A 751,900-nucleotide genomic window follows, 5' to 3' on the forward strand; every position below is an offset into this window, starting at 1 on the left:
CTTTTACTCCGCCGCTTCCGCCTTGCGGATCGGCCGCCTCTCCAGAAGCTCCTTCAGGAAGGCGCCGGTATGTGAGCGCTTTTCCTTGACGATATCCTCTGGCGTTCCCGCCGCAATGACCTCGCCGCCGCCGTCGCCACCTTCGGGGCCGAAATCGATCACCCAGTCGGCGGTCTTGATGACTTCCAGATTGTGCTCGATGACCACGACCGAATTGCCCTGGTTGACGAGTTCATGCAGAACTTCAAGAAGCTTGGCTACGTCATGGAAATGCAATCCAGTTGTTGGTTCATCAAGGATATAGAGCGTGCGCCCGGTCGAACGCTTCGACAACTCCTTGGCAAGCTTGACGCGCTGCGCCTCGCCGCCCGAGAGCGTGTTGGCCTGCTGACCGACCTTGATGTAGCCGAGGCCGACCTGGTTGAGCGTGATCAGCTTGTCGCGCACGGCCGGGACGGCGGCGAAGAACTCGACGCCCTCCTCGACCGTCATGTCGAGCACGTCGGCAATCGACTTGCCCTTGAAATGCACATCGAGCGTCTCACGGTTGTAGCGTTTGCCGTGGCAGACGTCGCAGGTGACATAGACATCCGGCAGGAAGTGCATCTCGATCTTGATGACGCCGTCGCCCTGGCAGGCCTCGCAGCGGCCGCCCTTGACGTTAAAGGAGAAACGGCCGGGCTGGTAGCCGCGCGCCTTTGCCTCCGGCAGGCCGGCAAACCAGTCGCGGATCGGGGTGAAGGCGCCGGTGTAGGTCGCCGGATTGGAGCGCGGCGTGCGGCCGATCGGCGATTGATCGATGTCGATCACTTTGTCGATGTGCTCGAAACCGTCGATCCGGTCGTGTTCGGCCGGATTTTCGCGCGCGCCCATGATGCGGCGCGCGGCCGCCTTGTAGAGCGTCTCGATCAGGAAAGTCGACTTGCCGCCGCCGGAAACGCCGGAGACAGCCGTGAAGATGCCGAGCGGGATCGAGGCGGTGATATTCTTCAGATTGTTGGCGCGGGCGCCGACAACGGTGATTTCCTTTTTCTTCTTCGGCTTGCGCCGTTCGGCGGGCACGGCAACCGAAAGCTCGCCGGAAAGATATTTTCCAGTCAGCGAGTTCGGATTGGCGATGACGTCGGACGGCGCGCCTTGCGCGACCACCTCGCCGCCGTGGATACCGGCGGCGGGTCCGATATCGACGACATAGTCCGAGGTCAGGATCGCATCCTCGTCGTGCTCGACGACGATCACCGTATTGCCGATGTCGCGCAGATGCCGAAGCGTATCGAGCAGCCGGGCATTGTCGCGCTGATGCAGGCCGATCGACGGCTCGTCAAGCACGTAGAGCACGCCGGTCAGGCCAGAGCCGATCTGCGACGCCAGCCGGATGCGCTGGCTTTCGCCGCCCGACAGCGTGCCGGAATTGCGCGAGAGGCTGAGATATTCCAGGCCGACATCGTTGAGGAAGCGCAGCCGCTCGCGGATTTCTTTCAGGATGCGAACGGCGATCTCGTTCTGCTTGGCATTCATATGGCTCGGCAGCGTCTCGAACCAGTCGCGCGCAACGCGGATCGACATATCGGTCACCTCACCGATGTGCAGTTTGTCGATCTTGACCGCCAGCGCTTCCGGTTTCAGGCGGAAACCGTCGCAGGCCGGGCAGGGGGCGGCCGACATGTAGCGCTCGATCTCCTCGCGTGCCCAGGCACTGTCGGTCTCCTTCCAGCGCCGCTCCAGATTGGGCACGATACCTTCGAAGGTCTTGGAGGTGTTGTAGGACCGCGCACCGTCCTCGTAATGAAAACTGATCTTCTCCTCGGTGCCCTGCAGGATCGCATGCCTGGCTTCGTCGGACAGATCGCTCCATTTGTTAGACAGCTTGAAGCCAAACGCCTTGCCGAGGGCCTCGAGTGTCTGATTGTAGTAGGGCGATGAGGACTTGGCCCAGGGCGCGATGGCGCCGTTCTTCAGTGTCCGGTCGGGTTCCGGGACGATCAGCGCCTCGTCGATCTTTTGCTGGCTGCCGAGTCCATCGCAGGTCGGACAGGCGCCGAACGGATTGTTGAACGAGAACAGCCGCGGCTCGATCTCCGAAATGGTGAAACCGGACACAGGGCAGGCAAATTTTTCGGAAAAGAGAACGCGCTCGTGCGTCTCGTTCAGCGACTTGTTGGCAGAGCCGCCCGCGGCCGTCTCTTCCGGCGGCAGCGGCTTGTCGGCGAATTCGGCGATGGCCAGGCCGTCGGCGAGCGTCAGGCAGGTTTCGAGACTGTCTGCCAGCCGCGCCGTCAGGTCGGGGCGCACGACGACGCGGTCGACGACGACGTCGATGTCGTGCTTGTATTTCTTGTCGAGCGTCGGGGCCTCGGCGATCTCGTAGAACTGCCCGTCGATCTTGACGCGCTGAAAGCCCTTCTTCATCAGCTCGGCAAGCTCTTTTTTATACTCGCCCTTGCGGCCGCGGACGATCGGCGCCAGGATATAGAGCCGTGTTCCCTCGCCGAAGTCGATGACACGATCGACCATCTGGCTGACCGTCTGGCTCTCGATCGGCAAGCCCGTGGCGGGGGAATAAGGCACGCCGACGCGGGCAAACAGCAGGCGCATATAGTCATAGATTTCGGTGACCGTTCCGACCGTCGAGCGCGGATTGCGCGAGGTCGTCTTCTGCTCGATCGAGATCGCCGGTGACAGCCCGTCGATCTGGTCGACATCCGGCTTCTGCATCATCTCGAGGAACTGCCGGGCATAGGCCGAGAGACTCTCGACATAGCGGCGCTGGCCTTCCGCATAGATCGTGTCGAAAGCGAGGGACGATTTTCCGGAGCCGGACAGGCCGGTCATGACGATCAGCTTGTTGCGCGGCAGGTCAAGGTCAATGCCCTTCAGATTGTGCTCGCGCGCGCCGCGGATGGAAATGGTCTTGAGTTCGCTCATCGTGTCCAGCTTTGTAAGTCCATTGAAAGCTCCTATTTAAGTACGGCACAGCGCATGTCGAGGCGCAATACGAAAAACAGGCCGGCTTTCCCGAGTCGGTTGACAGAATATTACGAATTTATTAGAACAAATAAAGAACAAAATTTGAAATCTGTTGTGGATGACGGGATGCAAAGGGGCGTATGGTGGGCTATCAGCCGCTAAAGTGTGCGCTTAGAATTTTGGTGGCCGGGCTGCAATGCCGGGCGGGATAACAGGAAAAGCAAGATGGCGGGTAGTGTCAACAAGGTGATTTTGATCGGGAACCTCGGGGCCGACCCGGAAATCCGGCGCACGCAGGACGGCCGGCCGATCGCCAACCTGAACATCGCGACGTCGGAAACCTGGCGCGACCGCAATTCCGGCGAGCGCAAGGAAAAGACCGAATGGCACCGCGTGGTGATCTTCAACGAGGGCCTCTGTAAGGTTGCCGAGCAATATCTGAAGAAGGGTGCCAAGGTTTATATCGAAGGCGCGCTGCAGACCCGCAAATGGCAGGACAAGGACGGCCAGGACCGCTATTCGACCGAAGTGGTGCTGCAGGGCTTCAACTCGACGCTGACGATGCTCGACGGCCGCGATGGCGGTGGCTCCGGCGCCGGTCGTGGCGGCGCGGACTATAGTGGCGGCAATGTCGGCGGTGGAAGTTCCAGCAATTACGGCGGCGACTACGATCGTCCATCGTCGGCACCGGCTGGCCGCTCGAGCGGTGGCGGCGGAAACTTTTCGCGCGACATGGACGACGACATTCCGTTCTGATTCTGGCCATTGTGGGACAATAAAAGAAGGCTCGGGAAACCGGGCCTTCTTGCGTCAGCGGTGATTGGCGGCGGCCATCACGCGAAAGCCGACTTCACGCCATCAACGACGAACTGGACCGCCAGAGCCGCAAGGATGACGCCGAGCAACCGGGTCAGGATGGCGCGGCCGGTGACGCCAAGAAACCGGTCGATGCGTTCGGCAATGACGAGGGCGGCAAAGAGAAGGGCCAGGCAGAAGGCGATCACCAGGATAAGCTGTGCCCGGTCGATGGTGGCGGAAAACGATCCGGACAAGAGGATCGTCGCCGAGATCGCGCCGGGACCGGCAATCAGCGGCAGTGCCAGCGGAAACACTGCGATATTGTGAATGTGGTCGCGGGTGATCGCCGCTTCGCCGGTCTTTTCCTTCCGCTCATTTCTCTTCTCGAAGATCATCTCGAAGGCGATCCAGAAGAGCAAAAGGCCGCCGGCGATCCGGAACGCGCCGATTGAAATGCCGAGCAGCGCAAGGATGCCGTTGCCGAACAGGGCGAAGGCCGAGAGAATGAAGAAGGCGATCAGCGTGCCGCGGCGCGCCACGAGGAACCGTTCGTGGCGGCTCATGCCCGTGGTCACGCTGAGGAAGATCGGCGCAAGGCCCGGTGGATCGATGGTGACCAGAATGGTGGTCAGCGCATTGATCAGAAGGTCGATATGTGACATCCGATTTCCCCGTCGCGGCTTGTTTATGATGGCCGTCTCATGGATTGTTAGGCGACCGGGTCGGCGAAGGAAAGAGCCGTTTCGGGCCGTTCCTTCGCTTTTGCCTTGCAAATGCCATCCATAGCGCCGAAGAGCCTAAAAGGCTGTTCAAAACCCGGCCCCGAAATTGGCGCTCGCCAATGCATTCGGCTATAAAAATCTGTCTGATTCTGAACAAAGATCGTGATCGAAATTGACTGAACAAACCACACCCGGCGGCGGCAAGAATCCACCAGGCATCGAGCCTATTTCCATTATGGAGGAAATGCAGCGGTCGTATCTCGATTACGCCATGAGCGTCATCGTTAGCCGTGCTCTTCCCGATGTCCGCGATGGTCTGAAGCCGGTTCACCGCCGCATCCTCTGGGGGATGAGCGAACTCGGCATCGACTGGAACAAGAAATACGTCAAGTGCGCCCGCGTCACCGGTGACGTAATGGGTAAATACCATCCGCACGGCAACATGGCGATTTACGACGCCTTGGCGCGCATGGCGCAGCCCTGGTCGTTGCGCCTGCCGCTGATCGACGGACAGGGCAATTTCGGCTCCATCGACGGCGATCCGCCGGCGGCCGAACGCTACACCGAATGCCGGCTGCAGAAGGCAGCGCATGCGCTGCTTGACGACCTCGACAAGGAAACCGTCGATTTCCGCGACAACTATGACGGTACGCTGAACGAACCCTCGGTCGTTCCGGCCAAGTTCCCGAACCTTCTGGTCAATGGAGCAGGCGGCATCGCCGTCGGCATGGCGACGAACATCCCGCCGCACAATCTGGTCGAGGTCATCAACGGCTGCATCGCGCTGATCGACGATCCGGCGCTCGAACTGCCGCAACTGATGGAGATCATTCCCGGACCGGACTTCCCGACCGGCGCCTTCATCCTCGGCCGCTCCGGCATCCGCTCGGCCTATGAGACGGGCCGCGGCTCGGTCATCATGCGCGGCCGCGCCACCATCGAGCCGATGCGCGGCGACCGTGAGCAGATCATCATCACCGAAGTTCCCTACCAGGTGAACAAGGCGACGATGATCGAGAAGATGGCCGAACTGGTCAAGGACAAGCGCATCGAGGGCATTTCCGACCTGCGCGACGAGTCCGACCGCCAAGGCTACCGCGTCGTCGTCGAACTGAAACGCGACGCCAATGCCGAGGTCATCCTCAACCAGCTTTATCGCTATACGCCGCTGCAGACCTCATTCGGCTGCAACATGGTGGCGCTGAACGGCGGCAAGCCCGAGCAGATGGCGCTGCTCGACATGCTGCGCGCCTTCGTCGCCTTCCGCGAGGAAGTCATCAGCCGGCGCACGAAGTATCTTCTGCGCAAGGCGCGTGACCGCGCGCACGTCCTGGTCGGCCTCGCCATCGCCGTCGCCAATATCGATGAGATCATCAAGCTGATCCGCGAAGCGCCGGATCCGCAGACGGCGCGCGAGCAATTGATGACGCGCCGCTGGCCTGCCTCCGATGTCGAGAGCCTGATCCGGCTGATCGACGATCCGCGTCACCGCATCAACGAGGACCTCACCTACAACCTGTCGGAAGAGCAGGCGAGGGCGATCCTCGAACTCCGTCTCGCCCGCCTGACGGCGCTTGGACGTGACGAAATCGGCGACGAACTCAACAAGATCGGCACCGAGATCAGCGATTATCTGGACATCCTCTCCTCGCGCGTCCGCATCATGACGATCGTTAAGGACGAGCTTGTCGCGGTTCGCGACGAATTCGGCACGCCGCGCCGCACCGAGATCGTCGAAGGCGGTCCGGATATGGACGACGAGGACCTGATCGCCCAGGAAGATATGGTCATCACCGTGTCCCACCTCGGCTATATCAAGCGGGTGCCGCTGACGACCTACCGGGCGCAGCGCCGTGGCGGCAAGGGCCGCTCCGGCATGGCGACGCGCGACGAGGATTTCGTTACCCGGCTTTTCGTCGCCAACACGCACACGCCGATCCTGTTCTTCTCCTCGCGCGGCATCGTCTACAAGGAGAAGGTCTGGCGTCTGCCGATCGGCACGCCGCAATCGCGCGGCAAGGCGCTGATCAACATGCTGCCGCTCGAGGCCGGCGAGCGAATCACCACGATCATGCCGCTGCCCGAGGACGAGAGCACCTGGGAAAACCTCGACGTGATGTTCTCGACCACCCGCGGCACGGTCCGCCGCAACAAGCTGTCGGATTTCGTCCAGGTCAACCGCAACGGCAAGATCGCCATGAAGCTCGAGGAGGAGGGCGATGAAATCCTCTCCGTCGAGACCTGTACCGATCAGGACGACGTCCTTCTAACGACGGCTCTCGGCCAGTGCATCCGCTTCCCGGTCGATGATGTGCGTGTCTTCGCGGGCCGCAACTCGATCGGCGTCCGTGGCATCTCGCTCGGTGAAAACGACAGGATCATCTCGATGACCATCGTCGCCCATGTCGATGCCGAACCTTGGGAACGCGCGGCCTACCTCAAGCGTGCCGCCGCAGAACGGCGCGCGGCAACCGGCGAAGACGAGGAAATCGCTCTGGTCGGCGAAGATGTGACCGAGGAAGGTCAACTTGACGAGGCCCGTTACGAGGAACTGAAGGCGCGCGAACAGTTCGTCCTGACGGTTTCGGTCAAGGGCTTCGGTAAGCGCTCGTCCACCTACGACTTCCGCACCTCCGGCCGCGGTGGCAAAGGCATCCGCGCCACGGACACCTCGAAGACGGGCGAAATCGGCGAACTCGTCGCAGCCTTCCCGGTCGAAGATAACGACCAGATCATGCTGGTGTCGGATGGCGGCCAGCTGATCCGCGTGCCGGTGGGCGGCATCCGCCTTGCCAGCCGTGCGACCAAGGGTGTAACGATCTTCTCGACGGCCAAGGACGAGAAGGTCGTCTCGGTCGAGCGGATCAGCGAGCCGGAATCCGATGAGGAAGACGAGATTGTGGCCGGGGCGGACGTGCCGGAAGGCGAGCCGCCGGTCGCAACGGAAGAATAACGGTTCCTCCATACTGCTAAGATGAAAACCGGGCGATCCTGTCGCCCGGTTTTTCTTTGCCATTGAATTTGTTCGCCCGCGAATTAATCCTGTCGCTGCACCGTTACAGACGTGATTCCCAGATGGGCAATCGGTGCAAGGGGCGGGGAGTTCATGGGGCATTTGACACGGCGCGCGCTGTTGGCAGGGGTATCCGCGGGTGTCGGGCTTTATGCCGGCCGCACCCTTCTTGCGCCGACAAGCGCCACAGGTCCGGTTTTTCCGGCGGAAGCGCAGGCGGACAACGGCGGCATTCTCCTCAATGACGCCAGTGAGTTGTCGCCGACCGCTGTTGCAAAACACGTGGTTGTCACTGCCGACCCCAGGGGTGAGGCCGTCGAAAACATCCGGGCGCTGATGGCCGAGGCGCAAGGTGCCGGTCGGCCGTTCATTGCCAGCGCCGCCCGCCATTCCATGGGTGGCCAGAGCCTGGCGCCGGGCGGCTCGGTGCTGACCCTGGATCAGCAATGGCTGGAAGCCGACCCGGCATCAAGGACCTACCGGGTTGCCGCCGGCGCGCGCTGGTCAACCGTCATCGCCAGGCTCGACGCGATCGGCTTTTCGCCGGCCGTGATGCAGTCGAACAATGATTTCGGTGTTGCCAGCACCTATTGCGTCAATGCGCATGGCTGGCCCGTGCGCTTCAGCGGCTGCGGCAGTACCGTGAGGTCGCTGAAGATGCTGCTCGCGGACGGAACGCATGTGACATGCTCGCGAAACGAGAACGTCGAACTCTTCCGGCATGCCATGGGCGGCTACGGCCTTTTCGGCGTGATCACCGAACTCGAACTCGACATGGTGCCGAACAGCCGTCTCGAGCCTGGTTTCGAGCGCGTTTCCGGCCCCGATCTCGGCAAGCGGTTCGCCGAGATTCTGGACGCCGATGCATCAATCCAGATGGCCTACGGCCGGCTCGATGTCTCGCTCGACCGGTTCTTCGAGGACGGTCTGCTGATTTCTTATCGGCCGGCTGCCGACCAGTCCGACCTTCCCGCTGCAACCGGTTCAGGCTTCGTCAGCCGTGTCTCCCGCGAAATCTTCCGCCGGCAGGTCGGTTCGGACGGAGTGAAACATATGCGCTGGTGGACCGAGACCTCGCTTGGTCCCTCCATCGCCGGGGCGTCGACGCGCAACAGCCTGATGAACGAGCCCGTCGTCACCCTTGACGATCTCGATCCGTTGCGCACCGATATCCTCCACGAATATTTCGTGGCGCCGTCACGATTTGCCGAATTTGTTGCGCTGTGCCGCGACGTGATCCCAGCGTCCTTCCAGCAATTGCTCAATGTCACCCTACGCTACGTCGATACCGACCGCGACAGCGTGCTCGCCTATGCGACCGAACCGCGAATCGCGGCCGTCATGCTGTTCTCACAGGAGAAGACCGTGCGCGGCGAGGCCGATATGGCACGCATGACGCGGGAACTGATCGAGCGGGTGCTGGCCATCGGCGGCACCTATTACCTGCCTTACCGTCCACATGCGTCGATCGATCAGCTGGTTCGCGGCTATCCGCGCGCCGCTTCCTTCGCCGCCAGCAAGCGCGCGTTCGACAAGGGCCTTCTTTTCCGCAATCATTTGTGGGACGCCTATCTCGCCGGACTATGAAAGGATCCTTCGTGGGGAATCTGCGCATCATCGCCACCGTCTATGCCATCGTGCTTCTGGCTGCGGCGTCACTGAATTACATCCCCGGATTGACCGACGATCAGGGCAGGGCCTTCGGCATCTTCGCTCTCGATATCTATGATGATAGCCTGCATGTCGCATCCGCCGCCTGGGCTGCAATAGCAGCTTGGCTTTCAAGCCGGGCGGCGCGCAGCTTTCTTCTCTATTTCGGCATTCTCTACTTTGGTGATGGCTTGCTCGGCCTGATCACCGGCTCCGGTTATCTCGATCTCGGCATCATCAATTACGGCATTCAGGATCTGCCGCTCGGCTTCAAGATTCTCGCCAACCTGCCGCATCTGGCTCTGGGCGGGTTCGCGGTGTTCTCCGCCCTTGTCTTCGGCAAAGAGGCGACGGCCTGATGCGCGTGGTTTGGAAGCTCCTCAAATGGAGCCTCGCGGCGATCCTGCTGTTGATCCTGCTGCTTCTGAGCCCTGTCGCCTATATCGAGGCTTTCTGTCATGGCGAAAGGACAGAAGAACGCTACACACCCTTGATCAAGGATGCGGCCTTCCACCGGGACGAAGCCAACACCTTCCTGACCTATCCGGAATGGCACATCGTCTATGCCTATGACGGGTTGGCGCAAACGCTGAAGACCGGCGATGAATATGCATTCGACTATTTCTCAAGCGTCAAGGGCTTCTGGACATCGGCCTGTGCTCTGACGAAGATTGCCGATGCGCATGGCGGCGCCGATTCCGCAACACGCATGACGATCCATACGATCGGCGTCAGTTTCACGCTCGAAATGCTGCTCAAGGCAGCTTACGAGGAAACGATCGGCCGCCTGACGGCGACGCTGCGCGGTGAGAAGAAAACACCTCAGGATCAGGTCGCCGCCGGAATGGCGGTCGATTATGCCGCCTTCCTCCGTCAGACCCCCTGGTACAAATATCCGTTTGCCAGTCAGATAAGGAAACTCGACGAGGCGCCCGAGACCGATCCGGTGCGCGGCCGGGAGCGTCGGTTTGCACTCGGGACCGAGTGGTGGGCAAAGACGCTCTACGCCGGACTGATTGCCAATGCCGTCGCCGGAACCACTGGCCCAGCGCAGCTTGAAATCCGCAGCGTCGTCAGTGGTTTGGGCCCAAGCGAGCTGGCGGGCATCCCAGGCGTGAAAGTGATCGGTGAAAACGGCGGCGATGTCGAAATAGAAACGCCGCGCTACGACCTGTTCACCAAGATCCTGGTCGAGATCGCGCAGAAAGGTGGTACGATCCGCGAGATCGCCGGTAACGATGACATCATGGTTTCCGTCACCGAAAAACCTGACCTGGCGATACCCGGCCTGCCGGGTACCGTCATTGCCCGCGTCCATCGGGAGGGTTTTGACGGAAACCGGCTGCTGGTTGCCCTCAAGGTAAATGAACTGGCGAGCTTGCTGCGGATCATCCCCTTGGCCGATCCGGGCGTGGAGCACGTCTTTGATTATTAGGGCTGCCAGGCTCGTCGCGACAGCGATTGCCATCGTCCTTCTCTGGTATGTTGCGATGGCGGCAGTGTTTCGTGTGACTGAACAGGCGTCCGCCGCGCTGGTGCTGCTGCCGGATCGGTATCTTGCGGCCGGGCAACTGCCGGAAGGGATCTCCATCCTCAAATGGAACAGCTATTTCGCCGTCCTTGCCAGCGACCGCGCGGGGTACGTCGGCAGGCTCTATGCGGCAGGTTTTCCTTTGGTTTTTCCAGCGAGAAGCGGCGGTTGCCTCAGCTATCGCGGTTCAGCGTAACCCTGCTGTCGTCAGCGCAAAGAAAAACCGGACTGGCAGGGGAACCGTCCGGTTTTCAATTCAGCGGCACTGGAGGAGGCTGCTGTCGTTGCGGAACTTTCAACTACCGGCTCGTCAAACGCTGAATCCGCCGGCGTGCTGGCTGCTGTCCTTCATAGCAACCCGGTCGCGATGAAGGTCGAGAATGGTTCGTGCGAAATCGACCAGGAACACAATACTAATGATTGCCGATATGAGCATCATTGTGGTTGCCATGGCGAAACTTCCTTACTTCACCAGACGATCGCGCAAGAAATCTGCGCGGTCGATGCGCGCTTCGTTTCTGATTGCGCTTGCCGTTGCAAAAAGCATGGTGAAAAACATAATCATCGAAAAAAGTAGAATAAGTGCCATAGCCGTGATCCTTTCAGCTGAGTAACGGCCGCATCTCCAAAAAGTTCCGTTCGTGTTTTCTTCAAATACTCAATTCTCTTTGAAGCGGCCTTGAACGTTACATTCATCTAGCGTTCATGCGGCCGGGCCGCTGTTTCCGGGGGAACACGCAACCGTGCCGAAGGGGCTCCCTTGCGATTGCCCGCGGTCCGTGACAAAAGGCTTCGAAACGGAAACAGGCGCGATGACTACTGCTTTTTATCCCGGCTCCTTCGATCCCATGACCAACGGACATCTCGACGTGCTGGTCCAGTCGCTGAACGTGGCGCCGAAGGTGATTGTCGCCATCGGTATCCATCCCGGCAAGGCGCCGCTGTTTTCTTTCGAGGAACGGGCGGAACTCATCCGTCAGTCGCTGAGCGAGTTTCTTCCCGAGAGAGCCGGCGATATCTCGATCGTCTCTTTTGACAATCTGGTGGTCGATGCCGCGCGACAGCACGGCGCCTCGCTTCTGGTCCGCGGCCTGCGCGACGGCACCGACCTCGACTATGAAATGCAGATGGCGGGCATGAACCGGCAGATGGCGCCCGACATCCAGACCCTGTTTCTACCGGCCGGAACTGCATCGCGGCCCATTACCGCCACATTGGTCCGCCAGATCGCGGCGATGGGCGGCGACGTCAGCGCCTTCGTGCCCAAGGCCGTTCACCAGGCGCTCAGCGCCAAGCGCAAGTCCTGACGCGTTTCATTCATTTTCACGGGAGCTATCATGAAAATCCTCCACCTCGCTTTCGCAGGCGCAGTTGCTCTTGCTTCCCTGACCGGCAATGCCTTTGCCCAGGCCAAGGAATACATCACCATCCAGCTCAAGGACGGCCCGGTCGTGATCGAGCTACTTCCTGATGTCGCGCCGAAGCACGTTGCCCGCATCAAGGAACTGACCGAGGCCGGCGAATACAACAATGTCGCCTTCCACCGCGTGATCCCGGGCTTCATGGCCCAAACCGGCGACGTCCAGTACGGCAATATGGAAAAGGACTTCAAGGCGGATATGGCCGGCATGGGCGGCTCCTCCAAGCCGGATGTCGAAGCCGAGTTCTCAAAGGTTCCCTTTGAACGCGGCACGGTCGGCATGGCTCGCAGCCAGGATCCGAACTCCGCCAACTCGCAGTTCTTCATTATGTTCGCACCCGGCTCCTTCCTGAACGGCCAGTACACAGTGGTCGGCCAGGTCGTCGAGGGCATGGAGAATGTCGACAAGATCAAGATGGGCGACGAGGCCAACAACGGTTCCGTCACCGATCCCGACCGCATGATCAGCGTCAAGGTCGGCAAGTAAACTGAGTTCCAACAAGGAGAAATGCCATGACCGAGATCAAGGATCCGGAAAACACCATCATCATGGAAACCACCAAGGGGCAGGTCGTCATCCAGCTTCTGCCGGACCTGGCGCCGGGCCACGTTGCCCGCATCAAGGAACTGTGCGCCGAAGGCGCCTATGATGGCGTCGTGTTCCACCGCGTCATCGACGACTTCATGGCGCAGACCGGCGACGTGCAGTTCGGCAAGCAGGGCGGCGAGCAGTTCAACCCGGCCCGCGCCGGCATGGGCGGCTCTTCCAAGCCCGATCTGAAGGCTGAGTTTTCCAACATGAGCCACGTGCGTGGCACATGCTCCATGGCTCGCAGCCAGATGCCGAACTCGGCCAACTCGCAGTTCTTCATCTGCTTCGCCGACAGCCCCTGGCTCAACAAGCAGTATTCCGTCTGGGGCCAGGTGATCTCCGGCATGGAAAATGTCGACAAGATCAAGCGCGGCGAGCCGGTCAAGGATCCCGACAGCATTGTTTCGATGAAACTTGCCGCCAACGCCTGATCTAGGCTAATGCAACAACCCGTCCCGGATCGCCCGAACAGGGCGCCGGGGCGGGTTTGCCGTTTAAAGAAGACTGTTGATGCGCGTCGACCTGTTCGATTTCGATCTCCCCGAGGAAAATATCGCGCTGAGGCCTGCGAGCCCGCGCGACAGTGCGCGTATGCTCGTCGTCCGGCCGCAACAGGAAGAGCCGCTTTCAGACCACGGTGTTTTGGACCTGCCGTCCTTCCTGCGCCCCGGCGACGCGCTGGTTTTCAATGATACGAAGGTTATCCCGGCGCAACTCGAAGGCCGGCGGCGGCGCGGCGAGGATGTGGTGACCGAAGTCTCCCTGACCCTGCACATGCGCGCAGGACCTGGTCGCTGGAAAGCCTTTGCCCGGCCAGCCAAGCGCTTGAAGCCTGGCGACCGCATCGAATTCGGCCACGGCTCCAACACCTGCCTGATGGGTTCGCTGGAGGCGACCGTCGAGGCGAAAGGCGAGGCGGGCGAGGTGACCCTGCGCTTCGACCTCTCCGGCCCCGCGCTCGATGAAGCGATCCTTGCTGTCGGCCATATCCCGCTGCCGCCCTATATCGCCTCCAAACGGCCCGAGGACGAGAAGGACCGCACCGACTACCAGACGGTCTATGCGCGCGAGCAGGGCGCTGTCGCTGCGCCAACCGCAGGTCTGCATTTCACCGACCGGCTTTTCGCGGCATTGGACACGATGGGTATCGAGCGCTACTTCGTCACGCTCCATGTCGGCGCTGGTACGTTTTTACCGATGAAGGTCGATGACACCGAAGACCATGTCATGCACGAAGAGATCGGCCATGTGGGCGCAGATGTGGCGGAGCGGCTCAATGCGGTCAAGGCGAGGGGCGGGCGCATCGTCTGCGTCGGAACGACCTCTCTCCGGTTGATCGAAAGCGCTGCCGAGGAGAACGGCGAGATCAGGTCGTGGTCAGGCCCGACAGGCATCTTCATCACGCCCGGCTACCGGTTCCGTGCCGTCGATATGCTGATGACCAATTTTCACTTGCCGAAGTCGACATTGTTCATGCTCGTCTCGGCCTTCAGCGGTCTTGAGACGATGCGGCGCGCCTATGCCCACGCAATCGACCACGGCTACCGCTTCTATTCCTACGGCGATTCCAGCCTGCTTTTCCGGGATGATTCATGACCGAGACATTTCAGTTCAGTCTTCTCGCCACCGATGGCAAGGCTCGCCGCGGCACAGTATCGATGCCGCGTGGCGATATCCGCACGCCGGCCTTCATGCCGGTTGGCACGGTCGGCACGGTCAAGGCGATGTATCTCGACCAGGTGCGCGATCTCGGCGCCGACATCATCCTCGGCAACACCTATCACCTGATGCTGCGGCCAGGGGCGGAGCGCGTCGCCAAGCTCGGTGGCCTGCATCAACTGATCCGCTGGCCTTACCCGATCCTCACCGATTCGGGCGGCTTCCAGGTCATGTCGCTCGCCGGCCTGCGCAAGCTCGACGAAAAGGGGGTGACCTTCAAGAGCCATGTCGACGGCTCGCTGCACCATATGTCGCCGGAGCGCTCGATCGAGATCCAGGGACTGCTCGGCAGCGACATCCAGATGCAACTCGATGAATGCGTTCGTCTGCCGGCGGAGCCGAAGGAGATCGAACGGGCGATGGAGATGTCGTTCCGCTGGGCAGAGCGCTGCAAGGTCGCCTTTGGCGATCAGCCTGGCAAGGCGATGTTCGGTATTGTCCAGGGTGGTGACATTCCAACACTGCGCGAGCGTTCGGCGGAGGCGCTGTCGGGGCTTGGTCTCAAGGGCTATGCCATTGGCGGTCTTGCCGTCGGTGAGCCGCAGGCTGTGATGCTCGATATGATAGACACGACCTGCCCATATCTGCCGGCCGAGAAGCCGCGTTATTTGATGGGCGTCGGCACGCCGGACGACATTCTGAAATCGGTTGCGCGGGGCATCGACATGTTCGACTGCGTGATGCCGACCCGTTCCGGCCGTCACGGCCTGGCCTTCACCCGGCACGGCCGCATCAACATGCGCAACGCCCGCCATGCCGAAGATATGCGGCCGCTGGATGACCAGTCTTCCTGCCCGGCGTCGCGTGACTATTCGCGGGCCTATCTGCACCATCTGGTGCGCTCGAACGAGTCGCTCGGCGGCATGCTTTTGACCTGGAACAACCTAGCCTATTACCAGGACCTGATGACCGGAATCCGCAAGGCGATCGAGGAGGCGCGCTATGCCGACTTCATGGCGGAGACGAAGGAAGCGTGGGCTCGCGGCGAGGCGGAAGCCAAGCAGGCCGCCTGAGCCAGGTCTGGTCAAATCTCGGGGCCGGGCGCCTGTTGCAGCATCTGCACGCCGTTGATCTTGTAGGTGCCATCCGGCTGCTTGACGAGGAAATACAGCGCCGTCCAGTCCTTGCCGTCCGGTCCTGAGATCGGCACTTCCTGCACCACCATATCGCCTTCGACCTTGCTGCGTCCGAAAGCGAAATTGCCCGGCCGGTACACGGGGGCATAACCGCGCTTGACCATATCGAAGAAGATGTTCTTGTTGGGAAACTTCCCCTTGATCTGCGGCGAAGCGAAGGAATAGGCCGTCTCTGCGTCGTCGTTGAGGAAAGCCTCGATCTGGCTCTGGATGATCGACTGGGCCGTATCGACCGGTTCGGCCGCGCATGCCAGGGGCACCGAGATCATCAACATTGCAATACATGCGCAAGCTCTGAACGTCCGGATCATTGCCCCATCTCCTTGCTGAGCATGGTTTATTCTACGCCAGACAAGCCGCTATGGTTTCAGCCCCACTGAACTATCCGAAAAAAAATCTATGTAAAATACTGCATATTCAATGTTATATAAGATCTATATGAATTAATACATTAAACGATAAACTGTTCGTGACATGGCGGGATCAAGGTTGCCGTCATGAACATCATGCGCCCAAAATGGCCGGAGCACGATTGAAACGTCATTTTTCGAGGCACGGTTGATGTAACGCAAAGCGGCCAGTTCGTTTCAGGGATATTTGAAATACTATTCGCGTGCGGCGAAAATCGAAAGCGCCGAAGACAATACCTACGGTTATCGAACATTTGCTACATCCAAGAAGGAGAACGCACATGACGTCGAGAAAATTGGCATGCATGGCGATTGTCGCCACGCTTATTTCAGCCAGCACAACGACCACGACCTTCGGGCAGACGGCCCCAGCCGAGGGCCAAGATGCACAGTCTGAGTCCTCAGAGACGATGCCGGGTACGATGATGGGGAGGCACGGTATGATGGGCGGAATGCGTGGGGGCGCGATGCGAGGTCACATGATGAAAATCATGTTCGCCGTCGCGGATGTCGATGGAGACGGAGCGCTCTCCTTCGAGGAAGTAACGACGATCCACAAACGGATCTTCGACAAAGTCGACGCAAACAAGGACGGCAAGGTGACAACCGAGGAGATGCAGGCCTTTATGCGGGATCAATGAGCGGCAGTCTGACGGATAAGGTGCGGGGTCCCGCGAGGAAATGGCGTTGGCCACGTTCCGCTGGAGTCTGTCAGGACGAGAAGCCAGAAGTTGCCGGGCTCGCCGTGCCGGATATGCCAGCCGGGTCGTTGGGCACGGGAGACGAGCTACGCGCTTCGTATGACGTCCTTGTGCTGTCGGGAAAGACGGCACGAGCAAGCACTATCACGCTGTCAGGCCGAAAGCCCAGCTCGACTTCGCCCGGCACATGGGTCCGAAATGCGACACCTAACGTCAAGCGTTGCTTGGCGTGAGGCATGGCGACGACATAAAGAGATCCAGTCTTCGAAGCCTCATAATTCAAAGACTCGTCTGCTTCGCGGCGTTCATCATATCGTCGGTCATCGGTGGCCTTTCCATCAGGTTGGTCTTCGACAACCCGACCCTACCGGAAAACAACTGGTGACCACCGCTACCCTGCTACACCACTCCCTGGGACATCATCCTCCCTATTGGTGGAGCCCGGCATACCATCGACGCGGCACGAGGCAAGTGCCTCGATCAGACCCGCCGTCTCTCCGCCATCAGAAACACCGCCAGTACACAGCACAGCAGGCCGAGGGACGATGGCAGCCCCTGATGTCCGATCAGTTGCATCGCCAGTCCTGTCGCGGGCGAGCCGACGATGCCGCCGATGCCCCATACGAACGCGAAGGCCGCGTTACCGGCGATCAAGGCTTGACCGGTGAAACGCTCGCCGAGTTGGATCAGCGACATGGTGTAGATCCCGAACGAGACCCCGCCCCAGACGAAAACGAGCGGCCAGATGAGCCACGAGTTGAAGATCGACGGTAGCAGCAGGCAGCCGGCCAGCGAAGCCAGGGCACAGAATAACATGGTCCGCGTCGAGCCAAACTGTTCGGCCACGCGCCCGAGCAAAATCTGCAGCACGGCATTGCCTGCGATGAAACAGGTGATGAGCGAAGCGATGCGCTCCTCGGCGCTGCCGAGCGCGGCACCATAGACCGAGAACAAGGAAAGCAGGATCTGCTCGAAGGCGGCAGCAGTGAAAACCGCGAACAATAGGAGCGGCGCCAGTGCGAAGAAGCCGCCGACCGATGTTGCCTCGCCTTCATGCGGCATGTCAGGCAGGCGCGGCACGACCGCAAGCACGATCAGGCCGCAGAGAAGGAAGGCCACGATGCCGATCATGAAGGGCGGCCAACCCTGCGTGCCGACCAGGCCGAGCGACAGCGGGCCGATGGCGAAGCCACCCGAAACGATCGATGAATAGAGGCCCATGATGCGGCCCCGGCGTGGCGCGGGCGTGATCGAGATCAGCCAGGTTTCGCTGATCACGTAAAGCGGATTGGCGAAGAAGCCGAGCAGGAAGCGCAGCGGCATCCAGGCCCAGACTTCCGGCGTCCAGGCAATCGCGATCAGGGTGAGCGCGGCCAGGATCGAACACAGGATCGCAAGCCGCGCCCCGCCCACGTGCCGCGTCAGCGCCGGAATGAAGGGCGCGGATACAATGAAACCCAGCGGCGTCATCGCCGCCGACAAGCCGATCAGGCCGGGCGTCGTCCCCTGCCGCTCCAGGATGAAGCTGAGCAGCGGATAGGTCAGCCCCTGTGCCACGGCGAACACCGTGACGGTCGCGATGATGCCCGCCATCGCGGCCCATGGGATCCGATCCTCTCGCGGTGATGTCGTGCTGTGCAAGTGCCGGCGAACCACTGCGGCACGCGGAAACTGGCGATCCGGTGTCATTGCAGCATTCGCCTTATACTTGCCAGAAGGGCTTGGCGATCTCTGCCTCGACCTGCCGTCTTGTCAGACCGATATCGTCGATCAAATGGGGATTGGCCTTCGACTTTTGCTCAAGTTCCCAGCGAAAATGTATCCGCCAGCGCCAGGTCGCGATAATGCTTCGCAGGGGCCCCTGGCTATAGTGCCGAAGCGACACTTCCGCCGGCCCCACGGGGGGAGTATGGTTCATGGCAACCTCCATAGGGTTTGAGGGTCCGGGGGCCCTCGACCTGAAAGAGGGTGAACTCTGCTGGATACGAACAGCGTCGTACTTAAGCTCTCCCAAAAAGTTCTCAAAAACTTCCAAACGGGCTATAGATGCGCCGTATGCAGGGATCGCGCTTTGCCTTTGGTCCGTTCGTGCTTGATCCGGGTGCGGGAACGCTCCTTCGGAACGGTGATTCCGTTGCCGTTGGCTACCGCGGGGTAAAGCTGCTTGCGGCGCTCGTCGGACGGCCCGGCGAAATTCTGGGCAAGGCCGAGTTGATGGACGCGGCGTGGCCGGGCACGGCCGTCGAGGAAGGCAACCTCACCGTCCAGATCGCGCAGCTGCGCAAGCTGCTTGGTCCGGCCGCCGGCGGCGGTGAATGGATCACCACGGTTCCGCGTGTCGGCTACCGCTTCACGGGGGGGCCTATCGAACAGCTCGGCGGCGCGAAGCGAAAACCTTTGCCGCTGCCCAGCAAACCATCGATAGCCGTGCTGCCCTTCGTGAATATCAGCAACGATCCCGAGCAGGAGTCCTTCGCGGATGGGCTGACCGAAGACCTCATCACCGACCTGTCCAGGATCTCCGGCCTGTTCGTCATCGCACGCAACTCGGCCTTTGCCTACAAGGGGAAGGCGATGGACGCGCGCGGGATCGCTGAGGACCTTGGCGTGCGCTACCTGCTGGAGGGCAGCGCAAGGCGCGCCGCGGGGCGCGTGCGCATCAACGCCCAGCTGGTCGATGCGGTGAGTGGCGATCATCTATGGGCAGAACGCTTCGATCGCAGCCTGCAAGATATCTTTGCCGTTCAGGATGAGGTCACCGGCAAGATCGTGGAGGCGCTGCTCGGCCGGTTGCGCGCACCGCCGCCGCGCAATCGGCCCAAAAATCTCGAGGCTTACGATCTCTGCGTGCGGGCGCGCAAGCTGATGGATGATTCGCCGCAGACGGCGCGGGAAGCGCATCTGATGCTCACGCGCGCGGTTTCGCTCGATCCGGAATACGCCGAGGCCTATCGCTGGCTGGCCATGAACCACTGGATGGGATGGGTGCATTCCGGCGGCCCAACGGAACCTACCCGTGGCGTTGCTTTGGAACTGGCGCGAAAAGCTGTCGCGATCGATCCCAACGATGCCGGCTGTCGCTGGATCCTGGCTTACCTGCTTGCCTATGAGCGCAGCTTCGCCGAGGCAGATGCGGAGTTTGCCAAGGCGATCGAGCTCGACCCGAACGAGGCCGACACCTGGGCGGCATTATCCGACATCGCGGTCCTGGCCGGGCGGGTCGAGGAGGGCCTTGAGCACATTCGCAAGGCGTTCCGGCTGAACCCGTTTCCGGCAAGTTGGTACTATCTGACGCTCGGCCAGGCGCAATATGCGGCCGGCGAATACGAAGCCGCTGTCGAGACACTGCGCAGGGACGAGACTTATCGTACAAGCTCACGCCGTTTCCTGGCGGCAAGCCTTGCCCAACTGGGCCGGCTCGACGAGGCGCGCGCAGAGGTCGAACTGTTCCTCGTCGGCAACCCGCATTTCACAACCCGCCACTGGGCCACGACGGAGCCATTCCGCGACGCTGCGACGCTTGAGCATTTCGTTGATGGCTACCGCAAGGCCGGTCTCCCGGAGTGACCTCCCAAACGGCCATTCACCCTGCGCGTGACAAAAAGCCCCGGCGAGAACCTCGCCGGGGCTTTTGCACATGAGCTTGCTTGTGACCGTCAGGCAGCCTTCTCGGCCTCCGCGGCCACCGTCGGCCGCGGGCGAAAGTTGAGCCGGTCGGAGCCGGAGGTGACTACCACCGTTGAGCCGTCCAGAAAGTCGCCGAGCAGGATGCGCTCGGCGAGCGGGTCCTGCAGCTCCTTCTGGATCACGCGCTTCAGCGGCCGCGCGCCGTAGGCCGGATCGACGCCGCACCGCCAGCGCTGATCCGATCCAGCAGCCGACGCACCCCTGTCGGGTACTCAGATCAAGCACATGTGCCGCCGATACCAGCGTCATGCGCCCGGCGATCACCTTCGACAAAACCTCGATCCGCTGCAGATCACGCTCGCTCATCGCAATCAATCCCATCCGCAATCTCCCAGGTCATCAAAACCCGGGGAGAGTGACATTCTTACTTTGCAGAAACAGGACACTTTAACTTTGCGGCTACACATGAACCATCACATAAGATAGATTATGGAACTTAATTGCCATTTCGGCAGTGTTGCGGTTTTTTTGACAAACGGCAGTCGTGGTTCGCCGTTTGTCTTCTATGGTGTGCCATTCTTCTCTTTTGTTGTATGTTGTTGAATGTCTTGCGGTGCCAGTGTGACAACACGCTGCTGCCAATGGCCGTGAGCGCCCATCGTCTAGCGGTTAGGACGCCGCCCTCTCACGGCGGCAACACGGGTTCGAGTCCCGTTGGGCGTACCAAAGGCAATGATTGTTTCAAAGCGAACGATCACTTCGCAACTACGGCTGCCAATGGCATTATTTGCGACGTACCACATGCGATTTGGTGCCGAATACCGAATTGCGCCGGCCTTCCGCTTGACCTTTGACATGCCCCGGGCTTAAGCGATGCCATTACCAACCGTCAGCGAAAGACCGTACCCGATGAGCGATTTGCGCATTCTTTCAGACGCTTTCATTCCCGAACTGCCGGGACGCTACAAGGGCAAGGTTCGTGAGAACTACGATCTGCCGGATGGCCGGCGGATCATCATTGCGACGGATCGGCTGAGCGCTTTCGACGTGATCCTGACCTCGATCCCGTTCAAGGGCCAAGTGCTGACGCAGACTGCCCGCTACTGGTTCGAGGAAACGGCCGACATCTGCCCGAACCATGTCATCGACTATCCCGATCCCAACGTCGTCGTCGGCACGCGGCTCAATATTCTGCCGGTCGAGATTGTCGTGCGCGGCTATCTTGCCGGCACGACCAGCACGTCGATCCTGACCAAATACCGCAACGGCGAACGCGAAATGTACGGCATCCGGCTGCCGGACGGCCTGAAGGACAACGAAAAACTGCCGCAAGCGATCATCACGCCGACCAGCAAGGCGTTCGACGGCGGCCATGACGAGCCGCTTTCCGCCGCTGAAATCCTGTCGCAGAAACTGCTGACATCAGAACAATGGGAAACCGTGTCCCGGTACGCTCTGGCGCTGTTCCAGCGCGGCCAGGAGCGCGCCGCCGAACGTGGCCTCATTCTCGTCGATACCAAATACGAATTCGGCACGGACAAGGACGGTCGCATCGTTCTCGCCGACGAGATCCATACGCCCGACAGCAGCCGCTACTGGATTGCCGAGAGCTACGAGCAGAGCTTTGCCTCTGGCGAGCGGCCGAGGAGCTTCGACAAGGATTTCGTCCGCGCCTGGGTGATGGAGCGCTGCGATCCCTATAAGGACCCGATCCCAGAAATTCCGGCCGATCTCGTCGAACAAACGTCGAAAGTCTATATCGAGGCCTACGAGACGATTACCGGCCAGCGTTTCGTCGCCGATCTTTCCGGCACCACCGTTCTCGATCGCATCCGGAGCAACCTGGAGCCCTATTTCAGCTGATCCGACTACAGCGCTGCGCGTCAAATATGACGCGCAAAGGACGCTGTAGCACGTTGAACCTGCTGCATAATTTTATCCTTAAATCGATTCCGATTTAAGGAATTATGCAGTAACCACGTCGGTCACGTCGAATTCCAGCCGCATCCCGTCATAGGCCGGCTCCACATGATCCGGCGTCTCGCGCATCACCGTCTCGTAGTCGAGCGGCGTATGCATGTGGGTCAGCACGGCGTGTTTCGGGGCGAAGCGTTCGATCCAGCCGAGCGACTGTTCGACTGACAGATGGCTTGGGTGGAACTTGTATTGCAGCGTATCGATCACCAGCATATCGAGCCCGGAAAGCTTGCCAATCGTTTCCTGAGGGAAATCGCTGACATCGCTGCAATAGGCAAAATCGCCGATGCGAAAACCGAGGGACACGATGCTGCCGTGGTGCTGCAGCAGAGGCTGAAAGACAATCGCGCCGCCGGCGCCGGTGATCGTAATCGGCGGCAGCGACGGATCGATGATCTTCGCCTCTACGATCGGCGGATAGCTGCTGTCTGGCGGCGTTTCCAGGCAGTAGCGAAAGGCCTCGCGAATGCGCCCCATGGTCGCGGCATCGGCCCAGATCGGCATGCGTTCACGGGTGTGTTGCACGTATCCGCGCAAATCATCGATACCGTGAATATGATCGGCATGCGCATGGCTGTAGAACACGGCATCCAGATTGTGGACCTTCGCCGCGATCATATGCGCGCGAAAATCCGGTCCTGTATCGATGACGACGGTTGTCGTTCCGCCATCCGGACCTGTCTGTTCAACAAGCAGGGACGCGCGGGTGCGGCGGTTTTTGGGATTGGCCGGGTCGCAGGCACCCCAGTCGCCATTGATGCGCGGCACGCCAGGAGACGAGCCGCAGCCGAGAATGGTGAAGACCCGCCTCACCGCCACCTCAGAGCCTCGGCATCTTCGAGAAAACGCGGAAGGCGTTATCCGTCGTGATCGTCGCGATCTCGTCCACCGAAACGCCGATCGTCTCGGCCAGAACCTGCGCCGTGTGGGCTACATAGGCCGGCTCGTTGCGCTTGCCGCGGAATGGTTTCGGCGCCAGATACGGAGCGTCCGTCTCGACGATCATCCGGTCGTGCGGAACCGTCTTGGCGATCTCGCGCAGTTCCTCCGACTTCGGAAAGGTCAGGATGCCGGAGAAGGAAACGTAGCCGCCGAGCTCGACGCCGACGCGCGCCAGGTCCGGCCCGGAAGAAAAGCAATGGAGCAGGAAAGGGAAGGCCCCCTTCCCTGTTTCCTCGGTCAGGATCGCGGCCATGTCCTCGTCGGCAGAGCGGCTGTGGATGACCAGCGGCAGGCCGGTTTCCCGCGCCGCAGCGATATGGCGGCGAAGGCCGATCGCCTGCGCGTCGCGCGGAGCGTTGTCGTAGAAATAATCGAGCCCGGCCTCGCCGATCGCCACGACCTTCGGATGCGCCGAAAGACGCACCAGATCGGCCGTCTCGATATCCAGCTCCTCGTCGGCATTGTGCGGATGCGTGCCGACCGAGCAGAAGACGTTGGCATAGGATTCGGCGATGCCAAGGATCGTCTCGAACTTCTTCACGCGCGTCGAAATGGTGATCATCTGACCGACACCGGCCGCGCGTGCGCGCTCGATGATCGCGTCGCGCTCGGCCTCGAAATCCGGAAAATCCAGATGGCAATGGGTGTCGATCAGCATTTGGTCGTCCTTATGCTTCCGGCGCGACATAGCGCGGGAAAACCGGTTTCGGCGCCTCGAGAGCCGTTCCAGCAACCAGCCTTCCGGCCTCGCCGAGGGACGCAAAATCGCGGCTGTCGGCCGGAACGGCGACGAGATCGAGCAGCTTTCCGGCCGATTCCGGCATGAAAGGCTGCAAGAGTATGGCGATCTGGCGCACGACATCGGCCGTCACGTAAAGCACGGTCGCCATGCGGGCCGGATCCGTCTTTTTCAGCGCCCATGGCTCCTGGCTTGCAAAATAGCGGTCGGCCTCGGACACCACGGCGATGATCGAGGTCAGCGCCCGATGGATCATCAGCGCGTTCATGTCGTCGCGTGTCGAGGCGTGCAGCGCGTCCGCCGAAGCCAGCATCGCCTTGTCCTCATCGGTCAGATCACCGCATTCCGGGACCTGCCCATCGCAGTTCTTGACGATCATCGATAGCGAGCGGCTGGCGAGATTGCCGATGCCGTTGGCGAGGTCGGAATTGATGCGGGTCGCAATCCCTTCCTCACTGTAACTGCCGTCCTGGCCGAATGAAACTTCACGCAGGAAGAAATAGCGGATCTGGTCGAGGCCGAAATGCTCGACGAGGTTGAAGGGATCGACGACGTTGCCGAGCGACTTCGACATCTTCTCGCCCTTGTTGAGCAGGAAGCCATGCGCAAAGACCTTCTTCGGCAAAGGCAGGCCCGCCGACATCAGGAAGGCTGGCCAGTAGACCGCATGGAAGCGGATGATGTCCTTGCCGATCATGTGGATGTCCGCCGGCCAGTATTTCGCCCGCGGGCCGTCCGGATCGGTCAGATAGCCGGTAGCGGTGATGTAGTTGGTCAGCGCATCGACCCAGACATACATGACATGGCCTGGATCGTTCGGAACCGGAATACCCCAGTCGAAGGTCGTGCGCGACATGGAGAGGTCCTTGAGGCCCGATTTCACGAAAGAAATCACCTCGTTGCGACGCTCGGCCGGACCGATGAAATCCGGGTTTTCCTCGTAGTGCTTGAGCAGCCTGTCCTGATAGGCGGAAAGCTTGAAGAAGTAGCTCGCTTCTTCCACCCACTCGACCGGCGACCCTTGAGGCCCGTAGCGTACACCATCAGCGCGCAGTTCTGTTTCGCCTTCCTGGTAGTAGGCTTCGTCGCGCACGGAATACCAGCCGGAGTAGCTGTCCTTGTAGAGGTCGCCCGCCTCGCCCATGCGGATCCAGATATTCTTTACCGCCTCGTGGTGACGCTTCTCTGTCGTGCGGATGAAGTCGTCATTCGAGGCGTTCAGCAAAACCGCCATCTTCTGGAATTCGGCCGAGTTCCTGTCTGCCAGTTCCTGCGCTGAAATGCCTTCCTTGCGGGCCGTTTGCTGCATCTTCTGGCCGTGTTCGTCGGTCCCCGTCAGGAAAAACACGTCGCGTCCGTCCAGCCGCTGGTAGCGGGCCATCGCATCCGTCGCAATCAACTCGTAGGCGTGGCCGATATGCGGCTTGCCGTTCGGGTAGGAGATCGCGGTGGTGATGTAAAACGGGGACTTGTCGGTCATGATCGGGTTTCGGCCTGTGTCTGATCTTTTTGGTGTCTGGCTATTAGCGCATCCCATGGCCGGATGAAACAGTGCGCTCCCAGAAAAGCTGCCTGCGGCTGTCGCACAGCCAATTGTCCAGCCACAAACTCCCCATCCACCGCACGCCTTGACAATTTCCGTTGGAACCTGGAACATTAAGTGAACAAAGTGGAGACTCCCCCTTTCATGCTGAAACATCTTAGCGAGACATTCTCTCTCGCATCGGCGGCCTATGCAGACATGCACCAGATCGAGCGTGACCGGGATTGGTTCATCCTCAAGATGCACGAGGAACTCGGTGAACTCACCCAGATCTGGAACAGGCTGACGGGCCGCGGCCGTCTGAAGGGGCAATCGGAACAGGACCTGCAACGTGCGCTTTCCGACGAAACGGCCGATCTTCTCGGCCATGTACTGCTCTTTGCCGAACAGAACCATATCGATCTTGCAGCTGCGATCGAACGCAAGTGGAAATTCAGGCCGCCGGAAGGGACTGTGTCTTGATGTCGTCGAGGATCGAAAGAACGGTCTGCTTGCGATCGAGATTATAGGCTTGCGCCAGAGAAAGCCGCTCGCCGATGGCCGATGACAGCCGCGCAAAGCGTTCGGCCCCGGCGATGTCGCCAGCGGCTGCCGCCTGCCGTGCTACCCGCATGATATGCCCGCTCACCAGCGCCGAAAAGAAATCGAAAATGGTCTCGCTATCCTTGGCGGAAAGAACATCTGCGAGCTTGTGCATATCCTTGCGGATCGCCGGCCCCTGCCCGGCAAGGATCGCTTCGAAGGCGGTCATGATGTCGAGCCCACCATAATTGATCAGCTTCAACGCTTCCGACACGCTGCCATCCGCGGCCGCAAGCACCTTTTGCGCATCCGGACCGGAAAGGTCAAAACCGAGATTGGTCATCGCGTCGCGCAACGCGTCGGGCGCCAGCGGCTTCAACTGCAGCGGCAGGCAGCGCGAACGGATCGTCGGCAGCAGCTTACCCGGCGCATGGGTCAGTACCAGGAACAGCGACCGTTTCGGCGGCTCCTCGAGAATTTTCAAGATTGCGTTGGCGGCATTGCGGTTGAGGTCGTCGGCGGGATCGACGATGACGATGCGCCAATTGCCGGTCCCGGACGTCTGCGAAAAGAATTTGCCCGCCCGCCGCACCTCGTCGACAGTGATGGCGCTCTTGACCTTGCCGGTCTTGTCGTCGACCGGCCGCGTTAGATGCAGCAAGTTGTGCGAGGCGCCGGAGGCGATCTGCCGGCTGACGATCGAACGGGGGTCGGGATCGGCCAGTTCCGCCGGCGCCAGTGACGGCTCCGGATGCGTCAAAACATGGTTGGCGAAGCGGAAGGCAAGCGTCGCCTTGCCGACACCCGCCGGCCCCTCGATCAGAATCGCGTGGTGGCCTTTCCCCGACCGGTAGCTTTGCGCCAGAAAATGCTCGGCGTCCGCATGACCGAAGAGCTTCGTATTCTCGGCGGGCGGAACTGCGCCGTCCAGAACGTCAAATCGATCGGTGCTCATTGCGCCGCTTCCGTTTCTGGTCCATCGCCCCCGGTGGACAGCAACGGCTCGACAATCGCAAGCACGGCGGCGGCAATGTCGCTGGCGCTCGCTGCCGCGTCGACCACATGACAGCGCCTCGGATCGGCTCTGGCGATATCAAGGAACGCCTCGCGGCGCTTTTCATGCGTTTCGAGTTCCTCTTTCTCGAAGCGGTCGAGTTCGACCTCCTCGCCGGCCGGCGCCTCCGCCACAGCCGCGCGGCGCCGCACACGGTCAAGACCGACGGATGCGGGCAGATCGAAGATGATGGTGCAATTCGGGGTTACGCCGTTGACCGCCACCCGCTCGAGAGCTTCGATGAAGGACGGCTCCAGATTGCCGGTCACCCCCTGATAGACGCGCGAAGAGTCCATGAACCGGTCGCACAGGACGACGGTGCCGTTCAGGAGCGCCGGGCGGATGACTTGCTCGACATGATCGCTGCGCGCCGCGGCAAAAAGAATCGCTTCCATGCGCACACCAAACTCCTGCGCCGCGCCGGACAGAAGTACATGCCGCACGGCCTCCGCCCCCGGCGAGCCGCCGGGCTCGCGCGTGGTCAGAACCGTGCAACCGCGCTCACGCAGGGAATCGGCAAGCAGACGAATCTGGGTGGATTTTCCAGCCCCCTCGCCGCCCTCGAATGTAACGAACAGGCCTTTTCCGATTGACACTCTCGATTCCCGTATGACCGCCATCGCCCGGCGATACGACGGGCGCGTTTGTATTCTGGCTGCGACGCACTACCATGTATCCCATCGGTGGGTGCAGCGCTTGCAACTCGAGTTCTGTTTAGCGGATTGTCCCTGACGGCGAAACCTTCGATGCTGTCATTTCCTCATAACCAGAAAAACAGCAATTCCTGCAACGCGTCGGCCGCCCGGCTGGTCAGCGAGCCCTCCCCCACGGCCGCCGCAGTTTCGACCGGAACCTCGCGCAGCAGCCGCGTGCCATTCCAGATCTTCAGGGTGCCTGCGTGGCGTCCCGCTTCCAGTGGAACAGTCAGGGGCCAGCGATAGATCACCCTGGCCGACAGACGCTCGGGATTGTTAACAGGGATCAGCACATCGACGGCATCGCGCGTGACCAAAGTCACGTGCGATTGCGCTCCGCCGTAGACAGCAGCTTCGCCGACGGCCTCGCCGGCCTCGAACAACCTCTTCTTTTCGAAGGCGGTCATCGACCAGTCGAGCACCCGGCGCGTCTCCTCGATCCGCTCCTTTTCGCTTGCCAGCCCGCCAATGGCGAGAAAGACACGCCGCCCCTCTCTCTGCATCGTCGCGACCATCGAATAACCGAACCCCTCGGCAAATCCGGTCACGAAACCGTCGATGCCGATATTGGCCGCGATGAGAGGATTGCGGTTCCGCTGGAGGATTTTATTCCACTCGAATTCGGCCTGGGAATAATAGCGGCGGAATTCCGGGTAACTGGCGTGGATATGCCGGGCCAGCAGCGCCATGTCGCGCATCGTCACCGTATTCCGCGGATCAGGAAGTCCAGTTGCATTGTAGAAAACCGAGGAGGTCATTCCGAGTTCGCGGGCGCGCTCCGTCATGCGCCTGGCGAAGGCGTCTTCGCTACCCGTCATGCCCTCCGCCAGAATGATGCAGGCGTCATTGGCGAACTGGACGGTCACGCCCTGAAGGAGATCGGCAACACGGATGCGCGACTTCAGAGCGGCGAACATCGTCGACGTGCCGGATGGCGCGCCACCTGTCCGCCAGGCGTGTTCCGAGACCGGAAATTCAGTATCGAGCGTCAACTCGTTCTTGCCGATTGCTTCGAAGACAACTTCGGCGGTCATCAACTTGGCAAGCGATGCCGGCGGCACAGGGACATTTTCATCCTTGGCAAACAGGACCGTGCCGGTTTCGGCATCGATCAGATAGGCCTGCTTCGCTTTGGTTTCAAAGGTCTGGGCCTGCGCGGCTGAGGGTGCGCAGATGAGTAACGCAACGAAAATGAAGACCGAGAACAGCCGTGCGCGCATTCCAAACTCCGGTTCCTCTCCGGCCATAGCAGCCGGCCCACCGGGGATCAATCGCCGCGCCTCGGATTAGCGCAGGACGCTCTGGCGTTTTGCATATTCAACAATGGAATTTGGCGTCAGCGGGTTCCTGTCGACCAGGATGGCATCAAACGCCGTTTCGGACGTGCTGACTCGCGCTTCGACGTAAGCCGCCGCATAGGCCATGTTGCCGTCGGGCAGCGGAATGAACTCCGGACGTTCGGTCGGGATCGGCCCGATTTCCGGCAGCATGGCAAAGGCGTCGAGCGCCGGCGACGAGGACAACGGCGTCTCGGTCTCGGCAAGCGCCGTCACCGGCACGCCCATTTCCATGTTCGATTTCGAAGGCATGGTCAGCGTCCCGAGGCTTCCGGCCTGCTTGCGCAAGGGCTCGTTCGAGGCGACCATCACGCCGGTCGCGATCTGTCCTTCGGGGAACGCGCTCGGCGTGCGGTCGCCCTTCTTGACGTAGGAGGCCATCAGATAGGGCATGTCGTTGCCCTCGAGCGGCGCCTTGCCGATATACTGGACGCGCACCTTGGCGCTGCCCTTGCGCTTCATGTCGAGGAAATCGGCAGTCTTGGACGAGACGTCGATGATACGGCCAAGTTCATAGGGGCCGCGATCGTTGACGCGCACCACCACCGAAGAACCGTTCTCGAGATTGGTGACGCGGGCATAGCTCGGCAGCGGGAACGTCGGGTGGGCGGCCGACAGGTGATATTTATCGTAGACTTCGCCATTCGCCGTCAGGCGGCCGTGAAACGCCGAGCCGTACCAGGAGGACATGCCGGTCTTGTTGTAGCCGAACTCCTCTTTCGGCTGATACCACTTGCCTTTGACCTGGTATGCCTTGCCGACCTGGTAGCGGCCACCACCCTTCGGGATGTTCTTGCCATCGGCAACGCGCGGGCTGGCCTTCACGCCATAGATCGACTCGGCAAAATACTCCTTGCTGCGCGTCTTGTTTTTCTTGACGCTGCCCGTCGATCCGCACGCCGTCAGCGCGACGCAAAGCATCGGGATGGCGGCAACACGCAATCCCTGGAAGAGAAGAGCCGCAGTCTGATTGGATGTCATGTGTCCCACAATCGCAATTCGTAAAAGCCGTACTCGGTACCCTCTCGCGCATGCCCCCACGCGAAAGAACCGGCGTCACGAAACGTAACAGTCGATTAATCATGACAACAACGTGGCGAAATTGCGAATGGTTAACCGTGCCAGTATGGAACAATTGATATTATGGTTTATGAAAGGTTAATATTTCCCTGTCGGGCCACGCAACAAAAGCGATCTATACGATGCCGTTCGAGGTCGGAAAACAACCGCCTGATGCAAAGAGCAGTTTTCAACACACATATTCGATGATGGTGTACTTGATGCCGGTGATCGTTCCATTGGCATCGCGCATAAAGGCGGGAATATATTGCGGATCGGGCGGGACGCAGACCTCTCGTTCAGTGTCTTCGGCGCCGGTCAGGCCCATGTCGACGACCTCCGCCGCATAGACATCCGGCGTCTCCAGCGCCGCGCCAGCCGGCGAAACGGCCGTCAGCCCGAACAGGCAAAACATCGGAAGGCCCCTGGGTGCCATCGCGGTCGCAACGCCTCCATTCGGCCAGAAAAACGGGAAAATTGCCGGTTTTGTTCGGACGCGTGTCAGGTCTGGCTTTGTCGCTCGTGAAAGCCCGCCGTTTCTTCGATTGCGATGCATGCGCTGACGGTCTGCCGAAGCGGTTGACGTTCGCCATCCGCAGGCTATAAAGCGAGCCACGACGAGGTTGTTGCTCACGCGCGCGCAGGTCAAAACCACCACCCTGCCGCGGTCGCGACGCTTCTAGGACCCCGTCGCAAGGAAGAGTGTCCGAGTGGTTTAAGGAACCGGTCTTGAAAACCGGCGTGCGGGAAACCGTACCGTGGGTTCGAATCCCACCTCTTCCGCCAATTTCTTTTGTAAGTGCCTGTTTTTACTGCTTTTTATGAAATGCATGCTTTCAGACCCACTTTGCGCCCCACTATTGGCCGCCTGTTCTAGGTTAAAGGCAATGGCTCGAAGTATCCACGATCTCCCCGATCACGTAACCGCTGACGACATTCGAGCTCACCTCGTCCGCGTCTCGCAATCGATCATGGTGAGCGAGTACGGTGAGTCCTATCTCGAGGAACAGCTGGAGCGCGCGCTCAAACACGAGGCGACCATCAGAAACGGAAGACACAAAATGCCGCCGGAAGAGCGGCGCCAAAAGGAACAAAGCCCGTCCACCGTCGGTGAATACATCCTCGACCTGAGGATGGATCGTACGGTGGTGCGCCAATCGACGCCGATCGACTGAAAACTCTTATTTGCCGGGATTGGCGGATGCTTGACTTCCGCGTGTATCCTGTCACGTTACGCCTTTAGGGCGTGGGGACGCCCGCTAAGAGTTTTAGGGGATATAATGAAATTTCGTATTGTTGTGCTGGCCATTGCGCTGGCTGCTTCCGGGTGTGCAAAGCGTCCCGATGCGATCGTTCCCGTCGATATTCCGATGGCTGCTTACACAAATCTTGGTTGCCCAGCCCTGGTGCAGGAATTGCTGAGAGAGCAGAACAATCTTGCCGCCCTCTCCAAGCAACAAAACCAGGCTGCTACGGGAGATGCGATTGGCGTTTTCCTTGTCGGTGTACCGGCTTCGAGCACCTTCGGCGGGGACAAGGAGGGCCAGGTCGCCGTGTCGAAGGGCAAGGTCAATGCGATCAACTCGGCGATCATGAGCAAGAGCTGCAAATAGGCGGGAGAAAATTATGGTTTCAATTAAGTTTGGCGCCGACATTGCAATCGACATGCGTGCCTACGACTACGATATCGGCAGCTTGCCCTATGTCGAATCTGTTTCCTACAGCTCAACCTATCTTCGCGGCTGGTTCAGTGACGGTACCTACGTCTCGATCGAAGGCAGTGGGTTCAGCTACAATCAATCCACCGGCATCCCGAACGGCGGCGAAATCCGCAGCATTTACGAGTCCAATGGCGGGGAAGTGCTTGTATCCGTAACCGGCCTGCGCCTCGCGGTAACCAGCCTTGTAAAAGTAGCCCAGACATATACCGTCTCGGACGATATCGCTCTCGTGAAATCCGCCCTGGGCGGCAATGACAGCATCACCGGGGGAATTACGCCGATGTTATTCTCGGCTATGGCGGAAGTGACATTCTCCGCGGCTGGGCTGGCGATGACGAGCTGTACGGCGGCGACGGCAACGACATGCTTTACGCCGGGAAAGGCCACGATTTTCTGAAAGGTGGCGCCGACAATGACACGTTCACATTTAAAAGCGTTTCGGATTCCACCCATCTTGCTTCAGGCAGAGACACGATCTCAGACTTCAGCACAAACGACAGGATTGATCTTTCAGGAATTGACGCCAGTACCACGTCCTCAGGGAACCAGACCTTCAACTTCATAGGGACGAAAGCGTTCACCGGAAAGGCTGGAGATTTGCGTTACGAGAAGAAGGCCTCGGACACTTATATCTATGCCGATGTGAACGGCGATAAGACAGCGGACTTTGCCATCCATCTCGATGATGCCGTTACCCTGCAAAAGGGCTACTTCACATTGTAGGTTATCAACAGACAGCCCACATATACCTCCTACCTGTCGCTGAAGGAGAAAATGAACATGATCGATGTTGCATCCCCCAAGCGTCCGATCGGTCATCCCGAGAGAGCCCTCGATTGCGAGGTCGCCCTTTCACCAGCTATTGATCAGTTGTCGGACGACGACACACTCAGCGAGGAAGAAATTGAAGCCAGGCTCATGGAGGCCGGTCTAGCAGCAGGTTGGGAAGAGCACGAGCTCCGCACGGCCATCGCTGACCTGCGCCGGAATGCGGCGCTCGGGTTGCAGGGCCTATCGGAATAGGACTTCTGATCGCCACCTGTTGTGCACTTAATGTGAGCAGAGGAATCGTCCTCACGGAGCCCCTCACCCTTGCTGTTGAAGCCACTCCCGGCCTGCGGAAGCCTCAGCGATCGAGATCAATCACGAAGATATTCCATGACTATGCCACGGTCCATACTCACGGCGAATTCTGGTTTCGGAGTAATATTTCTGCCCAGGCACATGATAGATGCGTTGTATCCGAAACCTTGAATTAGTAAAAGCTGTATTATTGCTGCCGAGCATCGGCGTGCGGCGCTGCTTGACTCTCACGTGCATCCTGTCACGTTGCGCGGATAGGACGAGGAGATGATCAATGGTCACAAAGCAAAGAAAAGTCACTGGTGTTCGTCAAGACAAGGATGGTGATATCACACACGTACTGCTCGATGGGAACATTCGTGTGACGCCGTTAAAGAACGCCGTCGAGATGGCTGAACGAGGGGAACTCAAGGACGTTCACGCCGTGGCTGGTGAAAAGAAAAAATATCTGCGCAGCGACCCCAATGGCAGTGCGGGCGACAATCTCGATAACCTTCGTAAAGTTTAAGCGATCCGTCCAGTTTTGGACGCATCTAAAGTCGATCCCGATACTTGCACGATTTCACATAGCGAGTGACACGCGCGGCCGCAAATTGTCTCCAGCATTTGACCACGGATGTACTGGCACTTGCTGTCAAGACGAGTTGGAGAGGTCGGGCAATCAGATCCGCGGACGGTGGAAACCCATGTGCGGCGGGCTGATCGTGTCAAGGATCACGCCGGAGATGGGTTTTTCTGACCAGCAGTTAGCATCCGAAATAGCGCTTCAGTTTCCGAGCTGTTTGGGGACTTGCACAAATCCCCTCTAGTATGCGGCCGAATATATCCGGCGCCATGTCAGCCTTCGGGATGAAAACCTGCATATCCAAGCCATTGTCAAGCGTGGTCGCGCTTTCAATCCGCGCCTTCCGGTAGAACGCGTACGAACGCTTGGTAACGAACTCATGATCTCCTGGCTCCAGGATACAAGTCCCATCACAAAGATGATTGGCGTAACCGCTTATCGGCACAATGAGATGATTTCCGGCATCGCACGCGTCAGTACAAACGACATAAAGATGCTTCCGATCAGGGTCGTGGCTCGGACCAGAGGGGATCAATAAGGTGCCGGATTTTATGATCAATTCAATGGGTCCGAACCGCCGCGAACACGCGGTCAATTCCGCGCTGATCATATACGGCCTCGGCCATTTCCTTCGCGTTTTCCACTCCCAATGCCGTCATGATGCGGATCATTGGAATAGGATTCGAGCCGCCATTGGGATCTTCCCACTCTGGCACATTCTTAGGATCATGTGTCCAGTCGCGAAGATCCCACTGGTTCATGCCACCAAACCGCGCCCATACAGCGTCGACGCATTCCAGATCTGCATCGCTAAGCTCATCCAGATCCTCGTCAGTCATAGCCGGGTCAGCAAGAGCGATCTGATGATGTTCCTTGTCCTCAAGGTAATCCGACCAACCACATGCCGCTAGATCGTACTCACCATTGATATGGCTGTATGTCGTAGAATTCACCGGTCCATGAGGCATGGACACCCGAGTTTCATCTAGGATCGGGAACCCAAAACGACCAATACTCTCGCGGTCCGCGAGGTAAACCAACTTCACTGCTTTGAGAACATTCAGCTGGCTAGCGCCAGACTTTTGAATAAAGCGCGCAATCAACTGCGCAGCTTTCTTTGGATCATATGCCATTTTTGCCTCCGGCTGTTTGTCGGACACACGGTGTCCAACGGCCTCACGGCTAGTTATTTGTTGTGCTTTATATAGCTCAGATTCGTTAAAGAGCAATATATGGCGATTTGGCGCCATCCGGCAGCGATAATCACTCTTATCGCTACCAACGCCAGCGTAACGCCAAGAAGCGGCAGCAGGCGGCATAATTCGGGCCATGGCCTGACGTCACCGGCGGGTAGAAATGATTTTCTCAATCCTTCTCGAAAGCGGCGATGTAATACGGGTTTTCACCAAAATGTATTGGGCGGCGAGTGCCGATGCGGTCTAGGTGAGTTGCTCGTCTGGTGTCGTTGCGCCGCAGAGAAGCGTTGATAATCTCAATCTCAGTCAGGTCTCGACTTACCAAGCGACGGAGCACTTCTTCGATCTCGGTGTCGTCCATGCCTCCTGGCAGCTCCCACTTTGCCGCTTCGTCGTTGCTCTTGAACTTCGTGATTACCCACTTCGCCACATCGTCCTCCAAGGGGCCAAATGCCAGTCCGGAAAACAGCCGGCGCGAGAAGTTCGCCCAGGCGCTCGCTAAAGGCAAGACGCTTGGAAACATTCGGATCGCCGCTCGCCGACAAACCCGTCTTCTTGACTTCGATCGCCCCTCGGCAAATCATCCGCGGATGACCGCTACAACCGACTTCATCGCAGAACTGTTCCGAGCGGCGAATGAAGTCGGCAAGTTGACTGTGGACGAAAAGCGTCGGCTGATGAAACGCGGCATGCGGACAATCCGAGAACTGCGCCTTGAGACAGGCATCCGGCCCAGCCGTACCGGCAGGGATGCGCTCCTGGCCATCCAAATTGACGCTCTGCAAACCGAGGCCCGCAGTGACGACGAGATCAGAGCGGTACTGCTCGACCTAGCCGACATGATCCGGACGCTCAAGATCGTGCTGGATGTGAAGGCGTGAGGATCAGACCGGCTGACCGGTTCGGATGGAAGCCGAAGCAAGGCGCACAGGAACGGATGGATGAGCGAAGGGGCGTCGAGATGAGTGGAATTATCCTACGCGGAGCTGTTGCACTTGTGTTTCTAATCGTGGCCTTCGTTTTGTTCGGCCAATCGGCTTTTGGCTATCTGAAAACGGGAGAGTGGCACTCGGATTCAGTATTGGATGCCATCACTTATTTCTTCGAACGACCTGACGGTCGAGTGTCGTCTTTCTTTTCCGACTGGGTGGGGTTGGCAGAAATCTTAGGGTCTTTCCCCGCATATCTCGCCTCTTTCGTTCTTTCCATGATCGTTTTGGCGGCTGATCTCGATTGACCCAATGCGTGTGTCGAACGGTGCTATAAAGCCGTCATGGAATTGAACCGCGCCAAGTCGGCATACGTGGGGAGAAAGCCATGTGCGGACGGGTCTATATCAAAACCACGCTCGAAAACATGATGCGGGCCTTCTCCTTTGCTCGCAGCGAAGGTGTCGAAGGACTCGCCAACCAATTCCCGCGCTATAACGGCGCCCCAACGCAGACCTACCCCGTTATCATCCGCGACGTGATCCGTGATCCCGACCTGTTCGGGCCGGTGTTTGTCTCGGCACGCTGGGGTCTGATCCCGCGGTGGGCGAAAGATGCCAAGGGCGGTGGACGGCCGCCGCCGATCAATGTTCGATGCAAAACCATCTCGACCAACGGCCTGTTCAAGGCCGCCTATCGCTCACGACGCTGCCTGGTGCCAATCGATGGTTTCTTCGAATGGAAGGACATCTATGGGACCGGCAAGAACAAGCAGCCCTATGCCATCGCCCTGAAGTCGGGTGCTCCCTTTGCGCTGGCCGGCATCTGGGAATATTGGCGCGACCCTCAGACGGGGGAAGACATTCGATCGTTTGCCATCATCACCTGCGAGCCCAACGAGATGATGGCGGCCATCCATGATCGCATGCCGGTGCTGCTTCATCCGGAGGACTATGAGCGCTGGATTTCGAGTGCTGAGGATCCGCGCGACCTGATGAAGCCCTTCCCTGCCGACCTGATGACCATGTGGAAGATCGGCAGAAACGTGGGATCGCCCAAAAACGACAGTCCAGACATCATTGAAGAGATTGATCCGAAAGAGCCCGAGCTGCTTTAGGAATTGGGAAATGAGCGACGACAGAACCGCTACCATGCCAGCCGCACCCGTCCATTTCGAGCACTGGTGCGACTATCCAGGCTGCATCAAGTGGGGATCGTTCGGGAAGGAGCGCAGCCGGGGGATCACCGAGTGGCGCTGCGGCGAGCACTTGGCCGATGACTATTGGGACGGAAGGTCGACCCCGCGGAATTGACGGCGACAGCCGGCGCGACGATGATCAGAGGTATAGGGGAATTCACGCTGATGAACTGGAGGAAACCAATGTCAGGCGGCTTCACAGACAAAGAAATTGCTGACGAGTTGAACCGACGCCGGAGGGCGCAGGAGCAAATCGAAGGAGATCGCCGTGAAGAGCAACGGCGTCAGATCGAGGAACGTGCAGATGCGAATTGCGTCCACTGCGGCCAACCGTTTCAAACCTCGATGGCCAATGGAGGGGAGTTCGGTTTTTGCGATGAATGCGCGCCGGACGATTAGATGTGGGGTGATTGGGTCAACGACGCTTCCCTTTTCATCGACCTGGTGCTCGCGGCTGACTGAGCTTGGGCCAGGGGCCGGGGTGGAAACGCATCGCAAACTGATGCATAAAACCGAAATGCTTGAAACTCTCAAAGACGAACGCGCTGAAGCAGAACACCATCTTGCCGAAGCCATGCTCATGACGAACGAAGCTATTCGGCGCGTCCATAAACTCGGCCTCACCGTGGAGGCCCAGATCATCACGGCGTACACAGGCGAGGGCCCGATGCCTCGACTTAACTTCGGCACCGTCGATCGACAGCGTGGCGCAATCTGAGCGACACTCGGCTTGACCGCCGCAATTTTGTGTTGTTTATTCCGCGTCACCCTGATCTCTCACTGCCTGCCGGCGAGTGAACTCCTCATTGAGGCGCGACGATGACTTATGACTGGGATGGGAAGCGTACGAGGCGCATGAACATCATGCAGAGCATCGCCATTGGCGCAGTGATCTTGCTCGGATCCACGTTTTTCGCCGCTGCCACAGCACTCGTGATGGAGTAGCGACCGCGCCCCGGAGGCATATCTGAATTTCTACTCCGGGCTGGCCTCAGATACGCGAAAACCCTAAAAAACAGCGATAATCAAGACTGCCTAAACGTGACAAACTCCCTCGACAATTATCGGGGGAGACAATGGACGACCTGTACAAACTTCGCGGGATACTTGCGGAACTGAGCCACGCCGTGCCGCCTGGCGACCGGTACGAAATGCTGCGATATCTTATCGGAATGGCCGAGCTGGAGGTATCCGATCTGGTTGCCCCGTTGCGGCCGGATCGTCGGAAACGTCTGAATCCCGAACATCGGCGAGATGCTGAGCTTTGACCATCGCGCGGAGCATCGTGAGCGTTTCGCGCATGGGCGTTCCGCGGCGCGCCTCCGTTCTTGCTCGGGCCAACATGATGCGTGTGGTCATTAGGTAATCCTTGCCGCCGACTTCGAAATAGCGGGGCGGATTATGCCGTCAACAGGGCGTTATTGCACCCCACAAAACTAGTGACCTGTTGAGCTGTAGCCGCCGCAATCGTGGCCCAGTGCCCAAAGCAGTCTACTGCAGCTTACCTGGTTCTGGCGGTCCCGGAGGGCCTATCAAAAGTCAACAGTTTCAATGGGCTAACGAGCAGGTTAGCCAATGTAGTTTTCCATCTGTTCCCAAATGCTGGCTAACCAGCAATTTCAAAACGCGAACTCAATCCATTCGATCTCGCGCGCGATGATGGACGGCGTCATCACTTCAGTTTACCCGAAGCCGCTCAAATCAAAGGCATGCGGATTCACTGCGTCTTACTTTCGCATTGTCCCACTTGCCAGCATTTCCTCGATACCGCCAGCTTGGGAAGCTAGGAGTTATCGGGTGAAGTCAAATGCTAGAGTGTAAAACATGCGGCATCCGGCTCTATAAGTTTCAAACACTTAAATGCTCATTGCAAAACAACGAACCCTGATATTTACACAACATAAAGTTTAATTATAGATGCTTCCCGCAAGCGGAGGCAAAGCATGGCTATCGGGATCACGAACATAACGCTCGACGTACAGAATTTCAGGCACGCGAAAGTAGCCACAGAGCGTGAGGCCATTCAGATCCTGTTGTCAGACGAACGAACTCACAGGATTGCAGAGCTTGCAACAGACATCGTCGAAATGGGTGGCTTGGACCCTTCTTCGCTTTTGATTGTCATGCAGGATGACGCCAATGTCGGGCATTATATAGCCCTTGAAGGGAATAGGCGTGTCACTGCCTTGAAGACTTTGATTTACCCAGATCTCGCGATCAACCTACCGACCCATGGACAGTTTAAGAAGTTGAGCGCCCCTTTCATGGCACTTGGCATTAAAGACGTTGAATGCACAGTACTCGACCGAGAAACTGCTTTCGACTGGATAAAGCGTAAACACTACAACGCCATGGGCGGCAAGGGCGTCATGCCATGGAATGCGATAGCCACCGCCCGAAGCGATGCATCGGAAGGTCGTCCGCCGCGTTGGATGATCGCGCTTGATTTTCTTACAAAGCAGGGTGAGCAGACCGATGCGTTGCTCGACGGCATCTCCAGTAAAACTACGACTGTGGAGCGCGTCTTTTCATCCACTTACATGGCTTCAATTCTGGGGCTGACGTTCGACAGCAGAGCCGCAACAGTAACCCCGGAAAACGGTGACGTTAAAGCAGCTACACTTTTGCTCAAGACAATATTCACCGACATGGCTCGTAAAAGTTTCACGGAGCCGACCGTAACGACTTCTGACCTGCAGCAAATATATATCGAAAACTTTGAGCAACTCAGCGTTCTCAAGAAGGCCAAACCCGGATCATCTTCCGGGCAAGGTGGGGCTCAAACAGGAGGGGGAGCAACGAGCGGCGCTCCGGGGTCTAGCCCATCTGGTGGGGGTAGTGCTCAGGGTAACGGTAACTCGGGGTCCGGGTCTGCCGCGCAATCGGCAAGCTCCGGAAGCGGCACTACCGCAAAATCCAAACCAATTCGCCAAAGGAGCAAGTTAGCTGACAAAGGGCTGAGAATAGGCAACAAGGCGTTGAATCGCCTGTACGGCGAGCTTCGGAAGCTCAACGTCGAGATTTATCCCCACGTCGGCGCCGCGATGATCCGCATTTTCCTAGAAAAGACATCACTCGTGTTCGTTGAAGATATGGGGGTCGTTTGCAAAAATCCTGCCGGCTGGAATGACTTCAACGTGCGCCTAAAAGACAAAGTCGCGGGCGTTCTGCACACCATCGATCCCAAGAAAAAGAATGCTAAGCTCAGCTACGCGTGGGACGTGGCAAACGGAGTTCAAGGAAAGATCCACACGCTGGACTATCTCAACAAAGCCATCCACGATCCCACATCCCTACCGTCGACGACAGAGATCATCGGCATATGGGACCGCTTCCACCCTTATTTCGAAGAGCTTTTCAAAACGCTTGAAAAAGCTGGGAAATAAGTCTGGCCGAGTGAACTGCAAAATGCTATCTCACGGGCAAAGAAGGCGGCTCCGATGACCAATCACTCCCCCCTGAGATATCCTGGAGGCAAAGGAAAGCTTGCCCCGTACATTACCGAATTGCTTCAATCAAATGGCCTAGAAGGCGCACACTATGCAGAGCCTTTCGCTGGCGGCGCGGCAGTTGCGCTCGATCTGCTTTTCTCAGAGCGGGTGAAGCACATTCATATCAACGATCTCGACTGGTCAGTATTTGCCTTCTGGAAAGCCGTCATCGATCACACGGACGAGTTTATCGACAAGGTATTGAGTACGCCGGTTTCCGTCGAAGCATGGCTTGCAGCCCGAGAGATTAAGAGGCTTGGCCACGGCGACAATATCGTAGAGGCCGGATTCTCCACTTTTTTCCTAAATAGGACAAACCGATCAGGGATTCTCAATGGGGGCATGATCGGCGGGTTAGCCCAGGAAGGCAATTGGAAGATTGATTGCAGATTCAATAAAGACGATCTACTACAGCGTATACGAAGAATCGCAATGTTCCGGTCAAGGATCACCATTACTAATTTAGATGCGTCCGATTTTTTAACAAATCATATCCCGAAGATAGCTCCGCGCAGCCTCATTTACATCGACCCACCGTACTACGTAAAAGGCGCTTATCTCTATCAAAACCATTTCGAACACGAAGATCACGTCCGGCTGGCGCAGGTCGTAAAAAGTATTGAACGACATGCATGGTTTGTGTCCTATGACAACGTGGAGCAAATCAAACGAATATATAGCGATTGCGAGCAGCAACAGTTCAGCATTGGCTATAGCGCTAGAAACCACGGCAAGGGGTCTGAAGTCATGGTATTCGCCCATGATCTAAAACGGCCACCAAACATCTTCGCGAATAAAAATGAACAACGGGCGATATTAAAGGCCTCGGGAGCGCGCTGAGTCTCGCTTCTGCAAGTCGTGATGCGCAGCATTCTTCGATCTCCTCTATCTCGACGGCCGCGATTTGCGCCGGCGGCGGCTGGAGCCAATCCTCGGTCGGCGCACTGTCAGCGAAACAGGCTATTGCTAGGACGGCGCAGCTATTGCCTTTCATCGCCTTTGGGTTGTGGTCGTTTGCAGATTATACGTGATCAAATGTAGAACCTGACACCGGACATTTAAGCGTTATCAAAGAGTTAATTTCTTGTCAACACTTCTGTTGACTTCCACAGATGTGTTGAATACGTTATATCTATGAACGCAAGCGAATTTAGGCGTTGGCTCGCCAAGCAAGGATGTACCTTTGAAAACCATCGCGGTGGGAGTGGCCATGTTACTATTTATCGCGACGGAAAAAAATCCCAACTTCCCACTCACGGCGGGAACAAAGAGTTGGGTCCAGGCTTGATCTTTCAGATCAAAAAGCAGCTTGGCTTAAAATAAGAGAGGACGATAGATGGCGTGGTATAAACTGGCAATCCAGCCGGATGACGGCGTTTGGCTGGTAACTTCACCCGACTTTGAAGAGGTTGTATCATACGGGCAAACGCAGGAGGAGGCTTGCCGTAACGGTCGTAACGCAATTGAAGAGGCCATCGCAGGCAGAATCGCAGATGGGGAATCGATCCCGCTCCCACTTAGCGAAAACGAATGCAACGGAGGTCGGTATGTTGAGGTGCCCATGATGGTGCATCTCAAGTCCGCGATCTATATGATCATGCGCGAAAAAGGATGGACGCGCGCAGATCTCCAAAGAGCGCTCGGCTGGCCGCATCGGGAGCAGATCGACCGTCTCTTCAGGCTCGATCACCAAACAAAACTCGATGCGATCGAGGATGCCTTTAAGGCGCTTGGCGTGCCGTTAAGTGTAAATATTCCCTTTCACAAAGCCGCATAAATAAAGCCCGCCTTGGCGGGCTTTATTCTTTTGGTCGACGAGGGGCTCGCCTTCCCCACCAAGCCGGTCAGCAAAACAAGCAACGCAGTCGATCACGCAGCGATTGAAGTGGTGCCAGCTTGAATGCTACCAGAAATCCGATGCACTCTCGTCGCCACCTTTGATTTGCTACCCGAGTGCCATCACGCGGCGCCCATTGACCAGAGTATTTCTCATTCAGATTGGCCAAAAAGTCCTGGGCAATCTCAGGCGACACGAGCCTTTCCACCAGAGACGCCGAAAGCTTCCGGCCATTTGGACTTGTCACAGGCGCCTGCCGCATAAATGGCAGCACATCAGGGTTAAGTCTCCCTGGCGGAAAGTCTCGTTCAACCAGGCCGATTGCGGCTCGCACGAGAGACTGTTGCCGCAGGATCATCGACTCGGACGGTCGCGGCGTCATCATCTCCAACTGGCGTGTGACAGCGCCATATGCCTTTTCGTAGACTTCCGCGCGTATTTCTCGTGTAGGGCTTTCGAGGCCATTCACGGTTCTTCGGATAACGTTCTCGAAATTCGCCATCAATTTCCTCGTCGTTACCAGATGATCTTGCGCAGGCTTTCCGCTGCCGACACTAGCGTATCGAACCAATAGCGAACGACCATGCCCATGCATTGGCGCCGCCACATCCATTTCGCGCGCCTGGCACCAAACGCCGGTAGCCACTTCTCCTGATATTTGATTTCCATGTTGGCCAAGAAGTCGTCGCCGACGTCGGACGGCAGCATCATGCCAAACCAGAAAGATGAGGGCGGTTCTGCATCAACACTGTGCGCAGCGCGCTCCCAAAAGTCCGTCCGCGCGCTCGATGATTTCTCTATCGTCTCGGAAAGTTCCTTCATCAGAGATTCGAGGATCATGCTCGGGTGCCTCTGCGTATCGAGCTTGGTCTTTTCGACGTATATACGCACGTTTTGCTGCAGCGAATGGAAGTAAAGATTCCGCAAGACCAGCTCATTTTCGAGCTTCAACGTTTTCGGAAGCACATGGGCTAGATAGGCGAACGAGTTCGGCGGTTTCTTTTCATCCATGGCGGGCGACCCCCAATGCAGGTTTGCCACCGTAGGAATTGACAGCACGCGTGGCGTTCACAGCCTCGTCGAGTGCCCGGCGACCTTCGCCCGTGATCGTGAAGAGGCGTTTCCCGCGGCTGTCATTTTCGTCCTTGGTTTCCGAGATCATCCCCTTTTTCGTCATACGATCGAGTGCCGTATAAAGCGCGGCGAAAGGTGGTGATTTCTCCATCGACGCTTCAAGAACGTCGTGCACTCGGGCGGCATGTACACGAGGCCCGGCCTTGATCAATGCGATGAGTGTAAGCTCCTCGAATTTTCCTATCACACGACGATCCTCTGCTTTTCATCTGCAGCGCATACATATGCGCCGCATACTAATATCGTGGTTTGCAGCGCATACGTCAAGTGGGGTCGATTGGGATGAAAGCGACGGAGGGTCCGCAGATTTTCGGACACTGAACCGCAGACCCATCAGCCTCGCGGTGATCATGAGCAAGGCTGCAAGTAGCCCGAAAATGGAAGGCGGTGAGCTTCGCCGCCTTCCTACTTCACTTTGATCAGCTGTCCTTTTCGAACTTGGCGCCAAACCAGCGCAGGAACAGAACTTCGGATCCGCGCGGCCCGAGATAGGCGAGGCTACCGACGATGGTCGGCCGAAGAAGCGGTCCGGCGTCGACCCAGATAGCCACCCCCTCCCCGATGATTGCCATGCCAGCCGCCAGCGGGAATTCCCAAGCGAGTTCCTTGCCGAAAAACTTCTTCCGGTGGGACCGGCGGACTTCGGTGGTGTGCCACATCAACCTCCCCATCACGGCGGCTACGATCGTCGTCAGGCCGCCGCCGATCCACGCGTTGAGCATCTCGGCGAGCGATTGATACTTTTCAGGCATGTGCCGCTTCTCCCTCATAATCTGTTCAGCGAATCGGTGGCTGAGGCTTGATCAGGCCCATCAATCCGTCGCGCAAGATATTGATCACGGTCTTCAGCGTACCGAGCACCGCGATCGCGATCGTCGTATAGGTCGGGTCGACGACGGACTTCGAGCATTCGATTTCGCCGCCGGATAGCGTCGTGCAGCCGGTGGCAAGCAGGATCGCCGTCACAAAGCCCAGGAGGGCGATGATGACGTTGAGGATGTTGTGGAAGAGATTGCTGTTCATGGTCGTTCCTTTCAGGCTTCGTTGGTGGAGAGTTTTCCGTCGCTCTCGACGGTTGGGATTGCACCTTCTGGCAGCGGCTCGCCTTTCGGCCACCAGTAGCCGGTGACACGCGAGACGGCGAAGGGCTTGATGTTGACGGCGTCCGCCTGGTTGCCTCCCAGCACCATCAGGTTGCCCTGGGCATCCCGGCCGGTAACGAAGCCGACATGGCCGCCGCCATTGCGCTTGAAGGTGACGATGCAACCAACCGCGGGCTTGGCGAGCTTGACGCCCCATTTCTCATAGGACCGGGCCATGCCGGACCGCGTCGAAGCGATGCCGACCGATTCCAGCACGAAGCCGACCATGCTGGCGCACCAGGGGGTTTCGTCGTCTGTGAACGGCAGCCCGGTTGCCTTCCACATCGCGAGGATCTCCGGCGCATGGTTCTTGCCCTTGATCTCGTGAAGGCCGGAATAGCGGCGGGCGAAGGTCAGCCAGCGCGGCTCCCCGGTGCCAAGCGCCCGCTGACCGGCAACGGCAAAGCCGAACAGCTTTTCCAGCGTGATCGGCCCGATATAGGGCCGCGCTTGCAGCCCGTTGGCGACCTTGAAGGCAATGATCGCCTTTTCGGTATCGGCCCCCATGACGCCGTCAGCCCCCGCTGGCCCGACCGAATAGCCAAGCGCAAGCAACCGCCTCTGGATATCCAGAATCGTTTTCATGTTGATGTCCTTTGAGGTTATGGCCGCAGATCCGCCGATCGTCACAGCACGGTTCTGACGCCGGCAGCGATCTTGGAAACGATGCGGTCGCGGCCGGCCGGAACGGTCGGATGCAAGCCATCGGCATAATAGGTCGTGTAGTTGTACTGGTTGACGCCGGTCTTGCGCAGAAGGTCGATCACCGGCAGATGGTGATAGGCAGACCGATCGGCGATCGCGTCGGCATACGCGCTGAGGAACACGCCGTCGCCATTGGCATTCAAGTTGCTGTCGCCCAGCGTCGCCGGACTTGCCCGCCACTGCGGTGTCAAAAAGACGATCTGCATGTTCGGACAAGCCGCCTGCAGCGCTGCAATCGACAGGTTCAAGGCCCCATAGAATTGTGTGTTCGTCGTGCTTGTCGCGGCGCCAAGATCGACGCCGGCCGACCAGTCGTTGGTGCCGTGAGCGATCAGGGCGATATTCACCGCTGCCCAGGAGGTCGAAGCCATGAGTGCAGCCTGCACGCGGTTATCATCGGCATAGCCGCTATACAGACTGTCTGCGGCGCTGGTAAGCGCGGCAAAGTCGTTGGCCTGGATCGCTTCCGCCAGCGACACCATCGACATCTCGTTGCGATAGACCTCTGCCCCGGACGGGCTGCCGAGGCGCGCCATGCGGCAACCGCCCATCCCGAAATTCAGCACAGTCGCTCCGAGCGCCGTCGCCAGTGCTTCCGGAACGCCATAGCTCTCGATGACGCTGTCTCCGAAAAATGCGATGGTTGAGCCGGCCACCCCGCCCGAGAGCGCGGCAACCTGCTTGCTCATCGTGTGGATGGCTTCCGGTGAAGTCTCGGCTGGGTACCAATCATCGCGCGCCACTGTGTCGATAGTCAGTGGCGATGTATGGCTGATGAAGCTGTAGCCGCCGACCTGCACCACGACCGACGAGGAAGCCGAGTTCGGCCCCATGCGGATTTCCGTCATGTCCGTGCGGTTGGGGAGTTGCCCCGTCACGAAATACAGCCGCACCGTCGAGGTGATTTCGATGTAGTCGACCAGGCTTAACCCGGCAATGAACGTGCCGCCGGCATACCAGTAGACCGCGATATCCGGCCACGCCGCGCCGTCAGCCGCATAGACATAGGCCGATGCGAGAAAGTATCGCTGCGACGATGCCGCCGACAGGATGGCGTCGCGCTTGTAGCGCAGCGCTCCGCCCGAGCCAATCTGCAGGGCGCGCTTGATACCGCGCTCGCTCATCTCGGTCGCGGCTGGTGTCACCAGCGTTGCAGTGCCCGTCCAGACCGGCGGCGTGCCGGCCACGTCGAGAACCGGATTGACGATGCCGTTGTTCCACGGATAGCTGCGGCCTTGTGCGTTCTGCAGGGCGGTGACCCTCGCCGCGCTGTTGGCCTGCGCGGCGTCCGTGCTTCGGAAACCGTTCCAGTCGTCGAGCTGGACGCGATCAATGCCGATCGAGACATCGTTGCTTGCGAGTGTCCAACCGCCGATCTCTGCCACGGCGCCACTGACAAGGCTGGCAAAACCATAGGCAATCGCGCCGATCGTGCCGCTGGCGGGCAATCGCGTCTGTGCCCAGTATCGCCGCAGCTCCGACGTGACCTCAACATAGCCCGCCGTGTAGCCGGTTGCGCCGGATACGACCGATCCGCCCGTCAAGGCGCTGTAGAGGACAGTCTGCAGACTGCCGCTCGGCCAATTGGTGCCGCCGGCCGAATAAATGTAGACCGACGCGACGATGTACTTTCCGTTCGGCGAAGCCGGGGCCGCGTCACGCTTATAGAATGCCGTCGCGGTCGTGCCCGTACCGATGGCGTGAGACTTGACCACGCCGTGCGCCGTCAGGGCGGCGTTCGCCGCTGCCGCTTTGGGCAGGGTGACGGAGCCCTGGAAGACGCCAAGAGCGCGGGCCTCGGCCCCGGCTGGATCGAAGGCTGCATTGCGCAGGCGAAAACCGACCCGCGCGACGCGGTCCGCCTCGATCGGAGACTGCTCGCGGCCGATGATCAGCGGCGTGCGAGTGGCGAGGTTGACGAGGATGCCCGTTGAGGAAATGTCGCGGTAGTCGATCAGCAGCCGAAAAACGATGTTCGTGCCATAGATCAACACCTCGGTCGGCCCGGTTGTCGATTTGGTCAGCGGCGTCGTTCCAAGCGAGGCAACCTGCGAATTGTCCGAAACCTTGCGGATGATGATCTGGTCTTCATAGGTCGGATCGTCGTTGCAGAACGTGCCGATGTAGTAGTCGTCGGTTGCCGAAACCGCCGATCCTTCGACCGTCAACGACTTGATGGCTTTGGCCACCATGACGCTCGCCGTGTCCCATGCGAGAGCGGAGGCCAGCCCAATCAGGCCGATCGCATCCTTATGCAGCCACGGCGCTTGCGACAGAGGCACCCTTGCGCCGAGTTCGCTGGTGAGCGCGGTCTTGTCAACTTTGCTCGTCAGACCCGTCGCGCCGATCCGCTTCCATCCGGCCGGGCTGGTCGACCAGGAGAAGCGGCCGGCATTCGGAACCGTGCCACCGACGACGGGATCGGTATGGGTGCCGGTGTCGGTATCGAGCACCTCGGCACCTTGGCCGGCAAGAGTGCCGGCCTGCGCCGCAAGCGCCGCCCAGGTGTCCTTCGAGATCGAGTTGCTGGTGATCTGGTCGCGCACGACGGCGATCGCAGCCGCCTGCGCCGTCGAGACCGGCTTGTTGGCATCGGAGGTGTTGTTGACATTGCCGAGGCCGAGAACAGTCCGCGCTGCGGCATCGCTCGCAGCGGCAACCAGGCCGCGGGCATAGGCCGGGAAATCGGCCAGCGCACCGATGCCGGAGAACGGGAAATAAGCGAGCTTGTCGGCCGAGCTGCCAAGTGTCGCCAACGCTGCGAGCGCGCCGCTGGTCAGGCTTTCGAGCAGTGCCCGCACGCGGTCCTGCATGCGGGTCACGTCTCCCTTCGGCTGGATCGCATAGGCAATGGCCGTCTGTGTCGCACCGGGCCACGGATAGGCCAGTGTGATCGTGCTGCCGGCGATGGCCGCGATCGGCACGGCGAGGCCGACATGCGCACCAAAGAAATCGCCTTCCAGAACGTTCGTCCAGGCGACAGTCTGCCCGGTTACAGTGAGCGAACCATTGGCGACGGATGCTGTCCCGCTGCGGATCAGATCATCATTCGCCATCGGGCACCTCCGCAGGCGAAAGCGCGTCGATTTGCGCCTGCAGCTGCACGATCAGCATTTCGCTATCGTAGAGCGATTGCGCCAGGGACAGATTGCGGTTGCGGTAATGTTCGATAAGGGCGGCACTTTCGCCAAGCGCCACCTGCGGCAGGATACTGATTTTCTTGCGTGGCTCAGTCATGGGTTCCCCTTCAGGAGACGGTGGCTTTTTTGAACAGCATGGGCGTGATGGTGCGGCGGCCGATCAGCACGTCGCCGCTGTGGTCTTTGGAAACCTTCATGGTGATGACCTGGTCGCCGATCCCGCTGATGACGGTGCCCTGCATGCTCATGGTTTCGCTTTCCCCGTCCGCGAGGAAAACCTTGACCGCCTCGCCGATCAGTAGCTCGTTCGCGTAAAGCTCAACCGTGACCATCTGCGCCCCGCCGGCCGTCGAAAGCGTCCGCAAACGCACATCCGCCAGCACCACGATGAGATCGTTGGCACCCTTTGAAAGCGTGATTGTGCCGATTGTCGTAACGCCGGAAGAGTGCGTAACACTGTCAGATGCACCGAAGTAAGGGACAGCAACGACGGCATTCTGCGCGAGCGCGCTGGTCAGGACAGATCCGTCGAGAAAGGTGATTTTGTCCGTCGTGATGGTCCGTAGATAGGCGGAATCCATATAGACCCCGGTCCCGTCCACGGCAAAGATTTGGTACTTGTCGGAACCGGCAACAACGGCGAAGCGACCTGCCTCGACGACGAATTGCGACGGCAGGCTGTCATCATACGGCACGTCGAGATAAAACGACGCCGCCCGGTAGCCTTCTCCCGTTGTCACCCGCGCCTGGGCGCCGATGCGCGCATAGCCGGAAGGACCGGCGATCACCTCCATACGAAACTTGGTGTCGGCCGTGACTTCACCAACGGCGGCGGTCAGGCTCGTTATCGCCGTGGCGCTGGCCGTGATCTGGTTACCTTGCGCCACGATCGTCTCCTCCAGCGAGTTGAGTGCTGTGACCGACGCCTTGCCGGTCAGTTCGAGGTCGATTTCGGTGATCGCGAGACCGTGCGCCTCGATGATGCCGTCGTGGGCGTTGACTTCGAGGAGAAGTGCCTCGAACGCAGCGTTATGGACGACATCCAGCAGTTCCGCTTCAAAGGTCTCCAGCCGGCCGACGATCGCCGAAGTCGGACCGGTCGCGGCGACGACGACTTCGGTATATTCGGCCGTTGTTCTGTCATAGGTCGATTTCAGTTCGACCCGAAGTTCCTGCTTGTCCTTGTAGTTCGCGAAGTCCTGCTGAATCAGCGAGAAGGCGCTCGCCTTCTGCTTTTCGATCACGTCGCGCGTGTTCTCGTAAAGCCAGGCGTTGAAGACAACGAGGTCTTCCGTCACCTCTTTGATCAGCTCAAGGTAATGCAGATCGGCGATGCTGAAACGGACATCGGGCGTCGTCACCGACAACCAGGCCGACAATGCGGTTTCGCGCCGGCTGAACGGGGCAAGCTTGCCCTGTACCTCGTATTCTGTCGCGGGCAGACACCAATTGCCGGATAACGTCCAGGCATAGGGTGCATCGTATGGCGTCGCCTCGGAACTGAAGACGATATCCCCCGTCGCCTTGTTGCGAACGATGACGAGAACATTCTTCACGTCGTCAAGGTTGGCCGCGCAGCTCACACGGATGGCAGGGCGCCGCGCCAGCCCGGAGCTGTCGTTGACGGTCGTCGCGGAAACTGTCCATCCTTCCATCGGCTGAACGGGCGCGTAGATCCGCCCGATCCAGCCTTCGGAGGTGGGAAGCTCGAAATCGGCCGACCAGTCATAGTCGGACGGATCAATCTCCTTGATCGTGATGAGCTGGTTCATCGTCATCTCGCCTTCGATGGCAAGGACGAGGAATTTCTTGTTGGTGTAGCCGTTCCGCGTCGACGACCAGGCAATCACATCGTTCGGCTCAAGTACCCACGCGTCCGGCGGCAGGAAGAACTGATGCGTGCGAAAGCGGCGCTCTTCCTTGATCATCGCCCGCATGAGGCGCTGCACCTGGCGCTTATAGGGAACCGCAGCAAACTGCAGGCCGCTGACCGGCAGCTCCCTGTTGCCGTCTATTTCGAACAGCGTCTTGCCGGTGGTCGGATCAAGCAGCGTCTTTGCCCCCAGCCGTGGGGCATCCTTGCTGGCCCACTTTTCCGCCGGATCTGGATACGTCGCCTCGATCGCATTGAACGTTTCGTCCAGACCGGGGAATGGCTGGAAACTCTGCCCTTTGGTGACGATGATATCGTCATCGGTAAAAAAGAAGGTCGCGGCGCCGAACGCGCCGAGTTGCAGTTTGAAGGAGCCACCCACCTCCGCCAGTCGACCATTGCAGCCGGCTCGGAAGTCGTCGATGACATCGAGCGGTTCCATGTCGCCGGTGATCTCATAGCCGCCGCGAAACTGCGGCTCGGAAGGCTGGTCGGTGACATCGATCAGGCGGCCGGCTTCCTGCGCCGCCGCGATCCATGAGGACGCCGGCAGACGCGATGCATGCAGATCCTGCCCCCCGAAGAACCATTCGTCGCCGTAGTACATCCCGCGGATGACGTTATAAATCATCACGGCAAGATTGTAGGATGGCTCCCATGTCGACGGGTCGGTCCAACGGTGCGAACCGGAGCCGCCATTCGTCGAGTCCTTGCGGATATCATAGAGCTTCGGCGGTCCGGGCTCGAACACGCAGGAAGGCACGCCGCTGCCGAAATACTTTTGATTGAACCTATACGTCATGATGGCGTAGGGGCAGCCCCGGCCAATCATGTCTTCTGTCCACGGCCGATCCTCATCGTCGCCGAACATCGCGACGAGATAGGGATCAGCAAAATTCTGCGTGCCGTCCTTGAACTTGATCCACGCGAAGGGATCTGAGTCCTCGTCGTCGGGGTCCTTCAGGAATTCCTTGATCGGATAGCCGCGAACCGCATTGACCTTGTCAAAGAGGATCGTGCACTTTTGGTCACCAATCCAGAGACCAAGGGTCGTGATGTCACCGCACGGAATATTGCCGAGCTCGATGACATCGGCCAGGAAAGCGTTCGGCGTGTTTTCCAGTTCACCAAACGAGCCGATGTACTTTCGCTTGCCGGCGGTCGCGTAACGCCCGATGACGGTCGACACCGGCAGATCGTCGCCAAGCTCGACATCCAGCCGTACCCCTTGCGGCGCCTGCTTCTGCTTTTTCTGCAGTGCCTTCTGAAGCAGTGACCCGCCGATTGACAGCGCCACACTCAGAAGCGTCTGAAAAAGAATGGCGCCCAGGCTTGCGCCCTTGATAATCCCACCAATGATGCCGATCACCGCCGAAATGGGATCGGCAAGCGCAGCCTCCGGCGTCGCCAGCAAGAACCATGCGGCGGAAATAATGATGGTGATGAAGGTCATTTGTTATCCGACCCTGAAGGCCCTATCGGCGATGCGTCGATCGACGCTGCCTATTCCATTTTCCGAAACGGCAAAGACCCGTTCGCCGTTCAGCACGCCGAGCGCATGGCGGAAGGGTGTATCGACGGGCAAAGTGACGACATCGCCGATATGGGCCTCCGAGGGGTGCGCATATTCGGACAGCTTCGACGCAACCAGGTCCGCCAGATCGTCGAATCCCTCATCACGCATCAACCGATAGGCAGACGCCGCATCGTGATATCTGCCTTTGTAGGCCGCGCCGAGATCGACGCCGGTCAGAACATGGACGATCCGACCTGCAAAGGCCGGGCCGCAATCATTGTCACCCCAGGCAAACGGCCTCAGACGCATGTCGTCGAGGGCATCGTTGAAGGGTCCGACCCAGAGGGGAATTCGCTTCAGCTCGATCAATCCTTCACTCCCCACGGGATGCTCCACGATCGTATGGACGCCGCATATTTGCCGAACTGATCCGGACTTGCCGGGTTCGGGCTCCTCAGCTTCTGTGCCTCAAATGACGACTTCTGCGGGTTCTTCCGGGTCAGCATGGATATCGCGTCGGACACCACGCTGATTTCAACGCTGCCCTCCCCGCCAACTTCCGGCGTCGTGATCGGCGATCCATCCACCTCGCCGAGGAACACAAGCGGCGGGGTCGAAACCAGCAGGCGCGAGGTGGGATCAAGCAATGCCTCCCAGATCTCGACCTTCGCCAGGCGAACATCCAGTCCGCGCACGAGCGCCTGTATCGGTTCGGCGATCTGACTGGCGGCAACCGTCACGGTCTGGATGGTCAGATCGGCAACGCGCGGGATCGACGACACCGTCAGATTGACATTGCCGTAAAACAACCGGCTTGAAGTTGCCCCGGTGATGCCTGATACGACAGTCATGGTCACATCTTCATCGCCGCTCCAGAAGCTCATCAGCGCCGGATCGCCTGTCTCGAAATCCCGGCCGGTCATACTGATCAGCTTGCGCGGCACAATCCCGCGCTCGCGGGCGTTCTGCAGCGCGGCAAGGAAGGAAGAATCGACATCCCTCATTTCTTCTGGATCGCCTTGAAGCCGGCGCCTTCGGTGAACATGCCGTTCCCGGTCCCCGGATTGTGCGATCCGGGGACAATGACGCAACGACATGCGGGCTTTGCCAGCGTCACGATGTCATTAATGCCGATCCCGACAGGGACATGCGGAAACACCCCGATATAACCGGTGCTTCCATCGCCAGACGCGGTCGCGCTTTCAGAAATCTCGAGGAACGCATATCGAGTCGGGTCGACGCCGTATGCGATCTGCATTTTGTCGCCCGGCAAAAGGTTATAGCCGGGCGGAAGACCTTTAAGGGCGATCGATGCGCGATGCGACGGAATTGCATCGACCTGCACAACAGAGCTGCCGAGAAGAACACCATCCGGATCACTCTGCGGATACTTCGACAACGGATCGCACAAGAAGAACGCTTCCTGCGCTCCATGCAGCTTGCGGATGATGGCGGCAATCTGCTTCGCCCCATCATGATAATCCATGTCGAGCACGACTTCGCCGGTCCAGAGCGGCGGGGCCAACTCCGCCTGGATGATCTGACCGCTCCCCAGGCCGGAAAGCTCGTCATTGCGCTGAATGCTCCACACGATCGTTTGCACGTTGAGCCGATCAGACAGCGCCGAGAGTGGATAGGGATAAGAGACTGTCATGCGCGCTTCCTTGGGTTTTTCTCAATTCGCCGCACGCTCACCGGCAGCACTTGCCTGTCGTATTGGTCAATGGCCCGACTAACGCCGCGATCAACCATGTCTTCGATCTCGGCATTGCCACGCGCGCCGTGGACGTGAATATCCATCCGGACGGCCTTGTCGCCGCCATCGCCGCTGCCCGATCGAGCGGAACCACCGTCATTCGCGGCAACCCTTGCCGGCGGAATACTCGGCGATCTCCGACCAACGATCCCGCCATCCGCATATCCCGGATAACCAAGCCGTTTCGCCTCGACGACAGCGACGCCGCCATGGCGCCGGATATCGTCCTGGCTCCAGACGATTTCGTCCGCGTGCACAATGCCGGCAGGTTTGTTGCGCGCACCGGGTCCGGTCCAGCCGCCACCATCGAAACCGTTCGTGAGGAAGCCGAGAAGCGTGGTGTTGGGCGTGAATGACGAACTGAACAGCGAACTCCAATTGAAACCGCCGACCAGGCTGCTCGCGCCACCGCCCTGCAAGCCGGACAACTGCTGACCGAAATTGCCAAATCCCTTTCCGAGCGCGCCGAGCCCGCTTGACGCCTCACCGGTCGCACTGACCATGCCATTCATGCTTCCGGCAGCCGACGACGATGCGCCCGAAAACTTCGTCAATGATGCTTCTGCGGCCTCCAACCGGCCGGAGAAATTATCGGCGCCTTCCGGGTTATTCCAGGAGAAGCCACGTGGGCGCTCGAAGCCAGCAAACGCAGCCGTGGCGCCGCGAACATCCTTCGCGCCCGTCAAGGCGCTCCACGCGCGGCTTTCCGGCCCCATCAGCTCACGATAGGCGAACTCATGCTGCGCGAGCGGATTGCTCTTCCAATTGGCACCAACCGCGGCCAGCATTTGCGGGCTGCGATCGTTCCACTGGAACAGGCCGCGCGCCTTGCCGCCATCGCCGATCGCGGCCGGATTGAAGGCACTCTCGGCGCTGATGTTGCCAAGCACGCCGGCGACCTGATGATCGGCAAGCCCCTTTGACTTCCAAAAGTTCCAAGCGAGCTGATCCCCCGTGCCCGCAACCGCAGGAAGCGCCGAACGCGTAACGCCGATGACCGGAGCCGCTCCCACAGCTGAAGCCGCCGTGGCCGCAACGTTATTGTCGTTCGCCGCACCTCCGGTCAGGGTCGAGAGCAACCCGCCGCCAGAACTTTTGCCCGTGATGGCATTCACCAGGTCATTGATCAGCGAATCCGTCAGGCGGGTCGTGACCTTGTTGAGCACATTCAGGAGGGCATTGCCGAATGCCTGCCCGAAGCTGTCGCCCTGAAGGAGACCGTCGCGGAAATCGGAGAAGAAGCCGCCGACATCCTTGCGAAGTTCCCTGACGCGATCAAGCTCGCGGACCGCATCCGCGTAGCCGCTCTTGAGGTCAACCTCCAGGCCTGCGCTGCGTTGCGACTGCGCGATCTGCTGATCGACCGTCGACCGATACATCTGGTCACGCTCGAACTGCAGTTCGCTGGCAAGCTTCAGTTTGGCGGCTTCCTGCGCGGCATTCCGGTAGGCATCGGCAAGCGCCTTGATTTCCGCGCGCTGCTCCGGCGTCGCGATGCGGCCCTTCTCCTGCGCCTTTTGCAGGAGGTCGAGTTCAAGGCGAAGCGTCTGCGCGGCAATCCCGGTCAAACCGGAAACCTGCCCCTCAAGCTTCATCTGCTCGATGCGATCGTTCGCCGACTTCACCAGGTCGCGGTAGGCATTCGCCGTCTGCGTTGCCGCCTTGCTCGGCTCGTCGCCAAGCTGGATCGGCTTTTCGCCGGGCGTCGGCACCACGGTCAGGTGACCATCGGAATTGAGAATGGTCGTCGGACCCGGATCGCCACCCAGCTCTTGCGTCGGCCGGCGCACCGGCGTCGGCGCATTGATCGGCCGGAAGGCGTCCGGCTGATAGGTCTTTCCGCCTTCCGTAAACGTCGCGCCGGAAACGATGGTCTGAACGTCCACGCCGCCAGCAATGGCCGCGATCCATTCTTCCCGGACCTTTCGAGCCGCCTCGATGCCGCGATAGATCGATTCCGTGACCACGTCGAACGCATCACGGAATTTCAGAACTTGAGGCGTGCCATACTGCGCGACACCAATAGCCAGCTGTTGCTGCGCCGCATTTACGTCGGCAAGCGTAGCCGTGCCATCAGCAAGCTTTTGCCGCAGATCGCCGAACGCGCTGGAAAAATCGCGAATGAAGGCGGGATCTGCACCGAGCTGCTGCAGATTGCGGCGGGCATCGATGAATTGGCGGTTGATGACTTCGATCTTTTCAGACAGACCGTCAAACTGGCGACTGGCCAGCACGTCGACAGCAGCCGAACCATCCTGCAGGTTCTTTGCGCGGTCCAGCTCGTCGACATAGGTTTTCAGCGACGGCGTCGCGTCGCCCCACAGCTTCGCCGCCTGCCGGATCAGGTTATTCTGCTCCTCAAACAGCTTGCTGGTCTTCTCGCCACCGCTGTCTGCCGTGGCAAAATACTGAATAAGAGCCGCCGTTCCGGCAACGAGACCGATCGTCACCAGTGACACCGGGCTGATAACGGACAAGAAGGCGGCACCAAGTCCTTTCACGGCGCCTGCGGCACCCATGGGGCCAAGCACCGCCGAAAGCTGCGTTCCCTGCTGCAGCGCGATCTGTAGCGGCGACATGCCCATGGCGGCCGTGACAGCGACGTCCTGAAACTGCGCAGCAACGTTGGCGGTCTGGAAGCCGTTGTCTCGCCGCACATTCTGGTTGGCCGCCACCATCCCCTGCTTATGGGATTGGTTCAGCCGCTCCTGCGCCTCGCGCACCTCGTCGATCTGCACGACCTGCTGAGCGCGAAGGCGGGCGATATCCGCATTTGCCTGCTCCTGTGTCGTAACACCGAGTAGCACCGCACGGTTGACCGTCTGCAGCGACTGCGTCATCTGACGTTCCGCTTTGATCTGCACGGCGATCACGGGATCGACACTGGCGCGGACCCGGTCGTAAGCGGAAGCTACGGCATCGATCGACTGCGGAACCTTGCGCTCAAAGATCTGGACCTGACGATCAAACGCCGCCTGCGCCTTGGCCGTGGCAGCGGCAGCCCGATCGCCGAGATGCTCGTAGGCAAGCTCTGCACGACGCGCGCCGGCCTCGACGCCAGAGGCATCAATGACCAGCTCGACAACTCTCTGTTCATTCGCCACGAGGGTTACCTGCGCTTATGGGATGGAGGATAAAGTGGGAGGCAGGACGCCGCTAGGCTTCGGAGCCTTGGGCATCCGCCTGGTCAGTCGCCTTGAGATAGAGATCATCAAGCTGTTCGATGATCGCGATCTCCCAGGGATGAAGGGATAGGCGGCTATGACGGCAGAATGCATCGATATCGGGCCAACTGATCGGCGCTGGACCGGCAAAGTCGCTGCCCTTGCGGCGGCGTATCCTGTTGAACGCATCCCAAAGATACTGCAGCGCGTAAGGGAAAGGTGGCAGGGCCAGTTCCGCCTCATAACGCGCGATCTTTTCCGGCTTCCGCGCCCGCTTCAGCAGGCCTTCGATACGCTCCCGGTGGGTGGACCCGTCTTCGCCCACGACCGAGAGCGCGAACGAGCGCTCCGCAAACGAGACTATTTCGTCGCGGAGCGCGGCGTAAAACGCTTCTCGTCACCGAAGGCTTCGGCGATCTGCACATAGGCCCAGCCCATTTCCGGCTTGATCAGCAGATCTTCGGCCGCCTTTTCGGAAAATTCGATAGGCCCGGTACCGATATTGATCGGGTTCCAGCCGAGGATGCGGCCAACGATGCTCTGCACGGTTTCGCGACGGGCTTCATCCGGGGTTTTCTCCTCGGACTTGTATTTCTTGCCGTTGACCTGCGCCTGCTCGATCTGCTTCTGCCGGAACAATTCCTTCCGGGCGGCAGCGTCATTGAGCGCGATGGTCTTGGGATGAGACGGGCCAGCAAGCCGGATAGTCCAGCCGGTCTTGCGGCCATCGGCCGTCAAAATTTCCAGCGTGGTTTCGTCCACCGGCAGGAAGCCGCTAAGATCGACAGCGCCGGTCTCGGTTTTGAGGGTTTCGGTAGTCATCGTTTTATCCTTTGTCGGAAGGGAAAGCGGCGGGTCCGACAACCCGCCGCCCATTGCGCGCAACGCTGGTCAGCCTGTCGGGGCTGATTGGGTTATTTCTTCGGGCGCCGACCATCCGTCGCGCTGTCGACGGCCACCTCTCGCATGACGCCGTCAGCAGGAACGGTCACGCCAGTCAGAGGGATGCCGGTCGCCTCTCCGATCTGCGCTTCGCTGACGACAGATGAGCCAGAGAACTTGCCGGTCTCACTGATCGAGATCGCCAGAAGGTCGCCGGGGCGATGCGGCCAGACGACCGACAGGCCGGAGGCTCTTGCGTCGAGGATGGCGTCATGAAGACGTTCCGCTGCGTCACGCACCGCCTGTTCAGGATTGCCCATGTCAGTTCCTTTCGAAGGTATCAGGCAGCGTTGCTGACCTGTATTTTGACGGTGGTCGGATCGAAAGCTCCGCCGCGCGTATCCTTGCCGACCAGATCGGCCGGGATGCTGAGCGTCACGGTGCGCGCGCCGCCCGTCTGCGTCAGCGCGGATTTGGCAACGCCGCCAAGCGTGAAGTTCGGCACGAACAGGGAGAAGAAATCCGTTGGCAACGCTTCGTTTTCCTGCCCGAGCAGATGCACGGACAGCTGCGTCTCGGCATTGAAGTCGGCCAGCGCCTGCAGATCCTTGCGCAGGACCGTCATATTCATCGAGACCTGCATCGTGCCGAGGAACACGTCAGGCGCGATGCCGGTTTTGTTGACGACCGAGGGAGCCGCCGGCTGCAGATCAAGTGTAAAATCGAACGACGTCAGGTCCGCCACATCGCTCGATCCGAAACGGATCACCGATTCACTTGCCGCAAGCGACAGGGAAACGGGTTCGGTCGGCGAGGTCAGCAGCGGCGCCTGCGCACCCGTCAGCGCCTCCACAAGACCGGTTCCCGTCCAGCCGAATTCCGTGTCGAGCTGCCCATCGGCATTCATGCGGATCATGCCGCGCGACCAGCGGCAATCCGTAAACGCTTCCGAGGAATCGAGATCGAATTCATATTCCTCGATCGTGAAGTATGTTCTTGGCAAAGCACCGGCCGCGCCGTTGATCAGGACACGGCCAACCCGAACGATGCTGAAACCGGTATCGGCCGCAGCGTTGGCAACGAGTGTTTCGGCCACCGTGATCACCGTGGCCGTCAACCCGACGATATGCAGGTTGATGCTATTGTTTGCCGCATCCGGTAGACCCGTCGCGCGGATGACATCGCCGACGCGAAGGCCAGCCGCGATCCAGCTTCCGGCCGCAGCAACGATGGTGCTGACCGTCGTGGTGACGCTCGTCATTTCCGTCTGAGTGATGGCAAGATTCGCAGCAGACCAGGCGCCGCGCATCAGCGCCTCCCAAACGGGATCGGCGCGACCGATGCCAAGCTCGCTGGTATAGGTACCGGCCGTGCGACGGCTGCCATGACGGCCGCGCAATTGCTGCCCATCGGCGCGGACGATGTTCGATTTGACCGCCTGCTTCGTCAGCAAACCGCCGGCGCCGCCCGAGGTCGGCAACAGCAAACCGCCGGCGCCGGACGCCTGCACACCTTTTCCCGATTGCGCCTTGAGGGCGACATAGCCATTCCAATTCTCTGAATACGGCATTGCCGTGCTCCTTAGCTTGTCCGCATCGAGGCGGGTTGATGAAGGTGTTTGTCGCGATCAGCCGCGATGCCAGTAGACGAAAGCACAGGTCATGGTCGTGCCAAACCACACGCCGTCATCGGACGCGCTGTTCCCAAGAGCCGGAAACGGATCTTCCGTGCGCACACAGATCCCCGGCTCCAGATTGTAAAACTCTTTCCGCCGGAAGATCTCGCCAGCAGCGACCGAAAGCTGCTTGCCGGTTTCCGTGCCGGAGTTCATCGGCGTGAAAACGTGAACCGAGATCATCCCGTCGTATCGGTAGACATGGTTCCCAGGGCGCCCCTGCCCGACGATGCGGCTGCCGAAGCACTCGATTTCCAGATTGATCCACGGAAGCAGAACATTGGCAGCATCGACCGGCGGCCATGGTTCAGCAGGCGTTTCATTCTGGTAGGTAATCCGCGTTTCGGTCCACGCGGCAACCAAACGCGCTTTGATGGCGGCTTCTGCGCCGGCATAGTCAGCCATCTCAGCGCTCCCGGATCACGAGGCACGGAAAACGCACATCGGATTTGTTATGGGCAGTCTTGCCGTGCTTCTTGGCGACTGCGCTTTCAAGGACGCCGGAGGCGGCTCGCGCCTCGCCGTCATGTCCAAGCCACCACGATTTTCCCGTCGACGGTGCCTTGGTCTGATCCACTGCATGCCCGCCGATGACGGCGCGATAGGTGAACTCGACCGAAACGGAGTTGCCAAATCGGGCCATCACAAGGCGCCGCGCCTGCTGGTAAACCTTCGAAGATCCGGCGACCCGCATTTGCATTTTCCCGACCTCGATCTTTCGAGCATACGGCAGGTAATTGGTGATCATCAGATCGTCGCCGTCTCGGAAGGTGGAAAGATCCGCCGCCGGAAGCCCATTGAGAAACATCACATGGCCCTTGCGATAGTCACCGCTCAAGACCGGCGATAAATCGCGCAACGTCTTCAAAGCGAACTCGACCACCTCATCCATGCGGCGATACTGATAGACAATCCGCCCGTCAGCCTTGGCTGTTTCTTCGGTCGCGCCGACACGGCCATCGACGATGCGGACGAAGGAAGACGGCGCCGGCGCTGCCGCCATGACCTTGGCGTGTTCGGCTTTCGCGGTCTTGACCAAAAGAGCTTTCGTCGCCGCAATGGTCTCCTGTTTGATGATACGGAACGTCTCCGCAATCCCATCCTGTCGCGCCATCAGCCCTTCACCATCATATTGAAGCGAACGATGGTATCGTTGAGCTTGATGATTTCGGGCCTGCCGATCAGGTTGCGAGGCGATCCATCAATGACGACCATGCAGCCCTCGGATGGCTGACCGAACACATCGAGACCGGTCGGCGATACCGTCACAGCCTTGTCAGACTGTGTGATGGTACCCGTGATTTCTTCGGCCTTTATCCCCCGCACGAAACCCTTGACCGCCACCTCACCAGCCGCGGTGTTTCCTCTGCGGAGGATGACGGTCTGACCGTGTTTCGCGAGCTGGCGATCGAGCGCCGAGATCGATTGTTCGGGCGTCATGCGAGCGGCCAGGTTCTATAATTTTCAAGCAAGACACGCGTGGTCGTGTCGATCGCTTCGGAAACTTCAATGGCGCCGGCCCATTGGACTGTTCCGACCCCCTCAACCTCTTCGCTGCGCTTGAACACGTCGTCACGCGAGAACGCCATTTTGTTTCCGATGCGCATCAAAATGGCCGCGACGACATCCGGCGGCACGTCTCCAAAGCCGACCGTTGCAGTGACCGTGATACGCGTGCCAGCCAGGATGGAAGGCCAGACCTGCGCATGAGCAAGAACGATTGCCGGGGAAAGGTTGTCGCCCTCGCCCCGGAACTCATAGACCGAAGAGGAAAGAGTTTGAGCCGCTCCGGTAACATCGACATAGGCGATTGCACCGACCGACTGAACGGGCGCCACATGCAAGCGATCGAAATCCGCGAAGCAATCACACTTCATCTCGACAGTCTGTTCCACCAACCGAATGTTGCAGTAGGTCTCGACAAAGGCGCGCTCGGCCTTGATCAGCATGTCGATCTGGTCGTTCCGGCTATTGTCGGCAGAGGAGATTTGGCACTGCTGCTTGACCTGAGTGAGTGTCACGGGCTCAGTTGCCGGCGCCGCAGTTACTTTCGCTGGATACCACATGGTCAGCGCTGTTCCGGAGCCGATGACGTCTCGGCGGTTTCCTTCGCCACAGGACCGACGCCAAGAGCAGCAACAACTGAGGTCTTGAACGCGGTCAGGGCCTCGATCTGCTGCAGGAGATCAGCCTCGCGTGCCTTGGCGGCCGCGTTTTCGGCGAGCAGGGCAGCGTTTTCGTCAAGGATTTTCGCCCGTTCATCATCCCATTCCGCCTTGGTGGCGGGCTTTTTGACCGGTTCGACCGGCGCCTTCTCGGCGATGCCAGCCTTGATGAAACGGCCGGCTTCCTTGTCGGAAAACCGGTCGGTGACATCCCCAGGAGACAGGGAAAAATCCTGACCGGCCAGGCTCTCAAGCATTTTGATTTTCATGACGGTCTCCATTGGTTTGAGAAGCAGGCGGCGAAAACGCCGCCCACCGGTTCAAGCCAATGCTTTAAGCAGCGGCGGTGATGAGGTGCTTGACTGCCGCCGTGTCACCCAGCTCGCCGTCGAAGCGGATGAGGCCGGCAATGCCGAGATCGGGCCAGAAGCGTTCGCGCAGCACGCCGATAACCGGCGAACCGACCTTGCGGACGAAATATTTCGACATGTCGCCGAAGATGATGACCTTCTTGGCGGCAGCGAGCGAGTCCATGTCGTCGTTGACGCTGTAGGGATAGCCCAGCAGGCTGCCCGGCTGGTTGGTCTTGATGTCACCCATCTGCCAGAGATAGTTGCCCTGACCATCCTTCAGCTTGCGGATCGCCGCCAACGTCGTGTCGGCAAACTGGAAGCGCGCCTTCGGCGAACGACGGTAGGCCTGGTTTACCGAGTGCACCAGGTCGATGATCTCGTCGCCGGTAATGGCCGCCGTTGCCGCCGCCGTCTTGCCGAGGCTCGACGCCGTCACGATGCCGTTCGGATCGCCGGCACCATCGCCGATGGTCAGTTCCTTGCTGGCGATGCGCGCGAGACGTTCACCAAGCAATGCACCGAGCAAGGCTTCCATGTTGAATATGGAATCCTGCGCCAACTCCATCGAGAAGCGCACGAACTCGGTGTCAAAGACGTAGGCGTCAAGACCCTTCTGGCCGAAGGTGACATCCTTGCCGCCATCATCCGTCAGCGCCGCGCCTTCCGTGTGCTTCTCAGCCGTCACGGTCGTATCGTCGACAGTCGGCAGCTTGATCGGATTGCCGCTCGACGTATTGAGCACGGTGCAGATGTCCTCGTCGTACATCGGCCCCCACACCTTCATCGTCTTGATGATCTCGTTGGCAAGCTCGGTCGGCACGGTAAAGCCGCCCGCCGTGGTCGTGCCAACGGACTGTGCACGGAATTCAGCCTTGGGAGCCGTGCCAGCGCGGAGGATGGCCCGCTCTTCCGGCTCCAGTTCGGATGGATCGGCGCCGTGAGCGAGGAACTTGTGGAAGACTTCGCGATAGCTCAGTTTGCCATCGCCATCGTCCTCGCCGCGCGCTTCGGTATCGCGACCGAGGGGACGTTGGCGGGCGCGCTGTTCTTCCTGACGCTTCTCCAGGCCAGCAAGTTTTTCTTCCCGCTCGATCAGTTTTTCGAGGCTGTCATGTTCAGCCATCGCCGTGTCGTGTTGAGTTTCCAGTTCCTTGGCTCGGGTTTCATCCGTTGCCGCGTTGATCTGGTCGAGCCGTTCGCGAGCTTCGGTGACGAGAGTCGCCTGCTTCTCGCGCAGTTCCTTGATCCGATTATCCATCGGTCATTCCTTTCCATGGTTGAAGGGAATTGGGCTTAGGCGCGAGGCCTACGCTTTACTCCGGACGCGAATGTCCAGGTTGGCTTTCATGCGCAGCCGTGTCGCTGCGGCGTTGAAATTCTGTCGGCGCTTCTCCGCGCGCACCGCATCAAGCGAGCGCAGCGCTATGCTGGTCCCGTCATAGGCGGGCTCAGACACGATCGACACTTCCCGCAGCTCGACTTCGAGGATGGTGCGCTTGGGCGGATCGATCGTTTCATCCCATTCCTGTCGCAACACGAGAAAGCCGAACGACATGCCGGTAATATCGCCTCGGTCGATCAGGGTGAGCACGTCACGGCCGTCCGATGTGTCCGGAAGATCGATCTCGACCGCGAGACCCTTGTCATCTTCCTTGAGGCGAAGTGTACCAGCTGATATCCGGCCAAGCACCCGGCCGGTATCATGCGCAAAATAGGCGCGCGCATCAGCCGTCAGCAGCGTCTTGGTGAAGGCGCCCCTGGCAATGACTTCCGTGAACCATCCGCCGATATCGGCCTCCTCGCCGAAAATCGCCGCATAGCCGATGACGGTGGTCTTGCCGCCATCGGCCCGCGTTTCGACAGGCTTGACCAGGGACCGCTTTTCAGCCTCAGGCTTCAGTGTCATTGCCGTCTCCGTTTCCCTTGTCTTCGTCGTTTTCCTGCTCGGCGGGCGGTTGCTGCAGAACCGGCTGTGACCCGAGCGGAACCGTAGCGCCCTGGATATACAGCTCGTCGCCCTTGTCCTTCGGCGGACGGTTTTCCAGTTTCCGAGCTTCATTTGGGGTCATTTGCGCGGTCTGCACCCCCCGGGCCAGCGCCTCAATCCGGCTCTTGAAGTCACCGCGCATCAGGGCGTCGAGATTGTGCTCCGCATAACGGCCATTGCTGCGCGGCCCGAAAATTTTCAGGTTCAATTCCTCCTCAAGCGCCTTCGCCAGTTGCGAAATCACATGCTTGACGAGATGCAAGTCCTGCTGTTCGACATTGGCTTTGACGCCATGGGTCAGGTCCTGCAGAAAGACCGGAGGAAGGTTGTAGACCCGGGCGATTTCTTCGATCTGGAAGCGACGGGCTTCCGTCATCTGTCCCTTTTGAGGATCAAATCCCACCGGAACCAATTCATACCCGGCGGGAATGGGAAAGATGGACTCGCTCTTGCCCTTGGCCGCGTCGATGGCTCGCTTGATATCTTCCTTGGCCCGCTTGATCCCATCGGCGCCCGTGGGAAGCGGGCCTTTCAGGGCGAGCGGTGGCACACCTCCGCCGGCAAAAAATCCGCCGGCGTAGTCGCCCATGGCAAGTGCGAGTTGGATCGCCTTTTCGCCCAGGACGATCGGGCTGTAGACGGAAATCTGATCCTTCTTCAGCATGAACGGAACATCGATCACATCCGATGCCGGATACTCCACCTTTCCATCGAAGACATAGACCTTGCGGCCGTTCACCCGTTTGACAACGGTGGCTGACGGGTCCATCGGCCAGATGGCGACGACGCTCGAACCGTTCCGCTCGATCCACGACACGCCGCGCCCACCGGTAAAGACCTGCTGCCAGAAGTATTTCCGCCAGCCGAAACTTGTCCATTCCGGATTAGGGGCCTCGTTCAACAGCTTTTGAATGCCGCCCTTGATGCGCTCCGAACCCTCGCCCTTCGGCTTGAAGGCATGAAGCGGCAAATTTGCGAGGCTGCCCGATAGAAACGACACGGCAGCCGCAACCGCGGGCACGCGTAGCGCACTATCGATCGTTACCGAAGGCAGATTCCCCGATTGAATGCCAAAGAACTCCAGAAAGTTCTTTGCACTAACGGGAATCGTCGGATTTTCGATAGTCGCCGATCGCCGTTCGCGGCGTAGCTCATAGCCGAGAATTTTCATGAAGCCACCAGACTGAAATTGGGATCATCCCAGGGCGAAATGGCCGGGATTTCGGCTTGAAACTCGTTTGTTGCGGCGCCAACGCCCATCGCGATGGTCACCATCCCGTCGATCCTGCCACGCGACCGCTTTTTGTCGAAGGCACGGTTCTTCTGGCCATCGCTGTCGAGATGCGCATTGGCCGCACAGGAATAGGTCACAGGCGACGCGTCGATCGTGATCGTTTTCGCAAGAATGCGGTCCTCGAGCCTTTCGATGGACCGCGGCATCGTCAGTTGTTTGTCCTCGAACACCACCCGCGTCCCCTGGGCGTGGCTGACAAGCTTCAAACCAATGCCTTCCGGCTTGTCCGGACCGAGATATTTCCAAACCGGAAAGCCGATCTGCTCACATGCGGCGATAAAATCGGCCATCCCGGCGACATCGAATGCCATGAACTCAACATCGTGTTCGGCGCAGATTTTCGCGACCTGGGCAGCGACAAAGGTCTTGTCGATGACGGCGCCCGGCACCGCCGTGATGTGCTCCTGCGCCACCCACTGCTCGTAAGGGGCGTTGTCTGCAAGACCTCGTTCTTTCAAGCGCTCTTGCGTTGTCCAGTACCAGGTCTTGGCATAGAGGTGCCCGTCATCGTCGAGCCACACCACCGTCAGGGCCGTCAGGTCGTTCTTCTGCGAGAGGTCGAGGGCGAGCCAGCATTTGCAGCCTCGCATTTTCGTCTCGTCGATGGCTCCCTGGACGTCCGCCCATGCCTCTTCAGCAATCCAGAACTCCGTCGAACCGGTCGGAATGCCCATATAAAGACGCTTCACCGAGAAGGACGTCGAAAGGAGCACCTTGGCAGTCGCCACCTCGCCGCGAATGTTCTCAACCGGGAAGGTGACACCCAGCGCCGGCATAGCCTTTGGCCAGCAGTTTTCGTTGTCAAAGATGTTCGCTCGGTCGGCCTTGTCCACGCGGGCGATGAATGCAAAAGCCTCGTCGTCGATGATCTCGCCCTTAGCGACCTTCTGATAAAACTCCGAATAGTCGGTGCCGACGATCTGTGACGATGCCGGCGTGTTCGTGCCGAGCAGCATCAGAGCATCCCCCGGCATCTTGGCAAGCGCCCGCTTCCATGTCTCGATCGACGTGTTCGTCTTGAACTCGTGGATCTCGTCGGCCGCCACCATGATCGGGCGCGGACCGTTGATTGCCTCGCCGTTAGCCAGCGCCTGGAACTTGCTGCCCGTTTCCGCAAACTCGATTTTCCACGCGTTGTCGCCGGTGCCACGGATGATCACCTCGCCTCGCGATTCCAGGGTGTCGGTTTCAAACTCCTCCGCGCCGGGAATGTTCGCCTGGCACATGGCGACCGCATCGCGAAACAGCACGTTCGCCGTGTTCTTGTCCTGTCCGATCGAATAGACCTCGGCACGCTTCACGCCATAGAAGCCACCCATGTAGAGGCCGATCGCCGCCATCCATGGGCTTTTCGCCTGTCCCTTTCCGGTCTCGACCCAGCCGGATCGGAACCGCATCCGACCACTGTCCTTGCGCCAACCGAACAGATTGCCGGTGCAGAACATGTGCCAAGGCAGCAGATTGAAAGGCCTGCCCTCATGTGAGCCCGCCGTGATCGAGAGCACGGCGGGCGGAAAGCCGATCGCACGGGCAGCCATCTCAGGGCGCCAATGCAGACCGCGCTTTGGTCCGTCCTTCAGGTCTTTTAGGTGCCTCTCAGCCGCAGCAATGTGGTGTTCGCCTGCAACGATCTTCCCGGCAAGCACATCAGCCGCATATTGACTGGTGGGGTCATCCGGAAACTGGTTTGAGATAGCTGTCCGCTGCGCGGGAGGCCTTTTTGCCACGCTGCACCCTCGTTACCTTGCCACGTCGCGCCGGCGCTATTCCAAGCTCTGCTTCTATGACGCGGATCGCCTCGTCGGCCTGCCGCATGACAGACCAGTGCGGGTTCCACTGCCCCACCTTGGCGCGCTTGCCCTTAAGCACCGGGCCGTGTTCGGCGACATGTTTCGATGACCGTTCGTATTGCACCCGGAACTCGACCAGCCGCTTGATGGCATGACCGTTGGAAACAGCCAGCGTGCCGGCGTCCCGCAACTCGTTCAGGACGATCGTCCACTGCTCGTGTGCTTCAACAATGTCGAACTCGTCAGCGTAGAGAGACGACCAATCCGGCTCGGGTGGAATACCGTCGCCACCCGGAATTTCACCAAATGCCATCATCATCCCCTACGGGGATGGGCGACATCCCCCCTCCCCAAATTTGCTTCCAGTGCGAACGCTTGCCCCAGCCGGTCCGCCCCCCTGTGGGCCCTGAACTTTCGACCCTCCCCCTCCCAGGTCATGCCTTGCGCGCATTCCACGGGTGCGACGGATCAAGCGGCCGTCCGGTGACGTCGGTGCCTGTCCTCAACGTGCCGTGCTCTTCCTGCTGCTTTACGATGTCATGGTGATCAGGGCAGAGAGGCTGCCAATTGGTAGGGTCCCAAAACAATCGTTGGTCACCTTTGTGCTGGATGACGTGGTCGACAACCAGATGCATGCGCTTCGGGTTCGTCTGCGGCGATCCGTCAATGCGGAGGTAGCCGGTGTTCAATAGGCCACGCTCCTTACACCGGACGCAGAACTGGTTCTCGGGTCTGGCGAGGAATGATGCTCTCGCCCTCTCCCATCGGGAATCGTAGCCGCGTTGACGAGCTGATGCTCTGTGATTCATCGGTAATCCGCCGCCATGGTTCGATTGCGCGTCGCCTATCGTATTCCCGGCGCTTCTGCTGCCAGTCGCCTCTGCCAGAGGGGCGAAGTGATGGAGACCTGCTTGGCAATGGATATTGCCCGCCTCCTGACTTTGCACCGCAAATAGCCCGTTGCGCCACGGAACCGGCTTGCCCGGTAGTGTCTCGCGCCTATTTGCTGGGCTCGACTCTCAGTTGCATATGTGCATGATTATTTCCCGCAACCTATGGAGGGGGAAATGGGACTTTTCGCGATCGCGTATGACTTGAAGAAACAGGGGCAAAACTACACCTGCATCACCGATAAACTCAAAGCGCTTAAAGCGTTTCACTCCCAGGGGTCAGTTTGGATTCTGAAAAGTACCAGTAAACCCTCAGCATTGAGAGATCATCTGAAAGGGTGCCTTGATGAAAACGATGAGCTACTCGTTGCAGAGGTTTCTGACTGGGCAACCTGGAATATGCAGCATGACGCCACATACATGAATGGCTAGGGCGTAACATGCTCGACCAGCGACACCGACGGGAAGTCAGTGAAACCGCGTAAGACCGCGCGGCCGTCCTAAGCTCGACCGCCAGAACCATGGCTGGCAATCTCGAATAAACGATGATTTGCGAAAGGCGGCCGGTTTATGAGCAGTGATGTGCTGAAGATGTCATAAAGTTGCACGGACCGCCGCGCAGTGGTCGCGTTCAGCAGACGGTATTGACATTCTTCTGTCGAATCGGTTGCTGCAGGAAGCGTCAGCGTTAACAATAATTTGCGTCATCGAGGACCAAGCTCAGCAGTCATTCATGGAGTTTTCCATGAACATTTGCAGTCAAGAGATTTTTTATTTTTTTTGATTTTCGGCAGCTAACTTCGCGGCCAAAAATCAAAGCTATTGATCCAAAAGCGATTCTCTTCGAGAGAACGTAGTTCCACGCAGGACACGCAAGAAGAATCAACAGCTTCGAGCCGTCGAACCGTAAAATTCACGATTGATCTTGCTTCATCCTGCTGCGCACTATTGACGAAGGCCGAGGCGACGACGGTGTCTCACAAACACTTAGACGTCGCGCCCCGGCCTTGGTACGACAGTCGTTTGACTGCAACCGCGCGCGGGGATGAATTGGCTGGAACCCGGTTCATCCCCAAGCGGAGGTATCTTGCTACATCTTGCACTTCAGCGCAAACCCTCACATTTGGCCAGTATTCGCCGCGCCGAGATTTCCTGGTGAGCGAGTACCCGATGCACGTCTGGCTAGCCTACGCCAATCGGTCTCAGGCCGATACCCCGATCCTCTATCGATCGACCGAAGCAATGGACCCGCGTCATGGCGACCGGGTTGAACTCCGATCCCATCGCCCTTGTGGCGGCGCGTATTCGATTGTCTCGGGATTGATTCGGTCCGCTTCGGAACCATCAGATTCGGCTATAATTTGAGTCTAAAAATTCCAGACCGTCAACAACTGGTGTGAATTTAATTTTTCTTAAATATATACTGTATCAATCGATATTCTCGATGGGTGTTGAACTTTCGCCATGTGTCACCGCCTCGGATTTAATTTATATTAACCCGCTGATTTTCACTCATTCGAGCCATTTTCTCTGCACGCTTTGACGGTTGTTTTCAGCAGATCGAGGGCGATAAACCCCCATCGCCGAAATTTCTGTAGCTCTGTAGCTTGGTGCCGGCCGATATGAAAAAGCGCGCCGGCACGTTGCTGCCCAAGGTCGCTATGCGTCATCGTCCTTATTGGTAGGCGATGTCGAAAGCTTACTTTTCTCAGCCATGTATTCCGCAGGATCGATCCGTCTTACCGGCGAAGCGGCACCGAATGTGCCGAGTTTCTTGTTCCGGTAAGCTCTGTCCGCAGTCGGATCAAACTTGCTTGCAGCGACTGTGCGTACCCAGTTGGGTGCTTTCGCTGCGGCCTTCCGTTGCTTGCGTGTTAGTTTTGGCATCCGTTCTCCAATCTTGGTACAAACCTCAGGGGCCGCTCCCGGAGATTCCGGGAACGGCGATGTCGAAGATCGGTCTCCAGGAGTGCCCCCATTGGCTAAGGTGAATTGAAGGTGCGAAGCGGTTGGCGTGTTATCGAAAGCCATCCGGGTCAATGCGTGCGGCACGCGATCAGTCCGATGCGATAAGCCGCTTTATTCGCTCAACTTGGCTCGTCCGACGCTTCGCTTTGATGTATTCGCTCTCGAGTTTTTCAAGAAGGGGGTGGGCGGTTACTCCCCGACGGTCTACCATCTCCGCACAGACGAGAAGCATTTCCTCGAGCAGTTGGATCGGTACGTCTTCCCACCGTTGGATCGATCTGAGTTTCGTCGGGCTAGCTGCTGTCTGCTGCAATAAGCTACGAGGCATAAAAACTCTTTCCATTCAAAAAAAAACGAAGTCCACGGCTCTTGCCGCGATGGTCATGGAGCATGGTGAGCCCAAAGGGCGAACGGCCGAAGGCGGCGCGGAGCGCCTCATGCCTCATCCGGACGTCTCAACCCGCGGTCATATTCGCGATACGTGATCTGGACTTTGATCTGGCGTAACAGGTCGTCGGCGATCCTCTCGGCCCGCTCCTTGCCAAACAGTGGCTCGTACCGTTTCCGCGTTTGCGCCCGGATGGAGTTGAGCCTTCCAGTGCGCGCTGGTTTCTCCAGGTCGATGATTGCCTTCGCGGTTCCCGCGGTCGCACCATGGCTTCTATTCAGCGGGAACGGCAGAATCTCTGCCGGCGGCCTCCAGTCGAATAGGTCAAGTTGGGTTTCAGACATCGCGGCGGTCTCCCATATCAGGTTCGCCAACGTATGGTGGATACGTTGGCGAGATATCCTTCGGTTCAGGACGGGGGATACGTTGGCGAGGCTTCTCCGTGAGCGGATGGGATATCTTGAGCATGCGGACACGTCGCTGTTTCTGATCACCGCCGACATAGTCGATCAACAGCCAACCCAACTTATGTAGGCGGTCTATGTCTCGCTGCGTCGATCGAGTCGAGCGGCCTGACCTGTTCGAAAGCTGCATATCCGTCAGCCGGCATATCCCGTCCCGGCGCGAGAAGTGGGACGCGATACAGTCGAGCGTGTCACGTGCCAGTCTGAGATCCGCCAGGTCGGCCGCAGCTTTCTTCTGCCAGTCCTTTATATATTCGTTGGCGAGCGTCGATTTTGTGGGCCATCGATATGGAGTTGCGGCAACAGCCTCTATCTTCCGCGGTTTACCGGAGAAGACGAATTCCTCTTCCCACACGGACGGGAAGAGGAGGTGACGTGGATCTGTCATTCGGCGGCTACGGCCTCACAATGAGTAAGTTTACGGTGTTTCCTGATAGCTGCCGCCAGGCGCCGTTGCGCGTTGCGAGCGTCACGCTTCGCCGTCTCCAATGTTTCGTACTGGGGACTCGTCGCCTGCATCATCGTGGCCCATTCAGGGCTATCTCTTTCGATTCTCTCGATTCCGCGCTTCTCCTTGAACTCCTCGTATGCCTCCCGAAGTGCCATTTTCGAAAGCTTCTGCGCGGTCATGAAGGTGTCCGCTTCCATCGCTCGGGTGGCAACGGCGATGATGCCTTCAATGCGCGGATTGCCGATAATCTTCTGGCTTAGATGCTCCACCATCCCCTCTGTATGGCCGATACGGTTGAGTATTCCATCAAGCTGATGTTCCAGTTCTGATTCCATGTCCAGCAGCGACAGTTTCGCCCTGCGGGACATTTCAACGGCGCCGGTCAAGATCGTTGTCGCCAATCCCGCTGACTTGTCATCAGCAGGATCAGACCCAGCGTCAACCAGGAGGGACTGCGCAATCTCAATGAGCTTCGTAAGGCTCTCGAATTCCGCGGCAAACTTGTTCTGGAAAAGGCGATCGGTCGAAGGCTTCGGTTTCGTCGTGGAGCTCATGCGCGCACCTCGCTCCGCTCGATGAGCACCGATCCGCTGCATGTGATCGATATTTGCGGTGCGGTCGCTCTGCGGAGCCATCCGCATAGTTTTTCCAGGTGTATGAGAAGATTGACTTCGAGCCCGCCGGTTCGAATGATGTACCCCAGCAGAGCGACAGCATCTTCCTCGGTGACGACGCTGTAAGCCTTGATCTTACGATCGAACCGCTCGAGTTCCGCATCCAAGCTGTCGTCGTCATCCGTACGCAGGTTCACTGCGTCCTCAAGCTTACTGACTTTCGCAAGAAGGGCAGTCATTGTTTTCGGCATGGCTTCGCCGTTCATGGGGTTGCCCATGTTTGAACTCCTTCGATTTCGATGATGGAATACGCGGTACCGCCGCGCCGGTTATTTCAATATCGGCTTGAAAACTGGAACATCCTTGAAGTCGCCGCGGATGTGAGCGCCGAAATTCTCAAGCTGGCCATCAAATGACCCTCGTTTGACTGATCATCCTATCGCTTGTTCTGCATTGCGGCGAACGCCGCATCGACGATCGACTTCTTCCAGCGCTTTCCGCGTAGACCAGCAGGTTCCCCCTCGGGAATGAGGTCAGCCCTACGATAACGGTAGAATGAGTTCGCAGAAATTTGCCGCTCTTCGCAGATTTGGCGAACTGTCATGTATGGATCTCGGGGATACACGTAACCTCCTTGTGTATTGCATCTATTTGAATGGTGCTATAACTAATCGTTAATCGCTGGCATGTCAAGATGTGACATCCAAATCGTTAGAGGTATAGCTATCCATGTTGACTGCAGAGCAAATACGCGCGGCTAGAGCGTTGATCCGTATGGAGCAAACAGAATTGGCTGCGAAGTCCGGTGTTTCACTTGGCACAATAAGGCGCTTGGAAGGCCTCAACGGTTCCCTCAATGCGCAGGAGGGAACTCTACAAAACATCCGAGTTGCCCTAGAGCAGGCGGGGGTCGAGTTCATTGAAGAGGACGAGGCTGCACCGATGGGTGGAGCAGGCGTGAGGCTCGTGCGAAATCAAGCCTCTGTTGAATGGAATAGGCAAGTCGAAGAGGTCTTTATCCAAGCGAAGAAGCGCCTATCATATTGGCATCTGGACGAGGTTGTGGACGACTTTATCAAGCCGATCACAGGCGTCAAAGCCATTGCATTCGATGATTTTGAAGCAGCACTAGCTATGATTTTTGACCATGCGAAAGACGACCTCACCAAGGATATCGCCGACGTAAACGCTGATGATCTTTTCAGTTGGCCGAAGCCACCGGAAAACCAATGACGTTTTCTCCCATCAGACCGGTCAGAAAATCAGCCCATGCCTTCATGATTTTGCGCCGCTTCTCCAAAGCATGCCCACGACGATAGGCCGCTTCCGTCTTATCGCTGATAGCATGAGCGAGGCACAGTTCGATGTCGTCACGCTTAAACGTTGTTGCATCGCCGGCCCAATCTCTGAAGCTGCTCCGGAAGCCATGGGCGGTGAACTCCCCTGCCCCATGCCTGCGCATCGCCATAGTGAGAGCCATAACCGACAACGGCCCCCGCTTTCCCGGAAAGATGTGTTCGTTGTCGGGTCGACGTAGCGCGATCATAGTTTCCACTATCGTCACGGCTCCGTCGGAGAGTGGAACAACATGCTCACGCCCTCCCTTCATTCTTTCGGCGGGAACGCGCCATACGCGCGATTCCAAGTCGATCTCAGCCCATACCGCGCCCATGGCCTCCCCGCTGCGCGCGGCCGTGAGGATCGCGAAAGCGAGCGCTAGGTTGCTGACGGTCGGCACCTTTAAAATCGCTTGTGTGAATGCCGGCACGTCAGCGAACGGCATCGCACTATGGTGTCCACGCGACAGCTTCTGCTTCTTCGGCAGGATATTCGAAAGGTGGCCCCTCCAGGCTGCGGGGTTTTCACCCGTTCGAAGCTTCATGACTTTGGCGGCGTTCAAAACCGATTCAATCCGCCCACGTAATCGACTGGCGGTTTCAGGCTTGGATTGCCAGATCGGTTTCAGGACACTCACGACATGTTCTGTACAGATCGAGTCGACGGGAAGGTCACGGATCTTGACGCAGTACCCTTCCTTCTTGAACTTCCCCTGCTCGTCCTTACGCAGCGAGAGGGTGAAATACCATTGATCCCGGTGCTTGCTGTTCCTCCAACTTCCCTCCTGGGTTTCGATGAACTCAAGCGCCACTTCCCCGAATGTCGAGAGCTTCTTCTTTTCCTCAGCTCTCTCGATTCTGGGATCTTCGTTTTTGGAGACCATTGTGCGGTATCGTTGGGCGACGTCCCTGGCAGACTTGAGGGGCATATCCGCAGCACGACCAAGTCCAAGCTCAACGCGCTTGCCTAGCCACGTGTACATGAAGACCCAGCGCTTCCCATCAGGCGCCACCTTCAGGTAGAGGCCGCCGCCGTCAGAATGCTTCCCGATTTCTTTGATGGTCTCAACTGTTCTCGCAGTAAGTTTGCTCGTCGATCTCGCCACGTCCCATTTCCGTCCCACTTTGCGTCCCACTTTGAGCATCGCATCGGGCGTTATTTCAGACAATATCATAGGATGTCAGGTCAATCACATAAGCGGTTATCTATATGAAAAATATGCAAGAAATATTATGTTCTGACATCGCATGAGGGTAGCAGTATCGATGACACCTCTTCCGCCATTTTCACGCATAACTAATTGTTTTATTAGCATATATTTTGCATCTGTGACGCTGCGAACGATTCTACGTACAAATGCAGCAGGCAGGTTACAGACCCTGACCACCAAGATCAGACCAGGGCAATCGCATTCGGCCACGTCCTCTTTAAGTTCGTTGCCGTCATGGGGCTCGTCGGTGATTTCTGCCTCTAAATCGTTAAGGCATCGCGGGTCGAAATCCGCGAGGTAGGGCTCAAGGTTCTCGTCACCATCCATGCGGTCGAGCAGATCGATCAACTTCTCGATGCAGGTTTCCAGAATGGCACGGCGAACCTGTACGATCGAAGGCGAGATAGTCATCAGACGGTCCCTTCTCGTGTTTTAAACGCCGGCCTTGAATGCACGATAGCTTACGCGCGTGGCCACCAGAGAGAGCGATTGCTCTGGCTCAATCTTGCCGTGGGTATCGACCATGACGACCACGCCAAGTTCTCGGTTGTTTCTTACGTCCCACGCAGTGCAGGTTAACGCTTGAAGGACGGCGCCAAGCTCGGCAACGAGAAGGTCTCTGCGCTCTTCGAGGGTCGGCTCGGGTAGTTCATCAGTTTTCGCGGCATACGGCATTGAAGCGGCCGCGACGGCTGCCGGTGTAACCAAGGCTACCATACCTCCAAGGATGGAGCGGCGACTGATTTTCGGCATGGATTCGCCAGCAGCCGGAACGATGGTGTTCGGCATTGAGTTGTTCTCCCGATTGGAATTCTTCAGCTCACCAAGTGAACTGATAATTTGTTATCACTAGACAGGCGCTGATAGCAAGTGCATCAGTGATAAAAAGTTCTCAGAGAGCGGACAATGAAGATATTGATCAAGGCAGGCCGGGATTTGCTGGGAATGACACAAGCTGAGTTATGCGAAAAGGCTGGAGTGCCGCTCATCACTCTCAGGCGGATAGAGGGGAAGCCTGACCATACGGGCCTTGTATCGCGGGATACCGTTGAGAAGGTGAAAGCCGCTCTGGAGGCAGAGGGCGTGCAGTTCCTCGAAGATGGACAGGTGGCGGCAGGGCCAGGCGTGGCAATTCGACATATTGGGTCAATTTGCTAAACCTTGACACTCGCGTGCATCCTGTCACGTTTCCCTCAAAGGGAGTGACTGTTGATGTTTCGAGTAATTTTATCTGTTTTTTCCGCTGCGTTTTTTATCTCCGAAGCTTCAGCTCAATCTTTCTCGTGTCCGATCGGGAAGCAGCCGAGCCGCCTCGACTATAGTGACAATGTTTGCGATGGGCTTTTTGCTAAATGCGTCTGTAAGTGATGCCGGATTTATCTTCCACCCATATCCGGAAATGCCCGTGCGGAAGCTCCTGCTTGACCTGCAGTAGCTTCCTGCCAAGGTCCGCCATCTGAGGCCTCAGGAAGCCTCTGCCAGGGCCGTGGAAGTCTTTGACGCGGCTCCCCTTCCATCTGATCAGACGGCACGATTGCTGACGGCGCTGTGAGGCGTAGATGGGCATCCCCGCCTCCCGCTGCTTCTCGATCGGCAGTGTCTTGAACTGCCGGATGGTCATCCCCAGGCCGAAAGCGAACGGCGCCAGATGCTTGTTTGGGCCTGGCGCCATCTTCTTGATCCGGTGCATGGCCACATGTTCGGCAGCCGGTATGTGCCAATGTCTTCGATCTCGATTTCCGTGATCATGACCCGCCCTATCGTAGGAGGTTGTCCTGGCGAAATTCCCTTTGGCGCTTCCTGGTGGTTCGCCTCAGATAGCCGGGATCTCGGAGAGGATGTCCAACGCATCCGGATTGATGATCTCATTATATCCGATGTCAGACCAGCCGTTCGCCTTATGGATGGCCCGGATACCGGCGGCGCCTTTTGTCCCATCCGGGAGGCGTAGGAGTCACCTGCACGACGTCAAGCGTCGTTCGCTCGCGAACCGTCATGATGGATGATAGCTCTTGATATTGCCGATATATTCCAGATTGCTAAAATTCTAGCCGCCGATCCGAGACGCAACCTCCTTCGATCGGCTGGAGGTTTTGTCGTTCCCCGTGACCAAGCCTCTACAAGTCGCCGCCATCATTAGTGGAAAAAGGCGACAAGGGGCCCGGGCTGTCACCGCAGCGCGGGCCTCGCCCTTGGAGCACCGGCGGGATCGTCAGTAAAAGCTGAAAGGCGCACGCAGCATCACAGACGCGCGTCACGTGCTGGCTGGCACTGGCCACTGGCGTCTCAGTATACACTGGATGGATGCAGATGCCGCCGCCTGTCATTGACGCCCTTTGCCCCGGCGCAGTTTCAGCGGGCTTTCGCCGTACTGATGCTTGAAGGCGCGGGAGAAGGACGACAGGCTGTCGAAGCCGCAGCGAAGTGCAATGTCGCGGACACTCAATTCCGTATCGCTGACCAGCCGATGGGCCGCCTGCAGGCGAAGCCGCAGATAATAGGTGCCGGGGCTTACTCCGAGCGCCTTGGCAAAGCGCATTTCGAGCTTGCGACGCGATTGACCGGCCCGCAGGGCGAGCGCTGCGATCGACAGCGGCCGGTCAAGCGTGCGCTCCATCAGCCGGATGGCGCGGGCCAGTTCCGGATCGAGCGCTTCCATGCGGCCAAGCGAGACCAGCGGCTGCGCATCCGATGCCGCATGCGTTTCGTCATAGACGAAGATGCTCGCCACATCGAGCGCAACGGCCGAGCCGAATCGTTGCCTGATCATGTGCAGCATCATGTCGAACGTTGGCGACGCCCCACCCGAGGTCCAGAATTTGCCGTCCGTGACGAAACGGTCGGCCTTGACCGACACGTTGGGAAAAGCCAGTGCGAAATCCTCCAGTTCCTCCCAATGCGCCGTTGCCGAGCGTCCATTGACGAGGCCGGAGCGCGCCAGCAGCCAGCATCCTGATTCGATACCGGCGACGACGGGAAAATGCCGTGCGCAGGTCTGCAGGCCGGCGATGAACGCCTTGCCCGCATGGCGCTCCAGATTAAAACCGCCAATCACCAGCAGAAAATCGCCCACCGCGCGCGCCGAAAACACACCGTCGACGGCGATCGACACACCACAGGTCAGAAGAACCGGCTCACCATCGGGCGAGAGAATTTTCCAGCGGAAGAGCGCTTTGCCGGCGACGCGGTTGGCGGCGCGCATCGGATCCAGCACCGAGGCGAGCGACATGATCGACGATTCCGGCAGGATGACAATAACGACGGCGACGCCGTCTTCGGAAAGCTCTTTTTGCGGCATGGCAAAAATGTCAAATCTTCTGCGCTTTATGTCAAATGGAAATATCGGCGTTCGGGCATGATGAGGCGGTAAGAGACCTCCCATTCGCAGCGCTGCTCGCCTGCGGATGTCTGGAAATTCCCCTATCCGACCTTTACCGGACGGGCCGAACGGCAGACATGCCTTCGGTCCGTTTTTTTATCAGGACTTGGGCTGCCGGTTCTTGTCTTTGCCGTGCGCCATCAGTTCAGTAGGCGACGCCGGTTTCGATTTACAGGTATTTTCAAGCTTTCCAACTGCGAGCGCAAAAGCCGCGATCAGCCAGTGCCCGAATCCGAGCGCAAGGCCGATCGCCCCTGCCAGCCACATGCGGGCACCGGTCGTCAGTCCCCGCACTTCTCCTTGGGACAGAATGATCGTTCCGGCCGCGAGGAAAGCGACCCCGGCCGTCACGCCTCAACAACCCGCAACGGATCGATACGCACCTGCGCGTCGGAAAGCCCGGGCATGCTTTCGATCGAGATGATGACCAAGAGGACGAAGGCAAAGCTGATGAGGATGTGGGTCCGCAGAAGCGGGCGATGATGACCGGACAGGGTATTTGCGCCGTGGCAAAGATGTCGGCGAAAACCTAGCCCATGCCACCTGAACGCGCGGGCAAAAACTCGGTTCTACAACAGCATTGCCGACGATCAGACGGCCTGTTTGGCTCTTGCCAATCCGTGCTCGATCAGCCGGTCGACGAGTTCGGGGTAAGACGTTCCGCTCGCGGCCATCGCTTTCGGATACATGCTGATATCGGTGAAGCCTGGCATCGTGTTGACCTCATTGATCACCGTGCTCATATCCGGCCGCACGAAAAAATCGACGCGGGCAAGCGCCTCGCAGCCCAGCGCGATGAACGCTTGCCTGGCCATGTCCTGCAGATGTTGCGCCGTCTGTTCAGGGAGCACCGCCGGGATGTTGATGGTGGCTCCCTTTTCGTCCAGATACTTTGCTTCATAGGTGTAGAAGCCGTGCCCCTCGCCCGTCACGATCTCGCCGGGGACGGAGACCGCGATTGCTCCCTCGGGCTTCTCAAGAACCGCACATTCAATCTCGCGGGCCTGAACGAACTCCTCCACGAGAACCTTCGTGTCGAACTTGAATGCCTCGGCGAGCGCGACGTGAAATTCGCCGGCAGTTCGCGCTTTGCTGACACCAACCGACGAGCCTTGTCGCGCGGGCTTGACGAAAATCGGCGAGCCCAGAATGTTAGTGACGTCTTCGAAAATCGGGCTTTCGCCGGATCTGACCGTGATGGAGCGGGCGACCGGCAAACCCGCCTCCCGCAACAGACGTTTTGCCACGTCCTTGTCGATGGCGATGGCCGATCCGAGGATGCCGCAGCCGACCAGGGGAACACCCGCAATCTGGGCAAGCCCCTGGACGGACCCATCCTCGCCATGCATCCCGTGCAAAACGGGAAACAGGATATCGATCGCCGGCAATTCGCTGGAACCGGCGGGTGCGCCGAAAGCGAGAAGACGACCGCGGCCACCGGGCAGCAAGCAGACCGTTGTCCCGGCATAGGCTAAGAGGTCCGGCAAGGCGCCATCAACCAGTTCGATCAGCAGCCATTGCCCGGCTCGATCAATAAGGATCGGTATGATCTCATATTTGGCGACGTCGATTGCCTTGATGACATTGCGAGCCGAAAGGATGGAAACATCATGCTCGGCGGATTGCCCGCCAAAGAGAACAGCAACGCGCAATTTAGAGGTCATGACGTTTCCTTCCGAAAGATTGGTCTCATGAGGCGGATGCCAAGCTGTAACCGACCAATTGCAACCAAATTGAGATGTCTTTTGCAGTTTGTGTCAGCCGGTGGCTTATCTCGTCACAGTGCAACTCGGCGCAGAGACCGTGGTCTGTTTCGCATTTCCTCAGGTTTTCTACGGTCGAGGCGAAATTTGAGCGCAGGACGGATTGTCGAACGAGGGTCGCATTCGACCCTGCTGCAACTAGGCGGCGTGTATGCGATGATGTGGCAGCCGTCGAGCGGGTGCGACTGCATCCAAGCCGTGATGGCGAGCTTCAGGCGCATGATTGTCAATGAGAAGGAGGGCCGCCAATGAACCTAACGCTCGTTTCACCACTCACTGACGCAGCCTGGAAGGCTTACCATGACGTCCGGCGTAGCGTGCTTTTCGAGGCGCGACATGACGGGGGATCGTACGATGAGGACCACCCGGATGAACGTGCCGAGAACAACTATCCGAAGCTCCTGATTCACCCTGAACTGGGCGCAGTCGGCGTAGTACGGATAGACATCCGTAACCGAGTGGCATTCATCAGGCGGGCCGCGGTCGCCCAGGCTCAGCAACGAAGTGGCTATGGTCTCCAGATGATGAAATTGGCTGAAGATTTTTGCCGACATAGAAGCGTCGCCACGTTGTCCGCGGCAGTAGCGCCAGATGCCGTCGAATTCTACCGCAGGTGCGGCTTCAAAGTCGCCCGCGAACAGACGTCAGCCAAGAGCATAAGAATGGCGAAGGATATCTAACCGTGTGTATTGACGCTCAAGTGACCAGTGACTTCCAAAGGCAAAGCGTCGCGCAAGTCCGAACATATATGGTAACGAGTCCGGAAATTCGGGAGATAGTCCGACGTATGTGGCACTGTATAAGTTTTGGCGACCCCTGCAGGGCTCGAACCTGCGACAACCTGCTTAGAAGGCAGGTGCTCTATCCAGCTGAGCTAAGGGGCCGCTTGAAGGAGGCCATGACCTCCGGAAACTGGCAGCCTGGTGTCAGTGAGTCCAGGGCTGGGTGCGGCTGAAACGGAAATTGTCGCTGTAGGAGACGCTCTTGCGGGTGGCTTCCTTCGGCGCGATGACGCGGTACTCGATGCCGTTGCGTTCTGCATAGGCAATCGCCTGCTCGGCGGTCTCGAAGGTCAGCTTCACCTGCTGGCGGGTATCGGCCGAACTCGTATAGCCCATGATCGGATCGATCGTGCGCGGCTTTTCCTGATCGAACTCAAGAACCCACAAATGCGTCTTGGCCTTGCCCGACTGCATGGCGGTTTTTGCGGGTCGATAGATTTTCGCGGACATGTCTCGAGCGGTCTCCACCTTGGTTCCGTCACGCCGGCTCACGGCTGCGTGACGCTGCGCATTGCCATAGCGCAGAATGGATTAAAACGGAATGACTTTCCGGCGATATCCTTGCGATTTTACCGGTTTGCAGGGTTCGCCGAAACGCTGTTCAAATTCGTCAGACGATATCACCAAACGCGTTTGCGCGGCGAAACAGAAGTTTCAACGAATGCCAACACTAAAGGAGGGAGAATTCGATGGTCGGAGTGGAGAGATTCGAACTCCCGACCCTCTGGTCCCAAACCAGATGCGCTACCAGGCTGCGCTACACTCCGTGACCCATCGATGGCGCGGAGATACACGCTTACCCCTGCCCCTGCAATAGCTAAATTGCGCAATCCAACGCATGCGCGAATGCTGATTTAAGGCTTTGCGCCGGATATGCGCTGGCTGTCGACGACGTCCCCGGGGGCAAGACCGAGACGGCTGACAGTGCCAGCATTCAATTCGAGGACGAAGGCGACCGGGACACGGGAATCGATGATGGCTTCGGACAACGGCACTGCGTTTTCACGCACCGCCTCGACCTTGCCGTCCCGGGCGATGAACAACATGTCGAGTGGCAGATAGGTGTTCTTCATCCACATCATCACCCGGCGCGTCTCACCGAAATCGAACAGCATGCCCCGATCCCGCGGCATGTGACGGCGGTTCATCAGACCCTGTGCGCGCTGATCGCTATCAACTGCCAGTTCGACTGTAAACCTGTGAACCTTGCCGCCGGCGGTGATGATCTGCAGGGGTGCGGTGTCGAAAGTAACCTCTGCTGCAGGGGCACAAAACGGAACAAGCCATAAAAAAAGCGCCACGAGGGCGCTTCCGGCAAGGCGCGGGAAACGCGCCCGCATCAGTGCGCCCGACCGGTCGGCGCCGGGACGTCTGGATGGATTTCGGCGGCCATCAGACCCTTGTCGCCATCGCCGAAGCGCACCAGAACGGTCTGGCCGGGACGCAGTTCGGTAAGCCCGAACCGACGGAGCGTTTCCATATGGATGAAAATGTCCTCGGTGCCGTCACCGCGCGTCAGGAAGCCGAAACCTTTGGTGCGGTTGAACCACTTGACGAGCACCCGCTCCAGCCCGCTGGTCGGCGTCACCTGAACATGCGTCTTGACCGGCGGCAGTTGCGACGGATGGACCGCCGTCGACTGATCCATCGACAGGATGCGGAAAGCCTGGTAGCCGCGGTCGCGCTTCTGAATCAAGGCAACGACACGGGCGCCTTCAAGAACGGTCTGGTAGCCGTCGCGGCGCAGGCAGGTGACATGAACAAGCACGTCCTGCATGCCGTTGTCGGGCACGATGAAGCCGAACCCCTTGGCAACGTCGAACCATTTGATCACGCCGGTGATTTCGATCAGATCAAGCGCGTCATTGCCAAAGTCGTCATCCGGCACGACGCCCTTCGGTGAAATCCTGTCCGCCATTGCCCGCCAGCCCCTCGTTTACGCGTCACATTCATTACGGTTAACTGATTCTTGACGGTCAGAATAACATCGTCCCGCCGCGATTGCGCAAGCCCTCGGATGAAATTTGCCGTCGATCAAAGCTACCTCTCGAGCCTTGCCTCTGGCTGGCTTGCGGCTAAATATACCTCATCCTCAGCAAAACAGGGACATTACAATGCGTTATCTGCACACGATGGTTCGCGTCAAAGATTTGGACGCGGCACTTCACTTTTATGGCACGCTTTTCGGCCTTGTGGAAATCCGCCGCTACGAGAACGAGAAGGGCCGTTTCACCCTGGTTTTCCTCGCAGCGGCCGGCGATCTCAACCACGCCAGGGCAGAATTGTCGCCCTGTCTGGAACTCACCTATAACTGGGATACCGAGGATTACACCGGCGGCCGCAACTTCGGTCACCTGGCCTATGAGGTCGACGATATCTACGCGATTTGCCAGCGCCTGATGGACAACGGTATCACCATCAACCGCCCGCCGCGCGATGGGCACATGGCCTTCGTTCGTTCGCCGGACGGCATTTCGATCGAAATCCTGCAGAAGGGCGAAAACTTGCCGCCGCAGGAGCCATGGTTGTCGATGGGCAATACCGGCGCCTGGTAAGCCCCGCGCAATGAGGCCAGACGATAATCAGACCGAAATATGAAAATCGCCTGGTTCATTCCGGGACAGTTTAACCACCGGCTTGGTGGAAGCTTCCTTATAGAACCGCGCGACAACCACCGCCTGCGTCAGCGCAGGTTTACAAACAACGGCGCGTTCACTACTGTGGCGCGAAACGTTAAGGGGATCAGGATGTGATTCGCCTCTTAAGGTCGATGCCCATTCTGCTTCCGGTTGAACCGGTCAAACCGCAAGAACGGCGCGAACACCCCAACAGGGATCGTGCCGACACTATGCTGTTGCGACTTCGAAATGATCGGCCATGACGGCAGCGATATGTCGCCCGGCCCGCATTGAGTGGGGGATCCAACGTTGCGTCATGTTCTGCAAAAGACGGCGACGATTCGCGGTTTCGGCTGTGCTCTCGCCCTGGCCGTTTCGGCAATGGTCCTGTCCGGTTGTGTATCGGCCGCGAAGGAAACCGCGTCAGCGGTGGAGCAGACAGTTCCCGAAATCGCAGCCGCCGACGCGGAACAGACGGCGCCAGACACCTATCAAGACCAACAGGTGGCTACCGTTGGCGCCAACACACAGCGACAGGCCGCAGCCCCGGTCGGGGCCAACGCGATGGTTCCGGCCATCCCTGACGGTCAGCCGGCGTCGCTGACGATGCAAAGCACAGGCGTCAAGGCAACCTCCAGCAGCATCTTTGCGGTCAAGACGCCGAATGCGGTCCCGGCACAGGACGCCGACGCGGGATCCGGCAATGCACCGCTGCCGGTGGGGCAACAAACCGGCGTCAACCCGACCACAAACAGCCTTTTCAACAATGGCCAGCCTGCAGCCAATCCGGCTGCCCTGCCGCTTGAAGGTGCGAGCAATACCGAGGGGCCGGTTCCGGCAACACAGCAAGTGGCAAGCGCCGAACTTGGCGCGGACGGCACCGCCCTTCCCGTAGCCGTACCGATTCCCTCGAGGGGCAACACCATGCGTGACGAAGGCAGTACGCCTCAGCCAGCGGCGACACAATCCGCGTCTGCGGATCCGACGGCGCTTGCCGTCGCCGCTGTTCCCGAGTCTGGCAACCCGGGAGACGACGGCGACGAGCAGGACGCAACACAGAAACCGCTGACGTTCGCGGCACTGTTCGCTGCCAAGCGCAAGAACCGGAATCAGTTCAACGGCGATCGTTTCGCCAAGGCGCCGGCTAAAAAGACGCTTGTCGCCGCCAATATGCCGCAGCAGCAGATCGCGGCACTCGGGTTCACCGACTTGCCTAGCGTCCAGACCACTTCGATGTTTGCGACAGTGGACGATGCCCAGCCCGGCCATGACGACGACAGCGCCGCGGTCGAAGTGGCCGCCCTGTCCGGCTTGGCACGGCTTGCGCCGAACGGCCTCTGGCTGCAGACGGAGAAAGTGGAGACCGGCTGTTTCCGGCCGGAACTGCTGCAGGTTCTGAAGGTGGTCGAGACGCATTACGGCCGCAAGATCATGGTGACGTCGGGCCTGCGGGATGTGAAACACAACATACGGGCCGGTGGCCGGCGGTACTCCCTTCACACGACCTGCCAAGCGGCCGACATCCAGGTGCCCGGCGTCAGCAAATGGGATCTTGCCGACTATCTGCGCACTATTCCCGGTCGCGGCGGCGTCGGAACCTATTGTCACACGGAATCGGTCCATATCGATACCGGTGAGGCCCGCGACTGGAACTGGCGCTGCCGCCGCCGCAAGACCTGATATCAAGAGACTGTTTTAATTGCGTATTTTCTCTTTTCCCCAGGGATGCCGCTTTAACAGGACTTTTTTGCAGGAAAATGAAGATTGCCGCTTGCGGTATTCAGAACCCCTGACTATAAGACGCCCACACAACGGCTGCGCCCTTCGTCTATCGGTTAGGACACCAGATTTTCATTCTGGGAAGAGGGGTTCGACTCCCCTAGGGCGTACCATTGTGAACCTCCCCTCGATGTAGAAATATACGCGCTTCTGGCGAGAATCCGTTGCCGGTGACCGCTTCCTCATGATGTAAACGCTCTCTCCTTTACCGCTGTTTTTGCTGCGAAAAATCCTCAAAAAATGCGATTTAGCACTTGCAGCATCGAAAGCGTCTGACTATAAGACGCCCACACCACTGATGCGCCCTTCGTCTATCGGTTAGGACACCAGATTTTCATTCTGGGAAGAGGGGTTCGACTCCCCTAGGGCGTACCATGGTTCTCTGCTCCCCCCGGAATTGATGCACATTTTCCGCCCCGCGAGGCTCTCGGCTCAAAGCGCCTTTGCGGCGTCGATTACCCGCAACTGCACACGCCGGGTTCCCTGCCATAGATCGGCCGATATCGAGCCGGCAACGTGGATCGAAGTCCCGCGCCCCGAAAGCAGGAGATCGCCAAGCGGTGTTTCAAGTGCGCGGAACGCGATTCCCTCAACGCGCGAACCGTCCTGCCCCTCCAGTGTGATCTTCACATGGTTGGCGCCGACCTGCCGCGAATCGCGCAGACGGTGAGCCGGTAGGGCGAAGACCGGTTGCGGATGGCCGGCCCCATACGGGCCGGCCTGCTCGAGCTGGTCGATCAGGGCCAGATTGGCGCCGGCCGCCCCCAATGCGCCATCGATCTTCAGCGTTTCGGCCGAGACGAGGTCCTTGATGGCGGTCTCAGCTTTTTCCTCGAAGAAATGCCGCAGCCTGCCGAGATTTGCGCGCTCGATGGTGAGGCCGGCCGCCATGGCATGGCCGCCGCCTTTGGCCAGAAGACCGGCATCGACGGCGGCCCGGACGATTCGTCCGATGTCGAAGCCGCTGATCGACCGGCCCGATCCCGTTCCCTTGCCATTGGGATCGAAGGCAATGGCAAAAGCCGGACGACGGAATTTTTCCTTCAGCCGGGCCGCTAGCAAGCCCACAATGCCGGGATGCCAGTTTTCACGTGCGGTGACGATGATGGAGGCGGATTCGCCGTTACCATATTCCGCCAGCGCCTCAGCCTCCGCCTCCACCAGCATGGCAATCTCCATTGCCTGTCGCTCACGGTTCAATTCGTCGAGCCTTGCAGCGATCTGCTCGGCCATGTTTTCCTCGTCTAGGGTAAGCAGACGGCTACCAAGCGCCGCGTCGCCAATGCGCCCGCCGGCATTGATTCGAGGGCCGATCAAGAACCCGAAATGATAAGGTGTTACGGGTCCGCCAAGTCCTGCCTTGCGAAAGAGCGCCGACAGACCGGGATTCTGCATATGGCGGGCGGCAACAAGCCCTTTCACGACATAGGCTCTGTTCAACCCCTTGAGAGGCACGACGTCGCAGACGGTCGCCAAGGCGACGAGATCGAGCAGGGCAAGAAGATCGAAGGCGGCAACCCGGCGGTCTCCACTTTCACGCAACTGGCGCATGGCGTTGACGAGAACAAGAAACACCACGCCGGCAGCGCAGAGATGCCCCTGCCCTGAAAGATCGTCTTCCCGATTCGGATTGACCAGCGCCACACACGGCGGCAACTGCGCGCCGACTTGGTGATGATCGATCACGACGACATCGATTCCGCGCGTTTCCGCTGCGGCAAGTGATTCGTGACTGGTCGAACCGCAGTCCACCGTGACGATCAGTTGGGCGCCGTTGTCGACCAGTTGATTGATCGCAGCCGGATTGGGGCCGTAGCCCTCGAAAATACGGTCTGGAATGTAGATTTCTGCTTCGATGCCGAAATGACGCAGGAAACGGAACATCAGGGCCGATGATGCAGCCCCATCGACGTCGTAATCGCCGAAGATGGCGACCTTTTCGCGATTCTTGACCGCAGCAACGATGCGGGCGGCCGCCTTGCTGCAATCCGTCAGAGTGTCGGGATCAGGCATCAGCGAGCGGATCGTCGGTTCGAGGAAGGCAACCGCATCGTCCATCGTCACGCCGCGACCGGCCAGCACGCGGGCGATGAGATCGGAAAAGCCATGAACCTGGCTGATGGCCAGCGCGCGGTTTTGTCCGGCCTGGTCGAGCCGCGACACCCAGCGTTGGCCGCTCACCGAACGCTCGACGCCGAGAAAAGCCCGCGGGATCGGATCTACCAATTCGCTCATCGTTCGTCCTTGATTTCTTGATCGTTCGTACCTGTGTTTTCCGGCATCCGCAAACCGGAAACGACAGCGGCCCCATCCGGGTCGATATCCGGATGGGGCCGCAAAAGTCCGTAAACAAGCGTATCAGGCCGCCTTCGGACGCTCGATACGGATCACCTGGGGATCGCCGACGAGATAGCCTTCGCTCTTGATCGTGGCGACAGCCTTGCGCACCGATTGCTCGGTCGTCGCATGGGTGACGAGGATAATCGTCTGTGGTTCGCCGGTCTCGACCGGATGTTTCGAATGCTGGACGATCGATTCGAGCGAGATGTGATTTTCCGCCATATGCGTCGCGATTTTTGCGAAAACGCCGGTTCTGTCGACGACCTTCAACCGGATGAAATAGCCGCCCTCATGGCTCTGGATCTGCGCGCGCTTGTAAGTGAGGAGCGCGGTAACCGGACGTCCGAAGGCCGGCACATGCTGGGCGCCCGGGCGGCTCTTGGCGATGTCGGCGATATCGCCAAGCACGGCAGACGCCGTCGCATTGCCACCGGCGCCTGGGCCGACCATCAGGAGTTCGCCGAGAATGTCAGACTCGATCGCCACCGCGTTGGTGACGCCGTCGACCTGCGCGATCACCGAATCGAGCGGCACCATGGTCGGGTGGACGCGCTGCTCGATGCCGCTTTCGGTGCGCTGCGCAACGCCGAGCAGCTTGATGCGATAACCGAGATCGGCTGCCGCATGGATGTCGTCGATCGAGATATTGGTGATGCCTTCGAGGTAGATGTCATCGGCGGCAATCGCCGTCCCGTAGGCAAGGCTGGTGAGGATAGCAAGCTTGTGCGCAGTGTCGTTGCCGTCGATATCGAAGGCTGGATCGGCTTCCGCGTAGCCGAGGCGCTGTGCTTCCTTGAGGCAGTCCTCGAAGGAAAGCCCCTCCTTCTCCATCTTGGTGAGGATGTAGTTGCAGGTGCCGTTCATGATGCCGTAGACGCGGGAAATCGTGTTGCCGGTCAACGATTCCCGGAGCGCCTTGATGACCGGAATGCCGCCAGCGACGGCGGCTTCGTAGTTCAGAAGCGCGCCATGCTCTTCGGCGAGACCGGCAAGCTCGATGCCGTGCTCTGCGAGCAACGCCTTGTTGGCGGTGACGACGTGAAGTCCACGGGAAAGCGCGGCCTTGACGGCGGAATAGGCCGGCTCGCCAGCACCGCCCATCAGTTCAACGAAGACGTCAATATCGGCTGTCTCAGCCAGCGACAACGCATCGTCATGCCAGTGCATGGCGGAAAGATCGACGCCGCGATCACGGTTCCTGTCACGTGCCGTTACAGCAGTGATCTCGATAGCCCGGCCGCATGTCGTCGCCAACTGCTCATGGCGTTCCTGAAGAATACGCACGAGCGAGGCACCAACGGTTCCCAGGCCCGCAATGCCGATTTTAAGGGCATCTGACATTCACGATTTCCTAACATGTCGAGAGCGCTCCGCCTCAAAGCGGCGGAGCGGATTTTTGAGGGGTGCGGGAAAAACCCAGCGCCTCAGCGATGAGCATTCAGCGAGATGACATTGTGCAAGGTGTCGTCTGCCGTCGAAAGAAATTTCTTCAGGCTGCGAGCCGCCTGGCGAATCCGGTGTTCGTTCTCGACCAGCGCGATGCGGATATAGTCATCCCCCTGCTCGCCGAAACCGATGCCCGGGGCCACCGCGATGTCGGCCTTTTCCACCAGCAGCTTGGAAAACTCCAACGAACCGAGATGACGGAATTTTTCCGGAATCTTTGCCCAGGCGAACATAGTGGCCGCCGGCGGCGGCACGTCCCATCCAGCCTTGCCGAAGCTTTCGACCAGAACGTCGCGGCGGCGCTTGTAGATATTGCGCACTTCGACGATGTCCGAACCATCGCCGTTCAGCGCATGGGTCGCGGCCACCTGGATCGGCGTGAACGCGCCGTAATCGAGATACGATTTGACCCGTGTCAGCGCGGCGATCAGCCGCTCGTTGCCGACGGCAAAGCCCATGCGCCAGCCGGGCATGGAAAATGTCTTCGACATCGAGGTGAATTCGACGGTGATGTCCATGGCGCCCGGCACTTCAAGGACGGACGGTGGCGGCATGTCGTCGAAATAGATTTCCGAATAGGCGAGATCCGACAGGATGACGATGTCGTGCTTCTTCGCAAAGGCAACGACCTCCCTGTAGAAATCGAGCGTCGCCACATGCGCCGTCGGGTTCGACGGATAGTTGATGACCAGCGCGATCGGTTTCGGGATCGAATGACGGATCGCCCGCTCGAGCGGCGGGAAGAACGTATCGTCAGGCTCCACCGAGATCGAGCGGATCACGCCGCCGGTCATCAGGAAGCCGAAGGCATGGATCGGATAGGTCGGATTGGGGCAAAGCACGACGTCGCCTGGCGCGGTGATCGCCTGCGCCATGTTGGCGAAGCCTTCCTTGGAACCGAGCGTCGCGACGACCTGCGTATCCGGGTTCAACTTGACGCCAAAGCGGCGCGCGTAATAGGCGGCCTGTGCCCGGCGCAGACCGGGGATGCCCTTGGACGAGGAATAGCGGTGCGTGCGCGGGTCCTGGACCACTTCGCACAACTTGTCGACCACGGATTTCGGCGTCGGCAGATCAGGATTGCCCATGCCAAGGTCGATGATGTCGGCTCCACCCGCTCGCGCGCTGGCTTTCAAACGGTTGACCTGTTCGAAAACGTAAGGCGGCAGACGCCGGACTTTGTGAAACTCTTCCATCTCTAACCTCGTCTTGCGCGGTCTCCGTTGCTGGGAACATGCGTGCAAGGAGAAACGCGCGGTGCAATCGGCCCACGCGGCCACGAAACGCTTTGCGTCCAAATCAGCGGAAACGCAAGCGCTAATTCTGTATCTGCTTCAGCGTGTCGGTGCCGTGATTGGCGGCAAGCAGTTGCAGCTCCTTGAGGCGGCGCTGATATTCCGCCTCGGAGATTTTGCCGGACGTACGGGCCGAACTCAATGCCGTCAGCCTTGCTTCCTGGGCGGCGGCTTCCTCATTGCTCATTTGTGCGCTCGCCGCGGGGCGCTTGCCCTCGATCATTGGATAGACGTCCGCCGGAATGGGCTTGGCCATGGTCGCGGAATAGATGGACGGCTGCTCGTCAACCGTCGCGGCGCTGCAGCCGGCAAGAACAAGCGCAAAACCAACTGCTCCGCAGGCCGTTACCATCCGCATCATCGCTGCTTTTCCCGACTTCTTCATCACGCCCCTGCCCGGTCTGTGCCGCTCGATCTTCGCCCGAAGTTGGCTGACAGCCAAGAGGCTTGTCCAACACGCGCTGGCACTTGTAATCATTTTAAGGCAGAATGTAAAAAGACAAAACAAACAAACATCTGTGGAGGAAGCCGGGTGGCAGAAGACAGGAAGACCGAGAACCCTTCCGGCCCCGGCACGGATGGTTTCAGCGGTTTCGACCCGAAGTCCGTCGATCCCTATATCGTCAAGGACCCTGAAGCCTTGGCGATGAACATCGCGCGCACCGTGGAGCAACTCGGCAAGGCGGCATCCGCTTGGCTTGCACCGCGAGAAAGCGGTCTGAAGACCGATATGATCGCCGATCCGGTCGTCGACATGGTCAAGACGCTGTCGAAAGTCTCCGAATATTGGCTGTCTGATCCGAGGCGCACTCTGGAGGCCCAAACCTCCCTGATGGGAAGTTTCTTCTCGATGTGGACACGCACGCTGCAAAAAATGAGCGGCGAGGCCGTGAGCGACCCGGACGACGTGCCGCGCGACGACAAGCGCTTCACGGACGCCGACTGGGTCGCCAATCCCTTCTTCGATTTTCTGCGGCAAAGCTATTTCATCACGTCCCACTGGGCGGACCGGATGGTGCGCGATGCCGACGGGCTCGATGAACACACCAGGCACAAAGCCGCCTTTTACGTGCGGCAGCTTTCAAGCGCCCTCTCGCCGGCCAATTTCGTGACGACGAACCCGCAACTCTATCGCGAAACGGTGGCGTCGAGCGGCGCCAACCTCGTCAAGGGCATGCAGATGCTCGCCGAGGACATCGTTGCCGGCAAAGGCGATCTCAAACTGCGCCAGACGGATACGAGCAAGTTCGCCGTCGGCGAGAACATCGCCATTACACCGGGCAAGGTCATTGCCCAGAGCGATGTCTGCCAGGTCCTGCAGTATGATGCCTCCACCGAAACGGTGCTGAAGCGCCCATTGCTGATCTGCCCGCCCTGGATCAACAAATTCTATGTTCTCGACCTCAATCCGCAAAAGTCCTTCATCAAGTGGGCCGTGGATCAGGGGCATACCGTCTTTGTGATCTCCTGGGTCAATCCGGACGAGCGCCATGCCAACAAGGATTGGGAGTCCTATGCCCGCGAGGGCATCGGTTTTGCGCTCGACACGATTCGTCAAGCAACCGGCGAAGAGGATGTCAACGCGATCGGCTATTGCGTCGGCGGCACCCTGCTTGCTGCAACGCTTGCTTTACACGCGAAGGAAGGCGATACGCGCATCAAGTCGGCCACACTGTTCACGACGCAGGTCGATTTTACCCATGCAGGCGATCTCAAGGTTTTTGCCGATGAGGAGCAGATCACGCAGATCGAGCAGCGGATGAAAGAAAACGGCTATCTCGACGGGTCGAAGATGGCCATGGCCTTCAACATGCTGCGTGCGTCGGACCTCATCTGGCCCTATTTCGTCAACAACTACCTGAAAGGCCAGGAACCGTCAGCCTTCGACCTGCTCTACTGGAACTCCGATTCGACGCGCATGCCGGCGGCGAACCACTCATTCTACCTGCGCAACTGCTATCTCGAAAACAACCTGACCAAGGGCAAGATGGTTCTGGCGGGGAAAAACATCTCGCTCAGTGACGTGAAAATCCCGGTCTACAATCTCGCCACCAAGGAAGATCACATCGCGCCGGCAAAATCGGTATTCGTCGGCAGCCAGTTCTTCGGCGGTGACGTGACCTATGTCATGTCGGGATCAGGGCACATCGCCGGTGTCGTCAATCCGCCGGACAAGGGCAAGTACCAGTTCTGGACGGGTGGTCCCGCCAAGGGCGACTTCGACGATTGGGTAGCGACGGCCCACGAGACGCCCGGCTCCTGGTGGCCGCATTGGCAGGCCTGGACCGAAACGCTCGACAGCGAGCGGGTTGCCGCCCGCAAGACCGGGGGAACGCTGAACTCGCTGGAAGAGGCACCCGGCTCCTACGTCCGCGCCCGCGCTTGACCCAGAACGGACATCCGGCTCCATGATTTTCGACCGGCCGCTGGTGCCTGCCGTCCTTGTCCAACGCTACAAGCGCTTCCTCTTCGACGCGGTTCTGGAGGACGGTCGCGCGATCACCGGCTCCTGCCCCAATACCGGCTCGATGCGTGGCCTGACCGCGCCCGGATCGCGCATCTGGCTATCGGAACACGACAGCCCGACGCGAAAATATCACCATATGCTGGAGATGGTGGAAGTGGGCGGCACCGTTGTCGGCATCAATACCGGCCTGCCGAACCGGCTGGCGGAGGAAGCGATCCGTGCAGGCCAGATCGGCGATCTGCACCTCTATTCGACCCTGCAGCGCGAGCAGAAATACGGTCGGAACTCCCGCATCGACATGCTTTTGACCGATCCCGAACGCGGCCGCGCCTATGTCGAGGTCAAGAACGTGCATTTCAGCCGCACGTCCGGCCTTGCCGAGTTTCCGGATAGCCCGACGGCACGCGGCGCGAAACACCTCGAGGAACTCGGCGACATGGTCGAGGCGGGTCATCGCGGCATCATGATCTACCTCATCCAGCGGGATGACTGCGCGACCTTCAGGGTCTGCAATGACCTTGACCCGCTCTATGCCCAAGCCTTCCTGCGGGCAGAACAGCGCGGCGTCGAGGCCTTCGCCGTCAAATGCCGGGTTTCACAGCAGCAAATTGCGCCGGACGGGCTGATCATGATGGACGAACCCGCCTTTGCTGATCTATGACAACAGGAAGACAACTGAAAGTATCGTAATGGTCACCTATATCGAGGCAGCGTCTGCGCCCTACAAGAATACCGGCGTCATCCGCCTCTACACGCCCGAGGATTTCGCCGCCATCAAGCGCGCCTGCCAGGTAACCGCCCGCTGCCTTGATGAACTGGCGAGCCGCGTCAAACCGGGCGTGACGACCGACGAGATCGACCGCTTCGTGTTCGAATTCGGCATGGATCACAACGCGCTGCCCGCCACGCTCAATTATCGCGGCTACACAAAATCCTCCTGCACCTCGATCAACCATGTCGTCTGTCACGGCATTCCCAATGAAAAGCCGCTGCGCGAAGGCGATATCGTCAATATCGACGTCACCTACATCGTCGATGGCTGGCATGGCGATTCCAGCCGTATGTATCCGGTCGGCGAGATCAAGCGCGCGGCCGAGCGTTTGCTCGAGGTCACCCATGAATGCTTGATGCGCGGCATTGCTGCGGTGAAGCCCGGCGCGCGCACGGGTGCCATTGGCGAGGCCATCCAGACTTTCGCCGAGGCCGAGCGCTGCTCGGTGGTGCGCGACTTCTGCGGCCACGGTGTCGGCCGGCTGTTTCATGACGCCCCGAACATCCTGCACTACGGCCGGGCGAATGAAGGCCCGGAAATGCGCGAAGGCATGATTTTCACCATCGAGCCGATGATCAATCTCGGCCGCCCGCATGTGAAGGTTCTGGCCGACGGCTGGACCGCCGTCACCCGCGACCGGTCTCTCTCCGCCCAATATGAGCATGCGGTCGGTGTCACGGCCGACGGCTGCGAGATTTTCACCCTGTCGCCGGCCGGCCTCGACCGTCCGGGCCTGCCAGCATAGGGTTCGCGATGACAAAGCCCCCTTCCTCTCCCGACCGCGACAGTTCGCAACCGGCTGACGAAAGGGGCTTTTTCGCGGAACAGCCGCCCAAACGCTCGGGCCTCGGAATGACGCCCGCCCAGCACGAAGACGCGCACTATCATGGCCATCGCGACCGCCTGAGAACACGCTACAGGGACCATGGCGACACCGCGCTTGCAGACTACGAAATTCTGGAGCTGCTGCTTTTCCGGCTGATCCCGCGCCGTGACACAAAGCCGATTGCCAAGGCCTTGCTCGATCGCTTCGGGACACTGGCCGGCGTCTTTGGCGCCTCTCCCGCTTTGCTGCAGGAGGTGAAGGGAATCGGCGAGGCCGTGGCTTTCGATCTGAAGCTCATTTCAACAGTCGCTCACCGGACGCTAAAAAGCGACCTCAAGGGCAAGCAGGTTCTCGCCTCCTGGTCATCGGTGATCGAATACTGCCACGCTGCCATGGCGCACGAAACCCGTGAGCAGTTCCGCATTCTCTTCCTCGACAAGCGCAATTCATTGATCGCCGACGAAGTGCAGCAGACGGGTACGGTCGATCACACGCCGGTCTATCCGCGCGAAGTGGTGAAGCGTGCGCTGGAACTCTCGGCCACGGCGCTGATCCTCGTCCACAATCATCCTTCAGGCGACCCCACGCCTTCACGGGCTGACATCGACATGACCAAAATGATCATCGAAACGGCAAAGCCGCTCGGCATCACCGTTCATGATCACATCATCATCGGCAAGGACGGCCATGCCAGCCTCAAGGGGATGAAACTGATCTAGACGTTTAATGCTTCATCATCATCGGAAGCGTGGAATGCGACAACAGATACCGCGTAACGCGGCCGAGAAGCAATTCCAGGAAATACCCGTGCTTGAAGGCGCCAATCAGCAGACAGGTTGCATTGGCAGACTTCGCGAAATCAAGAATCGTTTCCCCGACTGATCGACTTCCCGAACTGATTGCGACGACGTCGCCGTCAAGACCGAGCTCAGTGAGCAGCTCCCTCGCCTTGGACTGATAACTTCCGTCGGCCTTGTCGTTGACGCACAGCATGGTGATGCGATCGGCGGCCACCAACCAGCGCCTTGCGGCAATGACGGCGCGCTGCGCGTGTTCGTGCGGTTTCCAGCCGATCACAACATGGCCCAGCAGATTGCCATCGTACGTGCCGCGAGGAGGCACGAGCACCAGCTTGTGTTCGTTGAAAAGAACGTCGTGAAACGCGTCGCGGGCATCCATGTTGCCATGGCACGGGGCGACGACAAGTGCCGTTTCGCGGCAAACAGCCGTCACGCAACGATCGAGATCACCATGGCAATCGTCAAGAAGGAGACCTTTTCGAGCAGGATTGGCCTGTATCCACTCCTGGAAGACGCGCATGATCCGCTCGGACCGTTGCAGCGGCGAGCCTTCCTCCAGGTCTCTCAACATCTGCAGGTCGATTTCCTCGGCCGCGGCAATCATGCCCTCGGGATCCGCACCGACATGAGCGGCGGCCATGGTGCCATAAACGGCCCTTGCCGAATCTTCGGCGATATCAAGGCAATACCGGGCAGAGGCGGGATCGGGCAGCAAGGCAAGAACATCGGCATGCACGGTCCGCTTCCGGGCATGGCCGGCGAACATGACACTGCCCTCGCCCAATGGTGGTCTCGTTTCGCTGCCACGCGCGGGTGAATTGTTCATCTCGGACCTCCTTCAGCGAGCCTCCCGCACTGCGTGATGCGCAGTGCCACGCACTCCAAGTTAGTCAATCTCACATATCTCAGAGCCACTTGGCTCGACGGAACATGCGGTAGAGCAGGCTGCAGGTGACGATGATTATCCCCAGGATCAGAAAATAGCCGTAGCGAAATTTAAGTTCGGGCATCTCGTCGAAGTTCATACCATAGATGCCGGCGATCGCGGTCGGTACCGCCAGAATGGCCGCCCAGGACGCCAGCTTGCGCGAAATCTCCGTCTGCTCGGACTGGCCAATCATCAGGCTGGCCTCGAAGGTGAAGGCAAGCACTTCGCGCAGGGTGTCGATATCTTCCTGAACGCGGCGCACATGGTCGGTGACGTCGCGAAATAGCGCGTGCAGCGTCACGTCCATGCCGGGCAGTTCGAGATTCTCGTGACGCCGGCAGACATCGACCAGCGGCACGACCGCGTTGCGCAGCCGAAGAAGGCTGCGACGCAGAAAATAGAGCCGCTCGATATCCTTCTTGTCCAGCCGGTCGCGCAGCACCCGCTCCTCGAGTTCCTCGACCTCCGCATGAATACCTTCGACGACCGGCATGTAATTGTCGACGATGAAATCGAGGATGGAATAGAGGATGTAGTTCTCGCCATGCGCCAGCGCCGCTGGCGAAGCCTCGCACCGCTGCCTTACCTGATTGTAGGAGGTCGATGGCCCGTGACGCACGGACACGACATAGCCGCGGCCGACAAAGAGATGGGTCTCACCGAAGACAATTTCGTCTCCGCCCATATGGGCAGTCCGCGCGACAACGAAAATCGCGTCGCCGTAGATCTCCAGTTTGGGGCGCTGGTGGGCATGGCCCGCATCTTCGATAGCAAGCTCATGGAGACCGAATTCGGCCTGCACCTCCCGTAGCAGCGCTTCGTCCGGCTCGTGCAGGCCTATCCAGACGACAGCGTTTTCGTGGCCCTTCCAATGGTGGGCTTCCTGGATTTCGATATCACGGATGCGCTGGCCATGTTCGTAGACTGCCGCAGCAACCACGCCGGGTCGGCTGCGAGACTTCGCTGACGCAAGCGTTTCAGGGTCGAGATCATGAACGCGCGCATCGTCGGTCTCTTGCAAAGCCATGCCACCATCTCCCAAACCGGGCACTCCCGGTCGAATTCGCTCGGAATCGGCTATCTGCAGCGAGCGCATTTTCGCGGCTCCCCTCCCTGCCGGATACCGACCATCACGCGGCAATATAAGCGCTTTTCGTAAAATAAGCATCCACGAGCCCGAGGGTAGTTCATAAGGCTTTATTAAACTGTGAGATTGACGTTATATCCGCTTGCGAGTGAAATTTGCCGCAACGCACAATGATTCTCACTTCATCATCGGAAACGCGTCATGAACCAGTACGATCTCGTGGTTGTCGGCAGCGGGCCTGCAGGACGCAGGGCCGCCATTCAGGCAGCCAAACTGGGCAAGAAGGTTCTTGTCGTCGAACAGGGAAAGCGGGTCGGCGGCGTCTCCGTGCATACCGGCACCATTCCCTCCAAGACCCTTCGCGAAACAGCGCTCAACCTGACCGGCTGGCGCGAACGCGGCTTTTACGGGCGCGCCTATCGCGTCAAGCAGGAAATCAGCGCTGACGACCTGCGCCGCCGCCTGTTGATCACGCTTGATCACGAGGTCGAGGTGCTCGAGCACCAGTTTGCCCGTAACCGCGTCCAGCATATTCGCGGCAAGGCGAGCTTCATCGACCCGCAGACGCTGCAGATCGTCAAGGACGACGGAGAAATCATTCGGGTCTCCGGGACGAGCATTCTTCTCGCCGTCGGCACAAAACCGTTCCGCCCGGACTACATTCCATTCGACGGAAAGACGGTGCTCGACAGCGACGAATTGCTGGAAATCGAAGATCTGCCGCGTTCCCTGGCCGTGATCGGCGCCGGGGTCATCGGCATCGAATATGCGACGATTTTCAGCGCGCTGGACACGCATGTCACCGTAATCGATCCGAAAACGACCATGCTCGACTTTATCGACAAGGAAATCGTCGAGGATTTCACCTATCAGCTGCGCGACCGCAACATGAAGCTGCATCTGGGCCAGAAGGCGGAAAAGGTGGAGCGGACGCCGGACGGCAAATGTTCGATCACGCTCGACAGCGGTCGTGTGATCGTCTGCGAGATGGTGCTGTTTGCCGCCGGTCGCATGGGCGCGACCGACACGCTGAACTTGACCGCAGCCGGGCTCGAATCTGATAGCCGCGGCCGGCTGAGCGTCAATCCCGAAACGTTCCAGACATCGGTTCCGAATATCTATGCGGCGGGCGACGTCGTCGGCTTCCCGAGCCTTGCATCGACCTCCATGGAACAGGGGCGCATCGCTGCACGCGTCGCCGTCGGCGCGATCGCCAAGGAACCGCCGAAGTTTTTCCCCTACGGCATCTACGCCGTGCCGGAAATTTCCACTTGCGGCCTGACGGAGGAAGAGGTCAAGGAACGCGGCATCCCCTACGAATGCGGCATCGCCCGTTTCCGGGAGACGTCTCGCGGCCACATCATGGGGCTTGATTCCGGCCTGCTGAAGCTGATCTTCTCGCTGAAGACCCGCCGCCTGCTCGGTGTTCATATCGTCGGCGAAGGTGCGACGGAACTCGTCCATATCGGCCAGGCCGTGCTCAACCTGAAGGGCACCGTCGAGTATTTCGTCGAAAACACCTTCAACTATCCGACATTGGCCGAAGCCTACAAGATCGCCGGCCTCGACGCGGGCAATCGGATGGGCGAACTCATCGCGAAGGGATAAGCGACGCCTCCGGTCGCATCATCTACGGGCGCCCGCACACAGTTTGCCAGCCTCAACGCGGGGTCTGGTGCTGACGAAGCTGGACGGCCTGATCGCTGGAATTTGCCGAACACGAGCGAGCCGCCCGAAATACGCCGCGACCGCTCTATGGCATCTCATGTGTTGCCCTGGGCTTCGCACAACGACACTTCCCCATACGTCCCCACACCATAGCAAAGAGGCCGCCCCTCACGGGACGGCCTCTTCAAATTTCTGAAAGAAGCGCTGACCTTATTCGGCGCTGTCGTCAGCGGCCTTCTTCTTGGCCGGGGCCTTCTTCTTCGGAGCAGCGGCTTCTTCGCCTTCGGCAGCTTCAGCCTTGGCAGCGGCTTTCTTCTTCGGAGCGGCCTTCTTCGTTTCCGAATCGCCTTCTTCGTCGTCGGCCATCAGCTCTTCCTTGCTGACGGTCTTGTCGGTGACCTTCACTTCGGAGAGCAGGTGATCGACAACCTTTTCTTCGAAGATCGGCGCGCGCAGCGAAGCGGCGGCACCCGGGGTCTTCTGGAAATAGTCGATGATCTGCTTTTCCTGGCCCGGGAACTGGCGCAGCTGTTCGAACAGCGAGCGCTGCATTTCCTCGTCGGTTACCTGAACGCCGGCCTTTTCGCCGATTTCGGAGAGAACGAGGCCGAGGCGCACGCGGCGTTCAGCCAGCTTGCGGTATTCGCCACGGGCTTCTTCTTCCGTCGTGTCTTCGTCGGCGAAGGTCTTGCCGGCCTGGCTCAGGTCGGTGTTGATCTGGCGCCAGATGTTGTCGAATTCGGCGTCGACGAGGCGCTGCGGTGTGTCGAACTGGTAGAGTTCGTCCAGCTGGTCGAGGATCTGACGCTTGACCTTCTGGCGGGTCATCGAGCCGTACTGGCTTTCGATCTGGCCGCGGACGACTTCCTTCAGCTTGTCGGCCGACTCGAGGCCGAGCTTGGTGGCGAGGTCGTCGTTGATTTCGACTTCGGCAGCGGCGGCAACATCCTTGACGGTGATGTCGAAGGTGGCTTCCTTGCCTGCAAGGTTCGCAGCCGGATATTCAGCCGGGAAGGTTACGGTGATGACCTTTTCGTCGCCAGCCTTGAGGCCGCCGAGCTGCTCTTCGAAGCCCGGGATGAAACGGTTGGAACCGAGAACCAGCTCCGCGTCTTCGTCCTTGCCACCGTCGAAGGCAACGCCATCAACCTTGCCGAGGTAGTCGATCGTGACGCGGTCGCCGTTTGCGGCCTTGCCCTTCTTGGTCTCGTAGGTACGGGCGTTTTCAGCGATCTTGAGGATCTGTTCGGTGACTTCGGCTTCGTCGATATCGACGACTTCGCGCGTCACTTTGATGCCGCTCACATCCTTCAGCTCGATCGCCGGAATGACTTCGTAGGCGAGCGTGAACTCGAAGTCGGCCTCTGCGTTGAGGATCTTGTCGGCTTCCGCCTCGTTCTCGGTCATCGCGATTTCCGGCTGGGTCGCCGACTTTTCGCCGCGCTCCGACAGGATCTCGGTCGGCTTTTCGCGAACGAGCTCGTTGACCAGTTCGGCCATGATCGACTTGCCGTACATCTTCTTCAGATGCGCGAACGGCACCTTGCCCGGACGGAAACCGTTGATACGGACCTTGCCCTTGGCGTCTTCGAGGCGCTCGTTCATCCGAGCTTCCATGTCCTTGGCCGGGATGACGACCTTGAGTTCGCGCTTCAGCCCTTCAGCGAGCGTTTCGATAACCTGCATGTTCAAACCTTCATTTCACGTTGACAGGGCTCTGTCGGTGTTCTTCTACACGAGCACTTGAGCCGATCCATTTGCCGGGAGTGGCTTTACGCAAATCAGTCACCGTTTTGCAAGCAAAATGGCGCCGTCTTCTCGATCGACGCCAAGGACCAGCCTTGGACGTCCTTCATTCTGGTGCGGGTAGAGAGACTTGAACTCCCACGCCTTGCGGCACCAGAACCTAAATCTGGCGTGTCTACCAATTTCACCATACCCGCGTTCAGAAAACCGCAGCGCCTGCTCGCATCGGCACAGAAAAAATCACGGAAAGTGAGCCGCAACACATTCTGCGCCGGGTTCAGGGCGTTCCCGAGCGCGGCGTCTCTATATCACCCGTTTGCAACGGATCAAAGGAAAAATGCGGCCATTGTCGTGTTCTTGTCACTTGCCGGACAAGCACGCTGTTTGATGTCAGTAAAGCGGTTCTTCATAGAGCGATTTTCCATCGATCGAGATCGAGCGGATCTGCATGCGGCCATCGCCGGAGACGCTCGCGGTCACGGCAAGGGAGCGGGCGTTGCGCGCCTCCTCCAGCACCCTGCCCTCGCCTTCAGGCACATAATATCGTTCGATGCCGTATTCGACATTCAACGAGGACGGCGGACTGTCGGTCATCGGATAGAAATAGAACGGGGCGCTGCGGGCGATCACATTTCCATTCCTGGGTTCGAGCGGACCGAAGGAGGCCTCCGACACACCCCAGAAGCCATCCGGCTGTTTCTCCAGACGCACCGAGATCTGCGCGTCAGTCGCTTCCGTCGGGAAGCCACCGGCGATCTTGTCGGCTGGAATGGTCGAGACGTCGTAGGCCAAGATGACATAGTCACCGCGCAGCAGATCGCGTGGATCGACCGGCACGGTCTTCAGCACGACATCGACGCCGTTGCGCAGGATCGAGGCGCGGCTTTCGATCATATAGCCGAGGAACGCCGTCTGCAGCAGTGCCACGACGATGGCCGCGACCAGAGGACGACGATTGTTGCCCATACTACGCTCCTTCCACTGTTGTTTCCGCCGCGAGGCGCTTTTCCAGGCGGATCACCAGCCAGGCGATCAGACCGACAACGACACCGGAAATCAGGAAGAAACCGGATGTGCCGAGGATACTGCCCAGCGTTTCGAAGGCCAGATAGAGCGTTTCGGCGGCAAAGACCGCGTAGCCGAGGAAACGGACAGCGCCGTTCAGCCGGCCGGCAATAGTAATGCCGCCCAAAGCGACGCCGAGCGTCGTCGCGCCGATCGCAACCTCCTGACCAAGCCCGTCTATCTCCGTATGCAAGGCCGCGAGCCCCAGGATTGCGAGCGCAAAGCTATAAAAAGCGGGCGCGGCGCCAGCATCCTGGGCAAAGCGATAGAGCGGAGACATCGGCAGGCTGACGATCAGGAATGCCAGCAGACCAAGACCGAAAAGAGCGGCGGCAAGCCAGACTTCCGGCAGTTCGAGATAGAGCCAGCCGAGCCAAGCCAAGGCGAGCAAATAGGCGAGATGCCGGGCCGCACCGGCATTGGTATAGCGGACCAGTGCGATCACGACCACGATCAGCCCCGGAATGAAATAGATATAGCCATTGCCCTCGAAGCTGGCATCATTGTCCACCAGCAACTGGCCGAACACGACCCAGGCCAGAAAGCCGCAGATCACCGAGAGAGCCGCCGAACGGAAGGCAAGCGCCGCAACACAGGCGGCTGCGAACCAGACCAGCAGCGCGTCGGCTGCATCGCCTGACAGATGATACATCTGCCCGACCAGCGCGATCGCGCCGCCGAACGTCATGGTCCCCAAAACAAGAAGGGCGACACCCATGGCGCGCCAATCGCGCCCCAGGCACAGGGCAGCCGACAGATAGAAGGCCCAGATGAGGGCGACGATACCGCCGACGCGGACAAGGCGGGGAATCGCCTCCCAATTGGCCGCGACCAGAAGAAGGATGGCAGCCGACAGTAGGACCGCCGCCAGGACTAAGAGAACCCGGCCCGCACTGAAAACCGTCTCGCGTGAATCATATTCGGCAAGCATTGCCTTTGCCGTATCGGCGCTGAGCATCCCCTTCGAGACCCAGATGTTGAAGTCCTTCTCGATCCGCCCCCGGTACATGGCCCGCCCTCCTTGCATGCGCCTCGCCCGCAACACATATCATAGGCACCGGCAAATCATAGTTGAGCAGTCTGGCGAACTACGCGGGGCCTCGGGGCAGCCAGAAACGGATGATCATCGTTAACGCGATGTGAAGATTTTCGTGCCAATCTCCGATCCTCGGACAGGCATGGGGCGATCGAACGGGCCTTGCATAATCCGCATATCATCCATGATGATATTGCACTGCACAAATCGCCCTTGTCGACCTATATTGAACACAAGAAGACGGAACGAGATCAGCGGAAGCGATCGGGGCTGTCAGCGGCGAGACCAGCCGCTTCCGCTTAAGAAGTGGAAAAGGTCAGCGGGCCGAAAAGGCTCGCATCACAGAATTCGGAGTGGCGCACTCCTCCTCCCAGCGCCGCTCCGATCCGATGGGCAACACTCCTCCTCCCAAGTTGCCCGTCACCGTAAATGACGCCCGCTGGACCTCCTCCCCCAGCGGGCGTTATTCGTTTCGGAAACCAGAAACATCATTAGATTCCGGTGATTTGCAGAATATGGAAATTGCAGATGCCGAAATATTCGGCATGGGCATGCCGCAAGAACGAGCCAGGCATGCGCGCCCGGCATAGGTGCTATTCGCCATTGGCCCTACCCATTTCCGACAGTCCGACTTATCTTAAGGACAACTTCGGGGCAGCGCACTCCTCCTCCCAGCGCACCTCGATGGGATCGGCAACACTCCTCCTCCCAGTTGCCGATCAGAACAAGCAACGCCCGCCGGACCTCCTCCCCCGGCGGGCGTTGTTTTTTTGCTAGCCTCCTCCCAAGCATCAGCACATCCTCTTTTAGCGCTCACGCGCTCGCACAGAATTTGGTCAAATCGTGACCAAACCAGCCAAGAGGATTGCAAGAAGCGCATGGGTGCGATGCAGCATTGTCTCTGTAATTTCAGGGGTCGGCGGCGTATATTCCAACCATCAGATGAAGGCCAGCAGATGGTGCTGGCAGGAACCTTGGAAAGGACCAGCATCATGAACATTGCTCGCTCGTTCAACAATTGGCGCAAGTACCGTCAGACCTGCAACGAACTCGGCCGCATGAGCGACCGCGAACTGAACGACCTCGGCATCGGCCGCGGCGACATCCAGTACGTTGCCCGCCAGGCAGTCAAGTAATTCTCCGCAGCCGGCCGGCTTTTCCGGCCTGATGCGCAGCTGCCAAACGCCCTCCGGTTCAGTCCGGCGGGCGTTTTTTTGTCTGAATTTCGCCAGCCCCATCCACGGGCCCGAACGGGCATCCGCAGACGCTCTGCACGCGGCCGATCACCGCGCGCTGCGGCAGCGCAGCATTTTGTTGCATGTCCAATTTCCGGGCATAGATGCAGCAGATCGCGACGCAGCGAGACACCCCGGCATTTTCATTTCGCAAAACATTAAAAAAACAAATAGTTAAAACAACGACCATAGCGATTCCGGGCGCCATTAACCTATGGCTTCTTTTTCAGCACAGGCCAAAAATGCTTAGTGAAGCAGCAATGCAGTGCACAAATGCATAGCAGATGCATTTTCTTTGCACTCCATCTTTTCCCGCGAAAGGCGTACATAGATCCCAACGAAGCAGGCAAATCACTGCACTGCTCATTTGTTTCTGAGGAAAAGATCATGAACCCGATTCGTATCGCAAAAAGCTGGATCAACTACCGCCGCACCGTTGCCGAACTCGGCAATCTGTCCAACCACGCCCTGTCGGACATCGGTATCACCCGCTTCGACATTCACAACATCGCTTCGCGTTCCTTCCGTTAATCGGACCCGGAATGTCGAGGGACTAAAAACGGCACCACGGGGTGCCGTTTTTGATTCCGGGATCTTGCTGACGCCTCGTGTGCAGAACAGGTTCCCTTCGAGCCCGCCTTGCTCTAAATAACGGCGCATGACAAACACATCTTCCTACTCTCCCATTCATATCATCGGCGGCGGTCTTGCCGGTTCGGAGGCCGCCTGGCAAATTGCCGAGGCTGGCATCCCGGTTGTTCTGCACGAAATGCGCGGCGTGCGCGGTACGGACGCTCACAAGACCGATAGCCTGGCCGAACTGGTTTGCTCCAACTCCTTCCGTTCGGACGATGCCACCAGCAATGCCGTCGGCGTGCTGCACGCTGAAATGCGCCTTGCCGGATCGCTGATCATGTCGGCTGCCGACAAAAACCAGGTTCCGGCCGGCGGCGCTCTCGCCGTTGACCGCGACGGCTTCTCGGATGCCGTAACGCAAGCGATCGAAAGCCATCCGCTGATCACCGTCGTGCGCGAGGAAGTGTCCGGCCTGCCGCCTAAGGAATGGGATCTCGCGATCATCGCCACCGGCCCGCTGACGGCGCCGTCACTCGCCAGTGCCATCCAGGCGGAAACCGGCGCCGATGCGCTTGCCTTCTTCGATGCCATCGCCCCGATCATCCATACCGACAGCATCAACATGGATGTCTGCTGGTTCCAGTCGCGCTACGACAAGGTCGGGCCGGGCGGAACAGGCAAGGACTACATCAACTGCCCGATGAACGAGGAGCAGTACAACGCCTTCGTCGAGGCACTGATCGCCGGCGACAAGACCGGTTTCAAGGAATGGGAAGGTACGCCCTATTTCGACGGCTGCCTGCCGATCGAGGTCATGGCTGAGCGCGGCCGCGAAACGCTCCGGCATGGCCCGATGAAGCCGATGGGCCTCACCAACGCCCACAATCCGACCGTGAAGCCCTATGCGGTCGTGCAACTGCGCCAGGACAATGCGCTCGGCACGCTCTACAACATGGTCGGCTTCCAGACGAAGCTGAAATACGGCGCGCAGGCCGAAGTCATCCGGATGATTCCGGGCCTCGAGGACGCAGAATTCGCCCGTCTCGGCGGTCTGCACCGCAACACCTACATCAATTCGCCCGTGCTGCTCGATCCATCGCTGACGTTGAAGTCGCGGCCCGGACTGCGGTTTGCGGGCCAGATCACCGGCTGTGAAGGTTATGTCGAAAGCGCCAGCATTGGTCTGCTTGCCGGGCGGTTCGCAGCGGCCGAACGCAAGGGTGAGCCGCTGCCCTTGCCGCCGGTAACGACGGCCTTCGGCTCGCTGCTCAACCACATCACCGGCGGTCATATCGTTTCCGACGACGAGCCGGGAAAACGCTCGTTCCAGCCGATGAACATCAATTTCGGTCTTTTCCCGCTGCTCGAGCCGGGCGCGATCACCAAACCCGAAGGCGTCAAGCGCTTCCGCGGCAAGGACAAGACGGTGATGAAGAAACAACTCGTCGCAGCCCGCGCGCTTGACGACTGCGCGGCCTGGCTTGGGGGGCGCGGTTAATTGGCCTGAACGGCTCTAAAGTCCGAGTGCGGATTGAAGCTACCAAGCAACCAGAGCGAAACCTCGGCTGCCACCGCCGGGCTGACGAACTCGTAGACACCGTCGAGATAGGCAAAGTCGGCGAAATGCACGATCAGGCCACGGCCGCTTGGCGCGTTGCTGACATTGACCTTGCCCGCCTCGATCAGGTGGCAGACGAAATGGGTGCCGTGCGCGGCCATGAAACCCGCCTTGCCATCGTGAAGGCGGACGAAATAGGCCTTTTCATCCGCTGTCGCGTGAATGGCCCGGATGGCCTCGTCGGGAAAGGCCCGACCGAAATCGAGGATGGCCGACCCCGCATCCGGCTCCTGCCTGTCCCTGTCGGCGCGCTCCTTCATCCGCATGTAGAAGATACCCGCGAGCAGAATGCAGAGGATGACGATCGGCCAGATCATTGTGCCGACTCCTTTTCGTGCCGGTTGCGACAGCCACGACCCTAGAAGACGAAGCTTGCGCCAATGTGCCGCCGGCTTCACAAAACAGCATTTACGAATATAAAAAACGCCGCTGGCTTACCACCTGCCGCTGCGAGCTGCTTTCCACATCCACCACTGCCGGCGCCATTGAGACGGCACGATCGACTGTTCAAAGAGTTTCGAACCGGCCCGCTCTGCGCGGTCGAAAACCGGTTCGGCCAGCGCCAGCGTGATAAAGGCAAACCGGTTTGCCGGGGAAATCTCTTTCGCGTCAGTCCGCGCCTTGGCGAGGTGATCACGGCCAAGACCGGAAAATGCCCGAATTGCCCGCGTGACCGCGTCCTCATCCGTGCCAGCCAGGAAAGCATCGCGATCCAACCCCGTGGCAGCCAGCAGTTCCTCGGGGAAATAGACCTGGCCGCGGCGCCGGTGCAGCGGCAAAAGCAGCAGCACTCCCGCAATCGTCTGCGCTACACCCGCATGGCCTGCCGCAGATGCCGATTGCTGGGCGTGGGCTGGATCGAGAATCAGGCTCGCAAGCTGAATCAGCGCCGAGGCAGTCTCTCCCGCATACCCCTCAAGCGAAGAACGACTTTCCATCGGATCGTCATAGAGATCGAAAATACGGGCATCGATCATGTCCTGCAGCACGGAAACCGGTAGCTTGTAGGCCCGGATGCAGGCAAGCAGTGCCTCGGCCAACGGGTTCCCCTCGCCGCTCGTGCCGGTCGGATCGCTGAGCACGTCGCGCCACCACTGCAGGCGGATTTCCCCCGGCAACGGCTCACGCGCGACATCCCGGACGCGGGCAATCTCAGCATGGAAGGCATAGAGGGCCGAAAGCGGGCCGCGCTTGTTCTGCGGCGACAGCAGGCAGGCAAGGTAGCGATCGCGGTCACTGTCGCGCAGTGCCGTCAGACTGAAATCGTAGACAGCCGTGGAAGCCGGAATTGAATTTTCGGAAGATGTCATTGGTCAGACGGCAATGAAGGCGGCAGCGACGGAGCGCGATTCGGCAAGCATGATATTGTAGGTGCGAACGGCAGCACCCGTGCTCATCGGGTCGGACGAGATCCCATGTTCCTTGAACTGCGCCTTCAGCGCCGCCGGTAATGGCCTGATATCCTTGCCGGTTCCGACGAGCAGCACCTCGATATCGGCGGCTTCGTCGAAAACCCGCTGGAAATTTTCTACCGTCAGCGGATCGCCTTCCACCATGCCCCAGCCATAGATGCCCGAGGGCAGCATCAGCAGCGAGCCGCGATGGGACATGTCGGCGAAGCGAAAGCCGCCATTGCCATAGCTCTCTATCGGTGCCCGTCCGGGAAAATGTGCCCTGCGGATTTCTATAGGTCTGCGCATGACTACTGCGCTCCTTTGGCCGGATGCACGCCCGCGCCGCCGGTCTTTTCGGAATCGCTGCCCGGTGCGCCGTGTCTCAGCCTGAAGAGAATGAGGACAGGGCCTGCAACATAGATCGAGGAGAACGTGCCGATCGCAACACCGAAGAGCATGACGAAGGCGAAGGGCTGGATCGCCTCGCCGCCGAAAATCGAGAGCGCGGCCAACGCCAGCATGGTGGTCGCACCCGTCAGAACTGTTCGCGACAGGGTCTGGTTGATCGACGTATCGATCAGGATCGGCAACGGCATGCGCGGATAGCGCTTCAGGTTCTCGCGAACCCGGTCGTAGACGACCACGGTATCGTTCAGCGAATAGCCGACAATGGTGAGGAGCGCCGCAATGCTCGTCAGGTTGAATTCCATGCCCGTCACGACGAAGAGGCCGATGGTCAAAAGCACGTCGTGCAGCGTGGCGACGATCGCGCCAGCGGCAAACTGCCATTCGAACCGGACCCAGATATAGAGAAGAATAGCCAGAAGCGAGGCGAGGACGCCGATCGTCGCTGCCGTGGTCAGATCACCGGAGACGGAGGGGCCGACGACTTCGACACGGCGGAATTCATAGGCGTCTTCAAGTTCGCCCCGGACGAGGATCACCGATGTCTGCTCGGCATTCTCGCCGCCCTCGCGGGAGTGGACGCGGACGACCACATCCTGCGGCGAGCCGAACAGCTTGACCGTGATCTCGCCGAGATTGAGTTCATTCAGCCGCGCGCGAATATCCTCGATGTCGGCATTGCCCTCGCGCGCCTTCAATTCGATCACCGAACCGCCGGCGAAGTCGATGCCGAGATTGATGCCCATCGCGCCAAACAGCAGCATGCTGATGACAGACAGCAATGCCGTCAGCGAAAAGACAAAATTCCGGACTGCCATGAAGCGGTACGCAACGCCATCGAACATCCCGGTGCGTATTCCCTCCGGCAAAGCCGTCGGGCGGCGCCGATCGACCCACAGCTCCAGCATCACACGGGTGAGCGTGAAGGCCGTAAACAGTGTCGTCACAATACCCACCGCAAGCGTGACCGCAAAACCGCGAACCGATCCGGTTCCAAGGAAAAGCAGGATGATGGCGGCAATCAACATCGTGATATTGGCATCGACGATGGCGGCGAACGCACGCGAGAAGCCAGACTGAATGGCGTCGCGCAGGGATTTGCCGTGACGCACCTCTTCCCGGATGCGTTCATAAATCAGGACATTGGAATCGACCGCCATGCCGATCGTCAGCACGATCCCGGCAATACCGGGCAAGGTCAGCGCCAGCCCGGTCGCCGACAGCACGGCGATGATCATGACGACGTTGAAAGCCACGGCCAGGCTCGCGACCGCGCCGAAGAAGCCATAGAATCCCAGCATGAAGAGGATGACGAGGACGGCGCCGATCGCGCCGGCGACCAGAATGGAATGGATCGAATCCGCGCCGCGCCCTGCCCCGATCGAGCGCTCCTCAACCACGGTCAGCGGGCTCGGCAATTCCCCGGCGCGCAGAAGCAGCGCCAGATCGTCGGCGCCTTCCGGACTCATTTCGGCCGACAGTTGCACGGTGCCATCGGTAATCGCCTTGCGCACCAGCGGGGTGGCGATCACCGCTCCATCAAGAACCACCGCAATCGTCGTACCAGCCGTATCCGCCGTCGCCTTGGCAAACCTGGCCGCGCCATCGGGCCCAAGACGCAGGTTGACGACGGGATTGCCGGACTGCGCGTTGATCGCCGATTTGGCCTCGACGATGTCCTGATTTGAAATGATCGGCTGCTTGCGGACGAGATAGCCGATCGGCGGGTCGTCCGCGGAGTAGAGAATTTCCGAATTGAACGGCGGCTGGCCGTTGACTGCGTCCTGAACGGCCATCGACATGTCGATGCTTCGGAACGAGAGCGCCCCCGCCTGACTGAGGATATATTTGACCTGTTCCGGATCGTAGCGGCCGGGAATCTGGACAATGATGCGATCGGCACCTTGCCTGCGGATTTTCGGCTGCTGGGCGCCAAGATCGGCCAATCTGCGATGCAGCACGGCGATAGCCGCATCGGCTGTGGCAGAGATTCGGTCGGCAATGCCTTCGTCGGAAATGGTGGCACTCAGGGAACCGTCCGGCGAGCCGCCTATCGTAACTTCGCTGACCGCATCCTTCGTAACGCCGCCGATCTTTATCGGATCCGTCAGCGACTTCAGGGCCGCTCGCGCGGCTTCAAGCTGAGCCGGGTTGCGAAGGCGTAGCTGAATATCCTGGCCCGTGCCGGAAAGGCCGGAATAGGCGATACCCGCTGACCGAAGCCGCGCGCCGATCGCCGCGATGACCGCCTCGAGGCGCGTCTTCACCACATCTTCCCGCTCGACCTTCAGGGTGATCTGGGAGCCGCCCTGGAGATCGAGACCGAGCATCAGCTGCTTTTTCGGAACCCACCCTGGCAACCCATCCAGCGCCGCGTCCGGGACCGCGTTCGGCAAGGCCACCACGATGCTGAGCAGCACGACGAGCCAGACGATGATGGTTTTCCAGCGGGAAAAATACGGCATGAAGCTCTCGAAGATGTGTCGTTACAAGGTGACCGGTCTGATCCGGCCTCCCTGCGAGCTTACTCCTTGACGGGTTCGCCCTTCACACGGACTTCGGATACACCACTGCGTACCACACGAGTCTTCACGCCGTCAGCAATTTCAACTTCGAGTTCGTTGTCGTCTATGACCTTCGTCACCTTGCCGACAATGCCGCCGCCGGTGACGATCTGGTCGCCGCGGCGAATATTCTTCAGGAGTTCCTCGCGGCGCTTCATGTTTGCGCGTTGCGGGCGGATGATCAGGAAATACATTACGACGAAGATCAGCAGAAACGGCAGGATCGACATCAGGATATCAGCGCCGCCTGAGCCTGCGCCGGGTGCCGTCTGGGCGAATGCCTCGGTAATGAACATCAATCACTCCTTGAATGCGGTTTTGCGGGCGGATCGCCCATGTTTCGGATCGCCGGAATATAGGGATCGCCGGTGTCAATGCAACAACGGACCACAACCGGCCTTCATCCTCAGCCTCTTACAGGAAATCAGCCGGAGGAGAAGCTCTTTCTAGAGGATTTCACGCCTTTTACCGTTAGGGAAGCCATGCTACCGGACAGTTGGTCCAACGACACACCTGAGTGTCACTTTACAGGGGGCTCTTTGATGCAGGATACGAAAATCGACCTTCTGATCACCGAAATGCAAAAGTTGTCGGCAGCCATCGAGCGGATTGCGGGTCCCGCACCTGCCGTCAACGACTGGGACGCGGCGGCATGTTTCGTCTGGGGGCCCCAGCGCCTGCATCTCCAGCCCGTCAGCAAACCGAATCGGGTCGATCTCACACTGATCCGCAGCGTCGATCATGTCCGCGATATCCTGTTCGACAATACGCTGAGATTCGCGGAAGGTTTCCCGGCGAACAATGTCCTGCTCTGGGGCGCACGCGGCATGGGCAAGTCTTCGCTTGTCAAGGCAGTTCATGCGAGCGTGGCGCGGGATAGCGGCATTTGCCTGAAACTGGTCGAGGTGCATCGCGAAGACATCTCGACGCTGCCGGTCCTGATGGAAATTCTGAAGACCGCGCCGGTGCCGGTCATTGTTTTCTGCGATGACCTTTCCTTCGATCATGACGACACGTCCTACAAGTCGCTGAAGGCTGTACTCGATGGCGGCATCGAAGGCAGGCCGGCCAATGTGCTGCTCTATGCAACGTCCAACCGCCGGCATCTTCTGCCGCGCGATATGATGGAAAACGAGCAGTCGACCGCGATCAACCCGTCGGAAGCCGTCGAGGAAAAAGTCTCGCTCTCCGATCGCTTCGGTCTTTGGCTCGGTTTCTACAAATGCAGCCAGGAAGACTATCTGGCCATGATCGACAGCTATGCCGCCTATTTTGGGCTGGAAACCGACCCCGGCGAGTTGCATGCCGAGGCGCTGGAATGGAGCACCACGCGCGGCGCGCGTTCAGGTCGCGTTGCCTGGCAGTACATTCAGGATCTGGCCGGCCGCTTGAAGAAAAAGATCGATCTCGTTTGAACGCAAAAGAAAAGCCCCGATGCAGGGCTTTTCTTTTGCTGATTTGGCTGGCGGCGAGGCGACTATTCGAGGAATGTGGCCGGGTTGACGGCGCTGGCGTTCTTGCGCACCTCGAAGTGCACCTGCGGCTGGGTTGCCGTACCGCTCATGCCCGACGCTGCCAACGTCTGTCCGCGCTGGATCTTCTGGCCGCGCTGCACCTTCAGTTCCGACGCATTGCCGTAAACGGTAACCGTACCGTCGTCGTGGCGAACCAGGACGGCGTTGCCCAGTTCCTTGAGGCTGCTACCGGAGTAGATGACCACACCGTTTTCGGCGGCCTTGATCGGGGTGCCTTCCGGTACCGAGATATTGATGCCGTCGTTGCGGTTGCCTTCGACATTGGCGCCATATCCGGCGATGACCTGACCGCGAACCGGCCAGCGATATTTGCTGATGCCCGTTGCCTTCGGCGAGGATTCGGAGCCGTCATCCTTGGATGCCACTTCCGTGGCCGATTCCCTGGCGATCGGCGGCGTATACTCTGCAGGCTTTGCTTCTTCGGTTTTGGCCAGCTTCGTTTCCGGCTTGGCATCAACCTTCTTGCCGGGGACCGACGCGGTAACCACCTGGTCCGGAGTCGATGTGTTGGCACCCGGAACCCTCAGGGTCTGGCCGATGCGGATCGCAGCGGTCGTCGAGCCATTGGCTTTGCGCAATTCCTCGACCGAGACGCCGTTGGCCTTGGCGATCCGGTTCAGGGAATCACCCGACTTGACCGTGTAGGTTCCGCCCTTGCCGCCTTCGCCGGCAACCGGCTGCTTGCCCGCAGCCATGTCGGTGCGGTTCGTGCCTTTTTCGCGTGACTGAGACTGCCCCGGCAGGATCGCAACGTCGCGATTGTCCGGCTGCAGCGGGATATTCTTCTGCTTGTCCACATCGAGGCTTGCCGCGGCATCCGAAGCCGCCGCCTTCGCCGCACTTCCGGCAACGCCGAAGGTCGGGATAAGGATGCGCTGACCGGGCTCTGCGTCGGCGCCAGACTTCAGGCCGTTTGCTTTGAGGATTTCCTTCTCGGGAACACCAAAGCGCTTGGACAATGTCGCGACAGTATCGCCTTGACGCAGAAGCACCGCAGGCGCATTCGCCGTCGACCAACCGCCCTTCGCCGTGCTGGTGGTGATCGTATCGGCCTTGATCTTCTGCTCGGTCTTCGCAGTTTCGCGGACAGCCGGGAAAGGCTGGGCCAGCGAAGTATCGCGCGCCTTGGCAGCAGGATCGGCGAGTGCGACACGCTGGACGTTGATCGGCGTCGACGCTTCTCGAGCGCGGGAAACCGGTGTCGTTGCGGTATTGACCGGATCCGGGAACGGCTGGTTCATCGCCTGATCACGATTGTCACCTGCGACCGCCGGCGCAACCGCCATGCCGCCTTGGACATCACTGCGGGGGATCGGAACATTGCTGCTGGCGATCGAGTTCGTCGTGAAATTATCTGACTTGGAGAAGAGCCCTCCAAAGCGGGTTGCATCCGAGCTGCAACCCGTTGCGGCGCTTGCCAGCAACACCGCCGCAACAAGGCGAACGACGGACTTTCCTGCACTCGACGAAACTCTAATACGCATGACGCTTACCCACTTGGAACACAACTCAGTGTAGGATGATTAAAGCGCATTAGAGTTACCGCGCGGTTAAAACCGGCGGCCTTGACGATGGTTTTTGATGAATTGATAACCATGATTGGCGGCAGGCACCGAGAATATCGGGTGTCGCGCCTATCAAACCGGTGGATCGCGAAAATCAACTGCGGCGCGACCGTCCATCCCGGCACATTTCCCGTCTTGAGACAGGATTACGCATTTTTCACGACCATCGACCTGAGATGCTTGTGTCTGCAGGCTCAGAAGTTTTCCTGGTAGAACTTCTCGATCTCGGAAAGTGCGCCGCGTGTCTGCGAGACGTCCTCGTAGCTGATCGTGCCGGTATCCCAGCCGAACATGTCTCCAGTGGTCATGCCGCCTGCGTCCTGGGATACTGCGAACTCGGATTGGGGCTTGTCTGTATCGAGCAGCACGCTGACGAGCGTTTGAAAGGTTGCGCCGCTTTCGTCGCCGCTTTGGTCGCTATATTCAACCGACCGCGCTCCGGCGATCGCCGCATCGCGCGTTCCGAAATAACGAAGGCTGTTTTGGTCCTCGGGACGGAGGTTATCATAATACTCGATGAACGCGCGGTAGTAGGCCTTGTAGTCGCCGGTTTCGCTATATTTCCCGAAGGCCTGATATTCGCGGGCGGCGAGCTGCGGTGAAAGCTTGTTGCTCCACTCGTCTTTCGTCAGGGCCGGGTATTTTTCCTGGACGCGCTTCGTGCGGCCGAGAAACAGCAGCGCCTCCGCGGACAGGGAAACACGCGAAGATGGATCATAGCCGCCGGTCAGCGACACAGTCGCGCTGCCCTCTTCGCGGTTAACCGAAGCTCCCTGCGTCGCGGCGCGGCCGGCAAGGTTGCTTAGGCCATCACCGGTGCCCGCCGAGGTCAATCTGTCCGCGATCTGCATCTGCCGTCTCCTGCGTTGTGACGCCTGAAATGGAACTGACAAACACGCATCAAGTCCGGGGTCAGCTCAAAGGTATGACTTTTTGTGCGCAGATTTCGGTTAGGCTCCGAAACTTGCGCGAGACTGACTATTGTTAACAGAAAATTAACGAGCTGATTTTGCAGCAATAATTGGTGTGGGGCCGGAGAGTGCGCTTTTACGCATGCTGCGGCGCAACAAAAAAATGATGGAATCAGCGCGCGATAGCGATGATTTCGCGGCTTTCCGCGCTGAACGGCTGGCCGTCCCATCCGCCGAGCCACGATATATCCGGTCCGTGTAGATCGCGTCCGGCATTTGGCTTAGAGAAAAGAGGCGAGTTGCGGAACGATCGGAAGGTAAGGCGCTTCAAACAGATCCTCTCGGTCGAATCGACTGCCGGTGCGGGTCAGCCGGACGATCCGGCATTCGGTCTCGCTCATCATGATCGGCACGATGAGAACACCACCGGAAACGAGGTGATCGGAAAAGACGCGCGGCAGGCTGGAGAACGCGGCGGTGACCAGAATGCGATCGAAAGTGCCCTCACCCGTCGGGCCAATGCCGCCATCCGCCTGGCGAACAACGACATTGCGGATGCCGGCCTTTTCCAGGTTCCTCTGGGCGCTGTTCACCAGCGTCTTGTAACGGTCGATGGTCAACACCCGTTCGGCGATCCGGCCCATAACACCGGCCGTAAAGCCGCTGCCGGTGCCGACCTCCAAAATACGCTGCCCGGGTTTGACATTCAGGTGATGCAGCAGCCGCACAGCAAAATCGAAGCCTTCCATGAAGGCACCGCAATCGAGCGGCACGAGCCTCGAAGAATAGGCATTGTCCTGAAATTGCGGCGGCATAAACAGCGTGCGCGGCGTCTGCTCAACGGCGTTGAGCAATTCCTTGTTGGAAATGCCCTCCGCACGCAGGCGCAGCACTAGGGCGGCAAAGCCTTCCTGCTCGATCACCCGCGGGCTCAATCGGCGTCTCCGTCAAGCAGGGCGCGCGCGACGCGGTCCTGCACCGTATAATCCGTCAGGTCGAGCTTCAGCGGCGTCACCGAAATCTTGTGCTCGCGAATGGCGTGAATGTCCGTGCCCGCCCGGAAGTCGCCGAAGCGCTCGCCGAACCGAAGCCAGAAATAGGGGTGGCCGCGGCCGTCGGAGCGCTCGTCGATCGTCAGGCCGAAATCGAGCTTGCCCTGCGAGGTGACCTCGGTGCCGGCAACGGCGCTTGCCGCGCAGTTCGGGAAATTGAGATTGAGGAATGTCCCGTCCGGCAGGTCGAGCCGCATCAGCTTGCGCAAAAGATCAGGCGCATGCGTCTCGACCACATCCCAGGGAACGAGCCCGCCGTCTGCATGACGATAGGCCTGGCTCAGGGCAAAAGAACGAATGCCTTGCAGCGTGCCTTCGATGGCGCCGGCAATCGTACCGGAATAGGTGACGTCATCCGCCATATTGGCACCGACGTTGACGCCCGAGAGGACGAGGTCCGGCTTGAAGTCCAGCACCTTGCGCACCGCCATGATGACGCAATCGGTCGGCGTGCCGCGCAGGGCAAAGTGCTTTTCGGAGACCTGCCGCAGACGCAGGGGCTCCGACAGCGTCAGCGAATGGGCAAGTCCGCTCTGATCGGTTTCCGGCGCAACGATCCAGACATCGTCCGAAATCGTCCGGGCAATCCGTTCGAGAACCGCGAGGCCCTCGGCGTGAATGCCATCGTCGTTTGTCAGCAGAATTCGCATCTCTACCCCTGCCGCAGGACGCGGCTCAACCGGCCTTTTCGATCTTCGTGAGGCCGCCCATATAGGGCAACAATACGGTCGGGATGGTTACCGATCCGTCTTCATTCAGATAGTTTTCGATGACGGCGATGAGTGCGCGGCCGACGGCCGTGCCCGAGCCGTTCAGCGTGTGAACGAATTTCAGGGTCTTGTCGTCCTTCGTCCGGTAGCGCGCATTCATGCGCCGGCCCTGGAAATCGCCACAGACCGAGCACGACGAGATTTCGCGATAGGTATCCTGCCCCGGCAGCCAGACTTCAAGGTCGTAGGTCTTGCGTGCGCCAAAGCCCATGTCGCCGGTGCAGAGCGTCATGACACGGTAATGCAGCCCCAGACGCTTCAGCACCTCTTCCGCACAGGCGGTCATACGCTCGTGTTCATCGATCGAGCTATCCGCGTCGGTGATCGACACGAGTTCCACCTTGTTGAACTGGTGCTGGCGCAGCATGCCGCGCGTGTCGCGCCCCGCCGAACCGGCTTCCGAGCGGAAGCAGGGCGTCAGCGCCGTGAAGCGCAACGGCAGCGTGTCAGCTTCGAGGATCTGCTCGCGCACCATATTGGTGAGCGGCACCTCGGCAGTCGGAATCAGCCAGCGGCCGTCGGTGGTCTTGAAAAGGTCCTCAGCGAATTTCGGAAGCTGCCCGGTGCCGTACATGGCATCGTCGCGCACCATAAGCGGCGGTTGCACTTCCAGATAACCATGTTCGCCGGTGTGCAGGTCAAGCATGAACTGCCCAAGCGCCCGCTCGAGCCGCGCCAATTGGCCCTTGACGATAGTGAAGCGTGAACCGGCGATCTTGGCCGCACCTTCAAAATCGAGCCAGCCGAGCGCCTCGCCGATTTCGAAATGCTCCTTCGGCTTGTGGTTCCAGCCGGGCTTCTGGCCATGGCTGTGCTTGACGACGTTACCCCTCTCGTCACTGCCGACCGGGACATCGTCCAGCGGAATATTGGGAATGCGCGACAGGGCATCGGCAAGCTCGGCATCCGTCTGACGGCTTTCTTCTTCGAGCGCCGGCATGGTGGTCTTGAGCTCGGCCACTTCCGCCTTCAGCGTTTCGGCGAGTTCGCTGTTCTTCTGGGCCATCGCCGCGCCGATTTCCTTGGAGGCGGCGTTGCGGCGCGACTGCATGTCTTGCAGCGACTGAACGAGGGAGCGGCGCTTTTCATCGAGTGAGATCAGTGCGGCCGACAGGGGCTCGGCACCGCGCTTTTCAAGCGCTGCGTCCAGGGCTTCGGCATTGTCCCTAATCCATTTGATATCAAGCATGTTCGTTCGGGTCCTGATCGGTCGTGTCGAAAGTGGAACCCGAACACCGTGCGCTGACACGAAGCCCGTGTCAGCCGGCGTTTTCCTTCGCCTCGGCATCCTCGCGCGCTTGCGCGTCGCGTGTCCGTTGCCGCTCGACGAGTCGGGCCGTATAGATCGAAATCTCGTAGAGAAGGATGGCCGGGAGAGCAAGGCCGATCTGGGAAACCGGGTCCGGCGGGGTCAGAATTGCGGCCGCAATGAAGGCGATGACGATCGCGTATTTGCGCTTTTCCCTCAGGCCCTGCGAGGTAACGAAACCGACGCGCGCCAAAAGCGTGGTGATCACCGGCAGCTGGAACACCAGACCGAAGGCGAAGATCAACGACATGATCAGGCTCAGATATTCCGAAACCTTGGGCAGCAGCTGGATCGATACCTGCCCCTCGCCGCCGGGCTGTTCCATCGCCAGGAAGAACCACATCACCATCGGGGTAAAGAAGAAATAGACGAGCGCCCCGCCCAGCAGGAAAAGGAGCGGCGACGCAATCAGGAACGGCAGAAACGCTGCGCGCTCGTTCTTGTAGAGTCCCGGCGCGACGAACTTATAGACCTGCGAGGCGATGACCGGGAAAGCGATCACAAGCGCGCTGAACATTGCGACCTTGATCTGTGTGAAGAAGAATTCCTGCGGCGCCGTGTAGATCAATTCGACGGCGCGATGATCGAGCCCAGCCCATTGAACCGCCCATTTGAACGGCAGGACAAGCAGGTCGAACAACACCTTGGCGAAATAGAAGCAGACGAGGAAAGCCGCAAAAAAAGCGCCGACTGCCCAGATCAGCCGCGAGCGCAGCTCGATCAGATGCTCCATCAGCGGCTGGGGCCTGTCTTCGATATCGCCGCTCATGCGTCACCTTTTTTCTTGGCCTTCTTCGGCGCAGCCTTGGCAGATTCCGGCTTCACGACTGTCGCAACTTCGGCCTTAACCTTCTTCGCAGTCGTCTTCGCGGGAGCCGCGACGGCGGCTCCGACTGCCGCCGCCTTCGGCTTGGAAACACGCTTCGCCTTCGGTTCTTCAACGGGAGCAACGATGGCGGCGGCGCGATCCATCTGCGTCGCGGTCGAGGCGACTGCGGCGGCGGCAACAGGGTCGGCTTTCGGCTGTTCCTGCGGAACCACGATTTCGGCGGACGCAGGCGCTGCCGATTCCACCGGCTTCGTCTCGACGGTCGTCGCCTTCTGAAGGTCGGCCTTGATTTCGTTGCCCATCTGGCGAAGCGGGTTCATCGCCTCGCGCAGGCTATGCGCCGGATTGAGCTTCTGTGCGTCGCTCAGCGTCCTGCGAACCTCGTCGAGGTCGGCCTCCTTCAGCGCTTCATCGAACTGCTGGCGGAAATCATTCGCCATGCCGCGCATCTTCGTCATCATCTTGCCGAACGTGCGCAGCATCGGCGGCAGGTCCTTCGGGCCTACCACGATGATCAGAACGATGGCGATAACGACGAGCTCGGTCCAGCCGACATCAAGCATTCTTAAGGACTCCACAACACCGAAAGGCGTAGGGCCTGCCCCTCACGGTCAGGCCCCGAACCGAATGCATGATCAGCGGACTTCGTCGGACTTGTGTTCGACCGTCTTGGCATCGACGCCCTTGTCGTCCGCCTTCGTGTCGTCTTCGGTCATGCCCTTTTTGAAGCTCTTGATGCCCTTGGCAACGTCGCCCATCAGTTCCGGGATCTTGCCGCGGCCGAACAGCAGCAGAATAACGACCAGAACGATCAGCCAATGCCAGATACTAAAGGAACCCATATCCTTACTCCCTTGAAACCTGTAACCCCGATTTAAGATGTGCGACCATCTTTTTCAAACTGCAATGTATCTCGCTCGTTAACGGAAAGCGGCACGCCACGCAATGCTTACGCCAAGAGTTCGGCGGAGATACGCCCGTCTGTCAGATTATCTGATCAATTGTGTGCAGCCGCCGGTGGAAGCAAGAACCTAGCGCGACCTGTGCGCACAAGGTGAACACGGTTTCAAGACGCTGGCCTTTATTCCCCGTCCCCGCCGCTCGGCGCTAAAAGGCCAAGCTCTTCAAGATCAAGCTGCGTGATTGGATCCTCGTCCTCGCCGATTCCATCATCGCCAAGCGGAACCGGAATCTGGAAGCTGGAGGGGATGCGGCCGGCGAGGAGGCCCGCTCCCTTCAATTCTTCGAGACCGGGCAGGTCGCGCAGTTCCTCGAGGCCGAAATGGTCGAGAAAATCCCGCGTCGTGCCGAAGGTCACCGGCCGGCCGGGAGTGCGGCGGCGGCCGCGGAACCGGATCCAGCCCGCTTCCATCAGCACGTCCAGCGTCCCCTTCGACGTCTGCACACCGCGGATATCCTCGATCTCTGCCCGGGTCACCGGTTGGTGATAGGCGATGATCGACAACACTTCGAGCGCCGCCCGCGACAGTTTTCGCACCTCGTTTTCATCTGTCTGGACGACGAAAGAAAGGTCTGCCGCAGTGCGGAACGCCCAGTGATCGGCCACCTGCACGAGGTTGACGCCGCGCTCGGCATAGATGGACTTCAACCGCATCATGATACGCGGAACATTTGCGCCCCGCGGCAGCCGCGACGCGATGTAGCCCTCCGACACCGGCTGGGCGGACGCAAAGACAAGCGCTTCGGCGATGCGTTCCGCTTCCAGTTCGATGCGCGGATCAAGCAGGATTTCCGTGCTGGTCGTTTCTTCCTGCTCTTCGATCACGCCCGGTAGCTGCCTTTGCGGTTCAATCACGCCCCGCCTCCATGTCGGCCAGCGCCTCGGCCGTCAGCTTGTTCGGCCCCTGGCGCAGGTAGATCGGCGAGAACGCGCCATCCTGACGAATTTCAAGCCGGCCTTCCCGCACCATTTCGAGCGATGCGGCAAAGGAACTGGCAATGGCGGTTGCCCTCTCCTTCGGGCTCGTCATGTAACGCAGCAAAAAGTGGTCGAGTGCCGTCCAGTCGACCATATCGCCGATCAGCCGCGCGAGGACCAGGCGAGCATCGGCGAGCGACCAGACCTGCCGCTTCTCGATCGTTACCTGCATCACCGCTTCACGCTGGCGCAGCGACGCGTAGGCACTCAGCAGATCGTAGAGCGACGCCTCGAAGGCGGATTTCTTTTCGACGGGAATATGCTCCGGCGCACCGCGTGCGAACACGTCGCGCCCAAGCCGGTTGCGGTTGATCAGGCGAGTCGCCGCCTCGCGCATCGCTTCCAGGCGCTTGAGGCGGAAAGCCAGAGCCGTGGCCATCTCCTCGCCCGATGGCCCCTCGTCCTTCGTCTGCTGCGGGATGAGCAGGCGCGACTTGAGGAAGGCAAGCCAGGCCGCCATGACGAGATAGTCGGCGGCGAGCTCAAGCCGGATGCTGCGGGCGCCCTCGATGAAAGCGATATATTGCTCGGCAAGCGCCAGCACCGAAATTCGGGATAGATCGACACGCTGGTTGCGCGCCAGATGCAGCAGAAGATCGAGGGGGCCTTCGAAGCCGGCGATATCGACGACGAGCTCTTCCTCGTGCAGGCCACGATCCGATGCATCGTCCTGCCACAGCGGGTCCATGGGGGCCTTGGCCGCCGGTTTCCTCTGCATGTCGCCGGCGTTGCTCACGATTGTCCTGCCTCTTGTTGCCGTTGTTTCCCTTACGCGATGGCCAGCATGCCGTTGAACTCGTCCCGCAATGCGGTTTCATCCGATGCATCCGGCTTTGCGAACCCGGCTTCCACCGCCTTCGCGCGCCTGAGCGTCTCACCGGATATCACCGGCACGACACGCGCCACCTGAAGCATTTCATCCATAATGCCGTGGCAATGCAACACCAGATCGAGCCCGGCAGCCACAATGCCACGCGCCCGCGCCTCGATATCGCCTGCGAGCGCATTCATCGAAACGTCGTCCGACATCAGCAGTCCATCGAAACCGATATGGCCGCGGATGACATCACGCACCACTTTCTCGGAGGTCGTCGCCGGATTTTCCGGATCGATCGCCGTGAAAACGATATGCGCCGACATCGCCATCAGCTCGTTCTTCATGGTGGTGAAGGGCAGGAAATCGCTTTTGGCCAGTTCGTCGAAGCCCACATCAACGACCGGCAGCTTGTGGTGGGAATCGACGAAAGCCCGGCCATGGCCCGGCATATGCTTCATCACCGGCAGCATGCCGCCTGCCTTGAGGCCCGCCGCCGCAGCCGCGCCGATTTCGGCCACGGCCTGCGGGTCATAGCTATAGGCGCGGTTGCCGATCACGTCACTGCTGCCTTCGATCGGCACGTCCAGCACCGGCAGGCAATCGACCGTGATGCCGAAGCGCATCAGGTCGAAGGCATGCAGGCGCGACATCAGCCACGCGGCGCGAAGGCCCTTCTCGCGGTCGCGGCGATAGATTTCGCCGATCGCGGCACCATTCGGATATTGCGGAACGATCGGCGGACGGATGCGCTGGACGCGGCCCCCCTCTTGGTCGATCAGTACCGGTGCGTCGGGATTGCCGATGCTGTCGCGCAACGACGCGGTGAGATCACAAATCTGCTCGGGCTCGCCGATATTGCGTCCGAAAAGGATGAAGCCCCACGGGCGCTCGCCTGCAAAGAAGGCTTTTTCCTCGGGCGTGATCGTCAGGCCCTTGCAGCCTGAAATGAATGCTTTTGATTCGGTCATGGGGCGATGATAGTGACTGCTGCAGGCAAAGGCGAATGTCGATTTTTCCTTTAAATCCCGTCATTCACAGCAAACAAATCCGCTTGAACACGAAAAAGGCGCGGTCGTTTCGGCCGCGCCTTTTTCGTGTTCTCACTGTCTGGCCGGGTTATTTCGTCACAAGGCAACTGCCGCCAGCGCTCTTGTAGCGTGCGCACAGGGCATTCGCCTCTTGCTTGGTACCGGCGGGAATGCGCACCCGGAAATAGGTGCCCTTGCCGGCGATCTCCGCCTTCTTGATATCGACGCCCTTGCCGCCGATGACGCTGCCGAACTTGCTGGAAAGCGTCTTGTAGGACTTCTGCGCTTCGGCTTCCGACGGCAGCGACGCGATCTGGATCACATAGGTGCCGGGCGCGACGGAGGCCGTTTCAACCGGCTTGGCTTCGGTTGCCGGCTGAGTCTGCTGGGCCGGCTCGGTCTTGAAGGTGTCAACGACCTTCGCCTGCTCTTCGACAGGACGCGTCTGCGGAACCGGATTGGTGTCAGCAACCGCCGTCGTCTTGACGGAGCGAACCGGCGCCGTTTCCTCAACGGTCGCGTCAGCGGCTTCAGCAAGAGCACTCTTCTGCTCCGGTGCGGCAGCTTGATCGGCAGCTGGCAGGGACTTCGGCGTAGAACCCGTCTCCACCTGCGGGGTCACTGCGGTCGTCTTGACCACCTTGATCTGCGGGTCGCCCTGGCTTTCGGGGGTTTCGTTCGCAGCAACCTTCGTTTCAGGCTGGGCAACCGGCTCCTCGCGGGCGACCAGCGTGCCATCCGGCTTGACGATCATCGTGCGAACCTTGCGCGGCGATACGGCAGGCGAGCTGTCCTCTTCGGCAGCGTTATTCTCGGCCGTCTGGCCATCTGGCAGCAAACGTTCGCTGCCGTCCTCATCTACCGGCGCTACGCCCGGGAGCTCGTCACCGGCACCTTCGAGGGGCAGGTTCTCCGGCGTCAGCGTCCGCTGAACCACATCGACGGGCTCTTCGGTCGAGGAAACCAGCGTGCCCTGCTCCGGCGTACTATCCTGCGCACCGGCAACACGGTCATAAACGGCCTTGTCCTGGTTGGGAACGGTCTTGCCGCCCTTTTCGACCGGCACGATCTTCACCGGCGACTTGTCCGCCAGGATGATTTTCGGCTCTCCGCCGGACAGCACGGAACCGTTGCCGCCAATGAACGCGTAGACGCCGACGCCACCGAAGATCGCCAGACCGGTAACGGCCGCGGCAAGCAGGATCAACCGACGCTTGCCGGAACCGCTGCCCTCTTCGTCAAAGTCGCTATTGGCCGCGTAGCCGGAGCCGACAGCCAGGCGATCCGAGGATGGATCGGCTTCCTGCCGCTGGCTCAGCGACAGCCGGAAATCCTCTTCCATGGCTTTTTCGAACTCGTCGAAATCATCCTCGGCGCCGGCGCCGGCGGACTGTGTCTGCGGGATCGAATGCGGCACCGAACCGAAACCGAGTTCGTCGTCGGCGCCTCTATTCGCGCCAGCTCCGCCCCGGCTCGGCGTTCCGAACAGCTGGGCCATTTCAGCGTCGATATCGAGGTCGTAGTCCGGCTGATGCACCACCGGACGCTCCTGCTCGACTACCGGCAATTGTGGCACGTTCAGATCGGCGATCGCCGTCAGGTTTTCTTCCGTCTCGGCAATCATCGAGGGATCGAAGGGAAGAATGCTTTCGGGCTCTTCGCGCGCAGGCTCGTCGTCTTGTGGGGCTTCGTCGACGGGTGCCGCCGAGGTTGCCGCAATGCTGACGGGCTCCTCTGCAATCGCAGCAGCCGGAGCGAAAGTGGTCTCCCGAGCCGCAGTCTCGAATTCCGAGGGGTCGATATCGAGATCGATACCGGAAAGATCGAGTTCGAACGAGTCGAGATCGAAATCCGGTTCCTGATCGACAGGCGCCTTCAGAGCCGGTGCTGTTTCGGTCACCACCGGCTCGGCGGGCGTTTCGGCTGGCTGATACGCGGTTTCGGTGACAGCTGCCGCCACCGGCACAGCCGCCGCCGGAAGCGGCGTCGCAAAGGCCTTTTGCGACAGGACTCCGCCGTTCGAGGCGACCGGAGTAGCCCGGCTGAATGTCGGCGTGAAGGGATAATTGATTTTTCGCGCGGCATCCGCCGAGGTCGCGAGCTTTACCGCGGCCTTGGCGGGAACAGGAAACCGTTCGATATCTGTGAGCAAGGCGTCAATGCCATGCGCATCTGCCGCGGAAATCACGATGTCACCCGACTTCGATAGCGATGCCGGCTCTGGCTGCCATTCAGGCAGATCGTCCTGCTTCTCGCTCGTCGGCTCCGCCGCTACCATGGTTTGATCGACGCCAGCGTGGATGTCCTCGACGGGATCAAGAGCGACGGGCTCTTCAACCGCAGGCAAAGGCGCGACCTCCTCGGCAGGCTCCTCCGCCTTGGCGTCAACAAGAGCCTCCAACTCAGGCTCGAAACGCTGCGTCTGCGCCGAAGCCGTTTCAATCGCAGGCGCTTCGGCGGCATACTCGTCGTAGCCGATGGACAGTTCGAGTTCGCGCTCAAGATCTGCGCCGTCGAATGCCGGGTCGCTGTAAGATTCAACGGACCAAACGTTTTCGACTTCCGGCGAAGCCGGCTCAGGCTGGGGTGACCAGAAATCGACAACTGGTTCCTCGTCTACGCTGACGACCTCAGCCGCGGGTTCTGCAAGAATGGGATCTTCTGCAGCGGGCGGCGCGATTTCCACTGCAAGCGCAGTAACGTCAGCCGAAACCTCCGGAAGAATCTCTTCCGCCTCGTAAGCGACGGACTCTGGCTCCACGGCAGCGACTGAAGCGAAATCGCTCTCTTCGGGAAGCGGCACAAAGGCAACATGATCCTCGGCACTGACCGGCTCCGGCGCATCCATCGATGACCCACCTTGCGGCGCATCGTAGACGTCGAACTCGCGTAGCAGCTCATCCTCCAGATCGAGTACAGGCTCAAGTCGGGCCGCTTCGCGATGTCTTTCGAGCTCCTGCAGCTGCTGAACTGCGGGCCGATTGTCATAGCCGACAATGCGGGCCAGCTCTGCCAAAGGATCGTCATCCGACAAAGCGTCGAATTCCGCAGTCCCGCTTCGTGCCAATTGTTTGTCTGCCATGCGCTCCACTCACAACTTACTAGCCAGTTCTTGCCAGTGCTTTGTGGGGAAATGGTGACGTGACTATCGCATCTCGTCCGGGGCAGCGGTACCTGTAATGGACAGGCCCGACTTCAAAACGGAGGCAACGGCACGCACCAGCCCTAGTCTGGCAATGGTCAATTCTCTGTTCTTATCGTTAACAAAACGTAATTCAGGAGAATCTTTACCTTTATTCCAGTGTCCGTGGAAGGCGCTGGCAAGATCGTAGAGGTAAAACGCGATCCTGTGAGGCTCCTGAGACAGTGCCGCTGCCTCGACGACACGCGGATATTCTGCGAGCTTGGCAACGAGCTGGAGCTCATTCGAATCAGTGATATTGCCTGCGACAGCTCCCGCCAGGTCGAGGGTTTCGAAATCAGTACCCGGAAAGGCTTCGGCCGCCTGCCGGAAGACCGACATGCAGCGCGCATGCGCGTACTGCACGTAAAAGACCGGATTATCCTTCGACTGTTCTGTCACCTTGGCAAAGTCGAAGTCGAGTGGTTCGGAGCTCTTGCGGTAGATCATCATGAACCGCACGGAATCCCGACCTACCTCTTCCACGACATCCCGAAGCGTGACGAAATCGCCCGAACGCTTGGACATCTTGACCGGCTCGCCGTCGCGATAAAGCTTGACGAGCTGGCAGAGAAGCACCGTCAGCTTCGACGTGCCGCCCGAGACCGCGCGCGCCAGCGCCTCGAGCCGCTTGACGTATCCGCCGTGATCGGCGCCGAGCACATAGATCATCTCGTTGAAGCCGCGATCGAACTTGTCCTTGAAATAGGCAACGTCGGCGGCGAAGTAAGTATAGGAGCCGTCCGACTTGATCAGCGGCCGGTCGATGTCGTCACCGACCTCGGTCGAGCGGAACAAGGTCTGCTCGCGATCTTCCCAGTCTTCCGGCACTTGCCCCTTCGGCGGCGGCAGCGCACCCTTGTAGACATGGCCCTTGAAGGTCAGGTCGTTGATGGCGTTGCGGATCGGACCGGCGCCGTTGGCATGCAGCGTCCGCTCGGAGAAGAAGACATCGTGATGAACGTTGAGGGCGGCAAGATCCTCGCGGATCATCACCATCATCGCATCGATCGTCCGGTCCTTGACGAGCGGCATCCACTTGTCTTCCGGCATGATCCGGAGACTGGAGCCGAATTCATCCGCCAGCGCCTGGCCGACCGGAACGAGATAATCGCCCGGATAGAGACCCGCCGGGATATCACCGATCTTTTCGCCCAGCGCCTCGCGGTAACGCAGGAAGGCGGACCGGGCGAGCGTGTCGATCTGGGAGCCGGCATCGTTGATGTAATATTCCTTGGTCACCTCGTAACCGGAGAACTCCAAGAGGTTTGCGAGCGTGTCGCCGACGACGGCGCCGCGGCAGTGACCGACATGCATCGGGCCGGTCGGGTTGGCCGAGACATATTCGACATTGACCTTACGCCCGGCGCCGACGGCGCTCTTACCGAAACCGGTACCATCGGCGATCACGATCGCCAGAAGTTTCTGCCAATAGGCGACCGAGAGTTTGACGTTGATGAAGCCCGGTCCCGCCACCGAGACCTCGGCAACCTCCGGATCCTCTTTCAGTTTCGCGACGATCTGATCGGCGAGAGCGCGCGGATTGGTGCCCAGCGGCTTGGCCAGTACCATGGCGGCGTTGGTTGCGACATCGCCGTGACTGGCGTCACGCGGCGATTCCACGCTGACACGTCCGAAATCGAGCTCAGATCTCTTTTCACGCACGATATCAATCGTTTCCAGAACGTTTTTAATTCTTGATTCGAAGTCTGTGAAAAGGTTCATGTCATCCATCCGCTCTGCTCGCCTTTGAGTGCGAGACCGCGTTGTTATCGTTCAAGTAGCATTGCGGCGGCACAATCGCCGCCATCAACCGGCGCGGTGACTACCGCAATTCAGGGGTATGGTCAAACAAGCGCTTGTGTACGGCAATCGCATAGGTGTCGGTCATGCCGGCGATATAGTCGCCGACGTGCCGGGCCTTGGCCGGCTCGGCCATGCCGGCGATCTGGTCGATCCAGTAATGCTTCTGCATCTCTCGCGGATCTGCCATGAAGGCATGGTAGAGATCGACGACAATCGCAGCCGCATTGGCGCGCACGCGCATGACTTCGGGATGACGATATATCCTCGTCATCAGCATCTTCTTGATCTGCTGGTCGGTCTCGAACATTGCTTCAGAAAAGGTGGCGATCACCCTGCCAGCATTGCGGATATCCGCAGCGCTTTGCGGGCACACTTCCTTGAGACCTTGCTGCGCAACGGTGATCACGTCCTCTACCATGGCGGTGATCTGCCGGCGCATGATCTCGTGGGTGAAGCGGCTCGCCTCCAACCCAGGATACCGACCGCCGACCTCGTGCATCAGGCCAGCAAGGAAAGGAATTTCCTCCAGCATCTCGAAGGTCAGATAGCCGGATCGCAAACCGTCGTCGATGTCGTGGGTGTTGTAGGCGATATCGTCGGCGATCGCCGCTACCTGGGCCTCAAGGCTGGCATAGCTCGACAGTTCCAGATCGTGCAGGGCGCAATAGTCGACGATCGGCTGGGGGACCGCGCCATGGGTGCCCTCGCCGTCCTTTCCGATCAGCGGCCCGTTGTGCTTGACCAGCCCCTCCAGGCTCTCCCACGTCAGGTTGAGGCCGTCGAACTCGGCGTAGCGACGCTCCAGCTTGGTGACAATGCGCAACGACTGCGCATTGTGATCGAAGCCGCCATAGGGCTTCAACATTTCGTGCAGCGCGTCCTCGCCGGTATGGCCGAAGGGCGTGTGGCCGAAATCGTGGACCAGTGCGACACCTTCCGCTAGGTCTTCGTCCAGTTTCAGCGCACGCGCCAGGGCACGGGCGATCTGCGCCACCTCGATCGTATGGGTGAGCCGCGTGCGATAATGGTCACCGTCGGCGGCGATGAAGACCTGGGTCTTGTGCTTCAGCCGGCGAAACGCCGTCGTGTGGACGATACGGTCACGGTCACGCTGAAAATCGGAGCGCGTCGGACTGCCGGTCTCGGGGTACAGCCGCCCCCTGCTCGCCCACGGATCGGAGGCGAAAATCGCGCGTTCACCGGAACCGAAACCAAGCGCATGTCTGTCCAATGTCATTTCCCACTCTGCATCCCATTGACGCGGTACTAAAGCCTTCATACCTATAGTGCACGTTGCAGGAAAGCGTCGAGTGTCAGTCGCTCTTGAGCTTGAACGAAAACAAGGCTTTGCTGCGCATATGGACCACCCTGCCGCTCGACTATACAATGCCGCGAACGGCGCAAACAGCGAATCTCTCCGGTTCTTGACCCCGGCAGGAGGTAGATATGACTGCAGAAACTGTGACTCTTTCGGACTCGGCGGCAAAGCGCATCGGCGTGATCCTCAAATCCGATACGGAGAAGAAAGCCATGCGCGTGTCCGTCGAAGGCGGCGGCTGCTCCGGCTTTTCCTATAAGTTCGACCTTGTTGCGGATGCCGACGCTGACGATCTCGTGCTCGAAAAGGGCGACGCGAAAGTGCTGATCGACAGCCTGTCGCTCGTCTACATGAGCGGCTCCGAAATCGACTTCGTCGACAACCTGCTCGGCCAATCCTTTCAGATCAAGAATCCGAACGCAGTCGCAAGCTGCGGATGTGGCACCAGTTTCTCGGTCTGAGCCCCGGCGGTATCTCAATTCACAGATAAGGTGAGCCGAGCCAGAAGATCTTGTTGATCAGTCGGGTCAAGAACGGCTTTGCGCTCAGGTCAGCCAGTGTAACCGGGTGAGCCTGCCTTAAAGCCGCCTGTATCCGCTGCCCGACCGCGCCGGCGAAACCAGCGTCGAGCACCTCCAAGTCGATCTCGAAATTCAGCCGCAGCGAACGCGGATCGAGATTAGACGAGCCGACATAAGCCCAACGGTCGTCGACGGTCATCAGCTTCGAATGGTTGAATACGCCGGTGGACCGCCAGATGCGGCAGCCGCCTTTCAGTGCCTGGTCGAACTGCGCTGTCATCGCCCGGTCGACCAGCACCAGATTGTTGACCGCCGGAACGATGATATCCACCTCGACGCCGCGCATCGCCGCCGTGACAAGGGCGCTGATCAATTCCCTGTCCGGCAGGAAATAGGGCGACATGATGCGGATATTGCGCCTGGCAACGGAAAATGCCCCCATCATCATCTTGTGGTTGGATTCATTGGCCCTGTCCGGCCCGGACGGCACGGCGCGCATGAGCATGCCGGGCTTCTGCGGTTGCTGCGATGAGATTTGCCACGCCTCGCCCTCAAGGGATTCCCTGCTCGAAAACTGCCAATCCTCGGCGGCTACCTGAAAGAGATCGGCAACGACTGGCCCTTCAAGACGGAAGTGCGTGTCGCGAGCCTGCGCGTCGCCGGCAAATTCCGACGTGAACCCGGCCCTGATATTCATGCCTCCGGTAAAGGCAACTGCGCCGTCCACGATCAGGATTTTCCGGTGGGTGCGCAGATTGGCGTAAGGCAGCCGCAATCCCATGATGATGTTGCCATTGAAGACCCTGACCGTCACGCCGCCGTCCTGAAGACGCCCGACAATGCTCGGTACCGAGTACCGCGCGCCGACAGCGTCGATGAGCACCCTCACCTCGACGCCGCGCCTGGCAGCGGCGATCAGGGCATCGGCGAAACGCAAACCGATGTCGTCGCGATCGAAAATATAGGTCTCGAGCAGAATGGCCCGGCGGGCATTTTCGATCTCAAGCAGCATCGCGGCATAGGCTGCGTCCCCTCCCTCAAGGATTGCGATGCGATTTCCGCTGCAGAGGCGATGGCGGCTGACGCGGTCCCCCAGCATCTTCATCGCGGCGAATCGCTGGCCGAACCGGTCGGAGACCGCCTCACCCGAAACATCGAACTCGCCCAAGGCATCCGGCCCGCGCTCGCGGAACTGCGACCTCTGTTGTTCGATCGACGAGCGGCGAATCCGGTTGATACCGGCGATCGCATAGACCAGCGCGCCGAGTATAGGAGACAAGAGGATGATGCCGACCCAGCCAAGCGCGGAGCGCACCTCCTCCTTGGTCATCGTCGCATGGATGGCCGCCGGCACGCCAAGGACGACGGATAGCACCGCCAGAACATGCGGCCAATAGGTGGTGAGTAGATCGATCATCCGCCGGACTATAGCGGGCAAGGGTCAGGAAGCAATTCGCGTTGGACACCGGATTTGTCAAAAAAATCCAGCGGCGCTAGAAGGATGGCGGGCCGTACGCATTCAACAAAAAGGACGCCAACCATATGAAAATCGTCACCTGGAACATCAACGGCGTCAGGGCCCGCATCGACGTTCTGACGGCCTGGCTGAAAGAATCGCAGCCCGATATCGTCTGCCTTCAGGAAATCAAAACGGTGGATGAAGGTTTCCCGCGCCTGGAGATCGAGGCGCTTGGCTATCATGTCGAGACGCACGGTCAGAAGGGCTTCAACGGCGTCGCCATCCTGTCGAAAATACGGCCTGATGAAGTCAACCGCGGGCTGCCCGGCGGCGATTTAGACGAACAGTCACGCTTCATCGAGGCGGTGTTTTCCGTGAACGGCGGCGCCATCCGTGTCTGCTCGATCTATCTGCCGAACGGCAATCCGGTCGGAACCGAAAAATTTCCCTATAAACTGTCCTGGATGGATCGCCTCAGCGCCTTTGCGGAAAGTCGTCTGGCACTGGAGGAGCCGCTCATTCTCGCAGGCGACTACAATGTCATCGCCGAGCCGCATGACTGCTGGGACGTCAAAGTCTGGCAGAACGACGCACTGTTTCAGCCGCAGACGCGCCAGGCCTTCCGCCGCCTCGAAAATCTCGGCTTTACCGATGCAGTGCGGGCGACGACGGACGCGGCCCCGCTCTATACTTTCTGGGATTATCAGGCGGGCTGCTGGCAAAAGAATTTCGGCATTCGCATCGACCACCTGATGCTATCGCCGGAAGCGACAGACAGGCTGGTTTCGACGGGCATCGAAAAGCACGTGCGTGCCTGGGAAAAACCGTCCGATCATGTGCCGGTCGCGGCGGAATTTAACGTCGAGGCCTAACGCTTAGTTGCCGGCGTCGCTCAGTCGCTGTCGAGATGAATGCTGCTTGCCATGGCGACCGCCGTCCGGCGGTCGTCTTCAGTGGCGAGCGAGAAGGCCTGCTCCTGAAGGGATTGCAGCCAGGGCCGGTCTTTCGGCGAACACTGGTCGAGCGCGGCGGTCATATACGCCAGCCCACGCGCCGCCTGGCCTTCCTGGAAAATCACATTGCCGAAAACGCCCATGGCGCCGGCATGGCCGTTCTTGCGGGCACGGTTGAGCCATTTCTTGGCCTGCTGGACATTGACGCTGCCGCCATCGCCGGCAAGAAGCATCTTTGCCAGCTGGAACTGCGCCTCGGCGACACCGAAGGTCGAGGCAGCCTGGAAATAGAGCTGGCGGGCCTGACTGAGGTCGCTTTTGATCGGGCTGTCCGGAATGCCACGCCGATAGTAACCGGCAAGCGAAATCAGGGCGTTGACGAAATAGCCGGTGTCCTCTGACCCCGGTTCGACACCCTTTTCGGCAATTTCGCTGTAAATCTTGAAGGCTTCGAGGTCGTTTTCCGCCACACCGTCGCCATAGGCATACATGTTGGCCAGGGCCCAGCGGGAGCCGGTATGGCCTTTTTCGGCGGCATAACGGTAGGCTTCGACCGCCTCATCCTTGCGGCCGTTCTTGTAAGCGGAGAAACCGAATTTGAAGAGCGCAAAGGGACCAGATTCCTTGGTGACACCGGCATTCGGATCAAAGGCGTACGCAGCGCGCCCCTGTGCGGTCAGCGCGAGCGCAACACTCAAAACAAGAAACGTCAACGACCGGTAACCGCGTATCAGCATGATAGTCTATATCTTCCGTTCAATCCCAAGAGCCGGTCAAAGCCAGTCCGAACGAGATCCCTGTCGTCAACGCTGCGACAGACGGCGGTAAAGGCATCTCGCCCATTGCCAATCTGTCCATTCATCCCGGCAATTTCCCAACTGTAATCAGCGTTTTCGGCAAGAGTACGGCTTGCCCTCGCAGCTTCGATGAACTCGCACCACCACGACCCGTCGAACAGCCTTGAAAGGCTGTTTCGAAGCCACGTAACGTCACGGGAAGCCTGGAATTTTTCGAAAACGCGATGACTCATCTTACCTCAAACGCCGCATGCTCAAAACTTCTGTGCAGGTTTGTCGAGTTCATCGGTGCTCCCAGTTTGTGGCGGGAAATAGACACAATCGCCCCTCTCCCGGCCGCCGCAGACTATAGAAAGAATGTGTTGCTGAATCGTCACATTTCGGGGCGAGGGAAATGGAAAAAACCTTGATCGGGTCACTGAATTCCTTGGACCCGCATCTCCACAAATAGAGAAATTATCGGCGGTTCGTAACGCGACAATGCCACGAGTAAAAGGAAAGGCCGGCTACCGTTAGCGGTAGCCGAAAACAAAACGGCCCGATGCGAACACGGGCCGTGTCTGTCTTGACCTGTCTGCTTGTTGATCAGAATTTGATCTTGAGCGACGTGGATACGGCACTGACGATATCGGTCCCGAAATCATAGGTGACGTCGTCGCCGACAACTTCGCCCTGGTATGTTTGCGGGCCGGAGCTGCCGCTCGTCAGGATGCCGATGGCACCGGCCAGCCGAAGCTCGACATTTTCGGTCGGCATGTAGGAAACGCCCGTGCCGACCGTCCAGGTATCCGTCTGGGTTCCGTAGCCGTGGCTGGTGCCGCGGTCCCACGTCAGGCTGACAGCCCCGCTCCACTGATCGTTGAACTTGTGGCCGACGCCTCCGGAGATCGTCCAGCCGTCGCGATAAAGAAGGTCGAGGCTGGTCGGAAGATTACGCGGATCCGACGTATCGTTCGCAGTAACCTGAATGACCTGCAGCTGGCTCCAGTCAGTCCACTTGACCGAGCCGAAAGCGAGCCAACCGGGCGCGATGCCAGTCTGAAGCTTGAGTTCCAGCGAATCGGGCATGGAGGCGAAGCTGGACACGTCATACTTCGTTCCCGGAACGAACCCGCCTGGAGTAGGAAGTAGGGTATTGGTCAGATCGATCGTTCCACCAAGATTGTCGAGATCGACCGCACTGTTGTAAACAAGGCTTGCGCGAAGGGCGTATTCCGGAATCTCGTATGCAACACCGGTGCGCCAACCCCAGCCGCTGCCCTCCAGATCAAGACGACCGACGCCGCTCAACGGGGATCCGAAAGGCGAAAGGTCCGTGACTAGACGTTCCTTGAAACCCCCAACCTCCTGGTAGAAAGCACCGCCGATAACCCGAAACTGTCCTTGCCCCACATCCCATTTGTAGGAGCAAGTTGCAGCGTAATTGTCGCTTTCGATCTTTGTCTCAATGTTGTCATTGGCACCTGCCCAGTTCGAGCCCGGATTGGTGTGCGCGCCCCAAGGCTGCGAATAATCGGCCATGCAGTCAACGCTATCGCCAATACCGGCCTTTACCCCGATGCGGGGAACCCAATAGCCTTCGGTATCTCCAATGCCGTCGTTCGGACGCCCGTTCAGATCTCCACTAGTGGGGGCGGTGTGGATGTCGACGACATTGTCCAACTCGCGTTGCGGATTGACGTAGGTCGCCGCGGCCTCGGCGGCATAGGTCGACGGATCGAACAGCAGGTCGATATTGTAGCCGCCCCGTTCGAGACCACCTGCGTAGGCCGCCGTTGTGCTAAGCAAGACGACAACCGCCGCCGACATCGCCGCCTTGATTTTGTTGTGAGCCATCCGTTCCTCCCCTGAATACAAATCAGTGGTCGGCGCGCACGCCAACCGCTCGAAGAGAAGGTATCGGCTGCAAACGGTTAATGGCAAATGCCCGGATTTCGCGAGCAGCGGCACAAGATCACGAAAAATTTACGTAAGAAAACCTGCAACGGCGGAAAATGCGCCAAAATCAGGATAAAATTTCTCTACATTTCCAACCAGAGCTTTTTTTTGGAATAATTTTTCATAAATGTAACCGAGTGTCACCTCGACACAACAATGCCGCTTTTTGACGTCTTGGCGTCTTGATAACGAAATATGTGACATGAAACGCCGCGCTTCCAAGGGCACCGGGCGCTTACTTCGTACGAAGAGAATCAGGCGGATCTGGAAAAGGCGGCCAAAAGCCGCCTTTTCCAGATCCTAGCAGGCCGGAACTCGCCCGGCCTGCATGACTTCGATCGTCAGCCGGCGTCAGACACCCGTGCCAGCGCCACGCCAAGCGACGTCTTCTGACCATCAAGTTCGGCCAAACGCTCCCGCTCGGCGTCGACTACATCAGGCCTAGCATTGGCGACGAACTTCTCATTCGACAGCTTGCCGAGGATGCGTTCTCGCTCCTGGTCGACCTTACCGATCGCCTTTTCAAGCCGGGACTTCTCCGCGGCAAGATCGATCAGGCTGCCGAGCGGCAGGCAGACGGTCGCCTCGCCGATCACAATCTGGGCGCTGCCCTTCGGCGCTGCCGCGGCAAGATCGATTGCATCGACGCGCGCGAGCCGGCGGATAGCAGCAGCGTGGCTCTGCAGGCGTTCCTTGGTCAGGGTGCTCGCTTCAACGACGACGAGGGGCGCGATCGCAGCCGGCGGGACGTTCATTTCCGAGCGCACCGAGCGGATGCCGGAGACCAGGTCGATCAGCCAGTTGATCTCGCCAGCTGCGGCATCATCCCCGTACGGGGCCGCGGGCCATTCGGCGTGGCAAAGTAGCCCGTCACGCGCCTTGCCCTCGCCCGCGGTCTGCGCCCAGAGTTCTTCCGTCATGAACGGCATGAAGGGATGCAGCAGCTTGTAGGTCTCGTCGAGCACATAGGCGACGCAGGCCTGCGATTCCGCCTTTGCAGCCTCATCCTCGCCGCCGAAGACCGGCTTCAGCAGTTCCAGATACCAGTCGCAGAACTGATTCCAGACGAAGCGGTACAGGCTGCCTGCCGCCTCGTTGAAGCGGTAGCTTTCGATTGCTTCGGTGACATCGCGGATGGTGCGCGACAGTTCCGTCAGGATCCAGCGGTTGATCGTCAGAGAGCAGGTTTCCGGCACGAACTTCGGATCATTGGCGACGCCGTTCATGCCGGCAAAGCGAGTCGCGTTCCAGAGCTTGGTGCCGAAATTGCGGTAACCGGCGATGCGGGCCGGATCGAGCTTCACGTCGCGCCCCTGAGCCGCCATGATCGCCAGCGTGAAGCGCAGCGAGTCCGCACCGTATTCGTCGATGAGTTCCAACGGGTCGATGACGTTGCCCTTGGACTTCGACATCTTCTGGCCGTTCTTGTCGCGGACCAACGCATGCATATAGACCGTGTGGAACGGCTCGACGGGCGTGCCGTCCGCGTCCTTCATAAAATGCAGACCCATCATCATCATCCGGGCGACCCAGAAGAAGATGAGGTCGAAACCGGTCACAAGAACGTCCGTCTGATAATACCTGTCGAGTTCCGGCGTCTTGTCCGGCCAGCCGAGCGTCGAGAAAGGCCAGAGCGCCGAGGAGAACCAGGTGTCGAGCACGTCCTCGTCCCGGGTGAGAATTTCGCCCGGACGGAAGTTCTCGAGCAGATCCTCGACATAGGCCTTCATCGGTCCTTCATGGGCGATATAGTGCTGGATGGCGGCGTGCAGCGCCTCTTCCTCGGTCTTTTCGACGAAGACCTGACCGTCCGGGCCGTACCAGGCCGGAATCTGGTGGCCCCACCAGAGCTGTCGGGAAACGCACCAGGGCTGGATATTTTCCATCCATTCGAAATAGGTCTTTTCCCAATTCTTGGGCACGAAGTTCGTGCGGCCTTCGCGCACCGCAGCGATCGCCGGCTTGGCAAGCGTCTTGGCATCGACATACCATTGCTCGGTCAGCCGCGGTTCGATCGGAACGCCGCCGCGATCGCCATGCGGCACCGTATGCTTGTGCGGTTCGATCGTGTCGAGCAGGCCCTTTTCCTCGAACATCGAAACGATCGCCTTGCGGGCGGCAAAACGCTCTACGCCCTCGAGCTTGGAAATCAGAGCTTCCAGATCGTGACCCGCCGGCAATTCGTGCAGGAAATCCTCATTGCCGGCGAGCGTCAGATGACCGTCGACCGTCAGAATGTTCACCTGACGCAGATGGCGGCGCTTTCCGACCTCAAAGTCGTTGAAATCGTGGGCCGGCGTCATTTTGACCGCACCGGTGCCCGCCGTCGGGTCCGGATATTCATCGGCAACGATCGGAATCCGCCGTCCGATGAGCGGCAGCACGACATGCTTGCCGACGATCGACTTGTAGCGCTCGTCGCTCGGGTGGACCGCAACGCCGGTATCGCCAAGCATGGTTTCCGGCCGTGTCGTCGCAACGACCAGATAGTCGCGCGCTTCCCATTCGGTCGGTTTGCCGTCCTCGTCAAAGGCGACGGGATGCTGGTAGGTGAGACCCTCTTCCAGCGGATAACGCAAATACCAGAGGCTGCCGGTGACTTCCACCTGTTCGACCTCGATATCGGAGATCGCCGTCAGCAGTTTCGGGTCCCAGTTGACCAGCCGCTTGTCCTTATAGATCAGGCCGTCCTTGTAGAGGGAAACGAAGACTTCGAGAACAGCCTTAGACAGGCCCTCATCCATTGTGAAGCGTTCACGAGACCAGTCGCAGGAGGCGCCGAGCCGCTTCAGCTGATTGAAGATCAGACCGCCGGATTCAGCCTTCCATTCCCACACCTTGTCGATGAACGCGTCACGGCCCATCTCGCGGCGGCGCAGTTGCCGTTCCATCAACTGCCGCTCGACGACCATCTGGGTGGCGATGCCGGCATGATCCATGCCCGGCTGCCAGAGCACGTCCTTGCCACGCATGCGCTCGAAGCGGATCATGATGTCCTGCAGCGTGTTGTTCAGCGCATGGCCCATGTGCAGCGAGCCGGTAACGTTCGGCGGCGGAATAACGATGCAGAAAGTCTCGGCGCCCGGTTTTGCACCCGCGCCGGCGCGGAAGGCGTCCTCGTCATCCCATAGCTGGGCGATGCGGGGTTCGACAGCGGCGGAATCATAGGTTTTTTCAAGCATTCTGAAGCCAAACTTGCTGATTGATATGGATGGTTTGTAAATCGGAACGAGGCATTGGTGTCAACAATAACAGCAAAAAAGCCGCCAGTGCGATTGCTGGCGGCTTTGCCTAGGGGATTTTCGGCGTTTACCGTCGCGGACCGCGGGCGACGCGCTCGATTTCCTCTCGCACAAGGCGCTCGACGAGCGTCGGCAGATTGTCGTCCAGCCATTCCTGCAGCATCGGCCGCAGCATATCCTCGGCGATTTCGTCGAAGGAACGGCGTGCACTGCTATCGATGGCAAGGGCCAAATCCCCGAAGGACCGGGCGACCTGTTCACCAACGGCCGGCGAAACAATCGCCGCAATCTCCTTTTCAGCGATAACGGCGACCGGCTGACTTTGCACCACCGGCTCGGAAACGGCCGGCGACGGCGCCTTGGCCTCCTGCACCTCGCGCTTTTCATCGCTGACAGCCGCAGGCTGCGGGGATAGCAAAGCGGACACAGGTATCACGGAGGGGACAGCCTCGGCGCGGCGGGCGGCATCTGCCGGTTGGGACGCAACGGCCGGCGCCATGCGCGACGTGACGAGCGGGCTATCCGACTTTGCCGCTGCATTGCCGGCGGTTTCCGGCTCCCGAAGCGGCGCCGAATGTCGCTCGGAGGCTGCGCGTACACGCGCTGCGACATCGGCAAGAGATTGCGGCGGTGTCGCGACAGAAATGGCGGGCTTTGCAGTGTCCTGCTGCGGCTCCCGCGACTGGGACTCCACGGGTGCGACAGGCTGCTGCTGTACTTCCGCCTCGAATTCCGCCACCAGCACCTCGTCGTCGATCGTCAGGTGAATGTCTTCGGCGCTGTCGTCGTCATAAGTGTGGTCACCACGATAGCCGTCGTCAGGCGCGGGGCCGAGGTCATTGGCGGGGAAACCGGGTATGCCCGGTTCATTGCTTTCGATGATCTTTCGAATGGAGGCGAGAATCTCATCCATCGAAGGTTCACGCGCTACATTGGGCTGTGCCATAATTATCCCCGTTTTCTGCGGTCGCGTTTGATCGAAACATTGCCGCGCAGTCGTTGACGCGAACTGTATGCGAGTTCGGCGCCGAACAAAACGACGCGAATCGTCAAGTTGGATTCTTGCACAGATTTGTTGACAGCGGCACCCGCTGCCATTGAACAGCAAAGCCGCGCGTCCATTTGGCGCGCGGCTTTCGAAAAATTACGGCAGGAGATTCAGGCGTGCGGATCAGCGGCCATCAACGGTTCGCAATCCGAACCACTTGTCCTTGACGGCCTCGTAGTGTTCTTCGGCGCGATATTCGGCAACCTGCAGGCCCTGGCTCTTGATCGTCAGCCGCCCCATGGACGCCAGAAGGGAATAGCTGGCGACAACGGCATTGCGCTGCGACGCTACCAGGCTTTCTTCTGCGACAAGCACGCTCTGCTGGGCATCGAGCACGTCAAGCGTCGTGCGTTGGCCCACCTTGCGCTCTTCGATGACCCCGGCCAGAGCCATGTTTGCGGCACTCACCTGAGACTTGTTGGCGGTAATGTTTGCCAGTGCCGCCTCAAGCTGCGCATGCGCGGTGACGATCGTCTGCTGAACTTCCGCACGGGCGGAATCAACGAGGATACGTTGTTGACCGAGACGCTCCTTGGCCTGGCGGATCTGGCCATATTCCGCGCCACCCTGGTAGAGCGGGATTTCGAGCCGGGCGGTGATTGAAGCCGTATTGCCGTCCAGACCGCCGGTGCTGGGTGAATTACCGGTGTTGCGTGTCAGTGCCCCCTGCACGACGACACCCGGAAGCATGGTTCCCTCGGCAGATTTCACCCCGTATCCCGCCGCATCGACATTGTACTGCGCGGCGGCGATCGTCGGATGCTCGCGCAGACCCGTGGCAACCGCCTGATCCAGGCTTTTCGGCAGGGCTTTCGACGCGGGCGACGGCTGCTTGATCCCCTTCGGTACATAGCCGACGATCTGCACGTAAACCGCTTCGCTCTGCTTCAACTGAGCCACCGCGTTGACGAGGAGCGCCTGCGCGCTGGCCAGTTCGGCTTCCGCCTGGCTGACGTCCGTTCGCGTGCCCTCGCCCACATCCAGCCGCGCCTTCGCAGCATTCAGCTGTTCCTTGAGGAAGGCCAGGTTCTGTTTGCGGATGGAGACGATCCGCTGGTCGCGCGCAATATTTGCATAGGATTGCGCGGCGGCCAGCAGGATGGAGATCTCGTTGGCCTTGAGCGTTTCTCGGCTTGAGAAGACATTCGCTTCGGCAGCCCTGACATTGTTCAAGGTCTGAAAGCCATCGAAAATCTGCTGCGTGATCGTTATACCGGCAGACCCCGTATGGAAATCCTCGGTCGCGGTGCCGCCACCGGCCAGGGGTCCCTGTTCGCTCTCCAGTCTTGTTAACGTGCCTGTAGCCGTCGCCGATATCCGTGGCCGGTAGCCGGACTTGGCGATCGGCACGCCCTCATCGGTTGCGCGAAGCCCGGCACGAACGGCATTGAGGTCCGGATTGTTCTGATAGGCCTTCTCCATCGCGCCATAGATGGTTTCGGCGGAAACGGCATACGGCAGGAGCGACAAGACGGTGGAAAGGGCTGCTGCCACAGCTGTTTTACGGAAAATCGACACGATCTCTACTCCGGTACGGAAGCTGGGGTACCAGACCTTCCGAGTTTGGCGAAACGGCGGCGTCCCAGCCTGCCCGGAAAGCCTTACGTCCTGCTGCATTCGACCGGCGGAGGCTTCACAAAGCGACCGACCGGTCCCGCTCTTATCATCTGCGAGAAACTCTTAGAAACCCCTAATTTGACACATCGACAACTGCGTCGGCCCTTTCCAATGACGCAATTGAAGAGAAACGGGGATCACGTTGCCAAATCGCAACATTGCAATTTGCGTACTGACAATCAGATGTTGAGCACCCTCAGTAAGAGCATCAAAACACGAATTCGCGGGCAAGCCGGAAGCCCGGCAGCGGTTTTACCGCCGTATTGAAGGCCAGCCGCTCCGAGGTGACACCATTCTCGTGGAGGATGAGCTTGGCCCGAGATGCATTACCGGAACCGACCACTGCGACCAGGCGGCCGCCGTCACTCAACTGCGCAAGCAGGGAATCAGGGACGGTCTCGACGGCGCCGTCGACGAAGATCACATCGTAAGGCGCGGCTGCCGGATGCCCCTTTTCAAGATCGCCTGTGATGACCGAGACATTCGAGCAACCGAGACGGGCCAGCGTTTCGGAGGCCTCGGCGGCAAGCGTGGCATCACTTTCGAGCGCCACGACCGAACCGGCAAGCGCCGAGAGAATTGCCGACGCGTAACCCGTGCAGCAGCCGATTTCGAGCACCTTGTCGCTCTTGGAAATGGTTGCCAGCTGCAAGAGTTTTGCCAGCGGCGATGGCTCCATCAGGTAGCGCCGTCCGGATGCGCCGCTTGCCGGCAGCTCAATATCGGTGTCGATATAGGCGAGAGGCTTCATCGCGGCAGGTACGAACTCTTCTCGCGGAACCGATAGAAATGCCGAGAGAACGGAATGCGACGTCACATCCGTGGTGCGGATCTGGTTGTCGACCATCTTGATGCGTGCTGCTTCGAAATTCATCCTGCCTGCCCTCGTGATCCGGATCGTCTTCCGGCGTTTGCGCGCTCTTCGCCTGCGCAGATAAAACAACCGGTAGAGCTCAGCCGACCGGCAATGGTCACGCTCATAAATCCGCGCATCCGCCGTTTCAAGCTATGGAAAGCAGTTCTTGCAAAAAAGCAAGCTTCGCAAAAGCGTGCCGCCATAATCTGACTTCCCTGCAGTAGAAAAATTGAGCAAATTTTCTCTGCGTCCTCTACGATTCGCCGGGAGCGGAGGTTTAGAAAAGTGCAAACGCAGATCTTGGCCACCGCGGACCACTCGTCGCATGCCGATCTCTGCGACGGACCGAACGATGGCCTCAGCCATGCGGGCCTTGCTATCGGTTACAAATTCTAGGGTCGCTATTCAGCCGGCAGGCGCAGCCTCCAGCCCGACCAGTCCGATCTTCGTGTAGCCCGCCCTCTGGATGAGGTTCATGACTGCCATCAGTTCGCCGTAGTCGACAGCCTTGTCGGCACGCAGCAGGATACGCGTCTGTGTATTGCCCTCGGTAATGCGGTTAAGTTCCCCGACAAAATTGTCACGTCCCGTTTCCTCATTGCCGAGCGCCAGGGAAAGATCCGCCTTCAGGGTCACGAAAACGGGCTTGTCGTCGCGCTTGGCCGGCTGTGCTGCCGATTGCGGCAGGTCGACCTTCATATCGACAGTGGCGAGCGGCGCCGCCACCATGAAAATGATCAGCAGCACGAGCATCACGTCGATGAAGGGCGTGACGTTGATCTCGCTGTTTTCCTCGAGATCGCCGCCACCTTCGCTGATTTTGCTCGCCATGGCGTTATCCGATCCGCGCGATGCCGGCGTCCGAATGCACATGGCTTTCGGCCTTGCGCGGCGTGAGGCGGCGTGCCTGGCGGAAGTCGAGATCTCGGCTGACGAGCCGCTCGACCGCTGCCGACGCATCGGCAAGGATCAGGCGATAGCCGCTGATCGAGCGGGCGAAATAGTTGTAGATGACCACTGCCGGGATGGCGGCGACAAGGCCGATGGCTGTCGCCAGCAGCGCTTCGGCAATACCCGGCGCGACGATCGCCAGATTGGTCGTCTGCGCCTGACTGATGCCGATGAACGAATTCATGATGCCCCAGACGGTGCCGAAGAGCCCGACGAACGGCGAGATCGAGCCGATCGTCGCGAGAATGCCGGTTCCGCCGGCGACGCGTTTTCCGGCGCCAGCCTCGATGCGGGACAATTGTGACGCCACGCGTTCCTTGACACCCTGCGCCGACACCAGGTCGAGAACCGCTTCCGATTTCGACAGTTCGTCATTTGCCGCAGCGACCATACGGCCTGCCGGGCCGGACCTGCCGGACAGGCTTTCGCCCACGTCGCGCAGAACGACCGCATCCGTCAGGAGACGAACCGCCCGCTTGCCGCTTCGCTTGGCGCCGGCCAGTTCGAACATCTTGACGAGCAGGATCGCCCATGTGGCGACCGATGCAAGGGCCAGCGCGCTCATCACACCTTTGACGACGACGTCTGCGGCAAGGAACATACCGAGCGGAGAAAGATCGTGCGGCAGCACCGGGTTGGCTACTGTCGCCACGGTCTCTTCGCTCTGTCGAACGGCCTGCGCCGGGGTTGCCTGATCTACCGGTGCGCCCTGCGTGGCTTCGCCTGCAGGTGCCTTTTCGGCAGGTTGCTGCATTTCGGTAGCAACCGGAATAGGGTCTTCCTGCGCGTGGAGCGCTCCGGCATTCGAGAACGCCAGCAATACCGCCGCCAGCATCATCCATTTCAGCATTACCCGGTTCGGCATAACCTATCCTTACCTTTTCAATCGCCCCGCCATCCCCCAGGGAAAGAGGTGGACGGAACGCGATCCTTCAAACGAAAGCTGACGGAGACGGGGCGCCTCGTCGATTGCGGTTTCATACGACACACTATGGTGGAAACGCAAGTATTTGTGGAGTTTTTTAATCAAGAATAAACAACCGCTCGCCTGTCGAGCGGTCTTTGATTGCACCGGGCGCCTTCGAGACGGCGCAATTTACGGTATTCAAGGGTCGTCGAACTGTCCCGTTCGCCAATCAAAGGTCCTGTGGCGAACCCAGGGGCGCTGCAGCTGATCCAGGGCAGTCACAACACGCATCCCCGACTTCTGCCCGGCAGAGTGGTCCGCAGGCACAGCAAAAATCTCGACGGCGCCTGTGCGTCTCAGGCTTTGGCCACTGAGCAACATCGCGCCGGACCGGCAGCTACGAAACCGCAGCATGATCGGCGTGACGACGACGTCGGCCTCTTCGCAGGCGATGCCGATAAAACGCGCGTCTTCCACCGTGACGATCCGCCATCCCGGCCGCGCCGTCGCAGCACACCACTGCTTCGGCACGCAGGCAAAACGTCCAGGTGCGGTCTCCGCCAGCAGTCTTCGGATAGCTGATCTTGCCGCATCCTTGTCGATCGGCGGCCTGTTTTTTCGTCCATCGCCGGTCTCCCCCTTTTCAGACAGCGGCGTGTCAACATCCTTAAGGGTAAGATCGGCCCGCTGCTGCGGCTTTTGATGGCCATCCAGGCGCAAGGCCCGCTGCCATTGCGAAAAGACGAAATCAGGCGGTTTGGTGCGGTTGCTCGCCGCCTCGCCTTGTTCGATCACGGCGACCAGACGCCCGTCCTCGGCGATCACAAGGTCCGGCCTGGCGGCGGTGCTGGCCCACCCGGTCAGTAGCCCGGCAGCGATCACCACTATTCCCGACAAGGCGAGCCACGTCCGCAACAGGCAAGCGAGAATCCCCCCGGCCGCGATCAGCATGAAGGCACTGTCCGGCACCCGGCCGGTCGTCACCTCACCACCCCAGGACGACACCATGTTGGCGATGGAAATCATCCAGTCCAACCCCTGCCCCATGACGAGCAGCGGATAGCGATCCAGGCCGAAAGGCATCAGCAGCATGGCAAGCAGCGCGAACGGCATGACCAGGATGCTGATGACGGGCATGGCGAGGATGTTGCCGACCAGCCCATAGGCCGCGAGGCGATGGAAGTGCCCCGCGGAGTAGATCATTGTCGACAGGCCACCGATGAAGGAACTGAGCAGCAACCCCGCGAAAAATCCGCCGGCAGCTTTGAGGGGTCCGGCCGTGTGGCTGCCGGACACCATTTCGCGGCCCGGCCGCTCGCGCCAATGGCCATAGCCTGCCACGAGGGCCAACGTTGCGGCAAAGGACATCTGGAATCCTGGTCCGGTCACCGCCGACGGCGTGATCATCAGAATGATCAGCGCCGACAGCGCCACGTTACGCAGGCTGATCGACGGTCGGTCGAAGAAGACAGCGACCAGCATGATCGAAATCATGATCCACGACCGCACCGCCGAAACCGCGCCGCCAGAGATGAGGATATAGAGAAACACCATGATCAGGGCGCCAGCAGCCGCCAGCTTCTTGATCGGAAACCGATGTGCAAGCCCCGGGATGAGGCTCAGAAGCGTTCGCGCGCCGATCAGAAATGTGCCGGCGGCCAGCACCATGTTCAACCCGGAAATGGCGAGCACATGCGCCAGCCCCGCCTCCCGCAACGCCTCGATCGTCGGACGGCTGATCGCACGCTCCTCGGCCGTGACGAGGGCCGCGGCGATCGCCCCTGCATCGCCTCCGATCGTGCTCCGGATGCGCACGCCGACCGTTTCACGCATACGCGCGATCGTCTCCTGCACGCGAACACCCGAGGTAATGGTCCGGCCCCGGGTGATTTCCGGCGCAGTCGCGACCGCTGCCGGTTTGCCGTAGAAATATCCAACGGCGCCAATACCCTTGAAATAGCTGTCGAAGGCGAAATCGTTGAGACCTGGAAGAGCCGGACCGGATGGTGGAGAAAGCCGCGCCTTGCCCTCGATCCCGCCGCCGATTTCGACCGGTATTGCGCGGCTGCGGGACAGAAGCGTGACCGTGGCAGGCGCCCGCTTCAACGCGGGATTCGAGGTTTGGGCGACATTGACGGTATAGCGCCAGTATCCCCGGTCGGTGGTCTCTCGGGCGATGACCGTGCCGCGAACGACAGTCGTCACTGGCGTGTCCAGCAACACCGTATCCTTCCGTGCCGTCTCGCCTGCCGCCAGCACCACCATGCCTGCAAGAAACAGGGTGGCAAGAAGGGCAACGATGCGCCAGACAGTGGCAGAATGCCGGAGCATGAACGCTGCCATGCCAAAAATGCACATCAGCAGTGCAGTTTTGAGAAAACCGGGCGTTTGAGCAAGGGAAAACCACGCAAGCGCGCCCAGGCCGAGAAACACGGGCGCAAACAGGAAGGCATGACCAAAAGCCTGCTCTTCCTCCACCGCCCGCCGAAATGCGACAAGCCATTTCGCTCGCTGATACCTGCCGCGTACAGCGTGAGGAAAAGCGATATAGACCTCTTGAACCCGGACTTTCCATGATTCGTCAATTTTTTCAGTAACTTGGTACTCGCGTGGGGGTGTGTCGACCCGTGCGCCGCGAAAACGCGTGCGCCATGCCACCATCGACCCCTGTCCCTCACCCATGGATGCAATTCCATCCGCGCCAGCCCAATCTCATTCTGCAACCGCAATGGGTGAAATGCAACCTGTGAGATTTATGCCTAAATAATCAGCATTTCTTTGTACGGTCGAGCGGGCGGTTATTTTTCCGTCCACAATCTCATTGGACATAGTGGCGGAACATGCAATTATTGCGTCGCCATATGCCTATTTTTGCGTCGCACAATTTGCCTTTCGTTCAACTTGGCAGCCGTGTGTAAATCGGGTAGCACATGGTCAGCGTTAATATCTGCGGCATAATTGTGTGCCAATTTGCTGCAAACGGAGGATCCCCATGACAGGAAAAAGCGCAGTCGTAACAGTCGACAACAACACGGTGGAGTTACCGGTGCGATCGGGGTCGATAGGTCCGGATGTGGTCGACATCGGCACGCTCTACAAGCAGACCGGTCTGTTCACCTACGATCCCGGCTTCACCTCGACGGCTTCGTGTGAATCCAAGATCACCTATATCGACGGGGATCAGGGCGTCCTCCTGCATCGCGGCTATCCGATCGAGCAACTCGCCGAACACGGCGACTTCCTCGAAGTCTGCTACCTTCTGCTCTACGGCGAGTTGCCGACGGCCGCTCAGAAGAAGGACTTCGATTATCGCGTCACGCACCACACCATGGTGCACGAGCAGATGTCGCGCTTCTTCACCGGCTTCCGTCGCGACGCCCATCCGATGGCCGTCATGTGCGGTTGTGTCGGCGCTCTCTCGGCGTTCTATCACGACTCGACCGACATCACCGATCCGCACCAGCGCATGGTCGCCAGCCTGCGCATGATCGCCAAGATGCCGACGCTCGCGGCGATGGCTTATAAATACCATATCGGCCAGCCCTTCGTTTATCCGAAGAACGACCTCGATTATGCATCGAACTTCCTGCGCATGTGTTTTGCCGTGCCGTGCGAAGACTATGTCGTCAATCCGGTGCTTTCACGCGCCATGGACCGCATCTTCATCCTGCATGCCGACCACGAGCAGAACGCCTCGACCTCGACGGTTCGCCTCGCCGGTTCGTCGGGCGCCAATCCGTTCGCCTGCATTGCGGCCGGCATTGCCTGCCTCTGGGGTCCGGCCCACGGCGGCGCCAACGAAGCAGCGCTCAACATGCTGTCGGAAATCGGCTCGGTCGACCGCATTCCGGAATATGTCGCGCGCGCCAAGGACAAGAACGATCCGTTCCGCCTGATGGGCTTCGGCCACCGCGTCTACAAGAACTACGACCCGCGCGCCAAGATCATGCAGAAGACGACGCATGAAGTCCTGGCCGAGCTTGGCCACAAGGATGATCCGCTGCTCGAAGTGGCAATGGAACTGGAGCGTATCGCTCTGACGGACAGCTACTTCATCGAGAAGAAGCTTTATCCGAACATCGACTTCTACTCCGGCATCACGCTGAAGGCGCTCGGCTTCCCCACGACCATGTTCACCGTGCTGTTCGCGCTTGCCCGCACAGTTGGCTGGATCGCCCAGTGGAACGAGATGATCGAGGACCCGGAACAGCGCATCGGCCGTCCGCGCCAGCTTTACATCGGCGAGCCGGAACGCGACTACGTCCCGGTTTCCAAGCGCTAAGCACCGGAATAACAAAACGGAAAAGCCCGGTCAGAGATGGCCGGGCTTTTTTTCGTTGAGTATGTCAAGAACGATACGGGCGGAAGACTTGCCAGGAGGCTTTTCTGTCGCCATACGCTGCCAGACCGTGCGGAAGCCGGACAGCATGGCCTCGCGCTCCGGCGTAGCGGTGGTCAGGCGCTCCATCCAGCGCGCCAACGCGCCAGGCCGGATGGCTTCGTTCAGATATTCCGGGACGACCGGGTAGTCCGCCACGAGATTGGGAATGGCGGCCGTCCATATCTTGATACGCTTGTGCATCAGGCGAATGATCCAGTCAGCCTTGTAGGCTGAAATCACCGGTATGCCGGCCAGCGCCAGTTCGAGAATGACGGTGCCGGAGGCGGCGATTGCAGCGTCGGCCTCAGCGAAAGCCTGCCACTTCGCAGCGGGTCCGACGGTGATTTCCGGCTTGATGGCCCACGTCGCCGTGACCTGCCGCACCAGGCGTTCCTGTCTCGGAACGGTCGGCAGCAGGAACCGCATGTGCGGATGACGGCTGCGAAGCTCTTTTGCCGTCTCGCCGAAATCGGGCAGCAGACGGGTGATTTCGCTGGCGCGTGATCCCGGCAGCAAGAGGCAGGTGGCTCGAGTAGTATCTGTCCCTGCGCTGCGTTTTTCTGCCTGTCGCTCCCGGACGGCGAGCACATTCGCATCGCTTGCTAGTCTGTGCCCGACATAGGTCGTCGGCGGTCCCCCAAGACGCTGCATGACCTCCGGCTCGAAAGGCAGCACAGCAAGCACATGATCGACATAGGGGCGCATTTTGACGGCTCGCTCCGGCTTCCACGCCCAGACGCTCGGGCAGACGTAATTCACAATCGGCAGGTCCGGCAAAGACTTGCGGACAATTTTTGCGACGCGGTGGGTGAAATCCGGGCTGTCGACAATCACGAGGATATCGGGCTTGGCGGCAATGATCGCCTGTGCCGTCTGGCGGATGCGCAGGATGAGCTTCGGCAGCCTCGCCAGCACTTGCGAAATGCCCATGATGGAAAGTTCGGAATAGTCGAACAGCGATTTGAGGCCTTCCGCTTCCAGCGCCTCACCGCCGACGCCGATGACGGACAGGTCGCCGCCGACAAGCGGGCGCAGCGCCTTGACGAGATCGGCCCCAAGCAGGTCACCGGAGACTTCGCCGGCAATGACAGCAAGCTTGAGACCGCCTGAGCTCATCGCAAGCCCCGCAGGAAAGCGCGATCGATTCCGGTGACGAAGATGCCGGCGTCATTCGCCTGCGCGATCATCTCCGACCGCTCAAGGACCAGCGCGCGCCCCGCCTCGACGGCAATACCGGCAAGTCCAGCGGCTCGGGCACCCTCGATCGTCGATGCGCCGATCGACGGAAGATCGGCGCGCAGGTCCTGCTGCGGCTTGCACAGCTTGACCAGTACGCCGCGGCGGCGGGTTGAAATCCGTCCCTCGGTCCTGAGTGCCGCGACACGGGCGAGCATGGCATCCGTTCCCTCCGGCCCCTCCAGCGCAACCACACGCCCGCCAACAGCGACCGCGCCCTGCCCGACATCAAGCTTGCCGAGGGCAACCGCGGCGGCGGCGGCAATTTCGATATCCTTCCAGTCGTCCCGATCCGGTTCGATTGCGCCGAGAGGCCCGGTTTCCGCCAGTAGCTCGGGAATGATGTCCTGCACGCCGATGACACGCGCGCCGCTTGCCTCGATCAATTCGATGGCCATTTTCAAGACCGCGTCGTCGCCGCCGGACAGCAACGTTTTCAGCACGCCCGGCACCTTGGTGAGCGTCTTCAATGTCGGCTTGATGTCACGCCATTCCGGGCGGCGGCGAACGGCGCCGGACAGCACGACGCGATCGATCCTCTCGGCGCGGAAGACCGAGCTGATCGCCTTGAAATTGCCGATGCCCAGCGACTGATGGTCGAAATCCGACCAATCCAGCCCGGTTTCGTTGCTGAGCGCGATGATATAGGGATTTTCGCCTCGCGCCCGCGCCGCTTCAGCCACGTGATGGGGCAGCATGCCGCCGCCGGCGATGATAGCCAGCCTTCCACGCGCTTCCGGCCGGCTGTCGATGGACATCACGCTCAGCCTTTTTTACCCCGGCTTGGCGAAGACAAAGCGCGATCGCTCTCGGCGGCGATGAAATCCAAGATCTCCATGGCCGGCGCACAATCGGCGTAGTCCGTACGAATGGCGGCAGCATTGGCGCGAATGGACTCGGGTCCTTCGAAAATCTGCTTATAGGCGCGGCGAACCTCGTGGATCTTCGCCTTTTCGATGCCGGCCCGCGCCATGCCGACGACATTGAGGCCGCTCAGGATACCCGGGTTCCCGTTCAGCATGCCGTAGGGGATGACATCGTAGCTGACAGCCGAGAGACCGCCGATAAAGGCTTGCCGGCCGATGCGGGTGAACTGGTGGACCGCCGAACCGCCGCCGAGAATAGCGCGGTCTTCGACCGTCACATGTCCCGCCAACATGACGTTGTTGGACAGGATGATGTTGTTGCCCAGGCGGCAGTCATGCGCGACATGCGCATAGGCAAGGAAGAGGTTGTCGTTGCCGACGATCGTTGCACCGCCATGCTCGACGGTGCCGGTATTCATCGTCACGCCTTCACGGATCGTGCAGTTTTCACCGATCGTCAGCGTCGTATCGACGGCGCTGTGATGCACGCTCTGCGAATCGCCGCCGATCACAGCGGACGGAAAAATCTTCGATCCCTTGCCGACCGTCGTGCGCCCAAGCACGACCACGTGGCTGATCAGTTCGACGTTGTCTGCGAGTACGACTTTTGGGCCGACATGGCAGAAAGGTCCGACAACGACGTTGTCGCCGATCACCGCTCCGTCTTCGACAACCGAGAGCGGGTGGATCTTCGCAGTGGCTGCAATCATGTTCAGGCGTCTTCCTTGCTGATAATCATCGCGCCGATATCAGCTTCCGCGACAAGTTGCCCGTCAACTTTTGCATCACAATGAAATTTCCAGATATTACCGCGCTGCTTCTGCTTGACGACATGGAACTCGACGCGATCGCCCGGCACGACCGGCTTGCGGAAGCGGGCATTGTCGATGGTCATGAAGTAAACCAGATTGCTGCCGTCGCCGGTCTTGCGGGCACAAATCGCGCCGGCCGTCTGGGCCATGCCTTCGATGAGCAGAACGCCCGGCATGATCGGCTGTTCGGGGAAATGGCCGGTGAAGTGCGGCTCATTGGCCGTCACGTTCTTGATGCCGATCGCCGAATTGTCGCCGTCGATCTCGATGATCCGATCAACCAGAAGGAACGGATAGCGATGGGGAAGCAGCTTCAAGATTTCCCGGATGTCGGCCGTACCGAGAACGGTGGTTCCTGCTTCACTCATCGTTGCCTCCCGATTTCTTTTGTCTGCTGTGTGCCCGTGCCGCGATTTCGGCGATGTCGCGAAGGAAGTCGCGCATCGGGCGAGCCGGTATCCCACCGTAGCGCTCATTGGGCGGAACATCCGAAGCGACGCCGCTCATCGCGGCAATCTGCGCCCGGTCACCTATCTTGATATGACCATTCACCGCTGCCGCGCCGCCGATCATCACACCGTCGCCAACGACGGTGCTGCCGGCGATGCCAACCTGGCTGACAATGCCGCAGTGCCGGCCGATGCGGACATTGTGCCCGATCTGAACCTGATTATCGATCTTTGTGCCTTCGCCGATGACGGTGTCGTCCATCGTGCCGCGATCGATCGTCGTGTTGGCGCCGATCTCGACATTGTCCTGGATAATGACGCGGCCGATCTGAACGATCTTGATCATTCCGCCCTTCGGGCCCGGCGCATAACCAAAACCATCCTGGCCGATGCGCGCGCCGGGATGGATGATGACGTTGTTTCCGATGAGCGAGCACAGGATGCTCGCGCCGGCTGAAATGGTACAGTCCCGGCCAATGCGAACACCGGGTCCGATCACCGCGCCTGCGCCGATCCGTGTGCCCTCGCCGATTTCGGCGCCTGCGCCGATCACGGCCATGGGCTCGATTTCAACATTGGCCTCAAGCCGTGCTTGCGGATCGACAATCGCCGCGGAGGAAATTCCGGCCTGCGAAAGGTTGCGCGACGGACGCATTGCGATTTCGTGCAAATAGGTCCCCGCCAAGGCGAAAGCCGTGTGCGGATACGCGGTCAGGAGAACAGGTATATGCGAAGGAACGAGCGACGCGATGCTCTTGTCGCAAACAATGGCGGTCGCCTGACAGGTTTCCAGCTCATCGCGGCTCTTGCGGGACAACATATAGCATATGTCGCCCTCTTTTGCGCGGTAGACCGGCGCCACCGACCGGACGAGCCGGTCGGCTGAACTCTTATCTTCAAGCGTCGCGCCGATCTGGTCCGCCAGATCGGTCAGACGAACCCCCTCATGCGGCGGGAAGAACCAATTGTATTCCATGGCCAACACTCCAGAACAGTTTTGGCAGGCAGTTCTGGACTGCAAGGATCAGAAGGAGGACGAGATACCGAACTTGAGGTTCTGAACCCTGTCGAAATCTTCCTTGGCGATCGGGAACGCATAGTCGACGCGCAGCGGTCCAAAGGGCGATGCCCAGAGCAGACCGAGACCAACAGACGCCCGAAGCGAGCTACCCGTTCCAACGATGTCATCGTCCGCCGTCACAGATACGTCATTCCCGTAAAGCGTGCCCGCATCGGCGAAGACCGCGCCGCGGAACCCGGCGTCGCGCGAAACGAACGGCAGCGGGAATGTCGCCTCGGCAGAAGCCGTGAAATAGGTCGTGCCGCCGATAGCGTCGCCATATTTGTCGCTGCGCGGGCCGATACCATTGCGCTCGAAGCCGCGGATATCGTTGCTGCCCAACTGGAACTGGTCGAACACTTCCATCTTGCCGCCGGTATTGAACACATGGCCGGCACTGCCAGCCAGCGATGCGACAATATCCGCATCGTCATTCACCGTGTAGTACCACTTGAACTTACCGGTCAGCTTGTAGAAGTCAGACGTTCCGCCGAGGCCGGCATATTCCTGCGTCGCCGAAGCCAGAATGCCTTCATGTGCTTGCTGCGCGTCGTCGAGCGAGTTGTAGGTCAGCGTCTGCGAGATCGAAGAGCGATCCCACGGCGAGCCATTGACGGCACGATCGTATGGGCTCGAAAGATCATCCGTATCGCCGTGATAATCCATCTGCGTATAGTTGTAGCGAAGCGTCGTCGACAGCCTTTCAGTAATCGGCGCCGTTACGCGCAGACTGAAGCCGCTGTCCTCATAGCTGTAGTTGTCGTCGTCATAGTCGTTTTCGTTCTTGAAGATATCGAAGCCGGCGGCCAGACGATAGCCGAGGAAATAAGGCTCGGTAAACGAAACATTGTAGGTCCGGCTGTCTTGGCCACGGCCAGCGGCCAAGCGGATATACTGGCCACGGCCGAGGAAGTTCTTCTCCTCGATCGACGCTTCCACAAGGAAGCCGCCGCCGCTGCCGGCCGAATAGCCCGCGCCGATACCGAATGAGCCCGTCGACTGGTCCTGCACATCAACGATAATCACGACGCGGTCGCCCGCGCTACCCGGCTGCGTACTGATGTTGACGGTGGAGAAATAACCGAGAGCCTCAAGGCGGCGCTTGGCCGTCGCAATCATCTCCTGATTGAACGCATCGCCCTCGCTCATGTCGAATTCGCGACGGATGACGTAGTCGCGCGTGCGGGTGTTGCCGCGGATTTCAATGCGCTCGACATAGGCGCGCTCGCCCTGATCGACGAGATAATCGACAGCGATCGTCCGGTTGCCGAAATCACGGTTGCCGCGCGGGGTTACGCGAGCGAAGGGATAACCCTGGGCCGCAACACGCTTGGAGATCGCGGAAATGCTTTCCTGAACGTCCTTGGCCTTATAGACCGAGCCTTCGGAGGTCTGCACGAGACCCTTCAATTCTTCGGCATCCACGCCTTCGACGGTCGATTCAACATTGACCGGTCCAAAATCGTAGCGCTCACCCTCTTCGACGGTGATCGTCACGGTGTATTCGTTGCTGGTTTCATCCAGGACCGCATCCGAGGAAATGATCCGGAAATCTGCATAGCCGCGGTTGTAGTAGAACTGGCGCAGCAGTTCTTCGTCCGCGCGCAACTTGTCGGCGTTGTAGACATCCTTGCGGTTCAGGAAGGAAAAGATACCCGATTCCTTAGTGGCAATCACCGCCTGAAGACGGCCGTCGCTGTAGGCATTGTTGCCGACGAAATTGATCTGCGTGATCTTCGTGCGATCGCCTTCATTGATGACGAAAGCGAGATTGACGCGGCCTTCCGCGATCGGAACGACCTGCGTCGTCACCGTGACGTCGTTACGGCCGATGGCCGCATAGGCATCCTTGATGGCCTGAATATCGGATTCCGCCGTCGCCTCGCTGTAGGGGCCGAGCGAACGCGTGCGAACGACCGCCTGCAATTTGTCGTCCTTGATCTTGCGGTTGCCGTTGAAAACGACCTGATTGACGAGCTGATTTTCGCTGACGGTTACGACAAGCGTGCCGCCGGATACATTGATGCTGACGTCGGAGAAATAGCCGGTCGAATAGAGGCGCTTCACGGAAGAATCGATATCAGCGTTGCTGAAGCTCTTGCCGGGGACGATAGTGATGTTGGCGCGGACGGTTTCCGGGCTTACACGGGTGGCGCCACGGACTTCCACGCGGCTGATCGTTGCGGCTTCTGCTACAGATGCACTTGCAAGCGTTACAATGCCAGTCCCCGATGCGACAATCCCAGTAGACAGCGCAACCGCCGACACCGCGTTCAAAAATCTTGAACCAGCTTTCATAAATCTTACCTTCTTCCCAATGCCCCGCAGCGAACTCGTACCGACTCCGGTCACGGTTGCCGTTTTAACCGCTTTTCTCATACAAGCAAGGGAGCTCGTTAATTTCTGTTTACTTCAATTGAAACCGTGTCCTAACGGCCACTACGAAGTTGCTTTATCGTAAACAATTCCTTTCGATCAACCCTCTGAATTCACAATAAGGTCAACCGCCTATCGCTCAGCCCGCACCGCGGTGCAAGCTCAAAATCCCTAGCCCAGAAGCGAGCTTATGTCGTTCCACGTGGCGAAGACCATCAGCATCAAAACCATGGCAAAACCGATGCGGAACGCAATGTCCTGCGTCCCCGGTCCCACGGGTTTTCCGCGCACGGCTTCCACCGCATAAAACATCAGATGGCCGCCATCAAGTACGGGAACGGGCATAAGATTGAGAAGTCCAATGGAAACTGAAAGCACCGCAGCCAACTGCAGGACGGCAGCAACGCCGATGGTCGCCATCTGGCCAGAGGCCTGGGCAACCCGGATCGGCCCACCGAGTTGGTCCGCCTTCATCCGGCCGGTAACAAGATTGGCCAGATAATTGAATGTGCCGGTGACGATGTGCCAACTTTCAATCACGCCCTGCCCGACGGCCTCCATTGGGCCAAAGGTCTGCAGGCGAAAATTGCCGGTTTCCTGGTTCGTCAGGATACCGATGAGGCCCAGTTCCATCTTGTTGCCGAACTGATCGGTGATCTCGGTGCGCTGTGGCACCATCGGCAGGTCTAGCAATTCGCCCTTGCGCTTGATCTGGATGGTGATCGGCGTTTCGGGGCGAACACTGACATAGCGGCGCACGTCGTCGAAGGTCGTCACGGGCGTGCCGTCGATGGAAACGAGCAGGTCGCCCGGCAGCACGCCAGCCTGGGCAGCTGCGCTGTTTTCCTTGACTTCGGCGACGACCGGATCCGCCACGGGCTTGCCGTAGATGGAAAAAAGCACCGCGAAGATCGCGATGGCCAGGATGAAGTTGGCGATCGGACCGGCGGCGACGGTGACCGCGCGTTTCCACAGCTTTGCGCCAAGGAAAGTGCGACCACGGTCGTCGACGGAATATTGCTCGAGGCGGCCGTAGTCCGGAACACTCGCGGCATCCTCGTCGCCGAAGAACTTGACGTAGCCGCCGAGCGGAATGGCACAAACCTTCCAGCGTGTCCCATGTTTGTCGGTATAGCCGAGCAATTCCGGGCCGAAACCGACGGAGAAGGCGAGAATACGGATACCGGACCAGCGGCCGGCCAAGTAGTGGCCCATCTCGTGCACGAAGACGATCAGCGTCAGAACCAGCAAAAACGGCACGATATAGCCGAGAATAAAGTGAAGCATATCGGCCAGGTAAGCCATGTCATCCCTCGATCAGGTAGGCGGCGCCATTCACGGCCCCAGCAAGATTGCCCCCATGGGCGCGTTCTGTCCACCGGCGGCCATGACTTGCACCAAGACAAATAGAAGCGCGGCAAAACAGGCAAAAACAAGTCCGTCGACACGATCCATGACGCCACCATGACCGGGAATGAGTCTGCTCGAATCCTTCACACCGAACCGGCGTTTTATATAGGATTCAAAGAGATCGCCGATCTGGCTGGCGACGGACAGTGCGAGCGCCAGCAAAGGAATGCGCAGGTCGTCCAGCGAAAAATGGCTCAGGAACACTGCGACGCCCGCCATCACGCCGCAAACCGCGCCCCCGATCGCACCCGACCAGGTCTTTCCGGGCGAAATGCGCGGCGCCAGTTTCGGACCGCCGATTGCCCGGCCGGTGAAATAGGCGAGAATATCCGTCGCCCAGACGACGGCGAAAATGAAGATCATCGCGATCAGGCCGATATCGCTGTCGCCCCGGATCGCCGAGAGCGAGATGCCAGTAAGCCCGGAATAGACGATGCCGCCGGGCAGCCACCAGCTGCCGCGGCGCAGATAGACCCAAATGGCGGCCGCAGCGGCAAATCCTGCCAAAGCCAGCAAAGTCAGTTGAGCGTTATCAAACAGAATGAGAGCGGCGATAACCGCCTGCGAAAGCCAGCCGAAAGCATTACCCTGAAAGTCGCGCTCGGCAAGACGAGTGATCGTCGACCATTCATAGTAGACGAGGAGCGCGATGGCGACAGAGAGCAATTGGAAGACGGCTCCACCGGCCCAGGTGGCGCCAAGGGCGACGGCAGCCAGAGCAATGCCGGAAACGATGCGCAGTTGCAGCTCTCTCTGCATCAGGAGCCAACTGCCAGCGTCGGCTGCGACAGTCCGCCAAAGCGGCGTTCCCGTCCGGCATAGGCCTTCAGCGCGTCCAGGAAAACCTCGCGGTTGAAATCTGGCCAGAGTTCAGGAATGAACAGAAGTTCGGAATAGGCCGCCTGCCAGAGCAGGAAATTCGACAGCCGCTCTTCGCCGCTGGTGCGCAGGATAAGGTCCGGATCCGGGATGCCGGCCGTGTCGAGTTTGCTCGCAATACGTTCCGGCGTGATCTGGTCGGCCGTCAGCCGCCCTTGCGCGACATCCATCGCCAGCGCCTGCATGGCGCGGGTCATTTCATCGCGTGAACCGTAATTGAACGCGATGACGAGCGTGATGCCGGTATTGCTACGCGTCGTATCCTCGGCCTCGATCAGCAAGGGAAGAATATCGCCGCGAAGGTTGGTCTTGTCGCCGATCACCCTGATGCGGACATTCTGCCGGTGCAAATCCGCCAGGTCGCGCCGGATGAAGGCCTTCAGCAATCCCATCAGGTCGGAGACCTCCGCCTCGGGCCGACTCCAGTTTTCGGACGAGAACGCAAACAACGTCAGATAGCGGATGCCCACCTCGCCGGCGGTCCGGACCGCCTCGCGGACGGCTTCGACGCCCTTGCGATGTCCCATCGTGCGCGGAAGTCCACGCGAATTGGCCCAACGCCCATTGCCATCCATGATGATGGCAACGTGCGTGGGAACATTTCTAATCAATGGGTTTGACATCAGCGGCCCGAAAAACAGAGACTCGGAAAAAGGGCAGTCTAGACCTGCATGATTTCCTTTTCCTTGTCGGCGAGCAAGCGGTCGATGTCGGAAATCATCTCGTCGGTCATTTTCTGGACCCTTTCCGACTGGCTGCGGCTCACATCCTGGCCGATGTCCCCATCCTTTTCGGCTTTTTTCAGGCTGTCCATGCCATCACGACGAACGTTACGCACCGCGATCTTCGCCTTCTCGCTGTAGTCATGCGCAACTTTCACCAGAGACTTGCGGCGCTCTTCGTTCAGCTCCGGCAACGGAATACGCAAATTCTGCCCGTCGACGATCGGATTGAGGCCGAGATTCGATTCTCGGATCGCACGATCAACAGCCCCGACCATCGACTTGTCCCAGATCGAAACGCCGAGCATACGCGCTTCCGGAACGGTGATGTTAGCGACCTGGTTCAGCGGAACGCGCGAACCATAGGCTTCAACCATGACCGGATCGAGCACATTGGCAGATGCACGGCCGGTGCGCAGCGACGCGATATCGTGCTTGAAAGCGGCAATCGCACCTTCCATGCGACGCTTCAGATCACCCAGATCAATACCTTCACTCATGGATCAAACTCCCGTTTTATCGCGGCAGCATTGCCGCCGCCCTGTCCTGCTCAATTGTCTGTTACGATGGTGGCGCGACCGCCGCCGGTCAAGATCTCTGCGAAACCGCCCTTTTCGTGGATCGAGAACACGATGATCGGAATGCTGTTTTCGCGCGCCAGCGCCACGGCTGCAACATCCATGACGGCCAAGCCTCTTTCCAGAACTTCGCTGTGCGTCAAGCGGTCGAAGCGCGTCGCGGTCAGATCCTTCTTCGGGTCGGCGGTATAGATGCCGTCAACCTGCGTTCCCTTGAAGATCGCTTCCGCACCCATCTCCGCGGCACGCAGAGCAGCCGCAGAATCGGTGGTGAAGAATGGATTGCCGGTGCCGCCGGCAAAGATCACCACGCGGCCGAGCGAAAGATGATAGAGCGTCGCGCGCTGCGAGAAGCTTTCGCAGATTTCCGGCATGGCGATTGCCGAGAGCACGACGGTATCTATGTCGAGCTTGCGCAAGGACGTCGCCAGGGCCAGCGCGTTGATCACCGTCGCCAGCATGCCCATATGGTCGCCGGTTACCCTATCGCCGCCCTTGGACGCCACAGCGACCCCGCGAAAAATGTTGCCGCCGCCGACGACGACGCCGACTTCCACTCCCATGGCGCGCGCTTCGGCAATATCCGAGGCGATCCGATCGGCAACTGCGACATCAATGCCGAAGCCCTGGTTCCCCATGAGCGCTTCGCCCGAAGCCTTCAGCAGCACGCGTTTGAAGAGAGGTTTGGCCGACATCGTCACTCCTGTCCAAGAAGGCACACATGCGAGATGGTGCGTGAAACTGATTTCATCCCCGCGCGGCCGATATCACCCCGGATGATGATCTCCGAAGGAGCCTGCGCCAATGTGATGATGATGCCGGATACACGAAGGGCACCGCGTTGTCACGCGATGCCCTCCGGTTTTCCCAATCAGGATGAAGAAATCACCCCTTGGCGACGGCTGCCACTTCAGCGGCAAAGTCGGTTTCTTCCTTCTCGACGCCCTCGCCGAGGAGGAGGCGGGCCATGCCGGTGACTTCGATCGGCGCGCCAACGGTCTTCTCAGCTTCCTTGACGGCAGCTTCGACGGTGAGGTCGGGGTTCATCACGAAAGCCTGCGACAGCAGCGCGACTTCTTCGAAGAACTTGCGCATGCGGCCTTCCACCATCTTTTCGATGATGTTGTCCGGCTTGCCCGATGCGCGCGACTGCTCGATGAAGATCGAACGCTCGCGCTCGGCAACGGCCGGGTCGACTTCCGTCGAACGGATGGCCAGCGGGTTGGTCGCGGCGATGTGCATGGCAACCTGGCGGCCGATGGCGTTCAGGGCATCCTTGTCGCCGGTCGACTTCAGCGCAACGAGAACGCCGAGCTTGCCGAGGCCGTCTGCAACGGAGTTATGGACATAGGTGGCGACAACGCCATCTTCGACCGAAAGCAGGGCAGAACGGCGCAGCGCCATGTTTTCGCCGATCGTGGCGATTGCATCGGTGATGCTTTCGGCAACGGACTTGCCGGTCGCCGGGTAGTTGGCAGCAGAAATCGCCTCAACCGAGCCATCAGTGCCGACGGCAACGCCGGCAATACCGCGTACGAGGTCCTGGAAGGCATCGTTGCGGGCAACGAAGTCGGTTTCCGAGTTGAGTTCGATGACGACGGCCTTGGTGCCGTTGCTGGCAATGCCGATCAAGCCTTCCGCGGCTGCACGGCCGGACTTCTTGTCGGCCTTGGCAATGCCCTTGGCGCGCAGCCAGTCGATCGCTGCTTCCATGTCGCCATTGGTTTCGCCGAGTGCCTTCTTGCAATCCATCATGCCTGCGCCGGTCTTTTCGCGCAGTTCCTTCACCATTGCTGCAGTAATGCTCATCTTTTTTGCCTCTTCGTTTGTTCGGCTGGTCCGCAAGCCAGAAAGCCGGCGCGATACCAGGAGGATGTGGCAGGGCATGACCCCTGAATGTGACATCGTGATGAAAGGCTTCACCCCGACGATACGCATCGTAAAAACCAGTGTCCGCGGGGATTGGTCCGATGCAAAAGAACAAGGCCGTTCACTTCTTCAGTCGTAAACGGCCTTGTCCTGATTTTATCTAGAGGAGCGGCGGGGAAACCCCGCCGTCCAGCCCGATCAGGCTTCGGCGGCTTCTTCGAGAGCCGGTTCGATCGGCAGTTCGGCAGAGGCGCCGAGGTCGCGACCGGACGAACTCTGCTGACGGGCGATGCCGTCAAGAGCCGCGCGGGAGATCAGATCGCAATAGAGCGAGATCGCGCGCGAAGCGTCGTCGTTGCCGGGGATCGGGAAGTCGATCTGGTCCGGATCGCAGTTCGAATCGATGATCGCAACGACCGGGATGCCAAGGCGCTTGGCTTCGTCGATGGCAATCGATTCCTTGTTGGTGTCGATGATGAACATCAGGTCCGGTACACCGCCCATGTCGCGGATACCGCCGAGAGCGCGGTTCAGCTTTTCGCGTTCGCGCTCGAGGTTCAGACGCTCCTTCTTGGTGAAGCCGGAAGCTTCCGAGCTAAGGATTTCGTCGAGCTTGCGCAGGCGCTGGATCGAGTTCGAAATCGTCTTCCAGTTGGTCATCATGCCGCCGAGCCAGCGGGCGTTGACGTAGTACTGGGCCGAGCGCTTGGCAGCGTCAGCGATGATCTCGGACGCCTGGCGCTTGGTGCCGACGAACAGAACGCGGCCGCCCTTGGCAACCGTGTCGCTGACGACCTGCAGGGCGCGCGACAGCATCGGCACGGTCTGTGCGAGGTCGATGATGTGAACGTTCGAGCGATCGCCGAAGATGTACGGCTTCATTTTCGGGTTCCAGCGATGAGTCTGGTGACCGAAGTGAACACCAGCTTCCAGAAGCTGGCGCATGCTGAAATCAGGCAATGCCATGCCTTTTTCTCCTTTTCCGGTTGAACCTCCGCAAGGCAAACAGCACCTTCTTCGAAGGCGCCACCGGGTGGAACTGCCCGGATTTCTCCCGGACGGTCCCAAACCTTACGTGTGGAATGCGGTGCCCTTACCCCCTGTTGCCCGATAAATCAAGGGCGAAGGCATAAAATATCGGAGGGCGGCGTGTCAGGCCCCTACTTGCAGTCGCCCTGTTTGAAGACTTCCAAGTCGGCAAGCTTGCCGGTCAGCACGAAGTCGCCATAGTCCATCGTCAGATCGCGGGTGATGCCGTTTTCATAGAGCTTGAACTCCATGCGGTAGATCGGCAGCGCGTCACCGGCCATGTCGTCGTTGAAATAGGAGATGGTTACCGGCCAATAGGGCTTGGAAGCCATAGCGCCGGCTTTTCCAGCGTCGCTGTCATCGGCGACCGGGTTCCGCTGCTTGCCGACCATCGTCGTGGTGATCAGCGTCTTGTCGCCCGAATCGGAGCCATCGAAGATGCGGGATTCGAACAACGCCTCCCCCTTCTGCGCGCGATCGATGACCTCCAGCATGTGTTCGGTCGGAAACAGGCTCTGGGCCAGATCGACCTGGCGCTTGTCCGGCGAGGTCAGATCCACCTTCACGCCTTGCTCGGCCCCATGGGCCGAACCGCGCACTTCCTTGTCCAGCTTCTCGTCGGTGAAGGAACGCGTCAGGAAGCGGAAATTGCCGTTCTTCAGGTCCTCGTAGGTCGTCGTCTGTTGGTCCGTCAGCCTGACCTCGTCGCCGGTATCGACCTTGGTGACGAAGCGGAAACTGACGGTATATCCCTCGCAGGCGGAGCCGTTGAATTCATAGACCATGCGGCCATACATTCCGGAAATGCCGGAGCGCTCGGATGCGTCTTTCAGTTCCAGATCATACACGGCACGGTGAGGCACCAGGATATTGGCGGAAGCTGCAGAAGCGCCGCCGACCGTCACGCCTGAGAAACACGCCCATGCCAGAATGACAGAGGCAAAGCCTGAACGAAACATCCGTTTCCTCCTGTTGGACTCGCGGCCGATGCTATAAGAACACATCCGGCGAAAGCGAGGCATAGATGATCGCGAAGCGGTATTTTATCACTTCATGAATCACGCTTTGCATGCAGCATTTGGTGACAAAACACAACAATGACCGGAGCTATCCATGTCCGCAGAAATCGAAGCACGCATCAAGGAACTGGGAATCACCCTGCCGCAGGCCGCAGCGCCTGCCGCCAACTATGTTCCCTTCGTCATCAGCGGGTCGCATCTTTATATCTCCGGCCAGTTGCCGATGGAAAACGGCAAGATCGCCATCACCGGGCATCTTGGTGACGGTGTCGATGTTGCGACAGGCCAGCGCGCAGCCGAACTCTGCGCCATCAACATTCTCGCCCAGGCCAAGGCAGCGCTCGGCGGCGATCTCTCGCGCATCCGCCGCATCGTCAAGCTCAACGGCTTTGTCGCATCCAAGCCGACCTTTATCGAACAGCATCTGGTCATCAATGGGGCATCCAACCTGATCGCCAAGGTTCTCGGCGACGCGGGTATCCATGCCCGCGCCGCGGTCGGCATGGCCGCCCTGCCCTTCAATGCCGCTGTCGAGATCGACGCCGTCATCGAAATTGCATAACGGAACCGCATCCCATGAAAGAGCTTTCCTGGCTGACGGCGCAACCGGTCGCGCATCGCGGCTATCACGACATGAACCATGCCATCTGGGAAAATACGCTGTCGGCCTTTTCCCGGGCGGTGGACCACGGCTTCGCCATCGAATGCGACCTGCAATATACCGCAGACAGCGTGCCCGTTATTTTCCATGATGACGACATGCAGCGTCTGTGCGGCATCAAGGGCGATATCCGCGAAAAGACCGCCGGCGAACTTGGACTGGTCGCCATCGGCGGCACCGCCGACAAAGTGCCGACGCTCGGCCAACTTCTGAGGCTGGTAAAGGGACGTGTACCGCTGATCCTTGAACTCAAGGGCCGCAAGGGCGACGACGAGGGCTTTGCCGACGCGGTGCTGGAAACGCTGGAAGGCTACGAAGGCCATGTTGCCCTGATGAGCTTCGACCACTGGCTGCTGAAGGACCTCAAGGCCCTCGACCCACCCTACCCACTGGGCCTGACGGCGGGTGGCAACCAACCGGAGTCCTTCTTCATTCACGAAGAAGCGATGCAGCTTGGTCTTGATTTTATTTCCTATTTCTATGGAGATTTGCCAAATTCGTTCATCACCAAGGAACGCTCTCTTGGCCGACCGATTCTGACCTGGACTGTCAGGGATCAGGCTGGCGCCGATCACACGTTCAACCATGCGGATCAAATGACGTTCGAGGGCTTTGATCCGAACGAGAGGTTTACCGCTTAGAGAATGACAGGCGAAGTCAAAATCCGCATCGAAACGTCCTTTCAGGATATTTCGAAGGAGAGCTGGGACGGATTGGCAGGGGCCGCCAAGGGACAGCCTGGCGGCCTCTACAATCCATTCATTTCCCACGCCTATCTCTCTTCGCTGGAGGAATCCGGCTCAGCCACCGCGGATACCGGATGGCTTGGCCAGCATCTGTTGATGGAGGGCAGCGACGGCAGTCTGGCAGGCGGCCTCATCTGCTATCTGAAAAACCACAGCCAGGGCGAATATGTCTTCGATCATGGCTGGGCCGATGCGCTTGAGCGGGCCGGCGGACGCTATTATCCAAAATTGCAATGCTCGGTACCCTTCACGCCGGCGACCGGTCCGCGGCTCTTGAGTGCGACGGATTCCGATACGGGCGCCGTTCGCGAGTCACTCGCCGCCGGACTGCAGGAACTCGCGCGCCGTCACAAGGTGTCGTCTGCGCATGTCACCTTCGTGCCCGAACAGGAAATACCGACATTCGAGCGCGCCGGCTTCCTGCACCGGACCGACCAGCAGTTTCATTTCATCAACGACGGCTACGCGTCCCACAACGATTTCCTTGAAACGCTCGCTTCCCGGAAACGCAAGGCGCTGAAGAAGGAGCGCCGGACGGCGCTTGAACACGGCATCAGCATCGATTGGCTGACCGGCAAGGATCTGACAGAAAGCGTCTGGGACCAGTTCTTCGCCTTCTACATGGATACCGGCAGCCGCAAATGGGGCCGGCCCTATCTCACCCGCAGATTCTATTCGCTGATCGGCCAGCGTATGGCAGACGACATCCTGCTGGTCATGGCCAAGCGCAACGGCCGCTATATAGCCGGCGCGATCAATTTCATCGGCAGCGACGCGCTTTACGGCCGCCACTGGGGCGCCATCGAAGACCATCCCTTTCTGCATTTCGAAGTCTGCTACCATCAGGCGATTGATTTTGCGCTTTCCAAGGGGCTGAAGCGCGTAGAGGCGGGCGCCCAAGGCGAACACAAGCTGGCACGCGGCTACCTGCCGGTGACGACCCATTCGGTGCATTTCATTGCACATCCGGGATTGAAACGGGCCGTGGCCGACTATCTCGAACGCGAGCGGCGGGAAGTCGAGCAGATCGGCGACATGCTTGCCGATCACAGCCCGTTCCGCAAAGGTGCGCGGCGAGAGATCGACGACTGAACCAGACAAGCATTTGAAAAGACAGGCCATTCAGGAGGAAAACTTAAAATGAGCAGCGGCGCCTATGACAGCAACAATATCTTCGGCAAGATCCTGCGCGGCGAAATTCCCGCGCAGAAGGTCTATGAAGACGACAACACCCTCGTCGTCATGGATGTCATGCCGCAGGCGGAAGGCCACGTGCTGGTCATGCCGAAGGCGGCATCGCGCAATATTCTCGACGCCGATCCCGCAACGCTTGGCCCCTTGATTGCAATCGTCCAGAAAGTCGCGATCGCGGTGCAGGAGGCCTTCGATGCCGACGGCGTGACGATCCTACAGTTCAATGAAGCGCCTGCAGGCCAATCGGTGTTCCACCTGCATTTCCACGTCATTCCTCGTCGCGCGGGCGTGCCGTTGCGGCCGCATTCCGGCAAGATGGAAGATGGTGCGGTTCTTGCGGCAAATGCGGCGAAAATCAAGGAAGCCCTCGCAGGCTGAGATTCTCAGAATCCAAGCGCGTACAATCCCACGGCCAGGACGGCGATGGCCGTGGCGATACCGACTGCCGGTCTCTGGCGCGCGACAAAAAAGGCGGTCGCGCCGGCGACAACGGATCCGAAACGAAGCCAGAGCGGCGACTGTTCGAGGACTCCGGTCGGGTAGAGAACGAGCTTCGCGATGACTGCCGCCACCAGCGCCGTCGCAACCGCCCTCACCCAGTTCAAAGCTTCGGAATCCTCCCGCAGCCGGTTACCCGCCAGCACACCCAGCCAGCGCCAGATATCCGTCGCAAGCCAGCCCGCGATCGCGATGAAGACGTACGCCCACCAGCCTTCAAGCGCGCTCATGCCTGCGCCTCCTTGCGTTGACGCCAGCTGCGCTCAGCGAGCCAGGCGGCCGTCCCGCCGCCGACGCCTGCCAGCAGGATGTCGAATTCCGGTGCGAGCCAGTAAAACACCGGGCCGGCGATGAGGCCGACGATCAGGGCGACATAGATCACTGGATGGCGCGCAGAACTCCAGATCGAAGCGAGAAAATAGACGGGCGTCAGGAAGAACAGGCAGCCGGCGACAAGCGGCGGAAACTCCGCCACGAACCGGTAGACGACGGCCACCAGCACCATATTGGCAAACACGAGCGTGATGCCGAAACCTGAAAAAAAGGCGATCCGCCGCTCGCGCGGCACCGATTGCACCCGCTCCATCGCGAAAACCCAGGCGGTGATCGCGACAAAATGGGAGAGGAACAGCAAAAGCCAGATCGGAGTCTTGTCCGTGCGGATTTCCGGCACGAGAGCTGCCACCATCGGCATCAGCCGGATGGAGGACAGTGTTACCGCTATAAACGCTGTCAGGACGTTGGCACCGCCGAGGATCGACGTGACGAGGATGACCTTGGCGGGCAGCGCCCAAACGGCGCCGGTCATAAACACCACCTGCTCGACCGGAATGCCGGCCTGCGCGGTAAAGGCGCAGAAGCCGACAAAGGACAGCATCAGGATGATCGCCGGCAGGCTGAAAATGCCCATCATGCCGGTCAGGAACCAATGCCGCGCAGAGCCGGCCATCTCACCACGATCCATTAAAACATCCGCTGGTTCATGCCACAAAAAAACAGTGCCGGACCATTCCGCCCGGCACTGTGTCTCTATGTTGGAGCCGCTTACTTCTTGCGCGGCACCTTCGGCACCGTACGCCCCTTGCGGGGCGCTTCAGAGGCGATGGTGCTCGCCTGTTCCTCGGTCTTGACGGCTGCTTTCGCAGCTTTCTTCGGCTTTGCGCCGTCTTCCGGTTCCGCTCCAACGGTTTCCATTTCCTTCGGCTTTACCGCCTTGGAAGACTTCCGTACCGGTGCGATGACCTCGGCCTTCGGCTTGATCCGCGCTGTTTCCGGCACGGAATCGAGGATCAGACCCTTGGTGCCATCGGCCTTGATACCGACAGTCACCTTGACGACACCGCCCTTCTTCAGCTTGCCGAAGAGGATTTCGTCGGCCAGCGGCTTCTTGACGCTTTCCTGAATGACACGCGCCAGCGGCCGCGCACCCATTTTTTCATCATAGCCCTTGTCGGCGAGCCAGGCGATCGCATCCTGGTGCAGGTCGAAGGTAACGTTGCGTTCGGCAAGCTGCGTTTCGAGTTGCATGACGAACTTCTGCACCACCTGGTGGATGACCGGCGTCGGCAGCGAGCCGAACGGGATCACCGCATCGAGACGATTGCGGAATTCGGGCGTGAACAGCCGGTTCAGCGCCTCGATGTCCTCGCCTTCGCGCTTCGAGGAACCGAAGCCGATCGCGGCCTTTGCCATGTCGGACGCGCCGGCATTCGTCGTCATGATCAGGATGACGTTACGGAAGTCGATCTTCTTGCCGTTGTGATCCGTCAGCGAGCCATGATCCATGACCTGCAGCAGGATATTGAACAGATCCGGATGGGCTTTCTCGATTTCGTCGAGCAGCAACACCGAATGCGGGTGCTGGTCGATGCTATCGGTCAAAAGACCACCCTGGTCGAAGCCAACATAGCCGGGAGGCGCTCCGAGCAGCCGCGAGACCGTATGGCGCTCCATATATTCCGACATGTCGAAGCGGATCAGTTCAACGCCGAGCGAGACTGCGAGTTGCTTGGCGACTTCGGTCTTGCCGACGCCGGTCGGACCGGAGAAGACATAGGAGCCGATCGGCTTGTTCGGTTCGCGAAGGCCGGCGCGCGCCAGTTTGATCGCCGAAGCCAAGGCTTCGATCGCCAGGTCCTGACCGTAAACGACCGAGCGCAGTTCCTTTTCCAGATTGGCGAGCACGGTCTCGTCATCCTTGGAAACTGTCTTCGGCGGAATACGGGCCATCGTCGCGATCGTCGCTTCGATCTCCTTCTCGGTGATCAGCTTGCGCCGCTTGTTCTGCGGCAGCAACATCTGGGCGGCACCAGTCTCGTCGATCACGTCGATCGCCTTGTCCGGCAGCTTGCGATCGTTGATGTAGCGGGCCGAAAGCTCGACGGCGGACTTAATCGCCTCGTTCGAGTATTTCAGCTTGTGGTAATCCTCGAAATAGGGCTTCAGGCCCTTCATGATTTCGATGGTATCGTTGATCGTCGGTTCGTTGACGTCGATCTTCTGGAAGCGGCGGACGAGTGCCCGGTCCTTCTCGAAGAACTGGCGATATTCCTTGTAGGTGGTCGAACCGATGCAGCGGATCGCCCCGGAGGACAAAGCCGGCTTCAACAGGTTGGACGCATCCATGGCGCCGCCCGAGGTCGCCCCGGCACCGATCACTGTGTGAATCTCGTCGATGAACAGGACAGCGCCCGGATAGTCTTCCAGTTCCTTGACGACCTGCTTCAGGCGCTCTTCGAAATCGCCGCGATAGCGCGTACCAGCCAAAAGCGTGCCCATGTCGAGCGAGAAGATCGTCGCGTCCTGCAACGCTTCCGGCACCTTCTTCTCGACGATGCGCTTGGCGAGCCCTTCGGCGATCGCGGTCTTGCCGACGCCGGGGTCACCGACGTAGAGCGGGTTGTTCTTCGAACGGCGGCACAAGATCTGGATCGTGCGATTGACCTCCGAGTGGCGGCCGATCAGCGGATCGATCTTGCCGCCCTTGGCTTTCTCATTGAGGTTAATACAATAGGCGGTCAGCGCATCCTGCTGCTTCTTCGGTCCACCTTCGTCCTGCTCACGCGAGGGCTTCTGTTCGGATTCCGGCTCGTCGGCACCACGCGGGGTGCGCGCTTCGGATGAACCAGGCCGCTTGCCGATACCATGCGAGATGAAATTGACCGCGTCGTAGCGGGTCATCTCCTGCTCCTGCAGGAAATAGGCGGCATGGCTCTCGCGCTCGGCGAAGATGGCGACGAGCACGTTGGCCCCTGTCACTTCCTCGCGACCCGACGATTGAACGTGAATGACCGCCCGCTGGATAACGCGCTGAAAACCCGCCGTCGGTTTGGAGTCCTCGTCGTAACCCGTGACCAGGTTGCCGAGTTCATTGTCGACATAGTCAGATACCGTCTTGCGAAGGCTGTCGAGATTGACGTTGCACGCGCCCATGACCGCCGACGCATCGGCATCGTCGATCAGTGCCAGCAGCAGGTGCTCCAGCGTGGCATATTCGTGATGGCGCTCATTGGCCAGCGTCAGAGCCTGGTGCAGCGCCTTTTCAAGGCTGGTTGAAAATGTTGGCACGTCAGTTCCTCATTTCTTTTCCATGACGCATTGCAGCGGGTGCTGATGCTGGCGGGCGAAATCCATCACTTGCGTCACTTTGGTTTCGGCAACTTCGTATGTGAAGACACCGCATTCACCCACGCCGTGATTGTGAACGTGCAACATGATCAAGGTCGCTGCCTCGCGGTCCTTCTGGAAAAACCGCTCCAGGATGTGGATCACGAATTCCATCGGCGTGTAGTCGTCGTTCAAAAGCAGTACGCGGTATAGGCTCGGCTTCTTGGTCTTCGGCTTTGTCCGAGTGATGACAGACGTGCCGCGGTTGGCATTACCCCCATCCCCGTCGCTGTCTTTTTGCATCCGGACCGGCATGGCGATCATTCTACTTCATTCCCTTGTCCAGCCGCAAATGCTTGGGAGGTATTCACGGCCTGTTCGTGACACATAATCTAGTGGTTCTTTTCCGGATTTTAAGGCTGTTCTCCTGCACTGCAATCATATTTGCGTCATGGAGCACAAGATTGACCAACTTTCTTGGGCTGCCAATTGTTGAGATCCGATGCAGACAACAAAAAACCGGCCGCGGGTGCGCGCGGCCGGTTTTTCAGAATTTGATTTGTGACCCGGAAGCCTTACGCTGCGGCAGCGGTCGTGGACTTGACGGCTGCCGTCGTCTTGGTGACCGGTGCTTCATACGGCTTGTAGGCATCCTTGGCGAGATCGGCGTACATTTCGCCGATTTTCGTGGCCTCGGCGATATAGCCTTCATAAGCAGACTTCACATAATTGGTCTGCAGCTCGAAAGCAGCTTCGACGCTCTTGACGGTGCTGATCTTTTCGATGTGAGCAACGCTGTCTTCAAACGCCTTCTTCGAATAGTCTGCGGCTTCGGTGGCGATGGCCTGAAAAGCCTTGGTCAACGCTGCATAGCTCTTCAACATCGTATCCATCGTTTCTTTGCTCTTCTTGTTTGCATCTTCGAAATTGAACATCAGGCTGCTCCTCTTTTTGACGCCTCACGACGACTGCCAATCTATGTGCACTGCACAATAAAGTCAATGTATACGTGCAACGCAATAAAACACTGTCATTGCAACAGCTTGATGAAAAACAGTGGAGCTGGAACGCTTTCTGAAAAAAAATAAATAAAAGAATAAATAAAAGTATGACTTTACAAAAAAACCCGGCCTGAACATTAGGGCCGGGTCAAAAAGGATAAACTCAACTGCAACGAGCGATCAGAGGTCGATGTCGAGAATAGCCATCGAAAAATTGTAGGACAGTTCGCCGTCTTCCTCATCGCGGAAGACAACGCCCAGAAACTCATCACCGAGGTAGACTTCGGCGGACTCGTCCTTCTTCGGACGCGCCTTGATGACCATCGACTGGTTGAAAGTGCGCTTGAAATAGGCTTCGAGCTTTCTGATTTCTTCGGGCTTCAAGTCTTTTCTCCATGGCGGGTTTGATTTGCGCCGCTTCTTGCACGTGGCCTCAAGCGGTGTAAACCCCTTGCTTCCACCGCCAGCCGACAAATCGCTGCAAATCAGATCTCGAAGGAAACGAGCAGTTGGTCCATGGAGCGCGACGGCTCGGAGCAGCCCGCCTCACCCACGACCCGCGCCGGAACGCCGGCCACCGTGGTTTTCGGCGGAACTTCCTTGAGCACGACGGAGCCTGCTGCAACACGCGAGCAATTGCCGATGTGAATATTGCCGAGGATTTTCGCGCCGGCACCGATCAGCACGCCATTGCCGATCTTCGGATGTCGATCGCTTCCCTCTTTGCCAGTGCCGCCAAGCGTCACGCCGTGAAGGATGGAGACATTGTCACCAATCACCGCCGTCTCGCCGACGACAAGCCCCGTTGCGTGATCAAGGAAGATGCCCTTGCCGATGCGCGCCGCCGGATTGATGTCCGTCTGGAAGACCGAGGACGACCGGCTTTGCAGGTAGAGGGCGAAATCGCGACGGCCACGGTTCAGCAGCCAATGCGCCAGCCGGTGGGTCTGGATCGCGTGGAAGCCCTTGAAATAGAGGATCGCCTCCAGGAACCGCGTGCAGGCCGGGTCACGGTCGTAGACTGCCTGGATATCGACGCGCAGGATGGCGCCCCATTCCGGCCAGTCTTCCAGCATTTCCGCGAAGGTCTGGCGCAGAAGGTTGGCTTGCAGGTCGGGGTGATCGAGGCGCTCGCAGATGCGATAGATGACGCTGTCTTCCAGCGAATGCTGGTTGATGATGGTCGAATAGAGAAACGCCGCAAGCAACGGATCCTGCTGGGCGGCGACGCGCGCCTCCTCCTGCAGGCTGTCCCAGATCGGGTCCATGATCTTCACGGTCTCGGTCGGGCGTATATCAGTTCTGGCGACCATCGCCGCTCTCCTTCGTAGTCCTTCGCTCGATCAGATATAGGCCAAATCGAACCGGATATAAATGGCTGGTGCGAAAATGAGCGTCAAAACACTCCGGATGCTTCACGCCTGCCCGACCCTCGCTAAAAACTCCAGCGCGGCCTTCTTGAAGACCCGGTCGCCGACGGCAAGCATATGATCACGGCCGGGAATATCCAGAGCCAGCGCGTGCGGTATGAGCGTGGCAAGTTCCTGCGGCGAGCCGGCGATATCGTCCTTCGTCCCCACGGCAACGAGCACCGGTACGTCGATCCGCCCCACCTCCTCGACGGAAAGAAGGTCGCGCGAGGTCGAGATGCAGGCCGCGAGCGCCTTACGGTCGCTTTTTGTCTGGTCGGCAAAGGCGCGGAACGTCCGGCCGCGAGCATGGGTCACCACATCGAGAGACGGCGCGGTGAGCGCCTCGGCGATCGGATCCCATTCGCCGACCCCGGTCACCATGCCGATGCCGAGCCCACCGAGAATGAGGGAGCGGACGCGATGAGGATTGGCGAGCGTCAGGAAGGCGGAGATGCGGGCCCCCATGGAATAGCCCATCACATGTGCCTCGGCGATGCCGAGATGATCGAGAAGCGCGATCGCATCGCCGGCCATTGCCGGTGGATGGTAAACGGTCGGATCGTGGGGCTTGTCGCTGGCGCCATGGCCGCGATTGTCGAGTGCGATCACCCGATATCCGGCATCGCCGAGCGTCTTCAGCCAACCCGGAAAGACCCAGTTCACATTGGCGCTAGAGGCAAATCCGTGAATGAGAAGTATCGGATCGCCCGACGGGTCTCCCTCATCGAAATAGGCAATCTTCAGCCCATCATGGGAAAATGTCGAAAAAGGCGGCGGATTCAAATCCATGGGAACGTCCTGTTTTTCGCCGAACCTATGATACCGGCTCGATGGGGAAAACCCCCGGCACGGCAAAAAACGCGCGGCCGCGGCATCTTTGCCGCTACCCTTTTTGCGCAAAGCTTTCTATGGTGCCGCCGAATTCGACTATTCTTCCAGACGACGCAAGTGGAGCACGACATGGCCGGGCACGGTATCCCTCACTTTCAGAACGACGGCGGCCACGCTGTGATCGAGATCGGCGTGAAGGAATTCATGTGCACAGGCGCCTCCGTGCCCTTTGACCATCCTCACATCTATATTGACATGGGCGATGACAACGAGAAGGTCTGCTCCTACTGCTCGACGCTCTATCGCTACAATTCCAGGCTTCATGCGGACCAGACGGTGCCGGACGGCTGCACCTTCAATGCGAAAGCTGCCTGAGCCCACCCGGCGAAAGTTTCTTCCATGACACAGCGCGGGCCTGTCGCGATCGTGGGAGCCGGCATCGCAGGTCTGACGGCAGCCCTGTGTTTTGCGCGCAAGGGCATTGCTAGCGATATCCTCGAGCAGACTTCGGTCCTGAGCGAGACGGGCGCTGGATTGCAGCTCTCCCCCAACGCCACCCGTATTCTGGCGAAACTCGGTCTTGCCCGGCAACTGGAACAAGTCTGGAGCGAACCAGCGGCAATCTGCCTTGTCAGCGGGACCTCGCTTCGAACGATCGCTTCTGTCCCGTCAGGACCCTTCGCGCGGGACCGCTGGAAATCGCCCTACGGTGTCCTGCATAGGGCCGACCTTCAGAAGGTTCTGCTTGCAGCTGTCGAAGCCGAGCCATCGTGCCGCCTGCATCTCGGCGTGCGGATCAATGATGCATCATGCGATTCTCTGGCAAGAGTCACGGGCAAAGAACCGGGTCTCGTTATCGGCGCCGACGGCGTATGGTCCAAGATCAGAAATCATATCCAAGGTTCTGGAAAAGCCCAGTTTTCCGGAAATGTCGCGTGGCGGCTGACGCTCGATGAGGCAAAGGCCCCAGCCATTTTCGATGCAAGGAAAGTATCAGCGTTTCTCGGCGGAGGTTCGCACCTCGTCGTCTACCCGCTGCCGCGAATACGCAGCTTCAATGTGGTCGCGATCGTCGGCGGACGCGATCCGAACGAACCGCCGGATCGCGCCCTGCCCCATGGCGAGTCGCGAAAACAGTTGCTCGCCGCTTTTTCGGGCTGGCATCCCGAGATTGTCGATATGCTGCGGAATGCGGCGGAGCCAACGATCTGGCCGCTTTACGACGTCAGCGAGGGCGCCTGGCATCAAGGCGAGGAAACCGTTCTGATCGGTGACGCTGCCCATGCGATGATGCCGTTTGCCGCCCAAGGCGCCGCGATGGCCATTGAAGACGCCTTCGAACTTGCAACCTTTGCCACCGGGGGACAGCCGCTTGCCGCTTTCGCCGATCACAGGAAACGCCGAATCGCCCGGGTGCGTTCGCGTGGAGCGTTCAATCGCTTCGTCTATCACGCCCGCGGTCCGGTCAAGCTCGGGCGTGACCTGGTTCTGTCCATCCGGCGGCCGGAAAGCCTGGCCGCCGATTTCGACTGGCTCTACGGATACGAGCCGCGCGACTGAAGATCAGACGGCTTTTGCCGCTGCGAGACCAGCCTCGATATCCTTGCGTATATCCGCAACGTCCTCCAGCCCGATCTGCAGGCGAAGAACCGGGCCTTCGGTCGGCGCCGTGCAGATCTTGCGGTCGGAAAGTCCGACATGGAGAGCAAGGCTTTCGTAGCCGCCCCAGGAATAACCAAGTCCGAACAGTGACAGGGCGTCGAGGAAGGCATGCGCCTTGAGCTTGAACCGATCCTGGCTCTCGGCCTTCAGGACGAAGGAGAAGATGCCACTGGCGCCCGTAAAATCCCTCTTCCAGAGCTCATGGCCGGGAAAACGCGGCAGCGCCGGATGCAGGACACGCGCAACGTCCTCGCGCTCTTCCAGCCAGCGGGCGATGTTCAGCGCGCTTTCCTGATGCCTGTCGAGACGAACGCCCATGGTGCGCAGGCCGCGCAGGATCTGGTAGCTGTCATCCGGAGAGACGCAGATGCCGAGTGTGATATTGGCTTCCTTGAGCTGCTCCCAATGGGCGGCATTGGCCGATACGGTGCCAAGCAGGATATCGGAATGACCGGAGGGATATTTGGTCGACGCATGGATCGAGATATCGACGCCGTGGTCGAGCGGCTTGAAATAAAGCGGTGTCGCCCAGGTATTGTCCATGGTCACGACGCAGCCGTGACGATGGGCGACGGCCGAAATCGCGCGGATATCCTGCATTTCGAATGTGTTCGAGCCCGGCGCTTCCGTGTGCACGAGCTTGGTGTTCGGCTTGATCAGGCTTTCGATCCCGGCGCCGATCATCGGATCGTAGTAGTCAACGCTCACCCCAAGCCTTTTCAGCATCGTGTCGCAGAAATGCCGGGTCGGCAGATAGACCGAATCAACGATGAGCGCATGATCGCCGGCCGACAGGAAGGCCAGGAACGGAACCGTAACGGCGGCAAGACCCGAAGGAACGAGGATAGTGCCGGCCGAGCCTTCCAATGCGTCGATCGCCTCACACAGCGCATCGGTGGTCGGTGTCCCGCGCGTGCCATAGGTATATTTCTGCGCACGGCTTTCCATGGTCTTTGCATTGGGAAACAGCACAGTTGAGGCGTGCACCACGGGCGGATTTACAAAGCCATGGTAGTCCATTGGATCGTTGCCGATGTGGGCCAGCAGGGTGTTTGGCCCTGCGCTGGCGAGAAAACTCTTCTTGTCATTCATGGGAGAATCCGTCTGAGGTCTATCGTGTTGCCGCACTTGTCGGCCCGCTCTCCGGATGGGTCAAGAGACTCCAACGCCAACGGGCTATCCAATTGACGAAAAATTCGATTCTGGCGGTTTTTTATACAAAAAACTGCTTTCAACAGCTAAAAATTGCCCAAACATGCGGCTTCATCAACGATTCTACGTGTGTGGCCCAGAAAAACGGCAACGTGTCTTGACCCTGCGATGTTTTGGGAATGAGATAGACAACACTCGCGCCAGGAGGGTGGCGGGGGCCGCGCCTTGCGCTCGACCGCGAGCAGCGGGTGTCGGACAAGAACAAAGACAACAGAAAAAGGTTCTAAAAATGGCAAAAAGAATTTTGACAGCGCTTATCGGCGCTGCCGTCATGGGGATTGGCGCCCAGGCCGCGTCTGCAACGACGCTTGGCGACGTCAAGGCAAAGGGCTTCCTGCAGTGCGGCGTCAACACCGGCCTGACCGGCTTTGCCTCCCCTGACGCATCCGGCAACTGGAGCGGTTTCGACGTAGACTACTGCAAGGCCATTGCCGCCGCCATTTTCGGCGACGCAACCAAGGTGAAATACACCCCGACCTCCGCCAAGGACCGTTTCCCTGCGCTTCAGTCGGGCGAAGTGGACGTGCTTGCACGTAACACCACCTGGACCATCAACCGCGACACCGCGCTCGGCTTCAACTTCCGTGCCGTCAACTATTATGACGGCCAGGGCTTCATGGTCCGCAAGTCGCTGAACGTGAAGTCGGCGCTCGAACTCTCGGGCGCTGCCGTCTGCGTCCAGACCGGCACCACCACCGAGCTGAACCTTGCCGACTACTTCAAGGCCAACAACCTTCAGTACAACCCGGTCGTCTTTGAAAAGCTCGAAGAAGTGAACGCCGCCTATGACGCCGGCCGTTGCGACGTCTACACGACCGACCAGTCGGGCCTCTACTCGCTGCGTCTGACACTGGCTGCCCCGGACGATCACGTGATCCTGCCGGAAATCATTTCCAAGGAGCCGCTCGGCCCGGCCGTTCGCCAGGGCGACGACCAGTGGTTCGACATCGTTAGCTGGGTGCACTACGTCCTGATCAATGCCGAAGATTTCGGCATCACCCAGGCCAATGTCGAGGAGATGAAGAAGTCTCCGAACCCGGATGTGCAGCGCTTCCTCGGCGTTGAAGCCGACACCAAGATCGGCACCGATCTCGGCCTCGACAACGATTGGGCAGTGAAAGTCATCACCGCTGTGGGCAACTACGGCGAAATCTTCGACCGCAACATCGGCACCAGCAGCCCGCTGAAGATCGAGCGCGGCTTGAACGCCCTGTGGAGCAAGGGCGGCATCCAGTACGCACCGCCGGTCCGCTAAGACCATTGACGACTTGGGAAAGCGGCTCCGGCCGCTTTCTCTTCCCAAAGAATAAGAATCGCTCGAAACAGGGCGAATAGGGGATAAAGAGGCTCTGAATGACAATTGACGCCACGATTCCGCCCGGCAAGCACAGGCCAACCGGCTCGGTACTGAACGATCCAAAAGTCCGCGGTTATATCTTCCAGGGCATCACGCTGCTTTTGCTCGTCGTTTTCGTCTACTGGGTGACCGAGAATACGATCGAGAATCTCAAGCGCGCCAACATCGCTTCCGGTTACGGCTTCCTGAACGGCCGCGCGGGCTTCGATGTCGGCCAGTCGCTGATCGCGTTTACGAGTGATTCGACCTATGGCCGCGCGCTTGTCGTCGGCTTCTTCAACACGATACTTGTCGCGGTCACCGGTATCGTCACGGCAACGATCATCGGTTTTCTGGTCGGCATCGGCCGGTTGTCGAAGAACTGGCTGATCGCGAAGCTGTCGATGGTCTATGTCGAGATTTTCCGCAACATTCCGCCTCTGCTTGTCATCTTCTTCTGGTATTCGGGCGTTCTCGCCGTCTTGCCGCAACCGCGCGAATCACTGGCGCTGCCGCTCAACATGTTCGTCAATAATCGCGGCCTTGCCTTCCCCCGGCCCGTGTTCGACAGCGGTGCGCAGTTTACCTTCTACGCCTTGGTCATCGCGGTGATCGCCAGCATTGTCTTTGCGCGATATGCAAACAAAAAACAGATGGAGACAGGCAAGCGCCTGCCGGTCCTTTGGGTTGTGCTCGGCATGTTGATCGGCCTGCCGCTTCTGACCTTCTTCGCCACCGGCATGCCTATCTCGTTCGACATCCCTGTCGCCGGAAAGTTCAACCTGATGGGCGGATCGGTCGTCGGTCCTGAATTCCTGTCGCTGTATCTGGCTCTGTCGTTCTATACGGCGGCCTTCATCGCGGAAATCGTTCGCGCCGGCATTCGCGGCGTCAGCCACGGCCAGACGGAGGCGGCGCATGCGCTCGGCGTTCGGCCGGGCCTGACCACCCGCCTGGTCGTCGTGCCGCAGGCGATGCGCATCATTATTCCACCGCTGACCAGCCAATATCTCAACCTGACGAAAAACTCGTCGCTGGCCATTGCGATCGGTTACGCCGATCTCGTCGCCGTCGGCGGCACGATCCTCAACCAGACCGGTCAGGCCGTTGAAGTCGTCAGCATCTGGATCGTCGTCTATCTCACGCTCAGCCTATCGACATCGCTGTTCATGAACTGGTTCAACGCCAAGATGGCACTGGTGGAGAGATAAGCCGATGAGCGCACAAGAAGCCAACTTCGTCCGGAGCGAGATGATCGCGCCCACGACTCCGCCGTTGCTTGAAAAAGGCTGGGTCGCCTGGTTCCGCAAAAACCTGTTCGCTACGCCGAAGGACACGGTGCTGACGATCATTGCCATCCTGCTCCTTGTTTGGTTCCTGCCGCCGATGATCAAATGGCTGTTCATCGACGCCGCCTGGACCGGCGGCGGTCGTGGGGTTTGTGCGACCGTCGCACAGGGCGGCTCGCAGCCGGAGGGATGGACCGGCGCCTGCTGGGCCTTCGTCGGCGCCAAGTTCGACCAGTTCCTCTTCGGCCGATATCCGATCGAAGAACGCTGGCGCCCGGCGCTGGTGGGCATCCTGTTCATTGCCCTCCTCGTGCCGATGCTGATACCGAAGATCCCCTACAAGGGATGGAATGCCATCCTGCTGTTCGCGGCGCTTCCGATCCTGGCCTTCGTCCTTCTGCTCGGCGGCGTCTTCGGGCTCGAATATGTGGAAACCCCGCTCTGGGGCGGCCTGATGGTCACCCTCATCCTGTCCTTCGTTGGGATCGCCGTTTCGTTGCCTTTCGGCATCATTCTGGCGCTCGGTCGGCGATCAAAAATGCCGGTCATTCGGATGATCTGCACGATCTTCATCGAAATCGTCCGCGGCATCCCGCTGATCACAGTTCTGTTCATGGCAAGCGTCATGCTGCCACTGTTCCTGCCTCAGGGCATGACAGTCGACAAATTCCTGCGGGCACTGATCGGCGTATCGTTCTTCGCATCCGCCTACATGGCGGAAGTGGTGCGCGGCGGTCTTCAGGCCATTCCCAAGGGACAGTCCGAAGGCGCCGATTCACTAGGACTCGGCTACTGGCAGAAGATGCGGCTGATCATTCTGCCGCAGGCGCTCAAACTGGTGATCCCGGGAATCGTCAATACCTTTATCGGCCTGTTCAAGGATACGTCGCTGGTCTCGATCATCGGCATGTTCGACCTGCTTGGCATCGTTCGCCAGAACTTCTCGGACGCCAACTGGGCATCGCCCGTCACGCCACTGTCCGGCCTGATCTTTGCCGGCTTCACGTTCTGGCTTTTCTGCTTCGGCATGTCGCGCTATTCAGGCTTCATGGAACGCCTGCTCGACAAGGGCCACAAACGATAACAATTAAGGGGAAAACGTCATGGCAAATGAAGCTCTGGCATCGAAACTGACAGTCTCGTCCACGGACGTCGCCATCGAAATCATCGGCATGAACAAGTGGTACGGCGACTTCCACGTTCTGCGCGACATCAATCTGAAGGTCATGCGCGGCGAGCGCATCGTCATTGCCGGCCCCTCCGGCTCCGGCAAGTCGACGATGATCCGCTGCATCAACCGGCTGGAAGAGCACCAGAAGGGCAAGATCGTCGTCGATGGAATCGAGCTCACCAACGACCTGAAGAAGATCGACGAAGTGCGCCGCGAAGTCGGCATGGTGTTCCAGCACTTCAACCTCTTCCCGCACCTGACCATCCTTGAGAACTGCACGCTGGCGCCGATCTGGGTGCGCAAGATGCCGAAGAAGCAGGCGGAAGAAGTCGCGATGCACTTCCTGAAGCGCGTCAAGATTCCGGAACAGGCCAACAAATATCCGGGCCAGCTTTCCGGCGGTCAGCAGCAGCGTGTGGCGATTGCCCGCTCGCTCTGCATGAACCCGCGCGTCATGCTGTTCGATGAGCCGACATCGGCGCTCGACCCGGAAATGATCAAGGAAGTGCTCGACACCATGGTCGGTCTCGCCGAGGAAGGTATGACGATGTTGTGCGTCACCCACGAAATGGGCTTCGCCCGCCAGGTCGCCAACCGCGTCATCTTCATGGACCAGGGCCAGATCGTCGAGCAGAACTCGCCGGCCGAATTCTTCGACAATCCGCAGCACGAGCGCACCAAGCTGTTCCTGAGCCAGATCCTGCACTAAGTCTGCGGGGCTATCCAACAGGGCCCAAAGCAGAAAGCCCGCGGCGACCGTCGCGGGCTTTCTGGCTTCTGAAGGCGTTCAGCCCTATTCTATCGTGTATTTCAGCGTTCCCAGCGACCATCGCAAACCGCGATTTTCGGCGTCGCCCGTCCATGTCTGCTGGAGCTTGGCGACGATCTCGCTCAGGCTTTTTCGCGCATCGAGTTCGGTATTCAGTCCCTGCGCCGCTGGCGCGACATCCCTCAAATCGAGATCGTCGCTGACGACGATGGCCACCAGCATGTTCTCGCCGCTGCCATCGGCTTCGAAATCGAAGCCGTAATAGTCATCCGGAATCGTCAGCGTCGAGCCCGCTGAAAGCGGCGTTATTTTCTGCGCCATCTCGTTCGGGAAAATCTGCGTCCCGACCCCCTCGCCGTTCACGTCTAGCAGCACCAGATGGCCGTTATACTTGCTGGTGATGGAAATCTTGAAGGGCTGGCCTTTTTTCAGCGCGGGACCGGTATCAAGCGAAACAGTCACATCGCCCGTATCCGCCTTGCCGACGATATCGCCTATGGCTGCCACCGGGTTTACATCGACGTAAGCCGTCGCGGCTCCAGCATCGACCTTCGCCTCCTGGTACTCCGGCTCTGGTTTGCCTTGCTGCTGGTTCGTCGCCGTTGCAGTCTGTTCCGTTTTGTACGGTTCCGGCTTGGCAACACTCGCACCGAGCGCATCGGGCTCGCTCTCCAACTGTGGATCGAGGTTATCGCAGTTTTCCTGGGTCGAACAATAGTCCTTGGACTTTGTCGTCACATACTGGAAAAGCTCGGCATTGCTGACCAGGCCGTTGGAGTTTCCATCCGATTCCGAAGGTTTGTAGCCGGCTACGTAAGCCGAGGTAAAAACGCCGTGACGGTCTTCGATCGGCAACCGCACATCGTCCCAGGCGACCTGATAGGGAGCGGCCGCACTCCAGGCGGTAACGCCACCGGCCGTTAGTTCCGCCGGCTTGTCGACGACACCCAGATCGATCCGCAGGCCTCGTGTTACCGTGTTCTTCAATGTGTTAGCGAATGGGCGCGGCAGGTAGCGCGCGCCGCTCAGGCCCGAAAGCTGCTCGGCCGAGAGCGAGCGGGAGATCGTGCCGGAATGGCAGGCATCGATCACCAGCGTCACGGCCCTGCCCTTCATCTTCTCCAAGAGCGCTTCGAGATCGTCGTCGAGGATGACGTTCGTCCAGTCCGTCTCGCCGGTCTTGATGTCATAGGTGGACAGTGCCTCGTCCATCCCGTCCTCTTCATCCTTGCTGACATCCTTCACCTGCAGGCCATGTCCGGAAAAGTAGAAATAGATCCGGTCGCCCGGTGCGGTTCCGGCGATCAGCCAGTCGTTCACGGCCGACAGGATCGCCTCCCGGCTTGCCTTTTCGTCGGTTAGTATTCTGATTGCTTCAGGCTTGAAGGATAGCGTGCCGGTCAACAGCGCCTCGATCGCCTTCACGTCGTTCTTCGGCCCATACAGAAACATGTCCTCCGGCAGATTTTCATAGGTGCCGATACCAATCAGCAGCGCCCGATCCTGCGCTCTTGCCGCCAGCGATTGCGCCAACAACAACGCCAGCGCACCGAACAGTAATCTAGATACAGTTCGCAGCAGGGCCATCAGAGCTTTCCCCGAGTATAGAGCGGCTGGATCGCCACGCTCGTGTCGGTGCCGTCAATGCGCGTCATCAGCAGTTGCTGCACGGTCGAGGCATCGACATTTTTGCTCGCCAGCGCAGCGCCGATGGCGTCTATCGGCTCATTGGTCGAAAGGGCGATGAGGTGATCGGCGCCGAAAGGTTCGACCACCTGCAAGTCGGTCAGCTTGAACTCATGGCTTTCCGTACCTTCCGCCTGCACGTCCAGCAATTGCACTTCGCCGGTATTGGCGAGATTGAAGACGATCATGTTCTTGTAGGCTGATGCCGGAGCATCAAAGGCAATCCGGTCACCGGCGGCATAGATATCCTTCTGCGGTGTCAGCGACACGGCACCGGGATTCTGGCTGGCCATCGCCTTCAGAAAATCGAGCAAAACGAATTTGTTGACGACCGCCTGGATATTGCTTCCCGTTATATTTTCACCGGCAACATCGCCGTTCGGCGTATAGAAGACACCGCTCGCTGCATCCCAGCGATACGGCACGCCGTTGCCGCCGGTATTTTCCGGAACCATTTGCGAGCCGCTGATGGTCAGCGCCAGCTTACCGTCCCAGCCCGTTTCTCTCACAGGCTTGTGCGTCTTCTGAACGCTTGGATCGGCCGCTGTTGCGACGCTACGGGTAAGCGGGATTACTACCTCGTCCTCGGAGCGCGGCACTTGCGGCGTGAAATTCGGGATCTGCAGAGCCTCGGACTGGTGCTTCACATTGGCAAAGACATAATCCTCCAGTTCAACCCGGGAGATGCGGCCATCCTGGTTCCGATCCGCCGATCCCTCGACCGCGCGGGCAAAACTCCAGCTCAGGGCTCCGCGCGCTTCGCCGCCGATGATCACTTCGGGCGAAGGCTGGCTTTCCAAGGAGGCGGCAAGCACCGTCACCTGGCGGAATTGCGCCTCCTTGACCTGAGCTCCCGAAACCGCCTCCTCAGAGGGCGGCGGCAGTTTGACGGTGACCGCATGGGCAAGGCGTGTCTTGCCGGAAAAGGCACGGCTCATGCCCCCGGAATGGCAGCTGTCAGAAACAAACAGCACATGCACGCCCTTGGCTTCGGCTTCGGAAAACCAGGCATTCAGCTCGTTATCGACAATGATCTCGTGATCTGTCTCCTCGGCCCGGCTGCGGTCAAAGCCGGGTAATTGCAGAAATTCGTCGAGGCCATCCGCCTCATCACCGGCGACAAGCTCGGGCATCTGCGCCCCGTGGCCGGCATAGGTGAAGATGACCGTATCGCCCTCACCAGCTGCATCAACAAAGCCCGTCCATGCAGATCGGATATCGTCCTTGCGCGCGGCCGCATCGAAGAAGGCCGCCATCTGGTCAACGCCAGCGCGCCGCAGGGCGCCTTCGACGTCCCTCGCATCCTTCACCGCGCCATCAAGGCTCACCTCATAGGGATAAGCATCGACGCCAACCACAAGGGCATAGGTCTTCGCCGAAGCGGCACTGAGCGGCGCTGTGGAGATCAGGAGGGCAAGAAGCAAACCGCGCGGCATCACTCAGTTCTCCACATCGACTTCGACGCGCCGGTGCATCTGGTTCAGCGTGTCCTCGTCATAGGCATTGGCATCGTCCGCCTTGAAGGGCTCATCCTCGCCCTTGCCGAGGATTTTCCACTCCCCACCGTAACCTTCGGCGACAAGATATTGCGCCAGCGCCTCGGCACGCTCCAGGGACAGTAAGCGGTTGTCCTCGGCACCACCGATCGGGTCCGTATGACCGATCAGCGTAATCGCCCTTGGCTTCACCGACTTGAGGCATTCCGACAGGTCTTTCGCCGACTCCAGCCCCTCCGGCGTGAATTCGGCGGTACCGAAGACGTACCGCACCGGCGTCGATTTCTTCTTCAACGAAACACCGCGATAGCTGATCTTGCAGGCGCCGCGCATGGCAAGTTTCACGGGCCTCGGCGCCGCCAGCCGCATCTCGGTCGCCATATGATCGAGCCGGACGATGTATTTCTTGTCCGGTGCCATCCAGCCCGGCGTCAATACCTCGTTTGAAGCGTCCTCCAGCGCCAGCTGGTAGTAACGCGCTGCGGCCTCATAGTTCCGGCGATCGCGGTTGATATCGCCGAGCGCGTCGAAAACCTGCCACGGTGCGGCATTGCTGGTCCTGATCGTCTCGAGTTCCGCCTCGAAATCCGCCAGGTTGGCGCCCTGCCCGACGGCGCCGACAATCCGGTTGAACGATGCAAGCGCCGCCACCCGGCTGATCATCGCCTTGTCATCCGCCGTGCATCCAGGCGCCTGGCCACCGGCGATCTGCTTGGCCCGGGCCTCGTCTCCTGCATTGGTCGCATCGGCGACCTGCGCCAATGCATCGCATGCCGCCGAAGCCGGGCCGGCGGAAAACAAGGCCAGCAGAGATGTGACAATCAGCATCCTCATCGTGTTCTCCATGCCATTCCATGCTGCTGTGGACCCCCGACCGGCCGCCGATGGCGGCCGGTTGATTCGTCATTGCTTGATTTCGAACGTCACGACCTGCAGGCCGCTTGCGCCCTTGTCATCCTCGGCCTTCTTCGCCAGGTTGATGGCGAGCCCGCGCGTCGGCGGCAGATGCGAATCTGCCACCAGCTGGCGTGCCCGCTCCACCGTCAACTTCTGGTCGCCAAGACCACCCTGGCGGCAAAAGGCGATCATCGTCTCGGCGGGTGCCGGTGTGTCGAAGGTGAGGTTGCCTGTGCCCGGCTGCGGGATCAGGCGCTTCTCGCCGGCCTGCAATGTCGTATTGCCGATCATCGCATCCGGTATGACCTCGACATTACCCGTCTCCTCGACATAGAGCACCTGCAGTTCGCAGGCCTTGTTGGAACTCAGCTCGAAAGACAGCTGATCGCCAACTTTCGCCGTGGTCGACCCGACCTGGAGCGCGAGTTCCAGCTTGCCTTCGGCCGGTTTTTCCTGGCGATAGGCCGGTGTTGCCTGCGCAATCGTCTCGGCTTTGACGGGGGTCTGCTGCGCCGTCTGGCCAGCCACCTCCTGGGTTTGGGCCGTCGCTGCAACCTTGACGGTCGTCGTATCGAGCGCCTTCAGCTGCATCAGCGGCGACAGAAGCAGCGGGAACTGCTGCTCCACCTCGGCGCGCGGGATGGTGCCGCCCGCTTCCAGCGTCGTCACCCAATCGAGCCCCAGCCGCAGGACATCGACATCCTCGACCCGCTTGATCGTCGCGGAAAAATCGTCCGGCTTCATGTCGAATTCCGCCGCCAGAGCTTCGAAGTCGAGTTCGTCCTCATATTTGTCACCGAAATAGGTGACGAGTTCCGCGTTCCCCGGCGCCAGCATGCTTTGTGCGCTGCCATCCGGCGTCGGCTCGGTCACGCCAAGCTTCACGAGAGCGTCCACGAAGCGCTGGCGATCCTTGTTATAGGCGGCGTCGAGATCCTCCTGCTGCACGTACATGTCGAACAAGATCGCCTGCTGATCCTTGCTGAACAGCGTCGAGGTTTCGATGTGCTCGCGCAGTTGGTCGCGTTTCGACAGGATGCCGTTGGCATGGCAATCGAAGCAGGAGCGGGCGTTGGTGATCTCGACTCCCTTGCCGATCGGCCGCTCGCGGAACGAGACGATGCTGGTCGGGCCGACATCGAGCTGCTTTCCTTCCGCGTTCGACAGGTAGTACCCCTGCAACCCGTTGGGCAGCGAGAAGATCATTTCTCCGCCGTCATGCTGGAAGGCGGTCAGGCCGGCGTCGAGCGGTTCGATCTCCTTCGGGCCGTGCGGGAAGCGCTTCAACACCTGCTTGCCGACATCGCCGCCGAAATCATAGGATTTCCAGTAGTAGCCGCCGAACGGCATGTCATGGCGTTCGAGCATGCGGTTATGATCCGACACCCCGGACGAACCATCGGCAAAGGCGGCTCTAAGCACCTGACGGCGGCGGATGTTCTCGTCCACGTTGATCTGGAAACGCTTCTCGAGGTCGCGGATTTGGGTCGGCAGTTTCATCAGTTGATTGTAGATCTTTGGCTTGGCTGCGTTGGCCATGAACCAGTCGATGCGCATGATCGGCAGAACGGTATCCGTCTCCTTGGTCAAGGCCAGCAGCGAGGCGTCGCTCGCCGGATCGACCCCATAGAAATATTGCGAGATCAGGAAGTTATAGTCCTCGGCCGACCATTGCAGATCGCGAAGGTCGACCCGCACCATCAGGCCGTTGGTTCCCTCGACCTCCTGCGGCAGCACCAGATTCGGTCCATAGGACAGCGAGTTCAAGAGCTTCTTGAAGCCGCCGGCCAGCACATCGATGCGCTTCATGAAGGTCTTGTCCGCCTCGCAGCCCATCATGCCATTGTACTGGTTGCGATAGGAGAAATAACGCATGAATTGCCGGTCGAGCTCACCGACCTTGGAAATGTCCTTCAGCCCGGCCTCGATGAAGTCGCGATAGGAAAGCATCGGCCGGGTGCGGTCCGGCTTCGTTGCCGCCGTCTGCGGCAGGTTCGACTGATTGAGCGAATTGATCCAGTCCTCGAGGCTCTTGACCTCCTCGGCGGTCGGGCGCTTGCCGAGCGGCATACGGCCGCTCGTCACGGACGTGAACAGCCGGGATTTCGAAGCGTCTCCGGGAACGACGAAGGCGGCGTCGGCAGCGATCGATTTCAGGTCGCCGGCCGAATAGCTGCCCTGCGAGCTTTCGCCCGGTCCGTGGCAATTGCGGCAATATTTTCCGATGAAGGCATCAGCCTGCACTGCCAGCGCTGCATTGTCTCCTGACAGCGCGGTTTCCGGCGTGCTTTCCTTGCAGACGGCGGTCGCCGATTGTGCCACCGGTTCCGGCGGCTTGACCTCGCGGTCCGACAGGAAGGCATAGATCGCCGTCCTGTCCTTCTCCGTCAGCTTCGAAAGCCCGCGGGCGATCTCGCGCATCACCGGATCAGTCAGCGGCGCGCCGGACAGCTTCTTGCCTTCGTCGATCAACCCGACGGTGAAGACGTCGGGAGAGGCCAGCCCAGCCATTCGCGCCTTGGTGATATCGGGCGCAACCGCGCCGGTCAGGCCCTTTTCGCCGGCATATGCGTTTTCGGTATCGAGGCCGTAGGTGGTGGTGCGGGGCGTGTGGCAATCGCCACAGCCGCCGACGTTTTCGACGAGATAGCGGCCGCGCTCCATCTGCGTCTCTTCGCGCGACTGATACACCGGAACGTTGAAATGACTGCGCTTCCACAGCGTAATCGTCGTCTGGCGGCTATAGGGGAAGGCAATCTCGTGTTCCTGCGACACGGCGTCGGATTGCACCAGCGTGTCGATATAGGACTTGATGTCGAGAACGTCCTCCGGCTTCATGCCGCCATAGGACGTATAGGGCATGACTGGATAAAGATGATTGCCATCACGGTCGATCCCCTGCATCACCGCGTTGAGAAACTGCGCATTGGTCCAGCCGCCGATGCCATTTGTATGGGGCGAAATATTCGGCGCATAGAACTTGCCGATGGCCGTATCCATCTCCATGCCGCCGGAAAGCAGTTCCGTATTGCTGCCGGACCCGTGGCAGGCGCCGCAGCCCGCGGCGCTGAACAGATATTTGCCATTATCCACATTTGCCTTGTAGGTCGCATAGGCATCGTCGGCAAAAGCATCGCGCGCGGAGGCTGTCCCCGGACAGTGGGCAATCGAAAGGACGGCCGCCGCCATCGCAAGCACATGTCGTGGCAGGCTGCGGATCATTTTCCCAGGCAGTTGATCGAACATGCGCATGGCTTGTTCCCCTTACTTTCTCAAACGACAAAATATGGCGATGCGGTACTATCGGAACTCGAACCGCTCGAACTCGACCCGTCTGGGCTTTTTCCCGAGTTCTTTCAGTCCTTTTTCAATGGCTTTTCGTAGAGGCGGCGGTCCGCAGAACCAGAGGTCTGCCCCCGCCGGATCGACTGCGCTCGCTGCCGCGAGTTTCGCCGCATCAAGACGTCCTTCGGTTTTTGAATCATGCAAAGTAAAACTGAAATTCGGAAGTTTTTCTGCCTGCATCTCGAATGTCTCGAGACCGATCGCCTCGGCACGGTCGCGTACACAATATACCATATGAATGTCCTGGCCTTCATCACCCTTGAGGCACCCGGCCATTGCGAGGAAAGGCGTCACACCGATGCCGCCCGCGAGCCAGATCTGCTTCTTGCCACCGCGGCGATGATTGAACCGGCCGTAGCCCCCTTCGAGCTTCAATCCATCGCCGACCGCGATGTTTTCACGCAGCGCCGTGGTGTAATCCCCCAACGGCTTGATCGCGAAACGGACGATACCGCCCTCCTCCATGCCGGCGATCGTGAAGGGATGTGGCTCGCGCAGACCCGGCTTGTTGACCCGGAAAAAGCCGAACTGCCCTGGTTTTGCCTTGAGTGGGCGCCCGGTCGGACGCGCCGAAATGATCGTTGCACCGTCATGGCGCTTCACGTCGAAGACCTCGTAGGTCCGAGTGCGCAACCACGGAAAGAGCTGCGTGTAGATGTAGCTCGCGGTGCCGATCAGCGCGAAGATGTTGAGATAGGTCGCCAGCATCGCGGTACCGTCGTAGGGCCGCTTGATGAAGGTCTGGTGGAAGGCCACCATGATGAACAGAAGCCCGATGAAGCGATGTGTCAGCCGCCAGTAGTGATAGGGGATCTCGATTTTCGTCTTCGGGATGATCTTGAAGATGCTCAAGAGCAGCAACACGACCAGACCGTAGAACGCATACTCCCCCATCGATGCCGCCAGCTTGTTCAATCCGCTCGTCAGCGACAGGCCCTTGAAATCCGGCGTGATGAAGTAATGCACGAGAATGAGAATCAATACCGTGATGCCGACCCGGCGATGGGTTCGGTAGATTCGGTCGAGGCCGCCGAAAAGGCGCTCCACCAGCGGTGGGCGCGTCGCCATGAATTGCGCGATCCCCATGCCGGTGAAAGCCATGGACGAGGCCATCAGCGAAAAGGTCGTGCCTGCATTGGTGTGACTGACCGCGGGAACGGCCAGAAGTCCCGCAAGACCCATCAACGACCAGACAAGAACACTACCCGCGCTCACAGAATATCCCTCACAATTCCCGCAGTTGCCGGAATCCCCGAGGCAAGACTGGCAAGCCCCTCAAGCTTCGTCAACAGCTATTGTAGACCATACGATTTTAGGTCGGGCTTTATTCGGCGTGCTCAAGTTTTTGTGTTTGCGGGCAAATTCCGCTCTGAGCAAATGCGGCAAGACGAGACATCCGCAGGTTACTTCAGGCCGCCCTTTGCCAGCGCTTCGCGCGCCTTTTCGGCGAGCGGATGATCCGGATGACGGCGAATGAAACGCTCATAGGCCTCGCGCGTGCCCTTCTTGACCACACCGTTATATTCGGACTGGACGGCGGCTTCTATGTCCGGCGGGGGGAGCATGTCCTGTCCTTGTGTCTGCGCGTGGGTATGAGGGCGGGGCCCCGCTGCCAGGATCGCGACGGCAATGGCTGCGGACGTGAAAAGAAATTGTTTCAGAGATGTCCTGAATTTTACCATGGGTCGCTTCGTCTTTTAACAATACGCTTACAATTTTTGATATTCATTGCCCTTAGATTCGCCTCGGATGTTTGGCATAACGCGAAACGGCATACTACACGCAAGAGGCAAAAGGCGTTAGCAGGAGATACGCTTGACTGGTACGAGCAAGACGACAAAGACCATTTCCGCTACCGGCAATGCGCTCATCGACGGCGTTCTGACCGAAACGGCCTGGGGCGATTCCACCATAACCTATGCCTTTCCAACCAGCGCCGGCAGCTATAGCTATGGCCCGGAAAAAAATAATGGATTCGCTGCCATCTCGAATGCGCAGATAAACGCCGCACGTTTCACTCTGGAGCAATCCTACGGCTCCGCCGCCAATGACGGCTTTTCCGTCGAGGGTTTCACCAATGTGAACTTTGCAAGCGGCAGCGATAGCAGCGCCACCATCCGCATCGCCCAATCCGACGATGCCGACATCGGCACTGCCTATGCCAATATGCCATGGGAAGAATATGCACCGGCCGGCGATGTCTGGTTCGGCACCGAATATCTCGGCACCGATCATGATTACAGGAAACCCGTCGCCGGCAACTACGCCTGGCACACGATGATCCACGAACTCGGACATGCATTGGGGCTGAAACACGGTAACGAAACCGACGTTTACGGCGCTTTGCCAACGGCCTATGATTCGCTCGAATATTCGGTGATGACCTATAGGGGCTATGTCGGCGATACCGGCGAGGGTTACACCTACGAAGAATATGGTGCACCTCAAACCTTCATGATTGCCGATATCGCGGCCCTTCAGGAAATGTATGGCGCCGACTATTCCACCAACAGCGGCAATACGGTCTACAAATGGACGCCGACCAGCGGCCAGACGATCGTCGACGGCGAGGTGGCGATCTCGCCGGGTGCCAATCGCATCTTCGCCACCCTCTGGGATGGCGATGGCAACGACACGTTCGACCTGACCGCCTATAGCGACAACCTCAAGATCGATCTTCGTCCCGGCAAGGCGTCGCTCTTCAGCGAGGACCAGCTGGCCTATCTGGGCGGTGGTCCCAATGATGGTTATGCCAGAGGCAATATCTTCAATGCGCTGCTCCACGATGGCGACATCCGGTCGCTGATCGAAAACGCCAAGGGCGGATCGGGCAGCGACCAGATCACCGGCAACCAGGTCGCGAATTCCCTGCAGGGCTATGGCGGCAACGATACGCTGAACGGAGAAGGCGGAAACGACGTCCTTATCGGCGCATCCGGTGCCGACAAGCTCTACGGCGGGGCTGGCGCCGACAGGCTCTACGGCGGTGCAGGCGCCGACGATTTTATCGGCGGCGCCGATGCCGACATTTTCCTGTTCAAGGTGCGCACGGAATCGACGGTCGCTACGTCCGGGCGCGACACCGTATTCGATTTTTCCGCTTCACAGGGCGACAAGATCGATCTCTCCGGCATCGACGCCAATACTGGCACCTCCGGTAACCAGGCGTTCAGTTTCCGTGGTACGGCTGCCTTCACCGGCGCGGCTGGTGAACTCAGATACGTCAAAGGGTCGTCGGACACCTACGTCTACGGTGACGTGAACGGCGACAAGGCTGCCGATTTTGCCATCCACCTCGACGACGCCATCTCGCTGCAGAAGGGCTATTTCGTGCTCTAGGAAGCGCCCGCCATTCGATAAAAAGGGGCCGGATCATCGCGATCCGGCCCCTTTTTTGTTTCGTCCGACCTGAAAGCCTCAGAGCGTAGGCAGTTCCGGGCGTACGGCAAGCGCCTGTTCGATGATCGCCGTCACGCGCTGGCGCTCGGTACCGGACAGCGGCAGGCGTGGCGCGCGGACCCGATCGTTGCTGTCGATCGCCAAGACTTCCGCAAGCTTGATATTCTGGACGAGGTTGGTCGAGACGTCGAGATCGAGCAGCGGGCGGAACCAGCGGTAGATGGCGCGGGCTTCTTCCAAACGGCCGGCCTGGACCAGCTTCCAGATCGCCACGGTCTCCTTCGGGAAGGCGACGACAAGGCCGGCGACCCAACCATCCGCGCCCATCAACAGGCTTTCCAGCGCCAGATTATCGACGCCGGTAAAGCAATCGAAGCGCTTGCCGAAGCGCGTCACCACGTCGGTGACGCGGCGGATGTCGTCGGTCGATTCCTTCATGGCAACGACGAGGTCGTTCTTCGCCAGTTCGTCGAACATCGACAGCGTCACGTCGACGCCATAGGCGACGGGATTGTTATAGACCATGATCGGCAGGCCGCCGGCAGCCGCAATCGCCGTGATATGACCGAGCGTTTCGGCCGGTGCGGACTTGTAGGGAACGCCCGGCAGGACCATGAAACCATCGGCGCCTGCTTTTGCGGCCGCTTTTGCAGCGGCCTCGCCGCGGCGTGTGGAACTTTCACAAACCGTCATCAGCACCGGTTTGTTGCCGGCTACCGATTTTGCGATTTTCAGGATTTCCAGCTTCTCTTCCGGATCAAGCGTCATCGCCTCGCCAAGCGAGCCGCAGACGATCATGCCGTCGACGCCGGCTTCGAACTGAAGCGCAAAGCAACGCTCCATCTCAGCCTTGTCGAGATCGCCTTCAACCGTAAATTTCGTTGTTACTGCCGGGAATACGCCGCGCCACATAGGAACCTCCGTTGCTGTGATATATCAGCATATTTGCCATCTATTTTCATGTGTGTCAATGTCTGATATATCAGAGCATAAGGAAAAACATGTCGGGATCATCATCGCAGGCGCATCTTGCCTATCTGGCGCTGGAAAGCCTCATCGTCACCCTGAAACTGAAGCCCGGCTCGCTGGTGACGGAAAAGCAGCTGATCGACCTGGCCGGCCATGGCCGCACGCCGGTGCGGGAAGCAATCCAGAAACTGTCGTGGCAGGGACTGATCGAGGTTCGTGCCCGCGTCGGGCTGCAGATCACCATGATCAAACCCGACGACCACCGGCATGTCATGCAGGTGCGACGCACGCTGGAGCCCCTCGCCGCGGCCCTCGTCGCCGAACATGCAAGTGCGGAAGCGCGCGCGGCAATGATCGAATGTGCTCAGACGATGACCGCCTGCTCGATCAATGCCGACATGGAGGGCTTTCTGGCGGCCGACAAGGCTTTCGACGAGATCATGGAAGCCACCTGCCCCAACACCTTTCTGACCTCGGCCCTGGCGCCCTTGCAGACACACGCCCGAAGGCTGTGGTTCAGCGCCGCCTCGACGCAGCGCATGGACCGGTCCGTCGATCTGCACGTCAAGGTCATTCGCGCCATCAACCAGGCCGATCCCCCCGCCGCGGCAAGCGCCATGGAAAACCTGATGGACTATCTCGGCGAGAGGTAAGCCCTGCAGGCCTACATTGCAAAAACAATGAGGGCGGCCCGCAAGCCGCCCTCTCGATATCCGGACCCAGTGGAAGCGTCAGCCGACGAACGCGCGTTCGATGACGAATTCACCCGGCTTGTTGTTGGCGCCTTCGGTCAGGCCGGCCGCTTCGAGAATTTCCTTGGTTTCTTTCAGCATCTCGGTCGAGCCGCAGATCATGCCGCGATCGACGGCCGGGTCGAAGGCCGGAAGGTTCAAATCGGAGAACATCTTGCCGTCGCGCATCAGGTTGGTAATGCGACCCTTGAACGGGTAGTCTTCGCGGGTGACCGTCGCGTAGTGGCGCAGCTTGTCGCCGACCAGTTCAGCCAGGAATTCGTGGTTGCGGATTTCCTCGATCAGGTCGAAGCCGTATTGCAACTCGGCAACGTCGCGGGTCGTGTGGGTGAGGATGACTTCCTCGAATTTTTCGAAGGTATCCGGCTCGCGGATAAGGCTGGCAAACGGCGCGATACCCGTGCCGGTCGAGAACATGTAAAGGCGCTTGCCGGGTGTGAGTGCATCGAGCACCAGCGTGCCGGTCGGCTTCTTGCGCATCAGAACCTGATCTCCGGGCTTGATGCCCTGCAGATGTGAGGTGAGCGGACCATCCTGAACCTTGATCGAGAAGAATTCGAGCTCATCGTCCCAGGCCGGGCTTGCTATCGAATAGGCGCGATAAATCGGCTTACCGTCGACCATCAGGCCGATCATGGCGAATTCGCCCGAACGGAAACGGAACTCCGCCGGACGCGTCATCCGGAAGCTGAACAGCCGGTCCGTATAGTGCTTGACGGCGGTCACCGTTTCGGCAAACACGCCGGCGGGCACAGCAGTTGCGGCAAATTCTTCGATCTTGGCAGGAGCATTCATCTCGGCGTCAGGTCCTGTAATGATGACTGTTTATTTCAGGTATCAGCGGATACTCCAAACGGCACGGCTTTGGAAGCAAATCCGTTCCAATTATAGCGCTTTTTGCGGATTGATGCGCGCTTTAGACTGTCGCAGCTCTCAGGAGACCCGGCGCCAGCTGTAGGACTTCGCATCCGCCGACGGGCGGGCCGTCGGCTGGTAGTGATTGTCGATGCCCGGCAGCCGTCCTTCTGAGAGGCGCTTGAGAGCCGTTTCGTTGGTGACGGCGAAGCTGTCGATACCACAGCGCAGCATCAGCGGCACCTGATCGATCAGCACGTCACCGACCGCGCGGATTTCCTTGCCGTAACCCAGGCGAGCCCTGAGCAGCGAGGCATGACTGAAGGCCCGGCCGTCGTTGAAGGCCGGAAACGCCACGGCGATCAACGAGACCTGCTCGAGAAACGGCTGCAGCCGCGTCACATCGTCGGCAGGGTTGATCAGCACGCCAAGACCGCTGTCACCGGACAATGCCTTCTCGATGAAGGCATCGAGGCCAAGGATGGCCTTTTCGTTCGAGCCGGCCTTGATTTCCTCGGTCTCGACGACCCAAGGGTCGTCTGTCACGAAGCCGGTTTCTTTCCAGATTTTCGTCATGTCTCTGTCCTTGCGCCCCATTTCCCCGGACATTAGGCGGCTTCCTGGGCGCTGCCGCCGTACAACGCATCCTTGAAGGGCTGCGGCCCGACACGGCGATAGGCTTCGAGGAAGGTTTCCGAAGCGTCCTTGCGCAAGCCCAGATAGGTGTCGACGATCGTCTCGACCGCGTCCGTCACCTTCTCAGGCTCAAAGCCACGGCCGATGATTTCACCGATCGAGGTGTTCTCGTCGCCGGAGCCGCCAAGCGTGATCTGGTAGAGCTCGGCGCCCTTCTTCTCGACGCCCAGCAACCCGATATGGCCGACATGGTGATGGCCGCAGGCATTGATGCAACCGGAGATCTTGATCTTCAGCTCGCCGATCTCCGCCTGCCGGTCCGGATTGCCAAAGCGGGTGGAGATTTCCTGCGCCAGCGGGATCGAACGCGCGTTCGCCAGTGCACAGTAGTCCAAGCCGGGACAGGCAATGATGTCCGTGATCAGTCCGGCATTGGCGGTCGCAAGTCCGATCGAAACGAGTCCGCGGTAGATAGCCTCCAGGTCGGCCAGCGCCACATGCGGGAAGATGATGTTCTGCTCATGGCTGATGCGAATTTCGTCGAAGGCGTATTCCTCAGCCAGATCGGCGATCGCATCCATCTGGCTGTCGCTGGCGTCGCCCGGAATGCCACCGATCGGCTTCAACGAGATCGTCACCATGCCGTAGTCGGGATGCTTGTGCGGCTGGACGTTCTGCTGCACCCAGCGGGCGAAATCCGGATCGGCCTTCTTCCAGCCGGCCAGATTGGCCCAGCCTTCCGGCCGCTCTGTGAGCGGCGGCAGGGCGAAATAGGTCGTGATCGCCTGGATATCGGCTTCCGGCAGCTTCAGCTCGGTGTTCTTCAGCTGCAGGAATTCCTGCTCGACCTGGCCCGCGAGTTGCTCGGCGCCGGTTTCGTGCACGAGGATCTTGATGCGCGCCTTGTACTTATTGTCGCGGCGGCCATGGAGATTGTACACGCGCATGATCGCTGTCGTGTAGGAAAGCAGGTCCTCTTCCGGCAGGAAGTCGCGAATCTTCTTGGCGATCATCGGGGTACGCCCCTGCCCGCCGCCGACATAGACGGCAAAGCCGATCTCGCCCGCCTCGTTCTTCTTCAGATGCAGGCCGATATCGTGCACCTGGATGGCCGCGCGATCACGCTCGGCGCCGGTGACGGCGATCTTGAACTTGCGCGGCAGGAACGAGAATTCCGGATGAACCGACGACCACTGCCGCAGGATTTCGGCATAAGGACGCGGATCGGCGACTTCATCGGCGGCGGCACCGGCGAAATGGTCGGCCGTGACATTGCGGATGCAGTTGCCCGACGTCTGGATCGCGTGCATCTCGACCGAAGCGAGATCCGCCAGGATATCCGGCGTGTCCGAAAGCTTCGGCCAGTTGTACTGGATGTTCTGGCGGGTGGTGAAGTGCCCGTAGCCGCGATCGTACTTGCGAGCGATATGAGCGAGCATCCGCATCTGCCGGCTGTTCAGCGTGCCATAGGGAATGGCGACACGCAGCATATAGGCGTGAAGCTGCAGGTAGACGCCGTTCATCAGGCGCAGCGGCTTGAACGCATCTTCGGCAAGTTCGCCTGAAAGACGGCGCGTCACCTGATCGCGGAACTGCTCAACGCGGCCGGAGACAAAGGCATGGTCGAATTCGTCGTAACGGTACATCGGTCTTCTTTTCCTCAAGCCGCCTGCACGGGGCCGGTCAGGCCCTTGTATCCCGGCGCATAATCGATCGTCGGCCCTTCGGCGCGAACACGCTCGCGCAGACGCAGCGGCCGCAGAACGCCCGCTACTTCTTCAATGTCAATGACATTGACGTCAACCACCTTGTTGTCGGCAAAGGCCGCTTTTCCGGTCGCCTCAAGGGCAGACACGGCTTCGGCATGCCGGGCGACGAAGGCGTCCTGCAGCGATTCCACCCAATTGCCGGAGGCATCGAGCCAGACGGAAATTCCGTCCGACAGGCGGTTTGCGGTCAGCACTTTGTCGGCCATGTCAGTTCCTCACTTCGTCTTTATGTTTGCGCGACAGGTCCGCGCGACGCACAGGAGCGGTCTCGCCACTGGCTTTCGCCCTGACAAGCGGCTCCGAGCGCTCGAAATTCGCCCCGGCGACGGCATCGCCGATGATCACCATCACCGGTCCGTCCAGTTCATCGCGATATTGCAGGTCCGGAAGGTCCTTCAGCGTGCCGTGGAGCAGCTTGCGCTCCGCGCGGCTGGCGTTTTCGACGACGGCCACCGTGGTTTCGGCGGGAAGTCCCGCCTGCATCAGCCGGGCAGCGACCGATGCCGCGACCGTGCGGCCCATATAGACGGCAATCGTCGCGCCGGAAATGGCAAGGCGCGCCCAATCGGGCAGAACATCGCCGGTCAAATCATGACCCGTCGTGAAGATCAGCGACGAAGCAACGCCGCGCAGTGTCAGCGGCAGCTCGAAATCGGCTGCGGCTGCGAAGGCTGATGTGATTCCCGGCACGATCTCATAGGTGACCCCGGCATCCCGCAAGGCAGCCATCTCTTCGCCGGCCCGGCCGTAGACCAGCGGATCGCCCGATTTCAGGCGCACGACGCGCTTGCCCTCTTGGCCAAGCCGCACCAGCAGCTGGTTGATTTCTTCCTGGGACTTCGAATGGCAGCCTTTGCGCTTGCCGACCGACAGACGCTCGGCATCACGGCGGCCCATATCGACGATCGCCTGCGGCACCAGAGCATCATAAACAATGACGTCGGCTTCCATCATCACCCGCTGCGCACGCAAGGTCAGAAGGTCCTCGGCGCCCGGACCGGCACCGACCAGCCAGACGTGTCCAGGAACGCGATCCACGGACTGCAGCAGCCGGGATGCCTCGCGGCGGGCTTCCGCGACATTGCCGAGCGCGACCTGATCTGCAACGGCACCGGAGAAAAATCGGCGCCAGAAGACGCGCCGCGACACACCGCGCGGCAAGATGCGGTCGGCTGCATCGCGGTAGGCTTGCGCCAGCGATGCAAGGGCGCCGAGCGAGGGCGACAGGAGTTGATCGATCTGGGCTCGGATCATCTGCGCCAGCACCGGGCCTGCCCCTTCGGTTCCGATCGCAACCGCGACTGGCGCGCGGTTGACCAGCGCCGGCGTCAGGAAATCGCAATATTCCGGCTGATCCACCGCGTTGGCCGGAATTTTCCTTTCACGCGCCGCGGCGACGATAACGCGGTCCTGGGCAGCATCGCCGGTCGCGGCGAAAACCAACGTGGCGCCTTCGATTTGGCCAGCACGAAACGGCTCACGCACCGTTGCAATGGCGTTCGCAGCCAGAAAGGCCGCGAAATCCGCGTCCGGTTCATCGGCATAAGCGACGATCCGGGCCTGCGTGTTCGTCAGCAGCCGTACCTTGGCAAAAGCCTCGTCGCCATTGCCGAACACCGCCACGCTTTTTTGCGCAACGCGAAAGAAGGCCGGAAATACGGTCAGCTGCTCGGTCATGAGGCTAGGAATGATCCTGTTACAGGTTCTGGGGAATATCCCTTTTATAGAAGGAAAATTGAAGAAACAGAAATTCACAGGCCTTTGAAGCAGCGTATTCTTTTGCTCGACTTCAGCATAAATTGAGCAAATATCTCCCGTCATGGCACGGCTGCAACAGCGGCTTGACGCGCATGCTCCGCATTGCGTATTGCCATCCATAGCTTTTCAAATGCCGCCATGCCTCTTTCCGGAGTCACAATACGATGACGAATTCCGATCTCGCCGAACGCCTTCTGACCGTCATCGAGGCTGACATTCTTCCGCTGACGGAAAAGGGCGTTAGCGTCGGCAACAAGATCTTCGGCGCCGCCATCCTGCGCAAATCGGACCTGTCTCTGGTGATCGCCGAGACGAACAACGAAACCGAAAATCCGCTGTGGCACGGCGAAGTCCATACGCTGAAACGTTTTTACGAACGAGTAGAGAAGCCGGACACCAAGGACCTGATTTTCCTGTCCACCCACGAGCCCTGTTCGATGTGCCTGTCCGCCATTACCTGGGCCGGCTTCGACAATTTCTACTATTTCTTCAGCCACGAAGATTCCCGCGACAGCTTTTCCATCCCACACGACCTGAAAATCCTGAAGGAGGTTTTTCGGCTGGATCCGGGCGGCTACGCGAAGAACAACGCCTTCTGGCGGTCCGCGTCGGTGGCCGATCTGGTCGCGACATCCGACGAGACCGCAAAATTGGCGCTGCGAGCCCAGGACAAGCGTATCCGCGAAAAATATCAAACGCTCTCCGATGCCTACCAGTCCGGCAAGGACGACAACGCGATCCCGCTGAATTGAGACCCATGCAGCCCTCCAAGGACATTTCGCGCCTCCTCGACATCATGGCAGCCCTGCGCCAGCCGGAGACCGGCTGCCCCTGGGACGTCGTCCAGACCTTCGAGACGATCAAGCCTTATACGCTTGAGGAAGCCTATGAAGTCGCCGACGCTATCGAGCGCGGCGACATGCATGATCTTTGCGACGAACTCGGGGACCTTCTGCTGCAGGTGGTCTTTCACGCCCGCATGGCCGAGGAAGCCGGAGACTTCGCCTTCGGCGACGTGGTCGAAGCAATCACGCGAAAGATGATCCGCCGTCATCCGCACGTCTTTGCCCGCTCGGATGCCGACACGCCGGAGGCGGTCAAGCGGCAATGGAGCGAGATCAAGCAGGCTGAAAAGGACGAACGCCGAGAGCGGCGCGCCCGGCACGGTTTGCCCGAAGATGGAAACAAGGGTCATCTCGGCTCGGTCCAGCGCAGTTTTCCAGCCCTCGTCGAGGCCTTGAAGCTGCAGGAACGTGCCGCCAAGGTCGGCTTCGACTGGTCCTCGCCGGAACCGATCCTCGACAAGATCGAGGAAGAGATCGCCGAACTGCGCGAGGCGCTTGCCGCCAACGACAAGGCGAAGGTGGCGGACGAACTCGGCGACCTGATCTTTGCCGTGGTCAATATCGGCCGGCATGTCGGCGCCGATCCGGAAATGGCTTTGCGCGGAACGAACACCAAGTTTCGGCGCCGCTTCAGCCACATCGAGACCGAGCTGGTGTCGGCTGGAGAAACGCTTGAAGATGCGACGCTGGAACGGATGGAAGAACTCTGGCAGGCAGCAAAGGCGATCGAGAGGCAACTAACGTAACGGCATTCCGTAACGTCAGCCGCTCTGAAACCTACCAGTCCTGGGCCGCCGATTTCGGACCATAGCCCAGCCGGCGCTCGAGTTCTTCCGCTTCGGCAGCCGTCAGGCGTAGATCGAGACTGACCGAACCGTCTTCCCTATCTTCGCGGCCGTCCACGATCGCATGCCCGTAAACCCACGGCAGCAATTGCAGCTTCTCGACAGGCAGGACGACCGTGCATTCCGTCATGACCCCGGAAAGCCGGCTGCCGACTTCCTTAAGCAGATGATCGATGCCCTCGCCGGTGATCGCCGAAACAGCCGTTGTATTGTCCGTGTTTTCAGCCTTCTGCACGAGGCCGGCCCGGGTTTCGGGGTCGAGCAGGTCGATCTTATTCCAGACCTCGATGATGCGCTCTGCCCTTGCCTTCTCGTCGATGCCGAGATCGGTCAGGATGCGCAGCACGTCCTGCACCTGCACCTGATTGTCGGGGTCGGCGAGATCACGGACGTGCAGGATCAAGTCGGCTTCCAGAACCTCTTCCAGCGTTGCCCGGAAGGCGGCGACCAGATGCGTCGGCAGGTCGGAGATGAACCCGACGGTGTCGGACAGGATCACCATGCGCCCATGCGGCAGCTTCATGCGGCGCAGCGTCGGATCAAGCGTGGCAAACAGCATGTCTTCGGCAAGAACGCCGGCGCCGGTAATGCGATTGAACAGGGTCGATTTGCCGGCGTTGGTGTAGCCGACAAGGGCGACGATCGGATGCGGCACTTTCTTGCGCTTGGCACGGTGAAGCTGGCGGGTGCGGCGGACCTGCTCCAGCTCCTTCTCCAGCTTGACGATCTTTTCCTGCAGCAGCCGGCGGTCGGCTTCGATCTGCGTTTCACCGGGACCACCCATGAAACCGGCACCGCCGCGCTGGCGCTCAAGGTGGGTCCAGCTGCGAACCAGCCGGCCCTTCTGGTAGTTCAGATGCGCAAGATCGACCTGCAGCGTGCCTTCCCGGGTGGAGGCGCGGCGACCGAAGATTTCGAGGATGAGACCGGTCCGGTCGATGACCTTGCAGTTCCATTCCTTTTCGAGGTTTCGCTGCTGAACAGGCGTTAGCGGATGATCGACGATCACCAGGCCGGCGTTGTTCTCGATGAGCAGATGACCGATTTCCTCGATCTTGCCGCTTCCAAGCAGCGTTCCGGGTTTCGGTTGGGCAATGGGCACGATCGTGCCGTGCACGACTTCCAGGTCGATCGCAAGTGCCAGCCCGATGGTTTCCTCGAGCCGGCTTTCGTCGCTGCGCGTCGAGGTCGCGACAATCACGTCCGCGCTCTGCCTGCCGGTCTTTTTCAGGACCGGGACAATGACCACGGCGCGCATGTCATCGCGCAGCTTTTCCAGCTCCGGGATGATCGACGCCGATTTTGTATCACGTTTGGTAATGTGCCTTGCTTTCCGTCAGGATGCGGATTCTTCGCTCTCGAACATCTGCATCGGCTGGCCCGGCATGATCGTCGAGATGGCGTGCTTGTATACGAGCTGGGAATGCCCGTCACGCCGCAAGAGGACACAAAAGTTGTCGAAAGACGTGACGACACCCGTCAGTTTCACACCATTGATAAGAAATATCGTCAGAGATATCTTCTGCTTGCGAACGGTGTTGAGAAAAAGATCCTGCAAGTTCTGAGAACGTTCCGCCATAGCGCCGCTTCTTTCTTATTTGCCGGTTCAACTTAACCGGTTGATTATTCGATCTGTTTATCCCGAACGCCGTCAGAAGTCCTTTTCAGGGCGTCCCCCAGGATTTTGGTATCAAATCGCAGTCTTTTCCGCAATGTCGAAAAAGGCTTCACGAATTTTCTGTGACACGCTGCCGGGATGGCCGTTGGCGATGGTTTTACCGTTAACCGCCACCACCGGAAAGCAGATGCTTGTTGCAGCCGTGATGAAAACTTCGCGCGCGCTGAGCATTTCTTCGACCGAAAAGGCTCGCTCCTCAATGTCGAATCCGGCTGCGGCAGCCACGTCCATCAAAGTCGTGCGGGTAATGCCGCGAAGAATGCCATGATCGGCGTGGCGCGTCCGCAGCGTTCCATCCTTGTCGACGATCCAGACGTTGGTCGCCGCCCCTTCCTTCACGGTGCCGTCCGGCTCGATGAAGATCGCTTCCTGGGCGCCCCCCTCTTTCGCCGCCTGCCGGGCGAGAACGTTTGGCAGCAGCCCGACGGTCTTGACGTCGACACGATCCCAACGGTTTTCCGGCACGGTGATCGCTCGGATTCCAACTGCGTTCTTCCTTGCGATGAGCGAAGCGTCGGTTCTCTTCGCCGTGACGACGATCGTCGATGGCGTGCCCTCTGCCGGAAAGACATGATCTCGCCGGGCGGCGCCGCGCGTCACCTGCAGATAAAAAAGACCGTTTCGTATTCGGTTGCGCCGCAGGACTTCGCGAATGACGACAACGAGCGCCGCCCGCGTCATCGGCCAGGCGATACGGATTTCCGCGAGAGATCGGTCGAGGCGGTCGAGATGCCGCGCCAGGTCGACGATGAAGCCATGACGAACCTCGCAGACTTCATAGACGCCATCGGCGAATTGAAACCCCCGGTCCTCGATGTGGACGGCGGCATCGGTGTGGCGCTGGTAGGCGCCGTTGACATAGGCAATTCTCGACATGGATGACTTATTTCAAGAGATAGGAACCCGCGGTTTCAGACGCCGAGCGATTTCAGTTTCCGGTGCAGGGCCGAGCGCTCCATGCCGACGAACTCGGCCGTCCGCGAAATATTGCCGCCGAAGCGATTGATCTGGGCGATCAGATAGTCCCGCTCGAACATTTCGCGCGCCTCGCGCAACGGCAGCGTCATGATGTGTTGATCGCCCTGCGCCGAAATCTTCGGCAGACCGTCGCCCACCTCCGTCGGCAGCATGTCGGCCGAGATCGCCGTGTCCGGGCCGTCGCTGCGGGCGAGGATCATCAGCCGCTCGATATTGTTGCGCAGCTGGCGGATATTGCCTGGCCAGTCGTGCGCCTGCAGAACGGCCAGCGCATCGTCGCCGATCTTGCGAGCGCGGATGCCCGCCTGTTCGCTGATCTGGCGCATGAACATGTCGACCAGGAAAGGAATATCCTCGCGACGCTCGGCAAGCGCCGGCACCCGTACGGGAATGACCGCCAGGCGATGGTAGAGGTCCTCGCGGAACGCACCCTCGGCGATCTGGCTTTCGAGGTTGTAGGCGGTCGAGGAGATGATGCGGACATCGACCCTGACGCGCTTGGAGCCCCCGACGCGCTCGAACTGCTGATCGACCAGCACGCGCAGGATCTTGTTCTGCGTTTCGCGCGGCATTTCGCCGACTTCATCGAGATAAAGTATCCCGCCATGCGCCTCTTCCAGCGCACCGGTCTTGCGCGGCTGGCCTGGCGTTCCCTCGGTGCCGAAGAGCGCAATTTCCATGCGGTCCGGCGTGATCGCCGCCGCGTTCAGCGCCACGAAGGGGCCGGCCATTCGTGAAGACTTGCGGTGGATCATCCGCGCCACGAGCTCCTTGCCCGAACCGGAAGGGCCGTGGATCATGATGCGGCTATTTGTCGGCGCGACCTTCTCGATCATCTGGCGAAGCTGCGAGACGGCAACGGAGGTGCCGATCAGTTCAACCGGATCGCCGGAGCGTTTCTTCAGCTCGGAGACTTCCCGCTTCAGCTTGGAATTCTCCAGCGCGCGCTCGGCGATCAGAATCAGCCGATCGGCCTTGAAGGGCTTTTCAATGAAATCATAGGCACCACGGCGGATCGCCGACACGGCGGTTTCGATATTGCCGTGCCCGGAAATCATCACCACCGGCAGGTCCGGATAACGGCCCTTGATCTCGTCGAGAAGCGCCAGGCCGTCAAGACGGCTGCCCTGCATCCAGATATCGAGAAAGACGAGCCGCGGCACCCGGTCGCTGATCGCCTGCAACGCGCTGTCGCTGTCGAACGCAGTCCGGGTTTCGTGACCCTCGTCGGACAGAATGCCGGAGACAATCTCGCGAATGTCCTCCTCATCGTCCACAACCAGAATGTCAGCCGCCATGGGAAGTATCCTTGTTCTGTCTGTCTTCAGTGCCGCCGCCCTGTCCGGCCGGCGGCAAAATAATGCGAATCATGGCGCCCTGTCCGTGATCGAAATCAGCGGGCGCGTCATGCAGTTCCAATTGTCCGCCATGGTCCTCGATGATCTTCTTGACGATCGCAAGGCCAAGGCCGGTGCCCTTCTCCCGCATCGTCATGTAGGGCTCGAGAATGCGGTGGCGGTTTTCGGTTGGCAGCCCCTTGCCGTTGTCGATGATATCGACAACGAACTGGCCACTCGTTTCATTCCGTCGCGAACGGACCATCACGCGACGGTCGCCGCGAACGGCATCGGCCGGCAAGGCTTCAATCGCCTCGACCGCGTTCTTGATGATGTTGCCGAAAGCCTGGCCGAGCATACGGCCGTCGAAGGTACCATCGAGCGGTTCGTCGCCGAGATCGCGGATGAAGGTCACATGGGTGTTTCCCATCTCGCGCAGGAAGATGGCATCCTTGAGGATGTTGCGCAGGTCCGCCTGCTCCTTTGTCGGCTTCGGCATCCGTGCAAAACCGGAGAATTCATCGACCATGCGGCCGATATCCTCGACCTGGCGAACGATCGTGTCGGTACATTGATCAAAGACCGCCCGGTCGTCCTGATTGATCTGCTTGCCATAGCGGCGCTTCAGGCGCTCGGCCGAAAGCTGGATCGGCGTCAGCGGGTTCTTGATCTCGTGGGCGATGCGGCGGGCAACGTCGGCCCAGGCGGTCGAGCGCTGGGCGATGACCAGATCGGTGATGTCATCGACGGTGATAACGTAGGATTCCTTGGCGTCGTGCGATTCCTCGCGCGTCACCTGAACATTCAGCGTGCGCTCCGTTCCGCCGCGCATGATGTTGATCTGCTTGCGGTAGTCGTTGCGATGGCGGCTCGCGGCCTCGTTCAGCACCTGTTCGATTTCAGGCGCCACGTCGGCAAGTCTTTCGCCGACAAGCTCCAGGATCGGGCGAGAGAGGAAATGTTCGGACGACGGATTGGCAATTGTAATACGCCGGTCATCCTCGACACCGATCACCGCGGCAGTGACCCCGGAAAGCACGGCCTCGATAAACCGCCGCCGGTCGTCCATCTCGTCCTTGGCTTCGAGGATCTGATCCCGCTGTGTACGGATTTCGGCGATCATCTTGTTGAAGGTGCGCGACAGGCTGCCGACATCGCCGTCGACAGCATGGACGGGCACCACCACATTCAGGTTTCCGCCCGCCACGCTGTCGGCGGCCCCGATCAAAAGCCGGATCGGCCGCACGATCCGGTCGGCGACCGCAATCGCGGTCCAGATGGCAGCGAGAAGGACAATCAGCGCAAAACCGAGATAGAGCACGCCGAAAGCCACCTGTAGTGATGTGCGTCCGGCCTCGAGGTTCTTGTATTCGGCAGTGTTCTCTTCCATCAGCCGCATCGAGCGCATGACCTTGGGGTCAACGCTGCGGACGGTGTAGAGATAGGCACCGTTGATATTGTCGATCGGGATGACTGCACCAACGAGATTGGTCACGCCGGGTGGGATGAGGGTCGGTTGCCCGGACGCGGTGCTAAGCAGCGCATCCCTCGGAATGGCCGGCAATGGCCGCTCGGTGGGGATATTCGCCTGCAGGATGGGCGAGCCGTCCGCGCGCACCAGGAAAGCGCCCAACATGCCGCGCCCGCGGGCCTGCCGCGTCATCAGGTCGATAAAACCGGTCCGGTCGAGGCTGTAGAGCTGGCGGTTGCGCTCCAGGTCATTGGCCATGGAGACCGTCTGGCCCTGGAGGTAGCTGGCATTTTCCAGGACATAGGCCTGGGCGACGTCGAGCGACGAATTGACGATCGACTGCGTGCGCAGCGAAAACCAGCGGTCGAGACCGACATCAAGCGTGATGCTGGCAAAGATCGCAACCAGGATAGCCGGAGTGATCGCTACGATCGAAAACAGCGCAACGATGCGTACATGCAGTCGTGCCGCTGCCCGGCCGCGGTTGCGGGCTTTCAGAAGGCGCAGAATTTCACGGCCAATCAGGAACATCAGGCCGATAACGAACAGCGCATTGATCGCAGCCGAGCCAATGATGATGTTGGTTTCCGGCCGGATCGGCGTCAGGCCGAGAAGAACGAGCAGCGATGCGATCGCGCAGGCAAGCGCGCCAGTCGCCAGAACAAGACCGGGAAACGCGAAGGACGCGCGCCGGTCATGGCCGATCATCGAAGCCTCATCTTTCGTCACTGGCAAAACAAGCCCTTCGGCCATCAAACATGCATCCCCGACCCGGCGTCGTTCCCGATGAACGACGGCAGGCACCACGCTTTTCGGTCAAGAAAAAGGACTTACCGGCTCCGTTTTCCCGCCTGCTTTTCATCCGCCGTAACGGATTCGGCGGATGACGCAACTTAGGAATCACCCCACCCGTGTGCTTTCTAAGCAACATATTGTGGCGAAAATGCAACGGTTCCCGGTGCGAAGTCAAGCACTGCGTGAGCTGCGGTAAACCGAAACGCCGAGCTCACGAATTTTCTTGCGCAACGTGTTCCGGTTCAGGCCAAGCAGGTCGGCCGCCTTGATCTGATTGCCGCGTGTTGCCGTCAAGGCGGCGAGAATCAAGGGATATTCCATCTCGGCCAGCACCCGGTCATACAGTCCGGCGGGCGGGAGGCCGTCGCCGAAGCCGGCAAAATATTGCCGCATATTCTCTTCCACCGCCTGTGAAATCGACATAGATCCGGGGCGGCTCGACGCCTTTTCGATCGGACTGTCGGGAATGTCGGAGCGCAATTCGCTTTCGATGATCTCCCTGGTGATCACGTCCTGCGGATAAAGCGCCGTCAGCCGGCGGACGACGTTTTCGAGCTCGCGGACGTTGCCGGGCCACGGATGTGCTTTCATCAGTTCAAGCGCTTCCTGGTCGAAACGCTTGACGTCGAGGCCCTCCTTCTCCGCCTGCTGGACGAAATGGCGAACGAGGTCGGGAATATCCTCGGCGCGATCACGCAGCGGCGGCAGGCGCAGCGGCACGACGTTCAGACGATAATAGAGGTCCTCGCGGAAAAGGCCCTGATTGATCGACTGTTTCAGGTCCTTGTTGGTCGCAGCCACGATGCGAACATCGGAACGGATCGGCGTGCGGCCGCCGACAGTGGTATATTCGCCCTGCTGCAGCACGCGCAGCAGCCGTGTCTGCGCGTCCATCGGCATATCACCGATTTCATCGAGGAACAGCGTGCCGCCTTCGGCCTGCTCGAACCGGCCGGTCGAGCGGTTTTGCGCACCGGTGAAAGCGCCTTTCTCGTGACCGAACAGCTCTGATTCGATCAGATCGCGCGGGATGGCCGCCATATTGATCGCGACGAAGGGGCCATTGCGGCGCTTGCCATAGTCGTGCAGCGCACGTGCCACCAGTTCCTTGCCGGTGCCGGATTCGCCGGTGATCATCAGCGTCAGATCGGTCTGCATCAGGCGCGCCAGAACGCGGTAGATTTCCTGCATCGCGGCGGAGCGACCGACCAGCGGCATGCCGTCCTGCGTGTCGTCATCCATCTTCGCCGGCTTGCGCTTCGGCTCGGCGAGCGCCCGGCCAATGATCGCGATCAGTTCCGTCAGGTCGAAGGGCTTGGGCAGGTAGTCATAGGCACCCTTCTCGGATGCCTTGATTGCCGTCATGAAGGTGTTCTGGGCGCTCATCACCAGCACAGGCAGATCCGGCCGTGCCTTCTTGATGCGCGGCAGGAGATCGAAGGCGTTTTCGTCCGGCATGACCACGTCGGTGACGACAAGGTCGCCGTCACCGGCCGAGATCCAGCGCCAGAGCGTCGCGGCATTCGAGGTGATGCGTACATCGTAGCCGGCGCGGCTGAGCGCCTGGTTGAGCACGGTGCGGATGGCAGCGTCGTCGTCAGCGACGAGAATCGTGGCGCCTGTCATCAGGATTGTCCTTTTACTGTCAGTGGTTCGCTGTCTTCTGCCGTTGGTCCTTTCGACGCGGGCATCAGAACGCGAAATGTCGTGCGGCTCGACTGGCTGTCGCATTCGACGATGCCGCCATGGCCGCCAATGATCTTGGCAACCAGCGCCAGGCCGAGGCCGGAGCCATTGGTTTTCGTGGTGATGAATGGGTCGAACAGATGTGGCACCAGATCGGATGGAACGCCCGGCCCATTGTCGTGTACGCAGAATTCGAGCGGCAGCGAAATCTTCTCGCGCGTTCCGGCGACGGAGAGGCGGATGCCTGGCCGATAGGCCGTCGTCAGCATGATCTCGCCGTCCGGCTTGTCGGCGACCGCCTCGGCGGCGTTCTTGATCAGATTGAGAAAGACTTGAATCAGCTGGTCGCGATTGGCGTAGACCGGCGGCAGCGACGGGTCGTAATTCTCGGTGATGCGAATCTTGCGGGCGAAACCGGCCTTGGCGACGGCCTTCACGTGATCCAATACCGAATGGATGTTGACGGGATGGCGGTCGACGGGCCGCTCGTCGGAGAAGACCTCCATCCGGTCGACCAGCGAGACGATACGGTCGGTCTCGTCGCAGATCAGCCGCGTCAGCGCCCGGTCCTCGTCATTGACCGAGGTCTCCAGAAGCTGGGCTGCCCCCCGGATGCCCGACAGCGGGTTCTTGATTTCGTGGGCCAGCATCGAGGCAAGCCCCGTGACCGAGCGGGCGGCGGCGCGATGGGTGAGCTGCCGATCGATCTTATCGGCCATCGAGCGCTCTTGAAACACGATGACGACGGAGCCCGGTTCGGACAGCACAGGTGCCACATAGAGATCGACGAGCTTGTCGGCGCCGAGCCGCGGCGAGCTCAGATCGACGCGGTATTCGTTGACGGCGGCGCGGCGCTCGCGCACCTGCTCGATCAGCGTCAGCAGCGGGCTGCCGAAGGGAATGAAGGCGCTGATGTCGTGGCGGGCGAGATAGTTGGCGCTGGCACCGAAAAAGGCCTCCGCCTCCCAGTTCGCAAAGGCCACAAGACCATTTTCATCGACAAGGATGACCGGGTTCTGGATGGCGTTCAGCACCGCCATGGGCAGGGAATCGGCGATCTTCTGCTCCTCGTCGCGCAATTTCTCGGTCATGCCGCGTCCCTTTCTTCTTCGCACCCCGATCCGGCGGCGATCGCTGCGACGGTGCGGGAGAGGACGGCTTTCGGGTCGGTAGAGGTCATGATCGCCGCCTTTTCCTGCGAAGCCAGATGCGGCGCGAAGCGGTCGAGATACCAGCTGACATGTTTGCGGGCGTGCCTCAGACCGATATCGGTGCCGTAAAATTCGAGCATCATGCCGTAATGCTCGGCGACGATCTCCTGGACCTGCGCTGTTTCCGGATGCTCGACTGCGCCCGCAAGCACGCCGGCATGCCAGGGCCGCCCTTGGCCTGAGCGGCCGATCATCACTGCGTCGGCGCCGGAGCGCCTCAGAATTTCCTTGGCATCGGCCGTGGTCGCGACATCGCCGTTGGCAACGAGCGGAACCGAAATCACGTCGCGAACGGCGCGGATCGCATCCCAATCGGCGCTGCCATTATAGAACTGCATGCGCGTCCGGCCGTGGATGGTGATCATCTTCACACCGGCCGCTTCCGCTCGCTTGGCGATCTCAGGCGCATTGATGGAGTTCTCGTCCCATCCAAGGCGCATCTTCAGCGTCACGGGAACATCGACGGCGTTTACGGTCGCCTCGATCAGCGACAGCGCGTGGTCGGGGTCGCGCATCAAAGCAGAACCGGAGTAGCCGCCGGTCACTTTCTTGGCCGGGCAGCCCATATTGATGTCGATGACATCGGCGCCGTTATCCGCGGCGATCTTTGCCGCCTCCGCCATCCAATGGGCTTCGCGTCCGGCGAGCTGGACAATATGCGGCTTGATGCCAGAGTTTTTGAGGCGCACCCAGCTTTCCGACGCGTTGCCGACGAGTTCGCGGCTTGCTACCATCTCGGTGACGACGAGGCCGGCGCCGAAACGCCAGGCCAGCTGCCGGAAGGGCAAGTCCGTGACACCCGACATCGGCGCGAGCACGACGCGGTTTCGAAAGGAGAGCCGCCCAACCCGGAACGGGGATGACAAATCCGGTATCTGCAAATGATTATCTTTCGGGCACATCTTTATTCTGCACTATTTTTAGACATACTTGTCAGGATTGCCAAGCGATTTCAGAGCCACGCGACAAAATTCCCGGGACAACTGGTAAAGGCCCGACCTTCGCGGTAAATCACCACGGCGTTTGAAGTGACGCGCGCCGAAACGGCCCTGATGCGGGGGTTTGACGGGTGTGACCGGCACATTGAAGCCGCTCCAAGGAGCGGCATTGGGCCCAGACGGTGAAGCATTCGCGGGAAGCCATATAGAAAATGCACGCAAAAGAACAGCTTTCCTGTGGTATCGTCATCGTCGCTGCGGGGCGCGGCGAACGCGCCGGTTCGCAACAGGACGGCCCCAAGCAATATCGCCCCATCGGCGGACGGCCGGTTATCTCCCATACCCTTGATGTTTTTGCGACATGGCCGCGGGAAAAAACGATCGTCGTTGTCATTCACCCCGATGACGAAGCCCTGTTCGGGCAAGCGCTTGGCCACATGGCAGGCAACAAGGCGCCCATCATCGTCGTCCACGGCGGACCGACGCGCCAACTGTCGGTGCTCGCCGGGCTGAAAGCCCTGGAACAATCCGGCATTACACATGTCATGATCCAGGATGCGGTGCGTCCGTTCATCGATCATGCCCTGCTGGATCGGTGCTTTGGGGCACTCGCCGGCGGCGCGGATGCCGTGCTTCCCGCCGTTGCCGTTTCCGACACGCTGAAGCGAGGCTCAGCTGACGGTAAGGTCATGGAAACCGTGCCGAGAGCCGGCCTGTTTTCGGCCCAGACGCCTCAGTGTTTCCGCTTCGGGCCGATCCTTTCAGCGCATACTCAAGCTGCGGCTTCCGGCCGCTCCGATTTCACCGACGATGCTTCGATCGCTGAATGGGCCGGCATGCCCGTGACGTTGGTTGAGGGGTCCGTCGACAATGTCAAACTGACGCTCAAACGGGATATCGCCATGGCTGACGAAAAGCTGAACCGGAACAGGCTTCCGGATGTACGCACCGGCAACGGCTATGATGTCCACCAGCTCGTCGCGGGTGACGGCGTCACGCTCTGCGGCGTTTTCATCCCGCATGACCAGAAATTGCTCGGCCACTCCGATGCCGACGTGGCGCTGCACGCGCTGACCGATGCGCTCTTGGCGACCTGCGGCGCTGGCGATATCGGCGATCATTTTCCACCCTCCGACCCGCAGTGGAAGGGTGCTGCCTCGCGGATCTTTCTCGAGCACGCGGCGAAGATCGTTCGCGACAACGGCGGCACGATCATGAACGCCGATGTTTCGCTGATCGCCGAAGCGCCGAAGGTCGGGCCGCATCGTCTGGCGATGCGCGAAAATCTCGCATCCATGCTCGGCATTTCCCTCGACCGGTGCTCGGTGAAGGCGACGACCAACGAAAAGATCGGCTTCGTCGGCAGGCGCGAGGGCATTGCGGCCATTGCGACGGCAACGGTGGTTTATGCGGGAGACGGAAAATGAGCGGCTGGCCCGAGGATATCGAACATAAGGCGCGCGCATTGATCGCTGCGTTTTCCGAGCGCCGCCTGATGGTCGCGACGGCGGAATCCTGCACCGGCGGACTGATCGTCGGCGCGCTGACCGAAGTCTCGGGCTCCTCCTCGGTGGTCGATCGCGGTTTCGTCACCTATTCCAACGATGCCAAGATACAGATGCTGGGCGTCGATCCGGCAACGCTTGCCGCGCACGGGGCGGTGTCACGCCAGACCGCGGTAGAGATGGCACGCGGCGCTCTTTCCCATTCGCAGGCCGATATCGCCGTCGCCGTTACCGGCATTGCAGGCCCCAGCGGAGGGACCGACGAAAAAGCCGTCGGGCTCGTGCATCTGGCAGCCGCAAGCCGCGGCGGCAGCGTCCTTCATCGCGAAATGCGCTATGGCGACATCGGCCGCGATGCCGTCCGGCTAGCGACGGTGCGCACGGCGCTCGACATGCTGGAGGATGCGGCGGAAGGCCGAACCGCCATCAGCGGGATACCGTGAAGAAAGAGGCGGCAACGCTCTTTACACGGTGGCGTAAATCGCGTCGGCGCGCTCCTCGAAGGCCTCGGAAAACATCCGGAAGGCCCGGTCGAACATCGACCCCATCAGGGCGCCGAGAATGCGGCTCTTGAATTCGTAGTCGATGAAGAAATTGACCGAACAGCCGCCCATGCCCGTGTCTTCGAAACGCCAGCGATTATCGAGATATTTGAACGGACCATCGATATATTTGACGTCGATGATGCGCTCTGCCTTGTTCAGGAGCACCTGTGTCGTAAAGGTCTCACGGATCGCCTTGTAGCCGACCGTCATATCGGCCAGCAGCAGTTCCTTACCGTCACGCTCTTTGCGCGAACGGACCGCCAGGGCCTCGCAGAGCGGCAGGAACTCGGGATATTTTTCAACATCGGCGATCAGATCGAACATCTGGTCTGGTGAGTGTCTGACTGGCCGGCGGGTCTCGAACTGTGGCATGGCTCTCAGATATTCAATGATTTCCGGAAAAACAAGGTGGCAGGCTGACGCGCCCTCAAACGCAGAGAAATCGCGTGGGCGAGGATTCGGTCGGCCGCTCGGAGGGTTATGACTGCCTACTCCAAACTCAAAACATCATCTGACATTGACGGCCCCTGGAGACGCGCGACGAGAGCGCCCATGTCGCGGTGGCTCCCCAGTTGCAGGACCGGCATGTCCGGCGAATACCGGTCTAACCTGTCCACGATGACAGGAGAGACGCGCCGCTCGAAATTCCAGATGTAGGACAGGAAGTCGCGATCCGGCAATTGTTCCGGACACCCCGGCGCCATGTCGGGGCGAACACGGCCGAAACTCGACGCCACCCGGCAGGTCAGCCCCCAAAGACACACCGGGCGCGGAACGCGGACCCAGACGACGAGATCGGTTCGCGGCAGGCGCAGGTCGAAGCTCGACGCGCCGGTCCCGTCCATGATCCATCGATCCTCCGCGACCTTGGTGGCGATCAGCGCACGCTCGTCGGCTCTCGGCCGTTTCGTCCAGCCGGGCAGCCAGTAGAAGTCCCGGTCCATCGAGACGTAAGGCAGATCGAGTCTGCTCGAGAGCCCTCTCGACAGCGTGCTCTTGCCGCCGCCCGAGCAGCCGATCACGAGGATACGGTTGGCGCGGCGAAGGATCGGGAGGGCATCTTCAATTGCGGATATATAGCACGGCATGACAGGCTCCAGACCTTGGAGCCGCGCACCATACAACTCGAATCCGGATTTGCAACCGCTGGAAGGTAACTCTGCCGCAATCAGCAGCTTCTTTTCCGCGCCGGCCTAGGCCGTGGTGACGATTTAACTATTTGAGCCAGATTGCGATGGCGGCGAGTTTGACGAAGCCCATGAAGTTTGCCAGCAATTTGTCGTATCGGGTTGCCACTCGTCGGAACTGTTTGAGTTTGCTGAAGAAGCGTTCGATACGGTTGCGTTCCTTGTAGAGGTCGGCGTTATAGGGATGCTGGATTTTGCGGTTTTGCTTTGGCGGGATGACGACTTCAGCACCCGCTTCGGCGATCTTGTCGCGTAAATGGTCTGCGTCATAGCCTTTGTCGGCGATTGCCGCATCCGTCTCGAAACCCTCGACCAACTGATGTGCAAGGGTGATGTCGTTGCGCTGTCCGGGACTGCCGATCAGGCGCACCGGAAGCCCCAGAGCCTCCGTCGCGGCATGGATCTTGGTGCTCAATCCGCCGCGAGACCGACCCAGGCCCTGGGCATCCGCCCCCCTTTTTCCTTGCGCGCTCCGGCGGCATGCTGGTGGGCTCGCACAATGGTGCTATCGATCATCAGCCATTCCAGGTCGGCTTCGCGGGCAAGGACGGCAAGCATGTCGTCGAGCACACCCATCTCGATCCAGCGATAATAGCGTCGCTTGACCGAGCGGTAATCGCCCAGCCGCTCAGGCAGGTCACGCCAGCGGCCACCAGAACGAGCCATCCATAGCAACGCATCCAGAAAAAGCCGGTTGTTGGTTCGCGGACCGCGTTTGCCCTTGGTCCCGCCGGGCACAATCGCCTTGATACGCTCCCACTGATCATCCCGAAGAGCATCGCAATCCATCACTGACCTCCAAAAGTCAGTGTTGAATCTGATTTGAAACCCTTTGGGAACCTTAAAACCTTAAATCGTCACCACGGCCTAGGGGCGATCGACAAGCGTCTCGCGGGCGGAGACCTCACCGACAGGCCGCCAGATCACCCGCTGGAAGCCGAGTCGCGCCAGCCAGTCCTCGAAATACCAGCTGATGACCTCCTTGCGGCCACTGACAAAGGGCAGCCAGGCGCTGTCGAGATTGATGAAGGGCAGGAACGGGTTCGGCCGCTGCGATGCATAGAGTTCGACGCGTACCGACTTGCGTACAGAAAGGCCCCGCGCGTGGAAGCCGAATGTGTCTCCAACGACCAGCGTATTGGCCGGGACCGAGAATTTCGTCGGTTCGGCAAGGTGAAGCCGCTTCAGCGAGGTTGCCGGAATGCGGAAAGCCCCGCCGCCCTGCCGCTGCGATGCCACAACGCTCATGCGCTTCTGCCAAGCGAGCCGGCGCTTCGTCAGCTTATGCGAACCGGCGACATAGGTGAACGGCCCCTCGTCTTCCGGTACGTCATAAAGGAAGAACCAGGCCTTGGCCGTCGAGTGGAACGTATCCATGTGCAGATCGGTCTGCGGATCCTTCTCGCCGGGCTTGGCCGTCGGCTCGCCGAAGATCGTCTGGATGCTTAGCACAGGCTCGACGTTGAAGCCGCCCGCATAGCGGATCGGCCCGGTCCATTTCTCGCTCTTGAGAAACGAGCGCAGCATCGGGGAATGGGCCAGCACGTCCGGGGTCAGCGGAATACGGCGCGTCACCGCGCGGCCCTCCCGCATCTCGCGCGCCGGCGCCTTTAACGCCTCCACCTCGGCTACCAGCGCCCTGAAATCCGCCTCCGGCAGAAGATCACGGCGCTCCATATAGCCGTTTTCTGCAAAGAAGGCCCGCTCGGCGTCAGAGACCAGGTGCTTTAGCTTTCGGCGGCGCCATTCGGTGATGCGGGCAGTCGTCTTCACGCGCCACACATGCAGGCCCCTACGGTTAAGCCACTCACTGCCGAGTACCGGACCGCGGAAATCCTTTCTGCCGGTCACCACTTGAAAAAGACGATACGGCAATAGAACCGCCGCCTTCGCCCAGCCTATCACACCGTCTGCCATGGCAACTTACCTATATCCAAACCCCTAGCCGGGGACGCCGCAAAGCTTCAATTCAGGCATCAAAACAGTCGACGTCGCCATGTCGCTCGCGCCATCAAGCGGCTGCCTCTCACAATGCCTCCGCAAGGACCTTGCGCTCCCGCGCCGCGCGCAGCCGGGCGAAGTCGTCGCCGGCGTGATGCGACGAGCGCGTCAGCGGGCTGGAGGCGACCATCAGGAAGCCCTTGGTATAGGCGACGGTCTCGTAGGACTTGAACTCCTCCGGGGTCACGAAGCTCATCACCTGATGATGCTTGCGGGTCGGCTGCAGATACTGGCCGATGGTCAGAAAGTCGACGTCGGCGGTGCGCAGATCGTCCATCAGTTGCAGCACTTCGTTGCGCTCTTCGCCGAGGCCAACCATGATGCCGGACTTGGTGAACATCGTCGGGTCGAGTTCCTTCACCCGCTGCAGAAGCCGGATCGAGTGGAAATAACGTGCACCGGGACGCACCGTCAGATAGTTGCCCGGCACAGTTTCCATGTTGTGGTTGAAGACGTCGGGCTTGGCAGCAACGACGCGCTCCAGTGCACCGGGCTTCTTCAGGAAGTCGGGCGTCAGGATTTCGATGGTCGTTGCCGGCGAAGCGGCGCGGATAGCCCAGATCACCTTTTCGAAATGCTCAGCGCCGCCGTCGGCCAGATCATCGCGGTCGACCGAGGTGATGACGACATGGGACAGGCCCATCTGCTTGACGGCCTTAGCGACGTTTTCCGGCTCGGCCATGTCGAGCGCATTCGGCTTGCCGGTCGAGACGTTGCAGAAGGCGCAGGCGCGGGTACAGATCTCGCCCATGATCATGAAGGTGGCGTGCTTCTTGTCCCAGCACTCGCCGATGTTCGGGCAGCCGGCCTCCTCGCAGACGGTGACAAGCTTGTGCTCCTTCACGATCGAGCGGGTTTCCTGATAGCCCTTCGACACCGGCGCCTTGACGCGGATCCATTCCGGCTTGCGCAGCATCTCGGTATCGGGCTTGTGGGCCTTTTCCGGATGACGGATACGCTTGACGTCGATCTCGATATTGGTGCGGTCGAGAATGGTGACCATCTTGGCTTTCACTTCCTTCGAGCAGTACGGGTCTTCAGGCCGGAAATGCGGCCCGCCTTTGTGAGATGGAGGCGAGCCCTAACACAATCAAGCGTTCAGTGCACGCCCATAGGCGTCGAGCACGCTTTCCTTCAGCGTTTCCGAGATCGTCGGATGCGGGAAGATGGTGTGCATCAGTTCTTCCTCGGTCGTTTCGAGGTTCATCGCAACGACGAAACCCTGGATCAGTTCGGTAACCTCCGCCCCGACCAGATGCGCACCGATCAGTTCGCCGGTCTTCTTGTCGAAGATGGTTTTCACCATGCCCTGGTCTTCGCCGAGCGCGATCGCCTTGCCGTTGGCGACGAAGGGGAAGCGGCCGACGCGGATATCGCGGCCGTCTGCCTTGGCCTTGGCTTCCGTCACACCAACCGAGGCGACCTGCGGGTTGCAATAGGTGCAGCCGGGGATCTTCAGCGTGTCCATCGGATGCACATGCGGCAGGCCGGCAATCTTCTCGACGCAGATGACCGCTTCGTGCTCGGCCTTATGGGCAAGCATCGGCGGGCCTGCAACGTCGCCGATCGCATAGACGCCCGGAACATTGGTCTTGCCGTAACCGTCGATGACGATGCAGCCGCGATCGGTCTTCACGCCGAGCGTTTCCAGGCCGAGATTCTCGATATTGCCCTGAACGCCGACGGCCGAGATCAGCCGGTCGGCGGTGATCTTCTCGACCGAGCCGTCCTTCTTCTCGACATGCGCCGTCACCGAGTTGGCTGCCTTCTCGACCTTCGTCACCTTGGCGTCGAGAATGATCTTCATGCCCTGTTTCTCGAACTGCTTCTTGGCGAAGGCAGAGATTTCCGCGTCCTCGATCGGCATGACCTGCGGCAGCAGTTCGACGACAGTCACGTCGACGCCCAGCGTGCGGTAGAACGACGCAAACTCGATGCCGATGGCGCCCGAACCCATGACCAGCAGTGACTTCGGCATCGCGTCCGGGTTCATCGCCTCGAAATAGGTCCAGATCAGCTTGCCATCCGGCTCGATGCCGGGCAGTGCGCGCGGGCGGGCGCCGGTGGCGATGATGATGTGCTTGGCGGTATAGGTGCCCTCGCCCAGCGTATTCTTCGGCAGCGGCGCCTGCGGCTGGACGATGGCCTTGGTGGTCTTCGCAACGACGATCTCGTTCGGCTTGGTCAGTTTGGCCTCGCCCCAGATGACATCGACCTTGTTCTTCTTCATCAGGAATCCGACGCCGCCGTTCATGCGTTCGGCAATGCCGCGCGAGCGGGCGACGATGGCCTTCAGATCCGGCGTCACCTTGCCTTCGAGCGTCAGGCCGTAATTCTTGGCGTGTTCGGCGAGATGCAGCACTTCGGCGGACCGCAACAGTGCCTTTGTCGGGATGCAGCCCCAGTTGGAGCAGATGCCGGCCAGGTGCTCACGCTCGACCACGGCGGTCTTCAGGCCCAGTTGCGCGGCGCGGATCGCAGCTATGTAGCCGCCGGGGCCGGAGCCGATAACGATGACGTCGTAGGAATTTGCCATTCTTGTTTCCTGCCTCTTCCTTAGGTCATGTTCCGGGTCAGCAAGACCCAGTCATGCCTTTTGCTGTCCTCAAAGAGCGGCACGGCCGGAAGCCTCGCCTTCTCCGCAAAACCGCTGGCCGCGTAGAGCGCCAGCGCCGTTTCATTGTGGCTTTCGGTGATCAGGCTGACCTGCCTGCCCCGGGCCTTCTCGATTTCATTGGCGAGCAGCGCCCGCCCGATACCCTTGCCGCGATGGTGCCGGTAGACACCGAGACTGTCGATGAACCGGCTGCCGATCACAGTCACCTGCAGATCCAGCAGCGGCGTGATCACCGGATGCGGCGCGACCATATCGCGGACCCTCTCATCCAGATCGTAACCGATGGAAACGCCGGCAATTTCACCGTCCCATTCGGCACAAGTCGCGTCTTTCCAGGCGCCGGGCTCATGGTCCTCGCGCATTCTCGACCGCCCCTGCTCCATGGCGGTATCCTTGTTCCCCCGCATCACCGCTCCGTACCAGAGCCAGGTCGCAAAACCGTGCGAGGCGATATCGACCAGCACAGCCAGTTCCGCCGCATCCCGCCGCTCCGCCGCCCGCAGAACAAGAGCCGCCGTCATTCAGAGACCGAGCATCATCCGGACCATCGGCTCAAGGCCGCGTCCGATGGCGCGCGTATTTTCGACATCGAGATGAATGCCGTCGAGTGGCGTGGTAGAGGCCACCGAACCGGCATCGAAGAAGCCACATCCCTTTTCGTCGGCGAGATCGGCATAGAGCGAGGCCAGCATCGCCGACTGCTCGATGCTGGTGGCAAACATGGCCGCGAAGGCAGCGTTCGCCGTCTCGCGGATAGCCGGCGGCGCCACGATCAGGATTTCTGGCTGATCATCGTTGTCGAACGACCATATGTGATGCCGCACCAGGTCGATCAGTCGTTCCATACCCTGTGTTGCGCCCGACGCCGTGCCGCAAATCACCGGCTTCATGTCGTTGGTGCCGAGCAGGATGATGACGAGATCGATCGGATCGTGGCTGTGCAGGATCGTCGGCAGGATACGGGCGCCGTTCCTGTCGCAATCTGCAAGATGATCGTCAAAAGCGGTCGTGCGGCCGTTCAGCCCCTCGGCAATCACGTGAACGCCGTCGCCGAGCGCCTTTTGCAGGACGCTTGGCCAGCGATCCTCAAGCGCATGACGGTCGCGCCCCTCGGCATCATAGCCCCAGGTCAGACTGTCGCCGTAGCAAAGGACTGTTTTCATCGTCACGTCACGCCTTCAAGCTGGATGCGCCGCAAATATCCGGAAGGCCGGTGGCCTCCCGGATCAACAGGAATGCTCAGACCAGCATGCCCATCGGATTTTCGATGTAGCGCTTGAAGGCTCCGAGCAGTTCGGCACCGAGCGCGCCGTCGACAGCGCGGTGGTCGGTCGAGAGCGTCACGGTCATGACGTTGGCAACGACCATCTGGCCCTTCTTGACGACGACGCGTTCCTCGCCTGCGCCGACCGCCAGGATCGTCGCGTGCGGCGGATTGACGACGGCTGAGAAGTTCTTCACGCCCATCATGCCCATGTTGGACACCGCGGTCGTGCCGCCCTGGTACTCTTCCGGCTTCAGCTTCCGGCTCTTGGCGCGGGCGCCGAGATCCTTCATCTCGTTGGAGATGGCCGACAGGCTCTTGGTCTCGGCGCTGCGGATGATCGGCGTGATCAGGCCGCCCGGGATCGACACGGCAACGCCGACATCGGCGTGCTTGTGCTTGACCATGTTGGCTTCGGTCCAGGAGACGTTGGCTTCCGGCACATCGCGCAGGGCAAGCGCCATGGCCTTGATGACCATGTCGTTGACCGAGAGCTTGTAGACGGGCTTGCCGTCCTTTTCGGGCGCAGACGCGTTGATCTGGGCGCGCAGCGCCAGCAGCCCATCGAGCTCGCAATCGACCGAAACGTAGAAATGCGGGATCGTCTGCTTGGATTCCTGCAGGCGCTTGGCGATCGTCTTGCGCATGCCGTCATGCGGCACGAGTTCGTAGGAGCCCTCGGCGAAGTTCTTGAGAACGGCTTCGTCCGACGGGCCCTTGGCGAGCGGCGCTGCAGCCGGCGCCGGCGCAGCGGCGGACGGAGCAGCCGCAGCGGCCGGCTTCAGACCACCGCCGGCGACAGCCGTTTCCACGTCCTTCTTGACGACGCGGCCGTACGGGCCGGTGCCAGAGATGGCGGAGACATCAACGCCGGCTTCCTTGGCCAGCCGCCGTGCGAGCGGCGACGCAAAGGTGCGGGTATCGGATGAAGCGCGGGCAGACGCCGGCACAGCGGCTGGTGCCGGAGCAGCCGCGGGCGCGGCGTCGGTCTTCGCAGCCGGGGCAGCTTCAGCCTTCGCAGTTTCCGCCTTTGCGGCAGGTGCAGCGCCATTGCCCGAAGCAGCGACTGAAACATCCTCGCCTTCGGCGGCAAGGACGGCGATCACGGCATTGACCTTGACGCCTTCGGTGCCGGCAGGAACGACGAGCTTGGCAACCGTGCCCTCATCGACCGCTTCGACTTCCATCGTCGCCTTGTCGGTTTCGATCTCGGCGATCACGTCGCCGGAAGAAACCTTGTCGCCTTCCTTGACCAGCCACTTGGCGAGATTGCCCTCTTCCATGGTCGGCGAAAGGGCTGGCATGGTGATGTTGATAGGCATCTTTTCACCCTCCCTTACTTGTAGCAGACGGTCTTCACCGCCTCGACGACTTCGCCGACATTCGGCAGGGCCAGCTTTTCAAGGTTGGCGGCGTAAGGCATCGGCACGTCCTTGCCGGCGATCGTCAGGATCGGCGCATCGAGATAATCGAAGGCCTGCTGCATGACGCGGGTGGCGATTTCGGTGCCGACGGAAGACTGCGGGAAGCCTTCCTCGACGGTCACCAGACGGCCAGTCTTCTTCACCGATTCGATCACGGTCGGCATGTCCATCGGACGGATGGTTCTGAGGTCGATGATTTCGACGTCGATGCCTTCCTTTTCCAGTTCGGCCGCCGCCTTGATCGCATAGGTCATGCCGATACCGAAGGAGACGATGGTCGCGTCCTTGCCGACCTTGTGGATCCGCGCCTTGCCGATCGGCAGCACGAAATCGTCCATCTTCGGCACGTCGAAGGAGTGGCCGTAAAGGATTTCGTTCTCGAGGAAGATCACCGGGTTCGGATCGCGGATAGCGGCCTTCAAGAGCCCCTTCGCGTCGGCTGCCGTATACGGCATGATGACCTTGAGGCCTGGAATGTGGCTGTACCAGGCGGCGTAGCACTGGGAATGCTGGGCGCCGACACGGGCGGCAGCGCCGCTCGGGCCGCGGAACACCATCGGCGCACCCATCTGGCCGCCGGACATATAGAGCGTCTTGGCGGCCGAGTTGATGATGTGGTCGATCGCCTGCATGGCGAAGTTGAAAGTCATGAATTCGACGATCGGCTTGAGGCCGGTCATCGCCGCACCAACGCCGACGCCGGCAAAGCCATGTTCGGTGATCGGGGTATCGACGACACGGCGGGGACCGAATTCCTGCAGCAGGCCCTGGGTGATCTTGTAGGCGCCCTGATATTCGGCGACTTCCTCGCCCATGACGAAGACGTCGTCGCTGCGGCGCATTTCTTCCGCCATCGCATCACGAAGGGCTTCGCGAACCGTGGTCGAGACCATTTCGGTGCCGGCCGGAATGTCCGGATCGGAAGCGACTTCGACCTTCGGCTGGGCGGCAACGGGTGCGGCAGCCGGAGCAGGCGCTTCAGCCTTCGCAGGCTCGGCGGCCGGTGCGGCAGCCTTGGGTGCGGCAACGTCACCGACGCTTTCGCCGTCTTGCAGCAGGACAGCGATCGCCGTGTTGACCTTGACGCCTTCGGTGCCGGCGGCGATCAGGATCTTGCCGATGGTGCCTTCATCGACGGCTTCCACTTCCATGGTCGCCTTGTCGGTTTCGATCTCGGCGATCACGTCGCCCGAAGTGACCTTGTCACCCTCGTTTTTCAGCCATTTGCTGAGCGTGCCCTCTTCCATCGTCGGCGACAGAGCGGGCATCAGAATTTCAATAGGCATGATGTTTTCCTCGTCCCGGTCTTAAAGCAGAATGTCGGTGTAGAGCTCGGATACATCCGGCTCCGGATCGGCCTGGGCGAAATCGGCACTGTCGGCGACAATATCGCGGACATCCTTGTCGATCGCCTTCAGTTCGTCCTCGCTCGCCCACCCCTTTTCAAGGATGCGCGCCTTCACCTGTTCGATCGGGTCGTGCTCGGACCGCATCTTCTGCACTTCGTCCTTCGAGCGATATTTCGCCGGGTCGGACATGGAGTGGCCGCGATAGCGGTAGGTCTGCATTTCAAGGATGATCGGCCCCTTGCCGGCGCGGCAATGCTCGACAGCCTCGTCGCCGGCCGCCTTGACCGCGCGAACATCCATACCGTCGACTTGGAGGCCGGGAATACCAAGCGCAACACCGCGCTGGGAGAAATCATGGCCAGCCGAAGCGCGCGATACCGAGGTACCCATGGCGTAGCGATTGTTCTCGACGATGTAGATCACCGGCAGCTTCCACAGAGCAGCCATATTGAAGCTCTCGTAGACCTGGCCCTGGTTGGCAGCGCCGTCGCCGAAATAGGCGAGCGAGACGTTGTCATTGCCGCGATAGCGGTTGGCGAAGGCGAGGCCCGTGCCGAGCGATACCTGCGCGCCGACGATGCCGTGGCCGCCGTAGAAATTCTTTTCCTTGGAGAACATGTGCATCGAGCCGCCCTTGCCGCGGGAAAGTCCGCTGCGACGACCGGTGAGCTCCGCCATGACACCGCGCGCGCTCATGCCGCAGGCCAGCATATGGCCGTGGTCACGATAGGCGGTGATAACCTGATCGCCTTCCTTCAGCGCCATCTGCATGCCGACGACGACAGCTTCCTGGCCGATGTAGAGGTGACAGAAACCACCGATGAAGCCCATGCCATAGAGCTGGCCGGCTTTTTCCTCGAAACGCCGGATGAGAAGCATTTCGCGGTAGGCCTTCATATCGGCATCGCGATCGAACTCGGCAACAGTACCGTTGACGAAGTCCTTCTTGGCGGGTTTGGCGGCTGTTTTGCGGCTGGAAACGGACGCGGTTTTTCGCGGGGCCATTCATTCCTCCCTGATGGTTGCCTTTTGCCGGTACCATAGGGAAAGAATGCCGCCACAGCAATGCCATATTTGCATGGCTTATATTCTTTATAAATATATGATTTTATTATACAATTTATGATTAACCAGATTTCGGTTAATTCGTGAACTCAGTGAAATATCACGATTTCATCGGCGCGCGACATGTTCAGCCCGAAGCGAGCCTTTTCGTCCAGCATGTCTCGTTCGAGCGAACCATCGCTCAACAACGCCACTTCTTTTTCCAGCGTCTTGCGCTGCTCGGTCAGCTCGTCCAGACGCGTCTGGCGCTCGACGCGCTGGCGGTCGAACTTTTCCGTCGCCTTCAAGCCGAACTCGCCATGAATGGAATGGTAGCCGAAATAGGAGAGAAAAGCGACGGCGATCAGCGGCATGACAAACCGCCCGAGCTTCCGTTTCTTATGGTGTTTGGTCCACATCGATCATGCCCTGATACGCAATACACAGGCATCCTACCGGTCATTGATTAACCGACCGTTGACCATAACAGGCGGCAACAAAAAACCCGCGTCCGTTTCCAGACGCGGGTTTCATCATTTCAGCGCGTGACCGAATCAGCCGCGCAGGATCGAGCGGCCGGCATATTTCGCCTGAGGCCCCAGCTGTTCCTCGATACGGATCAGCTGGTTGTACTTGGCAAGCCGATCGGAGCGCGACAGCGAGCCGGTCTTGATCTGCCCGCAATTGGTGGCAACTGCGAGGTCGGCGATCGTCGAATCCTCGGTTTCGCCGGAACGGTGCGACATGACGGCGGTGTATCCGGCCTTGTGGGCGGTCTCGACAGCGTCGAGCGTTTCGGACAGCGAACCGATCTGGTTGACCTTGACGAGGATCGAGTTGGCGACGCCCATCTTGATACCGTCGCGCAACCGCGCGGAGTTGGTGACGAACAGGTCGTCGCCGACCAACTGCACTTTCTTGCCTGCGAGATCGGTCAGCATCTTCCAGCCGTCCCAGTCATCTTCGGCCATGCCGTCCTCGATCGAGGCGATCGGGTACTTTGCAGCAAGCTCCGCCAGGTACTCGGCCATCGCGCCAGGCTCCAGCGTGCGCCCCTCGCCTTCCATGACGTACTTGCCGTCCTTGAAGAATTCGGTGGAGGCGCAATCGAGGCCGAGGAACATGTCCTCGCCCGGCGTGTAGCCGGCCTTCTCAATCGACTTCATGATGAAATCGAGGGCTTCCGACGCGCTCGACAGGCCCGGCGCAAAGCCGCCTTCGTCGCCGACATTGGTGTTGTGGCCCTTGGCTGACAGTTCCTTCTTGAGAACGTGGAAAACTTCCGCGCCCATGCGAACGGCGTCGCGCAGCGTATCAGCGCCGACCGGAAGGATCATGAATTCCTGGAAGTCGATCGGATTGTCGGCATGGGCGCCGCCGTTGATGATGTTCATCATCGGCACCGGCAGCAGGCGGGCGTTCGGGCCGCCGACATAGCGGAAGAGCGGCAGGTTGGAGGCTTCCGAAGCGGCCTTGGCAACGGCGAGCGACACACCCAGGATGGCGTTGGCGCCGAGACGCGACTTGTTGGCCGTGCCGTCCAGTTCGATCATCGTCGCATCGATATGGAGCTGGTCTTCTGCGTCCATGCCGCCGATGGCTTCGAAGATCTCGCCGTTGACGGCTTCGACAGCCTTCTCGACACCCTTGCCGAGATAACGCGTGCCACCATCGCGCAGTTCGACGGCTTCATGCGCGCCGGTCGAAGCGCCCGAGGGAACGGCGGCGCGGCCAAAGCTGCCGTCTTCGAGATGGACGTCGACTTCGACGGTCGGGTTACCCCGGCTGTCGAGAATTTCGCGGCCGATGATGTCGATGATTGCAGTCATGATCTCTTCCCTGCTTCAAACATGGTGGTGGACGGATGGTCCTGTCATAATTCATGGACCGGAAATTACAATGGCGGGCGCGGCAATTGCTCCCCCGCGCCCTGGCCTTCAAGAAAATTTCACAAAGGCCGCATTCAGCGCTTGGCGATCGCGTCAAAGGCAAGCAGCGTCTCGAGAAGCCGCGGCATGTCCTTGAGGTGCACCATGTTCGGTCCGTCGGACGGTGCGTTGTCCGGATCCTCGTGCGTCTCGATGAAGACGCCGGCGACACCGACGGCAACGGCCGCACGAGCCAGCGTCTCGACGAATTCGCGCTGGCCACCCGAGGACGAGCCCTGCCCGCCCGGTTGCTGCACGGAGTGGGTTGCATCGAATACGACCGGCGCACCGAGGCCAGCCATGATCGGCAGCGAGCGCATGTCGGAGACGAGCGTGTTGTAGCCGAAGGAGGCGCCGCGCTCGCAGAGCAGCACATTCGGATTGCCGCTTTCGGTGAACTTGGCAAGCACGTTCCTCATGTCCCAAGGCGCGAGGAACTGGCCCTTCTTGACGTTGATGACGCGGCCTGTCTTGGCAGCGGCGACCAGAAGGTCCGTCTGGCGGCAGAGGAAGGCCGGAATCTGCAGGATGTCGACCGTCGGGGCGACAAGTGCACACTGCTCCTCGGTATGAATGTCGGTCAGGACGGGAAAGCCGTATTCCCCCTTCAGGTCAGCGAAGATTTCCATCGCCTTTTCAAGCCCGATGCCGCGCTTGCCGGCGATCGACGTGCGGTTGGCCTTGTCGAAGGAGGATTTGTAGACGAGGCCGATACCGAGCGACTTGCAGAGTTCAACCATCGTGCCGGCGATCATGAAGGCATGATCGCGGCTTTCCATCTGGCAGGGACCGGCAATCAGCGACAGTTTCTGGGCGTTGGAAAACACGACCTGGCCCGCGCCGCTGCCGGCGACTACATTTGCATTTGCCTGCATGATTATTCTCCGAATACGAAAATGACACCCTGCCCCGGCGCTTCCGGAACGATCAGGCGATTGTCTTTTCTGGTGAAGGACACCGCGTTGGCAGTGAGAAGATGCTCGGTCGCTGACACGTCGGCGACCTTGAAGACGACGGCGCGGCCGCGCAGACCGCGGGAATGACCCGGCGTTTTGCGATCGAAGAAGCCGGACATGCCGGCCTGATTGAGGACGGAAATCTTGACGCCGTTGCGCGTTTCGATGTCCATGCCGAAGGAATGCGCGGAAACCGCGCGCTCATCGACCGCTTCCTGCAGGATGTACTGGAAATCGGTGGGGTTCGGCTCCGACAGAACGACCTCACTGAGGCCGATGACGCCGTTGGCGTGAGTTTCGAGCGCCGACCTGTCGGACGGAAGCGGCATCACGCGCTGACAGGTAAAAAAGAAGAAATCCGGCGAACGCAGATCGGCGGCGAAGGCAAGGCGGAAACTGCCGGTTGCCTGCGAGCCATCCGGCAGCGTCATCGGGCGGGAAAATTCCAGCATCTCGCCGGCCGAAATACCGGCTTTGCGGAAGCGAGCATGATCGGCCGCCGCATCATCGGTGCTGAGCACTATTGCCGAGAACCCATCTTGACCCCGGCGAAATCGATGGGCCTGATCGCGGGCGACGAAGACGTTGCCGGCGAGCGCTGCTAATTCGCATTCCTCGCGCTTGGCGATCCCCAGCGGCTCAAGATAGGTCTTGTCGGCAAAGAAGACGCAGGCGTTTTCTGTCCCGAAGGGGTGAAGCGCATCGGCGGCGACCGTGAAGCCGAGCATTTCCAGACGCTGCCTCGCCGCCGAGAGGTCTCCAACCGGCAATACCAGATGGTCGAGCAGGCGGGTTGTGCGAGTGGCTGCGGTCATGACATTTCCTGAGACTGGCCTTCGGCAGGTGCTTTGCCCGTTTTGACCGTCGATTTCAAGGAAATGTTCAATCGAGTTTGTCGCGGGCGACGGGCTAAACGTGAAAGACCCGGCGTTCGGCGCGCCGAGCCTTTGTGATTGTATCGACGAAATCGCCGATCAGGTACGGGTGATCGAGGCGCCGCCATCGACGAGCGAGGCGGTGCCGGTCACGAAGGCGGAATCGTCGGAGGCGAGGAACAGAACCGAGCGGGCGAGCTCTTCCGGGGCTGCGACGCGCTTCAGGGCATGCAGGTTGGTGATGAAGGACTGCGATTCCGGCGTGTTGTTCATCTCGCGGTACATCGCGGTATCGACGGCACCGGGCAGGATGGCGTTGATGCGCACGCCCTGCGGGCCGAATTCGGCCGCAAGAGCCTGCGTCAGGCCGATCAGGCCGGACTTGGAGGCGGCATAGGCGGCGACACCTGGGAAAGCAAAGCTGTAACCGACGAAGGTCGAGGTGAAGATCACCGAGCCGCCGCCATGCTTGACCATTTCGGCAATCTGGTGCTTGGCCCCGAGGAAGGAGCCGGTCAGATTGATAGCGATGGCATCGCTCCAGCCCTGCTCGGAGACACCGGTTGAAGGACCGGCTTCGCCGAGCGTTCCGGCATTGTTGAAGGCGATATCCAGGCGGCCATAGGTCTTGACGGCCAGTTCCACCAGAGCCTTGGCATAGTCTTCCGAACGGACGTCACCGGCAAGGGCGACGGCGTCTCCGCCTTCGGCCTTGATTTCTGCGACGAGTTCATCGAGCTCGTTCTGACGACGGGCGCCGACGACAAGCTTGGCACCTTCGGCTGCGAAGAGCTTGGCGGTGGCGCGACCAATGCCGGCGCTGGCGCCAGTGACGATTGCAACTTTCTGAGACAGGCGTTCCATGATCTTCATCCTCTTTTGCTTTGGGCCGAGGCGCCGTCTGGCCGTCTCTTTCAAACCCTTTGCTTGAGGCGAATATGGCCTTCTTTCTTCGTTCGGATTAGTCTGCAAATCATGGAACTCGTATCCGGAAAAACCGAACGATGATGAAGCTCGACGGCATTGCAAGTTTTGTCGCAGTCGCGGAAAGCGGTTCGATCAGCGAGGCGGCGCGGCGTCTCAGGCTATCGAAGTCGGTGGTCAGCGAACGGCTGGCCGAGTTGGAGCGCGGCCTTGGCGCAAGGCTGCTGCATCGCACGACGCGTAAGCTGACGCTCACAGAAGATGGCAACGCCTTCCTCGATCGTGCCAACCGCATCGTGCAGGAGATTGAGGAGGCAACGGCCGACATGGCCGAACGGCGTGGGACGATTTCGGGGCCCTTGCGGATCTCGGCGCCGGTGACCTTCGGGCGCATGCATCTCGGGCCGGCACTCTACCCGTTCCTGACGGCACATCCAAAGCTGCATCTGACGCTTGACCTCGATGACCGGCGGGTTGATGCGGCCGCTGACGGCTACGACGCCGTGGTCCGCAACGGACCGATCGCCGATTCGCGGCTGATGGCCTGGCGGCTGGCGCCGAGCCGCCGGGTGCTCGTCGCCTCCCCGGCTTATATCAGGGAAAATGGAAAGCCGGGCTCGATCGAGGAACTCGAACGGCACCGCGGCATCTTCTACACCAATCGGGGCGTCGCCGACTGGCGCTTCCCTACTCCCGCCGGGACAGTCCTCGTGCGCGGGCAGATGGGGTTTGGTGTCAACAATGGCGACATGATAAGGGACGCGGCCGTCGCCGGGCTGGGGATTGCGCTCGTGCCGATGTTCGCGGTCGGGGAAGCGGTGGAAGCGGGCAAACTTGAGACCATCGACATCGGCGTCCAGCCGGAGCTCGAATATATCCACATCGCGCACCCGGAAGGCAGGCGCCCCTCTGTCAAACTGCGGGCGCTCGCCGATCATCTGCGTGCCGCGTTCGGCACTCCGCCCTATTGGGATCCTGCGCTTTCAAAGTGAGGCATCTGGGTCAGTCGCACGAGCGCAGCTGCTTGGCATAAGTGCCGGCAATGTTTGCCGAGCGTTGCGCCGCGCGCTGCAGTTGCGCATTGCCGCGCCAGGCGCCCTTCGCATAACCGCCATCTCCCAGGTAATAGGCGAGATAGAGGCTGTAGGCGTCGTTGCGGGCGATGCCGTTCTTCTTGCTGCTCTGGTTGTGGTACCAGGCAACGAAATGGACGGCGTCGGAGAATTTCGTCCGGCGTGCCATCCAGTGGCCGGTCTCTCGCTTGTACTGCGACCACGTACCGTTCAGCGCCTGCGAGAAGCCGTAGGCGCTCGACTGGCGCTTCCAGGGAATGAAGCCGAGAAGCTTCGTGCGCGGCGGCCGGGCATTCGGGCGGAAACCGGATTCGGTATAAATCGTCGCCATCAGGATCGGCACGGGAACACCATATTGCCGCTCCGCATGCTCGGCAGCCCGCCGCCAGTTGTTGAACCAGCCATCGCGCTGCTCGAAGATGGCGCAGGCGTTTCTTGTTTCTCTCGGGGCGGTCGCACACCCCGCCAGAAGCAGAAGGGCGACGATAAACGCAATACGCATCGCTCAGGTCTCTCACACTTGGAGAGATTACTAACCGGTAAACGTTAAAGAGACGTTTTTAGATAAATTTGATGCGGTGTTTCGGCGTGCCGTCAGCCTGCACGGTTCAGTTTCAATGCATGGATGCGGGCCGATCGGATGGCGCCGACGCCCGAGGCGATACGGACGGACCGGACCGGCTCGAAGCCTTCGATCCGTTTCGTTCCGGCCCAGCGGCCGCCATCGGCGAAGACTTCGATCGAACCGACATCGAGGAAAATGCGCAGGCTCTGCGGCCTCGCACCGGTCGCAATGTAACTCGGCCCCGTTTCCTGCTCCGGTGCAGCATAGTTGATGGACAGCCCCTGCCCGCTGACACTGACGCCAAGCGTCACCAAGCGATGATCAAATACCAGTTCGAAGGCGGCGCCCGGCTCGGTCAGGTCGATAACAATCTCGACGGCGCCATTGTCAAACGCCACCACGTCTCCGGCCATCAGCCGGCTTTCATCGACCAGCCGCGCCCGCAAAGTCTCAACCGCCGAAACAGGCGGCGTCAAAATTTCATCGTCCCGAAGCAGCAGGTTGCGCGGCAGGGTCATGGCCGTCGGAAAATCGATCGTGTGGGAAACGTCGGCCCAGTTCGCCAGCCAACCGATGCCGACCGCCGTGCCCTGATCGACAAAAGCCTGGAAGGCATAATTGTCAGTACCGAAATCGAGTTCCTGTTCGAACTCCGCCAAGAATCGGACGCCATCGAACCGGCCCACGGCAATAAGGGTCAAATTCTTGCGTCCCGTCTTCTTTTCAAAGCTGTTCATCAGGCCGTAGATCAGTCCCCAACGGGTCTCGGGGCCATCCGCCGGTCCGTCCAGCGGGATCAAACAGGGACATTCGATGACGGCCGTCCCGAACCGTTCCTCCAGCAGAAGCGTGCCGGCGAAACGCCAGCCATCTGCCGCCGTCGGATCGTCCGTCTCATAGAGAAGAATGACGCCGCCCTGATGGCTGAGGCTGCCGAGGACCATTTTCCACAGACCGTCGGGCCCCTTGACCACATAGGGATCGCGGAAATCGAGCGTCAGTCCCAAGCCGGACGGCCTGTTCGCCAGGATCACTTCGGCCTGGCTGGCGGTAATGATGTTGTGCGAGGTCGCCGTCAACTGGATCTGCGTTTCCGGAATGCGTTCGCTCACCTGCTCGGTGAAGAAGACGCGGATACCTGCGTCGGTTTCCAACGGAATGGCAGAGCCGGAAAACGCTCCGCCCCGCCGATCCGGCCGCGCGGTCAGATCTTCGGACGGGAACAGGAAGATCGGCATGTGATGCCAATGAATATAGTCGGTGGAGATCGCATGCCCCCAATGCATCGTGTTCCACCGAAGCCCGTGCGAATAGTGCTGGTAGAACAGATGCGGACGCCCGCCAAAGCGGCCAAAACCGTTCGGGTCGTTCATCCAGCCGAAGGGCGGGCGGAAATGATAACCGTGCGGCACCGGCGCCGGGGCGTTGGCGACACTGGTGTGCATGACCGTAATGCCCTTGTCGACGACCTCCGCCGCATTGAAAAAATAGGCGACGGAGACAGCCGTCGTCGCGGTGTCGTAGACGCAGGCGAGATCACCGCCGCTCACCGCGACAAAAGTGCGGAAGACGTATTCCTCGGAATTGCTGACCGACACATCACCGATCTTCTCACTATTGAGGACGAAGGCCATGGTGCCCGGCGCGTCCGCGCCTGTCGCCTTCAACCACACATGCAGCGTCGCGCTGACCGGCACCTCGGCCCGCAGCGTGCGCAGCGTCTCGACCGTTGTCGCCTGCGCTGTATCGCCCGTCATGTCCGCTCCACTCCTTCATCCAATCCGATCCTCTGCAACAGCGACCTAGCGCCGAAGATCGGGATGTAAAGAAGGCAATCCCCAATCGGCTGGCAGCCCGAAACGTCCCCGCGCGCCGAACGCCGTGGTTTTCGAAAATGCATTCATCCGGACGGGGCACTGGAAACCGTCTCTAACGAATAAACATATGTGACGCCTTCCAGCGCCCCGTTTGGCGTTCTCGGGAGCTTTCCTCCCTACAGACCCCGACTTCGGACCCTCTGCCTCGGGACGACTTCGTGGCGCAGGTCTCCGGTTCCGGCATTAAGCATCACGGTTCCGGTACGTCACGCGTCCTGTCCCGACATGTGCACCCACAGATGCGCCCGCCCCAGAAGGACGGAGGGGATCCATTTTCCGGGGGCTCTCCTTCCGGTCCGCCTGACGTTCGCAGCCTCCTGATCGAAGGCCACGAGGCTTCCCGTGGAGCGCCAGCCCTGCCTCGCCGCAAACGTCTTGCGGTGTATCCGTGACAGGACGCCATGATCATGACACAGGTTTTCCGGGCGGGGATTTGCGGGGATGATTTTTTCGGAGAATGCTGTTGTCGCAAAAATCCGATTTTGCGACAAGAGGGCATCGCGTTGGTTTCTCGCTAAACAATGCCAAGAGAGATCCAATCGAGAACATAGGTCGGGCCGACAGACCCTACCTTGAATGTCTTTTGGGCAATGAGGGGCAACACAAGCCCTCGTCGATAAGCGAAAAAAACCTACACCGGTCCCCGCAAATGCCTCGCCTTCCGCAATTGCGGAAACCAACACCACCACAGAGCCGATACCCCGATCGTCGCCGCGCCGCCGATAATCACCGCCGGCACGGCACCGAAGGCCCAGGCTGAGATGCCAGCGCGGAATTCGCCAAGCTCGTTTGAGGCGCCTAGGAACATCATGTTCACCGCGTTGACACGTCCGCGCACGGCGTCGGGCGTCCAGAGCTGGATCAGCGTCTCGCGAACATAGACGCTCACCATGTCAAAGCCGCCCAGCAGGCCGAGCGCCAGCACCGACAGCCAGACTTCCGTCGAGGCGCCAAACACGGCGATGAAGAAACCGACAAGGGCGACGCAGACGAACATGATTAAGCCGGCATGGTCTTTCACGGGATGGCGCAACAGGAAGGCCGCCACAAGGATCGAGCCGATGCCAGGCGCTGCGCGCAGAAGGCCGAGCCCCCACGGGCCGACGGTGAGAATGTCGCGCGCATAGACGGGCAGCAGCGCTGAGGCTCCACCGAGCAGCATGGCGAAAAGATCGAAGGAGATGGCGCCGAGCACGATCTTCTCCTTCCAGATGTAACGGAAGCCGGCCACCAGGGTTTCGAAGCTCGGCTTCTCCTTCTCACAGGCGCCCTTGGCGCTCGCCAAAACGCGGACGCCTGCCGCGAGGACCGTCGCGACGGCAAGCAACACGAAGGAGGTGATGTATGCAACTTCGGGCGAGATACCGTAGAGCAGGCCGCCGGCGACCGGCCCGAACACGGTAGCAATCTGCCAGGAGGACGTGCCCCAGGCGATGGCGCTCGCGAGATCTTCCGCCGGTACGAGGTTGGGCATCAACGATTGCTGTGCCGGCCCGAAGAAGGCGCGCAGCGTGCCGAGCACGACGAGCGTACAGAAGATCGGCGCCACCCCGTGCTCCCCCATCATGGTGAACATGAGCAAGGCCAGCGCGCACAACCCCTCGCCTATGATGCAGCCCGTCATGATCAGCACGCGGTTGAAGCGGTCGGCGACAGCGCCGGTCACCAGCACGAGCAGGAAGGCGGGTAGGAACAGCGTGAGGCCCACGATGCCGAGATCGAAGGGGTCGCGCGTGAGGTCATAGACCTGCCAGCCCACCGACACACCCATGATCTGGGCGGAGAAGCTGCCGAGGAAACGGGCAATCCAATAATGACGAAAGCCGGCATAGCGAAAAGCGCCTGCGCGCGGCGAAATAAGTCCAGACATGATGGGGAACCGCTAAAAATCGATTTGCTTTGCTCTAACAAGCACTGGCGCCGTCCATTACGGCAGATGGAAGCCATACCTTGATCTGTTGATCCGTGAGGTTAGCACCACACAACATAGTCGCTACACGGCAGCCTTTCAGGGCAGATGCCTGCGCAAGAACAGCTGCGAGCCCCGCCGCCCCGGCTGGTTCGACGAGACGCTTCCATGTTTCATGAGCAAATCGCATCGCATCCAGAAGCTGATCGTCATCCACGAGAACGACGTCATCGATCGTGTCTTTAAGCCAGCCGATGGCCGACGGGACGGGAATCCGGACGGCAATTCCATCGGCAATCGTGCGTGCCTCCGGTGTCGAGATCACGTCACCCGATTTGTAGGAAAGAGCCATGCAAGGCGCGCCCTTTGCGGCAACGGCCACGACCCTTGTTCGCGGTGATCGTGATTTGAACCAGCATCCTATTCCGGCCGCCAGAGCACCGTTGCCAAGCGGAATGAAAGCGGCGTCAATATCTTCGACCTCTTCAGTCAACTCAGCCGCAATCGTTCCTGCCCCTTCAGCGATGGCTGCGCTCGCTCCGTCCTCGACGAACTGCAGGTTCCGTTCGACGGCGTAACTTTTGGCGGCCTCCTTTGCAGCGTCAAAATCTTCTCCGGTGAGCAAGACCTCCGCCCCAAACCTGCGCATGGCTTCGATTTTCAACGGATTGGCGTTCATACTGGCGAACACGATCAGAGATCGCCCATGCCGCGCGGCATTATAAGCAAGTCCCTGACCGAAGTTCCCGGCTGATGCCGTGACCAAAGGAGTTCTGTCGCCAGCGAGGTCGGCGAGAAAATACCCCGTACCGCGCCCCTTGAAGCTGCGGATCGGATTTTCCGTTTCGTCTTTGGCGACAAGCGACAGCGCGAGCCTATCGGAGCGCAACACATTGGTATTCAGGAAAATCGGATCGATTTTCTTGCGGGCATCGTCAATTTTGACGGCTGAAAGAGGTGCTTGTTTTGTCATGGAGAGATGGTATGAATTTTCAGCGCGGAAAAACCGCGCTCATGACAAATTTATAGCGGAATTTCTGCATATAGGCTTGGTTATACGCTGTGGACGATATTGATCGAACTATTCTTTCGATGCTGCAGGAGAATGCCGACATTCCCGGCAAGGCCATTGCTGACGCGGTCAATCTTTCCACCTCGGCCATCGAACGCCGAATCAGCAAACTGAAGCAAGATGGCATCATCCAGAAGATCGTGGCGGTGGTCAGTCCAAAAGCCGTTGATCGCACCTTGTCCATTCTGGTTGAGCTTGAAATCCAAAACGAACATCGACACACGCTGGAGCAATTCCAGCGATGGCTGGACCGTGCGCCTGAAGTTCAGTCATGCTGGTATGTCACCGGCGACATGGACTATGTTTTGCTTGTGGCCGTCCGCAACCTTGAGGAATACAATGCCTTCATTGAGCGACTTATGGGTGAGCAACAGGCGCTCGTGCGAAAATACAAGAGCCTGATCGCACTCAAAACGGTCAAGCACGGCTTGGGACTTTCCGTCCTTGAATAAAAATGCTTTTTACTGGCGTGGCCTACGCAGCGTAGCCTGTCAAAATTGATCCTGCGGTTCAAGTCAAGATCGATGCGACCATAAGGGGTCACGTGGCTGTCAATAAACAGCGTGAGGCCACGATAATCATCCGGCGTCATCTGCCCTGCCCACTTCGGCTCGACCAGTACGGTCTGAAGCATTCGCACCGAAGCCTTCAACGAATATCGGCTTATCGCGCAACTCCCTAAATTTCGCGACAAGCTCCACCTATTGGAAACTCTGGACGTTTCCGTCGCAAAAAATCGTCCGCAAAAGTCTGACTTTTGCGGGCGATTTTTGCGACTAAAAATGTTCGACATTCAAGGCGGAGGCCGGATGCAAACCGGCGCTGTATTCCTCAAACCAGCCGGCTCTGCTCGACGGCCGCCTCGATGAAGCTTGCAAACAGTGGGTGCGGGTCGAGCGGGCGGCTTTTCAGTTCTGGATGGTACTGAACACCGATGAACCACGGGTGATCCCGGTATTCGACGGTTTCCGGCAGAACGCCATCCGGCGACATGCCGGAGAAATCGAGGCCGCAGGCTTCCAGACGGTCCTTGTAGTCGACATTCACTTCGTAGCGGTGGCGATGACGCTCTGAAATCTCGGTCGAACCGTAGATTTCGGCGATCTTGGTGCCCTTCTTGAGGCTCGCCTTGTAGGCGCCGAGACGCATCGTGCCGCCGAGGTCGCCGGAGGCGGCGCGCTTCTCCAGCGCGTTGCCCTTCACCCACTCCGTCATCAGGCCGACGACCGGCTCACCGGTCGGGCCGAATTCCGTCGAGGACGCCTTTTCGATGCCGGCGAGATTGCGGGCGGCTTCGACGACCGCCATCTGCATGCCGAAGCAGATGCCGAAATAGGGCACCTTGCGCTCGCGGGCGAAGCGGGCAGCCAAAATCTTGCCCTCAGAGCCGCGTTCGCCAAAGCCGCCGGGCACGAGAATGCCGTGGACCTTCTCGAGATACGGCGCCGGGTCTTCCTGTTCGAAGACTTCCGATTCGATCCACTCGAGCTTGACCTTGATGCGGTTGGCAATGCCACCGTGATAAAGCGCCTCGATCAGCGACTTGTAGGCATCCTTGAGGCCGGTGTACTTGCCGACGATGGCAATGGTCACCTCGCCTTCCGGCGTGCGGATGCGGTTTGCGACGTCCATCCAGTTTTCGATACGCGGGGCCGGCGCCGGCTCGATGCCGAAGGCGGCCAGGACCTCATTGTCGAGGCCTTCCTTGTGATAGGCGATCGGCACGTCGTAAATGCTCGCCACATCGAGCGCCTGGATGACGGCGGATGGGCGGACGTTGCAGAACAGCGAGAGCTTGCGGCGTTCGGCTTCCGGGATTTCGCGATCGGCGCGCACCAAGAGGACATCGGGATGAATGCCGAGCGCCTGCAGTTCCTTGACCGAATGCTGGGTGGGCTTGGTCTTCAGTTCGCCGGCCGCCGAGATATAAGGCATCAGGGTCAGGTGAACGTAAATTGCGGTGCCACGCGGCAGATCGTTCTTGAGCTGGCGGATCGCCTCCATGAACGGCATCGCCTCGATATCGCCGACCGTGCCGCCGATTTCGCAGATGACGAAGTCGTAGTCGTCATTGCCTTCGGTGACGAAATTCTTGATCTCGTTGGTGACGTGCGGAATGACCTGGACGGTCGCGCCGAGGTAATCGCCGCGCCGTTCCTTGTCGATGATGTTCTTGTAGATGCGGCCGGTGGTGATGTTGTCGGTCTTGGTCGCCGAGCGGCCGGTAAAGCGCTCGTAGTGACCGAGATCGAGATCCGTCTCCGCGCCGTCGTCGGTCACGAACACTTCGCCGTGCTGCGTCGGGCTCATGGTGCCGGGATCGACGTTGAGATAGGGGTCGAGCTTGCGAAGCCGCACCCGGTAGCCCCGGGCCTGCAGCAACGCTCCGAGAGCGGCTGCGGCAATCCCTTTTCCAAGGGAAGAAACCACGCCGCCAGTGATGAATACATATCGCGCCATGGGCTTCACCGGATACCGTTTCAAAAATGATTCCGCCACCGAAAAATTCATCTTCCAGAATTTTTCCGTTCAAAAGGCTTAGGCGGCGGAATTCAAACAAAAGAAAACCGGCGGAAGACTGGCTTCCGCCGGCGGTTCAATCTTGCATTGGCCTTACTGGCCGGTCGGAACATCCGAGCTGGACGTTGCCGGCTTGGTCTCGGTCGTTGCCGGGGTCTGCGTCGCAGGGGTCTCGGTTGCCGGGTTCTGGGTATTGGCGCCGGACTGCGCGGGGGTCCCACCTGCCGGCGGGGTCGTGCCGCCGCCGAGCGAATCGAGAACACCATTGCCGTTGTTGGTCGTGCCGGGGATCCGGTCTAGAACGTCGGTCGCATCGGGCTGGTAACGGGCGAGAATGCCCATGCTAAGCGCCAGGACGAAGAACAGAGCGGCAAGGATCGCCGTGGTGCGGGTCAGTGCATTGGCCGTGCCGCGGGCGGACATGAAGCCGGAACCGCCGCCAATGCCGAGGCCGCCGCCTTCGGAACGCTGAATGAGCACGACGCCGATCAGCGCCAGCACAACCATGAGATAGATGACAAGCAATACGGTCTGCATTTTGTCCAGTCCTGCCTTAGATCATGCCTCGTCCGGCTTTGGGAAGCCCAGAACCGGAAGCGCAATCGAATGATGCCAGCATGGGGGACGCACGGAAACTGCCAAGGCGAGTTTCGGCATCCGCTCCACGCGGGAAAGATTAGTGTTGGCGGCTGCATATACCAAGCCACCGCGCATTAAAAGCCCCTGCCCCTCGATCAGCAGGCTCAGTCCATCAATTCTTCATACGCCCGGTAGATGGCGAGGAAGTCTTCGGCTTTCAAGCTGGCACCGCCGATCAGCGCGCCGTCGACATTGGCAACGCCCATCAGTTCCCTGGCGTTGCCCGGCTTGACCGATCCACCGTAGAGAATGCGCATCTTCGCTCCGGCAGCGCCGAACCGCGCAACAAGTTCCGAACGTTGAAAGGCGTGCGCTTCCTCGACATCCTTGGCCGTCGGCGTCAGGCCGGTGCCGATCGCCCAGACCGGCTCATAGGCAATGACGGTGTTTTCGGCGGTGGCGCTGTCGGGTACGGAACCGGCGAGCTGGCGTTTCAGGACGTCCAGGGTCTGGCCTGCCTTGCGCTCGTCACCGGTTTCGCCGACGCAGACGATAGCGACCAGGTCGGCCGCGAACGCTGCTTCGGCTTTTGCGCGCACCAGCGCGTCGCTCTCGGCGTGGTCGGTGCGGCGCTCGGAATGGCCGACAATCACGTGGGTGCCGAAGCAATCAGCGATCATCTCGGCCGAGATATCGCCGGTATGGGCGCCGGAGGCCTTTTCGTGGCAATCCTGCGCTCCGATCAAAAGCGGGCTGTCATCGCAAAGAGCGGTTGCCACATAGAGCAGCGTCGCCGGCGGGCAGATCAGTGCCTCAACCTTTTCGGACCACGCTCCCTTGACGCCTTCCGCCATCGCCTTGATCTGGTCGAGCGACGCCCGCAGACCGTTCATTTTCCAGTTTCCGGCCACAAGCGGACGTATTTCGGGCGTCATGCGATCTCCTCACGGCAATAGTCGTTTCCCGGCAACGGCCTAGCAAATATGCCGGGCAAAGGAAAGCTGTCGCTGAGCGAGAGCGATTCATAACGCTCCGATATCGAAACTGTGATGACGCTGTCGCTTGCCCGGAGGTCATCAAAGAACGATGGTTGGCTTTTGCTATTGCATAACCGGAGATCGACGATGCTACGCAACCGGCAGGATACTTTCGGATGGGGCACGATCGTTCTCCACTGGATGATCGCCCTGCTCATCATCGGCCTGATCGTCCTGGGCTACGTCATGACCAGGCCGGATATCGATCCGGGGCTGCAGTTCTCGCTTTATCAATGGCACAAGTCCTTCGGCATGACGGCGCTGGCGCTGGCCTTCTTCCGGCTCGTCTGGTGGCTGGGCAATATCCATCCTGACCCCGTTGCCAGCCTTTCTGCCCTCGAACGGCGCGGCTCCTCGGTGACCCACGCGCTTCTCCTGGTATTGACCATCGCCGTCCCGATGGCCGGCTGGGCGATCGCCTCGACCTCGACGCTCAATATTCCAACCCTGTTTTTCAACCGGGTGCTGATTCCGCATCTGCCGATGGAAAAGTCGGAGGCTGCCGAAACATTCTGGAGCGACGCGCATGCCTGGCTCGCCTACGGCTTGGCCGGTCTCGTGATCCTGCACGCGGCCGCCGGTCTGCTGCATCACTTCTGGCATCGGGACGATGTTTTGCGGCGGATGCTTGGAATATTCCGGCGGGGTGCGGCGTCCAACGCCCATCAACAGCCGGAAGGAACCGATCGATGAGACAATTTTACGGGCCATGCCTCGCCGCCTGCGCGCTGGTCCTCGTGACGACGAGCGCACAGGCGCGTGCGCCCTCTCTCGACGACGCGGCCGGGCGGTACGATATCGATGGATCGTCGCAGATCAACTTCTCGGTCGCGCAAGTTGGCGGCGGCGGCATCTCGGGGAAATTCGGCAAGTTTTCCGGCACATTCCGGCTGGATGGCAAGGACATCCGCAAATCGGTCGTTGAATTCTCGCTCTTCCCCGAAACCGTGCAGACCGGTGAGCCACGCATCGAGAAGTTCCTGCGCTCAACAGCGATTTTCGACACCGCCAATTATCCAAAAATCGTGTTCCGCTCGACCAAGATCACGCAGACGGGCGAAGACACTGCCGAGATCGAGGGTAAGCTCACGGCAAAGGGCACGACCAAAACCGAGCGTTTCAGCGCGAAATTGACGAAATGGAACCGCCGCGTCATCAGCTTTCATATCGAAGGAGGCATCTATCGCGACCGCTATAGCATGTCTGCCGGTTTGCCGATCTATTCCAACATTGTGGAGTTCGACATGACGGTGAACGGTCAAAAGCATTAGGACCAGCTGCTCGCCGGCAGCATGTCGTTTCAGCATCCGCTGCCTTGTTACCACGGTAACAAGGCAGCGGACATCTCAAACCGCATAATGCGCCGAAACTCCAGCATCCCGCTTGGGAATTGACGGTGTATAGATGGGCTCTTATCCTTCGAAAAACATTATTGATTTACTGCATGGCCCGGCAAACACGGGGCGGATCGATGCATTGTAAACTCTTCACATCGTTGATGTTGACTTTCAGCATTCTTCCGGGGACGGCAAGCGCTCAGGACGTTCTGACAACGGCAACGCCGGACCTTCTTGTCCGCTCGCTCGACCCCGTCTTGGTGCAGAAGGAGAAGACACGCGGTTTGAAGATCGCCGGTGCCAAAGAACTGGAGACGATCAACAGCTACGGCGACAAGCTTGCGGCAACGGTCAACCTCGCCGTCAACTTTCACCTCGGTTCCGCCGCGTTGACGCCGCAAGCGCAACGGCTTCTCGACAATGTCGGAAAGGCGCTGCAATCGAGCGAGCTGGCCGCCTACCGGTTCGTGATCGGCGGCCACACTGATGCGACCGGCACGGACGGCGACAATCTCCAGCTCAGCCGGGCACGGGCGGCCTCGGCGACGCAGTATCTGGTCTCGCACTACAAAATCGCCCCGCAACGGCTGGTCGTGCGCGCCTTCGGCGAAACCGCCCTGCTCTTTCCGGACAGCCCCGAAGACGGCCGCAACCGCCGGGTCGAGATTTCGACGCTGAAATAGGAAGAAGCCCGGCGTCGCGAACGCCGGGCTTCTTTTGGGGATGCGATGGAACTCAGTTGAACTGGCTGCCGATGAAATCCTTGACGATGCGGACAATGCCGCGGCCAAGCAGATCATCGAGCGCATCGACGAACCGGTCGACATGCTGACGTTCGCAGATCAGCGGCGGCTCGAGCCGGATGACGTTGCGATTGTACTCCGTGAAGGCGACGAGCGTGTCGTAGTCCTTCAAGAGCAGGGCGCCGATGAAGCCCGAGAGCGAGCCCTTCAGCTTGTCATCAAGCACGCCGACGACCGGGCGCAGGACCATCGGCAGGGTCTGGCTGAAATCCTGGAACTCCAGCCCGACCATCAGGCCCTGGCCGCGGACATCCTTGATGATCTTCGGATATTTCGCCTTCAGTGCATTCAGCCGCTCGAGCAAATAGTCGCCCTGAACCGCAGCATTCTCGATCAGGTCCTCGTCATACATGATGTTGAGGCCTTCGATCGCCGTGATGCAGGCCTCGCCGATGCCGCCGAAAGTGGCCTGGGCGTGGATCATCGCGGTGTTCTTCGTGCCATAGGCCTTCATGTAGACGTCGCGCTTGGCGATCATCGCGGCCATGGCCGACTTGCCGCCGCCCAGCGACTTGGCAAGCGCCGTCACGTCCGGAACGACGCCGGCATGTTCGAAGGCGAAGAAGCGACCCGAGCGGCCCATACCGCATTGGACTTCATCGGCGACCCAGATCACGCCGTGCTTGTCGCAGAGCGCACGGACCTCGCGCCAGAATTCCGGCGGAGCCGAAATGATGCCGCCGCCGCCCTGAACGGTTTCGAGCACCAGAACGCCGATCGTCGGATCGCGTTCGAAGGCGTTGCGGATCGCATCGATATCGCCGAACGGTACCTTGACATTGTTGTCGAGCAGCTTGAACTCGCCGCGATAAAGCGGGCCGTCGGTGATCGACAGCACACCCTTGGTCTTCCCATGGAATGAGTTCTCGGCATAGACGATGCGCGGCCGCTTCGGGCCGGCGGCACGTTCGGCCACCTTCAGCGCCGCTTCCATCGCTTCCGAACCGGAGGAGCCGAGGAAGACCATGTCGAGGTCGCCTGGCGCGATTGCCGCAAGGTTCTTGGCGAGCGCCGACGCATATTGCGACATGAAGGCAATCGCGATCTCGTGGCGGTTTTCGTCCTGGAATTTCTTGCGGGCCGAGATGATGCGCGGATGGTTATGGCCGAAGGCGAGCGAACCGAAGCCGCCAAAGAAATCGAGGATCTTCCGGCCGTTCTGGTCGGTGTAGTACATGCCCTCGGCGCTCTCGACCTTCACCTTGTTGAAGCCGAGCAACTTCATGAAATGAAGCTGACCCGGGTTCAGGTGATCCTTGAAGAGCGTCGTCATGTCGGCAAGGCTCATGGTCTTTGCCTGTTCGACGGTGATGAGGTCAGGCTTCTTGATGCCGCCGCCAAGAACAGGGGCATCAAGGGCGGGCGCGTCGACCGTGACGCGGGCTGGCTTATCGAGCATTGTGGTGATCCCCTCGTTCATTCCGCCGGCACAGTCGATGTGTGGGCGTAAACTTTTCCCGCCTTCTTGGCGCGATATTCGTCATAAGCCGCGATCAGCATGGCGCCATCATTGTACTCAGCCTTCCAACCGAGCTCGCGCTTCAGCTTGCCGGTTTCGCGAATGCACATTTCATCGGCGATCAGGTACTGTTCCGGATCCATGATCGGCATGTTGATGAAATCGAACGCCGCGAGCGTCGCCTTGACCGCGAAAGCCGGTGTCGGCAGCAGGAACGACTTCGAGCCGGCGTGAACGATCAGATCGCCCAGCAGTTTGCGCACGGACGGCGGGCTGTCGGAGCCGAGATTATAGGCCTCGTTCGGCACGCCACCCTTCCATGCAAGCCGGGCCGCCTCGGCGCAGTCGAACACCGAGATGAACTGATACGGGTTCTTGCCCGAGCCGATCATCGGCACCGGCAGGTTGGCGTCGATCAGCTTGAACAGCTTTTCGAGAATGCCGAGACGGCCGGGGCCGATGATCAGGCGCGGGCGGAAAATCGAGATGTTCATGCCCTGCTTGCGCCATTCGGCCGCCAGCTGTTCGGTCGCCCATTTCGACTTGCCGTATTCACCGAGCGGCGTGGCCGGATGGTCTTCCGTCTGCGGCGATTGCACCGTGTGGCCGTAGATCATGTCGGTGGTGAACTGCACCAGCCGGTTGGCGCCGGATTTGGCCGTCGCCTTCATGATGTTTTCGGCGCCGTAGTAATTCACCGGCCAGAAGAATTCCCAGCGCTTGGAACGCACCTGCAGCGGCGACAGCATCTTGGCCGCCATGTTGTAGACCATGTCGTCCGGGCCGATCTCGACCTTCATCACATCGTCCGGATTGGTGACGTCGCAGCGGACGAACCGGGCGCGGGCATAGTGCGGCAGATCGGACTTGACGATATCGGCGACGAGAACGTCCTCGCCATCCTGTACGAGGCGTTCAGCCAGATGACGGCCGACAAAGCCGTCACCGCCGAAAATGATATGCTTCATGATGCGCTCCCGATTTTTGCTGTTTTTGCGCCCGCGGCTTCAAGCGACGACTGGCTGTCGTGGGAAGAAATGCCAGCCTCAGACATGCCAGATTGGGCAATAAGGATTGTTCCGACGCAGATGAACGCTATGCCGGCGATGCGCCAGGCGTTCAGGTCCTCGCGGAAGACGAAATAGGCAAAGACGGCCACTGCCACATAGGCAAGGCTGAGGAATGGATAGGCGAAGGAAAGTTCCACCTTCGACAGGACGTAGAGATGCGACGCCATCGAAATGACGAAGGTCGCAAGTCCGGCGAAGACCCAGGGGTTGAAGACCACCTGGAAGATGCGGGCAATGAAAGTATCAGCCGTGAAGCTCAAAGGTCCAAGCGACAGCATGCCCTGTTTCAGCATGAGCTGGGCTGCCGCGTTGGTGAGCACGGTGAAGAGAATGAATACGATATACTTCATGTCGATGTTCCCTGTTCCCATCCCCACACCTACATGCAAGAGCCGTATATTCCGTGAAATTCCCGTATTTATTTAATTCAAATTGTAGCTATTCTCATTTCGGCAAAGCCAAAGCGGTTCTCTTCCAGAAATTCGAGACCATCGCCGGATCGCGCATTTTTTCCAGCTCACGCCACTGCGGGAACGAGGAATCAAAGGTTTGCGGGCTCATCCGGGCATCCTTGTAGGGATTGATGGCACCGCCGGCCTCGATGACGATGGCATCGAGCCTGTCGAGAAGCTTAAGGGTCTGTTCACCCTGATTGGCGAAATCCAGCGTCAGCGTAAAACCGGGCCGCGGAAAGGAAAAAAGCCCCGGCGATCGTTGCTCGCCGAACTTCTTCAGAACGGTGAGGAATGAGGCATGGCCAGCCTGGCGCGCCGTTTCCATGAGCCGGGCGGTGATCTCCACCGCATTGTCCGCCGGATAGACGCTCTGGTGCTGGTAGAGGCCTTTCGGCCCATAGAGCAGGTTCCATTGGCCGATGGCGTCCAGCGGATGGAAATAGCCGGGCCATTTTACGGTCGTAACCGTTTCGACGCGTTTTTCCTTGCGGAAGTAGAATTCGTTGAAGGCCTTCAGCGTCACGCGGTTCAACAGATTGAACGGCGGCGAAAACGGCACCGAGAGTTTCGCGGAGCGCGGCATGTCGGGAAATTCGCAGGATGCATCCGCGTGGTCGCCGGCCAGCAGCACGCCCCTGCCCGCGCGTTTGCCCGTTGCCAGCTGGTCGATCCAGGCCACCGAATATTCATGCTCGCCATCCACCTGCTCGACCATGCCGAAATAGTCCCCGAGGCGGTCGAAGCGGATCGTGTGCTGCTGGATATGGGGCGACGGCACTTTCATCAATTGCAGATCGACCGACAGGATCAGCCCGGTCAGGCCCATGCCGCCGATGGTGGCACGAAACAGCTCGGGATTTTCCGTTGCCGAGCAGGTCAGCAGTTCTCCGGTCGAACGCAGCAGCGTCAAGCGCAGGACATGCCTGCCGAACGTGCCGCGCGCGTGGTGATTCTTGCCGTGAACGTCGTTGGCAACCGCGCCGGCCACCGTCACAGCGGCGGTTCCAGGCGTCACCGGCAGGAAGAAGCGGTGCGGGATCGCCTGTTCAAGGATGGCGTGCAGCGTGACGCCCGCGTCGCACGAGACAATTCCCGTCCCCTGATCGAAGCCGAGGATGCGGCTGCGCATGCGGCTGTCGATCAGGGCGCCCTGGTCATTGTGGCAACTGTCACCGTAGGACCGGCCATTGCCGAAAGGCAGGAAGGCGCCGGGCGGCGCCTCGTATCGCAGGTTCTCGTAGACATCCGGCGATACGCTTTGACGCGGACGGCAGTCGATCCGCCCCCAGCTGTCGAATGCACCGTCGGTCATTGCGGGCCCAGCGTGCCTGCGAGAATGAGCATGGCGCCCATCGCCATCGTCACAAGGCTGCGCCAGTCGCGCATGATGAACACGACCGGATCCTCGTGCAGCATGCGGCGGCGGGCGAGCATCCAGATCCTCAAGAGCATGTAGAGCACCAGCGGGCAGAGCGGCCACAGCGCCCAGGGCAGCGTGTACATGTCCTGCATCTCCTTGCTGTGAATGTAAAGCGCAAGCACCAGAGCAGAGGTAAAGGCGGATGCGACCCCTGCCTGCCCGACCATCTCGAAATCGACGGCCACATAGCCGCGTCCGGGAACCTGGTTGCCGTCGCGTCCATCATATTCGTCGAGTTCGACATAGCGCTTCACCAGCGCCAGGCTGAGGAAGAAGAAGACCGAGAAGGACAGGAGCCAGAAGGATAGCACCGTGCCGGTGGCCGCGGAACCGGCGACGATGCGCACCGTATAGAGACCGGCCAGGGTAAAGACGTCTACCAGCAGCTTGCGCTTCAGCACGAATGTGTAGGCGGTCGTCGCGATTGCGTAGAAACCGAGGACGAGCGCGAAATCGTCGGGTAGCACAGCAGTCAGCGATAGAGACGCGACGAGAAGGCAGAGCGTGATCGTCAACCCCATCGGCACGGACATCTGGCCGCTCGCCAGCGGCCTGTTGCGCTTCGTTGGGTGGCGCCGGTCGTTTGTAAGGTCGGAGAGATCGTTGATCACATAGACGGCGGAGGCGAGAAAACTGAAGGCGAAGAAGGCGAGGATCACGTTGATCACCGCATCGAGGTGCAGAATGTCGTGATTGAGCACCATCGGCACTCCGATCAGGACGTTTTTCGCCCATTGATGCATACGGATCGATTTCAGCGCCGCGACACGGCTGGTCTTGCCGATATCGAGGCGCTCGGCATCATGCGCACGGCGCCATTTTTCAGCCGCTGCATCCGGTGCCACGATGATCGCCTTGCGGGCTGCGTCGAACACCGGAACGTCGTCGCGGCTGTTGCCCATATAGTCGAAGCCGCCCTCGCCGAACTGTTCGATCAGCTTTTCGCGTTTGCGGCGACTGGTGAGGTTGATTTCCGGGGAACTGTGGAGAACGGACGAAAAGACGCCCGCATGGGCTGCGACCCCGAGTGCGACGCTTTCCGCCGCACCGGTGACGAGGACGACCTGCCGGCCGGTTTCGCGCTCGCGCTCCAGGCGCTTGAGAACCGCCTGGCGATAGGGCCAGTCCGCTGCCTGGCGTCCGGAGCGGGCTGCGACTTCATGTTTCAGCCGCGCCTTACCCTTGGACATCCAGTACAGAACAGCAAACAGCATCAGCGGATTGCGCAAAAGAACGATCGCCACGCCCTCCCAGAGCGTGTCGGCGGCAAGCAACGTGCCGTCCAGATCGACGCACAGCGGAATGTGTCGTGTTTCAGTGCGAGCATCCATAAGATCAAACCCCGAGAATACGTGCCGGGGACAGTCCCATGATCAGCTTTAAGAAAAGCAAACAGTGCACGCTTCCCGAGTATCAAACTCCTGTGGTGGTTAACGATTCCCCGATATAAATAAGAGAATTCAATCAAGTCCGATCCAGTTCAGCGCATCGCGCCAGTCGGTCATGCGAACCGGCGTTCCATGCGATCCGGTCTGGAACAGGACGAAGCGGCTCGGATAGTTCGCCGCTTTCAGCGACCGGTAGAGCGCGACCTGATCGGCTGCGGCGTAGACGCTGTCGGCGCTGCCATGGCTGAAGAACATCGGGAGTTTCTTTTTGTAGGCGGCACTCTTCATGAACGTCTGGTCGGTGGGACCGCCCATGATCATCATGCCGTCAAGAGCCGCTACCGCCTGCGGATTGCGCGAGATGCCCCAGCAGATGAAGCTGCCCATCGAGGCGCAGGCGAGGACCACCGGCCCCCCTGGAGATTGCTGCTGCGCATAGGCGATCAGTCCGGCAATATCGGCTACGCCGTTGTCGTCGAAAGAGCGGACACTCGGCGCATAGTAGACACCGCCGTTTTCGACGGCGAGGTTCTTCAGCCGGTTGAAATTGCCACCGAAGGACCAGTCGTTGGCCCCCAGGCGCCGGTCGCCTCCCCGGCCATGAATGAAGATCACGGAGAACGCCGCGCCGCGCTCCCGCCCAACACGGGTAACATCGAGAGGCCGCCCTGCCGTGTCGATCGTCTCGTTTGCCTGTTCGCTCTTCACGCCCAGCGAAACATAAGCGCGCTTTGCCCGGCGCTCCGGAACCTGGTCGCGGCCGTTGATGTCGCGCATCTCCTGATAGTCGACGACACGATAATCGCCGCCATCTGCTGTTTCGAGGACCGTGCCATAGGAAAACAGCTCGTCCTTGAACGGCTTCAGCTGTCCGGCCGCAGCTGGAAAAGACAATGCCGCCATCGCGGCGCAGGCGAGAAGGCCGCGAAAAATCAAATGAGCTGTGGACAGGTGCATTCGGGATGTTCCTCTTTTGGTCCAAGCCTTGCCATCGGGCCTTCCGCAACGCAACAGTTGACGCTATTGAAGGCGCGATCGGTGTATTTGCGGGCATCCGGCCGAACGATATGGCGAGGTCAGTCGCTCTGACGCCAAGAGTCTGGCAGAATTCCGGCGATTCGCGCAGACATTCACGGCGGTTTCATCCGCAACCTTGATCGTGCGAAAAGTCGCCACCACGGAAAGACCTCTGAACAGATTATGACCGACAGCAACGATCTCTTTTCAGCATTCCCCGAGGTGCCCAAGCGTGCAACGGAGCCCGTCGTGCCGAAGCCGGTTACGCCTGTTGTCGTCCAGCCGGCTGCAGAACAGCGCACCAATGCAACGCCTGCCCTCAAGGCCGACAATGGTGACTATAACGCTTCAGCCATCGAAGTGCTCGAAGGTCTGGAGCCGGTGCGCCGCCGTCCCGGCATGTTTATCGGCGGCACGGACGAAAAGGCGCTGCATCATCTGTTCGCCGAAGTCATCGACAACTCGATGGACGAAGCGGTGGCGGGACACGCGAATTTCATCGACGTCTATCTCGATGCGGAGGGCTGCCTCTCGGTCACCGACAACGGCCGCGGCATTCCGGTCGAGAACCACCCGAAATTTCCCGGCAAGTCGACACTCGAAGTGATCATGACGGTGCTGCACGCGGGCGGCAAGTTCGACAGCAAGGTCTATGAGACCTCCGGCGGTCTTCACGGCGTCGGCGTCTCCGTCGTCAACGCGCTGTCGGACATTCTCGAAGTCGAGGTCGCCCGCAACCGCAAACTCTACCGCCAGCGCTTTTCCCGCGGCATTCCGCAGGGCGGGCTGGAGGAGCTCGGCGATATCCAGAACCGGCGCGGCACCAAGGTACGCTTCCATCCGGACCCGGAGATCTTTGGCGCCCATGCCAAGTTCGACCCGGCGCGGCTGTTTCGCATGGCCCGCTCCAAGGCCTATCTGTTCGGCGGCGTCGAAATTCGCTGGTCCTGCGATCCCTCGCTGATCGAAGGCACGGAGACGCCGGAAAAGGCGGTCTTCCACTTCCCCGGCGGTCTGAAGGATTATCTTCAGGCGACGATGGGCAAGGAATTCACCGTCACCCGGGAAATCTTTGCGGGCAAGACCGAGAAGAACGGCGGCCACGGGGCGCTGGAATGGGCCGTCACCTGGTACGGCGGCGACAGCGTCGTGCATTCCTATTGCAACACGATCCCGACGCCGGAAGGCGGCACGCATGAAGCCGGTTTCCGCATCGCGCTGACCAAAGGGCTCAAGGCCTATGCCGAGCTGACGCAGAACAAGCGGGCAGCAATCATCACGACGGAAGACGTCATGATTTCGGCGGCGGGCATGCTGTCAGTCTTCATCCGCGAGCCGGAATTCGTCGGCCAGACCAAGGACAAGCTGGCGACTGGCGAAGCGCAGCGCATCGTCGAGAACGCGCTCCGCGACCCGTTCGATCATTTCCTCGCCGACAACCCGCAGGAAGCAGCCAAGCTGCTCGAATGGGTGATCGAGCGCGCCGACGAGCGGCTGCGCCGCCGCAAGGAAAAGGAGGTCAGCCGCAAGACCGCCGTGCGCAAGCTTCGCCTGCCCGGCAAGCTTGCCGATTGCTCGCAGAATTCGGCCGATGGTGCCGAACTCTTCATCGTCGAAGGGGATTCGGCCGGCGGCTCGGCCAAGCAGGCGCGCAACCGCGCCAACCAGGCGATCCTGCCCCTGCGCGGCAAGATCCTCAACGTTGCCAGCGCCGGCCGCGAAAAACTCGGTGCCAACCAGCAGATCGGCGATCTCGTGCAGGCGCTCGGTTGCGGCACGCGCGGCAAATACCGCGAAGAAGACCTGCGCTACGAGCGCGTCATCGTCATGACCGACGCGGATGTCGACGGCGCTCACATCGCATCGCTGCTGATCACCTTCTTCTATCAGGAAATGCCGGAACTGATCCGTGGCGGGCACCTGTATCTCGCCGTACCGCCGCTCTACCGGATCACGCAAGGCGCAAAGACGCTCTATGCCCGTGATGACGCCCATCGGGTGGAGCTGATGGAAACGGAGTTCAATGGCCGCGGCAAGGTCGAGATCGGCCGCTTCAAGGGTCTCGGCGAGATGATGCCGGCGCAGCTCAAGGAAACCACCATGGACCCGGCCAAGCGCACGCTGCTGAAGGTTGCCATCGACGAGATCGATTTCGAAGGCACCCGCGAAGCCGTCGACAATCTGATGGGCACCAAGGCGGACGCCCGCTTCCGCTTCATCCAGGAACGCGCGGTCTTTGCGGAAAACCTGGACATCTAGTGGTCAAAGCCTGACGCTTGGTACCCCGCGATGACCGGCAAGATCCGACCCAATGCCGTCCTTAGCGAGGCCAAGTTCAAGGACAGTTTCGTGCTGATTACCGTCATTCAGATTTGCTCGCGTTCCATGCAAGCTCTCCCGGCACGTTACCCCTCTCGTTCTTCCGGCCAAATCTTCATGGCCATGTCAGCAACATCGATCAACTCCTGCCGCGACGCACCGCTCTTGGCCTGCACGGCCATGCCAGTCGCGACAGTGATCACGTGGCCCGCCAACGCTTTCGCGTTCCAGCCCGATGGCAACTGACCAGCCTCCTGGAATTGCTTGAACCGCGCGGCGACATCGGCTTCCGCCTGCCGCCTAAGTTTCGCCATTGCTTGCTGGACTGCCTCTGATTCCGGACTGGTTGCGAGCGCCCCCTGAACCATCAGACAGCCCTCCGGCGTGCCCTCGCCTGAGACGAGATCGACCTCGCCCATCAGAATGCCCCGCGCCACCTCGCGGGCGGATGTCTTGGCGAAAGCCTCTTTATAGAGGCTTTCGCTGTAGCGGTCGTAATGCTCGACGGCCTTCATGAACAAGCTCTCCTTGTTGCCGAAGGCGTTGTAGACGCTGGCCACCGTCAGCCCCATCGCCTGCGCCAGTGTGGAAATCGGCGTCCCTTCATATCCGTGGCGCCAGAACAGGCGCAGCGCCGTATCCAGCGCCGTGCTCTCGTCGAACTGTCTCGGCCGTCCCCTGGGAATTTTTAGAACCATCGCTATAAAATCCTTGACACGTCTGTTGTGCTTAATATTATAGGGATCGTTCTAATAATCAAGCCACTCCCGCGCAGCGCGGGTCCCGACGTTGAGAGGAGAGCGGAAAATGCAACCGACAACTCACCCTCCGGCCGGCCGCAGAGAATGGCTCGGCTTCGCCGTTCTGGCGCTTCCCACTCTGCTTGTGTCGATGGACATGACGATTCTCTATCTGGCGACGCCGTCGCTGAGTGCCGCGCTCCAACCGAGCGGCGCGGAACTCCTGTGGATTTCCGACGTCTATGGCTTTCTGATTGCTGGCGCACTCATTCCCATGGGCGCCATAGGCGACCGCATCGGCCGTCGCCGCCTGCTTCTGATCGGCTCGGTCTTCTTCGGCCTTGCCTCGATCCTGGCAGCCTTTTCGACCAGTGCCACCATGCTGATTGCCGCCCGCGCGATCCTGGGCATTGCCGGTGCGACCCTGCTGCCCTCGACCCTGGCAATGATCCGCAACCTGTTCCACTCGCCCAAGGAGCGCAGCATCGCCATTGGTATCTGGACGACCTGCTTTACGCTCGGCGGCGTGCTCGGCCCGCTTGTCGGCGGTCTGCTGCTTCAGCATTTCTGGTGGGGCTCCGTCTTTCTCTTGGGCGTTCCCGTGATGGCCGCGCTGGTCGTACTCGGCCCGATCTTCCTGCCCGAGGTCCGTGAAGATGACGGGCATGCCGTTGATATCCTGAGCGTCGCCATGTCGGTGACCGCGTTGCTGGCGATCGCCTACGGCGTGAAGCATCTCGCCGAGACCGGCGTCACGATCACTGCGGCTGCCGCATTCGTGCTCGGTGGGGTCGTGGGCTGGGCTTTCATCCGCCGTCAGGGCCGTCTGACCGCTCCGCTGGTCGATCTCGGCCTGTTCAGGAACGGCGCGTTTACCGCCGCGCTTGGTGCGAATATGATGGCTCTGTTTGCCTGGGTCGGCGCATCCCTTCTGATCGCGCAGTATCTCCAGCTCGTCATCGGTATGTCACCCATGACGGCGGGGCTGTGGACCATTCCGCCGGCAATTGCGTGCGTCGTCGGGTGCTTGGGCGCGCCTGTGCTGGTACAGCGGATTGCGCCAGCGACAGTCGTCACGCTCGCTCTTCTTCTGGTCGCCACCGGATTCGCGATCATGGCTGCATTCACCTCCAGCTTCGGACTGGTAGCCATCATTTCAGGCATGATCATTCTGGGGCTTGGCGTCGCGACCATCGTGACGCTGGGTACCGATCTGATCCTCTCGGCGGCACCGCCGGAGAAGGCCGGCGCGGCATCAGCCATCTCCGAGACCGGCGCTGATCTCGGCGGTTCGTTCGGCGTTGCGGTGCTCGGCAGCGTGGGCGTAGCCGTCTACCGGACTGCGGTCGCCATACCCGACGGCTTGAGCCAGGACAGTGCCGCGGCCGTGCGCGACACGCTCGGCGCGGCCGTCGACGTCGCCAACGCTCTGCCGAGCCCTTCCGGTTCGGTCCTGCTTGCGTCGGCGCAGCAATCTTTCGAGCAGGGCTTGGTGTTCGCCTCGGCCGCAGGATTCTGCGTCCTGCTGTCCACCGCGATCTTTTTTGCCCGGACCAACCTACGCCGCGGTGCCCTGTGCCCGGCAATTCAAAACCAAGGAGAAGTCTGATGACCAATGAGCGCAATGAACTGGCAATTCGTGCCCTGATCGACGACTGGACCGACGCCATCTGCAAGGGCGACATCGGCCGCGTTCTGGCTAAGGACGCTCCGAACAATAACTGAATCGTCATTTGTCGAGGGTGCGTCTGATTGACTCATGTGCGGGGGATTCCCGGCCGGATCAGATAGACGTATGTCGATGGCATGATCGACGAGGATGGCATCAGATACCGCTGGGAGACAGTGGGGCGCAAGCTCGATGAACGCGGGCGTCGGATGTTCGCGGCGGCCGAGGCGAGCACGGCGGGATGGGGCGGGCTTGCGGCAGTCTCGCGGATCACCGGGTTGGCGCGGTCGACGATCAATCGCGGACAGGACGACCTGGATGCCATGCCTCTGGGGCTGGGTCAGGTTCGGCGTGCTGGCGGCGGGCGCAAGGCGGTGAGCGCGCTTGATCCTGGGCTTGTTGCGCAGTTGAAGCGACTGGTGGAGCCGGCCACGCTGGGCGATCCCGAGCGGCCCTTGCTCTGGGTGTCGAAGAGTATGGATAAACTCGCCGACACGCTGACGGCGATGGGCCACCCGATCAGCGCCGACACGGTGGCCAAGGAGTTGGTGAAGCTGGGCTTTTCGCGTCAGCGCAACCGCAAGGCGGACGAAGGCTCGCACCATCCCGATCGCAACGCCCAGTTCGAGCACATCAACACGAAGGTGATTGCGGCCCAAGCCAAGGGCCAACCGGTCATCTCGGTCGATACCAAGAAAAAGGAACTGGTGGGCAACTACAAGAATGTCGGCAGCGACTATCGCCCGAAAGGCACGCCGATCCGCGTCAAGGTGCATGACTTCGAGGACAAGGAACTGGGCAAGGTGGTGCCTTACGGCATCTACGACGTGACGGCGAACGCGGGCTTCGTCAGCTTGGGCATTACCGCCGATACGGCCGAGTTCGCCGTCCAGTCGATCCGGTGCTGGCTCGATCGCATGGGACGAGAGCGCTATCCCAAGGCAAGTGAACTGACCGTCACGGCCGACTGCGGCGGCTCAAACGGCGCGCGCGTCAGGCTATGGAAGTTGGAATTGCAGAAACTGGCCGACGAGACCGACTTGGTCCTTCACGTCCACCATTATCCGCCCGGCACCTCCAAGTGGAACAAGATCGAACACCGCCTGTTCTGCCACATTACCCAGAACTGGCGCGGCCGCCCGCTCGAAAGCCGCCTGGCCGTGGTCGAACTGATCGGTGCCACCACGACAAAGACCGGCCTCAAGGTCGAATGCGCCCTCGACACCCGCACCTACCACAAAGGCGTCAAGGTCTCCGATGCCCAGATGGCAGGCCTCCATGTCAAAGGCGACGCCTTCCATCCAGAGTGGAACTACACCATCACCCCAAGAAACACGTAGCGGTTATTCCGCGAACTGTCCTAACCGAACAGACGATATCGTCATGTACGACGTGCCTGAGCCGATCCAGGTAACAGGGATCGAGGCCTATAAGGAGACATGGAAGCTTTTCTTCGATCACAACGCGGCGGGGTCTGACCGCTTCAGGCTCAGTGACGTTCAGATTGTTGCCAGTGACGATGTCGCCTACGCCCATGGGCTACTCACGATCGGCGGTGGCGACGCCCATTGCCGCCTCACGCTCGGCCTGCGGCGTACCGACGGCGAATGGAAAGTGACGCACGAGCATCATTCGATTCCCATCAAGCTCGACTAGTGCCGGAAAAACCATACAGGCGACGGCGACCGCATCAGGTTGCCTCCGCCTTTTGCCTCAAAGAAGATGCTGCTACCGCTCGTATAGGCGGGAACGGACATTATCGACGAACGCTGTCGAGGTCGTCACTTTGTTTATCGACAACCACACTGAGGCGCTCAGGCAGTCGGCGGCTTCACTCTGCGATGCAGACGCTCACGGATTTCCCGTTGGACTCCCGCTCTCCACCCTGAGCTGCCCTAGGCGTCGGGTACCAAGCGTCAGGCTTTCACCACTAGGCTCGCTTGACAGCTTGATTCAACAGGCTGTCGAATTGATTCAGCTTCCCGCTTCAACTTACGGAGCGGAAACCATTTTTTGATGTTCGACTGACTCTGCGTCAGCCAATCGTCTTTTCCATGAACAGGCTGAGCGGATCCGGTTGATAGGCACCGAACGGACCGATATCAACATAGCCGGCGGTCCTGTAGAGGCTGATGGCTTCGGGCTGATAGATACCTGTTTCGAGCCGGATGGCCGACAGACCCGCCCCTCGGCCATGGCTCTCGATCGTCTCCAAGAGCTTGCGGCCGATCTTCAGGCCGCGCGCTTTCGGATCGACGAACATGCGCTTGATCTCGGCGCTGCCGTCGCCCCGCATCCACCAGCGCGCAGCAGCCGACGATCTCGCCCTCATGCCGCGCCACGAAGAAAGCCACTGACGGTTTTTCCAGTGCCGATACGTCGACCAGATGATTGCTTTCCGCCGGATAAAGCGATTGCGCATAGGCGTCGGATTGTTCAAGCAGACTTACCACACCCGGCTGGCGGGGCGGTTCTTTTGCAGTGACGACGGTCACTTGGCGGTATTCCTTCACAGATCGATTCACTCAGCGGCGTCGATACTATGAGCAGTTTGCACCACGGAACAGACGGCAATTTTCGAATAGCGGCAACCGCCGCTCACCCGTCGAAACGAACAGAAACAATTTGTTTCGAAGATTTTTGCGGCCTGCCTTACTTCCGGGGCAAACGGACCGCTACGTCAGCGAAACACGAATCGAGCCCCTGACGGCTGATGCCGAAATCGAACTGGAGACATATTCGCGATGGTTCCTGCCCTGATCGTCATGACAATCCTCGGCTGCGATGACAGCGTCAGCCAATGCCACTACGTATCGACGGTGAACGGCACCTGGGAGACGGTTGCGATATGCGACGCCGAATCGCAGAAGCAACTGCCGAAATTTTCCAACAGCAACTACCCGGTGATCGTCGCCGTCTGCGAGACATCGGACAAACAGATGGCGAAGGTGCAGGATCCCGCCCCTTTGCCCGCAGTTCAGACAGAGCTTGATCAGACACATCCCGTGACGCCGGACCCAGTCCCAACGCCGCCCGTTGCTGAACAGCAGCAGCCGAGCCTGCCGCGTCGCACGCTGGCGCTGGTCACGGGTGCCCTTCCCGATACGTCCAAGCTGCGCGACGCCGTGACCAAACCGGTCCACTATGTCGAAGACGGCTATTCCTGGGTGGCGCGAAAGTTCACGAAATAGCGATTACACAAGTCCGGCGGCAATCAGGCTTTCGGCGCTGGCACGAATGGCGTCCTCTTCCGGTCGCGGTTTCCAGCCGAGAACCCGCCTGGCCTTTTCGTTGGAGACGCGCGCATCGCGGCCCAGCTCGCGGATGATCATCTTGAGACCCGGATCGAAGCGCGCGGCAAGGCCGGCCAGCCAATTGGGCAATACGAATTTCGGCAGTTTGCGCGCATAGGCGGGGAAGTCGCGTTTCAGCACGCCGGCAATATCCTTCACCGACAAGGCCTCGCCCCCGGCGATGAAGCGTTCGCCCGCCGCCTCCGGCACGGTCAACGCAAGGACATGCGCCTCGGCAACATCGCGCACGTCGACCACCGACATGCTGAAATCGGGCACGGCCGGATAGCGACCTTTCAACAGGTTTTTCACGACGCCAACCGAAGTCGCCGAATCCTTTCCGAGAATGGGTCCGAGAATCATGCCTGGATTGATCACCACGAGTTCAAGATCATTTTTACCGGCAAAATCCCATGCGGCACGCTCCGCGAGGGTCTTGGACTTGTAATAAGGCGTGGCCAGCGAGCCATCGACATCGGTCCAGTCGGATTCGGTAAATGGAGCCCTCCCCGAACCATAGTTGATCGCCGCGATTGACGACGTCAGGACAACGCGGCGGATGCCCGCTTTCTTCACGTTCCGCAATACACGCAGCGTTCCCTCACGGGCGGGCCGAATGAGCTCGTTTTCGTCCCTGGGCACGATCGAGGGGAATGGTGACGCCGTGTGGATCACGCCGATCGCCCCGGAAAACGCCGTTTCCCAACCATTGTCGGACAGCAAATCGGCCTCGACGAAGGACAGCTCGCCGGCAGTGGCGCCATCTGCAGAGCGGATCGCCGTCTCGATTGAATTTGCTCGTTTCAGCGAGCGCAACGTGCCGCGAACATCGTAGCCGGCGCGCAGCAATCGCACCGCGACGTGCGTTCCGAGGAAACCGCCAATGCCGGTAACGACGACCAGCCCGTTTTCTGTGTGCATTGCCTGATCTCCTGTTGGAACTGTCATTGTGACATTTCTTGTCTATTTTGTCATATTGACATTTTTAGTCCAAAGTGTCAACTCAGCAGGATGGATGATAGGAAGCAACACATAGTCATGGCCGCGGCGGATGTCTTTACCCGCTATGGCTTCAAGAAGGCATCGATGCAGGATATTGCCGATGCCGCGATGATGTCGCGCGCCGCGCTCTACCTGCACTTCCGAAATAAAGACGATCTGTTCCGGTCGCTGATGCAATGGCATCACGGAGAGGCATTGAAGGCGGCGGAGGCTGCCTTCGCCTCGGACAACCCCTTCCTTGCCCGGCTGGAGGCGGCTCTGATGGATTTCACGATGGTCCTGTTCGGTCCGGTGAGGGCCAGCACGCACGGGCAGGAACTGTTCGAGGCCAATATGGCGCTGGCGGGCGATACGACGGCGGCGACGTCCGCCCGTCTGCGTTCGCTGATGGAAAACGCCGTGACGGAAGCGGTTTCCGGCGGTGAAATCTCGCTGTCGGCCACCGGGCTTTCCGCGGCAACTCTGACCGATCTTCTCTACGTCTGCCTGGACGGCATCAAGAAGGCGCCGAATGGCTTGGACAGGCTCGATGAGCGCCTCTCCGCGCTGATGCGACTGCTCGGCGCCGCAACCCACGTCTGACGTCAGGCAGCGTCCCTGGCGGCAAGAAGGGCGTAGTCGCGTGCCGTTTGCCGCTGCTCGGCGATCGTCAATTTCTCGATGATATCGGCAAGGCCGCCGGATGCTTCCGAAGCATGCCTTTTGCCCCGCAACTTCGACAGCAGGACAGAGGAAATGGTCGTGGTCGTGCCCGGGGAACCGGACCGGTTTTCCTTGCGCCAGATCATCATCGCCTCGGTAAAGAGTGCGCTCACATCGCGGCCAAGGCCGGCGCTTTCGAACAGTGCGCGAATGGCGTGGACCCGCCCATCGGAGAGGATCGAACGCGCCCGCCTGTCGGTTACGCCCGACAGGTTGACGATCGCCGCTGCGAAGAAATCGATCTTGCCCGAACAGAGCGTATGCAGCAGGAAGGCCGGGGTCAGGCGCCCGGTCGCGCGCAGATGTTCGACCAAGGGCGGAATCTGATCGGCTTGTACGGCACCCGCCATGTCGACGGCGGCCCTGTCGCAGGCTTCACGGGTAATGCGCTCGACACGGCGCCCGCCGATCGCTGCCTGCACCAGGCCGAAGCTGGACAGGGCGGCGCCGACTTTCTCGACCAGCGCGTGGCGGGCGTCCGCCGGCAGGTCCTCGCGCTCGAGCAGACGGTTTCGGATCGACCAGAGATGACCGAGCCGGTCACTCAACCGCTTCAATGTCCGGCAGGAAAATCTGGCCTGCTCGTTTTCAAGCAGGATCAGCACTTCTTCCTCGCCACCGATTTCGGCGATTGCGGCGGCAACCGGCCGGGACATGGCCTGGCGCGCGGCTATGACGGCGCGTGTCTCCGCCGTTCCCTTGGCGGCGAGATCGACGAGATCCATATCGTTCAGCACCGGCGAGCGGGAAATCACGGCGTAGGCGGTTTCTGGTTGATCTTCGGCCAGCGACAGGATGATCGCGCGGGGGATTCGGCTGCAATCGGCCACGGCCTGCGCAAGCGCGAGGCGCACTTTCGGAGAGGGGTCATCAAGCAGGAACGTCATCGCCATCTCGGCGGCATGATGGTCGAGCGTGTTCATCTCCGCCGTCACATAGGCCCGGCCCAAAGCCGCCGCTGCCCGAACCCGATCCCCTGTTTTCGCGGTTTCGACCCAACGAAGAAATGCTTGAATGATCACCGACGCCTCACTACACACCAACCACCACATCTCGGTGTCGATGTATGTTAGCGATTAAAGGTTTAAGATTGGTTCACCATGTCCGTTAACCGCTTCGAAATCATGCCCTTACTGCTCTGCGCGCCGGCGGAGGCGTTGGTGTCGGCCGACCTCCCGGCTGGTCGTCCCATGACCCTGATCATTGACATCTGCAAAGACTGGACGACAGCAAACAGCAAGGTGCAACCGATCCTCGATAGCCGTGCGTCGGACAGCGCCAAGGGGCCGACGCTGTTGCGTATCGGCATGCCGGACGATGACAATGGTCAGGATGCGCTTTCATCGCTCGTGACCTTGCGGCCGGACGGCCTCGTGCTGTCGGGCTGTGGCGGGGTGGCCGATATCCAGAAACTCGACGTCATGCTGCGGGTTGCCGAAGCGGAAAGCGGGCTGGAGGCCGGATCGGTCGCCGTTCTTGCCGAGGCCGGAGAGGTGCCGGAGTTCTTTCTGTCGTCTCATTCCCTTCGCGGCATATCGGCACGGCTGAAGGGCCTGATCTTCGACAGCGCTGCGTTGGCACGGGCGACAGCAAGCCAGACGAACACGGCGGCGGGAAGGCTCGCTGCACCGGCCTTGTTTGCCCGTGCAGCGACGGTCCTGAAGGCGAGGCAAGCCGATCTTCCGTGTTATGAATTGCTTACCCAGGAACCGCTGTCCCTCGAGGAATTGCGGGCGAAGCAAGACATCAGCCTTGCCGACGGTTTTTCCGGCGTGATTGCGCGCAGCGCCACCCAGTCGGCAATGCTCGCAGCGGGCTAATATAACCCGACTGCCCTACCGCTTTGGCCTGAACATCTCGAAGACGTCGCCGGCATCGCAATAGTCCATATAGCCCATACGCCCGATCGGCCTGACCTTGGCCATATCGAAGCGCCCGTCTCTAATCGCTTCCTCGCGGATATGGATGCCGACAACCTGGCCGATGACGACATGACTTTCGGAGGTCGAACCATCAAGCGCCTTGGGCCGAAACGTCTCCGTCACCTTGCATTCGAGTACCGCATAGGCCTCGGCGACAAACGGCGCCCGGACCAGCCTGCCTTCCACCGGCGTCAATCCGGCAAGGGCGAATTCGCTCTCTCCATGGGGCACCGGAGCCGATGTCATGTTCATCGCATCCTTGAGGTCGTGACTGACGAAATTGGCGGTGAATTCGCCCGTTTCCTCGATGTTGCGGACCGAACCCTTGCGGCCGGATGACGAGAACATTACCAGCTTTGGCGTGTCGCTGATCGCGTTGAAGAAGGAATAGGGCGCAAGATTGAGGCTGCCGTCCGCTGCCCGTGAACCGATCCAACCGATCGGTCGCGGCGAGACGATCGCCTTGAAAGGGTCATGGGCAAGTCCGTGAGCGTTTTGTGCGGTCTCATAAAACATCAGGCGTCCTCGCCGACCCAGGTGACGATGTCGGCCAGTTCAGGTCGCGGGCGTTCCGTCGGCGGCACTTGCGGGGTGCCTATATGGATGAAGCCAGCAATCTTTTCACCCGGCTGCACGCCGAGCAGCGAATAGGCCTTTTCATCGAAGGCATACCATTCCGTCAGCCAGTTGGAAGCATAGCCGTGCGCATTGGCAGCCATCAGAAGGTTGAGGCAGACGGCACCGGCGGACATGACCTGCTCCCATTCGGGAACCTTGAAATGCGGCGCCGCCGTGCTGACGACGGCAACGACAACGGGCGCGCGGGTCAGGCGGGTATTCTCCACCTTGATCATCTCTTCCGAAAGGTCGGGTTTGGCGGCAAGCGCCATCTTCGCAAGCTCGGCGCTGATTCGCACTCGCTCTTCGCCGCGAAAGACGATGAAGCGCCAGGGTGCAAGCTTGCCGTGATCTGGAACGCGGGATGCGAGCTTCAACATCTCCTCGATTTCGGCCGTTCCGGGGCCTGGACCGCCCATCTGAAAGGCTGGAATGGAGCGGCGGGTCGCCAGATATTCGCGCAGACTGATTTCAGTTTTCATCGCCGTCCGTTTCCACTAGTTTGCCAGCGCACGTCGCCATCGCACTTCACCATCAAAGGTGCAGCCACGAAATTGCCATACCGGCGTTTCAAGTGGAGCCACACACTCAGGATGTCAACCACCCCATGCGCATCACGGCCGGTCAGTTTCTTCGAGTTTTCACAGCACTTATTTTTGTTGCATGTGGCTCCGGATCCCGCGCGCAGGATCTGGCGGATCCCTTCAAAAGCTTCCCGGCGATATCGTCCCCGCAGAAGATGCCGAAGCTGAACAGCTTCAATCCCGTGGCCTCAGAGGCCGAGGGCGTCAAGGCCAAGGACATCCAGCTTGAAGCACTGCTGACGGAGAAAGGCAAACCCGTCGAGCAGGGCCTGACCTGGCGCGTCTTCAACCCGATCCCCGGATCGGACGGCAAGCTGCCGCTTTTGGCGACATCGGAAGGCGGATCGGCGGCATTCCAGCTCATTCCCGGCGAATATTTCGTCAATGTCGCCTTCGGACGCGCCGGCGCAACCCGCAAGATCAGGGTTGCCGAAGCCGGACCGGTTGAAAAGCAGGTTCTCGTTCTCGATGCCGGCGGCGTCATGCTGAACGCAATCTCCGGCAGCGACGTGCGCATTCCGCCGGGCGAACTGAGCTTCTCCATTTTCTCCGCTGACGAGAAGGAAGATGGCGAGCGAGCGCTCGTCGTCGCCGACGTGAAGCCCGACACTGTCGTTCGGTTGAACACCGGCACCTATCACGTGGTCTCCAATTACGGTTCGGTGAATGCGGTGATTCGCGCCGATATCCAGGTCGAGGCAGGAAAGCTGACGGAGGCGACGATCCAGCACCGGGCCGCGAAGCTGACCCTGAAGCTGGTATCGGAACCGGGCGGCGAAGCGATCGCCGATACGGCCTGGTCGATCCTTACGTCGTCCGGCGACGTTGTCAGCGAAAGCGTCGGCGCTTTCCCGACGCTGGTTCTCGCCGAGGGCGGCTATACCGCGATCGCCCGCAACAAAGAGAAGATTTTCCAGCGAGACTTCACCGTGAAGGCGGGCGTCAACACCGACGTCGAGGTCTTGCTGAATGACAAGGGATCACAGGCGGCGGCGAACGGAGCGGCCGACGCGCAGGATTGAGCGAGACGCTCAGGAGACCGCTTTGCCGAAGAACCGGCGGCGCGGCGGCGCCATGGAAAAGACGGCGTCGTAAATCCGGGTCAGGATATCCTTGCGATCCGCAATGGCGCCGAACTCTTCCCAGGCAATCAGCTTGCCGATGCGCGATGAAATCGTGGTACCCGAAAGACGGCGAAACTCGCGGATGAGCAGCGAAATGCGCAGCGTCATCGATACCTTGCTGGCAAGATGAAACAGCGGGCCGTTCTGGCCTTCGAAATAGATCGGAATGACGCTCGCCTTGGCGGCCTGGATGAGTTTTGCCGGAAACATCTTCCATGGAAGGTCTTCCGCGCGTCCAAAGCCCTTCCTGGCAGTCGCAACGCCGCCGGCCGGGAAAACGACCAGCGTTACGCCTTCTTTCAGGAGACGAACGGCCTCGTGGCGTGTCTGCATGTTGAGCGCCAGCGCTTCCCTGGTTTCCTCGAACGAGATCGGCAGCGAATAAGGCGCCATCTCCGGAACCTTCATCAACTCATTGTTGATCAGCACCCGGAACGGACGGCCGAGCCGTTCGGCGAGTGACAGGGCAGCGATGCCGTCACCGATGCCGAAGGGATGGTTGGCGACGATTACCACTGGCGTATCCGGCAGATGACGCGGCGGCCATTCGCCGTCAATGCGCAGGCGCACATTGATCAGTTCCAGCATCTCGCCGAAAATGCGGTCGCTCTTGCCGACGATGTCATGGCGCCACTGATTATAGAGCTTGGCGTAACGGTTGCGCCCGGCAAGGCCTTCCATCGAGCGGATGAACCAACGCTTCAGCCGTCGATCATTCTCGTTGGCGTAAGACAGCTCTTTGAACTGCACCTTGTTCCTCGTTCCATCAACGGCGCGTCCAGAGGGCGCAGCACAGAGGCGTAAATCTTTCCGGTTCATTCCGGCGGCGGGTGTTCCGTTCCCGCTGCCCGGACCTTAATCGGATAGTGCGCGAATGTTACAGTTTGCTGACACAAGACCGAGAGCTGTGCACCACAGCATAGCTCTCTCGCTTTGTCACTTCACGCCCTGGCAGCAGATCAGGCAGCAGCCTTGTTTCGCCGCTCCGCTTTCCGCTTCAGATCCGGCGGCGTTGCCTCCGATACGAGCGAGGCGATCGCCTCGTCGAGCGTCATCGGCGTCTGCGCCTGCGAACCCAGCCTGCGGATGTTGACGGTGCGCTCTTCCGCTTCCCGCATGCCGCAGACGATGATCACCGGCACTTTGGTCACCGAATGCTCACGAACCTTGTAGTTGATCTTCTCGTTGCGGAAGTCGGTCTCGACGTTCAGCCCCGCATCACGCAGCAGTTCGGCAACTTCGCGGCCGTAGTCGTCGGCCTCGGAAGTGATGGTCGCGACCACGACCTGCATCGGTGAAATCCACAGCGGCATGTGACCGGCGAAATTCTCGATGAGGATGCCGAGGAAGCGCTCCATCGATCCGCAGATGGCGCGGTGGATCATCACCGGCTGCTGCTTGTCCGAATTCTGGTTGATGTAGAAGGCACCGAAACGCTCCGGCAGGTTGAAGTCCACCTGCGTCGTGCCGCACTGCCATTCGCGGCCGATGGCGTCCTTCAGCGTATATTCGAACTTCGGCCCGTAGAAAGCGCCCTCGCCCGGCAGGATGCCGGTCTTGATGCGGCCTTCCGACTGTGCCTCGATGGTCTTCAGCACCTCCATCATCACGCTTTCGGCGCGATCCCACAAAGCGTCGTCGCCGACGCGCTTATCCGGACGGGTCGAGAGCTTGACCACGATTTCCTTGAAACCAAAGTCCTCATAGACCGAGAGGATGAGGTCGTTGATGCGCAGGCACTCGGCTGCCATCTGCTCGTCGGTGCAGAAGACGTGCGCATCGTCCTGCGTGAAGCCACGCACGCGCATCAGGCCATGCAGCGCGCCCGAAGGCTCGTAGCGATGCACATTGCCGAACTCGGCAAGCCTGATCGGCAGTTCGCGGTAGGACTTCAGGCCGTGCTTGAAAATCTGGATGTGGCCGGGGCAGTTCATCGGCTTCAGGGCGAAGACGCGATCATCGTCGGTGTCGTCGCCGGCAACCGTCACCTTGAACATGTTGTCGCGATACCAGCCCCAGTGGCCGGAGGTTTCCCACAGCGACTTGTCGAGCACCTGCGGCGCGTTGACTTCCTGATACGTGCCGGCCAGGCGGCGGCGCATATAGGCGACCAGCGTCTGGAAGATACGCCAGCCCTTGCCGTGCCAGAAGACGACGCCCGGGCCTTCTTCCTGGAAATGGAACAGGTCCATCTCCCGGCCGAGACGGCGGTGATCGCGCTTCTCGGCTTCGGCGAGGATGTGCAGGTATTGGTCGAGCTCCTCCTGTGTGCGCCAGGCCGTGCCGTAGATGCGCGTCAGCATCGGATTGTTACTGTCGCCGCGCCAATAGGCGCCGGCCACCCGCATCAGCTTGAAGGCGTTGCCGATCTGGCCGGTGGACGCCATATGCGGCCCGCGGCAGAGATCGAACCAGTCGCCCTGGTAATAGATCTTCAGGTCCTGGTTCTCGGGAATGGCGTCGACCAGCTCGACCTTATATTTCTCGCCCTTGTCGGCAAAAACCTGACGGGCCTTGTCGCGCGACCAGACTTCCTTGGTGAAGGGCTTGTTGCGCTGGATGATTTCTTTCATCCGCTTTTCGATCTTTGGCAGATCGTCGGGCGTAAACGGCTCGTCCTTGGCGAAATCGTAGTAGAAGCCGTTCTCGATCACCGGACCGATGGTTACCTGGGTTCCCGGCCACAATTCCTGCACGGCTTCGGCCATCACATGGGCCGTGTCGTGGCGGATCAGTTCCAGCGCGCGGGCATCTTCGCGTGTGACGATCTCGAGCTTGCCGGTGACGACCGGGTCGGACAGGTCGCGCAGCTCGCCATCCAGCGCGATCGCGATGGCTTTCTTTGCAAGCGACTTGGAGATCGATTCGGCGACGTCACGGCCCGTCGTACCAGCGGCGTAACCGCGGATGGAACCATCGGGAAATGTAAGGGAAACAGCGTCAGACATGATTTCTTCCTTGTCCAGTCCCGCCAACGAATGCGGGTGGTGAAGAGCATGATGCCGAAAAGTGTAGGCGGTTTTCGGACGACATCATGCTCTACTTCTTTGTTTCTAGAGCGCCGGAAGCCCGGCAAATTGACGCGCGGGTGATAAAGCGTTTTTGCAACGGAGTAAAGAACGGGCTGCTCAGGCGCCGATCATATCCCGCAGGCCGCGCACGGTGTTCCAGTTGCGCAGCGTGCCGACGCCGAGGCGTTTCGTGGTCAGCGCCGAAAGCAGCTTTGAAGTGCTCGGCTTGCCGGGGAAATGAACCCAGAGGTCACCATTGACGACGCGGATTTTCTCGCCATCGCCGCAGTGCCGTTGCAACCCCGGCAGAACATCCTTGCTCAACGGCGTCCGCATCACGCGCACGACAATGTTTGGTGCGTCCGACGCGCTGGCATCCGAAAACGGATTGCCTGCGGCCAGCGCAATCCAGTCGTCGGCAACGCGAGCGATGATATCGACATGCTTGCCGAAATCGCGGGCGAAGGCGGATTCGAGCCGCCTTTCAATCTCCGCTACATCGTGGCCATCTGCTTCGAACACAAGATTGCCGGAGGAGACCAGCGTACGCGGATTGCGGTAGCCGACCGATGAAGCCACGTCGCGCAGGTCGGACATGACGATACGACGATCGGGTGTAAGTACGATGCTGTGGAGGAGCGCAAGATAGGTGCTCGAATTTGAAAAAGGCGTCAACTCGTGGCCTCGAAAATCCTATCTATTGAAAAGTTTGCTTTCATGAAAGCACGCAACTCCGCTTCCAAATTCGACATGACCTCTATGGCCTCGCGAGAGCCTGATAGAGCCTGAGAGAGGTCCACGCCATTTATCTCGACTTCGACAAAATTAAAGGGGTTCAAAAGAAAATCGCGAAATACCGCCGATTTTGCCTCAAGATCTTCGTTGCTTGCTATTGACGCATCAATCCGATCGACGCGTTCAAATGACGGCAATGAGGTCGGATATACCAACGTGAAGGTCTTTCTTCCATCGACTTCCTTCATTACCGGAACGACGTACTCCGTTACATCTATAAGTTTCCAAAAGAAGGCCATTTTTATGTGGCGGGCACGCGAAATAAATCCACCAATATCCAAAGAATATATCTCGAGAAATTTCGACAAATCACGGGAAACCTCTTGAAATTCCTTAAATGCCCCAAGCAATTCTTTCAGCTGCTTGGCGGAGACTATTTTTGTAGGAGTTTCAAGCTTCGCATCGTAACCCGAAAACTCCTGCATGACAGCCTCTGAGACTATTCGCAGATTTTGCGTTTTGTTATAGAGAACAAGCAATTTCGCCAGAAGGTCGCGCCGTCTCTCCAGTTTGTTTTTACCACTATCTAACGCCTTCTCAATTATATACTTTACGACAATCCCAGTATATTCCGCCAAAACAGAGATCATAATCTTACCCTTCGAATATCGAAAGCTGCATATACGCGATGAAGCTGATGGGGCCGCCTTGACGCGGCAATAACCAACGTTGCTAAAAGCAAACGCACCATCCAGCGTTCAGTCTGTATGCCGCCAATAGCGCCATGGCGTATACCAGTGCTTCGATGGCGGCAGTTTCTCCGGCACCGGATCGAAACCGCTCGTTCCGCCTGGTCCGCACCGCATGAAACGAAACAAAACCATCCAGCCGCCGGGCCAGAAGCCGTGGCGCGCGATCGCCTCGTAGCCATATTCGGAGCAGGTGGGGATATGCCGGCAGGAATTGCCGATGAAGCCGGAGAGCGTCAGTTGATAGAGCCGGATGAAGGCCATGCCGAAGAGCCGCCCGGGCGTCTTGCGAAACGGCCCCGCATAGTTCCGGCCCGAATAAGGCCGATGGGCCGCCTGAACATCATGGCCCGGGCATCCCGGCTCGCTGCACATCTCAGACAGCCGCCCTGACGAGACGGGCAGCTTCGATCTGGCCGATCGCATCGACCACGGCATCGAAAGTCAGCATTGTCGAGGCGTGGCGGGCCTTGTAGTCCTTCACGGGCTTCAGGAACCGCATGTCCTCGAAGCGGCCGGATGGCCCCTCGCCGTCTGCCTTGAGCATGGCCAGCATGTCCTCCCGCGCCTTACGGATTTCCACGGCCGTAGCACCAACAACGTGACGTGCCATGATCGATGAAGAAGCCTGTCCGAGAGCGCAGGCTTTCACCTCCTGGGCGAAGTCGGTGACCATATCACCCTCCATTTTCAAGCCGATCCGGACCCTCGAGCCGCAGAGCTTGGAATGCGCGCTCGCCTCGGCGTCGGCGTTCTCGAGCCTGCCGCTTCTCGGGATATTCCCGGCGAACTCGAGAATCCTGCTATTATAGATTTCATCCATCATTCGACGCGATCCGGTTGTTTTTGCGCGTTTTCAGGCAATCCGCGCATGATTTTCTATCGTATCCGGGAAAAAAACACAGTGTCTTCGCCTGCGCCCCTTTCACATGTATCCCAGCATATTATATGGTATGTCGTGTGGGGGCGACAGGTTCGCAAGAGCGAACAGTCGCCTGTTGTTTGGGAAACCGTGCCGGATGATCCAGAGCCCTTAACCTCTGCAAATCTGAAAGCCCCGGAGCCCGCCGACGGAAACCAGGCCTGAGAGCGTCAGGTAAATGGCCAGTGGCGAGTTGTCCGAAAAGATAAAACGTCAAGTAACCCGTGTTACATCAAGGGGCCATTATGGACGCCATAGTCAAGAATTTTCCTGCCCTGCCTGCCACCGATGGCAGACCGAGCCAGAAGGAGGCTGAGGACGCCATTCGCGTTCTCTTGCGCTGGGCCGGTGACGATCCGCAACGCGAAGGGCTTGTCGATACGCCCGCGCGCGTTGCCAAGGCCTACAAGGAACTGTTCTCGGGCTACGATCTCGCCGCCGAGGACGTCCTTGGCCGCACCTTCGAGGAAGTTGGCGGCTATGACGACATCGTGCTCGTCAAGGACATTCCGTTCTTCTCGCACTGCGAACACCATATGGTGCCGATCATCGGCAAGGCGCATATCGCCTATCTGCCTGATGGAAAGGTGCTCGGCCTGTCGAAGATCGCCCGCGTCGTCGACATCTACGGCCGACGCCTGCAGACTCAGGAAACCATGACGGCCCAGGTCGCCAAGGCGATCGACGATACGCTCCAGCCGCGCGGCGTTGCCGTGATGATCGAGGCCGAACATCTGTGCATGGCGATGCGCGGCGTTCAAAAGCAGGGCTCGACAACGCTGACCACCACCTTTACCGGTGTCTTCAAGACCGAGCCCGCCGAACAGGCCCGCTTCATGACCTTGCTCAGGGGCTTCAAGTAAGCTCCATCAAACGGAGCTTTTCCCATGACCATTGAATTTGCCCCGCCGCCCGCCGACAAGGCGGCACTGGAATCCGGTTCTGCCTTCACGCCCCGTTTCGACAGCAACGGACTGATCACCGCCGTCGTTACCGACGCGAAGGACGGCGTCCTGCTGATGGTTGCGCATATGAACGCCGAGGCGCTTGCGCTCACCATCGAGACCGGCATTGCGCACTACTACAGCCGTTCGCGCAAAAGCCTCTGGAAGAAGGGCGAAACCTCCGGTAACCTGCAGAATGTAGTGGAACTGCGTACCGATTGCGACCAGGATGCATTGTGGCTGAAGGTTCGTGTTGCCGGTCATGATGCGACCTGCCACACCGGCCGCCGCTCCTGCTTCTATCGTGTCGTGAATGCCAAGGATGGCGTCACGACTCTTAACACTGTTGATACCGAAATTCATTTCCATCCAGACGACGTCTACGGCAAAAATTAAGCATCTGACGCTTTTTGGATCAGTTTCTTGGGGGATTCACGATTTGGCAACCAGACTGGGAGCGTAATCTCAACATTCGGACGCGTTCCGCCGGAAACAACGGCACGGAATAGTCTGATGTAGATTGTGTCTTACCGGATGCGCTTGCAACGCAGCAATGCGAGACGTGACGGCCTGTAACAGTGCGTTCTGCGGCATGGAGGTGCCGGATGTTGAACTGGACATTTAATCGCAGCGGGATCACAGCAGACGCGTCGGCGCCCGGCGGTCCCTCCCACTCGCTAACCTCACCTCCTCCCGAACAAATGAAGCCGCCTAAGTCCAAGATCGCCCTCGCCCTTGGTGGTGGTGCCGCGCGCGGTTGGGCCCATATCGGCGTCCTCAAGGCGCTGGATGAGGAAGGCATCGAAGTCGGCATGATCGCCGGTACGTCGATCGGCGCGCTGGTCGGCGGCTGCTATCTTGCCGGAAAACTCGATGAACTCGAAACTTTCGCGCGTTCACTGACCATGCGGCGCATTGCCGGCCTGCTCGATTTCGCCATTGGCGGCGGCGGCCTGTTCGGGGGCTTGCGCCTGACGAAGCGCATGCAGGAACATCTGCAGGACATGTCCATCGAAAACCTGGACCGGCCATTTGTTGCGGTCGCGACCGAGCTCAACTCCGGCCACGAGGTCTGGATCGGCGAAGGTTCGCTGATCATGGCTATTCGCGCCTCCTACGCCCTGCCCGGCATCTTCGAGCCGATCAAATGCAACAACCGCATGCTGGTCGACGGCGCGCTCGTCAATCCGGTCCCGGTATCGGTCTGCCGCGCCTATGAGCAGCAACTCGTCGTTGCCGTGAACCTTAATTACGATCTCTATGGCCGCTCCGCGGTGATCAAGCATCGCGCCGAGGCGATTGACAATCAGCCTCAGCCGGCGCCCCACGCGACGACGCGTCTTGGCATGACCGGTGTCATGGTTCAGGCCTTCAACATCATTCAGGACCGCATCTCACGCGCCCGCCTTGCCGGGGACCCGCCGGATCTGGCGCTGCACCCCAAGCTGAACGACATCGGATTGTCGGAATTCCACCGCGCCGGCGAAGCGATCGATCGCGGCTATCACGAAACCAAGTCCAGGCTCAGTGAACTCAAGCGGCTGCAGGACGTGATGGTGCGCTGGTAACTGCGGCCGCACGCTGCGGGCGAAGCCTGACACCTCGCCGCGCCGTTCGCGGAAGTCGCCGCCTTACAGGTGAACGGTCTTCGCGTCCTGCCCCGCAATATAGGCCTTGATGTGCTCGGCCTCGCTTTCGATCGCGCGGATGTGATGCCTAACGGCGTCGCCGATGGAGACGATACCGACGAGGCGCCCCTTCCTTTCGACCGGAAGATGGCGCGCGCGCATGTTGTTCATGATTTCCATGATGTCGTGGATGCTCATTTCTTCCGTGCAACTATGGACCTTGGACCACATCACGGCGGAAACCGGCTTGTCCAGGCATGCCGCGCCGTACTTGTCCATGGCGGCGACCACGTCGCGCTCCGTCAAAATGCCTGCAATCCGGTCACCAGGTTTGACGACAACGATGGCACCGATACGGTTTTCATGGAGCAACCGGACTGCTGCGCGCACCAGCGAGTGCGGATCGACCGTGAATACCTGACGGCCTTTTTCATTGAGAATTGCAGTGACTGACATTCACGACCTCCCGTTTCAGCGACTCGTCTGACCGGGATATTGGCGAACCGCAAACGCGCATTTCGCGCCTTTCCGATTGGGGACCAATCCGCAAGACAGATGTCATTCCTGTCGCGTTTTTTGTCCATCCGGCAGCCCATCGATCTCCTCTTGATCGGCTGCCTTCGGACAGGAATGGTGCGCTACCGCTTTGGGAAAATCAAGCGCTCTCGGCGAGATCGCAAACCTTTCCAAGGTCAATTCCGGGGATCGAAAAGGCCAAACAGAAGGAATCCGAACAGGAAACCGCCAATATGTGCCTCCCAGGCAATGCTTGCTGCTCCGCCAAAGGCAAAGACGCCGAGGCCGATCAGGAAATTCGTCAGGAACCATATGCCGGCGAAGAACACGACGGAACGGTTCGACAGCGCCTCGCCGACCGTCAGGCGGCGGTTCAGATGGGCAAACTGCCGGCTGATGCGGCCGCTGGGAGAAAAGACGAAGCGGGCAGCAGCCCCCATCAGGCCGGCAACGACCCCCGAGGCGCCGACGACAACGGTCATGTCGCCCCAGTGGAATGCGATATGCAACCCGACCGCGGCCACGGACGACAGGCACCAGAAGACTGCGAGGCGCGCCATGCCGATCCGGCGAATGACGGGCGCACCAAAGGCCACCATCCAGAAGCCGTTGAAAACCAGATGTTCCCAAGAGCCGTGCAGGAAGGAATAGGTGACCGGGCTCCAGAGCCAGGCGAGGCTCTGCTCAGCCAGCGGATGGTCGTAGCGCGCAGGCAGAAAGGCGAAATTGAAGATCAGTTCTTCATCGATGGAGTACGGCAGCAGATAGGTGCGGACGGCGTGAATGGCCACCAGGACCGCCAGGATACCCACCAGGCCTGCAGGCAGATTGAATGCCGGTTCGCGCACACGCACCGGCTTTTCGGTTTCGGCGTCCTGCGGCGGCGTCACGCCGTCCGGTTGGTCTATCATGCTGCTCACAATTCCTTCTGCGGTTCCATCCGCTGCCGCATCTTCGATCTACTCGCTCTATACGATTCACACGCGTGCCAAAAGAGGGCGAAAGCGCGGCATCTTTTCGCGCAGATTTCTGACGAGGTTCATGCCCCTGCTTTTCTAGAAAGCATCCGACGTTGTCGACGAAAAAAAGCCGTCCAGTCAAAAACTGAACGGCCGGCGAGCCCCCAAAAAACCCCGAGCCCTAAGTTTGTGTGCCGAAGGCAACCCTTCGTGAAGTGATGTCCTTGAATGCCACCGATACCGTCTGCTTTCAATCTAAACCAAACATTAACCTTAATATCCGTCTGGCACGGAAATCGCTTCGTAGTACCTGCGGGGCCAGTTTTCCGCCGCCAGATGTGCCAAAGCGGCACAGGGTGTTTCGAACGGAATAAGAGAATGCGCAGCAAAACGACAATCGAGATCTACGCCTACTGGGACGAGTTGCGAGGACATCGCGACGTGCCGGCGCGCGGCCAGATCGAACCTGCCGATATCCGGCATATTCTGCCGGATCTCTTCATCCTGGAAAAAACGCCACGGGGCGAAATCCGCTTCCGGCTGGCCGGCACGCGCATCTGTGCATTGTTTGCCCGCGAGCTGCGGGGCTCGAGGTTCGACGCGCTATGGCTTGGCGAACAGACGGCCCGGCTTGAGCGGATCGCCGGCGATGTCATGGCACAAAAGGCTCCCGTCGTCCTTACGGCAGCGGCCACTGCCGGCACGGCCGATCGCCTGCCAACTGAACTTGTCCTGCTGCCGCTGAAGTCACCCGACGGCAGCGTCGATCGCATCATCGGTGCGCTCGTCCCCCTGTCGCGGCCACATTGGCTTGGGGCCACCCCCGTCAACTTCCTCGATCTTGGCGGAATTCGCGTACTCGATATCGAAAAGACCAGCCCATTTTTACAGAACCGTCCCGAAATCTCCCTGCCCGCAAATCCGCGCCCTGTTGCGGACATCGGTATCGCCGGCGCCATCCGCCGCGTTCTTCACCTGCGCGTCTTCGAAGGCGGCCGGCGCGACTAGCGTATCGAACCGCCAGGCAACCGGAAGCACGAAAAAAACCTTCTGTTAACCGGAAGAGGGTAAAGCTGTGACTTGGATGGATATCGTATAAGTGTGGTCATGTATTCGTTTCAGCAAACGCAGACTGCCGGCCCCAAGCAGCACAACGAAGGCGCATTTCAACGCGTCTCGGTGAACCTGACCGGCCGGCTCATGCTTGCGAACCATGACGAATTCGAATGCACCGCGATCGACATGTCGCCGGGCGACGTTCTTTTCACCTGCGATGCGCGGCCGCGCGCCGGCGAACGCATCATCGCCTATGTCGACCATGTCGGCCGCCTGGAAGGCATCGTTTCGCGCCTTGCCGACAACGCCTTCGTCATCCAGATCAACGCGACCGACCGCAAGCGCGAAAAGCTCGCCGCACAACTGACCTGGATTGCCAACAAGCACGAGCTCGGCTTGCCGGAAGACCGGCGGCATGATCGTCTTGCGCCACGCAAGACCCGCACCGAAATCACGCTCGACGACGGCAGCAAATATGTCTGCCGCATCATCGACCTGTCGCTGTCGGGCGCCGCCGTGGACATCGAAACCCGCCTGCCACTCGGCGCAGCCGTCCTGCTCGGCAGCATGAAGGGCCGCGTCGTCCGCCATTTCCAGGAAGGCATGGCGATCGAATTCCTCGGGATCCAATCGCGTGAAGCTCTCAGAGAGTTTCTCTAGACGCGTCGATAACGCACCCGGTCTCGCCTCAGCGGCTTCTTCAGCTACCAACGAAACCACGCGCAACACGGCCAGGCGGATCGGCGCGGGAACGGTCTTTTTTTGGCCGTAGCGCCTCCAATCCCACCTCCACGAGGTCAGGCATCAAATCACCTGCGGCCTCCACCGGCGCCGAAGACATGCCGGAAACGCCCCAATCTGGCACATATACCGGCTTGCAAAACGTCCTGTTTTTTTGAATTTCATGATTCGGCCGCAAATTTTCGTGCCGGAACAAAAAATAATTTCGCCTGTTTTACCGTGATTTCCGGTCGAAAGCAGCAAACATCCTGGTAAACAAAGTCTATCCGGGACACGCCCCCTTCGCCCTGAGCCGCGCCGGCCATTCGAGTTCGCGTTGCCGCGCTCCCCTTCGCCGCACGTGCTGCTTCTCGAAAACATCGATTTTTCCGTGAGGTAGATAGTTTCCCATCGCTTAAACGCACATACGTACCGCGGAAAATGGATCAAAATTTACACACAATTGAATCAAATGAGCCGCAACATTTAAGCAAATTAAATTCGACTTTTATACTTATTTCAATCTGTTTTGTACTTTATTTTACTTCGAGTTTTCGCGAGCGATAAAAATCTCGGTGTCATTGTCTAGCCACAACGGGGAGACAAGCATGACAACGAAAACGTTCCTGAAGGCAGGCCTCATCGGCGCACTCTTCTCTGCAGTCGCAGCGCATTCGGCGCTCGCGTTTCCGGCCAACATGACCACCGATGGCGCGACCAATCCGCCGGTCGGGCACTACGAATTCTGCCGCAACCTGCCGCAGGAGTGCCGGTCCAATCCGGGCAGTTCGGCACCGGCTGTCCTGACCCGCGAAGGCTGGAAGAAGATCCTTGAGGTCAACTACGACGTCAACCAGGCGGTGACGCCGATGACGGACAAGGAAATCTACGGCGTCGAAGAGCATTGGGCCTATCCCGACAAGGTCGGCGACTGCGAAGACTACGTGCTTTTGAAGCGCAAGCGGTTGATTCAGGAAGGTTTTTCGCCATCCGACCTTCTAATCACCGTTGTGTTGCAACCCAGTGGCGACGGCCATGCGGTTCTCACCGTGCGGACCGATCGCGGCGACTTCGTTCTCGACAACATGCGCAACAAGGTACTTTTGTGGTCGGAGACCGAATACACCTATCTGAAGCGGCAATCGGAACAGAATTCCGGCCGGTGGGTAAAGCTTGAGGATGGCCGCACGGTCGCCGTCGGCAGCGTGACCCAGTAGTCCTCACGGATATCAGACATTCGCGGATCGGCTCAGGATGCCCGGCCCGCGTCTGAAAGGGCTTCGGTCAGTCCCCAATCCCCGTCCCAGACCAAGCCCTGTCGGCCGGTTCCGCTGTCCTCGGAACCGGCCTTTTCTTTGCGCCGCGTGGCCAATTGCAGCAAAATTCAGGGTGCCGGCAGACCGGAGAGACGGACGCATTGTACAATCAATAGCCCGTAGCAGCAGGCCCATCCGCAGGCGATCGCGACGCCAAGGATACCGTCGCCGATCCGCGCACCGCCGGACAAGAGCATCCGCCACAGCGCCTGCACGAACAGGGCCGGGCCGGCAAACAGTGCCAGGAATATGGCGAACGGCCGGAAATTGTCACTCGCCACATCATGCGATGATGGCCAGTGGCGGCGGCCCGCGACACGGCTGACGTCGAGAACAATGAAAGAGACACCAAATCCGGCAGCCAGCAGAACGAAGATCGTCGCAAAATTCATTGAAAATTAACCATGTTGCAGCAGCGTTGAGGTCACCCTGCCAATCTGCAAGTTCCGTGCCGCCCAGGCTGCTTCATTTCGGGACGCATCCGGCTGGAATTTATACCACCTGTTAACGAGAGCAAGGTTGCGACGCGCCGATGACAGCCAATCCTGCAACCACCGCTGAGGATCACGGGCCGCTGATCTCCCCGCGTTTTGTCTATGGCCTGACGGCCGTGGTCGCCAGCCTCGCCCTATTGACCGCGGGCATCAGCGTTGCAGGGCGCTGGTATGGCGAAAACCTGGCGCTGGCGGGACATACGACAAGTGCCGAAAACAACGATATCTTCATCGGACAGGATCACCTTCGGCTGCCGTCCAACGTGATCCGCTTTGACGAGCAACGCATGACCGGCGTCGCCGAGCGGGCCGACCTCTACCTCACATGGCCCGGCATGCAGGGCTATACCGACAAGACCCGCACGCTCTTCAACGACGTCAATCGTCCGGAATCGCTGGTCTTTCTCGAAATTTCCCAGAGCACGATGTCGCGTGACATGTCGGGGCGGCTGGAGCCGATCTACCGGCATCTTTTCGAAGGCGCCGCCCGGCCCGGCCCGGCCGGTCTGCAACGTCACGCGATGAAGGAGAATTCCGGCTACGGCCAGGAGGTCTTCTTCACGGCGGACCGCGACGGAGATACCCCGTATACCGTGCGCTGCATCCTGCCTGCAACGCCCGCGACGTCCACCAGCGCCGATTGCCAACGCGATATTCATGCCGGTCGCGATCTTGTTGTGCTTTACCGCTTTTCGAGCCAATTGCTGCCACAATGGCAAGCCATCGACACGGCCGTCCTCAACTATGTGAACAGCAAGCTCGCCCCATGACATTCCCCATCTTCCGGCGGCTTCGCCCCCGTCATCTTCCATCACCGAGCATGCGGCTGACTTCGTATCAAAATGCAATTCAATCGACGGATTATAGAAACCAATCATTCATCATAAACCGATTGGTAACGCTATCCCGATAGAGTTTTGAGAACGGTCGTTTCTGGAGGCCACGCCCGGACGACATTTATGAAAAAGAATGAAGAGTAGTGTAGTGTCCAAATCCACATTCAACGGTTCCGTTCAACGCACCATTGTCCCATTCTTGCAGAAAGCCTGCCGGGTGCTGCTGGTCTCGCTGGCCGCTTCGCTGACGACCGTCTCCGCCGCCTCCGCAGCGCAATATGCCGGCATCGTCGTCGACGCCAAGACCGGCAAGGTCCTCTACAGCGAGGATGCCGATAGCCTTCGCTACCCGGCCTCGCTTACCAAGATGATGACGCTTTACCTGACCTTTGAAGCGCTTGAAGCCGGCAAGATCAGCACGAGCACACCAGTTCCCTTCTCCAAGCATGCATCAGCCGAGCCGCCGTCGAAGCTTGGCGTGCGCGCCGGCAATTCGATCACCGTGGAACAGGCGATCCTTGCCCTGGTGACCCGCTCGGCAAATGATGCGGCAACCGCGCTCGGCGAACTGCTCGGCGGTTCGGAAGAGCGCTTCGGCCGGATCATGACCAACAAGGCCCGCGCGCTCGGCATGACCCGCACCACCTATCGCAACGCCAACGGCCTGCCGAACACCGTGCAGATGACGACGGCGCGCGATCAGGCGCGCCTCGGCATAGCGCTTCGCCAGCACTTCCCGCAGTATTATTCCTACTTCTCGACACGCAGCTTCCGCTTCGGCAAGCAGACGATCGGCAACCACAACCGCCTGCTCGGCAATGTTCGCGGCGTCGACGGCATCAAGACCGGCTACACCCGCGCCGCTGGCTTCAACCTTGTGACATCGGCCCAGGCCGATGGCCGCAGCATCGTCGGCGTTGTGCTCGGCGGCAAATCCGGCGGCGCCCGCGACGCGCAGATGCGCGCCCTCGTCGCCAAATACCTACCGGCGGCCTCGCGCCGCGGTGGCGGTGACCTGATTGCGCAAACGGCTGATGCGCCGACCATGCAGGCGCAAGCCGTCGAGCAGCCGGCCGAAGCCTCGGTCGCTGCGACCGGTGGCAGCTTCAACCTGCCGAATGACGGCCCCGTCCCAGATTTCCGCTACAGCGGCGAAACCACCGAGAGTATCGAAGTCGCCTACGCCGAGCCGGCAAAGGTCAGCGCCAATCCGCTGGTGAACGAAAACATCATGCCGAATACGCTGGAAGCCCAGAGCCGCAAGATTGCCAAGGCTGCACCGGTCCCGGCTGCCGCGGTCGACAACCAGATCACCAACTCCGTTGCCAAGGCTGCAGCCGAAACGCCCGCCACCGAATCGACGCCTGACGGCTGGGTCATCCAGATCGGCGCGACGCCGGACAAGGACCAGGCCATGACGATGCTCGAAAACGCCAAGGACAAGGGCGGCAAGGCTCTGCGCGGCGCAACGCCCTTTACCGTGGCTTTTGCCAGCGGCGACGGTCATCTCTATCGGGCGCGCTTCGGTGGATTCGCCAACCAGGACAAGGCCGTGAACGCCTGTAAAACGCTGAAGCGCAAGGGTTTCGCGTGCTGGGCCAGCCTGCAATAGCATGTATTGAAGTTTCGATCACCGGCGAGCGTTTGCCGGCGGTCCTCCTCGGATTTGGTTTTGCGTAACGAGGTCAGTTATGGGAATGAACGAGAATGGGCCGGGCATGACGCCCGCTCCGGACAAGAAACGGAAGGCGCCGCGCTACGGCCTGCATCCCTTGCACGAAGCGGCCATGCGCATCGCCGAACTCGGCAGTCGCCCCAAGTCGAAAACGAAGGATCTGGTGACGCTGCTTCTGACACATGGCGCGCGGGCCTGGCGCTCGACCCAGCCCACTGCGCAAATCCATGTGCATGTCACCTCGCCCTCGGGGCGCTATCCGATCCGGATCAAGATTCGGTAGGAATGCTCATCAGCCCAACGACAAAAGCCCGGCATTGCCGGGCTTTTGTCGTTCTGGCCCGGTATCGTCGGGCTTTTGCCGTTCTGGCCGTGACTTTCAGAGGAGGCCGAGTTCAGCGAGTTCGCGGCGCAGCTCAAGTGGCATTTCCGTCGTGCCGCCGCCCAAGGCCATCAGATCGCGCGACGCATCCTTGTCCTCCAGATAGCGCCAGCCCTGGAAGGCGCGGCGCGGCTGGTAGGCCGTTTCGATCACTTCGGGACCGAGAATGAGGTTACAGCGGCCGATGCCGTCGGCGTCCGTAAACGTCTCGATGCCGGTCAGCCGCTGGCGTGCCTGCACTTGCCCCTTGATCACCCAATAGAGCGATCCGCCGTCCAACAATTCCTCGACGCGTTTCGGGACCATGCGGGTCGTGTGGGAGGAGTGCGGCTCGAGGCCCGCGGCAATCGCCGTCAGCGCCCGCCGCGAAACCCATTCGCGAAGGTCTTCGATCGATTCCGCGCCGACGCAGAGCTTGATGAGATGCAAGGCCATGGCCGGAGTTGAACACCCAGTCACCCATCGCGGTCAAGCTTGTTCTTGACCGCTCCACAAAACGAGACTGCGTCAGCACTCTACGACGTTGACGGCGAGACCGCCCGTCGACGTTTCCTTGTATTTGTCGTGCATATCGACCCCGGTCTGGCGCATCGTCTCGATGCAGGCATCCAGCGGCACGAAATGCTGGCCGTCGCCCTTGATCGCAAGCGATGCGGCAGTGACGGCCTTGACCGCGCCGAGCGCATTGCGCTCAATGCAGGGCACCTGCACGAGGCCGGCGATCGGATCGCAGGTCATGCCGAGATGATGTTCGAGCGCGATTTCCGCGGCGTTCTCGATCTGCTCCGGAGTGCCGCCCATCACGGCAGCAAGACCGGCGGCCGCCATCGCTGAGGCCGAGCCGACCTCGCCCTGACAGCCGACCTCGGCGCCGGAGATCGAGGCGTTGAACTTGATGATGCCGCCGATCGCGGCCGCGGTCAGAAGATAGTCGCGAATACCGTGATGGTCCGCATCGTCGTGGAAATGCAGGTAGTAGCGGATCGTGGCGGGAACCACGCCCGCCGCACCGTTGGTCGGCGACGTCACCACCCGACCGCCTGCGGCGTTCTCCTCGTTGACCGCCATCGCATAGACGCTCAGCCAGTCGTTGGCGAGCAGCGGATTGACCTTGTTGGAGCGCCATTCGTCCTGCAGCTTGTCATGGATCATGGCGGCGCGGCGGCGCACCTTCAGCCCGCCGGGCAGGATACCGCCACCGGTCAGCCCGCGGTCGATGCAGCTCTTCATCGCCGCCCAGATACGGTCGAGGCCCTCGTCGAGTTCCTCCCGCGACATCGAACATTCCTCGTTCGCCCGCTTCATCTGGGCGATCGACAGGCCGGAGCGCGCCGCCATCTCAAGCATCTGCTTGGCGGTCGCGAAGGGATAGGGAACCTTGACGCCGCCCGGCTTGGTCTTGCTCGCCTTCATCGCCTCCAGTTCGGTATCGGTGACGACGAAGCCGCCGCCGATGGAATAATAGACACGCTTCAGCAACAGCCGCCCGTCCTTGTCGAAGGCGGAGAAGGACATACCGTTGGCATGGCCCGGCAAGGGCACCTTCTTGTCGAAGACAAGATCGGTCTTCGGCTGGAAATCATAGGCCGGATGTCCGGGCGGCGTGATGCGGCCGGTGCGCTCGACCGTTTCGATGATCTCATCCATGCGATCGGGATCGATCTGATCCGGGCGCTCGCCCATCAGGCCGAGGATCACCGCCCTGCCCGTGCCATGGCCGATCCCGGTAAAGGCGAGCGAACCATGAAGGCTCGACTTGATGGAGGCGACGGCAGCGTTGGCCGGCCGCGGCCAATCGCTCGACAGGATCAGGTCGAGAAAGCGGTTCGCCGCCGACATCGGGCCCATGGTGTGCGAGCTTGAAGGACCGATACCGATCTTGAAGACATCAAAAACCGAAAGAAACATTCGAACTCCGCCTTGGGCACTGGTTGGCCGGAAACACCGCCGGACCACAATCATATCTACGAAACTAGGCTATCCTGCGCCTGCCATCAGGCGATCGACCGACATCCGCTCCTGCGCGTGCGACACGCTTTGCCGCTCCCTTGCCGACGCGGCGATTCCTCACTCATAAGTCGCCATGCGCGGCACCGGTTTTCAAGGGGCACGGCAAACTTTCGTGATGCCTTGCAATTTCGGCAAACCATGCCAAAAACGCAGGCATGACACTTACGGATTATATCGCATTGGCGGTGTTTGCGCTGCTGTGGATCGGGTACAACTGGGCCACGGACGGCAAGGTGCAACTCAAGCGCGTCAGCCTGACGCGACTGATGATGGAAAACCGCCGCCGGTGGATCCTCAATTCGCTCACTCGCGACCTGAAGATGATCGACACCCAGATCGTCGCCGGACTGCAGGCGGGCACGGCATTCTTTGCATCCACTACGATCTTCGCGCTCGGCGGCTGTTTTGCCCTGCTCGGAGCGACCGACCAGGTCCAGACGATCATGAACGACCTGCCTTACGTCTTCCATGGCGGTCGCAGCGCATTCGAACTGAAGGTTGGCGGCCTTGCCTGCCTGTTCGCCTATGCCTTCTTCAAGTTCGCTTGGTCCTACCGCCTGTTCAACTACTGCTCCATCCTGATCGGCGGTATCCCGATGATGTCCGACATGCTGCAGGACCGCGCCGGGGCTGAACGGGCGGCTGGTCGGGCGGTCAAGATGAACATCCTCGCCGCCAAGCACTTCAATGCCGGCCTGCGCAGCATCTTCCTGTCGATCGGCTATCTCGGCTGGTTCGTCAGCCCTTATGTCTTCATCGCCCTGACCGCCTTCGTCATCTTCGTCCTCACGCGGCGGCAATTCTATTCGGAAGCGCGTGAAGCCCTTCTTGACGACACAAACCCCTGAGATTCTTGAGGCAGCACGGTGAACCGTTGCGCCTGGCGCAAGCTCGCCGCCGTATGTTCTCATGATCGGAAAAGTAGAGCCATGTCGATTACCAACGCAGTTACCGCAAGCGACAACGGAGAAGCGCCGCCGGCAACCGCCGAAAAACGGGGCCGGATCTGGGCGATCGATGCCTTGCGCGGTGTGGCCCTGATCGCCATGGCGACCTATCATTTCTCCTGGGACCTAGAATTCTTCGGATACATCGAACCGGGCACCGTCGGCACCGGCGCATTCAAGATGTATGCCCGGCTGATCGCCGGCAGTTTCCTGTTTCTGGCCGGTGTCAGCCTCGTGCTCGGGCACTACCCCGCCATTCGCGCCCGCGCCTTCGCCATCCGCTTTGCGAAAATAGCGGCGGCGGCCCTCGCCATCACCGGCGTCACCTGGTTCGTCTTCCCCGACAGCTTCATCTTCTTCGGCATCCTGCATTCGATCGCCACGGCCAGCCTGATCGGCCTGATTTTCCTAAAACTGCCCGCCCTCCTGACACTGGCGGCGGCGGCGGCGGCCTTCGCGGCGCCGCTCACCCTCCGATCACCGGTCTTCGACACGCCGGCGCTCTTATGGGTTGGCCTCTCGGAAACGTTGCCCCGCTCGAATGACTATGTGCCGCTGCTTCCCTGGCTAGGCCCGTTCCTTGCGGGCATTGCGGTGGCGCGCATCGCGTCGGGCTTCGGATGGTTCGACAAATTGCGCACCAACGGCAGCGCGCGGTGGAAAACTGTGCTGACCACGGCCGGCCGTCACAGTCTCATCATCTACCTTCTGCATCAGCCGCTGCTGTTCGCACTCGTCTATCTCTTCTCTCTCGGTTTTCCCGCAGCCAAGCCGGATCCGGTCGAAGCCTTCCGCGCAAATTGCGAGGTGACCTGCAGCAAACAGGAAACCGCGGCCATCTGCGCGAGATTCTGTGGCTGCACGTTAGACAAGCTGATGGAAGAAAATCTTTTCGAGCCGCTGAACGCCGGCAAAATCGACATCACCACCGACGAGCGCATTGCACGCATCGCCAGTCAATGCACCGTGGATGCACAAGCGAAGGAATAGACATGAACGCCTATCGCGCCAAGCCGCTGAGATACCCCTGGCCACCCGTTCTTTATGCGGTTGCCATGCTGGCGGCGGCGGCCTTGGGGCGTTTGGTGCCGATTTCCGTCGCTCACAGCCACGGCTGGCTATCCTGGCTTGCCGGCGCGGCCCTCATCCTCGTCGCAGTCTCGCTGGACATATGGGCAATGAAGACACTGATCGAGAGGCACACCGCCATTCTGCCACACCGGCGTTCGTCGCATCTCGTCACCTGCGGACCGTTCCGCCTCACCCGCAATCCGATCTATCTCGGCTACACGATCATGATGGTCGGCTTAGGCCTGATCACGCTCAATCCATGGTTCTTCATTCTGGCCAGTTTGGCTGTAGCACTGACGACCGCTTTCGCGATCCGCAAGGAAGAACTGCATCTTTTGTCGCGCTTCGGCTTCGAGTTCGAGCGCTATTGCCGCGCCACGAGCCGGTGGATTTGACACGAACTGTGGCGCAAGGCCATGCGGTTCAGGTACCAACGCCGATTTCGGCAAGCCGGGTCAGACAGGCTTCCTCGACATTGCTCAGTTCTTCCAGGGTCTCTTCGATGTCCTTGCGCTTCTGGATCAGTTCTTCGCGCTTTTCCTCGACGCGCTTCATCAACAAGCGCAACTGGCCGGCCTCGCCGGGTGGATCCTTGTAGACCTGGATGATTTCGCGGATCTCGGCGATGGTGAAGCCGATACGGCGGCCGCGCAGGATTTCCATGATCAGCCGGCGATCGGCCGAGCGGAACAGCCGGGTGCGGCCGCGACGTTCGGGATGGATGAGCCCCTCATCCTCGTAGAAACGCAGCGTGCGGGTCGAAATCCCGAATTCCCGTGTCAGTTCCGTAATGGTATAGTATTTGTTCACGCCTGCCTCGCTCGGAACCGCAGCTTGAAAGCGGGGCACCAGAGGCCCGTATTCGCAGATGCGGTTTAAGTGTCGCGCCGGTTGGCCCGCTCGAAACGAGGCCGTCGCATATTACGGCCCAATCTGATTGACTTTGACGTAAAAGTCAAATTTTTCGCGTAACCGTCAGCTGACGTTGAACCACCAGGTGGCCAGCCCGAGGAAAGAGAAGAAGCCGGTCACATCCGTCACCGCGGTGACGAAAACCGCGGAAGAAACGGCGGGATCGGCACCTGAACGATCAAGCAGCAGCGGGATCATGATTCCGGCAAGAGCGGCGGCGATCATATTGATCAGCATCGCGGTCGCAATGATGCCGCCGATATTGTGGTCCTGGAACCAGGCGCCGGCGACGATGCCGATCAACACGCCGAACAGCAACCCGTTCAAAAGGCCGACACCGGCCTCGCGGCGCACGATGCGCCAGGCATTGTGAATATCGAGATCGCGGGTCGCGAGCGCGCGCACCGTCACCGTCATCGTCTGCGAGCCGGCATTGCCGCCCATGCCCGCAACGATCGGCATCAGCACGGCAAGTGCTACGATCTGCTGGATTGTCGCTTCGAAAAGTCCGATGACCGATGCAGCCAGAAACGCCGTCAGCAGGTTGACCATGAGCCACGGCACGCGCGAGCGCGACGTGCTGCCAATCGAATCGGACAGTTCTTCATCGCCGACGCCGCCAAGGCGCATCAGGTCTTCTTCGGCTTCCTCCTGGATGACGTCGACGACGTCATCGATGGTCAGAACGCCGACCAGCCTGTTGTTTTCATCGACCACGGCAGCGGATAGAAGGTCATACTGCTCGAAGACCTGCGCTGCCTCTTCCTGGTCCATTTCGGCCGGGATGGGATGATTGGTTTCGCGCATGATCGTCTCGATCTTGACCGAGCGTTTGGTGCGCAGGATGCGGTCGAGATCGAGCGCGCCGACCAGCTTGAAGGTCGGATCGATCACGAAAATCTGCGTAAAGCTCTCCGGCAGATCGTCGTCTTCGCGCATGTAGTCGATGGTCTGGCCGACCGTCCAGAACGGCGGCACCGCGACGAACTCCGTCTGCATGCGGCGGCCGGCCGTGCTTTCGGGATAGTCGAGCGAACGCCGCAACCGCACCCGTTCGGTGAACGGCAGTTTCGACAGGATCTCTTCCTGGTCTTCCTGGTCGAGGTCTTCCAGAATGTAGACGGCGTCGTCCGAATCCATCTCGCCGATCGCCGCGGCGATCTGCTCGTTCGGAAGGTGTTCGACGATATCGAGGCGGATCGCCTCGTCCACCTCGGTCAGTGCCGACAGGTCGAAATCCTCGCCGAGCAAGGAAACGAGCGCCCGGCGCTGGTCCGGCTGGATCGACTCCAGCACGTCGCCCATTTCAGACGCGTGCAGACGGGCGACATGCTGACGAAGGTAAAGCAGATCGCGATCGGCGATGGCTGCGCCGACATGCATCAGGTAGTCGGAGCGCACCGAACCGTCTTCTGCATAGATATCGGAGCCGTCATAGGCGTCTTCGCCCACCGCTTTGCGCTCATTTTCCTGATCGCCGGTGCTGCTCATGTGCCCGCCCTCGAAAGAATTGCAGCCATCCAAAACGCCGGCGCAAAAGCCGGCGGGAACAGGAAGGCTATATCATATGCCGGTGGTCGCGGAGACCCCGCGAGGGGAACCGCTCTTCCCTGCTAACCCAACACACCGGCAAGGTCCACCATCCGATTCGTCCTCAGGCCGTTCATGCCATCACTTTTGCCCAAGCTGTTGCAAAATCACAGGAATTGTTTAGCTCTGACACAGCCTGAAAAAGCGGAGCCTGACCTTGCCGATACGATCGATCCTGCGATTTCCCGATGCGCGGCTGAGCATGGCGGCAGCGCCCGTGGAACGGTTCGATGCGGACCTCGCCGCGCTGGCCAATGATCTCCTGGAAACGATGCGCGCAGCGCCGGGCATCGGCATCACGGCACCGCATATCGGCATCCTGCAACGCCTCACGGTCATCGAGCTTGATCCCGCATCAGGACCGAAAATCTACGTCAATCCGGAAATTATCTGGTCGTCCGATGAGACGGTCTCGCACGCCGAAGGCAGCGTCTCCATGCCCGGGATTACCGAAGACGTTATTCGGCCCCGCCTGATCCGCGTCCGCTACCAGACGCCTTCCGGCGATGTGGTGGAAATGGAAGCGGACGGCCTGCTGTCCATCTGCCTGCAGCATGAGATCGACCAACTCGACGGAATCTTCTGGCTGCAGCGGCTGTCGCGGCTGAAGCGCGAGCGCGCAGTAAAGCGTTTCGCAAAGCTGGCGAGGAGTGGCTAAGCCCTTTTAAAGACATAAAAAAACCCGCTGAAAAAGCGGGCTCTTTGTTTGGCTTGAAAGCCAATGGTGCGGTCGAGAAGACTCGAACTTCCACGGGTTGCCCCACAGCGACCTCAACGCTGCGCGTCTACCAATTCCGCCACGACCGCATCGTGGTAGGTGCCTGATTGCTCCGGCGGGGGTGCATGTAGCAAAAGCATTTGGGGTGCACAAGGGCAGGATGACAGAAAGTTGACGGTGACAGCAACTATTTCAACAGGCCCAGACCGCACCCGTTGAGAATGCTGGACTCTTGGCCTCTCGCATACCATTTAGAAAACACTTGCAAACAGGATTGCCCGCGCCATGCAACGCGAAAGCCTTGAAAAGACATTCTTCTCTGCCGATGGCTCGCCGCCTGTGCGCTGGAGAATCGCTCCTTCCCTCGTCGATTATGCCGAGGCTGTGGAAACGATGGAACGCGAAGCGGCCGCAATCTCAGCCGGCGATGCGGACGAACTTGTCTGGCTGGTCGAGCATCCGCCGCTCTATACCGCCGGCACCAGCGCCGATGCATCAGACCTTGTGATGCCCGACCGATTCCCGGTGTTCCAGACCGGCCGTGGCGGCGAATACACCTATCACGGGCCGGGACAGCGCGTCGTCTATGTCATGCTTGATCTGAAGCGGCGCAAGCAGGACGTTCGCGCCTTTGTCGCCGCACTCGAAAGCCTGGTCATCGAAACGCTCGCCAGCATGAACGTCAAAGGCGAACGACGCGAGGACCGCGTCGGCGTCTGGGTACGCCGGCCGGAGCGCCACCCCCTTCCCGATGGTTCGGTGGCGGAGGACAAGATCGCCGCCATCGGCATCCGCCTGCGCAAATGGGTGAGCTTTCACGGGCTGTCGCTGAACGTCGATCCGGATCTCGATCATTTCGGCGGGATCGTCCCCTGCGGCATTCGCGGCTATGGCGTCACCAGCCTCGTCGATCTCGGCCTTCTGGTGATGATGGCCGATGTCGATATAAAGCTGCGCCAGGCCTTCGAGGCTATTTTCGGCCCGACAGTCAACGACGGCGCTCAGGAAAACAGCCGGTCCGTCGCATAGATGATGGCATAGCCATGCAGGGCGACGGCTGAATAGAGGCCGAGGGCACTGACGATGCGTTGACCGCCGGTCATCTCGTCCAGGCGATGTCGCGGCTTGACGCCACCCTGCCCCATCAGGCTCAGCAAAGCGAAGACGGCAAGCCCCGCCAACAGCGCCTGCGACGACAGACCGATGCGCCAGCCTACCGCGAGAATGACCAATGTCAGAAGAAAACTTCCGGCCGTCAGGCTTGTCCGTGAGCGGAATACCTGGCGCAGCACCTGCCCGCCATCGAAGCGGTTCATCGGCAGGAGATTGAGCAGGTTGAAGGCGCCGAGAATCAGCAGAAAGACCAGAACCGACTGCCGTGGCACGAAGGCGAGCACACCCTCGCCGCCCGCTTCGTGCAGCGCGATCCCGACTGGAATGACGAAAGCCGACATACCGGCTCCCATCAGGGCGCAGGTGGCGACTTCGAACAGGGAATTATACGGCCTGCCGCCGATGGCGATGCCGCCCAACAGCGGCACGAAGATCATCCGCACCGTCTTGTGGCCGAAGGCACGGTAGGCGGCCATGTGACCCAGCTCGTGCAGCACGATGACGAGCGTCAGCAGTGCCGACAGCATCAGGCCATCGCTGGTCAGGCCGAAAAACGGCCAGAGAAGCAATGTCGAGAGCAGCGCCAGAGCGCATTGCACGAGCGGATGCTCGAAGCCGGCGCGCACGGGTTTGCTCGTCCCAGTCTCCAGCCACTGATGCAGCGCCTTCACCTCCCGCCGCAAGGCGACGAAGCGGAAAATCAGGAAGGCGATGCCACGATAGCGGTCGGTCTGCTCGATCGTCAGATGAACCACATCGCTGTCTTCCTCGATGCGGCGGCGCTCGCGAAAATCCTTCCAGAACGATGCGTCAACGGCAGTGTCGTCGACGACGCGGGCCTCGTAGGCGTGAGCGGTTTTTTCGGTGATCTCGAAGGTCCGAACGATCGGCTGGCCATGCCGGTCGAGATGGGTGTAGGTCTGCTGCACGCGGTTTTCGGCACCGGGCAACACGCGGCTGGTCAGTACGGAGTGGTGCCAATCGGCCGATGCGCCGTGCGGCGAGACGGCGCCCCAGACCCTCTCCGCTTCGGCCCGGAATGTCACACGTAGCCGCACAGTGCGCCGCCCCAGCGGCGTTGCCATCAGAAGCCAGACAAGGCCGATATTGATGATCAGAAGCACGATTACCGAAATATGCGCCGCCATACGCGTCCTCCGCCTTGTCTCAGCCGAACGCTAGCTGCAGAGCATGAACAAATCGTGCGGAGAGCCGGGATCGACCGGCTGTCCTGGTTCCCACGGCTACGCCGCCGCCGCTTGATCGCCCGGCAGGCCTGACAGAACACCGATCTGGTCGAGCATGCCGCGCTCGCGCGCTGTCAGTCGACTGCCGCGCGAGCGCGCGATCGCACTCATCACGCGGGCGATCAGCGTGACATCCGATTTCTGCAGACCATGCTGCCTGCTGCCGCGCATTCCAGCCCAGGCGCCAATCTCGCCGGTGATTGCAAGGCGAACCTGTTCAAGCGCGAAGATCGAAAGGCTGTCGGGAATACGAGACGAGATATCGATGACATGAAACAGCAGATCGAGTTCGATGGGCGAATTGATCACGCCTCGCGTCGAGATCATCGCGATCAGCCAATCGGCCTTCCATTCGTCCATGGCGCCCTGCGGATCGCTGCAGTGGACGATGAAATTCGTCATGGTTTCGATGAAATAGTGATGCCATTCGGGACATTTTTCGCTGCACGAACTGTTGATCGCCAGAAGGACCATCGCATCCTGCGACGAGGTCAGCCCTCCCACGAAAACATGCTCGCGCAGAATGCCTATATCTTCGGCCGTCAAGCGCGTCTTCCCGGCGATCACACATGCCGGATAAGAAAGACGAAGTTCACTCATCTTTTCTCTCCCGTTTCATCATGAAACTGGAAGTAGCGTAGGCGGAACCCGTTTCCATTCAGAAAAGAATGGGCGTTAACAAAGGCTTGCACGATTCATTCAAATTTTACCATTACTGCGCCGCGCGTCTTTCAAGACGCGCTAAGGACGCACTAACACGTTGAACTGCTGCATAATTTTGTCCTTAAATCGATTCCCGATTTAAGGAATTATGCAGTTGCCCAGCCCGCCGCTCCCGCCAGATCATGAAAAGACCGGAACCGACGATGATCGCGATGCCAAGCCATTTCGACGCTGTCGGAAATTCGCCGAAGATCAGGAAGCCCAGGGCGGTCCCCGTGATGATCTCGAAATAGTGGAATGGTGCGAGAAGCGATACGGGGGCTGCCTGAAACGCCTTGACGACGAGAAGATGGCCGTATCCGGAAATCGTGCCGAGAACGATGACCAGGACCCAGCCCAGTGGGGAATGCGGCAACGACGGCACGAAATCCACCGCTCCGGCGCTATGGCCGACAGCGATCGCCACGATCATGAACAGAGACCCGCCGACGCCGGCGATCGTCTGCATCGCCAACGGCGTATCCGCACTGCCGACAATCCGGTTCAAGAGGAGATAACAGGCGAACAGGAACGCGCAGAGGACCGGCAACAATGACTTTGCCCCGAAGAGTTCGAAACTCGGCTGGATGACGATCATCGCGCCACCGAAACCGACGATGATGGCAAGCCAGCGCCGCCACCCGACCTTTTCGCGAAGAACCAGTGCCGAAAGGCAGGTAAGGATGAACGGTTCGACGAAATAGATGGCGAAGACGTCGGCGAGCGGCATGTATTTGACTGCGACGAAGAACAACAATGCCGCTCCGGCAAGCAGGACGCCGCGCAGCAGATTGAACCAGAGCCGCCTGGGTTTCAGCGCACGGAGACCGCCGGTCGTCAGCAGCAGCGGCAGCACCGAAACGAGCTGGAAGAAAAACCGATAGAACGTTACCTGCCCCGGCGACATGCCCTGATAGACCGCCATATATTTGGCGATCGCGTCCATACACGGCAGGATGATCATCGCGAACAGCATGATCGCGAGCCCCTGCATGACGGTCGTGGCGGGGGCGCCGGTTGTGCGGGATGATGTGCTCAAACTGAAGTTCCCATTTCTTCGTTGGTCGGACACGGAAGCGAAGGCGTTTTTGGCGGCATTTTTGGCGTGCTGGAGTGTCCGGTCGCGTGCAGGGCCATATAGACTGGCTGAATGAACTACCCGACCGCAACAGCGCGGCCGCCCCGGAACTCGACCATCCAAGCCAACAAGGCAAAAGGAGAGACCGATGCGCTTATCAACCGATACCTTTCTAGCCATGATTCGCCGGCCAAGCGACAATGATACGCTCGGAGGAAGAATCTGGCGCGCGCGCGACGCGCTGAACCTCTCGGCACAGGAACTGGCGGACCGGCTGGGCGTCCGCACCGACACGATTTCCGCCTGGGAGCGCGACCGGTCGGAGCCACGCACCAACCGGCTGTTCACGCTGGCGGGCGTTCTGGGCGTAAGTCCGGCCTGGCTGATTGCCGGTATCGGCGAAGCGCCGAAGGACGACATTTCCAACACCATTTCCGGACAGCTGCGCGACCAGCTGGCGCAGGTGAAGAAACTGCACGAACAGACAGGAAAAGCGATCTCTGCCCTTGAGATGGAGATCAACCGCGTCCTACAGGACATGCAATAAATCACGACTCAAATAGCCGATACAGGCTTGAGCGCCGCACGCCACTCTGCGATTGTGGCGCCAATTCATTCAGGGAGAAGAACCATGGACGTACGCGCCGCTGTTGCCGTTCAGGCCGGCAAGCCATTGGAAATCATGACGGTTCAGCTGGAAGGTCCGCGGGCCGGCGAAGTGCTGGTCGAGGTCAAGGCGACCGGCATCTGCCATACCGACGAGTTCACCCTGTCCGGCGCCGATCCGGAAGGCATTTTCCCAGCCATCCTCGGCCACGAGGGTGCCGGCATCGTCGTCGATGTCGGCCCGGGCGTCACCTCGCTGAAGAAGGGCGACCACGTTATTCCGCTCTATACGCCGGAATGCCGCACCTGCCCCTCCTGCCTGTCGCGCAAGACCAATCTGTGCACCGCCATCCGCGCAACGCAGGGCCAGGGCCTGATGCCGGACGGCACCTCGCGGTTCTCGATCGGCAAGGACAAGATCTTCCACTACATGGGCTGCTCGACCTTCGCCAACTTCACCGTGCTGCCCGAGATCGCACTCGCCAAGGTCAATCCTGACGCGCCCTTCGACAAGATCTGCTATATCGGCTGCGGCGTCACCACCGGCATCGGCGCCGTCATCAACACCGCCAAGGTCGAGATCGGCGCGACCGCCATCGTCTTCGGTCTCGGCGGCATCGGTTTGAACGTCATCCAGGGCCTCAAGCTCGCCGGTGCCGACATGATCATCGGCGTCGACTTGAACAACGACAAGAAGGTCTGGGGAGAGCGTTTCGGCATGACGCATTTTGTCAACCCGAAGGAAGTCGGCGACGACATCGTGCCTTATCTCGTCAACATGACGAAGCGCGGCGCCGACCAGATCGGCGGGGCGGACTATACCTTCGACTGCACCGGCAACACGAAAGTGATGCGCCAGGCATTGGAAAGCTCGCATCGCGGCTGGGGCAAGTCGGTGATCATCGGCGTCGCGGGCGCTGGCCAGGAGATCTCGACCCGGCCGTTCCAGCTGGTCACCGGCCGTACCTGGATGGGCACCGCCTTCGGCGGCGCGCGCGGCCGCACCGATGTGCCGAAGATCGTCGACTGGTACATGGAGGGCAAGATCCAGATCGACCCGATGATCACCCACACCATGCCGCTCGAAGACATCAACAAGGGTTTTGACCTCATGCATGCGGGTGAGAGCATCCGCAGTGTCGTGATCTACTAGGATCGCCTCAAAATTTGGCCGCGCCCCACGGAGGGGCGCGGAAGCCACTCACACCGGCGGAATTCGATGCTGACGCGTTTTTTGATCGCCGCAAGCGATGAAACCAATGGGAAATTCGGTCGCGCGGCCATGACAGCGATGATCGGGGTATAGTGCATGTCAGAAGAAGGGCCGCAGACCAGCACCATCTACGTCGATGCCGACGCCTGCCCGGTCAAGCCGGAAATCCTGAAGGTTGCCGAGCGCCATGGCCTGCCCGTTGTCCTCGTCGCCAATTCGGGCCTGCGGCCGTCCCGCGACCCGATGGTGCGCAATGTCATCGTCTCGGCCGGTTTCGACGCAGCCGACGACTGGATCGCGGAACGGGCCGGCGAAGGCGACATCGTCGTCACGGCCGACGTTCCGCTTGCCGGGCGCTGTGTCGCTGCCGGCGCGCAGGTGACGGGGCCGACCGGCCGGATCTTCGACAAGGCCAATATCGGCATTGCGACAGCGATGCGCGACCTCGGTGCGCATCTGCGCGAGACCGGTGAAAGCAAGGGCTATAACGCCGCCTTCTCGCCCCGCGATCGTTCTGCTTTTCTCGAAACGCTGGACCGGCTTTGCCGCCGCGTCAAACAGCGCTAGTGGTGTAAAAAAGCGCCCCGGGAGCGTTCATGAGCAAGACAGACAGGAAGATCGCCCATCGCCGCCATGTGCCCTTCTACGCGGGCGGCATTTTCGCCGTCACCACGGCTGTTCTTTGCCTGTTTGTTGCACCGAGATTCGCGGTGGGTCTCTCGGCGGTCGTGTTCTTTTCGATCTACATGGGTCTCATCGCCCGTCGTCTACCGAAATTGACGGGAGCCTATCTGAAACGCAACGCTGCGGGGACCGACGAGCCCGCGATCGTCATCTTTGCTGTCACGCTCATCGCCGTCGGCGTTTCCACCGTTTCACTGTTCCAGGCGCTCAATGCCGGCGGCACGGAGACAGTTATCGAACTCATACTGGCTTTTGCATCCGTTGCGCTTGGCTGGCTGACCATCCATACGATGGCGGCGATGCATTACGCGCATCGCTATTGGAGTCCGGAAATGGGGGACAACGAGGGCGACGGCCGCAGTCTCGATTTCCCGGGCACGACAGAGCCGGGCGGCTACGACTTCCTCTACTTCGCTTTCGTCATCGGCATGACGGCACAGACCTCGGATATTGTCATCACCTCGACCGCAATGCGAAAGATCAATCTCCTGCACGCGGTCGTATCCTTTTTCTTCAACACGGTGCTGGTGGCCGCTGCGGTCAACGCGGTAGTCTCGCTGGCATAGCGGCACATTCATATCCACAGGAGCACAGCTTGAAAGTCCTTTCCCAGAACACCGCCTTCGGCGGCATGCAGGGCGTCTTTTCGCACGACTCGCAGGCCTGCAAGACCGAAATGACCTTCGCGGTCTATGTTCCGCCGCAGGCGATCTCAGCACCCTGCCCGGTTCTCTGGTATCTCTCCGGTCTCACCTGTACGCATGCGAATGTGATGGAAAAGGGCGAGTATCGCCGCATGGCAGCCGAACTCGGCCTGATCATCGTCTGCCCGGATACGAGCCCGCGCGGCAACGATGTACCGGACGAACTGACCAACTGGCAGATGGGCAAGGGCGCCGGCTTTTATTTGGATGCGACAGAGACGCCCTGGGCCGAGAACTACCAGATGTACACCTACATCACGCAGGAGCTGCCCGCATTCGTCAGCCAGCATTTCCGCGTCGACATGGACCGCCAGGGCATTTTCGGGCATTCGATGGGCGGTCATGGCGCCATGACGATCGCGCTGAAGAACCCTGCGCGATTCAAGAGCTGCTCGGCCTTCGCGCCGATCGTCGAGCCCTCGACGGCTGACTGGTCCATCGGCGCCTTTGAAAAATACCTCGGCGAGGACAGGGCCACCTGGCGGCAATATGACGCCTGCGCACTGGTAAAGGACGGCGCCCGTTTTCCGGAATTCCTCATCGATCAGGGCAAGGCCGACAATTTCCTGGAAAACGGCCTGCGTCCCTGGCTGTTCGAGGACGCTATCAAGGGCACCGGCGTCGGCCTGACGCTTCGGATGCACGAGCGCTACGACCATTCCTACTATTTCATTTCGTCCTTCATGGACGATCATCTGAAATGGCACGCCAAGCGGCTGGCCTGAGCTTTAGCCAGCGATACTGATAGCCGCGCCGCGCCACACGGCGCGGCTATCGCAATTCTTCAGGATGCCGATTGGAAACGGGGCGGAGCCGCGGTCTCGATGATCCGGATGCTCGAATCGCTCTGACCATGATGGCCTTCCATGTCGACAACGACGTGCCAGTGGCCGGATTGCGGGATGGTCAGCCGGATGGGCGACTTGCGTGCCACGCCGCCGACGAACTGGTGCTTCATCGCCTGCTTGTAGAGGGCGAAATTGTTTTCCGTCATCAGCCGGACATTGGCCACGGCACTGAGCGTGATCTCGATGGTGACGCCGCCGCGCTGCTGCTTGAGATCATAGTGGGTGAAGCTGAATTTCAGTTTCGTCATTCCAGTCTCTTCGGATTCCTTGCCCCGGGAACCAGTATATTAGGCGTTGCGCGTTAAAGAATGGTTTTGTCCGGTCGTCTCAAAGCGGTACCGTTTGTTCCCAAAATCGGCGTTAGCTCCTGCAAATCAAGGCATCCCGGCGGCGTGGCCGCCTTCCCTGTCCGGCTGGTTTCGGCTATGGCCTTTTCCATGACAAATATCCTCCTCGTTGCCGCCGGTGGCGCCTTCGGTTCCGTGCTCCGCTACCTTGTCGGGCTCTGGACGTTGCGCGGTTTCGGACCGTCCTTCCCCTGGGGAACGCTCACCGTCAACGTTACGGGATCCTTCCTGATCGGTGTCCTGGCGGAAGCGACTGCACGCAGGTTCGGCGCGTCAGCCGAGATGCGGATTTTCCTGATCACCGGCATTCTCGGCGGCTATACGACCTTCTCCGCCTTCTCGCTCGATGCGATCACGCTCCTCGAACGCGGCCAACCAGTCACAGCGGCCATTTATGTGGGTTCCAGCGTGCTTCTTTCGGCAATCGCCGTGTTTGCCGGGCTGGCCCTTGTGCGCGCAATGGTCTAAAGCGTCCGTTTCAGAGCGCCGCGCGTCCATGCGGGACCGGCCGGCTCTGTCATATCAGTTTGCGCACGGATTTCCGGTCGGCACCCTTGTCGAGGCGCGATCGCAATTGGATGCAGGTAAGAACACATCATGGCGGGCATTGAACACAAGCAGGTGGAATCCGACGAGGCCGGCATGCGGCTCGATCGCTGGTTCAAGGTTCATTATCCCGGCCTTGGCTTCGGTCCCCTGCAGAAGCTTCTGCGCTCCGGCCAGGTCCGTGTCGATGGCGGCCGCGTCAAATCGGATACGCGCGTCCAGCCGGGCCAGGTTGTCCGCATACCGCCGATGGATGTCGACGCCAAGGCGAAGACCGGCCCGATCGCCGGCCGCGACCTGCGCCATGCCTCCGATCACGACCTCCTGTCGCGCATGCTGCTGCATGAAGACGCCAAGGTGATCGTTCTCAACAAGCCGCCGGGCATCGCTGTTCAGGGAGGCTCCGGCGTCAATCGTCATATCGACGAGATGCTCGAAGCCTGGACCAGCCCCAAGGGCGAGAAACCGCGCCTCGTGCACCGGCTCGACCGCGATACCTCCGGCGTGCTGGTCATCGCCCGCACTCGCGGCGCAGCACAGAAGCTGACCGCGGCTTTTCGCGAACGCGACACCAAGAAGACCTATTGGGCTCTGGTCAAGGGCGTGCCGCGCAAGCGCGAGGACAAGATCTCCACCTGGCTCGTCAAGGAACAGACGCCGGACGGCGACCGGATGCGTATCGCCAAGCACGGCGAGGACGGCGCCGACCACGCCATTTCCTACTATCGCATCATCGAGCAGGCCGGCCAGAATTTTGCCTGGCTGGAGATGGAGCCCTATACCGGCCGCACGCACCAGCTGCGCGTCCACGCCGCCCATATCGGCCATCCCATCATCGGCGACCCCAAGTATTTCGAGGCAGAACCGAGTTGGTCATTCCCCGGTGGTGTCCAGAACCGCCTGCATCTGCATGCGCGCCACATCGATATCCCGCACCCGGACGGCGGACGGCTGAGGATCAGCGCGCCCATGCCGCAACACATGGTCCAGAGCTGGAACCTGATCGGCTTCGACATGGCCAGCGCCGAGGAAGACGAAGACTGATGAAGCTGGTTTTATTCGATTGCGACGGCACGCTAGTCGATAGCGCCGGCCTGATCCACGAGGTCATGGCGCGCACCTTCGAGGACTTCGGCCTTGCTCGCGTCTCGCTCGACGCGACGAAGGGTATCATCGGGCTGACGCTCGATATCGCCATTGCGCGGCTGATGAACCAGCCGCATGTGGATGACCGCGCGCTTGCGATGACCGCGCACTACAAGAAGATCTATGGCGGCGTCCGGACCGAAATGGATTTCCGCGAGCCGCTTTTCCCCGGCATCGCAGCACTCATCGCCACGCTTACGGCGCGAGACGCGCTTATCCTGGGTGCCGTAACGGGAAAGTCGCGGCGCGGACTTGATCAGATCTGTGCAAGTCATGGTTATGAAAAGACATTCTTCGTTTCTCGAACGGCCGACGACTGCCCGTCGAAGCCGCACCCGGCGATGGTGACGGAGTGCTGCTCGCAGGCCGGTATCGACCTGAAGGACACGATCGTCATCGGCGACGCGATCTACGATATGCAGATGGCGAAGAGCGCAGGTGCTGCAGCGATCGGCGTTGCCTGGGGCTACGCCCCGGTGTCCGAGCTTATCGAAGCCGGCGCTGATCATATCGCCCGCGCTCCGAACGATATTCTGGACTGGATGGAGACATATCATGCCTGATATTCGCGACGATCTGACGGGTGCGCTCAGTGACCCGGATCCCGTGCGCCGCGCTCAGATACAGATGCTGAAGCCGCTGCCCAAGCGATTCTACACGACCGTCCGCATCGGTGCTGCCGACGACGGCGGCCATGCCGTATTGCTTGATGGCCGGACCGTCCGCACCCCTGCGAAGCAACCGTTGGCCGTGCCGACGGTCCGCGTCGCCGAATTGTTGGCCGCCGAATGGGATGCTCAGAAGGACGTGATCGACCCGGCGACAATGCCCGTCACCCGGCTGGCCAATACCGCAATCGACGGCGTCGCGAAGGATATTCGAGGTGTTTTCGACGACATCCTGAATTTCGCCGGGACCGATCTTCTGTGCTACCGCGCCAGCGAGCCGGAAGGTCTGGTGGCCCGACAGACCGAACGATGGGATCCAGTGATTTCCTGGGCCGCTGAAAAACTCGGCGCGCGCTTCATCCTCGCCGAAGGCGTGGTGCATCAGGTCCAGCCGCGCGCTGCGATCAACGGCGTCGCTGAAGCATTGCGTGCCTATGCGACACCGCTCGGCCTTGCCTGCCTGCATACGATCACCACCCTGACGGGGTCCGCCCTGCTCGCTTTGGCTTTCGCCGAAAAGCGGCTTTCCGCCGAAGAGGCATGGGCGCTCGCGCATCTCGATGAAGACTGGCAGATCGAGCATTGGGGTACCGATGAGGAAGCCTTTCAGCGCCGCGAGAATCGCTGGCAGGACATGCAGGCGGCCACCGCGACGCTCGACGCGCTGCGCTGACGAACCCGGCGGCACGCCCAACGCGATCCCGCCGCACCACTCCTGCCACGGTGGGATCGCAATTTCATCGGCATCAAAAGAATCAGGCCGTCAGCTTCAGCCCGGCGATACCGGCAACGATCAGCGAGATGCAGCCGAGGCGGATAGCGGTCGCCGGTTCGGCGAAAAGCAGGATGCCGAGAATGACCGTTCCGACCGTACCGACGCCGGTCCACACGGCATAGGCCGTGCCGAGCGGCAAGGTTCTGACCGCGATACCGAGCAGAACGACGCTTGCCATCATAGAGGTCGCGGTCAAAATCGTCGGCATCAACCTGGTAAAGCCGTCGGTGTATTTGAGGCCAATCGCCCAGCTGATTTCCAGAAGTCCTGCGAGGAAAAGAATGATCCAGGCCACGGCTTAACTCCGTCTAATGGAGCGAGGCCGTCCTCGCGGATGTTCGGTTATCAAACAATGGCTTGATCCCGTGCAGCCGTCTGCATGGGTGCTCTATGCCATCCCGGTTTGACGCTTGCAAGAGCCCGGCATGCATGGCTGACCTGCCCTACTGGCCACGCTCTTTCCTGAGCTTTGCCCACCACTCGAGACGTTTGCGGATATCGCGCTCGAAGCCACGCTCGGGAGGATCGTAGAAAATCTTGCGGCCCATCTTCTCCGGGAAATAGTCCTGGCCCGAAAATGCATCCGGCTCGTCGTGGTCGTAGCGATAGCCTTCGCCGTAGCCCTCACCCTTCATCAGTTTCGTGGGTGCATTGAGAATGTGCTTCGGCGGCAGTAGCGAGCCGTTCTCCTTGGCGGCGCGCATGGCGGACTTGTAGGCGGTATAGACGGCGTTTGATTTCGGCGCGGTGGCGAGATAGACGCACGCCTGCGCCAGCGCCAGTTCGCCCTCCGGCGAACCGAGATAATCATAGGCATCCTTGGCCGCGTTGCAGATCACCAGCGCCTGCGGATCGGCAAGGCCAATATCCTCCACCGCCATGCGCACCAGCCGCCGTCCGAGATAGAGCGGGTCCTCGCCGGCATCGAACATGCGGCAGAGATAGTAGAGTGCTGCGTCAGGGTCCGAGCCGCGCACCGATTTATGCAAGGCGGAGATCAGATTGTAGTGACCGTCCTGCCCCTTGTCATAGACCGGCGCGCGCCGCTGGACGATCTCCTGCACGGCGTTGACATTGAACACTTCGCCGTTGCGCGCGGCGCGCCAAACCTCTTCGGCAAGCGTCAGCACCGCTCGGCCATCGCCGTCGGCCATGCGCACCAGGCTGGCGCGAGCGTCGGCGTCGAGCGGCAGCGGCTTCCCCTCGACCTGTTCGGCACGCGCCAGCAATTCGGCAAGGCTCGCCTCGTCATGCGGCTTGAACGTCAGGACACGGGCGCGCGACAGAAGAGCGGCGTTGAGCTCGAAGGACGGGTTTTCCGTCGTGGCGCCAACCAGAATGACCGTGCCATCTTCCATGACCGGCAGGAAGCTGTCCTGCTGGGCGCGGTTGAAGCGATGGATCTCATCGACAAACAACAGGGTCTGCCGCCCGGACATGCGGCGCGCACGGGCCGATTCGAACACACGCTTTAAATCCGCAACGCCGGAGAAAATCGCCGAAATCTGCTCAAAGGCAAGCCCTGCTTCGCCCGACAGCAGCCGGGCAACCGTCGTCTTACCCGTTCCCGGCGGCCCCCAGAAAATCATCGAGCCCAGCGACCCGGAAGCGATCATACGAGCGAGAACACCGTCCTCGCCGGTTAGGTGCGCCTGGCCGGTGACCTCCGCCAAAGTCTGTGGCCGCAGCCGATCGGCCAGCGGTCGTTTTTCGCTCATGCCTGCGGGTTCGGTTGGGGAAAACAGGTCGCTCATCGGAAGAACTGGCGGATACGCTGGCCATCCCGCTCGATCTCGACGCGCCACAGAGACGGATCGTCCTGGGTGATGGCTTCAAGCGTGGCCGACTTGTCGATCGGCGTGCCATTGACGGCGATGACGATATCCTTCGGCTGGAAGCCGACACGGGCAGCCGGCGATCCGCGGTTGATCTGCGTGATCACCACGCCCTGCGACGAGGTCGGCATATGCAGTTCGTCAGCCAGGCGCGGCGAGAGATTGCCGACCACGGCGCCGGCGAAAGGATTGCGCCCCTCGATCAGCCGCTCGTCGCGCGGCGACGTTTCCGGGGCTCCGGACAGCGTCAACGACAGGTCGCGGGTCTTGCCACCCTCGCTCACCGTAACCTTGGCCTCATGACCAATGCCGACTGTCGTCAGGCGGTAACCGAGCGCGTCCGGATGTTCCACCGGGATGCCGTTGACAGCGACGATCACCTGGCCTGGCTTCATGCCTGCCTTTTCAGCCGGTCCGCCCTCGATCACCGAACTTACCAACGCCCCCCTTGCCCGGTCGAGCCCGAGCGCCTCGGCGACTTCCGACGTCACCGGCTCGAAGCTCGCGCCAATGAACGGCCGTGTGAAGCTGCCGTTGCCGCCCTCGGCCGATGCCAGGAAGACTTTCACAAGATTGGCGGGGATGGCAAAGCCCACACCGTTGGAGCCGCCACCGCGCGAAAAGATCGCCGTGTTGATACCGATCAGCTGGCCGTTCATGTCGATCAGGCCGCCGCCCGAATTGCCGGGATTGATCGCTGCGTCGGTCTGGATGAAGAAGCCGAAATCACCCGAGACGACCTGGTTGCGGGCGAGCGCCGAAACGATACCACTGGTTACCGTCTGACCAACGCCGAAGGGATTGCCGATCGCCAGCACGAGATCACCGACTTCGACCGCATCGGAATCGCCAAGCGGGATGGTTTCGAAGGGACCGTCCGATTTTATCTTCAGGACGGCGAGATCCAGCCGATCGTCCTTGAGCACGATCGTGCTCGCGAACTCCCGGCCGTCGGCAAGCGCCACCTTGATGTCGTCAGCGTCCGCGATCACGTGGTTGTTGGTCACCACGATACCGTTCTTGCCGACGATGACACCGGAGCCGAGCGACGACTGTTTCTCCGAGCGGTTCGGCATCTGTTGGCCGAAAAACTGCTCGAAGAACGGATCGTCGGCGAAGGGCGAGCGGCGCTCGACCGTCTTTTCGGCGTAGACGTTGACCACCGCGTTTGCCGTCTGCTTGACCAGCGGCGCGAAGGACAGTTGCATTTCCGTGCGGCTTTGCGGCAGCGCCTTTTGCGTGTCCGCCTGCGCGACGACAGCACCGGTCGTCATGTTCTCCACGCCGTCGGAGGCGTCCGCCCCCGGGAAACCGAAATGCACGACACTGGCAAAGAGAGCCAGCCCGGCCATGGTGGACAGGACAAGAGTGCGAGGGGAACGGGGCATGCGGGGCATCCTGCCGAAATCGATTGTTGGAAAAGACAGATAGGACGTCAGGGACAAAAAGCAAAGACGACCGGCGACAGAAAAACCGCGTCCCTTCGTCCCCGCTCCCTTACCCGCGACTATCATGGCGAGGAGGCAGACGAGAAGCGAGACCATGGACGACACGCAGACAAGACAAATTTTCAAACTGGCGCAACTGCGGCTGATGATTACCGCCGCGACCCTCCAAACGTTGTTGCGCAAGGCGAACTTCAACCCTGACCAGCCGCGCATTCCTGCAGGTGAACCCGGTGGCGGGCGATGAACGGATGGTGGGGCCGGCTCAGGAGACGCGGCAAGAGCTTACCGGATCAATGATGAATTCGGCCAGCATTACGTCGACCTACAGGCGATAGAAGGCTACCGCGGCGCTCACACGATAACCAGCCATGTGTTTCGATCCAAAGCAGAGTTGCTTGTGGCAATGGGCCCCGAGGCCTCGCGTTGGCTTCCATTTACCGGCGCAGTCAGACGTGAAGGCAAATTCGGAAGCTATCCCGAAGCGCTTCGCTACGTGAACGAGACGATACAGGCAAATATCGCGACCGTTGAGGCCGTGAAAGCTGGACTACTGGGGGGCGACGAAGGTGAGTTAATCACCAAATATTACGGACGCCCAACCGGGGCGGAATGGTACAGAGATGCGCCTTACTCGAAGCCGCGATGGCGAACAACCTATAGCGTTGGAGTCATCCTTCGATACGATCCAAGATTGCCACAAGGCTTTCTCGTTGTTACTGCTTATCCCAGAAATGAGGACTGGGAGGAGAAATTTGTGAGAGAACACGTTGCCAAATCCCCCGGCTTCCGGGCGTTTACCAGAGCAATGATTCACGATCCCCTAATCTTTAGTTCGCAAGACGAACTCATCGACTTCGGAATTGCCCACGTGTTGCACCAGCACCCTGAAGCGGCCGATGATCTCGACCGCTTTCTCGATCACTGGCTAAATGCGAATGCGACGGATCAGCAACTGGAAGACCTTTGGACCGCCTCGAACGCGGACTTTTTCCTGATCGGTGTTGCTGTCCGCCCGTTTCTTACGCGTGTCCTGCAAATGCTGCGAGATCAGCGCGGCACGCATTCGGTAAGCTGATATAGTGCTGGACAGCAAAGGCCGGACGATGGCTCACCCGGCCTTTCATAATCTCGATCCGACAATCCGAGTTGCGCGGCGTCGGCATGCATGATCCTTCCCGCGAAAGCGGCTTCAGGGTCAATACCGCCTACCCACTTAACGAGGATCTCATGACGAGGAAGAGCATCATTCTGCCGAAGGTATACTTGGACTTCTCCCGAGGGCTGCTTTCTGACATGGACCTGTTCGAAAACGACGAAGCCCGTATTCGCCTCGGCCTCAACTGCTTGGCCGCCGATAACCCTGGCCGGGAAAACCTCCAGGCATTTGTCGATTTCATCGAGGGATTAGACACGCGATCCGTCGGCGACACAGCCCTGCAAGAGATGTGGGCGCGCTCGCACGCCGGCTTTTATATTGTTGGTCCCGGTCAAGTTATGAAATTTCTGCGCCTAGCTGCGGAAATGGCGCGACAGAGAATGGAGCGTACCTAAAACCAGCTTTCTCGATCACTGGCTGAACGAGGATACGAACACGAACCATCGGACCCGAAGGGTTTTGTCGGCATATCAGCTTACCCGAGAAACGAGGAGCCCATGACCCTCAAATCCGCCAAGCCGCCGCAGGCCTTCGTCGACTTCGCCCAACGGATGTTTCAGGACGCGGAATTTTTCGAAACCTTGGAGGATTTGCTCCGGTTCGGACTGCAAGGCATCCCACGGGACAGGCTCGGCGATTTCACCGCCTTCGTGAAACGCATCGAGAACCACGAAATCGGCGACCGCGATCTCGAACGCCTGTGGCACGTTTCGGGCGCCGATGTCGGCTATCCGGCTCCGGGATTGTGCGGATTCCGACGTGAAGCCGGCCGGCAATCCGATCAAAGACCGGCCACCATTCCGATTTGAAGCCGGCCACCGTTCCAATCAAAGACCGGCCAGTTTTCGGCACTGAAGATTACCTCCTGGGTCAGCAACTTTTGGCATCGATACCTCGTGATGAACGAGGACATTTTGATGCCGGCAAAGAGAAGGCTGACCATGAGACAGTTACGACAAATGCTGCGACTTGCCGGAAGCGGGACCAGCTCCCGCGAGATTGCAGTCGTATTGGGAATAGCGCGCAGTACGGTGCAGGATAATCTGCAGCGCGCAGCAGCAATTGGATTGAGCTGGCCCTTGCCGGGCGAACTCACTGACGATGCGCTCGAGAACAAGCTCTTCGCTCGCAACGGCATCAAACAGGGCACGAGACGACGCGTCGAACCCAACTGGGCCGATCTTGCCGTCGAGCTCAAGAAGCCCGGCGTGACGCTGCTCATCCTGTGGGAGGAGTATCGTGGGTCGCATCCCGAGGGTTACGGCTATTCCCGCTTTTGTGAGCTCTTTAGAGGCTTCGCGCAGCGACTTTCGCCGACGATGCGCCAGGAGCATGCAGCCGGCGACAAGGTCTTCGTCGACTATTCCGGCAAGAAGATCCCGATCGTTGATCGCAAGACCGGTGAGATCCGCGAGGCAGAGATCTTCGTAGCGGTGCTTGGCGCATCCAGCTTCACCTATGCGGAGGCGACCTGGACGCAAACGCTCCCCGACTGGATCGGCTCGCATGTCCGGATGTTTCGTTTCTTCGACGGCGTTCCGCGACTGATCGTCCCCGACAATCTGAAGTCGGGCGTCAACCATGCCAGCTTCTACGATCCCGAGATCAACCGCAGTTACGGCATGATGGCCTCCCACTATGGCGTCGGTGTTCTTCCGGCACGGCCAAAAAAGCCGCGGGATAAATCGAAAGTTGAGAACGGAGTCCGTTTTGCCCAATCCTGCATTTTGGGGCGACTGCGCAAGCAGACGTTCTTCTCGCTTGCCGAGGCCAATGCCGCCATCGGCCAGGCACTCGATCGCATCAATGATCACCTCATGCGTCGATTGGGTGTTACCCGGCGGCAACTGTTTGAGAGTGTCGAACGTGCCGCGCTCGCCAGCCTTCCGGGTGAAGATTACGAATTCGCCGAATGGCGTTTGGCCCGCGTCTCGACGGATTACCACGTTGAGTTCAAGACCTTCTTCTATTCCGTGCCGCATGCCCTCATTCGCCAGCAGGTCGATCTGAGGGCAACGGCACGCACCATCGAGATCTTCCACCGCGGCAAGCGTGTCGCCGTCCATCAGCGCCGGTATGGCGGTCCGCGTCATGGAACCGACCCAGATCATATGCCCAGTTCCCACCGGCGATATGCAGAGTGGACACCGGATCGTTTCCGTCGCTGGGCTGCATCCATCGGGCCACAGACAGAAGGTCTGGTGATCGCAATCCTTGCCAGTCGCCCACATCCCGAACAGGGCTTTCGAACATGCCTGGGTGTGCTTCGCCTGTTTCGCGATATCGATCGCAATCGTGCCGAGGCCGTATCTGCCCGCGCTGTCGAGATCGGTGGGCTGAACTGCAAGAGCATTGCCTCGCTGCTGGCCAACCACAAGGCTGCGCGCCATTCCACCGAACCGACCGCCATCGTCGATCACGCCAATCTGCGTGGTCCTGATTACTTTCATTGAGGAGACAAACCAATGCTGATCAATCCCACCATCGACATGCTGCGCGACCTCGGTCTTTACGGCATGGCCACAGCCTTCCAGGAGCTCGACGCACAATCCGAAGCGCGCGGTCTCGAGCATGGAGAATGGCTTGCCATACTGCTCGAACGAGAGGCCACCATGCGCCGCCAGAAGCGTTTCGAAGCCCGAGCCAGGGCTGCGAAGCTTCGCCATGATGCGCAGATCGAGAATGCCGACTTTCGTGCGGCCCGCGGCCTCGATCGCAATCTGTTCATGGCGCTTGCTGGCTGCGACTGGATCCGCAAGCATCATAGTCTCCTCGTCACCGGGCCAGCCGGTGTCGGCAAAAGTTGGCTTGCCTGCGCACTCGGCCACAAAGCCTGCCGCGAGGATTTCTCTGTCGCATACCACCGGGTTCCCCGGCTGTTCGCCACGCTCGCGCTTGCAAGGGGTGACGGGCGATACGGCAGGATCCTCAAATCGCTGGCCAAGACTGATCTGCTTATCCTCGACGACTGGGGACCGGAAAAACTCAACGATGATCAGCGCCGCGATCTCCTCGAGATCATCGAAGACCGCTACGAGCGTCGCTCGACGATCGTCACCAGTCAGGTGCCCCTGGATCGCTGGTGGGAAATTATCGCAAACCCAACGCTCGCCGATGCCATACTGGATCGCCTCGTTCACAGTGCCTATCGCATCGATCTCACCGGTGAAAGCATGCGAAAACAGCGCTCGCCGATAGCGCCTGAAATACCGCACGCTTGACCTGAAACAAAACCCGATCCAAAAATCAACCAGACCCAGGATCAGTCCGAGAAATGGCCGCCTTCAAATCGGAATGGTGGCCGGAATGAAATCGGAATGACTGGCCGGCTTCAAATCGGAATCGGTGGCCGGCTTCATCGGAATACGCAGGGATTGCGCATCTTCCTGCATCGGGCGCGCGAACTTGCCGAACGGGAAGGTCCGGACGGATCACTCTACAAGAAGAGACCGAAATGGTCCTCGACGCCGACATCGAAGGACCTGCTGTAGCAATCGCATGGGGAATGCGGTTGCTATTGCAACCAAAACGCGATCAAAAATTGCCGTCGCGCTTTTGGTCGTTACTGCCTATCCAAGAAATGAGGACTGGGAGGAGAAATTTGTGAGAGAACACGTTGCCAAATCCCCCGGCTTCCGGGCGTTTACCAGAGCAATGATTCACGATCCCCTAATCTTTAGTTCGCAAGACGAACTCATCGACTTCGGAATTGCCCACGTGTTGCACCAGCACCCTGAAGCGGCCGATGATCTCGACCGCTTTCTCGATCACTGGCTAAATGCGAATGCAACGGATCAGCAACTGGAAGACCTTTGGACCGCCTCGAACGCGGACTTTTTCCTGATCGGTGTTGCTGTCCGCCCGTTTCTTACCCGTGTCCTGCAAATGCTGCGAGATCAGCGCGGCGCGCATTCGGTAAGCTGATATAGTGCTGGACAGCAAGGTCGAACGATCGCCCTTTGCCCCGGGAATTTCCTATCGGCTGTAATTGACGAAAAGAAACAAATAGAAAAAGCCGGGCGATCTCTCGCCCGGCCCTTCAAAGTCTCAATCCGCGGATTGAATTATGCGGCGTCCGCAGCTTCTGCTTCGGCGGCAACGCGAGCGATATCCTTGGCACCCTTGGCCGAGGTATCCCGATCGACGAATTCAATGACGGCCAGAGCCGCGTTGTCGCCGTGGCGGAAGCCGGCCTTCATGATGCGCAGGTAACCGCCGTTGCGGGTTGCGTAGCGCGATGCGATGGCATCGAACAGCTTTGCAACGACAGCAACGTCACGAATCTGCGAGATGGCCTGACGACGCGCATGAAGGTCACCCTTCTTGCCGAGCGTGACGAGCTTCTCGACGATCGGACGGATTTCCTTTGCCTTCGGCAAGGTCGTAACGATCTGCTCATGTTCGATGAGCGAAGCGGCCATATTGGCAAACATTGCCTTGCGATGGCTTGCAGTTCTATTCAGCTTGCGGCCGGCTACACCATGGCGCATTGCTATTCTCCTTTAAATGCAGGTTCCCTCTTTGTATGGGCCTGCCGTTTCCTGGCACATGCAGACGTTAAGCCTGCTGTTTGACGGGGAAAGGCAGTCGAAACCTGCCTTTTTTATTGTTAATACTGGTCTTCGTAACGCTTGGCGAGATCTTCGATGTTCTCGGGCGGCCATGCCGGCACTTCCATGCCGAGGTGCAGGCCCATGGAAGCGAGAACTTCCTTGATTTCGTTCAGCGACTTGCGACCAAAGTTCGGAGTGCGAAGCATTTCGGCCTCGGTCTTCTGAATGAGATCGCCGATGTAAACGATGTTGTCGTTCTTCAGGCAGTTGGCCGAACGGACGGAGAGTTCCAGTTCGTCGACCTTCTTCAGGAGTGCCGGGTTGAACGCCAGTTCGGTAACGGCTTCTTCTTCGGCTTCCTTCTGCGGCTCGTCGAAATTGACGAAGACGCCGAGCTGGTCCTGAAGGATGCGGGCCGCAAATGCGACTGCATCCTCACCGGTGACCGAACCATCGGTTTCGATCTGCATGGACAGCTTGTCGTAGTCGAGAACCTGGCCTTCGCGGGTGTTTTCCACCTTGTAGGACACTTTCTTGACCGGCGAATACAGGCTGTCGACCGGGATGAGGCCGATCGGAGCATCTTCCGAACGGTTGCGGTCAGCCGGCACATAGCCCTTGCCGTTGTTGACGGTGAATTCCATGCGGATCTCGGCGCCCTCGTCGAGGGTGCAGATCACATGGTTCGGGTTGAGGATTTCGATATCGCCAACCGTCTGAATGTCACCGGCGGTTACAACGCCCGGACCCTGCTTGCGCACGACCATGCGCTTTGAGTCGTCGCCATCCATCTTGATGGCGATTTCCTTGATGTTGAGCACGATGTCCGTCACGTCTTCCCGGACGCCCGGGATCGAGGAGAACTCGTGCAGAACGCCGTCGATCTGCACTGCGGTGACCGCAGCGCCGCGAAGCGACGACAGAAGAACGCGGCGAAGCGCGTTGCCGAGGGTGAGGCCGAAGCCACGCTCCAGCGGTTCGGCAACAAGGCTAACCTTGGTGCGGCCAGAGGAGGAGAACTCGACCTTGTTCGGCTTGATCAGTTCCTGCCAGTTTTTCTGAATCATATGTCTTGCCTTCCGTTCGTTGCCACCATCCAATCGTGGCAACCGAGCCTTGAAGCGCCGGAGGAAGCATCGCCTCCACCGGCTTGATGAATGTGACTGATCAGACGCGGCGCTTCTTGCGCGGGCGGCAACCGTTGTGCGGGATCGGGGTCACGTCGCGGATCGAGGTGATCATGAAGCCGGCAGCCTGCAGGGCGCGCAGAGCCGATTCACGGCCGGAACCCGGACCGCAAACTTCGACTTCCAGCGTCTTCATGCCGTGTTCCTGGGCCTTCTTGGCCGCATCTTCAGCAGCCATCTGAGCTGCGAACGGGGTCGACTTGCGCGAGCCCTTGAAGCCCTTCGAACCAGCCGACGACCAGGCAATCGCATTGCCCTGTGCGTCGGTGATGGTGATCATCGTGTTGTTGAACGACGAGTTGACGTGAGCGACGCCCGTGGAAATGTTCTTGCGCTCGCGACGGCGAACGCGTGTGGCTTCCTTGGCCATGGTATACCTTTCGTTGATCTCTGCACCGCCGTAACACCAGCGGCTCCACCGGGAAGAGGAAACCCCCTGCCCTGAATTTTCATTATGCGCGAGCGGATGGCCCGATCAGCGCGGCGATATCGTCACTGCCGTAGTTCCAGCAGCTCCACCGGAGGCCGCATTTGAGCGCCCTTCCGAAACCACAAAAGAGGCCGGCGCCGAGCGCCAGCCTCTGCACTTCCCCATTCAGGGAAATTACTTCTTCTTACCAGCGATCGCCTTTGCCGGGCCCTTGCGGGTGCGGGCATTGGTGTGCGTGCGCTGGCCGCGAACCGGCAGCGAGCGGCGATGACGCAGGCCACGGTAGCAGCCGAGGTCCATCAGACGCTTGATGTTCATCGAGGTCTCGCGACGCAGGTCACCTTCGACCTGGTAATCGCGGTCGATGGTTTCGCGGATCTGAAGAACTTCAGCATCCGTCAGCTGATGCACACGACGTTCAGCCGGGATACCGACCTTCTCGACGATTTCCTGTGCGAATTTCGGACCGATCCCATGAATGTAACGGAGCGCGATTACTACGCGCTTTGCCGTCGGGATGTTGACGCCAGCGATACGAGCCACGCCTGTTCTCCTTGCTTCCAGTTGCCGTCCGGCAATAGGTGCTTCGTTATGCAGCCTTAAAAAGGCCAACCGTTAAAGTGGTGTTCGGAACACGTCAAAAGAATCGCGCCCGGACTTCGTTATTTTGAAATCCGCGCCGATCCCTTGCATGTAGCGAGTTAGCGCGGTCTTTGAAGGAATCGACCGCAAAAGTCAACTCCCCGGCCATCCTTTTTCAAGAACTGGCCTTTTTAGGCGTCGGCCGAAGCCGATGCCAGTATCTTGTTGATTTCCGACGTCACCGTTTCAACCGATGCCATCCCGTCAACCGTCTTGAGTTCGCCCATCGCCGCATAGTGCTCAGACAGCGGCGCCGTCTTTTCGCGATATTCGACGAGGCGCTTCTTGAACGCTTCCGGATTGTCGTCGGAGCGAACCTTGCCGCCAGCGGCGATGGTCTCTGCTACGCGATTCTCCATCCGCCGCACAAGCGCGCCTTCATCGACTTTCAGCTCGATAACCGCATCGAGCCGGAGCCCCTTGCCTTCGAGCATCTTGCCGAGCGCAACCGCCTGCGGAACGGTGCGCGGATAGCCGTCGAGGATGAAACCCTTGGAGCAATCGGCCGAATCGATGCGGTTCGAAACGATCTCGTTGACGATTTCGTCCGAAACGAGCTGGCCGGCGTCCATAATGGCCTTGGCACGCTTGCCGACATCGCTCTGCTCGGCAACAGCCGCACGCAGCATGTCACCGGTGGAAAGCTGCGGAATGGCGTACTTTTCCGTCAAAAGCTTGGCCTGTGTTCCCTTGCCTGCTCCCGGCGGTCCCAAAAATATAAGTCTCATCGACCCCTCTTGCCTCCACGCAGCTTTGATTTCTTGATCAGCCCCTCATACTGCTGAGCGATCAGGTGACCCTGCACCTGTGCTACAGTATCAAGGGTCACGCTGACAACAATCAAAAGCGACGTACCACCAAGGTAGAACGGCACGCCGGTCTGCGCGATCAGGACTTCGGGCAGAATGCAGACGAACATCAGGTAGAGCGCGCCAAGCACAGTAACGCGCGTCAGCACGTAGTCGATGTATTCAGCGGTGCGGTCGCCCGGGCGGATACCGAGGATAAAGCCGCCATGTTTCTTCAGATTGTCGGCCGTATCCTTCGGATTGAAGACGATGGCCGTGTAGAAAAAGGCAAAGAACGCAATCATGCCGCCATAGAGCACCATGTAGAGCGGCCGGCCGTGACCGAGCGCTGCAACGATCGTCGTCGCCCAGCCCGGAAGCGTCGACGTATTCGCGAAGCCCGCCAGCGTTGCTGGCAGAAGCAACAGCGAGGACGCGAAGATCGCCGGGATAACGCCGGAGGTGTTGAGCTTCAGCGGCAGGTGTGACGTATCGCCCTGGAACATCCTATTGCCGACCTGGCGCTTCGGATACTGGATCAGAAGCCGGCGTTGCGCGCGCTCGACGAAGACGATCAGCGCGATCACGCCAACCACCATGACGATGATGGCGAGAATCAGAGGTGTCGACAGGGCGCCGGTGCGGCCGAGTTCGAGCGTTCCGGCTAGAGCCGTCGGCAGCGCCGCAACGATACCGGCGAAGATGATCAGCGAAATGCCGTTGCCGATGCCGCGCGAGGTGATCTGCTCACCGAGCCACATCAGAAACATCGTGCCGCCGAGCAGCGAGATGACGGTCGAGATGCGGAAGAACCAGCCCGGATCCACGACAAGCCCGTTGCCGCTCTCGAGGCCGACTGCGATGCCATAGGCCTGCAGCGTGCCGAGCAGCACCGTGCCGTAGCGGGTGTACTGGTTGATGACCTTGCGGCCCTGCTCGCCTTCCTTCTTCAACTGCTCAAGCGACGGAACCACGGAGGTCATCAGCTGAACGATGATGGAGGCGGAAATATAGGGCATGATGCCGAGGGCGAAGATCGCCATACGCCCGACGGCGCCGCCCGAAAACATGTTGAAGAGGCCGAGGATGCCGCCGCTCTGGCCCTGGAAGGCCTGGGCAAAGGCTTCCGGGTTGAGACCGGGAAGCGGAATGTAGGTGCCAAGACGATAAACCAGAAGGGCGCCGAGGGTGAACCAGAGGCGTTTTTTCAGATCTTCCGCCTTCGCGAAAGTCGAAAAATTCAGGTTGGAGGCGAGCTGTTCCGCTGCAGAAGCCATGCAATTCTCCGCGTAGCCAGTTCGGAACCCGCGGGAGAAACCCGGTCAGCTCCGGAAAAAGCTATCTTCTTTTTGTGAAAACCGGCTCGGGAACGATCGCATTCGCAATCATGCGCCTCACCGTGGTTCCCCGTTAAATGCCTTGCGACGGATCAATCCGGCCGCGAATCCGTGAGGCTCTCATATGGGAGCAAAACCGCCCGGTGTGAAGCACCCCGGGCGGTTCATCAGCAACAATTTATTCAGCAGCGCCCGAAAGCAGCTTGATCGAGCCGCCGGCTTTTTCGATCTTTTCGATCGCAGGCTTGGAAGCGCCGGCAACTTCGAGCGAAAGCTTCGCCTTCAGTTCGCCGTCGGCCAGAACGCGGATGCCGTCCTTGGCGCGGCGGATGACGCCGGCAGCCTGGAGGGCAGCAGCATCGACGGTCTTCGAAGCGTCGAGCTTCTTGGCGTCGATGGCGGTCTGGATACGGCCGAGCGAGACAACAACAAAGTCCGAACGGAAGATGTTGTTGAAGCCACGCTTCGGCAGACGGCGGTAGATTGGCATCTGGCCGCCTTCGAAGCCGTTGATGGCAACGCCCGAACGAGCCTTCTGACCCTTGACACCGCGGCCGGCAGTCTTGCCAGAGCCGGAGCCGATGCCGCGGCCGAGACGCTTGCGGTTCTTGGTCGAACCTTCGTTGTCCTTGATTTCATTCAGTTTCATGATGGTATCCCCCTCACTTCTCGTCGACGACGCGAACGAGGTGCTGGACGGCCCGGATCATGCCACGAACGGAAGGCGTATCTTCCAGCGTGCTGACCCGGTGCATCTTGTTGAGACCGAGACCGATCAGCGTCGCGCGCTGTACGGCAGGCCGGCGAATGGGGCTACCGGTCTGCTCGACCGTAACCGTCTTCTTTGCAACTTCTTTCTTGGCCATTGTTCAGACTCCCTTATTCTTCGGAAGCGACGCCGGCGGACGCACGACGGGCCTGGAGCGTGGCGTATTTCAGGCCGCGCTGTGCCGCGACGTCCTTCGGATGCGCCTGGTTCTTCAGGGCATCGAACGTAGCGCGAATCATGTTGTACGGGTTCGACGAACCGGTCGACTTCGCAACGACGTCGTGCATGCCGAGCGTTTCGAAGACTGCGCGCATCGGACCACCGGCAATGATACCGGTCCCGGGCTTAGCCGAACGCAAGAGAACCTTGCCGGCGCCGTGACGGCCATGGACGTCATGATGAAGCGTGCGGCCCGAGCGCAGCGGAACGAAGATCAGTTCGCGCTTGGCAGCTTCGGTTGCCTTGCGGATGGCTTCCGGCACTTCGCGTGCCTTGCCATGACCGAAGCCAACGCGGCCCTTCTGGTCGCCGACGACGACGAGAGCAGCAAAGCCGAAACGACGGCCGCCCTTTACCACCTTGGCGACGCGGTTGATCGCTACGAGCTTGTCGACGAATTCGCTGTCGCGCTCCTCGCGGTTCTGGCGATCTTCGCGAGAACCTCTTCTTTCTTGTGCCATTGTCCTTTTCCTTTTTCTTTTCCGGGTGCAATCGGCAGATTGACAAAAGTCGCTTCGGTTTCATTGAACCGAAGCGACCGGGTATTATCCGTGCAACTTACTTTAGTCCAGGCGTTAACGCCTGGAAAATTGCATCAGAAGTTCAGGCCACCCTCGCGGGCTGCCTCGGCGAGCGCCTTGACGCGGCCGTGATAGATGAAGGCGCCACGGTCAAAGACGACGTCCTTGACACCAGCCTTCGAGGCGCGCTCCGCCAGGAGCTTGCCGACGGCAGCTGCTGCTGCCGTGTCAGCGCCCGTCTTCAAAGACGAACGCAGATCGGTGTCGAGCGTGGAGGCAGACGCAACGGTCTTGCCTGCAACGTCATCGATAACCTGTGCGTAGATGTTCTTCGACGAGCGATGAACCGACAGGCGCAGGCGGCCATTGGCGACTGCCTTGATTTGACGGCGCACGCGGCTGGCGCGGCGCACAAGTGTATCTTTCCTTGTAGCCATTTCGCGTGATCCTTACTTCTTCTTGCCTTCTTTGCGGACAATCCGCTCGCCGGCATACTTGACGCCCTTGCCCTTGTAGGGCTCGGGGCCGCGGTATTCGCGGATTTCCGCGGCAACCTGGCCGACCTGCTGCTTGTTGATGCCGGTGACGACGATTTCCGTCGGCTTCGGCACAGCAATCGAAATGCCTTCCGGGGTCTGGTAGACCACGTCATGGCTGAAGCCGAGCGCCAGCTGCAGGTTCTTGCCCTGCATGGACGCACGATAGCCGACGCCGTTGATTTCGAGCTTGCGCTCGTAACCGTCCTTGACGCCCTTGAAGATGTTTTCGATCATCGTGCGGGACATGCCCCACTTCGAGCGAGCATCCTTGGACTGGTCAACCGGGGTCACCGAGACCGCGTTGTTGTCTTCCAGCTTTACGACGACTTCGTCGTTAGCAATGAAGAAGAGTTCGCCTTTCGGGCCCTTTGCAGTCACCGTCTGGCCACTAACCGTGGCCGTGACACCTGCAGGAACCGGAACGGGCTTTTTACCGATACGAGACATATTTCAAACCTGTCTGTCCGTTATGGAGATCACTGCTGCCGTATTAGAATACGGAGCAGAGAACCTCGCCACCAACGTTCTGTTCGCGTGCCTGATGATCGGCCATCACACCCTTCGGGGTCGAAAGGATGGTGATGCCGAGACCGTTCGCGACCTGCGGAATGGACTTGACCGAGACATAAACCCGGCGGCCCGGCTTCGATACGCGGCCGATCTCACGGATCACCGACGCACCTTCGTAGTATTTCAGTTCGATGTTGATCTCGGACTTGCCGTTACCAAATTCGACTTCTGAGTATCCGCGGATGTAACCTTCAGCCTGAAGGACATCCAGAACGCGTGCGCGCAGCTTGGAAGCCGGAGTGGAAACACTCGACTTGCGGCGTGCAGCACCGTTACGGATACGGGTGAGCATATCGCCCAGCGGATCTGTCATTGCCATGTGCCCGTCTCCTTACCAGCTCGACTTGACAATGCCCGGCACCTTGCCGAAATTGCCCAGTTCACGAAGCGCAATACGCGACATCTTGAGTTTGCGATAATATGCGCGCGGACGACCGGTGACTTCGCAACGGTTGCGAACGCGGGTCTTGGATCCGTCACGCGGGAGGCTCGCCAACTTCAAGGTCGCCTTGAAGCGATCTTCGATCGGAAGAGACTGGTTCATGATGATTGCCTTCAGGGCTGCCCGCTTGGAGGCATCCTGGGCAACCGACTTACGGCGGCGATTGTTCTTTTCAATTGCGCTCGTCTTCGCCATTCAACTTAATCCTTCTGCTTGTCGTTACGGCTTACTGGCGGAACGGGAAGTTGAACTCTGTGAGCAGAGCGCGTGCTTCGTCGTCGTTCGTTGCCGTCGTGCAAACGATGATGTCCATGCCCCACATCTGATCAACCTTGTCGTAGTTGATCTCAGGGAACACAATGTGTTCCTTGACACCCATGGCGAAGTTGCCACGGCCATCGAAGGACTTCGGATTCAGGCCGCGGAAGTCGCGAACACGCGGAAGAGCGATGTTCACCAGGCGGTCCAGGAATTCGTACATGCGAGCGCCGCGAAGGGTAACCTTGGCGCCGATCGGCATGCCTTCGCGCAGCTTGAAGCCGGCGATGGAGTTGCGGGCCTTTGTGATGACCGGCTTCTGGCCGGCGATCGCTGCGAGGTCGGCAGCAGCAACGGTCGGCTTCTTGGAGTCGCCCGTCGATTCACCAACACCCATGTTGATGACGATCTTGTCGAGGCGCGGGATCTGCATGACGTTCGCGTAGGAGAACTTCTCCTGCATCGCCTTGCTGATGCGCTCGTTATATTCCGTCTTCAGACGGGGCTCGTACTTCTTGGTGTCAGCCATCGATCACTTCTCCCGAACGCTTGGCCACACGGACCTTCTTGCCTTCGACAACCTTGAAGCCGACGCGGGTCGGCTTGCCATCCTTGTCGGCAACAGCAATGTTGGACAGGTGGATCGAAGCTTCCTTGTTGATGATGCCGGCTTCCTGGCTCTGGGTCTGGCGCTGGTGACGCTTCACCATGTTGACGCCACGCACAACAGCCCGGTCTTCCTTCGGCAGCACCTGGAGAACTTCTCCGGAGCGGCCCTTGTCCTTGCCGGCCAATACGACGACCTTGTCGCCCTTGCGAATCTTTTGCATCTCAATCGCTCCTTACAGCACTTCTGGAGCCAGCGAGATGATCTTCATGTGGTTCTTGGCGCGAAGTTCGCGCGGAACCGGTCCGAAGATACGGGTGCCGATCGGCTCTTTCTTGTTGTCGATAAGAACAGCTGCGTTGTTATCGAACCGGATGACGCTGCCGTCCGGACGACGGATGTCCTTGGCGGTGCGAACGACAACCGCCTTCATCACATCACCCTTCTTGACGCGGCCGCGCGGGATCGCTTCCTTGATCGAAACGACGATAATGTCGCCGACCGAAGCGTACTTGCGCTTGGAGCCGCCCAGCACCTTGATGCACATGACACGACGTGCGCCGGAATTATCCGCCACGTCGAGGTTTGTTTGCATCTGAATCATGTCAGGTCGCCTTCTTGTTGTTACCGGACCGGTTGGGCTCTCGCCCCCTTTTCCGGCTTATGAAAACTTTGTTCCACAGCGCCGCGCGCCTTACGGACGCGCAGTGACGCTACAGCACTTTGAATAGCTGCACGTTTCGTCTTCAAATCGATTCCGAACGGGAATCGTGCAGTCGCGCGGGATAGGTCGTTGCCAGGGTGGTTTCCCAAGCGGGACCTTCCGTGCGCTCAAAGCAAAAGAACGCTCGACACCGGAGCGTTCTGACGCTGCTTCATACAGATTTTTGCGCCTGGCGCAAGGGCCAAGCGCAAATCAATCGCTATTAGGCCTGAACGGAAACGACCGTCCAGGTCTTGTCCTTGGAGATCGGCGCACATTCCTCGATGGAAACGACGTCGCCGACCTTATACTGGTTGTTCTCGTCGTGCGCCTTGTACTTCTTCGACCGGCGAACGGTCTTCTGGAAGATCGGGTGCGCAAAGCGGCGCTCGACACGGACCACTACGGTCTTGTCGTTCTTGTCGCTGACGACGGTGCCCTGCAGAATGCGTTTTGGCATATTCTTCGGTCCTTAAGCCTTGGCTTCTGCCGCCTTCTGGCGGGCAATGGTTTTGACGCGCGCAATGTCCTTGCGGACTTCATTGATGCGCGACGACTTTTCGAGCTGGCCTGTCGCCTTCTGGAAGCGCAGGTTGAACTGCTCTTTCTTCAGCTTGGCAAGCTCTTCGTTGAGCTGATCTGCGCTCAGGGCGCGAACGGTCTCGGCTTTCATGGGCTTTACTCCTTACTCTGCAATGCGCTGAACGAAGCGCGTCTTGACAGAGAGTTTCGCAGCACCAAGGCGAAGCGCCTCACGGGCGAGTTCTTCGCTGACGCCGTCGATTTCGAACATCATTCGGCCGGGCTTGACCTTGCAAGCCCAGTATTCAACCGAACCCTTACCTTTACCCATACGGACTTCGGTCGGCTTGGCCGTGACGGGAACGTCTGGGAATACGCGGATCCACACACGGCCGGCACGCTTCATGTGACGGGTGATCGCGCGGCGGGCCGCTTCGATTTCGCGTGCGTTGACGCGGTTCGGTTCCTGAGACTTCAGGCCGAATTCACCGAAAGCAAGGTCGGAACCGCCCTTGGCAACGCCCTTGATGCGTCCCTTGAACTGCTTGCGGTACTTAGTACGCTTTGGCTGCAACATTTTTTTACTTCTCCGATATTAGCTGCCAGGAACGACTGTTACGCGTTTTCGCGACGACGGCTGCTGCTGCTCGGGCCCTGGGCATCACTCTCGGACGCGCGGCGCTCGGAAGCCATCGGATCGTGCTCAAGGATTTCGCCCTTGAAGATCCAGACCTTGATGCCGCAGATACCGAAAGCGGTTTTGGCCTCAGCCACACCGTAGTCGATGTCGGCGCGAAGCGTGTGCAACGGCACGCGGCCTTCGCGATACCATTCGGTACGAGCGATTTCAGCACCACCGAGGCGGCCACCGCAGGTGATCTTGATGCCTTCGGCGCCAAGACGCATGGCCGACTGAACAGCGCGCTTCATCGCACGGCGGAAAGCCACGCGGCGTTCCAGCTGCTGGGCGATCGACTGGGCAACGAGGGTCGAGTCAACTTCCGGCTTGCGCACTTCAACGATGTTGAGATGCGTTTCCGACTTCGTCATCTCGGCAATCTTCTTGCGGAGCTTTTCGATGTCCGCACCCTTCTTGCCGATGATCAGGCCCGGGCGAGCCGAGTGGATCGTAACGCGGCACTTCTTGTGCGGACGCTCGATGACCACCTTGGCGATGCCGGCCTGCTTCAGTTCTTCCATGATATACGCACGGATCTTCAGGTCTTCGTGAAGAAGCTGACCGTATTCGGCGTTGTCTGCGAACCAGCGGCTATCCCAGGTACGGTTAATGCCGAGGCGGAAGCCGACTGGATTGATCTTCTGACCCATTATGCGGCCTCCCCTTTGGCTTCGACTTCGCGAACAACGATCGTCAGATGCGCGAAAGGCTTTTCGATACGCGATGCGCGGCCACGGCCACGAGCGTGGAAACGCTTCATGACGATGGACTTGCCAACGTAAGCTTCGGCGACGATCAAACTATCGACGTCGAGATCATGGTTGTTCTCTGCGTTTGCAATTGCGGACTCAAGGGTCTTCTTGACCGTGTCCGAGATGCGCTTGCGTGAGAATTCCAGTTCGGCCAGAGCCCGGTCGACCTTCTTGCCGCGAATCATCGCGGCAACCAGGTTGAGCTTCTGGGGGCTGACACGGATCGTGCGCGCAATTGCCTGCGCCTCATTATCCTTCAGCCGGCGTTCGGCTTTTGCCTTGCCCATAATTACTTCCTCTTTGCCTTCTTGTCCGCACCGTGACCGTAATAGGTCCGGGTCGGAGAGAATTCACCGAACTTGTGACCGACCATGTCTTCCGACACGGAAACCGGCACATGCTTGCTGCCATTGTAGACGCCGAAGGTCAGACCGACGAATTGCGGCAGGATGGTGGAGCGACGGCTCCACATCTTGATCACTTCGTTACGACCGCCTTCACGAACCTTCTCAGCCTTCTTGAGAAGATAGCCGTCAACAAACGGACCTTTCCATACTGAACGAGCCATTGGAGACTTCCTCTCTTACTTCTTACGCTGATGACGCGAGCGCATGATGAACTTGTCGGTGGACTTGTTCGAACGCGTGCGCTTGCCCTTGGTGGGCTTGCCCCACGGGGAGACCGGATGACGGCCACCCGACGTGCGGCCTTCACCACCGCCGTGCGGATGGTCAACAGGGTTCATGACGACGCCGCGAACATGCGGACGCTTGCCGCGCCACACCGAACGGCCGGCCTTGCCGTCGTTGATGTTGCCGTGATCGGGGTTGGATACAGCACCAACCGTTGCAAGGCAGGAACCGTGCACCAGGCGCTGTTCGCCGGAGTTGAGGCGAAGGATCGCCATACCCTGGTCGCGACCGACGAGCTGGACATAGGCGCCAGCCGAACGGGCGATCTGACCGCCCTTGCCCGGCTTCATCTCGACGTTGTGAACGATCGAACCAACCGGCATGTACTGAAGCGGCATGGTGTTGCCCGGCTTCACGTCAACCTGCTTTTCCGACGCGATCACCTTGTCGCCGGCAGCAAGACGCTGCGGAGCAAGGATGTAGGCCTGCTCGCCATCGGCGTAGTTGACCAGCGCGATGAACGCGGTGCGGTTCGGGTCGTATTCGATACGCTCGACCGTACCTTCGACGTCGAACTTGCGACGCTTGAAGTCGATCAGACGGTAGGTCCGCTTGTGACCGCCGCCCTGGTAGCGCACCGTGATGCGACCGGTGTTGTTGCGACCGCCCTTGGAGGACAGGCCTTCGGTCAGCGCCTTGACGGGCTTGCCCTTCCAGAGGCCGGACCGGTCGACGATGACCAGCTGACGCTGGCTCGGGGTCGTCGGATTGAAACTTTTCAATGCCATTGTTCTATTCCTCAGAGTCCGGTGGAGACGTCGATGGTCTGACCGTCAGCAAGTGTGACGATCGCCTTCTTGACATCCTTCTGCCGGCCAGCGAAGCCGCGGAAGCGCTTCAGCTTGCCCTTGCGGACCAGCGTGTTCACAGCCGTAACCTTGACGCCGAACAGTGCTTCGATCGCAGCCTTGATTTCCGGCTTCGAGGCACCCTTGGCGACGTTGAAGATGATCTGGTTCTGTTCAGAAACCAGCGTCGACTTTTCGGTGATCGAAGGAGAAACGATCACATCATAGTGGCGAAGGTCAGTCATTTGAACCGCTCCTCAAGAGCTTCAACTGCAGCCTTGGACAGGACGAGCTTGCCGCGGCGCAGAATATCGTAAACATTGATGCCCTGGACCGGCAGAACGTCCACGTTCGGGATGTTCTGGGCTGCGAGCTTGAAGTTGCTGTCGAGTTCGACGCCACCGATGAACAGTGCATTGGTCAGGCCGAGCGTTGCGAAAGCGCCGGTCAGCGTCTTCGTCTTGGCCTCAGTGGCAACCAGGTTGTCGACGATGATCAGCTCTTCAGCGCGAAGCTTGGCCGACAGCGCATGGCGCAGGCCGAGAGCGCGAACCTTCTTCGGCAGGTCATGGGCGTGGCTGCGAACAACCGGGCCATGAGCCTTACCACCGCCGCGGAACTGCGGAGCGCGAGCCGAATGGTGACGAGCGCGGCCCGTACCCTTCTGCTTGAACATCTTGGCGCCGGTACGCGAAACTTCTGCGCGACCCTTGGCCTTGTGCGTGCCCTGCTGCTTCTTGGCGAGCTGCCAGCGAACGACGCGGGCAATGATATCTTCGCGAGGCTCGAGACCGAAAATCGCGTCGGACAGGGAAACCTGGCCCGCTTCTTTTCCCTCGAGTGTGGTGACTTTGAGATCCATGATCTGGCCCCCTTACTTGGCTGCGCGCACGGCGGCGGGACGCGGAGCGTCAGCCGGGGTGCCGGACTTGATGGCGTCGCGAACGACGATCCATGCGCCCTTGGAGCCGGGTACGGCGCCCTTGACGAGGATCAGACCGCGGTCTTCATCGGTGGAGACCACTTCCAGGTTCTGGGTGGTGATGCGCGTCTGGCCCATGTGACCAGCCATACGCTTGCCCTTCCAGACGCGGCCCGGATCCTGGTTGGAACCCGTCGAACCATGCGAGCGGTGTGATACGGACACGCCGTGCGTTGCACGCAGACCGCCGAAGTTGTGGCGCTTCATCGCACCGGCAAAACCCTTACCGGCAGACGTACCGGTGACATCGACGAGTTGGCCCGCGACGAAGTGGTTTGCGGTCAGCTCGGCGCCGACGTCGATCAGATTGTCGGACGTGACGCGAAATTCGACGAGCTTAGCCTTCGGCTCAACGCTTGCGGCAGCAAACTGGCCGCGCAACGGCTTGTTCGTGTTCTTGACCTTGGACTGGCCGGCACCCAGCTGAACTGCGGTGTAGCCATTCTTGTCTTCTGTGCGATGGGCAACTACCTGGCAGTTTTCCATCCGCAATACTGTTACCGGGATATGCTCCCCGGCGTCGTTATAGACGCGGGTCATTCCCACTTTCTGTGCAATCACACCTGAACGCATTGGTTCATTCCTCTTGAGAGTTAGTGATGGAGAAAACTCCCTCACATCTCTGGTTTAAGGTCTCCCTTGAGATCATCCGATCTTAGGGTCGCCCGTTTTTGGAAGCCGTTGGATCGAAATCCACGTACCTTCCTTGTTATTAAAGCTTAATTTCCACGTCCACGCCGGCAGCCAGATCGAGCTTCATCAGCGCGTCAACGGTCTGCGGAGTGGGATCGACGATGTCGAGAAGGCGCTTGTGGGTGCGCATCTCGAACTGTTCACGGCTCTTCTTGTCGACGTGGGGCGACCGGTTGACCGTGAATTTTTCAATCCGGGTCGGAAGCGGTACCGGGCCGCGTACGCTTGCACCGGTACGCTTGGCCGTCGACACGATTTCGCGCGTGGAGGCATCGAGGATCCGGTGATCAAACGCCTTCAGGCGGATGCGGATATTCTGGCCATTCATTCGACTTGTCCTTGTTCGTGATTCTGTGCCCGCCAATACGGCAAAACACAAAGAACTTCAATTATTCAGCAGACCGTTTTGTCAAAAATCGCAGGGACATGGAAAACCATGTCCCTGCCACCAACGGCCTATTGGCCGTCTTAATTACTCGACGATGGAGGCGACGATGCCGGCGCCGACGGTGCGACCGCCTTCACGAATTGCGAAGCGCAGCTTTTCTTCCATCGCGATCGGCACGATCAGCTCGACGGCAACGGTGACGTTGTCGCCCGGCATGACCATTTCCGTGCCTTCCGGCAGCGACACGATGCCGGTCACGTCGGTCGTGCGGAAGTAGAACTGCGGACGGTAGTTGGTGAAGAACGGCGTATGACGGCCGCCTTCTTCCTTCGTCAGGATGTAGGCTTCAGCCATGAACTTCTTGTGCGGCTTGACCGAACCCGGCTTGCACAGGATCTGGCCACGCTCGACGCCGTCACGGGTGACGCCACGGATCAGCGCACCGATGTTGTCGCCGGCCTGGCCCTGGTCGAGCAGCTTGCGGAACATTTCAACACCGGTCACCGTCGTCTTGGTGGTCGGACGGATGCCGACGATCTCGACTTCTTCACCAACCTTGACGATGCCGCGCTCGACGCGGCCGGTGACGACCGTACCACGGCCCGAGATCGAGAACACGTCTTCGATCGGCAGCAGGAACGGCAGGTTGATCGGACGCTCCGGCGTCGGGATGTAGGCGTCAACGGCGGCCATCAGTTCGCGGATCGAATCTTCGCCGATCTTCTTGTCGGAATCTTCAAGAGCGGCCAATGCCGAACCCTTGATGATCGGGATGTCGTCGCCCGGGAAGTCGTAGGACGACAGCAGTTCGCGCACTTCCAGTTCGACGAGCTCGAGCAGTTCGGCGTCGTCGACCTGGTCGACCTTGTTCAAAAACACGACGATCGCCGGAACGCCGACCTGACGGGCAAGCAGGATGTGCTCGCGGGTCTGCGGCATCGGGCCGTCGGCAGCCGAGCAAACCAGGATCGCGCCGTCCATCTGGGCAGCACCGGTGATCATGTTCTTGACGTAGTCGGCGTGGCCGGGGCAGTCGACGTGGGCATAGTGACGGGCAGCCGTCTCATATTCGACGTGCGCCGTCGAAATGGTGATGCCGCGCGCCTTTTCTTCCGGGGCGGCGTCGATCTGGTCATACGCCTTGTACTCGCCGAAATACTTCGTGATCGCTGCCGTCAGCGACGTCTTGCCATGGTCAACGTGGCCGATCGTGCCAATGTTAACGTGCGGCTTGTTGCGCTCAAATTTGCTCTTTGCCATTTCCGGCTCTCCGTTTTCTGACCCCAATCAGGGGGTAATTCTCTTGTTTCTGTCAGATGGCGCCCGGTCACTTCTGACCGGAGTATTTCGCCTGGATTTCCTGCGCCACATTCGACGGAACCGGCGAATAGTGATCGAACGTCATCGTGTACTGTGCACGGCCCTGCGACATCGAGCGCAGGTTGTCCACGTATTTGAACATGTTGGCCAGCGGCACGTTTGCGTTGATGACAACGGCGATACCACGAGATTCCTGACCCTGGATCTGACCACGACGCGAGTTCAGATCGCCGATCACGTCACCGACGTAATCTTCCGGCGTCACAACTTCCACCCGCATCATCGGCTCGAGAAGCTGGGCACCAGCCTTCTTTGCCGCTTCACGGAAGCAGGCGCGGGAAGCGATTTCGAAGGCGAGAACCGAGGAGTCGACATCGTGGAACGCACCGTCGATGAGCGTCGCCTTGACGCCCAGCATCGGGAAGCCGGCGAGCGGCCCCGAAGACAGAACGCTCTCGATGCCCTTCTGCACGCCCGGGATGTATTCCTTCGGGATCGAGCCGCCGACGATCTTCGATTCGAACTTGAAATCGTCGCCTTCCGGGTTCGGTTCGAAGATGATCTTGACGCGCGCGAACTGACCGGTACCACCCGACTGCTTCTTATGCGTGTAGTCTTCTTCGTGCTTGCGCGTGATGCTTTCACGGTAGGCAACCTGCGGCGCACCGACGGTTGCTTCGACCTTGAACTCGCGGCGCATGCGATCGACAAGGATGTCGAGGTGAAGCTCACCCATGCCGGCGATAATCGTCTGTCCGGATTCTTCATCCGTCTTGACGCGGAACGAAGGGTCTTCAGCAGCCAGGCGGTTGAGCGCGAGGCCCATCTTTTCCTGGTCGCCCTTGGTCTTCGGCTCGATCGCGATCTGGATGACCGGCTCGGGGAATTCCATGCGCTCGAGGATAACCTGCTTCAGCGGATCGCAGAGCGTGTCGCCGGTTGTGGTTTCCTTGAGGCCTGCGAGAGCAACGATGTCGCCTGCGAAGGCTTCTTCGATGTCTTCACGCGAGTTGGAATGCATCTGCAGCATACGGCCAACGCGCTCGCGCTTTTCCTTGACCGTGTTCATGACCGACGTGCCCTTTTCGAGCTTGCCGGAGTAGATGCGGGCGAAGGTGAGCGAACCGACGAAGGGGTCGTTCATGATCTTGAAGGCGAGCATCGAAAGCGGCTCTTCATCCGACGGATGACGCTCGATTTCGGCTTCGGTCTTCACGTCGATACCCTTGATCGACGGAATGTCGAGCGGCGACGGCAGGTATTCGACGACGGCATCGAGAAGCGGCTGTACGCCCTTGTTCTTGAAAGCGGTACCGCAGAACATCGGGTGGAACTTCACGTCGATGGTGCCGCGACGAACGAGTGCACGGATCTGCTCATTGTCGGGCATAACGCCTTCCAGATAAGCTTCCATGGCGGCTTCGTCGATGTCGACAACGGTTTCGATGAGGAGTTCGCGATACTGCGCGGCCTTTTCCTTCATGTCGTCCGGGATCTCAACAACGTCCCATTGAGCGCCGAGCGACTCGTCGCGCCAGATGAGGGCGTTCATCTCGATCAGATCGATCACGCCCTTGAATTCGGTTTCAGCGCCGATCGGCAGCTGCATGACGACCGGGATCGCACCGAGACGGGACTTGATCATGTCGACCGAGCGATAGAAATCAGCGCCGGTCTTGTCCATCTTGTTGCAGAAGATCATCCGCGGGACGTTGTACTTCTCAGCCTGACGCCAGACGGTTTCCGTCTGCGGCTCAACACCGGCGTTGGCGTCGAGCAGAGCGATGGCACCGTCGAGAACGCGCAGCGAACGCTCGACTTCGATGGTGAAGTCGACGTGGCCGGGGGTGTCGATGATGTTGAAGCGGCGCATCTTGCCGTCACGGCCCTTCCAGAAGGTCGTGGTGGCAGCGGACGTGATGGTGATGCCGCGCTCCTGCTCCTGCTCCATCCAGTCCATGGTGGCAGCGCCGTCATGCACTTCGCCGATCTTGTGCGACTTGCCCGTGTAGTACAGGATGCGCTCGGTCGTCGTGGTCTTGCCGGCGTCGATGTGCGCCATGATACCGAAGTTGCGGTAGTCTTCGATTTTGTATTCGCGAGCCATACTGACTGCCTTTCGAAATTGTTCGTCGATTACCAGCGATAATGCGAGAATGCGCGGTTGGCGTCAGCCATCTTGTGGGTGTCTTCGCGCTTCTTGACCGCGCTGCCGCGGTTGTTCGCAGCATCCATGAGTTCGCCGCAGAGGCGATCGACCATGGTGGTTTCGTTGCGCTTGCGGGCAGCAGCGATCAGCCAGCGAATGGCAAGAGCCTGACGGCGCTCGGGACGAACATCGACCGGAACCTGGTAGGTTGCACCACCGACGCGACGCGAACGAACTTCGACGTGCGGCGCGATGTTGTCGAGGGCCGAATGGAACACGGTGACCGGCTCCTGCTTCAGCTTGCCCTGCACCAGATCGAAAGCACCGTAAACGATGTTTTCAGCAACCGACTTCTTACCATGAAGCATGATGGCGTTCATGAACTTGGTGACGACCAGATCGCCGAACTTCGGGTCCGGATTGATCTCGCGCTTTTCTGCACTATGACGACGGGACATACGTTTGTCTCTCTACTGTTAACGGGCGCCTTAACACGCGGAGAACCTCGCGCAGCGCCGAATATTTGAAACCCGAATTACTTCGGACGCTTCGCACCATACTTGGAGCGGCGCTGCTTGCGGTTCTTGACACCCTGGGTATCGAGAACACCGCGGATGATGTGGTAGCGAACGCCCGGCAAGTCCTTGACGCGGCCGCCGCGGATCATGACCACGGAGTGTTCCTGAAGGTTGTGACCTTCACCCGGAATGTAGCCGATGACTTCGAAGCCGTTGGTCAGGCGAATCTTGGCGACCTTACGCAGAGCCGAGTTCGGCTTCTTCGGGGTCGTCGTGTAGACGCGGGTGCAAACGCCGCGCTTCTGCGGGTTTTCCTGCAGAGCAGGAACCTTGTTGCGCTTTACCTGTGCCTGACGCGGCTTGCGGATCAGCTGGTTTACGGTAGGCATATAACCATCCCTTACAAAATCTGTCTCATTACCCTTGCGGGCGGATCGATGCCGTCGCCGGCGGTTTCGAACGCTTGATAAATGCGCAAAACGAGGACCGATCCGCCTTTCGGCAGATGGCCCGCAAAAAAGCAGAGGACGCCGTATTTTCGCGTCTTGCATGCAGCATTTTGGTCTTCAGCGTGCGTTTCGAACCTTGTTTGAGGCGAACTCCAGAACGAGACGTTCCGAACCAGCCAGCCTCACATGGGCTCCGATGGGGCGGGGTGTACTGATTTCGGGGTGTCCCGTCAAGGGGAATTAACAAATATTCTTCCCCGCGCGCAGCTGACATGCCTGTAAAACAAGGCTTTTGCGACCGAACCTGCCCTGGCCAAACATCCGGCAGGGCTGAAGCGCCAATTCACTGTGCTCAACTTAAAGAATCATAAAGCAGTTTCACAATCCAGCCGTCAGGACAGAATCGGCCGTCTTGCCCGCGCCGATTCGTCTTCGAGGATTGCTTTTTAGTGCGCACCGCGCGGCAATACGCTGTAAGGTCGGTACGCACATCTTTCGAACAAGGACATCGCCATGACTGCCATCCCTGACAACGACAACAACCTCGATGGCCCGATGATCTTCATCATCATCGGCAAGGCCTATGAGCGGGATGGCGACGACGAGGGCATCGATATCCACGTCATGCTGCGCGCGCCGGATGACGATACCGCAGTGCGCGAAGCGCTAAACGCGCTTGCTGAAGAAGGTTTTCTCGAGGCCGACCTCGACCAGATCGGCACCCTCAGCGACATTCCCGAGGATGAACCGCACGCCTCTGCCTATCAGGGGGCGCTCACCGGCGAAGTGGCGATCATCAAGTTCGGCTGATCCGCGACGCCTACCTACAGAATCTGATAATCTGAAACGAAAAAGCCGCCCGGATCGCTCCGGGCGGCTTTTTGATTTGGGTCGGAAAGGGCGGCAGAACCGCCCTCGCCTTCAGCCTTATTCGGCCGCGGCGTCTTCCTTGGCAGCCATGTCGGCGAGCATCGGCGTTGCGGCCTCTGCTCCCGTTCCCTTGCGGCGCTCTTCGAGGATCATCTCGTCGCGAGCCGTCGCAATACGGCGGATCTGGGTCATGGTGCCACCGGTACCAGCCGGGATCAGACGACCGACGATGACGTTTTCCTTCAGACCCTGCAGTCCGTCGGTCTTGCCGGCAATCGCGGCTTCCGTCAGCACCTTCGTCGTTTCCTGGAAGGAAGCGGCCGAGATGAAGGACGGCGTCTGCAGCGATGCCTTGGTGATGCCGAGCAGGACCGGATCGCCGTAGGCCGGCTTCTTGCCCTGTTCGATCAGCTGATCGTTGACATCTTCCAGCTCGATGCGGTCGACGCTGTCGCCAACGATATAGGTCGAGTCACCGGCGTCGGTGACTTCCACCTTCTGCAGCATCTGGCGAACGATCACCTCGATGTGCTTGTCGTTGATCACAACGCCCTGCAGACGGTAGACTTCCTGGATTTCGTTGACCAGGTAGGAAGCGAGTGCTTCCACGCCCTTGATCGCCAGGATGTCGTGCGGTGCCGGGTTACCGTCGAGGATGTAGTCACCCTTTTCGATATAGTCGCCATCCTGAAGATGGAAGGGCTTGCCCTTCGGGATCAGGTATTCGACCGGCTCCACACCGTCTTCCGCAGGCTCGATCAGCACGCGCCGCTTGTTCTTGTAGTCGCGGCCGAAGCGGATCGTGCCATCGATTTCGGCGATGATCGCGTGATCCTTCGGACGGCGCGCTTCGAAGAGTTCGGCAACGCGCGGCAGACCGCCGGTGATGTCCTTCGTCTTGGCGCTTTCCAGCGGCGAACGTGCGAGCACGTCACCCTGGCTGACCTTCGTGCCCGGCTCGACCGACAGGATGGCGTCGACCGAGAGCATGAAGCGGGCTTCGCCGCCGCGGGCAAGCTTGGCAACAGCGCCATTCTTGTCCTTGATGACGATCGCCGGCTTCAGGTCGATACCGCGCGGCGTCGAACGCCAGTCGATAACCTGGCGCTTGGTGATGCCGGTCGCTTCGTCGGTTGCTTCCAGAACGGAGATACCGTCGACGATATCTTCGAAATGAACCGTACCTTCGACTTCCGTCATCATCGGACGCGTGTAAGGGTCCCACTCTGCGAGACGCTGGCCGCGCTTCACCTTGTCGGCATCATCGACATAGATCTTCGAACCGTAGGCAACGCGCTGCGAGGAGCGTTCGACACCGCGTTCGTCAAGGATCTGGATCGCCATGTTGCGGCCCATCGCGACCAGAACGTTTTCCGAGTTGCGCAGCATGTTGCGGTTCTTGATCTGAACCGTGCCCTCATACGACGCTTCGAGGAACGACTGGTCGACCACGGTCGCCGTACCACCAAGGTGGAACGTGCGCATGGTCAGCTGGGTGCCCGGCTCGCCGATCGACTGCGCGGCGATGACGCCGACAGCTTCACCCATGTTGACAGGCGTACCACGCGCCAGATCGCGGCCGTAGCAGACGCCGCAGACGCCGGTCTGGATTTCGCAGGTCAGCGCCGAGCGGATGCGGATCGACTGGATGCCGGCCTTCTCGATTTCGACGACATCGGCTTCGAGGATCATCTTGCCGGCATCGACGATACGCTCACCGGTGACCGGATGATCGATGTTGTCGAGGGCGGTACGACCGAGAACGCGGGCGCCGAGCGAAGCCACGACCTGACCGGCGTCAACGATGGCGGTCATGGTGAGGCCGGATTCGGTACCGCAATCCACCGAGTTGACGATGCAATCCTGCGCGACGTCGACGAGACGGCGGGTCAGGTAACCGGAGTTCGCGGTCTTCAAGGCGGTGTCTGCAAGACCCTTACGGGCGCCGTGGGTCGAGTTGAAGTACTCGTTAACGGTGAGGCCTTCCTTGAAGTTCGAGATGATCGGCGTCTCGATGATTTCGCCCGAAGGCTTGGCCATCAGGCCGCGCATGCCGCCCAGCTGACGCATCTGGTTCGGAGAACCGCGGGCGCCGGAGTGGGACATCATGTAGATCGAGTTCATCGGCTTCTGGCGGCCGTTGTCGTCGAATTCCACCGCCTTGATGCGTGCCATCATCTCGTCGGCGACCTTTTCGGTCGCCTTGCCCCAGGCGTCGACAACCTTGTTGTACTTTTCGCCCTGGGTGATCAGACCGTCATTGTACTGCTGCTCGTATTCCTTCACCAGGCTTTCGGTGTCGCCGACGATCTTGGCCTTGGTATCCGGAATGACCATGTCGTCCTTGCCGAACGAAATGCCGGCGCGGCAGGCATGGGCGAAGCCGAGCTGCATGATGCGATCGCAGAAGATGACCGTGTCCTTCTGGCCGCAGTGACGGTAGACCGTGTCGATCATCTTGGAGATGTTCTTCTTGGTCAGTTCCTGGTTGCAGACGTCGAACGGCACGTTGACGTTCTTCGGCAGAAGTTCGCCGATAAGCATACGGCCCGGCGTCGTTTCGAAAATCTTCGAAACAGGCTTGCCTTCAGCATCCACGGTCTTAAAGCGGCCGCGGATCTTGGAGTGCAGCGTCACGGCCTTCGTCTCGAGAGCATGATGCAGTTCGCCGAGATCGGAGAAGGCCATGCCTTCGCCCGGCTCGTTCTGGTTCATGATCGACAGATAGTAGAGACCGAGAACCATGTCCTGCGACGGAACGATAATCGGTGCGCCGTTTGCCGGATGCAGGATGTTGTTGGTCGACATCATCAACACGCGGGCTTCAAGCTGGGCTTCAAGCGACAGCGGCACGTGAACGGCCATCTGGTCGCCGTCGAAGTCGGCGTTGAAGGCCGTGCAGACGAGCGGGTGCAGCTGGATCGCCTTGCCTTCGACCAGGATCGGTTCGAAGGCCTGGATGCCCAGGCGGTGCAGCGTCGGTGCGCGGTTCAGGAGAACCGGATGCTCGCGGATGACCTCGTCGAGGATATCCCAGACTTCCGGCTTTTCCTTTTCAACGAGCTTCTTCGCCTGCTTGACGGTCGAGGAGTAACCCTTGGCGTCGAGGCGGGCGTAGATGAACGGCTTGAACAGTTCGAGCGCCATCTTCTTCGGCAGGCCGCACTGGTGCAGCTTCAGTTCCGGGCCGGTCACGATAACCGAGCGGCCGGAATAGTCGACGCGCTTGCCGAGCAGGTTCTGGCGGAAGCGGCCCTGCTTGCCCTTGAGCATATCGGACAGCGACTTCAGCGGGCGCTTGTTGGCGCCGGTGATGACGCGGCCGCGGCGGCCGTTGTCGAACAGCGCATCGACGGATTCCTGCAGCATGCGCTTTTCGTTGCGGATGATGATGCCCGGCGCACGAAGCTCGATCAGCCGCTTCAGACGGTTGTTACGGTTGATGACGCGGCGATAGAGATCGTTGAGGTCGGACGTCGCGAAACGGCCGCCATCGAGCGGTACGAGCGGACGCAGGTCCGGCGGGATGACCGGAACGACCTTCATGATCATCCATTCCGGACGGTTGCCGGATTCCATGAAGTTCTCGACGATCTTCAGGCGCTTCATCAGCTTCTTCTGCTTCAGCTCGGACGTGGTTTCAGCCATCTCCGCACGCAGGTCGCCGGCGATCTTCTCGAGATTCATCGAAGCGAGCATCTCGTAGATGGCTTCAGCACCGATCATCGCCGTGAACTGATCTTCGCCGAACTCGTCGACGGCGATCATATATTCTTCTTCCGAGAGGAGCTGATTTTCCTTCAGCGAAGTCAGGCCCGGCTCGGTGACGATGTAGTTTTCGAAATAGAGGACGCGCTCGATATCCTTCAGCGTCATGTCGAGCAGCGTAGCGATACGGCTCGGCAGCGACTTCAGGAACCAGATGTGGGCAACGGGAGCTGCGAGCTCGATATGGCCCATGCGCTCACGGCGAACGCGCGACAGCGTGACTTCGACGCCGCACTTTTCGCAGATGATGCCCTTGTACTTCATGCGCTTGTACTTGCCGCACAGGCACTCATAGTCCTTGATCGGTCCAAAGATGCGCGCGCAGAACAGACCGTCGCGTTCCGGTTTGAACGTGCGGTAGTTGATCGTCTCCGGCTTCTTGATCTCACCGTAAGACCAGGAGAGAATCTTCTCCGGCGAGGCAATCGAGATCCGGATGGAATCGAAAGTCTGTGCAGGCACCTGCGGATTGAAAAGATTCATGACCTCTTGGTTCATGCCTATCTCCTTCGTGGGCGTATCGCCCTCTTCTTGGCTGGACGGTTCCGGCAAATCCCGGGCGCCGGACCGCAGCCTGAAAATGGATAAAACCGCATTTCATGCGGCCGCATTTCCTGCCCTGTCCGCTTGAACACGGGACCGGGCGGAAACGGTGTGTGCCGCTTAAGCGGCACGCACCTTGATGATGTCTTACTCGGCTGCGTCCGGCAGCTGCGTCGGCTGCAGCTCCTCAAGCTTCGAGTTTTCCAGCTCGACCGAAAGACCCAGCGACCGCATTTCCTTGACGAGAACGTTGAAGCTCTCCGGAATACCGGCTTCGAACGTATCGTCGCCACGGACGATCGCTTCGTAGACCTTGGTACGGCCGGCCACGTCGTCCGACTTCACCGTCAGCATTTCCTGCAGGGTGTAGGCGGCGCCGTAGGCTTCCAGAGCCCAGACTTCCATTTCCCCGAAGCGCTGACCGCCGAACTGCGCCTTGCCGCCCAGCGGCTGCTGGGTCACGAGCGAGTAAGGACCGATCGAACGGGCGTGGATCTTGTCGTCGACAAGGTGGTTCAGCTTCAGCATGTAGATGTAGCCGACAGTCACCTGGCGGTCGAACTGATCGCCGGTACGGCCGTCATACAGCGTCGACTGACCGGTGACCTTCAGGCCTGCCTGCTCCAGCATCTCGTTGACGTCGGCTTCCACCGCGCCGTCGAAAACCGGCGTTGCGATCGACACGCCGCGGCGGGTCTGCTCGGCCAGGCGGACGATCGATTCATCGTCGTACTGCTTGATCGGCTCGCCCTTCGGACCGGACCCGATGACGCTGTCGATGGTATCGCGCAGCGGCTGAATGTCAGAGCCCGCCTTGTAGGCATCGAGCATCGCACCGATCTTCTTGCCCATGCCGGCGCAAGCCCAGCCCAGGTGGGTTTCGAGGATCTGGCCGACGTTCATGCGCGAAGGCACGCCGAGCGGGTTCAGAACGACGTCGACATGCGTACCGTCTTCGAGGAACGGCATGTCTTCGATCGGCACGATGCGCGACACGACACCCTTGTTGCCGTGACGGCCGGCCATCTTGTCGCCCGGCTGGATCTTGCGCTTCACAGCGACGAAGACCTTGACCATCTTCATGACGCCCGGAGGCATTTCATCGCCGCGCTGGACCTTTTCGACCTTGTCCATGAAGCGGTGCTCGAGAAGCGACTTGGATTCGTCGTACTGGCCGCGCAGGGCCTCGACTTCGCCCTGAGCCTTTTCGTCCTCAACAGCGAACATCCACCACTGCGAGCGGGGATATTCGGAGATGACGGCGTTCGAAAGCTCGGTGCCCTTCTTGAAGCCCTTCGGACCGGCAACCGCGACGTGGCCGCGCAGCATGTCGAGAAGACGCGAGTAGACGTTGCGATCGAGGATCGCCTGCTCGTCGTCGCGGTCCTTCGCCAGCCGCTCGATTTCTTCGCGCTCGATCGCCATCGCACGTTCGTCCTTCTCCACGCCATGGCGGTTGAAGACGCGGACTTCGACGATGGTGCCGAAGGTGCCCGGAGGCATGCGCATGGAGGTGTCGCGAACGTCGGACGCCTTTTCACCGAAGATGGCGCGCAGAAGCTTTTCTTCCGGCGTCATCGGGCTTTCGCCCTTCGGCGTGATCTTGCCTACGAGGATGTCGCCCGGCTGAACTTCCGCACCGATGTAGACGATACCAGCTTCATCGAGGTTCTTCAGCGCTTCTTCCGAAACGTTCGGAATGTCGCGGGTGATTTCTTCCGGACCGAGCTTGGTGTCGCGCGCCATCACTTCGAATTCTTCGATGTGGATGGAGGTGAACACGTCATCGCGAACGATACGCTCGGAAAGCAGGATCGAGTCTTCGTAGTTGTAGCCGTTCCAGGGCATGAACGCGACGAGCGCGTTGCGGCCGAGCGCCAGATCGCCGAGATCGGTCGACGGACCGTCAGCGATGATGTCGCCCTTGTTCAGAACGTCGCCGACGGTGACCAGCGGACGCTGGTTGACGCAGGTGTTCTGGTTCGAACGCTGGAACTTCTGCAGGCGGTAGATATCGACACCGGACTTGCCGGCCTCGAGGTCTTCGGTCGCACGGATAACGATACGGGTCGCGTCAACCTGGTCGACCACGCCGCCGCGGCGAGCAGCGATGGCAGCACCGGAGTCACGCGCAACGACCGGTTCCATGCCGGTACCGACGAACGGCGCTTCGGCACGCAGCAGAGGCACGGCCTGACGCTGCATGTTCGAACCCATGAGAGCACGGTTGGCGTCGTCGTTTTCCAGGAACGGGATGAGCGCTGCCGCAACAGACACGAGCTGTTTCGGCGAAACGTCCATCAGGTTGATCTGGTCGCGCGGTGCCAGCATAACGTCGCCGGCGTGACGGCAGACGACGAATTCTTCCACGAACGAACCGTCCGTGTTGAGCTCGGAATTTGCCTGCGCGACGTGATACTTCGCTTCTTCCATCGCCGACAGATAGACGACCTCACGCGTCACCTTGCCATCGACGATCTTGCGGTACGGGCTTTCGATAAAGCCGTACTTGTTGACGCGAGCGAAGGTTGCGAGCGAGTTGATCAGACCGATGTTCGGGCCTTCCGGCGTTTCGATCGGGCAGATACGGCCATAATGGGTCGGATGAACGTCGCGGACTTCGAAGCCTGCACGTTCGCGCGTCAGACCGCCCGGGCCAAGAGCCGAAAGACGGCGCTTGTGGGTGATTTCCGACAGCGGGTTGACCTGGTCCATGAACTGCGAGAGCTGCGAGGAACCGAAGAACTCGCGGACTGCAGCAGCAGCCGGCTTCGCGTTGATCAGGTCCTGCGGCATGACGGTGTCGATTTCGATCGACGACATGCGTTCCTTGATCGCACGCTCCATGCGAAGCAGGCCGAGACGATACTGATTTTCCATCAGTTCGCCGACCGAACGCACACGGCGGTTGCCGAGGTTGTCGATATCGTCGATCTCGCCCTTGCCGTCGCGCAGGTCTACCAGCATCCGGACAACAGCCAGGATGTCTTCCTTGCGCAGGATGCGGACGGTGTCGGCCGCATCGAGGTCAAGGCGCATGTTCATCTTGACGCGGCCAACGGCGGAGAGGTCGTAACGCTCCGCATCGAAGAACAGCGTGTTGAACATTGCTTCAGCCGAATCCATGGTCGGCGGTTCGCCCGGACGCATGACGCGGTAGATATCGAACAGAGCGTCCTGACGGTTCTCGTTCTTGTCGACCGAAAGCGTGTTGCGAATGTACGCACCGACATTGATGTGGTCGATGTCGAGGATCGGGATTTCATCGAAGCCAGCCGTCAGGATGATACCCAGCGTCTTTTCGTCGATTTCATCGCCGGCTTCGAGGAAGATTTCCCCGGTCGATGGGTTGACCAGATCTTCGGCAAGGAAGTTGCCGTAGAGATCGTCGTCGGCAGCCTTGATCGCCTTCAGGCCCTTTTCCGTCAACGTCTTCAGCAGGCGCGGCGTCAGCTTCTTGCCGGATTCGACCACGACTTCGCCGGTATCGGCATCGATCAGGTCGGACAGAGCCTTCTGGCCCTTGAGCGTATCCGGCTGGAACGGAATCCGCCAGCCCTTGCCGTCGCGCTGGTACAGCGACTTGGTATAGAAGGTGTCGAGGATTTCCTCGCCGTCCATGCCGAGCGCCATCAGGAGCGACGTGACAGGGATCTTGCGGCGGCGGTCGATACGCGCGTGGACAACGTCCTTGGCGTCGAATTCGATGTCGAGCCAGGAGCCGCGATAGGGGATGACGCGGGCAGCAAACAACAGCTTGCCCGACGAGTGGCTCTTGCCCTTGTCGTGGTCGAAGAACACGCCCGGCGAACGGTGCATCTGCGAAACGATGACGCGCTCGGTGCCGTTGACGATGAACGTACCGTTGTTGGTCATGAGCGGCATGTCGCCCATGTAGACGTTCTGTTCCTTGATGTCCTTGATGGACTTGGCGCCCGTATCCTCGTCAATATCGAACACGATAAGGCGCAGCGTCACCTTGAGGGGTGCAGCGTAGGTTAGATCGCGCTGACGGCATTCCTCGACGTCGAACTTCGGCTGTTCGAATTCGTAAGATACGAATTCCAGCATCGATGCGCCGGAGAAATCCGTGATCGGGAAAACGGACTTGAAAACGGACTGAAGCCCCTCGTCCGGACGGCCGCCCTGCGGCTCGTCGACCATGAGGAACTGGTCGTAGGATGCCTTCTGAACCTCGATGAGGTTCGGCATTTCTGCGACTTCGGGAATTTTACCAAAAAACTTGCGTACGCGCCTACGACCATTGAATGAAAGGGTCTGAGCCATCGTCGCTCCTTCAAATTTTGCATCCGGGCCTGCAACGGACGGGAACCGATGGCCAGTCGATCCCGTCAATCAATGGGTTGTCCAATCTCGTCCAACCTCCAAAAACGCTCAGCGCGGATTGCTGTGCTATCCTTGGATCGAGACCATCCTTTTGAAGAACCCATTACCCAAAAGCCGTTTTCAATTGGCTTTTGGGTAATATGTTCAGAAAGCGGTCAAAGAGAGGCGGTCCTTTCGGACCACCTCCCCTTAGAAATAGGCACGATTACTTGACGTCGACCTTGGCGCCAGCGTCTTCGAGCTTCTTCTTGAGATCAGCGGCTTCAGCCTTGGAAACGGCTTCCTTGACAGCCTTCGGAGCGGCTTCAACGAGGTCCTTGGCTTCCTTCAGGCCGAGACCCGTGATAGCGCGAACTTCCTTGATGACGTTGATCTTGTTTGCGCCGGCCTCAGCGAGGATGACGTCGAATTCAGTCTTTTCTTCTTCAACGACGGCAGCAGCGCCGGCGCCGCCGGCAGCAGCAACGGCCACCGGAGCAGCAGCGGAAACGCCCCACTTTTCTTCAAGAAGCTTCGACAGTTCTGCAGCTTCCAGAACGGTCAGCGAGGACAGGTCGTCTACGATCTTAGAGAGATCAGCCATTTTTTAGTTCCTTTTGTTCGGTTCGAACTTGGTTAGATATAAACAACGAAAAACCGCCTTATGCGGCTTCTTCATCCTTCTTGGCGTAGGCCGCGAACACGCGGGCAAGCTGGCTTGCCGGTGCTGCAACAACGCCTGCGATGCGGGTAGCCGGTGTCTGGATCATGCCCAGCAGCTTTGCACGCAGTTCGTCCAGCGAAGGCAGGGTCGCAAGCGACTTGACTGCATCCGCATTGAGCGACGTTGCTCCCATGGAGCCGCCCAAAACAACGATCTTGTCGTTGGTCTTGGCGAAATCCATGACGACCTTTGGAGCCGTGATCGGGTCGGCGCTGAATGCAACCAGCGTCTGTCCCTTGAAGAGATTGGACATCCCTTCGGCTTCCGTACCCTGAAGGGCGATCTTGGCCAGGCGGTTCTTCGCGACTTTGACGGTGCCGCCAGCAGCGCGCATCTTCGAACGGAAGTCGTTCATCTGTGCGACTGTGACACCAGCATAGTGGGCCACGACAACCGAACCGGCGCCCTTGAAGGACTCGTTCAGCTCCGTGACGAATTCGCGTTTTTCCGCTCTTTCCACTGCCTATCTCCAGTTGACGGGACTACGAAATGCAGCCCCATCGGGTTTGCCTTTGCCACATGGGATCAGAATTGATCCCAAGCGACGCTCGAGGATCCTGTCCCCTGCGCGTTCCCGTTTTAAGCGGGTCCGGCACAAGGCAAGCCGAGGTTCGAACCGAATTCCCACGCTTAAAGCGCGTCAAATGAAATTCGGGACTCACCCGTCTCATGCAGGCTGAAGTGATTAAGGGATAACCACCTGCAATCTCGGACAGGAGTTCCGGGTTTGATCCCGGAATTCCCGGCCCCGAAGGGCCGGAAATCTTGGACCGGACCGAAGTCCGGATAAATTATTAAGCGGCTGTGACCGACGAAGGATCAACCTTGACGCCCGGGCCCATGGTCGAGGAAATCGCCACGCGCTTGACGTAGTTGCCCTTAGCGCCCGCCGGCTTTGCCTTGATGACCGCATCCGCAAACGCGCGGATGTTTTCTTCAATGGCGGAAGCGGTGAAGGAAGCCTTGCCGATACCGGCATGAACGATACCGGCCTTTTCGACGCGGAACTCGACGGCGCCGCCCTTCGATGCCTTGACAGCACCGGCGACGTCCATCGTAACCGTTCCGACCTTCGGGTTCGGCATCATGCCGCGGGGGCCGAGAACCTTACCGAGACGGCCGACGAGCGGCATCATGTCCGGGGTGGCGATGCAGCGATCGAAGTCGATCTTGCCGCCCTGAACGATTTCGACCAGGTCTTCGGCGCCAACGATGTCGGCGCCAGCAGCCTTGGCTTCGTCAGCCTTGACACCACGGGCGAAAACGGCGACGCGAACGTCACGACCGGTGCCGTTCGGCAGGTTGACGACGCCACGGACCATCTGGTCGGCATGACGCGGATCAACACCGAGGTTCATCGCAACTTCGATGGTTTCGTCGAACTTGGCGATGGCACGGGCCTTCACCAGGGAAATTGCTTCCGGCAGGGCCACGAGCTTTGTCGGGTCGATGCCTTCGCGGATCTTCTGTACGCGCTTTGCAAGCTTTGCCATGATCTTAGCCCACCACTTCCAGACCCATGGCGCGGGCGGAGCCCTCGATCATGGTCATTGCGCCTTCGATATCGGCTGCGTTCAGGTCCTTCATCTTGGCTTTGGCGATCGTCTCGATCTGAGCCTTGGTGAGCTTGCCTGCGGTCGCACCCTTGCCCGGCGTCTTCGAGCCGGACTGGATCTTTGCTTCCTTCTTCAGGAAGTAGCTGACCGGCGGCTGCTTCATGATGAAGGTGAAGGACTTGTCCTGGTAGTAGGTAATGACGACCGGGATCGGCATGCCCTTTTCCATTTCCTGCGTGGCGGCATTGAACGCCTTGCAGAATTCCATGATGTTTACGCCACGCTGACCAAGCGCCGGGCCGATTGGCGGGGACGGGTTAGCCGATCCTGCCTTGACCTGAAGCTTGAGCTGGCCTGCAACTTTCTTAGCCATTTCTCTCTGCCTTTTGGTTTTCCCTGCCTCACCGCCCGTCAGATGACGGGCTGGAGCAGAAAACGTTCCGGCCGGTTTCCCGGCCCTTCATGCCATCCCTCGTCAAAGGGAGTGGCGGCTGCGGTTGCGTGGTGCGGAGCGCCGGTCCGGCTAAGACCGGTTTCCTTCCACGCGCATTGCGGGTCACCCCGCTTTTGCCGGATACGAATACCCGGAAAACAAAAGAATGCCGCGCAGCCGGATACCCCAGCGCTGCGGCAATCAGAAATCAGACTTTCTCGACCTGAGCGTATTCAAGGTCTACCGGCGTCGCGCGGCCAAAGATCGAGACTTCGACCTTAAGGCGCGAACGCTCTTCGTCCACGTCCTGTACGATGCCGTTGAACGAGGCAAACGGACCGTCGGAGACGCGAACCTGCTCACCGATCTCGAACGAGATCGAAGGCTTCGGACGATCGACACCGTCCTGAACCTGACCGAGAATGCGCTCGGCCTCGAAATCCGGAATCGGAACCGGCTTGTTGTCGGATCCGAGGAAGCCGGTCACCTTCGGCGTATTCTTGATAAGGTGATAAGCCTCATCCGTCAGATTGGCACGCACGAGCACGTAGCCAGGAAAGAACTTGCGCTCGGCATCGACCTTGCGGCCACGACGAACTTCAACGACCTTTTCGGTCGGGACGAGAATCTTTTCAAACAGATGGCTGAGACCCTTCTGCTTGGCCTTCTCCTCAATGGATTCAGCAACCTTCTTCTCGAAATTCGAGTAGGCGTGAACGATGTACCAACGCGCTGCCATATTCATCCCCACCCGTTCAGATACCAGCATTCAGGACGAGGCCGATCAGCCAGCCCATCAGTTGGTCCGCAGCAAAAAAGAAGAGTGCCGCAAAGAGGACCATGACGAACACCATCAGCGTCGAGATCGTCGTCTCGCGCCGAGAAGGCCATGTCACTTTCGACGTCTCGGAGCGCACCTGCTGCAGAAACGTAAATGGATTTGTTTTGGATGCCATTGAATGCTCACGCCTTAACGGCCCGTAAAGCTGACGATCAGCCCCACGCGCCGCGTGTCTGTTTGAACCCTACATAAAGACCGATTCTATAAATCACAAGAGGTCAACGGTCTTTTTGCGAAATTAGCCGGAAAAAGGCAAGCCCTCTTCCTGTATGTGCTGCCATGCCGCCGCTGCATATGTTGCGCTGGTCCGAATGGCAGGGGCAGCAGGGCTCGAACCTGCGACCTGCGGTTTTGGAGACCGCCGCTCTACCAACTGAGCTATACCCCTAGACCGCAGCGCTGATGCCAGAAGGCTGTGCGCCGCGGTAAGTCTGCGGCTTATTATTCAGTTTGCCCGGCGATGACAAGCGTCTTTACGGGAAAAAGAGAAAGAATCCGGCGATATCCGGCTTTCTTTTTTACCTTGCAAATGAGCTTCGCTCACTTGCCGACATATTTGCGCCAGTCATGCTCTTCCTTGAACCCGAGCACCTCGCGAATCTTCCGATTCGACAGCAGCCCCTCGAATTCGCCGATCTCCCGCGTGAACGGTACGTTGGGGAAATAGCGGGCCGCCAGCTCGCGCGACGGAGTATCGGCCGAGACCGTGTCGTTCACCGCGTTGAAGACCTGGAAGCCCATACCGTCCTTCTCGATGCAGAGCTTGACGATCTGGCCGAGGTCACGCGCGTCGATATAGCTCCAGGCGATGCGCTTGCGGATTTCCGGATTGGCGAAATAGGCCGGGAACCGCTCGTATTCATGCGGCTCGATCACATTGCCGATGCGCAACGCATAGATGTCGAAGCCGGAGCGCTCGGCAAAGGCGCGCGCCGTCTTCTCGTTGATCACCTTCGACAGGCCGTAGCTGTCCATCGGATTGACGTCGTAGTCCTCCTCCAGCGGAAACTGATGGAAGTCGCGGTGGCCTTCGGCAAAGCAGACGCCGTAGGTGGTTTCACTGGACGCAACGATGATCTTGCGGATGCCGAGCTTTACCGCCGCCTCGATGACATTGTAGGTGCCCATCGTGTTGATGCGGAAGGTCTCGTTGTCCGGCTTGATCAGGATGCGCGGCACGGCTGCGAAATGAACAACGGCATCGAACGGCTGCGGCCCCTGCCCGTGCTCCAGATCCGGAAAGTCCCGGTGCATCGACATGGCGTTGAACATCTGGCCGCTATCGGTGATATCGGCGATGAGGTTGGTGACGCCGGGGCTATCGAGCGGCACAAGATCGACATTGTGAACCTGATAGCCGGCCTCGACCAGATATGGCACGGCATGCCGCCCCGCCTTGCCCGCACCACCGGTGAACAGAATCCGCTTGCTCATGGGAATCCTCCGCTTGCTGGCCACCGAAACGGGCGGCTTTCCTCGCCAAAACCGATATGCCCTGTCCGTTCCGGAGCCGCAATGGTATTTCTGCGCGGCAAGGGATGACGGAAGGCCCGGGGTCATCTATGTCGTAATGCACAAGGTATAACAGTCCGGACGGCCACAAGAACATGTCGATGCAAGCCGAAGATTTCGAAGCGCTTCTCTCAGGCTATGAAATGGTGGCGTTGGTCGCCAACAGCGAAAGCGTCGATATCGACGCAATCACGAGCACTTTGCCGGAGAAAACACTCTACGTCTTCTTCACGGGGTGCGCCAAAGTCCTCTCCCGCCCTTTCGACAAGGACGCCGTACTCTGTCATCGCCTCGTCGCCGGCGGCACGCGCTTCCTGAAGTCGCAGAAGCATTTCGACAAGGCCTACAGTCTTTTTACGCGTAGCCTGAGGGCTGAAATTGGCGTGATCGCCGATCGCGGGGTTGCAGATGGGGGGGCGGGAGTGACGTCGCCGCGCAAAAGCGATCTGGTGCCGCATACGCTCGATTTCGACCACACGTTCGGCCCACTCTACCCGGTGGAACGGATGCCGACCACGGGTTTTGCCATTGCCGTCTGGCTTGCCGAGAAGGTGCCGCATGCCAATGTCTGCCTTTGTGGCTTTACGGGCGTGGCAGGCCTGCAGTTCAGCATGTACACGGAACATGACTGGACGTTTGAGCAGATCATGCTGCAGCTCTTCGTCAAGAAGGGTCGCATCCGGCGTTTCGAGGAAAAACTTAGCGAACCGGCCGGTTCCTTCGCCCGCATCCACAGCCGGTTTCCCGAATTCAGCGAAGCGACGATCGCGCTCGTCGCCAACAATGTGCTTGCCAACCGCTTCACCGGCATGGAACGGCAGGTCGCCAAGCTCTGGTCGAAGACGAAGCTCGAGCGCCGCATCCGCGGCTTCTTCAAGCGCTTCAAGAGGTTTGGGCATTGAAACCCGCAATGCAGGTGCCCCAAACGTCGGCAAGACGATAACGCAAAAAGGCCCCACTGTTTCCAGCGAGGCCCTTCCAGAATTCCGGTAATCTAAAGCGATTACTCGACGATGCTTGCGACGATGCCGGCGCCGACGGTGCGACCGCCTTCACGAATTGCGAAGCGCAGCTTTTCTTCCATCGCGATCGGCACGATCAGCTCGACGGCAACGGTGACGTTGTCGCCCGGCATGACCATTTCCGTGCCTTCCGGCAGCGACACGATGCCGGTCACGTCGGTCGTGCGGAAGTAGAACTGCGGACGGTAGTTGGTGAAGAACGGCGTATGACGGCCGCCTTCTTCCTTCGTCAGGATGTAGGCTTCAGCCATGAACTTCTTGTGCGGCTTGACCGAACCCGGCTTGCACAGGATCTGGCCACGCTCGACGCCGTCACGGGTGACGCCGCGGATCAGCGCGCCGATGTTGTCGCCGGCCTGGCCCTGGTCGAGCAGCTTGCGGAACATTTCAACGCCGGTCACCGTCGTCTTGGTGGTCGGACGGATGCCGACGATCTCGACTTCTTCACCAACCTTGACGATGCCGCGCTCGACGCGGCCGGTGACGACCGTACCACGGCCCGAGATCGAGAACACGTCTTCGATCGGCAGCAGGAACGGCAGGTTGATCGGACGCTCCGGCGTCGGGATGTAGGCGTCAACGGCGGCCATCAGTTCGCGGATCGAATCTTCGCCGATCTTCTTGTCGGAATCTTCAAGAGCGGCCAATGCCGAACCCTTGATGATCGGGATGTCGTCGCCCGGGAAGTCGTAGGACGACAGCAGTTCGCGCACTTCCAGCTCGACGAGCTCGAGCAGTTCGGCGTCGTCGACCTGGTCGACCTTGTTCAAAAACACGACGATCGCCGGAACGCCGACCTGACGGGCAAGCAGGATATGCTCGCGGGTCTGCGGCATCGGGCCGTCGGCAGCCGAGCAAACCAGGATCGCGCCGTCCATCTGGGCAGCACCGGTGATCATGTTCTTGACGTAGTCGGCGTGGCCGGGGCAGTCGACGTGGGCATAGTGACGGGCAGCCGTCTCATATTCGACGTGCGCCGTCGAAATGGTGATGCCGCGCGCCTTTTCTTCCGGGGCGGCGTCGATCTGGTCATACGCCTTGTACTCGCCGAAATACTTCGTGATCGCTGCCGTCAGCGACGTCTTGCCATGGTCAACGTGGCCGATCGTGCCAATGTTAACGTGCGGCTTGTTGCGCTCAAATTTGCTCTTTGCCATGGGTACGTTTCCTGTGATCAATGAGAATGGATCGTCCGGCGGCGCCGGTTTGGGGAGGCGTTTAAGGGTTTCGGAAGAATTGCGCAAGACTTAATTATTTTGCGCCCTTCCAAGACCTTGGCCTTTTGATGATGCCTATATGGGGATTGCTGAACGCGTTTCCAACGCCATCGGCGCCAGGGGCGGAAGTTACCGTAAATCAACGACTTGTGCGCGATTGCTAAAGAAAAACTTCAGACGGCGGGATTGTTTGGCTGTTTGCTGGAGCGGGTAGCGGGAATCGAACCCGCGTATTCAGCTTGGAAGGCTGCTGCTCTACCATTGAGCTATACCCGCGGGTCATGATCCGTCTGACAGAATGGTGGAGGGAGTTGGATTTGAACCAACGTAGGCTGAGCCAACGGATTTACAGTCCGTCCCCTTTAACCACTCGGGCATCCCTCCATTATTCTGTCGGGATCAAGCGACCAGGCATTTCAGATCGAAGCACTCTGCCGGAGCAAGGCGCCCCTTCGATCTGCGCCGGGTATATGACCGTCCCGTTTCATCCTGTCAACACGATCGGTCAGAAAAAGTTGCGAAATTCGCCATAAAGATTGCGGGCCATCGATTTCGCGAAAAACGGTTCCCCGTGCCCCCTATCACCAGTATAAGGCAGGCATGAGCAAAGATATTCCGGGCGACAAGAGCGCCAAAGACACCCATTACGCCACTCTCCGCCGCGCCCATCGCGACGCCCGCCGCGAGCGGGGCGAGATTCCGACGCCCGTCCAGGATCGCCGCAAGAAAACATCAAATGCCGACTGGAAGGCACCGCAGCTGGCACCCGACCAGGTCCTGCTCTATGGCATCCACACCGTGCGCGCCGCGCTCGACAATCCTGAACGCAAGATCACCAAGCTGTCGGTGACGCAGAACGCGCTTGTCCGGCTCGAAACCGGTCCGGTCGAATCGCTCGGCTTTCCGGTGGAGATCGTCACGCCGCAGGATCTCGACAAGTTACTCGGGCCCGACGCCATCCATCAGGGCGCGATGCTGGAAACCGCGCCCCTGCCCGTCCGCCGTCTTTCGGCGCTGAAGGACAGCCCGCTGATCCTCGTCCTCGACCAGGTCACCGACCCGCACAATGTCGGCGCCATCATGCGCTCCGCCGTCGCCTTCAATGCCGGCGCGCTGATCACCACCATGCGGCACAGCCCGACGGAATCGGGCGTCATGGCCAAGTCGGCTTCCGGCGCGCTGGAAATGATCCCCTATATCCAGATCGCCAATCTGGCCGATGCGCTGGAAGAACTGCACAAGCTCGGCTTCGTTTCGGTCGGTCTCGATTCGGAAGGCCCCGCCCCACTCGAACAGACGCTATCCGGTGAGAAAATTGCGCTTGTTCTCGGCGCCGAAGGCAAGGGATTGCGTCAGAAGACCCGCCAGACCGTCAACGCGCTCGCGCGGCTCGATATGCCCGGTGCCATCAAGTCGCTCAATGTCTCGAACGCAGCGGCAATCGCCATGTATGCTGCGCGCAGTTACCTGACCAAGGCCTGACCAGCACGATTGGGTGAGGTTGTGCCGATCGACAATCGGGCTTCGGGACAGCCATCCCGAAGCTTGCGCCATGTGGTCACGTTGAGTTCCATTTCGCAACGCGCCAGATAGGCCACGTCGCCGACCCGGATGCAGACGGTCTGGCCGAGTTCGAGTTTCGAGCCGTCGGTATTTCTGCATGTGCATGACGCAAGGGACACGCCGGGAAGCGTTCCGGCAAACGCCGAAACAAGCGCAATTACCAGAAGGCTCGGTACGCTTTTCATAGGCGAAGCTTACTACAAGATCGGCCGCCCTCCAAGGGCGCGCTATGCCGTTGAAAGCCATTCGGCTCTGTCGGTCAGGCCTTCTTCAGAAACTCGGTGCGCAGCACCAGACCCTTGATCTTGGCGTGGCGGCACTCGACCTCGTCCGGATCGTCGGTCAAGTGGATGCCCTTGATCATCGTGCCGCGCTTCAGGGTGTCGGATGTGCCCTTGACCTTCAGATCCTTGATGAGTGTCACGTTGTCGCCCTCGACGAGGATCGTACCGTTGCTGTCCCTGACGTCCATTTTTCGATTCCAATTCATGATGCTGTTGGCGGAAACCTGTAACGGGGCTCTATCGCCTTGGACGGTGCCTGTCCAGTCAGCCTCAAAAAGGGCAGCAGGTAATTGTGCATCCGTCCGCGAGCCATGAAGGGAAAAACCGTTTGTTGGGGCTACCGCCAGATATAAAAGCCGGACACGCGTCGTGCCCGGCTTTCAAAGTCGTACGATCCCGCAGGTGATCAGGCGGCGATATCGAAATGACCGCGGTCGGCGATCGCCTTTTCAGCCTCAGTGATCGCTGCTTCCTTCGAATCCGGGCTGATGGCGAGGCCCTCGGCGCGGACGAACTCGACATCGGTGATGCCGATGAAGCCAAACACCGTGCTCAGGTAGGTCTCCTGATGGTCCATTGCGCTGATCGGAGAAGCGCCCGAATAGTGGCCGCCCCGCGTCGAGGCGACGATCACCTTCTTGCCCTTTGCCAGGCCTTCGACACCGGCTTCGGTGTAGCGGAAGGTGGTTCCGGCAACGAGGATGCGGTCGATCCAGGTCTTCAGCTGGCTCGGAATGGCGAAATTGTACATCGGTGCGCCGATGACGACGACGTCGGCAGCGAGGAATTCGTTGAGCGAGGCGCGGCCGGCGTCAAGTTCGGAAACGAGCGTGGCATCGAGCCCTTCCGGATTGGCCGAGGCGGCCATCAGGTGCGAACCGTTCAGATGCGCCAGTGGATCAGCCGCGAGATCGCGGTAGGTGACGCTGTCGCCCGGACGCTCGGCCTTGATGCGGGCGACGATCGACGCGGTCAGGCGACGGGATACGGAATGATCTCCGAGGATACCGGAGTCGATATGGAGAATGTTCATGTTGGCACCTTCGTGTCTTGGGTGGCGTTTGGGTGCATCACATATGAATTTAAAACAATGAGCCGAGAAGTCCGCCCTTTTTTGACAGACTGTTTCCTGATAGAGACAATCTTGTCTACATTGGGCGAAACGGAAGGTGTGAAATGCAAGACCTGAACGACCTCGCGCTGTTTGCCGCCGTGGTGAAGCACAAGGGGTTTTCCGCCGCCGCGCGGGTGCTCAACATCCCGAAATCCAAGCTGAGCAAGCATGTGGCGCGGCTGGAGCAGCAGCTCGACGTTCGCCTTCTCGAACGCTCGACGCGCAAGCTGCGGGTGACCGAGATCGGTCAGTCCTTCTATGAACGCTGCGAGACGATCCTCTCCGGCGTCGAAGCGGCGGAAGCGGTGGTCGCGGCGGCCAAGAGCGAGCCGACCGGCATCGTCCGCCTCGCCTGCCCGATCGGCTTCACGCCGATGGTCGGCCATATCCTGCCCGCATTCCATCGGCTTTACCCCGGTGTGCGGTTGCTGGTCACCACGACCAACCGGCGGATCGACCTGGTCGAGGAGCGCATCGACATCGCGCTTCGGGCCCGCGATCAGCTCGATACCGACAATCACCTGATCGTGCGCAAGTTCGGGCAGGCGCGTCAGTTCCTAACGGCGAGCCCGGCACTGATGGCTCGGATCGGCAATGTGACGATCGACACGCTCGGCAAGATGCCGACGCTTTCGATGAACGAACAGCACAGCTCCGACACCTGGCAGCTCAACCACACGGACGGCACGAAGCGCGATATCGCGCACCAGCCCATCATTGGCTGCAGCGATTTCGGCATTCTCGAACGGGCAGCGATCGAGGGCGTCGGCATTGCGCTTCTGCCGGATCATCTTTGCGCGCGCGCCTTCCGCACCGGCGTGCTCTTGCCCGTGCTGCCGGAATGGTCTTCCAACGACGCCATCGTGCATCTGGTCTTCACCTCGCGCCACGGCATACTACCCGGCGTCCGCGCGCTCATCGATTTCCTTGTCGAAAATCTGCCCGGCGCCATGTCTCGTTGCAAGGAGATCGATCCGGCCCCGGCGATGCTCGACGCTGCCGAATAATATGGGCGCACCGGAAACACGAGGATATTGTGGTTGCAACGGTGCATAGCAGAGCTGGAAAAGCGAGCTGCCAAGTGCATTTTCCCTTTACACACGACCAGAATATGCTAACTCCCTGCCGCACATGCTGCCCTTATAGCTCAGTTGGTAGAGCACCTGATTTGTAATCAGGGGGTCCCGGGTTCGAGTCCTGGTGGGGGCACCATTCTTTTCCTTTCACACGTTGATCTTTTATGCATGATACCGATGGTATCGGCAGCGGGGATACCTGCCGGCAGTTGAAGAACGAACGCTCGGGACTTCTTCGGGCTCTCCGTCCGCCGGCACCCATTTCATAAGACCCACAGGCATTTCATGGCTCGCACGTTCAAAACCATCGCTTTCGCCGCCTCCGCCACCATCGAAGCGCAGAGGGCTGCAGAGGAATTGATCGCTCTTTACGGCCAGCATGATCCGAACGAAGCGGATGTGATCGTCGCGCTCGGCGGCGATGGTTTCATGCTGCACACGCTGCACGGGACGATGAATTCCGGCAAGCTGGTCTACGGCATGAATCGCGGCTCGATCGGCTTTCTGATGAACCGTTACAGCACTGAAAATCTGCACGAGCGCCTCGCCGAGGCCGTCGAGAACACGTTCCGGCCGCTGGAAATGCAGACCGTCGACACCGATGGCAAGCGCTTCCGGGCGCTTGCCATCAACGAGGTCTATCTCTTTCGCCAGTCCTACCAGGCCGCCAAACTGCGCGTCGTCGTCGATGGCCGTGTCAGGCTCGAGGAGTTGATCTGCGATGGCGTGCTTTTGTCCACACCGGCAGGGTCCACCGCCTACAACCTCTCCGCCCATGGCCCCATCCTGCCGCTCGAAGCGCCGCTGCTGGCGCTCACCCCCGTCAGCCCCTTCCGGCCTCGCCGCTGGCGCGGCGCGCTTTTGCCCAACAAGGTCACGGTCGATATCGCCATTCTCGAGCCGGATAAACGCCCGGTCAACGCGGTGGCTGATCATGTCGAGGTCAAATCGGTCGTCAAGGTCCGCATCGCCGAATCGGAGAACATCACGGCGCACATTCTATCGGATCCGGATTACTCCTGGTCGGACCGCATCCTCGCCGAGCAATTCTCGAATTAGCACGAACGTCGCCGTCGCACCTCCGGCAATCTCTTGTATTGGAATCGATTCCGGCCGAAGGTTGTGCAACAATTCAGTGTGCCTCCGGGCCCGCAAGGGATGCTGGCACCCGAGCCTCCTGCTGTCACGCGCATGCTCCAAAGGCGAAGACGATGCTCCAGCTTCGAAATTTCAGCGCAGCCACGCGTTCCGCCTGTTGTCTGGCCTTGCTCCTCGCCGCCGGGTCTTCCGTCCAAGCCGACGACACCGTTCTCATGCCCGACAATATCATTTTCGTGACGAGCACCGGATATTGGGAAGAGAGCGGTGATCCGCTGAGCGTGCTTGATCCGAACGCCGCCAAGACGGAAAACGCGCCGGCAGCGAGTTCGTCGCCCGCGGCGGCGCAGCGCGGATATTACAAGCTTGTCGCCGTCCGCCAGCCCGAAGGAAACACCCACGTCTTCCTGCAGCAGATCGCACTTGGCGCCGCGGGGCCGAAGGTCGTTTCCTCTGCGGAACTGGAAGAGTTTTCCACGATGAAAGTCTATGTGACCGACATCCGGCCGGAAACATCGGATGGCGTTGCCCGGCAGCCGGGACTGTTTGCCACTGTCTATCTGAAAACCGATCCTGCCGCGACGGAACCGGAAACCTGGACCGTGCTGATCGACGACATCGGTGACATCAAGGTCGAGCGCGAAACCAACTGATCGGCATTCACCATCAGAAGCAAAAAGCCGGACGATCAAGGCGCCCGGCTTTTTTGTTTGTCACCACGTTTTCGCCTCAGGCGAGATCGTCGACCACGGCATCGGCGCCGCCATTGACCCTGTGGGCCAGGGCCGCTTCCATGAACTCGTTGAGATCACCGTCGAGCACGTCGTCTGGCGCGGTGCTCGCTACTCCCGTGCGCAGGTCCTTGACCAGTTGGTAGGGCTGCAGCACGTAGGAGCGGATCTGATGCCCCCAGCCGATGTCGCTCTTCGATGCTGCTTCGGCGTTGGCCGCCTCTTCGCGCTTCTTCAGTTCCGATTCGTAGAGACGGGCGCGCAGCATGTCCCAGGCCTTGGCCTTGTTCTTGTGCTGCGAGCGCTCCTGCTGGCACTGCACGACGATGCCGGACGGCATGTGCGTGATACGCACGGCCGAATCGGTGGTGTTGACGTGCTGCCCCCCGGCGCCGGACGAACGGTAGGTGTCGATGCGGCAATCGCTCTCGTTGATGTCGATCTGGATGGAATCGTCGATCACCGGATAGACCCAGATAGACGAGAACGAGGTATGGCGGCGGGCATTGCTGTCGAAAGGCGAAATCCGCACCAGACGATGGACACCCGATTCCGTCTTCAGCCAGCCATAGGCGTTGTGCCCCTTGACGAGAAGCGTCGCCGACTTGATGCCTGCTTCTTCGCCGTCATGGACTTCCATGAGTTCGACCTTGTAGCCTTGGCGTTCGGCCCAACGCGTGTACATGCGCAGAAGGATATTCGCCCAGTCCTGGCTCTCGGTGCCGCCGGCGCCGGAATGCACTTCAAGATAGGTGTCGTTGCTGTCCGCCTCGCCCGAGAGCATGGCTTCCACCTGGCGCCGGGCCGCTTCGGCCCGAAGTGCCTTCAGCGCCTCTTCCGCATCCTTGACGATATCGGCATCGCCCTCTTCCTCGCCGAGTTCGATGAGGTCGATGGCGTCCTGCATCTGCTGTTCGAAAGTGCGAACGCTGTTGATGCCGTCATCGAGTTGCTGGCGTTCGCGCATCAGCTTCTGCGCTTCGGACGCATCGTTCCACAGGTTCGGATCCTCGGCCTTGTTGTTCAACCAGTCGAGCCGTCTTACCGCCTGGTCCCAGTCAAAGATGCCTCCTCAGCAGGCTTATGGCCTGCTTGATTTCGTCGACGATATTCTCGATTTCGGTCCGCATTGTCCTGCTTCTTGTACTCGAATGAAAGGTGCGCCGTGAATAACGGCGCCCGCCGCTCATGTAAAGATGGCGGGCGCCGGTAATGGAGGATTAGGGCAGGCTGCGTCAAAACAGTCCGTTTGAGCCGCGGTTGATGGCGTCATTTGCCTGCGGCGATGCCTTCAGGATTTCTTCCGGCGGGATGTACTGATCGGCGCCACCGATGACCGAGAAGGTCTCGGCCGGACCAGTACCGGGCTTGAAGGCTTCGATGATGGTGTCCGGGTCGCCCTCGGCCGCCGCCATGCCGGTCTTGCGGTTGACGGGGATCAGGCTCATTCCCTCGGGCGGCACGAACTTGACCGGGCGCGTGCCCTGCATCGCCGCCTGCATGAAATCGTTGAATACGGGGGCTGCAAGACCGCCGCCCGTCGCACCGCGTCCGAGCGGTGCCGGATTGTCGAAACCGAGATAGAGGCCGGCGACCATGTCCGGCGTGTAACCGACGAACCAGGCATCCTTCTCGTCATTGGTCGTGCCGGTCTTGCCGGCCACCGGGCGATCGAGCTTGATCTTGCCAGCCGCAGTGCCGCGCGCGATCACGCCTTCCATCATCGATGTGATCTGGTAGGCGGTCATCGGATCAAGGACCTGCTCGCGATTGTCGGTGAGAACCGGTTCTTCCTGGTTCTCCCAGTCGGCAGCATTGCAATTGTCGCAGGTGCGCTCCTCGTGGCGGAAGATCGTCTTGCCGTAGCGGTCCTGAATGCGGTCGATCATCGACGGCTTGATCTGCTTGCCGCCATTGGCGAGCACGGCATAGGCCGAAACCATCCGGAGCACCGTCGTCTCGCCCGAACCGAGCGACATGGCCAGTACCGGCATCATCTTGTCGTAGATGCCGAAGCGCTCGGCATATTCGGCAACCACATTCATGCCCATGTCGTTTGCAAGGCGAACGGTCATCAGGTTGCGCGATTTCTCGATGCCGAGGCGCAACGTCGATGGGCCGGCCGAACCGCCGCCGTAATTTTCGGGCCGCCAGACCTGGCCGCCGGTGACGAGTTCAAACGGCGCATCGAGAATGACGGATGCCGGCGTATAACCCTGGTCGAGCGCAGCCGCGTAGACGAAGGGCTTGAAGGACGATCCGGGCTGGCGCATCGCCTGCGTCGCGCGGTTGAACTCCGACTGCCCGTAGGAGAAGCCACCGGCCATGGCCAGAACGCGGCCGGTCTGCGGGTCCATTGCGACCAGGCCGCCCTGCACTTTCGGGGGCTGGCGCAGGCGATACTCGCCGTCCACGTCCGTCGCCTCGACGTAGACGACATCGCCCGGACCGACGACGCCTTCCGGCGATTTGGCCGAGTTGCGATCCCCGGTCGACGAGCGATAGGCCCACTGCATGTTCTTCGCGGTAATGTGCCCAGTCAGGCGGTCGGCGCCAACCTTGCCCGCGCCGTCCTTGTCCGGCTGGATGCCGATTTCCGCACCCTCTTCGTCAACGGAAAGCACGACGGCAAGCTTCCACTCCGGCACGTCGGAAAGCGCTTCCAGTTTGCCGAGCGGTTCGCCCCAGTCACCGCCGATCTCGATCGTCTTCAGCGCGCCATGGAAACCGCGCCGCTCGTCATAGGAGACCAGCGCGTTCTGCAGCGCCTTGCGCGCTTCAACCTGCAACCGGGGATCAAGCGATGTGCGAACGGACAGGCCGCCTTCGTAAAGCGCATTGTCGCCGTAGCGCTGGATGATCTGGCGGCGGACTTCCTCGGCAAAATACTCGGAGGCGAACAGGTGCGATCCGCCGCGCCGAACGCTGACGCCGAGCGGCTGTTTCTTGGCTTCCTCGCCGTCGGCCTTGGTGACGTAGCCGTTCTCGACCATGCGGTCGATGACCCAGTCGCGGCGCTCGAGCGCTGCCTTTTCGCGCCGGAACGGGTGATAGTTGGAAGGGCCCTTCGGCAGCGCAGCCAGATAGGCCGTCTCGGCAATGGTCAGTTCCGTCACCGACTTGTCGAAATAGGTGAGTGCTGCGCCGGCGATGCCGTAGGAATTCAGGCCGAAGAAAATCTCGTTGAGGTAGAGTTCGAGAATGCGGTCCTTGCTGTAGGCCTGCTCGATGCGGAAGGACAGGATCGCTTCCTTGACCTTACGGTCGATCGTCTGGTCGGCCGAAAGCAGGAAGTTCTTGGCGACCTGCTGGGTGATCGTCGAGGCGCCGACCGGGCGACGGCCGGAGCCGAAATTCTGCAGGTTGACGGTGATTGCGCGTGCGAGACCGGTGATGTCAACGCCCGGATGCTGATAGAAATTCTTGTCTTCGGCTGAGATGAAGGCAGCCTTGACGCGGTCTGGGATGGCCTGGATCGGCAAATAAAGGCGTCGCTCGCGGGCATATTCGGCCATCAAGGCGCCATTGCCGGCGTGAACGCGCGTCGTCACCGCGGGCGCATAGCTGTTGAGAACCTCATAGTCCGGAAGGTCCTTGGTGATGTGGCCAAGATAGATGGCGGCAGCTGCGGCCACGCCGAGCACCAGAAATGCGCCAATGCCGAAGAAATATCCAATCAGTCTGATCATCAGCCAGATACCGGTACCCTGTTGTCGTTTCACTGTGCGGAGCACGCGAGCATGGTGGGCCTACCCCGCACCTTGTCCGAATGCAATCACGCCGAACGAATTAAACCGCAAAGAACGCCGATGCCGGGTGTCCCGCGGCCCCCGCCCTTCACGTCTACGATCGGCCACCTCTTCCAGACTACCAATCGCAAAATTCCGGTTTCCGGATAGCGACCGGATTGTGAGCAAAATAGGGCTTTCGGCGTATTAAACACGCGCATCCCCTTGAAAACGATATCGCTGTTACTTCAGCGACACAAATCACATCAAACGTTATGGCTTTGGAAAACAGGGAAACAGATCAAGGCGCATGCTCCACGACCATGCCTTAACCGCCATTTGCCACCGACCCGCCCCGATAGTTGCGCACCGCACCGGCCAAAAGGCCCGCGACTTTCTTGCGCCAGACCGGATCGACCAGCAGTTTCTCGTCCTGCTTGTTGGACAAAAAACCGAGCTCAAGCAGGATCGACGGAACGTCGGGCGCTTGCAAGACCCGGAAGCCGGCATGACGGTGGGGATTGTTGATGAGGTTGATCTGCCCCTCGAACGACGAGACCACGGAGCGCGCCAGATTGACCGAGAACGCCTGCGTCTCGCGGCGCGTCAGATCGATAAGGATGTCGGCAACCTCGGCGGGTTCGCTCTTCAACGTAATTCCGGCAATCTCGTCGGACAGGTTTTCGCGCTCGGCGAGGTTGGCCGCCAGATGGTCGGACGCCTTGTCGGAGATAGTATAAATGGTCGCGCCGCGGATATCGCGCTGCCTGAGCGTATCGGCATGCACGGAAATGAACAGGTTAGCGCCGTGCTGGCGGGCAATCTGCACCCGCTCCGGCAAGGACAGGAACTCGTCCTTTTCCCGCGTCAGGAACGCCTTGACACCCGTTTCCTTGTTGAGCGTCTCCACCAGTTCGCCGGCGAAGGCGAGCGTCACGCTCTTTTCCTCCATCTTGGTTTCCGAGCCGATCGCGCCGGTATCGATGCCGCCATGCCCGGCATCGACGGCGATCACAAATTCTCCTGCAGCCGGCGGTTCGACGACTCGGCCCGTTTTGGTGGCCGTGACGGCACCCGTCCATTTCTGCTCCTCAAGGAGCCCCGAAAAGCGCTCGTCGGTCACACGCTCCGCATCGAGTACCAGCCGGAAGCCCCTGCCCTCCTCGTCGGCCTTCACATCCGCGACGGTGATCTCCACTGGCTTCTTTGCCGTCAGCACGACACGCGCGCTGCCGGCGCCCATGGCGCCATAGCGGATTTCCGTAAACAGGCCGCGTGCCGCAAGGTCCTCCGGCTTCAATCCGAAGGACGTTTCGGGCAAATCGACGATGACGCGCGTCGGGTTGGCGACGTAGTGAACGAAGAAGACCGGCTTCTTGTCGAAATCGATCACGACCCGGGTACGGGCGTCATCACCCGCGATCCGTGCGCCATAAGCGAGCAACGGCGCTTCGGCGGCTTGCGCGCCCAGCGCCGAGCACAGGACGAAAAGCCCCAGCAGCCATTGCCGCATCATCGCAGATAGGATCAAACCCGCTTTTCCTTGTCGCCAACGCTTCGCCGGATGCGCGATCGGCGCATCACGGACAACTCTGACACGGCCTCCTGATCCAGGAGCTGGCCATGCACACCACCGGTTGCCATTCCGATCATCCATGACCCCATATGGTTAACCGAACCTTGCCAAACGCGGCAAACACCTCCGGCCACCGGTCGCCGCACCGAAAACCATGCCCCGAAGCTGCCAAAACCCGCATCCTGGCGGTGCATACCCCGACAAGCGAATCAATCAATATTATGGCCGTTCCGGCTTTTCCCTTGCCATTGTGACATAGAAAACATAAAAGCTTCACAGGTAGAAAGTGTTGACGGGATAGAATCGACGACCGGCAGCCAACGGGTTTTTGAAGCCCTGGCGCCAGAGTGTGATCGGAACCGGGTAAGACCGGTTCAACGTGGGTCATGTCTCGGACAAGCAGTCGCGCTTCATCCGCCGTCGCTCCACCTTCTCCTGGCATACTGAATCGTGAAATTCCGGCGGTGGCCGGTGCGTTTATGGTGACGATCACCGAAAGCCCGTGACCGGGCACATTCATCGGGCCTTTAAGGGCCTAGTACATTGGCATTCTTGTTTGGTCATTGACGTTGTCTCAGCAGTATCGGTCAGAAGTAAACAGGCCCCGGAACGAAACCGTTCCGGCTGCCGTCTGGCTGTTGGACCATCTCCCCGACCATGCAGGAATATTCACATCCGGCGAAAAACCTGAGCTGTATGGAACGTGTCCTCCGGGGCGCGATTTTCCTGCCGTTTCTCGGTTGCGCCGAGGAGCACCACTTACATGGCAGAGAAAATGCTTATCGATGCGTCTCACGCTGAAGAGACGCGCGTCGTTGTCGTACGCGGAAACCGCATAGAAGAATTCGACTTCGAATCCGAACACAAGAAACAGATCCGCGGCAACATCTACCTCGCGAAAGTCACGCGCGTAGAGCCGTCGCTGCAGGCGGCTTTCGTCGACTACGGCGGCAATCGCCACGGCTTTCTGGCCTTCGCCGAAATCCACCCCGACTACTACCAGATCCCGCTCGCCGACCGGCAGGCACTGCTAAAGGCCGAAGCCGAGGAAGCGCGCCGCGATGACGATATCGAACACGTCGAGACGGGCACGGATCTCGGCCCCGATTCCGATGAGGAAACAGTAGCTGCAACGGAAGTAACCGTTGTCGAGGCCGCCGAGCCGGTTGAAGCCGCAAACGAGGAAAAGCCGAAGGCAAAGGCGAAGCGCCCGCGCCGGACCAAGAAGGCGGCAGCCGAGACGGCAGAAGCCGCCGCGGAAGTCTCCGACGCCGAGGACGATGAAGGTTCGCGCGGCGAGATGGCCGCCATGGTCGATGCCGACAGCATCTCGGAAGAGACGCGCGGCCGCCGCCGCAACTCCGATGATGATGACGACGACGATGGTCATCCAGAAGAGAAGGAAGTCATCGAATCCGTCGGCGCAGAAGACGCGATGGAAGAAGTGCCGGACCGTCAGGTTCGCAAGCCGCGCAAGCAGTACCGCATCCAGGAAGTCATCAAGCGCCGGCAGATCCTGCTCGTGCAGGTGGCAAAGGAAGAACGTGGCAACAAGGGTGCGGCACTCACCACCTACCTTTCGCTCGCCGGCCGCTACTCGGTACTGATGCCGAACACGGCGCGTGGCGGCGGCATTTCCCGCAAGATCACCAACCTGCCGGACCGCAAGCGCCTGAAGGAAATCGCCCGCGCGCTCGACGTGCCGCAGGGCATGGGCGTCATCCTGCGCACCGCCGGTGCCAACCGCACCAAGGTCGAGGTCAAGCGCGACTTCGAATATCTGATGCGCCTGTGGGAAAACGTCCGCACGCTGACGCTGTCCTCGACCGCTCCCTGCCTCGTCTATGAAGAAGGCAGCCTGATCAAGCGCTCGATCCGCGACCTTTACAACAAGGATATCAGCGAGATCATCGTTGCCGGCGAGGAAGGCTACAAGGAAGCCAAGGGCTTCATGAAGATGCTGATGCCGAGCCACGCCAAGGTGGTTCAGCCGTATCGCGATGTTCACCCGATCTTCTCGCGGTCGGGCATCGAAGCCCAACTCGACCGCATGCTGGTGCCGCAGGTGACGCTGAAGTCCGGCGGCTACATCATCATCAACCAGACCGAAGCGCTGGTGGCGATCGACGTCAACTCCGGCCGCTCGACCCGCGAGCACTCGATCGAGGACACCGCGCTCCAGACCAACCTCGAAGCCGCCGAGGAAGTCGCGCGCCAGCTGCGCCTGCGCGACCTTGCCGGTCTCGTGGTCGTCGATTTCATCGACATGGAAGAAAAGCGCAACAACCGCGCTGTCGAGAAGCGTCTGAAGGATCATCTGAAGAACGACCGGGCTCGCATCCAGGTTGGCCGCATCTCGCATTTCGGCCTGCTCGAAATGTCGCGCCAGCGCATCCGCGCGTCCGTTCTCGAATCGACGATGCAGACCTGCCCGCATTGCAATGGCACAGGCCATGTGCGTTCGCAGTCTTCCGTCGCCCTGCATGTCCTGCGCGGCGTCGAAGAATATTTGCTGAAGAACACCACGCACAACATCACCGTGCGCACGACGCCGGATATCGCGCTCTACCTGCTCAATCACAAGCGCGGCACGATCGTTGATTATGAAGAGCGTTTCGGCGTTCAGATCATCATCGAGGCGGACGCCCATGTCGGCGCGCAGCATTTCGCCATCGATCGCGGCGAAGCCGTCGAAAATCCGGTCAAGATCGAGCAGATCATCCACTTCGAACCCGAGCCCGACGAAGACGATGACATCATCATCGAAGAGGATATCGAGGACGAAGAAGAAGTCGTGGTTGAGGCCAAGGCTGAGCGCGCCGAGCGCGAGCCGGCCGCACAGGGCGACGACCAGGGCAACCGCAAGCGCAAGCGCCGCCGCCGGCGTCGTGGTGGTCGGGGCACTGGCCCGAACGGTGAACAAACGTCCACGGAAGCCGGCGCCACCTCCGACGACATGTCGGATGAGGACGGCGACGAGGACGACGGCGACGACGATGCCGCACAGGCCGCTGCCGATGATGCTCAGAATGCCGGGTTGAGCGAGGAAGAACGCCAGAAGCGCAAGCGCCGCCGCCGCGGCAAGCGTGGCGGCCGACGCAACCGGCCGGACGAGGCTGAAGGCGAAAACCTCGCTGCTGGCGCCGACATGGAGGGTGATGAAGGGGCGGAGATTGAACCCGAAGTATCGGCTGCCCTCGATACCGAGGCTGCTGTACCGGCTGCGGCAATCGAAGAGGTGTCCGAGACGCCTGTCGTCGCCGTAGAAGAGGCAAAACCCGCCAAGCCGAAGCGCGGCCGCAGCAAGAAAGCCGTAGCCGCCGCTCTTGAGGAAGCCCCCGTTGAGGAAGCTCCTGTCGCGACCGCCGATGCAGAGGCCCAGGCAGCTATCGAAGCACAGCCGCAGGACGTCGCTGTCGCTGAGGAACCCGTAGTCGAAAAGGCAGCAGCTTCCCTTGAGGAGACCAAGCCGGTTCGTGCCAACCGCGACATCGATTCGATCGCCAGCGAACCCGTGGTAAAATCATCCACCGCCAATCAAGACGGCGACGAACCGCCGAAGCCCAAGAAGGGCGGCTGGTGGCAGAAGCGCGGCTTCTTTTGAGCGACATCTGAAAAACCGAAACTGAAAAAACCGGCCAGGCGACTGGCCGGTTTTTTTGTGCCCGTTCCTGTTTCATAAGGAACAGCGAAAATACCGCTCTGATGGGATTGTACCGCCGTCGACGAGATGGGCTCGTCCGACGTCAACCGGAGGAGACAATCATGCGTCGCTTCGTTATCGCCGCGGCCCTTGCCGCCGTCCCGGCGGTTTCCTTGGCAGCATCATTCCACGCCGACAGCTACAGCCGCCAACGCTTCAATGACTATTATTACAAGAGCTATGACACCGCCTTTGAGCCAATCTGCGTGGTTCGGAAAATCCGTTCGGTTGACGACCGGGGCAAGCCGGTAGTCCGGAAAGTCCGCATTTGCCGCTGAGGCCTACTGTCTTCATAGAGGATATCAAACCATTGCGCGTCCGTTGGGCGCGCATCGCAGGCCTCAGGCGCCGGCGCACGCGAAGCGGCTCCGCGCTTCACAGTTTGATTCAGCATCATCACTATCTGAATCCGAAAAATCCAGCAATCATCTGATATCGTTCGATAATTACGCCAGCCAGCGGGCGATGCGATCCATCGCCTCGGCCATGTCGGCCTCGGCGCCCGCATAGGAAAACCGCATCGCGCGGTGCCCTTCGAGCGGGTCGAAATCCAGCCCTGGCGTTGCCGCGACGTTGATTTCCGCCAGCATCCTCCTGGCAAACGCCATGCTGTCATTGGTGAACCGGCTGACATCGGCATAGGCGTAGAAGGCGCCGTCCATCGGCGAGGCAATGGAAAAGCCGATCTCGGGCAGGCGTTTCAACAGGAGGTCGCGGTTGGCCGCATAGGATGCCTTGTAGACGTCGAGCTCGGCCTCGGCGCCAAGGGCAGCCTCGGCGGCGATCTGCGACAGTTCCGGCGGCGAGATATAGAGGCTCTGGGCGATGCGCTCGAAGGCGCGCACCTGCGTTTGCGGCAGTACCATCCAGCCGATCCGCCAGCCGGTCATGCAATAGTATTTCGAGAAGGAATTGATGATCACTGCCTCATCGGTGACGCTGAGCGCGGTCGTCTCCTCGCCGGCGAAGGTCAGGCCGTGGTAGATCTCGTCGGAGATGAAGGCGATGCCACGGTCGTGGCAGTAATCGGCCAGTGCCTTCAGGCCCGCCCTGCCCGTGACAGTGCCGGTCGGATTGGCAGGACTTGCCAAGAGAACGCCGTTCAGCGGTTTTCCGGCTTTTGCCGCGGCAGCCTCGAGACTTTGCGGCGTCAGCGTGAACCCGCTTTCGGCATCCGCCTCGACTTCAACAACCGTCAGGCCGAGCGCTGCCAGGATGTTGCGGTAGGCCGGATAGCCCGGCCGGGCGATTGCAACGCAGTCGCCGGGATCGAACAGGGCCAGAAACGCCAGATTGAAGCCCGCCGACGATCCCGTCGTCACCGCGACCCGCTGCGGATCGACCTCCACGCCGTAGCGCGTGCGATAGTGCTTGGCGATCGCGATCCGGAGCGACGAAGTTCCAAGCGCATCCGTATAGCCCAACCGCCCGTGCACGAGTGCCGCGCGCGCAGCTTCCAATGCGGCCTTCGGCGCCGGATGGCTCGGTTGCCCGACAGCCATGGAGATAACCGGATATCCGGCCTCACGGCGTTTCGTTGCCTCGGCTAGGACGTCCATGGCGTGGAAGGGTTCGACGGAGCTGCGGGTGGAAAGCGGCTTCAACAGCACATCCTCGACGTTTTTGATCTCTGCAAGCCATGTGCCTGATCGCAATGGGCTTCACAAGTGCGCGAGCGCCGCATTTCCGCCGATTTTGCAGTTTCGTTTGGCACCGCGCGCCCCTATGCTGGCTGCAGAAATTCTGTTGTCTTTCAAACAAGCCTGTTGACCCCGCCTCGGCAATTGAACGACAGACCGAACACAGAAAAAAGGCTACGAGGAAGACATGGTATTCAACGCTCGAAAGATCATCGCCGCAACGCTCATCCTGCTTTCGGCGACGGCTGCGCTGCCTCAAGGAGCGCACGCGCTGGATGACAAGCAGAAGCAGGAGATCGGCGCGTTCATCAAGGAATACCTCGTCGCAAATCCGGAAATCCTTTTGGAAGCGCAGCAGGCGCTGAAGAAGAAGCAGGCCGACGAGCAACTGCAGCAGGCGGAAGCTGCCATCAGCGACAATGAAAAGGCGATTTTCCAGTCGAAATATGACGTCACGCTCGGCAATCCAAACGGCGACGTGACCATCGTCGAGTTCTACGACTACAATTGCGGTTATTGCAAACGCGCCCTGTCCGACATGGAAACCATTCTCGAAAAAGACAAGAATGTCCGTTTCGTGCTGAAGGAACTACCGATCCTCGGACCGGATTCGATCGCCGCGCACAAGGTGAGCGCCGCCTTCCGCGACATTGCACCGGAGAAATACGGCGATTTCCACCGCGCGTTGCTCGGCGGCGAGGAGCGCGCGACCGAGGAAACGGCGATCGCCGTTGCCGGCAAGCTCGGCGTGGCGGAAGCCGACCTTCGCAAGAGGATGGACGAGACCTCAAATGACGACGCGGTCAAGGAAGCCTATACGCTTGCCAATAGTCTCGGCATCACCGGCACGCCCTCCTATGTCGTCGGCCGGGAGGCCGTTTTCGGTGCCGTCGGCGCAGAGGAACTGGAAACGAAGGTCGCGAATGTCCGCGCTTGTGGAAAGACCGTCTGCTGAACGCTGATTTTGCCGGCAGGGCCGGGCGTTATCGCTTGTGGACAAAAGCCGCGAGGGGCCGTAGGGCTTTTCCTCACGGAGCCATCCGTCTATAGGTAACGCTCGATTATCGGACCCGATCCCCTATGCCATCGACAATTTTCGTGCTGAACGGCCCCAACCTCAACGCGCTCGGTAAACGTGAGCCTGGCATCTATGGGGGGCAGACGCTGGCCGATATCGAGGCGATGTGCGTGGAACATGGCAAGACGCTCGGTCTCGACGTCATCTGCCACCAGAGCAACCATGAGGGCGACCTCGTCGACTGGTTTCACGAGGCGGGAGGCGTGGCGCAGGGCATTGTCGTCAACGCCGGCGCCTATACCCACACGTCGATCGCGTTGCACGATGCCGCAAAGGCGATCGGCATCCCGGTCATCGAAGTGCACCTTTCCAATGTCCACGCCCGCGAAGAATTCCGGCACAAGTCGATGCTTGCTCCGGCGGCAAAGGGCGTGATTTGCGGCTTTGGCGCCGACAGTTACATTCTCGCGCTCAATGCGCTAAAGACACTCACGCAACAGACGAAATAAAAAGAACACGAGGCTCTCATCCATGGCTGACAAGAAACCCGGCATCGACCAGACGCTGATCCGCGATCTCGCCAACATCCTGAACGAAACCGATCTCACCGAAATCGAAGTGGAACAGGAAGACCTGCGTATCCGCGTATCGCGCGCCGGGACACCGCAATACGTCTCCGCTCCGGTTCCGGCCATGGCAGCACCGGTTCAGGCTGCTTCAGCCGCTATGGCCCAGGCCACCGCTGCGGAAAGCGCAAGGGCATCGAAGAACGCCGTCACCGCGCCGATGGTTGGCACCGTCTACCTGTCGCCGGCTCCGGGTTCGCGCCCCTTCGTTGAAGCCGGCGCCGCGGTCAAGGAAGGCCAGACCATCCTGATCATCGAAGCCATGAAGACGATGAACCAGATTCCGGCGCCGCGCTCCGGCCGGGTGGTCGAAATCCTAGTTGAAGACGGTGCGCCGGTTGAATACGGCGAAGCGCTGATCATCATCGAATAGGCCATCACAGATGATTTCCAAGATCCTCATCGCCAATCGCGGCGAAATCGCCCTCCGGGTCCTGCGCGCGTGCAAGGAACTCGGAATTGCGACAGTCGCCGTTCATTCCACGGCCGACGCCGATGCCATGCATGTCCGCCTTGCCGACGAGAGCGTCTGCATCGGCCCGCCGCCTTCGCGCGACAGCTATCTGAACATCCATCAGATCGTCGCGGCCTGCGAGATCACCGGCGCCGATGCCGTGCATCCGGGCTATGGCTTCCTGTCCGAGAATGCCAAGTTCGCCGATATCCTCGACGCGCATGGCATCACCTTCATCGGTCCGACCGCCGATCACATCCGCATCATGGGCGACAAGATCACGGCGAAGGAGACCGCCAAGTCGCTTGGCATTCCCGTCGTTCCCGGCTCCGCCGGCGAGGTGAAGCCCGAGAACGCGCTGGCGATCGCCCGCGAAATCGGCTTCCCCGTGCTGATCAAGGCGACGGCCGGCGGCGGCGGACGCGGCATGAAGGTGGCCCGCAACGAGGACGATCTGTCCGAAGCGGTTTCCACGGCGCGCTCCGAAGCCCTGGCTGCGTTCGGCAACGACGCCGTCTATATGGAAAAATACCTCGGCAAGCCGCGCCATATCGAAATCCAGGTCATCGGCGACGGTGAAGGCAATGCCATCCATCTCGGCGAGCGCGACTGCTCGCTGCAGCGCCGCCACCAGAAGGTCTGGGAAGAAGCCAATTCCCCGGCGCTCAACGTCGAGCAGCGGATGAAGATCGGCGAAGTCTGCGCCGCGGCCATGCGCAAGCTGAAATATCGCGGCGCCGGCACCATCGAGTTCCTCTACGAGAACGGCGAGTTCTACTTCATCGAAATGAACACCCGCCTGCAGGTGGAACATCCGATAACCGAGGCCATCACCGGCATCGACCTTGTGCACGAGCAGATCCGCGTCGCTTCCGGCGCCGGCCTGTCTATAACGCAGGACGAAGTGGTCTTCTCCGGTCATGCCATCGAATGCCGCATCAATGCCGAGGATCCGCGCACCTTCGTGCCCTCGCCCGGCACGATCACGCATTTCCATGCGCCCGGTGGTCTTGGCGTGCGCGTCGATTCCGGCGCCTATCAGGGCTACCGGATCCCGCCCTATTACGATAGCCTGATCGGCAAGCTGATCGTGCATGGGCGTACCCGCGTCGAATGCATGATGCGCCTGCGCCGCGTGCTGGACGAATTCGTCATCGACGGCATCAAGACGACGCTGCCGCTGTTCCAGGACCTGATCAACAATCAGGACATCGCCAACGGCGATTACGACATCCACTGGCTGGAGCACTATCTGGCCCAGCCGTCCGAATGAGGTTTTGAATGAAAGGGACCCGCAGCAGGCAACCGGACATCACCCCGGATTTGCTGTTGCGGGCCTATTCCATCGGCCTTTTCCCTATGGCCGATTCGGCCGACGATCCGGAGCTTTTCTGGGTGGAGCCGGAATTGCGCGGCGTCATCCCGCTCGATAACTTCCACGTTTCGAAAAGGCTGGCGAAAACGGTAAGGCGGGCGCCCTTCGATATCCGCTACGACACGGCCTTCGAAGAGGTCATGGAAGGCTGCGCTGCCCCTGCCCCCGACCGGCCGACCACTTGGATCAACGCCAAAATCCGCTCGCTCTATGCCACGCTGCACGGCATGGGACACGCTCACTCCGTTGAGGCGTGGGAAAACGAGGAACTGGTCGGGGGGCTCTATGGGGTTTCGCTCGGTTCGGCCTTCTTCGGCGAAAGCATGTTCTCGCGCCGCACGGACGCCTCGAAGATCTGCCTCGTCCATCTGGTCGAGCGCCTGCGCGAGCGCGGCTTCACGCTGCTCGACACGCAATTCACCACCGAACACCTGAAAAGCTTCGGCGCCATCGACGTGCCCAAAGCGCGCTACGAAAAGATGCTGGCGCGCGCCATCGCCTCGCCGCACATCAAATTCTGAAAATCGGGGCGTTGTCTACTGGCTGGCCGCAGCGTCCGGCGGCGGCAGGTCGGACTTTGCCTTGCAGCTGTTCAGCCAGACGTCATAGACCGGGTGCTCGACCGCATTCAGGCCGGGGCTGTCGGCAAACATCCAGCCGGTGAAGATGCGGCGGATCTTGCGGTCGAGGGTGATCTCGTCCACCTCTACGAAAGTGTCGGTCTTCGGCGCCTCGGTATCGTCACGGCTGTAGCAGACGCGTGGCGTTACCTGCAGCGCGCCGAACTGGACGGTCTCGCCGATATAGACGTCAAAGGTGGTGATGCGGCCGGTGATCTTGTCGATGCCGGAAAAGACTGCGACCGGATTGGTGATCCGCGCGGCCTCAGCAGCCGCGGTCATGGACAGAAGCGAGGCACCGGCAATCGCGAACAGGGCAGCCGCCGCAAAGGCCCGGCGCATCTCAATTCGCTGATTTGAAACTACCATTTACGCCCGTCTCCCGCGCGATCCCGATCAAAGTACCGGGTATCAGGCGCTAAACATGAAATGTGGCCGAGGCATGGTGCCCCGGGTGCAATCGAAAGTCAGGAAAGGCCCCGCCTTAAAATTCGGCTCAGGAACGTGGCGTCCAGGCATCATAATCGCCGGTCACGCGCGGACGCTCGCCGTTCTTGCTGATCGAGCCCTGGGGACGATAGGCATCGGCCGTGCCGGTGGCGTTCACACGATGCGGCTTCTGCCATTCGCGCGGCTGATAGTTTTCGTCGGCGGGCGAAACGTCGGTGCGGTGATGCATCCAGCCATGCCAGCCCGGCGGAATGGCGGACGCATCGGCATAACCGTTGTAGATCACCCAGCGGCGGGTACGGCCTTCGGAATCCTTGCCGCCCTCATAATAGACGTTACCGGCGGCATCTTCGCCGACCCGCTTGCCGAAGCGCCAGGTATGAAAGCGCGTGCCGATCGTCTGTCCATTCCACCAGGTAAAAATCTGCAGCAGAGACTTCATGATGTCCGTCCTTGACCGCGCCAAAACAACCGCGCGGGATATCCTAGAGTGCTGTTCCGCTTATGCCGCGCAGCCTGCCCGATGTCCAGTGATTCCGTTGCCGCAGCGTCATTTCAAGCGGATCTTGAAGCCGAGATGAGAGGGGGAGAAGCCAGCCCCGCTGTAGACGAACGAACCGTGACATCAACACGGAACAACGTCTGCAGACTGCTCAGCCGAGCGGCTTTTCCATGATGATCGCCGGGATGCAGGACTGGCCATCGCCACAATTTGCCGTCTCGCCGATTTTCACGAAACCATGTGCCTCATAGAAAGCGACGGCCGCATGGTTTTCCGGCTCGACCTCGAGCTGCATGAATTCGGCATCGGGAAAGCAGGTTTCGAGCTCGGCGAACATGTCGCGGCCGATGCCCTGACGCTGAAATTTTGGCAGGACGTAGAGCTGATGCAGGATCGCGCCCTTCTTGAGGGTCTCGGACATGGCGGCATACGCCATGCCGCCGATGTCCTTGCCGTTGTCCGCCACGACGAATTCCGCATTCTTGCGCGCGAGCCGGGCCTTCAGCGCCAGCACCGAATGCCATTTCGCCGTTAGCTCTCCGACCTTGTCGGCGCCATAAAGCGCATCATAGGTGGCGTGCCATGTTTCGCCAAGAAGCGCACTCACCTTGGCAAGATCGCGCTCCGAAGCTGTGCGAACGAAGAACACAGGCTACTCCTCGAGCCCGAGCTTTGCCTTGACCAAAGCCTGCACGGCCTGCGGGTTGGCCTTGCCGCCGGTCGCCTTCATGACCTGGCCGACGAACCAGCCGGCAAGCGACGGCTTGGCCTGAACCTTGGCGACCTGGTCCGGGTTTGCGGCGATGATCTCGTCCACCGCCTTTTCGATGGCGCCGGTGTCGGTCACCTGCTTCATGCCGCGCGATTCGACCAGTTCTGCCGGATCGCCGCCCTCGTTCCAGACGATTTCGAACAGGTCCTTGGCGATCTTGCCGGAGATGACTTCCGATTTGATCAGGTCGAGAATACCGCCAAGCTGGGCGGGGGAAACCGGAGTTTCTTCAATGCCTTTGCCGGCTTTGTTCAAGGCGCCCAGCAGGTCGTTGATCACCCAGTTGGCGGCGATCTTGCCGTCACGGCCGGCAGCAACGGCCTCGAAATAGTCGGCGATCGCCTTTTCCGAGACGAGTACGGAGGCATCATAGACCGACAGGCCGAGTTCGCGCACGAAACGCTCTTTCTTGTCATCCGGCAATTCCGGCAGATGCGCCTTCAGATCCTCGATGAAGGCGTCATCGAATTCGAGCGGCAGAAGGTCCGGATCGGGGAAATAGCGGTAGTCATGCGCGTCTTCCTTGGAGCGCATCGACCGCGTCTCGCCCTTGTTCGGATCGAACAGGCGGGTTTCCTGATCGATCGTGCCACCGTCCTCGAGAATGCCGATCTGGCGGCGGGCTTCGTATTCGATGGCCTGGCCGATGAACCGGATCGAGTTGACGTTCTTGATCTCGCAGCGCGTGCCGAACCCCTCGCCCGGACGGCGCACCGAGACGTTGACGTCGGCGCGCATCGAGCCCTCGTCCATGTTGCCGTCGCAGGTGCCGAGATAGCGCACGATCGAGCGCAGCTTGGTCATGTAGGCCTTGGCTTCGTCCGAGGAGCGCATGTCGGGCTTGGAAACGATTTCCATCAGCGCCACGCCCGAGCGGTTGAGGTCGACATAGGACATGGTCGGGTTCTGGTCGTGCATCGACTTGCCGGCATCCTGCTCCAGATGCAGCCGCTCGATGCCGACCTCGACATCCTCGAACTGGCCCTGCCGATCGGGGCCGACCGAAATGATGATCTTGCCCTCACCGACGATCGGGTCCTTGAACTGAGAAATCTGGTATCCCTGCGGCAGGTCCGGATAGAAATAGTTCTTGCGGTCGAAGATCGAGCGCTTGTTGATCTGCGCCTTCAGGCCAAGCCCGGTGCGCACCGCCTGCTTGACGCATTCCTCGTTGATGACCGGCAGCATGCCGGGCATGGCGGCATCAACCAGCGAGACGTTGGAGTTCGGCGCATTGCCGAAGGTCGTGGACGCACCCGAGAACAGCTTCGAATTGCTGGTCACCTGGGCATGAACTTCCATGCCGACGATGATTTCCCAGTCGCCGGTGGCGCCTGGAATATAGCGTTTCGGATCGGAAATGCGGACATCGACAATGGTCATGGAATGCTCTTCTGTAAGCTCGAAATCGTGATCTTCTCGGTAGAACAATTGGCTGGGGGGTGCAAGGCTTGTCGCGTCCCACGTAACGTATTGCAGTCCGCGGAGGCGTTTGCGGTCCGTTCAGATATGTTTGCCAAGATGGGCCATGACACAAAGCCTGACCGTCGCCCTCATCGTCCTTTTGATCAATCTCATCATCTTTTGCGTCTTCTGGTGGGACAAGGACGCCGCCCGCAAAGGGCAATGGCGCGTGCCGGAAAGCCGGCTGCTCTGCCTCGCGCTGATCGGCGGCAGCCCGGGCGCCGTCGCGGCGCAGCGGCTCTTGCGTCACAAGACGCGCAAGGAACCGTTTCGGACGCAGCTGATGCTCATCTGCGCGATGCACGTCGTTGGCCTCGTCGCGTGGCTTTCCGCGCCGCTTTGGGCTCCCATGGCACTTGCTGCAGCGACCGCTCTCGCGCGCTAACCACCGGCCGCCACTGGTATTCTTGACGATTTCGACGTCCTTGCGCTAAAAGCGGCCGTCCTTATGGAGTTTTGATGTTCTCCTCGTCTGAGATTGCCTGAGGGCCCTGCCCGCAAAATTGCTTTGCGCGCAAGGGCCGGAAAACGAAGCCCTGACGTTCGATCGAACGCCAGACCCGTTTTCATGCGTTCAGCCGAACGCCTTTCGGAACTCACCATCAATGGACATTTCACGCGACGAACAGCGTATTCTGCATCTCATGGCCCAGGGCGGCCGCATCGAAATCATCCGCTCGGATGGCAAATCGATCGACGGTGCCCGATGCTTCACCCGCGACGGCTGGCTTTACCCGGGCTTCGGTCTGGAGATGTTTCGCAAGCTGAAGCGAAAGAAGGCAATCTCATCATCCGGCGGCAAGCCCTACCGGATCACTCAACGCGGTCTCGTTCTCGTGCGCTCGCAGTTGAACAACCGCTGACAGGAAAATACCGGCGAGTGCGAATTCCGCTCTCGCCGGATTTCAAAACAAGGTGATGCGCTGCCGTTCAGCTCAAAACCACTGCTGGCCCGATTGAGCGGCAGGCTCTTCCAGCGACTTGCTCATCCCGACCGACTCGACGTCCCTGTCGAGTTTTGGCGCATAGGTGGTCGAAAGCCAGCTGATCGAATATCCGTGCTTGCGGAAGAAGCCGATTGCCGGGACATTTTGCGCATGGGTCTTGATGACGGCCGCTTCGAACCCTTCGGCGAGAATACGGCGCTCCAGTTCGGCAAGCAGGACGGAGCCAAGGCCGTTCCGTTGCGCCGCGGGCCTTATCCAGAGATCGGAGATATGGCCGTCATTGTCTTCACGCGCGGCCCAGCCGGCAGCTTGGCCGTCGAGCTCGATGACACTGACCGAAAACCACTTCGACCGCAGAAAGGAAAGAAACGCCAGTTCCGCCACGCGGCGCATCGCTGGCGCATCGGCGACACCCGAAACGGCCTTCTCCCAGGATTCGAGCCCGATCGCCGTCAAGACAAGGACTTCTTCTTCGCGCGCTGGACGGATTTCGGCCATTGAGTGGCTCCCTTCCACTCCAATAGAACGTTCGAAGCGAGACTTGGCCAGACCGGTGCCGATCAAAGGAATTTGCGCAGCCCCACCTTTTCCACAACGGCACCGACCACATCCCATTCGACCGGCGCCTGCCAGCAGATATCGAATCCCGTTCGACGATAAAAAGCCAAAGCTGCCGAATTGTCCCGATGGGTTTCGAGCACCGCGACCGAGCCGCCTTTGGTTCGGATAAGGTGGCACGCTTCTGCCACCAATGCTGTGGCTATCCCTCGACGCTGAAACCGCGGTGACACCCAAAGATCGGCGATTTCACCATGCGCGGCGATGACGCCGCACCAGCCCGCGATATCGCCGTCAATCTCCGCGATTATCGCGTGCGGGGTGCATTTGGCGGACATTTCTGCAAAAACACGGCGAGCACCGTTCAGGACTTCCACAGAACTCCAGTTCGGCTCAACCGGATTGGCGGCAAAGGCCTCCAGGCTGATTCGCGCGATCACCGCCGCATCGGCTGCGACGGCGGATCGGATGGTTACCACCACTTCTGCGGCGAGAATTTTCCGGCCGCCTGCTCGATGACATGCGCGGTCTTGAACAGGGTTTCCTCCTCGAACGGCTTGCCGATCAGTTGCAGGCCGAGCGGCAGGCCCTTGTGGTCGAGGCCGGCGGGGACGGCGATACCCGGAAGTCCCGCCATGTTCACCGTCACCGTGAAGATGTCGTTCAAGTACATCTTGACCGGATCGGACGCCAGGTCCTCGTCGGCGATGCCGAAGGCGGAGGATGGGGTGGCAGGCGTCAGGATCGCATCGACACCTGCGTGGAAAGCCAGTTCGAAGTCGCGCTTGATCAGCGTGCGGACCTTCTGGGCGCGCAGGTAGTAGGCGTCGTAGTAGCCGGCCGACAGCACGTAGGTGCCGATCATGATGCGGCGCTTGACCTCCTGGCCGAAACCGGCGGCACGGGTCTTCTCGTACATGTCGGCGATATCCTTGCCGTCGACGCGCAGGCCGTAGCGAACACCGTCATAACGGGCAAGGTTGGAGGAGGCTTCGGCCGGAGCGACGATGTAATAGGCCGGCAGCGCGTATTTCGTATGCGGCAGGCTGATATCGACGATCTCGGCACCGGCGTCCTTCAGCCAGGCGATGCCCTGTTGCCAGAGCGTTTCAATCTCCTCCGGCATGCCGTCGACGCGGTATTCCTTCGGGATGCCGATCTTCATGCCCTTCAGCGATTGGCCGAGCGAGGCTTCGTAATCCGGCACCGGCAGATCGACGGACGTGGTGTCCTTCGGATCGACGCTCGCCATGGACTTCAGCAGGATCGCAGCATCGCGCACGTCACGGGCGATCGGGCCTGCCTGGTCGAGGGAAGAGGCGAAGGCGACGATGCCCCAGCGCGAGCAGCGGCCATAGGTCGGCTTGATGCCGACGGTGCCGGTAAACGCGGCCGGCTGGCGGATCGAGCCGCCCGTATCGGTCGCGGTCGCGCCAGCGCAGAGGAAAGCCGCAACAGCCGCTGCTGAACCGCCGGAGGAACCGCCGGGAACCAGATCAAGGTTCGAGCCGGTGGCCTTCCACGGGTTGATCACCGGGCCGTAATAGGAGGTCTCGTTCGACGAGCCCATGGCGAACTCGTCCATGTTGAGCTTGCCGAGCATGACGGCGCCATCGTTCCACAGGTTCTGGGTAACGGTCGATTCATAGCGCGGCTTGAAACCGTCGAGGATATGGCTGCAGGCCTGGGTGTGGATGCCTTCGGTGCCGAACAAATCCTTGATGCCCAGCGGAATGCCCTCCAGTGCGCCAGCCTTGCCCTCAGCAATGCGGGCATCCGAGGCCTTCGCCATGTCGAGCGCCTTTTCCGGCGTTGTGACGACATAGGCGTTCAGAGCGCCATTGGCCGCCTCGATCGCCCCGATATAGGCCTCCGTCAGCTCGACGGCGGTGATGTCCTTGGAGCTGAGTTTGGTGCGCGCTTCAGCAATGGTCAGGCGGGTCAGGTCGGTCATGGCAGGCTTTCAAAATCAGAGGCGTTCGGGCGGGAGCGACGAAGGGCTTATTCGACGACTTTCGGGACCAGGAAGAAATTCCGGTCCTCGTTCGGGGCATTGGCGATAATGTCATCCGCCTTGTCGCCGTCGGTGACGACATCCGCCCGCTTTTTCATCTCCATCGGCGTCACCGAGGTCATCGGCTCGACGCCATCGACATTCACCTCGGAGAGCTGCTCGACAAAACCCAGGATGCCATTCAACTCGCCGGTCATGCGCTGCGCATCCTCTTCGCTGACGGCAATGCGGGCAAGGCGCGCGACGCGCTTCACGGTGGCGAGATCAACTGACATGGATATTCTCCGAGTACGAAATTTCCTACCCGCTATAATGACCAAGCACCGGGCACGCAACGGGGGAATTTCCGCGTCGCTCACCTCTTCGGGCATTTCCGCAGGGTGAGAGAGGCTAGAAAGAGACGATACCGCCGACGGCCGGAACCTCGACCTTCTCCTTTCCGCCGTCCATCGCCGCGACAAATGTGTCGGCCGTCTGGTCGATGATGCCGAACGAGCCATAATGGCAGGGCAACACGGTTGCGAACTTGAAGAAGCGCTGGCAGGCGAGTGCCGCGACGGCCCCGCCCATGGTGAAGCGATCGCCGATCGGCACAAGGCCGATTTCCGGCTGGTGCAACTCATTGATGAGCGCCATGTCGGAAAAGATGTCGGTGTCGCCCATGTGGTAGAGCGCCGGCTCGTCTTCGAAATGCAGGACCAGCCCGTTTGCGTGGCCGAGTGAATGCGACACGCCATCCTCGGTGATCTGCGCCGACGAATGGAGCGCGTTGACGAAGGTGGTCGAGAAGCCGTCGAGATGAATGGTGCCGCCGGTGTTGCCCATTTCGAGCGCCTTGACGCCGCGCGATCCGAGCCAGACGGCGAGATCGAAGTTGGCGACGACGGTTGCGCCGGTTTCCTTGGCCAGCGCGATCGTATCGCCGACATGGTCGCCATGGCCGTGGGTCAGCAAAATGTGCGTAAGCCCGGCTGCAGCATCCTTGCGCGTGGACTCGTCGAAGGAGGGATTGCCGGTGAAGAACGGATCGATCAGGATCTTCGCCTTGGCGGTTTCCAGATGGAAGGCGGAATGTCCGAGCCATTTGATCTTCATGAAAATACTCCTTGGTGATTTGTCGGCTGGATGCGGATATGGATCACCCGACTAATCCTTAAAGACAGAATCGGCAAATCACATGGCTGTTCTCACGATAGACGAACTCGCATTCAACCTCCTGCCCGGCCAGCCGATCGGCGGGCTCGATCTCGGTACCAAGACGATCGGCATTTCCGTCTCCGACCTCGGCCGGCGGTTCGCGACGCCGCGCGAGGTGATCAAGCGGGTGAAGTTCGGCATCGATGCCGAAGCGCTGCTTGCCATGGCGGCCAGGGAGAAGATCGCCGCCTTCGTCATCGGGCTGCCGATCAATATGGATGGTTCCGAGGGGCCGCGCGCCCAGGCAACCAGGGCCTTCGTGCGCAACATGGCGCAGAAGACCGACATTCCCTTCATCTATTGGGACGAACGGCTTTCGACGGTGGCGGCGGAACGGGTGCTGATCGAGATGGATGTCTCTCGGAAGAAACGCGCCGACCGGATCGATTCGGCCGCCGCCTCCTTCATTCTTCAGGGCGCGCTCGACAGGTTGACATCCTTGGCGAAAGCAGAGGCCTCGGATTCGGCGGACTGAACTGCCGGAAAGCGGGTGTTTAACCAGGCACGAATCTCGCGGCGTTTGCGGAAAACGATGATCGCAAAGACGATCAGGCTGTCGAAAGCAATGGCGCGGGCGACAAGCGGCGGGATGGTTTCCGGCGGCAGGCCGAGCACGTGGCCATAAACGGCGAAGACGAGATCATGCGCCTGACGGGTCAGCATGAAGATGCCGAAGCTCATGTCGTAATAGGAAAGGCCGTACCAACCGGTGAGGAGGATGACGGGGCAAGCCCAAAGGATCAGGAACCACTTCATGCCGCTCTCCCCTCAATCATCATGCCGCGCTTCAACTGCAACGATGCCCAGTCGAGAGCCATGGCGCCGACCAGAATGACGGCGGGGATCGTCAGATCGAGCGCGAGGATCGCAAAAAACATCATCATGATGATCGTCAAGCCAGTTCTCACCGAACGTGCTCCATTCCGGAAATCGTTAAATTTGTCTTCACGCCCCACTCTTGCCCCTTAACCCCAGCCGCGCAACGTAAACCATCCGTTAAGGTTAATTTCCGGACGAAGCGGTTGCCGTCCTGTGGACAAGGGTCTATCGATGGGTCTCTCCCCTCCTTCAGGCCCCTTCATGACGATCATCTTCGAAAGCATCCTGCCGATCTTCCTGCTCGTGTCGCTGGGCGTCTGGCTGAAGCGGTCTCCGCTGATCGATCTGACGCTCTGGGAGGGACTGGAGCAGCTCGGCTACTACATCCTGTTCCCTGCCCTTCTGTTCTCGACGCTGGCGACAGCCGACTTTGCCGGCATGAAGACGGATGCGACGGCGCTGGCGACGATCGGCAGCGTCACGCTGATGTCGGCAGCGCTCCTTTTGCTCTGGCCGATGCTTCGTGCCCGCCACGTCTCGTCCGCCGCCTTCACATCCATCTTCCAGACGGCGACGCGCTGGAACGGCTTCATGGCACTCGCCATCGCGCAGAAGCTCTACGGCCCGCCCGGGCTCAGCCTGACGGCGCTGGTGATGACGTTGGTGATCATCCCGATCAATCTCTACAATGTCGGCGTTCTCATCGGCTTCAACGGCGGGCCGAAGGGTCTGAAATTCTTCGCCTTCAAGATCGCGACCAATCCGCTGATCGTCGCCTCGGCGCTCGGCATCGTGCTGAATGCGTCGGGGATCCCGGTCTACGGACCGGTGCTGACCGCCATCGAGATGCTGGCCAGCGCCTCGCTCAGCCTCGGTCTCGTCATGGTCGGCGCGGGTCTGAAGGTTTCCGATGCGTTGCGGCCGAGCCTTGTCGCGCTTCTCGCCGTCTTCCTGAAGCTAGTCATCATGCCGGTCTTCATGGTCGGCACAGCCTATGCTCTCGGCATTCGCGGCGACAGCCTGCTGGTGATCGCGCTTGGCGCCAGCGTGCCGACCGCGATGAACGGCTATCTGCTCGCCAAGCAGATGGGCGGCGACGCGCCGCTCTACGCGGCTGTCGCCACCGTTCAGACGGTCGTCTCGTTCTTCACCATTCCGCTGGTACTGACCGTTACCGGCTATATCGCCGCCGGATAAAGCAGATCGACGATATAGGCGGAATCGAAGCGCGAATCGAGCATACCGTAGGTCGAGCGCCAGCCGGCAGCGAGACGGGATTCAAGAAAGGCGTCGGCAATTCGCCCTGCCCCGAGCCGATAGAGTTCGGCGGCGGCGGCAGCGAGCGCCAACTGCTCGACCAACATACGCGCCGCGCCTTCGTCGCGCTCGCAGAGTGACATCGCCGCCCGCAGCACATCGACGGTCTTCTTGGCAGACGGGCCGAGATCGCGGCTGATCATCTGGAACAACAGCTCAAACAGATCCTTGCCGCGTGTCAGCACCCTGAGCACGTCAAGCGCCATGACATTGCCGGAGCCTTCCCAGATCGCATTGACCGGCGCCTCGCGATAATGCCGGGCGATCGGCCGCTCCTCGACATAGCCGCTGCCGCCAAGGCATTCCATCGCCTCGTAGATCAGCGCCGGCGCGATCTTGCAGCTCCAGTATTTCGCGACCGGCGTCATGATCCGCGCATAGGCCGCGTCCTCGGCGCTGTCGCGGGCCTTGTCGAAGGCTTCGGCGAGACGGAAGGACAAGGCACTTGCCGCGGCGACGTCCAGCGCCATGTCGGCCAGAACCCGGGTCATCATCGGCTGGGCAATCAGCGTCTTGCCGGACACTCTGCGGCCACGCACATGATGCACGGCTTCGGCAAGTGACGCACGCATCATGCCGGCCGATGCCAAGGCGCAATCGAGCCGCGTCAGCGTCACCATGTCGAGAATGGTGCGGATGCCGGCGTCGGGAGCGCCAAGCACGAAGCCGAAGGTGTCGGAGAATTCGACTTCGGACGAGGCGTTCGAACGATTGCCGAGCTTGTCCTTCAGCCGCTGGAAGCGCAGGCCGTTCGCAGACCCATCCTCCAGAAGACGCGGCACAAGGAAACAGCCGAGCCCGTCGCGCGTCTGCGCCAGCATCACGAAGGCGTCGCTCATCGGCGCCGACATGAACCATTTGTGGCCGTTGAGCCGGTAGATGCCCTCTCCGACCCGCTCGGCCGTCGAGGTGTTGGCACGCACATCCGTACCGCCCTGCTTTTCCGTCATGCCCATGCCGATGGTGACCGACGACTTCTGCATCCAGGGACGGTTGGACGAATCATATTTCCGCGACAGGATTTTTGGCGCCCATTCCTTCTGAACGGCCGGCGAAGCCAAGATCGCCGCCACGGAGGCGCTGGTCATGGTCAGCGGGCAGAGATGGCCGCATTCGAGCTGCGCCGTCAGGTAAAAGCGGATCGCCCGCGCCTTGTGCGAGCGCCCACGTTCGTCGGCGATGTTTTCCCAGGCCGAGGCATGCAGGCCCGATGTCATCGACCGGCGCATCAGCGCGTGCCAGGCGGGGTGGAATTCAACGACATCCAGGCGTTCGCCGCGCGGCCCGTGGGTGCGCAGCTTCGGCACGCCCTCATTGGCCATGCGCGCCAGGTCCTGCGCCTCCGGCGAGGTGACGTAGCGGCCGATTGCCTCGAAATCATCGCGCAACGGGCGCGGCATCGATGCGGCGATGTCGACCACCAGCGGATCGGAGCGAAATGCGTTGATACCCGACCAGGGTTTCGGCTGGTTCAGTTCGGCGAGTTTTTGTTCGTTGCGGTTCAGAGTCATCGGGCGCTTTTAGCGCATGTTTCGGTTATGGGAAACGTGCTTCCATATAGATATGCACGGTCACATCTAACCCTGTTTGCATCACTCGTCGTGCGATGTCCAATGAAGGAGTTGAGTTTCTGGAACACGGAATACGCCTTTGATGCAGACTGAATTGCAGACTGCAATTTGAATATGTGTTTTTTCATAAAAACCGGACTGAGCGTAGATCGGATCTTTCTCTATGAAGACGCCTCTAACTGAGTCGATTTTGGTATTTTCTGATTCCAACATGAAATGGAGCCAGTTGATGACAGCGCAGTCCAAGTCTCTTCGCATCAGGTCTGCGCTATTTTCCGGTAAAGCTGTGCCGGCGGTCTTCATAGTGCTGACAAACGAATGATGCGCCTTGCGAACACGCTCAATCGAATCCAAGGTGGTCATATCAAGACACAAACCAAGATCGATGACTGCGCCAATCACCGCAGGTTGTTTGATTGATGACTTTTTTCGACCCGACAATTCGATAGCGAAATCCAGGCCCCTTTGAGGGTTCGCTTCCCAGAAGTAAATTCCAGGGCCGAGCCAATCATAACGATTCTCGCTTTTCTTGAATGGCTTTCCGGCCAGCAAATCTTCGGCAACGGCAGCGTCACAGCCATGATAGCCGAGCACGAAACTGGTCGACAGCCTTTGCATTATTTGGAAGAGAAACGCTTCGACAACTTACCAGAGGCGGTCGTTATTCCCGCCCTTTTCAAAACAGCCAAAGCTGCTTCTCGTGAAGACGTATGCTTTTTTGTAAACTCGTCCGCATTTTTACGAAAACGGGCCAAAGACGCCGGGGTGCCGAAGTCCGCCGAACCAGAAAGCTGCTTTTTCACGTTCTGTTTTGCCATGGAAGTAAAGTGGCTATTTGCTTTTGCGAAAGCAAGCGGTTTGTTCGCAAGTAATGGAGACCTGATCGCGATTTCTTCAATATCGCATCGTCGCCTTGCCGGTTCGCCCCACAGTCATTATAGACCCACGCAACTTCACCATATGAGGCGGCTTCCCATGGATTTTTTTCCGCATCGCCACCTGCTCGGCATCAAGGGCCTGACGGAACAGGACATCACGCTTCTGCTCGACCGGGCAGACGAAGCCGTCAAGATTTCCCGCCAGAGAGAGAAGAAGACCTCGACGCTGCGCGGGCTGACGCAGATCAACCTCTTCTTCGAAGCCTCGACCCGGACGCAATCCTCCTTCGAACTCGCCGGAAAGCGCCTCGGCGCTGATGTCATGAACATGTCGGTGAGCAATTCGTCGGTGAAGAAGGGCGAGACGCTGATCGATACGGCGATGACGCTGAATGCCATGCATCCGGACGTACTGGTCGTGCGCCACTCCTCGGCCGGGGCCGCCGCCCTCCTCGCACAAAAGGTTTCCTGCTCCGTCGTCAACGCCGGCGACGGCCAGCACGAGCATCCGACGCAGGCGCTGCTCGACGCGCTGACCATTCGCCGCGCCAAGGGCAAGCTGTCGCGCATCATCGTCGCCATCTGCGGTGACGTGCTGCATTCGCGCGTCGCCCGCTCCAACATCCTGCTTCTGAACCAGATGGGCGCCCGCGTCCGCGTCGTCGCCCCTTCGACGCTTCTGCCCTCGGGCATCGCCGATATGGGCGCCGAGGTCTATCACTCCATGGCGGAGGGCCTGAAGGACGCCGATGTGGTGATGATGTTGCGCCTGCAGCGCGAGCGCATGGCCGGCTCCTTCGTGCCCTCGGTACGCGAATATTTCCGCTATTACGGGCTCGACGCCGAAAAGCTGAAAGCTGCCAAGGACGATGCGCTCGTCATGCACCCAGGCCCGATGAACCGCGGCGTCGAGATCGCCTCGGAAATCGCCGACGGGCCTCAGAGCGTGATCGAGCAACAGGTCGAGATGGGGGTCGCGGTGCGCATGGCGGTGATGGAAACGCTTCTTCTCTCGCAGAACCAGGGGCCGCGCGCATGACCAATTCGCTTGTCCTGAAAAACCTCCGCATCATCGACCCTTCGCGCGGCCTCGACGAGACCGGATCCATTATTATCGAAAACGGCGTTATCCGTGCTGCTGGCAAGACCGCCCAGGGCGCTCCGAAAGGTGCCGAAGTCAGGGATTGCAGCGGCCTCGTCGCGGTCCCTGGCCTTGTCGATGCCCGCGTCTTCGTCGGCGAGCCCGGCGGCGAATATCGCGAAACCATCGAATCCGCATCACGTGCAGCCGCCGCCGGCGGCGTCACCTCGATCATCACCATGCCGGATACCGATCCGGTCATCGACGACATCGCCCTGGTCGAATTCGTGCAGAAGGCGGCGCGCGACAAGGCGCTGGTCAATGTCTATCCGGCGGCGGCGCTCACCAAGCATCTCGACGGCGAGGAAATGACCGAATTCGGCCTGTTGCGCGAGGCGGGCGCCGTCTGCTTCACCAACGGCCGGCAGCCGGTCCATGACACGCTCGTCCTTCGCCGTGCCATGACCTATGCCCGCGAGTTTGGCGCCGTCATCGCGCTTGAAACCCGCGACCAATATCTCGGCGCAGGCGGCGTCATGAACGAAGGGCTGCTTGCCAGCTGGCTCGGCCTCTCCGGCGTGCCGCGCGAAGCCGAGATCATCCCGCTCGAGCGCGACCTGCGCATCGCCGGCCTGACGAGGGCGGCCTATCACGCCGCCAAGATTTCCCTGCCCGAATCCGCCGAGGCGATTGCAACCGCCCGCAAGCGCGGCGCCAACGTCACCTGCGGCATATCGATCAATCATCTGACGCTGAACGAGAACGACATCGGCGAATACAGGACCTTCTTCAAGCTCTCACCGCCCTTGCGCGGCGAAGACGACCGCGTGGCCATGGTCCAGGCGCTTGCCGATGGTACCATCGATATCATCGTTTCCTCGCACGATCCGCAGGACGTCGACACCAAGCGCCTGCCCTTCGCCGACGCCGCCGATGGCGCGATCGGCCTGGAGACGATGCTGGCTGCAGCATTGCGCCTGTACCACAGCGGCGACGTGCCGTTGATGCGACTGATCGATGCCCTGTCCACGCGGCCCGCCCAGATTTTCGGCCTCGACGCAGGAACGCTGAAGCCAGGCGCCAAGGCGGACATCACGCTGATCGATCTCGACGAGCCCTGGATCGTCTCGAAGGACGCCATCGTTTCCCGCTCGAAAAACACACCCTTCGAAAATGCCCGCTTTACCGGCCGGGCGGTTCAAACCTATGTTGCAGGAAAACTGGTCCATTCGCTTTGATTGAGCGTGCGGGTTGCCCCTCATCCGCCCTTGCGGGCACCTTCTCCCCGTGAACGGGGAGAAGGACAAGCGGCAAACTCCGTCGTCCCCTCGCCCCGCTTGCGGGGAGAGGGTTAGGGTGAGGGGCAAACGTCCGTCTGGACGGAATTGGGGGAGACAATAGTGTCCGAAATATTTTCCTGGCAACTTGGGCCTGCGCCGACGATCATCAGCATCATCTTCGGCTATCTGCTCGGCACCATCCCGTTCGGCCTGATCCTGACCCGCATGGCCGGCCTTGGTGATGTCCGCAAGATCGGCTCCGGCAATATCGGCGCGACCAATGTCCTGCGCACCGGCAACAAGAAGCTCGCGGCCGCCACTTTACTGCTTGATGCCCTGAAGGGAACTGCCGCTGCGGCAATCGCCTCACGCTGGGGCATCGAGGCCGGCATTGCAGCCGGTTTTGCCGCGTTCCTCGGCCATCTCTTTCCCGTCTGGCTCGGGTTCAAGGGGGGCAAGGGTATTGCGACCTATATCGGCGTGCTGCTCGGGCTCGCGCCGACCATCGTGCTCGTCTTTACCGCCGTCTGGCTCGGCATGGCGAAGCTGACGCGTTACTCCTCCCTTTCGGCACTGGTTGCAACACTCGTCGTTCCGGTTGTACTGTTGGTTTCGGGTTACGGAAAAATCGGCCTGCTCTTCGTGGTGATGAGCATCATCACCTGGATCAAGCATAAGGCAAATATTCAGCGGTTGCTGGCCGGAACGGAAAGCAAGATCGGGCAGAAGGGATAGGACCGCATGTCGAACGCCAGCGCGGGACGAAACGGGATTGCGCTGACGGAACGACAACGGATTGCCTGGCTGAGGCTGATCCGCAGCGACAATGTCGGGCCTGCGACTTTTCGCGATCTCATCAATCATTTCGGTTCCGCCGAAACGGCGCTGGAAATGCTGCCCGAACTGTCGCGCCGCGGCGGCTCCACCCGCGCGATCCGCGTCGCCTCCGTGGCCGAAGCGGAAAAGGAGCTTGCCACAGCCCATCGTTTCGGTGCCCGTTTCCTTGGCATCGGCGAGCCCGATTATCCGCCGGCCCTGCGCCAGATCGACGGTGCACCGCCGCTTCTCGCCGTCAAGGGCAATCCGGCCATCGGCACCGTGCCTTCTCTCGGCATCGTCGGCTCGCGCAACGCCTCGATCAGCGGCACCAAGTTTGCCGCCATGATCGCGCGCGACGTCGGCCGTGCGGGCTACTCCATTATTTCAGGGCTCGCCCGCGGTATCGATACGGCGGCGCACCGTGCCAGCCTCGACACGGGCACGATCGCAGCGCTTGCAGGCGGTCTCGACCAGCCCTATCCGCCCGAAAATATCGGCCTGCTGGAGGAAATCACCGAAGGCAATGGTCTCGCCATCAGCGAAATGCCGTTCGGCTGGGAACCGCGTGCCCGTGATTTCCCACGCCGCAACCGCTTGATAGCCGGCGTCAGCCTCGGGCTTGCTGTCGTCGAAGCGGCCTCTCGTTCCGGTTCGCTCATCACCGCGCGCTATGCCGCCGATTTCGGCAGGCTCGTCTTTGCCGTGCCCGGCTCGCCACTCGATCCGCGCTGCCACGGCACCAATGGCCTCCTGAAGGAGGGCGCGATCGTGACAACGGACGCGCAGGATATCCTGCAAGCACTGGCGCCCCTCAGCCGAATCGACCTTTTCACGCCGCCGCAGGCGGAGGAACCGGGCGAACATGATGCCAAGCCGATGGCGCCGCCGCCGAATGAGAATGATCGCGTGCGGATCACCGATGCGCTTGGGCCAACGCCGGTCGAGATCGACGACATCATCCGCCACACCGGCCTTTCCGCGTCGGCCGTCTATCTTGTCCTTTTAGAACTGGATCTTGCCGGACGGCTTCACCGGCATCCCGGCGGCCTTGTTTCGCTCGCCATTGGCGAATGACAGCTGCCGCTTGCCCGACAGGATGTCGCCGGCCTCGACGAAGGCCATCTCGATCAGGTAGCACAACATGTCCGCGCCCTCATTGCTGGCGACGCCGCGCAGTTCGCCCAGCATCTGCCGGATATAGGTGATCTTGTCATGCGTCTGAGCGTCCCTCTTGCCGGCGCCGGGTGAATTCGGAATCATCGGTTTTCCCTGCTGTGCATTCAACTCGGCCCGCAAACAGGCACATGTGTCCGAGCGGAACCCAGTACCACGCCCTTTGTATGTCATCGCCACGGAGCATCACGAGGCTGGAAGCTCCCCTTCCGGCCGCTTTCCAGCCGAGGACGATTACACTACAAAGACGATAACGCATTTATCTTTAATTGCAATACGCGCTAAATCTCTCATAGGTTGTATTGCGTTGTATTGGCTTATTTTCAACCCGGCACTTGACCGCAGGCGAATCCCTGTCCATGTCGGGGCTTCGATATTTCCCATTGTGCCGCCTCTTCCCGGCATGGCACAGCTTTGAACGGTTGCTCTAAGAATATGACCATGAATGTTGTCGTCGTGGAATCGCCCGCAAAGGCGAAGACCATCAACAAGTATCTCGGACCTGGCTACAAGGTGCTCGCCTCGTTTGGTCACGTCCGCGACTTGCCGGCCAAGGACGGTTCCGTCCTGCCGGATGACGATTTCGCCATGCTGTGGGAGGTGGACAGTTCGTCCGCCAAACGCATGAAGGACATCGGCGATGCCTTGAAGTCCTCGGACGGCCTTATTCTCGCAACCGACCCGGATCGCGAGGGAGAAGCGATTTCCTGGCACGTGCTCGATCTTCTGAAAAAGAAGAAGCTGATCGGCGACAAGCCGGTGAGCCGCGTTGTCTTCAATGCCATCACCAAGAAGGCCGTGCTCGATGCCATGGCCAATCCGCGCGATATCGACGTGCCGCTGGTCGATGCCTATCTGGCGCGCCGCGCGCTCGACTATCTCGTCGGCTTCAACCTGTCGCCGGTTCTCTGGCGCAAGCTGCCGGGTGCCCGTTCGGCCGGCCGCGTACAGTCCGTCGCTCTGCGCCTTGTCTGCGACCGGGAATCCGAAATCGAGCGCTTCGTTTCGGAAGAATACTGGAACCTCTCGGCGCTCCTGAAGACGCCGCGCGGCGATGAATTCGAGGCACGGCTGGTATCGGCCGAAGGCAAGCGCCTGCAGCCCCGTTCCGTTACCAATGGCGAAGACGCCGGCAAGCTGAAGGCCCTGCTCGACGGTGCCGCCTATGTGGTCGAAAGCATCGAGGCGAAGCCGGTCAAGCGCAACCCATCGCCGCCCTTCACCACCTCGACCCTGCAGCAGGCGGCCTCCTCCAAGCTCGGCTTTTCCGCGTCCCGCACCATGCAGGTGGCGCAGAAACTCTATGAGGGTGTCGATCTCGGCGGCGAGACCGTCGGCCTGATCACCTATATGCGTACCGATGGCGTGCAGATGGCCGCGGAAGCGATCGATGCGGCCCGCGACGCGATCGGCAGCCAGTTCGGCAGCCGATACGTGCCGGAAAAGGCAAGGCTCTATTCGACCAAGGCGAAGAACGCCCAGGAAGCCCACGAAGCCGTGCGCCCCACCGACTTCAACCGTACACCCGACCAGGTGAAGCGTTTCCTTGATGCCGACCAGTTGCGCCTCTATGACCTGATCTGGAAACGCGGTATCGCCAGCCAGATGGCATCGGCCGAGATCGAGCGCACCACGGTCGAGATCCTCGCCGACAACAATGGCCAGAAGGCAGGTCTCAGGGCCGTCGGCTCCGTCATCCGCTTCGACGGCTTTATTGCCGCCTACACCGACGCCAAGGAAGACGGCGAACAGAGTGATGACGGCGACGAGGACGGTCGCCTGCCGGAAATCAACGCCCGCGAAAACCTCGCCAAGCAGAAGATCAATTCGACCCAGCACTTTACCGAGCCGCCGCCGCGCTATTCGGAAGCGACACTGATCAAGAAGATGGAAGAGCTCGGCATCGGCCGTCCCTCCACCTATGCCGCGACGCTCGCCACATTGCGCGACCGCGAATATGTCATAATCGACAAGCGCAAGCTGATCCCGGAGGCCAAGGGCCGCCTGGTGACGGCTTTCCTTGAAAGCTTCTTCTCGCGCTATGTCGAATATGATTTCACGGCGTCGCTGGAAGAAAAGCTCGACCAGATTTCCGCCGGTGAGTTGAACTGGAAGGATGTTCTTCGCGATTTCTGGAAGGACTTCTTCGCCCAGATCGAGGACACCAAGGAACTTCGCGTCACCAACGTTCTCGACGCCTTGAACGAGGAACTGGCGCCGCTGGTCTTCCCGAAGCGCGAGGACGGTAGCGATCCGCGTATCTGCCAGGTCTGCGGCACCGGCAAGCTGTCGCTGAAGCTCGGCAAATACGGCGCCTTCGTCGGCTGTTCGAACTATCCGGAATGCAACTTCACGCGCCAACTCTCCTCCGACAGCAATGGCGGCGACGAGGCTTCCGTATCCAACGAACCGCAGTCGCTCGGCAAGGATCCGCATACCGGCGAGGAAATCACCCTGCGCTCCGGGCGTTTCGGGCCTTATGTCCAGCGCGGCGACGGCAAGGAAGCCAAACGTTCGAGCCTGCCCAAGGGCTGGACACCGGCGACCATCGATCACGAGAAGGCGCTGGCGCTTCTCTCCTTGCCGCGCGACATCGGTGCCCACCCGGAAACCGGCAAGATGATTTCCTCGGGCCTTGGCCGCTACGGACCGTTCATCCTGCATGACGGCACTTATGCGAATGTCGATTCGATCGAGGACGTCTTCTCGATCGGCCTCAACCGCGCCGTCGCCGTGCTCGCCGACAAACAGTCGAAGGGCCCCGGCGGACGCGGGCGCACTGCGGCAGCGGCTCTGAAGGAGATCGGCGACCACCCGGATGGCGGGGCCATCACCGTCCGCGACGGCAAATACGGTCCTTATGTCAACTGGGGCAAGGTCAATGCGACGCTGCCCAAGGGCAAGGACCCGGCGTCGGTGACACCGGAGGAAGCCCTTCTCCTCATTGCCGAGCGCGTCGCCAAGGGGGGCATCAAGACGACGAAGGCCAAAGCTACGAAGACGGCGAAACCGAAAACCGCAAAGGCTGAAGGCGCCACAGCGAAAACCGTCAAGCCGAAAGCAGCAGCCAAACCCAAGGCGGCCGCCAAGCCGAAGACGGCAGCAAAAGCCAAGAAGGGCTGAACGTGACCAGGACACCGCGCGATCGATCCGAACGGCCCGGCAAACCTGCAGTCCGCCTCGGACGCGCGGGCAAGAAGATGCCTGCTCCTGCGGAAGACGCCGTGATCATTCACGGCGCCGTGCCGCCGCGCGACGTGCTGATGCGCTTCATCGCCGACAATCCGGACAAGGCGTCGAAGCGCGAGATTTCCAAGGCTTTCGGCCTGAAGGGAGAAACGCGCGTCGAACTCAAGGCGCTTCTTCGCGAGCTTGAAGAAGAGGGAATGCTCGAAAAGAAGCGCAAATCGCTGGTGCGTCCCGGCGCCCTGCCCCCGGTCACCGTGCTCGATATCACCACCCGCGACAAGGACGGCGAATTGATCGGCCGCCCCGCCGAATGGCCGGAGGATGCGGGCGTTGCGCCGGCTGTCGCTATTCGCCAATCCACCGTTGGCAAGGCCAAGGGCAAGACGCCGGTCGGTGGGCTTGGCGACCGGGTGCTCGCAAAGATTTTCGCGTCCAAGGATCGCGCCGGGCCAGCCTACACAGCACGCATCGTCAAGGTTCTCGACCGGAAACGCAGCGGAAACGCCGCGCTCGGCGTCTTCCGTGCGTCACCCGACGGCGGCGGTCGCATCATGCCGATCGAGAAGCGTGGCGAGGAACTGCAGGTCGATGCCGGTCATGAGGGACAGGCAAAGGATGGCGATCTCGTCGAGGTGGAAATCGCCCGCATCGGCCGTTTCGGGCTGCCGCGCGCGCAGGTGAAATCGATCATCGGCTCGGTCGCCACGGAAAAGGCGATCTCGATGATCGCAATCCATGCGCACGGCATTCCCTATATTTTCCCCGACAGCGTTACCCGCGAAGCCGAAGCGGCCGGTCCCGCCACCATGTCGCACCGGGAAGACTGGCGCTCGCTGCCGCTGATCACCATCGATCCGGCCGACGCCAAGGACCATGACGACGCGGTGCATGCCGAGCCCGACACATCACCCGAAAATCTGGGCGGCGTCATCGTCACCGTCGCAATCGCCGACGTCTCCTGGTATGTGCGGCCGAAATCGGCGCTCGACCAGGAAGCTCTGAAGCGTGGCAACTCGGTCTATTTCCCCGACCGCGTCGTGCCCATGCTGCCGGAAGGCATATCCAACGAACTCTGCTCGCTCAAACAGGGGGTCGACCGGCCCGCACTTGCCGTGCGCATGCGCTTTTCGAAAGAAGGCCGCAAGGCCGGCCACACCTTCCACCGCATCATGATGAAGAGTGCGGCGAAGCTCTCCTACAGCCAAGCCCAGGCCGCCATCGACGGCACGCCGGACGACCAGACGGGACCGCTGCTCGAACCGATCCTGACGCCGCTCTGGGATGCCTACCGGATCCTCACGCGCGGCCGCGACCGCCGCCAGCCGCTCGAACTCAACATGCCGGAGCGCAAGATCATCCTGAAGCCGGACGGCACCGTCGATCGGGTTTTCGTGCCCGACCGCCTCGATGCTCACAAGCTGATCGAGGAGATGATGATCCAGGCGAATGTGGCAGCCGCCGAAACGCTGGAAATCAAGCGCCAGCCGCTGGTCTACCGGATCCACGACGCGCCGTCGCTCGCCAAGCAGGAAAGCCTGCGCGAGTTTCTGGCCACACTCGACCTCTCCCTGGTCAAGGGTGGCAACCTGCGCTCAAACCACTTCAACGGCATCCTGTCGAAGGCCGAGGGCCAGCCCTACGAGACCATGGTCAACGAGATGGTGCTGCGCTCCCAGAGCCAGGCGATCTACAGCCCCGAAAATATCGGCCATTTCGGCCTCAACCTGATGAAATACGCGCATTTCACCTCGCCCATCCGCCGCTATGCGGACCTGATCGTGCATCGGGCGCTGGTCGGTACGCTCGGGCTCGGCGAAGGCGGTATCACGCCGGCCGAAGAAGAGGTACTCAACGATATCGCAGCGGAGATTTCGACCTTCGAGCGCCGCGCGATGGCGGCCGAGCGCGACACGGTCGACCGGCTGATCGCACATCATCTGAGCGGCCGGGTCAACGAGGAATTCGACGGGCGCATATCAGGCGTGACCAAATCGGGACTATTTGTCACCCTTCCGGCCTATGGCGCAGACGGCTTCGTGCCTATATCTACGCTCGGGCGCGACTATTTCATCTATGACGAGGCGCACCAGGCTCTTTCCGGTGAAAAAACCGGGCTCGGCTACCGCCTGGGTGATCCGGTCCGTGTCAAACTGGTGGAAGCCGTGCCGCTTGCCGGCGCACTCCGCTTCGAAATGCTCAGCGAAGGACGCAAGATGCCGACGGCGACCCGCTCCTTCCACAAATCCGGCCGCCGGGATCGCAGCGGCGCTCGCAAGATGCCGGGAACGCGACCATTGCGCGGCAGGCGATAGAGGACGTGAAGGCAAAGCCTCGCGTCCGCAGATTGAGGATATGGACATGCAGGCAACTGGCAGCACCCCGGAAACCGTCCACTTCGAGCAGACGCGCGAGGCCGAGCGTCCCGTCGGACGGGCGATCAAGCGCGGACTTCTGAACACCTGCCCGGCCTGTGGCAGCGGCAGGCTGTTCGGCCGGTTCCTGAAGACCGTGCATGCCTGCGAAGCCTGTGGCGAACGGCTCGACGAGCATCGCGCCGACGACTTTCCTCCCTATATCGTCGTGACGATCATGGGCCATGTCGTTCTTGCCGGCTTCATGGCGACCGAAATGATCCTGCCGCTCTCCAACTGGGGCCACCTGGCCATCTGGGTGCCGGTCACCATCCTCGGCTCGCTCGGCCTGATGCAGCCCGTCAAGGGTGGTGTCGTCGGCCTGCAATGGGCGCTGCGCATGCACGGCTTCGGCGGCCATGAGGATGCGCCGGAAGACGTTCTTCCGGTCACGGACCGTACCGCGTGACGGAAAGCCACGACGGGCCGGCAGAAGGCCCGCTCTCCAAGACGCAGAGACCTCGTTCGCCGCGGCCGCGCGATGCCGCGTCGATCATGCTGCTCGATCGTTCACAAGCTCATGTGCGCGTGCTCGTCGGCAAGCGCAACAAGGCGCATGTCTTCATGCCGGATCTGCACGTGTTTCCCGGCGGACGCAGGGACACGTCGGACCATAAGCTTCCGTGGGCCGGCGATATTCATCCGACCGTGCTGGAACGTCTGAAAACCTGTTACGGGCACCGCGCCTCCGAAAGCCGGCTGCGCGCCATCGCCCTTGCGGCCCTTCGCGAGCTCCACGAAGAGGCAAGCATCGCTGTTGGCCGCAAAGACTGCGGAAACACTAAGTTACCTTTCCTTCCCGATCTTCACAAACTTGCGCTATATGGCACGGGCGATTACCCCTCCGGGATTTCCGCGCCGGTTTCGACACCCACTTTTTCGCCCTTTTCACGGACGAGGCAGGTGTTAGTCCCACGGATATCCGCGACAGCCGGGAGCTCGAAGATTTGAGATGGATTGATGTGAACGATGTTTCGGCCGTGCGCATACCCGACATCACCGGGATCATCCTCGCCGATTTGAGGGCAAGCCTCAAAGCCGATGCGTCTCTGCCTTTTGGAAGGCCGGTGCCGTTCTATTACACGCGTCATGGGCGATTCGTCCGAGACCTTCTCTAAGGAATTTCATTGCATGTCACAGCCGCCGTCCGGCACGCCAGCGCCGGTTGAGGAGATACACTGGCTATCGCTGATCGCCGCGGTCGCCGCCATTACGGCGGTGGGTATCGCGATCGGCCTCGGCCTGCCGCTGCTCAGCATCATCATGGAGAAGCGCGGCATTTCCTCGACGCTGATCGGCCTGAACTCGGCCATGGCCGGCCTCGCTTCCATGGCAGCGGCCGCCGTTACGGCGAAAACCGCCCACGATTACGGCGTCGCCAACACGATGCTCATGGCAGTGCTCCTGTCCGCCCTGAGCGCCATCGGTTTCTACTACATCGAGAATTTCTGGCTCTGGTTTCCCCTGCGCGTCGTCTTCCACGGTGCGATCACCGTTCTGTTCGTGCTGTCCGAGTTCTGGATCAACGCCACCGCGCCGCCGAGCCGCCGGGGGCTCGTCCTCGGCATCTATGGCACCGTCCTGTCGATGGGTTTTGCGACGGGCCCCCTGCTCTTCTCGATCCTCGGCAGCGAGGGCATCCTGCCCTTCGCCGTTGGCGCCGGCGTGATTCTGCTTGCGGCCATCCCCATCTTCCTCGCCCGCAATGAAAGCCCGGTGCTCAACGAGAAGCCGGAGTTGCATTTCATGCGCTATGTCTTCCTCGTGCCGACGGCGACCGCCGCAGTCTTCATTTTCGGCGCCGTCGAATCAGGCGGCCTCTCGCTCTTCCCGATCTACGGAACACGCGGCGGCTTCACCGAATCGCAGGCAGCGCTGCTTCTGACCGTCATGGGCATCGGCAATGTGATTTTCCAAATCCCGCTCGGCATGCTGTCGGACCGCATGAAGGACCGCCGCAATCTTCTGGCTATGATGACTGTTGTCGGGTTGGCCGGCGCGCTGTGTCTGCCGCTGCTGCAAGGTAACTGGTGGCTGATGGCGGTCGTGCTCCTGTTCTGGGGCGGCAGCGTCTCGGGCCTTTATACCGTGGGCCTGAGCCATCTCGGCTCGCGCCTGCATGGCGCCGACCTCGCGGCCGCCAATGCCGCCTTCATCTTCTCCTATGCGGTCGGCACGGTGGCTGGCCCGCAGGCCATTGGAGCCGCAATGGACATTACCGGCAATGATGGTTTTGCCTGGTCGATCGCCGCTTTCTTCGGGCTTTATGTGGTACTTTCCGTGATCAGGATCGTTTTCAACCCAAAACGGACTTGACTTTTCGGGCGCGATTTGTAGTTTCGCGCCAAGTTTGCCGGGACCCGCCTTGGATGTCCGCGGCTTTGTTTTTTATAAAGGCAGGACGACCATGGCGAAAGCTGCAAAAATCAAGATCAAGCTGCTGTCGACGGCCGACACGGGTTTCTTCTACGTAACCTCCAAGAACAGCCGCACCAAGACGGACAAGATGTCCTTTACGAAGTACGACCCGGTCGTACGCAAGCACGTCGAATTCAAGGAAACCAAGATCAAGTAAGATCTGGTTCCGTTTGGAATGCAAAGGCGCCGGCTGAAAAGCCCGGCGCTTTTTTTTGCGCTGCGCCGAAAAGAGTGAGTCGATCTGGTGACCTCGCTATCCCACCTCGCCTGCGCTGCTGCGAATCAAAACGCCGTCCCCGGGCAGGGACGGCGTTTCAATGGGTGTCGACTGACCGAAACCGCGGCACGAGGAACCGCATTGGTTACAGATCAGCCGACAAACCCCATGACCCAGGAGATGCGGCGGACCTGACATCATGGGGTAGTCGACGGGAGTTCATCCTCCCTTATCGATGAGAATTGACCTAAAATAAAAAAAAATCAATGAATTCTTAACCAAAGCCCAAGGGGGAGCGCAGACATGGTTAATTTCACCAATGCCTTATAGACGACTCGCGCATATTTCGAACTGTACCCGGCCCCAGATACCTGCTTTGTAAAAGTAATATGATATTTTCATAAAATGAGTGAATAGCAATATGAAAAAAATCCGGTAGCTATTTCAATCGCCATAATAAGTTGAATTCATTATTTTAATTTTAGAAACAGACGATTCATCGATGCTCGCCGCGCCGGCATCTCATGAGTTTGGACAGCAATCATGACATGCAGTGTGCGACGCCAGCGCGTTTGACGCTTAGCCAGGTAAGCCGGGCGAGCTAAATCCGTTTTTCTGTGGAAAACTGCGCCATATGCGGAAATTTTGTGCCAATTCGGTTCAGGCCGCAGCGGCAACCACTTGGTTCCGGCCGTTGTTCTTGGCCTGGTAGAGCGCGGTGTCAGCGCGCTTCAACAATGCCTCCGGCGTGTCGCCCCCCGGATTGAGCGTGGCTATCCCAAGAGACGCGGTTATCGACAGAATTGTATCGGTGTTCTGGAGAGAGAAAGGCCTGTCTTCGACAATCGATCGCAGACGCTCGGCAATGGCGGCAGCCGCATCGGCGGGCGTATCCGGCATGACCACTACGAATTCTTCGCCACCAAACCGGCATGCGAGATCGGCGCCGCGCACTGTCGAGCGAACCCGGTGCGCAAATTCGCGCAGCACCTCGTCGCCGGCGTCATGTCCATGGGTATCGTTGACACTCTTGAACCGGTCGATATCGGTGATGCAGATCGACAAGGGCCGGCCGCGAGCAATGGCACGATCGACCAGCAGCTTCAGATGACTGTCGAGATAACGGCGATTGTGCAGCCCGGTCAGCCCATCGGTGACCGCAAGCTCAATCGTCTGTTTGACGCTCGTCCGGAGCCGGTCGTTGCAGTGCTTGCGGCGGATCTGAGTCAGACTGCGCGCAACGAGTTCGTTGGGATCGACCGGACGCATCAGATAATCGGTGACGCCGAGATCGAGCGCGCGCACGACCATTTCCTCATGCCCCTGCTCGGCAATCAGCAGGAGCGGAATATAGCGCGTGCGTTCCAGCGAGCGGAGCTGCGAGCAGAGCCGCAAGGGATCGTAGTTGTCGAAATTCGAATTGACGATGACGAGATCGAAGCTGTTTTCGGCCGCCTCGAAAAGTGCGGCCTGCGGATCGGACATCGCCGTCACCTGAGCCACAGGCTTCAGCGCGCGGGCAAGCCGCTCCTGCGAGCTGCCGCGGCCATCGACCAGCAGGACATTGCCGAATTCGTCAGGCCGGTCGGTGAAGGTCAGATCCTGCAGGCCGACGCTACGGGCCGTCTCGGCGCGCAGGCGCAGTTCGTCGCTGACGTTCTTCAACCGCACGAGGCTCTTGACGCGCGACATCAGTTGCAGGTCGTTGACCGGCTTGGTGAGGAAATCATCGGCGCCGGCCTTCAGGCCGCGCACCCGGTCGGACGGCTGGTCGAGCGCCGTCACCATGACGACAGGGATGTGCGCCGTGCGAGAATTCGCCTTCAGGCGCTCGCAGACCTCGAAGCCGTCGATGCCGGGCATCATGATATCGAGCAGGATCAGATCGACCGGCTGCTTGTCGCAGATTGCCAGCGCTTGATAACCGTCGGTGGCCGTCAGCACGTCGAAATACTCGGCCACGAGCCGCGCTTCGAGCAGCTTGACGTTGGCCGGTATGTCATCGACGACAAGAATACGCGCGGTCATGCAATCTTTTTCCTGCCATTGAGCGCTTGACGTTGCATCAAACGCAAATCTCGTTCAAAGCGGCCTGCTGATGGCCACTCGACGCCGCTTCAGGCGTCGCCCAAATAAGTTTTGATCGTTTCAATAAATTTCGGCACCGAGATCGGCTTGGAGACATAGGCCTCGCAGCCTCCCTGCCTGATCCGCTCCTCGTCGCCCTTCATGGCAAAGGCGGTGACGGCAATGACGGGGATCACGTGCAACTCGTCATCTTCCTTCAGCCACTTGGTCACCTCGAGCCCGGAAACCTCTGGAAGCTGGATGTCCATCAGAATCAGGTCCGGGCGATGTTTCCTCGCAAGATCAAGGGCCTCCATACCGTTGCGGGTCTGGATGGTCGTGTAACCGGACGCCTCGATCAGGTCACGAAAGAGCTTCATATTCAGCTCGTTATCTTCAACAATCATCACCTGCTTGGGCATTTCGATCCCTTGTTTTGCGGCTCCGGCTTGCAAGCCCGGCGCATCCAGATAAGTTGCGCGCGGATGATTTCACCTGTTCCCGGAAACCTGACACTAAAGCTATTTGGTTGAAAAACAGGTAATATCCGGTGAAAAAATCAACCTGAAAGAAATATAGGACAGACGCCTTTGATACCCGCGGAAGAAACAGCGATCGCCATCCTCGCATGGCTGGCAAACGAGCCAGAGCTGCTTGGACGTTTCCTGGCATTGACGGGTACCGATCCATCCTCCTTGCGCCATACCGCAGCCGATCCCGGCTTTCTGGCAGGCGTTGTCGATTTCCTGATGGGCCACGAGCCGACGCTGCTTTCCTTCTGCGCGGCGACCGGCACGCCGCCCGAGGACGTCGTGCGAGCGCATATGGTTCTGTCCGGTCCCGACAATCCGGGAGATTTCTGACGGTGGCAGATCTGCTCTCCCTGGATCATGTCCAACTGACGAACCGGCCGCTGATCGTCTGCGATATCGACGAGGTGGTGCTCGAATTCCTGACGCCGTTCCGCAATTTCCTGCGCGCGTCCGGCCGTGACCTCTTGCCGCGATCGTTCCGCCTGCACGGCAATATCGTGTTGCTCGAGAGCGGCGAGGCGGTCGCCGACGATCTGGTCTCGGCCCTGCAGGAGGAATTCTTCACCCGCCAGGCGGACTGGCAGACGCCGGCGGCGCTCGCGGTCGAGACGCTGGCCGAACTCGCGGCAGAGGCCGACATCGTTTTCCTCACGGCCATGCCGCCTCGCCACGCAGTCGTTCGCCGCTCCCTGCTCGACCGTTTCAGTCTCGACTATCCGCTGGTTGCCACCGAGGACGAGAAAGGTCCCATCGTCAAACGACTGCACGCCGGACGCAAGCTTCCCTTCGCTTTCATCGATGATATCTCGCGCAACCTTCATTCCGTTCGCGAACACGCTCCGGACTGCCTTCTTGTCAATCTCATGGTCAATGCTGATTTCCGGCCGCTGGCGCCGGATCCCGGGGAAGGCATCGCCAAAGCCGGCAACTGGACGGAAGTGGCGGGGATCATCCGCGCCCATATTTCCCGCTAGCTTCGGCTTCGTTTCCATCAGCGCAGCTCCAGGCGCATCAGCGGGCGTCCATCCTTGCGCCTGGCCACTTCCGCAAAGCCGGCGGCCTCGAAAATGCGGGTCGAACCGACATAAAGGCCGATCGATTTCGACTGCTTGGTCCTGTCGATCGGACAGGCCTCCAGAACGCGCGCCGCGTTGCCCTTGGCAAACAAGATGGCTTCCGACAGCATTTTGTGGCTCACCCCCTTCCCGCGCTGATGGCGCGGCATGTAGAAGCAACTGACGGCCCAGACCGCGGGATCCGTCGCGTCCCCAGGCGAAAGCGGCCTCGATACCGTTCTCGGCGAGTTCCATTGGTGCAGGTCGGCGCGCGGTCCGACCTGCACCCAGGCGATGGCCTGCCCGTCGCAATAGCCGAGCAGGCCGGGCGGCGGCCCTTCTGCCACGCGCTCGTGCATGAACATGCGCTTGGCATCCGCATTCATTTCCTGTCGGTCTTTGGCGGAGACCCGAAAATAGGTGCACCAACAGCCATAGCAGGCGCCCTGTGGTCCGAAAAGCGTCGCAAAATCATCCCAGCGATCCGGCGTAAGCGGCCGTGCTTCGAAATCTCCCGGCGTCACGTTCCCTTCCTTTTCGTCTTGAGAGTCGGAAGTTTACGGCGTAATCTCGCCGCGTTCAACATTTGTTCTCACCATGACCGCGAACGAGGCTGCCATCCCGGGATTTTGCCGCGACTGCTTGCAACAGGCGACGACCGGACGACGGTGCACGGCCTGCGGCAGTCCGCGCCTGCTGTATCACGCCGAACTTCATCAGCTGACGCTTGCCCATATCGACTGCGACGCCTTTTATGCCTCGGTGGAGAAACGCGACAATCCGGAGCTCGCCGACAAGCCGGTGATCATCGGCGGCGGCAAGCGCGGCGTCGTCTCGACCGCCTGCTACATAGCCCGCATCCATGGCGTGCGCTCCGCCATGCCCATGTTCAAGGCGGTGGAGGCCTGTCCGCAGGCGGTCGTCATCAAGCCGGACATGGAGAAATATGTCCGGGTCGGCCGGCAGGTGCGCACGCTGATGCAGGAGCTGACGCCCCTCGTGCAGCCGCTTTCGATCGACGAGGCCTTCCTGGAGCTCAAGGGGACGGAGCGGCTGCATCACGATCCCCCTGCCCGGACGCTCGCAAAACTCGCTCGCCGCATCGAACAGGAGATCGGCATCACCGTCTCGGTCGGCCTCTCCTATTGCAAGTTCCTCGCCAAGGTCGCCTCCGACCTGCAGAAACCGCGCGGCTTTTCGGTCATCGGCGCTGCCGAGGCTGTGGACTTCCTGAAGGAGAAGCCAGTCACGCTGATCTGGGGTGTCGGCAAGGCGTTTGCCACGACGCTGGAGCGCGACGGCATCCGCGCCATAGGCCAGTTGCAGACGATGGAAGAAACCGAGCTGATGAAGCGCTATGGCACGATGGGCCAGCGCCTGTATCGGCTTTCCCGCGGCCAAGACGAGCGCATGGTGGAAATCAACGGTGAAGCCAAAAGCGTCTCTTCGGAAACGACCTTCAATGACGACCTCTGCGACTATGACGATCTGGTCTCGCATCTGCGCCGGCTGAGCGAGCAGGTGGCACACCGGCTGAGGAAAGCCGATATCGCCGGCCAGACGGTTGTCCTGAAGCTGAAGACCGCCGACTTCAAGACCCGGACCCGCAACCGCCGCCTCGACAGCCCGACCCGGCTGGCCGACCGCATTTTCCGCACCGGCATGCAGCTTCTCGACAGGGAAACCGACGGCACGAAATTCCGCCTGATCGGCATCGGCGTCACCGATCTCTCCGACACCGGCCTTGCCGACCCGCCCGACCTTGTGGATGCCCAGGCGACGCGACGCGCAGCGGCGGAAGCGGCTATCAACGTGCTGCGCGACAAGTTCGGCAAGGCGACGGTCGAGACCGGTTATACCTTCGGCAAGGGCCGGCGCGAGAAGTAGCGCAATCAGCGCGTGTTCCCAGCGGAACAGAAAAGTTTCCTTAAATTTCTCAGGCTAGGCTCATCCTTCGTTTCCTGCGTCCGGATGTGTTTATGATTTTGCGTCTCGCATTTGGCATCGGCCTTGTCTTTGCTCTCTCCACCAGCACTGCACTTGCAGCCGGTGCTCAAGCCCCGCTACAGATCGTCGTCTCCAAGGACCAGCAGTCGCTCGTCGTCTATGATGGCGACACGGTGGTTGCGACCTCCAATGTCTCGACGGGCAAGGCCGGTCACTCGACACCGACCGGCATCTTCTCCATTCTGGAAAAACGCCGCTTCCACAAGTCGAACATCTATTCGAATGCACCGATGCCCTTCATGCAGCGACTGACCTGGTCGGGCATCGCTCTGCATGCGTCGAATCACGTTCCGGACTATCCGGCATCCCACGGCTGTGTCCGCATGCCGGACGATTTCGCCAAGCAGTTGTTCAAGATGACCGGCCGCGGCCTGCATGTCCTGATCTCCGATCGTCAGCTGACGCCGGTTGCCATTGCCGATCCCTTCCTCTTTCAGCCGGCAGTCGTAGAGCCCGTTTTGCTTTCGGATGTCACGCTGCGGCCCAGCGTCTCGCAGGTTCATACGAAAACAGTTGAAGTCGCCACGATGGAGGCGGAACCCGCCAAAACGGCGGCGGTCGACACCGACCCGGAACCGCCGATCCGCATGCTGATTACCCATCGCGGCCAGCGGGAAATCACGCTCGACGTCCAGACGCTGCTCAACGCCTTGGGCTACGCCGCTGGCATTGCCGACGGTTATGCCGGCGGGCAGACCGTGGAGGCCATCAAGGCCTTCCAGGCGGCGGAAAAGCTCGCCATCGACGGCAAGATGACGCCCGCCTTTGTGGAGGCCCTCTATGCCAAGGCCGGCAAGGGCAAGCCGCCGAACGGCCAGCTTCTCGTTCGTCGCAATTTCGAGCCGTTGTTCGAAACGCCCGTGGTGATAGCGCAACCCGAGATCGCGCTCGGCACGCATTTCCTGCAGTTCCAGAACATCGACATCTCGACCGGCAAGGGCGAGTGGTTTGCCATGACGCTCGACAACGCGCTGCCCGGACAGATGAAGAAACGGCTCGGAATTACCCTGGAAGAGGACGCGATGGCGTTCAATGCCGTCCAGCGCACGATGGGCCGCATCAGCATTCCGGACGATGCCCGCCAGCGGATCAACGAGTTGCTGACCGAGGGATCGTCGCTGACCATATCCGACATGGGCCTTGGACAGGAAACCGGCGACGGAACCGACTTCGTGACGATCACGCGCGCGCCGAAATCCTGAGCCGAACTGCAGCTTTCCGTTACACCAGTTCGACGTCGATCACGCCTGGTGCTGTTCGGAGCGCCGCGGCGATCTCGGTCGAGATGCGGTATTTCTCGCTGAGCTCGACCTCGATCTCGCGCTGGCCATTGTCCTTGATGACGATGAAGGACACGAGTCCGTCGCCCCTCGTGTTCAGATGCGTGGCGACGGAGCGCAAGGGGCCGGCATCGCGGACATAGACGCGTAGCGCCTTCTGCAGCTGCAGCGAGCGTTCCTCCAGCGATTGCAGTGTCTGGATGCGCAGACCAATGCCTTCCGGCCGCTCTTCGGCCTGCACGGTCATCACCAGCGACTTGCCGGGTTCGAGCAGGTCGCGATACTGGTTGAGCGCTTCCGAAAACAGCACCGCTTCGAACTGGCCGGTTGAATCGGAAAAGGCGATGATGCCCATCTTGTTGCCGGTGCGGGTCTTGCGTTCCTGCTTTGACGTCACTGTTCCCGCAAGCCGGCCGGCGGTCGCGCCCTTTTTCACGGAGGCCGCAAAAACGGCAAAGGTCTGGACGCGAATCTTGGCGAGCAGGTCGTTATAGGTGTCGAGCGGATGGGCGGAGAGGTAGAAGCCCAGCACCTGGAACTCGCGGTGCAGCTTTTCCGATGCCAGCCAGGGCGAATAGGCCGGCAGGCTGATTTTTTCCGGCCCGGTGGCCGCCCCTGCTCCGAACATGTCGCTCTGGCCGCTGACCTTGTTCGCCTGGGCGATCTGCGCAAAACCGAGGATGCGGTCGAGCCCGCCCACGAGTTCGGCGCGGTCGTAGCCGAAACAGTCGAAGGCGCCGGCGCAGATCAGGCTTTCGAAGACGCGGCGGTTGAGAAGCTTCGGATCGATCCGGAGGCAGAAGTCCTCGAGGCTGGCGAAGGGTTCGTCGCCGCGCACTTCGACGACGTGATCGACCGCCGCCTCGCCGACGCCCTTGATGGCGGCCAGCGAGTAGTAGATGCGGTTGTCACCCGTCTCGAACCGCCGGAACGACGACTGGACCGATGGCGGGATGACTTCGATGCCAAGGCGCGCTGCGTCCTGGCGAAAATCGTTGATCTTGTCGGTGTTCGACATGTCGAGCGTCATCGACGCGGCGAGGAACTCGACCGGGTAATGCGCCTTCAGATAGGCGGTCTGGTAGGAGACGATGGCGTAGGCAGCCGCGTGCGACTTGTTGAAGCCGTAGTTGGCGAACTTGGCCAGCAGATCGAAGATCATGTCGGACTGCGCCTTGGACACGCCGTTGGCGACGGCGCCATCGACGAAACGGGCGCGCTGCTTGTCCATCTCCTCCTTGATCTTCTTGCCCATGGCGCGGCGCAGAAGATCGGCTTCGCCGAGCGAATAGCCTGACAGGACCTGGGCGATCTGCATCACCTGTTCCTGGTAGACGATAACGCCCTGCGTCTCCTTCAAGAGGTAGTCGATCTTCGGATGGATCGATTCGATCTCTTCCTCGCCATGCTTGCGGGCGTTGTAGACTGGAATGTTTTCCATCGGGCCTGGGCGATAAAGTGCCACTAGCGCGATAATGTCCTCGATGCAGTCGGGCCGCATGCCGATCAGGGCCTTGCGCATGCCGGCGCTTTCCACCTGGAACACGCCGACCGTGTCGCCCTTCGACAGCATCTCGTAGGTCTTCTGGTCATCGAGAGGCAGCGCTTCGAGCTTGACCTCGATGCCGCGCTTGGCGATGAAATCGACGGCGACCTTGAGCACCGTCAGCGTCTTCAGGCCGAGGAAGTCGAACTTCACCAGGCCTGCCTGCTCCACCCATTTCATGTTGAACTGGGTGACCGGCATGTCCGAGCGCGGATCGCGGTACATCGGCACGAGCTGCGACAGCGGCCGGTCACCGATGACGATGCCGGCGGCGTGGGTCGAGGCGTGGCGGTAGAGGCCCTCGATCTTCTGGGCGATATCGAGAAGGCGGCCGATCACCGGCTCCTTGTCGACCTCTTCCTGAAAACGCGGCTCCTCCTCGATCGCCTTCGACAGAGGCGTCGGATTGGCCGGATTGTTCGGCACGAGCTTGCAGATCTTGTCGACCTGGCCATAGGGCATTTCGAGCACGCGACCGACGTCGCGAAGGGCGGCACGCGCCTGCAGCGAGCCGAAGGTGATGATCTGCGCCACCTGCTCGCGGCCATATTTGCGCTGGACATAGCGGATCACCTCTTCACGGCGGTCCTGGCAGAAGTCGATGTCGAAGTCGGGCATCGAGACGCGGTCCGGATTGAGGAAGCGCTCGAATAGCAGCGAGAATCGCAGCGGATCGACGTCGGTGATGGTCAGCGCATAGGCGACCAGCGATCCCGCGCCCGAGCCGCGGCCCGGGCCGACCGGGATATCCTGAAGCTTCGCCCATTTGATGAAGTCGGCAACGATCAGGAAGTAGCCGGGAAATTTCATCTTCTCGATGACGCTGAGCTCGAAGTCGAGCCGCTCGCGATAGTCCGTCTCGGTGTAGCCGGGTGACATGCCGAGCTTCTGCAGCCGGTCTTCCAGGCCCTCGACGGCCTGCTGGCGCAGTTCGAGCGCCTCGGCGCGCTCAGCTTCCTTCGGATCGTCGGAAGCGCCGGTGAAGCGCGGCAGGATCGGCCCGCGCGTCTTGAGCACGAACGAGCAGCGCCTGGCGATCTCGATCGTGTTTTCCAGAGCTTCCGGCAGATCGGCAAACAGCGCCGCCATGTCCTTGCGGCTTTTCAGGTAGTGATCCGGCGTGAGGCGGAAGCGGCTGTCATCCGACACCATCGCATTGTGCGCGACCGCCATCAGCGCGTCATGCGCCTCGAACTCAGCCGGCGACGGAAAGAACGGCTCGTTCGTCGCCACCAGCGGCAGTTCGAGCTTGTAGGCGAGATCGATGATCCGCCCTTCGTGGCGGCGATCGTATTTGCCGTGACGCTGAAGCTCAACGTAAAGGCGGTTGCCGAACAGCCCGGCCAGTGTTTTCAACCGCGCCTCAGCCAGAACCGCATGACCCGACTTCAAGGCCATGTCGACCGGTCCACCCGACGCGCCGGTGAGCGCAATCAACCCCTCCGTCCCGCCTTCCCGCAGCCAGGACAGCGCAATGCGGACTGACTGGTTCCCTTCGCCGCCGAGATAGGCGCGGCTGACGATATCGACGAGACGGACATAGCCGGCATCCGTCGCAGCGATCAGCACGATCGCCGGAAGTTTCGCCAGGTGTTGCGCGTGTCCGCGCTTCTCTCCGTCGGCCTCATCCTCCATGTCGATTGACAACTGGCAGCCGATCAAGGGCTGCAGGCCGTCATCCATGCATTTCTGCGAAAATTCGAGCGCCGCAAACAGATTGTTGGTATCGGCGATGCCGATCGCCGGCTGACCGTCTGCGACGGCCTTGCCGATGATCTTCTTGATCGGCAAAGCGCCTTCGAGCAGCGAGAATGCCGAATGAACGCGAAGATGAACAAACTGCGGCGACGCGTTGTCTGAAACGCTGCTATCCTGTCGCTTGTCGCCTGTTGCGTCCGCCATTTGCGCACCCCGATTCCCGTGAGGGTTCAGGATATCCTGTTTCCGTCTTTCGATGTCCAGATTTCATCCGGCAGCGTGCGAGCTTTTCCCGGCCATCCACCGCTTGTCCACAGGGACGGAAACTGAAAGCAACTGGTTGCGAAAAAATCACATGCCCATAACGATGATCGAAAAGCTGGCCACGAACATGGCGATTGAGGTGAAAGCTGCGAGGTCCCGAAGAAAGTCAGTCATTGCAAGGCTCCCTTTTCCGTTATGTTCTTTTTATGTTCTATTTATGTTCGATCGTCAAGCAACAGTTTGAAATTATCCGCGGAGGGAAATGGCATGGTAAACATTTCCTCTTGCCGGATTTCGAGGCATCTGGACGTCTTCCGATTGGCCGACTAATTTCACCGCCACGACCATCAGGGAACGAACGATGAAAATGCCACGGACCGCCGCGACGCTGTTTTTTTGCCTTTCCGCCCTGACTGCACAGGCGGCAGACATGATCGATCCCAGCCGGATCATTTCCGCGGCGACCGGGGATTGGGACAAGGATGGCAGCCCTGACCTTGCCTTGCTCGCAGAACCGCCGGAGGGCAGCGAGGATGATCACGGTATCTACATCTACCTCAAGGGCGAGACCAATCGCCTTCAGCTGAAGACCTTTGCCCCCAACAAGGTCTGGGGCAGTGTGACGACCTATGGGCAGGAGCCGTTCATCGAGGCCTTGCCAAACGGCTCGATCCTGGTCACGTCGCACAACGACTCGATCGGCCGCAATCGCTGGGAGCAGAAGCTGACCGTCGCCTACCGCAATTTCGATTTCGTGGTCGCCGGATACACCTATTCGTCCTACGACACGCTCGATCTCGACAACACCACGGATTGCGATTTCAATGTGCTGACCGGCAAGGGCAAACTTAACGACAAATCGGTCGCCACGAAGGGCGAAATCGTGCTCTTGAAAGATTGGTCGGACGATCGCGGCCAGTCAGTTTGCGGCAACCAATAGCGCTGCCCGGCAGCGTTGTCTTTTCGATTATTTAAAGTTCGACGACCTTGCCGTCCTCGATGGTGACGCGGCGGTCCATGCGCGAGGCGAGCGCGTAATTGTGCGTGGCGATCATCGCCGCAAGGCCGGACTGGCGGACCAGAGCCTCCAGTGCTTCGAAGACGTAACCGGCGGTTTCCGGATCAAGGTTGCCGGTCGGCTCGTCGGCAAGAAGCACCAGGGGCGCGTTGGCGACGGCGCGGGCGATCGCGACGCGCTGCTGTTCACCGCCCGAGAGCTCCGAGGGGCGATGCTCGGCACGGTGACCGATGCGCATATAGTCGAGCAGCGCTGCGGCCCGTTCGCGCGCCTCGGCCTTCGCGAGGCCGGCGATCAGCTGCGGCATCATGATGTTTTCAATCGCCGTGAATTCCGGCAGCAGATGGTGGAACTGGTAGACGAAGCCGATGTCGTTGCGGCGGATCGCGGTGCGTTGCTCGTCGCCGAGCGCGCCGCAGGACTGGCCGTTGATGAAGACTTCGCCGCCATCGGGGCGCTCGAGCAGCCCGGCAAGATGCAAGAGCGTCGACTTGCCGGTGCCGGACGGCGCCACGAGCGCGACCGTCTGCCCCCCGTGCAGGGAAAAGTCCGCACCCTTGAGGATCGACAGAACGCCCTCGCCCTGGGTGTAATGACGCTCGACGCCGGAAAGCTGCAATGCCACGCGCGCATTCATCGTGTCTGTAATCCTTATTTATTCGTAGCGCAGAGCCTGAACCGGATCGAGGCGCGAGGCGCGCCAGGCCGGAAAGATCGTGGCGAGGAAGGACAGGCTGATCGCCATGACGACGACCGAGATGGTCTCGCCCGGGTTCATGTCGGCCGGAAGCTGGCTCAAGAAATAGAGTTCGGGGTTGAACAGCGTCGTGCCCGAAATCCAGGAAAAGAACTGGCGGATGGATTCGACGTTGAGGCAGACGATAATACCCAGAAGCACGCCCGCGAAAGTGCCGACGATGCCGATCGCCGCACCCGTCATGAAGAAGATGCGCATGATCGAGCCGGAGGACGCGCCCATGGTGCGCAGGATGGCGATGTCGCTGCCCTTGTCCTTCACCAGCATGATCAGGCCGGAGACGATGTTGAGCGCCGCCACCAGCACGATCAGCGTCAGGATCATGAACATGACGTTGCGCTCGACCTGAAGGGCGGAGAAGAACGTCTTGTTGCGGTCGCGCCAGTCGCTGATCAGCACCTGGCGGCCAGCGGCGTCCTCGATCGGCTGGCGCAGGTCATCGACCAGATCCGGATTGGTGACGAAGAGCTCGATCGACTGGGCGATGCCTTCGGCGTTGAAATAGAGCTGCGCCTCCTCAAGGGGCATGAAGATGATCGAGGCGTCATATTCCGACATGCCGATCTCGAAGATCGCCGAGACGGTGTAGGATTTGACGCGCGGGTTGACCCCCATCGGCGTGATGTCGCCTTCGGGTGCGACCAGCGTGATCGTGCCGCCGGCCGTGATACCGAGCTGTTCGGCCATGCGCGAGCCGATGGCAACGCCGGTTCCGGCGGCAAAGCCGACCAGATCGCCGGACTGGATATGGTCGGAAATGGATTTCATCTTGGCGAGATCGTCAGCCCGCAGCCCGCGCACCAAAGCGCCGGTGCCTGCCCCGCCCGGACCCGAGGCAAGCGTCTGCCCCTCGATCATCGGGATCGCCATGGTCACGCCCTTGACGCCGGAAAACTTCACCGCAAGGTCGGCATAGTTGTCGAGCGGCCCGTCGAGCGGCTGGATGATCATGTGGCCGTTGATGCCGAGAATGCGCGAGATGAGCTCGGTGCGAAAACCGTTCATCACCGCCATGACGATGATCAGCGTTGCCACGCCGAGCATGATGCCGATGAAGGAAAAGCCGGCGATCACCGAAATGAACGCTTCCTTGCGCCGCGAGCGCAGATAGCGCCAGGCCACCATGCGCTCGAACGTGGAAAACGGACGGCTCGACGGCGGCTGAACGGCGGCCGCTGCCTTGTCCTGCTCTAGCGTGGTGGCGCTCATCCCGGCTCCCTTATTTCGAAGCAGTCAGCTTGTTGATCGCAGCCTCGATGGTCAATGTCTCGCGGGCGCCGGTCTTGCGGTCCTTGAGTTCGACCTCGCCGGTTGCGACGGAACGCGGACCGGCAATGATCTGCACCGGCACGCCGATCAGGTCGGCGGTGGCGAACTTGGTGCCGGCGCGGTCATCCTTGTCGTCATAGAGCGGATCAAGGCCTGCCGTGTTGAGCGCGCCATAGATGGTTTCGCAGGCCGTGTCGCAGGCGGCGTCGCCGGATTTCATGTTGATCACGACCGCATCGAAGGGCGCGATCGAAGCCGGCCAGACGATGCCGTTCTCATCGTGCGAGGCCTCGATGATCGCCGGCACCAGCCGGGTCGGACCGATGCCGTAGGAGCCCATGTGCACCGTGTGCTCCTTGCCGTCGGGTCCCTGAACCTTGGCGCCCATGGCTTCGGAATACTTGGTGCCGAAATAGAAGATATGGCCGACCTCGATGCCGCGCGCGGAAACCTTCGAGGCGCCATCAATGGCGTTGAAAGCGGCCTCATCATGCATTTCCGAGGTGGCGGCATAGCGCGACGTCCACTTGTCGAAGATCGCCTTCATGGCGCCTGCGTCCCAGAAATCGGTTTCTTCGGCAGGAATGTCGAAATTCAGGAAGTCCTTGTGACAGAAGACTTCCGATTCACCGGTATCGGCGAGGATGATGAATTCGTGGCTGAGGTCACCGCCAATGGGACCGGTATCGGCGCGCATCGGAATGGCCCGCAGGCCCAGGCGCGAGAAGGTACGCAGATAGGCGGCAAACATCCGGTTATAGGAATTCACCGCGCCTTCGCGGTCGAGATCGAAGGAATAGGCGTCCTTCATCAGGAACTCGCGCGAGCGCATGGTGCCGAAACGCGGGCGGATCTCGTCGCGGAATTTCAGCTGGATATGGTAGAGATTGAGCGGCAGGTCCTTGTAGGACTTCACATAGGAGCGGAACACATCCGTGATCATCTCCTCGTTGGTCGGGCCGTAGAGCATAGGCCGGTCCTGACGGTCCTTGATGCGCAGCATTTCCTTGCCGTAAGCGTCGTAACGGCCGCTTTCCTGCCAGAGTTCGGCCGATTGCAGCGTCGGCATCAACAATTCAACGGCACCTGCCCGGTTCTGCTCCTCGCGGATGATGGCATTGACCTTGTCCAGCACCCGCTTGCCCAGCGGCAGCCAGGTATAGATGCCGGCCGACTGCTGTCGAACCATGCCGGCACGCAGCATCAGGCGATGCGATACGATCTCCGCTTCCTTCGGGTTTTCCTTCAGAATGGGCATGAAAAAGCGGGACAGGCGCATGAACGGGTTCCGGAACTTGATGCACTTCGCACTATCGTTGGATTCGGGCGAAATAACGTTGAGCTTGCAGCCCCTGCACGCTCGACGAGCGTGCGAACGGGCACTGCCGTTTGACTGTGTGTCGCGACGCTCCGACCGGCCTATACAGGAAGAAGGATACACCGCGCTCAAGCGTTCATAGACGCTTCGCGACAGGAAGAAAACCCGTCATCTTTGCTGACGTCGCGGCTTAGCGAGCCGGCGTTTCGGGCGCTGAAAAAGCGATTGAAGGGTGCGGCAAAAAGGCACGGTAGTAACAGGATTCTGACAGAAGTTGTCAACGGAAAAATTTTGCTCGACTGTAGCAAAAATGCAAAAAAATCAGATGACAACGCATAATGTTTGAGCTAGTTTCGGCTCACAAAAGAGGCAGGGAGATTAAATTCTTGTCGATTTCGCGGTCAAGTCTTGGGAGGATAAGATCTCAGGCGCGGTCATACGCAGCCACCGGTAACGGATAAGGGTCACGCGATACTTTAAGAACAAGGCTTTTAGCCTTGTTTTTTTTTGCTTTTCACGAAACCGATTCTGAAAGAAGAAGAGCTGGCGCTTCGATCGTGTCAATTGCGTGGCACGTCCCTCAACGGCATTGGTCCGACTGTCTGTAAGCCGTCGCTATCACACCAGTAAATGTCGCAAGGGCAACACACCCAGTTTGGTCCTAATAGAATTTCGGCGCGAATTGCGGAATTGCGTCCAAACCGTAGCCGAGGCGGACGGAGAGGATATACCACGCAACATGGATGACGGCTGCAAGCACCGTAGTCAGCAGAAAAACCCGCAGCGCCCGGAAGCGCGCCGGCGCGCTCTCGACGCTACCGGGCACGACCTCGTTCTCTTCGGCCTGCGTGCGCAGACCGATCGGCAGGACGATGAACAGCGTCAACCACCAGATGATGAAGTAGATCGCGAAGATGGAAAAGATCGGCATCGTGGTCTCTCACTGCGAAGGAAACCGGAAGGGCTCCCTTTGGCATTGTTGGGCGTCGTTATACCGCTTTCCGGCTTGTCCGACAAACCTCAGGCTCGCGCCCTTCTGTCACACCTGCTCCAGTTCGATCAGCGTTCCGAAGAAATCCTTGGGGTGAAGGAAGAGCACCGGCTTTCCATGCGCTCCGATCTTGGGTTGGCCGTCGCCGAGAACGCGTCCCCCCGCAGCAACAAGGCTGTCGCGGGCCGCCAGGATGTCATCGACCTCGTAGCAGATATGATGCATGCCGCCGGCGGGGTTCTTGGCAAGGAAGGCTGCGATCGGGGAGTCTTCACCCAGCGGCTCGAGCAGTTCCACCTTGGTGTTCGCAAGCGTGACGAAAACCACGCTGACGCCATGCTCGGGCAGAGCATCCGGCTCAGTCACCGAGGCACCCAGCACCGAGCGATATTTTTCCGCCGCCTCGGCAAGGTTTGGAACGGCCAGCGCAATGTGATTGACACGTCCGAGCATGGTTTTGCCTTTCGCGCGCTTCCTTTACGCTATCAAAGCTTGTTGATGAACACGGTGACGACCGGTTTCTTGCCCCAGACCTCATTGGCCGTGCCGCGAACCGCGCGTCGAACCGCTTCCTGCACCATGGCGAGATCCTTGCGCTTGCCGCGCGGGATGCTTTCGACGGCGCCGAGCACGGCATCATAGAGCGTATCGTTCATGTCTTCGCCCTCGTCATCGAACTCGGGCAGGCCGATGGTGACGACATCTGGATCGGCGTTGAAATCATACCGCTCGTCAAGCACGACATTGACCGCCACATGGCCGGCAAAGGAAAGCTTGCGGCGCTCGCCGATGCCCATCTCGTCGAAGTCGCCGACCAGGCTGCCATCCTTGTAGATACGGCCATGCGGCGCCGTGCCGATCACCGTTGCCGGACCGGGCGCAAGCCGCAGCATGTCGCCATTGCGCACGCGCGGAACCGTCTTGATGCCGGATTGCAGGCCGAGTTCGGTCTGGGCCGTCAGATGTGCCGCCTCGCCGTGGACCGGCACGAGGATCTGCGGCCGCGTCCATTCGTACATCTGCTGCAATTCGTGGCGGCGGGGATGGCCGGAAACGTGCACGAGGGCTTCCGAGTCGGTGACGATATGGATACCCTGCTCGACGAGGCCATTCTTGATGTCGTTGATCGCCTTCTCGTTGCCGGGAATGGCGCGGGAAGAAAACACCACGGTATCGCCGGCCGTGAAAGCCACGTTGCGCATTTCGTCGCGCGCGATCTTTGCCAGCGCCGCGCGGGATTCTCCTTGGCTGCCGGTGAGGATCACCACGACCTTGTCCCGCGGGATATAGCCGAATTCGTCTTCCGCGATGAACGGGTTCAAGCCTTCCATCAGGCCGACATCGCGGGCGACGTCGCAGACACGCTTCATTGAACTACCGAGCAAAAGGACTTCGCGGCCGGCGGCGGCGGATGCCTTGGCGATCGAGCGGATGCGGCCGACATTGGAGGAGAAGGTGGTGATCGCGACGCGGCCGGTGGCGTTCTCGATGATCTTGGTGAGGCTCGCCGAAACCTCCTCTTCCTGGGGCGATACGCCATCGCGCATCGCGTTGGTGCTGTCGCACATCAGCGCCAGCACGCCCTCGTCGCCGATCGCGCGGAACCGCGCCTCGTCCGTCAACGGACCAAGTGAAGGCGCATGGTCGATCTTCCAGTCGCCGGTATGGACGATATTGCCAAGCGGCGTGCGGATGACCAGCGACATCGGCTCGGGGATCGAGTGGTTGACGCCGACCGCTTCAATCTCGAACGGACCGACATTGATCCGGTCGCCCTGCTTGAAGATCGTGATCGGCACGTCGGCGCGCGTCCGCTCGAAATTGCGTTTGGCGTCAAGCATGCCGTCCGTAAACGGCGACGCATAGACCGGCACGTTCAGGCCCGGCCAGAGATCGGCGAGCGCGCCGTAGTGATCTTCATGGGCATGGGTGATGATGATGCCCTTGAGGTTCTTGCGCTCCTCCGCCAGGAAGCGGATATCCGGCAGAACCAGATCAACGCCCGGCAGGTCCGGCCCCGGAAAGGTCACGCCGCAATCGACCATGATCCACTGGCGGCTGGACGGCGCACCATAGCCGTAAAGGGCCAGGTTCATGCCGATTTCCCCAACTCCGCCCAGCGGCAGGAAGACGAGTTCGTCTTGTTTGCTCATTTAATGATTGCGCCTTGTTTCATCCAAAAAATACATCGCCCGCGGCGATGCGGTGGACCACGCCTGCTCCCATATCGAGCATCAGCCGGCCGTCTTCATCTATGCCTTCGAACCGTCCGGAAAGCGAGCGGTCCGGCAGGTTGACCGTAATCTTCTGGCCTATACCACCTGCTGCGGACCGCCATTGGGCAATGATTTCGGCTATGCCCTGCCCGCGGTTCCAGACATTCAATGCCTCACCCATGCTGCGAAACAGATGGGCAAACAATTCTTCCGGCGAAACTGCTGCCCCCTCTGCCTGCAGGCTCGTCACGGGGTAGAGCCCGTGGTCCGGCGCCAGCGCGACATTGATGCCGCAACCGATCACCAGCGCGTGCCTGCCGTCAGCCAACCCCTCGCCTTCGAGCAGGATACCGCAGCACTTCTTGCCCGCAATCAGAATGTCGTTAGGCCACTTGATCGAAACCGGATTGGACCCCGGCGGCATGACCGCCTGGATCGCCCGATGCACTGCGACGGCAACAGCGAGCGGCAGGGAATGCAGCTTGTCCATCGGCGCCGGGTCGATCAAAAGCAGCGAGGCGTAGAGATTGCCCGGTTCCGAAGCCCAAGAGCGGCCGCGCCGCCCCCGTCCCTCGAGCTGCCGTGTCGCGGTGATCCAGTGAAGTCCCGGATCACCGGCGCGGGCGCGGATCAGGCATTCGGTGTTCGTCGATCCGACATCGCCAAGGGCAGTATGCCGGAAGTCATCGAGCGAGAGCCTGCCAATCCGGTGCTCGCTGATCAAAAGAAGGTCCGCGCAGCAACTTCAGCCGCCGTGCCGATCGGTCCGCCGATCAGCACATAGGCAGCCACGAACAGACCGGAGAGACCGTAGACGAGACGCAGCACGCCGGACGGACGGGCGAACTCGTCCTTGGCTTCATCGAACCACATCAGCTTGATGACGCGCAGGTAATAATAGGCACCCACGACCGAGGCCAGAACGCCGATGATCGCCAGTGCATAAAGTTGCGCCTCGATCGCCGCCATGAACACGAAATATTTGGCGAAGAAGCCTGCCAGCGGCGGAATGCCGGCCAGCGAGAACATCATCACCGTCAACACCGTCGCCATGAGAGGATTGGTCTGCGACAGGCCGGCGAGGTCATCGACGCCTTCGACATGCTGGCCATCCTTGCGGCGCATCGACAGAATGCAGGCGAAGGTGCCAAGCGTCATGACCATATAGACCAGCATGTAGATCAGCACACCGCGCACACCGGCCATGGAACCGCTGGCCAGGCCGACGAGCGCGTAGCCCATATGGCCGATCGACGAATAGGCCATCAGTCGCTTGATGTTCTTCTGGCCGATCGCCGCAAACGCGCCGAGCAGCATCGAGGCGATCGAGATGAAGACGATGATCTGCCGCCAGTCGGCGACGATCGGCTCGAACGGCGTGATCACCAGGCGGATGAGCATCGCCATCGCTGCGATCTTTGGCGCGGCGGCGAAGAATGCCGTTACCGGCGTCGGCGCACCTTCGTAGACGTCCGGCGTCCACATGTGGAACGGAACGGCCGAAATCTTGAAGGCGACGCCGGCGAGAATGAAGACGAGCCCGAAAACCAGACCAAGCGAACGGCGTTCCGCCGACAGAGCCGACGCGATGGCTTCGAAGCCGGTATGGCCGGTAAAGCCGTAAACCAACGACATGCCGTAGAGCAGCATGCCCGATGAGAGGGCGCCGAGAACGAAATATTTGAGGCCCGCTTCGGTCGAGCGGAGGTTGTCGCGGTGCATGGCAGCGACGACATAGAGCGACAGCGACTGCAGTTCGAGCGCGAGATAGACGGAGATGAGGTCGTTGGCCGAAATCATCAGCAGCATGCCGAGCGTCGCCAGCACCACCAGCACCGGGAACTCGAAGCGGTCGATGCCCGCCGAGCGCGCCTCGCCCGCCGACATGACCAGGGTGACCAGGGAACCGGCCAGCGTCAGCACCTTCATGAACCGGGCGAACGGATCCGACAGGAACACGCCGCCATAGGCCTGACCGTCGCCGGTCTGCCAGATCAGCCAGGCACCGGAAACGGCAAGCAGGCCAACGGCAAGGCCGGTGACCAGTCCGGACGATTTCTCGCCCGAGAAGACACCGATCATCAACAGGACCATGGCGCCGACGGCAAGGATCAGCTCCGGCGTCGACAGGTGCAGGCTAGCGAGGAATGTTTCAGCAGTCATTTCAATCCCGTCCCGTCGTCATTTCGCCGAAAGCGCAACGTCTTGCGCTGCCTGCACGGCGGCAGTGTAGTTGTTCACGAGCAGATCCACCGAGGCTGCCGTCGCATCGAACACCGGAGCCGGATAGACGCCGAAGAAGATGGTCAGCACGACCAGCGGATAGAGGATAGCCTTCTCACGGCCGGAGAGGTCGAGCAGCGATTTCAGGCTGTCCTTCTCGAGCGCACCGAAGATCACGCGGCGGTAAAGCCAGAGCGCGTAGCAGGCGGAGAGAACGACACCGCTCGTTGCGAAGAAGGCAACCCAGGTGTTTGCCCGGAAAGCGCCGAGCAGCGTGGTGATTTCGCCAACGAAGCCGGAAGTGCCGGGAAGACCGACATTGGCCATGGTGAAGACCATGAAGGCAACCGCATATTTCGGCATGTTGTTGACGAGGCCGCCATAGGCGCTGATGTCGCGGGTGTGGGTGCGGTCATAGACGACGCCGACGCAAAGGAAGAGCGCGCCCGAGACGATGCCGTGCGACAGCATCTGGAAGATCGCGCCCTGTACCCCTTGCGTATTGGCCGCAAAAATCCCCATGGTGACGTAGCCCATATGGGCGACCGACGAATAGGCGATCAGTTTCTTGATGTCGGACTGCATCATCGCGACCAGCGAGGTGTAGATGATGGCGACGATCGACAGCGAGAAGACCATGGGCGCGAAATATTCCGACGCCAGCGGGAAAATCGGCAGCGAAAAGCGCAGGAAGCCGTAGCCGCCGAGCTTCAGGAGGATACCCGCCAGGATGACCGAACCTGCCGTCGGCGCCTGGACGTGCGCGTCGGGAAGCCAGGTATGGACCGGCCACATCGGCATCTTCACCGCGAAGGATGCGAAGAAGGCCAGCCATAGCCAGGTCTGCATCTGGCGCGGGAAGTTGTAGGCAAGCAGTTCGACGATATCCGTCGTGCCGGCCTGCCAGTACATCGCCATGATGGCGAGCAGCATCAGCACCGAGCCGAGCAGCGTATAGAGAAAGAACTTGTAGGACGCGTAGACGCGGTCCCTGCCGCCCCAGACGCCGATGATAATGAACATCGGAATGAGGCCTGCTTCGAAGAAGACGTAGAAGAGCACGATATCGAGCGACACGAAGACGCCGACCATGAACACTTCCAGAAGCAGGAAGGCGATCATGTACTGTTTCAGGCGCTTCTCGATGGTCACCCAACTCGCCAGCACGCAGAAAGGCATGAGGAGCGCCGACAGCACGACGAAGAGCACCGAAATGCCGTCTACGCCGAGATGGTAGGAAATGCCGGTGCCGAGCCAGGCATGCCTCTCGAGCATCTGGAAACCCGGGTTGGTGTAGTCGAAGCTCCACCATACCCAAAGCGACAGGACGAAGGTGGCGATCGTCGTCAGGAGCGAGATGTTCAGGATATTGCGGCGGCCGGAGGCGCTGTCTTCGCGCATCAAAAGCAGAAGAGCAACACCGGCCAGCGGCAGGAAGGTGACCGCGGAAAGAATGGGCCAATCGGTCATCAGAAGGAGCTCCCGAGCATCATCCAGGTAACGAGCGCCGCAATGCCGATCAGCATTACGAAGGCGTAGTGATAGAGGTAACCGGTTTGCAGGCGAACGACGCGGTCGGTGACGTCCATAACGCGCGCGGCGATGCCGTTCGGGCCGAAGCCGTCAATGACCCGCCCGTCGCCTTCCTTCCAGAGAAAGGTGCCGAGGCGCTTGGCCGGACGAACGAACAGGAAGTCATAGATCTCGTCGAAGTACCACTTGTTGAGCAGGAACTGGTAGAGAACGCGATGCTGATTGGCCAAGTACTTCGGCGTTTCAGGCGAGCGGATGTACATGTGCCAGGCGGTGATGAGGCCGAGCGCCATGGCGCAGAACGGGCTCCATTTCACCCAGAGCGGGACATGGTGGTATTCCTCGATCAGCTCGTTTTCCGGCAGCGTGAACAGCGAACCCTGCCAGAAGTGGGCATACTCATGACCGAAGAAGTATTCGTGGGAAAGGAAACCTGCGGCGATTGCGCCGATCGCAAGAATAATGAGCGGCACCAACATCACCTTCGGTGATTCATGCACATGGTGCATGACCTCGTGGGACGCGCGCGGCTTGCCGTGGAACGTCATGAAGGTCAGGCGCCACGAGTAGAAGCTCGTGAACAACGCAGCAACGACCAGCAGCGTGAAGGCAAAACCAGACAACACATTATGCGAGGCAAACGTCGACTCGATGATGGCATCCTTCGAGAAGAAGCCCGCCGTGCCGATGACCGTGCCGGGAATACCGACACCTGTGAGCGCGACGGTGCCGGCGAACATCAACCAGTAGGTCCAAGGAATGTACTTCTTCAGCCCACCCATGAACCGCATGTCCTGTTCACCATCGACGGCATGGATGACCGAGCCGGCGCCAAGAAATAGAAGCGCCTTGAAGAAGGCGTGCGTGAACAGGTGGAAGATCCCCGCGCCATAGGCGCCGACGCCGAGCGCCACGAACATGTAGCCGAGCTGCGAGCAGGTGGAATAGGCGATGACGCGCTTGATGTCGTTCTGCACCAGACCGACGGTCGCTGCGAAGAAGGCCGTGATCGCACCGACCAGTACGACGACCGTGCGGGCGTCCTCGGTCAGTTCAAACAGCGGCGACATGCGGGCGACGAGGAAGACACCGGCGGTGACCATGGTCGCCGCATGGATGAGCGCCGAAACCGGTGTCGGGCCTTCCATGGCGTCCGGCAGCCAGGTGTGCAGGAGGAACTGCGCGGACTTGCCCATAGCACCCATGAAGAGCAGCAGGCAGATCGCCGTCACCGCGTCCGCCTTGTCGAGATGCATGCCGAACAGGTTGATGACGGCTTCGCCGCCTTCCACAGCACCTTCCGCCGGCAGATAGCTTGCGGCGGCGGCGAAGATCGTTTCGAGATTGATCGAGCCGAACAGCACGAAGACGCCGAAGATGCCGAGCGCGAAGCCGAAGTCGCCGACGCGGTTGACAATGAAGGCCTTGATCGCGGCAGCGTTTGCCGACGGCTTCTTGTACCAGAAGCCGATCAGCAGATAGGACGCCAGACCCACGCCTTCCCAGCCGAAGAACATCTGCAAGAGATTGTCAGACGTGATCAGCATCAGCATGGCGAAGGTGAACAGCGACAGATAGGCAAAGAAGCGCGGCCGGTTCGGATCGTGATGCATGTAGCCGATCGAGTAGATGTGAACCAGGCTCGACACCGTGTTGACAACGACGAACATGACGGCCGTCAGCGTATCGACGCGGAACGACCACTCGGCGTCGAAGCTGCCGGACTGGATCCAGCGCATCACCATGACCTTGATCATCTCCGTCTCGCCCAGCGCGACGTTGAAGAAGACGAACCACGACAGCACGACGACGATGACCATGAAGCCGCTGGTGACATATTCCGACGCCTTGGCACCAATCGAGGTGCCGAACAGGCCGGCGATCAGGAAGCCGATCAGCGGCAGGAAGACGATAGCTTGAATAATCGTATTCATTGCCCGCTCAACCCTTCATCATGTTGACGTCTTCGACGGCGATCGAGCCGCGGTTGCGGTAGAAGACGACGAGAATTGCAAGACCGATCGCGGCTTCCGCGGCCGCGACGGTCAGAATGAACAAGGCGAACACCTGGCCGGTGATGTCATTGAGGAACGACGAGAAAGCGACCATGTTGATGTTCACCGAAAGCAGGATGAGTTCAACCGACATCAGGATGATGATGACGTTTTTCCGGTTGAGAAAGATGCCGAAGACGCCGAGCGTAAACAGGACGGCGCTGACGGTCAGATAGTGGGAAATACCGATTTCCATGATGATTGTTCCTTGACCCCGCGTCCGTCTTAAAGGCCCTGGCCCGACTTGACCTTGACCACTTCGACGGCGGTCTTCGGCGAACGGGCAACCTGTGTGGGAATATGCTGGCGCTTGATGTGTTCGCGATGGCGCAGCGTCAGCACGATGGCACCGATCATCGCGACCAGCAGAACCAGACCAGCGATCTGGAAGAAGTAGACATAGTGCGTGTAAAGCACGTCACCGAGCGCTGCCGTGTTGGTTCGGTCGGTCACAGCCGGGATCGGCATCGAAATCGACTTGGCGATTTCCGGCGAGAACGTGCTGCCGCCGACCACGATGATCAACTCGGCTGCAAGCACAAGGCCGATTAGGGCGCCGACCGGCGCATAGTCAAGCACCCCGGCCCTCAGTTCGGCGAAATCGATGTCGAGCATCATCACCACGAAGAGGAACAGGACCGCGACGGCGCCGATATAGACGACCAGCAGGATCATCGCGAGGAACTCGGCACCCGTCAGCAGAAACAGGCCGGCCGAGTTGAAGAACGTCAGGATCAGGAACAGCACGGAATAAACCGGGTTTCGCGCGGAAATGACCATGAACGCCGACGCAACCGCGACGAATGAAAAAAGATAGAAAAAAAGAGCCTGCAGACCCATGATCGGTGCCTTTTTCGTCTTCCCCGGGCAGGCATGACCGATAGGCCACCCTTCCCACTGGCGAACCGGGTCTCCCGGCCACGCCCAAAATCTGTTTTGCGCCTGCCCGACGAGGCAGGCGCAGTCTCTATCCAACGGCCTCAGCGGTAAGGCGAGTCCATTGCGATGTTACGGGCGATTTCCCGTTCCCAGCGGTCGCCGTTGGCAAGCAGACGCTCTTTGTCGTAATACAGCTCTTCGCGCGTCTCGGTGGCGAACTCGAAATTCGGGCCTTCGACGATCGCGTCCACCGGACAGGCTTCCTGGCAGAAACCACAATAGATGCACTTCACCATGTCGATGTCGTAGCGGACCGTGCGGCGCGTGCCATCGTTGCGGCGCGGGCCGGCTTCGATGGTGATCGCCTGGGCAGGACAGATCGCTTCGCACAGCTTGCAGGCAATGCAGCGTTCTTCGCCGTTCGGATAACGGCGCAGCGCATGCTCGCCGCGGAAGCGCGGACTGACCGGACCCTTTTCGAACGGGTAGTTCAGCGTCGCCTTCGGCGCGAAGAAATAGCGCATCGACAGGAAGAACGCGCCGACGAATTCCTTGAGGAACAGCGAACTGACGGCTTGCGAAAGACTTGCCATCAACAACCTCCAAACATGCCGGCCTGGGAGGCGCCGGCGAATTTTGCGAAACGGGAAACGGACATCAGGCCCACACCACCAGTTTCAGCACGACTGCAACAATGAAGACCATGGCGAGCGACAGCGGAAGGAAGACCTTCCAGCCGAGACGCATCAACTGGTCATAGCGGTAGCGCGGCACGAAGGCCTTCACCATGGCGAACATAAAGAACACCATCGATGCCTTCAGAATGAACCAAATGACGCCCGGGACCCAATTGAGGAACCAGACATCGACCGGAGGCAGCCAGCCGCCGAGGAACAGGATCGTCGTCAGCGCGCACATCAGGCAGATGGCCGCATATTCGCCGAGCATGAACATCATGTACGGGGTCGAGCCGTATTCGACCATGAACCCGGCGACCAGTTCCGATTCCGCTTCGACGAGGTCGAAGGGCGGACGGTTGGTTTCAGCCAGTGCCGAGATGAAGAAGACGATGAACATCGGGAACAGCGGCAGCCAGTACCAGTCGAGGAACGAGCCGGGCAACCCGATCATCGTGCCGAGGCCGTCACGCTGCGAATCGACGATATCCGTCAGGTTCAGCGAGCCGGCGCAAAGCAGCACGGTGACGATGACGAAGCCGATCGAGACTTCGTAGGAGACCATCTGCGCTGCAGAGCGCAGTGCGCTGAGGAACGGATATTTCGAGTTCGATGCCCAGCCACCGATGATGACGCCATAAACTTCAAGGGAAGATATGGCGAACACATAAAGAATGCCGACATTGATGTTTGCCATCACCCAGTTCGCATTGAGCGGAATGACGGCCCAGGCGGCCAGCGCCAAGGTGACGGAGACCAGCGGCGCCAGCAGGAACAGCACTTTGTTCGAGCCGGCCGGGATGACCGGTTCCTTGAAGACGAACTTCAAAAGATCGGCGAAGGACTGGAAAAGACCCCAGGGGCCTACCACATTCGGTCCACGGCGCATCTGAACCGCCGCCCAGATCTTGCGGTCGGCGAGCAGAATATAGGCGATGAAAATCAGGAGAGCGACCAGCAGCAGCAGCGACTGGCCGATCATGATGGCCGTTGGCCAGACATAGGTCAAAATGAAAGCGTCCATTTTTGTCTTATTCCCTCGCGCTCATTCCGCCGCAGCTTTGAAGTTGTTGCGTGCCAAAGCCGAACATTCGGCCATGACGGCAGACGCGCGTGCTATCGGGTTCGTCAAATAGAAGTCTTTGACCGGAGACGCAAATACCGATTTGGCCATCTCACCGGCTTTTTGTCCGAGTGCGGCAATTTCACCGCTGGCGCCCGGCGCAATCATATCGATCTCAGCGAAATGCGGATGGGCCGCATAGAGCTTTCCGCGCAGTTCACTCAGCGAATCAAACGGCAGGCGCTTGCCGAGCACGTCGGAAAGCGCGCGGATGATCGCCCAGTCCTCGCGCGCATCGCCCGGCGCGAAACCGGCGCGGTTGCCCATCTGGACGCGGCCTTCCGTGTTGACCCAGGTTCCGGACTTTTCCGTATAGGTGGAAGCCGGCAGGATCACGTCGGCGCCATGCGCGCCTTCGTCTCCATGCGAACCGATATAGACGGTGAAGCCGGCGGTCTTGGCCGAGAAATTCATCTCATCGGCGCCGAGCAGGAACAGCACGTCCGTGCCCGTCAGCATCTCGGCGGCAGTCTTACCCCCCTCACCCGGCACGAAGCTGAGATCGAGGCCACCAACGCGGGCAGCTGCGGTGTGCAGGACGGCAAAACCGTTCCAGTCGGCGGTTACTGCGCCAACAGCACCGGCGAGCTTGGCAGCCGTAGCGAGGACCGACGCACCGTTGCCGCCCGAAATCGCGCCCTGGCCGATAATGATCATCGGACGCTGCGCCTTCTTCAGGACGCTGAGGAACTTGCCCTTGCCGCTCGCCAGTTCGGCAAGCGTATCGGCGCCGGCGCCGAGATATTCATAGGAATAACGCAGTTCGGCCTGCTCGCCGATCACGCCGATCGGAAAATTGGCCATGCGGAAGCGCTTGCGGATGCGAGCGTTCAGGACGGAGGCTTCAAACCGCGGGTTCGAGCCGATGATCAGAAGCGCGTCGGCACTTTCGATGCCCTGGATCGTCGGGTTGAAGATGTAGCTCGAACGGCCGAACGACGGATCGAGCGCTGCGCCATCCTGGCGGCAGTCGATGTTCTTCGAGCCGAGCGAGGACATCAGTTCCTTGAGCGCATACATTTCCTCGACAGAAGCGAGATCGCCGGCGATCGCGCCGATCCTGTCGCCGCTGGTCTTTGCCACCGCCGACTTGATCGCGGCAAAGGCTTCGTTCCAGCTCGCAGGCTGCAGGCGCCCGTGCTTCTTCACATAGGGGCGGTCGAGACGCTGCGTCTTCAGACCATCCCAGATGAAGCGGGTCTTGTCGGAAATCCACTCTTCGTTGATCTCTTCATTGACGCGCGGCATGACCCGCATCACTTCGCGGCCGCGTGTGTCGACGCGAATCGCCGAGCCGACGGCATCCATGACGTCGATCGATTCGGTCTTGCCGAGTTCCCACGGCCGGGCGTTGAAGGCGTAAGGCTTAGAGGTCAGAGCGCCGACCGGGCAGAGGTCAACGACGTTGCCCTGCAATTCGGAGGTCATCGCCTGCTCGAGATAGGTGGTGATTTCGGCATCCTCGCCGCGGCCGATCAGGCCGAGTTCGGCAATGCCGGCAACTTCGGTGGTGAAGCGGACGCAGCGCGTGCAGTGGATGCAGCGGTTCATCACGGTCTTGACCAGCGGGCCGATATACTTGTCTTCGACGGCCCGCTTGTTTTCATTGTAGCGGGTCGAATCGACGCCGAAGGCCATGGCCTGGTCCTGCAAGTCGCATTCGCCACCCTGGTCGCAGATCGGGCAATCGAGCGGATGGTTGATCAGCAGGAATTCCATGACGCCCTCGCGCGCCTTCTTGACCATCGGCGTGGTCGTGAAGACTTCCGGCGGCTCGCCGTTCGGGCCGGGACGCAGGTCGCGCACGCCCATGGCGCAGGAGGCTGCCGGTTTCGGCGGCCCGCCTTTCACTTCGATCAGACACATGCGGCAGTTTCCGGCGACCGACAGCCGCTCATGGAAACAGAAGCGCGGAACCTCGGCGCCGGCTTCTTCGCACGCCTGCAGCAGCGTGAAATGATCCGGGACCTCGATCTCTTTTCCGTCGACTTTCAGCTTTGCCATCTTCGCACTCAATCCTGTCGTTCATTCGCCAGCCAGAGCGGCGAACAGATATTATAAAGGCACGCTAACCTCTTGAACGAAAACCGTTTCCGATTGCCGTTCGAAACTCATTCTCAACCCTTCATCAGGGTCTTTGCCTGCTCGACCCAGCCGTCGCGCGCTATGCGCCCGCCAAAACCGAGCTGCTCGTCGAAACGCTTCACGTCCTTATCGCTCCACGACGCGACATCCGCGTAACGCCGGACGCCCATGCCGTTCAGCACCTGCTCCAGCTTCGGACCGATACCCGAAATCCGCTTCAGGTCATCGGCCTGCGTTTCAACCACACGCGCCGCAGCCGTCTGCCGCTGCGGCTTGTCGGCCTTCGCCGGCGCAGCCTTGACCGGTTCTGCCTTCACTGGTTTCGACTTGACCGGAGCCTTGACTGGCGTCTCGGTTTTTGTCGCCGGTGCGACATCCGCCACCCCGGCAGCGCTTGCCAACGGTTCGGCAGCCTCCGCCGCAGGTCTTTCGTCGACGGCAGCGGTTTTCTGCGCCGTCCTGGTCATGCCCTGCATCGCGCCGAACATGATGCCGGCGATATGGCTGGTCATGCCAAGCCCAATCGCCGTGGCTGCCGCCATCGCTGCCGCCGGATGCTGCATCAGCGGATGCAGCGGCACTTTCGGCATATCCTTCAACCATTCGGCCATGCCGAACGGATCACTACTGGCCGGGGAATCTGCCGTAGGACCGGCAGTTCCTGCCCACGTTCCCTTGCTTTCTTCCTGTTCCGGCCTGGTCATATCGCTTACTCCGCCGCTTGCAGCACCGCCCCATGCGATGTCGAATTCCGCGTGTATTCATCGATGCGCTTTTCCATCTCCGGACGGAAATTGCGGATCAGCCCCTGGATCGGCCATGCTGCCGCGTCGCCGAGCGCGCAGATCGTGTGACCTTCGACCTGCTTCGTCACGTCGAACAGCATGTCGATTTCGCGCTTCTGGGCGCGGCCTTGGACCATGCGTTCCATGACCCGCATCATCCAGCCGGTGCCTTCACGGCACGGCGTGCATTGGCCGCAGCTCTCGTGCTTGTAGAATGCCGCCAGCCGCCAGATCGCCTTGATGATGTCGGTGGAGCGGTCCATGACGATGACTGCCGCGGTACCGAAAGACGACTTGACGTCGCGCATGCCGTCGAAATCCATCGGCGCATCCATGATGTCTTCCGCCTTGACCACCGGGCAGGACGAACCGCCCGGAATGACCGCGAGAAGATTGTCCCAGCCGCCGCGAATGCCGCCGCAATGGCGCTCGATCATCTCGCGGAACGGCACACCCATTGCATCCTCGAAGGTGCACGGCCTGTTGACGTGGCCAGACACCATGAACAGCTTGGTGCCGACATTGTTCGGACGGCCGATCGCGGAGAACCAGCCGGCGCCACGGCGCAGGATGGTAGGCGCAACAGCGATCGATTCGACGTTGTTGACCGTCGTCGGGCAGCCATAGAGGCCCATGTTCGCCGGGAACGGGGGTTTGAGGCGCGGCTGGCCCTTCTTGCCTTCAAGGCTTTCGAGAAGTGCTGTCTCCTCGCCGCAGATATAGGCGCCGGCGCCGTGATGGACGTAGATGTCCATGTCCCAGCCGTGCTTGTTGTTGATGCCGAGAAGGCCGGCGTCATAGCATTCGTCGATCGCCGCCTGCAGCGCCTCGCGCTCGCGGATATATTCGCCGCGAACATAGATATAGGCGGCATGCGCGCCCATGGCGAAGCTGGCGATCAGGCAGCCTTCGATCAGCGTGTGTGGATCGTGGCGCATGATGTCGCGGTCCTTGCAAGTGCCGGGCTCCGACTCGTCGGCGTTGACGACCAGATAATGCGGCCGGCCATCGCTTTCCTTCGGCATGAAGGACCATTTGAGACCGGTCGGGAAGCCCGCGCCGCCACGGCCGCGAAGACCCGACGCCTTCATCTCGTTGATGATCCACTCACGGCCCTTTTCCAGGATCTGCTTGGTGCCATCCCAATGGCCACGGCTGATCGCGCCCTTCAGCGACTTGTCGTGAATGCCGTAGATATTGGTAAAAATGCGATCTTTATCGTCGAGCATGGTTCACCTGTTTATCGCGGCTTCTTGCCTGTTGACGGCGTCTTCAAAGCCGGATCGGTTTCCGCCGCGGCAGTCTTGGCGCGCGCAGCCTTGGATGGCGGCACGCTGACGGCGGCCTCGTCGTTGACCTTCTTGGCGCGCGGTGCGGCCGGTTTCTTTTCCGGTGTCAACAGCGTCGTCGGACCACCGACGGGTGCTGAGAAAATACGGTCGATCTGCGGACCCGGCTTGACGTCGGAACCCTTGCCTGCGTCGAAACGGTCGATGATGTATTCCAACTGCGGAACCGTGAGGTCTTCGTAGGTGTCCTTGAAGATCATCACCATCGGCGCGTTCACGCAGGTGCCCTGACACTCCACCTCTTCCCAGGAAAGCGTACCCGCCTCGTTCGGCGTCAGCGGCTCGGGATGGATGCGCTTCTTGCAAAGGTTGATCAGGTCTTCCGAGCCGCGCAGCATGCATGGCGTCGTGCCGCAAACCTGAACATGGGCGCGCGTGCCGACCGGCTTCAGCTGGAACTGAGTGTAGAAGGTCGCGACTTCGAGCACGCGAATATAGGGCATGCCGAGCATGTCGGCGACGCCTTCGATCGCAGCCTTGGTGACCCAGCCATCCTGCTCCTGCGCCCGCATCAACAGCGGAATGACCGCCGATTGCTCGCGGCCTTTCGGGTATTTCTTGATCGTTGCCTTGGCCCAGACAGCATTGTCCTTGCTGAAGGCAAAGCTCGCTGGCTGGACATTTTCCTCGGCTAGTCGACGAACGGACATTCTTCCCGCACCTTATCAGTTAATCGAACCGCACCGCGACTTCGTCAGGGAGACGAACTCGCAGGCATAGGCTGACTGGTCTTTCTGCAAAAATACAATGTAGCGCGTGCCGTTCGGCACGGCGGCCCTGATCTCATAGCCCTGGGTCAGGAGCTTGCCCATGCCGCCGCCCGACGAACCGCTGATGCCCGCATCGCCGGTGTCTGTCGCAGTTTCCTGCGCGACAGCCGGCGCGGCCGCAAGCAGCAATCCGCAAAGCATCAGGGCAATCAGGCGCATCAACGGTCTACCTCGCCGAATACGATGTCGAGCGAGCCCAGGATAGCCGATACGTCGGCGAGCTGGTGGCCACGACAGATGTAATCCATCGCCTGCAGATGCGCGTAACCCGGGGCACGGATCTTGCAGCGATAGGGTTTGTTGGTGCCGTCGGAGACGAGATAGACGCCGAACTCGCCCTTCGGCGCTTCGACAGCCGCGTAAACCTCGCCTTCGGGCACATGATAGCCTTCGGTATAGAGCTTGAAATGGTGGATCAGCGCTTCCATCGAGCGTTTCATCTCGCCACGCTTCGGCGGCACGATCTTGCCATCGAGCGACGAAACCGGTCCGATCTTGGCGTCGCCGAGCAGGCGATTGACGCACTGGCGCATGATCTTGGCCGCTTCGCGCATCTCGATCATGCGGATCAGGTAACGGTCGTAGCAGTCGCCATTCTTGCCGATCGGGATGTCGAAATCCATCTGCGAATAGCATTCGTAAGGCTGCGCCTTGCGCAAATCCCAGGCAGCGCCCGAACCACGCACCATGACGCCGGAAAAGCCCCAGGCCCAGGCATCTTCGAGGCTGACGACGCCGATGTCGACGTTGCGCTGCTTGAAAATGCGGTTGCCGGTCAGGAGCTCATCGATATCGTCGACGGTCTTGAGGAACGGATCGATCCACTTGCCGATGTCTTCGATGAGCTCATGCGGCAGATCCTGGTGAACGCCGCCCGGACGGAAGTAGGCCGAATGCATGCGCGCGCCAGAGGCGCGCTCGTAGAACACCATCAGCTTTTCGCGTTCTTCGAAGCCCCAGAGCGGCGGCGTCAGCGCGCCGACGTCCATGGCCTGCGTCGTGACGTTCAAGAGATGCGACAGAATACGGCCGATTTCCGAATAGAGCACTCGGATCAGCTGCCCGCGGATCGGCACTTCAGTGCCCGTCAGCTTCTCGACCGCCAGCGCAAAGGCATGTTCCTGGTTCATCGGCGCGACATAGTCGAGCCGGTCGAAATAGGGAATAGCCTGCAAGTAGGTCTTGGTTTCGATCAGCTTCTCGGTGCCGCGATGCAAGAGACCGATATGCGGATCGACGCGCTCGACGATTTCGCCATCGAGCTCCAGCACAAGACGCAGCACACCGTGCGCCGCCGGATGCTGCGGGCCGAAATTGATGTTGAAATTGCGGACGTTATGTTCAGTCATGTGCGCGCTCCGAGCCGAAAACACCTTCACGATAGCGTAGGTGCCGGCCTTCCTTGTTCTTACTGCTTTGCCTTCTCATCACCCGGCAGAACATAATCCGTCCCCTCCCAGGGCGACATGAAGTCAAAGTTTCGGAATTCCTGCTTCAGTTCCACCGGCTCGTAGACGACCCGCTTGGCTTCGTCATCGTAGCGCACTTCGACAAAACCGGTCGTCGGAAAGTCCTTGCGCAGCGGATAGCCTTCGAAACCATAGTCGGTCAGGATGCGGCGCAGGTCCGGGTGGCCGGTAAAAAGGATGCCGTACATATCGTAGGCTTCCCGCTCGAACCAGTCGGCGCCCGGATAAACGGCGCAGGCCGACGGCACCGGCTGATCTTCGCCGGTCGCGACCTTCACGCGGATGCGCAGGTTCTGCTTCGGTGACAGGAGGTGATAGACCACATCGAAACGGTCGGGACGCTGCGGCCAGTCGACGCCGCAGATATCCGTGAAGTTGATAAAACCGCAGCGGGCGTCGTCACGCAGGAAGGTCAACAGCGCAATCAGGTTGTCCGCGGTCGCCGTCAGCGTCAGTTCACCAAAGCTCATGACGGCATCGGAAATCAACGCACCGCGCGCTTCTCGGATATAGGTGGCAAGTCCGTTCAGGGCTTCACTCATTGTTCAGATCCCCTGCCCTTACCGTTCGATCGTGCCTGTACGGCGGATCTTCTTCTGCAGCAGCAGCACCCCGTAAAGGAGGGCCTCTGCCGTGGGAGGACAGCCAGGCACATAGATATCCACCGGCACGACGCGATCGCAGCCGCGCACCACCGAATAGGAATAATGATAATAGCCGCCGCCATTGGCGCAGGAGCCCATCGAGATGACGTAACGCGGCTCGGGCATCTGGTCATAGACCTTGCGCAGAGCGGGTGCCATCTTGTTGGTCAGGGTGCCGGCGACGATCATGACGTCCGACTGGCGCGGCGAGGCGCGCGGCGCAAAGCCGAAGCGCTCGGCGTCGTAGCGCGGCATCGACATCTGCATCATTTCGACGGCGCAACAGGCCAGGCCAAAGGTCATCCACATCAGCGAGCCCGTGCGGGCCCAGTTGATCAACTCGTCGGTCGAAGTCACCAGAAAGCCCTTGTCGGCAAGCTCGTTGTTGATCTCGCCGAAGAACTTGTCATTACCGCCGATCGGCTTGCCGGTCGAGGGATCGATGACCCCCTTCGCCTTTGGCGCAACGAGCGTGGTGTGGGAGGTCAGTTCCATTCCAGCGCCCCCTTCTTCCATTCATAGATAAAGCCGATGGTGAGCACGCCGAGGAAGACCATCATCGACCAGAAACCGAACCAGCCCATCTCCTTGAACGAAACAGCCCAGGGAAACAGGAACGCCACTTCAAGATCGAAGATGATGAAGAGAATCGACACGAGATAGAATCGGATGTCGAATTTCATGCGAGCGTCATCGAATGCGTTGAAGCCGCATTCGTAGGCCGACAGCTTTTCATCGTCGGGCGCCTTGTAGGCGACGGCAAACGGCGCAATCAGCAGCGCCAGGCCGATAACCAGCGAGATACCGATGAAAATGGCGATCGGAATGTAGGAGCCAAGAAGGTCTGTCATTGTATCCGTCCCTGCCTGCGAGGCGCGCTGAAGAAGCGCAAAAACAAATGCTCACAGGCCGAAAATATGTTGCAACGCCAAAGTCGTTAGCGCAGCCAGCGCCGGTGTGCAAGCCTTGAGACAGGTTTTCATCCCCTTCTATGGGCGGAATGAAGACCGGCCAAAAGCTAGCATCTCCGGTAGGCGCGCGCAAATCCCGCAAAACCTTCACGGAAGAGGCTGCCACAGACCGCAACTGCCTTGCCCGGCAGCCCAGAGACATATGGTCGCGCGCGGTAAAATCGATTGAAATCGTGAGTTGGACACAAAAATGGCGATGCCCGATAGCGCTGCCTTGCGACCTTATAGATGCCGCAATACCGCATAGCCACTATCCCGGATTTGCATGGGCGCAAGGCACCCCTACCTGCCTTCCTGCAAGGCGCGCCACGTACCGAAGACGCACCTGCGGAACTCGTGCGGCAGGATATCATCGCAGCGGCCATAGAGCCGCACATCTACGTCAAGCCGCGATCGATGAGCATCTGAAAGAACAGCCCAAACGGCTACGCGCGGCAGAGCCGCTTCACTGTTTTCCCTATCGTGTTTTTTTATTTTAGAGAGAAAAATGGCGCGAGTGACGGGGCTCGAACCCGCGACCTCCGGCGTGACAGGCCGGCACTCTAACCGACTGAGCTACACCCGCGCACTTTGAATGGAAAACCCGGATTGGCGCAGAAGCGCTTTCCTTGAAATGGCGCGAGTGACGGGGCTCGAACCCGCGACCTCCGGCGTGACAGGCCGGCACTCTAACCGACTGAGCTACACCCGCACTTCATTTCAAGCAATCCGGATGCTTTCGCATCCGCTCGAACCGGACTGGCCGCTTCGATGAGCGGCTAACTACGGGGTTCGTCTTTTAGTGTCAAGCAGGTTTGGAGACAAAACGATGACAGCCGGCGAATTGTTTCCACAGGGACGAAAAAGCGCGACGAAAAATGCACTAGAGACTGGGAGCCACTCCTCTCAACGGCGCTTTCATCGACTGGTGCGCCGCCTTTCGCCGCATCGAAGTCCCTCCCGTTTTCCACAACGCGTTCATCGCCTTGTTGCCGGGCTTGTTCACGGTCGCCTGCAAAAAAATCAAAAAATCTTTGCAAACACTCTTGCGGTTTTTCGCCGATACGCATAGATCACGGCCACCGACGCGGCGGACACTGATCTGCTTCGCGAAGGGCGATTAGCTCAGTTGGTAGAGCGCCTCGTTTACACCGAGGATGTCGGGAGTTCGAGTCTCTCATCGCCCACCATTTATCCCTTAAGCAAATGTATGACTATCATCGTGACATCATGCGTGGTCGCAAAGGCTTTCCTGTGAACACGGCTCATCGCTCTTGCCAATGGATGGCGACACCACCATGTGTTGGCGGATGTAAAGATGGGGGCGATCGAGTTTCGTCCGCCGGTTCGTCATGGTTGACCGGGTCACGAAATAACAGGGGATGCGATGAGGAATGCGATTTTGACTGCAGCGCTTGCCGCGGGGCTTGCCGCCTGCACCGCCATGCCGGAACTTGCGCCTATACCCGGCAGCATCACCTATAATGGCCAGCCGGCAACAAAACTGACCAAGGCGCCGGTCGGCAGTGTGCTGCGCCACCGGCTGAACGACGAATACGGCCAGCCCTCCGAAGAGACCTATGTCATCCAGCCGGACCGGTCGTTGCGGCTCGTGCGCAGGGAGAGAGTTTTCGACGGGCCGTGAACGGGTAAAACGCCGTTTTGAGTGACACCCACGGGTGCGCCAACAGGAAGACATGATTTCCGGAGGAAAACCTGTTCGGTTACAGCGCCGCGCGTCTTTTCAGACGCGCAAAGGTCGCTGTAACACTTTGATCTGCTGCATAATTTTTCCTTAAATCGAATCCGATTTAAGGAATTATGCAGTAGGCCTGCATTGCAGACGATTCGCGCCTGACTTCAAGGAGACGCGTGAAGCCCGTCAAACATCTTCCTTCTTCCGCACCGGCGTCTTGCGCTTCGGTTCTTCCGGCGCCTCGGGCAAATACGGCTTTTCCCCTTTCGGCGTAGGAGCAAGCAAGTTCTTCAACGCCGACAACCGGTCCTTCAGCAGCGGCCGGAACCGCGTCGCGCGATAGGGCATGTCCGCCGCACCGTAGCCTTCCGGACCGTCGTCGTTGCCGCGGTGGATCTCCGTCAGCTTGACGCCGATGAACTCACCATCGACATAGTGCTTGTAGGGGCCAACCCAGCGGATTGTATAGATCTGGCCCTTGCGGATGCCCTGATCGATCGAGACGTGCTTGAACGTGTCGTTGATGCAGACGACTTTCTGTCCGACGTGAAAATTGTACATCGCAAAATCCTTCTGCCCGGCCTCTGCCCAAGCGATTGCGGCCGGCAAGGTCCTGGCGATCAAATAACGCTGGTCGGCCTCGCATTGCAACGAACAAGGTGCCGTGATGACAGCCGGCTCCGCGCGCCTCACCGAACTGGCATGCAATCGAACCTCAAGCGAAAACGCCTGCCGCCTCGGTAACGCCAACCAGCCGCGATGCCAAATCCTCATTTTCCCTGATACTGGCTGTCCGTGACAGGCTCCATCCAGTCCACCGCCTTTCCGTCAAGCGCCTCCTGGATGGCGATATGGGTCATGGCCGTCGTTACTGCCGCGCCGTGCCAGTGTTTTTCACCCGGCGGAAACCAGACGACGTCCCCTGCCCTGATCTCGCGGATCGGTTCGCCCCACACCTGCGCCAACCCGCTGCCGGAGGTGACGATCAAGGTCTGGCCGAGCGGATGGGTGTGCCAGGCCGTGCGTGCGCCCGGTTCGAAGGTGACGGACACGCTGCGCGTGCGGGCCGGTTCCGGCGCATCCAGGATCGGGTCCTGCCGGACGCTGCCGGTAAAATAGTCCGGTGACGGCTTGACCGACGGCCGGGATCCGCAGGGTTTGATCTCCATGGTAAATGGCTCCTTGCTTCGACAAATCTGTCACGCCCATCGCCACTTCGGGAATGGAAGCGGCGTTGCAATCGACCATACCTTGCATATCGCTGCCGCCGAATCGAGCCCGTCACCGAACTGGAAAACGGGAAGCGGCAATCAAAGTGTGTGGATCGTCACATCCGGGCAGGCCGCGCGGGCAATATCGCACAGATGCTGATGGTGGGTCAGGTAGATCACCTGCCCGACCCGCGCCATGTCCGCCATCAGTCCGAAGGCATGCTGCGCGCGGCCGTCGTCGAAGGTTTCCATGATGTCGTCGGCGATGAAGGGCAGAGATTCGCGCGTTGCGGCAACCTCGTGATAGCCGGCGATGCGCAACGCCAGATAAAGCTGGAAACGGGTGCCCTTGGAAAGGTCGTCCGCCAGTTTCGAGCCGCCGCCGGCCGCGTTCGCGATCAGAAATTCCTTGCCATTTTCCGCTTGGGTGGCGAGCCCGATATAGTCGCCACCGCTGATCGTTCTAAAGGCTGTCGAAGCACGCTGCATCATCGCGCTGCGATGCCGTTCGCGGTAGAGCCTGAGCGCGGTTTCGCCGGCAAGGATGCCGGTCTTGAGCCGCAGGTAGGCGATCGCCCGCTCCTCGACTTCAGCCAGCAGGGTGCGGCGGCGTTCCTCGACATGGGCGGCCGCATCGCCGCCGCCGATTGCCGCGAGCGCCTTATCCGCGTCACGCCACTCCGCATGCAGTTCGCTGGCGTCTCGATCACATTGTTCCCACCGCGATTGCTGTTCAGCCGCTTCCAACCGCAGGCCCGCCTCGTCGACCGCGCTCAGAATCATCTCCGCTTCTTCGACACGTCCGACCCCCAGGCGCGCCGCCAAATCGGATTCGGCTTCGGCAATCCGCTCCCGCACACGGCCGCGCGCCTTGGCCGCCTCCAGATGTTCACCGACTTCAGCGAGCGTGGCGCAACTATAAAGATCGAGCATGTTTTGCTTCTGAGCGTCGTGGCGCCGCCGCGATTCGGTCAAATCGCGATGTTCGGACATACGCACGTCGTTCTCACCCGAAATCCGCCGGAGCAACGCTTCCTGCTGTTCGGCATCGGCTAATCGCTGGCGGATCAGCTGAAAAGCCAGCAACGGCTCATCCGGCGCCGGCAATGAAAGCTTTTCGGCGAGAGTGGCGACGGTCGTCGCGAAGGCCTCCTGATCCTTGCGCATGCCGTCGATGCGGTGGTCCAGGTCCGCCTTGCGCTGGATCAGCTTGTCAAGCTCTTGAAGCACTGCCAGGACGGCCACGATCTCCTGGACGGACGAGGCCGTTCCGTCCTCGGCGAGCCAGGTTGCACCGATTGTCTCATCCCACCGCGCGATCCAGCCTGCCATTTCGGTATCCGCCGAAGACCAGGCCGCATCGCGCGCACGCAAAGCCGCCTGCATCCGCTCCACCGCCTCCGCGGCGGCAGCATGGGCGCGATGGGCCGACTGCAGGGCCGTGATCGTGCGCTCAGCCAAAGCAAGTGCATCGTCCAGACGCTCGGGCATGCCTTTTGTCACGCCGAGTTCCGCGAGCGCCCTCGCCACCCGTTCGAGCGCCCTTTCCTCGTCCGTTATTGCGAGACGCAAATCCTGACGCGCCGCACGAAGCTGATTGCACACGTCCAGCACCGCCGCCCGGCGGGCAAGCCAGGCCACCAGCTGATTGAGCTTTGTCTCTTCGGGAAGACCACAGCAGCGGGATGCTGCCGAGATCTCGCCCCTCAGCTCAGCGACCTCCATAAGCACGGCCTGGTGTTGCGCACGAAACACTGAAAGCTTTGCATTACGCTCAGCGATTGCGAGGGAAAGCCCCCTCGCCTGGGCAAGATCTTCGGCGCGCGCCAGCCGCATCGCCGTGATCTCATCATCCTTGCGCAGGGCGGTTTCGAATGCGCGCGCGGTCTCGCCATCCAATTGTGCCGCGTGGATCTGCCAGGTGTGATCGCGTTCCTGCCGCAACATCAAGGCCGTATCGTCGGCGACAAAACCTCCGGTTCGTGTCAATTCCGCGAGCCGGGCTTCCTCCGCCGCAACCAGTGCTATCTCCTCGGCGATCCGGTCATCGAGCCGCTTCAGCTGTTCCGTCAACGCCGTTCGGCGCGCCGTCCACTCGGTGACATCGGCTTCTTCAGGGATGGCGAGAGCCGCCACACTGTCCGCGTCCAGTTGGCTGGGGGCCAGTGCCGCGAGCTTTTCGGCAAGCTGGTCCTCGAGCGTGGCAAGCTGCCGGTTCGCCGCCTGCTGCCGCAGCAGGCAATCGTTCTGCCGCAGGCTCTGCAGGACGTCGGCGAGAGGCGCCGGATCGGTCGAGCCGGCAGCACCGCCCGCGCCGGTCAGCGCAGACTGAGCCCTCACCGCCTCGCACCGCGCCTCCGCGGCAAGCTTTCGCTCCCGGACCGCGGCTGTCAGCCGCTCGCTTAATGCGGAATGTTTCTGCGCCAGGTCCTGGATGCGCGCGGCCAAGGCAGCCGGCAGAACCAGCGCTGCAGGATCAGGCGCATCGACGCAACCGAGGCGCGCGAGACAAACGGCGATATCGGCGGCGACCTTGTCGCGCTCATCGACACGCGTCGGCATGTCCCGTGCAGCCGTCCTGTGACGCGCCTCAAGCTCAGTGCGCTCGAGATCACGGATATCTGCCGCGACGGCCAGCACGGCACCGTCGCGCTCGATGGCCGCAATTTCGGCCGCCCGGCGCTCGATGTCCGCATCGAGCTGTTCAAGGCGGGCGCGAATCTCGGTTTCCTCGCGTTGCAATTGCGGCAGCAGGGCATGCCAGACCGCCGGCGGTTCCGGCAGGTCACCGAAAGCGGCGAGTTCGGACCGCAGGCCGCGCAGCCTTGCAAGCAGTGGCAACCCCTGCATGCGATCGCGGGCGAGATCGAGGGAAACGCGCAGTTCCGCCCGCACCGTCACGGTCGCCTCGTGGCGCTCCGCCGCCGCATCACGCGCCTTGCGCAACGCGGCAAACTCGCGGGCGTTGACGTCGATGGCACTCTTTTTGTCCTTCAACACCTCGAGTTCCGCCTTCAACTCCGCCAGCCGGTGTTTTCGGCCCTGCGGTTTGTAGAAGGCATCGGCTTGCGCCTTCAGACCGGACAGGACAGCGCTGCTGTCCGGCAGGCCGGAACTGGCGGAAAACAGCAGGGTTCCGAGTTCCCCCTCGCTTTTCAAGATGCTTTCGCCGCCCTTTTCGATGCTGTCGTCATCGAGCGAAAACATCATCTGGTAGGTCACCCGGTCGATCGAGCCGAGCGCTGCGGAAAACAGATTGTCCGGCAGCGGCTGATCATCCGGTCCTAGAAGCGTATTCTGCCGGCGCTTGATCCGAGCGACGGCATGGATTCTTCCGCCGGTCTCGATCACGCCACCGACACGCATCGTCTCGTATGGATGCAAAAACCCATAAGCGCTGCGGTTATCGATGCCGAACAGGAGATCGAGAAAGGCGGAAAACAGGGTCGATTTTCCCGCCTCGTTGGGGCCGTAGACGAGATGAAAATCGGAGCTTCCGGCGCGCGCTTCACCAAATTCCAGACTGCGTCCGGTAAACTTGCCGTAGCGCACGAGATCGAGACGATTGAGACGCATCAGCGATCCGTCTCCCCGCCATGCAGATAGGCGAGAACATCATCGCTGCCGGCCAGCGCGGTCGCTTCCACGAACCGCCTCGCGGTCTCCTCGTCGCCGGCCAAGCTGTCGCGCAGTTCACGCGGCAGCTGTGCCAACAGCTCGTCCAGCATCGCACCGGCTTCCTGACGAAAGGCGTGGGACGGCAGCACGTCGGAATGGATCAGGGCTGCAAGTTCCTCGACCGGATCGGGACCGGACAAGGCCCCCTCGCCTTCCAGGCCCCGGCAATCGACATCGATCTTCTCGATCCAGCAACCGCTTAGGCCCGCGGCCACATTGGAAAATTCAGCGAACAGAAAATCCGGATCGCGCCGGAGCTTCCAGGCAAGCGGCGTCGCACCGGTCAGGGAAATCCGCAGGATGAGATGATCGGCAATCGTCCGGTTTCTGAGCGATGACAGCGTTTCTGCCGCCCTGTCCAGCATCTGCCGCCAGTCCGGCGCGCCGTCAAGATCGATCGTGACGCGCTCGAACACCGCCTGCCCGATCGCACGTTCCTGATGCTCCAGAGAGCCGTTCTCGCCGACGGTCACGAGCGTCACCGATTTCGACCCGGCCTCGTTGATATCCCGCCCCTGCGGCATGCCCGGCATGACGATCAGCGGCTTTTCGGAGTGTATCTGCCTGAGATGCACGTGGCCCAGCGCCCAGTAGTCGAAACCGTGCCGAGTGAGCTCGGCGACGCTGCAGGGCGCGTAGGGATCATGCCCAGGCGTGCCGGCGAGGCTCGTATGCAGCATGCCGATGTTGACCGCATCGGCGATGGGCGCCTGAAACGACGGCAACAGGCTCTCGGGCGCATGCGGATTGGCAAAGCTGATGCCATGAATATGAACCTCGCGCCCATCATCGAGCGTCTTGGCCTGAACGGGCCTGGCACGGCCGGAAAACACGTGCACGTTGGCCGGAAAGGTCAGCTCGCGCGTCACGGTGGACTGGGAATCGTGATTGCCGCGGATCAGGAAGACGCGGATCCCGGCGGCCTCCAGCCGGCGCAGTTCGCTCGCCAGATAAAGCGCCGTGTTCATCGATGTCTGCGAGCCGTCGTAAAGATCACCCGCAATCAGCAGGGCATCGACGTTTTCCGCCAGGCACAGATCGACGATCCTTGCGAGCGCCGTCCGCGTCGCGCCGCGTACCAGTTCGGCAAGCTCCGGATTTTTCAGAGCCAGACTGCGCAAGGGGGAATCGAGATGAAGATCGGCGGTGTGGACGAAACGGAACGGCATGGCCGACCATGGCCCGGGCGTCGGGGCCGCGTCAATGCCGGGAGACACTGCGCTCGCGACTATTCAGGGCTTTCGCTCTTCCCACCATTTTTGGGGAGATATGAGACCTCAGACCAGGAGCGTGAGAATAGGCTTGACTATGACGTCACAAGGGCCGCCATTTGACATGGCACCTCATAATATCCATATAAAACCCATGAAATCCACATTCGAAGTCTCCGACAAGCTCTTTGAGCTCTATCACCGGGTTCACCGGCTCATCAACGAATCGATGACCGAGGAAGGCGTGTCGCTGGCACGCAGCAAGTTCCTGTTTTTTCTGAGCAGGCTCGGACCCTGTCGGTCGACCGACATCGCCTGTGCACTCAATTTCGCGCCGCGCACCGTGACGGAAGCGATCGACGGGCTTGAGCGCGACAAACTGGTAGTGCGCAAACCCGATCCGGAAGACCGGCGGGCCAAGATCGTCTCGATCACCGATGTCGGCCGCATCGTGCTGGAAGCGGCCGAACATCCGCGAAAACAGCTGATCGAGGAAATCTTCTCGGCGCTCAATGACGAGCAGCTTGACCAGATGCACGACATCGTCAGCCGCCTCGTCGCCAAGGCCGACGAAATCCGCAAGCGCAAGGAAGACGGCGGGGACGAGATCGCTGCTGAATAGCACCATATCTCGCAGCTCACATTACGGTTGAAATAGAAAAGGCCAGGACATCATGTCCCGGCCTTTTCCGTTACCGGTACAGACGCGATTACATCGCGTTCATGCAGGTGCCGCAAACGAAAAGAGGCCCGGGAAAACCCGGGCCTCGAATCAACCTGCCATCGAACCGCCGGCGTTGCCGCCACGGTGCTGCAGATGAAACATGAAACTTAGTTTACGGCGTCCTTCAGACCCTTGCCGGCAGAGAACTTCGGCACGTTGCGTGCCGGGATGTCTACTTCTGCGCCGGTGGACGGGTTGCGACCCTTGGATGCTTCGCGGCGGCTGACCGAGAAATTGCCGAAGCCGACGAGACGAACGTCGCCGCCGTTCTTCAGTTCTACCTGGATAGCGTCGAAGATTGCATCAACTGCAGAAGATGCGTCCGTCTTCGAAAGTCCGGCCTTCTCGGCAACTGCTGACACGAGCTCATTCTTGTTCATGTTTCCACCCCTTTCAATACTGGTTCGAAACGACTCAATTTTTAAGCCGGGGGCAGCATACGCAAGACCCTCGCCTTGGCAAACCCAATCGCTCCGAATCCCTAGGAATGCAAGGCTTTGCGGGAGGTTTTACATAAAAAAGACCGGCAAAAATGCCGGTCTTCCACTATTTATGTTCCAAATCGATCCCCGTATGGTTGCGGGCATCATTTGACGTTCACGTCAAGTGCCTAGTGGGCAATCGACACTCCGGCGTCATCGGCCGGATCGACAGCCGCGATCGGAACCGCCTGCTTGGACGGATCCCACTCGATCGCCACCGGGACCCGCAGTAGCGCGTGGCTCAGAACCTCGCCTATATGCGAGACCGGGATGATCTCCATGTTGTTCTTCACGTTGTCCGGAATGTCCGCCAGATCCTTGGCGTTTTCTTCCGGGATCAGCACCTTCTTGATGCCACCGCGAAGTGCTGCAAGCAGCTTTTCCTTCAAACCGCCGATCGGCAGGACACGGCCGCGCAGCGTGATTTCGCCGGTCATCGCCACGTCCTTGTTGACCGGGATACCGGTCATGATCGAGACGATCGCCGTTGCCATGGCGACACCTGCGGACGGACCGTCCTTCGGCGTCGCACCTTCCGGCACGTGCACGTGGATATCGCTTCGATCGAACAACGGCGGCTCGATACCGAAATCGATGGCGCGCGAGCGGACATAGGAGGCCGCCGCCGAGATCGATTCCTTCATCACGTCCCTGAGGTTACCGGTCACCGTCATGCGGCCCTTGCCAGGCATCATGACGCCTTCGATCGTCAGCAGTTCGCCGCCGACCTCAGTCCAGGCGAGACCCGTGACGACACCCACCTGATCGTTACGCTCGGCTTCGCCATGGCGATAGCGCGGAACGCCCAGATAATCCTGGATGTTCTCCGCCGTCATCTCGACCTTGTCGGTCTTGCCCTTGAGGATTTCCGTCACGGCCTTGCGGGCGAGCTTCATCAACTCACGCTCGAGGCTGCGCACGCCGGCTTCACGGGTGTAGGTCTGAATGACCCCCCTCAGGGCGCCGTCCGTGACCGAGAACTCCTTGGCCTGCAAAGCGTGGTCGGCAATCGCCTTCGGCAAAAGGTGCCGCTTGGCGATTTCCAGCTTTTCCTCTTCCGTGTAACCGGCGATGCGGATCACTTCCATGCGGTCCATCAGCGGCGGCGGAATATTCAGCGTGTTGGCCGTGGTGATGAACATCACGTTCGACAGGTCATACTCCACTTCGAGATAGTGGTCCATGAAGGTAAAGTTCTGTTCCGGATCCAGCACCTCGAGCAGAGCCGAGGACGGGTCGCCGCGGAAATCCTGGCCCATCTTGTCGATTTCGTCGAGCAGGAAGAGCGGATTGGACTTCTTCGCCTTCTTCATCGACTGGATGACCTTGCCGGGCATCGAGCCGATATAGGTGCGGCGGTGACCGCGAATCTCGGCTTCGTCACGAACGCCGCCGAGCGCCATGCGGATATATTCGCGGCCGGTCGCCTTGGCGATCGACTTGGCAAGCGAGGTCTTGCCGACGCCCGGAGGGCCGACGAGGCACAGGATCGGGCCCTTGATCTTCTGCGAACGCGCCTGCACGGCAAGATATTCGATGATCCGTTCCTTGACCTTGTCGAGGCCGAAATGATCGTGTTCGAGCACTTTTTCAGCGTGGTTGAGGTCGGTCTTGACCTTCGACTTCTTGCTCCACGGAATGCCGAGCAGCCAATCCAGATAGTTGCGCACGACGGTGGCTTCCGCCGACATCGGGCTCATCTGGCGCAGCTTCTTGACTTCCGCGTCTGCCTTTTCACGGGCTTCCTTGGAAAGCTTGGTCTTGGTGATGCGGTCTTCCAGCTCGGCCATCTCGTCGCGGCCTTCCTCGCCGTCGCCGAGTTCCTTCTGGATCGCCTTCATCTGTTCGTTCAGGTAATATTCGCGTTGCGTCTTCTCCATCTGGCGCTTGACGCGCGAGCGGATGCGCTTCTCGACCTGGAGAACGGAGATTTCGCCTTCCATGAAGCCAAGGGCCTTTTCAAGGCGCAGCTTTACGCTCGTCGTCTCGAGCATTTCCTGCTTTTCGACGATCTTGATGGAGAGATGCGAAGCGACCGTATCGGCGAGCTTCGAATAGTCCTCGATCTGGCTGGCAGCGCCGACGACTTCCGGAGAAATCTTCTTGTTGAGCTTCACATAGCTCTCGAATTCGGAGACCACCGAGCGGCTGAGCGCCTCGATCTCGACCGGATCTTCTACAGGCTCCGGCAGCGCATGCGCCATCGCCTCGTAGAACTCTTCGCGACGGGTATAGCCGTCGATCTCGGCGCGGGAACGGCCCTCGACCAGAACCTTGACGGTGCCATCGGGCAGCTTCAGGAGCTGAAGCACGTTGGCGATCGTGCCGATCTGGTAGATTGCAGAGGCTTCCGGATCGTCGTCGCTCGCATTGATCTGGGTCGCAAGCATGATCTGCTTGTCGGTGCCCATGACCTCTTCCAGCGCGCGGATCGATTTTTCACGGCCGACAAACAGAGGCACGATCATATGCGGGAACACCACGATGTCGCGCAGCGGCAGCACCGGATAGGTCGCGCTATCAATTGCCGGAGACGTTTTGTTCGTCATGTCATTTCCTTTCCGTCCCGTTTCCGGGCCCGTTACCCGAAGCGTTCAAGGGCGCTTCCGGTCCTCATTCTTTCCACTGTCACGTGGAGTGTGTGACGTCTGTTTTCAACCCTTTGCCGGCGACCGGCTTGGGAGGCGCCGTAGCCGGGTATTAAATGGCATCTGACTGTCGCGGACCTTGCCGCGGGATTGAAGCGCACACGACCCGCATCAGGATAAGCCGATGCGGAATCATAGCATAATCGCGTTGTTGGCCGCGTTTAGCAATCGCCGATTCTACCCATTGCTCGTCCGTTGGCGATATCCACTGCCACGTTTTCTGTGCATCCGAGCCCTGCAATGCATGCAAAGCTCGCGGGACTGCTTCGGCTTTGCGCCACGGGCGGGAGTCTTCGCCCCCATGCACCACATATGCTCCACGAAAAAGGCCCGCGCGTGGCGGGCCTCTTCAACTTAAGTCAGGTGCGGATCAGGCCGAAACGTTGGCCTTTTCTTCGGAGCGCTCCGAATAGATGTAGAGCGGACGGGCAGAGCCCTTGACCACCTCGTCTGAGATGACCACTTCGCGCACGCCTTCCAGCGTCGGCAGCTCGAACATGGTGTCGAGCAGGATCTTTTCCATGATCGAGCGCAGGCCGCGAGCGCCGGTTTTGCGCACGATCGCCTTGCGGGCGATTTCGCGCAGAGCATCCTCGTGGAAGGTCAGTTCGACGTCTTCCATCTCGAACAGGCGCTGGTACTGCTTGATCAGCGCGTTCTTCGGCTCGGACAGGATCTGGATCAGGGCCGGTTCGTCGAGGTCTTCGAGCGTCGCCAGCACCGGCAGACGGCCGATGAATTCCGGGATGAGGCCGAACTTCACCAGATCTTCCGGCTCCAGTTCGCGCAGGACTTCGCCGACGCGGCGATCTTCCGGTGCGCGCACCGCGGCACCGAAGCCGATCGAGGTCTTTTCACCACGGGCCGAGATGATCTTGTCGAGGCCGGCAAAAGCGCCGCCGCAGATGAACAGGATGTTGGTCGTATCCACCTGCAGGAATTCCTGCTGCGGATGCTTGCGGCCGCCCTGTGGCGGAACCGAAGCAACCGTGCCTTCCATGATCTTCAGAAGCGCCTGCTGCACGCCTTCGCCCGAAACGTCACGGGTGATCGACGGGTTGTCGGACTTGCGTGAGATCTTGTCGACTTCGTCGATGTAGACGATGCCGCGCTGCGCCCGCTCGACGTTATAATCGGCAGCCTGGAGGAGCTTCAGGATGATGTTCTCGACATCCTCGCCGACATAACCGGCTTCCGTCAGCGTCGTCGCGTCGGCCATCGTGAACGGCACGTCGATGATGCGCGCCAGCGTCTGCGCCAGATAGGTCTTGCCGCAACCAGTCGGGCCGACGAGCATGATGTTGGACTTCGCCAACTCGACGTCGGTGCCCTTGGCGGCGTGCGCCAGGCGCTTGTAGTGGTTGTGGACGGCGACCGACAGGATGCGCTTGGCCTGCTGCTGACCGATCACATATTCGTCGAGGACCTTGATGATCTCCTGCGGCGTCGGAACGCCGTCACGGGATTTGACCATCGAGGTCTTGTTCTCTTCGCGGATGATGTCCATGCAGAGCTCGACGCATTCATCGCAGATGAACACTGTCGGTCCGGCAATCAGCTTGCGGACCTCATGCTGGCTCTTGCCGCAGAAGGAACAATATAGGGTATTCTTCGAGTCACCGCCGTTGCTACCGCTGACTTTGCTCATATCACTTTCCTTCCAGCACGCCGGACACCTCCTGAAAGGTGAAACGGACTACTCAACCCGCTCCGCAATTCTTTCCGCCTTCATGCGCGAAAATACGGCACTTTCGGGAGTACGAACCGGCTTCAAACAACCACGTTTGATGTCCGGCAGCAACGAATCTCCCACCGAATACCGAATGCTAGGACCTCAAACTTCAACATAGCATTAACGGTCAATATTAACGGCTTTGGCCTGCGGATAAAGCCCTATGAGGGATACAAATGTGTCACAAATGCATCTATCCGCACACAAAAGCTTGAAAATCACCCTTCCTGGGCCGCTTCCATGGCCTCACGCGAGGTGATGACCTTGTCGACGACACCCCAGCTCAGCGCTTCGTCCGCACTCATGAAGTGGTCACGGTCAAGCGTCTGTTCAACCTCTTCATAGGTCCGGCCGGTATGCTTGACATAGATCTCGTTCAGGCGGCGCTTCATTTTCAGGATGTCGCGCGCATGCCGTTCGATGTCGGATGCCTGGCCCTGGAAGCCGCCGGAAGGCTGGTGAACCATGATGCGGGCGTTCGGGGTCGCAAAGCGCATGTCCTTGTGACCGGCGGCCAGAAGCAGTGAGCCCATCGAGGCGGCCTGGCCGATGCAAAGCGTCGAAACGGCAGGCTTGATGAACTGCATCGTATCGTAGATCGCCATGCCGGCAGTGACGACGCCGCCCGGCGAGTTGATATAAAGCGCGATTTCCTTCTTCGGGTTCTCGGCCTCGAGGAACAGCAACTGGGCGCAGATCAGCGTTGCCATCTGGTCTTCCACAGCACCCGTCAAAAAGATGATGCGCTCTTTCAGAAGGCGCGAGAAGATGTCGTAGGAACGTTCGCCGCGATTGGTCTGTTCAACGACCATCGGCACCAGAGCCATGGCGGTATCAACGGGATTTCTCATGTCAAACCTTTGTCTAGCTGGCGCGCAAAATCTCCTGCGCGCCGGAATCATCGGAAATATCTCGCTTCATACATAGAGTGTCCAAGTACCCCACTTCAAGTCGCGAACTCTGCATAACGTTAATACCCGGCCGCAGCCCAACATTCCCGCCACGGCACATTCATGCGTGATCCTTTAGTGATTCCTAAGGAGCGCGATACGGCCCCGGTCGCTTTTTGAACCTTTTCACACAGGCATTCGGGCTTTCAGGGTAAAAAATGGGTAAATTGAGGTCAAAGCTGGGATTCGATCGGCAGGATGCTGATGACCCCTGCAGTCAGGCGGCGCAAGAAACCGGCCTCTGGCTCGCGGTGAAGCACACGCGGCCTGTTGTCCTCGCTGTCGTGCCAGCGCAGGCGGCCATTCTCGAGGGTCAGCCGGAAGCTGTTCGCCGGGCATGTCTCTTCCTTAAAAACCGCCTCGACTTCATCGACAAGCCCCGGATGGGTGAACAACACGCCCATTTCCGTATTCAGCGACGCCGAGCGCGGATCGAAGTTCAGCGAGCCGACGAAGGCCGTCTTGCCATCGACCGTGAAAGCCTTGGTATGAAGGCTGGCGCCCCGCGATCCAAACAGCGACATGCGCCTGGGATCGCCGAATTCGTGGATCGCCTTCAATTCGAACAGCGTGGCACCGCTCTCCAGTAGCGCCTTGCGATAATTGGCGTAGGCTCCGTGAACCGCCGCAACATCGGTGGCGGCAAGCGAGTTCGTCAGGACCGCGACCTTGACCCGCCGCTCAATGAGCCTCGCGATTTCTGCAATACCCTGGCTACCGGGAATGAAATAGGGAGAAATGATCTGCACGTCGTGGTGCGCGGAGGTGAGGACCGGCATCAGTTCGCGCATGATCCAGTTGTTGCGCTTCTGCAGAAATGCCTTTTCCGGCGGATCCGATACGAGTTTGGCATCGCCCGTCCAATGAAGAGCCTCGGTTGCCGGCAGCCAACCGCCGTCCTTCATCGCCTTTTCGACATGCGTCAGATAGTGCTGACCGCCAGGTGTCGCCGCGATCCTGTCGAGCTTCGCCCTGAACGCCGGCAGATAGTGCTTATGCAGCGTGCGCAACGACCCGATTGGCACCACGACAGGGCTATTCCAATAGCAGTCGAAGACTGTGGCTGCCTCCATAGACACAGCGCCGAGCATCCAGACATCGAGATCGCGGAAGTTCGCCTGCTCGGCCGCGTCGAAATAGGCGTCGCCAATGTTGCGGCCGCCGGCGATCACCAGGTGGCCATCGACGATCCATTGCTTGTTGTGCATGCGTCGTGAGGTTCGCAGTGGCCGCAGCATCATCTCGAAACCACGCTTGAAGCGATCGGTCCGCGCCCGGCTCGGATTGAACAGGCGAACCTCGATGTTCGGATGGGCGTCGAGAGAGAGGCACATGCGATCATGCAGGCCGGCATTGATATCGTCGAGCAGCAGGCGCACCCGGACGCCGCGATCGGCAGCAGCGAGCACCTCGCGGCTCAACAATCGCCCGGTAAGGTCGTTCTTCCAGTAATAATACTGCAGGTCGAGACTGCGGCCTGCTTTGCGGGCAGAAAGGGCGCGCAGGGCGAAGGCCGACATATTGTCGCAGATCAGCGCGACACCGTTCAACCCGGGATGACGGTCGAGAAGAGGGGTCGCCAACCGGTCCAGCTCGGTCTGCTCGCCTCCCGGCATCAGCGCGGTCGATGCCGGCCCATGCAGCCGCCGCCCGAAACGGCCATAGGCATAGACCAGGATCAACGCCAACAGGCCGGACGCGAAAACATAGAAGGCAACGATAGCGGCGCGCATGAAAGGACGACCTGTCCGTCAGGGTTGAGCGGCGGAAACCGCTTCGATTGCAGTCCTGCCTTCACCAGCGAGCGCGGCCTTGAGATCGATATAGGCCTTGATCGGCAGATGATCGGACGCCACGCGGGCGAGCTGCGTGTTGTGCACTTCGACCGCGGTGACCAGATTATGCGGACTGCCCATCACCCGGTCGAGCGCCAAAAGCGGGAAACGCGAGGGAAAACTCGGCACGGCAGTCGCGGCATGATCGAAGACGGGGCTGAGAAACCGCAGCGCCGAGCGGCGGCCGAGCCGCCATTCGTTGAGATCGCCGATCAGGAGCGTCGGCCGCTCCTCCGCCTCGCGGATGGCCGTCAGGATCGCCTCGGCCTGCCGCGCGCGGGAATGCCTGAGCAGGCCGAAATGGGCGGCGATGATCCTGAGCGGCCCGTGCTTGAGATCGAGATCGACGACGAGCGCGCCGCGCGGCTCGACGCCGGGCAGGTTTAGTTGATGAACCTTGGCGACTGCGCCCTCGCGCAACAGGAGCACATTGCCATGCCAGCCATGTCCCTTGGACGAAAAGGCGGCGATCGGCACCGAAATGAGGTGACATTCACGGTGCAGTCGTTCGAGATCGAGCAGGCCTGCCCGCTCTCCGAAACGCTGGTCGGCCTCCTGCAGCGCGATGATATCAGCGCCGATCTCGCCGATCACTTCTGTGGTCCGCCCGGGGTCGAAGCGACTGTCGGTGCCGACGCATTTGTGGATATTGTAGGAGGCTATGACGGTGTCGCCGCGCCCGCCTGCCGGATCCCGGCCCGCAAGCGAGACGCGCTTTCCGCGGATCGCGGCCAAGATGCCCGCGGGCAGGCTGTTGTGCGACGAAGCCATAGTCTCTCTCAGGTCCTTGCCGTTCATCGTGCAAAAATAGACATGCCTCGCGGCAAGGCAAGGCGGTATCCGGCAAATGCGAACTTTTGAACGTCTGCGCCGCAACTTTCGAGTGGCGATATCTGGGCATCGTCCCGACAATTTTCTTGCCGAGGACACCGCTTGAACCATAGATCAGGTCAAACGCCCGTTCCACTCAGCGAGAATGCCTCCATGTCCGCGCCCTCTGCACTTTCCATCGACCCCGCGAACCGGCATGTCAGCATCGACGTGCGCAATCCTGCCTTCTATCAGGACCCGCTGTCCGCCTACGCCGCATTGCATGCGCGCTGTCCCGCCTTCTTCTGGGAAGAGCAGCAGCAATGGTATTTTGCGGGCTACGATCAGGTGAACGGCCTTCTGCGAGATCGCCGCTTCGGCCGCCAGATCCTGCACGTGGCAACCCGCGAGGAACTCGGGCTGTCGGAGCCGAAGCCGCATCTCAAGGATTTCGACCGGCTGGAAAGCTATTCGCTGCTCGAACTCGAGCCGCCGGCCCACACGCGGCTTCGGACCCTCGTCAACCGCGCCTTCGTCTCGCGGCAGATCGAACAGCTGCGGCCGGAAATCGCTGCACTCGCACACGCGATCATCGACGGTTTCGAAAAGGACGGCGAAGTCGAACTGCTGAAGACCTATGCCGAGATCATTCCGGTAACGGTGATCGCCCGCATGCTCGGCGTGCCGATGGACATGGCGCCGAAACTGCTCGACTGGTCGCACCGCATGGTGCGCATGTACATGTTCAATCCGACGCTTGAGACCGAGCTCGACGCCAACCGGGCGTCCGCCGAATTCAGTGCCTACCTGAAGAGCATCATCGACTGGAAACGCGACAATCCGGCCGATGATCTCCTCACGCATATGATCACCACCGAGAAGGACGGCGAGCGGCTGTCCGATGACGAACTCATCTCGACGGCGGTTCTTCTGCTCAATGCCGGCCACGAGGCGACCGTGCACCAGCTCGGCAACGCCGTGCGCGTTCTGCTCGATAAGGGCACGCCCGCGGAACAGGCTTTTGCAGACGATACCGCCACCGAGCGAACGATTGAGGAGTGCATGCGCTATGCCGCGCCGCTTCACATTTTCCAGCGCTACGCCCTCTCCGATATCGAGCTGGAGGACGGCATCAGCCTCAAGAAGGGCGACAAGATCGGCCTGCTGCTTGCCGCCGCCAATGTCGATCCGAAGAAATTCTCCGATCCCCTCGCCTTCCACCCCGGCCGCAACGAGGGTCCGCACGTCTCCTTCGGCGCGGGCTTGCATTTCTGCATCGGCGCGCCGCTGGCACGGCTGGAACTGAAGCTGTCACTGCCGATCCTGTTCGAGCGGCTTCCGGGACTGCGCCTGAAAAGCGCGCCGCAGGTGAAGGACAGCTACCATTTCCACGGGCTGGAGCGGCTGGAACTGGAGTGGTGAGTCAAGAAGCCGAACGGCTCGGCCTGTCGTTAGTCAAGCTGACTGTTAGGCCGTGAATATCCAGACAGCATGATCTTTGTTGCTGCCTGCAATCCATGATTGTGACAGAAATCGAGCATCGATCTATCTGACATACGAGTTTTTGCGATGGCCGGAGAAATCGATGAGCTGACCGGATGCCTGTGAGAAACGCAATGTCACCATTCTACGTCGTTACAGATTGCGAATTTGACGGACCAACGCCGGGCGCGAACTCGATGTTGTCGTTTGGCTCCGTCGCGGTCTCGGCAACGGGTTCTGTTCTTGGCGAATTCGAAGCTGTCTTGGAACCGCTCGAGCAGGCTGAGCGCGATGCAGCCACCATGGCGTTTTGGCATCGGCATCCAGAAGCGTGGGCGGCCTCGACAGAAAATCCTCGACCTCCCTCCGATGTCATTGCACGGTTCGTGGATTGGATCGGTTCGTTCCACGGTGAGCCGATCTTTGCAGCGCACCCACTTGCACTCGATGGCCCATGGTTCGACTACTACCTGAGACACTTTACAGGACGCCCCTTGCTTGAAGGACCATGGGTTGCCAATCGTCTGTTCCGGCATCCTCCGCTCTGCCTCATGTCGTTCGTTGCCGGCAAGACCGGACGTGGACAATGGGAATGCGATGTAAACCGCTATCCACCTGAATGGCTCGGCTCTATCGATCATACGCATCGTGCGATTGACGATGCCCGCGGCTATGCAAACCTGTTGCGCTTCTTCATCGCTGAGCGCTGATTACTGCGAAGTTAGACCCTGATCACATAATCCTTGCGAGTCGTTTCAATCACTTCCCAGGTTCCCTTGAAGCCGGGTCTGAGAATCATGCTGTCGCCGGCTTTGAGATGTGTGTCCGCGCCGCCCTCTTCGGTGACGACGGAATGGCCGGAGAGGATGTGGAAATATTCCCACTCCTCATAAACGATCCGCCACTTCCCCGGCGTCGCCTCCCAGATGCCGGCATAAATGCCGCCATCGGCTTCCTCGAAATTCCAGGTGCGGAATTCCGGCGAGCCGGAGACCAGGCGGTCCGGCGCAGGCCCGCCGATCTCCGGTTCAAGCGACGACGGATCGAATATCAGGGCGTGGGTCATAATGGCTCCATGGGAGGCAATGGCCGGTTTCCCGGCCATCTGAAACTGTGTCAAACCTTGGCAAGCGATTGGTCGAGGTCGGCGATAATGTCGGTCACGTCCTCGATGCCGACCGAGAGGCGCACGACTTCAGGGCCGGCGCCCGCCGCCGTCTGCTGTTCCGGCGTCAACTGCCGGTGGGTTGTCGAAGCCGGATGGATGACGAGGGACCGGGTGTCGCCGATATTGGCGAGGTGCGAGAACATCTCCAGTCCCTCGACGAAGCGTTTCCCCGCCTCGTAGCCATCCTTCAGGCCGAAGGTGAACACGGCGCCCGCGCCTTTCGGCGAATATGTCTGCTGAAGCGCGTGGTTGGCGTCGCCCTCAAGGCCCGCATATCTCACCCAGGCGACCTTGTCGTGGGCGCCGAGCCAGGTGGCGACCGCAAGGGCGTTGTCGCAATGACGCTGCATCCTGAGCGGCAGCGTCTCGATGCCCGTCAGAAGAAGAAAGGCGTTGAAGGGCGAAATGGCCGGCCCAAAATCGCGCAGACCCAGGACACGGCAGGCGATGGCGAAGGCGAAATTGCCGAAGGTCGCATGCAGCACCATGTCGCCATATTCCCGGCGCGGCTCCGACAAGATCGGGTATTTGCCCGATTTCGACCAGTCGAACGTGCCGCCATCGACGATCACGCCGCCCATCGAGTTGCCGTGGCCGCCCATGAATTTGGTCAGCGAATGCACGACGATATCGGCGCCATGCTCGATCGGCTGGATCAGATAGGGCGTCGCCATGGTGTTGTCGACGATCAGCGGCAAGCCGTGCTTTTTCGCGACCTCCGAGATCGCCGCAATGTCGACGAATGTCCCGCCGGGATTGGCAAGGCTCTCGATGAAGATCGCCTTGGTGCGCTCGTCGATCTGGCTCTCGAACGACGAAATATCCGCAGTATCGACCCACCGCACCCGCCAGTCGAAGGATTTGAAGGCGTTGCCGAACTGATTGATGGAGCCGCCATAGAGCTGGCGCGCGGCCAGGAAATTGTCGCCCGGGCTCATGATGGCGTGGAAGATCAGGAGCTGGGCTGCATGACCGGATGCAACGGCAAGCGCCGCGGTGCCGCCTTCGAGTGCCGCGACACGCTCTTCCAGCACCGCCTGCGTCGGGTTCATGATGCGCGTATAGATATTGCCGAAGGCCTGCAGGCCGAAGAGTGAGGCGGCATGATCGGCGTCGTTGAAGACAAAGCTCGTCGTCTGGTAGATCGGCGTCGCGCGGGCCCCGGTGGCCGGATCGGGCTGGGCGCCGGCGTGAATGGCAAGCGTACTGAAACCTGGATTGTTCTTCACGGACGTGTCCTCCCCTGATCAAGTTCGGCGCACTATTTCAGAGGCTATACCTCCCGGTCAAAGACTGTTTTGCCGGATTTGCACGCTGAGCGAGTACGGATTTCCAATCGGCTGGCAAGCCGTCAGCCGACCAGACGCGGATATTCGATCGCCGGACAGCGGTCCATGACGACCTTTATGCCTTGCTCTTCCGCTTTTGCCGCTGCCTTGTCGTCGCGCACCGACAATTGCCCCCAAATGACCTTCGGCCGCACTTTGAGCGAAAGGATTTCATCGACCAGGGCCGGGAGGGCATGGGCGGCACGGAAGACATCGACCATGTCGATGGGCTCGGGAACGTCGGCGAGCCGGGCATAGACCTTCTGTCCGTGGATTTCCTTGCCGGCCTGGCCCGGATTGACGGGGAAAACCGTATAGCCCTTGCGCAGCAGGAACGCCATCACGCGATGGCTTGGCCGCTCGGGGTTCGGCGACGCGCCGACGAGTGCAATCGTCTTTGTCGATTTGAGAATGTCAGAGATATAAAAATCCGGATACGCATCGTGGTTCATCGTCGAAGTCCACCCAAAGCAATCGTCGCGCGATAATTGGGATAGCCCCCTCCGCTGTCAACCAATCGACGGCGCTTTGCAAGCAAATCCCAAGGCGACAGCGTCCGCGGCGTCGCCAAATCTGGCTATCCGTCAGAATCGGGTTGCTTTTCACGATGCGCCCCTTCAGAAAATGCCGGTAACTCATCTTCCTAGCGTCCCGTAAAGGTTCATCTTGCCCCTCGACGTCATCGCTCTCGTTCTGTTCGGGGCGTTACTGCATGCGACATGGAATGCGCTGGTCAAGGCGGGATCGGAGAAATCGCTCGATGCGGCGATGATTGCGCTCGGCGCGGCGGTCGTTGCCCTTCCGTTCCTGCCCTTCATGCCGCTGCCGCATCCGGACGCCTGGCCCTTCATTCTCGTGTCGGCCTTGTTCCAGTTCGCCTATTTCCAGCTTGTGGCCGCCTCCTACCGTGCGGGCGATATCGGTCTCGTCTATCCGCTGATGCGCGGCGTCGCGCCCTTGCTGGTGGCGGCGACAAGCGGCGCGCTGATCGGCGAAAGCCTTTCGAGCGGTGCCTTGGCCGGCGTGCTGACGATCTCGACCGGCGTGCTGACGCTTGCCTTCGAAGCACGCAAGGGCGGCAAACATGCCATCCTCCTGGCGCTCGCCAATGCCGTGGTCATCGCCAGCTATACCTATGTCGACGGGATCGGCGCCCGCATCGCGCTCAATCCGATCTCCTACACGCTCTGGATGGCCTTGCTGCCGCCGGTGCTGTTGTTTGCCTGGGCCTTTATCACGCGCGGCGTCAAACCCGTCCTGCGCCACGTCCGCCATCAATGGTGGCGCGGCCTCATCGGCGGCGGCGGCTCGATCGGCGCCTATGGCCTGGCGCTGTGGGCGATGACGAAAGCACCGGTCGCCACGGTCGCGGCGCTGCGCGAAACCTCGATCCTCTTCGCCATCGTCATCTCCATCGTCTTCCTCAAGGAGCGCGTCAGCATCTTCCGCATCGCGGCCGCCTGCCTGATCGCGCTTGGCGCGCTGATGCTGAAGCTGGCTTGAGAAATCCGCCGAAAAGACGTATGTACAGGGTCACGTACAAAGGATTCCGTCATGAACGTCATCAGCCTATCCGAACTTCGCGCTAACATGGCAAAACACTTCGACCGGGTCGAACAGGATCACGATGAACTCATCGTGACGCGGCAGAACCGCGAGCCGATGGTCGTCATGTCTCTCAGCGATTTCGAAGGGTGGAAGGAGACGATGTATCTTCTCGCCAACCCGGCAAATGCGAAGATGCTGCGCGATTCGATCGCAGAACTGAATGCAGGTCACGGTGTTGAGCATGAGTTGATTGAACCGTGAAGGTGCTTTTTTCAAGCAAAGGTTGGGAACATTACCTGTATTGGGTTGAGGCGGACAAACCGACACTGTTGCGGCTCAACAAACTTATCGAAGAATGTCGCCGCGCGCCCTTTTCTGGGCTCGGCAAACCCGAACCGCTTCGTGGAGAGTTCAAAGGCTTTTGGTCGCGGCGCATCAACGAAGAAGACCGATTGGTGTACCGAATCATGGGAACTGCCGAAACGCAAACAATCGAGATTGTCGCTTGCCGCTACCACAATAAGTAGTTGTCAATCCTCCTTCCACTCCGGCATCCGCTTGCCCAGAAACGCAGCCATCCCTTCTTCCGCATCACGTGCCAGCATATTCTCCACCATGACACCCGTGGCGAAATCATAGGCTTCGGCGATACCCATCTCCGCCTGCCTGTAAAACGCCTCCTTGCCGATCTTCAGCGCCTGCGGCGACTTCGAGGCGATGACGGCGGCGTATTTATTGACCACCTGCTGCAGATACTGCTTCGGCACGATGCGGTTGACGAGGCCGAAATCCTTGGCGGTCGAGGCGTCGATCGTCTCGCCGGTCAAAAGCATTTCCATCGCCTGCTTGCGGTGCGCCGCGCGCGAGACGGCGACCATCGGCGTCGAGCAGAACAGACCGATATTGACGCCGGGGGTGCAGAAGGTCGAGCTATCGGTACAGATCGCCAGGTCGCAGCTCGCCACCAGCTGGCAGCCCGCCGCCGTCGCCAGCCCGTCGATCTCGGCGATGACCGGCTGCGGCAGCTGGTTGATCTTCAGCACGAGGTCGGCGCACAGCCGGACGGATTTTTCGAAGAACGCCCTGCCCTTGTCGTCGTCCGCGCGATGCGTGGTCAGTTCCTTGAGGTCATGACCTGCCGAAAACAGCTCGCCCGAAGCGGCCAGAATGACGACACGAATATCGGCGGACTCGGCGGCGGCATCCAGTTCAGCCACCAGCGCGTCCATGAGCGCGACCGACAGGGCGTTGGCCGGGGGATTGTTCAGCGTCAGCCGCAGCACATTGCCCGAAACCTCGCGCAGCACCAGGCCGTGGGGCTCTTGCCTGCGCAGGGAAACCACGTCTGCCATGTCTTTTCTCCTCAGTCTCATGCCGGATCTTGGCCGGATCAGCGCTTGGCCCGATCAGCGCTTGGTACGCCGCACCAACCACCGTTTCAAGCAGCCTTTAAGACTTTCTTCCGGCTTGCGCTTGTTGGCTAACGGTCTGTAAAGCAGGTGTGCATTTCTGGAGTGAGCCATGCGGCTGGCACCGATCCTCACCGTCGACGACCTCAACAGTTTCCTAGAGAAAGCAGGTAATTGGCTTAGGCAACAAGGCGAACGGCGTCGTAGTGCCTTAGCGGGCGAAAGCAGGCGATGGGCGAAGCTGACAATGTGTCAGGTGAACCGTGACGCATTCCGCCTTGGACCGCGAGCGATCACGCGGGCTGCGTTATTCTCTAGCACAATGTCATCTCTATCTGTGTCGCAAAGCGTTGACGATAGTCGAGAACGCCGGCAGGTTCTGGCGCCTGCTCGGGTAATAAAGAAAATAGCCCGCAAACTTGGGCGACCACCCATCGAGCACCAGTTGCAATCGTCCGGATGCGATGTATTGCTCGACTAGGCTTTCCGGCACATAGGCGATGCCGTAGCCATTGAGGGCAGCATCCACCATGGCGATGGAGGAGTTCAAGGTCAGTTGCCCTTCGACCCTCACGCGGACTTCCTGACCATCCTTTTCAAACTCCCACGGATAGAGCCCGCCTGCCGTCGCCAAACGTCTGTTGATGCAATCATGGCTCAGGAGGTCGTGGGGATGTTCCGGTATCGACCGCTGGGCGAAATATTGGGGCGAACCCACTGCGACCAGACGCCAATCCGATCCGATGCGCACTGCCACCATGTCCTTTTCAACGCTTTCTCCAAGCCGGACGCCCGCGTCGAAGCCATGTTCGACGATGTTGCGGAAACTCTCGTCGATATTCAGCTCAAGCTTGATGTCGGGGTAATCCCGCAGAACATGGCGCAGTTTCGGCCACACGGCAGTTTCCATTGCGTGTTCGGATAGTGTGATCCTAACCGTGCCGGCCGGCTTGTCGCGGTAGGCCATCAGTGCTGCGATTTCGGTCTCTATTTCAGAGATGCGGGGTGAAAGCGACTTCCGCAAGCGCTCTCCCGCCTCTGTCGTCGCGACGCTGCGCGTTGTACGCATCAGAAGACGCAAGCCCATGCGTGCTTCCAGTTGTTTGATCGTATGGCTGAGGGTAGATTGCGCAACACCCAGCTTGGCTGCTGCCCGTGTGAAACTGTGCTCTTCGGCAACGGCCAGGAACCAGAGCAGATCGTTGAAATCCTGACGCGTCATGATTGCTCCATAAGACGTAACGGCTCCGTTATTTATAGCCTGTGTCGATAAGTTCAAGCGGATTATTGCCAGTAATCAACGCAGTCGACGCGTGCTAAGACTCGCTTCATGCACATCGGCCTCGATCACGATGCGACAGCACTTGGTTTGGATGGCGCCATGGTTGAACGGCGCGCCTTCAAGACACTCCTCAGAATGTGAGGACTGCCATCCTGCCCGCGTCAGATCGCGGGGAGAGCGACCGCCGGGATTGTCCACAAGGACCAAGGAGAAATTCGGAATGGATAAGCGCACGTTAGGCAATGGGTTTGAAGTTTCAGCGCTCTCGCTCGGCGCGATGGGCTATGGCAAATCGCGTGAGATCGACGACAGGGCGGACATGATCCGCCTGCTTCGGGAGGCTGTCGACCTCGGCGTCGATTTCTTTGATACGGCCGAGGTCTATGGTCCCTGGACCAATGAAGAAATGGTCGGCGAGGCCTTCGCCGGCATGCGTGACCGGGTCAAAATCGCAACCAAATTCGGCTGGGACATCGACCAGGTCACCGGCGAGCATCGCGGCGATGTGAACAGCCGGCCTGAGCAGATCCGGAGCGCCATCGAGGGTAGTCTCAAGCGGCTGCGTACCGACCATATCGATCTCTACTACCAGCACCGCGTCGACCCGCGCGTGCCCATGGAGGACGTTGCCGGAGTAGTCAAGGACCTGATCGTCGAGGGCAAGGTCCTGCATTTCGGCCTGTCCGAAGCCGGCGCCGGATCGATCCGCAAGGCCCATGCCGTCCAGCCGGTGACGGCTTTGCAAAGCGAGTATTCTCTCTGGACACGCGAGCCCGAGGCCGAGATCCTGCCGGTGCTGGAAGAGCTCGGCATCGGTCTCGTCCCCTTCAGCCCGCTGGGCAAGGGATTCCTGACCGGCAAGATCGATGCCGGCACGCAGTTTGCTGCCAACGATCTGCGCAGCAGGATTCCGCGTTTTACGGAAGATGCGCGCGACGCAAATCAGGCGCTGATCGATCTCATTCGCAGGATCGGCGACCGGCATGGCGCCACGCCGGCTCAGGTCGCGCTCGCCTGGCTGCTCGCGCAAAAGCCCTGGATCGTGCCGCTGTTCGGAACCCGCCGGCGTGAACGGCTCGAGGAGAACCTCGGGGCAATCTCTGTCGGCTTGACGACCGACGATCTCACTGAAATCGAAGCTGCCGCAATCCAGATCGAAGGCGCGCGATATCCGGAAGACGTAATGAAGCGTTCGGGGCTATAGTGGTTCGGCTCGATCCGAAGGAAAAGCACCTGCGCCCCGGCGGCACCGTTTCGGGGCCGACGCTGTTCGCACTCGCCGATGTCACCGCCTATATCACACTGCTGGCCCATATCGGTCCGGTGGCGCTCGCCGTCACCACCAATCTCAACATCAATTTCCTGCGAAAGCCGCAACTCGGGCCGCTGCAATGCACCTCCCAAATCCAGAAACTCGGCAGGCGGCTGGCTGTGCTCGATGCCGCGATTTCAGAACTCGATGGAGAAGAATTGGTGGCGCACGCAACCGCGAGCTATTCGATTCCACCAAGGTAAATTGTGGTATCTCAATACCCCACAACTAACTACATGTTTTATATAGGAAATTTTTCAAACCTCCTTGATCCGTAAACTTGACGGCATTTCATCCTTTGCGTATAAGCCGCTCCAGATCGCGGTCCTCTCGGGCCGCTTTCATTTTTGGCTGACTTTCGGGTCTGCCAATTCAAGCAACAAGAAACGCCCGGCGGCAACGCATCGGGTTCAAACGAAAGAGTTTTAACATGGCAACCTTCGTTCAGAAGCCTGCAGAGGTGGAGAAGAAGTGGATCCTCATCGATGCCGAAGGCCTCGTTGTCGGACGTCTCGCTTCCATCATCGCAAATCACCTGCGCGGCAAGCACAAAGCAACCTACACCCCTCACGTTGACGATGGCGACAATGTCATCGTGATCAACGCCGAGAAGGCTGTCCTCACCGGCAAGAAGTACACCGACAAGAAGTACTACTGGCACACCGGTTACCCGGGCGGCATCAAGGAGCGCACCGCGCGCCAGATCATCGAAGGCCGCTTCCCGGAGCGCGTCCTTGAGAAGGCTGTCGAACGCATGGTTCCGCGCGGTCCGCTTGGCCGTCGCCAGATGAAGAACCTGCGCGTTTACGCCGGCACCAATCATCCGCATGAAGCACAGCAGCCGACCGTCCTCGACGTCGCCAAGCTGAATGCCAAGAACACAAGGAGCGCCTAATCGTGGCTGATCTCTCTTCTCTGAAAGACCTCGGCACGGCAACGGAAGCTTCGGCTCCGGTTCATGTCAAGAAGGTTGACGCCCAGGGCCGCTCCTACGCGACCGGCAAGCGCAAAAACGCCGTCGCCCGCGTCTGGGTCAAGCCGGGCTCCGGCAAGATCACCGTCAACGGCAAGGAATTCGCAAACTACTTCGCCCGTCCGGTTTTGCAGATGATCCTGCGCCAGCCGATCGTCGCTGCCGCCCGTGACGGCCAGTTCGACATCGACGCCACGGTTGCGGGCGGCGGTCTCTCCGGCCAGGCCGGTGCCGTTCGTCACGGCATCTCCAAGGCCCTCACCTACTTCGAGCCGGGCCTGCGCTCGGTCCTGAAGAAGGGTGGCTTCCTGACCCGCGACAGCCGCGTTGTCGAGCGTAAGAAGTACGGCAAGGCCAAGGCCCGCCGTTCGTTCCAGTTCTCGAAGCGTTAATCGTTTCCGGAATACAACAGTTCAAAGCGGGGCTTCGGCCCCGCTTTTTTCGTTTCTCGGTTTAAGCCGCCGATCGGCAAGCAGCGTTTTCACCGACAAAATTCGAGGCCGGAATGACCACCACACCTTTCGCGCAGACACCGCAGCCGCCGTACTACATCGTCGCCTTTTCATCCGTGCGCACGCAGGGCGATCACGGCTACGGCAACATGGCCACCGAAATGGAAGAACTTGCCCTGCGGCAGGCGGGCTGCATCGGCATAGAGAGTGTGCGGGGCGCTGACGGCTTTGGCATAACAAACGCCTATTGGACGGACGAACAAAGCATCATTGCATGGAAAAACAACGTCCGGCACCTCGCTGCGCAAAGGCTTGGACGTGAACGCTGGTACGAGCATTACCAGGTCCGCGTCGGCCTGATAGAGCGGGCCTATGGCTCCGACCCCGAATAACCATCAAATCGGCAGTTCCGTCGAGAATTTGAGCTCGCGCAGCACGAAGCTCGAGACCACCGTGCGCACATGCGGATTGCGCATCAGGTACCGCGTCATGAAAGCCTCATAGCTTTCCACATCGCTCGCCCGGATCTTCAGCATGTAGTCGAAAGCGCCGGACAGCGCATAACATTCCATGATTTCCGGTCGCTCCAGCACGACGGAGGCAAACGAGGCGACAGCTTCCTCATGGTGATCCTCCAGCGTCACATGCGCGATCACGCAAAGCTTGAGGTCGAGCTTGCCGGGATCGAGCAGCGTCACGCGCTTGCGGATGACGCCATCGGCTTCGAGCTCCTGGATCTTCCGCCAGGCCGAACTCTGCGACATGCCCGCCTTCTCCGCCAGTTCGGCCAGCGACAGGCTGCCATCGGCTTGGACGAGTTGCAGAAGCTTGCGATGAAAGCTCCCAGTTTCTTTCATTTTCTGCATGATCTCCGAAAATTCCTGCCAAGATTATGGCAATAACCAGCAGGAAAGAAAGAAAAATCCGCCGTTGCAGGAGCATAATTACTTTTGAGGCGCCACGCCCGAGCGCGTGCTGGAATGACGGAGGATCAGAGCATGACGAAGGAAAGCAGCTACACCGCCAAACTGCCCGGCCCGGACGGTTTGTACGACTACACGCCCGAAGAAGACGCGATCTGGGGCGAGCTCTATGAGCGTCAGATGACGTTGTTGGCAAATATGGCCTGCCGCGAATATCTGGATGGCGCCAAGACGCTTGGTCTCAGGCCGGACAAGGTCCCGCAGTTGCGTGACGTCAACCGGCGCCTGAACGAGACCACCGGCTTCGGCGTCGAAGGCGTACCCGCCCTTATTCCGCCGTCGCAATTCTATGAGCTGCTGTCACAGGGCAAATTCCCGCTCGCAACCTTCCTCCGCCGCCGCGAGCATATCGACTACATCGAGGAGCCCGACCTGTTTCATGAGGTGTTCGGCCATTGCCCTCTCCTCACAAACCAGAGCTACACAAATTTCGTCCGCCGCTTCGGGGAAACCGCAGTCCAGCTCGGCAAAGCCTATTCCTGGCACCTGTTCCGCATCTTCTGGTTCACGGTCGAATTCGGCCTGATCAACACGGCGGAAGGCCGCCGCTGCTACGGCGCGGGCATCGTGTCCTCGCCGAGCGAGGCGAAAGCCGCGATGAAGGGCACAGAGTGCGAATTCCGGCCGTTCGACCTGCTGAGCGTACTGAGGACGCCCTACCGGATCGATATCGTCCAGCCGATCTACTACGTCATAGACAGCTTCGCCGATCTCGAAGCGATCATTGATCAGGATATCGGCAGCATGATCGAGAAGGCAAAATCGCTCGGTGATTTCGCCCCGGCCTTCGAGGCGAAAGCATCCTGAAGCACGTCGTCAATATGCGCGGCCGTCCTTCGGCCAGACGGCGGCAAGCCATCGGTTCAAGGCCCAGGTTGCGGGCCTTTCGAACCATGAAAACTGCAAGGCGGATATCAGCACGATGACGCCGAGCGCGACCATGGCTTCGAAAGCCAGCAGACCATAATTGCCGATCGCCCCCTTCGCGAAGACCTTAACGAACAGCTGGATGACATAGACGTGCAGCAGATAGATGGAGAACGACCAGTCGCCGAGGCGCGCAAGCCAAGGCAGGCGCATCGTGAACAGCGGGATGGCGCCAAGAACGAAAAACGCTGAAGGTACCCCCCAGATCATATAGCGGATTTCATCGTTGTAGATGCCACTCAAGGCCAGCGCCGCAAAGACCGGCGGAAGGCATAGGAGCCACACGGGCCTGAACCACTTCTTGTTGTGGATCGCTGCACCATAGTTCCAGATGAGGATGCCCAGAACGAATTCCAGGATGATCGGCTGCGTATAGAACTCGAAAATCCTGCCGCCGTCGACAAAAGCACCTCCGGCGACGCAAGCGCAGAGAATGAGCGCCGCGACAAGCAGCGTGCGATCGCCGGACAGCCAGATCGAAAAGGCAACGACACCATAGAAGAAAAATTCGTAGTTCAACGTCCAGCCGATCATCAAGGCCGGCAGAGTTGTTCCGGTCACGAAATCCGGCAGAAAAAACAGCGAGAAAAACGTCCTGCTCCAGGCCATGCCGGGATTGTTGACGACCGAGGGATAGAGCAGGCAGAGCAGGCAGAAGGCTAAGGTCATCAGCCAGTAGAGCGGCGCAATGCGGGCCGCGCGGCGCAGAATGAATTCGAGCGGGAAGAAACGGGCCGTTCGGGCCGCGATCATCGCCATGATGTAACCGCTGATGACGAAGAATATATCGACCCCGATTGCGCCGATCGCGAAGCTCTGGCTCCAGCCGAATTGCGAACTGAGCGATGCGGACAGATGGTAGAAGACCACCAGCCACGCCGCGATCGCCCGAAGATACTGGATCGAATCGACCATCCCCACCTGCTCCGCGGAGGCGGCCGTGCGAGGAACGTCGGCTGCGCGACGGAACGGCATGGAAGCAAGACCGGCCGTCGAAAGAAGTTTCTCCGAAATCATCAAGGATGCCTTTTCGTCCCGATAAACCATGCATTTCTGTTTCAAATCGAGACAGACAAGGTGAAAACCGCGTGCCCCGGCACTCGTCCAGCAAGTACCGTGCCAGAAACTTAAAACAATCGTTCACCAACGGCAGGAAGCAATTCCCATTCCCCGATTGCGGATCAGCCGCTATCGTGCGCCGCCTGCCGCCATTTCAGCCGAACGACAAAAGACGGGACCAACCATGGCCAACAAGACGATAGACCACGCGATCACCGCCACTTCGCTGAAGAGTGCGGCGACCGACCCGACCCATGCGGGCGTCCTCTCCTTCATGCGGCGGAAATACACCAAGGGCCTGAAGGACGTCGACGCCGTCGTCTGGGGCATCCCCTTCGATGCGGCGACATCCAACCGCCCCGGCGCGCGCTTCGGGCCGCAGGCAATTCGCCGCGCGTCGGCCATTTTCGACAACGATCCGCAATATCCCTTCGAGCGCGATTTGTTCGAGGACATGGCGACGATCGACTATGGCGATTGCCTGCTCGATTATGGCAACCACGCAAAGACGCCCGCCACCATCGAACGCGAGGCGGCGAAAATCCTGAAAAGTGAAGCCTTCCTGCTGACGCTTGGCGGCGACCACTTCGTGACGCTGCCGCTTCTCAGAGCCCATGCCGCCGTTCATGGCCCGCTCTCCCTTGTCCAGTTCGATGCCCATCAGGATACCTGGGCCGACGAGAAGGGCCGTATCGATCACGGCTCGTTCGTCGGCCGCGCCGTGCGCGAGGGCCTGATCGATCCGGCAAGCTCGATCCAGCTCGGCATCCGCACCCATGCGCCCGACGACTGCGGAATCCGCATTCTCTATGGCTACGACATCGAGGAAATGAGCGCGGGCGAGATCGCCGATGTGATCCTCCGCCATGTCGGCGACCGTCCCGCCTATCTCACCTTCGATATCGACTGCCTCGACCCTGCCTATGCGCCCGGCACCGGCACGCCGGTGTCCGGCGGGCCGTCCAGCGCCAAGATCCTGTCGGTGATCCGCAAGCTCGGCGCGCTGGTCATCAAGGGCGCCGACGTGGTCGAGGTTGCACCGGCCTATGACCATGCCGATATCACCGCCATTGCGGCCTCCACCATCGCGATGTATATGCTCGGCCTTCATGCCGAACAACTGGCGGAACGGCGCGGATGACGCTCACTGCCTCCCTGTTGTCAAACTGATTCAATTTCATGCCAAAGTGATTCCGCAAAGACGGCCAATCAATTGGCAGGACAGGATAAAACCATGAAACCGAAGATTTTCATCGATGGCGAGCACGGCACCACGGGGCTGCAGATCCGCAGCCGCATGGCGGGCCGTTCGGATGTCGAACTCCTGTCCATTCCGGAGGCCGAGCGCCGCAACGCCGCCATTCGCGAAGACCTTCTGAACAGCGCCGATGTCGCCATCCTCTGCCTGCCCGACGACGCCTCGAAGCAGGCCGTCACCATGCTCGCAGGCAACAACAAGGTGCGCATCATCGACACCTCGACAGCGCATCGCATCGCGCCGGACTGGGCCTATGGTTTCGCCGAGATGGACACCGCGCAGGCGGACAAGATCCGCGGCGCCCGCCTCGTCGCCAATCCCGGCTGCTACCCGACCGGCGCCATCGGTCTGATCCGGCCGCTGCGGCAGGCGGGCATCCTGCCGGAAAACTATCCGGTGACGGTCAACGCAGTCTCCGGCTATACCGGCGGCGGCAAGCAGTTGATCGCGCAGATGGAAGATCCGGCCAATCCGGATCACATAGACTCGCCGAACTTCCTCTACGGCCTGACGCTCAAGCACAAACACGTGCCGGAGATGCAGACCCACGGGCTGCTCGATCGCGCCCCGATCTTCTCCCCCTCAGTCGGCCGCTTCCCGCAGGGCATGATCGTTCAGGTGCCGCTGTTCCTCGACCAGTTGAACGACGGCGCCACGCTCGAAAGCATCCAAGCGGCCCTCGTTGCCCACTATGCCGGACAGTCGATCGTCGAGGTCGTGTCCCTGGACGAGAGTGCGAAGATGGCCCGCGTCGATGCTGTCGAACTCGCCGGCAAGGACACGATGAAGCTCTATGTCTTCGGATCGACAGACGGCGAACAGGTCAATCTCGTCGCCCTGCTCGACAATCTCGGCAAGGGCGCGTCGGGGGCGGCGGTCCAGAACATGGACCTGATGCTGTCGGCTTGAGGCGCGAATAGCGAATAGCGAATAGAATAAACGCCTGTTGGGGCCGTGCGACTGCTTCGCGCCACCTTTTTCTATTCGCTATTCGCTATTCGCTCCTTCACGATCTTTCCTCGATCGCCAGCGGCCGCGGATATTCGCCGAGGAAGGCGCGCCAATGGGCGACGGCAAAGCCGAGCACAACGAGCGCCCCGCCCTGATGCGCCACGCCCCACCCGACTGGCACCTGCAGGACCAGCGTGGTGATGCCAATGATCGCCTGGATCGTCACCAGCATGAAGAGCAGGACCGACCGCCGCGCATGCGTCGTGTCGGCGGCGTTGCGCAGCGAGGCGATCATGTGCATCAGCACGAAGGCGAACAGCACATAGGCGCCGATGCGGTGAACGAACTGCACTGTCTTCGGGTTCTCGAACAGGTTGAGCCAGGCTGGCTGCTGGACGAACAGATCGCCCGGCACCAGCGCGCCATCCATCAGCGGCCAGGTATTGTAGCTCAAGCCCGCATCGAGCCCGGCGACCAACGCGCCGAGATAGATCTGGAACAGCGCCATGCAGGCGATGATGGCAGCCATCTTCCTCGAGCTTTTCGTCGGCGCCGGATCGTCCGTATGGGGCGCAAGCCCGCGGCCGATCCAGATGCAGGAGATGAAGATCAGACAGGCGATGACGAGATGGGTTGCGAGACGGTACTGGCTGACCTCGGTGCGCTCGGCAAGGCCGGAGGAAACCATCCACCAGCCGATGAAGCCCTGAAAGCCGCCCAGCGCCAGAATGCCGATCAACGGCAGTTTCAACCGCGGCTCGATCTGTCCCCTGATCCAGAAGAAAGCGAGCGGCAGTGCGAAGATCATGCCGATGGACCGGGCCAGCAGGCGGTGCGCCCATTCCCACCAGAAGATCGTCTTGAACCCCTCGATGGTCATGCCGCCATTGAGTTGCGTGTATTGCGGGATCTGCTTGTAGAGCTCGAATTCCTCCTGCCACTCGGCCTCGGTGAGCGGCGGAATGACACCGTGGATCGGCTTCCACTCAGTGATCGAGAGCCCGGATTCTGTCAGCCGCGTCGCGCCGCCGACGAGCACCAGCGCAAACAACGCGAGCACGACGACACCGAGCCAGATCTTGATCTGCGCGCGGTTGCGGCTGACGGTATCGATCTCGCTCAGAAGACGCTGTTGCGTTGCCAAATCGGTGCTCGCCATCGAGGACTCCACTCTTAAACGGCATGGCCCCTGCCTGCGGGAGGCGATTTGTCTTGAGGGCTATGCATCAAAGGCGTTGATTTGCACGAGAGCAGCATGCAAAACAAGACTTATCCCTTTGCGGCATGCCGTCGCGGCCCGATGCCAACGCGCGGAAAACTGCCAACCGGAAAGACTTCAATGCCCGTACGCCTCAGAAAACTGATCGGCACGATCCTGATCATCATCCTCGTCATCGTCTATGCGCTGGCAGCCACCACCTTCGCCTCGCTCTTGCTCGGCGCTGCACCATGGTGGGTGCACCTCGCCTATTTCTTCTTCACTGGCCTGTTGTGGGTCCTGCCCGCCATGCTGATCATCAAGTGGATGGAAAAGCCCGCCAAGCCGCGCTGAGCCGAGGAATATTCGCATGAAAATCGCCGTGATCGCCGATATCCATGGCAACGACCTGGCGCTCGAGGCCGTGCTCGCCGACATCGCCGGTCAGGGCATCGAGGAGGTGGTCAATCTCGGCGATCACCTGAGCGGGCCGCTCAACGCCGCCCGCACGGCCGATATTCTGATCGCGCGCAATTTCCCGTCGATCCGCGGCAATCACGACCGCTGGCTGGTCACAAGGGAACCGGCGGACATGGGGCGTTCGGACCGCACCGCCTTTGACGAGTTGCAGCCGCGTCACCTCGAATGGCTGCGCGCCCTACCCGCAACGCTCGCCCACCGGCAGGAAATCTTTCTCTGCCACGGCACGCCGCAGGATGATCTCACCTACTGGCTGGAGGATCTGACCGCAGACGGCGTGGTGCATATGTCCGCCCGCCAGCGGATCGAAAGTTTCGCCGTGGGCATCGACTTTCCCGTCATCCTCTGCGGTCACACTCATATCCCGCGCGCTGTCCGGCTTGCTGACGGCCGCCTGGTCGTCAACCCCGGCAGCGTCGGCTGCCCTGGTTACGACGACGACGAGCCCGTCTTCCACAAGGTGGAAACCGGCTCGCCGGATGCCTGCTACGCCATCCTCTCGAAGGTTGGCGGGCGCTGGGACGTGACGTTCCGCAAGGTGCCCTACGACCACATGCCCATGTCGCGTCTCGCCCGGTCGCGTGGCCGCGACGAATGGGCCAATGTACTTGCCACCGGCTGGCTTGACGCATAGGCCGCTGCAATGCCCCTTGTTTCCCGTTTTATCCATTCGGTAACCGCATTTGACGAAATCCCGGGCAAGCAACTGGCAGCCCGTCCAATTTAAATGAAAATAAGGGCATGCTTGCGCTAGATGAGGCTTCATCCAGCTCCCGGAACAGCAAGCGATCATGACCGACGTGGACTTCAACATGATGCCCGTTAACGAGGCTCACAGCCGCGTCTGGCATGCCCGTCGCGAGAAGGTGCAGGATATCGTCGTCGCCCGCGACCTCAAGCTGACGGTACACGTCAGCATGCAGGCGCTGGAAGCCGATTGGCGCATGCTGGAGGCATCGTCCGCGACATCATTGCATCAAAGCTTCGACTGGTGCGCCGCCTGGGCTGCCACCCATTCCAATCAGTTGCTTCTCGTGCGCGGCAGCATCGATCACAAGACGGTTTTCATCCTGCCGCTCGAACTGGTGCGCGGCCGGTTTTTCCGCACGGCCCGCTTCATCGGCTCACCCCACAGCAACATCAACACCGGTCTTTTTGCACCCGGTTTCGATCCCCTTACGGACGAGCAGCTCGCCGGCGTGCTGATTGCCGATCTGTCGGTGAAACTGTCGCGCGTCGCCGATATCGTCACGCTGGAGAAAATACCTTTCGAGTGGCGCGGCGTCCGCCATCCGCTCGCCTCGCTTCCGGCTGTCCGCAACCAGAATTCGTCTTTCCAGCTGCCGCTTCTTGAAACCTTCGAGGCGACGCTCGCGCAGATCAACGCCAAGCGGCGGCGCAAGAAATTCCGCCTCTCGGAAAGGCGGCTCGAAGCGCTGGGCGGCTACGAACACGTTGTAGCCACAACACCGGACGCGCGCCGGCAGATGCTGGATTTGTTTTTCGAACAGAAGGCCATCCGCTTCAAGGCACTCGGCCTGCCCAACGTCTTTCAGGACAGCGAGACGCGGGACTTCTTCCACACGCTCGCGGCCATCGGACCGGCCGGTGACGGGCAACCTCTCGAACTGCACGCGATCCGCCTGCGCGGCGAACATCAGGGCCGCGTCGTCGCGATCTCCGGTCTGTCGCGCAAGGGCGATCACGTCATTTGCCAGTTCGGATCGATCGACGAGGATATCGCCGCCGACGCCAGCCCCGGAGAGCTGCTGTTCTACCTGATGATCCGCAAGTTCAACGCCGAAGGAATTACGCTGTTCGATTTCGGCATCGGCGACCAGGCCTACAAGCGCTCCTGGTGCACGGTCGAGACGCCCCAGCGGGACATCGTCTTGCCGCTTACGATACGCGGACGTCTGGCGGCATTGGCCCACCGCTTTGCGGTCCGGCTCAAAGTGCAGATCAAGAAAAACAAGCAGGCCTACGCCTTCCTGCAGCGCCTGCGCCAACGGCGGCAAGCACCGGGCAGCGCGCCCCCCAGCGACACGGACGACGACTGAAACAGCGCTTCTCAGGCTGCGCGACGGCCGGGTTTCCCCGACTGCGGATAACCCGTTCCCGTCATCAGGACGATCTCGCCAAAGCCTTCCTCGGCGAAGCCGGTGATCAGCTCGACGATTTCCCCATTGGCGACGGCGGGTGCCGAGATGATGATCTTCGTATCCTTGGACCGCGTTACCTTGCGGACGGCACCGACATCGGCCGGGCCGCATTCGACAAGCACCGTGTCATAGGCGTTCGACAACGCATCGATGATCATCTGCAGCCGCTCGATGCCGCGCATCGCAAGAACCGGGTCGGCGTCACCCTGCGGGATGATATGTGCGTCGGACAGGCGATCGGCATGGATCGTCTCGGTGAACGGAACCGCACCCACCAGCAGATTGGTGATGCCGGCGAGATCGGCCGACTGTGCCATCAGCCGCGTCGGGCAGGCCGTGCCGGTCAGATCGATCAGCACGATTTTGCGCCCCTCCTCCGCGATCAGCCGGGCGAGCAGGACCGCGTTTGTCGAACCGGCGTCACCAGCCGGCGATACCGAGATGGCGACGCGAACATCGTCGGCGCCGAGATGCTCCGCGACGGATTCGATCGAGAAATCATCATCGACCGCTTCATCCACCGGAGCGTTTTCGGGAACGATCGGCGTCCGGTTGGCGACCGATGCCGCTTGCTTAGTCACAGGCGGCCCCAGCCGTTCCTCTTCAAAGTCCGGCTCTACCTGCCCGACCGGGCGCAGGGCGCGGCCGCTGAACAGTTCCGAAAGCATGATGACCACGCAGCAAACCAGGAAGCTGGCAAGGGCCGCGACGATGGTGATCGGCAGGACCTTGGGGAAATGCCGCTCGGTCGGCTCGACCGCCTGGGAAATGATGCGCGCATCGGCGGGCGCTGCATTTTCGCCGCTGCGCGACGTCGCCTCGCGGTAACGTGCCAGGTAGGTTTCGAGCAACTGCCGTTGCGCCGTCGCTTCCCGCTCCAGCGCCCGCAGCCCGACCTCGTCTTCGCCCGCCTTGGCGGAAGTCGCCTTCAGCGTATTGAGCTGCGCCACAAGCTGGCGCTCGCGCAACTGGCCGACATTGGCCTCGTTTTCGAGGCTGCCGAGAATCTTCTTCGTTTCGCTGAGGATCTGCGCGCGGATGCCCTGAAGCTGGGACTTCAGCCCTTTCAAACGCGGATGCCCGTCAAGCAGGGTCGTGGAGAGATCGGCGATCTGGCCCTGGACGTTGGATTCTGTTTCCTTGAGGCGCTGGATCATCGGCGAAGCGACGACATCGTTCAGAGTATCGACGGCGCGGCCGCTCGCAAGCGCTGCACGCACATTCTCGGCGCGCGCCTCGGCATTGGCGCGTTCGCCGCGCACGCGGGCAAGCTCGGTGGAAATATCGTTCAGCTGCTTCGTCGCAAACGTGCCGCCGGTTTCGCCGGTCAGCAACAGGTCGGACGACGCCCGGTAGTCCGCAACCTCGGCCTCGGCGTCGCGAACCTTTTCGCGCAGATTGGCGATTTCGGGCTCCAGCCAACGGCTGGCTTCGGTGTTGGAGTCGAGCTTTGCACCGCTCTGCAGCGACAGGAAGACCTTGGCCATCGCGTTCGGGATGACCGCGGCCAGCAGCGGGTCCTTTGAGGTGAACTGGATTGCGATGACCCGCGATTTTTCGACCTGGTAGACCTGCAGCTTCTCCTGGAATTCCTTCAGCACGCGCTCTTCCGGCGGCAGGTCGAGCGGGTTCTTCTTGATGCCGAGCATCACCAGAATATCGGAAACCGCCGACGGGTTCGCCGTCGGATCGAATTCCGTCAGTTCATGCAGCTTCATCTCGCGGGCAACCTGTTTGATCAGATCGACCGAGCGCAGCACCTGCACCTGGCTGGAAATACCGGATTCGTCGAAGGGGCTATCGGTGGTCTGCGGCGGTCCCTGGTTGGCGCCGCTGAATTCCGGCTGGCGCGATTCGATCAGCAGCCGCGCCTCGCTCTGGTAGTCGGGAGACATCAAGCTCGTGCCAACGAAAGCGAGGCCGGCGAAGACGACGGTCGCAGCAAGCACCCTGCCCCGCCGCCGCCAGATGGCGCGGAACAGCCCGCCGAGATCGATGTCTACATCCTGATGACCGCCGTTGACGCCCGACATGCGCTTTACCCCGAACCTGCACACAACTCGGCGACACCGTAAACAAACATGGTAACGCAAGCGTTAATGAAACCGGCGCGCGCACCCTGGAAAACAACCACCGAATGCACGATGGACGCACCGCCGGCCGCGAAAATGTCCCCGCGCCTTTACCGGCTATTAACCCTAACGGATTGATAACATCAGGCCATGACATGGTTCCTGGAGCGCGAGAGCCCGATGACGTCCGCACGATTGAAAACAGGCCTTTCCCTGGCCGCACTCTCTCTGTGCCTCGCAGTGTCTGGTTGCAGCAGCTACCAGCCTGCGCCGAAGGCGTTCCATGAGGCCACGATCCAGCCCTACCGCGTCGATAGCGGCGACAGGCTGCGGATCAGCGTCTTCGAACAGGCCGGCCTGACCGGGACCTATACGGTCGATCAGGCAGGCTATGTCGCCTTCCCGCTGATCGGCGCCGTGCCGTCGCGCGGCCACACCCTGCCCGAGATGGAATCGATGATCGCCAGCAAGCTGCGCGAGGGCTATCTGCGCGATCCGGACGTGACGATCGAGGTCGACCGCTACCGCTCCGTCTTCATCATGGGCGAAGTCGGCCAGGCCGGGCAATATTCCTACGTTCCGGGCATGACGGTGCAGAACGCCATTGCGGTTGCGGGCGGTTACACGCCGCGCGCCAACCAGGCGAATGTCGACGTCACCCGCAAGATCAATGGACGCATCCTCACCGGCCGGGTTTCGATTTCCGATCCGATCATGGCAGGCGACACCATCTATGTGCGCGAGCGGCTGTTCTGACGGCCATGCCTGATCCCCGCCCGCTGCGCATCATTCATTGCTTCAGGTCGCCGATCGGCGGCATTTTCCGCCATGTCCGCGATCTGGCCGAAGCACATGCCAAGCAGGGTCATGAAGTCGGCATCATCTGCGACAGCACCACAGGAGGCACCCACGAAGACGCTCTTTTCGACGAGATAAGGCCGTTTCTGGCGCTCGGTCTCGTCCGCCTGCCGATCCGCCGGTCCATCGGTCCGACGGATCTGACGGCACTCTGGGGCAGCTACAAGGAAATCAGAAGTTTGCAGCCGGATATCCTCCACGGTCATGGCGCCAAGGGCGGCGTCCTGGCGCGGATCATCGGCTCAGCCTTGCGGGTGAACAGGTATTGCGTTGCCCGCCTTTATTCGCCGCATGGCGGCAGCCTGCACTACAACAGCGGCACGTTTTCCGGCAAAGCCGTGTTTGTTCTCGAGCGCCTTCAGGAATATCTCACGGACGCGATCGTCTTCGTGTGCGATTTCGAGCGCACGACCTACGAGAAGAAGGTCGGAAAACCGCGCGCCCGCAGCGAACTGATCTACAACGGCGTCGACGATCGCGATTTCGAGACTGTCCATGCCCGGCCGGACGCCGTCGATTTCCTCTATATCGGCATGCTGCGCGATCTGAAGGGACCTGACCTCTTCGTCGATGCTTTCGCGCGGGCGGAGCGGATCATCGGCAAGCCGCTGTCGGCCATGATGATCGGCGACGGGCCGCAAAAGGCCGACTACGAGCAGATGATGCTGGAACGCGGTCTTGGCCGCCGCATCGAAATGCTGCCGGCGATGAAAGCACGCGATGCCTTCGCGTTCACCCGCAATGTCGTCGTGCCCTCGCGCGCCGAATCCATGCCCTATATCGTGCTTGAGGCGCTGGCCGCCCGCAAGCCGGTGATCGCCGCCCGGGTCGGCGGCATCCCGGAGGTGCTAGGCCCGGAGAGTTCCGCTCTTGCTGCCCCGAGCGACGCGCAGTCGCTCGCCGATGTCATGACGGTCGCGATGACCGAGCAGGACTGGGCGGCCAAGGTGATGCCGGATGCGGGAGCCTTCAAGGCGGCCTTCTCGACATCAACCATGGCCAACAGCGTCATGCGGCTCTATCGCCAGCTTGTTCCGGAATTGGCCGCCCGGCAGGACAGTGGGCACAACCGCTCGTAAGCGTTTCTTAGGGGCTTTCTGCTATCCCGAACGGATATGAACGGCCGAGCGGATATCATGAACCAGATTGACAAACCGGAAACCTTCGATACCGAAGCGCTGCGAAAGAAGATTTCCGAGATCCGGACCATTACGCCCGGCGAGAAACGCGGCGACGAGCCGAAGCCCGAACTCAATCCGCTCGCCCGCCGCATCGCCGCGCAGTTCCGCACCGACACCTATTCTCCGAACATGATCATCGGTCTGATGCGGCTGTTCGAATTCACCGCATTGTTCGCCATCGGCTATGCCATCCACATGGTCTATGTCGCGCCGAAGCTGGAAGACTGGCTCGGCTATTGCGGCATGATTGCCGGCGGCGCGGCCCTGACCGTCGCCTTCCTGCAATTGTGCGACGGCTATCAGGTTCCCCTGCTGCGTTCTTCCGCCCGCGCGTTGCCGCGGTTGATAGCATGCTGGACGCTGGCCTTCGCCTCCATGGCTCTGGCGCTGTTCCTGCTGAAGATCGGCGATACTTTCTCGCGGCTCTCGTTTGCCGGATGGTATGTTGCAGGCACGCTCTTCCTCGTTGCCGAACGCACCTTCATCGCCTATTCGATCCGCCGCTGGGCGCGCAACGGCACCATGGAGCGCCGGGCGGTCATCGTCGGCGGCGGCCAACCGGCCAAGGACCTGATCCGCTCGCTCGAACAGCAATCCGACAACGACATCCGCATCTGTGGCATCTTCGACGACCGTGACGAGCGCCGCTCGCCGGTGATCGTCGCCGGCTATCCGAAGCTCGGCACCGTCGCCGAACTGGTGGATTTCGCCCGCCTCACCCGCATCGACATGCTGATCATCGCTCTACCGCTGTCGGCGGAAAATCGCATCCTTGAACTGCTGAAGAAGCTCTGGATCCTGCCCGCCGATATCCGTCTTGCGGCCCACGCCAACAATCTCCGTTTCCGCCCGCGCAGCTATTCGCATGTCGGCCAGGTGCCGATGCTCGACATCTTCGACAAGCCGATCGCCGACTGGGATTCGGTTGCCAAGCGCATTTTCGACGTGTTCTTCAGCCTCGTTGCACTGGCCCTCCTCTGGCCGGTGTTTATCGGCGCGGCGATCGCGGTAAAGCTCAGTTCGCCCGGCCCGATCATCTTCAAGCAGAAGCGCCACGGCTTCAACAACGAGACGATCGAGGTCTACAAGTTCCGCTCCATGTACACCAACATGAGCGATCCGACGGCCCGCAATGCCGTCACGAAGGGCGACCCGCGCGTCACTCGGGTCGGGCGGTTCCTGCGCAAATCCTCAATCGACGAACTGCCGCAGATCTTCAACGTGCTCAAGGGCCAGCTCTCGCTTGTCGGCCCGAGACCCCACGCCGTGCTTGCCCAGACCGCCGACCGCACCTACTCGGATGTCGTCGAGGGCTACTTCGCCCGCCACCGCGTCAAGCCGGGCGTCACCGGCTGGGCGCAGATCAACGGCTGGCGCGGCGAGATCGACAATGACGACAAGATCAAGTTCCGCACCGCCTTCGATCTCTACTATATCGAAAACTGGTCGCTGTGGTTCGATCTGAAGATCCTGCTGCTGACGCCATACAAGCTTCTCAACACGGATAACGCTTATTGAGCACGCTCGGCGCCACGTCTGCCGCGGGCTTTCGTCCGCAGTTTGCCGCCGTGGCGATCGTCGGCTCGGCGATGGCTTCCTTCGGGGTCTTCCTGTCGGGTTTCGTCATTGCCGAACCTGCCCCTTACGAAGTCTTCATGGCGACGCTGATCGGCCTCTGGTTCCTTTTCGGGTTGAAAATCTCGCGCGCCGTCGCGCCGCTGCTTGCCCTGCTCATGCTGTTCATGACCGGCGGCATCCTGTCGCTGACCGTCATGAGCGACCTTGCGACGGCACCGATGTACATGGCCGTATCAGGCTTCCTGGCCCTCACGGCGGTCTTCTACGCGGCGATCATCGACGCCCGCCAGGAGCGCCTGAAACTGATCTTCGATGCCTGGGTTGCGGCCGGCGTCCTCACCTCCCTGCTCGGCATTCTCGGCTATTTCGGCGCGATACCGGGGGCTCAGAATTTTACGCTCTACGACCGCGCCAAGGGCGCCTTCCAGGATCCCAACGTCTTCGGCCCCTTCCTCGTCGCTCCATCCCTCTATCTCATCCACCGGCTGCTCACCGAGCGGATCACCACCGCGCCGGTCAAGGCCGTCGCCATCCTGATCATGGCGCTCGGCCTGTTCCTGTCCTTTTCGCGCGCGGCCTGGGCGCTCTATCTCTTCTGCGCCTGCGCCCTCGTCCTCATCATGCTACTCAAGGAACGCACCGGCGCCTTCCGTCTGAAAATCCTGGTGCTGGCGCTTGGCGGCGCGCTCTTGATGATCACAGCCCTTGTCGTCGCCCTGCAGATCCCGCAGGTCGCCGATCTCTTCTCCAACCGCACGCAGCTCGTCCAGGACTATGACGGCGGCCATCTCGGGCGTTTCGACCGCCACAAGATCGGCTTCCTGATGTCGATGGAAAAGCCGCTCGGTATCGGCCCGATGGTGTTCAGCACCATCTTTCCCGAGGATGAGCACAATATCTGGCTGAAGTGCCTCACCTCCTATGGCTGGCTTGGCTTTGTCAGCTATGTCACGCTGATCATCTGGACTGTGACCATGGGCTTTCGGTTCCTGCTGCTCGACCGGCCGTGGCAGCCCTATCTGATGATCGCCTGGCTCGTGCTGATCGGCCACGCGGCCATTGGCAACGTTATCGACATCGACCACTGGCGGCATGTCTACCTGCTTTTCGGCGTCATCTGGGGCTGTGGCGCGCTGGAGCATCGCCATCGGCGCACCCTGACACATCGCCATACGAGCGCGCCAACGCTGCGTTAACATCAACATTGTACATAGGCTACGGATCGGTTCCACATCGGGGCCGGCGGCGGATTGTCAGAATGAGCATCGACCCTCCTATCGCTGAAATTGGCGGCAGCCTGCGTATTCTTCAGGTGCTCGAGCCGAGCGGTGGCGGCTCCGGGCGCCATTTCCTCGACCTCTGCCGCGGCTTGAAAGCACGCGGCCATCACGTCGAAGCCGTCTATTCGCCGGTCCGGGCGGAGGATGCATTTATCCGCGAATTGAAATCCCTCGATCTGCCAGCCATTCACATCGTTGCGATGAAACGCGCTCCGGGCTGGTCCGACATTGCCGCCTTTCGCGCCCTTCGCGGCATCATCGGAAATGGCGGACCCTTCGACATCATCCATGGCCACAGCTCGAAGGCGGGCGCGCTGTCGCGCCCTCACCTGCCCGGCCGCCACATTCCGCGCGTCTACACGCCGCATGCCTTCCGCACCATGGACCCGGCGCTCGGCAAGGCGGGGCGTCTTATCTACGGCGCCATCGAACTGATCCTGGCGGGCCTCTTCACCGATCACCTGATCTGCGTTTCCGATGACGAATATGCTCATGCGCGGTCGCTCGGAATACCCGAGTGCAGATTGTCCGTCATCGTCAACGGCGTCGCGCCGCTGCCGCTCGACATGGCAAGGACGGTCCGCGCCAGCTTCGGCATCCCGGCCGAAACCTTCGTCTTCGGCTTCGTCGGCCGGCTGTCGCATCAAAAGGCGCCCGAACGGCTGATCGAGGCCTTCCGCAACGCTGCCGCGCGGCTGCCGGACGCACAGCTGATCATGGTCGGCTCGGGCGAACGGGAGCGTGAGGTGCGCAAGGCCATCGCCGAGAGCGGTCTGCAAAAGCGCGTTCGCCTGACCTCAGCCTTCACCGGCTCCCAGGCCATTCCCGCCTTCGACGCCCTCGTCATGTCGAGCCGCTACGAGGCGATGTCCTATGTGATGCTGGAAGCGGCAGCGGCCGGAAAGCCGATCATCTCGACCGATGTCGGCGGCGCATCGATGGCGATCGAAAGGGATAGAACCGGGTTGATTGTGCCGAACGATGGCGACACGGGCAAGCTGGCAAACGCGATGGTCGAAAGTGCCGATCCGGACCGGCACCGGGCGATGACGGCGGCGGCGCAGGAAAGAATGTCGGATTTTTCGATGGAGAAGATGATCGACAAGACCGAAGCGGTCTATCGGCGGCTTGCCGCAAGAGCTTAACGCGTTGCGCTAACCTTCGGCGCACCAGCCCCGTTTGCCGTCCGCCCTATGCCGGGCCAGGCCCTCGGCAATCAGCATGTCGCCGATCGACCGCCCCTCGCCCACCGTGACCCGCGCATCCCGGCCGGAAGCTCCGGCCTTGCCGCCGCCCGCCGCCGCGAGTTGCACCTCGCCGGCATTGAGGATTTCCCACAGCCGCCGTTTTGCCAGCGAGCCGAGCTTGCGCTCGTTGTCGCATTTCGCCTGTTTGATGCGCGGCGCCCGGATATCCGCGATCTGGATTTTTTGACGCCCGTACCAGAATGTGCCGCCATCGACGACGCAGTTTTCGAGCGTTTCCGTGCAGAAATAATAGGTTCCCGGCTTGCCGTCGCGGGATTTTCCCTCACCGGTGATCCGCGCTGGCGGTTCAAGGGCGGCCTGCTCGATCGGGCGCGCTCCGCGCGTTGGCATCGCCAAAGCCGTTCTCGCCTTGTCCGGCTGCTTTTCGGCGCGCCTATCAACCGGTCGCGCCTTGACGATCGACGCCGTATAGAAAGGTGCTGCCATCGGCGCGATCTCTGCCCGGTGATCATAGGCGACCGCCGCGCCGACCGTTAGGACACCGGCCAGATACCACGGCCACATGCCGCCCTTCGACTGCTTCCGGCCCGTCCGCCGCCTCTGGCTTTTTCTGCCCGCTGTCTTCGCCATCACCCGGCTCCCCGATTAACAACCGGCATTATCGGGGCAACGGGTTGCTGAAAACTTTAAGGACCGGAAAAATCGGCGCGGCGGCTGGGGATAGCGACAACAAACGCCAAGCTTTTTCTCACCGATTTCTTGCCTTTTCGAAAATCAGGGCTTGCGCCTCAAGTCCCGATTATATACGGCTCTTTTCGGTTCGGAGCGTAGCGCAGCCCGGTAGCGCACTTGACTGGGGGTCAAGGGGTCGTGGGTTCGAATCCCGCCGCTCCGACCATTTAAACCTTTCAAAGTAAAGGGTTTTTTAATTACCGGGAAACGTCGAAAACGGCAGAGTCGCGAAATTGGGTCCATTTTGGGTCCCATACAAGCGGTAGAGGGCAAATAACCGTAGAGGTCCGGTTTGGTTATGGCTCCAAAATGGACCCAGCCCGCGCGATGGATGACGATTCGGCCCAGATCTGGCATTCTTTGCCCCATGCCCGCGTCGAAACGAAAGCCCGCCGCCGATCCGGAGCGCAACTTGCGCGCCGAGCTCAACGGTTGCCGCGTAGTTCGCGGTTATATGGTCGTCGCGGATGGCCTGACAGAAACCGACGTTTCAATGGGCTAACTACGATGTTAGCCAATGCCGTTTCCCCGTATGTGCCCAATATAGGCTTACCGGCCGCGATGGTTGCGCGGGGGGTATTTTGGCTGGTCAACGTACTTGAGCCAAACGCCGATCTCAGACCCAGGAAAACACGTTCGCTCGATGGTGAGCGAGATAACTTTTATGCGCCTCGACCAGCGGTGAAAGCTTTGCCGTATTCGAGATACCCGCTGCCAGCAACTGGTTCGCCGGAAGCTTCGGGGAAACTACGATGGCGCCATTATCCTCGAAGCTGATCAGCCCTGCGTCGAACGCCGCGTCGTAGGCCGGCCCTAGCATGAAGCCATTCAGCACGTCTAGACGCTCCCGATTATCCGAGTCACGCCACGGTTTGATGTGAGAAGCCCGCAGAAGTTCCTCAATCTCCAAGCCGGATACAGCGCATTTGCCTGACCAATGTCGCATCAAGTCACGCCTCCAGCGTCCTTGTCCGATGCGTGCTTTTACGAGAGCGTCCCTTGTTGTCTCATCCGGCACGGTCAGCGTGAGAGCGTCAGCGACCAGTTGTTCAACGGGAGCCGCGAAGTCGAGCCGGTCGCATATAAGTTGACCGGCCTTTGGCGGAAGGGCGAACAGGTATCCCTGGACGCCTTTTTTCTTGCTGGTGATTGGCGAGTTGCGCTCGGCCAGAAGTGGGATCAGATCATCGACAAAAGTGTTGAGGCGGACTGCAGGATTGATCGCGCGGTAGACGACGTCAACCTTTCGCCCCTCGCCGTGCCAAGCGTCTTCAAACTCTACCGGCTGAGGCGCGTCGAAGGCACCGCTCGATGCAACGCCGATCGCGCCGATGGACTGTTTCGCATACGAGAAGATCACATCGCCGGGCCGCACCAAAATCATATTAGACCAGTGGTGAAAGACTACTCCATTGGCGCCGCTTTTCGGAGCCCAAAGATAACCACCGTCGCGTTCCTGTTTATGCGTTTGATTCTGCGATACCCACCAATAAGCCATTTCGCTGATTTTGCCCCTCTGCTTCCTATTACTGGATATCGCAATTTCATTGCCAGTGGGCAATGCTCGCCTAGTAAATTCTGGACAGCGGAGCGAATTTGCGTACCAGGACAGCCCAAACGTTCTTCCTAGCCTCGATTCGTCGGAAACAGTCGGCTTGGGATGCTAGGCTTAATCCGGCAATTTCATGGACTTGGCTGTAACGGGCGCCGTTAGATGTTTCAAACACTTAGCTGCCGATTGTAAAACTTGAAAGCCCCGTCATGACAGTCGCGAAGCTTCCTGGAGGTTGCTAACTTACGAGTGTGGTGTCGCTCTCGCCGTATGTTTTATATCGGGATAGATCGAACTCATCAAAAATTCCATCCAAGACAGTTCTGCCGAGCGAGGAATGCGAATACAGAGCTTTGACGAAGGTAGGAAGCGTATTGCTGCCGATTAGGTCAGCCTTGCCCCTTGTGGCCGCTTCAAATATCCGGCGCACGTGGGCTTCTGTCATGTATGAAACAAATGGGACGGCGCATTTATGCGCTAGAGAGTTCGCATCAACCCAGTTACCTGCGCCAGAATATAACTCTACCGCGCGGGTAACTACCTCAGGTGCCGGCTCAATATATACGCCAGGAGCCAATTCATCCGGCGTTAAAATAGCGGCTTTTTGAAGCGCAGCACTCCTCAATTTTGATATCCTCAAGGCGTTGCTTGTGAAATTTCCCACTTGAGGATCAGACAGCTTTAATAGCCACGAAGACACGGTGGACACCGAACCATCACCAAGATTGTGGCCGATATCAATGATTCTTACTGCCAAGAACGACCCCAGTGCCACGCAGTCGTCGTCAGATCTTTTCAGAAGCTTGTCAACGTTGATTTTCATCCGCGCGAGCGCTTCTGATCTGTGAATCTCTAGTAGCGCAAATATTGCCCTTATAGCCGCGCCTTGATGATAAAACTCATGCGCGGGGTTGGGCCACCCGAATAAAAGTTCATCAACTATTCCAACAATTAGCGGAGGCCTGGCATTCCCAAGGTCTGACGCTTTGAGACTCCGTGCCGCCTGACCATCGTCTTCCGGAAAATAGGGCGAGAGGATGAGCTCCTTGAGTCCTGCAATCGCTGCGCGCCCTTGCCTTGGAGGATGCTGGAGAACATAGATAAGAGTGTTCCGGATATGCAAGCGAGCCAATTCTGGCGAAGGGCTGTAATGCTGGCCCGTGGGCAGAACACTCGGGTGTGCGCATTTATTCCTGTCGTCGCGCAATCGTTTCAATTCTTCGAATTGATGGATGTCGAAGAAATCGAAATCAATGAAAAACAGGTCCAAGAGCCGCCGCTCAAACTCCAACAGATCCTTGAATGTGGCGGAATTCCCCCCCTTTAGCTGCTCGTAGTACCTGTCCAGTTTTTCGATTTCTACCTTTGCCTTTCCGTCGCCAGCGGACGCCAGTTGGCGCAACTTGTCTATCAAATCGAAACACATCGCGACATATGCGGACACAATGGCGGCTCGAAATGACCCCGCCTCATAACATCTGATCGCCTCCCCAATATTGTTCCGCGAACCTTCGTTCGACGCCCTTATTACCAATTCCTCAAAATTACTGATCACTACCGCACCCCCGACGCTGATCGGGCAAAAATACCTGCGACACCTTAATGCCGCGTATCAGCGAAGAGAAAACACCAGCGCCCGCAATCAAGCATTGTGCCGATGCCGGAGTACCCAAAAATCATCGTGTTAGGCGAGATGTGGGACAAATTTTCTGTCCCCGTGTAATCATTATTTCTTCAATACACGCTAGCTTGAGAAGCTAGGCATAATCGGGCGATTTCATATGCTTGCCTGTAAAACAGGTCAATGTCGGCCCTATATGCTTCAAACACTTAGGCGGCGAATGTAAAACTAAAATCGGCTGTTTTTGGCCAGATGGCGCCCAATGCCGGAGCAAGGCAATAGCTGAAACTCAATCACTTGCGGTTTTGTGAGGCATTTCGATAGGGTGGAATTTTGTTATGTCCTCTATCGAGGATGTCTCATCCCATAGACCGCCTAGCCGCACATTTCGAGGTCTTCATGAATTCAACAAAAGCATTTCTATCGGCGGTCGTTTCGGGCGATCCGTCCAAGTCTTTTGACGCCACCAAAAGAATATCGGACTACGTGGGCATAATCGTCCGCATGGTATTCAGCATGGTGATCACGGTGTACGCCGGGCGGCAGGTTCAATTTTCAACTGAGGAGTTGGAGAGCGTTCTGGGTGTCGCGCGCCTACTGACCTTCTGTTTTTTGAGCCTGCTGTCACTGCTGCTATTCCTTTCTTTCACTGCGACCACAAAAGCGGTACTCGCATCCATCTTCTTCGTCGCTCCGCCAAAGCCCGACTCTCACTGGATGCGCCGGGCTTTGTCTTTCCTGCTTTTTGTCGCAGCATCGCTTGTATCATTTGCCATCTTTATATCGATCGCATACCAAGTCCCGCTTCTCATTTCCCACGTTGCAAATATCAATCCCGCGATCACGGAAAACGGGCGATAAGTGTTCCATGCCGGTATGCGGAAAGTTAGAGTTTTCAACGCGCTGGCGATTTCTGGCAAGAATGCCGTCTTTACGAAGCCGCTCCTTGTGGCCGAGATCGAGTATCGCGCCTGGACTGAAGATGGGAAGCTGCGGCACCCGTCGTTCAAGGGTTCGCAAGATAACGCTACGATCTGTCAGATAGAGGGGTAGCACCTTCGCACTTGATGTCAGGGTGATGCTGACTACCGACCGAATATGGCAATTATCAACCCCGCCAATATTCCCCACCCGGTGATGACTGCAACCGCTATGAACGGAAACAACGCGACGACGACGATCGCGAACAGAATGCGCAAAATGAGGCTGCAGCGCTTTACAGGTTTCACATCAGGCGATGCGCCAGATTTACTCGCGTCAGAAGAATTGCCGTTCACTACGCTCGTCCCAACTGTTCCTTGAGCCTATTCAGTCCATGCTTCCTCGCTGAGTCAGGTTGCATCCTATCGTCGTTACAGCAAGCGTTCACTGCGGGAATGTTTCTCATTGTTTGGGGAGCAGCAATTCTTTCAGTTTTGCTTCTGCCGCAGGTTCGGCGGAGGGACTGTTTCAAAGCGCTACCACGTATCAGAGAACGAAATAGCCCTTCTGCAGGGTCACGGCATCATCGAGATGGATTGCGAAATCAGCCTTCTTGTCGCCATTCACGTCACCATAAACATAGGTGTCGGAACTCGTCTTTTCATATCGCAAATCGCCTGCCTTCCCGGTGAACAGCTTGGTACCTATGAAATTGAATGTCTGGTTCCCCGATAACACCGTGCTGGCATCAATTGCAGACAGGTCAATCCTGTCGACCCCGGTGAAATCGTAGATCGTGTCGCGGCCGGCGGTGGCGTAGGTGGACTCTGCTGTCGATCTGAAAATGAATGTATCGCTGCCCGTTTCCCCACGGAGATAGTCATGTCCTCGGCCTCCAGTAATCTTATCGGCTCCTGATCCGCCATTGAGGTAGTCATTACCGCCGTTTCCGATCAGCGTGTCGTTTCCGCCGAATAGCTTGACATAGTCGTTGCCGTTGCCGCCTCTGAAAATGTCATTCCCCTTCAGCGCATTGGCAATGACGGCTAGGTCATCGCTCGTGGAATAGGTTCTTGCCGCATTCACAATACTTGTCGCCGAGATGCTGACACCATCGACCGAGAAAAACTTCGTGCCATCACGGACAGCGGCATAGCTGTTCACGGTGCCGCTAATTGGCTCCCCGTAGGAGTTGTATTGGAAGTCTGCGCCACGAAACTCGTCGACGTCTCCGCCACCGTAGTTCGCACGAAAGATGGTGGATCCGTAGGTATAGGAGTAGGCGTAATAGATTGCACTGAAATCTAGCTGCCTGATGTCAAGTCCAAGATTGCTGTTTACCGAAATAGACGCGCCCATAAATTCCCCCAGCGTTATTAGTTAACCTATAAGTCCATTTCAGGTTGCAGGGCAATCGCTACCATTCGCGAGCCCGCGTAGCTGTAAGTGATCCGGGCAGGCACTACTGGCCGGTCTCAGCACCAAGGCATGCGCTGCCCTGTCCACGGGCGGGCAAGCCCCTCTTCGACAAGCACATCCCCCAGCGACAGGCCGCCGCGATAAACCGCCCTGAGCTTGCGCCCGTACTTGTCCTCGTCTCTCAGGCCGGCTTTCAAGCCAAAGGGACCTTCATTGAGCAGGGATAGGAGCCGGTATTTCGCCGCCTCTCCGAGCGCCAGTTCTTCCTGGCATTTCGGTTCGCTGATCTCGGGGGTGTCTATATCCGATATTCGATACTTCACGGCATCGAGCCAAAACGTATCGCCGTCGACAACGCAGGTGACGCGGGCGGATTCTCCGCACAGCGCGAAGGAAGCGCTGATCGTGTCCGTGGGCGGCATAGTGGCCCAGCCGTAGGCGCCTCCAAGGAGCACCGCTGCCATGGGTGTGACGAACAACAATGGCGACGAGCGTCGGCGATCGGCGTGGATATGCATGCCCTTCCCCCAGATTTGCGCCGCGATTGTATCCGATGACCTGCATTAGTAGAAGCTGCAGTACCCGTACCCCAAACGGAGTGAGTTTCGCGTTCGCAGTGCGCCTTTCGGGTAATCTTGACGCCCGCGTGCATTCTGCCACCCTGCAGCTATGGGGAGTGGGAAATTATGGCAATTATTATAGGCATACTCGGGATTTTGCAGATGCTCGGCGGGGTGCTTGCTTTCCTGGCAGCTCAGAGCGCCATCCATGAAATTCTTGGTGCTGTCGGCTTCGGGCTGGGAACGCTGTGCATGGGTCAGGCTGTGATCATCACGCGCCTGATAGCCCCGAAGGCATCCGAGCCGTTTATCAGGACCTCATCGAATAAGATCATTAACCCAAAGGACGAGCCGGCCGGTGGATTGGATACCAGTCGAATATCTCTGCCGTGAGGTGACGACGAGGGGTCGGGTTTGTCCGGCCTTTTGTGCTTGGGCTCGCAGAACCCCGTTTCCTACCTCGTTTTGGCGATACCCCTAATCCTTGACTGTCACGTGCGCTGTGAGACCATACGCCTTCTCGGTTGTGGTGCGTGGGGGGCAGCCATGAATCTTTCGACGGCAGAGCAGCTACTCGTCGAGCAGCGGGTGACGAATGAAGCGAAATCGACCGCCGTTGCGTACCTGCTATTGATCTTCTTGGGTGGCCTGGGAGCACACCGATTTTATATTGGTCGACCTGGAAGCGGCTTGGCCATGCTTGCCCTCTTCGTTTTTGGTTTTGCAACTGCGGGCCTCATCGTTGGGGGGCTGTTCATTCTCGTGCTGATTGTATGGTCGTTGGTCGATCTGTTTCTTATCCCAGGCATGATCCGCCAGCAGAAAGCAGAGGTGCGCGATAGCATCAGCAAGCAGATGTATGCCGAAAGCCTCCTCGCTGTAGAGCGTCTCGGGCGGGCTGGACGATGACACGACGCATTGAGATTTCGAGCTCGCAACTTTTGAACCCTACGGGGGTCCTTGGGGCGTGGATGTTCGTTTGCAGTCCCCTCGTGGACGCCGCGGTTTATTGGTGGTTCGTCAGGGAGTTGGCACGTGGCGAAAGCCTCTTTCTTCCGACGCTTGGCCTGATCATCTGTACCGTTGCGTGCCTTGCCGGCTTGGTCATGGTCATCGTCGGACGAGAACAGCACTACACCGTGCGGGAAGTTGATCCGCATCCCACAAAGCGGCCAGTTGATCCGGGTCCCACAAAGCGGCTTTGGACTTGGGAATGAGACGTGCCGCCGCCTACAGCCCCCGCAGACGCGCGTTAGGTGATGCCGGCTATCGGTGAGGCTGGACCTGATCGCGCTCCCTTCCTGGGCTGCGTCTGAGGCTTTTGATCAATGGGTGGAGAATGGGCGATGAGCGGGTTTACCGACGAAGAAAGAGCGGCAGAGATGAAGCGCCGCGACGATGCCATCAAATTGGAAGAGGAAGCGAGAACAGCAGCGAAGCGTGATGCTGAACTGCAGCAGGCAGACACACGATGCCTCCACTGTGGCAACCCAATGCGATCATGGGAGGCCACGGACCCCGAAAATCCTTTGTGCGACATCTGCCTCTGACGGGCGTCACGCCGCTGATTGCTCTTGCTGATCCGCCTCTTTCGCCGCGCGCATGAACCTCTGCGCGGCGCACGAGCAGAAGCTGGGTACGGTTTGGTTCTGTCAGGCGATCTGTATAGTCAGCGGTTCTGGCTTCGAAGGAACTCAATGAGCATGAGTGAAAGTAGGCCCGATACGCCTGGTCACGAAGAAGGGCGCCTGGTCTTCCATCCGAAGGGATCCAAACGAGACGTCTTCGTTTGCATCGCTGCTATCGGCTTAGGCGTTTTATTAATCTGGATATTTTTCGATATGCCGGCCTCTGCGACCGTTGCGGGGCGCATATTCGATTTCATCGGACCGGTGTTGGGAAGCTTATTTATCGCTGCTGGCCTGGTCGCAATCCTCGGACCACGGTGGGGATATCCGCGGCTCATCCTCGACAACAACAAGCTAATTAGCGAGGGAATGTTCCGCAGCTCGATACTGGACCTCGACAAGCTCGGCAAAGCTGCGGTCATCAGCAGTGGAAGCGCGACATTTCTCGCGTTTTTTACATTGGACGAGGAGCGCGCACTGGCCTTAAGGAATGATTTCTCACAGCCCAGTGCTTTTGGTGCCGCCAAGACCTTCTTTCTTTCGCCTTATACCGGAAATGACCCTCAACGTGCACAGAAGATTGCCAATCTGATCAATGCTTGCCGATCTACGCCCTTGGATCGAGGCGCGATGCACGTTGCGCCCGACATCAGAGATAGCATTAAGAAGAGGAGCCGACGGGCCCGCTTGCTGCTCATTCTTATGACCACAACGCTTGCAATAGGCCTGACATACCTGAACAACAGTGCGTAGCGAACAACGAACTGGCGAATCGTTGAAGAAAGCCCCCGCGTTAAAAAAAACAGGTGAGCGCGAGTATGCAATTGGTCGACTTGAGCGACAGCGGTCACCTCTGCGGCGGCAGATATCGCGACCAACCGAAGCGGCATTGCAAAGAAAATATGATCGCCTTCAACGCGGTGCCGTCTCTGCCGTTGGCGATGCGCAGCAGATTGCCGACGAGCTTAGCCTGCATCACCGCACTGCCACGCCGCAACTCGTCGCGGTAGTACTTCCGCAACGTCGGCACGGTCAGGGCGAGCACGACGGCGATCTCCGCTTGCGGCACGGCTGCACCGGCGAGCGTTTCGACGAAGCGCCGCTTTACGGCGTCCGGCTGATGCGTTGGCCTTCCTCTCAATCGTTTTTCCATGACGGTAGAAAAATAACCTGTTCTCGGCCAAGAACATAGGCTACGGCGCGATTGTGCCTCTCGGCGTTTTTTCGCAGCCAGAAAAAAATCTCCGAATAATACCCGCGCGGGCCCAGTATGAGCATCCTTCTTATGTTTGAACCGTCCCCCCCCGACAAGCTTTTCGGTGACGATGCGTGCCGACGCCCTCAGCTTCTTAGCGATAACCCGGTCAATACCACCCTGACGGGCTAAGCCAATTAGCCGAATTTACGCGCAGTTGCAGATTGTCTAAATCCTTGTCCTGACAACGCGAAAACCAGCGTGTCGCTTGAACAGGGAAAAACCGAATGAAAAAATGTCTGCTCACCGCGGCGGCCCTCTTCAGCCTCTTTGTCGGCAATCTGCCGGTAATGGCTCAGACGAACAATGACGGCCAGGCCGCCGCGTCCGAAGGCGGGGAGGCCTATTTTCCGAACTGCGCTGCCGCACGCGCGGCCGGTGCAGCGCCTATTTATGCCGGCGAACCGGGTTATCGTCGCAAGCTCGACCGGGACGGCGATGGTGTCGCATGTGAATGAGACCTCCCCCATTCAGACCCAATGTCACCCGGTGGGCGATCGTGGCTGCGCAATCACAGATGCGTCGACTAGTCAATTATCGAGCGAGGCCGTTCCCTATGCATCGTATCCCCATCCTGCTTAGATCTATTGTCGGATTACCACTGCTCTGCACATGGGGCGGAGAGGCAATTGCCGCCGACAATCTTGTGCCTGTGGCCTGCAAGTTCGAGAAGCTTCCATTGATGTTGCTAATATCGCGCGGTGGCATGGGCGCAAAAGACAACACGATTCAGATCGGCAATGCGAGCCCTGTGCCGCTGAGCATCGGATCCGGTCTGATGACCGCACGCTTCCAGGGGCAGGAATTCGTGTTCGCAGTAGCAATGCCCGCGAGTGTTTCAATCCACGGCTCCGGCTCCGACACGCTTACATACGACGGTGAATGCATTAGTAGTCCGCCCCGTTGACGGCGCTTACTCGAGCGGCCGATCATCGAAGCCTCGACCGTCGCAACCTATCTGATGCGCCATGGCCCATGCTCGACTATCGCAAATGCTCCTACAAGGATCGGCTACGCATTCTTCGGGACCTTGAGGGCGGCTCGGCCTTCTTCGACACAAAGCCTGGCCAGCGTCTGCTAAAGTCGGTTCGGGAAAAGATGGACGCCGAGGGTTTCTCCAAGGACGACTTCGGCGAGCAGAAGAAGAGCAACGATGTTCGACGAGTAGCGTTGGGGCTGGATCGGAACGCAGCAACTGGACGGCCACGTTCTAAGCTTCCGAAGATGACCACGCCCTAAGTTCCCGCTCGATCTCCGCGTAGGCCTCTTTTTTCCACTGGGCCAGTTGCTCCTGCTGTTCAGCCATTAGCTCTTCAATCTCTTCATCACTGAGCGGACTGAAGTGGAGGCTTTCGCGCGACCTCTGCATTGCCGCGTCGCCTTGGGCGTCAAGGGACGCTTTGGTTCGAATAAGGACCTCGTCGAGCGTCATCATCACTGTCCTTCCTTCTGCTTGCGCACCCAAGAACTACCTTTTTCAGACAACTGCCAAAAAGCGGGGTTCGAGCCGGGTTGAACGCCCGCTGGCACGTCATCAAGCGCTGTCCACATCGACCCAGCGAAGGTCGTAACGCTGCCCTTTCGGTATCCCAGGGCCCGCTGGAAGGAGCCGACATAGCGGATGCCACCAGCTTCGAGTTCTGCGACGCGGGCAGCGAGCGCGCCCAACTTTGCGGCTGTAACGGCTGTCGTGGCCGCGACGAGCATGTGAACCATGCGCCGGCTCAATGGTCGCTGAAGCTCCTCTTTTGAGTAGGCGGCGTCCAATCCGGCTCTAATCTCTGCAGCGCGCGCCGCGATAAATGAGAGCTCATCATCGTCCTTGTTTGTCATTGTCCTCGGCTCCCAACAACACTTCATCGATTTCGACGCTCGACAGGGTGCGGCGTTGAACAAGAACGATGGCTAGGTTTTCTATCTGGCCGCGATGTTCGACCACGAAATTATTGGCGAGGGAAAAAAGCGCGCGGCGCATCTCGTCGGGAGCATCGGACCATGAGCCCAGGAAAAGCGCATGCTCCAGAAGCAGTTCATCCGATCTCGACAGTCCGGTTTCAGGGGCAGCCGCTTGGCCGGCCAATGCAGTGACCGCATAACCAATCGCAATCGCGCCGTGGTGACGCCCGCGTTCAATGTATTCGCCAGGCGACTCAAGAGCCACTTCGCGCCGGTTGATCGATGCATGGAGCACGCGGATACCGTGGCCGAGGGCCGCCACGCAATGCGCCGCCTCATGCAACGCAATTGCACTTGCCGGCTCCCTTCCCACAATGTCGCGTGTCGTTGATTCAGTCATACACCAACCATAGCAAATCGCCTCGAAGCGGGCCGTTACGCATCATTTCCCGCGCGGCAAAAGACCCGGATCATTTTATTGAGCGCCCGACGGACTGCCTGGTCATCGTCCGAGTCCTGCGGACTGAGAAAATGTAAACGCTCCAGCGCGGCGAAAACCTCGACTTCATCGACCTCAAGCATGATCACGCGGCGGCCGCCTTTTCGCCGTTCGCGGTATCGGCGCTGACGCTCTCCAGCAAGATCGTTTCTGCCCCTTGGCGACGGATTCTTTGGTTTCGGCATAGGGCCCTCCTTTTTCTGCCGACCTGACCGGCTTGCCGCGATCAGGCCGGACGGACGACGGCGGTCAGGTGGCAGACAAATTGGCATCGACATAGCGAAGGAATTCCATTGCAAGCGGATCCCCCTGCTCGGCTTTCCGCTCCGCGTGCATGATCAAACTCGTTTCCGGGTCCGCGACGTCGTCAAAAAGGGGCTTGAAACGATTGTTCATCTCGACCCGCCGTTTTCGTGCGTCCATGCGCTCCTTGAGTATTTGCAGTCCTTCATCAGCGGCTTCCTTGAATTGCACCGGAGTCGCATGACCGCATTCCGCGACGAGCCGCCGCTGCATCTCCTTTTCATCCTTGCTATCGGCAAAAATATCGACCATGCGCCGATGCAGGGCGATCTTCGGCGGGAGCGTCGAATAGTCGGGCGGTGGCAATTCCGGTTCAACGGATAGCGGAATTCCTCCCAGCATGCGGCCCACTTGAATTATGCCGCGCACCGCGCGGTCTGCGTCCTCGCCCGTCAGTTCGGGGCAAGCGGCTCGAAAGCGCTTCATGATTTCGAAGTCTCCGCAGTAACGGACCCCATCGTCCGTCGCCTGGGAAATGATGTTCGTCAGCTTGCCATGCTGATGGTTGTTCAGCTTGTTTGTCATGATCCTTCTCCTATGTTGCCGACGCCGGGATTGGCGCCGGAAGGCTTGGCGACATCATCCATCCTCATGGTCGGCCCTAGGCGCATTATCAAACGTTACATTGGCGTCACGTAACGCCTGCTGCCGTTCCCGAAATCGGCGCTGTCGCAGGGCGTTAGGCGTCAAAATCTGCTCGACAATCGGCGGCTCACTATCGCCGGCAACCTCGCTGTAGGACAGCGCCGGCATAAGGCTTTCGACGGTTGGAAGGCGCTCTACAAACCCCCTCGCCGTTTCGGAGGTCAGCCCAGCGACTGCGATCTCGGTCTGCATCTCGACCGATGCCTGCTCGATCATGACAATCGCCTTCTGCTCAAGAGCGGCGACTTGCGCTTGGGCAACCCTTCGGAGTTCAGCTCGACGTTCTGCGAGCGCATTGCCATAGCCGCGATGACGCCATCCAAGACTGAGACTCGGCGCGAATTGCTTTGGGATCCCGAGTTCCCGGCAACGGGCCTCAACGCGCTCCTGCGCTTTGGCAACCTCGGCAGAGGCCGCCTTGGTGGCCGTCGCCCAGACGGCGTCATCGTCGAACCTATATTCCGCCGCCATCTGGTTTTCGAAGTCGGCCAGAAGCTCTGTCGAGCGCGCCTTGGCGGCGGATTTCTGGACCTTCTCGCGTTGGCGGATTAGACGTTGCAGGTCCTCGCGCTCGCCCTTGCTCATTCTGTCAGCCATGGTCTTCCTCCTTCATGTTTTCCGACGCCGGGTACGGGCATCCTTGCGTAATCGGCGACGGTGGTGCCTCATTGCCCCAGCGATCCCAGCCTTTCCGTGCGGATCGCGCGAATAGTTCGATCTTGGGCAAGCTTGGAAACATCCGCTCGATGATGTCGTAGAAGACCTCCGGCTTGGCCGAATGCACACCGCGTGGCGCTGCGATGACGGATTGCGGTTGCTCGCCAGGTGCAGGTGCCGGGATGTTCCCCCGAGTCCCGATCAGCAGGTGCTCATGCGCATTTCGGACCCAGTAACCGGTGCCGATGTGGCCTTTGTTCCAGATGATTTGCGATTTGTATTGGAAGCCCCACAACATCATCACTTTCAAAGCATCGGGCATCATCGGCGCGGTTGCCCACAGAAACAGTGCGCATTCGCGGGCGGCGGGAGGATTTCGGCCCAGGTCCGCAATGTCTGTGGTATGCATCGTCGGATAGTGATTGTCGGCGGCGCGGTCCATGCCGGTCTCCCGGCTGTAAGGCTCGAACCGCCATGGCGGATCGGCGAGTATGACGCCGTATCGCTTGCCGGGCAGCGCCGTGATCTTCACCGCCAGTGCGGATTCGCGTTGCGCCCGACGTTCGGCCTTGATGAACTGCCTCGCCTCCCTATCGACCGGCTGCTGACGGCCTTTGGTGTCGGTGACAATCGAGACGTGCGGAATCTCCGCACGCCGCTCCATAGCGTCGCGCACAGCGCCAACCGTCTTGCCGTCGACACCGACGACCTTGCCGATGCGCCGGTCTGAAATCGCCGGATTAGCGGCGAGCATTTTCGCGATCACCTCCCGCTGCTGTTCCCGGGAAAGGTGACGGCGGTGAACATTGAGCGAGGCGACGTAGGCATAGGGATCGGTGCACGCCAGTTCGCTGTCTAGCTTGACGACGTTGGTCGCGTGAGAGAGGCTTAGCCACTGGCCGGGGTTCCAACCTTCAAACTGGACCTTGCCGTCACGGATGCGGATTTTGCCGAGCCGCTCCAACGCATCGAGCCGGTTGCGGCCATCGACCAGCACCGGGGGTTCACAGCTGGGAACAGATGGCGCGTAGATCGTCACCGGCTGCAGCAAGCCGTTCTTCTGGATATCCGCCGCAAGTTGATCGAGTTGCTCCGGATCGAGCATCGGGAACAGATCGGCTGCCGGGTGTATCTTGACGACATCGCGCCAGCTTTTCGCCTTCCTTTCCATGTCCATTTTTCCGCTCATGGTAGCTGTCTCCGTCGTTTGCTTGTTTCATTTCATTCCTGGGACACGGGTCGTGGAGGGCGGGGCGGAGGACGAGGCGGGTTTTGGACCCTTGGGCCTAAAGCCAGCGATCCGCCATCTGACTGATGGGATTTTTCAGGTCGCGCGCCCCCCAGAGTTACATTCGAAGAGTTGATTCTAAGAGTTTGTGTGGCACCGTTGCCACGGGCGGCGGTGTAACGGGTGCCACTGTGGGACGTGGCACCGCTGCCACTAGATTGCCGCCCCAAAGTAGTGGCACCGTCTCCACCGCTTTGCCTCCCGAAAGCTGTGGCAACGTCGCCACTGGTTTTGCCGCGCCGGGAGCGTTTAGGCGGCTTGTTTTTAGGGTGCAGCTGCGACGTTTCGGACGGCGGGACGGCCGCCTTGCGCCGCCGTTCGAAGTCTGCAACCAGGCTGGTAGCCAGCACGAAATTCGGTTCATATGCCGAGCGATAGCCTTTGCCGCCGTGACTCCGCCTTGCGAAAAGGCCGAAGTGAACAAGCTCATTCAGTGCATCAACCACAGCTCGCTGGTTGATGCCGAGCCGCCGCGCCAGCGACTCTTGGCTCGGATCGCACTGGCCGGTTTTGGAATTGTGGTGATCAACGAGTGCGGCACCAACCGACTTGGCCGTGCTGGACAACGGAGAGACGCAAATGGCCTTGTAGACGTATCCCGGTGGGAGCTGCTTTTGAGAAGGCATGGGTGGCGATCCTTTACCGGATGCCCGACCTGCGCTTGTGCGATCAACCTCAGCAAGCTATCCTTCCGCGCTGCCCAAAGAGCTGGCTCGGTTTGTCTGAACAGTTCGTGGCGTTTCGTTAAGTGGATTTCCGCCTCGATTATGCTGCCGCCTTTATTGGCGTCAGCGCGTTGAAGTAAGCCTGATCCGGTGTTTGCCGGTCAAGGGATGAATGTGGGCGTCGGGTATTGTAAAAGGTCAGATACCGGCCGATCCCAATGCGGGCCTCGGGCACGGTTTTGTAGGCGTGGAGATAGACCTCCTCGTATTTGATCGAGCGCCAGAGCCGCTCGACAAAGACGTTGTCCCGCCATGCGCCCCTGCCATCCATCGAGATGTCGATCTCGGCCTTCTTCAGCACCGCCGTGAAGTCGATGGAGGTGAACTGCGATCCCTGGTCCGTATTGAAGATGTCGGGCTTGCCATACCGGACAAGCGCTTCCTCGACCGCCTCGATACAGAAAGCCGTCTCCATCGTGATCGACAACCGCCACGACAGAACCCTCCGGCTGAACCAGTCAACCACAGCGCAGAGATAGACAAAGCCCCGCGCCATGGGGATGTAGGTGATGTCCATAGCCCAGACCTGGTTGGGTCTGGTCACCGCCAGCTTGCGCAGGAGATACGGATAGACCTTGTGCCCAGGTGCCGGTTTCGACGTATTGGGGCGACGGTAAATCGCCTCAATGCCCATCTTCTTCATCAGCGTCGCGATGTGAAGCCGCCCTGTGACAAGCCCTTCCGCCTTCAAAAGCCCTTGCAACATCCGGCTTCCGGCAAAGGGAAAGTCGAGGTGCAGTTCGTCGATCCGCCGCATCAGGGCCAGTTCGCCGTCTGACACAGGACGCGGTAAATAATAGACGCTGCCACGACTGAAGCCGAGAAGCTTCGCCTGGCGAATGACCGACAGTTTGTGCGCGCGGTTGATCATTTCTTTCCGCTCAGCAATCCGGCTTTGCCGAGCGCACCGGATAAAAAATCATTCTCCAGCGTCAGTTCTCCGATCTTGGCATGCAGTGTTTTGACATCGACGGTCGGAGCAGCCGGTTCCGCCTTGGCTTCATCGCCGAAAACGCCCGTCGCCCCCTCAAGGAGCTGGTCTTTCCATTGCTTGATCTGATTGGCGTGCACGTCGAACTGCTGGGATAATTCCACCAGCGTCTGTTCGCCCCGGATGGCGGCAAGCGCCACCTTCGCCTTGAAAGCCGGGCTATGATTCCGGCGCGGTCGTCTCGACATGCTCTCTCCTGTTTCCGGCATTTAAGCCAAAGTCAGGCAGAAATTCCACTTATCCTAACTGTTCAGTTTTTCCGAGCCAGCTCACAACACAGAAATCGCCTTGCATCGGCACGTCGCGTTCCAGCGCGCTCGGGCCGTTTCATGTTGCCGGTTGCGCGGCGGCTTTCTTGCGCGGCCTGCCCGGCCCCGGCGTCTCCGAGTTCCCGGTGTCGGCGCGGGTCCCGGCCTGCCGCTGCTTTCGCCATTCGCGAACCTGACCCAAGGTGTTTCCCTTGCGGCCCGGCGACAACGCTATCATTTGCGGGAACCTGCCAGCCTTGCGTTCGCGCCACCGTGTCGTGTTCGAAACGCCGGTAAGCAGGTCCAATTCGCGCTCGGTCAAAAAGCGATCATCGTCATCAAAGAGGCTTTTGAAGTCGCCGGAATTGTGGCCGACGCCCGGTGCCCGCTTCGGCTCGTCGGCCATGGCACGGTCGCTCATGTGCGCATCCTCCAGATCAGGGTCACGTTTGCTTGCACAAACGAGGATGGGCACCAATGCAACTACCTGCAAGTGAAACTAAATCGGCTTATTTAGTTTCCATTTCTTGCGAGCAAGCTTCTCCCAACTCCCCTGATCCCGCCGCAGATGCTCGTTCACCATGACACGTAAAGTGCGCTTTTGGGCTTTGTCGAGCTTGGCATTCGCAGCAAGCGTTTCCACTATCTCCATTCCGGCTCCCTGCTCGCGGATCATCCAGGCCGCTTTAAACGCGCGATGGCTTAGTAGCGCCGCGCCGCCCGGACGGCCGCGGGGCCTGTACCCCTCGCCGAGCACGTCCAGTAGTTCATCGAGCAGCGACATCGGCAAAGAAACCGCCATCGCGCTGCGCTCTTCGAACCACGGGCTTCTGGAGCGATTGCCCATACTCCTAGTCGATTCAGCGCCAAGATCGATCAGCCGCTTCATGAGGTCAGCGCGCGTCGCGGCCTTCATGATTGCACCGCCCGGATCGGCACGACCGCGCCGGTATTCTTCTCGCCGGACAGCAGAGCGTCGCAATGCCGCGCCCAAGCCTCCAGCGCGATGCGTTTTTCACGCAGCCGATCATAGGAGTCATAATGATCGCCGAGGACATCGTCCTCGCGGTGCGCCAAAACCGCTTTGCGGTCCTCGCGCGGAATGCCGAGCCGGGCCATTCCGCTCGCGCAGGTGCGGCGATAGGCGTGCGGCGTCGGTGGATCCGCTTGCAGGCGCCGGACGATCTCGCCGTCCTCGCCGGTCGGATCGAGCGCGGGAATAATCCGCCGTAAAGCCTGTGACAGCGAATGCCGCGCGATCCGCTCGCGGTCGAGGAACCGGCTCGTAAAAACGTGATTGCCCATGGCGCGGCCCTCGATTTTGGCCTCCGCTTTCTGGCGGGCGATCTCCTTGTTGATGATACCAATTACCGATGCCGCCAGCGGCACGACATGGCGCCGGCGTCCCTTCATGCGCTCCGACGGGATTTCGGCCAGCGCCTGGCTCGGATCGTCGAGGTGCCGCAATTCCGATAGAGCCAGCCCGGCGATTTCGTTCGCTCGCTGGCCGGTCAGCGCCAGAACCTGCAGGGCCGCTCGCAGGCCCGGCGCCAGCGTCGCCGCCTCGATCGCCCGCCAAAGCACCACAAACTCGGCGTCGCTCAGCGTTCGGTCGACGCCGTCCTTTCTCTCCTTGGTGGGCTTTTTCGTGCCCGCCATCGGATTGAAATCAAGCAGGCCCTGTTCAACGGCCCATCCGAACAGCTTCATCGAGGCCGAGCGCACCCGATTGGCCGCAACCGGCGCGCGCTTGGCGATTTCAAGCAGGCGGGTCGCGCCATCGGCTGTCGTGATCGACGCGGCGAGGCGTTTGCCCCATGCCGGGCGGCAATCACGGTTGATGTAGCCACGATCTTGTTCCCAGGATAATTTCAGGTCGGGCAACCGCGCGATATAGAGGTCGCAGAGCCGGTCAAAATCGAGCGGCGGGGTTTTTTCCTCCTGCCGACGCTTTTCGCGGATCGCCTCACGCTCGGCGGCGGGATCGGTGCCGTCACGGAACCTGCCGCGCACCGTCTCGGCCTTGCGGCGCATCTCCGCCATGGTGATGGTTGGATATTCGCCTAGCGGGAAGCGTTTCTTCTTGGTTGAACCGAGCGGGTGGGCGCGGAGCGTTCCGACAATCCGATCCGCGTAGACGCGGACGATGTAGTTGCCGATCTTGTCGTCGAAGTATTCGACGTGCCCTTTTTCGGGCCGCGTGACACGTTTGGCGAAATTGTCATCGAGATGAACGACGGGCATTTTTGCACAGCCTTTCAGGTATCAGCGGGCCTAGGATAACAAGGGGCCTAGGGTCCCGTTTCGATTTTGGGTCCAATTTGGGTCCACTTTATTGAAAGCGGCTGGACCCAATTGAAAACCCCTGAAAGGATTATTAGCCACAACCCTTTGCTTTGCAAGGCTTTTGAAATCTATCGCATTTGATTGAAATGGCCTGAAGACGGCCTTTGCAATTCTGGGGGTCAAGGGGTCGTGGGTTCGAATCCCGCCACTCCGACGTTTTTCTAAGCGAATTCAACATCCTAGCTGATGGTCGCGAGGTAGTTAATCTCGATAGCGAAGCTCTCTTTTGCTTTGGCGTAAGCGCCTGAATTGAGCAAGTGAACACTTGAACACAATCAGATTCACTTCAAGCACCCAAAGAGTATGCGAGCTCGCTCGCATTCCGCCTTCTTCGAAAACAAGCCGGCGCAAGCATGACTACTGCTAGTGCAGGGACGGCTTGTATTCGAACTTCAAAAAAGTCGGGCCGTAGCCCGTCCGCTTTCCTCTTCGACTTTAGCCTCCTCAAAGCATAGCCTTTCAACGTTTGCCCGCGAGCGCTTTTTCGCACACGTTAGCCGTCTGTTGTAACCCCAGCCTGCAGTAGTCTCGCAGTCTCGCCGAATGGTTTAGCGCTGCGGGCGGCTGATATGCCTCGAGCATCCTAGTCACGACCAAGATCGTCAAATGTCGGATTGAACAAGAATTTCAGATGGGTGGAGTTCCGCATGGTTTTGGAATTTTGTTGCCGCGACTCAGAATGTTTTTTGGCTAGATTGGGCAAAAACTTTCTTTGATTTACTGAAGGGAATCGCATGGCCGTTGGCCGTATTCTCTCTCTTTTTCATGTTTCGAGCTCAGCTCAGAGAGAGGATAAAACATCTCGTTTCTGCGGGGCCATCGGGTGCGGTGTTTCAGCCATCTCAACCGAGCGAGCCACCGACACCTGCGACCTTGAAAACGGAACGTCATCCGATGTCCACCGTGAACCAGAACGTGGAACTAATCCACCGACAGCTGTTGGACATCCCTGAAAACGATAGGACAGCAAAACTCATCTCAGCGCTCGCTGAGGCGCAAGTAGAAGCTCAGTTTGAGTTTCTGTTTGGTAGTGTGTTTTCGAGCCAAGTTGCGGCACTTCGTGTCTTGGCGCGCGGCAAGGTAACCTTGGATGAAGCGCGGAAGTTTTTCGACGAAGAGGTCGTGCCTCTGAATAAAACGATTTATTCTGAGTGGGGATTTGACGAGTGGTCGCGATTTCTCACCGGTCAGAATCTCGCGATAGTCAATGGCGATCATGTTGAAATAACTGATCGTGGAAGGGACTTCCTGTTGTTCATTGACGTGAAGAAGCCAGGAGTTCCGCGGTACAATTGAGGGGTTTTTGGGCGCTGCGGGGGATGTATGGACGAGAAATACGAAGACGAACAATTCGACGCATATCGGCTCGAAATCTTGGCGCAGTTAGCTACGTTACATCGCACATCACCGAGAAGAGAAGTGCTCGAAGCCGCGCTGAGTGTTTACGACCCTGAGATCCGTGCCAGGCGCAAAGCCTCATGGGCTGCTTATCAACAGAGGGCATGGCAACGGCGTCAGGACGATCGACTTTTACTCACCTCCGCAACACTGGCTTTTTTTTCGTTATCCGTAAGCGCACTCGGTCTGCTGTTCCCGGGAACGTTGGCTGAAAAAATCACGGCATACGTACCAAACTTCCACCTTTTCGAATTTTTATTTAGTTACAGCCCGTATTTTATCACCATCGGCGGTCTGATCGCTGCGGCATTGCTGTTCGCCATTCGGGGTTATTTTCCGAAAACATATGGTTTTCTTGAGATTTGGGTTGGTGTCGCAACACTTACCAACGCCGCACTTGCAGTCTCCTTGGGAAACATACCCTCCGTTTTGCAGTACCTCGCCGGTGTATACGTCATCATTCGGGGTCTGGACAATTTTGCGAAGGCGCTTGAATCTAAGACAAAAATTGGAATGATATTCAAACGCCTATTCAACAATCCGAAGTGACTTGAGCGTGATGTCGAATCCCGCCGCTTGAAGCCCTCGTCACAATCCCAACTGCGCCCACAGCAGCAACCGCCGGTCAATGCACCGACGCCTCCGGCTCCGGGTCCTCCAGGAACGACCGGATGCCGTCCCGCTCGATCGTGGCGAGAAATTCCTCGAAGGCTTCCTTGTCGGTGGGGAACGGCTCCTCCCATACGGTCAGGCCCTGGTCCTGGTCGATCACCTCCATCGTCCAGCCGTCGTCGCTTCCCGCATTGCGGAAGATATCGACGAGCACGGTGACGCCGTCATCGGTGAATTCGCCGGCGAAATCCGAATGCTCGAGCTTCTGCTTCTTTGCCATGATGACTATGCCTGTTTCGGGTTGGTGACGGTGGCGGTGAGCCGGCCTCTGGAGCGTTCGCGGGTGGCGGTCCCCTCGAGGCGTTTTTCGGCTTCCTTGATTTCGAGCGGCGTAAACAGCGAGCGATAGTCCGCCCGCACCATCGCCGCCTCCATCGACAATTCGGTCTTGCCGGCGTCGATCAAGCGCTCGAGCCCGGTCGTGCCGGGCTTGAACACCAGTTCCTTTGCCGCCGCGACGCCGCCCTTCAAAATGACGAGACGGCGAAACAGGACGGGCCGGAAGCCGAAACGCGCACAATGATCGTAGAGGGCGAGCATGTCCGCGTGAAACTTCGCCTGCAGGGATTTCGTCATGTGGTTCTTTTCTTCATCCGGGACAGCGGAGATATGGAGGTGCGCGGAGCCGAAACCAAGGGCCGCTTACTCCTGAACATGGATCTCCGCCTCGGCGGCGGCCTCGATAAACGCTTTTCGTGCATCTTCCGCCGGCCTCTTGCCTTCGACGGCCGCAGCGCAGATGTCGAGCGCGCGGTTCAAGGCCGGGGCATCGTCCAGCGGCCAATCCTCGATCATCGCCCAGGACGCCTCGGTGGTGTTGGAGACCGTCACATATTTGCCCGGCCCCTCCAGGGCCAGCGTCACGCTTTTCGTCCAGGGCTTTTCCATACGCTGCGCCTTACTCGTAAAAATCGATGGAGGTTCGTAGCATACACGCCGTTGGCCGCACGAGAGGAAAGTTACCGGGACGCAAACTCACATCGGCACCGCGCATTCGCGCAGGGACCCGTGCACCGGCCCTTTCTCAACGCACCTGGTCGAGCAGGCGCTTGCATTCCAGGAGATCGTAGAGCGCTTCCTGCAGCAGGGCACGATCCTCCTTGCCAACGGATGTCTTGCCGATCGAGATTTCCGGCGCCTCATCATTGCCGCCGACAAAGGAGAAGAACCGGCGGCTCGCTGGCGCCTTGGCGCGGCCGACGATCTGGTCGTCTTCCGGATTGCCGAGCTTCGGCTGTGCCGGCTCCTCGATATTGGCCGCGGCCAGCGCCTCGACGGTGGCGAGGTCACCGCTGGCGATTGCCGCAACGAACTTGTTGCCGTTCATCTTCAGGAGCTTCTGCACGCCCTTGATGGTATAGCCGTGGTCGTAGAGCAGATGGCGGATGCCCTTGAGCAGATCGACATCTTCCGGCCGGTAGTAGCGCCGGCCGCCGCCGCGTTTCATCGGCTTGATCTGCGGAAAGCGCGTCTCCCAGAATCGGAGCACGTGCTGCGGCAGGTCGAGATCGTCGGCCACTTCACTGATGGTGCGGAACGCGTCCGGGCTCTTGTCCATGTCTTCCCCCATCGAACACGGCTGGCGGATGCGGGCTACGACCATCGTCGTGCGGCGTCCCTGCCAGCGATACGCATGATTACACGAATCATGCGCATTTCAACGGCTTATGGACGTGTTTTCAACCACTTTAATGATAAGCCAGCGATTACGAAGCCGGCGATTGCGGTTTCAGCTTGGCCTTGCGCGACAAATGCGCCTTGAGAACGCGCTGTTTGAGCACGTTGGAGGCCTTGAAGGTCATGACGCGGCGGGGAGAAATCGGCACTTCCTCGCCGGTTTTCGGATTGCGGCCGATGCGCTCGTTCTTGTCGCGCACCTGAAACGTCGCGAAGGAGGAGAGCTTGACGCTCTCGCCGCGCACGATGGCGTTGCAGATCTCGTCGATCACGGTCTCGACCAGTTCGGCCGATTCCGTTCGGGAAAGACCGACCTTGCGGAAAACCGATTCGGCCAGGTCTGCTCGTGTCACCGTTTTTCCGCTCATCTTCCCCCACCGATTTTTTTGAAATATCGATTAGCCCGGAAGAGTATTGCCCTTGTCCATTCCGGTCAAGCCTCTGCGTTATATTGTCTTTTCTTTACCAGCGCAGCAGCACGGACCCCCAGGTGAAGCCACCGCCCATGGCCTCGAGCAGGACGAGGTCGCCCTTTTTGATACGCCCGTCGGAAGCCGCGACATTCAGCGCCAGCGGAATGGAGGCTGCCGAAGTGTTGCCGTGGAGGTCCACGGTGACCACAACCTTATCGAGCGGGATGCCGAGCTTCCTGGCCGAACCGTCGATGATGCGGCGGTTGGCCTGATGCGGCACCAGCCAGTCGAGGTCCTCGGCCGTCGTGCCGGTCGCCTCGAAAGCGGCTTCGATGACGTCGGTGATCATGCCGACCGCATGCTTGAAGACCTCGCGGCCCTCCATGCGCAGGTGGCCGACGGTACCGGTGGTGGATGGGCCGCCATCGACATAGAGTTTTTCCTTGTGTGCGCCGTCCGAGCGCAACTGCGCGGTCAGGACGCCGCGATCAGCGGTCGTTCCGCTGCCTTCCTGCGCTTCCAGAATGATCGCGCCGGCGCCGTCACCGAACAGCACGCAGGTCGTCCGGTCGTTCCAATCGAGAATACGCGAAAACGTCTCGGCGCCGATCACCAGCACGCGCTTGGCAAGACCGCCGCGGATATAGGCATCGGCCGTTGCAACGGCGTAAACGAAGCCGGAACAGACCGCCTGCAGGTCAAAGGCTGCTCCGTGATGCATGCCGAGACGGTTCTGGATGTTGACGGCGGTCGCCGGAAAGGTGTTGTCCGGTGTCGAGGTCGCCAGAATGATGACGTCGAGGTCGGCGGGCGTCAGGCCGGCCCTGTCGAGCGCTGCACGCGCTGCCGCCTCCCCGAGCGACGCGGTCGTTTCGTCCTCGCCGGCGATATAGCGCTGGCGGATGCCGGTGCGCTGCACGATCCATTCGTCGGACGTGTCGACCTTCTCTTCGATTTCGCTATTGGTCATCACCCGTTTGGGAAGCGATGCCCCAAAACCGCGAACCACAGAACGGATCATACTCTTCAAACCTCGTCGGCCATGCCGCGCGCAGCACCTTCGGAAGGGCGCGAGGCATGGTATTTTTGCAAATCGTTTTCGATCTTGGCCTTCAGGCCGTTGCGGACCATGTCGTAGCCGACGTCGATCGCCGCTGCGAAACCTTCCGCGTCGGTTCCTCCATGGCTCTTGATCACGACACCATTAAGGCCGAGGAAGACGCCGCCGTTGACCTTGCGCGGATCCATCTTCTCGCGCAGGCGGTCGAAGGCGCCCTTGGCAAGAATATATCCTATTTTGGCAAGCAGCGTGCGCGACATCGCGGCGCGCAGATATTCGGCGATCTGGCGGGCGGTGCCCTCGGATGCCTTCAGCGCGATATTGCCGGCAAAGCCTTCCGTGACGACGACATCGACGGTGCCGCGGCCGATGTCATCGCCCTCGACGAAGCCGAGATAGTCGATACCGTCGGGCGCCGCTTCACGGATCAGCCGTCCGGCTTCCTTGACCTCTTCCTGCCCCTTGATCTCCTCGACGCCAACATTGAGCAGACCGAGCGTGGGGCGCTCGACCTCGAACAAGGCGCGCGCCATGGCGCCACCCATCAGGGCGAAATCCATCAACTGCTGCGCGTCCGCGCCGATCGTGGCACCAACGTCGAGCACGATGCTCTCGCCTTTCAGCGTCGGCCAGATCGCCGCGATCGCCGGGCGCTGGATGCCGGGCATGGTGCGCAGGCAGAACACCGACATCGCCATCAGGGCGCCGGTATTGCCGGCCGAAACGACCACGTCCGCTTCGCCCTTGTTGACGGCGTCGATCGCCTGCCACATGCTCGCCTTGCCGCGGCCGCGCCTGAGCGCCTGGCTCGGCTTCTCATCCATGGCAATCGCCAGTTCGGACGGATGAAACGTGCTGTTCGCCTTCAGCTTCGGATATTTCTCCAAAAGGGGGGCGCACTGATCTTCAATGCCATACAGCACGAAGCGGATATCGGGATGCCGTTCAAGCGCCCTTGCGGCACCTGGGATGACGACCTGCGGACCGAAGTCGCCGCCCATCACATCAAGAGAAATTCTGACCACGCGTGCCTTATCCTTTGTTCCTGCCACACTGCATGTTTCGTCCCGGCGCAATCAGTGTGAGCGATGGAGACACACGTGTTTTCATGACGTTTGAGACGCAACAGCCCCGCTTGCGAGGCAAACGGCCCAACGGGCTGGATTGCGGCCAAAATACCGTTTTTCGCCGGTGTGACAACCGAATTGTGCCGCATCCTTTTCCGAACTCAGTCCTTTTTCCAACCCTTGAGCACAGCAAAGGGATTTGGACGGACATCATCCTTCTCGCTGCTTTCGATCCGTTCGCCGAAGCTCGTCCCCTGCTTGCGCGGATAGGGGTCGATCGCCAGCGCTGCGTGTTCGGTGACGGCCACGCCCACATCGATCGTGTCGCCGGTGAACATGTCGGGAAGATCGGGACCGTCCGGATCGAGAAACATCTCGCCGCTGTCATTGGCGGCAATCCGCGCCAGCCGCGAGCCTTCCGGCACGAAGATCGCGTCCACCGGCTCGTCGATCTCCGATTCCACCGGCTCCAGCGTCACCACGCAGGCCTGGACGATCTTCGCCGTGACCCTGCCCTTGACCTTGACACCATCCCTCTTCCAGCGGGCGATCTGCAGATCGGAGGAGAGCGACAGCACGTCCGACACATCCCACAGGTCGCGCAGCGCCTTGCGCTCTCCCTCATTCGCCTCGAGATGAACCGTCACGGCATTGGCGGAGATATGGCCAACCTTGACCGGATAGGAAAACGCGGGTTTCTCGTCGTGGTTCATCGTCAAGTCCTTTCGGGCAGCGTCGCCGCCCAAGATAGTGCTGCCGGTTTTGTTGCGGCTCTGGCGTCGCGTTTCCCGGGACGGCTTCAGACCGCCGCTTCGGCCAGGTCGATACGGCCGGTTTCTACGACATCCTCTCCCTGCTCCGCAAGCCGCACTTCAGCCTGGAGCATATAGCCGGCAAGACCGTGCATGGAGAGGGTCGGATCGTCCGCCTGCGGGTAAAAATTGCGCTTCAGCGCCGCCGCCAGTTCGTCGAGATCCTTATGGTCCAGCGCCGCGGCATAGCTTTCCAGCCGGCCGTAGAACATCGAGGCGAACTTCTTCATCTTCTTCGGCACGCCGACGTCGCCGACGCCCAGCTCTCGGATCGAATGATCGACATCCTCGAAGAAGGCGTCGATGATTTCCTGCGCGATCTCCTGCCCTGCCCGCTGCGAACTGCGCGTGCGCCGGAAATAGAGGATCAGCGTCGCCGACAGCATTTCGAAGCGCCCCATCACTGTATCGGGAACGCCAAGGTCGGTATAGAGGTAAGGCCGCCGGGCTGCTGCGGTCAAAAGATCGTACTGGCGCGCGACGATGGCCGCGTTGCTGTTTTTTTTGCCGAACAGTCCGAATATCATCATAAAGCCCAAGTTTGACCGCTTCAAAATGCGCAAGCCCGCGCATCCTGTTATTGCATGATCGCTGAAGCTGGTTTACCGAAGCAGGCACGAAATGCAATGGCGCATCTGCCAGCGTTACCTTGAGGGAGATGTCGTTGACGAAACGGTATTTCAAGTCAGACATGAAATTTCTGAACAACGTCGTTTTCACAGTGGCAATTTGCGCAACGACCCTTTCGGGCTGCAAGACGGCAGAGGTGTTGAACACCAGCCAGACCATCAATCAGGGTTATGTCGTCGACCAGGAAACGCTGGCGCTGGCGCCGGTCGGCTCCAGCCGCGAACAGGTGCTGCTGTCGCTCGGCACACCTTCGACAACCGCGACCTTCGATAACGAAGTGTTCTACTACATCTCGCAGAAGCGTCAGCGGCCGGTTGCATTCATGAAGCCAAAGCTCGTCGACCAGAGCGTTCTTGCCGTCTATTTCGACAAGGAAGGCGTGGTTTCGCAACTGGCGCACTACACGCTGCAGGACGGCAAGGTCTTCGACGTGATTTCCCGCACGACGCCGACCGGCGGCAAGGAAATGACCTTCCTGGGTCAGCTCTTGAGCGGCAACGGCATCGGCAAGAGCATGGCGCGGTCGATTTTCTCCGACGGCTCGGACAAATAACGATTGCACGGCGACACGCCTCGCAACGAGAAAGAAACCCGCGGAAATTGCTTTCCGCGGGTTTCTTTTTAGAGATCGAAGCTCCCGCGCGCCAATAGACGCGCGGGGCTATGAGCGATCAGGCGAGAACCGCCAGAAGCAGAAGAGCGACGATGTTGGTGATCTTGATCGCCGGGTTGACCGCGGGGCCTGCCGTATCCTTGTAGGGATCGCCGACCGTATCGCCGGTGACGGAGGCCTTGTGGGCTTCCGAGCCCTTCATGTGCCGCGTGCCGTCCTTGCCGACGAAGCCGTCTTCAAAACTCTTCTTGGCATTATCCCAGGCGCCGCCGCCCGAGGTCATCGAAATGGCGACGAACAGGCCGTTGACGATGACGCCGAGCAACGAGGCACCAAGTGCTGCAAAGGCGGACGCCTTCGAGCCGGAAAGCGCCAGCACGCCGAAATAGACGACGATCGGCGCGAGAACCGGCAGGAGCGACGGCACGATCATTTCGCGGATCGCGGCCTTGGTCAGCATATCGACGGCGCGGCCGTAATCGGGCCGGTCCGTGCCTGCCATGATGCCAGGCTTTTCGCGGAACTGGCGACGGACTTCTTCCACCACCGAACCGGCCGCACGGCCGACGGCGGTCATCGCGATGCCGCCGAACAGGTAGGGGATCATCCCGCCGAAGATCAGGCCGGAGACGACATAGGGGTTGGACAGATCAAACGAGATCGCCCCGATATCCGCAAAATAGGGATACTTGTCGCCGTTCGCCGCGAAATATTTGAGATCGTTCGAATAGGCAGCGAACAGCACCAGGGCGCCGAGACCGGCGGAGCCGATCGCATAGCCCTTGGTGACCGCCTTGGTGGTGTTGCCGACCGCGTCGAGTGCGTCGGTCGATTTGCGCACTTCCGGCGGCAGATGCGACATCTCGGCGATGCCGCCGGCATTGTCGGTGACCGGACCGAAGGCATCCAGCGCCACGATCATGCCGGCGATGCCGAGCATGGCGGTGACCGCTATACCGGTGCCGAACAGGCCTGCCAGCTGATAAGTCGAAATGATGCCGCCGATGATGACGATGGCCGGCAGCGCGGTCGATTCCAGCGATACGGCAAGCCCCTGGATGACGTTGGTGCCGTGGCCGCTGACGGAGGCCTGGGCGATGGAAATCACCGGCCGCTTGTTGGTGCCGGTATAATATTCGGTGATCACCACGATCAGCGCCGTGACGACGAGGCCGAGAATGCCGCAAATGAACAGGTTGGTGCCGGTGATGTCCTTGCCATCAACTATGCCAATCGAGCCCCAGCCTATGGTGAGCGACGTCGCGGCACCAAGGCCGATGATCGACAAGAGGCCCGTGACGATCAGGCCCTTGTAGAGCGCCCCCATGATTGAGCCGTTGGAGCCGAGCTTGACGAAGAAGGCGCCGATGATCGAGGTGATGATGCAGGCGCCGCAGATGGCCAGCGGATAGGTCATGACCACTGCGAGGTTCGCAGCGCCGGCAAAGAAGATCGACGCCAGTACCATGGTGGCGACGATCGAGACTGCATAGGTCTCGAACAGGTCGGCGGCCATGCCGGCGCAGTCGCCGACATTGTCGCCGACGTTGTCGGCGATGGTCGCCGGGTTGCGCGGATCGTCTTCCGGAATGCCGGCTTCCACCTTGCCGACGAGATCGCCGCCGACATCGGCGCCCTTGGTGAAGATGCCGCCGCCGAGACGGGCGAAGATCGAGATGAGCGAAGCGCCGAAGCCGAGCGACACAAGCGAGTCGATCACTTCACGCGAACCTTCCGGCAGCCCGAGGCCGGCCGTCAGCACGAGGTAGTAGATCGACACGCCGAGCAGCGCCAAACCGGCGACGAGCATGCCGGTGATGGCACCGGACTTGAAGGCGATTTCGAGACCAGCCGAAAGGCTGACGGAGGAAGCCTGCGCGGTGCGCACATTGGCCCGGACGGAGACATGCATGCCGATGAAACCGGCAGCACCGGACAGGACAGCGCCGATCAGGAAGCCGATCGCAGCGGTAACGGACAGAAGCACCCAGGCAGCGACGAAAACGACGGCGCCGACGAGGGCAATGGTCTTGTATTGACGGGTGAGATAGGCCTGCGCCCCCTCGCGTATGAAGCCTGCAATCTCTTGCATGCGGGCATTGCCCTGGTCGGCGGCAAGCACCGACTGCGTCGCCCAGATGGCATAAACCACCGAAAGCAACCCGCATGCGATAACGCCCAGTAGTATGGTCATTTCGCTCTTTCCTCCGTTTAAGCCTGCAGGCTCACTCCGTTCCACAGGCCCCCAAAAAGCGCTGCGAACCGTGCCTCCTCTTCAAGCGACGGCAGCAGACGTGGCGGCAGAGTGCGGGGACGAATCGGGATCGTCAAGCGGCCACAATGGCAAAAATCCACGTTTTTTCGGTATGTTGGCGGTGGCTTACGGCAGGGAAAAGCAGTTTAGGCGATAAATCTCACGCGGAACGCCGCTTTTCGGCGAAAAACAGGGAAATCAATAACAAAAGGCAGAAAGCCGCCACCGGCCAGACCGCGGCGCTCAGCATATCCCAGCCATAGGCGGTCAGCACCTTGCCCGAACCGAAGCCTCCGCAGCGAAGCGCTCCGGCCAGCGCCATACGCAGGTCTTGGACTTGCACGTCGCTCCACGATTCAACGGTGCCCACGCCGTCGGCACTCAACAGAATGATCTCGACCCGCCCGACGTGCTTCTGCGGTGTGTCGCGATGCCAAACCGGGCTCTTACGATAGGAGGAAACCACTAGCGACCGGATTGGAGCCGGAGCGACTTTTGGTGTGTTAACCAGGCAAAAGAAATCGCCAAAACATAGATAAGTATCAATAATGCTACACCTTTTGGAAATTCAGTAATAGGAAACTCATCCCCGGCCAGTTGGATTGAAAAACTGTTCAAAACGGCGTGAGATACTACTGCACATGCCAAGGTAAACGCTAAATAAAAGGAGCCTCTATTTGAAAATAAAGGAACGTATCCGATGGTTATTATCACGTGCATTAACATTGGCGCAGAATATACAATATAGGTGTGAAAAATCGCCGCACCGCAATTGTTCGTGCAAAAGCTAAACTCATCCGAATATGAGTACGCTTTCAACAGGAGTTCGACTAAGCCGAACCATAATCCAAATGTCACAAAATCTTGGAACTTAAGTCCGTTCTTGACGAGCCATATCATCGAGGCAATGCCGAGCATTCTGATGATTTCTTCAACGGTAGCGGACCCGAACAAATATACGAGTCCGAACGGCTCGATATAGCCCATCGAGTGTTTGTGGAATAGAATTCCTACAACCAGCGCCAGGAAAAGCGACGCCGAGGAAGAGAATAAAACTATAAGATGTTTAAAAGCTCGGGACATCAGTATGAACCAGAAAGAACTTGCTTGGTACAATCGCGCCTATCGATGCATGAGCTCCCCAATCTTGCCCCTTAACTACCCGGAAAATTTGCTAAAGAGCCATGTTAGTATGATCGCAACAATGATAGAAAGCGTCGAGCTTATTAAAAAGTCGCGTAAATTAATTTGATTCTTAAGCATATATATATAGTATATATAAAAGAATACCATGGTAATAAACGACGCGCTTAGGGCGAATTTAATCATGCTATACTCCTGAGAATGGAGTGGGGTAGCCGCAAAACAATCCCACTCCTTTGAGCAGGTGACTCAAATCTTGTGGTTCCCGTCACCATGACATAATCGAGTTATAAGCACGAAGAAATCGCTCCGCCAACGGCGCCGCCTACTGCCCCCGCTGCTGCCCCCTTGACGCCACCTGGCGAGCCCGCAATTGCTCCGCCTATGGCACCTCCTGCGACCGCCTTTTCACAAGCGCTCGGTGAGGGCGTTCCCTTGTTTCCTTTTCCACCGCTCCGCTTTGAGCCCTCCCGCGAGCGACCGTTGCCGCTGCCACCACTATTACCGCTACCCATAAGAAATCTCCCTGTAATTTGGTTTTCAATCACGCTTCTCTCAAAAGTAAATACTTGCGAGACACCACAACCTTAGGCTTGCAAATTTCATCCTGGAGTGTCAAGACAAAAAAATACAATTAAACACATGGCACGGGTTCACTGATAAACTAAATGGCAGTTCACAGAGAAAATCCTGTCGAACTATCGTGGTTCACTCGAACCACCTTCAGATATACGCCGCTGATCGTCGAATTGATGGTAATCGCGATCGTCCTACGATTGCTTGGTCTGGTTCAGCCCTTTGTCTTTCAGACGATTATCGACCGCGTTCTGCCGTTTCAGCGTGAGGCAACGCTCTCCCTTATCGTCGTGGTTCTAGTTCTGACGACGGTTTTTTCTGCAGGACTTGACGCTGTGACTGCGTATCTCGGCAGTCATATGGCTAACCGTCTGGTCGCGGAATTGGCACGCAGAATGTTCCGCCACGTCCTCGGCCTGCCGTTGCGCTTTCTTGAACGGTGGCGAGTGGGCGAAACCCTCGCACGCATAGGAGAGATCGACACGGTCAGAGATTTTGTTACCGGCACTACGATCGGCTTTGCGCTCGACCTGTTGTTTGCAATCACGTACATCATAGCGCTTCTCGCCATCAGCCCATTTCTGACCGTGCTGGTGCTGATCATGCTGCCACTTCAGATCATGACCTTCGGTATGATCGGGCCATTCGTCCGGCGTCGCATGCAGGAATCATTTGCTGCCGGTTCGCGCCATCAATCACGCCTCGTCGAGGCATTCGGAAATGCCGTCACCGTCAAGGCGCTGGCATCCGAACAACGGCAGGCCGAGCGTTTCCAGGAGACGTTGGACGTGAGCCTCGTTACCGGCTTTCGCGTCACCAAACTCAACATCCTCAACGGTTTCCTTGGCGAAATCCTCGAGAATGGGTCGGTGATCCTGATCATATTTTTCGGCTCACGACTGGTGTTTCAAAACGAGATCACGCTCGGCGAACTGATCGCGTTTCATCTTCTGGCTGACAAGGTGTCGGGACCGATCATGTCGCTCTCCTCGATATGGGAACAGTGGCAAGGGCTGAAGGTTGCGCGGCTGCGGCTTGGTGATTTTCTCAACACCCCGACTGAGACGGATGTCCTCAAGCCTCGACTGCGGATTGAGGGGCCGCTGACGCTGTGCCTGAACCGCTTGTCGTTCGGCTACACGACGGATCAGGCAGTCATCCGCGACTTGAGCGCCGACATCGAGCCAAACCGACCGACACTCATTGTCGGCGGTTCCGGCTCGGGCAAGTCCACCTTGGCGAAGCTGATCGCCGGTCTCTACGAACCGGCCGGCGGGACCGTTGAGGCCAACGGTCAGAACCTTTCTGACCACGATCCGGGAAGCGTCAGGCGAACGATCGCTTATCTACCGCAGGAGCCGGTGCTGTTTGCCGGGTCCGTTCTCGACAATCTCCTGCTGGCCAAGCCGGACGCGACCGAAGAGGAGATCCAAAGCGTCCTGATGGATAGCGGGGGCGACCGGGTCGTGATGCAGCTTCCAAATGGAATCGATACCGACGTCGGAGAGCGCGGCGGTCATCTGTCCGGCGGTCAACGCCAACGCATCGCTTTGGCGCGAGCCCTTCTCACGAACCCGCAGGCGCTCATCCTGGATGAGCCGACCAGTGCCCTCGATGTGCAATCGGCGGCGATCATTGTCGAGATGATGAAGCGTTTCGCGCGCGACAGGACATTGGTGGTGGTTACGCACAATCCCCACCTGCTCGGCTCGAATATCAACGTGATCGACCTCACCCACACCGCTTCAGAGCAGCAGTGGACGCCTGCAGAAACGCTGCCGGCATGACGAACGACATGGTCAAAAAGCCGGCATCGCCGACCATCCGCCTGACGGCTTGGTCTCTCGTTAGCCTGTTCGTCGTGATCGTCGCGGGCAGCTATGTCGCAAAGACCGAAATCGTCGCGCGCGGCCAGGGTAAGGCCATACCCACCGGCCGGGTCCAGATCGTTCAGCCTCAGGTCGACGGCAAGATCATGGCGATCTTGGTCGGAGAGGGCCAGTCTGTGAAACGGGGCGACGTCCTGTTGACGATGGATGCCACCGCAGCCGAGAGTGACATCGCACGCATCCAGGCAGGGATTGAACGGCAGGTACAAGAGGAGGCGGTCGCCTCGTCGATCCTGGAGCCTCTGGTCCGCAAAGATCCGACAGATGAGGGCTTTATCGAGGCGGGAAAGGCAGCTCTGCGGCGCCAGAAGGTTGGCATCCAGGTGGAGGTCGACGGCACGGAGGAACTTGTCATCGCCGTTCTCGCGGCGCTTCGTGATGAGGTGGCTCAAACCGACGCACAACTAAAACGAATCGATGGAGCGAAAAGCGCCCAACTGGCGCGGATCGAAAAAAACTCGTTCAGACCAGGAAATCGTCTCGCAGAGATTTGCCTCCGCGGAAACACTGAGGAAGCGGGGAGCGACAAGTGAGGTTGACTATCTTGATCGGCTTCGTGAGTTCAAGGGGGTCGAAAGCGATGCCAAAATTGCCGAACTTCAGCTCCGAGAGCTTGATGCCGAGGCTGAGGCCGTGGCCAAGCAGAGGACGGGCGCGATATCGGCTGTTCTCTCGACATATCGCAAGCAATTGAACGAGGCGGGAATCGCCCTTCGGGGTTCGCGGGCAGAGCTGAATACTGCACAAACCTATCGCGCGAATTTATCCCTCGAGGCGCCCGCAAACGGCCGGGTCGAGCACCTCTCGGTGTTTACGCTCGGCGGGTTCATCGAAGCCGGATCGCCCCTGATGTCTATCGTTCCTTCCGATGGCGGCGTTGAGATCGAGGCTTTCTTCGACAACCGGGACGTCGGGTTTTTGAAGACCGGCCAAAAGGCATTCGTGAAATTCGACGCATTCCCGGCGGAGCGCTTCGGCATAGTTCGTGGGCGTATCTCCAGCGTCGGCGCTGATGCGCGCGAAGATGCGACCACGCGCAAATGGGTCTATGCCGTTCGCTTGAACCTGGAACGACCCAATATCCGGGTCGCGGGTCGCATTATCGATTTCACGCCGGGCATGACGGCGACTGTTGACGTAATCACAGGCGAGCGCCGGCTGATCAGCTATTTCTTCGAGCCTATTCTGAAGGCTATCCAAGACAGTTTAGGGGAGCGATGAGCGATGCATATTGATAATTCATGCGGGAAAGACCGGTCCATCGGTTTTTTTGAAGCGCTTGGAATGATGACCGCCGTGGCTATGGCGTCCGACTATAGAGACTGGTCCGTCTCCGAGACGGAAGCCTATCTAGTTCCAGCTCTGCAGGCGGGACAATACAAGATTTACTTTGACGAGGATAGCCTGCCTATGGCCTTCGTCACATGGGCTTTAGTAGATGACGAATGCCACAATGCACTCTATCTTCACGGACAGAACCCTCCCCCCGATCGCTGGACATCCGGCAGCAATCTTTGGTTTATCGACATCGTTGCCCCTTTCGGAAATACGCTGCAGATAATCCGAGACTTGCAGCGCAATCACTTCCCGCACTGCCACGCCCATTCGATCAAGCGAAACGCCGATGGCAGCATCAAGCGGATCAAGGTTTGGCGGAACGTCCTCGCCAACAAGGCCTAAGCAATGATTGCCACACAGACGTGGCCGCAGAGTGCGGGGACGAATCGGGATCGTCAAGCGGCCACAATGGCAAAAATCCACGTTTTTTCGGTATGTTGGCGGTGGCTTACGGCAGGGAAAAACAGTTTTGGCGATAAACCTCACGCGGAACGCCGCTTTTCGGCGAAAAACAGGGAAATCAATAACAAAAGGCAGAATGCCGCCACCGGCCAGACCGCGGCGCTCAGCATGTCCCAGCCATAGGCGGTCAGGACCTTGCCCGAACCGAAGGATGCGAGCGCGACCGCGGTAAACAGGATGATGTCGTGGAAACCCTGCACCTTGTCGGCCTCCTGGGGCCTGTAGCTCGAGGTGACGATCGCGGTCGAACCGATGAAGCCGAAGTTCCAGCCGGCGCCGAGCAGAATGAGCGCGCCCCAGAAATTCCACAGCGCAATCCCCGCATGGGCAACCAGCGCGCAGAGCATCAGGATCACCAGACCGCAGGCCACGACCCTTTCGGCGCCGTAGCGGCTGACCAGCATGCCGGTGAAGAAGCTTGGCGCGAACATCGCCAGCACATGCCATTGGATGCCGAGCGTCGCCATGTCCTGCGAAAAGCCGCAGCCGACGACCATGGCGATCGGCGCGCCGGTCATCATGAAGGTCATCAGCGCATAGGTGGAGATGCCGCAGGTCATGCCGGTCAGGAAGCGCTGGTTCATCACGATCTGCCGCAGCGGCCGCACCGGCCCGATCGGAACCGCTCCGGCAACCGGGCGCAGGTCCGGCAGCCGCAGGAACGCCAGGATGGCGATCGCCGCGAAACAGGTCGGGATCAGCGCGAGGAAGGCCCCGGCGAAGAAAACCGGCGCCAGCATATCCTTGGTCAGGATGACCAGCTGCGGCCCGAGCACCGCGGAAATCATGCCGCCGGCCAGAATCCAGGAAATAGCCCGAGGCTTATAAAAAACGGGGGAAGCATCGGCGGCGGCGAAACGCAGCTTCTGGGTAAAGCCGCCGGACACGCCGGATAGGCACAGGCCGAGCGCAAACAGCCAGAAGTCGTTCAGAAAAAGGGCATAGGCCGCAAGCACGCCGCCAGCGGCGCCAAGCAGGGCGCCGGCCATGAAGGCCGCCTTGCGGCCGAGCAATCGGGAGGCGGCAGCGACGAAGACCGCTCCGAGCGCCACACCGACATTGAAACCCGTCAGCGGCGCGGTCGCCAGCGACTTGTCGTCGCCGAGCAGCTGGTATCCGGCGACGCCGCCGACGGCAAAGACGACGGGACCGATGGTGCCAAGCACCGCTTGGGCTGCCGTCAGTAGATAGACGTTGCGGCTGGCGTCGCGCAGTCCATGATCCATGCCCTGCACCACGCCTGCCCGCACTGTCATCGGATGATCCTATTTCTTGACGTCGGTTCTGATGGTCCGGGCAATCCGGTCGAGCACCGCATTGACGAGCTTCGGCTCGTCATCCTCGAAGAAGGCCTTGGCGATCTCGACATATTCGGTGACGATAACGGCGACGGGAACGTCCTTGCGCTCGCGAAGCTCGAACGTACCGGCGCGCAGGATGGCGCGGACCGTACTATCGAGACGCGACAGGGCCCAGTCATCCTGAAGGGCGGTGCCGATCAGCGGATCCAGCAAACGCTGGTCGCGAACGACACCCGCAACGATCGAGCGGAACCAGGAGGCGTCCGCCTTCAGATAGGTTTCGCCATCGAGTTCCTGGCCCAGCCGGTGCGCCTCGTATTCGGCGACGATCTCCAGCACGCCGGTGCCGCCGACGTCCATCTGGTAGAGCGCCTGAACGGCAGCGAGACGGGCAGCCCCGCGCTGGTTGGCCTGCTTGATCGGCGGGTCGGAAGGAATATCGCTCACAGTTCGCCGCCCAGCTTGTTCTTCAGGTTAATCATGGTCAGCGCCGCGCGGGCGGCAAAACCGCCCTTGTCGCCTTCGCTCTTCCTTGCGCGGGCCCAGGCCTGAGCGTCGTTCTCGACGGTCAGGATGCCGTTGCCGATGGCAAGGCTCTCGCTGACGGCAAGGTCCATCAGGGCACGCGAGGATTCGTTGGAAACGATATCGAAGTGATAGGTCTCGCCGCGGATGACCATGCCGAGCGCGACGAAGCCGTCATATTCGGTGCTGCCGTTGTCGGCGCCGTCGAGCGCCATGGCGATCGCGGCTGGAATTTCAAGCGCGCCGGGAACCGTCACGACGTCATAGGTCGCGCCGGCGTCCTTGAGCGCCGAGGTCGCGCCGTCGAGCAGCGCGTCGGCCATGTCGTCATAGAAGCGCGCTTCCACAATCAGGATATGTGGTTTCTCGGTATCGGACATTGATCACCTGTCTGAAATGGGGGGCCGGACATCTCCAGCGCAGGCGGCGGTCAAATCATGCCAAAGCCCGGTTGGCAAGCATTTTTCGCTGAAAGGCGCCGATTTGCGGCAGCGCTTGGAGGGCTCGCGCATCAAAGGCTCGAATTGCCATCACCTTTTCAATCTCATGGCGTCTCTGTACAAGTTTATACGGAGTGGAGAAAAACATGACAGATTTGCAAGAACCGATCATCAACCTCGCCGAACTCGAACTCGAGCACTGGCAGGAAGGCACGTTCTTCGAGTCCCGCGACGCTTCCTTCGGCGCGCAACTGGGCCTCAAGGACCTCGGTGTCGGCTATGGCGAGGTGCCGCCGGGCAAGTCCGGCTGTCCCTTCCACAATCACTATATCGAGGAAGAGCTGTTCGTCATCCTGAGCGGCGAAGGCGAATATCGCTTCGGAGCCAACCGCTATCCGGTCAAGGCGGGCGACATTCTCGGCGCCCCGGCCGGCGGACCGGACACCGCCCACCATCTCATCAACACCGGCACCGCCCCGCTCAAATATCTGTCGATCTCGGCCAATGCGAAGGCCGAAATCGTCGAATATCCGGATAGCGGCAAGTTCCTGGTAAAGGCGCGGGCGACGGATGGCGGCAAGCCGAGGTTCCGCTTCGTCGGGCGGCGGGAAAGCGAAGTCGATTATTGGGACGGCGAGCCGGGAATCTGATCGAATGGCGGAATCGACCTTTAAACCGGACTGAACCGCCCACATGCACAGCGTCCCCACCATCGAGACCGAACGCCTGATTCTTCGCCCCTATCGCCGCGACGATTTCGGCCCCTACAGCTCCCTCTTCGCCGATGCCGAGGTGACGCGCTTCATCGGCGGCGTGCCCTTTTCGCGCGAACAGGCCTGGACGCGCTTTCTGCGCCAGGTCGGCATGTGGCACTATTTCGGCTTCGGCTTCTTCGCCCTGCAGGACCGCGAGACCGGCCAGTTCATCGGCGAAGCCGGCTTCCACGACCTCCATCGCGTCATCAGCCCGTCTCTCGAAGGCACGATGGAGACCGGCTGGGCCCTCTCACCTCGCTCGCACGGCCGGGGCCTCGCCACCGAGGCCGTCAGCGCGGCACTGCGCTGGGGCGACCAGCAGTTTCCCACGCTGAAAAAGACCTGCATCATCGACGTCGCCAACCTCGCCTCGCTGAGGGTGGCATCGAAGCTCCAGTTCAAGGAAGGCCGGCGGACGGTCTATCACGGGGCGCAGGTGATTTTGCTGGAGCGGTGAGGCCGAACTGCCGAGATTCGCTGGCGCTCCCTGCGTCCGGCCGATTGCCACCTGCGACGCCGCGATGGCCAAGTCGGGCGATCAGGTTTACAGTCCTTGTGGCGGTGCGTTCGCCGCCTCACACGACAAGGATGAGGTCAACATCATGACGGGCGAGCAGGTTCAGCGCAGGCTTGCTGCCATACTTGCGGCCGATGTCGTCGGTTACTCGCGCCTGATGGAAACAGACGAAGCCGGGACGCTAGCCCGCCTCAAGGCGTTGCGGGGAGCTGTCATCGACCCGGCCGTCGCGCGCCATTGCGGCCGCATGGTCAAGCTTATGGGCGATGGCGCTCTGCTGGAGTTCGCAAGCGCTGTCGAGGCCGTGACCTGCGCCATGGAGATCCAGAAACTTGTGCCCGAGCACGATCCTGGCAGTTCTCCCGAGAACCGGATCCAGTTCCGTATCGGCATCAATGTCGGCGACGTGATCGTCGATGGAGACGATATATACGGGGACGGTGTCAATGTCGCAGCACGCATCGAGGCCCTGGCGCAGCCCGGAGGGATCTACATCTCCCGTTCCGCCGCCGATCAGGTGCGTGACAAGGTCCCCGTCGGAATCGAGAGCCGCGGATCACAGACGGTAAAGAATATCGCGCGGCCCATCGAAATTTTCTGCCTCGTCAACGGCGACGCCCGGCACCCCCTCGCCACCGGCGCCATGACGGCATCATCTCGACCAACGGAGAAGACCTCGATTGCCGTGCTCGCCTTCAACAACATCAGCGGGGATGCGGACCAGGAGTATTTCTCGGACGGCATCAGCGAGGACATCATCACCGATCTTGCAAAACTCTCGGACTTGCATGTCATCGCCCGCAATTCCTCTTTCGTGTACAAGAAAAGCCCCGTTTCGGTCCGCGACGTCGCCGCCGCACTCGGGGTCCGCTATGTGCTCGAAGGAAGCGTGCGAAAGGCCGGCAACAGGGTGCGGGTCACCGCGCAGCTGATCGACGCGACGACAGGCGGCCATGCCTGGGCCGATCGTTTCGACCGTGATCTGACGGACATTTTCGCCGTTCAGGACGAACTCACCCAGCATATCGTTGCCGCGCTCAAGGTCAGGTTGACGACGTCGGAAATTGACCGCCTCTCCGGCAAGCGGATTGCCGACATCGCGGCCTACAATTACTTCCTGCAGGGGCGTGATCAGGTGTGGCTCCAAACGCGGGCCGGCAACGTGAATGCCCGCGCTTTCATGGCAAAGGTGATCGATATCGATGCGAACTGTGCGGCGGCGTACGCGTTCACATCGTTCACGCATATCAATGACTATGTGAACGGTTGGGCCGCCGAGCCGGATACGGCTCTGTCGCTCGGCCTCGATCTTGCCCGCCGCGCCGTCGCAATGGACGACGATGAGCCCGAAGCGCATTTCGCCATGGGTGTGGCGTTGTTGTGGACTCGGGAGATCGACAAGGCTCTCGATGCCGCGGCGCGTTGCATTGCCCTCAAGCCCAGTGCGGCGGGCGCGCGCGTTCTGAAGGCTCACATCCAGATCTTCAGCGGCCTCGCGTCCGAGGCGGTCGAGACGCTCGAAAGCTACATGCAGCTCGATCCTTTCTATCCTGAAATTGCACTGCAATTTCTCGCCGAAGCGCAGCTCTCGCTGGGTCGGTTCGACCTGGCTGCCGAAACACTCCGAAAAAGGCTCGTGCGCAATCCGGAGTCGGCCACAGCCTATGCCTTGCTTGCGTCGTGCTATGGCCATCTCGGACAAAACGAGGAGGGCCGCTCCGCCTGGACGCAGGCCTTGAAGATCGACCCCGACTACTCGATCGAACACCGGCGGCGTGTGCTGCCGTACAAGAACCCTGCCGATTTCGAACTGCGCGTCGAAGGTCTGCGACGGCTGGGCCTTACTGTTTGAGGTGCCAATGCCTCACACTCATTCACCCCTTCGGCGCCGGAAATTCCGCCAGCCGCGCAGCATAGCGCGCCATCGTATCGACCTCGAAATTGACGAAGTCGCCGGTCTTGCGCTGGCCCCAGGTCGTCACCTCAAGCGAATGGCGGATGAGCAGCACGTCGAAATCGGCTCCGTCGACGGCGTTGACCGTCAGCGAGGTGCCGTCGAGCGCCACGGAGCCCTTCGGCGCCACGAATTTCGCCAGATGTTCCGGCGCGCGCAGGCGAAAGCGGGTCGCCTCGCCTTCGGTCTCGACCGAGAGGATTTCCGCCTTGCCGTCGACATGGCCGGAGACGAGGTGGCCACCGAGTTCGTCGCCGATCTTCAGCGAGCGCTCCAGATTGATCGGCTGGCCCACCGTCCAGGCCGAGATCGTCGTCAGGCGCAGCGCCTCTTCCCAGGCCTCGACCTCGAACCAGCGGCCGTTGGCACCCTCCTGCGGCAAGGTCGTCACCGTCAGGCAGACACCGGAGCAGGCGATCGAGGCGCCGATGTCGATGCCCTTCGGATCATAGGCGGTGGCGATCTTCAGCTTGATGCCCTCGTCGAGCGGGGTGATCGCTTCGACGGTGCCGATATCGGTGATAATGCCGGTGAACATCAGGAGGCTCTTTCGTATTCGTAGGTGTCGAGAAGGTCGTCGCCGAAGGTGTCCGTCCGCATGTGGAGGAAGCCGACGGGCAAGAGGTTCCGGTCAAGTGGGGATGGCAACCCCGCCTCGCCAAGGGTCGACGGTCCGGTAAACAGCAGAATCCTGTCGACGAGCCCGGCATCGAGGAACATCTGCGCGGTCCTTGCGCCGCCCTCGACCAGAAGCGAGGAGATCCCTCGGGTGGCGAGCGCTTCGAGGAGAAGGTCGATGCGGCGCGGATCGCAGACCAGCACTTCGACGCCTGCGGCCTCGAGCGCCGCCTGGCGCCCCTTGATCCCGCCAGTGGCTCTGCCATCTGCGGCGATACCCCCCTCTGTCCTGCCGGACATCTCCCCCTCAAGGGGGGAGATCGCTGTCGCGGCGTCCCGCCTGGCATCTACCGCATCCCCGCCAATCTCGCCCCCTGAGGGGGAGATGTCGCGAAGCGACAGAGGGGGGTTACCCGCCCTACGCTCCGCGCTGACGACGATGACGGGAACGGTGGTCGCCGTCCGTACCAGTTTCGAACCGAGCGGCAAATTGAGATCGCCGTCGAGCACGATGCGCAGCGGCGAACGATGCTCGAGCCCGGGAATGCGTGCGGTCAGTTCCGGATCGTCGGCAATCGCCGTGCCGATGCCGACGAGGATCGCGTCGGTCTCTGCCCGCAGCCTGTGCACGAAGTCGCGGGCCGGCGCGCCGGTGATGCGCACCTGCCCTTGGCCCTTCACCCCGATCATGCCATCGGCGGAAACCGCAAGTTTCAGAGTCACATAAGGCCGGTTGTTGCGCTTGCGCATGAGGTAGGCCTCAAGCTCGCGCTCGCCCTCGTCCTCCAGTACGCCCGTCACGACCTCTATGCCCGCATCGCGCAGCATGGCGAGCCCGCGGCCTGCGACCCGGTCATCGGGGTCCGTCATAGCAACGACGACACGGGCCACACCGGCCGCAATCAACGCATCGGCGCAAGGCGGCGTCTTGCCGTGGTGGGAGCAGGGTTCGAGTGTCACAAAGGCCGTTGCGCCGCGCGCCGCCTCTCCAGCTACGGCCAAAGCCTGCGCCTCCGCATGCGGCCGCCCGCCGATCGCGGTGACGGCGCTGCCGACGATCTTCGGGCCGTCGCCATCGTCTCGGACGATCACGCAGCCGACGGAGGGATTGGAACCGGTGGCACCGAGATGCTGGTGCGCGAGGCGCAGCGCCTCCGCCATGAACCGTTCGTCGTCCGCCCTGTCTGCCATGTCGATACCCGTTTCTCACCCTGGAAATGTCAAACGCCGCCTTTCGGCGGCGTCGGGTTAGGTCAGGCCCCAGGATCGCGGGCAATCTTGGCGCTGATCTCGGCGATCACCTTCTCGAAATCCTCCGCATGGGAGAAATCGCGGTAAACCGAGGCGTAGCGGACGAAGGCAACGTCGTCGAGGCTCTTCAGCGCCTCCAGCACCTGCAGGCCGATCTCTTCCGAGGAAATTTCCGTTTCACCGGAGCTTTCCAGCCGCCGGACGATGCCGGAAACGGCCCGCTCGATCCGGTCGCGATCGACCGGCCGCTTGCGCAGCGCGATTTCGAACGACCGCAACAGCTTGTCGCGGTCGAACGGCGCCTTGCGGCCGGTCTTTTTCAGGATCATCAGTTCCCGAAGCTGCACCCGCTCGAAGGTCGTGAAGCGTCCGCCGCAATCCGGGCAGATGCGCCGGCGGCGAATGGCGGCGCCGTCCTCTGCAGGACGGCTATCCTTCACCTGGCTTTCTTCCGATCCGCAATAGGGGCAGCGCATCCGGGCTCCTTGATCAGAGGTACGGGTACATCGGGAAACGGTCGGTCAGCTTGACCACCTTCTCGCGCACGCCCGCTTCCACGGAGGCATTGCCTTCATCCGAATTGGCGACCTTCAGACCGTCGAGCACTTCGACGATCACGTTGCCGATCTCGCGGAATTCCGCTTCCTTGAAGCCGCGCGTCGTGCCGGCCGGCGTGCCGAGACGGATACCGGAGGTAACGAAGGGCTTTTCCGGATCAAACGGGATACCGTTCTTGTTGCAGGTGACGTAGGCGCGGCCGAGCGCTGCTTCGGCGCGCTTGCCGGTGGCGTTCTTCTTGCGCAGGTCGACCAGCATCAGGTGGTTGTCGGTGCCGCCCGAGACGATGTCGAGACCGCCGGCGACCAGCGTTTCCGAAAGCGCCTTGGCGTTCTTGACGATCTGCGCCGCGTAATCCTGGAAGTCCGGCTTCAACGCTTCACCGAGCGCCACGGCCTTTGCGGCGATGACATGCATCAGCGGGCCGCCTTGGAGCCCCGGGAAGACGGCCGAGTTGAACTTCTTCGCCAGATCCTCGTCATTGGTGAGGATCATGCCGCCGCGCGGACCGCGGAGCGACTTGTGCGTTGTCGTCGTCGCAACATGGCAATGTGGGAACGGCGACGGGTGCTGATTGCCGGCAACGAGACCGGCGATGTGGGCCATGTCGACCATCAGCCAGGCACCGATCTCATCGGCGATCTCGCGGAAGCGCTTCCAGTCCCAGATGCGCGAATAGGCGGTGCCGCCGGCGATGATGAGCTTCGGCTTGTGGGTGCGCGCCTTTTCGGCAACGGCATCCATGTCGAGCAGGTTGTCGCCTTCACGCACGCCGTAGGACACGACGTTGAACCACTTGCCGGACATGTTGACCGGCGAACCATGCGTCAGGTGACCGCCCGAGTTGAGGTCGAGGCCCATGAAAGTGTCGCCCGGCTGCAGAAGCGCCAGGAACACCGCCTGGTTCATCTGCGAACCCGAGTTCGGCTGGACGTTGGCGAAATTGACGCCGAACAGCTTCTTGGCGCGTTCGATCGCCAGTTCTTCGGCGATATCGACGAACTGGCAGCCGCCGTAATAGCGTTTGCCCGGATAGCCTTCGGCATATTTGTTGGTCATGATCGAGCCCTGCGCTTCCAGAACGGCGCGCGAGACGATGTTTTCCGAGGCGATCAGCTCGATTTCATGACGCTGGCGGCCGAGTTCCTTCTCGATTGCGCCGAAAATGTCCGGATCGCTGTCGGCAAGGGAACGGCTGAAGAAAACGTCAGTGGCGGCGGAAGAAACGCTCATTCTCAAAGCTCCTGTGAGACCGTGGCACGCTGTTTATCGTCCTCGCATGGCAAGGGCAATACGGGCTGTGCGATTTGCGCCATTTCCCCCACCTGCCGCGCCGGAACCAGAATGCGAAAGGCCGCGCGCCCCAAGGGATACGCGGCCCGCTAAAGAAATGGTGATCGGCTTATTGCGGCAGCAAGTCCTGCTCGACGGAACCCGCAGCCTGCTCGACGCCGGTCGTGGTCTGCAGCGCCAGTTCCTGCTCGCCGTCCATCTGATAGATGTCGTCACGGAACTGCACGATGCCGTCCATTGCCGCCCAGGCCGTGATGTATTTGAAATAGACCGGAACCTCCACAGCCAGCTGGATCGGCGAATTCTGACCCGTACGGATCGTCGCCTCGATCTGCTGACGCGACCAGCCGGGCGTGTCGCGCAGGAGCCATGTCGCCAGATCGCGCACATTTTGAACGCGCACGCAGCCCGACGATTCGAAGCGTGCCAGCTTGTTGAACAGGCCCTGCTGCGGCGTGTCGTGCATGTACTCGTTGTTTTCGTTATGGAAATTGATCTTCGTCGAGGCCATGGCATTGGTCTTGCCGGGATCCTGGCGGAACGTCAGGTTCGGCGCCTTTTCGGCATTCCAATCGATCGTTTCGGGAGCAACCTCGTTGCCCTGCCCGTCGATGAGGCGGATCGAATTCTTCTTCAGATATTCCGGATCCTTGCGCATCAACGGAACGATGTCCTTTTCGACGATCGAGCGCGGAGACGTCCAATAGGGATTGAGGATGACCTCGTAGATCTTCGAGTTGATGATGTGGGTCGGCCGGCTGATACGGCCGACAACGGCCGTATGGCGCGTCGCCACCCGGCCATTCTCGACTGCCTCGATATAGGCAGCCGGAATGTTCACCATCACGTAGCGGCCGCCGAGGTCGCCCGACATCGATTGGAGGCGTACAATATTGGTGTTCAGTTGCTGCAGGCGAACATCCGCGGAGATGTTCATCGCCTTGATGGAGTATTCGCCGAGCACGCCGTCGGCAGGCAGGCCGTGGCGGGCCTGGAAGCGCTTGACCGCGCCATCGACGTAACTGTCGAAGGAATCGGAAATACCGGCAGAACGAGGAAGGTCGCCGACGATCATCAGGCGCTGGCGCAGAGCCTGCACGGACGGATCGGAAACGCCCATCTCCAGGCGAACCGACGAATTGACCTGCGGCCAGCCGCCAGCCGATACGATCTGCTGATACTGTGCAATGGCGTTCTGCGTGTTGGCAAGCGTATCCATGCCGAAGATCGGATTGTTGGAAACGACAGCCGTCGCGCTTCGCGATGCCTTGGCGTCGAACTGGTCGTCCCAGGCGCCGCGCCGCGGCGCATTGATGATCTCGTCGAGCGCGTCCTGCGCAAGAGCGCCGCCGGCCCATGTCGCAGCGCCGAATGCCGCGGCCGAGGCCAGGAAGCTGCGGCGTGAGAAAGCATCAATTCCGTTTTTCTTCGACATAGGTCCTACCATCCAATGCTGCGGCGCAAACGCAGCGCTATCACAAATACAGTTAACAAACGCAAACCATATCCCCCCAGCCACAGTTCACATTCGCGAGATCGTGGCCGCGATGTGCCGTCCGCGACGCTCCGGCAGTCGGGAGGAGCGAGAACCCTCAAGCTCGCATTTTCGTGTCCGTCGTCGCTGTCACAGCAATATGGCCAATTCGTGTCGCCTTGCAGTGTATCGCGACGCATGGGGCTCGCGCCCTGATTGCCGCAGGATTTCGGCAGCACCCCAAATCCGCGCCAGCATGCTGCCCTGACTGCTCGTCAAAAGCATCGCTTAACCGGCGACACCGAATACAACCATTGAGACTATTCAGATTTTTAAGGCGTACTGTTGCGACGCATGCCCGGCGCCGTGCCGGTCTTTCAGCCCTACCCCTGAAGCGCGAACGGGTGCGCTCCCCGCGCACCCGTCAGCAATCCATCACGATTTGCAAGCGCCGGCGGCACTTACAGCTTGTAGAGCATCGTGTCGTTCCAGAAGCGGTCGAGACGCTGCAGGAGCTTGTTCATCTGGCCGAACTCGTCGGTGCCGATGCCGCCGACCTTCTGGATCGAGCCGATATGGCGCTCGTAGAGCTTGGCGACCGTCTCGGCGATCTCCTGGCCGTCGTCCGTCAGGCTGATGCGGACCGAGCGGCGGTCGATGCGCGAGCGCTGGTGGTTGATGAAGCCGAGATCAACCAGCTTTTTAACATTGTAGGATACGTTGGAGCCGAGGTAATACCCGCGCGAGCGCAGTTCGCCGGCCGTCAGTTCGGAATTGCCGATGTTGAAGAGGAGAAGCGCCTGGACGGCGTTGACGTCCGAGCGGCCCGAGCGGTCGAATTCGTCCTTGATGACGTCAAGGAGACGGCGGTGAAGACGCTCGACGAGGTGGAGGGATTCCATGTAGAGCGAACGGATCGCGTCTTCATGCGGATCTTTGACGGCAATGGCCTGCGGTTTCATTTTGGTGTTCATGATGACTGCCTCACTGTTTTGTTTGGCGGTGTATGTTTCTCTTCCCGCCTTGAGTGAGACATTATCGAATACGTATAAAATTCGACTTAAACTACAGCCTTAACAGCGCCTTACCATCCACAGCCCTTGTCTCAGGGTAAATCATTTCTTGCAGCCTTGGCCTGTTTGGCCCGCTGGTAGACGATCGCAAGCCGGAAAAGGACGAAGGTGACGGCGACCGCGCCATGCATCATCAGCAGCATCGGCTTCTCTCCGAAGATCTCCGGATAGAAGCCGAACATGGTGACCTCCGCCGCTGCCGCCACCACCCAGAGCACCGGCCCCCAGGAGACCAGAAGCCACAAGCCGAGGGCTGCCACCGGATAGACCACCGCGAGCGCCGTGGCCGCCACCCGCCAGGGCACCGGCAAGAGATCGAACCGCCCGCTCCCCTCGAACGAGAAGCCGATCAGAAGCGCCCAGTAATTGAGCCCGAACCAGAAACACGCGACGGCAACCAGCCGCAGCAACAACCCGAAGATCGTTTCCGTCAGCGACAGTTTCGGGATTTTGACAGAATCAGGAGCCATGGCGCGGAGGATACGTGGCGCGGTCGGGGTTAGCCAGACGGATATTTTCGACAAGGGCCACTGCGAATGATGAGGAGACAGGCGATGACAGGGTGGATCGGCGACAAACCATTGCTCCCGAGCGGGCAGTCACGCCAGGCAGCCACGGGGTCGAGCACATTGGTGGTAGCAAAGATGCGCCGCAAGCGCCTCCAGCCGCCCCTCGAAAGCTGTCCTGATCGCTGCTGACCGTAGCTGCTTGGATGTGGGCGTCCATGTTCATGGTCGGCATCTCTCCTTTTCCGGATGGCGTTTACGTCTAAAAGGGGAGAGCGCTTTCAAAGATTTGCGGGTAATTATTGATGGTAAGCAACGCGACAGTAAAGTGATGAAACGATCATGAGGAAGGCCCCTGCCGTGAGCGAAAGCGACATGTCGAAGTGGGATGTCGACCTCGAAAACAAACTGAAGGCCTACACCCTCCTCGAATGGGGCACGGCCACCGCGGACCCGTATCATGTCGTCATGCGGGTCGGGTACGCTATCTCCAAGAGGGAATGGGATCTATACCGGGACACGGAACTTTCTCCCCATCAGCTTCAAGTCGCAATGTCTCCGGCCGCGGCCAAGGAACTCGGAGCCCATCTGATCCGCTACGCCAAAAAACTGGAAAAACAGGTTCCGGCCAAGCGCATGCAAAACTAGCGTCAGCCATGAATAATTCCTGATGCGCGATCGTCATACTTCCGGCCCCAAGCGGGGCTAGAGGCCGCCGCGTGTTTTAGGGGCTGTAAGGGCGGCGGCCTCGCTATCTTCGCCACGGAACGTCGAAGAATTCTCTATCTTGCCCACACACCCAGCCGCCACAACTACCGTCCTGCCGCAACAGATCTCGAGCCTGTCGGGACTTTCACAGAATCAGAAGCCATGATGTAGAGGATATGCGGCGGGGGCGCTTTGCCAGACGGCGAGCCGCGGGTGACCATGCGCCGGTTGCGCGAGATTATCTGAAGTTCGACAAATCCAGAAGCACCATTGCTTGCGGCTTCCCATCGTATGCACGTTTCGCAACGTCCAGGATTTTGGGACGCATCTTGTCAAAAGCGTCGAGATAGTCTCGCTCCGCCGCGGTCCGTAAAACCAGTCCTTTGGCGAGAACGTCGGCGGTCACGAAGAATTTGACCTCAAACATGCCATCGTAGCCGGTAAACCGGACACGCATTTTGGTTTCGTCATAACTGCGGGCACTATTCGGAAACGACAGAGTCATTACGCACTTTCGATTTGCATGAAGCAGAAGCAATTACTGCATGGCGAAATAGGCGACGAAGATCAGGGACAAGACCAGGGACGACTTGATCAGGAACAGCGCTACCGCAGGCGCGACCGGTAAACTGGACTTAAACATTTTCGGGTCCCACCCCGTCCACCACAGAGTGTTTTACGACCTGATGGGGTGCGTTTCGCCCATTCTTCCAACTGTAGACCGCAATTCCTGCCTTGGAAACACAAGGCGTGTTCATATCCGAGAACGGCTGGTCCGCACCGCTCCCCAGGCAAGGCGGATTCTTGATTCGCACGGAAAGTCTGAACCGGTTGTGCAGAAAATATATCAGCTCGGAACGCCCAACCAACGTCGCAGCTGGCGGCTTCAAGTCCACGCCACAGTGGCGGGTTCGGTCGATGGATCTCAGGTCTATGGAATCGATAAATTCTTGCTGGATGATGGAAGACACGATGTCCTCCTTTTTTGAGGCTAGGGTATGACGGCCCTCAAGCGGCAGCGCCCGCATAAAATGCTGCCGAAGCACGAAACATGCGCTAATTGCAGCTTACATACAAGACAATTATATCGCGCACTATTTGCAGACGCACCGGATCGGTGGAGAAACATGGATGGCAGGTTCGTTGGCGTGGCACGCGCCATCTTCTCCCCGACGCGGAGAAGATGGCCTGTTGGGCAGAATGTGGGATCTGGCCCACGCCTCCCTCCAGCCCGCCCAAATGCACCCCCCTCAATGCACCCCAAGAAACTGCTGCAGTTCCGGCGTCTTCGGGCTGTTGAACACCTCCTGCGGCGGCCCGATCTCATGCACCCGCCCCTGGTGCATGAAGACGACCCTCGAGCAGACGTCGCGGGCGAACTTCATTTCGTGCGTCACCATCAACAGCGTCATGCCTTCCGCCGCAAGCTCGCGGACCACCGCCAGCACCTCCGACACCAGTTCGGGATCGAGCGCCGAGGTGATTTCGTCGCAGAGAAGCGCGATCGGCTGCATGGCGAGCGCCCGAGCGATCGCCACGCGCTGCTGCTGGCCGCCCGAAAGCTCGTCCGGATAGGCATCGAACTTGTGCCCCAGCCCGACCCGGTCGAGCATTTTTCGCGCCATAGCGTCTGCCTCCGCCTTCGCGGTCTTCTTGACGACGGTCTGGGAGAGGATGACGTTGCCGCCGACCGTCAGATGCGGGAAGAGATTGAACTGCTGGAAGATCATCCCGACCTTCAATCTGAGCGCCTTCAGGTGGACCTCATCGTCGAGCAGTTGCGCGCCGGCGACGGATATCGAGCCCTGCGTGATGGATTCCAGCCCGTTGATGCAGCGCAGCAGCGTCGACTTGCCCGATCCGCTCTTGCCGATGATAGCGATGACCTCACCGGGCTCGACGTCGAGATTGATGCCCTTGAGAACCTCGTTGGTGCCGTAGCTTTTGCGAACCTCAGTGATTTCGATGAGCGACATTGAGCTTCCTTTCGAGAATTTGGCTGCTCCTGGAAAGAGGCCAGCAGAGCGCGAAATAGATGAGGGCGACGAGGCCGTAGACGATGAAGGGCTGGAAAGTGGCGTTGGTGACGACGGTTCCGGCCTTGGACAGTTCGACGAAACCGATGATCGAGGTCAGCGCCGTGCCTTTGACGACCTGGACCGAGAAACCGACGGTCGGCGGCACGGCGATCTTCAGCGCCTGCGGAAAGATGACATAGCGCATCTGCTGTAGCCGCCCCATGCCGAGACTGGCGGACGCCTCCCATTGCCCCTTGGCGATCGATTCAACGCAGCCCCGCCAGATTTCGGCGAGGAACGAAGCGGTCCACAGGACGAGCGCAAGCCCTGCTGCCAGCCAGGCTGGAACATCGATGCCGAACAGGCCGAGCCCGAAGAAGGCGATGAAGAGTTGCATCAGGAGCGGCGTGCCCTGGAACAACTCGATGTAATATTTGGCGAAAGCCCTCGCCGCCTTGCGCTTGCTGATGCGCAGGAAGAGCAGGAGCAAACCGACTGCCCCTCCCCCGACGAAGGAGACGAGCGAAAGCAGGATGGTCCAGCGCGTTGCCAACAAAAGATTGCGCAGGATGTCCCATGTGGAAAATTCGATCATCGCGCCAACCTCCGGGGAAAGATGAAGCCGCCCAGGACGGCCAGTGCCTGGCGCAGCAGGATCGCGAGGCAGAGATAGATAAGGGTCGAGACGATATAGGCCTCGAAGGCGCGGAAGGTCCGCGACTGGATGAAGTTGGCGGCAAAGGTCAGGTCTTCGGCGGCGATCTGCGACACCACCGACGAGCCGAGCATGACGATGACCACCTGCGAGGACAAGGCCGGCCAGATGCGCTGCAGCGAGGGCACCAGCACGACATGGCGGAAGGTCTCAAAGCGTGTCATGGCAAGGCTGGCACCTGCCTCGAACTGGCCTTTCGCGGTTGCCTGAATGCCGGCGCGGATGATCTCGCAGCTATAGGCGCCGAGGTTGATCACCATCGCGATGTTGGCCGCCGTCAGTTCGCCCAGTTGCAGGCCGAGCGATGGCAGGCCGAAGAAAATGAAGAAAAGCTGGATCAGGAACGGCGTGTTGCGGATCAGCTCGACATAGGTCGCGACGATCGGCTTCAGCCAGGCGGGCCCCAGCGCCCGCGCCCAGGCACAGAAAATTCCCAGCGATATTCCAAGCACCGCCCCGATGGCAATCAGTTCGAGCGTTACCAGGACACCCTTGACGATCTGCGGATAATATTGGGCTAACCAGCCGAATTCAAAAACATAGTTCAAGTTGCGCCCCTCTTCATCTTCAACGGCGGCTCCGCCATCCCGCGACGTGCGGGATGGCGGCCATCAATCCGATCAGAGGTCGGCCGGAAGGTCGGCGCCGAGCCATTTCTGGGAGATGCCGTTCAGCGTGCCGTCCGTCTTGGCGGCGGCGATGATGGCGTTGACCTTTTCGAGCAGCGCCGGCTCGTTCTTGTTGAGGCCGATATAGCAGGGCGAATTCTTGATCAGGAACTTCAGCTCCGGGCGCTTCGGCGGGTTCTTGGCGAGGATGGCGGCTGCAACGACGTTACCGGTTGCCACCACGTCCACCTGGCCGGAGAGGAAGGCGGAGATCGTTCCGTTATTGTCCTCGTAGCGCTTGATGACGGCGTCGGCCGGGGCAATCTTGGTCAGTTCCAGATCTTCGACGGCGCCGCGCGTGACACCGACGGTCTTGCCGGCAAGTTCCTCGGCCTTCGTCACGGCAACATCGGCGGGAGCAAAGACGCCGTTGAAGAACGGGGCATAGGGAGTGGAGAAATCGATGACCTTTTCGCGTTCGGCATTCTTGCCGAGGCTCGAAATCACCAGGTCGACCTTGTTGGTCTGCAGATAGGGAATGCGGTTGGCACTGGTGACCGGCACAAGTTCGGTTTTCACGCCGAGCTTTTCGGAAATGAGATTGGCAATGTCGATGTCATACCCCATCGGTGCCATGTCGGTACCGACGCTGCCGAAGGGCGGAAAATCCTGCGGCACCGCGACGCGGATCGTGCCGCGGGCGGTGACGTCTGCAAGCGCGTCGGCGCGGGAGGCCGAAACCGTTGTGAACATGGCGGCGGCGGTGATCGCCGCGGTGATGAGATGTCTTGCAAATGTCATGCTGTTCTCCTTTGCGATTATTTCTTCTGGATGATTAAGGCGGCCGTCTTCTTCGTTGCTACGGTCGCGGGTGGAAGGGAAAGCGAATTGCGCAGTTCCGAAAGCGGATCGGGGCGCGACGTCAGGTCGAGGCCTTCCTCGACCTCTTCGAGATGCTCGATGCTGAGTTCGGCGGCCTTCGTGAAATCGCCGGCCTCCAGCGCGTCGACGATGCTGCAATGGCCGAGATGGGATTGCATCGCGTGGAAGTCGGACTGATAGAGCATCGAGATGAGGATGGTCCGCGCCGTCAGGTCGCGCAGGATATCGATGAGCACGATATTGCCGCTCAGTTCCGCCAGCCGGATGTGGAAATCGCCCATAAGGCATGTCAGCCGCTGCTTGTCACCCGCCGCGATTGCCGTCTTTTCCTCGGCCAGATGGGCGTGCAGCTTGTCCCTTCCAACTGGCGTCAGTTCGATCATGCTGCGCAACAGGCCGGATTCGATGACGCGCCGGGCAGCATAGACCGTCATCGCCTCTTCGGCGGATGGCTCTGCCACGAACCAGCCGCGGCGCGGGCTGACGTGGACGATAGCGCGGGTTTCGAGCCGCATCATCGCCTCCCGCACCCGCGTTCGCGACACGCTGAAGAGCGTTGCCAACTGGTTCTCGCTGAGGCGGGTTCCGGGCTTTATACGGGCGGAAAGGATACCCGAGACGATTGCAGTCTCGATATCGTCCCGTGCTGTCTGTGCTGTATGTAAATCTTGCATACCAGATTGGAAAGCAAGCACCGTGCCAAATTTCAGAGGACAGCCAAGTCAAGCACTTAATCGCCTCGCCCGATCCTCGTGATGAAAAAGACGGCAAAATCGCGCGCCTATGGCGATTTTTGCTGCACCGTAAGCCGACATGGCGAAAAAGGGACAATGCGAAGGCCGCCATCTCCCGCCAACAATTTCACCACGCCCCCGCCCGCCGATCCCCGCCCGACCCGCCTGATGAGACCGGTGACGGGAGAGTTCGCCGCTTTGCGGCTTGCTCCAGCGAGGCGGGGCGGCCGGGCTTGGCGAAAGGAAGGAACCTCCGAGGAACCGCGGAAAATGCTCCCCCTCCGGCAATACCCCACCGTCATCCTAGTGCTTGATCACCCTCGGGCTTGCCCCGGGCGTCGTCATCCTCGGGCCTGACCCGAGGATCCACGCCCAAGCCCACCACGCTTACCACCCCGGCGATGCGCGTGCATGGATCCTCGGGTCAAGCCCGAGGATGACAACTTTGGGGGGAGGTCGCGAATACAAGCACCCCAGCCCCTGTTTCCGCCACAGCATCCCTTCCCTCCGTCATCCTCGGGCCTGACCCGAGGATCCATCCCCAAGCCGCGCCCGTTCACCTTAAAGCTCGCCGAAAAACGGGGATGACAGTTTGCCGCGAGGGCGCGGCATCGCTACCTCTCCCCCAGTGGGAGATGACACAAAATCAACACCTTAGCCAAAGTCCAAGTTCTAGATTTTGTCGCTGAAGGCATCTCCGCCACCCCCTCAACATCCCCGCCCCCAAAACCTCCCCTACAATAGCTCCCGTCCCGCCCTCGGATACCCTGCCAGCCGTGGCAGCGAGGCGGGGCCGGCGCCGGTTTTGAGGAAAGGACGGAAGTCCTTGAGACCGGGGCTCGTGCGAAAATTCCCCTCCGCAGGCTGATGCTGCTGCGGGCGTGCGATGCACAGAGGGCCGACAAGGCCGTAGCGGAATGAGTGCGCGGGCAAAAACCGCCGAACGGGGCGCTGAAAGGTGTCACCTATTCTATTCCCACGAGGCAGCTTTCAGTGCCCCGTCCGACTTGGCTCTTTGACACCCACGGCGGTTTTTGCGCGCGTGGAGGAAGGCGCTTGCGGCGCACTCCCTCTTCTCCCCACCGGGGAGAAGGTGCCCGAAGGGCGGATGAGGGGGGAAACCACAAACGCCGAAGCCTGCCGAACCCGCCCCCTCACGCGAAGCGTAAACGTGACGCACCGCAACCATTTTCCTTTGCGCGCCCCGCATGATAAACCCGCGACCACGCACACGAACGGACCGAAAGACGACGACATGACCGACAAGACCAACCTCGTTGACCTCATCACCGGCCATCGCCGCATGCGCCGCAACCGCAAGGCCGATTGGACGCGCCGGATGGTGCAGGAAAACCGGCTGACGGTCGATGATCTGATCTGGCCGATTTTCGTCGTTCCCGGCTCCGGCATCGTCGAGCCGATCGAGGCCATGCCCGGCGTCAACCGGATGAGCGTCGACAAGGCCGTGGAAGCGGCAAGGGAAGCGGCCGACCTCGGCATTCCGGCGCTGGCCACATTCCCCAACATCGAGATGTCGCTGCGCGATGAAACGGGTTCCAACAGCCTTGCCGCCAACAATCTGATCAACGAGACGACCCGGGCGATCAGACGAGCCGTGCCGAACATCGGCGTCATCACCGACGTCGCACTCGATCCCTTCACCAGCCATGGCCATGACGGCATCCTGCGCGACGGCGAGATCGTCAACGACGAAACCGTTGCCCAGATCGCCAGGGCCGCCGTCGTGCAGGCCGAGGCCGGCGCCGATATCATCGCCCCCTCCGACATGATGGACGGTCGCATCGGCGCCATCCGCCGGGCACTCGACGCGAGCGGCCACCAGAATGTCGGCATCATGTCCTACGCCACCAAGTTCGCCTCCGCCTTCTACGGCCCCTATCGCGAGGCGATCGGCACCGGCGGGCTGCTCAAAGGCGACAAGAAGACCTATTACATCGATCCCGCCAACGGCACCGAGGCGATGCGCGACGCAGCCCTCGACGTCGAGGAAGGCGCCGACATGCTGATGGTCAAGCCCGGCCTGCCCTATCTCGATATCTGCTGGCGGATGAAGGAAAGCTTTGGCCTGCCCGTCTTCGCCTACCAGGTCTCCGGCGAATACACGATGATCAAGGCGGCCGCTGCCAATGGCTGGATCGACGGCGAGCGCGTCATGCTGGAAACCCTGCTCGCCTTCAAACGCGCCGGCTGCGACGGCATCCTGAGCTATTTCGCCATGGACGTGGCGCGGATATTGGCGAAGCGGCCGTAACGATATCCGGCGCGTTGTTGGAAGGTGGTATGGTGAGCAGTCTGGATGCTGAAACCTTGAACTTTTATGCGTTGGAAGCGGAAGCCTATTCCGGGCGATCGCGTTCAACGCAGAATGAGCGCCTTGATTACTTTCTCAAAGCCCTGCCGGCTGGTGCGAAAATTCTCGAACTCGGATGCGGCGGAGGTCAGGACAGTCAGGTGATGCTGACGCGTGGTTTCAACGTCACGCCGACCGACGGTTCGCCGGAGATGGCACAGCAGGCGGGACGATTGCTGGGGCGACCGGTCACTGTTCTTCCCTTCGATCGACTGGAGGAAGACGGCATCTACGCCGGCGTCTGGGCGAACGCCTGCCTGTTGCATATCCCGCGGCCGGAACTCGCCGCGGTGCTGTCCCGCATTCATCGCGCTCTCAAGACAGGCGGTGTTTTCTACGCCAGCTTCAAAGCGGGCTCGGCAGAAGGGCGCGACCGGTTCCAGCGTTACTACAACTATCCGTCTCGCGATTGGCTGATCGCGCAATATGCGCCCCTCGGTTGGACGAGCATCGAAATCGACGCGAATATCGGTGGCGGCTACGACGGCGAGAAAACGGAATGGCTGCACGTCACGGCAGTCCGCTCGGCATGAACGCGCCGTTATTTTCGCGCCCCATTTGCTTTTTTGGCCCGCCCTCCCCATATCCGTCCCTGTCTACGATGGAGAACGGTCATGACTGCGCAGGATGAAAATCTGAGGATCCCGAGCAATGACTGGCGGGCCTATCAGGGCGTTTTAAGCCGCCGCGTCATCGCGTTCGTGATCGACTATGCGATCGTCGCCCTTCTGTGGATTCCCGCAGCGGTCGTCGTGTTTTTCCTCGGCATCCTGACACTCGGCCTCGGCTTCTTCCTCTACCCAGTGCTGTTTGCCGGCCTCGCCATGCTCTATTTCGGCGCGACCGTCGGTGGCCCGAAACAGGCATCGCCCGGCATGAACATGATGGGCATAGCCATCGCCCGCACGGACGGCCGGCCAATGGATTTTTTGACCGCCATCGTGCATCTGGTGATCTTCTGGATCGCCAACGCGCTTCTGACGCCGCTGGTTCTGCTGATCGGTCTCTTCACCGACCGCGGCCGCCTGCTGCACGACCTTCTGATCGGCACGGTGACGGTCCGCCGCGACATCTATTGATTCGCCTTGCGGGTTGGTGGGTAAAGGGATCGCCCTGCGCCTCGCTGCAGCGAAAACAGCCGAAAACACAGATTTATCGCATGGCGACGCGACGTTCAAAAAGTCGCGATTGACCTTTTTCAATCTTGCGCCATGCTAATGTTTTCGACGCGGCCATGAAGAGCGATCTCCGCAGCATATGAACACGCAAACTGCACCGTCTCCACAATTCTACCTGACCGCACCGGCGACCTGCCCGTATCTGCCGCAGGAGATGGAGCGGAAGGTTTTTACCCACATGGTGGGCGAGCGGGCGCCCGAACTCAACGATCTCCTGACGCAGGGCGGCTTCCGCCGGTCACAGAACATCGCCTACCGGCCGGCTTGCGAAACCTGTCGGGCCTGTATCTCGGTGCGTATCGTCGCCGGCGAGTTTTCCCCCACCCGCTCGATGCGGCGCATTCTTACGCTCAACAGCGACGTGGTTTCGGCGGAATACCCGGCCGAGCCATCCAGCGAGCAGTACAGCCTGTTCCGCCGCTATCTCGACCATCGCCACCAGAAGGGCGGCATGTCGGACATGTCCGTCCTCGACTACGCGATGATGGTGGAGGACACGCATGTGAACACCAAGATCATCGAATACCGTCTGAAGGTCGAAGGCGATGGCATCGGCAAGGCCAAGGGGCCGCTGATCGCAGCCGCCCTCACCGACAAGATGGGCGACGGCCTGTCGATGGTCTATTCCTATTTCAACCCGGAACTGTCGGCCCGCTCGCTCGGCACCTTCATGATCCTCGACCATATCCGCAAGGCAAAGGACTGCGGCCTGCCGCATGTCTATCTCGGCTACTGGGTCAAGGGTTCGCGCAAGATGGACTATAAAACAAAGTTTCTGCCGCAGGAGCACCTTATGGCCCGCGGTTGGGAGCGCTATACGGGCGAGAGCGCAGCCACGGTACAGGACTGAATCTTGAGCCAAACCATTAATGCCGCCCACCATCGCCGTGGCCTCCTCATCACCGGGCTGGGCGGCCTTGCCCTCTCCTTCGACATCCCGCTGATCCGCTCCGCCGATGGCGAGGTGTGGTCGCTGCTCGCCGTCCGCAGCCTCTGCACCTTCATCGTCGCGCTGGTCGCCTGGATCGTGCTCAACAAGGTTCTCCGCCGGAAAATCGCACTCGTTCCGGGCAGGGCGGGATTGGCCGCCGGGCTGTTCTACGGCCTCGGCTCCTTCACCTTCCTCCTGTCCGTCTTCAACACCGCGACCGCCAACGTCGTCTTCATCGTCGCGTTCACCTCGATGTTCGCCGCCGTGCTGTCCTGGATCTTCCTCAAGGAGCGCCCCTCCAACACCACACTGGTGACAATGGCCGCGATGGTGTTCGGTGTCGGGCTGATCGTCCAGGACGGTTTGCAGAGCGGCAACTTCCTCGGCGATGCCATGGCCGTCTGCTCGGCCCTGCTGCTCGCCTTAGCCATCACCGTCAGCCGCGCCAGCGGCAAAGACATGGGACTGGTGCCGCTGGCAACTGCCATCTTCCCCTGCGTGGTCGGCTATCTGCTGTCGCCATCCGAAGGCTTGGCGATTACCCATCCTGGCTGGATCATGTTCGACGGGCTGGTCATGATCCCGCTCGCCTTCTTCTGCCTCGCAACCGGCCCGCGCTACCTGTCCGCACCTGAAGTCGGGATGTTCTACCTGCTCGAAACCATCCTCGCCCCGATCTGGATCTGGATCGTCTTCAAGGAAGTCCCGACCGTGCAGACGCTGGTGGGCGGCGCGATCCTGATCCTGGCGCTGGTCGGGCATTCTGTGTGGCAAATGCGTCAACGATCCGCCTCGGCGGTTGCTTCGCCGCTACATTGACAGAGTGAATTGCAGAACCGTCTACCTGATGTTATAACGCTTGTTATAACATCAGGAGCTCTCCCATGAACGTCACCATTCGAAAGATCGGCAATTCCGAAGGCGTCATCATCCCGAAAGAGGTTCTTGACCGCCTGGGTTTGAAGACCGGGGATGAACTCAGCCTTCAAGAGGTCGACAACGGCATGCAACTGGTCGTGCAGCAAGCAGATTTGGCCGAGCAGGTAAGGGCCGCTCGCGCGGGTATGGAAAAGTACCGCGTCGCACTTCGTGAACTCGCGAAATGAAATCACCGAAATGGTTGACGCGTGAAGCCGTGGAGATCATGCACCGGGAGCAATTGGCCGAACATGGCGGCCTCCCCGGTCTGAAAGACGAAAACGCGCTTGAGGCTGCCCTCGCGCGACCGCTGAACAAGGCTGCCTATGGCGAAAATGAAGTCTTTGTTCTTGCCGCTGCTTACCTGTACGGCATTGTTCGCAACCATCCGTTTTCAGATGGGAACAAACGGACAGGGTTTCTTGCCGCGTTCACCTTCCTGTTGATCAACGGATATCTGATCGAAGCCCAGCAGGCGTCGATCATCGCATTCGTGCTCGGCGTTGCTGCAGGTGAAATCGATGAAGATGGCACAGCCCGGTTTCTTCGCGATGTCTCGGTCAAACTGGGTTAGCTGTTGCCCAGCTCAGCGACCGCAATCACCCCGTAAACTTCCCACTCCGCGGGAACCCCTTCGGCACCGTCCTGCCCGCGCCGGCCCGGTCGCCCAGCCATTCGATCAGTTCGTCCTTGGTCTTGACGAAGCTGCGGCCGGCGCTGTCGGCCCAGGTGAGGCCGTCGGCGATGGCGAAGCAGCGGATGTCGGAGACGCTGCCGTCCTTGTAGCGCTGCAGGCGCACGCCCTTCCCGCGGCCCATTTCCGGGATCTGCGTGAGCGGGAAGACCAACATTTTGCGGTTTTCGCCGACGATCGCGACATGATCACCTTTCACCGGAATAACGAGCTTCGCCTCGTCCGGCATGGCGACGTTCATGATCTGCTTGCCCTTGCGGGTGTTGGCGGCCATGTCGGCCTCCGGCACGACGAAGCCGTTGCCGGCAGCCGACGAGATCAGCAGCTTGCGGGCCGGGTCATGCACGAAGGCCGTCAGCACGTCCTGGTCATTTTCCATGTCGACCATGATCCGCAGCGGCTCGCCATGGCCACGTCCGCCCGGCAGCTTGTCGCCGCCCAGCGTATAGGCCTTGCCGCCCGTGGTGACGACGAGGATGCGGTCGGTGGTGGAGGCCGTGAACGACAGCTTGAGGCCGTCGCCTTCCTTGAATTGCAGCGTCGAGACGTCGGACATATGACCCTTCAGAGCGCGGATCCAGCCCTTCTCCGAGATGACGACGGTGATCGGCTCCTTCTCGATCATCGCCTGCTGGATCGCCTCCAGATCGGCTTCCGGTGCGTTCGAGAACAGCGTGCGGCGGCGGCCGATCTCGGTGGCCTTGGCGAATTTCTTCTTCACCTCGCCGATTTCCCAGGCGACCGTCTGCCACTGCTTGTCGTCGGAGGACAGCAGCGCCTCGATCTCCGCCTTCTCCTTCGACAGGGCATCGAATTCCGTGCGGATCTCGAATTCCTCAAGCTTGCGCAGCGAGCGCAGCCGCATATTGAGGATCGATTCGGCCTGCAGGTCGGTGAGCGTGAAGCGCTCCATCAGCGCGGGCTTCGGCTCGTCCTCCTCGCGGATGATGCGGATGACTTCATCGAGATTGAGATAGGCAATCAAGTAGCCGCCGAGGATTTCCAGGCGGCGGTCAATCGCTGCCAGCCGGAAGCGCGAACGGCGCAGCAAGACCTCGCGGCGATGGTCCAGCCATTCGAGCAGAACCTCGTTCAGCGCCATCACCTTGGGCACGCGGCCCATCGACAATACGTTCATGTTGAGCGGAATGCGGTTTTCGAGCTCCGACAGCTTGAACAGCGATTCCATCAGGATCGTCGGGTCGACCGAACGGCTCTTCGGTACCAGCACAAGGCGGACATCCTCGGCCGATTCGTCACGCACGTCTTCAAGGAGCGGCAGCTTGCGCGCCAAGAGAAGCTCGGCAATCTTCTCGATCAGCCGCGACTTCTGAACCTGGAAGGGGATTTCGGTGACGATGATCTGATAGCCGCCGCGGCCGGTATCCTCGACTTCCCATTTGGCACGGACGCGGAAACCGCCGCGGCCGGTCTTGTAGGCATCGATGATGCTCTCGCGGCTGTCGATGATGATACCGCCGGTCGGAAGGTCGGGGCCTTCGATCCCACCCCTTTCGGGGTTGTTCGGATCAAGCATCAGGTCTTCGATGGTCGCATCCGGGTTCTTGATCAGGTGCAGCGCCGCATCGCAGAGTTCATGCGCATTGTGCGGCGGAATGGACGTTGCCATGCCGACGGCGATACCGGAGGCGCCATTGGCCAGAAGGTTCGGGAAGGCGCCCGGAAGGACGACCGGCTCCTGATCCTCCTCGTTGTAGGTCGGGCGGAAATCGACCGCGTCCTGGTCGATGCCTTCGAGAAGCAGGCTCGCCACGTCGGTCATACGCGCTTCGGTGTAACGGTAGGCGGCAGCACTGTCGCCATCGATATTGCCGAAGTTGCCCTGCCCGTCGACGATCGGATAACGCTGCGAGAAGTCCTGCGCCAGGCGCACCAGGGCGTCATAGACCGACTGGTCGCCATGCGGGTGGAACTTACCGATGACGTCGCCGACGATGCGGGCGCATTTCTTGAAGGACGAATTGGAGCGCAGCCCCATTTCGCTCATCGCATGAACGATGCGGCGATGCACCGGCTTCAGGCCGTCGCGAACATCCGGCAGCGCCCGATGCATGATAGTCGACAGCGCATAGGCAAGGTAGCGCTCTTCCAGCGCCGCCTTGAGGTCAACAGGCAGAATGTGATCGTCTCCGCCCGACGGCGGCAAAAGGCTTTGTCCCATGCTTTGTTGCTACCTCAAGAAACCCGCAACAGCAAGGATTGCAGGGCATTGCGCTGTGGAGAACCGCTGCCGCGGCCATTCCGTCAACGGCTGCGTGGGATGTCGAAAATACATCAAGGCCCGCTACCACATATGGTTGCAGACGTGCTATTCGCCGATCGCTGCCTTCAAAACGATTCCATGCAAAGGCCCCTTATGCGTAGGCTGTCGAAATTTGCCGTTGTCGCCAGCCGTGAATCTCGTCGTCAAACAATCGTGGCTGCCCTCGAAGGCCGGTTTTCGACGAAAACAGCAACGCCGCAAGACATGACGCCGTAAACGGATTTGAATATATTTCGGCCTTAATCCGTACTAGGAATGCCTTCCAGATTAAACCTTTCCAACAAAGGACCCATCTCATGATGCCTACCCGCAACCTCCGTCTGATGCTGGCCAGCGCCGCCTTTGTCGGCCTTTCCGGTCCGGCCTTCGCGCTCGACGGCGCGGATCTCGTCACCAAGCTGAATGCCGCCTATGCGCTCAGCGGTGGTTCGATCGCCTATGAAAATGTTGCCGTCGATGGCACGACGGTGACGCTGACGGGTGTCACCGTCAAATCGACTTCAGCCCCGGGCAAGGATTTCAAGGTCGGCGACGTGACGCTCGAAGGCGTCGAGGAAACGGACGGCGGCGGCTATTATGCCGAGACGGTCACGCTGCCGGATGTCGACATCAAGGAAGACGACGCCGCGATAACCGCCAAGGATATCACGATGGGCGGACTTACCATTCCGGGCAATCCGTCGGGCGGCACCATCAACGACATCGTGCTTTACGAATCCGCGGGCACCGGCCCGGTCACGGTCACCGTCAAGGGCAAGCAGGTTTTCTCCATGGAGGAATCCGAAGCCAATCTGACGAAGCAGGAAAGCGACGCCGGCTTCGATTTTGACGCGACGCTGTCGGGCATCAAGGCCGACCTATCGGAGGTCGAGGACGCAAAGGCCAAGGATGCGATCGAAAAGCTCGGCTTGAAGACGCTCGACGGCGAAATGACGATGAAGGGCAGCTGGGAATTGGCCAGCGGCAATATCTCGCTCGAGGAATACGCCTTCGACTTCGCCAATGTCGGCCGGCTTGCGCTCGCCTTCGATATTTCCGGCTACACGCTCGACTTCGTGAAGGCCATGCAGGAGGCGGTGAAGGCGCAGGAAGCCAATCCGAACAAGGAAGAAGCCAACCAGGCGATGGGCCTTGCGATGATGGGCCTTGTCCAGCAGCTGACCTTCAACAGCGCCTCCATCCGTTTCGACGACGCGACGATCACCAGGCGCGTTCTCGACTATATCGGCTCCCAGCAGGGCGTTTCCGGTGATCAGCTGGCTCAGTCGCTGAAGGGCATGGTGCCGTTGATGATGGCGCAGCTCAACGTGCCGGAGCTGCAGAACCAGGTCTCGACCGCGGTCAACAGCTATCTCGATGCGCCGAAGAGCCTGACGATCAGCGCCGAGCCGGCCAACCCTGTGCCCTTCCCGATGATCGTCGGCGCCGCCATGGGCGCTCCGAATACGGTACCGGGCGTGCTTGGCGTCAAGGTGACGGCGAACGACTGATATCCGGCAACCGGACAATCAAAAGCCCCGGCCGTTCAAGAAACGGCCGGGGCTGCTTTTTGTTTCCACTCTATTCCAGAACCTGGATGACCGTGCGGTTTTGCGGATTGACGATCACGCGCCGCTCATTGACGACAGTATAGGCATAATCGGGGTGCCCCTCGACCAGATGAAGCTGGATCGTGCCCGGCAAAGGCTGCCCGACGACGATGGCACCCTCATAGGCGGTGGATGGAATCGGACGTTGCAGGACATAGGTGCGAACCTCGCCCGGAAGCTCGACGGTGGTCGAACTGGTCATGCCAGGATCGACGACCACGGCCTGGGCAAAGGCCGGCGCCGACAGCGCGATGAAGACCGCAGAGGCGGCCAGAACTGTCTTGTGCATGGTCTTTCTCCTTGCTTCTGTGGTTGTAACAACAGCCCCGCTCACGGAAAGTTCCAATTTTTGGGCACTCGGCGTTTCCTTGTTGGACAACGAAAAACCCGGCGTGAGCCGCCGGGTCTCTTTCTCCAAGCGTGCTCTCAGGCCCTTCTTGCCGCCCCCGACCAGTCGACGTTGCGCGTCGAGAACATGGTCGCAGCAATCGTCACAAAGGAGATCAGCGCACCGGCAAGCAGCGCATATTCGTCTTCGCGCAGGATCAGATACATGACTGCATAGGCGGCACCGAGCGCGAAGGCGAGGATTGCGCCGCGCCGAAAGCTGCTGGTGACCGAGCCGACGTAGGCCGCGATCAACCCGGTCGTGGCGAATGACGCGAAGAGGTAGGCGATCTCGAAGCCGGTATGTTCGGCAAGCGCGAGCAGCAGAATGTAGAAGACAACCAGCGCAAGGCCGGTCAACACATATTGGATCCAGTGGACCTTGCGGACGCTTTTGAGTTCGATGATGAAAACGGCCAGGAAGACCACCGAGAAAAAGCCGATCGAATATTTCAGCGTCCGCGCCACCACCTGATAGAACTTCACGGGTTCGACCATGTTGATGGACATCAGGCTGCTCGACAGCGGCATGACGGAGCCGGAAACAACACGATCGACGCCGCGAGCCAGATAGGGAATTGTCCATTTGGCGGAAAATCCCTGGGCGTCGATGGCCTTTTCGTCCGGCAGGAATAGGCCCTCGAAGCCCGGATGCGGCCAGTTGGCCTCGGCCGAAACGTGGGTGGTCTGGCCGGCCGGTGCAATCGAGAAGCTACGCGAGCCATTGAGCGAGAGGTCGATGCCGAAGGCGAAGCCGCTTTCGAGCAGGGTGCGGCCGATCGACCGGTTCACGCCCGAATCGAGCCTTGCGGGCGGTGTGTAGGGATCAGGCGATGCCGGCATCAGCGACGATATGGCTTTCATTCCCGGCTCGAACGGCAACAGCGGTCCGCCGTCGATCCGCACGCCGGCGTCGGAGCGGATGCCGGTGATATCGGCGATGCTCATGACCAGCATCGCGCGATCGAGGTCCGGCTTGCCCTCGATTTGGCGCAGATCCTCTATCATGCCCTGTTCAAACCGGCCCGATACGGCAATTTTGGCATTGTACACCGGCAAGCTGTAGATCGACCGCCTGCGCTCCTCGGTCACGAGCCTCGACTCCACATTCAGCGTTTCCGGCATCAGCAGCGCCCATTCGGTGGCCGTCTGCCAAATGATACGGCCGTCGATGGTTTGGTTGCGATTGACTTCGAAGGGAACGGCAACATAGGGACCGTTCAGCACCTGCGGTCCACCCCATCCCCTGGCGATGCCGGACGAGACCTCCTCCGCCCGGCGGCCGCGCTCCTCGACGAGACCCCAGACGAGCAGCGTCGGGATCAGCAGCGCTACGGAGATGAAGCCGATCATGATGAACTTGACACCGGGCGATGACAGGAGGGCTCTCATGCCGCCCGGTTGCCCTGCCGTGTCGGACTGAGATGGTTTGGAATTGTCGCCGGAATCCTCGTCCGGACTTGCGTCGATATCGGTCATGTCTAAACCCCCAGACACTGAAAACCGGCTGGATACGTGCCGGCACCACTATCGTTAAGAGTGCATTGAGGCGGATTACGCGCGGAATATCGCCGCTTTGAGGGCTCTTTTCAGGCGAATTGCAGATGCAAAAAACCCGGCATTCGCATGCCGGGTTCCATGGAATTCGTCAGTGAAAAGACGCTCAGTCCTTCTTCGCCGTCGGGATGACCCGCAGCGCGAGTTCGCGCAATTGCGCGGGCGTGGCCGGGCTCGGGGCGCCCATCAGGAGGTCCTGGGCCTGCTGGTTCATCGGGAACAGCGTGACTTCACGCAGGTTCTTGGCGCCGACGAGCAGCATGATGACGCGGTCGATGCCAGCTGCCATGCCGCCATGCGGCGGGGCGCCGTACTGGAAGGCGCGGTAGAGGCCGCCGAACTGCTCCTCGACATCCGCCTGGCTCAGACCCACCATTTCGAACGCCTTGACCATCAGTTCCGGCGACTGGTTTCGGATCGAGCCGGAGGCGATTTCGAAGCCGTTACAGACCAGGTCGTACTGGTAGGCCTTGATCGACAGCGGATCTTCACTGGTGAGCGCTTCCAGGCCACCCTGCGGCATGGAGAACGGGTTGTGGGCGAAGTCGATCTTCTTCTCGTCCTCGTTCCATTCGAAGAAGGGGAAGTCGACGATCCAGCACAGCTCGAAGCGGTCGCGGTCGACGAGATCCAGTTCCTCGCCGGCGCGGGTGCGGGCTTCGCCTGCGAACTTGTAGAATTTTGCGGGATCGCCGGCGACGAAGAAGCAGGCGTCACCGTCGTCGAGGCCGAGCTGCGTGCGGATCGCGTCGGTGCGCTCCTCGCCGATGTTCTTGGCAAGGGGGCCGGCACCTAAGACCTTATGGGACCAAGCTCCGGTGAGCTTCGCGATGCGCTCGTAGTGATCGTCCTTGCTCTCACCTGGCAGCGCGGGATGAGCAACAGCGTCAAAAATAAAACCATCCTTGATGCCCTCTTGGCGCCAGAAGATATAGCCCAGTCCCGGCTGGCCGGTCGATTGCGCCCAGGCGTTCATGCGGTCGCAGAAAGCTCGGCTGCCGCCGGTCTTGGCCGGGATCGCCCAGACTTCGACCTTCGGGTTGGAGGCGATCATGTTGGCGAACACCTTGAAGCCGGAACCGGCGAAATGCTCGGTGACGGCCTGCATCTCGATCGGGTTGCGCAGGTCGGGCTTGTCAGAGCCATAGGTGCGGACCGCCGTCTCATGGGGAATGCGACGGAATTGCTGCGTCACCGGCTTGCCTTCGGCGAACTGCTCGAAGACGCCGCGCAGGACCGGCTCCATCGTGTTCCAGACATCTTCCTGGGTGACGAAGCTCATTTCCAGGTCGAGCTGGTAGAACTCGCCCGGCAGGCGGTCGGCGCGCGGATCTTCGTCGCGGAAGCACGGCGCGATCTGGAAGTAACGGTCGAAGCCGGCGACCATCAGGAGCTGCTTGTACTGCTGCGGCGCCTGCGGCAGCGCGAAGAACTTGCCTTCATGGATGCGGGACGGAACGAGGAAGTCGCGGGCGCCTTCCGGCGAGGACGCCGTCAGGATCGGCGTCGAGTATTCGGCGAAACCGATCTCGGACATGCGGCGGCGCATGTCGGCAATGATCTGGGTGCGCTTGACGATGTTCCTGTGCAGCGTCTCGCGGCGCAGGTCGAGGAAGCGGTATTTCAGGCGGACGTCTTCGGGGTATTCAGGCTCGCCGAAGACCGGGAGCGGCAACTCCTTGGCGGCGGAGAGGACTTCGATCTCCTGCGCGTAAAGCTCGATCTCGCCGGTCGCCATATGCTTGTTGACGGTGTCGTCGGAACGCGCCTTGACGAGGCCGTCGATGCGGATGACCCACTCGCCGCGCACGGTTTCCGCCGTCTTGAAGGCCGGGCTGTCGGGATCGACGACGATCTGCGTCATACCGTAGTGATCGCGAAGGTCGACGAACAGCAGGCCGCCATGGTCGCGGACGCGGTGAACCCAGCCGGACAGGCGGACGGTCTGGCCGACATCGGATTTGCTGAGAGCGGCACAAGTGTGGCTGCGGTAACGATGCATCATATTATCCTGGAACCATGGGTGCCGCGCGGCCACGCGAAAGCGCGGCGGCGGCGTCAAAATCGGGCGGAAAAGCGCATGGTGGGGCCGATTTGTCAAGGCCGAGACGGTGGCTTCGGGCTTCCGGAGTGCTGCACGACGATATTCCGTCATCGCAAAACGCCGCGATGGCCGCAACGCGCCCTGGTCGTAATCCGGCATCGAGCGCGACTGCCGGATTGGCTTTAAGTCTTTGCCAGCCGATGGCGCGGTGCCACCGGTGAACAGCAGAGAATGCTTGCTTCGGCGAGCAACCCGGCATGAAACGACAAGAATGGCCGGAATTCGCACTGTTTTGCGCGCCGCTAGGCCGCTAAAACCGGCTGTGGGCGATCCAACCTCCTTCGATTCGCCGCCGCAATCCGGATTTTCCCTTCCATGTCGCAGATTCGTCCGCTCATCCCCCTCCTCATCACCGCAGGCATTCTGATCGGCGGCAATGGGCTTCAGGGGACGTATATTTCGTTGCGCGCGCTTGAGGAGGGGTTTTCGACCTCGCTGATCGGCCTTGTCGGCACGGGCTACAATATCGGCTTTGCCATCGGCTGTATCTATGTGACGCGAATCCTGCGCTCGATCGGGCATATCCGGACGTTTTCGGCCATGGCGGCCATCGCATCCGCAGCCTCCATTGCCATGGTGCTCTTGATCGATCCGTGGTTCTGGTTCCTGATGCGGCTGGTTGCCGGCATCTGTTTTGCCAGCCTGTTCGCCACCGTTGAAAGCTGGCTGAACGCGCGGGTGACGAATTCCAACCGCGCCCGGACGCTGTCGATCTACCGCCTGGTCGATCTCGGCTCCGTCACGGCGGCCCAATATCTGATCCCGACCGTCGGCATCGAAGGCTTCCAGCTTTTTGCCATCGTCTCCATGGCGCTGACGCTCTCGCTCGTGCCGATCTCCTTTGCCGACCGCTCCAGCCCGGGCGCACCGGAAGCGATCAAGTTCGACATCAAGGCGCTGTGGAACATCTCGCCGCTCGCCACCGTCGGCTGCATCGTCGTCGGGCTGACGAACTCGACATTCCGCTCGCTCGGACCGATCTATGCGGAAGGGATCGGCCTGTCGATCACGGCGATTGCCACCTTCATGAGCGTCGGCATCATCGGCGGGGTGGTGCTGCAATATCCGCTCGGGCTCTATTCCGACCGGCTGGACCGGCGGCTGATCATTCTCTTCGCCACCTTCGGCTCGCTGCTCGCCGGCCTCTACCTCGCCTTCTTCGCCGGCAGCGACGAGTGGCTGAACTTCATCGGCATCTTCGTCTTCGGCGCCTTCGCCATGCCGCTCTATTCGCTCTGTTCGGCCCATGCCAACGACCACGCCGCCGCGGGCCAGCATGCACTGGTGTCGGCCGGCATGCTGTTCTTCTGGTCGTGCGGCGCCATCATCGGCCCGCTGTTTGCCTCCTTCATGCTGGATATTTTCGGGCCGCAGGCGCTGTTCATCTATACGGCGGCGGTGCTTGCCGCCTTCATGCTCTACACGCTGCAGCGCATGACGGCGCGCGGCGCGGTGCCGGCCGGCGCACGCTCGATGCGCTTCCGCAACCTGTTGCGCACCTCCTCCTTCTTCAACAAGCTCGCGGCAGCGCCAGGGGAAAAGAAGGACGTGTAACCGTTCACGGTACCGTCGCTTTCCAATTGCTGAATGAGGCCATCAAGTTTAAGAAGCGCAAGCGTCTCAACTGCCGGAACCGTTTCTCATGCCAGTCATCTCATGTCAGCCATCAGCCGCCGCACGCTTCTGAAGGGATCGGCCGTCACCGCGGCCTGCTTCTCGCTCGGCGCCGGCCTTTCCGCCCGGAGCCGAGCCGCCCCCTCGCCGCTGCTGCTCAAGGCGCAGTTCATTGACGCAAGGCTCGGCAACGATGGCGTCACGCGCAAGGTGATGACTTACGGGACGGGCGACGCTGCCGCGACAGGCATGCCGCCGGTCATCCGGATGAGGAAAGGCGAACCCTTTGCCGCCCGGCTGTTGAACGGGCTTGATGAGCCGACGACGATCCATTGGCACGGCCTGCGCATCGTCAACGCCATGGACGGCGTGCCGGAAATGACGCAACCCTACGTCTATCCAGGCGACAGCTTCGACTATGCCTTCACGCCGCCGGACGCCGGCACCTTCTGGTATCATCCGCATTGCAACACGCTGACCCAGATGGGCCACGGCCTCACCGGTGTCATCGTCGTCGAGGATCCGGCAGACCCCGTCTTCGACGCGGAAATCGTGATCAACCTGCGCGACTGGCGATTGGGCAATGGCGGCGCCTTCCTCGCCCCGTTCAAACCGCGCGACGCGGCGCGCGGAGGCACCTATGGCACGATCCGCACGGCCAACTGGCAGCAGGAACCCGTCTACGACGCACCGTCCGGCGGCCTTGTGCGGGTTCGGCTGGCAGCGACCGATGTCACGCGGATCTATACATTGGGAACGGAAGGTGCGGCGGCGATGGTCATCGCACTCGACGGCAACCCGGTCGAGACGCCCTTTCCCCTCGACCGCCTGGATTTCGGCCCCGGCCAGCGGGTCGAGCTGGTCCTGCGCATGCCGGACGCGGAGGGCACGGTGGTCAGGCTCGGCAATTTCCGCGGCTCTTCTCCGTGGACCATCGCAACATTGCGGGCAGCCGGCGCGTCGCTGAAACGCGATATCCGCGACATGAAACCGCTGCCGGCCAACCCGGTGCTAGAGGCCGATCTTTCGGTCGCCGAACGCATCCCGCTCGATTTCACCGCGACGGCCGAGCATGCGCCTGCCCCAAGCATCTGCGGCACGCTCGGCTATACCTTCTGGGCGATCAACAAGGTGCCGTGGCCGGGCGATACGCTCGATCCGGTGGCACCGCTTTCGGAACTGAAGCTCGGCAGGAGCTATGTGCTGCAGGTGCGCAACCGCACGCCGCACGCGCACCCGATCCACCTGCACGGCCTCAGCTTCCGCATCCTCAATTCCAACAAGCGCACGATCCTGCCGCCGCCGACAGACACCATCCTGTTGCTACCGGACGAGCAGGCCGAACTCGGGCTCGTCGCCGACAACCTTGGCGACTGGCTGCTGCATTGCCATGTCATCGAGCATCAGAAGACCGGAATGTCGGGATATTTCCGTGTCGCCTGAGCTTTTTCCATTGTGAGGCATGGCGCGAAGCGATACATCGGATGAGTTTATAGCCGCATTTCCGCCATAGTGATTGAAGTTTGATGATTGAGACAACCGCTGAACTCGCCGCCGCCTGCGAAACGCTGGCTCAGGGGCAGTACCTGACAATCGACACGGAATTTCTCCGCGAAACGACCTTCTGGCCGCAGCTCTGCCTGATCCAGATGGCCGGACCGGACATAGCCGTCATCGTCGATCCGATGGCGAAGGACATCGATCTTGCGCCGTTCTTCGAACTGATGGCCAATACCAGCGTGATCAAGGTATTCCATGCCGCGCGCCAGGACATCGAAATCATCTACAACCTCGGCAAGCTCATCCCGCATCCGATCTTCGACACCCAGGTCGCGGCCATGGTCTGCGGCTTCGGCGACAGCGTTTCCTACGACCAGCTCGTCAGCCGCATCAAGAGCGTCCATATCGACAAGTCCTCGCGCTTCACCGACTGGAGCCGGCGGCCGCTTTCGGACAAGCAGCTCGACTATGCGCTGGCCGACGTCACCCATCTGCGTGAGGTCTATCTGCATCTGAAGGAAGAGCTTGAGCGCGAAGGCCGCTCGCTGTGGCTGACCGAGGAGATGGCGATCCTCGAGGCCAAGGAAACCTACGACATCCACCCGGACGACGCCTGGCAGCGGCTGAAGATGCGGCTGAAGAAGCCGCAGGAACTGGCCGTTTTGCAAAAGGTCGCCGCCTGGCGCGAGCGCGAGGCGCGCAACCGCAACGTCCCGCGCGGCCGTATCCTCAAGGATGACGGCCTCTACGAGATCGCCCAGCAGCAGCCCAAGGACACGGAAGCCCTGTCGCGCCTGCGCACGATCCCCAAGGGCTGGGAGCGTTCGGCAGCGGGCACAGCGATCCTCGAGGCCGTCAACGCCGCGCTCGAACTGCCGAAATCGGAAATGCCGAAGCTGCCGCGTCAGAACCAGTCGGCGGAAGGGGCCGCTGCCGCCAGCGAAATGCTCAAGGTGCTGCTCAAGCTGATCGCGGAAAAGCAGGGTGTCGCCGCCAAGATCATCGCCAATTCCGACGATCTGGAGCGCATCGCCTCGGAAGGCCCGAAGGCCGATGTCGGCGCGCTTAAGGGCTGGCGCCGCGAGTTGTTCGGCGATACCGCGCTCAAGCTGATCAATGGCGAAGTCGCGCTGCGTTTCATCGACCGCAAGATCGAGGCCGTCGAGCTTTAAGCTCTCAACCATCAGGGGTGCGCCTTCGCAACCCTTGATGATTTTGTCAACCAGCTTCTTGTCGGCAGGAATGGCGACGCCGGCGACCGTGACGTCATCCGACCCATTTCGATAAGAAGATTACGCGAATTTTCTTGACCATACGTCCCCAAGTGGAACAATGGCGTCTCCTGCCACGGCAAACCGGGATCATGAGAGAAATATCTCCCACAGAGAACTGGCTGATGATAACGCTCGGCATGGCGCTGAGCGGTGTGCTCTACAGCCTGGTGGCCTATCCCGGCGAACCGGTGATCATCGGCGCGATTTTCGCGATGTTCATGGGCGTACCTCTCATCGCCTTCGAGCGGCGCTTGCTGTTTCGCCCGCTGAGCCGGTGGATCGAGCGGCTTCCAACGCCCGTCTTCATCGTCTCGGCGCTGGTGATCTATGAAGTTCTGATGAGCGCCGGCTTTGCGCTGGCCGCCCTGTTGCTGTGGCCGCTGGGCCTCCTCAATTCGAAATCGCTGGCCGAAGCCATCGTCATGCCGTTCCACGTGTTCCTCTATGCGCTTGCCGTCTGCTCGCTGATCGTCTTCATTCTGCGCGTCCGCGATCTGCTCGGCCATGATGTCTTTACGAGCATGCTGATCAGCCGCTACCGCACGCCGGTGAAGGAGGACCGTGTCTTCCTGTTCATCGATCTCGCCGATTCGACATCCTTTGCCGAAAAGCATGGGGACCTGCGCGCGCAGCAATTCCTGAAAGCGCTGTTCGCCGCCTTTGCCGAGCCGGTCCGGCGCCACAAGGGCGCGATCGACGATTATATCGGCGATGCCGCGATCGTCACCTGGCCGCTGGAAAAAGGCGTGAAACATGCGCGCTGCATCCGCTGCATATTCGATATCCTTGACGATATCGAAGCCGATGCGGAGGCCTGGCGCAAGCGGTTCGGCCAGGTGCCGCGGCTGCGGGCCGCCCTTCATGGCGGATCAATCATCACGGCGGAAATCGGCGTACACCACCACAAGATCGCCTATTTCGGCGACACGGTGAACACGACGGCGCGGCTGGAATCGCTGTGCAAGACGCTGAACCGACCGGTGCTGATCTCGACCGAGCTTGCCGAACGGATCAAAATGCCGGGCGCGATCAGCGTCGAGGATCTCGGCAGTCATGCCGTCAAGGGGCGTGGGCAGACGCTCGGCGTCATGGCGCTGAAATCACGGACCAAGGCCGAGGTTGCCGTCGAAACCTTTGACCTGCGGATTCCGGCCGAATAGCCGGGCTGGCCCGGCCGCCGTCACCAAAGCTTCATCCAGGCGTCAATTCGCCGACATCAATGCCCTGCTAAGCGGAACGTCTCAATCAACCGCTCATAGGGGGACATGATGAAACACGCTCTTTTCGCTTCCGTGGCACTCGGCCTTTTGACCACCGCCGCCCTTGCCGAAGACACGCTCTTCCCGGCCAGGCTCTCGGCCCATGCCGTGCTGCCGGCCAACACCATCATCGCCGCCCCCGCCGATGCGGCCGACTATCTGAAGACCTCCGGCAAGTTCACGACGCCGGACCGCAAGCGCACCGAGGCGCGCGGCACCGTGCCCGGCAAGGACGGCGTGCGTTTGACCGGCCTGTCGCTACCGTTCGACGGTCAGCCGATGCAGGGTTTCTCCGGCATCAAGACGATGCCGGACGGCACCTTCTGGAGCCTGTCGGACAACGGTTTCGGCAACAAGCTCAACTCATCCGACACGATGCTGATGCTGCACAACATCAAGATCGACTGGGACGCCGGCAAGGTCGAAGCGCTGAAGACCGTCTTCCTCGCCGACCCGGACAAGAAGGCGCCCTTCCCGATCGTCATGGAAGGCGCTACCAAGCGCTACCTGACCGGCGCCGACTTCGACGTCGAATCGATCCAGCCGGTTGCCGACGGCTTCTGGGTCGGCGAAGAGTTCGGTCCCTACATCCTGAAGTTCGATCTCGAAGGCAAGCTCACGGAGGTCATTCCGACGACGGTCGACGGCAAGCCGGTGATGTCGCCCGACAATCCGACGCTCGCCGTGCAGGCCGATCCGTCGAAGCCGATGCCGGCGTTCAACATCAAGCGTTCCGGCGGTTATGAAGGCCTTGCCCTGTCCAGGGACGGCGGCAAGCTCTACGGCCTGCTTGAGGGTCCCATCTGGACCGACGGCGAAAACGTCGAGCGAGTCGAAGGCCGCCCGGCTCTGCGCATCGTCGAACTTGACGTCGCGTCGAAAGCCTGGACCGGCCGCAGCTGGCTCTATCCGCTCGCCGAAGGCGGCGAAGCGATCGGCGACTTCAACATGCTGGACGAGAAGACGGCTCTCGTGATCGAGCGCGACAACGGTGCCGGTACGGTCGACAAGGCCTGCGCCAACCCGAAGGAACCGAAGCCGGATTGCTTTGCCGTCGGCTCCAAGGTGAAGCGCATCTACAAGATCGAGATGACCGATGAAAACGCCGGCAAGGCGGTGCGCAAGATCGGCTATATCGATCTGCTGAAGATCGCCGATCCCGACAACAAGAAGCGCCAGGGCGGCGGCGAAGGCTTCTACGACATGCCCTTCGTCACCATCGAGAATGTCGATCGCGTCGATGACACCCACATCGTCGTCGGCAACGACAACAACCTGCCCTTCTCGGCCGGCCGCTCGATCGACAAGGCCGACGACAATGAATTCGTCCTGCTCGAAGTCGGCGAATTCCTGAACGCCAAGTAATCGGCACCGAAAGATAAGGGTCCCGTAACGTGAATTACGGGGCCTTTTCGATTCATGCGGCGGCGGGTGGTCAGAGCACGAAATAGCCGTTGCTTAAGCTCATGGCATCGTCGAGATGGATGGAAAAGTCGGCCTTCCCGTCGCCGTTGACGTCCGCGTAGATATAGGTGTCAGACGCTTTCTTCTCGTAGCGCAGTTCACCGGCCTTGCCGTGAAACGCCGCGGTACCGATGAAGGTGAAGGCCTGATCTCCCGTGGCGCCGTAGCGCGAGTCGATGGCAGTCAAGTCGATCCGGTCGCCGTCTGTGCCGGAAAAATCGAAGATCGTGTCGCGGCCGGCAGGCGATACCGTGGATTCCCAGAGGTCGTTGAAGCGAAATCTATCCGCTCCGCTGCCGCCATAGAGATCGTCGGCACCGAAGTCGCCCGACAATTTATCCGCGCCTGAACCGCCGGCGATCCGGTCATTGCCGAAGCCACCGGCAATTCCGTTGCCGCCCGCATCGCCGTACAGTCTGTCGGCATAGTGCGTACCGGTCAGAGATTCGACGGAGGAATAGCTATCGCCCTTGGCCTCGCCGGTGTTGATCGATGGCTTGGCGAGGCTCGCCGTCACACCGGTCGTTGCGAGCGCGTAGGTTGCCGTATCCGCGCCGGTGCCGCCCACCAGTTCATCAGCCCCCGCCGCCAGCGAGCACATCGTTTCCGCCATTGCCGTTCAGCGTGTCGTTGCCCGCCAGCCCTAACAATCCGTCCGCGTAACGTGTGCCGTTGACGGTATCGTTGCCAGCGAGAATCAGAGAGAAGAACCCCGCACTATCGTTCGTCTGGATTGCATCGGCTATCCTGGTCGCCGATACGTTGGCCCCGGTGACCCGGAACAAAGCGACGTTGTCGTCGACGAGCATGAGGCCCGTGAGCGTACCGCCGGTAATATCTTTGAAACTGCCGTTGCTGGTTTCCACGGACAGGTTCCTGCCAGCGAAATACGCGTAGTTCTCCAGATCGTCATAGAAAACGATCGCGGTCGAACTCGAGTTAAAGTTGGCGTAGTCGATGAGAATACCGATATCGTCGGTAAGGGACATATCGACCCCAACGCCAAGATCTCCGTAGGTCCATACCGCCATTCTGACATCCTGTTTCAATAGCTCGGCATATCCGCCGCTCGGCCGGACGAACTATATATCCGGTTGTCCACTTTGCAACGAAGCTGAACCGGCGATATTCGCCGGATGCCTTTCACAAAAGGGCGAGGCGCGACCTCGCAGCAGTCTGCGGATTTAGGCCGCCGCCTCATCCTCCAGCCGGAAAGCCGCTTGCCTATTCGAACCGAAACGCGATCCGCTTGCCTGTCAGCCTGGCAAGCTGCTGCAGCCGCCCGTCGAGGCGTTCGCCGGTGAATTGCGAATAGGCCGACGGCACCACGAATTCGAGATCGAGATCCGGGGCGTTGGAGCGGCGGATATCGAGATTGCGGACGATGCCCGGCATTGAGGCAGACAGCAGGTAGACCACCCTGAGCAGGCCGCCCAGAAGCTTGGCAAGTTCCAGCAGGCGCGGCGTGGCAATTGCCGCAAGGGGTTCGGTGGCGCCGTCGTCATTCAGGCCCTCGAAACGGTAATAGTTGGCAAGTGCGATATAGGCGCGGCCGGCATGGGTGATACCGGAAAAGGTGCTATGGGCGATGATGTTGAGCGCCTGCAAGCCGCGGTAGTCGGGATGGGCGCGCCAGCTGATATCGGCGAGCAGGCAGGCCGCCTGACGGTAGCGCCCCTCTTCCTCGGTCTCGGTGATGCCGAAATGCGGCACCATATTGCCGCTCCAATCCACGAGCTCGCGCGCATGCTCGGGCGAGCGGGCACGCAGGATGGCGATTTCGCCCGCGGCCGTCAGCAGCGGATCGTGAGCACGCACGGTTTCCGACAGCAGCGAAAACAGATAACCCTCGCGAACGCCGAGCGCCGAAAACGAGATGCGCGCCGGCTTCATCTGCGCGATCGCTTCCTGCATGGCAACGGCACCGAAGGGCAGCAGCGCGCGGCGGCTCTTCGAGATGGTCGCATAGGCCGGAGACCTGGTGTCCTTCGGCTCGATCACTTCGGGCAGGAAGGCCATCACCTCTTCGAAGGAGATTTCATAGCCCTGCATCATGTGCAGCGGATAGTTGCGCATCTCCATATGCAGCTTGGCAATCGACCGCCAGGTGCCGCCGACCGCGTAGAAAGTGCGACCAGCGACGTTCTGCAGGACCTGCGCGCCCTTCATGTAGCGGCGCACATGGCTGCGCGCCTTGACGATCGAGCCTCCCGCATGTTCCGACAGGCGGATGCCGCCAAGCGGCAGGGTAATGCCCTTGCCGACCTTCGTGCCGACGACATCGACGAGTTCCAGCGAACCACCGCCGAGGTCGCCGACGACGCCATCGGGGTCGTGATAACCGCTGATGATCCCGAGCGCCGAGAAATAGGCTTCCTCCTCGCCGGTCAGCACACGGATTTTCTGGCCGAGGATGATCTCCGCCCGGCGGATGAAATCCGGGCCGTTCGAGGCATCGCGGGCAGCCGCCGTCGCAAGCACGAAGACCGTCGAAGCGCGTGCCTGCATGGACAAAGCCTTGAACCGGTGCAGTGCCTTCAGCCCCCGCTCGACACTCTCAGCGTCCATGCGACCGGTCGCGTCGATGCCCTTGCCGAGGCCGCACATGACCTTTTCGTTGAACAGCACGGCGGGAGACCGGCTCAGCCCCTCATAGATCACCAGTCGAATCGAGTTCGACCCGATATCCACGACGGAGACCGGGGCAATTCCAGGCAAACGCCCCTGGGCTTCAGATTCTACCATGCAATTCCAGTTTTATCTTCTGCGGCCGCTGTCCCAGCCGGCAATGACTTTAGGAGTGCTGGATTTCAAGGCCCCGCCCCGCCCGGACAGGCTGGGATTGGTCATGAAGTAGACCTGCGCATTGAAGGGCTCGGAATCGCGGGCGACTTCCATGCGCCGCGACGTTCCGTCCGGAAGGATCTCGTAGCTCTGCTGGTTATCGATGAGATTGCCCAGCATGATCTGCGACAGCACCTGTTCATGCACAGTCCGGTTGATGAGAGGCACAAGGGTCTCCACCCGCCGGTCCAGATTGCGCGGCATCATGTCCGCCGACCCGATATAGACGAGCGCGTGCTCGGAGGGAAGCCCATGGCCGTTGCCGAAGCAGAAGATGCGCGAATGTTCAAGGAAACGTCCAACGATCGATTTGACGCGAATATTGTCGGACAGCCCAGGCACCTGCGGCCGCAGACAGCAGATGCCACGCACCACCAAGTCGATCTCGACGCCGGCGCGGCTGGCCTTATAGAGCGCGTCGATGATTTCCGGGTCGACCAGCGCGTTCACCTTCATCCAGATCGACGCGGGACGGCCAGCCTCGGCGTGGGCGATCTCCTCGGCGATATGCTGCAGGATGCGCGGGCGCAGCGTGTGCGGCGAAATCGCCAGCTTCATGCCGGCTTCGGGCTCACCGTAACCCGTGATGAAGTTGAAGATATTGGCCATGTCATGGGCAATCTTCGGATTGCAGGTGAAGAAGGACAGGTCCGTATAGATCTTCGCCGTGACCGGGTGATAATTGCCGGTGCCGAGATGGCAGTAGGTCCTGAGCTTGCCTTCCTCGCGGCGCACCACCATCGACATCTTTGCATGCGTCTTCAGTTCGATGAAGCCGAACACCACCTGTACGCCGGCGCGTTCAAGGTCGCGCGCCCAGCGGATATTGGCCTCCTCGTCGAAGCGCGCCTTGAGCTCGACCAGCGCCGTCACCGACTTTCCGGCTTCCGCCGCGTCGATCAGCGCACGCACGATGGGGCTGTCGTTCGAGGTCCGATAAAGCGTCTGCTTTATCGCCAGAACCTCAGGATCGCGCGCAGCCTGGAGCAGAAACTGGACCACCACGTCGAAGCTCTCGTAGGGGTGGTGGACGACCATGTCCTTTTCGCGGATGGCGGCGAGGCAGTCTCCGGCATGCTCGCGGACGCGCTCGGGAAATCGCGCATTGTACGGCTCGAAGCGCAGATCGTCGCGCGGCGCCTTGGTAATCTCGGACAGGGTGTTGAGCGCCAGCAGACCCGGCAGGACGGCGACGCGGTTTTCCGGAACGTTCAGTTCGCCGACGACGAAATGGCGCAACTCAAGCGGCATCTCGGAATCGATCTCGATACGGATCACCGATCCGCGCCGGCGGCGCTTCAGGGCCGTCTCGAAGAAGCGCACGAGATCTTCGGCCTCTTCCTCGACTTCGATATCGCTGTCTCGAATGATGCGGAAGGTGCCCGAACCCTTGACCTCGTAGCCCGGGAACAGCCGCTCGATGAACAGGCTGACGGCATCCTCCAGCGTGATATAGCGGATCACCGACTTGGCATCCGGCAGGCGGATGAACCGGTCGAGCGCCACCGGCAGGCGCAGCAGCGCCGTCATCGGCTCGCGGCCACTCTTGCTGACGAGCTGCAAGCCCATGGTGAAGCCGAGGTTCGGGATGAATGGGAACGGGTGCGCCGGGTCGATCGACAGCGGCGTCAGCACCGGAAAGATCGATTGCTCGAACTCATTCGCCAGCCAGGTCCGGTCCTGCGCCGACAGCGACACCGGACGGACGATGAGAATATCCTCCTTGGCGAGATACTGCTGCAGGACGGCAAGCGAGGCCTGCTGCTCCATCTGCAGGTTGTCGATTTCCTTGAGGATGTCTTCCAGCTGTTCGACAGGCGTCTTGCCATCGGGGCTGCGCACCAGCACGCCCTGGCGCACCTGGCCTTCGAGACCGGCAACGCGCACCATGAAAAATTCGTCGAGGTTGGCGGCGGAGATCGACAGGAACCGGACCCGCTCCAACAAAGGATGGGCGGTATTGAGCGTCTCTTCGAGAACGCGGCGGTTGAATTGGAGCCAGGAGAATTCGCGGTTGATGAAGCGTTCCGGGCTTGTCAGCAGATCGATTTCATCGGCCACCGGCTCTTTTACAGTCGTTGCAGATGTTACAGTGTCCATTGTCCCCGCCCGCCTTTTTGCTTTTCCGAAGCGCCTAGCGCAGTTTGACGACGGAACTGTGACAGTCAATCGATTTCGCGTGTCTTTCCAAGGCCGTTGAGCACTTCCGACGCGAGCGCCCTGTTGATGCGCGTGCCGCGTGCCAGCGCCAGATGATCGAGCCGCTCGACGATCGTCTGGGCCGATTCGAGCGAGCGCTCCATCCGAGCCACGATGTAGCCGATCAGCCGGTCATCGACGCTGAGCTGGCGATCGGCCAGGAGCTTGACCAGGACCTGGGCCAGCAGTTCATCATCCGGCTCGCCGATCTCGACCACGGTCGCCGCCTTCAGGCGCGACCGAAGATCAGCCAGTTCGACCGGCCAGGACATGGGCCGCAAACGGCTGGTGATCAACAGGCCGGTGCCGTTCTCGCGCACGCTGTTGATGACATGGAACAGCGCCCGGTCATCAAAACCGCGCCGGTCGGCATCCTCGAAAAGGACCGGGTTCGCCGCGGCAATATCGGCGGCATCACTGCCGGCCGTCGGATGGATGGCGACCGCCGCGCTGTTTTCCCGCCAGATGGCCGAGAGATGCGATTTTCCCGAGCCGACAGGCCCGGCGAGGATGACGACAGGCGACGGCCAGCGCGGCCAGCTGTCGATGATGGACACGGCCGCCTTCAGCCGCTCGGACACGAGCAGATCGTCACGACCCGTCTGAGGCTCGTGCTCGAAAACGAGCGGCAGCTGTTCGAACTTGCGGACCATACGCTTGTTACTCTGGAAGCTTGTACTCTGGGAGGTCGGGTTCCGGCTCGGCCTTCTTGCCGGTCCTGTGGCCGTGATAGAGCGTGCTATCAAGGTAGCGCCCGATGCCGAAGCGGACAAGCACGCCGATCGCGGCAGCCGATGGCACCGCCACCAGCAGGCCGACGAAACCGAAGAGGGCGCCGAACGCCAGAAGCGCAAACATCAGCCAGACCGGATGCAGCCCGACGCTCTTGCCGACCAGCCGCGGCTGAAGAATATTGCCTTCAAGAAACTGCCCGAGGAAGAAGATCGCGGCAATGACACCGATGTGAAGATAGTTGGGCCAGAACTGGACCAGCGCCACGCCGACGGCAAGCACAAGGCCAACCAGCGAGCCGACATAGGGAACAAAGCTGATCATGCCCGCAAACAGGCCGATCAGCAGGCCGAAATTGAGGCCGGCGAACGACAGCGCAACGCCGTAGAACAGGCCAAGAATGATGCAGAGCGACCCCTGCCCGCGCACGAAACCGGCAATCGTCAGGTTCATGTCGCGGGCGATCTGGCGAACCGTGGCGACGTGGTCGCGCGGGATCCAGCTATCGACCTTTTCCACCATCCGGTCCCAGTCGAGCAGCAAATAGAAGGCGACTACGGGAGTGACGACGAACAGCGAGATGATATCGAGCAGCGCCATGCCCGAATTCCAGATCTGCTGGAACAGCGTGCCGAGGAAGCTCGCCCCCTGTTCGAGCAGCTTGGCGGAATTCTGCTTGATCGTATCCATCTGCCCGGCCACCCAATCGGGCAGCCACGAGGCGTGCGGGCTGGTGACGAATTCCTGCAGCTTGGTGATGTATCCCGGCATCTTCTGAATGAAATCGGCTGCCTGGGTGAAAACGATCGGGATGATGACGACGAGCGACAGGGCAAAGACGACAACGAAGCCGAACAGGATGACGACCGTCGCCATCAGGCGGCTCAAGCCCAGCCTCTCCAGCCGGTCGGCGACCGGATCGAGAAAATAAGCAAGCGCCATGCCGGCGATGAACGGCAGGAGGATCGTCGAGAACACCATCAGGAAGGCGATGAAGGCGGCGAGGAAAAGCACCCAGAAGATGATCTGGCGCTGCAGTCCACTGCTGCTCACTTTGTTGACCATGCCGCTGTTCCGTTGCCCCACACTTAAAGCCGCATCACGCCGCTTCCGCCTTTGGAGATAGGATGTGCCACCGACCGCGGTCAAGCCTATGGCTGCAAACGGCCGGAACAACGGGACAAAACAGTAAAAAAGCGGGAGTTTCAAAGGCAATATGCTTGCACTTCCCCCATCATCATGCCAATCGCAATCCCAAACGAAGAGCCGGCGGAGATCAAGCCATGAGCGAGCCAGGAAAGAACGGTCTGACCTATAGCGATGCGGGTGTGGACATCGACGCCGGAAACCTTTTGGTGGAAAAGATCAAGCCGCATGTGCGCTCGACGCGGCGTCCCGGCGCCGACGGCGAGATCGGTGGCTTCGGCGGCCTGTTCGACCTGAAAGCGGCCGGTTTCACCGATCCGGTCCTCGTTGCCGCCAATGACGGCGTCGGCACCAAGCTGAAGATCGCCATCGATGCCAACAAGCACGACACGGTCGGCATCGACCTCGTTGCCATGTGCGTCAACGATCTCGTCGTGCAGGGCGCCGAGCCACTGTTCTTCCTCGACTACTTCGCCACCGGCAAGCTTGATCCGGACCAGGGTGCCTCGATCGTCGGTGGCATCGCGGCCGGTTGCCGCGAGGCGGGCTGCGCGCTGATCGGCGGCGAAACGGCCGAAATGCCGGGCATGTATGCCGGCGGCGACTACGATCTCGCAGGCTTTGCCGTCGGTGCTGCCGAACGCGGGCAACTGCTTCCGGCCGGCGACATTGCCGAGGGCGACGTGATCCTCGGCCTCGCCTCCTCCGGCGTGCATTCGAACGGCTACTCGCTGGTGCGCAAGATCGTTTCGCTCTCGGGCCTTGCCTGGGACGCGCCCGCGCCCTTCGGCGAAGGCACGCTGGCAGATCTGCTGATGACCCCGACGCGCATCTATGTGAAGCCGCTTCTGAAAGCGATCCGCGAGACCGGTGCGCTGAAGGCGCTTGCCCACATCACCGGCGGCGGCTTTCCGGAAAACATTCCGCGCGTGCTGCCGAAGCATCTCGCCGCCGAGATCGATCTTTCCGCCATAAAGCCGCCGGCCGTCTTCTCCTGGCTTGCCAAGACCGGTGGCGTTGCCGCAAACGAGATGCTGCGCACCTTCAACTGCGGCGTCGGCATGATCGTCGTCGTGGCGGCGGAAGATGCGGAAAAAGTCGCTTCGGTTCTGACGGCAGAAGGCGAGACCGTTTTTGCGCTCGGCCGCATGGTCGCCCGCGCAGAGGGCGGTGCCGGCACCATCTACAAGGGCACGCTCGTCCTATGACGGAAACGCTGAAAACGATCCGCAAGCGGGTCGTGGTGTTCATTTCCGGCGGCGGCTCCAACATGCTGGCGCTGGCTAAAGCCGCCTCGGAACCGGATTTTCCGGCTGAGATCGTCGCGGTGATTTCGGACAAGGCCGAGGCCGGCGGGCTCGCCAAGGCAGCGGCACTCGGCATTGCGACCTTCTCCTTCGTCCGCAAGGATTACGAGAGCAAGGACGCGCATGAAGCGGCGATCCTGTCCGCGCTTGAAAGCCTTTCGCCTGATATCATCTGCCTCGCCGGTTACATGCGGCTGCTGAGCGCGGCCTTCATCAACTGCTACGAAGGCCGGATCATCAATATCCACCCTTCCCTGCTGCCGCTTTTCCCGGGCCTTCATACCCATCAGCGGGCCATCGACGCCGGCATGACGGAAGCCGGCTGCACCGTGCATTTCGTCACCGAAGGGATGGATGACGGGCCCGTCATCGCGCAGACTAAGGTCCCCGTGCTTCCCGACGATACTGCAGAATCCCTTGCAGCGCGGGTACTGACCGTCGAACATCGGACCTATCCGCAGGCTTTGCGCTTGGTTGCCGAGGCCAAGGTGTGGATGTTGGACAGCGGGGCGGTTGCGACGGCCATCTGACGCAGAATGCTCACCTGGCCGACGCCTTGACGACTTTCCCGGTGCCCCTTACCTTGACGTCGAAAGCCATCCCGGCCCATGGGAGGCCCCAATGACAATCGAAATCAAAGTTGCGCAGGCGAAAAAGTATCTTTCGAAACTGCTGTCAAAAGTCGAAGCTGGCGAAGACGTCGTCATTTATCGCGGCGGCAAGCCCGTAGCGCGCCTTGTGCCCACTGAAAACCGCGAAGACCGTATCGCCATGATCGAAGCGATCAGAAAGGAACGCGCACGGCACAAACGCGTGACCCTTGAAGAGATTTTCGAGTTCCGTGACGAAGGTCGCCGCTGGATATGAGCTGGCAATTGTCGGTCAGATCAACAGGAAGAACTGAACTTTTTCAAAAAATGAAAGAGTCTCGCAGTCTTCGACAGCCAAAATCTGACATCACTTCATTAAAGTGGCCCGGTTCAACATCGCCCATTGCAGGAGCATGATGGTCTTGCCGTCGCAGATCTCGCCGCCCACGATCATCGCCATGGCATCCTTGAGCGGCACCTCGAGAACCTCGATATCCTCGTCCTCGTGTGCCGCGCCGCCGCCGTCTTCGGCTCGCACGGTCGCGTCGATGATCGCCGCAAAGAAGTGGATGGTCTCGGTCACCGCGCCGGGCGACATGAAGGCCTGGAAGACGGGACGGACATCCGTGACCAGATAACCGGTTTCCTCCATTACCTCGCGCTTGATCGCCTCGGCCGGATGATCGCCGTCGAGCAATCCGGCCGGCGTTTCCAAGAGCCAACCCGAATGACCGTTCAGATGCGCCGGCATGCGGAACTGGCGCACGAGGATGACGCTGTCACGCCTGGGATCGTAGAGAAGGATCGTCGCGCCGTTGCCGCGATCATAGACCTCGCGCTTCAGCTTCTTCGTCACGCCGTTGGAGCCGGTGTAATTGAAGGCGACATTGCGCAGGTGATACCAGTTTTTCGAAAGCGTCTCGTCTTTCAAAATTTCGATCTTCGCGTCGCGGAATTTCGTCATTCGCGGTCAATCCTTGCGCAGCCATACGTGATTGTCATGGAAGGCCGCACCGCCATAGGGCGCAGCCGCGTCGGCCCCGGTCAGCACGTTGATGCCTTCCCCATCGAGATGCGCGTCGTTCGGCCAGAGCCCCTCGGCGACCACCACACCGCGCCGTGCGCCGCCGCCGATTTTGGCATGAAGGCGGATTTCGCCGCGCTCGTTGCCGATCCGGACGATGTCGCCATCGCCAATACCAAGTGCTTCCGCATCGTCCGCGTGGATCATCGCCTCGGGGCGAACCTCCTTCTGGATCGAAGACGGCGTCTCTGTAAACGTCGAGTTCAGGAAGGACCGCGCCGGTGACGTCGCCAGGCGGAACGGATGTTTCTCGTCGGCGACTTCGATCAGGTCGACATGGTCAGGAAATTCCGGAAGCAACGCGTGCGGACCGAAGAGCCCCAGCGCCTTCGGTGGCCGGTTCGGCGCCGGCGTTCCGGTCCAATCGGCCTTGAAGCGGAATTTACCGTCGGGATGGCCGAAACCCTTGATGAAATGCGCCGTCTCGAAATCCGGCTGGACATCCAGCCATTTGTTGTGTTTCAGCCCGTCGAAGTCCGTGCCGTGGTTGACCAGTATGCGGTCGATATGCTCACGCTCGCAGAGGCCAAAGCCGGGCTTGTCGGCAACGCCGAGGCGCTTCGCCAGTTCCTCGATGACGAAAAGATTGGTCCGCACCGTTGATGGCGGCTCGACCACCTTGGGGCCGAGCAGGATATGCTGGTGGCCGCCGCCGCGATAGAGATCGTCATGCTCGAGAAACATGGTGGCGGGCAGGACGATATCGGCGAGCTTTGCCGTATCGGTCATGAACTGCTCGTGCACGGCAACGAAAAGATCATCGCGCAGGAAGCCCCGCTTCACCAGCCGCTGCTCGGGGGCGACATTCACCGGGTTGGTGTTCTGGATGAGCATCGCCGTCACCGGCCCGCGATGGCGCAGTGCCTCGGCATCACCGGTCAAGACGCGGCCGATCTGCGATTGATCGAGCATCCGGATGTCCGGATCCAGCATGGCCGAGCCTATTAGCTCGCGCTTGTCGAACTTGAAGATATCGTTGTTGGAATGAAACGCGCCGCCGCCTTCGTGTTTCCAGGAGCCGAGCACGGTCGGCACCGAGGCGGCCGCGTGGATGGCGACGGCGCCGTTGCGCTGGCGGGTAAAGCCGTAGCCGAGGCGGAAATAGGTTTTCTGCGTCGTGCCGACGAGCTTGCCGAAGGCCTCGATTTCTTCGACCGGCAGGCCGGTGATCGCGGAGGCCCATTCCGGCGTGCGCGTCTTCAAATGGCTTTCAAGCCCGGCCGGATCATCCGCATAGTCTGCCAGATAGGCCCGGTCCGCATAACCGTCGCGGAAAGCGATGTGCATGACGGCGCAGGCGAGAGCTGCGTCGGTGCCGGGTTTCAGCACCAGCCCCATATCGGCCTGCTTGATCGTCGGATTGTCGTAGATGTCGATGACGACGATCTTGGCGCCACGCTCCTTGCGCGCCTTGACTGCATGGGTCATCACGTTGACCTGCGTCGAAACCGCATTGGTGCCCCAGATCACCACGCAGTCGGACTTCGCCATCTCGCGCGGGTCGGGGCCTCTGAGCGAGCCGGTGGCCATCGTCAGGCCGGTCCAGGCGAGGTTGGTGCAGATCGAGCCGAAGAAGCCGGAATAACGCTTGGCATGGCGCAGGCGCTCGATCGAATCGCGCTGCACCTGCCCCATCGTGCCGGCGTAGAAATAGGGCCAGACGGCTTCCGAGCCGTATTGCCGCTCGGCCTTGACGAAGGCGCCGGCGATCTCGTCGAGCGCGTCGTCCCACGAGACGTCTTGCCAGCTTCCCTCGCCCTTCGCGCCCTTGCGCCGTTGCGGCACCATCAGGCGGCCCGGATGGTAGATGCGCTCCGAATAGCGCGCGACCTTGGCGCAGATGACGCCGGCGGTATAGGTATTGGCGCTGGCGCCGCGAACCCGGCCGATCCGGCCTTCCTGCGTCAGATCGATTTCGAGCGCGCAGGCGGAGGGACAGTCGTGCGGACAGACCGAATGGGCGATGGCTTTTTCTGGTTTGATGGGGGTCGCAACGTTCATGGCTTTTCTATATTGCATCGCGGAAGGGTCTCAAAGTCCCAACCGCCATGCATTCCAACATTTCATCGGCACGATCAGGGACGCGAATGAATTACCGTCACATCTACCACGCAGGCAATTTCGCCGACGTCCTGAAGCACGCGGTGCTCGCCCGGCTGATCGTCTACATGGCACAGAAGGACAAGGCTTTCCGCGTGCTCGACACCCATGCGGGCATCGGCCTCTATGACCTGTCGAGCGAGGAAGCCCAGAAGACCGGCGAATGGCAGGACGGCATCGGCCGCATTCTCGACGCGGACATCCCGGCGAAGGCAAAAGCCCTGCTTGAACCCTACCTGACCGCCGTGCGCGACCTCAATCCGAATCGCGGGCCGGATGGCCGCCTCACGCTCTATCCCGGCTCGCCCAAGCTTACACGTATGCTGATGCGGCCGCAGGACCGGCTGTCGGCCATGGAACTGCATCCCGACGACTACGAGACGCTGCACCGCCTGTTCGACGGCGATTTCCAGAGCCGCATCACCCAGCTCGACGGCTGGCTGGCGCTTGGCGCCCATCTGCCGCCGAAGGAGAAGCGCGGCATCGTGCTGGTCGACCCGCCCTTCGAGCTCGCCGGCGAGTTCGAGCGACTGGCGGATGGTCTCGCCAAGGCCTGGCGCCGTTTCTCCGGCGGCACATTCTGCCTGTGGTATCCGCTGAAACAGGGCGCACCAATTGCCGCCTTTCACGAGGCGCTGAAGGCGCTGGAAATCCCGAAGATGCTGTGCGCGGAGCTTTCGGTACGCAGCGATCGTGACACGACCGGTCTTTCTGGCTCGGGGCTGATCATCGTCAACCCGCCCTATACGCTGAAGGATGAACTCGATGCCTTGCTGCCGTTCCTCAAGGACCGGCTGAAGCAGGATCGGCACGCCTCCGCCCGCGCCTTCTGGCTGCGCGGCGAGGAAGTGCCGGAGCGGGATTGAACGAGACTTGACGGCCAGCCCCCGGAGACGCAATCTCGGGGGACACTCGGGAGACGATCATGACCAGAATGCGCGCCGCATGCCTTCTTCTCTCCCTCGCGACGGCCTTGCCCGGTGCAGTCCCGGCCGCCGCAGCCGAACCGTCGAGCAGACTGGATTATGGCGAGACGGCTTGCCACAACCGGTCAATTCTCGGCTTCATCACCTCCGATTTCGGCTATCGCGCCAGCCACTACCTGAAGGCGGACATCGCCATCGCGGAAATCCGCGACATGCGCCTGAACCGGCTCGAGCTGCGCGACGAAACCCGGCCGGTGGAGCGCGAATATTGCGTCGCCACCGCCGTCACGACCGATGGCGAGCGGCGGGCGCTCTGGTACCTGATCGAGCGCGGCTTTGGTTTTGCCGGCATCGGCTCCAACATCGAGTTCTGCCTGAGCGGCCTTGATCCCTGGTATGTCTACGGTGCGCAGTGCGCCTCTCTGCGGTAAGCCGTGTGACTGGTTTCCGGCGGATTCTCCTGCCGCTCGTCGGCGCGCTTCTGCTGGCGGCCTGCAGCGGTGAAGGTCAACGAAAGGAAACGGCGGGAAATACCGGCACACCCACCACAACCACTCCCATCGCCAATACGCAGGCCAAAGCCGACCCCATCCCGCTCGGCAGCGGATTTAACTTCTACGTGCTGTCGCTCTCGTGGTCGCCGAGCTGGTGCCTGGAAAATGATCCTTCCGGCCGGTCGCAACAATGCGCGGCGGAAAACAGCCACGGCTTCATCGTCCACGGGCTCTGGCCGCAGAACGAGCAGGGCTATCCGGAATTCTGCCGGACACGCGAATCCGACCGGGTGCCGGAGGCGCTGGGACGCACCTTGTTCGACATCATGCCGTCGATGGGCCTGATCGGCCATGAATGGCGCAAGCACGGTTCCTGTTCGGGGTTGAGCCAGCGGGACTATTTCACCGTCCTGCGCGCTGCCCGGGAAAAGGTGCAGATACCCTCTGAACTGCAATCAGTCGAAACACACCAGCGAACGAGTGCCGCCGAGATCGAAACCGCCCTTTCTGCCGCGAATCCCGGCCTGCGCGACGATGCGCTGGCCGTCACCTGCGCAGACGGACGCATCGACGAGGTGCGCATCTGCTTCAACAAGGATCTCAGCTTCCGTGCCTGCAGCGAAATCGATCGCGGCGGCTGCAGGCTGAAAAACCTCAGCCTGCCGCCCATACCCTGATGTCCAAAGGGCCCTGATGTCTAGAAGAAAGAACAAGCGCATGAAAATTCTCTATTCCCCCGCCTCCCCCTATTCCAACAAGGTGCGCATGGGCGCGCGCTACGCTGGCATCGCGGCCGAAAGCGTGCTGACCGACACCAACGCCAATCCGCCGGAACTGGTGTCCAACAATCCGCTCGGCAAGATCCCGACACTGATCACGCCCGATGGAAAGGCGATCTACGACAGCCGGGTGATCATGCATTTCATCGACCGCGAGACGAAGGGCAAGCTCTATCCGCGCAATGCCGAAAGGCGGACCGAGGTGGAGATGCTGGAAGCGCTGTGCGACGGCATCTGCGACAGCCTGCTCGCCATCGTCTACGAAAAGCGCTTCCATCCGCCGGAAAAGATCCACCAGCCCTGGATCGACAGGCAGTGGGAAAAGGTCGTGCGCGGCCTTGACTACCTCAACGCCAACATGCCGAAGACCGGCGCCAAGCTCCATGCCGGGCATTTCGCCATGGCAGCGATGCTGCGCTATATCGAACTGCGCTTTACCGGCGAATGGCAGAAGGGCCGCCCGAAGCTGAAGAACTGGCCGCAGAAATTCGAAAAGTTCTTCCCGGATTATGCGCAGTTCAAGGTTTGAGCGGTACCTGTTCATTCAGAAACGCAAAAAGGCCGGATCGCTCCGGCCTTTTTGTTATGCAATGAATGTTCGGATCAGAACTTGACGCCCATACCGACGCGAACGCTGTGTTCGTCGTAGCCCGACGAAACGTTGCCGCCCGACAGGTTGAAGTCCTTCGAGGCATAGTCGGCGTAGCGGTATTCGACGCGCGCCGTGACGTTGTCGGTCACGAAGGCTTCGGCACCGGCACCGGCCGTCCAGCCGAGCAGCGTGTTCTTGTCCGAGCTGCCGGCCTGCGTTGCCTTGACGCTGGAGGCGGCCACACCGGCCGTACCGTAGAGCAGAACCGGGTTCAGGTCGTAGCCGACGCGGGCACGAACCGAGCCGTTGACGCCCTGCTCCATCTTGCGGGTGGGGCTGCGGGTGTCGTTGTCGCCGTAATTGATATCGGCTTCACCGCCGTAGACGACCTGGCCGCTCTGCATGTTGTAGCCGCCATAGAGACCGCCACCCATCCCGGAAGCGCCGCGGCCGCCCGTCGCGTCATATTCGCCGCGAGCCCAGTTGGCCGTACCACCGACATAGGCGCCGGACCAGTTCTTCACAGCCGGCTCGGAATATTCGGCAGCCGGCGCAGCCGGAACTTCGTCGATCGCGTCTGCCGCCTGCGCGGCGGAGAAGGCGATAAGGGACACGGCAGATGCCATGAGGGTGGTGGTGAGAGTACGCATTAAAGTCTCCTTTCGAACCGATGCTCCGGACCCTCGCGGTCCTAAACTGATACATCGGACAAATTGCAATTAACCCGCCCGGTGACGGAGAAATTGGCGACCAAATGCGGATTCACAAGAGCCAAAATGTGAAATTTTAGTGGCACGAGGATGGCCGAAATTCGATGTTGCTTTGTAGCCACAGGGTAATTATTAACCACATAATGAGATTAATTGAATATTTACTATAACTCTTGAAAACAATTCAATTTAGCGCCTTCGCGTTAATTTTTCCGAAACGAATGAGTGCGCCGGTTTCACAATCTGGGTCCTGCTCCTATATCCTTGCCAAATGCACAAACACGAATCGTACAGCAGGATCCGCCCTTGAGGACGCCTTTGAAAACAGCGCTGGTCACCGGTGGCGCCAAGCGCATCGGTAAGGCGATCGTCGAGGACCTGGCGGCCCACGGCTTTGCCGTCGCCATTCATGCCAATGCCTCGGCCGCGGAGGCCGAAGAGCTTGCAGCCCAGCTTCGCGCCCAAGGCGGCAATGCGGCGGCAATTGCCGCGGACCTTACCGACACCGCTTCCGTCGCCACCGTGATGGCAAAAGCCGTCGATGCGGTCGGTCCGATCGGGCTGCTCGTCAACAATGCCTCGCTGTTCAAGAAAGACAGTCTCGAAGAGTTCGACGAGACGGTCTGGGACCGGCACTTTGCCCTGCATGTGAAAGCACCCTCGCTGCTTGCGCGCGATTTTTCGGCGCAACTGCCGGAGGAACATTCGGGCCTGATCGTCAACATCGTCGATCAGCGGGTCTGGTCTCCAAATCCGCGATTTTATTCCTATATGTTATCGAAATCGGCCCTGCTGACAGCAACCAAGACGATGGCACAGGCCTTGGCCCCAAGAATTCGCGTCAACGCCATCGGCCCCGGCCCGACCCTGCCGAATGAGCGGCAGAACCAGGCGGATTTCCAGACGCAGGTGGATGCCGTGATCCTCAAGACCGGGCCGCAACTGGGGGAATTCGGCAGGACGATTCGCTTTCTGTTCGACACGCCCTCGATGACCGGGCAGATGATCGCGCTGGACGGCGGCCAGCATCTGGCCTGGCAGACGCCGGATATTTTGGAGATTGTGGAATGAACGGGCGCGTGCCCACCGATGGCGGCATTCTTTACGACGAAAATGCCAGCGATGAAGACGACCTGCTTGACGTACCGGACAGCCCGGCACCCGCGCCGATCCTTGACTGGGCGGAAACCAGCGCGATCCCGGACGGGCTGCGCGGCGCGGAGCTGATCCAGGCCTTCGTCAAGCTCCTGCCCAACAGCCCCGGCGTCTACCGCATGTTCAACGAGGCGGGCGACGTGCTCTATGTCGGCAAGGCGCGCAGCCTGAAGAAGCGCGTCAGCAACTACGCGCAGGGCCGCGTCCATTCCAACCGTCTTGCCAAGATGGTGCGCGAGACCGCGCATATGGAATTCGTGACGACGCGCACCGAGATCGAGGCGCTGCTGCTCGAAGCCAACCTTATCAAGCGTTTGCGGCCGCGCTTCAACGTGCTTTTGCGCGACGACAAGTCCTTTCCCTATATTCTGGTGACCGGCGATAGTCGGGCCCCGGCGCTCTACAAGCATCGCGGCGCCCGCAGCCGCAAGGGTGTCTATTTCGGTCCCTTCGCCTCGGCCGGCGCCGTTGGCCGCACGATCAATTCGCTGCAGCGCGCCTTCCTGTTGCGCACCTGCACCGACAGCGTTTTCGAGACCCGCACCCGGCCTTGCCTGCTGCACCAGATCAAGCGCTGCGCAGCACCCTGCACCCGCGAGATCAGCGACGCCGACTATGCCGAACTGGTGACAGAGGCCAAGGATTTCCTCTCCGGCAAAAGCCAGGCGGTCAAGGCGACCATCGCCGCCGCCATGAACGAGGCCTCGGAAAATCTCGATTTCGAGCGGGCCGCCCTCTACCGGGACCGGCTGGCGGCGCTGTCGCATGTCCAGAGCCATCAGGGCATCAACCCCTCCGGCGTCGAGGAAGCGGATGTCTTTGCCATCCACCACGAAGGCGGCATTTCCTGCATCCAGGTGTTCTTCTTCCGCACCGGCCAGAACTGGGGCAACCGCGCCTATTTTCCGAAGGCCGATCCCACCCTGCCCGCAGCCGAGGTGCTGAGCGCCTTCCTCACCCAGTTCTACGACGACAAGCCCTGTCCGCGGCAGATCCTGCTCTGCGAACCGGTGGCGGAACAGGAACTGCTGGGCGAGGCGCTGACGGAGAAATCCGGCTACAAGGTCTCGATCCTCGTTCCCCAGCGCGGCGAAAAGAAGGATCTGGTCGAGCACGCGGTCGCCAATGCCCGCGAGGCGCATGGCCGCAAGCTCGCCGAAACATCGTCGCAGTCGCGCCTGCTCGAAGGTTTTGCCGAGACCTTCAAGCTCGAGCGCGCGCCGCGCCGGATCGAGATTTACGACAACTCCCACATCATGGGCACCAATGCCGTTGGCGGCATGGTGGTGGCGGGGCCGGAAGGTTTCGTCAAAGGCCAGTACCGCAAGTTCAACATCAAATCGACCGACATCACGCCCGGCGATGACTTCGGCATGATGAAGGAAGTGATGACGCGGCGGTTCTCGCGGCTTTTGAAGGAAGAGGGAAAGCCGGATCGCAGCGCCGAACCGGTCGAGGACGCCGGCTTTCCGGCCTGGCCCGATGTCATCCTGATCGACGGCGGCCAGGGGCAGATGACGGCGGTGCGGGCGATCCTGCAGGAACTCGACATCGAGGATTGCCTCACTGCGATCGGTGTCGCCAAGGGTGTGGATCGCGATGCCGGGCGCGAGCGCTTCTTTCCGCCCGGCCGCGACGGCTTCACCCTGCCGCCACGAGACCCGGTGCTTTATTTCATCCAGCGCATGCGCGACGAGGCGCACCGCTTCGCCATCGGCTCACACCGGGCACGGCGCAAGAAGGAAATGGTCAAGAACCCGCTGGACGAGATCGCCGGCATCGGGCCGACGCGCAAGCGCGCGCTTCTCCAGCATTTCGGAACCGCCAAGGCGGTTTCCCGCGCCGGCATCAATGATCTCGTGGCTGTCGAGGGTATTTCCGAAGCGGTGGCCCGGCTCGTTTATGACCACTTTCATGAGGATGGTGCGAAATAGCGACCCTGGCTCAGACGGCAAGGCGCCCGAGGCCTGAGAGCATGCGGGTCAGTTCCGCCTGGCGCCGGGTTCCGGTCTTGAAGAAGATGCGCTTCAGATAGGTGCGCACGGTTTCGAGCTTGAGGCCGAGTTTGATCGCGACGGCCTCTAGGCTCGTCCCAGACGCAAGTTCGCGTGCAACCCTGGCTTCGCCGGGCGTCAGGTCGAACAGCCCGCTGAGCACCCGCATATCCGGGGGGCCGGCCTGACCGACAGGCGTCGCAATCAGCACGGCAAGGCTTTTTGAGAAGATGTCGCGCGCATTGCGCCGCACCGGCAAGAGGTGCAGGATCAACGCCGACGTGTTCTCCCCGGCGGCCAAGGGAATGGATTGCACATTTGCCGCTTGCGCGACGCGCAATTGCTCCAGTGCCGCCAGCACCAGCGCATTCGCCGCCGGGTTTTCGAGCGAAAGCTTGTTGCCGGCGCCCGTGCGGACGCGAGGCGCGAGCGCCTCCATATCCTCGTTCATCGCCAGAACGCGGCTGTCTTCGCCCATGACGGCTGCGGGAAGCCCGATCATGGAGAGCGTCGTCGCAATGTTCTGTGCCTGCCGGAAAATCATTCGCGACGAGATGAGCGCGGCGCGGGCAAGGTCGCCTTTCAGCCTGTTGACCCGGTCGAGGGCTTCCACTGAAAAAGGCCCGCTGTCAGCCCAGCCGATCATGTCGAAGATGAGCGTGTGGCCCGAAGGCTCCTGCAGCACTGCCCCCATGCTCCAGCCGAGGCCAAGCGGCCGCAGAAACGCGTCATAGACGGGATCCGCCGCGATTTCCTCTGCCGTCATCACATCAATGTCGCGGGCAAAGGCTGTCGGTGACAGCAGCAGGGACCGCTCAGGTCGAGGGTTCTGGAACCGTATTTCGCTGCGCGAGTAGCGCTCCATCTGCTCATCGATATTCGGCGAACAGACCCATCTGAAGGCCTGTTTCGTGTCGATCGTAAGAATACAGGCAGAAAAGCCGTTCACCTCAGCAGCCAGGCCGACGCAGACGTCCGGCCAAAGCTCTGGAATAACGGAGGCCTCATAGATCCGGTCGATTAGCGTCTCGGTTTCAGACATGCATTTGTTCTGCGCTTGAGCATTTTCTCAACAACTCTCCATTCATACCAGAGGTCTCCGAACTCTCAATGCAACAACCCTAGTGAATCTTAGGGAGACGATCGATTGGGCGGTTCACCGTGCGTTCAGATGAATTCCGCCACAATTGCGGGTGATCTATCAAACAACGGTTGACGCGGCTGCCACAAAGCCTTTCATCTGTCGCCCAAGAACTCGCAGAGAACCCGAATCCATGTCCTCCACGCCGACCACCTACAGCCTACCCAATCTCCTGACCTATGGACGCATTCTGGCTGTTCCGCTGATCGTTCTGTGCTTCTTCATCGAAGGCAGACTGCAGAGTTCCGACTTTGCCCGCTGGACGGCGCTTGCGCTGTTTGCGATCGCCTCGATCACCGATTTCTTCGACGGCTACCTCGCCCGCATCTGGCAGCAGACCTCCAACATCGGCAAGATGCTCGACCCGATCGCCGACAAGCTGCTGGTCGCCTCCGTCCTCCTTCTCGTCGCCGCCGATGGCACGATCGCCGGCTGGTCGATCTGGGCCGCGATCATCATCCTGTGCCGCGAGATCCTCGTTTCCGGTCTGCGCGAATATCTCGCCGCGCTGAAGGTCAGCGTGCCGGTGACCCGCATCGCAAAGTGGAAGACGACGATCCAGATGGTCGCCATCGCCTTCCTGCTGGCCGGCCCCGCCGGCGACAAGGTCCTGCCCTACACCACCGAAATGGGCATCCTGCTCCTGTGGATCGCAGCGGCCATCACACTCTATACCGGCTATGACTATTTCCGTGCCGGCCTCAAGCACATGGTCGATTGATGGCCAAGGTTGATCTCGTCTATTTCGCCTGGGTGCGCGAGCGGATCGGCAAAGCTGAGGAAACGCTGGAGCTTCCCGACAGCGTCGTCACGGCCGGCGATCTGCTCGGCTATCTGAAGACGCTGGGCGAGGAATACGAGACGGCGCTGGAGCACGAGAACGTCATCCGCGTCGCCATCAACCAGGAACATGTCGATCACCACGAGCCGATCGCCGGCGCACGGGAGATCGCGCTGTTTCCGCCGATGACCGGAGGCTGAAGCCGTGAGCGGCGTGCCTGTAATCGTCCGCGTCCAGCGGCAGGATTTCGATCTTGCCGCCGAGGTTCGGGCGCTTTCGCAAGGCCGCCACGATATCGGCGCCATCGTGACCTTCTCAGGTCTCTGCCGTGACGAAGCCGGCACGCTGAGTGCGCTCGAGCTTGAGCATTACCCGGGCATGGCAGAAGCGGAAATCACCCGCATCTGCGAGGAAGCGGTCAGCCGGTTCGGGCTGCAGGCCGTAAGCGCCATCCATCGCTACGGAAAGATCTTACCCGGCGAAAACATCGTCCTCGTCGTCACCGCCTCGCCGCACCGGCAGGCCGCCTTCGACGGGGCCAACTTCATCATGGATTTTCTGAAGACGTCCGCGCCCTTCTGGAAGAAGGAGCACAGGGCTGACGGCAGCGCCGATGGCTGGGTCAGCGCCAAGGACGAGGACGACAGCGCCCTGGATCGTTGGTCGAAGGACTGACTTACGGCTGGAACTGCGCCTTTCGCGTCAGGACCAGGAGCAGCACCAGAAACGAGAAGATCGCAAAATCCCTCCAGAGCATCGGGCCGTAGGCGCTCCACAGCGTTTCGCTCAGGCCCATCGCTGCCGCCCCTGCTGCGGCCAATAGCGGTGCCGTCTGGCCGCCGATCGCGGCGATGAACAGCACCTTGACGCCGAAAATCAGGCCTGCACCAAAATCCATGTTACCGTAGTAGGACGTGGCGAGGATGCCTGCGATGGCGGCCAGCAACGCCGACAATCCGTAGGCAGCGACGAAGATACGCTTGCCGTCGACGCCGCAGAGTGCCGCCGCCCCGGCATCGTCGGACACCGCCCGCCAGGATCGGCCCCAGGCGGAGCGTGCCAGAAATTGGTGGCCTGCCCCCACCATGACCAGCATCAGAGCCGTGTTCAGAAGCTGGATCACCGTCAGCGTCACCGGGAATTGCGGATCGGACCAGAGCGTGAGCGGCGTGTTGAGGAACGGCGGCAGCCACAGGCTGCGCGTCTCCGCCGCGATCCGCGACACCTCCATCAGCACCATCGCCACACCGAGAGAGGCAACGACCACAGTGTTGGCCGACGTCATCGCCAGCCTGCGCATGACCGAGCGGCCGATGACGAGACCTGCGCCCAGTGCGTAGACCAGAGCCGAGATCGCGCCGACCGCAAGAGCAACCGGCAGGACCAGCCAGAGACGGTTCCAGGCGAAATCGGAAAACAGCAGGAAGATCTGGCCGGCAAAGCCGAACAGCGCCCCATAGGTCAGATCGGCCCTTCGGGTGACCGAAAAGGAGATCGAATAGCCGAAGGCAAGCAGCGCGTAGAGGGCGGCGATCGGTAGGGCACTGGCAAGCTGCTGAAGAAAATAGGCCACGGGAAATCCGGTTGATGACAACATCATTGTAAATCATTATAACTAGTAAAATAGGTTTTACCAGTTAGGATATCGCGTGACGTTTTCCTGGACCCCGCATCGTTTCTCCGGCGGCGCACTCGCTCTCGATGTCGCCAATTCGGTCGTGCTGCGCTTCGATGCCGAGAGGCGGATTGACCGTTACGCCGACGTCGTGGCCCTCGACACATTTGCCGCGGCCGCGACGCGATTCTCCGCCGACAACGAACTGTTCGGGCCGCTGGAGCCGGTCGCGCCGCAAAACCGGGCCGCCTTTCTCAATCTGCGGGAAGCAACCGACCGGCATTTTCGCGCCGAAGTGCTCGGGCACCCTTCATCCGCACATTTGGCCGATCTGCTCGACGCGGCATCCACCGTCATCCGGCGCCATCCGATCAAACCAACGCGACTGCCGCTCGACGCAGCCACCGCCCGTTCGGCGCTGATGCTTGCCACCTTCAGCGAGCCGCAACGCTTGAAAATCTGCCCCAATTGCCAATGGCTATTCCTCGACCGCAGCCGCAACCGCAGCCGCACCTGGTGCGACATGACCGTCTGCGGCAACCGGGTGAAGGCGAGCCGACACTATCAGCGCCAGAAGAAGGAGTTGACCCCATGAACATGCAGGCCGACACAGTCCACGACAGTGGCCTTCTCACCCCCCTCTGCCCGACCGGGCATCTCCCCCTCAAGGGGGGAGATTGCCGCGCGGCCGGCCTCTCGCTCCCGATCTCCCCCCTTGAGGGGGAGATGTCACGAGGTGACAGAGGGGGGTATTCTCAAAGCTGCCGTGTACTGCGGCACGCTAAACGCCTGACGTTTGCCGCCCTTCTTCTGGCTGGCGTGGCGGGCCTTGCCGGCTGCCAGCGCGAGACCGGGCCGGACCCGCTCGAACTCACCGGCAAGATGTTCATCTTCAACTATCGCCTCGCCTATGCCACCTACATGATCACGCTGACCAAGACCGAGCCGGTTCCCGAGGGTAGCACCGTTGTAGCCACATTCGAAAACCCCGCCGGCGGCGCACCGCTGACGCTCGACCGCAAGCTGTTTGCCAAGCTCGACAAGGTGGTTCTCGAAAGCCCGGACGTGACCTGCGTGAAAAAGCAGCGGCCCTACGCCGTCACCATCGAGGTCAAGGGGCCGGACGGCGCCATCCTGCAAACGCTGAAGACCTCCGTGACCTCCGATCTCGATCAGGACATCCTGCCCGCCAAGGCGCTGGTCGTCGGGCCCGGCTATGACAAGAACCCGGAGGTCTTCAAGGACGGCAAGGCACCTGAGCATTTCGAAACGGCGAAGTGCCCGTTATAGGCTGGCCGGCCCTCGACCCCAAAATGAAAAAGCCGGAGCGCTGCCGCCCCGGCTTTAAAATGAGTCTTTTCAATTTGTTCGGGCCGAAACCCTCAGAAATTGAATCAGCCGACGATTTCGGTGTCGGAGAACCAGTACTTGATTTCCTCGGCGGCGGTTTCGGGAGCATCCGAGCCGTGAACCGAGTTTTCGCCGATCGACAGGGCGTGGACCTTGCGGATCGTGCCTTCGTCAGCGTTGGCCGGGTTGGTCGCGCCCATGATTTCGCGGTTCTTCAGGATGGCGTTCTCGCCTTCGAGAACCTGTACGACGGTCGGGCCGGAGGTCATGGTTTCGACCAGTTCGCCGAAGAACGGGCGTTCCTTGTGAACGGCGTAGAAGCCTTCGGCTTCGCGCTTGCTCATCCACACGCGCTTGGAGGCGATGATGCGCAGGCCGGCATCTTCAAACATCTTGGTGATGGCACCCGTCAGGTTGCGCTTGGTGGCGTCCGGCTTGATCATCGAAAAGGTGCGTTCAATCGCCATTATCTCAATTCCCTTGTTTTCGCGAATTTGGGGTTTTTCCGTGAATTTGGCGGTTCCATAGCCGCCAATTCCGCGCAAAACAAGGGGGCGCGGGGAAGTTTCACGCCGCTGTCACGGAGCGCCCGAGACCGTCACGAAGATCGAGGCTGCGCTCGAACCAATCCTTGACCGGGTCGCCGTCCGTCAGAATCGTCGTCGGCGCCGTGATGCGCGCAGCGAACCGAAGAGACGATACAATCGGCAAACAGCGGCGTCTCGCCGCGGATGAAGGGCTGACGCTTTCGCTGGGGCGCGCAGCGGTTCGAGCCTGGCGGGGAGCGTTATTCGAACCCAGCCACAAACAAAACAATCAAATCAGTAAATTTCATGGATCACATCACCCACTGCGATGCGGTTTTGGGATAGGCTGGCGGCCAACACAAGGGAGGCCGCAATGCTCGACCACTATCACATGTTTGCCGACTACAACCGCTGGGCCAACCGGCTGCTCTATCAGGCGGCGGCAACGCTGACGGACGCGCAATACCGCGAAAACAAAGGCGCCTTTTTCGGCTCCCTTCACGCCACGCTGAACCATATCCTCTCGGCCGACCGTATCTGGATGAAGCGCTTCACCGGCACGGGCGACGCGCCGTCATCCCTCGACAGCATCCTGTTTAGCGACTTCGCCGCCCTCTCTGCGGCGCGCGCCGCGGAGGACGACCGTATCATCCGCTGGATCGCCGGGCTGGGCGAAGCCGACCTCTCCGCTCGTTTCACCTATGCGGCGATCACCAACCCGACACCCGTCACCCAGCGCCTTTCTCCCGTCCTCGCCCATTTCTTCAACCATCAGACCCATCATCGCGGCCAATGCCACATGACCTTGACGGCGCTTGGGCAGCCGCCGCTCGTGCTGGATCTGGTCTATTTCCTGCGATCGCCGGAGGGGGAAGGCTACGCCCGCTGAAGACCATTGCGGAACTATCCAGCCCTGTTTGCGCAAATGCCGAATTGCCCTATATGGTCTGCGCCTTTGTCGATGCCCATCCAGCCGAGCACGACCGGAGCGCCGACATGCTCGTGCAGCTCGCCATGCAGGCGAAATGGCCATGCGCCCCGCGGTAGCCCCGGATACCTCTTCAGTCGTCCATTTCTACTTTGACGGTCTCTTAATCTCAACGTGTTATGAGCGTGCGGTGCAACCGGTGCAAACTACGGTGAGGATTGAGGATATGGCGGACAAGTCCCGGCAGGACGGCCATCTGGCGCAAAATGCCGCCGTGCTGCTCAAGCTCGCGCAGACCATGGCGAAGCTTGGCGTTGCTCCGGTTCCGCGCAATTACGAACTGTTTTTCGAGGCCCTGTCCGGTCAGAATCAAGCGCTGACGCGCGCTGTCGCCGCGCTTGGCTCTCACCCGTCCCAGAGCCGGATAGAAGAGATCGGCGTCAAATATCACCTCCCCGGCTTTGCCGCGATCGCCACGGACACGATCCGCGCCGACACCGCCCGGGCAATTTCGGCCCTCAATCACGGGCTGAAAAACAGCATCGCCAAGAAGGAAGCTTTTGTTGCGCTGCTGCGCCATTTCATCGGTCGCCTCGAAACCGATCCCGTCGCCGGAATATCGGATTTCGCCGACGACGCTGGCAGATTGCGGGATGCCGTCACCGCCTTCGAGCGGGAGGAGCGGGCTTTCGCCATCTCGATGGGCGAAACGGTCGCCCAACTTGGCGGCATCGGCAGCGATATCGGGGCCATGCGCAAGGCCTCGACCCGCGACCCCGTGACAGGCCTTGCCAACAGGATCGCTTTCTCGGCCAGGCTCGCCGCTCTTTATGACGACGGCAATGCTGCCGGTCCGGCGGCTCTGGCGCTGGTGACGGTCGAGGGCCTGCGCGGCATCAGCGAGAGCCACGGCGCGGCAATCGCCGAAAAGGCGTTGAAGAAACTGGCGCCGGTGTTCCGCAAATCCGTCAAGAAGAACGACTTCGTCGCCCGCATCGGTGCGGACGAATTCGCCTTCGTGTTCCATGACGTCAGCACTGAGAATGCCGAGGCCATCGCGCAGCGCATCCGCGCATCGGTCGAGGGCGTGCAGATCACGCTGCCGAACCGGACCTTCACGACGGAGACACTGTCGCTCTCCACCGGCATCGCCATGGCGTTGACCGCGTCTAGCGGCACCGATCTGTTCACCCAGGCCGAGCTTGCGCTTGGCGCCGTGCGCGCCAGCGGCAAGCCCGGCGTTCTCGCCTTCTCGGCCGCGATCGGCAGCCACGCGAAGAAAACCTACTCGCCGCACGCCGCTTGAGCCTCTTGCACTGCGGCGAACTCTTGCCTTCGGCCAAGACTTCGGCCAAAACGCCGCCATGATTACGATCAACGACCTCTCCGCCCGCATCGCCGGGCGTCTCCTCATCGATCATGCTAGCGTGGCGCTTCCGGCGGGCACGAAGGCTGGTCTCGTCGGCAAGAACGGCGCCGGCAAATCGACGCTGTTCAAGATCATCACCGGTGACATGGAAAGCGAGAGCGGCTTCGTCTCGATCCCGAAGAACACCCGCATCGGCCAGGTGGCGCAGGAAGCGCCCGGCACCGAAGAGCCGCTGATCGAGATCGTGCTCAAGGCCGACAAGGAACGCGAGGCGCTGCTGACTGAGGCCGAGACCGCCACCGATGCGCACCGGATCGCCGAAATCCACATGCGGCTCACCGATATCGATTCCCATTCGGCGGAGGCGCGGGCCGCCAGCATCCTGTCGGGCCTCGGTTTCGACGCGGACGCGCAATTGCGGCCGGCATCGAGCTTTTCCGGCGGCTGGCGGATGCGCGTTGCACTTGCTGCAGTCCTGTTCTCCGAGCCCGATCTTCTGCTCCTCGACGAGCCGACCAACTATCTCGATCTCGAAGGCACGCTTTGGTTGGAGGATTATATCCGCCGCTATCCGCACACGGTCATCATCATCAGCCATGACCGCGACATGCTGAACATGGCGGTCAATTCGATCGTCCATCTCGATCAGAAAAAACTCACCTTCTATCGCGGCACCTACGATCAGTTCGAGCGCCAGCGCGCCGAAGCGATCGAGCTGCAGACCAAGGCGAAAGCCAAGAACGACGCCGCGCGAAAACACCTGCAATCCTTCATCGACCGCTTCAAGGCCAAGGCCTCGAAGGCACGCCAGGCGCAGAGCCGCGTCAAGGCGCTGGAGCGGATGGGCACGGTCTCGGCCGTCATCGAGGATCACGTCCAGCCGATCCGCTTTCCAAAGCCCGAGAAGCAGCCGGCCTCGCCGATCGTTGCGATCACCGGCGGCGCAGTCGGCTATACGCCGGCAAAACCCATCCTCAAGGGTCTCAACCTGCGCATCGACAACGACGACCGCATCGCACTGCTCGGCTCGAACGGCAACGGCAAGTCGACCTTCGCGAAATTCATCTCCGGCCGCCTTTCCGCCGACGCCGGCGATATCCGGCTCGCGCCAAATCTGAAGATCGGCTTCTTCGCCCAGCATCAGCTCGACGACCTCAGACCGGCCGAGACGGCCGTCCAGCACGTTCGCCCACTGATGCTGGACGCGCCCGAGGCCAAGGTGCGCGCCCGTGTTGCCCAGATGGGGCTTGCGACCGAGAAGATGGAAACCGCCGCCAAGGATCTTTCCGGCGGCGAGAAGGCCCGCCTTCTGATGGGTCTTGCCGCCTTCGAGGCGCCGAACCTGCTCATCCTCGACGAGCCGACCAACCATCTGGATATCGACAGCCGCAATGCGCTGATCGAGGCGCTGAACGAGTATGAAGGCGCGGTCATCCTGATCTCGCACGACCGTCACCTGATCGAGGCGACCGTCGATCGCCTGTGGCTGGTCAAGGACGGCACCGTTGCCAACTACGATGGCGACCTCGAGGACTACCGCAACACCATCGTCCAGAGTTCGCGCGGCAAGGGGAACAAGGACAAGGGCAACGGCTCCGATGACAACCGCTCCAAGGCAGAGCAACGCAAGGCCAATGCCGACAAGCGGGCAGCCTTCGCGCCAATCAAGAAAAAGATCAACGATATCGAATCCTTGACCGGCAAATTGCAGAAACAGATTCACGCCCTCGACAAGGAGCTTGAAGACCAGGAAATCTACGAAAAATTCCCCGCCAAGGCCGCCGCCAAGGTCAAGGAGCGCGCCGAGATCATGGCCAAGCTCGCCAGCGCGGAAGAACAATGGATGGACCTGTCCACCGAGTATGAAGAGGCGATGGCGGGGTGATCCTTTGGCCGCAGGCCCAAAGTAAAACTGCGCTTCCGCTTGTATCGCCACCGTCGAAAATATTCCTCCGCCGCTTTGCAGCGAACGGCGTTTCGCATGCTCAGGAGCTGGCTTGACGGCTACGCCTCGGCAAATCGCCAACGAGGGTCTCGCTGATCGCAAGAGGCGTCCCGGCAGCGCAGGAGCCCGGCGGCTATTCGCGCCGGTTGTCGTCTAAGGCGACTTCGTCGCCCGCGTCCATACCGCTAATGCTGTGTTCTTCCATGGCAAGCCAGCATCTGCGGCGGATTGCATGGCTCGGGTTGCCCAGCGCCTGGTCACGCAGGAAGTCACCAGCCCGCGCCCGCGTCAGGCCTGTGTCTTCGCCACGCAACGTCCTGATCGAATACCAATATTGGCCCAACCAGGTTTCAGGTGTAACACGCACTATAGTTTCCCGGCCGACTATGTATTCCGCCATTTTGCCTTACCTTCCTGCTCGATTTATCACCAGCCGACAAGAACGTTACAATGGCTCGGCCGCCCGCGGGTGACCTCGAAGCCACACAGCATCAAGCAACCGCCATGCCAGCTAGGTCCAGACAGAGCGAACATTGAATTTTCGATGATTTTTGGTGTCAGCATGCTCTATATAATTCACTTTGCCTAAATTTTGTGCGACGGCGGAGGTGGCCGTAGGCAATTGCTGAGAAACGCGGCTGTTCCATTCGAAATTGGGGCCGCATTCCGCTGCGGGGCCATACTTTGGCACCAATGGGGAGTATAATAAAAACGTAGGTATGCCCGGGGCCTCAGCGTTAAACTGCTGATCGCTCGAATACGATCATCAGCAAAACGGTCGGTCTGCACTTTGAAAGTGAGAAAGCCGGGCGGCGGCAACTGCCGCGGTGACCGGTGTGTTTCTCTGTCAACGGGTGTGACCTGCACATCAGGATTGGAGATGTGACATGGCACAAGCAAATCAATCCATTGAAGCCCAACATCGCAAAACCCTTCCCGAGATCGATTGGGAGGATGTCAAGGAAGCGGGCTGCTACGTCGACGAGGCATCGGGCGACCTGTACCGCATCCCGACGGAGGCGCTCGTCGCGGGTGGCTCGCCGATGGTGGTGAGGGAAAGCCGCGGGGCGTCCCGTCTGCGTCAATTGAGCACGGATCCCTTCATGTCTTCGTTGAAGGCCCGGCTCCTGTGCGCTCAACACAATATCGAACCGAACTTCTGAAAGCTTGAATTGGGCGCCGGCAGGCGATGCCGGCGCCCGGGGCGTAGAAATCTCAGGCGTTGTGGATGCTGCGTTCCCGGCTGAAGGGGCGATGCGTTAGTCGGTCTTCCTACTATATCCCGATATCGGGTGCGAATGCCTCTTCCTCATCCGCTGGAACGCCCAACATCGCGACCACAAGGAATTTGTCCACAAGGCCTGAAGCCAAAATTGGGAGGAAGCCATGGCAAGTGCTGTCAATAAGTCGATCGAAGCCCAGCGCCGCAAAACCCTTCCAGAAATCGATTGGGCGGACATTACCCGGCCCGGCTGCTATGTGGAAGAGGCCTCGGGTGACCTGTACCGCATCCCGAAGGAAGTATTCGCCAATCGCAACTCGTCATTGATGGTGCGCGAAAGCCGCGGCGCTTCACGTCTGCGGCTTCTCAGTGATGATCCCTTGCTGTCTTCATTGAAGGCCCGGATCATCTGTGCTCAGAACAATATCGTAGCGAATTTCTGAACGACGGGATGGGCTGAGCGGAACGGCGCCTGCAATTGCCGCAAGTATTCGTGGCTTGACGCACAGTGGGCCGCGGGGAGGCGTGTTGCAGCCTTCCCCAATTGTGCGGTCCATCTGGAAAACACCTTCAGCGCCGTTTCAAACGGTCTACTATAAAACCGGTCGATAAGGTGGCTTGTTGCGAAGAACTCGCTCATTCACAAGCAACTACTAAAATTTTAACCTACCGTTTAAAACACCGTTTAAAATCGAGTCTTACATTCGCGTTTCATGAAACACGAAACCCAAAATGTCTTCCGGTTCCGGCGCGTCAAATGGGGAAATCCCCGGCACGCGTTGAACGCGTTGCGCAACAAGGAGCCGGTCTTCGTCGACGACACTCCAGCGCCCGGCAGGCTGTTCTGGGTTCTCGTCGTGCTTTTGGTGATCAGCGTCTTTGCTAGCGTCCTGATCATCGGCGGACAGCACAATCTATTCCCCTGGGCCTGATGCCCGTTTTGGCCCCTATCCAAGTTCGAAGGTGGTGATGCCGTAGATCTGTCCGAGCGGCAGGTCCGGCGCCGGACCGCGATACATCCGCGCCGTCTCGAACACCGGCTTCAGATTGTAGCGATCGCACAGCGCTCGTGCTGCGGCGTTCGGCTCGGGGATATCGAGATAGATCTGGCCGCCGCCGACGCTCGTCACCAGTTTGCGGAAGACGAGGTCCGCGCCCGTTTCCGTATCGGCAAACAACGGTCCGATCTTGTGGCCCTCGCGGCAGGCGCGGATGGTGCCGTAACCCAAGACCTCTGCGTTTCGGATCAACACAAAGCTCTCGCGCGTTGTGAGCGCCTTCAGCCATTCGCGCAGGAACGCATCGCGCCGGGCCGGATTGAACCGGGCATCGTAGTCGGCCAGAATCGGAACATGCACCGGGGAGACGGAAACCAGTTCCGTGCCCGGCGGCTCGACGCATTGAACCTCGCCGCCGTAGCGGAAATTGGCATGCGCAAAGACGAAACCGGATTTGCGGTAGTTGTCCTGCTGCGCCACCACGCCATCGAGGCCGATCGTTCGGTTTCCCGCTTCCGATACCGCCCTCTGCCAGAGGGTGAAGCCGATGCCCTGGCCGCGATAATCCGGGTGCGCCATGTAAAAACCGAGAAAGGCATAGGCCGCATCATAGCGGACCAATGAAAGCGCCGCCGCGACGACACCGTCTTCCTCGACGATCCAGTACCCGTCCGGATCCGCCGCCCAGAAGGCAGGCGCATCGTCGAGGCCGGGATTCCAGCCCTCCCTTGCAGCCCAGTCGATCAGGATATCGAGATCGGCGCGGCTGGCTTTTCGGATGATCGGGGGCATGGCGGCTCCTGTTTTAGAATTGCAGCTTATCCAAATAGGGCGGCTTTGCTATTGTCCACCACCGGCAGCAACGAATATCTACGCCACGGCAACGCTTGCCCGGTTTTCGCTTTCTGCTACAAAGCCGGTCATAAAGTCATACAAATCGAGCGAAACACCATGAGCCCCATCCATATCTCGATCGTCGGCGTCGGCAAGATCGTCCGCGACCAGCATCTGCCCGCCATCGCCAAGAATGCAGACTACAGGCTGATCGCCGCCGCCAGCCGGCATGGCGTGGTCGATGGCATCGACAATTTCAAGTCGATCGAGGCGATGCTCGACGCGGTTCCGGCAATCGATGCGGTCTCGCTCTGCATGCCGCCGCAGTTCCGCTATCATGCCGCGCGCGTCGCCCTCGAAGCCGGAAAACACGTGTTCCTCGAAAAGCCGCCGGGCGCGACGCTGAGCGAAGTGGCCGATCTCGAAGCGCTCGCCGCCTCCAAGGGCCTGTCGCTGTTTGCCAGCTGGCATTCGCGCTATGCGCCGGGCGTCGAAGCGGCGAAATCCTTCCTCGCCTCGACGAAGATCAACAACGTCAAGGTGATCTGGAAGGAAGACGTGCGCCACTGGCATCCGAACCAGGACTGGATCTGGGCCGCCGGCGGTTTGGGCGTCTTCGATCCAGGCATCAACGCGCTGTCGATCGTCACGCATATCCTGCCGAACCCGCTGTTCATCACCTCGGCGACGCTCGAATTCCCGGAGAACCGCGACGCGCCGATCGCCGCTTCGATCGTCTTCAGCGACGCCAACAACTTGCCCGTCTCCGCCGAATTCGACTGGCGCCAGACCGGCCACCAGAGCTGGGACATCATTGCCGAGACCGATGCCGGGACGATGACGCTCGCCGAAGGCGGCGCCAAGCTCTCGATCGACGGCGTCCTGAAGCATGACGAGCCGGAGCAGGAATATCCGGCGCTCTACGCCCGCTTCGCCGAAATCATCAGGGCGAAGAAGTCGGACGTCGATCTCGCCCCGCTGCGCCACGTCGCGGATGCCTTCATGCTCGGAAAGCGGAAGTTCGTCGAAGCGTTTATCGATTAAGTCTACCTTCACAGGCCGCGCACTCTCCTGTGCGCGGCCTTTTTTGCGTTAAAACTCGATATGATTAAATCGTACTGCGTGGTAAAAGGGATGAACAGGATCGAGCGATGAGAACAACGCAAGCACTCAGCATAACTTTGCCCCTGGAGATGGCGGAAATGGTCAAGGCGAAGGTGGCGTCCGGAGAGTACGCGAGCGAAAGCGAAGTCATCCGCGATGGCCTGCGCACTCTGGCTGCCCGCGATGCGGCGATTGAAAAGTGGTTGCTCGAAGAGGTGGTGCCTACCATAGAGGCCCATGATATCGACCCCAGCCGCGCTCTCTCCGTTGAGGAGATGCGCAGGCGGTTAAATGTTCATATGGATGCGCGCAAGGGACAAAAACCGTCCCGCACATGACCTATTCCGTCGTTTTCGACATTGCGGCGGAGGGTGACCTCACGGAGTTATACGACTATCTTCTGCCACGGGCGGGAGAAAGAGGCGCTGCAGCTTATGTCAATGACATCATGGATTACTGTGTATCTTTCAGCACCTTTCCTGAGCGGGGGACGCGTTCCGAAAGAAGCTCCGGGCTGCGCACGGTGGGTTTCCGCCGCAAAGCGACGATAGCGTTCCGGGTCAAAGGCGACGTGATTACAGTCATGCGCATATTCCACGGCGGCAGGAACGTTGTATTCCCCCAGGAGGACTGATTGGAGGCTCGGAGCCTTATGATCACGCCTTCTTCACCCAGCGCCCGTCCTGGTTCTGCTGCCAGTAGGTCAGCGAATGCCCTTCCCCTTTCAGCGCCTTCCACTGCGCCCGCGCGCTTTCCAGCTGCGCCTGGTCATAACCGTCGAACATGAAAACCACGCGCTCGTAGCTGCCGACCGGCGGCGGTTCGGCGCCGTCGACGAGGAAGCGGACGGTCGCGCCGCTGGGGTTGCCGTCTCCCGCCGTCAGCAGGATCGGCTGATCCTCGGCGAAATCCGCCGCATCCGTGCCATGAGGGAGAAAACTGTCGTCGCGGTAGGTCCAGAGGTGCGTGTCGAGCATGTCGCGCCGCTCCTCGCCCGCCGTCTGCACGACGACGCGCCAGCCGCGCTCGACGCTTTTGTCGAGCAGCGGCGGCAGAGCGTCTTCGAGCTTGGATTCAGTCAGGTGATAGAAGAGGATGTCCGTCACAGCGCGGTCAGCCCTCGTAATTCGTGCGGACGAACTCATCGAGCAGGCGCACGCCGAAGCCCGAGCCCCACGACGGGTTGACCTCGTCGGTCGGCGAGCCCATGGCGGTGCCGGCGATATCGAGATGCGCCCACGGCGTATCCTTGACGAAACGCTTCAGGAACTGCGCGGCGGTGATCGAGCCGGCATAACGGCCGCCGGTGTTCTTCATGTCGGCGAACTTGCTGTCGATCATCTTGTCGTATTCCTTGCCGAGCGGCAGGCGCCAGAGCCGTTCCTGCGTCGTCAGCCCCGCCGCCGTCAGTTGTCCCGCAAGCTTGTCGTCATTGGTGAACAGGCCGGCATGATGGCTGCCGAGCGCCACCATGACGGCGCCGGTCAGCGTCGCCAGATTGATCATGAACTGCGGCTTGAAGCGGTCGTTGCAGTACCAGAGCGCATCGCAGAGCACCAGCCGGCCCTCGGCATCGGTATTGATGATCTCGATCGTCTGGCCGGACATGGAGGTGACGATGTCGCCCGGACGCTGGGCATTGCCGTCGGGCATATTTTCCACAAGGCCGATGATACCGACGACATTCGCCTTGGCCTTGCGCGTTGCCAGAACATGCATCAGGCCGGTGACGGCAGCCGCCCCGCCCATGTCGCCCTTCATGTCCTCCATACCGGCGCCGGGCTTGATCGAAATGCCGCCCGAATCGAAGACGACCCCCTTGCCGACGAAGGCGACCGGTCTGTCTTTCGGTTTTCCACCTTTCCACTGCATGACCGCGAGCCGCGGCGGACGCACCGAGCCTTGCGCCACGCCAAGCAGCGCGCCCATGCCGAGCCTCTTCATTTCGCGCTCGGTCAGAATCTCGACCTCGACGCCAAGCTTTTCGAGTTCCTTCGCCTTGGCCGCGAACTCGACCGGCCCAAGTATGTTCGCCGGTTCGTTGACGAGGTTGCGCGCGATGAAAACGCCTTCGGCGATCGCCTGGGAATTCGCCGCCGCCTTCTTGGCCGCAATGACCGCGCCGGTGACAATGGTCACTTTCACGGGCTTCGGCGGTCCTTTCTGCTCGTCGTCGTCTTTCTTCGACGTCTTGTAGGTATCGAAGCTGTAGGCGTTCATCTCCATGCCGAGCGCAAAATCGGCAGCCGCCTTGCCGGAGACCTCGACGCCCGGCGCATCGAGGAAAATCGTCACTTTCTCTGCGCCGCGGATTTTCGCGGCCGCGGCACCGCCCGCCTTCAGCCAGTCATGCGCGGAAAGGCCGGCGCCATCGCCAAGCCCGAGAACCACGATGCGATCGACCGGCGATCCCTGCGGTGCAACGATATCGAGCGTACTCAACGACTTGGCCTTGAACTTCGCGATCCGCGCAGCCTTGGCGATAACTTCCTCGGGATCGGCTGCCGCAGCGCCAGCTGCCTCTTTTCCGTCAACAGTCTTGAGCAGGATAGCCAGACCGCCGGACAAACGTGCTGATTTGCTGAGACCGATTTCAAATTTCATCGCCATGAAGACACTCCAGAGGGGCCGCGGGCAGGCGCCGTTATGTTACATGGCAGTTACAGTGGCAAACATTCGCCATCGACCGCAAGCCCGGAAACAGGTCTGTGCACCCTTCTTGCTTTTGATGGCCTTGGCAAGACGCGGACGTATGTTTACATGCTGTTAACTTTCATTCTTTGCCGTGCATTAGCCCTGCCCTTTTACAATTTGGTTGTCGTGGAAAACTTGCAAACCGGTTCGATCAGCGCAATAGGGACACGTAGTCCGGCCCAGTGCATACCGGCGCAGGATCGCGTGAGCGGCAGGAAGATGAGCCAGGACCAGGCATGAAATTGATTGAGCGCTATATCCTGAGGCGGGCAACGGGCATGTTCCTTGCCACGCTTCTGCCGCTGATGGCGATCGTCTGGACGACGCAAGCACTGACCAGCGTCAACCTAGTGACGGACAGCGGCCAGTCTATCCTCGCCTTCCTGCGGCTCGCGACACTCATCCTGCCGTCGATCATTCCGCTCATCCTGCCCTTCGCACTGGTCATCGGCGTGGCGCAGACGCTGACCGCGATGAATGCCGATTCGGAACTCACGGTCCTGAATGCCGCCGGAAGCTCGCGCATGACGATCATCCGGCCGGTCCTTTACCTCGGCATCGCGCTCAGCGTCCTGTCCTTTGCGGTCGATAATTTCATCGAGCCCTATTCACGCATTGCGGTGCGCAAGATGATCGCCACAGCGCATGCCGATCTGCTGTCGTCCGTGGTGCAGGAGAACACCTTCCGCAAGATCGCCGACGGCCTTTATGTTCAGGTCGCCTCGCGCCGTGGCGGTGGCGTTCTGCATGGGATTTTCGTCGCCGATTCGCGCAATCCGGCCTATGAGCTGGTCTATTACGCCCGCGAAGGTGCGGTGGACGAAAACGGCTCGGCGCTGGTGATGAAGGATGGCGAGGTGCATCGCAAGCTTCCCGACAGCAATGTCTCGATCATCAAGTTCGATTCCTATGCCTTCGATCTCACGGACCTCACCAAGATGGCGGGCGAGGCGACAATCCGCGCGAAGGACCGGGATCTGTTTTTCCTCCTCAATCCGGATCCGAAGGACCCGGTCTACGAGAGGAACCCGATGTCCTTCTCGGCGGAACTACACCGTCGCTTCACAGAGTGGACGTTTCCGCTGCTTTTTGCCCTGATTGCGCTGGTCGTCAGCAGTGATGCCCGGTCACATCGCGAAGCCCGCGTGCATCCGATGATTACCGCTCTCTTGACCTGTCTTTTCATCCGCTGGGCAACTTTCTACGCGGCCAACAGCGCGGAGGAATCGCGCGCCTTCGTTCCGATCATGTATCTGATCCCGCTCGCGACCGGCACCATGGCGGTCCGTCAGTTGATGGGCAACAAGCAGCTTGAAATCCCGCTGACCTGGGAGCAGAAACTCAACGAGGTCCTGGTTCGCCTGCGCCTCGCCAAGGTCGCGCCTGCATCCGACGGGAACCAGTCCGCATGATATTCACCACGCTCGGGCGTTATTTCTTCAGGCGATATGCTGTGACGACCTTCTGGTTCCTCGCCGGCATTTTCGCACTGATCTTCATCATCGATTTCAGCGAGCTTTCGAACCGGATGTCGCAATTGCCGCGATACTCGGTCACAGGCGCCCTCTTGATGACGACGTTCCGTATTCCGATGATCCTGCAACAGACCGTTCCCTTCGTCGCGCTGTTTGCCGGCATGGCGGCACTGATCTCGCTCAACCGCCGCTATGAGCTGGTGGTAACGCGCGCTGCCGGCATTTCTGTCTGGCAGTTCCTCCAGCCCTTCGTCATCGGCGCATTCCTGTTCGGCGTACTGACGGTCATCACACTCAATCCGATCGCCGCCTGGGGTACGAAACAGGCGGAAGCGCTGGAAGCGGAATGGGGAAGCTCATCCTCGGCGCGATCGGCGATCTCCATCCCCTGGTTGCGGCAGATCTACGGAAAAGACGATACGATCATCGGCGCCCGCTCCGTCCAGGACGAGGGCAAGACGCTGGTCAACGTCACGGTGCTCCATTTCGATCCGCTCGGCACGATCGTTTCGAGACAGGATGCGGCGACGGCAAAACTGGAAGATGGTTACTGGCTGCTTAACGGCGTGACGGAAACGCGCAACGGGCAACTGCCGCGCCGTGTCGCGACGGCACAGCTGCCGACGCACTTGAAGCCGGAATTCGTCCAGGAAACGCTGACCAAGGCTGATTCCATTCAGTTTTTTGACTTGCGGCGCAAGATTGAGGTGGCGAAATCCTTCGGCTTGCCGACAAATGGCATGGAAACCCAATTCCATTCCATGCTTTCGCTTCCGCTGCTTCTGGTGGCAATGACGCTGATCGCTGCAAGCGTCTCCCTGAAATTTAGCCGGTTTAACCAATCGAGGCCGGTAATTCTCGGTGGAATCCTGTCAGGCTTCGTGCTTTATGTCGTCACCGTGCTTGTCAAAGCATTCGGGAGCAGCGGCATTGTGCCTCCGTTCGTTGCAGCCTGGTTGCCAGTTGTTGTAGCGATGGCGCTGGGCTCGACGATTCTATTGCATGAGGAGGATGGCTAGTGGCGGCAGGCAACCGCAAACATATCAGGCTGCTCACGGCCATTCTGCTTTCCGGCGTTGCGTTCCAGGCGTTTACCCCGATTGCGCCCGCTTGGGCACAAGAAACCAATATCGATTCGCTTCAGCCGAAGCTGCCCGAAGACGCCAAGATGCTTCTGTCGGCCAACGAGCTCGTCTACAATCAAGACGCGGAGCGCGTGATCGTGCGCGGCGCCGTGCAGATCAATTATGGCGGCTACCAGATGGTCGCCCAGCAGGTCGAATACAGCCAGAAGACCGGGCGCATCGTCGCGACCGGCGAGATCGAACTCATCGAACCCGGCGGCAACAAGATCTACGCCGACAAGATGGATGTGACAGACAATTTCGCCGATGGCTTCATCGAAACGATGCGGCTTGAAACGACAGACCTTACGAAGCTGGCCGCGGTCACCGGCGAGCGGCGCAACGGCGAGGAGATGATCCTCAACAATGCCGTCTATACCGCCTGCACGCCCTGCGCGACCAATCCGGACCATCGCTCGCTCTGGCACGTCAAGGCGCAGCGCATCGTCCAGAACGGCAAGACCCATACCGTTCGCATGGAAAATGCCAAGTTCGAGCTGTTCGGCAAGCCGATCCTTTACCTGCCCGTCCTTGAGGTTCCGGACCATACGGTGAAGCGCAAAAGCGGCTTCCTGTTTCCGAAATTCAGATACACGCAAAAACTCGGCGCCGGTGTCGGCATTCCCTACTATTGGGCGATTTCGCCCTATATGGATGCGACCGTCACAGCGACCGGTTTGACGCGCCAGGGCTTCCTGCTCGAAGGCGAGTTCCGTCAGCGCTTCGAAAACGGCGAACATATCCTCAGCATGGCCGGCATCAGCCAGATGGACCGCGACAGCTTCACCGACGGCACCGTCGATGCGCAGGAAACGAACCGCGGGATGATTGCCTCCAAGGCGAAGTTCGAGATCAATCCACGCTGGACGTTTGGCTGGGATGTGCTGATCCAGAGCGACAACAATTTTGCCAAGACCTACGAGCTTTCGACCTTTGACGGAACGACCTATACGAACCAAGTTTACCTGACCGGTCTCGGCAAGCGCAATTACTTCGATGCGCGCGCCTTCTACTTCGACATTCAGGATGCAGACCCGGACAGCCTTGCCGAAAACCAACAGGCCGTGGCGCAGGTTCTCGACTATTCCTATACGCATCCCGAGCCGGTGTTCGGCGGCGAACTGACCGCCGACATCAACCTCACCAACGTCAAGCGCAACCGCGAGGATGAACTTGAAATACCCGGCGTGGTCGATCGGTTCCGCGGCCTTGAAGGCACGGCTCACCGGCTCACCGCGGACGTGGAATGGAAGCGCAACTTCATCGTTCCGGGCGGCCTGTCGCTGACGCCGATCCTGGCGGCGCGCGGCGACGTCCTCGGATTGAACATGACCGATCCGGGCACCGACTATTCGGGCAATTTTTACGATAACGACGCAGCCACACGCCGCATGCTGACGGCCGGCATCGACGTTCGCTACCCCTTTCTCCTGACGGCCGACTACAGCAGCCACATCATCGAGCCGATCGCTCAAGTCTACGTCCGCCCCGACGAGGAATATGCCGGCGGTCTGCCGAACGAGGACGCGCAGAGCTTCGTCTTCGATGCGACTACGCTGTTCGACCGCGACAAGTTCTCCGGCTATGACCGCATCGAGGGTGGAACGCGGGCCAATCTCGGTTTCCGCTACACCGGCGCGCTCGGCAACGGCTACGCGCTGCGCGCCATCGCCGGCCAGTCCTTCCATCTTGGCGGCCTGAACTCTTTCGCCACGGACGACCTGGTCAAGGCCGGCTCGGATTCCGGCCTGGAAACAGACCGGTCGGACTACGTGGCGATGGTCGGCATCGATGCGCCCTCCGGCATCACGACAAGCTTGAGCGGACGCTTCGACGAGAGCAATTTCGATCTGCGGCGTGCCGATGCAACGATCGGCTACCAGGGCATCTTCTGGCAGACGGCGCTGACCTACACCAGCATTCAGGCGCAACCGCTCTACGGATCGACAAGCGACCAGGACGAGATCCAGACGGCGGCGGCATACAAGTTCCATGACTACTGGTCGGTGTTCGGCTCGGTCACCTACGACCTGAACAGCAATGTCGTCACCCGGAACGGCCTCGGCATCACCTATGACGACCGCGATACGATCTTCTCCCTGGTCTACAAGGAAGAACGCGACACCGACCAGACCGTCGCCAATGACTGGTCGATCGGCGCCCGCATCAGCTTCCGCACTTTGGGCGACATCAACGTCGGTGACGCGGACTTCGACGGCCTGAACTGAGCCGCGCAGCGCTGCTCTCGTTTTGCGCGGCAGCCAGAACCGCGATTTGCCGTGACCGGCAGGTCTTGTCATTGTTCGGCCGCATGTATTATGCATCTTGCGACAAAACGCGCAGGACGATTGCGCTCGGCACAAGATCATCACCTCCGAGGCTTCGCATTCGGGGAAGACGAAAAGGATAAGAAATGGGCGGGAAACACTCGATCACGCGCGCGGTTTCGGCAATGATCCTCGCCTGCGGCCTGGCATTGGCCGCCGCGCCGGCGCCGGTGCAGGCAGCGAGCAAGGTCGTCGCTGTCGTCAACGGTTCGCCCGTCACATCCGGTGACATCGCCAAGCGTGCCGCGTTCATGCGCCTGCAGCGGCAAGGCGGTGGTCAGGCTGCTGCCCGCCAGCAGTTGATCGACGAAGTTCTCAAGCGCGAGGAAGTCATCAGGGTCGGCGCCTCCGTCAGCACGAGCGACGTCGATGCCGCAGTCGGACGCTTTGCCTCTGGCAACAAGCTGACCATCCAGCAATTGTCGCAGGTTCTTGACAAGGCCGGCGTTGGCCTCGACCACTTCAAGAGCTACGTTGCGGTCGCCATGAGCTGGCCACGCGTCGTCAATGCCCGTTTCGGCGGCAGCAGCAGCGGCCGTCTTTCGAACGAGGAACTTGTCCGGCGCATGCAGGAAAACGGCGGCAACAAGCCGGTGACGACGGAATACTTCCTGCAGCAGGTGATCTTCGTGGTCCCCGCCGCCAAGCGCAACGCCATCATCGGCAAGCGCCAGGCGGAAGCCAACGCGTCGCGCTCGAAATATCCCGGCTGCGAACAGGCCAAGGTCTTTGCTGCAACGATGCGGGACGTGTCGATCCGCAGTCTCGGCCGCATGATGGTGCAGGAAATTCCTGAGGACTGGAAGCCGCTGGTCGAAAAGGCTGGCGACGGCAACACGACGGGAACGCGCGTCACCGAGAAGGGTGTCGAATATCTCGCCATCTGCAAGAAGCGCCAGGTTTCCGACGACCTTGCTGCCGAAGTCGTCTTCCGCGCCGAGGATATTGGCAAGAAGACCGAGGGCGAAGACGCCAACAGCAAGAAGTACATAGAGGAACTGCGCAAGCGGGCGCAGATCATCGAAAAGTAATCGCTCTGTCATGACAGCACCAGCAAGCGACAGGCCGCTCGCCCTGACCATGGGCGATCCGGCCGGCATCGGCCTCGATATCAGCCTTGCCGCCTGGGCGAACAGGCGGACCTGGCAGACGCCGCCCTTCATCCTGATCGGCGATCCCGCAGCACTTGCCGAGCGCGCCCGTATCCTTGGCCGTGACATCGTGATCCGCGAAACGGATTGCGCCGAAGCAATTGCCGTTTTCGAGACGGCGCTGCCGGTTCTGCCGGTCGCCTGTGCCACCCCCGTCACGCCGGGCCAGCCGGATTCCGCCAATGCCGGCGCCATCACCGGCGCCATCGAAACCGCCGTCCGGCTGACGATGGAGGGTGCCACATCCGCCGTCGTCACCAATCCGATCGCCAAATCGGTTCTCTACGAGGCTGGCTTCAAGTTCCCCGGACACACCGAATTTCTCGCCGATATCGGCGAACGCGCCACCGGCGAAAAGCTGTTGCCGATCATGATGCTGGCCGGGCCGAAGCTGAAGGCCGTGCCGGTGACGATCCACATCCCGCTGAAGGACGTGCCGGCGCGGCTGACGTCCGAACTGATCTACCGGACATGTACGATCACCGCGCGTGATCTGAAACAGCGTTTTGGTCTTCCCTCGCCTCGCATCGCCGTCGCCGGCCTCAACCCGCATGCGGGCGAGAACGGTGCATTGGGTCTCGAAGACGATGCGATCATTCGCCCCGTCATCGAGCGGCTGAAGGCTGAAGGGCTCGATATCATCGGCCCCCTGCCCGCCGACACCATGTTCCACGACCGCGCCCGCGCGACCTATGACGTGGCGATCTGCATGTATCACGACCAGGCGCTGATCCCGGCCAAGGCGCTCGGCTTCGACGACAGCGTCAACGTCACGCTCGGCCTTCCCTTCATCCGAACCTCGCCGGATCACGGCACGGCCTTCAGCCTCGCTGGCAAGGGCGTCGCCCGCGCCGACAGCCTGCTGGCGGCGCTACGGATGGCTAAGGAACTGGCTGACACCGCCGCAAAGGCGAAAGGCTGATGGCGGCGATCGACGGCCTGCCGCCGCTACGCGATGTCATCCAGCGCCATGGTCTCGATGCCAAGAAGGCATTGGGCCAGAACTTTCTGTTCGACCTCAACCTCACCCAGAAGATCGCCCGCACCGCCGGTCCGCTCGACGGCGTGACGGTGATCGAGGTCGGCCCCGGCCCCGGCGGCCTCACCCGCGCCATCCTGTCGCTCGGCGCAAAGAAGGTGATTGCAGTCGAACGGGATTCACGCTGCCTGCCCGCGCTCGCCGAGATCGCCGGTCACTATCCCGGCCGGCTGGAAGTGATCGAGGGCGACGCGTTGAAGATCGATTTCGAAGATCTCGCAACCGATGGCCCCGTCAGGATCATCGCCAACCTGCCCTACAATGTCGGCACACAACTGCTGGTCAACTGGCTGCTGCCGAAGACATGGCCACCGTTCTACCAGTCGATGACGCTGATGTTCCAGCGCGAGGTTGGCCTCCGGATCGTCGCGGAGGCTGACGACGATCACTATGGCCGGCTCGGCGTTCTCTGCGGCTGGCGCACGAATGCGCGCATGGCCTTCGACGTGCCGCCGCAGGCGTTTTCGCCGCCGCCGAAAGTGACCTCGTCCGTGGTCCATCTGGAACCGCTCGATAACCCTATCCCCTGCTCGGCCGCCAATCTCGAAAAGGTGACGATGGCCGCCTTCGGCCAGCGCCGGAAGATGCTGCGCCAGAGCGTCAAATCGATCGGCGGCGAAGCCTTGCTCGCCAAGGCATGCATCGATCCGCAGCGTCGCGCCGAAACTCTGTCAGTCGAAGAATTCTGCCGGATCGCCAATTGCCTGTGACGAGGCGCGGGGCAATCGCTTGAGGAGAGTTTACCCCCCTCTGTCACTTCGTGACATCTCCCCCTCAAGGGGGGAGATCATTCTTTTCCCTCGAACGCTCATCTTAAAAAAGTGAACCCGTAAGGATGGCACGATGTGCATGGCCAATCTCCCCCCTTGAGGGGGAGATGTCACGAAGTGACAGAGGGGGGTGAGCCGCACGACGGACTCAAGCGACAGATTCCTGACAATAAGCTGCCGATTGTCAGAGCTTCGGCGTCTCGGTCAAAAGCCCATTAACAAACTCGAACAGGCCCGGGCGCCGGTCGCGGCGCAGGCGCTCGGCCTCGACGATCGCCTTGACGGAGGCAAAGGCGCTGTCGAGGTCCTCGTTGACGACGATATAATCATATTCCAGCCAATGCTCGATCTCGGAGCGCGAATTGGCAAGCCGGGTGGCGATGACCTCTTCCGTATCCTCGGCGCGCCGGTGCAGGCGGGACTGCAACTCGGCCATCGACGGCGGCAGGATGAAGATCGACACGACATCGCCGCCCATCTTCTCCTGAAGTTGCTGGGCGCCCTGCCAGTCGATATCGAACAGCATGTCGCGGCCTTCGGCCATGGCCTCTTCCACCGCGTCGCGCGGCGTGCCGTAGAAATTGCCGTGCACCTCGGCCCATTCCAGAAGCGCGTCGGTCTGGCGCAGGCCCTCGAACTCGCGGATCGACTTGAAGAAATAGTGGCGGCCTTCAATCTCGCTCGGGCGGCGCTTGCGCGTCGTCACGCTGACGGAGATGCTCATCTGCGGGTCGGCTTCGAGCAGGTTGCGCGCGATCGTCGACTTGCCGGCGCCCGATGGCGACGAGATCACCAGCATGAGGCCGCGGCGCTGAATGGCTTTTGTGGATGGTGGGCTGGCGGGGCTCATGGTCACTCCAGATTTTGGACCTGTTCACGAAACTGGTCGATGACGACCTTCAGTTCGATGCCGGCGGCGGTCACCGTTGCGGCATTCGATTTGGAGCAGATCGTATTCGATTCGCGGTTAAATTCCTGGGAAAGGAAATCGAGTTTCCGGCCGACCGGCCCGCCCTTTGTCAGAAGGTCGCGGGCTGCGGTGACATGTGTGCGCAGGCGGTCGATCTCCTCGCGGATATCGGCCTTGGCCGCAAGCAGCGCCACCTCGACGTAGAGGCGATCCTGATCGACCGTCGAGCCGCTATCCATCACCAGAGCCACCTGCTGCGCCAGCCGGGCAGCGATCGACTGCGGACTGCGCGACGGATCCGCTTCGATCTGGCGGGTGAGTATTCCGATCGTTTCGATCTGGCCGAGCAGGACCTGGCAGAGTGCCGCCCCTTCCGTCTCGCGCATGGCGGAGATGTCGGCAAGCGCAAGCCGAAGGCCTGACAGGAGATCGCTGTCGCGAGCGGCGCGCTCCCCCTCCTGTTCCGCCGGTTCGCGGAAATCGACGATGCCGCGAATGGAGAGCAGCGTATCGAGGCGAAGCGGCGCCGGGTCGATGACATCGCGCAACCGTTCGCGCAACGACAGCACGTTGGCCAGCGCGGCCTGGTTGACCACCGTCTCGAGGCCGGCCTCGCTGGCCGTGACAGTCAGGTTGATCTGCATGTTGCCCCGCGAAAAACACTCGGCCACGAGCTTGCGCACGTCGGTTTCCAGATGTTCGGTTCCAGTCGGCAGCCGCAGCCGAAGATCGAGGCCCTTGCCATTGACCGAGCGCAGTTCCCACGCCCAGCGATAGCGCCCGGAGGTTCCCTCGTAGCGGGCAAATCCGGTCATGGATTGCAACGGCATCGTCTTCTCCCTCGACCCTCGCGGCGCACGGGCCGGAATCGGCCCGCAAAGCGCGTGGAACATTTGAAATGGTGCATGAATGTGTACGGCTCCGGCGCGGTTGACCGCAAGGGTCAAGCGTGCCGGAGCCGTATCATCCACAAGCGGGGTACTGATTATTCCTGGACGGGCGCGGGTTCTGCCGCCTTGGCAGCCACGGCGGCCTTCTCGGCCTCAAGCTTGCGCCAGCGGCGGACATTGTTGTTATGCTCGTCAAGCGTGGCCGCGAACACATGCCCGCCGGTGCCGTCGGCGACGAAATAGAGGTCAGATGTCCCCGACGGATTGGCAACCGCCTCGAGCGCTGCCCGGCCGGGATTGGCGATCGGTGTCGGCGGCAGGCCCTTGATCAGATAGGTGTTGTAGGGCGTCTGCTTGTCGAGGTCCGATTTCAGGATCGGCCGGTCGGCCGGCTTTCCGTCACCACCGAATATGCCGTAGATGATCGTCGGGTCGGACTGCAGGCGCATGCCCTTTTCGAGCCGGTTGATGAAGACGGAGGCGACACGCGAGCGTTCGTCGGCAATGCCCGTCTCCTTCTCGACGATCGACGCGAGCGTAACGAATTCCTCACGGCTGGAGACCGGCAGGTCCGGGTCGCGGCGATCCCAGATCTGATCGACCAGCGCCTTCTGCGCGGCCGCCATCTGCGCGACGATTTCGCCACGCTTGGTGCCCCGCGAGAATTTATACGTGTCCGGACGCAACGTGCCTTCGGCGGGCAACTCCGCTGGCAGATCGCCTTCGAGTACGGGATCCGTGCTCATCTTGCTGAACATCTGCTTGACGGTCAGGCCTTCCGGAAGCGACACGGAATAGAGGATCGACTTGCCGGACTTCAGGAGTTGCATGATCTCCTGCATCGAGGAGCCTGCCTTGATCTCGTACTCGCCGGCCTTCAGCGTGTCGTCGTCCAGATAGGCTTCCGACATGAAGCGGAACACACGCCCGTCGGAGACGATATTGTTGCGCTCGAGGCTGCCTGAGATCTCCTGGATGCCGGCGCCGTTGCGCACGATGAAATTGGTGTTTGCCGTCAGCGGGCCCTTAGCCTCGTACGCCGTCATGGCATAGTAAACCGTCGCACCGGCAGCGACCGTCAGGCAGACGATGACGGTCATGAGGAAGTTCAGAAAGATGACGACCTGGCTTTTCGCCTTGCGCGACCGTTTCGGCGGCCGCGGCACTTTTTCCGGACGAAGGGCTTCGCTCGCCGATTTCGGAATGATCGGGCCGCTGTTTCCGGCCTCGTTGCGGCCGAAAGGCGCTGCGCTGTTTTCGTTTGCGTCGTTCACGATTATCCTGATTCTGGAGTTCGCATCATGCACGTCTCAATCCCTGATGCGAACTCCAGAAGAGAAACAGGAAAGAGAATCATTTCATCACGACTATAGCGATTTAACCCTTTCGCCTTGTGTCAGCATGGTCTGCCGACCAATGTCTGGCCATCCGGGTTTCGGTCGCAAATCGTCCCCATCGCACGTTTGAACTGAGCAATGCGGCAAAAGCAGGATAATGGATGCAATTAGAGCATCGGATACGAAAAGCCTGTGACATTCGGGGTGACGGGCCGCCATCGAGCCGGCCCGTGAACGTCGATATCAGGCAAAGCGGCTTAGAACGAGGGAGGCGTTCGTGCCGCCGAAACCGAAGGAATTCGACAGAGCAACATTGATCTCGCGCTTGCGCGCAACATGCGGCACCAGGTCGATCTTGGTCTCAACCGAAGGATTGTCGAGATTGAGCGTCGGCGGCGCAACATTGTCGCGGATCGCCAGCGCGCAGAAGATCGCCTCCACCGCACCGGCAGCGCCGAGCAGATGGCCGATCGCAGACTTGGTCGACGACATCGAAACCTTGGCCGCGTATCCGCCAAGAACGCGCTCGGCGGCGCCAAGCTCGATCGTGTCCGCCATCGTGGAGGTGCCGTGCGCGTTGATGTAGTCGATATCGGCGGCCGTCAGGCCGGCGCGCTTCAGCGCCATCTGCATGCAGCGATAGGCTCCGTCGCCGTCTTCCGCAGGCGCGGTGATGTGGTGGGCATCGCCCGAGAGGCCGTAACCGACGACCTCCGCATAGATCCTGGCGCCCCGCGCCTTGGCATGCTCGAGTTCTTCGAGCACGACGATGCCTGCGCCCTCGCCCATGACGAAGCCGTCACGGTCCTTGTCGTACGGGCGCGAAGCCTTCTGCGGATCGTCATTGTGCTGAGTGGACAGCGCCTTGCAGGCTGCAAAGCCGGCAAGCGCGATGCGGGAAATCGGCGATTCCGTGCCGCCCGCGACCATCACGTCGGCGTCGCCGAGCGCAATCAGACGGCTCGCATCGCCGATCGCATGGGCGCCGGTGGAACAGGCCGTGACGACCGAATGGTTGGGGCCGCGCAGCTTGTGGCGGATCGACACCTGGCCGGAGGCGAGATTGATCAGACGGCCGGGAATGAAGAAGGGGGAAACACGGCGCGGACCCTTGTCGCGCAACGTGATGCCGCCATCGACGATGCCTTCGAGACCGCCGATGCCGGAACCGATCATGACGCCGGTGGCGATCTGGTCTTCGTCGGATTTCGGATGCCAATCGGCATCCGCCAACGCCATGTCGGCTGCGGCCATGGCGTAGATGATGAAGGCGTCGACCTTGCGCTGTTCCTTCAGCTCCATCCAGTTATCGGGATTGAAAGTGCCGTTGGTGCCATCGCCGAACGGCAGGCGGCAGGCAATCTTCGCAGGCAGGTCTTCGACTTCGAATTCAGTCACCCTGCGGGCGGCATTTCCTCCGGCAAGCAGCCGCGACCAGGTGATCTCGGTTCCGCAACCCAATGGAGATACCATGCCGGTACCGGTGATAACGACACGTCTCATAACCCGTGATCCACCCTGCCTGTTAATTCCAGAACCGGACCGGACCACATGCTAAAAAACCGGACCCGTACATCCATTTCCGTGATGCTCATATCGCGCGATCAGGTACGGAAGCCATAAGACTTTCCTTAAATGCGCTTATGCTCCCCAAGAAAGAGAGCATGCCCCGCCGGGGGACTTGAAGGCGGGCCGCGATGCGCCCCGCCCTGCACGACCTGGTATCAGGCCTGTGCCTTTTCGATGAACTTGACAGCGTCGCCGACCGTCAGGATCGAATCGGCCGCATCGTCGGGGATTTCGACGCCGAACTCTTCTTCGAATGCCATGACCAGTTCGACGGTGTCGAGCGAGTCCGCGCCCAGATCGTCGATGAAGCTTGCGCCTTCCGAAACCTTTTCGGCGTCGACGCCAAGATGATCAATAACAATTTTCTTTACGCGTTCTGCTACGTCGCTCATGTCGGATTCCTCGACCTTTGTTTTTTCTCAACGATGCCGTTCTGACATCGGTACCCTATTAACGCCAGAGAGATCAAGACGATCACCCCGGCAATCTCTTCAACCGCAAGAGCGGCAGACCACGCACTGCAAAAGACGGCGGGTGCCTCATATCTTCCGATCGACTGCGCACAGTCATGGCCCGCTTAACACGGTTTAAGTCTGCCGCAAAGTCCGAAAATGGCCGGGAATGGCTTGGTCAACACGCAATTCCCGGTATTTCCGCCCCGCCCCTTCGATTAACGCGAAAACGCGGCAGCGCAGGCGTTTTACGGCCTTCAGATCATCGCCATGCCGCCATTCACATGGATCGTCTGGCCGGTGACGTAAGCCGCTTCGTTGGAAGCGAGGTAAGCGACGGCGGCGGCGACTTCGGCACCGGTTCCCATGCGCTTCATCGGGATGGCGCCCATGATGGCGTCCTTCTGCTTGTCGTTCAGCTTGCCGGTCATGGCGCTCTCGATAAAGCCGGGAGCGACGCAGTTGACCGTCACGTTGCGGGTGGCGATCTCCTGCGCCAGCGACTTGGAAAAGCCGATCATGCCCGCCTTGGAGGCGCAGTAGTTGGCCTGCCCCGGATTACCGGTGACGCCGACGATCGAGGTGATGTTGATGATGCGGCCATGGCGGCGGCGCATCATCGGATGGGTCAGCTCGCGGGTCAGCCGGAAGACCGACGTCAGGTTGACTTCCAGTACCGCGTCCCAATCCTCGTCGCTCATCCGCACGAACAGGCCGTCCTTGGTGATGCCGGCATTGTTGACGAGAATGTCGACGCCGCCGAGTTCGCTTTCGGCCTTTTCGCCGAGCGCCTTGACGGCGGCACGGTCGGCAAGGTTTGCCGGAAACAGGTGAACGCGCTCGCCGAGCGAATTGCCGAGTTCTTCCAGCTTTTCGACGCGGGTGCCGTGCAGTCCGACGGTGGCGCCCTGCGCATGCAGGATGCGGGCAATCTCTTCACCGATGCCACCGGATGCGCCGGTGACGAGGGCCTTGCGGCCAGACAGATCGAACATGGTCTTGATCCTTATAGTTTCGGCTCAGCCGAGCAGAGTTTGAAGCGCCGCGTCGATATCGGCGGGGGAATTGACGGCGATGCCGGTCACCGTCTTGTCAATGCGGCGGGCAAGACCGGTCAGTACCTTGCCGGAGCCGATCTCGTACAGCGTCGTCACACCGTTTGCGGCGAACCACTCGACGGTCTCGCGCCAGCGGACCTGGCCGGTAACCTGTTCGACCAGAAGGCTTACGATCTCGCCCGCATCCGTCACCGGTGCGGCCCGCACATTGGCGATCAGCGGCACCACCGGATTGCTCTTCGATACCGTTGCCAGCGCCTCGCGCATGACGTCCGCCGCGGGCGCCATCAGGGCCGAATGGAAGGGCGCGGAAACAGGCAGCAGGATGGCGCGCTTGGCGCCCTTCTCGGTCGCCAGCGTCGCCGCCTTTTCGACAGCGGCCTTCTCGCCGGAAATCACCAGCTGGCCGCCACCGTTGTCGTTGGCGATCTGGCAGGAGCCGAGCGCCGAGGCTTCCGCGCAAACGGCGTCGACATCGCCGTGCTCCAGCCCGATGATCGCCGCCATCGCGCCTCTGCCCACGGGCACCGCGGCCTGCATGGCATTGCCGCGAATGCGCAGAAGCCGCGCCGTATCGGCAAGCGAAAAGGTTCCGGCGGCACAGAGCGCGGAATATTCGCCGAGCGAATGGCCGGCGACATAGGCGACCTTGGATTTCAGATTGAGCCCCTTGGCTTCCATCACCCGCAGCGCCGCGATCGACACCGCCATCAACGCCGGCTGGGCATTGGCCGTCAGCGTCAGCGTCTCTTCCGGCCCGTTCCACATGATGTCGGAGAGCTTTTCACCCAGCGCCTCGTCGACTTCGGCAAAGACGGCAGCGGCCTCCGGAAAGACGTCAGCCAGATCCTTGCCCATGCCGAGCGCCTGACTACCCTGTCCGGGAAACGTGAATGCGATTGCCATGAGGTTTTTCCCGTCGTCATGCGCAGCCGGGCCGCGCCGTTTCATTCCAAGACCGCCGCCCGCATATATATAAGGCGGAGGCCGCTTTTTTCTCTCCATTCACATTCCTTGCGCCTGAGTCAAGGCTTGAGCGGTCTTCGGCATATCTGAGCATAGTCTCACGCTTTTCTCTTGCGCCGCAGCAAACAGCCTCTACATTCGCCGCCGAACCAGATCGAGGCACTCCCATGCGCTACAAGACACTCGGCCGCACCGACATCCGCATTTCCGAAATCTGCCTGGGCTCCATGACCTGGGGCAGCCAGAACCCGGAAAGAGAAGCACACGAGCAGATGGATTACGCCATCGACAAAGGCGTCAACTTCATCGATACGGCCGAGCTCTATCCGGTCACGCCGCTTTCGGCCGAAACGCAGGGGCGCACGGAAGCCTATATCGGCACGTGGCTGAAGGCGCGCGGAAAACGCGATGACGTCGTCGTCGCCACCAAGGTCGCCGGCCCCGGACGGCCCTATATCCGCGGCGGCAGCCCGATGAGCCCCGCCACCATGCGGATCGCGCTCGATGAAAGCCTGAAACGGCTCCAGACGGATTATGTCGATCTCTATCAACTGCATTGGCCGAATCGCGGCCACTACCACTTCCGCAATGCCTGGACCTACAATCCGTCGAAGCAGGACAGGTCGACTGTGCCGGGTGAACTTCTGGCGATCCTCGAAACGCTCGGAGAATTCGTGCAGGCTGGCAAGGTCCGTGCCATCGGCCTGTCGAACGACACCGCCTGGGGCGCGATGACGATGCTGTCGCTTGCCGAGAAACACGGCCTGCCGCGCATCGCCTCCATACAGAACGAATACAACTTCCTCTACCGCGCCTTCGATCTCGACCTTGCCGAAGTCAGCCACCACGAGGATATCGGCCTGCTCGCCTATTCGCCGCTCGCCGCCGGCCTGATGACCGGCAAATATCTGAGCGGCGCGCGCCCCGAAGGCTCCCGCCTCAGCATCAACGGCGACCTCGGCGGCCGCTACACCGAATACCAGGAAGGAGCCGTCGCCGCCTATGCCGAGCTCGCCCGCGCCCACGGCCTCGATCTCGCCCAGATGCAACTCGCCTTCAGCCTCACCCGCCCCTTCATGACCTCGGTCATTATCGGCGCGACGCGCATGGCGCAGCTGAAGACGAATATCGGCGCCAAGGATGTGAAGTTGCCGGCGGAGGTGATGGAGGGAATCGGGCGTCTGCACCGACAGTTCCCGGCGCCGATTTGAGAACACCGAAACGCAGCCGGTCAGCGGCTGCTTACCGCCGGAGCCGGTGTGGACCGGCATTCACGGCCAGGGCGATCTTCTGATCGCAAACCAGCATGGCCTGCAGCGCGCAGCAGGCCATGCTAAACCGAACCTCAATCGTTCACGAACGCTTTCGGATGGTAGCGTAGACGATGTTCCGGTTCTCGCCGAACCAGACACTTGCGTCAACGCTGTTGCGCTCGACGCTCGAATTGATGACGTTCCACATGTCCGCCTCCGAGCGCAAGAGAAGCGCCCAGTTCATGTACGATTCCATATAGCCATCGTCGGCCATGTCCTCAGCAAAATTGGCGAAGAGGAAGACACCACCCGGCTTGAGCATGTCCATGCAGGTCTGCGTCAGCTTCACCGCAACCTTGTCGGCAAGATAGTCGTAGAGACCGGCGGCATAGATGAAATCAAACTTACCGAGCTGATGCTTCTTGCTGAGCAGCCCGCGGACGGAACCATCGATTGCCTCGATGCAGGTGCCCTGGAAATCCCGGGCGATCGATCCGATGCTGAGCGGATCCTGATCGAGCGCGACCCACCGCTTGATCCGCCCTTCCTTGAGTGCGACCGAGCTGTCGGCTTCCCGCAGATGGCCGGCGGCGACCGTGAGTATCTCGGTTTCGGGGCCTTTTTCCGCGGCGATCTCGTCAACGTGGCGGGTCAGGATGTCGCGCCGCTCCCTTACGGCGACAGGGCCCGGAGCGTTCCTGGTATATTCATAAATCCCGAGCCCAAGCGGAGTGGACTTTGCGACTTCGTGCGCAACGCTGGGGTGGCCATAGATGAAGTCGATCAAGCTCGCGTCACCGGAATAGCCGCGCGGCTTCTCGAAAGACCAGCGCGTGAACGGATCCTGCTGAAAGATCTTGGCCGACGGATGGCTCTGCACGATCTGGATCAGCGCCTGCCAGACGCTTGGCTCGAACTTGTTGCGCGTCTCATGAAGCGCCCCGATAAGGCGCTTTACGGTTTGTGCCGGATCCCGGGCTTCTTCGATCTGCTGCAGGGCAATCGCCAGCACGAGCGCAAGTTCAGCTTTCGCTGTTGCGAGCTGATCATCGTATCGATCGGTTTTGGCGGAGGAAAGTTCGGTGATGATGGCTTGAGGGGTAATCAGGCTTTCGCCGTCGAAGGCAATGTTAAATTGGGACACTCGAACCTCGTGGGTTAATAGATCATTAATATAATGGTGAAAAATGGATGAAGTGCCAATCCGAGCGGCCCCATTTTCGCGGGTTATGGTTAACGCACTCGCGTGTCGGTTGACTCCACCGCGGCTGCGCCGACGCTCTTCGCCAAGTTCAGAAAAACTTAATGTACCTCCCCTATTGTGCCGAAAACTGCTGCCCTTTCCTGATAGCTTGCCTATCCGGATGGCCGGCGTGGGGCGCCTAAGACAGCGTCGACTGTTGGAAAGAGACCTCAAGCTCTAGAGAATGCGACGCAACGCAATGGAAAGTGCATGAAGCACACGTTGGCCGATGTAGTTGAAATCGATCTCCATACCGAGCCGCCGAGACCGGCGTCGGCTGAGCTTCGCACGCTCTATCGGGAGGAAGGCGAGAGCGCGCGAAAACAGGCCACGAGACGGGGGCTCTGGATCGCCGTCGCCGCCTATCTCCTGTTTTCGATCACCGACATTTTGCTCGTTCCGGACGTCGCGCGCTACACGATCGCCGCACGTTTCGCCGTCGGCATCGTCGCAATCGCCGCGCTCGAAATACAGCTCCGCCTGAACACCAGCGCGAACGCGATCGACGCCACCTCTGCGGCTGCGGTTATACTGGCCTACGCCGGCTGGTTATGCCCGGCCATGATGACGGCGGATGTTCAGACCATATCCTACTACATGGTCTTCGGTGCCATCTTCATGATGAGCGTCAACCTGTTCTTCAGCTTCCGGTTTCGCCTTTCCTTAGTTGCGTCGGGCGTAATTCTCCTCATTTTCCTTGCCGCCCTGCAGTCCTTCCCCCCCATTTATCCCTCCTACAAGCTCGCATTCGGCACCTTCTGCGTTTCGTGCTTCGTCTTCACCTCCTATGTGAACTGGAAACTCAACTGGGAACGCTACAAGGTCTTCCTCAACGCCTTAGAGGCGAAGGTTCAGCACAACGAGGCGTCCGAGCGGGGAAAAGCTCTGCTGAGGCTATCGAACACCGATCCTTTGACGGGCCTGGAAAATCGCCGGGCTATCGACCAGAGGTTGCGTGACTACTGGGACGACTGGCAAAAAACCGGCCACAGCTTTGCGGCAATCCTGATCGACGTCGATTTCTTCAAGAGATACAATGACTGCTACGGCCATCAGGAGGGCGATCGCTGCCTCGTCCTCGTCGCCAATGCGCTCGAGGCTTCGATCGAGCCGTACAGTGGCTCGATCGGACGTTATGGCGGCGAAGAGTTCATCGTTCTCGCCCACCTGGACACCAGCGAGCGGCTGGCGGAGCTTGCGGAAGCCATTCGCAGCACTGTCGAGAACCTGGCGCAGGCGCACGGGCAGCGGCGAGACGGCACGTCGATCGTCACGGTCAGCGTCGGCGCCTCGTTTACCAGGAATCAGACCGGTACGAAGCTCGAGAAGATCATCCACGAGGCGGATCGCGCGCTTTATGCAGCCAAGGCAAGCGGCCGCAACTGTACCCGCCTATTCGATCCGAACGATCCCCAGAGCAGCGATGAGAGCGAGAACATCGCGGCCTTGCTGAAGATCGCGATCGACCACCATCTCGTTTCCCTCGTCTATCAGCCGATCAGAAACGTCGTGTCGGGCCGGGTCGAAGCCGTCGAGGCGCTGATGCGCCTGAGAATGCTGGACGGCACTGCGGTTACGCCGAGCCTTTTCATTCCCGTCGCGGAGCGAACCGGCGCCATCCTGGAGCTCGGGCGCTGGGCCATACGGACGGTGTGCCGCGAACTCCTGATGGACGACCACGTGCCGGTCGTCAGCGTCAACGTCTCGCCAATTCAGCTCAAGGCTCCCGGCTTTGCAGCGTCCGTCGCGGCGATCCTCGGCGAAACCGGCGTCGCCGGCGGCCGGCTGGCGCTGGAGATCACCGAAGGTCTCGAGATGGAGATGCATTCGGACATTCTCCGCTGCATCAGCGACCTGAAGACGCTGGGCATCAAGATCTGGCTCGATGATTTCGGGACGGGCTTTGCCGGTCTTTCGTGGCTTCGCCTGATCGATTTCGACACGGTGAAGATCGACCGCTCGTTTCTGCATGACTGCGGCACCCCGCGCGGCAGGGCCATGCTCCAGGATATCATCGGCCTCGTGCGAAATCGCGGCCACAATATCCTCGTCGAAGGTGTGGAAACCGATGAGCAGCTCGCGCTCATGCAGGATTTCCGCATAGACCAGGTTCAAGGCTTCCACGTCGGCCGCCCGGCACCCGCGGAAAATTTCATGGCGCCGCCACCCGCCGATCCGCGCCAGGCGCGGCTGGTGAGACCGCTGCGGGGATGAGGCGATCAGGGGTTTGCCGCTTTACGGCTTGGAAGTGGATCCTTGGGTCAAGCCCACTGATGACAACCCTTCTTGGACAAGCTTCCCAATAACCATCCTGCCATCGCAGGCTTACCGCCTTCCGACAGCCTCGCTCTCCCCACCGTCATCCTCGTCCTCGGGTTTAACCCGAGGATCAACCCGAGGATCCATCCCCAGGCCCACCAACGCTCATCCGGGCGATGCGCGTGCTTGGATCCTCGGGTCAAGCCCGAGGATGACAACCCTTCTTGGGCAAGCTTCCAAATAAACAACCTGCCATCGCAGGCTTATCGCTTGCCGACAGCCCCTCCTCCCCACCGTCATCCTCGTCCTCGGGTTTAACCCGAGGATCAACCCGAGGATCCATCACCAGGCCGCGGGCAGTCTCCTTTTCAAACAGAATCGAGCCCGCCGCAGGCGGCCGATCACGTTACAGGTCCGCCGAAACGGGGATGACAGTCTGCCGCGAGGGCGCGGCGTCTCTACCTCCCCCCAGTGGGAGAGGACACAAAATCAACATCTTAGCTGAAGGCTAAATATTTTTTGTTGGTGAGGGGATCTCCTCGACACCCTCAATATCCCCGCCCCGATAACCTCCCCTACACTATCCCCGTCCCGCCCTCGGATACACTGCCAGCCGTGGCAGCCAGGCGGGACCGGCGCCGGTTTCAGGGAAAGGACGGAAATCCTTGAGGCCGGGGTTTGCAAGAAGGTTCCCCTCCGCAGGCTGATGCTGCTGCTGCGGGCGTGCAAGGGCACAGAGGGCCGACAGGCCGTAGCGGAACGAGTTTGCGGGCATAAACCGCCGAACGGGGCGCTGAGAGGTGTCACCTATTCTATTCTTACGAGGCAGCTTTCAGCGCCCCGTCCGACTTGGCTCTTTGAAAACCACGGCGGTTTTCCCGCGCGTGGACGGAAGCGTTGCGCACAGTCTTCCGCGCGCTGTGAGAATCGGGCACTGTGCAACTATAACTTGAACCACATGATGCCCGAATGAGCGCAATAAAGGTTGTCGATTACGATCCAGCGTGGCCCGGGCTATTCGAGCGGGACAAGTCTCGGATACTGAAGCTGATCGGCGATATGGTGAAAGGCATCCACCATATCGGGAGTACCTCGGTCGTCGGCCTGCCGGCGAAGCCGAAGATCGACATCGATGCAGTGCTTCTCAGTGAAACACTGGTGCCTGCTGCGGTCGAGCGCGTGCAGTCGGTCGCGGAGTTTACCTTCCATGGCGATCCCTACGGCGATGGCATGTGGACCTTCACCTCAGGTCACGGCTCTTATGGGACCCGCCTCTACCTCTGCAGGCCGGAAAACGCCACGCATGTCAAACGCATCCTGTTTCGAGATTGGCTCCGCAAGCACCCGGACGCCGCCGCCGAATATGCCTCTCTGAAGTACAAACTGGCAGCGGAGGCAAATGGTGATTGGAAATTCTACACCGGCGGCAAATCCGATTTCGTCGCGAGGATCGTCCAGGAGGCATCCAGGTCAAAAGGCCATTCAGCCCCGCGCTAATTTCACCGCGCCCCTTGCTTCCTGGCCGAAAATGCGTATAAGCGCGATGTTCGCAACATCCGGTCTTCTGGCTGGTGGCTGAACGGAGGGCCGGTTTCCCTTAAGAGACCTGTCAGGACCTAGAGGGGTCCAGCCTCCCGTGTCTCCGCTCTCGACCGTCTCGAAACAACACTTTCTTGCCCGCTCGCTTGAGCCAAAAGAACAGTCGTTGAGGCTTAGCCGCTGGGGTCCGGGTGACGATTAACGCAAGAAAGGCAAAGCCTCATGGCTCTTTATGAACATGTATTCCTTGCCCGGCAGGATATTTCCGCTCAGCAGGTCGACGCTCTCGTCGAACAGTACAAGGGTGTACTGGAAGCTAACGGCGGCAAGGTCGGGCGCGTCGAAAACTGGGGCCTCAAGTCCCTGACGTACCGCATCAACAAGAACCGCAAGGCTCACTACGTTCTGATGGACATCGATGCTCCGGCACCGGCCGTTCACGAAGTCGAGCGCCAGATGCGCATCAACGAAGACGTCCTTCGTTACATGACCATTGCTGTCGAGAAGCATGAAGACGGCCCGTCCGCCATGATGCAGAAGCGCGACCGCGACGACCGTCCGCGCCGCGATGGCGACCGTCCGGAGCGTGGCTTCGGCGACCGTGGCCCGCGTCCGGACCGTGGTGATCGTGAAGACCGTCCGCGCCGTCCGCGCGAAGACCGGGCATAAGGAGAAAAGATTATGGCTGATACATTGTCCGCTCCGGCACGCCGCCCGTTCCATCGCCGTCGCAAGACCTGCCCCTTCTCCGGCGCCAACGCTCCGAAGATCGACTACAAGGACGTTCGTCTGCTGCAGCGCTACATTTCCGAGCGCGGCAAGATCGTTCCGTCCCGCATCACGGCAGTCTCCCAGAAGAAGCAGCGCGAACTGGCCCAGGCCATCAAGCGCGCCCGCTTCCTCGGCCTCCTGCCCTACGTCATGTCCTAAGACTTGACTCTCCGTCGGTCGTCTGACTCGACGGAAGCTGACTCAAGGTGAGGCGAACGGCCTTCCGGCATCGCCTCACCTCTCCCTTCCGCGTTGGGCGCGGATCGGAAACACCGGCGCAAGTGCGCTAGAACCCATGTTGGGGCTTGGTTCTTGATTCAAGAAACGCCTCTAACTGCTTGATAAGCAGGACAGCGACCGTGAAGACACTGAATGCAACATCGCTGCTGACCGGCGCGCTTGCCGGCGTCACCGCCGCCCTGCTTTTGCTCGGGGCGACGCCGCAATCGTATTTTGCCATCCTGCTCGTTATCGCTTCCGCGCTGCCTGTCCTCATCGCCGGCCTCGGCTGGGGCAACGCCGCCGCCGCGACCGCCGTTGTCGTCGCGGGCCTCGGCCTTGCGGTGTTTGCTTCCCCCTTGTCTGCCTTGTTCGTCGTGATCATCATGCTTGCGCCGGCCGCCTGGCTCAGCCACCTCGCCAATCTGGCGCGGCCGGCTTCCGAGATCGGCGGCCCGGAAGGCGCGCTTGCCTGGTATCCGCTCTCCGATATCCTCGCCCACCTCGTGGCTCTGGTCACGGTCGCGGCCATCATCATTGGCGCGGTGCTGGGATATGATGACCGTTTTGCCGGCATCGTGGTCGATCAGGTGCTGATCGCGATGAAGGCGCAGGACCCGCTGTTCGATCCTGGTCCGGCGGTGATCGAGCAGATCAAGTCCCTCTTCCATATTGCCTGGCCGCTGTTGTTCGGCGCCCTCTGGGTGATGATCCTGTTTGCTGCCTATTACATCGCCAGCCGCATCGTCCAGACGTCCGGCAAGGGCCCGCGTCCGCGCGAGGACATGCCGTCGACGCTGCGCATGCACCGTTACGCCACCTTCGCTTTCCTCGGCGGCATGGTTCTCGCCTTCATGGGCGGCATTCCGGCCATGATCGGCGCACTCATCTGCGGCACCTTCGGCGCGGGCTTCCTGCTTGCCGGGTTTGCCGTCTTCCATTTCCGCACGCGCGGCAAGTCCTGGCGGCTGCCCGTTCTGTGGATCGGCTACATGTCGGTTCTGATCTTCCAGGTACCGGCATTCTTCTTTCTCCTGTCGGGTCTGATGGACACGCGGCGCGCCATCGCGCTGTCGCCGGCAGGGAAAACAACTGACACTGAAACAAAAGACCTCTGAACAGACAAACGAAAGGACATCAACATGCAAGTCATTCTTCTCGAACGCGTCGCCAAGCTCGGCCAGATGGGCGAAACCGTGAAGGTTCGCGACGGCTTTGCCCGTAACTACCTCTTGCCGCTCGGCAAGGCGCTGCGCGCCAACGAAGCCAACAAGAAGCGTTTCGAAGCCGAGCGCGCAACGCTAGAAGCCCGCAACCTCGAGCGCAAGTCCGAAGCCCAGACCGTTGCCGAACAGCTGGACGGCAAGTCCTTCATCGTCGTTCGCTCGGCCGGCGAAACCGGTCAGCTCTACGGTTCGGTCGCTGCCCGCGACATCATTGAAGTTTTGGCTGCCGAAGGTTTCAACATCGGCCGCAACCAGGTCGACCTCAACAACCCGATCAAGACGATCGGCCTGCACGACGTCGTCCTGCACCTGCATGCCGAAGTCGAAATCAAGGTTCAGATGAACGTTGCCCGTTCGGCTGAAGAAGCAGAACGCCAGCTCAAGGGCGAAAGCCTCACCTCCGCCGACGCCATCTACGGCGTTGACGAAGATGCCTTGAAGCCGGAAGACTTCTTCAACCCGGAAGCTGAATTCGAAGCCGAAGAAGAATAAGCTTCTTAAAGGCACCCGGCGCCGATCGCGGCGCCCGTCTTTGACACAAACGGAAAGGCCCGCGGCCCGTTCGCGGGCCTTTCTGCGTCTGTGGATATGGACGTCTCTGCACCCTGAACGCGTGGATAGCCGGACAGCTGCCACCAAAAAAACCTGTGAACGGTTCGAACCGAGGTTAGAATGGCGCAGAACCTTTTGACGACAGCGATTCGCTTCAGAAATCCGGTCAATAGCCAATGCCCGCATCGACAGATTTTTCGCCTTCAGCAGCGCAACCCTGTGAACAACGGTGACGGCTTGCCCCCGGATCAAATGCGTCGACGGCTGTTGCAGCGATACACTTGACCCCTGGCCCCAACGCTCGCAAATCGGGTACCGCAACCATCAGACCACGCGAGACAGAGACGGAACGCCATGAACGAAGCAGCGCGCAGACTTGTCCCCATTGCCAAGGACCAGGCCGAAGCACAGTATCGCGAAGCGCCGAACAATCTCGAGGCCGAGCAGGCGCTCCTGGGAGCCATCCTCGTCAACAACGACGCCTTCTATCGCGTCTCGGACTTCCTGAAGCCCGTTCATCTCAACGAGCCGTTGCACCGCAAGATCTTCGAGGTCGCCGGCGACATCATCCGCATGGGAAAGACCGCCAACCCGGTCACCATCAAGACGTTCCTGAAGGCCGACGAGAAGGTCGGCGACATGACGGTGGCGCAATATCTCGCCCGCCTCGCCTCGGAAGCCGTCTCGATCATCAACGCGGAAGACTATGGCCGGGCGATCTACGATCTGGCGCTGCGCCGCTCGCTGATCACCATCGGCGAGGACATGGTCAACATCGCCTATGACGCGCCGCTCGACATGCCGCCGCAGAGCCAGATCGAGGATGCCGAGCGCCGCCTGTTCGAACTCGCTGAAACTGGCCGCTACGACGGCGGCTTCCAGTCGTTCAACGACGCGGTGGCATTGGCGATCGACATGGCAGGACAGGCCTTCGAGCGCGATGGCTCGCTGTCTGGCATCTCGACCGGCATTCACTCGCTCGACGCCCGCATGGGCGGTCTGCAGCGCTCCGACTTGATCGTGCTTGCCGGACGTCCGGGCATGGGCAAGACGTCGCTTGCCACCAACATCGCCTACAATATCGCGGCCTCCTATGAAGGCGAAGTGCAGGCCGACGGTTCGATGAAGGCGAAGAACGGCGGCGTCGTCGGCTTCTATTCGCTCGAAATGTCGTCTGAGCAGCTGGCAACGCGTATCATTTCCGAGCAGACGGAAGTCTCCTCCTCGAAGATCCGCCGCGGCGATATATCCGAGCACGATTTCGAGAAGCTCGTGGCATGCTCTCAGCATATGCAGAAGGTGCCGCTCTATATCGACCAGACCGGTGGTATTTCGATCGCCCAGCTTTCCGCCCGTGCCCGCCGCCTCAAGCGCCAGCGCGGCCTCGATTGCCTCGTGGTGGACTATATCCAGCTGATGACCGGCTCGGGCAAGTCCAGCGACAACCGCGTGCAGGAAATCACCCAGATCACCACGGGCCTGAAGGCGCTCGGCAAGGAGCTGAACGTGCCGATCATCGCCCTCTCCCAGCTCTCCCGCCAGGTGGAAAGCCGCGAGGACAAGCGCCCGCAGCTCTCCGACCTTCGCGAATCCGGCTCGATCGAGCAGGACGCCGACGTCGTGCTCTTCGTGTTCCGTGAGGAATACTACGTCAAGAACATGGAGCCGCGCGACGAATTCGACCCGAAATATGAAGAGTGGAAGATGCAGTTCGAAAAGGTGAAGGGCACCGCCGACGTGATCATCGCCAAGCAGCGTCACGGGCCGACCGGCACCGTCAAGCTCGCCTTCCAGGCGGAATTCACCCGCTTCACGGACCTCGCCGATCCGTCCTTCACACAGTACGAGCATTGATTGGAAAAGACCGCCTCTGGAGGGTCAATGTGGTTCGGCACGTTGCAAATTGCCGGACTTCCGGATAAGCGAAAAGAAAATTAGCTGAATAGCCGCAGCTGCAATGGCCGCGGCACAACGTCTTTAGTCTGGGGAAATCTGTTCATGGAAGCCTTAATCGCGCTGCTGCAGGTGCTTGCGATCGACCTTGTGCTCGCAGGCGACAACGCCATCGTCATCGGTCTCGCGGCAGCCGGTCTCCCCAAGGAACAGCGCGGCAAGGCGATCCTGATCGGGATCGCGGCGGCGACCGTGCTGCGTATCGCCTTTGCGCTCCTCACGACGCAATTGCTCGAAGTTCTTGGCCTGCTGCTCGTCGGTGGCATCCTGCTCCTGTGGGTCTGCTGGAAGATGTGGCGCGAAATCAGGACCACGGACAAGGAAGAAGAAGAAGGCGTAGAAACGCTGACGGGCGAGGATATCGATCAAAACGGCATGATCGGTGATCGCGCGCCGCGCAAGACGCTGAGGCAGGCCGCCATTCAGATCGTCGTCGCCGACGTCTCGATGTCGCTCGACAACGTGCTCGCCGTCGCCGGTGCTGCGCGCGAACACCCCAACATCCTCATTGTCGGCCTGGCGGTCTCCGTGGCGCTGATGGGCGTCGCCGCATCGTTTATCGCCAAGCTGCTGCACCGCTTTCACTGGGTTTCCTATGTGGGCCTCGCCATCATCCTCTTCGTCGCGTTGAAGATGATCTACGAGGGCTTCATGGAAGTGGAGCCGGTTCTCGCCTCCACGTTCATGTAATCGACGGGCAACCGACGGCGGTAGTGGCTGCCCGTCGCCACGGTGAAAATGATTCGGGAAGCGGCCGCAGACTGGCCGCTTCCGCGGGCGCTGCGATTGAAGTTTGAGCCGGCTGGCTGTATCCCTTTCGCAATGACCCAAACGCACAATCCCTCCTCCGCCCTTCCCGCATTCGATGCCGCCTCCAACCGTCTGATCATCGATCTCGGTGCGCTCGCCGACAACTGGCGCAAGATGGACAAACTGTCCGGCAAGGCGCGGGCAGCGGCGGTGCTGAAAGCCAATGCCTATGGCATCGGCATCGAGCCGGCCGCGGAAACGCTCTACACCGCAGGCGCCCGGGATTTCTTCGTCGCCAATGCCGAGGAAGGTGCGGAACTGCGTCCGCTGGTGCCGGATGGGCGCATCTACATCCTCGCCGGCATGTGGCCCGGCAATGAGCAGCTTTTCTTCGACAACGGCCTGGTCCCGATCATCAATTCCGAAGAGCAGTTGGCCTTCTTCATGTCGGTACTGTCGGAACGCGGTGATCACCCTTGCGTGCTGCATGTCGATACCGGCATGAACCGGCTGGGATTGAGCGCCACCGAAGCGCTGGCGCTGGCGAATGACCCTGCCCGCCCGGCAAGCTTTTCGCCCATCCTGGTGATGAGCCACCTCGCCTGCGCCGACGACCAGGCCCATCCGCTGAATCGCCGGCAACTCGAATCATTCCGGGCGGTTACCGCTGCTTTCGAAGGTATCGAATCAAGCCTGGCCAATTCGGCCGGTGTTCACCTGGGGCCGGATTTCCATTTCGACCTCACCCGGCCAGGCATCGCCGTCTATGGCGGAGAGGCCGTCAATGGCATGCCGAACCCGATGAAACCGGTGGTGACGGCGCAGGCACGCATCCTGCAAATCCGCAGCGTCAGGACAGGCGAGACTGCGAGCTATGGCGCCTCGGCGCAATTTTCCCGCGACAGCCGCGTGGCGATCGTCGCCATCGGTTACGCCGACGGGTACCATCGCTCGGTGTCCGGCGGCGGTGTGACGCTGCGGCAGGCCACACCGTCCGGCGCTTTCGGCTTCCTGAACGGGCAGAAAGTCCCGCACCTCGGCCGCGTCACCATGGATTTGAGCCTGTTCGACATCACCGACCTGCCGGAAAATGCGGTCCGGCCAGGGGACTACATAGAGTTGTTCGGCAAGAATATCGCGATCGACGATGTGGCGCGGGCTGGCGGCACGATCGGCTACGAGATGCTGACAAGCCTTGGCAATCGCTATGAACGCGCCTATATCGAGGCATAGACGGGTAGGAACTGTTCCCACCTTGTGTTAGATTGAGGCACAGGAGTTTCCCCATGTCCAACGCGAAAAAATCCTTCGTCATCGGCGACCACTTCGACGGCTTCATCGAGGAACAGGTGAAGTCGGGCCGTTTCAACAATGCGAGCGAAGTCGTGCGCGCAGGGTTGCGGCTGCTGGAGCGGGATGAGACGAAGCTTGCGGAGTTGAAGCGGCTGATCAAGGAAGGCGACGACGACATCGCCGCTGGCCGCGTCATGAGCTTTTCAAGCGCCGAGGAGCTAACGGATTATATCATTAAAACGGCTGCGGACAGGCAGTGACCAAGTCGCGTGATTTCGAGCTTTCCATTCCGGCGATCAGAGATCTCGGGTCCATCTACGATTACATCGCCGCCAACAATCCAGTTGCAGCGAGACGGTTGCTTTCAGAAATCAACAGGAAGATTGCATGGATCGCTGAAAGCGGCTTTCTCGGCGTGCCACGTGAAGAGCTGAGTTTGGGGTTGCGGGCACTCCCTTTCAAAGATCGATGCATCTATTTCCGCGTGACGGATTCCCATATCTACATCGTCCGCATCCTCCACGGCCGCCAGGACATCTCCTCCGAAGACTTCCCCGAAAGCGAAATTTGATGGCGAAAGCCCGGACACAATTCATCTGCCAGAACTGCGGCACCGTTCACCCGCGCTGGGTCGGCAAGTGCGAAGGCTGCGGACAGTGGAACACCATCGTCGAGGAAGACCCGATGGGCGGCATCGGCGGCGGCCCCGGCAAGACGCCGAAGAAGGGCCGGCCCGTTGCGCTGACGACCTTGTCCGGAGAAATCGAGGATGCGCCGCGCATTCAAAGCGGCATTTCCGAACTTGACCGGGCGACCGGCGGCGGTTTCGTGCGCGGCTCGGCCGTTCTCATCGGCGGTGATCCCGGCATCGGCAAATCGACCGTCCTGATGCAGGCGGCGGCGGCGCTGTCGCGGCGCAAACACCGGATCATCTATGTTTCTGGCGAGGAAGCCGTGGCGCAGGTTCGTCTGCGGGCCCAAAGATTGGGGGCGGCGGATACCGACGTGCTGCTGGCGGCCGAAACCAATGTCGAGGACATTCTGGCGACACTGGGTGACGGCAAGCGGCCCGATCTCGTCATCATCGATTCCATCCAGACCCTTTGGAGCGACATCGTCGATTCGGCCCCGGGCACGGTGACGCAAGTGCGCACCGGCGTTCAGGCGATGATCCGTTTTGCCAAGCAGACGGGGGCGACTGTCGTGCTCGTCGGCCACGTCACCAAGGAAGGCCAGATTGCGGGTCCGCGCGTCGTCGAGCACATGGTCGATGCCGTGCTCTATTTCGAAGGTGATCGCGGCCATCACTACCGCATCCTGCGCACCGTCAAGAACCGGTTTGGCCCAACGGACGAGATCGGCGTGTTCGAAATGTCGGACAAGGGGCTGCGCGAAGTCAGCAACCCGTCGGAGCTTTTCCTCGGCGAGCGCAATGCGAAATCTCCGGGTGCCGCTGTCTTTGCCGGCATGGAGGGAACGCGGCCGGTACTGGTCGAGGTTCAGGCGCTGGTCGCGCCGACGTCGCTTGGCACGCCGCGCCGAGCCGTCGTCGGCTGGGACGGGGCCCGGCTGTCGATGATCCTTGCGGTACTGGAAGCGCATTGCGGCGTGCGGCTCGGCCAGCACGATGTTTATCTCAATGTCGCGGGCGGATACCGCATTTCCGAGCCCGCAGCCGATCTTGCTGTCGCTTCCGCGCTGGTTTCGTCGCTTGCCGGTCTTGCCCTTCCCTCCGATTGCGTCTATTTCGGCGAAGTCAGTCTGTCCGGCGCCGTCCGGCCGGTTGCCCATACCGCGCAGCGCCTTAAAGAAGCCGAAAAGCTCGGCTTTTCACAGGCCGTCCTGCCGTCCGCCTCCGCCGACCTGCCCAAGGGCAACGGCATGAGTTGGAGCGAGATGGAAAGCCTGCCGGATCTGGTGGCGCGCATCGCCGGCTCGAAGGGAGCCTTGAAACAGGCAGACAACGATGATTGAGGAAAACGCCGCGTAAAAATCGGCGAATTCCGGTGAAAACAGTGTTCAACGATGAACCATCGAAAGACGCTTCCGGCGTGATGATATATGGTTCGCGGAAAATCAGCGTGGGGTCGCCTTAAAGGCGGTTTCGGAGTAGGACAATATGCCCATTACAATTCTCGACGGTATCGTTCTCGGCGTCGCGCTTTTCTCGGCCATCCTGGCAATGGTCCGCGGCTTTTCCCGGGAAGTGCTGTCGGTCGCAAGCTGGGTCGGCGCCGCGGCCGCTGCCTACTTCCTCTACCCCTTTCTCCTGCCCTATGCGACGAACTACACCAGCAGCGACACCGTCGCGATGATCGGCTCGGCCGGCGTGGTCTTCCTCGTCGCCCTGATCGTCATCTCGTTCATCACCATGCGGATCGCCGATTTCATCATCGACAGCCGTATCGGCGCGCTTGACCGGACGCTCGGCTTCCTCTTTGGCGCTGCCCGCGGTATTCTGCTGGTCGTCGTCGCCATGCTGTTCTTCAACTGGCTGGTCGCGCCGCAACAGCAGCCGGGCTGGGTGACAACCGCGAAATCCAAGCCGCTGCTCGACAATCTCGGCGGCAAGCTGATCGCGCTGCTGCCGGAAAATGCCGACGCCACAATCCTCGACCGCCTGCGCGGCAAGGATACGACCGGCGAAGGCGAGAACGAAGGTACCGGTGGCACGACCACCCAGCCGCCGGCCGAAGAAACGCCCGCGACCGATGGCGCGGCGACCAACGGCTAGGGCCGAGTAATGGAAAACGAGGGCCCGCTCCGGCGGGCTCTGTCCATTTTGCAATGATGATATGTAATTCCCTCAAGTCTTTGTGGCTTGAAGGGCCGATGACCCGATACAATATGCGCAACGCATTCCTGCCCTTAGGATAAAGGCCAACAGCGATGACCCATTTGCGATCCGAAGAGATCAACGACGAATTCGATGGCGATACGCTGCATGAGGAATGCGGCGTCTTCGGTATCCTGGGGCATCAGGACGCCGCGACGCTGACGGCGCTCGGCCTGCACGCGCTCCAGCATCGTGGACAGGAAGCGGCCGGCATCGTCACCTTCGACGGCAGACAGTTCCGTACCGAAAAGCGCATGGGCCTGGTCGGCGACCACTATACCGATCCGGCAATCCTCGCAAAGCTGCCCGGCTCGATCGCCATCGGCCATACCCGCTACTCGACCACCGGCGAAGTGGCCCTGCGCAACGTTCAGCCGCTGTTTGCCGAACTGGAAGTCGGCGGCATCGCCATTGCCCATAATGGCAACTTCACCAACGGCCTGACGCTCCGCCGCCAGATCATCGCCACCGGCGCCATCTGTCAGTCGACCTCCGACACCGAGGTCGTGCTTCATCTGATTGCCCGCTCGCGCCATAGCTCGACGGTGGACCGCTTCATCGACGCCATCCGGCAGATGGAGGGGGGCTACTCGATGCTCGCCATGACGCGCACCAAGCTCATTGCCGCGCGCGACCCCACCGGCATCCGACCGCTGGTCATGGGTGAGCTCGACGGCAAGCCGATCTTCTGCTCGGAAACCTGCGCGCTCGACATCATCGGCGCAAAATACGTCCGCGACGTCGAAAACGGCGAAGTCATCATCTGCGAGACCCAGCCCGACGGCTCGATCGAGATCGATGCCCGAAAGCCGGCCAACCCGCAGCCCGAGCGCCTCTGCCTGTTCGAATATGTTTATTTCGCCCGCCCCGATTCGGTCGTCGGCGGCCGCAGCATCTATGTGGCGCGCAAGAATATGGGCATCAATCTCGCCAAGGAATCCCCTGTCGAGGCTGACGTTGTGGTTCCGGTGCCGGACGGCGGCACCCCGGCGGCACTCGGTTATGCACAGCAGAGCGGCATTCCCTTCGAATACGGCATCATCCGCAACCATTATGTCGGCCGCACCTTCATCGAGCCGACGCAGCAGATCCGCGCCTTCGGCGTGAAGCTGAAGCATTCGGCCAACCGCGCCATGATCGAGGGCAAGCGTGTCGTGCTGGTCGATGATTCGATCGTTCGCGGCACGACCTCGCTGAAGATCGTGCAGATGATCCGCGAGGCAGGCGCGCTTGAGGTTCACATCCGCGTTGCCAGCCCGATGATCTATCATCCCGATTTCTACGGCATCGATACGCCGGATGCCGACAAGCTGCTGGCCAACCAGCATGCCGACGTCAAGGCGATGGCCAAATATATCGGCGCCGATTCGCTGGAGTTCCTGACCATCGACGGGCTGTATCGCGCCGTCGGCGGCGAGAACCGCAACAATGCCCGTCCACAATTCACCGATCACTATTTCACCGGCGACTATCCGACCCGGCTTCTTGACAAGAACGGCGAAACCGCCGGCCTCAAGCTGTCGGTGCTTGCCAGCAACGGCTGACGGGGCTCCTCGTATCCACCGGGGAAGCGAGGAAACCGCCCTTCGCCCACTGAACGTGCCGAGGCATGCCTTGCGTCCGGACCCGGACGTGTGGCACAGCAAGCCCGCATCAATGAATTCGGAGCCACCCAGACATGATCGATCTTACGGGCCGCATAGCACTGGTCACCGGCGCATCGCGCGGCATCGGCTATTTCACAGCGCTTGAACTGGCCAAGGCCGGCGCCCAGGTGATCGCCTGCGCCCGCACCATCGGCGGACTGGAAGAACTGGACGATGCGATCAAGGCTGCGGGCGGCCTGCCGGCGACGCTGGTTCCCTTCGATCTTGCCGACATGGCGGCGATCGACAAGCTCGGCGGCGCCATCCACGAGCGCTGGGGCAAGCTCGATATCCTCGTTGCCAATGCCGGCGTGCTCGGCGTCATCTCGCCGATCGGCCATGTCGAGGCCAAGGTGTTCGAGAAGGTGATGACCATCAACGTCACCGCCACATGGCGCCTGATCCGCTCGGTCGATCCGCTCTTGCAGCAGTCGGACGCCGGCCGCGCGCTCATCCTGTCTTCCAGCGCCGCCCACAAGTGCAAGCCGTTCTGGGGTCCCTACTCTGCCTCCAAGGCCGCCGTCGAAGCCCTGGCGCGCACCTGGGCCGGCGAGACGCAACGCCTTCCGCTGCGCATCCTCAGCGTCGATCCGGGCGCCACCCGCACCGCCATGCGCGCACAGGCCATCCCCGGCGAAGACCCGTCAACCGTGCCGCATCCCTCGGAAGTCGCAGCCAAGCTGTTGCCGCTGGTCGGGCCTGACCAGACGGAGACCGGCAAGCTCTTCATCCTGCGGGAAAACCGGATCGTTGATTATCGTCTACCGGATTGAGCGCTCGATACCAGAATGAAAAAAGCCGCTGCGGATCGTTCGCGGCGGCTTTTTTGATGGCAACGAACGCCTACTTCTTTTCCTCCGGCAATCCATCCTCGACCGTCACCGGATGGTCCGGATGCAGCGGCCAGTCGCCGTATTTCTTCTGCCACTTGCGCGCGCCGAACGGCAGGCTGATGAGATATCCGACCGCCGTGATCGCCATGGTCTCCCAAGTGAAGCTCATCAGGGTCGCGACATAGAGCACGACGAAGAGGATGATCGGCAGGACGAGATCGCGGCGCACGCGGTTTTCGGACTTGCCGGACCAGACCGGCAGGCGGCTCACCAGCAGGAAGGCGATCAGGACCGTATAGCCGGATGAGACGAGAGCAACGACGCGATCCGGGGCAAGGCCGAGAAGGCCGAGATACATCGGCAACAGCACCAGCATGGCGCCGGCCGGCGCCGGCACGCCGACGAAATATTCCGACTGCCAGGAGGCTTTTACCTCGCGCTCGGCCATGACGTTGAAGCGGGCAAGGCGCAGGCCGGCAGCGATGACATAGATCAGCGCTGCGATCCAGCCGAGAGAACGGGCCTGGTCGAGAACGAAAGCGTAGAGAACGAGCGCAGGCGCGACGCCGAAATTGACGATGTCAGCGAGCGAATCCATCTGTGCGCCGAACTTCGAGGTCGCCTTCATCAAGCGCGCCACACGGCCATCGATACCATCGAGGAAGGCTGCAACCAGCACCATAGCGACGGCAAGTTCGAAGCGGTTTTCGAAGGCAAGCCTGACGCCGGAGAGGCCGGCGCAGATGGCAAGCACGGTGATCACGTTGGGCACGATCAGCCGCAGCGGAATTTCCCTGAGGCGCGGGCCGCGCGCCTCGTCGTTCGGGCCGTTCGGTTCAAAGGACGGAAAGGGCGTTTCCATGGGGTGCTCCAGTTCCTGTTTCGATGGCAGCGGCATCATCAACCGCGACGGCTGATAACCGGACCCTTCGCGGAACCGAATTCGGCGAGCACGGTTTCGCCGGCAATCGCCGTCTGGCCGAAGCTGACGCGCGGCTGGGCGCCTTCGGGCAGGAAGACGTCGAGGCGGGAACCGAAACGGATGAGGCCGAAGCGCTCACCGGGCTGCAGCGCATCGTTTTCAGCCGACCAGCAGACGATACGGCGGGCGACAAGACCGGCGATCTGGACAACGCCGATCTCGCCATGCGCCGTCTCAATGACAAGGCCGTTACGCTCATTTTCATGGCTTGCCTTGTCGAGATCGGCATTGACGAACTTTCCGGCGCGATAGGCGATACGGCGGATAGTGCCGCGCACCGGCGAACGGTTCACGTGGCAGTTGAAGACGTTCATGAAGACCGAGATGCGCAGCATCGGCGTGGTGCCGAGACCGAGTTCCTCCGGCGGCGTCACCAGCGCGATCGACGAGACGCGGCCGTCTGCCGGGCTGATGACCAGATCGTCATCGAGCGGCGTCATGCGTTCCGGATCGCGAAAGAAATAGGCGCACCAGGCCGTCAGGATGAAGCCGAGCCACATCAGCGGCTCCCAGAGGAACCCGAGGACCAACGAAACAACGAAGAAACCGGCGATGAAGCGATAGCCTTCCTTGTGCACCGGGACCAGCGTGTTGCGCACCGAATTGATCAAGCTCATGAACAGGGATCTCCAGATTTTTCGTTCGGCTAGGACGTACAGGGAAAAAGCCGCAGTTGGTAGTCGTTAGTGAATAGTGAGCAGTAAGAAGTTCTGAGAAAGCTCGCTATCCACTGCTCACCGCTCACTAATCACTACTCACGCCCGCTCACATCGCCACTGCACCGCGCACCACAACCCCCAGATCGTCACTCTCGCGAACCTTCTTCAGCGTTTCCTCGGCCTGGGTCGCTTCGCGCTGGCGGTTCCACATCGAGGCGTAGAGGCCGTCGCGGTCGATAAGTTCCCCATGGGTGCCGCGCTCCGCGATTCCGCCGTCCTTCAGGACGATGATCTCGTCGGCATGGATGACCGTCGACAGGCGGTGGGCGATGACCAGCGTCGTGCGGTTCTGCGAGACGATATCGAGCGCCGTCTGGATCTCCTGCTCGGTGCGGGTGTCGAGAGCCGAGGTTGCCTCGTCGAGGATCAGGATCGGCGGGCTTTTCAACACCGTGCGGGCGATCGCCACACGCTGCTTTTCGCCGCCCGACAGTTTCAGGCCGCGCTCGCCGACCATGGCGCCGTAGCCGTCCGGAAGGCTCTCGATGAACTCACCGATCTGGGCAATCTCGGCTGCCGCCGCGATCTCGGCCTGCGTGGCGGAGGTGCGGCCATAGCGGATGTTGTAGGCGATCGTGTCGTTGAACAGCACCGTATCCTGCGGCACCATGCCGATGACCGCGCGCAGGCTCTTCTGCCTCACGTCGCGCACGTCCTGGCCATCGATGGTGATCGCGCCCTCCTGGACATCGTAGAAGCGGTAGAGAAGCCGCGACAGCGTCGATTTTCCGGCGCCTGAGGGGCCGACGACGGCGACGGTCTTGCCTGCCGGTACCGCAAAGCTGATGCCCTTGAGGATCGGACGAGCCGGATCATAGGCGAAATGCACGTCCTTGAAGGCAATCGCGCCGCGGTCGATCACCAATTCCCTGGCATCAGGGCTATCCAAGACCTCCGCATCGACCTCGAGCAGGTCGAACATCTGCTCGATATCCGTCAGGCCCTGGCGGATTTCGCGATAGACGAAGCCGATGAAGTTGAGCGGGATGGCAAGCTGTATCAGCATCGCGTTGATGAAGACGAAATCGCCGAGCGTCTGCTCGCCCCGCTGCACGGCCAAAGCCGACATCACCATCATGACCGCGGTACCCGCACCGAAAATCAGCGCCTGGCCGAAGTTGAGCCAGCCGAGCGAAGTCCAGACCTGCGTCGCCGAACGCTCGTAGCGCGCCATCGACTGGTCGAAGCGCTTGGCCTCCATCTCCTCGTTACCGAAATATTTGACTGTCTCGAAGTTCAGAAGCGAATCGATCGCCTTCGTATTGGCATCCGTATCGCTGTCGTTCATCGAGCGGCGGATCGATATGCGCCAGTCGCTCGCCTTGATCGTGAACCAGATGTAGAGCCAGACGGTAATCGCGGTCACCAGCAGATAGCTGAAGCCATAACCCCGCCAAAAGACCACCGCCGTCAAAAGGAACTCGATCAGGGTCGGCACCGTGTTGAGGATGGTGAAGCGGACGATCGTTTCAATACCCTTGGTTCCGCGCTCGATGACGCGCGACAGGCCGCCGGTGCGGCGCTCCAGATGGAAGCGGAGCGACAGCTGGTGCATGTGGACGAAAGTGCGATAGGCAAGCTGGCGCACCGCATGCTGGCCGACGCTGGCAAACAGCGCATCGCGCAGTTGGTTCAGCCCCGACTGCAGCAGACGCGCCAGGTTATAGGCAAGCACCAGCATCACGGCGCCGGTGAAGACGGCCGGCAGAACGCCGACAATGTCGGTCTTGCCGTTCAGTGCGTCGGTCGCCCATTTGAAGAAATAGGGTACGAGCAGGAGTACGATCTTGGCGACCAGCAGGATGAGGGTCGCCCAGACAACGCGCATCTTCAGGTCGATACGGTCGCTCGGCCACATATAGGGCCAGAGATTGATGATCGTCTGCAGCGGATTGCCTGCGTCCGCCGATACCGTCTTCTTCTGCGCTGCCACTTTGTGTTTCCGCCTTCGTTCTTCGGCCGCTTTTTTTCACAACAGCCGTCCTTGCGCGCTTTGGATGTCACGACAATGAACATCGATACGAAAGCGCGCCCGCAATCTCCAATCAAAAGCGGCGCCTTTCTCAAGGCGCCGCTTTTCGTTTCAGATAGGTCTTACGTGGACCGGCCGCAATGGAGCGCCGGCAAAAAGCAATCAGGGCTCATGCTTCATACGTTTGCGGTGAATTTCCTGCGATTCAGCTTCAGGCATCGCCTCGTCCGGCACGCCGAAGATCTGGCCTGGCAGGATGCGGTCCGGATTGCTGATCTGGTCCTCGTTGGCGAGATAGATCGTCGTATAGCGCACGCCGGCACCATAGACCCGGCGCGAAATCTGCCAGAGCGTATCACCACGGCGGATGATCACCGACGTCTTGCTCTGCTGCAGAGGCGCCTGCTGCACCGTTTCCGGCTCGACCGCTGCCTGCCCGGTTGCCGGTTTCTCGGCGGGTGCGGCATTGTCGCCGCCTGTCGTAGCGGCAGCGCCTGACTCTGCGGAAGGGGTAGGCTTCTCGGCCGTTTCCACCGCCGGCTTTACGACCTCGTTCTGGGCCGGCGTCGCCGGGGTATCGGTCGCAACCGCATTGCCACCGGTGCCGTCGGTGCGCGGCATCAGCGCCGAGCCCACCGCTGCCTCGATCTTGCCAAGCGACGCGGAAACGCTGGCTGCATCCGGCGGCAGCGCCTTCAGCATGTCAAGCGCATCAGTCGCGGCCTTGGCCGTCTTGGCCGCCATTTCCTTGACGTTGGCATCGAGATTATCGGCGACCTTGAAATCAGCGAGCGACTTCAGGGCAATTTCGGTCGCGGAGCGTGCAGCCGCCAGCTCTTCCGCCGTCGGCACCTTGCCATCCTTGAACAGTCCCTTGAGCAGGCCAAGCGCCTTCGTCGCCTCCATTCGCAGGCCATCGAAGCTGCCACCCTCGAGGGGCGCAACGGTCCCTTGCGCGTCGGGTTGAGCGACCGCTGCCACCTGATCGCCGGCCGGACGATCGAAGGGAACGGCGGCGCGCATGTCAACCGTGCTGCCGTCAGCGCCCATCACGTCGGCGCGGATCGTGTGGCCTCCGACCGGCAGGTCGATCGCGCCTTCAACGACGAAACGTCCCTGCTCGTCGGCCTTCATCTCGCCGACAAGCTTGTCATCGGCATAAATGCGAACCAGCGCGCCAGCCTTGGCGTTGCCCGCGACGAAAATCTTCTTGCCTTCGATCTCGACGGCAGAGACAGCGACAGCCGACTCCTCGCTAATTGCGGAGGTCTGTGCCGAAACGGCGGTATCCGCCACCGTGGCGGATGCGCCGGGGGCAGGCTCTGCCTTTGCGACTTCACCTGTAGCCGTCGTTGACTGAGCACCCGGATCAGCGGGCTTTGCCTCGGCCGCCGGTTTGGTGATGATGCGGCTTGCCTCGCCCGGCTTCGACACCATGGCAAGCAGTTCGCCGGCCTTGTCCTTGGGGATCGAAACGGTAGCAACTTCTTCCGAGGACTTGGTCACGCCGTTTTCGCCGACGCTACGCAGCGTCAGCTGATAATCGCCGGCTGCGAGCGGCTTGTCGAAGATCGCGGCAAAATCACCCGTCGCGCCGACATCCGCGGTGCCGATGACCGTATCGCCGCTGACGATTTCAAGCCTGGTATTGGGCTGAGCCCGCCCGGCAATGACCGTCGAGCCGTCCGGCTCGACACGCAGGACATCAAAACCCGGCACCGTCCATTCGGCAGCCGGATCGGCAGACTTGGCGGTGTCGGTCGCCGCCTCGCCCTCAGCCGCGGGCCGCGTGCTCTTCGTATCGGCCAGCTTTGCCGCGCTATCCGCCGGCGCATCGGCCGTGAGGGTGTCCTTGCCTTTGTCGATATTGGGCAGGACAAAGAAAACCATCAGCAGGGACGCAATTGCCAGGACGATAAGGGCCACCCAGCCGGCCTTGTTCTTCATCATGCACATCTCCAAATGGCCGGGAGCCGACTGCGCCCGAAATGGACGGCAAAGGACAGCTCTCCCGAAGCCTATATGCCTGCCGCTTTCCGTTTTCCTAACCAGGCGGAATCAGCCCCTGCACATATCGTCAGCTTATTCCTGAAAACGCTAACGATTTCCGTCGCTTTCTACAAGCATCGCCGCATGTTCGGACCCAGCCGCGCCCCTGTTTTCCGTCATTTTTCTTGACGCCTGCTGCCGCTGGATGTCTCTTTGGACCATGAGTGAGAAAAATATCCCGATTCGATCCATCTGCGTTTATTGCGGCTCCCAGCCCGGCCGCGACAAATCCTACCTCGATGCCGGCCGTGCTCTGGGCAAATCCATCGCCGAAAATCATCTTCGTCTCGTCTATGGCGGCGGAACGAAGGGCATCATGGGCGCAGTCGCAAGCGGCGTTCTTTCGCATGGTGGACGCGTCACTGGTATCATACCAGAATTTCTGATGGATATGGAGGCCACGCGTCATTCGCTTGGGCAGCTCAGCGAGCTGATCGTCACGCCGGACATGCATGACCGCAAGCACAAGATGTTCGAGCGTGCCGACGCCTTCGTCACCCTGCCGGGCGGCATCGGCACGCTGGAAGAGATCGTCGAGATCATGACCTGGGCGCAGCTCGGCCGTCACCGCAAGCCGATCGTGCTCGTCAATATCAATGGCTTCTGGGACCCGCTGATGACACTGGTCCAGCACATGGCGGAAGCCGGCTTCATCCACACCGCCCATCTGGTCCAGCCGCTCGTCATCGACGCTGCAGAGGAAGTCGTTCCGGCGTTGCTGGCTCACTGGGCAAGCGATATCGACCGCGAGGGCGAGGCCGGGATCATCTCCAAGCTCTGACGATACCCCCGCTGGGTTCAGCCTGCCTTCCGGCCCAGTCTACGCGGTATTGATCGTCATGCCCCGCCGTTATAATGTCTTGGCAACGCTTGGCCGGATAGGCAGACTATTTCCATGGACGACAAGAACGGCATTTCAGAAGACCTCAGCCGGCGTATCGATATGCTCGCTGCCCGTTCCACGCTAACGCGCGAGCGGATCATCGAGGATGCGCTGTCCCACGGCCGCTCGCTTGCGTGGCAAGAGAAGTGGATTGAGGGTGTACAAGAGGGCATCGAGGCGGCCGATCGCGGCGACTTTGCCACAGCGGATGAAATCGCGGCTGTTCTCAACAAATACAGCCAGATATAACAGCAGTGCGGATCGTATGGACCAGACGCTACCTGCGAGAGCTTGCGAGCATCGGCGATTATATCGGTCATTACAACCCGCGTGCGGCCGCACGTGTCGTGAATGACATCCACTCCAAAACACACAGACTGCTCACTGCAAACCCTTTTATCGGGCGAAACGGTGAGATCAGGGGAACGCGGGAACTCGTCATCCCGGGGACGCCTTATATCGTTGCCTACCGTGTCGGTGACGCACAGATCGAAATCCTCTTCGTGCAGCACGGTGCGCGTGAATGGCCAGAAGACGTTTAGAGACAGTTTTTGATCAGGCCGGCACGCTCTATTCGGCCGGGTTTGGTAGTGCTGCGCGCCGCGCGCGGCTTTCCATGAGCATCGACGTCGAATAGACCGCCAGGGCCGCCCAGATCAGGATGAAGGCGATCAGCTTCGGCGTGCCGAAGGGTTCGTGGAAGACGAAGACGGCGATGATGAAGATCATCGTCGGGGCGATATACTGCATGATGCCGATGGTGGAGAGCCGGAGCAGCTTGGCGCCGTTGGCATAGATCATCAGCGGCACCGCCGTGACGACGCCGCAGGCCATGAGCCAGGCGACATCGGCCCAACCGGTGTCGGAGAAATGCCCCTGGCCCGAGGCTTCCAGATAGATGATATAGCCGAGTGCGGGAACGCTGAGCAGCAGCACTTCCAGGAAGAAACCCTGATTCGGCCCGACCGGAAGGGTCTTGCGGAAGAAGGCATAGAGGCCCCAGGAGAGCGCGAGGCCAATGGACACCCAGGGCAGCCCGCCCGCATCAAAGGCCAGCACCACGACCGCGATCGCGGCAAGAACGATCGCGGCGATCTGGGCCGGGTTGAGCTTTTCCTTGAGCAGCACCGCGCCGAGGAAGATCGAGAACAGCGGGTTGATGTAGTAGCCGAGCGCGGTTTCGAGCGCCCGGCCTGCCCCGATCGCCCAGACATAGATGCCCCAGTTGATGGTGATGAGAACGGCCGTCAGCATCGCCATCTTCAGCATGCGCGGCGAGCGCAGCGCCGTCTTCACGTCATCCGTGCGGCCGAGGAGGATGAGCACGGCGCCGGCAAGCGGCACCGACCAGACGATCCGGTGGGCAACGACCTCGAAAGCCGGGATGTGCGCGACGGCCTTCATGAAGAACGGCAGGAAACCCCAGAGTAGGTAAGCCGTCAGGGCGAAGGCGAAACCGCGGGGCGAATCGCCGTTTTGCACCAGCGGTGTTTGTTTCGCATCAGCCATGGCGCTTCATCCCGTCAAGATTTTTGTCGTTTGGCCCGTCCTACTCCAAAGACCGTTGATCAACCAATTCATTTCCGTGAACCTTGCATGCAATAAACCTGACAGAGACTTCAGCTAAGGAGGGGAAAATAGGTGATATTTTGCGGGGTGCATTCCGCAGCTTCCCACCATAGGTTTTGAGCCAGGCAATGACCGGTCAGACGAAGGGATTTCTCATGTCATCCAAACTCGCGCTCCATCCGATAACCCGCCGCTCGCTCCTCAGCGGTGCTGCCGCCACTTCCGCTCTCATCCTGCTGCATCCCTTTGCGGCGCGTGCGGCCGCCAACCAGGCGCATCTGCGCATCATGGAAACGACCGACATCCACGTCCACGTCTTCCCTTACGATTATTACGGCGACAAGCCGAACGACACGATGGGGCTTGCCCGCACCGCTTCGATCATCGACGCCATCCGCGCCGAGGCCGGCAATTCCTTCCTCGTCGACAACGGCGACTTCCTGCAGGGCAACCCGATGGGCGACTACATGGCCTATCAGCGCGGCATGAAGGACGGCGACGCGCATCCGGTCATCAAGGCGATGAACGTGCTCGGTTACGAGGCGGGCACACTGGGGAATCATGAGTTCAACTATGGCCTCGACTACATGCTCAAGGTGCTTGCCGGGGCCAATTTCCCCTATGTCTGCGCCAACCTGACCAAGGGACAGCTCGCCTCCGACCCGAAGAAGGACGAGCTGTTCTTCAAGCCCTATACGATCGTCGAGAAGATCGTCACTGACGGCTCAGGCGCCGCCAGCCCGCTGAAGATCGGCATCATCGGCTTCGTGCCGCCGCAGATCATGCTCTGGGATATCAAGAACCTCGAGGGCAAGGCGCAGACCCGCGACATCGTCGAGGCGGCCAGGGCGTGGGTTCCGGTGATGAAGGAAGACGGCGCCGATATCATCATCGCGCTCTCCCACTCCGGCATCGACGGCAGTGGCCAGAGCGAACGGATGGAAAATGCCTCGCTCTACCTCGCCGGCGTCGAAGGCATCGACGCGGTCTTCACCGGCCACCAGCACCTCGTCTTCCCCGGCCCCAAGAGCTTCGACGGCATCGAGGGCGTCGATCCCTCCAAGGGCACGCTGCTCGGCAAGCCGGCCGTGATGGGCGGTTTCTGGGGATCGCATCTCGGCCTGATCGACCTGCTCATCGAAAAGGATGGCAAGCGCTGGAGGATCGTCGATTTCACCACCGAGGCGCGGCCGATCTATCACCGCCAAGACAAGAAGGTGGTCGCCGATGTGGCAGACCGGGCCGATGTGCTGAATGCCGCCAATACCGAGCATGAGGCGACACTTGCCTATATCCGCACGCCCGTCGGCAAGACGTCGGCGCCGCTCTATTCCTACTTCGCGCTCGTGGCGGACGACCCGTCCGTCCAGATCGTCTCCAACGCGCAGACCTGGTACATCAAGGACATGCTGAAGGACACGGAATACAAGGACCTACCCGTGCTTTCGGCGGCGGCCCCGTTCAAATCCGGCGGGCGCGGCGGCGCGGATTATTATACCGACGTTGCAGCCGGCGACATCGCCATCAAGAACGTCGCCGATCTCTATCTCTACCCGAACACTGTGCAGGCCGTCGTCATCACCGGCGCGCAGGTTAAGAACTGGCTGGAAATGTCGGCCGGCATGTTCAACACCGTCGAACCGGGCGCCAAGGACGCAGCACTGCTCAATCCCGAATTTCCCTCCTACAACTTCGATATCATCGACGGCGTGACCTACCAGATCGACCTCACACAGCCGGCCAAATACGACAATGACGGCAATGCCGTGAATCCGGGATCGAACCGCATCCAGAACCTCTCCTTTAAGGGCAAGCCGATCGATCCGGCGCAGAGATTCGTCGTCGCGTCCAACAATTACCGCGCCGGCGGCGGCGGCAAGTTCCCCGAAATCGCTGCCGACAAGGTGGTCTTCGCCGCGCCCGACACCAACCGCGACGTCATCGTCCGCTACATCATTGCCGAAGGCACCATCAACCCATCGGCCGACGGCAACTGGAGCTTCAAGCCGGTGGAGGGTGCGACCGCGATTTTCGAGTCCGGCCCGAAGGCGCGTGGACTCGTCGCCGAGGTCAAGGGCGTGAAGATCGAGGATGCGGGCGACGGCGCGGACGGATTTGCGAAGTTCCGGCTGGTGCTGTGATCGAGGCGCTATCGCCTCATTAAACGACCTCAATCAATGTTTCGCCGCGCGCAAGCGCGGCAACGATCATTGGCATAACCGTTTCAAAGCGGATCAGGAGTTGTTGGCGCCGCGTGTTAGGCCATCTAATCCAGATCACAGACGGGCCAGCCAACGTGAAAAGCTTTCGCTGGGCAAAGGCCTCATCCTTCGTGACGATGATCCAGCCTTCCGTCAGAGCGCAGTCCCATATCAGATGGTCAGCTGAGGCCTGCATTCCTTTGTCAGCGACGTGCGCCGCATCGTAACCGCAAGCAGTGAGCCAACGCGCAAGCACCGGTGGCAGCTGGGCGTCGACCAGGAAGCGCATTACGCGACGTGAAGAACAGGATGATCGCTTTGGCGCGCGGCATATTCCAGCGCGGCCTGAATATCGCCGTCTTCAAGCGCGGGGTAATCCGCTAGAATCTCGGCATGACTGGCCCCTGCCGCCAACAGGTCCAGAACGTCCTTGACGCGAATGCGAAGGTTGCGGAGCGTCGGGCGCCCGCCGCATTGCGCTGGATCGACTGTAATTCGATAAATTTCACTCATATCTGACGCCTCGATAAAGTCTCGCCGCAAATTCCGACAATGATATCATGACGCGACCGGGCGGTCGCGTCCCCTTGTCATTTACTCCGCCGCCGCCAGCCCCGCCTGGTCGCGGTTCTTCAACAGCTTGAAGACGACCGAATCCATCAGGGCCTGGAAGGACGCATCGATGATGTTGTCGGACACGCCGACCGTCCACCAGCGGGCGCCGGTGGCATCGACTGATTCGATCAGGACTCGGGTGATAGCTTCCGTGCCGCCGTTGAGGATACGGACCTTATAGTCCACCAGTTCCAGGTCCTCGATTTCCGACTGGTATTTGCCGAGGTCCTTGCGAAGCGCAAGGTCGAGCGCGTTGACCGGCCCGTGGCCCTCGGCAACCGACATCATGGTCTCGCCGTCGATGGAGACTTTCACCACGGCCTCCGAGACCGTCTTCAACTTGCCGTTGGCATCGAAACGGCGCTCGACCATGACGCGGAAACTGTCGACCAGGAAGAATTCCGGAACCGAACCGAGGATACGCTGGGCGAGAATGGCGAAGCTGGCATCGGCGCCCTCATAGGCATAACCGGTCGCCTCGCGTTCCTTGACGATGGAAATCAGCTTGTCGAGTTTCGGATCGTCCTTGGAGACGACGATGCCGCGCCGCTTGAGAGCGTTGATGAAATTGGCCTTGCCACCCTGGTCCGACACCATGACCTTGCGCAGATTGCCGACGCTTTCCGGCGTCACGTGCTCGTAGGTGCGCGGGTCCTTCAGCAACGCGGAAGCATGAATGCCGGCCTTGGTCGCGAAAGCGGAGGCGCCGACATAGGGCATCTGGTGGTCGGGCGAGCGGTTCAGGAGTTCGTCGAAGGCGTGGGAGAGCGTGGTCAGTTCCTGCAGCCGATCGGCATCGATCGCCGTCTCGAAACGGCTGTTATACGCTTCCTTCAGCGCCAGCGTCGGGATCAGCGTCACGAGATTGGCGTTGCCGCAGCGCTCGCCGATGCCGTTCAGCGTACCCTGGACCTGGCGCACGCCGGCCTCGACCGCAGCCAGCGAATTGGCGACCGCCTGGCCTGTATCGTTATGCGCATGGATGCCGAGGTTCGCACCAGGAACACCATGAGCAATGACCGCCCCGATGATGTCGCGGATCTCCGGTGGCTGGGTGCCGCCATTGGTGTCGCAGAGCACGACCCAGCGGGCGCCGGCATCAAAGGCTGTCTTGGCGCAGGCCAGTGCATAGGCGGGATTGGCCTTATAGCCGTCGAAGAAGTGCTCGCAATCGATCATAGCCTCGCGGCCGCTTTGAACGACAGCCTCGACCGATGTCTGGATCGATTCGAGATTCTCCTCGTTGGAACAGCCAAGTGCCACGCGGACATGATAATCCCAGCTCTTGGCGACAAGACAGACCGCATCGCTTTGCGCCTGCAGGAGGCTTGTCAATCCGGGATCGTTGGACGCGGACACACCGGCACGCTTTGTCATGCCGAAGGCGACGAAGCGGGCTTTCCCGGTACGCTTCTTCCTGAAAAACTCGGTATCCGTCGGGTTGGCGCCGGGATAGCCGCCTTCGACATAGTCCATGCCGAATTCGTCCAGCATCTTGGCGATGGCGATCTTGTCCTCGACGGAAAAGTCGATGCCGGGGGTTTGCTGCCCGTCTCGCAGGGTGGTGTCGAAGAGGTAGATACGTTCTTTCACAATAGTGCCTCCGATAAGGGCCCGCTCCGAGTCTGCCGCGCCTTACCCCCCTCTGTCGGCGACGCCGACATCTCCCCCTCAAGGGGGGAGATTGGCTGCAAATGTTGTGCCTCCCTTACACCGAAGTCAGCAAGAAAAAAGGATGATCTCCCCCCTTGAGGGGGAGATGTCACGGAGTGACAGAGGGGGGTAAGAGCCGCAGACACTATCATCACACCTTCCCCGCAAACCGGTCCGTCGCCCGGATGAGCTTGTCGAGAATGCCGGGCTCGGAGTAGGCATGCCCTGCCCCTTCGATCAGATGGAACTCCGCTTCGCCCCAAGCCTTGTGCAGCGCCCAGGCATATTTCGCAGGGCATGGCATGTCGTAGCGGCCGTGCACGATAACGCCCGGAATACCGCGCAGCTTGTGAGCGTCACGCAGAAGCTGCCCCTCTTCCAGCCAGCCGGCATTGACGAAGAAATGGTTTTCGATCCGGGCGAAGGCGTAGGCGAACTCGTCTTCCTCGAACTTGTCGCTGGTCGAAGGTTCCGGAAGGAGCGTGATCGTCTCGCCTTCCCAGATGCTCCAGGTCTTGGCAGCGGCAAGGCGGGTCGCCTTGTCATTGCTGGTGAGCCGCCGGTGATAGGCGAGCATCATCTCATGGCGCTCATCCTGCGGGATCGGCGCGATGAAGCGCTCCCACTTGTCCGGGAACATTTCCGAGACGCCGAACTGATAGTACCAATCGAGTTCGGCCCTGGTCAGCGTATAGATGCCGCGCACGACAAGCTCCGACACCCGCTCCGGATGCTTTTGCGCATAGGCGAGCGCCAGCGTCGAGCCCCAGGAACCGCCGAAGACCAGCCACTTGTCGACGCCGGCCATTTCGCGCAGCCGCTCGATATCGGCGACCAGATGCCAGGTCGTGTTGGCTTCCAACTCCGCATGCGGCATGGATTTGCCGCAGCCGCGCTGGTCGAACAGGGTCACGTCGTAAAGCTTCGGGTCGAACAGGCGCCGATGGCTCTGCGAAATCGTGCCGCCAGGCCCGCCATGTAGGAAGACGGCGGGCTTGGCGCCGGAGGTGCCGGCCTTTTCCCAATAGATGATGTGGCCATCGCCGACGTCGAGATGGCCGGAGGCATAAGGTTCGATTTCCGGATAAAGCGTGCGCAGTTCTGATGTCATAGATTCAAACCATGGGCGGGCCATTCGGCCGTGTCGTGATCGGGATGCTGGAAGGAGATGATCTGCTCCTGCTGCGAATAGAAGTCCGGATCCTCCAGCGTCGGCTGCTCGAAGATCGTCGTCACCCAGGGCAGGCGTGCGGCGAAATTGACCTGGATCTGCGGCGCGAGATCGGAGCGGTCATCGAAGGCGCCGATGGCGATTTCGAGCCCGCCGGGATGGCGATAGGCCAGCGGCGTGCCGCAGGATGAGCAAAAACCGCGGCTGATGTTCACAGATGACTGGAAATAGTTCGGCTCGTTGCGCGTCCACTCGACCCCGCCTTCCGGCGCCGTGACAAGTGGGCCGAAAAAGCCGCCAAAGGCCTTCTGGCACATGCGGCAATGGCAAATCGACGGGCGGCCAAGCTTGCCCTTCAGGCGGAAGCGCACAGCGCCGCACTGGCAACCTCCGGTTCGAATGCTCTCGGTCATGTCTATTCCTCCGGTGGCCAATGTTTCGTGTCGTAATCGGGATGCTGGCGGCTCGTTTCAAGGATCGCCAGATGCCGCTTAATACCGGCCTTGTTGCCGGCGTCGGTTTCCGCGCCCGGCAGTCCCGGCAGATGCGAGAACCAGGGGACGCGCGATTCCACGCCGGACTGCTTGAGCGGCCGCACATCATAGGGATCGTCGAGAGAACCGAGCACGATATTGATAAAATCCGCCCCAGGCATGTCATAGAACAACGGCGTGCCGCAGGCGGCGCAAAATCCGCGCCGGGCGAAATCGGAGGAGTGAAACCAGCTCGGTTCACCCCTCGTGATGAGGAACGACGCACGCCGCGCATTGGCAAGCGGCATGAAATAGTTGCCGGCCGCCTTCTGGCACATGCGGCAATGGCATAGATGCGGATCACGGAGCGTGCCTTCCGCCCGATAGCGCACCGCGCCGCACTGGCAGCCGCCGGTATAGATGCGGGAGATGCTCATCCGCGCTCCTTCGGCGGCCATTCGGCGGTATCGTGATCCGGATGCTGGTAAGAGACGAGCCTCGCAAGAAAAGATGCAGCATCCTGGTCGGCCATGGTGTCCTCGCCGGGCAGGCCCGGAATATGGTCGACATAGGGGAGCTTTGCCTCGATGCCCCACTGGATCTTCGGTACGATGCCTTCCGGCTTGTCGAAGGCCGCGATCGCGAGCGCCACACCGTCCGGCGCCTCGTAAGTGAGCGGTGTGCCGCAATCGCCGCAAAACCCGCGCTTGATGAAATTGGACGACTGAAAGCGCTTCGGTGCCCCCCGCGTCCAGGTGAGCTTCGCCGAGCGCACGGAGACCAGCGGCAGATAAAAATTCCCCGCCGCCTTCTGGCACATCCGGCAATGGCAGACCGATGCGTCGCCGAGGGTGCCTTCGACGCGAAACCGGACAGCGCCGCATTGGCAGCCGCCGGTGTGGACGAGGTCGGTCATGGGTGATCCTTCCGATGCGGCCGACTGCAGGCGCTTTCGCCCTCGATGGGTGGCTCGGCGCCTGCTGGTTGGATGATGAGCCGGTCACCGTCAGGATAGATGACGAGATTTTCCGCCAGAGGCGCAAGCTCCTCTGGTATCTCGATGAACTGTCCTTCGGCGTCTCTCTGCAATGTTACGAGATAGGTGGCGCCCATTGTTCCTTCTCCGCAATTAGCCTGTCCCGGATAACCAGAAGGATGTGCTGACAGACATTGTCGATGTCTTTCAACACATCATCATTCCAGAAGCGAACCACCGTCCAGCCATCTCGCTCCAGGCGCGTCGTTCGCTGCTGATCGTAGGCAATGCGATCCTCGTTTGCGTGCTGAGAACCGTCAAGCTCGACGATCAAGCGATGCGTCGGGCAAGCAAAATCGACGATATAACCGGAAATCGGGAACTGGCGGCGGAAGCCAATGCTCATCAGGCGGTGCGCACGCAATTCATTCCAGAGCTTGAGTTCGGAATCCGTGAGGTTCTTGCGCATGCGGCGCGCATTTGCCCGGGCTTTCGGCGGGATTACAGTATGCGGCACGATACCCCCCTCTGTCACTTCGTGACATCTCCCCCACAAGGGGGGAGATTGGATGTGGCGAGCGCACTGCCCACAGGAAACTCCCACACTCTGGGCACACGGACCGGGCAAATCAATCCAGTTTGCCGCCATCATGGGCGGAGAAAATTGTTTAACCGAGCGATCCCCGCGAGTCCCCGATCTCCCCCCTTGTGGGGGAGATGTCACGAAGTGACAGAGGGGGGTGGCGATCGTCACCGCTTGACCTCCCAGGTCGTGACCCGCTCGCCGGTTGCCGCATCCTTGCCGTCCTTGAGCTGGATACCCTTGGTTGCAAGATCCTCGCGGATCTTGTCGGCTTCGGGGAAGTTCTTGGCTTTGAGGAGTTCGAGCCGAATCTCGATCTGTTCTTGAATCAAGATCAACTCAATTTTGTCGACGTGTGCCTGGGCCATAAAACCCTCAAGTTCGACGCCCAGAAAGGCCACTCCGTTTAGGAGATTGAACGCGGCATCTACATCGCCCCGAGCGGCTTCTTTAGACCATCGTTGCAGCAAGGTGATCGCCTCGCTCATATTCAAATCGTCCGCTAACGATTCAACCAGATCATTGCTCGGCACCGGCTCAACCAAACGGTTTGCCACTGCAACCCAGTTATGGTCGGACGCAATCTTTCTCGCATCGACCCAGGACTGAAGGATATTTTCTGCCTCTTCCAGCCTCTTCAAACTGAAATCGATCGGCTGCCGATAATGCGTCATCAGCATCGCCAGCCTCAAAACCTCGCCCGGCCATTTGCGGCCACCGAATTTTTCCGTGTGCAGCAGTTCGTAGATGGTGACGAAATTGCCCTCGGACTTCGACATCTTGCGGCCTTCGACCTGGAGGAAGCCGTTGTGCATCCAGACATTGGCCATGACGTCGGTGCCGTGGGCGCAGCGCGACTGGGCGATCTCGTTTTCATGGTGCGGGAAGATCAGGTCCAGCCCGCCGCCATGGATATCGAAGGTCTCGCCGAGATAACGCTCGCTCATGGCCGAGCATTCGATATGCCAGCCCGGGCGGCCGCGGCCCCAGGGGCTATCCCAGCCGGGTTCGCTTTCGGACGACAGCTTCCACAGCACGAAATCGCCCGGATTCTTCTTGTGCGCATCGACTGCCACGCGGGCGCCCGCCTGCTGGTCCCCGAGATTGCGGTTGGAGAGACGGCCATAGTCGGCCATCGAGCGCGTGTCGAAGAGCACCTCGCCTTCCGCCTGATAGGCATGGCCCTTGGCGATGAGCTTTTCGATGATGATGATCATCTGTTGGATATTGTCGGTGGCGCGGGGCTGTTCGTCCGGGTCGAGGCATCCGAGTGCCTTGGCGTCTTCAAGGAACTGTGTCTCGGTCTTTTCCGTCACGGCGCGAATGGCGTCGTTCAGCGGAAGATCGGGAAAGTCGCGAAGCGCACGCGCGTTGATCTTGTCATCGACGTCGGTGATGTTGCGGACATAGGTGACTTTCGTCTCGCCTTTGCCCCCATCCCACACCCCTTCTTTCGCAAGGTGTTTCAGCAGCCGGTAGAGCACATCGAAGACGATGACCGGACGGGCGTTGCCGATATGGGCATAGTCGTAGACGGTCGGGCCGCAGACATACATGCCGACATTCGTCGGGTCGATTGGCGTGAAAACCGCCTTCTCCCGTGTCAGCGTGTTGTACAGTTTCAATGTCGGCAGTCCGCCCATTCCAAATCTCCCATTCCGCATCACCGAATACACGCAGCCGCCCGGCTGGACCTTCGCGTTGTCATCTTGATTTTTGGGAGACGAAAACGGCCAGGCCAGCGTTGAGGCTAGCGAATAATAATCCGGCAGATGATGCAGATAACCGTTTTCATGGGCAGCTTTATCGCGCTTCGCTTGCGCCCGGTCAAGAGGTCAGCGGCGCTCAAGCATCATATGTTGGGATGTTGGAGAATTGGTCATTGTTTTGTCACGATCGGGCTTATCTGGAGACGCCGGACGCCCGCGGAATCAAGACTTTCAGGCACTTGCACATTGCTGCCTGTTTCCTTGGGCACAATAAGGAACGCCGTTTTGGTGGAAAACACACTGGAACGAAGCGCTTCCAGCTAGTGAAAGCATCAAAGGAGAGTTTGAAATGTCTGGCAATAAGATGGACAAGCACGGTAAGCGTGTTGCTGCTGCCAATCTTGTCGAGCAGTACCGTCCGCTCGGCCTGAAGGCCGTCCTTGCCGCTGCTCTGCAGGTCAAGCCAAAGCCGGTCAAGAAACCCGCTTTGCCGAAGCAGCCGGCCTGACCCCTCAAAAAAGCGACAACTGACGGTCTGCCGGCGGCTCCTTTGGCTTTGAGGCGGGCCTTGCGGCAACGCTTACCGGGGCCTGAAGATCGGTGCCGGTATTTGCCACCTTGTTCACCCGGTCGGATACGGCGATGGCTTCGAAATAGCCATCGCCCGCCGGTATCATGAGATCCGCGACATCGCGCGGTTCCTGTGTCTTGCAGTCGAGCCAGCGGGCAAAGTCTTCGGGCTTGATGACCACCGGCATCCGATCGTGAATATCAGCGATGCCGGCATTGGCGCGCGTGGTCAGGATGGCGCCGGTGTCGACCTCTGAGCCATCCGCCGAGGACCAGGTCTCCATCAGACCGGCGAAGGCCACGACGCCCCCATTTTTCGGGCGAATCCAGTAGGCCTGCGACGGCTCGCCACTCTCCTTGGGCGGCCGATGCCACTCGTAGAAGCCGGAGGCTGGAATGAGGATACGCCGGTGGCGCATGGCGGCCTTGAACGAGGCCTTGCCGATGGCGGTCTCGGCACGTGCATTGATCAGCAACGGAAAATCGCGCGGGTCCTTCACCCAGGACGGCGTAAATCCCCACCGCACCAGCAGTGCCCGGCGCTCCGGCAGGTTGCTGCCCGGCTGCTGGCGATCGCCGGCAATGACGACGAGAATGGGTTGCGTCGGTGCGATGTTGAAGCGCGCGGGAAAGTCCTCCGTCTCCAGGAGGCCAAGAAATTCCGCCACTTCTTCCGGTGTCGCCGTCAGCGCAAATCGTCCGCACATGGATCAGTCCAATCTCAGTGCGGGCATCGCGGGAACCTCATCAACCGCAGCCAGATCGAGACGATAATGCCAATAGGACCAAGAGCGTGGCGAGAATTGCCCGATCTCGGCTTCGTTTAGGATCTTTTTGAGCAATTCGGTGCCCGCCAGCATTTCCAGGGTCTGAATGTCGTCAAAGTCGCCGATGTTCATCACCTGGGCGATGACGCGCTCCGGTTGCTCGGCGGCTTCCTCCTCGGATTTCCACCAAACATATTTTTTGGCAAAAAAGGATAAGCTATCCCTGTCCAATTTCCGAACTGCCACGTTTTGGGTTCTCGCTTCGCTGCGATCCATTGTATTTCGTTGACGCACAGGAATATAGATAGAACGCCGATGAAAGACCACATGACCCGTCCCACTCCCCAACTCGCGTCCTCCGCCATTCTGGAGCGCGACGGGCGATACCTGCTCGTGCGGCGGGCCAATCCGCCGTCTGCGGACATGTATGCTTTTCCTGGCGGGCGGGCTGAGATCGGCGAGACGCCGGCGGAAACGGCGGTGCGTGAGTTTCACGAGGAAACAGGTATTCTTCCGCGCAAGCCACACCTCTTCGAAACCTATGACCTGCCTCCGCGCGAATCAGATGGGGTGGGCGCGCGACACTTTTTCCTGTCGGTCTTCACGGTGGATGCCGATCCGGACCTTGTTGCCGTCGCCGGCGACGACGCGGCCGGCATCGGCTGGTATACGGCGACCGAAATTTTCGAGTTGCCGATCCCCGATAGCGTTCGCGAATGCGTGGAAAAACTTGAGGCGCGCCGGCAGCCGGGATCGTCCGATGGAAATTCGACTTGCCTGCCGGCGTGATTCGGGGCTTCAAAAGGGTATGATCCGCTTTCTGGCCATTCGATTGTCCCTTTTGCTGGCTCTTGTTGCTCCGCCATTTGGCGCCCAGGCGCAGGAGACGCCGGTTATCGGCACCCCGGCGGTGACCGCTGAAAAGCCTGCGCCCTATGACACGCGGCTGTTGCGCCTTTCGGAGATCCTTGGTTCCGTTCATTATTTGCGGACACTCTGCAAGGATGAGGCGGCAGACAGCTGGCGGCAATCGATGCAGGACCTGCTCGACAGGGAGGCGGGAGGCGAGGCCCAGCGGCGGGCTCGCATGACCGCAGCCTTCAACCGCGGCTACCGGACTTTTGCCTCCGTCTACACGGCCTGCACAGCCGCCGCGGTGGTGGCCGACGAGAGATACCGTGCCGAAGGAGCAACACTTGCTTCAGAAATAACCGCTCGTTTTGGAAATTAAGGGGATATTAACCTCTTTTCTCAGGAGCCCGTGTCGTTTTGGGAAAAGGCTGCTAAGGTCGTTAAGAGAGTGGTAAGAAGTGGCGCCACCTCAAGTCAGGTGCCAAGTAAAGAGCGTGAAACGGCATGGAACGAATGATGGAACCCAGTCTGAATGACATCGACGACATGATCGTTCATGAGAAGATGCAGGCAGCCCTGGAACACCAGAATGAAGCCTGGGCGGATGGAATGGCTGACGGCATCGAGCCTGAGATCATCGCCGATGCGGCCATTGCCCTTGCCATGCGCGAGACGATCCGCCTGCACGGCGAAGACGGGGCCGAAGCCATGCTGAACTCGCTGCGCGAGCGTATGCTGGCCGGAGAATTCTCACCGGAACGTACTCTGCAGTAGTTTCGAGGCAGCCATGTTACGCCAGATGTCAGCAAACCGGCCAGTTGCGGTTCGATTTTCTGCGTTATTGCTCGCCGCGCTCGTTGCTTCCTCCTTCCTTTCTTCGCACGCCGCGTTTGCGCTCAGCGAGCTCAAGCAGATTCCCGGGCAGGTGAACGAGGACGACAAGGCCAAGGATGCCCCCGAAGTGGATGAGCCGGAGGATGCGGGACCGATGCAGATCCCGATGCCCGATCCGCTCGTGAACAAGCCGGCTCGCGACGAACAGGACGATACGGTCCAAGATCCGGCACCGGCCGCTCCCGTCGAGGTGCTGTCCGATGTGTCGAAAATTCCGCAGGCCGTCGCCCGCATGCGCGAGCTGATCGTCGAGGCTGCGGCTTCCGGGGACATCGAACGGCTGCGACCGCTGCTCGGTAAGGGTCCGACGCAGACGCAGGTGGGCGAGAACGGCACCGATCCCGTCAAGGTCCTCAAGGGACTGTCCGGTGATCAGGAGGGCATTGAAATTCTGGCGATCCTGCTCGACGTTCTGTCGACAGGCTTCGTGCTGGTCGACAAGGGAACGCCGGACGAAATCTACGTCTGGCCCTACTTCACCGAAAAATCTCTTTCCTCGCTCACCGCGCCCGAAAAGGTCGATCTCTTCCGGCTGGTGACCGCCGGTGATGTCGCCGGGATGGAAGAGGGCGGCAACTACAATTTCTACCGCGTCGGCATCACGCCCGACGGCCAATGGAAATTTTTCATCGCCGGAGACTGATCGCCGCGCAAAGCGCTTGCTCAGGCTCGCATGAAATCCTACCTGTTTACCGATGAACAGGATAAGCTCCATGCAACCCACTACTCTTGCCGATCGCGCTGTCGTCACCGTGTCAGGACAGGGTGCGCAGGATTTTCTGCAGGCCCTGATCACGACTGATCTCGGGCAGCTGGAAGATGGCGAAGCCAAGCCGGGCGCATTGCTGACGCCGCAAGGCAAAATCCTTTTCGATTTTTTGGTGACACGCGACGGCGAAGCGATCCGGCTTGAAACCGGGACAGACCAGGCCGAGGCGCTGCTGAAGCGGCTCACGATGTACAAGCTGCGGCTTCCGATCTTGCTCTCTGTCACGTCGCCGGCCGCGGTCACCATTCATTTCGAGGAGACATCGGGCGGCTATCGCGATGCCCGTTTCGCCAAGGCAGGGCAGACGGTTTATCGCACCTATGGCGAGGAAGGCGAAACGAGCGGCATCCAGGAATACGAACGCCTGCGGATCGCAGCAGGCATTGCGGCTTCCGGTGCGGACTATGCTCTGCAGGACGCCTTTCCGCATGACGTGCTGATGGACAAGAACGGCGCGCTGTCGTTCAAGAAGGGCTGCTATGTCGGGCAGGAGGTCGTGTCTCGCATGCAGCATCGCGGCACGGCGCGCAAGCGTATCGTCATTGTCACGGCGGAGACCGCCCTGCCCGCGACCGGTACGCCGCTGACCGTCAAGGACCGGCCGATCGGCACGCTCGGCAGCGTCGTCGGTGCTTCCGGTCTGGCGATCGTCCGCATCGACAAGGCGGGCGAGGCCATCACATCCGGTGAAGCAATCCTGGCCGGCGATGTGCCGGTTAAGCTTGCGCTGCCCTCATGGGCGGGGCTTGAATTTCCGGCTGAAGCCGACGAGGCGAGCGCCTGATGTCTGCCCGCGCCTGGCAGCGCATGCTGTCCGGACGGCGGCTGGATCTGCTCGATCCGTCGCCGCTCGATGTCGAACTCTCCGATATCGCCCACGGGCTCGCGCGCGTCGCCCGCTGGAACGGCCAGACGGAGGGCGACCACGCCTTTTCCGTTGCCCAGCACAGCCTGGTGGTTGAGGAGATTTTCCGCAGGCAATACAATGGCACGCCGGACGAATGCCAGATGGCGCTGCTGCACGATGCGCCGGAATATGTCATCGGCGATATGATCTCGCCCTTCAAGGCGGTGGTGGGCGGTGGCTACAAGGTGGTCGAGAAGCGCCTGGAAGGTGCCATTCACCTGCGCTTCGGCCTTCCCGCGACGACGCCGGCGGAGCTGAAGGCCAAGATCAAGAAGGCCGACCAGATCGCCGCCTATTTCGAGGCGACCGTGCTTGCCGGGTTTTCGCTTGCGGAAGCACGGAAATTCTTCGGCCAGCCGCGCGGCATCACTCGCGAGATGATCCTGATCGATCCGCTGCCGGCGATCGAGGCGCAAAAACTCTTCGCCGAACGGTTTGAAGCCATCGAAGCGATGCGTACCAACGCGCGAGTGGCATCCTGATGTCGCAGATCATTGTTTCCCCCCTTTCTCGCATCGCCGAAATGGCCGTCCGGCACCGCTGCCGCGAGATGGTCAGTCTTCTCGCCAAGGACCAGAGCTTTCATCGCCCGGCGGTGATCGACGCGACGCGTCACCTTTCGCTAGGCGTCAACGACATCAGTTTTGGTGGAAATGACGGACTGGTAGCACCGCAGGAAAGCCATGTCATGCAGATCATCGGCTTTGCGCAGCAATGGGACCGGTCGGCGCCGCTGCTTGTCCATTGCTGGATGGGGATTTCCCGTTCTCCGGCGGCCGCCGTCATCGCCGCCTTGGCGGTGGAGCCCGATCAGGACGAGGCGGAACTGGCGCGGCGGCTACGCGCCGCATCCGCCTATGTCACACCGAATATCCGGCTGATCGAGATCGGCGACCACCTGCTTTCGCGCAACGGGCGCCTGGTTGCAGCTATCAAGGCGATCGGACGGGGCGCCGATGCGGACGGCAATGTGCCCTTTGTCTTTTCGCCACTGCCGGAGCCCGTCTCCCATGCCGGTTGACGAGAGGACCATCACCGTCGAGATCGGCCTCAATGCCGCGATCGTCGCCGTGACCAGCCGCTCGCCGCGGATCCTCGCCGTCAGCGAAGGACAGGAGGACAGCCGCGACGGCCTGCCCTTCGGCCCCTTCGATCCCGCCCGCCACCGCACCTTCGAGACCAGCCTGCGCGCCAGCGTCGAAGAGCAGACGGCGCTTGATCTCGGCTATATCGAACAGCTCTATACCTTCGGCGACCGCGGCCGGCATCGCTCGCCCGGCGAAAGCGGCAAGCATATGGTGTCGGTCGGCTATCTGGCGCTGACGCGCACCGACGCGGAAAACAATGCGCGGCTGGCGGATGCCGGCGCTCATTGGCGCGACTGGTACAGCTACCTTCCCTGGGAGGACTGGAGGCAGGGCCGTCCTGCGATCATCGACCAGATCATTCTTCCCGCCTTGCGGCTATGGGAAAAAAGCGGGCATCAGGACGAGCGCATGGGCCTGCCGCAGCGGCGCACGCGCATGCGGCTTGCCTTCGGGCTTGATGATTTTCCCTGGGATGAAGAGCGCGTATTGGAGCGTTACGAGCTTCTCTACGAGGCCGGACTTGTCGGCGAGGTCGCCATCGACGGGCGGGCGGTTGCCACAGCCACGCCGCCGATCGGCCTGACGATGCGCGACGACCACCGCCGCATCGTCGCCACTGCCGTCGCGCGGCTGCGCGGAAAGATCAAATACCGCCCGGTGATCTTCGAACTGATGCCGCCGGAATTTACGCTGACCGACCTGCAGGCGACAGTCGAGGCCATTTCCGGCCGCCATCTGCACAAGCAGAATTTCCGCCGCCTTGTCGAAGGGGCCGAGCTTGTCGAACCGACCGGCATGTTGACCGCCGCCACCGGCGGCCGCCCGGCGGCCCTCTTCCGATTCCGCCGCCAGATTCTCGACGAACGCCCCGCGCCCGGGCTGAAAGTCGGCGGACGATAGCGCTTCGGATTGATCTCGCACTCCCTGTCCTCGCTTCTTACAGAGCGGGATATGGGAGAATACGGCCGCGAGCGTTATTCGATCACAGCGCAAGCCAGCCGTTCGCCAGCGTCGCCGGAGGGTTGGCTGCGGTTATCGTCGGATTTGGCATGGATCATCAGAGCCCGGCCGCGAATGTCGTTTTCGGCATTGTCAAGCACGACCATGCTGTTGAACACCTGCGCACGCAAGACGCCGTCATCGCCGACATACTGGTTCGGCATGTCGCCGGCATGCGGGCCATTGGCAGCGAGGAATCCATGTTCGGTCTTGCCCGGATCGAAATGCTTGCCGGCCGACTCGTGGCCGTGGGCGGCATCGCATTCACCGGTTTCATGGATATGGAACGCCACCCACTTCCCCGGCGGCAGATCGGTGACCTCGACTTCGATGAACACGCCGTTCTTGGCCGAGGTCAGAACCGCCCTGCCCGTCTCCTTGCCATCTTTTCCGATGAAATTGGCGACAGCTGTCTGCGACGAGGGCTGCGCAAGGACGGGTGTTGCGACACAGGCGGCGAGCACCACCATCAAGATGGGATTTTTCATCTGCATATCCTTCCGGTTGATCGAAATGCGCGATCCAATCCAACGCGTGAGTCCCGCCGCGGTTCCGGCGGATGACAGGAAGGGAATGCTATACGGGCTTTTTGTCTTTCCCAGAAGTTAACGGCAGACGCGAAAAGCCGGGTTCGTCGCGCCCGAACCCGGCTTCTTTCTTGCGCTGAATGCGGTGTGGTGGTCAGGCGGCGAGCAGAAGGTTCGTCTGGGTTTCGCTCTGATCCTGATCGCTGTTTTCCTGATATGCCTGGATGGCAGACAGCAGCTGATCGAGAATATCCTGAATGGCCTCTGTCGTGTCGACGGCCGCGCTTGCATCGGAACTGTCCGTTGCGGTAGCGTCTTCCGGCGGCGGTGGCATCATGCCACGCGGCGGTCCGCCGGTTCCCTGGGCTTCCACGCCCGTCGAAAACTGCTCTTCTGTCAGCGACCCGGTGCCTTCGGTGTCAAGGCTGGCAAAGAAGGCTGTCGCCTCTTCCTCGCTGACATCATCGGGACGGGCGGCCACGAACTCGGCCTGGGTTACCGAACCGTCGCCATCGGCGTCGATATCGGCAAACATGTCCGCGGACGACGGCGGCGCCGGCGGTTCTGTGCCCTGGCTCTGCTGCATGATATCCAGCATCATCGCCATCATTTCACCGGACCACTTGTCCGATGTGGTCTGGGCGGCGTCCTGGGAGCCGGCAACATATTCTTCATAGGTCATCGCGCCGGTGCCGCTGCTGTTCAGCGTACCGAACAGGGTCGCCGACTGCGTCTCGCTGACATCCTTTGGCCGGCCGGCGCTGAATTCGTCCTGGCTGACGGTGCCGCTGCCGTCTTTGTCCAGCTTGGAAAACATATTTTGGTATTGATACGCGCTTGTGCCTGTCGAGACACTTAACATCAAGCTCTCCTTTTCGAAACGCTCGTGGAAGACAATGTATCCGCCATACGCGATATAAAAAGGGGACAGGAACCGAGTTAAACCGGTTCGGAGATTCCGTCAAAAATATTTGTTCATCACTAAAATATACAGTTGACAGCCTTTTAAGCACGAAAAAATTAAACACTATTTCCTGCTTATTCAAAGTATTTCTTTTTAATTCCATATTGTAACTTTATATTTCTTGGCGCGACCGATGCTCCCTGATGAGCGCCAGAACCGCTTGGAAAAACCTGATGGCCGACGTGACGAAACCGGCCTCGTTCGCGCCAACTGTCTGGTGCTGGTAAAAGTCCCCTCTTCGGCACATGATACAAGCGGTCGAACAGCAAGGCGCGAACCAATGCAGACCATTGTTCTCCTTCTCGCCGGCACACTTCTCACTGCGCCTGAGGACAAGCCGAACATTCCGGATTATTTTGACGGCAACCGCGCCCCGGATCAGCCGGTGGTTACCATATGCAATCTGAATGGTGAGGACGTGAATGGTCCGTTCAAGACCTGCCGCTACGATTGCGGCAAGTCTCTGACGATCGGCGTGCGCCTCGTCTGTCCGTTTGTGCTGCAACGATAGGAGTGGCTATGAAGGGCTTCGACTGGCATGCCGACCCGATCGACCGCAACACCGCGGTGACGCCGACCTACAGGAACACGCAGAATGTCCGGCGTTTCCTCACCGCGCAATGTGGCAAGGATTTCGCGTTCGACCGGGCCTTCATGGCCTGGATCAAGGACGGTGCGGCGAAAACCATGGGCGATGTTGCGGATGAATGGACGAGACGGCGTGCTACGGCAAAATGGCTGTAACGCTCTTCAGCCGATGACCACATCCAGCCCTATGTCCAGCGTCGGCGCCGCCATGGTAATCTTGGAGGTCGAGATGTAGTCGACGCCGGTTTCGGCGATGGCGCGGATGGTCTGGAAATTGACGTTGCCGGAAGCCTCCAGCCGGGTACGGCGGGGGTCGCCCGCGTAAGCATCAGCTGAAAGCTGCCAATGGGCTGCATTGACCGCGACGGCTTCGCTAAGCAGGTCCGGCGCCATATTGTCGAGCAGGATGACATCGGGGCTGGCGGTCAGGGCTTCGCGCATCTGCTCCAGGCCATCGACTTCCACCTCGATCTTGACCAGATGGCCGCAATAGGCGCGCGCCGCGTTGACGGCGCCGGCGACGCCGCCGGAAACGGCGATGTGGTTGTCCTTGATCAGGATCGCATCATCGAGGCCATAGCGATGGTTCGAGCCGCCACCGAGACGAACGGCGTATTTTTCAAGCGCCCGCAGGCCGGGAATGGTCTTGCGCGTGCAGCAGACCTTGGCGCGGGTGTGGGCGATCTCGGCGGCGAATTTTGAGGTATGCGTCGCGACGCCGCAAAGATGCATGAGGAAATTCAAGGCCACTCGCTCGGCCGACAGAAGCCCGCGCGCAGGCCCGGAGATGCGGGCAAGCACGGTGCCCGGACCGACCCGGCCGCCATCCGCCACCAGCGCGTCGAAGCGAATTGCCGGATCGATCAGCCGGAACGCAGTGCGGGCCAGTTCCATGCCGGCAACGACGCCGTTTTCGCGGGCGTTCATTTCCGCGGTGGCCGTCATCTCCGGCGCGATCGTTGCGTAAGTGGTGATGTCACCGGCGCGACCGAGATCCTCCAGCAGGGCAGCGCGGACGTGCTCCTCCACCATCAAGGCGGGCAATTCGGGACGAAGGGCGGTGAGCGACATGGCGGTTCCTCTTCAAAGTGCTGCGACGAAGGTTCCAGTTTCTCGTAAACCGGCCCCTCCCATCGTCATCCTAGGGCTTGACCCGAGGATCCACGCAGGTTGTGTCTGGACCCTCGGGTCAAGCCCGAGGGTGACGGAGTAAGATGGCGGCTGCGGAAAACAACTCTAAACCACTTCCGTCTCCGCCACGTCTGCGACGATCCGGTCGGCTTCCGCCAGCGTCAGGTAGGTTCGGCGTTTCCATTCTGGGCGTGGCTCCAGGCAATCCGAGCGGAAATGGCCACCGCGGCTCTCGGTGCGCTGGAAGGCCGCAACCGCCATCAGCTTGGCCGTGGTGAGGATGTTGCTGAAGCGCAGCCTCGTGTTCTGGCGCTCGAGATTGGCGATGGCGCGGATGGCGCGGCTCAGGCTGTCCCTGTTGCGGATGACACCGACATGGTCGCTCATGATATGCCGCAGCGCCGTCAATGGCGGGCTGTCTTCGAGTGTCACCGGATCGTCGTTCTCGCCGGCATTGTTGCCCCAATCGGTGATCTTCGGTTCCGGCAACATGCCCTTGATGTTTTCGGCGATACGCGCGGCAAAGACCACCGCTTCCAGAAGAGAGTTCGAGGCCAAACGGTTGGCGCCGTGGACGCCCGTCGAGGTGACCTCGCCCGCAGCCCACAGCCCGTCGATCGAGGTACGGCCCTCGGCGTCGGTGAGCACGCCGCCCATATGATAGTGCACGGCCGGAACGACCGGGATCGGCTGGGTAACCGGGTTGATGCCGGCCGACATGCAGGAGGCGTAGACGGTCGGGAAGGCCTCGGGGAAATGCGCGCCGACGGCCTTGGTGCAATCGAGGAAGGCGCCGCGCTTGGCCTGCACTTCGGCGAAGACCCCGCGCGAGACGATATCGCGGGGAGCAAGTTCGCCATCCGGATGGATGTCGAGCATGAAGCGATGGCCGGCAGAATTGATCAGGTGCGCGCCGTCGCCGCGCAGGGCTTCGGTCGCGAGCGGTGCCGGGTCGCGGCCGATATTGATCGCCGTCGGATGGAACTGCACGAATTCCGGATCGGCAACGATGGCGCCGGCGCGCGCCGCCATGCCGACGCCCTGCCCGCAGGCTTCGGTCGGATTGGTCGTCACCGAAAAAAGATGGCCAACGCCACCCGAGCAGAGCACGACGGCGCGAGCCGGGAACGAAACGCGCTTCTTCGACTGCCCGGCATCCGGCCGGGCGATGACGCCGGAGATGAAGCGGCCCTGGCGCACCAGTTCCTCGACGACATAACCTTCCAGAACCCGGATCGACGGCGTGTTGCGCACGGCCGCGATCAGCGCCTCCATGATTGCCTTGCCGGCCATGTCGCCCTTGACGCGGACGATGCGACGCTCGGAATGGGCAGCCTCGCGCGACAGAAGCAGCTTGCCTTCCAGATCGCGGTCGAAGGGTACGCCGTAGCCAAGGAGATCGTGAATGCGCGCCGGGCCTTCGGCCACCATCAGGCGCGTCATCTTCTCGTCGACGATGCCGGCACCGGCAACCAGCGTATCGGCGACATGCTTGTCGATGGTATCGCCGAGCCCCATGGCAGCGGCAATGCCCCCTTGAGCCCAGGCGGACGAGGCGCCGTGACCGATCGGCGCGGCGGCAAGCACGGTGACGGGACGCGGGCTGAGTTTCAGCGCGCAGAAAAGGCCGGCAAGGCCGCCGCCGACAATGACGATGTCGTCGATGCCATTGAAGGATTGCGGGCGGAAATGGTCAGTCAGCATTGCTTCAAGCTCCCACAGTCGCGGACTGATCTCCCCCCTTGAGGGGGAGATGTCACGAAGTGACAGAGGGGGGTTCCACGATTGAGGGCGGCGCCAGGAACACCCCCCTCTGCCCTGTCGGGCATCTCCCCCTCAAGGGGGGAAATCGCAAACCGAGAGCTCCCGGTTCCAAATCCATTGTCCACGCTGTTTCGCATTTCGCCCCTCCCGGCGGAACCAAAAATTACTGCTTCAAATTCACCATCCGCTCGACGGCGAGGCGGGCGCGGTCGGCGATCGCCGGATCGACAAGCACCTCCTCGGTCATGAAGAGCAGGCTGTCGAGGATCTTCGGCAGCGTGATGCGCTTCATGTGCGGACAGAGATTGCACGGCTTGATGAAATCGACGCCCTTGACCTCCGCCTGGATGTTCGACGCCATCGAGCATTCGGTGACGAGCAGCACCCGGGCCGGACGCTTGTCCTTGACGTAGTTGATCATGCCCGAGGTGGAGCCGGCGAAGTCGCAGACGGCGATCACGTCCGGGTGGCATTCGGGATGGCCGATGATCTCGATCGACGGATCGGCCTCCTTGTAGGCCAGGAGTTCGGCGGCCGTGAAGCGCTCGTGCACCTCGCAATGGCCCTTCCAGGTGAGGATCTTCTTTTTCGTCTGCTTGGCAACGTTCATCGCCAGATATTCGTCGGGGATGCAAAGCACGGTATCGCTCTCGAGGCTCTCGATGACGGCCAGCACATTGGACGAGGTGCAGCAGATATCGGTCTCGGCCTTCACGTCGGCCGACGTGTTGACGTAGGTCACGACCGGTACGCCGGGATAACGCTCCTTCAAGAGGCGAACGTCGGCGCCGGTGATCGATTCCGACAAAGAGCAGCCGGCCTTGGCGTCCGGGATCAGCACGGTCTTTTCCGGATTGAGCAGTTTGGAGGTCTCGGCCATGAAGTGTACGCCACACTGGATGATGATCTCCGCATCGACCTTGGTGGCGTCGCGCGCGAGCTGCAACGAGTCTCCGACGATATCGGCGACGCAGTGGAAGATGTCCGGCGTTTGGTAGTTATGGGCGAGGATAACGGCGCCGCGCTCCTTCTTCAGCCGGTTGATGGCGTGCACATAAGGCGCATAGACCGGCCATTCGAAGGCGGGAATGAACTGCTTCACCCGCTCGTAAAGGTGCTCGGTTTCGCGTGCGATGTCCGGTGTGAAGGTCAGGTTCGGTTTTTCGATGATGCCGAAGCGCTCGGCGGCGGTCTGGAATGCGCCGGAAGTCTTAAGGGCTGCATTGGTCTGCGCGATCGTCATCGAACTGCTCCTCTCACCGCCCCTCCGGCGGCAAAACCTATTTTGCTCAAATTGAGCATAATAGGATCAAAACAAAACCGGCAGTGCCGGTGGACGAGACTTAGAAAGTTTTGTGACAGTTTTCAAGAATGCCCTCCCGCTATTTCTGCGGGAGGGGCAAGAATTTGTGGGGCCGTCAGGCGATCGCCGGGCGGGTGACCGCCGGGCGGGTGACCGGCTTCTCCTCGATCGGCCAATGGACGACGGCGGCGAAGATGCCGAGCGCCACGCCGAGCCACCAGACCGGATCGTAGGAGCCGAGACGGTCGTAGAGATAACCGCCCATCCAGACGCCGAGGAACGAGCCGACCTGATGCGACAGGAAGACGATGCCGCCGAGCAGGCCAAGATGGCCCGTGCCGAACATGATGGCGACGAGGCCATTGGTCGGCGGCACGGTCGACAGCCAAAGAAGCCCCATGACGATGGCGAAGATGATCACCGAGGTTGGCGATTGCGGCAACAGGAGGAACGCCGAGACGGCGATCGACCGGCCGATATAAATCAGCGACAGGAAATAGGGCTTCGAATAGTGCTGGCCGATGATACCGGCAGATAACGAGCCGATGATGTTAAAGAATCCGATCAGCGCCAGCGCGATCACCGCGTAGCGCGCATCGATGCCGATATCGCCGATATAGGCGGGGAAATGCGCGGTGATGAAGGCCACCTGATAACCGCAGACGAAGAAGCCGGAGACGAGCAGCAGATAGCTCTTGTGGCCCAGCGCCTCCTTCAGCGCCTCGCCGATCGACTGCTTGTAGAGCGTTTCCTTCTGGCTACCGGACGAAGCGTTGCCGCGCAGCGGGATGGCAAACAGCGGCACGAGCAGCATCACAAGGCCGAGATAGACGAGGCTGTCCGACCAGCCATAGGCGGAGATCAACCCCTGGCTCAAGGGAGCGAACAGGAACATGCCGGCCGAGCCCGCCGCCGTGCCGATGCCGAAGGCCATGGAGCGCTGGTGCGGCGTGACATTGCGGGCGAAGGCGGACAGCACCGTGCCGAAGGAACCGGCACCGACGGCCAGGCCCACCAGCACGCCGCCGCCGATATGCAAGGTGGCTGGCGAACTGCCGAACGACATCAGGAACAGTCCGGCGGCATAGAGAAGCCCGGAGATGGCCAGCACCCGCCAGGTGCCGAACTTATCGGCGATGGCGCCAAAGAACGGCTGGCTGAGCCCCCAGCAGAGGTTCTGCAGCGCCATGGCGAGGCCGAAGGTGGTGCGGTCCCAGCCGGTATCGGCGAGCATCGGCAACTGGAAGAAGCCCATGGCCGAGCGCGGACCGAAGGTCAGCAAGGCGACGAGCGACCCGGCGAGAATGATCAGCCAGGGCAGACCGGGGCGGGCGGCATGTATCTGCGCGGTGGATGGGGAAACGGCGGACATGAACGGCTCCGTGTTATTGGAGCGCCAAGCTACACGTCGCAAACATGCAAAAAAAGTGAATTTAAATGACTTTGCAATCAGCCAAATTGATGAATCAGGGCTGGCCGGCCGGAACGGCGGCGCTGCTTAGGCAGAACGTGAGTTTTTCGTTTCTGAAAAACGTCCTCCGGCCCTTTGCGTTTCTTGCCACAGCGGCAGCTGATAGCGTCGGCCAAAAGTCACGCGGAGGCCGTTATGCTCGACAAGACAAAATCCACCGATATTACCCTCTGGGACGGGAGCGCCATCCCGCGGCTTGGCATGGGCTGCTGGGCGATCGGCGGGCCGTTCTATGCGGGCGACGTCCCGCTCGGATGGGGTGATGTCGACGACGCAGAATCGGTCCGCGCCATTCACCGGGCGATCGAGCTTGGCATTCGCTTCTTCGACACGGCATCGAATTACGGCGCCGGGCATTCCGAGGACGTTCTCGGCGAGGCGCTGGCCGGACATCCAGACATCGTCGTGGCGACGAAATTCGGATTCGCCACCGATCCGGCAACGAAACAGGCAACCGGGGTCTTCGCCTCGCCGGACTTCATCCGTGCTTCGCTTGAAACCTCGCTGAAGCGGCTGCGGCGCGAGCGAATCGACCTTCTGCAGTTCCACCTCAATGAATTCGATCCGGTCGAGGCCGACGAGGTCTTCGACACGCTCGACGCCCTGCGGGCGGAAGGCAAGATCGCGGCCTATGGCTGGAGCACGGATTGGCCGGAACGGGCCGCACGCTTCGCCGGCAGGGAGGGCTTCATTTCGGTGCAGCACACGATGAACGTGTTCGAACCAGTCCCCGAGATGATCGCGCTCATCGAAAAGGAGAGCCTCATCTCCATCAACCGCGGCCCGCTGGCGATGGGGCTGCTCTCCGGAAAGTTCAAACCCGGCGACAGGCTGGCGGCAAACGACGTGCGCAGCGCCGCGTTCGACTGGCTGAAATATTTTCGAGATGGCGTGGTCGATCCCGAGTTTTCCAGGCGGCTCGACGCGATCCGGGGCTTGTTGCGCTCGGATGGCCGCACATTGACCCAGGGTGCCTTGGCGTGGCTCTGGGCTCGTTCGCCGAACACATTGCCGATCCCGGGCTTTCGCACGGTGAAACAGGTCGAGGAAAACGCCGGGGGGCTTGAGAAAGGGCCGTTGTCGCATCCGATCATGGAGGCGATCGAACAGGCGCTCAAACGGCCGTGAACCCGCGACCTGAACCTTGCCGGGTCAGGCCCTGATCTTCATCGGCCAACGCTCCTCGCGCGCCTTGACGACTCTCATTCCGTTACCGAGGCTGATCGTGCCCTCGCCGCGCGGCACGGCGTTCCAGCCGAACAGGACACCCGGAACGCGGCGGTCGGCGGACATGCGTTTTTCGGCAAGCCCCTGGATCGGGTTGCCGCCGATGCGCTCGCCGGTCACCTGGTCCTGGGTCGTCATGATGCAGCGGGCGCAGGGTTTGACGAGATCGAAGACGATGCCGCCGATCTCAACGCTTTCCCAGAGGTCTTCTTCCCAAGGCTCGTCATTGTCGATGAGAATATTGGTGCGGAAGCGGTCCATGCCGACCGGTTCCTGCCCCTTGGCGATCAGCGAGACGTTGAGATCCGCGAGCGAGGCGGTCGTGGTGATCAGCACCGGAAAGCCATCGGCAAAACCGACCGGAGTCGCCTGCCCCGCCCATTCCTCGCCGACCGCGCGCGCGGCTTGATCGTCCATGTGCACGAGTTTAACCGGCCGCCCGAACCAGCCGGATAGGGTCGCATTGACGGGCTCTGCGGCAACCGCCGCGTTGACGTCGCTGCCCCAGACCTGAACGTCGATGCGCCGCGCGGGATCGAATGGCACGGTGATCATATGTCCGTTCATGCGCAGGTGAACGCCGCCGCTGACATGTGTCGCCTCGACCTGGGCGAGCAACTGCAATTCCCGCTGGGTGATGAACTGGCCATCGGCATCGACGACCATGAAGCGCCGGTCGCCGGCAAGGCCGTCCATCTGGACAGAGACGGAAGTCTGCGCGATGGCGCGGCCGCTCTTCAGCGGATGGGTGTTGAGCCCGGTCACTTTCATATCGTTACCCCTGCCGTTCAGAGTCTGATTCAAGATCATCGCAGACTGATTCCGCCGATCGACGCAAACAATTGTCTTTTCTAGATTTCCTCAATCAACATGCCCAGCACCGCGCGCAGCCGTTCCTGCCGCTGCCGGGCAAGCGCCCTGCCCGCGGCCGTCTGGAAACCGTCCGTCAGTTTGAACAGCTTCGTCTCGAAATGGTCAATGGCATAGGCCTTGTCATCGAGCGGACGGTCTTCCGCCAGCGGGTCGAGCGGATCGTAGAGACCGCTCCCCATTCTGCCGGCGATGTAAAAACAGCGCGCCGCGCCGATCATGCCGATTGCATCGAGGCGGTCCGCGTCCTGCAGGATTTTCGCCTCCAGGCTTTCCGGTGGGATATTGGCCGAAAAGCTGTGGGTGAGGATCGCGTGGGCGACGGCGGTGATCTCTGCGGTGCGCCAGCCGAGTTCATCGAGCAGTTCAAAAGCCCTTTCGGCCGCCAGACGAGACGCCTGGGCGCGCAACGGCGAATTCTTCTCGACCGAGACGCAATCATGCAAAAGCACGGCAGCGGCGAGGATGCGAAGGTCGCCACCTTCGGCCCCATGGATACGCCGCGCGTTCTTCCACACACGCATCAGATGCGCGGCATCATGCGAGCCGTCATTGCCGGAAACGGCATGCGGCAGCAGCCGTTCGGCAAGGGCTTCATAAGGCGCGAAGGCGGCGGCAAGCGAAGGCAGGTGGCTCATGCGAAATCCATCCGAAGGCGAAACGAAGCGGTCAGACTGTTTCGCCCGGTTCCGCCTCGATGTCCACCGGCATCTCCGGTTGCGGCGGAGCGCTCGCCCTGCCGGACAGTATCCGCTGATAGAACAGGCCTATGCCGATCAGCACTCCGCCGAGGCCGATGAAGGAGAGCGCCCGCAGGAAGCCTTCGAGATTGGCCATGTCGATCAGGAAGACCTTCAGCACCGCAACGAAGACCAGCACCGCCGAGGCGATACGGATGCTCTTGGCATTAAAGCGCGAGCCGAGCGCCAGGAGCAGAACGCCGAGCAGCAGCCAGACGACGGAATAGGTATAGGTCTCGCCCTGCAGGAAACCCTTCCAGTCGGCGATGCTTTGGCCCTGCCAGAAACGGCGCACGGAGAGCGTTGCCCAGGAAAAAGCAAGGATCGCGCCCGTGACCGCAAGAGCCGTGACGTAAGGAATCGGCCGCTTGCCGCGGGCATACCAGGCAAGGCCCGCATAGCCCAGTCCCGGCAACAGATAGCCGATCAACAGCAGATCGAAGAAGGGCACGGAGCCGAGCAGTTCGCCGCTGAAATAGGGATTGAGGCCGAGCAGATGGGCACCAAGGATCGAGAGCATCGACAGGACGCCGACCACCATGCTGCCATAGCGGAAGACAGGGCTCGGCGATTTCATGTCGAGCGTCATCAGGGTGCCGGAGGCGCCGATCGCAAGCAGCGTATAGATCGACTGTTCGCCGAGTGTCGGCACCGAACTGTCGAGCACGCCGTCATTCATGGCGTGGCGCACCAGGATGGCGACGGTCAGCAATGCAAACAAGCTCGCCAGCGCCTGCAGCAGGTTTCGGACGCGCTCGCCCGGCCAGTGCCGCAGCTCGAAAGCGGCGAGGACAAGAAGCAGCGCGGGGATGCCGTAGCCGGCGAGCAGAGCGTTGAAGACCGGCGTCGTGCCAAGATTTTGCGCCCCGACGATGGTCGGTTCCCAGGCGATACGGGCAAGCACGACAACGGCCGCTCCCGCCATCATCCATGGCAGCGCGGGCCAGGTCCGCAGGCGTGTTGCGGCGACATAGGCAGCCCCGAGGAACGCGATCAGGATCGTGGTTGCAAGACCATCCGTCAGCGCATGCAACGCGATGACGAACAGGCCGAGCGATCCGGCGACCAGAAACGCTTGCGGAAGGTGAATGGCTTCCTGCGGCGCATCGCGGCGTGGCAACCATTCGGCAAGACCGAGAAGGACAAGGCCCGTCGCCAGCGCAAACAATCCGTGTGGCAGATCGAAGGTCAGGTTACCGGTCATCAGCAGCGACATGCCGGTGAGCGCGAATGGCACGATCGCCATGATCGCGGCCCATAGTGTCGCCAGAGGCGGATGATCTTTCAGATGCAGATAGTTTGCCAGGGCTCCGAGCGCAATGAAGACAGAAGAGAGCGCCATGCCGGCGAGCATCGCGGTTCGTCCGGATACGGCAACAGTGGCGATGGGGCCTGGAAAAGCAGGATCGATGAAAGTCAAAAGACCGCTCAGCGCCGTTACGCTCCAGAGGCCGACGATCGCCGTGAAGGCGGCAAACAAGGCGGGATAGACGGCGTAGCTGCGCAGCGCGCCCAACCCCGCAAGGGCGGAAACGATGACGCAGAACACCGCGACCGGATAATCGGACGCCGCGGCGACAGGGCTGATCATGGCGAGCGCGGTCAAAAGCGTGGAGATGCCGGCCGTCGCGGTGATCGCGGCCAGGGGCGGCGCCATCACACGTTCCCACGACGTGCGCGGTGGCGGCGATGGCTGACCATCCACCGCCTCCGGCAGATCGGCGGCAGTCGGCCCCGGCCAGACAAACCCGACCCCGGCGATCATCACCAGCATGACCAGCGTCACCGGCAGCGTTTCAAACAGCGCGGCCGAGGCGATATAGGCCAGCGCCCAAAGGCAAAGGCCGATATTGGCGATCGAGGGCACAATGGTCCAGCGTCGGATGCGGGCGGCAAGCGATGTGGCGCTCCAGGCAACGGCAAGGAAACCGAACAGGCTCCAGGGGCTCGGACTTTCGGAAGAAACCAGCGCCGGGGTGATGAGTGAGGCAAGAAGCCCGAGTCCGGCCAAGGCCTGTCCGTGCAGCAGCGACAGTCCGACGGTGGCGAGCGACACCAGCGCCAGCAGCGCGAAGGCGGTGACCGGGCCGATGAAGCCGTAGATGCCGTGGGCGGCATAGCAGACGCCGAACAGCGTGACCGCGCCCGCCGCCGTCAGGATGCCGGGGATCATCGCGTTCTGGAACGTGTCGGCGACCAGAGGCACGGCACGGCGGCGGACGAATTCGCCTATCCCCATCAGGACGAGACCGAAGACGGCCGCCATGAACAGCCGCACCGCGGGGCTGAGTAGACCCGCGTCGATCGAATATTTGACCATGAAGACGCCGCCAAGTGCCAGCGCGACGCCACCGACCCAAACGGCCCAGCGCGCACCCAGGCGGCTTTCGAGGCTTTCTTTCGGTCGTGGTGCGACCGCGTCGATCACGGAAGCGGGTGCAGATCTCGCGGCCACCGGCTCGCCGCGCGACGCCTTTTCGACGGCATCCTGGCTGGGCGGCGGCCCGCCGAAGATCGCGTCGCCCTTCCTGATTTCAGCGAGGCGCTTGCGCTCCACGGTCGCGGTCGCAACCGGTTGCGGGGGGCTTTCCACCGTCTCGGTTTGCGCGGCCGCTTCCACCCCGGCAGCGGCGGAAACATGAGGCCGCAGTTCCTCGATCCGTTTCAATTCTTCCTTGAGTGCCGCAATCTCGGTCTCCAGCCGCTCGGCAGTCTTGCGTCCGTTGAGAAGCGCCGCCAACGCGATGCCAAAGGCAACGAAAGCAATGACTTCGATCATGTTTTCTCCTCAAGGCCGTAGCGCGCAACGGCACCGACCATACAGCTTTTCGCTCGCAGTCCAAATCGAAGACGGTTCAGGAAAGCAATCTCTTCGCCAGATTGTCGCGAACCTGTCATTATCCGGCGGCTATGCATGTTTCGATGCGCCTTTGCGCAGTTTCCGGACGAAGAGGAGAATGAACCATGGATCACGTTGCCGCCCCGACAACCCCTGAAATCGAGACGCTGACCGACCGCCGCGAAGCGCTCGAAGATGTCGGCCAGAACTGTTCCGCCAACCCGACGATGGGCGATATCATCAACCGCCGCTTTTCGCGCCGGTCGTTCATGGCCGGCTCGCTTGCCGTCGCCGCCATCTCCACCACAGTCAGCCCGCTCGCGATCCTGACCGCGGACGATGCACGCGCCAACGGCAGCCTTTCCAGCTTCGACTTCACGGAGATCGAGGCCGGCGTCGACGAGACCCATCACGTCGCCGAAGGCTATGATGCCGATATCCTGTTGCGCTGGGGCGACAAGCTGTTTGCCGACAGCCCGGATTTCGACCCGCTGAACCAGACGGCCGCAACGCAGGAAAAGCTGTTCGGCTACAACAACGACTATATCGGCTTCATTCCGCTGGACGGCAATCCGGATCACGGCCTGCTTGTCGTCAATCACGAATATACCAATGCCGAAATCATGTTTCCGAAGTTCGCGTCGGTCGTGAAGGAAATGAAGGACGGCAAGGAAGAAGAGAAGGTCAAGCTCGGCGAATACACCAAGGACCTCGTCGATATCGAAATGGCCGCGCATGGCGGCACGATCGTCGAAATCCGCAAGGTCGACGGCAAGTGGCAGCCGGTGCTCGACGGCAAACACAATCGCCGCATCACCGTCAAGACCGAGATGCAGCTTTCGGGCCCGGTTGCCGGCCACGAGCGGGTGAAGACGCCGTCCGACCCGACGGGCAAGCAAGTCTTCGGCACCATCAACAACTGCGCCGGCGGCGTCACCGCCTGGGGCACCTACCTGATGTCGGAAGAAAACTTCAACGGCTATTTCGGTGGCGAGATCGCCGAGGATCATCCGGAGTTCAAGCAGCTGAAGCGTCTTGGCGCGCCGGGCGGCAGCTATGAATGGTCGAAATTCTACGACCGGTTCGACGTCTCCAAGGAGCCGACGGAAGCCAACCGCTTCGGCTGGATCGTCGAAGTCGACGTCATGGACCCGAACTCGGTGCCGAAGAAGCGCACGGCAATCGGCCGCTACAAGCATGAAGGCTGCGAATCGATCGTCAACAAGGATGGTCGCGTCGTCCTTTATTCCGGTGACGACGAACGCTTCGACTATGTCTACAAGTTCGTCACCAAGGCAGCCTTCAACCCGAACGACCGTGCGGCCAACATGGACATCCTCGACGACGGCACGCTCTATGTCGCGAAGTTCGATGCCGATGGCACCGTCGAGTGGATGCCGCTGATCCACGGAGAAGGTCCGCTGACAGCCGCCAACGGCTTTGCCTCGCAGGCCGATGTCCTGATCAACACGCGCCTTGCCTCCGATGCGCTCGGCGCCACCAAGATGGACCGGCCGGAAGACATCCAGCCGAACCCGAAGACCGGCAAGGTCTATGTGATGCTGACCAACAACACCAAGCGCAAGGCCGACCAGCTCGATGCTGCCAATCCGCGCGCCGCGAATGCCTTCGGTCACATCATCGAGATCACCGAGACCGACGGCGACTACGCCTCGACCAAGTCGACATGGGACGTTCTGCTGAAGTGCGGAGATCCGTCTGTCGCCGAAGTCGGCGCCTCCTTCTCGACGGCAACGACGAAGAATGGCTGGTTCGGCATGCCGGACAACTGCGCCATCGACGCCGATGGCCGCCTCTGGGTCGCGACCGACGGCAACAACGAGAAGGACACCGGCCGCACCGACGGCATCTGGGCTGTCGATACCGAGGGCGATGCCCGCGGCACGTCGAAGCTGTTCTTCCGCGTGCCGGTCGGGGCCGAAATGTGCGGACCGAGCTTCAACCCGACGTCCGACACGTTCTTCGTCTCCGTGCAGCATCCGGGTGATGCCGGGCTTGCCACGTTCGAAGCCCCGGCGACGCGCTGGCCGGACTTCAAGGACGACATGCCGGTGCGCCCCGCTGTCCTCACGATCACCAAACAGGGCGGCGGCAAGATTGGCTGATATCTTTCCCTGAATTGAGAAATGGCGCTGCACTCGCGGCGCCATTTTTCGTGTTGTGCAGTTGCACGCCTCAGGGCTTCCAGACACCGGCGACCTGCCTGGTGGCGGCGTTCAGCCTGTTCCAGACATTGATGTTGGCGATGGCGAGAACAAGGGTGGCCAGCGCCGTTTCCTCATAGTGGCGGACTGCCTCGTTCCAAATGTCGTCCGGCACCGGATCGGCGCGGTCGCTGATGCGCGTCAGTGCTTCGGTCAGCGCAAGGGCTGCCCGCTCGGCATCGGTGAAGTATGGCGTATCGCGCCAGGCGGCGACGGCAAAGAGGCGTTCGTCGGTCTCGCCCGCTTTCTTCGCCACGCGCGGATGGGCGTCGACGCAGACGCTGCAGCCGTTGATCTGGCTGGCGCGCAGATTGACCAGTTCGAGGGTGAGCGCGGGCACGCCGCCCTTGCGCGTGATGTTCGCCAGTGCATTCAGGGCCTGCATGGCTTCCGGGATCATGACGGCGGGGTTGTTCATTCTCGGCTGCACGGGATATCTCCTCACTCTGTGGCTCGTCCGGATATCGGTCTCCGGTGGGTTGATCTTGACGCTGCCGTTTCCGGGACGATTGTCTGTCACATCGCCCCGTTCTCGTTCGTCAAAGGCATGACGAAGCGAAGTGGAGGAATGTGACGGATGGACGAGAAAAAATTTCTGGCAGAAAAATTCGAGGCCGATCGCGGCCGGCTGAAGGCGGCGGCCTATCGCATGCTCGGGTCGCGCAGCGAGGCGGAAGACGCGGTGCAGGAGGCTTGGCTGCGCCTTGGCCGCTCCGACCTATCGGAGATCGGCAATCTCAGCGGCTGGCTGACGACGGTGGTCGCGCGCATTTGCCTCGACATGCTGCGCGCCCGCAAATCACGCCGCGAGGAACCTTATGGGCCGCATGTGCCGGAACCTTCGACGTCGGCTGACGACGCCGAACATGAAGCGTTGCTTGCCGATTCGGTCGGCGCCGCGTTGCTCATCGTCCTGGAGACGCTGACGCCGGCGGAACGGCTTGCCTTCGTGCTGCACGACATGTTTGCCGTGCCCTTCGACGAGATCGCGCCTATCGTCGATCGGTCCCCCGAAGCCGCGCGGCAGCTGGCGAGCCGCGCCCGCCGCCGTGTTCAGGGTGCAAGGACAGCGGCCAATGCCAATCGCGGTGACCAGCGCAGGATCGTCGAAGCCTTTCTGGCGGCGTCGCGCGGCGGGGATTTCGAGGCGTTGCTTGCTGTCCTCGACCCGAACGTCGTGTTCCGCGCAGACGTTGCAGCCGTGAGGCTTGGATCGCAGGCGGAAATCAAAGGTGCTGCGGCCGTCGCCAATACGTTCAAGGGCCGCGCCCTTGGCGCAAAACCGGCCTTTGTCGACGATGGCTTCGGGCTTATCGTCGAGGTCGGCGGGCAGTTGCGCGTCATCCTGCGTCTCGCGATCCGCGACGGCAGGATCGCCGAGGTACAGGCGATCGCCGATCCGGAGCGGCTCGGCCAGATCGACTTCACGCTGTTCGACCACGGATGAGGAGCGCAGCCGGCGGTGACGGAAACGTCACCGCATCAGGTTCTCGATCGGGAAGATGGCGCAGGTTTCCGTGCCATGTGCCAGCAGCTTGCCGTTCCTGTCCTTCAGCCAGGCCTCCGAGGTCGCCAGCGTCCGGCCGCGGTGGACGATCCTGCCTTCGCAGAAGACCTCGCCCATGCCGGGCAGCAGCGGGCGGACCAGATTGACCTTGAATTCGACGGTCGTATAGGCCTCGCCCGGCTTCAGCGTCGTCATGACGGCACAGCCGAGGGCCGAGTCCATGATGGTTGCCGCCCAACCGCCATGCACCGTGCCGAGCGGGTTCAAATGCTCGGGCGACGGCAGGCCCTGAAACACTACCCTGCCCTCTTCCACCTCGCTCAACCCAAATTTCAGCGTGGCGGCCATCGGCGGCGCCGGGTGATTGCCGGCGAGAAGATCCAGCATCACCTTTAGCCCACCATCGCGCGCGACAGCGTCCAACGGCACGGTGCCGATACCGGAGGCGGTCATTCCGGGGTAGAGTTCAACCGACATTTTCCGGGGATTCCCTATGAGTGTGCGACTGTATCTTGAGACTTCAGCGCCTTCAGAGCGGCCTGAACGAAACCGTCGCGTGCCGTGGAGAGGGCAATGCCACGCGGTTCATAGACATGGCGATGAAGGAAAAAGGCCGTCATGCGGAAGGCGGCCAGCAGGCTGTCGTAGTCGGCGGCGCCACCCTCGACAAGAAAGGCGGGCAGCACCAGCATCTTGTCGGCATAGGGCGCGCCCGCCTCGCGGCTGACGGCGCGGCCGGATTTCGGCGAGACGTAGACCAGATCGGAGCGCGCACCCGTCGCCGCGCATTCGGCGAGATCGAGCCCGAAGCCGAGATCGTTGAGCACGGCGATCTCGAAGCGCACGAACAATTCGCCGGCGTCGCGCGGATCGTGAAGATTTTCGAGGATGACATCGAGCGCCTCATAGAGATGCGGATGCGGATCGCGTTCCGGGAGAAGCCTCAGAAGTGCACCCATGGCCTGAACGCCGTAGACCGAAGTCGCCGCCTCCATCAGCCGTGCCGCACGCAGGTGCACCGGCTCGACGCGGAATTCACCGAGATGCTCATCCAGCCGCGCCCGCCAGGTGACCTCGACCTCGTTTCCAGGCTGCAGCACCGGCTGCATCGTCCGCGAGCGGCCACCCCGCACGAGGCCGAGATGACGCCCGTGCGCCCGTGTCATGACCTCGGCAATGACGGAGGTTTCGCCATGCCGCTTGACGCCGATGATGATGGCCTGATCACTCCACTGCATGGCTCAGTTTTACCTCTGGCGACAGACGAAAACAATCGCGGCTTCAGCGCAAGCCCCATTCACGGAGAGGAGTGCCACGCCTTGAAACTGATTTCGTCGGCTCTCTCCCCCTGGATCGCCACGTTGTGCGCTCATTCTGACATTAGAATTGAATTTCAACCGAAACGCTTTCTTATCACATAAAGTTGAAGCTATGGGTTGATCGCCGGGCGATCCATTACCAGTTTTTTAGTGATTTTTTTGCCGATTCGACGGCGCAAGCGATTTAAAAAGGAGCGATCGAAATGAAGAGGATCGTCAATCGCCGCACCGGATATTTCTCGTGCGCGGCTCTTTTGGTCGCTGCCGCCGTCAACTTTCCTCAGGAAGTCATACATGCCATTGGACGACAGACCTTTGACGCAGATACATCTGCGTCGTCGATGACCGTAACGCCGCTTCCCGGCAATTTCTCCTATAGTAAAGGCGAATACCAAAACCAGTCCGCGCGGAAGGCCTATTCTGTCGGCGCACGGCGCAGCCCCGACAACGATTTAATCCTTCGCTTCGAGGTCCGCTCCGGCGAGCGTGCCAGCTTCGACGGCGAAGACAGGGAGCGCTCCGAGGCAACGAGCGGGACAACCTTCCCGAAGGACGAAGTCATCTGGAATGCCTACCGCGTCAAGATCGCCGATGGCTTCGCCATCCCCAGCGACGAACGCTCCTGGTTCATCGTCGGCCAGTGGCACGGCAGCAAGGACGACAAGCGTTCGCCCTATATCGCAGCCGAGGTGCAGGGCAAGGACCTGGTCTTTATGAGGCGCTATCTTTCTGAAGGTAAACCGGTCAGCAGCGAAATGTACCGGATGCATGATGTGCCGCGCGGCGAGTGGCTGAACATCGTGATCGAGCACAAGGTTTCCGCGAGCGACGGGATCCTGAACATCTGGCTCAACGGCCGCCAGGTCGTAAAATTCGACGGTCCGGTCGGCTATTGGGATCATCCGGAAGCTGGCTACTGGAAATTCGGCATCTACCGCAGCCGGCATGACGCTGACGCGGTGGTCGAGTATCGCGATGTCGTCACTACGACGGAGAACCTCTCAAAACGCGCGACCTTGACCAACTGAGCATTTGGCGGTCCGGTTTCGACCGCCAGTGCCGGGCCTGCGCCGTTTCAAGAGTTCGTTTCGCGCATGAAATCCAGGAACACGTCGCGCGCTGGCCTGCTGAGAGGCCCCGGCCTGCAAAATGCCGCCTTGTTGCGCCGGCTGCACAATGCGTTGAAGGCCCGGATGGTGGCCCCGGTCAACACACCGTTCAGTTTGCCCCCGTAGTCGCCGGTTCCCTTGAGTTCGCTTTGCAGAATATAGACATAGGTGTTGCTGTTGGCGCCAACGAGACGGCCGATCAGATTGGCCCGCCGAACCGACGGCATAGCGTCAATCTTTTCTGCGAAAGCCGCATATTGCTCCGCCGAACCGGCAGCAGCCCCCTCGATGAACAGTTCTTCGCTTTCGCGCTGCTCCTGCGGCATCTGGCTTGCGACGGTTGCCAGCGCCGTCCTGGCCAGAGAAATATTCTTCGCGACATCCTTGCCCCGCCCTTGGGCATAAAGCTGGATAAGCGTCGTAGCTGCATTGGCGTCTCCCGCGGCGCTTGCCTTCTTGAGGATTTCAATGGCCCGGGCCGGATTTTTCGGCACGCCCGTTCCGCCGAGCACCGCATTGGCCAGAACAGAGGAAATACCGGGAGCGTCTTCCAGCTGCCCCTTCAGAATGAGGTCGTGCGCTTGTCTTTGCTGGGATACAGTTCCGGCAAGCAGCACGCTTGCAGCGCTTGCCAAACCGCTCTTCCTGCCGGCGCGATAGGCTTCCTGGTACAGATCGGCCGCTTTTGAAACGTCCTTGGGAAGAACGACACCATCACGATAAAGGTTGGCATAGCCGACCATCGCGCCGGCATCGCCGGCCTTTGCGCCCTGTTCATAGTAGCCGACCGCTTGAGCCGGATCGAGGCCGGCGACCTGCCCTTCGCGGTAGAGGTCACCCAACTTGGCCGCCGCATCCATCCTGCCGGCCTCAAGCGCCTTCGTATAGAGATCGACAGCCTTGGGAATGTCTTTGGCAACGACTTTGCCATCCCGATACATCCCTGCAAGACCGATCATCGCGCCGGCGTCTCCGGCCCGAACCGCCTGCTCGTAGTATCCGACCGCCTTGCTCGGATCGAGATCGCCCCCCTCTCCCTTCAGATAGAGTGCGGCCAGTGGCGAGGCTGCCCAAACACCTCCACTAGCAATGACCTCCTCATAAAGAGCAATCGCGTTCTGAAGATCGCGGTCAACCAGGACGCCTTCCGCATAAAGACCGGCCATGCCGGCCTTCGCCCCGGCATCGCCAGCCGCCATCGCCTGTTCGTAGTAGCCGACGGTCTTGCTGGCATCGAGGCCGAGAGCCTCGCCCTGACGATAGAGATCGCCCAGTTTGGTCGCTGCATCCATCCTGCCGGCCTCCAGCGCCTTCGTATAGAGATCGACAGCCTTGGGAATGTCCTTGGCAACGACTTTGCCATCCCGATACATCCCGGCAAGACCGATCATCGCACCGGCATCGCCGGCCCGAACCGCCTGCTCGTAGTATCCCACCGCCTTGCTCGGATCGAGATCACCCCCCTCTCCCTTGAGATAGAGCGCGGCCAGTGGCGAGGCTGCCCATACGCCTCCACCAGCAATGACCTCCTCATAGAGAGCAATCGCCTTCGGAATATCGCGGTCAACCAGGACGCCGTCCGCATAAAGGCCGGCCATGCCTGCCTTGGCGCCGGCATCGCCTCCCCGGAGGCCTTGCTCGTAATAGCCGATGGCTTGTGCGGGATCGAGGCCGAGAGCCTCGCCCTGGCGGTAGAGGTCGCCAAGCTTCGTTGCTGCCGCTAGGCTGCCCTTCTCAAGCGCTTTCGTATAGAGATCGACCGCTTTCGGGATATCCCCGGGAACGACCTTGCCGTCGCGATAGAGATTGGCGAGGCCGATCATAGCGCCGGCATCGTCCGCCTGGGCTGCCTGCTCATAGTAGGCGACAGCTTTGGCGGGATCGAGGCCGACCTCGTCTCCCTTCAGATAAAGCGCCGCCAGCGACGGCACCGCCCATGTGCCTCCACCAGCAATGACCTCCTCATAGAGAGTAACCGCCTTCGGAATATCGCGGTCAACCAGGACACCTTCGGCATAAAGGCGTGCCATGCCTGCCTTCGCCCCGGCGTCGCCTGCCTGAACGCCCTGCTCGTAAAACCCAAGCGCCTTGGAGGGATCGAGGCCGAGGGCCTGACCCTGCCGGTAGAGATCGCCAAGCTTGGCCGCCGCGGCCACCCTGCCTGCCTCAAGCGCTTTCATATAGAGATCGACCGCCTGTGGAATGTCCTGCGGGACGACCTTGCCGCCGCGATAGAGGTTGCCGAGGCCGATCATCGCACCGGGATCGCCCGCCTGGACTGCCTGTTCGTAATAGGCGACAGCTTTGGCGGGATCGAGGCCGACCTCGTCTCCTTTCAGGTAGAGCGCCGCCAGTGACGGCACCGCCCATGTGCCTCCTGCGGAAATGACGTCCTCATAGAGAGCGACCGCCTTCGGAACATCGCGGCCAACCAGCACACCTTCCGCATAAAGGCCAGCCATACCCGCCTTGGCCCCGGCATCGCCGGCCTCGAGCCCCTGCTCGTAATAGCCGACGGCCTTGCCGGGATCGAGGCCGAGTGCCTCGCCCTGTCGGTAAAGGTCGCCGAGCTTGGCCGCCGCCGCCAGCCTGCCCTTCTCAAGCGCTTTGGTATAGAGATCGACCGCTTTAGGGATATCCTTGGGAACCACTTTGCCGTCGCGATAAAGGTCAGCCGCGGCTTGCATTGCCGACGGATCGCCTTGCCCAGCCATCGCCTCGATGCCTGCAATCGCAGATTTGAGATCATCCCCCGGTTTTGCCGCCTTTATCGTCGCCATGAACGCCTTCAAAGCCTGCTGTTCTGGCGTCTCCGCCGCTTTTTGCTCTGTGCTGTCGCTGGCTTGCTGCGAGAAGGACGGAGAGGCGCTCAAAATCGCCAATCCCAGCGCGCAACCAAAAAGAACGGATTTATGATCCAGTATCACAGTAAAAACCTCGCCGGTTTATTGAGACAAAATATAATGTTGACGCGAAATTATCTTGTTTTATGCAGAAATGCGTATTTACCGAAAATATAGCCAGCAACCGTGCTGAGAAAGTCCATCCGTATCTTTTTTGGATCGGCCAGATTCCAAAAAATACCCCAGCGCAGCGCTCGAAGCACTATTGACACCGCGTCAATGATAACCGCGCATCTACCTTTTCAGAAGGCACGCGACTGACAGGCGCTCTGCAAAGCGCCGCGCCTTAACCATTCCATCTCGCAACTGCGAAATACCCCTAGGAAATCATGTTTAATTATGTGAAAACATCTCCACGGAAGCAAGCCAAAACGGACCACTACAAAAAGTTTCAGAAATAAATTATAATTTACCGCAGGTTGTCCAAATAACCCAAAAATGGGGCCTGCGAATGCGTGATTACTGGTGTACTGTCCTGGCCGGCTGGAACGCACAATACAGGTAAACCGTTGTTTTAACGGTTAATTTTATTTTTTTATCACAATCGAATGCCGATAAGGTTTCGATTGAAAATTTGAAAACTTTAAAGGAAAGATTGAATGAAAATAGCGATCTTCGGCCTCGGTTATGTCGGCTTTACCGCCATGTGCTGCATCGCAAAAGAAGGGCATCACGTCATCGGTTTCGATGTCAGTGAAAAAAAAGTAAACCAAATTAATCAAGGTATTGCACCGATCACCGAACCGGGTGTCGAGGCGCTGCTGCGCGAAGGCCTCGAAGCCGGGAGAATTTCCGCGCATACCGAAATCAAGCGCCATCTTTACGAGTGCGACATGGCCATCGTCTGCGTCGGGACGCCGAGCGCGCCGGATGGTTCGCACAACATGACCTATATCGCCGAGGTCACGCGCCAGATCGCCGCTGCCGTCGGCCGGAACAGAACATCGCCGCTGACCGTCGTCTATCGCTCGACCATCCGTCCGGGAACCGTCGAAGGGCTGATCGCGCCGATCCTCGCTGCCGAACTTGGCGACGCTTTCGAACGCAGCATCGAGCTTGTCTATAATCCGGAATTCCTGCGCGAATCCTCTGCCATCCAGGACTATTTCGATCCGCCCAAGATCGTCATCGGCACCGTCGACGGCAAACCGAACGCACGGATGGATCTGCTCAACCAGAATATCAAGGCGCCAACCTTCTACGTGCGCCTCGGCGAATCCGAAATCACCAAATTCGTCGACAACACCTGGCATGCCGTCAAGGTCGCCTATGCCAACGAGATCGGCCGCATCTGCCTGCAGCTTGGCCTCAGCGCAACCAAGGTGCATGAGATCTTCGTCTCCGACACCAAGCTCAACATTTCATCCTATTACACCCGTCCCGGCGGCGCCTTCGGCGGCTCCTGCCTGCCAAAGGACGTGCGCGCCATGCAGTATATCGCTGCCGATTGCGGCGCCCATACGCATCTGGTCGACTCGCTGCTGCGCTCCAACGAGGCGCACAAATACCGGCTGTTCCAGCATGTGACGCGCGATCTGAAGCCGGGTGCCACGGTCCTGCTCGTCGGTCTCGCCTTCAAGGCGGACACGGACGACCTGCGCGAAAGCCCCAATATCGACCTTGCCCGCGGACTGCTGCGCGAAGGCTACAAACTGTCGATCTTCGATCCGGCGATCGACGCGACCAAGCTTGTCGGCGCCAATCTGGGTTATGCCTATACCCAGATCCCGACGCTGTCGCAGTTGCTCGTGCCGAAGGAAACCGCGGAGGCCACGACCTATGACCGCGTCATCACCACCAATCTCACCTACAGGAAGCTCAACCTCGAGAAGAATGGCGATGTCGTCAATCTGAACTCCCTTTCCTGAGGATGGCGGCGATGGACACAGCAGTTCAAAACAGCAAGGCCACACCCCACGCCCGCACCGACGCCCTCTCCGGCGCGCTTTCCGGCAGAAAGGTGCTGATCATCGTCGAAAACCTGCCGGTGCCGTTCGACCGGCGGGTCTGGCAGGAGGCAAGGACCTTGCGCGCCGCCGGCGCCGAAGTCGCCATCATCTGCCCGACGGGCAAGGGCTATACGGCGCGCTACGAACACCTCGACGGTATTCACATCTACCGCCATCCCCTGCCGCTTGATGCCGGCGGCGCCCTTGGTTATCTCCTGGAATACGGCGCGGCGCTGACTTGGGAAACGCTGCTTGCCTGGAAAATCCTGTTCCGTCACGGCTTCGATACGCTGCACGGTTGCAATCCGCCGGACCTGATCTTCCTCGTCGCCTGGCAGTTCAAGCTGATCGGCAAGCGCTATATTTTCGACCATCACGACATCAACCCGGAGCTTTACGAAGCCAAGTTCAACAAGCGCGGTTTCTTCTGGCGGCTGATGTGCGTTTTCGAATGGCTGACCTTCAAGACGGCGAATACCGTCATCTCGACCAATGAGAGCTACAAGAAGATCGCCATCGAGCGCGGCGGCAAGAAGGCGAAGGATATTTTCGTCGTTCGCAGCGGCCCGGACCTGACCCGCGTCAAGGCGGTGGCGCCGAGCCCGGCGCTGAAGAACGGACGCGATTTCCTGGTCGGCTATGTCGGCGTCATGGGGGATCAGGAAGGGATCGACCTTCTTCTCGAAGCAGCCCGCCATCTGGTCTACGATCTCGGTCGCAAGGACATCCAGTTCGCCCTCGTCGGCGGCGGCCCGAGTCTTGCCGCACTTCAGGCCATGTCGGAAAAGATGGGCCTTGCCGACTACGTCACCTTCACCGGCCGCGCGCCCGACCAGACGTTGTTCGAGGTGCTTTCGACCGCCGATGTCTGCGTCAATCCGGACCGGGTCAACCCGATGAACGACAAGTCGACGATGAACAAGATCCTCGAATACATGGCCGTCGGCAAGCCGATCGTCCAGTTCGACGTCACCGAAGGCCGCTTTAGCGCGCAGGAAGCATCGCTCTATGCCAAGGCGAACGATCCTGCCGATTTCGCCGCCAAGATCGCCGAACTGCTCGCCGACCCGGACCGCCGCGCCAGAATGGGCGCCTTCGGCCGCAACCGCGTGGAAACGCAGATGGCCTGGAGCTACGAGGTACCGAAGTTGATCGCGGCTTATAAGAATGCACGGCCCTAGGTCAGCGGCGACGATCTTTCGTTAGTCCGCTGGTACGTTTGAAGCGATGTTGCATAGGTTAATTGATGGCGATCAAGGACATATTCGAAGATTTGAAGACGCATCGCGAAGGCATCTTGGCGCAGGGATTCTGGGCGCTTCTGGTCTTTCGCCTTTCCGCGCCGAGAAAGCACGTCAAGAGCAAGATCGTCAGAATCCCGTATTTCGTCGTCAACAGGATAATGCAGAAATTTATCGAAGTGACGTGCGGCATACATTTGCCGGAAAGTACAACGATCGGGCGCCGGCTGAACATCGAGCATTTCGGTGGCATCATCGTTCACGGGCACTGTGTCATCGGAGACGACGTCACCATCCGCCAGGGTGTTACACTCGGAAACAAGGGAGCGGGCCAGCTTGCGGGAGCACCGCGTATCGGTAACCGGGTTGATATCGGCGCCGGCGCCAAGATCATCGGCAACGTCACGATCGGTGATGACGTCAGAATCGGCGCAAATGCAGTGGTGCTGACCGACGTCCCATCCCATTCTCTCGCTGTCGGCGTACCGGCACGGATTGTGCCGGATTTCCAAAACTCATGACACGATCAGCGTCGCGCCATAAATGTCAGGACACTCCGCACCCGCGGGGATTTGACGTAGGCGGCGATGAGCGCATTTTCGGACGCGGTCAACGGCTTCACTATGGCGAAACAGAAAACTCCCGCGATGACAAGGGCCGCGGAAAAGGCGAGTTTTTCCGCCAGGGCAAAGCTGCGGTGAGCGAAATATGTCTCGGACAAATAAACGGCCGCAGCGATGAGGCCAAAGCACAACAGGATTCTCGACCAGCCTATGACAGTGCCAAAGCCGTTCTGTTTGGCGGCCGATTCCATGACGAAGGAGCGCGCCAGGGAATCAACGATCGGAAACGCCAGAACCGCGGCCAAGCCCATATAAGGGCCTCCAAAAATCAGGATGCTGACAAACACGAAACTGAGGCCAGAGGACAGAAAGATAGAATTGTAAGCGGCCACAAAGGACGCTGCCACCTCCGAACTGCGCACCACGGTACCTCCGATGATCGTCGCCATGGAAAGCAGAAGGATGAGCGCACGTGGATCGATCTTGTCGCCTGCAAGCAGATGCAAGACATCGCCACCGATGGGGCACAGTGCAAGAATTCCGAATGTTATGATGAATGCGTCGATTTTCGCGATCAGCGACAAAGCCGCGCCGGCTTTGTCGTATCGTTCCGTTTTATCAGCGGTTTGCCACCCCATGATTGCCGGCTCGACGAACGGGAAGAGCAAGAAACCGGGCGAGTAGCGCTGCAGGCTAAGGGTGATTGTCTGAACAAAGCTCAAGGCGGCGAACTCGGATGCGGAGAGAAGGTTGGCTGCGATGAGCCTTATAAAGGGCGGCGAAGCGCCAAGCGCCGTCAACCCGCTTACATAACCGGAGGCGACGATGCCTAGCACCTCGTGTCGCGATGGTGAATTCGCTGACTGTGGGGTCGATCGAATTTTCTTTCGCAGCGCCGACAACGCATTGGCGGCTAGAAAGAGCCACGCGACGCCTTGGGTACAGGTCATGATGACGATGAGTTCGCGGCCGGTGAGAGGGTGCTTCAGCACAATAATCAGGGAAACAATCGCGGTCCGGACCAGAGGCTCTGAAATGGAGACAAAGCGTGAAACTCTCTGCTGATTGAGCGACTGAGAAGCAACCTCCGAGTCTGCGTAAATTGAAGATACAACGCAGAGAATAATAAATGGCAGGAATACAGATGCTTCAACTCTTATATCGTTATCAAGCCAGATAAGCGATACGACAAGACAAAGGCATGCGGAAACAAGTACGATAAAAAACCGGAAAGAGAAAAACTTGACAAGCATGGTTCTGATCGCTGCAGCGTTTTCTGCCTGGCGGGCAAGAGAGACATATTTTGGGAGGAATCTTTGCGCTCCCAAACTGCCAAGAGTATTCGCTATGGAGGCAAGCGCGATCAGTACAGCAAACAGGCCATATTCTTTTGGTGGCATAAAACGCACTATCAGAACATTAAACAAAACAAGAAGTATAACTGAAATTATACGACCAGAAACAAACGTAATAAATTTTTCCATATTAGAACTTTCCGGAAATATTGGCTTTCAAGATGAGCAATAACAGCGGCAAACCGTCTATTCTGATCGTGGCGCGGGATTCATATCCGCCATTTCGAGTCGACGTCACCATACTTTTCTCTAAATATCTGAAAAAACACCTAAAAATCGATTGGCTGATGCGCCACGAGGCATCAAAACCGGGAACAAAGGCCTCCGATGGAGAGGAGGAATACTACATCATCGGGCGAAATGGCATCCGCGGAAAATTCGATTCCGTCGTCCAACACCTAAAGGCAGTCTACCGGATATTCCGAAAGGATTACGCAATCGTTCAATGCCGTGACACCATTCTTCTCGCCAGCCTCTATTCCATAGCCTCGCGACTGAGCGGAGTGCCGTTCGTGTACTGGATGTCCTACCCGATGGAAGAGGGATATCTGGATATCGCGAAACGAGCCTTCGCAGAAGGACGATACGCAAAAGCCTTGACGCGATGGATCATCGGCATGTCGGGCCGGGTGTCCCTTTATCGCGTCGCGCTCCCGCTCGCGCGTCACATATTCGTGCAGAGCGACCAGATGAAAAGCGACCTTCTCGCGGAGGGCATCAGAGTTGACAAAATTACGCCCGTTCCCATGGGGGTCGATACCGACAGCTTTTCGCCGGCTCAATGCGAGCCTGCAGCCGATGCCTTCTACGCTGGACGGGAGGCAATCCTCTACCTTGGTTCTTTGGATTTTGCTCGGCAGATGAATATTCCTGCGGCAGGAGTAGCAAAGGCCCTGAGATCGCGACCAAATGCAATATTTGTGATCATTGGACGCGCCTCGCAACCGGAGCGCGATCTGATTGCGAAAGAATTCGGCGATCTCCCGTTGAGGATATTCTTCTTGGAGCAAATGCCGCTACGGCAAGCGCTAAGCCATGTCCGCCGTGCCCATGTTTGCCTCGCTCCCTATCCAACGTGCCCAAAAATGCTGGCTTCAGCCACTCCGACGAAACTTGTCGAATATCTCGCCATGGGGCGGCGTGTCGTCGCAAATCGACATCCAGATCAGAGTGCTGTGATCGCAGGCACCGGTCTCGGCCTACTGTCGGAATTTACCGCCGATGGATTTAGCCAGTCGATTCTTCAGGCGCTTGACCTCGGAGAACCCACAGCACGTGAAATGGCTCATGCACATGAATGGATCCGGGAAAACCGGGATTACTCCACGCTTTCCGAAAAGATGGCGCCAATTTATGCAAAAATGGTCAACTCCAATGGTGCGGAAAAGCGGTGGAGCAACTGATGGATCACCATGATGTCGCTCTAAACCTCGACCGAAGAACGTCGATAGTGACGCGCATGTTTATCTTTGCATTCTGCATCGTGTCTCTGGGCGGATACCGCCTGCAATTGGCGGGGATCGACCCGACACAAAGCTTTCAAGGGTTCAGTGCCTCTTACCTCCTCTACACCGTTGATATTCTTTGCATATGCTGGGCTACTTTTATCTCTTTCACCAATTTTGATGCCTTTATCAGGGTGTTCAGAACCTCTCTTCCGCTCACGCTGCTGCCGCTCATGGCCATAGTCTCATCTACAATTTCCGTATCACCCGAACTGACCTTTTTTGAGTCTGTAAAATATATGTCGGCATTTATAGTTCCAGCCACAGCAGTAATAGTTTGGTATTCAGGGAGGGCCAATCAGCTTTCCTACGAACTATTGAAATTAATATTGCTTTTGTCGTTCTTGACGATAACTTTCTTCCCCAAATATGGCATCCACAGCAGCCTTGATTTTACCCAATCTACCCATGCGGGCTCTTGGCGAGGTATTTTTGGTCACAGAACAGATCTAGGCTACTGCTGCGCCGTACTCTTAGGGTTGGCTTTTTCGAAGTTCATGTACAAAAAGAGAATTTCCGATCTTTTCGTTCTATGCGTATCGACATTCTTTCTATACAAGACAGGATCTGGTGGAGCAGATATTGTCGCAATATTTTCGATAATTATGATTACATTCCATTTCGCACTGCGAAGAGAATCAAAAAACTTGAAATTCTCATTTGGCATAATACTGACCTCGATCGCCTTTTTTATCATATTTACTTTTATTAGCCCGGATGATTTTCTTTCAATAATCGGTGAGGACTCTTCATTCACGGGACGAGTGCCATTGTGGTCATACATATTCGAGAGGGTTTCCCTAAATTATGTATACGGACTCGGATACATAGCGGGTTTTGATATCCTTGCTGGCCCTTCTGTGCAGTTGGCCGGCTTCACCGTGCCAAATGCTCAAGGCGCATATATGGAATCATTGATTGCGTTTGGATTTTTTGGGCCAATACTGATACTGATCTTAACAATAAAACACTTTATTGTTATGTTGAATTTATACGTAAACGACAAATTACCTGAAGATATAAAGTTCTGTTGCTTTTGCATATCCGCAATAACGTTCTTTCTGATATTAACATCAACAGTTGTTGAATCGTATTTATTGCAATCAAACAAAATTCTTGTTGGGATTATAGTAATTTTAATCGCGGAAATTTCTATTTTCTCCGGAAATATTACTGTCACCGCCAATAGGAAAACTGAAGAAAATTTCCATACCCCTGTTGGTCAAGGACTTTTGATACAAAATGGCGACCATTAACCTGTTTTATAACATGGCACGCGGATTGCACCGATTGAGGTTGCCATTACTCCCCCGCCTGTTCGAGCTTGCGATCCGCCTTTTCTTCCAGGCCTCAATTCCCGGCCGCGCAAAGATTGCGCGCTCCGTTTTCTTCCACCACAGCGGGCTTGGCGTGGTCATCAACGGTCTTTCGGTGATTGAAGCGGATTGCGAGATCGGTGTTCACGTTGTTCTCGGCGGAAGGGCACCGATCGTTGGAGCCCCTCACCTGGAAAAGGGTGTGATCGTTCACGCCGGTGCGAAGATCATCGGCCCGATACGCATCGGCGCCGGAAGTGTCGTCGCCGCCAATGCCGTGGTCATCAGCGATGTGCCGCCGAACAGCCTCGTTGCCGGCGTTCCGGCCGTCGTGAAGCGTTCCGATATCGACAATAGAATGTACCGCCACGATGCACCCCAGATCGCCCCGTCCGGGGCCGAGCTTTAACAGTTACCGCAGTTGCAAAGAGTTTCCGGCATGTCCAGTCGTCCCACATATATTTTGATTGCCACCCCTCTTGGCGAAGGGGGAATGGGCGGCATTGACCGGATCATGGATGAGGTCCGCAAGATCGCGCGGCTGAAATCGCCGGAGCACATCAGCATTTCCTTTGCCGCGACGCGCGGTAAAGGCAGCATTTTGCTTTCCCCATTCTATCTTGTCTCGTTCCTCGCAAGAATGGCTCTGCTCAAGATCTTCGGCAGGGTCGATGTCCTGCATATCAATCTGTCCAGTCACGGTAGCACACGGCGCAAGATCATCGTGGCGCGGTGGGCGCGGCTGCTGGGCATACCCTACGTCGTTCATCTTCATGGGTCCCGTTTCCGGCAATTCTGGAACGAGAGCCCTCCGGGCCCTGCAGGCGCGATCGCAAGGATGTTCGCATCGGCCACCCGCATCGTCGTGCTCGGAAACGTCTGGAAATCCTTCGTGGCGGAAAAAGTCCCCGGGACGGGCGGTCGGATCGTGATCATCCCCAATGCGACGCCAAGGCCGAATCTCCCTCGGATGAAGGACGAGGCAGGGCAGCTGCGCATTCTGTTCCTGGGCCGTGTCGGCGTGCGCAAGGGGGTGCCTCAGCTTGTCGAGGCGCTGTCTATGGTCCAAAGCGACGGCAGCTGGCGTGCGACCATTGCCGGCGACGGCGACGTTGAGGAAACACGTCAGGAGATCGAGCGGCTGGGCCTTTCCGACCACGTCACGTTACCGGGCTGGGTCGGGCCGAATGATGTGGCCGAGCTTTTGTCCAGATCGGACGTTCTTGTCTTGCCATCCTTTGACGAAAATTTGCCGATGTCGGTCATCGAAGGCATGGCCGCCGGTCTCGCGATCATCGCCACACCGGTTGGCGCGGTGGAGGATATCATCGCGGACAGAGACACGGGCTTGCTCGTGCCGGTTGGGGATTCCAAAGCGATTGCAGCGTCGATCCAGTTGCTCCTCGAACAACCGCAGCTAAGAAAAACCCTGGGAGAAAATGCCAGACGGCGGCATGCCGAAAGACTGGAAATTGGCATGTATTTTGACAGGCTCGTTGATCTCTGGACGAGAAAAAATATTCTTTAAAAACGTGGAGTTCCCTATGCTTTATGAATTCTGGCGTACCATTTCGAGGTTGAATAACTGCCGAGCTTTTGCGTCTGTCGGCCACCCGGTGTTTTCGTCTCTGGTCTTTTCCGCCCTGTTTCTAGGCTTCTTTTTGGATGGTCAAATAGCAAAGGCAGGGGAGACCTGCGACATTTATGAAACGCGCGTTCTGACAACGCCGGCTCCGCCGCAATGGGCACCGGCGTACAAGAACTATGAAGCCATGCTCGCGAAGCTTCCCGAAAAAGCTGACGTGATCGTTTTTGGAGACTCGCTCGCAGAAGGATGGCCAGAAGAATCGTTCAGTACGATTTTCCCCGGCAAGGCGATCGGCAATCTTGGCGTTGGCGGAGAAATGATCCAAAACGCGCTGTGGCGTCTCGATCAAATGCCAGTTTCCAAGCTTTTGCCCGAAACGATCGTGATGATATTGGGCACCAACAATCTGAAAGCCCTCTCCAAGCCCTGCGCGATCGAGGCAGGGCTCACCAAAACAGTCGAAAAACTGCATGAAATCTGGCCGAACGCGATCATCCAGGTGCTGACAATTCCTCCGCGCGGTAAAATCTTCAATGATTTCGAGGTTGAGCGCCAGGAAGTGAACGGCTTCCTACAGAAAATGCCCGCTCGGAATAGGTATGTCCGAACCGTAACCGGCCTCGATGACGTGATCACCTGCGGAATGAGAGGAACCGATCAATTGCAGTTGTGGTTTCCAACTTATTTTCCCGACATATGTGCCAACTACCGCGGAGACAATTTGCATTTGACCGCAGCCGGCTATGATGCACTGGCGGAAATCTTCAAGCAGGAGAACAACTAACCGTGTCCTTTGCTTGGTACATAAACCGGCTTCGCGCCATGAGCCCGGCTGAAATCGTTCACCGGTTCGGGGAAAAGGCGAAAAAGACAAGGGCACGCGGGCGGCTGGAAGGGGCGAAGCGGTATGTTCTGCCCGGCCCGGTGCCGATGCTGCCAGGCCTCGCAAAAAACCTCGCCGCGGCATCGCAGCCGCTCAGACAGGAAATTGCCGATGCCGCGCGGTTCATCCTGTCGGGTCATTTCGAGGCGCTCGGCGTCGCCTGGCCGCGGCGCGATATCTCAAACCAGTTTCCGCCGGAGGTCTGGCGGCTGGATCCCGTTACCGGCGGGCTCTGGCCCGGAGCGGACAAATACTGCTTCGACATTCCCTACCGCCACGAACGCAAACTCGGCGACATCAAATATGTCTGGGAATTCAACCGCCTGCAGTTCCTGCAGCCGGTGGCGGCTCATGCTGGCCTGACCGGAGACCGCGAGGCACTGGCGTTCATCGAGGCTGCCATCTCGAGCTGGTACCATGCCAACCCGCCATTTCGCGGCCTCGGCTGGAATTCCGGCATCGAGCTTGCCCTGCGCGCCATCAGCCTGCTTGTTGTCGCGAGCCTCTGCGGAGCGTCGCTTTCGGCGGCGTGCACCGCGCAGATCCGCGCGATCCTCCATGCGCATCAGGTGTGGATGTCGCGGTATCCTTCGCGATTTTCCTCGGCCAACAACCATCTCGTCGCGGAAATCGCCGGCGAGTTCCTCATCGCCCGCGCCATGCCGGAACTGCCGCAGGCAAAACGGCTTGGAGACAAGATGCGCCGCCTGCTCACGCAGGAAGTGTCGAAACAGATTCTTGGCGACGGCGTGGGCGCCGAACAGTCACCGACCTATGGCGCCTTCACAGCGGAATTCGTTCTGCTCTGCAGTCTGGTCGCGAAGGCAAGCGGTCAGCCGCTCTGCGCCACCATCGATGCGCGGCTGATGCAGTTTGCCGAGTATATCGCCTGGCTTTCCAATGCCGAGGGGCGCGTTCCGGGAATCTGCGACGACGATGAAGGGCGCGTGGTCACGCTCGCGCGGCACGAGCCCGCCTATGCGGCGTCCGTTTCGGCCGCGATCGCTGGCCATCTCGGCAAGCCGCCGGCCGGGCCGCGGCCGCCGGAATACGATCTGCGCGACGCGCTTTTCGGTTCCGCCGATACGGGCGGCTCTGTACCGTTGGGATTGCGCACATTTGCCGATGGCGGCTACACGGTCGTTCGGGAAACGAAACGCGGCCACGAACTCGATATTGTTTTCGATCATGCGCCGCTCGGCTATCTGTCGATCGCCGCCCATGGCCATGCCGATGCGCTGTCGGTGATCGTCAGCATCGACGGCACCCCTCTCTTCGTTGATCCCGGCACCTATCTCTATCATTCCGGCGGCAAATGGCGGGACTGGTTCCGCGGCACCCGCGCCCACAATACGCTCAATATCGATGGCGCCGACCAAAGCACCATGTCCGGCGCCTTCAACTGGTCGCACAAGGCGATCGCGACATTGGAATCCGCGTCCGGCGGCGAAAACTGGAACATCGTCGCGAGCCACGACGGCTATCGGAAGCGGTTTGGCGCGGATCATCGCCGGACATTATCTTCGACGCAGGACGGCTTTGCGATCCGCGACGAAGTGACGGGCACCCCGAACCTGGAGGCGGAGATCGTTTTCCAGCTTGCGCCCGAATGGGACGCGCAAGTGAAGGACGGCGCCGTCCTGATTTCGCGCGGCGGCGAAACGATCGCAACGCTGTTCTTCAAGGAGCCGGGAGATATCGCGATCAAGGCTGGCGGCGATATCGGCGAAGGCGGATGGTATTCTCCGGCCTTCGGCAAAAAGCTGGAAGCGACGCGGATAAGCTGGCGCGGCGTCGTTCCGCCGGATGGTGTCACCTGCGCCCTATCGCTCGCCCACGCGTAACGAAGCGGGGCCTGGTTGCTGGTTGGAAGGCCGGCAACCGGGACCCGACGGTTATTCCGTTATTTCCGTTTCATTGCCTCGGCCAGTGCCGCCCCGAAAGCGCCCTGCGACGGAGCCTGCGGTTTCGGTTGCGGCGCACGGGCCTGGTTTTGGCGGCCCTGGTGGGCTGCCTTTGCATCGCTCTTCATGTCCCGTCCGCCTGACTCTGTGGCACCGTCCTTGCGCATGGTAAGGCCGATGCGCTTGCGGGGGACATCGACCTCGGTGACGCACACCTTGACGACATCGCCGGCCTTGACCACCTCATGCGGGTCCTTGACGAACCGATCAGCGAGCTGGGAGACGTGCACGAGCCCGTCCTGATGGACACCGATATCCACGAAGGCGCCGAAGGCGGCGACGTTGGTGACAGTGCCTTCGAGCAGCATGCCGGGTTTCAGGTCCTTGATGTCGTCGATACCGTCGGCAAAGGTCGCCGTCTTGAAGCTTGGGCGCGGGTCGCGGCCGGGCTTTTCGAGTTCCGCGAGAATGTCCTTGACTGTCGGCAGGCCGAAGCGCTCATCGACGAAGGTGCGCGGATCAAGGCTTTTCAGGATCGTGCTATCGCCCATGATGGCGCGCACGTCACGGCCGCAGGCAGCGACGATCTTTTTCGCCACGCCATAGGCTTCCGGATGCACGGAGGATGCATCGAGCGGCTCCTTGCCGCTCGGAATGCGCAGGAAGCCGGCGCATTGCTCGAAGGTGCGGGCGCCAAGCCGCGGCACTTTCATCAGTTCCTTGCGGCTTTCGAAGGGGCCGCTCGCGTCGCGATGGGCAACGATTGCCTCGGCGGACGATTTTCCAAGGCCGGAAACACGGGCGAGCAGCGGCGCGGAAGCCGTGTTGAGATCAACGCCGACGGCGTTCACCGCATCTTCGACGACGGCGTCGAGCGAGCGGTTGAGACGGCCCTGATCGACATCGTGCTGGTATTGGCCGACGCCGATCGATTTCGGCTCGATCTTGACCAGTTCGGCCAACGGATCCTGCAGACGGCGGGCAATCGAGACCGCGCCGCGCAGGGAAACATCGAGGCCCGGGAATTCGTCAGCCGCGGCCTGAGAGGCGGAATAGACCGAGGCGCCGGCTTCCGAGACGATGACCTTGGTGGGCTTGGGTCCGGCCGGCAGCTGCGTCAGCATGTCGGCGACGAGGCGTTCCGTCTCGCGGCTGCCTGTGCCGTTGCCGATGGCGATCAGTTCTATTCTGTGCTTGCGCACGAGGCTTGCAAGTTCGGCCTGCGTGCCGCGAATGTCGTTCTTCGGCGGGAACGGATAGACCGTAGTCGTCTCGAGCAGCTTGCCGGTGCCATCGACGACGGCGACCTTGATGCCGGTGCGGATGCCGGGATCGAGACCCATCGTCGCGCGTGAGCCGGCGGGAGCGGCCAGAAGCAGGTCCTTGAGATTGCGAGCGAAGACATGGATCGCCTCTTCTTCCGCCCGCTCGCGCATTTCGCGCATCAGATCGAGCGACAGCGACATCGACAGCTTGACGCGCCAGGTCCAGCCGATCACCTCCATCAGCCACTTGTCGCCCGGCAGCGTGCCGCCGACATTGTAGGCAGCCGCGATGGTGCGTTCGACCGGCTTGACCGGAGACGTGTCGTCCTGATCGACGACGATATCGACAGAGAGAAACTCCTCGTTCCAGCCGCGCAGCATGGCGAGTGCCCGGTGGCCGGCAACGGTTGCCCAACGTTCGGAATGGTCGAAATAGTCGGAGAATTTGGCGCCGGCCTCCTGCTTGCCGTCGACCACCCTGGCGCGCAGAAACGCGACATGCCGCATATGGGCGCGCAGCCGGCCGAGCAGGTCGGCATTTTCGGTGATGCCCTCGGCAATGATGTCGCGGGCGCCATCGAGCGCTGTCTTGACGTCCGGTACCTCCGCCGTGATGAAGGCCGATGTGCGGTCTGCCGGCGCGACGGAGCGGTCGGCAAGAATGGCCTCCGCCAGCGGCCCCAGTCCGCGTTCACGGGCGATTTCCGCCTTGGTTCGCCGCTTCGGCTTATAGGGCAGATAGATATCTTCCAGCTCCGCCTTCGTGGTGACGGCGGCGATCTTGGCTTCCAACTCTTCCGTCAGCTTGTCCTGACTGCGGATCGAGTCGAGGATCGAGACCCGGCGGGCTTCCAGTTCGCGCAGATAGACGAGACGTTCGGCCAGATCGCGCAACTGCGTGTCGTCCAGACCGCCGGTCACTTCCTTGCGATAACGCGCGATGAAGGGAACGGTGGCGCCCTCGTCGAGCAACTCGATGGCCGCAATCACCTGCGCAGGCGTGGCCTTGATTTCCTGGGCGATGAGGACGGCGATGGGCTTTGAAGGCAGGGGCATGGCGTTCCGTGGCTTGATGATGATGTGGCGGGAACCATAGATGCACACGCCATCAAGGCCAAGTGAAGGCGCCCGCCGGTTACCGGGCGTCCACAGAAGGATGCCGCCGCCATTGCCGGCTTAGAACTCGACCGGCTCCAGCGGCGGGCGCGTCTTTTCGAATTCGCGCAATGCCGCTTCCCGCTCGCTAATGTAGTTGCGGGTATAAGGCACGGCGTCCTGCTCACGCGAAAGCTGGATCTGGAAGATCAGCAGCTCGTCGTAGAGAAAGGCCGTCTCGGACGCCGCAAGATAGAACTCCCACATGCGGAAGAAGCGCTCGTCATAGAGCCGGATCGCCTCCTCCTTGCGCGCCGTGAAGCGCTCGCGCCAGGCCCGTAGCGTTTGGGCATAATGCATCGGCAGAATCTCGATATCCTTGATCATCAGCCGCGCCTTCTCGATCGCCGGCATGACTTCCGACAGGGCGGGCATATAGCCGCCGGGAAAGATGTATCTCTCGATCCAGGGATTGGTCGCCCAGGGCTTTTCCGCCTGGCCGATCGAATGCAGCAGCATCACCCCCTTCGGGGCAAGCAGGTCTGCCATCTTGCTGAAGAAATTACCGTAATTGGCCATGCCGACATGCTCGAACATGCCGACGGAGACGATGCGGTCGAACTTTTGGTTCGCCATGGTCCTGTAGTCCTGCAGTTCGAAACGAACGCGGCCCGCGAGCCCGCGCTTTGCCGCTCGCCCGCGCGAAACCTTCAATTGCTCTTCGCTGAGCGTGATGCCGGTGACTTCGACGCCCGAAGATTCGGCAAGGTACATCGCCATGCCACCCCAGCCGGAGCCCACATCCAGGACGCTTTGGCCCGGCTCCAAAAGCAGCTTTGCCGCGATGTGGCGCTTCTTTGCCGTCTGCGCCTCATCAAGGCTGATATCAGGCGGATCGAAATAGGCGCAGGAGTATTGCCAGTCCTGATCGAGAAACAGATCGAACAGCTTGCCATCGAGATCGTAGTGATGGGCGACATTGAGCTTGTTGCGATTGACCGGCAGGCGGCTTTTGATCTGCTGCTCGGCAACGTGCAAAAGGGCGATCACCGTGTTGCTGATCGTCGCCGCCTTTTCGAGGCCATTGGCCTTCATCATCGAAATCACGTCGAAGATATTGCCCTCATCGATGACAAGGCGCCCCTCGACATACATTTCGCCGAATTTCAGGCCCGGGTCGAGCAGGATCGCCTTTTCGGCTTCTTCATCGATGGTCCTCAGGGCGACCAGATCACCCGATCCATCGCCAAGTACCGCCTGCTCTCCTGACGATAGGGTGACTTTCAGATTGCCTTTTTGTACCAGCCTGCGCAGCAGCTTCAGAAATGTCGTCATTCCGGACCTCGACCACAGCCTATCTCGCATTGGATATGCAATCGTTCCGGCGGACAGTGGCATTGCTGCCGGTCTGGAGGTGTCACCGGAAGTCCGGAAACAGCCGGCATGCAAGGCAGATCGTCTGGGCGCCCCTGATCAGGAAGCTCCATCCATCAGAACGTGTAGTAAACTAGCGCCATTTTGCCATTCCGCAATGGCTGCGGTAGGTCCCTCAAGGATTTATTTTCTTAGTAAGTAAGCAAAATCAAAGGGTAACCACGCCCCGCCCGTCGAGACGTGCCCGGTTGTGCGGCCGGTCGAGGTCCAGCGCGGGGCCGATGGGGACGATCCGCGTCGGGTTGATATGAGCGATGGAATAATAGCCCCGCTTTATCTGATCGATCCGCACGGTCTCGCGGATACCTGGCCACTGGTAGATCTCTCGCAGATAGTTCGAGAGGTTCGGATAATCCTCCAGCCGCCGCAGATTGCATTTGAAGGCGCCGTGATAGGCGGAGTCAAAGCGGATCAGCGTGACGAACAGGCGGATATCGGCTTCGGTGAAGTGGGCTCCGGCGATATAGCGGCTCTGCGACAGATGCGCCTCGAGCGTATCGAGCATTTTAAAGAGGCTGGTCGCGGCCTCCTCATAGGCATCTTGCGTCTTGGCAAAACCAGCCCGGTAGACGCCGTTGTTGACCTTCTCATAGATCGGTGCGTTCCAGTGGTCGATTTCCGGGCGCAGCGTCTGCGGGTAGAAATCAAGCGTGTTACCCGACAGATGATTGAAGGCAGTGTTGAGGATGCGAATGATATCGGCGGATTCGTTGTTGACGATGCGGCCTTCCTTCCGATCCCAAAGCACCGGGACGGAGACCTTGCCGGTATAATGTGGGTCGGATGCCGTATAGAGTTCATGCTGATAGTGGATCTTGGGAACGCGCGGACCGGCGTCCTGCGGCTCGGCATAGGTCCAGCCGTTTTCGCCCAGTTCCGGTTCAGCGATGGATACGGAAATAATATCCTGCAGGCCTTTCAGATTGCGAATCATCAGCGTGCGGGATGCCCAAGGGCAGATGAAGGCGACAAAAAGCTGATAGCGTCCGGCCTCAGTGGGAAGCGCCGCCTGGCCGTCCGGCCCCGGCGATCCATCGGGGGTGATCCAGTTGCGGAAGCTGGTGGGTTCACGATAAAAGACGCCGTCCTTCATCTCGCTGGCAGCGACATCGCCTTTTTCCCATTTTCCATCGACCAGTTGCGGCATCGTGACTGTCCTTATGCAAGCCCGAAACTGCCGGGCGCCTCATTTGGTTCCGAAATCCCACGCGCGCGCAGGATCCGCAAGACGGCGTTTCCTCGACAAAGTGTTCGATGATTGGCTCAGCCGGCCAGATTCATCTTGACGGCGCGCAATTGTGTCGATATTTCTCGACATATGGACGATAACAACGCCGTCAATGCCTTTGCCGCTCTCGCCCAAGGTACCCGCCTGGATGCCTTTCGGCTGCTCGTCACCCACGAACCCGATGGCCTGCCAGCCGGGGAAATCGCCCGGCTGCTCGGCGTTCCCCACAATACCATGTCGACGCATCTGGCAACCCTGCAGCGGGCGGGCCTCATCACGGCCGAGCGACAAAGCCGGTCCATCGTCTACCGCGCCAGCCTCGACAGCCTGCGCGATGTCGTGACGTTCCTCCTGAAAGATTGCTGCGCCGGCCATCCCGATCTCTGCACGCCGCTGATCGCAGACCTCGTTCCCTGCTGTACTCCAAAGGAAAAAGCGATGCCTGACCGCATTTACAACGTGCTCTTCCTGTGCACCGGAAATTCAGCCCGCTCCATTCTCGCAGAATCCATCCTGAACGCCGAAGGCAAGGGCCGCTTCAAGGCCTATTCGGCGGGCAGCTATCCAAAGGGCACCGTTCATCCCCTTGCCCTGAAGGAACTCAGCGCGCTGGGCTACGCGTCAACCGGCTTCAGCTCCAAGAGCTGGGACGTCTTTGCCGCCGACGGCGCGCCGCAGATGGATTTCATCTTCACGGTTTGCGACAACGCGGCCGGTGAAGCCTGCCCCGTCTGGCTCGGACATCCGATGACGGCGCATTGGGGCGTCGAGGACCCTGCAGCCGTCGAAGGCGGCGAGTTCGAGAAGGAACGCGCCTTCTCGCAGGCCGCCCGGTTCCTGAAAAACCGCATCATGGCGTTTCTCGCCCTGCCGCACCGCTCGATCGACAAGCTGGCAATGGAAACGCATCTGCGCCAGATCGGCGCCATGGAAGGGGCAACTATCAGCCCGGCGAAGGCAGGGTGATGTCAGCATTCGACTTGCAACGCCGCCTCTTCGCTGAAGCGCTCGGGACCTGCCTGCTGGTTGCGACAGTGGTCGGTTCCGGCATCATGGCCGACACGCTGACGGACGATGTCGCGCTGGCACTGCTCGGCAACACGCTCGCAACGGGTGCCATTCTGGTGGTGCTGATCACCATCTTCGGACCGATCTCCGGCGCCCATTTCAATCCGGCCGTATCGTTGGTTTTCGCGCTGAAGCGCGAGCTGCCGCGGCGCGATCTGGCACTCTATATCGTGGCGCAATGCCTCGGGGGGATCGCCGGGACGATCGTTGCTCATCTGATGTTCGAGTTCGCCCCCGTCGAAGCCTCGCTGAGAGTGCGCACCGGGCCTGCGCAGTGGTTTTCCGAAGGGGTGGCTGCTTTCGGCCTGGTGGCAACAATCCTCGCTGGCATCCGCTTCGATCGGCAGGGCGTGCCATGGCTGGTCGGGCTCTACATCACCGCCGCCTACTGGTTTACCGCGTCCACCTCCTTCGCCAACCCCGCCGTGGCGCTGGCGCGGTCGCTGACCAATAGCTTCTCCGGGATCCGTCCGCTCGATCTCCCGGGCTTCGTCATCGCCGAAATTCTGGGCGCGGTGCTTGCGTTTGCCCTGATGAGCTGGCTGCTGCGGCAGCACTCCACCAACACCTAGAGCCGGATGATTTTAGGTCGAATCGACCTAAAATCTGAATCCGCTCTAGAATCAAAGAAGTAGAGCATGATGTCGTCCGAAAACCGCTTACACTTTTCGGCATCATGCTCTAGACACCCGCATCGAGGCCGATCATGACCGTCACCATCTATCACAACCCCGATTGCGGCACGTCCCGCAACACCCTGGCAATGATCCGCAATGCCGGGATCGAACCCACTGTGATCGAGTATCTCTACAACCCGCCAAGCCGGGACGTGCTGAAAGCGATGATCGCGGATTCCGGCCTCAGTGTCCGAGAGGCGATCCGCGAGAAGGGCACCCCCTTCGACGAACTCGGCCTTGCCGATCCGGCACTGAGCGACGACCGGCTGCTTGACGCGATGCTGGCGCATCCGATCCTGATCAACCGGCCTTTCGTCGTCACGCCGATGGGTACGCGGCTCTGCCGGCCGTCCGAGGTCGTTCTCGATATTCTGCCGCAGACGCACAAAGGCCCCTTCGCCAAGGAAGACGGCGAACAGGTGCTCGATGCAGAGGGCAAGCGGCTTGTCTGATCTGCCCGCAGCCCATCGACAGCACGTGCGCCTGCCTGACCGCGAGGCGCTGCGCATGCCATTCTCTGCCCATCCGCCGCGCATTCTCATTCTCTACGGCTCGCTTCGCACCGTGTCCTACAGCCGCCTCCTTGCCGAAGAGGCCGGTCGCCTGCTCGAACATTTTGGTGCCGAGGTTCGTTTCTTCAATCCCGAAGGCATGCCGCTGCCCGACGCGGCTCCGGCCAGCCATCCGAAGGTGCGGGAGTTGCGGGACTTGTCGCAATGGTCGGAGGGGCAGGTCTGGGTGAGCCCGGAGCGACACGGCGCCATGAGCGGCATCATGAAGGCGCAAATCGACTGGATTCCGCTCTCGGTCGGCTCGATCCGCCCGACGCAGGGCCGCACGCTTGCCGTCATGCAGGTCTCCGGCGGCTCGCAGAGCTTCAATGCCCTCAACCAGATGCGGATCCTTGGACGCTGGATGCGGATGATCACCATCCCCAACCAATCGTCCGTCGCCAAGGCCTTTCAGGAATTCGATGCGAACGGCCGGATGAAACCGTCCTCCTATTATGATCGCGTGGTCGACGTGACGGAGGAATTGGTGAAATTCACGCTGCTGACGCGCGACATCTCAGGCTATCTCACCGACCGCTATAGCGAACGCAAGGAAGACGCGGAGAAACTGGAGCAACGCGTCGGATTGAAGAGAATATGAGCCATGAAAAAAGGCGCCGTTGCCAGCGCCTTTGTTTTACTTCGGAAACTCCAGGCCCATTTCGCGGAAGCGTTCCGGGTCGTCGCCCCAGTTTTCGCGGACCTTGACGAACAGGAACAGGTGGACCGGCTGTTCGAGGATTTCGGAGAGTTCCTTGCGCGAGGCCATGGAGATCGCCTTGATCGCCTCGCCGTTCTTGCCGAGCGCGATCTTCTTCTGGCTGTCGCGCTCGACATAGATCACCTGCTCGATGCGCACCGAGCCGTCCTTGCGCTCTTCCCATTTCTCAGTCTCGACATGCGACGAATAGGGAAGTTCCTGATGCAGGCGCAGGAACAGCTTTTCGCGGGTAATTTCCGCGGCGAGCTGACGCATCGGCAGGTCGGAAATCTGGTCCTCGGGATAATACCAGGGGCCTTCCGGCAATTTCATGGCGAGATAGTCGAGCACATCGTCGCAACCGGAGCCGTTGAGCGCCGAAATCATGAAGGTGCGCTCGAAATCGACATATTCGTTGGCCGCGGTTGCGAGCTTCAAGAGGTCTTCGCGCGAAACCTGGTCGATCTTGTTGAGGACCAGCATCTTCGGCTGTTCGACTTCCTTCAGACCTTCGAGAATGGTCTCTGCATCGCCCTTCAGCCCGCGCTCGCTGTCGATCAGCATCATGATCGCGTCGGCATCCTTGGCGCCGCCCCAGGCGGTCGTCACCATGGCGCGATCGAGGCGACGGCGCGGCTTGAAGATGCCGGGCGTGTCCATGAAGACGATCTGGGCTTGTTTGTGGACGGCGATGCCACGGACGATGGCGCGGGTTGTCTGCACCTTGTGGCTGACGATCGACACCTTGGCGCCGACCAGCCGGTTGACCAGGGTGGACTTTCCGGCATTGGTGGCGCCGATCAGCGCCACGAAACCGGAACGGGTGGCAACGCCTTGGGGCGGCGTGGTTTCTACAGTGTCTTCGCTCATATTGTCCGTAATTTCCGATTGTGCGCCGGGCGCCGCAACGGCGCGCAGGATCGCATGGTCTATCAAAAGATTGCCTGATCTTTCAGGAGGTTTTTTGCCTCCGGACAGATCAGGCCGTCGTCGCTGCCTTCCAGACGCCTTCCCGCTCCAGGATCTTCGTGGCGGCCACCTGTTCGGCGGCGCGCTTGGAGCGGTCGACGCCGGTTGCTGGTGCAATGCCCGGGATATCCACCGTCACCGTGAAGCGCGGATCGTGATCCGGCCCGGACCGGTCGTCGATGCGGTAGCTCGGCGTCACGCCGAACTTGGCATGTGCCCATTCCTGCAGTTCCGTCTTGGCATCGCGACGCGCGCCATCGACCCGGCTTGCCCGCGCCGACCAGTGGCGCTGTATGAATCCCCGCGCCGCCTCAAGCCCGCCATCGAGATAGATCGCGGCGATCAGCGACTCTACCACATCGGCCCGCACATTCAGCATGTGTTTTCCGGTGAGCTTCTTCACGTCGGCGCCGGTGCGGATGAACAGGTGCAGCGACAGCGCGTCAGCGACGAGTGCGCAGCTTTCGGCGCTGACCAACTGGTTCAGGCGAACCGAAAGCTCGCCTTCGTCCGCTTCCTTGAAGGTCTGGAACAGAAGCTCGGCAACGCAGAGCCCGAGCACACGGTCACCGAGGAACTCCAGGCGCTCGTAGTTCGAGCCCTTGGCATTGCGGGCGCTGGCATGGGTCAGCGCCCGGTCGAGCCGTTCCTTCTGAAGGAAGCTGTAGCCGATCGCAGCTTCAAGGCGCTCCCGGTCCTCCGTGTTCAGCGAACGGCCCTTACTCATTCGACGCTCTTGAAAAGGCGGTCGTATCGCAGGTTCGTCGGCCATTTCCACACTTCGCGGAACGACGTGTCGTTGCCGAGCGAGAAGAAGATCATGCTGGCACGGCCGATGAGGTTCTGCGCGGGTACGAAACCGACATCGAAACGGCTATCGGCCGAGTTGTCGCGGTTGTCGCCCATCATGAAATAATGGCCTTCCGGAACGATGAACTCGCGTGTGTTGTCGCCGCGCGAATCCGGAAACTGATCGAGCGTGTCGAACGTGACGCCGTTGTCCAGCGTCTCGCGATAGACCGGAACTTCAGCGCCCGTGTCATACTGGTCGTCGGCGCGGAACGCGCCATCCGGCACGCGCGGAACGGGCTTGTCGTTGACGTAGAGAACGCTATCGCGGACCTGGATCCTGTCACCCGGAAGACCGATCAGGCGCTTGATGTAGTCGATGTCCGGGTTCGGCGGGAAACGGAACACCACGACATCGCCGCGCTTCGGCCCACTGGCGAAAATACGGCCGCTGAACAGATCCGGCGAAAACGGCAGGGAATATTTGGAGTAGCCGTAGGCGAACTTGTTGACGAAGATGTAGTCGCCGACCAGCAGCGTCGGCATCATCGAACCGGAGGGGATCGTAAAGGGCTGGAAGAAGACGGTGCGGATCACCACTGCCAAGAGAAGCGCCTGGATAATGACCTTGACGTTTTCCCAAAGGCCACTTTGCTTCTTTTCTATTTTTTCTGCCACGCCGTCGTTCCTTGATCTATGAGCGCTCGACCTGCTGTCGCGTCGAGCGAAGATATTGCCTGCGGTTTGTATCCTGCCGGACATCTGAAATGACGGCCTGATGCATATCGTGCCCGGCGTCGCTTTTTCAAATGAACCACACCCGTTTTCCGGTCCGCTTCATTCGGACATGCTCTAAACGCTTCCTTAATCCGGGGCAACGGGCAGAGCTTCGATTATCACGAAGGCCAGCGCCAGGGGGAAGTCGTCGGTGATGGTGAGATGAATGACACCGCGGTGGCCGGTCGGCAGCATTGCCGCAAGTCTTTCGGCAGCCCCGCCGGTCAGTTGCATCGTCGGCTTGCCGCCCGGCAGGTTGACGACGCCCATGTCCTTCCAGAACACGCCTTGCGCCAAGCCCGTCCCAAGCGCCTTGGAACAGGCTTCCTTCGCTGCAAACCGCTTGGCATAGGATTCGGCGCGGTTTTTCCGGCCTTCGGATTTCCGGATCTCAATTTCGGTGAAACAGCGCTGGCTGAACCGCTCGCCGAAGCGTTCAAGCGAGCTTTCAATACGCCTGATGTCGATCAAGTCACTGCCGATGCCGATAATCATCGAAACGAAAATACCTTATGAGAGTTGAGGCGGGCCTCACTGGACAAGAGCAAACAGACAGCCGCCTGCCAAGTTAAAAATTCGTGAGATCAAGGACCATTCGCCGATCCCGCCGTGCGGGGCTGCACCTTGCCGGAGCGCTGGACCTGGCGGCGGGACTGGAACAGTTTGGCGGCATACAAGGCCACGACATAGAAAACAGCGGCACTTGCGGCCGCAACCGGCACCGAGCCGATCAGCATCGGCTTGAGCAAAGGCTCCCATAAATGCGCCAGTTCGAGATGGCTCAGCATATGGAGGATGTTTTCCCCCGTCAGAGCACCGCTGCCGCCTGTCCCAAGGATCACCACGCCAACCTCGTAGGTCGCGACGAGAATGACCGGGATGGTCAGCGGATTGGCGAGCGCGGTTGTTATGCCGGCTGCAATCAGATTGCCCGACAGCAGGTAGGCAAGAGCAAGGGCGATGAGGATGTGAAAGCCGATAAGCGGCGTTGCAGAAGACGCAGCCCCGGCGGCAACGCCGACGGCGATGGAATGCGGAGACGACGATAGCCGCAGGACGCGCATCGACAAATACCGCACACCGCGAGAAAAGCCCTTTCGCGGCCACAGAAACTCACGGAGCCTTCCCGACAAGGTTGCGGGCTTCTTGCGTCTGAACAACATGCTGCCCTGATAGACGATGCGGATATGGCTGTTCAATGGCAGGTACGGGAAAATCAGTATTCCGGCACCGCCAAGCGCAAATATGCCGCATATCGGGCCATCATGCCCGGCACGTTAGCGGAACCTGCACCTCATGCGCAGGGGAACGATCAGGCATGCGCGATTTGCATAGGTCCCGGCAGCCTGCCGAAACAGGCAGCCGGACGGCAGCATGACTTAGAAGGAGTTGCGGAACAGGCCGCGGTCAACCTGACGCTGACGGTATTCCAGGTCGATCCGGTCGAGCGAACCGTTGAGATAGTTCATTTCACGTTCTTCGACGGACGGTACGCGCAGGGCGCCGGTGATTTTCTTCAGTTGCTTAAACATGGTAAACCTCTTTCGTTTACCTCCCGACGCTGAAGATAGTTGAGGCAGCGCTTATTCACCAGAGCTACAAAGAGGCGGCAGCCATGCGCATGATGCATGGCATGCATCTTTCCGCTCCATAAAGTGCACATTTGCAGGGCAATTGCCGTCCGGCTATGCGGAAATGCCGCCGATCATGGCCGAATGTAGACGTAGCCTTCGGTCTGAAGCTTCGCGATGCGAACGACGCCGCCCTCGTCGGCGCGGACAAAACCGGGTAGCAGATCGGCGATCTCCAGCTTTTGCGCCGCCATCGTATTGCCGCAGGCGGCCATACGCACACCTTCCGCGCTCATCTGGGCCACCTGCGTGGCCATTTTGGGATTGGCTTTCGGCTTGCGGAAAAGTGCCAATGCGGGGCCATGCACGACAAGCACGATATCCACCGCCTGCGGCCCGCCCATGCCATCTATATGGTTGCGGATATTCCCAAGCACAAACATCACCTTCTCGGTATCGGCAAGGTGATAGACGACCTTTTGCCTGCCGGCATCGGGCAAAGCCGTCGCGGCAGACGCGGCGCGTCCTGCAAAGAGCGCGGCGAGCGGCGCGATCAGGGCGCGCGTGAAGACAGTCCGGCGTTTGATCGACATGACACCACCTCAATGCGCCGCCAGCAGGGCGGCCTTGGTTTCCTCATCCGATGCAAGTGGCAGGCAGGTCGAAAGTGCGGTGCGGTCGAGACGGAAAATCTTGTCGTCCGATCCGAACTTGGCGCCTTCGGGCAAGTCACTCGGTTCGTCCCCGCCCTCTTCGTCGCTGACCCGCGCGCCGTCGGGAATATCGAGAAGGATCGAATTTTTGTCCTTGATGCGGACGCCGATGGTGCCGCCGTCGCATTCGATGCCGCAGTTCAGGGCCTGCTTTCCATCCGTGCCGGCAGAACATCCGCCATAGGTGCTGTAGGGCCTTTTCAACTGGCGGAAATTGACCGACATTCCCAAAATATACTGACGACCGGCGCCACCCTCGTCCTCGTAGCTATCGACGAAAACCATCATGTCGCGGACGTTCTGATCGGGATGATTGGCGAGATGCGCCTTGGTGTATGTCCGGGCGTAGCAGGCATAGGCCTTTTCCTTGCCGATATCCCGTCCGAACAATTGAAGATTGGCATCCGCCGCCGCCGAAAAATCCGCAGGCAGTCCCAGGACAAATCCGAAAGCCAGTGCTCGCAGCAGTGCACGCATCGCATCCTCCGTCCGAGAAGAATGGCATGTTCCCACGAAGCACCGCGTGGGACAACCGGTCATTCAGAAGCACGCAGGAACGGCTTTCCTTATTCGCTGATGCCGCAAACGCGCCATCACTCGAAGACGCGCTTGACCGTGGAAACGCTGGGCAGTTCGCGGATTTGCGTGATCAGGTGATTGAGCTGACGCAGATCCCACACCTCCAGATCAAGCTGGAACTCGCTGAAATCGGTGGCCACCTGGCCCATCGACAGGGTGCGGATGTTGATGTCGCTGGTGGCGATCGCCTGGGCGATTTCAGCAAGCGTGCCGGGCTCATTCAACGCGTTGATCTGTATGCGGGCCATGAAGCGGGTGTTGTTCGCTTCGTCGAGGTCCCAGCGCACATCGATCCAGCGCTCGGACTCATCGTCGAACTTCTGCAGGCTGGGCGACTGGATCGGATAGATCGTGATGCCCTTGTCCTTTTCCATGATGCCGACAATGCGATCGCCAGGCACGGCGCCCGAGGCGCTGAAATGGACTTCGGCATTGCCCGACAGCCCGCGAATGGGCAGAGCTTCCGGCCCCTCCCCCTCAAGCATGTCGAACATGTCCTTCGGCCGGTTTGGCAGCTTGAACACCATGCCGGCGGCGCTGCGCATATTGAACCAGCCTTCGTCCTGTGGCTTCACCGTGACGCGCTCGTCCTGATGATCGGGGAAGACGGCGCGCAGCACGTCGAGGGACGACAGCTCGCCGCGGCCGACCGCCGCGATCGCATCCTCGATATCCTTCTGACCGAGACGATGCAGAACCGGCTTCATCGCTTCGCGGGTAAACGACTTGCCCGCCCGCTCGAACGTGCGCTCGAGAATGCGGTAGCCAAGACCGGAATATTGCTTGCGCACGGCAGCCCGGGTGGCGCGCCGGATAGCGGCGCGCGCCTTGCCGGTGACGACGATTTCTTCCCAGGCCGGCGGCGGCACCTGGATACCGGAGCGGACGATCTCGACTTCGTCACCGTTGTTCAGCCGCGTGACAAGCGGCATGATGCGGCCATTGATCTTTGCGCCGACGCAGGTGTCGCCGATATTGGTGTGGACGGCATAGGCGAAATCGATCGGCGTCGCGCCACGCGGCAAGGCGATCAACTGGCCCTTCGGGGTGAAGCAGAAGACCTGATCCTGGAAGAGTTCGAGCTTCGTATGCTCCAGAAATTCTTCCGGATTGTCGCCTTCCGCCAGGGATTCGATCGTCCGGCGGAGCCACGAATAGGCGTTGGATTTCGGCGACAGCTTGACGTCGCTGGCGGGCTCGACACTGTCCTTGTAGAGCGTATGAGCGGCAATACCGTATTCGGCGATCTCATGCATGTGCCGCGTGCGGATCTGCAGTTCGATACGCTGGCGGGATGGTCCGACGATCGTTGTGTGAATCGACTGATAGTCGTTCTGCTTTGGCGTCGAGATATAGTCCTTGAACCGGCCGGGCACGACGCGCCAGCGCGTATGGACGATACCAAGCGCGCGATAACAGTCCGGGATGTCGGCAACGACGATGCGAAAGCCCCAGACGTCGGACAGTTGCTCGAAGGAGAGCGACTTCGACTGCATCTTCTTGAAGACCGAATAGGGTTTCTTCTGCCGGCCCTTGACGACGGCGCCCACCAGCCCCCTTGCCAGAATGAGCTCGCCCAGTTCGTCCTCGATCTTCTTGATCAGCCCTTCGTTGCGTGTCGACAATTCGTCCAGGCGGCGGGTGACCGTCTCGAAGGCTTCGGGATTGATATGGCGGAACGAGAGGTTCTCGAGTTCCTCGCGCATGTCCTGCATCCCCATGCGGCCGGCAAGTGGCGCATAGATATCCATCGTCTCTTCGGAAATCCGGGCACGCTTTTCCGCCGACATGTGGTCGAGGGTGCGCATGTTGTGCAGCCGGTCGGCAAGCTTGACGAGAAGCACACGCACGTCGTCGGAGATCGCCAGAAGCAGCTTGCGCAGGTTTTCCGCCTGCTTGGCCTTCTTCGTCACCAGATCGAGCTTCTTGATCTTGGTCAGGCCTTCCACCAGAGCGCCGATGTCCTCTCCGAACAGTTCGTCGATCTCGGCGCGCGTCGCCGTCGTATCCTCGATCGTGTCGTGTAGCAGCGCGACCGCGATGGTCGATTCATCGAGATGCATCTCGGTGAGGATCGCAGCGACTTCGAGGGGGTGGGAAATATAGGGGGCGCCGCTCGCCCGCTTCTGCTGGCCATGTTTCTGCATGGCGTAAACATAGGCCTTGTTCAGCAGCGCTTCGTTTACATCGGGCTTGTATTTTTGAACGCGCTCAACGAGCTCGTATTGGCGCATCATCCGCTAGCGGCTCCAGGAGATATCCGGAAAAGAAAAAGTGCGCCAATCATAGGAGTGGCGCACTGCTTTGCAAATACCAGCGTTACGCGATTTCTGAAAGAAAACGCGGCATTGCGTCAGAGCGTCGCATCCGGCGACAAGCCGGATGCAGTATTGGCTCAATAGTCGTCGCTTTTTTCCGGCGGAACCAGGCCTTCGATACCGGCCAGCAGCTCTTCTTCCGACATGCGGTCAAAGGTGATCGGCTCCGGCTGATCGTCGTCCTCAGCCGTTTCAGCGAATGTCGTAGCGGCATCGCCGCTGATCATCGACGACGGATCTGGTTCGGGTTCGTCCACTTCGACATGCTTCTGCAGCGAGTGGATGAGGTCTTCCTTCAGATCGCCGGGAGACAGCGTTTCATCTGCAATCTCGCGCAGAGCAACGACCGGATTCTTGTCGTTGTCGCGGTCGATGGTGATCGCAGCACCCTGCGAGATCAGGCGGGCGCGGTGGCTTGCCAGAAGGACGAGTTCGAAACGGTTATCGACTTTGTCGATGCAATCTTCAACAGTGACGCGGGCCATTGCCTGTCCTTTGGGTCTCAAGAGCGCAGCTTCAATCGCGGATACCCTGAAATGATCCGTCGCTTGCGCTGATTAACAACATCGGAGCCCGGCCAGCCGTCGGCCTGACGGTATGCGTGGCTCCGATTTCAGGAATTAACCTGCCCGATACTATCAAAAGCGGACAAATTCAAGTTTTTCCTGCATTTCAGCAAAAGATATCCGCGCAATGGCAGCGGCGGCGAGATTGCCATGTCAAAGCGACGCGATCACGGCCAATCGATAGGCTTTGACATCCTCATAAATGATGATTGAATGCCACTAAAGCTTACGGTCACTCTGGGAGGGAGGATATCGGCTTGAACAGGATGCTCGACACGATGTCGGCAAAAAGAATCCCAAATAAAGCCACAAATTTCTCATTCTTAGCAAAAAAGTGCGAAAAATAGCTATTCCAACCGGAATTTTCTTAGATTAAAGCAAATTGCGGCTTAGATGGCTGACATATGAAGAAATCTTTTAGATGGCTAGCATATGAAGAAATCTTAATGTAAGCGGATTATTCCGCCACTGGTGCCCACTCGCCCGCGGCCAGGTTGAAAATCAAAAAACATTGAGACAACAAAAAGGATAAAACGATGTTCGACCCCCGCGAAAAAATCGCCTTGTTTATCGACGGCGCCAACCTCTACGCGGCTTCGAAAAGCCTTGGTTTCGACATAGATTATCGCAAGCTGCTCAAGGCTTTCCAGAAGCGCGGCTATCTTCTTCGCGCCTACTATTATACGGCGCTGATCGAAGACCAGGAATACTCGTCCATCCGCCCGCTGATCGACTGGCTAGACTACAACGGTTACAAGGTTGTGACAAAGCCCGCGAAGGAATTCACCGATTCGCTCGGCCGGCGGAAAATCAAGGGTAATATGGACATAGAACTGGCCATCGACGCGATGGAACAGTCCGAAACGGTCGACCACCTTGTGATCTTCTCCGGAGACGGAGACTTCACGACACTGGTGGAAGCGCTGCAGCGCAAGGGACGCAAAGTCTCGGTGGTCTCGACCATGTCGACGCAGCCGCCGATGATCGCGGACGACCTGCGCCGCCAGGCCGATCATTTCATCGAACTGGTCAGCCTGAAAGCCGAAGTCGGCCGCGACCCCTCCGAGCGCCCAACCCGCACTGTCGAACCGGTCAGCGACGACGTCAGCGAGTGAAACTGAAAAAGGACCGGCCGGTTACGGCTGGTCCTTTTCATATGGGTGATTATGAGGATCAGTGATCCTTGAGGAGCCTGCTCTTCTGCCGGTTCCAGTCGCGTTCCTTCTCAGTCTCACGCTTGTCGTGCAGCTTTTTGCCTTTGCCGAGCGCCAGCTCGAGTTTCGCCCTGCCCTGATCGTTAAAATAGATCTTGAGCGGAATGAGCGTCATGCCCTCGCGATTGATCGCGCTCTGAAGCCGGTTGGCCTCCCGTTTCGACAAAAGCAGCTTGCGGCGGCGGCGCGGCTCATGATTGAAGCGGTTTGCCTGCAGATATTCCGGCAGATAGGAATTGATCAGCCACATCTCACCGCCCTCATCGGTAGCGTAGGATTCGGCGATATTGGCTTTGCCCTCGCGCAACGACTTGACCTCGGTGCCGGTCAGAACCAGACCGGCCTCGTAGGTGTCGACGATCTCGTAATTGAAGCGGGCCTTCCGGTTCTCCGCGACAATTCTCTTGACTACGCGCTGGCTGCCTTTGGGTGCCATCAGCTCATCAGCCCCGCATGGCGAAGCGCTGCATCGATCGCCGCTTCCGTCGACGGCTCGAGCGTCGACAGCAGAGGCGAACGGACGGTGCGGCTCATCCGCCGCAGCCGGTTCAGCGCATATTTGGCGCCGCAGAGACCGGGCTCCATGAAGATCGCCTTGTGCAGCGGCATCAGTTTATCCTGATACTCCAGCGCCTTGGCATAATCGCCCGCAAGCGTCGCCTCCTGGAATTCGGCGCAAAGACGCGGCGCCACGTTGGCGGTCACGGAAATACAGCCAACGCCGCCATGGGCGTTGAAGCCAAGCGCCGTTGCGTCCTCGCCCGAAAGCTGGACGAACCCGGAACCGCAGGCCATGCGCTGCTCGGAAACGCGCTCGATCTTGCCGGTCGCATCCTTGACGCCCATGATCGACGGATAGGCCCTGTGAAGGGCTGCCATCGTCTCGACGCTCATATCCACCACCGAACGGCCGGGAATATTGTAGATGACGATCGGCAGCTTCACGCTCTCGGCGATCGCAGCATAATGCGCGAAAAGGCCCTTCTGGGTCGGCTTGTTGTAGTAGGGGGTCACCACGAGAACGGCATCAGCACCGGCCTTTTCGGCGTGCTGCGCCAGTTCGACAGCCTCCGTCGTGTTGTTGGATCCCGCACCTGCGATCACCGGCACGCGCCTTGCCGCGGTCTCGATGCACAGTTCAACCACGCGTTTGTGCTCGGCATGCGACAGGGTCGGCGATTCACCGGTGGTGCCGACCGGCACCAAGCCGTGGCTGCCTTCGCTGATCTGCCATTCGACATGCGCGGCAAAACTATCCGTATCGACTGCTCCGGAAGCGGTGAACGGGGTGACGAGAGCGGGAATGGATCCCTTGAACATGCACGACTCCTGACGGCGCCCGGGAAGCTTGAAACCAACCCACGCTTTGGCCGCATTTCATGGTTAGAAAACTGGCGCACCATAATCATGTGAGGTGCCTGCGGCAAGCACTCTATCGCGCCATTGATCGCCGGTTCCCGTCTATTTCCCCGGCATCAGCGGCGTTTTTATGCATTTCAGGGCGCAACCACCCGCTGGGTTGGAAGCGCCGATATTTATGGGATTGAATGGAAGCGAGTAATCTTTCGTTAGCAATTGCATCGCCAAATAAGAGACTGACACGGGGAAGCGTGGGGTTCTTGATGCGTGGACACAAGTCTCGCCGGATGATTGCGATGCTCGGCGCATCCGTGATCGCGTTCTCGGCCATCGCCGCATATGCGCAGGAAAACCAGAACCCGCTGCCGGGCTTCCAACCCCAGGCCCTCGCGAAAACCAACCGATCACCTTCTCAGGACGTCACCGGCTCGATCGTCTCGGCGAGCGCTGCCGTGCCGGTCAATTCAAACCTCAAGGCAGGGCTCGACGCTCTTTCCAACAAGGACGCCGGGCGCGCCATCGCGGCCCGCGACGCCATGGCCAAGGGCACGCTCGATCGCCACATTCTCACCTGGGCGATCGCCGTTTCCGGCCAGAAAGGCGTTCCCTCCTTTGAAATTGCAGAGGCTCAGCAGGAATTGAAGGGCTGGCCGGGGCTTGGCGCGCTGCGCGCCAATTCCGAACGCGCCCTTTACCGCGAGAATCCGCCCTCATCCGACGTGCTCTCAGCCTTTGGTACGACGCGGCCGGAAACCGCCGATGGCACCATTATCCTCGCCCGCGCTTTGCAGGCGAATGGAGACAAGACCGCCGCTGCGAAACTGCTGCGTGGTCTCTGGTCGAAAGACGCTCTCGACAAGGCGACCGAAACCAAGATTCTCGTAGAATTTCCAAGCCTGCTGACGACTGCCGATCACAAACGGCGAATGGAAATGCTGCTCTATCGCGACCGCCAGGATCAGGCTGCCCGCTTCAGCGATCTCGGCAAGGCCCAGTCTCTCTATCGCGCCTGGGTAGCCGTTGCGAAAAAAGCCAGGAATGCGGCAGCGCTCATCGCGGCCGTCGATCCTTCATGGGCCAAGGAACCGGCCTACCTGTTCATCCGCGTCGAATATTTGCGCAAGCAGGAAAAATACGAGGCAGCGGCGAAGCTGCTCGCCGGTCTGCCGAAAGACAAGGATGCCCTCGTCAACGCCGCAGAATGGTGGGTAGAGCAGAGGATCATCAGCCGGGGACTGCTCGATCAGGGCAAGTTCAAGGCCGCCTACCGGATCGCGGCGAACCACGTCGCAACCGATCCGGCGGATATCGTCGATGCCGAATTTCATGCCGGCTGGTATGCGCTGCGCGGGCTTGAGGATGCGGCAACCGCGGCCCGGCATTTCCAGCGTATCCTGCAGGCGTCCAACAGGCCGATCTCGGTTTCACGTGCCTGGTACTGGCTGGGCCGCGCCGTCGAGGCGGGTGCGCCCGGCAATGCGGACGACTATTATGCCAAGGCAGCGACCCTGCCGGGCACCTTTTATGGCCAACTTGCCGCTGCCCGCCTTGGCCGGAAATCATTGAATGTCACCTATCCGTCGCCGAACGCCGATGATCGTTCGCGGTTCGAGAGCCGCGAGGCGGTTCGCGCCATCGCCCGTCTCGAGGCGGCCGGACACGGCTGGCGCGCTGACAGCCTCTACCGGACGCTGGCCGAAGAACTGACAAGCCCGGGAGAACTTGCAATCCTCTGCGCCCGCGCAGAAAAGGCCGGGGGCCATCAACTGTCACTGCAGGTCGGCAAGCTCGCCTTTGGTCGCGGCATCGATGTCGCCGCTCTCGCCTTCCCGATCGGCGTCATTCCGGCAACCGCGAACATCAGCGGATCCGGAAAGGCACTTGCCTATGCGATCGCGCGGCAGGAAAGCGCCTTCAATCCTACGGCCATTTCCCCGGCCAATGCGCGTGGGCTGTTGCAGATTCTTCCCGGTACGGCGAAAGGCGTCGCCGGGCGCCTCGGCCTTGCCTATTCCAAGGAGCGGCTGACGACCGATACTGCCTACAATGCGACGCTCGGCGCGCAGTATCTCGGCGAACAGATCGACGATTTCGGCGGCTCCTACATTCTCACCTTCATCGCCTACAATGCCGGCCCCCGCCGCGTGCCCGAATGGATCGGCCGCTTTGGCGATCCGCGCGGCAAATCGATCGACGATGTCGTTGATTGGATCGAACGCATTCCCTTTGCCGAGACCCGCAACTATGTGCAGCGGGTGATGGAGAACTATCAGGTCTACAAGTCTCGGCTCGGGCAGACGGCCGATATCGTTCATGACCTGCGCATGGGGCGTTAAAACCATTCGGCACAGGTCACGGATTGCGTGAAGTTCAGGGCCGACCGCCCTTCACGCGACGCCACGATTCGTTATGGTTCTCCAACCTGAAATGAAGGGAGAACCCGTGACGCGCGCGATCAAGACCAATTTTGCGGAACGCTATTTCTCGGCAGGCGACGGATTGTTGCTTTATGCCCGTGACTACGGCCATGACAACCCACAGACGAAGGGGACGCTACCTATCGTTTGCCTGGCCGGCCTCAGCCGTAACAGCCGCGACTTTCACCTTCTGGCGGAGCAACTCTCCACCCACCCGGAGAAACCGCACCGCGTCGTCGCACTCGACTATCGCGGCCGGGGCTTTTCCGCCTGGGACCCGGACAAGAGCCACTATCAGCTTCCGGTCGAGGCAGAGGATGTGCTCACGGCATGCGCCGCACTCGATGTTGAGCAGGCAATTTTCATCGGGACATCACGTGGCGGCCTGATCCTCCACCTGCTTGCCGCCATGCGCCCGACCCTGTTGCGTGGCGTCATTCTCAACGACATTGGACCGCTTATCGAGACCAGCGGTCTGCTGCTGATCCGCCAATATCTGGAGGCGCAAACGGTCCTTAACTCCTGGGACGCGGCAGTCGAAAGTCTAAAGCGCGTGCACGGCGCTTCATTCCCGGCCCTTGATCAGGCGGACTGGGATGACATGGCAGAAGCGATCTTCAAGGAAAAGGACGGCATGATCGTCGCGGATTTCGATCCTGCCCTGATCGAGCCGCTGAGAAGCATCAGCGAGGATACCCCGATGGCAGATCTCTGGACGCTTTACGAAGGATTGAAACCGCTGCCTTTGATGACGATCCGGGGAGAAAACTCCGCGATCCTCTCGCCGGCGACATTCGCCGAGATGGCTAAGCGGCATCCACGCATGAGATCGGTGGCCGCTGCAGGTCAGGGTCACGCACCACTCTTGCACCGCCCGGATTTGCTCGCCGAAATCCTGGGCTTCATCAACGGGATTTCATAGGGAGCATCGCTGCCGTCAACAACCGGCACAAGAGAAGCACCACAACGGAAAAAGCCCGGCCTTTCGGCCGGGCTTTCCATCACTGACCGAAGTCAGATCAGATTAGAAGTCGCGCTGCAGGCGGAGGAAACCGGTCCAGGTGCCGTCTTCGTCGCCGTCAACATCGAGGTAGTTGACGGTAGCGAGCGTACGCAGGCCTTCCGTGATCTGGTAACCAGCCGTTACGCCGACCTTCCAAGCGTCAACATCGCTGTCGAAGGAGCCGTCAGCAGCGATACCGTAATCGCCGAAGTACTGAGCAGCCGGGGTGATGAAGAACTTTTCAGTTGCCTGGATCTTGTACTCGGCAGCAACCGACCATTCAGACACGTCCCAGTAGAAGTTCGGGTCGGTCGCATAGATACCCATCAGGCCGAACGTGCCCGGGCCAACTTCGGCGGTCAGGCGAGCCTTGAGAGCGGTTTCTTCTGCGTCGAAGTCGTAGGAAGCGATGAGCAGAGCGTCAACACCACCAACGGTACCGCGGATGAGGCCGGATACGCCGACGTCGTCGTTCGTGCCGTCGCCAGAGAGCTCTTCAACCGAAGCGCCGACCTGGAACGAGCCACCATCATAGGTGTAACGAATCGAGTTCGACAGGTTACCGGCTGCTACGTCGGTTTCGCCGCTGAGACCGAAATCGTCCCACCAGTTGTAGAAGTAACCGACGTCGAAGCCTGCGATGTTGATCCACGCACCGTCGAGGAAGGTGTCGGCGTCGCTGTCAGCTTCAAGGTTGATGTAGCTGGAAAGCGCACCAAATTCGGTGTCGTTCTTGGCGGAAAACGTCAGGTAACCACGTGTACGGGCATCCCAGTCAGCGCCGGCTTCGGTCCAGTTTTCATCGTAGTTGATCTGCGTACGGACGTAGCCGCCGATCTTCAGGCAGGTTTCCGTGCCCGGGATGTAGAAGTAGCCAGTGCCGAAAGCGTCGCAAACGCGAACGTATTCCATGGGCTCCGGCTCAGCAGCTACGATAGCGTCAGCTGCCTGGGCGCCGGATACTGCTGCGAGAGCTGCAGCGGAGCCGAGAAGAAGGCTCTTGATGTTCATTTCTGACCTCCAGTCAAAAGTTTCAAACGGGTCTGGGTATTTTGCTGAAGGACAGCGTTCCCTGCCCCATCCCCAACATTTAAGAAGTCGGACGATCAACCGCCCTTGCTTCCGGAGTTGAAAATACAAGACCGGACCGTCTGCGCAATCACCAACTTGCGAGTTCATGCAGTTTGATACGCCCTTCCCCATGCGCTGTTGCTGAAACGACACAAAATCGCCCCAAGCGGCCGGAAGTTCTTAACAAGACGTTAAGAAAACCCTTTATTCATCGGAGCTTAGCCGATCCCGCTAACGGCCTGTCCGTGTCATAACGAGGCAAAAATGGGGCAAAACGGGAGCGCAAGGGCAGATTCGCAACCTGGGTGAAGCCGCGTGGCGGCTCCTTCCAACCACAATCCCACGCATCGGAGAATGGAATCACGATGCGCATCTGAACGAGAAACGAAGAGATTCGCAGAATCACACCACGACACGTTCGCGATCGAATCCGGCCCGCACTTTGAACAGCGCCATGGCCGGAATAGAGGCGCGCTCACCAAAGCCGCTCGGCATTGTCACGATTACGTTCGTCGAGGTCGCAGCCGTCCCGTCGGCTGCCTCGGCATCTCGCCCTCCGAATCTCTGCTATGGTCTGCCCTTGCACCGGGGACGAAACGCCGTCGAATTGACCATCGCGGCCGGTGATCGCGTTGCCGGCGGCTCGGTCTACCATCTCACCGACGAAGTCGACGAAGGGCCTATTGCCTTTCAAGATTGGTGCTTCGTCCATCGGGGTGAGAACGCCGGAGATCTCTGGCGACGCGCGCTTGCGCCGATAGGCGCGGAGTTGCTGGTCAAAGCGGCCGGCCATCTCTCCGCTTACGGTTTCATTCCGGCCGACGACCAGGAGAAGCTCGGCCGGGAGGCCCGGTGATTCGAACGACCTTTAATTGACCCTTGAAGGCCTTGTAGGATTGCGTGACCCATCAGCCCAGATCAGCATTAAATCCCAGGCATGCGTTTGCGAGAGCCCAAAACGAGGTGATCGGGAAAGCCCGAGTGGAGTAGTTGAGGATAGGGCTCTGGATGAGCGACCGTTCGGTAGTAGTACATATTTAGGACCAGCAGGCCTCCTAGAGCGTTGAGGGCGTTACGCTGGGTTGCTTGATCGAAATTAACGACGCGATCGTGCTTCACGTCGTTGTAAGCCCGCCACCAGTTAGGACTTCTAGCGTCGGCTTGGCCCCAACTGTCCCACGGCGTCAACGGGTCGCCCGTCCGCATAATGTCGATCGAGGCGTTGTGTATTCCGTTGAAACTAGCTTTTAGGATATCGCGATAGTGTAAGATGTTTGATGCGCGTTCATTCGGCGCCACATCCGCGCAAATTGCTTTCGCGATGACGTCGATCTCACTTCCCACTGCAAGCAGAAGCTTTGCGAAATTGTCACCGAAAGAATTTGCGTTTGCTTCATGCAGCTCCACGTAGTCTAAGCAGATTCCATCAGCTTGACCAACGGATAGCAAGTGTGATTCCATCTTGGCGGTGATTTGTGGGGTATGGCATGGCAGGTAAATCTCCGGTGATGGCCGGTGCGGAGCAGCGTGAGGCACTGCGCATGTTGGCCCGTTCACGCGACCGCGGCGAGGCGGATCGGGCACGGGCGCTGTTGTTGACGCTATCAGGCTGGACCAGCCCGCGCATTGCGGAAGCCTTCGGCGTGCGCGAGGATACGGTTCGCCTCTGGCGCAGTGATTTCGCCCGCGGCGGCGTCGAGGCGTTGCAGGCGACCGTCGCGCCGGGTCCGGCACCGGTCAAGACCGAGGCGGCGCTTCGCGTCGTCACTCCTCTGCTCGATGCTCCCGTTGCCGACCGGCCCAACTGGACAATCGCGCGCCTCATGGTTGAGATCGAGGCGCGCGAGGGCATCAAGATCGGCCGGTCGCAACTGTCCAAGGCGCTGCGAAAAAAAACTTCCGCTGGCGGCGACCTCGACACACGCTGAAAGGCCGCCAGATCGCCGAGCAGATCGAGCGCGTGGGATTGCGCCTCCAGTTGCGCAAGGCTCAAGCCGAGGCTGGCGACATCGTCCTGCTTTATGGCGACGAGAGCGAGGCCCTGACGCATCCCTATCTGGCGCGGGCATGGGCCAAGCGTGGTGCCGATCTGCGGGTGCCGGCGCCAGGCCAAGCCCAGAAAGTTGCGATGATCGGCTCGCTCGACCACCTCACCCGCCAGCTCATTGTGCATACGAGCCCGACCAAGCGCAGCAGCGACTTCCTCGCTCACCTCGAGCAGCTTGATCGCCTGTACGCCCCCAAACCGGGACGAGCGACGACGCCGGTCGTACTGGTCGAGGACAACGGGCCGATCCACCTCAGCAAGCTCTCTCTGGCCGCGATCGAGGCCCGCAAGCATTGGCTCACCGTCGAGTGGCTGCCGAAATACGCACCAGAGCTCAACGACATCGAGGTCGTCTGGCATGATCTCAAGGCCCATCATCTCGCCCACCAGACCTTCGGCGGCACGCAGACCCTCGATCGCGCCATCCACGCCGCCGTCGCCGCCCTAAACATCGAGCGGAACATCCGTCCGTTGGCCAATCCAGGAATCTCTGCTTAGCGTTCGGATGAAATCTTTCTCTAGCGATATGAAGTAATTCCAATAGGCCATCGTCATAAACAATTCCTCCTTTGGGAGGAGTTTCACTAACCTGGAATTCTAGTCAACCGCCTACCTGAGCGCCTTGGCCACGGCGAAGGCGCTTTCTCCTTTTTTGTGGCAGGCCTTGCACCGCAAGCGCTTCGCCAGCAGCATGTTCATGCCGGTGATCAGCATCCAGTGAACCTGCGTCTACCGACCTAACAACCGAGAGCGGATGAGATCGACGATCAACTGTTTCTCCTGCTCGACACCGATCGATCTGTAGCGTTCACGGTCGCGGCTCGCCCAGGCGTCTACTGCACGCACGCCCATTGGTGATCCGTCAAACTTGACGCCGAAGATACAGTCTCCGCTCCAACTCCGATGAAAATAAAGCCAGCTCTTCTCAAAAAAGATGAACCATTTGTCGTCCATATCTATGGGTATGTGGCCGAGTAGCAGCTTTTCGCCCTCGGCATCGTCAAGAACTAGCGGAAGCTCGAAGTGTTCTCGTTCGACGGGGCAGTCAAGTGTCTTCCATGAGCTACGCGTGGCAGGCAGGGTCATATAGTGACAGGCTCTCAAAGCTAAAGATGGCGCCACTTAACCCGCACCCGATCTGGCTTGCAACCCAGACCAGCTACCAGATCGGGCGCTGATCGTCGTGCCGTGCCTCAAAAGAGTGACACTTCCACTTTGCAGACGTGCGGACAGACCAAAATTGTTGCAACAGCTGGTCCTAAAAGCCCTTAAAACACGCTTCAAAGCGTATTCGAGATTTTGCCATAACGGCTGTAAACGCTGAAGGATGGTTTTTGACAGGGTGCTAGAAAAACCGAAATTCCGATTCGCCGTGTCAAAATTCCGGAAAGGCGCGTCCGGCTACACCCGCTTAACGGGAAAATGGCGGAGAAGAAGGGATTCGAACCCTCGATACCCTTCCGGGTATACTCCCTTAGCAGGGGAGCGCCTTCGACCACTCGGCCACCTCTCCGTTAGCGCCTGACTAGAGTCAGGAGCCCTTCATTGCAAGGGATTTTTGCGGTTACCCGCTACAAAGTTGAATTTTCCATCCTGCGTGACGGCGCGCGTGCAGCCCCCGACAAGAGCTGATCAAGCCTGTATGCGGGCGGATTTGCTCGTCTGCCGCGCCGTTCCTGGGCAACTCCCCGATAGCCTTTGCGCTCTATTCACCGATTGCCGGCTACGGGCGTTTTGCGGTAGTCCTGTGCTTTCGAATCCGCCCTCGCCCGCCGCTGCGGGCGCCGCAGAGCAGCCTTGGGAGCATAGCGTGCACAGCGACAGCAAACCGGAAACTCAAGTGACGATCGAAAAGCTTCGCAACGGGCGGTGGGCTTTCGTCATCAAGCGCGGCACCGTTGTCTATCCTGCCAGCGGCCAGTTTACCAGCCAGTTGCAGGCGCATGCCGCCGGCCAGATGGCACTCAAAGCCCTGGAAAACAAGCGTTAGCCAGCCGCGTCTTCGTCAGCTCGCGCAAAGGCCGGGTCTGCTGCCACAGGCCCGGCCTTGGTTTTTCAATCCAGTTGATATCGGTCAGCTTTTTTTCGCCAGCCGATCCATCGCATTCTGGGTGGCTGCGCCAAAGTCACCGTCAAGCGGTCCGCTGTAATAGCCGCGCTCCCTGAGCAGCGCCTGGATTTCCTTGCGGAAGGCCGGCGTGAAGTTATTCGGCGAGGTCTTCATCTCCTGCAGTTTCGCCGGATCGCCGCCCTCGACGCTGGCCGCTGCCCAGCGGGCCGCTTCCCTCGGGTCTGCCTTCGTGCCGAGGCCGAAATCATAGAGGCGGCTCAGATTGCCCATGGCGTAGGCGCTGCCGGCATTCGCTGCCATTTCATACCAATTGCGGGCCTGCACGTAGTCCTGCGACACGCCGTTACCGACGTCGTAGAACCAGCCGAGCAGCGCCATCGAATAGGAATCGCCGACATTGGCGGCCTTTTCGTACCATTTCTTGGCTTCGGCATAATCCTGCGTCGTGCCGAGGCCGTTCTGATAGGCCCAGCCGAGCGAGGACATGGCATTGGCGTCGCCGCCTTCGGCAGCCTTCTGGTACCAGGAAAGCGACTGGTTGAAGTCTTTTGCGACCCCATTTCCTTCACGGTAGAACCACCCGAGCGTTGCCATGGCATTGGCATAACCCTGATTGGCCGAGAGCTGGTACCATTTCAGCGCCTCGGCATAATCCTGCGGCACGCCACCATAACCTTCGCGATAGAGCCAGCCGAGCGATGCCTGGGCATAGGAATTGCCGGCATTGGCCGCCTGCTCGAACATCTGCCTGCCCTTGTCGATATCGACGGGACCATCGGTGCCGTAGATCGAGAACCAGGCGAGGTTCGTCAGCCCGTACATATTGCCGCCGTCTGCCGCCTTCTGGTAGTTGCGCCGCGCCTCGACATAGTTGCGGCCGGCGTCATGGGCGCGGCCGAGCATGTTGACGAGCATCATGTCGTCGGGGTTTTCGTTGACGGCCTGGGCGCAGGCGGTAAGCGCGCGGGCCGAATCGATCTTCAGGAAATTGACGCCGAGGAAACCCGGCATGGATTGCGGCTCGCCCGCCAGCAGGTAGCAGTCGCGCGATGCCTGCGTGTCCTTGCCGGTCTGCGAGATGTTCAGCCCCTTCTTCGGTTCGAGGGCTGCGATCTGCGTTTCCGCCTCCGCCTTGTGCTTGCTGTCCGGATAGCGCTCGATGAAACGGGTGAGCGCCGCGGCATCGGTGGATTGTTTCAGCGCGTCCCAGGCGATTTCGTCCGGCGTGGCGGCCGAAGTCTGCTCGGCTTCGGTCAAAAGTTTCAGCTTCTTTTCCGCCAGCATCTTGTAGACGGGGTCAGAGCCGTGCTTGGCAAGGAAGACCTCGATCAGGTCCTTGTCGGCGAGATCGCGGATGTTCTGCCAGTCGGCGGCGGCGGCCGATTGGCTGTTCGGCGAGACTTCTTCTTTGTTGCCGTTGTTGGTGACATTGACGTTGACCTCCCTGATGTTGAGGAAGATCTGCGCGCCGCCGAGCGAGCCGTAGACGAAGGGTTCCTGGCTGCGGTTTGTCGCCGCCACCACCTCGTCCCGAACCTTGCCGAGCGCGATGCGCACATCGACGCCGGGCTCCGTCAGATATTTGGACAGCGCCGTTGCAAACGGGCTGTTCTTGCCTTCGCCGTCCATGGCGACCGTGCCGGCCTTCGAGGCGAAGGCAACCAGGAGATCTGCCGATTCAGGCTCGACGCGAGCGAGACCGCGGCTGACGGCGCGGGTCGAGATCGACCGTGTCATCGACTGCTCGAAGGGATTGTTGCGGCAGGCGTCGAGAATGACCAGCTTCAGCCGGGTCGCGCCTTCCAGCGAACGCTGCACGCGATCGAGCGGAACGGCCTCGTCTTCCACATCCTTGTCGCTCTTCAAAGCGACATCGACAGGCAAAAGGAAATTCTGGCCATTCATCTCCATGCCATGGCCGGAATAATAGATGATCGCGACCTCGGCGCCGGTGGCCGCATCCTCGAAATCGCGCAGCGCCCGCACCATCGAGGCGCGGTCGACATCGTGCACCGTCGTTACAGCATCGAAACCGGCGTCCTCGAAGGACGCTTTCATCAGTTCGACATCGTTGGCCGGGTTGTTCAGTTGCGATGTCGCCTCGTATTTTTCGTTGCCGATCAGAAGGGCGACCCGTTTCGCCGCCTCGGCCGCGCCAGCCTGAAACGCGAAAACGGATAGTGACAGAACGAAGATCGGCACCCAGCGCCGAGAACAGGCTTTGAACATGATTTTCCCTCCGCGCTTGCGCAGCGGGCCGGGACGTTTCGCGCCCCCCGCAAACCGCACAAACATGATCCCTAATTTCCGCGCGGGTTTTTCCGCCGCGCGCTTTTCATGAAAGTATTACGTATGGCCCAGCGTGTTTCAATGTCCGCCTTTGCGCTTTTTTAAGCAAGCCAGAAGACAGGGCCGTGAAAGGCACAAGCTCAGGACAAGGCTGGCGGCGGAAACTGCTATCATAGTCATATGGAGCGCGATAAAACTCGAAGCGAGCCTCCATCAAATGTTGCAGAAATCCAGCAGAAGCGGCGCAGCGCCGTCATCTTTTCCGGAGTTTCCGATGTCGATGGTGATGCATCTCGCCGAGGCAAAGCCGGGTCAACCGACCGCCAGCCACAAGCATTATTATATCGAGCGCCCCTGCCGCATTCTTGTCGTCGGGCAGCACCTGAAGACGAAGACGAAATACCAGTGCCTGCTGCGTCACATTTCCATCGGCGGTGCCATGCTGGACTTCAATGCCAATATCCTTTTGCCGAAACATTTCTTCCTGGAGATAGACGGGTTCCGGGAAGAAATAGGCTGCTCACAGGTGCACCGGCACAATTCCGAGCTCGGCGTGCGCTTCAACATGCAGTTGGCGCCCGAATTCATCAGCCGGCTGATCCGGATGGACTTTACCAGTGGCCTCATCTGACCCTGTGCCGCGCCAGTCCGGGTCCGTCAGCGATTCAGCCGCCTCCCTGTGCCGTATATTACTGAAAAAACGAGGATTGGCTTCATGAAACCTGTGCTTTTCGCCTATGCGGGAACTTTTCTCTCCCTGATGATTGCCGATGCGATCTGGCTTGGGCTCGTGGCGCGGACGTTCTACCGCGACCAGTTGGGCGCGCTGATGCTGCCTTCCCCGAATTTTGCCGTTGCGGCTCTCTTCTATATCTTCTTTGCGATGGCCATCACGCTGCTCGCCGTCATGCCGGGAGTGAGGTCCGGTTCCCTCGCCACGGCGCTCTGCTACGGCGCGGTTCTCGGCCTTGCCGCCTATGGCACCTACGACATCACCAATCTGGCGACGCTGAAGGGCTGGCCGCTAACGGTCAGTCTGGTGGACATGGCCTGGGGCACCTTCGCGACCGCCCTTTCGGCAAGCTGCGGCCTCCTCGTCAGCCGCTATTTTGCCGGATCGGCGCTTGAATAGCCACGCCAAAACAAAGCGTTTTCCGGCGATTTAAGCCCTCATTAAATTTTTAGGGAATGTTTTCAACGGATTGCAATATCCGTGACTAATTCTCAATGGATCGCTTGCTGCCGTCAGGAGGAGGGCAAGCAGCGGTGAGATGCGAACGGCGAGGCGCTTTGGATCCGATGATCCGCCGTCCATCGCTACCGAGGGAGTGATAATGCAGAACTCGACGATGTACTCCGTGGTCAGTTCCAAGCTCTACGAGGAGCGCTTCGAGCGTTTCACCATCGGCCAGGCCGGCACCTTGATGGCCGTGCGACCGGCCCTTGGCGGCGTTTCGACCCGCACCTGCAAGATGCTGGAAATTTCACGCGGCGGCGCTGCCTTCACCGTCAACACGACGATCGGCCTGCCGGAGCACTATTATCTGACCATCGTCGGCACCAAGAAGCGAATCGGTTGCGCCGAAATTTTCCGCAGCGACCATCGTATCCAGGTGCATTTCATCAAGCCGATCGACGAGGAATTCCTGCACGAGATCGTCCGCTACGAGTTCTTCACCGGGAACGAGCCGAAAAAACATTGACACCTTCTTCCCAGCCGCTCGAGGGCGGGACACAGGTGCGTTTCGCGAATGGATTCGGTTTCCATGGCGATCAAACATCGCTAGTGTCCGCTGCGGTTTCATCCATCGTCAGGCTCGATAGACAGCATGTCCGCATTTTCCCGCTTTACGCCCCTCATCGCTTCCCTTCCCTCCACCATTCCCTTTGTCGGTCCCGAAGCGATCGAGCGGCAGCGCGGCCGGCCGGTCAAGGCGCGGATCGGCGCCAATGAAAGCGGCTTTGGTCCTGCCCCCTCGGTTCTCACTGCCATCGGCGAGGCCGCGACGGGGGTCTGGAAATATAGCGATCCGGAAAATTTCGAGCTGAGGCAGGCGCTGGCCCGACATCTCGGCACGGCGCCGGAGAATCTCGCGATCGGCGAAGGCATCGACGGCCTTCTTGGCCAGATCGTCCGCATGGTGATCGAGCCCGGTCTGCCGGTCGTTACCTCGCTCGGCGGTTATCCGACGTTCAACTTCCACGTCGCAGGTCATGGTGGCCGGCTGGTCACGGTACCTTACGTCGATGACCGCGAGGATCTCCACGGTCTCCTGGCGGCGGTCAAGCGGGAAGACGCGCCGCTCGTCTACTTCGCCAATCCCGACAATCCGATGGGAAGCTGGTGGAACGCCGACAGCGTCATCGCCTTTGCCAAGGCACTTCCGGAGACATGCCTGCTCGTGCTCGACGAAGCCTATGGCGAGACCGCGCCCGCGGGCACCATCCCCTCGATCGCATCGCTGATCGACATGCCGAACGTTATCCGCACCCGCACCTTCTCCAAAGCCTACGGTCTGGCGGGTGCGCGCGTCGGCCATGTCATCGGCACGTCGGGAACCGCGCAGGCCTTCGACAAGATCCGCAACCATTTCGGCATGAACAGGGTCGGCACCGCCGCGGCGCTCGCGGCGCTGGCCGACAGTGAATATCTGACGGAAGTGCTTGGAAAAATTGCCGTTTCCCGCGACAGGATCACGGCAATCGCCCTCGAGAACGGGCTGAAGCCGCTGCCCTCGGCAACGAATTTCGTGGCCATCGACTGCGGCAAGGACAACGTCTTTGCGCGCGCGATCGTCGATCGGCTGATGGAAGATCACGGCGTGTTCATCCGCATGCCGGGCGTTGCGCCGCTCAACCGCTGCATCCGCATCAGCACCGGGCCGGAGGCGGATATGGCGCTTCTGGAAGAGGCGCTGCCGAAGGTGCTTGAATCGCTTACTGCATAATTCCTTAAATCGGAATCGATTTAAGGATAAAATTATGCAGCATTCCAAAGTGTTACAGCGACCTTTGCGCGTCTGAAAAGACGCGCGGCGCTGTAGCAGGCAATAGACGCCGCGCCCCATCTTCGGAGGTCTCGGCGCCTGCCGGCGATGCGATCGTATCTCAATGCATGGTCATCCATTCGCGGGCGGCGCGCAGGGCCGTGGCAAGATCGGTCTTGCTCATGGTCATCGCCAGATCCGCACGCAGCGCCGCTGCACGGTCGGAGCCCTTGATCGCTGCGATATTGAGCCACTTGTGCGCGGCGACGACATCGATGTCGCAACCATGTCCGGTTGCATACATCAAGCCCATTTCGCAGAAGACGTCCGCGCGGTTTTCGCCACCCATCGTGGCATCCGAAGCATTCTGAATGTCAAAGCGTGCCATTTTCTATGTCCCTTTTTGCCTGGTTGGTTACTACAGCGCCGCGTGTCTTTCAGACGCGCAAAGGTCGCTGTAAAACTTTGATCTGCTGCATAATTTTGTCCTTAAATCGATTCCGATTTAAGGAATTATGCAGTGGCGCAGTCCCTGTTTTGTTTGCCTTTTTGAGGCACCTTGGGGGCCGGCCGTCTTGTGCGGCTTTCGGTCCCCCCAAGGGGTCCGGCGGGGTGTTTTTCCCTGCTCGTCTTATGGATTTGAGTATGCCGCAGCGGTTTCAATACACGCTTAAAATGCATGATTAATTTGCGACAAACAAAATTCAAACGATTGGTAAACTTGGCTTTTTGTTAAACATCGGACTGCCTTGAAACGCTGGCTTTTGCCTCAATCTTTACGGAAAATTCAGACGCGGATTTCAACCAATCGCTAACCACGCAAAATGGTCGCCCGCTGTACCTCAAGAAAAACAGTCGCGTCTGGAGCCACGTTTTCCGGTAATTTTCACCGGAAAACGGCATACGCGCATATTTACGTTTACGTCTGCGTAAGTTATTTTCCGCGCGTTGAGCGGTGAGGAGACCGGCTCTGGCAACTTTTCGACCAACCCATGCCGAGGCGCATGGTTGTTCGTCGAACTTACGGGAGGAACTACATGATCCGCACATTCATCCTGGCAACGGCCATGACACTGGCCACGACTACCGCAGGCTTTTCCGCCGAACCGATCGTCGGAAACTGGAAGACCGCAAGCGGCGAGACGGCAGCCATCGCCTCCTGCGGCGGCGCTTACTGCATCACATTGAAGACAGGAAAGCACGCCGGCAAGCGCATCGGCAGCATGAATGGCAGCGGTGAAAGCTATACGGGCGAGATCACCGATCCCGCCAACGACAAGACCTATAGCGGCTCGGCGTCAATCGAGGGCAGCTCGCTGAAAATGCAGGGTTGCGTGCTGAAGATCCTCTGCAAGTCCCAGACCTGGAGCCGTATGTAATCGGGCAGACATTCCGGCGGGCCGTGCCCGCCGGTTCAGTTTCAAGATTCAACGAGCGGTCTGGCCGAACAGGATTTTCTGGGCTTCCTTGTCCTCCGACAGGTGCTTCTGGCGCTCCCGCTCTTGCCTGCCGACATCAAACCCCCTCTGCACCGCCGCGCGGGCTGTCAGCGTCTCGAACCAGCGCTTCAGGTTGGGGAAATCGTTGAGGTCCTGGCCATTGCCTTCGTACTGGCGTACCCAGCCGACGCAGGCCATGTCGGCGATCGAATATTCGCCGGCGAGAAACGGCCGGTCCGCCAGCCGCTTGTTCATGACGCCATAGAGGCGATTGACCTCGTTGGTGTAGCGCGTGATGCCGTATTCGATCTTTTCGGGTGCATAATTGCGGAAATGGTTCGCCTGGCCGGCCATCGGCCCAAGCCCGCCCATCTGCCAGAACAGCCATTGATCGACATCCACGCGAGCGCGCTCGTCGGTGGGATAGAACTTGCCGAACTTGCGGCCGAGATATTGCAGGATGGCGCCTGATTCGAACACCGAGATCGGCTCGCCGCCCGGGCCCTCGGGGTCGATGATTGCCGGCATGCGGTTGTTGGGAGCGATCTTCAGAAAGTCCGGCGCGAACTGCTCGCCCTTGCCGATATTGACGTATTTTACCTCATAGGGAACGCCGAGTTCCTCGAGCATGACGGTGATCTTCCAGCCGTTCGGGGTCGGCCAGTAGAAGAGTTCGATCGGGGCAGTCATCGGCTATCTCCAGTTGGAAAACTCGACCGAAGACTTAAGCGGCACCCAGCACCGTTACAAGGCCGAAGCCGCGAAGATGAACGGGAGATGAACCGGGGTCTCAGCAACAGTTCAGTTTGGCTGTGCGAAAAGGCCATCATCGCGTTGAACCCCGACCGACAAACCCGAGCAAACGGACAAACTCATGGACATCCTCGCCCGCCGCCTCACCATCATCAGCATGCTCATGGTCGTCTTCGCGATCACGCTGGCAGCCGCCGTCAGCGCCGACACGCAGCGCCGCCGCCACAACTACGCAGGCTCGATCGCCGACTGCACCGTGCACACCGCGCAGTTCTGCGAACAAGCCAAGCTCTAAAGGCCAGAAACGATGTCTTCCCTCGCCCGTTCCGCAACCATCGCTCTGCGCATGCTGACGCTTGCAGCCCTGCTGATGGCGCCGATGGGTGCGATCGCCTATAGCAAGGCCTCCGGCCTTGGCATCGGCAAGCAGGGAGCCGGCCTCGTTCTTTTTGTCACGCTTCAGCGCCAGTCCATGAGCTGATGCTGTCGGCGCAAGTGAAGCACTTGCGCATTCAAATCTGCTGCCTTCCTATGTGTCGCCAAGGAAGGAACATCATGCCCATCTCCGCATTCACCATCTATATCCTTGCCGCCCTTGCGGAAATCGCCGGCTGCTTCGCCTTCTGGGCATGGCTGAAGCTGGATAAGCCGATCTGGTGGCTCATTCCCGGCATGACAAGCCTCGCTCTCTTCGCCTGGCTTCTCACCCTGATCGATACGACCGCTGCTGGACGCGCCTATGCGGCCTATGGCGGCATCTATATCGCCGCGTCGCTCACCTGGCTCTGGATTGTCGAAGATGTTCGTCCAGATCGCTGGGATATAAGCGGTGTTGCGCTTGCCGTCGCCGGCACCGTCGTCATCCTTGCCGGACCGCGCTGAGCGCCTTTTTCGAAACGACGCCTGTGCATTCAAATCTTGTCGTTTGCTTGTAAAAGACGCCATCCTATAATGCCGCATGAACAAACGAATCTCTTCCCTTTCCGCCCTTTCCGTCACCACGCCGGACACTTTCGAGCCGCAGACGTTCGATGACCCAGCCGCAGCGGTCGATGCCTTGTCGGCGCTCTATGAGCGCAACACCAAATTCCTGGTCGATGCCTTTACCGAACTCGGGCGCACGGGAACGCCGATCTCGCGCTATCGCGCCTGCTATCCCCAGGTCAGCATCGAGACCAGTAGTTTCAGCCATGTCGATTCGCGCCTGTCCTACGGCTATGTCAGCGCGCCGGGCGTCTATACGACGACGGTCACCCGGCCGAAGCTGTTCCGCCACTACCTCAAGGAACAGCTCGGCCTCCTGATCCGCAGCCACGGCGTCGGCGTCACCGTCTCCGAATCGGCAACGCCGATCCCTCTGCATTTTGCTTTCGGAGAAGGTGCTTACGTCGAGGCGTCGATGGCGGAAAACATCGACATGCCGTTGCGCGACCTGTTCGACGCGCCCGACCTGACGACCACCGACGACGAGATCGCCAACGGCTCCTACGAGCCCGGTCCCGGCGATCCCTCGCCGCTGGCACCGTTCACCGCCCAGCGCATCGACTATTCGCTCGCCCGCCTCAGCCATTATACGGCGACCAGCGCGACGCATTTTCAGAACTTCGTGCTGTTCACCAACTACCAGTTCTACGTCGATGAATTCTGCGCCTGGGCGCGCCAACAGATGGCCGAGGGTGGCAACGGCTACACCTTCTTCGTTGAGCCGGGCAACATCATCACGTCGGCTGGGTCCGACAAGCCTGAATCAGACCTGACTCTCGCCCGCATGCCGCAGATGCCGGCCTACCATTTGAAAAAGAAGGGCCATGGCGGCATCACCGTGGTCAATATCGGCGTCGGCCCTTCCAATGCCAAGACGATTACCGACCATATCGCGGTGCTCAGGCCACATGCCTGGCTGATGCTCGGCCATTGCGCGGGCTTACGCAACAGCCAGACGCTCGGCGACTATGTCCTCGCCCACGCCTATGTGCGTGAGGACCATGTGCTTGACGACGACCTGCCGGTCTGGGTGCCGATCCCAGCCCTTGCCGAAGTTCAGGTGGCAATGCAGGACGCGGTGGCGGAAATCACTGGCTATGAAGGCTATGATCTCAAGCGGATCATGCGAACCGGAACAGTCGCCACCATTGACAACCGCAACTGGGAATTGCGCGACCAGCGCGGCCCGGTGAAGCGGCTGTCGCAATCGCGCGCCATCGCGCTCGACATGGAATCGGCCACGGTCGCAGCTAACGGCTTCCGCTTCCGCGTGCCTTATGGAACGCTGCTCTGCGTTTCCGACAAGCCGCTGCACGGCGAATTGAAGCTGCCGGGCATGGCCACAGCCTTCTACAAGACTCAGGTCAGCCAGCATTTGCAGATCGGTATCCTGGCATTGCAAAAGCTCGCCGCCATGCCGAAGGAAAAGCTGCATTCGCGCAAACTTCGCAGTTTCTTCGAAACGGCGTTTCAGTAACGCTCAGCGCCGCGGCGAGAGGACGATCGACAGCAGCGTGCCGGCAACCGCCGACACAATGATCAACAGATGCGCGTTGACGCTGGCGCTGGCGAGCAGATCAAGGGCGGTGCCCCTGGCCGACGCGCCGAACGAGATCGCGCCCGCGGTGATGCCCGCCGGATAGGTGCCGACGCCGGCCGGCGCGTGAACCGGCAGCACCGACGACAACTCACCCCCCAGAGCGCCACCGAAACAGGCGCCGAGCGGCGCAACGCCCATGGTGAAGAGCACCCAGGCAAGCACTGCGACCTTGGTCGACCAGTTGAGAACAGTCATCAGCCACGCCCGGACGAAGGCCATCGTGTTCGCCGGCAAGCCCGCTTCTATTTCCTCGAGCAGCCTGCCCAGCTTTTCCGGCAGCTGGCGCTCGACAAACGCAAGCACACTGCCCTTCAGGAACGACAGAAGCAGCGGCGAGACGAGGAAAAGCGCCCAAAGAAGCCAGCCGAGACGCTGATTGTCGCGTTCGAGCACAAGGCCGATGCCGGCGGCGGCGAACAGCGCATGCAGGTCCAGCACACGCATGAGCAGCAATGCCGACGTACTGCGCGCCAGGGGAACGGCAAATTCCGAGCGCATGAGGAGGGGAAAGCTGGTTTCGCCGGCGCGGAACGGCAGCATGATGTTAAGAAGATTGTGGACCTGCGTCACGCGCAGGAGCTGAAGGAAGCGGCCGCGGGTCTCGCCCGGGAAATAATCGTATATCCGATAGCAGCGGATGAAATAGGTGCCGACCAGCAGCGCCAGCGCCGAAAGCACCGGCAGGAAGCCGATCTCCGCCCACTGCCGAAAAAGCGCCGGCCAGCCCCAGATCCACTGAACGAATGCGGCATAAGCAACGACGGCAGCCAAGGAGACCAAGGTCATCCGGTTGCGGACAAGCCACGAGCCCCGGCTGGCATCCCCTTTTGCATTCATATATTTGCTACTTTCCTGTCCGTGCTAATACCAAGTATCGATGATAGGAGCCCATAGGATCGGCTCGATCTTTGTTTCCGGCTAGGAGAGGGTCGTAGCGCGATGCTTTCGCATCGTGCAAGAGCCTCGACGCCGCCGGAAGCGAAGAGAAGCCGACCGGAGGTGGCTCATACCGGGCTTTCGGCGTTGTTGCGTCCCTCGACCGATGCGAAACTAGCCGAAAGTCCGGTATGAGCCATCCTATGGGTTCCTATCATCGATATTTGGTATAAGGGATCATGGCTGGTTATCACGAGAATCCGGGCAAGAGAACCTGCGGCATTTTTAGAGGCTTTGATATTGGATCCCATCTTGCAAGCAAACAGGACCGAGACTGTCGTCACTGACGCGATCGAATTGTCCGTTGTCGTGCCGATCTATAACGAGGAGGAAAGCGCCGGTCCGCTCGTCGCGCGCATCCGCGAGGCCATGGCCAATTTCGGACGCAGCTGGGAACTGATTCTCGTTGACGACGGAAGCACCGACGCGACGCTGGTGAACGCCCGCCGGGAGCTTGCCGATTCCAGCCTGCGCTTGAGGATCGTGGAGTTGCAGCGTAATTTCGGCCAGACCGCCGCCATGCAGGCCGGCATCGATACCGCCGCCGGGCGGCTGATCGCCACGCTGGACGGCGACTTGCAGAACGATCCGCGCGATATTCCGGCCATGGTCGCAGCCATCGAAGAGCGCGAACTCGACCTTCTGGTCGGCTGGCGCAAGAACCGGCAGGACGGGCTTTTCCTGCGCAAGATCCCCTCCTGGTGCGCCAATTATCTGATCGGCAAGATCACTGGAGTGAAGCTGCACGACTATGGCTGCAGCCTGAAGATCTATCGGGCGTCAATCATCAAGCAGGTCAAGCTGATGGGCGAAATGCACCGGTTCATTCCGGCCTGGGTTGCCGGCGTCGTGCCGAGCAGCAGGATCGGCGAAATGCCCGTCACCCATCACGCCCGCCAGCATGGGACATCGAAATACGGGATTTCGCGGACCTTCCGCGTCATCCTTGATCTGCTCTCCGTGCTGTTCTTCATGCGCTACAAGGCACGGCCGGGGCATTTCTTCGGTTCGATCGGCCTGGCGGCCGGAGCGCTCAGCGCGCTCATCCTGTTGTACCTCTTCGTCGACAAGTTCCTGCTCGGCAACGATATCGGCGGCAGGCCCATGCTGATCGTCGGCGTCATGCTGTTCCTCTCCTCCGTCCAACTCATCACCACCGGCATTCTCGCGGAAATGATGGCGCGGATCTATTCGGGCGAAAACGACACGCCGCCCTACATTGTGCGCAAGGTCTTTGGCGGCGATGATTTAAGCACCTGAACGCGGCAGGCTATTGTCCGACAAGCACTTTCAATTCGCCCGGGTGGATACGCAGGGCGACAGCGCGGCCGATCGGCAGCAATTCGCCGTCAATGACGCAGTTTGTCTTGTGACGCGCGATGGGGAAATGCAGGTCGACTGCCGTTACGCTCATTTCGGTAATCAGCGGGCTCTCGCGAAATTTACCGCGCAGGATATCAAAGACCAGTTTGGCGACGCCTGCCGGTTTCAACGGTGGCGCCGTATAAAATCCCAGATGCCCACCGGTCAGGTCATCGGCGTACAAGAGGGCGTTCGGGCCGAAATGGTTGTTGGACACGGAGATGGCCGAAACGTCGCGCCGTTCATGAACGCCATCCACATCGAATTCGATCTCAAATTCAGGCGGATTGAAGATCACACCGACCGCCGCGCGCGTGGTGGCGCGAATTTTTCCGAGCCGTGAGGCGAAGCTGTAGGATTCGCGATAGCGCACCATGCGGGCATGCAGCCCCATGGAAAACTGATGCACGAAAGCCCGACCGTCGGCGCTGCCGATATCGGCATTGATGATCCTGCCATCGGCAAGCACATCCAGCACCTTCCAGATATCGAGCGGCAATCTCAGCGACCGGGCAAAGAGGTTCATCGTTCCGGCGGGAATGACGCCGAGCGGCATGCCGTTCTTCCAGGCGACACCGGCCGCCCCGGATATCGTGCCATCTCCGCCGCCTGCAATCATGGCATCGAGGTCGTCGCGTTTTGCTGCTTTTTCAAGGGTATCGCCTATCTCGCGGCCGGAGACGACCGCGATTTCGATCTCGTGGCCCGCTGCGCGAAAAACCTCCTCGGCCTTCCGGCTATAGGCCTCCATATCCGTCGTGCGGAAGGTCCCTCCATCCCGATTGAAAATGGCCTTGATCTTCATCCGCCGTCCTTCTGACTGCGCCATGCCGGCAACCATCATATGGGGCGCGCCCCACAAATTGTCAGGGGCAAATTGTCGGGGGCATGAGCGGCGAACGGCGACGATTGAAGACCGGATCGTGGCGGTTCATCGCAGATCCGCAAAGCGCACCGGCTGTTGTCACGGCAACGCCGTGTGGTAGAACCCGCGCGATCCAAGCGCAAAGGCCACCCAGCATGACTTCGCTCGTCGAAAAACTTGAAAAGCGACCCAACACGTTCATCCTGCTGATCGGCGCCTATTTCCTGCTCAATCTGATCGTTCGCATCTGCCTGCCGAATTCGCTCGAAATGGACGAGGCCGGGCAAATCCTGATGAGCCAGTGGTACGCCCTCGGATATGACACGCAGCCACCATTCTTCAACTGGGTGCAGCATGCGGTCATCGACGGCATCGGACAGTCCCTGTTTGCGCTGAGCCTGGTCAAGAACCTCTTCCTGTTCCTGAGCTATGTCTTCTATTACCTCGCCGCCCGGCAGGTGCTCGCCAACAAGTCCCTTGCCGTCGCCGCAGCGCTAGGGCTTCTCACCATTCCGGAAATCGGCTGGCTGGCGCAGCGCGATCTCACCCATTCGAACGCCTCGCTTTTTGCCGCCTGCCTGTTCCTCTACGGGTTGTTTCGCACGCTCGACCGGCCGGCGGTCGCCACCTATCTGATCACCGGCATCGCCATCGGCATCGGACTGATATCGAAATACAATTTCTCTATCCTCTGCTTCTGCGCCTTCATCGCCGTGCTGGCCAATCCAACCTTTCGCCAACGGATTTTCGACTGGCGTATTCTCGTGACCGCTGCCGTGGCGCTGGTGATCGTGTCGCCGCATGCGGCGTGGCTGATCCAGAATTTCGATATCGCCTCTCACGATACAGTCGACAAGCTGGCCGCGGATGCCGAGGGCGGGACGCTGATGCAGATCGCCCGCGGTCTCTCTGAACTTCCGCTGACGCTCCTGAGCTTCTGCGCGCTGACTATCGTCGTCTACGCGTCGACCTTTCGCGGCGGTATCTCGCCGTCGATGCGGGCGGGTAATGGAAAGACACGATTGATCGAGACCATGTTCCTGGTCCTGCTCGCCTTCCTGCTTTTCATGGTGCTGTTCATGGGCACAGCGCAGATGAAAGTCCGTTGGGTGTCGCCGGTGCTGTTCCTCCTGCCGATGTACCTCTGCATGAAAATCGATGCATCAGGCGCTCCGATCGGCGATTTTCTCCGGCGTTTCATGCCGGTCATTCTGCTGCTGATGATCCTCATTCCGGCGTCGCTGGTGCTGCGTATCACTGCTGCCGGCGTGATGAACTCGCATCCGAAACTGACCGTTCCTTATCAAGCGTTTATCGAGGAAATCGTGACAAAACCAGCAGTCACGCCTGCCCTGGTGATCGCCGAAGACGCCTTCCTGGCGGGAAATATCCGCATGCAGCTGCCGCACACGCCGGTCGATACGGAAACCTACCGGCTCTACAGCCCGCCTTTCTCGTGGTCGAAGGAAAACCCTGTTCTTTTGGTCTGGCGAAACGATGGCAAGGACGGTGTCCGCGTGCCCGCGCGGCTCGAAGACCGCCTCAGGCAGCGCATCGGCACCGTTCCACCGCTGCAGCCGCAAACGATCGCCCTCCCCTATATTTACGGCAGCAGCGGTGATCTTTCCCGCTTCGGTTATGCCTGGGTCGTCAGACCCTGAATCCATCGCGGATCATTCGGCAGCCTGCAGGATGATATGCTCGTCGCCCCTACTTATTGTGCATTCTTGCGTTGCTGCGGCATAATGCGCATCTAGCCTCCATTCAAACTTGAAGGAGTTCGCCGATGCGCGCAATCGCCTACAAAATCTCCCAGGCAATCACCGCCGAAACCGCGCTGATCGATGTGGACCTGCCCCTTCCCTCGCCGGAAGGCCGCGATCTGCTGGTCGAGATCAAGGCTGTCTCCGTCAATCCTGTGGACGTCAAGGTGCGGGCTAGCGCAAAGCCCGAGGCCGATCAGTTGAAGGTGCTGGGCTGGGACGCGGCCGGAATCGTCAAGGCGGTCGGACCCGGGGTCAAGCTGTTCCAGCCGGGTGATGCCGTCTTCTATGCAGGCGCCATCGACAGGCCGGGCTCGAATGCCGAATTCCATCTGGTCGATGAGCGCATCGTCGGCAAAAAGCCGGAGACGCTCGATTTTCCAGCCGCGGCCGCGTTGCCACTCACGTCGCTGACGGCCTGGGAAGCGCTGTTCGACCGGCTGAAGGTCAACGATCCGGTGCCGGGTGCCGCCAACGCCATCCTCATCATCGGCGGCGCCGGCGGCGTCGGCTCGATCGCTATTCAGCTGGCGCGGACGCTGACCAATCTCACCGTGATCGCGACCGCGTCCCGCCCCGAAACGCAGAAATGGGCCTATGATCTCGGCGCCCATCATGTGCTCGACCACTCCAAGCCGCTGGCGCACCAAATCGACCAGTTGGCGCTCGGCGCGCCCGCTTTCGTCTTTTCCACCACCAATACCGGCGACCATCTGGAAGAGATCATCAAGCTGATCGCGCCGCAGGGCCGCTTTGGCCTCATTGACGATCCGAAGGCGCTCGACATCCTGCCCTTCAAGCGCAAGGCCGTATCCATTCACTGGGAGTTCATGTTTACCCGCTCGCTGTTCAAGACCAAGGACATGGAAGAGCAGAACCGTATTCTGAACGAGGTTTCGCGGCTGGTTGATGGCGGCAAGATCCGCTCGACGCTGACGGAGATATTGGGGCTGATCAACGCCGAAAACCTGAAAAAGGCCCATGCGCGGATCGAGACCGGCCAGACGAAGGGCAAGCTCGTACTCGCCGGATTCTGAGGTGCGCGGCGTTCGCAGAATGAGGTTTCCCCGCAGTTCCCGCGGGAACCTCGCCTCTTCCTCGCGCAGATTAAACAGGAGGCTGCGCGGCCCACCGAACGGCCTCCCCAACCGGTGACGCCGCGCTGCCCCGGAACTGGTCAAAAGCCCGCGACAGGAGACCGGTTCCGGGGCAGTTTCATCACCTGTCACCGGAGAGAAAAATGCCTTCCTTTATTGATTCCATTGTCAGTTCCCGCCCGTTCGGCTACCTGGCGCGCGCTATCCTGACCTATATGTTCTGGGCAAGCGGCCTTGCCAAACTGATCGATTTCAACGCCGGCGTCGCCGAGATGTCGCACTTCGGGCTGGAACCCGCGCTGCTCTTCAACATAGCGGTGATCGTCACCGAGCTCGGCGGTTCCGCGCTGATCATTGCCAACCGCTGGACCTGGCTTGGCGCTGGCGCGCTCGCCGTCTTCACCCTGCTCACCATTCCGATCGCTCATACCTTCTGGACCATGCAGGAGCCGATCAAGACGCTCGAATTCTACGTGGCCATGGAACATATAACGGTGATCGGCGGCCTGATGGTGGTTGCGTGGAAATCGGCCCCAGAGCGCGCGAGTGCGCCTGCATCCCGGCCGAACTTCGCGGAACTTAACGCCTAACGCTGCTGCGCTCAGCCCGTTTAAAATCACCTGCCGGATATTTTCCGGCAGGTGATTTTTGTCAGCGCGGCTCCGGCAGCTTCAGGGCGCCGCCGGTCTTGATCGTGCGGATGGCGAAATTGGAGCGGATGTCGGCGACGCCCGGAAGGGCAAGCAGGGTTTCAGTCAGCAATGTTTCATAGGCTGCGAGATCGGCAACAACCACCTCGGCCAGGAAATCGGCGCTGCCGGAAATCAGGAAGCAGGAGACAACTTCCGGGATGGCGAGCAACGCGTCCTGCTGCAGGCGCGCGTTTTCCTGGCTGTGACGCCCGACCTTGATTTCGACGAAGACGGTAAGCCCCAGCCCCACCTCCTTGCGGTCGATGTCGGCCCGATAGCCGCGCAGCACGCCGGATTTTTCCAGATTTCGGATACGCCTCAGACAAGGCGACGGAGACAGGTTCACTCGCTCGGCGATTTCCACGTTCGTCGCGCGCGCGTCCTCCTGCAGGATGCGCAGGATGGCAATATCGAATTTGTCCAGACTTGGCATATTCAATAACATTGTATCCAATAATTGGCAGATAATTGCCAACAGTATAAATAAAGAAGCATAAATAGCAAGTACATGCCTCCCCTTTTGGCGCTAGCTTTCCTTTCAGACGAACACATTTTCACGCTCGAAAGAAAGGTTGCTCCGATGAATACGCTCGCCTTTGCCCGCACGAATACGCCCTCGACCACGGCCGGTTACATCGGCGGAAGCGTCACCGTCCTCATTTGGGCGAGCTGGATACTGGCTACCCGTCACAGCGCCGCGACGCCGCTTGGAACGATCGATATCGGCCTTATTCGCTATGGCGTCCCCGCGGTCGTTCTCGCGCCGGTTTGGTGGCGCCTTGGGCTTCTGCCGAAGGGCGTTCCGCTCTACCTTCTCACCCTGATGGTCGCTGGCTCCGGCGCCCTGTTCTTCCAGTTGACCACCTTTGCGATCCACGCCACGCCGGCCGCCTCCGCCGGTATCCTGCTTGGAGGATCGATGCCTCTCGCCGCCGCGCTGATTGGCGTTTTCGTCTTCCGCGAACGGCCCGATGCCGGCCGCTGGCTCGGCCTTGCCGCCATCGTCGCGGGCGTCGGCATTCTTCTCTTCAGCAGCCTGTCGAGCGCCGGCATTCCATGGACGAGTTTTATCCTGCTGCCGGGCGCCGCCCTTCTCTGGGCAAGCTACACCCACGCGTTCAAGCGCTCGGGGCTCACCGCCTTGGAAGCAGGCGCCGTCATCGCCATCTGGTCGTTCCTGATCCATCTTGGTCTGGCGCTCATCTATGGAACCTCGCTCGGTATCACCCCGGCCAATGAAATCGCCCTGCAGGTGACGAGCCAGGGCCTTCTGTCCGGACTGACGGCCATGGTCGCCTATGGAATGGCCGTACGGGCGCTGGGCGGCACGCAGGCAGCAGCCTTCACCGCGATCACGCCGGTCCTTGCCACGCTTGGCGGCGGATTGTTGCTGGGAGAGGAGATCGGCATGTTCGAGATCAGCGCAGCCGTCATCACCGGCATAGGTGTGGCCCTGTCGACAGGGCTTTTCTCCGCAAAACACTGAGCGTTCTTGCCTGGCTGCGCCGCCGCGTTCCGGGCGCCTCCGAACCGGCCATCAGTCCTGAAGGCCGGAAACGCCACCAGCCCTTCGCTGGCGGCGTTTTCGTGTTTTCCGCTGTCAGCCGTAAATGATTTCGCGGTGCCGCTGCAGCCTTTGTCCGTACGCCTGGCTCACCCGGTCGAAGATGATCGCGATACCGACGATCGCCAGACCGTTGAAAATGCCGAGCGTGAAATACTGGTTGGCGATGGCCTTGAGAACAGGCTGGCCGAGACCCTGCACCCCGATCATCGAGGCGATGACCACCATGGCAAGCGCCATCATGATCGTCTGGTTGATGCCGGCCATGATGGTGGGCAGCGCGAGCGGCATCTGCACGTTCTTCAGCTTCTGCCAATTGGAGGAGCCGAAGGCGTCGGCGGCCTCGAGCACGTCCTTGTCGACAAGGCGAATACCCAGATTGGTCAGCCTTATCATCGGCGGGATCGCATAGATGACGACGGCGATGAGGCCGGGCACCTTGCCGATGCCGAGAAGCATGACGACGGGGATCAGATAGACGAAGCTCGGCATGGTCTGCATCACGTCGAGCACCGGATTGACCGTGTTCTGCAGCCGATCGGACCGCGACATCGCAATGCCAATCGGGATGCCGATAGCGATCGAGAGCACCGTACAGACGAAAATCATCGATATGGTCTTCATCGTATCGTCCCACATGTCGAAATAGCCGATGGCCAGCAGCGTCGCGATGCAGGCGGCGACGATCTTCCAGTTCCGGCTCGCAAACCACGCGACCAAGGCGACCAAGACCAGGATGATCGGCCAGGGCGTGCGCGTCATGAAGCGTTCGGAGTGGATAAGGAAGAACTGCAGCGGCTCAAAGAACCCCTCGATCACATCGCCATAGGCGCGGGTGAAGGCGCGAAAGCCTTCATCGATCACCTTTTTCAGATTGCGCAGCGAATCGTCGTTCATGTGCGGAAATTTGGTGAGCCAATCCATGCCGGTCCCCTTATTCGTTATGCATCGACGCCGGCCTTTCCTGAAGCCGGGCGCCGCAGAAACAGAAGGCCGGCGCGCCACAGTGGCGCGCCGGCCAGTCACACGATCAGAGAGCAGCCTTGACCTTCTCGGCAGCCTCCGGAGAGACCCACGGCGTCCAAAGTGCTTCGTTTTCCTGCAGGAAATGCTTGGCGCCATCGTCACCGCTTGCCTGGTTGTCGGTCATCCAGGCCATCAGACCGTTGACCGTATCGTTCGTCCAGGCACGCTTGTTGAGATAGGTCATGACATCCTCGCCGGCGCGGTCGGCAAAGCTCTTGGTGACCAGTGTCTGGACCTTGTCCTTCGGCCAGTCGTTCTTCTTCGGATCCGCGCATTCGGCTACCGTATTGCAGCGTTTCCATTCAGCCGCGTCCGCTGGAACGCCATGCTCAAGCTTGACCATCTCATATTTGCCAAGGAGTGCCGTCGGCGCCCAGTAGTAACCGACCCAGCCTTCCTTGCCTTCATAGGCTTTGGCGATCGAACCATCGAGGCCGGCTGCGGAGCCGGTGTCGATCAGGCTGAAGTTGGCAACTTCGCCGCCATAAGCCTTGTAGAGCTGCGAAGTGACGACCGTGCCGCCCCAGCCCTGCGGACCGTTATGCACCGCGCCCTTGCTCTTGTCTTCCGGGTCCGGGAAGAGTTCAGGATGCTTCAACGCGTCGTCAATCGTCTTGATATCGGGGTGGGCGTCGGCGATGTATTTCGGAATCCACCAGCCCTGCACGCCGCCATCGGACAACGCCACCGCTGCGCCGACCAGCTTTCCTTCCTCAATGCCGCGATTGACGACGTCGGGGAGCAGGTCGACCCAACCTTCCGGCGCGACATCCGGCTCGCCCTTTTCGATCATCGAGGTGATCGTCGGCACCGTATCACCGACGATGATTTCCGCGTTACAGCCGTAGCCTTCGGTGAGAATGAACTTGTCGAGGCTCGCCAGAACCTCGGCGCTCTGCCAGTTCATGCTGGCGATCGTCACGTCGCCGCATTCGGCCGCCGAGGCCGCGTTGCCGAGCGCCAGCAGGCCGAAGGCAAGGCTGGTCGTTGCAAGGAGATGTTTCATGTCGGTTCCCTCTTTATAAGGCGGTGTATGACGCCCACGAGATCCGGCAGCACCGCCGCAACCGGCCCCATGATCCGGACAGGCGGGATGGGTTCCCGCATGCCTCCATCGTCAAATTTTGCAGCTGCGGAGAGGAATGCCGCTCAGGCTGCGCCTGCGCCTGCTCCACCTGCGCCATTCCAGTCACATTTATCGCGGCGGGGTACAAAAACAATGGCGCACGGGCGCCGATCGACACCCGCTAATATTTTGAAACGATTAAATTTTACCGACGGCGATCAAGCCTGCAGCACGATCACCCGGCCACCGACCTCGACGCGTTCATAGAGATCGACAACATCGTGATTGAGCATGCGGACACAGCCGCTCGACATGGCCTGGCCGATGGTCTGCGGCTGGTTGGTGCCGTGGATGCGGAACATGGTGTCGTTGCCGTTGCGATAGAGGTAGACAGCGCGGGCGCCGAGCGGGCTGTTCGGCCCGCCCGGAACGCCGCCAGCATATCTGAGGTTTCGGGGATCGCGGCGGATCATGTTTCCCGTCGGCGTCCAGCTCGGCCATTCCGCCTTGCGGCCGATATAGGCCGAACCTGCGAGCGCATAGCCCTCGCGCCCCACGCCAATACCGTAGCGCATCGCCCTTCCCTCGCCGAGAACATAATAGAGCCGGCGCGCCGGCGTATCGATGACGATGGTGCCGGCGTCATATCGGGTCTCGTAAGCCACCTCCCGCCGCCGCAGTTCCGGCTTGATCCTTTCAAGTGGCACGGCAGGCAACGGGAACCGCTCGTCCGACAAGGCAGCATAGTTGGCCGCATGGTTCGGTCCGCTGCCGGCACAGCCGGCAAGAAGACCAGATATGCCCAGAAGCAGGCCACGGCGGGTGAGCGACATGAGACGTTCCTTAATATCCGGTTGACGCAACCGAAACTAAAGAAAACATGGTTAATGGCCGGTTAAGCGTTGCGAACATTGGAAGCGGGCATCGGCGCGGCTTTATTTTTCTTGGCTCAGCGCAAAAACAAGAAAAAGGCCGGGAAGAGCGTAACGCTGCGCGACGACCCCGATCTTCCCGACCCGGTTGTTTCGTCGGGTGGTCACATATTCGGATAGACCGGCCCTTCGCCCCCCTGCGGCGGCACCCAGTTGATGTTCTGGTTGGGGTCCTTGATGTCGCAGGTCTTGCAATGGACGCAGTTCTGGGCGTTGATGACGAACACGTCTTCTCCGTCCTTCTCCACCCATTCGTAGACGCCGGCCGGACAGTAGCGGGTCGAGGGACCGGCAAAAATGTCGTGCTCGGAGCGCTTCTGCAGGTCCATGTCATTGACCTTGAGATGCACCGGCTGGTCTTCCTCGTGATTGGTGTTCGACAGGAATACCGAGGAGAGGCGGTCGAAGGTGAGGACGCCGTCGGGTTTCGGATAGGCGATCGGCTTGTGCATCGACGCCGGCTCGAGCGACTGCGCGTCGGTCTTGCCGTGTTTCAGCGTGCCGAAGAAGGAGAAGCCGAACAGCGTGTTCGTCCACATGTCGAGACCACCGAGCGCGACGCCGACGGCGGTGCCGAACTTCGACCACAGCGGCTTGACGTTGCGGACCTTCTTCAGGTCCTGGCCGATGGCGCTGTCGCGCCAGCCGTTCTCGATCTCGATGACCTCGTCATTGGCCCGGCCGCTGGCGATCGCATCGGCAAGCTTTTCGGCTGCGAGGATGCCGGACAGCACGGCATTGTGGCTGCCCTTGATGCGCGGCACGTTGACGAAACCGGCGGAACAGCCGATCAGCGCGCCGCCCGGGAAGGAAAGCTTCGGCACCGACTGGTAGCCGCCCTCGGTGATGGCGCGGGCGCCGTAGGATAGCCGCTTGCCGCCTTCGAAGGTGCCTCTGATCGCCGGATGCGTCTTGAAGCGCTGGAATTCCTCGAACGGGTAGAGATAGGGGTTCTTGTAGTTGAGGTGGACGACGAAGCCGACCGCGACGAGATTGTCCTCGAGATGATAGAGGAACGAACCGCCGCCGGTCTTCATGCCGAGCGGCCAGCCGAAGGAATGCTGCACCAGACCCTGTTTGTGGTTCTCCGGCTTGACCTGCCAGAGTTCCTTGATGCCGATGCCGAATTTTTGCGGTTCGCGGTTCCTCGACAGGTCGAATTTGGCGATCAGCTCTTTGGCGAGCGAGCCGCGCACGCCCTCGCCGATCAGGGTGTATTTGCCCAGCAGCTCCATGCCGCGCGCAAAATTCGGGCCCGGTTCGCCGTTCTTCTCGATGCCCATGTCACCGGTCGCAACGCCGATGACGGCGCCCTCGTCGTTGTAGAGCACCTCGGTTGCGGCAAAGCCCGGATAGATCTCGACCCCGAGCGCTTCGGCCTTTTCGGCCAGCCACCGACAGACGAGGCCGAGCGAGACGATGTAGTTGCCGTGGTTGTTCATCAGGGGCGGCATGGCGAAGTTCGGCAGGCGGATCGAACCGGCGGGGCCGAGCAGCAGGAACTGGTCGTCCGTCACTTCCGTCTTGAAGGGATGCCCCTCCTCCGCGCGCCAGCCCGGCAGCAGCCGGTCGATGCCGATCGGATCGACGACGGCGCCCGACAGAATATGCGCGCCGACTTCGGCGCCCTTTTCGAGGACGACGACCGAAAGCTCCGGATTGACCTGCTTCAGACGGATGGCGGCAGAAAGACCGGCCGGGCCGGCGCCGACGATCACCACGTCGAATTCCATGCTTTCGCGCTCGGGCAGTTCTTGTGGCTCGCTCATCTGATTGTCTCCAGTCCTGTCCCGGCGTTTTTACCCGGTTTTGTTCCCAATTCTTAAGCTCCGTCATGACAAATACGGCAGAACTTGTCGAGCCGGTCTGCGACAGCAGGCTCATGCATTTGCGCATGAGGTCATGCTTATATCATGGAGAAATATCTGACGTAAACGTAAACGTCAAAAATTGGCGAAGAGCGCTACCGCTTTGCGCTTTTCATCGCCTCGGTGATCGCCACGGTCTCGACGGAAACGCGGGTGACGCGGGCGATCAGTTCGATCACGTGCTCCTTGTAATCGGCGAAGCGGTAGGTGTTGAATTTCTCGCGGATCGTCGGGTCTTTCGGGGTCTTTTCCCTGTACTGGTCGAGGATCCATTCGAGCCCGGAGCGGTTGCCGAGCCGGTAGGTCCAGACCGCGGCCGGAATGCCGGAAAGCGTCGTCTCGCTGTCGAGGCGGATGATGCCGTTATCCTTGTCGGCCCTGAGCATCGCCTTCGGCGCCACACCCGCTTCGCGCGCCTTCTCGTCCGGCATGTCGAGCCGCGTCAGCGGCCAGGGTTCGACGGTTTCATAGCCGATATGCAGGTCCATCAGCCGCTTGCCCCACCCGGCCCAGGCCCAGAAATCCGGATAGAAGGGAATACGCGGAAATTCGCGCTTCAGGTTCTGCTGATAGGTCTCGCGGTAGACGGGATCGTGCAGCACGCCATAGACGTAATGGAAGATGTCGTCCTTGGTTATGGGCGTCTTGGTTGCGGCCGATCTCCCCCCTTGAGGGGGAGATGCCCCGACAGGGGCAGAGGGGGGTATCGCGGCAAATTCGGAGGCCGGGGCTTCACCCCCCTCTGTCGGCCCGGCCGACATCTCCCCCTCAAGGGGGGAGATCAACCCGTCCTTGCCATAGGCCTTTTGAAACTGCTTCAGGCCCCAGTCAGTGATATTGTCGATCCGCTCGCCATCGGGGGTGTAGCGGTAGCGGGATACTATCTGGTAGCCGTCGGCGGCAGCTCCGAAATGCAAATCCACAGGTCCATTGAAGCTGCTGACACAAAAATCCGCGCGATGCGCGATATCGCTGAAACTAATGACATGATTGCTAGCTCCCTTTGGGAACATCACTGGCAATTGATAAGTCATTCCATTGAAATGCCTGTCGAAATAAAGCCATCTGGTGGTAAAGGGTCTAAAAGCTGCTCGTTGTACATTACCTTCGTCAAAGGTTTTCCCAACACGAGTGCTCAGATACCTGTCGAGTTCGCGGTCCCACTTTATTGTGTCGCGCGACTCAAAGCTTGGATTTCTTCTCGTAGCCTCGTACATGTCAACGAAATAGCGCATTTTTGCGAAGAGCAGTTCGCGGTTTCGGTCGTAGACCCATTCATCGCGCTGAGTTGCAACTCCGCGAGAAAAAAGCTGAAAAATGGCTTGGTTCTTGGTACCACGCTGAACCGCCTTTGCCGCCTTGCTTGCGATGGGCAGGAGCGAATCCCAGTCGTGTTCATTCTGGTTAACCCAATTGTGCTTGGCATCCGGCTCGATACGAGCGAACGCAAGTGAGGAGACCTTATTTGCCCCAAGCCAAGCTAGCTTGTCCTGCGCAGTGTCCATTTCCGGGCGCCGAATATAGAAAATCTTCGATCCAGATTTTTTCCGCCGTTTTACCAGGAATGCAATGGACACGCCGGTTTGGATGCCAAAAACATTGTGTTTGGTGCCCGACAGTTTCGGATTGGCGCGAACGTCACCGCCCAAATCCACGATGTAAATGTCACTGAATTCATCGGCAACATCCCGCCGAAACCCGTCGAAAGCAGCCTTTTCGATGAAATTCCGATTACTGATATAGGCTAGGATGCCATCGTCGTGCAGGCGATCCGACGCCCATCGAAAGAACCGCGTGTACATATCATAGACAGAGTTCTTATTCTGGGCCGTCCCTTTTCGAATGTAGGTTGAGCTGATCCGCTCATCGATCCGTCTATACGCCCTATTCGGATTGCGACTGTTGAAGTTCTCCTGCCACGCATTGTACGGCGGGTTGCCAATGATCACCGAAATCTTCCGCGCATTCTGGCGCTTCACGCGGGCGACGTTCTCGTCTGACAGCCCCGCGAACATGTCGTGCTGGAAGCCGGCCTTGATGCCGAGGCCGGCGACATTGTCCAGCGTATCGACGAAGCAGAGGTTGGGATATTCGGCGAACTGGCCCGAGATCGCCGCATAGGTCGCCTCGATGTTCAGGTTGGCGACGTAATAGGGCAGGATCGCCACCTCGTTGGCATGCAGCTCGTTCTTGTATTTGTGCGCAAGCTTTTGCGGGTGGCCGCGAAAATGCTCCAGCAGTTCGCAGATGAAAGTCCCGGTGCCCGTCGCCGGATCGAGGATTTCGACGTGTTCGTCGATCAGGTTCTTGGAAAAATGCTTTTCGCAGAGCCAGTCGGCGCCCTCGATCATGAACTTGACGATCTCGTTGGGCGTATAGACGACGCCGAGCCGGTCGGCCTTCTTCTTGTCGTAAACCTTGTAGAAATTCTCGTAGATGACCTTGAGGAAGGCCTGCTTTTCCGAATGGCTGGTGATCAGCGCCGCATTCGCCCGGATGGTGGCGTAGTAGGTTTCGAGCCCCTTCAGCGTCTCGCGCTTGACCTGGCCGGTGAAGAACTTGCCTTCGAGCGCGTAGAGCTCCTTGGCGATGTTGTTTTCCCGGTGGAAATCGCCCTGGTCGAACACATGCGCGAAGATTTCCTCGGTGAGGATATGCTGGATCAGCATCTCGCGCACATCGGCCTCGCCGACCGAGGGATTGATCGTATCGCGGGCATGTTCGAGGAATTTCTTCGCCGCCGCCTGAAAGGCCGGATTGCCGGCATAGGCCGTATCGATCTTTTCACGCAAGGCTTTGAGAACGGCGGGGATGTCGGCCTTGAACTGCTCCACCGCCTTGCGGAAATCACGGATTTCGGCGCGCTCGTAGCCGAAGAACAGGGTGAGCAATTTCAGGAGGGCCGCCGTGTCCGTCATCGCGCAGCGGGTGACTTCCTGCCGGTTCTGGATCAGCACCGCGACACGGCTGTCTTCGAAGATGATGTTGTCCTGCGGATAGCCCTTGGCGAGTTTCTTGGCGATCTCCGCATCGAGATCGTCGCCGGTGTCCTTGGCTTCCCAATAGCCGAGCGGCACGCGCAGGTCATGCAGGATGGTGCCGTCCGGCCGGATGCGGTTCTTCTGCGTCGACTGGAATTCGTACTGGTTGATGAAATGCAGGTTGGCAGCCCGCGCCCAGGCTTTCAGAAGGTCCTTGAACGCCTCCGAAATGATGCCTTCGGTCTCAGAACCGGAAAATTTCTTGTAGCGTTCAAGGTCGTTCAAATATTGATTGATCAGTATCTGGCTCATGCGGCTCTCCCAATGCACGCATCTAGAACGATTGCGCTCTCTGGTGGAAGAGGGTTTTCGTGGTTTGGATTGGTTTGTGAGGACGGTGCTTGAGGAGAGTTACCCCCCTCTGTCAGCTGCGCTGACATCTCCCCCTCAATGGGGGAGATTATTCATTTCCCTCAGACGCTCAGTCGGAAAACATAAACCCAGTCAGGGAGGCAGGCGGCGCAAGGCCAATCTCCCCCCTTGTGGGGGGGATGTCACGAGAGTGACAGAGGGGGGTGAAGCCGCATGAAGAGCTCAAGCAAGAGGCCCGATCACCCAATCCCGCCTTGCTTTGGCCCTCAGCCCGTGCGAAGAGCCGCCCTCCAAATAAACAAAGCCCTCCGCCATCAAACGCATACCGGCCGCCGGCCAAGGCATTCCGGGCCTTGACGCGCGTTGGCTGCCAGACAGTTCGCCGCCCTGCCGGCGGGAACAAAAGACGGAGACACTCATGGCCAAGGCCCTCGGCTTCGATTTCGGCACCACCAATTCCGTGCTCGCCGCCTCACATGGCGACACAACGCAATCGCTGCGCTTTACCAGTGCGGCCGGAACCAATGATTCCATGCGCACCGCCCTGTCCTTCATGAAACACGCGCAGCTGGGCGCGGCGGCAGTGAAGATCGAGGCCGGACAGGCGGCGATCCAGCAGTTCATCGACAATCCCGGCGAAGCGCGGTTTTTGCAGTCGATCAAGACCTTTGCCGCAAGCCCGCTCTTCCAGGGCACGCTGATCTTTGCCCGGCGCCATGGCTTCGAGGACCTGATGCGATCCTTCCTGACACGGATCGCCGACTATGCGGGCGATGGCTGGAAACAGGATTACGGCCGCATCGTCGTCGGCCGGCCGGTGCGTTTCGCCGGCAGCAACCCGGACGAATCGCTGGCGCTCGAACGCTACGACCGGGCGCTGTCGTCGTTCGACTTTCCCGAGGTTCATTATGTCTACGAGCCAGTGGCGGCGGCCTTCTACTTCGCCCAGAACCTGAAGAAGGATGCGACCGTGCTGGTCGCCGATTTCGGCGGCGGCACGACGGACTATTCGATCATCCGCTTCGAAAGCCATGCGGGCGAGCTGACAGCCGTTCCGGTCGGCCATTCCGGCGTCGGCGTCGCCGGCGATCATTTCGACTTCCGCATCATCGACAACGTCGTTTCGCCGCTGATCGGCAAGGGCAGCCAGTTCAAGAGCTTCGACAAGCTGCTCGACGTGCCCTCCAGCTACTACGCCAATTTCGGCCGCTGGAATCAGCTGTCGATCTTCAAGACGCTGAAGGATTTTGCCGATTTGAAGCAGCTTGTGCGCTCGGCCGTCGAGCCGGAAAAGCTCGAAGCCTTCGTCGACCTGGTCGAACATGACGAGGGCTACCCGCTGTACCAGGCGGTCTCCGCCACCAAGATGCGGCTGTCGCGCGAGGAGGAAACCGAGTTCCACTTCGCGCCGCTCGGCGAAAAGAGCCGCCAGACGGTGCGCCGCAGCGACTTCGAAAGCTGGATCGCCCCCGACCTCGCGCGCATCGAGGAGGCGCTGGACGAGGTTCTGACGACGACGAACACACCCGCTGGCGGCATCGACAAGGTGTTCCTGACCGGCGGAACGTCCTTCGTTCCCGCCATCCGCCGCCTTTTCGAAAACCGCTTCGCCAGCGACCGCATAGAAAGCGGCGGCGAACTGCTGTCGATCGCTCACGGGCTGGCGCTGATCGGCGAGCGCGACGATATCGAGCGCTGGACTGCGATGGCTGCCTGAAATGGCGGAGGACGCGGCGACTTTTCCGCTTTCCCGGTGATCCGCCCTTCTGTAGAAGATAGAACATGATCTCCAGCGACAGGATGACCACGGCCGAACTTGCCGCCCTTCTGCATTTCCATGCGGAAGCGGGCGTCGAATGGCTGCTGGAAGAGGAAGCCGTCGATCGTTTCGCGGAGTTCGCGCAAGCAAAAGCGACGCGCGGCAACACCGGCTCGCAAGCCGTGCAAAAAACGCAGGTCTCCACACGGAACGACACGCCACGCCCGTCAACAAACCGGGACACGTCCAGCCCATCTGGCAATCGCGTGGCCGCGGCACCGGCCGCCGTCCCGCAAATGGCCATCCCCGACGAGCAGGCCATCGCCGAGGCCCGTTTCGCGGCCGAATCGGCCCGCTCGCTCGGCGAATTGAAAAGTGCCATGGAGGCCTTTTCGGGCTGCAACCTCAGAAACAGCGCTCGCAACATGGTGTTTACCGACGGAAACCCATCGTCCGGCATCATGGTGATCGGCCCGATGCCGAACGGCGACGACGACCGGGAAGGCATTCCCTTTTCCGGAAAGCAGGGCCAGATGCTGGACCGCATGCTGGCGGCGATCGGGCTTGACCGGACGTCTGTCCTCATCACCAATGTCATTCCCTGGCGGCCGCCTGGAAACCGGGTGCCCTCGCCGCGCGAGACCGATATCTGCCGGCCGTTCATCGAGCGCCAGATCCTGCTGGCCGGGCCCCGGCATCTGCTCATTCTCGGCAATTTCGCCGGCCGTTTCTTCTTCGGCGGCAACGACACCATCCACCACATGCGCGGCGAATGGCGCGATATCACAGTTGGCGGGCCGGTTGACGGATTGACCGTTCCGGCCCTTGCCACGCTCCATCCGCAAGATCTGATGTCGGCCCCCGCCAGCAAGCGGCTCGCCTGGCAGGACCTGCTTGCGTTTCGCGCCCGGCTTCGTGGTTAAGAGCGTCTCAACGGCCGCCTGCCTGATTTATGAACAAACAATGAATGTAGCCATGCGGGCTGCGCATATCAGCAACGCGAAATGACGCATTGCGAAATCAATGCTGCAGCGCAATATAAGCTCACGGGAGGACTGGAATAAGGAATTGAACCATGACTGCCCGTTTTCGCCCTCTGCACAGCGGCTTCGAGACGCTCCGCCACGCCGGCTCTCCGCTTCGTACGCCCTTCGCCAGCTTCGGCTCGGCTGCGAACGAACAGATGACTGCCGCAGGTTACGGCCGCACCACGCGCCCGGTACAAATCTTTTCCGAATTCATCCAGCGTTGATTTGAGGCCGCGCCTGCGCGCGTCCTTTCCTGCCAAGATTTCGCCTGCCAAGATTTCGAAAGACCCGTTCATGTCCGCTTCCATCCGCGCCCTGATAGAAACCGTCGCAGACATCGGCACCGCCGTGCGCGCCTCGCGCGAATATAGCCGCCTGAGCATCGATGCCCCTGCGAAACAGTCAGACCGGCTCACCATCAGCGCCTTCCTGCCGAAGTAATTCGTCGCAGACACATAACGTCGATCTCCTGATCTGCGCCACGCCCTGTCGCAATCGACAGCGCAGGAGAAATTGGTTAGAGCCACACTCGTCCTTCAAACCAAAGGGCGGCATGCCGTGCAACCTCGACAGTTCTGACCGCGCAATCCGCTCCAACTTGATTTTCAGCGCCTGCCTGACCGCTTGATCACGATCGAGCCTCCGGCGAATGCGCCCCGGGAGCGTTCATGCTGGCCAGCCTCAGATCCGTGTTCAGCCTGATACTGTCGACGCTCTTGATGATGGTCGGTTTCGGTTTGGCGAGCTATGTGCTGCCGGTGCGCTCGGTGGCCGAGGGCTGGTCGACGCTGATCATCTCGCTGATCGCCACCGGCTATACGCTCGGCTTCACCCTCTCCTGCATCGTTACGCCGAAATTCGTGGCGCGCGTCGGCCATGTCCGGGTCTTTGCCGCCCTGATCACGCTGCTCAGCATCGCCATTCTGATGTGCGGCTTGGTCGTCGACTGGCACGCCTGGATCTTCTTTCGCGCCATTTCCGGCTTTGCCATTTCCGGCAGTTATCTCGTCATCGAGAGCTGGCTCAACGAACGGGTGACCAATGAGAACCGCGGCATGCTGTTTTCGGTCTATCTGATCACCACCATGGTCGGGACGATCGGGGGGCAATATCTCGTGCCGTTGGGCGATCCGACGAATGCGTCGCTCTTCATCCTCTGCGGCGTGCTGTTCTCGCTGGCGCTGCTGCCGACGGCGCTGTCCTCCTCCGCCATGCCGGCACCACCGACCCAGGCCAATTTCGATGTGCCGGGGCTTTTCCGCCGCTCGCCGGTCGCGGTCGTCGGCGCATTTCTCGCCGGCGCCATGGCTGGCGCCTGGCTCAATCTCGGCGGCGTCTTCACGCAGAAAATCGGCCTTTCGACCGCCGAGGGCGCCACGCTTTTGGCGGCCCTGCTGACGGGGAGCGCCTTCTCCCAGATTCCGATTGGTCGCGCATCCGACAGAATGGACCGGCGCATCGTCATGGTTGCCTGCGGCATCTTCGGTGTGGTGTCGTGCCTCGCCATGGTGGCGTTCGTCGGCGCCACCCCGCTTGTCCTCTACGTCGTCGCAGCCTGCGTCGGCTCGGTGCTGTTTCCGATCTATGCGCTCAACGTCGCCCATGCCAACGACCTTGCCCGACCGAATGAATATGTCGAGGTCTCCTCGGGCATGATGATCACCTACGGTATCGGCACGATTTCCGGGCCGCTGATGGTCGGCCCTGTCATGGACCAGTTCGGCCCACCGGCGCTTTTCGTGCTGCTCGCCGTCTATTTCGCACTTTACGCGGCCTATGCTGCCTGGCGCATCGCCCAGCGCAGCCACGAGGACGGCCTGGTCGCAAAGACCGATTTCCACGCAAACACCGTGCCGACGCCGGGCACGGAGGCGGTCAATGCTATGAACCAGGCAGTGCGGCTGACCGAACTGGTCGAGGACGATACGGCTCCGGTCACGTCGTCCTGATCCTCGCCTCCAAGGGACTTTCGTCACCCCTGCGGCGTGACGTGTTTTCGCGCGCCTTTGCGCTCAAGACCCAGTTGGTGCTCGCGGAAAATGATGAAGATACCGGCGCCGACCACAATCGCGGTGCCGATCAGCATCACGCCGGTCGGGACTTCATCGAAGAGGAAATACCCGATGATCAGGCCGAGGATGATCGAGGTATATTCGAAGGGTGCAATCGTCGACATATCAGCGTAACGATAGCTCTGCGTCAGCAGGATCTGCGCGACGCCGCCGCAGAAACCGGCCGCCATCAGAAGCAGGAAGGAACTCCACGGTAGCGGCTCCCAGCCGAAGGGCAGCGTGAGCAGCGAGAAGCAGGAGGCCGAGAGCGAGAAATAAAGCACGATGGTGTGCGTGCGCTCCTTGGCGACCAGTTTTCGCACCAGCACCATGGCAACGGCGCCAAATGTTGCCGACAAAAGCACCGCCAGCGCGCCGAGCGCCTCTCCCGACCCGAAGCCGCCATCGCGCAGTAATGTCAGGCGCGGCCAGGTGATGATCATGACGCCGACGAGGCCAATCAATACCGCCGACCAGCGGTAGACCCGCACCGTTTCCTTCAGGAAAACCGCCGCGAAAACGACGGCAAGCAGCGGCATCGCATAACCGATGGCGATCGCCTCCGGCAGAGGCAGATGCACCAGGCCATAAAAGCCGAAGCTCATGGCGAGGATGCCGATGAAGCCGCGAGCCAGATGGCCGAAAATGTCTCTGGTGTGGAAGGCGGTACGCAGAGCACCTTTGAAGGCAAGATATCCGAGGATCGGCACCATGGCGAAGGCGGAGCGATAGAAGGTGATCTGGCCGGTGGCGATCTCCGTGCCGGCCGCCTTGATCAGCGTCGACATGCAAACGAAGACCAGCACGGACAGAACCTTGAGGGAAATGCCCTTCATCGGGTGGGGAAGTTCGGCATCCATGCGGGTCGCACTCATCGGACTGACGGCAGCGGGCCGGAGATCGGAAGAAAACGACGGGCTGCGGGGGAGACGCGACCGGAGGATCCGTCGCCCCGTCACCTTAGCGCGTGATAATCTGAACAGGGATCAATTTTCGTGATGTGAGCCGGAAATATTTGATGCTTCGGCGTCAATATCCTACGCTGGAACCGGCAGCAGGAGCGCCGCAGTCCATCTGCGGGTCAACAACACCAACTCCCGCCTGAAAATTTGCGCGATCTGTGCCAAAAAGACACGCCTGATTTAAATATTGTTAGGGCGAATTTCGTAAGTCTCTGATGAAAGACCTGGGAGCGGGACAGATCGGACACACTGGAACACGACGCCGGCCACCGAAAAGAACCCATCCTACCAACCCCGAAGCTCCGCAGAACGCGCAGCCTCTTCACGATGACCAAGCCTCTTCCCGAGCATGACACTGCGGAAGATGCCAGCGGGACAAACAATGCGGACAGATACGGGCGAAATCATTCATCTGGAAGACTACCGGCAGACAGATTTCGTCCTTGAGAGGGTGGATCTCACCTTTGAACTCGACCCCAAGGAAACCAAGGTCGAGGCGCGGCTGATCTTCCACCGGCGCGAGGGCGTCAGCGCAGATGCACCGCTCATCCTCGACGGCGACGAGTTGAAGATGACCGGCCTGCTGCTCGACCAAGAGGAAATTCCGGCGGCAAATTATGAGGCAACGGACGATGCCCTGACCATCCGCAACCTGCCCGTAACAGCGCCTTTCGAGATCACCGTCACGACGGAACTCAACCCGGAAGCCAACACCAAGCTGATGGGGCTCTATCGCACCAGCAATGTCTATTGCACGCAGTGCGAGGCCGAGGGCTTCCGCCGCATTACCTATTTCCCGGACCGTCCCGACGTGCTTGCCGTCTACACGGTCAACATCATTGCGGACAAGCAAACCGCGCCGCTGCTTCTGTCGAACGGCAACTATCTCGGTGGTGCCAATATGGGCGACGGCCGGCATTTCGCCGCCTGGTTCGATCCGCACCCCAAGCCGAGCTACCTCTTTGCGCTGGTCGCCGGTGATCTCGGCGTCGTCGAAGACACCTTCACGACGATGTCCGGCCGCGAAGTCGCGCTGAAAATCTATGTCGAGCACGGCAAGGAGCCGCGCGCGACCTACGCCATGGACGCGCTGAAGCGCTCGATGAAGTGGGACGAGGAGGTCTTCGGCCGCGAATACGATCTCGACATCTTCATGATCGTCGCCGTTTCCGACTTCAACATGGGTGCGATGGAGAACAAGGGGCTGAACGTCTTCAACGACAAGTACGTGCTTGCCGATCCCGAGACCGCGACCGATGCCGACTACGCCAATATCGAGGCGATCATCGCACATGAATACTTCCACAACTGGACCGGCAACCGCATCACCTGCCGCGACTGGTTCCAACTCTGCCTCAAGGAAGGCCTGACCGTCTATCGCGACCACGAATTTTCGGCCGACCAGCGCTCGCGCACGGTCAAGCGGGTCGCAGAAGTTCGCCACCTGAAGGCCGAACAGTTCCCGGAGGACGCAGGCCCCCTCGCCCATCCGGTTCGCCCGACAAAATACCGGGAAATCAACAATTTCTACACGACGACCGTCTACGAGAAGGGCAGCGAAGTCACGCGCATGATCGCGACGGTGCTCGGAGCGGACCTCTTCAAGAAGGGCATGGACCTCTATTTCGACCGCCACGACGGACAGGCGGTGACGATCGAGGATTTCGTCGCCTGCTTTGCCGATGTCAGCAAGCGCGACATGACGCAGTTCTCGCTCTGGTACCATCAGGCCGGCACGCCGCTCGTCACCGCTTCGACCACCTATGACGCGGCCAAACAGACCTTCACGCTGTCACTCGAGCAAATGGTGCCGCCGACGCCCGGACAGAGCGTCAAGGAGCCGATGCACATTCCGCTCAGGCTCGGGCTGTTGCTGGAGGACGGCTCTGAGGCCGCGCTTTCCACAGCCATCGGCGCCGAAGTCACGGGCGACGTCCTCAACCTCGTCGAGCGCAAGCATACCGTCACCTTCACCGGGATTGTCTCGCGTCCTGTCCTGTCGCTCAATCGCGATTTCTCCACGCCGATCAACCTGCATTTCGAGCAGACACCGGCCGATCGGGCCCATATTGCCAGGTACGAAAGTGATCTGTTCGCCCGCTGGCAGGCTTTGAACGACCTCGCCTTGCCGAACCTGGTCGCGGCGACAGCCAGCGCCAAAGCCGGCAAGGCCGCAAAATGCGACAAGGCCCTGATCGAGGCGCTGCTCGCAGCGGCGGCCGACGGTAAGCTCGAACCGGCCTTCCGCGCGCAGGCCCTGGCCCTGCCGAGCGAAGCCGATATTGCCCGCGAGATCGGCAGCAACAACGACCCGGACGCCATCCATGCGGGGCGCCGGCAGATCATGACAGCCGTCGCGGCAGCCGGCCGGGATACCTTTGCGACGCTTGCGGACGAGATGGTGGTCGATGGCCCGTTCAGCCCGGATGCGGCGAGCGCCGGGCGTCGGGTGCTGCGCAACACCGCCCTCTCCTATCTCGTCTATGCGGAAAACGTGCCTGACCGAGCGGTGAACGCATTCAAGTCCGCCAACAACATGACTGATCTCAGCCAGGCGCTGACGATCCTCGCCCATCGGTTTCCAGATACTGCCGAAACGACAGAAGCGCTTGCAGCCTTCAAGTCACGCTTCGGGGATAATGCGCTGGTCATCGACAAGTGGTTTACCATCCAGGCGACCATCCCCGGGGCCGATGCGCTCGACCGTGTCAAGACGCTGATGGCCGATCCGCTGTTCAACAGTTCCAATCCGAACCGGGTCCGGGCTCTCGTCGGCACCTTCGCCTTCTCCAATCCGACCGGCTTCAACCGGGCCGACGGCGAAGGTTACCGTTTCCTCGCGCACCAGATCCTCGAGATCGATCCGCGCAATCCGCAGTTGGCTGCGCGCATCCTGACCTCGATGCGCTCGTGGCGGTCGCTGGAGGACGTCCGGGCCGAGCATGCGCGCAACGCGCTGCGCGAAATCGCAGCCGCTGCAAAGCTTTCCGCCGATGTCAGCGACATCGTCGAGCGGATGCTGAAAGGCTAGGATTTATCAAGCAGATAATGCCGAAAACCCCGCAATAGCGGGGTTTTTCCGTTTCCAGCGGCCGGCAGGCCGCGGCAATATCATTTTCCAATGACGATAAATGGTTAATAAAGTTTTACATTTTCTTCTGGACAAGCCGAATCACAATTGATTCATTGGGTCAGGTTCGAGCGAGCGGCGCATCGAATCACATGAGGACCTACAGAATTGACGAAGATGGCGGAAGCGCAGCGGGGACGCGCGGCCGGTGAGCGGTTGCGACCAAAATTTCCAGGTTTCCTGAACCTGGAGAAGGGCGTCATCCAGCACGCACGGATTTTTAAGGAGCCGGCAGCGCTGCGCCTTGCGCGCGCAGAACCGCTGCTGAAGCGCTCCATCCCGATCCTGATTACTGCCTTTCTGCTCGTCGTCGCGATCTCCCGCGTCAACGGCATCATGGTCGAACATGCGCGCATGGAGGCGAGTTCCCGCCAGGCGACGGTGCTCGCCGCCGCAACGGCAAGTGCCGCCCTTCAGGAACACGGCGTGGCCCTGTTCGACAAGGCGCAAAGATGGGATGTCGAGCAGCGGCTGAACGCCTTCCTTCCGCCGGATATGCTTGAACCCGGCGCATTCGTTTTGACCATGCGCAATGATGGTCGGATTTTCGCGAGTTCCCCGGACGGCGCCGTCTATACCGGCCGCACACTTGCGGCAGTGGCGCCGGAAATCGCCGCCTTTCAGTATTTCGGCGAGCGCTCGACCGTGATGAAGACCTTCATCAGCGGCGTCGAGCATGTCGTGGCGCTGATGCAGGTGCCGGGCGGCGCCGGAACATTGCTCGTTGCGACGCCGCTGGCGCGGATCGAAAAGCTGTGGCGCGACGAGGTTTCGCTGAACGTCACGCTGTTTGCCGGCATCTCGGCCATCCTGCTCGTTGTGCTCTATGCCTATTACATCCAGGCCAAGCGCGCCCGAGATGCGGACCAGATTTTTGCGGAATCCAACCTGCGCGTCGAAACGGCGCTGTCGCGCGGCCGCTGCGGCCTTTGGGATTTCGACATGCCCAACCGACGCCTCTTCTGGTCGCGGTCGATGTATGAAATGCTCGGCATGCCGCCGCAGAGCAGCGTTCTGTCCTTCGGCGACGCCGCCCGGCTGATGCACCCGGATGACGGCAGCATCTACAAGGTCGCGCGCACCATCGCCAAGGGTGATGCCCGGCAGATCGACCAGGTGTTCCGGATGCGCCACGCCGAAGGCCACTATGTCTGGATGAGGGCTCGCGCGCAGGTCATCCGCACCGCATCCGGTCGCGTACACCTGATCGGCATCGCCATGGATGTCACCGAGCAGCATCGCCTCGCCCAGCGTTACGCCGAGGCTGACCAGCGGCTGGCCGATGCCATCGAATGCACCTCCGAGGCCTTCGTTCTCTGGGACAAGAACGACCGCCTTGTCATGTGCAACACCCACTATCAGCAGGCCTACAAGCTGCCCGACCATGTCCTGGTGCCCGGCACGGAACGTTCCGTCGTCAATGCGGCAGCAGCCCGCCCAATCATCGAGCGGCGGATCGCCGATCCCGACCGGTCCAACCATTCGCAGACATCCGAAGTCCAGCTTGCCGATCAACGCTGGCTGCAGATCAACGACCGGCGTACCCGCGATGGCGGCTTGGTCTCCGTCGGCACCGACATCACGCTGCTCAAGCGCCATCAGGTTCGCTTACGCGAATCCGAGCGCCGCCTCATGGCGACGATCGGCGATCTCTCGACCTCGCGCATCACGCTGGAGCGGCAGAAGGCGGAACTCTCCGTCGCCAACGCCAATTATCAGGCTGAAAAGGAACGGGCGGAGGCAGCGAACCGGGCGAAATCCGAATTCCTCGCCAACATGTCGCACGAGTTGCGCACGCCGCTGAACGCCATTCTCGGCTTCTCCGAAATCCTGCAGAACAAGATGTTCGGCCCGCTGGGTTCCGAGAAATACGACGAATATTCCCACGACATCCATGATAGCGGCAAACATCTGCTGAACGTCATCAACGATATCCTCGACATGTCGAAGATCGAGGCCGGGCAGATGAAAATGAACCGGGAAACGATCGATCTCGCGCCGCTGATCGAGGAGACGCTGCGCTTCACCACTATTCCGGCGAAACAGAAGAACATCTGCGTCGATCAGCAGGTCTCGTCCGGCCTGACACTGGTCGCCGATCGGCGCGCAATGAAGCAGATATTGCTCAATCTCCTGTCGAATGCCGTCAAGTTCACCAATGAGGGCGGCAAAATCTCGCTGCGTGCCCGCAAGGTGGCCGGCGCCGTGACGCTCACCATCGCCGACACCGGCATCGGCATTCCGCGGGCGGCGCTCCAGAAGATCGGACAGCCGTTCGAACAGGTGCAGAGCCAGTATGCCAAGAGCAAGGGCGGCTCCGGCCTCGGACTTGCCATTTCACGGTCGCTGACCAACCTGCATGGCGGGGCGATGAGGATTTATTCGTTGGAAAACATCGGCACGATCATCTCCCTGCGCATCCCCGATACGGATCCGCGCGCCGAGGTTCGGTGCTCTAAGGCTTGATGATGGTCTGAAATATACGACGCACGGCCTTGGAGAGGCGGCGAATATCGGCCTCCAGCACCTTGGCATCCGGCGCATCGGCCGCGCGGCAGAGGAGATCGAGCAGCCCCGCCGGCGCATCCTTCAACTCGAAATCCCCGTCAATGCAAAGCCGGACGATCTGCGAGAGATTGGTGAATAGCGCAAGCGCCTCCTGCACGGTCTCCAGATCGGCGGGCGCGATCAAAGCCGGTCCAAGCGCCTGCAGGACATCGACGGTCGATGTCCCGCTCGGCGGCACATCGCTACCTCGCGCCGGTGCGATCAGCATGAGATATTGGGCAATGAATTCGATATCGACCAGACCGCCCGGAATGAGCTTGAAATCCCAGACATCGCTCGGCGGTTTTTCCTTGTCGATCAGCCCGCGCATCTCAGCGACATCCGCCGTCACCTTTGCAACATCCCGGCGCTGACCGAGGACTTCGCGAAAAATCGTGTTCGCCTCGGCAATCAGGCTGTCTTCACCGCAGAGCGCCCGAGCGCGGGTAAGCGCCATGTGTTCCCAGGTCCAGGCTTCTTCGCGCTGGTATTTCGCAAAAGCGGTGATGCGCGTCGCGACCGGCCCCTTGTTGCCCGAAGGGCGCAACCGCATGTCCACCTCGTAGAGCACGCCTTCGCCAGTCGGGGCCGAGAGAGCCGAAATCAGCCTTTGCGTAACGCGGGTGAAATAGCGAACGGAATCGAGCGGCTTTGGACCATCGGATTCGGTGGCAGCCTCGTCATAGTCGTAGAGCAAAATGATATCGACGTCAGAACCGGCGGTCAGTTCATGGCTGCCGAGCTTGCCCATGCCGATAACGGCGACGCGCCCGCCGGGGAATTTCCCATGCGCGGTTTCAACCGCACGCAGCACGGCGTCGAGCGCCGCCGCAATGATCAGGTCGGCAAGATCGGTGAGCGCATGCCCCGCCTGCACCCCGGTGATCACGCCTGTCAGGAGCCGGATGCCGATCAGGAACCGCTGCTCGGAAGCCGTGATCCGTAGTCGATCGAGAATGTCCTCGTAGTGACGCGCACCGGCAAGGAAGCCGTTGATGCGCTCCGCCAGATAATCGCGCGTCGGCAGTTCGGCGAGCAGCCGCGGATCGAGCATGCCGTCGAAGACATGCGGTTTGCTGGCAATGATATCGGCCAGACGCGGGGCGGACGACATGATGTTGACGATCAGCGAAAGCAGCCCCGGATTGTTGCCGAGCAGCGAGAAAAGCTGGATGCCGGCCGGCAGACCGGCGATAAAATGGTCGAAGCGCAGCAGCGCCTCGTCGGCGCGCTTGTTTTCTCCGAATACGCGCAGAAGATTGGGCGTCAATTCCGTCAGCCGCTCGCGCGCCTCCACCGACTGCGTCGCACGATAGCGGCCGTAGTGCCAGGTGCGGATTGTCCGCGAAATATCCTGCGGCCGCTCGAAGCCGAGCTTCCTCAGGGTTTCCAGCGTGTCGGGGTCGTCTCTCTGTCCGGTAAAAACGAGGTTGCCCGTCTCCGCCGAAAGCTTCGCCTCCTGCTCGAAAAGCTGGGCATAGCGGCGCTCCACCGTCTTCAGCACGCGCGACAGTTCCATCGAAAACGATGAAACGTCGGCAAAACCCATCATATAGGCGATACGCTTGAGTTCCGCCTCCGTCGTCGGCAACACATGCGTCTGCTCGTCACGGACCATCTGCACCCGATGCTCGACATCGCGCAGGAACCAGTAGGCAGAAATCAGTTCGTCCGCCGTTTTCGCATCGATCCAGTTGGCCCGCGCCAATCCCTCGAGCATCGGCTCGGTCGCGCGCAGCCGCAATTCCGGCATCCGCCCGCCGGCGATCAACTGCTGCGTCTGGACGAAGAACTCGATCTCCCGGATACCGCCCCGCCCGAGCTTGATGTTGTGTCCCTTCACTGCAATCTCTCCATGCCCCTTATGGGCGTGGATCTGTCTCTTGATCGAGTGAATGTCGGCGATCGCCGCATAGTCGAGATATTTGCGGAACATGAACGGCGTCAGTTCGCGCAGGAACGCCTCACCGGCGTTGAGATCGCCGGCAACCGGGCGCGCCTTGATGAATGCCGCCCGCTCCCAGTTCTGCCCCCTGCTCTCGTAATAGAGCATCGCTGCCTCCACCGGAATGGCGAGCGGTGTCGCCCCGGGGTCGGGCCGCAGGCGCAGGTCGGTGCGAAAGACATAACCGTCGCCAGTGCGCTCCTGCAGGATGCGGATCAACCGGCGCAGCAGCCGGGCGAATGTTTCCGGCGCATCCTGGGGATCGATGATCAGCGGAGCCTGCGGCTCGTAGAAGACCACGAGGTCGATATCGGAGGAATAGTTCAACTCGAAGGCGCCGAGCTTACCCATGCCAAGAACCACGACACCGGACCGTTCGCTCGGACGGTCCACATCGACGACCTTGAGCTTGCCGCTGTCATGCGCACTGAGCAGCAGATGATCGACAGTCGCCAACACGGCGGCACCGGCGAACTCGCTCAGCCGCCGGGTGGTTTCCCGTGCATCGAAAAGACGGGACAAGTCGGCAAGCGCAATGGCAAATGCCATGTCGCGCTTGGCATTTCTCAGCCGCGTCATGATCTCCGCATCGGACAAAGGCTTGCCGGCCTCACCCCCCTTCCAGGCGTTTCGTGCCGTTTCGATGCAGTCACGCAGATGTTCTGTGATCGGCTCAGCCAGAGCCTGAACGAGCACTTGGGGATGAGAGACCGCCGTATCCCGCAGATAGGGCGATAGCGAAAGGGCCGCGATGACGAAGTCCTTCAGCGGCGTTTCCGAGGCCAGGAGGTCGGCGATTTCCGAATGACTCTTGGCCATGTCCTTGAGGCTGGACAGAACGGACTTCGCATCCGTCTGGCTCATCGGCCGCAAGGCGCATGTGGCGATGTCCGCTAAACGTCGCGCATCCGTCTGCATCGTTACCCTCCCGCCGCTCCCGATTTCGGCTCCCCATGCCTATCAGCCGGAAGGCGCTCCGAAAACCATGCCGGCGGTCAAACCACGATTGTTTTCGGCTCCCGGCACCGTATCGCTCAGTTCCAGGCGTCCCTGATGCATCTCCATCACGGCTTCGACAAGCGATAACCCCAAACCTGTGCCGGGCTTGCTGCGACTTTCATCCAGCCGCACGAAACGCCCGACCACATCGCCGCGTTTGTCCGCCGGGATGCCGGGTCCATGGTCTGCCACCGAGACCACGATCGCCCCATCCCGTTTTACAAGGCTGACCTTGATCAGCGGATTATCGCCGCCCTCGGAATATTTGATGGCGTTGTCGATCAGGTTGCCCAGCGCCTGTCCGATCAGTTCGCGATTGCCGGACACATGGATATCAGGCGGCAGCTCCGCTTCGAGCGTCAAACCCTGCTCGTCGGCCACCGGCTCGTAAAGCTCGACACAGTCGGCAACGCTCTGGGACAGATTGACATCGCTCATCTCCGCGGCCGCAGAGCCCGCCTCGACACGCGAAATCATCAGCAGCGCGTTGAAGGTGCGGATCAGCTGGTCGGACTCCCCGATAATTTCCTCCAGCGAAGCCCGGTAGCCTGCATTCGTCGCCTTGTGTGCCAGCGCCGCCTCGGCCTTGTTGCGCAGGCGCGTTAGAGGCGTCTTCAGGTCATGGGCGATGTTGTCGGAAACCTGCCGCAGGCCTTCGTTCAGCTTTTCGATCCGGCCGAGCATGGCATTCAGCGATTCCGACAAACGGTCAAATTCGTCGCCGGAGCCGCTCATCGGCAGCCGCTGCGACAGGTCGCCCGCCATGATCCGCGTGCTGGCATCCGACATGCGGTCGATCCGCTTCAGCGCATTGCGGCCGATCGCAAACCAGATGATCAGCGCGCCGATGCCCATGATGCCAAGTGCGACGACCAGCGCCTGGCGGACGAGCACGCGAAATTTCTCCGGCTCCTGCAGGTCGCGGCCGACCAGTATGCGCAGCCCGTTGTCGAGCACCAGAACATGCGCAAGCGCCACATGGGTCTCCTTTCGGCTTTCGTCCGTGTAGCGCTGGTAGCGGAAGGCCTCGCCCGTCCAGCCCTCCTGGTCCAGAAGCCCCGGCTGCAGCGAGGCAACATTGCCTGCAAGAATTTCGCCGGTCGGCCCGGCAATGACGTAGAGATTGGCGCCCGGCTGGCGCGCCCGGCGCTCCAGTGTCCGCAGCAACCCGTTGACGCCCGCCCGGCTGTAGATCTCCTCGATCTGGGAAACTTCCGCCGTCACCGCGTCCTTGGTCTGCTGCTCCAGCAGCCGTTGCGACATGGCCGTGACGTAGAACACCAGAAAGGCCGCGCACAGCGAAAAGAGCAGGAGATAAAGCGCCGAAAGGCGCACGGCGGTCGTGCGGAAGAGGACGCGCAAGCCGCTCATGCGTCGGTGCGTCCATCTTCCTTGATCATGTAGCCGGCACCGCGAACGGTGCGCAGCAGCGGCTGGTCGAAATCCTTTTCGATCTTCGAGCGCAGCCGCGACACATGCACGTCGATGACATTGGTCTGCGGATCGAAATGATAGTCCCAGACATTCTCCAAGAGCATGGTGCGCGTCACCACCTGGCCGGCATTCTTCATCAGATATTCGAGCAGCCGGAATTCGCGCGGTTGCAGCAGAAGCTCCCGGCCCTGCCGGCGCACCGTATGCGACAGCCGGTCGAGTTCCAGATCGCCGACGCGATAGACCATGTCCTGCTCCGGCGCGCCCTTGCGGCGGCCAAGCACCTCGACACGGGCCAGAAGCTCGTTGAAGGCATAGGGTTTCGGCAGGTAGTCGTCGCCGCCGGCGCGCAAGCCGGTCACGCGGTCATCGACCTGGCCAAGGGCCGAAAGAATGAGGACCGGTGTATGGATACCCTTGCGGCGCAGTTCCGAAATCACCGACAGCCCGTCACGGCGTGGCAGCATCCGGTCGATGACGAGCACGTCGTAGGTATTCTCGGTGGCCATGAACAGACCGCTTTCGCCGTCGCTGGCATGATCCGAGACGATACCCGCCTCGCGAAACGCCTTCGCAAGATAGGCGGCGGCCTCAAGGTCATCTTCGATAATCAGAATCTTCATGCGTGTGACCATAGTCCCGGACCCGTGCCTTCCACAACCGGTTTGCCCTTGGGAAATCAGACCTGCCTGCCCGGTTGCGCAGATGAGCAGGGCCTGAAATGCCGAGCGCCGCGCAACCTTGGACAAGGTTCGCGGCGCCCGGTTGTTCAGTGGAACCGCGTCAGCCCTGGCTGATCGGCAGCGCCACGAACCGGCTGGCATTGTCAGCCTCAATCTGGAACAGCGCCTTGGTGCGGCCTTCCTTCTTGGCTTCCTCGATCACCTTGAGGATGTCGTCGGCCGACTTGACCTCCTGGTTGTTGACGGAGACGATCTTCTCGCCTTCCTTCAGCCCGCGGTCGCTGGCGTCGGAGTCCGGATCGACCGAGGAGATGATCACGCCGTTACCGTCGTCCGACGGCGTCACCGTGACGCCGAGATCAGCCAGCGCCTTCTCGCTCGAAGGCTGCTGCTCTTCCTGCTGCTGCTGGTCGGTACCGGCAGCGGCTTCCTTGGTTTCGGCCGGCAATGTGCCGATTTCCAGCTTGACGCTTTCGGCCTTGCCGTCGCGCCACAGTGCAACGTCAACGCTCGTGCCGGGGCGCATTATGGCGATCTTGCGGGCCAGTTCACGCGGGCCCTTGATCGTGTCGCCGTTGACGGCGGTGATCACGTCGCCCTTCTTGATACCGGCCTTTTCACCCGGCGATCCAGCCTGCGGCTCGATGACGAGCGCGCCGCTTGCCTCGGCAAGACCGAGCGATTCGGCGACATCCTTGTCGACCGGCTGGATCTGAACGCCAAGCCAGCCGCGGGAGACTTCACCGTCCTTGATCAGATCGGCCACGACATCCTTGGCGACGGATGACGGGATGGCAAAGGCAATGCCGACGTTACCGCCCGAGGGCGAGAAGATCGCCGTGTTGATACCGACCACTTCGCCATTGAGGTTGAAGGTCGGGCCACCCGAGTTGCCGCGGTTCACCGCAGCGTCGACCTGCAGATAATCGTCATAGGGGCCAGAGCCGATATCACGGCCACGGGCCGAGATGATGCCGGCGGTTACGGTTCCGCCGAGACCGAACGGGTTGCCGACGGCAACCACCCAGTCACCGACGCGAACCTTGCTGTCATCGGCGAAGGCCACATAGGTGAACTTGCGCTTGTCGTCGACCTTCAGCACGGCGAGATCGGTGCGGCTGTCCTTGCCGACCAGCTTGGCTTCGAGTTCGGTGCCGTCATTCAGGATGACGTTGAAGGCGGAACCGTCGGAAACGACGTGGTTGTTGGTGACGAGGTAGCCGTCTTCGGAGATGAAGAAGCCGGAACCCTGCGATGTCGGGCGCAGACGGCCAGGCTTGCCGTCGCGCGGCCCATGACCCCGCTCGGCGCGCTTGTCTCTATCCGGGCCGCCATCCGGGCCGCCGAATTCCTTGAAGAAGCGCTTCAGCGGGTGATCGTCCGGAAGTTCGTCCAGACCACGGCCGCCGAAATCGAAACTGAAGCCGTTGCTGACTTCGTCGGAAACCGGGTTGGCGCGGGACTGAACACGAACGGAGACAACCGCCGGCGAAACGGCATCGACCACGTTGGCGAAGCTCGGAACCTGCGGCGCTTCGATCTTCACCGGAGCGGCAAAGGAATAGGTGACGGCGGCGGGAATGCCGGTCGAAAGCAGGACAGCCGCGAGACCAGCGACGGTCGAGGTCTTCAGAACGGTCTTGAGGGAGGGACGCAGTGCGTTTGTCGTAAACATTCGATTTGCCTTTTCTCTGTGTCTGGCTGACTGGAGGAACAGCCGTTGAGAAAGGAATAGTCGAACGCACCTTACTGACTTGTGTCCGAAGAATGAACTTTTGGTAATGTTGGGTGGAGATTCGGTAGTCGGTAGTCGGTAGTCGGTAGTCGGTAGTCGGTAGTCGGTAGTCGGTAGTCGGTAGTCGGTAGTCGGTAGTCGGTAGAAAAAGGCTCTTCAATCGCCAGAGCCCTGCAACTACTCACTACTCACTACTCACTGTTCCTCAACACCGAATCCAGCCTTGCCCGCTCTTCGTCCGAAAGCGGCGTGCCGGTCGCTTTGCCGGTCCTGCGCCGCGCAGAAACGATCATCGCCGCGGCGCCCGCCAAAAGCAGAACGATCGGCGTTCCCCACAACAGCCAGGTCTTCGTCTCGAAGCGGGGATTGAGCAGAACGAATTCGCCATAGCGCGACACGACATAGTCGATGACGGCTTCATCCGAATCCCCCGCGGTGATACGGTCGCGCACGAGAATGCGCAGATCCTTGGCAAGCTCCGCATTCGAATCATCAATCGACTGGTTCTGGCAGACCATGCAGCGCAATTGCGCTGACAAGGCGCGCGCCCGCGCCTCAAGTGCCGGATCGGCCAATACCTCGTCCGGATTAACGGCGAATACCGGCGACGCCGACAAAAGAACCAACAGAACGAAGACCAACCGCCGGATCATTGCGCTGGCTCCAAAACCGGTTTCTTCTGTTTCTTCGCCCGCGACGGCGCGCCGATCCGCAGGCGCCGGTCGCTCAGCGACACCGCACCACCCGCCATCATGAACAGCGCACCACCCCAGATGCAGAGGATCATCGGCTTCCACCAGATGCGCACGACAACGCCGCCATCCGTCATGCCGTCGCCGAGCGAGACATAGAGCTGGCTCACCCCGAACGTCCGGATGCCGGCTTCGGTGGTCGGCATCCGCCGCGCCGTATAAAGCCGCTTCGACGACCAGACCTCGGTGACGACAACCCCTGCCCGCATCACGGTGAAATGCCCGGACTGCTCGGTGTAGTTCGGCCCCTTGCCATCCCGCAGTCCGTCGAAACGCAGCGTGTAGCCGCCCGCATCCGTGGTCATGCCAGGCTTCATCTCGACAATATGCTCGGTCTCGAAGGCCGTCACCGCGACGATACCGATCAGCGTCACGCCAAGACCAATGTGCGCCAATGCCGTGCCGAAAACCGAGCGCGGCAATCCCGACAGCCGGCGCAGCACAACAGAACCCGCCACCTTGCCGATGCCGGACCGCAGCAACAGTTCCGTCAGCGATCCGGCAATCAGGTACGTGCCCAGCGCAAGCCCGAACAAGGCCATGACCGGCCCGCCATGCTGGGCATAGTAAATCGCGCAGCCGGCAACCAGACCGATCGCCACCGCCGCGAAAAGACGCTGCCCGGCACCGAGCAGGTCGCCGCGCTTCCAGGCCAGCAACGGCCCGAACGGCACCGCCAGGAGCAGCGGCAGCATCAACAGCCCGAACGTCATGTTGAAGAAGGGGGGGCCGACCGAGATTTTCGAGCCCGTCAGCGCTTCCAGCACCAGCGGATAGAGCGTACCGGTCAAAACGGTGGCCGCAGCGGTCGTCAGGATCAGGTTGTTGAGGACCAGCGCGCCCTCGCGCGAAATCGGCGCGAACAGCCCGCCCGCCTTGAGACGCGCGGCACGGAATGCGAACAACGAGAAGGCGCCGCCAATGAAGAGGATAAGGATCGCCAGAATGAAGACGCCGCGCGTCGGATCGGTCGCAAAGGCGTGAACCGAGGTGAGCACGCCGGAGCGGACGAGGAACGTGCCGAGCAGCGACATCGAGAAGGTCATGATCGCCAGAAGTACGGTCCAGATCTTCAGCGCCTCACGCTTCTCCATCACCAGCGCCGAGTGAAGCAGCGCGGTCCCGGCAAGCCAGGGAATGAAGGAGGCGTTCTCGACGGGGTCCCAGAACCACCAACCGCCCCAGCCGAGTTCATAATAGGCCCAGTAGGATCCCATCGCGATCCCGGCGGTCAGGCATGTCCAGGCGGCCAGCGTCCAGGGCCGCACCCAGCGTGCCCAGGCCGCATCGATGCGCCCCTCGATCAGGGCGGCGACGGCAAAGGAGAAACAGACGGAAAATCCGACATAGCCGAGGTAAAGCAAGGGCGGATGGATGGCGAGGCCGATATCCTGCAACACCGGATTGAGGTCTCTCCCCTCGCCCGGCGCGTCGATGAGCCGGTTGAAGGGATTCGACGTCAACAGGATAAACAGCGAAAAGGCGCTCGCAATCCAGGCCTGGACGGCAAGCACATTGGCCTTCAACGTCTCGGGCAGGTTATCCCCAAACACCGCAACCAAGGCCGAAAAGAAGGTGAGGATCAGCATCCACAGCAGCATCGACCCTTCGTGGTTTCCCCAGACGCCGGAAAACCTGTAGATCAGCGGGATCTGCGAATGCGAATTCTCCCAGACGTTCTGGACGGAAAAGTCCGACGTCACATGGGCATAGGTCAGAACGCCGAAAGAAAGGGCGACGAGCAGGAAGGTCGCCTTGGCCGCGACCGTGCCGATCTCCATCAGCGCCCGGTCGCCACGCACCGCGCCGAAAACAGGCATGATCGCCTGCAGCGCCGAGACGCCGAGCGCCAGAACCAGCGCGTAGTGACCAAGCTCGATGATCATTGGATATTTTCCTTGCCCCCGAGCGACACGCCCTGCGCCTTCAGCCGGTCCGCCACGTCCTTCGGCATATAGGTCTCGTCATGCTTGGCGAGCACCGTATCGGCCACGAAAACCGGGCTTCCAGCCGCAAACGCACCTTCGGCGACAACGCCCTGCCCCTCGCGGAAGAGATCCGGAAGAATGCCGGTGTAAGTCACCGGCACACGATCGAGCGTATCGGTAACGCTGAAACTCACCGTCATGCCATCGCCGCGCTTGACCGACCCCGCCTCGATCAGCCCGCCCAGCCGAATGCGGGTGCCCGGCGCCAGATGCGCCTTGGCGAGATCGCCGGGAACATAGAAATAGGCAACTGCCTGGCTGAAGGCGAACATCACCAGAAGCACGGCCGCGATGATGAAGCTGACGCCGCCGCCGATGATCGCCAGACGCTTCTGCTTGCGGGTCACTTCACGCCTCCATCAGCCGTCAGGCCGAGTTCGCCTGCCAAAGCCAGCAATTGTTTGCCCTGTTCGCCCTCGGCCGGAAAGGCGCTCAAACCCTGTTTCAGGGCCTCGGCAGCTTTCTCTTTCTGACCGAGCACCGAATAGGAACGGATGATCCGCATCCATCCTTCGAAATTCTTCGGATCGTCCTTCAGTTTTTCGGCAAGGCTCTCCACCATGCCCTCGATCATAGCATTCCGGTCGCCGGCATTCATGGTCTGCGCTGCGGCGACGTCGTCGGCCGTAGGACTGCCCAATGCGGTGCCCGCCTGATCCGCGGAGGGGGCAGCGCCATCAGCCTTGAGGCTGGCAATATGCTCATTGACCAGCGGCAGCCACGGCGCATCGGCCGGCGATGCCTTGACGATCTGCTGGAACGCCGCGAGCGCTTCCGGCGCCTTGCCTTCCTGTTTCAAGGCAAGCGCCAGATAGAATTGCGCGCGCGGATCGTTCGGCTCGATCGCCAGCGATTTGCGCAGCGCCTCCTGCGCCTCGTTCGTGATCAAGCCGCCGGAAAGCGCGATCAGGCTTTCGGCATAGCCGCCGAGACGCGCGGGCGTCGGCCCGAGAATACGAAGCGCATTGCGGAAAGCCGCAGCAGCATCCTCGATCCGGCCGCTGCGATAGTAGATCGGTGCCAAAACGTCCCAGCCGGCGCCGTCTTCCGGATTGGCGACAAGCTGCTGCTCGGCGCGCGCGATCAGGATATTCACGTCGTCGCCCGGGTTCGCCAGCCGCGCGGCGAGCGGCGCATCCGGTACGTCCGGATTTCCCGTGCGCAGGTAAAGACAGAGGCCGATGGCAGGCAGGATAAGAACGACGGCAAGTTGCGCCAGTCGGTTGCTCCGCCGCGCTGGCTGAGCGGATCCCGCGGCCTTCACCGCGTCCGTCGCTGCGAGCAGCCGGCGCGCCACCTCGGCCCGCGCAAATTCCGCGTCCTCGCCGAAAATCAGGCCGTTCTTCTCGTCGCGCTTCAGCTCCTCGAGCTGGTCGCGATAGACTTCGACGTCATGGGATTGCGGCACCTCTGCGCCGGCGGCGGCACGTAGCAGCGGAAGCAGCAGGACAGCGGCAACAGCCGCCGTCAGGGTGGCAACGAGGATCCAGAACAGCATGTGCGCTCAATTACTATGCGGACAACGCCATTCCAATCGGAAAACGGGAAATAACGGAAATTTGAGGCGTTTCGCCGCAACATCGCGCGGATCGTATCAGGTCAGCGGTGTCCAGGTGCCGTTCGGGTTGCGGCAGGCGGCGCCGCGCGCGACACTGTCCTGTCCCTTGACCGTCACCGTGTGGCTGTATTGGCGGCAGTTCTGCGAACCGACCTGGTAGGGTGCGGCGGCAACGACGGAGCCGCTGATGCCCGATCCCTCCCAGACGACCGGCTGGCCGCCACGTGCCACTTCCAAGGCGCGGTATTCCGCCTCGAGTGCCCTCTGGCGGTCGGCCTTGCTGATCGAAAGCCCCGCCGTGCGCCCGATCACCCCGCCACCAAGGGCAGCGATATAGGAAGCGGACGTATTCGATGTCACCGTGCCGCCAGTTTTGCCAGCATCGCGCGAGGTGGTGCCGCAACCGCTCAGAAGCAGAGCCGACGCAATCAGGCACGCAGCCGGAGGAGCTGAAAAAAGCGTCGTGAAACGGGCCTGGTTCTTCATCGTGCGGGGCAGCTCTCGCGATTTCCGTTGTATCGGCAGATCATGGCCGGCGTCAGGCCGATTCCATGGCTGACTGTCTTTTTACATTCCGCGCCTGGGCAGGCAACAAACGGAGAGCCCAAAGCCGAACCGTTTCGAGATTTTGCCTGCGACTCTGTCAAAAAAGTCACGCAAGGTTTTCAAAGGCGTCCCATCACGAGACAGCCGGCAGCAGTATCCGGGCATTCAGCCCGCCACGATCGCCGCGCGACAGGTCGAGCGTCCCTTGATATTCCCCCGCAATCTCCCTGACGATCGAAAGCCCGAGGCCCGTGCCGGGTTTGCTTTCGTCCAACCGCCTGCCGCGCTTGATCGCAACGGCGATCTGGTCCGGTTCGAGACCAGGGCCATCATCATCGACCTCGATAGTAATCCAGTTCCGCCGCCCCGGGTCCTTGCCGTGCAGCCCCTCCGGTGCGATGTGCGCCGTGACGCGAACCAGATCGGCGGAGTATCGTGCGGCATTGTCCAGGAGGTTTCCGACTGTTTCCTCGACATCCTGCTGCTCCATGGCAAGGATCAGCCCGTGTGGCAAGACAGTCAGTACGAAGGTCTTTTCCGGATGCAGCCTGCGCATGACCCGCACCAGCCGCTCCAGTACCGGCTCCACTTCCGTGCGCGCCAGCACAGACTCGCGCTGGGCGGCGATCCGTGCCCGGTTGAGATAGGACTGAACCTGCATCTGCATCGCATCGGCCTGTGCCTTGACGAGGTCGCCATGCGGCGCCTCCAGCACCCGCGCCTCGTTCATGAGAACCGCAATCGGCGTCTTCAGCGAATGGGCGAGATTGCCGACCTGCATGCGGGCGCGCTCGATGATACGGCGGTTGCTGTCGATCAGTGCGTTGACTTCGCTCGCCAATGGCTGAATTTCGCGCGGAAACTCGCCGTCCAGCCGCTCGCTTTCGCCGCCACGGATCTTTTCGAGCGACCGTCGCGCCTGGTCGAGCGGCCGAAGGCCGAAGAGAATGGCAAGCGCATTCATGCCGAGGCCGCCGAAACCGAAGATCGACAGGGCCAGATAGAGATTGCGGTTGAAATCGTTGATGTCGGCTTCCAGCACGTCGCGATTGCCCGCAACCCGGAAGCGGGCCGTATGGCCCTGGATGTCAAGCACCACTTCCGTCTCGGCCACTTCGACTTCGTTGTTGAAGGAATCGACCGTCGTGTAGAAGCGCTCGTAGCGGATATCGAACGGAACCTCGTCAAGGCTGGCAATCGGCAGCTTGCCCGAACCGAGCGAGGTCGACATCAGCGGCGGCGTATTGAATTCGCCGATCGGCTCGACGATCCAGTACCAGCCGGTCTGCGGCTGCGAAAACCGCAGGTCGCCCAGCTGCGGACTGCCGGCCAGCACCGACTTGTCGTTGACGACGATCGAGTTGATGACGTTGTAGAGCTGCGCGCGCAACAGATCCTGAAAGCCGCGCTCGGAGCCTTGTCTGTACAGCGCGGAGATCACCACGCCGATCACCACCAGCGCCGCCACAGCCCAGATGGTGGAGACGAGCAGAACGCGGGTGGTAAGAGATTGCGGACGAAGCCTCATGGAGACATGCGCCCATCATGCTCCTGCGTATCGAACGTGAAAAAACCCTTGGTTTCGGTCATGTCGATCCCGCTCAGGATTTCGTTTCCTTGCTGGTCATGCCCGGCGCCTGCATACGATAGCCCAGGCCCCGCACGGTTTCGATCAGGTCGTTGCCGATCTTCTTGCGCAACCTGCCGACAAAGACCTCGATCGTGTTGGAATCGCGGTCGAAATCCTGGTCGTACATATGCTCGACCAGTTCCGTGCGCGACACCACCTGTCCCATATGGTGCATCAGATAGGAGAGCAGCCGGAACTCGTGCGAGGTGAGCTTCAGCGCCACGCCATCGACCATCGCCTTGGAACCCTTGGTATCCAGGCGCACAGGCCCGCAGACGATCTCCGAGCTTGCATGCCCGGCTGCCCGCCGGATCAGCGCGCGGATACGCGCCAGGACTTCCTCGACATGGAACGGCTTCGTCACATAATCGTCTGCGCCGGCATCGATACCCGCGACCTTGTCGCTCCAGCGGTCGCGCGCCGTCAGGATCAGGACAGGCATGGCTTTCCCGGCGCCACGCCATTTTTCAAGCACCGTGATACCGTCCATTTCGGGCAGGCCGATATCGAGAATGACCGCGTCATAGGGTTCGCCATCACCGAGATAGTGGCCTTCTTCGCCGTCATAGGCCTGATCGACGACATAACCCGCCTCCTTCAACGTATCCGTCAGCTGACGGTTGAGGTTGACGTCGTCTTCGACCACCAGAATGCGCATAAACAGACCTTTTCCCTTCAGCGAGAGCCCATCCGCCGGATTGAGCTGCGCGCTGCCACACAAGACTCAATGAATATCCTATTCGATCCGGTTCGAGAACATTTTCGATGCCAGCGACTGCGGCTGCGTTACATCGGCACCCGCATCGTCACCTTCTTCGGACGGCCGCCATTGCCGGGAATGAGAACGGTCACGACGCATTGACCGTCGCTGGTCGGCTGCGCGGACAGGAGTTCGCCGCCGGTCTTCGCCACGACCTCAGCAGCAGCCTGGCCGCAATCGCGCTCCACCTCGACAACCGCCGATGGCACATCAATCGCTAGCGGCGCGAATCCGGAAAGGCTCGCTGCCAGCGTTGCTATGATCAAGGGTGAGGACATGGACGCACTTTCGACTTGGGAAGCATTGTAATTTTAATAAACGAAACAGTCTGAATGGCAAATGAATGTCCTGCTAACGCCGTGGTTTGCCCGGTCTTGGGCAATCTCCTTGGGCAATCTCTAGCGCAATCGCTTTCTCGCCGAAATTCGGCCCCAGATTGCCACCAGCCCGCCTGCCGCAGCAGCAAGCGCGGTCAGACCGTCGACCAGTCCACTCTGGTCGTCCGGGGCTATCTCCAGCCCAAGAAGATGGCTGCACGAAGCAAGGATCGCAACCACGCCTCCCCACACCGTCTTCGACATATACCAGTTCTTCAATTCACCCATCACGTCGTCCTTTTCCAGTTTGCTGTTTGTTTCCGTCACAGGTCCAACACGGCCTGCGCCGGTACCCCGAAACAACCTTCTGCCCTTTCTGCCGCACGCGGACCGACAAAGCCGTCTGCTGTGTGCCGAAATCGTCCATTTCAAAGGCGACCGCGTAGTCGAACACCGGTTCGGACACATCCACGGTCCGCTTCACAGCCCCGCCATCGAGAATTTCGAGACGATAGCCCTCCAGCGGCTCGTCGAGTGCAATGTCGCCATCCAGCCAGTGATCGGCATCGCGCCGGGCGCAGCGGGTCCAGATGATCCGGATGCTGCCGCTCTCCATACGCCGCGCCCGCAGGTGCACCGGCGCAACCGGGGTTTCGGCCCTCGAACCGCCGGCGAATGCGAAAGGCCCGACCGGCCCCGTCGTCTGCCCGCCCGCCTCCACGATCCAGTTGATCACGCGCCCGGCCTCGTCAGCACTCAGTCCCAGCGGTTTGATAGCCGCATTGAGCACCACCAGCGGCGCGCCCGCAGCAGAACCCGCCATCATCGCGTCCGTGGTCCCGTTGAGCCCGCGCAGAAGCGTCGAGAGCCGCCAGCGCCCGGCAACGATTTCCTCCGCAACCCGGAACCCGATAATTTCCCAAACGCCGTTCGCAGCCAGGACTGCAACACGGTTCTGCCCGTTCAAGACGGCAAGACGATCCGCGGAGGACAGGCCGCCGAAATGCAGGTCGAGCGTGATCGCCCGGGCTGCGTCGAACCGGCCCAGCACGCCTGCGGCCAAAGCCTCTGTCAGGACGCCCGTCTGCGCCGGCTGGTCCATCCTCGCGCGCGCTTGATACCCTTCCGTTGTCGCAGACGACGAGAGCAAAGCGGTGCGCCATGGTCGCGCGAAGACCGCGCCCCGGGCAAAAGCGGCCGCCTCGCCGGCCTCGTATTGCGGCAGATCCATCAGATGCACGATCGGCGAAAAGCCGTCCGAGGGCGTGCGCGGCGGATTGACGGAGCGCGATTGCAGGCTCGGCCCGCCGCCGCTCGACGGCACGAAGGCGCGTGCCTCGACGGAGCGCACTGCTCCGTCCTCGATCCGGCCGACGATGAAGTTTCCTGTCGGCCCGTCATCGAACGCTCCGTGATCGAACGCAATCACATCGCCCGGCTCGACGTCGACCGCCGTCGGCGAAAGCGAAAACCGGATACTGCGGCGCGACACCTGATGATCCCGAAGCGCATCCTCGACGGCAGATGCGGCCGCACCGTCATGCACCACGCCGGGCACGGAGAGGCGCAACACCCGGTCATTCGCAGGCGTCACGCGCCGCGACCGGGTCGTTGTCCGCTCATAGGCATTCACCGGATCAAGATGATCGAGAATGGCCTCGCTGCCGAAATCGCTGTCATGGCCGCGCATCTCCTCGAATAGCGGCTGCTCGTCGATATCCGCCAGCACCGAGATCGGCCGCGCCGGTGACGCCTGCTTCATGCGCGAACGAAACCGCAAGGTCGCGCCGTCTTCCACCGCATCGATCTGCAGCGCCGCCATCAGTGGTTCCAGCACGTCCCGGGCCGAAGCCTGCTCCGATTGCACATAGCCGCAGAGATCGCCGCAGACGCGCCGCGTGTCGCCGGCCTCGAAACCATGATCGGCAAGGATGGCGGCAATCACGTCCGCTGCGGTCGACGCCCCGAGCCGTCCGTTCAGCCAGTGCCCGGTCTGCCAGTTATCGCCATCGGACCAGAGATCCGTATTCTCCGGAAAGGCCGGCTCCGGCCGCGCATCCCAGGTCCAGACGAACATGTGATCCGGATCAACGCAATCCGGCGCGTCCGGCCCCTGCCAGAAGGCATGCTGCGCTTCCAGAAACCGCCGCTGCATCGCATCGCAGCGGGCACCATTCGAGAAATACGGGACCGCCGTCTCCGACGATTTCGGATCGGTGAAGACGTTCGGCTGATTGGCCCCCTTGTCGATCGCCGGGCAACCGAGTTCGGTGAACCATACGGGTTTGGAGGCCGGAACCCAGGTGGTCGCCACCGTTTCCTCGGCACCACCGATCCGATTGCGGTGCGCCTGCTCCCACCAACTCGCAATGTCCTTGTAACGATAGACCCAGGGCTTGCCCCCCAGCCCATCCGTGATCGGCGTGCGGACGCGATCCCGGCGATCCGCATCATCGGCATAATACCAGTCAAACCCTTCGCCGGACGCGACCATCGCCCGCATCGCGTCGGCGTCTTCGGCAAGCGCGAATCCATCCGGATTGCCCTCGGAAAGATCGCCATCGCGCCAATCGGAAAGCGGCATGTAGCTGTCGATACCGATCGCGTCGATATCGGCAGATGCCCAGAGCGGGTCGAGATTGTAGTGGACCTCGCCAGAACCATCCGCCGGATGGTAGCCGAAATACTCGCTCCAATCGGCGCCGTAGGTCAGCTTGGTCCCGGCGCCGAGAACGGCCCGGACATCGCCTGCCAGCGCGACAAGCGCCTCGACGAAGGGAAACGCTCCCGCCTCGTCGCGCAACTGCGTCAGCCCGCGCAACTCCGAACCGATGATGAAACCGTCGACTCCGCCCAACGCATCCGCCAGCAACCCATAGTGAAGAATGAGGCGCCGATACCCCTCGTCGGCAGCCGTCGACATCACCGCGGTGCCCGATACCGAAAAATCCCCAACGTCGGACGCTCCACAGAATGCCTCGACCTGCGCCCGCGCTGCGGCCGTCTGGTCGGCGCTCCCCGGCAATCCCGGCGCCGGATGCGACGTGATGCGCCCGCGCCACGGATAAGCCGGCTGACCTGTCGCGCCATAGGGGTTCGGCAGCGTGTTGCCCGCCGGAATATCCATCATCACGAAGGGATAGAGATAAACCTTCAGCCCGCGCGCCTTCAGGTCGGCGATTGCCGCCACGACGCTTGCGTCGCTCGGCGTGCCGCCATAGGCCGGCCCGCCGTCGTTCCGGCTGACGACCATCGCGCTACCGCGCGCTAGTCCGGAGACCGACCATGGTCGGCTTTCGTCCTCCCGCGCCGCCGTCTCGACGCCCGGCAAAATCCGGCAATGGCCCGCCCGCAGATCCGTCCCGAACCAGGAAACCACCAGGGCCACGCGCTCAAGGTTGGGACACAGCGCCTGCAACTCGTCGATCGACGCGCGCCAGTCCGAACTTGCATGAAAAACATTGCGGTTGATCAACCGGCTCGCGCCTGCGCCGGTCTTCTCCGTAACCACGGTCGGATCATAGCCATGCTCGCTTGAGCCTGGAATGATCGTCACCGCCCGGATCGCCCTTTCCAGCGCGCCGACCGGCCGCAGCACCTCGAACTGGATCACCGGAATGCGGTTGCCGTAGCCGTCCAGCGGAAAGCGCTCGAACACCGCATAGGCAAGGCCGCGATAGGCCGGCTCCTTGCCGGTTCCCTGCTTGGCCTCGATCAGCGGATCGGGGAGCTGATCATCCGTCCCGCGATAGAGCCGCATCTCGACCCCGGTCAGATCGATCTCGTGCCCGTCAGCCCAGACCCGCCGCACGCAGGCGATCTCGCCCTCGCAAATGCCGAGCGCGAAATTGGCATAATATCGAAAGGTTTCGACCCGCGGCCCGCTCGCCTTGCCGCCCTGCCGCTCGACGCGCACCTCCTCTTCGAACCGCGTCGCCCAGATCAGTGTGCCGCCGATCCGCACGGTTCCATAGGCCCGCGTGATCGCCGTTCCTTCCTCCGCCCCCGGTATGCGCGCATCGCCGAGGCGTGTACCGGAAACCGTCGTCATCCCGTTGATGATCGAGCGGTCGACGATAGACCCGGCAAGCGCACCGGCAGCGCGGCCAAGCACCGCGCCGACGGGACCGAACACGCTGCCGATTGCGGCACCCGCCGCCTGCAGAAGGATGGTTGCCATGGATGTCAGACCTTTTCGGGAAAACGAAAAATCCCGGCGATCCGCCGCCGCCAGGAAGGCACGAGCGCGGATTCGATCACCGCCGCCTGCTCATAGGCATGGATAAACCGGTCGCGAGCGCTCAGAATTCCGGCATGTTTGGCCGGCAGGTCCGGCCGCCAGCAAAACAGCACGAGATCGCCCGGCCGCATCGCCGCCACCGCGAGCTCCGCCCCGAAATGCCGCCGCGCCGCATCCCGCAGCCGGTCTTCGCCGCTGCGTTCCGCCCAATCCGGCTGATAGGCCGGAGGCAATTCCGGCTCGGCGCCATAGATCTCCCGCCAGACGCCCCGCACCAGCCCCAGGCAATCGCACCCGACACCCTTCAGGCTCGCCTGATGCCGATACGGCGTCCCGATCCAGCTTCGCGCCGTTTCAACAATCCGACCCGCAAATGCGGACGACACACCCTCCCCTCGAGGGGGAGGGTCGGCGCAAAGCGCAGGGGTGGGGTGACCCTCGACGCTGACCTCACTCATAGAGCGCCCGCCCGTCGTGCACCGTGTCCCCATCCGCATAGCCGAACGCGAAATCCGTCCCCGGCATGTGCGGAAACCCTTGAAAATTCAAAGAATTGGAAAATTTGGCGCCACAGGTGGCAAAACTCTTGTCGCAGCCTGCAGTCACCGTAAACGTATCACCGACCGCAAGCGGCAGAGGCGGCGGCAGCCAGAGCGATAGCGTCACCGCGCCGTCTTCCTTCCGGTGGTCCTCGATATCGCAGACATGCCCCGCATTCGCTCCGCTCGCAAACCGAAACACACCGTACCGGTAAAACCCCGTTGCCGCCGCATTAAGCCCCGTCACCCCGAGCCGCGTCTCGCCAAGAACGGCCGCAACCGCCCCCTCGCCGCGAAAGGCCGGACTGTCGAGATTGACCGTGCAGCGTCCGTCCCCAAGCACCGCATCGCAGCGTCGCCCGTAAATCCGCCCCTGCACCTGATCCAGCCGATGCGTCATCCGCCGCAGCTCCGCACGAAAGGCGCCACCCGCCCGCGTCACATCGCCGATTTCCTGTACCCTGAGCAGCACATGCTGCTCCGGCGCCTGCCAATTCACCTGGAACACCTCGACCCTGGCGCCGTCATAGCGCCCGGCGACCACGTCCGCCTCGCTGATCGCCGCACTCGAAAATCCGCCGCTGACCTCGCCCGCCTCGACCGAAAGCCCGCTTGCCGCCTCGCTGTCGGCCGCCTGGAAACCGCTTGCGGCCAGAAAATCAGTCCCGCCAAAACTCAAATCATGGTCATGCTCGGTGAATCCGAGCACGACGCCATCGCGCCGCGTCACCCGCCAGCAATGGCACATCGTGGTGGCGTCGCCGGAAAGATGCGCGGCAAGCGCCGTTGGAAGCGTTCTCATGGCATGATCTCCACCAAAGGAATGGACGGAATGCGCCCGGCCTGGAATTGCGTCAGGTCGACATCGATCCGGTCGGTGTCGAAGCGCACCGGCACATCGAATTCGTAACCGGCCCGAATTGCCGCGCCGCTCGCCGGAATTTTCGTGGGCGTGAACGTCACGCGCCCCGTCGTGACATCGAGCGCAAAGTCGCCCGGACCCGCCAAGACGCCGTCCACCGAAACAGCGACGCTCCCCGCCACCGGCTTTGCGATCTCGCGAACGCTCGCGCCGCCCGTATCGCCATAGGTCTTGATCAACTGGAACGTGGCGGTCGTACCATCCCCCGTGCCGATCCCCTGATCGTTCGCTGTCACCGTGCCGCCGGGCGGACAGGACTTGAAATCAAGCGGATCGCGAAACCGGAAGCCATGAAGCTGCCCCGCCCGCGCCTCGAAAAATTCAAGCACCGCATAAAGGTCCGCGATCGACTTGATCCCCGAGCCCGCGTCATAGTGCCGGCGTGCATCGCGCCAGCGCCGGTTACGGTTTTCCCGCCCGTTTGAAAGGCTGACGATATCCGTTCGCCTGACCGGCCCACCGCTCGTCCCGAGCGCCAGGCGCAAAGGAAACCGGACCTCGTGAAATCCTGTTGGCATGATGTTTTCCGTTATGTCTTGAATCGGTTGGCTGAAAGTCTTCACAGATCGTTGAGTAAAACGACGGTGGATG

757 protein-coding genes, 17 tRNA genes and 10 pseudogenes are annotated in these 751,900 nt (G+C 60.3%); 315 read left to right on the top strand and 469 right to left on the bottom strand.

All coding sequences use genetic code 11. The features are described 5' to 3' along the window. Positions 1-3: 3 nt before the first annotated feature. A complete protein-coding gene (uvrA, locus tag ACSQ3F_RS17110) occupies positions 4-2,925 on the bottom strand; it encodes an excinuclease ABC subunit UvrA (protein ID WP_436101323.1) in 2,922 nt (973 codons plus the stop codon). A 267-nt stretch (positions 2,926-3,192) separates the two neighbouring features. Here uvrA and ACSQ3F_RS17115 point away from each other — a divergent pair, with 267 nt between their 5' ends. Continuing rightward, complete coding sequence (locus tag ACSQ3F_RS17115; protein WP_436101324.1) at positions 3,193-3,723, top strand: single-stranded DNA-binding protein; 531 nt, start codon at positions 3,193-3,195, stop codon at positions 3,721-3,723. Between the two features lie 77 nt (positions 3,724-3,800). On the opposite strand, the gene ACSQ3F_RS17120 is transcribed toward ACSQ3F_RS17115, so the two are convergent. Then, positions 3,801-4,427 carry a MarC family protein gene (locus ACSQ3F_RS17120; protein ID WP_436101325.1) on the bottom strand — a complete coding sequence of 209 codons (627 nt, stop codon included), beginning with the start codon at positions 4,425-4,427 and terminating at the stop codon, positions 3,801-3,803. Positions 4,428-4,659: 232 nt separating this feature from the next. Between ACSQ3F_RS17120 and gyrA the strand changes: the two genes are divergently transcribed. From gyrA to tgt, 11 genes are all read left to right on the top strand, one after another. After that, positions 4,660-7,440 (top strand): DNA gyrase subunit A, encoded by a 2,781-nt coding sequence (gene gyrA, locus ACSQ3F_RS17125; protein WP_436101326.1) that lies wholly within the window; start codon positions 4,660-4,662, stop codon positions 7,438-7,440. Positions 7,441-7,593: 153 nt separating this feature from the next. Further along, positions 7,594-9,087 (top strand): FAD-binding protein, encoded by a 1,494-nt coding sequence (locus ACSQ3F_RS17130; RefSeq protein WP_436101327.1) that lies wholly within the window; start codon positions 7,594-7,596, stop codon positions 9,085-9,087. Between the two features lie 11 nt (positions 9,088-9,098). Beyond that, positions 9,099-9,509 carry a DUF4383 domain-containing protein gene (locus ACSQ3F_RS17135; RefSeq protein WP_436101328.1) on the top strand — a complete coding sequence of 137 codons (411 nt, stop codon included), beginning with the start codon at positions 9,099-9,101 and terminating at the stop codon, positions 9,507-9,509. Continuing rightward, positions 9,509-10,585: a hypothetical protein gene (locus tag ACSQ3F_RS17140; protein WP_436101329.1), complete on the top strand. Its 1,077-nt coding sequence runs from the start codon at positions 9,509-9,511 to the stop codon at positions 10,583-10,585. Before ACSQ3F_RS17135 ends, ACSQ3F_RS17140 begins: the two co-directional genes overlap by 1 nt. Continuing rightward, positions 10,575-10,877 (top strand): hypothetical protein, encoded by a 303-nt coding sequence (locus ACSQ3F_RS17145; protein ID WP_436101330.1) that lies wholly within the window; start codon positions 10,575-10,577, stop codon positions 10,875-10,877. The genes ACSQ3F_RS17140 and ACSQ3F_RS17145 overlap by 11 nt, the downstream gene beginning before the upstream one ends. A gap of 220 nt (positions 10,878-11,097) precedes the next feature. Continuing rightward, positions 11,098-11,295, top strand: a complete 198-nt coding sequence (locus ACSQ3F_RS17150; RefSeq protein WP_436101331.1) for a hypothetical protein — start codon at positions 11,098-11,100, stop codon at positions 11,293-11,295. Between the two features lie 198 nt (positions 11,296-11,493). Next, positions 11,494-11,988 (top strand): pantetheine-phosphate adenylyltransferase, encoded by a 495-nt coding sequence (gene coaD / locus ACSQ3F_RS17155; protein ID WP_436101332.1) that lies wholly within the window; start codon positions 11,494-11,496, stop codon positions 11,986-11,988. A gap of 30 nt (positions 11,989-12,018) precedes the next feature. Further along, positions 12,019-12,588 (top strand): peptidylprolyl isomerase, encoded by a 570-nt coding sequence (locus ACSQ3F_RS17160; protein ID WP_436101333.1) that lies wholly within the window; start codon positions 12,019-12,021, stop codon positions 12,586-12,588. A 26-nt stretch (positions 12,589-12,614) separates the two neighbouring features. After that, complete coding sequence (locus tag ACSQ3F_RS17165) at positions 12,615-13,124, top strand: peptidylprolyl isomerase (RefSeq protein WP_037123635.1); 510 nt, start codon at positions 12,615-12,617, stop codon at positions 13,122-13,124. A 79-nt stretch (positions 13,125-13,203) separates the two neighbouring features. Further along, on the top strand, positions 13,204-14,289 hold the full coding sequence (gene queA / locus ACSQ3F_RS17170) for a tRNA preQ1(34) S-adenosylmethionine ribosyltransferase-isomerase QueA (RefSeq protein WP_436101334.1): 1,086 nt from the start codon (positions 13,204-13,206) through the stop codon (positions 14,287-14,289). Continuing rightward, positions 14,286-15,425 (top strand): tRNA guanosine(34) transglycosylase Tgt, encoded by a 1,140-nt coding sequence (gene tgt / locus ACSQ3F_RS17175; protein ID WP_436101335.1) that lies wholly within the window; start codon positions 14,286-14,288, stop codon positions 15,423-15,425. Before queA ends, tgt begins: the two co-directional genes overlap by 4 nt. 11 nt (positions 15,426-15,436) lie before the next feature. Here tgt and ACSQ3F_RS17180 read toward each other — a convergent pair whose 3' ends face one another. After that, positions 15,437-15,823, bottom strand: a complete 387-nt coding sequence (locus ACSQ3F_RS17180; RefSeq protein ID WP_436101336.1) for a DUF4864 domain-containing protein — start codon at positions 15,821-15,823, stop codon at positions 15,437-15,439. 416 nt (positions 15,824-16,239) lie between these two features. On the opposite strand from ACSQ3F_RS17180, the gene ACSQ3F_RS17185 reads away from it, so the two are divergent. Beyond that, positions 16,240-16,599, top strand: a complete 360-nt coding sequence (locus tag ACSQ3F_RS17185) for an EF-hand domain-containing protein (RefSeq protein ID WP_436101337.1) — start codon at positions 16,240-16,242, stop codon at positions 16,597-16,599. A 540-nt stretch (positions 16,600-17,139) separates the two neighbouring features. Here ACSQ3F_RS17185 and ACSQ3F_RS17190 read toward each other — a convergent pair. Next, positions 17,140-18,348 (bottom strand): MFS transporter, encoded by a 1,209-nt coding sequence (locus ACSQ3F_RS17190; RefSeq protein ID WP_436101338.1) that lies wholly within the window; start codon positions 18,346-18,348, stop codon positions 17,140-17,142. A 13-nt stretch (positions 18,349-18,361) separates the two neighbouring features. Beyond that, the gene (locus ACSQ3F_RS17195) at positions 18,362-18,577 is read right to left on the bottom strand and encodes a DUF1127 domain-containing protein (protein WP_436101339.1); all 216 of its coding nucleotides are present in this window, start codon (positions 18,575-18,577) and stop codon (positions 18,362-18,364) included. Positions 18,578-18,714: 137 nt separating this feature from the next. On the opposite strand from ACSQ3F_RS17195, the gene ACSQ3F_RS17200 reads away from it, so the two are divergent. Further along, complete coding sequence (locus tag ACSQ3F_RS17200) at positions 18,715-20,226, top strand: winged helix-turn-helix domain-containing tetratricopeptide repeat protein (protein WP_436102177.1); 1,512 nt, start codon at positions 18,715-18,717, stop codon at positions 20,224-20,226. Between the two features lie 89 nt (positions 20,227-20,315). Here the strand turns inward: ACSQ3F_RS17200 and ACSQ3F_RS17205 are convergent. Then, a pseudogene (locus tag ACSQ3F_RS17205) lies at positions 20,316-20,507 on the bottom strand (hypothetical protein); the annotation flags it as partial. Beyond that, positions 20,477-20,667, bottom strand: a pseudogene (locus ACSQ3F_RS17210) (helix-turn-helix domain-containing protein); the annotation flags it as partial. The pseudogenes ACSQ3F_RS17205 and ACSQ3F_RS17210, both read right to left, overlap by 31 nt. A 270-nt stretch (positions 20,668-20,937) precedes the next feature. Here ACSQ3F_RS17210 and ACSQ3F_RS17215 point away from each other — a divergent pair. Together ACSQ3F_RS17215 and ACSQ3F_RS17220 are read left to right on the top strand one after the other, a co-directional pair. Next, a tRNA-Glu gene (locus ACSQ3F_RS17215) sits at positions 20,938-21,012 on the top strand. 192 nt (positions 21,013-21,204) lie between these two features. Next, on the top strand, positions 21,205-22,149 hold the full coding sequence (locus ACSQ3F_RS17220; protein ID WP_436102178.1) for a phosphoribosylaminoimidazolesuccinocarboxamide synthase: 945 nt from the start codon (positions 21,205-21,207) through the stop codon (positions 22,147-22,149). 102 nt (positions 22,150-22,251) lie between these two features. Here ACSQ3F_RS17220 and ACSQ3F_RS17225 read toward each other — a convergent pair whose 3' ends face one another. Genes ACSQ3F_RS17225 through metG form a run of 3 tightly spaced genes read right to left on the bottom strand, consistent with a single transcriptional unit; the run spans position 22,252 to position 25,424 of the window. Beyond that, positions 22,252-23,082: an MBL fold metallo-hydrolase gene (locus tag ACSQ3F_RS17225; protein WP_436101340.1), complete on the bottom strand. Its 831-nt coding sequence runs from the start codon at positions 23,080-23,082 to the stop codon at positions 22,252-22,254. A 1-nt stretch (position 23,083) separates the two neighbouring features. Beyond that, entirely contained in the window at positions 23,084-23,863 is a 780-nt protein-coding gene (locus ACSQ3F_RS17230; protein WP_436101341.1) for a TatD family hydrolase, read from the bottom strand. A gap of 10 nt (positions 23,864-23,873) precedes the next feature. Further along, the gene (metG, locus tag ACSQ3F_RS17235; protein ID WP_436101342.1) at positions 23,874-25,424 is read right to left on the bottom strand and encodes a methionine--tRNA ligase; all 1,551 of its coding nucleotides are present in this window, start codon (positions 25,422-25,424) and stop codon (positions 23,874-23,876) included. 207 nt (positions 25,425-25,631) lie between these two features. On the opposite strand from metG, the gene ACSQ3F_RS17240 reads away from it, so the two are divergent. Further along, positions 25,632-25,949 carry a pyrophosphatase gene (locus ACSQ3F_RS17240; RefSeq protein WP_436101343.1) on the top strand — a complete coding sequence of 106 codons (318 nt, stop codon included), beginning with the start codon at positions 25,632-25,634 and terminating at the stop codon, positions 25,947-25,949. Here the strand turns inward: ACSQ3F_RS17240 and ACSQ3F_RS17245 are convergent. From ACSQ3F_RS17245 to ACSQ3F_RS17265, 5 genes are all read right to left on the bottom strand, one after another. After that, entirely contained in the window at positions 25,921-26,964 is a 1,044-nt protein-coding gene (locus ACSQ3F_RS17245; protein ID WP_436101344.1) for a DNA polymerase III subunit delta', read from the bottom strand. The genes ACSQ3F_RS17240 and ACSQ3F_RS17245 overlap by 29 nt on opposite strands. Continuing rightward, the gene (gene tmk, locus ACSQ3F_RS17250; RefSeq protein ID WP_436101345.1) at positions 26,961-27,683 is read right to left on the bottom strand and encodes a dTMP kinase; all 723 of its coding nucleotides are present in this window, start codon (positions 27,681-27,683) and stop codon (positions 26,961-26,963) included. The genes ACSQ3F_RS17245 and tmk overlap by 4 nt, the downstream gene beginning before the upstream one ends. 140 nt (positions 27,684-27,823) lie before the next feature. Next, positions 27,824-28,978, bottom strand: a complete 1,155-nt coding sequence (locus ACSQ3F_RS17255; protein ID WP_436101346.1) for a D-alanyl-D-alanine carboxypeptidase family protein — start codon at positions 28,976-28,978, stop codon at positions 27,824-27,826. Between the two features lie 66 nt (positions 28,979-29,044). Next, complete coding sequence (locus ACSQ3F_RS17260) at positions 29,045-30,076, bottom strand: septal ring lytic transglycosylase RlpA family protein (protein WP_436101347.1); 1,032 nt, start codon at positions 30,074-30,076, stop codon at positions 29,045-29,047. A 268-nt stretch (positions 30,077-30,344) separates the two neighbouring features. Further along, on the bottom strand, positions 30,345-30,569 hold the full coding sequence (locus ACSQ3F_RS17265) for a hypothetical protein (protein ID WP_436101348.1): 225 nt from the start codon (positions 30,567-30,569) through the stop codon (positions 30,345-30,347). Positions 30,570-30,850: 281 nt separating this feature from the next. Between ACSQ3F_RS17265 and ACSQ3F_RS17270 the strand changes: the two genes are divergently transcribed. The 7 genes from ACSQ3F_RS17270 (at position 30,851) to ACSQ3F_RS17300 (ending at position 33,466) form a co-directional block, all read left to right on the top strand. Then, positions 30,851-30,940, top strand: a tRNA-Ser gene (locus tag ACSQ3F_RS17270). Between the two features lie 101 nt (positions 30,941-31,041). Beyond that, positions 31,042-31,329 (top strand): hypothetical protein, encoded by a 288-nt coding sequence (locus tag ACSQ3F_RS17275; protein ID WP_436101349.1) that lies wholly within the window; start codon positions 31,042-31,044, stop codon positions 31,327-31,329. A 105-nt stretch (positions 31,330-31,434) separates the two neighbouring features. Next, positions 31,435-31,767, top strand: coding sequence for a hypothetical protein (locus ACSQ3F_RS17280; protein ID WP_436101350.1), 333 nt, complete (start codon positions 31,435-31,437; stop codon positions 31,765-31,767). 13 nt (positions 31,768-31,780) lie between these two features. After that, positions 31,781-32,272: a hypothetical protein gene (locus ACSQ3F_RS17285; protein WP_436101351.1), complete on the top strand. Its 492-nt coding sequence runs from the start codon at positions 31,781-31,783 to the stop codon at positions 32,270-32,272. Next, positions 32,185-32,598, top strand: a complete 414-nt coding sequence (locus ACSQ3F_RS17290) for a M10 family metallopeptidase C-terminal domain-containing protein (protein ID WP_436102179.1) — start codon at positions 32,185-32,187, stop codon at positions 32,596-32,598. Before ACSQ3F_RS17285 ends, ACSQ3F_RS17290 begins: the two co-directional genes overlap by 88 nt. Before the next feature lie 51 nt (positions 32,599-32,649). Continuing rightward, positions 32,650-32,898, top strand: coding sequence for a hypothetical protein (locus tag ACSQ3F_RS17295; protein ID WP_436101352.1), 249 nt, complete (start codon positions 32,650-32,652; stop codon positions 32,896-32,898). Between the two features lie 334 nt (positions 32,899-33,232). Further along, entirely contained in the window at positions 33,233-33,466 is a 234-nt protein-coding gene (locus ACSQ3F_RS17300) for a DUF3892 domain-containing protein (protein WP_436101353.1), read from the top strand. Between the two features lie 617 nt (positions 33,467-34,083). On the opposite strand, the gene ACSQ3F_RS17305 is transcribed toward ACSQ3F_RS17300, so the two are convergent. Both ACSQ3F_RS17305 and ACSQ3F_RS17310 read right to left on the bottom strand, forming a co-directional pair. After that, positions 34,084-34,854 carry a Panacea domain-containing protein gene (locus ACSQ3F_RS17305; RefSeq protein WP_436101354.1) on the bottom strand — a complete coding sequence of 257 codons (771 nt, stop codon included), beginning with the start codon at positions 34,852-34,854 and terminating at the stop codon, positions 34,084-34,086. 34 nt (positions 34,855-34,888) lie between these two features. Then, positions 34,889-35,080: a hypothetical protein gene (locus ACSQ3F_RS17310; protein WP_436101355.1), complete on the bottom strand. Its 192-nt coding sequence runs from the start codon at positions 35,078-35,080 to the stop codon at positions 34,889-34,891. On the opposite strand from ACSQ3F_RS17310, the gene ACSQ3F_RS17315 reads away from it, so the two are divergent. The 11 genes from ACSQ3F_RS17315 (at position 35,079) to ACSQ3F_RS17365 (ending at position 42,114) form a co-directional block, all read left to right on the top strand. Continuing rightward, positions 35,079-35,600 (top strand): hypothetical protein, encoded by a 522-nt coding sequence (locus tag ACSQ3F_RS17315; RefSeq protein ID WP_436101356.1) that lies wholly within the window; start codon positions 35,079-35,081, stop codon positions 35,598-35,600. The genes ACSQ3F_RS17310 and ACSQ3F_RS17315 overlap by 2 nt on opposite strands. 80 nt (positions 35,601-35,680) lie before the next feature. Then, a complete protein-coding gene (locus ACSQ3F_RS17320) occupies positions 35,681-35,956 on the top strand; it encodes a hypothetical protein (RefSeq protein ID WP_436101357.1) in 276 nt (91 codons plus the stop codon). 80 nt (positions 35,957-36,036) lie between these two features. Continuing rightward, positions 36,037-36,765: an SOS response-associated peptidase gene (locus ACSQ3F_RS17325; protein WP_436101358.1), complete on the top strand. Its 729-nt coding sequence runs from the start codon at positions 36,037-36,039 to the stop codon at positions 36,763-36,765. A gap of 10 nt (positions 36,766-36,775) precedes the next feature. After that, a complete protein-coding gene (locus tag ACSQ3F_RS17330) occupies positions 36,776-36,961 on the top strand; it encodes a hypothetical protein (RefSeq protein WP_436101359.1) in 186 nt (61 codons plus the stop codon). 68 nt (positions 36,962-37,029) lie between these two features. Then, a complete protein-coding gene (locus ACSQ3F_RS17335; RefSeq protein ID WP_436101360.1) occupies positions 37,030-37,245 on the top strand; it encodes a hypothetical protein in 216 nt (71 codons plus the stop codon). An 82-nt stretch (positions 37,246-37,327) separates the two neighbouring features. Beyond that, the gene (locus ACSQ3F_RS17340) at positions 37,328-37,564 is read left to right on the top strand and encodes a hypothetical protein (protein ID WP_436101361.1); all 237 of its coding nucleotides are present in this window, start codon (positions 37,328-37,330) and stop codon (positions 37,562-37,564) included. Between the two features lie 358 nt (positions 37,565-37,922). Next, a complete protein-coding gene (locus tag ACSQ3F_RS17345) occupies positions 37,923-38,114 on the top strand; it encodes a hypothetical protein (protein WP_436101362.1) in 192 nt (63 codons plus the stop codon). A gap of 675 nt (positions 38,115-38,789) precedes the next feature. Next, complete coding sequence (locus tag ACSQ3F_RS17350; protein ID WP_436101363.1) at positions 38,790-40,232, top strand: hypothetical protein; 1,443 nt, start codon at positions 38,790-38,792, stop codon at positions 40,230-40,232. 54 nt (positions 40,233-40,286) lie between these two features. Further along, a complete protein-coding gene (locus tag ACSQ3F_RS17355) occupies positions 40,287-41,177 on the top strand; it encodes a DNA adenine methylase (protein WP_436101364.1) in 891 nt (296 codons plus the stop codon). Between the two features lie 294 nt (positions 41,178-41,471). Further along, positions 41,472-41,660 (top strand): type II toxin-antitoxin system HicA family toxin, encoded by a 189-nt coding sequence (locus ACSQ3F_RS17360; RefSeq protein WP_436101365.1) that lies wholly within the window; start codon positions 41,472-41,474, stop codon positions 41,658-41,660. A 13-nt stretch (positions 41,661-41,673) separates the two neighbouring features. Next, complete coding sequence (locus ACSQ3F_RS17365) at positions 41,674-42,114, top strand: type II toxin-antitoxin system HicB family antitoxin (RefSeq protein WP_436101366.1); 441 nt, start codon at positions 41,674-41,676, stop codon at positions 42,112-42,114. Positions 42,115-42,690: 576 nt separating this feature from the next. Here ACSQ3F_RS17365 and ACSQ3F_RS17370 read toward each other — a convergent pair. The 27 genes from ACSQ3F_RS17370 to ACSQ3F_RS17500 form a co-directional block, all read right to left on the bottom strand. Beyond that, positions 42,691-43,185, bottom strand: a complete 495-nt coding sequence (locus ACSQ3F_RS17370; protein WP_436101367.1) for a hypothetical protein — start codon at positions 43,183-43,185, stop codon at positions 42,691-42,693. Next, positions 43,178-43,495 carry a PadR family transcriptional regulator gene (locus tag ACSQ3F_RS17375; RefSeq protein ID WP_436101368.1) on the bottom strand — a complete coding sequence of 106 codons (318 nt, stop codon included), beginning with the start codon at positions 43,493-43,495 and terminating at the stop codon, positions 43,178-43,180. The genes ACSQ3F_RS17370 and ACSQ3F_RS17375 overlap by 8 nt, the downstream gene beginning before the upstream one ends. Positions 43,496-43,727: 232 nt before the next feature. Beyond that, a complete protein-coding gene (locus ACSQ3F_RS17380; RefSeq protein ID WP_436101369.1) occupies positions 43,728-44,060 on the bottom strand; it encodes a phage holin family protein in 333 nt (110 codons plus the stop codon). Between the two features lie 25 nt (positions 44,061-44,085). Beyond that, complete coding sequence (locus tag ACSQ3F_RS17385) at positions 44,086-44,331, bottom strand: hypothetical protein (RefSeq protein WP_436101370.1); 246 nt, start codon at positions 44,329-44,331, stop codon at positions 44,086-44,088. A gap of 11 nt (positions 44,332-44,342) precedes the next feature. Continuing rightward, entirely contained in the window at positions 44,343-45,035 is a 693-nt protein-coding gene (locus ACSQ3F_RS17390) for a TIGR02594 family protein (RefSeq protein ID WP_436101371.1), read from the bottom strand. A 41-nt stretch (positions 45,036-45,076) separates the two neighbouring features. Then, positions 45,077-48,211, bottom strand: a complete 3,135-nt coding sequence (locus ACSQ3F_RS17395; RefSeq protein WP_436101372.1) for an SGNH/GDSL hydrolase family protein — start codon at positions 48,209-48,211, stop codon at positions 45,077-45,079. Beyond that, positions 48,201-48,392 (bottom strand): hypothetical protein, encoded by a 192-nt coding sequence (locus ACSQ3F_RS17400; protein WP_436101373.1) that lies wholly within the window; start codon positions 48,390-48,392, stop codon positions 48,201-48,203. Before ACSQ3F_RS17400 ends, ACSQ3F_RS17395 begins: the two co-directional genes overlap by 11 nt. A gap of 10 nt (positions 48,393-48,402) precedes the next feature. Then, a complete protein-coding gene (locus ACSQ3F_RS17405) occupies positions 48,403-51,621 on the bottom strand; it encodes a phage tail protein (protein ID WP_436101374.1) in 3,219 nt (1,072 codons plus the stop codon). A 3-nt stretch (positions 51,622-51,624) separates the two neighbouring features. Next, positions 51,625-52,053 (bottom strand): DUF6950 family protein, encoded by a 429-nt coding sequence (locus tag ACSQ3F_RS17410; protein WP_436101375.1) that lies wholly within the window; start codon positions 52,051-52,053, stop codon positions 51,625-51,627. After that, a complete protein-coding gene (locus tag ACSQ3F_RS17415; RefSeq protein WP_436101376.1) occupies positions 52,050-52,688 on the bottom strand; it encodes a hypothetical protein in 639 nt (212 codons plus the stop codon). The genes ACSQ3F_RS17410 and ACSQ3F_RS17415 overlap by 4 nt, the downstream gene beginning before the upstream one ends. Beyond that, positions 52,685-53,338, bottom strand: coding sequence for a hypothetical protein (locus tag ACSQ3F_RS17420; protein WP_436101377.1), 654 nt, complete (start codon positions 53,336-53,338; stop codon positions 52,685-52,687). The genes ACSQ3F_RS17415 and ACSQ3F_RS17420 overlap by 4 nt, the downstream gene beginning before the upstream one ends. Continuing rightward, positions 53,335-56,544, bottom strand: a complete 3,210-nt coding sequence (locus tag ACSQ3F_RS17425; RefSeq protein ID WP_436101378.1) for a phage tail tip lysozyme — start codon at positions 56,542-56,544, stop codon at positions 53,335-53,337. The genes ACSQ3F_RS17420 and ACSQ3F_RS17425 overlap by 4 nt, the downstream gene beginning before the upstream one ends. A 52-nt stretch (positions 56,545-56,596) precedes the next feature. After that, the gene (locus tag ACSQ3F_RS17430) at positions 56,597-56,929 is read right to left on the bottom strand and encodes a phage tail assembly chaperone (RefSeq protein ID WP_436101379.1); all 333 of its coding nucleotides are present in this window, start codon (positions 56,927-56,929) and stop codon (positions 56,597-56,599) included. A 35-nt stretch (positions 56,930-56,964) separates the two neighbouring features. Next, positions 56,965-57,426, bottom strand: coding sequence for a hypothetical protein (locus ACSQ3F_RS17435; RefSeq protein WP_436101380.1), 462 nt, complete (start codon positions 57,424-57,426; stop codon positions 56,965-56,967). Between the two features lie 92 nt (positions 57,427-57,518). Next, positions 57,519-57,806 (bottom strand): hypothetical protein, encoded by a 288-nt coding sequence (locus ACSQ3F_RS17440; RefSeq protein WP_436101381.1) that lies wholly within the window; start codon positions 57,804-57,806, stop codon positions 57,519-57,521. 20 nt (positions 57,807-57,826) lie between these two features. Continuing rightward, positions 57,827-59,056, bottom strand: coding sequence for a phage tail tube protein (locus tag ACSQ3F_RS17445; protein WP_436101382.1), 1,230 nt, complete (start codon positions 59,054-59,056; stop codon positions 57,827-57,829). Positions 59,057-59,113: 57 nt separating this feature from the next. Further along, positions 59,114-59,566 carry a hypothetical protein gene (locus ACSQ3F_RS17450; protein WP_436101383.1) on the bottom strand — a complete coding sequence of 151 codons (453 nt, stop codon included), beginning with the start codon at positions 59,564-59,566 and terminating at the stop codon, positions 59,114-59,116. A gap of 1 nt (position 59,567) precedes the next feature. Beyond that, positions 59,568-60,275 (bottom strand): hypothetical protein, encoded by a 708-nt coding sequence (locus tag ACSQ3F_RS17455; RefSeq protein WP_436101384.1) that lies wholly within the window; start codon positions 60,273-60,275, stop codon positions 59,568-59,570. Then, on the bottom strand, positions 60,275-60,601 hold the full coding sequence (locus tag ACSQ3F_RS17460; RefSeq protein ID WP_436101385.1) for a hypothetical protein: 327 nt from the start codon (positions 60,599-60,601) through the stop codon (positions 60,275-60,277). Before ACSQ3F_RS17460 ends, ACSQ3F_RS17455 begins: the two co-directional genes overlap by 1 nt. Then, complete coding sequence (locus tag ACSQ3F_RS17465) at positions 60,598-61,227, bottom strand: head-tail connector protein (RefSeq protein ID WP_436101386.1); 630 nt, start codon at positions 61,225-61,227, stop codon at positions 60,598-60,600. The genes ACSQ3F_RS17460 and ACSQ3F_RS17465 overlap by 4 nt, the downstream gene beginning before the upstream one ends. A gap of 2 nt (positions 61,228-61,229) precedes the next feature. Continuing rightward, complete coding sequence (locus ACSQ3F_RS17470) at positions 61,230-61,595, bottom strand: hypothetical protein (protein WP_436101387.1); 366 nt, start codon at positions 61,593-61,595, stop codon at positions 61,230-61,232. 64 nt (positions 61,596-61,659) lie between these two features. Then, complete coding sequence (locus tag ACSQ3F_RS17475; RefSeq protein WP_436101388.1) at positions 61,660-62,937, bottom strand: phage major capsid protein; 1,278 nt, start codon at positions 62,935-62,937, stop codon at positions 61,660-61,662. A gap of 48 nt (positions 62,938-62,985) precedes the next feature. Continuing rightward, positions 62,986-63,585 carry an HK97 family phage prohead protease gene (locus ACSQ3F_RS17480; RefSeq protein WP_436101389.1) on the bottom strand — a complete coding sequence of 200 codons (600 nt, stop codon included), beginning with the start codon at positions 63,583-63,585 and terminating at the stop codon, positions 62,986-62,988. After that, on the bottom strand, positions 63,569-64,837 hold the full coding sequence (locus ACSQ3F_RS17485) for a phage portal protein (protein ID WP_436101390.1): 1,269 nt from the start codon (positions 64,835-64,837) through the stop codon (positions 63,569-63,571). The genes ACSQ3F_RS17480 and ACSQ3F_RS17485 overlap by 17 nt, the downstream gene beginning before the upstream one ends. Further along, on the bottom strand, positions 64,834-66,498 hold the full coding sequence (locus ACSQ3F_RS17490) for a terminase large subunit (protein WP_436101391.1): 1,665 nt from the start codon (positions 66,496-66,498) through the stop codon (positions 64,834-64,836). The genes ACSQ3F_RS17485 and ACSQ3F_RS17490 overlap by 4 nt, the downstream gene beginning before the upstream one ends. Positions 66,499-66,631: 133 nt before the next feature. Continuing rightward, on the bottom strand, positions 66,632-67,063 hold the full coding sequence (locus tag ACSQ3F_RS17495; RefSeq protein ID WP_436101392.1) for a P27 family phage terminase small subunit: 432 nt from the start codon (positions 67,061-67,063) through the stop codon (positions 66,632-66,634). A 121-nt stretch (positions 67,064-67,184) separates the two neighbouring features. Beyond that, entirely contained in the window at positions 67,185-67,439 is a 255-nt protein-coding gene (locus ACSQ3F_RS17500) for an HNH endonuclease signature motif containing protein (protein ID WP_436101393.1), read from the bottom strand. Positions 67,440-67,817: 378 nt separating this feature from the next. On the opposite strand from ACSQ3F_RS17500, the gene ACSQ3F_RS17505 reads away from it, so the two are divergent. Continuing rightward, on the top strand, positions 67,818-68,072 hold the full coding sequence (locus tag ACSQ3F_RS17505) for a hypothetical protein (RefSeq protein ID WP_436101394.1): 255 nt from the start codon (positions 67,818-67,820) through the stop codon (positions 68,070-68,072). Positions 68,073-70,043: 1,971 nt separating this feature from the next. On the opposite strand, the gene ACSQ3F_RS17510 is transcribed toward ACSQ3F_RS17505, so the two are convergent. The 3 genes from ACSQ3F_RS17510 to ACSQ3F_RS17520 all read right to left on the bottom strand — a co-directional run bounded on the left by ACSQ3F_RS17510 (position 70,044) and on the right by ACSQ3F_RS17520 (position 71,803). Next, on the bottom strand, positions 70,044-70,340 hold the full coding sequence (locus ACSQ3F_RS17510) for a hypothetical protein (protein ID WP_436101395.1): 297 nt from the start codon (positions 70,338-70,340) through the stop codon (positions 70,044-70,046). A gap of 504 nt (positions 70,341-70,844) precedes the next feature. Next, positions 70,845-71,465: a hypothetical protein gene (locus tag ACSQ3F_RS17515; protein WP_436101396.1), complete on the bottom strand. Its 621-nt coding sequence runs from the start codon at positions 71,463-71,465 to the stop codon at positions 70,845-70,847. Continuing rightward, entirely contained in the window at positions 71,462-71,803 is a 342-nt protein-coding gene (locus tag ACSQ3F_RS17520; RefSeq protein WP_436101397.1) for a hypothetical protein, read from the bottom strand. Before ACSQ3F_RS17520 ends, ACSQ3F_RS17515 begins: the two co-directional genes overlap by 4 nt. A gap of 451 nt (positions 71,804-72,254) precedes the next feature. Here ACSQ3F_RS17520 and ACSQ3F_RS17525 point away from each other — a divergent pair, with 451 nt between their 5' ends. After that, a complete protein-coding gene (locus ACSQ3F_RS17525; protein ID WP_436101398.1) occupies positions 72,255-72,758 on the top strand; it encodes a helix-turn-helix domain-containing protein in 504 nt (167 codons plus the stop codon). On the opposite strand, the gene ACSQ3F_RS17530 is transcribed toward ACSQ3F_RS17525, so the two are convergent. The 3 genes from ACSQ3F_RS17530 to ACSQ3F_RS17540 are packed head-to-tail and all read right to left on the bottom strand — an operon-like array spanning position 72,727 to position 74,862. Further along, the gene (locus ACSQ3F_RS17530; protein WP_436101399.1) at positions 72,727-74,037 is read right to left on the bottom strand and encodes a tyrosine-type recombinase/integrase; all 1,311 of its coding nucleotides are present in this window, start codon (positions 74,035-74,037) and stop codon (positions 72,727-72,729) included. The two genes, ACSQ3F_RS17525 and ACSQ3F_RS17530, sit on opposite strands and share 32 nt — an antisense overlap. Before the next feature lie 27 nt (positions 74,038-74,064). Further along, entirely contained in the window at positions 74,065-74,484 is a 420-nt protein-coding gene (locus tag ACSQ3F_RS17535) for a hypothetical protein (protein ID WP_436101400.1), read from the bottom strand. Between the two features lie 21 nt (positions 74,485-74,505). Then, complete coding sequence (locus ACSQ3F_RS17540; protein ID WP_436101401.1) at positions 74,506-74,862, bottom strand: hypothetical protein; 357 nt, start codon at positions 74,860-74,862, stop codon at positions 74,506-74,508. 117 nt (positions 74,863-74,979) lie between these two features. On the opposite strand from ACSQ3F_RS17540, the gene ACSQ3F_RS17545 reads away from it, so the two are divergent. Further along, on the top strand, positions 74,980-75,231 hold the full coding sequence (locus tag ACSQ3F_RS17545; protein ID WP_436101402.1) for a helix-turn-helix domain-containing protein: 252 nt from the start codon (positions 74,980-74,982) through the stop codon (positions 75,229-75,231). A 190-nt stretch (positions 75,232-75,421) separates the two neighbouring features. On the opposite strand, the gene ACSQ3F_RS17550 is transcribed toward ACSQ3F_RS17545, so the two are convergent. The 4 genes and pseudogenes from ACSQ3F_RS17550 to ACSQ3F_RS17565 form a co-directional block, all read right to left on the bottom strand. Continuing rightward, a complete protein-coding gene (locus ACSQ3F_RS17550) occupies positions 75,422-75,763 on the bottom strand; it encodes a hypothetical protein (RefSeq protein ID WP_436101403.1) in 342 nt (113 codons plus the stop codon). 633 nt (positions 75,764-76,396) lie between these two features. Next, entirely contained in the window at positions 76,397-77,371 is a 975-nt protein-coding gene (locus tag ACSQ3F_RS17555) for a GlxA family transcriptional regulator (RefSeq protein ID WP_436101404.1), read from the bottom strand. A 180-nt stretch (positions 77,372-77,551) separates the two neighbouring features. After that, a pseudogene (locus ACSQ3F_RS17560) lies at positions 77,552-77,969 on the bottom strand (MgtC/SapB family protein). A 73-nt stretch (positions 77,970-78,042) separates the two neighbouring features. Continuing rightward, positions 78,043-79,116 (bottom strand): D-alanine--D-alanine ligase family protein, encoded by a 1,074-nt coding sequence (locus ACSQ3F_RS17565; RefSeq protein WP_436101405.1) that lies wholly within the window; start codon positions 79,114-79,116, stop codon positions 78,043-78,045. A 347-nt stretch (positions 79,117-79,463) separates the two neighbouring features. On the opposite strand from ACSQ3F_RS17565, the gene ACSQ3F_RS17570 reads away from it, so the two are divergent. Further along, on the top strand, positions 79,464-79,895 hold the full coding sequence (locus tag ACSQ3F_RS17570; RefSeq protein WP_436101406.1) for a GNAT family N-acetyltransferase: 432 nt from the start codon (positions 79,464-79,466) through the stop codon (positions 79,893-79,895). 127 nt (positions 79,896-80,022) lie between these two features. Here the strand turns inward: ACSQ3F_RS17570 and ACSQ3F_RS17575 are convergent. The 5 genes from ACSQ3F_RS17575 to ACSQ3F_RS17595 form a co-directional block, all read right to left on the bottom strand. Continuing rightward, positions 80,023-80,099, bottom strand: a tRNA-Arg gene (locus ACSQ3F_RS17575). A 42-nt stretch (positions 80,100-80,141) separates the two neighbouring features. Then, the gene (locus ACSQ3F_RS17580; RefSeq protein WP_436101407.1) at positions 80,142-80,447 is read right to left on the bottom strand and encodes an ETC complex I subunit; all 306 of its coding nucleotides are present in this window, start codon (positions 80,445-80,447) and stop codon (positions 80,142-80,144) included. Positions 80,448-80,687: 240 nt separating this feature from the next. Further along, positions 80,688-80,764: transfer RNA gene (locus ACSQ3F_RS17585), tRNA-Pro, on the bottom strand. A gap of 87 nt (positions 80,765-80,851) precedes the next feature. Then, positions 80,852-81,337 (bottom strand): DUF192 domain-containing protein, encoded by a 486-nt coding sequence (locus ACSQ3F_RS17590; protein WP_436101408.1) that lies wholly within the window; start codon positions 81,335-81,337, stop codon positions 80,852-80,854. Beyond that, complete coding sequence (locus ACSQ3F_RS17595) at positions 81,337-81,915, bottom strand: cold-shock protein (RefSeq protein WP_436101409.1); 579 nt, start codon at positions 81,913-81,915, stop codon at positions 81,337-81,339. The genes ACSQ3F_RS17590 and ACSQ3F_RS17595 overlap by 1 nt, the downstream gene beginning before the upstream one ends. 196 nt (positions 81,916-82,111) lie before the next feature. Between ACSQ3F_RS17595 and ACSQ3F_RS17600 the strand changes: the two genes are divergently transcribed. The 4 genes from ACSQ3F_RS17600 to ACSQ3F_RS17615 all read left to right on the top strand — a co-directional run bounded on the left by ACSQ3F_RS17600 (position 82,112) and on the right by ACSQ3F_RS17615 (position 84,769). After that, positions 82,112-82,552 (top strand): VOC family protein, encoded by a 441-nt coding sequence (locus ACSQ3F_RS17600; protein WP_436101410.1) that lies wholly within the window; start codon positions 82,112-82,114, stop codon positions 82,550-82,552. Between the two features lie 372 nt (positions 82,553-82,924). Then, positions 82,925-84,295: a D-Ala-D-Ala carboxypeptidase family metallohydrolase gene (locus tag ACSQ3F_RS17605; RefSeq protein WP_436101411.1), complete on the top strand. Its 1,371-nt coding sequence runs from the start codon at positions 82,925-82,927 to the stop codon at positions 84,293-84,295. 137 nt (positions 84,296-84,432) lie between these two features. Further along, positions 84,433-84,507: transfer RNA gene (locus tag ACSQ3F_RS17610), tRNA-Glu, on the top strand. 187 nt (positions 84,508-84,694) lie between these two features. Then, positions 84,695-84,769 (top strand) — tRNA-Glu (locus ACSQ3F_RS17615). 57 nt (positions 84,770-84,826) lie between these two features. Here the strand turns inward: ACSQ3F_RS17615 and recJ are convergent. From recJ to ACSQ3F_RS17635, 4 genes are all read right to left on the bottom strand, one after another. Continuing rightward, a complete protein-coding gene (recJ, locus tag ACSQ3F_RS17620; protein ID WP_436101412.1) occupies positions 84,827-86,629 on the bottom strand; it encodes a single-stranded-DNA-specific exonuclease RecJ in 1,803 nt (600 codons plus the stop codon). 123 nt (positions 86,630-86,752) lie between these two features. Further along, positions 86,753-88,075 (bottom strand): homoserine dehydrogenase, encoded by a 1,323-nt coding sequence (locus ACSQ3F_RS17625; protein WP_436101413.1) that lies wholly within the window; start codon positions 88,073-88,075, stop codon positions 86,753-86,755. An 83-nt stretch (positions 88,076-88,158) separates the two neighbouring features. Then, positions 88,159-89,376, bottom strand: coding sequence for an LL-diaminopimelate aminotransferase (locus tag ACSQ3F_RS17630; protein WP_436101414.1), 1,218 nt, complete (start codon positions 89,374-89,376; stop codon positions 88,159-88,161). 121 nt (positions 89,377-89,497) lie between these two features. Further along, complete coding sequence (locus tag ACSQ3F_RS17635; protein WP_436101415.1) at positions 89,498-89,917, bottom strand: SHOCT domain-containing protein; 420 nt, start codon at positions 89,915-89,917, stop codon at positions 89,498-89,500. Between the two features lie 90 nt (positions 89,918-90,007). Between ACSQ3F_RS17635 and phaC the strand changes: the two genes are divergently transcribed. From phaC to radC, 4 genes are read left to right on the top strand one after another with little or no spacing between them, the layout of a single operon-like run. Next, positions 90,008-91,861, top strand: coding sequence for a poly(3-hydroxyalkanoate) polymerase subunit PhaC (gene phaC / locus ACSQ3F_RS17640; RefSeq protein WP_436101416.1), 1,854 nt, complete (start codon positions 90,008-90,010; stop codon positions 91,859-91,861). Between the two features lie 22 nt (positions 91,862-91,883). Beyond that, a complete protein-coding gene (sfsA, locus tag ACSQ3F_RS17645; RefSeq protein WP_436101417.1) occupies positions 91,884-92,603 on the top strand; it encodes a DNA/RNA nuclease SfsA in 720 nt (239 codons plus the stop codon). A 28-nt stretch (positions 92,604-92,631) separates the two neighbouring features. Continuing rightward, on the top strand, positions 92,632-93,459 hold the full coding sequence (gene map / locus ACSQ3F_RS17650) for a type I methionyl aminopeptidase (protein WP_436101418.1): 828 nt from the start codon (positions 92,632-92,634) through the stop codon (positions 93,457-93,459). Between the two features lie 8 nt (positions 93,460-93,467). Beyond that, on the top strand, positions 93,468-94,259 hold the full coding sequence (gene radC / locus ACSQ3F_RS17655) for a RadC family protein (RefSeq protein ID WP_436101419.1): 792 nt from the start codon (positions 93,468-93,470) through the stop codon (positions 94,257-94,259). Positions 94,260-94,263: 4 nt separating this feature from the next. Here the strand turns inward: radC and ACSQ3F_RS17660 are convergent, their stop codons facing one another. Together ACSQ3F_RS17660 and ACSQ3F_RS17665 are read right to left on the bottom strand one after the other, a co-directional pair. Next, positions 94,264-95,166, bottom strand: a complete 903-nt coding sequence (locus tag ACSQ3F_RS17660; RefSeq protein WP_436101420.1) for a universal stress protein — start codon at positions 95,164-95,166, stop codon at positions 94,264-94,266. A 79-nt stretch (positions 95,167-95,245) separates the two neighbouring features. Then, a complete protein-coding gene (locus ACSQ3F_RS17665) occupies positions 95,246-96,295 on the bottom strand; it encodes a magnesium and cobalt transport protein CorA (RefSeq protein WP_436101421.1) in 1,050 nt (349 codons plus the stop codon). A gap of 261 nt (positions 96,296-96,556) precedes the next feature. Here ACSQ3F_RS17665 and sthA point away from each other — a divergent pair, with 261 nt between their 5' ends. Continuing rightward, positions 96,557-97,963 carry a Si-specific NAD(P)(+) transhydrogenase gene (sthA, locus tag ACSQ3F_RS17670; RefSeq protein ID WP_436101422.1) on the top strand — a complete coding sequence of 469 codons (1,407 nt, stop codon included), beginning with the start codon at positions 96,557-96,559 and terminating at the stop codon, positions 97,961-97,963. Positions 97,964-98,233: 270 nt separating this feature from the next. Here the strand turns inward: sthA and tig are convergent, their stop codons facing one another. The 4 genes from tig to ACSQ3F_RS17690 form a co-directional block, all read right to left on the bottom strand. Then, the gene (gene tig, locus ACSQ3F_RS17675) at positions 98,234-99,709 is read right to left on the bottom strand and encodes a trigger factor (RefSeq protein WP_436101423.1); all 1,476 of its coding nucleotides are present in this window, start codon (positions 99,707-99,709) and stop codon (positions 98,234-98,236) included. 172 nt (positions 99,710-99,881) lie between these two features. Beyond that, positions 99,882-99,966 (bottom strand) — tRNA-Leu (locus ACSQ3F_RS17680). Positions 99,967-100,159: 193 nt separating this feature from the next. Beyond that, the gene (locus tag ACSQ3F_RS17685) at positions 100,160-100,735 is read right to left on the bottom strand and encodes a GDYXXLXY domain-containing protein (RefSeq protein ID WP_436101424.1); all 576 of its coding nucleotides are present in this window, start codon (positions 100,733-100,735) and stop codon (positions 100,160-100,162) included. Between the two features lies 1 nt (position 100,736). Continuing rightward, positions 100,737-101,843: a DUF2157 domain-containing protein gene (locus ACSQ3F_RS17690; protein WP_436101425.1), complete on the bottom strand. Its 1,107-nt coding sequence runs from the start codon at positions 101,841-101,843 to the stop codon at positions 100,737-100,739. 1,019 nt (positions 101,844-102,862) lie between these two features. Between ACSQ3F_RS17690 and ACSQ3F_RS17695 the strand changes: the two genes are divergently transcribed. Beyond that, on the top strand, positions 102,863-103,006 hold the full coding sequence (locus ACSQ3F_RS17695) for a DUF1127 domain-containing protein (RefSeq protein ID WP_068955544.1): 144 nt from the start codon (positions 102,863-102,865) through the stop codon (positions 103,004-103,006). Positions 103,007-103,064: 58 nt separating this feature from the next. Here ACSQ3F_RS17695 and ACSQ3F_RS17700 read toward each other — a convergent pair whose 3' ends face one another. After that, on the bottom strand, positions 103,065-103,313 hold the full coding sequence (locus ACSQ3F_RS17700) for a hypothetical protein (protein WP_436101426.1): 249 nt from the start codon (positions 103,311-103,313) through the stop codon (positions 103,065-103,067). Between the two features lie 179 nt (positions 103,314-103,492). Between ACSQ3F_RS17700 and ACSQ3F_RS17705 the strand changes: the two genes are divergently transcribed. Together ACSQ3F_RS17705 and trmFO are read left to right on the top strand one after the other, a co-directional pair. After that, entirely contained in the window at positions 103,493-103,636 is a 144-nt protein-coding gene (locus ACSQ3F_RS17705) for a DUF1127 domain-containing protein (RefSeq protein ID WP_113005496.1), read from the top strand. A gap of 127 nt (positions 103,637-103,763) precedes the next feature. Further along, complete coding sequence (gene trmFO, locus ACSQ3F_RS17710) at positions 103,764-105,179, top strand: methylenetetrahydrofolate--tRNA-(uracil(54)-C(5))-methyltransferase (FADH(2)-oxidizing) TrmFO (RefSeq protein WP_436101427.1); 1,416 nt, start codon at positions 103,764-103,766, stop codon at positions 105,177-105,179. On the opposite strand, the gene ACSQ3F_RS17715 is transcribed toward trmFO, so the two are convergent. From ACSQ3F_RS17715 to yajC, 5 genes are all read right to left on the bottom strand, one after another. Further along, a complete protein-coding gene (locus tag ACSQ3F_RS17715) occupies positions 105,176-105,616 on the bottom strand; it encodes a hypothetical protein (RefSeq protein ID WP_436101428.1) in 441 nt (146 codons plus the stop codon). The genes trmFO and ACSQ3F_RS17715 overlap by 4 nt on opposite strands. Positions 105,617-105,733: 117 nt before the next feature. Next, entirely contained in the window at positions 105,734-106,609 is an 876-nt protein-coding gene (locus ACSQ3F_RS17720; RefSeq protein WP_436101429.1) for a phytoene/squalene synthase family protein, read from the bottom strand. Between the two features lie 3 nt (positions 106,610-106,612). Further along, positions 106,613-106,999: an Mth938-like domain-containing protein gene (locus tag ACSQ3F_RS17725; protein ID WP_436101430.1), complete on the bottom strand. Its 387-nt coding sequence runs from the start codon at positions 106,997-106,999 to the stop codon at positions 106,613-106,615. Between the two features lie 2 nt (positions 107,000-107,001). Next, positions 107,002-109,563 (bottom strand): protein translocase subunit SecDF, encoded by a 2,562-nt coding sequence (gene secDF / locus ACSQ3F_RS17730; protein WP_436101431.1) that lies wholly within the window; start codon positions 109,561-109,563, stop codon positions 107,002-107,004. Between the two features lie 59 nt (positions 109,564-109,622). Continuing rightward, positions 109,623-109,958, bottom strand: a complete 336-nt coding sequence (yajC, locus tag ACSQ3F_RS17735) for a preprotein translocase subunit YajC (protein WP_436101432.1) — start codon at positions 109,956-109,958, stop codon at positions 109,623-109,625. A 246-nt stretch (positions 109,959-110,204) separates the two neighbouring features. On the opposite strand from yajC, the gene ACSQ3F_RS17740 reads away from it, so the two are divergent. After that, positions 110,205-111,077, top strand: coding sequence for an ATP-binding protein (locus ACSQ3F_RS17740; protein ID WP_436101433.1), 873 nt, complete (start codon positions 110,205-110,207; stop codon positions 111,075-111,077). A 62-nt stretch (positions 111,078-111,139) separates the two neighbouring features. Here ACSQ3F_RS17740 and ACSQ3F_RS17745 read toward each other — a convergent pair whose 3' ends face one another. The 14 genes from ACSQ3F_RS17745 to ACSQ3F_RS17810 form a co-directional block, all read right to left on the bottom strand. Then, positions 111,140-112,681, bottom strand: coding sequence for a peptidoglycan DD-metalloendopeptidase family protein (locus tag ACSQ3F_RS17745; protein WP_436101434.1), 1,542 nt, complete (start codon positions 112,679-112,681; stop codon positions 111,140-111,142). Between the two features lie 275 nt (positions 112,682-112,956). Next, complete coding sequence (locus ACSQ3F_RS17750; protein ID WP_436101435.1) at positions 112,957-113,613, bottom strand: biotin biosynthesis protein BioC; 657 nt, start codon at positions 113,611-113,613, stop codon at positions 112,957-112,959. 341 nt (positions 113,614-113,954) lie between these two features. Beyond that, the gene (locus tag ACSQ3F_RS17755; protein ID WP_436101436.1) at positions 113,955-114,608 is read right to left on the bottom strand and encodes a protein-L-isoaspartate(D-aspartate) O-methyltransferase; all 654 of its coding nucleotides are present in this window, start codon (positions 114,606-114,608) and stop codon (positions 113,955-113,957) included. Continuing rightward, the gene (surE, locus tag ACSQ3F_RS17760) at positions 114,605-115,375 is read right to left on the bottom strand and encodes a 5'/3'-nucleotidase SurE (protein WP_436101437.1); all 771 of its coding nucleotides are present in this window, start codon (positions 115,373-115,375) and stop codon (positions 114,605-114,607) included. The genes ACSQ3F_RS17755 and surE overlap by 4 nt, the downstream gene beginning before the upstream one ends. Positions 115,376-115,400: 25 nt before the next feature. After that, entirely contained in the window at positions 115,401-116,684 is a 1,284-nt protein-coding gene (gene serS, locus ACSQ3F_RS17765) for a serine--tRNA ligase (protein ID WP_436101438.1), read from the bottom strand. Between the two features lie 70 nt (positions 116,685-116,754). Then, the gene (tatC, locus tag ACSQ3F_RS17770; RefSeq protein WP_436101439.1) at positions 116,755-117,573 is read right to left on the bottom strand and encodes a twin-arginine translocase subunit TatC; all 819 of its coding nucleotides are present in this window, start codon (positions 117,571-117,573) and stop codon (positions 116,755-116,757) included. Continuing rightward, positions 117,570-118,196 carry a Sec-independent protein translocase protein TatB gene (gene tatB / locus ACSQ3F_RS17775; protein ID WP_436101440.1) on the bottom strand — a complete coding sequence of 209 codons (627 nt, stop codon included), beginning with the start codon at positions 118,194-118,196 and terminating at the stop codon, positions 117,570-117,572. Before tatB ends, tatC begins: the two co-directional genes overlap by 4 nt. A 72-nt stretch (positions 118,197-118,268) precedes the next feature. Beyond that, a complete protein-coding gene (locus ACSQ3F_RS17780; RefSeq protein WP_436101441.1) occupies positions 118,269-118,475 on the bottom strand; it encodes a twin-arginine translocase TatA/TatE family subunit in 207 nt (68 codons plus the stop codon). Positions 118,476-118,714: 239 nt separating this feature from the next. Then, entirely contained in the window at positions 118,715-119,449 is a 735-nt protein-coding gene (gene scpB / locus ACSQ3F_RS17785; RefSeq protein ID WP_436101442.1) for an SMC-Scp complex subunit ScpB, read from the bottom strand. Next, positions 119,442-120,290: a segregation and condensation protein A gene (locus ACSQ3F_RS17790; protein ID WP_436102180.1), complete on the bottom strand. Its 849-nt coding sequence runs from the start codon at positions 120,288-120,290 to the stop codon at positions 119,442-119,444. The genes scpB and ACSQ3F_RS17790 overlap by 8 nt, the downstream gene beginning before the upstream one ends. 50 nt (positions 120,291-120,340) lie before the next feature. Continuing rightward, the gene (gene nagZ, locus ACSQ3F_RS17795; protein WP_436101443.1) at positions 120,341-121,357 is read right to left on the bottom strand and encodes a beta-N-acetylhexosaminidase; all 1,017 of its coding nucleotides are present in this window, start codon (positions 121,355-121,357) and stop codon (positions 120,341-120,343) included. 148 nt (positions 121,358-121,505) lie between these two features. Next, a complete protein-coding gene (locus tag ACSQ3F_RS17800) occupies positions 121,506-124,499 on the bottom strand; it encodes an SPOR domain-containing protein (protein WP_436101444.1) in 2,994 nt (997 codons plus the stop codon). Between the two features lie 63 nt (positions 124,500-124,562). Continuing rightward, positions 124,563-126,323 (bottom strand): arginine--tRNA ligase, encoded by a 1,761-nt coding sequence (argS, locus tag ACSQ3F_RS17805; protein WP_436101445.1) that lies wholly within the window; start codon positions 126,321-126,323, stop codon positions 124,563-124,565. Positions 126,324-126,423: 100 nt separating this feature from the next. Further along, positions 126,424-127,641 (bottom strand): deoxyguanosinetriphosphate triphosphohydrolase, encoded by a 1,218-nt coding sequence (locus ACSQ3F_RS17810; protein WP_436101446.1) that lies wholly within the window; start codon positions 127,639-127,641, stop codon positions 126,424-126,426. A 209-nt stretch (positions 127,642-127,850) separates the two neighbouring features. Here ACSQ3F_RS17810 and ACSQ3F_RS17815 point away from each other — a divergent pair, with 209 nt between their 5' ends. After that, positions 127,851-128,183 carry a HesB/IscA family protein gene (locus ACSQ3F_RS17815; protein ID WP_436101447.1) on the top strand — a complete coding sequence of 111 codons (333 nt, stop codon included), beginning with the start codon at positions 127,851-127,853 and terminating at the stop codon, positions 128,181-128,183. 19 nt (positions 128,184-128,202) lie between these two features. Here ACSQ3F_RS17815 and ACSQ3F_RS17820 read toward each other — a convergent pair whose 3' ends face one another. After that, positions 128,203-129,660: a phospholipase D-like domain-containing protein gene (locus ACSQ3F_RS17820; RefSeq protein WP_436101448.1), complete on the bottom strand. Its 1,458-nt coding sequence runs from the start codon at positions 129,658-129,660 to the stop codon at positions 128,203-128,205. Positions 129,661-129,785: 125 nt separating this feature from the next. Here ACSQ3F_RS17820 and xth point away from each other — a divergent pair, with 125 nt between their 5' ends. Continuing rightward, positions 129,786-130,574 carry an exodeoxyribonuclease III gene (gene xth, locus ACSQ3F_RS17825; protein WP_436101449.1) on the top strand — a complete coding sequence of 263 codons (789 nt, stop codon included), beginning with the start codon at positions 129,786-129,788 and terminating at the stop codon, positions 130,572-130,574. 20 nt (positions 130,575-130,594) lie between these two features. Here the strand turns inward: xth and exoR are convergent, their stop codons facing one another. The 6 genes from exoR to ACSQ3F_RS17855 all read right to left on the bottom strand — a co-directional run bounded on the left by exoR (position 130,595) and on the right by ACSQ3F_RS17855 (position 140,171). Then, complete coding sequence (gene exoR / locus ACSQ3F_RS17830) at positions 130,595-131,392, bottom strand: exopolysaccharide production regulator ExoR (RefSeq protein WP_436101450.1); 798 nt, start codon at positions 131,390-131,392, stop codon at positions 130,595-130,597. 645 nt (positions 131,393-132,037) lie between these two features. Further along, the gene (locus ACSQ3F_RS17835) at positions 132,038-133,288 is read right to left on the bottom strand and encodes an OmpP1/FadL family transporter (RefSeq protein ID WP_436101451.1); all 1,251 of its coding nucleotides are present in this window, start codon (positions 133,286-133,288) and stop codon (positions 132,038-132,040) included. Between the two features lie 443 nt (positions 133,289-133,731). Further along, complete coding sequence (locus tag ACSQ3F_RS17840) at positions 133,732-136,572, bottom strand: valine--tRNA ligase (RefSeq protein ID WP_436101452.1); 2,841 nt, start codon at positions 136,570-136,572, stop codon at positions 133,732-133,734. 127 nt (positions 136,573-136,699) lie between these two features. Then, the gene (locus ACSQ3F_RS17845; protein ID WP_436101453.1) at positions 136,700-137,578 is read right to left on the bottom strand and encodes a DUF2497 domain-containing protein; all 879 of its coding nucleotides are present in this window, start codon (positions 137,576-137,578) and stop codon (positions 136,700-136,702) included. Positions 137,579-137,803: 225 nt separating this feature from the next. Beyond that, positions 137,804-139,201, bottom strand: coding sequence for a TolC family outer membrane protein (locus tag ACSQ3F_RS17850; protein WP_436102181.1), 1,398 nt, complete (start codon positions 139,199-139,201; stop codon positions 137,804-137,806). A gap of 304 nt (positions 139,202-139,505) precedes the next feature. Beyond that, a complete protein-coding gene (locus tag ACSQ3F_RS17855) occupies positions 139,506-140,171 on the bottom strand; it encodes a protein-L-isoaspartate O-methyltransferase family protein (protein WP_436101454.1) in 666 nt (221 codons plus the stop codon). A gap of 291 nt (positions 140,172-140,462) precedes the next feature. Here ACSQ3F_RS17855 and ACSQ3F_RS17860 point away from each other — a divergent pair. Next, positions 140,463-140,549, top strand: a pseudogene (locus ACSQ3F_RS17860) (acyloxyacyl hydrolase); the annotation flags it as partial. A gap of 9 nt (positions 140,550-140,558) precedes the next feature. Here the strand turns inward: ACSQ3F_RS17860 and exbD are convergent. The 3 genes from exbD to ACSQ3F_RS17875 all read right to left on the bottom strand — a co-directional run bounded on the left by exbD (position 140,559) and on the right by ACSQ3F_RS17875 (position 144,342). Further along, positions 140,559-140,984 carry a TonB system transport protein ExbD gene (gene exbD / locus ACSQ3F_RS17865; RefSeq protein ID WP_436101455.1) on the bottom strand — a complete coding sequence of 142 codons (426 nt, stop codon included), beginning with the start codon at positions 140,982-140,984 and terminating at the stop codon, positions 140,559-140,561. A gap of 4 nt (positions 140,985-140,988) precedes the next feature. Next, on the bottom strand, positions 140,989-141,969 hold the full coding sequence (gene exbB, locus ACSQ3F_RS17870; RefSeq protein WP_436101456.1) for a tonB-system energizer ExbB: 981 nt from the start codon (positions 141,967-141,969) through the stop codon (positions 140,989-140,991). A gap of 240 nt (positions 141,970-142,209) precedes the next feature. Further along, positions 142,210-144,342 (bottom strand): ComEC/Rec2 family competence protein, encoded by a 2,133-nt coding sequence (locus tag ACSQ3F_RS17875; protein ID WP_436101457.1) that lies wholly within the window; start codon positions 144,340-144,342, stop codon positions 142,210-142,212. On the opposite strand from ACSQ3F_RS17875, the gene ACSQ3F_RS17880 reads away from it, so the two are divergent. Beyond that, complete coding sequence (locus tag ACSQ3F_RS17880; RefSeq protein WP_436101458.1) at positions 144,331-144,588, top strand: hypothetical protein; 258 nt, start codon at positions 144,331-144,333, stop codon at positions 144,586-144,588. The two genes, ACSQ3F_RS17875 and ACSQ3F_RS17880, sit on opposite strands and share 12 nt — an antisense overlap. A 415-nt stretch (positions 144,589-145,003) precedes the next feature. Continuing rightward, positions 145,004-146,293, top strand: coding sequence for a citrate synthase (gene gltA / locus ACSQ3F_RS17885; protein ID WP_436101459.1), 1,290 nt, complete (start codon positions 145,004-145,006; stop codon positions 146,291-146,293). Between the two features lie 30 nt (positions 146,294-146,323). On the opposite strand, the gene lpxB is transcribed toward gltA, so the two are convergent. The 14 genes from lpxB to ACSQ3F_RS17955 form a co-directional block, all read right to left on the bottom strand. After that, positions 146,324-147,508, bottom strand: coding sequence for a lipid-A-disaccharide synthase (gene lpxB, locus ACSQ3F_RS17890; RefSeq protein ID WP_436101460.1), 1,185 nt, complete (start codon positions 147,506-147,508; stop codon positions 146,324-146,326). After that, positions 147,505-148,386, bottom strand: a complete 882-nt coding sequence (locus ACSQ3F_RS17895) for an LpxI family protein (protein WP_436101461.1) — start codon at positions 148,384-148,386, stop codon at positions 147,505-147,507. The genes lpxB and ACSQ3F_RS17895 overlap by 4 nt, the downstream gene beginning before the upstream one ends. 5 nt (positions 148,387-148,391) lie before the next feature. Then, positions 148,392-149,204, bottom strand: coding sequence for an acyl-ACP--UDP-N-acetylglucosamine O-acyltransferase (gene lpxA, locus ACSQ3F_RS17900; protein ID WP_436101462.1), 813 nt, complete (start codon positions 149,202-149,204; stop codon positions 148,392-148,394). Positions 149,205-149,206: 2 nt separating this feature from the next. Further along, entirely contained in the window at positions 149,207-149,674 is a 468-nt protein-coding gene (fabZ, locus tag ACSQ3F_RS17905; RefSeq protein WP_018325212.1) for a 3-hydroxyacyl-ACP dehydratase FabZ, read from the bottom strand. After that, positions 149,667-150,731: a UDP-3-O-(3-hydroxymyristoyl)glucosamine N-acyltransferase gene (lpxD, locus tag ACSQ3F_RS17910; RefSeq protein WP_436101463.1), complete on the bottom strand. Its 1,065-nt coding sequence runs from the start codon at positions 150,729-150,731 to the stop codon at positions 149,667-149,669. The genes fabZ and lpxD overlap by 8 nt, the downstream gene beginning before the upstream one ends. A 48-nt stretch (positions 150,732-150,779) precedes the next feature. Next, positions 150,780-153,113, bottom strand: a complete 2,334-nt coding sequence (gene bamA / locus ACSQ3F_RS17915) for an outer membrane protein assembly factor BamA (RefSeq protein WP_436101464.1) — start codon at positions 153,111-153,113, stop codon at positions 150,780-150,782. 249 nt (positions 153,114-153,362) lie between these two features. Next, the gene (gene rseP / locus ACSQ3F_RS17920; RefSeq protein WP_436101465.1) at positions 153,363-154,496 is read right to left on the bottom strand and encodes an RIP metalloprotease RseP; all 1,134 of its coding nucleotides are present in this window, start codon (positions 154,494-154,496) and stop codon (positions 153,363-153,365) included. 30 nt (positions 154,497-154,526) lie between these two features. Beyond that, positions 154,527-155,360, bottom strand: coding sequence for a phosphatidate cytidylyltransferase (locus ACSQ3F_RS17925; protein ID WP_436101466.1), 834 nt, complete (start codon positions 155,358-155,360; stop codon positions 154,527-154,529). Then, a complete protein-coding gene (locus tag ACSQ3F_RS17930; protein ID WP_436101467.1) occupies positions 155,360-156,103 on the bottom strand; it encodes an isoprenyl transferase in 744 nt (247 codons plus the stop codon). Before ACSQ3F_RS17930 ends, ACSQ3F_RS17925 begins: the two co-directional genes overlap by 1 nt. Before the next feature lie 38 nt (positions 156,104-156,141). After that, the gene (gene frr, locus ACSQ3F_RS17935) at positions 156,142-156,702 is read right to left on the bottom strand and encodes a ribosome recycling factor (RefSeq protein WP_436101468.1); all 561 of its coding nucleotides are present in this window, start codon (positions 156,700-156,702) and stop codon (positions 156,142-156,144) included. A 50-nt stretch (positions 156,703-156,752) separates the two neighbouring features. Then, positions 156,753-157,475 (bottom strand): UMP kinase, encoded by a 723-nt coding sequence (pyrH, locus tag ACSQ3F_RS17940; protein ID WP_436081534.1) that lies wholly within the window; start codon positions 157,473-157,475, stop codon positions 156,753-156,755. Between the two features lie 190 nt (positions 157,476-157,665). Further along, on the bottom strand, positions 157,666-158,589 hold the full coding sequence (gene tsf / locus ACSQ3F_RS17945) for a translation elongation factor Ts (RefSeq protein WP_436101469.1): 924 nt from the start codon (positions 158,587-158,589) through the stop codon (positions 157,666-157,668). A gap of 258 nt (positions 158,590-158,847) precedes the next feature. Further along, positions 158,848-159,615 (bottom strand): 30S ribosomal protein S2, encoded by a 768-nt coding sequence (gene rpsB, locus ACSQ3F_RS17950; RefSeq protein WP_037123924.1) that lies wholly within the window; start codon positions 159,613-159,615, stop codon positions 158,848-158,850. A gap of 194 nt (positions 159,616-159,809) precedes the next feature. Continuing rightward, entirely contained in the window at positions 159,810-160,637 is an 828-nt protein-coding gene (locus ACSQ3F_RS17955; RefSeq protein WP_436101470.1) for a cell envelope integrity EipB family protein, read from the bottom strand. A gap of 154 nt (positions 160,638-160,791) precedes the next feature. Between ACSQ3F_RS17955 and ACSQ3F_RS17960 the strand changes: the two genes are divergently transcribed. From ACSQ3F_RS17960 to ACSQ3F_RS17975, 4 genes are read left to right on the top strand one after another with little or no spacing between them, the layout of a single operon-like run. Beyond that, complete coding sequence (locus ACSQ3F_RS17960) at positions 160,792-161,259, top strand: RidA family protein (protein WP_436101471.1); 468 nt, start codon at positions 160,792-160,794, stop codon at positions 161,257-161,259. A 14-nt stretch (positions 161,260-161,273) separates the two neighbouring features. Continuing rightward, positions 161,274-161,999 (top strand): glycerophosphodiester phosphodiesterase, encoded by a 726-nt coding sequence (locus ACSQ3F_RS17965; RefSeq protein WP_436101472.1) that lies wholly within the window; start codon positions 161,274-161,276, stop codon positions 161,997-161,999. Positions 162,000-162,002: 3 nt separating this feature from the next. Next, a complete protein-coding gene (locus ACSQ3F_RS17970) occupies positions 162,003-163,196 on the top strand; it encodes a GNAT family N-acetyltransferase (protein ID WP_436101473.1) in 1,194 nt (397 codons plus the stop codon). Between the two features lie 48 nt (positions 163,197-163,244). Then, positions 163,245-163,676 carry an HIT family protein gene (locus tag ACSQ3F_RS17975; protein ID WP_436101474.1) on the top strand — a complete coding sequence of 144 codons (432 nt, stop codon included), beginning with the start codon at positions 163,245-163,247 and terminating at the stop codon, positions 163,674-163,676. 5 nt (positions 163,677-163,681) lie between these two features. On the opposite strand, the gene ACSQ3F_RS17980 is transcribed toward ACSQ3F_RS17975, so the two are convergent. The 8 genes from ACSQ3F_RS17980 to ACSQ3F_RS18015 form a co-directional block, all read right to left on the bottom strand. Then, a complete protein-coding gene (locus ACSQ3F_RS17980; protein WP_436101475.1) occupies positions 163,682-164,026 on the bottom strand; it encodes an AzlD domain-containing protein in 345 nt (114 codons plus the stop codon). Continuing rightward, positions 164,023-164,760: an AzlC family ABC transporter permease gene (locus ACSQ3F_RS17985; RefSeq protein WP_436101476.1), complete on the bottom strand. Its 738-nt coding sequence runs from the start codon at positions 164,758-164,760 to the stop codon at positions 164,023-164,025. Before ACSQ3F_RS17985 ends, ACSQ3F_RS17980 begins: the two co-directional genes overlap by 4 nt. 80 nt (positions 164,761-164,840) lie before the next feature. Further along, positions 164,841-167,363 (bottom strand): ATP-dependent Clp protease ATP-binding subunit ClpA, encoded by a 2,523-nt coding sequence (gene clpA, locus ACSQ3F_RS17990; protein WP_436101477.1) that lies wholly within the window; start codon positions 167,361-167,363, stop codon positions 164,841-164,843. Positions 167,364-167,372: 9 nt separating this feature from the next. Beyond that, positions 167,373-167,726: an ATP-dependent Clp protease adapter ClpS gene (clpS, locus tag ACSQ3F_RS17995; RefSeq protein ID WP_037123938.1), complete on the bottom strand. Its 354-nt coding sequence runs from the start codon at positions 167,724-167,726 to the stop codon at positions 167,373-167,375. Between the two features lie 251 nt (positions 167,727-167,977). Beyond that, on the bottom strand, positions 167,978-168,337 hold the full coding sequence (locus ACSQ3F_RS18000; RefSeq protein ID WP_436101478.1) for a phasin family protein: 360 nt from the start codon (positions 168,335-168,337) through the stop codon (positions 167,978-167,980). A 246-nt stretch (positions 168,338-168,583) separates the two neighbouring features. Beyond that, positions 168,584-168,787: a DUF3126 family protein gene (locus ACSQ3F_RS18005; protein WP_018325192.1), complete on the bottom strand. Its 204-nt coding sequence runs from the start codon at positions 168,785-168,787 to the stop codon at positions 168,584-168,586. A 101-nt stretch (positions 168,788-168,888) separates the two neighbouring features. Beyond that, entirely contained in the window at positions 168,889-169,716 is an 828-nt protein-coding gene (gene cysE, locus ACSQ3F_RS18010; RefSeq protein ID WP_436101479.1) for a serine O-acetyltransferase, read from the bottom strand. Between the two features lie 102 nt (positions 169,717-169,818). After that, a complete protein-coding gene (locus ACSQ3F_RS18015; RefSeq protein WP_436101480.1) occupies positions 169,819-170,604 on the bottom strand; it encodes an alpha/beta fold hydrolase in 786 nt (261 codons plus the stop codon). 171 nt (positions 170,605-170,775) lie between these two features. Between ACSQ3F_RS18015 and ACSQ3F_RS18020 the strand changes: the two genes are divergently transcribed. Both ACSQ3F_RS18020 and ACSQ3F_RS18025 read left to right on the top strand, forming a co-directional pair. Continuing rightward, complete coding sequence (locus ACSQ3F_RS18020; RefSeq protein ID WP_436101481.1) at positions 170,776-171,021, top strand: zinc-finger domain-containing protein; 246 nt, start codon at positions 170,776-170,778, stop codon at positions 171,019-171,021. 24 nt (positions 171,022-171,045) lie between these two features. Beyond that, a complete protein-coding gene (locus tag ACSQ3F_RS18025; RefSeq protein ID WP_436101482.1) occupies positions 171,046-172,206 on the top strand; it encodes an FAD-dependent monooxygenase in 1,161 nt (386 codons plus the stop codon). A gap of 3 nt (positions 172,207-172,209) precedes the next feature. Here ACSQ3F_RS18025 and ACSQ3F_RS18030 read toward each other — a convergent pair whose 3' ends face one another. Further along, positions 172,210-173,400 carry a cystathionine beta-lyase gene (locus ACSQ3F_RS18030; RefSeq protein WP_436101483.1) on the bottom strand — a complete coding sequence of 397 codons (1,191 nt, stop codon included), beginning with the start codon at positions 173,398-173,400 and terminating at the stop codon, positions 172,210-172,212. Between the two features lie 349 nt (positions 173,401-173,749). Between ACSQ3F_RS18030 and ACSQ3F_RS18035 the strand changes: the two genes are divergently transcribed. The 4 genes from ACSQ3F_RS18035 (at position 173,750) to ACSQ3F_RS18050 (ending at position 178,025) form a co-directional block, all read left to right on the top strand. Continuing rightward, positions 173,750-174,775, top strand: coding sequence for an amino acid ABC transporter substrate-binding protein (locus ACSQ3F_RS18035; RefSeq protein WP_436101484.1), 1,026 nt, complete (start codon positions 173,750-173,752; stop codon positions 174,773-174,775). Positions 174,776-174,873: 98 nt separating this feature from the next. Continuing rightward, positions 174,874-176,067, top strand: a complete 1,194-nt coding sequence (locus ACSQ3F_RS18040) for an amino acid ABC transporter permease (RefSeq protein WP_436101485.1) — start codon at positions 174,874-174,876, stop codon at positions 176,065-176,067. Positions 176,068-176,071: 4 nt separating this feature from the next. Continuing rightward, a complete protein-coding gene (locus ACSQ3F_RS18045) occupies positions 176,072-177,229 on the top strand; it encodes an amino acid ABC transporter permease (RefSeq protein ID WP_436101486.1) in 1,158 nt (385 codons plus the stop codon). A 19-nt stretch (positions 177,230-177,248) separates the two neighbouring features. Then, entirely contained in the window at positions 177,249-178,025 is a 777-nt protein-coding gene (locus ACSQ3F_RS18050) for an amino acid ABC transporter ATP-binding protein (protein WP_436101487.1), read from the top strand. Positions 178,026-178,109: 84 nt separating this feature from the next. Here the strand turns inward: ACSQ3F_RS18050 and ACSQ3F_RS18055 are convergent, their stop codons facing one another. The 6 genes from ACSQ3F_RS18055 to ACSQ3F_RS18080 form a co-directional block, all read right to left on the bottom strand. Further along, a complete protein-coding gene (locus tag ACSQ3F_RS18055; protein ID WP_436101488.1) occupies positions 178,110-179,672 on the bottom strand; it encodes a caspase family protein in 1,563 nt (520 codons plus the stop codon). Further along, entirely contained in the window at positions 179,672-181,207 is a 1,536-nt protein-coding gene (locus ACSQ3F_RS18060) for a caspase family protein (RefSeq protein ID WP_436101489.1), read from the bottom strand. Before ACSQ3F_RS18060 ends, ACSQ3F_RS18055 begins: the two co-directional genes overlap by 1 nt. 3 nt (positions 181,208-181,210) lie before the next feature. Further along, positions 181,211-182,101: an OmpA family protein gene (locus ACSQ3F_RS18065; protein ID WP_436101490.1), complete on the bottom strand. Its 891-nt coding sequence runs from the start codon at positions 182,099-182,101 to the stop codon at positions 181,211-181,213. Between the two features lie 69 nt (positions 182,102-182,170). Continuing rightward, a complete protein-coding gene (locus tag ACSQ3F_RS18070; protein ID WP_436101491.1) occupies positions 182,171-185,416 on the bottom strand; it encodes a c-type cytochrome in 3,246 nt (1,081 codons plus the stop codon). Between the two features lie 48 nt (positions 185,417-185,464). Beyond that, entirely contained in the window at positions 185,465-186,724 is a 1,260-nt protein-coding gene (locus tag ACSQ3F_RS18075; protein ID WP_436101492.1) for a ferredoxin reductase family protein, read from the bottom strand. Positions 186,725-186,912: 188 nt separating this feature from the next. Further along, positions 186,913-187,074: a hypothetical protein gene (locus ACSQ3F_RS18080; protein WP_436101493.1), complete on the bottom strand. Its 162-nt coding sequence runs from the start codon at positions 187,072-187,074 to the stop codon at positions 186,913-186,915. A gap of 250 nt (positions 187,075-187,324) precedes the next feature. Between ACSQ3F_RS18080 and ACSQ3F_RS18085 the strand changes: the two genes are divergently transcribed. Then, positions 187,325-188,848 carry a M10 family metallopeptidase gene (locus ACSQ3F_RS18085; protein WP_436101494.1) on the top strand — a complete coding sequence of 508 codons (1,524 nt, stop codon included), beginning with the start codon at positions 187,325-187,327 and terminating at the stop codon, positions 188,846-188,848. Between the two features lie 78 nt (positions 188,849-188,926). Here ACSQ3F_RS18085 and ACSQ3F_RS18090 read toward each other — a convergent pair whose 3' ends face one another. After that, positions 188,927-189,820 carry a dihydrodipicolinate synthase family protein gene (locus ACSQ3F_RS18090; RefSeq protein ID WP_436101495.1) on the bottom strand — a complete coding sequence of 298 codons (894 nt, stop codon included), beginning with the start codon at positions 189,818-189,820 and terminating at the stop codon, positions 188,927-188,929. An 89-nt stretch (positions 189,821-189,909) separates the two neighbouring features. Here ACSQ3F_RS18090 and ACSQ3F_RS18095 point away from each other — a divergent pair, with 89 nt between their 5' ends. Beyond that, positions 189,910-190,530 (top strand): GntR family transcriptional regulator, encoded by a 621-nt coding sequence (locus tag ACSQ3F_RS18095; RefSeq protein ID WP_436101496.1) that lies wholly within the window; start codon positions 189,910-189,912, stop codon positions 190,528-190,530. A 78-nt stretch (positions 190,531-190,608) separates the two neighbouring features. Here ACSQ3F_RS18095 and ACSQ3F_RS18100 read toward each other — a convergent pair whose 3' ends face one another. From ACSQ3F_RS18100 to cysG, 5 genes are all read right to left on the bottom strand, one after another. Then, entirely contained in the window at positions 190,609-191,424 is an 816-nt protein-coding gene (locus ACSQ3F_RS18100) for a ferredoxin--NADP reductase (RefSeq protein ID WP_436101497.1), read from the bottom strand. Between the two features lie 138 nt (positions 191,425-191,562). After that, positions 191,563-192,060, bottom strand: coding sequence for a DUF934 domain-containing protein (locus ACSQ3F_RS18105; protein ID WP_436101498.1), 498 nt, complete (start codon positions 192,058-192,060; stop codon positions 191,563-191,565). A 32-nt stretch (positions 192,061-192,092) separates the two neighbouring features. Beyond that, a complete protein-coding gene (locus ACSQ3F_RS18110; RefSeq protein WP_436101499.1) occupies positions 192,093-193,766 on the bottom strand; it encodes a nitrite/sulfite reductase in 1,674 nt (557 codons plus the stop codon). Between the two features lie 14 nt (positions 193,767-193,780). Continuing rightward, positions 193,781-194,095, bottom strand: a complete 315-nt coding sequence (locus tag ACSQ3F_RS18115) for a DUF2849 domain-containing protein (protein WP_436101500.1) — start codon at positions 194,093-194,095, stop codon at positions 193,781-193,783. A gap of 1 nt (position 194,096) precedes the next feature. After that, positions 194,097-195,566 (bottom strand): siroheme synthase CysG, encoded by a 1,470-nt coding sequence (gene cysG / locus ACSQ3F_RS18120; protein ID WP_436101501.1) that lies wholly within the window; start codon positions 195,564-195,566, stop codon positions 194,097-194,099. A 245-nt stretch (positions 195,567-195,811) separates the two neighbouring features. Between cysG and ACSQ3F_RS18125 the strand changes: the two genes are divergently transcribed. Together ACSQ3F_RS18125 and mazG are read left to right on the top strand one after the other, a co-directional pair. Further along, entirely contained in the window at positions 195,812-196,399 is a 588-nt protein-coding gene (locus tag ACSQ3F_RS18125) for a deaminase (RefSeq protein ID WP_436101502.1), read from the top strand. 5 nt (positions 196,400-196,404) lie between these two features. Further along, complete coding sequence (gene mazG, locus ACSQ3F_RS18130; protein ID WP_436101503.1) at positions 196,405-197,238, top strand: nucleoside triphosphate pyrophosphohydrolase; 834 nt, start codon at positions 196,405-196,407, stop codon at positions 197,236-197,238. Positions 197,239-197,269: 31 nt separating this feature from the next. Here mazG and hflX read toward each other — a convergent pair whose 3' ends face one another. From hflX to dusB, 8 genes are all read right to left on the bottom strand, one after another. After that, positions 197,270-198,595 (bottom strand): GTPase HflX, encoded by a 1,326-nt coding sequence (hflX, locus tag ACSQ3F_RS18135; protein ID WP_436101504.1) that lies wholly within the window; start codon positions 198,593-198,595, stop codon positions 197,270-197,272. Between the two features lie 78 nt (positions 198,596-198,673). Further along, positions 198,674-198,916 (bottom strand): RNA chaperone Hfq, encoded by a 243-nt coding sequence (gene hfq / locus ACSQ3F_RS18140; RefSeq protein WP_018325164.1) that lies wholly within the window; start codon positions 198,914-198,916, stop codon positions 198,674-198,676. 111 nt (positions 198,917-199,027) lie between these two features. Next, positions 199,028-199,891 carry a D-amino-acid transaminase gene (locus ACSQ3F_RS18145; RefSeq protein WP_436101505.1) on the bottom strand — a complete coding sequence of 288 codons (864 nt, stop codon included), beginning with the start codon at positions 199,889-199,891 and terminating at the stop codon, positions 199,028-199,030. A gap of 35 nt (positions 199,892-199,926) precedes the next feature. Continuing rightward, on the bottom strand, positions 199,927-201,291 hold the full coding sequence (ntrX, locus tag ACSQ3F_RS18150) for a nitrogen assimilation response regulator NtrX (protein ID WP_436101506.1): 1,365 nt from the start codon (positions 201,289-201,291) through the stop codon (positions 199,927-199,929). After that, positions 201,281-203,554 (bottom strand): ATP-binding protein, encoded by a 2,274-nt coding sequence (locus tag ACSQ3F_RS18155; protein WP_436101507.1) that lies wholly within the window; start codon positions 203,552-203,554, stop codon positions 201,281-201,283. Before ACSQ3F_RS18155 ends, ntrX begins: the two co-directional genes overlap by 11 nt. A 213-nt stretch (positions 203,555-203,767) precedes the next feature. Next, complete coding sequence (gene ntrC / locus ACSQ3F_RS18160) at positions 203,768-205,222, bottom strand: nitrogen regulation protein NR(I) (protein WP_436101508.1); 1,455 nt, start codon at positions 205,220-205,222, stop codon at positions 203,768-203,770. Then, positions 205,222-206,373 (bottom strand): two-component system sensor histidine kinase NtrB, encoded by a 1,152-nt coding sequence (locus ACSQ3F_RS18165; RefSeq protein WP_436101509.1) that lies wholly within the window; start codon positions 206,371-206,373, stop codon positions 205,222-205,224. The genes ntrC and ACSQ3F_RS18165 overlap by 1 nt, the downstream gene beginning before the upstream one ends. Continuing rightward, entirely contained in the window at positions 206,370-207,395 is a 1,026-nt protein-coding gene (dusB, locus tag ACSQ3F_RS18170) for a tRNA dihydrouridine synthase DusB (RefSeq protein ID WP_436101510.1), read from the bottom strand. The genes ACSQ3F_RS18165 and dusB overlap by 4 nt, the downstream gene beginning before the upstream one ends. A 248-nt stretch (positions 207,396-207,643) precedes the next feature. Between dusB and ACSQ3F_RS18175 the strand changes: the two genes are divergently transcribed. Continuing rightward, positions 207,644-208,858, top strand: a complete 1,215-nt coding sequence (locus ACSQ3F_RS18175) for a bifunctional 2-C-methyl-D-erythritol 4-phosphate cytidylyltransferase/2-C-methyl-D-erythritol 2,4-cyclodiphosphate synthase (RefSeq protein ID WP_436101511.1) — start codon at positions 207,644-207,646, stop codon at positions 208,856-208,858. Continuing rightward, positions 208,855-209,379: a CinA family protein gene (locus ACSQ3F_RS18180; protein WP_436101512.1), complete on the top strand. Its 525-nt coding sequence runs from the start codon at positions 208,855-208,857 to the stop codon at positions 209,377-209,379. The genes ACSQ3F_RS18175 and ACSQ3F_RS18180 overlap by 4 nt, the downstream gene beginning before the upstream one ends. A 21-nt stretch (positions 209,380-209,400) precedes the next feature. On the opposite strand, the gene ACSQ3F_RS18185 is transcribed toward ACSQ3F_RS18180, so the two are convergent. From ACSQ3F_RS18185 to ACSQ3F_RS18260, 16 genes are all read right to left on the bottom strand, one after another. Further along, entirely contained in the window at positions 209,401-209,853 is a 453-nt protein-coding gene (locus ACSQ3F_RS18185; RefSeq protein ID WP_436101513.1) for a type II toxin-antitoxin system RatA family toxin, read from the bottom strand. A 116-nt stretch (positions 209,854-209,969) separates the two neighbouring features. Next, a complete protein-coding gene (locus tag ACSQ3F_RS18190; RefSeq protein ID WP_436101514.1) occupies positions 209,970-210,569 on the bottom strand; it encodes an AAA family ATPase in 600 nt (199 codons plus the stop codon). Between the two features lie 127 nt (positions 210,570-210,696). Next, positions 210,697-211,457, bottom strand: a protein-coding gene (locus ACSQ3F_RS18195; RefSeq protein ID WP_436099515.1) for an IS5 family transposase whose coding sequence is annotated in 2 segments (ribosomal slippage) — positions 210,697-211,118 and positions 211,118-211,457 — 762 coding nt in all. Because the reading frame shifts where the segments join, the coding sequence is not laid out codon by codon here. Positions 211,458-211,535: 78 nt separating this feature from the next. Further along, positions 211,536-212,585 (bottom strand): phytanoyl-CoA dioxygenase family protein, encoded by a 1,050-nt coding sequence (locus ACSQ3F_RS18200; RefSeq protein WP_436101515.1) that lies wholly within the window; start codon positions 212,583-212,585, stop codon positions 211,536-211,538. Positions 212,586-212,694: 109 nt separating this feature from the next. After that, a complete protein-coding gene (gene lipA / locus ACSQ3F_RS18205) occupies positions 212,695-213,672 on the bottom strand; it encodes a lipoyl synthase (RefSeq protein WP_436101516.1) in 978 nt (325 codons plus the stop codon). Between the two features lie 87 nt (positions 213,673-213,759). Continuing rightward, positions 213,760-215,205 (bottom strand): dihydrolipoyl dehydrogenase, encoded by a 1,446-nt coding sequence (gene lpdA / locus ACSQ3F_RS18210; RefSeq protein ID WP_436101517.1) that lies wholly within the window; start codon positions 215,203-215,205, stop codon positions 213,760-213,762. 20 nt (positions 215,206-215,225) lie between these two features. Further along, complete coding sequence (locus tag ACSQ3F_RS18215; RefSeq protein WP_436101518.1) at positions 215,226-215,807, bottom strand: N-acetyltransferase family protein; 582 nt, start codon at positions 215,805-215,807, stop codon at positions 215,226-215,228. Then, on the bottom strand, positions 215,808-216,449 hold the full coding sequence (locus ACSQ3F_RS18220) for an SGNH/GDSL hydrolase family protein (RefSeq protein WP_436102182.1): 642 nt from the start codon (positions 216,447-216,449) through the stop codon (positions 215,808-215,810). A 76-nt stretch (positions 216,450-216,525) separates the two neighbouring features. Next, a complete protein-coding gene (locus tag ACSQ3F_RS18225) occupies positions 216,526-217,872 on the bottom strand; it encodes a pyruvate dehydrogenase complex dihydrolipoamide acetyltransferase (protein WP_436101519.1) in 1,347 nt (448 codons plus the stop codon). A gap of 14 nt (positions 217,873-217,886) precedes the next feature. Then, positions 217,887-219,260 carry a pyruvate dehydrogenase complex E1 component subunit beta gene (locus ACSQ3F_RS18230; protein ID WP_436101520.1) on the bottom strand — a complete coding sequence of 458 codons (1,374 nt, stop codon included), beginning with the start codon at positions 219,258-219,260 and terminating at the stop codon, positions 217,887-217,889. A gap of 21 nt (positions 219,261-219,281) precedes the next feature. Continuing rightward, positions 219,282-220,328, bottom strand: a complete 1,047-nt coding sequence (gene pdhA, locus ACSQ3F_RS18235; protein WP_436101521.1) for a pyruvate dehydrogenase (acetyl-transferring) E1 component subunit alpha — start codon at positions 220,326-220,328, stop codon at positions 219,282-219,284. Between the two features lie 149 nt (positions 220,329-220,477). Further along, positions 220,478-220,786, bottom strand: a complete 309-nt coding sequence (locus tag ACSQ3F_RS18240) for an FtsB family cell division protein (protein ID WP_436101522.1) — start codon at positions 220,784-220,786, stop codon at positions 220,478-220,480. Between the two features lie 135 nt (positions 220,787-220,921). Beyond that, positions 220,922-222,196 (bottom strand): phosphopyruvate hydratase, encoded by a 1,275-nt coding sequence (gene eno / locus ACSQ3F_RS18245; protein ID WP_436101523.1) that lies wholly within the window; start codon positions 222,194-222,196, stop codon positions 220,922-220,924. Between the two features lie 134 nt (positions 222,197-222,330). Beyond that, complete coding sequence (gene kdsA / locus ACSQ3F_RS18250; RefSeq protein WP_436101524.1) at positions 222,331-223,170, bottom strand: 3-deoxy-8-phosphooctulonate synthase; 840 nt, start codon at positions 223,168-223,170, stop codon at positions 222,331-222,333. Between the two features lie 2 nt (positions 223,171-223,172). Then, positions 223,173-224,066, bottom strand: a complete 894-nt coding sequence (locus tag ACSQ3F_RS18255) for a VOC family protein (RefSeq protein WP_436101525.1) — start codon at positions 224,064-224,066, stop codon at positions 223,173-223,175. A 159-nt stretch (positions 224,067-224,225) separates the two neighbouring features. Beyond that, complete coding sequence (locus ACSQ3F_RS18260; protein ID WP_436101526.1) at positions 224,226-224,990, bottom strand: SDR family oxidoreductase; 765 nt, start codon at positions 224,988-224,990, stop codon at positions 224,226-224,228. 140 nt (positions 224,991-225,130) lie between these two features. Between ACSQ3F_RS18260 and ACSQ3F_RS18265 the strand changes: the two genes are divergently transcribed. Further along, a complete protein-coding gene (locus tag ACSQ3F_RS18265; protein WP_436101527.1) occupies positions 225,131-226,042 on the top strand; it encodes a LysR family transcriptional regulator in 912 nt (303 codons plus the stop codon). A 10-nt stretch (positions 226,043-226,052) separates the two neighbouring features. On the opposite strand, the gene ACSQ3F_RS18270 is transcribed toward ACSQ3F_RS18265, so the two are convergent. The 4 genes from ACSQ3F_RS18270 to ACSQ3F_RS18285 all read right to left on the bottom strand — a co-directional run bounded on the left by ACSQ3F_RS18270 (position 226,053) and on the right by ACSQ3F_RS18285 (position 231,447). Beyond that, entirely contained in the window at positions 226,053-226,625 is a 573-nt protein-coding gene (locus ACSQ3F_RS18270; protein ID WP_436101528.1) for a transglycosylase SLT domain-containing protein, read from the bottom strand. A 92-nt stretch (positions 226,626-226,717) separates the two neighbouring features. Further along, positions 226,718-228,445, bottom strand: coding sequence for a GH32 C-terminal domain-containing protein (locus ACSQ3F_RS18275; protein ID WP_436101529.1), 1,728 nt, complete (start codon positions 228,443-228,445; stop codon positions 226,718-226,720). 751 nt (positions 228,446-229,196) lie between these two features. Further along, entirely contained in the window at positions 229,197-230,435 is a 1,239-nt protein-coding gene (locus tag ACSQ3F_RS18280) for an MFS transporter (RefSeq protein WP_436101530.1), read from the bottom strand. Between the two features lie 34 nt (positions 230,436-230,469). Next, a complete protein-coding gene (locus ACSQ3F_RS18285) occupies positions 230,470-231,447 on the bottom strand; it encodes a threonine ammonia-lyase (RefSeq protein ID WP_436101531.1) in 978 nt (325 codons plus the stop codon). Positions 231,448-231,536: 89 nt separating this feature from the next. Between ACSQ3F_RS18285 and ACSQ3F_RS18290 the strand changes: the two genes are divergently transcribed. After that, the gene (locus ACSQ3F_RS18290) at positions 231,537-231,998 is read left to right on the top strand and encodes an Lrp/AsnC family transcriptional regulator (protein WP_436101532.1); all 462 of its coding nucleotides are present in this window, start codon (positions 231,537-231,539) and stop codon (positions 231,996-231,998) included. A 379-nt stretch (positions 231,999-232,377) separates the two neighbouring features. On the opposite strand, the gene ACSQ3F_RS18295 is transcribed toward ACSQ3F_RS18290, so the two are convergent. The 3 genes from ACSQ3F_RS18295 to tpiA form a co-directional block, all read right to left on the bottom strand. Next, the gene (locus ACSQ3F_RS18295; RefSeq protein WP_436102183.1) at positions 232,378-234,015 is read right to left on the bottom strand and encodes a CTP synthase; all 1,638 of its coding nucleotides are present in this window, start codon (positions 234,013-234,015) and stop codon (positions 232,378-232,380) included. Positions 234,016-234,159: 144 nt separating this feature from the next. After that, positions 234,160-234,603 (bottom strand): preprotein translocase subunit SecG, encoded by a 444-nt coding sequence (gene secG / locus ACSQ3F_RS18300; protein WP_436101533.1) that lies wholly within the window; start codon positions 234,601-234,603, stop codon positions 234,160-234,162. A 206-nt stretch (positions 234,604-234,809) separates the two neighbouring features. Then, positions 234,810-235,580: a triose-phosphate isomerase gene (tpiA, locus tag ACSQ3F_RS18305; protein ID WP_436101534.1), complete on the bottom strand. Its 771-nt coding sequence runs from the start codon at positions 235,578-235,580 to the stop codon at positions 234,810-234,812. Positions 235,581-235,769: 189 nt separating this feature from the next. Between tpiA and ACSQ3F_RS18310 the strand changes: the two genes are divergently transcribed. From ACSQ3F_RS18310 to ACSQ3F_RS18320, 3 genes are all read left to right on the top strand, one after another. After that, on the top strand, positions 235,770-236,375 hold the full coding sequence (locus ACSQ3F_RS18310) for a cytochrome b (protein ID WP_436101535.1): 606 nt from the start codon (positions 235,770-235,772) through the stop codon (positions 236,373-236,375). Next, the gene (locus ACSQ3F_RS18315; protein WP_436101536.1) at positions 236,372-236,953 is read left to right on the top strand and encodes a YceI family protein; all 582 of its coding nucleotides are present in this window, start codon (positions 236,372-236,374) and stop codon (positions 236,951-236,953) included. The genes ACSQ3F_RS18310 and ACSQ3F_RS18315 overlap by 4 nt, the downstream gene beginning before the upstream one ends. 227 nt (positions 236,954-237,180) lie before the next feature. Continuing rightward, on the top strand, positions 237,181-237,702 hold the full coding sequence (locus ACSQ3F_RS18320) for an OmpA family protein (protein WP_436101537.1): 522 nt from the start codon (positions 237,181-237,183) through the stop codon (positions 237,700-237,702). A gap of 52 nt (positions 237,703-237,754) precedes the next feature. Here the strand turns inward: ACSQ3F_RS18320 and ACSQ3F_RS18325 are convergent, their stop codons facing one another. The 6 genes from ACSQ3F_RS18325 to ACSQ3F_RS18350 all read right to left on the bottom strand — a co-directional run bounded on the left by ACSQ3F_RS18325 (position 237,755) and on the right by ACSQ3F_RS18350 (position 244,571). Further along, a complete protein-coding gene (locus ACSQ3F_RS18325; protein ID WP_436101538.1) occupies positions 237,755-239,221 on the bottom strand; it encodes an aspartate aminotransferase family protein in 1,467 nt (488 codons plus the stop codon). A gap of 17 nt (positions 239,222-239,238) precedes the next feature. Continuing rightward, on the bottom strand, positions 239,239-240,249 hold the full coding sequence (locus tag ACSQ3F_RS18330) for an NAD-dependent epimerase/dehydratase family protein (RefSeq protein ID WP_436101539.1): 1,011 nt from the start codon (positions 240,247-240,249) through the stop codon (positions 239,239-239,241). Beyond that, complete coding sequence (locus tag ACSQ3F_RS18335; RefSeq protein ID WP_436101540.1) at positions 240,246-240,701, bottom strand: transporter; 456 nt, start codon at positions 240,699-240,701, stop codon at positions 240,246-240,248. The genes ACSQ3F_RS18330 and ACSQ3F_RS18335 overlap by 4 nt, the downstream gene beginning before the upstream one ends. Before the next feature lie 94 nt (positions 240,702-240,795). After that, on the bottom strand, positions 240,796-242,118 hold the full coding sequence (locus tag ACSQ3F_RS18340; RefSeq protein WP_436101541.1) for an FAD-binding protein: 1,323 nt from the start codon (positions 242,116-242,118) through the stop codon (positions 240,796-240,798). Further along, positions 242,115-243,557 carry a UbiA family prenyltransferase gene (locus ACSQ3F_RS18345; RefSeq protein WP_436101542.1) on the bottom strand — a complete coding sequence of 481 codons (1,443 nt, stop codon included), beginning with the start codon at positions 243,555-243,557 and terminating at the stop codon, positions 242,115-242,117. The genes ACSQ3F_RS18340 and ACSQ3F_RS18345 overlap by 4 nt, the downstream gene beginning before the upstream one ends. Before the next feature lie 129 nt (positions 243,558-243,686). Continuing rightward, positions 243,687-244,571 (bottom strand): alpha/beta fold hydrolase, encoded by an 885-nt coding sequence (locus tag ACSQ3F_RS18350; RefSeq protein ID WP_436101543.1) that lies wholly within the window; start codon positions 244,569-244,571, stop codon positions 243,687-243,689. 243 nt (positions 244,572-244,814) lie between these two features. Between ACSQ3F_RS18350 and parE the strand changes: the two genes are divergently transcribed. Continuing rightward, positions 244,815-246,890 carry a DNA topoisomerase IV subunit B gene (gene parE, locus ACSQ3F_RS18355; RefSeq protein WP_436101544.1) on the top strand — a complete coding sequence of 692 codons (2,076 nt, stop codon included), beginning with the start codon at positions 244,815-244,817 and terminating at the stop codon, positions 246,888-246,890. A 146-nt stretch (positions 246,891-247,036) separates the two neighbouring features. On the opposite strand, the gene ACSQ3F_RS18360 is transcribed toward parE, so the two are convergent. After that, entirely contained in the window at positions 247,037-247,648 is a 612-nt protein-coding gene (locus ACSQ3F_RS18360; protein ID WP_436101545.1) for a TetR/AcrR family transcriptional regulator, read from the bottom strand. Between the two features lie 109 nt (positions 247,649-247,757). Here ACSQ3F_RS18360 and ACSQ3F_RS18365 point away from each other — a divergent pair, with 109 nt between their 5' ends. The 3 genes from ACSQ3F_RS18365 (at position 247,758) to ACSQ3F_RS18375 (ending at position 251,015) form a co-directional block, all read left to right on the top strand. Beyond that, positions 247,758-249,299, top strand: coding sequence for an MFS transporter (locus ACSQ3F_RS18365; RefSeq protein WP_436101546.1), 1,542 nt, complete (start codon positions 247,758-247,760; stop codon positions 249,297-249,299). A gap of 197 nt (positions 249,300-249,496) precedes the next feature. Beyond that, a complete protein-coding gene (locus ACSQ3F_RS18370) occupies positions 249,497-250,699 on the top strand; it encodes an ISAzo13 family transposase (RefSeq protein ID WP_436098414.1) in 1,203 nt (400 codons plus the stop codon). Further along, positions 250,638-251,015: a nuclear transport factor 2 family protein gene (locus ACSQ3F_RS18375; protein ID WP_436101547.1), complete on the top strand. Its 378-nt coding sequence runs from the start codon at positions 250,638-250,640 to the stop codon at positions 251,013-251,015. Before ACSQ3F_RS18370 ends, ACSQ3F_RS18375 begins: the two co-directional genes overlap by 62 nt. 379 nt (positions 251,016-251,394) lie before the next feature. Here the strand turns inward: ACSQ3F_RS18375 and ACSQ3F_RS18380 are convergent. Next, positions 251,395-251,854, bottom strand: a pseudogene (locus ACSQ3F_RS18380) (GNAT family N-acetyltransferase). Between the two features lie 249 nt (positions 251,855-252,103). Between ACSQ3F_RS18380 and ACSQ3F_RS18385 the strand changes: the two are divergent. Continuing rightward, positions 252,104-252,550 carry a hypothetical protein gene (locus ACSQ3F_RS18385; protein ID WP_436101548.1) on the top strand — a complete coding sequence of 149 codons (447 nt, stop codon included), beginning with the start codon at positions 252,104-252,106 and terminating at the stop codon, positions 252,548-252,550. Between the two features lie 3 nt (positions 252,551-252,553). On the opposite strand, the gene ACSQ3F_RS18390 is transcribed toward ACSQ3F_RS18385, so the two are convergent. After that, complete coding sequence (locus tag ACSQ3F_RS18390) at positions 252,554-253,573, bottom strand: SDR family oxidoreductase (RefSeq protein WP_436101549.1); 1,020 nt, start codon at positions 253,571-253,573, stop codon at positions 252,554-252,556. A gap of 117 nt (positions 253,574-253,690) precedes the next feature. Between ACSQ3F_RS18390 and ACSQ3F_RS18395 the strand changes: the two genes are divergently transcribed. Beyond that, positions 253,691-254,236, top strand: coding sequence for a TetR family transcriptional regulator (locus ACSQ3F_RS18395; protein ID WP_436101550.1), 546 nt, complete (start codon positions 253,691-253,693; stop codon positions 254,234-254,236). Positions 254,237-254,238: 2 nt separating this feature from the next. Here the strand turns inward: ACSQ3F_RS18395 and ACSQ3F_RS18400 are convergent, their stop codons facing one another. After that, positions 254,239-255,378, bottom strand: a complete 1,140-nt coding sequence (locus ACSQ3F_RS18400) for a DUF2336 domain-containing protein (RefSeq protein ID WP_436101551.1) — start codon at positions 255,376-255,378, stop codon at positions 254,239-254,241. 168 nt (positions 255,379-255,546) lie between these two features. On the opposite strand from ACSQ3F_RS18400, the gene ACSQ3F_RS18405 reads away from it, so the two are divergent. Next, positions 255,547-256,176, top strand: coding sequence for an aldolase (locus ACSQ3F_RS18405; protein WP_436101552.1), 630 nt, complete (start codon positions 255,547-255,549; stop codon positions 256,174-256,176). Positions 256,177-256,191: 15 nt separating this feature from the next. Here the strand turns inward: ACSQ3F_RS18405 and ACSQ3F_RS18410 are convergent, their stop codons facing one another. Both ACSQ3F_RS18410 and ACSQ3F_RS18415 read right to left on the bottom strand, forming a co-directional pair. Beyond that, the gene (locus ACSQ3F_RS18410; protein ID WP_436101553.1) at positions 256,192-256,794 is read right to left on the bottom strand and encodes a flavin reductase family protein; all 603 of its coding nucleotides are present in this window, start codon (positions 256,792-256,794) and stop codon (positions 256,192-256,194) included. Next, entirely contained in the window at positions 256,794-257,378 is a 585-nt protein-coding gene (locus ACSQ3F_RS18415) for a nitroreductase family protein (protein ID WP_436101554.1), read from the bottom strand. The genes ACSQ3F_RS18410 and ACSQ3F_RS18415 overlap by 1 nt, the downstream gene beginning before the upstream one ends. A gap of 125 nt (positions 257,379-257,503) precedes the next feature. On the opposite strand from ACSQ3F_RS18415, the gene ACSQ3F_RS18420 reads away from it, so the two are divergent. Then, positions 257,504-258,502: a hypothetical protein gene (locus ACSQ3F_RS18420; protein WP_436101555.1), complete on the top strand. Its 999-nt coding sequence runs from the start codon at positions 257,504-257,506 to the stop codon at positions 258,500-258,502. Positions 258,503-258,511: 9 nt separating this feature from the next. Here the strand turns inward: ACSQ3F_RS18420 and ACSQ3F_RS18425 are convergent, their stop codons facing one another. The 6 genes from ACSQ3F_RS18425 to ACSQ3F_RS18450 form a co-directional block, all read right to left on the bottom strand. Further along, positions 258,512-259,354: a lysophospholipid acyltransferase family protein gene (locus ACSQ3F_RS18425; RefSeq protein ID WP_436101556.1), complete on the bottom strand. Its 843-nt coding sequence runs from the start codon at positions 259,352-259,354 to the stop codon at positions 258,512-258,514. Positions 259,355-259,563: 209 nt separating this feature from the next. Beyond that, positions 259,564-261,552: a threonine--tRNA ligase gene (gene thrS, locus ACSQ3F_RS18430; protein WP_436101557.1), complete on the bottom strand. Its 1,989-nt coding sequence runs from the start codon at positions 261,550-261,552 to the stop codon at positions 259,564-259,566. 180 nt (positions 261,553-261,732) lie between these two features. Next, positions 261,733-262,290, bottom strand: a complete 558-nt coding sequence (locus ACSQ3F_RS18435; RefSeq protein ID WP_436101558.1) for a DUF1697 domain-containing protein — start codon at positions 262,288-262,290, stop codon at positions 261,733-261,735. Further along, positions 262,287-263,000 (bottom strand): hypothetical protein, encoded by a 714-nt coding sequence (locus ACSQ3F_RS18440; protein ID WP_436101559.1) that lies wholly within the window; start codon positions 262,998-263,000, stop codon positions 262,287-262,289. The genes ACSQ3F_RS18435 and ACSQ3F_RS18440 overlap by 4 nt, the downstream gene beginning before the upstream one ends. 108 nt (positions 263,001-263,108) lie before the next feature. Further along, the gene (gene yidD / locus ACSQ3F_RS18445) at positions 263,109-263,474 is read right to left on the bottom strand and encodes a membrane protein insertion efficiency factor YidD (protein WP_436101560.1); all 366 of its coding nucleotides are present in this window, start codon (positions 263,472-263,474) and stop codon (positions 263,109-263,111) included. A gap of 1 nt (position 263,475) precedes the next feature. Next, positions 263,476-263,925: an iron-sulfur cluster assembly scaffold protein gene (locus ACSQ3F_RS18450; RefSeq protein WP_436101561.1), complete on the bottom strand. Its 450-nt coding sequence runs from the start codon at positions 263,923-263,925 to the stop codon at positions 263,476-263,478. 341 nt (positions 263,926-264,266) lie between these two features. On the opposite strand from ACSQ3F_RS18450, the gene folE reads away from it, so the two are divergent. The 3 genes from folE to ACSQ3F_RS18465 all read left to right on the top strand — a co-directional run bounded on the left by folE (position 264,267) and on the right by ACSQ3F_RS18465 (position 266,533). Continuing rightward, the gene (gene folE, locus ACSQ3F_RS18455) at positions 264,267-264,884 is read left to right on the top strand and encodes a GTP cyclohydrolase I FolE (RefSeq protein WP_436101562.1); all 618 of its coding nucleotides are present in this window, start codon (positions 264,267-264,269) and stop codon (positions 264,882-264,884) included. A gap of 24 nt (positions 264,885-264,908) precedes the next feature. Continuing rightward, positions 264,909-265,361 carry a phosphoribosyl-AMP cyclohydrolase gene (hisI, locus tag ACSQ3F_RS18460; protein ID WP_436101563.1) on the top strand — a complete coding sequence of 151 codons (453 nt, stop codon included), beginning with the start codon at positions 264,909-264,911 and terminating at the stop codon, positions 265,359-265,361. A 209-nt stretch (positions 265,362-265,570) separates the two neighbouring features. After that, entirely contained in the window at positions 265,571-266,533 is a 963-nt protein-coding gene (locus ACSQ3F_RS18465; protein WP_436101564.1) for a patatin-like phospholipase family protein, read from the top strand. A 63-nt stretch (positions 266,534-266,596) separates the two neighbouring features. On the opposite strand, the gene ACSQ3F_RS18470 is transcribed toward ACSQ3F_RS18465, so the two are convergent. Continuing rightward, the gene (locus tag ACSQ3F_RS18470; protein ID WP_436101565.1) at positions 266,597-267,049 is read right to left on the bottom strand and encodes a CBS domain-containing protein; all 453 of its coding nucleotides are present in this window, start codon (positions 267,047-267,049) and stop codon (positions 266,597-266,599) included. Positions 267,050-267,285: 236 nt separating this feature from the next. Then, the gene (locus tag ACSQ3F_RS18475; RefSeq protein ID WP_436101566.1) at positions 267,286-268,020 is read right to left on the bottom strand and encodes a rhomboid family intramembrane serine protease; all 735 of its coding nucleotides are present in this window, start codon (positions 268,018-268,020) and stop codon (positions 267,286-267,288) included. Positions 268,021-268,446: 426 nt separating this feature from the next. Between ACSQ3F_RS18475 and ACSQ3F_RS18480 the strand changes: the two genes are divergently transcribed. The 3 genes from ACSQ3F_RS18480 to ACSQ3F_RS18490 all read left to right on the top strand — a co-directional run bounded on the left by ACSQ3F_RS18480 (position 268,447) and on the right by ACSQ3F_RS18490 (position 271,061). Further along, entirely contained in the window at positions 268,447-269,076 is a 630-nt protein-coding gene (locus ACSQ3F_RS18480) for a PAS domain-containing protein (RefSeq protein WP_436101567.1), read from the top strand. A gap of 99 nt (positions 269,077-269,175) precedes the next feature. Then, entirely contained in the window at positions 269,176-269,784 is a 609-nt protein-coding gene (locus tag ACSQ3F_RS18485; RefSeq protein ID WP_436101568.1) for a PilZ domain-containing protein, read from the top strand. Between the two features lie 668 nt (positions 269,785-270,452). After that, positions 270,453-271,061 carry a transglutaminase-like cysteine peptidase gene (locus ACSQ3F_RS18490; protein ID WP_436101569.1) on the top strand — a complete coding sequence of 203 codons (609 nt, stop codon included), beginning with the start codon at positions 270,453-270,455 and terminating at the stop codon, positions 271,059-271,061. Positions 271,062-271,228: 167 nt separating this feature from the next. Here the strand turns inward: ACSQ3F_RS18490 and ACSQ3F_RS18495 are convergent, their stop codons facing one another. Beyond that, entirely contained in the window at positions 271,229-271,552 is a 324-nt protein-coding gene (locus ACSQ3F_RS18495; RefSeq protein WP_436101570.1) for a DUF6949 family protein, read from the bottom strand. 140 nt (positions 271,553-271,692) lie between these two features. Here ACSQ3F_RS18495 and ACSQ3F_RS18500 point away from each other — a divergent pair, with 140 nt between their 5' ends. The 3 genes from ACSQ3F_RS18500 (at position 271,693) to ACSQ3F_RS18510 (ending at position 274,448) form a co-directional block, all read left to right on the top strand. Continuing rightward, positions 271,693-272,424, top strand: coding sequence for a hypothetical protein (locus ACSQ3F_RS18500; protein WP_436101571.1), 732 nt, complete (start codon positions 271,693-271,695; stop codon positions 272,422-272,424). Positions 272,425-272,623: 199 nt separating this feature from the next. Then, positions 272,624-274,102: an SPOR domain-containing protein gene (locus ACSQ3F_RS18505; RefSeq protein ID WP_436101572.1), complete on the top strand. Its 1,479-nt coding sequence runs from the start codon at positions 272,624-272,626 to the stop codon at positions 274,100-274,102. Positions 274,103-274,181: 79 nt separating this feature from the next. Beyond that, positions 274,182-274,448, top strand: a complete 267-nt coding sequence (locus tag ACSQ3F_RS18510) for a hypothetical protein (RefSeq protein ID WP_436087587.1) — start codon at positions 274,182-274,184, stop codon at positions 274,446-274,448. Between the two features lie 96 nt (positions 274,449-274,544). On the opposite strand, the gene ACSQ3F_RS18515 is transcribed toward ACSQ3F_RS18510, so the two are convergent. Together ACSQ3F_RS18515 and ACSQ3F_RS18520 are read right to left on the bottom strand one after the other, a co-directional pair. Continuing rightward, entirely contained in the window at positions 274,545-274,982 is a 438-nt protein-coding gene (locus ACSQ3F_RS18515) for a DUF1489 family protein (protein WP_436101573.1), read from the bottom strand. A gap of 72 nt (positions 274,983-275,054) precedes the next feature. Then, positions 275,055-276,455 (bottom strand): L-serine ammonia-lyase, encoded by a 1,401-nt coding sequence (locus ACSQ3F_RS18520; protein WP_436101574.1) that lies wholly within the window; start codon positions 276,453-276,455, stop codon positions 275,055-275,057. 257 nt (positions 276,456-276,712) lie between these two features. Here ACSQ3F_RS18520 and ACSQ3F_RS18525 point away from each other — a divergent pair, with 257 nt between their 5' ends. The 3 genes from ACSQ3F_RS18525 to ACSQ3F_RS18535 all read left to right on the top strand — a co-directional run bounded on the left by ACSQ3F_RS18525 (position 276,713) and on the right by ACSQ3F_RS18535 (position 278,970). After that, entirely contained in the window at positions 276,713-277,405 is a 693-nt protein-coding gene (locus ACSQ3F_RS18525; RefSeq protein ID WP_436101575.1) for a DUF599 domain-containing protein, read from the top strand. Positions 277,406-277,486: 81 nt separating this feature from the next. Further along, positions 277,487-278,494, top strand: a complete 1,008-nt coding sequence (locus ACSQ3F_RS18530; protein WP_436101576.1) for a heparan-alpha-glucosaminide N-acetyltransferase — start codon at positions 277,487-277,489, stop codon at positions 278,492-278,494. 2 nt (positions 278,495-278,496) lie between these two features. Next, positions 278,497-278,970, top strand: coding sequence for a methyltransferase family protein (locus tag ACSQ3F_RS18535; RefSeq protein WP_436101577.1), 474 nt, complete (start codon positions 278,497-278,499; stop codon positions 278,968-278,970). Between the two features lie 28 nt (positions 278,971-278,998). Here ACSQ3F_RS18535 and ACSQ3F_RS18540 read toward each other — a convergent pair whose 3' ends face one another. Both ACSQ3F_RS18540 and mgtE read right to left on the bottom strand, forming a co-directional pair. Further along, entirely contained in the window at positions 278,999-279,385 is a 387-nt protein-coding gene (locus tag ACSQ3F_RS18540; protein ID WP_349434019.1) for a MerR family transcriptional regulator, read from the bottom strand. 165 nt (positions 279,386-279,550) lie between these two features. Continuing rightward, a complete protein-coding gene (gene mgtE, locus ACSQ3F_RS18545; protein WP_436101578.1) occupies positions 279,551-280,978 on the bottom strand; it encodes a magnesium transporter in 1,428 nt (475 codons plus the stop codon). Positions 280,979-281,234: 256 nt separating this feature from the next. Between mgtE and ACSQ3F_RS18550 the strand changes: the two genes are divergently transcribed. Further along, the gene (locus ACSQ3F_RS18550) at positions 281,235-281,735 is read left to right on the top strand and encodes a peptide deformylase (protein WP_436101579.1); all 501 of its coding nucleotides are present in this window, start codon (positions 281,235-281,237) and stop codon (positions 281,733-281,735) included. A 64-nt stretch (positions 281,736-281,799) separates the two neighbouring features. Here the strand turns inward: ACSQ3F_RS18550 and ACSQ3F_RS18555 are convergent. Next, positions 281,800-281,884: transfer RNA gene (locus tag ACSQ3F_RS18555), tRNA-Leu, on the bottom strand. Between the two features lie 196 nt (positions 281,885-282,080). On the opposite strand from ACSQ3F_RS18555, the gene lipB reads away from it, so the two are divergent. Beyond that, a complete protein-coding gene (gene lipB / locus ACSQ3F_RS18560) occupies positions 282,081-282,824 on the top strand; it encodes a lipoyl(octanoyl) transferase LipB (protein ID WP_436101580.1) in 744 nt (247 codons plus the stop codon). Here lipB and ACSQ3F_RS18565 read toward each other — a convergent pair. The 3 genes from ACSQ3F_RS18565 to ACSQ3F_RS18575 all read right to left on the bottom strand — a co-directional run bounded on the left by ACSQ3F_RS18565 (position 282,797) and on the right by ACSQ3F_RS18575 (position 285,851). Next, complete coding sequence (locus ACSQ3F_RS18565; protein ID WP_436101581.1) at positions 282,797-284,056, bottom strand: hypothetical protein; 1,260 nt, start codon at positions 284,054-284,056, stop codon at positions 282,797-282,799. The two genes, lipB and ACSQ3F_RS18565, sit on opposite strands and share 28 nt — an antisense overlap. A 96-nt stretch (positions 284,057-284,152) precedes the next feature. Then, positions 284,153-284,755, bottom strand: a complete 603-nt coding sequence (locus ACSQ3F_RS18570; RefSeq protein WP_436101582.1) for a hypothetical protein — start codon at positions 284,753-284,755, stop codon at positions 284,153-284,155. Positions 284,756-284,939: 184 nt separating this feature from the next. Then, the gene (locus ACSQ3F_RS18575) at positions 284,940-285,851 is read right to left on the bottom strand and encodes a DMT family transporter (RefSeq protein WP_436102184.1); all 912 of its coding nucleotides are present in this window, start codon (positions 285,849-285,851) and stop codon (positions 284,940-284,942) included. A 232-nt stretch (positions 285,852-286,083) separates the two neighbouring features. Between ACSQ3F_RS18575 and ACSQ3F_RS18580 the strand changes: the two genes are divergently transcribed. The 5 genes from ACSQ3F_RS18580 to fghA all read left to right on the top strand — a co-directional run bounded on the left by ACSQ3F_RS18580 (position 286,084) and on the right by fghA (position 289,867). Continuing rightward, positions 286,084-286,482, top strand: coding sequence for a helix-turn-helix domain-containing protein (locus ACSQ3F_RS18580; RefSeq protein WP_436101583.1), 399 nt, complete (start codon positions 286,084-286,086; stop codon positions 286,480-286,482). An 84-nt stretch (positions 286,483-286,566) separates the two neighbouring features. Further along, positions 286,567-287,694 (top strand): S-(hydroxymethyl)glutathione dehydrogenase/class III alcohol dehydrogenase, encoded by a 1,128-nt coding sequence (locus ACSQ3F_RS18585; protein ID WP_436101584.1) that lies wholly within the window; start codon positions 286,567-286,569, stop codon positions 287,692-287,694. A 156-nt stretch (positions 287,695-287,850) separates the two neighbouring features. Continuing rightward, positions 287,851-288,321 (top strand): YaiI/YqxD family protein, encoded by a 471-nt coding sequence (locus tag ACSQ3F_RS18590; RefSeq protein ID WP_436101585.1) that lies wholly within the window; start codon positions 287,851-287,853, stop codon positions 288,319-288,321. Between the two features lie 29 nt (positions 288,322-288,350). Next, a complete protein-coding gene (locus tag ACSQ3F_RS18595) occupies positions 288,351-289,004 on the top strand; it encodes a DUF1345 domain-containing protein (protein ID WP_436101586.1) in 654 nt (217 codons plus the stop codon). A gap of 29 nt (positions 289,005-289,033) precedes the next feature. Next, complete coding sequence (gene fghA / locus ACSQ3F_RS18600; RefSeq protein WP_436101587.1) at positions 289,034-289,867, top strand: S-formylglutathione hydrolase; 834 nt, start codon at positions 289,034-289,036, stop codon at positions 289,865-289,867. Positions 289,868-289,926: 59 nt separating this feature from the next. Here fghA and ACSQ3F_RS18605 read toward each other — a convergent pair whose 3' ends face one another. Together ACSQ3F_RS18605 and ACSQ3F_RS18610 are read right to left on the bottom strand one after the other, a co-directional pair. Continuing rightward, on the bottom strand, positions 289,927-290,238 hold the full coding sequence (locus ACSQ3F_RS18605; protein WP_436101588.1) for a DUF1883 domain-containing protein: 312 nt from the start codon (positions 290,236-290,238) through the stop codon (positions 289,927-289,929). 53 nt (positions 290,239-290,291) lie between these two features. Next, a complete protein-coding gene (locus ACSQ3F_RS18610) occupies positions 290,292-290,429 on the bottom strand; it encodes a hypothetical protein (RefSeq protein ID WP_436101589.1) in 138 nt (45 codons plus the stop codon). Here ACSQ3F_RS18610 and crcB point away from each other — a divergent pair. The 4 genes from crcB to ACSQ3F_RS18630 all read left to right on the top strand — a co-directional run bounded on the left by crcB (position 290,428) and on the right by ACSQ3F_RS18630 (position 293,370). Then, a complete protein-coding gene (gene crcB, locus ACSQ3F_RS18615; RefSeq protein ID WP_436101590.1) occupies positions 290,428-290,805 on the top strand; it encodes a fluoride efflux transporter CrcB in 378 nt (125 codons plus the stop codon). The genes ACSQ3F_RS18610 and crcB overlap by 2 nt on opposite strands. A 129-nt stretch (positions 290,806-290,934) precedes the next feature. After that, positions 290,935-291,927, top strand: coding sequence for an RluA family pseudouridine synthase (locus ACSQ3F_RS18620; RefSeq protein ID WP_436101591.1), 993 nt, complete (start codon positions 290,935-290,937; stop codon positions 291,925-291,927). Beyond that, entirely contained in the window at positions 291,927-292,592 is a 666-nt protein-coding gene (locus tag ACSQ3F_RS18625) for an HAD-IA family hydrolase (protein WP_436101592.1), read from the top strand. The genes ACSQ3F_RS18620 and ACSQ3F_RS18625 overlap by 1 nt, the downstream gene beginning before the upstream one ends. Continuing rightward, positions 292,585-293,370, top strand: coding sequence for an ATP12 family chaperone protein (locus ACSQ3F_RS18630; RefSeq protein ID WP_436101593.1), 786 nt, complete (start codon positions 292,585-292,587; stop codon positions 293,368-293,370). Before ACSQ3F_RS18625 ends, ACSQ3F_RS18630 begins: the two co-directional genes overlap by 8 nt. Before the next feature lie 82 nt (positions 293,371-293,452). On the opposite strand, the gene sugE is transcribed toward ACSQ3F_RS18630, so the two are convergent. From sugE to ACSQ3F_RS18645, 3 genes are all read right to left on the bottom strand, one after another. Further along, entirely contained in the window at positions 293,453-293,767 is a 315-nt protein-coding gene (sugE, locus tag ACSQ3F_RS18635) for a quaternary ammonium compound efflux SMR transporter SugE (protein ID WP_436101594.1), read from the bottom strand. 148 nt (positions 293,768-293,915) lie between these two features. Further along, a complete protein-coding gene (locus tag ACSQ3F_RS18640) occupies positions 293,916-295,226 on the bottom strand; it encodes a replication-associated recombination protein A (protein WP_436101595.1) in 1,311 nt (436 codons plus the stop codon). Then, positions 295,223-296,581, bottom strand: a complete 1,359-nt coding sequence (locus ACSQ3F_RS18645; protein WP_436102185.1) for a DegQ family serine endoprotease — start codon at positions 296,579-296,581, stop codon at positions 295,223-295,225. Before ACSQ3F_RS18645 ends, ACSQ3F_RS18640 begins: the two co-directional genes overlap by 4 nt. A gap of 268 nt (positions 296,582-296,849) precedes the next feature. Between ACSQ3F_RS18645 and ACSQ3F_RS18650 the strand changes: the two genes are divergently transcribed. The 8 genes from ACSQ3F_RS18650 (at position 296,850) to ACSQ3F_RS18685 (ending at position 301,835) form a co-directional block, all read left to right on the top strand. Beyond that, entirely contained in the window at positions 296,850-296,999 is a 150-nt protein-coding gene (locus ACSQ3F_RS18650; protein WP_436101596.1) for a hypothetical protein, read from the top strand. A 114-nt stretch (positions 297,000-297,113) separates the two neighbouring features. After that, entirely contained in the window at positions 297,114-297,830 is a 717-nt protein-coding gene (locus ACSQ3F_RS18655) for an RNase A-like domain-containing protein (protein WP_436102186.1), read from the top strand. An 86-nt stretch (positions 297,831-297,916) separates the two neighbouring features. Then, positions 297,917-298,306, top strand: a complete 390-nt coding sequence (locus ACSQ3F_RS18660; protein ID WP_436101597.1) for a hypothetical protein — start codon at positions 297,917-297,919, stop codon at positions 298,304-298,306. Between the two features lie 102 nt (positions 298,307-298,408). Further along, entirely contained in the window at positions 298,409-298,720 is a 312-nt protein-coding gene (locus tag ACSQ3F_RS18665) for a hypothetical protein (protein ID WP_436101598.1), read from the top strand. 132 nt (positions 298,721-298,852) lie between these two features. Beyond that, positions 298,853-300,364: an IS21 family transposase gene (gene istA / locus ACSQ3F_RS18670; protein ID WP_436101599.1), complete on the top strand. Its 1,512-nt coding sequence runs from the start codon at positions 298,853-298,855 to the stop codon at positions 300,362-300,364. Between the two features lie 12 nt (positions 300,365-300,376). Next, the gene (gene istB, locus ACSQ3F_RS18675; protein ID WP_436101600.1) at positions 300,377-301,132 is read left to right on the top strand and encodes an IS21-like element helper ATPase IstB; all 756 of its coding nucleotides are present in this window, start codon (positions 300,377-300,379) and stop codon (positions 301,130-301,132) included. A 96-nt stretch (positions 301,133-301,228) separates the two neighbouring features. Further along, entirely contained in the window at positions 301,229-301,402 is a 174-nt protein-coding gene (locus tag ACSQ3F_RS18680; protein ID WP_436101601.1) for a hypothetical protein, read from the top strand. Between the two features lie 7 nt (positions 301,403-301,409). After that, positions 301,410-301,835 (top strand): hypothetical protein, encoded by a 426-nt coding sequence (locus ACSQ3F_RS18685; RefSeq protein WP_436101602.1) that lies wholly within the window; start codon positions 301,410-301,412, stop codon positions 301,833-301,835. A 140-nt stretch (positions 301,836-301,975) separates the two neighbouring features. Here ACSQ3F_RS18685 and rplQ read toward each other — a convergent pair whose 3' ends face one another. The 31 genes from rplQ to rpsL all read right to left on the bottom strand — a co-directional run bounded on the left by rplQ (position 301,976) and on the right by rpsL (position 321,348). Then, on the bottom strand, positions 301,976-302,401 hold the full coding sequence (rplQ, locus tag ACSQ3F_RS18690; RefSeq protein WP_436101603.1) for a 50S ribosomal protein L17: 426 nt from the start codon (positions 302,399-302,401) through the stop codon (positions 301,976-301,978). Positions 302,402-302,520: 119 nt separating this feature from the next. Further along, positions 302,521-303,531, bottom strand: a complete 1,011-nt coding sequence (locus tag ACSQ3F_RS18695; protein ID WP_018328262.1) for a DNA-directed RNA polymerase subunit alpha — start codon at positions 303,529-303,531, stop codon at positions 302,521-302,523. Between the two features lie 100 nt (positions 303,532-303,631). Continuing rightward, a complete protein-coding gene (gene rpsK, locus ACSQ3F_RS18700; protein ID WP_018328263.1) occupies positions 303,632-304,021 on the bottom strand; it encodes a 30S ribosomal protein S11 in 390 nt (129 codons plus the stop codon). Between the two features lie 234 nt (positions 304,022-304,255). Continuing rightward, positions 304,256-304,624 (bottom strand): 30S ribosomal protein S13, encoded by a 369-nt coding sequence (gene rpsM, locus ACSQ3F_RS18705; RefSeq protein WP_220369858.1) that lies wholly within the window; start codon positions 304,622-304,624, stop codon positions 304,256-304,258. A 230-nt stretch (positions 304,625-304,854) separates the two neighbouring features. Further along, positions 304,855-305,451 carry an adenylate kinase gene (locus tag ACSQ3F_RS18710; RefSeq protein WP_436101604.1) on the bottom strand — a complete coding sequence of 199 codons (597 nt, stop codon included), beginning with the start codon at positions 305,449-305,451 and terminating at the stop codon, positions 304,855-304,857. Continuing rightward, a complete protein-coding gene (gene secY, locus ACSQ3F_RS18715; RefSeq protein WP_436101605.1) occupies positions 305,448-306,788 on the bottom strand; it encodes a preprotein translocase subunit SecY in 1,341 nt (446 codons plus the stop codon). The genes ACSQ3F_RS18710 and secY overlap by 4 nt, the downstream gene beginning before the upstream one ends. A gap of 238 nt (positions 306,789-307,026) precedes the next feature. Further along, entirely contained in the window at positions 307,027-307,497 is a 471-nt protein-coding gene (rplO, locus tag ACSQ3F_RS18720) for a 50S ribosomal protein L15 (RefSeq protein ID WP_349433998.1), read from the bottom strand. Between the two features lie 13 nt (positions 307,498-307,510). Then, complete coding sequence (rpmD, locus tag ACSQ3F_RS18725; RefSeq protein ID WP_112850761.1) at positions 307,511-307,714, bottom strand: 50S ribosomal protein L30; 204 nt, start codon at positions 307,712-307,714, stop codon at positions 307,511-307,513. Positions 307,715-307,727: 13 nt separating this feature from the next. Continuing rightward, on the bottom strand, positions 307,728-308,297 hold the full coding sequence (gene rpsE / locus ACSQ3F_RS18730) for a 30S ribosomal protein S5 (RefSeq protein ID WP_436101606.1): 570 nt from the start codon (positions 308,295-308,297) through the stop codon (positions 307,728-307,730). A 134-nt stretch (positions 308,298-308,431) separates the two neighbouring features. Then, on the bottom strand, positions 308,432-308,794 hold the full coding sequence (gene rplR / locus ACSQ3F_RS18735; RefSeq protein ID WP_349433996.1) for a 50S ribosomal protein L18: 363 nt from the start codon (positions 308,792-308,794) through the stop codon (positions 308,432-308,434). A 12-nt stretch (positions 308,795-308,806) separates the two neighbouring features. Next, on the bottom strand, positions 308,807-309,343 hold the full coding sequence (gene rplF / locus ACSQ3F_RS18740; RefSeq protein WP_436101607.1) for a 50S ribosomal protein L6: 537 nt from the start codon (positions 309,341-309,343) through the stop codon (positions 308,807-308,809). Between the two features lie 43 nt (positions 309,344-309,386). Next, positions 309,387-309,785, bottom strand: a complete 399-nt coding sequence (rpsH, locus tag ACSQ3F_RS18745) for a 30S ribosomal protein S8 (protein ID WP_018328272.1) — start codon at positions 309,783-309,785, stop codon at positions 309,387-309,389. 12 nt (positions 309,786-309,797) lie between these two features. After that, entirely contained in the window at positions 309,798-310,103 is a 306-nt protein-coding gene (gene rpsN, locus ACSQ3F_RS18750) for a 30S ribosomal protein S14 (RefSeq protein ID WP_018328273.1), read from the bottom strand. Between the two features lie 31 nt (positions 310,104-310,134). After that, positions 310,135-310,695 carry a 50S ribosomal protein L5 gene (gene rplE, locus ACSQ3F_RS18755; RefSeq protein ID WP_436101608.1) on the bottom strand — a complete coding sequence of 187 codons (561 nt, stop codon included), beginning with the start codon at positions 310,693-310,695 and terminating at the stop codon, positions 310,135-310,137. Then, positions 310,688-310,996: a 50S ribosomal protein L24 gene (rplX, locus tag ACSQ3F_RS18760; RefSeq protein ID WP_037133570.1), complete on the bottom strand. Its 309-nt coding sequence runs from the start codon at positions 310,994-310,996 to the stop codon at positions 310,688-310,690. The genes rplE and rplX overlap by 8 nt, the downstream gene beginning before the upstream one ends. A 12-nt stretch (positions 310,997-311,008) precedes the next feature. Further along, positions 311,009-311,377 carry a 50S ribosomal protein L14 gene (gene rplN / locus ACSQ3F_RS18765; RefSeq protein WP_018328276.1) on the bottom strand — a complete coding sequence of 123 codons (369 nt, stop codon included), beginning with the start codon at positions 311,375-311,377 and terminating at the stop codon, positions 311,009-311,011. A gap of 322 nt (positions 311,378-311,699) precedes the next feature. Beyond that, positions 311,700-311,936 (bottom strand): 30S ribosomal protein S17, encoded by a 237-nt coding sequence (gene rpsQ, locus ACSQ3F_RS18770; RefSeq protein ID WP_018328277.1) that lies wholly within the window; start codon positions 311,934-311,936, stop codon positions 311,700-311,702. A 12-nt stretch (positions 311,937-311,948) separates the two neighbouring features. Beyond that, positions 311,949-312,149, bottom strand: coding sequence for a 50S ribosomal protein L29 (gene rpmC / locus ACSQ3F_RS18775; protein WP_018328278.1), 201 nt, complete (start codon positions 312,147-312,149; stop codon positions 311,949-311,951). A gap of 12 nt (positions 312,150-312,161) precedes the next feature. Further along, on the bottom strand, positions 312,162-312,575 hold the full coding sequence (gene rplP, locus ACSQ3F_RS18780) for a 50S ribosomal protein L16 (RefSeq protein ID WP_018239489.1): 414 nt from the start codon (positions 312,573-312,575) through the stop codon (positions 312,162-312,164). Between the two features lie 38 nt (positions 312,576-312,613). Next, positions 312,614-313,327: a 30S ribosomal protein S3 gene (gene rpsC / locus ACSQ3F_RS18785; protein WP_436101609.1), complete on the bottom strand. Its 714-nt coding sequence runs from the start codon at positions 313,325-313,327 to the stop codon at positions 312,614-312,616. Then, positions 313,327-313,716, bottom strand: coding sequence for a 50S ribosomal protein L22 (gene rplV / locus ACSQ3F_RS18790; RefSeq protein ID WP_018328280.1), 390 nt, complete (start codon positions 313,714-313,716; stop codon positions 313,327-313,329). The genes rpsC and rplV overlap by 1 nt, the downstream gene beginning before the upstream one ends. 2 nt (positions 313,717-313,718) lie before the next feature. Then, the gene (rpsS, locus tag ACSQ3F_RS18795; protein WP_018328281.1) at positions 313,719-313,997 is read right to left on the bottom strand and encodes a 30S ribosomal protein S19; all 279 of its coding nucleotides are present in this window, start codon (positions 313,995-313,997) and stop codon (positions 313,719-313,721) included. Between the two features lie 15 nt (positions 313,998-314,012). Further along, positions 314,013-314,849 (bottom strand): 50S ribosomal protein L2, encoded by an 837-nt coding sequence (rplB, locus tag ACSQ3F_RS18800; protein WP_436101610.1) that lies wholly within the window; start codon positions 314,847-314,849, stop codon positions 314,013-314,015. An 11-nt stretch (positions 314,850-314,860) separates the two neighbouring features. After that, entirely contained in the window at positions 314,861-315,154 is a 294-nt protein-coding gene (locus ACSQ3F_RS18805; RefSeq protein WP_037169458.1) for a 50S ribosomal protein L23, read from the bottom strand. Beyond that, on the bottom strand, positions 315,151-315,771 hold the full coding sequence (gene rplD, locus ACSQ3F_RS18810; RefSeq protein ID WP_436101611.1) for a 50S ribosomal protein L4: 621 nt from the start codon (positions 315,769-315,771) through the stop codon (positions 315,151-315,153). The genes ACSQ3F_RS18805 and rplD overlap by 4 nt, the downstream gene beginning before the upstream one ends. Positions 315,772-315,783: 12 nt before the next feature. Continuing rightward, positions 315,784-316,464, bottom strand: a complete 681-nt coding sequence (gene rplC / locus ACSQ3F_RS18815; protein WP_436101612.1) for a 50S ribosomal protein L3 — start codon at positions 316,462-316,464, stop codon at positions 315,784-315,786. 139 nt (positions 316,465-316,603) lie between these two features. Further along, a complete protein-coding gene (gene rpsJ / locus ACSQ3F_RS18820) occupies positions 316,604-316,912 on the bottom strand; it encodes a 30S ribosomal protein S10 (RefSeq protein WP_003507767.1) in 309 nt (102 codons plus the stop codon). Positions 316,913-317,056: 144 nt separating this feature from the next. Then, on the bottom strand, positions 317,057-318,232 hold the full coding sequence (tuf, locus tag ACSQ3F_RS18825; RefSeq protein WP_436101613.1) for an elongation factor Tu: 1,176 nt from the start codon (positions 318,230-318,232) through the stop codon (positions 317,057-317,059). Positions 318,233-318,299: 67 nt separating this feature from the next. Further along, positions 318,300-320,399, bottom strand: coding sequence for an elongation factor G (gene fusA / locus ACSQ3F_RS18830; protein WP_436101614.1), 2,100 nt, complete (start codon positions 320,397-320,399; stop codon positions 318,300-318,302). A gap of 29 nt (positions 320,400-320,428) precedes the next feature. Next, positions 320,429-320,899 (bottom strand): 30S ribosomal protein S7, encoded by a 471-nt coding sequence (rpsG, locus tag ACSQ3F_RS18835; RefSeq protein WP_307229251.1) that lies wholly within the window; start codon positions 320,897-320,899, stop codon positions 320,429-320,431. Positions 320,900-320,976: 77 nt separating this feature from the next. Beyond that, complete coding sequence (gene rpsL, locus ACSQ3F_RS18840; protein ID WP_003507760.1) at positions 320,977-321,348, bottom strand: 30S ribosomal protein S12; 372 nt, start codon at positions 321,346-321,348, stop codon at positions 320,977-320,979. A 573-nt stretch (positions 321,349-321,921) separates the two neighbouring features. Between rpsL and ACSQ3F_RS18845 the strand changes: the two genes are divergently transcribed. Continuing rightward, positions 321,922-322,218 carry a transcriptional regulator gene (locus tag ACSQ3F_RS18845; protein WP_436101615.1) on the top strand — a complete coding sequence of 99 codons (297 nt, stop codon included), beginning with the start codon at positions 321,922-321,924 and terminating at the stop codon, positions 322,216-322,218. 117 nt (positions 322,219-322,335) lie between these two features. On the opposite strand, the gene rpoC is transcribed toward ACSQ3F_RS18845, so the two are convergent. From rpoC to ACSQ3F_RS18895, 10 genes are all read right to left on the bottom strand, one after another. Continuing rightward, positions 322,336-326,544: a DNA-directed RNA polymerase subunit beta' gene (rpoC, locus tag ACSQ3F_RS18850; protein ID WP_436101616.1), complete on the bottom strand. Its 4,209-nt coding sequence runs from the start codon at positions 326,542-326,544 to the stop codon at positions 322,336-322,338. Positions 326,545-326,736: 192 nt separating this feature from the next. Further along, positions 326,737-330,876 (bottom strand): DNA-directed RNA polymerase subunit beta, encoded by a 4,140-nt coding sequence (gene rpoB / locus ACSQ3F_RS18855; protein WP_436101617.1) that lies wholly within the window; start codon positions 330,874-330,876, stop codon positions 326,737-326,739. A 265-nt stretch (positions 330,877-331,141) separates the two neighbouring features. After that, entirely contained in the window at positions 331,142-331,519 is a 378-nt protein-coding gene (gene rplL, locus ACSQ3F_RS18860; RefSeq protein ID WP_436101618.1) for a 50S ribosomal protein L7/L12, read from the bottom strand. A 58-nt stretch (positions 331,520-331,577) separates the two neighbouring features. Next, positions 331,578-332,099, bottom strand: a complete 522-nt coding sequence (gene rplJ / locus ACSQ3F_RS18865; RefSeq protein WP_436101619.1) for a 50S ribosomal protein L10 — start codon at positions 332,097-332,099, stop codon at positions 331,578-331,580. Positions 332,100-332,433: 334 nt separating this feature from the next. After that, positions 332,434-333,132, bottom strand: a complete 699-nt coding sequence (gene rplA, locus ACSQ3F_RS18870; protein WP_436101620.1) for a 50S ribosomal protein L1 — start codon at positions 333,130-333,132, stop codon at positions 332,434-332,436. A gap of 4 nt (positions 333,133-333,136) precedes the next feature. Beyond that, the gene (rplK, locus tag ACSQ3F_RS18875; RefSeq protein WP_436101621.1) at positions 333,137-333,568 is read right to left on the bottom strand and encodes a 50S ribosomal protein L11; all 432 of its coding nucleotides are present in this window, start codon (positions 333,566-333,568) and stop codon (positions 333,137-333,139) included. 268 nt (positions 333,569-333,836) lie between these two features. Then, the gene (gene nusG / locus ACSQ3F_RS18880) at positions 333,837-334,367 is read right to left on the bottom strand and encodes a transcription termination/antitermination protein NusG (protein ID WP_018325892.1); all 531 of its coding nucleotides are present in this window, start codon (positions 334,365-334,367) and stop codon (positions 333,837-333,839) included. A 16-nt stretch (positions 334,368-334,383) separates the two neighbouring features. After that, a complete protein-coding gene (gene secE, locus ACSQ3F_RS18885) occupies positions 334,384-334,584 on the bottom strand; it encodes a preprotein translocase subunit SecE (protein WP_436101622.1) in 201 nt (66 codons plus the stop codon). Positions 334,585-334,781: 197 nt separating this feature from the next. Next, a tRNA-Trp gene (locus ACSQ3F_RS18890) sits at positions 334,782-334,857 on the bottom strand. Positions 334,858-335,009: 152 nt separating this feature from the next. After that, a complete protein-coding gene (locus tag ACSQ3F_RS18895; RefSeq protein WP_436101623.1) occupies positions 335,010-335,903 on the bottom strand; it encodes an NAD-dependent epimerase/dehydratase family protein in 894 nt (297 codons plus the stop codon). A gap of 179 nt (positions 335,904-336,082) precedes the next feature. On the opposite strand from ACSQ3F_RS18895, the gene ACSQ3F_RS18900 reads away from it, so the two are divergent. Continuing rightward, entirely contained in the window at positions 336,083-336,883 is an 801-nt protein-coding gene (locus ACSQ3F_RS18900; RefSeq protein WP_436101624.1) for a hypothetical protein, read from the top strand. Between the two features lie 101 nt (positions 336,884-336,984). On the opposite strand, the gene tuf (ACSQ3F_RS18905) is transcribed toward ACSQ3F_RS18900, so the two are convergent. From tuf (ACSQ3F_RS18905) to ACSQ3F_RS18915, 3 genes are all read right to left on the bottom strand, one after another. Next, positions 336,985-338,160 (bottom strand): elongation factor Tu, encoded by a 1,176-nt coding sequence (gene tuf / locus ACSQ3F_RS18905; protein WP_436101613.1) that lies wholly within the window; start codon positions 338,158-338,160, stop codon positions 336,985-336,987. A gap of 262 nt (positions 338,161-338,422) precedes the next feature. After that, a tRNA-Gly gene (locus ACSQ3F_RS18910) sits at positions 338,423-338,496 on the bottom strand. Between the two features lie 23 nt (positions 338,497-338,519). Beyond that, positions 338,520-338,604: transfer RNA gene (locus ACSQ3F_RS18915), tRNA-Tyr, on the bottom strand. A gap of 216 nt (positions 338,605-338,820) precedes the next feature. Here ACSQ3F_RS18915 and ACSQ3F_RS18920 point away from each other — a divergent pair. Then, entirely contained in the window at positions 338,821-339,702 is an 882-nt protein-coding gene (locus ACSQ3F_RS18920) for a TrmH family RNA methyltransferase (RefSeq protein ID WP_436101625.1), read from the top strand. Here the strand turns inward: ACSQ3F_RS18920 and ACSQ3F_RS18925 are convergent. The 3 genes from ACSQ3F_RS18925 to ACSQ3F_RS18935 form a co-directional block, all read right to left on the bottom strand. After that, positions 339,684-339,968, bottom strand: a complete 285-nt coding sequence (locus ACSQ3F_RS18925; RefSeq protein WP_436101626.1) for a hypothetical protein — start codon at positions 339,966-339,968, stop codon at positions 339,684-339,686. The two genes, ACSQ3F_RS18920 and ACSQ3F_RS18925, sit on opposite strands and share 19 nt — an antisense overlap. A 74-nt stretch (positions 339,969-340,042) precedes the next feature. Then, a complete protein-coding gene (locus tag ACSQ3F_RS18930) occupies positions 340,043-340,255 on the bottom strand; it encodes an alkylphosphonate utilization protein (RefSeq protein ID WP_436101627.1) in 213 nt (70 codons plus the stop codon). 218 nt (positions 340,256-340,473) lie between these two features. Continuing rightward, complete coding sequence (locus tag ACSQ3F_RS18935) at positions 340,474-341,100, bottom strand: FMN-dependent NADH-azoreductase (RefSeq protein WP_436101628.1); 627 nt, start codon at positions 341,098-341,100, stop codon at positions 340,474-340,476. A gap of 143 nt (positions 341,101-341,243) precedes the next feature. Here ACSQ3F_RS18935 and ACSQ3F_RS18940 point away from each other — a divergent pair, with 143 nt between their 5' ends. The 4 genes from ACSQ3F_RS18940 to ACSQ3F_RS18955 all read left to right on the top strand — a co-directional run bounded on the left by ACSQ3F_RS18940 (position 341,244) and on the right by ACSQ3F_RS18955 (position 344,008). Further along, positions 341,244-342,188 carry a LysR family transcriptional regulator gene (locus ACSQ3F_RS18940; RefSeq protein WP_436101629.1) on the top strand — a complete coding sequence of 315 codons (945 nt, stop codon included), beginning with the start codon at positions 341,244-341,246 and terminating at the stop codon, positions 342,186-342,188. Positions 342,189-342,317: 129 nt separating this feature from the next. After that, positions 342,318-342,393: transfer RNA gene (locus ACSQ3F_RS18945), tRNA-Thr, on the top strand. Between the two features lie 149 nt (positions 342,394-342,542). Beyond that, entirely contained in the window at positions 342,543-343,316 is a 774-nt protein-coding gene (locus tag ACSQ3F_RS18950; RefSeq protein WP_436101630.1) for an NAD kinase, read from the top strand. A gap of 152 nt (positions 343,317-343,468) precedes the next feature. Further along, positions 343,469-344,008, top strand: coding sequence for a hypothetical protein (locus ACSQ3F_RS18955; protein WP_436101631.1), 540 nt, complete (start codon positions 343,469-343,471; stop codon positions 344,006-344,008). Between the two features lie 76 nt (positions 344,009-344,084). Here ACSQ3F_RS18955 and prfB read toward each other — a convergent pair. From prfB to ACSQ3F_RS18970, 3 genes are all read right to left on the bottom strand, one after another. Next, a protein-coding gene (prfB, locus tag ACSQ3F_RS18960) for a peptide chain release factor 2 (protein ID WP_436101632.1) occupies positions 344,085-345,216 on the bottom strand; the annotation gives its coding sequence in 2 pieces (ribosomal slippage) (positions 344,085-345,146 and positions 345,148-345,216; 1,131 coding nt in all). A 105-nt stretch (positions 345,217-345,321) separates the two neighbouring features. Continuing rightward, positions 345,322-347,775: a penicillin-binding protein 1A gene (locus tag ACSQ3F_RS18965; protein WP_436101633.1), complete on the bottom strand. Its 2,454-nt coding sequence runs from the start codon at positions 347,773-347,775 to the stop codon at positions 345,322-345,324. A gap of 367 nt (positions 347,776-348,142) precedes the next feature. Next, positions 348,143-349,327, bottom strand: coding sequence for an N-acetylmuramoyl-L-alanine amidase (locus ACSQ3F_RS18970; RefSeq protein ID WP_436102187.1), 1,185 nt, complete (start codon positions 349,325-349,327; stop codon positions 348,143-348,145). A gap of 826 nt (positions 349,328-350,153) precedes the next feature. Here ACSQ3F_RS18970 and ACSQ3F_RS18975 point away from each other — a divergent pair. Beyond that, the gene (locus ACSQ3F_RS18975; protein ID WP_436101634.1) at positions 350,154-352,994 is read left to right on the top strand and encodes an Rne/Rng family ribonuclease; all 2,841 of its coding nucleotides are present in this window, start codon (positions 350,154-350,156) and stop codon (positions 352,992-352,994) included. 161 nt (positions 352,995-353,155) lie between these two features. Beyond that, complete coding sequence (locus ACSQ3F_RS18980) at positions 353,156-353,371, top strand: hypothetical protein (RefSeq protein WP_436101635.1); 216 nt, start codon at positions 353,156-353,158, stop codon at positions 353,369-353,371. Positions 353,372-353,539: 168 nt separating this feature from the next. Here the strand turns inward: ACSQ3F_RS18980 and ACSQ3F_RS18985 are convergent, their stop codons facing one another. Continuing rightward, positions 353,540-354,652: a pyridoxal phosphate-dependent aminotransferase gene (locus ACSQ3F_RS18985; protein ID WP_436102188.1), complete on the bottom strand. Its 1,113-nt coding sequence runs from the start codon at positions 354,650-354,652 to the stop codon at positions 353,540-353,542. Between the two features lie 268 nt (positions 354,653-354,920). Between ACSQ3F_RS18985 and ACSQ3F_RS18990 the strand changes: the two genes are divergently transcribed. The 5 genes from ACSQ3F_RS18990 to aat all read left to right on the top strand — a co-directional run bounded on the left by ACSQ3F_RS18990 (position 354,921) and on the right by aat (position 358,727). Further along, on the top strand, positions 354,921-355,688 hold the full coding sequence (locus ACSQ3F_RS18990; RefSeq protein ID WP_436101636.1) for a DsbA family protein: 768 nt from the start codon (positions 354,921-354,923) through the stop codon (positions 355,686-355,688). Between the two features lie 125 nt (positions 355,689-355,813). Further along, entirely contained in the window at positions 355,814-356,260 is a 447-nt protein-coding gene (gene aroQ / locus ACSQ3F_RS18995) for a type II 3-dehydroquinate dehydratase (protein ID WP_436101637.1), read from the top strand. Between the two features lie 22 nt (positions 356,261-356,282). Next, positions 356,283-356,750 carry an acetyl-CoA carboxylase biotin carboxyl carrier protein gene (gene accB / locus ACSQ3F_RS19000; protein ID WP_436101638.1) on the top strand — a complete coding sequence of 156 codons (468 nt, stop codon included), beginning with the start codon at positions 356,283-356,285 and terminating at the stop codon, positions 356,748-356,750. 10 nt (positions 356,751-356,760) lie between these two features. After that, positions 356,761-358,104, top strand: a complete 1,344-nt coding sequence (gene accC / locus ACSQ3F_RS19005) for an acetyl-CoA carboxylase biotin carboxylase subunit (protein ID WP_436101639.1) — start codon at positions 356,761-356,763, stop codon at positions 358,102-358,104. 8 nt (positions 358,105-358,112) lie between these two features. Continuing rightward, a complete protein-coding gene (gene aat, locus ACSQ3F_RS19010; RefSeq protein ID WP_436101640.1) occupies positions 358,113-358,727 on the top strand; it encodes a leucyl/phenylalanyl-tRNA--protein transferase in 615 nt (204 codons plus the stop codon). A 15-nt stretch (positions 358,728-358,742) separates the two neighbouring features. Here the strand turns inward: aat and ACSQ3F_RS19015 are convergent, their stop codons facing one another. From ACSQ3F_RS19015 to gatB, 4 genes are all read right to left on the bottom strand, one after another. After that, entirely contained in the window at positions 358,743-359,108 is a 366-nt protein-coding gene (locus tag ACSQ3F_RS19015; protein ID WP_436102189.1) for a DUF2155 domain-containing protein, read from the bottom strand. A gap of 214 nt (positions 359,109-359,322) precedes the next feature. After that, positions 359,323-359,718, bottom strand: a complete 396-nt coding sequence (locus tag ACSQ3F_RS19020) for an NADH:ubiquinone oxidoreductase subunit NDUFA12 (RefSeq protein WP_436084418.1) — start codon at positions 359,716-359,718, stop codon at positions 359,323-359,325. Between the two features lie 211 nt (positions 359,719-359,929). Continuing rightward, positions 359,930-360,427: an N-acetyltransferase family protein gene (locus ACSQ3F_RS19025; RefSeq protein ID WP_436101641.1), complete on the bottom strand. Its 498-nt coding sequence runs from the start codon at positions 360,425-360,427 to the stop codon at positions 359,930-359,932. Positions 360,428-360,430: 3 nt separating this feature from the next. Then, a complete protein-coding gene (gene gatB, locus ACSQ3F_RS19030; protein ID WP_436101642.1) occupies positions 360,431-361,933 on the bottom strand; it encodes an Asp-tRNA(Asn)/Glu-tRNA(Gln) amidotransferase subunit GatB in 1,503 nt (500 codons plus the stop codon). A gap of 145 nt (positions 361,934-362,078) precedes the next feature. Between gatB and ACSQ3F_RS19035 the strand changes: the two genes are divergently transcribed. Together ACSQ3F_RS19035 and ACSQ3F_RS19040 are read left to right on the top strand one after the other, a co-directional pair. Then, on the top strand, positions 362,079-362,399 hold the full coding sequence (locus ACSQ3F_RS19035) for a DUF1294 domain-containing protein (RefSeq protein ID WP_436101643.1): 321 nt from the start codon (positions 362,079-362,081) through the stop codon (positions 362,397-362,399). A gap of 220 nt (positions 362,400-362,619) precedes the next feature. Beyond that, positions 362,620-362,877, top strand: a complete 258-nt coding sequence (locus ACSQ3F_RS19040) for a YjhX family toxin (protein WP_436101644.1) — start codon at positions 362,620-362,622, stop codon at positions 362,875-362,877. A gap of 72 nt (positions 362,878-362,949) precedes the next feature. Here ACSQ3F_RS19040 and ACSQ3F_RS19045 read toward each other — a convergent pair whose 3' ends face one another. The 5 genes from ACSQ3F_RS19045 to ACSQ3F_RS19065 all read right to left on the bottom strand — a co-directional run bounded on the left by ACSQ3F_RS19045 (position 362,950) and on the right by ACSQ3F_RS19065 (position 366,628). Further along, positions 362,950-363,459, bottom strand: a complete 510-nt coding sequence (locus tag ACSQ3F_RS19045; protein WP_436101645.1) for an N-acetyltransferase family protein — start codon at positions 363,457-363,459, stop codon at positions 362,950-362,952. A 62-nt stretch (positions 363,460-363,521) separates the two neighbouring features. Continuing rightward, positions 363,522-364,001: a GNAT family N-acetyltransferase gene (locus ACSQ3F_RS19050; protein ID WP_436101646.1), complete on the bottom strand. Its 480-nt coding sequence runs from the start codon at positions 363,999-364,001 to the stop codon at positions 363,522-363,524. Then, positions 363,992-365,473, bottom strand: a complete 1,482-nt coding sequence (gene gatA / locus ACSQ3F_RS19055) for an Asp-tRNA(Asn)/Glu-tRNA(Gln) amidotransferase subunit GatA (RefSeq protein WP_436101647.1) — start codon at positions 365,471-365,473, stop codon at positions 363,992-363,994. Before gatA ends, ACSQ3F_RS19050 begins: the two co-directional genes overlap by 10 nt. 47 nt (positions 365,474-365,520) lie before the next feature. After that, the gene (gene gatC / locus ACSQ3F_RS19060; RefSeq protein ID WP_436101648.1) at positions 365,521-365,808 is read right to left on the bottom strand and encodes an Asp-tRNA(Asn)/Glu-tRNA(Gln) amidotransferase subunit GatC; all 288 of its coding nucleotides are present in this window, start codon (positions 365,806-365,808) and stop codon (positions 365,521-365,523) included. Positions 365,809-365,923: 115 nt separating this feature from the next. After that, positions 365,924-366,628, bottom strand: a complete 705-nt coding sequence (locus ACSQ3F_RS19065; protein ID WP_436101649.1) for a metal-dependent hydrolase — start codon at positions 366,626-366,628, stop codon at positions 365,924-365,926. Between the two features lie 82 nt (positions 366,629-366,710). Here ACSQ3F_RS19065 and ruvX point away from each other — a divergent pair, with 82 nt between their 5' ends. After that, positions 366,711-367,205, top strand: a complete 495-nt coding sequence (gene ruvX / locus ACSQ3F_RS19070) for a Holliday junction resolvase RuvX (protein ID WP_436101650.1) — start codon at positions 366,711-366,713, stop codon at positions 367,203-367,205. Here ruvX and ACSQ3F_RS19075 read toward each other — a convergent pair. Both ACSQ3F_RS19075 and ACSQ3F_RS19080 read right to left on the bottom strand, forming a co-directional pair. Next, positions 367,142-367,486 (bottom strand): DUF6105 family protein, encoded by a 345-nt coding sequence (locus ACSQ3F_RS19075; protein WP_436101651.1) that lies wholly within the window; start codon positions 367,484-367,486, stop codon positions 367,142-367,144. The two genes, ruvX and ACSQ3F_RS19075, sit on opposite strands and share 64 nt — an antisense overlap. Continuing rightward, on the bottom strand, positions 367,483-367,638 hold the full coding sequence (locus ACSQ3F_RS19080; protein WP_436101652.1) for a hypothetical protein: 156 nt from the start codon (positions 367,636-367,638) through the stop codon (positions 367,483-367,485). The genes ACSQ3F_RS19075 and ACSQ3F_RS19080 overlap by 4 nt, the downstream gene beginning before the upstream one ends. Before the next feature lie 172 nt (positions 367,639-367,810). Between ACSQ3F_RS19080 and ACSQ3F_RS19085 the strand changes: the two genes are divergently transcribed. Further along, complete coding sequence (locus ACSQ3F_RS19085) at positions 367,811-368,746, top strand: AEC family transporter (RefSeq protein ID WP_436102190.1); 936 nt, start codon at positions 367,811-367,813, stop codon at positions 368,744-368,746. Here the strand turns inward: ACSQ3F_RS19085 and ACSQ3F_RS19090 are convergent. From ACSQ3F_RS19090 to ACSQ3F_RS19100, 3 genes are all read right to left on the bottom strand, one after another. After that, positions 368,728-370,377 carry an acyl-CoA dehydrogenase family protein gene (locus tag ACSQ3F_RS19090; RefSeq protein WP_436101653.1) on the bottom strand — a complete coding sequence of 550 codons (1,650 nt, stop codon included), beginning with the start codon at positions 370,375-370,377 and terminating at the stop codon, positions 368,728-368,730. The genes ACSQ3F_RS19085 and ACSQ3F_RS19090 overlap by 19 nt on opposite strands. A gap of 81 nt (positions 370,378-370,458) precedes the next feature. Then, the gene (locus ACSQ3F_RS19095) at positions 370,459-371,031 is read right to left on the bottom strand and encodes a hypothetical protein (RefSeq protein WP_436101654.1); all 573 of its coding nucleotides are present in this window, start codon (positions 371,029-371,031) and stop codon (positions 370,459-370,461) included. Between the two features lie 23 nt (positions 371,032-371,054). Next, positions 371,055-371,240: a hypothetical protein gene (locus ACSQ3F_RS19100; protein WP_436101655.1), complete on the bottom strand. Its 186-nt coding sequence runs from the start codon at positions 371,238-371,240 to the stop codon at positions 371,055-371,057. Between the two features lie 172 nt (positions 371,241-371,412). Between ACSQ3F_RS19100 and ACSQ3F_RS19105 the strand changes: the two genes are divergently transcribed. From ACSQ3F_RS19105 to dprA, 4 genes are all read left to right on the top strand, one after another. Further along, positions 371,413-372,354 (top strand): aspartate carbamoyltransferase catalytic subunit, encoded by a 942-nt coding sequence (locus tag ACSQ3F_RS19105; RefSeq protein WP_436101656.1) that lies wholly within the window; start codon positions 371,413-371,415, stop codon positions 372,352-372,354. After that, positions 372,351-373,634 (top strand): dihydroorotase, encoded by a 1,284-nt coding sequence (locus tag ACSQ3F_RS19110; protein ID WP_436101657.1) that lies wholly within the window; start codon positions 372,351-372,353, stop codon positions 373,632-373,634. Before ACSQ3F_RS19105 ends, ACSQ3F_RS19110 begins: the two co-directional genes overlap by 4 nt. Before the next feature lie 162 nt (positions 373,635-373,796). Then, complete coding sequence (gene plsY / locus ACSQ3F_RS19115; RefSeq protein WP_436101658.1) at positions 373,797-374,411, top strand: glycerol-3-phosphate 1-O-acyltransferase PlsY; 615 nt, start codon at positions 373,797-373,799, stop codon at positions 374,409-374,411. Positions 374,412-374,417: 6 nt separating this feature from the next. After that, complete coding sequence (gene dprA, locus ACSQ3F_RS19120; RefSeq protein WP_436101659.1) at positions 374,418-375,569, top strand: DNA-processing protein DprA; 1,152 nt, start codon at positions 374,418-374,420, stop codon at positions 375,567-375,569. On the opposite strand, the gene ACSQ3F_RS19125 is transcribed toward dprA, so the two are convergent. After that, complete coding sequence (locus ACSQ3F_RS19125; protein ID WP_436101660.1) at positions 375,498-375,755, bottom strand: hypothetical protein; 258 nt, start codon at positions 375,753-375,755, stop codon at positions 375,498-375,500. The genes dprA and ACSQ3F_RS19125 overlap by 72 nt on opposite strands. Before the next feature lie 354 nt (positions 375,756-376,109). On the opposite strand from ACSQ3F_RS19125, the gene topA reads away from it, so the two are divergent. From topA to rpmG, 6 genes and pseudogenes are all read left to right on the top strand, one after another. Further along, complete coding sequence (topA, locus tag ACSQ3F_RS19130) at positions 376,110-378,791, top strand: type I DNA topoisomerase (RefSeq protein WP_436101661.1); 2,682 nt, start codon at positions 376,110-376,112, stop codon at positions 378,789-378,791. 2 nt (positions 378,792-378,793) lie between these two features. Further along, a complete protein-coding gene (gene rnr, locus ACSQ3F_RS19135; RefSeq protein ID WP_436101662.1) occupies positions 378,794-381,169 on the top strand; it encodes a ribonuclease R in 2,376 nt (791 codons plus the stop codon). Between the two features lie 46 nt (positions 381,170-381,215). Continuing rightward, on the top strand, positions 381,216-381,677 hold the full coding sequence (locus tag ACSQ3F_RS19140; protein WP_436101663.1) for a DUF983 domain-containing protein: 462 nt from the start codon (positions 381,216-381,218) through the stop codon (positions 381,675-381,677). A gap of 86 nt (positions 381,678-381,763) precedes the next feature. After that, a pseudogene (locus ACSQ3F_RS19145) lies at positions 381,764-382,386 on the top strand (NUDIX hydrolase). Positions 382,387-382,399: 13 nt separating this feature from the next. After that, positions 382,400-383,584 (top strand): MFS transporter, encoded by a 1,185-nt coding sequence (locus ACSQ3F_RS19150; protein ID WP_436101664.1) that lies wholly within the window; start codon positions 382,400-382,402, stop codon positions 383,582-383,584. Between the two features lie 91 nt (positions 383,585-383,675). After that, a complete protein-coding gene (gene rpmG, locus ACSQ3F_RS19155) occupies positions 383,676-383,843 on the top strand; it encodes a 50S ribosomal protein L33 (RefSeq protein WP_018325943.1) in 168 nt (55 codons plus the stop codon). Positions 383,844-384,563: 720 nt separating this feature from the next. On the opposite strand, the gene ACSQ3F_RS19160 is transcribed toward rpmG, so the two are convergent. Both ACSQ3F_RS19160 and ACSQ3F_RS19165 read right to left on the bottom strand, forming a co-directional pair. Next, on the bottom strand, positions 384,564-385,931 hold the full coding sequence (locus tag ACSQ3F_RS19160) for a PleD family two-component system response regulator (RefSeq protein ID WP_436101665.1): 1,368 nt from the start codon (positions 385,929-385,931) through the stop codon (positions 384,564-384,566). Positions 385,932-386,020: 89 nt separating this feature from the next. Continuing rightward, positions 386,021-386,392, bottom strand: coding sequence for a response regulator (locus tag ACSQ3F_RS19165; RefSeq protein WP_003547430.1), 372 nt, complete (start codon positions 386,390-386,392; stop codon positions 386,021-386,023). 168 nt (positions 386,393-386,560) lie between these two features. Between ACSQ3F_RS19165 and ACSQ3F_RS19170 the strand changes: the two genes are divergently transcribed. Then, complete coding sequence (locus tag ACSQ3F_RS19170; RefSeq protein ID WP_436101666.1) at positions 386,561-386,833, top strand: DUF3572 domain-containing protein; 273 nt, start codon at positions 386,561-386,563, stop codon at positions 386,831-386,833. A 2-nt stretch (positions 386,834-386,835) separates the two neighbouring features. Next, positions 386,836-387,477, top strand: a complete 642-nt coding sequence (locus ACSQ3F_RS19175) for a hypothetical protein (RefSeq protein WP_436101667.1) — start codon at positions 386,836-386,838, stop codon at positions 387,475-387,477. Between the two features lie 17 nt (positions 387,478-387,494). Here the strand turns inward: ACSQ3F_RS19175 and ACSQ3F_RS19180 are convergent, their stop codons facing one another. Next, positions 387,495-388,082: a GNAT family N-acetyltransferase gene (locus tag ACSQ3F_RS19180; RefSeq protein ID WP_436101668.1), complete on the bottom strand. Its 588-nt coding sequence runs from the start codon at positions 388,080-388,082 to the stop codon at positions 387,495-387,497. A 73-nt stretch (positions 388,083-388,155) separates the two neighbouring features. Between ACSQ3F_RS19180 and ACSQ3F_RS19185 the strand changes: the two genes are divergently transcribed. Next, complete coding sequence (locus ACSQ3F_RS19185) at positions 388,156-389,445, top strand: DNA polymerase IV (RefSeq protein ID WP_436101669.1); 1,290 nt, start codon at positions 388,156-388,158, stop codon at positions 389,443-389,445. 98 nt (positions 389,446-389,543) lie between these two features. Then, positions 389,544-390,767, top strand: a complete 1,224-nt coding sequence (locus tag ACSQ3F_RS19190) for a L,D-transpeptidase family protein (RefSeq protein WP_436102191.1) — start codon at positions 389,544-389,546, stop codon at positions 390,765-390,767. A gap of 19 nt (positions 390,768-390,786) precedes the next feature. On the opposite strand, the gene dnaE is transcribed toward ACSQ3F_RS19190, so the two are convergent. Then, a complete protein-coding gene (gene dnaE / locus ACSQ3F_RS19195; RefSeq protein WP_436101670.1) occupies positions 390,787-394,293 on the bottom strand; it encodes a DNA polymerase III subunit alpha in 3,507 nt (1,168 codons plus the stop codon). Between the two features lie 421 nt (positions 394,294-394,714). Here dnaE and ACSQ3F_RS19200 point away from each other — a divergent pair, with 421 nt between their 5' ends. After that, positions 394,715-395,293 (top strand): hypothetical protein, encoded by a 579-nt coding sequence (locus ACSQ3F_RS19200; protein WP_436101671.1) that lies wholly within the window; start codon positions 394,715-394,717, stop codon positions 395,291-395,293. A gap of 31 nt (positions 395,294-395,324) precedes the next feature. On the opposite strand, the gene ACSQ3F_RS19205 is transcribed toward ACSQ3F_RS19200, so the two are convergent. The 25 genes from ACSQ3F_RS19205 to ACSQ3F_RS19325 all read right to left on the bottom strand — a co-directional run bounded on the left by ACSQ3F_RS19205 (position 395,325) and on the right by ACSQ3F_RS19325 (position 419,175). Beyond that, a complete protein-coding gene (locus tag ACSQ3F_RS19205) occupies positions 395,325-396,008 on the bottom strand; it encodes an ABC transporter ATP-binding protein (protein ID WP_436101672.1) in 684 nt (227 codons plus the stop codon). 18 nt (positions 396,009-396,026) lie between these two features. Next, on the bottom strand, positions 396,027-397,337 hold the full coding sequence (locus ACSQ3F_RS19210) for a lipoprotein-releasing ABC transporter permease subunit (RefSeq protein WP_436101673.1): 1,311 nt from the start codon (positions 397,335-397,337) through the stop codon (positions 396,027-396,029). Between the two features lie 10 nt (positions 397,338-397,347). Further along, positions 397,348-398,676: a proline--tRNA ligase gene (gene proS, locus ACSQ3F_RS19215; protein ID WP_436101674.1), complete on the bottom strand. Its 1,329-nt coding sequence runs from the start codon at positions 398,674-398,676 to the stop codon at positions 397,348-397,350. 700 nt (positions 398,677-399,376) lie between these two features. Continuing rightward, positions 399,377-399,646, bottom strand: coding sequence for a DUF1467 family protein (locus ACSQ3F_RS19220; RefSeq protein ID WP_436101675.1), 270 nt, complete (start codon positions 399,644-399,646; stop codon positions 399,377-399,379). Positions 399,647-399,754: 108 nt separating this feature from the next. Beyond that, positions 399,755-400,159, bottom strand: coding sequence for a methylmalonyl-CoA epimerase (mce, locus tag ACSQ3F_RS19225; protein WP_436101676.1), 405 nt, complete (start codon positions 400,157-400,159; stop codon positions 399,755-399,757). A gap of 32 nt (positions 400,160-400,191) precedes the next feature. Then, positions 400,192-401,859, bottom strand: coding sequence for a ribonuclease J (locus ACSQ3F_RS19230; RefSeq protein WP_436101677.1), 1,668 nt, complete (start codon positions 401,857-401,859; stop codon positions 400,192-400,194). Between the two features lie 19 nt (positions 401,860-401,878). Next, complete coding sequence (locus ACSQ3F_RS19235) at positions 401,879-402,646, bottom strand: biotin--[acetyl-CoA-carboxylase] ligase (RefSeq protein WP_436101678.1); 768 nt, start codon at positions 402,644-402,646, stop codon at positions 401,879-401,881. Further along, positions 402,643-404,085 carry an NADH-quinone oxidoreductase subunit NuoN gene (nuoN, locus tag ACSQ3F_RS19240; RefSeq protein WP_436101679.1) on the bottom strand — a complete coding sequence of 481 codons (1,443 nt, stop codon included), beginning with the start codon at positions 404,083-404,085 and terminating at the stop codon, positions 402,643-402,645. The genes ACSQ3F_RS19235 and nuoN overlap by 4 nt, the downstream gene beginning before the upstream one ends. An 18-nt stretch (positions 404,086-404,103) precedes the next feature. Next, complete coding sequence (locus tag ACSQ3F_RS19245) at positions 404,104-405,615, bottom strand: NADH-quinone oxidoreductase subunit M (RefSeq protein ID WP_436101680.1); 1,512 nt, start codon at positions 405,613-405,615, stop codon at positions 404,104-404,106. Next, positions 405,615-407,612 carry an NADH-quinone oxidoreductase subunit L gene (nuoL, locus tag ACSQ3F_RS19250; RefSeq protein WP_436101681.1) on the bottom strand — a complete coding sequence of 666 codons (1,998 nt, stop codon included), beginning with the start codon at positions 407,610-407,612 and terminating at the stop codon, positions 405,615-405,617. Before nuoL ends, ACSQ3F_RS19245 begins: the two co-directional genes overlap by 1 nt. Before the next feature lie 7 nt (positions 407,613-407,619). After that, positions 407,620-407,928 (bottom strand): NADH-quinone oxidoreductase subunit NuoK, encoded by a 309-nt coding sequence (gene nuoK / locus ACSQ3F_RS19255; protein WP_436101682.1) that lies wholly within the window; start codon positions 407,926-407,928, stop codon positions 407,620-407,622. Positions 407,929-407,957: 29 nt separating this feature from the next. After that, positions 407,958-408,572 carry an NADH-quinone oxidoreductase subunit J gene (locus tag ACSQ3F_RS19260; protein WP_436101683.1) on the bottom strand — a complete coding sequence of 205 codons (615 nt, stop codon included), beginning with the start codon at positions 408,570-408,572 and terminating at the stop codon, positions 407,958-407,960. Between the two features lie 140 nt (positions 408,573-408,712). Beyond that, the gene (nuoI, locus tag ACSQ3F_RS19265; RefSeq protein ID WP_436101684.1) at positions 408,713-409,204 is read right to left on the bottom strand and encodes an NADH-quinone oxidoreductase subunit NuoI; all 492 of its coding nucleotides are present in this window, start codon (positions 409,202-409,204) and stop codon (positions 408,713-408,715) included. A gap of 64 nt (positions 409,205-409,268) precedes the next feature. Beyond that, on the bottom strand, positions 409,269-410,312 hold the full coding sequence (gene nuoH, locus ACSQ3F_RS19270; protein ID WP_436101685.1) for an NADH-quinone oxidoreductase subunit NuoH: 1,044 nt from the start codon (positions 410,310-410,312) through the stop codon (positions 409,269-409,271). A gap of 21 nt (positions 410,313-410,333) precedes the next feature. Further along, positions 410,334-412,415 carry an NADH-quinone oxidoreductase subunit NuoG gene (gene nuoG / locus ACSQ3F_RS19275; protein ID WP_436101686.1) on the bottom strand — a complete coding sequence of 694 codons (2,082 nt, stop codon included), beginning with the start codon at positions 412,413-412,415 and terminating at the stop codon, positions 410,334-410,336. Positions 412,416-412,528: 113 nt separating this feature from the next. Then, complete coding sequence (locus tag ACSQ3F_RS19280) at positions 412,529-413,200, bottom strand: NADH:ubiquinone oxidoreductase (protein ID WP_436101687.1); 672 nt, start codon at positions 413,198-413,200, stop codon at positions 412,529-412,531. A 5-nt stretch (positions 413,201-413,205) separates the two neighbouring features. Continuing rightward, the gene (gene nuoF, locus ACSQ3F_RS19285; protein ID WP_436101688.1) at positions 413,206-414,510 is read right to left on the bottom strand and encodes an NADH-quinone oxidoreductase subunit NuoF; all 1,305 of its coding nucleotides are present in this window, start codon (positions 414,508-414,510) and stop codon (positions 413,206-413,208) included. Positions 414,511-414,521: 11 nt separating this feature from the next. Beyond that, positions 414,522-415,280, bottom strand: a complete 759-nt coding sequence (gene nuoE, locus ACSQ3F_RS19290; RefSeq protein WP_436101689.1) for an NADH-quinone oxidoreductase subunit NuoE — start codon at positions 415,278-415,280, stop codon at positions 414,522-414,524. Positions 415,281-415,295: 15 nt separating this feature from the next. Then, positions 415,296-415,559, bottom strand: a complete 264-nt coding sequence (locus ACSQ3F_RS19295; RefSeq protein ID WP_436101690.1) for a hypothetical protein — start codon at positions 415,557-415,559, stop codon at positions 415,296-415,298. Further along, positions 415,559-416,749, bottom strand: a complete 1,191-nt coding sequence (locus tag ACSQ3F_RS19300) for an NADH-quinone oxidoreductase subunit D (protein WP_436101691.1) — start codon at positions 416,747-416,749, stop codon at positions 415,559-415,561. The genes ACSQ3F_RS19295 and ACSQ3F_RS19300 overlap by 1 nt, the downstream gene beginning before the upstream one ends. A 59-nt stretch (positions 416,750-416,808) precedes the next feature. After that, positions 416,809-417,411, bottom strand: coding sequence for an NADH-quinone oxidoreductase subunit C (locus tag ACSQ3F_RS19305; RefSeq protein ID WP_436101692.1), 603 nt, complete (start codon positions 417,409-417,411; stop codon positions 416,809-416,811). Positions 417,412-417,429: 18 nt separating this feature from the next. Continuing rightward, on the bottom strand, positions 417,430-418,008 hold the full coding sequence (locus ACSQ3F_RS19310) for a NuoB/complex I 20 kDa subunit family protein (RefSeq protein ID WP_436101693.1): 579 nt from the start codon (positions 418,006-418,008) through the stop codon (positions 417,430-417,432). Further along, positions 417,999-418,364, bottom strand: a complete 366-nt coding sequence (locus ACSQ3F_RS19315) for an NADH-quinone oxidoreductase subunit A (protein ID WP_026203374.1) — start codon at positions 418,362-418,364, stop codon at positions 417,999-418,001. The genes ACSQ3F_RS19310 and ACSQ3F_RS19315 overlap by 10 nt, the downstream gene beginning before the upstream one ends. 608 nt (positions 418,365-418,972) lie before the next feature. Beyond that, a tRNA-Asp gene (locus ACSQ3F_RS19320) sits at positions 418,973-419,049 on the bottom strand. A 49-nt stretch (positions 419,050-419,098) separates the two neighbouring features. Then, a tRNA-Asp gene (locus tag ACSQ3F_RS19325) sits at positions 419,099-419,175 on the bottom strand. Between the two features lie 402 nt (positions 419,176-419,577). Here ACSQ3F_RS19325 and ACSQ3F_RS19330 point away from each other — a divergent pair. Both ACSQ3F_RS19330 and ACSQ3F_RS19335 read left to right on the top strand, forming a co-directional pair. After that, a tRNA-Val gene (locus tag ACSQ3F_RS19330) sits at positions 419,578-419,653 on the top strand. A gap of 197 nt (positions 419,654-419,850) precedes the next feature. After that, complete coding sequence (locus tag ACSQ3F_RS19335; RefSeq protein ID WP_436101694.1) at positions 419,851-420,108, top strand: hypothetical protein; 258 nt, start codon at positions 419,851-419,853, stop codon at positions 420,106-420,108. Between the two features lie 237 nt (positions 420,109-420,345). Here the strand turns inward: ACSQ3F_RS19335 and ACSQ3F_RS19340 are convergent, their stop codons facing one another. From ACSQ3F_RS19340 to ACSQ3F_RS19355, 4 genes are all read right to left on the bottom strand, one after another. Beyond that, positions 420,346-420,720, bottom strand: a complete 375-nt coding sequence (locus tag ACSQ3F_RS19340) for a CAP-Gly domain protein (RefSeq protein ID WP_436101695.1) — start codon at positions 420,718-420,720, stop codon at positions 420,346-420,348. A 209-nt stretch (positions 420,721-420,929) separates the two neighbouring features. Further along, positions 420,930-421,328: a (R)-mandelonitrile lyase gene (locus ACSQ3F_RS19345; protein ID WP_436101696.1), complete on the bottom strand. Its 399-nt coding sequence runs from the start codon at positions 421,326-421,328 to the stop codon at positions 420,930-420,932. A gap of 141 nt (positions 421,329-421,469) precedes the next feature. Further along, positions 421,470-424,946, bottom strand: a complete 3,477-nt coding sequence (locus ACSQ3F_RS19350) for an AAA family ATPase (RefSeq protein WP_436101697.1) — start codon at positions 424,944-424,946, stop codon at positions 421,470-421,472. Next, the gene (locus ACSQ3F_RS19355) at positions 424,946-426,217 is read right to left on the bottom strand and encodes a metallophosphoesterase family protein (RefSeq protein ID WP_436101698.1); all 1,272 of its coding nucleotides are present in this window, start codon (positions 426,215-426,217) and stop codon (positions 424,946-424,948) included. The genes ACSQ3F_RS19350 and ACSQ3F_RS19355 overlap by 1 nt, the downstream gene beginning before the upstream one ends. Positions 426,218-426,413: 196 nt before the next feature. Between ACSQ3F_RS19355 and ACSQ3F_RS19360 the strand changes: the two genes are divergently transcribed. Next, the gene (locus ACSQ3F_RS19360) at positions 426,414-426,881 is read left to right on the top strand and encodes a MarR family transcriptional regulator (RefSeq protein WP_037121858.1); all 468 of its coding nucleotides are present in this window, start codon (positions 426,414-426,416) and stop codon (positions 426,879-426,881) included. A 209-nt stretch (positions 426,882-427,090) separates the two neighbouring features. On the opposite strand, the gene hupB is transcribed toward ACSQ3F_RS19360, so the two are convergent. From hupB to ACSQ3F_RS19390, 6 genes are all read right to left on the bottom strand, one after another. Continuing rightward, entirely contained in the window at positions 427,091-427,363 is a 273-nt protein-coding gene (gene hupB / locus ACSQ3F_RS19365) for a DNA-binding protein HupB (protein ID WP_037121853.1), read from the bottom strand. A gap of 230 nt (positions 427,364-427,593) precedes the next feature. Beyond that, on the bottom strand, positions 427,594-430,014 hold the full coding sequence (gene lon, locus ACSQ3F_RS19370) for an endopeptidase La (RefSeq protein WP_436101699.1): 2,421 nt from the start codon (positions 430,012-430,014) through the stop codon (positions 427,594-427,596). A gap of 469 nt (positions 430,015-430,483) precedes the next feature. Next, positions 430,484-431,761: an ATP-dependent Clp protease ATP-binding subunit ClpX gene (gene clpX, locus ACSQ3F_RS19375; protein ID WP_018325989.1), complete on the bottom strand. Its 1,278-nt coding sequence runs from the start codon at positions 431,759-431,761 to the stop codon at positions 430,484-430,486. A gap of 302 nt (positions 431,762-432,063) precedes the next feature. Next, complete coding sequence (clpP, locus tag ACSQ3F_RS19380) at positions 432,064-432,696, bottom strand: ATP-dependent Clp endopeptidase proteolytic subunit ClpP (RefSeq protein WP_436101700.1); 633 nt, start codon at positions 432,694-432,696, stop codon at positions 432,064-432,066. Positions 432,697-432,968: 272 nt separating this feature from the next. Further along, positions 432,969-434,528 (bottom strand): phospholipase D family protein, encoded by a 1,560-nt coding sequence (locus tag ACSQ3F_RS19385; RefSeq protein ID WP_436101701.1) that lies wholly within the window; start codon positions 434,526-434,528, stop codon positions 432,969-432,971. Positions 434,529-434,546: 18 nt separating this feature from the next. Beyond that, the gene (locus tag ACSQ3F_RS19390; protein ID WP_436101702.1) at positions 434,547-435,401 is read right to left on the bottom strand and encodes an endonuclease/exonuclease/phosphatase family protein; all 855 of its coding nucleotides are present in this window, start codon (positions 435,399-435,401) and stop codon (positions 434,547-434,549) included. Positions 435,402-435,614: 213 nt separating this feature from the next. Here ACSQ3F_RS19390 and ACSQ3F_RS19395 point away from each other — a divergent pair, with 213 nt between their 5' ends. After that, positions 435,615-436,862 carry a cytochrome P450 gene (locus ACSQ3F_RS19395; RefSeq protein ID WP_436101703.1) on the top strand — a complete coding sequence of 416 codons (1,248 nt, stop codon included), beginning with the start codon at positions 435,615-435,617 and terminating at the stop codon, positions 436,860-436,862. 194 nt (positions 436,863-437,056) lie between these two features. Then, the gene (locus ACSQ3F_RS19400; RefSeq protein ID WP_436101704.1) at positions 437,057-437,632 is read left to right on the top strand and encodes a DNA polymerase III subunit epsilon; all 576 of its coding nucleotides are present in this window, start codon (positions 437,057-437,059) and stop codon (positions 437,630-437,632) included. 11 nt (positions 437,633-437,643) lie between these two features. Here ACSQ3F_RS19400 and ACSQ3F_RS19405 read toward each other — a convergent pair whose 3' ends face one another. From ACSQ3F_RS19405 to ACSQ3F_RS19415, 3 genes are all read right to left on the bottom strand, one after another. Next, complete coding sequence (locus ACSQ3F_RS19405) at positions 437,644-437,988, bottom strand: cupin domain-containing protein (RefSeq protein WP_436101705.1); 345 nt, start codon at positions 437,986-437,988, stop codon at positions 437,644-437,646. 50 nt (positions 437,989-438,038) lie between these two features. Continuing rightward, on the bottom strand, positions 438,039-439,319 hold the full coding sequence (locus ACSQ3F_RS19410; RefSeq protein ID WP_436101706.1) for an O-acetylhomoserine aminocarboxypropyltransferase: 1,281 nt from the start codon (positions 439,317-439,319) through the stop codon (positions 438,039-438,041). A 122-nt stretch (positions 439,320-439,441) separates the two neighbouring features. Then, the gene (locus ACSQ3F_RS19415) at positions 439,442-439,870 is read right to left on the bottom strand and encodes a CoA-binding protein (RefSeq protein ID WP_436101707.1); all 429 of its coding nucleotides are present in this window, start codon (positions 439,868-439,870) and stop codon (positions 439,442-439,444) included. 214 nt (positions 439,871-440,084) lie between these two features. Here ACSQ3F_RS19415 and ACSQ3F_RS19420 point away from each other — a divergent pair, with 214 nt between their 5' ends. From ACSQ3F_RS19420 to ACSQ3F_RS19430, 3 genes are read left to right on the top strand one after another with little or no spacing between them, the layout of a single operon-like run. Beyond that, entirely contained in the window at positions 440,085-440,921 is an 837-nt protein-coding gene (locus ACSQ3F_RS19420; RefSeq protein WP_436101708.1) for an EamA family transporter, read from the top strand. Positions 440,922-440,972: 51 nt separating this feature from the next. After that, positions 440,973-441,227, top strand: coding sequence for a type II toxin-antitoxin system Phd/YefM family antitoxin (locus ACSQ3F_RS19425; protein ID WP_436101709.1), 255 nt, complete (start codon positions 440,973-440,975; stop codon positions 441,225-441,227). After that, positions 441,224-441,493 (top strand): Txe/YoeB family addiction module toxin, encoded by a 270-nt coding sequence (locus ACSQ3F_RS19430; protein WP_436101710.1) that lies wholly within the window; start codon positions 441,224-441,226, stop codon positions 441,491-441,493. Before ACSQ3F_RS19425 ends, ACSQ3F_RS19430 begins: the two co-directional genes overlap by 4 nt. A gap of 3 nt (positions 441,494-441,496) precedes the next feature. Here the strand turns inward: ACSQ3F_RS19430 and ACSQ3F_RS19435 are convergent, their stop codons facing one another. Together ACSQ3F_RS19435 and ACSQ3F_RS19440 are read right to left on the bottom strand one after the other, a co-directional pair. Next, complete coding sequence (locus ACSQ3F_RS19435; RefSeq protein WP_436101711.1) at positions 441,497-442,318, bottom strand: enoyl-CoA hydratase; 822 nt, start codon at positions 442,316-442,318, stop codon at positions 441,497-441,499. A 388-nt stretch (positions 442,319-442,706) separates the two neighbouring features. After that, positions 442,707-443,597, bottom strand: a complete 891-nt coding sequence (locus ACSQ3F_RS19440) for a LysR family transcriptional regulator (protein WP_436101712.1) — start codon at positions 443,595-443,597, stop codon at positions 442,707-442,709. 280 nt (positions 443,598-443,877) lie between these two features. Between ACSQ3F_RS19440 and ACSQ3F_RS19445 the strand changes: the two genes are divergently transcribed. The 5 genes and pseudogenes from ACSQ3F_RS19445 (at position 443,878) to ACSQ3F_RS19465 (ending at position 446,786) form a co-directional block, all read left to right on the top strand. Continuing rightward, complete coding sequence (locus tag ACSQ3F_RS19445; protein ID WP_436101713.1) at positions 443,878-444,861, top strand: aldo/keto reductase; 984 nt, start codon at positions 443,878-443,880, stop codon at positions 444,859-444,861. Continuing rightward, a pseudogene (locus ACSQ3F_RS19450) lies at positions 444,852-445,172 on the top strand (PaaI family thioesterase); the annotation flags it as partial. The gene ACSQ3F_RS19445 and the pseudogene ACSQ3F_RS19450, both read left to right, overlap by 10 nt. A 227-nt stretch (positions 445,173-445,399) precedes the next feature. Next, a complete protein-coding gene (rplM, locus tag ACSQ3F_RS19455) occupies positions 445,400-445,864 on the top strand; it encodes a 50S ribosomal protein L13 (RefSeq protein WP_349433858.1) in 465 nt (154 codons plus the stop codon). Positions 445,865-445,866: 2 nt separating this feature from the next. Next, entirely contained in the window at positions 445,867-446,334 is a 468-nt protein-coding gene (gene rpsI, locus ACSQ3F_RS19460; RefSeq protein WP_264265780.1) for a 30S ribosomal protein S9, read from the top strand. Positions 446,335-446,447: 113 nt separating this feature from the next. Continuing rightward, positions 446,448-446,786, top strand: a complete 339-nt coding sequence (locus ACSQ3F_RS19465) for an antibiotic biosynthesis monooxygenase family protein (protein WP_436101714.1) — start codon at positions 446,448-446,450, stop codon at positions 446,784-446,786. Between the two features lie 3 nt (positions 446,787-446,789). Here ACSQ3F_RS19465 and ACSQ3F_RS19470 read toward each other — a convergent pair whose 3' ends face one another. After that, a complete protein-coding gene (locus ACSQ3F_RS19470; protein WP_436081777.1) occupies positions 446,790-447,251 on the bottom strand; it encodes an Lrp/AsnC family transcriptional regulator in 462 nt (153 codons plus the stop codon). Positions 447,252-447,392: 141 nt separating this feature from the next. On the opposite strand from ACSQ3F_RS19470, the gene ACSQ3F_RS19475 reads away from it, so the two are divergent. Then, entirely contained in the window at positions 447,393-448,184 is a 792-nt protein-coding gene (locus ACSQ3F_RS19475; protein WP_436101715.1) for a phenylalanine 4-monooxygenase, read from the top strand. Between the two features lie 9 nt (positions 448,185-448,193). Here ACSQ3F_RS19475 and ACSQ3F_RS19480 read toward each other — a convergent pair whose 3' ends face one another. After that, positions 448,194-449,321: an acyltransferase family protein gene (locus tag ACSQ3F_RS19480; RefSeq protein ID WP_436101716.1), complete on the bottom strand. Its 1,128-nt coding sequence runs from the start codon at positions 449,319-449,321 to the stop codon at positions 448,194-448,196. A 226-nt stretch (positions 449,322-449,547) separates the two neighbouring features. Between ACSQ3F_RS19480 and speB the strand changes: the two genes are divergently transcribed. Both speB and argC read left to right on the top strand, forming a co-directional pair. Beyond that, complete coding sequence (speB, locus tag ACSQ3F_RS19485) at positions 449,548-450,504, top strand: agmatinase (protein ID WP_436101717.1); 957 nt, start codon at positions 449,548-449,550, stop codon at positions 450,502-450,504. 93 nt (positions 450,505-450,597) lie between these two features. Then, entirely contained in the window at positions 450,598-451,530 is a 933-nt protein-coding gene (gene argC, locus ACSQ3F_RS19490) for an N-acetyl-gamma-glutamyl-phosphate reductase (protein ID WP_436101718.1), read from the top strand. A gap of 97 nt (positions 451,531-451,627) precedes the next feature. Here the strand turns inward: argC and ACSQ3F_RS19495 are convergent, their stop codons facing one another. Then, entirely contained in the window at positions 451,628-452,731 is a 1,104-nt protein-coding gene (locus ACSQ3F_RS19495; protein WP_436101719.1) for a COX15/CtaA family protein, read from the bottom strand. Between the two features lie 180 nt (positions 452,732-452,911). Between ACSQ3F_RS19495 and ACSQ3F_RS19500 the strand changes: the two genes are divergently transcribed. The 3 genes from ACSQ3F_RS19500 (at position 452,912) to ACSQ3F_RS19510 (ending at position 455,310) form a co-directional block, all read left to right on the top strand. After that, positions 452,912-453,124 carry a DUF2842 domain-containing protein gene (locus ACSQ3F_RS19500; protein WP_436101720.1) on the top strand — a complete coding sequence of 71 codons (213 nt, stop codon included), beginning with the start codon at positions 452,912-452,914 and terminating at the stop codon, positions 453,122-453,124. Between the two features lie 16 nt (positions 453,125-453,140). Next, positions 453,141-453,884 carry a metallophosphoesterase family protein gene (locus ACSQ3F_RS19505; RefSeq protein ID WP_436101721.1) on the top strand — a complete coding sequence of 248 codons (744 nt, stop codon included), beginning with the start codon at positions 453,141-453,143 and terminating at the stop codon, positions 453,882-453,884. Positions 453,885-454,038: 154 nt separating this feature from the next. Continuing rightward, positions 454,039-455,310, top strand: coding sequence for a GNAT family N-acetyltransferase (locus ACSQ3F_RS19510; protein WP_436102192.1), 1,272 nt, complete (start codon positions 454,039-454,041; stop codon positions 455,308-455,310). 11 nt (positions 455,311-455,321) lie between these two features. Here ACSQ3F_RS19510 and ACSQ3F_RS19515 read toward each other — a convergent pair whose 3' ends face one another. After that, on the bottom strand, positions 455,322-457,445 hold the full coding sequence (locus ACSQ3F_RS19515; protein WP_436101722.1) for a GumC family protein: 2,124 nt from the start codon (positions 457,443-457,445) through the stop codon (positions 455,322-455,324). Between the two features lie 219 nt (positions 457,446-457,664). On the opposite strand from ACSQ3F_RS19515, the gene ACSQ3F_RS19520 reads away from it, so the two are divergent. The 5 genes from ACSQ3F_RS19520 to ACSQ3F_RS19540 all read left to right on the top strand — a co-directional run bounded on the left by ACSQ3F_RS19520 (position 457,665) and on the right by ACSQ3F_RS19540 (position 463,526). Continuing rightward, a complete protein-coding gene (locus tag ACSQ3F_RS19520) occupies positions 457,665-458,240 on the top strand; it encodes a polysaccharide biosynthesis/export family protein (RefSeq protein ID WP_436101723.1) in 576 nt (191 codons plus the stop codon). 5 nt (positions 458,241-458,245) lie between these two features. Further along, complete coding sequence (locus ACSQ3F_RS19525; RefSeq protein WP_436101724.1) at positions 458,246-459,421, top strand: glycosyltransferase family 4 protein; 1,176 nt, start codon at positions 458,246-458,248, stop codon at positions 459,419-459,421. Between the two features lie 57 nt (positions 459,422-459,478). Then, positions 459,479-461,041, top strand: coding sequence for an undecaprenyl-phosphate glucose phosphotransferase (locus tag ACSQ3F_RS19530; RefSeq protein ID WP_436101725.1), 1,563 nt, complete (start codon positions 459,479-459,481; stop codon positions 461,039-461,041). Further along, the gene (locus ACSQ3F_RS19535; protein ID WP_436101726.1) at positions 461,038-462,297 is read left to right on the top strand and encodes an O-antigen ligase family protein; all 1,260 of its coding nucleotides are present in this window, start codon (positions 461,038-461,040) and stop codon (positions 462,295-462,297) included. Before ACSQ3F_RS19530 ends, ACSQ3F_RS19535 begins: the two co-directional genes overlap by 4 nt. A gap of 62 nt (positions 462,298-462,359) precedes the next feature. After that, positions 462,360-463,526, top strand: coding sequence for a glycosyltransferase family 4 protein (locus tag ACSQ3F_RS19540; protein WP_436101727.1), 1,167 nt, complete (start codon positions 462,360-462,362; stop codon positions 463,524-463,526). 9 nt (positions 463,527-463,535) lie between these two features. On the opposite strand, the gene ACSQ3F_RS19545 is transcribed toward ACSQ3F_RS19540, so the two are convergent. Continuing rightward, positions 463,536-464,219 carry a thermonuclease family protein gene (locus tag ACSQ3F_RS19545; protein WP_436101728.1) on the bottom strand — a complete coding sequence of 228 codons (684 nt, stop codon included), beginning with the start codon at positions 464,217-464,219 and terminating at the stop codon, positions 463,536-463,538. A 191-nt stretch (positions 464,220-464,410) separates the two neighbouring features. On the opposite strand from ACSQ3F_RS19545, the gene ACSQ3F_RS19550 reads away from it, so the two are divergent. Beyond that, positions 464,411-464,487 (top strand) — tRNA-Pro (locus ACSQ3F_RS19550). Positions 464,488-464,937: 450 nt separating this feature from the next. On the opposite strand, the gene ACSQ3F_RS19555 is transcribed toward ACSQ3F_RS19550, so the two are convergent. Both ACSQ3F_RS19555 and ACSQ3F_RS19560 read right to left on the bottom strand, forming a co-directional pair. Further along, on the bottom strand, positions 464,938-465,819 hold the full coding sequence (locus ACSQ3F_RS19555) for an HNH endonuclease (protein WP_436101729.1): 882 nt from the start codon (positions 465,817-465,819) through the stop codon (positions 464,938-464,940). 292 nt (positions 465,820-466,111) lie between these two features. Beyond that, on the bottom strand, positions 466,112-467,428 hold the full coding sequence (locus ACSQ3F_RS19560; protein WP_436101730.1) for a hypothetical protein: 1,317 nt from the start codon (positions 467,426-467,428) through the stop codon (positions 466,112-466,114). 465 nt (positions 467,429-467,893) lie between these two features. Between ACSQ3F_RS19560 and ACSQ3F_RS19565 the strand changes: the two genes are divergently transcribed. From ACSQ3F_RS19565 to ACSQ3F_RS19575, 3 genes are read left to right on the top strand one after another with little or no spacing between them, the layout of a single operon-like run. Beyond that, complete coding sequence (locus ACSQ3F_RS19565; protein ID WP_436101731.1) at positions 467,894-468,355, top strand: hypothetical protein; 462 nt, start codon at positions 467,894-467,896, stop codon at positions 468,353-468,355. 15 nt (positions 468,356-468,370) lie between these two features. Further along, complete coding sequence (locus tag ACSQ3F_RS19570) at positions 468,371-468,547, top strand: hypothetical protein (RefSeq protein ID WP_436102193.1); 177 nt, start codon at positions 468,371-468,373, stop codon at positions 468,545-468,547. Between the two features lie 45 nt (positions 468,548-468,592). Then, a complete protein-coding gene (locus tag ACSQ3F_RS19575; protein ID WP_436101732.1) occupies positions 468,593-468,796 on the top strand; it encodes a hypothetical protein in 204 nt (67 codons plus the stop codon). Between the two features lie 165 nt (positions 468,797-468,961). Here ACSQ3F_RS19575 and ACSQ3F_RS19580 read toward each other — a convergent pair whose 3' ends face one another. Beyond that, entirely contained in the window at positions 468,962-469,774 is an 813-nt protein-coding gene (locus ACSQ3F_RS19580; protein WP_436101733.1) for a calcium-binding protein, read from the bottom strand. A 116-nt stretch (positions 469,775-469,890) separates the two neighbouring features. Beyond that, complete coding sequence (locus ACSQ3F_RS19585) at positions 469,891-470,298, bottom strand: thermonuclease family protein (RefSeq protein ID WP_436102194.1); 408 nt, start codon at positions 470,296-470,298, stop codon at positions 469,891-469,893. Between the two features lie 222 nt (positions 470,299-470,520). Here ACSQ3F_RS19585 and ACSQ3F_RS19590 point away from each other — a divergent pair, with 222 nt between their 5' ends. From ACSQ3F_RS19590 to ACSQ3F_RS19605, 4 genes are all read left to right on the top strand, one after another. Then, a complete protein-coding gene (locus ACSQ3F_RS19590; RefSeq protein WP_436101734.1) occupies positions 470,521-470,787 on the top strand; it encodes a hypothetical protein in 267 nt (88 codons plus the stop codon). Between the two features lie 153 nt (positions 470,788-470,940). After that, positions 470,941-471,303: an NINE protein gene (locus ACSQ3F_RS19595; protein WP_436101735.1), complete on the top strand. Its 363-nt coding sequence runs from the start codon at positions 470,941-470,943 to the stop codon at positions 471,301-471,303. Between the two features lie 437 nt (positions 471,304-471,740). Further along, complete coding sequence (locus tag ACSQ3F_RS19600; RefSeq protein ID WP_436101736.1) at positions 471,741-471,944, top strand: hypothetical protein; 204 nt, start codon at positions 471,741-471,743, stop codon at positions 471,942-471,944. 147 nt (positions 471,945-472,091) lie between these two features. After that, a complete protein-coding gene (locus tag ACSQ3F_RS19605; protein WP_436101737.1) occupies positions 472,092-472,775 on the top strand; it encodes a hypothetical protein in 684 nt (227 codons plus the stop codon). A 94-nt stretch (positions 472,776-472,869) separates the two neighbouring features. On the opposite strand, the gene ACSQ3F_RS19610 is transcribed toward ACSQ3F_RS19605, so the two are convergent. Beyond that, complete coding sequence (locus ACSQ3F_RS19610) at positions 472,870-473,163, bottom strand: hypothetical protein (RefSeq protein ID WP_436101738.1); 294 nt, start codon at positions 473,161-473,163, stop codon at positions 472,870-472,872. 341 nt (positions 473,164-473,504) lie between these two features. Here ACSQ3F_RS19610 and ACSQ3F_RS19615 point away from each other — a divergent pair, with 341 nt between their 5' ends. Further along, positions 473,505-473,735: an excalibur calcium-binding domain-containing protein gene (locus ACSQ3F_RS19615; RefSeq protein WP_436101739.1), complete on the top strand. Its 231-nt coding sequence runs from the start codon at positions 473,505-473,507 to the stop codon at positions 473,733-473,735. A 98-nt stretch (positions 473,736-473,833) separates the two neighbouring features. Continuing rightward, the gene (locus ACSQ3F_RS19620) at positions 473,834-474,184 is read left to right on the top strand and encodes a hypothetical protein (protein WP_436101740.1); all 351 of its coding nucleotides are present in this window, start codon (positions 473,834-473,836) and stop codon (positions 474,182-474,184) included. 303 nt (positions 474,185-474,487) lie between these two features. Here ACSQ3F_RS19620 and ACSQ3F_RS19625 read toward each other — a convergent pair whose 3' ends face one another. From ACSQ3F_RS19625 to ACSQ3F_RS19680, 12 genes are all read right to left on the bottom strand, one after another. After that, the gene (locus tag ACSQ3F_RS19625; RefSeq protein WP_436101741.1) at positions 474,488-474,712 is read right to left on the bottom strand and encodes a hypothetical protein; all 225 of its coding nucleotides are present in this window, start codon (positions 474,710-474,712) and stop codon (positions 474,488-474,490) included. Beyond that, on the bottom strand, positions 474,712-475,110 hold the full coding sequence (locus ACSQ3F_RS19630; RefSeq protein ID WP_436101742.1) for a transposase: 399 nt from the start codon (positions 475,108-475,110) through the stop codon (positions 474,712-474,714). The genes ACSQ3F_RS19625 and ACSQ3F_RS19630 overlap by 1 nt, the downstream gene beginning before the upstream one ends. Next, the gene (locus ACSQ3F_RS19635; RefSeq protein ID WP_436101743.1) at positions 475,091-475,573 is read right to left on the bottom strand and encodes a hypothetical protein; all 483 of its coding nucleotides are present in this window, start codon (positions 475,571-475,573) and stop codon (positions 475,091-475,093) included. The genes ACSQ3F_RS19630 and ACSQ3F_RS19635 overlap by 20 nt, the downstream gene beginning before the upstream one ends. Before the next feature lie 35 nt (positions 475,574-475,608). Further along, the gene (locus ACSQ3F_RS19640) at positions 475,609-475,950 is read right to left on the bottom strand and encodes a hypothetical protein (protein ID WP_436101744.1); all 342 of its coding nucleotides are present in this window, start codon (positions 475,948-475,950) and stop codon (positions 475,609-475,611) included. Further along, positions 475,922-476,500: a hypothetical protein gene (locus tag ACSQ3F_RS19645; protein WP_436101745.1), complete on the bottom strand. Its 579-nt coding sequence runs from the start codon at positions 476,498-476,500 to the stop codon at positions 475,922-475,924. The genes ACSQ3F_RS19640 and ACSQ3F_RS19645 overlap by 29 nt, the downstream gene beginning before the upstream one ends. A 54-nt stretch (positions 476,501-476,554) precedes the next feature. Continuing rightward, entirely contained in the window at positions 476,555-477,217 is a 663-nt protein-coding gene (locus ACSQ3F_RS19650; RefSeq protein ID WP_436101746.1) for a hypothetical protein, read from the bottom strand. Next, positions 477,210-478,466 (bottom strand): MT-A70 family methyltransferase, encoded by a 1,257-nt coding sequence (locus ACSQ3F_RS19655; protein ID WP_436101747.1) that lies wholly within the window; start codon positions 478,464-478,466, stop codon positions 477,210-477,212. The genes ACSQ3F_RS19650 and ACSQ3F_RS19655 overlap by 8 nt, the downstream gene beginning before the upstream one ends. 32 nt (positions 478,467-478,498) lie before the next feature. Then, a complete protein-coding gene (locus ACSQ3F_RS19660) occupies positions 478,499-479,191 on the bottom strand; it encodes a helix-turn-helix domain-containing protein (protein ID WP_436101748.1) in 693 nt (230 codons plus the stop codon). A 139-nt stretch (positions 479,192-479,330) separates the two neighbouring features. Beyond that, a protein-coding gene (locus ACSQ3F_RS19665; protein ID WP_436101749.1) for an IS3 family transposase occupies positions 479,331-480,469 on the bottom strand; the annotation gives its coding sequence in 2 pieces (ribosomal slippage) (positions 479,331-480,211 and positions 480,211-480,469; 1,140 coding nt in all). A gap of 139 nt (positions 480,470-480,608) precedes the next feature. Beyond that, positions 480,609-480,950 (bottom strand): helix-turn-helix transcriptional regulator, encoded by a 342-nt coding sequence (locus tag ACSQ3F_RS19670; protein ID WP_436101750.1) that lies wholly within the window; start codon positions 480,948-480,950, stop codon positions 480,609-480,611. A gap of 78 nt (positions 480,951-481,028) precedes the next feature. Further along, positions 481,029-481,445, bottom strand: coding sequence for a hypothetical protein (locus tag ACSQ3F_RS19675; RefSeq protein ID WP_436101751.1), 417 nt, complete (start codon positions 481,443-481,445; stop codon positions 481,029-481,031). After that, on the bottom strand, positions 481,442-482,773 hold the full coding sequence (locus tag ACSQ3F_RS19680; protein ID WP_436101752.1) for a tyrosine-type recombinase/integrase: 1,332 nt from the start codon (positions 482,771-482,773) through the stop codon (positions 481,442-481,444). The genes ACSQ3F_RS19675 and ACSQ3F_RS19680 overlap by 4 nt, the downstream gene beginning before the upstream one ends. Positions 482,774-483,769: 996 nt before the next feature. Between ACSQ3F_RS19680 and ACSQ3F_RS19685 the strand changes: the two genes are divergently transcribed. Beyond that, the gene (locus ACSQ3F_RS19685; protein ID WP_436101753.1) at positions 483,770-484,171 is read left to right on the top strand and encodes a hypothetical protein; all 402 of its coding nucleotides are present in this window, start codon (positions 483,770-483,772) and stop codon (positions 484,169-484,171) included. 27 nt (positions 484,172-484,198) lie between these two features. Then, positions 484,199-484,822: a hypothetical protein gene (locus ACSQ3F_RS19690; RefSeq protein WP_436101754.1), complete on the top strand. Its 624-nt coding sequence runs from the start codon at positions 484,199-484,201 to the stop codon at positions 484,820-484,822. A 76-nt stretch (positions 484,823-484,898) separates the two neighbouring features. Here the strand turns inward: ACSQ3F_RS19690 and ACSQ3F_RS19695 are convergent, their stop codons facing one another. From ACSQ3F_RS19695 to ACSQ3F_RS19735, 9 genes are all read right to left on the bottom strand, one after another. Further along, a complete protein-coding gene (locus tag ACSQ3F_RS19695) occupies positions 484,899-485,165 on the bottom strand; it encodes a hypothetical protein (protein WP_436101755.1) in 267 nt (88 codons plus the stop codon). 5 nt (positions 485,166-485,170) lie between these two features. After that, positions 485,171-485,521, bottom strand: a complete 351-nt coding sequence (locus tag ACSQ3F_RS19700) for a hypothetical protein (RefSeq protein ID WP_436101756.1) — start codon at positions 485,519-485,521, stop codon at positions 485,171-485,173. A 66-nt stretch (positions 485,522-485,587) separates the two neighbouring features. Then, positions 485,588-485,833: a DUF982 domain-containing protein gene (locus tag ACSQ3F_RS19705; RefSeq protein ID WP_436101757.1), complete on the bottom strand. Its 246-nt coding sequence runs from the start codon at positions 485,831-485,833 to the stop codon at positions 485,588-485,590. A 136-nt stretch (positions 485,834-485,969) separates the two neighbouring features. Further along, the gene (locus ACSQ3F_RS19710) at positions 485,970-486,503 is read right to left on the bottom strand and encodes a MerR family transcriptional regulator (RefSeq protein WP_436101758.1); all 534 of its coding nucleotides are present in this window, start codon (positions 486,501-486,503) and stop codon (positions 485,970-485,972) included. 148 nt (positions 486,504-486,651) lie between these two features. After that, the gene (locus tag ACSQ3F_RS19715; RefSeq protein WP_026203378.1) at positions 486,652-486,990 is read right to left on the bottom strand and encodes an integration host factor subunit alpha; all 339 of its coding nucleotides are present in this window, start codon (positions 486,988-486,990) and stop codon (positions 486,652-486,654) included. A gap of 94 nt (positions 486,991-487,084) precedes the next feature. Beyond that, entirely contained in the window at positions 487,085-488,056 is a 972-nt protein-coding gene (locus tag ACSQ3F_RS19720; RefSeq protein ID WP_436101759.1) for a beta-ketoacyl-ACP synthase III, read from the bottom strand. 5 nt (positions 488,057-488,061) lie between these two features. Beyond that, positions 488,062-489,120: a phosphate acyltransferase PlsX gene (gene plsX / locus ACSQ3F_RS19725; RefSeq protein WP_436101760.1), complete on the bottom strand. Its 1,059-nt coding sequence runs from the start codon at positions 489,118-489,120 to the stop codon at positions 488,062-488,064. Between the two features lie 203 nt (positions 489,121-489,323). Beyond that, positions 489,324-489,875, bottom strand: a complete 552-nt coding sequence (locus ACSQ3F_RS19730; protein WP_436101761.1) for a YceD family protein — start codon at positions 489,873-489,875, stop codon at positions 489,324-489,326. A gap of 86 nt (positions 489,876-489,961) precedes the next feature. Then, on the bottom strand, positions 489,962-490,501 hold the full coding sequence (locus ACSQ3F_RS19735) for a ubiquinol-cytochrome C chaperone family protein (RefSeq protein ID WP_436101762.1): 540 nt from the start codon (positions 490,499-490,501) through the stop codon (positions 489,962-489,964). A 131-nt stretch (positions 490,502-490,632) separates the two neighbouring features. On the opposite strand from ACSQ3F_RS19735, the gene ACSQ3F_RS19740 reads away from it, so the two are divergent. Then, positions 490,633-491,157, top strand: a complete 525-nt coding sequence (locus tag ACSQ3F_RS19740) for an outer membrane protein assembly factor BamE (protein ID WP_436101763.1) — start codon at positions 490,633-490,635, stop codon at positions 491,155-491,157. A 118-nt stretch (positions 491,158-491,275) separates the two neighbouring features. On the opposite strand, the gene ACSQ3F_RS19745 is transcribed toward ACSQ3F_RS19740, so the two are convergent. The 4 genes and pseudogenes from ACSQ3F_RS19745 to ACSQ3F_RS19760 form a co-directional block, all read right to left on the bottom strand. Then, positions 491,276-493,411 carry a sodium-translocating pyrophosphatase gene (locus ACSQ3F_RS19745; RefSeq protein WP_436101764.1) on the bottom strand — a complete coding sequence of 712 codons (2,136 nt, stop codon included), beginning with the start codon at positions 493,409-493,411 and terminating at the stop codon, positions 491,276-491,278. 220 nt (positions 493,412-493,631) lie between these two features. Further along, positions 493,632-493,793: pseudogene (locus ACSQ3F_RS19750) on the bottom strand (MFS transporter); the annotation flags it as partial. Further along, positions 493,784-493,901, bottom strand: a pseudogene (locus tag ACSQ3F_RS19755) (IS630 family transposase); the annotation flags it as partial. The pseudogenes ACSQ3F_RS19750 and ACSQ3F_RS19755, both read right to left, overlap by 10 nt. Positions 493,902-493,936: 35 nt before the next feature. Beyond that, positions 493,937-494,458: a hypothetical protein gene (locus tag ACSQ3F_RS19760; RefSeq protein ID WP_436101765.1), complete on the bottom strand. Its 522-nt coding sequence runs from the start codon at positions 494,456-494,458 to the stop codon at positions 493,937-493,939. 824 nt (positions 494,459-495,282) lie between these two features. Here ACSQ3F_RS19760 and ACSQ3F_RS19765 point away from each other — a divergent pair. Genes ACSQ3F_RS19765 through ACSQ3F_RS19780 form a run of 4 tightly spaced genes read left to right on the top strand, consistent with a single transcriptional unit; the run spans position 495,283 to position 498,759 of the window. Beyond that, positions 495,283-496,977: a peptidase domain-containing ABC transporter gene (locus tag ACSQ3F_RS19765; RefSeq protein WP_436101766.1), complete on the top strand. Its 1,695-nt coding sequence runs from the start codon at positions 495,283-495,285 to the stop codon at positions 496,975-496,977. Beyond that, entirely contained in the window at positions 496,974-497,612 is a 639-nt protein-coding gene (locus ACSQ3F_RS19770) for a biotin/lipoyl-binding protein (RefSeq protein WP_436101767.1), read from the top strand. Before ACSQ3F_RS19765 ends, ACSQ3F_RS19770 begins: the two co-directional genes overlap by 4 nt. Further along, positions 497,497-498,300 carry an HlyD family type I secretion periplasmic adaptor subunit gene (locus ACSQ3F_RS19775; protein WP_436101768.1) on the top strand — a complete coding sequence of 268 codons (804 nt, stop codon included), beginning with the start codon at positions 497,497-497,499 and terminating at the stop codon, positions 498,298-498,300. Before ACSQ3F_RS19770 ends, ACSQ3F_RS19775 begins: the two co-directional genes overlap by 116 nt. Positions 498,301-498,303: 3 nt before the next feature. Next, positions 498,304-498,759 carry a toxin-activating lysine-acyltransferase gene (locus tag ACSQ3F_RS19780; RefSeq protein WP_436101769.1) on the top strand — a complete coding sequence of 152 codons (456 nt, stop codon included), beginning with the start codon at positions 498,304-498,306 and terminating at the stop codon, positions 498,757-498,759. A gap of 140 nt (positions 498,760-498,899) precedes the next feature. On the opposite strand, the gene ACSQ3F_RS19785 is transcribed toward ACSQ3F_RS19780, so the two are convergent. From ACSQ3F_RS19785 to ribH, 3 genes are read right to left on the bottom strand one after another with little or no spacing between them, the layout of a single operon-like run. Beyond that, complete coding sequence (locus tag ACSQ3F_RS19785) at positions 498,900-500,135, bottom strand: MFS transporter (protein ID WP_436101770.1); 1,236 nt, start codon at positions 500,133-500,135, stop codon at positions 498,900-498,902. 9 nt (positions 500,136-500,144) lie between these two features. Further along, positions 500,145-500,627: a transcription antitermination factor NusB gene (nusB, locus tag ACSQ3F_RS19790; protein ID WP_436101771.1), complete on the bottom strand. Its 483-nt coding sequence runs from the start codon at positions 500,625-500,627 to the stop codon at positions 500,145-500,147. Beyond that, positions 500,624-501,085, bottom strand: a complete 462-nt coding sequence (gene ribH / locus ACSQ3F_RS19795; RefSeq protein WP_436101772.1) for a 6,7-dimethyl-8-ribityllumazine synthase — start codon at positions 501,083-501,085, stop codon at positions 500,624-500,626. The genes nusB and ribH overlap by 4 nt, the downstream gene beginning before the upstream one ends. A gap of 206 nt (positions 501,086-501,291) precedes the next feature. Here ribH and ACSQ3F_RS19800 point away from each other — a divergent pair, with 206 nt between their 5' ends. The 3 genes from ACSQ3F_RS19800 to ACSQ3F_RS19810 all read left to right on the top strand — a co-directional run bounded on the left by ACSQ3F_RS19800 (position 501,292) and on the right by ACSQ3F_RS19810 (position 504,269). Next, the gene (locus tag ACSQ3F_RS19800) at positions 501,292-501,795 is read left to right on the top strand and encodes a cupin domain-containing protein (RefSeq protein WP_436101773.1); all 504 of its coding nucleotides are present in this window, start codon (positions 501,292-501,294) and stop codon (positions 501,793-501,795) included. A gap of 43 nt (positions 501,796-501,838) precedes the next feature. Further along, a complete protein-coding gene (locus tag ACSQ3F_RS19805; protein ID WP_436101774.1) occupies positions 501,839-502,357 on the top strand; it encodes a GNAT family N-acetyltransferase in 519 nt (172 codons plus the stop codon). Positions 502,358-502,502: 145 nt separating this feature from the next. Continuing rightward, positions 502,503-504,269 carry an adenylate/guanylate cyclase domain-containing protein gene (locus tag ACSQ3F_RS19810; RefSeq protein ID WP_436102195.1) on the top strand — a complete coding sequence of 589 codons (1,767 nt, stop codon included), beginning with the start codon at positions 502,503-502,505 and terminating at the stop codon, positions 504,267-504,269. A 22-nt stretch (positions 504,270-504,291) separates the two neighbouring features. Here the strand turns inward: ACSQ3F_RS19810 and ACSQ3F_RS19815 are convergent, their stop codons facing one another. The 7 genes from ACSQ3F_RS19815 to ACSQ3F_RS19845 all read right to left on the bottom strand — a co-directional run bounded on the left by ACSQ3F_RS19815 (position 504,292) and on the right by ACSQ3F_RS19845 (position 511,108). Then, positions 504,292-504,909 (bottom strand): riboflavin synthase, encoded by a 618-nt coding sequence (locus tag ACSQ3F_RS19815; protein ID WP_436101775.1) that lies wholly within the window; start codon positions 504,907-504,909, stop codon positions 504,292-504,294. Further along, the gene (gene ribD, locus ACSQ3F_RS19820; protein WP_436101776.1) at positions 504,909-506,180 is read right to left on the bottom strand and encodes a bifunctional diaminohydroxyphosphoribosylaminopyrimidine deaminase/5-amino-6-(5-phosphoribosylamino)uracil reductase RibD; all 1,272 of its coding nucleotides are present in this window, start codon (positions 506,178-506,180) and stop codon (positions 504,909-504,911) included. Before ribD ends, ACSQ3F_RS19815 begins: the two co-directional genes overlap by 1 nt. Positions 506,181-506,242: 62 nt before the next feature. Then, positions 506,243-506,716 carry a transcriptional regulator NrdR gene (nrdR, locus tag ACSQ3F_RS19825; RefSeq protein WP_436101777.1) on the bottom strand — a complete coding sequence of 158 codons (474 nt, stop codon included), beginning with the start codon at positions 506,714-506,716 and terminating at the stop codon, positions 506,243-506,245. A 13-nt stretch (positions 506,717-506,729) separates the two neighbouring features. Further along, positions 506,730-508,031 (bottom strand): serine hydroxymethyltransferase, encoded by a 1,302-nt coding sequence (glyA, locus tag ACSQ3F_RS19830; RefSeq protein ID WP_436101778.1) that lies wholly within the window; start codon positions 508,029-508,031, stop codon positions 506,730-506,732. Between the two features lie 169 nt (positions 508,032-508,200). After that, positions 508,201-509,526, bottom strand: coding sequence for a L,D-transpeptidase family protein (locus ACSQ3F_RS19835; RefSeq protein WP_436101779.1), 1,326 nt, complete (start codon positions 509,524-509,526; stop codon positions 508,201-508,203). 500 nt (positions 509,527-510,026) lie between these two features. Continuing rightward, positions 510,027-510,539: a transcriptional regulator LdtR gene (gene ldtR, locus ACSQ3F_RS19840; protein WP_436101780.1), complete on the bottom strand. Its 513-nt coding sequence runs from the start codon at positions 510,537-510,539 to the stop codon at positions 510,027-510,029. A gap of 131 nt (positions 510,540-510,670) precedes the next feature. Beyond that, positions 510,671-511,108 (bottom strand): DUF6163 family protein, encoded by a 438-nt coding sequence (locus tag ACSQ3F_RS19845; RefSeq protein ID WP_436101781.1) that lies wholly within the window; start codon positions 511,106-511,108, stop codon positions 510,671-510,673. Between the two features lie 396 nt (positions 511,109-511,504). Between ACSQ3F_RS19845 and ACSQ3F_RS19850 the strand changes: the two genes are divergently transcribed. After that, positions 511,505-511,792 (top strand): hypothetical protein, encoded by a 288-nt coding sequence (locus ACSQ3F_RS19850; RefSeq protein ID WP_436101782.1) that lies wholly within the window; start codon positions 511,505-511,507, stop codon positions 511,790-511,792. Between the two features lie 298 nt (positions 511,793-512,090). On the opposite strand, the gene ACSQ3F_RS19855 is transcribed toward ACSQ3F_RS19850, so the two are convergent. From ACSQ3F_RS19855 to ACSQ3F_RS19880, 6 genes are all read right to left on the bottom strand, one after another. Next, a complete protein-coding gene (locus ACSQ3F_RS19855; RefSeq protein ID WP_436101783.1) occupies positions 512,091-512,357 on the bottom strand; it encodes a DUF1488 domain-containing protein in 267 nt (88 codons plus the stop codon). A 745-nt stretch (positions 512,358-513,102) separates the two neighbouring features. After that, positions 513,103-513,828 (bottom strand): amino acid ABC transporter ATP-binding protein, encoded by a 726-nt coding sequence (locus ACSQ3F_RS19860; RefSeq protein ID WP_436101784.1) that lies wholly within the window; start codon positions 513,826-513,828, stop codon positions 513,103-513,105. Next, on the bottom strand, positions 513,806-514,465 hold the full coding sequence (locus ACSQ3F_RS19865) for an amino acid ABC transporter permease (RefSeq protein WP_436101785.1): 660 nt from the start codon (positions 514,463-514,465) through the stop codon (positions 513,806-513,808). The genes ACSQ3F_RS19860 and ACSQ3F_RS19865 overlap by 23 nt, the downstream gene beginning before the upstream one ends. Continuing rightward, the gene (locus tag ACSQ3F_RS19870) at positions 514,462-515,133 is read right to left on the bottom strand and encodes an amino acid ABC transporter permease (protein ID WP_436101786.1); all 672 of its coding nucleotides are present in this window, start codon (positions 515,131-515,133) and stop codon (positions 514,462-514,464) included. The genes ACSQ3F_RS19865 and ACSQ3F_RS19870 overlap by 4 nt, the downstream gene beginning before the upstream one ends. A 72-nt stretch (positions 515,134-515,205) precedes the next feature. Then, positions 515,206-515,994 (bottom strand): transporter substrate-binding domain-containing protein, encoded by a 789-nt coding sequence (locus tag ACSQ3F_RS19875; RefSeq protein ID WP_436101787.1) that lies wholly within the window; start codon positions 515,992-515,994, stop codon positions 515,206-515,208. A 17-nt stretch (positions 515,995-516,011) separates the two neighbouring features. Further along, the gene (locus ACSQ3F_RS19880) at positions 516,012-516,749 is read right to left on the bottom strand and encodes a GntR family transcriptional regulator (RefSeq protein ID WP_436101788.1); all 738 of its coding nucleotides are present in this window, start codon (positions 516,747-516,749) and stop codon (positions 516,012-516,014) included. A gap of 1,315 nt (positions 516,750-518,064) precedes the next feature. Between ACSQ3F_RS19880 and hemB the strand changes: the two genes are divergently transcribed. The 7 genes from hemB to ACSQ3F_RS19915 all read left to right on the top strand — a co-directional run bounded on the left by hemB (position 518,065) and on the right by ACSQ3F_RS19915 (position 522,781). Then, on the top strand, positions 518,065-519,081 hold the full coding sequence (hemB, locus tag ACSQ3F_RS19885; protein WP_436101789.1) for a porphobilinogen synthase: 1,017 nt from the start codon (positions 518,065-518,067) through the stop codon (positions 519,079-519,081). A 32-nt stretch (positions 519,082-519,113) separates the two neighbouring features. Next, positions 519,114-519,713 (top strand): class I SAM-dependent methyltransferase, encoded by a 600-nt coding sequence (locus ACSQ3F_RS19890; RefSeq protein WP_436102196.1) that lies wholly within the window; start codon positions 519,114-519,116, stop codon positions 519,711-519,713. 81 nt (positions 519,714-519,794) lie between these two features. Beyond that, positions 519,795-520,259, top strand: a complete 465-nt coding sequence (locus ACSQ3F_RS19895; protein ID WP_436101790.1) for an RDD family protein — start codon at positions 519,795-519,797, stop codon at positions 520,257-520,259. A gap of 178 nt (positions 520,260-520,437) precedes the next feature. Beyond that, positions 520,438-521,208 carry an arginyltransferase gene (locus ACSQ3F_RS19900; protein WP_436101791.1) on the top strand — a complete coding sequence of 257 codons (771 nt, stop codon included), beginning with the start codon at positions 520,438-520,440 and terminating at the stop codon, positions 521,206-521,208. 3 nt (positions 521,209-521,211) lie between these two features. Then, the gene (locus tag ACSQ3F_RS19905) at positions 521,212-522,108 is read left to right on the top strand and encodes a DMT family transporter (RefSeq protein ID WP_436101792.1); all 897 of its coding nucleotides are present in this window, start codon (positions 521,212-521,214) and stop codon (positions 522,106-522,108) included. A 65-nt stretch (positions 522,109-522,173) separates the two neighbouring features. Further along, positions 522,174-522,395 (top strand): AbrB/MazE/SpoVT family DNA-binding domain-containing protein, encoded by a 222-nt coding sequence (locus ACSQ3F_RS19910; RefSeq protein ID WP_436101793.1) that lies wholly within the window; start codon positions 522,174-522,176, stop codon positions 522,393-522,395. Next, positions 522,392-522,781 carry a type II toxin-antitoxin system death-on-curing family toxin gene (locus ACSQ3F_RS19915; RefSeq protein ID WP_436101794.1) on the top strand — a complete coding sequence of 130 codons (390 nt, stop codon included), beginning with the start codon at positions 522,392-522,394 and terminating at the stop codon, positions 522,779-522,781. The genes ACSQ3F_RS19910 and ACSQ3F_RS19915 overlap by 4 nt, the downstream gene beginning before the upstream one ends. Before the next feature lie 25 nt (positions 522,782-522,806). On the opposite strand, the gene parC is transcribed toward ACSQ3F_RS19915, so the two are convergent. Continuing rightward, positions 522,807-525,083 carry a DNA topoisomerase IV subunit A gene (gene parC, locus ACSQ3F_RS19920; protein ID WP_436101795.1) on the bottom strand — a complete coding sequence of 759 codons (2,277 nt, stop codon included), beginning with the start codon at positions 525,081-525,083 and terminating at the stop codon, positions 522,807-522,809. Between the two features lie 398 nt (positions 525,084-525,481). Between parC and ACSQ3F_RS19925 the strand changes: the two genes are divergently transcribed. Further along, positions 525,482-526,675, top strand: coding sequence for a hypothetical protein (locus tag ACSQ3F_RS19925; RefSeq protein WP_436101796.1), 1,194 nt, complete (start codon positions 525,482-525,484; stop codon positions 526,673-526,675). A gap of 70 nt (positions 526,676-526,745) precedes the next feature. Here ACSQ3F_RS19925 and ACSQ3F_RS19930 read toward each other — a convergent pair whose 3' ends face one another. From ACSQ3F_RS19930 to aspS, 3 genes are all read right to left on the bottom strand, one after another. Further along, positions 526,746-527,063 (bottom strand): DUF1236 domain-containing protein, encoded by a 318-nt coding sequence (locus ACSQ3F_RS19930; RefSeq protein WP_436101797.1) that lies wholly within the window; start codon positions 527,061-527,063, stop codon positions 526,746-526,748. A gap of 137 nt (positions 527,064-527,200) precedes the next feature. Continuing rightward, positions 527,201-528,640: a cell envelope integrity protein CreD gene (gene creD, locus ACSQ3F_RS19935; RefSeq protein WP_436101798.1), complete on the bottom strand. Its 1,440-nt coding sequence runs from the start codon at positions 528,638-528,640 to the stop codon at positions 527,201-527,203. 184 nt (positions 528,641-528,824) lie between these two features. Next, a complete protein-coding gene (aspS, locus tag ACSQ3F_RS19940; RefSeq protein ID WP_436102197.1) occupies positions 528,825-530,873 on the bottom strand; it encodes an aspartate--tRNA ligase in 2,049 nt (682 codons plus the stop codon). A 264-nt stretch (positions 530,874-531,137) separates the two neighbouring features. Here aspS and ACSQ3F_RS19945 point away from each other — a divergent pair, with 264 nt between their 5' ends. From ACSQ3F_RS19945 to ACSQ3F_RS19965, 5 genes are all read left to right on the top strand, one after another. After that, positions 531,138-532,376, top strand: a complete 1,239-nt coding sequence (locus ACSQ3F_RS19945) for an MFS transporter (RefSeq protein WP_436101799.1) — start codon at positions 531,138-531,140, stop codon at positions 532,374-532,376. A gap of 102 nt (positions 532,377-532,478) precedes the next feature. Next, the gene (locus tag ACSQ3F_RS19950) at positions 532,479-533,879 is read left to right on the top strand and encodes a multicopper oxidase family protein (RefSeq protein ID WP_436101800.1); all 1,401 of its coding nucleotides are present in this window, start codon (positions 532,479-532,481) and stop codon (positions 533,877-533,879) included. Positions 533,880-533,962: 83 nt separating this feature from the next. Further along, positions 533,963-535,108, top strand: a complete 1,146-nt coding sequence (gene rnd, locus ACSQ3F_RS19955; RefSeq protein ID WP_436101801.1) for a ribonuclease D — start codon at positions 533,963-533,965, stop codon at positions 535,106-535,108. A gap of 191 nt (positions 535,109-535,299) precedes the next feature. Then, positions 535,300-536,370, top strand: a complete 1,071-nt coding sequence (locus ACSQ3F_RS19960) for an adenylate/guanylate cyclase domain-containing protein (protein ID WP_436101802.1) — start codon at positions 535,300-535,302, stop codon at positions 536,368-536,370. A gap of 108 nt (positions 536,371-536,478) precedes the next feature. Continuing rightward, positions 536,479-537,834: an esterase-like activity of phytase family protein gene (locus ACSQ3F_RS19965; protein WP_436101803.1), complete on the top strand. Its 1,356-nt coding sequence runs from the start codon at positions 536,479-536,481 to the stop codon at positions 537,832-537,834. Between the two features lie 70 nt (positions 537,835-537,904). Here the strand turns inward: ACSQ3F_RS19965 and ACSQ3F_RS19970 are convergent, their stop codons facing one another. The 6 genes from ACSQ3F_RS19970 to ACSQ3F_RS19995 form a co-directional block, all read right to left on the bottom strand. Continuing rightward, positions 537,905-538,546, bottom strand: coding sequence for a M10 family metallopeptidase C-terminal domain-containing protein (locus ACSQ3F_RS19970; RefSeq protein WP_436101804.1), 642 nt, complete (start codon positions 538,544-538,546; stop codon positions 537,905-537,907). Next, on the bottom strand, positions 538,509-538,964 hold the full coding sequence (locus ACSQ3F_RS19975) for a calcium-binding protein (RefSeq protein WP_436101805.1): 456 nt from the start codon (positions 538,962-538,964) through the stop codon (positions 538,509-538,511). Before ACSQ3F_RS19975 ends, ACSQ3F_RS19970 begins: the two co-directional genes overlap by 38 nt. A 193-nt stretch (positions 538,965-539,157) precedes the next feature. Continuing rightward, positions 539,158-540,678: an exopolyphosphatase gene (ppx, locus tag ACSQ3F_RS19980; protein ID WP_436101806.1), complete on the bottom strand. Its 1,521-nt coding sequence runs from the start codon at positions 540,676-540,678 to the stop codon at positions 539,158-539,160. Positions 540,679-540,690: 12 nt separating this feature from the next. Beyond that, the gene (locus ACSQ3F_RS19985; protein ID WP_436101807.1) at positions 540,691-542,877 is read right to left on the bottom strand and encodes an RNA degradosome polyphosphate kinase; all 2,187 of its coding nucleotides are present in this window, start codon (positions 542,875-542,877) and stop codon (positions 540,691-540,693) included. A 65-nt stretch (positions 542,878-542,942) separates the two neighbouring features. After that, positions 542,943-543,629, bottom strand: coding sequence for a DnaA regulatory inactivator HdaA (gene hdaA, locus ACSQ3F_RS19990; RefSeq protein WP_436101808.1), 687 nt, complete (start codon positions 543,627-543,629; stop codon positions 542,943-542,945). A gap of 7 nt (positions 543,630-543,636) precedes the next feature. Further along, positions 543,637-544,773, bottom strand: a complete 1,137-nt coding sequence (locus tag ACSQ3F_RS19995; protein ID WP_436101809.1) for an AI-2E family transporter — start codon at positions 544,771-544,773, stop codon at positions 543,637-543,639. 218 nt (positions 544,774-544,991) lie between these two features. Between ACSQ3F_RS19995 and purM the strand changes: the two genes are divergently transcribed. From purM to ACSQ3F_RS20010, 3 genes are all read left to right on the top strand, one after another. Next, positions 544,992-546,062: a phosphoribosylformylglycinamidine cyclo-ligase gene (purM, locus tag ACSQ3F_RS20000; protein WP_436101810.1), complete on the top strand. Its 1,071-nt coding sequence runs from the start codon at positions 544,992-544,994 to the stop codon at positions 546,060-546,062. Then, positions 546,059-546,691: a phosphoribosylglycinamide formyltransferase gene (gene purN / locus ACSQ3F_RS20005; RefSeq protein WP_436101811.1), complete on the top strand. Its 633-nt coding sequence runs from the start codon at positions 546,059-546,061 to the stop codon at positions 546,689-546,691. Before purM ends, purN begins: the two co-directional genes overlap by 4 nt. Before the next feature lie 91 nt (positions 546,692-546,782). After that, positions 546,783-547,028, top strand: coding sequence for a type II toxin-antitoxin system Phd/YefM family antitoxin (locus ACSQ3F_RS20010; protein ID WP_436101812.1), 246 nt, complete (start codon positions 546,783-546,785; stop codon positions 547,026-547,028). A gap of 90 nt (positions 547,029-547,118) precedes the next feature. Here the strand turns inward: ACSQ3F_RS20010 and ACSQ3F_RS20015 are convergent, their stop codons facing one another. Beyond that, positions 547,119-547,715, bottom strand: a complete 597-nt coding sequence (locus ACSQ3F_RS20015) for an NUDIX domain-containing protein (RefSeq protein ID WP_436101813.1) — start codon at positions 547,713-547,715, stop codon at positions 547,119-547,121. Positions 547,716-547,721: 6 nt separating this feature from the next. Next, the gene (locus ACSQ3F_RS20020) at positions 547,722-549,854 is read right to left on the bottom strand and encodes a molybdopterin-containing oxidoreductase family protein (protein WP_436101814.1); all 2,133 of its coding nucleotides are present in this window, start codon (positions 549,852-549,854) and stop codon (positions 547,722-547,724) included. A gap of 68 nt (positions 549,855-549,922) precedes the next feature. Here ACSQ3F_RS20020 and ACSQ3F_RS20025 point away from each other — a divergent pair, with 68 nt between their 5' ends. From ACSQ3F_RS20025 to ACSQ3F_RS20040, 4 genes are read left to right on the top strand one after another with little or no spacing between them, the layout of a single operon-like run. Then, entirely contained in the window at positions 549,923-550,801 is an 879-nt protein-coding gene (locus ACSQ3F_RS20025; protein ID WP_436101815.1) for a 23S rRNA (adenine(2030)-N(6))-methyltransferase RlmJ, read from the top strand. A 59-nt stretch (positions 550,802-550,860) separates the two neighbouring features. Then, a complete protein-coding gene (locus tag ACSQ3F_RS20030; RefSeq protein WP_436101816.1) occupies positions 550,861-551,292 on the top strand; it encodes a hypothetical protein in 432 nt (143 codons plus the stop codon). A 5-nt stretch (positions 551,293-551,297) separates the two neighbouring features. After that, positions 551,298-552,032, top strand: coding sequence for a ribonuclease T2 family protein (locus tag ACSQ3F_RS20035; RefSeq protein ID WP_436101817.1), 735 nt, complete (start codon positions 551,298-551,300; stop codon positions 552,030-552,032). Positions 552,033-552,072: 40 nt separating this feature from the next. Continuing rightward, the gene (locus tag ACSQ3F_RS20040; protein ID WP_436101818.1) at positions 552,073-552,663 is read left to right on the top strand and encodes a glutathione S-transferase; all 591 of its coding nucleotides are present in this window, start codon (positions 552,073-552,075) and stop codon (positions 552,661-552,663) included. A gap of 74 nt (positions 552,664-552,737) precedes the next feature. Here the strand turns inward: ACSQ3F_RS20040 and ACSQ3F_RS20045 are convergent, their stop codons facing one another. Beyond that, positions 552,738-553,376, bottom strand: a complete 639-nt coding sequence (locus tag ACSQ3F_RS20045) for an outer membrane protein (RefSeq protein ID WP_436101819.1) — start codon at positions 553,374-553,376, stop codon at positions 552,738-552,740. A gap of 366 nt (positions 553,377-553,742) precedes the next feature. Between ACSQ3F_RS20045 and ACSQ3F_RS20050 the strand changes: the two genes are divergently transcribed. Then, complete coding sequence (locus tag ACSQ3F_RS20050) at positions 553,743-554,507, top strand: SDR family oxidoreductase (RefSeq protein WP_436101820.1); 765 nt, start codon at positions 553,743-553,745, stop codon at positions 554,505-554,507. Beyond that, a complete protein-coding gene (gene uvrC / locus ACSQ3F_RS20055; protein WP_436101821.1) occupies positions 554,504-556,525 on the top strand; it encodes an excinuclease ABC subunit UvrC in 2,022 nt (673 codons plus the stop codon). Before ACSQ3F_RS20050 ends, uvrC begins: the two co-directional genes overlap by 4 nt. 10 nt (positions 556,526-556,535) lie before the next feature. Here uvrC and ACSQ3F_RS20060 read toward each other — a convergent pair whose 3' ends face one another. Continuing rightward, the gene (locus tag ACSQ3F_RS20060; RefSeq protein ID WP_436101822.1) at positions 556,536-557,627 is read right to left on the bottom strand and encodes a helix-turn-helix transcriptional regulator; all 1,092 of its coding nucleotides are present in this window, start codon (positions 557,625-557,627) and stop codon (positions 556,536-556,538) included. A 232-nt stretch (positions 557,628-557,859) separates the two neighbouring features. Between ACSQ3F_RS20060 and pgsA the strand changes: the two genes are divergently transcribed. The 3 genes from pgsA to ACSQ3F_RS20075 are packed head-to-tail and all read left to right on the top strand — an operon-like array spanning position 557,860 to position 559,182. After that, positions 557,860-558,447: a CDP-diacylglycerol--glycerol-3-phosphate 3-phosphatidyltransferase gene (gene pgsA, locus ACSQ3F_RS20065; protein ID WP_436101823.1), complete on the top strand. Its 588-nt coding sequence runs from the start codon at positions 557,860-557,862 to the stop codon at positions 558,445-558,447. Beyond that, positions 558,447-558,707 carry a molybdopterin converting factor subunit 1 gene (moaD, locus tag ACSQ3F_RS20070; RefSeq protein ID WP_436101824.1) on the top strand — a complete coding sequence of 87 codons (261 nt, stop codon included), beginning with the start codon at positions 558,447-558,449 and terminating at the stop codon, positions 558,705-558,707. Before pgsA ends, moaD begins: the two co-directional genes overlap by 1 nt. Before the next feature lie 4 nt (positions 558,708-558,711). Continuing rightward, entirely contained in the window at positions 558,712-559,182 is a 471-nt protein-coding gene (locus tag ACSQ3F_RS20075; RefSeq protein WP_436101825.1) for a molybdenum cofactor biosynthesis protein MoaE, read from the top strand. A gap of 1 nt (position 559,183) precedes the next feature. On the opposite strand, the gene ACSQ3F_RS20080 is transcribed toward ACSQ3F_RS20075, so the two are convergent. Then, a complete protein-coding gene (locus ACSQ3F_RS20080; RefSeq protein WP_436101826.1) occupies positions 559,184-560,080 on the bottom strand; it encodes a branched-chain amino acid ABC transporter permease in 897 nt (298 codons plus the stop codon). Between the two features lie 76 nt (positions 560,081-560,156). On the opposite strand from ACSQ3F_RS20080, the gene ACSQ3F_RS20085 reads away from it, so the two are divergent. Together ACSQ3F_RS20085 and ACSQ3F_RS20090 are read left to right on the top strand one after the other, a co-directional pair. Then, complete coding sequence (locus tag ACSQ3F_RS20085; RefSeq protein WP_436101827.1) at positions 560,157-560,717, top strand: CGNR zinc finger domain-containing protein; 561 nt, start codon at positions 560,157-560,159, stop codon at positions 560,715-560,717. Positions 560,718-560,848: 131 nt separating this feature from the next. Beyond that, a complete protein-coding gene (locus ACSQ3F_RS20090; protein WP_436102198.1) occupies positions 560,849-561,412 on the top strand; it encodes a hypothetical protein in 564 nt (187 codons plus the stop codon). Positions 561,413-561,516: 104 nt separating this feature from the next. On the opposite strand, the gene ndk is transcribed toward ACSQ3F_RS20090, so the two are convergent. Further along, positions 561,517-561,939, bottom strand: coding sequence for a nucleoside-diphosphate kinase (gene ndk, locus ACSQ3F_RS20095; RefSeq protein WP_436101828.1), 423 nt, complete (start codon positions 561,937-561,939; stop codon positions 561,517-561,519). Between the two features lie 100 nt (positions 561,940-562,039). Beyond that, positions 562,040-562,183 (bottom strand): hypothetical protein, encoded by a 144-nt coding sequence (locus tag ACSQ3F_RS20100; protein ID WP_436101829.1) that lies wholly within the window; start codon positions 562,181-562,183, stop codon positions 562,040-562,042. A gap of 189 nt (positions 562,184-562,372) precedes the next feature. Between ACSQ3F_RS20100 and ACSQ3F_RS20105 the strand changes: the two genes are divergently transcribed. The 3 genes from ACSQ3F_RS20105 to ACSQ3F_RS20115 all read left to right on the top strand — a co-directional run bounded on the left by ACSQ3F_RS20105 (position 562,373) and on the right by ACSQ3F_RS20115 (position 566,181). Beyond that, complete coding sequence (locus ACSQ3F_RS20105; protein WP_436101830.1) at positions 562,373-562,888, top strand: DinB family protein; 516 nt, start codon at positions 562,373-562,375, stop codon at positions 562,886-562,888. Positions 562,889-563,153: 265 nt separating this feature from the next. Beyond that, positions 563,154-564,233 (top strand): GGDEF domain-containing protein, encoded by a 1,080-nt coding sequence (locus tag ACSQ3F_RS20110; RefSeq protein ID WP_436101831.1) that lies wholly within the window; start codon positions 563,154-563,156, stop codon positions 564,231-564,233. 58 nt (positions 564,234-564,291) lie between these two features. After that, positions 564,292-566,181 carry an ATP-binding cassette domain-containing protein gene (locus ACSQ3F_RS20115; protein ID WP_436101832.1) on the top strand — a complete coding sequence of 630 codons (1,890 nt, stop codon included), beginning with the start codon at positions 564,292-564,294 and terminating at the stop codon, positions 566,179-566,181. Between the two features lie 193 nt (positions 566,182-566,374). On the opposite strand, the gene ACSQ3F_RS20120 is transcribed toward ACSQ3F_RS20115, so the two are convergent. Further along, positions 566,375-566,608, bottom strand: coding sequence for a hypothetical protein (locus ACSQ3F_RS20120; RefSeq protein ID WP_436101833.1), 234 nt, complete (start codon positions 566,606-566,608; stop codon positions 566,375-566,377). A gap of 520 nt (positions 566,609-567,128) precedes the next feature. On the opposite strand from ACSQ3F_RS20120, the gene ACSQ3F_RS20125 reads away from it, so the two are divergent. The 3 genes from ACSQ3F_RS20125 to ACSQ3F_RS20135 all read left to right on the top strand — a co-directional run bounded on the left by ACSQ3F_RS20125 (position 567,129) and on the right by ACSQ3F_RS20135 (position 568,395). Then, on the top strand, positions 567,129-567,404 hold the full coding sequence (locus tag ACSQ3F_RS20125) for a hypothetical protein (protein ID WP_436101834.1): 276 nt from the start codon (positions 567,129-567,131) through the stop codon (positions 567,402-567,404). A 223-nt stretch (positions 567,405-567,627) separates the two neighbouring features. Next, complete coding sequence (locus ACSQ3F_RS20130; RefSeq protein WP_436101835.1) at positions 567,628-567,906, top strand: hypothetical protein; 279 nt, start codon at positions 567,628-567,630, stop codon at positions 567,904-567,906. Between the two features lie 270 nt (positions 567,907-568,176). After that, a complete protein-coding gene (locus tag ACSQ3F_RS20135) occupies positions 568,177-568,395 on the top strand; it encodes a hypothetical protein (RefSeq protein WP_436101836.1) in 219 nt (72 codons plus the stop codon). Positions 568,396-568,410: 15 nt separating this feature from the next. On the opposite strand, the gene ACSQ3F_RS20140 is transcribed toward ACSQ3F_RS20135, so the two are convergent. Beyond that, positions 568,411-569,253 (bottom strand): GNAT family N-acetyltransferase, encoded by an 843-nt coding sequence (locus tag ACSQ3F_RS20140; RefSeq protein ID WP_436101837.1) that lies wholly within the window; start codon positions 569,251-569,253, stop codon positions 568,411-568,413. Positions 569,254-569,412: 159 nt separating this feature from the next. Here ACSQ3F_RS20140 and ACSQ3F_RS20145 point away from each other — a divergent pair, with 159 nt between their 5' ends. The 3 genes from ACSQ3F_RS20145 to ACSQ3F_RS20155 all read left to right on the top strand — a co-directional run bounded on the left by ACSQ3F_RS20145 (position 569,413) and on the right by ACSQ3F_RS20155 (position 571,033). Then, on the top strand, positions 569,413-570,339 hold the full coding sequence (locus tag ACSQ3F_RS20145) for a Gfo/Idh/MocA family protein (protein WP_436101838.1): 927 nt from the start codon (positions 569,413-569,415) through the stop codon (positions 570,337-570,339). Between the two features lie 107 nt (positions 570,340-570,446). Then, entirely contained in the window at positions 570,447-570,737 is a 291-nt protein-coding gene (locus tag ACSQ3F_RS20150) for a ribbon-helix-helix domain-containing protein (RefSeq protein ID WP_436101839.1), read from the top strand. Next, positions 570,734-571,033, top strand: a complete 300-nt coding sequence (locus tag ACSQ3F_RS20155; RefSeq protein ID WP_436101840.1) for a type II toxin-antitoxin system RelE/ParE family toxin — start codon at positions 570,734-570,736, stop codon at positions 571,031-571,033. Before ACSQ3F_RS20150 ends, ACSQ3F_RS20155 begins: the two co-directional genes overlap by 4 nt. A 22-nt stretch (positions 571,034-571,055) precedes the next feature. Here the strand turns inward: ACSQ3F_RS20155 and ACSQ3F_RS20160 are convergent, their stop codons facing one another. Both ACSQ3F_RS20160 and ACSQ3F_RS20165 read right to left on the bottom strand, forming a co-directional pair. Then, on the bottom strand, positions 571,056-571,505 hold the full coding sequence (locus ACSQ3F_RS20160) for a DNA polymerase III subunit chi (protein WP_436101841.1): 450 nt from the start codon (positions 571,503-571,505) through the stop codon (positions 571,056-571,058). Between the two features lie 7 nt (positions 571,506-571,512). After that, positions 571,513-573,009 (bottom strand): leucyl aminopeptidase, encoded by a 1,497-nt coding sequence (locus ACSQ3F_RS20165; RefSeq protein ID WP_436101842.1) that lies wholly within the window; start codon positions 573,007-573,009, stop codon positions 571,513-571,515. Positions 573,010-573,329: 320 nt separating this feature from the next. Between ACSQ3F_RS20165 and lptF the strand changes: the two genes are divergently transcribed. The 6 genes from lptF (at position 573,330) to rsmA (ending at position 580,919) form a co-directional block, all read left to right on the top strand. Further along, a complete protein-coding gene (lptF, locus tag ACSQ3F_RS20170; RefSeq protein ID WP_436101843.1) occupies positions 573,330-574,505 on the top strand; it encodes an LPS export ABC transporter permease LptF in 1,176 nt (391 codons plus the stop codon). After that, entirely contained in the window at positions 574,502-575,587 is a 1,086-nt protein-coding gene (gene lptG, locus ACSQ3F_RS20175) for an LPS export ABC transporter permease LptG (RefSeq protein ID WP_436101844.1), read from the top strand. Before lptF ends, lptG begins: the two co-directional genes overlap by 4 nt. Next, positions 575,587-577,920: an LPS-assembly protein LptD gene (locus ACSQ3F_RS20180; RefSeq protein WP_436101845.1), complete on the top strand. Its 2,334-nt coding sequence runs from the start codon at positions 575,587-575,589 to the stop codon at positions 577,918-577,920. The genes lptG and ACSQ3F_RS20180 overlap by 1 nt, the downstream gene beginning before the upstream one ends. A 185-nt stretch (positions 577,921-578,105) precedes the next feature. Then, the gene (locus ACSQ3F_RS20185; protein ID WP_436101846.1) at positions 578,106-579,050 is read left to right on the top strand and encodes a peptidylprolyl isomerase; all 945 of its coding nucleotides are present in this window, start codon (positions 578,106-578,108) and stop codon (positions 579,048-579,050) included. Between the two features lie 10 nt (positions 579,051-579,060). Beyond that, positions 579,061-580,092, top strand: a complete 1,032-nt coding sequence (gene pdxA / locus ACSQ3F_RS20190) for a 4-hydroxythreonine-4-phosphate dehydrogenase PdxA (RefSeq protein WP_436101847.1) — start codon at positions 579,061-579,063, stop codon at positions 580,090-580,092. Then, complete coding sequence (gene rsmA, locus ACSQ3F_RS20195) at positions 580,092-580,919, top strand: 16S rRNA (adenine(1518)-N(6)/adenine(1519)-N(6))-dimethyltransferase RsmA (RefSeq protein ID WP_436101848.1); 828 nt, start codon at positions 580,092-580,094, stop codon at positions 580,917-580,919. Before pdxA ends, rsmA begins: the two co-directional genes overlap by 1 nt. A 244-nt stretch (positions 580,920-581,163) precedes the next feature. Here the strand turns inward: rsmA and gmk are convergent, their stop codons facing one another. The 7 genes from gmk to fabD form a co-directional block, all read right to left on the bottom strand. Next, the gene (gmk, locus tag ACSQ3F_RS20200; protein ID WP_436101849.1) at positions 581,164-581,829 is read right to left on the bottom strand and encodes a guanylate kinase; all 666 of its coding nucleotides are present in this window, start codon (positions 581,827-581,829) and stop codon (positions 581,164-581,166) included. 2 nt (positions 581,830-581,831) lie between these two features. Further along, positions 581,832-582,719 (bottom strand): YicC/YloC family endoribonuclease, encoded by an 888-nt coding sequence (locus ACSQ3F_RS20205; protein WP_436101850.1) that lies wholly within the window; start codon positions 582,717-582,719, stop codon positions 581,832-581,834. A 155-nt stretch (positions 582,720-582,874) separates the two neighbouring features. Then, positions 582,875-584,053 carry an endolytic transglycosylase MltG gene (gene mltG, locus ACSQ3F_RS20210; protein WP_436101851.1) on the bottom strand — a complete coding sequence of 393 codons (1,179 nt, stop codon included), beginning with the start codon at positions 584,051-584,053 and terminating at the stop codon, positions 582,875-582,877. 306 nt (positions 584,054-584,359) lie between these two features. After that, positions 584,360-585,619 carry a beta-ketoacyl-ACP synthase II gene (fabF, locus tag ACSQ3F_RS20215; RefSeq protein ID WP_436101852.1) on the bottom strand — a complete coding sequence of 420 codons (1,260 nt, stop codon included), beginning with the start codon at positions 585,617-585,619 and terminating at the stop codon, positions 584,360-584,362. Positions 585,620-585,840: 221 nt separating this feature from the next. Next, entirely contained in the window at positions 585,841-586,077 is a 237-nt protein-coding gene (locus tag ACSQ3F_RS20220) for an acyl carrier protein (protein WP_018327362.1), read from the bottom strand. Positions 586,078-586,394: 317 nt separating this feature from the next. Continuing rightward, complete coding sequence (gene fabG, locus ACSQ3F_RS20225) at positions 586,395-587,132, bottom strand: 3-oxoacyl-[acyl-carrier-protein] reductase (RefSeq protein WP_436101853.1); 738 nt, start codon at positions 587,130-587,132, stop codon at positions 586,395-586,397. Positions 587,133-587,156: 24 nt separating this feature from the next. Beyond that, positions 587,157-588,101 carry an ACP S-malonyltransferase gene (fabD, locus tag ACSQ3F_RS20230; protein ID WP_436101854.1) on the bottom strand — a complete coding sequence of 315 codons (945 nt, stop codon included), beginning with the start codon at positions 588,099-588,101 and terminating at the stop codon, positions 587,157-587,159. 227 nt (positions 588,102-588,328) lie between these two features. Between fabD and ACSQ3F_RS20235 the strand changes: the two genes are divergently transcribed. After that, complete coding sequence (locus ACSQ3F_RS20235) at positions 588,329-589,372, top strand: aldo/keto reductase (RefSeq protein WP_436101855.1); 1,044 nt, start codon at positions 588,329-588,331, stop codon at positions 589,370-589,372. Positions 589,373-589,514: 142 nt separating this feature from the next. Here ACSQ3F_RS20235 and ACSQ3F_RS20240 read toward each other — a convergent pair whose 3' ends face one another. Beyond that, entirely contained in the window at positions 589,515-590,558 is a 1,044-nt protein-coding gene (locus ACSQ3F_RS20240) for a class I SAM-dependent methyltransferase (RefSeq protein WP_436101856.1), read from the bottom strand. Positions 590,559-590,867: 309 nt separating this feature from the next. Here ACSQ3F_RS20240 and ACSQ3F_RS20245 point away from each other — a divergent pair, with 309 nt between their 5' ends. The 15 genes from ACSQ3F_RS20245 (at position 590,868) to ACSQ3F_RS20315 (ending at position 606,474) form a co-directional block, all read left to right on the top strand. Then, complete coding sequence (locus tag ACSQ3F_RS20245; RefSeq protein WP_436101857.1) at positions 590,868-592,871, top strand: putative bifunctional diguanylate cyclase/phosphodiesterase; 2,004 nt, start codon at positions 590,868-590,870, stop codon at positions 592,869-592,871. A gap of 1,014 nt (positions 592,872-593,885) precedes the next feature. Next, a complete protein-coding gene (locus ACSQ3F_RS20250) occupies positions 593,886-594,413 on the top strand; it encodes a GrpB family protein (RefSeq protein ID WP_436101858.1) in 528 nt (175 codons plus the stop codon). 264 nt (positions 594,414-594,677) lie between these two features. Continuing rightward, positions 594,678-595,124 (top strand): 30S ribosomal protein S6, encoded by a 447-nt coding sequence (rpsF, locus tag ACSQ3F_RS20255; protein ID WP_112848996.1) that lies wholly within the window; start codon positions 594,678-594,680, stop codon positions 595,122-595,124. A 12-nt stretch (positions 595,125-595,136) separates the two neighbouring features. Further along, positions 595,137-595,385 (top strand): 30S ribosomal protein S18, encoded by a 249-nt coding sequence (rpsR, locus tag ACSQ3F_RS20260; RefSeq protein ID WP_071831198.1) that lies wholly within the window; start codon positions 595,137-595,139, stop codon positions 595,383-595,385. A gap of 200 nt (positions 595,386-595,585) precedes the next feature. After that, positions 595,586-596,563 carry a DUF2232 domain-containing protein gene (locus ACSQ3F_RS20265; RefSeq protein WP_436101859.1) on the top strand — a complete coding sequence of 326 codons (978 nt, stop codon included), beginning with the start codon at positions 595,586-595,588 and terminating at the stop codon, positions 596,561-596,563. 24 nt (positions 596,564-596,587) lie between these two features. Next, on the top strand, positions 596,588-597,163 hold the full coding sequence (gene rplI / locus ACSQ3F_RS20270; protein WP_436101860.1) for a 50S ribosomal protein L9: 576 nt from the start codon (positions 596,588-596,590) through the stop codon (positions 597,161-597,163). Between the two features lie 414 nt (positions 597,164-597,577). Beyond that, the gene (locus ACSQ3F_RS20275; RefSeq protein WP_436101861.1) at positions 597,578-599,077 is read left to right on the top strand and encodes a replicative DNA helicase; all 1,500 of its coding nucleotides are present in this window, start codon (positions 597,578-597,580) and stop codon (positions 599,075-599,077) included. Positions 599,078-599,221: 144 nt separating this feature from the next. Continuing rightward, complete coding sequence (locus ACSQ3F_RS20280; RefSeq protein WP_436101862.1) at positions 599,222-599,866, top strand: TerC family protein; 645 nt, start codon at positions 599,222-599,224, stop codon at positions 599,864-599,866. Between the two features lie 132 nt (positions 599,867-599,998). Further along, positions 599,999-601,159 carry an alanine racemase gene (gene alr, locus ACSQ3F_RS20285; RefSeq protein ID WP_436101863.1) on the top strand — a complete coding sequence of 387 codons (1,161 nt, stop codon included), beginning with the start codon at positions 599,999-600,001 and terminating at the stop codon, positions 601,157-601,159. Positions 601,160-601,212: 53 nt separating this feature from the next. After that, positions 601,213-601,479 carry a type II toxin-antitoxin system ParD family antitoxin gene (locus tag ACSQ3F_RS20290; protein WP_436101864.1) on the top strand — a complete coding sequence of 89 codons (267 nt, stop codon included), beginning with the start codon at positions 601,213-601,215 and terminating at the stop codon, positions 601,477-601,479. Then, entirely contained in the window at positions 601,476-601,790 is a 315-nt protein-coding gene (locus ACSQ3F_RS20295; protein WP_436101865.1) for a type II toxin-antitoxin system RelE/ParE family toxin, read from the top strand. Before ACSQ3F_RS20290 ends, ACSQ3F_RS20295 begins: the two co-directional genes overlap by 4 nt. Further along, positions 601,790-603,193: a DNA repair protein RadA gene (gene radA / locus ACSQ3F_RS20300; RefSeq protein WP_436101866.1), complete on the top strand. Its 1,404-nt coding sequence runs from the start codon at positions 601,790-601,792 to the stop codon at positions 603,191-603,193. Before ACSQ3F_RS20295 ends, radA begins: the two co-directional genes overlap by 1 nt. Before the next feature lie 145 nt (positions 603,194-603,338). Beyond that, positions 603,339-603,953 carry a CvpA family protein gene (locus tag ACSQ3F_RS20305; RefSeq protein WP_436101867.1) on the top strand — a complete coding sequence of 205 codons (615 nt, stop codon included), beginning with the start codon at positions 603,339-603,341 and terminating at the stop codon, positions 603,951-603,953. A 155-nt stretch (positions 603,954-604,108) separates the two neighbouring features. Next, the gene (purF, locus tag ACSQ3F_RS20310; protein WP_436101868.1) at positions 604,109-605,599 is read left to right on the top strand and encodes an amidophosphoribosyltransferase; all 1,491 of its coding nucleotides are present in this window, start codon (positions 604,109-604,111) and stop codon (positions 605,597-605,599) included. A gap of 134 nt (positions 605,600-605,733) precedes the next feature. Next, positions 605,734-606,474 carry an SDR family NAD(P)-dependent oxidoreductase gene (locus tag ACSQ3F_RS20315; RefSeq protein WP_436101869.1) on the top strand — a complete coding sequence of 247 codons (741 nt, stop codon included), beginning with the start codon at positions 605,734-605,736 and terminating at the stop codon, positions 606,472-606,474. 70 nt (positions 606,475-606,544) lie between these two features. On the opposite strand, the gene pssA is transcribed toward ACSQ3F_RS20315, so the two are convergent. From pssA to ACSQ3F_RS20335, 4 genes are all read right to left on the bottom strand, one after another. Beyond that, the gene (gene pssA / locus ACSQ3F_RS20320) at positions 606,545-607,396 is read right to left on the bottom strand and encodes a CDP-diacylglycerol--serine O-phosphatidyltransferase (protein WP_436101870.1); all 852 of its coding nucleotides are present in this window, start codon (positions 607,394-607,396) and stop codon (positions 606,545-606,547) included. Between the two features lie 38 nt (positions 607,397-607,434). After that, complete coding sequence (locus ACSQ3F_RS20325) at positions 607,435-608,133, bottom strand: phosphatidylserine decarboxylase (RefSeq protein ID WP_436101871.1); 699 nt, start codon at positions 608,131-608,133, stop codon at positions 607,435-607,437. A 148-nt stretch (positions 608,134-608,281) separates the two neighbouring features. Beyond that, positions 608,282-610,168, bottom strand: coding sequence for an ABCB family ABC transporter ATP-binding protein/permease (locus tag ACSQ3F_RS20330; protein ID WP_436101872.1), 1,887 nt, complete (start codon positions 610,166-610,168; stop codon positions 608,282-608,284). A gap of 201 nt (positions 610,169-610,369) precedes the next feature. Then, positions 610,370-612,157: a LysM peptidoglycan-binding domain-containing protein gene (locus ACSQ3F_RS20335; protein ID WP_436101873.1), complete on the bottom strand. Its 1,788-nt coding sequence runs from the start codon at positions 612,155-612,157 to the stop codon at positions 610,370-610,372. 259 nt (positions 612,158-612,416) lie between these two features. Between ACSQ3F_RS20335 and ACSQ3F_RS20340 the strand changes: the two genes are divergently transcribed. From ACSQ3F_RS20340 to ACSQ3F_RS20350, 3 genes are all read left to right on the top strand, one after another. Next, positions 612,417-613,037, top strand: coding sequence for a TIGR00730 family Rossman fold protein (locus ACSQ3F_RS20340; RefSeq protein WP_436101874.1), 621 nt, complete (start codon positions 612,417-612,419; stop codon positions 613,035-613,037). A gap of 114 nt (positions 613,038-613,151) precedes the next feature. Further along, on the top strand, positions 613,152-613,388 hold the full coding sequence (locus ACSQ3F_RS20345; protein WP_436101875.1) for a CopG family ribbon-helix-helix protein: 237 nt from the start codon (positions 613,152-613,154) through the stop codon (positions 613,386-613,388). Positions 613,389-613,393: 5 nt separating this feature from the next. Continuing rightward, the gene (locus ACSQ3F_RS20350; protein ID WP_436101876.1) at positions 613,394-613,681 is read left to right on the top strand and encodes a type II toxin-antitoxin system RelE/ParE family toxin; all 288 of its coding nucleotides are present in this window, start codon (positions 613,394-613,396) and stop codon (positions 613,679-613,681) included. Positions 613,682-613,709: 28 nt separating this feature from the next. Here the strand turns inward: ACSQ3F_RS20350 and rarD are convergent, their stop codons facing one another. After that, positions 613,710-614,648 carry an EamA family transporter RarD gene (rarD, locus tag ACSQ3F_RS20355; RefSeq protein WP_436101877.1) on the bottom strand — a complete coding sequence of 313 codons (939 nt, stop codon included), beginning with the start codon at positions 614,646-614,648 and terminating at the stop codon, positions 613,710-613,712. Positions 614,649-614,863: 215 nt separating this feature from the next. Between rarD and ACSQ3F_RS20360 the strand changes: the two genes are divergently transcribed. Continuing rightward, entirely contained in the window at positions 614,864-616,849 is a 1,986-nt protein-coding gene (locus ACSQ3F_RS20360) for a bifunctional 2',3'-cyclic-nucleotide 2'-phosphodiesterase/3'-nucleotidase (protein WP_436101878.1), read from the top strand. Positions 616,850-616,868: 19 nt separating this feature from the next. Here the strand turns inward: ACSQ3F_RS20360 and ACSQ3F_RS20365 are convergent, their stop codons facing one another. From ACSQ3F_RS20365 to cysS, 10 genes are all read right to left on the bottom strand, one after another. After that, a complete protein-coding gene (locus tag ACSQ3F_RS20365; RefSeq protein ID WP_436101879.1) occupies positions 616,869-617,198 on the bottom strand; it encodes a DUF5615 family PIN-like protein in 330 nt (109 codons plus the stop codon). Beyond that, positions 617,198-617,422 carry a DUF433 domain-containing protein gene (locus ACSQ3F_RS20370; protein WP_436101880.1) on the bottom strand — a complete coding sequence of 75 codons (225 nt, stop codon included), beginning with the start codon at positions 617,420-617,422 and terminating at the stop codon, positions 617,198-617,200. Before ACSQ3F_RS20370 ends, ACSQ3F_RS20365 begins: the two co-directional genes overlap by 1 nt. An 81-nt stretch (positions 617,423-617,503) precedes the next feature. Further along, positions 617,504-619,120, bottom strand: a complete 1,617-nt coding sequence (gene cimA / locus ACSQ3F_RS20375) for a citramalate synthase (protein ID WP_436102199.1) — start codon at positions 619,118-619,120, stop codon at positions 617,504-617,506. A 208-nt stretch (positions 619,121-619,328) separates the two neighbouring features. Further along, on the bottom strand, positions 619,329-620,288 hold the full coding sequence (gene pip, locus ACSQ3F_RS20380) for a prolyl aminopeptidase (RefSeq protein ID WP_436101881.1): 960 nt from the start codon (positions 620,286-620,288) through the stop codon (positions 619,329-619,331). Further along, a complete protein-coding gene (locus tag ACSQ3F_RS20385; protein ID WP_436101882.1) occupies positions 620,285-620,761 on the bottom strand; it encodes a GFA family protein in 477 nt (158 codons plus the stop codon). Before ACSQ3F_RS20385 ends, pip begins: the two co-directional genes overlap by 4 nt. Positions 620,762-620,763: 2 nt before the next feature. Continuing rightward, entirely contained in the window at positions 620,764-621,258 is a 495-nt protein-coding gene (locus ACSQ3F_RS20390) for a GFA family protein (RefSeq protein WP_436101883.1), read from the bottom strand. Then, positions 621,255-621,737: a GFA family protein gene (locus ACSQ3F_RS20395; protein WP_436101884.1), complete on the bottom strand. Its 483-nt coding sequence runs from the start codon at positions 621,735-621,737 to the stop codon at positions 621,255-621,257. The genes ACSQ3F_RS20390 and ACSQ3F_RS20395 overlap by 4 nt, the downstream gene beginning before the upstream one ends. Beyond that, entirely contained in the window at positions 621,734-621,934 is a 201-nt protein-coding gene (locus tag ACSQ3F_RS20400) for a hypothetical protein (protein ID WP_436101885.1), read from the bottom strand. The genes ACSQ3F_RS20395 and ACSQ3F_RS20400 overlap by 4 nt, the downstream gene beginning before the upstream one ends. Further along, a complete protein-coding gene (locus ACSQ3F_RS20405) occupies positions 621,913-622,266 on the bottom strand; it encodes an endonuclease domain-containing protein (RefSeq protein ID WP_436101886.1) in 354 nt (117 codons plus the stop codon). The genes ACSQ3F_RS20400 and ACSQ3F_RS20405 overlap by 22 nt, the downstream gene beginning before the upstream one ends. 281 nt (positions 622,267-622,547) lie before the next feature. Further along, positions 622,548-624,044, bottom strand: a complete 1,497-nt coding sequence (cysS, locus tag ACSQ3F_RS20410) for a cysteine--tRNA ligase (RefSeq protein WP_436101887.1) — start codon at positions 624,042-624,044, stop codon at positions 622,548-622,550. Between the two features lie 394 nt (positions 624,045-624,438). Here cysS and ACSQ3F_RS20415 point away from each other — a divergent pair, with 394 nt between their 5' ends. Further along, positions 624,439-624,597 (top strand): hypothetical protein, encoded by a 159-nt coding sequence (locus ACSQ3F_RS20415; RefSeq protein WP_436102215.1) that lies wholly within the window; start codon positions 624,439-624,441, stop codon positions 624,595-624,597. A 4-nt stretch (positions 624,598-624,601) separates the two neighbouring features. Here ACSQ3F_RS20415 and ACSQ3F_RS20420 read toward each other — a convergent pair whose 3' ends face one another. Continuing rightward, on the bottom strand, positions 624,602-625,366 hold the full coding sequence (locus ACSQ3F_RS20420) for an SOS response-associated peptidase (protein WP_436101888.1): 765 nt from the start codon (positions 625,364-625,366) through the stop codon (positions 624,602-624,604). 3 nt (positions 625,367-625,369) lie between these two features. After that, on the bottom strand, positions 625,370-625,702 hold the full coding sequence (locus ACSQ3F_RS20425; RefSeq protein ID WP_436101889.1) for a hypothetical protein: 333 nt from the start codon (positions 625,700-625,702) through the stop codon (positions 625,370-625,372). 51 nt (positions 625,703-625,753) lie between these two features. Here ACSQ3F_RS20425 and ACSQ3F_RS20430 point away from each other — a divergent pair, with 51 nt between their 5' ends. The 8 genes from ACSQ3F_RS20430 to ACSQ3F_RS20465 all read left to right on the top strand — a co-directional run bounded on the left by ACSQ3F_RS20430 (position 625,754) and on the right by ACSQ3F_RS20465 (position 630,836). After that, positions 625,754-626,215 (top strand): NUDIX hydrolase, encoded by a 462-nt coding sequence (locus ACSQ3F_RS20430; protein WP_436101890.1) that lies wholly within the window; start codon positions 625,754-625,756, stop codon positions 626,213-626,215. 19 nt (positions 626,216-626,234) lie between these two features. Further along, positions 626,235-626,657: a TIGR02301 family protein gene (locus ACSQ3F_RS20435; protein WP_436102200.1), complete on the top strand. Its 423-nt coding sequence runs from the start codon at positions 626,235-626,237 to the stop codon at positions 626,655-626,657. 125 nt (positions 626,658-626,782) lie between these two features. Beyond that, positions 626,783-627,052 (top strand): hypothetical protein, encoded by a 270-nt coding sequence (locus ACSQ3F_RS20440; RefSeq protein WP_113004128.1) that lies wholly within the window; start codon positions 626,783-626,785, stop codon positions 627,050-627,052. A gap of 13 nt (positions 627,053-627,065) precedes the next feature. Beyond that, positions 627,066-627,815: a hypothetical protein gene (locus tag ACSQ3F_RS20445; RefSeq protein ID WP_436101891.1), complete on the top strand. Its 750-nt coding sequence runs from the start codon at positions 627,066-627,068 to the stop codon at positions 627,813-627,815. Positions 627,816-627,885: 70 nt separating this feature from the next. After that, positions 627,886-628,725, top strand: a complete 840-nt coding sequence (ygfZ, locus tag ACSQ3F_RS20450; RefSeq protein ID WP_436101892.1) for a CAF17-like 4Fe-4S cluster assembly/insertion protein YgfZ — start codon at positions 627,886-627,888, stop codon at positions 628,723-628,725. Next, positions 628,722-629,330 carry a YfbR-like 5'-deoxynucleotidase gene (locus ACSQ3F_RS20455; protein ID WP_436102201.1) on the top strand — a complete coding sequence of 203 codons (609 nt, stop codon included), beginning with the start codon at positions 628,722-628,724 and terminating at the stop codon, positions 629,328-629,330. The genes ygfZ and ACSQ3F_RS20455 overlap by 4 nt, the downstream gene beginning before the upstream one ends. Beyond that, positions 629,330-629,869, top strand: coding sequence for a tyrosine phosphatase family protein (locus ACSQ3F_RS20460; RefSeq protein ID WP_436101893.1), 540 nt, complete (start codon positions 629,330-629,332; stop codon positions 629,867-629,869). The genes ACSQ3F_RS20455 and ACSQ3F_RS20460 overlap by 1 nt, the downstream gene beginning before the upstream one ends. Beyond that, entirely contained in the window at positions 629,805-630,836 is a 1,032-nt protein-coding gene (locus ACSQ3F_RS20465; RefSeq protein WP_436101894.1) for an NUDIX hydrolase, read from the top strand. Before ACSQ3F_RS20460 ends, ACSQ3F_RS20465 begins: the two co-directional genes overlap by 65 nt. Before the next feature lie 74 nt (positions 630,837-630,910). Here the strand turns inward: ACSQ3F_RS20465 and ACSQ3F_RS20470 are convergent, their stop codons facing one another. Both ACSQ3F_RS20470 and ACSQ3F_RS20475 read right to left on the bottom strand, forming a co-directional pair. After that, on the bottom strand, positions 630,911-631,423 hold the full coding sequence (locus tag ACSQ3F_RS20470; protein ID WP_436101895.1) for a superoxide dismutase family protein: 513 nt from the start codon (positions 631,421-631,423) through the stop codon (positions 630,911-630,913). A gap of 193 nt (positions 631,424-631,616) precedes the next feature. Next, a complete protein-coding gene (locus tag ACSQ3F_RS20475) occupies positions 631,617-632,324 on the bottom strand; it encodes an EF-hand domain-containing protein (protein ID WP_436101896.1) in 708 nt (235 codons plus the stop codon). A gap of 235 nt (positions 632,325-632,559) precedes the next feature. Between ACSQ3F_RS20475 and ACSQ3F_RS20480 the strand changes: the two genes are divergently transcribed. Next, on the top strand, positions 632,560-632,937 hold the full coding sequence (locus tag ACSQ3F_RS20480) for a hypothetical protein (protein ID WP_436101897.1): 378 nt from the start codon (positions 632,560-632,562) through the stop codon (positions 632,935-632,937). Positions 632,938-632,945: 8 nt separating this feature from the next. Then, positions 632,946-633,170, top strand: coding sequence for a DUF6434 domain-containing protein (locus ACSQ3F_RS20485; protein ID WP_436101898.1), 225 nt, complete (start codon positions 632,946-632,948; stop codon positions 633,168-633,170). Positions 633,171-633,176: 6 nt separating this feature from the next. Here ACSQ3F_RS20485 and nadC read toward each other — a convergent pair whose 3' ends face one another. From nadC to ACSQ3F_RS20505, 4 genes are all read right to left on the bottom strand, one after another. Next, positions 633,177-634,085: a carboxylating nicotinate-nucleotide diphosphorylase gene (nadC, locus tag ACSQ3F_RS20490; protein WP_436101899.1), complete on the bottom strand. Its 909-nt coding sequence runs from the start codon at positions 634,083-634,085 to the stop codon at positions 633,177-633,179. Positions 634,086-634,250: 165 nt separating this feature from the next. Then, positions 634,251-635,849, bottom strand: coding sequence for an L-aspartate oxidase (locus tag ACSQ3F_RS20495; RefSeq protein ID WP_436101900.1), 1,599 nt, complete (start codon positions 635,847-635,849; stop codon positions 634,251-634,253). Positions 635,850-636,072: 223 nt separating this feature from the next. Beyond that, positions 636,073-637,152 carry a quinolinate synthase NadA gene (gene nadA, locus ACSQ3F_RS20500; RefSeq protein ID WP_436101901.1) on the bottom strand — a complete coding sequence of 360 codons (1,080 nt, stop codon included), beginning with the start codon at positions 637,150-637,152 and terminating at the stop codon, positions 636,073-636,075. Between the two features lie 175 nt (positions 637,153-637,327). Then, positions 637,328-638,584: an MFS transporter gene (locus tag ACSQ3F_RS20505; protein WP_436101902.1), complete on the bottom strand. Its 1,257-nt coding sequence runs from the start codon at positions 638,582-638,584 to the stop codon at positions 637,328-637,330. Between ACSQ3F_RS20505 and ACSQ3F_RS20510 the strand changes: the two genes are divergently transcribed. Both ACSQ3F_RS20510 and ACSQ3F_RS20515 read left to right on the top strand, forming a co-directional pair. Beyond that, complete coding sequence (locus ACSQ3F_RS20510; RefSeq protein ID WP_436101903.1) at positions 638,583-638,714, top strand: hypothetical protein; 132 nt, start codon at positions 638,583-638,585, stop codon at positions 638,712-638,714. The genes ACSQ3F_RS20505 and ACSQ3F_RS20510 overlap by 2 nt on opposite strands. 104 nt (positions 638,715-638,818) lie before the next feature. Continuing rightward, positions 638,819-639,811: an aldo/keto reductase gene (locus ACSQ3F_RS20515; RefSeq protein WP_436101904.1), complete on the top strand. Its 993-nt coding sequence runs from the start codon at positions 638,819-638,821 to the stop codon at positions 639,809-639,811. 24 nt (positions 639,812-639,835) lie between these two features. Here the strand turns inward: ACSQ3F_RS20515 and ACSQ3F_RS20520 are convergent, their stop codons facing one another. The 3 genes from ACSQ3F_RS20520 to ACSQ3F_RS20530 all read right to left on the bottom strand — a co-directional run bounded on the left by ACSQ3F_RS20520 (position 639,836) and on the right by ACSQ3F_RS20530 (position 644,299). Then, entirely contained in the window at positions 639,836-640,681 is an 846-nt protein-coding gene (locus ACSQ3F_RS20520) for an MOSC domain-containing protein (RefSeq protein ID WP_436102202.1), read from the bottom strand. An 80-nt stretch (positions 640,682-640,761) separates the two neighbouring features. Further along, on the bottom strand, positions 640,762-641,418 hold the full coding sequence (locus tag ACSQ3F_RS20525; protein ID WP_436101905.1) for an HD domain-containing protein: 657 nt from the start codon (positions 641,416-641,418) through the stop codon (positions 640,762-640,764). Between the two features lie 31 nt (positions 641,419-641,449). Beyond that, positions 641,450-644,299, bottom strand: a complete 2,850-nt coding sequence (locus ACSQ3F_RS20530) for a DUF2339 domain-containing protein (RefSeq protein WP_436101906.1) — start codon at positions 644,297-644,299, stop codon at positions 641,450-641,452. A 185-nt stretch (positions 644,300-644,484) separates the two neighbouring features. Between ACSQ3F_RS20530 and ACSQ3F_RS20535 the strand changes: the two genes are divergently transcribed. Continuing rightward, the gene (locus ACSQ3F_RS20535; protein ID WP_436101907.1) at positions 644,485-646,485 is read left to right on the top strand and encodes a PhoX family protein; all 2,001 of its coding nucleotides are present in this window, start codon (positions 644,485-644,487) and stop codon (positions 646,483-646,485) included. A gap of 70 nt (positions 646,486-646,555) precedes the next feature. On the opposite strand, the gene ACSQ3F_RS20540 is transcribed toward ACSQ3F_RS20535, so the two are convergent. Continuing rightward, positions 646,556-647,014 (bottom strand): carboxymuconolactone decarboxylase family protein, encoded by a 459-nt coding sequence (locus tag ACSQ3F_RS20540; RefSeq protein WP_436101908.1) that lies wholly within the window; start codon positions 647,012-647,014, stop codon positions 646,556-646,558. 147 nt (positions 647,015-647,161) lie between these two features. Here ACSQ3F_RS20540 and ACSQ3F_RS20545 point away from each other — a divergent pair, with 147 nt between their 5' ends. Then, a complete protein-coding gene (locus ACSQ3F_RS20545) occupies positions 647,162-648,031 on the top strand; it encodes a sigma-70 family RNA polymerase sigma factor (protein WP_436101909.1) in 870 nt (289 codons plus the stop codon). A 27-nt stretch (positions 648,032-648,058) separates the two neighbouring features. Here ACSQ3F_RS20545 and ACSQ3F_RS20550 read toward each other — a convergent pair whose 3' ends face one another. Both ACSQ3F_RS20550 and recO read right to left on the bottom strand, forming a co-directional pair. Continuing rightward, complete coding sequence (locus ACSQ3F_RS20550; protein ID WP_436101910.1) at positions 648,059-648,568, bottom strand: PaaI family thioesterase; 510 nt, start codon at positions 648,566-648,568, stop codon at positions 648,059-648,061. Between the two features lie 14 nt (positions 648,569-648,582). Continuing rightward, entirely contained in the window at positions 648,583-649,329 is a 747-nt protein-coding gene (gene recO / locus ACSQ3F_RS20555; protein ID WP_436101911.1) for a DNA repair protein RecO, read from the bottom strand. A gap of 284 nt (positions 649,330-649,613) precedes the next feature. On the opposite strand from recO, the gene ACSQ3F_RS20560 reads away from it, so the two are divergent. Continuing rightward, complete coding sequence (locus ACSQ3F_RS20560) at positions 649,614-650,438, top strand: heparin lyase I family protein (protein ID WP_436101912.1); 825 nt, start codon at positions 649,614-649,616, stop codon at positions 650,436-650,438. Positions 650,439-650,485: 47 nt separating this feature from the next. Here ACSQ3F_RS20560 and ACSQ3F_RS20565 read toward each other — a convergent pair whose 3' ends face one another. Next, complete coding sequence (locus ACSQ3F_RS20565; protein ID WP_436101913.1) at positions 650,486-653,299, bottom strand: tetratricopeptide repeat protein; 2,814 nt, start codon at positions 653,297-653,299, stop codon at positions 650,486-650,488. A 722-nt stretch (positions 653,300-654,021) separates the two neighbouring features. Between ACSQ3F_RS20565 and ACSQ3F_RS20570 the strand changes: the two genes are divergently transcribed. From ACSQ3F_RS20570 to ACSQ3F_RS20580, 3 genes are all read left to right on the top strand, one after another. After that, on the top strand, positions 654,022-655,290 hold the full coding sequence (locus tag ACSQ3F_RS20570; RefSeq protein ID WP_436101914.1) for a nucleotide sugar dehydrogenase: 1,269 nt from the start codon (positions 654,022-654,024) through the stop codon (positions 655,288-655,290). Positions 655,291-655,301: 11 nt separating this feature from the next. Beyond that, positions 655,302-656,552, top strand: coding sequence for a glycosyltransferase family 4 protein (locus ACSQ3F_RS20575; RefSeq protein ID WP_436101915.1), 1,251 nt, complete (start codon positions 655,302-655,304; stop codon positions 656,550-656,552). Between the two features lie 65 nt (positions 656,553-656,617). Beyond that, on the top strand, positions 656,618-657,133 hold the full coding sequence (locus ACSQ3F_RS20580) for a serine O-acetyltransferase (RefSeq protein ID WP_436101916.1): 516 nt from the start codon (positions 656,618-656,620) through the stop codon (positions 657,131-657,133). Positions 657,134-657,138: 5 nt separating this feature from the next. On the opposite strand, the gene ACSQ3F_RS20585 is transcribed toward ACSQ3F_RS20580, so the two are convergent. Continuing rightward, positions 657,139-658,659, bottom strand: coding sequence for a hypothetical protein (locus tag ACSQ3F_RS20585; RefSeq protein ID WP_436101917.1), 1,521 nt, complete (start codon positions 658,657-658,659; stop codon positions 657,139-657,141). Positions 658,660-658,691: 32 nt separating this feature from the next. On the opposite strand from ACSQ3F_RS20585, the gene ACSQ3F_RS20590 reads away from it, so the two are divergent. From ACSQ3F_RS20590 to ACSQ3F_RS20600, 3 genes are read left to right on the top strand one after another with little or no spacing between them, the layout of a single operon-like run. Then, positions 658,692-659,933, top strand: coding sequence for a glycosyltransferase (locus tag ACSQ3F_RS20590; protein WP_436101918.1), 1,242 nt, complete (start codon positions 658,692-658,694; stop codon positions 659,931-659,933). Next, a complete protein-coding gene (locus tag ACSQ3F_RS20595; RefSeq protein ID WP_436101919.1) occupies positions 659,933-661,291 on the top strand; it encodes an O-antigen ligase family protein in 1,359 nt (452 codons plus the stop codon). The genes ACSQ3F_RS20590 and ACSQ3F_RS20595 overlap by 1 nt, the downstream gene beginning before the upstream one ends. 34 nt (positions 661,292-661,325) lie before the next feature. Then, positions 661,326-661,760 (top strand): serine O-acetyltransferase, encoded by a 435-nt coding sequence (locus tag ACSQ3F_RS20600; protein WP_436101920.1) that lies wholly within the window; start codon positions 661,326-661,328, stop codon positions 661,758-661,760. A 3-nt stretch (positions 661,761-661,763) separates the two neighbouring features. On the opposite strand, the gene ACSQ3F_RS20605 is transcribed toward ACSQ3F_RS20600, so the two are convergent. Further along, complete coding sequence (locus ACSQ3F_RS20605) at positions 661,764-662,126, bottom strand: hypothetical protein (RefSeq protein WP_436102216.1); 363 nt, start codon at positions 662,124-662,126, stop codon at positions 661,764-661,766. Here ACSQ3F_RS20605 and ACSQ3F_RS20610 point away from each other — a divergent pair. From ACSQ3F_RS20610 to ACSQ3F_RS20620, 3 genes are read left to right on the top strand one after another with little or no spacing between them, the layout of a single operon-like run. Then, positions 662,007-662,879 (top strand): glycosyltransferase family 4 protein, encoded by an 873-nt coding sequence (locus ACSQ3F_RS20610; protein ID WP_436102203.1) that lies wholly within the window; start codon positions 662,007-662,009, stop codon positions 662,877-662,879. The genes ACSQ3F_RS20605 and ACSQ3F_RS20610 overlap by 120 nt on opposite strands. A 16-nt stretch (positions 662,880-662,895) precedes the next feature. Further along, positions 662,896-663,723 carry a GDSL-type esterase/lipase family protein gene (locus tag ACSQ3F_RS20615; protein WP_436101921.1) on the top strand — a complete coding sequence of 276 codons (828 nt, stop codon included), beginning with the start codon at positions 662,896-662,898 and terminating at the stop codon, positions 663,721-663,723. 2 nt (positions 663,724-663,725) lie between these two features. After that, positions 663,726-665,666 carry an alginate lyase family protein gene (locus tag ACSQ3F_RS20620; protein WP_436101922.1) on the top strand — a complete coding sequence of 647 codons (1,941 nt, stop codon included), beginning with the start codon at positions 663,726-663,728 and terminating at the stop codon, positions 665,664-665,666. 59 nt (positions 665,667-665,725) lie between these two features. Here ACSQ3F_RS20620 and ACSQ3F_RS20625 read toward each other — a convergent pair whose 3' ends face one another. The 3 genes from ACSQ3F_RS20625 to ACSQ3F_RS20635 all read right to left on the bottom strand — a co-directional run bounded on the left by ACSQ3F_RS20625 (position 665,726) and on the right by ACSQ3F_RS20635 (position 670,667). Then, entirely contained in the window at positions 665,726-668,047 is a 2,322-nt protein-coding gene (locus ACSQ3F_RS20625) for a Tex family protein (protein ID WP_436101923.1), read from the bottom strand. Between the two features lie 120 nt (positions 668,048-668,167). Next, entirely contained in the window at positions 668,168-669,421 is a 1,254-nt protein-coding gene (locus ACSQ3F_RS20630) for a class I SAM-dependent methyltransferase (RefSeq protein WP_436101924.1), read from the bottom strand. Positions 669,422-669,668: 247 nt separating this feature from the next. Beyond that, on the bottom strand, positions 669,669-670,667 hold the full coding sequence (locus tag ACSQ3F_RS20635; RefSeq protein WP_436101925.1) for a glutathione S-transferase family protein: 999 nt from the start codon (positions 670,665-670,667) through the stop codon (positions 669,669-669,671). 171 nt (positions 670,668-670,838) lie between these two features. Here ACSQ3F_RS20635 and ACSQ3F_RS20640 point away from each other — a divergent pair. From ACSQ3F_RS20640 to arsH, 5 genes and pseudogenes are all read left to right on the top strand, one after another. Further along, positions 670,839-671,075: pseudogene (locus ACSQ3F_RS20640) on the top strand (ArsR/SmtB family transcription factor); the annotation flags it as partial. A gap of 111 nt (positions 671,076-671,186) precedes the next feature. After that, entirely contained in the window at positions 671,187-671,714 is a 528-nt protein-coding gene (locus ACSQ3F_RS20645; protein ID WP_436102204.1) for an arsenate reductase ArsC, read from the top strand. Beyond that, positions 671,714-672,388, top strand: a complete 675-nt coding sequence (locus ACSQ3F_RS20650) for an MIP/aquaporin family protein (protein WP_436101926.1) — start codon at positions 671,714-671,716, stop codon at positions 672,386-672,388. Before ACSQ3F_RS20645 ends, ACSQ3F_RS20650 begins: the two co-directional genes overlap by 1 nt. A 134-nt stretch (positions 672,389-672,522) precedes the next feature. Continuing rightward, complete coding sequence (gene arsC, locus ACSQ3F_RS20655; RefSeq protein WP_436101927.1) at positions 672,523-672,945, top strand: arsenate reductase (glutaredoxin); 423 nt, start codon at positions 672,523-672,525, stop codon at positions 672,943-672,945. Continuing rightward, a complete protein-coding gene (arsH, locus tag ACSQ3F_RS20660; protein WP_436101928.1) occupies positions 672,920-673,645 on the top strand; it encodes an arsenical resistance protein ArsH in 726 nt (241 codons plus the stop codon). Before arsC ends, arsH begins: the two co-directional genes overlap by 26 nt. A 36-nt stretch (positions 673,646-673,681) precedes the next feature. Here the strand turns inward: arsH and era are convergent, their stop codons facing one another. From era to rpoZ, 10 genes are all read right to left on the bottom strand, one after another. Continuing rightward, a complete protein-coding gene (gene era / locus ACSQ3F_RS20665) occupies positions 673,682-674,614 on the bottom strand; it encodes a GTPase Era (RefSeq protein WP_436101929.1) in 933 nt (310 codons plus the stop codon). Between the two features lie 109 nt (positions 674,615-674,723). Beyond that, positions 674,724-675,440, bottom strand: a complete 717-nt coding sequence (rnc, locus tag ACSQ3F_RS20670; protein WP_436101930.1) for a ribonuclease III — start codon at positions 675,438-675,440, stop codon at positions 674,724-674,726. After that, positions 675,437-676,180 carry a signal peptidase I gene (gene lepB, locus ACSQ3F_RS20675; protein ID WP_436101931.1) on the bottom strand — a complete coding sequence of 248 codons (744 nt, stop codon included), beginning with the start codon at positions 676,178-676,180 and terminating at the stop codon, positions 675,437-675,439. The genes rnc and lepB overlap by 4 nt, the downstream gene beginning before the upstream one ends. Positions 676,181-676,366: 186 nt before the next feature. Then, positions 676,367-676,774, bottom strand: coding sequence for a holo-ACP synthase (gene acpS / locus ACSQ3F_RS20680; protein WP_436101932.1), 408 nt, complete (start codon positions 676,772-676,774; stop codon positions 676,367-676,369). Between the two features lie 89 nt (positions 676,775-676,863). Then, a complete protein-coding gene (locus ACSQ3F_RS20685; RefSeq protein ID WP_436102205.1) occupies positions 676,864-677,358 on the bottom strand; it encodes a DUF2062 domain-containing protein in 495 nt (164 codons plus the stop codon). Positions 677,359-677,658: 300 nt separating this feature from the next. Then, the gene (locus ACSQ3F_RS20690; protein WP_083926077.1) at positions 677,659-677,811 is read right to left on the bottom strand and encodes a DUF3563 domain-containing protein; all 153 of its coding nucleotides are present in this window, start codon (positions 677,809-677,811) and stop codon (positions 677,659-677,661) included. Positions 677,812-677,984: 173 nt separating this feature from the next. Beyond that, positions 677,985-678,443 (bottom strand): DsrE family protein, encoded by a 459-nt coding sequence (locus ACSQ3F_RS20695; protein ID WP_436101933.1) that lies wholly within the window; start codon positions 678,441-678,443, stop codon positions 677,985-677,987. Between the two features lie 9 nt (positions 678,444-678,452). Beyond that, positions 678,453-679,040: a hypothetical protein gene (locus ACSQ3F_RS20700; RefSeq protein WP_436101934.1), complete on the bottom strand. Its 588-nt coding sequence runs from the start codon at positions 679,038-679,040 to the stop codon at positions 678,453-678,455. A gap of 116 nt (positions 679,041-679,156) precedes the next feature. Continuing rightward, the gene (locus tag ACSQ3F_RS20705; RefSeq protein ID WP_436101935.1) at positions 679,157-681,379 is read right to left on the bottom strand and encodes a RelA/SpoT family protein; all 2,223 of its coding nucleotides are present in this window, start codon (positions 681,377-681,379) and stop codon (positions 679,157-679,159) included. A gap of 158 nt (positions 681,380-681,537) precedes the next feature. Next, positions 681,538-681,945 carry a DNA-directed RNA polymerase subunit omega gene (gene rpoZ, locus ACSQ3F_RS20710; protein WP_436101936.1) on the bottom strand — a complete coding sequence of 136 codons (408 nt, stop codon included), beginning with the start codon at positions 681,943-681,945 and terminating at the stop codon, positions 681,538-681,540. Between the two features lie 617 nt (positions 681,946-682,562). Between rpoZ and ACSQ3F_RS20715 the strand changes: the two genes are divergently transcribed. After that, positions 682,563-683,141: an NYN domain-containing protein gene (locus ACSQ3F_RS20715; protein WP_436101937.1), complete on the top strand. Its 579-nt coding sequence runs from the start codon at positions 682,563-682,565 to the stop codon at positions 683,139-683,141. A 58-nt stretch (positions 683,142-683,199) separates the two neighbouring features. Here ACSQ3F_RS20715 and smpB read toward each other — a convergent pair whose 3' ends face one another. Together smpB and dapA are read right to left on the bottom strand one after the other, a co-directional pair. Next, the gene (gene smpB / locus ACSQ3F_RS20720; RefSeq protein ID WP_436101938.1) at positions 683,200-683,676 is read right to left on the bottom strand and encodes an SsrA-binding protein SmpB; all 477 of its coding nucleotides are present in this window, start codon (positions 683,674-683,676) and stop codon (positions 683,200-683,202) included. Further along, entirely contained in the window at positions 683,676-684,560 is an 885-nt protein-coding gene (gene dapA, locus ACSQ3F_RS20725; protein ID WP_436101939.1) for a 4-hydroxy-tetrahydrodipicolinate synthase, read from the bottom strand. Before dapA ends, smpB begins: the two co-directional genes overlap by 1 nt. 302 nt (positions 684,561-684,862) lie before the next feature. On the opposite strand from dapA, the gene ACSQ3F_RS20730 reads away from it, so the two are divergent. Then, complete coding sequence (locus ACSQ3F_RS20730) at positions 684,863-686,935, top strand: transglycosylase SLT domain-containing protein (protein WP_436101940.1); 2,073 nt, start codon at positions 684,863-684,865, stop codon at positions 686,933-686,935. Positions 686,936-687,026: 91 nt separating this feature from the next. Next, entirely contained in the window at positions 687,027-687,938 is a 912-nt protein-coding gene (locus ACSQ3F_RS20735) for an alpha/beta fold hydrolase (protein ID WP_436102206.1), read from the top strand. 102 nt (positions 687,939-688,040) lie between these two features. Here ACSQ3F_RS20735 and ACSQ3F_RS20740 read toward each other — a convergent pair whose 3' ends face one another. Then, on the bottom strand, positions 688,041-689,030 hold the full coding sequence (locus tag ACSQ3F_RS20740) for a porin (RefSeq protein ID WP_436101941.1): 990 nt from the start codon (positions 689,028-689,030) through the stop codon (positions 688,041-688,043). Positions 689,031-689,544: 514 nt separating this feature from the next. Between ACSQ3F_RS20740 and ACSQ3F_RS20745 the strand changes: the two genes are divergently transcribed. Beyond that, a complete protein-coding gene (locus tag ACSQ3F_RS20745) occupies positions 689,545-689,946 on the top strand; it encodes a formyltransferase family protein (RefSeq protein ID WP_436101942.1) in 402 nt (133 codons plus the stop codon). A gap of 68 nt (positions 689,947-690,014) precedes the next feature. On the opposite strand, the gene ACSQ3F_RS20750 is transcribed toward ACSQ3F_RS20745, so the two are convergent. Then, a complete protein-coding gene (locus ACSQ3F_RS20750; protein WP_436101943.1) occupies positions 690,015-690,539 on the bottom strand; it encodes a hypothetical protein in 525 nt (174 codons plus the stop codon). 38 nt (positions 690,540-690,577) lie between these two features. On the opposite strand from ACSQ3F_RS20750, the gene ACSQ3F_RS20755 reads away from it, so the two are divergent. After that, the gene (locus ACSQ3F_RS20755; RefSeq protein WP_436100471.1) at positions 690,578-691,018 is read left to right on the top strand and encodes a helix-turn-helix domain-containing protein; all 441 of its coding nucleotides are present in this window, start codon (positions 690,578-690,580) and stop codon (positions 691,016-691,018) included. Between the two features lie 11 nt (positions 691,019-691,029). Beyond that, the gene (locus tag ACSQ3F_RS20760) at positions 691,030-691,635 is read left to right on the top strand and encodes an IS630 family transposase (RefSeq protein ID WP_436102132.1); all 606 of its coding nucleotides are present in this window, start codon (positions 691,030-691,032) and stop codon (positions 691,633-691,635) included. Positions 691,636-691,866: 231 nt separating this feature from the next. Here the strand turns inward: ACSQ3F_RS20760 and ACSQ3F_RS20765 are convergent, their stop codons facing one another. Together ACSQ3F_RS20765 and ACSQ3F_RS20770 are read right to left on the bottom strand one after the other, a co-directional pair. Beyond that, the gene (locus ACSQ3F_RS20765; RefSeq protein ID WP_436101944.1) at positions 691,867-692,223 is read right to left on the bottom strand and encodes a hypothetical protein; all 357 of its coding nucleotides are present in this window, start codon (positions 692,221-692,223) and stop codon (positions 691,867-691,869) included. 337 nt (positions 692,224-692,560) lie between these two features. Next, positions 692,561-692,650: transfer RNA gene (locus ACSQ3F_RS20770), tRNA-Ser, on the bottom strand. A 327-nt stretch (positions 692,651-692,977) separates the two neighbouring features. Between ACSQ3F_RS20770 and ACSQ3F_RS20775 the strand changes: the two genes are divergently transcribed. Then, positions 692,978-693,127 carry a hypothetical protein gene (locus ACSQ3F_RS20775; RefSeq protein ID WP_436101945.1) on the top strand — a complete coding sequence of 50 codons (150 nt, stop codon included), beginning with the start codon at positions 692,978-692,980 and terminating at the stop codon, positions 693,125-693,127. An 84-nt stretch (positions 693,128-693,211) separates the two neighbouring features. Here the strand turns inward: ACSQ3F_RS20775 and ACSQ3F_RS20780 are convergent, their stop codons facing one another. Continuing rightward, positions 693,212-695,437, bottom strand: a complete 2,226-nt coding sequence (locus tag ACSQ3F_RS20780; RefSeq protein ID WP_436101946.1) for a caspase family protein — start codon at positions 695,435-695,437, stop codon at positions 693,212-693,214. Between the two features lie 334 nt (positions 695,438-695,771). On the opposite strand from ACSQ3F_RS20780, the gene ACSQ3F_RS20785 reads away from it, so the two are divergent. The 4 genes from ACSQ3F_RS20785 to ACSQ3F_RS20800 all read left to right on the top strand — a co-directional run bounded on the left by ACSQ3F_RS20785 (position 695,772) and on the right by ACSQ3F_RS20800 (position 698,445). Next, the gene (locus ACSQ3F_RS20785) at positions 695,772-696,128 is read left to right on the top strand and encodes a PilZ domain-containing protein (RefSeq protein ID WP_436101947.1); all 357 of its coding nucleotides are present in this window, start codon (positions 695,772-695,774) and stop codon (positions 696,126-696,128) included. 84 nt (positions 696,129-696,212) lie between these two features. Continuing rightward, a complete protein-coding gene (locus ACSQ3F_RS20790) occupies positions 696,213-696,629 on the top strand; it encodes a DUF2177 family protein (RefSeq protein WP_436101948.1) in 417 nt (138 codons plus the stop codon). A gap of 202 nt (positions 696,630-696,831) precedes the next feature. Further along, positions 696,832-697,200 carry a PilZ domain-containing protein gene (locus ACSQ3F_RS20795; RefSeq protein WP_436101949.1) on the top strand — a complete coding sequence of 123 codons (369 nt, stop codon included), beginning with the start codon at positions 696,832-696,834 and terminating at the stop codon, positions 697,198-697,200. Between the two features lie 126 nt (positions 697,201-697,326). Next, on the top strand, positions 697,327-698,445 hold the full coding sequence (locus ACSQ3F_RS20800; RefSeq protein WP_436101950.1) for a pyridoxal phosphate-dependent aminotransferase: 1,119 nt from the start codon (positions 697,327-697,329) through the stop codon (positions 698,443-698,445). A gap of 160 nt (positions 698,446-698,605) precedes the next feature. On the opposite strand, the gene ACSQ3F_RS20805 is transcribed toward ACSQ3F_RS20800, so the two are convergent. After that, positions 698,606-698,872, bottom strand: a complete 267-nt coding sequence (locus tag ACSQ3F_RS20805; protein WP_436101951.1) for a sel1 repeat family protein — start codon at positions 698,870-698,872, stop codon at positions 698,606-698,608. A 649-nt stretch (positions 698,873-699,521) separates the two neighbouring features. Between ACSQ3F_RS20805 and ACSQ3F_RS20810 the strand changes: the two genes are divergently transcribed. Next, positions 699,522-699,863 carry a DUF2147 domain-containing protein gene (locus ACSQ3F_RS20810; protein ID WP_436101952.1) on the top strand — a complete coding sequence of 114 codons (342 nt, stop codon included), beginning with the start codon at positions 699,522-699,524 and terminating at the stop codon, positions 699,861-699,863. Between the two features lie 48 nt (positions 699,864-699,911). Here ACSQ3F_RS20810 and ACSQ3F_RS20815 read toward each other — a convergent pair whose 3' ends face one another. After that, positions 699,912-700,613: a glutathione S-transferase N-terminal domain-containing protein gene (locus ACSQ3F_RS20815; protein WP_436101953.1), complete on the bottom strand. Its 702-nt coding sequence runs from the start codon at positions 700,611-700,613 to the stop codon at positions 699,912-699,914. A 184-nt stretch (positions 700,614-700,797) separates the two neighbouring features. Here ACSQ3F_RS20815 and ACSQ3F_RS20820 point away from each other — a divergent pair, with 184 nt between their 5' ends. The 4 genes from ACSQ3F_RS20820 (at position 700,798) to ACSQ3F_RS20835 (ending at position 703,137) form a co-directional block, all read left to right on the top strand. Beyond that, complete coding sequence (locus ACSQ3F_RS20820) at positions 700,798-700,971, top strand: hypothetical protein (protein WP_037121339.1); 174 nt, start codon at positions 700,798-700,800, stop codon at positions 700,969-700,971. Positions 700,972-700,983: 12 nt separating this feature from the next. Next, positions 700,984-701,157, top strand: coding sequence for a hypothetical protein (locus ACSQ3F_RS20825; RefSeq protein WP_436101954.1), 174 nt, complete (start codon positions 700,984-700,986; stop codon positions 701,155-701,157). Positions 701,158-701,237: 80 nt separating this feature from the next. Beyond that, positions 701,238-701,558, top strand: a complete 321-nt coding sequence (locus ACSQ3F_RS20830) for a YnfA family protein (RefSeq protein ID WP_436102207.1) — start codon at positions 701,238-701,240, stop codon at positions 701,556-701,558. A gap of 76 nt (positions 701,559-701,634) precedes the next feature. After that, entirely contained in the window at positions 701,635-703,137 is a 1,503-nt protein-coding gene (locus ACSQ3F_RS20835) for an AMP nucleosidase (RefSeq protein ID WP_436101955.1), read from the top strand. 3 nt (positions 703,138-703,140) lie between these two features. Here the strand turns inward: ACSQ3F_RS20835 and ACSQ3F_RS20840 are convergent, their stop codons facing one another. Next, positions 703,141-704,097, bottom strand: a complete 957-nt coding sequence (locus tag ACSQ3F_RS20840; protein ID WP_436101956.1) for a lysylphosphatidylglycerol synthase domain-containing protein — start codon at positions 704,095-704,097, stop codon at positions 703,141-703,143. A gap of 351 nt (positions 704,098-704,448) precedes the next feature. Here ACSQ3F_RS20840 and ACSQ3F_RS20845 point away from each other — a divergent pair, with 351 nt between their 5' ends. Then, positions 704,449-705,456, top strand: coding sequence for a glycosyltransferase family 2 protein (locus ACSQ3F_RS20845; protein WP_436101957.1), 1,008 nt, complete (start codon positions 704,449-704,451; stop codon positions 705,454-705,456). Positions 705,457-705,466: 10 nt separating this feature from the next. Here the strand turns inward: ACSQ3F_RS20845 and ACSQ3F_RS20850 are convergent, their stop codons facing one another. Next, entirely contained in the window at positions 705,467-706,363 is an 897-nt protein-coding gene (locus ACSQ3F_RS20850; RefSeq protein ID WP_436102208.1) for a diacylglycerol/lipid kinase family protein, read from the bottom strand. Positions 706,364-706,578: 215 nt separating this feature from the next. On the opposite strand from ACSQ3F_RS20850, the gene ACSQ3F_RS20855 reads away from it, so the two are divergent. The 3 genes from ACSQ3F_RS20855 (at position 706,579) to ACSQ3F_RS20865 (ending at position 709,873) form a co-directional block, all read left to right on the top strand. Next, positions 706,579-708,084 (top strand): glycosyltransferase family 39 protein, encoded by a 1,506-nt coding sequence (locus tag ACSQ3F_RS20855; protein ID WP_436101958.1) that lies wholly within the window; start codon positions 706,579-706,581, stop codon positions 708,082-708,084. A gap of 125 nt (positions 708,085-708,209) precedes the next feature. Further along, positions 708,210-709,223, top strand: coding sequence for a zinc-binding alcohol dehydrogenase family protein (locus tag ACSQ3F_RS20860; RefSeq protein ID WP_436101959.1), 1,014 nt, complete (start codon positions 708,210-708,212; stop codon positions 709,221-709,223). A gap of 203 nt (positions 709,224-709,426) precedes the next feature. Further along, positions 709,427-709,873, top strand: coding sequence for a DoxX family protein (locus ACSQ3F_RS20865; RefSeq protein ID WP_436101960.1), 447 nt, complete (start codon positions 709,427-709,429; stop codon positions 709,871-709,873). A gap of 61 nt (positions 709,874-709,934) precedes the next feature. On the opposite strand, the gene ACSQ3F_RS20870 is transcribed toward ACSQ3F_RS20865, so the two are convergent. After that, positions 709,935-710,408 carry an Lrp/AsnC family transcriptional regulator gene (locus tag ACSQ3F_RS20870; protein WP_436102209.1) on the bottom strand — a complete coding sequence of 158 codons (474 nt, stop codon included), beginning with the start codon at positions 710,406-710,408 and terminating at the stop codon, positions 709,935-709,937. Between the two features lie 147 nt (positions 710,409-710,555). On the opposite strand from ACSQ3F_RS20870, the gene ACSQ3F_RS20875 reads away from it, so the two are divergent. Continuing rightward, complete coding sequence (locus ACSQ3F_RS20875; RefSeq protein WP_436101961.1) at positions 710,556-711,461, top strand: DMT family transporter; 906 nt, start codon at positions 710,556-710,558, stop codon at positions 711,459-711,461. Positions 711,462-711,575: 114 nt separating this feature from the next. Here ACSQ3F_RS20875 and ACSQ3F_RS20880 read toward each other — a convergent pair whose 3' ends face one another. The 5 genes from ACSQ3F_RS20880 to ACSQ3F_RS20900 all read right to left on the bottom strand — a co-directional run bounded on the left by ACSQ3F_RS20880 (position 711,576) and on the right by ACSQ3F_RS20900 (position 719,724). Continuing rightward, positions 711,576-712,463 (bottom strand): ABC transporter permease, encoded by an 888-nt coding sequence (locus tag ACSQ3F_RS20880; protein ID WP_436101962.1) that lies wholly within the window; start codon positions 712,461-712,463, stop codon positions 711,576-711,578. A gap of 106 nt (positions 712,464-712,569) precedes the next feature. Next, a complete protein-coding gene (locus ACSQ3F_RS20885) occupies positions 712,570-713,571 on the bottom strand; it encodes an ABC transporter substrate-binding protein (protein ID WP_436101963.1) in 1,002 nt (333 codons plus the stop codon). A 278-nt stretch (positions 713,572-713,849) separates the two neighbouring features. Beyond that, positions 713,850-714,464: a L,D-transpeptidase gene (locus ACSQ3F_RS20890; protein ID WP_436101964.1), complete on the bottom strand. Its 615-nt coding sequence runs from the start codon at positions 714,462-714,464 to the stop codon at positions 713,850-713,852. Positions 714,465-714,667: 203 nt separating this feature from the next. Further along, positions 714,668-716,332, bottom strand: a complete 1,665-nt coding sequence (locus ACSQ3F_RS20895; protein WP_436101965.1) for an electron transfer flavoprotein-ubiquinone oxidoreductase — start codon at positions 716,330-716,332, stop codon at positions 714,668-714,670. 194 nt (positions 716,333-716,526) lie between these two features. Then, positions 716,527-719,724 (bottom strand): type ISP restriction/modification enzyme, encoded by a 3,198-nt coding sequence (locus tag ACSQ3F_RS20900; protein ID WP_436101966.1) that lies wholly within the window; start codon positions 719,722-719,724, stop codon positions 716,527-716,529. Between the two features lie 478 nt (positions 719,725-720,202). Here ACSQ3F_RS20900 and ACSQ3F_RS20905 point away from each other — a divergent pair, with 478 nt between their 5' ends. The 5 genes from ACSQ3F_RS20905 to ACSQ3F_RS20925 all read left to right on the top strand — a co-directional run bounded on the left by ACSQ3F_RS20905 (position 720,203) and on the right by ACSQ3F_RS20925 (position 724,520). After that, a complete protein-coding gene (locus tag ACSQ3F_RS20905; protein ID WP_436101967.1) occupies positions 720,203-721,501 on the top strand; it encodes an Hsp70 family protein in 1,299 nt (432 codons plus the stop codon). Positions 721,502-721,566: 65 nt separating this feature from the next. Continuing rightward, positions 721,567-722,466 carry a uracil-DNA glycosylase gene (locus tag ACSQ3F_RS20910; protein WP_436101968.1) on the top strand — a complete coding sequence of 300 codons (900 nt, stop codon included), beginning with the start codon at positions 721,567-721,569 and terminating at the stop codon, positions 722,464-722,466. A gap of 152 nt (positions 722,467-722,618) precedes the next feature. Beyond that, the gene (locus tag ACSQ3F_RS20915) at positions 722,619-722,795 is read left to right on the top strand and encodes a hypothetical protein (RefSeq protein ID WP_436101969.1); all 177 of its coding nucleotides are present in this window, start codon (positions 722,619-722,621) and stop codon (positions 722,793-722,795) included. A gap of 70 nt (positions 722,796-722,865) precedes the next feature. After that, a complete protein-coding gene (locus ACSQ3F_RS20920; protein ID WP_436101970.1) occupies positions 722,866-723,012 on the top strand; it encodes a hypothetical protein in 147 nt (48 codons plus the stop codon). A 227-nt stretch (positions 723,013-723,239) separates the two neighbouring features. Continuing rightward, positions 723,240-724,520 carry an MFS transporter gene (locus tag ACSQ3F_RS20925; protein ID WP_436101971.1) on the top strand — a complete coding sequence of 427 codons (1,281 nt, stop codon included), beginning with the start codon at positions 723,240-723,242 and terminating at the stop codon, positions 724,518-724,520. A 23-nt stretch (positions 724,521-724,543) separates the two neighbouring features. Here the strand turns inward: ACSQ3F_RS20925 and ACSQ3F_RS20930 are convergent, their stop codons facing one another. Then, on the bottom strand, positions 724,544-725,482 hold the full coding sequence (locus ACSQ3F_RS20930) for a DMT family transporter (RefSeq protein WP_436101972.1): 939 nt from the start codon (positions 725,480-725,482) through the stop codon (positions 724,544-724,546). 484 nt (positions 725,483-725,966) lie between these two features. Here ACSQ3F_RS20930 and pepN point away from each other — a divergent pair, with 484 nt between their 5' ends. Together pepN and ACSQ3F_RS20940 are read left to right on the top strand one after the other, a co-directional pair. After that, positions 725,967-728,615: an aminopeptidase N gene (pepN, locus tag ACSQ3F_RS20935; protein ID WP_436101973.1), complete on the top strand. Its 2,649-nt coding sequence runs from the start codon at positions 725,967-725,969 to the stop codon at positions 728,613-728,615. 216 nt (positions 728,616-728,831) lie between these two features. Continuing rightward, positions 728,832-731,180 (top strand): PAS domain-containing sensor histidine kinase, encoded by a 2,349-nt coding sequence (locus tag ACSQ3F_RS20940; protein ID WP_436102210.1) that lies wholly within the window; start codon positions 728,832-728,834, stop codon positions 731,178-731,180. Here ACSQ3F_RS20940 and ACSQ3F_RS20945 read toward each other — a convergent pair. The 17 genes from ACSQ3F_RS20945 to ACSQ3F_RS21025 form a co-directional block, all read right to left on the bottom strand. After that, entirely contained in the window at positions 731,170-734,124 is a 2,955-nt protein-coding gene (locus ACSQ3F_RS20945; protein WP_436101974.1) for a bifunctional [glutamine synthetase] adenylyltransferase/[glutamine synthetase]-adenylyl-L-tyrosine phosphorylase, read from the bottom strand. The two genes, ACSQ3F_RS20940 and ACSQ3F_RS20945, sit on opposite strands and share 11 nt — an antisense overlap. 42 nt (positions 734,125-734,166) lie before the next feature. After that, on the bottom strand, positions 734,167-735,576 hold the full coding sequence (locus ACSQ3F_RS20950) for a sensor histidine kinase (protein ID WP_436101975.1): 1,410 nt from the start codon (positions 735,574-735,576) through the stop codon (positions 734,167-734,169). After that, positions 735,573-736,274: a response regulator transcription factor gene (locus ACSQ3F_RS20955; protein ID WP_436101976.1), complete on the bottom strand. Its 702-nt coding sequence runs from the start codon at positions 736,272-736,274 to the stop codon at positions 735,573-735,575. The genes ACSQ3F_RS20950 and ACSQ3F_RS20955 overlap by 4 nt, the downstream gene beginning before the upstream one ends. A gap of 148 nt (positions 736,275-736,422) precedes the next feature. Then, positions 736,423-737,997 carry a Do family serine endopeptidase gene (locus ACSQ3F_RS20960; RefSeq protein WP_436101977.1) on the bottom strand — a complete coding sequence of 525 codons (1,575 nt, stop codon included), beginning with the start codon at positions 737,995-737,997 and terminating at the stop codon, positions 736,423-736,425. A gap of 251 nt (positions 737,998-738,248) precedes the next feature. Continuing rightward, entirely contained in the window at positions 738,249-738,710 is a 462-nt protein-coding gene (locus ACSQ3F_RS20965; protein WP_436101978.1) for a cytochrome c-type biogenesis protein, read from the bottom strand. Next, complete coding sequence (locus ACSQ3F_RS20970) at positions 738,707-740,695, bottom strand: heme lyase CcmF/NrfE family subunit (protein WP_436101979.1); 1,989 nt, start codon at positions 740,693-740,695, stop codon at positions 738,707-738,709. The genes ACSQ3F_RS20965 and ACSQ3F_RS20970 overlap by 4 nt, the downstream gene beginning before the upstream one ends. Then, a complete protein-coding gene (ccmE, locus tag ACSQ3F_RS20975) occupies positions 740,692-741,144 on the bottom strand; it encodes a cytochrome c maturation protein CcmE (protein WP_436101980.1) in 453 nt (150 codons plus the stop codon). Before ccmE ends, ACSQ3F_RS20970 begins: the two co-directional genes overlap by 4 nt. After that, positions 741,141-742,295 carry a c-type cytochrome biogenesis protein CcmI gene (ccmI, locus tag ACSQ3F_RS20980; RefSeq protein WP_436101981.1) on the bottom strand — a complete coding sequence of 385 codons (1,155 nt, stop codon included), beginning with the start codon at positions 742,293-742,295 and terminating at the stop codon, positions 741,141-741,143. The genes ccmE and ccmI overlap by 4 nt, the downstream gene beginning before the upstream one ends. Positions 742,296-742,391: 96 nt before the next feature. Then, a complete protein-coding gene (locus ACSQ3F_RS20985; RefSeq protein WP_436101982.1) occupies positions 742,392-742,841 on the bottom strand; it encodes a hypothetical protein in 450 nt (149 codons plus the stop codon). Positions 742,842-743,034: 193 nt separating this feature from the next. Continuing rightward, positions 743,035-744,429 (bottom strand): ATP-binding protein, encoded by a 1,395-nt coding sequence (locus ACSQ3F_RS20990; protein WP_436101983.1) that lies wholly within the window; start codon positions 744,427-744,429, stop codon positions 743,035-743,037. Positions 744,430-744,502: 73 nt separating this feature from the next. Then, a complete protein-coding gene (feuP, locus tag ACSQ3F_RS20995; protein WP_436101984.1) occupies positions 744,503-745,189 on the bottom strand; it encodes a two-component system response regulator FeuP in 687 nt (228 codons plus the stop codon). 128 nt (positions 745,190-745,317) lie between these two features. Then, positions 745,318-745,569: a hypothetical protein gene (locus ACSQ3F_RS21000; protein ID WP_436101985.1), complete on the bottom strand. Its 252-nt coding sequence runs from the start codon at positions 745,567-745,569 to the stop codon at positions 745,318-745,320. Between the two features lie 120 nt (positions 745,570-745,689). Then, positions 745,690-745,896 carry a hypothetical protein gene (locus ACSQ3F_RS21005; RefSeq protein ID WP_436101986.1) on the bottom strand — a complete coding sequence of 69 codons (207 nt, stop codon included), beginning with the start codon at positions 745,894-745,896 and terminating at the stop codon, positions 745,690-745,692. Continuing rightward, positions 745,889-749,788, bottom strand: coding sequence for a baseplate multidomain protein megatron (locus ACSQ3F_RS21010; RefSeq protein ID WP_436101987.1), 3,900 nt, complete (start codon positions 749,786-749,788; stop codon positions 745,889-745,891). The genes ACSQ3F_RS21005 and ACSQ3F_RS21010 overlap by 8 nt, the downstream gene beginning before the upstream one ends. A gap of 5 nt (positions 749,789-749,793) precedes the next feature. Next, positions 749,794-750,234: an NlpC/P60 family protein gene (locus tag ACSQ3F_RS21015; protein ID WP_436101988.1), complete on the bottom strand. Its 441-nt coding sequence runs from the start codon at positions 750,232-750,234 to the stop codon at positions 749,794-749,796. 64 nt (positions 750,235-750,298) lie between these two features. Next, positions 750,299-751,189: a DUF2163 domain-containing protein gene (locus ACSQ3F_RS21020; RefSeq protein ID WP_436101989.1), complete on the bottom strand. Its 891-nt coding sequence runs from the start codon at positions 751,187-751,189 to the stop codon at positions 750,299-750,301. After that, entirely contained in the window at positions 751,186-751,827 is a 642-nt protein-coding gene (locus tag ACSQ3F_RS21025) for a phage distal tail protein, Rcc01695 family (protein WP_436101990.1), read from the bottom strand. Before ACSQ3F_RS21025 ends, ACSQ3F_RS21020 begins: the two co-directional genes overlap by 4 nt. Positions 751,828-751,900: the final 73 nt, after the last annotated feature.

This window comes from Pararhizobium sp. LjRoot238 (genome assembly GCF_964252955.1).
In the GTDB taxonomy this organism is placed as follows: domain Bacteria; phylum Pseudomonadota; class Alphaproteobacteria; order Rhizobiales; family Rhizobiaceae; genus Pararhizobium.

What these genes read in the sequence shown, in the direction of transcription:
- ACSQ3F_RS18270 (WP_436101528.1), bottom strand. Translation starts at nt 226,625, where the DNA reads ATGCGTATTGCGTTTATCGTCGCCCTTCTGCTTCTGGCGGGGTGTGCG.
- ACSQ3F_RS19525 (WP_436101724.1), top strand. Translation starts at nt 458,246, where the DNA reads ATGCCTGATCCCCGCCCGCTGCGCATCATTCATTGCTTCAGGTCGCCG.
- ACSQ3F_RS20165 (WP_436101842.1), bottom strand. Translation starts at nt 573,009, where the DNA reads ATGGCGATGAAATTTGAAATCGGTCTCAGCAAATCAGCACGTTTGTCC.
- ACSQ3F_RS18495 (WP_436101570.1), bottom strand. Translation starts at nt 271,552, where the DNA reads ATGAATTTTGCGACGATCTTCGTTCTGCTGGCTGCCGGATTTGGTGTC.
- ACSQ3F_RS20040 (WP_436101818.1), top strand. Translation starts at nt 552,073, where the DNA reads ATGAAAATTCTCTATTCCCCCGCCTCCCCCTATTCCAACAAGGTGCGC.
- ACSQ3F_RS18585 (WP_436101584.1), top strand. Translation starts at nt 286,567, where the DNA reads ATGGACGTACGCGCCGCTGTTGCCGTTCAGGCCGGCAAGCCATTGGAA.
- ACSQ3F_RS20010 (WP_436101812.1), top strand. Translation starts at nt 546,783, where the DNA reads ATGACAATCGAAATCAAAGTTGCGCAGGCGAAAAAGTATCTTTCGAAA.
- ACSQ3F_RS19310 (WP_436101693.1), bottom strand. Translation starts at nt 418,008, where the DNA reads ATGGAACTGACCTCCCACACCACGCTCGTTGCGCCAAAGGCGAAGGGG.
- aroQ (WP_436101637.1), top strand. Translation starts at nt 355,814, where the DNA reads ATGCCATCGACAATTTTCGTGCTGAACGGCCCCAACCTCAACGCGCTC.
- ACSQ3F_RS18930 (WP_436101627.1), bottom strand. Translation starts at nt 340,255, where the DNA reads ATGGACGTCAGGGACAGCAACGGTACGATCCTCGTCGAGGGCGACAAC.
- ACSQ3F_RS20915 (WP_436101969.1), top strand. Translation starts at nt 722,619, where the DNA reads ATGACTGCCCGTTTTCGCCCTCTGCACAGCGGCTTCGAGACGCTCCGC.
- tuf (WP_436101613.1), bottom strand. Translation starts at nt 318,232, where the DNA reads ATGGCAAAGAGCAAATTTGAGCGCAACAAGCCGCACGTTAACATTGGC.
- ACSQ3F_RS20850 (WP_436102208.1), bottom strand. Translation starts at nt 706,363, where the DNA reads ATGAAGATCAAGGCCATTTTCAATCGGGATGGAGGGACCTTCCGCACG.
- ACSQ3F_RS17965 (WP_436101472.1), top strand. Translation starts at nt 161,274, where the DNA reads ATGAAAGAGCTTTCCTGGCTGACGGCGCAACCGGTCGCGCATCGCGGC.
- ACSQ3F_RS17970 (WP_436101473.1), top strand. Translation starts at nt 162,003, where the DNA reads ATGACAGGCGAAGTCAAAATCCGCATCGAAACGTCCTTTCAGGATATT.
- ACSQ3F_RS19950 (WP_436101800.1), top strand. Translation starts at nt 532,479, where the DNA reads ATGTCAGCCATCAGCCGCCGCACGCTTCTGAAGGGATCGGCCGTCACC.
- rplI (WP_436101860.1), top strand. Translation starts at nt 596,588, where the DNA reads ATGCAAGTCATTCTTCTCGAACGCGTCGCCAAGCTCGGCCAGATGGGC.
- exbD (WP_436101455.1), bottom strand. Translation starts at nt 140,984, where the DNA reads ATGGCGAGCAAAATCAGCGAAGGTGGCGGCGATCTCGAGGAAAACAGC.
- ACSQ3F_RS19915 (WP_436101794.1), top strand. Translation starts at nt 522,392, where the DNA reads ATGAAATCACCGAAATGGTTGACGCGTGAAGCCGTGGAGATCATGCAC.
- ACSQ3F_RS17520 (WP_436101397.1), bottom strand. Translation starts at nt 71,803, where the DNA reads ATGGGCAACCCCATGAACGGCGAAGCCATGCCGAAAACAATGACTGCC.
- ACSQ3F_RS19945 (WP_436101799.1), top strand. Translation starts at nt 531,138, where the DNA reads ATGTCGCAGATTCGTCCGCTCATCCCCCTCCTCATCACCGCAGGCATT.
- fabD (WP_436101854.1), bottom strand. Translation starts at nt 588,101, where the DNA reads ATGGCAATCGCATTCACGTTTCCCGGACAGGGTAGTCAGGCGCTCGGC.
- frr (WP_436101468.1), bottom strand. Translation starts at nt 156,702, where the DNA reads ATGAGTGAAGGTATTGATCTGGGTGATCTGAAGCGTCGCATGGAAGGT.
- ACSQ3F_RS17445 (WP_436101382.1), bottom strand. Translation starts at nt 59,056, where the DNA reads ATGCCGTATTCAGAGAATTGGAATGGCTATGTCGCCCTCAAGGCGCAA.
- map (WP_436101418.1), top strand. Translation starts at nt 92,632, where the DNA reads ATGGTCACCTATATCGAGGCAGCGTCTGCGCCCTACAAGAATACCGGC.
- ACSQ3F_RS18925 (WP_436101626.1), bottom strand. Translation starts at nt 339,968, where the DNA reads ATGAAAAGCGTACCGAGCCTTCTGGTAATTGCGCTTGTTTCGGCGTTT.
- ACSQ3F_RS17595 (WP_436101409.1), bottom strand. Translation starts at nt 81,915, where the DNA reads ATGGCGGACAGGATTTCACCGAAGGGCGTCGTGCCGGATGACGACTTT.
- ACSQ3F_RS20615 (WP_436101921.1), top strand. Translation starts at nt 662,896, where the DNA reads ATGCTTTATGAATTCTGGCGTACCATTTCGAGGTTGAATAACTGCCGA.
- trmFO (WP_436101427.1), top strand. Translation starts at nt 103,764, where the DNA reads ATGACAAACACATCTTCCTACTCTCCCATTCATATCATCGGCGGCGGT.
- ACSQ3F_RS20650 (WP_436101926.1), top strand. Translation starts at nt 671,714, where the DNA reads ATGTCAGCATTCGACTTGCAACGCCGCCTCTTCGCTGAAGCGCTCGGG.
- tgt (WP_436101335.1), top strand. Translation starts at nt 14,286, where the DNA reads ATGACCGAGACATTTCAGTTCAGTCTTCTCGCCACCGATGGCAAGGCT.
- rplO (WP_349433998.1), bottom strand. Translation starts at nt 307,497, where the DNA reads ATGAAACTGAATGAAATCAAGGACAACGAAGGTTCGACCAAGAACCGC.
- ACSQ3F_RS19860 (WP_436101784.1), bottom strand. Translation starts at nt 513,828, where the DNA reads ATGTCGCTCATCGAAATCACTGAGGTTCGCAAAAGCTACGGCACCAAC.
- ACSQ3F_RS20985 (WP_436101982.1), bottom strand. Translation starts at nt 742,841, where the DNA reads ATGAAGAACCAGGCCCGTTTCACGACGCTTTTTTCAGCTCCTCCGGCT.
- ACSQ3F_RS20405 (WP_436101886.1), bottom strand. Translation starts at nt 622,266, where the DNA reads ATGCGCAAGAACCTCACGGATTCCGAACTCAAGCTCTGGAATGAATTG.
- ACSQ3F_RS17600 (WP_436101410.1), top strand. Translation starts at nt 82,112, where the DNA reads ATGCGTTATCTGCACACGATGGTTCGCGTCAAAGATTTGGACGCGGCA.
- rplA (WP_436101620.1), bottom strand. Translation starts at nt 333,132, where the DNA reads ATGGCAAAGCTTGCAAAGCGCGTACAGAAGATCCGCGAAGGCATCGAC.
- ACSQ3F_RS18045 (WP_436101486.1), top strand. Translation starts at nt 176,072, where the DNA reads ATGAGCGCACAAGAAGCCAACTTCGTCCGGAGCGAGATGATCGCGCCC.
- ACSQ3F_RS17200 (WP_436102177.1), top strand. Translation starts at nt 18,715, where the DNA reads ATGCAGGGATCGCGCTTTGCCTTTGGTCCGTTCGTGCTTGATCCGGGT.
- ACSQ3F_RS19245 (WP_436101680.1), bottom strand. Translation starts at nt 405,615, where the DNA reads ATGACCGATTGGCCCATTCTTTCCGCGGTCACCTTCCTGCCGCTGGCC.
- nuoN (WP_436101679.1), bottom strand. Translation starts at nt 404,085, where the DNA reads ATGACTGCTGAAACATTCCTCGCTAGCCTGCACCTGTCGACGCCGGAG.
- tig (WP_436101423.1), bottom strand. Translation starts at nt 99,709, where the DNA reads ATGCAGGTTATCGAAACGCTCGCTGAAGGGCTGAAGCGCGAACTCAAG.
- ACSQ3F_RS17490 (WP_436101391.1), bottom strand. Translation starts at nt 66,498, where the DNA reads ATGGCTGCCCGTGCGATCGGCTTTCCGCCCGCCGTGCTCTCGATCACG.
- gatC (WP_436101648.1), bottom strand. Translation starts at nt 365,808, where the DNA reads ATGTCAGTTGATCTCGCCACCGTGAAGCGCGTCGCGCGCCTTGCCCGC.
- tmk (WP_436101345.1), bottom strand. Translation starts at nt 27,683, where the DNA reads ATGGCGGTCATACGGGAATCGAGAGTGTCAATCGGAAAAGGCCTGTTC.
- ACSQ3F_RS20740 (WP_436101941.1), bottom strand. Translation starts at nt 689,030, where the DNA reads ATGAACATCAAGAGCCTTCTTCTCGGCTCCGCTGCAGCTCTCGCAGCA.
- rplL (WP_436101618.1), bottom strand. Translation starts at nt 331,519, where the DNA reads ATGGCTGATCTCTCTAAGATCGTAGACGACCTGTCCTCGCTGACCGTT.
- ACSQ3F_RS17515 (WP_436101396.1), bottom strand. Translation starts at nt 71,465, where the DNA reads ATGAGCTCCACGACGAAACCGAAGCCTTCGACCGATCGCCTTTTCCAG.
- ACSQ3F_RS20780 (WP_436101946.1), bottom strand. Translation starts at nt 695,437, where the DNA reads ATGTTCAAAGCCTGTTCTCGGCGCTGGGTGCCGATCTTCGTTCTGTCA.
- ACSQ3F_RS19655 (WP_436101747.1), bottom strand. Translation starts at nt 478,466, where the DNA reads ATGAGCGGAAAAATGGACATGGAAAGGAAGGCGAAAAGCTGGCGCGAT.
- pyrH (WP_436081534.1), bottom strand. Translation starts at nt 157,475, where the DNA reads ATGTCGGCCAAACCTCTCTTCAAACGCGTGCTGCTGAAGGCTTCGGGC.
- ACSQ3F_RS19685 (WP_436101753.1), top strand. Translation starts at nt 483,770, where the DNA reads ATGTCCACCGTGAACCAGAACGTGGAACTAATCCACCGACAGCTGTTG.
- ACSQ3F_RS18265 (WP_436101527.1), top strand. Translation starts at nt 225,131, where the DNA reads ATGATGAAGCTCGACGGCATTGCAAGTTTTGTCGCAGTCGCGGAAAGC.
- rplC (WP_436101612.1), bottom strand. Translation starts at nt 316,464, where the DNA reads ATGCGTTCAGGTGTGATTGCACAGAAAGTGGGAATGACCCGCGTCTAT.
- rpmD (WP_112850761.1), bottom strand. Translation starts at nt 307,714, where the DNA reads ATGGCCAAGAAAGAAGTTGCAAAGAAGACGGTTACGGTCGAGCAGACC.
- ACSQ3F_RS17295 (WP_436101352.1), top strand. Translation starts at nt 32,650, where the DNA reads ATGAACATGATCGATGTTGCATCCCCCAAGCGTCCGATCGGTCATCCC.
- ACSQ3F_RS17185 (WP_436101337.1), top strand. Translation starts at nt 16,240, where the DNA reads ATGACGTCGAGAAAATTGGCATGCATGGCGATTGTCGCCACGCTTATT.
- ACSQ3F_RS20950 (WP_436101975.1), bottom strand. Translation starts at nt 735,576, where the DNA reads ATGAGCGGCTTGCGCGTCCTCTTCCGCACGACCGCCGTGCGCCTTTCG.
- hupB (WP_037121853.1), bottom strand. Translation starts at nt 427,363, where the DNA reads ATGAACAAGAATGAGCTCGTGTCAGCAGTTGCCGAGAAGGCCGGACTT.
- ccmI (WP_436101981.1), bottom strand. Translation starts at nt 742,295, where the DNA reads ATGCTGTTCTGGATCCTCGTTGCCACCCTGACGGCGGCTGTTGCCGCT.
- alr (WP_436101863.1), top strand. Translation starts at nt 599,999, where the DNA reads ATGACCCAAACGCACAATCCCTCCTCCGCCCTTCCCGCATTCGATGCC.
- ACSQ3F_RS20275 (WP_436101861.1), top strand. Translation starts at nt 597,578, where the DNA reads ATGAACGAAGCAGCGCGCAGACTTGTCCCCATTGCCAAGGACCAGGCC.
- ACSQ3F_RS18395 (WP_436101550.1), top strand. Translation starts at nt 253,691, where the DNA reads ATGGCCGCGGCGGATGTCTTTACCCGCTATGGCTTCAAGAAGGCATCG.
- kdsA (WP_436101524.1), bottom strand. Translation starts at nt 223,170, where the DNA reads ATGCAGGCAAATGCAAATGTAGTCGCCGGCAGCGGCGCGGGCCAGGTC.
- secG (WP_436101533.1), bottom strand. Translation starts at nt 234,603, where the DNA reads ATGCAGACCGTATTGCTTGTCATCTATCTCATGGTTGTGCTGGCGCTG.
- ACSQ3F_RS18580 (WP_436101583.1), top strand. Translation starts at nt 286,084, where the DNA reads ATGCGCTTATCAACCGATACCTTTCTAGCCATGATTCGCCGGCCAAGC.
- ACSQ3F_RS18610 (WP_436101589.1), bottom strand. Translation starts at nt 290,429, where the DNA reads ATGGAAAAGGCCATAGCCGAAACCAGCCGGACAGGGAAGGCGGCCACG.
- ACSQ3F_RS19970 (WP_436101804.1), bottom strand. Translation starts at nt 538,546, where the DNA reads ATGGCGGAAACGATGTGCTCGCTGGCGGCGGGGGCTGATGAACTGGTG.
- ACSQ3F_RS17855 (WP_436101454.1), bottom strand. Translation starts at nt 140,171, where the DNA reads ATGAATTTCGAAGCAGCACGCATCAAGATGGTCGACAACCAGATCCGC.
- ACSQ3F_RS20110 (WP_436101831.1), top strand. Translation starts at nt 563,154, where the DNA reads ATGGCGGACAAGTCCCGGCAGGACGGCCATCTGGCGCAAAATGCCGCC.
- ACSQ3F_RS20820 (WP_037121339.1), top strand. Translation starts at nt 700,798, where the DNA reads ATGGACATCCTCGCCCGCCGCCTCACCATCATCAGCATGCTCATGGTC.
- ACSQ3F_RS20015 (WP_436101813.1), bottom strand. Translation starts at nt 547,715, where the DNA reads ATGACGAAATTCCGCGACGCGAAGATCGAAATTTTGAAAGACGAGACG.
- ACSQ3F_RS20460 (WP_436101893.1), top strand. Translation starts at nt 629,330, where the DNA reads ATGTCGCAGATCATTGTTTCCCCCCTTTCTCGCATCGCCGAAATGGCC.
- clpP (WP_436101700.1), bottom strand. Translation starts at nt 432,696, where the DNA reads ATGAGAAATCCCGTTGATACCGCCATGGCTCTGGTGCCGATGGTCGTT.
- ACSQ3F_RS19085 (WP_436102190.1), top strand. Translation starts at nt 367,811, where the DNA reads ATGACGATCATCTTCGAAAGCATCCTGCCGATCTTCCTGCTCGTGTCG.
- ACSQ3F_RS17715 (WP_436101428.1), bottom strand. Translation starts at nt 105,616, where the DNA reads ATGATCTGGCCGATCGTCATCCTCTGCATTCTGCTCGCGGGTATCTTC.
- rnc (WP_436101930.1), bottom strand. Translation starts at nt 675,440, where the DNA reads ATGAGTAAGGGCCGTTCGCTGAACACGGAGGACCGGGAGCGCCTTGAA.
- ACSQ3F_RS19160 (WP_436101665.1), bottom strand. Translation starts at nt 385,931, where the DNA reads ATGACCGCGCGTATTCTTGTCGTCGATGACATACCGGCCAACGTCAAG.
- ACSQ3F_RS20805 (WP_436101951.1), bottom strand. Translation starts at nt 698,872, where the DNA reads ATGGCACGCTTTGACATTCAGAATGCTTCGGATGCCACGATGGGTGGC.
- ACSQ3F_RS17690 (WP_436101425.1), bottom strand. Translation starts at nt 101,843, where the DNA reads ATGTACCGGGGGCGGATCGAGAAGGACTTCAACATCTGGGTCTCGAAG.
- ACSQ3F_RS19585 (WP_436102194.1), bottom strand. Translation starts at nt 470,298, where the DNA reads ATGGCAGCGGTGCTCCTTGGAGGCGCCTACGGCTGGGCCACTATGCCG.
- ACSQ3F_RS17975 (WP_436101474.1), top strand. Translation starts at nt 163,245, where the DNA reads ATGAGCAGCGGCGCCTATGACAGCAACAATATCTTCGGCAAGATCCTG.
- pgsA (WP_436101823.1), top strand. Translation starts at nt 557,860, where the DNA reads ATGTCCTCCACGCCGACCACCTACAGCCTACCCAATCTCCTGACCTAT.
- ygfZ (WP_436101892.1), top strand. Translation starts at nt 627,886, where the DNA reads ATGCAACCCACTACTCTTGCCGATCGCGCTGTCGTCACCGTGTCAGGA.
- mce (WP_436101676.1), bottom strand. Translation starts at nt 400,159, where the DNA reads ATGCTCGGACGTGTCAATCACATTGCGCTGGCCGTTCCAAACCTTGCC.
- ACSQ3F_RS18315 (WP_436101536.1), top strand. Translation starts at nt 236,372, where the DNA reads ATGAGACAATTTTACGGGCCATGCCTCGCCGCCTGCGCGCTGGTCCTC.
- ACSQ3F_RS17395 (WP_436101372.1), bottom strand. Translation starts at nt 48,211, where the DNA reads ATGGCGAATGATGATCTGATCCGCAGCGGGACAGCATCCGTCGCCAAT.
- ACSQ3F_RS18605 (WP_436101588.1), bottom strand. Translation starts at nt 290,238, where the DNA reads ATGACGAAACTGAAATTCAGCTTCACCCACTATGATCTCAAGCAGCAG.
- ACSQ3F_RS18175 (WP_436101511.1), top strand. Translation starts at nt 207,644, where the DNA reads ATGCACGCAAAAGAACAGCTTTCCTGTGGTATCGTCATCGTCGCTGCG.
- ACSQ3F_RS20290 (WP_436101864.1), top strand. Translation starts at nt 601,213, where the DNA reads ATGTCCAACGCGAAAAAATCCTTCGTCATCGGCGACCACTTCGACGGC.
- ACSQ3F_RS19065 (WP_436101649.1), bottom strand. Translation starts at nt 366,628, where the DNA reads ATGAAGATCAAATGGCTCGGACATTCCGCCTTCCATCTGGAAACCGCC.
- ACSQ3F_RS18345 (WP_436101542.1), bottom strand. Translation starts at nt 243,557, where the DNA reads ATGGATGCTCGCACTGAAACACGACACATTCCGCTGTGCGTCGATCTG.
- ACSQ3F_RS18590 (WP_436101585.1), top strand. Translation starts at nt 287,851, where the DNA reads ATGTCAGAAGAAGGGCCGCAGACCAGCACCATCTACGTCGATGCCGAC.
- glyA (WP_436101778.1), bottom strand. Translation starts at nt 508,031, where the DNA reads ATGAGCGTTTCTTCCGCCGCCACTGACGTTTTCTTCAGCCGTTCCCTT.
- rpsR (WP_071831198.1), top strand. Translation starts at nt 595,137, where the DNA reads ATGGCTGATACATTGTCCGCTCCGGCACGCCGCCCGTTCCATCGCCGT.
- ACSQ3F_RS20870 (WP_436102209.1), bottom strand. Translation starts at nt 710,408, where the DNA reads ATGCCAAGTCTGGACAAATTCGATATTGCCATCCTGCGCATCCTGCAG.
- ACSQ3F_RS19995 (WP_436101809.1), bottom strand. Translation starts at nt 544,773, where the DNA reads ATGGTCAACAAAGTGAGCAGCAGTGGACTGCAGCGCCAGATCATCTTC.
- hfq (WP_018325164.1), bottom strand. Translation starts at nt 198,916, where the DNA reads ATGGCGGAACGTTCTCAGAACTTGCAGGATCTTTTTCTCAACACCGTT.
- tatC (WP_436101439.1), bottom strand. Translation starts at nt 117,573, where the DNA reads ATGAGCGGCGATATCGAAGACAGGCCCCAGCCGCTGATGGAGCATCTG.
- ACSQ3F_RS20865 (WP_436101960.1), top strand. Translation starts at nt 709,427, where the DNA reads ATGCCTTCCTTTATTGATTCCATTGTCAGTTCCCGCCCGTTCGGCTAC.
- ACSQ3F_RS18165 (WP_436101509.1), bottom strand. Translation starts at nt 206,373, where the DNA reads ATGACCGAGAAATTGCGCGACGAGGAGCAGAAGATCGCCGATTCCCTG.
- argS (WP_436101445.1), bottom strand. Translation starts at nt 126,323, where the DNA reads ATGAACCTTTTCACAGACTTCGAATCAAGAATTAAAAACGTTCTGGAA.
- ACSQ3F_RS19505 (WP_436101721.1), top strand. Translation starts at nt 453,141, where the DNA reads ATGAAAATCGCCGTGATCGCCGATATCCATGGCAACGACCTGGCGCTC.
- ACSQ3F_RS18990 (WP_436101636.1), top strand. Translation starts at nt 354,921, where the DNA reads ATGGTATTCAACGCTCGAAAGATCATCGCCGCAACGCTCATCCTGCTT.
- ACSQ3F_RS20020 (WP_436101814.1), bottom strand. Translation starts at nt 549,854, where the DNA reads ATGCAATATAGAAAAGCCATGAACGTTGCGACCCCCATCAAACCAGAA.
- ACSQ3F_RS17630 (WP_436101414.1), bottom strand. Translation starts at nt 89,376, where the DNA reads ATGGAAGAGTTTCACAAAGTCCGGCGTCTGCCGCCTTACGTTTTCGAA.
- ACSQ3F_RS17280 (WP_436101350.1), top strand. Translation starts at nt 31,435, where the DNA reads ATGAAATTTCGTATTGTTGTGCTGGCCATTGCGCTGGCTGCTTCCGGG.
- ACSQ3F_RS18650 (WP_436101596.1), top strand. Translation starts at nt 296,850, where the DNA reads ATGGACGACACGCAGACAAGACAAATTTTCAAACTGGCGCAACTGCGG.
- rpsN (WP_018328273.1), bottom strand. Translation starts at nt 310,103, where the DNA reads ATGGCGAAGACGAGCGCAATTGAAAAGAACAATCGCCGCCGTAAGTCG.
- rplE (WP_436101608.1), bottom strand. Translation starts at nt 310,695, where the DNA reads ATGGCTGACACCAAGAAGTACGAGCCCCGTCTGAAGACGGAATATAAC.
- ACSQ3F_RS20940 (WP_436102210.1), top strand. Translation starts at nt 728,832, where the DNA reads ATGGCGGAAGCGCAGCGGGGACGCGCGGCCGGTGAGCGGTTGCGACCA.
- gatA (WP_436101647.1), bottom strand. Translation starts at nt 365,473, where the DNA reads ATGACCGACCTGACCCGCCTGACCATTGCTGAAGCGCGCACCAAACTC.
- sthA (WP_436101422.1), top strand. Translation starts at nt 96,557, where the DNA reads ATGAACCAGTACGATCTCGTGGTTGTCGGCAGCGGGCCTGCAGGACGC.
- ACSQ3F_RS18070 (WP_436101491.1), bottom strand. Translation starts at nt 185,416, where the DNA reads ATGCGCATGTTCGATCAACTGCCTGGGAAAATGATCCGCAGCCTGCCA.
- secE (WP_436101622.1), bottom strand. Translation starts at nt 334,584, where the DNA reads ATGGCATCCAAAACAAATCCATTTACGTTTCTGCAGCAGGTGCGCTCC.
- ACSQ3F_RS19415 (WP_436101707.1), bottom strand. Translation starts at nt 439,870, where the DNA reads ATGAACCACGATGCGTATCCGGATTTTTATATCTCTGACATTCTCAAA.
- rpsS (WP_018328281.1), bottom strand. Translation starts at nt 313,997, where the DNA reads ATGGCTCGTTCAGTATGGAAAGGTCCGTTTGTTGACGGCTATCTTCTC.
- rsmA (WP_436101848.1), top strand. Translation starts at nt 580,092, where the DNA reads ATGGCGGCGATCGACGGCCTGCCGCCGCTACGCGATGTCATCCAGCGC.
- ACSQ3F_RS18390 (WP_436101549.1), bottom strand. Translation starts at nt 253,573, where the DNA reads ATGCACACAGAAAACGGGCTGGTCGTCGTTACCGGCATTGGCGGTTTC.
- nadA (WP_436101901.1), bottom strand. Translation starts at nt 637,152, where the DNA reads ATGACGATCGCGCAGACCAATGCAGCCCTTAAGACTTCCGGCGCATTC.
- secDF (WP_436101431.1), bottom strand. Translation starts at nt 109,563, where the DNA reads ATGCCGTATTTTTCCCGCTGGAAAACCATCATCGTCTGGCTCGTCGTG.
- rplP (WP_018239489.1), bottom strand. Translation starts at nt 312,575, where the DNA reads ATGTTGCAGCCAAAGCGTACTAAGTACCGCAAGCAGTTCAAGGGACGC.
- ACSQ3F_RS18805 (WP_037169458.1), bottom strand. Translation starts at nt 315,154, where the DNA reads ATGACTGACCTTCGCCACTATGATGTGATCGTTTCTCCTTCGATCACC.
- ACSQ3F_RS17260 (WP_436101347.1), bottom strand. Translation starts at nt 30,076, where the DNA reads ATGACATCCAATCAGACTGCGGCTCTTCTCTTCCAGGGATTGCGTGTT.
- cysS (WP_436101887.1), bottom strand. Translation starts at nt 624,044, where the DNA reads ATGCGGAATGGGAGATTTGGAATGGGCGGACTGCCGACATTGAAACTG.
- proS (WP_436101674.1), bottom strand. Translation starts at nt 398,676, where the DNA reads ATGCGCCTGTCCCGCTTTTTCATGCCCATTCTGAAGGAAAACCCGAAG.
- ACSQ3F_RS19360 (WP_037121858.1), top strand. Translation starts at nt 426,414, where the DNA reads ATGAAATCCACATTCGAAGTCTCCGACAAGCTCTTTGAGCTCTATCAC.
- rplQ (WP_436101603.1), bottom strand. Translation starts at nt 302,401, where the DNA reads ATGCGCCATGGTGTAGCCGGCCGCAAGCTGAATAGAACTGCAAGCCAT.
- ACSQ3F_RS20345 (WP_436101875.1), top strand. Translation starts at nt 613,152, where the DNA reads ATGGACGACAAGAACGGCATTTCAGAAGACCTCAGCCGGCGTATCGAT.
- ACSQ3F_RS19660 (WP_436101748.1), bottom strand. Translation starts at nt 479,191, where the DNA reads ATGCCTTCTCAAAAGCAGCTCCCACCGGGATACGTCTACAAGGCCATT.
- ACSQ3F_RS17120 (WP_436101325.1), bottom strand. Translation starts at nt 4,427, where the DNA reads ATGTCACATATCGACCTTCTGATCAATGCGCTGACCACCATTCTGGTC.
- ACSQ3F_RS20425 (WP_436101889.1), bottom strand. Translation starts at nt 625,702, where the DNA reads ATGGATCGCAGCGAAGCGAGAACCCAAAACGTGGCAGTTCGGAAATTG.
- ACSQ3F_RS19555 (WP_436101729.1), bottom strand. Translation starts at nt 465,819, where the DNA reads ATGGCTTATTGGTGGGTATCGCAGAATCAAACGCATAAACAGGAACGC.
- ACSQ3F_RS19495 (WP_436101719.1), bottom strand. Translation starts at nt 452,731, where the DNA reads ATGGCGAGCACCGATTTGGCAACGCAACAGCGTCTTCTGAGCGAGATC.
- ACSQ3F_RS20305 (WP_436101867.1), top strand. Translation starts at nt 603,339, where the DNA reads ATGCCCATTACAATTCTCGACGGTATCGTTCTCGGCGTCGCGCTTTTC.
- rplM (WP_349433858.1), top strand. Translation starts at nt 445,400, where the DNA reads ATGGCAACCTTCGTTCAGAAGCCTGCAGAGGTGGAGAAGAAGTGGATC.
- ACSQ3F_RS18525 (WP_436101575.1), top strand. Translation starts at nt 276,713, where the DNA reads ATGACACTTACGGATTATATCGCATTGGCGGTGTTTGCGCTGCTGTGG.
- ACSQ3F_RS19760 (WP_436101765.1), bottom strand. Translation starts at nt 494,458, where the DNA reads ATGGGCTATATCGAGCCGTTCGGACTCGTATATTTGTTCGGGTCCGCT.
- ACSQ3F_RS18145 (WP_436101505.1), bottom strand. Translation starts at nt 199,891, where the DNA reads ATGTCGAGAATTGCCTATGTCAACGGCGCCTACCAGCGCCACACCGAT.
- ACSQ3F_RS20470 (WP_436101895.1), bottom strand. Translation starts at nt 631,423, where the DNA reads ATGAAAAATCCCATCTTGATGGTGGTGCTCGCCGCCTGTGTCGCAACA.
- ACSQ3F_RS17955 (WP_436101470.1), bottom strand. Translation starts at nt 160,637, where the DNA reads ATGTTTCGTTCAGGCTTTGCCTCTGTCATTCTGGCATGGGCGTGTTTC.
- serS (WP_436101438.1), bottom strand. Translation starts at nt 116,684, where the DNA reads ATGCTTGATATCAAATGGATTAGGGACAATGCCGAAGCCCTGGACGCA.
- ACSQ3F_RS20905 (WP_436101967.1), top strand. Translation starts at nt 720,203, where the DNA reads ATGGCCAAGGCCCTCGGCTTCGATTTCGGCACCACCAATTCCGTGCTC.
- folE (WP_436101562.1), top strand. Translation starts at nt 264,267, where the DNA reads ATGGACGCCATAGTCAAGAATTTTCCTGCCCTGCCTGCCACCGATGGC.
- ACSQ3F_RS18965 (WP_436101633.1), bottom strand. Translation starts at nt 347,775, where the DNA reads ATGATCAGACTGATTGGATATTTCTTCGGCATTGGCGCATTTCTGGTG.
- ACSQ3F_RS20930 (WP_436101972.1), bottom strand. Translation starts at nt 725,482, where the DNA reads ATGGATGCCGAACTTCCCCACCCGATGAAGGGCATTTCCCTCAAGGTT.
- ACSQ3F_RS17550 (WP_436101403.1), bottom strand. Translation starts at nt 75,763, where the DNA reads ATGCACCGGATCAAGAAGATGGCGCCAGGCCCAAACAAGCATCTGGCG.
- ACSQ3F_RS18955 (WP_436101631.1), top strand. Translation starts at nt 343,469, where the DNA reads ATGCTCCAGCTTCGAAATTTCAGCGCAGCCACGCGTTCCGCCTGTTGT.
- nusG (WP_018325892.1), bottom strand. Translation starts at nt 334,367, where the DNA reads ATGGCAGCGCGTTGGTACATCGTTCACGCCTACTCGAATTTCGAGAAG.
- nuoI (WP_436101684.1), bottom strand. Translation starts at nt 409,204, where the DNA reads ATGGCAAGTCTTTCGCAAGCCGTCAGTTCGCTGTTCCTCAAGGAATTC.
- ACSQ3F_RS20690 (WP_083926077.1), bottom strand. Translation starts at nt 677,811, where the DNA reads ATGTTTAAGCAACTGAAGAAAATCACCGGCGCCCTGCGCGTACCGTCC.
- ACSQ3F_RS20860 (WP_436101959.1), top strand. Translation starts at nt 708,210, where the DNA reads ATGCGCGCAATCGCCTACAAAATCTCCCAGGCAATCACCGCCGAAACC.
- ACSQ3F_RS18685 (WP_436101602.1), top strand. Translation starts at nt 301,410, where the DNA reads ATGGGGAATGCGGTTGCTATTGCAACCAAAACGCGATCAAAAATTGCC.
- ACSQ3F_RS20030 (WP_436101816.1), top strand. Translation starts at nt 550,861, where the DNA reads ATGACCAGAATGCGCGCCGCATGCCTTCTTCTCTCCCTCGCGACGGCC.
- ACSQ3F_RS18630 (WP_436101593.1), top strand. Translation starts at nt 292,585, where the DNA reads ATGCCTGATATTCGCGACGATCTGACGGGTGCGCTCAGTGACCCGGAT.
- ACSQ3F_RS18325 (WP_436101538.1), bottom strand. Translation starts at nt 239,221, where the DNA reads ATGCTCGATAAGCCAGCCCGCGTCACGGTCGACGCGCCCGCCCTTGAT.
- lon (WP_436101699.1), bottom strand. Translation starts at nt 430,014, where the DNA reads ATGACGAACAAAACGTCTCCGGCAATTGATAGCGCGACCTATCCGGTG.
- rplX (WP_037133570.1), bottom strand. Translation starts at nt 310,996, where the DNA reads ATGCAAAAGATTCGCAAGGGCGACAAGGTCGTCGTATTGGCCGGCAAG.
- ACSQ3F_RS19695 (WP_436101755.1), bottom strand. Translation starts at nt 485,165, where the DNA reads ATGGCAAAGAAGCAGAAGCTCGAGCATTCGGATTTCGCCGGCGAATTC.
- ACSQ3F_RS20335 (WP_436101873.1), bottom strand. Translation starts at nt 612,157, where the DNA reads ATGATGAAGAACAAGGCCGGCTGGGTGGCCCTTATCGTCCTGGCAATT.
- ACSQ3F_RS17115 (WP_436101324.1), top strand. Translation starts at nt 3,193, where the DNA reads ATGGCGGGTAGTGTCAACAAGGTGATTTTGATCGGGAACCTCGGGGCC.
- ACSQ3F_RS18200 (WP_436101515.1), bottom strand. Translation starts at nt 212,585, where the DNA reads ATGGCAGACGGTGTGATAGGCTGGGCGAAGGCGGCGGTTCTATTGCCG.
- ACSQ3F_RS17540 (WP_436101401.1), bottom strand. Translation starts at nt 74,862, where the DNA reads ATGCCGAACACCATCGTTCCGGCTGCTGGCGAATCCATGCCGAAAATC.
- ACSQ3F_RS19600 (WP_436101736.1), top strand. Translation starts at nt 471,741, where the DNA reads ATGAGCGGGTTTACCGACGAAGAAAGAGCGGCAGAGATGAAGCGCCGC.
- ACSQ3F_RS18565 (WP_436101581.1), bottom strand. Translation starts at nt 284,056, where the DNA reads ATGGCGGCGCATATTTCGGTAATCGTGCTTCTGATCATCAATATCGGC.
- ACSQ3F_RS19640 (WP_436101744.1), bottom strand. Translation starts at nt 475,950, where the DNA reads ATGTCGATGCCAATTTGTCTGCCACCTGACCGCCGTCGTCCGTCCGGC.
- ACSQ3F_RS20135 (WP_436101836.1), top strand. Translation starts at nt 568,177, where the DNA reads ATGAAACACGAAACCCAAAATGTCTTCCGGTTCCGGCGCGTCAAATGG.
- ACSQ3F_RS20945 (WP_436101974.1), bottom strand. Translation starts at nt 734,124, where the DNA reads ATGCAGACGGATGCGCGACGTTTAGCGGACATCGCCACATGCGCCTTG.
- ACSQ3F_RS19470 (WP_436081777.1), bottom strand. Translation starts at nt 447,251, where the DNA reads ATGAAAGAAACTGGGAGCTTTCATCGCAAGCTTCTGCAACTCGTCCAA.
- ACSQ3F_RS19605 (WP_436101737.1), top strand. Translation starts at nt 472,092, where the DNA reads ATGAGCATGAGTGAAAGTAGGCCCGATACGCCTGGTCACGAAGAAGGG.
- nuoE (WP_436101689.1), bottom strand. Translation starts at nt 415,280, where the DNA reads ATGTCCGTTCGTCGACTAGCCGAGGAAAATGTCCAGCCAGCGAGCTTT.
- parC (WP_436101795.1), bottom strand. Translation starts at nt 525,083, where the DNA reads ATGGGACAAAGCCTTTTGCCGCCGTCGGGCGGAGACGATCACATTCTG.
- ACSQ3F_RS19720 (WP_436101759.1), bottom strand. Translation starts at nt 488,056, where the DNA reads ATGATCCGTTCTGTGGTTCGCGGTTTTGGGGCATCGCTTCCCAAACGG.
- ACSQ3F_RS18060 (WP_436101489.1), bottom strand. Translation starts at nt 181,207, where the DNA reads ATGCCGCGCGGTTTGCTTCTTGCCCTCCTGATCTCCACAGCGCCGCTC.
- lpxA (WP_436101462.1), bottom strand. Translation starts at nt 149,204, where the DNA reads ATGATTGCAGCCACTGCGAAGATCCACCCGCTCTCGGTTGTCGAAGAC.
- ACSQ3F_RS20840 (WP_436101956.1), bottom strand. Translation starts at nt 704,097, where the DNA reads ATGAATGCAAAAGGGGATGCCAGCCGGGGCTCGTGGCTTGTCCGCAAC.
- pepN (WP_436101973.1), top strand. Translation starts at nt 725,967, where the DNA reads ATGCGGACAGATACGGGCGAAATCATTCATCTGGAAGACTACCGGCAG.
- ACSQ3F_RS20360 (WP_436101878.1), top strand. Translation starts at nt 614,864, where the DNA reads ATGTCATCCAAACTCGCGCTCCATCCGATAACCCGCCGCTCGCTCCTC.
- ACSQ3F_RS17325 (WP_436101358.1), top strand. Translation starts at nt 36,037, where the DNA reads ATGTGCGGACGGGTCTATATCAAAACCACGCTCGAAAACATGATGCGG.
- ACSQ3F_RS17565 (WP_436101405.1), bottom strand. Translation starts at nt 79,116, where the DNA reads ATGACCTCTAAATTGCGCGTTGCTGTTCTCTTTGGCGGGCAATCCGCC.
- ACSQ3F_RS20580 (WP_436101916.1), top strand. Translation starts at nt 656,618, where the DNA reads ATGGCGATCAAGGACATATTCGAAGATTTGAAGACGCATCGCGAAGGC.
- ACSQ3F_RS19475 (WP_436101715.1), top strand. Translation starts at nt 447,393, where the DNA reads ATGACGAAGGAAAGCAGCTACACCGCCAAACTGCCCGGCCCGGACGGT.
- ACSQ3F_RS19880 (WP_436101788.1), bottom strand. Translation starts at nt 516,749, where the DNA reads ATGCAAGATTTACATACAGCACAGACAGCACGGGACGATATCGAGACT.
- ACSQ3F_RS17470 (WP_436101387.1), bottom strand. Translation starts at nt 61,595, where the DNA reads ATGAAAATCAAAATGCTTGAGAGCCTGGCCGGTCAGGATTTTTCCCTG.
- ACSQ3F_RS18090 (WP_436101495.1), bottom strand. Translation starts at nt 189,820, where the DNA reads ATGTGGCGCGGCGTATTCCCGGCAGTAACAACGAAATTTACGGTTGAA.
- ACSQ3F_RS20025 (WP_436101815.1), top strand. Translation starts at nt 549,923, where the DNA reads ATGAATTACCGTCACATCTACCACGCAGGCAATTTCGCCGACGTCCTG.
- hisI (WP_436101563.1), top strand. Translation starts at nt 264,909, where the DNA reads ATGACCATTGAATTTGCCCCGCCGCCCGCCGACAAGGCGGCACTGGAA.
- ribH (WP_436101772.1), bottom strand. Translation starts at nt 501,085, where the DNA reads ATGTCCGATACCGAGAAACCACATATCCTGATTGTGGAAGCGCGCTTC.
- ACSQ3F_RS19075 (WP_436101651.1), bottom strand. Translation starts at nt 367,486, where the DNA reads ATGAAGTGGTTCCTGATCCTTTGGGCTTGCCCCGTCATCCTCCTCACC.
- ACSQ3F_RS19515 (WP_436101722.1), bottom strand. Translation starts at nt 457,445, where the DNA reads ATGTCGGGCGTCAACGGCGGTCATCAGGATGTAGACATCGATCTCGGC.
- ACSQ3F_RS17360 (WP_436101365.1), top strand. Translation starts at nt 41,472, where the DNA reads ATGAACGCAAGCGAATTTAGGCGTTGGCTCGCCAAGCAAGGATGTACC.
- ndk (WP_436101828.1), bottom strand. Translation starts at nt 561,939, where the DNA reads ATGGCGATTGAACGCACCTTTTCGATGATCAAGCCGGACGCCACCAAG.
- ACSQ3F_RS18695 (WP_018328262.1), bottom strand. Translation starts at nt 303,531, where the DNA reads ATGATTCAGAAAAACTGGCAGGAACTGATCAAGCCGAACAAGGTCGAG.
- ACSQ3F_RS18055 (WP_436101488.1), bottom strand. Translation starts at nt 179,672, where the DNA reads ATGGCCCTGCTGCGAACTGTATCTAGATTACTGTTCGGTGCGCTGGCG.
- ACSQ3F_RS18935 (WP_436101628.1), bottom strand. Translation starts at nt 341,100, where the DNA reads ATGAACATTCTCCATATCGACTCCGGTATCCTCGGAGATCATTCCGTA.
- ACSQ3F_RS19925 (WP_436101796.1), top strand. Translation starts at nt 525,482, where the DNA reads ATGATGCCTACCCGCAACCTCCGTCTGATGCTGGCCAGCGCCGCCTTT.
- aspS (WP_436102197.1), bottom strand. Translation starts at nt 530,873, where the DNA reads ATGACGGAATATCGTCGTGCAGCACTCCGGAAGCCCGAAGCCACCGTC.
- nuoL (WP_436101681.1), bottom strand. Translation starts at nt 407,612, where the DNA reads ATGAATACGATTATTCAAGCTATCGTCTTCCTGCCGCTGATCGGCTTC.
- ACSQ3F_RS19785 (WP_436101770.1), bottom strand. Translation starts at nt 500,135, where the DNA reads ATGACAGTGCGGGCAGGCGTGGTGCAGGGCATGGATCATGGACTGCGC.
- ACSQ3F_RS19045 (WP_436101645.1), bottom strand. Translation starts at nt 363,459, where the DNA reads ATGGCCGAAATCCGTCCAGCGCGCGAAGAAGAAGTCCTTGTCTTGACG.
- ACSQ3F_RS20565 (WP_436101913.1), bottom strand. Translation starts at nt 653,299, where the DNA reads ATGGCGACGATAAAGGCGGCAAAACCGGGGGATGATCTCAAATCTGCG.
- ACSQ3F_RS17740 (WP_436101433.1), top strand. Translation starts at nt 110,205, where the DNA reads ATGCAGGATACGAAAATCGACCTTCTGATCACCGAAATGCAAAAGTTG.
- bamA (WP_436101464.1), bottom strand. Translation starts at nt 153,113, where the DNA reads ATGAAAGCTGGTTCAAGATTTTTGAACGCGGTGTCGGCGGTTGCGCTG.
- ACSQ3F_RS17190 (WP_436101338.1), bottom strand. Translation starts at nt 18,348, where the DNA reads ATGACACCGGATCGCCAGTTTCCGCGTGCCGCAGTGGTTCGCCGGCAC.
- ACSQ3F_RS20925 (WP_436101971.1), top strand. Translation starts at nt 723,240, where the DNA reads ATGCTGGCCAGCCTCAGATCCGTGTTCAGCCTGATACTGTCGACGCTC.
- ACSQ3F_RS17285 (WP_436101351.1), top strand. Translation starts at nt 31,781, where the DNA reads ATGGTTTCAATTAAGTTTGGCGCCGACATTGCAATCGACATGCGTGCC.
- ACSQ3F_RS20385 (WP_436101882.1), bottom strand. Translation starts at nt 620,761, where the DNA reads ATGACCGAGAGCATTCGAACCGGAGGTTGCCAGTGCGGCGCTGTGCGC.
- ACSQ3F_RS19835 (WP_436101779.1), bottom strand. Translation starts at nt 509,526, where the DNA reads ATGTCGAAGAAAAACGGAATTGATGCTTTCTCACGCCGCAGCTTCCTG.
- ACSQ3F_RS18100 (WP_436101497.1), bottom strand. Translation starts at nt 191,424, where the DNA reads ATGAATGCTCCTGCCAAGATCGAAGAATTTGCCGCAACTGCTGTGCCC.
- ACSQ3F_RS17535 (WP_436101400.1), bottom strand. Translation starts at nt 74,484, where the DNA reads ATGACTATCTCGCCTTCGATCGTACAGGTTCGCCGTGCCATTCTGGAA.
- rplV (WP_018328280.1), bottom strand. Translation starts at nt 313,716, where the DNA reads ATGGGCAAGGCAAAAGCCGAACGCCGGCTGAAGGATAATGAGGCGCAG.
- ACSQ3F_RS18230 (WP_436101520.1), bottom strand. Translation starts at nt 219,260, where the DNA reads ATGCCTATTGAAATTCTGATGCCCGCTCTGTCGCCGACGATGGAAGAG.
- metG (WP_436101342.1), bottom strand. Translation starts at nt 25,424, where the DNA reads ATGACCGACAAGTCCCCGTTTTACATCACCACCGCGATCTCCTACCCG.
- ACSQ3F_RS20365 (WP_436101879.1), bottom strand. Translation starts at nt 617,198, where the DNA reads ATGCGCTTCCTGGTCGACGCCCAGCTGCCACCGGTGCTTGCGCGTTGG.
- dnaE (WP_436101670.1), bottom strand. Translation starts at nt 394,293, where the DNA reads ATGGCGGACGCAACAGGCGACAAGCGACAGGATAGCAGCGTTTCAGAC.
- ACSQ3F_RS20315 (WP_436101869.1), top strand. Translation starts at nt 605,734, where the DNA reads ATGATCGATCTTACGGGCCGCATAGCACTGGTCACCGGCGCATCGCGC.
- ACSQ3F_RS20115 (WP_436101832.1), top strand. Translation starts at nt 564,292, where the DNA reads ATGATTACGATCAACGACCTCTCCGCCCGCATCGCCGGGCGTCTCCTC.
- accB (WP_436101638.1), top strand. Translation starts at nt 356,283, where the DNA reads ATGGCTGACAAGAAACCCGGCATCGACCAGACGCTGATCCGCGATCTC.
- secY (WP_436101605.1), bottom strand. Translation starts at nt 306,788, where the DNA reads ATGGCTTCTGCAGCGGAACAGCTCGCCTCCAACCTGAATTTTTCGACT.
- ACSQ3F_RS18490 (WP_436101569.1), top strand. Translation starts at nt 270,453, where the DNA reads ATGACAACGAAAACGTTCCTGAAGGCAGGCCTCATCGGCGCACTCTTC.
- ACSQ3F_RS18570 (WP_436101582.1), bottom strand. Translation starts at nt 284,755, where the DNA reads ATGAGTGAACTTCGTCTTTCTTATCCGGCATGTGTGATCGCCGGGAAG.
- ACSQ3F_RS20550 (WP_436101910.1), bottom strand. Translation starts at nt 648,568, where the DNA reads ATGTCGGTTGAACTCTACCCCGGAATGACCGCCTCCGGTATCGGCACC.
- ACSQ3F_RS19615 (WP_436101739.1), top strand. Translation starts at nt 473,505, where the DNA reads ATGAAAAAATGTCTGCTCACCGCGGCGGCCCTCTTCAGCCTCTTTGTC.
- ACSQ3F_RS17345 (WP_436101362.1), top strand. Translation starts at nt 37,923, where the DNA reads ATGGACGACCTGTACAAACTTCGCGGGATACTTGCGGAACTGAGCCAC.
- pdxA (WP_436101847.1), top strand. Translation starts at nt 579,061, where the DNA reads ATGACAGCACCAGCAAGCGACAGGCCGCTCGCCCTGACCATGGGCGAT.
- ACSQ3F_RS18530 (WP_436101576.1), top strand. Translation starts at nt 277,487, where the DNA reads ATGTCGATTACCAACGCAGTTACCGCAAGCGACAACGGAGAAGCGCCG.
- ACSQ3F_RS20585 (WP_436101917.1), bottom strand. Translation starts at nt 658,659, where the DNA reads ATGGAAAAATTTATTACGTTTGTTTCTGGTCGTATAATTTCAGTTATA.
- ACSQ3F_RS21005 (WP_436101986.1), bottom strand. Translation starts at nt 745,896, where the DNA reads ATGGGTGAATTGAAGAACTGGTATATGTCGAAGACGGTGTGGGGAGGC.
- ACSQ3F_RS19875 (WP_436101787.1), bottom strand. Translation starts at nt 515,994, where the DNA reads ATGACATTTGCAAGACATCTCATCACCGCGGCGATCACCGCCGCCGCC.
- gmk (WP_436101849.1), bottom strand. Translation starts at nt 581,829, where the DNA reads ATGAGCCCCGCCAGCCCACCATCCACAAAAGCCATTCAGCGCCGCGGC.
- ntrC (WP_436101508.1), bottom strand. Translation starts at nt 205,222, where the DNA reads ATGACAGGCGCCACGATTCTCGTCGCTGACGACGACGCTGCCATCCGC.
- ACSQ3F_RS17265 (WP_436101348.1), bottom strand. Translation starts at nt 30,569, where the DNA reads ATGTTTTGCCTGTTCGGGCTGACGGCCGTTTCGCCGGCTGGCGCGGCG.
- ACSQ3F_RS19015 (WP_436102189.1), bottom strand. Translation starts at nt 359,108, where the DNA reads ATGACCGCGGCTGCTGAGGCCGCGCGGATCACCAATCCGGTCGCAGTC.
- ACSQ3F_RS20090 (WP_436102198.1), top strand. Translation starts at nt 560,849, where the DNA reads ATGTCACGAGGTGACAGAGGGGGGTATTCTCAAAGCTGCCGTGTACTG.
- ACSQ3F_RS19645 (WP_436101745.1), bottom strand. Translation starts at nt 476,500, where the DNA reads ATGACAAACAAGCTGAACAACCATCAGCATGGCAAGCTGACGAACATC.
- ACSQ3F_RS18180 (WP_436101512.1), top strand. Translation starts at nt 208,855, where the DNA reads ATGAGCGGCTGGCCCGAGGATATCGAACATAAGGCGCGCGCATTGATC.
- ACSQ3F_RS20765 (WP_436101944.1), bottom strand. Translation starts at nt 692,223, where the DNA reads ATGACCCTGCCTGCCACGCGTAGCTCATGGAAGACACTTGACTGCCCC.
- ACSQ3F_RS18110 (WP_436101499.1), bottom strand. Translation starts at nt 193,766, where the DNA reads ATGTACCGTTACGACGAATTCGACCATGCCTTTGTCTCCGGCCGCGTT.
- ACSQ3F_RS17310 (WP_436101355.1), bottom strand. Translation starts at nt 35,080, where the DNA reads ATGGACGACACCGAGATCGAAGAAGTGCTCCGTCGCTTGGTAAGTCGA.
- ACSQ3F_RS17440 (WP_436101381.1), bottom strand. Translation starts at nt 57,806, where the DNA reads ATGGGCAATCCTGAACAGGCGGTGCGTGACGCAGCGGAACGTCTTCAT.
- ACSQ3F_RS20735 (WP_436102206.1), top strand. Translation starts at nt 687,027, where the DNA reads ATGAAGGGAGAACCCGTGACGCGCGCGATCAAGACCAATTTTGCGGAA.
- ACSQ3F_RS18595 (WP_436101586.1), top strand. Translation starts at nt 288,351, where the DNA reads ATGAGCAAGACAGACAGGAAGATCGCCCATCGCCGCCATGTGCCCTTC.
- ACSQ3F_RS18440 (WP_436101559.1), bottom strand. Translation starts at nt 263,000, where the DNA reads ATGATCTCTGTTTTGGCGGAATATACTGGGATTGTCGTAAAGTATATA.
- nuoF (WP_436101688.1), bottom strand. Translation starts at nt 414,510, where the DNA reads ATGCTCGACGATAAAGATCGCATTTTTACCAATATCTACGGCATTCAC.
- ACSQ3F_RS18620 (WP_436101591.1), top strand. Translation starts at nt 290,935, where the DNA reads ATGGCGGGCATTGAACACAAGCAGGTGGAATCCGACGAGGCCGGCATG.
- ACSQ3F_RS17320 (WP_436101357.1), top strand. Translation starts at nt 35,681, where the DNA reads ATGAGTGGAATTATCCTACGCGGAGCTGTTGCACTTGTGTTTCTAATC.
- pssA (WP_436101870.1), bottom strand. Translation starts at nt 607,396, where the DNA reads ATGGAAACGCCCTTTCCGTCCTTTGAACCGAACGGCCCGAACGACGAG.
- ACSQ3F_RS19140 (WP_436101663.1), top strand. Translation starts at nt 381,216, where the DNA reads ATGCAGGCAACTGGCAGCACCCCGGAAACCGTCCACTTCGAGCAGACG.
- ACSQ3F_RS20990 (WP_436101983.1), bottom strand. Translation starts at nt 744,429, where the DNA reads ATGAGGCTTCGTCCGCAATCTCTTACCACCCGCGTTCTGCTCGTCTCC.
- ACSQ3F_RS21025 (WP_436101990.1), bottom strand. Translation starts at nt 751,827, where the DNA reads ATGCCAACAGGATTTCACGAGGTCCGGTTTCCTTTGCGCCTGGCGCTC.
- ACSQ3F_RS19650 (WP_436101746.1), bottom strand. Translation starts at nt 477,217, where the DNA reads ATGGCTGACAGAATGAGCAAGGGCGAGCGCGAGGACCTGCAACGTCTA.
- ACSQ3F_RS17840 (WP_436101452.1), bottom strand. Translation starts at nt 136,572, where the DNA reads ATGCTTGAAAAAACCTATGATTCCGCCGCTGTCGAACCCCGCATCGCC.
- rplF (WP_436101607.1), bottom strand. Translation starts at nt 309,343, where the DNA reads ATGTCTCGTATCGGTAAAAAGCCCGTTCCGGTTCCTGCAGGTGTCACG.
- ACSQ3F_RS17335 (WP_436101360.1), top strand. Translation starts at nt 37,030, where the DNA reads ATGTCAGGCGGCTTCACAGACAAAGAAATTGCTGACGAGTTGAACCGA.
- istB (WP_436101600.1), top strand. Translation starts at nt 300,377, where the DNA reads ATGCTGATCAATCCCACCATCGACATGCTGCGCGACCTCGGTCTTTAC.
- ACSQ3F_RS20785 (WP_436101947.1), top strand. Translation starts at nt 695,772, where the DNA reads ATGTCGATGGTGATGCATCTCGCCGAGGCAAAGCCGGGTCAACCGACC.
- ACSQ3F_RS20575 (WP_436101915.1), top strand. Translation starts at nt 655,302, where the DNA reads ATGGACACAGCAGTTCAAAACAGCAAGGCCACACCCCACGCCCGCACC.
- ACSQ3F_RS19480 (WP_436101716.1), bottom strand. Translation starts at nt 449,321, where the DNA reads ATGATTTCGGAGAAACTTCTTTCGACGGCCGGTCTTGCTTCCATGCCG.
- ACSQ3F_RS17365 (WP_436101366.1), top strand. Translation starts at nt 41,674, where the DNA reads ATGGCGTGGTATAAACTGGCAATCCAGCCGGATGACGGCGTTTGGCTG.
- ACSQ3F_RS20645 (WP_436102204.1), top strand. Translation starts at nt 671,187, where the DNA reads ATGCCTGACCGCATTTACAACGTGCTCTTCCTGTGCACCGGAAATTCA.
- ACSQ3F_RS20855 (WP_436101958.1), top strand. Translation starts at nt 706,579, where the DNA reads ATGACTTCGCTCGTCGAAAAACTTGAAAAGCGACCCAACACGTTCATC.
- ACSQ3F_RS20835 (WP_436101955.1), top strand. Translation starts at nt 701,635, where the DNA reads ATGAACAAACGAATCTCTTCCCTTTCCGCCCTTTCCGTCACCACGCCG.
- pdhA (WP_436101521.1), bottom strand. Translation starts at nt 220,328, where the DNA reads ATGGCCCCGCGAAAAACCGCGTCCGTTTCCAGCCGCAAAACAGCCGCC.
- ACSQ3F_RS19910 (WP_436101793.1), top strand. Translation starts at nt 522,174, where the DNA reads ATGAACGTCACCATTCGAAAGATCGGCAATTCCGAAGGCGTCATCATC.
- ACSQ3F_RS20445 (WP_436101891.1), top strand. Translation starts at nt 627,066, where the DNA reads ATGTTACGCCAGATGTCAGCAAACCGGCCAGTTGCGGTTCGATTTTCT.
- nadC (WP_436101899.1), bottom strand. Translation starts at nt 634,085, where the DNA reads ATGTCGCTCACCGCCCTTCGTCCCGAATTGCCCGCCTTGATGGTGGAG.
- tatB (WP_436101440.1), bottom strand. Translation starts at nt 118,196, where the DNA reads ATGCTTGATGTCGGCTGGACCGAGCTCGTCGTTATCGCCATCGTTCTG.
- dprA (WP_436101659.1), top strand. Translation starts at nt 374,418, where the DNA reads ATGTCGAACGCCAGCGCGGGACGAAACGGGATTGCGCTGACGGAACGA.
- ACSQ3F_RS19230 (WP_436101677.1), bottom strand. Translation starts at nt 401,859, where the DNA reads ATGAGCAAACAAGACGAACTCGTCTTCCTGCCGCTGGGCGGAGTTGGG.
- accC (WP_436101639.1), top strand. Translation starts at nt 356,761, where the DNA reads ATGATTTCCAAGATCCTCATCGCCAATCGCGGCGAAATCGCCCTCCGG.
- radA (WP_436101866.1), top strand. Translation starts at nt 601,790, where the DNA reads ATGGCGAAAGCCCGGACACAATTCATCTGCCAGAACTGCGGCACCGTT.
- uvrA (WP_436101323.1), bottom strand. Translation starts at nt 2,925, where the DNA reads ATGAGCGAACTCAAGACCATTTCCATCCGCGGCGCGCGCGAGCACAAT.
- ldtR (WP_436101780.1), bottom strand. Translation starts at nt 510,539, where the DNA reads ATGAACACCAAAATGAAACCGCAGGCCATTGCCGTCAAAGATCCGCAT.
- ACSQ3F_RS20545 (WP_436101909.1), top strand. Translation starts at nt 647,162, where the DNA reads ATGGACGAGAAAAAATTTCTGGCAGAAAAATTCGAGGCCGATCGCGGC.
- ACSQ3F_RS17390 (WP_436101371.1), bottom strand. Translation starts at nt 45,035, where the DNA reads ATGAAAACGATTCTGGATATCCAGAGGCGGTTGCTTGCGCTTGGCTAT.
- ACSQ3F_RS17875 (WP_436101457.1), bottom strand. Translation starts at nt 144,342, where the DNA reads ATGCTCCGGCATTCTGCCACTGTCTGGCGCATCGTTGCCCTTCTTGCC.
- ACSQ3F_RS20430 (WP_436101890.1), top strand. Translation starts at nt 625,754, where the DNA reads ATGACCCGTCCCACTCCCCAACTCGCGTCCTCCGCCATTCTGGAGCGC.
- ACSQ3F_RS17530 (WP_436101399.1), bottom strand. Translation starts at nt 74,037, where the DNA reads ATGATATTGTCTGAAATAACGCCCGATGCGATGCTCAAAGTGGGACGC.
- ACSQ3F_RS19465 (WP_436101714.1), top strand. Translation starts at nt 446,448, where the DNA reads ATGACCACCACACCTTTCGCGCAGACACCGCAGCCGCCGTACTACATC.
- hdaA (WP_436101808.1), bottom strand. Translation starts at nt 543,629, where the DNA reads ATGGTCCGCAAGTTCGAACAGCTGCCGCTCGTTTTCGAGCACGAGCCT.
- nuoK (WP_436101682.1), bottom strand. Translation starts at nt 407,928, where the DNA reads ATGGAAATCGGTATTTCCCACTATCTGACCGTCAGCGCCGTCCTGTTT.
- ACSQ3F_RS19570 (WP_436102193.1), top strand. Translation starts at nt 468,371, where the DNA reads ATGCGGAAAGTTAGAGTTTTCAACGCGCTGGCGATTTCTGGCAAGAAT.
- ACSQ3F_RS20885 (WP_436101963.1), bottom strand. Translation starts at nt 713,571, where the DNA reads ATGAAACATCTCCTTGCAACGACCAGCCTTGCCTTCGGCCTGCTGGCG.
- ACSQ3F_RS17985 (WP_436101476.1), bottom strand. Translation starts at nt 164,760, where the DNA reads ATGGATCGTGGTGAGATGGCCGGCTCTGCGCGGCATTGGTTCCTGACC.
- ACSQ3F_RS18640 (WP_436101595.1), bottom strand. Translation starts at nt 295,226, where the DNA reads ATGAGCGACCTGTTTTCCCCAACCGAACCCGCAGGCATGAGCGAAAAA.
- ACSQ3F_RS17545 (WP_436101402.1), top strand. Translation starts at nt 74,980, where the DNA reads ATGAAGATATTGATCAAGGCAGGCCGGGATTTGCTGGGAATGACACAA.
- ACSQ3F_RS20485 (WP_436101898.1), top strand. Translation starts at nt 632,946, where the DNA reads ATGAAGGGCTTCGACTGGCATGCCGACCCGATCGACCGCAACACCGCG.
- lptF (WP_436101843.1), top strand. Translation starts at nt 573,330, where the DNA reads ATGAAATTGATTGAGCGCTATATCCTGAGGCGGGCAACGGGCATGTTC.
- ACSQ3F_RS19345 (WP_436101696.1), bottom strand. Translation starts at nt 421,328, where the DNA reads ATGGAGATCAAACCCTGCGGATCCCGGCCGTCGGTCAAGCCGTCACCG.
- ACSQ3F_RS19930 (WP_436101797.1), bottom strand. Translation starts at nt 527,063, where the DNA reads ATGCACAAGACAGTTCTGGCCGCCTCTGCGGTCTTCATCGCGCTGTCG.
- ACSQ3F_RS17815 (WP_436101447.1), top strand. Translation starts at nt 127,851, where the DNA reads ATGACTGCAGAAACTGTGACTCTTTCGGACTCGGCGGCAAAGCGCATC.
- xth (WP_436101449.1), top strand. Translation starts at nt 129,786, where the DNA reads ATGAAAATCGTCACCTGGAACATCAACGGCGTCAGGGCCCGCATCGAC.
- ACSQ3F_RS19335 (WP_436101694.1), top strand. Translation starts at nt 419,851, where the DNA reads ATGAGGAATGCGATTTTGACTGCAGCGCTTGCCGCGGGGCTTGCCGCC.
- rpsB (WP_037123924.1), bottom strand. Translation starts at nt 159,615, where the DNA reads ATGGCATTGCCTGATTTCAGCATGCGCCAGCTTCTGGAAGCTGGTGTT.
- ACSQ3F_RS20630 (WP_436101924.1), bottom strand. Translation starts at nt 669,421, where the DNA reads ATGACGACATTTCTGAAGCTGCTGCGCAGGCTGGTACAAAAAGGCAAT.
- ACSQ3F_RS18330 (WP_436101539.1), bottom strand. Translation starts at nt 240,249, where the DNA reads ATGAAGCATATCATTTTCGGCGGTGACGGCTTTGTCGGCCGTCATCTG.
- ACSQ3F_RS19390 (WP_436101702.1), bottom strand. Translation starts at nt 435,401, where the DNA reads ATGGCTTCGTCGCACAACAGCCTGCCCGCGGGCATCTTGGCCGCGATC.
- ACSQ3F_RS20700 (WP_436101934.1), bottom strand. Translation starts at nt 679,040, where the DNA reads ATGCGTGCACTGCTGCGAGCACTGGCTTTCGGATTTGTCCTGGGACTG.
- ACSQ3F_RS20970 (WP_436101979.1), bottom strand. Translation starts at nt 740,695, where the DNA reads ATGATCATCGAGCTTGGTCACTACGCGCTGGTTCTGGCGCTCGGCGTC.
- smpB (WP_436101938.1), bottom strand. Translation starts at nt 683,676, where the DNA reads ATGGCACCCAAAGGCAGCCAGCGCGTAGTCAAGAGAATTGTCGCGGAG.
- ACSQ3F_RS19625 (WP_436101741.1), bottom strand. Translation starts at nt 474,712, where the DNA reads ATGATGACGCTCGACGAGGTCCTTATTCGAACCAAAGCGTCCCTTGAC.
- ACSQ3F_RS17150 (WP_436101331.1), top strand. Translation starts at nt 11,098, where the DNA reads ATGATTGCCGATATGAGCATCATTGTGGTTGCCATGGCGAAACTTCCT.
- ACSQ3F_RS20605 (WP_436102216.1), bottom strand. Translation starts at nt 662,126, where the DNA reads ATGAAGATGAACGACGTAGGGTATGCCCAGCAGCCGCGCCCACCGCGC.
- ACSQ3F_RS17275 (WP_436101349.1), top strand. Translation starts at nt 31,042, where the DNA reads ATGGCTCGAAGTATCCACGATCTCCCCGATCACGTAACCGCTGACGAC.
- ACSQ3F_RS17160 (WP_436101333.1), top strand. Translation starts at nt 12,019, where the DNA reads ATGAAAATCCTCCACCTCGCTTTCGCAGGCGCAGTTGCTCTTGCTTCC.
- ACSQ3F_RS19520 (WP_436101723.1), top strand. Translation starts at nt 457,665, where the DNA reads ATGACGTCCGCACGATTGAAAACAGGCCTTTCCCTGGCCGCACTCTCT.
- ACSQ3F_RS17705 (WP_113005496.1), top strand. Translation starts at nt 103,493, where the DNA reads ATGAACCCGATTCGTATCGCAAAAAGCTGGATCAACTACCGCCGCACC.
- ACSQ3F_RS18980 (WP_436101635.1), top strand. Translation starts at nt 353,156, where the DNA reads ATGCGTCGCTTCGTTATCGCCGCGGCCCTTGCCGCCGTCCCGGCGGTT.
- ACSQ3F_RS17415 (WP_436101376.1), bottom strand. Translation starts at nt 52,688, where the DNA reads ATGAGGGATGTCGATTCTTCCTTCCTTGCCGCGCTGCAGAACGCCCGC.
- ACSQ3F_RS17835 (WP_436101451.1), bottom strand. Translation starts at nt 133,288, where the DNA reads ATGGCTCACAACAAAATCAAGGCGGCGATGTCGGCGGCGGTTGTCGTC.
- ACSQ3F_RS19405 (WP_436101705.1), bottom strand. Translation starts at nt 437,988, where the DNA reads ATGACCCACGCCCTGATATTCGATCCGTCGTCGCTTGAACCGGAGATC.
- ACSQ3F_RS19715 (WP_026203378.1), bottom strand. Translation starts at nt 486,990, where the DNA reads ATGAGCGGAAAAACGGTGACACGAGCAGACCTGGCCGAATCGGTTTTC.
- ACSQ3F_RS18310 (WP_436101535.1), top strand. Translation starts at nt 235,770, where the DNA reads ATGCTACGCAACCGGCAGGATACTTTCGGATGGGGCACGATCGTTCTC.
- ACSQ3F_RS20880 (WP_436101962.1), bottom strand. Translation starts at nt 712,463, where the DNA reads ATGGATTGGCTCACCAAATTTCCGCACATGAACGACGATTCGCTGCGC.
- rpmG (WP_018325943.1), top strand. Translation starts at nt 383,676, where the DNA reads ATGGCGAAAGCTGCAAAAATCAAGATCAAGCTGCTGTCGACGGCCGAC.
- rplR (WP_349433996.1), bottom strand. Translation starts at nt 308,794, where the DNA reads ATGGCTACAAGGAAAGATACACTTGTGCGCCGCGCCAGCCGCGTGCGC.
- rpoC (WP_436101616.1), bottom strand. Translation starts at nt 326,544, where the DNA reads ATGAACCAAGAGGTCATGAATCTTTTCAATCCGCAGGTGCCTGCACAG.
- parE (WP_436101544.1), top strand. Translation starts at nt 244,815, where the DNA reads ATGACCGACAGCAACGATCTCTTTTCAGCATTCCCCGAGGTGCCCAAG.
- ACSQ3F_RS19445 (WP_436101713.1), top strand. Translation starts at nt 443,878, where the DNA reads ATGGATAAGCGCACGTTAGGCAATGGGTTTGAAGTTTCAGCGCTCTCG.
- ACSQ3F_RS18895 (WP_436101623.1), bottom strand. Translation starts at nt 335,903, where the DNA reads ATGAGCAAGCGGATTCTGTTCACCGGTGGTGCGGGCAAGGCGGGGCGG.
- rpoB (WP_436101617.1), bottom strand. Translation starts at nt 330,876, where the DNA reads ATGGCTCAGACCCTTTCATTCAATGGTCGTAGGCGCGTACGCAAGTTT.
- ACSQ3F_RS18260 (WP_436101526.1), bottom strand. Translation starts at nt 224,990, where the DNA reads ATGGAACGCCTGTCTCAGAAAGTTGCAATCGTCACTGGCGCCAGCGCC.
- hflX (WP_436101504.1), bottom strand. Translation starts at nt 198,595, where the DNA reads ATGCGCGCCGTGGTCATTGTCCCGGTCCTGAAAAAGACCGGCAGGCAG.
- ACSQ3F_RS18515 (WP_436101573.1), bottom strand. Translation starts at nt 274,982, where the DNA reads ATGGCCTTGCATCTCATCAAGCTCTGCGTCGGCGCGGAATCGATCGAA.
- ACSQ3F_RS20125 (WP_436101834.1), top strand. Translation starts at nt 567,129, where the DNA reads ATGGCACAAGCAAATCAATCCATTGAAGCCCAACATCGCAAAACCCTT.
- ACSQ3F_RS17930 (WP_436101467.1), bottom strand. Translation starts at nt 156,103, where the DNA reads ATGTCAAACCCATTGATTAGAAATGTTCCCACGCACGTTGCCATCATC.
- ACSQ3F_RS20590 (WP_436101918.1), top strand. Translation starts at nt 658,692, where the DNA reads ATGAGCAATAACAGCGGCAAACCGTCTATTCTGATCGTGGCGCGGGAT.
- ACSQ3F_RS17370 (WP_436101367.1), bottom strand. Translation starts at nt 43,185, where the DNA reads ATGGATGAAAAGAAACCGCCGAACTCGTTCGCCTATCTAGCCCATGTG.
- ACSQ3F_RS18505 (WP_436101572.1), top strand. Translation starts at nt 272,624, where the DNA reads ATGAAGAGTAGTGTAGTGTCCAAATCCACATTCAACGGTTCCGTTCAA.
- ACSQ3F_RS18340 (WP_436101541.1), bottom strand. Translation starts at nt 242,118, where the DNA reads ATGACCGACGGTGCATTCGACAGCTGGGGGCGGATCGACTGCCGTCCG.
- ACSQ3F_RS18940 (WP_436101629.1), top strand. Translation starts at nt 341,244, where the DNA reads ATGCAAGACCTGAACGACCTCGCGCTGTTTGCCGCCGTGGTGAAGCAC.
- ACSQ3F_RS20480 (WP_436101897.1), top strand. Translation starts at nt 632,560, where the DNA reads ATGCTCCCTGATGAGCGCCAGAACCGCTTGGAAAAACCTGATGGCCGA.
- ACSQ3F_RS20525 (WP_436101905.1), bottom strand. Translation starts at nt 641,418, where the DNA reads ATGAGCCACCTGCCTTCGCTTGCCGCCGCCTTCGCGCCTTATGAAGCC.
- tsf (WP_436101469.1), bottom strand. Translation starts at nt 158,589, where the DNA reads ATGAGCATTACTGCAGCAATGGTGAAGGAACTGCGCGAAAAGACCGGC.
- rplB (WP_436101610.1), bottom strand. Translation starts at nt 314,849, where the DNA reads ATGGCATTGAAAAGTTTCAATCCGACGACCCCGAGCCAGCGTCAGCTG.
- ACSQ3F_RS20515 (WP_436101904.1), top strand. Translation starts at nt 638,819, where the DNA reads ATGCTCGACAAGACAAAATCCACCGATATTACCCTCTGGGACGGGAGC.
- ACSQ3F_RS19675 (WP_436101751.1), bottom strand. Translation starts at nt 481,445, where the DNA reads ATGAAGGCCGCGACGCGCGCTGACCTCATGAAGCGGCTGATCGATCTT.
- surE (WP_436101437.1), bottom strand. Translation starts at nt 115,375, where the DNA reads ATGCGAATTCTGCTGACAAACGACGATGGCATTCACGCCGAGGGCCTC.
- clpS (WP_037123938.1), bottom strand. Translation starts at nt 167,726, where the DNA reads ATGATCGCCATGCCGGTCCGGATGCAAAAAGACAGCGACGGGGATGGG.
- ACSQ3F_RS19595 (WP_436101735.1), top strand. Translation starts at nt 470,941, where the DNA reads ATGAATCTTTCGACGGCAGAGCAGCTACTCGTCGAGCAGCGGGTGACG.
- dapA (WP_436101939.1), bottom strand. Translation starts at nt 684,560, where the DNA reads ATGTTCAAGGGATCCATTCCCGCTCTCGTCACCCCGTTCACCGCTTCC.
- ACSQ3F_RS20755 (WP_436100471.1), top strand. Translation starts at nt 690,578, where the DNA reads ATGGCAGGTAAATCTCCGGTGATGGCCGGTGCGGAGCAGCGTGAGGCA.
- rpmC (WP_018328278.1), bottom strand. Translation starts at nt 312,149, where the DNA reads ATGAAAGCCGAGACCGTTCGCGCCCTGAGCGCAGATCAGCTCAACGAA.
- fusA (WP_436101614.1), bottom strand. Translation starts at nt 320,399, where the DNA reads ATGGCTCGCGAATACAAAATCGAAGACTACCGCAACTTCGGTATCATG.
- purF (WP_436101868.1), top strand. Translation starts at nt 604,109, where the DNA reads ATGACCCATTTGCGATCCGAAGAGATCAACGACGAATTCGATGGCGAT.
- tpiA (WP_436101534.1), bottom strand. Translation starts at nt 235,580, where the DNA reads ATGACGCCCGAAATACGTCCGCTTGTGGCCGGAAACTGGAAAATGAAC.
- ACSQ3F_RS20250 (WP_436101858.1), top strand. Translation starts at nt 593,886, where the DNA reads ATGAGCGCAATAAAGGTTGTCGATTACGATCCAGCGTGGCCCGGGCTA.
- rpsK (WP_018328263.1), bottom strand. Translation starts at nt 304,021, where the DNA reads ATGGCCAAGGAAGCCACACGCGTTCGCCGTCGCGAGCGCAAGAACATT.
- rplK (WP_436101621.1), bottom strand. Translation starts at nt 333,568, where the DNA reads ATGGCTAAGAAAGTTGCAGGCCAGCTCAAGCTTCAGGTCAAGGCAGGA.
- crcB (WP_436101590.1), top strand. Translation starts at nt 290,428, where the DNA reads ATGACAAATATCCTCCTCGTTGCCGCCGGTGGCGCCTTCGGTTCCGTG.
- ACSQ3F_RS18365 (WP_436101546.1), top strand. Translation starts at nt 247,758, where the DNA reads ATGCAACCGACAACTCACCCTCCGGCCGGCCGCAGAGAATGGCTCGGC.
- ACSQ3F_RS19745 (WP_436101764.1), bottom strand. Translation starts at nt 493,411, where the DNA reads ATGACCATACTACTGGGCGTTATCGCATGCGGGTTGCTTTCGGTGGTT.
- ACSQ3F_RS20715 (WP_436101937.1), top strand. Translation starts at nt 682,563, where the DNA reads ATGTTCGACCCCCGCGAAAAAATCGCCTTGTTTATCGACGGCGCCAAC.
- ACSQ3F_RS19200 (WP_436101671.1), top strand. Translation starts at nt 394,715, where the DNA reads ATGAAAATGCCACGGACCGCCGCGACGCTGTTTTTTTGCCTTTCCGCC.
- ACSQ3F_RS18450 (WP_436101561.1), bottom strand. Translation starts at nt 263,925, where the DNA reads ATGATGGATGAAATCTATAATAGCAGGATTCTCGAGTTCGCCGGGAAT.
- rpsC (WP_436101609.1), bottom strand. Translation starts at nt 313,327, where the DNA reads ATGGGTCAGAAGATCAATCCAGTCGGCTTCCGCCTCGGCATTAACCGT.
- ACSQ3F_RS18660 (WP_436101597.1), top strand. Translation starts at nt 297,917, where the DNA reads ATGCATGATCCTTCCCGCGAAAGCGGCTTCAGGGTCAATACCGCCTAC.
- rarD (WP_436101877.1), bottom strand. Translation starts at nt 614,648, where the DNA reads ATGGCTGATGCGAAACAAACACCGCTGGTGCAAAACGGCGATTCGCCC.
- ACSQ3F_RS20965 (WP_436101978.1), bottom strand. Translation starts at nt 738,710, where the DNA reads ATGATCCGGCGGTTGGTCTTCGTTCTGTTGGTTCTTTTGTCGGCGTCG.
- ACSQ3F_RS20150 (WP_436101839.1), top strand. Translation starts at nt 570,447, where the DNA reads ATGAGAACAACGCAAGCACTCAGCATAACTTTGCCCCTGGAGATGGCG.
- ACSQ3F_RS18215 (WP_436101518.1), bottom strand. Translation starts at nt 215,807, where the DNA reads ATGACGGCGGCTCTTGTTCTGCGGGCGGCGGAGCGGCGGGATGCGGCG.
- ACSQ3F_RS20595 (WP_436101919.1), top strand. Translation starts at nt 659,933, where the DNA reads ATGGATCACCATGATGTCGCTCTAAACCTCGACCGAAGAACGTCGATA.
- ACSQ3F_RS20440 (WP_113004128.1), top strand. Translation starts at nt 626,783, where the DNA reads ATGGAACGAATGATGGAACCCAGTCTGAATGACATCGACGACATGATC.
- sfsA (WP_436101417.1), top strand. Translation starts at nt 91,884, where the DNA reads ATGATTTTCGACCGGCCGCTGGTGCCTGCCGTCCTTGTCCAACGCTAC.
- ACSQ3F_RS19150 (WP_436101664.1), top strand. Translation starts at nt 382,400, where the DNA reads ATGTCACAGCCGCCGTCCGGCACGCCAGCGCCGGTTGAGGAGATACAC.
- ppx (WP_436101806.1), bottom strand. Translation starts at nt 540,678, where the DNA reads ATGGTAGAATCTGAAGCCCAGGGGCGTTTGCCTGGAATTGCCCCGGTC.
- ACSQ3F_RS17350 (WP_436101363.1), top strand. Translation starts at nt 38,790, where the DNA reads ATGGCTATCGGGATCACGAACATAACGCTCGACGTACAGAATTTCAGG.
- ACSQ3F_RS20130 (WP_436101835.1), top strand. Translation starts at nt 567,628, where the DNA reads ATGGCAAGTGCTGTCAATAAGTCGATCGAAGCCCAGCGCCGCAAAACC.
- ACSQ3F_RS18475 (WP_436101566.1), bottom strand. Translation starts at nt 268,020, where the DNA reads ATGATAGACCAACCGGACGGCGTGACGCCGCCGCAGGACGCCGAAACC.
- ACSQ3F_RS20510 (WP_436101903.1), top strand. Translation starts at nt 638,583, where the DNA reads ATGAACGGCTCCGTGTTATTGGAGCGCCAAGCTACACGTCGCAAACAT.
- ACSQ3F_RS20280 (WP_436101862.1), top strand. Translation starts at nt 599,222, where the DNA reads ATGGAAGCCTTAATCGCGCTGCTGCAGGTGCTTGCGATCGACCTTGTG.
- ACSQ3F_RS18015 (WP_436101480.1), bottom strand. Translation starts at nt 170,604, where the DNA reads ATGGATTTGAATCCGCCGCCTTTTTCGACATTTTCCCATGATGGGCTG.
- ACSQ3F_RS19395 (WP_436101703.1), top strand. Translation starts at nt 435,615, where the DNA reads ATGTCCGCGCCCTCTGCACTTTCCATCGACCCCGCGAACCGGCATGTC.
- ACSQ3F_RS19540 (WP_436101727.1), top strand. Translation starts at nt 462,360, where the DNA reads ATGAGCATCGACCCTCCTATCGCTGAAATTGGCGGCAGCCTGCGTATT.
- ACSQ3F_RS20205 (WP_436101850.1), bottom strand. Translation starts at nt 582,719, where the DNA reads ATGCCGTTGCAATCCATGACCGGATTTGCCCGCTACGAGGGAACCTCC.
- ACSQ3F_RS19670 (WP_436101750.1), bottom strand. Translation starts at nt 480,950, where the DNA reads ATGAGCGACCGTGCCATGGCCGACGAGCCGAAGCGGGCACCGGGCGTC.
- ACSQ3F_RS20900 (WP_436101966.1), bottom strand. Translation starts at nt 719,724, where the DNA reads ATGAGCCAGATACTGATCAATCAATATTTGAACGACCTTGAACGCTAC.
- ACSQ3F_RS20800 (WP_436101950.1), top strand. Translation starts at nt 697,327, where the DNA reads ATGTCCGCATTTTCCCGCTTTACGCCCCTCATCGCTTCCCTTCCCTCC.
- ACSQ3F_RS18035 (WP_436101484.1), top strand. Translation starts at nt 173,750, where the DNA reads ATGGCAAAAAGAATTTTGACAGCGCTTATCGGCGCTGCCGTCATGGGG.
- rpsF (WP_112848996.1), top strand. Translation starts at nt 594,678, where the DNA reads ATGGCTCTTTATGAACATGTATTCCTTGCCCGGCAGGATATTTCCGCT.
- mazG (WP_436101503.1), top strand. Translation starts at nt 196,405, where the DNA reads ATGCAGCCCTCCAAGGACATTTCGCGCCTCCTCGACATCATGGCAGCC.
- ACSQ3F_RS17580 (WP_436101407.1), bottom strand. Translation starts at nt 80,447, where the DNA reads ATGTCCGCGAAAATCTATCGACCCGCAAAAACCGCCATGCAGTCGGGC.
- ACSQ3F_RS18710 (WP_436101604.1), bottom strand. Translation starts at nt 305,451, where the DNA reads ATGAGACTTATATTTTTGGGACCGCCGGGAGCAGGCAAGGGAACACAG.
- ACSQ3F_RS17660 (WP_436101420.1), bottom strand. Translation starts at nt 95,166, where the DNA reads ATGAACAATTCACCCGCGCGTGGCAGCGAAACGAGACCACCATTGGGC.
- ACSQ3F_RS21000 (WP_436101985.1), bottom strand. Translation starts at nt 745,569, where the DNA reads ATGTCCTCACCCTTGATCATAGCAACGCTGGCAGCGAGCCTTTCCGGA.
- ACSQ3F_RS19800 (WP_436101773.1), top strand. Translation starts at nt 501,292, where the DNA reads ATGACAGATTTGCAAGAACCGATCATCAACCTCGCCGAACTCGAACTC.
- rpsG (WP_307229251.1), bottom strand. Translation starts at nt 320,899, where the DNA reads ATGTCCCGTCGTCATAGTGCAGAAAAGCGCGAGATCAATCCGGACCCG.
- ACSQ3F_RS18025 (WP_436101482.1), top strand. Translation starts at nt 171,046, where the DNA reads ATGACACAGCGCGGGCCTGTCGCGATCGTGGGAGCCGGCATCGCAGGT.
- ACSQ3F_RS20625 (WP_436101923.1), bottom strand. Translation starts at nt 668,047, where the DNA reads ATGCCCCTGCCTTCAAAGCCCATCGCCGTCCTCATCGCCCAGGAAATC.
- ACSQ3F_RS17960 (WP_436101471.1), top strand. Translation starts at nt 160,792, where the DNA reads ATGTCCGCAGAAATCGAAGCACGCATCAAGGAACTGGGAATCACCCTG.
- ACSQ3F_RS19425 (WP_436101709.1), top strand. Translation starts at nt 440,973, where the DNA reads ATGAACGTCATCAGCCTATCCGAACTTCGCGCTAACATGGCAAAACAC.
- ACSQ3F_RS18975 (WP_436101634.1), top strand. Translation starts at nt 350,154, where the DNA reads ATGGCAGAGAAAATGCTTATCGATGCGTCTCACGCTGAAGAGACGCGC.
- mgtE (WP_436101578.1), bottom strand. Translation starts at nt 280,978, where the DNA reads ATGAGCAGCACCGGCGATCAGGAAAATGAGCGCAAAGCGGTGGGCGAA.
- ACSQ3F_RS20535 (WP_436101907.1), top strand. Translation starts at nt 644,485, where the DNA reads ATGGATCACGTTGCCGCCCCGACAACCCCTGAAATCGAGACGCTGACC.
- ACSQ3F_RS18065 (WP_436101490.1), bottom strand. Translation starts at nt 182,101, where the DNA reads ATGAGGATGCTGATTGTCACATCTCTGCTGGCCTTGTTTTCCGCCGGC.
- rseP (WP_436101465.1), bottom strand. Translation starts at nt 154,496, where the DNA reads ATGGCTTACCTGGCCGATATGCTTCACTTTATTCTCGGCTATATCGTG.
- ACSQ3F_RS18500 (WP_436101571.1), top strand. Translation starts at nt 271,693, where the DNA reads ATGACAGCCAATCCTGCAACCACCGCTGAGGATCACGGGCCGCTGATC.
- ACSQ3F_RS20810 (WP_436101952.1), top strand. Translation starts at nt 699,522, where the DNA reads ATGATCCGCACATTCATCCTGGCAACGGCCATGACACTGGCCACGACT.
- ACSQ3F_RS17590 (WP_436101408.1), bottom strand. Translation starts at nt 81,337, where the DNA reads ATGCGGGCGCGTTTCCCGCGCCTTGCCGGAAGCGCCCTCGTGGCGCTT.
- rplN (WP_018328276.1), bottom strand. Translation starts at nt 311,377, where the DNA reads ATGATTCAGATGCAAACAAACCTCGACGTGGCGGATAATTCCGGCGCA.
- ACSQ3F_RS18050 (WP_436101487.1), top strand. Translation starts at nt 177,249, where the DNA reads ATGGCAAATGAAGCTCTGGCATCGAAACTGACAGTCTCGTCCACGGAC.
- ACSQ3F_RS20895 (WP_436101965.1), bottom strand. Translation starts at nt 716,332, where the DNA reads ATGAGCGAGCCACAAGAACTGCCCGAGCGCGAAAGCATGGAATTCGAC.
- ACSQ3F_RS17720 (WP_436101429.1), bottom strand. Translation starts at nt 106,609, where the DNA reads ATGACATCTTCCGAAAATTCAATTCCGGCTTCCACGGCTGTCTACGAT.
- ACSQ3F_RS18920 (WP_436101625.1), top strand. Translation starts at nt 338,821, where the DNA reads ATGAGCAAAGATATTCCGGGCGACAAGAGCGCCAAAGACACCCATTAC.
- ACSQ3F_RS17245 (WP_436101344.1), bottom strand. Translation starts at nt 26,964, where the DNA reads ATGAGCACCGATCGATTTGACGTTCTGGACGGCGCAGTTCCGCCCGCC.
- ACSQ3F_RS20185 (WP_436101846.1), top strand. Translation starts at nt 578,106, where the DNA reads ATGGGCGGGAAACACTCGATCACGCGCGCGGTTTCGGCAATGATCCTC.
- ACSQ3F_RS19895 (WP_436101790.1), top strand. Translation starts at nt 519,795, where the DNA reads ATGACTGCGCAGGATGAAAATCTGAGGATCCCGAGCAATGACTGGCGG.
- ACSQ3F_RS19740 (WP_436101763.1), top strand. Translation starts at nt 490,633, where the DNA reads ATGTCGTTGACGAAACGGTATTTCAAGTCAGACATGAAATTTCTGAAC.
- ACSQ3F_RS18900 (WP_436101624.1), top strand. Translation starts at nt 336,083, where the DNA reads ATGCAAGCCGAAGATTTCGAAGCGCTTCTCTCAGGCTATGAAATGGTG.
- eno (WP_436101523.1), bottom strand. Translation starts at nt 222,196, where the DNA reads ATGACTGCAATCATCGACATCATCGGCCGCGAAATTCTCGACAGCCGG.
- ACSQ3F_RS20235 (WP_436101855.1), top strand. Translation starts at nt 588,329, where the DNA reads ATGCGCTACAAGACACTCGGCCGCACCGACATCCGCATTTCCGAAATC.
- ACSQ3F_RS19635 (WP_436101743.1), bottom strand. Translation starts at nt 475,573, where the DNA reads ATGACTGAATCAACGACACGCGACATTGTGGGAAGGGAGCCGGCAAGT.
- tuf (WP_436101613.1), bottom strand. Translation starts at nt 338,160, where the DNA reads ATGGCAAAGAGCAAATTTGAGCGCAACAAGCCGCACGTTAACATTGGC.
- ACSQ3F_RS20435 (WP_436102200.1), top strand. Translation starts at nt 626,235, where the DNA reads ATGATCCGCTTTCTGGCCATTCGATTGTCCCTTTTGCTGGCTCTTGTT.
- ACSQ3F_RS20060 (WP_436101822.1), bottom strand. Translation starts at nt 557,627, where the DNA reads ATGTCTGAAACCGAGACGCTAATCGACCGGATCTATGAGGCCTCCGTT.
- ACSQ3F_RS20955 (WP_436101976.1), bottom strand. Translation starts at nt 736,274, where the DNA reads ATGGTCACACGCATGAAGATTCTGATTATCGAAGATGACCTTGAGGCC.
- ACSQ3F_RS17400 (WP_436101373.1), bottom strand. Translation starts at nt 48,392, where the DNA reads ATGACTGAGCCACGCAAGAAAATCAGTATCCTGCCGCAGGTGGCGCTT.
- purM (WP_436101810.1), top strand. Translation starts at nt 544,992, where the DNA reads ATGAGCGAGCCAGGAAAGAACGGTCTGACCTATAGCGATGCGGGTGTG.
- lpxB (WP_436101460.1), bottom strand. Translation starts at nt 147,508, where the DNA reads ATGAGCTCAGGCGGTCTCAAGCTTGCTGTCATTGCCGGCGAAGTCTCC.
- ruvX (WP_436101650.1), top strand. Translation starts at nt 366,711, where the DNA reads ATGGCTGTTCTCACGATAGACGAACTCGCATTCAACCTCCTGCCCGGC.
- rpsL (WP_003507760.1), bottom strand. Translation starts at nt 321,348, where the DNA reads ATGCCTACCGTAAACCAGCTGATCCGCAAGCCGCGTCAGGCACAGGTA.
- ACSQ3F_RS20530 (WP_436101906.1), bottom strand. Translation starts at nt 644,299, where the DNA reads ATGATCGAAGTCATTGCTTTCGTTGCCTTTGGCATCGCGTTGGCGGCG.
- ACSQ3F_RS20420 (WP_436101888.1), bottom strand. Translation starts at nt 625,366, where the DNA reads ATGTGCGGACGATTTGCGCTGACGGCGACACCGGAAGAAGTGGCGGAA.
- ACSQ3F_RS17700 (WP_436101426.1), bottom strand. Translation starts at nt 103,313, where the DNA reads ATGGCGCCCGGAATCGCTATGGTCGTTGTTTTAACTATTTGTTTTTTT.
- ACSQ3F_RS19985 (WP_436101807.1), bottom strand. Translation starts at nt 542,877, where the DNA reads ATGGACACTGTAACATCTGCAACGACTGTAAAAGAGCCGGTGGCCGAT.
- ACSQ3F_RS20245 (WP_436101857.1), top strand. Translation starts at nt 590,868, where the DNA reads ATGAAGCACACGTTGGCCGATGTAGTTGAAATCGATCTCCATACCGAG.
- ACSQ3F_RS19280 (WP_436101687.1), bottom strand. Translation starts at nt 413,200, where the DNA reads ATGACCAGGCCGGAACAGGAAGAAAGCAAGGGAACGTGGGCAGGAACT.
- ACSQ3F_RS19630 (WP_436101742.1), bottom strand. Translation starts at nt 475,110, where the DNA reads ATGACAAACAAGGACGATGATGAGCTCTCATTTATCGCGGCGCGCGCT.
- ACSQ3F_RS19040 (WP_436101644.1), top strand. Translation starts at nt 362,620, where the DNA reads ATGGACATTTCACGCGACGAACAGCGTATTCTGCATCTCATGGCCCAG.
- ACSQ3F_RS19565 (WP_436101731.1), top strand. Translation starts at nt 467,894, where the DNA reads ATGAATTCAACAAAAGCATTTCTATCGGCGGTCGTTTCGGGCGATCCG.
- ACSQ3F_RS18280 (WP_436101530.1), bottom strand. Translation starts at nt 230,435, where the DNA reads ATGTCTGGACTTATTTCGCCGCGCGCAGGCGCTTTTCGCTATGCCGGC.
- ACSQ3F_RS17505 (WP_436101394.1), top strand. Translation starts at nt 67,818, where the DNA reads ATGGGACTTTTCGCGATCGCGTATGACTTGAAGAAACAGGGGCAAAAC.
- ACSQ3F_RS17895 (WP_436101461.1), bottom strand. Translation starts at nt 148,386, where the DNA reads ATGTCCATCGACAGCCGGCCGGAAGCGCGTGGAAGGCTGGCTATCATC.
- ACSQ3F_RS20465 (WP_436101894.1), top strand. Translation starts at nt 629,805, where the DNA reads ATGCGGACGGCAATGTGCCCTTTGTCTTTTCGCCACTGCCGGAGCCCG.
- rpoZ (WP_436101936.1), bottom strand. Translation starts at nt 681,945, where the DNA reads ATGGCCCGCGTCACTGTTGAAGATTGCATCGACAAAGTCGATAACCGT.
- ACSQ3F_RS17725 (WP_436101430.1), bottom strand. Translation starts at nt 106,999, where the DNA reads ATGCGCAGACCTATAGAAATCCGCAGGGCACATTTTCCCGGACGGGCA.
- ACSQ3F_RS18155 (WP_436101507.1), bottom strand. Translation starts at nt 203,554, where the DNA reads ATGGCCGAAGGGCTTGTTTTGCCAGTGACGAAAGATGAGGCTTCGATG.
- ACSQ3F_RS19960 (WP_436101802.1), top strand. Translation starts at nt 535,300, where the DNA reads ATGAGAGAAATATCTCCCACAGAGAACTGGCTGATGATAACGCTCGGC.
- hemB (WP_436101789.1), top strand. Translation starts at nt 518,065, where the DNA reads ATGACCGACAAGACCAACCTCGTTGACCTCATCACCGGCCATCGCCGC.
- ACSQ3F_RS17355 (WP_436101364.1), top strand. Translation starts at nt 40,287, where the DNA reads ATGACCAATCACTCCCCCCTGAGATATCCTGGAGGCAAAGGAAAGCTT.
- ACSQ3F_RS18480 (WP_436101567.1), top strand. Translation starts at nt 268,447, where the DNA reads ATGCGCAGCAAAACGACAATCGAGATCTACGCCTACTGGGACGAGTTG.
- ACSQ3F_RS18285 (WP_436101531.1), bottom strand. Translation starts at nt 231,447, where the DNA reads ATGACAAAACAAGCACCTCTTTCAGCCGTCAAAATTGACGATGCCCGC.
- ACSQ3F_RS18030 (WP_436101483.1), bottom strand. Translation starts at nt 173,400, where the DNA reads ATGAATGACAAGAAGAGTTTTCTCGCCAGCGCAGGGCCAAACACCCTG.
- ACSQ3F_RS20220 (WP_018327362.1), bottom strand. Translation starts at nt 586,077, where the DNA reads ATGAGCGACGTAGCAGAACGCGTAAAGAAAATTGTTATTGATCATCTT.
- ACSQ3F_RS18320 (WP_436101537.1), top strand. Translation starts at nt 237,181, where the DNA reads ATGTTGACTTTCAGCATTCTTCCGGGGACGGCAAGCGCTCAGGACGTT.
- ACSQ3F_RS17780 (WP_436101441.1), bottom strand. Translation starts at nt 118,475, where the DNA reads ATGGGTTCCTTTAGTATCTGGCATTGGCTGATCGTTCTGGTCGTTATT.
- topA (WP_436101661.1), top strand. Translation starts at nt 376,110, where the DNA reads ATGAATGTTGTCGTCGTGGAATCGCCCGCAAAGGCGAAGACCATCAAC.
- ACSQ3F_RS17665 (WP_436101421.1), bottom strand. Translation starts at nt 96,295, where the DNA reads ATGGCTTTGCAAGAGACCGACGATGCGCGCGTTCATGATCTCGACCCT.
- ACSQ3F_RS18680 (WP_436101601.1), top strand. Translation starts at nt 301,229, where the DNA reads ATGACTGGCCGGCTTCAAATCGGAATCGGTGGCCGGCTTCATCGGAAT.
- ACSQ3F_RS19710 (WP_436101758.1), bottom strand. Translation starts at nt 486,503, where the DNA reads ATGGACAAGAGCCCGGACGCGTTCCGCACCATCAGTGAAGTGGCCGAC.
- ACSQ3F_RS18415 (WP_436101554.1), bottom strand. Translation starts at nt 257,378, where the DNA reads ATGAAAACTGAAATCAGTCTGCGCGAATATCTGGCGACCCGCCGCTCC.
- ntrX (WP_436101506.1), bottom strand. Translation starts at nt 201,291, where the DNA reads ATGGCGGCTGACATTCTGGTTGTGGACGATGAGGAGGACATTCGCGAG.
- aat (WP_436101640.1), top strand. Translation starts at nt 358,113, where the DNA reads ATGAAAGGGACCCGCAGCAGGCAACCGGACATCACCCCGGATTTGCTG.
- lipA (WP_436101516.1), bottom strand. Translation starts at nt 213,672, where the DNA reads ATGGTCACCATTCTCGACCGCACCAATATCGAGATCGACGTCAAGCGT.
- ACSQ3F_RS17385 (WP_436101370.1), bottom strand. Translation starts at nt 44,331, where the DNA reads ATGAACAGCAATCTCTTCCACAACATCCTCAACGTCATCATCGCCCTC.
- ACSQ3F_RS18845 (WP_436101615.1), top strand. Translation starts at nt 321,922, where the DNA reads ATGACTGCCATCCCTGACAACGACAACAACCTCGATGGCCCGATGATC.
- pip (WP_436101881.1), bottom strand. Translation starts at nt 620,288, where the DNA reads ATGACATCAGAACTGCGCACGCTTTATCCGGAAATCGAACCTTATGCC.
- ACSQ3F_RS19845 (WP_436101781.1), bottom strand. Translation starts at nt 511,108, where the DNA reads ATGGCTCCTGATTCTGTCAAAATCCCGAAACTGTCGCTGACGGAAACG.
- ACSQ3F_RS19315 (WP_026203374.1), bottom strand. Translation starts at nt 418,364, where the DNA reads ATGACAGACCTTCTTGGCTCCTACATTCCGATCGCCATTTTCATCGGT.
- ACSQ3F_RS20415 (WP_436102215.1), top strand. Translation starts at nt 624,439, where the DNA reads ATGTCTGGCAATAAGATGGACAAGCACGGTAAGCGTGTTGCTGCTGCC.
- ACSQ3F_RS20340 (WP_436101874.1), top strand. Translation starts at nt 612,417, where the DNA reads ATGAGTGAGAAAAATATCCCGATTCGATCCATCTGCGTTTATTGCGGC.
- recJ (WP_436101412.1), bottom strand. Translation starts at nt 86,629, where the DNA reads ATGAGCGAATTGGTAGATCCGATCCCGCGGGCTTTTCTCGGCGTCGAG.
- ACSQ3F_RS18535 (WP_436101577.1), top strand. Translation starts at nt 278,497, where the DNA reads ATGAACGCCTATCGCGCCAAGCCGCTGAGATACCCCTGGCCACCCGTT.
- ACSQ3F_RS17140 (WP_436101329.1), top strand. Translation starts at nt 9,509, where the DNA reads ATGCGCGTGGTTTGGAAGCTCCTCAAATGGAGCCTCGCGGCGATCCTG.
- ACSQ3F_RS17810 (WP_436101446.1), bottom strand. Translation starts at nt 127,641, where the DNA reads ATGACATTGGACAGACATGCGCTTGGTTTCGGTTCCGGTGAACGCGCG.
- ACSQ3F_RS18240 (WP_436101522.1), bottom strand. Translation starts at nt 220,786, where the DNA reads ATGTGGACCAAACACCATAAGAAACGGAAGCTCGGGCGGTTTGTCATG.
- ACSQ3F_RS20140 (WP_436101837.1), bottom strand. Translation starts at nt 569,253, where the DNA reads ATGCCCCCGATCATCCGAAAAGCCAGCCGCGCCGATCTCGATATCCTG.
- ACSQ3F_RS17465 (WP_436101386.1), bottom strand. Translation starts at nt 61,227, where the DNA reads ATGTGGTATCCAGCGAAAGTAACTGCGGCGCCGGCAACTGAGCCCGTG.
- ACSQ3F_RS18465 (WP_436101564.1), top strand. Translation starts at nt 265,571, where the DNA reads ATGTTGAACTGGACATTTAATCGCAGCGGGATCACAGCAGACGCGTCG.
- ACSQ3F_RS17180 (WP_436101336.1), bottom strand. Translation starts at nt 15,823, where the DNA reads ATGTTGATGATCTCGGTGCCCCTGGCATGCGCGGCCGAACCGGTCGAT.
- queA (WP_436101334.1), top strand. Translation starts at nt 13,204, where the DNA reads ATGCGCGTCGACCTGTTCGATTTCGATCTCCCCGAGGAAAATATCGCG.
- rpsH (WP_018328272.1), bottom strand. Translation starts at nt 309,785, where the DNA reads ATGGCAATGACAGATCCGCTGGGCGATATGCTCACCCGTATCCGTAAC.
- ACSQ3F_RS18255 (WP_436101525.1), bottom strand. Translation starts at nt 224,066, where the DNA reads ATGACCGCAGCCACTCGCACAACCCGCCTGCTCGACCATCTGGTATTG.
- ACSQ3F_RS19975 (WP_436101805.1), bottom strand. Translation starts at nt 538,964, where the DNA reads ATGGCGGTATGGACCTACGGAGATCTTGGCGTTGGGGTCGATATGTCC.
- ACSQ3F_RS19350 (WP_436101697.1), bottom strand. Translation starts at nt 424,946, where the DNA reads ATGCGTCTCAATCGTCTCGATCTCGTGCGCTACGGCAAGTTTACCGGA.
- ACSQ3F_RS20920 (WP_436101970.1), top strand. Translation starts at nt 722,866, where the DNA reads ATGTCCGCTTCCATCCGCGCCCTGATAGAAACCGTCGCAGACATCGGC.
- arsH (WP_436101928.1), top strand. Translation starts at nt 672,920, where the DNA reads ATGCAGAGGGCAAGCGGCTTGTCTGATCTGCCCGCAGCCCATCGACAG.
- ACSQ3F_RS20560 (WP_436101912.1), top strand. Translation starts at nt 649,614, where the DNA reads ATGAAGAGGATCGTCAATCGCCGCACCGGATATTTCTCGTGCGCGGCT.
- speB (WP_436101717.1), top strand. Translation starts at nt 449,548, where the DNA reads ATGGCCAACAAGACGATAGACCACGCGATCACCGCCACTTCGCTGAAG.
- ACSQ3F_RS17420 (WP_436101377.1), bottom strand. Translation starts at nt 53,338, where the DNA reads ATGACAGTCTCTTATCCCTATCCACTCTCGGCGCTGTCTGATCGGCTC.
- ACSQ3F_RS19680 (WP_436101752.1), bottom strand. Translation starts at nt 482,773, where the DNA reads ATGCCCGTCGTTCATCTCGATGACAATTTCGCCAAACGTGTCACGCGG.
- ACSQ3F_RS17130 (WP_436101327.1), top strand. Translation starts at nt 7,594, where the DNA reads ATGGGGCATTTGACACGGCGCGCGCTGTTGGCAGGGGTATCCGCGGGT.
- ACSQ3F_RS17495 (WP_436101392.1), bottom strand. Translation starts at nt 67,063, where the DNA reads ATGGCATTTGGTGAAATTCCGGGTGGCGACGGTATTCCACCCGAGCCG.
- ACSQ3F_RS20045 (WP_436101819.1), bottom strand. Translation starts at nt 553,376, where the DNA reads ATGCGTACTCTCACCACCACCCTCATGGCATCTGCCGTGTCCCTTATC.
- ACSQ3F_RS18040 (WP_436101485.1), top strand. Translation starts at nt 174,874, where the DNA reads ATGACAATTGACGCCACGATTCCGCCCGGCAAGCACAGGCCAACCGGC.
- gatB (WP_436101642.1), bottom strand. Translation starts at nt 361,933, where the DNA reads ATGACCATTGTCGATGTCCGCATTTCCGATCCGAAACGCTATATTCCA.
- rpsJ (WP_003507767.1), bottom strand. Translation starts at nt 316,912, where the DNA reads ATGAATGGCCAGAATATCCGCATCCGCCTGAAGGCGTTTGATCACCGG.
- ACSQ3F_RS19500 (WP_436101720.1), top strand. Translation starts at nt 452,912, where the DNA reads ATGCCCGTACGCCTCAGAAAACTGATCGGCACGATCCTGATCATCATC.
- ACSQ3F_RS17820 (WP_436101448.1), bottom strand. Translation starts at nt 129,660, where the DNA reads ATGATCGATCTACTCACCACCTATTGGCCGCATGTTCTGGCGGTGCTA.
- nrdR (WP_436101777.1), bottom strand. Translation starts at nt 506,716, where the DNA reads ATGCGCTGCCCCTATTGCGGATCGGAAGAAAGCCAGGTGAAGGATAGC.
- ACSQ3F_RS19340 (WP_436101695.1), bottom strand. Translation starts at nt 420,720, where the DNA reads ATGTACAATTTTCACGTCGGACAGAAAGTCGTCTGCATCAACGACACG.
- ACSQ3F_RS18080 (WP_436101493.1), bottom strand. Translation starts at nt 187,074, where the DNA reads ATGCTCCCCCCGCCGGACATAGAAGCCGCCGTCCAGTCCGAATATAAC.
- ACSQ3F_RS20390 (WP_436101883.1), bottom strand. Translation starts at nt 621,258, where the DNA reads ATGAGCATCTCCCGCATCTATACCGGCGGCTGCCAGTGCGGCGCGGTG.
- ACSQ3F_RS19620 (WP_436101740.1), top strand. Translation starts at nt 473,834, where the DNA reads ATGCATCGTATCCCCATCCTGCTTAGATCTATTGTCGGATTACCACTG.
- ACSQ3F_RS19780 (WP_436101769.1), top strand. Translation starts at nt 498,304, where the DNA reads ATGCATATTGATAATTCATGCGGGAAAGACCGGTCCATCGGTTTTTTT.
- rpsQ (WP_018328277.1), bottom strand. Translation starts at nt 311,936, where the DNA reads ATGCCAAAACGCATTCTGCAGGGCACCGTCGTCAGCGACAAGAACGAC.
- lptG (WP_436101844.1), top strand. Translation starts at nt 574,502, where the DNA reads ATGATATTCACCACGCTCGGGCGTTATTTCTTCAGGCGATATGCTGTG.
- ACSQ3F_RS18125 (WP_436101502.1), top strand. Translation starts at nt 195,812, where the DNA reads ATGACGAATTCCGATCTCGCCGAACGCCTTCTGACCGTCATCGAGGCT.
- ACSQ3F_RS19855 (WP_436101783.1), bottom strand. Translation starts at nt 512,357, where the DNA reads ATGACTCTGTCGTTTCCGAATAGTGCCCGCAGTTATGACGAAACCAAA.
- ACSQ3F_RS19775 (WP_436101768.1), top strand. Translation starts at nt 497,497, where the DNA reads ATGGAGCGAAAAGCGCCCAACTGGCGCGGATCGAAAAAAACTCGTTCA.
- ACSQ3F_RS17685 (WP_436101424.1), bottom strand. Translation starts at nt 100,735, where the DNA reads ATGGGCAACAATCGTCGTCCTCTGGTCGCGGCCATCGTCGTGGCACTG.
- cysE (WP_436101479.1), bottom strand. Translation starts at nt 169,716, where the DNA reads ATGGTCGCCAGAACTGATATACGCCCGACCGAGACCGTGAAGATCATG.
- ACSQ3F_RS17555 (WP_436101404.1), bottom strand. Translation starts at nt 77,371, where the DNA reads ATGCCGCAAAAAGAGCTTTCCGAAGACGGCGTCGCCGTCGTTATTGTC.
- ACSQ3F_RS19765 (WP_436101766.1), top strand. Translation starts at nt 495,283, where the DNA reads ATGGCAGTTCACAGAGAAAATCCTGTCGAACTATCGTGGTTCACTCGA.
- ACSQ3F_RS20875 (WP_436101961.1), top strand. Translation starts at nt 710,556, where the DNA reads ATGAATACGCTCGCCTTTGCCCGCACGAATACGCCCTCGACCACGGCC.
- ACSQ3F_RS19110 (WP_436101657.1), top strand. Translation starts at nt 372,351, where the DNA reads ATGACCAATTCGCTTGTCCTGAAAAACCTCCGCATCATCGACCCTTCG.
- ACSQ3F_RS17460 (WP_436101385.1), bottom strand. Translation starts at nt 60,601, where the DNA reads ATGACGCCCGAACAATCGATCTCGGCGCTCGATCGCCAGCTCGCGAAA.
- clpX (WP_018325989.1), bottom strand. Translation starts at nt 431,761, where the DNA reads ATGAGCAAAGTCAGCGGTAGCAACGGCGGTGACTCGAAGAATACCCTA.
- ACSQ3F_RS19305 (WP_436101692.1), bottom strand. Translation starts at nt 417,411, where the DNA reads ATGAGTGAAGCCCTGAACGGACTTGCCACCTATATCCGAGAAGCGCGC.
- ACSQ3F_RS17405 (WP_436101374.1), bottom strand. Translation starts at nt 51,621, where the DNA reads ATGACCTTCATCACCATCATTATTTCCGCCGCATGGTTCTTGCTGGCG.
- ACSQ3F_RS19965 (WP_436101803.1), top strand. Translation starts at nt 536,479, where the DNA reads ATGAAACACGCTCTTTTCGCTTCCGTGGCACTCGGCCTTTTGACCACC.
- coaD (WP_436101332.1), top strand. Translation starts at nt 11,494, where the DNA reads ATGACTACTGCTTTTTATCCCGGCTCCTTCGATCCCATGACCAACGGA.
- ACSQ3F_RS18510 (WP_436087587.1), top strand. Translation starts at nt 274,182, where the DNA reads ATGGGAATGAACGAGAATGGGCCGGGCATGACGCCCGCTCCGGACAAG.
- ACSQ3F_RS17315 (WP_436101356.1), top strand. Translation starts at nt 35,079, where the DNA reads ATGCCTCCTGGCAGCTCCCACTTTGCCGCTTCGTCGTTGCTCTTGAAC.
- ACSQ3F_RS19435 (WP_436101711.1), bottom strand. Translation starts at nt 442,318, where the DNA reads ATGGCAGACGTGGTTTCCCTGCGCAGGCAAGAGCCCCACGGCCTGGTG.
- ACSQ3F_RS17695 (WP_068955544.1), top strand. Translation starts at nt 102,863, where the DNA reads ATGAACATTGCTCGCTCGTTCAACAATTGGCGCAAGTACCGTCAGACC.
- fabG (WP_436101853.1), bottom strand. Translation starts at nt 587,132, where the DNA reads ATGTTCGATCTGTCTGGCCGCAAGGCCCTCGTCACCGGCGCATCCGGT.
- ACSQ3F_RS18970 (WP_436102187.1), bottom strand. Translation starts at nt 349,327, where the DNA reads ATGCGGCAATGGCTGCTGGGGCTTTTCGTCCTGTGCTCGGCGCTGGGC.
- ACSQ3F_RS17435 (WP_436101380.1), bottom strand. Translation starts at nt 57,426, where the DNA reads ATGACTACCGAAACCCTCAAAACCGAGACCGGCGCTGTCGATCTTAGC.
- ACSQ3F_RS19125 (WP_436101660.1), bottom strand. Translation starts at nt 375,755, where the DNA reads ATGATTCCGAATTCACCCGGCGCCGGCAAGAGGGACGCTCAGACGCAT.
- ACSQ3F_RS19545 (WP_436101728.1), bottom strand. Translation starts at nt 464,219, where the DNA reads ATGGCGAAGACAGCGGGCAGAAAAAGCCAGAGGCGGCGGACGGGCCGG.
- ACSQ3F_RS19730 (WP_436101761.1), bottom strand. Translation starts at nt 489,875, where the DNA reads ATGAACCACGACGAGAAACCCGCGTTTTCCTATCCGGTCAAGGTTGGC.
- fabF (WP_436101852.1), bottom strand. Translation starts at nt 585,619, where the DNA reads ATGAGACGTGTCGTTATCACCGGTACCGGCATGGTATCTCCATTGGGT.
- ACSQ3F_RS20815 (WP_436101953.1), bottom strand. Translation starts at nt 700,613, where the DNA reads ATGACTGCCCCGATCGAACTCTTCTACTGGCCGACCCCGAACGGCTGG.
- ACSQ3F_RS19815 (WP_436101775.1), bottom strand. Translation starts at nt 504,909, where the DNA reads ATGTTCACCGGCATTATCACCGATATCGGCACCGTCGAAGCGATCACC.
- ACSQ3F_RS20795 (WP_436101949.1), top strand. Translation starts at nt 696,832, where the DNA reads ATGCAGAACTCGACGATGTACTCCGTGGTCAGTTCCAAGCTCTACGAG.
- ACSQ3F_RS19530 (WP_436101725.1), top strand. Translation starts at nt 459,479, where the DNA reads ATGAACCAGATTGACAAACCGGAAACCTTCGATACCGAAGCGCTGCGA.
- ACSQ3F_RS17570 (WP_436101406.1), top strand. Translation starts at nt 79,464, where the DNA reads ATGAACCTAACGCTCGTTTCACCACTCACTGACGCAGCCTGGAAGGCT.
- ACSQ3F_RS20325 (WP_436101871.1), bottom strand. Translation starts at nt 608,133, where the DNA reads ATGAGCTTGATCAATTCGGTGCGCAACACGCTGGTCCCGGTGCACAAG.
- moaD (WP_436101824.1), top strand. Translation starts at nt 558,447, where the DNA reads ATGGCCAAGGTTGATCTCGTCTATTTCGCCTGGGTGCGCGAGCGGATC.
- ACSQ3F_RS19385 (WP_436101701.1), bottom strand. Translation starts at nt 434,528, where the DNA reads ATGCGCGCCGCTATCGTTGCCTTCTATGTTTTCGCGTCCGGCCTGTTG.
- nagZ (WP_436101443.1), bottom strand. Translation starts at nt 121,357, where the DNA reads ATGACCGAATCAAAAGCATTCATTTCAGGCTGCAAGGGCCTGACGATC.
- ACSQ3F_RS18020 (WP_436101481.1), top strand. Translation starts at nt 170,776, where the DNA reads ATGGCCGGGCACGGTATCCCTCACTTTCAGAACGACGGCGGCCACGCT.
- ACSQ3F_RS17240 (WP_436101343.1), top strand. Translation starts at nt 25,632, where the DNA reads ATGCTGAAACATCTTAGCGAGACATTCTCTCTCGCATCGGCGGCCTAT.
- ACSQ3F_RS17300 (WP_436101353.1), top strand. Translation starts at nt 33,233, where the DNA reads ATGGTCACAAAGCAAAGAAAAGTCACTGGTGTTCGTCAAGACAAGGAT.
- istA (WP_436101599.1), top strand. Translation starts at nt 298,853, where the DNA reads ATGAGACAGTTACGACAAATGCTGCGACTTGCCGGAAGCGGGACCAGC.
- arsC (WP_436101927.1), top strand. Translation starts at nt 672,523, where the DNA reads ATGACCGTCACCATCTATCACAACCCCGATTGCGGCACGTCCCGCAAC.
- ACSQ3F_RS17255 (WP_436101346.1), bottom strand. Translation starts at nt 28,978, where the DNA reads ATGCGCGCACGGCTGTTCTCGGTCTTCATTTTCGTTGCGTTACTCATC.
- ACSQ3F_RS19205 (WP_436101672.1), bottom strand. Translation starts at nt 396,008, where the DNA reads ATGAATGCGCGCGTGGCATTGCAGCTTTCCGGCGTCGAGCGTCATTAC.
- ACSQ3F_RS18385 (WP_436101548.1), top strand. Translation starts at nt 252,104, where the DNA reads ATGGTTCCTGCCCTGATCGTCATGACAATCCTCGGCTGCGATGACAGC.
- ACSQ3F_RS17230 (WP_436101341.1), bottom strand. Translation starts at nt 23,863, where the DNA reads ATGCTGATCGACACCCATTGCCATCTGGATTTTCCGGATTTCGAGGCC.
- ACSQ3F_RS17880 (WP_436101458.1), top strand. Translation starts at nt 144,331, where the DNA reads ATGCCGGAGCATGAACGCTGCCATGCCAAAAATGCACATCAGCAGTGC.
- ACSQ3F_RS18410 (WP_436101553.1), bottom strand. Translation starts at nt 256,794, where the DNA reads ATGTTTTATGAGACCGCACAAAACGCTCACGGACTTGCCCATGACCCT.
- rpsE (WP_436101606.1), bottom strand. Translation starts at nt 308,297, where the DNA reads ATGGCACAAGAAAGAAGAGGTTCTCGCGAAGATCGCCAGAACCGCGAG.
- creD (WP_436101798.1), bottom strand. Translation starts at nt 528,640, where the DNA reads ATGACCGATATCGACGCAAGTCCGGACGAGGATTCCGGCGACAATTCC.
- ACSQ3F_RS19105 (WP_436101656.1), top strand. Translation starts at nt 371,413, where the DNA reads ATGGATTTTTTTCCGCATCGCCACCTGCTCGGCATCAAGGGCCTGACG.
- ACSQ3F_RS20520 (WP_436102202.1), bottom strand. Translation starts at nt 640,681, where the DNA reads ATGAAAGTGACCGGGCTCAACACCCATCCGCTGAAGAGCGGCCGCGCC.
- purN (WP_436101811.1), top strand. Translation starts at nt 546,059, where the DNA reads ATGACGGAAACGCTGAAAACGATCCGCAAGCGGGTCGTGGTGTTCATT.
- ACSQ3F_RS18115 (WP_436101500.1), bottom strand. Translation starts at nt 194,095, where the DNA reads ATGGCCGACAAAGTGCTGACCGCAAACCGCCTGTCGGACGGAATTTCC.
- ACSQ3F_RS20505 (WP_436101902.1), bottom strand. Translation starts at nt 638,584, where the DNA reads ATGTCCGCCGTTTCCCCATCCACCGCGCAGATACATGCCGCCCGCCCC.
- ACSQ3F_RS19260 (WP_436101683.1), bottom strand. Translation starts at nt 408,572, where the DNA reads ATGGGTCTGCAGGCTCTTTTTTTCTATCTTTTTTCATTCGTCGCGGTT.
- ACSQ3F_RS17800 (WP_436101444.1), bottom strand. Translation starts at nt 124,499, where the DNA reads ATGGCAGACAAACAATTGGCACGAAGCGGGACTGCGGAATTCGACGCT.
- ACSQ3F_RS17475 (WP_436101388.1), bottom strand. Translation starts at nt 62,937, where the DNA reads ATGGATAATCGGATCAAGGAACTGCGCGAGAAGCAGGCGACTCTCGTC.
- ACSQ3F_RS19355 (WP_436101698.1), bottom strand. Translation starts at nt 426,217, where the DNA reads ATGCCGTTCCGTTTCGTCCACACCGCCGATCTTCATCTCGATTCCCCC.
- ACSQ3F_RS17455 (WP_436101384.1), bottom strand. Translation starts at nt 60,275, where the DNA reads ATGGCGCGACAGGATGGGATTGCGGAGACGTTCCGTATCATCAAACAG.
- ACSQ3F_RS17380 (WP_436101369.1), bottom strand. Translation starts at nt 44,060, where the DNA reads ATGCCTGAAAAGTATCAATCGCTCGCCGAGATGCTCAACGCGTGGATC.
- ACSQ3F_RS21020 (WP_436101989.1), bottom strand. Translation starts at nt 751,189, where the DNA reads ATGAGAACGCTTCCAACGGCGCTTGCCGCGCATCTTTCCGGCGACGCC.
- ACSQ3F_RS18335 (WP_436101540.1), bottom strand. Translation starts at nt 240,701, where the DNA reads ATGAAGTATATCGTATTCATTCTCTTCACCGTGCTCACCAACGCGGCA.
- nuoH (WP_436101685.1), bottom strand. Translation starts at nt 410,312, where the DNA reads ATGGACGCTTTCATTTTGACCTATGTCTGGCCAACGGCCATCATGATC.
- ACSQ3F_RS19735 (WP_436101762.1), bottom strand. Translation starts at nt 490,501, where the DNA reads ATGATATTCGGACTGTTCGGCAAAAAAAACAGCAACGCGGCCATCGTC.
- ACSQ3F_RS20890 (WP_436101964.1), bottom strand. Translation starts at nt 714,464, where the DNA reads ATGTCGCTCACCCGCCGTGGCCTGCTTCTGGGCATATCTGGTCTTCTT.
- ACSQ3F_RS18095 (WP_436101496.1), top strand. Translation starts at nt 189,910, where the DNA reads ATGTCGGGATCATCATCGCAGGCGCATCTTGCCTATCTGGCGCTGGAA.
- ACSQ3F_RS18275 (WP_436101529.1), bottom strand. Translation starts at nt 228,445, where the DNA reads ATGACGGGCGATACAGCGCAGGCGACAACGGTCGAGACGCTGCGCACG.
- ACSQ3F_RS18950 (WP_436101630.1), top strand. Translation starts at nt 342,543, where the DNA reads ATGGCTCGCACGTTCAAAACCATCGCTTTCGCCGCCTCCGCCACCATC.
- ACSQ3F_RS17165 (WP_037123635.1), top strand. Translation starts at nt 12,615, where the DNA reads ATGACCGAGATCAAGGATCCGGAAAACACCATCATCATGGAAACCACC.
- ACSQ3F_RS20745 (WP_436101942.1), top strand. Translation starts at nt 689,545, where the DNA reads ATGGCCGGAATAGAGGCGCGCTCACCAAAGCCGCTCGGCATTGTCACG.
- ACSQ3F_RS17480 (WP_436101389.1), bottom strand. Translation starts at nt 63,585, where the DNA reads ATGACACTGAAGCCTGAGGCTGAAAAGCGGTCCCTGGTCAAGCCTGTC.
- lpdA (WP_436101517.1), bottom strand. Translation starts at nt 215,205, where the DNA reads ATGGCAAATTCCTACGACGTCATCGTTATCGGCTCCGGCCCCGGCGGC.
- ACSQ3F_RS20145 (WP_436101838.1), top strand. Translation starts at nt 569,413, where the DNA reads ATGAGCCCCATCCATATCTCGATCGTCGGCGTCGGCAAGATCGTCCGC.
- ACSQ3F_RS19700 (WP_436101756.1), bottom strand. Translation starts at nt 485,521, where the DNA reads ATGACGAAATCCCTGCAGGCGAAGTTTCACGCGGACATGCTCGCCCTC.
- ACSQ3F_RS19575 (WP_436101732.1), top strand. Translation starts at nt 468,593, where the DNA reads ATGGCAATTATCAACCCCGCCAATATTCCCCACCCGGTGATGACTGCA.
- ACSQ3F_RS18405 (WP_436101552.1), top strand. Translation starts at nt 255,547, where the DNA reads ATGACCCTGATCATTGACATCTGCAAAGACTGGACGACAGCAAACAGC.
- ACSQ3F_RS17790 (WP_436102180.1), bottom strand. Translation starts at nt 120,290, where the DNA reads ATGCAGAGGAAACCGGCGGCCAAGGCCCCCATGGACCCGCTGTGGCAG.
- ACSQ3F_RS20910 (WP_436101968.1), top strand. Translation starts at nt 721,567, where the DNA reads ATGATCTCCAGCGACAGGATGACCACGGCCGAACTTGCCGCCCTTCTG.
- ACSQ3F_RS18105 (WP_436101498.1), bottom strand. Translation starts at nt 192,060, where the DNA reads ATGACGAAAATCTGGAAAGAAACCGGCTTCGTGACAGACGACCCTTGG.
- ACSQ3F_RS19580 (WP_436101733.1), bottom strand. Translation starts at nt 469,774, where the DNA reads ATGGGCGCGTCTATTTCGGTAAACAGCAATCTTGGACTTGACATCAGG.
- ACSQ3F_RS17510 (WP_436101395.1), bottom strand. Translation starts at nt 70,340, where the DNA reads ATGTCTGAAACCCAACTTGACCTATTCGACTGGAGGCCGCCGGCAGAG.
- ACSQ3F_RS18375 (WP_436101547.1), top strand. Translation starts at nt 250,638, where the DNA reads ATGTCAAAGGCGACGCCTTCCATCCAGAGTGGAACTACACCATCACCC.
- ACSQ3F_RS18370 (WP_436098414.1), top strand. Translation starts at nt 249,497, where the DNA reads ATGATCGACGAGGATGGCATCAGATACCGCTGGGAGACAGTGGGGCGC.
- ACSQ3F_RS18220 (WP_436102182.1), bottom strand. Translation starts at nt 216,449, where the DNA reads ATGAAAACAGTCCTTTGCTACGGCGACAGTCTGACCTGGGGCTATGAT.
- ACSQ3F_RS20705 (WP_436101935.1), bottom strand. Translation starts at nt 681,379, where the DNA reads ATGATGCGCCAATACGAGCTCGTTGAGCGCGTTCAAAAATACAAGCCC.
- ACSQ3F_RS19590 (WP_436101734.1), top strand. Translation starts at nt 470,521, where the DNA reads ATGGCAATTATTATAGGCATACTCGGGATTTTGCAGATGCTCGGCGGG.
- rplD (WP_436101611.1), bottom strand. Translation starts at nt 315,771, where the DNA reads ATGGATCTCAAAGTCACCACACTCGAGGGAAAAGAAGCGGGCCAGGTT.
- ACSQ3F_RS19035 (WP_436101643.1), top strand. Translation starts at nt 362,079, where the DNA reads ATGACACAAAGCCTGACCGTCGCCCTCATCGTCCTTTTGATCAATCTC.
- ACSQ3F_RS19295 (WP_436101690.1), bottom strand. Translation starts at nt 415,559, where the DNA reads ATGCGCCTGATTGCCCTGATGCTTTGCGGATTGCTGCTTGCGGCCGCG.
- ACSQ3F_RS19805 (WP_436101774.1), top strand. Translation starts at nt 501,839, where the DNA reads ATGCACAGCGTCCCCACCATCGAGACCGAACGCCTGATTCTTCGCCCC.
- ACSQ3F_RS17750 (WP_436101435.1), bottom strand. Translation starts at nt 113,613, where the DNA reads ATGCAGATCGCGGACAGATTGACCTCGGCGGGCACCGGTGATGGCCTA.
- ACSQ3F_RS18985 (WP_436102188.1), bottom strand. Translation starts at nt 354,652, where the DNA reads ATGGACGTCCTAGCCGAGGCAACGAAACGCCGTGAGGCCGGATATCCG.
- ACSQ3F_RS20635 (WP_436101925.1), bottom strand. Translation starts at nt 670,667, where the DNA reads ATGCCGCAACTGGTCGATGGAAAATGGGAAAAAGGCGATGTCGCTGCC.
- ACSQ3F_RS20155 (WP_436101840.1), top strand. Translation starts at nt 570,734, where the DNA reads ATGACCTATTCCGTCGTTTTCGACATTGCGGCGGAGGGTGACCTCACG.
- radC (WP_436101419.1), top strand. Translation starts at nt 93,468, where the DNA reads ATGACAAAGCCCCCTTCCTCTCCCGACCGCGACAGTTCGCAACCGGCT.
- ACSQ3F_RS17845 (WP_436101453.1), bottom strand. Translation starts at nt 137,578, where the DNA reads ATGGCACAGCCCAATGTAGCGCGTGAACCTTCGATGGATGAGATTCTC.
- ACSQ3F_RS19220 (WP_436101675.1), bottom strand. Translation starts at nt 399,646, where the DNA reads ATGCCGATCTTTTCCATCTTCGCGATCTACTTCATCATCTGGTGGTTG.
- ACSQ3F_RS18575 (WP_436102184.1), bottom strand. Translation starts at nt 285,851, where the DNA reads ATGCAGGGGCTCGCGATCATGCTGTTCGCGATGATCATCCTGCCGTGT.
- ACSQ3F_RS18625 (WP_436101592.1), top strand. Translation starts at nt 291,927, where the DNA reads ATGAAGCTGGTTTTATTCGATTGCGACGGCACGCTAGTCGATAGCGCC.
- ribD (WP_436101776.1), bottom strand. Translation starts at nt 506,180, where the DNA reads ATGGCAGACAGGGCGGACGACGAACGGTTCATGGCGGAGGCGCTGCGC.
- ACSQ3F_RS21010 (WP_436101987.1), bottom strand. Translation starts at nt 749,788, where the DNA reads ATGGCAACCATCCTTCTGCAGGCGGCGGGTGCCGCAATCGGCAGCGTG.
- ACSQ3F_RS17485 (WP_436101390.1), bottom strand. Translation starts at nt 64,837, where the DNA reads ATGAAAATTCTCGGCTATGAGCTACGCCGCGAACGGCGATCGGCGACT.
- ACSQ3F_RS20825 (WP_436101954.1), top strand. Translation starts at nt 700,984, where the DNA reads ATGTCTTCCCTCGCCCGTTCCGCAACCATCGCTCTGCGCATGCTGACG.
- ACSQ3F_RS19165 (WP_003547430.1), bottom strand. Translation starts at nt 386,392, where the DNA reads ATGCCCAAGCAGGTGATGATTGTTGAAGATAACGAGCTGAATATGAAG.
- lipB (WP_436101580.1), top strand. Translation starts at nt 282,081, where the DNA reads ATGCAACGCGAAAGCCTTGAAAAGACATTCTTCTCTGCCGATGGCTCG.
- ACSQ3F_RS18520 (WP_436101574.1), bottom strand. Translation starts at nt 276,455, where the DNA reads ATGTTTCTTTCGGTTTTTGATGTCTTCAAGATCGGTATCGGTCCTTCA.
- rnd (WP_436101801.1), top strand. Translation starts at nt 533,963, where the DNA reads ATGATTGAGACAACCGCTGAACTCGCCGCCGCCTGCGAAACGCTGGCT.
- fabZ (WP_018325212.1), bottom strand. Translation starts at nt 149,674, where the DNA reads ATGAGTGAAGCAGGAACCACCGTTCTCGGTACGGCCGACATCCGGGAA.
- ACSQ3F_RS20495 (WP_436101900.1), bottom strand. Translation starts at nt 635,849, where the DNA reads ATGCTGACTGACCATTTCCGCCCGCAATCCTTCAATGGCATCGACGAC.
- ACSQ3F_RS18190 (WP_436101514.1), bottom strand. Translation starts at nt 210,569, where the DNA reads ATGCCGTGCTATATATCCGCAATTGAAGATGCCCTCCCGATCCTTCGC.
- nuoG (WP_436101686.1), bottom strand. Translation starts at nt 412,415, where the DNA reads ATGGCAAAGCTGAAAGTCGACGGAAAAGAGATCGAGGTCCCGGATCAT.
- ACSQ3F_RS19210 (WP_436101673.1), bottom strand. Translation starts at nt 397,337, where the DNA reads ATGAGCGCCACCACGCTAGAGCAGGACAAGGCAGCGGCCGCCGTTCAG.
- ACSQ3F_RS17980 (WP_436101475.1), bottom strand. Translation starts at nt 164,026, where the DNA reads ATGAGCGCGCTTGAAGGCTGGTGGGCGTACGTCTTCATCGCGATCGCG.
- ACSQ3F_RS20695 (WP_436101933.1), bottom strand. Translation starts at nt 678,443, where the DNA reads ATGTCGATCAAACGCCGGACTGTCTTCACGCGCGCCCTGATCGCGCCG.
- ACSQ3F_RS20570 (WP_436101914.1), top strand. Translation starts at nt 654,022, where the DNA reads ATGAAAATAGCGATCTTCGGCCTCGGTTATGTCGGCTTTACCGCCATG.
- ACSQ3F_RS20730 (WP_436101940.1), top strand. Translation starts at nt 684,863, where the DNA reads ATGCGTGGACACAAGTCTCGCCGGATGATTGCGATGCTCGGCGCATCC.
- gltA (WP_436101459.1), top strand. Translation starts at nt 145,004, where the DNA reads ATGACAGGAAAAAGCGCAGTCGTAACAGTCGACAACAACACGGTGGAG.
- ACSQ3F_RS20105 (WP_436101830.1), top strand. Translation starts at nt 562,373, where the DNA reads ATGCTCGACCACTATCACATGTTTGCCGACTACAACCGCTGGGCCAAC.
- ACSQ3F_RS20400 (WP_436101885.1), bottom strand. Translation starts at nt 621,934, where the DNA reads ATGGGCGCCACCTATCTCGTAACATTGCAGAGAGACGCCGAAGGACAG.
- ACSQ3F_RS19185 (WP_436101669.1), top strand. Translation starts at nt 388,156, where the DNA reads ATGACCGCGAACGAGGCTGCCATCCCGGGATTTTGCCGCGACTGCTTG.
- ACSQ3F_RS19705 (WP_436101757.1), bottom strand. Translation starts at nt 485,833, where the DNA reads ATGGAAAAGCCCTGGACGAAAAGCGTGACGCTGGCCCTGGAGGGGCCG.
- era (WP_436101929.1), bottom strand. Translation starts at nt 674,614, where the DNA reads ATGAGCGAAGACACTGTAGAAACCACGCCGCCCCAAGGCGTTGCCACC.
- ACSQ3F_RS20960 (WP_436101977.1), bottom strand. Translation starts at nt 737,997, where the DNA reads ATGTTTACGACAAACGCACTGCGTCCCTCCCTCAAGACCGTTCTGAAG.
- ACSQ3F_RS18420 (WP_436101555.1), top strand. Translation starts at nt 257,504, where the DNA reads ATGCGCATCACGGCCGGTCAGTTTCTTCGAGTTTTCACAGCACTTATT.
- ACSQ3F_RS19440 (WP_436101712.1), bottom strand. Translation starts at nt 443,597, where the DNA reads ATGACGCGTCAGGATTTCAACGATCTGCTCTGGTTCCTGGCCGTTGCC.
- ACSQ3F_RS17745 (WP_436101434.1), bottom strand. Translation starts at nt 112,681, where the DNA reads ATGCGTATTAGAGTTTCGTCGAGTGCAGGAAAGTCCGTCGTTCGCCTT.
- ACSQ3F_RS18350 (WP_436101543.1), bottom strand. Translation starts at nt 244,571, where the DNA reads ATGCACCTGTCCACAGCTCATTTGATTTTTCGCGGCCTTCTCGCCTGC.
- ACSQ3F_RS19300 (WP_436101691.1), bottom strand. Translation starts at nt 416,749, where the DNA reads ATGACTGAACATAACGTCCGCAATTTCAACATCAATTTCGGCCCGCAG.
- ACSQ3F_RS19400 (WP_436101704.1), top strand. Translation starts at nt 437,057, where the DNA reads ATGTCACCATTCTACGTCGTTACAGATTGCGAATTTGACGGACCAACG.
- feuP (WP_436101984.1), bottom strand. Translation starts at nt 745,189, where the DNA reads ATGCGCATTCTGGTGGTCGAAGACGACGTCAACCTCAACCGTCAGCTG.
- thrS (WP_436101557.1), bottom strand. Translation starts at nt 261,552, where the DNA reads ATGTCTGACGCTGTTTCCCTTACATTTCCCGATGGTTCCATCCGCGGT.
- ACSQ3F_RS19810 (WP_436102195.1), top strand. Translation starts at nt 502,503, where the DNA reads ATGACGGGCGAGCAGGTTCAGCGCAGGCTTGCTGCCATACTTGCGGCC.
- ACSQ3F_RS18000 (WP_436101478.1), bottom strand. Translation starts at nt 168,337, where the DNA reads ATGTTCAATTTCGAAGATGCAAACAAGAAGAGCAAAGAAACGATGGAT.
- ACSQ3F_RS17525 (WP_436101398.1), top strand. Translation starts at nt 72,255, where the DNA reads ATGTTGACTGCAGAGCAAATACGCGCGGCTAGAGCGTTGATCCGTATG.
- ACSQ3F_RS18185 (WP_436101513.1), bottom strand. Translation starts at nt 209,853, where the DNA reads ATGCCACAGTTCGAGACCCGCCGGCCAGTCAGACACTCACCAGACCAG.
- ACSQ3F_RS18470 (WP_436101565.1), bottom strand. Translation starts at nt 267,049, where the DNA reads ATGTCAGTCACTGCAATTCTCAATGAAAAAGGCCGTCAGGTATTCACG.
- ACSQ3F_RS17625 (WP_436101413.1), bottom strand. Translation starts at nt 88,075, where the DNA reads ATGTCAGATGCCCTTAAAATCGGCATTGCGGGCCTGGGAACCGTTGGT.
- ACSQ3F_RS20370 (WP_436101880.1), bottom strand. Translation starts at nt 617,422, where the DNA reads ATGAGTGAAATTTATCGAATTACAGTCGATCCAGCGCAATGCGGCGGG.
- exbB (WP_436101456.1), bottom strand. Translation starts at nt 141,969, where the DNA reads ATGCCGAACCGGGTAATGCTGAAATGGATGATGCTGGCGGCGGTATTG.
- ACSQ3F_RS19865 (WP_436101785.1), bottom strand. Translation starts at nt 514,465, where the DNA reads ATGATCGAATTTTCCACATGGGACATCCTGCGCAATCTTTTGTTGGCA.
- dusB (WP_436101510.1), bottom strand. Translation starts at nt 207,395, where the DNA reads ATGTGCCCGAAAGATAATCATTTGCAGATACCGGATTTGTCATCCCCG.
- ACSQ3F_RS18645 (WP_436102185.1), bottom strand. Translation starts at nt 296,581, where the DNA reads ATGACGACCGGTGCTGTCGTCGCGCAGGCGGACACGCAAAAGGCGCTG.
- uvrC (WP_436101821.1), top strand. Translation starts at nt 554,504, where the DNA reads ATGAACGGGCGCGTGCCCACCGATGGCGGCATTCTTTACGACGAAAAT.
- yajC (WP_436101432.1), bottom strand. Translation starts at nt 109,958, where the DNA reads ATGTTCATTACCGAGGCATTCGCCCAGACGGCACCCGGCGCAGGCTCA.
- recO (WP_436101911.1), bottom strand. Translation starts at nt 649,329, where the DNA reads ATGCAGTGGAGTGATCAGGCCATCATCATCGGCGTCAAGCGGCATGGC.
- yidD (WP_436101560.1), bottom strand. Translation starts at nt 263,474, where the DNA reads ATGTGCAGCGAGCCGGGATGCCCGGGCCATGATGTTCAGGCGGCCCAT.
- ACSQ3F_RS19090 (WP_436101653.1), bottom strand. Translation starts at nt 370,377, where the DNA reads ATGACTCTGAACCGCAACGAACAAAAACTCGCCGAACTGAACCAGCCG.
- ACSQ3F_RS19690 (WP_436101754.1), top strand. Translation starts at nt 484,199, where the DNA reads ATGGACGAGAAATACGAAGACGAACAATTCGACGCATATCGGCTCGAA.
- lpxD (WP_436101463.1), bottom strand. Translation starts at nt 150,731, where the DNA reads ATGGAATACAATTGGTTCTTCCCGCCGCATGAGGGGGTTCGTCTGACC.
- ACSQ3F_RS18360 (WP_436101545.1), bottom strand. Translation starts at nt 247,648, where the DNA reads ATGGTTCTAAAAATTCCCAGGGGACGGCCGAGACAGTTCGACGAGAGC.
- acpS (WP_436101932.1), bottom strand. Translation starts at nt 676,774, where the DNA reads ATGATTATCGGCATCGGCAGTGACTTGATCGACATCAGGCGTATTGAA.
- ACSQ3F_RS17925 (WP_436101466.1), bottom strand. Translation starts at nt 155,360, where the DNA reads ATGCAGAGAGAGCTGCAACTGCGCATCGTTTCCGGCATTGCTCTGGCT.
- ACSQ3F_RS18485 (WP_436101568.1), top strand. Translation starts at nt 269,176, where the DNA reads ATGTATTCGTTTCAGCAAACGCAGACTGCCGGCCCCAAGCAGCACAAC.
- ACSQ3F_RS18665 (WP_436101598.1), top strand. Translation starts at nt 298,409, where the DNA reads ATGACCCTCAAATCCGCCAAGCCGCCGCAGGCCTTCGTCGACTTCGCC.
- ACSQ3F_RS19900 (WP_436101791.1), top strand. Translation starts at nt 520,438, where the DNA reads ATGAACACGCAAACTGCACCGTCTCCACAATTCTACCTGACCGCACCG.
- argC (WP_436101718.1), top strand. Translation starts at nt 450,598, where the DNA reads ATGAAACCGAAGATTTTCATCGATGGCGAGCACGGCACCACGGGGCTG.
- ACSQ3F_RS17305 (WP_436101354.1), bottom strand. Translation starts at nt 34,854, where the DNA reads ATGGCCCGAATTATGCCGCCTGCTGCCGCTTCTTGGCGTTACGCTGGC.
- ACSQ3F_RS17330 (WP_436101359.1), top strand. Translation starts at nt 36,776, where the DNA reads ATGAGCGACGACAGAACCGCTACCATGCCAGCCGCACCCGTCCATTTC.
- ACSQ3F_RS17450 (WP_436101383.1), bottom strand. Translation starts at nt 59,566, where the DNA reads ATGGCTGACTATGCCGGCGCAGAAGCCGCCATCAAAGCGCGTTTGGTT.
- ACSQ3F_RS18225 (WP_436101519.1), bottom strand. Translation starts at nt 217,872, where the DNA reads ATGCCTATCAACATCACCATGCCAGCCCTTTCGCCGACCATGGAAGAG.
- ACSQ3F_RS20790 (WP_436101948.1), top strand. Translation starts at nt 696,213, where the DNA reads ATGAAACCTGTGCTTTTCGCCTATGCGGGAACTTTTCTCTCCCTGATG.
- ACSQ3F_RS17195 (WP_436101339.1), bottom strand. Translation starts at nt 18,577, where the DNA reads ATGAACCATACTCCCCCCGTGGGGCCGGCGGAAGTGTCGCTTCGGCAC.
- exoR (WP_436101450.1), bottom strand. Translation starts at nt 131,392, where the DNA reads ATGCTGATACGCGGTTACCGGTCGTTGACGTTTCTTGTTTTGAGTGTT.
- ACSQ3F_RS19020 (WP_436084418.1), bottom strand. Translation starts at nt 359,718, where the DNA reads ATGAAGTCTCTGCTGCAGATTTTTACCTGGTGGAATGGACAGACGATC.
- cysG (WP_436101501.1), bottom strand. Translation starts at nt 195,566, where the DNA reads ATGACCGAGCAGCTGACCGTATTTCCGGCCTTCTTTCGCGTTGCGCAA.
- ACSQ3F_RS20475 (WP_436101896.1), bottom strand. Translation starts at nt 632,324, where the DNA reads ATGTTAAGTGTCTCGACAGGCACAAGCGCGTATCAATACCAAAATATG.
- ACSQ3F_RS20395 (WP_436101884.1), bottom strand. Translation starts at nt 621,737, where the DNA reads ATGACCGACCTCGTCCACACCGGCGGCTGCCAATGCGGCGCTGTCCGG.
- ACSQ3F_RS19770 (WP_436101767.1), top strand. Translation starts at nt 496,974, where the DNA reads ATGACGAACGACATGGTCAAAAAGCCGGCATCGCCGACCATCCGCCTG.